798 protein-coding genes, 4 tRNA genes, 28 pseudogenes and 3 riboswitches (1 of these 833 running past the window's edge) are annotated in these 916,619 nt (G+C 70.8%); of the genes and pseudogenes, 449 read left to right on the top strand and 381 right to left on the bottom strand.

From position 1 onward, the window contains the following. Positions 1–150: pseudogene (locus P8A20_RS04120) on the top strand (pectinesterase family protein) (its annotated part extends 816 nt beyond the left edge of the window); the annotation flags it as partial. A gap of 197 nt (positions 151–347) precedes the next feature. Further along, positions 348–1,355 carry a LacI family DNA-binding transcriptional regulator gene (locus P8A20_RS04115; RefSeq protein ID WP_147958010.1) on the top strand — a complete coding sequence of 336 codons (1,008 nt, stop codon included), beginning with the start codon at positions 348–350 and terminating at the stop codon, positions 1,353–1,355. 45 nt (positions 1,356–1,400) lie between these two features. Here P8A20_RS04115 and P8A20_RS04110 read toward each other — a convergent pair whose 3' ends face one another. Genes P8A20_RS04110 through P8A20_RS04080 form a run of 7 tightly spaced genes read right to left on the bottom strand, consistent with a single transcriptional unit; the run spans position 1,401 to position 12,280 of the window. Further along, positions 1,401–2,108, bottom strand: a complete 708-nt coding sequence (locus tag P8A20_RS04110; RefSeq protein ID WP_306102869.1) for a GH12 family glycosyl hydrolase domain-containing protein — start codon at positions 2,106–2,108, stop codon at positions 1,401–1,403. A 34-nt stretch (positions 2,109–2,142) separates the two neighbouring features. Then, a complete protein-coding gene (locus P8A20_RS04105) occupies positions 2,143–4,362 on the bottom strand; it encodes a glycosyl hydrolase family 95 catalytic domain-containing protein (RefSeq protein ID WP_306102868.1) in 2,220 nt (739 codons plus the stop codon). After that, the gene (locus P8A20_RS04100; RefSeq protein WP_306102866.1) at positions 4,359–6,335 is read right to left on the bottom strand and encodes a beta-galactosidase; all 1,977 of its coding nucleotides are present in this window, start codon (positions 6,333–6,335) and stop codon (positions 4,359–4,361) included. Before P8A20_RS04100 ends, P8A20_RS04105 begins: the two co-directional genes overlap by 4 nt. A gap of 15 nt (positions 6,336–6,350) precedes the next feature. Then, on the bottom strand, positions 6,351–8,591 hold the full coding sequence (locus P8A20_RS04095; RefSeq protein ID WP_306102865.1) for a sialidase family protein: 2,241 nt from the start codon (positions 8,589–8,591) through the stop codon (positions 6,351–6,353). Positions 8,592–8,644: 53 nt separating this feature from the next. Then, positions 8,645–9,580: a carbohydrate ABC transporter permease gene (locus P8A20_RS04090; protein WP_147960405.1), complete on the bottom strand. Its 936-nt coding sequence runs from the start codon at positions 9,578–9,580 to the stop codon at positions 8,645–8,647. A 5-nt stretch (positions 9,581–9,585) separates the two neighbouring features. Beyond that, positions 9,586–10,605, bottom strand: coding sequence for an ABC transporter permease (locus P8A20_RS04085; RefSeq protein ID WP_147959141.1), 1,020 nt, complete (start codon positions 10,603–10,605; stop codon positions 9,586–9,588). A 1-nt stretch (position 10,606) separates the two neighbouring features. Next, positions 10,607–12,280, bottom strand: a complete 1,674-nt coding sequence (locus tag P8A20_RS04080; RefSeq protein ID WP_147959142.1) for an extracellular solute-binding protein — start codon at positions 12,278–12,280, stop codon at positions 10,607–10,609. Positions 12,281–12,693: 413 nt separating this feature from the next. On the opposite strand from P8A20_RS04080, the gene P8A20_RS04075 reads away from it, so the two are divergent. Beyond that, the gene (locus P8A20_RS04075; RefSeq protein WP_306102864.1) at positions 12,694–15,633 is read left to right on the top strand and encodes a glycoside hydrolase family 3 C-terminal domain-containing protein; all 2,940 of its coding nucleotides are present in this window, start codon (positions 12,694–12,696) and stop codon (positions 15,631–15,633) included. Further along, on the top strand, positions 15,630–17,897 hold the full coding sequence (yicI, locus tag P8A20_RS04070; RefSeq protein ID WP_147959144.1) for an alpha-xylosidase: 2,268 nt from the start codon (positions 15,630–15,632) through the stop codon (positions 17,895–17,897). Before P8A20_RS04075 ends, yicI begins: the two co-directional genes overlap by 4 nt. Positions 17,898–18,021: 124 nt before the next feature. Here yicI and P8A20_RS04065 read toward each other — a convergent pair whose 3' ends face one another. Both P8A20_RS04065 and P8A20_RS04060 read right to left on the bottom strand, forming a co-directional pair. Then, positions 18,022–18,747 carry a hypothetical protein gene (locus P8A20_RS04065; protein ID WP_147959145.1) on the bottom strand — a complete coding sequence of 242 codons (726 nt, stop codon included), beginning with the start codon at positions 18,745–18,747 and terminating at the stop codon, positions 18,022–18,024. A gap of 1 nt (position 18,748) precedes the next feature. Further along, positions 18,749–23,197, bottom strand: a complete 4,449-nt coding sequence (locus tag P8A20_RS04060) for a CHAT domain-containing protein (RefSeq protein WP_147959146.1) — start codon at positions 23,195–23,197, stop codon at positions 18,749–18,751. A gap of 426 nt (positions 23,198–23,623) precedes the next feature. Here P8A20_RS04060 and P8A20_RS04055 point away from each other — a divergent pair, with 426 nt between their 5' ends. The 9 genes from P8A20_RS04055 (at position 23,624) to P8A20_RS04015 (ending at position 34,289) form a co-directional block, all read left to right on the top strand. Next, complete coding sequence (locus P8A20_RS04055; RefSeq protein WP_147959147.1) at positions 23,624–25,156, top strand: aldehyde dehydrogenase family protein; 1,533 nt, start codon at positions 23,624–23,626, stop codon at positions 25,154–25,156. 76 nt (positions 25,157–25,232) lie between these two features. Beyond that, positions 25,233–26,804, top strand: a complete 1,572-nt coding sequence (locus tag P8A20_RS04050; RefSeq protein WP_147959148.1) for a GMC family oxidoreductase — start codon at positions 25,233–25,235, stop codon at positions 26,802–26,804. Then, positions 26,801–27,865, top strand: coding sequence for a quaternary amine ABC transporter ATP-binding protein (locus P8A20_RS04045; protein WP_147959149.1), 1,065 nt, complete (start codon positions 26,801–26,803; stop codon positions 27,863–27,865). Before P8A20_RS04050 ends, P8A20_RS04045 begins: the two co-directional genes overlap by 4 nt. Continuing rightward, entirely contained in the window at positions 27,865–29,847 is a 1,983-nt protein-coding gene (locus P8A20_RS04040) for an ABC transporter permease (protein WP_306102863.1), read from the top strand. Before P8A20_RS04045 ends, P8A20_RS04040 begins: the two co-directional genes overlap by 1 nt. A gap of 1 nt (position 29,848) precedes the next feature. Next, positions 29,849–30,832, top strand: coding sequence for an ABC transporter substrate-binding protein (locus tag P8A20_RS04035; protein ID WP_147959151.1), 984 nt, complete (start codon positions 29,849–29,851; stop codon positions 30,830–30,832). 113 nt (positions 30,833–30,945) lie between these two features. Next, entirely contained in the window at positions 30,946–31,515 is a 570-nt protein-coding gene (locus tag P8A20_RS04030) for a PadR family transcriptional regulator (RefSeq protein ID WP_147959152.1), read from the top strand. After that, the gene (locus tag P8A20_RS04025) at positions 31,512–32,252 is read left to right on the top strand and encodes an ABC transporter ATP-binding protein (protein ID WP_147959153.1); all 741 of its coding nucleotides are present in this window, start codon (positions 31,512–31,514) and stop codon (positions 32,250–32,252) included. Before P8A20_RS04030 ends, P8A20_RS04025 begins: the two co-directional genes overlap by 4 nt. Continuing rightward, positions 32,242–33,573, top strand: a complete 1,332-nt coding sequence (locus tag P8A20_RS04020; RefSeq protein WP_306102862.1) for an ABC transporter permease — start codon at positions 32,242–32,244, stop codon at positions 33,571–33,573. The genes P8A20_RS04025 and P8A20_RS04020 overlap by 11 nt, the downstream gene beginning before the upstream one ends. A gap of 110 nt (positions 33,574–33,683) precedes the next feature. Beyond that, positions 33,684–34,289, top strand: a complete 606-nt coding sequence (locus P8A20_RS04015) for a maleylpyruvate isomerase family mycothiol-dependent enzyme (protein ID WP_306105109.1) — start codon at positions 33,684–33,686, stop codon at positions 34,287–34,289. Positions 34,290–34,303: 14 nt separating this feature from the next. On the opposite strand, the gene P8A20_RS04010 is transcribed toward P8A20_RS04015, so the two are convergent. The 8 genes from P8A20_RS04010 to xylB form a co-directional block, all read right to left on the bottom strand. Further along, the gene (locus tag P8A20_RS04010; protein WP_147961441.1) at positions 34,304–35,494 is read right to left on the bottom strand and encodes a low temperature requirement protein A; all 1,191 of its coding nucleotides are present in this window, start codon (positions 35,492–35,494) and stop codon (positions 34,304–34,306) included. Between the two features lie 220 nt (positions 35,495–35,714). Beyond that, positions 35,715–36,815, bottom strand: coding sequence for a zinc-binding dehydrogenase (locus P8A20_RS04005; RefSeq protein WP_261988833.1), 1,101 nt, complete (start codon positions 36,813–36,815; stop codon positions 35,715–35,717). Between the two features lie 16 nt (positions 36,816–36,831). Beyond that, a complete protein-coding gene (locus P8A20_RS04000) occupies positions 36,832–37,317 on the bottom strand; it encodes a DUF4334 domain-containing protein (protein ID WP_147961440.1) in 486 nt (161 codons plus the stop codon). Positions 37,318–37,414: 97 nt separating this feature from the next. Next, a complete protein-coding gene (locus tag P8A20_RS03995) occupies positions 37,415–39,304 on the bottom strand; it encodes an ABC transporter ATP-binding protein (RefSeq protein ID WP_147961439.1) in 1,890 nt (629 codons plus the stop codon). 96 nt (positions 39,305–39,400) lie between these two features. After that, complete coding sequence (locus P8A20_RS03990; RefSeq protein WP_147961438.1) at positions 39,401–40,768, bottom strand: cytochrome P450; 1,368 nt, start codon at positions 40,766–40,768, stop codon at positions 39,401–39,403. 157 nt (positions 40,769–40,925) lie between these two features. Further along, complete coding sequence (locus tag P8A20_RS03985; RefSeq protein WP_306102861.1) at positions 40,926–41,753, bottom strand: hypothetical protein; 828 nt, start codon at positions 41,751–41,753, stop codon at positions 40,926–40,928. Continuing rightward, complete coding sequence (locus tag P8A20_RS03980; protein WP_306102860.1) at positions 41,753–43,039, bottom strand: VWA domain-containing protein; 1,287 nt, start codon at positions 43,037–43,039, stop codon at positions 41,753–41,755. Before P8A20_RS03980 ends, P8A20_RS03985 begins: the two co-directional genes overlap by 1 nt. Before the next feature lie 71 nt (positions 43,040–43,110). Further along, positions 43,111–44,592, bottom strand: a complete 1,482-nt coding sequence (gene xylB, locus P8A20_RS03975) for a xylulokinase (RefSeq protein WP_306102859.1) — start codon at positions 44,590–44,592, stop codon at positions 43,111–43,113. 218 nt (positions 44,593–44,810) lie between these two features. Here xylB and xylA point away from each other — a divergent pair, with 218 nt between their 5' ends. Continuing rightward, complete coding sequence (gene xylA, locus P8A20_RS03970) at positions 44,811–45,980, top strand: xylose isomerase (protein ID WP_306102858.1); 1,170 nt, start codon at positions 44,811–44,813, stop codon at positions 45,978–45,980. 63 nt (positions 45,981–46,043) lie between these two features. Here the strand turns inward: xylA and P8A20_RS03965 are convergent, their stop codons facing one another. The 5 genes from P8A20_RS03965 to P8A20_RS03945 all read right to left on the bottom strand — a co-directional run bounded on the left by P8A20_RS03965 (position 46,044) and on the right by P8A20_RS03945 (position 50,687). Further along, positions 46,044–47,300 carry an ROK family protein gene (locus P8A20_RS03965; RefSeq protein WP_147961078.1) on the bottom strand — a complete coding sequence of 419 codons (1,257 nt, stop codon included), beginning with the start codon at positions 47,298–47,300 and terminating at the stop codon, positions 46,044–46,046. A gap of 62 nt (positions 47,301–47,362) precedes the next feature. Further along, positions 47,363–48,667 carry a phytase gene (locus P8A20_RS03960; RefSeq protein WP_306105108.1) on the bottom strand — a complete coding sequence of 435 codons (1,305 nt, stop codon included), beginning with the start codon at positions 48,665–48,667 and terminating at the stop codon, positions 47,363–47,365. 178 nt (positions 48,668–48,845) lie between these two features. Continuing rightward, positions 48,846–49,445 (bottom strand): DUF305 domain-containing protein, encoded by a 600-nt coding sequence (locus P8A20_RS03955; protein WP_371934431.1) that lies wholly within the window; start codon positions 49,443–49,445, stop codon positions 48,846–48,848. Positions 49,446–49,489: 44 nt separating this feature from the next. Continuing rightward, on the bottom strand, positions 49,490–50,140 hold the full coding sequence (locus tag P8A20_RS03950) for a thioredoxin-like domain-containing protein (RefSeq protein WP_147961080.1): 651 nt from the start codon (positions 50,138–50,140) through the stop codon (positions 49,490–49,492). Between the two features lie 115 nt (positions 50,141–50,255). Continuing rightward, on the bottom strand, positions 50,256–50,687 hold the full coding sequence (locus tag P8A20_RS03945; protein ID WP_306102857.1) for a hypothetical protein: 432 nt from the start codon (positions 50,685–50,687) through the stop codon (positions 50,256–50,258). A gap of 62 nt (positions 50,688–50,749) precedes the next feature. Between P8A20_RS03945 and P8A20_RS03940 the strand changes: the two genes are divergently transcribed. Next, on the top strand, positions 50,750–51,610 hold the full coding sequence (locus P8A20_RS03940; protein ID WP_306102856.1) for an LURP-one-related family protein: 861 nt from the start codon (positions 50,750–50,752) through the stop codon (positions 51,608–51,610). Between the two features lie 122 nt (positions 51,611–51,732). Here P8A20_RS03940 and pcaDC read toward each other — a convergent pair whose 3' ends face one another. From pcaDC to pcaH, 4 genes are read right to left on the bottom strand one after another with little or no spacing between them, the layout of a single operon-like run. Next, on the bottom strand, positions 51,733–52,884 hold the full coding sequence (gene pcaDC, locus P8A20_RS03935; RefSeq protein WP_147961083.1) for a bifunctional 3-oxoadipate enol-lactonase/4-carboxymuconolactone decarboxylase PcaDC: 1,152 nt from the start codon (positions 52,882–52,884) through the stop codon (positions 51,733–51,735). Then, positions 52,881–54,209 (bottom strand): 3-carboxy-cis,cis-muconate cycloisomerase, encoded by a 1,329-nt coding sequence (pcaB, locus tag P8A20_RS03930; RefSeq protein ID WP_147961084.1) that lies wholly within the window; start codon positions 54,207–54,209, stop codon positions 52,881–52,883. Before pcaB ends, pcaDC begins: the two co-directional genes overlap by 4 nt. Then, positions 54,209–54,781, bottom strand: a complete 573-nt coding sequence (pcaG, locus tag P8A20_RS03925) for a protocatechuate 3,4-dioxygenase subunit alpha (RefSeq protein ID WP_147961085.1) — start codon at positions 54,779–54,781, stop codon at positions 54,209–54,211. Before pcaG ends, pcaB begins: the two co-directional genes overlap by 1 nt. After that, a complete protein-coding gene (gene pcaH / locus P8A20_RS03920; RefSeq protein ID WP_147961086.1) occupies positions 54,781–55,566 on the bottom strand; it encodes a protocatechuate 3,4-dioxygenase subunit beta in 786 nt (261 codons plus the stop codon). Before pcaH ends, pcaG begins: the two co-directional genes overlap by 1 nt. A 167-nt stretch (positions 55,567–55,733) precedes the next feature. Between pcaH and P8A20_RS03915 the strand changes: the two genes are divergently transcribed. Continuing rightward, complete coding sequence (locus P8A20_RS03915) at positions 55,734–56,201, top strand: MarR family winged helix-turn-helix transcriptional regulator (RefSeq protein ID WP_147961087.1); 468 nt, start codon at positions 55,734–55,736, stop codon at positions 56,199–56,201. Between the two features lie 109 nt (positions 56,202–56,310). Here the strand turns inward: P8A20_RS03915 and P8A20_RS03910 are convergent, their stop codons facing one another. Beyond that, on the bottom strand, positions 56,311–57,063 hold the full coding sequence (locus P8A20_RS03910) for a VOC family protein (RefSeq protein ID WP_147961088.1): 753 nt from the start codon (positions 57,061–57,063) through the stop codon (positions 56,311–56,313). 141 nt (positions 57,064–57,204) lie between these two features. Between P8A20_RS03910 and P8A20_RS03905 the strand changes: the two genes are divergently transcribed. The 8 genes from P8A20_RS03905 to P8A20_RS03870 all read left to right on the top strand — a co-directional run bounded on the left by P8A20_RS03905 (position 57,205) and on the right by P8A20_RS03870 (position 66,037). Then, complete coding sequence (locus P8A20_RS03905; protein ID WP_306102855.1) at positions 57,205–58,908, top strand: FUSC family protein; 1,704 nt, start codon at positions 57,205–57,207, stop codon at positions 58,906–58,908. Next, on the top strand, positions 58,905–59,408 hold the full coding sequence (locus P8A20_RS03900; RefSeq protein WP_306102854.1) for a MarR family winged helix-turn-helix transcriptional regulator: 504 nt from the start codon (positions 58,905–58,907) through the stop codon (positions 59,406–59,408). Before P8A20_RS03905 ends, P8A20_RS03900 begins: the two co-directional genes overlap by 4 nt. 611 nt (positions 59,409–60,019) lie before the next feature. Beyond that, positions 60,020–61,651, top strand: coding sequence for a sensor histidine kinase (locus tag P8A20_RS03895; RefSeq protein ID WP_306102853.1), 1,632 nt, complete (start codon positions 60,020–60,022; stop codon positions 61,649–61,651). Continuing rightward, complete coding sequence (locus tag P8A20_RS03890) at positions 61,648–62,055, top strand: roadblock/LC7 domain-containing protein (protein WP_014152870.1); 408 nt, start codon at positions 61,648–61,650, stop codon at positions 62,053–62,055. The genes P8A20_RS03895 and P8A20_RS03890 overlap by 4 nt, the downstream gene beginning before the upstream one ends. Continuing rightward, positions 62,052–62,420, top strand: coding sequence for a DUF742 domain-containing protein (locus P8A20_RS03885; RefSeq protein ID WP_014152869.1), 369 nt, complete (start codon positions 62,052–62,054; stop codon positions 62,418–62,420). The genes P8A20_RS03890 and P8A20_RS03885 overlap by 4 nt, the downstream gene beginning before the upstream one ends. After that, complete coding sequence (locus P8A20_RS03880) at positions 62,401–63,015, top strand: GTP-binding protein (protein WP_147961090.1); 615 nt, start codon at positions 62,401–62,403, stop codon at positions 63,013–63,015. The genes P8A20_RS03885 and P8A20_RS03880 overlap by 20 nt, the downstream gene beginning before the upstream one ends. Positions 63,016–63,094: 79 nt before the next feature. Beyond that, positions 63,095–64,609, top strand: a complete 1,515-nt coding sequence (locus P8A20_RS03875) for a cytochrome P450 (RefSeq protein ID WP_306102852.1) — start codon at positions 63,095–63,097, stop codon at positions 64,607–64,609. 81 nt (positions 64,610–64,690) lie between these two features. Further along, positions 64,691–66,037 (top strand): 6-phospho-beta-glucosidase, encoded by a 1,347-nt coding sequence (locus P8A20_RS03870; RefSeq protein ID WP_147961092.1) that lies wholly within the window; start codon positions 64,691–64,693, stop codon positions 66,035–66,037. Positions 66,038–66,055: 18 nt separating this feature from the next. Here P8A20_RS03870 and P8A20_RS03865 read toward each other — a convergent pair whose 3' ends face one another. Together P8A20_RS03865 and P8A20_RS03860 are read right to left on the bottom strand one after the other, a co-directional pair. Continuing rightward, complete coding sequence (locus tag P8A20_RS03865; protein ID WP_147961093.1) at positions 66,056–66,499, bottom strand: hypothetical protein; 444 nt, start codon at positions 66,497–66,499, stop codon at positions 66,056–66,058. Continuing rightward, positions 66,493–66,951 carry an ATP-binding protein gene (locus P8A20_RS03860; RefSeq protein WP_147961094.1) on the bottom strand — a complete coding sequence of 153 codons (459 nt, stop codon included), beginning with the start codon at positions 66,949–66,951 and terminating at the stop codon, positions 66,493–66,495. The genes P8A20_RS03865 and P8A20_RS03860 overlap by 7 nt, the downstream gene beginning before the upstream one ends. Positions 66,952–67,157: 206 nt before the next feature. Here P8A20_RS03860 and P8A20_RS03855 point away from each other — a divergent pair, with 206 nt between their 5' ends. From P8A20_RS03855 to P8A20_RS03835, 5 genes are all read left to right on the top strand, one after another. Further along, positions 67,158–68,018: a Sco1979 family transcriptional regulator gene (locus P8A20_RS03855; protein WP_147961095.1), complete on the top strand. Its 861-nt coding sequence runs from the start codon at positions 67,158–67,160 to the stop codon at positions 68,016–68,018. Further along, entirely contained in the window at positions 68,018–68,254 is a 237-nt protein-coding gene (locus P8A20_RS03850; protein ID WP_014152862.1) for a DUF397 domain-containing protein, read from the top strand. The genes P8A20_RS03855 and P8A20_RS03850 overlap by 1 nt, the downstream gene beginning before the upstream one ends. Positions 68,255–68,318: 64 nt before the next feature. Then, the gene (locus P8A20_RS03845; RefSeq protein WP_147961096.1) at positions 68,319–69,128 is read left to right on the top strand and encodes an SAM-dependent methyltransferase; all 810 of its coding nucleotides are present in this window, start codon (positions 68,319–68,321) and stop codon (positions 69,126–69,128) included. 55 nt (positions 69,129–69,183) lie between these two features. Beyond that, positions 69,184–69,648, top strand: a complete 465-nt coding sequence (locus P8A20_RS03840; protein ID WP_306102851.1) for a YchJ family protein — start codon at positions 69,184–69,186, stop codon at positions 69,646–69,648. A 43-nt stretch (positions 69,649–69,691) separates the two neighbouring features. Beyond that, the gene (locus P8A20_RS03835; protein ID WP_147961098.1) at positions 69,692–70,279 is read left to right on the top strand and encodes a GNAT family N-acetyltransferase; all 588 of its coding nucleotides are present in this window, start codon (positions 69,692–69,694) and stop codon (positions 70,277–70,279) included. Positions 70,280–70,289: 10 nt separating this feature from the next. On the opposite strand, the gene P8A20_RS03830 is transcribed toward P8A20_RS03835, so the two are convergent. Both P8A20_RS03830 and P8A20_RS03825 read right to left on the bottom strand, forming a co-directional pair. Next, positions 70,290–72,365 carry an MDR family MFS transporter gene (locus P8A20_RS03830; protein WP_147961099.1) on the bottom strand — a complete coding sequence of 692 codons (2,076 nt, stop codon included), beginning with the start codon at positions 72,363–72,365 and terminating at the stop codon, positions 70,290–70,292. Positions 72,366–72,420: 55 nt separating this feature from the next. After that, on the bottom strand, positions 72,421–73,257 hold the full coding sequence (locus P8A20_RS03825) for an ATP-grasp domain-containing protein (protein WP_306102850.1): 837 nt from the start codon (positions 73,255–73,257) through the stop codon (positions 72,421–72,423). A gap of 106 nt (positions 73,258–73,363) precedes the next feature. Between P8A20_RS03825 and P8A20_RS03820 the strand changes: the two genes are divergently transcribed. Next, on the top strand, positions 73,364–74,590 hold the full coding sequence (locus tag P8A20_RS03820; RefSeq protein WP_147961101.1) for a cytochrome P450: 1,227 nt from the start codon (positions 73,364–73,366) through the stop codon (positions 74,588–74,590). A 68-nt stretch (positions 74,591–74,658) separates the two neighbouring features. On the opposite strand, the gene P8A20_RS03815 is transcribed toward P8A20_RS03820, so the two are convergent. From P8A20_RS03815 to P8A20_RS03800, 4 genes and pseudogenes are all read right to left on the bottom strand, one after another. Further along, the gene (locus P8A20_RS03815; protein WP_306102849.1) at positions 74,659–75,873 is read right to left on the bottom strand and encodes an acyl-CoA dehydrogenase family protein; all 1,215 of its coding nucleotides are present in this window, start codon (positions 75,871–75,873) and stop codon (positions 74,659–74,661) included. Between the two features lie 4 nt (positions 75,874–75,877). Next, a pseudogene (locus tag P8A20_RS03810) lies at positions 75,878–76,347 on the bottom strand (SCP2 sterol-binding domain-containing protein). Between the two features lie 72 nt (positions 76,348–76,419). Further along, positions 76,420–76,683 carry a hypothetical protein gene (locus P8A20_RS03805; RefSeq protein WP_147961104.1) on the bottom strand — a complete coding sequence of 88 codons (264 nt, stop codon included), beginning with the start codon at positions 76,681–76,683 and terminating at the stop codon, positions 76,420–76,422. Positions 76,684–76,881: 198 nt separating this feature from the next. Further along, positions 76,882–78,096 carry a PucR family transcriptional regulator gene (locus tag P8A20_RS03800; RefSeq protein ID WP_306102848.1) on the bottom strand — a complete coding sequence of 405 codons (1,215 nt, stop codon included), beginning with the start codon at positions 78,094–78,096 and terminating at the stop codon, positions 76,882–76,884. A 670-nt stretch (positions 78,097–78,766) separates the two neighbouring features. Here P8A20_RS03800 and P8A20_RS03795 point away from each other — a divergent pair. The 18 genes from P8A20_RS03795 (at position 78,767) to P8A20_RS03710 (ending at position 96,854) form a co-directional block, all read left to right on the top strand. Next, complete coding sequence (locus P8A20_RS03795; protein ID WP_147961106.1) at positions 78,767–79,402, top strand: hypothetical protein; 636 nt, start codon at positions 78,767–78,769, stop codon at positions 79,400–79,402. 176 nt (positions 79,403–79,578) lie between these two features. Next, positions 79,579–80,211 (top strand): hypothetical protein, encoded by a 633-nt coding sequence (locus tag P8A20_RS03790; protein ID WP_147961107.1) that lies wholly within the window; start codon positions 79,579–79,581, stop codon positions 80,209–80,211. Between the two features lie 103 nt (positions 80,212–80,314). After that, positions 80,315–81,805, top strand: coding sequence for a DUF6801 domain-containing protein (locus P8A20_RS03785; RefSeq protein WP_261988799.1), 1,491 nt, complete (start codon positions 80,315–80,317; stop codon positions 81,803–81,805). Positions 81,806–81,862: 57 nt separating this feature from the next. Continuing rightward, positions 81,863–82,816, top strand: coding sequence for a hypothetical protein (locus P8A20_RS03780; RefSeq protein WP_147961109.1), 954 nt, complete (start codon positions 81,863–81,865; stop codon positions 82,814–82,816). Positions 82,817–83,559: 743 nt separating this feature from the next. Then, complete coding sequence (locus P8A20_RS03775; RefSeq protein WP_147961110.1) at positions 83,560–84,543, top strand: ABC transporter ATP-binding protein; 984 nt, start codon at positions 83,560–83,562, stop codon at positions 84,541–84,543. Beyond that, on the top strand, positions 84,540–85,388 hold the full coding sequence (locus P8A20_RS03770) for an MlaE family ABC transporter permease (RefSeq protein WP_147961111.1): 849 nt from the start codon (positions 84,540–84,542) through the stop codon (positions 85,386–85,388). Before P8A20_RS03775 ends, P8A20_RS03770 begins: the two co-directional genes overlap by 4 nt. A gap of 3 nt (positions 85,389–85,391) precedes the next feature. Continuing rightward, the gene (locus tag P8A20_RS03765; RefSeq protein WP_014152846.1) at positions 85,392–86,195 is read left to right on the top strand and encodes an MlaE family ABC transporter permease; all 804 of its coding nucleotides are present in this window, start codon (positions 85,392–85,394) and stop codon (positions 86,193–86,195) included. Further along, entirely contained in the window at positions 86,195–87,514 is a 1,320-nt protein-coding gene (locus P8A20_RS03760; RefSeq protein ID WP_306102847.1) for an MCE family protein, read from the top strand. Before P8A20_RS03765 ends, P8A20_RS03760 begins: the two co-directional genes overlap by 1 nt. Beyond that, a complete protein-coding gene (locus tag P8A20_RS03755) occupies positions 87,511–88,542 on the top strand; it encodes an MCE family protein (RefSeq protein ID WP_147961113.1) in 1,032 nt (343 codons plus the stop codon). Before P8A20_RS03760 ends, P8A20_RS03755 begins: the two co-directional genes overlap by 4 nt. Beyond that, positions 88,539–89,555, top strand: coding sequence for an MCE family protein (locus P8A20_RS03750; RefSeq protein ID WP_306102846.1), 1,017 nt, complete (start codon positions 88,539–88,541; stop codon positions 89,553–89,555). Before P8A20_RS03755 ends, P8A20_RS03750 begins: the two co-directional genes overlap by 4 nt. Before the next feature lies 1 nt (position 89,556). Beyond that, positions 89,557–90,705 (top strand): MCE family protein, encoded by a 1,149-nt coding sequence (locus P8A20_RS03745; RefSeq protein ID WP_306102845.1) that lies wholly within the window; start codon positions 89,557–89,559, stop codon positions 90,703–90,705. After that, the gene (locus tag P8A20_RS03740) at positions 90,702–91,841 is read left to right on the top strand and encodes an MCE family protein (RefSeq protein ID WP_147961116.1); all 1,140 of its coding nucleotides are present in this window, start codon (positions 90,702–90,704) and stop codon (positions 91,839–91,841) included. Before P8A20_RS03745 ends, P8A20_RS03740 begins: the two co-directional genes overlap by 4 nt. Then, on the top strand, positions 91,841–93,097 hold the full coding sequence (locus P8A20_RS03735) for an MCE family protein (protein ID WP_306102844.1): 1,257 nt from the start codon (positions 91,841–91,843) through the stop codon (positions 93,095–93,097). The genes P8A20_RS03740 and P8A20_RS03735 overlap by 1 nt, the downstream gene beginning before the upstream one ends. Further along, positions 93,094–93,615, top strand: a complete 522-nt coding sequence (locus P8A20_RS03730) for a hypothetical protein (protein WP_147961118.1) — start codon at positions 93,094–93,096, stop codon at positions 93,613–93,615. Before P8A20_RS03735 ends, P8A20_RS03730 begins: the two co-directional genes overlap by 4 nt. Beyond that, positions 93,612–94,223 carry a hypothetical protein gene (locus P8A20_RS03725; protein WP_306102843.1) on the top strand — a complete coding sequence of 204 codons (612 nt, stop codon included), beginning with the start codon at positions 93,612–93,614 and terminating at the stop codon, positions 94,221–94,223. Before P8A20_RS03730 ends, P8A20_RS03725 begins: the two co-directional genes overlap by 4 nt. Before the next feature lie 13 nt (positions 94,224–94,236). After that, the gene (locus P8A20_RS03720) at positions 94,237–94,767 is read left to right on the top strand and encodes an Rv1363c family protein (protein ID WP_306102842.1); all 531 of its coding nucleotides are present in this window, start codon (positions 94,237–94,239) and stop codon (positions 94,765–94,767) included. Between the two features lie 40 nt (positions 94,768–94,807). After that, positions 94,808–95,602 (top strand): hypothetical protein, encoded by a 795-nt coding sequence (locus tag P8A20_RS03715; RefSeq protein ID WP_147961121.1) that lies wholly within the window; start codon positions 94,808–94,810, stop codon positions 95,600–95,602. 19 nt (positions 95,603–95,621) lie between these two features. After that, positions 95,622–96,854: a lytic transglycosylase domain-containing protein gene (locus P8A20_RS03710; RefSeq protein ID WP_306102841.1), complete on the top strand. Its 1,233-nt coding sequence runs from the start codon at positions 95,622–95,624 to the stop codon at positions 96,852–96,854. Between the two features lie 4 nt (positions 96,855–96,858). Here P8A20_RS03710 and P8A20_RS03705 read toward each other — a convergent pair whose 3' ends face one another. Then, a complete protein-coding gene (locus tag P8A20_RS03705; protein ID WP_147961122.1) occupies positions 96,859–97,920 on the bottom strand; it encodes an ATP-dependent DNA ligase in 1,062 nt (353 codons plus the stop codon). Positions 97,921–98,016: 96 nt separating this feature from the next. Here P8A20_RS03705 and ligD point away from each other — a divergent pair, with 96 nt between their 5' ends. Together ligD and P8A20_RS03695 are read left to right on the top strand one after the other, a co-directional pair. After that, positions 98,017–99,027, top strand: coding sequence for a non-homologous end-joining DNA ligase (gene ligD / locus P8A20_RS03700; protein ID WP_147961217.1), 1,011 nt, complete (start codon positions 98,017–98,019; stop codon positions 99,025–99,027). Further along, on the top strand, positions 99,024–100,106 hold the full coding sequence (locus tag P8A20_RS03695; RefSeq protein ID WP_147961123.1) for an ABC-2 transporter permease: 1,083 nt from the start codon (positions 99,024–99,026) through the stop codon (positions 100,104–100,106). The genes ligD and P8A20_RS03695 overlap by 4 nt, the downstream gene beginning before the upstream one ends. Positions 100,107–100,122: 16 nt before the next feature. Here the strand turns inward: P8A20_RS03695 and P8A20_RS03690 are convergent, their stop codons facing one another. Further along, on the bottom strand, positions 100,123–102,363 hold the full coding sequence (locus P8A20_RS03690) for an OmpL47-type beta-barrel domain-containing protein (protein ID WP_306102840.1): 2,241 nt from the start codon (positions 102,361–102,363) through the stop codon (positions 100,123–100,125). Then, positions 102,360–104,858 carry a ThuA domain-containing protein gene (locus tag P8A20_RS03685; protein ID WP_306102839.1) on the bottom strand — a complete coding sequence of 833 codons (2,499 nt, stop codon included), beginning with the start codon at positions 104,856–104,858 and terminating at the stop codon, positions 102,360–102,362. The genes P8A20_RS03690 and P8A20_RS03685 overlap by 4 nt, the downstream gene beginning before the upstream one ends. Positions 104,859–105,089: 231 nt before the next feature. Between P8A20_RS03685 and P8A20_RS03680 the strand changes: the two genes are divergently transcribed. Beyond that, complete coding sequence (locus P8A20_RS03680) at positions 105,090–106,079, top strand: multicopper oxidase domain-containing protein (protein ID WP_147961126.1); 990 nt, start codon at positions 105,090–105,092, stop codon at positions 106,077–106,079. 25 nt (positions 106,080–106,104) lie between these two features. Here the strand turns inward: P8A20_RS03680 and P8A20_RS03675 are convergent, their stop codons facing one another. Next, a complete protein-coding gene (locus tag P8A20_RS03675; protein ID WP_147961127.1) occupies positions 106,105–106,920 on the bottom strand; it encodes an IclR family transcriptional regulator in 816 nt (271 codons plus the stop codon). A gap of 155 nt (positions 106,921–107,075) precedes the next feature. On the opposite strand from P8A20_RS03675, the gene P8A20_RS38615 reads away from it, so the two are divergent. The 9 genes from P8A20_RS38615 (at position 107,076) to P8A20_RS03635 (ending at position 114,279) form a co-directional block, all read left to right on the top strand. Beyond that, positions 107,076–107,186, top strand: a complete 111-nt coding sequence (locus P8A20_RS38615) for a putative leader peptide (RefSeq protein ID WP_327330183.1) — start codon at positions 107,076–107,078, stop codon at positions 107,184–107,186. A gap of 150 nt (positions 107,187–107,336) precedes the next feature. Further along, positions 107,337–108,380, top strand: coding sequence for an ABC transporter substrate-binding protein (locus P8A20_RS03670; RefSeq protein WP_306102838.1), 1,044 nt, complete (start codon positions 107,337–107,339; stop codon positions 108,378–108,380). Continuing rightward, a complete protein-coding gene (locus P8A20_RS03665; protein WP_147961129.1) occupies positions 108,377–109,390 on the top strand; it encodes an NrtA/SsuA/CpmA family ABC transporter substrate-binding protein in 1,014 nt (337 codons plus the stop codon). The genes P8A20_RS03670 and P8A20_RS03665 overlap by 4 nt, the downstream gene beginning before the upstream one ends. After that, entirely contained in the window at positions 109,387–110,226 is an 840-nt protein-coding gene (locus tag P8A20_RS03660) for an ABC transporter permease (protein ID WP_147961130.1), read from the top strand. The genes P8A20_RS03665 and P8A20_RS03660 overlap by 4 nt, the downstream gene beginning before the upstream one ends. After that, positions 110,223–111,002 (top strand): ABC transporter ATP-binding protein, encoded by a 780-nt coding sequence (locus tag P8A20_RS03655; RefSeq protein WP_147961131.1) that lies wholly within the window; start codon positions 110,223–110,225, stop codon positions 111,000–111,002. The genes P8A20_RS03660 and P8A20_RS03655 overlap by 4 nt, the downstream gene beginning before the upstream one ends. Further along, positions 111,003–111,899, top strand: coding sequence for an ABC transporter substrate-binding protein (locus P8A20_RS03650; protein ID WP_147961132.1), 897 nt, complete (start codon positions 111,003–111,005; stop codon positions 111,897–111,899). A gap of 5 nt (positions 111,900–111,904) precedes the next feature. Beyond that, positions 111,905–112,978, top strand: coding sequence for an LLM class flavin-dependent oxidoreductase (locus tag P8A20_RS03645; RefSeq protein WP_147961133.1), 1,074 nt, complete (start codon positions 111,905–111,907; stop codon positions 112,976–112,978). A 145-nt stretch (positions 112,979–113,123) separates the two neighbouring features. Further along, a complete protein-coding gene (locus P8A20_RS03640; RefSeq protein ID WP_306102837.1) occupies positions 113,124–113,915 on the top strand; it encodes a VOC family protein in 792 nt (263 codons plus the stop codon). A gap of 121 nt (positions 113,916–114,036) precedes the next feature. Continuing rightward, the gene (locus P8A20_RS03635; protein WP_147961135.1) at positions 114,037–114,279 is read left to right on the top strand and encodes a WhiB family transcriptional regulator; all 243 of its coding nucleotides are present in this window, start codon (positions 114,037–114,039) and stop codon (positions 114,277–114,279) included. Between the two features lie 269 nt (positions 114,280–114,548). Here the strand turns inward: P8A20_RS03635 and P8A20_RS03630 are convergent, their stop codons facing one another. Together P8A20_RS03630 and P8A20_RS03625 are read right to left on the bottom strand one after the other, a co-directional pair. Next, positions 114,549–115,526, bottom strand: a complete 978-nt coding sequence (locus P8A20_RS03630) for an acyl-ACP desaturase (RefSeq protein WP_147961136.1) — start codon at positions 115,524–115,526, stop codon at positions 114,549–114,551. Between the two features lie 154 nt (positions 115,527–115,680). Continuing rightward, positions 115,681–117,326 (bottom strand): annotated as a pseudogene (locus P8A20_RS03625) (ABC-F family ATP-binding cassette domain-containing protein). A 338-nt stretch (positions 117,327–117,664) separates the two neighbouring features. Between P8A20_RS03625 and P8A20_RS03620 the strand changes: the two are divergent. Continuing rightward, on the top strand, positions 117,665–118,843 hold the full coding sequence (locus tag P8A20_RS03620; RefSeq protein ID WP_306102836.1) for a serine hydrolase domain-containing protein: 1,179 nt from the start codon (positions 117,665–117,667) through the stop codon (positions 118,841–118,843). A 65-nt stretch (positions 118,844–118,908) separates the two neighbouring features. On the opposite strand, the gene ssgD is transcribed toward P8A20_RS03620, so the two are convergent. Continuing rightward, complete coding sequence (gene ssgD / locus P8A20_RS03615; RefSeq protein WP_147961137.1) at positions 118,909–119,325, bottom strand: spore wall synthesis regulator SsgD; 417 nt, start codon at positions 119,323–119,325, stop codon at positions 118,909–118,911. A 187-nt stretch (positions 119,326–119,512) separates the two neighbouring features. Between ssgD and P8A20_RS03610 the strand changes: the two genes are divergently transcribed. The 3 genes from P8A20_RS03610 to mmpA all read left to right on the top strand — a co-directional run bounded on the left by P8A20_RS03610 (position 119,513) and on the right by mmpA (position 121,700). Beyond that, entirely contained in the window at positions 119,513–120,598 is a 1,086-nt protein-coding gene (locus P8A20_RS03610; protein ID WP_147961138.1) for a WD40/YVTN/BNR-like repeat-containing protein, read from the top strand. Positions 120,599–120,790: 192 nt separating this feature from the next. Continuing rightward, on the top strand, positions 120,791–121,504 hold the full coding sequence (locus P8A20_RS03605) for an endonuclease V (protein WP_147961139.1): 714 nt from the start codon (positions 120,791–120,793) through the stop codon (positions 121,502–121,504). 49 nt (positions 121,505–121,553) lie between these two features. Continuing rightward, positions 121,554–121,700, top strand: a complete 147-nt coding sequence (gene mmpA, locus P8A20_RS03600; RefSeq protein ID WP_306102835.1) for a morphogenic membrane protein MmpA — start codon at positions 121,554–121,556, stop codon at positions 121,698–121,700. A 24-nt stretch (positions 121,701–121,724) separates the two neighbouring features. On the opposite strand, the gene P8A20_RS03595 is transcribed toward mmpA, so the two are convergent. Further along, positions 121,725–122,915: a saccharopine dehydrogenase family protein gene (locus P8A20_RS03595; RefSeq protein WP_147961140.1), complete on the bottom strand. Its 1,191-nt coding sequence runs from the start codon at positions 122,913–122,915 to the stop codon at positions 121,725–121,727. A gap of 205 nt (positions 122,916–123,120) precedes the next feature. On the opposite strand from P8A20_RS03595, the gene P8A20_RS03590 reads away from it, so the two are divergent. Genes P8A20_RS03590 through P8A20_RS03570 form a run of 5 tightly spaced genes read left to right on the top strand, consistent with a single transcriptional unit; the run spans position 123,121 to position 129,911 of the window. Beyond that, the gene (locus P8A20_RS03590; RefSeq protein WP_306102834.1) at positions 123,121–124,272 is read left to right on the top strand and encodes a CaiB/BaiF CoA transferase family protein; all 1,152 of its coding nucleotides are present in this window, start codon (positions 123,121–123,123) and stop codon (positions 124,270–124,272) included. Beyond that, the gene (locus tag P8A20_RS03585; RefSeq protein WP_147961141.1) at positions 124,272–125,306 is read left to right on the top strand and encodes an LLM class F420-dependent oxidoreductase; all 1,035 of its coding nucleotides are present in this window, start codon (positions 124,272–124,274) and stop codon (positions 125,304–125,306) included. The genes P8A20_RS03590 and P8A20_RS03585 overlap by 1 nt, the downstream gene beginning before the upstream one ends. 1 nt (position 125,307) lies before the next feature. Then, positions 125,308–126,450: an acyl-CoA dehydrogenase family protein gene (locus P8A20_RS03580; protein ID WP_306102833.1), complete on the top strand. Its 1,143-nt coding sequence runs from the start codon at positions 125,308–125,310 to the stop codon at positions 126,448–126,450. A gap of 37 nt (positions 126,451–126,487) precedes the next feature. Next, positions 126,488–127,702, top strand: a complete 1,215-nt coding sequence (locus P8A20_RS03575) for an acetyl-CoA C-acetyltransferase (RefSeq protein ID WP_306102832.1) — start codon at positions 126,488–126,490, stop codon at positions 127,700–127,702. A gap of 37 nt (positions 127,703–127,739) precedes the next feature. After that, entirely contained in the window at positions 127,740–129,911 is a 2,172-nt protein-coding gene (locus P8A20_RS03570; RefSeq protein WP_147961144.1) for a 3-hydroxyacyl-CoA dehydrogenase NAD-binding domain-containing protein, read from the top strand. A gap of 21 nt (positions 129,912–129,932) precedes the next feature. Here the strand turns inward: P8A20_RS03570 and P8A20_RS03565 are convergent, their stop codons facing one another. Next, positions 129,933–130,673: a MerR family transcriptional regulator gene (locus P8A20_RS03565; protein WP_147961145.1), complete on the bottom strand. Its 741-nt coding sequence runs from the start codon at positions 130,671–130,673 to the stop codon at positions 129,933–129,935. Positions 130,674–130,945: 272 nt separating this feature from the next. On the opposite strand from P8A20_RS03565, the gene P8A20_RS03560 reads away from it, so the two are divergent. From P8A20_RS03560 to P8A20_RS03550, 3 genes are all read left to right on the top strand, one after another. Next, a complete protein-coding gene (locus P8A20_RS03560) occupies positions 130,946–132,460 on the top strand; it encodes a multicopper oxidase family protein (RefSeq protein WP_147961146.1) in 1,515 nt (504 codons plus the stop codon). A 220-nt stretch (positions 132,461–132,680) separates the two neighbouring features. After that, positions 132,681–134,504 (top strand): AMP-dependent synthetase/ligase, encoded by a 1,824-nt coding sequence (locus P8A20_RS03555; RefSeq protein ID WP_147961147.1) that lies wholly within the window; start codon positions 132,681–132,683, stop codon positions 134,502–134,504. A gap of 38 nt (positions 134,505–134,542) precedes the next feature. Then, positions 134,543–135,019 carry a macro domain-containing protein gene (locus P8A20_RS03550; protein ID WP_306102831.1) on the top strand — a complete coding sequence of 159 codons (477 nt, stop codon included), beginning with the start codon at positions 134,543–134,545 and terminating at the stop codon, positions 135,017–135,019. A 45-nt stretch (positions 135,020–135,064) separates the two neighbouring features. Here P8A20_RS03550 and P8A20_RS03545 read toward each other — a convergent pair whose 3' ends face one another. Next, entirely contained in the window at positions 135,065–136,228 is a 1,164-nt protein-coding gene (locus P8A20_RS03545; protein WP_147961149.1) for an acyl-CoA dehydrogenase family protein, read from the bottom strand. A gap of 94 nt (positions 136,229–136,322) precedes the next feature. On the opposite strand from P8A20_RS03545, the gene P8A20_RS03540 reads away from it, so the two are divergent. Further along, positions 136,323–136,955: a TetR/AcrR family transcriptional regulator gene (locus P8A20_RS03540; protein WP_306102830.1), complete on the top strand. Its 633-nt coding sequence runs from the start codon at positions 136,323–136,325 to the stop codon at positions 136,953–136,955. A 96-nt stretch (positions 136,956–137,051) separates the two neighbouring features. Here P8A20_RS03540 and P8A20_RS03535 read toward each other — a convergent pair whose 3' ends face one another. Then, positions 137,052–138,491: an aldehyde dehydrogenase family protein gene (locus P8A20_RS03535; RefSeq protein WP_306102829.1), complete on the bottom strand. Its 1,440-nt coding sequence runs from the start codon at positions 138,489–138,491 to the stop codon at positions 137,052–137,054. Continuing rightward, a pseudogene (locus tag P8A20_RS03530) lies at positions 138,488–139,365 on the bottom strand (oxygenase MpaB family protein). Before P8A20_RS03530 ends, P8A20_RS03535 begins: the two are co-directional and overlap by 4 nt. Positions 139,366–139,622: 257 nt before the next feature. Between P8A20_RS03530 and P8A20_RS03525 the strand changes: the two are divergent. Next, positions 139,623–140,480, top strand: a complete 858-nt coding sequence (locus P8A20_RS03525; RefSeq protein WP_147961152.1) for an oxygenase MpaB family protein — start codon at positions 139,623–139,625, stop codon at positions 140,478–140,480. 40 nt (positions 140,481–140,520) lie between these two features. Here the strand turns inward: P8A20_RS03525 and P8A20_RS03520 are convergent, their stop codons facing one another. Further along, positions 140,521–141,570, bottom strand: coding sequence for a LacI family DNA-binding transcriptional regulator (locus P8A20_RS03520; protein WP_147961153.1), 1,050 nt, complete (start codon positions 141,568–141,570; stop codon positions 140,521–140,523). A gap of 242 nt (positions 141,571–141,812) precedes the next feature. Between P8A20_RS03520 and P8A20_RS03515 the strand changes: the two genes are divergently transcribed. Then, positions 141,813–143,552 carry a BCCT family transporter gene (locus P8A20_RS03515; RefSeq protein ID WP_147961154.1) on the top strand — a complete coding sequence of 580 codons (1,740 nt, stop codon included), beginning with the start codon at positions 141,813–141,815 and terminating at the stop codon, positions 143,550–143,552. Positions 143,553–143,565: 13 nt separating this feature from the next. Here the strand turns inward: P8A20_RS03515 and P8A20_RS03510 are convergent, their stop codons facing one another. After that, positions 143,566–144,498 carry an FAD-dependent oxidoreductase gene (locus tag P8A20_RS03510; RefSeq protein WP_147961155.1) on the bottom strand — a complete coding sequence of 311 codons (933 nt, stop codon included), beginning with the start codon at positions 144,496–144,498 and terminating at the stop codon, positions 143,566–143,568. 106 nt (positions 144,499–144,604) lie between these two features. Between P8A20_RS03510 and P8A20_RS03505 the strand changes: the two genes are divergently transcribed. Further along, complete coding sequence (locus tag P8A20_RS03505; protein WP_306102828.1) at positions 144,605–146,245, top strand: ABC-F family ATP-binding cassette domain-containing protein; 1,641 nt, start codon at positions 144,605–144,607, stop codon at positions 146,243–146,245. A gap of 99 nt (positions 146,246–146,344) precedes the next feature. Here the strand turns inward: P8A20_RS03505 and P8A20_RS03500 are convergent, their stop codons facing one another. The 3 genes from P8A20_RS03500 to P8A20_RS03490 all read right to left on the bottom strand — a co-directional run bounded on the left by P8A20_RS03500 (position 146,345) and on the right by P8A20_RS03490 (position 150,017). Next, positions 146,345–148,795, bottom strand: coding sequence for a Tex family protein (locus P8A20_RS03500; protein ID WP_306102827.1), 2,451 nt, complete (start codon positions 148,793–148,795; stop codon positions 146,345–146,347). Positions 148,796–148,954: 159 nt separating this feature from the next. Continuing rightward, positions 148,955–149,086, bottom strand: a complete 132-nt coding sequence (locus P8A20_RS03495) for an LPFR motif small protein (protein ID WP_261988803.1) — start codon at positions 149,084–149,086, stop codon at positions 148,955–148,957. Positions 149,087–149,153: 67 nt separating this feature from the next. Beyond that, positions 149,154–150,017 (bottom strand): SCO6745 family protein, encoded by an 864-nt coding sequence (locus P8A20_RS03490; protein WP_306102826.1) that lies wholly within the window; start codon positions 150,015–150,017, stop codon positions 149,154–149,156. A 124-nt stretch (positions 150,018–150,141) separates the two neighbouring features. Between P8A20_RS03490 and P8A20_RS03485 the strand changes: the two genes are divergently transcribed. Further along, positions 150,142–151,098: a GlxA family transcriptional regulator gene (locus P8A20_RS03485; RefSeq protein WP_306102825.1), complete on the top strand. Its 957-nt coding sequence runs from the start codon at positions 150,142–150,144 to the stop codon at positions 151,096–151,098. Positions 151,099–151,116: 18 nt separating this feature from the next. Next, on the top strand, positions 151,117–151,752 hold the full coding sequence (locus P8A20_RS03480) for a DJ-1/PfpI family protein (protein WP_147961159.1): 636 nt from the start codon (positions 151,117–151,119) through the stop codon (positions 151,750–151,752). On the opposite strand, the gene P8A20_RS03475 is transcribed toward P8A20_RS03480, so the two are convergent. Then, positions 151,739–152,539 (bottom strand): enoyl-CoA hydratase/isomerase family protein, encoded by an 801-nt coding sequence (locus P8A20_RS03475; protein ID WP_147961160.1) that lies wholly within the window; start codon positions 152,537–152,539, stop codon positions 151,739–151,741. The genes P8A20_RS03480 and P8A20_RS03475 overlap by 14 nt on opposite strands. 80 nt (positions 152,540–152,619) lie before the next feature. Between P8A20_RS03475 and P8A20_RS03470 the strand changes: the two genes are divergently transcribed. Both P8A20_RS03470 and P8A20_RS03465 read left to right on the top strand, forming a co-directional pair. Next, entirely contained in the window at positions 152,620–153,207 is a 588-nt protein-coding gene (locus tag P8A20_RS03470; protein WP_147961161.1) for an HdeD family acid-resistance protein, read from the top strand. A 148-nt stretch (positions 153,208–153,355) separates the two neighbouring features. Next, positions 153,356–153,811: an ATP-binding protein gene (locus P8A20_RS03465; RefSeq protein ID WP_147961162.1), complete on the top strand. Its 456-nt coding sequence runs from the start codon at positions 153,356–153,358 to the stop codon at positions 153,809–153,811. A 24-nt stretch (positions 153,812–153,835) separates the two neighbouring features. Here P8A20_RS03465 and idi read toward each other — a convergent pair whose 3' ends face one another. From idi to galE, 3 genes are all read right to left on the bottom strand, one after another. After that, positions 153,836–154,429 carry an isopentenyl-diphosphate Delta-isomerase gene (idi, locus tag P8A20_RS03460; protein WP_147961163.1) on the bottom strand — a complete coding sequence of 198 codons (594 nt, stop codon included), beginning with the start codon at positions 154,427–154,429 and terminating at the stop codon, positions 153,836–153,838. A gap of 226 nt (positions 154,430–154,655) precedes the next feature. Further along, positions 154,656–155,597, bottom strand: a complete 942-nt coding sequence (locus tag P8A20_RS03455) for a cation diffusion facilitator family transporter (RefSeq protein ID WP_306102824.1) — start codon at positions 155,595–155,597, stop codon at positions 154,656–154,658. Between the two features lie 183 nt (positions 155,598–155,780). Further along, positions 155,781–156,767: a UDP-glucose 4-epimerase GalE gene (gene galE, locus P8A20_RS03450; RefSeq protein ID WP_306102823.1), complete on the bottom strand. Its 987-nt coding sequence runs from the start codon at positions 156,765–156,767 to the stop codon at positions 155,781–155,783. A 305-nt stretch (positions 156,768–157,072) separates the two neighbouring features. Between galE and P8A20_RS03445 the strand changes: the two are divergent. The 18 genes and pseudogenes from P8A20_RS03445 to P8A20_RS03360 all read left to right on the top strand — a co-directional run bounded on the left by P8A20_RS03445 (position 157,073) and on the right by P8A20_RS03360 (position 177,168). Continuing rightward, positions 157,073–158,834 (top strand): annotated as a pseudogene (locus P8A20_RS03445) (DUF5941 domain-containing protein). Further along, the gene (locus tag P8A20_RS03440; protein WP_147961167.1) at positions 158,831–159,568 is read left to right on the top strand and encodes a phosphocholine cytidylyltransferase family protein; all 738 of its coding nucleotides are present in this window, start codon (positions 158,831–158,833) and stop codon (positions 159,566–159,568) included. Before P8A20_RS03445 ends, P8A20_RS03440 begins: the two are co-directional and overlap by 4 nt. Further along, entirely contained in the window at positions 159,556–160,617 is a 1,062-nt protein-coding gene (locus P8A20_RS03435; protein WP_147961168.1) for an iron-containing alcohol dehydrogenase family protein, read from the top strand. Before P8A20_RS03440 ends, P8A20_RS03435 begins: the two co-directional genes overlap by 13 nt. After that, on the top strand, positions 160,595–161,374 hold the full coding sequence (locus P8A20_RS03430; protein WP_306102822.1) for a CDP-alcohol phosphatidyltransferase family protein: 780 nt from the start codon (positions 160,595–160,597) through the stop codon (positions 161,372–161,374). The genes P8A20_RS03435 and P8A20_RS03430 overlap by 23 nt, the downstream gene beginning before the upstream one ends. Before the next feature lie 8 nt (positions 161,375–161,382). Continuing rightward, positions 161,383–162,255 (top strand): glycosyltransferase family 2 protein, encoded by an 873-nt coding sequence (locus tag P8A20_RS03425; RefSeq protein ID WP_306102821.1) that lies wholly within the window; start codon positions 161,383–161,385, stop codon positions 162,253–162,255. Positions 162,256–162,362: 107 nt separating this feature from the next. Next, on the top strand, positions 162,363–163,292 hold the full coding sequence (locus P8A20_RS03420; RefSeq protein WP_147961170.1) for an ABC transporter permease: 930 nt from the start codon (positions 162,363–162,365) through the stop codon (positions 163,290–163,292). Further along, positions 163,285–164,070, top strand: coding sequence for an ABC transporter ATP-binding protein (locus tag P8A20_RS03415; RefSeq protein WP_147961171.1), 786 nt, complete (start codon positions 163,285–163,287; stop codon positions 164,068–164,070). The genes P8A20_RS03420 and P8A20_RS03415 overlap by 8 nt, the downstream gene beginning before the upstream one ends. Before the next feature lie 416 nt (positions 164,071–164,486). Beyond that, positions 164,487–165,404, top strand: coding sequence for a squalene synthase HpnC (gene hpnC / locus P8A20_RS03410; protein ID WP_147961172.1), 918 nt, complete (start codon positions 164,487–164,489; stop codon positions 165,402–165,404). Between the two features lie 29 nt (positions 165,405–165,433). Further along, the gene (hpnD, locus tag P8A20_RS03405; protein WP_187282243.1) at positions 165,434–166,357 is read left to right on the top strand and encodes a presqualene diphosphate synthase HpnD; all 924 of its coding nucleotides are present in this window, start codon (positions 165,434–165,436) and stop codon (positions 166,355–166,357) included. 112 nt (positions 166,358–166,469) lie between these two features. Further along, positions 166,470–167,858 (top strand): hydroxysqualene dehydroxylase HpnE, encoded by a 1,389-nt coding sequence (gene hpnE, locus P8A20_RS03400; RefSeq protein ID WP_147961174.1) that lies wholly within the window; start codon positions 166,470–166,472, stop codon positions 167,856–167,858. After that, positions 167,855–168,955, top strand: coding sequence for a polyprenyl synthetase family protein (locus P8A20_RS03395; RefSeq protein WP_306102820.1), 1,101 nt, complete (start codon positions 167,855–167,857; stop codon positions 168,953–168,955). The genes hpnE and P8A20_RS03395 overlap by 4 nt, the downstream gene beginning before the upstream one ends. A 104-nt stretch (positions 168,956–169,059) precedes the next feature. Then, a complete protein-coding gene (gene shc / locus P8A20_RS03390) occupies positions 169,060–171,072 on the top strand; it encodes a squalene--hopene cyclase (protein WP_306102819.1) in 2,013 nt (670 codons plus the stop codon). 4 nt (positions 171,073–171,076) lie between these two features. After that, positions 171,077–171,736: a phosphorylase family protein gene (locus P8A20_RS03385; RefSeq protein WP_306102818.1), complete on the top strand. Its 660-nt coding sequence runs from the start codon at positions 171,077–171,079 to the stop codon at positions 171,734–171,736. A gap of 6 nt (positions 171,737–171,742) precedes the next feature. Beyond that, positions 171,743–172,762: an adenosyl-hopene transferase HpnH gene (gene hpnH, locus P8A20_RS03380; RefSeq protein WP_147961178.1), complete on the top strand. Its 1,020-nt coding sequence runs from the start codon at positions 171,743–171,745 to the stop codon at positions 172,760–172,762. A 160-nt stretch (positions 172,763–172,922) separates the two neighbouring features. Next, positions 172,923–174,833 (top strand): 1-deoxy-D-xylulose-5-phosphate synthase, encoded by a 1,911-nt coding sequence (dxs, locus tag P8A20_RS03375; RefSeq protein WP_306102817.1) that lies wholly within the window; start codon positions 172,923–172,925, stop codon positions 174,831–174,833. Further along, positions 174,830–176,224, top strand: a complete 1,395-nt coding sequence (locus P8A20_RS03370) for an aspartate aminotransferase family protein (protein WP_306102816.1) — start codon at positions 174,830–174,832, stop codon at positions 176,222–176,224. Before dxs ends, P8A20_RS03370 begins: the two co-directional genes overlap by 4 nt. 60 nt (positions 176,225–176,284) lie before the next feature. Then, positions 176,285–176,902, top strand: a complete 618-nt coding sequence (locus tag P8A20_RS03365; RefSeq protein ID WP_306102815.1) for a helix-turn-helix domain-containing protein — start codon at positions 176,285–176,287, stop codon at positions 176,900–176,902. Positions 176,903–176,994: 92 nt separating this feature from the next. Next, positions 176,995–177,168, top strand: a complete 174-nt coding sequence (locus tag P8A20_RS03360) for a DUF6126 family protein (protein WP_187282245.1) — start codon at positions 176,995–176,997, stop codon at positions 177,166–177,168. Between the two features lie 9 nt (positions 177,169–177,177). On the opposite strand, the gene P8A20_RS03355 is transcribed toward P8A20_RS03360, so the two are convergent. Beyond that, positions 177,178–178,002 carry a tyrosine-protein phosphatase gene (locus P8A20_RS03355; protein ID WP_306102814.1) on the bottom strand — a complete coding sequence of 275 codons (825 nt, stop codon included), beginning with the start codon at positions 178,000–178,002 and terminating at the stop codon, positions 177,178–177,180. Between the two features lie 413 nt (positions 178,003–178,415). Further along, positions 178,416–178,576, top strand: a riboswitch (cyclic di-AMP (ydaO/yuaA leader). A gap of 3 nt (positions 178,577–178,579) precedes the next feature. Here P8A20_RS03355 and P8A20_RS03350 point away from each other — a divergent pair. Together P8A20_RS03350 and P8A20_RS03345 are read left to right on the top strand one after the other, a co-directional pair. After that, the gene (locus tag P8A20_RS03350) at positions 178,580–179,482 is read left to right on the top strand and encodes a M23 family metallopeptidase (RefSeq protein WP_147961183.1); all 903 of its coding nucleotides are present in this window, start codon (positions 178,580–178,582) and stop codon (positions 179,480–179,482) included. A 163-nt stretch (positions 179,483–179,645) separates the two neighbouring features. Beyond that, the gene (locus P8A20_RS03345; protein ID WP_147961184.1) at positions 179,646–180,473 is read left to right on the top strand and encodes an SGNH/GDSL hydrolase family protein; all 828 of its coding nucleotides are present in this window, start codon (positions 179,646–179,648) and stop codon (positions 180,471–180,473) included. A gap of 69 nt (positions 180,474–180,542) precedes the next feature. On the opposite strand, the gene P8A20_RS03340 is transcribed toward P8A20_RS03345, so the two are convergent. From P8A20_RS03340 to P8A20_RS03315, 6 genes and pseudogenes are all read right to left on the bottom strand, one after another. Continuing rightward, a complete protein-coding gene (locus tag P8A20_RS03340) occupies positions 180,543–181,547 on the bottom strand; it encodes an STM4011 family radical SAM protein (protein ID WP_147961185.1) in 1,005 nt (334 codons plus the stop codon). Between the two features lie 8 nt (positions 181,548–181,555). Beyond that, on the bottom strand, positions 181,556–182,959 hold the full coding sequence (locus tag P8A20_RS03335) for an STM4012 family radical SAM protein (RefSeq protein ID WP_147961186.1): 1,404 nt from the start codon (positions 182,957–182,959) through the stop codon (positions 181,556–181,558). Beyond that, positions 182,956–183,768, bottom strand: a complete 813-nt coding sequence (locus P8A20_RS03330; RefSeq protein WP_147961224.1) for an STM4013/SEN3800 family hydrolase — start codon at positions 183,766–183,768, stop codon at positions 182,956–182,958. The genes P8A20_RS03335 and P8A20_RS03330 overlap by 4 nt, the downstream gene beginning before the upstream one ends. A 271-nt stretch (positions 183,769–184,039) precedes the next feature. After that, positions 184,040–185,164 (bottom strand): annotated as a pseudogene (locus P8A20_RS03325) (STM4014 family protein); the annotation flags it as partial. Further along, a complete protein-coding gene (locus P8A20_RS03320; protein WP_306102813.1) occupies positions 185,145–186,113 on the bottom strand; it encodes an STM4015 family protein in 969 nt (322 codons plus the stop codon). The gene P8A20_RS03320 and the pseudogene P8A20_RS03325, both read right to left, overlap by 20 nt. 7 nt (positions 186,114–186,120) lie before the next feature. Continuing rightward, on the bottom strand, positions 186,121–187,071 hold the full coding sequence (locus tag P8A20_RS03315; RefSeq protein ID WP_306102812.1) for an STM4015 family protein: 951 nt from the start codon (positions 187,069–187,071) through the stop codon (positions 186,121–186,123). Positions 187,072–187,361: 290 nt separating this feature from the next. On the opposite strand from P8A20_RS03315, the gene P8A20_RS03310 reads away from it, so the two are divergent. Then, positions 187,362–187,688: a DUF8820 family protein gene (locus P8A20_RS03310; protein ID WP_306102811.1), complete on the top strand. Its 327-nt coding sequence runs from the start codon at positions 187,362–187,364 to the stop codon at positions 187,686–187,688. 110 nt (positions 187,689–187,798) lie between these two features. Continuing rightward, positions 187,799–188,800, top strand: coding sequence for a DUF6745 domain-containing protein (locus P8A20_RS03305; RefSeq protein WP_147961190.1), 1,002 nt, complete (start codon positions 187,799–187,801; stop codon positions 188,798–188,800). Between the two features lie 125 nt (positions 188,801–188,925). Here the strand turns inward: P8A20_RS03305 and P8A20_RS03300 are convergent, their stop codons facing one another. Next, positions 188,926–189,516, bottom strand: coding sequence for a TetR/AcrR family transcriptional regulator (locus P8A20_RS03300; protein WP_147961225.1), 591 nt, complete (start codon positions 189,514–189,516; stop codon positions 188,926–188,928). Between the two features lie 75 nt (positions 189,517–189,591). Further along, positions 189,592–190,791 (bottom strand): glutamate dehydrogenase, encoded by a 1,200-nt coding sequence (locus P8A20_RS03295; protein ID WP_306102810.1) that lies wholly within the window; start codon positions 190,789–190,791, stop codon positions 189,592–189,594. 153 nt (positions 190,792–190,944) lie between these two features. Between P8A20_RS03295 and P8A20_RS03290 the strand changes: the two genes are divergently transcribed. Next, entirely contained in the window at positions 190,945–191,385 is a 441-nt protein-coding gene (locus P8A20_RS03290) for a PPOX class F420-dependent oxidoreductase (RefSeq protein ID WP_147961192.1), read from the top strand. A 144-nt stretch (positions 191,386–191,529) separates the two neighbouring features. Beyond that, positions 191,530–192,726, top strand: coding sequence for an MBL fold metallo-hydrolase (locus tag P8A20_RS03285; RefSeq protein WP_306102809.1), 1,197 nt, complete (start codon positions 191,530–191,532; stop codon positions 192,724–192,726). Positions 192,727–192,961: 235 nt separating this feature from the next. On the opposite strand, the gene P8A20_RS03280 is transcribed toward P8A20_RS03285, so the two are convergent. The 3 genes from P8A20_RS03280 to modA are packed head-to-tail and all read right to left on the bottom strand — an operon-like array spanning position 192,962 to position 195,731. Next, positions 192,962–194,050, bottom strand: a complete 1,089-nt coding sequence (locus P8A20_RS03280) for an ABC transporter ATP-binding protein (protein WP_306102808.1) — start codon at positions 194,048–194,050, stop codon at positions 192,962–192,964. Next, entirely contained in the window at positions 194,047–194,907 is an 861-nt protein-coding gene (gene modB / locus P8A20_RS03275; protein ID WP_147961307.1) for a molybdate ABC transporter permease subunit, read from the bottom strand. Before modB ends, P8A20_RS03280 begins: the two co-directional genes overlap by 4 nt. Then, positions 194,904–195,731, bottom strand: a complete 828-nt coding sequence (gene modA / locus P8A20_RS03270) for a molybdate ABC transporter substrate-binding protein (protein ID WP_147961308.1) — start codon at positions 195,729–195,731, stop codon at positions 194,904–194,906. Before modA ends, modB begins: the two co-directional genes overlap by 4 nt. A gap of 289 nt (positions 195,732–196,020) precedes the next feature. Between modA and P8A20_RS03265 the strand changes: the two genes are divergently transcribed. From P8A20_RS03265 to P8A20_RS03230, 8 genes are all read left to right on the top strand, one after another. Further along, positions 196,021–196,503 (top strand): molybdopterin-dependent oxidoreductase, encoded by a 483-nt coding sequence (locus P8A20_RS03265; protein WP_147961309.1) that lies wholly within the window; start codon positions 196,021–196,023, stop codon positions 196,501–196,503. Positions 196,504–196,743: 240 nt separating this feature from the next. Further along, positions 196,744–197,562 carry an endo alpha-1,4 polygalactosaminidase gene (locus P8A20_RS03260; protein ID WP_147961310.1) on the top strand — a complete coding sequence of 273 codons (819 nt, stop codon included), beginning with the start codon at positions 196,744–196,746 and terminating at the stop codon, positions 197,560–197,562. A 236-nt stretch (positions 197,563–197,798) separates the two neighbouring features. After that, entirely contained in the window at positions 197,799–199,127 is a 1,329-nt protein-coding gene (locus P8A20_RS03255; protein ID WP_147961311.1) for an ABC transporter substrate-binding protein, read from the top strand. 10 nt (positions 199,128–199,137) lie between these two features. Continuing rightward, a complete protein-coding gene (locus P8A20_RS03250) occupies positions 199,138–200,184 on the top strand; it encodes a carbohydrate ABC transporter permease (RefSeq protein ID WP_147961312.1) in 1,047 nt (348 codons plus the stop codon). Continuing rightward, a complete protein-coding gene (locus tag P8A20_RS03245; RefSeq protein ID WP_306102807.1) occupies positions 200,181–201,065 on the top strand; it encodes a carbohydrate ABC transporter permease in 885 nt (294 codons plus the stop codon). Before P8A20_RS03250 ends, P8A20_RS03245 begins: the two co-directional genes overlap by 4 nt. Before the next feature lie 117 nt (positions 201,066–201,182). Beyond that, a complete protein-coding gene (locus P8A20_RS03240) occupies positions 201,183–202,166 on the top strand; it encodes a carbohydrate kinase family protein (RefSeq protein ID WP_147961314.1) in 984 nt (327 codons plus the stop codon). Continuing rightward, a complete protein-coding gene (locus P8A20_RS03235) occupies positions 202,166–203,491 on the top strand; it encodes an alpha-glucosidase/alpha-galactosidase (RefSeq protein WP_147961315.1) in 1,326 nt (441 codons plus the stop codon). The genes P8A20_RS03240 and P8A20_RS03235 overlap by 1 nt, the downstream gene beginning before the upstream one ends. 104 nt (positions 203,492–203,595) lie before the next feature. Next, on the top strand, positions 203,596–204,945 hold the full coding sequence (locus P8A20_RS03230; protein WP_147961316.1) for a Gfo/Idh/MocA family protein: 1,350 nt from the start codon (positions 203,596–203,598) through the stop codon (positions 204,943–204,945). 93 nt (positions 204,946–205,038) lie between these two features. Here P8A20_RS03230 and P8A20_RS03225 read toward each other — a convergent pair whose 3' ends face one another. Then, the gene (locus P8A20_RS03225; protein WP_147961317.1) at positions 205,039–205,623 is read right to left on the bottom strand and encodes a helix-turn-helix domain-containing protein; all 585 of its coding nucleotides are present in this window, start codon (positions 205,621–205,623) and stop codon (positions 205,039–205,041) included. Positions 205,624–205,835: 212 nt separating this feature from the next. On the opposite strand from P8A20_RS03225, the gene P8A20_RS03220 reads away from it, so the two are divergent. After that, positions 205,836–206,543 carry a B3/B4 domain-containing protein gene (locus P8A20_RS03220; protein WP_147961318.1) on the top strand — a complete coding sequence of 236 codons (708 nt, stop codon included), beginning with the start codon at positions 205,836–205,838 and terminating at the stop codon, positions 206,541–206,543. Between the two features lie 248 nt (positions 206,544–206,791). On the opposite strand, the gene P8A20_RS03215 is transcribed toward P8A20_RS03220, so the two are convergent. The 3 genes from P8A20_RS03215 to P8A20_RS03205 form a co-directional block, all read right to left on the bottom strand. After that, positions 206,792–207,529 carry an SDR family oxidoreductase gene (locus P8A20_RS03215; protein ID WP_147961319.1) on the bottom strand — a complete coding sequence of 246 codons (738 nt, stop codon included), beginning with the start codon at positions 207,527–207,529 and terminating at the stop codon, positions 206,792–206,794. A 162-nt stretch (positions 207,530–207,691) separates the two neighbouring features. Further along, a complete protein-coding gene (locus P8A20_RS03210) occupies positions 207,692–208,408 on the bottom strand; it encodes a DinB family protein (protein ID WP_147961320.1) in 717 nt (238 codons plus the stop codon). A gap of 115 nt (positions 208,409–208,523) precedes the next feature. Beyond that, on the bottom strand, positions 208,524–209,267 hold the full coding sequence (locus P8A20_RS03205) for a LamG-like jellyroll fold domain-containing protein (protein WP_187282254.1): 744 nt from the start codon (positions 209,265–209,267) through the stop codon (positions 208,524–208,526). Between the two features lie 284 nt (positions 209,268–209,551). Between P8A20_RS03205 and P8A20_RS03200 the strand changes: the two genes are divergently transcribed. The 3 genes from P8A20_RS03200 (at position 209,552) to P8A20_RS03190 (ending at position 213,051) form a co-directional block, all read left to right on the top strand. After that, positions 209,552–210,052 carry a cupin domain-containing protein gene (locus tag P8A20_RS03200; protein WP_147961322.1) on the top strand — a complete coding sequence of 167 codons (501 nt, stop codon included), beginning with the start codon at positions 209,552–209,554 and terminating at the stop codon, positions 210,050–210,052. Positions 210,053–210,214: 162 nt separating this feature from the next. Further along, on the top strand, positions 210,215–210,658 hold the full coding sequence (locus P8A20_RS03195) for an SRPBCC family protein (protein WP_147961323.1): 444 nt from the start codon (positions 210,215–210,217) through the stop codon (positions 210,656–210,658). 593 nt (positions 210,659–211,251) lie between these two features. Then, positions 211,252–213,051, top strand: coding sequence for an ABC transporter ATP-binding protein (locus tag P8A20_RS03190; protein WP_147961325.1), 1,800 nt, complete (start codon positions 211,252–211,254; stop codon positions 213,049–213,051). Positions 213,052–213,141: 90 nt separating this feature from the next. Here P8A20_RS03190 and P8A20_RS03185 read toward each other — a convergent pair whose 3' ends face one another. Continuing rightward, positions 213,142–214,209, bottom strand: a complete 1,068-nt coding sequence (locus tag P8A20_RS03185; RefSeq protein WP_261988822.1) for a LacI family DNA-binding transcriptional regulator — start codon at positions 214,207–214,209, stop codon at positions 213,142–213,144. A gap of 413 nt (positions 214,210–214,622) precedes the next feature. On the opposite strand from P8A20_RS03185, the gene P8A20_RS03180 reads away from it, so the two are divergent. The 5 genes from P8A20_RS03180 to P8A20_RS03160 all read left to right on the top strand — a co-directional run bounded on the left by P8A20_RS03180 (position 214,623) and on the right by P8A20_RS03160 (position 220,381). Then, the gene (locus P8A20_RS03180) at positions 214,623–216,635 is read left to right on the top strand and encodes a beta-galactosidase (protein WP_306102806.1); all 2,013 of its coding nucleotides are present in this window, start codon (positions 214,623–214,625) and stop codon (positions 216,633–216,635) included. A 364-nt stretch (positions 216,636–216,999) separates the two neighbouring features. After that, the gene (locus P8A20_RS03175; protein WP_306102805.1) at positions 217,000–218,976 is read left to right on the top strand and encodes an ATP-binding protein; all 1,977 of its coding nucleotides are present in this window, start codon (positions 217,000–217,002) and stop codon (positions 218,974–218,976) included. Between the two features lie 7 nt (positions 218,977–218,983). Beyond that, positions 218,984–219,418: a roadblock/LC7 domain-containing protein gene (locus tag P8A20_RS03170; RefSeq protein ID WP_306102804.1), complete on the top strand. Its 435-nt coding sequence runs from the start codon at positions 218,984–218,986 to the stop codon at positions 219,416–219,418. Between the two features lie 2 nt (positions 219,419–219,420). Then, a complete protein-coding gene (locus P8A20_RS03165) occupies positions 219,421–219,792 on the top strand; it encodes a DUF742 domain-containing protein (protein ID WP_147961329.1) in 372 nt (123 codons plus the stop codon). Further along, positions 219,770–220,381, top strand: coding sequence for a GTP-binding protein (locus tag P8A20_RS03160; protein WP_306102803.1), 612 nt, complete (start codon positions 219,770–219,772; stop codon positions 220,379–220,381). Before P8A20_RS03165 ends, P8A20_RS03160 begins: the two co-directional genes overlap by 23 nt. A 30-nt stretch (positions 220,382–220,411) precedes the next feature. On the opposite strand, the gene P8A20_RS03155 is transcribed toward P8A20_RS03160, so the two are convergent. The 3 genes from P8A20_RS03155 to P8A20_RS03145 form a co-directional block, all read right to left on the bottom strand. After that, positions 220,412–223,441 carry a ThuA domain-containing protein gene (locus P8A20_RS03155; RefSeq protein ID WP_306102802.1) on the bottom strand — a complete coding sequence of 1,010 codons (3,030 nt, stop codon included), beginning with the start codon at positions 223,439–223,441 and terminating at the stop codon, positions 220,412–220,414. A gap of 265 nt (positions 223,442–223,706) precedes the next feature. Then, positions 223,707–224,606, bottom strand: coding sequence for a transketolase family protein (locus P8A20_RS03150; RefSeq protein WP_306102801.1), 900 nt, complete (start codon positions 224,604–224,606; stop codon positions 223,707–223,709). 71 nt (positions 224,607–224,677) lie between these two features. Continuing rightward, positions 224,678–225,379 carry a thiamine pyrophosphate-binding protein gene (locus P8A20_RS03145; protein WP_147958046.1) on the bottom strand — a complete coding sequence of 234 codons (702 nt, stop codon included), beginning with the start codon at positions 225,377–225,379 and terminating at the stop codon, positions 224,678–224,680. Positions 225,380–225,509: 130 nt separating this feature from the next. Here P8A20_RS03145 and P8A20_RS03140 point away from each other — a divergent pair. Next, positions 225,510–225,583: transfer RNA gene (locus tag P8A20_RS03140), tRNA-Pro, on the top strand. A 228-nt stretch (positions 225,584–225,811) separates the two neighbouring features. Here the strand turns inward: P8A20_RS03140 and P8A20_RS03135 are convergent. Together P8A20_RS03135 and P8A20_RS03130 are read right to left on the bottom strand one after the other, a co-directional pair. After that, on the bottom strand, positions 225,812–226,114 hold the full coding sequence (locus P8A20_RS03135) for a hypothetical protein (protein ID WP_306102800.1): 303 nt from the start codon (positions 226,112–226,114) through the stop codon (positions 225,812–225,814). Then, positions 226,083–227,039, bottom strand: a complete 957-nt coding sequence (locus P8A20_RS03130) for a serine hydrolase domain-containing protein (protein WP_306102799.1) — start codon at positions 227,037–227,039, stop codon at positions 226,083–226,085. Before P8A20_RS03130 ends, P8A20_RS03135 begins: the two co-directional genes overlap by 32 nt. A gap of 293 nt (positions 227,040–227,332) precedes the next feature. Here P8A20_RS03130 and P8A20_RS03125 point away from each other — a divergent pair, with 293 nt between their 5' ends. Next, positions 227,333–228,712 carry an MFS transporter gene (locus P8A20_RS03125; protein ID WP_306102798.1) on the top strand — a complete coding sequence of 460 codons (1,380 nt, stop codon included), beginning with the start codon at positions 227,333–227,335 and terminating at the stop codon, positions 228,710–228,712. A gap of 44 nt (positions 228,713–228,756) precedes the next feature. On the opposite strand, the gene P8A20_RS03120 is transcribed toward P8A20_RS03125, so the two are convergent. Continuing rightward, positions 228,757–229,353, bottom strand: coding sequence for a TetR/AcrR family transcriptional regulator (locus P8A20_RS03120; protein WP_306102797.1), 597 nt, complete (start codon positions 229,351–229,353; stop codon positions 228,757–228,759). Positions 229,354–229,455: 102 nt separating this feature from the next. Between P8A20_RS03120 and P8A20_RS03115 the strand changes: the two genes are divergently transcribed. The 4 genes from P8A20_RS03115 to P8A20_RS03100 all read left to right on the top strand — a co-directional run bounded on the left by P8A20_RS03115 (position 229,456) and on the right by P8A20_RS03100 (position 235,937). Beyond that, positions 229,456–231,081: a class I adenylate-forming enzyme family protein gene (locus P8A20_RS03115; RefSeq protein ID WP_306102796.1), complete on the top strand. Its 1,626-nt coding sequence runs from the start codon at positions 229,456–229,458 to the stop codon at positions 231,079–231,081. Between the two features lie 30 nt (positions 231,082–231,111). Then, positions 231,112–232,308 (top strand): acyl-CoA dehydrogenase family protein, encoded by a 1,197-nt coding sequence (locus tag P8A20_RS03110; RefSeq protein WP_306102795.1) that lies wholly within the window; start codon positions 231,112–231,114, stop codon positions 232,306–232,308. A gap of 118 nt (positions 232,309–232,426) precedes the next feature. After that, the gene (locus P8A20_RS03105) at positions 232,427–234,373 is read left to right on the top strand and encodes an alkyl/aryl-sulfatase (protein WP_147958050.1); all 1,947 of its coding nucleotides are present in this window, start codon (positions 232,427–232,429) and stop codon (positions 234,371–234,373) included. A 313-nt stretch (positions 234,374–234,686) separates the two neighbouring features. After that, positions 234,687–235,937 carry a YncE family protein gene (locus P8A20_RS03100; protein WP_306102794.1) on the top strand — a complete coding sequence of 417 codons (1,251 nt, stop codon included), beginning with the start codon at positions 234,687–234,689 and terminating at the stop codon, positions 235,935–235,937. A 75-nt stretch (positions 235,938–236,012) separates the two neighbouring features. Here P8A20_RS03100 and P8A20_RS03095 read toward each other — a convergent pair whose 3' ends face one another. From P8A20_RS03095 to P8A20_RS03085, 3 genes are all read right to left on the bottom strand, one after another. Then, a complete protein-coding gene (locus P8A20_RS03095) occupies positions 236,013–236,918 on the bottom strand; it encodes a DUF2510 domain-containing protein (protein ID WP_147958092.1) in 906 nt (301 codons plus the stop codon). A gap of 146 nt (positions 236,919–237,064) precedes the next feature. Further along, complete coding sequence (locus tag P8A20_RS03090; RefSeq protein ID WP_147958052.1) at positions 237,065–237,736, bottom strand: response regulator; 672 nt, start codon at positions 237,734–237,736, stop codon at positions 237,065–237,067. 4 nt (positions 237,737–237,740) lie between these two features. Continuing rightward, positions 237,741–238,694, bottom strand: coding sequence for a HAMP domain-containing sensor histidine kinase (locus P8A20_RS03085; RefSeq protein ID WP_147958053.1), 954 nt, complete (start codon positions 238,692–238,694; stop codon positions 237,741–237,743). Positions 238,695–238,924: 230 nt separating this feature from the next. Here P8A20_RS03085 and P8A20_RS03080 point away from each other — a divergent pair, with 230 nt between their 5' ends. The 5 genes from P8A20_RS03080 (at position 238,925) to P8A20_RS03060 (ending at position 243,173) form a co-directional block, all read left to right on the top strand. Further along, positions 238,925–239,200, top strand: coding sequence for a hypothetical protein (locus tag P8A20_RS03080; RefSeq protein ID WP_147958054.1), 276 nt, complete (start codon positions 238,925–238,927; stop codon positions 239,198–239,200). A gap of 146 nt (positions 239,201–239,346) precedes the next feature. Continuing rightward, on the top strand, positions 239,347–240,078 hold the full coding sequence (locus tag P8A20_RS03075; protein ID WP_147958055.1) for a FadR/GntR family transcriptional regulator: 732 nt from the start codon (positions 239,347–239,349) through the stop codon (positions 240,076–240,078). Positions 240,079–240,229: 151 nt separating this feature from the next. Further along, on the top strand, positions 240,230–240,997 hold the full coding sequence (locus P8A20_RS03070) for a (Fe-S)-binding protein (RefSeq protein WP_147958056.1): 768 nt from the start codon (positions 240,230–240,232) through the stop codon (positions 240,995–240,997). Next, positions 240,994–242,538 carry a lactate utilization protein B gene (locus tag P8A20_RS03065; RefSeq protein WP_147958057.1) on the top strand — a complete coding sequence of 515 codons (1,545 nt, stop codon included), beginning with the start codon at positions 240,994–240,996 and terminating at the stop codon, positions 242,536–242,538. The genes P8A20_RS03070 and P8A20_RS03065 overlap by 4 nt, the downstream gene beginning before the upstream one ends. After that, positions 242,535–243,173 (top strand): LutC/YkgG family protein, encoded by a 639-nt coding sequence (locus P8A20_RS03060; RefSeq protein WP_306102793.1) that lies wholly within the window; start codon positions 242,535–242,537, stop codon positions 243,171–243,173. The genes P8A20_RS03065 and P8A20_RS03060 overlap by 4 nt, the downstream gene beginning before the upstream one ends. Before the next feature lie 104 nt (positions 243,174–243,277). Here the strand turns inward: P8A20_RS03060 and P8A20_RS03055 are convergent, their stop codons facing one another. The 6 genes and pseudogenes from P8A20_RS03055 to P8A20_RS03030 form a co-directional block, all read right to left on the bottom strand. After that, entirely contained in the window at positions 243,278–245,173 is a 1,896-nt protein-coding gene (locus P8A20_RS03055) for a DUF2264 domain-containing protein (RefSeq protein WP_306102792.1), read from the bottom strand. Next, positions 245,170–246,198: a hydroxyacid dehydrogenase gene (locus tag P8A20_RS03050; protein ID WP_147958060.1), complete on the bottom strand. Its 1,029-nt coding sequence runs from the start codon at positions 246,196–246,198 to the stop codon at positions 245,170–245,172. The genes P8A20_RS03055 and P8A20_RS03050 overlap by 4 nt, the downstream gene beginning before the upstream one ends. 37 nt (positions 246,199–246,235) lie before the next feature. Further along, positions 246,236–247,111, bottom strand: a complete 876-nt coding sequence (locus tag P8A20_RS03045; protein WP_147958061.1) for a carbohydrate ABC transporter permease — start codon at positions 247,109–247,111, stop codon at positions 246,236–246,238. Next, positions 247,108–248,110 (bottom strand): annotated as a pseudogene (locus P8A20_RS03040) (carbohydrate ABC transporter permease). The gene P8A20_RS03045 and the pseudogene P8A20_RS03040 overlap by 4 nt, the downstream one beginning before the upstream one ends. 40 nt (positions 248,111–248,150) lie before the next feature. Further along, positions 248,151–249,518, bottom strand: a complete 1,368-nt coding sequence (locus P8A20_RS03035) for an ABC transporter substrate-binding protein (protein ID WP_147958063.1) — start codon at positions 249,516–249,518, stop codon at positions 248,151–248,153. A gap of 102 nt (positions 249,519–249,620) precedes the next feature. Continuing rightward, positions 249,621–250,745, bottom strand: a complete 1,125-nt coding sequence (locus P8A20_RS03030) for a substrate-binding domain-containing protein (protein ID WP_147958064.1) — start codon at positions 250,743–250,745, stop codon at positions 249,621–249,623. 147 nt (positions 250,746–250,892) lie between these two features. Between P8A20_RS03030 and P8A20_RS03025 the strand changes: the two genes are divergently transcribed. Continuing rightward, positions 250,893–251,663, top strand: a complete 771-nt coding sequence (locus tag P8A20_RS03025; RefSeq protein ID WP_147958065.1) for a sulfite exporter TauE/SafE family protein — start codon at positions 250,893–250,895, stop codon at positions 251,661–251,663. Between the two features lie 22 nt (positions 251,664–251,685). On the opposite strand, the gene P8A20_RS03020 is transcribed toward P8A20_RS03025, so the two are convergent. Then, complete coding sequence (locus P8A20_RS03020; protein WP_147958066.1) at positions 251,686–253,215, bottom strand: amino acid permease; 1,530 nt, start codon at positions 253,213–253,215, stop codon at positions 251,686–251,688. A gap of 64 nt (positions 253,216–253,279) precedes the next feature. Continuing rightward, a complete protein-coding gene (locus P8A20_RS03015) occupies positions 253,280–254,287 on the bottom strand; it encodes a hypothetical protein (RefSeq protein ID WP_147958067.1) in 1,008 nt (335 codons plus the stop codon). 374 nt (positions 254,288–254,661) lie between these two features. Between P8A20_RS03015 and P8A20_RS03010 the strand changes: the two genes are divergently transcribed. The 3 genes from P8A20_RS03010 to P8A20_RS03000 are packed head-to-tail and all read left to right on the top strand — an operon-like array spanning position 254,662 to position 258,781. Then, positions 254,662–256,095 carry an FGGY family carbohydrate kinase gene (locus P8A20_RS03010; protein WP_187282047.1) on the top strand — a complete coding sequence of 478 codons (1,434 nt, stop codon included), beginning with the start codon at positions 254,662–254,664 and terminating at the stop codon, positions 256,093–256,095. Further along, positions 256,092–257,513 carry an FAD-dependent oxidoreductase gene (locus P8A20_RS03005; RefSeq protein WP_306102791.1) on the top strand — a complete coding sequence of 474 codons (1,422 nt, stop codon included), beginning with the start codon at positions 256,092–256,094 and terminating at the stop codon, positions 257,511–257,513. The genes P8A20_RS03010 and P8A20_RS03005 overlap by 4 nt, the downstream gene beginning before the upstream one ends. Beyond that, on the top strand, positions 257,510–258,781 hold the full coding sequence (locus P8A20_RS03000; protein ID WP_147958070.1) for an FAD-dependent oxidoreductase: 1,272 nt from the start codon (positions 257,510–257,512) through the stop codon (positions 258,779–258,781). Before P8A20_RS03005 ends, P8A20_RS03000 begins: the two co-directional genes overlap by 4 nt. Before the next feature lie 10 nt (positions 258,782–258,791). Here the strand turns inward: P8A20_RS03000 and P8A20_RS02995 are convergent, their stop codons facing one another. The 3 genes from P8A20_RS02995 to P8A20_RS02985 form a co-directional block, all read right to left on the bottom strand. Next, positions 258,792–259,163 (bottom strand): hypothetical protein, encoded by a 372-nt coding sequence (locus P8A20_RS02995; protein ID WP_147958071.1) that lies wholly within the window; start codon positions 259,161–259,163, stop codon positions 258,792–258,794. Between the two features lie 61 nt (positions 259,164–259,224). Then, the gene (locus P8A20_RS02990; RefSeq protein ID WP_147958072.1) at positions 259,225–259,647 is read right to left on the bottom strand and encodes a DUF350 domain-containing protein; all 423 of its coding nucleotides are present in this window, start codon (positions 259,645–259,647) and stop codon (positions 259,225–259,227) included. A gap of 104 nt (positions 259,648–259,751) precedes the next feature. Beyond that, the gene (locus tag P8A20_RS02985) at positions 259,752–260,270 is read right to left on the bottom strand and encodes a DUF309 domain-containing protein (RefSeq protein ID WP_147958073.1); all 519 of its coding nucleotides are present in this window, start codon (positions 260,268–260,270) and stop codon (positions 259,752–259,754) included. Positions 260,271–260,377: 107 nt separating this feature from the next. Between P8A20_RS02985 and P8A20_RS02980 the strand changes: the two genes are divergently transcribed. Continuing rightward, entirely contained in the window at positions 260,378–263,035 is a 2,658-nt protein-coding gene (locus tag P8A20_RS02980; protein WP_147958074.1) for an ATP-binding protein, read from the top strand. A gap of 49 nt (positions 263,036–263,084) precedes the next feature. Next, positions 263,085–263,158, top strand: a tRNA-Pro gene (locus P8A20_RS02975). Positions 263,159–263,306: 148 nt separating this feature from the next. On the opposite strand, the gene P8A20_RS02970 is transcribed toward P8A20_RS02975, so the two are convergent. The 7 genes from P8A20_RS02970 to P8A20_RS02940 form a co-directional block, all read right to left on the bottom strand. Further along, a complete protein-coding gene (locus P8A20_RS02970) occupies positions 263,307–263,873 on the bottom strand; it encodes a DJ-1/PfpI/YhbO family deglycase/protease (protein WP_147958075.1) in 567 nt (188 codons plus the stop codon). Positions 263,874–263,965: 92 nt separating this feature from the next. Next, a complete protein-coding gene (locus P8A20_RS02965; protein ID WP_147958076.1) occupies positions 263,966–264,427 on the bottom strand; it encodes a DUF5709 domain-containing protein in 462 nt (153 codons plus the stop codon). 307 nt (positions 264,428–264,734) lie between these two features. After that, positions 264,735–266,396: a penicillin-binding transpeptidase domain-containing protein gene (locus tag P8A20_RS02960; protein ID WP_147958077.1), complete on the bottom strand. Its 1,662-nt coding sequence runs from the start codon at positions 266,394–266,396 to the stop codon at positions 264,735–264,737. A gap of 210 nt (positions 266,397–266,606) precedes the next feature. Beyond that, positions 266,607–267,581 carry a clavaminate synthase Cs1 gene (cs1, locus tag P8A20_RS02955; protein ID WP_306102790.1) on the bottom strand — a complete coding sequence of 325 codons (975 nt, stop codon included), beginning with the start codon at positions 267,579–267,581 and terminating at the stop codon, positions 266,607–266,609. Further along, entirely contained in the window at positions 267,578–268,528 is a 951-nt protein-coding gene (gene speB, locus P8A20_RS02950) for an agmatinase (protein ID WP_147961808.1), read from the bottom strand. Before speB ends, cs1 begins: the two co-directional genes overlap by 4 nt. A gap of 44 nt (positions 268,529–268,572) precedes the next feature. Further along, a complete protein-coding gene (locus P8A20_RS02945; RefSeq protein WP_306105107.1) occupies positions 268,573–270,105 on the bottom strand; it encodes an asparagine synthase-related protein in 1,533 nt (510 codons plus the stop codon). Then, positions 270,105–271,820: a thiamine pyrophosphate-binding protein gene (locus P8A20_RS02940; RefSeq protein WP_147961806.1), complete on the bottom strand. Its 1,716-nt coding sequence runs from the start codon at positions 271,818–271,820 to the stop codon at positions 270,105–270,107. The genes P8A20_RS02945 and P8A20_RS02940 overlap by 1 nt, the downstream gene beginning before the upstream one ends. Positions 271,821–272,033: 213 nt before the next feature. Here P8A20_RS02940 and argJ point away from each other — a divergent pair, with 213 nt between their 5' ends. The 3 genes from argJ to P8A20_RS02925 all read left to right on the top strand — a co-directional run bounded on the left by argJ (position 272,034) and on the right by P8A20_RS02925 (position 275,749). Continuing rightward, a complete protein-coding gene (argJ, locus tag P8A20_RS02935) occupies positions 272,034–273,212 on the top strand; it encodes a bifunctional glutamate N-acetyltransferase/amino-acid acetyltransferase ArgJ (RefSeq protein WP_147961805.1) in 1,179 nt (392 codons plus the stop codon). Positions 273,213–273,311: 99 nt separating this feature from the next. Then, positions 273,312–274,319: an MBL fold metallo-hydrolase gene (locus tag P8A20_RS02930; RefSeq protein ID WP_147961804.1), complete on the top strand. Its 1,008-nt coding sequence runs from the start codon at positions 273,312–273,314 to the stop codon at positions 274,317–274,319. A gap of 641 nt (positions 274,320–274,960) precedes the next feature. Beyond that, positions 274,961–275,749, top strand: a complete 789-nt coding sequence (locus tag P8A20_RS02925; RefSeq protein ID WP_147961803.1) for an AfsR/SARP family transcriptional regulator — start codon at positions 274,961–274,963, stop codon at positions 275,747–275,749. 159 nt (positions 275,750–275,908) lie between these two features. Here P8A20_RS02925 and P8A20_RS02920 read toward each other — a convergent pair whose 3' ends face one another. After that, on the bottom strand, positions 275,909–276,202 hold the full coding sequence (locus tag P8A20_RS02920; protein ID WP_147961802.1) for a transporter: 294 nt from the start codon (positions 276,200–276,202) through the stop codon (positions 275,909–275,911). A 71-nt stretch (positions 276,203–276,273) separates the two neighbouring features. Continuing rightward, on the bottom strand, positions 276,274–280,263 hold the full coding sequence (locus P8A20_RS02915; RefSeq protein WP_306102789.1) for a golvesin C-terminal-like domain-containing protein: 3,990 nt from the start codon (positions 280,261–280,263) through the stop codon (positions 276,274–276,276). Between the two features lie 305 nt (positions 280,264–280,568). Here P8A20_RS02915 and P8A20_RS02910 point away from each other — a divergent pair, with 305 nt between their 5' ends. Next, positions 280,569–282,230: an ABC transporter substrate-binding protein gene (locus tag P8A20_RS02910; RefSeq protein ID WP_306102788.1), complete on the top strand. Its 1,662-nt coding sequence runs from the start codon at positions 280,569–280,571 to the stop codon at positions 282,228–282,230. Positions 282,231–282,281: 51 nt separating this feature from the next. Here P8A20_RS02910 and P8A20_RS02905 read toward each other — a convergent pair whose 3' ends face one another. Next, a complete protein-coding gene (locus tag P8A20_RS02905; RefSeq protein ID WP_306102787.1) occupies positions 282,282–283,748 on the bottom strand; it encodes a LysR family transcriptional regulator in 1,467 nt (488 codons plus the stop codon). Between the two features lie 162 nt (positions 283,749–283,910). Then, positions 283,911–284,654 (bottom strand): SDR family oxidoreductase, encoded by a 744-nt coding sequence (locus P8A20_RS02900; protein WP_147961799.1) that lies wholly within the window; start codon positions 284,652–284,654, stop codon positions 283,911–283,913. Positions 284,655–284,896: 242 nt separating this feature from the next. On the opposite strand from P8A20_RS02900, the gene P8A20_RS02895 reads away from it, so the two are divergent. From P8A20_RS02895 to P8A20_RS02880, 4 genes are read left to right on the top strand one after another with little or no spacing between them, the layout of a single operon-like run. After that, on the top strand, positions 284,897–286,129 hold the full coding sequence (locus tag P8A20_RS02895; RefSeq protein WP_147961798.1) for a cytochrome P450: 1,233 nt from the start codon (positions 284,897–284,899) through the stop codon (positions 286,127–286,129). Further along, positions 286,126–286,338: a ferredoxin gene (locus tag P8A20_RS02890; RefSeq protein ID WP_371605938.1), complete on the top strand. Its 213-nt coding sequence runs from the start codon at positions 286,126–286,128 to the stop codon at positions 286,336–286,338. The genes P8A20_RS02895 and P8A20_RS02890 overlap by 4 nt, the downstream gene beginning before the upstream one ends. A gap of 36 nt (positions 286,339–286,374) precedes the next feature. Then, positions 286,375–287,679, top strand: a complete 1,305-nt coding sequence (locus tag P8A20_RS02885) for a Cpe/LpqF family protein (protein WP_147961796.1) — start codon at positions 286,375–286,377, stop codon at positions 287,677–287,679. Next, positions 287,676–288,656 carry an EamA family transporter gene (locus P8A20_RS02880; RefSeq protein ID WP_147961795.1) on the top strand — a complete coding sequence of 327 codons (981 nt, stop codon included), beginning with the start codon at positions 287,676–287,678 and terminating at the stop codon, positions 288,654–288,656. The genes P8A20_RS02885 and P8A20_RS02880 overlap by 4 nt, the downstream gene beginning before the upstream one ends. On the opposite strand, the gene P8A20_RS02875 is transcribed toward P8A20_RS02880, so the two are convergent. The 4 genes from P8A20_RS02875 to P8A20_RS02860 are packed head-to-tail and all read right to left on the bottom strand — an operon-like array spanning position 288,608 to position 293,800. Further along, on the bottom strand, positions 288,608–289,639 hold the full coding sequence (locus P8A20_RS02875; RefSeq protein ID WP_147961794.1) for a GNAT family N-acetyltransferase: 1,032 nt from the start codon (positions 289,637–289,639) through the stop codon (positions 288,608–288,610). The genes P8A20_RS02880 and P8A20_RS02875 overlap by 49 nt on opposite strands. Further along, the gene (locus tag P8A20_RS02870) at positions 289,636–291,339 is read right to left on the bottom strand and encodes an ABC transporter substrate-binding protein (protein ID WP_147961793.1); all 1,704 of its coding nucleotides are present in this window, start codon (positions 291,337–291,339) and stop codon (positions 289,636–289,638) included. The genes P8A20_RS02875 and P8A20_RS02870 overlap by 4 nt, the downstream gene beginning before the upstream one ends. Then, positions 291,339–292,514 (bottom strand): GNAT family N-acetyltransferase, encoded by a 1,176-nt coding sequence (locus P8A20_RS02865; protein WP_147961792.1) that lies wholly within the window; start codon positions 292,512–292,514, stop codon positions 291,339–291,341. The genes P8A20_RS02870 and P8A20_RS02865 overlap by 1 nt, the downstream gene beginning before the upstream one ends. Continuing rightward, positions 292,511–293,800, bottom strand: coding sequence for an ATP-grasp domain-containing protein (locus P8A20_RS02860; protein WP_147961791.1), 1,290 nt, complete (start codon positions 293,798–293,800; stop codon positions 292,511–292,513). Before P8A20_RS02860 ends, P8A20_RS02865 begins: the two co-directional genes overlap by 4 nt. A 483-nt stretch (positions 293,801–294,283) precedes the next feature. On the opposite strand from P8A20_RS02860, the gene P8A20_RS02855 reads away from it, so the two are divergent. From P8A20_RS02855 to P8A20_RS02830, 6 genes are all read left to right on the top strand, one after another. Continuing rightward, entirely contained in the window at positions 294,284–295,903 is a 1,620-nt protein-coding gene (locus P8A20_RS02855; protein ID WP_306102786.1) for a bifunctional phosphatase PAP2/diacylglycerol kinase family protein, read from the top strand. Between the two features lies 1 nt (position 295,904). Beyond that, entirely contained in the window at positions 295,905–296,858 is a 954-nt protein-coding gene (locus P8A20_RS02850) for a YihY/virulence factor BrkB family protein (protein ID WP_147961789.1), read from the top strand. Then, positions 296,859–297,635: a phosphatase PAP2 family protein gene (locus tag P8A20_RS02845; protein WP_147961788.1), complete on the top strand. Its 777-nt coding sequence runs from the start codon at positions 296,859–296,861 to the stop codon at positions 297,633–297,635. Between the two features lie 39 nt (positions 297,636–297,674). Further along, positions 297,675–298,301, top strand: coding sequence for an alpha-ketoglutarate-dependent dioxygenase AlkB (locus P8A20_RS02840; protein ID WP_147961787.1), 627 nt, complete (start codon positions 297,675–297,677; stop codon positions 298,299–298,301). Between the two features lie 122 nt (positions 298,302–298,423). Next, complete coding sequence (locus P8A20_RS02835; protein WP_147961786.1) at positions 298,424–299,734, top strand: ATP-grasp domain-containing protein; 1,311 nt, start codon at positions 298,424–298,426, stop codon at positions 299,732–299,734. Between the two features lie 38 nt (positions 299,735–299,772). Next, entirely contained in the window at positions 299,773–301,803 is a 2,031-nt protein-coding gene (locus P8A20_RS02830; protein WP_306102785.1) for a CocE/NonD family hydrolase, read from the top strand. 166 nt (positions 301,804–301,969) lie between these two features. Here the strand turns inward: P8A20_RS02830 and P8A20_RS02825 are convergent, their stop codons facing one another. Then, positions 301,970–303,025: a YncE family protein gene (locus tag P8A20_RS02825; protein ID WP_306102784.1), complete on the bottom strand. Its 1,056-nt coding sequence runs from the start codon at positions 303,023–303,025 to the stop codon at positions 301,970–301,972. 257 nt (positions 303,026–303,282) lie between these two features. Between P8A20_RS02825 and fes the strand changes: the two genes are divergently transcribed. Then, positions 303,283–304,557, top strand: a complete 1,275-nt coding sequence (gene fes / locus P8A20_RS02820) for an enterochelin esterase (protein ID WP_306102783.1) — start codon at positions 303,283–303,285, stop codon at positions 304,555–304,557. 22 nt (positions 304,558–304,579) lie between these two features. Here the strand turns inward: fes and P8A20_RS02815 are convergent, their stop codons facing one another. The 8 genes from P8A20_RS02815 to P8A20_RS02780 are packed head-to-tail and all read right to left on the bottom strand — an operon-like array spanning position 304,580 to position 314,264. Continuing rightward, positions 304,580–304,765 (bottom strand): MbtH family NRPS accessory protein, encoded by a 186-nt coding sequence (locus P8A20_RS02815; RefSeq protein ID WP_147960553.1) that lies wholly within the window; start codon positions 304,763–304,765, stop codon positions 304,580–304,582. Further along, positions 304,762–308,691 (bottom strand): non-ribosomal peptide synthetase, encoded by a 3,930-nt coding sequence (locus tag P8A20_RS02810; RefSeq protein ID WP_306102782.1) that lies wholly within the window; start codon positions 308,689–308,691, stop codon positions 304,762–304,764. Before P8A20_RS02810 ends, P8A20_RS02815 begins: the two co-directional genes overlap by 4 nt. After that, a complete protein-coding gene (locus P8A20_RS02805; protein ID WP_147960551.1) occupies positions 308,688–308,915 on the bottom strand; it encodes a phosphopantetheine-binding protein in 228 nt (75 codons plus the stop codon). The genes P8A20_RS02810 and P8A20_RS02805 overlap by 4 nt, the downstream gene beginning before the upstream one ends. A 5-nt stretch (positions 308,916–308,920) precedes the next feature. Next, positions 308,921–309,553, bottom strand: a complete 633-nt coding sequence (locus P8A20_RS02800; protein WP_147960550.1) for an isochorismatase family protein — start codon at positions 309,551–309,553, stop codon at positions 308,921–308,923. Between the two features lie 43 nt (positions 309,554–309,596). Continuing rightward, positions 309,597–311,246 (bottom strand): (2,3-dihydroxybenzoyl)adenylate synthase, encoded by a 1,650-nt coding sequence (locus tag P8A20_RS02795; RefSeq protein WP_147960549.1) that lies wholly within the window; start codon positions 311,244–311,246, stop codon positions 309,597–309,599. Next, positions 311,243–312,442 carry an isochorismate synthase gene (locus P8A20_RS02790; RefSeq protein WP_306102781.1) on the bottom strand — a complete coding sequence of 400 codons (1,200 nt, stop codon included), beginning with the start codon at positions 312,440–312,442 and terminating at the stop codon, positions 311,243–311,245. Before P8A20_RS02790 ends, P8A20_RS02795 begins: the two co-directional genes overlap by 4 nt. A 56-nt stretch (positions 312,443–312,498) precedes the next feature. Beyond that, complete coding sequence (locus P8A20_RS02785; protein ID WP_147960547.1) at positions 312,499–313,287, bottom strand: 2,3-dihydro-2,3-dihydroxybenzoate dehydrogenase; 789 nt, start codon at positions 313,285–313,287, stop codon at positions 312,499–312,501. Further along, positions 313,284–314,264, bottom strand: a complete 981-nt coding sequence (locus P8A20_RS02780; RefSeq protein ID WP_147960546.1) for an ABC transporter substrate-binding protein — start codon at positions 314,262–314,264, stop codon at positions 313,284–313,286. Before P8A20_RS02780 ends, P8A20_RS02785 begins: the two co-directional genes overlap by 4 nt. A 160-nt stretch (positions 314,265–314,424) precedes the next feature. On the opposite strand from P8A20_RS02780, the gene P8A20_RS02775 reads away from it, so the two are divergent. The 3 genes from P8A20_RS02775 to P8A20_RS02765 are packed head-to-tail and all read left to right on the top strand — an operon-like array spanning position 314,425 to position 317,440. Next, positions 314,425–315,510 carry a FecCD family ABC transporter permease gene (locus P8A20_RS02775; RefSeq protein ID WP_306102780.1) on the top strand — a complete coding sequence of 362 codons (1,086 nt, stop codon included), beginning with the start codon at positions 314,425–314,427 and terminating at the stop codon, positions 315,508–315,510. Further along, positions 315,507–316,613 (top strand): FecCD family ABC transporter permease, encoded by a 1,107-nt coding sequence (locus P8A20_RS02770; RefSeq protein WP_147960544.1) that lies wholly within the window; start codon positions 315,507–315,509, stop codon positions 316,611–316,613. Before P8A20_RS02775 ends, P8A20_RS02770 begins: the two co-directional genes overlap by 4 nt. Before the next feature lie 8 nt (positions 316,614–316,621). After that, positions 316,622–317,440 (top strand): ABC transporter ATP-binding protein, encoded by an 819-nt coding sequence (locus P8A20_RS02765; protein WP_147960543.1) that lies wholly within the window; start codon positions 316,622–316,624, stop codon positions 317,438–317,440. Between the two features lie 69 nt (positions 317,441–317,509). On the opposite strand, the gene P8A20_RS02760 is transcribed toward P8A20_RS02765, so the two are convergent. The 6 genes from P8A20_RS02760 to P8A20_RS02735 form a co-directional block, all read right to left on the bottom strand. Then, complete coding sequence (locus P8A20_RS02760) at positions 317,510–317,917, bottom strand: SHOCT domain-containing protein (protein WP_306102779.1); 408 nt, start codon at positions 317,915–317,917, stop codon at positions 317,510–317,512. Positions 317,918–317,987: 70 nt separating this feature from the next. After that, on the bottom strand, positions 317,988–318,482 hold the full coding sequence (locus P8A20_RS02755) for an FBP domain-containing protein (RefSeq protein WP_147960541.1): 495 nt from the start codon (positions 318,480–318,482) through the stop codon (positions 317,988–317,990). A gap of 50 nt (positions 318,483–318,532) precedes the next feature. After that, positions 318,533–319,036: a nucleotide triphosphate diphosphatase NUDT15 gene (locus P8A20_RS02750; protein WP_306102778.1), complete on the bottom strand. Its 504-nt coding sequence runs from the start codon at positions 319,034–319,036 to the stop codon at positions 318,533–318,535. Positions 319,037–319,100: 64 nt separating this feature from the next. Continuing rightward, complete coding sequence (locus P8A20_RS02745; protein WP_306102777.1) at positions 319,101–320,000, bottom strand: diacylglycerol kinase catalytic domain-containing protein; 900 nt, start codon at positions 319,998–320,000, stop codon at positions 319,101–319,103. Then, the gene (locus P8A20_RS02740; protein WP_147960540.1) at positions 319,997–321,010 is read right to left on the bottom strand and encodes an SPFH domain-containing protein; all 1,014 of its coding nucleotides are present in this window, start codon (positions 321,008–321,010) and stop codon (positions 319,997–319,999) included. Before P8A20_RS02740 ends, P8A20_RS02745 begins: the two co-directional genes overlap by 4 nt. A gap of 213 nt (positions 321,011–321,223) precedes the next feature. Further along, positions 321,224–321,868 carry a TetR/AcrR family transcriptional regulator gene (locus P8A20_RS02735; protein WP_306102776.1) on the bottom strand — a complete coding sequence of 215 codons (645 nt, stop codon included), beginning with the start codon at positions 321,866–321,868 and terminating at the stop codon, positions 321,224–321,226. A 166-nt stretch (positions 321,869–322,034) separates the two neighbouring features. Here P8A20_RS02735 and P8A20_RS02730 point away from each other — a divergent pair, with 166 nt between their 5' ends. Together P8A20_RS02730 and P8A20_RS02725 are read left to right on the top strand one after the other, a co-directional pair. Beyond that, entirely contained in the window at positions 322,035–322,844 is an 810-nt protein-coding gene (locus P8A20_RS02730; RefSeq protein WP_371605934.1) for a phosphatase PAP2 family protein, read from the top strand. After that, positions 322,841–323,845, top strand: a complete 1,005-nt coding sequence (locus P8A20_RS02725; protein ID WP_306102774.1) for a DMT family protein — start codon at positions 322,841–322,843, stop codon at positions 323,843–323,845. The genes P8A20_RS02730 and P8A20_RS02725 overlap by 4 nt, the downstream gene beginning before the upstream one ends. Positions 323,846–323,876: 31 nt before the next feature. Here the strand turns inward: P8A20_RS02725 and P8A20_RS02720 are convergent, their stop codons facing one another. The 3 genes from P8A20_RS02720 to P8A20_RS02710 all read right to left on the bottom strand — a co-directional run bounded on the left by P8A20_RS02720 (position 323,877) and on the right by P8A20_RS02710 (position 327,250). Further along, a complete protein-coding gene (locus tag P8A20_RS02720; protein ID WP_306102773.1) occupies positions 323,877–324,422 on the bottom strand; it encodes a BLIP family protein in 546 nt (181 codons plus the stop codon). 239 nt (positions 324,423–324,661) lie between these two features. Next, positions 324,662–325,201 (bottom strand): PadR family transcriptional regulator, encoded by a 540-nt coding sequence (locus P8A20_RS02715; protein ID WP_306102772.1) that lies wholly within the window; start codon positions 325,199–325,201, stop codon positions 324,662–324,664. Positions 325,202–325,234: 33 nt separating this feature from the next. Continuing rightward, positions 325,235–327,250 carry an NADPH-dependent 2,4-dienoyl-CoA reductase gene (locus tag P8A20_RS02710; protein ID WP_306102771.1) on the bottom strand — a complete coding sequence of 672 codons (2,016 nt, stop codon included), beginning with the start codon at positions 327,248–327,250 and terminating at the stop codon, positions 325,235–325,237. A 206-nt stretch (positions 327,251–327,456) separates the two neighbouring features. On the opposite strand from P8A20_RS02710, the gene P8A20_RS02705 reads away from it, so the two are divergent. Next, positions 327,457–327,993, top strand: a complete 537-nt coding sequence (locus P8A20_RS02705; protein WP_147960850.1) for a DoxX family protein — start codon at positions 327,457–327,459, stop codon at positions 327,991–327,993. Between the two features lie 42 nt (positions 327,994–328,035). Continuing rightward, positions 328,036–328,878 carry a DUF1206 domain-containing protein gene (locus P8A20_RS02700; RefSeq protein WP_147960851.1) on the top strand — a complete coding sequence of 281 codons (843 nt, stop codon included), beginning with the start codon at positions 328,036–328,038 and terminating at the stop codon, positions 328,876–328,878. A gap of 21 nt (positions 328,879–328,899) precedes the next feature. Here the strand turns inward: P8A20_RS02700 and P8A20_RS02695 are convergent, their stop codons facing one another. The 4 genes from P8A20_RS02695 to P8A20_RS02680 form a co-directional block, all read right to left on the bottom strand. Continuing rightward, positions 328,900–330,279 carry a cryptochrome/photolyase family protein gene (locus P8A20_RS02695; protein WP_306102770.1) on the bottom strand — a complete coding sequence of 460 codons (1,380 nt, stop codon included), beginning with the start codon at positions 330,277–330,279 and terminating at the stop codon, positions 328,900–328,902. Beyond that, complete coding sequence (locus P8A20_RS02690; protein ID WP_306102769.1) at positions 330,276–331,790, bottom strand: SDR family oxidoreductase; 1,515 nt, start codon at positions 331,788–331,790, stop codon at positions 330,276–330,278. The genes P8A20_RS02695 and P8A20_RS02690 overlap by 4 nt, the downstream gene beginning before the upstream one ends. Before the next feature lie 139 nt (positions 331,791–331,929). Beyond that, positions 331,930–332,160 (bottom strand): twin-arginine translocase TatA/TatE family subunit, encoded by a 231-nt coding sequence (gene tatA / locus P8A20_RS02685; RefSeq protein ID WP_147960854.1) that lies wholly within the window; start codon positions 332,158–332,160, stop codon positions 331,930–331,932. 141 nt (positions 332,161–332,301) lie between these two features. After that, positions 332,302–333,276, bottom strand: a complete 975-nt coding sequence (locus tag P8A20_RS02680; RefSeq protein WP_306105105.1) for a sporulation protein — start codon at positions 333,274–333,276, stop codon at positions 332,302–332,304. 156 nt (positions 333,277–333,432) lie between these two features. Here P8A20_RS02680 and P8A20_RS02675 point away from each other — a divergent pair, with 156 nt between their 5' ends. The 5 genes from P8A20_RS02675 to P8A20_RS02655 all read left to right on the top strand — a co-directional run bounded on the left by P8A20_RS02675 (position 333,433) and on the right by P8A20_RS02655 (position 338,859). Next, a complete protein-coding gene (locus tag P8A20_RS02675) occupies positions 333,433–333,927 on the top strand; it encodes a MarR family winged helix-turn-helix transcriptional regulator (RefSeq protein ID WP_306102768.1) in 495 nt (164 codons plus the stop codon). Positions 333,928–334,022: 95 nt separating this feature from the next. Continuing rightward, complete coding sequence (locus P8A20_RS02670) at positions 334,023–336,149, top strand: MMPL family transporter (protein WP_306102767.1); 2,127 nt, start codon at positions 334,023–334,025, stop codon at positions 336,147–336,149. Positions 336,150–336,313: 164 nt separating this feature from the next. Beyond that, positions 336,314–336,982, top strand: a complete 669-nt coding sequence (locus P8A20_RS02665; protein ID WP_147960858.1) for a TetR family transcriptional regulator — start codon at positions 336,314–336,316, stop codon at positions 336,980–336,982. Further along, complete coding sequence (locus P8A20_RS02660; RefSeq protein ID WP_147960859.1) at positions 336,979–337,755, top strand: SDR family NAD(P)-dependent oxidoreductase; 777 nt, start codon at positions 336,979–336,981, stop codon at positions 337,753–337,755. The genes P8A20_RS02665 and P8A20_RS02660 overlap by 4 nt, the downstream gene beginning before the upstream one ends. A gap of 63 nt (positions 337,756–337,818) precedes the next feature. Beyond that, positions 337,819–338,859, top strand: a complete 1,041-nt coding sequence (locus P8A20_RS02655; RefSeq protein ID WP_147960860.1) for an NAD(P)-dependent alcohol dehydrogenase — start codon at positions 337,819–337,821, stop codon at positions 338,857–338,859. A gap of 90 nt (positions 338,860–338,949) precedes the next feature. Here the strand turns inward: P8A20_RS02655 and P8A20_RS02650 are convergent, their stop codons facing one another. From P8A20_RS02650 to P8A20_RS38610, 13 genes and pseudogenes are all read right to left on the bottom strand, one after another. Continuing rightward, a complete protein-coding gene (locus tag P8A20_RS02650; protein WP_147960861.1) occupies positions 338,950–340,434 on the bottom strand; it encodes a SulP family inorganic anion transporter in 1,485 nt (494 codons plus the stop codon). Between the two features lie 267 nt (positions 340,435–340,701). Next, positions 340,702–341,094 carry a hypothetical protein gene (locus P8A20_RS02645; protein WP_147960862.1) on the bottom strand — a complete coding sequence of 131 codons (393 nt, stop codon included), beginning with the start codon at positions 341,092–341,094 and terminating at the stop codon, positions 340,702–340,704. Positions 341,095–341,576: 482 nt separating this feature from the next. Continuing rightward, positions 341,577–342,452 carry an energy-coupling factor ABC transporter ATP-binding protein gene (locus tag P8A20_RS02640; protein WP_147960863.1) on the bottom strand — a complete coding sequence of 292 codons (876 nt, stop codon included), beginning with the start codon at positions 342,450–342,452 and terminating at the stop codon, positions 341,577–341,579. Beyond that, positions 342,449–343,198, bottom strand: coding sequence for a cobalt ECF transporter T component CbiQ (gene cbiQ / locus P8A20_RS02635; RefSeq protein WP_147960864.1), 750 nt, complete (start codon positions 343,196–343,198; stop codon positions 342,449–342,451). Before cbiQ ends, P8A20_RS02640 begins: the two co-directional genes overlap by 4 nt. Positions 343,199–343,204: 6 nt before the next feature. Continuing rightward, a complete protein-coding gene (locus tag P8A20_RS02630) occupies positions 343,205–343,573 on the bottom strand; it encodes an energy-coupling factor ABC transporter substrate-binding protein (protein WP_306102766.1) in 369 nt (122 codons plus the stop codon). Continuing rightward, positions 343,570–344,280: an energy-coupling factor ABC transporter permease gene (locus P8A20_RS02625; protein ID WP_147960866.1), complete on the bottom strand. Its 711-nt coding sequence runs from the start codon at positions 344,278–344,280 to the stop codon at positions 343,570–343,572. Before P8A20_RS02625 ends, P8A20_RS02630 begins: the two co-directional genes overlap by 4 nt. Before the next feature lie 30 nt (positions 344,281–344,310). Next, a riboswitch (cobalamin riboswitch) is annotated at positions 344,311–344,494 on the bottom strand. A 163-nt stretch (positions 344,495–344,657) separates the two neighbouring features. Further along, entirely contained in the window at positions 344,658–345,581 is a 924-nt protein-coding gene (locus P8A20_RS02620) for a universal stress protein (protein WP_306102765.1), read from the bottom strand. 216 nt (positions 345,582–345,797) lie between these two features. Further along, a complete protein-coding gene (locus P8A20_RS02615) occupies positions 345,798–346,136 on the bottom strand; it encodes an SCO0607 family lipoprotein (protein WP_147960868.1) in 339 nt (112 codons plus the stop codon). Between the two features lie 246 nt (positions 346,137–346,382). Then, entirely contained in the window at positions 346,383–346,604 is a 222-nt protein-coding gene (locus P8A20_RS02610; protein WP_030724363.1) for a helix-turn-helix domain-containing protein, read from the bottom strand. Further along, a complete protein-coding gene (locus tag P8A20_RS02605) occupies positions 346,604–347,095 on the bottom strand; it encodes a DUF2975 domain-containing protein (RefSeq protein WP_147960869.1) in 492 nt (163 codons plus the stop codon). Before P8A20_RS02605 ends, P8A20_RS02610 begins: the two co-directional genes overlap by 1 nt. A gap of 156 nt (positions 347,096–347,251) precedes the next feature. Then, positions 347,252–347,623, bottom strand: coding sequence for a nuclear transport factor 2 family protein (locus tag P8A20_RS02600; RefSeq protein WP_147960870.1), 372 nt, complete (start codon positions 347,621–347,623; stop codon positions 347,252–347,254). Positions 347,624–347,897: 274 nt separating this feature from the next. Continuing rightward, a complete protein-coding gene (locus P8A20_RS02595) occupies positions 347,898–349,190 on the bottom strand; it encodes a glutaminase (protein WP_147960871.1) in 1,293 nt (430 codons plus the stop codon). A 514-nt stretch (positions 349,191–349,704) separates the two neighbouring features. Further along, positions 349,705–349,945: pseudogene (locus P8A20_RS38610) on the bottom strand (winged helix DNA-binding protein); the annotation flags it as partial. A 121-nt stretch (positions 349,946–350,066) separates the two neighbouring features. On the opposite strand from P8A20_RS38610, the gene P8A20_RS02590 reads away from it, so the two are divergent. Next, positions 350,067–350,375 carry a GNAT family N-acetyltransferase gene (locus P8A20_RS02590; protein WP_147960872.1) on the top strand — a complete coding sequence of 103 codons (309 nt, stop codon included), beginning with the start codon at positions 350,067–350,069 and terminating at the stop codon, positions 350,373–350,375. A 189-nt stretch (positions 350,376–350,564) separates the two neighbouring features. Then, on the top strand, positions 350,565–351,557 hold the full coding sequence (locus P8A20_RS02585) for a pirin family protein (protein ID WP_147960873.1): 993 nt from the start codon (positions 350,565–350,567) through the stop codon (positions 351,555–351,557). A 261-nt stretch (positions 351,558–351,818) separates the two neighbouring features. On the opposite strand, the gene adh is transcribed toward P8A20_RS02585, so the two are convergent. Further along, the gene (gene adh / locus P8A20_RS02580) at positions 351,819–353,336 is read right to left on the bottom strand and encodes an aldehyde dehydrogenase (RefSeq protein ID WP_147960874.1); all 1,518 of its coding nucleotides are present in this window, start codon (positions 353,334–353,336) and stop codon (positions 351,819–351,821) included. Between the two features lie 115 nt (positions 353,337–353,451). After that, positions 353,452–354,696, bottom strand: a complete 1,245-nt coding sequence (locus tag P8A20_RS02575) for a helix-turn-helix domain-containing protein (protein WP_147960875.1) — start codon at positions 354,694–354,696, stop codon at positions 353,452–353,454. A 334-nt stretch (positions 354,697–355,030) separates the two neighbouring features. Here P8A20_RS02575 and P8A20_RS02570 point away from each other — a divergent pair, with 334 nt between their 5' ends. The 6 genes from P8A20_RS02570 to P8A20_RS02545 all read left to right on the top strand — a co-directional run bounded on the left by P8A20_RS02570 (position 355,031) and on the right by P8A20_RS02545 (position 359,362). Next, on the top strand, positions 355,031–355,402 hold the full coding sequence (locus P8A20_RS02570; protein ID WP_147960876.1) for a DUF6317 family protein: 372 nt from the start codon (positions 355,031–355,033) through the stop codon (positions 355,400–355,402). A 12-nt stretch (positions 355,403–355,414) separates the two neighbouring features. Continuing rightward, positions 355,415–356,998 (top strand): peptidoglycan-binding protein, encoded by a 1,584-nt coding sequence (locus P8A20_RS02565; protein ID WP_306102764.1) that lies wholly within the window; start codon positions 355,415–355,417, stop codon positions 356,996–356,998. Continuing rightward, positions 356,970–357,488, top strand: coding sequence for a protease inhibitor I42 family protein (locus P8A20_RS02560; protein ID WP_306102763.1), 519 nt, complete (start codon positions 356,970–356,972; stop codon positions 357,486–357,488). Before P8A20_RS02565 ends, P8A20_RS02560 begins: the two co-directional genes overlap by 29 nt. A 44-nt stretch (positions 357,489–357,532) precedes the next feature. Continuing rightward, positions 357,533–357,943, top strand: a complete 411-nt coding sequence (locus tag P8A20_RS02555; RefSeq protein WP_306102762.1) for a hypothetical protein — start codon at positions 357,533–357,535, stop codon at positions 357,941–357,943. A 400-nt stretch (positions 357,944–358,343) separates the two neighbouring features. Continuing rightward, complete coding sequence (locus tag P8A20_RS02550) at positions 358,344–358,565, top strand: hypothetical protein (RefSeq protein ID WP_147960900.1); 222 nt, start codon at positions 358,344–358,346, stop codon at positions 358,563–358,565. Between the two features lie 206 nt (positions 358,566–358,771). After that, positions 358,772–359,362, top strand: a complete 591-nt coding sequence (locus P8A20_RS02545; RefSeq protein ID WP_147960901.1) for a TetR/AcrR family transcriptional regulator — start codon at positions 358,772–358,774, stop codon at positions 359,360–359,362. A gap of 15 nt (positions 359,363–359,377) precedes the next feature. Here P8A20_RS02545 and P8A20_RS02540 read toward each other — a convergent pair whose 3' ends face one another. Continuing rightward, positions 359,378–360,400, bottom strand: coding sequence for an SMP-30/gluconolactonase/LRE family protein (locus tag P8A20_RS02540; protein WP_147960902.1), 1,023 nt, complete (start codon positions 360,398–360,400; stop codon positions 359,378–359,380). Between the two features lie 211 nt (positions 360,401–360,611). On the opposite strand from P8A20_RS02540, the gene P8A20_RS02535 reads away from it, so the two are divergent. After that, a complete protein-coding gene (locus P8A20_RS02535) occupies positions 360,612–362,420 on the top strand; it encodes a flavin-containing monooxygenase (protein ID WP_306102761.1) in 1,809 nt (602 codons plus the stop codon). Between the two features lie 272 nt (positions 362,421–362,692). Further along, positions 362,693–364,123 carry a WGR domain-containing protein gene (locus P8A20_RS02530; RefSeq protein ID WP_147960904.1) on the top strand — a complete coding sequence of 477 codons (1,431 nt, stop codon included), beginning with the start codon at positions 362,693–362,695 and terminating at the stop codon, positions 364,121–364,123. Between the two features lie 60 nt (positions 364,124–364,183). Here the strand turns inward: P8A20_RS02530 and P8A20_RS02525 are convergent, their stop codons facing one another. Then, positions 364,184–366,436, bottom strand: a complete 2,253-nt coding sequence (locus tag P8A20_RS02525; protein WP_147960905.1) for a glycoside hydrolase family 3 C-terminal domain-containing protein — start codon at positions 366,434–366,436, stop codon at positions 364,184–364,186. Positions 366,437–366,742: 306 nt separating this feature from the next. On the opposite strand from P8A20_RS02525, the gene P8A20_RS02520 reads away from it, so the two are divergent. From P8A20_RS02520 to panD, 4 genes are all read left to right on the top strand, one after another. Continuing rightward, positions 366,743–367,408 carry a TetR/AcrR family transcriptional regulator gene (locus P8A20_RS02520; protein WP_306102760.1) on the top strand — a complete coding sequence of 222 codons (666 nt, stop codon included), beginning with the start codon at positions 366,743–366,745 and terminating at the stop codon, positions 367,406–367,408. A 340-nt stretch (positions 367,409–367,748) separates the two neighbouring features. Next, the gene (locus P8A20_RS02515; RefSeq protein ID WP_187282225.1) at positions 367,749–367,925 is read left to right on the top strand and encodes a hypothetical protein; all 177 of its coding nucleotides are present in this window, start codon (positions 367,749–367,751) and stop codon (positions 367,923–367,925) included. A gap of 605 nt (positions 367,926–368,530) precedes the next feature. After that, a complete protein-coding gene (locus P8A20_RS02510; RefSeq protein WP_306102759.1) occupies positions 368,531–369,784 on the top strand; it encodes a hypothetical protein in 1,254 nt (417 codons plus the stop codon). Between the two features lie 394 nt (positions 369,785–370,178). Beyond that, positions 370,179–370,604, top strand: coding sequence for an aspartate 1-decarboxylase (gene panD / locus P8A20_RS02505; RefSeq protein ID WP_147960907.1), 426 nt, complete (start codon positions 370,179–370,181; stop codon positions 370,602–370,604). A 509-nt stretch (positions 370,605–371,113) separates the two neighbouring features. On the opposite strand, the gene P8A20_RS02500 is transcribed toward panD, so the two are convergent. The 6 genes from P8A20_RS02500 to P8A20_RS02475 form a co-directional block, all read right to left on the bottom strand. Beyond that, a complete protein-coding gene (locus tag P8A20_RS02500; RefSeq protein ID WP_147960908.1) occupies positions 371,114–372,412 on the bottom strand; it encodes a type III PLP-dependent enzyme domain-containing protein in 1,299 nt (432 codons plus the stop codon). A gap of 149 nt (positions 372,413–372,561) precedes the next feature. After that, positions 372,562–373,359: a family 1 encapsulin nanocompartment shell protein gene (locus P8A20_RS02495; RefSeq protein WP_147960909.1), complete on the bottom strand. Its 798-nt coding sequence runs from the start codon at positions 373,357–373,359 to the stop codon at positions 372,562–372,564. Beyond that, positions 373,356–374,423, bottom strand: coding sequence for a Dyp-type peroxidase (locus tag P8A20_RS02490; protein WP_147960910.1), 1,068 nt, complete (start codon positions 374,421–374,423; stop codon positions 373,356–373,358). Before P8A20_RS02490 ends, P8A20_RS02495 begins: the two co-directional genes overlap by 4 nt. Positions 374,424–374,579: 156 nt before the next feature. Beyond that, entirely contained in the window at positions 374,580–375,452 is an 873-nt protein-coding gene (locus P8A20_RS02485; protein ID WP_147960911.1) for an ion transporter, read from the bottom strand. A 336-nt stretch (positions 375,453–375,788) separates the two neighbouring features. After that, positions 375,789–377,228, bottom strand: a complete 1,440-nt coding sequence (gene gnd / locus P8A20_RS02480) for an NADP-dependent phosphogluconate dehydrogenase (protein ID WP_147960912.1) — start codon at positions 377,226–377,228, stop codon at positions 375,789–375,791. A gap of 240 nt (positions 377,229–377,468) precedes the next feature. Continuing rightward, positions 377,469–378,536: an LLM class flavin-dependent oxidoreductase gene (locus P8A20_RS02475; RefSeq protein WP_306102758.1), complete on the bottom strand. Its 1,068-nt coding sequence runs from the start codon at positions 378,534–378,536 to the stop codon at positions 377,469–377,471. Positions 378,537–379,125: 589 nt separating this feature from the next. On the opposite strand from P8A20_RS02475, the gene P8A20_RS02470 reads away from it, so the two are divergent. Then, complete coding sequence (locus tag P8A20_RS02470; RefSeq protein WP_147960914.1) at positions 379,126–379,794, top strand: HEAT repeat domain-containing protein; 669 nt, start codon at positions 379,126–379,128, stop codon at positions 379,792–379,794. Between the two features lie 6 nt (positions 379,795–379,800). Continuing rightward, the gene (locus tag P8A20_RS02465; RefSeq protein WP_147960915.1) at positions 379,801–380,799 is read left to right on the top strand and encodes a MerR family transcriptional regulator; all 999 of its coding nucleotides are present in this window, start codon (positions 379,801–379,803) and stop codon (positions 380,797–380,799) included. Between the two features lie 67 nt (positions 380,800–380,866). Here the strand turns inward: P8A20_RS02465 and P8A20_RS02460 are convergent, their stop codons facing one another. After that, a complete protein-coding gene (locus P8A20_RS02460) occupies positions 380,867–382,699 on the bottom strand; it encodes an ABC transporter ATP-binding protein (RefSeq protein WP_147960916.1) in 1,833 nt (610 codons plus the stop codon). A gap of 469 nt (positions 382,700–383,168) precedes the next feature. After that, on the bottom strand, positions 383,169–383,645 hold the full coding sequence (locus P8A20_RS02455; RefSeq protein ID WP_306102757.1) for a DUF5709 domain-containing protein: 477 nt from the start codon (positions 383,643–383,645) through the stop codon (positions 383,169–383,171). 213 nt (positions 383,646–383,858) lie between these two features. On the opposite strand from P8A20_RS02455, the gene P8A20_RS02450 reads away from it, so the two are divergent. The 10 genes from P8A20_RS02450 to P8A20_RS02405 are packed head-to-tail and all read left to right on the top strand — an operon-like array spanning position 383,859 to position 395,147. Further along, positions 383,859–385,115, top strand: coding sequence for an ATP-grasp domain-containing protein (locus P8A20_RS02450; protein ID WP_306102756.1), 1,257 nt, complete (start codon positions 383,859–383,861; stop codon positions 385,113–385,115). After that, positions 385,112–385,990 carry a Rossmann-like domain-containing protein gene (locus tag P8A20_RS02445; RefSeq protein WP_306102755.1) on the top strand — a complete coding sequence of 293 codons (879 nt, stop codon included), beginning with the start codon at positions 385,112–385,114 and terminating at the stop codon, positions 385,988–385,990. Before P8A20_RS02450 ends, P8A20_RS02445 begins: the two co-directional genes overlap by 4 nt. Beyond that, positions 385,987–387,072, top strand: coding sequence for a PLP-dependent cysteine synthase family protein (locus P8A20_RS02440; protein ID WP_306102754.1), 1,086 nt, complete (start codon positions 385,987–385,989; stop codon positions 387,070–387,072). The genes P8A20_RS02445 and P8A20_RS02440 overlap by 4 nt, the downstream gene beginning before the upstream one ends. Next, positions 387,069–388,136 carry an enolase C-terminal domain-like protein gene (locus tag P8A20_RS02435; RefSeq protein WP_147960920.1) on the top strand — a complete coding sequence of 356 codons (1,068 nt, stop codon included), beginning with the start codon at positions 387,069–387,071 and terminating at the stop codon, positions 388,134–388,136. The genes P8A20_RS02440 and P8A20_RS02435 overlap by 4 nt, the downstream gene beginning before the upstream one ends. Beyond that, positions 388,133–389,407, top strand: coding sequence for an MFS transporter (locus P8A20_RS02430; RefSeq protein WP_147960921.1), 1,275 nt, complete (start codon positions 388,133–388,135; stop codon positions 389,405–389,407). The genes P8A20_RS02435 and P8A20_RS02430 overlap by 4 nt, the downstream gene beginning before the upstream one ends. After that, positions 389,404–390,255, top strand: a complete 852-nt coding sequence (locus P8A20_RS02425) for a class I SAM-dependent methyltransferase (RefSeq protein ID WP_306102753.1) — start codon at positions 389,404–389,406, stop codon at positions 390,253–390,255. Before P8A20_RS02430 ends, P8A20_RS02425 begins: the two co-directional genes overlap by 4 nt. Next, positions 390,252–391,847: an ABC transporter substrate-binding protein gene (locus P8A20_RS02420; RefSeq protein WP_306102752.1), complete on the top strand. Its 1,596-nt coding sequence runs from the start codon at positions 390,252–390,254 to the stop codon at positions 391,845–391,847. Before P8A20_RS02425 ends, P8A20_RS02420 begins: the two co-directional genes overlap by 4 nt. Next, on the top strand, positions 391,844–392,797 hold the full coding sequence (locus P8A20_RS02415; RefSeq protein WP_306102751.1) for an ABC transporter permease: 954 nt from the start codon (positions 391,844–391,846) through the stop codon (positions 392,795–392,797). The genes P8A20_RS02420 and P8A20_RS02415 overlap by 4 nt, the downstream gene beginning before the upstream one ends. Beyond that, entirely contained in the window at positions 392,794–393,603 is an 810-nt protein-coding gene (locus P8A20_RS02410) for an ABC transporter permease (protein WP_306102750.1), read from the top strand. Before P8A20_RS02415 ends, P8A20_RS02410 begins: the two co-directional genes overlap by 4 nt. Beyond that, the gene (locus P8A20_RS02405) at positions 393,600–395,147 is read left to right on the top strand and encodes an ABC transporter ATP-binding protein (RefSeq protein ID WP_306102749.1); all 1,548 of its coding nucleotides are present in this window, start codon (positions 393,600–393,602) and stop codon (positions 395,145–395,147) included. Before P8A20_RS02410 ends, P8A20_RS02405 begins: the two co-directional genes overlap by 4 nt. Positions 395,148–395,224: 77 nt before the next feature. Here P8A20_RS02405 and P8A20_RS02400 read toward each other — a convergent pair whose 3' ends face one another. Further along, complete coding sequence (locus tag P8A20_RS02400; RefSeq protein ID WP_147960927.1) at positions 395,225–395,872, bottom strand: HD domain-containing protein; 648 nt, start codon at positions 395,870–395,872, stop codon at positions 395,225–395,227. Between the two features lie 221 nt (positions 395,873–396,093). Here P8A20_RS02400 and P8A20_RS02395 point away from each other — a divergent pair, with 221 nt between their 5' ends. From P8A20_RS02395 to P8A20_RS02375, 5 genes and pseudogenes are all read left to right on the top strand, one after another. Continuing rightward, complete coding sequence (locus P8A20_RS02395; RefSeq protein WP_306102748.1) at positions 396,094–397,632, top strand: carboxylesterase/lipase family protein; 1,539 nt, start codon at positions 396,094–396,096, stop codon at positions 397,630–397,632. 264 nt (positions 397,633–397,896) lie between these two features. Continuing rightward, entirely contained in the window at positions 397,897–399,030 is a 1,134-nt protein-coding gene (locus tag P8A20_RS02390; protein WP_306105104.1) for a S1 family peptidase, read from the top strand. Positions 399,031–399,164: 134 nt separating this feature from the next. Next, positions 399,165–399,868, top strand: a pseudogene (locus tag P8A20_RS02385) (SDR family NAD(P)-dependent oxidoreductase); the annotation flags it as partial. Between the two features lie 415 nt (positions 399,869–400,283). Continuing rightward, on the top strand, positions 400,284–401,411 hold the full coding sequence (locus P8A20_RS02380) for a DUF1996 domain-containing protein (protein WP_306102747.1): 1,128 nt from the start codon (positions 400,284–400,286) through the stop codon (positions 401,409–401,411). Positions 401,412–401,497: 86 nt separating this feature from the next. Continuing rightward, positions 401,498–403,263: pseudogene (locus P8A20_RS02375) on the top strand (discoidin domain-containing protein). Between the two features lie 151 nt (positions 403,264–403,414). Here the strand turns inward: P8A20_RS02375 and P8A20_RS02370 are convergent. The 6 genes from P8A20_RS02370 to P8A20_RS02345 all read right to left on the bottom strand — a co-directional run bounded on the left by P8A20_RS02370 (position 403,415) and on the right by P8A20_RS02345 (position 410,657). Next, on the bottom strand, positions 403,415–405,421 hold the full coding sequence (locus P8A20_RS02370) for a hypothetical protein (protein WP_306102746.1): 2,007 nt from the start codon (positions 405,419–405,421) through the stop codon (positions 403,415–403,417). A 133-nt stretch (positions 405,422–405,554) separates the two neighbouring features. Continuing rightward, positions 405,555–405,938 (bottom strand): hypothetical protein, encoded by a 384-nt coding sequence (locus P8A20_RS02365; RefSeq protein WP_306102745.1) that lies wholly within the window; start codon positions 405,936–405,938, stop codon positions 405,555–405,557. A gap of 134 nt (positions 405,939–406,072) precedes the next feature. Next, positions 406,073–407,431, bottom strand: coding sequence for a GH1 family beta-glucosidase (locus tag P8A20_RS02360; protein WP_306102744.1), 1,359 nt, complete (start codon positions 407,429–407,431; stop codon positions 406,073–406,075). A 20-nt stretch (positions 407,432–407,451) separates the two neighbouring features. Next, positions 407,452–408,330 (bottom strand): carbohydrate ABC transporter permease, encoded by an 879-nt coding sequence (locus tag P8A20_RS02355; RefSeq protein ID WP_187282227.1) that lies wholly within the window; start codon positions 408,328–408,330, stop codon positions 407,452–407,454. After that, positions 408,323–409,333: a carbohydrate ABC transporter permease gene (locus tag P8A20_RS02350; protein ID WP_306102743.1), complete on the bottom strand. Its 1,011-nt coding sequence runs from the start codon at positions 409,331–409,333 to the stop codon at positions 408,323–408,325. The genes P8A20_RS02355 and P8A20_RS02350 overlap by 8 nt, the downstream gene beginning before the upstream one ends. Positions 409,334–409,343: 10 nt before the next feature. Then, positions 409,344–410,657, bottom strand: a complete 1,314-nt coding sequence (locus P8A20_RS02345) for an ABC transporter substrate-binding protein (protein ID WP_306102742.1) — start codon at positions 410,655–410,657, stop codon at positions 409,344–409,346. 143 nt (positions 410,658–410,800) lie between these two features. On the opposite strand from P8A20_RS02345, the gene P8A20_RS02340 reads away from it, so the two are divergent. Beyond that, positions 410,801–412,138, top strand: a complete 1,338-nt coding sequence (locus P8A20_RS02340) for an ROK family transcriptional regulator (RefSeq protein ID WP_306102741.1) — start codon at positions 410,801–410,803, stop codon at positions 412,136–412,138. A 236-nt stretch (positions 412,139–412,374) separates the two neighbouring features. On the opposite strand, the gene P8A20_RS02335 is transcribed toward P8A20_RS02340, so the two are convergent. After that, positions 412,375–413,445, bottom strand: coding sequence for a LacI family DNA-binding transcriptional regulator (locus P8A20_RS02335; protein WP_306102740.1), 1,071 nt, complete (start codon positions 413,443–413,445; stop codon positions 412,375–412,377). 200 nt (positions 413,446–413,645) lie between these two features. Here P8A20_RS02335 and P8A20_RS02330 point away from each other — a divergent pair, with 200 nt between their 5' ends. Beyond that, the gene (locus P8A20_RS02330) at positions 413,646–414,923 is read left to right on the top strand and encodes a transglycosylase family protein (protein WP_306105103.1); all 1,278 of its coding nucleotides are present in this window, start codon (positions 413,646–413,648) and stop codon (positions 414,921–414,923) included. Here the strand turns inward: P8A20_RS02330 and P8A20_RS02325 are convergent. The 6 genes from P8A20_RS02325 to P8A20_RS02300 all read right to left on the bottom strand — a co-directional run bounded on the left by P8A20_RS02325 (position 414,893) and on the right by P8A20_RS02300 (position 421,165). Continuing rightward, on the bottom strand, positions 414,893–416,047 hold the full coding sequence (locus tag P8A20_RS02325; RefSeq protein WP_306102739.1) for a DMT family transporter: 1,155 nt from the start codon (positions 416,045–416,047) through the stop codon (positions 414,893–414,895). The genes P8A20_RS02330 and P8A20_RS02325 overlap by 31 nt on opposite strands. 236 nt (positions 416,048–416,283) lie before the next feature. Then, positions 416,284–416,739, bottom strand: a complete 456-nt coding sequence (locus P8A20_RS02320; protein WP_147961000.1) for an ATP-binding protein — start codon at positions 416,737–416,739, stop codon at positions 416,284–416,286. A 98-nt stretch (positions 416,740–416,837) separates the two neighbouring features. Beyond that, on the bottom strand, positions 416,838–417,281 hold the full coding sequence (locus P8A20_RS02315) for a response regulator (protein WP_147960939.1): 444 nt from the start codon (positions 417,279–417,281) through the stop codon (positions 416,838–416,840). Further along, the gene (locus P8A20_RS02310; protein WP_306102738.1) at positions 417,278–418,903 is read right to left on the bottom strand and encodes a sensor histidine kinase; all 1,626 of its coding nucleotides are present in this window, start codon (positions 418,901–418,903) and stop codon (positions 417,278–417,280) included. The genes P8A20_RS02315 and P8A20_RS02310 overlap by 4 nt, the downstream gene beginning before the upstream one ends. Further along, positions 418,900–420,153: a PP2C family protein-serine/threonine phosphatase gene (locus P8A20_RS02305; protein ID WP_147960941.1), complete on the bottom strand. Its 1,254-nt coding sequence runs from the start codon at positions 420,151–420,153 to the stop codon at positions 418,900–418,902. Before P8A20_RS02305 ends, P8A20_RS02310 begins: the two co-directional genes overlap by 4 nt. A 118-nt stretch (positions 420,154–420,271) precedes the next feature. Continuing rightward, the gene (locus tag P8A20_RS02300) at positions 420,272–421,165 is read right to left on the bottom strand and encodes an RNA polymerase sigma factor SigF (RefSeq protein ID WP_306102737.1); all 894 of its coding nucleotides are present in this window, start codon (positions 421,163–421,165) and stop codon (positions 420,272–420,274) included. Positions 421,166–421,394: 229 nt separating this feature from the next. Here P8A20_RS02300 and P8A20_RS02295 point away from each other — a divergent pair, with 229 nt between their 5' ends. The 3 genes from P8A20_RS02295 to P8A20_RS02285 all read left to right on the top strand — a co-directional run bounded on the left by P8A20_RS02295 (position 421,395) and on the right by P8A20_RS02285 (position 425,019). Continuing rightward, a complete protein-coding gene (locus tag P8A20_RS02295; protein ID WP_306102736.1) occupies positions 421,395–422,858 on the top strand; it encodes an MFS transporter in 1,464 nt (487 codons plus the stop codon). Between the two features lie 143 nt (positions 422,859–423,001). Further along, the gene (locus tag P8A20_RS02290; RefSeq protein ID WP_147960944.1) at positions 423,002–424,489 is read left to right on the top strand and encodes an SDR family NAD(P)-dependent oxidoreductase; all 1,488 of its coding nucleotides are present in this window, start codon (positions 423,002–423,004) and stop codon (positions 424,487–424,489) included. Between the two features lie 356 nt (positions 424,490–424,845). Beyond that, entirely contained in the window at positions 424,846–425,019 is a 174-nt protein-coding gene (locus P8A20_RS02285; protein ID WP_187282231.1) for a hypothetical protein, read from the top strand. Positions 425,020–425,099: 80 nt separating this feature from the next. Here P8A20_RS02285 and P8A20_RS02280 read toward each other — a convergent pair whose 3' ends face one another. Genes P8A20_RS02280 through P8A20_RS02270 form a run of 3 tightly spaced genes read right to left on the bottom strand, consistent with a single transcriptional unit; the run spans position 425,100 to position 427,923 of the window. Beyond that, positions 425,100–426,551 (bottom strand): lipase maturation factor family protein, encoded by a 1,452-nt coding sequence (locus P8A20_RS02280; protein WP_147960945.1) that lies wholly within the window; start codon positions 426,549–426,551, stop codon positions 425,100–425,102. A gap of 29 nt (positions 426,552–426,580) precedes the next feature. Next, positions 426,581–427,090 (bottom strand): DUF1990 domain-containing protein, encoded by a 510-nt coding sequence (locus tag P8A20_RS02275; RefSeq protein ID WP_306102735.1) that lies wholly within the window; start codon positions 427,088–427,090, stop codon positions 426,581–426,583. Next, entirely contained in the window at positions 427,087–427,923 is an 837-nt protein-coding gene (locus P8A20_RS02270) for a YndJ family protein (protein ID WP_147960947.1), read from the bottom strand. Before P8A20_RS02270 ends, P8A20_RS02275 begins: the two co-directional genes overlap by 4 nt. 146 nt (positions 427,924–428,069) lie before the next feature. On the opposite strand from P8A20_RS02270, the gene P8A20_RS02265 reads away from it, so the two are divergent. The 5 genes and pseudogenes from P8A20_RS02265 (at position 428,070) to P8A20_RS02245 (ending at position 434,452) form a co-directional block, all read left to right on the top strand. Beyond that, positions 428,070–430,166: a SpoIIE family protein phosphatase gene (locus P8A20_RS02265; RefSeq protein WP_306102734.1), complete on the top strand. Its 2,097-nt coding sequence runs from the start codon at positions 428,070–428,072 to the stop codon at positions 430,164–430,166. A 90-nt stretch (positions 430,167–430,256) separates the two neighbouring features. After that, positions 430,257–431,613: pseudogene (locus P8A20_RS02260) on the top strand (wax ester/triacylglycerol synthase family O-acyltransferase). 86 nt (positions 431,614–431,699) lie between these two features. Further along, positions 431,700–432,668, top strand: coding sequence for an aldo/keto reductase (locus P8A20_RS02255; RefSeq protein ID WP_147960950.1), 969 nt, complete (start codon positions 431,700–431,702; stop codon positions 432,666–432,668). A 1-nt stretch (position 432,669) separates the two neighbouring features. Continuing rightward, complete coding sequence (locus P8A20_RS02250) at positions 432,670–433,536, top strand: amidohydrolase family protein (RefSeq protein WP_147960951.1); 867 nt, start codon at positions 432,670–432,672, stop codon at positions 433,534–433,536. A 55-nt stretch (positions 433,537–433,591) separates the two neighbouring features. Continuing rightward, positions 433,592–434,452, top strand: coding sequence for an Fpg/Nei family DNA glycosylase (locus tag P8A20_RS02245; RefSeq protein WP_147960952.1), 861 nt, complete (start codon positions 433,592–433,594; stop codon positions 434,450–434,452). Here the strand turns inward: P8A20_RS02245 and P8A20_RS38605 are convergent. After that, on the bottom strand, positions 434,398–434,661 hold the full coding sequence (locus P8A20_RS38605) for a zf-HC2 domain-containing protein (RefSeq protein WP_147960953.1): 264 nt from the start codon (positions 434,659–434,661) through the stop codon (positions 434,398–434,400). The two genes, P8A20_RS02245 and P8A20_RS38605, sit on opposite strands and share 55 nt — an antisense overlap. Before the next feature lie 72 nt (positions 434,662–434,733). On the opposite strand from P8A20_RS38605, the gene P8A20_RS02235 reads away from it, so the two are divergent. The 4 genes from P8A20_RS02235 to P8A20_RS02220 all read left to right on the top strand — a co-directional run bounded on the left by P8A20_RS02235 (position 434,734) and on the right by P8A20_RS02220 (position 438,621). Continuing rightward, positions 434,734–435,486, top strand: a complete 753-nt coding sequence (locus P8A20_RS02235) for a LytR/AlgR family response regulator transcription factor (RefSeq protein ID WP_147960954.1) — start codon at positions 434,734–434,736, stop codon at positions 435,484–435,486. 62 nt (positions 435,487–435,548) lie between these two features. Next, a complete protein-coding gene (locus P8A20_RS02230) occupies positions 435,549–435,911 on the top strand; it encodes a hypothetical protein (RefSeq protein ID WP_147960955.1) in 363 nt (120 codons plus the stop codon). Beyond that, on the top strand, positions 435,908–437,398 hold the full coding sequence (locus tag P8A20_RS02225) for a sodium/solute symporter (protein WP_147960956.1): 1,491 nt from the start codon (positions 435,908–435,910) through the stop codon (positions 437,396–437,398). The genes P8A20_RS02230 and P8A20_RS02225 overlap by 4 nt, the downstream gene beginning before the upstream one ends. Continuing rightward, positions 437,395–438,621, top strand: coding sequence for a sensor histidine kinase (locus P8A20_RS02220; protein WP_147960957.1), 1,227 nt, complete (start codon positions 437,395–437,397; stop codon positions 438,619–438,621). The genes P8A20_RS02225 and P8A20_RS02220 overlap by 4 nt, the downstream gene beginning before the upstream one ends. Positions 438,622–438,633: 12 nt before the next feature. Here the strand turns inward: P8A20_RS02220 and P8A20_RS02215 are convergent, their stop codons facing one another. Beyond that, positions 438,634–439,140 (bottom strand): hypothetical protein, encoded by a 507-nt coding sequence (locus P8A20_RS02215; protein WP_306102733.1) that lies wholly within the window; start codon positions 439,138–439,140, stop codon positions 438,634–438,636. A 111-nt stretch (positions 439,141–439,251) separates the two neighbouring features. Here P8A20_RS02215 and P8A20_RS02210 point away from each other — a divergent pair, with 111 nt between their 5' ends. Then, a complete protein-coding gene (locus P8A20_RS02210; protein ID WP_147960959.1) occupies positions 439,252–439,449 on the top strand; it encodes a zf-HC2 domain-containing protein in 198 nt (65 codons plus the stop codon). On the opposite strand, the gene P8A20_RS02205 is transcribed toward P8A20_RS02210, so the two are convergent. After that, positions 439,383–439,952 (bottom strand): sigma-70 family RNA polymerase sigma factor, encoded by a 570-nt coding sequence (locus P8A20_RS02205; RefSeq protein WP_147960960.1) that lies wholly within the window; start codon positions 439,950–439,952, stop codon positions 439,383–439,385. The genes P8A20_RS02210 and P8A20_RS02205 overlap by 67 nt on opposite strands. A 259-nt stretch (positions 439,953–440,211) precedes the next feature. Here P8A20_RS02205 and P8A20_RS02200 point away from each other — a divergent pair, with 259 nt between their 5' ends. Further along, positions 440,212–441,411: a CapA family protein gene (locus P8A20_RS02200; RefSeq protein ID WP_147960961.1), complete on the top strand. Its 1,200-nt coding sequence runs from the start codon at positions 440,212–440,214 to the stop codon at positions 441,409–441,411. Positions 441,412–441,471: 60 nt separating this feature from the next. Here P8A20_RS02200 and P8A20_RS02195 read toward each other — a convergent pair whose 3' ends face one another. After that, positions 441,472–441,933, bottom strand: a complete 462-nt coding sequence (locus P8A20_RS02195) for a universal stress protein (RefSeq protein ID WP_147960962.1) — start codon at positions 441,931–441,933, stop codon at positions 441,472–441,474. Between the two features lie 166 nt (positions 441,934–442,099). Between P8A20_RS02195 and P8A20_RS02190 the strand changes: the two genes are divergently transcribed. Beyond that, the gene (locus P8A20_RS02190) at positions 442,100–442,945 is read left to right on the top strand and encodes a polysaccharide deacetylase family protein (RefSeq protein WP_147960963.1); all 846 of its coding nucleotides are present in this window, start codon (positions 442,100–442,102) and stop codon (positions 442,943–442,945) included. A gap of 22 nt (positions 442,946–442,967) precedes the next feature. Here P8A20_RS02190 and P8A20_RS02185 read toward each other — a convergent pair. Beyond that, positions 442,968–443,629: pseudogene (locus P8A20_RS02185) on the bottom strand (class F sortase). A 324-nt stretch (positions 443,630–443,953) separates the two neighbouring features. Between P8A20_RS02185 and P8A20_RS02180 the strand changes: the two are divergent. Beyond that, positions 443,954–444,670 carry a hypothetical protein gene (locus tag P8A20_RS02180; protein ID WP_147960965.1) on the top strand — a complete coding sequence of 239 codons (717 nt, stop codon included), beginning with the start codon at positions 443,954–443,956 and terminating at the stop codon, positions 444,668–444,670. Positions 444,671–444,767: 97 nt separating this feature from the next. On the opposite strand, the gene P8A20_RS02175 is transcribed toward P8A20_RS02180, so the two are convergent. The 3 genes from P8A20_RS02175 to P8A20_RS02165 form a co-directional block, all read right to left on the bottom strand. Then, on the bottom strand, positions 444,768–445,316 hold the full coding sequence (locus P8A20_RS02175) for a hypothetical protein (protein WP_306102732.1): 549 nt from the start codon (positions 445,314–445,316) through the stop codon (positions 444,768–444,770). A gap of 185 nt (positions 445,317–445,501) precedes the next feature. Then, complete coding sequence (locus tag P8A20_RS02170) at positions 445,502–446,269, bottom strand: bestrophin-like domain (RefSeq protein WP_147960967.1); 768 nt, start codon at positions 446,267–446,269, stop codon at positions 445,502–445,504. Positions 446,270–446,285: 16 nt separating this feature from the next. After that, a complete protein-coding gene (locus P8A20_RS02165; RefSeq protein ID WP_306102731.1) occupies positions 446,286–446,804 on the bottom strand; it encodes a hypothetical protein in 519 nt (172 codons plus the stop codon). Between the two features lie 206 nt (positions 446,805–447,010). On the opposite strand from P8A20_RS02165, the gene P8A20_RS02160 reads away from it, so the two are divergent. The 3 genes from P8A20_RS02160 to P8A20_RS02150 all read left to right on the top strand — a co-directional run bounded on the left by P8A20_RS02160 (position 447,011) and on the right by P8A20_RS02150 (position 451,165). Continuing rightward, entirely contained in the window at positions 447,011–447,970 is a 960-nt protein-coding gene (locus P8A20_RS02160; RefSeq protein WP_306102730.1) for an SCO0930 family lipoprotein, read from the top strand. A 205-nt stretch (positions 447,971–448,175) separates the two neighbouring features. Beyond that, on the top strand, positions 448,176–448,994 hold the full coding sequence (locus tag P8A20_RS02155; RefSeq protein ID WP_147960969.1) for an SAM-dependent methyltransferase: 819 nt from the start codon (positions 448,176–448,178) through the stop codon (positions 448,992–448,994). After that, positions 448,991–451,165 carry a putative bifunctional diguanylate cyclase/phosphodiesterase gene (locus tag P8A20_RS02150; protein WP_147960970.1) on the top strand — a complete coding sequence of 725 codons (2,175 nt, stop codon included), beginning with the start codon at positions 448,991–448,993 and terminating at the stop codon, positions 451,163–451,165. Before P8A20_RS02155 ends, P8A20_RS02150 begins: the two co-directional genes overlap by 4 nt. A gap of 10 nt (positions 451,166–451,175) precedes the next feature. Here the strand turns inward: P8A20_RS02150 and P8A20_RS02145 are convergent, their stop codons facing one another. Further along, on the bottom strand, positions 451,176–452,108 hold the full coding sequence (locus P8A20_RS02145; protein WP_147960971.1) for a LysR family transcriptional regulator: 933 nt from the start codon (positions 452,106–452,108) through the stop codon (positions 451,176–451,178). Positions 452,109–452,204: 96 nt separating this feature from the next. On the opposite strand from P8A20_RS02145, the gene P8A20_RS02140 reads away from it, so the two are divergent. The 3 genes from P8A20_RS02140 to P8A20_RS02130 are packed head-to-tail and all read left to right on the top strand — an operon-like array spanning position 452,205 to position 455,615. After that, positions 452,205–452,912 carry a succinate dehydrogenase gene (locus P8A20_RS02140; RefSeq protein WP_306102729.1) on the top strand — a complete coding sequence of 236 codons (708 nt, stop codon included), beginning with the start codon at positions 452,205–452,207 and terminating at the stop codon, positions 452,910–452,912. Between the two features lie 10 nt (positions 452,913–452,922). Then, positions 452,923–454,872 carry a fumarate reductase/succinate dehydrogenase flavoprotein subunit gene (locus tag P8A20_RS02135; protein ID WP_187282230.1) on the top strand — a complete coding sequence of 650 codons (1,950 nt, stop codon included), beginning with the start codon at positions 452,923–452,925 and terminating at the stop codon, positions 454,870–454,872. After that, on the top strand, positions 454,869–455,615 hold the full coding sequence (locus tag P8A20_RS02130; protein ID WP_147960974.1) for a succinate dehydrogenase/fumarate reductase iron-sulfur subunit: 747 nt from the start codon (positions 454,869–454,871) through the stop codon (positions 455,613–455,615). The genes P8A20_RS02135 and P8A20_RS02130 overlap by 4 nt, the downstream gene beginning before the upstream one ends. 22 nt (positions 455,616–455,637) lie before the next feature. Here the strand turns inward: P8A20_RS02130 and P8A20_RS02125 are convergent, their stop codons facing one another. Both P8A20_RS02125 and P8A20_RS02120 read right to left on the bottom strand, forming a co-directional pair. Then, entirely contained in the window at positions 455,638–458,055 is a 2,418-nt protein-coding gene (locus P8A20_RS02125; RefSeq protein WP_306102728.1) for an excinuclease ABC subunit UvrA, read from the bottom strand. 94 nt (positions 458,056–458,149) lie between these two features. Continuing rightward, positions 458,150–458,341 carry a DUF6381 family protein gene (locus tag P8A20_RS02120; RefSeq protein ID WP_147960976.1) on the bottom strand — a complete coding sequence of 64 codons (192 nt, stop codon included), beginning with the start codon at positions 458,339–458,341 and terminating at the stop codon, positions 458,150–458,152. A gap of 206 nt (positions 458,342–458,547) precedes the next feature. Here P8A20_RS02120 and P8A20_RS02115 point away from each other — a divergent pair, with 206 nt between their 5' ends. After that, a complete protein-coding gene (locus P8A20_RS02115) occupies positions 458,548–458,874 on the top strand; it encodes a plasmid stabilization protein (RefSeq protein ID WP_147960977.1) in 327 nt (108 codons plus the stop codon). A gap of 120 nt (positions 458,875–458,994) precedes the next feature. Then, positions 458,995–459,483, top strand: coding sequence for a phosphatase domain-containing protein (locus P8A20_RS02110; RefSeq protein WP_222723365.1), 489 nt, complete (start codon positions 458,995–458,997; stop codon positions 459,481–459,483). Between the two features lie 81 nt (positions 459,484–459,564). Here the strand turns inward: P8A20_RS02110 and P8A20_RS02105 are convergent, their stop codons facing one another. Beyond that, a complete protein-coding gene (locus tag P8A20_RS02105; RefSeq protein ID WP_147960978.1) occupies positions 459,565–459,780 on the bottom strand; it encodes a dodecin in 216 nt (71 codons plus the stop codon). 226 nt (positions 459,781–460,006) lie between these two features. On the opposite strand from P8A20_RS02105, the gene P8A20_RS02100 reads away from it, so the two are divergent. The 3 genes from P8A20_RS02100 (at position 460,007) to P8A20_RS02090 (ending at position 463,073) form a co-directional block, all read left to right on the top strand. Next, positions 460,007–461,260, top strand: a complete 1,254-nt coding sequence (locus tag P8A20_RS02100; protein ID WP_147960979.1) for an extracellular solute-binding protein — start codon at positions 460,007–460,009, stop codon at positions 461,258–461,260. A gap of 167 nt (positions 461,261–461,427) precedes the next feature. Beyond that, positions 461,428–462,237, top strand: coding sequence for a GNAT family N-acetyltransferase (locus tag P8A20_RS02095; RefSeq protein WP_306102727.1), 810 nt, complete (start codon positions 461,428–461,430; stop codon positions 462,235–462,237). Beyond that, positions 462,234–463,073 carry a lysophospholipid acyltransferase family protein gene (locus P8A20_RS02090; protein ID WP_306102726.1) on the top strand — a complete coding sequence of 280 codons (840 nt, stop codon included), beginning with the start codon at positions 462,234–462,236 and terminating at the stop codon, positions 463,071–463,073. Before P8A20_RS02095 ends, P8A20_RS02090 begins: the two co-directional genes overlap by 4 nt. On the opposite strand, the gene egtD is transcribed toward P8A20_RS02090, so the two are convergent. The 4 genes from egtD to egtA are packed head-to-tail and all read right to left on the bottom strand — an operon-like array spanning position 463,016 to position 467,365. Further along, positions 463,016–463,978, bottom strand: a complete 963-nt coding sequence (egtD, locus tag P8A20_RS02085) for an L-histidine N(alpha)-methyltransferase (protein WP_147960981.1) — start codon at positions 463,976–463,978, stop codon at positions 463,016–463,018. The genes P8A20_RS02090 and egtD overlap by 58 nt on opposite strands. Continuing rightward, entirely contained in the window at positions 463,975–464,730 is a 756-nt protein-coding gene (egtC, locus tag P8A20_RS02080; RefSeq protein ID WP_306102725.1) for an ergothioneine biosynthesis protein EgtC, read from the bottom strand. Before egtC ends, egtD begins: the two co-directional genes overlap by 4 nt. Further along, positions 464,730–466,070 carry an ergothioneine biosynthesis protein EgtB gene (gene egtB, locus P8A20_RS02075; RefSeq protein WP_306102724.1) on the bottom strand — a complete coding sequence of 447 codons (1,341 nt, stop codon included), beginning with the start codon at positions 466,068–466,070 and terminating at the stop codon, positions 464,730–464,732. The genes egtC and egtB overlap by 1 nt, the downstream gene beginning before the upstream one ends. After that, positions 466,067–467,365 carry an ergothioneine biosynthesis glutamate--cysteine ligase EgtA gene (gene egtA / locus P8A20_RS02070; protein ID WP_306102723.1) on the bottom strand — a complete coding sequence of 433 codons (1,299 nt, stop codon included), beginning with the start codon at positions 467,363–467,365 and terminating at the stop codon, positions 466,067–466,069. Before egtA ends, egtB begins: the two co-directional genes overlap by 4 nt. Positions 467,366–467,515: 150 nt before the next feature. On the opposite strand from egtA, the gene P8A20_RS02065 reads away from it, so the two are divergent. Then, entirely contained in the window at positions 467,516–468,352 is an 837-nt protein-coding gene (locus tag P8A20_RS02065) for a TIGR02452 family protein (protein WP_306102722.1), read from the top strand. On the opposite strand, the gene P8A20_RS02060 is transcribed toward P8A20_RS02065, so the two are convergent. Beyond that, positions 468,337–468,801 (bottom strand): type II toxin-antitoxin system PemK/MazF family toxin, encoded by a 465-nt coding sequence (locus P8A20_RS02060; protein ID WP_306102721.1) that lies wholly within the window; start codon positions 468,799–468,801, stop codon positions 468,337–468,339. The two genes, P8A20_RS02065 and P8A20_RS02060, sit on opposite strands and share 16 nt — an antisense overlap. Before the next feature lie 280 nt (positions 468,802–469,081). On the opposite strand from P8A20_RS02060, the gene P8A20_RS02055 reads away from it, so the two are divergent. Both P8A20_RS02055 and P8A20_RS02050 read left to right on the top strand, forming a co-directional pair. Further along, entirely contained in the window at positions 469,082–469,375 is a 294-nt protein-coding gene (locus P8A20_RS02055) for a hypothetical protein (RefSeq protein ID WP_147960987.1), read from the top strand. Between the two features lie 59 nt (positions 469,376–469,434). Next, positions 469,435–469,791: a hypothetical protein gene (locus P8A20_RS02050; protein ID WP_306102720.1), complete on the top strand. Its 357-nt coding sequence runs from the start codon at positions 469,435–469,437 to the stop codon at positions 469,789–469,791. A gap of 85 nt (positions 469,792–469,876) precedes the next feature. Here the strand turns inward: P8A20_RS02050 and trxA are convergent, their stop codons facing one another. Next, the gene (gene trxA, locus P8A20_RS02045; protein ID WP_147960989.1) at positions 469,877–470,266 is read right to left on the bottom strand and encodes a thioredoxin; all 390 of its coding nucleotides are present in this window, start codon (positions 470,264–470,266) and stop codon (positions 469,877–469,879) included. A gap of 115 nt (positions 470,267–470,381) precedes the next feature. Between trxA and P8A20_RS02040 the strand changes: the two genes are divergently transcribed. After that, positions 470,382–471,827 (top strand): dihydrolipoyl dehydrogenase family protein, encoded by a 1,446-nt coding sequence (locus P8A20_RS02040; protein ID WP_306102719.1) that lies wholly within the window; start codon positions 470,382–470,384, stop codon positions 471,825–471,827. Positions 471,828–472,065: 238 nt separating this feature from the next. On the opposite strand, the gene P8A20_RS02035 is transcribed toward P8A20_RS02040, so the two are convergent. Further along, positions 472,066–472,416, bottom strand: coding sequence for a DoxX family protein (locus P8A20_RS02035; RefSeq protein WP_147961618.1), 351 nt, complete (start codon positions 472,414–472,416; stop codon positions 472,066–472,068). 94 nt (positions 472,417–472,510) lie between these two features. Between P8A20_RS02035 and P8A20_RS02030 the strand changes: the two genes are divergently transcribed. The 3 genes from P8A20_RS02030 to P8A20_RS02020 all read left to right on the top strand — a co-directional run bounded on the left by P8A20_RS02030 (position 472,511) and on the right by P8A20_RS02020 (position 475,096). Then, a complete protein-coding gene (locus tag P8A20_RS02030; protein ID WP_147961617.1) occupies positions 472,511–472,930 on the top strand; it encodes a winged helix-turn-helix transcriptional regulator in 420 nt (139 codons plus the stop codon). Positions 472,931–473,283: 353 nt separating this feature from the next. Further along, the gene (locus tag P8A20_RS02025) at positions 473,284–473,406 is read left to right on the top strand and encodes a hypothetical protein (protein WP_306102718.1); all 123 of its coding nucleotides are present in this window, start codon (positions 473,284–473,286) and stop codon (positions 473,404–473,406) included. Positions 473,407–473,674: 268 nt separating this feature from the next. Then, on the top strand, positions 473,675–475,096 hold the full coding sequence (locus P8A20_RS02020; RefSeq protein WP_306102717.1) for an MFS transporter: 1,422 nt from the start codon (positions 473,675–473,677) through the stop codon (positions 475,094–475,096). Positions 475,097–475,232: 136 nt separating this feature from the next. Here the strand turns inward: P8A20_RS02020 and P8A20_RS02015 are convergent, their stop codons facing one another. From P8A20_RS02015 to P8A20_RS01990, 6 genes are all read right to left on the bottom strand, one after another. Beyond that, positions 475,233–476,204 carry a fumarylacetoacetate hydrolase family protein gene (locus P8A20_RS02015; RefSeq protein WP_147961615.1) on the bottom strand — a complete coding sequence of 324 codons (972 nt, stop codon included), beginning with the start codon at positions 476,202–476,204 and terminating at the stop codon, positions 475,233–475,235. A 95-nt stretch (positions 476,205–476,299) separates the two neighbouring features. Next, complete coding sequence (locus P8A20_RS02010) at positions 476,300–477,238, bottom strand: VOC family protein (protein ID WP_306102716.1); 939 nt, start codon at positions 477,236–477,238, stop codon at positions 476,300–476,302. Next, positions 477,235–478,257, bottom strand: a complete 1,023-nt coding sequence (locus P8A20_RS02005) for an amidohydrolase family protein (protein WP_187282273.1) — start codon at positions 478,255–478,257, stop codon at positions 477,235–477,237. Before P8A20_RS02005 ends, P8A20_RS02010 begins: the two co-directional genes overlap by 4 nt. Beyond that, positions 478,254–479,384: an FAD-dependent oxidoreductase gene (locus tag P8A20_RS02000; RefSeq protein WP_306102715.1), complete on the bottom strand. Its 1,131-nt coding sequence runs from the start codon at positions 479,382–479,384 to the stop codon at positions 478,254–478,256. Before P8A20_RS02000 ends, P8A20_RS02005 begins: the two co-directional genes overlap by 4 nt. A 22-nt stretch (positions 479,385–479,406) precedes the next feature. Then, positions 479,407–480,369 carry a cyclase family protein gene (locus P8A20_RS01995; RefSeq protein WP_147961611.1) on the bottom strand — a complete coding sequence of 321 codons (963 nt, stop codon included), beginning with the start codon at positions 480,367–480,369 and terminating at the stop codon, positions 479,407–479,409. Next, positions 480,366–481,364, bottom strand: a complete 999-nt coding sequence (locus tag P8A20_RS01990; protein WP_306102714.1) for a fumarylacetoacetate hydrolase family protein — start codon at positions 481,362–481,364, stop codon at positions 480,366–480,368. Before P8A20_RS01990 ends, P8A20_RS01995 begins: the two co-directional genes overlap by 4 nt. A gap of 127 nt (positions 481,365–481,491) precedes the next feature. Between P8A20_RS01990 and P8A20_RS01985 the strand changes: the two genes are divergently transcribed. Next, on the top strand, positions 481,492–482,424 hold the full coding sequence (locus tag P8A20_RS01985; RefSeq protein WP_147961609.1) for a LysR family transcriptional regulator: 933 nt from the start codon (positions 481,492–481,494) through the stop codon (positions 482,422–482,424). An 85-nt stretch (positions 482,425–482,509) separates the two neighbouring features. On the opposite strand, the gene P8A20_RS01980 is transcribed toward P8A20_RS01985, so the two are convergent. The 5 genes from P8A20_RS01980 to P8A20_RS01960 all read right to left on the bottom strand — a co-directional run bounded on the left by P8A20_RS01980 (position 482,510) and on the right by P8A20_RS01960 (position 490,362). Further along, the gene (locus tag P8A20_RS01980; protein ID WP_306102713.1) at positions 482,510–483,823 is read right to left on the bottom strand and encodes a hypothetical protein; all 1,314 of its coding nucleotides are present in this window, start codon (positions 483,821–483,823) and stop codon (positions 482,510–482,512) included. 331 nt (positions 483,824–484,154) lie between these two features. Continuing rightward, positions 484,155–484,634: a DUF3618 domain-containing protein gene (locus P8A20_RS01975; RefSeq protein WP_306102712.1), complete on the bottom strand. Its 480-nt coding sequence runs from the start codon at positions 484,632–484,634 to the stop codon at positions 484,155–484,157. A 458-nt stretch (positions 484,635–485,092) separates the two neighbouring features. After that, positions 485,093–485,749 (bottom strand): hypothetical protein, encoded by a 657-nt coding sequence (locus P8A20_RS01970; RefSeq protein WP_306102711.1) that lies wholly within the window; start codon positions 485,747–485,749, stop codon positions 485,093–485,095. Positions 485,750–485,827: 78 nt separating this feature from the next. Continuing rightward, the gene (locus tag P8A20_RS01965; RefSeq protein ID WP_306102710.1) at positions 485,828–488,215 is read right to left on the bottom strand and encodes a SpoIIE family protein phosphatase; all 2,388 of its coding nucleotides are present in this window, start codon (positions 488,213–488,215) and stop codon (positions 485,828–485,830) included. Positions 488,216–488,364: 149 nt separating this feature from the next. Continuing rightward, on the bottom strand, positions 488,365–490,362 hold the full coding sequence (locus P8A20_RS01960; protein WP_306102709.1) for a GxGYxYP domain-containing protein: 1,998 nt from the start codon (positions 490,360–490,362) through the stop codon (positions 488,365–488,367). Between the two features lie 228 nt (positions 490,363–490,590). Here P8A20_RS01960 and P8A20_RS01955 point away from each other — a divergent pair, with 228 nt between their 5' ends. Next, positions 490,591–491,094 (top strand): metallophosphoesterase family protein, encoded by a 504-nt coding sequence (locus tag P8A20_RS01955; protein ID WP_306105102.1) that lies wholly within the window; start codon positions 490,591–490,593, stop codon positions 491,092–491,094. A 91-nt stretch (positions 491,095–491,185) separates the two neighbouring features. On the opposite strand, the gene manD is transcribed toward P8A20_RS01955, so the two are convergent. From manD to P8A20_RS01925, 6 genes are all read right to left on the bottom strand, one after another. Then, positions 491,186–492,400, bottom strand: coding sequence for a D-mannonate dehydratase ManD (gene manD / locus P8A20_RS01950; protein ID WP_306102708.1), 1,215 nt, complete (start codon positions 492,398–492,400; stop codon positions 491,186–491,188). 36 nt (positions 492,401–492,436) lie between these two features. After that, positions 492,437–493,291: a carbohydrate ABC transporter permease gene (locus tag P8A20_RS01945; protein ID WP_147961603.1), complete on the bottom strand. Its 855-nt coding sequence runs from the start codon at positions 493,289–493,291 to the stop codon at positions 492,437–492,439. Next, a complete protein-coding gene (locus tag P8A20_RS01940) occupies positions 493,288–494,247 on the bottom strand; it encodes a carbohydrate ABC transporter permease (protein WP_147961602.1) in 960 nt (319 codons plus the stop codon). The genes P8A20_RS01945 and P8A20_RS01940 overlap by 4 nt, the downstream gene beginning before the upstream one ends. Then, positions 494,247–495,557, bottom strand: a complete 1,311-nt coding sequence (locus P8A20_RS01935; RefSeq protein ID WP_306102707.1) for an ABC transporter substrate-binding protein — start codon at positions 495,555–495,557, stop codon at positions 494,247–494,249. The genes P8A20_RS01940 and P8A20_RS01935 overlap by 1 nt, the downstream gene beginning before the upstream one ends. Before the next feature lie 239 nt (positions 495,558–495,796). Continuing rightward, positions 495,797–496,612, bottom strand: a complete 816-nt coding sequence (locus P8A20_RS01930) for a FadR/GntR family transcriptional regulator (protein ID WP_306102706.1) — start codon at positions 496,610–496,612, stop codon at positions 495,797–495,799. A 99-nt stretch (positions 496,613–496,711) separates the two neighbouring features. Beyond that, positions 496,712–497,656, bottom strand: a complete 945-nt coding sequence (locus P8A20_RS01925) for a helix-turn-helix transcriptional regulator (RefSeq protein ID WP_187282271.1) — start codon at positions 497,654–497,656, stop codon at positions 496,712–496,714. A 170-nt stretch (positions 497,657–497,826) separates the two neighbouring features. Here P8A20_RS01925 and P8A20_RS01920 point away from each other — a divergent pair, with 170 nt between their 5' ends. Together P8A20_RS01920 and P8A20_RS01915 are read left to right on the top strand one after the other, a co-directional pair. Continuing rightward, positions 497,827–498,867, top strand: a complete 1,041-nt coding sequence (locus P8A20_RS01920) for an NAD(P)-dependent alcohol dehydrogenase (RefSeq protein ID WP_147961598.1) — start codon at positions 497,827–497,829, stop codon at positions 498,865–498,867. Between the two features lie 482 nt (positions 498,868–499,349). Next, a complete protein-coding gene (locus tag P8A20_RS01915; protein WP_306102705.1) occupies positions 499,350–503,294 on the top strand; it encodes a glycoside hydrolase family 2 TIM barrel-domain containing protein in 3,945 nt (1,314 codons plus the stop codon). A gap of 49 nt (positions 503,295–503,343) precedes the next feature. Here the strand turns inward: P8A20_RS01915 and P8A20_RS01910 are convergent, their stop codons facing one another. After that, entirely contained in the window at positions 503,344–504,945 is a 1,602-nt protein-coding gene (locus P8A20_RS01910) for an RICIN domain-containing protein (protein ID WP_306102704.1), read from the bottom strand. Positions 504,946–505,454: 509 nt separating this feature from the next. Next, positions 505,455–506,273, bottom strand: a complete 819-nt coding sequence (locus tag P8A20_RS01905; protein ID WP_306102703.1) for a response regulator — start codon at positions 506,271–506,273, stop codon at positions 505,455–505,457. A 105-nt stretch (positions 506,274–506,378) separates the two neighbouring features. Between P8A20_RS01905 and P8A20_RS01900 the strand changes: the two genes are divergently transcribed. Next, on the top strand, positions 506,379–507,986 hold the full coding sequence (locus tag P8A20_RS01900; RefSeq protein WP_306102702.1) for a sensor histidine kinase: 1,608 nt from the start codon (positions 506,379–506,381) through the stop codon (positions 507,984–507,986). A gap of 53 nt (positions 507,987–508,039) precedes the next feature. Here P8A20_RS01900 and P8A20_RS01895 read toward each other — a convergent pair whose 3' ends face one another. Then, on the bottom strand, positions 508,040–508,789 hold the full coding sequence (locus tag P8A20_RS01895) for a hypothetical protein (RefSeq protein WP_371934430.1): 750 nt from the start codon (positions 508,787–508,789) through the stop codon (positions 508,040–508,042). A 471-nt stretch (positions 508,790–509,260) separates the two neighbouring features. Between P8A20_RS01895 and P8A20_RS01890 the strand changes: the two genes are divergently transcribed. Continuing rightward, positions 509,261–510,541 (top strand): glycoside hydrolase family 16 protein, encoded by a 1,281-nt coding sequence (locus P8A20_RS01890; RefSeq protein WP_147961905.1) that lies wholly within the window; start codon positions 509,261–509,263, stop codon positions 510,539–510,541. A 373-nt stretch (positions 510,542–510,914) separates the two neighbouring features. Here P8A20_RS01890 and P8A20_RS01885 read toward each other — a convergent pair whose 3' ends face one another. From P8A20_RS01885 to P8A20_RS01870, 4 genes are all read right to left on the bottom strand, one after another. Continuing rightward, entirely contained in the window at positions 510,915–511,553 is a 639-nt protein-coding gene (locus P8A20_RS01885; protein WP_147961904.1) for a Dps family protein, read from the bottom strand. Positions 511,554–511,687: 134 nt separating this feature from the next. Beyond that, positions 511,688–512,575, bottom strand: coding sequence for an SDR family oxidoreductase (locus P8A20_RS01880; protein ID WP_147961903.1), 888 nt, complete (start codon positions 512,573–512,575; stop codon positions 511,688–511,690). 154 nt (positions 512,576–512,729) lie between these two features. After that, on the bottom strand, positions 512,730–514,118 hold the full coding sequence (locus P8A20_RS01875) for an MFS transporter (RefSeq protein ID WP_306102701.1): 1,389 nt from the start codon (positions 514,116–514,118) through the stop codon (positions 512,730–512,732). 212 nt (positions 514,119–514,330) lie between these two features. Beyond that, positions 514,331–515,503 carry a 4-hydroxybenzoate 3-monooxygenase gene (locus P8A20_RS01870; RefSeq protein ID WP_147961901.1) on the bottom strand — a complete coding sequence of 391 codons (1,173 nt, stop codon included), beginning with the start codon at positions 515,501–515,503 and terminating at the stop codon, positions 514,331–514,333. A gap of 475 nt (positions 515,504–515,978) precedes the next feature. Here P8A20_RS01870 and P8A20_RS01865 point away from each other — a divergent pair, with 475 nt between their 5' ends. Next, entirely contained in the window at positions 515,979–517,271 is a 1,293-nt protein-coding gene (locus P8A20_RS01865) for a YeeE/YedE family protein (protein ID WP_306102700.1), read from the top strand. Positions 517,272–517,567: 296 nt separating this feature from the next. Here the strand turns inward: P8A20_RS01865 and P8A20_RS01860 are convergent, their stop codons facing one another. Beyond that, the gene (locus P8A20_RS01860) at positions 517,568–517,906 is read right to left on the bottom strand and encodes an STAS domain-containing protein (RefSeq protein ID WP_147961782.1); all 339 of its coding nucleotides are present in this window, start codon (positions 517,904–517,906) and stop codon (positions 517,568–517,570) included. 467 nt (positions 517,907–518,373) lie between these two features. Next, on the bottom strand, positions 518,374–519,006 hold the full coding sequence (locus tag P8A20_RS01855; RefSeq protein WP_306102699.1) for a TetR/AcrR family transcriptional regulator: 633 nt from the start codon (positions 519,004–519,006) through the stop codon (positions 518,374–518,376). A 70-nt stretch (positions 519,007–519,076) separates the two neighbouring features. Here P8A20_RS01855 and P8A20_RS01850 point away from each other — a divergent pair, with 70 nt between their 5' ends. Beyond that, positions 519,077–519,949, top strand: a complete 873-nt coding sequence (locus P8A20_RS01850; protein ID WP_147961780.1) for a ketopantoate reductase family protein — start codon at positions 519,077–519,079, stop codon at positions 519,947–519,949. 94 nt (positions 519,950–520,043) lie between these two features. Here P8A20_RS01850 and P8A20_RS01845 read toward each other — a convergent pair whose 3' ends face one another. The 3 genes from P8A20_RS01845 to P8A20_RS01835 all read right to left on the bottom strand — a co-directional run bounded on the left by P8A20_RS01845 (position 520,044) and on the right by P8A20_RS01835 (position 522,660). Continuing rightward, entirely contained in the window at positions 520,044–521,216 is a 1,173-nt protein-coding gene (locus P8A20_RS01845; protein ID WP_147961779.1) for an oxygenase MpaB family protein, read from the bottom strand. Positions 521,217–521,336: 120 nt separating this feature from the next. Beyond that, positions 521,337–522,392, bottom strand: a complete 1,056-nt coding sequence (locus tag P8A20_RS01840) for a polyprenyl synthetase family protein (protein WP_147961778.1) — start codon at positions 522,390–522,392, stop codon at positions 521,337–521,339. Continuing rightward, positions 522,382–522,660, bottom strand: a complete 279-nt coding sequence (locus tag P8A20_RS01835; protein WP_147961777.1) for a polyprenyl synthetase — start codon at positions 522,658–522,660, stop codon at positions 522,382–522,384. The genes P8A20_RS01840 and P8A20_RS01835 overlap by 11 nt, the downstream gene beginning before the upstream one ends. A 367-nt stretch (positions 522,661–523,027) precedes the next feature. On the opposite strand from P8A20_RS01835, the gene P8A20_RS01830 reads away from it, so the two are divergent. From P8A20_RS01830 to P8A20_RS01810, 5 genes are all read left to right on the top strand, one after another. Further along, entirely contained in the window at positions 523,028–523,420 is a 393-nt protein-coding gene (locus P8A20_RS01830) for a hypothetical protein (RefSeq protein WP_147961776.1), read from the top strand. Positions 523,421–523,623: 203 nt separating this feature from the next. Further along, positions 523,624–524,349: a response regulator transcription factor gene (locus tag P8A20_RS01825; RefSeq protein WP_147961775.1), complete on the top strand. Its 726-nt coding sequence runs from the start codon at positions 523,624–523,626 to the stop codon at positions 524,347–524,349. Then, on the top strand, positions 524,333–526,354 hold the full coding sequence (locus P8A20_RS01820) for a sensor histidine kinase (protein WP_147961774.1): 2,022 nt from the start codon (positions 524,333–524,335) through the stop codon (positions 526,352–526,354). Before P8A20_RS01825 ends, P8A20_RS01820 begins: the two co-directional genes overlap by 17 nt. Positions 526,355–526,455: 101 nt before the next feature. Then, positions 526,456–526,839, top strand: a complete 384-nt coding sequence (locus tag P8A20_RS01815; protein ID WP_147961773.1) for a hypothetical protein — start codon at positions 526,456–526,458, stop codon at positions 526,837–526,839. Between the two features lie 87 nt (positions 526,840–526,926). After that, positions 526,927–527,529: a class F sortase gene (locus tag P8A20_RS01810; RefSeq protein ID WP_306102698.1), complete on the top strand. Its 603-nt coding sequence runs from the start codon at positions 526,927–526,929 to the stop codon at positions 527,527–527,529. Positions 527,530–527,566: 37 nt separating this feature from the next. On the opposite strand, the gene P8A20_RS01805 is transcribed toward P8A20_RS01810, so the two are convergent. Next, the gene (locus P8A20_RS01805; RefSeq protein ID WP_147961771.1) at positions 527,567–528,733 is read right to left on the bottom strand and encodes a PP2C family protein-serine/threonine phosphatase; all 1,167 of its coding nucleotides are present in this window, start codon (positions 528,731–528,733) and stop codon (positions 527,567–527,569) included. 196 nt (positions 528,734–528,929) lie between these two features. Between P8A20_RS01805 and P8A20_RS01800 the strand changes: the two are divergent. Then, a pseudogene (locus P8A20_RS01800) lies at positions 528,930–531,279 on the top strand (GH92 family glycosyl hydrolase). Positions 531,280–531,354: 75 nt separating this feature from the next. Here the strand turns inward: P8A20_RS01800 and P8A20_RS01795 are convergent. From P8A20_RS01795 to P8A20_RS01780, 4 genes are all read right to left on the bottom strand, one after another. After that, positions 531,355–532,182 (bottom strand): aldo/keto reductase, encoded by an 828-nt coding sequence (locus tag P8A20_RS01795; protein WP_147961769.1) that lies wholly within the window; start codon positions 532,180–532,182, stop codon positions 531,355–531,357. Positions 532,183–532,514: 332 nt separating this feature from the next. Further along, positions 532,515–534,833 carry a 5-methyltetrahydropteroyltriglutamate--homocysteine S-methyltransferase gene (gene metE, locus P8A20_RS01790; RefSeq protein ID WP_306102697.1) on the bottom strand — a complete coding sequence of 773 codons (2,319 nt, stop codon included), beginning with the start codon at positions 534,831–534,833 and terminating at the stop codon, positions 532,515–532,517. Positions 534,834–534,993: 160 nt separating this feature from the next. Further along, positions 534,994–535,213: riboswitch (cobalamin riboswitch) on the bottom strand. Positions 535,214–535,285: 72 nt separating this feature from the next. Next, positions 535,286–535,429, bottom strand: a complete 144-nt coding sequence (locus P8A20_RS01785; protein WP_187282300.1) for a hypothetical protein — start codon at positions 535,427–535,429, stop codon at positions 535,286–535,288. An 86-nt stretch (positions 535,430–535,515) separates the two neighbouring features. Next, on the bottom strand, positions 535,516–537,411 hold the full coding sequence (locus P8A20_RS01780) for an ABC transporter ATP-binding protein (protein WP_147961767.1): 1,896 nt from the start codon (positions 537,409–537,411) through the stop codon (positions 535,516–535,518). Positions 537,412–537,868: 457 nt separating this feature from the next. On the opposite strand from P8A20_RS01780, the gene P8A20_RS01775 reads away from it, so the two are divergent. After that, complete coding sequence (locus P8A20_RS01775) at positions 537,869–539,407, top strand: glycoside hydrolase family 43 protein (protein WP_147961766.1); 1,539 nt, start codon at positions 537,869–537,871, stop codon at positions 539,405–539,407. A 21-nt stretch (positions 539,408–539,428) separates the two neighbouring features. Here P8A20_RS01775 and P8A20_RS01770 read toward each other — a convergent pair whose 3' ends face one another. Together P8A20_RS01770 and P8A20_RS01765 are read right to left on the bottom strand one after the other, a co-directional pair. Further along, the gene (locus P8A20_RS01770) at positions 539,429–539,767 is read right to left on the bottom strand and encodes a GNAT family N-acetyltransferase (protein ID WP_306102696.1); all 339 of its coding nucleotides are present in this window, start codon (positions 539,765–539,767) and stop codon (positions 539,429–539,431) included. Beyond that, positions 539,764–540,741, bottom strand: coding sequence for a pirin family protein (locus P8A20_RS01765; protein WP_306102695.1), 978 nt, complete (start codon positions 540,739–540,741; stop codon positions 539,764–539,766). Before P8A20_RS01765 ends, P8A20_RS01770 begins: the two co-directional genes overlap by 4 nt. Positions 540,742–540,864: 123 nt before the next feature. Between P8A20_RS01765 and P8A20_RS01760 the strand changes: the two genes are divergently transcribed. The 5 genes from P8A20_RS01760 (at position 540,865) to P8A20_RS01740 (ending at position 546,236) form a co-directional block, all read left to right on the top strand. Further along, the gene (locus P8A20_RS01760) at positions 540,865–541,353 is read left to right on the top strand and encodes a carboxymuconolactone decarboxylase family protein (RefSeq protein ID WP_147960819.1); all 489 of its coding nucleotides are present in this window, start codon (positions 540,865–540,867) and stop codon (positions 541,351–541,353) included. 185 nt (positions 541,354–541,538) lie between these two features. Continuing rightward, a complete protein-coding gene (locus P8A20_RS01755) occupies positions 541,539–542,717 on the top strand; it encodes a polyprenyl synthetase family protein (RefSeq protein WP_306102694.1) in 1,179 nt (392 codons plus the stop codon). Continuing rightward, positions 542,714–544,249: a phytoene desaturase family protein gene (gene crtI, locus P8A20_RS01750; RefSeq protein WP_147960817.1), complete on the top strand. Its 1,536-nt coding sequence runs from the start codon at positions 542,714–542,716 to the stop codon at positions 544,247–544,249. Before P8A20_RS01755 ends, crtI begins: the two co-directional genes overlap by 4 nt. Continuing rightward, positions 544,246–545,232 (top strand): phytoene/squalene synthase family protein, encoded by a 987-nt coding sequence (locus P8A20_RS01745; RefSeq protein ID WP_147960816.1) that lies wholly within the window; start codon positions 544,246–544,248, stop codon positions 545,230–545,232. Before crtI ends, P8A20_RS01745 begins: the two co-directional genes overlap by 4 nt. Next, positions 545,229–546,236, top strand: coding sequence for a DUF5914 domain-containing protein (locus P8A20_RS01740; protein ID WP_147960815.1), 1,008 nt, complete (start codon positions 545,229–545,231; stop codon positions 546,234–546,236). Before P8A20_RS01745 ends, P8A20_RS01740 begins: the two co-directional genes overlap by 4 nt. Positions 546,237–546,239: 3 nt before the next feature. On the opposite strand, the gene P8A20_RS01735 is transcribed toward P8A20_RS01740, so the two are convergent. The 5 genes from P8A20_RS01735 to P8A20_RS01715 form a co-directional block, all read right to left on the bottom strand. Further along, positions 546,240–547,802, bottom strand: coding sequence for an FAD-dependent oxidoreductase (locus P8A20_RS01735; protein WP_306102693.1), 1,563 nt, complete (start codon positions 547,800–547,802; stop codon positions 546,240–546,242). Beyond that, a complete protein-coding gene (locus P8A20_RS01730) occupies positions 547,799–548,533 on the bottom strand; it encodes a class I SAM-dependent methyltransferase (protein WP_147960813.1) in 735 nt (244 codons plus the stop codon). Before P8A20_RS01730 ends, P8A20_RS01735 begins: the two co-directional genes overlap by 4 nt. Then, complete coding sequence (locus P8A20_RS01725) at positions 548,530–549,738, bottom strand: lycopene cyclase family protein (RefSeq protein ID WP_147960812.1); 1,209 nt, start codon at positions 549,736–549,738, stop codon at positions 548,530–548,532. Before P8A20_RS01725 ends, P8A20_RS01730 begins: the two co-directional genes overlap by 4 nt. Next, entirely contained in the window at positions 549,735–551,000 is a 1,266-nt protein-coding gene (locus P8A20_RS01720; protein WP_147960811.1) for an NAD(P)/FAD-dependent oxidoreductase, read from the bottom strand. The genes P8A20_RS01725 and P8A20_RS01720 overlap by 4 nt, the downstream gene beginning before the upstream one ends. Before the next feature lie 164 nt (positions 551,001–551,164). Beyond that, positions 551,165–552,673: an alpha/beta fold hydrolase gene (locus P8A20_RS01715; protein ID WP_306102692.1), complete on the bottom strand. Its 1,509-nt coding sequence runs from the start codon at positions 552,671–552,673 to the stop codon at positions 551,165–551,167. 89 nt (positions 552,674–552,762) lie between these two features. On the opposite strand from P8A20_RS01715, the gene P8A20_RS01710 reads away from it, so the two are divergent. After that, positions 552,763–553,725 carry a MerR family transcriptional regulator gene (locus P8A20_RS01710; protein ID WP_147960809.1) on the top strand — a complete coding sequence of 321 codons (963 nt, stop codon included), beginning with the start codon at positions 552,763–552,765 and terminating at the stop codon, positions 553,723–553,725. A gap of 67 nt (positions 553,726–553,792) precedes the next feature. Here the strand turns inward: P8A20_RS01710 and P8A20_RS01705 are convergent, their stop codons facing one another. After that, positions 553,793–554,221: a GvpU-like protein gene (locus P8A20_RS01705; protein WP_147960808.1), complete on the bottom strand. Its 429-nt coding sequence runs from the start codon at positions 554,219–554,221 to the stop codon at positions 553,793–553,795. A gap of 147 nt (positions 554,222–554,368) precedes the next feature. Next, the gene (locus P8A20_RS01700; RefSeq protein WP_306102691.1) at positions 554,369–555,583 is read right to left on the bottom strand and encodes a phospholipase D-like domain-containing protein; all 1,215 of its coding nucleotides are present in this window, start codon (positions 555,581–555,583) and stop codon (positions 554,369–554,371) included. Positions 555,584–555,760: 177 nt separating this feature from the next. Here P8A20_RS01700 and P8A20_RS01695 point away from each other — a divergent pair, with 177 nt between their 5' ends. From P8A20_RS01695 to P8A20_RS01675, 5 genes are all read left to right on the top strand, one after another. After that, on the top strand, positions 555,761–556,936 hold the full coding sequence (locus P8A20_RS01695) for an epoxide hydrolase family protein (protein WP_147960807.1): 1,176 nt from the start codon (positions 555,761–555,763) through the stop codon (positions 556,934–556,936). A gap of 143 nt (positions 556,937–557,079) precedes the next feature. Beyond that, entirely contained in the window at positions 557,080–558,495 is a 1,416-nt protein-coding gene (locus P8A20_RS01690) for a PepSY-associated TM helix domain-containing protein (RefSeq protein ID WP_306102690.1), read from the top strand. Positions 558,496–558,626: 131 nt separating this feature from the next. After that, positions 558,627–559,160, top strand: a complete 534-nt coding sequence (locus tag P8A20_RS01685; protein ID WP_306102689.1) for a putative immunity protein — start codon at positions 558,627–558,629, stop codon at positions 559,158–559,160. A gap of 136 nt (positions 559,161–559,296) precedes the next feature. Then, positions 559,297–560,094: a hypothetical protein gene (locus P8A20_RS01680; protein ID WP_147960805.1), complete on the top strand. Its 798-nt coding sequence runs from the start codon at positions 559,297–559,299 to the stop codon at positions 560,092–560,094. A 220-nt stretch (positions 560,095–560,314) separates the two neighbouring features. Further along, a complete protein-coding gene (locus P8A20_RS01675; protein WP_147960804.1) occupies positions 560,315–561,070 on the top strand; it encodes a sigma-70 family RNA polymerase sigma factor in 756 nt (251 codons plus the stop codon). A 17-nt stretch (positions 561,071–561,087) separates the two neighbouring features. Here the strand turns inward: P8A20_RS01675 and P8A20_RS01670 are convergent, their stop codons facing one another. Both P8A20_RS01670 and P8A20_RS01665 read right to left on the bottom strand, forming a co-directional pair. Next, positions 561,088–562,179 (bottom strand): DMT family transporter, encoded by a 1,092-nt coding sequence (locus tag P8A20_RS01670; protein ID WP_306102688.1) that lies wholly within the window; start codon positions 562,177–562,179, stop codon positions 561,088–561,090. Next, complete coding sequence (locus P8A20_RS01665) at positions 562,176–562,784, bottom strand: TetR/AcrR family transcriptional regulator (RefSeq protein ID WP_306102687.1); 609 nt, start codon at positions 562,782–562,784, stop codon at positions 562,176–562,178. The genes P8A20_RS01670 and P8A20_RS01665 overlap by 4 nt, the downstream gene beginning before the upstream one ends. Positions 562,785–562,928: 144 nt before the next feature. Between P8A20_RS01665 and P8A20_RS01660 the strand changes: the two genes are divergently transcribed. Beyond that, complete coding sequence (locus P8A20_RS01660; RefSeq protein ID WP_147961569.1) at positions 562,929–563,630, top strand: 2-phosphosulfolactate phosphatase; 702 nt, start codon at positions 562,929–562,931, stop codon at positions 563,628–563,630. 27 nt (positions 563,631–563,657) lie between these two features. Here P8A20_RS01660 and P8A20_RS01655 read toward each other — a convergent pair whose 3' ends face one another. The 4 genes from P8A20_RS01655 to P8A20_RS01640 all read right to left on the bottom strand — a co-directional run bounded on the left by P8A20_RS01655 (position 563,658) and on the right by P8A20_RS01640 (position 567,171). Next, positions 563,658–564,194 (bottom strand): cysteine hydrolase family protein, encoded by a 537-nt coding sequence (locus P8A20_RS01655; RefSeq protein WP_147961568.1) that lies wholly within the window; start codon positions 564,192–564,194, stop codon positions 563,658–563,660. Between the two features lie 117 nt (positions 564,195–564,311). Next, on the bottom strand, positions 564,312–564,683 hold the full coding sequence (locus P8A20_RS01650; protein ID WP_147961567.1) for a VOC family protein: 372 nt from the start codon (positions 564,681–564,683) through the stop codon (positions 564,312–564,314). Between the two features lie 73 nt (positions 564,684–564,756). After that, positions 564,757–566,244, bottom strand: a complete 1,488-nt coding sequence (locus tag P8A20_RS01645; protein ID WP_306102686.1) for an aminotransferase class I/II-fold pyridoxal phosphate-dependent enzyme — start codon at positions 566,242–566,244, stop codon at positions 564,757–564,759. A gap of 39 nt (positions 566,245–566,283) precedes the next feature. After that, complete coding sequence (locus P8A20_RS01640; protein ID WP_306102685.1) at positions 566,284–567,171, bottom strand: SDR family oxidoreductase; 888 nt, start codon at positions 567,169–567,171, stop codon at positions 566,284–566,286. Positions 567,172–567,323: 152 nt separating this feature from the next. On the opposite strand from P8A20_RS01640, the gene P8A20_RS01635 reads away from it, so the two are divergent. From P8A20_RS01635 to P8A20_RS01625, 3 genes are all read left to right on the top strand, one after another. Beyond that, complete coding sequence (locus P8A20_RS01635) at positions 567,324–568,229, top strand: metallophosphoesterase family protein (RefSeq protein WP_147961564.1); 906 nt, start codon at positions 567,324–567,326, stop codon at positions 568,227–568,229. Continuing rightward, entirely contained in the window at positions 568,226–568,897 is a 672-nt protein-coding gene (locus tag P8A20_RS01630) for a 4'-phosphopantetheinyl transferase family protein (RefSeq protein WP_147961563.1), read from the top strand. The genes P8A20_RS01635 and P8A20_RS01630 overlap by 4 nt, the downstream gene beginning before the upstream one ends. A gap of 382 nt (positions 568,898–569,279) precedes the next feature. Next, positions 569,280–569,735 carry a hypothetical protein gene (locus P8A20_RS01625; RefSeq protein ID WP_147961562.1) on the top strand — a complete coding sequence of 152 codons (456 nt, stop codon included), beginning with the start codon at positions 569,280–569,282 and terminating at the stop codon, positions 569,733–569,735. Between the two features lie 14 nt (positions 569,736–569,749). Here the strand turns inward: P8A20_RS01625 and P8A20_RS01620 are convergent. After that, positions 569,750–570,450, bottom strand: a pseudogene (locus tag P8A20_RS01620) (IS5 family transposase); the annotation flags it as partial. Then, entirely contained in the window at positions 570,411–570,773 is a 363-nt protein-coding gene (locus P8A20_RS01615) for a transposase (RefSeq protein WP_261988845.1), read from the bottom strand. The gene P8A20_RS01615 and the pseudogene P8A20_RS01620, both read right to left, overlap by 40 nt. Positions 570,774–571,164: 391 nt before the next feature. Between P8A20_RS01615 and P8A20_RS01610 the strand changes: the two genes are divergently transcribed. Both P8A20_RS01610 and P8A20_RS01605 read left to right on the top strand, forming a co-directional pair. Beyond that, on the top strand, positions 571,165–571,914 hold the full coding sequence (locus P8A20_RS01610) for an SDR family oxidoreductase (RefSeq protein ID WP_147961561.1): 750 nt from the start codon (positions 571,165–571,167) through the stop codon (positions 571,912–571,914). A 122-nt stretch (positions 571,915–572,036) separates the two neighbouring features. Beyond that, entirely contained in the window at positions 572,037–572,732 is a 696-nt protein-coding gene (locus P8A20_RS01605) for a TetR/AcrR family transcriptional regulator (protein ID WP_147961560.1), read from the top strand. Between the two features lie 71 nt (positions 572,733–572,803). Here the strand turns inward: P8A20_RS01605 and P8A20_RS01600 are convergent, their stop codons facing one another. Then, positions 572,804–573,181, bottom strand: a complete 378-nt coding sequence (locus P8A20_RS01600) for a tetratricopeptide repeat protein (protein WP_147961559.1) — start codon at positions 573,179–573,181, stop codon at positions 572,804–572,806. Between the two features lie 120 nt (positions 573,182–573,301). On the opposite strand from P8A20_RS01600, the gene P8A20_RS01595 reads away from it, so the two are divergent. Both P8A20_RS01595 and P8A20_RS01590 read left to right on the top strand, forming a co-directional pair. Next, on the top strand, positions 573,302–574,267 hold the full coding sequence (locus tag P8A20_RS01595) for a pirin family protein (protein WP_147961558.1): 966 nt from the start codon (positions 573,302–573,304) through the stop codon (positions 574,265–574,267). A gap of 283 nt (positions 574,268–574,550) precedes the next feature. After that, entirely contained in the window at positions 574,551–576,077 is a 1,527-nt protein-coding gene (locus P8A20_RS01590; RefSeq protein WP_147961638.1) for an NHL domain-containing protein, read from the top strand. A 51-nt stretch (positions 576,078–576,128) separates the two neighbouring features. On the opposite strand, the gene P8A20_RS01585 is transcribed toward P8A20_RS01590, so the two are convergent. Together P8A20_RS01585 and P8A20_RS01580 are read right to left on the bottom strand one after the other, a co-directional pair. Further along, positions 576,129–576,629 carry a hypothetical protein gene (locus tag P8A20_RS01585; protein WP_147961557.1) on the bottom strand — a complete coding sequence of 167 codons (501 nt, stop codon included), beginning with the start codon at positions 576,627–576,629 and terminating at the stop codon, positions 576,129–576,131. Between the two features lie 44 nt (positions 576,630–576,673). After that, positions 576,674–577,768 carry a hypothetical protein gene (locus P8A20_RS01580; RefSeq protein ID WP_147961556.1) on the bottom strand — a complete coding sequence of 365 codons (1,095 nt, stop codon included), beginning with the start codon at positions 577,766–577,768 and terminating at the stop codon, positions 576,674–576,676. 372 nt (positions 577,769–578,140) lie between these two features. On the opposite strand from P8A20_RS01580, the gene P8A20_RS01575 reads away from it, so the two are divergent. From P8A20_RS01575 to P8A20_RS01555, 5 genes are all read left to right on the top strand, one after another. Further along, entirely contained in the window at positions 578,141–578,860 is a 720-nt protein-coding gene (locus P8A20_RS01575; protein WP_147961555.1) for a hypothetical protein, read from the top strand. Positions 578,861–578,924: 64 nt separating this feature from the next. Continuing rightward, entirely contained in the window at positions 578,925–580,754 is a 1,830-nt protein-coding gene (locus P8A20_RS01570) for an FG-GAP-like repeat-containing protein (RefSeq protein ID WP_147961554.1), read from the top strand. Between the two features lie 334 nt (positions 580,755–581,088). Further along, positions 581,089–582,198 carry a FecCD family ABC transporter permease gene (locus P8A20_RS01565; RefSeq protein ID WP_147961553.1) on the top strand — a complete coding sequence of 370 codons (1,110 nt, stop codon included), beginning with the start codon at positions 581,089–581,091 and terminating at the stop codon, positions 582,196–582,198. Beyond that, positions 582,198–582,971, top strand: coding sequence for an ABC transporter ATP-binding protein (locus tag P8A20_RS01560; RefSeq protein ID WP_187282268.1), 774 nt, complete (start codon positions 582,198–582,200; stop codon positions 582,969–582,971). The genes P8A20_RS01565 and P8A20_RS01560 overlap by 1 nt, the downstream gene beginning before the upstream one ends. A gap of 38 nt (positions 582,972–583,009) precedes the next feature. Then, a complete protein-coding gene (locus P8A20_RS01555) occupies positions 583,010–584,035 on the top strand; it encodes an ABC transporter substrate-binding protein (protein WP_147961551.1) in 1,026 nt (341 codons plus the stop codon). Between the two features lie 103 nt (positions 584,036–584,138). Here the strand turns inward: P8A20_RS01555 and glpK are convergent, their stop codons facing one another. The 3 genes from glpK to P8A20_RS01540 form a co-directional block, all read right to left on the bottom strand. Then, positions 584,139–585,656: a glycerol kinase GlpK gene (gene glpK / locus P8A20_RS01550; protein WP_147961550.1), complete on the bottom strand. Its 1,518-nt coding sequence runs from the start codon at positions 585,654–585,656 to the stop codon at positions 584,139–584,141. 27 nt (positions 585,657–585,683) lie between these two features. Next, positions 585,684–586,529 (bottom strand): MIP/aquaporin family protein, encoded by an 846-nt coding sequence (locus P8A20_RS01545; RefSeq protein ID WP_147961549.1) that lies wholly within the window; start codon positions 586,527–586,529, stop codon positions 585,684–585,686. Positions 586,530–586,987: 458 nt separating this feature from the next. Continuing rightward, the gene (locus tag P8A20_RS01540; RefSeq protein ID WP_147961548.1) at positions 586,988–587,941 is read right to left on the bottom strand and encodes an NUDIX hydrolase; all 954 of its coding nucleotides are present in this window, start codon (positions 587,939–587,941) and stop codon (positions 586,988–586,990) included. A 324-nt stretch (positions 587,942–588,265) separates the two neighbouring features. Here P8A20_RS01540 and P8A20_RS01535 point away from each other — a divergent pair, with 324 nt between their 5' ends. After that, a complete protein-coding gene (locus tag P8A20_RS01535) occupies positions 588,266–589,369 on the top strand; it encodes an AI-2E family transporter (protein ID WP_187282280.1) in 1,104 nt (367 codons plus the stop codon). 67 nt (positions 589,370–589,436) lie between these two features. On the opposite strand, the gene P8A20_RS01530 is transcribed toward P8A20_RS01535, so the two are convergent. Then, positions 589,437–590,042 carry a GNAT family N-acetyltransferase gene (locus P8A20_RS01530; protein WP_306102684.1) on the bottom strand — a complete coding sequence of 202 codons (606 nt, stop codon included), beginning with the start codon at positions 590,040–590,042 and terminating at the stop codon, positions 589,437–589,439. Between the two features lie 83 nt (positions 590,043–590,125). Further along, positions 590,126–591,106: pseudogene (locus tag P8A20_RS01525) on the bottom strand (PLP-dependent cysteine synthase family protein); the annotation flags it as partial. 581 nt (positions 591,107–591,687) lie between these two features. On the opposite strand from P8A20_RS01525, the gene P8A20_RS01520 reads away from it, so the two are divergent. From P8A20_RS01520 to P8A20_RS01510, 3 genes are all read left to right on the top strand, one after another. Then, entirely contained in the window at positions 591,688–591,828 is a 141-nt protein-coding gene (locus P8A20_RS01520; protein WP_187282282.1) for a putative leader peptide, read from the top strand. A gap of 290 nt (positions 591,829–592,118) precedes the next feature. Further along, a complete protein-coding gene (locus P8A20_RS01515; RefSeq protein ID WP_306102683.1) occupies positions 592,119–593,231 on the top strand; it encodes an LLM class flavin-dependent oxidoreductase in 1,113 nt (370 codons plus the stop codon). Between the two features lie 10 nt (positions 593,232–593,241). Beyond that, on the top strand, positions 593,242–594,597 hold the full coding sequence (locus tag P8A20_RS01510) for an NtaA/DmoA family FMN-dependent monooxygenase (RefSeq protein WP_147961544.1): 1,356 nt from the start codon (positions 593,242–593,244) through the stop codon (positions 594,595–594,597). Positions 594,598–594,805: 208 nt separating this feature from the next. On the opposite strand, the gene P8A20_RS01505 is transcribed toward P8A20_RS01510, so the two are convergent. Next, positions 594,806–596,668 (bottom strand): CocE/NonD family hydrolase, encoded by a 1,863-nt coding sequence (locus P8A20_RS01505; protein WP_306102682.1) that lies wholly within the window; start codon positions 596,666–596,668, stop codon positions 594,806–594,808. 293 nt (positions 596,669–596,961) lie between these two features. Here P8A20_RS01505 and P8A20_RS01500 point away from each other — a divergent pair, with 293 nt between their 5' ends. Next, positions 596,962–597,615 (top strand): Type 1 glutamine amidotransferase-like domain-containing protein, encoded by a 654-nt coding sequence (locus P8A20_RS01500; RefSeq protein ID WP_306102681.1) that lies wholly within the window; start codon positions 596,962–596,964, stop codon positions 597,613–597,615. Positions 597,616–597,662: 47 nt separating this feature from the next. Here P8A20_RS01500 and P8A20_RS01495 read toward each other — a convergent pair whose 3' ends face one another. The 4 genes from P8A20_RS01495 to P8A20_RS01480 all read right to left on the bottom strand — a co-directional run bounded on the left by P8A20_RS01495 (position 597,663) and on the right by P8A20_RS01480 (position 600,084). Then, positions 597,663–598,049 (bottom strand): GntR family transcriptional regulator, encoded by a 387-nt coding sequence (locus P8A20_RS01495; protein WP_147961542.1) that lies wholly within the window; start codon positions 598,047–598,049, stop codon positions 597,663–597,665. 2 nt (positions 598,050–598,051) lie between these two features. Next, positions 598,052–599,002, bottom strand: coding sequence for a DUF1648 domain-containing protein (locus P8A20_RS01490; protein WP_187282266.1), 951 nt, complete (start codon positions 599,000–599,002; stop codon positions 598,052–598,054). Positions 599,003–599,247: 245 nt separating this feature from the next. Then, a complete protein-coding gene (locus P8A20_RS01485; RefSeq protein ID WP_147961540.1) occupies positions 599,248–599,709 on the bottom strand; it encodes a barstar family protein in 462 nt (153 codons plus the stop codon). Positions 599,710–599,736: 27 nt separating this feature from the next. Beyond that, a complete protein-coding gene (locus P8A20_RS01480) occupies positions 599,737–600,084 on the bottom strand; it encodes a VOC family protein (RefSeq protein ID WP_147961635.1) in 348 nt (115 codons plus the stop codon). A gap of 112 nt (positions 600,085–600,196) precedes the next feature. Between P8A20_RS01480 and P8A20_RS01475 the strand changes: the two genes are divergently transcribed. Further along, positions 600,197–600,634, top strand: a complete 438-nt coding sequence (locus P8A20_RS01475) for a glutaredoxin domain-containing protein (RefSeq protein WP_147961539.1) — start codon at positions 600,197–600,199, stop codon at positions 600,632–600,634. Positions 600,635–600,728: 94 nt separating this feature from the next. Here the strand turns inward: P8A20_RS01475 and P8A20_RS01470 are convergent, their stop codons facing one another. From P8A20_RS01470 to P8A20_RS01460, 3 genes are read right to left on the bottom strand one after another with little or no spacing between them, the layout of a single operon-like run. Beyond that, positions 600,729–602,795: an iron ABC transporter permease gene (locus P8A20_RS01470; RefSeq protein ID WP_147961538.1), complete on the bottom strand. Its 2,067-nt coding sequence runs from the start codon at positions 602,793–602,795 to the stop codon at positions 600,729–600,731. Between the two features lie 6 nt (positions 602,796–602,801). After that, positions 602,802–603,785 (bottom strand): ABC transporter substrate-binding protein, encoded by a 984-nt coding sequence (locus P8A20_RS01465; RefSeq protein ID WP_147961537.1) that lies wholly within the window; start codon positions 603,783–603,785, stop codon positions 602,802–602,804. Beyond that, the gene (locus P8A20_RS01460; RefSeq protein ID WP_147961536.1) at positions 603,782–604,681 is read right to left on the bottom strand and encodes an ABC transporter ATP-binding protein; all 900 of its coding nucleotides are present in this window, start codon (positions 604,679–604,681) and stop codon (positions 603,782–603,784) included. The genes P8A20_RS01465 and P8A20_RS01460 overlap by 4 nt, the downstream gene beginning before the upstream one ends. A gap of 647 nt (positions 604,682–605,328) precedes the next feature. On the opposite strand from P8A20_RS01460, the gene P8A20_RS01455 reads away from it, so the two are divergent. Beyond that, complete coding sequence (locus P8A20_RS01455; RefSeq protein ID WP_306102680.1) at positions 605,329–605,595, top strand: HEAT repeat domain-containing protein; 267 nt, start codon at positions 605,329–605,331, stop codon at positions 605,593–605,595. A gap of 21 nt (positions 605,596–605,616) precedes the next feature. On the opposite strand, the gene P8A20_RS01450 is transcribed toward P8A20_RS01455, so the two are convergent. Then, positions 605,617–606,564, bottom strand: coding sequence for a methionyl-tRNA formyltransferase (locus P8A20_RS01450; RefSeq protein ID WP_147961535.1), 948 nt, complete (start codon positions 606,562–606,564; stop codon positions 605,617–605,619). Positions 606,565–606,811: 247 nt separating this feature from the next. On the opposite strand from P8A20_RS01450, the gene P8A20_RS01445 reads away from it, so the two are divergent. From P8A20_RS01445 to P8A20_RS01410, 8 genes are all read left to right on the top strand, one after another. Continuing rightward, a complete protein-coding gene (locus tag P8A20_RS01445; protein WP_147961534.1) occupies positions 606,812–608,155 on the top strand; it encodes a lysine N(6)-hydroxylase/L-ornithine N(5)-oxygenase family protein in 1,344 nt (447 codons plus the stop codon). A 179-nt stretch (positions 608,156–608,334) separates the two neighbouring features. Then, complete coding sequence (locus P8A20_RS01440; protein ID WP_147961533.1) at positions 608,335–609,393, top strand: FecCD family ABC transporter permease; 1,059 nt, start codon at positions 608,335–608,337, stop codon at positions 609,391–609,393. Next, complete coding sequence (locus P8A20_RS01435) at positions 609,390–610,454, top strand: FecCD family ABC transporter permease (protein ID WP_306102679.1); 1,065 nt, start codon at positions 609,390–609,392, stop codon at positions 610,452–610,454. The genes P8A20_RS01440 and P8A20_RS01435 overlap by 4 nt, the downstream gene beginning before the upstream one ends. A gap of 51 nt (positions 610,455–610,505) precedes the next feature. Beyond that, positions 610,506–611,345: an ABC transporter ATP-binding protein gene (locus P8A20_RS01430; RefSeq protein WP_147961531.1), complete on the top strand. Its 840-nt coding sequence runs from the start codon at positions 610,506–610,508 to the stop codon at positions 611,343–611,345. A gap of 116 nt (positions 611,346–611,461) precedes the next feature. Beyond that, positions 611,462–612,514, top strand: coding sequence for an iron-siderophore ABC transporter substrate-binding protein (locus tag P8A20_RS01425; RefSeq protein WP_306102678.1), 1,053 nt, complete (start codon positions 611,462–611,464; stop codon positions 612,512–612,514). Between the two features lie 43 nt (positions 612,515–612,557). After that, positions 612,558–614,348 (top strand): ABC transporter ATP-binding protein, encoded by a 1,791-nt coding sequence (locus tag P8A20_RS01420; RefSeq protein ID WP_306102677.1) that lies wholly within the window; start codon positions 612,558–612,560, stop codon positions 614,346–614,348. Between the two features lie 59 nt (positions 614,349–614,407). After that, the gene (locus P8A20_RS01415; RefSeq protein ID WP_306102676.1) at positions 614,408–625,324 is read left to right on the top strand and encodes a non-ribosomal peptide synthetase; all 10,917 of its coding nucleotides are present in this window, start codon (positions 614,408–614,410) and stop codon (positions 625,322–625,324) included. Then, a complete protein-coding gene (locus tag P8A20_RS01410; RefSeq protein ID WP_306102675.1) occupies positions 625,311–627,011 on the top strand; it encodes an ABC transporter ATP-binding protein in 1,701 nt (566 codons plus the stop codon). The genes P8A20_RS01415 and P8A20_RS01410 overlap by 14 nt, the downstream gene beginning before the upstream one ends. Positions 627,012–627,050: 39 nt before the next feature. Here the strand turns inward: P8A20_RS01410 and P8A20_RS01405 are convergent, their stop codons facing one another. Next, a complete protein-coding gene (locus P8A20_RS01405) occupies positions 627,051–627,845 on the bottom strand; it encodes an AraC family transcriptional regulator (protein ID WP_306102674.1) in 795 nt (264 codons plus the stop codon). 70 nt (positions 627,846–627,915) lie between these two features. Here P8A20_RS01405 and P8A20_RS01400 point away from each other — a divergent pair, with 70 nt between their 5' ends. Next, on the top strand, positions 627,916–628,734 hold the full coding sequence (locus P8A20_RS01400; RefSeq protein WP_187282264.1) for a phytanoyl-CoA dioxygenase family protein: 819 nt from the start codon (positions 627,916–627,918) through the stop codon (positions 628,732–628,734). Continuing rightward, on the top strand, positions 628,731–629,015 hold the full coding sequence (locus P8A20_RS01395; RefSeq protein ID WP_147961525.1) for a hypothetical protein: 285 nt from the start codon (positions 628,731–628,733) through the stop codon (positions 629,013–629,015). Before P8A20_RS01400 ends, P8A20_RS01395 begins: the two co-directional genes overlap by 4 nt. Before the next feature lie 23 nt (positions 629,016–629,038). Here P8A20_RS01395 and P8A20_RS01390 read toward each other — a convergent pair whose 3' ends face one another. The 6 genes from P8A20_RS01390 to P8A20_RS01365 form a co-directional block, all read right to left on the bottom strand. Continuing rightward, on the bottom strand, positions 629,039–629,461 hold the full coding sequence (locus P8A20_RS01390; RefSeq protein ID WP_147961524.1) for a DUF6221 family protein: 423 nt from the start codon (positions 629,459–629,461) through the stop codon (positions 629,039–629,041). Beyond that, a complete protein-coding gene (locus P8A20_RS01385) occupies positions 629,458–629,784 on the bottom strand; it encodes a DUF6221 family protein (protein ID WP_147961523.1) in 327 nt (108 codons plus the stop codon). Before P8A20_RS01385 ends, P8A20_RS01390 begins: the two co-directional genes overlap by 4 nt. A 317-nt stretch (positions 629,785–630,101) precedes the next feature. After that, positions 630,102–631,232 (bottom strand): alpha/beta hydrolase-fold protein, encoded by a 1,131-nt coding sequence (locus tag P8A20_RS01380; protein ID WP_306102673.1) that lies wholly within the window; start codon positions 631,230–631,232, stop codon positions 630,102–630,104. A gap of 203 nt (positions 631,233–631,435) precedes the next feature. Further along, positions 631,436–631,825 carry an SDR family NAD(P)-dependent oxidoreductase gene (locus P8A20_RS01375; protein WP_306102672.1) on the bottom strand — a complete coding sequence of 130 codons (390 nt, stop codon included), beginning with the start codon at positions 631,823–631,825 and terminating at the stop codon, positions 631,436–631,438. Positions 631,826–631,870: 45 nt separating this feature from the next. Then, positions 631,871–632,338: a nuclear transport factor 2 family protein gene (locus P8A20_RS01370; RefSeq protein WP_147961520.1), complete on the bottom strand. Its 468-nt coding sequence runs from the start codon at positions 632,336–632,338 to the stop codon at positions 631,871–631,873. Positions 632,339–632,559: 221 nt separating this feature from the next. Continuing rightward, positions 632,560–633,036, bottom strand: a complete 477-nt coding sequence (locus tag P8A20_RS01365; RefSeq protein ID WP_147961519.1) for a nuclear transport factor 2 family protein — start codon at positions 633,034–633,036, stop codon at positions 632,560–632,562. A 331-nt stretch (positions 633,037–633,367) separates the two neighbouring features. On the opposite strand from P8A20_RS01365, the gene P8A20_RS01360 reads away from it, so the two are divergent. The 3 genes from P8A20_RS01360 (at position 633,368) to P8A20_RS01350 (ending at position 635,264) form a co-directional block, all read left to right on the top strand. Beyond that, positions 633,368–633,979 carry a TetR/AcrR family transcriptional regulator gene (locus tag P8A20_RS01360; protein WP_147961518.1) on the top strand — a complete coding sequence of 204 codons (612 nt, stop codon included), beginning with the start codon at positions 633,368–633,370 and terminating at the stop codon, positions 633,977–633,979. A gap of 333 nt (positions 633,980–634,312) precedes the next feature. Then, positions 634,313–634,693, top strand: a complete 381-nt coding sequence (locus tag P8A20_RS01355; RefSeq protein WP_147961517.1) for a VOC family protein — start codon at positions 634,313–634,315, stop codon at positions 634,691–634,693. A 106-nt stretch (positions 634,694–634,799) separates the two neighbouring features. Then, positions 634,800–635,264, top strand: coding sequence for a cupin domain-containing protein (locus P8A20_RS01350; protein ID WP_147961516.1), 465 nt, complete (start codon positions 634,800–634,802; stop codon positions 635,262–635,264). Positions 635,265–635,436: 172 nt separating this feature from the next. Here P8A20_RS01350 and P8A20_RS01345 read toward each other — a convergent pair whose 3' ends face one another. Further along, entirely contained in the window at positions 635,437–636,927 is a 1,491-nt protein-coding gene (locus P8A20_RS01345) for an NHL repeat-containing protein (protein WP_371934429.1), read from the bottom strand. A 233-nt stretch (positions 636,928–637,160) separates the two neighbouring features. After that, on the bottom strand, positions 637,161–637,244 hold the full coding sequence (locus P8A20_RS38600) for a putative leader peptide (protein ID WP_315985996.1): 84 nt from the start codon (positions 637,242–637,244) through the stop codon (positions 637,161–637,163). A gap of 238 nt (positions 637,245–637,482) precedes the next feature. On the opposite strand from P8A20_RS38600, the gene P8A20_RS01340 reads away from it, so the two are divergent. The 3 genes from P8A20_RS01340 (at position 637,483) to P8A20_RS01330 (ending at position 641,001) form a co-directional block, all read left to right on the top strand. After that, a complete protein-coding gene (locus P8A20_RS01340) occupies positions 637,483–638,241 on the top strand; it encodes an IclR family transcriptional regulator (protein ID WP_147961515.1) in 759 nt (252 codons plus the stop codon). Between the two features lie 213 nt (positions 638,242–638,454). Then, entirely contained in the window at positions 638,455–639,834 is a 1,380-nt protein-coding gene (locus tag P8A20_RS01335; RefSeq protein WP_306102670.1) for an alpha-amylase, read from the top strand. A gap of 195 nt (positions 639,835–640,029) precedes the next feature. Next, positions 640,030–641,001, top strand: coding sequence for an adenosine kinase (locus P8A20_RS01330; protein WP_306102669.1), 972 nt, complete (start codon positions 640,030–640,032; stop codon positions 640,999–641,001). A 40-nt stretch (positions 641,002–641,041) separates the two neighbouring features. Here the strand turns inward: P8A20_RS01330 and P8A20_RS01325 are convergent, their stop codons facing one another. Further along, the gene (locus P8A20_RS01325) at positions 641,042–641,911 is read right to left on the bottom strand and encodes an alpha/beta fold hydrolase (protein ID WP_306102668.1); all 870 of its coding nucleotides are present in this window, start codon (positions 641,909–641,911) and stop codon (positions 641,042–641,044) included. A 98-nt stretch (positions 641,912–642,009) separates the two neighbouring features. On the opposite strand from P8A20_RS01325, the gene P8A20_RS01320 reads away from it, so the two are divergent. Together P8A20_RS01320 and P8A20_RS01315 are read left to right on the top strand one after the other, a co-directional pair. Further along, positions 642,010–642,417, top strand: a complete 408-nt coding sequence (locus tag P8A20_RS01320) for a winged helix-turn-helix transcriptional regulator (protein WP_147961512.1) — start codon at positions 642,010–642,012, stop codon at positions 642,415–642,417. 164 nt (positions 642,418–642,581) lie between these two features. After that, positions 642,582–643,472, top strand: coding sequence for an endo alpha-1,4 polygalactosaminidase (locus tag P8A20_RS01315; protein WP_147961511.1), 891 nt, complete (start codon positions 642,582–642,584; stop codon positions 643,470–643,472). Between the two features lie 122 nt (positions 643,473–643,594). On the opposite strand, the gene P8A20_RS01310 is transcribed toward P8A20_RS01315, so the two are convergent. From P8A20_RS01310 to P8A20_RS01300, 3 genes are all read right to left on the bottom strand, one after another. Next, positions 643,595–644,860 carry an arginine deiminase gene (locus P8A20_RS01310; protein ID WP_306102667.1) on the bottom strand — a complete coding sequence of 422 codons (1,266 nt, stop codon included), beginning with the start codon at positions 644,858–644,860 and terminating at the stop codon, positions 643,595–643,597. Positions 644,861–644,929: 69 nt separating this feature from the next. After that, positions 644,930–646,384 (bottom strand): basic amino acid/polyamine antiporter, encoded by a 1,455-nt coding sequence (locus P8A20_RS01305; protein ID WP_147961509.1) that lies wholly within the window; start codon positions 646,382–646,384, stop codon positions 644,930–644,932. 172 nt (positions 646,385–646,556) lie between these two features. Further along, a complete protein-coding gene (locus P8A20_RS01300; protein ID WP_306102666.1) occupies positions 646,557–648,572 on the bottom strand; it encodes a heavy metal translocating P-type ATPase in 2,016 nt (671 codons plus the stop codon). A gap of 97 nt (positions 648,573–648,669) precedes the next feature. Here P8A20_RS01300 and P8A20_RS01295 point away from each other — a divergent pair, with 97 nt between their 5' ends. Together P8A20_RS01295 and P8A20_RS01290 are read left to right on the top strand one after the other, a co-directional pair. Continuing rightward, positions 648,670–649,056 (top strand): ArsR/SmtB family transcription factor, encoded by a 387-nt coding sequence (locus P8A20_RS01295; RefSeq protein WP_147961507.1) that lies wholly within the window; start codon positions 648,670–648,672, stop codon positions 649,054–649,056. Positions 649,057–649,147: 91 nt separating this feature from the next. Then, a complete protein-coding gene (locus tag P8A20_RS01290; protein WP_306102665.1) occupies positions 649,148–650,155 on the top strand; it encodes an MsnO8 family LLM class oxidoreductase in 1,008 nt (335 codons plus the stop codon). Positions 650,156–650,158: 3 nt separating this feature from the next. On the opposite strand, the gene P8A20_RS01285 is transcribed toward P8A20_RS01290, so the two are convergent. From P8A20_RS01285 to P8A20_RS01275, 3 genes are all read right to left on the bottom strand, one after another. Beyond that, positions 650,159–650,545 (bottom strand): DUF2267 domain-containing protein, encoded by a 387-nt coding sequence (locus P8A20_RS01285; protein WP_147960795.1) that lies wholly within the window; start codon positions 650,543–650,545, stop codon positions 650,159–650,161. Between the two features lie 176 nt (positions 650,546–650,721). Beyond that, a complete protein-coding gene (locus P8A20_RS01280) occupies positions 650,722–650,913 on the bottom strand; it encodes a DUF6381 family protein (RefSeq protein ID WP_306102664.1) in 192 nt (63 codons plus the stop codon). Positions 650,914–651,025: 112 nt separating this feature from the next. Then, the gene (locus P8A20_RS01275; RefSeq protein ID WP_147960731.1) at positions 651,026–651,646 is read right to left on the bottom strand and encodes an L-threonylcarbamoyladenylate synthase; all 621 of its coding nucleotides are present in this window, start codon (positions 651,644–651,646) and stop codon (positions 651,026–651,028) included. Positions 651,647–651,941: 295 nt separating this feature from the next. On the opposite strand from P8A20_RS01275, the gene P8A20_RS01270 reads away from it, so the two are divergent. After that, entirely contained in the window at positions 651,942–652,991 is a 1,050-nt protein-coding gene (locus P8A20_RS01270; protein ID WP_306102663.1) for a hypothetical protein, read from the top strand. A gap of 104 nt (positions 652,992–653,095) precedes the next feature. On the opposite strand, the gene P8A20_RS01265 is transcribed toward P8A20_RS01270, so the two are convergent. From P8A20_RS01265 to P8A20_RS01255, 3 genes are all read right to left on the bottom strand, one after another. Continuing rightward, the gene (locus P8A20_RS01265) at positions 653,096–653,692 is read right to left on the bottom strand and encodes an HAAS signaling domain-containing protein (RefSeq protein WP_147960732.1); all 597 of its coding nucleotides are present in this window, start codon (positions 653,690–653,692) and stop codon (positions 653,096–653,098) included. Beyond that, positions 653,689–654,063 carry a PadR family transcriptional regulator gene (locus P8A20_RS01260; RefSeq protein WP_147960733.1) on the bottom strand — a complete coding sequence of 125 codons (375 nt, stop codon included), beginning with the start codon at positions 654,061–654,063 and terminating at the stop codon, positions 653,689–653,691. The genes P8A20_RS01265 and P8A20_RS01260 overlap by 4 nt, the downstream gene beginning before the upstream one ends. 184 nt (positions 654,064–654,247) lie before the next feature. Beyond that, complete coding sequence (locus tag P8A20_RS01255; RefSeq protein ID WP_147960734.1) at positions 654,248–655,609, bottom strand: FAD-dependent oxidoreductase; 1,362 nt, start codon at positions 655,607–655,609, stop codon at positions 654,248–654,250. Positions 655,610–655,941: 332 nt separating this feature from the next. Between P8A20_RS01255 and P8A20_RS01250 the strand changes: the two genes are divergently transcribed. After that, positions 655,942–656,385: a nitroreductase family deazaflavin-dependent oxidoreductase gene (locus tag P8A20_RS01250; protein ID WP_147960735.1), complete on the top strand. Its 444-nt coding sequence runs from the start codon at positions 655,942–655,944 to the stop codon at positions 656,383–656,385. A gap of 126 nt (positions 656,386–656,511) precedes the next feature. On the opposite strand, the gene P8A20_RS01245 is transcribed toward P8A20_RS01250, so the two are convergent. The 3 genes from P8A20_RS01245 to P8A20_RS01235 form a co-directional block, all read right to left on the bottom strand. Next, positions 656,512–657,441 (bottom strand): DUF6807 domain-containing protein, encoded by a 930-nt coding sequence (locus tag P8A20_RS01245; protein ID WP_306102662.1) that lies wholly within the window; start codon positions 657,439–657,441, stop codon positions 656,512–656,514. Further along, positions 657,438–658,562, bottom strand: coding sequence for a Gfo/Idh/MocA family protein (locus P8A20_RS01240; RefSeq protein ID WP_410094987.1), 1,125 nt, complete (start codon positions 658,560–658,562; stop codon positions 657,438–657,440). Before P8A20_RS01240 ends, P8A20_RS01245 begins: the two co-directional genes overlap by 4 nt. A gap of 146 nt (positions 658,563–658,708) precedes the next feature. Continuing rightward, positions 658,709–659,683, bottom strand: coding sequence for an acetylxylan esterase (locus P8A20_RS01235; RefSeq protein WP_147960796.1), 975 nt, complete (start codon positions 659,681–659,683; stop codon positions 658,709–658,711). 131 nt (positions 659,684–659,814) lie between these two features. Here P8A20_RS01235 and P8A20_RS01230 point away from each other — a divergent pair, with 131 nt between their 5' ends. Next, positions 659,815–660,090, top strand: a complete 276-nt coding sequence (locus P8A20_RS01230) for a DUF2087 domain-containing protein (protein ID WP_147960738.1) — start codon at positions 659,815–659,817, stop codon at positions 660,088–660,090. 90 nt (positions 660,091–660,180) lie between these two features. Here the strand turns inward: P8A20_RS01230 and P8A20_RS01225 are convergent, their stop codons facing one another. Then, positions 660,181–661,005, bottom strand: coding sequence for an aldo/keto reductase (locus tag P8A20_RS01225; RefSeq protein WP_147960739.1), 825 nt, complete (start codon positions 661,003–661,005; stop codon positions 660,181–660,183). Between the two features lie 202 nt (positions 661,006–661,207). Here P8A20_RS01225 and P8A20_RS01220 point away from each other — a divergent pair, with 202 nt between their 5' ends. Then, the gene (locus P8A20_RS01220) at positions 661,208–662,509 is read left to right on the top strand and encodes an alpha/beta fold hydrolase (RefSeq protein WP_306102661.1); all 1,302 of its coding nucleotides are present in this window, start codon (positions 661,208–661,210) and stop codon (positions 662,507–662,509) included. 3 nt (positions 662,510–662,512) lie between these two features. On the opposite strand, the gene P8A20_RS01215 is transcribed toward P8A20_RS01220, so the two are convergent. Further along, on the bottom strand, positions 662,513–663,085 hold the full coding sequence (locus P8A20_RS01215) for a rhodanese-like domain-containing protein (protein WP_147960741.1): 573 nt from the start codon (positions 663,083–663,085) through the stop codon (positions 662,513–662,515). Positions 663,086–663,295: 210 nt separating this feature from the next. Here P8A20_RS01215 and P8A20_RS01210 point away from each other — a divergent pair, with 210 nt between their 5' ends. The 8 genes from P8A20_RS01210 (at position 663,296) to P8A20_RS01175 (ending at position 670,471) form a co-directional block, all read left to right on the top strand. Further along, the gene (locus P8A20_RS01210) at positions 663,296–664,018 is read left to right on the top strand and encodes a PIG-L deacetylase family protein (RefSeq protein ID WP_147960742.1); all 723 of its coding nucleotides are present in this window, start codon (positions 663,296–663,298) and stop codon (positions 664,016–664,018) included. 135 nt (positions 664,019–664,153) lie between these two features. Beyond that, positions 664,154–664,753 (top strand): helix-turn-helix domain-containing protein, encoded by a 600-nt coding sequence (locus tag P8A20_RS01205; protein WP_147960743.1) that lies wholly within the window; start codon positions 664,154–664,156, stop codon positions 664,751–664,753. A 102-nt stretch (positions 664,754–664,855) separates the two neighbouring features. Next, a complete protein-coding gene (locus P8A20_RS01200; RefSeq protein WP_147960744.1) occupies positions 664,856–665,824 on the top strand; it encodes an NADPH:quinone oxidoreductase family protein in 969 nt (322 codons plus the stop codon). Beyond that, the gene (locus P8A20_RS01195; RefSeq protein WP_147960745.1) at positions 665,821–667,011 is read left to right on the top strand and encodes an acyl-CoA dehydrogenase family protein; all 1,191 of its coding nucleotides are present in this window, start codon (positions 665,821–665,823) and stop codon (positions 667,009–667,011) included. Before P8A20_RS01200 ends, P8A20_RS01195 begins: the two co-directional genes overlap by 4 nt. Next, positions 667,008–668,129 (top strand): acyl-CoA dehydrogenase family protein, encoded by a 1,122-nt coding sequence (locus tag P8A20_RS01190; protein ID WP_147960746.1) that lies wholly within the window; start codon positions 667,008–667,010, stop codon positions 668,127–668,129. Before P8A20_RS01195 ends, P8A20_RS01190 begins: the two co-directional genes overlap by 4 nt. Positions 668,130–668,342: 213 nt before the next feature. Next, a complete protein-coding gene (locus P8A20_RS01185) occupies positions 668,343–669,233 on the top strand; it encodes a phosphatidylinositol-specific phospholipase C/glycerophosphodiester phosphodiesterase family protein (RefSeq protein ID WP_306102660.1) in 891 nt (296 codons plus the stop codon). Positions 669,234–669,369: 136 nt separating this feature from the next. Further along, positions 669,370–669,564 (top strand): hypothetical protein, encoded by a 195-nt coding sequence (locus tag P8A20_RS01180; protein ID WP_147960748.1) that lies wholly within the window; start codon positions 669,370–669,372, stop codon positions 669,562–669,564. Between the two features lie 157 nt (positions 669,565–669,721). Next, positions 669,722–670,471, top strand: coding sequence for a hypothetical protein (locus tag P8A20_RS01175; protein WP_147960749.1), 750 nt, complete (start codon positions 669,722–669,724; stop codon positions 670,469–670,471). 6 nt (positions 670,472–670,477) lie between these two features. Here P8A20_RS01175 and P8A20_RS01170 read toward each other — a convergent pair whose 3' ends face one another. Both P8A20_RS01170 and P8A20_RS01165 read right to left on the bottom strand, forming a co-directional pair. Continuing rightward, complete coding sequence (locus P8A20_RS01170; RefSeq protein ID WP_147960750.1) at positions 670,478–671,092, bottom strand: endonuclease; 615 nt, start codon at positions 671,090–671,092, stop codon at positions 670,478–670,480. Then, positions 671,089–671,271: a DUF6480 family protein gene (locus tag P8A20_RS01165; RefSeq protein ID WP_147960751.1), complete on the bottom strand. Its 183-nt coding sequence runs from the start codon at positions 671,269–671,271 to the stop codon at positions 671,089–671,091. The genes P8A20_RS01170 and P8A20_RS01165 overlap by 4 nt, the downstream gene beginning before the upstream one ends. Positions 671,272–671,399: 128 nt before the next feature. Between P8A20_RS01165 and P8A20_RS01160 the strand changes: the two genes are divergently transcribed. Next, on the top strand, positions 671,400–672,638 hold the full coding sequence (locus P8A20_RS01160) for an FUSC family protein (RefSeq protein WP_147960752.1): 1,239 nt from the start codon (positions 671,400–671,402) through the stop codon (positions 672,636–672,638). Positions 672,639–672,644: 6 nt separating this feature from the next. Here P8A20_RS01160 and P8A20_RS01155 read toward each other — a convergent pair whose 3' ends face one another. The 5 genes from P8A20_RS01155 to P8A20_RS01135 form a co-directional block, all read right to left on the bottom strand. Further along, the gene (locus P8A20_RS01155) at positions 672,645–672,872 is read right to left on the bottom strand and encodes a CDGSH iron-sulfur domain-containing protein (RefSeq protein WP_147960753.1); all 228 of its coding nucleotides are present in this window, start codon (positions 672,870–672,872) and stop codon (positions 672,645–672,647) included. After that, the gene (locus P8A20_RS01150) at positions 672,856–673,542 is read right to left on the bottom strand and encodes a HemK2/MTQ2 family protein methyltransferase (RefSeq protein ID WP_147960754.1); all 687 of its coding nucleotides are present in this window, start codon (positions 673,540–673,542) and stop codon (positions 672,856–672,858) included. The genes P8A20_RS01155 and P8A20_RS01150 overlap by 17 nt, the downstream gene beginning before the upstream one ends. A 48-nt stretch (positions 673,543–673,590) precedes the next feature. Then, complete coding sequence (locus P8A20_RS01145) at positions 673,591–674,553, bottom strand: iron-containing redox enzyme family protein (protein WP_147960755.1); 963 nt, start codon at positions 674,551–674,553, stop codon at positions 673,591–673,593. 107 nt (positions 674,554–674,660) lie between these two features. Next, the gene (locus P8A20_RS01140) at positions 674,661–675,680 is read right to left on the bottom strand and encodes a PHP domain-containing protein (RefSeq protein WP_147960756.1); all 1,020 of its coding nucleotides are present in this window, start codon (positions 675,678–675,680) and stop codon (positions 674,661–674,663) included. A 2-nt stretch (positions 675,681–675,682) separates the two neighbouring features. Next, on the bottom strand, positions 675,683–676,117 hold the full coding sequence (locus P8A20_RS01135) for a hypothetical protein (protein ID WP_147960757.1): 435 nt from the start codon (positions 676,115–676,117) through the stop codon (positions 675,683–675,685). A gap of 123 nt (positions 676,118–676,240) precedes the next feature. On the opposite strand from P8A20_RS01135, the gene P8A20_RS01130 reads away from it, so the two are divergent. The 13 genes from P8A20_RS01130 to P8A20_RS01070 all read left to right on the top strand — a co-directional run bounded on the left by P8A20_RS01130 (position 676,241) and on the right by P8A20_RS01070 (position 684,671). Next, positions 676,241–676,585, top strand: a complete 345-nt coding sequence (locus P8A20_RS01130) for a gas vesicle protein GvpO (protein ID WP_147960758.1) — start codon at positions 676,241–676,243, stop codon at positions 676,583–676,585. Positions 676,586–676,617: 32 nt separating this feature from the next. Further along, positions 676,618–677,073 carry a gas vesicle structural protein GvpA gene (locus P8A20_RS01125; RefSeq protein WP_147960759.1) on the top strand — a complete coding sequence of 152 codons (456 nt, stop codon included), beginning with the start codon at positions 676,618–676,620 and terminating at the stop codon, positions 677,071–677,073. A 3-nt stretch (positions 677,074–677,076) separates the two neighbouring features. After that, positions 677,077–677,826, top strand: a complete 750-nt coding sequence (locus P8A20_RS01120; RefSeq protein WP_147960760.1) for a GvpL/GvpF family gas vesicle protein — start codon at positions 677,077–677,079, stop codon at positions 677,824–677,826. Position 677,827: 1 nt separating this feature from the next. Then, a complete protein-coding gene (locus P8A20_RS01115; RefSeq protein WP_147960761.1) occupies positions 677,828–678,082 on the top strand; it encodes a gas vesicle protein GvpG in 255 nt (84 codons plus the stop codon). Positions 678,083–678,089: 7 nt separating this feature from the next. Further along, positions 678,090–678,983, top strand: coding sequence for a histone protein (locus P8A20_RS01110; protein ID WP_147960762.1), 894 nt, complete (start codon positions 678,090–678,092; stop codon positions 678,981–678,983). 6 nt (positions 678,984–678,989) lie between these two features. Beyond that, on the top strand, positions 678,990–680,066 hold the full coding sequence (locus P8A20_RS01105) for an SRPBCC family protein (RefSeq protein WP_306102659.1): 1,077 nt from the start codon (positions 678,990–678,992) through the stop codon (positions 680,064–680,066). Beyond that, the gene (locus P8A20_RS01100) at positions 680,063–680,416 is read left to right on the top strand and encodes a gas vesicle protein (protein WP_147960764.1); all 354 of its coding nucleotides are present in this window, start codon (positions 680,063–680,065) and stop codon (positions 680,414–680,416) included. Before P8A20_RS01105 ends, P8A20_RS01100 begins: the two co-directional genes overlap by 4 nt. A 20-nt stretch (positions 680,417–680,436) precedes the next feature. Continuing rightward, the gene (locus P8A20_RS01095; protein ID WP_306105100.1) at positions 680,437–681,249 is read left to right on the top strand and encodes a GvpL/GvpF family gas vesicle protein; all 813 of its coding nucleotides are present in this window, start codon (positions 680,437–680,439) and stop codon (positions 681,247–681,249) included. A gap of 2 nt (positions 681,250–681,251) precedes the next feature. Continuing rightward, on the top strand, positions 681,252–681,479 hold the full coding sequence (locus P8A20_RS01090; RefSeq protein ID WP_147960765.1) for a gas vesicle protein: 228 nt from the start codon (positions 681,252–681,254) through the stop codon (positions 681,477–681,479). Next, positions 681,476–681,754: a gas vesicle protein K gene (locus P8A20_RS01085; RefSeq protein ID WP_147960766.1), complete on the top strand. Its 279-nt coding sequence runs from the start codon at positions 681,476–681,478 to the stop codon at positions 681,752–681,754. The genes P8A20_RS01090 and P8A20_RS01085 overlap by 4 nt, the downstream gene beginning before the upstream one ends. Before the next feature lie 120 nt (positions 681,755–681,874). Next, the gene (locus P8A20_RS01080) at positions 681,875–682,030 is read left to right on the top strand and encodes a DUF6131 family protein (protein WP_187282215.1); all 156 of its coding nucleotides are present in this window, start codon (positions 681,875–681,877) and stop codon (positions 682,028–682,030) included. A 110-nt stretch (positions 682,031–682,140) separates the two neighbouring features. Continuing rightward, on the top strand, positions 682,141–682,815 hold the full coding sequence (locus tag P8A20_RS01075; protein ID WP_147960767.1) for a lytic polysaccharide monooxygenase auxiliary activity family 9 protein: 675 nt from the start codon (positions 682,141–682,143) through the stop codon (positions 682,813–682,815). Between the two features lie 182 nt (positions 682,816–682,997). After that, the gene (locus P8A20_RS01070) at positions 682,998–684,671 is read left to right on the top strand and encodes an MFS transporter (protein ID WP_306102658.1); all 1,674 of its coding nucleotides are present in this window, start codon (positions 682,998–683,000) and stop codon (positions 684,669–684,671) included. A 74-nt stretch (positions 684,672–684,745) separates the two neighbouring features. Here P8A20_RS01070 and P8A20_RS01065 read toward each other — a convergent pair whose 3' ends face one another. From P8A20_RS01065 to P8A20_RS01055, 3 genes and pseudogenes are all read right to left on the bottom strand, one after another. Continuing rightward, on the bottom strand, positions 684,746–685,327 hold the full coding sequence (locus tag P8A20_RS01065) for an N-acetylmuramoyl-L-alanine amidase (RefSeq protein ID WP_147960769.1): 582 nt from the start codon (positions 685,325–685,327) through the stop codon (positions 684,746–684,748). Between the two features lie 93 nt (positions 685,328–685,420). Continuing rightward, positions 685,421–686,712 (bottom strand): annotated as a pseudogene (locus P8A20_RS01060) (SWIM zinc finger family protein). Further along, positions 686,709–689,627, bottom strand: a complete 2,919-nt coding sequence (locus tag P8A20_RS01055) for an SCO1167/SCO6262 family helicase (RefSeq protein WP_147960771.1) — start codon at positions 689,625–689,627, stop codon at positions 686,709–686,711. Before P8A20_RS01055 ends, P8A20_RS01060 begins: the two are co-directional and overlap by 4 nt. A 258-nt stretch (positions 689,628–689,885) precedes the next feature. Between P8A20_RS01055 and P8A20_RS01050 the strand changes: the two genes are divergently transcribed. The 3 genes from P8A20_RS01050 to P8A20_RS01040 all read left to right on the top strand — a co-directional run bounded on the left by P8A20_RS01050 (position 689,886) and on the right by P8A20_RS01040 (position 691,768). Next, positions 689,886–690,950, top strand: a complete 1,065-nt coding sequence (locus P8A20_RS01050; RefSeq protein WP_306102657.1) for a fatty acid desaturase family protein — start codon at positions 689,886–689,888, stop codon at positions 690,948–690,950. 96 nt (positions 690,951–691,046) lie between these two features. Beyond that, on the top strand, positions 691,047–691,229 hold the full coding sequence (locus P8A20_RS01045) for a tail-anchor membrane protein (protein ID WP_147960773.1): 183 nt from the start codon (positions 691,047–691,049) through the stop codon (positions 691,227–691,229). Beyond that, positions 691,226–691,768 carry an MOSC domain-containing protein gene (locus tag P8A20_RS01040; RefSeq protein WP_147960774.1) on the top strand — a complete coding sequence of 181 codons (543 nt, stop codon included), beginning with the start codon at positions 691,226–691,228 and terminating at the stop codon, positions 691,766–691,768. The genes P8A20_RS01045 and P8A20_RS01040 overlap by 4 nt, the downstream gene beginning before the upstream one ends. Positions 691,769–691,811: 43 nt before the next feature. Here P8A20_RS01040 and P8A20_RS01035 read toward each other — a convergent pair. Continuing rightward, positions 691,812–692,677: pseudogene (locus P8A20_RS01035) on the bottom strand (hypothetical protein). Between the two features lie 214 nt (positions 692,678–692,891). Here P8A20_RS01035 and P8A20_RS01030 point away from each other — a divergent pair. Further along, positions 692,892–693,797, top strand: coding sequence for an oxygenase MpaB family protein (locus P8A20_RS01030; RefSeq protein WP_306102656.1), 906 nt, complete (start codon positions 692,892–692,894; stop codon positions 693,795–693,797). Positions 693,798–693,831: 34 nt separating this feature from the next. On the opposite strand, the gene P8A20_RS01025 is transcribed toward P8A20_RS01030, so the two are convergent. Continuing rightward, on the bottom strand, positions 693,832–694,431 hold the full coding sequence (locus tag P8A20_RS01025; protein ID WP_147960777.1) for a class I SAM-dependent methyltransferase: 600 nt from the start codon (positions 694,429–694,431) through the stop codon (positions 693,832–693,834). Between the two features lie 162 nt (positions 694,432–694,593). Between P8A20_RS01025 and P8A20_RS01020 the strand changes: the two genes are divergently transcribed. From P8A20_RS01020 to P8A20_RS00980, 9 genes are all read left to right on the top strand, one after another. Further along, the gene (locus P8A20_RS01020; protein WP_147960778.1) at positions 694,594–695,391 is read left to right on the top strand and encodes an MHYT domain-containing protein; all 798 of its coding nucleotides are present in this window, start codon (positions 694,594–694,596) and stop codon (positions 695,389–695,391) included. Between the two features lie 140 nt (positions 695,392–695,531). Next, the gene (locus tag P8A20_RS01015) at positions 695,532–698,204 is read left to right on the top strand and encodes a sensor histidine kinase (protein WP_306102655.1); all 2,673 of its coding nucleotides are present in this window, start codon (positions 695,532–695,534) and stop codon (positions 698,202–698,204) included. Further along, a complete protein-coding gene (locus tag P8A20_RS01010; RefSeq protein ID WP_147960780.1) occupies positions 698,201–698,638 on the top strand; it encodes a roadblock/LC7 domain-containing protein in 438 nt (145 codons plus the stop codon). The genes P8A20_RS01015 and P8A20_RS01010 overlap by 4 nt, the downstream gene beginning before the upstream one ends. A gap of 187 nt (positions 698,639–698,825) precedes the next feature. Continuing rightward, entirely contained in the window at positions 698,826–699,209 is a 384-nt protein-coding gene (locus P8A20_RS01005) for a DUF742 domain-containing protein (RefSeq protein WP_147960797.1), read from the top strand. Between the two features lie 173 nt (positions 699,210–699,382). Further along, positions 699,383–700,018, top strand: a complete 636-nt coding sequence (locus P8A20_RS01000) for a GTP-binding protein (protein WP_147960781.1) — start codon at positions 699,383–699,385, stop codon at positions 700,016–700,018. A gap of 292 nt (positions 700,019–700,310) precedes the next feature. After that, entirely contained in the window at positions 700,311–700,721 is a 411-nt protein-coding gene (locus P8A20_RS00995) for a roadblock/LC7 domain-containing protein (protein ID WP_147960782.1), read from the top strand. A 107-nt stretch (positions 700,722–700,828) separates the two neighbouring features. Then, entirely contained in the window at positions 700,829–701,824 is a 996-nt protein-coding gene (locus P8A20_RS00990) for a DUF6397 family protein (protein ID WP_147960783.1), read from the top strand. 41 nt (positions 701,825–701,865) lie between these two features. Next, positions 701,866–702,354, top strand: a complete 489-nt coding sequence (locus P8A20_RS00985; protein WP_147960784.1) for a GNAT family N-acetyltransferase — start codon at positions 701,866–701,868, stop codon at positions 702,352–702,354. A 203-nt stretch (positions 702,355–702,557) separates the two neighbouring features. After that, positions 702,558–703,214, top strand: coding sequence for an LAETG motif-containing sortase-dependent surface protein (locus tag P8A20_RS00980; RefSeq protein WP_147960785.1), 657 nt, complete (start codon positions 702,558–702,560; stop codon positions 703,212–703,214). Between the two features lie 169 nt (positions 703,215–703,383). Here P8A20_RS00980 and P8A20_RS00975 read toward each other — a convergent pair whose 3' ends face one another. Beyond that, positions 703,384–705,477 carry a SpoIIE family protein phosphatase gene (locus tag P8A20_RS00975; RefSeq protein ID WP_306102654.1) on the bottom strand — a complete coding sequence of 698 codons (2,094 nt, stop codon included), beginning with the start codon at positions 705,475–705,477 and terminating at the stop codon, positions 703,384–703,386. A gap of 179 nt (positions 705,478–705,656) precedes the next feature. Between P8A20_RS00975 and P8A20_RS00970 the strand changes: the two genes are divergently transcribed. Continuing rightward, positions 705,657–706,715: an enoyl-CoA hydratase/isomerase family protein gene (locus P8A20_RS00970; RefSeq protein WP_147960787.1), complete on the top strand. Its 1,059-nt coding sequence runs from the start codon at positions 705,657–705,659 to the stop codon at positions 706,713–706,715. A gap of 161 nt (positions 706,716–706,876) precedes the next feature. Here P8A20_RS00970 and P8A20_RS00965 read toward each other — a convergent pair whose 3' ends face one another. The 3 genes from P8A20_RS00965 to rhaI all read right to left on the bottom strand — a co-directional run bounded on the left by P8A20_RS00965 (position 706,877) and on the right by rhaI (position 711,720). Continuing rightward, a complete protein-coding gene (locus tag P8A20_RS00965) occupies positions 706,877–708,358 on the bottom strand; it encodes a rhamnulokinase (RefSeq protein WP_306102653.1) in 1,482 nt (493 codons plus the stop codon). Between the two features lie 82 nt (positions 708,359–708,440). Next, positions 708,441–710,486 carry a bifunctional aldolase/short-chain dehydrogenase gene (locus P8A20_RS00960; protein ID WP_147960789.1) on the bottom strand — a complete coding sequence of 682 codons (2,046 nt, stop codon included), beginning with the start codon at positions 710,484–710,486 and terminating at the stop codon, positions 708,441–708,443. Between the two features lie 67 nt (positions 710,487–710,553). After that, positions 710,554–711,720, bottom strand: a complete 1,167-nt coding sequence (gene rhaI, locus P8A20_RS00955; RefSeq protein ID WP_306102652.1) for an L-rhamnose isomerase — start codon at positions 711,718–711,720, stop codon at positions 710,554–710,556. 452 nt (positions 711,721–712,172) lie between these two features. On the opposite strand from rhaI, the gene P8A20_RS00950 reads away from it, so the two are divergent. After that, positions 712,173–712,691 (top strand): SRPBCC family protein, encoded by a 519-nt coding sequence (locus tag P8A20_RS00950; protein ID WP_261988960.1) that lies wholly within the window; start codon positions 712,173–712,175, stop codon positions 712,689–712,691. 173 nt (positions 712,692–712,864) lie between these two features. Here P8A20_RS00950 and P8A20_RS00945 read toward each other — a convergent pair whose 3' ends face one another. Further along, complete coding sequence (locus tag P8A20_RS00945) at positions 712,865–713,092, bottom strand: hypothetical protein (protein ID WP_306102651.1); 228 nt, start codon at positions 713,090–713,092, stop codon at positions 712,865–712,867. Between the two features lie 63 nt (positions 713,093–713,155). Continuing rightward, positions 713,156–713,635 (bottom strand): hypothetical protein, encoded by a 480-nt coding sequence (locus P8A20_RS00940; protein WP_306102650.1) that lies wholly within the window; start codon positions 713,633–713,635, stop codon positions 713,156–713,158. 129 nt (positions 713,636–713,764) lie between these two features. Here P8A20_RS00940 and P8A20_RS00935 point away from each other — a divergent pair, with 129 nt between their 5' ends. After that, on the top strand, positions 713,765–714,625 hold the full coding sequence (locus tag P8A20_RS00935; protein WP_147963065.1) for a pentapeptide repeat-containing protein: 861 nt from the start codon (positions 713,765–713,767) through the stop codon (positions 714,623–714,625). Positions 714,626–714,735: 110 nt separating this feature from the next. Further along, entirely contained in the window at positions 714,736–715,566 is an 831-nt protein-coding gene (locus P8A20_RS00930) for a rhamnogalacturonan acetylesterase (RefSeq protein WP_147963064.1), read from the top strand. Positions 715,567–715,682: 116 nt separating this feature from the next. Here the strand turns inward: P8A20_RS00930 and P8A20_RS00925 are convergent, their stop codons facing one another. Further along, positions 715,683–716,225 carry an SRPBCC family protein gene (locus P8A20_RS00925; RefSeq protein WP_147963063.1) on the bottom strand — a complete coding sequence of 181 codons (543 nt, stop codon included), beginning with the start codon at positions 716,223–716,225 and terminating at the stop codon, positions 715,683–715,685. Between the two features lie 143 nt (positions 716,226–716,368). Here P8A20_RS00925 and P8A20_RS00920 point away from each other — a divergent pair, with 143 nt between their 5' ends. Then, positions 716,369–717,727, top strand: coding sequence for a radical SAM protein (locus tag P8A20_RS00920; RefSeq protein ID WP_147963062.1), 1,359 nt, complete (start codon positions 716,369–716,371; stop codon positions 717,725–717,727). A gap of 69 nt (positions 717,728–717,796) precedes the next feature. Here the strand turns inward: P8A20_RS00920 and P8A20_RS00915 are convergent, their stop codons facing one another. After that, the gene (locus P8A20_RS00915) at positions 717,797–718,630 is read right to left on the bottom strand and encodes an NADPH-dependent F420 reductase (RefSeq protein WP_306102649.1); all 834 of its coding nucleotides are present in this window, start codon (positions 718,628–718,630) and stop codon (positions 717,797–717,799) included. Positions 718,631–718,645: 15 nt separating this feature from the next. On the opposite strand from P8A20_RS00915, the gene P8A20_RS00910 reads away from it, so the two are divergent. The 3 genes from P8A20_RS00910 to P8A20_RS00900 all read left to right on the top strand — a co-directional run bounded on the left by P8A20_RS00910 (position 718,646) and on the right by P8A20_RS00900 (position 721,489). Next, complete coding sequence (locus tag P8A20_RS00910) at positions 718,646–719,197, top strand: GH25 family lysozyme (protein WP_147963060.1); 552 nt, start codon at positions 718,646–718,648, stop codon at positions 719,195–719,197. Between the two features lie 183 nt (positions 719,198–719,380). Continuing rightward, positions 719,381–721,111, top strand: coding sequence for an aa3-type cytochrome oxidase subunit I (gene ctaD / locus P8A20_RS00905; RefSeq protein WP_147963059.1), 1,731 nt, complete (start codon positions 719,381–719,383; stop codon positions 721,109–721,111). 36 nt (positions 721,112–721,147) lie between these two features. After that, positions 721,148–721,489, top strand: coding sequence for a hypothetical protein (locus P8A20_RS00900; protein ID WP_147963058.1), 342 nt, complete (start codon positions 721,148–721,150; stop codon positions 721,487–721,489). Positions 721,490–721,565: 76 nt separating this feature from the next. Here P8A20_RS00900 and P8A20_RS00895 read toward each other — a convergent pair whose 3' ends face one another. The 4 genes from P8A20_RS00895 to P8A20_RS00880 form a co-directional block, all read right to left on the bottom strand. Continuing rightward, complete coding sequence (locus P8A20_RS00895; protein ID WP_147963057.1) at positions 721,566–721,943, bottom strand: VOC family protein; 378 nt, start codon at positions 721,941–721,943, stop codon at positions 721,566–721,568. Between the two features lie 21 nt (positions 721,944–721,964). Beyond that, entirely contained in the window at positions 721,965–723,797 is a 1,833-nt protein-coding gene (locus P8A20_RS00890; protein WP_306102648.1) for an FUSC family protein, read from the bottom strand. A 138-nt stretch (positions 723,798–723,935) separates the two neighbouring features. Then, a complete protein-coding gene (locus tag P8A20_RS00885) occupies positions 723,936–725,531 on the bottom strand; it encodes a sigma-70 family RNA polymerase sigma factor (RefSeq protein WP_306102647.1) in 1,596 nt (531 codons plus the stop codon). 210 nt (positions 725,532–725,741) lie between these two features. After that, positions 725,742–725,936: an antitoxin gene (locus P8A20_RS00880; RefSeq protein ID WP_147963054.1), complete on the bottom strand. Its 195-nt coding sequence runs from the start codon at positions 725,934–725,936 to the stop codon at positions 725,742–725,744. A 432-nt stretch (positions 725,937–726,368) separates the two neighbouring features. Here P8A20_RS00880 and P8A20_RS00875 point away from each other — a divergent pair, with 432 nt between their 5' ends. After that, positions 726,369–727,661 carry an FAD-binding protein gene (locus tag P8A20_RS00875; RefSeq protein WP_147963053.1) on the top strand — a complete coding sequence of 431 codons (1,293 nt, stop codon included), beginning with the start codon at positions 726,369–726,371 and terminating at the stop codon, positions 727,659–727,661. Here P8A20_RS00875 and P8A20_RS00870 read toward each other — a convergent pair. From P8A20_RS00870 to P8A20_RS00860, 3 genes are all read right to left on the bottom strand, one after another. Continuing rightward, positions 727,658–728,647, bottom strand: coding sequence for an MASE1 domain-containing protein (locus P8A20_RS00870; protein ID WP_147963052.1), 990 nt, complete (start codon positions 728,645–728,647; stop codon positions 727,658–727,660). The two genes, P8A20_RS00875 and P8A20_RS00870, sit on opposite strands and share 4 nt — an antisense overlap. A gap of 66 nt (positions 728,648–728,713) precedes the next feature. Beyond that, entirely contained in the window at positions 728,714–729,544 is an 831-nt protein-coding gene (locus tag P8A20_RS00865; protein ID WP_306102646.1) for a PP2C family protein-serine/threonine phosphatase, read from the bottom strand. 109 nt (positions 729,545–729,653) lie between these two features. Continuing rightward, positions 729,654–730,133 carry a MarR family winged helix-turn-helix transcriptional regulator gene (locus P8A20_RS00860; RefSeq protein ID WP_147961953.1) on the bottom strand — a complete coding sequence of 160 codons (480 nt, stop codon included), beginning with the start codon at positions 730,131–730,133 and terminating at the stop codon, positions 729,654–729,656. A 108-nt stretch (positions 730,134–730,241) separates the two neighbouring features. Here P8A20_RS00860 and P8A20_RS00855 point away from each other — a divergent pair, with 108 nt between their 5' ends. Beyond that, complete coding sequence (locus P8A20_RS00855; RefSeq protein WP_147961952.1) at positions 730,242–730,652, top strand: organic hydroperoxide resistance protein; 411 nt, start codon at positions 730,242–730,244, stop codon at positions 730,650–730,652. Positions 730,653–730,695: 43 nt separating this feature from the next. On the opposite strand, the gene P8A20_RS00850 is transcribed toward P8A20_RS00855, so the two are convergent. Next, positions 730,696–730,768, bottom strand: a tRNA-Trp gene (locus tag P8A20_RS00850). A 164-nt stretch (positions 730,769–730,932) separates the two neighbouring features. Here P8A20_RS00850 and P8A20_RS00845 point away from each other — a divergent pair. Next, on the top strand, positions 730,933–731,094 hold the full coding sequence (locus P8A20_RS00845; RefSeq protein ID WP_014152347.1) for a hypothetical protein: 162 nt from the start codon (positions 730,933–730,935) through the stop codon (positions 731,092–731,094). 105 nt (positions 731,095–731,199) lie between these two features. Next, complete coding sequence (locus P8A20_RS00840; RefSeq protein WP_147961951.1) at positions 731,200–731,832, top strand: SGNH/GDSL hydrolase family protein; 633 nt, start codon at positions 731,200–731,202, stop codon at positions 731,830–731,832. Here the strand turns inward: P8A20_RS00840 and P8A20_RS00835 are convergent. Beyond that, positions 731,790–732,356, bottom strand: coding sequence for an ATP-binding protein (locus P8A20_RS00835; protein WP_147961950.1), 567 nt, complete (start codon positions 732,354–732,356; stop codon positions 731,790–731,792). The genes P8A20_RS00840 and P8A20_RS00835 overlap by 43 nt on opposite strands. 202 nt (positions 732,357–732,558) lie before the next feature. On the opposite strand from P8A20_RS00835, the gene P8A20_RS00830 reads away from it, so the two are divergent. Both P8A20_RS00830 and P8A20_RS00825 read left to right on the top strand, forming a co-directional pair. Continuing rightward, positions 732,559–732,795, top strand: coding sequence for a DUF397 domain-containing protein (locus P8A20_RS00830; protein WP_147961949.1), 237 nt, complete (start codon positions 732,559–732,561; stop codon positions 732,793–732,795). Positions 732,796–732,903: 108 nt separating this feature from the next. Continuing rightward, positions 732,904–733,812 (top strand): helix-turn-helix domain-containing protein, encoded by a 909-nt coding sequence (locus tag P8A20_RS00825; protein WP_147961948.1) that lies wholly within the window; start codon positions 732,904–732,906, stop codon positions 733,810–733,812. 43 nt (positions 733,813–733,855) lie between these two features. Here the strand turns inward: P8A20_RS00825 and P8A20_RS00820 are convergent, their stop codons facing one another. Continuing rightward, positions 733,856–734,671: an SAM-dependent methyltransferase gene (locus tag P8A20_RS00820; protein ID WP_147961947.1), complete on the bottom strand. Its 816-nt coding sequence runs from the start codon at positions 734,669–734,671 to the stop codon at positions 733,856–733,858. A 395-nt stretch (positions 734,672–735,066) separates the two neighbouring features. Between P8A20_RS00820 and hemC the strand changes: the two genes are divergently transcribed. The 3 genes from hemC (at position 735,067) to P8A20_RS00805 (ending at position 737,072) form a co-directional block, all read left to right on the top strand. Continuing rightward, positions 735,067–736,002: a hydroxymethylbilane synthase gene (gene hemC / locus P8A20_RS00815; RefSeq protein ID WP_147961946.1), complete on the top strand. Its 936-nt coding sequence runs from the start codon at positions 735,067–735,069 to the stop codon at positions 736,000–736,002. Positions 736,003–736,180: 178 nt separating this feature from the next. Then, the gene (locus P8A20_RS00810) at positions 736,181–736,624 is read left to right on the top strand and encodes an SRPBCC family protein (protein ID WP_147961945.1); all 444 of its coding nucleotides are present in this window, start codon (positions 736,181–736,183) and stop codon (positions 736,622–736,624) included. Between the two features lie 61 nt (positions 736,625–736,685). Then, positions 736,686–737,072 carry a VOC family protein gene (locus P8A20_RS00805; protein ID WP_147961944.1) on the top strand — a complete coding sequence of 129 codons (387 nt, stop codon included), beginning with the start codon at positions 736,686–736,688 and terminating at the stop codon, positions 737,070–737,072. Here P8A20_RS00805 and bla read toward each other — a convergent pair. Together bla and P8A20_RS00795 are read right to left on the bottom strand one after the other, a co-directional pair. Then, the gene (gene bla / locus P8A20_RS00800) at positions 737,060–738,001 is read right to left on the bottom strand and encodes a class A beta-lactamase (RefSeq protein ID WP_306102645.1); all 942 of its coding nucleotides are present in this window, start codon (positions 737,999–738,001) and stop codon (positions 737,060–737,062) included. The genes P8A20_RS00805 and bla overlap by 13 nt on opposite strands. 288 nt (positions 738,002–738,289) lie before the next feature. Continuing rightward, positions 738,290–739,402 carry a YncE family protein gene (locus P8A20_RS00795; RefSeq protein WP_147964271.1) on the bottom strand — a complete coding sequence of 371 codons (1,113 nt, stop codon included), beginning with the start codon at positions 739,400–739,402 and terminating at the stop codon, positions 738,290–738,292. A 264-nt stretch (positions 739,403–739,666) separates the two neighbouring features. Here P8A20_RS00795 and P8A20_RS00790 point away from each other — a divergent pair, with 264 nt between their 5' ends. Then, on the top strand, positions 739,667–740,080 hold the full coding sequence (locus P8A20_RS00790; RefSeq protein ID WP_147964270.1) for a thiol-disulfide oxidoreductase DCC family protein: 414 nt from the start codon (positions 739,667–739,669) through the stop codon (positions 740,078–740,080). 280 nt (positions 740,081–740,360) lie between these two features. Here the strand turns inward: P8A20_RS00790 and P8A20_RS00785 are convergent, their stop codons facing one another. Further along, positions 740,361–740,909 (bottom strand): tellurite resistance TerB family protein, encoded by a 549-nt coding sequence (locus P8A20_RS00785; protein WP_147964269.1) that lies wholly within the window; start codon positions 740,907–740,909, stop codon positions 740,361–740,363. Positions 740,910–741,361: 452 nt separating this feature from the next. Here P8A20_RS00785 and P8A20_RS00780 point away from each other — a divergent pair, with 452 nt between their 5' ends. From P8A20_RS00780 to P8A20_RS00770, 3 genes and pseudogenes are all read left to right on the top strand, one after another. Continuing rightward, the gene (locus tag P8A20_RS00780) at positions 741,362–741,811 is read left to right on the top strand and encodes a spore-associated protein (protein WP_147964268.1); all 450 of its coding nucleotides are present in this window, start codon (positions 741,362–741,364) and stop codon (positions 741,809–741,811) included. A gap of 365 nt (positions 741,812–742,176) precedes the next feature. Further along, a pseudogene (locus P8A20_RS00775) lies at positions 742,177–744,302 on the top strand (FUSC family protein). 173 nt (positions 744,303–744,475) lie between these two features. Beyond that, positions 744,476–745,309: a DUF427 domain-containing protein gene (locus tag P8A20_RS00770; RefSeq protein ID WP_306102644.1), complete on the top strand. Its 834-nt coding sequence runs from the start codon at positions 744,476–744,478 to the stop codon at positions 745,307–745,309. Here P8A20_RS00770 and P8A20_RS00765 read toward each other — a convergent pair. The 4 genes from P8A20_RS00765 to P8A20_RS00750 form a co-directional block, all read right to left on the bottom strand. Next, a complete protein-coding gene (locus tag P8A20_RS00765) occupies positions 745,296–746,858 on the bottom strand; it encodes a mucoidy inhibitor MuiA family protein (protein ID WP_306102643.1) in 1,563 nt (520 codons plus the stop codon). The genes P8A20_RS00770 and P8A20_RS00765 overlap by 14 nt on opposite strands. 8 nt (positions 746,859–746,866) lie before the next feature. Beyond that, positions 746,867–748,930, bottom strand: coding sequence for a DUF4139 domain-containing protein (locus tag P8A20_RS00760; RefSeq protein WP_306102642.1), 2,064 nt, complete (start codon positions 748,928–748,930; stop codon positions 746,867–746,869). Between the two features lie 56 nt (positions 748,931–748,986). After that, complete coding sequence (gene thpR, locus P8A20_RS00755; protein ID WP_147962727.1) at positions 748,987–749,583, bottom strand: RNA 2',3'-cyclic phosphodiesterase; 597 nt, start codon at positions 749,581–749,583, stop codon at positions 748,987–748,989. Between the two features lie 123 nt (positions 749,584–749,706). Continuing rightward, a complete protein-coding gene (locus P8A20_RS00750) occupies positions 749,707–750,927 on the bottom strand; it encodes an alginate lyase family protein (protein ID WP_306102641.1) in 1,221 nt (406 codons plus the stop codon). A 350-nt stretch (positions 750,928–751,277) separates the two neighbouring features. Here P8A20_RS00750 and P8A20_RS00745 point away from each other — a divergent pair, with 350 nt between their 5' ends. From P8A20_RS00745 to P8A20_RS00735, 3 genes are all read left to right on the top strand, one after another. Next, positions 751,278–751,847: a secreted protein/lipoprotein gene (locus tag P8A20_RS00745; protein ID WP_261988933.1), complete on the top strand. Its 570-nt coding sequence runs from the start codon at positions 751,278–751,280 to the stop codon at positions 751,845–751,847. Positions 751,848–752,090: 243 nt separating this feature from the next. Beyond that, positions 752,091–752,582, top strand: a complete 492-nt coding sequence (locus tag P8A20_RS00740; RefSeq protein WP_306105099.1) for a COG4315 family predicted lipoprotein — start codon at positions 752,091–752,093, stop codon at positions 752,580–752,582. Between the two features lie 65 nt (positions 752,583–752,647). After that, positions 752,648–753,178, top strand: coding sequence for a DUF6529 family protein (locus tag P8A20_RS00735; RefSeq protein ID WP_147962724.1), 531 nt, complete (start codon positions 752,648–752,650; stop codon positions 753,176–753,178). A 58-nt stretch (positions 753,179–753,236) separates the two neighbouring features. Here the strand turns inward: P8A20_RS00735 and P8A20_RS00730 are convergent, their stop codons facing one another. Then, a complete protein-coding gene (locus P8A20_RS00730) occupies positions 753,237–753,575 on the bottom strand; it encodes a transposase (RefSeq protein ID WP_306102640.1) in 339 nt (112 codons plus the stop codon). Then, entirely contained in the window at positions 753,547–754,749 is a 1,203-nt protein-coding gene (locus P8A20_RS00725; protein WP_306102639.1) for a transposase, read from the bottom strand. The genes P8A20_RS00730 and P8A20_RS00725 overlap by 29 nt, the downstream gene beginning before the upstream one ends. A gap of 605 nt (positions 754,750–755,354) precedes the next feature. Between P8A20_RS00725 and P8A20_RS00720 the strand changes: the two genes are divergently transcribed. The 3 genes from P8A20_RS00720 to P8A20_RS00710 all read left to right on the top strand — a co-directional run bounded on the left by P8A20_RS00720 (position 755,355) and on the right by P8A20_RS00710 (position 757,723). Beyond that, complete coding sequence (locus P8A20_RS00720) at positions 755,355–756,002, top strand: sporulation delaying protein family toxin (protein WP_147962723.1); 648 nt, start codon at positions 755,355–755,357, stop codon at positions 756,000–756,002. A gap of 108 nt (positions 756,003–756,110) precedes the next feature. Beyond that, a complete protein-coding gene (locus tag P8A20_RS00715; RefSeq protein ID WP_147962722.1) occupies positions 756,111–756,704 on the top strand; it encodes an SdpA family antimicrobial peptide system protein in 594 nt (197 codons plus the stop codon). Further along, the gene (locus tag P8A20_RS00710; RefSeq protein WP_261988931.1) at positions 756,698–757,723 is read left to right on the top strand and encodes a sporulation-delaying protein SdpB family protein; all 1,026 of its coding nucleotides are present in this window, start codon (positions 756,698–756,700) and stop codon (positions 757,721–757,723) included. The genes P8A20_RS00715 and P8A20_RS00710 overlap by 7 nt, the downstream gene beginning before the upstream one ends. A 664-nt stretch (positions 757,724–758,387) precedes the next feature. Here the strand turns inward: P8A20_RS00710 and P8A20_RS00705 are convergent. Both P8A20_RS00705 and P8A20_RS00700 read right to left on the bottom strand, forming a co-directional pair. Next, positions 758,388–758,876, bottom strand: a complete 489-nt coding sequence (locus tag P8A20_RS00705; protein WP_147962721.1) for a DUF2000 domain-containing protein — start codon at positions 758,874–758,876, stop codon at positions 758,388–758,390. 38 nt (positions 758,877–758,914) lie between these two features. After that, on the bottom strand, positions 758,915–759,934 hold the full coding sequence (locus P8A20_RS00700) for a DMT family transporter (protein ID WP_147962720.1): 1,020 nt from the start codon (positions 759,932–759,934) through the stop codon (positions 758,915–758,917). A 72-nt stretch (positions 759,935–760,006) separates the two neighbouring features. Here P8A20_RS00700 and P8A20_RS00695 point away from each other — a divergent pair, with 72 nt between their 5' ends. Together P8A20_RS00695 and P8A20_RS00690 are read left to right on the top strand one after the other, a co-directional pair. Next, on the top strand, positions 760,007–760,501 hold the full coding sequence (locus P8A20_RS00695) for an Lrp/AsnC family transcriptional regulator (RefSeq protein WP_147962719.1): 495 nt from the start codon (positions 760,007–760,009) through the stop codon (positions 760,499–760,501). An 84-nt stretch (positions 760,502–760,585) separates the two neighbouring features. Continuing rightward, positions 760,586–761,353 (top strand): maleylpyruvate isomerase N-terminal domain-containing protein, encoded by a 768-nt coding sequence (locus P8A20_RS00690; protein ID WP_306102638.1) that lies wholly within the window; start codon positions 760,586–760,588, stop codon positions 761,351–761,353. Between the two features lie 164 nt (positions 761,354–761,517). On the opposite strand, the gene P8A20_RS00685 is transcribed toward P8A20_RS00690, so the two are convergent. Further along, entirely contained in the window at positions 761,518–764,109 is a 2,592-nt protein-coding gene (locus tag P8A20_RS00685) for a glycoside hydrolase family 9 protein (protein ID WP_147962717.1), read from the bottom strand. 250 nt (positions 764,110–764,359) lie between these two features. Continuing rightward, a complete protein-coding gene (locus tag P8A20_RS00680) occupies positions 764,360–765,292 on the bottom strand; it encodes a hypothetical protein (protein ID WP_306102637.1) in 933 nt (310 codons plus the stop codon). A 227-nt stretch (positions 765,293–765,519) separates the two neighbouring features. Here P8A20_RS00680 and P8A20_RS00675 point away from each other — a divergent pair, with 227 nt between their 5' ends. Further along, a complete protein-coding gene (locus P8A20_RS00675) occupies positions 765,520–765,897 on the top strand; it encodes a nuclear transport factor 2 family protein (protein WP_147962715.1) in 378 nt (125 codons plus the stop codon). A gap of 98 nt (positions 765,898–765,995) precedes the next feature. Here the strand turns inward: P8A20_RS00675 and P8A20_RS00670 are convergent, their stop codons facing one another. Further along, positions 765,996–766,907, bottom strand: a complete 912-nt coding sequence (locus P8A20_RS00670; RefSeq protein WP_306102636.1) for a LysR substrate-binding domain-containing protein — start codon at positions 766,905–766,907, stop codon at positions 765,996–765,998. Between the two features lie 119 nt (positions 766,908–767,026). Between P8A20_RS00670 and P8A20_RS00665 the strand changes: the two genes are divergently transcribed. After that, positions 767,027–768,427 (top strand): FAD-binding oxidoreductase, encoded by a 1,401-nt coding sequence (locus P8A20_RS00665; protein WP_306102635.1) that lies wholly within the window; start codon positions 767,027–767,029, stop codon positions 768,425–768,427. A gap of 190 nt (positions 768,428–768,617) precedes the next feature. Next, positions 768,618–769,517 (top strand): SDR family NAD(P)-dependent oxidoreductase, encoded by a 900-nt coding sequence (locus tag P8A20_RS00660; protein WP_306105098.1) that lies wholly within the window; start codon positions 768,618–768,620, stop codon positions 769,515–769,517. A gap of 12 nt (positions 769,518–769,529) precedes the next feature. Here P8A20_RS00660 and P8A20_RS00655 read toward each other — a convergent pair. From P8A20_RS00655 to P8A20_RS00645, 3 genes and pseudogenes are all read right to left on the bottom strand, one after another. After that, positions 769,530–770,555, bottom strand: a pseudogene (locus P8A20_RS00655) (beta-ketoacyl-ACP synthase III); the annotation flags it as partial. Continuing rightward, complete coding sequence (locus P8A20_RS00650) at positions 770,552–772,330, bottom strand: fatty acyl-AMP ligase (protein WP_306105097.1); 1,779 nt, start codon at positions 772,328–772,330, stop codon at positions 770,552–770,554. The pseudogene P8A20_RS00655 and the gene P8A20_RS00650, both read right to left, overlap by 4 nt. A gap of 695 nt (positions 772,331–773,025) precedes the next feature. Further along, the gene (locus P8A20_RS00645; RefSeq protein WP_306102634.1) at positions 773,026–773,709 is read right to left on the bottom strand and encodes an alpha/beta fold hydrolase; all 684 of its coding nucleotides are present in this window, start codon (positions 773,707–773,709) and stop codon (positions 773,026–773,028) included. Between the two features lie 360 nt (positions 773,710–774,069). On the opposite strand from P8A20_RS00645, the gene P8A20_RS00640 reads away from it, so the two are divergent. After that, positions 774,070–775,113 (top strand): glycoside hydrolase family 26 protein, encoded by a 1,044-nt coding sequence (locus P8A20_RS00640; RefSeq protein ID WP_147964427.1) that lies wholly within the window; start codon positions 774,070–774,072, stop codon positions 775,111–775,113. A gap of 183 nt (positions 775,114–775,296) precedes the next feature. Here P8A20_RS00640 and P8A20_RS00635 read toward each other — a convergent pair whose 3' ends face one another. Then, positions 775,297–777,201, bottom strand: coding sequence for a glycoside hydrolase family 35 protein (locus P8A20_RS00635; RefSeq protein WP_306102633.1), 1,905 nt, complete (start codon positions 777,199–777,201; stop codon positions 775,297–775,299). A 51-nt stretch (positions 777,202–777,252) separates the two neighbouring features. Between P8A20_RS00635 and P8A20_RS00630 the strand changes: the two genes are divergently transcribed. The 8 genes from P8A20_RS00630 to P8A20_RS00595 all read left to right on the top strand — a co-directional run bounded on the left by P8A20_RS00630 (position 777,253) and on the right by P8A20_RS00595 (position 787,199). After that, positions 777,253–778,269 (top strand): LacI family DNA-binding transcriptional regulator, encoded by a 1,017-nt coding sequence (locus P8A20_RS00630; RefSeq protein ID WP_306102632.1) that lies wholly within the window; start codon positions 777,253–777,255, stop codon positions 778,267–778,269. Between the two features lie 238 nt (positions 778,270–778,507). Continuing rightward, positions 778,508–779,827 carry a carbohydrate ABC transporter substrate-binding protein gene (locus P8A20_RS00625; RefSeq protein ID WP_147964430.1) on the top strand — a complete coding sequence of 440 codons (1,320 nt, stop codon included), beginning with the start codon at positions 778,508–778,510 and terminating at the stop codon, positions 779,825–779,827. Positions 779,828–780,062: 235 nt separating this feature from the next. Next, positions 780,063–780,923, top strand: a complete 861-nt coding sequence (locus P8A20_RS00620; protein WP_261989085.1) for a carbohydrate ABC transporter permease — start codon at positions 780,063–780,065, stop codon at positions 780,921–780,923. An 11-nt stretch (positions 780,924–780,934) separates the two neighbouring features. Further along, the gene (locus tag P8A20_RS00615) at positions 780,935–781,828 is read left to right on the top strand and encodes a carbohydrate ABC transporter permease (protein ID WP_147964431.1); all 894 of its coding nucleotides are present in this window, start codon (positions 780,935–780,937) and stop codon (positions 781,826–781,828) included. Positions 781,829–781,937: 109 nt separating this feature from the next. After that, positions 781,938–782,117, top strand: coding sequence for a DUF6903 family protein (locus tag P8A20_RS00610; protein ID WP_147964432.1), 180 nt, complete (start codon positions 781,938–781,940; stop codon positions 782,115–782,117). Beyond that, complete coding sequence (locus P8A20_RS00605; protein WP_261989086.1) at positions 782,114–783,538, top strand: alpha-L-fucosidase; 1,425 nt, start codon at positions 782,114–782,116, stop codon at positions 783,536–783,538. The genes P8A20_RS00610 and P8A20_RS00605 overlap by 4 nt, the downstream gene beginning before the upstream one ends. A gap of 221 nt (positions 783,539–783,759) precedes the next feature. Beyond that, positions 783,760–784,836: a peptidylprolyl isomerase gene (locus tag P8A20_RS00600; protein ID WP_147964433.1), complete on the top strand. Its 1,077-nt coding sequence runs from the start codon at positions 783,760–783,762 to the stop codon at positions 784,834–784,836. Further along, a complete protein-coding gene (locus P8A20_RS00595; protein WP_147964434.1) occupies positions 784,833–787,199 on the top strand; it encodes a discoidin domain-containing protein in 2,367 nt (788 codons plus the stop codon). Before P8A20_RS00600 ends, P8A20_RS00595 begins: the two co-directional genes overlap by 4 nt. Before the next feature lie 226 nt (positions 787,200–787,425). Here P8A20_RS00595 and P8A20_RS00590 read toward each other — a convergent pair whose 3' ends face one another. After that, positions 787,426–788,262 carry a bactofilin family protein gene (locus P8A20_RS00590; protein ID WP_147964435.1) on the bottom strand — a complete coding sequence of 279 codons (837 nt, stop codon included), beginning with the start codon at positions 788,260–788,262 and terminating at the stop codon, positions 787,426–787,428. Positions 788,263–788,651: 389 nt separating this feature from the next. On the opposite strand from P8A20_RS00590, the gene P8A20_RS00585 reads away from it, so the two are divergent. The 3 genes from P8A20_RS00585 (at position 788,652) to P8A20_RS00575 (ending at position 791,286) form a co-directional block, all read left to right on the top strand. Then, complete coding sequence (locus P8A20_RS00585; RefSeq protein WP_306102631.1) at positions 788,652–788,927, top strand: hypothetical protein; 276 nt, start codon at positions 788,652–788,654, stop codon at positions 788,925–788,927. Between the two features lie 115 nt (positions 788,928–789,042). Then, positions 789,043–789,489 (top strand): SRPBCC family protein, encoded by a 447-nt coding sequence (locus tag P8A20_RS00580; RefSeq protein ID WP_147961570.1) that lies wholly within the window; start codon positions 789,043–789,045, stop codon positions 789,487–789,489. Between the two features lie 129 nt (positions 789,490–789,618). After that, positions 789,619–791,286, top strand: a complete 1,668-nt coding sequence (locus tag P8A20_RS00575) for an ISAzo13 family transposase (protein ID WP_306102630.1) — start codon at positions 789,619–789,621, stop codon at positions 791,284–791,286. 50 nt (positions 791,287–791,336) lie between these two features. Here P8A20_RS00575 and P8A20_RS00570 read toward each other — a convergent pair whose 3' ends face one another. Beyond that, positions 791,337–792,146 (bottom strand): IS5 family transposase, encoded by an 810-nt coding sequence (locus tag P8A20_RS00570; RefSeq protein ID WP_147961571.1) that lies wholly within the window; start codon positions 792,144–792,146, stop codon positions 791,337–791,339. A 62-nt stretch (positions 792,147–792,208) separates the two neighbouring features. Between P8A20_RS00570 and P8A20_RS00565 the strand changes: the two genes are divergently transcribed. Next, positions 792,209–792,568 (top strand): hypothetical protein, encoded by a 360-nt coding sequence (locus tag P8A20_RS00565; protein ID WP_147961572.1) that lies wholly within the window; start codon positions 792,209–792,211, stop codon positions 792,566–792,568. A 262-nt stretch (positions 792,569–792,830) separates the two neighbouring features. Then, positions 792,831–793,673 carry an IS5 family transposase gene (locus tag P8A20_RS00560; protein WP_306102629.1) on the top strand — a complete coding sequence of 281 codons (843 nt, stop codon included), beginning with the start codon at positions 792,831–792,833 and terminating at the stop codon, positions 793,671–793,673. On the opposite strand, the gene P8A20_RS00555 is transcribed toward P8A20_RS00560, so the two are convergent. The 5 genes from P8A20_RS00555 to P8A20_RS00535 form a co-directional block, all read right to left on the bottom strand. Next, positions 793,668–794,066: a hypothetical protein gene (locus P8A20_RS00555; protein ID WP_306102628.1), complete on the bottom strand. Its 399-nt coding sequence runs from the start codon at positions 794,064–794,066 to the stop codon at positions 793,668–793,670. The two genes, P8A20_RS00560 and P8A20_RS00555, sit on opposite strands and share 6 nt — an antisense overlap. A gap of 10 nt (positions 794,067–794,076) precedes the next feature. Next, positions 794,077–794,906, bottom strand: a protein-coding gene (locus P8A20_RS00550; protein WP_187282281.1) for an IS5 family transposase whose coding sequence is annotated in 2 segments (ribosomal slippage) — positions 794,077–794,573 and positions 794,573–794,906 — 831 coding nt in all. Because the reading frame shifts where the segments join, the coding sequence is not laid out codon by codon here. Positions 794,907–795,374: 468 nt separating this feature from the next. Beyond that, complete coding sequence (locus P8A20_RS00545; RefSeq protein WP_306102627.1) at positions 795,375–796,121, bottom strand: vWA domain-containing protein; 747 nt, start codon at positions 796,119–796,121, stop codon at positions 795,375–795,377. A 164-nt stretch (positions 796,122–796,285) separates the two neighbouring features. After that, positions 796,286–797,317, bottom strand: a complete 1,032-nt coding sequence (locus tag P8A20_RS00540; protein WP_147961574.1) for an LLM class flavin-dependent oxidoreductase — start codon at positions 797,315–797,317, stop codon at positions 796,286–796,288. Between the two features lie 143 nt (positions 797,318–797,460). Next, entirely contained in the window at positions 797,461–798,381 is a 921-nt protein-coding gene (locus P8A20_RS00535) for a helix-turn-helix transcriptional regulator (RefSeq protein ID WP_306102626.1), read from the bottom strand. 266 nt (positions 798,382–798,647) lie between these two features. Here P8A20_RS00535 and P8A20_RS00530 point away from each other — a divergent pair, with 266 nt between their 5' ends. The 3 genes from P8A20_RS00530 (at position 798,648) to P8A20_RS00520 (ending at position 803,662) form a co-directional block, all read left to right on the top strand. After that, positions 798,648–799,664, top strand: coding sequence for a zinc-dependent alcohol dehydrogenase family protein (locus P8A20_RS00530; RefSeq protein ID WP_147961576.1), 1,017 nt, complete (start codon positions 798,648–798,650; stop codon positions 799,662–799,664). Positions 799,665–799,723: 59 nt separating this feature from the next. Next, positions 799,724–800,125: a (R)-mandelonitrile lyase gene (locus P8A20_RS00525; protein WP_306105096.1), complete on the top strand. Its 402-nt coding sequence runs from the start codon at positions 799,724–799,726 to the stop codon at positions 800,123–800,125. A gap of 528 nt (positions 800,126–800,653) precedes the next feature. Beyond that, entirely contained in the window at positions 800,654–803,662 is a 3,009-nt protein-coding gene (locus tag P8A20_RS00520) for a 3-keto-alpha-glucoside-1,2-lyase-like domain-containing protein (RefSeq protein WP_306102625.1), read from the top strand. A 148-nt stretch (positions 803,663–803,810) separates the two neighbouring features. On the opposite strand, the gene P8A20_RS00515 is transcribed toward P8A20_RS00520, so the two are convergent. Continuing rightward, positions 803,811–804,338, bottom strand: coding sequence for a hypothetical protein (locus P8A20_RS00515; protein ID WP_306102624.1), 528 nt, complete (start codon positions 804,336–804,338; stop codon positions 803,811–803,813). A gap of 526 nt (positions 804,339–804,864) precedes the next feature. On the opposite strand from P8A20_RS00515, the gene P8A20_RS00510 reads away from it, so the two are divergent. Next, a complete protein-coding gene (locus P8A20_RS00510) occupies positions 804,865–805,347 on the top strand; it encodes a DedA family protein (RefSeq protein ID WP_147961579.1) in 483 nt (160 codons plus the stop codon). 180 nt (positions 805,348–805,527) lie between these two features. Here the strand turns inward: P8A20_RS00510 and P8A20_RS00505 are convergent, their stop codons facing one another. Together P8A20_RS00505 and P8A20_RS00500 are read right to left on the bottom strand one after the other, a co-directional pair. Next, the gene (locus P8A20_RS00505) at positions 805,528–805,992 is read right to left on the bottom strand and encodes a hypothetical protein (protein WP_306102623.1); all 465 of its coding nucleotides are present in this window, start codon (positions 805,990–805,992) and stop codon (positions 805,528–805,530) included. Positions 805,993–806,058: 66 nt separating this feature from the next. After that, a complete protein-coding gene (locus P8A20_RS00500) occupies positions 806,059–806,376 on the bottom strand; it encodes a helix-turn-helix domain-containing protein (RefSeq protein WP_306102622.1) in 318 nt (105 codons plus the stop codon). A gap of 273 nt (positions 806,377–806,649) precedes the next feature. Here P8A20_RS00500 and P8A20_RS00495 point away from each other — a divergent pair, with 273 nt between their 5' ends. Beyond that, positions 806,650–806,931, top strand: a complete 282-nt coding sequence (locus tag P8A20_RS00495) for a hypothetical protein (protein WP_147961581.1) — start codon at positions 806,650–806,652, stop codon at positions 806,929–806,931. Positions 806,932–807,117: 186 nt separating this feature from the next. On the opposite strand, the gene P8A20_RS00490 is transcribed toward P8A20_RS00495, so the two are convergent. Continuing rightward, positions 807,118–807,654 carry an NUDIX hydrolase family protein gene (locus P8A20_RS00490; RefSeq protein WP_147961582.1) on the bottom strand — a complete coding sequence of 179 codons (537 nt, stop codon included), beginning with the start codon at positions 807,652–807,654 and terminating at the stop codon, positions 807,118–807,120. 282 nt (positions 807,655–807,936) lie between these two features. Here P8A20_RS00490 and P8A20_RS00485 point away from each other — a divergent pair, with 282 nt between their 5' ends. Further along, positions 807,937–808,317 carry a peptidoglycan-binding domain-containing protein gene (locus P8A20_RS00485; RefSeq protein ID WP_147961583.1) on the top strand — a complete coding sequence of 127 codons (381 nt, stop codon included), beginning with the start codon at positions 807,937–807,939 and terminating at the stop codon, positions 808,315–808,317. A 138-nt stretch (positions 808,318–808,455) separates the two neighbouring features. Here the strand turns inward: P8A20_RS00485 and P8A20_RS00480 are convergent, their stop codons facing one another. Beyond that, positions 808,456–809,592 carry a PQQ-dependent sugar dehydrogenase gene (locus tag P8A20_RS00480; RefSeq protein WP_306102621.1) on the bottom strand — a complete coding sequence of 379 codons (1,137 nt, stop codon included), beginning with the start codon at positions 809,590–809,592 and terminating at the stop codon, positions 808,456–808,458. A 330-nt stretch (positions 809,593–809,922) separates the two neighbouring features. Here P8A20_RS00480 and P8A20_RS00475 point away from each other — a divergent pair, with 330 nt between their 5' ends. Together P8A20_RS00475 and P8A20_RS38910 are read left to right on the top strand one after the other, a co-directional pair. Further along, positions 809,923–811,101 (top strand): P1 family peptidase, encoded by a 1,179-nt coding sequence (locus tag P8A20_RS00475; protein ID WP_147961585.1) that lies wholly within the window; start codon positions 809,923–809,925, stop codon positions 811,099–811,101. Between the two features lie 125 nt (positions 811,102–811,226). Continuing rightward, a pseudogene (locus P8A20_RS38910) lies at positions 811,227–811,331 on the top strand (DUF6891 domain-containing protein); the annotation flags it as partial. Positions 811,332–811,338: 7 nt separating this feature from the next. Here the strand turns inward: P8A20_RS38910 and P8A20_RS00470 are convergent. Further along, positions 811,339–812,187 carry an SAM-dependent methyltransferase gene (locus tag P8A20_RS00470; RefSeq protein WP_306102620.1) on the bottom strand — a complete coding sequence of 283 codons (849 nt, stop codon included), beginning with the start codon at positions 812,185–812,187 and terminating at the stop codon, positions 811,339–811,341. 273 nt (positions 812,188–812,460) lie between these two features. Between P8A20_RS00470 and P8A20_RS00465 the strand changes: the two genes are divergently transcribed. From P8A20_RS00465 to P8A20_RS00455, 3 genes are all read left to right on the top strand, one after another. Continuing rightward, the gene (locus P8A20_RS00465) at positions 812,461–812,982 is read left to right on the top strand and encodes a hypothetical protein (protein ID WP_147961587.1); all 522 of its coding nucleotides are present in this window, start codon (positions 812,461–812,463) and stop codon (positions 812,980–812,982) included. Positions 812,983–813,247: 265 nt separating this feature from the next. Next, positions 813,248–816,778, top strand: coding sequence for a S1 family peptidase (locus P8A20_RS00460; RefSeq protein ID WP_306102619.1), 3,531 nt, complete (start codon positions 813,248–813,250; stop codon positions 816,776–816,778). Positions 816,779–816,782: 4 nt separating this feature from the next. Next, the gene (locus P8A20_RS00455; protein ID WP_306102618.1) at positions 816,783–817,154 is read left to right on the top strand and encodes a CU044_2847 family protein; all 372 of its coding nucleotides are present in this window, start codon (positions 816,783–816,785) and stop codon (positions 817,152–817,154) included. A 120-nt stretch (positions 817,155–817,274) separates the two neighbouring features. Here P8A20_RS00455 and P8A20_RS00450 read toward each other — a convergent pair whose 3' ends face one another. Further along, positions 817,275–818,342 carry an aldose 1-epimerase family protein gene (locus tag P8A20_RS00450; RefSeq protein ID WP_147961590.1) on the bottom strand — a complete coding sequence of 356 codons (1,068 nt, stop codon included), beginning with the start codon at positions 818,340–818,342 and terminating at the stop codon, positions 817,275–817,277. After that, positions 818,339–819,085: an SDR family NAD(P)-dependent oxidoreductase gene (locus P8A20_RS00445; protein ID WP_147961591.1), complete on the bottom strand. Its 747-nt coding sequence runs from the start codon at positions 819,083–819,085 to the stop codon at positions 818,339–818,341. The genes P8A20_RS00450 and P8A20_RS00445 overlap by 4 nt, the downstream gene beginning before the upstream one ends. A gap of 201 nt (positions 819,086–819,286) precedes the next feature. Here P8A20_RS00445 and P8A20_RS00440 point away from each other — a divergent pair, with 201 nt between their 5' ends. From P8A20_RS00440 to P8A20_RS00420, 5 genes are all read left to right on the top strand, one after another. Then, on the top strand, positions 819,287–820,495 hold the full coding sequence (locus P8A20_RS00440; protein ID WP_147961592.1) for a CaiB/BaiF CoA transferase family protein: 1,209 nt from the start codon (positions 819,287–819,289) through the stop codon (positions 820,493–820,495). After that, positions 820,492–821,589 (top strand): extracellular solute-binding protein, encoded by a 1,098-nt coding sequence (locus tag P8A20_RS00435; protein ID WP_147961593.1) that lies wholly within the window; start codon positions 820,492–820,494, stop codon positions 821,587–821,589. The genes P8A20_RS00440 and P8A20_RS00435 overlap by 4 nt, the downstream gene beginning before the upstream one ends. Next, positions 821,586–822,389, top strand: coding sequence for an enoyl-CoA hydratase/isomerase family protein (locus P8A20_RS00430; RefSeq protein ID WP_147961594.1), 804 nt, complete (start codon positions 821,586–821,588; stop codon positions 822,387–822,389). Before P8A20_RS00435 ends, P8A20_RS00430 begins: the two co-directional genes overlap by 4 nt. A 10-nt stretch (positions 822,390–822,399) precedes the next feature. Then, positions 822,400–823,572, top strand: coding sequence for a fumarylacetoacetate hydrolase family protein (locus P8A20_RS00425; protein WP_147961595.1), 1,173 nt, complete (start codon positions 822,400–822,402; stop codon positions 823,570–823,572). Positions 823,573–823,646: 74 nt separating this feature from the next. Continuing rightward, positions 823,647–824,687, top strand: coding sequence for a LacI family DNA-binding transcriptional regulator (locus tag P8A20_RS00420; RefSeq protein ID WP_261988848.1), 1,041 nt, complete (start codon positions 823,647–823,649; stop codon positions 824,685–824,687). 82 nt (positions 824,688–824,769) lie between these two features. Here P8A20_RS00420 and P8A20_RS00415 read toward each other — a convergent pair whose 3' ends face one another. Then, a complete protein-coding gene (locus P8A20_RS00415) occupies positions 824,770–825,429 on the bottom strand; it encodes a ThuA domain-containing protein (RefSeq protein ID WP_306102617.1) in 660 nt (219 codons plus the stop codon). A gap of 507 nt (positions 825,430–825,936) precedes the next feature. Between P8A20_RS00415 and P8A20_RS00410 the strand changes: the two genes are divergently transcribed. Then, positions 825,937–826,686 (top strand): FadR/GntR family transcriptional regulator, encoded by a 750-nt coding sequence (locus tag P8A20_RS00410; RefSeq protein ID WP_187282270.1) that lies wholly within the window; start codon positions 825,937–825,939, stop codon positions 826,684–826,686. Positions 826,687–826,936: 250 nt separating this feature from the next. Here P8A20_RS00410 and P8A20_RS00405 read toward each other — a convergent pair whose 3' ends face one another. The 9 genes and pseudogenes from P8A20_RS00405 to P8A20_RS00365 all read right to left on the bottom strand — a co-directional run bounded on the left by P8A20_RS00405 (position 826,937) and on the right by P8A20_RS00365 (position 836,386). After that, positions 826,937–827,278 (bottom strand): L-rhamnose mutarotase, encoded by a 342-nt coding sequence (locus P8A20_RS00405; protein WP_306102616.1) that lies wholly within the window; start codon positions 827,276–827,278, stop codon positions 826,937–826,939. Positions 827,279–827,424: 146 nt separating this feature from the next. After that, on the bottom strand, positions 827,425–828,267 hold the full coding sequence (locus P8A20_RS00400) for a carbohydrate ABC transporter permease (RefSeq protein ID WP_306102615.1): 843 nt from the start codon (positions 828,265–828,267) through the stop codon (positions 827,425–827,427). Then, positions 828,264–829,175, bottom strand: coding sequence for a carbohydrate ABC transporter permease (locus P8A20_RS00395; protein WP_147964463.1), 912 nt, complete (start codon positions 829,173–829,175; stop codon positions 828,264–828,266). The genes P8A20_RS00400 and P8A20_RS00395 overlap by 4 nt, the downstream gene beginning before the upstream one ends. A gap of 2 nt (positions 829,176–829,177) precedes the next feature. After that, positions 829,178–830,443, bottom strand: coding sequence for an ABC transporter substrate-binding protein (locus P8A20_RS00390; protein ID WP_306102614.1), 1,266 nt, complete (start codon positions 830,441–830,443; stop codon positions 829,178–829,180). A gap of 90 nt (positions 830,444–830,533) precedes the next feature. After that, positions 830,534–831,979 (bottom strand): hypothetical protein, encoded by a 1,446-nt coding sequence (locus P8A20_RS00385; protein WP_147964465.1) that lies wholly within the window; start codon positions 831,977–831,979, stop codon positions 830,534–830,536. A gap of 254 nt (positions 831,980–832,233) precedes the next feature. Then, positions 832,234–832,539, bottom strand: a pseudogene (locus P8A20_RS00380) (aldo/keto reductase); the annotation flags it as partial. Positions 832,540–832,544: 5 nt separating this feature from the next. Then, positions 832,545–833,567, bottom strand: coding sequence for a hydroxyacid dehydrogenase (locus P8A20_RS00375; protein ID WP_306102613.1), 1,023 nt, complete (start codon positions 833,565–833,567; stop codon positions 832,545–832,547). Between the two features lie 70 nt (positions 833,568–833,637). After that, complete coding sequence (locus P8A20_RS00370; protein WP_306102612.1) at positions 833,638–834,765, bottom strand: mandelate racemase/muconate lactonizing enzyme family protein; 1,128 nt, start codon at positions 834,763–834,765, stop codon at positions 833,638–833,640. A 463-nt stretch (positions 834,766–835,228) separates the two neighbouring features. Further along, positions 835,229–836,386, bottom strand: a complete 1,158-nt coding sequence (locus P8A20_RS00365; RefSeq protein ID WP_187282490.1) for an FCD domain-containing protein — start codon at positions 836,384–836,386, stop codon at positions 835,229–835,231. Between the two features lie 588 nt (positions 836,387–836,974). Here P8A20_RS00365 and P8A20_RS00360 point away from each other — a divergent pair. The 14 genes and pseudogenes from P8A20_RS00360 (at position 836,975) to P8A20_RS00300 (ending at position 862,853) form a co-directional block, all read left to right on the top strand. Then, positions 836,975–838,855, top strand: coding sequence for a right-handed parallel beta-helix repeat-containing protein (locus P8A20_RS00360; protein WP_147964469.1), 1,881 nt, complete (start codon positions 836,975–836,977; stop codon positions 838,853–838,855). A gap of 170 nt (positions 838,856–839,025) precedes the next feature. Further along, positions 839,026–841,449 (top strand): glycoside hydrolase family 95 protein, encoded by a 2,424-nt coding sequence (locus tag P8A20_RS00355; protein WP_306102611.1) that lies wholly within the window; start codon positions 839,026–839,028, stop codon positions 841,447–841,449. 67 nt (positions 841,450–841,516) lie between these two features. After that, a pseudogene (locus tag P8A20_RS00350) lies at positions 841,517–841,714 on the top strand (4-hydroxythreonine-4-phosphate dehydrogenase PdxA); the annotation flags it as partial. Between the two features lie 394 nt (positions 841,715–842,108). Then, positions 842,109–842,597, top strand: a complete 489-nt coding sequence (locus tag P8A20_RS00345) for a DUF6882 domain-containing protein (protein ID WP_147962805.1) — start codon at positions 842,109–842,111, stop codon at positions 842,595–842,597. 217 nt (positions 842,598–842,814) lie between these two features. Next, complete coding sequence (locus P8A20_RS00340; protein WP_147962806.1) at positions 842,815–843,216, top strand: squamosa promoter-binding protein 15; 402 nt, start codon at positions 842,815–842,817, stop codon at positions 843,214–843,216. Between the two features lie 534 nt (positions 843,217–843,750). Continuing rightward, positions 843,751–844,692 (top strand): sterol desaturase family protein, encoded by a 942-nt coding sequence (locus P8A20_RS00335; RefSeq protein WP_306102610.1) that lies wholly within the window; start codon positions 843,751–843,753, stop codon positions 844,690–844,692. A gap of 93 nt (positions 844,693–844,785) precedes the next feature. Next, positions 844,786–847,269, top strand: a pseudogene (locus tag P8A20_RS38595) (type I polyketide synthase); the annotation flags it as partial. Positions 847,270–847,424: 155 nt separating this feature from the next. Then, complete coding sequence (locus tag P8A20_RS00330; RefSeq protein ID WP_371934385.1) at positions 847,425–854,225, top strand: non-ribosomal peptide synthetase; 6,801 nt, start codon at positions 847,425–847,427, stop codon at positions 854,223–854,225. Continuing rightward, positions 854,215–855,897 carry a phytoene desaturase family protein gene (locus P8A20_RS00325; RefSeq protein ID WP_147962808.1) on the top strand — a complete coding sequence of 561 codons (1,683 nt, stop codon included), beginning with the start codon at positions 854,215–854,217 and terminating at the stop codon, positions 855,895–855,897. Before P8A20_RS00330 ends, P8A20_RS00325 begins: the two co-directional genes overlap by 11 nt. Further along, entirely contained in the window at positions 855,894–857,615 is a 1,722-nt protein-coding gene (locus tag P8A20_RS00320; protein WP_306102609.1) for a phytoene desaturase family protein, read from the top strand. The genes P8A20_RS00325 and P8A20_RS00320 overlap by 4 nt, the downstream gene beginning before the upstream one ends. Then, entirely contained in the window at positions 857,612–858,667 is a 1,056-nt protein-coding gene (locus tag P8A20_RS00315; protein ID WP_147962817.1) for an MDR family NADP-dependent oxidoreductase, read from the top strand. Before P8A20_RS00320 ends, P8A20_RS00315 begins: the two co-directional genes overlap by 4 nt. 214 nt (positions 858,668–858,881) lie before the next feature. Further along, positions 858,882–860,039 (top strand): cytochrome P450, encoded by a 1,158-nt coding sequence (locus P8A20_RS00310; RefSeq protein WP_371606746.1) that lies wholly within the window; start codon positions 858,882–858,884, stop codon positions 860,037–860,039. A gap of 669 nt (positions 860,040–860,708) precedes the next feature. After that, a complete protein-coding gene (locus P8A20_RS00305; RefSeq protein WP_306102607.1) occupies positions 860,709–860,909 on the top strand; it encodes a hypothetical protein in 201 nt (66 codons plus the stop codon). Between the two features lie 567 nt (positions 860,910–861,476). Next, complete coding sequence (locus tag P8A20_RS00300; RefSeq protein ID WP_306102606.1) at positions 861,477–862,853, top strand: hypothetical protein; 1,377 nt, start codon at positions 861,477–861,479, stop codon at positions 862,851–862,853. On the opposite strand, the gene P8A20_RS38590 is transcribed toward P8A20_RS00300, so the two are convergent. From P8A20_RS38590 to P8A20_RS00285, 3 genes are all read right to left on the bottom strand, one after another. Then, the gene (locus P8A20_RS38590; RefSeq protein ID WP_371605878.1) at positions 862,806–863,402 is read right to left on the bottom strand and encodes a hypothetical protein; all 597 of its coding nucleotides are present in this window, start codon (positions 863,400–863,402) and stop codon (positions 862,806–862,808) included. The two genes, P8A20_RS00300 and P8A20_RS38590, sit on opposite strands and share 48 nt — an antisense overlap. Before the next feature lie 23 nt (positions 863,403–863,425). Continuing rightward, the gene (locus P8A20_RS00290) at positions 863,426–863,872 is read right to left on the bottom strand and encodes a hypothetical protein (protein ID WP_147964217.1); all 447 of its coding nucleotides are present in this window, start codon (positions 863,870–863,872) and stop codon (positions 863,426–863,428) included. Positions 863,873–864,738: 866 nt separating this feature from the next. Beyond that, a complete protein-coding gene (locus P8A20_RS00285) occupies positions 864,739–865,350 on the bottom strand; it encodes a DUF6461 domain-containing protein (protein ID WP_147964218.1) in 612 nt (203 codons plus the stop codon). Between the two features lie 178 nt (positions 865,351–865,528). Between P8A20_RS00285 and P8A20_RS00280 the strand changes: the two genes are divergently transcribed. After that, on the top strand, positions 865,529–866,032 hold the full coding sequence (locus tag P8A20_RS00280; RefSeq protein ID WP_147964219.1) for a hypothetical protein: 504 nt from the start codon (positions 865,529–865,531) through the stop codon (positions 866,030–866,032). A 142-nt stretch (positions 866,033–866,174) separates the two neighbouring features. Here the strand turns inward: P8A20_RS00280 and P8A20_RS00275 are convergent, their stop codons facing one another. Further along, a complete protein-coding gene (locus tag P8A20_RS00275) occupies positions 866,175–866,546 on the bottom strand; it encodes a hypothetical protein (protein WP_187282461.1) in 372 nt (123 codons plus the stop codon). A 238-nt stretch (positions 866,547–866,784) separates the two neighbouring features. Beyond that, positions 866,785–867,989, bottom strand: a protein-coding gene (locus P8A20_RS00270) for an IS3 family transposase (RefSeq protein WP_147964220.1) whose coding sequence is annotated in 2 segments (ribosomal slippage) — positions 866,785–867,698 and positions 867,698–867,989 — 1,206 coding nt in all. Because the reading frame shifts where the segments join, the coding sequence is not laid out codon by codon here. A gap of 469 nt (positions 867,990–868,458) precedes the next feature. Here P8A20_RS00270 and P8A20_RS00265 point away from each other — a divergent pair. From P8A20_RS00265 to P8A20_RS00230, 8 genes and pseudogenes are all read left to right on the top strand, one after another. Continuing rightward, entirely contained in the window at positions 868,459–869,466 is a 1,008-nt protein-coding gene (locus tag P8A20_RS00265) for an Lrp/AsnC family transcriptional regulator (RefSeq protein WP_147964221.1), read from the top strand. Between the two features lie 104 nt (positions 869,467–869,570). Next, positions 869,571–870,524, top strand: a complete 954-nt coding sequence (locus P8A20_RS00260) for a polysaccharide deacetylase family protein (protein ID WP_306102605.1) — start codon at positions 869,571–869,573, stop codon at positions 870,522–870,524. Then, positions 870,524–871,852, top strand: coding sequence for an MFS transporter (locus P8A20_RS00255; RefSeq protein ID WP_147964223.1), 1,329 nt, complete (start codon positions 870,524–870,526; stop codon positions 871,850–871,852). The genes P8A20_RS00260 and P8A20_RS00255 overlap by 1 nt, the downstream gene beginning before the upstream one ends. Next, entirely contained in the window at positions 871,852–872,676 is an 825-nt protein-coding gene (locus P8A20_RS00250) for an SDR family NAD(P)-dependent oxidoreductase (protein WP_147964224.1), read from the top strand. The genes P8A20_RS00255 and P8A20_RS00250 overlap by 1 nt, the downstream gene beginning before the upstream one ends. Then, complete coding sequence (locus P8A20_RS00245; protein ID WP_306102604.1) at positions 872,673–874,988, top strand: 2-dehydropantoate 2-reductase; 2,316 nt, start codon at positions 872,673–872,675, stop codon at positions 874,986–874,988. The genes P8A20_RS00250 and P8A20_RS00245 overlap by 4 nt, the downstream gene beginning before the upstream one ends. Before the next feature lie 274 nt (positions 874,989–875,262). Next, positions 875,263–875,508 (top strand): annotated as a pseudogene (locus P8A20_RS00240) (transposase); the annotation flags it as partial. A 327-nt stretch (positions 875,509–875,835) separates the two neighbouring features. After that, positions 875,836–876,234 carry a hypothetical protein gene (locus P8A20_RS00235; RefSeq protein WP_015580447.1) on the top strand — a complete coding sequence of 133 codons (399 nt, stop codon included), beginning with the start codon at positions 875,836–875,838 and terminating at the stop codon, positions 876,232–876,234. Positions 876,235–876,357: 123 nt separating this feature from the next. Beyond that, positions 876,358–877,281: a transposase family protein gene (locus P8A20_RS00230; protein WP_015580446.1), complete on the top strand. Its 924-nt coding sequence runs from the start codon at positions 876,358–876,360 to the stop codon at positions 877,279–877,281. A 101-nt stretch (positions 877,282–877,382) separates the two neighbouring features. Here P8A20_RS00230 and P8A20_RS00225 read toward each other — a convergent pair whose 3' ends face one another. After that, positions 877,383–878,597 carry a helix-turn-helix domain-containing protein gene (locus P8A20_RS00225; protein WP_306105095.1) on the bottom strand — a complete coding sequence of 405 codons (1,215 nt, stop codon included), beginning with the start codon at positions 878,595–878,597 and terminating at the stop codon, positions 877,383–877,385. A gap of 167 nt (positions 878,598–878,764) precedes the next feature. Between P8A20_RS00225 and P8A20_RS00220 the strand changes: the two genes are divergently transcribed. Beyond that, positions 878,765–879,370: a hypothetical protein gene (locus P8A20_RS00220; RefSeq protein WP_306102603.1), complete on the top strand. Its 606-nt coding sequence runs from the start codon at positions 878,765–878,767 to the stop codon at positions 879,368–879,370. A 219-nt stretch (positions 879,371–879,589) separates the two neighbouring features. Here the strand turns inward: P8A20_RS00220 and P8A20_RS00215 are convergent, their stop codons facing one another. The 3 genes and pseudogenes from P8A20_RS00215 to P8A20_RS00205 all read right to left on the bottom strand — a co-directional run bounded on the left by P8A20_RS00215 (position 879,590) and on the right by P8A20_RS00205 (position 881,691). After that, the gene (locus tag P8A20_RS00215) at positions 879,590–880,549 is read right to left on the bottom strand and encodes an IS630 family transposase (RefSeq protein WP_424920129.1); all 960 of its coding nucleotides are present in this window, start codon (positions 880,547–880,549) and stop codon (positions 879,590–879,592) included. Continuing rightward, a pseudogene (locus P8A20_RS38905) lies at positions 880,474–880,686 on the bottom strand (helix-turn-helix domain-containing protein); the annotation flags it as partial. The gene P8A20_RS00215 and the pseudogene P8A20_RS38905, both read right to left, overlap by 76 nt. 108 nt (positions 880,687–880,794) lie before the next feature. Then, positions 880,795–881,691: an NAD(P)H-binding protein gene (locus P8A20_RS00205; RefSeq protein ID WP_306102601.1), complete on the bottom strand. Its 897-nt coding sequence runs from the start codon at positions 881,689–881,691 to the stop codon at positions 880,795–880,797. A 62-nt stretch (positions 881,692–881,753) separates the two neighbouring features. Between P8A20_RS00205 and P8A20_RS00200 the strand changes: the two genes are divergently transcribed. The 4 genes from P8A20_RS00200 to P8A20_RS00185 all read left to right on the top strand — a co-directional run bounded on the left by P8A20_RS00200 (position 881,754) and on the right by P8A20_RS00185 (position 883,927). Further along, complete coding sequence (locus P8A20_RS00200; RefSeq protein ID WP_306102600.1) at positions 881,754–882,350, top strand: TetR family transcriptional regulator; 597 nt, start codon at positions 881,754–881,756, stop codon at positions 882,348–882,350. Between the two features lie 302 nt (positions 882,351–882,652). After that, a tRNA-Trp gene (locus tag P8A20_RS00195) sits at positions 882,653–882,727 on the top strand. A 472-nt stretch (positions 882,728–883,199) separates the two neighbouring features. Continuing rightward, a complete protein-coding gene (locus P8A20_RS00190; protein WP_306102599.1) occupies positions 883,200–883,571 on the top strand; it encodes a hypothetical protein in 372 nt (123 codons plus the stop codon). 119 nt (positions 883,572–883,690) lie between these two features. Further along, a complete protein-coding gene (locus P8A20_RS00185; protein ID WP_147961695.1) occupies positions 883,691–883,927 on the top strand; it encodes a hypothetical protein in 237 nt (78 codons plus the stop codon). A gap of 955 nt (positions 883,928–884,882) precedes the next feature. On the opposite strand, the gene P8A20_RS00180 is transcribed toward P8A20_RS00185, so the two are convergent. Beyond that, positions 884,883–885,128 (bottom strand): hypothetical protein, encoded by a 246-nt coding sequence (locus P8A20_RS00180; RefSeq protein WP_147961696.1) that lies wholly within the window; start codon positions 885,126–885,128, stop codon positions 884,883–884,885. Positions 885,129–885,574: 446 nt separating this feature from the next. Between P8A20_RS00180 and P8A20_RS00175 the strand changes: the two genes are divergently transcribed. Together P8A20_RS00175 and P8A20_RS00170 are read left to right on the top strand one after the other, a co-directional pair. Then, entirely contained in the window at positions 885,575–885,844 is a 270-nt protein-coding gene (locus tag P8A20_RS00175) for a hypothetical protein (protein ID WP_306102598.1), read from the top strand. A gap of 144 nt (positions 885,845–885,988) precedes the next feature. Continuing rightward, on the top strand, positions 885,989–886,501 hold the full coding sequence (locus P8A20_RS00170) for a transposase (RefSeq protein ID WP_306102597.1): 513 nt from the start codon (positions 885,989–885,991) through the stop codon (positions 886,499–886,501). A gap of 439 nt (positions 886,502–886,940) precedes the next feature. Here P8A20_RS00170 and P8A20_RS00165 read toward each other — a convergent pair whose 3' ends face one another. Beyond that, positions 886,941–888,053: a hypothetical protein gene (locus tag P8A20_RS00165; RefSeq protein ID WP_306102596.1), complete on the bottom strand. Its 1,113-nt coding sequence runs from the start codon at positions 888,051–888,053 to the stop codon at positions 886,941–886,943. Between P8A20_RS00165 and P8A20_RS00160 the strand changes: the two genes are divergently transcribed. After that, positions 888,010–889,179, top strand: a complete 1,170-nt coding sequence (locus P8A20_RS00160; protein ID WP_327328801.1) for an ISL3 family transposase — start codon at positions 888,010–888,012, stop codon at positions 889,177–889,179. The two genes, P8A20_RS00165 and P8A20_RS00160, sit on opposite strands and share 44 nt — an antisense overlap. Before the next feature lie 480 nt (positions 889,180–889,659). Next, a complete protein-coding gene (locus P8A20_RS00155; RefSeq protein ID WP_306102594.1) occupies positions 889,660–889,899 on the top strand; it encodes a transposase in 240 nt (79 codons plus the stop codon). An 8-nt stretch (positions 889,900–889,907) separates the two neighbouring features. Here the strand turns inward: P8A20_RS00155 and P8A20_RS00150 are convergent, their stop codons facing one another. Next, positions 889,908–890,207, bottom strand: coding sequence for a hypothetical protein (locus P8A20_RS00150; protein WP_306102593.1), 300 nt, complete (start codon positions 890,205–890,207; stop codon positions 889,908–889,910). 616 nt (positions 890,208–890,823) lie between these two features. On the opposite strand from P8A20_RS00150, the gene P8A20_RS00145 reads away from it, so the two are divergent. Both P8A20_RS00145 and P8A20_RS00140 read left to right on the top strand, forming a co-directional pair. Beyond that, complete coding sequence (locus P8A20_RS00145; RefSeq protein WP_306102592.1) at positions 890,824–891,267, top strand: hypothetical protein; 444 nt, start codon at positions 890,824–890,826, stop codon at positions 891,265–891,267. Between the two features lie 1,209 nt (positions 891,268–892,476). Beyond that, positions 892,477–892,745: pseudogene (locus tag P8A20_RS00140) on the top strand (transposase); the annotation flags it as partial. Between the two features lie 4 nt (positions 892,746–892,749). Here the strand turns inward: P8A20_RS00140 and P8A20_RS00135 are convergent. Continuing rightward, positions 892,750–893,343: a TetR/AcrR family transcriptional regulator gene (locus tag P8A20_RS00135; RefSeq protein WP_147961699.1), complete on the bottom strand. Its 594-nt coding sequence runs from the start codon at positions 893,341–893,343 to the stop codon at positions 892,750–892,752. Positions 893,344–893,395: 52 nt separating this feature from the next. Between P8A20_RS00135 and P8A20_RS00130 the strand changes: the two genes are divergently transcribed. The 3 genes from P8A20_RS00130 to P8A20_RS00120 all read left to right on the top strand — a co-directional run bounded on the left by P8A20_RS00130 (position 893,396) and on the right by P8A20_RS00120 (position 895,638). Next, complete coding sequence (locus P8A20_RS00130; protein ID WP_306102591.1) at positions 893,396–893,746, top strand: hypothetical protein; 351 nt, start codon at positions 893,396–893,398, stop codon at positions 893,744–893,746. After that, positions 893,743–894,597 carry an alpha/beta hydrolase gene (locus P8A20_RS00125; protein WP_147961700.1) on the top strand — a complete coding sequence of 285 codons (855 nt, stop codon included), beginning with the start codon at positions 893,743–893,745 and terminating at the stop codon, positions 894,595–894,597. The genes P8A20_RS00130 and P8A20_RS00125 overlap by 4 nt, the downstream gene beginning before the upstream one ends. A 762-nt stretch (positions 894,598–895,359) precedes the next feature. Beyond that, the gene (locus P8A20_RS00120; protein ID WP_147961701.1) at positions 895,360–895,638 is read left to right on the top strand and encodes a hypothetical protein; all 279 of its coding nucleotides are present in this window, start codon (positions 895,360–895,362) and stop codon (positions 895,636–895,638) included. Positions 895,639–895,735: 97 nt separating this feature from the next. On the opposite strand, the gene P8A20_RS00115 is transcribed toward P8A20_RS00120, so the two are convergent. Next, positions 895,736–898,351 carry a DEAD/DEAH box helicase gene (locus P8A20_RS00115; RefSeq protein WP_147961702.1) on the bottom strand — a complete coding sequence of 872 codons (2,616 nt, stop codon included), beginning with the start codon at positions 898,349–898,351 and terminating at the stop codon, positions 895,736–895,738. 160 nt (positions 898,352–898,511) lie between these two features. Here P8A20_RS00115 and P8A20_RS00110 point away from each other — a divergent pair, with 160 nt between their 5' ends. From P8A20_RS00110 to P8A20_RS00100, 3 genes are all read left to right on the top strand, one after another. Continuing rightward, the gene (locus tag P8A20_RS00110; protein WP_306102590.1) at positions 898,512–900,077 is read left to right on the top strand and encodes a helix-turn-helix domain-containing protein; all 1,566 of its coding nucleotides are present in this window, start codon (positions 898,512–898,514) and stop codon (positions 900,075–900,077) included. Continuing rightward, a complete protein-coding gene (locus tag P8A20_RS00105; RefSeq protein WP_147961704.1) occupies positions 900,077–900,652 on the top strand; it encodes a transcriptional regulator in 576 nt (191 codons plus the stop codon). Before P8A20_RS00110 ends, P8A20_RS00105 begins: the two co-directional genes overlap by 1 nt. Positions 900,653–900,792: 140 nt before the next feature. Beyond that, positions 900,793–901,997 (top strand): IS3 family transposase gene (locus P8A20_RS00100; protein WP_306102589.1). Its coding sequence is split into 2 segments (ribosomal slippage): positions 900,793–901,084 and positions 901,084–901,997, totalling 1,206 coding nucleotides; the frame shifts between segments, so codons are not numbered across the junction. On the opposite strand, the gene P8A20_RS00095 is transcribed toward P8A20_RS00100, so the two are convergent. Continuing rightward, complete coding sequence (locus tag P8A20_RS00095) at positions 901,935–902,384, bottom strand: hypothetical protein (protein WP_306102588.1); 450 nt, start codon at positions 902,382–902,384, stop codon at positions 901,935–901,937. The two genes, P8A20_RS00100 and P8A20_RS00095, sit on opposite strands and share 63 nt — an antisense overlap. 60 nt (positions 902,385–902,444) lie before the next feature. Between P8A20_RS00095 and P8A20_RS00090 the strand changes: the two genes are divergently transcribed. After that, positions 902,445–902,696 (top strand): hypothetical protein, encoded by a 252-nt coding sequence (locus P8A20_RS00090; protein WP_306102587.1) that lies wholly within the window; start codon positions 902,445–902,447, stop codon positions 902,694–902,696. A 50-nt stretch (positions 902,697–902,746) separates the two neighbouring features. On the opposite strand, the gene P8A20_RS00085 is transcribed toward P8A20_RS00090, so the two are convergent. The 5 genes from P8A20_RS00085 to P8A20_RS00070 form a co-directional block, all read right to left on the bottom strand. Continuing rightward, positions 902,747–903,112, bottom strand: a complete 366-nt coding sequence (locus P8A20_RS00085) for a hypothetical protein (RefSeq protein WP_147958121.1) — start codon at positions 903,110–903,112, stop codon at positions 902,747–902,749. A 695-nt stretch (positions 903,113–903,807) separates the two neighbouring features. Further along, positions 903,808–904,044: a helicase associated domain-containing protein gene (locus P8A20_RS38585; RefSeq protein ID WP_327436344.1), complete on the bottom strand. Its 237-nt coding sequence runs from the start codon at positions 904,042–904,044 to the stop codon at positions 903,808–903,810. Between the two features lie 264 nt (positions 904,045–904,308). Next, entirely contained in the window at positions 904,309–905,523 is a 1,215-nt protein-coding gene (locus P8A20_RS00080) for an IS110 family RNA-guided transposase (RefSeq protein WP_306102586.1), read from the bottom strand. A 950-nt stretch (positions 905,524–906,473) separates the two neighbouring features. Next, positions 906,474–906,782, bottom strand: coding sequence for a hypothetical protein (locus P8A20_RS00075; RefSeq protein WP_147958123.1), 309 nt, complete (start codon positions 906,780–906,782; stop codon positions 906,474–906,476). Between the two features lie 9 nt (positions 906,783–906,791). Continuing rightward, positions 906,792–907,235, bottom strand: coding sequence for a hypothetical protein (locus P8A20_RS00070; protein ID WP_147958124.1), 444 nt, complete (start codon positions 907,233–907,235; stop codon positions 906,792–906,794). Positions 907,236–907,740: 505 nt separating this feature from the next. Here P8A20_RS00070 and P8A20_RS00065 point away from each other — a divergent pair. Continuing rightward, positions 907,741–908,391 carry a hypothetical protein gene (locus P8A20_RS00065; protein WP_306102585.1) on the top strand — a complete coding sequence of 217 codons (651 nt, stop codon included), beginning with the start codon at positions 907,741–907,743 and terminating at the stop codon, positions 908,389–908,391. 61 nt (positions 908,392–908,452) lie between these two features. Here P8A20_RS00065 and P8A20_RS00060 read toward each other — a convergent pair whose 3' ends face one another. The 3 genes from P8A20_RS00060 to P8A20_RS00050 all read right to left on the bottom strand — a co-directional run bounded on the left by P8A20_RS00060 (position 908,453) and on the right by P8A20_RS00050 (position 909,949). Beyond that, positions 908,453–908,605 carry a hypothetical protein gene (locus tag P8A20_RS00060; protein WP_187282052.1) on the bottom strand — a complete coding sequence of 51 codons (153 nt, stop codon included), beginning with the start codon at positions 908,603–908,605 and terminating at the stop codon, positions 908,453–908,455. Positions 908,606–909,240: 635 nt separating this feature from the next. Then, the gene (locus P8A20_RS00055) at positions 909,241–909,396 is read right to left on the bottom strand and encodes a hypothetical protein (protein ID WP_187282053.1); all 156 of its coding nucleotides are present in this window, start codon (positions 909,394–909,396) and stop codon (positions 909,241–909,243) included. Positions 909,397–909,415: 19 nt separating this feature from the next. After that, positions 909,416–909,949, bottom strand: coding sequence for a helix-turn-helix transcriptional regulator (locus P8A20_RS00050; protein ID WP_147958126.1), 534 nt, complete (start codon positions 909,947–909,949; stop codon positions 909,416–909,418). 718 nt (positions 909,950–910,667) lie between these two features. On the opposite strand from P8A20_RS00050, the gene P8A20_RS00045 reads away from it, so the two are divergent. The 4 genes and pseudogenes from P8A20_RS00045 to P8A20_RS00030 all read left to right on the top strand — a co-directional run bounded on the left by P8A20_RS00045 (position 910,668) and on the right by P8A20_RS00030 (position 912,490). After that, complete coding sequence (locus P8A20_RS00045) at positions 910,668–910,946, top strand: hypothetical protein (RefSeq protein WP_147958127.1); 279 nt, start codon at positions 910,668–910,670, stop codon at positions 910,944–910,946. Beyond that, positions 910,937–911,674: a helix-turn-helix domain-containing protein gene (locus P8A20_RS00040; protein ID WP_147958128.1), complete on the top strand. Its 738-nt coding sequence runs from the start codon at positions 910,937–910,939 to the stop codon at positions 911,672–911,674. Before P8A20_RS00045 ends, P8A20_RS00040 begins: the two co-directional genes overlap by 10 nt. Positions 911,675–911,893: 219 nt before the next feature. Continuing rightward, positions 911,894–912,127, top strand: a pseudogene (locus tag P8A20_RS00035) (hypothetical protein); the annotation flags it as partial. A 45-nt stretch (positions 912,128–912,172) separates the two neighbouring features. After that, on the top strand, positions 912,173–912,490 hold the full coding sequence (locus tag P8A20_RS00030; RefSeq protein ID WP_261988550.1) for a hypothetical protein: 318 nt from the start codon (positions 912,173–912,175) through the stop codon (positions 912,488–912,490). Positions 912,491–912,915: 425 nt separating this feature from the next. Here the strand turns inward: P8A20_RS00030 and P8A20_RS00025 are convergent, their stop codons facing one another. Both P8A20_RS00025 and P8A20_RS00020 read right to left on the bottom strand, forming a co-directional pair. After that, complete coding sequence (locus P8A20_RS00025; protein ID WP_187282066.1) at positions 912,916–913,191, bottom strand: hypothetical protein; 276 nt, start codon at positions 913,189–913,191, stop codon at positions 912,916–912,918. Positions 913,192–913,294: 103 nt separating this feature from the next. Beyond that, positions 913,295–913,725, bottom strand: a pseudogene (locus P8A20_RS00020) (ATP-binding protein); the annotation flags it as partial. A 56-nt stretch (positions 913,726–913,781) separates the two neighbouring features. Here P8A20_RS00020 and P8A20_RS00015 point away from each other — a divergent pair. From P8A20_RS00015 to P8A20_RS00005, 3 genes are all read left to right on the top strand, one after another. Continuing rightward, a complete protein-coding gene (locus P8A20_RS00015) occupies positions 913,782–915,440 on the top strand; it encodes a hypothetical protein (protein WP_147958256.1) in 1,659 nt (552 codons plus the stop codon). Positions 915,441–915,487: 47 nt separating this feature from the next. After that, positions 915,488–915,742, top strand: coding sequence for a dTMP kinase (locus tag P8A20_RS00010; protein WP_306102584.1), 255 nt, complete (start codon positions 915,488–915,490; stop codon positions 915,740–915,742). A gap of 61 nt (positions 915,743–915,803) precedes the next feature. After that, positions 915,804–916,025 carry a hypothetical protein gene (locus tag P8A20_RS00005; RefSeq protein ID WP_306102583.1) on the top strand — a complete coding sequence of 74 codons (222 nt, stop codon included), beginning with the start codon at positions 915,804–915,806 and terminating at the stop codon, positions 916,023–916,025. Positions 916,026–916,619: the final 594 nt, after the last annotated feature.

The raw sequence follows: 916,619 nt of genomic DNA, 5'->3' as shown, positions 1-916,619 counted from the left end.
TCCTGGAAGGACGACCGTTTCGCGGAGTACAGGAACACCGGGCCCGGATCCGGCCCGGCGAGCAGCGACCGGCCCCAGCTCACCGACTCCCAGGCCGCGGACCAGGAGACCGCCGACTGGCTGGCGGGCTGGACACCGTCGGCCTCCTGAGACACGGTGTGTGAGGAAGCCGGCCGGTGCCCGAGGTCGGTCGAAGCGCTTCGACGCCACTCTGGACAGTGACTGTGAGCGAGTCTAGGCTCCACGTTGTCTGTGCATGTCAGAGTGCGAAGGGGAGCACAGCAAGGCGCTGTCGAAGCGCTTCACCAGCTCTCCCTTGCGGTCGCCCACTGTAGGGGAGAAGCCGAATGGTCACACTTGCCGAGGTCGCCCAGCACGCCGGAGTCTCAGCGAGCACGGTGAGCTACGTCCTCAGCGGCAAGCGGTCGATCTCGGCCTCCACCCGGGAACGTGTCGAGCTCAGTATCCAGCAGCTGGGGTACCACCCCAACGCCGGTGCGCGTGCTCTCGCCAGCAGCAGATCCAACATCATCGCGCTGATGGTGCCGCTGCGCACGGACATGTACGTCCCGGTGATGATGGAGATCGCCATCGCCGTCGCCACGAGCGCCCGTACGCACGGCTACGACGTCCTGCTGCTCACCGGCGAGGAGGGCCCCGCGGCTGTCCGCCGGATCGCGGGGAGCTCGCTGGCGGACGCGATGATCCTGATGGACGTCGAACTGCACGACGAACGCCTCCCGCTGCTCCGTGACTCGGGACGGACGGCCGTGCTCATCGGCCTGCCCGCGGACACCTCGGGGCTCACCTGTGTGGACCTCGACTTCGAGGCGACCGGGGCACTGTGCGTGGAACACCTGGCCGGCCTCGGGCACCGCGAGGTGGCGGTGATCGGCGAAGCGGCAGCCGTCTACGAGCGCCACACCGGCTTCGCCGAGCGCACGGTGGACGGCATCCGGGCCAAGGCGCACGACGCCGGGGTGCGGATACTGCACCGCCCCTGCGAGGGCGGATACGCGGCGATGGCCGGCACCCTGGCCCGCATCTTCGACGAGCGGCCGGGGACGACCGGCTTCATCGTCCAGAACGAGGCCGCCGTCGAACCGTTGCTCAACCTGCTCCAGCAGCAGGGGCGCGCGGTGCCGGAGGACGTGTCCGTCGTGGCCATCTGCCCCGACCAGGTGGCCACGCAGGCGTCGGTGCGGCTCACGTCCGTCGCCATCCCGGCACAGGAGATGGGGCGCCGGTCGGTGGAACAGGTGGTGGCGAAGCTGGGCGGCCGCGGCACCGACGAAGTGGACCTGCTGGAACCGGTTCTGACGGTGCGTGCGAGCTCGGGGCCGGCACCGGTCTGAGTGCGGGGACGGGCCGGGGGCGCCCCCGGCCCGTCCCCGCGAGGATCAGCTCGACGAGACGTTGAACCCGTTGGTCGTGAAGTTCAGGCCGCCGGACGACGAGGTGATCTCGTAGCCGAACTGGACGTCACCGATGGTCTCGTTGCCCCACCAGCCCTTGGTGTCCTTGATCCACTTCAGGATCGGCAGGATGTTCACGGTGCCGGAGGAGGAGTCCGAGGTCCGCAGGAACGAGAAGACCTCGTTGGATCCGTTGCTGCCCTTGTACACCGCCCAGGTGTGCCCGCCGAGCGTGACGGTTCCCTGCGAGGTGCCCAGCGGGCCCACAGCACCGTTGTAGTTCACCCAGAGCATCACCTCGTAGTCGTAGTCCGTGTCCCAGATGTCGTACGACGTGTTGTACGCGCCGGACGACGGGACCGTCACGTTGTACGTGCTGGTCAGCGAGGAGAGCGACGTGATCGGCTTGTTGACGATCTTCTTGGCGTTCGGGTACGACTTGATGCCACCGGTGTTCGGGTGGTTGGCCGTCACGCCCCAGTTGCTCGACGAGTTGGCCCAGATGCTCTGGGTGCCCGCTCCGGAACCCCAGATGTTGTTGTAGAGGATGTAACCGTCGGACGTGGTGTAGTTGCCCCACTGCTCCGACGAGGTCCAGATCGCGGCGTGGGCGGGCGCCGCCGCGAAGCCGACGAGCGCGGCCACTGCCGCCGCCGGGGCCAGCAGCAGCCGGGTCAGGGTGGATCGTGCCATGGGGTCGTTCCTTCCATGTGGGGATGGAGGACTGCTACCGCGCCCCCAGGGTGAGGACGCGGTCCACGCCGGCCGTCAGCTCCAGCGGAGCCGTGGGGTTTCCGGCTGAGGTCTCGGTGAGGACGAGCCCGTCGCCCGTGCGCAGGTCTACACGGGCGTCGCGGGTGGGGCGCAGCACGGCGGTGGCACCGTCCTCGGACCACCGCAGGTCCAGGTGCGCGCCGAACCGCGTACGCACACCCCGCAGTTCACCCGCCGGACACGCGGCCGGGACGGCGGGCAGCAGCACCAGGCGCCCGGGTGCCGACTGGACCAGTGACTCGATCACGACGGCGGGCAGCGTGTGGGCCGCGTCCGCGTTGTAGACGTTCCGGAACGGGTAGTGCGCGCTCATCAGCGAGTCGTGGAAGAAGTCCCCGCCCAGCACGGCGCCCAGCGCCGCCGACACCCGGGACGCGTCCCGCAGCCGGGCGGCGATCAGCGCCTGGTGCAGGTGCCCGTGGGCGGAGTCGTTCTCCGAGCCGCGCAGCTCCAGCGCGCGGTGCGCCGCCCCGGCCAGCTCCGGGGTGTCGTACGGATTGATCGCGTCCAGCGGCCACACCGGGTAGAGGTGGCTCAGGTGACGGTGGTCGTACGTCTCCCGCAGACCGGGCCACGCCCACTCGGCGAGCGCCCCGTCCTCGTTCACCAGGTACGCCGGGAGCCGGGCCGCGAGTGACCGCCACAGACCGGCGGACGGGTGCCCGGGCGCGTGCTCGGCTGCCGTCGTCAGGGCGTGGCGGGCCGCCGCGATGTCCATCGTGGCGTTCACCGTGCCCCAGCTCGCGTTGGCCGGCCGGTTCTCCGGGGAGTACGAGGGCACGACCGCCAGGTGTCCGTCCGGATCCTCGCGGCTGAGGAAGTCCTCGTAGAAGAGGGCCGCCTCGACGAGGGCGTTCGTCAGCCCGCTGTCCGCGACCCCCGTCGTGGTCTCGGCGTTCTCCAGGAGCGGCTGCAGCAGCCAGTCCGCCCCGGCGGTCCACAGATGCAGCGGATAGGCGCGCTGGAAGTGCCGGGTGTGCCCCGAGACTCCGTCCGTGTGGGACGGTGCGACGATGCCCCGGGCGCCGAAGATCGCCCGCGCGTTGTCCTGCCAGTCGGCCAGCTGCCCCTCGACCAGGGCCGCGTGCGCCTCGGTGACCTCGGGGAGGCCGGCCGCCGCGGCGGAGGAGACCTGGAGGTTGAGGTTGGCGTTCGTGGTGAAGGCACCGGACCACGCGGTGTCCCAGTCGCCGGTCCACAGGCCGGTCAGCCGGGGCGGCAGCATTCCCGAGGCGGAGAGCAGGTGGTAGCGCCCCGCCGCGAAGAGCCTCTCCAGCAGCGCGGGGGAACTCGGGTCACGCAGCAGCTCGCTGCCGGACAGCTCCCGTCCCGGAGCGGCGTCCCGCAGCGTGAAGGAGGCGCGCCCGTACGCCGTCCGGTGCAGGGGCCGGTGGCGGTCCAGCAGCGTGGCGTGGTCCTCCCGGGGCAGCCCGGCCCACAGCTCACCGAGATCCGGCCTGCCGGGACCGCGGACGACGCGGGTCGTCAGCGTGAGGCTCCGCGCTCCCTCGATCCGGATGCCCTCGCCCGCCACGAAGACCCTGCCACCGTCCACCCGCGCCACGGTGACGCCCGTGTAGCCGAGTTCGCTGCCCGGATAGCCCACCCGCAGTGCCAGGTGGGCGCCGTCCGGGGTCAGCACCGTGGAGCGCCCGACCGCCAGCCGCGCGGGGGCGCCCGGCAGGACGTGGTCCAGGACGACGTCGGCGGTCAGCCCCGGGTCGGTGACGTGCTGCACGACCACGTCGTCGGCCCGCGACACGAAGACACTGCTGCGCCACGCCTCGTACGACGCGGTCACCTCACCCGAGGTGAAGTCGACCTCGCGCCGGTACCCGGCCACCGCCTCGTGGAGCCCGCGGGTGCGGCGCACCCGGGAACGGAAAGCCGGGTGGAAGGGCTGCACCCACACCAGGGGGCTTCCCGCGCCGAAGTCCTCGGCGGCTTTCGTGTCCCCGGACAGGAGCGCGTCCTGGAGCCGCCCGAGCCGGTCGGCGAGCTCCGGTGCCCGGAGATCCTCACTGCCGTTGGGCCGCACCAGGGTGTGGTGGTTGACGATCACCTGGTCGTCGGCCGGATCGCCGTACACCATCGCCCCATGACGGCCGTTGCCGCTGAGGAAGGCGTCCTCCCAGCGGGTGGCGGGGCCGGGCTCCCACGTGCCGTCGATCATGCCGAGACGTCTCTGAGCACGGCCACGCCGTAGCGCTCCAGCTCCACGCCGCCGTCGGCCCCGGCACCCGTGAGCAGGTCGACGTAGCGGCCCGGCAGCTCCACCGCGGCCGGGGACCGGCCGTGGTTCAGCAGGAACAGCAGCGCGCCGCGCCGCACCGCCTCCACCCCTGAGGGCAGTCCCTCCAGGACGGGGCGCACACCGGCCTCCGCCGCCACCCGGCCGAGCAGACCGCGCAGCGCGTCGGGCCCGGGCAGTGTCGACACGTACCAGGCGGTGCCCTTGCGGAGCACCGCCGGAAGCCCGTCCAGCTCGCCTCCGCGGTACGCGGCCACGGTCTCCGCGCTGCCGTCGGGCTCCAGCTCCTCCGACCACAGGGTGCCGTCGAAGCCGTCGCACTCCACGGTCGCCCCCGCGTCCAGCGGCCACCACTCGTGCACCGTGCGGATGCCGAACAGCTCACGCAGCCGGCCGTCCATCCCGCCCGGCCTGATCCTGTCGTCCGCGTCCGCGACGCCGGTGAAGAACCCGCACACCAGGGTGCCGCCGCCCCGGACGTAGGCGACGAGGTTGTCGACCGCGGCGTCACCGAGCAGCTGGAGCTGAGGCACGAGCACCATGCGGTAGGCGCTCAGGTCACCGCCGGGGCGGGCGAACTCCGTGCTGATCCCGCTCTCCCACAGACCCCGGTGCCAGGCCTGCACGAGCTCGGTGTACGAGACGAGGGAGGACGGCCGGCCCTGCTGGGTGCTCGACCACCAGGCGTCCCAGTCGTGGAGCACGGCGACCTCGGCGGTCACCGCGGTGCCGCTCACCTCGGCCCCGAGGAGCGCGAGTTCGGCCCCGATGCGCTTGACCTCCCGGAAGGTGCGGCCCTCCTCACCCGCGTGGCTCAGCATCCCGGAGTGGAACTTCTCGGCCCCCTGCCGGGACTGCCGCCACTGGAAGTAGCAGAGCGCGTCCGCACCCCTGGCCACGGCCTGCAGCGACCAGAGCCGGTTGAGGCCGGCCGGTTTGGGGTGGTTGACGTCGCGCCAGTTCACCGGCCCCGCGGCCTGCTCCATCACCATCCACGGCCCGCGTGCCTGGGAGCGGGTCATGTCGGCGAGCATTGCGTTGTACTGGCCGCCGTGCGGGTCCGTGGGATCCGGATAGACGTCCACGGAGACGATGTCCTCCTGCTCCGCCCAGGCCCAGGCGTCCTGGCCCGACCAGAGAGGCATGAAGTTGGTCGTCACCGGGATGTGCGGGGTGTGCCGGGCGACGATGTCCCGCTCGGCGGTGTAGCACTCCATCAGGGCGTCCGAGGTGAACCGCTTGAAGTCCAGCTCCTGCGCCGGATTGCGCATGTACTGCGCCTTGCGTGGCGGCAGGATCTCCGTCCAGGTGTCGTAGCGCTGGCTCCAGAACGCCGTGCCCCACGCCTCGTTGAGCGCGTCGAGGGTGCCGTGACGGGAGGCCAGCCAGCGACGGAAGTGACCGGCGGTCTCGTCGCACCAGCAGTGGGTGCAGTACTCGTTGTTGATGTGCCACACGGTGAGCGCCGGATGGTCCGCGTACCGTGCCGCGAGGTCCTCGGTGAGTGCGGCCGCATAGCGCCGGTACACCGGTGAACTCGGGCAGAAATGCTGCCGGGAACCGTAGTTGACCAGTGCGCCGTCCTCGGCGCGCGGCAGCGTCTCCGGGTGAAGGGCGCCCATCCACGGGGGAGGGGACGAGGTGGGCGTGGCGAGCACGACGCCGATCCCGTTCGCGGCCAGGAGGTCGAGAAGCCGGTCCAGCCAGCCGAACTCCCTGGCGCCCGGGCGTGGTTCGATCATCGCCCAGGAGAAGACGCCGACGGTGACGGAGTTGACCCCGGCCTCCTTCATCAGCCGGACGTCGTCGGCCCACACCTCCTCGGGCCACTGCTCGGGGTTGTAGTCGCCTCCGAAGAGGATGCGGCCACGGGCGGCGTCGTGCAGGGACGGCATGGACGTCTCGTTCCTCTACTGGGGATCTGCGTACTGGATGCCACGGCCGTTGGTGCCCAGATAGACACGGCCGTGGACGCGGGGGTCGCCGGTGATGACCTCGCCGGTCCATCCCCACCGGTGGGCGTTGTCGTCGATGCGGACCCAGGTCGCGCCCGCGTCGTCCGAGCGCAGCACGGCCACCCCGTCGTACGTCGAGGAGACCCGCCCGGTCTGGAAGACCGCCGGATAGCCGGCACGCCCCTTCCGCGGGGCCGCCTTCCCGAACCCGAGGGCGTGCGAGGCCTGACAGCCGGCCACCCGTGTGAACGTGCGACCGCCGTCCGTGGAGCGCAGCAGCCCGTCGTCCTTCGCCGACAGCCACAGGTCGCCGGAGCGTCCCGGCGCCGCGGCGACACGGAACTGCACGTCGCCCGAAGGCAGTCCTTTCGCGCCCTCGGTGAACGTCGCGCCCCGGTCCGTGGAGAGGAGGACCGTCCCGGCGTCCGTGTCGTACGCGTAGAAGCGCCTCGGGTCGAGCGGGTCCGCGACCGGGGTGGCGCCCTCGGGGAAGGTGGTGACCTCGGTCCAGGTGGCGCCGCCGTCCGTCGAGCGGTGCGCCGCGTACTTCGTGCCGTCCCAGTGGACGAACGACCACAGCAGCGTCGCGCCGTCGGCGGACACCGCCACCGGGCCGGGAGCCGATGGGGCGATCGCCGGCTGGGAGGCGAAGGGCTGCCAGCTCGCCCCGCCGTCACGGGAGTACGCGCCCGCCCGGTCGGAGCCGGAGGGCCAGCCCGTCCGCACGACGTACGAAGGCTTCAGCGTGGCCAGGGCGAGTCCGGTCGCCGTGCCGAACACAGGGTTCGAGGCCATGCCGCGTGACGGGGACGAGGTCAGGGAGTCGTGGCGCATCACCCCGATGTCGCCCAGGCCGCTGAGCAGCCGGGCGCCCGAAGGAGGTGCGATCAGCTGGCGCACGGCCGACTCCTCCAGACCCCGGATCTCAGGGGCCCAGTGGACCAGGTCGCGGGTCCCGAAGACTGTCGCGCCGGTGCCGTAAAGAATGTGGCGTGAGTCGTACGGGTCCAGGGCGACGGCCTGGATCCACCAGCCGAACTTGGGCTCCCCGTCCCACTTCAGATACGGGGTCTCCGACACGTCCAGCACGGCCGTGTCCTTCAGCGAGGTCCAGCTCGTCCCGCCGTCCGTGGACCGGAACAGGGTGTCCACCGGGCCCCAGCGGTTGTTCGTGGAGACGACCACCGTGCCCGGCCGGGCCGCGTCGACCGCGACCCCGCCGTACCCGAACGCGTCGCCGTCGCCGGGGGCGACGGGGGTCACGTCGGTCCAGGTGCCGGTCACCGTGTCGAGCCGGTGCACCGAACCGTCGGACTGGTTGTTGGGGCCGGGCCCGTCCGCGTACGTCACGTACAGCGCGCGGCCGCCGGCGTCGTGGGCCGCGCGGACCGGGACCTTCGTCGCGGAACCGGCGGACGGCTGCCCGGTTACGGCCTCCCAGCTGCCGGAGGCGGTCCTGCGGTAGAGGGCCGCGCCGCCGCCGTCCCCCCAGCCGGCGTACACCGTGCGGCCGGCCGCCACCAGCAGGGTGACGCCCTGACCGCCGGCGGACGCCGTGGCCGGGAAGGAGGTGTCGGCGGCCCAGGTGGCTCCCCGGTCCCGGGACCGCAGCAGCCCGTCGTGGCGTGTGCCGAGCCAGAGGGTCTCGCTGTCGCGGGGATCGACCAGGAGCCGTTCACCGCAGCCCCGGCCGTCCTCGTTGGCCCCGAGACGCACGGTCAGATCCGTACGCGCCCAGGTCCGGCCGCGGTCGTCGGACCGCAGGACCGCTCCCGGGGACGCCCACTCCTGGGCGTAGGTGCCGAGTGCCAGGTACAGCCGGTCCGGGTGCGCCGGATCGACCGCCATCGCCTCGACACCCAGAAGATTCCAGTCGTCCCAGCCGATGTGGTCGGTGAGCGCCGTCCACCGGGACCCGCGGTCGTCCCACCGGTAGGCACCCCCGATGTCCGTGCGGGCGTACGCGAGACCCCGCACGGCCGGATGGAACAGGATGCCCGTCACGAAGCCCGTCCCACCGATCGCCGCCGTGCGCCAGCGGTGCGGCTGGGTCCTCGGCGGCCGGGGATCGGCCGTGGCTGCCCCCGCCGCCGGAAGAACCGACGCCGCGGCCGCGGCCACCGCCGCACCGGCCAGGACGGTCCGGCGCCGGGGGCGCGGGGCGGGTTCCGGCTGTGGGACGGACGAAGCGCGCATGACGGGGATCCTCCGGTGGGGGACTACGGGACGTGCGGGACGGGTGCGGTGGTTCAGCCCTTGACGGCGCCGGTGAGCATGCCTTCCTTGAAGTGCTTCTGGACGAACGGCGACAGGAACGCGACCGGGATCAGCGCCAGGACCATGACCGCCATCTGGACCGCTAGCAGTGACAGGTGACCGGTGTTGATGACCTGTGTGAGACCCGTGGGCCGCTCCTGCTTGAGGACCAGCTGGTTCATCACGTTCTGCAGCGGCAGCATGTCCGGGTCACTGATGTAGATCGACGCGTTGAACCAGGCGCTCCAGTAGCCCACCGCGTAGAACAGCGTGATCACGGCGATGACCGCGCGGGACAGCGGCATGACGATCTGCCACAGGATGCGGAAGTCGCCCGCGCCGTCGATACGGGCGCTCTCGACGAGCTCCTGCGCGGTGCTCATGAAGAACGCCCGCAGGACCAGGATGTTGAAGACGTTCAGCGCGCTCGGGAGGATCAGCGCCAGGTAGGAGTCCGTGAGACCGAGCCCCTGCACCACCAGGTAGGTCGGGATCAGCCCCGCGCCGAAGAACATCGTGGCCAGCATGAAGACCAGCAACGGGCGGTGCAGCACGGAACCGGTGCGCGAGAGCCCGTAGGCGCACAGGATCGAGACGGCCATGCTGAAGAGCGTCCCGACCACGGTCACACAGACGCTGATGAGAGCCGCACGGGTGACCTGGCCGCCGCCCAGGAGCTCCTGGTAGGCGACGAAGGTGATGCCGCGCGGGATCACCACGAGCCCGCCGGCCTCGGTGATGGTCTTCACCGAGGACAGACTGGTGACGATCACGACCCACAGGGGGAAGAGGACGGCCAGGCAGATCAGGACCATCACCACGCCCTTGGAGGCGAGGCCGGTCTTCGAAGGCTCCTCCTCCCACACGGGACGCAGGCGGCCACGGGTTCCCGGCTTCACACCGCCCAAGCCGGTCAGGCCGGAGAGCAGGCTGCTCACTTCTTGTACACCCCCTGCTCACCCATGAGATGGGCGACCTTGTTGGCCCCGAGGACCAGCAGCAGACCGAAGATTCCCTTGATGATCCCGACGGCCGCCGCGTAGCTGAACCCGCCGTTGGTGATGCCGACGTTCCAGACGTAGGTGTCCAGCACCTCCGACGCCCCCGGGCCGACCGCCGTGCGCTGGAGCAGGATCTGCTCGAAGCCGACGGTCAGCGCGTTGCCCACCTGGAGCACGAGCAGCAGGGCGACGACGGGACGCAGGGCGGGCAGGGTGATGTGCCACATCCGGCGCCACCGGTTCGCGCCGTCCATGGCGCTCGCCTCGTAGAGGTCCGGGCTCACCGCCGCGAGGGCGGCGAGGAAGACGATGACGCCCCAGCCGGCGTCCTTCCAGATCATCTCGAAGGTGATCAGGAACTTGAACAGACCCGGGTCGGTCATCAGGTCGAAGCCCTCGTGACCGTTCTCCCGCAGCGTCTGCGCGATCAGCCCGGCGCCGCCGAACATCTGCTGGAACACCGTGACGACGAGGACCCAGGAGAAGAAGTGCGGCAGATAGAGGATCGCCTGGGCCACCGCCCGGACCCGGGGCCGCACGAAGCTGTTGATGAACAGCGCGAGCAGGATCGGCACCGGGAAGAACAGCGTCAGCTGCAGGAGGAAGATCGCCAGGGTGTTCCGCAGCGCCGACCAGAACAGCCGGTCGTTCACCATCTGCTGGAACCACTCGAACCCGACCCACGGGCTCTGGGCGATCGCCTGGAACGCGTTGTCGGCGATGTACGGGTCGTAGTCCTGGAACGCCACGACGTTCCCCGCCAGGGGGATGTACGCGAAGACCAGCAGCAGGACCATCGCCGGCAGCGTCATCAGGATCAGCGTGCGGTCCCGGCGCAGCCGGTGACGCAGCGGCATTTCCTTGGTGACGGGCCGGTCACCGGCCGCCGCCCTCGTCTTGACCGGCGGCGTCCGTGAATCCTGCGCGCGCCGGTCGTCTGTGCTCAGTGACATGTCAGGAGGCCGACTCACCGGTCTCGTCGAGCAGCTTCTTGTACCAGTCGCGAAGCTTGTCCCCGCCCTTGGTCTTCCAGTCGGAGACGGCCTGCTGCATGTCGCCGACCTTCTTGCGGCCGCGCACGATGTCCTTCTCGATGTCCTCGAACTGTGCGTTGAGCTCGGTGAAGCGGGTCGGCTCCTGGATCTGCATGCCGTGGAACAGGGGCTTCCTGAGGTGCGCGCCCTGACGCTGCTGCCACTCGATGACACCCTTGGCGACGTCCGGGAAGTCCGGGTAGGCGCGGAAGGGGGCCGGGGAGGCCACGTACTCGTAGGTGGCGAAGACCTGGTTGTTGCCCTGCTCCGTCTTGACGAGGACGCCGTCCTTGAGGGTGTGGTGCGTGCCCTCCAGGCCGTAGGCCTTCAGGCGCTGCTCCTTGGTCCCGTACGGTGCGGCCGTGTAGTTGGCGAGGGCGAGGACGTCCTGGATGGTCTTCTTGTCGGCGTTCTTGTTGACGAAGCACCAGATGTTGGAGGGCGACGCCTCGTAGATGACCGGGTCACCGCCGGCGGCGGCGAAGAAGTCCATCGCCCCCATCCGGAACTCCGGCTTGTCGAGGCGCTGGACAGCGGTCGCGGCGTACCAGTCGGAGATGTCCGCGTTGTACATGAGGACGTTCCCCGAGGAGAACGTGGTCCGCATGTCACCCGTCTCGGCCTTGGCGTCCGGGTGCACGAAGCCCGCCGAGTACAGCGAGCGCGACCACTCCAGCGCCTCCAGGTACTCGTCGGTCTCGTAGCGGTTGACCAGCTTGCCGTCGACGAGCTTCCAGTAGTACGGCTTCTCCGGCAGCACCCCGAAGAAGACGAACGCCGACCACGTCATGTCGCTGCACGCCCACACCTTGCTCTTCGGGGCGTTGATCTCCTTGCAGAGGTCGTAGAACTCCTGCGTGGTGGTCGGGACCTCGTACCCCTTCTCCTCGAAGATGTCCGCACGGTAGAAGGGCGTGATGTTCGGGGTCGCCTCGGCGGGCATGGGGAGACCGCGCAGCTTGCCGGCGAAGATCGCACGCTGCCAGGCGCCGGTCGGAATGGCCGCCAGGTTCGGGTAGTCCTTGACCTTGTCACCCGACAGGTAGGGGCCGAGGTCGGCGAACTTGTTGGCGATGGCGCTCGGTATCTTGCCGCCCAGTTCCCAGCCGGGGACGACGACCGCGTCGGGGATGTCGCTGGAGGCGAGCACAGCGCCGAGCTTCTGGCCGTAGACGTTGCCGTCCTGGTTCTGCCACTTGACCGTGACACCGGCTGCCTCGTCCATCGCCTTCCAGTACGGGTTCCCCTGACCCGGCGACGTGCCCCACAGCGGTGCCATGACCCGCAGCTCGCTGCCCTGGCCCAGCTTCTTCGGCACGGACACCGCGAGCTTGTCGGCCGGGAGCGCGGTGGTGAAGCCGGCCGCGGAACCGTTCTTGCTCGGGATGTCCGGGGTGACCGCCTCGGAGGGCACGTAGGACGGAAGGATGTCCTTCAGCTTCTTGCCCGTGGTCGTGCCCTCGTTCTTCGCACCGCCGGAACCGCCGCCGCAGGCGGCGAGGAGCGGCATCCCCCCGCCCACGGCTGCCGCGACGACCACGGAAGAGGCGAGGAATCGTCTCCGGCTGGGAGCGGAGGGGGAGTTCGGCGTCATTGCGTCAACCCTTCGTGGTGCAACAGGACGGCCCGCGGCGGCGACTGCCGCTCGGCCCTGTGTCTGAGGTAGGGGGCGTTACCGGCCGAGCCGGTGGAACTGCACCGGCTGAGCTGAAGCGGTCAACGGGCTGCCTCGTCGAAGCGCTTCGATGTTGCAGCGAGATTAAGTGAAGGGTCCCGGCCGCACAAGAGTTCGTTTCGAGATTCCTCCGACCTGTTTCCGAACCGTTTCCCGGGGCGACGCGGCTTCGATACGTCCGCATGAACCTCTTTGCGGCGGTAGCACCCTTGACACCCGTGGGGTCGGCCGCAGAGCATCGAAGCGCTTCGAAAGATCCTTCCCTGTGCGTCGAACTGTCCTTCGGCGCGAGCAGACCGGAAAACCTCCCACCTCTCCAAGGGGACCCGCACGTGACGGACCATCCGCTTCCCTTCCGCGACCCGCAGCTGTCCTTCGCCCTGCGCACCGACGACCTGCTCGGACGGCTCACGCTCGACGAGCGGATCGCGATGCTGCACCAGTTCGCCCCGGCTGTGGAGCGGCTCGGGCTCGGCCCGTTCCGTACCGGACAGGAGGCCCTGCACGGGGTCGCCTGGATGGGCCCCGCCACCGTGTTCCCGCAGGCCGTCGGCCTCGGCGCCACCTGGAACGACGACCTGGTCCGCCGCGTCGGCGAGGCCGTCGGCAACGAGGTGCGGGCCAAGCGCGCCCAGGACGACCGTGTCGGTCTCAACGTCTGGGCGCCGACGGTGAATCTGCTGCGCCACCCGCTGTGGGGCCGCGGCGAGGAGGGCTACTCCGAGGACCCGGCACTCACCTCCGCCGTCGCCGTCGCCTACACCCGGGGACTGCGCGGGGACGACCCGCACTACTGGCGCACCGCACCCGTGCTCAAGCACTGGCTCGCGCACAACAACGAGACCGACCGCGACACCGCCTCCTCCTCGGTGCGCCCGCGCGTCCTGCACGAGTACGACCTGCGGGCCTTCCGCGACGCGGTGCGCGCCGGGGCCGTGGCCGGTGTCATGCCTGCCTACAACCTCGTCAACGGGCGCCCCAACCACGTCTCGCCCCTCCTGGAACAGCACCTGAGGAGCTGGACCGACCAGCCGCTCGTCGTCTGCTCGGACGCCGGCGCGCCCTCCAACCTGGTCGATTCCGAGCACTACTTCGACACCCACGAGGAGGCCACCGCGGCCGCCCTGAAGGCGGGCGTCGACAGCTTCACCGACCACGGCACGGACTCCACGGTCATGACCGGCCGCATCCGTGACGCACTGGACAAGGGGCTCCTCGACGAGAGCGACATCGACACGGCGGTCCGCCGGCTGCTCGCCATGCGCTTCGCGCTCGGTGAGTTCGACCCGGAACTCGACCCGTACGCCCAGGTGGACGACCTGGACACCGAGGAGCACCGGGCGCTGGCGCTGGAGGCGGCGGAACAGGCGGTCGTCCTCCTCAGGAACGACGGACTGCTGCCCCTCGCGCCCGGGCGGGGACACACCGTCGCGGTGGTCGGACTGCTCGCCGACGACTGCAAGCTCGACTGGTACAGCGGCACGCTCATGCACCGCTCCACCCCGCTCGACGGGATCCGCGAACGGTACGGCGCCGACAACGTCGTCCACACCGAAGGTGTTGACCGGGTCCGGCTGAAGACCTCCGAGGGCTGGCTCCGGGTGCCCGAGGCCGACGGCACGCAGGACGGGGAGGCGCGAGGCGCGGAAGGCGCCCTCGACCCCGCGCTCCTCGCCGGCCGAACCGACCTGCCCCCGCTGACCTGCGGTGACGAGGCCACCGAACTCGCCCTTGTCGACTGGGGAGACGGTGTTCTCACCCTGCGCACCGACGAAGGGCTGTACCTCTCCGTCGCCGACGACGGATACGTCAGGGCCTCCGCGGACGAGCCGGGCGGCTGGGTCGTCCAGGAGACGTTCCGCATGGAAGCGGTCGGGGGACACGACGGCGGGCACCGCCTTCTGCACATGGGGACCGGTGGGTACGTCTCTGTCGCCGCCGACGGCGCGAAGGTTGCCGTGTCCGGCGAGAAGATTTCCCGGGACGACGCCACGGTCTTCGAGTCCGAGACCGTCGAGCACGGCGCGGACGCCGTGGCCCGGGTCGCCGCTGCCGCCGACACCGTGATCGTCGTCGCGGGCAACGACCCACACATCAACGGCCGCGAGACCGAGGACCGCACCACCCTCGCCCTCCCGGCCCAGCAGGACCGGCTGTGGCGCGCGGCCCACGCCGCCAACCCGCGCACGGTCCTCGTCCTGTCCTCCGCCTACCCGTACGCCGTCGTCGACGCGGCCGCCGCACTGCCGGCCCTGCTCTGGACCGCGCACGGCGGCCAGGCCGCGGGTACCGCGCTCGCCCGTGTCCTCGCCGGTGACGTGTCGCCGGCCGGGCGCCTGCCGCAGACCTGGTACGCGAGCGACGACGATCTGCCCGGCCTGTTCGACTACGACGTCATCGGCTCCCGGCAGACGTACCTCTACTTCGGCGGCACCCCGCTCTTCCCGTTCGGACACGGCCTCGGATACACCGACTTCACCTACTCCGAGCTCCGGACGGAGCTGGACGGCGAGCTGCTGCGGGTTTCGCTGACCGTCACCAACGACGGGGCCACCCCCGCCGACGAGGTGGCCCAGGTGTACGTCCGCCGGGCCGGTCCCGTGGGTGCGGCCCGGCCGTCCCCCAAGGGCCTGGGACGCCTGCTGGGAAGCCTCGACGATCCCACGGACCTGCCGCTGCGCAAGCTGGTCGCCCACCGCCGGGTGCACCTCGCGCCCGGGGCGCAGGAACGCCTCGACTTCACCGTGTCCCGGGAGGAGCTGGGGCACTGGAGCGTGGCGCACGGCCGGTGGACCGTCGAGCCGGGCGCGTACGAGATCCTCGCGGGCGCGTCCAGCGCGGACGTGCGGCTCACCGCCACGGAGGTCGTCGATGTCGAGGCGCAGGGCCCCAGGCCGGTGGTGGCACGAGGTCTGGAGGCCGTCGACTACGACCGGCAGACGGGCACGGTGATCCTCGACCGCACGAAGACCGAAGGTGATGTCGTCGCCGCCGCCTCCGCCGGGGAGGAGGGCCATCTCTTCTACCGGGCGTGTGATTTCGGCGAGGGCGTGGAAGGACTGGCCTTCCTCGTCTCGGGAGAGGGCTCCGTCGCCGTGACTGTGGGCGGACACAGCCTGAGCACCCTCTTCTCCGGCGACCAGGGCCCGTACGCGTACCGCACCGTCGAGGCCGTGCTCGACCTCCGTGGGGTGCACGAGCTGCGTGTCGGCCTCTCGGGGTCCGTGCGTCTCGCCCGCATCGACGTCATCCCCCGTAAGGAGTCCGCATGAGGTTCACCGACGGCTTCTGGCTGATGCGTGAGGGCGTCCGCGCGTCCTACGCCACGGAGATCCGCGATCTGCGTGTCGATGACGACCGGTTCACGGCGTACGCGGCGGTCAAGCGTGTCGCGGCACGCGGGGACACGCTCAACACCCCGCTGATCACGGTCGAATGCTTCTCCCCGGCCGCGGGCGTGATCGGCGTCCGCACCACCCATCACGCGGGGAAGGCCCGTCGCGGGCCGGACTTCGCGCTGTCGGCCGACGATGCCACGGCCCCCTCGGGCACCACCCGCCGGGACGGGGCGGTGACCGAACTCACCAGCGGGCCACTGACGTTGCGGATGGACGGTGACGGGCCCTGGGGCATCACCTTCCTCGACGGCGACGGGAAGCGCCTCACCCGGGTGGACCCGAAGGGGACGGCGTTCGCGACCACGCCCGACGGCGTCCACCACATGATCGCCCAGCTCGCCCTGGACGTGGGCGAGAACGTCTACGGCCTCGGTGAGCGCTTCACCCCGTACGTGAAGAACGGCCAGACCGTCGACATCTGGCAGGCCGACGGCGGCACCAGCAGCGAACTGGCCTACAAGAACATCCCGTTCTACCTCTCCTCCCGCGGCTACGGCGTCTTCGTCAACCACCCCGGCAAGGTCTCCTTCGAGGTCGGATCGGAGTCCGTCGGGCAGGTGCAGTTCAGCGTCGAGGACCAGTCGATCGAGTACTACGTCGTCGCCGGCCCGACCCCGAAGGACGTCCTGACCCGCTACACGGCCCTGACCGGCAGGCCCGCGCTGCCGCCGGCCTGGTCGTTCGGGCTCTGGCTGACCACGTCCTTCTGCACGTCGTACGACGAGGAGACCGTCACCTCCTTCGTCGACGGCATGGCCGAGCGCGGCATCCCGCTCAGCGTCTTCCACTTCGACTGCTTCTGGATGCGCGAATACCAGTGGTCGGACTTCCTCTGGGATCCCGACGTCTTCCCCGACCCGGAGGGGATGCTGGCCCGCCTCAAGGAGCGTGGCCTGCGCGTCTCCATGTGGATCAATCCCTACATCGCCCAGAAGTCGGCCCTGTTCGCGGAGGGCGCCGAACACGGCTACCTGGTGCGCCGGGCCAACGGCGACATCTGGCAGTGGGACCTGTGGCAGCCCGGCATGGCCCTGGTCGACTTCACCAACCCCGCCGCCCGGGCCTGGTACGACGACAAGCTGCGGGCGCTGCTCGACCAGGGCGTCGACTGCTTCAAGACGGACTTCGGCGAGCGCATCCCGACGGACGTCGTCTGGCACGACGGCTCCGACCCGGAGCGGATGCACAACTACTACGCGCAGATCTACAACCGCACCGTCTTCGAGCTCCTGGAGAGGGAGCGGGGCGCGGGGGAGGCGGTGCTGTTCGCCCGGTCGGCGACGGCGGGCGGCCAGCAGTTCCCCGTGCACTGGGGCGGTGACTGCTTCGCCTCGTTCACGGCGATGGCGGAGTCGCTGCGCGGCGGACTGTCACTGAGCCTGTCCGGGTTCGGTTTCTGGAGCCACGACATCGGCGGCTTCGAGGGGACCCCCGACCCGGCCGTCTTCAAGCGCTGGCTGGCCTTCGGCCTGCTCTCCTCGCACAGCCGGCTGCACGGCAACGTCTCCTACCGCGTGCCGTGGGAGTTCGGCGAGGAAGCCGTCGACGTGGCCCGGAAGTTCACCCTGCTCAAGCACCGGCTCATGCCCTACCTCTACGGGGTGGCCGCCGAGGCGCACCGCACGGGCGTCCCCATGATGCGGCCCATGCTGGCGGAGTTCCCCGGCGACCCCGCCTCCCGCACCCTGGACCGGCAGTACATGCTCGGCCCGGACCTGCTGGTCGCCCCGGTCTTCACGGAGGACGGTGAGGTCGAGTACTACGTCCCCGAGGGCACCTGGACCTCGCTGCTCACCGGCGAGCGCGTCACCGGCCCCGCCTGGCGGCACGAGACCCACGGCTTCGACAGCCTTCCCCTCCTGGTCAGGGACGGCGCCGTGCTCCCGTGGGGCGCGGACGACCAGCGTCCCGACGGCGACTGGCTGGACGGTCTCACCCTGCGGGTCTTCGGATCCGGCGCGGGCGGGACCACGGTCACCGTGCCGGACCTCACCGGCGACCCGGCGGCCGTGTTCCGTGTCGTACGGGACGGGGCCGGGGTGCACGTCACGGCGGAGGGGACCGACCGTGCCTACCGGGTGAGCGTCGAGGCGTCCGGTGCGGCGGGGGAGGGGACGGGGGCGGTCGCCGTCGCCTGACCGCCCGATCCCACGGCGTCGACGAGGTCCGGCAGGCGTCGAAGAGGCCCGGTGCGCACGCACCGGGCCTCGGCCCCCAGGGGGACCGGGCAGCGGCCTCGTGGATTCCGCGATGTGCGGGTCCTCAGGCCGACAGGCCTGGTGCCTCGCCTCGGAGGACGTCCGGGCCGACGAGACGGCACAACGTCTCGCTGGTTCCGAGCTTGCCCGTCAGCCGTACGAGCCTGCCGATGCCCCGGGGCATGACCCTGACGCGCATGGTCACCCTCGCATCGACGGGGACGCCCACCGGGGCGTCGACGAGCAGCCTCAGCTCCTCGTTGACATGCAGGAACTCCTGGTCCGATGCCCTGAAGTCCCAGTAGGCGGTGGTGAAACCGATGCCGGACGAAGTGATCCGAGGGCAGTAGAGCGTCCTGCGCCTGGTGATCTGGGGCATGAGTTCGGCTCCGACAGCCGCGGTCGCGACCTGGAAGGTGAGTCCACCGCCCAGCGTCGTCTCGACCTCGACCGGATGCTCCCCCTCGATCAGGGTGGGCGACATGTCCGCCACGACGGCTCCGCCGGTGGCCGACAGGTCGATCACGAGCCGGGACCAGCGCACGAAGGACTCGGGGTGCGTCTGGACCACGCAGATGAGGGAGATGTCGTGGCCGACATGACCGGACACCTGGGTCTCCACCTGCCGGACCGGACCGCGTGCCAGGCCGATCCGGGTCTCGCGCCGCAGCAGCCTGACCGTTGCCTCGTCGAGGGGCTGGAGGTGCCTGTCGGGTTCGGTCTCCACCACGGCCGGCTCGACCAGGTCGAGCAACTCGTAGCCTTCGGGGAGTTCTGGGTGGGTCAGCATGTCACTCTCCATGTCGGGGTTCCGTGCCTGCCGGGGCGCGCCAGTCACCGAGCAGGCAGAAGGCCGCCCAGCGGTCCAGCCGGCCGCCGCCGGGGCGGTCCCGTGCGGCGAGAAGCGCGGTCCGCAGGGCCAGTGCGGGAGCCTCACCGGCAAGGGCCAGGTCATGGAAGTCCCCCATGATGGCGGCAGTGGTGGAGTCAGGAACCCGCCACAGGCTCATCACCAGCGAACGGACCCCGGCGAACAGGAGCGACCGGCTGAGTCCGAGGGTCTCGTCGGTGCGGCTGGTGCGGCCCAGACCGGTTTCGCAGGCCGAAAGAACGGCGAGCCGGACCCCGTGCCAGTCCTGCCGCAGGATGTCGCGCGCCGTCAGGACTCCTCCGGCCAGGACGAGGCCGGAGGAGAGCGGGTCCTCGGCGTCGAAGTGCGCGTGGCAGGCCGCGTGGAAGACCGAGGCGTGCGGGACGCGGCGCAGCACTTCCTCACGGGTGGCAGCCTCGCCCAGGAGCGGGACGGTCTCCAGACGGTTTCCCAGGGTGACCGCCTCCGTGCGGGCGTACGGAAGGTCGTTGCCGGGGTCACCCAGGACGAGGGCACCGGTGCCCGCACCGGGTGCGCGGTGGTTCAGGGTGCGCAGGAGGGACACGGTGGGCAGGTAGCCGACCGGGTTGCGGTCGAGTAGTGTCTCCGCCCCTTCCACGGCGAGGGCATGGAAGGGGACGTGGTGCAGAGCGCCCGTGGGACAGATCAGAACGGTCTGCCCGGGCCTGGTGGCCGCCGCGATCGGAGCCACGAGTGGCCCCAGGACGTGCTGGAAGAGGCCGGGCAGGTCCTCGGCCATCTCGCGGACCTGCCCGGCGCTGCCGAAGTGGTCCTCGATGAAACGCAGGAGCTGAGGCCCGTCGGCGTCCACGGGCGCCACCTGGAGTCCGGCGCTCCCACTGAGGACGAAGACGACGATCGTCCCGTCGTCCAGCATGGCGTAGGACGCCACGACCACCGGTTCGTCCGCGAGTTCGGCCAGTACGTCCTCGGGAGCCAGGACGTCGGACCGCCTGATCGCGGCGTACTCGGCGGCCTCGGGACCGCTCGCCGCCAACCGCGCCCACAGGGTGGCGAGTTCGTCGGTCACGGCGCGGTGCTGTGCCCAGTCCACCTCGCCGCGGGACTCGACCTCGGCACGTGCACGCAACAGCCCGGCCTCCCGCTCGACCAGCTGCTGCGGAACCCCGGCGGGTGTTCTGAGCCGCACTGTGCTCATGGCGTCGAGCAGGGCGCGTGAGCGCTTCCTCTCGGACGCGGTGTAGGCGGCTGCGACGTGCGCGTCCCGGTCTACGTCCGAGCGCTCCGCCCGCCCCAGACGGAATCGGGTGAGCAGCTCGAAGACCACGGCCCGTTCGTCCTGGACGCGCGTGCGGAGGCCCGGGTCGGGCTGCGCCGCCCGTACCAGGTCTGCCAGGCCGGCGCCGAGTTCCAGCACGTCCGTCGCGGTGTAGAGCTCGCCGTAGGCCCACGCGGCGTGAGCCATCGGCAGGACGACGGTCCATGCCCGTTCGACGGCGACGATACGGCGCCCCGTGCGTGAGGTGGGTTCCCTGCGTGGGGCCCAGAAGAGACGGTCCTCGATGGTGCCGGGGACCGAGGACAGCACCAGCACCTGCTCGTAGGCGAGCATCGCGGGCCCGAAACGGGGCCATCGATCGAGTACCTCCGCCGTGGCGATCCAGTCCTGTGCCAGCCGGTCGGCGTTGCCCGCATTCAACTCCCGCGCCCTGCCCAGATGGTGCAGTGCCCGGCGTGGCAGGCCGAGCCAGGTGAGGAGCCGCCCGTAGCCGTACTGCACCGTGGCCGACGTGACCTTGACCGGCGTGCGGGCGGACTCACGCTCGGCGATCCTCTCAGCGGTACGCAGATATCGCAGGGCCAGATCCGGATCCTCGTCCTCCAGGAAGGCCGACAGGCCCGCGGTGACGAGATCCACGACACGCGCGTGGTCGTCGGCAGGCAGCCCGCCCTCGAGATCCCGCTGCAACCGGGCGTAGTGTGCGGCCCGTGCCTCGTCCCCGGTGCGCGAAGCCGCATCGGCCAGCGCCTCGTACAACCCCGCTCTCGGCGGGCGGTCGTGGAAGTGGTCGTAGCCGACGCGCAGGGACTTTCCCGCGCGGGCGCGTTCCTCCTCGTCGATGTCCGCCCAGCGTTCGGCGGCTCTGAGGAAGTCGTACGACTCCGAGTAGCGCCCCAGGTCCTTGTTCACGGACGCCAGTTGCTCAAGGGCGTCGGCAAGCAGCCGGGCCTTGCCCATATCTTCGTCGTCACCGTCGGGCCAGGGCCCTTCGAGCGCCTCCGCGATCTGCACCCGTCTGCCGGCCAGCAGCAGAGAGCGTTCGAGGTCGGTGCCTCGGGCGGACCACTGGTGGATGAGGACCCGGAGCGCGTCCTGCGCACGGGACCAGTGCGCGGGGGCGTGTTCCGCGAGCCAGGCGGCGAAGTCCCCGTCATCCGCGAGGGAGTCGAACAGGACTCCCAGAGCCGGGTGGTCACGGCGTAGAGCGACTTCCAGGCGGACGGGGAGGTCGGCCTCGACGCCGGGGCCGGCGGCGAAGCGCGACATGGGGATGCCTGGTGGCGGTGCGGCTGTGCCCGCTTCGCGTCCTTCGGTGGGCAGGGGCGCGTCGGCCGTGACCGCCTCCGGTGACCACGTGGGGCGCACCGCGGGCGGCGGCAGATGCTCCAGTGCCTCCCTGGCACCGCCGTAGTCGGGATCGAGGGCCACAGCCCGTTCGTAACAACTGCGGGCCTCCTCGGCCCCGTCCTGCTCGGCACGGTAGGTGTCGCCGAGGAACCGCCAGGCCATGGGAGTCTCCTCCACGGCCAGGGACTCCTGGAAATACGCCCGCGCCAGCCCCAGGTGCTGGTTCACGTAGTACACATCGCCGAGCACGAGCAGCGCCGACGCACTGTCGGGGTCGGATTCCAGTGCCCTGCGGTAGCAGTCAGCCGCCTCCGCGTACTCCCGTCGATGGAAGTGCTGCTCTCCTTGCGCGATGTGCTCCGCGGCCTCCCGGTGCGCTCGGGTCACCAGGGGCACACCCAGGAGTCGCGCCACGCCTGCCGCCGTCGCCGGGTCAAGCTCGGCGAGATCACGAAGCATGTCGGCGCCGTCAGGGCTTCCCTCGATCATGGCCGCGAAGATCTGCGGACCTATCTCGCTCAGGTGGTCGATGTCCGGCGAGACGGTCAGTGTCCCGTCCACGAATCCGGCCATCGCGACCTGTGGGCTGGGGGGCGTGCCGAACACCTTGGGCATCATGTCGAAGGCGCCCCTACCGGTCAGGCGGATCAACTCGCCCTCCCAGTGCTCCAGCTCCGGGGAGTCTTCCTGGACCAGCACCCGGACCAGCTGTCCGAGCAGGTCCTCCTCGCCGGGAGCGGGAGGGTCCGAGAGCCGTGACCGCAGACAGGCGATCGCGTCCTCCCCACGGCCCGCGCGCTGGTAGGCGGCGGCGAGGGCGACCAGAACGTCTTCGTCGTCGGGCCCATCGGTGAGTAACCACTCGAGTACCTGGATGGAGTGCTCCGCGTCCCCCACGGCACGGAAGTGACCCGCGAGCCGGAAGCGGAGCGGGGAGCCCGGCTGCGCCGGGGCGATGAGCTGATCTCCCCATGCCGCCCAGCCGACCGCCCAGTCGAGGTCTCCGTCATGGACGCCACGGCCCATCTCGCCGCTCCAGGCGTGGGCCAGCTCCACCATGGCGCCCTGCGGGTTCACGTCGAGCCACGAGCGGACCAGGGACAGCAGGGTGTCCGCGTCCTCGGCCCCCACTGCGGACCGCACCACCCCGAACGCTTCGTAGCGCAGGTGGAAGGCCTGCCGGAGTGGGCCGAGGTCGTCCTCGACGTACTGCGCCAGCTCATCGATGACAGGGGCGGCCAGCTCCATGATCTCGGAGGGCTCGGCCAGGTGCGCCTCGCTTCCGCAAGCCGTTCTGCCGAGGAGGCCCAGCGCACAGACGAGCCAGTCACCGGCCGTCTCACCCTGCCCGCAGGCCAGGTCGAACAAGCGGTTGGCCTCGGCGCGATCCCCGGCCGCATCGGCTTCGACGGCCCGGAGCAGCCGTGCCTGCGCTGTGAGCCTGCCCTTCACATGCCGGGCGGATTCCCATTCCTTCCCGGAGCCGACCGTGATGCCGGCGGCGTACGCCTCCAGCGTGGCGGCCAGCAGTTGCGCGTCCGCGTGGGTGTTCCACGGGTCTTCGCGGGTCGCGCCGTAACCGAACGCTCCGATGAGCAGCTGGTCACTCTCGTCGGCGGGAAGTGCGGTCACCGCGTCGCGCCGGGCGTCAGGAGCCAGGGCCGCCAGCAGGCGGAGCCGCTGCTCGACAACGGCAAGGTCCTCGCCTTCCTGGCCGCCGAGCCGGGTGTGCATGTCACGGGCCAAGAGCTTGAGCATGGAATGACCGAGCACGACTCCCCCAGAGTTCTCGCAAGAACCAGCCGTTCGACTGTTCAGACGGTCGAGTGCCTCGCTCAGTTCCCCGGGGACCCAGGAGCAGACGTGCAGAGGGGGACCATGTGAGGTCCGCCTGACCGGCGACGATCACAACGCCGAACCGCGGTCCGGACACCGCGCCGGGCCCGGCGCCCTCGGTTCCCCGAGTCGGGGACTCGCCGAGCACTGCGCGTCCGGATCCGGTGACTGCTCGTGCCGACGGGGTGATACACGTGAGCCACGTCACCCAGAGTGAATGTTCGGGCATACATCTGACCCGAATGGAAAGGGTCCACCACTGTGCTGGTGCCGAATCCCGGTCCACCGGCGCGTATGTGCTCGGCCGGACCGGTGCGGAGCAATCAGGCACGGAAGGCAGATCACTACATGTCGGCTCCCCGCTCGTCGGCTCACCCCCCGGCAGCCCTGGAAACCCTCCACATCGACGGTATCTGGCAGGCCGCCGGAACAGGCGCCACTCGCGAGATCCTCGACCCCGCGGACGCCACCGTCCTGGCACTCGTCGCCGAGGGCGGAACCGAGGACACCGACGCAGCCGTGGCCGCCGCACGCCGCGCCTTCGACGACGGCCCCTGGCCCCACAAGCCCGTCGCCGAGCGCGCCGAGCTGCTGCGCAGGGTCGCCGGGCTCCTCCAGAGGGACCGCGAGGAGATCGCGATCACCGAGAGCCGCGACACCGGCAAGACCCTGGAGGAGGGCCGCGTCGACGTCGACGACGTCACCAACGCCTTCCGCTACTTCGCCGACCTCGTCATGAACGAGAGCGGCGGCCGGGTCGTCGACGCGGGCGACCCCGACGTGCACAGCGTCGTCGTGCACGAGCCGGTCGGCGTCTGCGCCCTGATCGCCCCGTGGAACTACCCGCTGCTCCAGGCCAGCTGGAAGATCGCCCCCGCCCTCGCCGCCGGCAACACCTTCGTGCTCAAGCCCAGCGAGGTCACCCCGCTCTCCACGGTCCACCTGATCCGGCTCCTCGCCGAGGCCGGACTGCCCGACGGTGTCGCCAACCTCGTCACCGGCGCGGGCGTCCCCGTGGGCGCACGGCTCTCCGAACACCCCGACGTCGACCTGGTCTCCTTCACCGGCGGACTCGCCAGCGGTACGAAGGTCGCCCAGGCGGCCGCACCCACCGTCAAGAAGGTCGCCCTGGAGCTCGGCGGGAAGAACCCCAACGTCGTGTTCGCCGACGCCTGCGCCACCGACGAAGGCTTCGACACCGCGGTCGACCAGGCCCTGAACGCCGCGTTCTTCCACAGCGGCCAGGTCTGCTCCGCCGGAGCCCGTCTCATCGTCGAGGAGTCCGTCCGCGACCGCTTCGTCACCGAACTCGCCCGACGCGCCGACGCGATCCGGCTCGGCCGGGGCACCGTGGACGGGGTCGAGTGCGGCCCGCTCGTGTCCGCACAGCAGCTCGCCAAGGTCGAGGCGTACGTGGCGTCCGCCCGCGAGGAGGGCGCCGTCGTCCGCTCGGGCGGCGCACGCCCGGAGCCCTCGGACATCCGCCCCGCCGACGGCTACTTCTACCGCCCCACGGTCCTGGACGGCTGCCACCGCGCGATGAAGGTGGTCCGCGAGGAGACCTTCGGCCCGATCCTCACCGTCGAGACCTTCCGTACCGAGGAAGAAGCCATCACCCTGGCGAACGACACCGATTACGGTCTCGCCGGCGCCGTGTGGACCACGGACGCGGGCCGCGCCCGGCGCGTCGCGGGACGGCTGCGCCACGGCACCGTCTGGATCAACGACTACCACCCCTACCTCCCGCAGGCCGAATGGGGAGGCTTCGGCAAGTCCGGCACCGGCCGCGAGCTCGGCCCCACCGGGCTCGCCGAGTACCGCGAGTCCAAGCACATCTACCAGAACCTCAACCCGCGCCCCCAGCGCTGGTTCGCCGGCTGAGAGCAACCGCCCCACCCCGCCCGGCTGTTCGCAGCACCACGTACACGCAAGAACCTTGCAGAAGGAGCAGTGACCGATGCCCCCGTCCCCCAGCACCGCACGCCCCGAACCTGTCGACTACGTGATCGTCGGAGGCGGTACGGCCGGTTCGGTCATCGCCTCCCGCCTCACCGAGGACCCCGACGTCACCGTCACCGTCATCGAGGGCGGCCCCACCGACATCGACCGGGACGACGTCCTCACCCTCCGCCGCTGGCTCGGTCTTCTCGGGGGCGACCTCGACTACGACTACCCCACCACCGAACAGCCCCGCGGCAACTCCCACATCCGGCACAGCCGCGCCCGCGTCCTCGGCGGCTGCTCCTCGCACAACACGCTGATCAGCTTCAAGCCGCTGCCCGGCGACTGGGACGAATGGGCCGAGGCCGGGGCCGAGGGCTGGAACGCCGCCGCGATGGACCCCTACTTCGACCGGCTGCGCAACAACATCGTGCCCGTCGACGAGAAGGACCGGAACGCCATCGCCCGCGACTTCGTCGACGCCGCGCAGGCCGCCGCCGGGGTCCCGCGCGTGGACAGCTTCAACAAGAAGCCGTTCCACGACGGCGTCGGCTTCTTCGACCTGGCCTACCACCCGGAGAACAACAAGCGTTCCTCCGCGTCCGTCGCCTACCTCCACCCGCACATCGAGGCCGGTGACCGCCCGAACCTCTCGATCCTGCTGGAGACGTGGGCGTACCGCCTGGAGTTCGACGGCAACCGGGCGACCGGGGTGCACGTACGGGGCAAGGACGGCGAGGAGTCGTTCCTGCGCGCCGCCCGTGAGGTGATCGTCTGCGCGGGCGCGGTGGACACCCCGCGGCTGCTGATGCACTCCGGCGTCGGCCCCGCGAAGGACCTCACCGAGCTGGGCATTCCTGTTCTCCACGACGTCCCGGGCGTGGGCGAGAACCTGCTCGACCACCCCGAGTCGGTCATCGTCTGGGAGACCGACGGGCCCATCCCGGAGAACTCCGCCATGGACTCCGACGCGGGCCTCTTCGTGCGCAGGGACCCCGGATCCAGGGGCCCGGACCTGATGTTCCACTTCTACCAGATCCCCTTCACCGACAACCCGGAGCGCCTCGGCTACGAGAAGCCCGAGCACGGTGTGTCGATGACCCCGAACATCCCCAAGCCGCGCAGCCGCGGCCGGCTCTACCTGACCAGCGCCGACCCCGAGGTCAAGCCCGCCCTGGACTTCCGCTACTTCACCGACGAGGACGACCACGACGGCCGCACCCTGGTCGACGGCATCAAGCTCGCCCGCGAGATAGCGAGGACCGAACCGCTGGCCCACTGGCTCAAGCGCGAGGTGTGCCCCGGCCCCGAGGTCACGTCCGACGAGGACATCAGCGAGTACGCCCGCAAGGTCGCGCACACCGTCTACCACCCGGCCGGAACCTGCCGGATCGGGGCCGAGGGCGACCCGGCGGCCGTCGTCGACCCGCAGTTGCGGATCCAGGGGCTGGAGGGCATCCGCATCGCCGACGCGTCCGTCTTCCCGACCATGCCCGCCGTGAACCCCATGATCGGCGTCCTGATGGTGGGCGAGAAGTGCGCCGAGCTGCTCCGAGCGACCCCGACCACCGGAGGCGATGTCCGATGAGCGAAGCCAGTACCCCCGTGTTCAGCGTCAAGAACCTCTGGAAGGTCTTCGGCCCCAAGGCCGACCGTGTCCCCGGCAGCGAACTCGCCGGACTGTCCGCCGCCGAACTCCGCGAACGCACCGGCTGCACCGCCGCCGTGCGCGACGTCTCCTTCGACGTCGAGAAGGGTGAGGTCTTCGTCGTCATGGGCCTGTCGGGCTCCGGCAAGTCGACCCTCGTACGCTGTCTCACCCGGCTCATCGAACCCACCAGCGGCACCCTCGCCATCGACGGCGAGGACGTCCTGGCCATGGACGCCAACCGGCTGCGCGAACTGCGCCGCCACCGCGCCGCGATGGTCTTCCAGCACTTCGGGCTGCTGCCGCACCGCACCGTGCTCGACAACGTCGCCTACGGCCTGGAGATCCAGGGCCTCGGCAAGGCCGAACGACGCGCCAAGGCCGCCGAACTGGTCGAGAAGGTCGGCCTCGCCGGCCTCGAGGACCGGCGCCCCTCGCAGCTCTCCGGCGGCCAGCAACAGCGTGTCGGGCTGGCCCGCGCCCTCGCCGTCGACCCGTCCGTCCTCCTCTTCGACGAACCGTTCAGCGCGCTCGACCCGCTGATCCGGCGTGAGATGCAGGACGAGGTGGTCCGGCTGCACCGTGAGGAGGGCCGCACCATGGTCTTCATCACCCACGACCTCAGCGAGGCGCTCCGCCTGGGCACCCGCATCGCGCTGATGCGCGACGGCGGCATCGTCCAGCTGGGCACCCCCGAGGAGATCGTCGGCTCGCCCGCCGACGACTACGTACGCGAGTTCGTCCGGGACGTCCCCCGCGAGCAGGTCCTCACCGTCGCCACCGCCATGCGGCCGCCGACCGCGGGCGAGAGCGACAGCGGGCCGGCCGTCCGCCCCGGCGCCACCGTCTCCGAGGCCATCGAGGCCGTCTCCCGCTCCGGCGGGCCCGTCGCCCGGGTGATGGACAACGGCAGGCTGGTCGGAGTCGTCGACCACGCGTGCCTGCTCGACGTCGTCGCCGGTTCGGACGAGGGCGCCGCAGCCCGTGAGGTGACCGTCTGATGGCCACCGCCCAAGCCACCACCCGCACCGCCTCAGGACCCCCGGGGAGCGGCCCCCTGGCCGTCCTGCGTGACCGGCCCGCCCTCGCCAAGGTCCTGTCGCTCCTGGTGATCGCCGCCGTCGCCGTACCCCTCGCACACGCCCGCTGGGGCGGCGGGGTCTGGCCCGGCGCGCTGACCGTCGACCTGAGCGGTCCGCTCGGCGAGGTCAACGACTGGATCATCGGCAACCGCGACAGCCACCCGCTGTTCCTCTACTTCTTCGGCCACATCAGCAACGCCGTCGTCCTGTCGGTACGCGGGGTCTACCTCGCGCTGCTCGCCCTGGGCTGGGCCGGAGTCACCGCCGTCGCCGCGCTCGTCGCCTGGCGGACCGCCGGATGGCGCCTGGCACTGACCGCCGGCCTCTCCTTCCTCCTCTGCGGGCTGCTCGGCATGTGGGTGCCGACCATGCAGACCCTGGCCCTGATGGTCGTCGCGGTGTTCGCCTCCGTGGTGCTGGGCCTGTTCCTCGGACTCGCCGCGGGCCTCTCGGACCGAACGTTCCGCGTCCTGCGCCCCGTCCTGGACACCATGCAGGTGCTGCCCGCCTTCGCCTATCTGCTGCCCGTCGTGCTGGTGTTCGGTATCGGCGTGCCCGGCGCGGTCCTCGCGACCGTCGTCTACGCGGCGCCTCCGATGGCGCGGCTCACCGCGCTCGGACTGCGCGGAGCCGACCCCGGTGTCATGGAGGCCGTCGCCTCGCTCGGCGCGACCGGACGCCAGCGCCTGCTCAGCGCGCGGCTCCCGCTGGCCCGCAAGGAACTGCTCCTCGGCCTCAACCAGACCATCATGATGGCGCTGTCGATGGCGGTCATCGCGTCCGTCATCGGCGCCGGGGGCCTGGGCGACCGCGTCTACCAGGCGCTCTCCTCCGTCGACGTCGGCGCCGCGCTCGCCGCGGGCATCCCGATCGTGCTGCTGGCCGTCGTCCTGGACCGTACGACCGAGGCCGCCGGACGGCGGATCGGTACGGAACCCACCGGCTCCGCCGCCCTGCGCGGAGCGCGCGGCTGGGGGCTCGCCGCGCTGATCGCCGCGGCCGTCGCCGTCGTGGGCCGCTTCACCGGCGGCCGGATCTGGCCCGAGGACGGTGTCGTCCCCATCGCGGAACCCGTCAACACGGCCAAGGACTGGATGGTCGACCACCTCTACACCGGCATCCCCGTCATCGGCGGAACCGCCGACTGGGCCGCCCACTTCACCAGCTGGGTCCTCAACCCGCTCCGCGACGGACTGCAGGGACTGCCGTGGTGGGCCGTGCTGCTGATCGTCGCCGCCCTCGCCTGGACCATCGGCACCTGGCGCACCGCGCTGACCGCAGTCCTCGCCATGGCAGCCATCGGGGTGCTCGGCGTGTGGGACCTGTCGATGGACACGCTCAGCCAGGTCATCGCCGCCGTCGCCGTCACCCTCGTCCTCGGCTTCGCCATCGCCGTCGGTGCCGCCCGCAGCCGGCGCCTCGAACGGCTGCTGCGCCCCGTCCTGGACGTCTTCCAGACGATGCCGCAGTTCGTCTACCTCATCCCGGTCGTCGCCCTCTTCGGCGTGGGCCGCGCCCCCGCCGCCGCGGCAGCGGTCGTCTACGCGCTGCCCGCCGTCGTCCGCATCACCACCCAGGGCCTGCGGGGCGTCGACCCCGCCGCGATGGAGTGTGCCCGCTCGCTCGGCGCCACCAGCGGCCAGCGACTGCGCCAGGTCCAGATCCCGCTGGCCAGGCCCGCGCTGCTGCTCGCCGTGAACCAGGGCGTCGTCCTGGTCCTCGCGGTCGTCATCATCGGTGGACTCGTCGGGTCCGGCGCGCTCGGCTACGAGGTCGTGTTCGGCCTCGCGCAGGGCGACCTGGCCACCGGTCTCGTCGCGGGCGCCGCCATCGTCTGCCTGGGACTGATGCTGGACCGTGTCACCCAGCCCACCGCCCGCCGCCAGCGGAAGGAGAGCTGACATGGCTCGCACCCGGACCCGCGCCCGCCTCCGTACGCCGGCGGTCATCGCCTCCGCCGCCGCCCTGCTGGCCGTCACCGGCTGCGGCGCGGCGGACATGACCAAGCAGGCCTCACCGTTCGCGGCCCCCGCGGACATCAAGACCGTGACGCTGTCCGTCCAGTCCTGGGTCGGCGCCCAGGCCAACGTGGCCGTCGCCCAGAAGATCCTCCAGGACGAGCTGGGCTACCGCGTCGACCTCGTGCAGACCGACGAGGTCCCCGCCTGGGACGCCCTCAGCCAGGGCCGGGTGGACGCGATCCTGGAGGACTGGGGCCACCCCGACCAGGAGCAGCTGTACGTCAAGGACAAGAAGACCATCGTCCCCGGCGGCGACCTCGGAGTCACCGGCCACATCGGCTGGTACGTCCCCAAGTACTGGGCGGACGAGCACCCGGACGTCACGGACTGGAAGAACCTCGACAAGTACGCCGGTGAACTGCGCACCGCGGAGAGCGGTGACAAGGGCCAGCTGATGGACGGTTCGCCGTCCTACGTCACCAACGACAAGGCACTGGTGAAGAACCTCGGCCTGGACTACAAGGTCGTCTTCGCCGGCTCCGAGGCCGCCCAGATCACCCAGATGCAGCAGTTCGCCAAGGAGAAGAAGCCCTTCCTCAGCTACTGGTACCAGCCGCAGTGGCTGTTCAACGAGGTGCCGATGGTCGAGGTGAAGCTCCCGGAGTACTCCGACGCCTGCGCGGCCAAGGACCCGGCCGACATCGACTGCGCCTACCCGACGACCCCGCTCCAGAAGTACCTCAACGCGGACTTCTCCGAGCGTGGCGGGGACGCGGCGGCCTTCCTGAAGAAGTTCAACTGGTCCGAGGAGGACCAGAACGAGGTGTCCGAACTCATCGCCTCCGAACGGCTGTCACCCGACGAGGCGGCCGGCCGCTGGGTCGAGGAACACCCGGAGACCTGGAAGAAGTGGCTCCAGGGCTGACCTCGGCGTAAGGCTCCCTCCCGGCTTCCCGTCAGCCGCCGCGGCACCGGCCGCGGCGGCTGACTCCATCCTCGCTATTCACTCAGTACATGTACTGAGGATATAGTCAGCACATGAGCACCCGACACGTCCTCCTGGGGCTGCTCGCTGCCGGTCCCTGCCACGGCTACGACCTGAAGCGGCAGTACGATTCACGTTTCCCTCAGGCCCGCCCGCTCGCGTACGGGCAGGTCTACACGACGCTGCAGCGCCTGGTCCGGGACGGACTGGCGGCGGTCGACGGCACCGATTCCGACGGCGGTCCGGAGCGCACCCTCTACCGCTCGACGGACGAGGGTTCACGCGAACTGGCCCTCTGGACGGACGAGATCACCGCCCCGGCCCCCTTCGTGACGAACGAGATCTTCGCCAAGGTCGTCGTCTCGATCCTCGTCGCCGCAGCCGGAGCACCGACAGGACCCGACGGGCGGAAGCCGGACGCCGCCGCGCATCTGAGGGCCCAGCGCGCCGCCCACATGGAGCGGATGCGCGAGCTCACCGCGCTCAAGACCGCGCCGGGCGCCGACCTCAGCACAGTCCTGTCCGCCGACTACGCCCTCGCCCATCTCGACGCCGACGTGCGGTGGATGACCACCACGACGGCTCGCATCGACACCCTCACAGCGGAGGTCAACGCAGCATGAGCACACGGGAAGAACGGCACTCCCCGGAGTCGTCCGCGCTGATCTCGGCGCACGGGCTGAGGAAGTCGTACGGAAGGACCGAGGCGCTACGGGGCGTGTCCCTGGAACTCCGCGAGGGCGAGATCCTGGCCGTCACCGGGGCGAGCGGCAGCGGCAAGTCCACCTTGCTGCACTGCCTTTCGGGGATCGTGCGTCCGGACGAGGGCACTGTCACCTACGGGAGCGAACAGCTCGGCCTGCTGTCCGAGGGCCGGCTCGGCGAGCTGCGCCGCAGCGACTTCGGAGTCGTGTTCCAGTTCGGTCAGCTCATCCCCGAGCTCACCGCGCTGGACAACGTTGCGCTGCCGCTGCTGCTCGCCGGCATGCGCCGCGGTCCGGCACAACAGCAGGCGGGGGAGTGGCTGGAGCGCTTCGGCGTCAGGGGCCAGGCGGCACTCCGTCCAGGAGAGATGAGTGGCGGTCAGAGCCAACGGGTCGCACTGGCACGGGCGCTGGTCACCGGCCCCCGCGTGGTCTTCGCGGACGAACCGACCGGGGCCCTCGACACGCTGGCCGGGGAACAGGTGATGACCGCTCTCGTGCACACGGCGCGCGAGTCGGCCACGGCGGTACTGCTGATCACCCACGACGCGCAGGTCGCGGCGTACGCGGACCGCGAGGTGGGAATGAGCGACGGGGTCCTCCACCCCGGCTCGGACGACGTCGTCATCCAGAAGGCGGCCCGCCATGAAGGCTGACATCCGCATCGCCTGGATCCTCGCGCGCGGCTCGGAACGCCGTGAGTGGTGGAGAGCCTCGCTCACGCTGATCGGCGCCCTGCTCGCCACGGGCTTCGCGCTCGCCGCCGTGACCGTCGCCGCGGTGTCCGGCCAGGTGTCGATCCCTTACGCACACGGCCTCCTGGACCGGCCCGGCGAGCGTGCCGGGGTGGTGTTCACCCTCGTGCTCCTGCTCGTACCCGTGCTCGGGTTCCTCGGCCAGTGCGCGCGTATCGGCGCTGTCCACCGCTACCGGCGGATGGCCGGCCTGCAGCTCGCCGGGGCGTCCCCGGGGCAGGTGCGCAGGATTGCCGCCGTGGAGTCCGCGTTCGCCTGCCTGGCCGGTTCGTCGGCCGGATTCGCCGTGTTCCTGGTGCTGCTCGCCGCGACGGGGCACAGCCCGCGCCCTGGGGCCTGGGCAGGCTTCACCGCCGTCGTCCTGGCCGTGCCGGTGGCCGCTGCGCTGGTGAGTGCCCTCGCCCTCCGTCACGTCGTGGCCTCGCCCCTCGAGCACGCGCGCAGGACGGTTCCGGGCCCGGGACGACGGGCGGCACTCGGTTTCCTGCTCGCTGTCGCCCTGATCGCCATGTCCGCACTGCTCCTCCTGTTCCCGGTCGGCCCCCGCGTGACGCCGCCCGTGCTGCTGGTACTGGCGCTGGTGCTCCTCACCGGAGCCGGTGCGATCTGGGCGGCAGGCGCGTCGGCGGCGTTCATCGGCCGCACCCTCAGCCGCCGGGCGAAGCGCCCGGCGGTGCTCATCGCGGCGAGCCGCCTCGCGCACGACCCGTGGGCCGCCGCGCGCACCCATGCGGCGCTGCTGCTCGTCACCGTTGTCGCCGTGGGCTTCGTCGGAGTGCGCGCGATCCTGCTCGACACGCTGACGGACTATTACCGCCCGGTGGACCTGGCCTTCTACACCACGGGAATCGACCTCGCCGGAGCCGCCGTGCTGATCGCCCTGGCGATCAGCGCCTGCGCACTCGCCGTGGGTGCGGCCGAGTCGCTGGCGACCCGGCGCAGGGGGCTGGCCGCCCAGGCCGCGGCCGGGGTGCCCCACAGGGTCCTGGCCGAGGCGGCGCTCCTGGAGACCGCCCTTCCGCTGGCCCCCGCACTCCTGCTCGCTGGGCTCGGAGGCACCGTGGTGTACGTGGGGTACGCCATGGTCGTGGTCACCGCCCCCGTGCCCCTGCTGCCGCTGCTCGTCCCCGTGACGGTCTACGCGGCCTGCCTGCTGGCGGCGGCGACGTCGTTGCCGCTCCTTCGGCGCGCGGTGCACCCGGCGGAGCTGCGCTTCACCTGATGGCATGGACGCCGCGGCGGACTGGACCGATGAGTTCCCGGGATCTGTTGAGTCTGCCGTGGTGGAGGGTGCACCCGGTCGAGGAGGTAGCCGTGGAAGATGTCTGGCCGATGGTCCACGCGGAGCGTGCGGTGCTCATCGGGGACCTCGAACGCCTCGACGAGGGGCGGTGGGAGGAGCCGTCGCTCTGCGCGGAGTGGACCGTGCACGACGTCGTCGCCCACCTGGTCGACACGGCCCGGACGACACGCCTGGGCTTCCTGGCCGGTCTCGCCCGGGCGCGGTTCGACTTCGACCGTCAGAACGCCCGCGGTGTCGAGCGCGCACGTGGCGCCTCGCCGCGGGAGACGCTGGAGCGGCTGCGGCAGGCCGCGGCGCGCACGTCGACCCCACCGGCGCCCCTCGACAGCCGGCTGGTGGAGGAAATCGTGCACGGAGAGGACATTCGCCGGCCGCTGGGAATCGTCCGCTCCTACCCGGAGGAGGCCGTCGTCCGGTCGCTGCGTCTGCAGGTCCGGACTCCGGCCTCCTTCGGCGGGGCCAGGGAGATCGTGGCGCACACCCGGCTGACGGCCTCGGACGCCGACCTGTCGATCGGTGAGGGGCCCGAGGTGAGCGGGCCCGTGCTTTCGCTGCTCCTGGCCGTCTCCCGACGACGGGTCGCTCTGGACGACCTCGACGGGCCGGGCCTCGCCGCGCTGGCCGGGGCGATCTGAGGGGCCGGTGCGCGTCAGCCCTCCGAGAGGTCAGCCCCGCCGCGCGCACGCGCCGCCACGACCAGTGTCGCGGCGACCAGCGCGGCGGCGACGGCTCCCGTGGCGAGGACCGGGCTCGGGGTGAACGTCATCGCCAGCACCGCGATGACGGCCGGTGGGTGGATGAGGTCGTTCCGGCTGCGGATCTCGGCGCCCCGGTGGTGCAGCACCCAGACCAGGGTGATGAACACCGCCACCGGGACGGTGAACGCCGCCGCGGCGGCGTGGTCGGAGAGATGGCCGTGACCGGTGGTGTGGGCGACGCCCAGGGCCAGCCCGGCACCCACGGCGGCGGCCGACGCGAAGACGGCGTAATGGCCGTAACCCCAGAGGATCGCGGACCTCAGGTTCGTCAGCCTGCGTGGGGCGTTCTGGGCGAAGTAGAGCCACCACAGGGCGAAGACGGTCAGCAGCCCGCCGACGACGAGGGTCGCGATGTCCCCGAGTGCCGTCTCGCCGTCGAGGGCGGTACGCACGGCCACCGTCGCCGCGGTGATGGTCTCGCCGAGGACGATCAGGGTGAACAGGCCGTAGCGTTCGGCGATGTGGTGCGGGTGCCAGGTGGTGTTGCCCGCGGTCTCCGCCCAGACGGGGACGGCGAGCTCCGCGACGACCAGGACCGCGAAGAGCGGCAGCCCCCAGTCGTCGGGCAGGGCCAGACGGGCGATCCAGCCGATCTGCACGACCAGGATGCCGGCCGCGTAGCGCAGGCAGCAGCTCCGGTGCTCGGGATCGGAGCGGGCGGCGCGCAGCCACTGGGTGACCATGGCGAGCCGCATGATGACGTAGCCCCAGGTGATGACGGTGAAGTCCTCGTGCTCCAGGGCATCCGCCGCGCCTGCGGCCAGGACGAGCGCACCGGCGATCTGCACCAGTGTGAGCAGCCGGTACGGGACGTCGTCGGTGTCGTAGGCGGAGGCGAACCAGGTGAAGTTCATCCAGGCCCACCAGATCGCGAAGAACACCATCGCGTAGCCGAGGATCCCGTGGGCGATGCGGCCTTCGGCGAGTTCGTGCTCGAAGGCTCCCGACGCCTGGGCGACGGCGGTGACGAAACACAGGTCGAAGAACAGCTCGAGCGCGGTCGCCGCGCGGTGTTTCTCACTGGAGAGGCGGGCGACCATCGGCCGGTGCCATGCGCCGGCGGCGGACTGTGACTCACTCATTCGTACCTGGTTCCATCGGTGGGGCTGGCTGATCGGGCCGGCCGTTCCCGAGGGCGGCCGGGCCCGCCGCCACCGACCGGGCAGGCCACCGGCCTGGTCGGCCGGTGCGACGGACATCCGTCACGTTACGAGCGGGCCCCGAAAGCGCGCAACGACGACAGGCCGTCGACGCACCGGCCGGCAGCCCGTCCTCGCGCCGTCGCGCACACCCCGCGCGGGTTCAGAAGGACGTGATGACCACCCGTGCGACGTCCGGGTCCCGGAGGGCGGCGTAACCGGCGTCGATCTCGTCCAGCGCGATCCGCCGGGACACCAGGTCGTCGAGGTTCATACGCCCGCTCAGATACAGGTCGGCGTACCGGGGGATGTCACGCCGGGGGTTGCCCGATCCCATCACGAGGCCCTGGATCCGCTTCTGCTCCAGCAGCAGCCGGGGCAGGGACAGCTTCAGGTGCGCCCGGCCGGCGGCCAGGCCCACGAGGTGGACGCCACCCCCGAGAGCCGTCATGCGCAGCGCCTGTTCCGTCGTCGCCGCGACACCCACCACGTCGAGGGCGTGCCGCACCCCGCCGCCCGTCAGCTCGCGGACGGCCGCCACGGCGTCCGTGGACGCGGAGTTGACCACGTCCGTGGCGCCGAAGGCGCGCGCACGCCGCAGGACGCCGTCCCGCACGTCGACCGCGATGATCGGCGAGGCACCCGCGATCCGGGCCGCGCCGATCGCGTTGAGCCCGACGCCCCCCACGCCGATCACGGCCACACTCTCGCCCGGCCGGACCCGCGCGCCGTTGAGGACGGATCCCGCGCCCGTCAGGACCCCGCAGCCCAGCAGGGCTGCCTGGGCGAAGGGAACCCCGCGCGGGACGGTCGTCAGCTGGTTCTCGTGGACGAGGGCCCGTTGGGCGAAGCCGCCCAGGCCCATGCCCTGCGTGACGGGACGGCCGGCGCGGCTGAGCCGTGGCCCCTGCTTCCCGGGGTCCCGCAGCGTGGTCCCGGGACGGCCGCACTGGTACACCCGGCCGTCGAGGCACGCCGGGCAGCCGCCGCACCACTGGACGAGACAGCCCACGACATGGTCCCCCGCGCCGAACGCCCGGGCCCGGGAGCCGGTCGCGACGACCACACCGGCCATCTCGTGTCCCAGGACCACGGGCGGCGGGAAGTCCGCGAGGCCGTGGGCGGCTGCGGTGAGATCGGTGTGGCAGAGGCCGGACGCCCTCACCTCCACGAGGACCTCGTGGCCCTCGGGGTCCGCGATGTCGATGTCCTGGAGGGCGAATCCGGCACCCACCGCCTCGACCACTGCTGCTTTGATCCTCACCTCCGGCTCCTTGTCCCTACGGTCGTGTCTCCGCCGGGACCCGGTCGAGGACGAAGTAGAAGAACGGGCCGTCCGCTCCGACGCCCTTGCCGTTCATGACGCCCATGAGGGTGTGCTCGTCGACCGCCTTGAAGTGGTCCAGTACCGGTTGGCCGTCGTAGACCATGGTGGCCGTCGACTCGCCCCGGAACTCGACCATCCACAGACTGGCCTCGCCCTTGCCGAGCCGGGTGTCGCTGTACAGCTCGCCGTCCTCCCCGCGCATGACCAGCGGCTTGGCGTCGTCGGCGGAGAGGAAGGTCTTGCCGTACCAGCCGGACTTCCGCAGGCGGCCGTTGAGCGGATGTCCGGTGTCGAACTCGCCTCCCCGCCACGCGCCGAGGATCTCCTCCACGCGCACGGCCGGCAACGCGGCCCACACGGCGTCGAGTTCCCCGGCCGGGACGGCGGACGGTTCGGCGCGCAGGGCCGCGAAACGTGTCCGTGCCTCGTCGATGTCCATCGGCTTCCCTCCTCGGTGTGAAACAAGCATCCGCAGTATGTATCAATGTTTCGCCCGGGGGTAGAGGGCGGGAGCCGTGCGAGCCCGTGCCATGGGATCAGTGCACCGGCCGGCCCTCGGCGGCCCCCGGACGTTCGAACTGGGTGCGGTGCAGCTCCTCGTACCGTCCTCCGACGGCCAGCAGCTCCTCGTGCGTACCCCGCTCGACGACCCGGCCGGCCTCGACGACCAGGATCAGATCGGCGGCCCGGACCGTCGACAGCCGGTGGGCGATCACCACGGCAGTGCGGCCCTCCAGCGCCTCGGCCAGCGCCTCCTGGACCGCCGCCTCCGAGGTGGAGTCCAGATGCGCGGTCGCCTCGTCCAGGATCACCACCCGCTGACGGGCCAGCAGGAGGCGGGCGATGGTGAGCCGCTGGCGTTCGCCGCCCGAGAGCCGGTAGCCGCGCTCGCCGACCACCGTGTCCAGGCCCTCGGGCAGTGACGCCACCAGGCCGTCCAGACGGGAACGGCGCAGCGCGTCCCAGATGTCCTCCTCGGTCGCCTCCGGCCGGGCGAGCAGCAGATTGGCGCGTACCGACTCGTGGAAGAGGTGCCCGTCCTGGGTGACCATGCCGAGCGTCTCGCGGATCGAGTCGGCCGTCAGATCGCGTACGTCGACACCGTTCAGCCGTACGGTGCCCGCGTCGGTGTCGTACAGCCGGGGGAGCAGTTGCGCGATCGTCGACTTCCCGGCCCCGGAGGAGCCGACAAGGGCGATCATCCGGCCCGGCTCCGCGGTGAAGGAGACATCGTGCAGCACCTGCACGCCGTCCCCCGGGGCGAGGGTCGCGACCTCTTCGAGTGAGGCGAGAGAGACCTTGTCGGCGGACGGATATCCGAAGGAGACGCCGTCGAACTCCACGGACACCGGTCCGTCCGGGACGCGGCGGGCGTCGGGCTTCTCGGCGATCAGGGGCTTCAGGTCGAGGATCTCGAAGACCCGCTCGAAGCTGACCAGGGCGCTCATCACCTCGACCCGGGATCCCGCCAGTGCCGTCAGGGGCGCGTAGAGCCTGGTGAGGAGCAGGGCCAGGGCCACGACGGCCCCCGGCTCCAGGCTGCCCGTCAGCGCGAAGTGCCCTCCCAGCCCGTAGACCAGGGCGAGGGCCAGTGCCGACACCAGGGTGAGCGCCGTGATGAAGGTGGACTGGAGCATCGCCGTACGGACGCCGATGTCGCGCACCCTGCTCGCACGGGCGGCGAATTCGGCGGACTCGTCGGCGGGGCGTCCGAAGAGCTTGACGAGCGTCGCGCCCGGCGCCGAGAAGCGCTCGGTCATCCGGGTGCCCATGGTGGAGTTGTGGTCGGCGGCCTCCCGCTGGAGGCCGGCCATCCGGGTGCCCAGCCGGCGGGCGGGGGCGACGAACACCGGCAGCAGCACCAGGGCCAGCAGCGTGATCTGCCAGGAGAGCGTCAGCATCACCGCCAGGGTCAACAGCAGGGTGACGAGATTGGAGACGACACCGGAGAGCGTGTTGCTGAACGCCCTCTGCGCGCCGATCACGTCGTTGTTGAGCCGGCTGACCAGTGCGCCGGTCCTGGTACGGGTGAAGAAGGCGACGGGCATCCGTTGCACGTGGTCGAACACGGCGGTGCGCAGATCGAGGATCAGCCCCTCACCGAGGGTCGCGGACAGCCACCGGGTGAGGAGCCCGAGGCCCGCCTCCGCGACGGCGATCAGGGCGATGAGCAGGGCGAGCCCGGTGACCGTTCCACCGTCCCCGCCCCGCACGATCGCGTCCACGACCCGTCCCGCCAGCACCGGTGTCGCCACCGCCAGCAGGGCGGTGACCACACTGAGGAGAAGGAAGCGGACGATCCTGCTCCGGTGCGGCCGGGCGAACGCCGCGATGCGGTGCAGTGTGGCCCTGGAGAAGGGCCTGCGGTCCTTCTGTGCGTTCATCGCGCTGTGCAGTGAATGCCACGCGGTTACTTCCATGTCCATGCGGTGCCTCCGGAGTCGGTCGGTACGCATGGCACGCTAGGACCTCAAGCAAAGTTGAGGTCAACTGTTCCCGGTCGGCTTCACCCGTGGGCGCGTTCAGCGCGCCCGTACGGTGGCCATGACCTCCCGGTCCGGCTGCAGCGTCAGCGTCGGCACGGGGTTCACGGTGCCAGGGTCCACCTCCAGTTCGAAACGGCGCGCCAGGACGGCGAGGACGAGCACCGCCTCGACCATCGCGAAGCGCGTACCGAGGCAGACCCGGGGGCCGCCGCCGAACGGGTACCAGGCGTACTCCGGGATGTCGTCGCCCTCCTGCGCGTCCCAGCGCTCCGGGCGGAACACCTCGGGTTCCCGGAACCAGCGCCCGTCCCGGTGCGTGGCCCACTGGCTGCTCCACACCCGCGTGCCCTCCGGCACGGGCAGGCCGCCGAGCCTGGCCCCCTCCTTGGCGACCCCGGTGACCAGCCAGATCGTCGGATACAGCCGCAGGGTCTCCTTCACCACCGCCTGGGCGTATGTCAGTTGTGCGTAGTCCTCGATCCCCGGCTCCCGGTCGCCGAGGACCCTGTCCAGCTCCTCGGCCAGTGCCGCCCGCGCCCGCGGGTTGCGGGACAGCAGGTACCAGGCCCACACCAGGGTGGAACTGGTCGTCTCGTGACCGCCGATGTACAGCGTGACGGTCTCGTCGCGGATCTCCTTGTCGGAGAGGTGTGCCCCCGTCTCGTCCACCGCGGTGAGCAGTCGGCTCAGCAGGTCGGGGCGCTCCCCGTCCCCGTCGCGGTGACGGGCCACCACGCGCCCGACCTCGGCGTCGATCACCGCCGCGGCCTTCTTGATCCTGGCCCGCCCGGGAGTCGGCACCCAGTCGGGAAGGACGGCGCCGAGGCCGCTGAACTCCTTGCCGATCTCCTGCTGGGCGACGTCCATGGCCTTGCCCATCGACTCCGCGTCGGCCGGTGTGTCCACCCCGAAGATGGTGCGCACGGCGATCCTCTGCGTGAGGGTCGCCATCTCCCGCTTGATGTCGACGCGTGCGCCGGGCGACCAGTTGTCGGCCAGCTCCACCGCGCACGACGTCATCGTGGAGGCGTACGACTTCACCTGCTTGGGGCGCACCGAGGGCTGTACCAGCGACCGTTTGCGCCGCCAGTCGGCGCCGCGCGCCACCACCACGCCGTTGCCCATGACCGTACGGAAGGCGATGCCCAGCAGCGGCTGGTCGAAGGTGCGCTCCGTCTCGGTGAGCAGCTCGCCGATGCACTCGGGGTCGGCGACGAAGAGGCAGTCGTTGCGGCCGAAGCGCCAGCTCACCATGTCCCCGTAGCCGCGCAGCTGCTCGAAGAAGGCGAGGGGGTTCCTGCCGAACCGGGGCAGGCTCCCCAGTAAGGGTAGGCCTCGCGGACCCTGGACGATCCGGTGGCCGCTCGGTTCGGCGTCGAGGGCCGCACCGGTTTCCGTGGACATGGAGACTCCTGTCATCTTCCGTACCCGGTAAGTGAGTTGCCGAGCCTAACGTCAGTCGGCCATGAGTTCGACGGGAAGGCCGCCGGCGCCCGGGCCGGGTACGACGGAGGGCCGCAGACGGTTGCCTGCGGCCCTCGAACCGTGGTGCGCCTCGCGGTCAGACGCCCGGCGGTACCCGGGAGGGGCGGCCGTTGCCGCGGGTGAGGCCGTAGCCGAACACCCCGGCCAGCGCGGCCAGTACGCCGCCTCCGACGGTCCACAGCCAGCGGCTGGTCCACCAGCCGGAGGACCAGCCGTCCTCCGGTTCGGTGCTCGCCGGGGCGCTGCCGCCCTTGGCCGAGACGGCGGACGCGCCCGGCACCATGGGTTCGGAGAGGGCGCCGTCCACGTCGGCGGCGCCGCCCTGGTCGACCGAATCGACCTGGGTCTCGACGTGGACGGGAAGACCGAGGTCCTCCTCGGCCAGACCGACCACCGTCAGGCGTACGTAGTAGCTGCCGGGCAGCGGGTCGGACGCCCACGGCTCCGACCAGGCGCGCACGGTGCGCAGCACGCAGGACAGCTCGACGGTGCCCGCGTCCGGCGCCGCCTTCCTGGTCTGGTGCCCGTACATGCAGGCCTGCCTGCGGCGGAGCCCGTCGTAAACGTCGACCTGCCAGGTGGACGCGCCGTGGCGGGTCGCGCTCTCCGGCAGGCTCACCTTCGCCCGGACGGTTGGGCGCTGCCCGGAGTCGGCGGGGAAGGCCCAGTACAGGTAGTCACCCGTGGAGGCGTCCGCCGTGGCCTTCTGCCCCTGCTGGATCGCCGTGGCGGTGCGGAAGGTCGTGCCGGCCTCCGTCGGCCCGGCGCTCTCGCCGTCCGCCGTGCTCGCGCTCGGTGACGGGTCGTCGGCTACCGCGGCACCCGCCGAGGTGAGCAGGGTGACGGCCGCCAGCAGCGCGCCGACGCCTCCGCGCCTCAGGGTGTTTCTGCGGGTGTCACGCATCAGTTGGTCCTCCATACGGCGACGCGCCAGCGCGAGATCCAGCCGAACAGCAGGCCGGCGATCAGTCCGGTCAGAACCATGACGCCCAGCAGCCACCAGCCGCGGGCCAGGCCGAACGCGGCGACGTCGGCCGACTCGTCGGGAGCCTCCACCAGGTCGATGGTCAGCTCGACGGGCATGCCGGGCGTTGTCTTCACGGACGCGGGCGCCGAGAAGGAGTTGCTCAGCTGGAGGCACACGGCCTCGGCGGCGGGCTTCACATCGCCGTCGGAGACGTCTGCGTCGTCCTGTTCGGGCTTCGGGTAGCGCAGCCCGGTGGAGATGGCGTCCGTACGCCCTGTGCCGGACTCCGCGCCCCGGACGATCTCGCGCCCGTGCGCGGTCACGGCACGCAGCAGGATCCCGTAGTCGTTGTCCACGGCGCGGTCCGCCGCCACACTCGCCGAGGCGCGCAGCTCCTGGCCGGGCAGGACGTTCACCCGGTACCAGCGGTGCTTGCCGATCTCCTGACGGTCCGTGTAGAGCCCTGCCTGAAGCTCCGGGGCCGAGGCACAGCTGCCCGCGCCCTCGGTCGCCACGGGGGTGACGACGGGCTCGGCGGCCCGGTCGACCAACTGCTTCACGCGGCCCGAGAGTTCATCGGTGTTCTGGACCGCGGTGTAGGTACCGCCGGTGGCCTCGGCGATGCAGGTCAGCTGCTGCCGGATCTTGGCGTTGGGCACCAGGCCCAGCGTGTCGATGACCAGGTGGATCCCCCGTGCGGCGATGTCACGCGCGACCTCGCAGGGGTCGAGCGGGCCGCAGGTGTCCTCGCCGTCGGTGATCAGGACGATCCGCCGGGTGGCGTCCCCGCCGTCGAGGTCGTCGGCGGCACCGAGCAGGGCGGGGCCGATCGGGGTCCAGCCGGTCGGCGCCAGGGTGGCGACGGCGGTCTTGGCCTCGGTGCGGTCGAGCGGGCCGACCGGGTAGAGCTGCTTGGTGTCCTTGCAGCCGACCTTCCGGTCGTCGCCCGGGTAGTCGGCGCCGAGCGTGCGGATGCCGAGCTCCACCTCTTCGGGCACCGCGTCCAGGACGTCGTTGAACGCCTGCTTGGCGGCGGATATCCGGGACTCGCCGTCCATGTCCCGGGTGCGCATGGAGCCGCTGACGTCAAGGACCAGTTCGACCTTGGGCGACGCGGCGGCGGAAGGTTCGTCGGCGGCGGCCGGGAGGGCGGTACCGAGCCCGGCGGCCAGGGTGGCGAGCAGAACGCACACCCCGGCCGTCAGCCGTTTTCTTATGATCATCGCCGGATCCTATTGAAGATCCGCGGTCATCCCCAAAACACGTGCGCGAGGCGCGATTTCGGGGTCCTGCCTCATCCGCCGAGGAGAGGCTCCGACGCCTTGTCCAGCACCGTACCGACGCGCTCCCACGTCTCGGTGTCCCGTTCGACCGGCGGGAGTTCGGCGTCCTCGGACTTCTCGTTCCACCGGGTGGCGATGGCGACCGGGTCGCCGCCGCCCGCCGCGGAGGCGGCCAGCGCCGCCGCGCCGAGCGCGACCAGCTCGCCGCTGCCCGGCACGATCAGGGGACGGCCCGAAAGACGACGCACGGTCTCCACCCAGGTGCGCCCCTGGGCGCCGCCGCCGATCAGCCGCAGGGGCCGGCCGGCGACCTCGGGGTCGGCAGGGTCGAGGCCGCATGCCAGCAGCAGCTCGTCGAGCGCCCGCAGCACGGTGAAGGCCGCCCCCTCGTACGCGGCGCCCAGCAGCTGCTGCGGCGTGGTGTCGTGGCGGAGCCCCGTGAGCAGTCCGGACGAGGTGGGCAGGTCCGGGGTGCGCTCGCCGTCCAGGTAGGGCAGGAGCACGGCCTCGCCGCCGGGCGTCGCGTCGTCGCGGTGCAGCCCGAGCAGGGCCGCCACCTTGTCGACCGCCAGGGTGCAGTTGAGGGTGCAGGCCAGCGGGAGGTACGTCCCGTCGGCGCCGGCGAAGCCGGAGAGGGCCGTGGACGCCGGTCGTGTCCGCGACGCGGCGAAGACCGTTCCTGAGGTGCCGAGGCTCAGGACGGGGTGGTCCAGCAGTCCCGCGCCGCCCAGGCCCAGGCCCACGGCGGCGCTCATGTTGTCCCCGGTGCCCGCCGCGACGGCGATCCCGGCCGGCAGGCCGAGCGCCTCGGCCGCGGACTCCGTCAGGGAGCCGATCCGGGTCCCGCCCGTCGCGGCGACCTCCGGCAGCATGGAGACGTCGAGACCGAGGCGCTCCAGGAGGTCCGGGTCGTACGCGCCCGTCGCGGTGGAGTACCAGCAGGTGCCCGACGCGTCTCCCGGGTCCGTCGCGGCGACACCCGCGAGCCGCTCCGTGAGGAAGTCGTGGGGCAGCCGCACCGCCGCCGTCGCCTCGGCGTTCGCAGGGTCGTTCTCGCGCAGCCACCGCCACTTCGTCGCGGTCATGGACGCGACGGGCACCGTGCCGGTGCGCGCGGTCCACGCCTCGGGGCCGCCCAGCTCGGCGACGAGCGCCGCCGCCTGCGGCGCGGAGCGCGTGTCGTTCCACAGGAGCGAGGGGCGCAGCGGGCGTCCGGCCCGGTCGAGGGTCACGAGGCCGTGCTGCTGACCCGCGACCGCGATGCCGACCACGGCGGACGGGGAGAGCCCTGACTCCTTGAGCCCGGCCGCGACGGCGTCGCACAGGGCCAGCCACCAGACCTCGGGGTCGGTCTCGCGGGCACCGCCCTCGCCGGTGACGACGTGCGGAGCGCGGCCGACGGCGAGCAGCTCACCGGTCTCGGTGTCGGTGACTGCAGCCTTGGTGGACTGGGTGGAGCTGTCCACGCCGATGACGACGGTACGCGGCGGCATGGGCTACCTCTTCTCGTGCGGGTTCCGGCGGTGCCGGTTTTGGGAGTGCGACAAACAAATTACGTGATCGAGGGCGTCCGGAACAGGGGCGCCCCCGTTTCGCCGTCCGGGGGGTTACGTCGGCGCGGTGGCGTGTGCATAATTAATCATGTCAGTGAACAAATAGGCCCGGGGTACTGGCGACGGCTCCGGAGCCCAGGCAGGCGAAGGCGGACACCATGACCGAACGCTTCACTCCCACTTCCGCGGACAGGTTCACGTTCGGTCTGTGGACGGTGGGCTGGCGTGGCAATGACCCGTTCGGTGACGCGACGCGTCCGGCGCTGGATCCGGTGGAGTCGGTGGAGCGGCTCGCGGAGCTGGGTGCGCACGGTGTGACGTTCCATGACGACGACCTGATCCCGTTCGGGTCGGACGAGAAGGAGCGGGCCCGGCTGGTCGGGCGGTTCAAGGACGCGTTGGAGCGGACCGGGATGAAGGTCCCGATGGCGACGACGAACCTGTTCACGCACCCGGTGTTCAAGGACGGCGGGTTCACCTCGAACGACCGTGACGTGCGGCGTTTCGCGCTGCGCAAGGTGATCCGGAACATCGATCTGGCCGCCGAGCTCGGTGCGAGCACGTATGTGGCCTGGGGCGGGCGTGAGGGTGCGGAGTCCGGGGGTGCCAAGGACGTGCGTCTGGCGCTGGACCGGATGAAGGAGGCCTTCGACCTGCTGGGCGACTACGTCACCGAGCAGGGCTACGACCTGCGGTTCGCGATCGAGCCCAAGCCGAACGAGCCCCGTGGTGACATCCTGCTGCCCACGATCGGTCACGCCCTGGCCTTCATCGAGCGCCTGGAGCGCCCGGAGATGGTCGGTGTGAACCCGGAGACCGGCCACGAGCAGATGGCCGGGCTGAACTTCCCCCACGGCATCGCGCAGGCCCTGTGGGCGGGCAAGCTCTTCCACATCGACCTCAACGGCCAGTCCGGTATCAAGTACGACCAGGACTTCCGTTTCGGCGCCGGGGACCTGCGCCAGGCGTTCTGGCTCGTCGACCTGCTGGAGACCGCGGGCTACGACGGATCGCTGCACTTCGACTTCAAGCCCGTGCGCACCGACGGCATCGACGGGGTCTGGGAGTCCGCGAAGAACTGCATGCGCAACTACCTCATCCTCAAGGAGCGCGCCGCGGCCTTCCGCGCCGACCCGGCCGTCCAGGAGGCCCTGACCGCCTCCCGCCTGCACGAGCTCGCCCGCCCCACCGCCGAGGACGGCCTCAAGGCCCTCCTCGCCGACACCTCCGCCTACGAGAACTTCGACGCCACCACCGCAGCCGAACGCTCCATGGCCTTCGAAGCCCTCGACCAGCTCGCCATGGAACACCTCCTCGGCGTCCGCTGACCCACCACACACGGGGTGCCCGCACACCACCACCGGGCACCCCCGGAGCGGCGGCGGATGCCGTCAGACGTCCGCCGGCGCGGGCCGCGAGTACGCGACCGGGTCGGCGAGCACATCCTGCATCACCAGCGCCGCCGCTCCCCGGGCCGCGTCACCCGCGACGGACGACGCGCGGAGCCTGCCGCCGCCCCGGGACCAGAGGCCGGACACCACACGGCCCGTCAGTTCCTCGTCGGCGGGCGGCGAGAGCCACGGCATCAGGCCGCGGTATATCCCGCCGAGCACGACCGCGTCCGGGTCGAACAGATTGACCGCACCGGACAGCACCTGACCCAGCATCCGGCCGGCATCGGCCACGGCGGCCAGCGCCACCGGGTCACCGGCCTGGGCCCGCCGCTCCAGTTCCATCACACCGGCGGCGCCGCCGGCTCCCTCACCGATGCCGGCCGCGCGCAGCAGGGCCGACTGGCCGGCGTACTGCTCCAGGCAGCCGCGTGAACCGCACCGGCACTCCGGGCCCGCCGGGTCCACCACCACATGCCCGATCTCCCCGGCGAAACCGTGTGCGCCGCGCAGCAGTTCGCCGTCGAGCACCAGGGCGCCACCGACACCGATCTCGCCCGTCAGGTAGAGGAAGCTGCGCACCGTGTCGAGCCCGCCGAACCACAGTTCGGCCAGCGCCGCGAGATTGGCCTCGTTCTCCGAGCGCACGGGCAGTGCGGCCGTGCCGGGGCGCAGACCGGCGAGCGCCTCACCGAAGAGGCCCTCGGCCGCGACCTGGTTCCAGCCCAGGTTCGGGGCCTGGCGGACCGAGCCGCCCGAGACGAGTCCCGGCAGTGCGAGTGCCGTGCCGACCGGATACAGATCCTGCTCCCGCGCCGAGTCCAGCGTGCGTGCGGCGATCCCCGCCGCCCGGGCCAGCACCTCCCCGGGCGGGGCGCCCCGGTTGTCCAGGTGCTCGGTCTGCCGTACCCGGCCGGTGCCGGCCAGATCCACGACGCACACCGACACGTAGTCGATGTTGATCTCCACGCCGAGTCCGGCGGGCCCGGTGCGCGCCACTTTCAGGGCCGTACCCGGGCGCCCCGCCTGACCGCTGAAGGTCTTGCCCGACTCCGTGACGAAGCCGCTGTCCAGCAGCTGCTCGACCAGGGAGGACACCGCGGCCCGGGTGAGTCCGACCCGGGCCGACACCCCGGCACGGGTCGCCTCACCGGCCTCACCCTCGTCCCGTACGGCGCGCAGCACGAGGCTCAGGTTGTGGCGCCGCACGGTGTCCTTGTCGGCCTTGGACCCCAGGGGCGTGAGGTAGCTCTTCATATCGTCGACGAGCCTATGCGATGCCCCGCCGAAGAAGGCTCGCGCCAGGGGCTGGGGCCGCGCTACAGGTCCGCCGCGTCCTTCACCGCGCGCAGGTCGACGAACTTGAAGCCCGTCGCCTCCCGGCCCTCCTCGGAGCCCGACGCGGAGGTCTCGTGCCCGTCCTGGACCACGAGCAGGCCGTGCGGGTAGCGGGCACCCAGGGGCTCGTCGAGCGCGGCGGCACCGTCGCACTCCTCGCTGCCGTCGAGATCGGCCGAGACGGCGCCCACACGGAAGCCGCCCTCGTACTCGTTGTCCTCGGAGACCTCGCGGTCGTACAGCGCGAAGGAGTTGTCACCCTGGCCCGACGCCATCAGGTAGCCGTCGCCGCCGGACTCACGGACGAGGGTCAGGCCCTCCACGTCGGCCGCGAGCCGCTTGCCGCCGAAGCCCGGATCGGCGCCCGGAGCGCACTCCTCTGTCTCCGGGTCGTACGTCCCGGGGACGCCGTACTCCCGCACCTTGTCCACCAGGACCGGGCGACCTCGCAGCCCGGCCGGCAGGCGCCAGATGCCGACGTCCTCCTGGCCGGCGTAGAGCATGCCGTTCGCCGGGTCGACGACCATGCCCTCGACCTGGGGCAGCTCACCCGGCTCGCCGCACGGCGTCCACGAGGTGCCGTCCGGGAGGCGGAAGGAGGAGGGGAGGGACAGGGTCCGCACCAGACGGTAGCCCACCGTGCCCGCCGCCGTCGGCCGCAGCTCCAGCAGTGCGAGGTCCGTGGTGTTGCGCCGGCTGACGAGCGCGTACGCCCGCCCGGTGGAACGGTCCTGCCAGGTGGCGAGGCCGTACGCGGTCCGCTGCTCGTTGATCTCTGCCTGGTCCGACGAGAACACCGGGGCGGCGGCGGGGTCCGTGACGTCCTTCAGCGGGCCACCGGGCTGCGAGGGGTCGACACGGTACACACGGAGGCGGTCGTTGCCCCGGTCGCTCACCACGGCGAAGTCGGCGCGGCCGGCCGGGGTGCGGAGCCCGGACACGAGGTCGACGTTGTTGAACCTGCCCGGCGCGTCGTCCTCCGTCGCGGGCGCCGGTGCCGGGACCGTCTGCACGAGGGAGGCGTCCAGCCCGTACACCCGGAGCCCGCCCTCCTTGGCGGTGGCGACGACCAGGCTGCGTCCGGGGTCCGCGTCGTTGCGCCAGATCGCGGGGTCGTCGGCGTTCGCGTTGCCGCCCGCCTCGTCGTCGTACAGCGCGGCCGTCTCCGCCGTCGCGCCCACGGAAGGCAGCGACCTCGCCTGGGCGGGGGAGAGCGGGACGAGAGCGATGAGCGCCGTGCCGAGGGCGGCGGTCGCCGCCAGTCGGGAGGAGCGGTGCATGCGCACGGATGCTTCCTGTCGTGAGAGGGACATGTCCATGACTCGTCAGGAAGTGTCGGGCGGCGGAGCGCTGCCCCGGTGTCGCGTTCATGAGGCGTACATGGGCACCAGGTGAATTCGCGGTGCCGCGGGGACGGGCGGGCCCGGCGGCAGACGCCGCGGGGCCCGCCCTCCCACCGGTGCCTCAGGGCTGTGCTCCCCGGGCCTCGAGCATGTCCGCCATGAGCGAGGTCTCCGACTCCTGGGCCCTGGCCATCCCCGCCGCCAGACCCCTGATCCCGTCCGTGCCCGCCGCGCCGGCCGCCGCCTGCGCCATGTCGGCCCCGGCGCGGTGGTGGACGGTCATCAGCCGGAGGAACAGCACCTCGGCGTCCTTTCCGTCCGCCGCGCGCAACCGGTCCAGCTGGGTGTCCGTCGCCATGCCCGGCATGAGCGAGCCGTCGGACGGGGTGACCGGATGCCCCATCCACTCCATCGGAGGCCGCTCCGAAGTCTTGGGCCGGTCCCAGGACTCCAGCCATCCCAGCATCATGCCGCGCTGGTTGGCCTGGGTGTTGATGATGTCGTACGCGAGCCTGCGCACGTCCTCGTCGTCGGTGCGGTCCCGGACGATGAACGCCATCTCCACCGCCTGCTGATGGTGGACCGACATGTCCCGGGCGAAGCCCACGTCGGCCGAGCCCTCCGCGGGGACGGCACCGGGTGCGCCGGAGCCGGAAGGGGAAGCCGCCGAGGGGCGTACGACCATCAGCAGCACCAGCCCCACGGCCACGACGAACACCATGGCCCCCGCCCACACCAGCGAACGGGAGGTACGCCCGGCCGAACTCACTTGGCGACCCCGCCGGAGCAGGCGGCGCCCGGCTCCGGGGTCTGCGCGCCCTGGACGTACTTGGTGAAGAACTGCGCGACACGGGCGTCGGTGGCACTCTTCACCGTGAGCTGCTTCCCCCAGGCGCTGAGCATCAGCGGGTCCTTCTGGTCGGCCACCGGGCTCATCAGGGAGTAGGGCGTCTTCTCGACGCGCCCGGAGAGCGCCTTGATGTCGGCTGCCGCCGCCTTGTCGTTGTACGTGACCCAGACGGCGCCGTGCTCCAGGGAGTGGACGGCGTTCTCGTTCGGTATCGCCTCGGTGTAGACGTCCGCGTCGCAGTTCATCCAGACCGGATTGTGGTTGCCGCCCACCGGCGGGTTCATCGGGTAGTCGACGGGCGTCTCGACGTGGTCCTGGGCCAGGTCGTCCCAGGACTTCTCCCCGGTGACGGGTGAGGTCCTGGCCTGGTCCTCGGCCTTGTCCTTCTCGTCGGCGGCCGACATCAGGTAGCCGCCCCCGGCGACGAGGCCGGCGACCACGACCACGGCCGCGGTGATGGTGATGATGCGGCTGCGCCGCTCGCGGGCCCGCTCCTTGCGGCGGGCCTCCTCGAGCTTGGCACGGCGCGCGGCGGCAGGGCTGTTCTGGTTCTTGGCGGATGCCATGTCAGATCCTCGGGTTCGGCGGACCGCGTGCGCGGATGACGCGCCACGCGGGGGGAAGGGCATACGGAGACCCGCCTCCGGCGCTTCGACGGCGCGGAGGGCGGATCCGGGATGCCTATGTCCGCCGGATCTGGAGACGCAGCTGGTCGACGGAGCCGACGCTGTCGTTCGACGGGCCCCGGATGGTGGCGGCTCCGCCGAGCGGAGCCGTCCGGGGGGATGCCGAGTGGCAGGGCTGGGCGAGAGGAGCGGGATGGCCCGGCAGCACGACGGCCGTCGAGTGGTCAACCGGTCCGTGGCAGGAGCTTCCGATGCCGCGTTCGTCCGGCGCGTCGGCCACCACGACGGACACGGCAGCCGTGTGTACCGGGGTGAAGGCCCTGAGGGTGACGGCCGAGGGGGCCTCCGCGCCGGGTGCGGCCGTCGCGGCGGGGGAGCAGCAGAGGTAGACCGCCAGGAGCATGAGAGCCCAGACCGGCGCGGTGAGCAGGCCGTTGCCGCTCCGTCGCCGGTCCGTCCGTGCACTCGCTCTGGTCATCGCCGCCATCGTAGATGGTGTGTGAATGTTCAAAGAGTCCGGCCCGCAGTTCGGCAGGATAGTGTGCCCCGGTGACGACGCAATCGAACATACCTGCGGGCTGGCATCCGGATCCCCACGGAGCGCCGCAGCTGCTGCGCTACTGGGACGGCTCCCGGTGGACGGAACACACGCACCCGGCCCAGGGGCAGGCACCGGCCCAGGCCCAGCCGCAGGCGGGCGGGCCGTACGCCGGACAGGCACAGCCGCAGGCCGTGATGCCGCAGCAGCAGTACGCCCCGCAGCAGGCCGCCCCCGCACAGGCTGTCCCCCAGCAGGGAGCGCCCGGCGCCGGCACGCTGTTCGACCAGCAGGTGCTGGTGGTGAACCAGAAAGCCAAGCTGATCGAGCTCACGAACGAGTACAGCGTCTTCGACCAGCAGGGCAACACCGTCGGGTCGGTCGTCCAGGTCGGCCAGAGTGCCCTGCGGAAGGTCCTCAGGTTCATCTCCAGCATCGACCAGTACCTCACGCACCGGCTGGAGATCCGCGACGCCTACGGGCAGCCGCAACTGCTCCTGACCCGCCCGGCGAAGTTCATCAAGTCCCGGGTCGTGGTGCAGCGTCCCGACGGGCGGCCCGTCGGGGAGATCGTCCAGCAGAACGCCATCGGCAAGATCAACTTCGCCATGACGGTCGACGGACAGCAGGTCGGAGCGATCAGGGCCGAGAACTGGCGCGCGTGGAACTTCGCCATCGTCGACCACAACGGCGCCGAGATCGCCAGGATCACCAAGACCTGGGAGGGCCTGGCGAAGACCATGTTCACCACGGCGGACAACTACGTGCTCCAGATCCACCACCGGCTCCCCGAACCGCTGCTGAGCCTCGTGGTGGCGACGGCGCTGACCGTGGACACCGCGCTCAAGCAGGACGCCCGCGGCCTCGGCTGATCCTCCGGGCCCCCACCGGGTACGGGGCCAAGCCGCTCCGGCCTTCCAGCGCCCCGTACCACCTGGCCCTCCGATGCCCCCTCCCCGACCGGCCGCTGCTGAGGTCCCTCCTTGCCAGGCCGCTACCGAGGCCCGTCCCGCTCCGTCCGTGCCATCTCCGCGAGCACCCGGTCGGCCACCGCGAACGCCGAGTTCGCCGCCGGGACGCCGCAGTAGACCCCCGTCTGCAGGAGGGCCGCCCCGATCTCGCGCGGGCTGAGGCCGTTGCGTACCGCCGCGCGGACGTGCATGGCCAGTTCATCGTGATGACCGTGCGCGACCAGGGCGGTCAGCGTGATGAGGCTGCGTTCCCGGCGGGACAGAGTGGGGTCGGTCCAGATCTCGCCCCAGGCGTAGCGCGAGATGAAGTCCTGGAAGGGCGCGGTGAATTCCGAGGTCGCCGCCTGCGCCCGGTCCACGTGCGCATCACCGAGGACCTCGCGGCGCACCGCCGTCCCGCTGCCGCGTTCTCCCGGAGCGAAGTGGGCGCGCAGCGCCTCCCTCACGGCCTCGGGGCGTTCGGCGGGCGCCAGGTGGGAGGCGTGCGGCAGTTCGGTCAGTGCGGCGCCCGGGATCCCGTCGGCGATCTCCCGGGCGTGCGCGGGCGGGGTCGCGGGGTCGTCGCGTCCGGCGACGACCAGCGTCGGTGCCTGGATCCCGGGCAGGCCGGGCCGCAGGTCGCACTCGGCGAGCGCGTCGCAGCACGCGGCGTAGGCCGCGGGGTCCGTGCCCAGCAGATCGTCGAGCAGTCGTGGCTCGGTGAATCCGGGTGTGAACCAGCGGCCCGCCGCGCTCTCCGCGACCTTGCCCAGTCCCTCGGCCCGTACCAGGGCGGCCCGTTCCCGCCACGGCCCCGGGTCGCCGAAGTGGGCGGACGAACACACCACGGCCAGGCGGTCGACGCGCTCCGGGTGGTGGACGGCGAGCCAGAGGCCCACGGCGCCGCCCAGCGACACTCCGGCGTACGAGAACCGGTCCAGGGACAGCGAGTCGGCGAGTGTCAGCACCAGTGCGCCCAGATCGGCGACGTCCGCCCCCGGTCCGATCAGTCCGGCGGGCGAGCCACCGTGCCCCGGAAGGTCCCACCGCACCACCCGGTGGGCGGCGGAGAGCTCGGGCGCGACCCCGTCCCAGAGCGCGGTGGAGGTGCCGAGCGAGGGGCCGAGCAGCAGCGGGGGAGCACTTGCCGGCCCCTCGGCGTGATGGTGGAGGAGGCGGGCGGGTGTCGTGGTCATCGGCGCTCCAGGGCGCGGTCGGTGAGGGTCCCGGCACAGCCTGTGTACCGGGCGGGGTCGGTCAGTTCCACGAGGTCCAGGCCCTCGAAGGCGGGTTCTCCCGCAAGGATCTCCGCCAGAGGTCTCCCCTCGTCGCGGGCCAGGCCGGCGGCCTCCGTCAGGATCTCCTTCGCGCGGGCGCGGCCCACCCGCCCGGCGGCGACCGCGGCCAGCCGCTCGGAGACGATCAGCCCGCCGGTCAGCCCCAGGTTGCTCCGCATGGCGGCGGGGAACACCCGGAGCCCCCCGGCGAGTTCCGCCGCGTCCCGGGCCGCCCCGCCGGCCAGGCGCAGCAGGTCACGCAACGGCTCCCACTCGGCGTGCCAGGCCCCGGCGGGCCTCTCGTCCCCGGCGGCGAGCGAGCCGAACAGCGTGGCCGCCGCGCCGGGCGCACGGCGTGCCGCGGCGGCGATCAGGGTGGCGCGGACCGGATTGGCCTTGTGCGGCATCGCCGAGGAACCACCGCCGGATCCCTCCGAGAGCTCGGCGATCTCCGTACGGGACAGGGTGAGCACATCGACCGCCGTCCTGCCCAGCGCGCCCGCGGTGAAAGCGAGCGCGCCGGCCAGATCGGCGACCGGGGTGCGCAGGGCGTGCCAGGGCAGCAGCGGTTCGGCCAGACCGGTCTCCCGTGCGAAGGCGGCCACGAGCCCGGGCCCCGCCGGAGTCCCGTCCGGGGCGGGGAAGGCGGCCAGCGTGCCCGCGGCGCCGCCGAGCTGGACGGGGAGCGCGCCCCGCACCGTCCGCAGGCGGTCCCGCGCGTCGAGCACCAGCGACCGCCAGCCCGCCGCCTTGAGACCGAACGTCGTGGGCACCGCGTGCTGCGTCAGGGTGCGGCCGGGCATCGGCGTGTCGCGGTGCTCCGCGGCGAGCCGCTCCAGCGTGTCGGCGGTACGTCCCAGGTCGTCGAGGACCGGTGCGATGGTCCGTGACGCGACGAGCATCGCCGCGGTGTCGAGGATGTCCTGGCTGGTCGCACCCCGGTGGACGAAGGGCCGTACCTCCTCGTCGACCGCCGCCGACAGGGCGGCGACCAGCGGAATCACGGGGTTGCCGCCCGCCCGTGCCCGCAGAGCCAGCTCGCGTACGTCGAATCGGCCGGCGTCCGCGGCCGCGGTGACCGCCCGCCCCGCCTCGGCCGGCGCCGTCCCGGAGGCGGCCTGGGCCCGGGTGAGCGCCGCTTCGGCGTCCAGGAGGGCCTGCAGGAAGGCGTGGTCACCGGTGGCGGCCTCGGCGGCGGAGCCGGCGCGCCCAGGGGCGAGGAGGCCGGCATCGCTCTCGTGCATCAGCTGAACTCCAGGAAGACCGTCTCGCCGTCGCCCTGGAGGCGGATGTCGAAACGGTAGGTACGGGGGTCCGTGCGTGTCGCGATCAGTGTCGCGCGCCGTCCCGCGTCCAGCGACTCCAGCAGCGGATCGCCCGCGTCCGTCCCCGCGTCGAGCAGATCGGGGAGATACACGCGGGTGTAGAGGTGCTGGACCAGGCCGCGGGCGAACACCGCCGCACAGATGTAGGGGACCCCGCCGGGCGGGAGCGTACGCACGGCCCATCGCCCGTCCGCGTCCGTCGGCGCACGGCCGAAGCCGGTGAAGTCGACCCCGTTGCGTCCGATCACCCTCCCCGTCGCGGGGTCGTGGCGCATCGATCCCGGGAGGCCCGTCCGCGATCCGTCGGGTGCGGGCTGCCAGGTCTCGACGATCGCGTCGGGCACGGGCTCGCCCCGGCCGTCGAGCACGTGGCCGTGCACGGTGACCGTGCCGGGATGTCCGGCCGGGGCGACCTCGGCGCCCCCGGGGAAGGGCAGGGCGTAGCCGTAGAAGGGGCCCACGGTCTGGGAGGGAGTCGGGGCGTGGGACATCAGTGGTCGCCCTCTTCCTCGGTCCAGGTGGCGCAGGGCCCGTCCAGGATGATGTCCCAGCGGTAGCCGAGGGACCACTCGGGGACGGACAGTTCGTGGTCGTAGGCCGAGACCAGCCGCTCGCGCGCGGCCCGGTCGGTGACGGAGCGGATCACCGGGTCGTAGGGGAGGAGCGGGTCGCCGGGAAAGTACATCTGGGTGACGAGCCGCTGGCTGAAGGACGTCCCGAACAGGGAGAAGTGGATGTGCGCGGGGCGCCAGGCGTTGGTGTGGTTGCGCCACGGATACGCGCCCGGTCTGACGGTCGTGAACGCGTAGCCGCCGTGCTCGTCCGTCAGGCACCGCCCGAAACCGGTGAAGTTCGGGTCGAGCGGGGCCGGGTGCTGGTCCAGCTGGTGGGCGTACCGCCCGGAGGCGTTGGCCTGCCACACCTCGACGAGCTGGCCCCGCACCGGCCGTCCGGCCCGGTCCAGTACCCGTCCGGTCACGGTGATCCGCTCGCCGAGCGGCTCGCCGGCGTGCTGCGCGGTGAGGTCGCGGTCCAGCGCGGTGACGTCCGTGACGCCGAAGGCCGGCCCGGACAGTTCGACCGCCTCCGGGTCGCGCACGGGGATCGGCGAGAGGTGCGGGTGGCGGAAGTGGCTGCTGCGGTACGGCGGGTAGTCGCGCGGCGGATGGTGGGCACCCGGTTCGGCCGACGCCTGGGCCCTGGCCACCTCGGAGTCGATCTCCTGCTGGCTCAGCCCGTCGGGCAGGGGAGGTGCGGGAAGGTCACGTGCGGTCATGTCACGGCTCCGTGAATCGCGATAATGCTCAGTGCACTGACTAAATCGGGGTGGCCATGAAGCTACCCAGGGCGCGTCGTTGGGGTCAAGACCCTCAGTACACTGTGTATCTTCGGCATCCGGGCCGACGGAGACGGCGGCCGACGGCCGACAGAGAGGGCGGTGCCGTGCAGGCGGTCGACCTGAGTACCCACCCCGGGCACCTGGCCCGGCGCCTTCAGCAGGCGCACCACCTGCTGTGGAACACGATGGTCTCCGAGGAGATCACCTCCCCCCAGTTCGCCGTCCTGAACGCCCTGACCGCCGAACCCGGCCTCGATCAGCGGACGGTGGGGGAGCGGGTCGGGCTCGACCGGTCCACCGTCGCCGAGGTGGTCACCCGGCTGCTGCGCCGGGAGCTGCTCGGCAAGGTGCGCGACCCGCAGGACGGCCGCCGCTGGCTGCTCCGCCTCACGGACGAGGGCGTCCGCACCCACGGCCGGCTCGCCCGCCGCACGGCCGGGATGAACCAGGTCTTCCTCGGCCCGCTCTCCACGGACGAGCAGTCGGCCCTCTTCGGTCTGATGCGCAGGGTCGCGGACGCCGCCGAAGGCATCCGGGTGCCCGAGGGGGCAGGGCCGCCCGCGAGACGCTGAGGATCCGTCCCCGACGCGTGCACGGGAGCCGCAGAGGGGCGGTCCTCGACGCGTGCGCGGGGGCCGGAGCGTCCGCGTGGGGCCTGGGTCAGGGCGCGTGGGGCCTGGATCAGGGCGTGTGGATGCCGAACCTCGCCCCCTGGGGGTCGCGGAGCGTCGCGACCCAGGGTCCGCCGGGGATGTGTACCGGGTGTGCCAGCGGCTCGCCTCCCGCGGTCAGGGCCCCGGCCGCGGTCCTCTCGGTGTCGGAGACCATGAAGTAGGGCAGCCAGTGCGGAGGGGTCTCCGCCCGTTCGTCCTCGCCCTGTTCCTTCAGCCCGCCGAAGTCGGCTCCGTCCACACCCCAGTGGGTGAAGTGCGCCGAGTCGCTGACGGTCCAGCCGAACACCGCCGGATAGAAGGCGAGAGCGCCCTGCGGGTCGGAGGTGCGGAGCTCGGTCCAGCCCAGGGTCCCCGGATCGTTGAAGCGGCCCGCGCCCGGAAAGGCGCGCGCCTGCCACAGGGAGAACACCGCGCCCGCCGGGTCGGCCACCACCGCGAACCTGCCCTGGTCGAAGACGTCCAGCGGGCCCATGAGTACCGTGCCGCCCGCCGACCGCACGGCATCGGCGGACGCGTCCGCGTCCTCGGTGGCGAAGGAGACGGTCCAGGCCGGCAGCTGCTCCGGGCGGTAGAGGGGGCTGAGGGCCGCGACGGCGTCCTCGCCGAGGCGTGCCGTGGTGTAGCCGCCCGCCTCGGGCCGTGGGTCGGTCTCGGACCGCCATCCGAAGAGTCCGGCGTAGAACGCCTGGGCCGCCCCCACGTCCGAGGTGCTCAGTTCGACCCAGCAAGGGCCACCTGGTACCGGCTCCGTGAGCTTCATGCGGTTTCCTCCCGAGGCGAGCGACCCGTCACTTTCCTACGCTGTTGTGCAGCACGCTAGGTCCGCCGAGGGGCGGCTGCTACCCGAGCCGGAGCCCCGCCGAAAATGTTTTACGGGTGTAACACCTGTTAAGGTGAATGAGTGAGTGATACAGCTGTGCGATCCCGGAAGCCATCCGTCCACAAACTGCCGGTCATCGGGGTCCTGCGGCTCAACAGCCCCGCGGAGATCTGGTACAAGCCCGCGCTGAGTGTGGTCGTGGCGTCGGCCGTCCCGAATCTGCTGCTGTACTCCCTCGGCCGGCTCGACCTGGTCATGTACACCATGGCGGGCTCGTTGTGCGCGCTCTACGGCCACAACCTGCCGTACGCCCGCAGGGCCCACACCGTCCTCCGAGTGATCCTGGGGATGTCCGCCGGGCTCGCGGCCGCCCTGGTCACCGCCTCGCTCACCGACTCCACCGCCGTACTGATCGCCGTCGGCGCGCTGCTCGCCGCCGTGCAGAAGACCTTCTGCGACGCGACCCGCATCGGGCCGCCCGGCAACGTGATCTTCGCCTTCGTCACCTCGGCCGCGCTCTTCGTGCCGCAGGAGCTCGGGCAGGTCCCGGGACACATGGCGCTGATGCTGGCCGCGGGCGCCTTCTCCTGGCTGGTCACCGCGGGCCCCGCCCTGTGGCACAAGGAAGGTCCCGAGCGTCTCGCGACCGCCCGCGCGCTCGACGCCGCCGCGGCGTACGCGGCTGAGCCCGACGCCCGGAGCCGGCACGCAGCCGCGGCGGCGGTGCAGGGCGCGTGGCAGTCACTGCTCGCCTCGGGCCGGCCCACCCCCGTGCGCCAGGAACTGGAACGTCTCGTCGTCCACGCCGAGCGTGCCCTCGCCACTCCTGCTGCCGACGGCCACGTCCCGGGAACCGACCCCGACGAGCTGCGCCGGTGGGCGGCGGGGACCCGGGCCCGGGGGCCCGTCCCCAGCCCCCCGCCCGCGCCGGGCACCATCGAGCAGCTCTTCGGGATCGACGCCGAACGGTCCGGTGAACGGATGCGGCGTGGGCGGCGCGAGGGCAGGCGCCGGCTACTGCGCGCGCTCGGCCCCGGCTCACCGGTGCTGCCGGTCGCAGCCCGCACGCTCGTCGGCTGTGCCCTGGCCGGTTACGTGTCCTCGGCGCTCGGCGTCGGCCACCCGTACTGGGCGATCGTCACCGCGGCCTCCGTCTACCAGCCCAACCTCGCCCTCTCCTGGAGCCGGGGCCTGCAGCGGACCGTCGGCAACCTCCTCGGCGTGCTGGTCTTCGCCGCCGTCATCCCCCTCGCACGGACCGGACCGCTCACCCTCGTCCTGTGCGTCCTCCTCTTCAACTTCGCCGCCGAGGCGCTGATCACCCGCAACTACTGGCTCGGTTCCGTCGCCGTGACCCCGATGGCCCTGCTGATCCTGGAGTTCGGCGGGTTCCAGCCGGCGGGCCTGCTGATCAGGGACCGGGCCCTGGACACGCTCGTGGGCGTCGCGGTCGGCTTCCTCGTCGCGGTCGCCGTCACCAACCGCAGGGCCTCCGGCCGCGTGGAGCGGGCTCTCGCCGCGGCAGGGGACGCCAGGGACCGCGCCGAACGCGCGGTCGCCGACCCGGCGGCCGACCCTCCGACGCTGGAGACGGCCCGCAGGAGGCTGACCGCCGCCCTCGTCGAACTGCGCGACGCCGGCGACGTCGCCTCGGGCGAATGGTGGCAGCGCGCACTTCCCGAGGAGGAGTTGCTCGCCGCTGAGCAGGCAGGACACCGTACGCTCGCGGCGACAGCACAACGGCAGGGACTGATCTCCCTGCCCCCGGCGAACGGAGCGGTGTGACCGACGACATCGTGGCCTCGGTGGTACGGCAGTGGCAGGCCGTCAGCCCGGGGCTGGACACGGGGCCGATGGAACTCATCGGCCGCATCAACCGCTGTGCGGCCCTCCTCCAGCAGGCCGAGGACGCGCCACTGAGGTCCGCCGGACTGAACCGTGCCGAATTCGACCTGCTCGGAGCGATGCGGCGCACCGACCGTGAACTCACCCCCGGCGAACTGGCCCGTGAGACCTTCTCGTCGGGGGCAGCCGTCACGAAGCGACTGCGCGCCCTGCAGGAGTCCGGTCTGATCGACCGCCGCAGCGACGTCAGGGACCGCAGGGTCGTCCACGTCGGGCTCACGGGGGCGGGGCGCGACCTGGTCGACCGTCTGCTGCCCGAACAGCTCGCCTACGAGCGTGCGGTGCTCTCGGGGCTCGACGAGGAGACGCGCAGCGGTCTGAGCGGACAGCTCGGTGAGCTGCTGGTGCAACTGGAGGGCCGGCTCGGCGGCCGTCGCTGACATCCGGGAGGCACGGACAGGATTGCAGCGATCCCCCGGACGACGGGATGAACCTCACGGAGGGTGAGGGTGGTGGGAGCCGGATTCGCGGCCCCGTCCGCACGTCGTCGACCGCCGATCCGGCGCCCCGGCCCCCGCACTTCCTTCGAGCTACGGTTCGTTCATTCGTTCGTCGATCAGGGATCTGCTCCTTTCGATCCGATTCGATCGCATGTGCGCTTGTCCCGCTCTGCGGTTTCTGGGTATTCATACGTTCCCGTGCTGATCGCTCGTCTGTGCCCAGATTTTCGCGTTGCTGCTGGTAATTGATCCCTCAGCGCCACCGACCCACGAGCCCTCCTGTCCCGCAGAGTCGGACATGAGGGTCCGCTTTCTCCCGATTCCCGATGCAGGTCACTCCCTGCGCACGGTTGACACCGGTGAGTGCAAAACTGGCGAGTGTATTACCGCGGGCGTGCTCGCGCAGGGGGTTGGGCGAATATGCCGAGGCGCTGTTCTGATCTGGCTAGGCTCACGCGCAGTGAAGTCGAGTTGATATGAATTCGAGCGCTTGTGCACAACTATCCGTGCACATGCGTATACCTCCCGAAATCAACCGCCAGAGGGTTTAGATGGTCCGTGTTGAATCACCGCCGACCAAAAGAGACATCCCCGTAGTCCGTGCCGCGCTCCTGCCCGTGGTGCTGATGGCAGGCGCCACCGCTGCCGGCGCGGTGCCGGTCACCGGAGCCACACGGGCGGCAGTCGTCTGGTGCGGTGCGGTCGCCACAGTCGTGGTCGCCACGCTCGCCGTCGTACTGAACCGCCGACGCCGGGCGACGCGCGTCCAGCGGGCCGAGTACGAACGGCGCATCGCGGCCCTGGAACACAGGATCGCCACCTACGACCAGGAGACCGAACGGCTCAGCAAGGAACTCCTGCCCGCGGCCATCCGCCGGCTGCGCGCCAGCAACTCCCCGCAGGAGGTGATGCGCGACATCGTCGACGCCGACGCGTCCTACCGCAACCTCCCCAAGGCGCAGCGTGCCCTGGTCCTCCAGGTCCTCGACATCATCGACAACGAAGAGGCGATGCGTGACTCCGCGCAGCGCGCCTTCGTCAGTGTCGCCCGCCGGGTCCAGGCCATCGTCCACCGGCAGGCCAGTGAACTCCGGGAGATGGAGGACCACCACGGGCGCAACCCCGACGTCTTCGACGACCTCCTGCGCATCGACCACGGCACCGCGCTGATCGGCCGCCTCGCCGACTCCATCGCCGTACTCGGCGGCGCACGCCCCAGCCGCCAGTGGCCCAAGGCCGTGCCGCTGTTCAGCGTGCTGCGTGGCGCCATGTCCCGGATCCTGGAGTACCAGCGCGTCGACCTGCACTCGATCGCCAAGGTCGCCATCGTCGGCACCGCGGTCGAGCCGCTCATCCACGCCTGCGCCGAGCTCCTCGACAACGCGACGCGCTACTCGCCGCCGCAGACCCGGGTGCACGTCACCGCGGTCGAGGTGCAGACGGGCATCGCCATCGAGATCGAGGACGGCGGCGTCAGCCTCAGCGAGGAAGCCCGTGTGCGGGCCGAGAACATGCTCGCCCAGGCACAGGCCGGCATCAACATGAACGACCTGGGGGAGTCCCCGCGCCTCGGCATGGCCGTGGTCGGCCGGCTCGCCCGCATGTACCAACTCCAGGTCTCCCTGCGGCAGTCCGCGTACGGCGGGGTCCGCGCCGTCCTCATCGTGCCGCGCGACATGATCACCACCGGCCCCGCTCCAGGCATCGCGCACGGCATCGGCGCCACCTCGCGGCCCCAGAGCTCGCTCGACATGTCGCAGATGCAGCACGTCGTCCCCCCGCGGGGCAAGCACAAGGCGCGCCCCGCCGCGACCGGCCCCGTCCCGTCGCTCGCGACCCCCGTCCCCCAACCGGCCCCGGCGGCCTCGGCCGCACGGCCCGGGCCCGCCGCCTCGGCGGCCATGGGCGACGACGAGATCGTCGTGACCGAGTGGACCGAGGGCGGGCTCCCGCAGCGCCGCAGCCGAGGGCGCGCACCCCTCGGATCGCACAACCTCCCGCAACAGTCCGCGCCGGCCGCCGAACCGGCCGCGCGCAACGGGCACAACGGACACGGTGGCGGCGGGACGGCACCGCCCGGCCTCTGGCTGGAGGCCTTCACCCAGGCCGTCAACGGTGTGCCCAGGGACCCCGGGAACGACACAGACTCTGATGACGCGTGGGACAAGGGAGACGAGAAGTGATCCAGCAACGGGGAAACATGGACTGGATGCTCAAGGAACTGGCCGACGACGTACCGAGCATCCACCAGATCGTGGTGCTCTCCGCGGACGGCCTGCGCATCGCCCGGCACGGCGGGGACCCCGACGTCGCCGACCGTCTCGCCGCCGCCTGCGCCGGACTGCAGAGCCTGGCCGCCGCGGTCGCCACCGAGATCCCCTACAGCGACGGGCTGATGAAGCTCGTCGTCATCGAGGTCACCGGAGGGTTCTTCTACCTGATGGCCGCGGGTGCCGGCGCCTACCTCGCAGTCCTGGCCGGCGAGACGGTCGACGCCGGACTGGTGGGCGCCCGCATGCGCGACATGGTCGTCCGTATCGGCGCGCACCTGACCAGTCCCCCGCGCCACGACGGGCAGGCCGGATGAGTCCTCCCCGACGAGAACGCCGGAAGGCCGACCCGGCGGTGAGCGACCCGGAACGGCTGTACGTGATCACCGGTGCCCCCGACGGCGAGAGAGCGGCGCTCGACCTCGTCACGATGGTGGTGGCGCAGGCCGAGCCGTCGCCGACGGTCCAGCCCGAACAGGCCGCGATCCTGCGGCTCTGCAAGGCGCCGCTGTCCGTCGCCGAGATCTCGGCCTACCTGAGTCTCCCCTTCAGCGTGGTCACTTCGCTCCTGACAGAACTCCTGGCGACCGAACTGATCGAGTCGCGCGCGCCCATCGTCCGCGCCGCGCTCCCGGACCGGTCCCTCCTCGAAGCGGTGATGCATGGACTTCAGAAGCTCTGACACGGTCACGGGCCCCCGCAGCGAGGACGTCCTCCCCGACACGGCCACGGCCGCGGTGAAGGTCGTCGTCGTCGGCGGGTTCGGGGTCGGCAAGACGACCATGGTCGGATCGGTCAGCGAGATCCGGCCCCTGACGACCGAAGAGACCATGACCCAGGCCGGTGTCGGCGTGGACGACAACGTGGGGGTGGAGACCAAGACGGCCACCACCGTCGCGATGGACTTCGGCCGGATCAGTCTCAGCGACGAACTGATCCTCTATCTGTTCGGCACCCCCGGCCAGGAACGTTTCTGGTTCCTCTGGAACGGGCTCTTCGAAGGGGCACTCGGAGCCGTCGTCCTCATCGACACCCGGCGGCTCCAGGTCAGCTTCGACGTCATCGGCAGGCTGGAGGAGCGCGGCGTGCCGTTCGTCGTGGCCGTCAACACCTTCCCCGGCGCCCCGAAACACCCCGTCGAGGCCCTGCGCAGCGCGCTGGACCTGCCGGACGAGGTTCCGATGATCGACTGCGACGCGCGGCTGCGAGCCTCCAGCCGCGACGTGCTGATGACCCTGATGCGCTACCTGCACAGCCTCGCCGTGCCGCTCACCTGACGACGGCACCCAACTCTGCATTCGAACGGGCCCTGTCCCCAACAGCCCTGTTCCGGAACGTCCTATTCCTGGAGCCACCGTGACAACCCCCTTCCAGTACGAACCCGGATCGTCCGCAGGCCCGGTTCCGCCCCCGCAATGCCCCGCGCACTCCATGGGAATCGGGCCCGGCGGGCTGCGCCGGCTCTACGGACCCGAGGCCGAGACCGACCCCGCCGGTCTGTACGAGAAGCTGCGCGCCGAACACGGCACGGTCGCGCCCGTCCTGCTGCACGAGGACGTCCCCGCCTGGCTGGTCCTCGGACACAGCGAGAACCTCCACATGACCCGCACCCCCTCGCAGTTCTCCCGCGACTCGCGGCGCTGGCGTGGCCTGCAGGACGGCAGCGTGGCCCCCGACCACCCGCTCGCCCCGCTCTTCACCTGGCAGCCCGTCTGCTCCTTCGCCGAGGGCGCCGAACACGAACGGCTGCGCGGCGCGGTCACCGACAGCATGGCGCGCATCGACACCCGCGGCGTGCGCCGCCACATCAACCGGTACTCCAACCGGCTCGTCAACGACTTCTGCGCCGAGGGCAGGGCCGAGCTGGTCAACCAGTTCGCCGAGCGGCTCCCGATGATGGTGATGTGCGCGATCATCGGCATGCCGGAGGAGTACGACGACCGTCTGGTCCAGGCCGCCCGTGACATGACGCGTGGCTCGGAGACCGCCGTCGCCAGCAACGCCTATGTCATCGGCGCCCTGGACCGGCTGGTCCAGCGCCGAAGGGCCGCACCGGCGGAGGACTTCGCCACCTGGCTGGTCGAACACCCCGCGGGCCTCACCGACAAGGAGGTCAGCGAGCACCTGAGGGTGGTCCTGATCGTCGCCTACGAGACGACCACCAATCTGATCGCCAACGTCCTGCGCATGGTGCTCACCGACCCCAGGTTCCGGGCCAGGCTCAGCGGGGGGCACATGACCGTGCCCGAGGCGGTCGAGCAGACCCTCTGGGACGAGCCGCCCTTCACCGCGGTCCTCGGCCGCTGGGCGGTGGGCGACACCGAGCTCGGCGGGCAGCAGATCAAGGCCGGTGACGCCCTGATCGTCGGCATCGCGCCGGCCAACACGGATCCCGCCGTACGGCCCGACCTGACCCTCAGCATGGAGGGCAACCGCGCCCACATGGCGTTCAGCAGCGGCCCCCACGAGTGCCCGGGCCAGGACATCGGACGCGCCATCGCCGACGTCGGCGTCGACGCCCTCCTGATGCGCCTGCCCGACCTGGAGCTCGCGGTCGACGAGGACAAGCTGAGCCGGGCCGGGAACTTCATGTCACGGCATCTCGTGGACCTGCCGGCGACGTTCGCCCCGGCGCCGCAGCAGGAGATCGACGAGGAACCACTGCCCGCCGTGGCCCGGCCCCGGACACACGGCGACTGGGTGGTCGCCTCACCCGCCGTCCGCGGGGCGGCGCCCGTCGGCCGCGTTTCCCCCGGGGCGCCCGCCGCCCCCGCGGACACCGCGTCCGCGGAGGGCGCCGTCATCCCGGCGCAGCGGAGCGGGCCGGCGAAGGTCTGGCGTGCCGTCGTGCGGTGGTGGAACGGCCACTGACGGCACGGCGGTCCGCAGTGCAGGGTGCTCCGGGCCCGATGTCCGGGGCACCCGGCCTCCCGCCCCGTACCATCGAGCAGCGTGAAGCTGACAATTCTTGGTGGCGGCGGATTCCGGGTCCCCCTGGTGTACAGGGCACTCCTCGATGATCACGCCGAAGGCCGCGTCTCGCGGGTGACCCTGTACGACACGGACGGCGACCGGCTCACCGCAGTCGCACGGGTCCTGGCCGAACAGGCCGCCGGCATCGACGACGCGCCCCCGGTCCTCGCCACCGGTGATCTCGACGAGGCCCTGCGGGGTGCTGACTTCGTCTTCTCCGCGATCAGGGTGGGCGGTCTCGAAGGGCGGGCGGCCGACGAGCGTGTCGCCCTCGACGAGGGGGTGCTGGGACAGGAGACGGTCGGGGCGGGCGGTATCGCCTACGGACTGCGCACCGTCCCCGTCGCGACCGACCTCGCACGGCGCATCGCCCGGCTCGCACCCGACGCGTGGGTCATCAACTTCACCAACCCGGCCGGCCTGGTCACCGAGGCGATGGCCCGGCACCTCGGCGACCGGGTCATCGGCATCTGCGACTCACCGGTGGGACTCGGCCGGCGTATCGCCCGCGTCCTGGACGTGGACCCCGACCGGGCGTGGATCGACTACGTCGGGCTCAACCACCTGGGCTGGGTCCGCGGGCTCCATGTCGACGGGCGTGACCAACTCCCGCGCCTGCTCGCCGATCCCGCCCTGCTCGGCTCCTTCGAGGAGGGCCGGCTGTTCGGCGCGGACTGGCTGCGCTCACTGGGCGCCGTCCCCAACGAATACCTGCACTACTACTACTTCAACCGGGAAGCGGTCCGTGCCTACCAGGACGCCGAACAGACCCGAGGCGCCTTCCTGCGCGACCAGCAGGAGGGCTTCTACGCCCGGATGAAGGACCCGGCCGCCCCGCCGCTGGCCACCTGGGACCGTACGCGTGCCGAACGTGAGGCCACGTACATGTCGGAGAACCGGGACGTGGCGGGGGCCGGTGAGCGTGAGGAGAGCGACCTCGAGTCCGGGGGGTACGAGCAGGTCGCCCTGGCGCTGATGCGGGCCGTCGCCCGGGACGAACGCACCTCGCTGATCCTCGACGTCCGCAACCGGGGCACCCTCACGGTCCTCGACGAGGACGCCGTCATCGAGGTTCCGTGTCTCGTCGACGCCAACGGGGCGCATCCCGTCGCCGTCGACCCGCTCCCGTACCACGCGGTCGGGCTGGTCACCGCGGTCAAGGCGGTGGAGCGTGCGGTGCTCGAAGCGGCGGAGAGCGGCTCGCGGGCGGCGGCCGTACGCGCCTTCGCCCTGCACCCGCTGGTCGACTCCGTCAACGTGGCCCGCAGGCTCGTCGAGGGGTACACCGGGGCGCACCCGGGGCTCGCGTATCTCGACCGCCCCTGAACGGCAGGGGCCGGCGCCTCAGGGAGCGGGTACCGCCCTCGGCCGCCCGGAGGGGCCCCAGGACGGAGCGACGCCGGTGACCTGGCACACCATGAGGAAGAGCGGGATGGGAGGCGTGTAGGGCGTGCGGCTCTCCGGTGTGTGGATCAGCCGGGGCCGCCCGGCCGGGACGTACGCCCCGGCGGCGTACGAAGCCTGCTCCGGCCAGTCCAGGTCGAGGTCCGAACCCGCCGGGACGATCCACCACCACCGGTCCGCGTCGGCGAACACGCATCCGGCACGCGGCAGATGCGACATCAGCCGGAACCCGTACTGCGCGGGCACGCCCACCGCGTCACAGCCGAGGCTCGCCGACAGCGCGGGCGGCAGCGGAAGCCGGACCCGGTCGGGTGCGCCGCCGTCCGGCTCCTCGGGGCGTCCCCGGCGCGCCCCGAGGAGCAGGGACAGGGCGTTCCTCAGCATGACCGCTCCGGACCGTACGGCAGCTCCGCCCACACGATGCGTCCGGAGTGGTTCCCCGCGTCGTGGGACCCCCAGGCGGCGCTCATGGAGTCGACGAGCAGCAGGCCGCGCCCGTGCTCCCCGTCGGAGGTGAGGGAGAGCCGCGGGCCGCCGGGCTCGTGCCCCTGGTCCTGCACGGAGACGCGCAGACGGGCGGCGTCGCAGCGGAGCTCGCAGACGACCCGGGCGCTCGCGGTGTGCACCACCGCGTTCGTGAACAGTTCGGAGACGATCAGCACCGCCGCGTCATGGGTGTCCCCGGTCAGCCGCCAGTCCGCCAGCCGGGCCCGCGTGAGCCGCCTGGCACCGGCCACGGACTCGGGGCGCGCGGGCAGTGCGAAGCAGTAACGGAGCGCTTCCGTCCCGGGGCTGAGGTCCATGAGCCGGGGGATGAGCGCACTGCCAGGTGCCACGACCGAATCCTCACAGTGGGGGCTGCGTCACGCTTCGCGCCGCCCCGGAACGGGGCGGGAACGACCACGCGAACTTGGTTCCGTCACCAACTCTCCCCCTGACATGAACACTTGGCAAGAGGCACTCTGAAAAATTCAGAGTGGCAGTGTCCCTGGGACCGTGCGCATGGCACACTGCTGGCACACAGCGCATCGGGAGGTCTGAAGTGAGCGAACCGCGGTCCGCCCCGACCGTGGGTCAGGTCGTTCTCGGCAAGCGCCTGCAGGATCTGCGGGAGCGCGTCGGCCTGAGCCGTGACCAGGCGGCGAAGGTGCTCCGTGTCGCCCCCGGGACCATACGCAGGATGGAGACCGCCGAGGTCGGGCTGAAGATCCCGTACGTCCAACTCCTCCTCAAGGCCTACGGGATCGCCGACGAAGAGACGGACGCCTTCGTCGAACTCGCCGAAGAGGCCAACAAGCCGGGCTGGTGGCAGCGCTTCCACGACGTGCTGCCCGACTGGTTCAGCATGTACGTCAGCCTGGAAGGTGCCGCGAGCCTCCTGCGCACCTACGAACCGCACTTCGTCCCCGGTCTGCTGCAGACCGAGGACTACGCCCGCTCCGTCCTGCGTACCGGCGCCGTCGGCCAGACCAGACCCGCGGACATCGAGCGCCACGTGGCGCTGCGGATGGAGCGGCAGTCCCTGCTCACCAAGGCCGAGGCGCCGAAGCTGTGGGTGGTGATGGACGAGACCGTCCTGCGCCGTCCCGTCGGCAGCCCCGAGGCGATGCGGGCGCAGGTCGACCGCCTGCTGGAAGCGACGGACCTGCCCAACGTGACCCTCCAGATCGCGGAGTTCGCGACCGGTCACCACCCGGGCACGTACGGCCCGTTCGTCCTCTTCCGCTTCGCCGTCCCGGAACTCCCGGACATGGTCTACAGCGAGTACCTGACCGGCGCCGTCTACTTCGACGCGCGCCCGGAGGTGGCTTCCTACCTCGAGGTCATGGACCGCATGGCGGCTCAGGCCGCGACTGCACAACGCACGAAGGAAATCCTCAGGGACTTCCGCAAGGAGCTGTGATGAACCACATATACAACGGCATGCCGGCCGCCGACCTCGGCACCGAAGGCTGGTACAAGCCGTGGAGCGGTGGTAACGGCGGCAATTGCATCGAGGCCATGAAGCTGGCCGACGGCAGGGTGGCGGTCCGTCAGTCCGCGGACCCGGACGGCCCCGCGCTCATCTACTCCAACGGCGAGATCGCCGCCTTCATCCAGGGCGCCAAGTCCGGTCAGGCGGATTTCCTCCTCACCTGACACACAGTCTCCCAGGCTCGCCCCACACGCTGTTCGCCGAAGTCCCCGACCAACGGAGTGCGTCATGACCGCGCAGGAATCCCAGGCCGTCGAGATCGACACGAGCAAGCCGCATCCGGCACGGATGTACGACTGGTTCCTCGGTGGCAAGGACAACTACCCGGTCGACGAACAGATGGCCCAGCAGCTGCTCGCCCTGGACTCCCGGGGACGTGACATGGCACGGGTCAACCGCGCCTTCATGCACCGGGCGACCCGCTGGCTCGCCGAGAACGGTGTGCGCCAGTTCCTCGACATCGGATCGGGCATACCCACCGAGCCGAATCTCCACCAGATCGCCCAGCGGACCGCTCCGGACGCACGCGTCGTCTACTGCGACAACGACCCGATCGTGCTGGCGCACGCGGCGGCCCTGCTGCGCTCCACCCCCGAGGGCGCCACCGAGTACATCCAGGCCGACGCCCGCCGGCCCGAAGCGATCCTGGAGGCGGCGGGCAAGGTCCTCGACTTCGACCGTCCGATCGCGCTCTCCCTCCTCGCCCTGCTCCACTTCGTGGACGACGAGGACGGCGCCGCCGATCTCGTCGACCGGCTCGTGGAGCAGCTGCCGTCCGGCAGCTATCTGGTGCTCTCGCACACGACGGGGGACTTCGACCCCGAGGGCGCGGCCCAGGCCAGGGCCATGTACAAGGCGCGAGGAATGACCCTGCGGCCCCGCTCGCGCGCCGAGCTCACCGCCTTCTTCCACGGCCTCGCGCTCGTCGAACCGGGCGTCTCGCTCTCCGCGGAGTGGCGTCCGGAGCTCGGCGAGGTCATCGACGTCCCCGGCCACGAGCCGATCCCCGGTTACGCGGGCGTCGCCCGCAAGCGCTGACCCGGAGCGGGAACCCGGCCCACCCGCCACCGGGACGACCGGCGACAATGGGGGCATGTCACGACGCACCTCCCGCCCGACCGGATCCGGCGCCCCCTCCACCAGGACCGCCGGCGCGAACCCCGGACGGACGGCCCCGGATTCCCCCTGCCCGTGCGGCCTGCCCGCCACGTACGCCGACTGCTGCGGCAGGTACCACTCCGGGGGCGCGGCCGCACCCACCTGCGAGGCACTGATGCGCTCGCGGTACGCCGCCTTCGTGGTCCAGGACGCCGCCTACCTGCTGCGCACCTGGCACCCTGACACCCGCCCGCCGGCGGTCGACTTCGACCCGGCCATGCGCTGGACGGGCCTGGAGATCCTGGAGACGACCGACGGCAGTGCCTTCCACACCACCGGAACGGTCACCTTCCGGGCCCGCTACACCGACGGCGGACGCCCCGACGCCCTCCACGAGAAGAGCCGCTTCGTGCGCCACGAGGGCGCCTGGGTCTACGCGGCAGCGGTCTTCGTCGACTGAAATCCCGTTGCCCCGGCCGGACGCGTCTTCCTAGGATCCGCGCATGGACAGCGAGAGCGCGACGGAGCCGGACGCCGGACGGACACACTGCTGGAGCGGTCGCGGTATCGCCTTCACGCCCCTGGAGATCACGGACGCGCCGCTGGTGCACCGCTGGCGCTCCGATCCGGTGGCGGCGCACGAGACCGGCGTCTGGCCCGGCTCGCTGTACGAGCTGACCGAGCGCATCGAACGCCACCTCGACGACAGCTCCCGCGACGACTTCCTCGTCCTGCTGCCCGACGGCACACCGGCCGGCCTCATCGCCCTGCACGACCAGCAGCTGGCCGAAGGCACCGCGGAGGCCTATCTGCTCCTCGACCGGGAACACCGGGGGCGCGGCCTCGGCGTCGCCGCCCTCGACGCCCTCACCGACCTGGCCTTCGGCGAACTGCCGATGCACCGGGTCGAGGCCCTCACCCACACCGACAACGCCCCGGCCCTCTCGGTCCTCGCCGCCGCCGGTTTCGCCCCGGAGGGGGTGCGCCGCGCGTCCTGCCTCCACCGGGGCCGCCGCTACGACAACGCCGTGCTGTCCCTCCTCCGCCCGGAGTGGGAGGCCCTGGACCGCCCCCGCTCCTGGGAGCTCTGAGCGGGCGCCGTCACACAGAGGCGGCCGTCCGCTCCGTCGACGGGGCCAGCTGCTGCTCCAGGTCCTCCGCGAGCAGTCGCTTGGCGATCACGTCGACCGCCGCCCGCAGCTGCCGGTCGTCCGGCCGGGCGCCGTCCTCGGCGAGCCGTTCGTTGAGCCAGCGGCCCCAGGCCGCCGAGATCGTCGCGGCCTCACGACTGCCTGCCGCCGTATGGGTGAAGAGCCGGCCGTCCCCGGTGAGGTAGCCCTCCTCGATCATCCGGTCGAAGACGGGCACCAGCACCTCCGGCGGGATCCGGTGCCGGGCGGCGATCAGCCGGAGCCCGGCGTGGCCCACCATCCGGGTGAAGAGATCGACCTGCATCACGGCCCAGGCCCCCGCGACGTCGAGCCGGGTGTCGGACTCCGCCACGATCCGGCGTGCCGTGTCGGGGCCGGTCCGGTGCATGATCCGGGCCACTGCGGATTCGAGCACGTTCGCCGCGTCACCGGTCCTCGGCTGGGCGAAGCCCTCGCCCATGTCGGTCGAGCCCGCCCGCGCGCTGTCGCGCAGCTTCACCTGCTTCAGGAAGAGCGAGACCACGAACCCCAGCAGGGCCACCGGCACCGTCCAGAGGAAGACCGTGTGGAGGGTGTCCGCGTAGGCCTGGGCGAGGGGCGCGGTCTGTTCGGGCGGCAGGGCGTGCACGGCCTGCGGGCTCTCCGCGACCCGCGCCAGGGACGCCGGATCGCCGCCCGCCCGCGCCGCCTGCTCGACACCCTGGGTCAGATTCGGCCGCAGCGCGTTGGCGTAGATCGTGCCGAACACCGCCGTGCCGAACGAGCTGCCGAGCGTACGGAAGAACGTCACGCCGGAGGTCGCGGTGCCGAGGTCCGAGTAGTCGACCGTGTTCTGCACGGCGATGGTCAGTACCTGCATCGACAGCCCGATCCCGATGCCCAGCACCAGCATGTACAGCGACTCCAGCCACACCCCGCTGCCCGGGCCCATCCTGGACAGGAGGTAGAGGCCGGCCGCCATCACGAGCGAACCGATCACCGGGAAGAAGCGGTAGTGGCCCGTCCTGCTGACCACGTTGCCGCTGAAGATCGAGGCGGCCAGCAGGCCGATCACCAGCGGAAGGGTCCGCACCCCGGAGAGGGTGGCGGAGTCCCCGTCGACGTACTGCAGATACGTCGGCAGGTAGATCATCGCGCCGAGCATGGCGAAGCCCACGATGAAGCTCAGGATGGAGCAGACCGCGAAGACCGGGTTGCGGAACAGCCGCATCGGCAGCATCGGCTCCTTCGCCCGTGTCTCCACGAGGCAGAAGAGCGCCAGTGCGATCAGGCCCCCGACGAACAGGCCGATGATGACCGGGGAGCCCCAGGCGTACTCGTTGCCGCCCCAGCTCGTGCCGAGGATCAGCGCGCTGGCCCCGACGGCGACCAGCCCGATGCCCAGGTAGTCGATGACCGGGCGTCCGGCCGCGCGCACGGAAGGGATGTTGCGGGCGGCGGCGATGACCACCACGATCGCGATCGGCACGTTCACGTAGAACGCCCATCGCCAGGTCAGATGATCGGTGAACAGTCCGCCCAGCAGGGGACCGACGACCGTGGCCACACCGAACACCGCACCGATGGCCCCCTGGTACTTGCCCCGGTCCCGCAGCGGGATGACATCGGCGATCAGCGCCATGGAGGTGACCATGAGTCCGCCCGCGCCGATGCCCTGGAGACCCCGCCAGATGATCAGCAGCAGCATGTTCGAGGCGAGCCCGCACAGGAACGAGCCGGTGATGAAGATGACGGCCGAGATCTGGAAGATGAGCTTCCGGCCGAAGAGGTCGCCGAACTTCCCGACCAGCACCGTCGCCACGGTCTCGGCCAGCAGATAGGCCGTCACCACCCAGGACATGTGCTCCGCGCCGCCGAGGTCCGAGACGATCGTGGGGAGCGCCGTCCCCACGATCGTCTGGTCCAGCGCGGCGAGCAGGATCCCCAGCACGATCGTGGCGAAGACGATGTTCCGGCGCCTGGGGTCGAGGACGGGTGGCGCTGCGGCACTCTGCGCGGCGGATGAGGTCTCGCTGGCAGTGGTCACCCTCGCACCCTCACACCCGGCCCTGGATCACGCATGCGGGGGCGAGCCGGACGGGTCAGGCCGTCAGCTCCCGTACGCAGGCCGTCAGCCGGGCCACGAAAGCCTCACGGACCTCTTCCGGGACCCGGTCGAGGGACAGGTACGGATTGAGGTCCTCCAGCTCGACGAGCAGCAGGTCGCCCTCCGGTGTCCGGCAGGCGTCGACCCGCTGGACACCGTGCGTGAGCGTGTTCCACTCGACGAAACGGCGTGCGAAGGCCAGGTCCTCGGGGCTCGGCGCGTACGGTTCGAGCACCCAGCGCCGCTCCGGACGCGGGGCGTGGAGGGCGTACTGGAAGTCGTGGTCGACGAAGTAGAAGGACACCTCGTAGCGGAAGTCGATCCGGGGCTGGACGAGAAGGGTGCCGTCGGCGTCCTCGGGAAGTTCCGGCCGCTCGGTGAACCGCAGCCCGACCGAGTCCGCGCCGAGCTTGGGCTTGACCACGTACCCGTCCGACCGGGGGAGCAGCCCGAGATCGGCCGCACGGTCCACGGTCGGGATCACCGGGAAGCCGGCCCGGCTCAGATCGACCAGATACTGCTTGCCCGCCATGTCCCCGCGTCCGTCCAGCGTGTTGCAGACCAGGGCTCCCGACTGCCGTGCCCGGGCCACGAACGCGTCGTACGCCTGCTGGTAGTGCAGCACCGGACCGCTGTTGCGGACGACGACCGCGTCGAAGCCGTCCAGCAGCGCCGCCGCGTCCCGGGGGTGACAGAGGGCGACGTCGAAGGTCTCGCGGAGCCGGGACGTCAGGAAGATGTCCTCGTCGCAGTAGCGCCGTCCGCGCGCCTCGTAGGCGAGATCGGTGACGAACAGGACGGAAGGACGCGGTGGGCCGGACGCGGCGATCAAGAATACTCCCAGGGGGTTCGGTATCGGGCCGGACATCAATAGCCTTGCCGGTGCTGCCCGTTCACCGCCATGAAGCATCCTGATCTCTGCCCCACAGGAGTCACACGTGTCCCAGGCTTCGTCACCGCCCGACATTCTCTCGCCCGCCTTCGCCGCCGATCCCTACGGGGCCTACCGGACGATGCGCGAGAGCGCCCCCCTCATCCACCACGAGCCCACGGGCAGCTACCTCGTCTCCCGGTACGAGGACGTCGAGCGCGTCTTCAAGGACCGGGCCCAGGAGTTCACCACCGAGAACTACGACTGGCAGCTGGAGCCCGTCCACGGCCGGACGATCCTCCAGCTCAGCGGCAGGGAACACGCGGTGCGCCGGGCCCTGGTCGCCCCGGCCTTCCGCGGCGCGGACCTCCAGGAGAAGTTCCTTCCCGTCATCGAGCGGAACGCCCGTGAGCTCATCGACGCCTTCCGGAACACCGGGGAGACCGACCTCGTCGAGGCGTTCGCGACACGCTTCCCCGTCCTGGTCATCGCCGACATGCTGGGCCTGGACAGGGAGGACCACCAGCGCTTCCACGGCTGGTACACCAATGTCATCGCCTTCCTCGGCAACCTGGCGGGCGACCCCGCGGTCACGGCCGCGGGGGAGCGCACCCGGCAGGAGTTCGCCGAGTACATGATCCCGGTGATCCAGCGGCGCAGGGAGGAGCCCGGGGACGACCTGCTCTCCGCGCTCTGTGCCGCCGAGGTCGACGGCGTACGGATGAGCGACGAGGACATCAAGGCGTTCTGCAGCCTGCTGCTCGCGGCCGGTGGGGAGACGACCGACAAGGCCATCGCCTCGGTCTTCGCCAACCTGCTGGCCCACCCCGAGCAGCTCGCCGCCGTGCAGCGGGACCGCTCACTCGTCGACCGCGCCTTCGCCGAGACGCTGCGCTACACCCCGCCGGTCCACATGATCATGCGCCAGACGGCGGGCGAGGTGGAGCTCTCCGGTGGCACCGTGCCGGCCGGTGCCACCGTCACCTGCCTCATCGGCTCGGCCAACCGGGACGAGGCCCGCTACGCCGACCCGGACACCTTCGACCTGTTCCGCGACGACCTGACCAGCACGACGGCGTTCTCGGCTGCGGCCGACCACCTGGCGTTCGCGCTGGGCCGGCACTTCTGCGTGGGCGCGCTGCTGGCCCGGGCCGAGGTCGAGACCGGGGTGAACCAACTGCTCGACGCCATGCCGGACCTGCGTCTCGCCGACGGCTTCCAGCCGGTCGAGAAGGGCGTCTTCACCCGCGGTCCGGCGGCGCTCCCGGTGCGGTTCACCCCGGCAGGGGCCTGAGCGGGAGCCGGTGCGGTGGACCGCCGCATCGGCTCCGGGGGATGTGCCGTCCGCGGGCTCCGGGAGCGTCAGCGGATGTGACGCCCCGAGATGGCCCGGGAGATGACCAGACGCTGGATCTCGCTCGTGCCCTCGAAAATCGTGTAGATCTTGGCGTCCCGGTACATCCGCTCCACCGGGTGCTCACGGCTGTAGCCCGCGCCGCCGAGGATCTGGACGGCCTTCTCCGTTGCCGCGACGGCCAGTTCACCCGCGCGGAGTTTGGACATGGAGCCCTGGCCGGCGTCGAAGGTCCGGTCGTTGCGGGCCATCCAGGCGGCCTGCCAGATCAACAGGCGTACGGCCTCGATCTCCGTGCGGATGTCGGCGAGGGCGAACGCGATCGACTGGTTCTCGATGATGGGCCTGCCGAAGGCCTCGCGCTCCCCGGCGTACTCCAGCGCGTACTCGTACGCCGCCCGGGCGATGCCCAGGGCCTGTGCGCCCACGGTGGGGCGGCTCACCTCGAAGGTCGCCGTGGCGGCCTGCCCCTTGGCGGTGCCGCCCTCCCGGGCGCGGGCCAGCCGCCTGTCCAGCTTCTCCTTCCCACCCAGCAGACAGTGCCCCGGGACGCGTACGTCGTCGAGGAAGACGTCCGCGGTGTGTGAGGCGCGCAGGCCGAGCTTCTTGATGGTGCGGCCCGCCGCCAGGCCCTTCGTCCCGGGCGGCACGATGAACGCGGCCTGCCCGCGGGCTCCGAGCGCGGCGTCGACCGAGGCGACCACCACATGGATCTCGGCGATCCCGCCGTTCGTGATCCACGCCTTCTGACCGGAGAGCACCCACTCGTCCCTGGCCTCGTCGTAGCGGGCCCTGGTGGCCATCGCCGAGACGTCGGAGCCGGCCTGCGGCTCGGAGACGCAGAAGGCGGCCACCTTCGGGTCGTCCTCGTCGCCGTAGCACTGCGGGACCCACTCGGCGAGCTGGTCCGGGGTGCCGGAGGCGAAGATCCCGGCAACCGCGAGCGAGGTGCCGAACAGGGCCATGCCGATCCCGGCATCACCCCAGAAGAGCTCCTCGTTGGCTATCTGGAGGGAAAGCCCGCTCGGGTCGCCGTACATGTCGGCGAGCGACTCGAATCCGTACAGGCCGATCCTCGCCGCCTCCTGGATCACCGGCCACGGGGTCTCCTCCCGGGCGTCCCACTCGGCCGCCGCGGGGCGCACCACCTGGGCGGCGAAGCCGTGCACCCAGTGGCGCAGGTCCTGCTGTTCCTCGGTCAGGGCGAGGGAGAAGTAGCTCATGGGCTCAGGCCTTCGGGATGTCGAAGTAGCGGGTCAGGCCCGAGGCCAGGCCGACGTCGCCCACGACCTTCAGCCTGCGCATCATGAACATCGTCACGGGATTGCCGTTGCCGGAGACCAGCTTGAGGAATTCGGCGTCGCCCATCACCAGCGTCGTCCGGGGCTCGGCGTCGGAGCGGCCCGCGCTCACCGTGCAGGCGCCGTCGGCTATGGAGGTCTCGTAGACCTCCTCGTTCTCGCCGGTGATCTTCCAGCGGATCAGGGCTTTCAGCCGGCCGCCTCCGGGCGGAACTGCTGCCGCATCCGCCCGAACACCTCGCTCAGCACCCGTGTGCGCAGGTCGCCGTGCATCACCTCGCCGAGCTGCTCGGCGGACAGCCCCTTCACGATCCGCGCGAAGTCCTCCGGGGATACGGCGGCGAAGTCGAGCCCGGACAGTTCGTCGGTGAGGTTGCCGCTGCTGTTGTCGGCCACGCCAAATCCTTACTCCAGAGTAAACTTACTTCTGGGTAAGGTAAGGCGGCCGTCGTCGCAGCGCAAGAAGCGTCACCAGGCGCTGTTCGGACGGACCGCGAGCTGCGGGTGGCGGGCGGACAGCACCTTGTTGGCCCAGGCGAGCTCGGACAGCGCCTGCTCGCGGTCGGCCTGGTCCTCGATGCCGAGCCTCGGCCCCCGGAACCTGCGGACCTCACGGGCGGCGCAGTCGGCGTCGAACTCCGCCTCCAGGATGTGCGACGGGGTGCAGGCGCCGATCAGCGCGGCGACCCGGTCGGGGATCGGCACGGGAACGAGGAGGTGCGAGGCGGTCATGGGGGGTTCCCTCTCGGATGGTTGGCCAGGAGGTGTTGCTCCGCCACGGCCGGTGGGCCGCAGCTCCTCCTTATGTAACGGGACGCAGTTCCTGGTTTCTCGTTGAGAACGTCTCCGTGTCGCAACCGTTTGGGACTGACCGTCTATTTCGCGTTACCTGGCAGTAAGTTGACTTGGTGTGCTGTGTGTGATGGGCCCTCAGTTGAGGGTTTTGCCGCTTCGGGCCCGTAACTGCATCGCACGCAGCACGGCTTCGGTGGAGAAGCGGCTCTCGGGATCTGTCAGCTGGGCACCGAAGATGGCCTCCAGACTGCGCATCCGGTAGCGCACCGTCTGCGGGTGCACGTCCAGGAGCTCGCCCATCTGCGCGGCGGTGCCCCGGGTGTCGAGCCAGATCCGCAGGGTCTCGATCAGCCGCTCCCGGCGTGTGGTGCTGATGGCGGAGACGGGGGCGAGTTCACGCGTGGCGAGCTGGTCGAGCAGGGCGGGATCCGAGAGGAGCCACAGGGTGATGAGGTGGTCCTCGCAACGGATGAAGGGCGCGTCCTCGATCACCCCGGTGTCGACCAGTTCGAGAACGCGGCGCGCCCAGCGGATGGAGTCGGAGGCGCGGGCGGTCGGCACGGTCAGCCCGATCGCCGCGCCACCACCGGGGATCGTCCGGTCCAGCATCTCCCGGCGTGCCTCGTCCACCGGCCCTGGAATGAGCAGGTGCGGCTGCGGGTCGCCGGGATCGATCAGGACGTCGTGGTCCGCGCTGATCCTGTCGAGACCGGCCGGGGCGCGTACGGCGACGAGTGTCACCTGTTCGGGCAGCGTCCAGCCGGTCTGCTCGCAGAGTTCGGCGATGGCGCTGCGCGGGACGGGGCGGCCCGCCAGGACCAGGTGCAGCAACTGCCGGCGCATGGTCTCGCTCTGCTCTCCGGACCGTGACTGCACCTCCAGGAAGCCCTCACGGGAGAGGGCTTCGAGCTCGTCGACGTACGCGAACAGCGCGTCGGCGAAGCTCAGCATCAGGGAGGGCGAGAAGTTGTACCGCCGGCCGACCTTCTTGGCGCGGCGCAGTGCGACCCGGGCGCCGAGCCGGTAGGCGCCCTGGAGCGTCTCCATCGTGCGGCCCTCGTAGGCCTCGAAGCGTCCGAACCGCCGGCATATGTCGTCACGCAGTGGCGTGGCGGAGGTGGGCTCCGCCACCAGGTCGACGAACGCGGCCAGGCTCTGCTCCACGCCCACGCGGATCGCCTGGCCGTTGGGCCCGCCGAGCAGACGGGCGTACTCCGGATACGCCCTGGTGACCTCGACGCCTATCTCCTTTATCAGGGAAGGCAGTTCGGGGCGCATGATCGCGGCGAACTCCTGGGGGAGGGGCCCCAGTGGATCGCCGGTGTCCAGCGGCTGGATGAGTCTCGGCATGACCGTCCCCTCGCTCAACGGTGCCTGGTGTGGGTGAGGCGATTCGGGAAAGCGCTCCCACGGACCGATAGGTGTATACCAACATCGGCGCCGAAGATAGACCAAGTCGGGCGGGGTGCACACCGCCTGGACAAGATCGACGTGCAGGGGGCACACATCGTGGCCGTCTTATGGGGTTGCGGTGCAGGTGGGGCGGTAACTGCTCACTTCCGGACAATGTTTTCGGCCGTAGCCGCGATCCGCGGCGCATAAGTGACCCCGGGGGGTCCCGGTGATGCGTTTCCGTGTGCCTGCCCACGCCTGCGGCCGACCGCCCGGAGGTGCGGTCGGATCCGCCCCGAGGCGGGGCCCCGGACGTGCTTCGGGGGCGCGAAGATCCAGGTCGGACGCCGATCTTCCTCGAATTCTGCGCACCAAGTGACAAGTTCGGCGGACGAATTAGTGACGTACGGACGAGTAATTGAACTCGCGTCACCAATCTTGACCGCCGCCATTGTGCTCCAAGTTTCCCGCAAGTAACGTCACGCCCTGTCACAGAACGTGTGTGGCTGAAAGAGCAGCACGGCCCCCACGTAACACGATTCTTCGCGGCACTCCCTGCACCTTTGCAGGAATTCGGGTGCCTTCCCCGCAACAGTGCGCCCGCACTGCCGAATCGGAGGAACTCACTGTGCGCAACACCCTCAGAAAGATCGCACTCACGGCCGGCGCCGCCGCGGCTGCCGTCACCCTCGGAGCCACCACCGCCACCGCCGGCGTGGCCGCTCCGACCTGGACCGTCGGCCCCAGCTCCCCGGAGACGTTCTCGGCCACGGCCGGTACCGTCACCCTCACCCTCAACGGCATCCCGATGACGTGTACGTCGTCCGCGGCCCAGGGCAACCTGGCGTCGGCCGCCGGCACGACCAACGTGACCGTCGGGACGATCGCTCCGCTGACGTGGAGCGGCTGCACCAGCCCGTTCGGCGCGGTGACCCCCACCGCCGACACGACCACCGCCTGGAAGCTGAACGCGAACACCTACAGCGCGGGTGTCACCAACGGCTACATCAGCGGGATCAAGGCCACCCTGAAGGTTCTTACCTGCACCTTCACCGTGACGGGCGATGCCGCCGTCACCTACACCAACTCCACGGGCAAGCTGGCGGTCAGCAACAACGCCACCTACAAGCTGACCGTCGCGACCGTCACCTCCGGTTGCACGGGCATCGCGGCTGTGGGCAACAACCCGACCTACAGCGCCAGTTACACCGCTGTCACCCCGAGCGGCGGCACCACCAAGCCGACCATCGTCTACACCCCCTGATCCGGCCACACGCCGGTAGCGGGTGAACGGGGATCGCACGGCGGGCCCGCCCGCCGTGCGATCCCCGTGTCCCTCAGCCCGAGCGGACACCGACGTGGAGGCGACGGCCGGCGGACGCGTTCCGGTGCCGGGGCCCGGGCAACGCACATCCGTTCTCGAACCCGAGGAGCCCAGCTGTGCGCAGGTCTCTCAAGAAGCTCGCGACGACGGCCGGTGCTGCCCTCGCGTCCGTCGCCTTCGCGGTCCCGGCCGCCACGGCGGGAGCCGCCGATCCGGCCTGGACCGTCGGACCCGTCTCACCGGAGACGTTCTCCGCGGTGGCGTACGACCCCCTGTTCGTCATGAGCGGCGTTCCGCTGAGCTGTACGTCATCCACGATGAGGGGCACTCTGGGGTCGGCCTCGGGAGCCGAGAACGTGCAGGTCGGCACCATCACCTCGCTGGTCTGGGCCGGCTGCACCCACCCGTTCGGGCCCGTGACCCCCACCGCCGAGACCCTTCCCTGGACACTCGCCGCGAACACCTACAGCGCCGGCGTCACCACCGGTCACATCTCCGGCGTGCGCCTGCGGATGAGTGTGCTCACCTGCACCGCGACGGCGTCGGGCCGGCTCGCCGTCACCTACACCAACTCCACCGGCAAGCTGGCGGTCAGCACCGACGCCACGCGCAAGCTGACCGTCGGGACAGCCACCGCCGGGTGCTCCGGACTCATGGCGGTGGGCTCCGACTGGACCTATACGGCCACCTACTCGGTGGTCACCCCGATCGGCGGTACGGCCGCGCCGAGCATCGTGTACACCTCTTGATCCGGCCTCAGGTCCCTGCGCGTGAGCAGGCGGCGTCGGTGGGTCCGCCGCCGTGGGGCACATCGTCCGTCCGAGGGGGACATCGTCAGTGGGAGGCAGTCGTATGAAAGGCGCACGGCGGCGCACGGCGCGCGGTGCCGCGGTGGCCACCGCGGTGCTGCTGGGAGGGATGATCCCCGGTGCGCAGGCCGCATCCGGTGTCCAGGAGATCGACGCGGAGCTGTCCTACACCTGCGATTTCCCGGCAGGTGAGCAGCCGGTGAAGGTCGGGATCACGGCCGAGCTTCCCGGGTCCGCCCAGCCCGGACAGGCGATACAGGCCGAAGGAGTGGTCCTGGACCTGGCCCTGCCCGAGGGCGCGTCGGCAGACCCGGCCGAGGAAGGGGCGGCGCGGGTGAGCGCCGAGACGCGACTTGCCGTCGACGTGTCCCAGAACGACGGGAAGGCGCGGGCCGAGTGGGTGGGCACCACGGCGGAGCCGACGCCGGTGCCTGAAGCCGGGGATCTCCTGCTGAGCACATCGGGGAGTGTTCCGTACGTGAAACCCGGGGCCTCGGGCGACCTGGTGTTCGAGGCGTCGGCCCTCACACTCGAACTCACCACCGAGAAGGCCGATGGTGTCCCCGCCGAACCGGCGAGGCTGACGGTCGACTGTGTCCCGGACCCGGGGCAGGAGAGGTCCCTGGCGGTGGTGGGCGTCCAGGGAGAGGACGGTGAGGGTCAGGAAGCGGAACCGACCCCTTCCGAGACCTGGCCCGGCGAGAAGGGGGAAACCGGCCCGGACGAGGGCGCGCCCGAGATCGGAGCCAAGGCCGCCCCGCCCGCGGCCACGGACGCGCCTCCGTGCGTCGGCGATCCCGGCGACGACACCAACATGGTCGCCTACGTGACCGGGTACGCCAATGTCACGAAGCTCGACGGTGCCAACAAGTTTCCCCTGGCCTGCGCCCGGATCACGCAGGGCTTCCAGGAGATCCAGTTCATCGACGGCATCCTGCACTTCCTGCAGAACTCGACCATCGACCTGGACTACCAGGGGAAACCACAGCTCCCGCCCACCACGGGGACGTTCCTGACCTTCGGCTTCATGCCGACGACGGCCACGCTGGAGATGACACAGATCCCCACGGGCACAAAACCCGACGGCACCCGGATCGAGAACATCCACTCCGACCTGGCCATCGAGGGCGTGACCAGCAAGAACCGCACGGACGTCACCCTCGATTTCATGCTCAGGCTCTACGACGTCAAGGTCAACGGCGTTCCCCTGGACGTGGGGGACAACTGCCGCACGAGCCGGCCGTTCAAGCTCGGCCTGGCCGGCCTGGGGACGTGGAAGGACAACGTCCTGGACGGCTACACCCTGGCCGAGGGCGGTGAGCTGACCGGATCGGTGACCATCCCCCCGTTCAGCGGCTGCGGCACCGACGAGGACCTCGACAACCTCTTCACCGCGTCGCTGTCGGGTGTGCCCGGCTACGTCAAGCAGGTGCAGGGAGCCCCCTGCGCCGCCGCGCAGCACGTGCCGGGTGCCGAGGATGCCGTCTGCACCGACGCGTACGAACCACTGGACGTCCCTGAGGCGTCCCGCTGACTCCACCGCCGTACCCAGCAAAGCAGTTGCCCGAGCCGCTATCGAATTGAGGGAACGATGAGACCTGCCTCCAAGACCTGGATCAAGGCCGCCGGCGCCGTCGCCGCGTCCGCCGCTCTGGTCATGCCCCTGACCGCCACACCGGCCGGCGCAGCCACGGCCGCCGCCCAGCTGAACGGTTCCTGGGCCCCCTTCGACCGCTGTCCGGTGGATGCCCCGGCCATGCTCGCCACGGACGGCGACACGGACGTCGCGCTGTGCGTGACGTCCACCTCGCCCAGCGGGACGATCAAGCTGGGCAACACCGAGGCGACGACCGGCTCGACGAACCTGCAGTTCGGTGTCATCCAGCACCCGGCCGAGGGGACCTACACGGTCGTCCCGCCCGCGGCCGGATCCATCATCAGCGGGAAGACCACCATCCCCGGCGGGCTGCTCGGCATCATGTGCCCCAGCAACATCCCCGTGGTCTCGGCCGTCTGCGGACAGATCACCAACGCCACCCTGAACAAGGTGACCGCCACGGTGGAGTCGGCCGGCACGCCGACCGAATTCAGCCTGGTCGCGGGCATATCCTCCGGGCCGATCGTCAAACTGCCCGTCAAGATCCGCCTGGAGAACCCGCTGCTCGGCTCCAACTGCTACATCGGCAGCAGCAGCAACCCGGTGCTCCTGCGCCCCGGCAACCTCAGCGCGCCCAGCTTCTCCGCCGCCAGGTTCAACGGCGACGGCTCGGCGAACCCGGACGAGGGGTCGATGATCCAGATCGCCCTCTCCGGCGCCGCCCAGGGCGACAGCCAGTTCTCCGTGCCGAAGGCGAGCGGCTGCGGTCTCGGCGGCATCCTCAGCTGGGCCCTCGACCTCAAGGTCGGCCTGCCCGCCGCGGCCGGCTCGAACAACCTCGTCCTGAACGACGCCAAGACCTACACGGCCGGCCTCACGGCCCCGGGTCTGTCCGTGCCCAACGCCGGCAAGGAACTCGCCGAGAGCTGGCACTCCGCGGTCAAGTAGCCGCGGAAGCGCGACCGCGTGGCCGACGGTGGGACAGCCGCCGGAGCGGGACCGGCAGCGCATTCCGTTTCTTGTCACTTGATGCGCCCGGCCCCCGGCCGTCCATGAGCCCGCCCCGACCGAATGCACCCTGGTCGGGGCGGGCTTCGGCGTGTCCGGTGATCGTCCCGGAGGCCGGCGGTCCGGTCCGCGGGCCCTCACTTTTCGATAGGTTTCACGCCTCGATTACTCACCTGGGAACAAGAAAACCGAGCCCCGCAATTACCTCGGAGAAAGTTCGTGAAGCGCTATTGCGGACTTAGGTTACCGGCCCGTAGCGTCCCGCTTGAGCAGCTCGGAAACACGTCCGTACCTGCTTGTTCGACGTACGCGGAGTCCTGGTCGAGCCCCCTTGACCGGGGATTCCTCCGGGAGTTCCTCCGGACCCGAACCCTCCCGCCGGGGCGGGATCTCCCGGTGGCCGAGGCCTTGGCGGCTCCGGCCCGCCGGGCCGCGGGACCCCGGTGCACCCGGAGAGCTTGCGCAGATTCCGACAAAGCCGCCGAGCGGGTTTGTCATTCGGTGACAAGTGATCCGCAGCGAGATCCATATCCGGCGATCCCCGCTGTTCAACGGCTTGTCCTGGCGGATTCGACGGACATACCGTGCGCCTCCTGGTGCACGGGTGACGAGCCGTCCTTGCATGTACCGGAGCCGGAGCGCAGACAGATGACGTCGTTCACCACCACTTCGAGGGAGGGCCGATGGGAATCGAAGTAGTCGTCGAAGGCCTGACGAAATCCTTCGGCAAGCAGAACATCTGGCAGGACGTCAGCCTCACCCTGCCTGCCGGTGAGGTGAGCGTCATGCTCGGTCCTTCCGGCACCGGGAAGACCGTCTTCCTGAAATCCATCATCGGACTGCTGAAGCCGGAAAAGGGCCGCGTGCTCATCAACGGCGTCGACATGGTGAACAGTCCTGAGCGGGACATCATGGAGACCCGCAAACTCTTCGGCCTCATGTTCCAGGACGGCGCCCTCTTCGGCTCGATGTCGCTCTTCGACAACATCGCCTTCCCCTTGCGTGAACACACCCGCAAGAAGGAGTCCGAGATCCGGCGCATCGTCATGGAGCGGATCGACATCGTCGGTCTGCTCGGCGCCGAGGGAAAGCTGCCGGGTGAGATATCCGGCGGTATGCGCAAGAGGGCCGGCCTGGCCCGCGCCCTCGTCCTGGACCCGCAGATCATCCTCTGCGACGAGCCCGACTCCGGTCTCGACCCCGTACGCACCGCCTACCTCTCGCAGCTCCTCATCGATCTCAACGCGCAGATCGACGCGACGATGCTCATCGTCACCCACAACCTCGACATCGCGGCCACCGTGCCCGACAACATGGGCATGCTCTTCTGCCGCAACCTCGTCACCTTCGGCCCCCGTGAGGTGCTGCTCACCAGCGACATGCCCGTGGTCTCCCAGTTCCTCGCCGGACGCCGAGAAGGCCCCATCGGGATGTCGGAGGAGAAGGACGCGGCCACCCTCGCCGCGGAGCGGACGAACGGCAACGGCTACGGTGCGGGGCCTCGCACCGTGGTGCCGCAGCTGGAGCCCTCCCCGGGCATGCCCGTACGGCAGGCGGCCCTGCGCCGCCGGGAGCGGGTCGTCTCGATGATGGGCCAGCTGCCGGAGGCCGCCCGTACGGCCATCATGAACAGCTACACGCCGACCTTGGACGGTGGGCGCCGATGACGGCACCACTGCCCGTACGGCCGCCGGCGGAGCCCGCCACGGAGAAGGCCCCTCGGATGTCGGGCCGGAAGCCGCCCTCGCGGCTCCTGGCACCCCTCCGTCAGACGGGTCAGCTGTTCGCGCTCGCCCTGGCGGTCGTCCGCGCCGTCTTCCGCCGGCCGTTCCAGGTACGGGAGTTCATCGAGCAGTTCTGGTTCGTCGCGAGCGTGACCATCCTGCCCGCGGCGCTCGTCTCCATCCCGTTCGGCGCGGTCATCGCCCTCCAGGTCGGCTCGCTCACCGAGCAGCTCGGTGCCCAGTCCTTCACGGGCGGCGCCAGCGTCCTCGCCGTCATCCAGCAGGCCAGCCCGCTCATCGTGGCCCTGCTGATCGCCGGGGCGGCCGGATCGGCGATCTGCGCCGACCTGGGCTCCCGCAAGATCCGCGAGGAGCTGGACGCCATGGAGGTCATGGGAGTCTCGCCCGTCCAGCGCCTCGTCGTCCCACGGGTCCTGGCCACCATGTTCGTCGCGGTCCTGCTCAACGGGCTGGTGTCCGTCGTCGGCACGCTCGGCGGCTACTTCTTCAACGTGATCATGCAGGGCGGGACCCCCGGCGCCTACCTCGCCAGCTTCTCCGCCCTCGCCCAGCTGCCCGACCTCTACGTCGGTGAACTCAAGGCGCTGATCTTCGGCTTCATCGCCGGCATCGTCGCCTCCTACCGCGGGCTCAACCCCCGGGGCGGACCCAAGGGAGTGGGCGACGCGGTCAACCAGTCCGTGGTCATCACCTTCATGCTGCTGTTCGCGGTGAACATGGTCCTCACGGCGATCTACCTCCAGATCGTCCCCCCGAAGGGGGGCTGAGCGATGTCCGTGCTCGGCTGGCTCGACCGCTCCGGTGAGCAACTCACCTTCTACGTAAGGGCCCTCGTCTGGATACCCCGGACCCTGCGCCGCTACCTCAAGGAGGTGCAGAGGCTGCTCGCCGAGGTCGCCTTCGGCAGCGGCGGCCTCGGGGTCATCGGCGGGACCATCGGCGTGATGATCGCGATGACCCTCGCCACCGGCTCGGTCGTCGGCCTCCAGGGCTACGCCGCCCTCGACCAGATCGGCACCTCCGCCTTCACCGGCTTCATCTCCGCCTACTTCAACACCCGGGAGATCGCCCCGCTCGTCGCCGGACTCGCGCTCTCCGCGACCGTGGGCGCGGGTTTCACCGCCCAGCTCGGCGCGATGCGGATCAACGAGGAGGTCGACGCCCTCGAAGCGATGGGCGTGCGCTCCATGCCCTACCTCGTCACCACACGGATCATCGCCGGCGTCGTCGCCATCATCCCCCTGTACGCGATCGGGCTGCTCTCCTCCTACCTGGCGTCCCGCTGGATCACCGTCCTGTTCAACGGGCAGTCGGCGGGCACCTACGACCACTACTTCAATCTCTTCCTCTCCCCGGACGACGTGCTGCTGTCGGTGCTCAAGGTGCTGATCTTCAGCGTGCTGGTGATCCTCGCCCACTGCTACTACGGCTTCCACGCCACCGGCGGCCCCGCCGGAGTGGGTGTGGCCGTCGGCCGGTCGGTGCGCAACGCCATCGTGCTCATCAGCGTCACCGACTTCTTCCTCTCGCTCGCCATCTGGGGCGCGACGACAACGGTGAAGGTGGCCGGCTGATGTCCTCCTCCACGGCGCAGACGGCGCGCCGCAGACTCGCCGGCGTGGCCTTCGTGCTCGTGCCCGCCGTCCTCGTGTGGGTGTCGGTCTCGGTGTACGAGAAGGACTTCACCGACGACGCCACCGTGACCGTACGGACCGGGAGCGTCGGCAACGAGATGCACGACAACGCCGAGGTCAAGCTGCGCGGTGTGGTGATCGGCGAGGTGCGCCACATCGCGTCCGACGGTGACGGGGCCAGGCTCACCCTGGCCATCGAGCCGGACCGGCTCGGGCAGATCCCGGCCGACGTCACCGCACAGATGCTGCCCACCACCCTCTTCGGGGAACGGTTCGTCGCCCTCGTGCCGCCGGCCGTCCCCTCCGCCGAGACCCTGCGGGCCGGGGCGGTGATCCCGCAGGACCGCTCCAGCAACGCCATCGAGCTGGAGGAGGTCCTCGACAACGTCCTGCCGATGCTGACCGCGGTAAAGCCGGAGAAGCTCGCCGCCACACTCAACGCCGTGTCCCAGGCGCTCGAAGGACGCGGTGACAAGCTCGGCGACACCCTGGTCACCCTCGACGCCCACCTCAAGGAGTTCAACCCGCAACTCCCCACGCTCAACGCGGACATCAAGGAGCTCGTCAAGGTCAGCCACCTCTACGCGGACGCGGCGCCGGACGTCCTGGACGCGCTCACCGACTTCACCACCACCAGCGGCACGATCGCCGAACAGCAGGCGGAACTCGCGGACCTGTACGGATCCACCACCGCCTCGGCCAACGACGTCACCGCCTTCCTGCGGAAGAACAAGGACAACCTCATCCGTCTCTCGGCCTCCGGCCGCCCCACCCTGGAGCTCCTCGCGGAGTACTCCGACGCCTTCCCCTGCACCCTGCGCACCATGGCCGGGTTCGTCCCCGCCATGGACAAGGTGCTCGGCAAGGGCACCGACGCGCCGGGGCTCCACGTCACCGTCGAGGCCGTGGAGTCCAAGGGCAAGTACGTCGCCGGCAAGGACACCCCGGTCTACGACGCGACCGGCGGCCCGCACTGCTACTCGGTGCCCTACACCGGCAGAACCGTCCCGACCGCCGACGCGCGCAAGGCATCCGCACCGGCACCCGGCGCCGGAGGCACGGAAGGCGCCGGCGGCACGGACGCGGTGGAAGCACCCGCCGCCGACAGCGCGCTCGGCATGCCGAACTCCCCCGAGGAGAGCCGGCTCGTCAACGAACTCGTCGCACCCTCACTCAAGGTCCAGCCGCAGTCCCTGCCCGACTGGAGCAGCGTGCTCATCGGTCCGGCGTTCCGCGGTGCGGAGGTGAAGCTCAAGTGAAGCGCCGCTCCCTCGCGGGACCGCTCGTCAAATCCCTCGTCTTCGTCGTGGTGACCGCGCTGGCCACCACCGTCCTCGCCCTGTCCATCGCCGACACCGGCATCGGCGACACCACCTCGTACAAGGCGAGGTTCACCGACGCCACCGGGCTGGTCGTCGGCGACAGCGTCAGGATCGCGGGCGTCAAGGTCGGTCAGGTGGAGTCCATCGAGGTCGCCGACCGGCGGGAGGCCGAGGTCGGCTTCGCCGTCCGCAAGGGCCGCAAGCTCCCGGCCTCGGTGACCGCGTCGATCAAGTACCTCAACATGGTCGGCCAGCGCTACGTCGACCTCGACCAGGGCGTCGGGACCGTGGGGGCGACCTTCAGGTCCGGGGCGACGATCCCGCTCTCGCGCACCACCCCCGCACTCGACCTCACCCAGCTCTTCAACGGCTTCCAGCCGCTCTTCGAAGGGCTCTCCCCGCCGGACGTCAACCAGCTCGCCGGCTCCATCGTGCAGGTCCTCCAAGGAGAGGGCGGCACAGTCGACAGCATCCTCTCCCACGTCGGATCGCTGACCGGCACCGTCGCGGCCAAGGACAAGGTGATCGGTGAGGTGATCAAGAACCTCAACACGGTTCTCAAGACCGTCAACGACCGGGAGGCGGGCTTCGACGACCTCGTCGTCACCCTCGAGAAACTCGTCAAGGGCTTCTCCGGCGACCGCAAGCCGCTCGGCGACGCGGTCACCGCGATGGGCGCCCTCACCACCGTCACCGCGGACCTCCTCCAGGACGGCCGCGCACCCCTCAAGAAGGACATCGCGCAACTCGGACGGCTCAGCGGACAGCTCGACGAGGGCGCCCCGCAGATCGAGAGCTTCCTGGAGAAGACCCCCGCCAAGATGGAGGCCATCACCCGCCTCACCTCGTACGGCTCCTGGCTCAACCTCTACCTGTGCGAGGCGAAGGTCACCGGGGTGACCACCGAGGACGGCAGCGCGCCGCCCACCGGCATCACGATCGGCGGATCGAGGTGCACGGGATGAGGATCAAGCCCGTAGGGGAACGCAACCCCGTCGCCCTGGGCGTCATCGGCCTCGTCGTCCTGGCCCTCGTGGGCCTCGCCGCCTACCGGGCCGACGCCCTGCCGTTCATCGGAGGAGGGACCGCCTACAGTGCCGACTTCACCGAGTCCGCCGGACTCGACGCCGGCGACGAGGTCCGGATCGCAGGGGTGAAGGTCGGAGAGGTCACCGGTGTCTCGCTCGACGGCGCCGAGGTGAAGGTCGACTTCAAGGTGAAGGACGCCTGGATCGGTGACTCCTCCACCGTCGGCATCGCCGTCAAGACCCTCCTGGGCGAGAAGTACCTGGCGGTCGACCCCCTCGGCGACGCTCCGCAGGACCCGGACTCCCGCATCACGTCGAGCCGGACGACCTCCCCGTACGACGTCACCCAGGCGTTCAACGGACTCGGTGAGACCATCGACGAGATCGACACGGCCCAGCTCGCCCAGAGCTTCGAGACCATCTCGGACACCTTCAAGGACTCGCCGCCCGACGTGCGCAGCGCCGCGGAAGGCCTCTCCGCCCTGTCCCGGACGGTCTCCGAGCGCGACGCGCAGCTCGCCACCCTCCTCAGGGGCAGCAAGCAGCTCACGAAGACGCTCGCCACGAAGAAGAGCAGCTTCGAGACCCTGCTGGAGGACGGCAACCTGCTCCTCGGCGAGATCCAGGCCCGCCGCGACTCCATCCACCTGCTGCTCACCGGCACCCGCGACCTGGGCACCCAGCTCACCGGCCTCGTCGCCGACAACGACAAGCAGCTGAAGCCCACCCTCGACTCCCTGGGACGGGTCACCACCGTCCTGGTGAAGAACCGCAAGAGCCTCGACAAGGTGCTCTCCATGGCGGGCACCTACAACCGTCTCGTCGGCAACACCCTCGGCAACGGGCGGTGGTTCGACAACTACGTGTGCGGAGTCGTCCCGAAGACCTACCTGCCGAAGGACACACCTCCGGCGAACGACTGCATGCCGCCGAAGCAGGGGGGCCGCTGACATGAGACGCATCCGCATCCGCATCATCGGCATCGGCGCCGGACTCGCGGTCGTGGCCGTGGCCGTCGGTTCGGGCGTGAGCGCCATGGACCAGGACGGCACCACCGTCACCGCCTACTTCGACCGGGCAACCGGTGTCTACCCCGGGTCCGACCTGCGGATCCTCGGGGTGAAGGTGGGCACCGTCGAATCGGTGGCACCACGCGGCGAGGAGGTCCGCGTCACCCTGCGGCTCGACAAGGGCGTCGACGTCCCCGCGGACGCGCACGCCGTCGTCGTCGCACCCAGCCTCGTGGCCGACCGGTACGTCCAGCTCGCACCCGCCTACACCGGGGGAGCACGGCTGGAGGGCGGAGCCGTCCTCCCCGCGGCGAACAACGCCACGCCCATCGAGGTGGACCAGCTCTACGAGTCGATCACGGAGATCTCCACGGCACTCGGCCCCGACGGTGCCAACGCCGACGGTGCCCTCGCCGGACTCCTGGAGACCGGTTCCGAGAACCTCAAGGGCAACGGCGAGGCCATCGGGGACTCCATCGAGCAGTTCGGCAAGGCGACGAAGACCCTCGACAAGTCCAGCGGCAACCTCTTCGACACGCTGTCCTACCTGCAGACCTTCACCACCATGCTCAAGGAGAAGGACGGCGACGTGCGGGCCGCGGAGCAACAGCTCAACACCGTCACCGGTTTCCTCGCCGACGACAAGGAGAACCTCAGCGCGGCCCTGAAGGAGCTGGGCACCGCACTCGGACAGGTGAAGACCTTCATCCAGAAGAACCGGGGCGCTCTCAAGAAGAACGTGGACCTCCTGGTGCCGCTCACCCAGACCCTCGTCGACCGGCGTGCCTCACTCGCCGAGTCGCTCGACACACTGCCGCTCGCGGCGGGCAACGTGCTCAACGCCTACGACCCGGCGAACCGCACCCTCAACGGGCGCACGAACCTCAACGAGCTGTCCATGGGCGGCCCGCTCACCGAACCCGCGGCCGCGACCGCCGGCCTCCAGGGACTCGCCCCGGTGGACACCACCCGGCAGAAGGCACTGCCCGTCCTGCCGCTGCCCGCCGTCGGCACCGTCTACGGCACCCCCGAGGACACCGGGACCACGAAGGGGACCGGTACGGGCGAGAAGAAGGAGGCGGACCGATGACCCCCGCCCTGCGCAGACCCGGCACCCGCGCGGTCGCGGGCCTCGGAGCCCTGGTGGCCGCCGGCGTCTGCTTCGCGCTCGTCGCCACGACCACCGGCCTGCCGTCGTTCTCGGGCATCGACCAGATGCCGCTGCCCGGAGGGGCGGACCTCGGCGACCACCCGTACGAGATCACCGCCGAGTTCGGGGACGTCCTCAGCCTCGCCCCGCAGTCCTCCGTCAAGGTCAACGACGTTGCCGTGGGGCGGGTCACCAGGATCTCCCTGACCCCGGGCAGCTGGACCGCCAAGGTGACCATGCGCGTCAACGGGAAGATACAGATGCCCGCGAACGCCTACGCCCACCTCGAACAGTCCAGCCTCCTCGGCGAGAAGTACGTCCAGCTCTCACCGCCCGCCGACGGAACGGCGAAGGGCACGCTGTCCGACGGCGACCGCATCCCGCTCGTCCGGACCAACCGCAACCCCGAGGTCGAAGAGGTCTTCGGCGCCCTCTCCATGCTCCTCAACGGCGGCGGCATCGCCCAGCTGAAGACCATCACCACCGAGCTGAACAAGGCACTCGCCGGACAGGAACCCCAGATCCGCTCGATGCTGAGCCGCGTCGACACCCTGGTCACCGACCTGGACACCCACAAGGAGGACATCACCGACGCGCTCGACGGCGTCAACCGGCTCGCCGCCACACTCGCCACCCGCAAACAGGACGTGGGAACCGTGCTCACCGGCCTCAGCCCGGGCCTGAAGGTACTGGAGAAGCAGCGCGGATCGCTGCTCACCATGCTGCGCTCGCTGGACACGCTCTCCACCGTCGCCGTCGACACGGTCAACAGGAGCAAGGCGGACATGATCGCCGACCTCAAGGCCCTCGCCCCCACCCTCACGGCCCTCGCCGACTCCGGGAAGGACCTCCCCGACTCCCTTCAGGTGCTGCTCACCTACCCGTTCACGGACGAGGTGCTGCGCGGGGTGAAGGGCGACTACCTCAACGTCTACCTGGACGTGACCGCCGTGCCCGGCACGCAGATCATCCCCGCCCTCACCGAGCCGGAGGCCGGCACCACGCAGAGGTCCGGCTCGTCGCTGCCCCTGCCGCTCCCCTCGGTCACCGCATCCGGCACGGAGGGCACCTCCTGATGATCACCCTCGCCACCCGGCTCAAGAACATCGCCTTCCTGGTCATCGCGGTCCTCGTCCTCGGATACCTGGGCGCCCGCTACGCCGACCTCGGCCACTACGTCGGACTGCGCGGCTACTACACCGTCAAGATCCAGCTGCCGCAGACCGGAGGCCTCTTCACCCACTCCAACGTCACCTACCGGGGTGTCTCCGTCGGCCGGGTCGGTCCGATCGAACTCACCGACGAGGGGGTCGAGGCGGAGCTGCGCATCGAGAACGACGCGCCGCGCATCCCCGACAGCCTGGAAGCCGTCGTCGCCAGCCTCTCCGCGGTCGGCGAGCAGTACGTCGACCTGCGGCCGACCCGCAAGGACGGCCCGTTCCTGGAGAACGGCTCGGTCATCGACCAGGCCGACACCACCGTCCCCCCACCCGTCACCGACGTCCTCACCAGCGTCAACGACCTGACCGCCTCCGTCGACACCGAAGACCTGCGCACCGTCGTCGAGGAGTTCGGCGCCGCGTTCGAGGGACGCGGGGACGACCTCCAGGTACTGCTGGACACCGGCAGCGAGTTCGTCGACGCCGCCGACCAGGCCCTGCCGACCACCACCAGGCTGATGGCGGACGGCGAGACCGTCCTGCGCACCCAGGCCGAACAGGGCGAGGCGCTCAAGGGATTCGCCTCAGGGGCCGAGGAACTCGCCGCGGAACTGAAGGGTTCCGACGCCGACCTGCGCCGGCTGATCGCGGCGGCGCCCGGTGCCACCGCCCAGATCAGCGGACTCCTGCGCGACCTCGAACCCGGTTTCGGAGTCGTCGTCGCCAACCTCCTCACCACCTCGGAGGTCGCCGTCACCCGGCAACGGGGCCTGGAGGAACTGCTGGTGAAGGTACCCGCGGTCGCCGCGGCCGGGGCGAGCATCATCGACGAGGACGGAGGCGCCCGGTTCGGGATGTCCGTCACCTTCTTCGAGCCACTGCCCTGTACCTCCGGCTACGGCGCCACCACCTACCGCCCCGGCAAGGACCTCTCCGAGGCACCGGCGGCGAACACCGGGGCCCGCTGCGCCTCCTCGCCCGGCAGCGGCATCAACGTACGCGGCAGCGGCAACGCCCCTGACGGCGGCGGTGTGCCGACGCCCGCGAAGCCCGGCTCGCTGATCGCCGGCATGGAGGGATCCGGACTCCCCGGAGCCCTCGGTGCCGCCACGGGCGCCGAACGCCCGGCCGACGGCATGGCGGGGCTGCTCGGCCTGGGAGGTGGCGAGTGAACGCCCGTACCAGGAATCTTGGCGGATGGGCCGTCATGCTCGGGGCCCTGCTGGTCTGCGCACTCGGCGGCTGGTCCTACGCGCAGGCGCGCGGCGACGACACCCTGGCGTACGCCAAGGCGCGTGACGCAGCGACCGCCGACGGCAGGAGCCACCTCGCGCGGCTGAACAGCATGGACGGCACGAGCGCGGCGAGCGTGAAGTCCGGGCTGACGGCCTGGCTCGCCGCCTCCACGGGCCCGCTGCACGCGCAGCTGGAGAGCACCCGGAAGAAGGACACCGCCGAGCTCACCGAGGCAGGTGCGACCGCTCGCGGCAAGGTCACCGACGCGGCCCTCACGGCGCTCGACGACCGGGCCGGGACGGCGGTGCTGATCGCCACCGTGGACGTCGCCGTCACCCCGCGCACCGGCAAGGGCGGAACCGAGCGCAAACGCTTCGAGGCGACCCTGGCCCGTACCGGGGACGGCTGGAAGATCAAGGCACTGGACGCGATACCGGTCGGGAGCGGCGGATGACACAGCCCGGAGGGACCACGGTCCAGGACACCTCCCCGAAGACGGACCCGGACACGGAGGCGGGCGACGAAGACGCCGGCACGATCCCCGAGCCCGCCACGCCCGGCCGGGCGCCCTGGCGCCGCGTCGTCGCGGCGGCCCTGGCCGTCGCCCTGCTGGCCGCCGGCGCCGTCCTCTTCGCCGAGGGACAGCAACTGCGCGACACCCCGGCGACCTCGAACCGCGCGCTGACCGACACCGCCGAGACCAACCGGGTCGTGGGCGACGTCAGCAGCGCCCTGGCCAAGGTCTTCTCGTACAACCCCCGCAGCACCGCCGCCACCAAGGAATCGGCGAAGCGGCTGCTGGCGGGCGAGGCCCTCCAGCAGTACGCGGCACTGTTCGGCCAGGTCGAGAAGCAGGCGGCCGACCAGAAGCTCACGCTCACCTCGCAGGCCGTACGCGCCGGGGTCACGCGGCTCGGCACCCGCAGCGCCCGCCTGCTCGTGTTCCTCGACCAGGTCTACGAGCGCGAAGGCAAGGCAGCCACCACGGCCGCCGCCCAGCTCTCGGTGACGGCGGAACTGCGCGGCGACCGCTGGATCATCGTCGACATCACCTCCAGGTAGGGGAGAGGCACCAATGGCACGGGTACGGACGACGAGGAATCCGCTGGTGGTGGCGGCGATCGTGCTGGCGGTCGCGGCGGCCGGGGCGGCGGGCTGGGGCGGCTGGGAGCGTTACGACGTGGCGCACGACGACTCGGCGGCCTACGCCGAGGCCCGCGACGACGCGTTGGCCGCGGGGGAGCAGGCCGTGCAGAACATGAACACGCTCGACCACGCGAAGGTGGAGAAGGGGCTCGACAGCTGGGAGGAGTCGACCACCGGCGACCTCCACGAGCAACTGGTCGACGGAAGGGACGCGTTCGTCAAGCAGATCGAGGCGGCCGGGACCGTCAGCACCGCCGAGATCCTGTCGGGCGCGGTGACGGAGCTCGACGACCGGGCCGGCAAGGCGGGGGTGATGGTGGCGCTCAGGGTCACCGTGACGGCCCCGGAGGGCAAGCCCGCGGTCAAGGAGAGCCGGATGCTGGGGCAGCTCACCCGCACCTCCGAGGGGTGGAAGCTCAGCGCCCTCGGCCAGGCCCCGGTCGGCAACACCGCCGGCTGAACCCCGCCCCGACGCACCGCCCTTCGAGAGGACCACCGACATGTCGACGACCCGACACCTCGTCAACCGCCGCCGCAGGCTCGCCACCGTCACCGCGACGAGCGCACCGCCGCGCACCACCGCGGCCCCGGAACCGGCCACCGGAGCGGCTGGGCCGGCCGGGGCCGCTCACGCCCACCAGCCTCCTGAGGACCCCGACCCCGACCCCGGGACCGGGACCGACCCCGGGACCGGGACCGACCCCGGGACCGGGACCGAAGCGAAGGCCGACGCCTCCGACGAGCCGGCAGGGAAGGGACGTGCCCTCGGCAGGCTTCCGCGCCTGCGCATCCGGCTCCCCGCCGTGCTCTGCGCGGCCACCGTGCTCCTCGGCGCCTTCGCGGCCTGGGCGTTCACCTCCGCCGCGACGCTCCGGGAGGACCCCACGCGGCAGAACACCGCCCTCACCGACATCAGCCGGACGAGCGAGGTCAAGGGCCAGATATCCGAGGCCGTGGGTGCCGTCTTCTCGTACACGTACGCGTCGCCGGGGAAGTCGGACCTGGCCGCGCAGAAGTACCTGACCGGCAAGGCGGTCCAGCAGCACAAGGACATGCTCGCCGAGGTACGCGCGCAGGCGCCGAAGCAGAAGCTGGTGCTCACCACGACCGTCACCGAGAGCGGCGTCGAACTGCTCGACGGCGACCGGGCCCGGCTGCTGGTCTTCGCCGACCAGAGCAACACCCGCACCGGCAAGGAGGAGGAGACCACCTACGCGGCCGCCATGTTCGCCGTGGACGCCGTGCGCCGCGGTGACGCCTGGCGGATCGCGGCCATCGACACCTTCGCGCGATGACCCAGGAGAGGGAGGACACATGAGGTTCAACGGAACGATGCGCCGCGGGCTCACCGGGACGGCCACCGCGGTGGCCGCCATGGCGGCTCTCACCGCGTCCCAGGCCCCCGGGCTCGTGGGCGGCGCCGGCGACGACATGAAGAACGTGGCGGCGGACGACGTCGTGTGGACCGAGGTGCCGAACGACGACAGCTACCACACCGAGCTTCCGCCCCTGCGGTCACCGGAGCCGCCCAAGAGCCTGCGGAGCGGGAAGAAGCCCGGCCCCGCGGTCGTGCAGACCTGGGCCGAAGAGGGCATCCCCACCACCGTCCTGGCCGCCTACCGTGCCGCGGAGAGCGCCCTCGGCCGGAGCGACCCCGGATGCAACCTCCCCTGGCAGTTGCTCGCCGCGATCGGGAAGGTGGAGTCCGGCCACGCGAGCGGGGGGCGGGTGGACGCCGCCGGGACCACGCTCACCCCGATCCTCGGCCCCGTCCTCGACGGAGCCGGCTTCGCGAACATCCCCGACACCGACGGCGGGGCGTACGACGGCGACACCCGGTACGACCGTGCCGTCGGGCCCATGCAGTTCATCCCCTCCACCTGGGCGCACTGGGGCAGGGACGCCAACGGCGACGGGCGCAAGGACCCCGGCAACATCGCGGACGCGGCTCTCGCCGCAGGCCACTACCTCTGCGCGGGGACCCGCGACCTCTCGGCACGCGCGGACCTGGACAGGGCGGTCCTCAGCTACAACCACTCCGACACCTATCTGCGTACCGTCCTGTCCTGGCTGGAGTTCTACCGCAAGGGCACCCACGCCGTCCCCGACGGCAAGGGCGTCGTCCCGAAGAGCCCCGGAGCGGGCGGCCCCCACGAGCCGAAGGCCCCGGTCGGAGGCCCCGGCAGTCCTGGCGATCCCGGCAAGGGCGGCGGCGGCATCATCGTCGGCCCGCAGCCCGGCGGCACCCCGCGCCCGTCCACCTCACCCACGGTCACCCCCACGCCGACGGACTCCGGCAGCCCGGGCCCCGGCGGATCCCCGAGCCCCGACCCGACGGACAGCGGTCCCACCGAGCCCACCCCGACACCGGACCCCACCACGACGCCCGACCCGACCACCACTCCGGACCCGACCACGACGCCCGACCCGACCACGTCCCCCGACCCGGAGCCCGGGACCACCGACCCCGGCTGCCCCACCGACCCGGCGGAGACGCCCGACCCGGCGGACCCCACCGGTGAGCCCTGCCCCACCCCCACCGCATGACGGGTCAGCGGGCGCTCAGCACCTCGGCCAGGTCGTAGCGCACCACTTCCTCCAGCTGCGCGTAGGTGCAGCCGGAGGGAGTGCGGTCCGGCCGCCAGCGGCGGAACTGGGTGGTGTGGCGGAAACGGTCACCCTCCATGTGGTCGTACGCCACCTCGCAGACCCGCTCCGGCGCGAGGGCCACCCACGACAGGTCCTTCTTGCCCGACCACCGGCTCGGAGCGCCCGGCAGCCGTGACCCCTCGTGCGCCGCCGCGTCCGCCCAGGCGGCCCACGGATGGTCCGCCGGCTCGACGCGCAACGGGTCCAGTTCCTCGACGAGTTCGGCGCGTCGCTTCATCGAGAAGGCGGCACACACCCCCACGTGCTGCAGGGCGCCCCCGGAGTCGTACAGACCGAGCAGCAGCGAGCCCACCACGGGGCCGCTCCTGTGGAAGCGGTAGCCCGCCACCACGCAGTCGGCGGTCCGCTCGTGCTTGATCTTGTACATCACCCGGGCATCCGGCCGGTACGGCAGATCGAGCGGTTTGGCGACCACCCCGTCGAGCCCCGCTCCCTCGTAACGCTCGAACCACTCCCGCGCGAGGGCCGGGTCGGTGGTGGACGGGGCGAGATGGACGGGAGCGGAGGCATCCGCCAGTGCCTCCTCCAGGATCCTGCGCCGCTCGGTCTGCGGAACGGCCAGCAGGGACGTGTCGTCCAGGGCGAGGACGTCGAAGGCGACGAAACTCGCCGGGGTCCGCCCGGCCAGCGTCCGCACCCGGGATTCGGCCGGATGGATGCGCTCGCTCAGCCGGTCGAAGTCCAGCCGCCCGTCGTACGGCAGGACGATCTCACCGTCGATCACACAGCGCCGGGGAAGGTTCTCCAGCACCGCGGTGACCACCTCGGGGAAGTAGCGGGTGAGGGGTTTGCCCGTCCGGCTGCCGATCACCACCTCGTCGCCGTCACGGTGCACGACCGCCCGGAATCCGTCCCACTTCGCCTCGTACTGCATCCCGGGGGGAATCGCGGAGACGGACTTGGCGAGCATCGGCTTCACGGGCGGCATCACCGGCAGGTCCATGGTCCCGATTCTCACCCACCGCACGCGGCACGTCCTCCCGATATGCGGCGTATGTGGGCCCGGCCTACGGTGGCCGACATGGGCAGTGGAGCAGCGGTGGAGCTGGACGTGGACGGACGGGCCGTGCGGCTGTCCAACCCGGACAAGGTGTACTTCCCGGAGAAGGGCTACACGAAGAAGGACGTGGCCGACTACTTCCAGGCCGTGGGGCCGGGCATCCTCCGGGCCCTGCGGGAACGGCCCACCACGCTCCAGCGCTTCGTCGACGGGGTCGAGGGCGACTTCTTCTACCAGAAGCGGGCCCCGAAGAACCTCCCCGACTGGACCCCCACCGCCAGGATCGAGTTCCCCAGCGGCCGGCACGCCGACGAGATGTGCCCCACCGAACTGGGGGCCGTCCTCTGGGCGGCGAACCTGGGCACGCTGACCTTCCACCCCTGGCCGGTGCGCAGGGCGGACACGGACCACCCCGACGAGCTGCGCATCGACCTCGACCCGCAGCCCGGCACCGATTACGCCGATGCGGTGAGGGCGGCCCACGAACTGCGCGCGGTCCTGGACGACCACGGCCTGCGCGGCTGGCCCAAGACCTCCGGCGGGCGTGGGATCCACGTCTTCGTCCCGCTCGTCCCGGAGTGGACGTTCACCCAGGTCAGACGCTCGGCCATCGCGGTGGGGCGGGAGCTGGAGCGCCGGATGCCCGACCGGGTGACCACCGCCTGGTGGAAGGAGGAACGGGGCGAGCGGATCTTCGTCGACTACAACCAGACGGCCCGCGACCGCACCATCGCCTCCGCCTACTCCGTACGTCCCTTCCCGCACGCCCCCGTGTCCGCGCCGTTGCGCTGGGAGGAGATCGACGACGCCGAGCCCCGCGACTTCGACCTCCGGACCATGCCGGCGCGCTACGCGGAGGTCGGCGACCTGCACGCCGACATGGACGACCACGCCTTCCGGCTCGACCGGCTGCTGGAGCTGGCCCGTCGGGACGAGCACGAGCACGAGCTCGGCGACCTTCCCTATCCGCCGGAGTACCCGAAGATGCCCGGCGAGCCGAAACGCGTCCAGCCCAGCCGCGCCCGGCACGACGGCGGTGACGACACGTGAGCGCCGACGAGGGGGCCGCCGAGCCTCCCGCGCACGGTGCGCACGGCAGGCCTCCGACGCGGGCCGAGAAGTGGGCCTCGTACAAGCAGTCGCCGTACGTCCCCGCCCTCGTGCTGGTCTTCATCCTCGCCGCCGCGGCCGGGCTCTTCGCCGGCTCGTACACCTACACGATGGCCGACCCGACGCCGCGCAGGATCCCCGCCGCCGTGGTCGACGGCGTGGGGGACCGGGGCGGGACGGAGTTCATCGCGGGGATGGAGAAGGCTCTCGACGCCTCCCTCCAGCTGCACCCGTACGCGTCCCGGGGCGCCGCGCGCCAAGCCATGGAGGAGCAGAAGGTCTTCGTGACCGTGCGGCCGGCGAAGGCCGGGGTGGCCATGGACATCGCCGGGGCCGGCGGGGCCACGGTCGCGCAGCTGCTCGCCGAGACGGGCGCGAAGGTCGCGAAGGCCACCGGAGTTCCCGTGACGATCACGGACGTCAAACCGCTTCAGAAGGGCGACCCCCGCGGGCTGGCGCTCTTCTACATCTCGCTGGCCGCAGTCATCATCGGATTCGTCGGAGCCATCCAGCTGAGCGTGCACGCCCGGGCGCTCGACCCGCTCGAGCGGATCGGCTTCACCATCGCCTACGCCCTGCTGGGCGGCTTCGCGATCGCCGCGGTGGTGGACTGGCTGATCGGCGCGCTGGACCTGCCGTTCGTCGAGTCCTGGCTGATCCTGGCGTTCACGATGTTCGCCTCGGGCATGGTCTTCACCATGTTCAACACCATCATGGGGCGCTGGGCGATGATCCCCACCTGGGGGCTCATGGTGCTGCTGGGCAATCCGTCGTCGGGCGGAGCGGTGTCCTGGCCGCTGCTGCCCTCGGCGCTCGGGCACATCGGGCGGTGGCTGCCGCCCGGAGCGTCGGTCAACGCCCAGCACACGGCGGTCTACTACCAGGGCCACCAGTACGCCTTCCCCTTCCTGGTGCTGGCGGGCTGGGCGCTCGTCTCCTGCACGGTCTTCTGGGTGTGGCGCCACCGGCACCCCGGAGGCCGCGGACGCATGCCGGAGCATGCGGCCGCGGCCTCCTGAGCGCGCACTTTCCTTCCTACAACTCCTTGATGCGGATGTCGCGGTACGAGATCACGTCCGTGGTGCTGTGGACCTGGAGCCCGATGTAGCCGGAGGCGTAGCGCCGGCCGTCGGTGCCCGGGTCGTCGCCCCGCGGCGGTTCGAAGAGCTGACCGCCGTTGTTGTCGAACTCGTTCAGCAGGACACCGTTGCGGTAGACCGAGAAGTGCTGGTCCACCACCCGGATCTCGTAGTCGTTCCAGGTGCCCTTGGGCGTGACCCCGGCGCCGCCGAGGCCGACCCTGTCGAACCCGTAGACGGACCCGGTCTTGTACATGTCGCCGTCGGGCCGGTCGTTGACCTGGATCTCATGGCCGTACTTGATGGCGACCCACTCCGGACGGGACTCCTCCGGGTGGTCGTGGACGTTCGGGAAGCGGACGAAGACCCCGCCGTTGGCGTTGCCCGCGCCGGGCGCGTCGTCACGCCACTGGAGCTTCAGCGAGAAGTCCCCGTACTGCCGGGCCGGGAACCACAGCATCCCCATGCCGTCCACCGTGGTGGAGCTGGTGATCGAGCCGTCCTCGGTGTTGAGCCCGAACTTCCCGCCGCCTACCTGCTCCCACTTGGCGAGGGAGCCGGCGGTGCCGTCGAACAGCTTGCGGTAGCCCTCGTCCTGGCCCGGCTTGCCGATGCCGGACTGCTTGGCCGCCTTGTAGATCTTCTTGTGCTCACGGGCGTCGACGACCCCGGCGCTGAGCAGCTTGTCCAGGACCGTGTCGACGTGCTTGAGGAACAGCGCGTGCGAGGACCAGTCCTTCTCGTCCTCGATCAGCTCGTTGATCGTGCAGCGGTTGCCGGTCAGCCGGTTGGGAACGCCCGTGTCGACCGTGCCGACGATGACGGTGAGCCGCTCGTCGAACTCCGGGCAGTTGGGTGCCGGAACGCCGCCGCTCTGCGCGACGGTGAACGAGGCCTGCTTCGCCTGCGAGGTGTTCCCCGCCTTGTCCGTCGCCCGGTGGGCGAACGTGTGGTGGCCGACCCGGTCGACGACGACAGGGGTGGAGTAGGCCAGGTACGGGCCGCCGTCGAGGGAGTACTCGACCTTGTCCACGCCCGAGTCCGCGTCGGTCGCGGTGACCGTGGCCCTGGCGCTGGTGATGAACGCGCCGTCGGAGTTCTTGTCGCCCGACACCACCACGGAGGTCTCCGGCGGTGTCTTGTCCTGCGAGGGCGGCTCGACGACGGTGAAGTCCACGGACTTCTCCGCGGCGACGTTGCCGGACCTGTCGGTGGCGCGGTAGCGGACGCTGTGCGTGCCCACCTCGTGCACCATCACGGGTGCGGTGTACGGCTGCCAGGCGCCGTCCGCCCCGAGCGCGTACTCGATGGTGTTGACGCCCGAGCCGGTGTCGGACGCGGTCACGGTGACCGTGGCCATGCCGAGGTAGGCACCGGCGTCGTCCTTCTCGCCCGAGACGGTCGCCGAGGTCTCCGGCGCGGTCTCGTCGTCCGTCGGCGGAGCGGCGACCGCGAAGTCGGCCTTCTTCTCCGCTGCCGCGTTGCCCGCCTTGTCGGTGGCGCGGTAGCGGATCGTGTGCGACCCGACCTCGTTCACCACGACGGGCGCGGTGTACGGCTGCCAGGCGCCGTCCGCCCCGACGGCGTACTCGACGGTGTCGACGCCCGAACCCGCGTCGGTCGCCGCCACGGTGACGGTCGCCTGGCCGATGTACGCGCCGTCGGCGTTCCTGTCGCCGTCCACGGTCGCAGAGGTCTCGGGAGCGGTGGTGTCCTCGCCACCGCCGCCGTCCTCGGTCACCGTCAGGATGCCCTGCATCGAACCGTGGCCGGGGATCGTGCAGTGGTAGAAGTACCGGCCGGGCGTGAGGGTGACCTCGACGCTGTGCTTGCCGCCCTCGCTGTCACTGGGGTTGGCCAGGATGTTGACCGCGACGTCGTTGTTGAACTCCGGGTCCGACACGCTGAACGTCAGCGTGTGCGGCATGCCCGTCGTGTTGCCCGTGGCCGTGCTGTTCTCGAAGACGATGGTCGCCGCGCCGGCCACAGCGGTCTTGGGCGCCGTCAGGTAGTGGTCGATGGGGTCGCCCGCGGTCCAGTCGAGGACCTGGTCGGCGGCAGCCGCCGCCCGGTCGTCGTCCCGTCCGTACGCGGCGGTCGACGCGAGCCCGAGGACCATCAGGAACGATCCGAGCAGGGCGAGCCACCAGCGTGCGGGCCCGTACCGCCGTCGAGCGAGGAGCGAGGGGTGTCTCACTGCGCTGCCGCCTTCCTGGCCAGGTCTGCGGCGGCCGGAGTCGGACCGCCGCCCTTGTACGTCACGCGCCACAGCGCGGACTTGGAGTCGGAGGTGAAGAAGCCGCGTCCGTAGTCCAGGACGTAGAGAGACCCGTCCGGGGCGAACTTCCAGTCCATGAGGTTGCGGATGCCGTCCGCACCGACCGGAATGATCTTCTTCAGGGACTCGGCGTGCGTGGGCAGGCCGCCCTTGCCGACCGTCTTCGGGTCGGTCAGCACGGCGTGGCGCGGCTGGGTGTCGTCGTAGAAGTCACCGACGAACCACTTGCCGTCCCAGTACGAGGGCCACCTGGCCTCGCTCGAGCTCGCCGCGTCGTAGCGGTAGACCGGTCCGTTCATCGTGGCCTGGCCGCCGCCCTTGAGCCAGGGCAGGAGCTGCTTCTGGTCCTCGACCTTGTAGCTCGGGACGCCGTTCGCGTCACGCGGGTAGTCCACGCCGCCGCCCTGGGGCGAGTACCAGATGGTGTTCGACGTGACGGGAGGCAGTTTGACCAGGCCGTCGTTGTTGGGCGACTCGTTCTTCGGGGCGTCGCAGTCGTACCAGCCGAGCGGCTTGGACGGGTCCGGCAGGTTACGGTCCCGGTAGGGCTGCTTGTTGCCCATGCAGTACGGCCAGCCGTGGTTGCCGGCCTTGGTGATCGCGGCGAACGTGTCGTACTTCGCGGGACCCCAGGTGGTGCTGGGAGAGCCCGCGTCGGGGCCGACCCAGCCCGCGTACAGCGTGTCGGTCGACGTGTCGACGGAGATGCGCGCCGGGTTGCGGACACCCATCACATAGATCTCGCCGCGGGTCTTGCCCCCGCCCTCGTCGGGCTCCTTGCCGGTGAAGAGGTTGCCCTCGGGCAGGGTGTAGGTGCCGTCGTCCTCGGGGTGGATCCGCAGGATCTTGCCGTTGAGGTTGTTGGTGTTGCCCGCGGTGCGGCGGGCGTCGGCGAAGGACACGCCCTTGTAGTTCGGCTGCGGGTTGTTGCCCGAGTAACCGTCGCTGAACCCGGAGGAGTTGTTGTCACCCGTGGCGATGTAGAGGTTGTCCTTCGAGTCCCAGGCCAGACCGCCTCCGGCGTGGCAGCAGCTGTGGATCTGGACCGGCCAGTGCAGCAGCACCTTCTCGGACGCCAGGTCCAGCTTGTTCGTGGCGCTGTCGAAGGTGAACCGCGAGACCTGCCGCACCGCCATCCGCTTGTCCCGGTCGATCTTCGCGTGCGGGGTGTAGTGCAGGTAGACCCAGCCGTTGGTGGCGAAGTCCGGGTCCAGCTCGATCCCGAGCAGCCCCTCCTCGACCTTGACCAGCTCGTCGCCGCCGCCCTTGTTGCCGAAGACGCTCAGCTTGCCCGCGAGGGTGACCTTCTCGGTCGCGGGGTCGTACACATGGATCTCGCCCTCGCCCTTGCCGACGTTCGGGTCGTTCCAGTCGGTGACCACCGGCACGCTGCTGTCGGCGCCGCCGCGCCCGATGTAGAAGACCCGGCCGTCCTTCGCGGTCACGAGGCCGTGGGGCTCGCCGATCTGGTCGTTCGTGCCCGGCTGGTTGGGCTGGGTGAGCCGCTCCGCCGTGTAGTTGGAGTCGATGGTGGCCTTGCAGTCGGCCTGCGAGACACGGCTCGTCCAGGCCAGCGCGCCGCGCAGGTGATCCCGGAAGTCGGTCTCGGCGAAGGAGGCGGCCGTACCGCCCATGGCGGTGTAGAAGGAGCGGCCGCCGTCGTAGTCACGGCACCAGGAGACCGGGTGGTCCCAGCCGTTGGCGCTCTTCCCCGGGGCGTACGTCAGCTCGCGGACGCGGGCCACGGTGTGGACGTCGCCGGACGGGTTGTCCTTCCAGTTCAGCCACTTGTCCGGGCGCTTCCACTCCAGCGGGAGGTTCTTCGTCGCCGGGTGCCGCCGGTCGCCGATCTCCACGGTGGCACGCTGGACGGCCGTCGGACCGTCCGCCGCCGGGCGGGCGCCGACCAGACCCGTGAACCAGTCGGAGTACGGTTCGGTGCGCGCCGCGTCATGGATGCCGAGGAAGCCGCCGCCGGCCTCCATGTACGCCTCCAGGCCCGCCTCCTGCTCCGGGTCGAGCACATCGCCGCCGCCGGTCAGGAAGACGACCGCGTTGTACTTGCCCAGCTGCTTGCCGTTGGTGAAGACCCCGGCGTCGTCGGTGGCGACCGTCTTGAAGCGCCCCGCCTCGGGTCCGCTGAGGCCGATCTTCTCGATGGCCGCGATGCCCGCGTCCACGGTCGCGGGCTCCTCGCCCGCCGAGGCGTGGAACACCAGTACCTTGACGTTCGCCCCGCCCGGCGGCGAAGGAAGGGACAACGTTGTCGCCATCCGCTCCTTCAGTCCTGGATCCGGATACGGGCTGGCGGTGGCCGCCTGGCCGCCGAGCAGGGACGCGGTCAGGGCTCCTGCCGCGACGGCCGCCGCGACACCGCGACGCGATCTGGACCTGCGATGTGGTGTGCGCTGCATGTGGTCACCCACCCCTCTTGGTCACTTCTCCGGTCACTTCTTCGTCACCGCACCTCTGTGGTCACTGCGACAGCGCACGAAGCTAGACCTCTTTTCGTGACTCGCCAATAGGTATGGCAGCAATCGAACGAACTTTGTCCTGAGTGTGGATAAACCAACGGCCCCCGGCTACCGTGTGGGCCGTCCAGGGGAACAGCGCGTCAGTTTCCGTCTCGCAGTGGGGAGTTCGACATGGACCGAAGGACCTTCAACCGCCGGATGCTGGTGGGCGGCGGAGTGGCGGCGGCCACCGGCGTGACATCGATGTCACTGGGTGCGGTGCAGGCCACCTCCGCGGAGAACCCCGCGAAGACCGCCCCTGCGGGCGGCGCCGTCCGCCACCTCAAGCTCTACGCCGAGAAACTGGCGGACGGGCAGCTCGGATACGGCTTCGAGAAGGGCAAGGCGTCCATTCCCGGACCGCTCATCGAGATCACCGAGGGCGACACGCTGCACATCGAGTTCGAGAACACCACGGACGTCGACGCCAGCCTCCACGTCCACGGTGTCGACTACGACATCGCGAGCGACGGCACCCGGATGAACCGCAGCCACGTCGAACCGGGCGGCACCCGGACGTACACCTGGCGCACCCACACCCCCGGCCGCCGCAAGGACGGCACCTGGCAGGCGGGCAGCGCGGGTTACTGGCACTACCACGACCACGTCGTCGGCACCGACCACGGCACGGGCGGCATCCGCAAGGGCCTGTACGGACCCCTCGTCGTGCGCCGCAAGGGGGACGTCCTGCCCGACAGGACGATCACGATCGTCTTCAACGACATGACGATCAACAACAAGGCGGCTCACGAGAGTCCGAACTTCGAAGCCACCGTGGGCGACCGGGTCGAGGTCGTGATGATCACTCACGGCGAGTACTACCACACGTTCCACATCCACGGGCACCGCTGGGCGGACAACAGGACGGGGCTGCTCACCGGCCCCGACGACCCCAGCCGTGTGGTCGACACGAAGATCTGCGGACCCGCCGACTCCTTCGGCTTCCAGATCATCGCGGGCGAACACGTGGGGGCCGGCGCCTGGATGTACCACTGCCACGTCCAGAGCCACTCCGACATGGGGATGGCCGGACTGCTGCTCGTCGCCAAGGCGGACGGCACCGTCCCGGGGTACGACCCGCCGCACCACGCGGCAGGCGCGGCGAAGGAGCACGAACACTGAGGTCCGGGAGCGGCGCCGGTGCCTGTCAGGAGGCCGGCGCCCTGCGCTCCGCCGGTGTCAGCAGCAGCACCTCCAGGGCGCGCGCACAGGACCGGGCCTGCTCGAGGAGCCAGTCGGTGCGCTCTTCCGTGATCACGGACGGAGTGGCACGGACGGCGAGCGCGAACCGGGCATGGCCGGCGCCGTCCAGCACGGGCACCGCCAGGGTGCGTACCCCGGGCGCCGACTCCCCGTCGTTGAGCGCGTAGGTGTCGGTTCTCACGCGCTTCAACTCGGCCTGCAGAGCGACTGGATCGACGATGGTGCGCTCGGTGAAGGCGTGCAGCGGGAGCGTGCCAGGTCCGCTCCCGCCCGGCCGGGCCCAGGCCAGCAGCACCTTGCCCAGAGCCGTCGAGTGCAGAGGCCGGCGCAGCCCCGTGCGCGGTGTCACCGAACCGCCCGCGACGATCACGGCGTACGGGCCGCTGCGCAGGGCCAGATCGGCCGTCGCGCCGGTGCGTTCGGCCAGATCCGTCAGCTCCGGTGCGGCCAGATGCAGCCCGCGCTGGTGGTACGAGAGACGGCCGAGCTCGGTCACCGCCGGTCCCAGCCGGTAGCGCGCCGTCCGCGCGTCCTGTTCCAGGAAGCCCGCGCCCAGAAGCGTCCGGGCCAGCCGGTGTGCCGTCGAGGGCGACAGCTCCAGACGCCGGGCGAGGTCCGAGGCGCTCAGATCGGGACCGTTGTCGTGGAAACAGTGCAGGACGTCCAGTGCGCGCCTGACCGCCTGCGCCCCGCCCGGAGCGCGAGCCGCCGCCCCGCCTGTGCCGGTCGCGCTCTTCGCTCGTGAGGTGGGAGGGGTCATGGACCCCACATTACGGGACCGCGGACGCCGGTCGACAAGGCCGGGAAACACTCTGTTCACAGTGAATCCCACATGGTGGGAGAGCAGTTGTGGGCAGGTGTGAGGCCGTGGCAGTCTGCAGTCCTCACCACCGGCGTACGGACAGGAGCAGTGCCATGGCCGGCATCGACGCCACGTCCCCCGGCAGCTCCGCTCCGGTCACCCTCGCCCTCACGCTGCGCCGTCACATCGACCTGGCGCGCGTCTCCAGCGCAGCCTGTCGCTGACGCTCCCCGCCGCCCGCGCGCACCCCGCTGACGCGCCCGGCCCCCGTTCCTGTCTCCCGCATCGCCCACCCCGCGAGCGGACCGTGCCCCCGTGCCGCGCTCCGGGTGCCGCCTGCCCTCGTGCCCCGCCGACCCCTCCGGGAAGAGACCATGACGCATTCCGCCGTGCTGCCCAGCACCCTCTGGTTCACCCGCTGTCCCGTACCCACCGCGACGGGCATCGCCGCCGACCGGCACTGGCTCAGCGAGGAGTTCGCCCCCGACGGCATCGAAGTGCGCTCCCTCCAGGACGCCGCCCCCGACGCGGACCGCGCCGCCCACTACACCCACGCACTGCCGCGTCTGTTCCGTGAAGGCGGCAACGTCCCTGCCCTCTGGGCACGTTCGCGAGGGGAGGCGACCCGGCTGATCGGGCTCACCTGGATCGAGGAACGCCAGGTCGTGCTGGTCGCACCCGGCTCCGGGGCCAGAGGCGCCCACGCCCTGCGCGGCCGCCGGCTCGCCGTGCCCTCCCACAGCATCGCCATCGACTTCTGGCGGGCCATGGCACTGCGCGGATTCGAGGGCGCGCTGGGCTCCGCCGGCCTGGGCCTGGAGGACGCCGCCCTCGTCGACGTACCCGCCGACGCGCACAAGGGCCAGTGGGCCGCCGAGCTGGACGCGTTGCGGCGCGGTGACGTGGACGCCGTGTACGTCAAGGGCGCGGTCGCCGTCGAGGCGGCCCGACGGGCAGGAGCCGAGGTCGCCGTCGAACTCGACGAACTGCCCGGTCACCGGTTCCGCGTCAACAACGGCACCCCCCGCCCCATCACCGTCCACCAGCGGCTGCTGGACGACCACCCCGACCTCGTCGACCGGTTCCTCGCCGTCCTGCTCAGGGCGGCCGACTGGGCCACCGGACACCCCGCCGACGTCGACCGCATCCTGGGCGCCGAGACGGGAGCGGGCGCCGACGGAGTCGCCGGCGCCTACCGCCCCGGCACCCACCTCACCCTGCACCCCGACCTGTCGGCCGAGCGCCTCGCCCTCCTCGCCGAGCAGGAAGCCGGACTGCGCGCCCACGGCTTCCTGCCGGAGCGCGTCGACGTCGCCGCCTGGGCCGACCCCGCGCCGCTGCGCAGGGCCACCGCCCGCGCAGGTCTTCACCCACGCCCCTCGCCCACCCGCGAACCCGAAGGACCGCTGTCAGCATGAACCAGCACCGACCAGTCCGTACGACCATCGCCCCCGCCCTCCTCACGGTCGCCGCGATGCTGGCCCTCGCGGCATGCGGCAGCTCCGAGGCCGACAGCGGGTCGGGTGCCGCGGCCACCGTCACCGTGCGCATCCCCGACCCCGGAAACTCCGGAGTCCTGGCCGTCGGGAAGAAGGACGGCAGCCTCGACAAGGCGCTCGGCAAGGTGGGCGCCGAGGTGGAGTGGACCGGCAGCGCCGGACCCTTCGCCCCCGCCGCCCAGGCGATGAACGCCGACCAGCTCGACTTCGCCACCGGGTCCATCACCTCCGGCATCACCTCGCTCGCCCAACGGCCCGGCTTCAAGTTCTTCACCGCCGTCGACCCCGACGCGGCCGGCGAGGGCATCCTCGTCCGCGACGGCTCTGGCATCGGCTCCGTCGCCGACCTGGTGGGCAGGAAGGTCGCGGTCAACCAGGGCGGCACCGGCGAGTACCTGCTGCTGAAGGCGCTCGCCAAGGCCGGGATCCCGGCCGACAAGGTCCAGCGGGTCTACCTGCGGCCCGACCAGACCGCCGCCGTCCTCAACGCGGGCAAGGTCGACGCCTGGGCCGTCTGGGCCACCTACGCGGTGGCCGAGATCGGCAGCGGCAAGGGGCACTTCGTCGCCGACGGCGCGGCGATCGGCTCCGACAACTACAGCCTCAACGCCGTACGGACCGGATTCGCCGAGGAGCACCCCGAGGTCGTCAAGGCGCTCTACTCGTATCTCCACGCGGCCAGCGTCAAGGAGAAGAAGGACCCCGCCGCCTACCTGAACGTCTTCACCGACGTCGGGCCCACCGCCGTCACGGGCAAGGCCGAGGAGGTGCAGACCGGGTTCATCGCCGAGGGCGGCACCATCGACCCGATCGGCCCCGAGGACATCGCCCGCTTCGAGGCCGTCGCGGCCTTCTACGCGGAGCAGAAGGTCACCAAGGGCACGGTGGACGTCGCGGCCCACCTCCTCGACATCGAGAATCTGACATGAGCGCCGTCTCCGAGGCGGCCGCAGCCGAGGGCCTGGTCACCCCCCGCCCCGCGCTCCGCAGGACACGCGGACGGCCCTTCGCCCTTACCGTCCGCGCACTGGGCCCCGTCGCCCTGCTCGTCCTGTGGTGGGCCGCGTCGGCCTCGGGGGTGCTCACCCCCGACGTGCTGGCCTCACCCGCCGAAGTCGTGCGTGCCGTGGGCGAACTGTGGGGGAACGGGCAACTGCCCGACGCGCTCGCCACCTCGCTGACCCGCTCCGGAACCGGTCTGCTGATCGGTCTCGCGGCCGGACTCATCCTCGGCGTCGTCACCGGATTCACCAGGCTCGGGGACGAACTCCTCGACTCCTCCCTCCAGACCCTGCGCACCATCCCCTTCCTCGCCCTGGTGCCGCTCTTCATGGTCTGGTTCGGGATCAACGAGACGGCCAAGATCCTGCTCATCGCCGTCGCCACCACGTTCCCCATGTACGTGTCCACGTCGAGCGGCGTACGCAACACCGATCCCAAGCTCGTCGAGGCCGTGCGCAGCTTCGGAATGAGCCGGATCGCCGTCGTCCGGGAGGTCGTCCTCCCCGGAGCCCTGCCGTCCCTGCTGGCCGGGCTGCGACTGTCCATGACGCTCAGTGTGATCGCGCTGATCGCCGCCGAGGAGATCAACTCCACCGAGGGCATCGGATACCTGATGTCCCAGGCGCAGAGCTACGCCCGTACCGACATCCTCGCGGTCTGCATCCTGATCTACGGCCTTCTCGGCCTGGCCGCCGACGTCGTCGTGCGCCTCCTGGAGCGCGTCCTGATGCCGTGGCGGGTCCCGCAAGGAGGAACGCGATGACCGACACGGCGGAACGACCCGCGGTACGGGTCCGGGACCTGCGCCGGGTCTTCGGCACCAGAGCCGTCCTGGACGGTCTGCGACTGGACATCGCGCGGGGCGAGTTCGTGGCCCTGCTCGGTGCCAGCGGAAGCGGCAAGACCACCCTGCTCCGCATCCTGGGCGCTCTGGACGGAGCCGACGGGGGAGAGGTGCTGGTCCCCGAGGCCCGCACCATCGTCTTCCAGGAGCCCCGCCTCGTACCGTCCAAGAGGGTGCTGGCCAACGTGACCGTCGCGCTTCCGCGCAGCCGCGCCCCGCACGGGCTCAGGGCGCTGGCGGAGGTCGGCCTGGAACGGCACGCCGAGGCCTGGCCCGGCACGCTCTCCGGCGGTGAGGCGCAGCGGGTGGCCCTCGCCAGGGCGCTGGTCCGGGAGCCCGAACTGCTCCTCCTGGACGAGCCGTTCGCCGCACTGGACGCGCTGACCCGGCTGAAGATGCAGGACCTGGTGGGAGAGCTGTGCCGCAGGTACCGTCCCGCCGTCCTGCTGGTCACCCATGACGTCGACGAGGCCGTACGGCTCGCGGACCGCGTCGCCGTCCTGCGCGACGGGAAGCTCGTCACCGACGAGTCCGTGGACGTCGGCCGGCCGCGTGACCCCGGCGACCCCGCGTTCGCCGCGCTGCGCCGCAGGCTGCTCGCCGACCTGGGGGTCGACGCCGGCCCCGGGGCCTTCTCCCCGCCCTCACCTCCTCCCTCACCGTCCCTCACGTCTTCCGAATCCGGAGTGATCTGAATGACCGTCACCATCGGGGTCCACAGCAGCAACCCCTCCCTGTACCACCTGTACCACCTCTCCCGGCTGGGCTTCGCCCAGGAGGAGCTGGCCGCGCTCGGAGAGACGGTCGCCTTCTTCCCGTACACCAACGGCGTCCGCACCGGCGAACTGCTCACCCGCGGCGTCATCGACTTCGGCGGCACCGGTTCTACCCCGCCCGTCACCGCGCAGGCGGCGGGCCACGACCTCGTCTACACAGCCGTCTCCGCCCCGCGTCCCGGCCACGGCGCCCTCCTCGTGCCCGAGGACGGCCCGGTCCGCTCGGTCGCCGACCTCGCGGGGGCGACCGTCCACCTCGCGATCGGGTCCTGGCAGACCCACCTGATCGCCAAGGCGCTGGACGACGCCGGGCTCTCGTACGCCGACGACATCACCGCCGTCCGCAGCGGCACCGACAGCGAGCGGCAGTTGCGCGCCGGGGAGATCGGCGCCTGGGTTGCCCAGGGGCCCGAGCTCGCGGCAGCCCGGAGGAAGGGCGGACTGCGCACGCTCGTCGCCACGGGCGACGTGATCTCGGACCGCTCCGTCTTCTTCACCCGGCGCGACTTCGCCGAGAGCCGCCCCGAGATCGTCGAGGCACTCACCCGGGCCCTCCGGCGAGCCGACGACTGGGCGGCTGCCAACCCCCGTGCCGCGGCAGAGATCGCCGCGGCGGACCTGGGCGGGAGCGCCGACGACTGGGAGACGGCGCTGCGCGCCCTGCCCTGGCGGATCGAGGCCGTGAGCGACGAGTTCATCGCCGAACAGCAGGAGGCCGCGGACATCTTCCACCGCACCGGCTTCATCGACGGACCGGTCGAGGTCGCCGCGGCCCGGGCGCGCGCCACCGGCACCGCCGGCCCGAAGGCGGCCTGAGCGCCATGGCGCCGGAAGTCCTCTGGTACATCATCCCGCGCGAAGGCGCCTACCCCTGGGAGCCCGAGGGCCGGCGGCCCGCCGACCTCGGCTACCTCAGCCGGCTCGCCGGCACCGTCGAACAGCTCGGTTACAGCGGCGCCCTGCTCGCCACCGACCTGTACGACGTCTGGCCGCTGGGCAGCGCCCTCGCCGCGACCACCAGCACCCGGTTCAAGCCGCTGCTCGCCGTCCACCCGGGGCTCATCTCGCCGACGCTGCTGGCCAAGATGGCACTGAGCTTCGACCAGCTCTTCGGAGGCCGGCTGCGCTTCAACGTCGTCAACGGCTCGACGAAGGCGCTGAAGGAGTACGGGCTCCATGTGGAGCACGACGAACGGTACGCACTCAGCGCCGAGTACTGGTCGATCGTGAAGCGCCTCACCGCCGGGGAGGTGTTCGACCACAAGGGCCGCTTCTACGACCTGAAGGACGCGGGTGCCTCGTTCCGGGAGCTCCAGCCAGTGCAGGCCCCGCACATCCCGCTGTGGTTCGGCGGCTCGTCCGACCCGGGCATCGAGATGGCGGCCGAGCACGTCGACGTCTTCCTCACCTGGGGCGAACCGCCGCACCTGCTGAAGGAGAAGCTGGACAAGGTCCGGGCCAGGGCCCGCGCCCACGGCCGCACCCTGCGCATCGGTCTGCGGCTCCACCTCATCGTGCGCGACACGGAGGACGAGGCGTGGGCCGCCGCCGACCGGCTGCTGGACGTCACGAGCGAGGCGACGTACGCCCGCATGCTCGGCGACCGGTCAGGTGAGGAGGGGGTGGGCTGGCAGCGTCAGTTCCGGCAGCACGGCGGACGCGTCCCGGCCCGCGCCCGGGAACTGGAGAGACACCCCAACATGTGGCCGGGCATGAGCCTGTTCAGGCCCGGCCCCGGCACGGCGGTCGTGGGCTCGACGGCCCAGGTCGTCGAGCGCCTCGGGGAGTTCCAGGACCTGGGTGTCGACACCTTCATCCTCTCCGGGAACCCGCTGCTGGAAGAGGCCTACAGGGTCGCCGAGACGGTGCTCCCCGCGCTGGGTGTCGCACGCTGACCCGACCGGCCGGGCCCCTCGTGGCCGGGGGCCCGGCCGGCCCGCCGGGGCTGCGGTCGTCCGTGCCCGGTGCCAGACTCGGAGGGTGAGGGAAGCCTGGCGTGACGGACCACGCGAGGCACAGGATCCGCCCTAGGAGCTCACCATGCTCGACCCGTCCTTCGAGACCGGCGCCCCGGACTGGGTCGATCTCGGCACACCCGACATCGACGCGGCCACGGTCTTCTACAACGGTCTGTTCGGCTGGGAGCTTCAGCCCGGAGGCCCCGAGACCGGCGGCTACGGGACGTATCAGCTGCGGGGCAGGACCGTCGCGGGCGTCATGACCGTGCCCGAGGGCCAGGGAAAGCCCTCCTGGTCGGTCTACTTCCAGACCCCGGACGCCGGCGCCACCGCACGGACGGTCGAACAGGCCGGGGGCACGGCGGCCTTCCCGCCGATGGACGTGCTGGACTACGGGCGCATGGGCGGCTTCACCGACAACAACGGCGCGTACTTCGGCGTCTGGCAGCCCGGTACGAACCCCGGCCTTGGCATGATCATGGAACCCGGTTCGCTGATCTGGTCCGAGCTGTACACCCCGGACGTGCCCTCGGCAGCCGCCTTCTTCCACACGGTCTTCGGATGGCAGACCAACCAGATGAGCTTTCCCGGCGGCTCCTACACGGTCGTCCGGCCCGCGGGCACGGACAACGACGAGTCCGCCTTCGGGGGACTCGTACCCCTCGACCAGGTGCCGAGCGAGACCGCTGCCGGACCGCACTGGCTGCCGTACTTCGCCGTGGACGACACCGACGCCACGGTGTCCGCCGCGGAGCGGCTGGGCGGCCGGGTGACCATGGCCGCCACGGATCTGGCCGAAGTCGGCCGGATCGCGACCTTCGCCGACCCCGCCGGAGCCGCCTTCGCGGTGATCAAGCCGGCACCGATGCCGTAGGGTCCTGACCTGCGCAGAGCATCGTGGGAACAACCCGTGCGGGTGCGTGCGGCACCCGGTCGAACCGCTCGTTGAACCATCGTTGATCACATGTTTATCGCCAACGGGCATCGTGGGTCCCATGCCGATCAACACCATGACCGACGAACTCACCTGGCAGGAGACCGCGCTGTGCGCGCAGGCCGGGCCGGAGTTCTTCTTCCCGGCGCCGGGCAGCTCCACCCGTGAGGCCAAGCAACTGTGCAACGCCTGTGAGGGCCGCGTCGCCTGCCTGGAGTACGCACTCACCCACGACGAACGCTTCGGTGTGTGGGGCGGCCTCTCCGAGAAGGAGCGGGACCGGCTGCGCAGAAGGCGCGGCTGAGAACGGGCCCCGAGCCGTGCGTGCTGCCGGGGCCGGCCGTGCCGGACACCGCTTCCCGGGCGGTCCGTCACGCGTCGGCGAAACCGGGGCCCAGGCCCTCGTGCGCGTCGGTGCCGTCCACGCGCCCGGGGCGCGGAGTACGTGTTCCGTGAAGCCCCGGGAAAAGCCCGGGCGCGAAACGGGGGCGCACGCGTGAGGCGTACGCCGCCGCTGTCCGGCGGGGGTCGGGGAGCGGATCCCGAGCCCCTGCCGGGCGGATCGCCGGACGGTCAGCCCTGGGCGGCCCTGGCCGCCAGTCGGGCCTTGCGGGCCGCCAGCTTCTCGTCGAACTTCGACGCCTCGCTGTCCAGGCCGTTCATGTAGAGCCCGAGCTCCTCCTGCGCCTTGAGGCCCTCCGGGCCGAGGCCGTCGATGTCGAGGACCTTCAGGTACCGCAGGACGGGCTGGATCACGTCGTCGTGGTGGATGCGCATGTTGTAGATCTCGCCGATCGCCATCTGCGCGGCGGCCCGCTCGAAGCCGGGCATGCCGTGTCCGGGCATCCGGAAGTTGACGACGACGTCACGTACGGACTGCATCGTGAGATCCGGGGCCAGGTCGAAGGCCGCGCCCAGCAGATTGCGGTAGAAGACCATGTGCAGGTTCTCGTCGGTCGCGATCCGGGCCAGCATCCGGTCGCAGACCGGGTCGCCCGACTGGTGGCCGGTGTTGCGGTGCGAGACGCGGGTGGCGAGCTCCTGGAACGCGACGTACGCCACGGAGTGCAGCATGGAGTGGCGGTTGTCGGACTCGAAGCCCTCCGCCATGTGCGCCATGCGGAACTGCTCGAGCTTGTCCGGGTCCACGGCGCGCGAGGTGAGCAGGTAGTCGCGCATCACGATGCCGTGCCGGCCCTCCTCCGCGGTCCAGCGGTGCACCCAGGTGCCCCAGGCGCCGTCGCGGCCGAAGAGGGAGGCGATCTCGTGGTGGTAGCTGGGGAGGTTGTCCTCGGTCAGCAGGTTCACGACGAGGGCGATGCGCCCGATGTCGGTGACCTTGGACTGGCTGGTCTCCCACGCTTCCCCGTCCTCGAAGTATCCGGGGAAGTTACGGCCGTCGGAGAACGGCACGTACTCGTGGGGCATCCAGTCCTTGGCGACCTTGAGATGGCGGTTGAGTTCCTTCTCCACCACCTCCTCCAGTGCGTACAGCAGCTGGGCGTCGGTCCACGCCTTCGAACTGCCGAGGTGGGGAGAGGTGATCGTCACGGGGGCTCCTGGGGACGGGAGAATTACCTACGGCTTCGTAGGTTACGTGACCGTAGGTTAAGGCGGCAGTAAGGCCACAGCCAAGCCCGGTCCTCGCACTGTGTGCTCACTCAATGTCATCATTGCAGGTGAAAGCCGCCCTGGAGTGGACAAGTCAGGCGCCTTCGCCGCCGACCCCAGGCAGCTTCGTGGGGTCGACGTCCCGGAGTCCGTCCGCGTCCAGCAGCAGCCACCGGGTGATTCCCAGCGACTCCAGGAACGGCATGTCGTGACTCGCCACGATGAGTGCTCCCTCGTACGCCTCCAGCGCCGACGACAGGCGGTGCACACCGGACAGGTCGAGGCTGTTCGTCGGCTCGTCCAGCATCAGCAGCTGAGGCCCGGCTCCGCGAGGAGCAGCGCCGCGAGCGTGGCCCGGAGGCGCTCGCCACCCGAGAGGGTCCCGGCCGGGCGGTCCGCCCTGCCGCCCTTGAAGAGGAAGTGCGCCAGCCTCGCCCGGATGCCGTTGTCCGTGGTGCCCGGCGCGACACGTGCCACGTTCCCCACCAAGGACAACGCGTCGTCGAGGACGTCGAGACGCTGCGGCAGGAAGCCCACCGGCACCTGCGGGACCGCCTCGCCGGAGACCGGCTCCGACTCGCCCGCGATCGTGCGCAGCAGGGTCGTCTTTCCCGCGCCGTTGCGGCCGATCAGCGCGATCCGCTCCGGTCCGCGCAGATCCCACTCGCCCCTCAGCCGTGCGCCGTGGGCGAGTTCGAGGTCCCGGAGCACCAGCACGCCACGGCCCGGATGGACCCGGGTCCGCGGCAGCTCGATGCGGATGGCCTCGTCGTCCCGTACCGCTTCGACCGCCTCGCCGAGGCGCTCCTGCGCGTCCGCCAGCCGTTCCGTGTGCATGATTCGGTGCTTGCCCGCCGACTCCTGGGCGGTCTGCTTGCGCTGGCCCATCACGGCCTTCGGCTCGCGCTTGGTGTCCCACATCTTCTGCCCGTACCGCTTGCGCCGGGAGAGCTTGACGTGCGCGTCGGTGAGTTCGCGCCGCTGCCGCCGGACATCGGCCTCCGCGACCCGCACCATCCGTTCGGCGGCCTCCTGTTCCACGGCCAGCGCCGCCTCGTACGCCGACAGGTTGCCGCCGTACCAGGTGACCGAGCCGTCGCGGAGATCCGCGATCCGGTCCACCCGCTCCAGCAGCTCCCGGTCATGGCTGACCACGACCAGCACTCCCGCCCAGGCGTCGACGGCTTCGTACAGCCGTCTGCGGGCGTACAGATCGAGGTTGTTGGTCGGTTCGTCCAGCAGGAGGACGGAAGGGCGGGTGAGCAGCAGAGCCGCCAGCCGCAGCAGTACGCACTCGCCGCCGGACAGCTCGCCGACGGTGCGGTCGAGGCCGGTACCGGACATGCCCAGTTGGTCGAGCACCGCGCGGGCGCGCTCCTCGACGTCCCAGTCGTCCCCGACGGCGGCGAAGTGCGCCTCGTCGGCGTCGCCCCCCTCGATGGCGAGGAGCGCCGCGCGCGTCGTGGCGACACCCAGCACCTCGTCCACCCGGAGCCCGGTGTCCAGGGTGATGTCCTGAGGGAGGTGGCCGATGTCGCCGACGGTCCTGATGTGTCCTTCCGTCGGCCCGAGTTCACCGGCGATCAGCCGCAACAGCGTCGACTTCCCGCAGCCGTTGAGCCCGATCAGTCCGGTGCGGCCACTTCCCACGGTCAGTTGCAAGCCGTCGAAGACCTCGCTCCCGTCGGGCCAGGCGAACGAGAGGGAGGAACAGAGGATATGCGTGGTGGATGCAGGCACAAGGGTCTCCCGGCTGCGTCGGAGGAATCACGGAGAACGGCTCGGACACTGGGGTCACGCGGGACACGGCGGCGCGGCAGAGCGCACGGCGCGGTCGGCGGACACCTCAGATGTGGAGCAACGTCCTTCTCCGATCCGACGACGACAGGGACACCGATGACGTTACGAGCGGGTCCGGGGCCCAGGCAACCGAATTCGGGCCACGCGTGCGAGCCCCCGCCCGCTCACCGGATCGGGCTACCCGGGTCCGCCCGTCGCGATGTCCATCCGGCCGGCACCCGTTCGGGCCGGGGGCATTCGGGATGGCCGGCGGGCCGTTCCGCTCCTAGCGTCGGGGCATGATCCTTCACCGTTCGTGGTTACCGGCCGCAGTGCTGGCATTCGTACCGGCACTGGTTCTGCCATCTGCCGCGGCTTCGGCCGCACCCCACCCGTCCGCCGCGGCCCGGTCCGTGCAGCGTGACGCCGACGCGCTGCGGGACACCGGGGTCACGGGGGTGGCGGTCCGGCTGGAAACCCCCGGCGGCACCGTCACGTCCCGTTCCGGGGTGGGGGACCTGGTCACACGCCGCCCCGTCGCGACGGACGGGTACCTGCGGCTGGGCAGTACCACCAAGACGTTCGTCGCCACCGTCCTCCTGCAACTGGTGGGCGAGGAACGCGTCTCCCTCGACGGGACGGTGGAGGAGCTGCTGCCCGGCGTCGTGTCCGGCGCGGGCAACGACGGCCGGACCGTCACCGTCCGGGATCTGCTGCAGCACACCAGCGGTCTGTCCGACTACATCCACGACGTCTTCCCCGACCCCGGTGCCCGGACCTACTTCGCCGACCGGTGGCGCGCCTACGAGCCCGAAGCACTGGTGGGCCTGGCCGTGCGGCATGAACCCGACTTCCCGGCGGGCACCCGATGGGCCTACTCCAACACGAACTACGTGCTCCTGGGGATGATCATCGAGAAGATCACCGGCACCACCTGGGAGCAGCAGGTCCACGACCGTGTCCTGCGCCCGCTCTGCCTGCGCCACACAGACACCCCCGGCACTCGGCCCTTCCTCCCGCACCCGCACACGGCGAACTACCAGCAGTTCACGGCGGACGGACCGATGGTCGACACCACGATCCCCTACCGCCCCTTCGACAGCGGGGCCGATGGTTCGATGACCGGCACGGCCCGGGACCTCAACCGCTTCTTCTCCGCACTGGCCAGGGGGCAGCTGCTGAAGCCCGCCGAACTCGCCGCCATGCGGAACACCGTGCCGGTACCACCGGACAGCGGTCACCCGGAGGGCACCCAGGACGGCCTGGGCCTGTTCTTCACACCGTTGTCCTGCGGCGGCGGCTACCTCGGGCACGGAGGGAGCGGCTTCGGATATGTCGTCCGGGCGGCGACGACCACGGACGGCCGGCGCACCGTCACCGTCTCCGCGCACAGCCGCTCCGGAGACCCTCACACGGCGGCCCGTCAGGAGGACGCGCTGCGCGACCTCGTCGACCACGCCCTGTGCCGCACCGGCTGACCGTGTCTCCCGGCGGCGGGGATCAGGCGGGGATCAGGCGGGGTTCAGGCCGGGCTCGACCGGACTCAGGCGGAACCGCCCAGCAGATCGGTCAGGTCGCCGTCCAGGTCCAGGAAGAGGTACTCGTCCCCCACCGGGACGAGTTCCTGCGCCCGCTTCAGGAAACGGCGCAGCTCCGACGTGCGCACATGCACCATCGCGATGCCCTCGATCGCGTGGAACTCCAGGACCGTGCGGTCGTACCCGAACGGCCGGACGCGGACGTCGCCGACGCCTGCCGGCGCGTCCATGCCTGTGGCGAGCAGCTCCCGGGAGAACTCCCAGGAGACCTCGGTGCCTTCGAGGGTCGCGGGCGCCGGGAACGCCATGCGGACGGCGAAGGGGTCCTTGCGGTCGTAGTGCAGGGTGGCGGGCAGCGTCTCCATGCGCGGTGCGGACGCGACCATGCGCGCCTGCACGGACTGCTCGATTACGGTGGACAAGACCTGCTCCCTCTCGCCTCGGACGAACGGCTCCCGGCACTGGAGTAGACGACGGAACGTCTCCATCCGTGCACTGCCGGGTGGCGTGAGCTGCGTCACCGCCCCCCACTCTCCCCTCTGATCAACTGCCCCGTTTCGCGAGGCGCACCCTGGACGCCCGCCCCCTGTTGGGTTAGCTTCCAGCGCCATGACGGTCATGGGGAAGACGAGACGGCTGATGGTTTCGGTGCTGTGCGGCCTGGCGGTGACCGCAGTGCCGGCCGCGCCGACGGCGCAGGCCGCACCGGGCGGCCACGAGGAACGCGACCCGGGATGGGTACTGACCGACACGGGTACCCAGGCGCGCTTCCGGGGCCTCGCCGCGGTCGGCCGCGATGCCGCGTGGGCCGCAGGCTCCGGGGGTGTGGTGCTGCGCACCACCGACGGAGGGCGCCACTGGCGCGATGTCTCGCCCGCCGGCGCGGCAGGACTGGAATTCCGTGACATCGAGGCGTTCGACCGGCGGCGGGCGGTGGCGCTGTCCATCGGCGAGGGTGAGGCGTCCCGGATCTTCCGCACCGAGGACGGCGGCAGGACCTGGACCGAGTCCTTCCGTAACACCGATGCCCGGGCCTTCTACGACTGCCTGACCTTCTTCGACACCCGTCACGGGCTCGCGATGAGTGACCCGGTGGACGGGAGGTTCCGCATCCTGTCGACCTCGGACGGCGGGCGGAACTGGCGGGTGCTGCCCGACGCGGGGATGCCTGAGGCGCAGCCGGGCGAGGCCGGATTCGCCGCGAGTGGCCAATGCCTCGTCAGTTCGGGCAGCAGCGACGTGTGGCTCGCCACCGGCGGCGCGGCGACCGCCCGGGTGCTGCACTCCGACGACCGCGGCCTCACCTGGAAGACGGCCGCGTCACGGATCCCGGCGGGGGACCCGGCACGGGGAGTCTTCGGTCTCGCCTTCCACGACCGGACGCACGGCATCGCGGTGGGCGGCGACTACCGGGCGGGCCAGGCGTCGCCCGACGCCGCGTCCGTCACCGGCGACGGCGGCCGGAACTGGCGGCGTGCGGACGCCCCGCCGCCCGCCTACCGGTCCGGCGTCACATGGCTGCCGCACAGCCGGCGGTCGGCTCTCGCGGTGGGCCCGACCGGCACCGACGTCACGCGGGACGGTGGCCGCAGCTGGCGGACCGTGGACACCGGCTCGTACGACACGGTCGACTGCGCCCCGGGCGGCGGGTGCTGGGCCGCGGGCGAGAAAGGCCGGGTCGCGCGTCTGCGGTAGGGCCCTCGGCGACCGAGTGGCAGCCTGGCCGTGGACCGCCGGCGCCCCATGACCGGCTTGGTGGGCAGGGGCGGCGCTCCGAGGAGGCACCCGCCGGCCGGACAACCGCCGCAGGCGTCGACGTGCCCGACCGGTGCGGCGCGGCTCGACTCGCGGACGGACATGACCGCCGGGCTCCTAGACTGACCGGCCATGACGACCTTCCGCATGCCCGCCGACGAGGCCGAAGCCCGCGCCGTCCAGGACGCGTTGCGTGCGCGGGTGGTGCTGGACGAGCCTGGGCCCCCGCCCGGAGCCGGCCGGGTCACCGGTGTCGACGTCGCCTACGACGACGAGCGGGACCTCGTCGTCGCGGCGGCCGTCGTCCTGGACGCCGCGACGCTGGAAGTGGTCGCCGAGTCCACCGCCCAGGGCCGCGTGACGTTCCCGTACGTCCCCGGGCTCCTGGCCTTCCGGGAGATCCCGGCCGTCCTGTCCGCGCTGGAGGGCCTGCCGGTGGACCCGGGGCTCGTCGTCTGCGACGGCTACGGGCGGGCGCATCCGCGCAGGTTCGGGCTCGCCAGCCACCTCGGCGTGCTCACCGGGCTGCCGGTCATCGGCGTCGCGAAGAACCCCTTCACCTTCCGCCACGAGCAACCGGGGCCCGGACGCGGTGACTTCACCCCGCTCCTCGACGGGGACGAGGAGGTGGGACGCGCTCTGCGCACACAGGACGGCACGAAGCCCCTCTTCGTCTCCGTCGGTCACCGCACGACCCTGGACAACGCCTGCGCCCATACGCTCGCGCTGGCCCGCGACTTCCGCCAGCCGGAGACCACACGCAGGGCCGACGCCCTGTGCCGGTCCGCCCTCCGGGAAGCGATCGCCGGCGGACGGGGACCCGCTCACGGTTCTGTTGCCAACTGAGTACAAGTACGGATGTTCCTCGTCGAACATCAGGGGCAGGCTGGTACACATGATCGACCACCACGCACCTCAGATGAGCACCGGAACCGTACGTCTCTCGCAGCGCGGCGTCGCCGTGGGCATGACCCTGGGCGTTGTCGCCGGAGTCGGCTGGACCGTGTCCATGCTTGTCACGCTGGCGTCCTGGATGCTCTGACCGGGGCACCGCGCCGTCCGGGGTTCAGCGCGACGCCGCGACCCGGAAGCGCAGTCCCGCGGTCTGCAGCCGTTCCAGCAGCGCGTCCCCCATCGCCACGGCCGTCGTGACCTGACCCGACGTCGCCGGCAGATCGTCGAGGGCGAGCGCCAGGCTCGCCTCGGCCAGCATCTTCGCCGTCTCGCCGTAGCCGGGGTCGCCGCCCGAGACCTCCGTGTACACCCGCCGTCCGCCGCCCTCCCCGACGAAGCGGACCGTGAACCAGCTGCGCTTCCTGCGCCGTTCATCGGGGCCCGTGCCCGGCTCGACCCGGGCGGAGAGCCAGTTCCGAGCGGCCGGGATCTGGGCCGCACCCACCAGCAGGCCGATCGCGGCCGCGCCGCCGATCGCCATGGGCAGGTGCTTGACCGAGGCGAAGTGCCGGTAGCGGAAATCGGGGCCGTAACGTTCCAGCCCCCGGGCGGACCGCTCCACCACGCGGGGGTCGAGGGTCGGCAGCGGCAGCGCCCAGGTGCCGGTCTCCGGGCTGAAGTGCGGGGCACCCTGCGGGGCACGGGCCCGGCGGCCGACGAGACGCGGTTCGTGCAGTCGCCGCTGCTGTGCGGCCCGGAGCATCTGCGGTCCACGGCCCATCGCCGTGAGCGCCGAGGCGAACGTACCGCCCGAGAAGACCGCGTCGGTGCGCACGTAGCCGTCGACCGTCAGCGGAACCCCCTCGGGCAGCTGTCGCACGGTGAAGTAGGCGCCGAGGTCGTGCGGGACGGAGTCGAAGCCGCAGGCGTGCACGAGCCGGGCGCCCGTCTCGCGCGCCCGGCCGTCGTGCTCCAGGTACATCCGGTCGACGAACTCCGCCTCCCCGGTGAGGTCGGTGTAGTCGGTCCCCGCCTCCGCGCACGCCGCCACGAGTGCCTCGCCGTACCAGACGTACGGTCCGACGGTCGACGCCACCACGTGCGCGGACATGGCGAGTTCACGCAGGGAGGCGGGGTCGTCCGCGTCGGCCCTCACCAGGGGCAGGTCCGCGCAGCGCGGGTGCGTCGCGGCGAGGCGGTCACGCAGCCGCTCCAGCTTGTCGAGGCTTCGGCCCGCCAGGGCCCAGCGGCAGCCGTCCGGCGCGTGCGCGGCCAGGTATTCGGCGGTGAGTGCCCCCACGAAGCCGGTGGCCCCGAAAAGGATGACGTCGTAAGGGCGTTCTGCCCCGTTCTGCCTGTTCATGAGTGCCTCCGCAGGGGCCGGCGCCGATGTAGCAGGCAGAGGGTAGCGGAGGCGTTCGGGGTGCCGCGCGGCCGGGCGGGCCTCGGTGCGAGAGGATCCGAAGGAAAGAACTAAGCGCTTGCTCGGCCAAAAGGGTTGTGCGGAGCGCGCACGGTTCTTAGCATCATCGATGTTACATCAGTTGTGTCATACCTCTGGGGGCTTGATGGCAACGACAGGACAGGGGCCGCGGGGTCCGCTGGCCGGGGTGCGCGTCGTCGAACTGGCGGGCATCGGCCCGGGGCCGTTCGCCGCGATGCTCCTCGCCGACCTCGGCGCCGATGTGGTGCGCGTCGACAGGCCCGGCGGCTCGGTGATCGGCATCGAGCCGGCCTTCGACCTCACCAACCGCAACAAACGGTCGGTCCTCGTCGATCTGAAGGCCGAGGGCGGAGCGGGCCAGGTCCTCGACCTCGTCGAGCGTGCCGACGTCCTGATCGAGGGCTACCGCCCGGGTGTCGCCGAGCGCCTGGGCGTGGGGCCCGACGCCTGCCTGGAACGCAATCCGCGGCTCGTCTACGGACGGATGACCGGCTGGGGCCAGGACGGCCCGCTGGCCCAGCGCGCGGGGCACGACATCGGCTACATCGCCCTGACCGGCACCCTGTCCATGATCGGCAGATCCGGCGAACCGCCCACGGTGCCCGCCAACCTCGTCGGCGACTACGCCGGCGGATCGCTCTACCTGGTCGTCGGTGTGCTGGCGGCCCTTCAGCACGCCCGTACGCCCGGCGGGGCCGGACAGGTCGTCGACGCGGCCATCGTCGACGGCGCCGCCCACCTCGCCACGATGATCCACGGCATGCTGGCGGCGGGCAGCTGGCAGGACAGGCGAGGCTCCAACCTCCTCGACGGAGGCTGCCCCTTCTACGGCTCCTACGAGACCTCCGACGGCCTGTTCATGGCGGTCGGGGCCCTGGAGCCGCGCTTCTACGAGGAGTTCGCCAAGCTCCTCGGACTCGGCGAGGAGGCCCCCGACCGCAACGACTTCGGACGCTGGGAGGAACTGCGCGCCCTCGTCGCCGACCGCTTCAGCACCCGTACGCGCGCGGAGTGGACCGAGATCTTCGAGGGGACGGACGCCTGCGTGGCCCCCGTCCTCTCCCTGCGTGAGGCACCCCGCCACCCCCATCTCGCCGCCCGCTCCACCTATGTGGAGCACAGCGGCCTCACCCAGCCCGCCCCCGCACCCCGCTTCTCCGCGACTCCCGCCTCCGTACGCAGCGGACCCGCGCTGCCCGGGGCGGACACCGAGGCCGTCGCCGCGGACTGGGACCTGCCGGGCCTGCTGACCACCGGGAAGGAAACGACCGGCTGATGGAACTCTCCCTGCCGCTGAACTACGCGGGCGACCCGCGCGCCGCCTGCGACCAGGTCGCCGCACTCGAGTCCGCCGGACTCGACGCCGTATGGGTCGCCGAGGCGTACGGCTTCGACTCGCCCACCCTCATGGGGTACCTCGCCGCCCGCACGGAACACCTGAAGATCGGCGCGGCGATCCTCAACGTCTACTCCCGGACCCCGGCCCTCATCGCCCAGACCGGTGCGGGGCTCGACGCGATCTCCGGTGGCCGCGCGCTGCTCGGGCTCGGTGCCTCGGGCCCGCAGGTGGTGGAGGGCTGGCACGGCAAGCCCTACGACAAGCCGCTCGGCCGGACCCGCGAGACCGTCGAGCTCTGCCGGCGCATCTGGCGCCGCGAGGTCATCGACCACCACGGCATCACCGACATGCCCCTGCCGAAGGAGAAGGGCGGCAAGCTCGGCAAGCCGCTGAAGATCCTCACCCGGCCGGTACGCGACACCATCCCGCTCCACATCGCCTCGCTCGGCCCCGCCAACGTCCGGATGACCGCGGAGATCGCCGACGGCTGGCTGCCCACCCTCTACATCCCGGAGAAGGCCCGGCAGGTCTGGGGCACGGCCCTGGCCGAGGGCACCGCGAAGCGCGACCCCGAGCTCGGCCCCCTGCAGACCGTCGCGGGCGGCCTGCTGGCCATCGGCGACGACGCGGCCGCCGTCCGTGACATGGCCCGCCCGCAGATCGCGCTGTACGTCGGCGGCATGGGTGCGCGCGGCAAGAACTTCTACAACGACCTCGCCGTCGCCTACGGCTACGAGAAGGAGGCCGCCACCATCCAGGACCTCTATCTCTCAGGGAGGAAGCGCGAGGCGGAGGCAGCCGTCCCGGACGAGTTCTGCGAGCTCATGACGCTCTGCGGCCCCGAGGGCTACGTACGCGACCGCATCGAGGCCTTCCGCGAGGCCGGGGTCACCATGCTCAACGTCACGCCCGTCGGTCCCGAGCCGGCACGGCTGATCTCCACCGTCAAGAACTGGCTCCAGGGGGCTTGAAGTGCAGCGGCAGATCTTCACCGAAGAGCACGACGCGTTCCGCGAGACCGTCCGCACCTTCCTGGCCAAGGAGGTCCTCCCGCACTACGAGCAGTGGGAGAAGGACGGCATCGTCTCGCGTGAGGCCTGGCGCGCGGCCGGCCGGCAGGGGCTGCTCGGCCTCGCCGTCCCCGAGGAGTACGGCGGCGGCGGGAACGCCGACTTCCGCTACAGCGCCGTGCTCGCGGAGGAGTTCACCCGGGCCGGGGTGTCCGGGCTGGCCCTCGGCCTGCACAACGACATCATCGGCCCCTACCTCACCGGGCTCGGCACCGAGGAGCAGAAACGCCGCTGGCTGCCCGGCTTCTGCAGCGGCGAGACCATCACCGCCATCGCCATGACGGAACCCGGCGCGGGCTCCGACCTCCAGGGCATCCGTACCGCCGCAGAGGACAAGGGCGACCACTGGCTCCTCAACGGCTCCAAGACCTTCATCTCCAACGGCATCCTCGCCGACCTCGTGATCGTCGTCGCGAAGACCTCACCGGAGGGCGGCGCCAAGGGCCTGTCGCTGCTCGTCGTCGAGCGTGGCGCAGAGGGGTTCGAGCGCGGCCGGAACCTCGACAAGATCGGGCAGAAGTCCCAGGACACCGCCGAACTGTTCTTCGACGACGTACGCGTCCCCAAGGAGAACCTCCTCGGCGAGCTCGACGGCGCCTTCATCCACCTCATGACCAACCTGGCCCAGGAACGCATGGGCATAGCGGTCGCAGGGATCGCCGCCGCCGAGTACCTCCTGGAGATCACCACCCGGTACGTCAAGGAGCGTGAGGCCTTCGGACGCCCGCTCTCCAAGCTCCAGCACATCCGCTTCGAGATCGCCGAGATGGCCACCGAGTGCGCCGTCACCCGGGCCTTCCTCGACCGGTGCATCGTCGACCACGCAGAGGGAACCCTCGACGCCGTCCACGCCTCGATGGCCAAGTGGTGGGCCACCGAGCTGCAGAAGCGGGTCGCCGACCGCTGTCTGCAACTCCACGGCGGATACGGCTACATGTCGGAGTACCGGGTCGCCAAGGCCTTCACCGACGGCCGTATCCAGACCATCTACGGCGGGACGACCGAGATCATGAAGGAGATCATCGGCCGCTCGCTGCTCGCCTGAACTCCCCGCCCAGCAACGACCCCGAAAGGCAGCTGCCTTGAGTACCGAAGCATTCGTCTACGACGCGATCCGCACCCCGCGCGGCCGCGGCAAGGCCAACGGCGCCCTGCACGGCACCAAGCCGATCGACCTCGTCGTCGGCCTCATCCACGAGATCCGGGACCGCTTCCCCGGCCTCGACCCGGCGGCGATCGACGACATCGTCCTCGGCGTCGTCAGCCCGCTCGGTGACCAGGGCTCCGACATCGCCAGGATCGCCGCGATCGCCGCCGGGCTCCCGGACTCCGTCGCGGGAGTACAGGAGAACCGCTTCTGCGCCTCCGGCCTCGAAGCGGTCAACCTCGCTGCCGCGAAGGTCCGTTCCGGGTGGGAGGACCTCGTCCTGGCCGGCGGTGTCGAGTCGATGTCCCGCGTCCCGATGGGCTCGGACGGCGGCGCCTGGGCCATGGACCCGATGACCAGCTTCGAGACCGGCTTCGCCCCGCAGGGCATCGGCGCCGACCTCATCGCCACCGTCGAGGGCTTCTCCCGCCGGGACGTCGACGAGTACGCCGCCCTGTCCCAGGAACGCGCCGCGACCGCCTGGAAGGAGGAGCGCTTCGCCCGGTCCGTCGTGCCGGTCAGGGACCGCAACGGGCTGCTCGTCCTCGACCACGACGAGCACATGCGCCCCGGCACGACCGCCGACTCCCTCGCCTCCCTCAAGCCCTCGTTCGCCACCATCGGGGAGATGGGCGGCTTCGACGCCGTCGCGCTCCAGAAGTACCACTGGGTCGAGAAGATCGACCACGTCCACCACGCTGGCAACAGCTCCGGGATCGTCGACGGCGCGGCCCTCGTCGCGATCGGCTCCAAGGAGACCGGCGAGCGCTACGGGCTCACGCCGCGCGCCCGCATCGTCTCCGCCGCCGTCTCCGGGTCCGAGCCGACCATCATGCTCACCGGGCCCGCCCCCGCCACCCGCAAGGCGCTGTCCAAGGCCGGTCTCACCATCGACGACATCGACCTCGTCGAGATCAACGAGGCCTTCGCGGGAGTCGTCCTGCGGTTCGTCAAGGACATGGGCCTGAGCCTCGACAAGGTCAACGTCAACGGCGGTGCCATCGCACTCGGGCACCCGCTCGGCGCGACCGGGGCGATGATCCTCGGCACCCTCGTCGACGAACTGGAGCGGCAGGACAAGCGCTACGGCCTGGCCACCCTGTGCGTCGGCGGCGGTATGGGCGTCGCCACCGTCGTCGAGCGTCTCTGACCGTCCCCGGAACCCCTGCCTACGGAGAAGACAAGCAATGACCGAGAGCACGACCATCCGCTGGGAACAGGACGAGACCGGCGTCGTCACCCTCGTACTCGACGATCCCGGCCAGTCCGCCAACACGATGAACCAGGGCTTCAAGGACTCCATCGCCGCCGTCGCCGAGCGCGCCGAGGCCGAGAAGGACTCCATCCGGGGCATCATCTACACCTCCGCCAAGAAGACCTTCTTCGCCGGCGGCGACCTCAAGGACATGATCAGGATCGGTCCGGACGACGCGCAGGCCGCGTTCGACGCCGGAACCGCGATCAAGAAGTCGCTGCGCACCATCGAGACCCTCGGCAAGCCGGTCGTCGCCGCCATCAACGGCGCCGCGCTCGGCGGCGGTTACGAGATCGCGCTCGCCGCCCACCACCGCGTCGCCCTGGACGCCCCCGGCACCCGTATCGGCCTGCCCGAGGTCACCCTCGGCCTGCTGCCCGCGGGCGGCGGGGTCACGCGCACCGTGCGGCTGATGGGCATCGCCGACGCCCTGCTCAAGGTGCTCCTCCAGGGCACCCAGTACACCCCGCGGCGGGCGCTGGAGAACGGCCTCATCCACGAGGTCGCGGCCACCCGGGAGGAAATGCTCGAGAAGGCACGCGCCTTCATCGACGCCCACCCCGAGTCGCAGCAGCCCTGGGACGTCAAGGGATACCGGATCCCCGGCGGGACCCCGTCGAACCCGAAGTTCGCGGCCAACCTGCCCGCCTTCCCGGCCAACCTCAAGAAGCAGATCGCCGGCGCGCCCATGCCCGCGCCCCGCAACATCATGGCGGCGGCGGTCGAGGGGTCACAGGTCGACTTCGAGACCGCGCAGACCATCGAGGCGCGCTACTTCACCGAGCTGGTCACCGGCCAGGTCGCCAAGAACATGATCCAGGCGTTCTTCTTCGACCTCCAGGCCGTCAACTCCGGAGCCAGCCGGCCTCAGGGCGTCGAGGAGCGCCAGGTCCGCAAGGTGGCAGTCCTCGGCGCCGGGATGATGGGCGCCGGCATCGCCTACTCCTGCGCCCGCGCCGGCATCGACGTCGTCCTCAAGGACGTCTCCGCCGAGGCGGCCGCCAAGGGCAAGGCCTACAGCGAGAAGCTCCTCGCCAAGGCGCTCTCCCGGGGCCGCACGACGGAGGCGAAGCGGGACGAACTGCTGGCCCGGATCACCCCGACCGGGGACCCGGCCGACCTCGCGGGCTGCGACGCCGTGATCGAGGCGGTCTTCGAGGACACCGCGCTCAAGCACAAGGTGTTCCAGGAGATCCAGGACGTCATCGAGCCCGACGCGCTGCTGTGCTCCAACACCTCCACCCTGCCCATCACGGTGCTCGCCGAAGGCGTGAGCAGGCCGGTGGACTTCATCGGGCTGCACTTCTTCTCGCCCGTCGACAAGATGCCGCTGGTCGAGATCATCAAGGGGGAGAAGACCGGGGACGAGGCCCTGGCCCGCGCCTTCGACCTGGTGCGCCGGATCAGGAAGACCCCGATCGTCGTCAACGACTCGCGCGGCTTCTTCACCTCACGCGTCATCGGACACTTCATCAACGAGGGCGTCGCGATGGTCGGGGAGGGCGTCGAACCCGCCTCCGTCGAACAGGCGGCGGCACAGGCCGGCTACCCGGCCAAGGTCCTCTCCCTCATGGACGAGCTGACGCTGACCCTGCCCCGCAAGATCCGCGACGAGACCCGGCGCGCCGTCGAGGAGGCGGGCGGCACCTGGGCCACCCATCCCGCGGACGCGGTCATCGACCGGATGGTCGACGAGTTCGGACGGCCCGGGCGCAGCGGGGGAGCGGGCTTCTACGAGTACGGCGAGGACGGCGGCCGGGGTGCGCTCTGGCCGGGCCTGCGCGAGCACTTCACGAAGCCCGGTACCGAGATCCCCTTCGAGGACATGAAGGAGCGGATGCTCTTCTCCGAGGCGCTGGACAGTGTCCGCTGTCTGGAGGAGAACGTCCTCATGACCGTCGCCGACGCCAACATCGGCTCCATCATGGGCATCGGCTTCCCCGCCTGGACCGGTGGCGTGCTCCAGTACATCAACGGGTACGAGGGCGGCCTGCCCGGCTTCGTGGCGCGCGCCCGGCAGCTCGCCGAGCGCTACGGGGACCGCTTCCTGCCGTCCGCGTACCTGGTGGAGAAGGCCGGGAAGGGCGAGACCTTCCACGACTGACCGCGCCCGTGCGGGCCGTGCTCACCGCTCCTCCTCAGCGGTGAACGCGGCCCGCAGTTCCTCCTTCAGCGACCGCTGGAAGGCCGTCAGCAGCGCCTGGAGCACCATCGGCTGCATATGGGCCGAGAGCGACTTCATCGCCTGCACGTGCTCGGGGTCCGACTCCCGCTCCCGGTAGGGGTTCCACACCTCGTCCCGGAACAGCCGGCTCAGCTCGTGGGCGGCCGAACGGGTGTGCTCCAGCAGGACGGTGCGAGCGGCCAGGATCGTCTCGTGCGCGATGGGCACCTCCAGGAGCTCCACCCCGAGCCGCAGCAGGCCCGGGTCCACGAGGAAGGGACCCCCGGGCTTCGCCGGGCGCTCCAGCACCCCCATGGCCGCCAGCCGGTCCACGTCCTCACCGCTGAGCTCCCGGCCCGCCCGCCGCTCCAGCTCGGCACGCTCCATGTCCTCGGCGGAGTCCGGCGCCCAGGACGCCACCAGGGCGCGGTGGATGGCCAGGTCCTGCGCGCTCAGGTCGGGCGGCAGCTGCTGGAGGTAGCGCTCGATGGCGGCCAGCGTCATGCCCTGGTGCTGGAGCTCCTCGATGAGGGCCAGCCGGGAGAGGTGTTCGTGCCCGTAGTGCCCGACGCGCCGGGGGCCGATCACCGGGGGCGGCAGCAGACCTCTGGTGCTGTAGAAGCGCACGGTGCGCACGGTGACTCCCGCACGTGCCGCCAGTTCGTCGACGGTCAGCGTCGGCTCGTCGGTTCCGGTCGCCATTGCTGCTCCTTGTCGCGGACGGGCCCGTCCTGCCGGGCCTTGATCTCTCAGGTGCAACAGTATTGCTGTCGCACCAGTGTTGTGAAAGTGCCCGGAGACCCTGCCCTCCGGGCCCGGGGGCGGCTCTCATGAAGATGATCGCGCAGAGCCTTCCGTGCCCCGTCACCGAGTGACGCATGCGGGAAATCCCCGAGGGGCCGTAGGAGTTGTGCGGGGGGCCGCTGGGGGCCATCCCCGATGTCGGTGCGAGCGTGCGCCGGGACGCTGGAGCCATGTCTCGCCTCAAGCGTTTACTCGTCCTTCTCACGACGATCGCCCTCCTCATCGGCCTCGCGCTCGGTGGCGGCGCCCTGTGGCTGTATTCCGACGCCAAGGTGTCCACCGTCGGTTCGACCGGCTTCAGCAACGAGCTGGCGGTGCCGCCGTTGGCGGGATCGACGGTGAGGAGCGACGGGACCCGGGTCTTCGATCTGACGATGCGGGCCGGGGAGAAGGAGTTCACGACCGGGCGGAAGACGCCCACCTGGGGCTTCGACGGGGACTACCTGGGGCCGACGCTGCGTGCCGAGCGCGGCGAGAAGGTCCAGGTGAGGATCAGGAACGCGCTGGGGGAGGAGTCCACCGTGCACTGGCACGGGATGCACCTGCCCGCGAGGATGGACGGTGGTCCGCACCAGATGGTCGCCCCCGGCGCGACCTGGGCCCCGAGCTGGACCGTGGACCAGCCGGCCGCGACCCTCTGGTACCACCCGCATCCGCACGGCAGGACGGAGAAGCACGTGCAGCGGGGGCTGGCCGGGATGTTCCTCCTGCACGACGAGAGGTCCGACCGTCTCGCACTGCCCAAGAAGTACGGAGTCGACGATCTGCCGGTCATCGTCCAGGACGTGAAGTTCGACGGGGCGAAGTTCGACCACGGGCACAAAACGCTGTCGGACACCGGGTTCCTCGGGAACCGGACGATGGTCAACGGCACCCTCGATCCGTACAAGGAGGTCGGCGACGAGCTCGTACGGCTGCGGCTGCTCAATGCCTCGACCGCGCGCGTGTACGACTTCGGATTCTCCGACGGCCGGGAGTTCGCTCTCATCGGGACGGACGGCGGGCTGCTGGAGGCGCCGACCCGGACGGACCGGATCCGGATGTCGCCGGGCGAGCGGGCCGAGATCGTGGTGCGGATGAAGCCGGGCGGGAAGACCACTCTGCGCAGCTTTCCCGACGGCTCCTACGGGGACTTCTGGTCGAGGCGGTTCTCGGGCGGCGACGACTCCTTCGACGTACTGGAGCTGAGGGCGAGGAAGACCCTGCGGACCTCTCCCGAACTGCCTGCCGAGCTGGGCGAGCTGGAGGTCCCGGACGGGTCGGACTCGGTACGCGGACGCTTCTTCGGGCTGCGCACCTCCGGCATCAACGGCAGGGAGATGCGGATGGGCCGGATCGACGAGACGATCACCCGCGGCACCGCGGAGACCTGGACCGTGCGCAACGAACACAGCACGCCGCACAACTTCCACGTACACGACGTGCAGTTCCGGGTGCTGGAGGTGGACGGCGAGAAGCCGCCGGCCGAGCTGCGCGGAGCGAAGGACACGGTCTTCGTCCCGGGGAACACGACGGTGAAGCTGGCCATGCGTTTCGACGGGCAGGCGGACCCCGACGTTCCGTACATGTACCACTGCCATCTGCTGTACCACGAGGACCTGGGGATGATGGGGCAGTTCGTGGTCGTCGAGAAGGGCGGGAAGGCGGGCAAGGTGCGTACGCCGCACGCACACACGGGGCAGTAGGAGGCCGGCTCCGCGCGACCGTCGGCGGTGGCCGCGAGGAGTGACCGCCTCGCCCACCCGCGCCGGGGCGGTGGGGCCGTGCGCCGAGGGCGTCGTACCAATCGGGTGCAACACTATTGCTGTCTCACCGGTGGTGTGACAGTCTCCGGCACCATCGAAGCGCGTCAATTCCCTCCGGTGCGGGCCCGTGCGGTCCGGCCGACGGCGACAGGAGACGGCCGTGACCACGATCCTGCGAATCCCCACCAAGACCGACCGGCTGACCCTGCCGGCCCTGCTGGCGCGTAACGCCGAGGACCACGGGGACCTGCCCGCCCTCTCGTGGCGCAGCCCGGACAACGGCGACGGATGGACGACCCTGACCTGGAGTGAGGTGCGCCGCGAGGCCGCGGTGCTCGCCGCCGGATACGCCGCCCATGGCGTCGCACGCGGGCAGCAGGTCCTCATGATGATGGGCAACCGCCCCGAACACTGGCTCAGTGACCTGGCCCTCACCCACCTCGGGGCGGTACCGGTCACGGTCTACGGCACCGCCGCACCCGGGCAGATCGCCCACATCGCCCGGCACAGCGGCGCCCGGCTGGCTGTCGTCGAGGGCGCCCGGGAGCGCGAGCTCTGGGAGCCCCTCCTCGATGACCCGACCGTCCCGCTGGAGGCGCTCCTCGTCGTGGAGCCGGAGGGCGCCGGTGACCGCCCGACGTATGCCTCCCTGCACGCGGCCGGACGACAGGCCTACGACGAGGCGGAGTTCGACGCGGCCTGGCGGGCCTCGGGCGCCGACGACACACTCACGGTCGTCTACACCTCGGGTACCACCGGCGATCCGAAGGCCGTGCCCCTCACCCACCGCAGCGTGGTCGTCAACGCGCTGGCCCTGGACCGGGTGGTGGAACTGCCTGACCACGTCGCGCACATCTGCTACCTGCCCTTCGCACACATCGCCGAGCGGATGCTGGGGATCTATCTGCCGGTCTTCCGCGCCTCGCACGTCCACCTCTGCGCGGACACCGCGGCCGTCGCGTCCACGGCGCGCGCACTGCATCCGGCCCAGTTCTTCGGCGTTCCCCGGGTGTGGGAGAAGCTCGCCGCCTCCGTCAGGGCCGCGCTCGCCACCCTGCCCGAGGAGCAGCGCGCGGCGATCGAGGCGGCCGGGGAGACGGCTCGCGAGCATGTGGCCTTCCGTGAGCGGGGCGAACAGCCCCCCGCGGAGCTGGAGACCGCCTACCGCCGCGTCAAGGAGACGGTCCTGGACCCGGTGCTCTCCCTCGCCGGCTTCGAACGGCTGGTGTGGACGGCCAGCGCCTCCGCGCCCATGCCGCTGGACGTGGTGCGCTTCTGGGCCGGCTTCGGCATCGTCGTCATGGACGCCTGGGGACTCACCGAGACCGTGGGGGTGTTCACCACCAACAGCCCGTCGGCCTTCCGCCTGGGCTCGGTGGGGCGCCCGCTGGAAGGCCTGGAACTCCGCATCGCCGACGACGGGGAGATCCTGGTACGCGGCGAGACGGTGTTCGCCGGGTACCTGCGCGCCGACGGCACCGTGGACGAGGCGCTCGACGCGGACGGCTGGTTCCCGACCGGCGACATCGGCCGGGTCGACGACGACGGTTATCTCTGGCTCACCGACCGCAAGAAGGAGATGATCATCACCTCGACCGGGAAGAACGTCTCCCCGGCACTCGTCGAGAACACGCTCAAGGAGCACCCCCTGATCGGCCAGGCGCTCGTCCACGGCGACGGACACTCCTACCTCGTGGCCCTGCTCGTCCTGGACGGCGAGATGACACCCGCCTGGGCCGCGGCACGCGGTATCGAGGGCGACCCGGCGACCCACCCCGCCGTGCGGGAGGAGGTCGCCCGGGCGGTCGAGGCCGCCAACGCCCGGCTGAACCGCACCGAGCAGATCAAGCGCTACCGGCTGCTGGAGCGGGAGTGGGGCCCCGGGACGGGTGAGCTGACCCCCTCGCTGAAACTGCGTCGCAGGGTGATCCGCGACCGCTACGCCGAGGTCCTCGACGCGCTGTACGCGGAGGGCGGGTCCTGATCGTGCCCGCTGTCGGTGGGCGCCCGTACGGTGGGTGCATGTCGGGGATCACGTATGTGAAAGGGGACGCCACCGCGCCCCAGGGCAAGGGCGTCAAGCTGATCGTGCACGTCTGCAACGACCTGGGCGGCTGGGGCAAGGGATTCGTCCTCGCCCTGTCCCGGCGCTGGCCCAAGCCGGAAACCGCCTACCGGCGCTGGCACCGTGAGCGCGCCGGCAACGACTTCGGGCTGGGGGCCGCGCAGTTCGTCCAGGTCGAGACCTACATATGGGTGGCGAACGTCGTGGGCCAGCGGGGGATGCGCAGGGGCAGCAAGGGTGTTCCGGTGCGGTACGAGGCGATCGACGAGGGGCTGCGGAAGGTCGCGGAGCAGGCCGCCGGGCTGGGCGCCTCGGTGCACATGCCGAGGATCGGCTGCGGTCTGGCGGGCGGCACCTGGACGAGGGTGGAACCCCTCGTCCAAGAGCGCCTGGTGGACCGGGGCGTCCACGTCACGGTGTACGACCACGGATGAGACCCGGGCGGGGTGCCCCCGGCAGGAGCGAGGGCACCCCGGCACTCAGAGGCCGTAACTCCGGCCGATGATGTCGCGCTGGATCTCGCTCGTGCCGCCGTAGACCGTGGACACGACCGCCGCCCGCAGATGCCGCTCCATGTCGTACTCGGTCGCGTAGCCGTACCCGCCCATCATCTGCATGCCTTCCAGCGCCGCGTGCCGGGCCGTCTCGGTCGCCTTGAGCTTCGCCATGGACGCCTCGCGGGAGAACCGCTTCCCCGGCTCCGCGTCGCAGGCCGCCGCCACGTCGAAGACCAGGAGCCGCGCGCACTCGATCTCGGTCGCCAGGTCGGCCAACCGGTGCCGCAGTGCCTGGAAGGAGCCGACCGGGCGGCCGAACTGCTCGCGTCCGCGCACATACGCGACGGTGTCCTCCAGGACCCGCTCGGCCAGCCCCAGCATGTTCGCGGCCAGGAAGAGCCGCTCCGCGTCCAGGCCGGCCATCAGCTGGGGCCAGGCGTGGTCGGCCGTGCCGACCACGGCGTCGGCGGGCAGCCTGACGTCGGTGAAGTAGACGTCGTTGACCTCACGGCCGCCCATCGTCTCGATGGGCCGTATCCGTATCCCGGGTGTCCCGGCCGGGACGTGGAACATGGTCAGCCCCTCGCGCTTCGTGCCTCCCGAGCCGGTCCGGGCCACCAGCAGGATGTGCTCGGCCAGATGCGCGTTGGATATCCACGTCTTGTGTCCGTTGACCAGCCAGCCGCCTTCCGGCGTACGCTCGGCCGCGCACCGCAGGGCCGCCACGTCCGAGCCGGCCTCCGGCTCCGACATCGCGATCGACAGCACCTGGCCGGCCACGGCACCACCGACGGCCGCCTTGCACTGGGCCTCGTTCCCGAAGCGCTCGTACGCCTTCGCGGTGATCACCGAGGTGATGAACCCTCCGGCGGGTACCAGACCGCGTGAGGTCTCCCGCAGGAACAGGCAGGCGTCCGTCATCCCGCCCCCCGAGCCCCCGTACGCCTCCGGCAGGCACACGCCGAGCCAGCCGAGCTCCGCGAGCCGGGCGTAGAGCGAAGGGGCGTGCGGGCCGCCCGTCTCGGCGGCCAGCGCGTCGCGCTGTTCACGCGTGCCGCACTCGCGCCGGGCGAAGTCGCGCAGGGCCGTGACGAAGGCCCGCTGCTCGGCGGAGAGCGAGCGCGGGAGGGCGTGGACCGTGGACATGGAAGACCTCCGAAAGGGAGTTACAAAGCAACGGGTCAGGTAACACTGTTGCGGATCGGTATGGTTGAGTGGTGGCAACGGACGGGGAGGGCTCATGGCGGCACCGGGTAGCGACGAGACACTGCTGGCCAGGGCGCTCGGCGAGACGCCACCGTCCGACGCGCTGAGCGAACAGATCCTGGACGCGGCACGCGAGCAGTTCATGACCTTCGGGCTGCGCCGCTCGACGGTCGACGACGTCGCCAAGCGCGCCAAGGTCTCCCGCGTCACCGTGTACCGCCGGATCGGCAACAAGGACAGCCTGGTCTCCGCCTGCCTGCTGCGGGAGTACCGCAGATTCGTGAGCGACGTGGACGAGGCGGTGGCCGCGCTGCCCACCATGGAGGACCGGCTCGTCGCCGGCTTCGTCACGGTCCTCCGGCACATCCGTGAACACCCCCTGGTAGGCGGGCTGCTGAAGCTGGAGCCGGAGATCATGCTCCCCTTCCTCACGCTGGAGAGCGGCCCCGCCTTCCTCGCGATGCGCGGATATCTGGCCGACCGGCTCCGCCACGCCCAGCGCGCCGAAGGACGGCCGGAGACGGATCCGACACCGGTCGCCGAACTGATGGTGCGGATCACCGTCTCCTTCCTGCTCAACCCGGTGAGCAGCTTCGAACTGGACGACGACGAGCAGGTGGGGGCCTTCGCCCGCCGTTACCTGGTGCCGCTGCTCAGCGCCGGATGACCGCCGGGCCGGGCGCCGGGTGAGCGTGCTGCCCGGCGCCCCGACCGCCGGGCCCGATGCCGGATGACCACCGGGCCCGGCGCCGGGTGAGCGTCGTCAGAACCGGGCGTGCAGCTTCCTGCCCAGTTCGACCGCACGGGCGACCTTGTCCCGGGGCGTCGCGAACGACGTCAGGTCCACCGCCGGCGCGAACCGCCGCACCGTCACCGAGTGCGGCGCGGCGAAGGCCCGCAACCCCTCCTCGCCGTGGATCCGCCCGTACCCCGACTCGCCCGCACCGCCGAACGGCAGTGAGGGGATCGCGGCGAAGCCGAGCACCGAGTTGACCGACACCGCGCCGGATCCGAGGCGTTCGGCGAGCGCGAGGCCCGCGGCCCGGGAGCCGGTGAACACGGCGGCACCCAGCGAGTACGCCGAAGCGTCGGCCCGTTCCACCGCCTCGTCCATGTCGCGCACCGGGTTCACCACGACGACCGGACCGAAGGTCTCCTCCGTCACGGCCGGCGAGTCCTCCGGCACACCCGACAGCACCACCGGGCCGAGCACGGAGGCCCGCAGGGCGTCGGGTCCGCCGAGCCTCGCCGTGCCGCCGTCCACGAGGGCCTGCTTCACATGCCGTTCCACCACACCGAGCTGCGACGGCAGGGTGAGAGGTCCGTAGGCCTCGCCGGGTGCGAGCGCCCGGGCCCGGCTGACGATGCGTGAGCACAGGGCCTCGTGCACCGACTCCACCGCGTACACCCGCTCCACTCCGGCACAGGTCTGGCCGGCGTTGCCCATCGCGCCCCACACGATCGCGTCGGCCGCCGCGTCCAGATCGGCGTCCGCCGCGACCAGCACCGCGTCCTTGCCCCCGCACTCGGCGAGCAGCGGCGTGAGTGTGGCCGCGCAGGCCGCGGCGACCTTGCGGGCGGTCCCCGGTGAGCCGGTGAAGGCGACCTTGTCCACACCGGACGGACCCTCCGCCCCTGCCAGCGCGGCACCGGTGGACCCCGGGCCGGTGACCACGCGCAGCAGATCCGCGTGACCCGGTACGGCCTCCCCGAGGCTCCTGGCCAGCAGGACCCCCACGCCCGGTGTGAGCTCGGACGGTTTGAACACCACGGCGTTGCCCGCCGCGAGGGCGTAGCCGATCGAGCCCATCGGTGTGTACAGCGGGTAGTTCCAGGGCCCGATCACGCCGATCACCCCGAGCGGGCGGTAGGACAGCGTCGCCCGTTGATGGACCGACAGGATGCCGGACGGCACCCTCCGCCTGCCCAGTACCCGGTGCGCGTTGCGCGCGGCCCAGTCCAGATGGACCAGCGTCAGCAGCACCTCGGCACGCGCGTCGTGCACCGGCTTGCCGGTCTCGGACGCGATCAGCTCCGCGAACTCGTCGGCCCGCGTCGCCAGGGAACGCTTCCACCGCAGCAGCGCGGTGCGCCGTTCCCGTGCCCCGAGCGCGGCCCAGCTCCGCCCGGCGCTCCTGGCCCGCGCCACCGCGGCGCGGACGTCCTCGGCGGTGTGCACGGGACGGTTCGTTCCGGTCGTCATGACGTCTCCATGGGCAGGGGCTCCAGCGGGCGGCTCTGCGCCCAGTGCGGGCCGAGGTCGTCGAGCTGATATCCGAAGGGGTAGCTGCGCGGCCGGGGGCGGAGGGCAGCCACCGGGGCCGGGCCGGCAGCATGCGGACACCGTGCGACCGGGCGCGCACCATCCGCACGGCCGTCGCCCGCATCCACCGCGGCTGTGCGGGGAAGCCCAGCGCCCGGAGTAACGGCTCGTCCAGGAGCGCGAGCGAGAACCTGGCCACCAGGGGGCGCAGCGGGGCCGGGTACCAGGCGGCCATGACCCGGAAGGTGGCGTTGGCGACGCGGCGGTTCGCCGGGTCGTAGGCGAACATCCGGTCCTCGTAGGAGTCGAGCAGTTCCTCGAAGCCCTCGTAGGTGTCGGGAGCGCCCTCGATGCCCATCATGTCGGCCATCCGCCGCCCCACCTCGGCCAGCGCCGCGGTCTCCTGCGCGCACAGCGGCCGCCATCCGAAACGGTCGATCCAGCGCTTGGGACCGACGACCGTGGTGGCCAGCACATAGAGGTAGTCCTCGTTCGGGATGCGGTACCTGCCGTGGATCCGGTTGAGGTGGCGGGCCGCGGCCCTCGCGCGCTCGGAGTCGAACCCCTCCGCCGCCAGTTCGTAGCCGAACAGCACGGTGTCGTCGTAGCGTTTCTGGCCGTTGCGCTCGAACTCCTGGGTGCGGTCGAGCAGTACGGAGATCCTCGGGACGCCGTAGTCACGCAGGAACGCGACGCTTATGCCCTGCCGGTAGTCCCAGGGGAACTCGTACTGGGACATCAGCTGGAGTATCTCGGCGCAGTCGCGGGCGGGATCCATCCGGCGGATCTCGCGCAGTCTGCTGTAGCGGCCCATCGTGCGACCTCCTTGGTCGGTACGGCCGTTTCAGGTACGGGGCACGTGCTGAGGCGGATGTCCTGGAAGAGTCAAAGTTACAAATACTATTGACTTGTTTCATGGGTGCGTCAACACTGCTGACACGGATTCGAGCAAGGGGCCCCGTACGGACGTGCCCGCCCCCGCGGATCAGCCGCCGCACCCGCGCTCGCATACTGGAAGACACATGGACCCGGCAGCGGTCCGAGCGGTCGTCGAACCCTGGGAGCACCCGCATGACCAGCACGGGAGAGCCCTCACCGCCCCCTGCGGGCGGCGTCCTGTGGAGCCTCGCCGGCGACATCCGCGGACTGCTGATGCTGCCCGCCGCCCTCACCCTCCAGGTCGCCCACCCGGCGGTCGGGGCGGGCGTCGACGAACACTCGGTCTTCCGCACGGACCCCTGGGGCCGCGGCGAGCGGTCCCTGAGCTCGCTCCAGCTCTGGGTGTACGGGGGAGAGGCCGCCGCCGAGGAGGGGCGCAGGCTCAGAAGGCTGCACCGCACGATCCAGGGGACCGACACCCGTGGCCGCAGTTACCACGCGCTGACGCCCGCGAACTACGCGTGGGTGCACGCGACCGGCTTCCCCGTGTACCAGCACGCGTCGCGCTACCTGGTCCGTCCGCTCACCGAGGCGCAGGAGCGCGCCCTGTACCGGGAGTGGCTCCAGGTCGGCCGGATCCTGGGCATCCACGACCGGGACATGCCGCAGACGATCGAGGAGTTCTGGCCCTACTACCGCAGGATGCTGGCCGAGGAGGTGGAGGCCACCGTCGTCGTACGGGAACTGGTCGCCACGGATGCCCCCGTACCGCCTCCCGACCGGGGCCCCCTCCTCCTGCGCCTGCTGCTGAGGGCGCTGTGGCCGGTGCTTCTTCCGCCGCTGGCCCGGTTCCGCAGGTTCCTGACCGTCGGGCTGATGCCGCCGGACGCCCGGCAGGCCATCGGGCTCGACTGGACCCCGGAGCAGGAGCGGCGGCTGAGGCGTTTCGGGGCCGTGGTGCGGCGGATCGTCCCCCTGCTCCCTGAGCGGCTGCGCTATCTGCCGCGCGCCAGGTCGGCGCGCGCAGAGTGGCGGGCCGGCCGGGCGTGACCTCTCGCCGCGCCTCCGGTGCACGCCGGGGCGGGCGGCCTCAGGCCGAGGCCCGGCGGACCAGCTCGGTCGGGGTGACCACGGAACCGGGCCAGGCGCCCGTGTCGCTGTTCAGCCGCTCCATCAGCAGCCGCACCATCAACCGGCCCATGCCCTCGACGTCCTGACGGACCGTCGTCAGCGGTGGGTCGGTGGCCTCGGCGACCGACGTCATGTCGTCGAATCCGACCACGGCGACGTCCTCCGGGACCCTGAGCCCCCGCTCGCGCAGCACCCGCAGCGCACCCGACGCCATCAGGTCGTTGGACACGAAGACGGCGTCGACGTCCGGACGGGCGTCCAGCAGCTCCGCCATGGCCCGGGCCCCGCCCTCCGTGGTGAAGTCACCGTCCACGACGAAGTCACCTCCCGCGTCCGGCAGCACGTCGCGGTACCCGTCGATCCGGTCGAGCGCCGACACCTGGTCGCGGGGCCCGGCGATGTGCGCGATACGCCGTCGGCCGAGCGAGACCAGATGGCGTACGGCCTCGCGGGCGCCGCCCCGGTTGTCGCAGTCGACGTACGGCACCTGCGGTGCGTCCTGGCCCCGGGCCGCGTGCTCCGGGCGGCCCCCGTAGACCGTCGGGACCCGGAACCGCCGGATGATCGAGGGCAGTTCGTCGTCGGTGTGCAGGGAGAAGGCGAGTACGCCGTCCACATGGCCACCGGCCAGATAGCGGGTGACCCGCTCGAAGTCACCGCTGCCCTCCACGAGGAGCAGCACCAGTTGCGCGTCGTGGGCGTTGAGCTCACGGCTGATCCCGCGGATCTGACGGGAGAAGAACGGGTCGGAGAAGACCCTGAACTCGGGCTCGTCGATGATCACCGCGACCGCGCCGTTGCGCCGGGTCACCAGCGTCCGTGCCGCGTGGTTCGGGATGTAGCCGAGCTCGTCGACCGCCTTGCGCACCTGGTCCACCAGGGGCTGTCGTACGCCCGCACCGCCGTTGACGACGCGGGACGCCGTCGCCCGGGACACACCGGCGCGGGCGGCCACTGCCTCCAGGGTGGGCCGGACGTCACGCTGCGGATCGGGGGTCGGGTCGGGCAAGAGTCGCTCCTCGTACGCGCGCGTCCCGGCTGGGAACGGCTGGAACCGGCGGGTTCGTCACGAACGCCGTCAGCCTAACCGCCCGGTCCGGGCAGCCGGGCAGGCGATTCGGACAGCAGCAGATGGGCATATCCGCCCAGAAACGGTCAAGACGGAACCGCTTGTTGGTCCCGCGTGTTGCACAGTACGTGTGGTACTGCCTACGGAGAGCGAAATCTCGCACTGCGTGAAAGGTGCCATCTGTGTCACACGACGAGCAGGGCCCGGGCGGGCGGGGGGACTATCTCCCGGTCACGGCCGAGCTACCCGCCGAGCCGCACCACGGCCGGCGCCCCACGACCGACCGGGTGGTCTTCGGCGTCACGGCGGTGCTGACCGTCGCCTTCGTGATCTGGGGCTCCACCGCCACGGACTCGCTGGAGGACGTCTCCGGCACGCTCCTCACCGGTCTCATCCACAACGGTGGCTGGGCCTTCATGCTGGCGGCCTCGGGGTTCGTGGTCTTCGCCCTGTGGCTCGCCATCAGCCGTTACGGCACGATCTCGCTCGGCCAGGAGGGCGAGGAGCCCGAATTCCGGACGATCTCCTGGGTCGCGATGATGTTCAGCGCCGGTATGGGCATCGGTCTGATGTTCTACGGAGTGAGCGAGCCGCTGGCCCACTTCGTCAATCCACCGCCCGGGACCCGTCCCGAGGACGCCGCCGAGGCCATGCAGACGGCGATGGCCACCACCCTCTTCCACTGGACCCTGCACCCCTGGGCGATCTACGCGGTCGTCGGGCTCGCCATCGCGTACAGCGCCTACCGCCGGCACAGGAGGCAGACCATCAGCTCGGTCTTCGTCCCCCTCATCGGTGAGAAGCGCGCCCACGGACCGCTCGGCCGGGTCATCGACATCCTCGCCATCTTCGCGACCCTCTTCGGCTCCGCGGCCTCGCTCGGGCTCGGCGCGCTCCAGATCGGCAGTGGCTTCCAGGAGCTCAACTGGATGGAGAAGACCGGCACGGGCCTGCTGGTCGCGATCATCGCCGCCCTGACGGTCGCCTTCGTCGCCTCCGCCGTGTCCGGGGTCGAGAAGGGCATCCAGTGGCTGTCCAACATCAACATGGTCCTCGCGCTGATCCTGGTGGTCTTCGTCTTCATCGCGGGGCCGACCATCATCGTGCTCGACCTGCTGCCCACCTCCATCGCCGCCTACTTCGGTGACCTGGCCCAGCTCGCCGGGCGCACCGAGGCCACCGGCGAGGGGGAGGTGGCCGACTGGCTCGCCAGCTGGACGGTCTTCTACTGGGCGTGGTGGATCTCCTGGACGCCTTTCGTCGGCATGTTCATCGCCCGGATCAGCCGGGGCCGGACGATCCGTCAGTTCGTCGGCGGCGTGATCCTGGTCCCCAGCACGGTCAGTCTGGTCTGGTTCGCGGTCTTCGGCGGGTCGGCGATCAGGCTGGAGGAGTCCGGGCAGCTCAAGGGCATCGGCGACACCCCGGAGGCCCAGCTCTTCGGCGTCCTCCAGCAGTTCCCCGTCGCGACTCTGATGAGCATCCTGGTGATGGTCCTGGTCGGCATCTTCTTCGTCTCCGGCGCCGACGCGGCCTCGATCGTGATGGGCACGCTCTCCCAGAAGGGCGTCCTCGAACCCTCCCGGTGGGTCGTCATCTTCTGGGGCGTCGTCACCGGCGCCGTGGCGGCGGTCATGCTGCTCATCGGCGACGGTGAGGGCGACGCGCTGGCAGGACTGCAGAACCTGACCATTCTCGTGGCCGCGCCCTTCACCATCGTCATGATCGGCATGTGCGTGGCGCTGATGAGGGACCTGCGGCACGACCCGATGATCGTCCGCAGGGAGTTCGGTGTGGAGGCCGTCGAGTCCGCCGTCATCGAGGGACACGCCAAGTACGACGGGGACTTCGAGATCCGGATCGGGCCCGGCACCGCGGAGGTCACCACCGACGAACGCCACAAGCACGACCCGCCGGCCTGACGGATGCTGCGGCTCAGCCCACCAGCTGGGCCGCAGCCCGCGCACAGCCGCGGGCGACCGTCACACCGGCGCCCCCGTGCCCGTAGTTGTGCACCAGCAGACCTCCGCCCGGCAGGTCCTCCGCCTCGATGCGCACCCCCGCGTCCCTGGAGGGCCTCAACCCCACCCGGTGGCCGAGGACACGGGCCCCGGCGATCTCCGGCCGCACCCGCGCGCAGCGCTCCACGATCTCCCTCGCCGTGCGGAGGTCGGGCTCCGTCCGTGGATCGTCCACCTCCGCGGTCCCGCCCAGCACCAGTCGGCCGGGCTGCGGGAAGAAGTACGTCGTCGCGCTCGACGCAGGGTCCGCGTGGGTGAACCACTCGTCGATGCCGGGGTTCTCCACCAGCACCAGCTGGCCCCGTACCGGCCGCACCCCGGCGTCCGGGACCAGCTCGCGGGCGCCGAGACCGGTGCAGTTGACCACCACCCGCGCCTCGGCCGCCGCCTCCGCGAAACCGTGCACCGTACGCCGCTCGACCACGCCTCCCGCAGCGGTCAGCCGGCCCTCCAGCCAGCCGAGATGAGCTGGCATGTCGATCAGCGGAAGAGTCACCCGCAGACCCTCCGGCACCTCGGAGGCATGGTCCAGGCCGCGGGCCCACGGCCCCAGGGCGGCCAGCCGCTCGCCCCCGTGCACCCCGGTCACCATGCGCACGCCGGTCTCCGAGGGGGCCGCGGCCAGTTCCTCGTACACCCGGAGCGTCTCCAGCGACCACGCGCCCACCAGCGCCGCGGGCTCGATCCGGTACGGCCACCACAGCGCGCCGGCCACGGCCGAGGTCGTTGCCGCGGCGGGGTCCCGCGACCAGACCCGCACCCGCAGACCGCGCTCCGCCAGCAGCAGCGCCGTGGTCAGCCCGCTGACCCCGCCGCCCACCACGATCACGTCCGCCACCGTGCCCACCCCTGTCCTCACGTCGCCCCGGCCGGGCCGGGGCCGGAGGGGCCATGGTCGCACCCCGGTCCGGAGGGGAACCCGGCCCCTCCGGTTGGTTAGGATCGTCACCCTGATGACTGCCACCCTCGTCGCCAAGGAACTCGCCGCCGGCCACGGCGACCGCACACTCTTCGCGGGACTCGACCTCGTGGTCGCCCCCGGCGACGTGATCGGTCTCGTCGGAGCCAACGGCGCGGGTAAATCCTCGCTGCTCCGTCTGCTCGCCGGGCTCGACCGGCCGGAGGAGGGCGAGCTGAGGCTCTCCCCGCCCACCGCCACTGTCGGACACCTCCCGCAGGAGCCCGAGCGGCGCGAGGGCGAGTCCGTGCGGGAGTTCCTCGCCCGCCGCACCGGGGTCGCCGACGCACAGACCGCCATGGACACCGCTACCCAGGCCCTGGTCGACGGCGCTCCCGGCGCCGACGACGCCTACTCCGGGGCGCTGGAGCGGTGGCTGGCCCTCGGCGGCGCCGACCTGGACGAACGCGCCGAGGAGATCGCGGCCGACCTCGGCCTGACCATCGGCCTCGACCAGCCGATGACCGGGCTCTCCGGCGGGCAGGCGGCCCGCGCCGGGCTGGCCTCGCTGCTGCTCTCGCGCTACGACGTCTTCCTGCTCGACGAGCCCACCAACGACCTCGACCTGGACGGCCTGGAGCGGCTGGAGCGCTTCGTGTCCGGACTGCGCGCGGGCACCGTCGTCGTCAGCCACGACCGCGAGTTCCTGATGCGCACGGTCACCAAGGTCCTGGAACTCGATCTCGCCCAGCAGCAGATCAACCTCTACGGCGGCGGCTACGCCTCCTACCTGGAGGAGCGCGAGCGCGCGCGCTCGCACGCCCGTGAGGAGTACGAGGAGTACTCCGACAAGCGCTCCGCACTGGAGGGCCGTGCCCAGATGCAGCGCGGCTGGATGGACAAGGGCGTCAAGAACGCCCGCCGCAAGGCCACGGACAACGACAAGATCGGCCGCAAGTTCCGCAGCGAGGCCAGCGAGAAGCAGGCCGCCAAGGCCAAGCAGACCCAGCGCATGATCGAGCGTCTCGACGTCGTCGAGGAACCGCGCAAGGAGTGGGAGCTGCGGATGGAGATCGCCTCCGCACCGCGCTCCGGCTCCGTCGTGGCCACCCTGCGCGACGCGGCCGTGGCCCGCGGCGGCTTCTCCTTCGGGCCGGCCACGCTGCAGATCGACTGGGCGGACCGGGTCGCCATCACCGGCGCCAACGGGGCCGGCAAGTCCACCCTGCTCGCCGCGCTGCTCGGCAGGCTGCCGCTCGACGCGGGCCACGCGTCCCTCGGCTCGGGCGTCGTGGTGGGCGAGGTCGACCAGGCCCGCAAGCTGTTCCACGGCACGGAGAGCCTGCTGGACGCCTTCTGCGCCGCGGTCCCCGACACCGAGCCCGCCGAGGTGCGCACCCTGCTCGCCAAGTTCGGTCTGCGGGCCGCCCATGTGCTGCGCCCCGCGACGACGCTCTCACCCGGCGAGCGCACCCGGGCCGGCCTCGCCCTCCTCCAGGGCAGGGGCGTCAATCTGCTGGTCCTGGACGAGCCGACGAACCACCTGGACCTCCCGGCGATCGAACAGCTGGAGTCGGCCCTGGAGGCGTACACCGGAACGCTGCTGCTGGTCACCCACGACCGGCGGATGCTGGAGGCGGTCCGTACGACCCGCCGTGTCGAGGTCGCCGACGGCAAGGTCACCGAGTCCGCCTGACGGGACCCCGCCGCGTCGAGAACCCGCCCGTCCCGGAGCTTCGGGACGGGCGGGCGTCGTGCGAGGCGGGCGGGGGAAGCCCCGCCCGCCGCTCGCGTCTCAGCGCTTGCGTCCGCCCTGGTCGGAGCCGCCTGTCAGGCCCGCCCGCCGCAGTGCGTCGGCCATGGCGCTGTTGGCCGGAGCCGCGGCGGGGCGGGGTGCGCCTGTGCCGCCGCCCCCGCCATTGCCTCCGCGCCGGTCGCGGCGCTGTCCGGCGCCTCCCTGACGGCCGTCCTGCCCCTGCCCCTGCCCCTGCCGCTGCCGGGGCGGCCGTTCGCCGCCCCCCTGGGCGTTCCGCTCCCGCTTCGGGCCCTGCCCGCCGCCCTGCCCCGCCGTGGCCTCGTCGTCGAGCCGCAGCGTCAGCGACACGCGCTTGCGCGGGATGTCGACGTCCATGACCTTCACCTTGACGATGTCGCCCGGCTTCACGACGTCCCGCGGATCCTTGACGAACGTCCGCGACATCGCCGACACATGGACGAGACCGTCCTGGTGGACGCCGATGTCGACGAACGCGCCGAACGCCGCGACGTTCGTGACGACGCCCTCCAGCACCATCCCGGGGGCGAGGTCGCCGAGCTTCTCCACGCCCTCCTTGAACGTGGCGGTCCTGAAGGCGGGCCGGGGGTCGCGGCCGGGCTTCTCCAGTTCCCGCAGGATGTCAGTCACCGTCGGCAGGCCGAACTTCTCGTCCACGAAGTCGTCGGGGCGCAGCGTACGCAGCGTCTGCGTGTTCCCGATCAGCGAGGCGACGTCACCGCCGGTCCGCTTCACCATCGTCCGCACCACGGGGTAGGTCTCGGGGTGCACGCTCGACGCGTCCAGCGGGTCGTCACCGCCCCGGATCCGGAGGAAGCCCGCGCACTGCTCGTACGCCTTCGGCCCCAGCCGCGCCACGTCCTTCAGCGCCCGGCGGGAGCGGAACGGGCCGTTCGTGTCCCGGTGCGCCACGATGTTCTCGGCCAGACCGGACCCGATGCCCGACACCCGTGAGAGCAGCGGCGCCGAAGCGGTGTTGACGTCGACGCCGACGCCGTTCACGCAGTCCTCGACCACCGCGTCCAGGGAGCGCGACAGCTTCACCTCGGACAGGTCGTGCTGGTACTGCCCCACCCCGATCGACTTCGGGTCGATCTTCACCAGCTCGGCCAGCGGGTCCTGGAGCCGGCGCGCGATCGAGACGGCACCGCGCAACGAGACGTCCATGTCGGGGAGTTCCTGCGAGGCGAAGGCCGAGGCCGAGTACACGGACGCGCCGGCCTCCGACACCATCACCTTGGTGAGCTTCAGCTCCGGGTGCTTCTCGCACAGTTCACCCGCGAGCTTGTCGGTCTCGCGGGACGCGGTGCCGTTCCCGATCGCGATCAGGTCGACCTGGTGCTCCTTGGCGAGGCGCTCCAGCGTGGCGAGCGAGCGGTCCCACTGGTTCGCCGGCACGTGGGGGTGGATCACGTCGGTCGCGACGACCTTGCCGGTCGCGTCCACGACGGCGACCTTCACACCCGTACGGAATCCGGGGTCGAGCCCCAGGGTCGCCCGGGTGCCCGCAGGTGCGGCGAGCAGCAGGTCCCGCAGGTTGGAGGCGAAGACGCGTACCGCCTCGTCCTCCGCCGCCGTACGCAGACGCAGCCGGAGGTCGATCCCGAGGTGGACGAGGATCCGGGTCCGCCACGCCCAGCGGACCGTGTCGCCCAGCCACTTGTCCCCGGGCCGGCCGTGGTCGGCGACCCCGAAACGGCGGGCGACCATCTTCTCGTACGAGGAGGGGCCCGGCTGCTCCGACGGCTCCTCGGGCTCCAGGACCAGATCGAGCACGTCCTCCTTCTCGCCGCGCAGCATCGCGAGGATCCGGTGCGAGGGCAGTGCGGTGAACGGCTCGGCGAAGTCGAAGTAGTCGGCGAACTTCGCGCCCGCCTCCTCCTTGCCGTCCCGCACCTTCGCCACGACCCTGCCGCGCGACCACATGCGTTCCCGCAGCTCACCCGTCAGGTCGGCATCCTCCGAGAAGCGTTCGGTGAGGATCGCCCGGGCGCCCTCCAGGGCCGCCGCCGGGTCCGCCACACCCTTGTCGGCGTCGACGAACGCCGCCGCGGCGGAGAGCGGGTCCACGGACGGGTCGCCGAGCAGCCCGTCGGCCAGGGGATCCAGGCCCGCCTCGCGCGCGATCTGCGCCTTCGTCCGCCGCTTCGGCTTGAACGGCAGATAGATGTCCTCCAGCCGCGCCTTGGTGTCGGCGGCCCGGATCCGCGCCTCCAGGGCCTCGTCGAGCTTGCCCTGTTCACGCACGGAATCGAGGACCGCCGTACGGCGGTCCTCGAGTTCCCGCAGATAGCGCAACCTCTCCTCGAGCGTGCGCAGTTGCGCATCGTCGAGCATCTCGGTGGCTTCCTTGCGGTAGCGCGCGATGAACGGCACGGTCGAGCCGCCGTCGAGCAAGTCGACGGCCGCCTTCACCTGACGCTCACGTACGCCGAGCTCCTCGGCGATCCTGCCTTCGATGGACGTCGTCACGGTTTTCCCGACTCGCCTTCTCGTACTGGCTGTGCTGGCTGTGCCACTGGGGTGGTCCACACCCGGGTGGTCCCCTTCGCCTGCATTGTGCCGGGTGGCCGGGGGCCGTGTCGCGTGACCTGCTCGATCACGGCCCCTGCGTGCCGGAGAAGGGCCCGGTCACGCGCGCCGGGTCCTTCCGCTGCGCGACGCGCCGCCGAAAAGACCTGCCAGGAGCCGGAAGGGCAGAGTCACCACGGTGGCAATGGCCGAGCCGACGGTACTCAGAGCGTTTGCGATCGCACGGAACACGGTGTGCCTCCTTCGTAGGGTGTATCCGTCGCCTGGCCCGTGAGACCCGCCGTAAACATCTGAGGGCTCAGCCCTTGCCGACCAGATCCTCCGGGAACGCGCCGGCGGAGGCCGCCGCGAACAGAAACCCCCGGCCCAGTTCGGTGAGCCGGGCCACGCCGTCGGCGCCCAGGTGTTCGTACGGTGCGGCGTCCATCCGGTCCGTCGCCTCCTCCAGCTCCGCCCTGAGCGCGGTGCCCGCCTCGGTCAGCTCGCCCTCCGCGTCCAGCACGCCCCGGCCGCGCAGCCGCTCCACCGCCGCGTCCCAGTCGGTGCGCCGCCAGCCGCGGGTGGCGAGGATCCAGCGCGGCGCCATGCCCTTCCCGGTCGCGGTGTGGCTGACCAGTGCCTCCAGCGGGTCGAGGCCGGCCGAGAGCAGAGCGGCCAGGTGTCCGTCGCCGCGGTGCTCGCGCAACAGCGTCGCCGCGTGCCAGTACGCCAGGTGAGGCTCGTCGGGAACCGCGACATCGGCGTGCGCGGCGTACAGCGGACGGGCGTGGCGGGTACATGCCTCCGCTGCCCGCAGGGCGAGCCCGGCCGCCTCCGCCATCTCCGGCGAGGCCACGGTCTCCTCGCCGAGCACCCGGCGCAGCGTCGAGTCGGCCGCCCTCAGCCGCGCGTCGAGTGCGGCCTGCGGGCTGATGTCCGACCAGACGGACGGCAGGTGCCGGGCCACCAGCTCGTGGCTGAAGTTGTAGAAGGTCGCGGTGACCGTGCCCGCGCCTGCCGCGCCGAGGGCCGCGCCGCGCGCGGCGAAGTAGACCCGGCTCGCGTCGTCGATGCCGAGCTCCCCGAACTCCTTGCCGAGGTCGGGGGAGAAGTAGACACAGGAGTGCAGCGGGTTGAGCGCGTTGTGACAACGGCGTCCGGCACGCGGGGGAAGAGTACTCATACCCGCACGTTACCGACTGGTTGGTACGTGGAACAGGCCCGGGTCTGCACGTGGTGCGCGCATGGCAGCATAGGTGGGAAACTCGTCATTGCGGCCATCGGGCGGTCCGGCAAGGATTGCGGACATGAAGCAGCGATCCGTGCTCGTCGTCCTCTTCGAGGGTGTCCAGAGCCTCGACGTCAGCGGCCCGGCGGAGGTCTTCGCCGGAGCCTCCCGACTTCCCGGGGTCTCCTACGATCTGCGCACCGCCTCGCTGGACGGCGCGCCGGTCCGCTGCTCCAGCGGCCTCACGCTGGTCCCCGACGGCACGCTCGCGGACGCCCCGGAGCCCGATCTGCTCCTCGTGCCGGGAGGCGCCGGGACGAGGACACCCGACCCGGCTCTCGTCGAGTGGATCCGCGCCCACGGCCCGCGCGCCCGGCAGCTGGTGTCGGTGTGCACCGGCGCCCTGCTGCTCGCCGAGGCCGGCCAGCTCGACGGCCACCGGGTCACCACCCACTGGTCCGTCTGCGAGACGCTCGCCCGGAGGTACCCGGCGGTGCGGGTCGACCCGGACCCGATCTTCGTGCGCGACGGACGGCTCGCGACGTCGGCCGGTGTCACCGCGGGCATCGATCTCGCGCTCGCCCTGGTCGAGGAGGAACACGGACGGGACGTGGCGCTCACCGTCGCCCGTCATCTCGTCGTGTTCCTGCGGCGCCCGGGCAACCAGGCCCAGTTCAGCGCCCAGCTCAGCGCGCAGACCGCCGTCCGTGAACCACTGCGCGGGGTCCAGCACTGGATCACCGGACACCCGGACGCCGACCTCTCGGTCGAGGCGCTCGCGGCCCGGGCCGGGCTCTCCCCCCGCCACTTCGCCCGCGCGTTCCGGACGGAGACCGGCCTCACCCCGGGCCGGTACGTCGAGCGCGTACGCCTGGAACAGGCGCGGCGGCTGCTGGAGGACACGGCCGACGGTGTCGTCGGCATCTCCCGTGCCAGCGGTTACGGCACCCCGGAAGCGATGCGCCGCGCCTTCGTCAAGGCCCTCGGTACGGCGCCCTCCGAATACCGGCGCCGCTTCCGCTCCCATCCCGCGTGAAACGACGGAAGGATCATCATGCAGATCGCGATCGTGCTCTTCGACCGGTTCACGGCGCTCGACGCCGTGGGCCCCTACGAGATGCTCAGCCGGACTCCGGGCGCACAGACCGTACTCGTCGCCGAGCGTCCGGGCGCCGTGCGCAACGACAGCGGCAGCCTCGCCCTGGTCGCCGACCGGACGCTCGCCGACGTGCCCGCTCCCGACGTCATCATTGTGCCGGGAGGCCCTGGGCAGAGTGCCCAGATGGAGAACGAGGCGCTGCTCGGCTGGCTTCGTACGGCCGACGCCGACAGCACCTGGACGACCTCGGTGTGCACCGGGTCCCTGCTCCTGGCCGCCGCCGGACTGCTCACCGGCCGGCGTGCCACCTCGCACTGGCTGGCCCTCGACACCCTGGGCACCTACGGGGCCGAGCCCACGGGCGAGCGGGTCGTCACCGACGGGAAGTACGTCACCGCCGCGGGCGTCTCCTCCGGCATCGACATGGGTCTCACCCTGCTCGGCAGGATCGCGGGCGACGAACACGCCCAGGCCGTCCAGCTTCTGACCGAGTACGACCCCCGGCCGCCCTACGACTGCGGATCTCCGGAAAAGGCGCCGGCGGCCATGGTGGAGAAGTGGCGGGCCGCGAGCCGCTTCATCCTGACGTAGGCGCGTCCCCGGAGCTCCCCGCCGTCCAGGTGAAGCGGGGGGCGCGGCGCTCCAGGAAGGCGGCGACCCCCTCGGCGGTGTCGTCGCCGGCGCGTGCCTGGAGGGACCAGTGGGCGTCCCGGTCCTCCCGGCCGTCGGCGAACTCCTTGGCCGCGGCCTGCGTCAGCTGCGAACGCGAGGCCAGTACCTCGGTGAACCGGTGGACCCGCTCATCCAGTCCGCCCCTGGGCAGGACCTCGTCCACCAGACCGGTCCGCAGTGCCCGTTCCGTCCCGATCAGCTCCCCGGAGTACAGCAGGAACTTCGCGGTGGCCGGGCCGACGAGCGAGACCAGCCGGCGCGTCGACGAGGAGGGATAGACGATCCCGAGCTTGGCCGGAGTGACCCCGAAGGACGCGCCCTCCTCGGCGAACCGCAGATCGCAGGCGGCCGCGAGCTGGCTGCCGCCGCCCACGCAGTAGCCGCGCACGGCGGCCAGTGTCGGCCCGGGGAAGGCGGCCAGGGCCTCCTCCGCGCGGACCGCGAGGGCCTGCGGGCGGCCGGCCGGATCCCGCAGGGAGGAGATGTCGGCCCCCGCGCAGAAGGTGTCGCCCGCCCCGGTGAGCACGAGGACACGCACACCGGGGTCGGCCGCCAGCCCCTCCAGCAGCACCGGCATCGCCTGCCACATGTCCGCGGTCATGGCGTTGCGCTTGGCGGGATTGCTGATGACGACGGTCGCGACACCGTCCTCGACCGTGTGGTCCAACCGTGGCCCGGCCCCCGCCGTCTGCTCCCTGAGGTCCATGCGCCGGATGCTATCCGTACGGCCCGAACCTATGATCAAGAAGGGGCCGCGAAGCGCACGCACACCGTGAGGAGCTGTCGATGGCCGGACCCACGACCCAGGGGAAGAAGCTCAACCGGAGCTTCGGCGGGCTCGCCCTGCTCGGTGTCCTGCTGGTCGTCGCGGGGCTGGTGGGCCTCGTCTACACCGGCGTCGCCACGCTCACCTCGATGATCCTCTTCGGCTGGCTGCTGCTCGTCGGCGGTCTCGTCGGCCTCGTGCACGCCGTCCAGGCGCGCGGCACCCCGTACTTCTGGCTCGGTGTGGTGGTCGCCGCCCTCAACATCGCCGCCGGGGTCGTCGTCATCAAGAACCCGGTCGGCACGGCCGAGGCGCTGACGATGTTCGCGGCCCTGCTCTTCCTCACCGGGGGAGTGTTCCGGCTGGTCGGCAGCGTCGTCGTACGAGGACCCCAGTTCGGCTGGACGCTGCTGCAGGGCGCCTTCGGGCTGCTCCTGGGGGTGCTGGTGCTCGTCGACTGGCCGCACAGCAGCCTCTATGTGCTCGGCTGCTTCTTCTCCCTCGCTCTTCTGTTCGACGGGCTGGGGCTTGTCGCGATCGGAGTGGGTGGGAGACGGGTCGTCAGCATGGTGACGGACCAGATGAAGCCCGAAGAGGGCGCGAAGTAGTTCAATCACCTGACGACGTCATACGTAATCGGTCAAATTAGGTCTGCAAGCGACCACTTGCGGTCAGTGCTGCGACCCGGACCGCGCTCCTCCCGACACTCGGTACTCGATGGTCGGTGATGTGCGAGTCGAGAGCGGGTGGCGGTCCATGGAGAGCCGTGGGAGTGTTCCGGCCCGTTCCGTGTCCTACGAGGGCGTGTGGCGCTTCACCGCGCCCGCCGTCGACGTCTCGGTACCGCAGGCCCGGCACGCGGTCCGGGACCTGATCGACCGGCAGGGCGTGCCCGTCGAGGACGACATCCTCCAGGGGCTCCTGCTGATCGTGTCGGAACTGGTCACCAACGCGGTCCGGCACGCGGCGCTGCTCTCGCCCGAGCTGGCCGTCGAGGTGGCCATCGGGGCCGAGTGGATCCGGGTCGCGGTCGAGGACAATCACCCCTACCGCCCGACGGCACTGGTCACCGACTACGCGCAGACCGGTGGCCGCGGCCTGCTCCTGGTGCGTGAGATCACCGCCGAGGCGGGCGGCACGTGCGACGTGGAGCACACTGCGGGCGGTGGCAAGATCATCTGGGCGGCGCTGCCCCTCAAGACGCAGCTCTGACCGCCCCCTGCGATGGCTGCGGTCTCACCAGCCGGCGGACGGTCCCGTCAGTTCCCTGATCGCGGGACGCGCGGCGTCGAGCACGGTCATGAACCACGCCGAGAACGGCGCGGCGGCATGCCGCTCGGCGAGTTCACCGGCGGTCACGAAGGCGGCCTCGCCGACCTCCTCCTCGTCCGGCCGGAGGCGCTCCTGCACCATCCCGACGAACAGGTGGTTGAACTCCTGCTCCACCAGGCCCGACACCGGATCGGGGTGGTTGTAGCGGACCGTGCCCGCCGCGGCCAGCAGCGAGGGCGAGACACCCAGCTCCTCGTACGTGCGCCGGGCCGCCGCCGCGAACGGAGCCTCCCCCGGATAGGGATGGCCGCAGCAGGTGTTCGACCACACGCCGGGGGAGTGGTACTTGCCGAGCGCGCGGCGCTGGAGCAGCAGCCGTCCCTGCTCGTCGAAGAGGAAGACGGAGAACGCGCGGTGCAGCTGGCCGGGCGCCTGGTGAGCGGCGAGCTTCTCCGCGGTGCCGATGGTCGTGCCGTTCTCGTCGACCAGTTCGAGCATGATCGCGTCTGCTGTGCCGTTCGACGAGCTGTGCGCCGCGGTGGCTGGTGTGGTCGGCATACCCATCCTTCGCTTTGGTTCCCGGCCTCGTGCGCCGGACCCCTCGAGTGCGGTCAAGTCTGCCGTACAAAAGCCGCTTGTCCGCACTGCGGGTGCTGGCATGTCCGCCCCGCCCGGGAGAGCGAGGCGTTGACGGACACCACGGCGGACCCTGGAGGCCGCCGGGAACGGATCATGCCCGTCGGGACCGGCACGGAATCGCCGCCGGGCCGTCGGCCTCCGGCGCTCAGTGGCAGAGCCGCGCCTCGTGCTCCGCGTGCCCGCTGGGCTCCAGCTGGAAGGTGCAGTGCTCGACGTCGAAGTGGTGGCCGAGGCATCCCTGCAGGTCGTGCAGGAGCTTCTCGTGCCCGATCGAGTCCAGCATCTCCTGGTGCACGACCACGTGCGCGGAGAGGACGGGCATGCCCGAGGTGATCGTCCAGGCGTGCAGGTCGTGGACGTCCAGCACACCCGGCAGCGCCGTGATGTGGGCTCGCACGTCCTCCATGTCGACGCCCTTGGGCGCCGACTCCAGCAGCACGTCGAGCGTCTCCCTCAGCAGTTTCACCGTACGGGGGACGATCATGAGGCCGATCAGCAGCGAGGCGATCGGGTCGGCGGCCTGCCAGCCGGTGGCCATGATGATGCCGGCCGACACGAGCACCGTCACCGAGCCGAGCGTGTCCGCGACGACCTCGAGATAGGCCCCCCGCACGTTCAGGCTGTCCTGCTGCCCGCGCACGAGCAGGGACAGGGAGACCACGTTGGCCACCAGACCGACCGCGGCGAAGGCGATGGCGACGCCACCTCTGGTCTCCGCAGGGGTGATGAAGCGGTCCACCGCCTCGAAGACCAGATAACCGCCGACCCCGAGGAGCAGCAGACAGTTGGCGAGCGCGGCGAGGATCTCGGCACGGGCGTACCCGAAGGTGCGGTTGGGGCCGGCGGCCTTGTTCGCGAAGTGGATGGCCAGCAGGGCCATGCCCAGCCCCAGGGCGTCGGTCGCCATGTGGGCCGCGTCCGCGATCAGCGCGAGCGAGTCGGCGAGGATCCCGCCGACGATCTCCATGACCATGACGCCGAGCGTGATGCCCAGGGCCACGCGGAGCCTGCCCCGGTACGCGGCGGCCGCCGTCCCCGTCGGGGGCGGCCCTCCGTGCGTATGCCCGTGATCGTGGCCAGCCCCCATGCGAACGCCTCCGTATACCCGTCATGCCCGTCGTGTCTCTCGGACAGCGCGGACGTGCCTCGCCCGATGCGGCCAGTGAACTACGGGGGAGGGGTAGCGGGCAACACGGCACTGAACACCGTTGTCATGTGCTCTGACCTGCGGAAACGGCCGCAGGTCAGAGCCTCGTCGAGGTGCCGGTCCTCACCGGGCGGCGCGGGCCTCGGGGTGGTGCAGGCACCAGCCCTCCCAGGCCGATTCCACCATCTCGCGCATGCCGCGGCGCGCCGTCCAGCCCAGCTGCCCGGTCATCCGGCCGGCCGACGCCACGGCCCTGGCCGCGTCCCCGGGCCTCGGCGCTTCGACCACGGGTTCCGTGCGCAGACCGGTGACCTCGCCCACCAGCTCGGCGAGACGGCGCACGGACACGCCCTCTCCCCGGCCGATGTTCACCGTGAGGTCGCCGCCGCCCGGGGTCCCGTCCAGATGCCGGGCGACGGCGAGGTGCGCGTCCGCGATGTCGGCGACATGGATGTAGTCGCGCACACAGGTGCCGTCCGGTGTCGGATAGCCGTCACCGAAGATCCGCGGCGCCTCGCCGCGTGTGAGCCGGTCGAAGAACATCGGGACGACATTGGAGACGCCCGTGTCGGCCAGCTCCGGCTCGGCGGCCCCGGCCACGTTGAAGTACCGCAGACAGGCCGTGGAGATTCCGTGCGCCCGCCCCGTGGCGCGGACCAGCCACTCCCCGGCGAGCTTCGTCTCGCCGTACGGGTTGATCGGCGCGCACGGCGTCTCCTCGGTGATGAGATCCACGTCCGGGACCCCGTACACCGCCGCCGACGAGGAGAGGAGGAACCGCTCCACGCCGGCCGCGACCACGGCCTCCAGCAGCACGGCGAGGCCGGCCACGTTCTCCCGGTAGTACAGCAGCGGCTTCTCGACGGACTCACCGACCTGCTTCTTCGCCGCCAGGTGCACCACACCCGTGACGGCGTGCTCCGCCAGGACCCGGTCGAGCACCGCGCGGTCGGAGGCAGACCCCCGCACCAGGGTGACGTCCGCGGGCAGCCGCTCCGCGATGCCCGTCGACAGGTCGTCGAGGACGACGACCTGTTCCCCGGCACCCGTCATGGCCTTCGCCACATGTGCCCCGATGTAACCGGCCCCGCCTGTGATCAACCACGTCATACCCGCCAGCTTATGCGCTGACCGGACGCGGTTTGTGGGGCGAGGTGTTGATCGACCATGATGATCGCGAACGGCGCCGCATGATGGCCGATTCGCCCGAACGGAGCACAAACGGGTGGTGAACTCGGTCTTCCGTTCATCCGATAGCCTCAGCCGACGTGCCGCCGGCCCACCCCCGGGCCGCTGTGCCGCGCGCCGTTCCCGTCAGCACCAAGGAGTGAGTTCGTCTGTCGACCGCCATCCTCACCGGTGCACCGGTACCCGGGTCGTCGCTCGAGGACGATCTGAGGTCACTCGGTTTTGACGTGACTGCCGCAGCCGACGCCGACGAGGCAGCCGAGCTGCTCGCCGCAGTCCCCGCGAGCAGGCGCGTCGCGCTCGTGGACCCACGCTTCGTCGGGCACGTCCACGCCCTCAGGCTCGGACTCACCGATCCCCGTTTCGCCGCCGCGTCGATCCCCGGGGCGCTCACCGCGCAGCCCGAGGCCCGGCCGGCCCTGCTCCGTGCCCTGCGCCGTGCCGTGGCCGCCGTCGGCGCGGGAGCCCCCGTCGCGTCGCCCGGCGCCGAAGCCGTCGCCGTCACCGAGGACCGCACGGTCCCCGGCCGGGCTGGCCGTGGCACTGGACGCGGAGGGCACCGCCGTGCAGCGCCCCGAACTCGGTTCGCTCACCGCCTCGGTACCGACAGCACCGGAGGAGCGGAACACCGCCCGGGCCGCCGTGGCCGCCGTGGACGACGAGGCCGTACGGCTGCGCAGCGCGGTGAAGGCCCACGACGGCTTCTTCACCACGTACTTCATCAGCCCGTACTCCCGCTACATCGCCCGCTGGTGCGCACGCCGGGGCCTCACCCCGAACCAGGTCACGACGGCCTCGCTCGTCACGGCGCTGATCGCGGCGGGCAGCGCGGCGACCGGCACCCGTGGCGGATACGTCGCGGCCGGGGTGCTCCTGCTCCTCTCCTTCGTCCTGGACTGCACCGACGGGCAGCTCGCCCGGTACTCCCTGCAGTACTCGACGATGGGCGCCTGGCTGGACGCCACCTTCGACCGGGCCAAGGAGTACGCCTACTACGCCGGCCTGGCACTCGGCGCCGCCCGCACAGGCGACGACGTATGGGTCCTGGCGCTCGGCGCGATGGTGCTCCAGGCCTGCCGCCATGTCGTCGACTTCTCGTTCAACGAGGCCAACCACGACGCGGTGTCCAACACGAGTCCCACCGCCGCCCTCTCCGACAAGCTCGACAGCGTCGGCTGGACGGTCTGGCTGCGCCGGATGATAGTCCTGCCCATCGGTGAACGCTGGGCCATGATCGCGGTGCTCACCGCCGTGACCACCCCCCGCATCGTCTTCTACGCCCTGCTCGTCGGCTGCGCCCTGGCGGCCTGCTACACCACGGCGGGCCGGCTGCTGCGCTCGCTGACCCGCAAGGCGCAGCGCACCGACCGCGCCGCCGGGGCACTGGCCGACCTCGCCGACTCGGGGCCGCTCGCCCAGGCCGTCGCCGCGGTGGTCCGGCGTCCCGGCGGCGGCTTCACGGCACCGCTCCTGGCGTTCCTCGGCGCCCTGGTGATGGTGGGCGCGGCGGTCTTCACGCCCTACGGCGGCTGGCCGGCCGTCGGCGCCGCAGCGGTGTACGCGGTCTTCTCCGGACTGGCCGTCTCGCGGCCGCTCAAGGGCGCCCTGGACTGGCTGGTCCCGCCGGTCTTCCGGGCCGCCGAGTACTGCACGATCCTGGTGCTGGCCGCCCGCAGTGACGTGCCGCACGCCGTTCCCGCGGCCTTCGGCCTCGTTTCGGCCGTCGCCTACCATCACTACGACACGGTGTACCGCATCAGGGGCGGCACCGGAGCGCCGCCCAGGTGGCTGGTGCGTGTCATCGGCGGACACGAGGGCCGGACCCTGGTCGTGGCCGTACTCGCCGCCCTGCTGACCCACGGTTCAGGTTTCACCACGGCCCTCACCGCGCTCGCGGCCGCCGTGGCCCTGGTGGTGCTCGTGGAGTCCATCCGCTTCTGGGTGTCCTCCTCGGCCCCCGCCGTACACGACGAAGGAGAACTCGCATGATCGGCCTCGTACTGGCTGCCGGTGCCGGACGCCGTCTGCGTCCCTACACGGACACGCTGCCCAAGGCCCTGGTGCCGGTGGACGGCGAGAAGACGGTCCTCGACCTGACGCTGGCCAACTTCGCGGAGGTCGGACTCACCGAGGTCGCGGTCGTCGTCGGCTACCGCAAGGAGGCGGTCTACGCCCGCAAGGCCGAGTTCGAGGCGAAGTACGGCGTGACGCTGACGCTGATCGACAACGACAAGGCCGAGGAGTGGAACAACGCCTACTCCCTCTGGTGCGCGCGTGAGGTCCTCAAGAAGGGCGTCATCCTCGCCAACGGCGACACCGTCCACCCGGTCTCCGTCGAGAAGACCCTCCTGGACGCCCGCGGCAAGGGCCAGAAGATCATCCTCGCCCTCGACGCGGTGAAGACCCTCGCCGACGAGGAGATGAAGGTCATCACCGAGGACGGCAAGGGCGTCCGGCGGATCACCAAGCTGATGGACCCGGCCACCGCGACCGGCGAGTACATCGGCGTCACGCTGATCGAGGCCGAGGCCGCCGAGGAGCTCGCCGACGCCCTGAGGACCACCTTCGAGCGCGACCCGGACCTCTACTACGAGGACGGCTACCAGGAGCTCGTGAACCGTGGCTTCACCGTCGACGTGGCGCCCATCGGCGAGGTGACGTGGGTGGAGATCGACAACCACGACGACCTCGCCAGGGGCAGGGAGATCGCGTGCCTGTACTGACCCGCCTCATCCCGTCCCCGGTCGTCGTCGACATCCGGCGCGGCGCGATGGACGACCTGGCCGGTCTCCTCGCCGACCAGCGGATCTCCGCCTCGGGGAAGCTCGCCATCGCGATCAGCGGTGGTTCCGGGCGCGCCCTGCGCGAGAGGCTCGCTCCGGTGCTGCCGGGGGCCGACTGGTACCCGGTCGCCGACGGCACGATCGACTCCGCGGTGCGGCTCGCGGACGACATCAAGGGCAACCGCTACGACGCCGTGGTCGGCCTCGGCGGCGGCAAGATCATCGACGTGGCGAAGTACGCCGCGGCGCGCGTGGGCATGCCCATGGTGGCCGTGGCGACGAACCTGTCGCACGACGGCCTCTGCTCCCCGGTCGCGACCCTGGACAACGACAACGGGCGGGGCTCCTACGGGGTCCCCACACCGATCGCCGTGGTCATCGACCTCGACGTGATCCGCGAGGCGCCCGCGCGCTACGTGCGCTCCGGTGTCGGCGACGCGGTCTCCAACATCTCCTGCGTCGCCGACTGGGAGCTCGCCCACGAGGTCCGCCGCGAGGACATCGACGGGCTCGCGGCGGCCATGGCCCGGCAGGCCGGCGAAGCGGTGCTGCGCCACCCCGGAGGGGTCGGCGACGACGCCTTCCTCAAGGTGCTCGCCGAGGGACTGGTCCTCACCGGCATCTCGATGTCGATCGCCGGGGACTCCCGGCCCGCCTCGGGTGCCTGCCACGAGATCAACCACGCCTTCGACCTGCTGTACCCGAAGCGCGCGGCCAGCCACGGGGAGCAGGTCGGCCTCGGCGCCTGTTTCGCCATGCACCTGCGGGGCGCCCACGAGGAGGCCGTCCAGATGGCTTCCGTGCTGCGGCGCCACGCGCTGCCGGTGCTGCCCGACGAGATCGGCTTCACCGTCGAAGAGTTCGTGCGGGCGGTCGACTACGCCCCGCAGACGCGCCCGGGACGCTTCACGATCCTGGAACACCTCAACCTGTCCACCGACCAGATCAGGGACGCGTACGCCGACTATGCAAAAGCCATCCATAGCTGAACTCCGCCCGGTCGTGCACCCTCCGGGTGTGAAGGACCGGCGCAGCGGCGAGCACTGGGCGGGTCGGCTCTACATGCGCGAGATCTCGCTGCGCATCACCCGGCGCCTGGTGACCACCAAGGTCACGCCCAACCAGCTGACCTACGTGATGACCGTCGCCGGTGTGCTCGCGGCTCCGGCTCTGCTGGTCCCGGGCATCCCGGGCGCGCTCCTCGGCGTGGTCGCGGTCCAGCTCTACCTGCTGTTCGACTGCGTCGACGGCGAGGTGGCCCGGTGGAAGAAGCAGTACTCCCTGGGCGGGGTCTACCTGGACCGGGTGGCCGCCTACCTCTGTGACGCGGCGGTGCTGGTCGGCTTCGGCCTGCGTGCCGCCGACCTGTGGGGCCCGGGGCGCATCGACTGGCTGTGGGCCTTCCTGGGCACACTCGCCGCGCTGGGCGCCATCCTGATCAAGGCCGAGACCGACCTCGTCGGCGTCGCGCGCCACCAGGGCGGGCTTCCGCCCGTCAAGGAGGCCGCGTCCGAGCCGCGCTCCTCCGGCATGGCGCTGGCCCGCCGGGCGGCCGGCGCGCTCAAGTTCCACCGGCTGATCCTCGGCATCGAGGCGTCCTTCGTGATCCTCGTGGTGGCCGTGCTCGACACCGTCAGGGACGACTTCTTCTTCAGCCGTCTCGCGGTCGCGGTCATGGCCGGCATCGCCCTTCTCCAGACCGTCCTGCACCTGGTGTCGATCCTGGCGTCCAGCAGGCTGAAGTGAGCTCTCCCATGAAACTCGGCGCGGTCATCATCACCATGGGCAACCGCCCCGACGAACTGCGCGCCCTTCTCGATTCGGTCGCCGGGCAGGACGGCGACCGGATCGAGGTGGTCGTCGTCGGCAACGGCGCCCCGGTCCCTGACGTCCCCCCGGGCGTCCGGACCGTCGAGCTGCCCGAGAATCTGGGTATCCCGGGCGGCCGCAACGTCGGCATCGAAGCCTTCGGCCCGTCCGGGGCCGACGTGGACGCACTGCTCTTCCTCGACGACGACGGGCACCTGCCGAACACCGACACCGCCGAACTCTGCCGGCAGGCGTTCGAGGCGGATCCCAAGCTCGGTATCGTCACCTTCCGCATCGCGGACCCGGACACCGGTGTCACCCAGCGGCGGCACGTGCCGCGGCTGCGTGCCGCCGACCCGATGCGCTCGTCGCGCGTCACGACGTTCCTCGGCGGCGCGAACGCCGTGCGCAGCCAGGTGATCGCCGAGGCCGGCCCGCTCCCCGGCGAGTTCTTCTACGCGCACGAGGAGACCGACCTCGCCTGGCGGGCCCTGGACGCCGGCTGGATGATCGAGTACCGGGCGGACATGGTGCTCAACCACCCCACCACCGCCCCCTCGCGGCACGCGGTCTACCACCGCATGGTGGCCCGCAACCGCGTCTGGCTCGCCCGCCGGAACCTGCCCGCTCCGCTGGTCCCCGTGTACGTCGGGGTCTGGCTGCTCCTCACCCTGGTGCGACGTCCCTCCCTGCCCGCCCTCAAGGCATGGTTCGGGGGTTTCCGGGAAGGCTGGACGACGCCCTGCGGACCCCGGCGCCCCATGCGGTGGCGTACGGTATGGCGGCTGACCAGGCTGGGCCGGCCGCCGGTGATCTGAGAGGCTCTCCTCTGAGACCATGAGCCGTATTCATTCGTACGGGGACCCTGTCCGCCTCGGCCGCTCCCGCGACCGGCTGCGCATTGTGAAGACGAGAGTTCTTAACTGTGAGTGACACGACCCACGACGGCGGGATTGCCCTGAGCAGCCCGCCGTCCGCCGACGAGGGCCTGAGCGCGAGCCGGCTGGCCGACAAGTACGGCCTGACGGTGAGCGGCGCCCGGCCCGGGCTGTTCGCGTACATCCGGCAGCTCTGGGGCCGCCGGCACTTCATCCTGGCGTTCTCGAGGGCCAAGCTGACCGCGCAGTACAGCCAGGCCAAGCTCGGCCAGCTGTGGCAGGTGGCCACGCCGCTGCTCAACGCCATGGTCTACTTCTTGATCTTCGGGCTGATCCTCGGCACCAACAGGGGGATGAGCCAGGAGGTCTTCATCCCGTTCCTGGTGACCGGGGTCTTCGTCTTCACCTTCACCCAGAGTTCGGTCATGGCGGGGGTCCGCTCCATCGCGGGCAACCTCGGCCTGGTCCGGGCGCTGCACTTCCCCCGCGCGTCGCTGCCGGTCTCGTTCTCGCTGCAGCAGCTCCAACAGCTGATGTACTCGATGATCGTGCTGGTGGCCGTGGCGGTGGGCTTCGGCAGCTACCCGGCCCTCTCCTGGCTGCTCGTGATCCCGGCGCTGGCCATGCAGTTCGTCTTCAACACCGGCCTCGCGCTCGTCATGGCCCGGCTGGGCAGCAAGACCCCCGACCTCGCCCAGTTGATGCCCTTCGTCATGCGTACGTGGATGTACGGCTCGGGCGTCATGTTCTCCATCCCCGTGATGCTGGAGGACAAGCCGCAGTGGATCGCCGACGTGCTGCAGTACAACCCGGCGGCCATCTACATGGACCTGGTCCGCTTCGCCCTGATCGACGGCTACGGTTCCGAGAACCTGCCGCAGCACGTCTGGGCCGTCGGGCTCGCCTGGGCGCTCGTGGTGGGCGTCGTGGGCTTCGTGTACTTCTGGAAGGCAGAGGAACGGTACGGCCGTGGCTGAGGAAAAGTCCCAGGGACACATTCCCACCGTGATCGCGGACGACGTGCACATCGTGTACCGAGTCAACGGCACGGGCGGGGGCAAGGGCAGCGCCACTGCGGCACTGAGCCGGATCATGCGCCGCGGCAAGGGCGAACCGCGCGGTGTGCGCAAGGTGCACGCGGTGCGGGGTGTCTCCTTCACCGCCTACCGCGGCCAGGCCATCGGCCTCATCGGCACCAACGGATCGGGCAAGTCCACCCTGCTGCGGGCCATCGCCGGCCTGCTGCCGACCGAGCAGGGCAAGGTGTACACGGACGGCCAGCCCTCGCTGCTCGGCGTGAACGCGGCCCTGATGAGCGATCTGACCGGTGAGCGCAACGTCGTGCTCGGCGGTCTCGCAATGGGAATGAGCCGCGAGGAGATCCGCGCGCGCTACCAGGACATCGTGGACTTCTCGGGGATCAACGAGAAGGGCGACTTCATCACGCTGCCGATGCGGACGTACTCGTCCGGCATGGCGGCCAGGCTGCGCTTCTCGATCGCCGCCGCCAAGAACCACGACGTCCTCATGATCGACGAGGCGCTGGCCACCGGTGACCGCAAGTTCCGGGTCCGGTCCGAGGAACGGATCCGCGAGCTGCGCAAGGAGGCGGGCACCGTCTTCCTGGTCAGCCACAACAACAAGACCATCAGGGACACCTGTGACCGGGTCCTGTGGCTGGAAAAGGGCGAGCTCCTGATGGACGGCCCCACCGAAGAGGTGCTGAAGGCCTACGAACGGGAGACGGGCAAGTAGCCGTCGACGCGTGTGGCCCCCGCCGGAGCAAGGCGGGGGCCCTCGTGGGCCGACGGCCGAGGAGGCCTGCACGGCCGCAGCCGCTCCGGGAAGGATCTCCTCCCGGCGGATGACGTCAACTGCCTCGTGTCCGGTAAAGGTTGAGGGCGGCAGAGGCGCGGCGCGAGGATGCACGACACCCCGGCGCGGCTCTGTGAGCTGTACAACGTAAGCTGTAACGGTGCTGATTCGCGGCAATGTGGGGCGTATGCCCCCGGCGCATCGCCCGTTGTGAGCATGTCGCACTCGGCCGGACGAGCGGCGTGTCCGAAAAGGGATGTTTTGGGTCAGCAGTGTAGAACGGGAGATATGACGGCAATGATGGAAAATCTCCAGCTCCGACGTGGTTTCGCCGTCCCCGCGTCGGGTGGTACGCAGTGACCCGTCCCCAGCAGGCGCGCGCCGACGCCGCCACCGCCACGCTCGACAAGGCCGCGGACGAGAACTTCCCCGTGGCTCCCTTCTTCCTGCCCCGCGCCTGGCGCGACGACCTGATGGCCGTCTACGGATTCGCCCGCCTCGTCGACGACATCGGTGACGGCGACCTCGCCCCCGGCGGCGCCGACGCCCGCCACCTCGGCCTCGAACCCGGGCAGAGCGAGGACCGTCTCGCCGCGCTGGACGCCCTCGAAGCCGATCTGCACCGCGTCTTCTCGCCCACCGGCGACGGTCCGCGCCACCCCCTGATGCGCGCCCTGCGCCCCACCGTGCGGCGCTGCGCGCTCACCCCCGAACCCTTCCTCGGGCTCCTCGAGGCGAACCGGCAGGACCAGAAGGTCCGCCGCTACGAGACCTACGGCGACCTGCTGGCCTACTGCGAGCTCTCCGCCAACCCGGTCGGCCGTCTCGTCCTGCAGATCACCGGCACCGCGAGCCCCGAACGGATCCGCCGCTCCGACGCCGTCTGCACCGCCCTGCAGATCGCCGAGCACCTCCAGGACGTCGCCGAGGACCTCGGCCGCGACCGGATCTACCTGCCCGCCGAGGACATGGCCCGTTTCCGTGTCGGCGAGGCCGAGCTGGCCGTACCGTCGGCCGGCTCGGCCGTACGCTCCCTGGTCGCCTTCGAGGCGGAGCGCGCCCGCGCGCTGCTCGACGAGGGCGTCCCCCTGGTGGGCAGCGTCCACGGCCGGCTCAGACTGCTGCTCGCCGGATTCGTCGGCGGAGGGCGCGCAGCCCTCGGCGCGATCTCCGCAGCGGGCTTCGACGTACTGCCCGGACCGCCCAAGCCCACCGCGCCGAGACTGCTGCGCGAGGTGGGAGACGTCCTGCGAAGAGCGCACAGAGAGGGGTGAGCCGGACCGTGGAGGGACAGACGACGTACATGTCGGCACCGGTACAGGCCGCATACAGCTACTGCGAGGCCGTCACCGGACAGCAGGCCCGTAACTTCGCGTACGGCATCAGGCTGCTGCCGTACGAGAAGCGGCAGGCCATGTCGGCGCTGTACGCCTTCTCCCGTCGGGTCGACGACATCGGCGACGGCGAACTGGACCCGGAGACCAAGCGCGTCCGGCTGGAGGAGACCCGGGGACTGCTCGGCCGAGTCCGGGACGACGCCGTCGACGAGGACGACACCGACCCGGTCGCGGTCGCGCTCGCCGACGCCACGCGCCGGTTCCCGCTGCCGCTCGGCGGCCTCGACGAGCTCATCGACGGCGTGCTGATGGACGTGCGCGGCGCGACGTACGAGACCTGGGACGACCTGAAGACGTACTGCCGCTGTGTCGCGGGTGCCATCGGGCGCCTCAGCCTGGGCGTCTTCGGGACGCAGGAGGGCGCACCCGGTGCCGAACGGGCCGCGGAGTACGCCGACACCCTCGGCCTCGCGCTCCAGCTGACCAACATCCTGCGCGACGTGCGTGAGGACGCGGGCAACGGGCGCACGTACCTGCCCGCCGACGACCTCGCCAAGTTCGGCTGCTCCGCCGGATTCCACCGGGCGACCCCGCCGCCGGGATCCGACTTCGCCGGCCTGGTGCACTTCGAGGTGCGCCGCGCCCGGGCCCTCTTCGCCGAGGGCTACCGGCTGCTGCCCATGCTGGACCGGCGAAGCGGCGCCTGCGTGGCCGCCATGGCCGGCATCTACCGCAGGCTCCTCGACCGGATCGAACGCGATCCCGAGGCGGTCCTGCGGGGCCGGGTCTCGCTGCCCGGCCACGAGAAGGCGTACGTTGCGGTGCGCGGCCTGTCGGGCCTCGACGCGCGGTACATCTCACGCCGGACGGCCAGGGGGAGGGTCTCATGACTGCCTCGGACCGACGCGCGCGACGGGCAACCCCCGGGCGCCCCGCTGCGTCCCTGTCTGCGACGACGCGGCGCGTGCCGCCGACCGACGTGGCACGGCGAAGGGAGCGGGCATGAGCGGCCGGAGCTCCGCCACCTCCCGTGCGGTGGTCGTCGGCGGCGGGCTCGCGGGCGTCACCGCGGCGCTGCGTCTTGCCGACGCGGGGCTCGACGTGAAGCTGCTCGAAGGCCGCCCCAGGCTCGGCGGGCTCGCCTTCTCCTTCCGGCGAGGTGACCTGTCGGTCGACAACGGCCAGCACGTCTACCTGCGCTGCTGCACCGCGTACCGCTGGTTCCTCGACCGTATCGAGGGCACCCACCTCGCCCCGCTGCAGGACCGGCTCGACGTGCCCGTGCTCGACGTCGGCAGGGCCGCGGGGCCCCGGCTCGGACGGCTGCGCCGCACCGGGCTGCCCGTACCGCTGCACCTGGCCGGCGGACTCGCCGCCTACCCGCACCTCTCACTCGCGGAGAAGGCCGGGGTCGCCCGTGCCGCGCTGGCGCTGGGCCGTCTCGACCCGGCCGACCCCGCGCTCGACGGCGTCGACTTCGCGACCTGGCTGCGCCGCCAGGGGCAGTCGCAGCGCACCATCGAGGCCCTCTGGGACCTCGTCGGCGTCGCCACGCTCAACGCCACCGCGCCGAACGCCTCGATGGCGCTCGCCGCGAAGGTCTTCAAGACGGGGCTCCTCTCGGAGCCGGGAGCCGCGGACATCGGCTGGGCGGCCGTGCCGCTCGGGGACCTCCACGACACCCTCGCCCGCAAGGCACTCGAATCGGCGGGGGTGGAGATCCACCTGCGCACCCGCGTCGCCTCCCTCACGCGGGACGAGGACGGCCACTGGGCGGTCGGGACCGACGGCGAACGCTTCGACGCGGACACCGTCGTCCTCGCGGTCCCGCAGGGGGACACCCACCGGCTGCTGCCCGACGGGGCGCTGGACGACCCGGGCAGGCTGCTCGACCTCACCGACGCACCGATCCTGAACGTGCACGTGGTCTACGACCGCAAGGTGCTGCGCAAACCGTTCTTCGCCGCGCTCGGATCCCCCGTGCAATGGGTCTTCGACCGCACCGCGTCCTCCGGCCTCCAGGGCGCCGGCCAGTACCTCGCGGTGTCCCAGTCCGCGGCGCAGGACGAGATCGACCTGCCCGTCGCCGAACTGCGCAGCCGCTACGTGCCCGAGCTGGAGCGGCTCCTGCCGGCGGCACGCGGGGCCGGGATCCGCGACTTCTTCGTCACCCGGGAACGCACCGCGACCTTCGCGCCCACGCCGGGCGTGGGGCGCCTGAGACCGGGCACCCACACCCGCGCCCCCGGGCTGCACCTGGCGGGAGCGTGGACCGCCACCGGCTGGCCCGCGACGATGGAAGGCGCCGTCCGCAGTGGCTTCACCGCTACGGACGCCGCGCTCCAGGCCCTCGGCAGGCCACACGAACATCCGCTGCAGGAGGCGGCATGAGCAGTACCACCGGAACAAGAGGAGAGTCTGTGACCCCGGCGAATCCGGCTTACGACACCGTGGCGGACCCCACGGACGTCACCGCGCTTCTGGAGCGTGGAAGGGCCCTGTCAGCGCCGGTGCTGCGAGCTGCCGTGGACCGGCTGGCGCCGCCCATGGACACCGTCGCGGCCTACCACTTCGGCTGGATCGACGCCCAGGGCCTGGCCGAGGGCGACGGCGGCAAGGCCGTGCGTCCCGCGCTGGCCCTGCTGTCCGCGGAAGCGGCCGGCGCACCGGCGGAGGCCGGGATCCCCGGAGCCGTGGCCGTCGAACTCGTGCACAACTTCTCGCTGCTGCACGACGACCTGATGGACGGCGACGAGCAGCGCCGTCACCGCGACACCGTGTGGAAGGTGCACGGCCCCGCCCAGGCGATCCTCGTCGGCGACGCGCTCTTCGCGCTGGCGAACGAGATCCTGCTGGAGCTCGGCACCGTCGAGGCCGGCCGCGCGGCCCGCCGCCTGACCACGGCCAGCCGCAAGCTGATCGACGGCCAGGCCCAGGACATCTCGTACGAACACCGCGAGCGGGTCACCGTCGAGGAGTGCCTGGAGATGGAGGGCAACAAGACGGGCGCCCTGCTCGCCTGTGCCGTCTCCATCGGCGCCGTGCTCGGCGGAGCCGACGACCGTACCGCCGACACCCTGGAGGCGTACGGCTACCACCTCGGCCTGGCCTTCCAGGCGGTCGACGACCTGCTCGGCATCTGGGGCGACCCGGAGTCCACGGGCAAGCAGACCTGGAGCGATCTGCGCCAGCGCAAGAAGTCCCTGCCCGTCGTCGCCGCGCTCGCCGCGGGCGGACCTGCCTCGGAGCGGCTCGGCGAGCTGCTCGCCGACGACGCCAAGAGCAGCGACTTCGACAGCTTCTCCGAAGAGGAGTTCGCCGCCCGCGCGGCACTCATCGAGGAGGCGGGCGGCCGCGAGTGGACCGCCCAGGAAGCCCGCCGTCAGCACGCGGTAGCCATCGAGGCGCTGCACGGCGTCGACATGCCGGAACGAGTGCGGGCGCAGCTCACCGAGCTCGCCGACTTCGTGGTCGTACGAAAGAGATGATCACCATCCAGATATGACTCGCAGTCGCCGGCGGGCGCCCCACGGGGCGCCCGCCGACGGAGACCCCAGCACAGCAGAGGACCAAACTGCACGAAGGGGAAGCCATGACAGCGACGACCGACGGAAGCACCGGGGCCGCGAACCTCCGCGCGGCACCGGCGAGCGATCCGACCGAATCGACCAGTGCCGCGCACGACATGATGGCCGTCGCGCGGCACGCCGCGGAGCGCTCGGTGGAGCACCTCCTCGGCAGGCAGGACGAGCAGGGCTGGTGGAAGGGCGACCTCGCCACCAACGTCACCATGGACGCGGAGGACCTGCTGCTCCGTCAGTTCCTGGGCATCCAGGACCCGGAGACCGTCAAGGCCGCGGCCCGCTTCATCCGGGGCGAGCAACTCGGCGACGGTACCTGGAACACCTTCTACGAGGGACCGCCCGACCTCTCCGCCACCGTCGAGGCGTACGTCGCGCTTCGGCTGGCCGGGGACCGGCCCGACGACCCCCACATGATCCGCGCGGCCGGCTGGGTCAGGGAACAGGGCGGCATCGCGGAATCCCGGGTCTTCACCCGGATCTGGCTCGCGCTCTTCGGCTGGTGGAAGTGGGACGACCTGCCCGAGCTCCCGCCCGAGCTGATGTTCTTCCCGAAGTGGGTCCCCCTCAACATCTACGACTTCGGCTGCTGGGCCCGTCAGACCATCGTGCCCCTCACCATCGTGTCCGCGAAGCGGCCGGTACGCCCGGCCCCCTTCGCCCTGGACGAGCTGCACACCGACCCGTCGTGCCCCAATCCGCCCAAGCCGACTGCTCCCGCTGCCAGTTGGGACGGCGTGTTCCAGCGGCTCGACAAGGCGCTGCACCTCTACCACAAGGTCGCCCCGCGCAGGCTGCGGCGCATCGCCATGAACGAGGCCGCACGCTGGATCATCGAACGCCAGGAGAACGACGGCTGCTGGGGCGGCATCCAGCCGCCCGCGGTGTACTCCGTCATCGCCCTGCACCTGCTCGGCTACGACCTCGACCACCCGGTGATGCGGGCCGGGCTGGAGTCGCTGGACCGGTTCGCAGTGTGGCGTGAGGACGGCGCCCGCATGATCGAGGCCTGCCAGTCCCCGGTCTGGGACACCTGCCTCGCCACCATCGCCCTCGCCGACGCGGGGGTCGGCCCGGACCATCCGGCGCTCGTGCGAGCGGCCGACTGGATGCTCGGCGAGGAGATCGTGCGGCCCGGCGACTGGGCGGTACGCAAACCCGAACTGGCCCCGGGAGGCTGGGCGTTCGAGTTCCACAACGTCAACTACCCCGACATCGACGACACCGCCGAGGTCGCTCTGGCGCTCCGCCGTGTCCGCCACCCCGACCCGGCCAGGGTCGACGCCGCCATCGAGCGCGGGGTGCGCTGGAACCTCGGCATGCAGTCGCGCAACGGTGCCTGGGGAGCCTTCGACGCGGACAACACCAGTCCTTTCCCCAACCGGCTGCCGTTCTGCGACTTCGGAGAGGTCATCGACCCGCCGTCGGCCGATGTCACCGGACACGTGGTGGAGATGCTGGCCGTCGAGGGGCGGTCGCACGACCCCCGCACCCGGCGCGGCGTCGAGTGGCTGCTCGCCGAACAGGAGGCGAGCGGCGCGTGGTTCGGCCGGTGGGGCGTCAACTACATCTACGGAACGGGCTCCGTGGTGCCCGCACTGATCGCGGCCGGTCTGCCCGCCGCGCACCCCGCGGTGCGCAGGGCCGTCGACTGGCTGAAGTCCGTGCAGAACGACGACGGCGGATGGGGCGAGGACCTGCGCTCCTACCGTGAGGAGAAGTGGATCGGCCACGGCAGCTCGACCCCCTCCCAGACCGGCTGGGCACTTCTCGCCCTGCTGGCCGCGGGGGAGCGGGAGACCAGGTCCGTGGAGCGGGGAGTCGCCTGGCTGGCGGCGACCCAGCAGGCCGACGGCTCATGGGACGAACCCCATTTCACCGGGACCGGATTCCCCTGGGACTTCTCCATCAACTACCACCTCTACCGTCAGGTGTTCCCCCTGACCGCCCTCGGCCGGTACGTCTACGGCGACCCCTTCGCCACCGCTTCCGCCATCGGCGCCGGCACCGGCAAGGGGGCCTGAACCGATGGGTGGCGCCGAGGTGCCGCCCGGTCCGACCACTCCGCTGCTGATCGCCTGCGCGCTCGGCATCGAGCGCTTCGCCCTGCGTACCGGCAGGAGGGGCGGCGAACCGGGTCCCGGCCCCGTCAGCATCATCAGGTCCGGGATGGGCCCCCGGGCCGCGGAGAGCGCCGTCCGCGAGGCGCTGGGGCGGCCCGGCGCAGGCGGCACCGCCGTCATCGCCTCGGGCTTCTGCGCCGGGCTGGAACCCGGCATGCACCCGGGGGACCTCGTGGTGGCCGAGGAGACAAGGGACGCCGGTGGCACCACGGCCTGCACCGGAACCGGTCTGCTGGTCGACGCACTGGTCAGAGCGGTGCCCGGACGTACGGTCCACACCGGCCCGCTGACCGGCTCCGGACACGTCGTCCGGGGCCCGGAGCGGGCCGGTCTCAGGGCCGCCGGTGCCATCGCGGTGGACATGGAGTCCGCGGCCACGCTGCGCACCGCCGTCCGGACGGGGCCACGCCCTGTTGCGGCCGTACGGGTGGTAGTGGACGCTCCAGAGCATGAGCTCGTCCGTATCGGCACGGTCCGCGGTGGAATATCGGCATTCCGCGTTCTTCGTGCCGTCCTTCCGGCTTTCCATGAATGGCACCGATCTTTGCTGCTCCCCAGGAGGTGAGCCCAGATGGCCATGCCGCTTCGCCAGTCCATCAAGGTTGCGACGTATCTCTTCGAACAGAAACTCCGCAGGCGCGAGAAGTTCCCGCTGATCGTCGAGCTGGAACCCTTGTTCGCCTGCAATCTTGCGTGCGAGGGCTGCGGGAAGATCCAGCACCCGGCCGGAGTGCTCAAGCAGCGCATGCCGGTCGCGCAGGCCGTCGGGGCGGTGCTGGAGTCAGGTGCCCCGATGGTCTCCATCGCCGGTGGCGAGCCACTGATGCACCCGCAGATCGACGAGATCGTGCGTCAGCTGGTGGCAAGGAAGAAGTACGTCTTCCTCTGCACCAACGCCATGCTGATGCGCAAGAAGCTGGAGAAGTTCACCCCGTCGCCCTACTTCGCCTTCGCCGTGCACATCGACGGACTGCGCGAGCGGCACGACGAGTCGGTGGCCAAGGAAGGGGTCTTCGACGAGGCGGTGGAGGCCATGAAGGAGGCCAAGCGGCGCGGCTTCCGGGTCACCACCAACTCCACCTTCTTCAACACGGACACCCCGCAGACCGTCATCGAGGTCCTCAACTACCTCAACGACGAACTGAAGGTCGACGAGATGATGATCTCGCCCGCCTACGCCTACGAGAAGGCGCCTGACCAGGAGCACTTCCTGGGGGTCGAGCAGACCCGCGAGCTCTTCAAGAAGTCCTTCGCCGGCGGCAACCGGGGCCGGTGGAGGCTCAACCACTCACCGCTCTTCCTCGACTTCCTTGAGGGCAAGGCCGACTTCCCGTGCACGGCCTGGGCGATCCCCAACTACTCGCTCTTCGGATGGCAGCGGCCCTGCTACCTGATGAGCGACGGCTACGTCCCCACCTACCGGGAGCTCATCGAGGACACCGACTGGGACAAGTACGGCCGGGGCAAGGACCCGCGCTGCGCCAACTGCATGGCGCACTGCGGCTACGAACCCACTGCGGTGCTCGCCACCATGGGATCGCTGAAGGAGTCGCTGCGGGCGGCGCGGGAGACCGTCGGCGGGGGCAGCTGACGAAACGAGGGAGCCGGAGCCGGCCGCACCGGGCCTCCCCGGGCCGCCGGTCCGGCCCCTCGCGCCGTCCCCCCCGGCGGTTCACCGAGGCCGGGCCGGAGGCGGGGCTGCGGACGGCGGCCGTGGGCCGACGACAGGACCAGAGAGAGGGGGACCGGACGTGACGCTGCTCGAGTCGATCAAGGGGCCGCAGGAGCTCAAGGCGCTCGGCCGACCGCAGCTCGGTGAACTCGCCCAGGAGATCAGGGCGTTCCTCGTCCACGCGGTGACGAGGACGGGCGGCCATCTCGGCCCCAACCTAGGCGTGGTCGAACTCACGATCGCGCTCCACCGGGTCTTCGACTCGCCCGTGGACCGGATCCTGTGGGACACCGGACACCAGAGCTACGTCCACAAGCTGCTGACCGGGCGTCAGGACTTCTCCGGGCTGCGGGGCAGGGGCGGTCTCTCCGGCTACCCGTCCCGCGAGGAGTCCGAGCACGACGTCATCGAGAACTCCCACGCCTCCACCGTGCTCGGCTGGGCCGACGGCCTGGCCAAGGCCGACGAGGTGCTCGGGCGGCGGCGTCACGTGGTGGCGGTCATCGGCGACGGGGCTCTGACCGGCGGCATGGCCTGGGAAGCGCTCAACAACATCGCCGCGGCCCCGGACCGCCCCCTGATCATCGTGGTGAACGACAACGAGCGCTCGTACGCCCCCACCATCGGCGGGCTCGCCGACCACCTCGCGATCCTGCGTACCACCGACGGCTACGAACGCTTCCTGTCCTGGGGCAAGGGCGTGCTCCAGCAGACCCCGGTCATCGGGCCGCCGCTGTACGGGTCGCTGCACGGCGCGAAGAAGGGCTTCAAGGACACCTTCGCCCCGCAGGGCATGTTCGAGGACCTGGGCCTGAAGTACGTCGGCCCCGTCGACGGGCACGACACCGCGGCGGTCGAGTCGGCGCTGCGGCGCGCCAAGCGGTTCCGCGGCCCGGTACTGGTGCACTGCATCACGGAGAAGGGCCGGGGCTATCCGCCCGCCCTGGCCGACGACGCCGACCGCTTCCACACCGTCGGCATGATCGATCCGCAGACCTGCGAACCACTCGTGGTCCCGGCAGCCCCGTCGTGGACCTCGGTGTTCGGTGACGAGATCGCGGAGATCGGCGCCGAGCGCCCCGATGTCGTCGCGATCACGGCCGCGATGACGCACCCGGTCGGGCTGACCCGGTTCGCGAAGGAGTTCCCCGGCCGCATCTGGGACGTCGGGATCGCCGAGCAGCATGCGGCGGTCTCCGCCGCGGGGCTGGCCACCGGAGGTCTGCATCCGGTCGTCGCCGTCTACTCGACCTTCCTCAACCGGGCTTTCGACCAGGTCCTGATGGACGTCGCCCTGCACCGGTGCGGGGTGACCTTCGTCCTGGACCGTGCCGGAGTGACCGGGGCGGACGGCCCCTCGCACAACGGAGTGTGGGACATGTCCGTGCTCCAGGTCGTCCCCGGGCTCCGGATCGCCGCCCCGCGTGACGCCGACCGGCTGCGCGAGGAGCTGCGAGAGGCCGTGGACGTGGACGACGCACCGACGGTGATCCGGTTCCCCAAGGAGACGGTGGGCGAGCCGGTCGCGTCCGTGGGGAGGATCGGCGGGATGGACGTCCTGCACCGCGCCCCGGACCCCGACGTCCTGCTGGTGGCCGTCGGTGCGCTCGCCCCGGTCTGTCTGCGGACCGCCGACCTGCTCGCCGGTTCGGGCATCGGCTGCACGGTGGTCGACCCCCGCTGGGTCAAGCCGGTCGACGACCGGCTGCCGGCCCTCGCCGGGCAGCACGAGCTGGTGGCGGTCGTCGAGGACAACAGCAGGGCCGGTGGAGTCGGCTGGGCCGTGGGACAGGCGCTGCGGGACGCAGGCGTCGACGTACCGCTGCGGACGTTCGGGATCCCCGAGCGGTTCCTCGCCCATGGGGGCCGCGGTGAGGTGCTCGCCGAGACCGGACTCACGCCGGTGGAGATCGCAGGCCGCATCAGCACGGTGCTGGAGCGCCGCACGGGGACGGGAGGGCGCCGCATGCCGAAGGAGAGCGGGACGTGAAGGACCGATCGCAGGGCTTCGACCTGGCACGGCTCCTCGAGGAACGGGGCGCCGAACGCTACGAACTGCACACCCGGCACCTGAACCACCAGCTGCCACGGATGCTCCACACCCTCGGATTCGACAAGGTCTACGAGCGTGCGGAGGGCGCGTACTTCTGGGACGCGGACGGCAACGAGTACCTCGACATGCTCGCCGGCTTCGGCGTGATGGGTCTCGGCAGGCACCACCCCGTCGTACGCCGGGCGCTCCATGACGTCCTGGACGCCTCGACGGCCGACCTCACCCGGTTCGACTGCCAGCCGCTGCCCGGACTGCTGGCGGAGAAGCTGCTCGCCCACAGCCCGCACATGGACCGGGTGTTCTTCGGGAACAGTGGCACCGAGGCGGTCGAGACCGCCCTGAAGTTCGCCCGGTACGCCACGGGCAAGCCGCGGATCCTCTACTGCGACCACGCCTTCCACGGGCTGACGACCGGCTCGCTCTCCGTCAACGGCGAGAAGGGCTTCCGGGACGGATTCGCGCCTCTGCTGCCCGACACGGCCATCGCGCTCGGCGACCTGGACGCGCTGCGACGCGAGCTGAAGCGTGGCGACGTCGCCGGGCTCGTCGTCGAGCCGATCCAGGGCAAGGGCGTCCACACCTCACCCCCCGGTTTCCTGCGGGAGGCACAGGAGCTGCTGCACCGGCACAAGGCCGTACTCATCGTGGACGAGGTGCAGACCGGGCTGGGCAGGACCGGAGACTTCTACGCCTACCAGCACGAGGAGGGGGTCGAGCCCGATCTGCTCTGCGTCGCCAAGGCCCTGTCCGGCGGCTACGTGCCGGTCGGCGCGACTCTCGGGAAGGACTGGATCTTCAAGCGCGTCTACTCGTCCATGGACCGAGTCCTGGTCCACTCGGCGAGCTTCGGATCCAACGCGCAGGCCATGGCCGCCGGGCTGGCCGTCCTCGCGGTGATGGAGGAGGAGGAGACCGTCGCGAACGCCCGTCGCACCGGTGACCTGCTGCGCGAACGCCTCGCCGCGCTCGTCGGACGCTACGAACTGCTGCACGAGGTCCGCGGACGAGGGCTGATGATCGGCATCGAGTTCGGCCGGCCCTCCTCTCTCAGGCTCCGAAGCCGGTGGGCGATGCTGCAGGCCGCCCGCAAGGGCCTCTTCGCGCAGATGGTCGTGGTGCCGCTGCTGCAGAAGCACCGGATCCTCACCCAGGTCTCCGGTGATCACCTGGAGGTGATCAAGCTGATCCCGCCGCTGGTCATCGGGGAGCCGGAGGTCGATCGTTTCGTGACCGCCTTCACCGCAGTCATGGACGACGCGCACAGTGGGGGTGGGCTGATGTGGGACTTCGGCAGGACCCTGGTGAAGCAGGCGGTCGCCAACCGCTGAGGATTTTGCCTCGGAGGCAACTTATTTGCCTCCGAGGAAAGATGCTGGCTCAATGGAGGCATGAATCCTCCTGACGGTGGGAGTGCCGACGAGCTTCCCGGGATCGCGCCACGCCTGCGCGACCTGCGCCGCAACCGTGGCCTCACCCTGGAGGCCGCGGCCGGGCGGGCGGGACTCTCCCCGGCCCACCTCTCCCGGCTCGAAACGGGCCGGAGGCAGCCCTCGCTGCCGATGCTGCTGGGCCTCGCCCGCGTCTACGGTACGACCGTCTCCGAGCTCCTGGGCGAGATCCCGCCCGAACGTGACGCGATCGTCCGCGGCGGCCCGCTCGAGGGTGTGGGCGGCACCGAAGGCGGCGGCTGGCTCTACCGCCAGGCCGGCGGCTCGGGCCGTGCCATGCAGGCACTGCGGGTGCGGGTCCCCTACGGCACCGAGGGAGACCTCGTCCGCGTCCATCCCGGAGAGGAGTGGCTGTACGTCCTCGACGGCCGGCTGCGTGTCGTGCTCGGGGACACCGTGCACGACCTCGACCCGGGTGACAGCGCGCACTTCGACTCACTCACCCCGCACCGGATCGCGGCGCTCGACATCGGTGGGGCGCGCCTGCTGTTCGTCCACACGCTGCTGCAGAGCCCGACCACCGACCTCTGCCTCGGCGGCGGGGCCCACCGGCTCTGATCCGGCGAGCCCCACGCCGTGCGACACCTTCGTCACGCGGACCGCAACCCCGACCGACACCCCGGCCCGGCAGGCCGGGAGAGAGGACTGACATGTCCGATTCGGAGCACTACGACCCCCTCACCCCGCGCCGGCCGAAGAGCGCGGACACCCAGGAGCGGCGGATGCCCCGTGGTGTCGTGATCCGGCTCTTCGCCTATCTGGTGGCCGGACACGTCGTCGCGGCCTTCCTCTTCCTCCTCTTCACGGTCGCCGGAAAGGGCTGAGCCTCGGGCTCACGCGTCCTCGACGAGCCGCTCGCGCAGCTTCGCGCGGGTCTCCGGGCTGATCTTCAGCCCATCGAGGAGGTAGCGGTCGGTGCTGCCCCAGACCTCCTCGATGGTCGAGAACGCCGCGGCCAGGTATTCGGCCTCTGCTCCGAAGAGCGGGTCGAGCAGTTCCATCACCTCGTCGGACATCCCCACCGGCGAGGTGTCGCTGCGCCGGACCTTGTAGCGGCGGTGCGCGTCGTTCGACTTGAGGTAGTCGGCCTCGATCGCCTCCTTCTCGACACCGACCGCCAGCAGCGCGACCGCGATCGAGAGGCCCGCGCGGTCCTTGCCCGCCGCGCAGTGCATCAGTGCCGGCACGCTGTCCTCCGCCAGCGCGTGGAGCACGCGGCTGTGTTCGGCGGTGCGGTCCTTGATGATCGAGCGGTACGAGGCGACCATCCGCTCCGTGCCCTTGCCGTCCGCCAGGATCGAGCGCAACTGCTGGATGTTCCCGTCGCGCACCAGCCGCCAGAACTCGGCGCCGTCGGCCGGGTCCGAAAGAGGAATGCTGACATTCCGGACGCCCGGCAGCTCCACGTCGAGGCCGTCCAGCTTGTGGTCGGCGGCATTGCGGAAATCGAAGATGGTGTGCAGGCCGAGCCCGGCGAGGAACGAGGCGTCGGCCTCGGTGGCGTTCGCGAGGTGACCGCTGCGGTAGAGCCGCCCGTGGCGCACGGTGCGGCCGTCCACGGTCGGAAGCCCGCCGACATCGCGGAAGTTGCGGACGCCGGTCAGGGCGACGTCCTTGGGTCCGTGGCCGGCCGGCGGGACCTCTGGCAGCTGCGTCACAAGGGCTCCTGGAGTGTCGGGCGTCGGCGCCGCTCGCCGACGGGGGCACGCTCGCGACGATACGACATGGCTGCATCAGGCAACCGTCTCGGTCATGGAGGCGGCGGGTCATCGGGCGGGAGGAGCGGCGACATGTCCGTATTGCTGCATTTAATAGAACATGCCCTGCTTGTAAGGGAGATGAGGTGAGGCGGGTGAGCGGGATCATATCCGTGACGGTGTGTGGTGAACGTGCCGATGGGTATTCCGGACCCCGCGCGGAAAGCCAAGATCCGTAATCCACGGAGTGTGACGGGAATTCCGCGACGGAAATGAAGCGTGGATTCCGGTTCGCAATCGGCGGCTTGTTCGCAGCATCCCGGCTCGCTTACGGTCACCATCAATCCGGACGGAACGCCTAATCCTGCCGCCGCCCGGAATCCGCACCGACTCACGTGTGGCAGGAGCGGGGGAACCAGGTAGGCCGCCGTCCGGAGCGATCCGGCACGGCTTGGGGTCAAGTCGCACTTAGTGCGGCCGGGCATCTCCAGTCCGAACCCGACAGCTCACCTCGCAGGCGCCGGAGAGGAAATCCCCCATGCCCGCAAAAGGCAAGCACCGTCGTACGAAGACCGGCCCGATCTCCCGAGGCGTCCTTGCCGCGGGGACCGGTGGCGCCGTTCTCGCCCTCCCGCTGATCGGCGCCACCGGCGCCCACGCCGCCGAGCAGGCGGCTCCGGCCAAGTCCGTCGCGGCCCAGAGCGCTCCCGCCTCGGCGGCGAAGAGCTCCCCGAAGACCTACTCCGTGGTCTCCGGTGACTACCTGGCCAAGATCGCTGCCGACCACGAGGTCAAGGGCGGCTGGCAGAAGCTGTACAAGGACAACCGTGACGTCGTCGGCGAGAACCCGAGCCTGATCCTCCCGGGCATGAAGCTGACGCTCGGCGCCAAGGCGTCCGGCTCCTCGGAGGCCGCACCCTCCAAGGCAGCCCCGTCGACGGCGAAGAAGTCCGCCCCGGCCGAGAAGGCTCCGGCCCCGGCCCAGGAGGCCGCCGCGAAGACCGCCGACTCCAGCGCGTCGGAGAGCACCGCCTCCGGCTGGACCACTCCGGTCGAGAACCCCAACGTCACCACCCAGTACCGCGCCTCCGGCGCCAGCTGGTCCAGCGGCTACCACACCGGCTCCGACTTCCAGGCGGCCTCCGGCACCAGCGTCCGGTCCATCGGCGATGGCACCGTGGTGTCCGCCGGCTGGAGCGGCTCGTACGGCAACGAGGTCGTCATCCAGCACAGCGACGGGATGTACTCGCAGTACGCCCACCTGTCCTCGCTCGAGGTCTCGACCGGCCAGACCGTCACCGGCGGCCAGCAGATCGGCCTCTCCGGCTCCACCGGCAACTCCACCGGCCCGCACCTCCACTTCGAGGTCCGGACCGGTCCGAGCTACGGCTCGGACGTCGACCCGATCGCCTACCTGCGCTCGCACGGCGTGTCCGTCTGAGGCACACCACCTGAGGGTCGAGGAGAGGGGCGGTGCGCCGGGGCGCACCGCCCCTCTCCTTATTCCTGCTTTACCAAAAACTGACCGGGTGGTCTTTCTCACCAACCGTCAACCCCTTATTACGGTCGCGTAGGTCACATTCGAAGGTGCAAGATAAGCCCTTGTGGCAGACGATTCGAGAAACAACAGACGAGGCATCATCGGGTCGTACGCGGCGATCGGCGACAGCTTCACCGAGGGCGTCGGAGACCCCGGCCCCGGCGGGACCCTCGTCGGCTGGGCGGACCGGTTCGCGGTCCTCCTCGCGGACCAGCTCCCGGTCCCCGATGCGATGGTCGGGCCCGTGGACGACCCGCACGGGAATTTCCGGTACGCCAATCTCGCCGTACGCGGACGCCTCCTCGACCAGATAGTCGAGGAACAGGTCCCCCGCGCCAAGGAGCTGGCACCTGATCTGGTGAGCTTCTGCGCGGGCGGCAACGACATCCTCCGTCCCGGTTCCGACCCGGACGACGTGGCCGAACGCTTCGAGCGTGCGGTGGCCGACCTGACGCAATCGGTCGGTACCGTCTTGGTCACCACCGGCTTCGACACCCGTGGCATCCCTGTCCTCAAGCACCTGCGGGGCAAGATCGCCATGTACACCGCGCACGTCCGGTCGATCGCCGACCGTTACGACTGCCCGGTCCTGGACCTGTGGTCCCTGCGGTCCGTGCAGGACAGGCGGGCCTGGGACAACGACCGGCTGCACCTCTCGGCGGAGGGACACACCCGGGTCGCGCTGCGCGCCGCCCAGGTCCTCGGCCTCGACGTGCCGGCCGACCCCGACCAGGTGTGGCCCCCGCAGGCTCAGCGCGGGACGCTGGAGGTGCGGCGGGACGACATCCAGTGGGCGCGGGAGTACCTGGTCCCGTGGATCGGCCGCAGGCTGCGCGGGGAGTCCTCGGGTGACCACGTCGAGGCCAAGCGCCCCGACCTGCTGCCGCTCTGACCGCGCGGAACCCGGCGCCTCGTCGGACTCCGCCGACCCTCCGGGGCTGTCGGACCCCGACGCTTCCCGTCAGCGGCCGACGAACGGGAGCAGACTCCGGGACGGGCCTGGTGACACGGGTCCGTCCGGAGCGGCTGCCGGCACCGGTCCGGCGGGTGAGGGCGTGCAGACGGGCACCAGTGCAGGGCGCGCGAGCACCTGTGCCGGGTCCGCGAGCACCCGCGCCGGGTCCGCGGGTATCCGCTCCAGCACTCCGCCCGCGAAGACGTCGTACAACGGCAGCGTCTCCAGGTGCACATAGCCGATGTGGCAGTCGCACACATCGAGCGGGCAGCCGCGCGGGCCGAGCGCGTCCCGGTAGCTGCCGTCGTAGAGATTGCCCAGCTCGGCACGGACGAAGTGGCAGCGGCGCACCGTCCCGTCACCGTCCACGGACACGACCGACTCGCCGGTCCGGCAGGGCAGCCCGGCGGAGCGGTGCGGGTGCCTGCTGTACGGGAACAGCGGGTCCAGGGCCGTCCAGCGGTCCGCCTGCTCGTCCGTATAGGTGTGCCCCTCGGCGGCGTTGACCCAGAGATACACCTCGGGCGGCAGCGCCGAACGCAGACGCCGGGCCTCCTCTAGGTGTTCGTCGAGACCGACGATCCCGACGCTGTGACGCACCCCGAGGGCCGTGAGCTCCCGGCACCGGGCGAGGAACCGCTCGTACGGCGTCTGACCGGGATGGTAGGTGCACCACAGGGCGACCTTGTCGCGGTCCGCCTCGGCCAGCCAGCCGGTGCGGCAGCTGAGGTTGGTCTGGATGGCGACCCGGCTGACATGGGGCAGCCGGGACATCTCGACGAGCGCCCTCCTGTACCAGGACCGCACCAGGCCCTCCCCCCAGGGGGTGAACAGCACGGACAGCCGGCCACCGGTCCGTGCGGCGGCCCACGCGGTGAACCGCTCCAGGGCCGCCCGGTCATTCCGCAACTGCTCCCCGGTGTCGCGCCGCTTGGCGAACGGGCAGTAGGGGCAGTCGTAGTCGCACGAGGCCAGCGGACCCCGGTAGAGAACGGTCAGGTCCGTGTTCATGGGACGGCTCACTTCGCCTCGTAGGCGGCCATCGCGGCCCGGACCGCCGGGGAGAACAGCTCAGGGCCGAGCGCGTCGGAGTGGGCCAGGCCCTCGGGGGAGAGACGCAGCAGGTCAGGAGCCGCTGAACGTCCGGCCACCGAGTGGCCGGACGCCGAGCCGCCGGACGCCGAATCGTCCAGCCAGCCGCGAGCCGCGAACAGCTCCAGCTCGGCGGGGAAGTCCTCGTACGGGTCCGACCCGAAGCGCTCGCGGTATTCGGCGGAGCGCATGCCCTCGGCCTGGAGCAGTGACTGCAGGAGGTGGCGTCGGCGCGCCTCGCAGCCGTCGACGTAGCGGCCGACCTCCGCCCGGGAGAAGTCCGTGGTGGTGGTGAAGCCGTCGATGATGCCCCGTATCTCGCGCATCTCCACCGCGTAGTCGAAGGAGTAGTGCAAGGAGGAGGTGTACGAGCGTGCCCCGCAGCCGAGCCCGATCATGCCGTCGGTCTGGCAGGCGTAGTCGTCGGGACCTGCGGGCGGGGCGTCCACGCGGCGGAACATCCGCATCGACACCTGCTCGTATCCATGGGCCAGGAGATGATCACGGCCCGCGCGGTACAGCCGCAGCCGTTGTTCGTCCCAGGCGGCGTCCGGCCCGTCCGCTCCCGTCCCCAGCCGCCCGAGGCCGGTCAGCGGGCGTACGTACAACGGGTAGAGGTACAGCTCCTCCGGGCTCCAGGCCAGGGCGGCGTCCAGCGAGGTGCGCCAGGTGTCCTCGGTCTGTCCCTCGATGCCGTAGATCAGGTCGATGTTGAGGACCGGGATGCGGGCCTCACGGATCCGGCCGAGTGCCGCCTCCACCTCGGAGCGGTGCTGCGGACGGACCGCGGCCCTGGCCTCCGCGTCGACGAAGCTCTGCACGCCGATGCTGATCCGGGTGGTGCCCCGATCGGCGAGGACGGCGAGACGGTCCGCCGTCGCCGTCGAGGGGGACGTCTCGACCGACAGCGGCACGGCACTCAGGTCGGCGCCCATCCGCTTCTCGGCGATGTCACAGAGACGCTCCAGCTCACCGGCAGTGAGGAAGGTCGGCGTTCCGCCACCGAACGCCGCGGAGGCGAAGCGCACCGGTCCGTCGTCGCCCAGCGCGTCCCGGACCGCGGTCGCCTGCCGGTCGAGCGCGTCGAGGTAGCGCGTCGTCAGTTCCTCCGGTGCGCCTATCCGGGTGAACAGATTGCAGAAGCCGCAGCGGACCTCGCAGAACGGTATGTGGAGATAGAGGGAGAGCGCGTCCTTGCGCTCCGCCGCCCAGAGATCGCCGAGCAGCGGGCGTCCTCCGGGGTGGCCGGCGAGCGGGCGGTAGGCAGTCTTGTGCGGGTAGGCGTAGACGTAGCTGCGGTACGGGCTGGTGCCGAGCGAGGTACCGGTCATCGGGGCGTCCCCTGTTCGAGGAAGAAGTGGGCATAGGGCACGGTCCATACGGCTTCGTGGCCGATCCGGTGACCGGTGTAGCCGTCGTCGCCGTACGCCGTGCCGTGGTCGGAACAGACGATGGCGAAACACCTGCGGCGGCTGCTCGCGGCCGCGAAGAGCCGCCCGACGTGCCGGTCCACGTACTCCAGGGCCGCGGCGTGGGTGGCCCTGGAGTCCCCGGCGTCGGCGGTGGCGCCGGGCATGTGGAACCAGTTGGGCTGATGCAGGGCCGACACATTGACGAAGAGGAACAGGCGCTGCTCCGCCGGGAGTTCCGCGACCACCCGCTCGGCGCGTGAGACCTGCGCCTCGAAGGACGTCGGCGAGGCGACACCGAACTCCGGCTCCCAATGGCTCTCCTGGAACATGCCGGGGAGCACCGAGCCGAGCGGGGGGCGGCGGTTGAAGAAACCCACGCCACCGACGCACACCGTGCGGTAGCCCACCTCGACGAGGCCGGAGAGGAGATCCGGGGACTCATGGACGAAGGTGCCGTCCGCGGTCGACTCGCTGCCCGCGAAACGGGCGGCGAACAGCCTCGGGTGAGGGCCGGGCGCGGCAGGTGTCGGCAGGAACCCGGCGAAGATCGCCTGGTGGGAGGCGTAGGTGAAGCTGCCCGGCGCGTGTCGCTTTTCCCAGACCCCGCCGGGCAGATGCCGGGCGAGATTCGGGATGCGCCCGGCCGCCGCGAGCTCCTCGGCCACGTCGAAGCGCAGGGTGTCCAGGGTGACGAGCAGCAGATCGTGGCTGCCCACGATCTGCTTCATGTCGGGGTTCGAGGGCTGTGTGCCGCGGATCGTGGGATCAGGGTCTGTCGATGGCACGGTCGTTCCTTGCTCGGTTCTCTGTCGTCGTGCCGGTGCGGCGAATGCCGTCGCTCGTCGCACCGGTGTTCCCGCGGCCGTTGCTCGTGCGGCCGGTGCTGCCGCGGCCGTTGCTCATGGGGCCGCTGTCCAGGTCGTCGCCGCCCGTGGGGCCGGTCTTCCCACTGTCCTCGCCCGTGGTGCCGGTCTCCCCTGGGGTCTCGCCCGGCCGGACACGGTGGGGAGACGCAGCCAGTACGGCCGCGACCTGCGCGCCGTAGGTGTCCAGTCCCTCCGCACCACTGCCCGGCAGACCGGTCAGACGCGGCAGGAGGTCACCGAAGGCGTTCACCTCGCCGACGGCGAAGCGCCGCCAGCCGGTCGCGGGCAGCAGATCGACGCCCACGCACAGCGTGTCCGGGAAGCAGGCCGCGGCCCGCTCGCACATGGCCAGGGCGTCACTCCAACTGCCGCCCGCCGCCTCGACGGCGGCCCGCACCCCGTCCAGGTCACCGCGCGTGCCACCCAGGTGCAGATTGGTCATGGGGGAGCGGCTGGTCCGCACGACAGCGTGGGTCGCACGCCCCGCGACCACCACGACCCGCAGGTCGGCGGCACGCCCACGCTGCGACGCCTTCGGCAGCCAGCGCTCGATGTGCAGCCCGTCCGGTGCCAGGGCGTCGACCAGCGCCGCCACTTCCCGTTCCGTCGTGCAGCGTCGCACCCGCAGCGAGTTGAACAGCCGGCCCTCCTCGTCCCGTTCCACCGAGGTCGCCGCCCGTATCCGCCCCCGGCCGGCCGTCTCCAGCGCTATCACCCCGGAGGCGGAGGAGCCGTGCGCCGGCTTCACGAACACCCGCGGCATGCGATGCTCCGACATCAGCAGACGCACGTCCGCCCACCCCCGCACGGGGGCGGCGTCGGCCCCGGAGGTGGGGGAGTCCGGCACCGGCACCCCGGCGGCGTCCAGTGCGCCGTGGCAGAGGCGTTTGTCGAACATCACAGCGATGTCCTGAGGGCCGTCCAGGAGCACCGCGCCTGCCGCCGCGGCCGCCCGCGCCACTTCCTGGACGGCCGAGGTGAAGCGTGCGTACCAGCGGGACGAGCCCTCGACCCTGGTCGGATCGTCACCCCCGCGCAGGAGCTTGTCCACCTCGGCGTCCTCACCGGGCGAATCGATGCGGACGGCCTCCCCGGGGAGGAAGACCGCCTCTCCTCGCAGGACCTCCAGCCAGGACACCGTGCGCGCGGCGGGCAGCCCGGCGGCGCGCACGGCGTCCTGGAAGAGGCCGACCCTGCGGTTGGCCGGGATGCCGACGACCGCGAGCCGTGGCCTCGCGCTATTCGCTGACGGCGACATGGCGTGCCTCGTCGTCCTCGGCATCCCACCGGTCCGCCTGGTCGAGACGGACCTGGACGTCGGCCCGGGCGCAGAGTTCCTCGATGCGGGCGACGAACGGATCGGAGAGGAAGTGGTGATGCAGATCCAGACCGGACAGATGGCTGAGCGGCTGGCCGTCGAGCAGGGCCTGCGCTCCGGAGTCGCCGAGGGTGCCCATCGCGAGGGACAGGGACTCCAGCCGGGCGACCACCGGTGCAGAGGCGACGGCGGCGGCGATCTCGTCCTGGATCTCGCTGTTCTGCAGCCCGAGATGACGAAGACGGGGGAACGCGGCCCCGGAGAGCACGGGCGCCAGGTCCGCCACCGTGGTGTCACCGCCGTACCACTCGGAGCCGAACCAGAACTCCAGGTGCTCCAGGGCAGGGAGTCCCGACGCGCCGACCGCGCGGACGACATGCCCCGGCAGTCCGCCCGACTCGAAGCGGAGCGTCTTCAGCGACTCGTGCCGCACCGGCCGCAGTTGGAGACTCCCTTCTCCGGGTGCTCCTTCGCCGCAGCCACGCACGACAAGCTCCTCCAGGAGCGGGAGCGCTTCCAGCACCGGAGTGATGTCGCACAGCTCCAGCCAGGAGAGCTCGCACTCCTCGCTCTCCACATCGGCGAGGAACAGTGCGCGCAGCGCCGGGAAGCGGTGCGCGTCGGCGACGATCGCCGTGACGACCGGTTCGAGGGAGATGTAGTCCTCCTCCCACCAGGGCCCGATGAGCAGTGCCCGGACCCGGGTGGTGTCGACCTCGTCCAGGAAGCGTGCCCAGACGTCCTCGAAAGGCAGCTCGTACGGATAGCAGTCGAGCCTCCATGCCACCGAGTCGGCCACAGGCCGTGTCGCCGGCTCCGTGGGGGAGGGCGGGAACAGGGTGTGTACCGGCAGGCCGTGAAAGGTGTCGAGGTGGGTGACGTCGGTCATCGCGCTGTCACTCCGCGACCGCGGTGTAGCGGCCCTCGGGACCGTTGTCGTCCCACGGCTCGCAGCGCCCGGACAGATCGACCGTCACGCCGTGCGGTTCCAGGGAGTCCGCCACGCGGCGTTCCATCGGCTCGGTCAGGAAGTGGTGGTGGAGGTCGAGCGAGGCGAGGTGGGTGAGCGGCTGGCCCTCGAGCAGCGCGGCAGCGCCTTCGTCGCCCAGCGTGCCGTTCGACAGATCGAGTGTGCGGAGCTGCGCGACGACCGGTGCCGACCCGATCGCCGACGCGATCTCGTTCTGTATCTCGCTGTTGCGCAGGCCCAGGTGGCGCAGCCGGGGGAAGCGCGTACCCGCGAGCAGCGGCGCCAGGTCCGGGACGACCACGTCGCCCCCGTACGAGGAGACCCCGAGCCAGAGATCCAGGTGCTCCAGCGAGGGAAGCTCGCTGTCGAGCACGCCGCGCAGCGCCTCCGCGGGCAGCCCCCCGCTCTCGATGACGAGCCCACGCAGGGAGTCGTGCTTGACCGGAGGGAAGGTCAGGTCGGTGCCGCCCCGCACACCGAGATGGGTCAGGTCCGGGAAGGCGGTGAGCAGAGCCGTGACGTCCGACTGCTCGATCCAGGAGATCTCGGCCTCCTCCGCCACCAGGTCCCCGACGAAGATCGCCCTGAGCGAGGTCAGCCGGTCGGCTGCGGCGACGACGAGACCGATGGGATAGGCCGAGGTCTCCTCGTGCGACTCCCCCCACTGACCGATGATCAGAGCCTCGACACCTGACGGATCGACGGCTTCGAGGAAGGCCCCGAACTCCTCCTCCCAGGTGACGTCCGAGTCGTACGGAGCGACGCCTACGCGCCAGGCGACGGCACCGGCCGGGGGACGCGCGGCCTCTTCGGCCTCGCGCTGGAATTCGACGGCCGGAAGGCCGAGCAACTCGTGCAGACGGTCCGCGTCGGACATGGCACTGAGCTCCTGATACTCGAGGCGACTGATGTCCGCAAGGTCTATCAAGCGCCACTGACAACGACACGACCGGCCCCGGACCGCCGACCGTTCCGCGTCCCGGGCGGGTTGCAGGCTCCGTCGCCGATCCCGCCGATCCCGCCGATCCCGCCGATCCCGCCGATCCCGCCGATCCCGCCGATCCCGCCGATCCCGCCGATCGTTGCGATCACTGCGATGTCAGACCCCTCTCGTAGCGTCTTCCCTGTGGCCGGCACAGCGGGTGCCGGGACGGAGGGGAGACGTCTGTGTACCGGCAGGGCGACGTGCTGATGATGGCGCTGGAGGAGTCGGAGGTGCCCGCGCACTTCCTCGAAGCACCGGGTGAACCGCGTGACGGCCGGGGGAGGCTGGTCCTTGCACTCGGCGAAGTCACCGGCCACGCACACGCGGTGCGGGGACCGGGCCGACTGCTGAGGGAGGCCGGGCCCTTCGGCCCGATGCTGCTTCATCTCCCCGAGGGAGGACGCGTGGTCCACGAGGAGCACGCCGCGATAGCGCTTCCCAAGGGATGGTTCCGCGTCGTGCGGCAGCGCGAGTACGCCCCGGGCGCGGTCCGCATCGTCGCGGACTGAATTTCTCGCGGTACGCGGCGGGGACTGTCCGGGGCCGGCGACGGCCCGGTGAGCGGTGGTCCGGTGATGTGGGGTCGGAGAACAGTGACGACAGGGGACGGGAAAAACCGATGCAGTACGTGAACACGTGGCGTGCCGTGGTGGCGGCGACGGGCAGGGCCGACCGGGGAGCGGCCGAGGACGGGGTGCGGCTCGCCTACCGGGCCGCAGGGCTCACGGAGCCGGAACGCATCATCTGGGCGGATTCGCCGAGGGCGGCCGTGGAGGTGGTGGAGAAGCTGACCGAGGCGGGGCGATCGGTGCGCGAGGAGGTCCGCACCCGCCCATGGGCGGAGGAACGGCGCCGCGTGTACGACGAGCTGGGCCCGGCCGGGTGGTCCGCCCTGTGGTCCGCCACCGGGGCACAGCTGTGGGAGACGACGGCCGCACTGGCCGAGCGGATAAGGGCGGGAGTGGTCTCCGAGCTCGCCACACGGCCCGAGGACGAGTCCGGCATCCGTCTCGTGCTGCTCGACGCGGTCCTCGGCCAGCACGACGCTGCCTGGCTCGCGGCGTTCGACGGCCGCGGCGACCGGCTGACCGGACTGGCGGAGGTCGCCAGGAACGCCGGGTGGTGGTGGCCCTACGAGCACGCCGTGGTGATCGTCGAGCGACCCGAGGCGCTCCACCGGGACGAGGCCGGACGGCTCGACCGGGGCGACGGACCGGCCCTCGCCTACCCGGACGGGTTCGCCCTGTACGCCTGGCGGGGCATGCCCGTGCCGGCGGAATTCCTGGACGGCCTGGCGAGCCTGACGCCTGACCGGATACGTGCCGAGGAGAACGCCGAACTCCGCCGTGTGATGCTCGAGTACTACGGCTACGACCGCTACCTCACGGAGTCGGGCGCGGAGCCGGTGCACCGCGACGAGACCGGAATCCTCTGGCGCATCGCGATGGCGGGCGACGAGGACGTCGTCATGGTCGAAGTCGTCAACTCCACCCCCGAGCCTGACGGAACGCACCGCACCTACTGGCTGCGGGTACCGCCCAGGACCCGGACCGCGAAGGAAGGCGTCGCCTGGACGTTCGGGCTCGACGGGGAGGCGTATGCCCCGGTGCGCCAGACCTGACCGGACCCCACGGCCGCCCTCGGCCAGCCGGTCGGGGCCGGAGCACCCGGCAGCTCCGTGGCCCCGGCGCCGGAACCCCGGGCGGCGTGCCAGCCGAACCTTCGGGAGCTCCGCGGCCACGACCGTCAGGCGGTCAGGGCCTCGCGGTCGATGCCGAGTTCGCGGGCGAGCGCCTCTTCGGTCCACCGCAGCATGGTGGCCCTGGAGAGCGGACCCGCGTACGACGTCATCTGGACGGCCAGTCCGTCCAGGAGAGCGGTGAGCCGCCAGGCCACGGACATCGGATCGTCGCAGCGGAACTCACCGGCCGCGGCTCCTTCGTCGATGACTTCGGCCAGTTCGGCCTTCCACTGCTGGTCGAGATCCGCGGCGACCTCGCGCAGCACCGGATCACGCAGGGAGGAGGCCCAGCCCTCGATCCAGAGCCGCCATCCCTTGGCCTGGCCGGTCGGCGCGTACCAGCGGACGGCGGCCTTGAGCCTCCGGACGGCGCTGGTACGGCGGCTCATCAGTTTGCGCAGATGGGCGAGATCGGCCTCCGCGGCGTAGGCGAACGCTGCGGCGACCAACTTCTCCTTGGACGAGAAGTGGTACAGCACCAGGGCGTTGCTCACCCCGAGAACAGCGGCCACGTCGGCGATCCGCACCGCCGACACACCACGGACCTCGATCTGTTCGACGGCAGCGCGCAGGAGCTCCTCCCGCCGCTCCGCCACACTCAGCCGCACTCTCGCCACACGGTTACCTTAGCCAACACCCTGGCCCGGGTTTCGGGCCGTGTGGCCGACGGGCTACCCGTACCAGCCGAACCGATCCGCCATCACCGGCAGTCGGTCGGTGGCGAGCGCGTGCGCGGCCGCCCGCGGTGTGCAGCCGTCCGCCGCCGCCCGTTCCAGGACGCGGTCGACGAGAGTGCGCATGGAGCGGCGGATGTGCCGGAACGCCTCTTCCGCATCGGGCCCGACGTCCCCGAACAGGGTCCACCACCACCACGCGTTCGTCGCGGAGTTGACGACCACATCCGGCAGCACTGTGATCCCGCGCTCGACGAGCAGGGCTTCCGCCTCGGGGAGTACGGGCATGTTCGCGGCCTCGACCACCCAGCGGGCGCGGATCGAGGCCTGGTTCACGGCGTCGACGGCGTACGACACGGCGGCCGGCACGAGGATCTCCGCATCGGCGCCCAGCCAGGCATCGCCCGGAAGCTCCTGATCCTCCGCCCGCAGCGCACCGCGCTCCACCGCCCCGTGGGCGTCCCGCGCGGCCAGGAGCGCCTCGACGTCCAGGCCCGCCGGATTGGCGATCGTGCCCTTGACATCGGCGACCGCGACGACGGTCAGCCCGGCCTCGGAGAGGAACCGCGCCGTCGCGCCGCCCATGGTGCCCAGCCCTTGCAGGGACACCCGGGTGCCGGAGTGCGCCACACCGGCCCGGTCCAGCGCGGCGAGCGTGGACTCCGCGACTCCGCACCCGCCGGCCAGCTCGTCCAGCCCGATCCCCCCGACAGTGACGGCGAAGGCGTCCGACAGCCGTCGGCGTGCTTCCCGTTCGTCCTCCAGCAGGGGGTAGACGGCCTGGACGGTGGACACGAGTCCGGCTTCCTCCGCGGCCCGGTCCACAAGGTCCTGACCGAGGCCGAGGTCCTCTCCGGTCGTCCAGACGTTCTCCACGTACGGGCGTAGGGCCCGCAGGAATCGGACGAGCACCCCGTAGGCGGCCGGATCCCGCGGGTCGCAGTCGATGCCGCCCTTCGCGCCGCCCAGCGGGACGTAGCGCGCCAGGGTGTCGTCGGCGTCGAAATGCAGGGCCTCCTTCATGGTCATGCCCTGTGCCAGGCCCGTCACCTCGGCGAGGGTGCAGCCCTTCCGCATGCGCAGACCGCCGCTCGACACACCGCGCACCAGCCGGTCGACGACGAGGTACCCCTCCGTGCCGGTGACGTGGTCCGTCCAGGTCAGGGAGATCAGCGGGGCGGGGGAGTGGGACGGCACGGAGCGGCTCCTGGATCACCGGACTCGAATTACTGAACAGCGAGTCAGTATTGGGAGCCCGGGCGCGGCTGTCAACGCGAACAGGGCGCCTGATGTGACATCGTCGTCGCCCGGATTCGGAATCCTTCGGCGTGTACGGACGTTGGACTCGGCATGACGGACATCGAACCCGGGCGCGAGGCACTGCTCCGGCTCATCGGGCAGTACGACGGCGGAGTGCTGGTCACCCTCAAGCGTGACGGCAGGCCCCAGCTGTCGAACGTGAACCACGCGTACTACCCCGACGAGGGGGTGATCCGGGTGTCCATCACCGAGGACCGTGCGAAGACCCGCAACCTCCGCCGGGACCCACGGGCGAGCTACCACGTGACCAGCGACGACCGGTGGGCGTGGACCGCTGCCGATGTCACCGCCGAGCTGACACCGCCTGCGGCCGACCCCCACGACGTGGTCGTGGAGCAGCTGGTCACGCTCTACCGCGACGTCCAGGGGGAGCATCCCGACTGGGACGACTACCGCCGCGCGATGGTCCAGGACCGCAGAGTGGTCCTGACCCTGAGGATCGACCATGTCTACGGCCGACCGCGTGCCTGACGCGACACCCGGGACGGCAGCCACGACGGCACCTCCGACACGGCTCCGTGACGCCCACGCGTGTTGCTCCGTTCACCGCGGTGCCCTCGCCGTGCCGTGCCTCCCGACCATAATGAGACGACACCGACTCCCTCAGGAGATGTTGTGACCGGCGCCGACGACCAGCCCTCGTTCCGTACCAGACTCCGTTCGCTGCGCCCCGGCGCCTTCGGGGCGGACCCGGCGGGAGCACGGATGGAGCGGATCAGCCGCTCACCCAATTTCGCGGACGGGGTGTTCCAGAATCCGGAGGGGGCCCGGACCAGGCCGTCCGGCTCCATGCTCGAATTCGCGAAGGTGTACTTCGCCAAGGAGGAGCGGGCACGCAGGTCCCCGCTCGGCACCGTGCCCGTCCATGCCACGACCCTGGCCGATCTCGCCACGCCGCCGTCCTCGGGCCTGCGGGTGACCTGGCTGGGCCACTCCAGCGTGCTCGTCGAGATCGACGGTCGCCGCGTGCTCTTCGACCCGGTCTGGGGCGACCGCTGCTCGCCGTTCGCCTTCGCCGGGCCCAAACGGGTGCACCCGGCACCCCTGCCGCTCGCCTCGCTCGGCCCGGTGGACGCCGTCGTGATCTCACACGACCACTACGACCACCTGGACCTGCCGACGATCAAGGCCCTGGCGGGGACGGACACGGTCTTCGCGCTGCCCCTCGGCGTCGGCGCCCACCTGGAGCGATGGGGTGTTCCCCCGGAGCGCGTCCACGAGCTCGACTGGAACGAGACCACGCAGATCGCGGGCATCGACCTGACCGCTACCCCCGCACGTCATTTCTGCGGCCGCGGACTGCGCAACCAGCAGCACACGCTCTGGGCGTCCTGGGTCGTCACGGGCCCCGAGCACCGGGTCTACCACAGCGGGGACACCGGATACTTCTCCGGCTTCAAGGACATCGGGGCCGCGCACGGGCCGTTCGACGTGACGATGATCCAGGTCGGCGCCTATTCGGAGTACTGGCCCGACATCCACATGACGCCGGCCGAGGGCCTGCGTGCGCATCTGGACCTCCAGGGGGGTGCGCCGCACGGAGCGCTGCTGCCGATCCACTGGGGCACCTTCAATCTCGCCCCGCATCCGTGGTCGGAGCCCGGTGAGTGGATGAAGGACGTCGCTGACGAGGCCGGCCAGGCGGTGGCTCTTCCCCGTCCCGGTGAGCCGTTCGAACCGGCGGGGAAGCTGCCCTCGGACACCTGGTGGCGTGCGGTGGCGGCGCCTGCCGCACAGCCGTGGCGCCGTCCGAAGGTGACGGATCCGGCACCGGTGCACCGGGAGGAGGTCGACCTCGCGGGCGAGCGGTGACGGAGGGCTGTACGTCTCGTACGGCCTGACGGATCCGCCTCGGTACGCCACCTGCGCGTACGCCACGACGGGCGGCGACGACCACGCACCATCGAGCGGGGTCCGGGTCCAGGGCCACGGAGTCGCGCCCACCGTGCGAACAGGGCTTGGCCGACGGGGCAGGCCAGGCCCGCGGTCCTTCCCCTGCCGCTCGATCCCGCACAGACCCCCGCACGGGCGCTCCCGGTCCGGGCCCTCAGACGGGGTAGGCGTGGGTCTGCGTCGCCTTCACCGTCGCCCAGACCGCCGCTCCCGGCCGCAGATCGAGTTCGGCGGCGGCCACGGTGGTCAGGTCCGCGGCCAGACGCAGGTCGCCGGTGAGGTCGGCACGGATCTGGTCACCGTGGGTTTCCAGGCCCGCGATCTCGCAGTGCCAGAGATTGCGGGCGCTCGTACCGGCCGGGCGGTCCCGGTGGAGAGTGACCGCGCTCGGCGGGAATGCCACGAACACCGGCCCGGACATGGCCTCGGATGCGGTGAGGGAGGACCCGGTGCCGAGGTGGACGGTGTGCCCGTCGGCCTCGCCCTGGTACAGGTTCAGGCCGACCAGTTGGGCGATGTAGTCCGTGCGCGGACGGCGAGCGACGTCGGACGGTGCGCCTTGCTGCACTACTTGGCCGTCCTCGACCACGACCAGCCGGTCGGCCAGCACCATGGCGTCCAGAGGGTCGTGGGTGACCAGGACGGCGACTGCCTCGAAATCGGCCAGGTGCCGCCGGAGCTGGGAGCGGACCTCCAGGCGGGTGCGGGCGTCCAGGGCCGCCAGAGGCTCGTCCAGGAGCAGCAGTCGCGGCCGGGTTGCCAGCGCGCGGGCCAGGGCGACGCGCTGGGCCTGGCCGCCCGAGAGCCTGCGTGGCTTCGCGCCCATGTGGTCCGCGAGCCCCAGACGGCCGAGCCAGTCGGCGGCCTGTTCCCTGGCCGACGCCTTGCTCGCGCCGTGACAGCGCGGTCCGAAGGCCACGTTGTCCAGGGCGGTGAGGTGCGGGAAGAGCAGGTAGTCCTGGAAGACGACGCCGACCGGGCGGGACTCCGGCGGCGTACGCTCCAGCGCGGTGCCGTCCAGTCGCAGATGGCCGCCGGTGAGCGGTGTCAGTCCGGCGAGGGCGCGCAGGGCGGTGGTCTTGCCGGCACCGTTGGGGCCGAGCAGGGCGACCACTTCGCCGGGTGCGGCGGTCAGCGCCACATCGAGACGGAAGGTGCCGCGCTCGACGACCAGGCGGGCGTCGAGGCCCTCTTCACCCACATCGGAGCAGAGGCCGGTGGAGCTGTCGCGAGTATCGGTCATCCTGCTTTCATCCAACGGTCGCGCAGGCCGGCCAGCACCGCGATGGACACGGCGAGCAGGACCAGACTGAGGGCGATGGCCGCCTCGGGGTCGCTCTGCAGGGCCAGGTACACGGCCAGCGGCATGGTCTGGGTACGGCCGGGAAAGTTGCCCGCGAACGTGATCGTCGCGCCGAACTCGCCCAGCGCGCGGGCCCAGGCGAGCACGGCGCCCGCCGCGATGCCCGGCGCGATCAGCGGCAGGGTGACCCGGCGGAACGCGGTGAACCGGGAGGCTCCGAGTGTGGCGGCGGCCTCCTCGAAGCGGGGGTCGGCGGCGCGCAGGGTGCCCTCCACGCTGATGACGAGGAACGGCATCGCGACGAAGGCCTCTGCGATCACGACCCCCGTCGTCGTGAAGGGCAGCGTGATCCCGAACCAGTCGTCCAGCGACTTCCCGATGATGCCGTTGCGGCCGAGAGCCATCAGCAGAGCCACACCGCCCACCACGGGTGGCAGCACGAGCGGCAGTGTGACGAGGGCCCGTACGAGGCCACGGCCGGGGAATTCGACGCGGGCCAGCAGCCAGGCCAGTGGCACACCGAGTACCAGGCTCACCGCGGTGGCGGCCGTGGCGCAGACCAGGGACAGCTGAAGCGCCTGCCACACCTCGGCACTGGTCAGAAGCTCGGGCAGGCTGCGCCAGGGAGCTCGTACGAGCAGCGCGATCAGCGGAACGATCAGAAAGGCGAGGCCGATCAGCGCCGGCAGCAGCAGGGGAAGTGGCACTCCCCGGCCGCCACCCGTCCGGGCAGCCCGGCGCCGCGGCCCGCCCTTGAGGGGGCCGGTCGCGGCGCCCGAGCCGTCGAGCTCGGTCACGGCTTGAGGAATCCTGCCCCGGTCAGGACCTTCTGGCCCTCGGGGGACTGCACGAGGGCGATGAAGGCCTTGGCGGCCGGGGCGTTCCCGGTCTCCTTGAGCTGGACGATCGGGTAGTCGTTGACGGCGTCGGCGGACTCGGGGAATTCCACGCCCTCCACCTTGTCACCCGCCGCGTACACGTCGGTCTTGTACACGACGGCGGCGTCGGCCTCCTTCAGCTCGACCTTGGTCAGAGCGGACTTGACGTCCTGCTCGTACGAGACGGGGGTGAGCTCGATCCCGCTCGCGTCGAGGGCCTTCTGGGCGGCCGCGCCGCACGGTACCTCCTTGTCGCAGAGGACCACCTTGAGACCGGGATCGGTGAGGTCCTTCAGGGAGGACACCTTGTCGGGGTTGCCCGGAAGGGTGGCGATCTCCAGCTGGTTGCGCACGAAGGTGGCGGGGGTGCCGGACGCGCCCCCCGCGTCCGTGACGATCTTCATCGTCTTGGGGCTGGCCGAGGCGAACACGTCGGCCGGGGCACCGCCGGTGATGCCCGCCGCGAGGGAGTCGCTGCCGCCGAAGTTGAAGGTGACCTTCGTGCCGGGGTGCGCCTTCTCGAACTGCTCGCCCAGGGTCGTGAAGCTCTCCTTGAGCGACGCGGCGGCGAACACGGTCACCGTGCCGGACAGCTCGTCCGACGACGAGGCGGACGCGGAGGAACCCGACGCCGCCGACGAGGAGTCGTCCGACGACGAACAGCCGCTCAGGGCCAGCAGGGCGGCTGCGCCTGCACCGGCCACCTGCAGGGTCCGCCCCGTCGGGCGTGCGGTACGGGTCATGATGGGTCGCTCCCTCTTGTCCTGATGGACATGATCACCAGTGGTCCTCGCGGACCGTTGACAGCGATCCCCGCCGTCGACGAGGCGCCCCCGGGGCCGGCTCCGGCACCGGCCGGTGCGGCGGCCGCGTCCCCGGTCCGGTGGGTGCGCATGTGCTGATCATACTGTCGCAGATGCCAGGGAAAAGTCTCCTGTCGCTTCGCATGAGTAAGAGATGGCATTGTCCTGGCTTGCATGTGCGTTTGTACGGGGTGTGGGCCCGGGTACGGTCACCTCGGAGGTGGTACCCGTGGGTCAGTCCCTCGAAGCTGCCGCTACGACGGCCGGCCAGGTGCCGGAACTCACTCTCACCGGAGACGTCGCCCGTCCGGCCCGGCTGACCGTGCCCGACCTGCTCGGCTGGCCGCAGTACGAGTCCGACGTCAGCTTCGAGTGCGCCACCAGCGGCGTCCAGCACCACCGGTTCACCGGGCCGTTGCTGCACGACGTGCTCATGGCCGCCGGGCCCCGCTTCGCCCCGGCCAGGCGCAAGGACCGACTGCGCTTCCTGATCGCCGTGTCCGGCGCGGACGGCCACCACGCGCTTCTGTCCTGGGCGGAGATCGATCCCGACTTCGGACAGGCCCGGGTGCTGCTCGCGGTCACCGTCGACGGCAACCCGCTCAACCGCGCGGGGCCACAACTGGTCCTCCCGCAGGACCGTTGCGGCGGCCGTCACATCAGCGGCATCAACGCCCTGCGCGTGGACGGGGGATACCCCAGGTGGGAATGACTCGGGCGATTTCCGCCGAGCGGTGGCGATCCGTCCGAAGGCATCATCCGTCGTGACCTGTTGACACGCCGAACCGTGATCGCTTTACTCCATCCAACGCCGGAGTTGAGCACTCGGCGCCAGAGGTACGCCCAACCGGTACCACGGTCAACACACCGTCAGCCCGGACTGAGTCGCCAGGATCCGCGCGGTGCGCGGAGTCCGAGGCGGGGACGTACCCCCCACCTTCGGGAGCTCGTGATGTCCCTCATCAACCGCGTCCGGTCCCACGGACGGGTTCCTGTGGCAGCCGCCGTCGCAGCGGCGCTGATCACCCCGCTGTTCCTCACCTCGACCGCCGACGGCGCGGTCCAGGCTGTGAGCCTTCCCCCCGCACACGGCAATTTCGACTACCAGATCGGCCGGCCCTACACGCCTCCCACCGGGGTGCAGGTCGTGAGCCGTGACCACACCGCCTCACCCGCGGCGGGCCTCTACAACATCTGTTACGTCAACGCCTTCCAGGCCCAGCCGGGAGCGGAGGACGAGTGGGGCGACCTCCTGCTGCGGGACGCCGCCGGTGACATCGTCTACGACGAGGGCTGGGGCGAGGCGATCCTGGACATCCGGACCGACACCAAGCGCCAGCGGATCGCCGCCAAGGTCAACACCTGGATCGACACGTGCGCGACCAAGGGCTTCAAGGCCGTCGAGCCCGACAACCTCGACACCTTCACGCGCACCGATCTGATCAGTGAGTCCAACGCCAAGACCTTCGTCAGGCTGCTCGCCGACCACGCCCACCGGAAGGGCCTGGCGATCGCGCAGAAGAACACCTCGGACTTCTCCCTCGCCCGCGACGAGACGGGCCTCGACTTCGCCGTCGCCGAGGAGTGCGGCGAGTGGGACGAATGCGGTGACTACACCGAGGGTTTCGGTGACAACGTGATCGTGATCGAGTACCAGGAGAAGGCGTTCAAGGCGACGTGTGCGGCCTTCGGGAGCCGTCTCAGCGTCGTGCTGCGCGACGTCGACGTCAGCGCCCCGGGTGACAGCGGGTACGTCCGAAAGACCTGCTGAGTCCGACCGTAGGGCCGGTCGGCGTACGAGCCCCGGCCCGTCTCGGTGTACTTCACGCTCCGTGTGAGGGGCAGGTGTGTTCCCCCACCCCTCACACGGAGACGCCTTCCGACGCGTCGTGCCCGTCTCCACCGTGCACCGCGCCTTCTCGGTGACCACTCACAGCACACCGTCCGCCGTGCAGCGACGTCCGGCGTGAACTGCCGTGCCGCACCGCGTTTCCCCTGGGGGCCCAGATGGCCGAAACACCCCGCACGACCCGCTCCGCAGCCGGACCGACGCGCCGTACCGCCCTGTTGCGCGGCACGGGCCTGGCGCTCGGTGCCGCGGCCGCACTGCCGGGCTGCGCCCGCGGAACCGGCGACGGCGTCGGAGCCGACGGAAAGGTGCTCGTCGAGCTCTGGCACGGGCAGACGGACACCGGCCGTGCGGCCATCGAGGAACTGGTCGAGGACTTCAACCGCACCCATCCCGGCATCCGCGTCGATCCCGGTGGCGGCGTCCTGGCGGACGCGATGCTCCAGAAGATCACGGCGGCCCTGGCATCCGGCTCCTTCCCCGACATCGCCTACGTCTTCGGCTCGGACCTGGCCAGTGTCGCGCGCAGCCCGTCCGTGGTGGACATGACCGACACGATGCGCTCCACCCCCCGGATCGATTTCTGGGACCCCGCGCGCGAGGCCGTCACGCTCAACGGCCGGGTGCGGGCGGCCCCCGCGCTGCTCGACGCCCTCGCGGTGGTCTGCAACAAGAAGCTCTTCGAGGACGCCGGTCTGCCACTGCCGCGTCCGGGCTGGACCTGGGACGAATTCGTGGCGACGGCCAGGAAACTGACCGCGGCCGGGAGCGGCAGGTTCGGTACCGGCTGGCCCGGTGTGGGGGACGAGGACACGGTGTGGCGGCTGTGGCCGATGGTGTGGGACCTGGGCGGTGACGTCGTCAGCGAGGACGGCAGGCGCATCGGGTTCGCGGACACCGGTGTGCGAGCGCTGGAGACGGTGGCGGCGCTCGCCGGGGACAGGAGCGTCTACGTGGATCCCAAGCCGGGAAGCGAGCAGATGTACCGGGTCTTCCTGTCCGGCAGGATGGGCATGGCCGTGACCGGCCCGTGGCAACTGCCCGACATCCAGCAGGCGAAGATCGATTACCACGTCGTGCCGATGCCAAGCTACAGCGGCCGGCCGATGACCATATCGGGACCCGACACCTGGACCGTGTTCGACAACGGTGAGGCACGCGTACGGGCGGCACGTACCTTCACGGCGTGGCTCTCGCAGCCGGCCCAGGACGTGCGCTGGGGCATCCGGGCCGGCAGCCTGCCGCTGAGCCGGAACACCGGGGCGCTCCCCGCCTGGCAGGCCCAGGAGTCCCGCACCGCGGGGCTGCCGGTGTTCACCAAAGCACTGGAATCGGCGCGCGTCCGTCCCGTGCACCCGGCCTATCCACAGATCTCGCAGGCGCTCGGACGGGCCGTCTCCTCCGTGCTCCTCGGCCGCAGCACCCCCGTCAAGGCCTTGCGCACCTGCGCGGACGAGGCCAACGCCGCCCTGCTCATACCGCGTTGAGAGGATCCCGATGCCGCGCCTGCCCACTCCGCTCACGCTTCCCGAGCGCAAGCACGACGCCCGCCCGGACGGCGACCACACCGGCCACGGTGACGACACCGACGGTGACGCGTCGAGCCCTTCCTTCAGACGGCCGCCACCGGGCCCCCTCCGGCGCCGGCTCCGCGGGGAACAGGCGACCGCCTGGATGTTCGTATCGCCCTCGGTCCTGATCATCCTCGGCCTGAGCGTCGTCCCCGTGGCCTGGTCCCTGCTGCTCTCCTTCCGGGCCGACGACCTGGTCACGCCGAGCCGCTGGGTCGGCCTCGGCAACTACCGCGCCCTGGTGCAGGACCCGCACTTCGGCCAGGCCGTGCGCAACACGGTCCTCTACACCGGCCTGTACGTCCCGGCGAGCATCGGACTGGGGCTGGCACTCGCCCTCGTGCTGAACCGTCGGATCCGGCTCGTGGGCCTCTACCGCACGCTCGTCTTCGTACCGTTCGTCGTGTCGGCGACCGCGCAGGGCGTGCTGTTCTCCTTCGTCCTCGACCCGGACTTCGGGGTGGCCAACTCCGTGCTCCACAAGCTCGGCGTGTCCCCCCAGGGTTTCCTCACCGACCCCGGCCAGGCACTTCCCGTGCTCGTGGCCATCTCGCTGTGGAGCGGCACCGGCTTCTGCGTGGTGGTCATCCTGGCAGCGCTGCAGGACGTGCCGCCCTCCCTGACCGAGGCGGCGCGGCTGGACGGCGCCGGGCGGTGGCATCTGCTGCGCCATGTCGTCCTGCCCTCGCTCACCCCGGTCCTCACCTTCCTCCTGCTGTGGCAGACCATCAACGCCCTCCAGGTGTTCGACCTGGTGTACGTGACGACCAAGGGCGGGCCGCTCGGCTCCACCACAGTGATCGTCTACTTCATCTGGGAGCAGGCGTTCAAGAACTTCACCGCCGGCTACGGCGCGGCGGCCGCCTACGCGCTGGCGCTCGCGCTGCTCCTGGTCTTCGCGGTCCCGCGCCTCGTACGGGCCGCCCGAGGCCGGGCACGCGCGACCAGACGCCTCGAAGGAGCCGCACGATGAGCGCGACAGCCGATTCCCCTTCCCCCTCCACCGCCCGGCGGGCAGGCGGTGCTCAGCGCGGACGGATCCGGCTGCCGTTCAGCGCCTGGCACCTGCTGCTGGCCCCTCTCGCCCTGGTCTTCGCCGTCCCGCTGATCTGGCTCCTGCTCAGCTCCGTGATGAGCGACGCGGAGATCAATCGCTTCCCACCCGCCCTGTGGCCCTCGGAGATCGACCTGGGCGGCTACCGGTACGTGCTCGGCAACGCGATGTTCCCCCGCTGGTTCGCCAACTCGCTGATCGTCTCGGTCGCAGCGGTGGCGTCGAACCTGCTGCTCGGCGCACTCGGCGGCTACGCGTTCGCCCGGATGCGGTTCGCCGGCTCCAGGATACTCATGGCCCTGATGCTGGCCACCATGGCCATTCCCTTCCAGCTGACGATGATCCCCACGTTCCTGGTGATGAAGCAGCTCGGACTCATCGACACCCTGGGCGCCTTGATCGTCCCCTCCCTGGTCACACCCTTCGCCGTGTTCCTGTTCCGGCAGTTCTTCCTCTCCCTGCCGAGGGAGCTGGAGGAGGCGGCATGGATGGACGGCTGTTCACGGCTGAGGGTGCTGTTCCTGGTCGTCCTGCCGTTGTCGCGACCGGCGTTGAGCACTGTCGCGGTACTGACGTTCCTGACCACCTGGAACGACCTGACCTGGCCGCTGATCGCCATCAACCACGACACGCAGTACACCCTCCAGCTCGGTCTGACGACATTTCAGGGACAGCACCACACGCGCTGGTCCGCGGTCATGGCGGGGAACGTGATCACTGTCCTGCCGGTCCTCCTCGCGTTCCTCTTCGCCCAGAAGTCCTTCATCCAGTCCATCACCTCCAGCGGAATCAAGGGCTGAGGCCCGGGCCCCTCCGGGCCCTCCCGCACCAGCGGTGCGGCACGGGCCGCTCCCGCCGGCCGCCACACGTCACCCGCCGGACCCGGTCAGCCGGGGTCCGCGATCACAGGAAGCCGTATGCAGCACACCTTCGACCTGCTCGTCATCGGGGACGCGAATCCCGACATCGTCCTTGGCCCGCTCGACACCCCGCCCGCCTTCGGACAGCGCGAACAACTCGTCGACACCGGCCGGCTCACACTCGGCGGTTCAGGCGCGATCATGGCGTGCGGAGCCGCCCGCCTCGGGCTCAAGGTCGCCTTCGCCGGACGCGTCGGTGACGACGAGGCCGGGAGGTTCGTCCGCACCGCCCTGACCGCCCGAGGGGTCGACACCCAGGCCCTGCACACCGATCCCGTCCTCCCGACACCCCTCACGGTGATCGTGACACGGGGGGACGGCGACCGGGCGATCCTCACCGCCCCGGGCACGCTCTCCGCCGGCGGCCCCGACGACGTCCCCGAGGCGCTGCTCACCGGCGCCAGGCACGTCCACGCGTCCTCGTACTTCCTCCTGCCCCGGATCGCCGAGGCGCTGCCCCGGTTGCTGGCCAAGGCTCGCGCGGGCGGTGCGACGACCTCGCTCGACACCAACGACGACCCCTCCGGCACGTGGGAGCGGAGAGGGATCGAAGCGACGCTCGCCGTCACCGACTACCTGCTGCCCAACGCGCAGGAGGCGCTGGCCCTCGCGGACGCCATCGGTTCCACGGCGGTCTCCGCACCCGGTGCGGACCCCCTGGACGCCGCGGCGGCTGTACTCGCGGCACGCGGGCCGCACGTGGTCGTCAAGAACGGGGCCGAGGGCGCCCTCCTGCACGACGGCCGCGCTCTGCGGCGCACCCCCGGGACTGCCGCCCGGCCGCTGGACACCGTCGGCGCGGGGGACAGCTTCGACGCCGGCTGGGTCGCCGCCCTCCTGCACGGCCTCCCTCTCCCGGAGGCTCTCGAAATCGCCGCCGCCTGCGGCGCCCTGTCCACCCGGGCACACGGCGGTACCCCCGCCCAGCCCACCTGGGACGAAGCCCGAACGGCAGTCGCCCGCAACGGAAAGAACCTGTGATGACCCAGACCAACCCCAAGATCGCGTTCATCGGCGCCGGAAGCGTAGTGTTCACCCAGGGCCTCCTGGCGGACCTCTTCGTGTTCCCGGAGCTCAAGGGCGCCCATATCGCCCTCCACGACATCGACGCGGAACGCCTCGCCACGGCACACGGCGCCGCCCGCCAGATCGCGGACCGGCTGACCGGACAGGGCGGCGGGCCCCGCATCACCGCCCACGCCGAACGGAAGGCGGCCCTCGAAGGGGCCGACTTCGTCATCAACATCGTCCAGGTCGGCATGCGGGAATCCACCCGCGTCGACTTCGACGTCCCCGCCGGCCACGGCGTCCGCCAGACCATCGGGGACACCCTCGGCATCGGAGGCATCTTCCGCGCGCTGCGCACCTTCCCACTGCTCAAGGCGCTGGGCGAGGACATCGCCGAGGTCTGCCCCGACGCCTGGCTGCTGAACTACACCAACCCGATGGCGATGAACGTCCAGTACCTCACCCAGGCCACCGGGCTGACCCGTGTCGTCGGTCTGTGCCACTCGGTGTACTGGACCGTTCGCGACCTGGCGGACCTCCTGGGTGTCCCGCACGAGGAAGTCGTGTACCGGGCCGCCGGCGTCAACCACCAGGCGTGGGTGCTCCGTCTCGAACACGACGGGACCGACCTCTACCCGCGGCTCGACTCCCTCATCGCGCGGAACCCCGAACTGCGGCGCCGGGTACGCGTCGACATGTACCGGCGCCTGGGCTACTACCCGACCGAGACCAGCGAGCACTCCGCCGAGTACGTCCCCTGGTACCTGCACCACGACAGTGAGATCGAGCGTCTCCGCCTCCCCGTCGGCGCCTATCTCGGTATCGTGGACGAGAACATCGCCGCATACGAACGGACCCGCGACACACTGGCCGACGGATCGGCGCTCGACGTCGAGGGCACGATGGAGTACGCCCCCCAGCTCATCCACAGTGTCGTGACCGGTACGCCCCGCACGATCTACGGCAACGTCCCGAACCACGGGCTGATCGACAACCTGCCCGCGACCGGAACCGTCGAAGTGCCGTGCCTGGTCGACGCCCTGGGAGTCCAGCCCACCCGTGTCGGCTCCCTGCCCGCCCAGTGCGCAGCCCTCAACCGCGGCTACCTCGGAATGAACGAACTGGTCGTCCGCGCCGCTCTGGAGGACGACCCCCGGTCCATCCGGCAGGCGGCCATGGCGGACCCGGCCACCGCCGCGGCCCTGCCGGTCGAACGCATCTGGGACCTGTGCGACGACATGGTGCGGGCGCACGCGGACCTGTTGCAGCCGTCGCTGCGCACGCTGCTCGGCCACTGAGAACGGCCCCGCACCCCCGCGGGCCCGTTGCCCCGCTCCCGTCCGTTCCCGCGCACCGGCCTCCGGGTCCGGTGCGCGGGGCGGTCCCCACCAGGAGGTATCCCATGTCCGAGGTGACGACGGTGCTCGTCGGAGCCGGGCTCCGCGGCACGACCTACGCGCGGCGTGCGCTGGCCACGGGGGCGGGGCGGGTGGTCGCGGTGGCCGAACCGGACCCCGGCCGCCGTGCCCGGGCGGCTCGGGAGTTCGGGGTGCCGGCGGAGCGGGTGTACGCCGACTGGACCGACGTGGTGGCGGCCGGAAAGCTGGCCGACGCATGCGTGATCGCCACCCAGGACCGGATGCACGTGGAGCCCGCGGTGGCGCTGGCCGGTCTCGGCTACCACATTCTCCTGGAGAAGCCGATGGCCACCGGGGAAGGCCATGCGTCGGCCATCGCGGAGGCGGCGCTGCGCAACGGTGTACTGCTGGCCGTCTGTCATGTGCTGCGCTACACGTCGTACACCCGGTACCTCAAGGAGCTGCTGGACAGCGGCACCATCGGCCGCCTCGTCAGCGTCCAGCACCTGGAGCCCGTCGGCTGGTGGCACCACGCGCACTCCTTCGTGCGGGGCAACTGGCGTCGTGAGGACACCTCCGCACCCATGCTGCTGACCAAGGCCTGCCACGACATCGACTGGTTGGTCCACCTCTTCGGAACTCTGCCCCGCAGGGTCGGGTCCTTCGGCAGCCTGACCCACCTGCGGCCCGAGGACGCGCCCGCCGGCGCGACCGACCGCTGCCTCGACTGCCCGGTGGAGGCGGGCTGCCCGTACTCGGCGAAACGGCTCTACCTCGGATGTCTGGGCGACGAGGACCAGGAGTTCTGGCCGCTGTCGGCCGTCACGGCCGAGCACACGGAGGCCGGGGTGCTGGAGGCACTGAGGACCGGTCCCTACGGGCGGTGCGCGTACGCCTGCGACAACGACGTGGTCGACAACCAGGTGGTCACCATGGAGTTCGAATCCGGCGCCACCTGCTCGTTCACCATGAGCGCCTACACCCCGATGGAACAGCGCCGCACCCGGCTCATGGGCACCCACGGCTTCGTCGAAGGTGACGGGACCACGCTGCGCCTGGTCGATTTCCGCGACGGATCCGAACGGACCGTCGACACGCGGGCCCTCGACACGCTGTCGGACCGCACGCGGACCGACGGCCCGCTCACCGTTGATGCGGGGGCCGGCGGAGCGGGAAACCCGGGCCCCTCACCCGAGGACGGACACGGAGGCGGCGACGAGGCGTTGACCGACGCCTTCTTCGCGGCCGTCGCCACCGGTGACAGGTCGCTCCTTCTCTCCGACGCGACCGAGAGCCTGGCGACCCACCGCGTCGTCTGGGCGGCGGAACGGGCGAGGACCACCGGCACGGTGGTCGAACTCGACGCGGATGGCCACGTCCTGTCGACGGCGTGACCTCCACGACCCCGGTGGTGGCATCCCCTGGCTGTACGAGGTGCCGGGCCGGACGTAGGGCGGGCGGTACGGGCGGCCCCTGATCGGCAGGGGTCAGTTCGTGGAGCCGGGACCGGGCGGGATGTGTACCGTCATGATCAGGTGGCAGGTTCCGGTGCCCGAGCCGCGATAGGCGTGGGAGGCGTCGCCGTCGAAGGTGGCGGTCTGCCCGGCTTCGACGGCGTGCTCCGTGCCGTCGACGATCAGCGTCATCCGGCCCGAGGTGACACTGACGGTCTCCACGACGCCGGCCTGATGCGGATGGCTCGGGTACTCCTCGCCGGGCTCCAGCCTCCAGCGCCAGACCTCGACCGGGGCCGCTCCCGAGGTCGTCAGCATGAGCCGGGCCTCGCTGCCCCGCTCGCCGGCCCACAGCGGCATGACGGCGTCGGCGGAAACCACACGGACCCGGCCCTCGGACGGCCCCTCCAGCAGGGCGGAAACGGAGATTCCGAGCGTGTCGGCGAGACGGACGAGGGTGGCGAAGTTCGGATTGCCCTGAGCCTTCTCCAGCCCGACCAGCGCGCCCTTGCTGACCTTGGCGCGCCGGCCCAGCTCGTCCAGGGACAGCCCTGCCCGTGTGCGTGCGGACCTGACGTTGCGCGCGAGCGTACGCAGGGCTTCGTCCGAGTCTGGCACTGATTCACCGTCCTGATGTGTGCTGATACGGGCTGGTTGGCGGAGTGCTGCAATGGACCGCTCGGTCGTTCGGTTGACACCATCCGGTCGCTTCATTGTACGGTCGAGTCGTTCCGTTGTGAAACCTCGGGATTTTTTGATCCCACCAGGGTGGCCCGGCCGTCCACGGCCTCGCCCCCGCCCCACGCACACGAAGAGCAGGACACCGCCCCATGACCGTCTTCCGTATCCACCCCGATGTCGCCGACGCCTTCCCCGACACCCGCATCGCGCTCGTCACCGCGAAGGGCCTGCGCGGACGCGAGCCCTGGCCCGAGGCCACCGCCGCTCTCCACCACCTGGAACAGGAGGCCGCCGACGGCGTATGGCAGCCCGCCGACGAGAACGACCCCCGCATCGAGGCATGGCACACGGCCTACCGCTCCTTCGGCACCAACCCCCGCCGCATCCGCCCCAGCGTCGACGCCCTCGGCCGCCGCGTGGCCAAGAAGGGGGTGCTCCCGCGGATCAACCCCGCCGTCGACTCGTACAACACGGTCTCCCTCCGCCACGGCCTGCCCGCCGGGGCCTTCGACCTCGCGCACGTCACCGGTGCTGTCGACATCCGGTACGCCGACGGCAGCGAGGAGTTCACCCCGCTCGGCGAACCGGACACCGTGGAGAACCCGAAGCCCGGCGAGATCGTCTACGCCGACACCAGCGGCGTCCTCACCCGGCACTGGAACCACCGCGACGCCCACCGCACGCGCGTCACCGAGGACAGCACCCGGGTCACTTTCGTCCTGGAGACCCTTCACGCACACCGGGACGGCCACCTCCTGGAGGCAGCCGCCGAGGAACTCCAGGCGTTGCTCCTCCCGCACGCCGAACACTCCGCGGTCCGGTACCTCGACCCCACCTGCCCCGACGCAGGTGTCTGACCGCCCCGCCGACCCGCGGCCGTGACCTGCCCGAACGACGCGGGAAGGACCTGACCCAGGACGTCGAACCGGAGCCGGTCACGTCAGCCGCGCTGTACGGGAAACCACGGTCATCCCGGCGATGTCCACATGGGCGGGCACCGTGACGGCGAAGATGACGGACTCGGCGATGTCCTCGGCGGCCGGAGGACGCAGGCCCGTGCGCAGGTGGACGCCTGCGCCCCCTCCCCGGCCGGGCCCCCGGAGTATCAGTGCGACGCGAGCCAGTCCGCGTAGCGGGTGGGGGCGAGCGATGCGTCGCTCCTGTTCGTCAGAACGTCCCCGCGGACGACGGAGAACATCCCGGCGGTGTCGTCGGTGACGACGGTACGGCCGTCCGAGCGGGCCGCGAGCGTGATCCTGCCGAGTTCGTCGAGAGGGAAGACCTCGGGGCCCGCGATGTTGTGGACACCCCGCAGCGGAGTGCCCATGGCGGCTTCGGCGACCGCGTCGGCGACCTCCTGGGCGGCGATCGGCTGGATCGGGGTGCCGGGCAGCCGGACGGTGTCACCGTCGGCGCTCCAGCTCATGATCGCGTCGACGAACTCCATGAACTGCGTGGCGCGGACGACGGAGTACGGGATCGGCCCCGCCGCGAGAAGTTCTTCCTGGAGCGCCTTGGCGCGGTAGTAGTCCAACTCGGGTACCTGGTCCACGCCGACGATGGACAGCATGACGAAGTGGCCCACCCCCGCCTTCCGCCCGGCGTCCAGCAGATTCCCCATCGACCGCCGGAAGAATTCCGGTGCGGCCTCGTCGAAGGTGGGGGAGTTCGTCAGGTCGACGATCACATCGGCCCCGGCGACCGCCTCCTCCACCCCCTTGCCGCTGATGACGTCGACGCCCGTCGACTTCGAGCAGGGCACGGCCTCGTGTCCGTCGGCGCGCAGCTTCTCGACGACCTTCGATCCGATCAGCCCCGTGCCGCCGATCACCGCGAACTTCATGACTGGCCCTTCCGCCGATGGATGTCCTCGCCCTTGTTGCAGGTCACCGGTCCACTGAAACACGCCGTCCTCCGGGGCGCACACGCTCCGTCGGGCCGCGGACGACGGGGCCCGTGACCCGTGGCGGAAACGCCGTGCGCCGTGCTCAGGGTGCGCCCGGGCTCACCCGGATGTCGTGGAGCGCCCCCGCCACAGGTCGCGGATTAGCGATATCTCGGCCATGTGATGGATGTACTCGAGGTTGGCCCCCGCCGGCACCGCGGCGAACGGGTCGTCGGGATCGGATCCGTAGGGGTACTGCGAGAAGCCCACCGTGTCCAGCTGCTCCTCGGTGACCGCGGCCACGCCGTCGCGCCAGCGGCCGATCAGGTCCCAGAACCGATCGAGTGCCACCGACGCGGAGGGGAAGAAGTCGACCAGCAGCCTCGGTTCCCGCCGGCGCTCGCCGAAGGTCCACTCCCACTGGCCCGCGAGACAGGAGTGCAGGTGCCCGAGCCGCCAGGCGATGGTGGTCACAGGGGTCTCGTCGGGCTCCGGCTCACCGCTGTGGGCGAGGACCTGCTCCACCCGATCGACGCTCACGCTCCAGTCATCGGCGATCTTGGACACCGCCATGCCCCCGGCGGCCTGCCGGGCGACCTCGGCGTACTCGCTCGCCGGGATGTCCGGGACGCCCCTGTCGAGCACCCACTCGCCCGGTCCGTACGCCCGGGGCGTCGGTGACTCGCCCCGGCGCCGGATCGACCAGGAACCGGCCACCGGCTCCCACAGGTACTCGTCGTCACCCAGCCCCTTCAGCCGCACCTGGGCCATCTCCCTGGCCTGGTCGAACTGGCCGAGCAGCAAGCCCGAGCGGTCGGTCCTCGTGCCCTCGGTCATCCCCGGCTCCCCTCGCGTCGCGTCTGCGACCCACAGTGCTCCGATGGAAGCCAAGGACTCGGGTTCCGGGGCGCGAACCGTTTCCCGGCCGCTCCGGACAGCCCGGCCGCCGTGGTCAGCCCGAGGTCATGACCGCGTGGTGCTCAGCCAGGCGTTCGGCCGGCAGTTCCCGTGGATAGACGGCGACCTTGCCGATCCCGCCCAGGAAGAAGGAACGCAGTGCCGCGCTGCCGATGCGAAGCGGCGATGTGGTGTCCGCGGGGACGATGTCGTAGTCGGCCAGTGCGTCGGTGTCCCGCAGCCGCCCGTCCCGGTAGATCTTGGTGCGGCCCGGCGGCTGGGCGGGACCGTCCGGCGCGGTGGTGATGACGAGGGCGTAATGCATCCACTCGCCGGGGCGGAGGGGGTCCTGGAAGTACGAACCCGCGCCGAGTCCGCCGGGCGGATTGAAGGCGTAGCCGGAGACACGGTTCGCGCGCCCCTCGGTGTTGCCCGCGGAGTAGATGCGCGCCACCCATTCGCACTGGTTGACGGTGGCGTAGGTGAGCTTGCCGAGCCAGTGGACGTACCCGGAGCCCTCGGTGCGGGGGAAGACCAGCGCGTCCGGTCGCAGCCAGGCCTCGATGGTCAGGGCTCCCGTGGTGGAGACGGACAGGACCTCGCTGTCCGGGACCTCGACGTACTGTCCGCTCGTGCCGTCGAACAGTGTGGCCGGTTCGCCGTTGGGCAGGTGGGTGTGCCCGGGGGAGCCGTGGTATTCGGCCGGCAGCCCGCCCGGGGACACCTCGGTGCCTGCCCCTCCCAGTCCCAGGAACAGTACGGGGCCGTCGGCGAGGATCGTCCGGTCGTAGGCGCTCATGTGAATCCTCCGTGCGGCAGGAACGTGCCGTTGCCACCCGGTCCGGCCCGTGGCCTGCCGGGCGGCGCTGCGCGATGCGGCGGCCAACCATCCCACTCTAGGAGGCGAGGGCGGTGCGGGAACCGGCGCTCGCATGGGTCCGCAGCGCGGGCGGAGTGCGCCGGAGCACGGGACCAGAGGGGCGAGCCGGAGCGCAGCGCTGTCGGCACGCTCCTGTATTGGCCCAGGGTTCCAAGGCCCAAATGGCCCTGGGGATGGGCATATACGGTCGTAGAGTCGTGTTCATGACCGAGAACACGACCACCTCGTTCCGCCCCCTCCTCACCCGTCACGCCGACGCGGAGACCTGCGTCGACCCGAGCAGCACCATGCGTCTGCTCGGCGAGGCCGGTCACGCCGACGGAGGGTTCACGAGCTACCGCTCGACCTTCGCAGAGGGAGCGGTGGGAGCACCGGCTCACTTCCACACCAGGGCGACGGAGCTGTTCTTCGTGCTCGACGGAGCCCTGCGGGTGCTGGTGGGTGAGGAGGTGGCCGTCCTCGGACAGGGGGACTTCCTGGCGGTCCCGCCGCACACCCCGCACGCCTTCGCCGCCGCCCCCGGCCGCACCGCGGACGTCCTGTTCGTGTTCGACCGCGGCATGGACCGCTTCGCGTACCTGCGTCTGCTCGGCCGGGTCATGCGGGGGGAGGCGGATCCGAAGGAGATCGCCGGGTCCGCCGAGAAGTTCGACAACCACTACGTGGAGAGCGCCGTCTGGCGTGCCGCGCTCGACGCCTCGTGAACGGCGACGGCCGCCGGCGTCCGTGGGATACGGCCCGGTCCGGCCGGTCGCACCGCCGCGTACCGGGCCCGTGGGCCGGTGTGAGGAGGGGCATGCGTGCGCGGCCGACGATCGGGTACTCGGCAGCGCAAGGCGTAACCGAGCAAAGAAGGGTTGTTCTCCATGTCCTCCTCCCTCGTCGAAACCGTCGACATCAAGGCGCCGGTCAGCGTCACCTGGGCTCTGTGGAGCGACGTGACGCAGTGGCCGAAGTTCCTCAGCCACGTGCGACGCGTGGACCCGATGGACGAGCGCAGGTTCTCCTGGCAGTTGTCCCTGCCGGGCGCCGACAAGGCCTTCGTCGCGGAGCTCACCGAGGTCGTCCCGCAGGACCGGATCGCCTGGAAGACCATCGAGGGTGTGCATCACGCCGGCGTCGTCACCTTCCACCGTCTCGACGACACCTCCAGCCGCGTCGCCCTGCAGATCGAGTACGACCCCCACGGATTCGTGGAGCACCTCGGCGCCCTGACCAATCTCGACTCGGCCCTGGCCAACTACGACCTGGGCGAGTTCCAGAAGCTTGCCGAGTCCACGGCGGTGGGGGACGGGCCAAGGGGTATCTGAACCCGGCTCGTCCGATCTGCCGGGGACGGCCCCGCAGACATGACCGCCCGTGCGCCCCTCCCGGGCGCACGGGCGGTCACGTCTGTCGCGACGCGTGACGGGCGGTCAGCCCCGTGACGATGCGGTGGATTCGGCGCTGCGTGAGGCCGGAGCATTCGTGTCCGCCGCCCGTTCCGGCGTCGCGTCGTCCGTCGGGACACGTTCTGCCGCCGCTCGGCGCGTGGTCCGCAGAGGTGACTGGGTCCATTCGGCGAACCACCAGACACCGGCCACCACGCAGGACCACAGGAGCCCGCCCAGCACCGCACTCGGCCACGGTGCCCCTTCCGCCCATCGCTCCACGGCGGTCAGTGCCACCCAGCCACCGAGCAGCACGGTCAGAACTCGTACACGCCTATACCTGAACATCTCGGCCCGCTACCCGGTCCGCGCGGGATTACGCAGCGTCACCTCGAAAGAGTTCGGGTGAATCACCGGAAGCTGTGGCGCCGAAGGGCGCGGGCGGGCACGGCGAGACGTTCGCCGGAGCCCGGTGTGTCTCTTCCCGTGGAACGGGGGTTGTCGGCGGAAGCGGGAGCAGATGGGATATCCGTATGAAGAAAGCGCTTTCACCGCTCTCCGCCGAACCCCTGGCACCCTTTGACCACCTCGATCACCGCTACCGCGGCGAGAACCCGGTCCGCACGCTCGGCCACCTCTTCCACCCCGACCGTGGCCGGCTGGCCCTGGCGGTCGCCATCTTCGTCGTGAAGCACAGCCCCATCTGGCTGCTGCCCCTGATCACCGCCACCGTCCTCGACGTGGTCGTCCAGCACGGTCCCGAATCGGGGATCTGGAAGGCGAGCGGCGTCCTGCTGTTCATCCTCGTGATCAACTACCCGCTCCACCAGTGGTACGTACGGTGCCTCGCCGGCAGCATCCGGCGCATGGGCATCACGCTGCGCTCGGCCCTCTGCCGCCGGATGCAGCAACTGTCCATCGGCTATCACTCACGGGTGAGTTCGAGCGTGCTGCAGGCCAAGGTGGTGCGCGACGTCGAAGCTGTGGAACAGATGGTCCAGCAGAGTTCCGACATGGGGCTCGGCGCGGTCGTCACGCTGATCGGCGGGCTCGTCGTCATCGGCGTACGCGTGCCCGAGTTCCTTCCCGTCTTCCTCGTCGTCGTCCCCGCCTCCGGCTTCCTCGTGATGAAACTGCGTGGCCGGCTGCGCAGCCACAACGAGTCCTTCCGCCGTGAGGTCGAACAACTCTCCTCCCGTGTGGGCGAGATGACCACTCTCATTCCCATCACCCGCGCCCACGGCCTGGAACGGACGGCGCTCGGCCGGGTGGACGGCTCGCTGCGGCAGGTGTTCGCGGCCGGGATGCGCCTCGACACGATCAACGGCCGTTTCGCGTCGCTGGCCTGGGTCATCCTCAACACGCTCGGTGTGCTGTGCCTGACGGGCTCCGCGCTGGTGGCGTACCACGGGTGGATGGCCATCACCCCGGGGGACGTGGTGATGCTCAGCTCCTTCTTCACCGTGCTGACCGGCTCCGTGACGACGCTGCTCGGTCTGGCGCCGATCCTCACCAAGGGCCTGGAGTCCGTACGTTCGGCAGGCGAGGTGCTGCAGGCACCCGACCTGGAGAACAACGCCGGCAAGGCCCGGGTGGAGAGCGTCGTCGGCCGCATCGACTTCGAGGGCGTCGGATTCGCCTACGAGGAGGACGGGAAGTCGGCGGTCGACGGGTTCACCCTCTCCGCGCGGCCGGGGGAGACCATCGCACTCGTCGGCGCGTCCGGTGCCGGCAAGTCCACGGTCCTCAATCTGCTCATCGGATTCATCAGGCCCACCTCGGGCCGCATCCTGCTGGACGGGACCGACATGGCCGGGCTCGATCTCCGGACCTATCGCCGCTTCCTGTCGGTGGTGCCCCAGGAGTCGATCCTCTTCGAGGGCAGCATCCGTGACAACGTCACCTACGGCATGGGCGACACGGACGAGGAGACGCTCATGCGAGCCCTCCGGGACGCCAACGCGCTCGAATTCGTGGACCGTCTGCCGCGTGGCCTGGACACGGTCATCGGGGAGCACGGCGCACAACTGTCGGGCGGTCAGAAGCAGCGCCTCGCCATCGCGAGGGCACTGATCCGTGACCCGAGGGTGCTGGTGCTCGACGAGGCGACCTCCGCGCTGGACAACCGTTCCGAGGCCCTCGTGCAGGAGGCCCTCACACGGCTGGTGCACGGCCGGACCGTCTTCGTCGTAGCCCACCGGCTCTCCACGATCCAGGGGGCCGACCGCATCGTGGCCATGCAGGGAGGCAGGATCGCCGAGGTGGGCACCCACGAGGAACTGCTGGGCACCGGCGGTGTGTACGCGGGGCTGCAGCCCGCCCACCCGAGGTGATGCGGGCGGCGGCTTTCGGAGGCTGCTGACGGCAGGGCCCACCGGTGGAACGGCGGGTGTGCGGCGTCCGGTGCGTCCGCGGACACCCGCTCACCCTCCGGGCACCGGCCCGGAGGTCTCCTGCCGGTGCCCGGAGGGCCTGCCCGTACTGCCCCGGACCATGAGCCGGGGCGCGATCTCCGTGGATTCGGCGGTTCGTCCGCCCTCGATCTCCTGGACGAGCGCGTCCACGGCCGTTCTGCCGACTGCGGCGAAGTCCTGGTGGACGGTCGTCAGCGGAGGGATGAAATTCCTGGCTTCGGGCATGTCGTCGAATCCGACGACGCTCACGTCCTCCGGAACGCGCCGGTGAGCCTCCGACAGGGCCCTCAGCACCCCCAGGGCCATCTGGTCGTTCGCGGCGAAGACGGCCGACAGCTCGGGATCGGCGGCGAACCGTCGCCCGGCGTCGTACCCGGAGTCGGAGTACCAGTCGCCGTGGACAGGCTCGGGCACCGGCCGGCCGTGGGCGAGCAAGGTCTCGCGCCAGCCCCGCAGGCGCAGGCCGGCGGAGTAGGAGTCACGGGGACCGGCGACGTGCCGGACGGTGTCGTGGCCCAGTTCCAGGAGATGCTCGGTCGCCAGACGCGCCCCCATGAACTGGTCGGTGTCCACCACCGCGGACCGGCCGGCCGCCCGGGAGTCCACCACGACGACGGGAGCCCCCCTGTGCAGCTGGGCCTCGGCCGTCCCGGTCAGGTTCGATTCGATGAGCACGACGACTCCGTCGACGGCCTGCTCCCCCAGCCGGTCGAGGGCGTCGCTCACATCGGCGTGGGTGGGACGCGTCAGCGGCATCAGCGTGATCGTGTAACGCCGCTCGGCGGCCGCGGCGGCGACGGCCTCCAGGGTGCGCAGATTCCCGTAGGAGGCCATGGTGAAGACGATCACCCCGATGCTGCGGAACTGTCCCGATCTCAGGGCGCGGGCGGCGCTGTTGGGCCGGTAGCCCAGCTCTTTCATGGCCGTCAGTACGCGCTCGCGGGTCGCGGCCCCCACGTTGTCGCGGCCGTTGGCGACGCGGGAGACCGTCTGGCCCGAGACTCCGGCCCGCCGTGCCACGTCGTCGATCGACGCCTCGCGCCGTCGCTGACGAGGCTGCCCGGATTCCGCCGGCACGCCTTCCACGGCTCCCTCCGGGCGCCTTCCACCGAGTCGTACGTGATCCCCGCCAGGGTATGCGAGCGGGTGTCCCCGGAAGTGTGTCCGGGGTGAAGTCCGCCCGCCGGAGCGGGATTTCTTCCGGGTTTGCGCAAGAGAGAGGGGGATTCCGAAGCCCTGTGCGTCCCCGTGCGCGCGGATGTTGACGTCAACATCCGTGGTGCCTAGGCTCCTTCTCCACGCGGAAGTCCGGTGGCCGGTCGACGGAGACAGCGTCGTGAGATCCATGACGAGCTCGGTTGAAACGTTGCAATCCGCAGCCTCCGAACCGGCGCGCCGAGCAGATCTCCCGTGCGCCGGCGAGCCCGCCGCACGGCACACCACCAGGCACGGGAAGGCGATCCCGGCTGCCCACAGGAGGATGGACCGCAATGACGACCGAAAACCGCGCCTGGCCGCTGCGCACCGCCGGGATCGCCTACGGGGGCGACTACAACCCCGAGCAGTGGCCGGTGGACGTCCAGCTGGAGGACGTGGAGCTGATGCGGGAGGCCGGCGTCGGCCTCGTCAGCGTCGCCATCTTCTCCTGGGCGCAACTGGAGCCGCGTGAAGGCGAGTTCGATTTCGGTTGGCTGGACGCGGTGCTCGACCGGTTGCACGCGGCGGGCATAGGGGTCGCCCTGGCCACCGCCACGGCGTCGCCGCCCCCGTGGCTGACGCGCAAGCACCCGGAGATCCTGCCCGAACTCGCCGACGGCACCGTCCTCCACCAGGGCTCCAGGCAGTCCTACGCGGTCTCCTCGCCTGTGTTCCGCGACTACGCCTGCCGTATGACCCGCCGGATGGCCGAGCGCTACGGGGACCATCCCGCACTGGCCGTGTGGCACGTCGACAACGAGCTCGGATGCCATGTGCCGCACGACTTCTCGGACGCCTCCGCCGAAGCGTTCCGCGGATGGCTCCGCAGTCGCTACGGCACCGTCCAGGCTCTCAACACCGCTTGGGCAACGGCCTTCTGGGCCCAGCGCTACGACTCCTTCGAGGAGATCCTGCCGCCGAGAGCCGCCCCCACGTTCGTCAACCCGACGCAGCAGCTGGACTTCGCACGCTTCTCCTCCGACGAGCAGCTCGTCCACTACCGGGCCCTTCGGGACGTATTGCGCGAGATCACCCCGCACGTGCCGACGACGACGAACTTCATGATGACCACCGCCAACAAGTGGGTGGACTACTTCTCCTGGTCCGGCGACATGGACGTGGTGGCCAACGACCACTACCTCGTCTCCCGCGACCCCGAGGCGCATATCGGCCTCGCGTTCAGCGCCGACCTCAGCCGCGGCGTCGCGGGAGGGGCACCGTGGATGCTGATGGAACACTCCACGTCGGCGGTCAACTGGCAGCCCCGCAACGGCTCCAAGCGCACCGGTCAGATGGTGCGCAACTCGCTCACCCACGTGGCACGGGGCGCCGACGCCGTGATGTTCTTCCAGTGGCGGCAGTCCGCGGCGGGAGCCGAGAAGTACCACTCGGCCATGCTCCCGCACGCCGGACGCGACTCCGACGTATGGCGCAACACCGTGGAGCTGGGCCGGCGGCTCCGGGCCCTGGCGCCGGTCCGGGGGAGCCGGGTCACCGCGGAGATCGCCCTCGTCTTCGACTACCCCTCCTGGTGGGCCTCCGAGATGGAGGGCCACCCCACCCAGGCCCTCGGCTACCTGGACGAGGTGATGCGCTGGTACCGCGCACTGTGGCTGCGGGGGATCACCGTCGACATCGTGTCCCCCAAGGCGGATCTCGCCGGCTACCGGGCTCTGGTCGTCCCCACCCTGTACACCGTCGACGACCAGGACGCCGCACGTGTCGCCGAGGCCGCGCACGCCGGGGCCAGTGTCCTCATCACCTTCTTCAGCGGCATCGTGGACGAGCACGACCATGTGCGGCTCGGCGGCTACCCCGGCGCCTTCCGTGAGCTGCTCGGCGTGCGCTCCGAGGAGTTCCATCCGCTCCAGGAGGACGAGGTGCTCACCCTGGACGACGGCACGCGGGCCGATCTGTGGAGCGAGAAGACCCACCTCGAAGGGGCCGAGGCGGTACGCACCTGGGCCGACGGCCCTCTCGCCGGACTCCCTGCCGTCACCCGCAACAGCGCCGGCCGCGGCCACGCCTGGTACGTCGCGACCCGCCCCGACGACGACGGGGTCGCAGGCGTCGTCGACGCCCTCCTCGCCGAGGCGGGCGTGACGCCGGCCGTCGCCGGCCTGCCGCAGGGCGTGGAAGCCGTACGCCGGCACGGCGACGACGGCAGCAGCTTCCTCTTCGTCATCAACCACACGACCCATGACGTCGACGTGCCTGCCCTCGGCCGTGAACTGCTCCGCGGGCAGGACGTGTCGGCGCTGCTCACCGTGCCCGCGCTGGAGACGGCCGTCGTCGTCGAGCGCTGAGGTGCCCGGAACCGGTCAAGAGGTCCTCCTCGGCCGGTGCACCGGCGGTGACACCGGGTGCGACTCCCCCCGCCCACCCGCGCGGTTCGCAGAAGAAGTCGAAGTCCGTACATCCTCCCGGATTTGGCGGTTGCCGGATTCGGCTGTCTGTGCGAGGTGTCATACCAGAGCGGGACGTCCGGCGGGCAACTTCGACAACTGCACGCCGAGCACGCGCGATTGACGACTACCGTGTGTTGCCGGTGATCAACGGTGGGCTCCTATCGGTCGAGTCCACCCCAGCCGTTGACCCGGGCCTGACCGACCACCGTAGGTGTCACCACACGAATGCCGATTCCTGGTGCCCCACGTACCGAGGACGACGATGTCTCAACTTCGCGCACCCGACGCGCGACCGGAACGCCGCGAAGGCGGACGGCACGGCCGTCCGGGCGGCCGTTCCCACTCGGCCACGAGCCGGCCGCGCGCCGCTCAGCCCGCCCCCGACGGCCGCCTGCGACCCCAGCTGATGCGCACGGCGCTCCTGCCGACCGTGGCGGCTCTGCTCAGCGGAGCCGCAGCCGTCATCTTCACCGTCCGGGCCTCCGGAGTACGCCCCTCCGGCAGCCTTCTGGCGGCACTCGGCGGATCCGGCGCGCTCGCAGTGGCGGCGGTGGCGGCGGCCTTCCTCGGCGCCGGCCGTGTGTCCACCGCGGTGCTCGACCGCGCTCTGACGCTCCGGCGCACCGGAGCGCAGCACCAGGCGGAGCTCCAGCGTCTCGTGGAGCAGATCCGTGACGGAGAGCCCCTGCCGGCCCGCCGGGCCACGCCCCCCGCCGCCGCGGACGCGGACGCCTTCGACCTCCTCGACCAGGAGATGAACCGTGCGCAGGACAGTGCGGTGGCGGCCGTCGTCGAGGCCTCGCAGCTCTTCCGCAGCAACGGCGACGAACAGAAGGTCGAGGTCTTCGTCAACCTCGCCCGGCGGCTGCAGTCCCTCGTGCACCGCGAGATCCAGATCCTGGACGAGCTGGAGAACCAGGTCGAGGACCCGGACCTGCTCAAGGGCCTCTTCCACGTCGACCATCTCGCCACCCGCATCCGCAGGCACGCGGAGAACCTCGCCGTCCTCGGCGGCGCCGTGTCGCGGCGGCAGTGGAGCAGTCCCGTGACCATGACGGAGGTGCTCCGCTCGGCGATCGCCGAGGTCGAACAGTATCCACGGGTCAAACTGGTCCCGCCGATCGACGGCACCCTGCGCGGACACGCTGTCGCCGACGTGATCCACCTCCTCGCCGAACTCGTCGAGAACGCGACGGTGTTCTCCGCACCGCACACCCAGGTCCTGCTGCGCGCCCAGCGCGTCACCGCGGGTCTGGCGCTGGAGGTGGAGGACCGGGGGCTGGGCATGCCGGGCCCCGAGCAGAAGCGGATGAACACCCTGCTCGCGGACCCCGACCAGGTCAACGTCGCCCATCTGCTGCAGGACGGGCGGATCGGGCTGTTCGTGGTCGCCTCCCTGGCTCGCCGGCACGGCATCGCCGTACGTCTCCAGAGCAACATCTACGGGGGCACGCAGGCGGTCCTCGTGCTGCCCGAGGTCCTCCTGGGAATCGACATCGAGGCCACCACGGCACTCGACACGGCGCCGGCCCCGTCACCCGAGGCCGTGCACCTGCCGCCCGCGCAGAGCACGGCGCCCCCGGTCGAACCGCAGGTGACGGCGGAACCGCCGCTGCGGCCGGAGCGGACCCCCGGGAGGGACGTCCAAGGGGGCGCGCCCCCGCTGCCGCTGCGTGCGGAACGCGTCGACCGCCCGAACCTCGCCGCGTCCCCGCCGGTCGCCCGGACCGTCGGAACCACGCAGCCCGCTCCTTCGCCGGTGCCCGCCCCCTTCGACGGGCCCGTCCCGCCGGCCGGAGAGGTCGAGACCGCGCCGCCCCCCACGCCCGCCGCCGCCCCGGCCGCCGAGACCGTACCCGCCCGGCCCCAGCTGCCCAGGCGCAGCAACCAGGAGCATCTGGTCCCGCAGCTGAGGGAGGCCCCGGTCCGGCGTACCGAGGACGAGAACGTCCTGCACGATCCCGGTCTGATGGCGGCCTTCCGGCGCGGCGTCGACCTCGCCGAGGCCCAGACCGCCGAGGAGCCGGAGACGACGGACCCGTACGGCGCACCGGGTGCCGGGCCCGCCGCCGGCCCCGCCCTGACCGTCGGGGCGCAGCGTTCCCACGGTCTCGCACCCCTGCCCTTCCGGGCCCCCTCCACCACAGCGCCAGTCGGCTCGGAGCGGACCGGCCCGGGGCACCGGACGCCGCAGACACCCGAGCCGGATCCCCGGACCGGGCACACCTTCAAGGAGTAGACGCATCATGACGAGCGAAATGCCGTCCGGTCAGGTCTCGGACCTCGACTGGCTGCTGAGCGGCCTGGTCCAACGCGTGCCCTACACACGCAGCGCCGTCCTCCTCTCGGCGGACGGGCTGGTGAAGTCCGTCCACGGGATGGACGCCGACAGCGCCGATCACATGGCGGCCCTGGCCGCGGGCCTGTACTCACTCGGCCGGAGCGCCGGTGCCCGCTTCGGTGACAACGGCGACGTACGGCAGGTCGTGGTCGAGCTCGACTCGACCCTCCTGTTCGTCTCGACCGCCGGTTCCGGTACCTGTCTCGCCGTCCTCGCGGGCCGTGAGGCGGATGCCGCCGTACTGGGTTACGAGATGGCCATGCTGGTCAAGAGCGTGCGCCCCTACCTGATGACGCCGCTCCGACAGCCGGCCGGAGCGCCGTTCGCCCCGGGGCTGTGAGGATGCCGGCCCCGCAGGACGGGCCGTTGCTCGACGACGCGGCAGGCCGGCTCATCCGCCCGTACACCGTGAGCAACGGCCGCACGCGGCCGACCACCGTGCTCGATCTGCTCTCCCTGGTGATGGCCACGGGGAGCGATCCCCAGGTCCACCTCGGGCCCGAACACACCGTGGCCCTGGAACTCTGCGCCGGACCCACGTCCGTGGCCGAGATCGCCGCCCATCTCCGGCTGCCCGCAGTCATCACCAAGGTCCTCCTGTCCGACCTGGTCGACTGCGGGGCGGTCACCGCCCACGCTCCCGCGTTCCACGACATGCCAACCGACCGATCTCTGCTGGAGGCAGTGCTCGATGGTCTACGACGACAGCTCTGACATTTCCGAATTCTTCCCCGTGGCCCTCAAGGTCCTGGTCGCGGGTGGGTTCGGCGTCGGCAAAACGACGTTCGTGGGCGCCGTCAGCGAGATCGCGCCGCTGAGTACCGAGGAGCTCCTGACACAGGTCAGTGCGGCGACCGACAGTCTCGAAGGCATCGAGTCCAAGTCCGCCACCACCGTGGCCATGGACTTCGGCCGGATCACGCTGTCCGAGCAGCACGTGCTGTACCTCTTCGGTACGCCGGGGCAGGAGCGCTTCTGGTTCATGTGGGACGAACTGTCCAAGGGAGCCCTCGGCGCGGTCGTGCTGGCCGACACACGCCGGCTGGCCGAGTGCTTCGCGGCCGTCGACTTCTTCGAGCGGCGCGGCATCGGATTCATCGTCGCCGTGAACGAGTTCGACGGCGCCTACCGCTACGAACCGGAAGAGGTACGGGCGGCGCTCGACCTCGGTCCCGAGGTGCCTGTCGTCCTCTGCGACGCCAGGATCGCCAGCTCGGGTACCGGGGCCCTGGTCACGCTCGTGCAGCACCTCATCAACGCCACGGCGCCCATGCCGCTCTCGGGTTTCGGAGCCCATCCGTGACCTCGTCGCGTCCGGGGCCGTGAACCCTCGTCACCGCGTCCCGGCCCCGCCGGCCTCCGGCCCGTGGAAGCGGAACCAGTCCACGGCGAACAGATCCGGCTTTTCGCTGTTCCACGCCGGGTCGGTGAACACCACATAGAGGCGCCCGGTGCCGCCGGGGCTCCTCAACCTGGTCGTCGGTGTCACGTCCCCGCTCCCGTTCCCGGCGCCGGGGACGCGCAACGAGCCCAGGAGGGGGCCGTCGGGAGAGCCTGCCCGGAATTCGACGGTGCCGCCGAGTCCGCACGGTGTCGCCCCGACCGTGACCGATCGGATGCCGCCCAGGTGCACCGGGTCGAAGGCGATCCAGTCCCCGTCCTCGATCTCCGTCAGCGCCTTGCCGCCGGAGGCGTCCACACGGTTTCCGGCCACCGCTCCGCCATGGGCACCCCCGGTCGATGTGAACGCTTCCGCCTCCTGGAAGGCCGTGCGCAGGGTGAGCGAGGCGGAACCCGTGAGCTCCGGGGCGTTCGGGCCGCCTTCGTCCGTGTACCGCACCGTGACCCGGTAGGGGCCGGACCGCGGGACGTCACCCGCCTCCGTGACGATCGAGCCCCGGCAGCCCCGGGAGCGGGGGAGGGGACTCAGTGCTCCGGGGCGGCCGATCTGTGAACGCACCAGAATCCGGGAGCAGTCGACGGGTGTTTTCCTTCCGCCCTCCTCGTCACGCACGTCCACGGTGAAGCCGACGGTGTCGCCGGCGCGGAACAGTCCACCGTCCGCGAGCCGGTGGACGGCGATTCTGGGGCGGGTGTTGCCGACGGTGATGTCCTGGCCCGCCATGGCCGTCGTACCCTCGGGCCCCGTCACCGTGAGGCGGGCCGTGAAGCGGCCGTCGGTGCGGTAGGTGTACGAGGGGTTCGCCTCCGTCGAGTCGGTGCCGCCGTCGCCGTCGAAGTCCCAGGCGAAGGTGACCGGTACGCCTGCGGGTAGCCCGGAACCCGCACCGGTGAAGCTCACGGTGAGCGGGGCGGAGCCGTTGTCCCGGTCGATGGTGACGTCGGCTCCGGGCAGCCTGCCGAGGCCGACGTGGTCGATCCGGAAGACCCCGGAACCCCCGTCGTCCCCGTCACGGTCCGACCCGCCGTCGTGCCCGGGATCGACGACGTACAGCGCGCCGTCCGGGCCGAAGGCCGCAGCCGTCGGCCGGATCCACTCCATGTCCTCGAACACGCCTTCGACGGAGAGCAGTTCGCCGGCGGCGACCGGGCCGAGCCGGGGCTCGGTGGACGTCCGGGCCTCCCGCTCGAACGAGAGCGTGGTGAACCTCCGCCCGCCCGGGTCGTACGTCAGCCACTTCCCGGCGAAGTACTCGGGGAACCTGGTGCGGTAGAGGCTCGCCGCGTCGTATTCGTAGACAGGACCGCTCATCGTGATGCCGCCGCCCGGACCCGTGGCGTCCGGTGCGCCGCTGACCCGCGGCGCGCAGTCCGCCGCTCCGCGGGGGAGGCCCCCCGAGCAGAACGGACTTCCGATCTGCCCCGCCCCCGTGATCCGGAAGTGCCCGACCGTGCCGTCCGGCCGTGTGTCGGTTGCCAGGAGTGCGCCGCTCGCCGGGGCGATGGTGAACCGGTACGGGTTCCGCATGCCCATCGCGTAGATCTCCGGGCGGGTGCCCGAGGTCCCCGGTCCGAAGAGGTTGCCCTCCGGCACGGTGTAGGTGCCGTCGTCCTGCGGAGTGATCCGCAGGATCGCGCCCCGCAGGTCGTTCGGGCCCCCGGCGTTGAGGGGGAGCGTGATGTCGCCCGTCGCCGCGTACAGGCTGCCCTCCCGGTCGAAGGCGAGCGAACCCGTCGGTGGCGGGGAACCCCCGCCGTCCGTGCTCCGCCGGCCGGGAAGGGTGAGCAGCCGTTTCTCCGAGGCGGGATCGACCGTGTCCGGGCCCGCAGTGAAGCGGGAGAGGAGCAGTCGCTCGCCGGAGGCGTCGGAACGCAGCAGATAGAGCCAGTGGTTCTCCGCGAAGCCCGGATCCAGTGTCAGGGCGGTCAGCCCGTCCGAGCCGGCGGCCGTCCCGGGGCTGTACGCCAGGTCGAGTGCCGTGGAGACCTTCATCGTCCGCTGGTCGACGACCTCGAGTTCACCGGTCCGCCGGGCGACGAACACCCGGCGGTCGGGGGCCACCGCCACGTCGACCGGATCGCCGGGCCCCCCGGTCGCGAGCCTGGTCCGCTGGAAGGAACCGGCCCGGGTCGCGGTGCAGTCGCCCGGCTTCGCAGCGGCGGCCCACTCGATGCCGCCCAGCAGATGGGCGAGGAAGTCCTCCTCGCGGAAGGCCGAGGGCGCGTCGCCGCCCGCCGTGAACCAGGAACGCCCGCCGTCGTAGTCCTGGCACCACGACCAGGGACGGTCCACACCCTTGTCGAGGCCGGTGTTGCCGTCGCGCACTCCGATCCGCGCGAGGGTGTGCACCGTCGCGCTCGGACCGGTCCGCCAGGTGTACCGGCCCTCCGTGCGCTCCCAGAGGTCGGGAAGCGTCACCGTGGACGGGTGGGCGTGGTCGAGAACCTTGATCCTTCCGGGCTGCACCGGAGCGCTCCGGTCGAGGGTCGCGCCTACCAGGCCTTCGTACCAGTCCCAGTCACCCGCTCCGGCCGAGGCGTCGTGCAGCCCGACCCACCCGCCACCTGCCCGGACGTACTTCTGAAGGGCAGCGCGGCCCTCGTCGTCCAGGCCTCCGTCACCTTCCGACGCGGCAGTGGTGTTGTTGAAGACGACCGCGTGGAACCGCGCCAGACCGGCATCCTCGAAGACGGCCGGATCGTCCGTCGCCTCGACCCCGAACCCGTTGCGGGCGCCGAGTTCCCTGACCGCGTCGACACCGGCACGGACCGTTTCCCGGGACCCGTGCGCCGCGCCGGAGTACACCAGCACCCGGAAGGACACCTCGGAAGCCCTCGGGAACGAGGCGACCGCCGCCGAACCGATGATCAACGCCAGAAGGGCGAGGAGGGCTGTGAGGGCGATCGACGCGGGGGGATGGGCATGGGGCGAGGGACTGCCGGACAACGGGCGGCTGCTCATGAGGGCGCTCCCGGTGCGGTGTGGGGCCGGGCGGGGGAGTGGAAAGCGCTTACTGATGTGCGTGGCTCAGCGTAGGTGCACGGCAACGCCGGGTCAACGGGCCGATGGGGCTCGTCGTCGTCACCCTCACCGTCGCCGATGACGATGACGATGACGAGCCGGCACGGCGCTACGCCGCCCGGGTGCGGGATGCCGCCGCGGCCGGGAGGGGGGCCCTCCTGTGACGGGGGCCTCCTGTGACCGGGAGGGGTCTCGTGCGACCGCCTCAGAGGTGCAGGAAGCCGGTGATCCGCTGCCGCAGCGAGTGCGGGTCGAGCCCGTGCGCCATGAGATGCTCCGGCATCTGCCCGTACCTGCGCAGCTCGCTCCGGCCCACCCCCAGTCCGAGGACCCGGTGGGGCAGGTCGGTCAGTGCGTCGTTGGCGACCGCCGTCGACGTGCCCGCCAGGAAGGGTTCGACGATCACGACGTCCGCCGTGCCGTGCGCGCCGACGGCGCGACGGAGGCCCGCCGCGTCGAAGGGACGCACCGTCGTCGCGTACAGCACGGTCGTGTCCAGGCCCTCCGTCGCTTCGAGGACGTCGTCGAGCATCGGCCCGACGGCGATCACCACCCCGCCGGTGCCCCGCCGCACGGTGGCGAAGCCCCGGCCCTGGACCGGGCGGCCGACTCTGTTCGACTGGAGGGAGAGGCGTACGTAGACGCGGTCGTCGCCCGTCACGGACCTCCGCAGCAGCGTCTCGGCCTCGTCGGGGTGGCCCGGCACGTGCACCGTCCAGCCGTCGAGGGTGTCGAGGAGAGCGACGTCGCCCGGCGACATGTGGGTGAACCCTCCGGCCGGCCAGTCGTACGAGGCGCCGGCGCTGACCAGCACTCCGCCCACCCCCTGGTGCCCCAGGTCCAGCTTCACCTGCTCGAAGGGGCGCTCCACCAGGAAGCTCGCGAAGGTGTGCATGATCGGCCGCATCCCGGTCAGGGCCATCCCGGCGCCCGCGCCGATGAGCAGCTGCTCCCTGATCCCGACATTGATCACCCGGTGCGGATGGGCCCGCTCGGCCCGTCCGAATCCGTCGCGGCTGATCTCGGCGAGCACCAGGGCGATGCGGGGATCCTCGTCGAGCAGGCGGCTGGTGGTGGCGATGAAGCGATCGCGCATGGTGTCCATGGAGGTGTCCTCGGTCCTGTTCGGGGGCGTGTCCGGAACTCTTGTCCGGGTTCGGATGCGGGGCCGGACGCTCAGCGGCCGGACGCCACACGGGCGATCACGGCGTGCGGGCGACCCGGGTGCGGCGCGGTGAAGGCGGCGTGCAGCGCCTCATGGTCCCGGCCGTCGACGGCCAGGGCCGACCATCCGGCGGCCTCGAAGCGTGCCGCGATACCGCCGGGCCTGGCGTACGTCGCCGAGGCGTTGTCGATCACCACGGTGTTCAGCTGTTCGAGCCCGGCCGGGCCCGCGTAGGCGATCGCCTCGTGGTTGCTTCCCTCGTCCAGCTCGGCGTCGCCCGTCAGCACCCAGACGCGAGGGTCCGGCAGGCCTTGCGCGCGGAGCCCCAGCACGTTGCCGACGGCGAGCGGGAGGCCGTGGCCGAGCGACCCACTGCCGATCTCGACTCCCGGCACCAGCAGCCGGTCCGGGTGGTGCCCGAGCGGTGAGTCGTACGCTCCGAAGCCGCTGAGCAGCTCCTCGCCGAAGAAGCCGCGTGCGGCCAGCACCGCGTAGTACGCCATGGGGCCGTGCCCCTTCGAGAGCAGGAACCTGTCCCGGCCGGGGGAATCGGCGGTGGCGGGCGAGACCCGCAGGACACGGTCGTACAGCACCCAGAGGACGTCCAGGGTGGATGTCGCCGCCGGGCCGTGCTTCTCGTCGCCGGTCATGAGGCCCATCAGCCGGTCCAGCTCGTCGTAGCCGTGAACAGGCGGGGTCGTCGTGTTCGTCATGCGGCCCAGCATTCGACCTCAAGCTAGGTTGAGGTCAAGCCCTCCGGAAACGGGTTCGTGAGCACCGGTTCAAGTGCGGTATTGTTCTCATGCGCGTTCGGCCAGGGGAAACCCCAGGTCAGACGGACAGCGGGACGTGGCGCAGCTTGGTAGCGCACTTGACTGGGGGTCAAGGGGTCGCAGGTTCAAATCCTGTCGTCCCGACTCGAGAGAGTCGTGTTTCGAGGGCCGGTATCGGAGAAATCCGATACCGGCCCTCGGCCGTCGTCAGGGACCCGAGCGCATGTTCTTCCCGGGAATCCGGTGTCGTCCACGATCAGGACCGCACCAAGGGCCGCGGAGGTCAGTCGCGACCTGATCTCAGCGAGATCCCCGCCATGCACCGTCGACGATCGACGTGCCCCACCTGGCACTGCGGACACCGTTGCCCTGCTAGGCCGCAACGGCCGCGGAGAGATGCGCGCCGATGCCCAGGAACGCCTGCACGAGGGGGGCGGCAGGCACGGAGGGGGAGACGACCTGGGAGCCGAAGTGGACGACGACGAGGTCGAGTCCGGGTGAGACGAACAGCCGCTGGCCATGGATGCCGCTGGCCATGAAGGAGCCATGGGTGTCGTTCGGGATCCACCACAGGTCGTGGTACGACAGTGTGGCCGGGACGGTCGCGGGCGCGCCGGGGAGGCGCACGCGGCGCGGGTAGCCGTCAGGGACGCCGCCGACGATGGTGCCGGCCACCGCCTCGGGCACCACCTGCCGGCCTCTCGACCGCTCCCTGGCAGCGCAGCATCTCGCCGAGCCGGGCGATGTCGCGCGCCGTGGCGCTGAAGCCGCCGCTCGCGGCCTCCACGCCATCGCCGTCGAGCACGTAGTACGCGTCCTCCTCCGCTCCGATTCCGGACCAGAGGATGTCGCCGAGCAGGGCCGAGGTGCTCAGGCCTGTGATCCGGCGCAGGACTTCCGCGAGGGCCTCGACGTTCCCGTTCTCGTAGCGGAAACCGGTGCCTGGGGCGCCGGTGGCGCGGGCGGTCAGCAGGTGCTCGCGGATGGTGGTGGGACCGTGGTACTCGAGAGGGCGCATCCGGGGGGCGATCGCGGCGAAGTACCGCTGCGCTTCGATGGACTTGTCGAAGGGGCGGCCTCCGTAGGTGACCTGAGTGCCCATGTGCAGCAGATCCTGGATCCGGGCCTCGCCGAAGGCCGTTCCGGCGAGTTCGGGGACGTAGGTCCTTGTGAGGGCGTCGCGGTCCAGCAGTCCCTGATGCGCCAGGACGGCCGCCACGAGGCCGAGGTAGGACTTCGCGGCCGAGGCGTTGAAGTGCGGGGTGTGCGCCTCGGTGCCGTGCAGGTACCTCTCGTACACGACGGAGCCGCGGTGCAGTACGAGAAAGGCGTCGGTCTGCGCGGCGGCGAACAGGTCAGGCAGCGTGGTCGCGGCGTTGCCGTCCAGCGCGAGAGGCATGGTGTCGAGCTCGGACGTGCCGGGCCCGGAGGTCTCGGGCGGACCGGACCTCGCGGGCAGATCCGACGGGCCGCCGGGACCTCGCCAGACGCGTCGGGTGGGTGAGAGTTCCCTGCCGGCGGATGTGAAGCGGCGGATCCAGGCCGGGTCCGTATAGCCGCGGGTCCACGCGAGATCGCTCAGCGGGTTGGCCTCGGTCATGTGTCGCTCCGTTCCTCGGCATCAGGCACTCACCCTGGTCGTTCATTACCGTACACAGTGTTCATTTACAGCAACAGAGGTCAACTTCTTTTCGGTTCATTCATTGACGATCTCGCGGTCTAGGTCTACGTTGCCAAATGTTCCGGCCAATACCAGACGGAATGTATGGAACGTATCGCTGCCGCGCGTCCTGTCGCAGGTGATGTGCGCTCGGGGCGCGCACCCTTCCCCGTGCCGACGCCGCAACCCTCCCTTCCTTTCTTCCTCCCTACAGAGCCGCAGGAGTGTGCCCCATGGCTGAACCGTCCTCGTCCGCCCCGCCTCTCGACGTCGCCGGCGGTGTCCGTGGCGTCGGCGGCAAGGGATCTCCGGCGCGACCGGCCTTCGACCGGCGGCACGCGTGGCTGATCGCCGGAATGATCGTGGCGTTCATGCTCATCAACTACGCGGACAAATCCGTACTGGGGCTCGCGGCCGTCCCGATCATGGACGAGCTCGGGATCAGCAACAGCACGTACGGGATGATCTCCAGCTCGTTCGCGTTGCTGTTCAGTCTCTCCGGGCTGCTGGTCGGCTTCGCCTCGGCCCGCATCTCCAGCCGGGTCCTGCTCTTCACGATGGCCGTCCTGTGGGCCGTGGCTCAGGTGCCGGTGCTCGTCGTCGCGTCGGTGCCGGCGCTGGTGGCCGGACGTGTACTGCTCGGCGCGGCGGAGGGGCCGGCGGCCTCGATGTCGATGCACGCGCTGTACAAGTGGTTCCCGGCGGACCGGCGGGGCCTGCCGTCCGCGCTGCAGATCAGCGGTGCCGCGCTGGGCATGCTGGTAGCGGCGCCTCTCGTCACCTGGCTCATCACGGGCTTCGGCTGGCGCTCCGCCTTCGTGGTCCTCGCCGTGACGAGTGCGGTGTGGAGCCTGATCTGGTGGTGGGTCGGCCGCGACGGCCCGTACGGCGGCGAGGCGGAGGGCGGCGAGGGCGCGCACCGGGCCGGGAGCGAGACGGCCGGGGCCTCGTGCGCGTCCGCCCCGCCCGCGCGGCTGCCCTACCGGAGTCTGCTGCTGAACGGCACGGTGCTCGGGTCGATCGTCGCCGCTTTCGGTGCGTCCTGGGCGCTGGCGCTGAGCCACGCCTGGCTGCCCGCTTATCTGCGCACGGAGCTCGGTATGGCGCCGGGCGGCGCGGCGACGGTCATCAGCGCGGTCTCTGCCTTCAGCCTCGTGCTGCTGCTCTCGGTGCCGGTGCTGGTGGACACCCTCCGCCGGCGGGGCCGTTCGGCCCGCTGGTCGACGGGCGTACCGCAGGGTGTCGCCGTCGGCGTCGCGGCGCTGGCCATGGCGTCCCTGCCGTTCGTCGACGGTCGGGGTGCCCATCTTGTCCTGCTCGCCGTGGCGTTCGGCGGTCACGCCATCGTCTTCCCCCTGCATTACATGACCGCCTCGGCCGTGGTCCCCCCACTCCGGCGCGGCGCCGTGTTCGGCGTCGTCGCCGCGGCCGGGACGCTGCCGGGGCTCGTGTCCCCGTACCTGACCGGCCATCTGCTGGACTTCGCCGGCACGCGGAGCGACGGCTACGCTCAGGCCTTCCTGCTGTCCGCCGCCGTCATGCTGGTCTGCGCCGTCGTCGCCCTGGTCACGATCCGGCCCGAACGGGACGCGCGGCGGCTGGGCGTTGGCTGACCGCCCCACGTCCGGCCGCGCCCGCCGGCCGGGGCCGGACGCGATCAGTCCAGCGTCTCGAAGCCGCTTGCCCAGTACCTGCCGCGTAGCGCCAGGTCGAGCAGCATCCGCACGACCTCCTCGGCCGGGAGCGAGGGGGATTCCTGCTCGACCCACCAGCGCAGCACGGCGATCTGCTCACCCACCCACACGCGCGCCAGCAGCTCGGGGTCGATGCGGGGCCGCACCGCGTTGCGTTCCGCGCGGGAGCGGAACTCCTCGGCCGTCGCCAGCGCGACGGCGTCCGTGAACATCCGGAGAGGTTTGCCGTCGCCCTCGCCCCGCAGGACGATCCGGTACAGGTCGCGCTCCTCCCGGGCGTGCCGCAGCATCTCCAGGACCGGCTTCCCGGTGAAGCCGACCACGCTGTCGGTGACGGCCGGCTCCAGGCGCTCGGCGAGCCCGGCCAGCAGGTCGGCCGTGACCCGGGCGAACAGATCCTCCTTGTCGCGGAAGTGGGCGTAGAAGGTGGCTCGGGCCACGTCCGCCCGCTCGGTGATGTCCTCGACGGTCAGCGCGGCGCAGCCGCGCTCCAGTACCAGCTCCACCAGGGCGGCCCCCAGGGCGCGGCGTGACCGCCTCGTCCGTCTGTCCTCGGCCACGAAGCCGCCTCTCCTCGATCGTCCCTCGCGCTGCGAAGGCCCAGTCTAGGAGACTCTTGACACTCCACAAGTTACTGAACAAGCTGTCTGTAATTGAATTCAATGTGCAAGTTCACTGGCGAACATCCCGACCTGGAGCAGTGCTACATGAACCTCGGTACCTATCTGTCGCGCAGCGCCCGCTACTGGCCCCAGGACCCGGCCCTCGTCTCGGGGGACCGGACCTGGACCTTCGCCGGGCTGGAGCGCTCGGCGAACGCCCTGGCCTCCGCTCTGGCGGCCAGGGGCCTGCACCCCGGCGACGCCGTGGCCTCCGTGGCGTGGAACCGCGGTGAACTGGTGGAGACCGAGTTCGCCCTGTACAAGGCAGGGTTGACGCGCGCACCGATCAACGCGCGCCTCGGGCGGGGCGAGATCACGCACATCCTGCGCTACGCACCCGTACGCGCCCTGATCTTCGACGCGGCGCACCGTGAGGACGCGCTCGCCGCGATCGGCGCGGCCGGCACCGGCCGTCTGGCAGTCCCGCTCGACGACGAACCGGACGATGCCGCGCACACGGTGCCCGCGGTCGCCTACGCCACCCTGCTCGCCGAGGGCGACACGACAGTCCCATTCCTCGTCGACCAGGACGAGAACGAACCGTGTGTCCTGAACTTCACCTCCGGCTCCACCGGAGCACTGAAGGCAGCGGTGCAGACGGTCGGCAACCGGCTCGCGAACATGCGCAAGCTGCTGATGTCCGACGACTCACGGCCTCGTCCCGGCACCCGCTACCTCGCCTGCGGACCCATCACCCACGCCACCGGAATGGGTCTGCTGGCCGGTGTGTTCGGTGGGTCCACGACCTACGTCCTGCCCTCATGGAGCCCCTCGAACTTCCTGGAGACGGTGGAGAAGGAGCGCATCACCGCCACCTTCATGGTCCCGGCCATGGTGAACATGGTGCTCGCCCACCCCGGCGCGGAGCGCCACGACCTGTCGTCGCTCACAAGCGTGCGGATCGGCGGCGCGCCCATCTCGCCCCAGCGTCTGCGCGAAGCCGTCGAGTTCTTCGGCCCGGTCGTCGCTCAGGGGTACGGGCTCGGCGAGACCACCAGCGTGGTCGCGGGTCTGAGCGCCGACGAGATCGGCCGGGCCGTGCGGGAGGACCCCGAGCTGCTCCAGTCGTGTGGACGCGCCTCCTACGACACCGAGGTGCGCGTCGTCGGAGAGGACGGCGGTGAGCTCGGCCCGCGCGAGGTCGGCGAGGTCATCGTGCGAGGCCCGGACTGCGTGCGCGAGTACTGGAAGGAGCCCGAGCTGTCGGCGGAGACCTTCCGTGAGGGATGGGTGCACACCGGTGACCTCGCCTGGATGCGCGAGGACGGGTACCTCTTCCTCGTCGACCGCAAGAAGGACATGATCATCTCGGGTGGTTTCAACATCTACTGCACCGAGGTCGAGGCCGCTCTCTACGAGCACCCCGCCGTCCAGGAGGCGTGCGTCGTCGGAGTTCCCGACGAGAAGTGGGGCGAGGCCGTCAGGGCGGTCGTCGTCGCGGGCCCGGGGGACACCGGCGTGACCGCCGCCGAGCTGATCGCCTTCTGTGCCGGGCGCCTGGACCGCTTCAAGAAGCCCCGCGCCGTCGACTTCGTGACCGAACTGCCCCACAACCGCAACGGCAAGCTCGACCGCAAGGCCGTACGCGAACCGTACTGGGCGCACGCCGCCCGTCGCGTCAACTGACTCCTCCCCGCCCGTTCCCCAGGAGCACCCGTGACCTTCTCCCTACGCCCTGACCACGCCGACCCGCGCACGGCGGAACTTGTCGCTCGCCTGCGCGACTACCTCGACGGCGAGCTCGCCGACTACGAACGCGAGCGCGGCATCACCCCGTCCGGACGCCTCACCCGCTCCGATCTCGAACCGGTCTGGCGCCGCAGCCGCGAACTCGGCTTCTACGGCGTCCACCTGCCCGAGGAGTACGGCGGCCAGGGCCTCACCTACACCCAGCTCGCCGCACTGAAGGAGGAACTCGGCGCCAGCGGTCGCGTCCTGGCACACAGCGTCCTGGGCGACATGGGCGGCCCACTGCGCGCGGGTGACATCCTGCGGCACGCCACCCGGCACCAGTTGGACACCTTCCTGCTGCCTCTCATCCGCGGTGAGCGCGCGTGCTGCTTCTCCCTCACCGAGACCGATGCCGGGTCCGACGTGCGCTCCATGAGCACCGTTGCGGTCCGTGACGGTGACGGATACCGGCTGACCGGACACAAGGTCTTCTCATCCGCCGGTCCCTTCGCCGACTTCGCGATCGTCGTCGCCCGCATGGCCGAAACCGGCGAACAGGCCGACGACAAGCCGCGGTTCTCCGCGTTCCTCGTCGACCTCGACAGCCCCGGCTGCCGCGTCGAGGACGGCGCGACCCCGATGTCCGGAGAGCACATCGAGAGCGACATCGTCCTGGACGACTGCCGTGTCCCCGCCGCGAACCTGCTCGGCGAGGAGGGCGAGGGCATGCGCATCGCCCTCGGCAGGGTCACCACCAACCGGCTGCTGCACTGCCCCACCGTCCTCGGCGCCACCCGCCGGGCTCTCGACCTGACACTTGACCGTGCCCGCACCCGCCTGGTGGCGCAGGGACGGCCGCTGCTCTCGCTCCAGGCGATCCAGCACAAGGTCGCCGACATGGCGACCGGCCTGTACGCCGCGCGCTCCATGACGTACGCGGCGCTCGCCGCCCTCGACGAGGGGCGCGAGGTCCATACCGAAGCGTTCATGTGCAAGCTCTTCGTCGCGGAGTCCGCCTTCCGCATCCTCGACGAGGCCGTGCAGATCCACGGCAAGGAAGGGCTCACCCAGGGCAACGAGATCGAGTTCCTCTTCCGCAAGATCCGCATGTTCCGGGTGCTGACCGGCACGTCGGAGATCCAGCGCAACGGCATCGCCAGGGCATTGGCCTTCCAGCACTGACAGATCCGCGCGATGTCCGCCGGGCGTCCTGGCCGAGGACGGCGGGCGCCCGACGGCGGACACCCGTTCACACCCCCGTGCCGTGACGTCGGACCAGCCCAGAAAGGTCACTCACCCCATGACGCCGATGAACAGGCGCGGCTTCGTCGCCGCCACGGCCGGCGCAGCCGCCGCAGCCGTCTCGCTCAACCCCCAGACCGCACGGGCCGCTTCGGGAGACCACCGGCCCGGCACCCCGTCACCGACACGCACGGACGGCCTCCCCTACGACGACACGGACGACTTCGCCGACGCCCGCCGGGGATTCGTCGCCGCTTTCACCGGCGGACCGATCACCACCGCGGGCGGCAGGACCGCCTGGGACGCGGACGCCTACCGATTCCTCCAGGACGCCGGGGATCGGACCCCCGACACCGTCGACCCCAGCCTGTGGCGGCAGGCGCGACTCCTGTCGCAGCAGGGCCTGTACCAGGTCACCGACCGGATCTACCAGGTCAGGGGCCTGGACCTGTCCAACATGACCCTCGTCGAGGGTGACACCGGCGTCATCGTCATCGACCCGCTCATCTCCGCCGAGACGGCCGCCGCGGCGCTGCGCCTCTACCGCGACCACCGTGGCGAACGACCCGTCACAGCGATGATCTACACCCACCCGCATGTCGACCACTTCGGCGGCTGCCGGGGCGTGCTGCCGGACGGCGCCGGGGACGTACCTGTCCTGGCACCCGACGGCTTCATGGATCACGCCGTCAGCGAGAACGTCTACGCAGGACCGGCCATGTCCCGACGCGCGTCCTACATGTATGGCTCCCGACTGCCCGCCGGCGTCACCGCTCAGGTCGGGTGCGGCCTCGGCCTGACCGTCTCGCTGGGCACCATCGGCCTCATCCCGCCCACCCGCTCCATCAGGGGCACAGGTGAGGAGACGACCCTCGACGGGGTCCGGATCCGGTTTCAGATGACACCCGGAACCGAGTGCCAGGAGGAGATGAACTTCCTCTTCCCCGATCTGCGTGCCGTCTGCATGGCAGAGAACGCCACCCACACCATGCACAACATCGTGACCCTGCGAGGAGCCCAGGTGCGGGACGCCCACGCCTGGGCCGGTTACCTCACCGAGTCGATCGGCCTGTACGCCGGCACCGCCGACGTCGCGTTCGCCTCCCACCACTGGCCCACCTGGGGAAACGACGCCATCGTCGAACTCCTCACCCACCAGCGGGACCTGTACGGCTACCTCCACGACCAGACCGTCCGCCAGATCAACCAGGGCCTGACCGGTACCGAGATCGCGGAGAACTTCCGCCTGCCGCCCCGGCTCGAAGGCATCTGGGCCAACCGGGGCTACTACGGCTCCCTCAGCCACAACGTGAAGGCGGTCTACCAGCGCTACATGGGCTGGTTCGACGGCAACCCCGCCCATCTGTGGGAACACCCTCCGGTCGAGGAGGCCCGCCGCTGGGTCGAGTCCATCGGCGGCCAGGCCGCGGTCCGCGCCCGCGCCCGGCACTACGTGGACGAGGGAGACCTCCGCTTCGCCGTCACCCTGCTCAATCACGCCGTCTTCGACGACCCCGGCGACAAGCGGGCCCGCCGCGACCTGGCGGCGCTCTACGTCCGCCTCGGACATGCCGTCGAGAACGCCGTCTGGCGCAACTTCTACCTCACCGGCGCGCAGGAGCTCACCCACGGGGTCACTCCCGCCACCGGAGCCACCCTCGGCCCCGACATGCACCAGGCCCTGACAGTGGGTCAGCTCATCGACGGCCTCGCCGTCCGGGTCAACGGACCGAAGGCATGGGACACCGCCCTCCTGATCGACTGGCACATCGGAGCCGACCACTGGCACCTCCGTCTCGCGAACGGTCTCCTCACCTGGACCACCGGCCCCCGACGGGCCACCGGCGCCGGCCTCACCATGACGATGACCAGGGCCCAGCTCCTGCGCGTGCTCGCCGGTCAGGGCACCGACGGCATCACGATGGAGGGTGACGCCGGCCTGCTCACCCGGCTGCTGTCCGTCCTGGACGAGCCGAACCCCGCATTTCCCGTCGTCACACCCTGAGGAACGGCCGTACGGGGTCGTCGAAGCAAGCGCTCCCGCCGCACGTACGAGGCCACGGCGGGGCATTGCGGCGTTCCGTTCAGGAACACACGGCCATGTCCGGGGACTGCCTGTCCCATCCGCCGTTCCGGACGTGACCCCACGCCTCAGTGGGTCGTCCGATCGGCTGACCCGTACGTCCGCCGGTCAGCCCCCCGGGCCCGTCCGGTCGGCCGACGGGCCGTGCGGGGCCCGTGACGGATGCTGGGGGAGAGAACGGAGCGCCGTACCGGATCTCACGATGCGGCATGCAGGACCACAGGAAGGATCACCGATGAGCGCCCGGGCCGATGAAGCTCGTCCTCCCGCCCGGCCGTCCGGGAACAGCGGGGCCCGTACCGGTCCATGGCAGGTGACGCGGAGTCGCGTGGCTCCGCTCGTGGGTGCGGCGTCGTTCGCACTCACCGCGGTACTCGCCGGCTGCGTCCCGGACCCGAGTACGTCCCCGTCCTCGGCCGCCCCCGCCGCGCCGTCCGGCTCGGTGCGGAAGGACGACCGCGCGGCCCGTATCCCCGGGGGAACGCTCCTGGTCACGGACTTCGGAGCCGACACGGTCACCTTCGTCGAGCCGGCCGGGCGGGGGACGTCCGGCCGGGAGTCGGTCGTGGTCGGCACGGCCCCGTACGGCATCGTGCTCGGCGGTGACGGCACGGCATGGGTGGCGACGGCAGAAGGGGTGGCCGCGGTGGACACCCTGACCCGGAAGAGGACCGCACTGATCCCCTACGCGACCGACACGGGGCCCGTCACCACGGGCGAGTACCGGGGCGGCGGCATGGGGATCGCGCTCTCCCCGGACGGACGCACCGTCTATGTCGGCGTGAACGTCCCCGGCGCTCCCGGCGCTCTGGAAGCGATCGACACCGGGCGGCGCGAGGTGGTCGAGACGGTCCCGGTCGGCCGTCGGCCCTTCGACGTCGATGTCTCAGGTGACGGGCGGCAGATCTACGCCACCGGCCACGACTCCTTCGACGTCACGGTCGTCGACGTGGCGACCTGGAGGACCCGCCGCATCGAGGTGGCCCCGTACGGGACCGAAGGGGGCCTCGGTTCCTGGCTCAAGCCGCACTACGCCGCCGTGCGCCCCTCGGACGGGGCCCTCCTCCTGCCCTTCGAGGGAGAACGCCTCGCCATGGTCGACCCGGACACCGAGCGGGTCCGCATCGAGCGCATGACCGCCGACACCCACCAGCACGGCGTCGCGGTCGCCGACGACGGGACGCTGTTCGTGGTCGGTACCGGTCCCATCGACCCCTCCGTCGACGACGGCCCCTCGCTGACCGTCCGGGCGCCCGAGGGGGAGGAACGTGTGATCCCTCTGGACGGCCCGCACGAGGACGTAGTGGTGACCGCCGACGGCCGGACCGCCTACGTCTCGGGCGGTTTCACCCGTGACGGCCACTGGGACGGCCTCAGCGTGGTCGATGTGGCGACGGCGGATGTGACACGGGTGCCCGCCGGTACACGGCCGCTGGGCATGGTGATCCTCGGCGGCGCCGCACGTGCGGGCACCGGCGCGGGGTGAGACCGGCCCGGGCGCCACGGGCAGAGGCCGTACCGGAAGGGTCCGGTACGGCCTCCGAGGTGTGTGTCCGGTCCCTCAGGCGGTCTCGCCGGTACCGGCGCCGGCGACGTCCGCCTTCTTGATGCCCTTGGCGATCTCGTCCAGGACCGAGAGCTTCGGCGCCTCGGAGTTGATGTCGAAGCCCGAGCGCACGACCACGAGCATGCTCGCCGCGCCGGGGGAGGGGAACACGAGCGACTCGACGTAGCCGTCGTCGCCCTTCTTCGTCACCACCTTCCAGCGCACCTGGTAGCCCTTCTGCCCGGCGACCGTGACCTCCCGGGACTCGAGCTCCTCGTGCGAGGTGATGCCACCGTAGATCTTCTCGCCGTAGGACTCCTCGGCGTTGGCCTTGATGTCGGCCTCCGCCGCGGCCTTCGCCGTCGAAGCCTCGACCTTCAGGGCCTGAGCCGGCGCGGAGAACACCCCGCCCCGCACGCACTTCTCGGACTCGTCGCCGGGGCAGGCGTGTTCGCCGGTCGTCACACCGGCGCCGATCACCCCGGACTGGCCCGTCCAGCCGTCGGGTACGGGGATGCTGATCCCGCTCGCCGCGTCCGTTGCGTACCCGTCCTCCGTCTGCGGCATCTGCTGGTCGGGGTTCTGGCCCCCGCCGCCGTCCTGTCCGCCGTTGCCGCCGTCCTGTCCGCCTTCGCCGTTCGGGCCACCCGGCAGGCGAGGGCTCTGCGAGGGGGCGGGGGCCGCGGCCGGACCGTCGCCGCCGTTGCCCGAACTGTCGCCCAGCAGATACGCGCCGCCCCCTACGGCGGCGAGTACGACGATGCCGGCGGCGATGCCCGCGCCGATGCGTACGCGACGGCGCCGGACCGCCGCGGGGGGTATCCGGAGCTGGTCGGTCCAGTGGGTACCGTTCCACCAGCGTTCCTGGGCGGGGCCGATTCCTGAGTGCCCGGGGTCTGGATGCCAGCCGGGTGGGGTCATCTGGGTCACAGGAGCACCGTAATCGTACTGAGTGAGAATCGTATGAAACGCACAGCCGCCCGTCCTTGGCCCCCGTGACCGCACGCTCCACGCGGTGGGCCGCAACTCCCTTGCCCCTATGGCGAGATGCCGACCGCCCCCGGTGTCTAAGGCTCGATCAGCCCCGCCCTGATCGCGTACCGGGTGAGTTCGAGCCGGTCACGCAGGCCCAGCTTCTGCAGCAGATTGGCCCGGTGGCGCTCCACCGTCTTGACGCTGATCACGAGCATGCCCGCGATCTCCTTCGACGAGTGGCCCTCGGCGACCAGCTTGAGGATCTCCTCCTCGCGCTCGGTGATCGCCCGGTCCGGTACGTCGCCGCCGTCCCTGACCCGGTCCAGATAGTTCCGGATGAGGGCGGTGACCGCGCCCGGGTAGAGGAACGGCTCGTCCCGCATCGCGGCGCGGCAGGCCTCGACGAGATCCCGGTCGGCGACCGACTTCAGCACGAAGCCCGAGGCTCCGGCCTTCAGCGCCTCGAAGAAGTACTGCTCGTTGTCGTACATGGTGAGCATCAGGATGCGCAGCTCCGGCATGACCCGGGAGAGTTCACGTGCCGCCTGAAGTCCCGTCAGGCGGGGCATCGCGATGTCCAGCACGGCCAGGTCCGGCCGCTCGGACCGGGCCATCTCGATGGCCTCGGCGCCGTCGCCCGCCTCGGCGACGACCTGGAGGTCCGGTTCGCCGTCGAGGATCAGCCGCACGCCTCTGCGGACCAGGGCGTGATCGTCGGCGAGCAGGATGCGGGTCTTCGGGGACCCGTCGGGGGAGTGGGCCATGAGCTCAGGCGTTTCCGTTCCGTACGGGGACGTCGAGGCGTACGTCCGTGCCGCCCGTCGCGCCGGCGGAGAGAGTGAGTGTGGCACCGATGAGCAGGGCGCGTTCGCGCATGCCGCGAAGACCCGCACCCTCGGGGGCGTCCCCGAGGCCACGGCCGTCGTCGCGGATGCGCAGCTCCACCCCGCCCGGGCGGCGGCGCAGGGAGAGTTCGAGCAGGGTCGCCCGGGCGTGGCGGACCGTGTTGGTGAACGCCTCCTGGGCGATGCGGTAGACGACGAGTTCCGCCTCCTCGCCGAGTGGTGGCAGGTCCTTCTCCATCTGCCGCCTGATCGTCAGTTCCCTGGGTGTCGGCGTCTCCGTGGTCAGCGCGGTGAGAGCGCTGACCAGCCCGAGCTCCTCCAGCACTCCGGGGCGCAGGCGCCGTGCGATCCGGCGGATCTCGTCGAGGCTCCCCCTCGTGATCTCCTGGACCTGCGCCAGTTCCTCGCGCAGGGGTTCCGGGGCGTGACCGGTGACCCGTTTCAGCTCCAGCAGCACGGCGGTCAGGGTCTGGCCCACCTCGTCGTGCAACTCCTGCGCGACCCGGCGGCGTTCGGCCTCCTGGGCCCCCAGGGCACGGGCGCTGCTGGTCGCACGCTCCGCCTCCAGCCGGTCGAGCATGCTGTTGAACGTCTCGATCAGCGCCGCGACCTCTCCCTCTCCGGCGACTTCCGGGCGCGGCCGCGGACTCAGCAGGTCGATGGTCGCCATCGCCCGGGTGACCCGTTGCAGCGGCGCGAGACCCAGCCGCAGGAGCAGTGCGTTCGCGCCGAGCATCAGGGTCATGCCGCCGGCCAGGATCAGGGCCTCCGTCAGCACCACCGGGGCGGACACGGTGATCGGACCGAGCAGCAGCAGGGCCCCGGCGGCGACCAGCACCGCGGCGTTGAGCAGGAAGATGCGCCAGAACAGGGACAAGACCGCACGGCCTCCTTCGGACGGTTCACGGGTGTTCGGGTGCCTCCACTATCGCCGGTCGGGGCCGTCGCGCGCCGCCGCGGCCCCGGTCCGTGGCGGCGTCTGCATGGTGGCCCCTCTCGAAGATGGGTGTCAGCCCCGATGTTCTGTGCCCCCTCACGGCACCGACGATGGAGTCGGATCCAAAGGATTCCGGTCCGACCGATCCATCCGACCGGGAGGGAGTCACCATGGCCCACTACGACGAGCGGCTGCACGGTTTCGAGGACCGGCTCCGCCGCGAGCAGACCGAACACGGCGTCCCGGAGCGGAACGCTTCGCGCGGTTTCCGCCCCGGCCCGACCACGTGGCTGTGGCTGGCCGTCGGGGTCGTCGGCCTGCTGACCGGCATCTTCATCGGCCACGGACTTCTCATCGCCGCCGGCCTGGTGGTCGCCGGCATGGCGGGACAGCTCCTCGACCCGCAGCGCGGCAGGCGGCGGGGCGGTGTACCGCGGCCTCGTTGAACCACCCGGCACAGCCTCGACGAGCCACCCCGGGGGCCGCCGGAGCGGCGGACACCGCCCCGGTCGGCCCCCCGGGCTTTGGTCCGACCACACGTGCTGTGTGACATAGTCGGAGCATGCGTATCGCCCGGAACAGGGAGTAGCGGATGCCCGTCGAGTGGCAGCCCGTGCGGCAGTCCCGCACCCATGAGCTCGTCCTGAAGAGCATCGAGGAGCGCGTCTTCGCCGGAGAGCTCAAGGCGGGCGACCGCCTGCCGGCCGAGCGGGAGCTGGCACCGGTGCTCGGCGTCAGCCGCTCCGCGCTGCGCGAGGCGCTCAGGGTGCTGGAGACCATCGGTGTCCTGGTCGCCCAGCCCGGCCGGGGCCCCGACTCCGGTGCGCGCATCGTGCGCAACCCGGACGACGCGCTCGGCCGGCTGCTGCGCCTGCATTTCGCGCTCGGCAGCTACAGCCTGCACGACGTGCTGGAGGCGCGCGTCGTCCTGGAGCGTTCCAGCTGGGAGGCCGCAGCCCGGCACGCACGCGCCGAGGACCTCGACTCCGCGGGTGAACTCGTGAGGCGGATGGGCGAGCCGGATGTCGGCGTGGCCGAGTTCAACGATCTCGACACCCGCTTCCACGTGCTGATCGCCGGGAGTTCGGGCAACGCGCTCACCTCCACCCTCACTTCGGCGGTGCGCGAATCCGTCCGCCCGCTCATCCTGCGGGCGCTGGAAGCGGCCGGCGACTGGCCCGCGACGGCGGGCGCGCTCAACGCCCAGCACGCGCAGCTGCTTAGGCTGGTGCGCGAGGGGCGCGGCGCCGAGGCCGCCGACCTGGTCGAGGAGCACATCCGGGGTCTGCACGGAACGCTGGTCGACGACAACGACGTCCCGTAGGGGGCGCGACGCATGCTGCGGAACGGGAGCGGGGACGGTGCACAGGCACCGTCCCCGCTCCCGTTCCCGTCTCCCCCGCCGGGCGTGCGCGCATGCTTCCCCATTCGGACCGAGGCTAGTATGGTCGGACCATAAATCCCGAGGAGGCCCCATGCGTATCGGACTCTTCGCCACCTGTCTGGGAGACACGCTCTTCCCGGAGGCGGTGAAATCCACCGCGGTGCTGCTCGCCCGCCTGGGTCACGACGTGGTCTTCCCGCCGGGCCAGACCTGCTGCGGCCAGATGCACGTCAACACCGGTTACCAGCGCGAGCCCGTCCCGCTGGTACGCAACTTCGCCGAGCAGTTCGGGGACTCCTCGATCGACGCCGTCGTCATGCCGTCAGGATCGTGCGCCGGATCGGTCCGCCACCAGCACGAGATCGTTGCCGAACGCTACGGGGACGCCGCGCTGCGCGCCGGGGTCGCCAACGTCAAGGCCAAGACGTACGAGCTCTCCGAGCTCCTCGTCGACGTCCTCGGTGTCACCCACGTCGGCGCGTACTTCCCGCACCGCGTCACCTACCACCCCACATGCCACTCCCTGCGCATGCTCCGGGTCGGCGACAAGCCCCTGAAGCTGCTGCGCGCCGTCGAGGAGATCGACCTGGTGGAGCTTCCCGAGGCCGACTCCTGCTGCGGCTTCGGCGGAACCTTCGCCGTCAAGAACTCCGAGACCTCCACCGCCATGCTCCAGGACAAGATGCGCAACATCTCCGCGACGAAGGCCGACGTGTGCTCCGCCGGTGACTCCTCCTGCCTGATGCACATCGGCGGCGGGCTCTCCCGCATCAGGTCCGGAACGCGCACCCTGCACCTGGCCCAGATCCTCGGCTCCACCCGCACCGCGCCGTACGCCCTGATGGAGGCCGCCCGATGAGCACGTTCCTCGGCATGCCCGCCGCCCCGCCCCGCTCGCCGTACGGGACGGGTAATCTGCGCGGAGACCGGAAGTTCCCCGAGGCGGCCCACGACGAACTCCGTAACGAGCAACTGCGCCGCAACCTCGGCAGGGCCACCCGCACCATCCGGACCAAGCGCCTGAACGTCACCGGGGAACTCCCGGACTGGGAGCAACTGCGCGACGCCGGGTCGGCGATCAAGACCGACACCATGAACCGGCTTCCCGAACTACTGGAACAGCTGGAACGGAAGGTCACCGAGCGCGGCGGCACGGTCCACTGGGCACGCGACGGCGTCGAGGCCAACGAGATCGTCACCCGGCTGATCCGGGCGACGGGCAGCAGCGACGTCATCAAGGTGAAGTCGATGGCCACCCAGGAGATCGGCCTCAACGAGCACCTCGAAGCAGCGGGCATCACCCCGTACGAGACCGACCTGGCCGAGCTCATCGTGCAGCTCGCCGACGACAAGCCCTCGCACATCCTGGTCCCCGCGATCCACCGCAACCGCGACGAGATCCGGCAGATCTTCCTCGACGAGATCCCCGGCGTCGACCCCGACCTCGACAACGTGCCCGCACACCTCGCCGCGGCGGCCCGCGCCTATCTGCGCGAGAAGTTCATGACGACCAAGGTGGCCGTGTCCGGTGCCAACTTCGGCATCGCCGAGACCGGCACCCTCACCGTCGTCGAGTCGGAGGGCAACGGCCGGATGTGCCTCACACTGCCCGACACCCTCATCACGGTGATGGGCATCGAGAAGGTCCTGCCGCGCCATCAGGACCTGGAGGTCTTTCTCCAACTGCTGCCCCGGTCCTCGACCGGCGAGCGGATGAACCCGTACACCTCCATGTGGACGGGTGTGACACCGGGCGACGGCCCGCAGGACTTCCACCTGGTCCTCCTCGACAACGGCCGCACCGCCGCGCTCGCCGACGCGATCGGCCGTGAGGCGCTCAACTGCATCCGCTGCTCGGCCTGCCTCAACGTCTGCCCCGTGTACGAACGGGCCGGCGGCCACGCCTACGGATCAACGTACCCCGGCCCGATCGGCGCGGTCCTCACTCCGCAGCTCGCCGGGATGGACGCGGCGAAGAACGACCCCAACAGCTCCCTGCCGTACGCCTCCAGTCTCTGCGGCGCCTGCTTCGACGCCTGCCCCGTGAAGATCGACATCCCCTCGATGCTCGTGGAACTGCGCCACCAGCACACCGAACAGTCGGGCACCACGGCGGAGAAGCTGGCCATGAAGGCGGCGGCCGGTGTGATGAGCAGGCCGAAGCTCTTCACCGCGGCGCAGAAGGCCGCCTCCCTCGGGAGGGCCGCCGGCGGGCGCGACGGCACCATCTCGCGACTGCCGGCCCCGTTCAGCGGCTGGAGCGACAGCCGTGACACCGCGGCACCGCCCAAGCAGTCCTTCCGCGCCTGGCTGTCCTCGGCGGAGGGCGCCGCGACCATGCGGGCCGCCGCCGATGAGGGCGCGGGACGTACCGCCGACATCCCCGAGGAGGACCGGTGACCACCCCCACCGCACGCGAGACGGTGCTCGGCCGGATCAGGGACGCCCTGGCCCTCGCACCCACCCCCGACACGGTGATCCCGCGTACCTACCGCACGGGCCGCACGCTCCCGGACGGCGAACGCCTCGCACTGCTGACCGACCGGCTCGTCGACTACAAGGCGACGGTCCACCCCTGCACCGCCGACCGCACGGCCGAGGTGGTCGCAGGCATCCTGCGCGAGCGCGGCGCCCGCCGGATCGGTGTCCCGGACGGGCTGGACGAACAATGGCTCGTCGCCTACGACGGCGAGGTCCGCCGGGACTCGGCGGACATCCCCGCACCGAGCCTCGACGCGCTGGACGGCGTGGTGACGGCGTCCGCGGTCAGCTGCGCCGAGACCGGCACGATCTTCCTGGACGGATCACCCGACCAGGGCCGGCGTGCCCTGTCGCTCGTCCCCGACCTCCACGTCTGCGTCGTCGACCTGTCCTCGGTCGTGGCAGGCGTCCCGGAGGCGGTGGCCCGGCTGGTGCCGGGAAGGCCGACGACCCTGATCAGCGGACCGTCGGCCACGTCCGACATCGAACTGGAACGGGTGGAGGGGGTCCACGGCCCCCGCACCCTCGCCGTGGTGATCCGCACCGACGTCTGAGACCCGCCCCTGGTTCTCCTACGGGCACCGGGCTCCGCCCGGCGGACGAGAGCGGCCGGCGGCAGCCCGGAAGGGCTGCCGCCGGCCACCGTCGGACCGTCGGCTCAGCGGAGCCGGTGGGTGACCTCCAGGGGGGCGAAGCCGACACGGGTCATCGAACCGTCGTCCGCCCAGGCGACCTCGACCGTGTCACCGTCCACGTTCACCCCGCTCACCGCCGTGGAGAGCGGCGCGGGCTCCTCCTCCGCCGTCAGCGACGCGAGCGCCACCAGGAGTTCCGTCCCCTCCACGTCCGCACCGAGCCTGGGCATCACCGCCCACCGCGTGAACGCGGTGCCCTGCGGGGCCCGTACGTCCTCCAGCTCCGCCCAGCCGTGCAGTCCGTGCAACGCGGAGGAGACCGCGTCCTGCTGACCGGTCGCCCAGCCCGTCTCCTCGGCGCGGGACCCGGCGGGTGCGCCCAGGACCCGGTGCACCCGCAGTTCGTACCGCCCCCGGACGACCGTCACGCTCTCCACCCGCAGGCCCGGCCAGGTCGGCGGTCCCTCCGGGAAGACCGGGGTGTGCCAGGACGCCGCCCAGCCCCAGCCGTCACCGTGTCCCGCACCCAGCGGGTGGATCCGGACCCGGGTGCTGCGGGAGCCCCCCAACCGGACCGAGAGATGGTTGTCCGCTGTGTTCGCGGCCGCCGTGGGACCGGTGGCCGTCGAATACGCGAGGCGGGCGTAGAGCGGGTCCGCCACATCCGCGGTCTCGCCCTCGTGCGGCCGGACATGGTCGCTTCCGTGGTTGTGCAGCCGGACCACGCCGTCCGCCCGGGTCGACTGCACCAGCAGGCCCGGTGACGGCAGCGACAGCACCCGGTCCGGGCCCTCGCTCGGGGCGGGCTCCTCCTGCGCCGTCCACAGCGGGTGCTCCGCCGGTGCCAGCAGGGCGACGAAGGCCTTCGACGCCCAGTACGGCGACGACGGACCCGAGTACACCTGGAGCGTCGCGTCGTGCGGGCCGTGCCAGCCCAGGCTGAGCAGACCGTCGGCCCCCGCCGAACCGCGCTCCAGGAAGTACCGCAGCGAGCCGCTCACCAGCCGGCGCGAGACTCCCGGAGTCAGCGGGGTGTGCCCGGACACCGCGCCCATCCCGACCGCGGCTCCCGCAGCGAAGCGGTAGGAGAGGGAGCGCCCGAAGTGCATCGGGGCGCCGTCCGCACCGAACATCAGGGAGAAGCTCTCCAGATGTTCGCTCAGCCGCGCGCCGTAGAGCGCCGACAGCTCCTCGTCGCCCGACAGGTAGGCGTCCAGCACGGGATACAGGTGCAGCGCCCAGCCGTTGTAGTGGTCGAAGGCACGTCCGTCACCGTCGGCGTACCAGCCCTCGCCGCGGTACCAGACCTCCAGCAGGTCGAGCGCCCGCTGCCTGGCACGGCCCGTCTCCGCGTCACCTCGGCCGACCGACTCCAGGAACCCGGCGACGGAGAAGGGGAACAGGTACCAGTTGTTGGGGGCGGGCGTGTGCCGCAGGGCGCCGCGCAGCCATTCCTCCGCCCGGTCCTGCGTGGCGCCGTCCAGCCGGTCCCACAGCCAGGGGCGGGTCAGCCGCAGGCCGATGGCCACCGAGGCGGACTCCACCATCGGCTGGCCGAACACTGTGTGGTCGAGGATCAGCGGCCACGACTCGGCGTCGTCCCGCCCGGCGGTTCGGGTCCCGGCGGTGAGCCCGTCGGCGTACCGCTCCAGCCAGTTGTGAGGGTCCTTGCCCTCCGCCCCGGCGACCCGGAAGGCGGCGGTGAGGAACGTACGGGCGTAGCCCTCCAGCCCGTCGGACCTCACCCCGGAACGCGAGGGGCGCCCCGGCAGGTCGAGGAGGGCCCGGCCGGGGGTCGCCCACTTCCAGGCGGCGTCCAGCAGACCGTCCGCGGTCGCCTCCCAGTGCGCCCGGGTCCAACCGGTGTACGGGCTCGTCGTGCGGTCTTCGGAGGGGAGCGGGAAGGGGATGGGGCTCATGCGAGGAATGCCAGCCTTTCGCGTCGTACGGGATGGGCGAAGCCGTCGCCCGCGGCCCAGCGGGCGACCTCGCCGACCGCGAGGTCGGCCAGCCGCCGCAGTTCGTTGCCCTGGGAACCCGCGAGATGAGGAGTGATGAGCGCGTTGTCGCAGTCCCACAGCGGATGGCCCTCCGGCAGCGGGTCCGGGTCGGTGACGTCGATCACCGCGCGGATGCGGTCCGCGCGCAGTACGTCGGTGAGGGCGTCCTGGTCGACGACGGCGCCCCGTGAGGTGTTGACCAGGACGGCGTCGGGCCGCATCGTCGTGAGGAGCGCGCGGCTGACGAGCCCCGTGGTCGCGGGCAGCAGCGGTGTGTGGACACTGACCACGTCGCTCTCCGCGAAGAGTTCGGCGAGGCCCACGGGGCGGGCGCCGAGCGCGGCGGCCTCCTCGTCCGTGACGTACGGGTCGTGGAGCAGCACCCGCAGGTCGTAGGGGCGCAGCAGCTCGATCACCCGCCGGCCGATCAGGGAGGCGGACAGGATGCCCACCGTGCGGCGGTAGTTGCCCACCTGGGGCGGGGTCGCGAGCCAGGCGTCGCGCAGGCGGGTGGCGCGGAAGTCCCGGGCCCGTTCCAGGACCCGCTTGCCCGACAGCAGGATCATCGCCAGGGTGTACTCCGCGACCGGCAGGGCGTTGGCCGCCGCGGCCGACGACACCTCGATGCCCCGGTCCCAGCAGGCGTCGGTGACATGGCCCCGTACGGTGCCGGCCGTGTGCACGACGGCCCGCAGCCCGGGTGCGGCGGCCAGCACACCCGCGTGGATCGGCGGACAGCCCCAGCCGGTGATCAGGATCTCGGTGTCCGCCAGTACGGCGCGGGCCGACTCCGTCGTGAAGTCGTCGATCGCGGGAAGGGGTGCGAGCGCGCACACCCCGGCCAGCGCCGCCAGGGAGTCGGGGGAGAGCACCGCGGCAGCGGCGTCCGCTCCCATGGCGAGCGCGGCTCGCGGCCGGCGGTGTGCGGGGGGTGTGCTGGGCATGGTTCTCCTGTGCGGTGGTCCGGGTGGGGCGGAACGGCTACTTGACGGCACCTGCCGTCAGCCCGGACCGCCAGAAGCGCTGGAGCAGGGCGAAGGCGAGGATCAGGGGCAGCACCGCGAGCAGCGAGCCCATGATGACGGCGGGGTAGTACTCCGGCGATACGGACGCGGAGCTGTTCCAGGAGTACAGGCCGAGGCTGACCGGATAGAGGTCCTGGTCGGACAGCATCACCATGGGCAGGAAGAAGTTGTTCCAGATGGCCGTGAGCTGGAAGAGGAAGACGGTGACGAGCCCGGGACCCAGCATGCGGAGCGCCACCCGGAAATAGGCGGCCAGTTCGCCCGCGCCGTCCATCCGCGCCGCCTCGAGCACCTCGTCGGGCACGTATCCCTGGCTGAAGATCCGGCCGAGATACACCCCGAACGGATTGAACAGGACGGGGATGAAGACGGCCCAGAAGGTGTTCACGAGACCGGCCGCCGAGGCCATCAGGTAGAGCGGCAGGGCGAGCACCGTCTGCGGCACCATGACCGCGGCCAGCACCAGACCGAACAGCTTCTCCTTGTGGGCGAAGCGGTACTTGTCGAAGGCGTAGCCGCACGCGATGCTGATCAGCGCGCCGAGCGCCGCGCCGAGCACCGCGTACAGGAGGCTGTTGCCGTACCAGCGTCCGTACAGCCCGCCGTCCATGGCGAACAGGTCCGTCAGGTTCCGGACGAAGGAGAAGTCGGTCAGCGACAGGACGTTGCTGCTGAACAGGGCGTCCCGGTTCTTGGTGGAGGCCAGCACCAGCCACAGCACCGGCAGCAGGGTGTACAGCACCGAGACGCCGACCACGAGGTTGACGACGGAACGGCCCAGAAGGCGGGGCCGCAGCGGCGATGCGGTCCGGGATGTGGTCGACGCGCTCATCGGGCGCCCTCCTCGGCGGCGTTGGCGCGATTGGTCCAGCGGGTGACGCCGTAGGAGAGGGCGACCGTGCAGAGGAGCAGGACGACCGACGCCGCTGCCGCGAGGCCGTAGTTGTTACGGGTGAAGGCGGCGTCGTAGATGTACATGCTGGGCGAGAAGCGCGAGTTGATCATCGGGGTCGACTGGCTGAGCAGCATCGGTTCCGTGAAGAGCTGGAGCGCGAAGATCAGCGTGAACATCGCCACCATCACGATCGAGGAGCGGACCAGGGGGGGCCTTGACCTGGAGCGCGGTGCGGACCGGGCCGGCGCCGTCGACGACCGAGGCCTCGATCACCTCGCGGGGAACGGCCTGCAGGGCCGCGTAGAACACGATCATGTTGTAGCCGAGGTTGCTCCACAGCGCGATGTTCACGATGGAGGGCAGCACGGTGTGCACGCCCAGGAAGTCGATGGTGATGTCGGCCTTGCCGAGCACCTCGATGACCGGACTGATCCCGGGGGTGTACAGGTACAGCCAGATCAGCGCCGCGATGATGCCGGGCACCGCGTGCGGCAGGAACAGCGCAAGCTGGGCCGTTCCGCGCAGCCGTACCACGCCGGAGTCCAGCAGCAGGGCGAGCGCGAGGGCGCCCGCCACCATCAGCGGGATGTAGATCAGGCAGTACAGGGCGACGATGCCCAGACCCCCGAGGAAGGTCGGGTCGGTCACGACCGCCGTGTAGTTGCGCAGCCCGGCGAAGACCGTGCGTTCCGGGCCGAAGCCCAGCCCGGGCTGGTCGTCGCTGAAGAAGCTCAGATAGACGGCGGTGGCGACCGGAATCAGGAAGACGGTCGCCATGAGGACGAAGAACGGCGTCATCAGGACGCCGCAGGCGCCCAGTTCACGCCGACGGGTGGATCCGCGTCCGGCGGGCGCCGGTGCGGAGCCGGCCGGGCGCCGCGGTACTGGTCGTGCGGCGGTTTCCGCGGGGGCGGAGACCGGGGTGGCGCTGGTCAAGGGAAGTCACCTGCCTCTCAGCTGGACGGTGGTCGCGGGGTCAGGCCGAGCGCCTGGTGGTGGACAGGCCGAGTGCTTTGAGGTCCGGCACGGTGCCCTCCTCGGCGGCCCTGACCGCCCCGAGGATGTCGCCCTGGCCTCCGCTCGCCCGTGCGAAACCGTCCTTCATGAGCTTGCCGGTCGCGGTCATCCGCGGACCCCAGGTCCAGCCCGCGCGGATCTTGAGGGCCTCCTGCTCGAAGAGGGTGTAGATGTCCTGGCCGCCGTAGTAGGAGCGGTCGAAGGCCTCACGGCCCACGTCCACCAGCCCGGGGGCGGCCGGGTACTGGCTGCTGGCCCCGCTGGAGAGCCGGGCGCGCAGGGCGTCCGGGTGCGAGACCTGCCACTCGATGAACTCCATGGCGGCCTCCGGCGCCGTGCTGTCCTTGGTGACCGCGAACGTCGAGCCGCCGTGGGTGCCCACACCGGGGTCGGCCGGGTCCCACTGCGGGAGCGGCGCGATCGCCCACTGATTCTTCTGGCCGGGGCGGGCCTTCATCTGGGCGCCCGCGTCCCAGGCGCCGCTGAGCCGGGAGAGCACCGCTCCGTCGGCGATCTGGGCGTCGCTCTGCCGGCTCTCCGTGGCGTTCATGAAGACCAGGTCCTGGTCCGTCAGGCGCTGCCAGTACGCGGCCACGCGACGGGTCGGGGCGTCGGCGAGCGAGAGGTTCCAGGCACCTCCCGAGGTGTCGAACCAGCGCGCGCCCGCCTGCCACGACCACGCGGCGAAATGTGTGTCTCCGTCCGTGGGGAACAGCGCCATCCGGCGCTCGTGCCCCTTGCGGCGCACCGTCCGCGCGGCGTCCTCGAACTCCTCCCAGGTGCGCGGGACGGTCAGTCCGTACCGCTCGAAGAGGTCGGTGCGGTAGTGCATCACCATCGGCTCTATGTCGAGGGGGATGCTGAACACCCGCTTCTCGAAGGTGGTCAGCCCCAGGGCCTGGGGCAGCAGCGCGGCCCGCAGACCGTCGCTCATCAGGCCGGTGAGGTCGCGGCAGACCCCGTCGATGGCGAAGCCGGGTACCTGGGGGTACTCGATGGTCGCGATGTCCGGGGCGTTGCCGGCCCGGGCGGCGTTGCTGAGCTTGGCGTAACCGCCCTGGCCACCCGAGGGGACCTGCTGGAAATCGACCTGGATGGTGTCGTGCCCGCGGTTGAACGCGTCCACGACCTCCTGGCTGCCCCGCAGGGCGGACCAGAAGGTGATGCGTGTCTTCCTGCTGTTCCCGCTGCTTACGGTCCTGCCGGTACTGCTCGTGCCGCCCGATCGTGTGTCTCCGCCACCACCTCCGCAGGCGCTGAGCGCGCCCGTCAGAGGCAGTGCGGCGATCGTGGCGAGCACGGATCGACGGCTCTGTCGACCAGGCATGTGCGCCTCCCGCGGCTCCTGATTCGAGACACGGGGAATACTGATCGGCTGATCGATAGCGGTCAATAGATCGATCAAAAGAAGCTTGAAGTGTTCAAACGATCAGTTTGCCGGAGCGGGCAACTCCCGAGTCGATCCGCGCACTTCGAGCCGGGGGAGCAGCTCCGTCCTGCGCACGGGTCCTGTGGTGCCGGCGGGGTGGGCGAGCCGGTGCAGGAGGAGCTCGGCCGCGGCCCGTCCGATCTCAGCCCTCGGCGGGGCCACAGCGGTGAGGGCGGTGCTGCCCAGGGCCGCGACGACGTCGTCGTACGCCACCACCGAGCAGTCCCGCGGCACCCGGATCCCGCTCTCGGCCAGCCGCTGGACCAGCATCAGGGCGTCCTCGTCGCCGTGCAGGACCGCCCCCGTCACGCCGCGTTCCCGCAGCAGCGCCGCGAGGTCCGGGACCTCCTCCCGGGAACCGGGCTCACCGGGACCGGCGTTCGGGGAGCTGAGCACCACCGACCAGTCCTCCACCTCCGGCCGGGCGGTGGCGATGTCGGCGAACGCGGCCCGTATGGAACGCGCGGTCGGGCTGTCGTTCCTGGCGGCCAGGACGAGCCGCCGGTGGCCGAGCGAGACCAGATGGTCCACGGCCAGGTGGATCCCGTACCAGTGATCGCTGCACACCGTGTCCACGGCGTGCAGCGCGCTGCCCGGCCGGGGCCGCCGTTCCATCAGGACCGTCGGCACCCCCACCTCGGCGAGCCAGTCGTAGTCAGCCTCCTCGCCCGCGGCGCTGCGCCACCGGGGCGCGATCAGCAGGCCCCGCACACCGGCGGCCAGGGCCCGTTCCACCTGGGGCCGTTCGGCCCCCGCCGCCTGCGGGGCGATGTGCAGGGCGATCCGCGCACCGGCCTCCTCCAGGGCGGTCCTGGCGCCGTGCAGGGTCTCGTAGAGATACGAATGCCGCTCCGGGACGACCAGGGCGACAGGGGCCGCCTCCCCGGCCGGTTCGCCGCTCCGCGCGGCGGGTACCGGTGCCGCCGGGCCGGCCTCGTCGCCCACCGGCCGGACCACCCCGTGTCCGCGCCGCAGCATCCCCGCCCTCGCCAGCTCCTCCACGTCCCGCCGGAGCGTGACCGCCGAGACGTCCAGCTCGGTGGCGAGCGCGCTCACCTTGACCGCTCCGCGCGCGTGCACCACCGCGAGGATGCGTTTGCGCCTCAGCTCAACCGGCTCCCGCATGCTGGCCCCCTTGCCTACCGCTGTGCGATGTTCGTTTGAACGTTTCCGTGAGCGTTCGCAGCATAGCGAGGGACCGGCGCGCCGGAAGGTCTACAGGATGGAATGATGATCCGCGGAAGAGAAGATGTGTCTACCATCTGATCCGGCATGGACACCATCACACTCTGGCAACTGGCCGCACTCGCGGCGGCATCCACCCTCGTCGGCTTCTCGAAGACGGCGGTCAGCGGTGCCAACACCATCAGCCTCGCGGTCTTCGCGGCCGTACTGCCGGCCCGCGAATCCACCGGGGTGCTGCTCCCGATCCTGATCGCGGGCGACATCCTCGCCGTGCTGGTCTACCGCCGTCACGCCCACTGGCCGACGCTGCTGCGCCTCTTCCCCGCCGTCGCGGTGGGCGTGGCGGCGGGGACCTTCTTCATGATGTGGGCCGACGACGCCGCCGTACGCACCTCGATCGGCGCGATCCTGCTCTTCATGGCGGGCGTCACCCTCTGGCGCAGGCGGGAACGGCCCCAGCCGCCCCCGGACGAGGAGAGTTCCGGCGCGCCGTCCCGCGGGGAGCGGCTGAAGGCGCGCTCGTACGGAGTGCTCGGGGGGTTCACCACGATGGTGGCCAACGCCGGCGGCCCCGTCATGTCGCTCTACCTGCTGTCGGCGGGCTTCCGGAAGCTGGGCTTCCTGGGGACGTCGGCGTGGTTCTTCCTGATCGTCAACACCTCGAAGGTGCCGTTCAGCGTGGGGCTCGGCCTCATCGACGCGCGGTCACTGCTGCTCGACGCCGCCCTCGTGCTGTTCGTCGTCCCGGGTGCCTACCTGGGCCGTGCCTGCGTCGGCCGGATCAACCAGAAGATCTTCGACCGGATCGTGATCGGAGCCACGGTCCTGGGCGGCCTCCAACTGCTGCTGCTGGGCTGAAGGCCGCCCGGGGAGTACACGCTCAGACGATGCCCTCGGCGATCTCCGCCTGCTCACGGGCGTTCCCGTACGCGGCCGGAGTGCTGTACGAACGGCGCGCGACGAACCACCACACCGTCGCCAGGATCAGCACCGCGACCAGGGCGATCGAGGCGTAGTTCATGGAGTCGATGGTCACCGGCGAGGACTGCGGCAGCAGGAACAGCACGGTCACGAGAGCGACCCACACCACGGCGATCCAGCCGATCGGCTTCGACCAGCGGCCCAGGTGCCAGGGGCCGCGCTCGAAACGGTCCCCCGCGCGCAGCTTCAGATAGATCGGGATGGCGTACGCAGGGGTGATGCCGATGACGTTGATCGCCGTGACCGCCCCGTAGGCGGTCGCGGAGTACAGCGACGGGACCGCCAGCAGCGCGGCGACACCGACCGAGAGCCACACCGCGGGCACCGGGGTCTGGGTGCGCGCGCTCACCTTCCGCCACAGCGCGGAGCCCGGCAGCGCGTTGTCACGGCTGAACGCGAAGACCATCCGGCTCGCGGCCGCCACCTCGGCGTTGCCGCAGAACAACTGGGCCGCGATGACGATCAGCAGCATCGCGGTGGCACCCGACGTACCGAGCGCGTCGATGAGGATCTGGGCGGGCGGGACCCCCGTGGCGCTGTTCTGCGTGCCCGCGTAGTCCTGGATGGCGAAGGTCAGCCCGGCCAGCAGGAAGAAACCGGCGATCCACGACACCCAGATGGCACGCACGATGCCCTTGGCCGCCGTCACCGAGGCGTTGGACGTCTCCTCCGACAGGTGGGCCGAGGCGTCGTAACCGCAGAAGGTGTACTGCGCCAGCAGCAGACCGATCGCGGCCACGTAGAGGGGGTTCTCCCATCCGGTGTCGTTGACGAACTCCGTGAAGACGAACGACGGCGACTGGTGGTTCGAGGGAACGACCGCCAGCACGGTCACGATCACGGCCACACCGGCCAGGTGCCACCACACGCTGATCGAGTTGAGCACACTGACCAGACGCACCCCGAAGAGGTTCAGCACGGCGTGCAGCAGCAGGATGCAGAGGAAGATCACCATCGTGGAGCCGGGGGTCGGATCGAACCCCCACTGCAGATTGAGCAGCGCGCCGGTGAACAGCGCGGCCCCGTAGTCGATGCCGGCGATCGCGCCCAGCAGACCGAGCAGGTTCAGCCACCCGGTGTACCAGCCCCACTTGCGGCCACCGAGCCGGTCGGCCATGTAGTAGAGCGCCCCCGACGTCGGGTACGCGCTGGTGACCTCGGCCAGGGCCATGCCCACACAGAGCACGAACAGGCCGACACCGGCCCAGCCCCAGAGCATCACGGAGGGGCCGCCGGTCGACATGCCGAAGCCGTAAAGGGTCATGCAGCCGGAGAGGATCGAGATGACGGAGAAGCTGATCGCGAAGTTACCGAAGCCGCCCATACGACGGGCGAGTACCGGTTGATAACCCAGCTCGCGGAGCCGCTGCTCCTCGTCCTTCTGCGGCGCGGGCTCCGTGCTCGACGGGGTCGAGGCGGATATGGACATGGAGACGACCTCCAGGTGGGGGGATGTGGGGACGGGAAATCAGGTGGGACGGGCCGCCGGCAGGTCAGCCGTGCGGTTGTCTTCCGGGCTCGTGCTCGGCCGCCAGACAGCGGCTCCGGGCCCGGAGGAACACCTCCTCGGCACCCGCAGGGTCCTGCGGGGTACGGGTGCGGTGGGCCCAGGGAACCGACGTGTAGTACGGACCCATCGCCCGGAACACCGGTGCGGCTTCGGTGAACCGGAGCGAACCCCACAGCGCGTGCGCCAGGTGGTTGAGATCGAGCAGGGACCGGGCGGGCGGGTCCGCGGCCGCGAACCAGATGTCCAGGGCGCGCCGCGCGTCCCGCTCCCCGTCCTCGGTGACCCAGTGCAGGTCCAGTGCCCGCTCGTGGCCGTGCTCACGGCGGTAGCGCTCCACCCGGACGTACAGCGGCAGCACATGGAGCGCGGACCCCTCCGGCGCGGAGGAGGCCGCCCACTGCACGAAGTTGACCGCCTCGGAGAGTGTGCCGCTCGCCCGTCTGGCGTAGACGAACTGCAGCATCCGGTGGTAGGCCTCGCGATTGAACGGGTCGCGCTTGTCCGCCTCGGCGAGCAGCCCCCACGGGCCGGGGAACAGCATCGGACCGGGCGGCAGCAGCCTGTGCTCCTCCAGCCGCTGTCCCTCGTCGAGCTGGGACAGCGCGAGGAGACAGACCCAGGGCACGGGGTCCGCGGGTGAGGCGTGCGCGGCGGAACGGCAGCCCTCCCACGCCTCCTGCCACAACTGCTGGGCGCTCGGGTGCTTCTCCCGGTGCGCACGGACGGCCCGTTCCACCCGCACCCGGGCGTGCATCACGGTCGCGGCCACGCTCCTCGGTTCCTCGGCCAGCCAGGCCTTCACCGTGTCGGAGCCCGCCGCCACAGCCGCGAGCACCTGGGTGCGCTGGGTCCACAGCGCCCAGTCCGGTGTGCTCTCCAGCAGATTCCGCATGGCGAGCCAGCGGCCGGTGCGCAGGTCCTGTAACGCCACGCGCAACGCGTGATCCTGTCCCGCGGGGTGATAGACCGGCCGGAAATCACCGGTAGCCATGTACGCGCCCCACCCCTGGACGCACGGTGGGGGCGGGGCGGCGAGCCGGGCACGGCGGCACGGCGCAGGTTCTTCTCGTCATGAATCCTCAAGAAACGTGGGGGGTTGTGCTGTTCGGTCATGAACTACCGGTGGTCATCGTCCGGTTGTCCACTCGGCGGAGAGTGTAGAGCGCCCGGCGCCCCGCTTCCGGTGACTCCGCGGATCTTACTCAAGTAGCCACCGGAAGCCGGACGTTGACGGCTCTGCGCCAGGCTGGACAGGATGTTCCGGCCGGGGTTGACGCAGGGCGTGGTCTGCACGACTGTGGGCACAGGGAGCAGATGATCACGATTCCGCCCGGGTCAGGGCGGTCCGCACGGCTGGAGCGTCGATTGACAGACCCGGTACTCGCCATCGACCAGGGGACATCCGGGACCAAGGCGCTGGTGATCTGTCCCGAGCGGGGTGTGATCGGTTCCGGTTCCGCGCCGGTGCGCCCCCGCTACGGCCCCGGCGGCCTGGTGGAGGTCGACCCCGCCCAGCTGATCGGGTCGGTGCTCGACGCCGGCCGGCAGGCGGTGGCGGACGCCGGTGAACCCGTGGCGGCCGTCGGCCTGGCCAACCAGGGCGAGACGGTGCTCGCCTGGGACCCCGCGACCGGAAGGCCGCTCACCGACGCCGTGGTCTGGCAGGACCGGCGAGCGGAAGGGATCTGCGGCGACCTCGCGGCACACGGGGACGAGCTGAAGAGGCTCACCGGACTGCCCCTCGACCCGTACTTCGCCGCACCCAAGATGGCGTGGATCCGCCGCGAGCTGACCCGGGAAGGGGTCGTGACCACCAGCGACTCCTGGCTGGTCCACCAGCTGACCGGGGCCTTCGTCACCGACGCCGCCACCGCGGGACGCACCCAACTGCTCGGCCTCCACGACGTCGGCTGGTCCTCCGCCGCCCTGGAGATCTTCGGCCTGTCGGACGAGCGGCTGCCCGCCGTCGTCGACTGCGCCGGACAGGTCGGCACCACCACCGCGTTCGGCGGGGAGATCCCCCTGACCGGCCTCCTCGTGGACCAGCAGGCCGCACTGCTGGCGCAGAACGCGCTCGAACCGGGCCAGGCCAAATGCACCTACGGCACAGGGGCGTTCCTCCTCGCGCAGACCGGCAGCCGCCCGAGCACCGGCTCCACCGGCCTGGTCAGCTGCGTCGCCTGGCGTCTCGGCGGGCGGACCGCCTACTGCCTCGACGGCCAGGTGTACACGGCCGCTTCCGCCGTGCGCTGGCTCACCGACCTCGGGGTGATCTCCGGCGCCGCCGACCTCGACCCGGTGGGAGCCTCGGTCCCCGACACCGGCGGGGTCACCTTCGTCCCCGCGCTCGCCGGCCTCGCGGCCCCCTGGTGGCGCAGCGACCTGCGCGGTTCCGTGACCGGCCTCGGGCTCGACACCACCGCGGGCCATCTGGTCAGGGCACTCTGCGAAGGCATCGCCGCACAGGTGGTCGCCCTGGCCGACGCCGTCGCGTCCGACCTGGGCGCCCCGCTGACCACGCTGCGGGTCGACGGCGGACTCACCCGCTCCTCCCTGCTCATGCAGACCCAGGCGGACCTGCTGCAACGGCCGGTCGAGGTCTCGGCGCTGCCCGACGCGACCGCGCTGGGCGCCGGCGTGGTGGCCAGGCTCGGGCTCGACCCGGACCTCCCCCCGAGCCGCGCCACACCCCCGTGGCAGCCCTCGGGCGTGTACGAACCACGGATCGGCCCCGAGGAGGCGTCGGAGCGCCTCGCGGGCTTCCGGTCCGCCGTGGACAGCCTGCTGGAGCGCGCGTGACCGTCACCCTCACCACAGCCGGCCCCCTGCCCCCGCTCGACGACGCGGAGGGCACGTACGACGTCGCCGTCGTCGGCGCGGGCGTCGTGGGAGCGGCCGTCGCCCGCGAACTGGCACGCCACCGGCTGCGCACCGCCCTGATCGACGCGTCCGACGACATCGGCAACGCGACGTCCAAGGCCAACACCGCGATCCTGCACACCGGATTCGACGCCGCACCCGGATCGCTGGAGGCCCGCCTCGTACGGGAGGGAAGGGACCTCCTCGCCGCCTACGCCGCCGAGACCGGTATCCCGGTCGAACGCGTCGGAGCGCTCCTCGTGGCCTGGGACGAGGACCAGCTCGCCGCACTGCCCGGGCTGCGGGACAAGGCGGAGCGCAACGGGTACCACGCGTCCCGCATCATCGGCGCCGACGAACTGCGCGCCCGCGAACCACACCTGGGGCCAGGAGCCCTGGGCGCACTCGACGTTCCCGACGAGAGCATCATCTGCCCCTGGACCACCCCGCTCGCCTTCGCCACCCAGGCGGTCCGCGCCGGCGTCCACCTGCACCTGAACTGCCGGGTGCGGGACGTCACCGCCGACGCCGACGGTCATACGCTCACCACCTCGCGCGGCCCGCTGCGCGCCCGATACCTCGTCAACGCCGCCGGGCTCCACGCCGACGAGATCGACCGCCTCCTCGGCCACGACGTGTTCACCGTGACCCCACGCCGGGGACAGCTCGTCGTCTTCGACAAGCTGGCCCGCCCGCTCGTCGGCCACATCCTGCTGCCCGTCCCCGGCCCCGCCGGCAAGGGCGTGCTGGTCGCGCCGACCGTGTTCGGCAACGTCCTCCTCGGCCCCACCGCCGAGGAGCTCGACGACAAGACCGCCACCGGCTCCACGGCCGACGGCATCCGCCTCCTGCGGGAGAAGGGCCGCCGGATCGTGCCCGGACTCCTCGACGAGGAGGTCACCGCCGTCTACGCGGGTCTGCGCGCCGCCACCGGGCAGGAGGACTACCGCATCCAGGAGTACCCCGGCCTGCGCTACGTCGCCGTCGGCGGCATCCGCTCCACCGGCCTCACCGCGTCCATGGCGATCGGACGCCATGTCATCGCGCTGCTGACGGCCGTCGGTCTGGACCCCGGCGAACCGCACGATCTCCCGCCCCTGACGATGCCCAACCTCGGCGAGGCCTTCCCCCGCCCCTACCGTGACGCCGCCCTCATCGCGGGGGACCCGGCGTACGGCACCCTCGTCTGCCACTGCGAACAGGTCACCCTCGGCGAGATCCGGGACGCGCTGGCCTCGACGATCCCGCCGCACTCCCCGGACGGTCTGCGGCGCCGCACCCGCGCCCGTGGCGGCCGCTGCCAGGGCTTCTACTGCGGCGCCGCCGTCCGCGCCCTGTTCGAGGAGGAACGACCGTGACCGGCGAAGCACGCGAGGTGGACGTCCTGATCGTCGGCGCGGGCCCCGCCGGTCTCGCCGCCGGAGCCGAACTCGCCGCCGCGACCGCGGGCCGGGTGGAGATCCTGGAACGCGAGCAGGAGGCGGGCGGGATCCCCCGCCACTGCCACCACGGCGGATTCGGCGGCCGCCTGGACCGGTCCGCGTACGCGTGGGCGTCGGCGGCCGGGTCCGCGTACGCCCGCAGAGGCACGACGGGGCCCGACTTCGCGCGCAGGGGCGTAGCCGCAGCCGTGGCGGCGGGCGCCGCCCTGCGCACCGGAGTCACCGTCACCGGCTGGGCGGGGCCCCGCACCGTCGAGACCACCGGACCCGCCGGACTCGAACGGATCACCGCCCGGGCCGTGATCCTCGCGACCGGAGCCCGCGAACGGCCGCGCAGCGCCCGGCTGATCCCCGGCGCCCGGCCGCCCGGTGTGTACACCACCGGCGAGCTCCAGCAGGCCGTCCATCTGTACGGCCAGCGGATCGGCACCACGGCGGTCGTCGTCGGCGACGAGCCCGTCGGCCACGCGGCGGTCGCCACCCTGCGCGCCGCCGGCGTCCATGTCGTCGCCATGGTCACCGACCGGACGGCCCCCGCCCTCCGGCTGCGGAGCCCGCGCGTCCCGTTGCTCACCGGTGCCACCGTCACCGGACTCACCGGCAGGGCGCGTCTGTCCGGGGTGGCACTGCGCCACGAGGACGGCCGTACGACCACCCTGCGCTGCGACACCGTGGTCCTGACCGGTGACTTCGTACCCGACCACGAACTGGCCAGGCGTGGAGAGATCCTCCTCGACCCCGGGACCCGGGGACCCGCGTACGACGCCGCCCACCGGACCTCGCGCCCGGGCGTCTTCGCCGTCGGGAACCTGCTGCACGCCGTCGAACGCGCGGGTTACGCGGCCCAGGAGGGCCGGGCCGTGGCGGTGCCCGTACTGCACCGCCTGGCCGGCACCGAGGGCCCGGCCGGAGGCGGACGAAGGCTGGTCGTCGACGCACCCCTGCGGTGGATCGCCCCGAACATGACGGGGCCGGACGGAGCGCGCCCGCCGGGGGACCGGTTCGTGCTGCGCACCTGGCGACGGCTGCCCCGCCCGCTGCTCGTCGTCTCGCAGGACGGGCGGGAACTCCACCGGCAGCGCCTGCTGTCCACCGCGGTCCCCGGCAGACCGTTCACTCTGAGGGCCGACTGGGTCGACCACGTCGACCCGGACGGCACGGACGTACGGATCACCGCCCTGTGACGGGACCGGCTCAGGGGATGAGCAGCCAGTCCGCGCCGACGGCGGCCACCAGCCCGACTCCCAGCAGCCAGCTGCCGAGCCGGGTACGGCCGTTCCTGCTGAGCTCGATCACCACACCGCAGAGGATGAGTGCCAGCCCGTACACTCCGACGACCAGGACCGAGGAACGGCTCGCTATCCGCAGGCCCAGGACGACGGCCATCGCCGCCATGCCCACGGAGGACAGGACGATCCGCAGCCGCCGCGCCTGACGTGGAGTGAGTCTCCGTTCCTGCGCGGCGGCCCCGGGTATCTCCCCGGGGTCCCCACCCGGATCGTGGTCCTGCTCCTGCTCCCGCTCTTGTTCCTGCCGCTGGTCCTGATCCTGGTCCGAAGTGCTCATGAGGCCGGATCGTAACGGCTGCGCCCCGCCGTGTTCGACGGACCACCTGATCGCACGGGGATCAGGCGATCGACGCCGAGACGATCGCGGACACCGCCAGGTTGCAGGACGCCGTCACCCACACCGCCGGGTGGGGCTCCCGCTCCACCAGCGTGGCCCCCAGCCTTCCGGGCGTCACGAGGTCCACGACGAGGAAGGCCAGGGCCATCATGATCAGACCCAGCAGCCCGAACGCGGCCGTCGAGGCGAGCCCCTTGCCGAAGTCCTCGTACGTCGTCCAGATCGACGTGAACACGATGCCGCCGATGCCGAGCAGCGCCGAACTCAGGAGGAGCGCCGCGTTGCGGTTGCGCTCCTCCCATATCTGGCGCCCGAGCTTGCCCGGTGTCAGCGCGTCGATCAGAAATATGCCGAGAACGAGCAGTACGACGCCGAGGGCCCCGTATGCGGTGGCACGGCCGAGGCCGTTGATGATGTCGGTCATCGGGGCGTCCGTCTCCTGAGCAGATGGCGAGGAATGGAACATGAACGTGACGGACGCGATCAACGGGCCGTCAAGAAGGAGCAAAACCTATCGCACTCAGCCGCTCACTCCCCGGCCCGGTCCTCCCGTCGCAACCGGGGCGCCTCCTCGGCGGCGTCGACACCGGGAGGGGCCCCTTCCCCGTCACCGGAGGGAGCCACCCGGTCCGCGAGATCCCGCGCCCAGGCCATCAGTCCGTCCACCGCGATCCCGTGAGGATCCGAGGTGCGAAACCCCTCCACGGCGACCGCGCCCCGCCTCAACAGGCGTGCCCCGCCCGCCGCGTTGCCCCGTGCGGCATGGGTCAGGCCGACCGCCATCTGCGCCAGTCCCCGCCACAGCTCGCGCTCCGCGTCCGGACCCGACTTCCAGGCGTCCTCGAACACCTCGTGCGCGTGGAACGGCATCCCCGCGTCCAGCAGCCGCTGTGCCTCCCGCACGGTCTCGGCGGGGGAGCGGACCACCCCCTCGGGCTGCCGCTCCACCCCCGGGCTCCCGTACGGCAGGGGGCGCCCGAGCCCGTCCCGGGGGCGCGCGTTGCGCGCCCTGCCTTCCTCGTCGCGGTCCCTGCGAGATTCGTCCACCCCCCGATTGTGCCCCGTACCTGCGGAGAACCACCGGAACCCTGTTCTTGAGCACCCGCGCGCGGATAGGCTCGGTCCTCTCCGCAACCACCCTGGGAAGGGGAGGCATGAAGCCGTCCCGGCCGTTGTACGAGCGCGACCCCGAACTCGCCGCCGCCGCAAAGGCGTTGGATGCGCTGTGCGGGGGACAGGCGTCCGGCGGGCTGCTTGTCTTCAGCGGTGAGGCCGGCATCGGCAAGACCGCGCTGCTCGGAGAGATCCAGGCCATGGCCGCCGACCGCTGCACCATATGGTCCGCACGGGGCGGCGAGACGGTCACCTCGGTGCCCTTCCACGTCGTACGCCAACTGCTCCAGCCCGCGCTCGACCGGTTCCCCGCCGACGAGACGCGCGCCCTCTTCGGCGACTGGTTCGAGATCGCCGCACCCGCTCTCGGCCTCGCCGATCCCAGCGGGCCGCAGCCCGACCCCCAGGGTGTCCGGGACGGCCTCGACTACCTCGTGTCCCGGCTCGCCTCCCGCCTCAGTCACCGGCCGCTGCTCCTCATAGTGGACGACGCCCACTGGGCCGACGGCGAGTCCCTCGCCTGGCTCGCCGGCTTCACCGCCAGGCTCTCCGAACTCCCCGTGCTGGTCGTCCAGGCGCACCGCCCCCAGGAGTTCGCCGACCGCGACGCCGACTGGGCCATCGCCCGCGGCGCGGAGAGCGCGGGCAGCGCGGGCCACCCCGCGCTGATCCGGGTGGCGCTCCGGGCGCTCACCCCCGAGGCCACGGCCGAACTGGTGCGGGCCGGCCTGGGCGACCACGCGGACGACCCGTTCTGCCGCGAGGTCTGGGCCGTCACCGGAGGCAACCCGTACGAGGCGGTGGAACTCGTAGCCAAGGCGCAGGACCGCGAACTGCCGCCGGTCGAGGAATCCGCCGGCCTCCTGCGCGAACTCGGTGCCTCGGCCCGCGGAAGCGGGCTCGTCGCCCGACTCGAACGCCTCGGCACCAACGCCAACCGCTTCGCCTGGGCGGCGGCCGTCCTCGGCACCGAGATCTCCCAGGAACTGGCGGCGACACTGGCCGGGATGAGTTCGGCCGAGGCCGCCGACTGCACGGCGCGGCTGCGGGACGCCCGCATCGTCAGCGGCTTCGACCCGCTGGAATTCGTCCACCCGCTCATCGCCAGCGCCGTCTACCGCTCGATCCCGCCGGCGACCCGCACCGCCATGCACGGACGGGCCGCCTGGGCGATCACCCAGGCCGGCCTCGGGGCCGCCGCGGCCTCCCGGCATCTGCTCGAGGTCCACCCGGACGACGACCAGGAACTGGTCGCGCAGCTCCGCGACGCCGCACGGCAGCACCTGGCGGTCGGCGCCCCGGAAGCCGCCAGACGCTGCCTCGAACGCGCCTTGGACGAGCCGCCGCGCCCGCGCGACCGGGCGGCGCTGCTGTACGAACTGGGCTGCGCCACCCTGCTCTCCTCACCCGCCACCACGGTGCAGCACCTGCGTGCCGCGCTCGACACCCCGGGGCTCGACGGGGCACTCCGGATCGACGCCACCTTCCGGCTCGCGTCCGCCCTGTCCCACAACAACCAGCTCAAGGACGCGGCGCTCTCGCTGGCCGCCGAGGCGTCCCGGACGGCACCCGGCCCCGGCCTGATGCGGCTCCAGGCCGCACACTTCCTCTGGGAGGGCATGCAGGCCACCGAGGACGACGGCCCGGCGCGGTCGGCCCGTCTCGCCCGCAACGCCGACCACCTCAAGGGTCGCGACAACGCCGAGCGCGCCCTGCTCACCCTGCGTGCCTTCGACGCCATGCTGCGGGGTGAGAACGCCCAGCAGGTCGTCGACTTCTGCGAACGCGCGCTCGTGGACGGGCGGCCCGCCCGCGGACTGGGCTGGACCGACTCCGAATGGGGCTTCGAACTCCCCGCGATGGTGGGCATCACCTACGCGTTCACCGACCAGCTCGACCGGGCCGAGACACTCTTCGGTGAGGCCGTGCGCGCCTTCGAGATCTCCGGCTGGAGTGGAGCGCACCTCGCGTTCGCGCACACCCTCCTGGGGCTCGTGCACCGCAGGCGCGGCCGTCTCGCCGAGGCCGAGGGCTTCCTCCGCGAGGGCCTCCGCCTCGCGGACAGGGCCGGCAGCGGGCTGCCCGTCCACTGGGACGCCACCTGTCTCCTCGTCGACACTCTGCTGGCCCGGGGCCGGACCGCGGATGCGCGGCTGGTCGCCGACCGGTACGACTTCGGCCCGCCCTACCCGAGCGCGATGGTCCTGCCGGACGCCCCGTGCGTACGGGGCCGTCTGCTGCTGGCCGAGGGCCGGACGCAGGAGGCGGTCGCCGAGCTGGAATCGGCTGGAGCGGCGCTGGAGCCCCGAGGCCGTTTCAACGGTGTCTGGGCGCCCTGGGCCGGGGATCTCGCCCGTGCCCTGGCCGACACCGACCCGGTCAGGGGCGCGCAGCTGGCCACCCGGGCACGCGTCCACGCGGAACGCTTCGGCACGGACACGGCGATCGGCGAGGCCCTGCGCTGCCTGGCACTGTTCGCGCCCGAGGAGGAGGCCGTCCACCTGCTGTCCGAGTCGGTACGCCACCTCGAGACCTCCTCCTCCGCCTACGAGCACGCACTCGCGCGCTTCGAGTACGGCGTCGCCATACGCTCCCCCCGGGAGGTGGCCCGTGCCCAGAAACTGGCCACCGCCTGCGGCGCGGAAGGGCTGGCCACCCGTGCCCAGCAGGTATGCGCGTCGATCCGGGCCTCCGAGTGAGGTAATGTTTGTCCTGCGAGGCCGCCCGGAACACCGGGAGGAAACGCATCGGGACGTGGCGCAGCTTGGTAGCGCACTTGACTGGGGGTCAAGGGGTCGCAGGTTCAAATCCTGTCGTCCCGACTCGTCTGAGTCGTGGAAGAAGGGCCGGTATCGGAGACATCCGATACCGGCCCTTCGTCATTCATCGAGGTGTCGCAGGAGCTGCCGCGCCAACGCTGAGGCGGCACAGGGTTGTTCACCGAGTCGCCGGCAGTGATCCGGGCCCACGTCACGGACGTGCCGCGAGCGCCGTTCCGATCTCCCGTACGAACGGCTCCAGGTCGCCCGGGTTGCGTGAGGTGATCAGCGTCCAGCCGCCGGAGCCGTCCGTCACCACCGGTTCGTCGGTCCACTCGCCCCCGGCGTTGCGGATGTCGGTCCGCAGCGAGGGGTAGGAGGTCAGCCGCTTGTCCGGGACGACGCCCGCCTCGACCAGTGCCCAGGGGCCGTGGCAGATGGCGGCGACGGGGCGGCCGGAGTCCGTGAAGGATCGGACGATCCCGTTGGTGGCGCTCTGCAGCCGGAGCGTGTCGGCGTTCAGGGTGCCACCCGGGATGAGCAGCAGGTCGTAGTCCGTCGGGTCGGCATCGTCCAGTGTGAGGTCGGGACGCACGGTTTTGCCCGGGTCCTTGTCACCGACCAGCGTCAGGATGTCGTCCATCGAGACCGCCGCCACGTCGACCCGGGCTCCTGCGCCGCGCAGGTGTTCGAGCGGCACCAGGAGCTCGTCCTGCTCCACGCCGTAGTTGGTCACCACGGCCAGCACCTTCCGCTGCTTGAGTTCGTCGCCGGTCATCGGCTGTCACCTTTCCTCCGAACGGCCCACCGGGTCGTGGTCCGTCTCCGTGCCGTTCCCCTGATCGCCGTGCACATGTGTTCCCGCAGGAGTCAGACCTCGTCGTCCTCCTGGATGTGGAGTGCGGCCTCCTCGGCTGTGGCCGCGCCTCCGTCGATGCCGACGTCGCGTCCCAGGGTCCTGTTGTTGCGGTCGGTGCCGGGTTCCTCGTCGGTGGTGGTGAGGCGTCCGGCGCGCTCGGTGCCGGCGTCGTCCTCCTCGGGGCCGTTGTCCTCCGGGCCCTCGTGGGGTTCGTCGGTCAGGAGCGGGTCGTCCTCGGGCACTTCCTGGGCCAGGCGGCGGTCGAGGGATTCGCCTTCCCGCTGTTCTTCGCCCGTGGTGCCGTACTTGGTGACGCCGAGTGGCTTCTCGGGCGGGGAGTAGCCGGTGTCGAGTGTGTCGTCGAGATCGGGTTCGTCGATGACGTTCTCGGGGTCGAGGTCGTCCGTGGGCGGGTTGTCGGTGTCCGACCCATCGGGCTGGTAGACGTCGTCTCCGCGTCCTTCGTCCGGCATCGGGCCTGCTCCTTCCCTCGGGGATGTGCCGTGTCCGCCGTCGCGCGTGTGCGCGGCGTGCGGTGCTCCCGCTCTCCTGCCCGCCTGCGGGCGGATCATCGGTGCGGTTTCTCCCGTTCGGTCCTGTGGCCTCGGGGTACACGGCTCGGCTGCCTGCGAGGGCGGAAGCCCTGGTCACACCGTGTCGGCCTGGGCAGCTTATGGCCGATCCGGGGAGGCTGCGACCGGGAAGGATCACCGGCCCGCGCCGGAAGGGGAGAGGCGCGGGCCGGCTGTCAGGTACGGAAGGGCGAGGACGGGGAGGGGGTCACGTGAGGTTCTCCAGGAACCTGGCCGCCACGGGCCCCGCGTCGGCGCCGCCGGAACCGCCGTCCTCCAGCATCACGCACCACGCCAGGTCGTCGGCACCCTGGTAGCCGATCATCCAGGCATGGGTGCGCGGGGGCTTCTCCTGCCCGAACTCGGCCGTACCGGTCTTGGCGTGCGGCTCCCCGGGAAGGCCGGTGAGGGCGCTGCCCGCTCCGTACGTCACCGTCGCCCGCATCATGTCGCGCAGCGCGCCCGTCACCGACGGGTCGAGCCGTGCGGTCGCCTCGTGCTTCTTCTTGACCGCGTCGGGCACCAGAACCGGCTGTCTGAAGGTGCCCTCCTTCACCGTCGCCGCGATCGACGCCATCACCAGGGGCGACGCCTGCACGCGGGCCTGACCGATGGTGGACGCCGCGAGGTCGTTGTCGGACGTGCTCACCGGGACCGACCCGTCGTACGTCGTGTCCCCGACGTCCCACACCCCGCCGATCCCGAAGGCCTCCGCCGTGTCGTGCAGGGCCGAGCCGCCCGCCTTGGCCCGGTTCTCCACGAACATGGTGTTGCAGGACTTCGCGAAGGAGTCCTTGAACGTGGACCCCGCCGGCAGCGTGAACTGGTTCTGGTTCTCGAACCGCTGCCCGTCGACGTGCGCGAACTTGGGACACGCCACCACGTCCGACGGCTTCACGCCCGCCTTCAGCATGGCCGCCGCCGTGACCACCTTGAACGTCGACCCGGGTGGGTACTGGCCGGCCATCGCCCGGTTGAGCCCGCCGGCCGGACGGCTGGAGACGGCCAGGATGTTCCCCGTCGAGGGCTCGAGGGCGATCAGGGCCGCGTTCACCTTCAGCCCCTCCATCGCCGCGGCGGCGGCACCCTGGACCTTCGGATCGATGGTGGTCCTCACCGGTTCGCCCGACTTCGCACCGCTCCTGGTGAGAGAGGCCTCCGCCTCGCCGGACTGCCGGTCGGCGATCACCACCTCACTGGTGGCCGCACCCCCGCCGCCCCGCAACTGCTTGTCGTAGCGGGCCTCGAGGCCGAAGGTGCCCTTGCCCTGCTCGTCGACCGAGCCGCGCAGCGAGGCGGCCTGAAGGTCGTCGCCGTTCGTGTCGAGCACGGAGGCACGTTTCGCCACCGCCTTCAGCGCGAGTGTCTTGCCGGGCTCCAGCCGAGGATGGACCATCGGGGAGCTGAACTCCACGATCCACTGCTCGGCCTTCCGGACCAGGGTCGCCTCGGACTCGTAGCCGAAGACACCGACGGCGGGCACGGTGAACCGCGCTGTGTAGGGGACGGTCACCTCGCCCTTGTCGTTCTTCTCACCGTCGCCAGCCGACAGCTCGGTCGCGGTCGGCTTCAGATTGGTCATCACCGAGGTCAGCAGCGACTCCGCGGTCTTCGGCGAGTCGGACAGCGCCCCTGCCTCCGTGGCCTCGCCCGCGGCCCAGGCGTCGAGGAACGACTGGAGCCGCGCCGTCGCCGCCACCACCTCGGGGTCCTTCTCCGGCGTGTCCTCGGACCACGCCCGGTACCCCCACCACCCGGCACCGGCCGCCAGGACGACGGCCACCGCCACACCCAGTACAGGCCCTGTGCTCCGGCCTCGCCGGCCTCCACGGTCATGACGTGCCATCTGCTGCAGGGTGGGGTCCGACACTTGGCGTTGTCTCCTTGTCCACTGCGGATACCTCTGCCGCGGCCGGACCGCCTCCGGCCGCCTCTCCGACACGCTAACCGCTGCCCGAGGGCACCGGGCTCCCGCGGAGAGCGGCGGGAGAGTGAGCCGAGAGCGGGCAGCACGAGGCGGGCCGGTGGCACCCCGCACCGTCGGGGAGCGCCACCGGCCCGCCGGGCCGTCGGGGGCCGGTCAGCCGCGCGGAGTGAAGGAGACCACGTCGCCCGCGTGCTCCCCGCCGGAGAGCTGTCCGAAGCGGTCGGTGCGGATGTAGACCCGGTGCAGCCACCGGTCCGCCCCGTCCCAGCGCGGCGTGAACGGCGTACGGGCGTGCGTCGTACGGAAGTTGTCGACGATCAGGACGTCACCCGGGATCAGGTGCACGGCCTCGGTGACCTCGTCCAGCGCCTTGGACAGCGACTCCACGGCCTCGACGTCCCGCGGGTCCTCGGGGGCCAGCAGCTCCCGGTCGTAGCCGAGCAGCGGGTCGGAAGGATCGCCGTAGAGCGGCTTCACCTCGGCTATCGCGCCCGGGTCCTCGACGCCGCCCCGGAAGGCCACGTCGACGCAGCAGGGCACCTTGCGGTCGAACAGGTGGGTCCGGAACCCCTCCGGGACCAGCGGCAGCGCCTTGCGGACCGAACCGACCAGGGTCGCCGCTCTGCGCTCGTGGTCGGCCCGGGAGCAGCCCAGCATCACGTAGTTGGGCTGGAGCTGGTGGTACGCCATCTCCGTGTGGAACTCCAGCAGGGTCTCGGACGTCTCCGACGACAGGTGGTGCGCGCCCGGTGAGGGGTACACGTCGTGGTAGACGGTGCCGCTGCGCAGCTCCTGGTAACCGGTGTGCAGGCCGAGCCGGCGGCCCACGATGCCGAGCATCGCCTCCATGTTCAGCAGGGGGCGGTCCGCCGGGGCGGGGGTGGACTCGGGGGTCCGCGGCAGCCGGTCCTCGTCCTCCACGGGCAGCCCGCGCAGCAGGAGATAGCCGTCCTCGTCACCGGAGACGTTGAAGGCGTCGAGTGCCTCGGCGAGCGAGGCGGGGAGGTCGCCGGACGCCTCCTTCGCGGCATCGAGGAAGGCCTGCAGGTCCGCACGCGGCACCGTGGGCAGGCGCGAGGCGAGTTCCAGGAGTTCGTCGCGGAGAGGGGAGCAGTCGATGACGGTCACGCGTCGTTCCTTCCTTTGATGTGAGCGCGGGCGTACTGGTAGAGCAGCTCCGCGCCTATCTCGGTCGCCAGGACGGAGGTGATCCCGGCGTGGTCGTAGAGGGGCGAGACCTCCATGACGTCGAAGCCGACCGGACGCAGCTCGCCCACACAGCGCAGCAGGGCCAGGACCTCGCGGGAGGAGAGGCCGCCGGGCGCCGGGGTGCCGGTGCCCGGGGCGAAGGCCGGATCGGCGACGTCGACGTCGACGGACACGTAGACCGGGCGGTCGCCGATGAGCTCCTGGATGAGGGCATGGGTCCCGGCGACACCGGTCTCCACGAACTCGTCCGTCGTGACGACCCGCACCCCCTTGCCCCGGGCGTAGTCCAGCGAGTCGGGCCGGGGGTTGTGGCCCCTGATGCCGATCTGCACCGTGCGGGCGGGATCGATGACGCCCTCGTCGATGCCGTGCCTGAAGGGAGTCCCGTGGTGGAACTCGCCCCCGTAGAAGGCGGGGTTGGTGTCGGAGTGCGCGTCAAGGTGGACCACGGCGACGGGGCCGTGCTGCTCGGCCACGGCACGCAGGGCGGCCAGGGTGAGCGAGTGGTCGCCGCCGAGCATCAGGAAGGCGGCGTTGTCCTGGAGGAGGTCGCGCAGGTGGCGGTGGGCCGTCTCCATGGCGATGTGCATGTTGAACGGGGTGAGGTCGATGTCCCCGCCGTCCACGCAGTCGATGAGCTCGAAGGTGCCGGGACCCCGGTCGATGCCGACCCCGTGGATCAGGCCGGACTCGTTGCGGATGGCGCGCGGCCCGAAACGGGCTCCCGGCCGGTAGCTCGTGCCGCCGTCGTACGGGGCACCGATGACGACGACGTCGCGTCCGCTGGGATTCGGGTCGTGCGGCAGACGCATGAAGGTGGGGATCTGCGCGTAGCGGGGCGAGATCGCGGTGTCGACACGTTCCACGGTTCATCCCTCCTGTCGGTCGGGCCGCGGGCGGCCGGTGCGGTTCACTCGGTCTCCTTCAGGCGTGCGGCCACCTGGTGGACCGCGTCGGCGGTGCTCACCAGGCCGGGCGGCAGTCCTTCGACGACCACCCGGTCGAAGATCTCCTTCACCACCAGGGACTTGGCGCGGTGGACATCGGCGTCCGGCACTCCGGCGTCCATCAGCAGAAGGCTGAAGGAGGACGTCGTCCCGGAGCCCTCGTGCACGCCGAGCTTGGGCCGGGTGACGGTCTCCTGCGGGAGCAGGGCGCTCATCGCCTCGCGCAGGACCCACTTGTCGCGGCCGTAACGGCGTTTGAGCCCGGCCTCCAGCGGCACCAGCAGGTCCAGCACGTCGCGGTCCCAGTACGGGTGCGTCGACCAGTGGCCCTGGATGCCGGAGAGCACCGGAGTCATCTCGTTGAGCCCGTCGAACGTGGCCATGTCGAACGCCACGGCCGTGTCCAGCTGGGGCAGCCGGTCCTCGCGGTGCATGCCGGCGAGCGGGATGTCGGCCCCGTAGCCGGTGAGTATCCGGCGGGCCGGATCGTCCAGCGCCCGGTACAGGGCGGTGAGCGGCAGCAGGTACTCGATGATGTCCGGGTCGACGGACTCGGACGCCCAGACCGCGTAGGGCAGCTGGCCGAGCAGATCCGCGGTCGGGACGGTGATCTCCCGGTGGGAGGAGCCGAGATGGGTGGCGACCACCCGGGCCTCGGCGAACTCGTCCGCGGTGTCGGTCCCCATGGACAGTGTGTCCAGGGGGCCGTCCGTGTGCGCGGCGGCGAGCGCGGCGACTCCGGAGGAATCGATTCCTCCGGAGAGCACCACCAGTGGCGTGGTGCCTCCTGTACGGGCCTTGACGGCCCGCTCCAGGGTCCTGCGTACCGCGTCGGTCGCGTCGGCCTCGGACAGCACACGGCGGGACAGCGCGGGCGCCCAGGTCCGGGAGGGCACGGCGGTGCCCGTGCGGACGTCCAGGTCCAGGACCGTGCCCGCGGGCACCTGGTGGACACCCGGCACCCGGCGCACCCTGCGCGCGTCCGCGACGGGCCGCCCGGCCGGCGGAGTACCCGCCGTCGCCGGGACTAGGGCCTTGATCTCGGTCGCGGCGAGGACACGTCCCGGTGCGGGAAGGGTGTAGAGCGGGACGGAACCCGCGTGGTCGGTGGCCAGGAGCACCCGGTCACCCAGGGCGGCGGCCGCCGCGAACCGGCCGTTGAGCAGCCGGAACGCATGCAGGTCGTAGACGCCCAGGAGGGCGAGCACGAGCTGCGCGTCCGTGCCGGCGTCGCTGCCGGACGGGAGGAGGGTGAGCAGTTCCTCCCTGTTGTAGAGCTCGCCGGCCAGGACGAGCGCCGTGTCACCGGCGCGGGCCACGGCGTCCCCGGGCGAACCCGAGTGGACGAGCACGGCGTCGAATGTCTGGTTGCGGAGGGCCTCGGCCACGGATTCGTGGGCGCCCCGGGTGGCGAACACGGGCCCCGGGGCCCGGTCCCCGCCCTGTCGGGCGGAGACCAGGAACCCCGTGGCCGCGGGGAGTGTGTGTGCCATGATCAGATGCTCAGGGCACCGAAGCCGCCGGAGGTGAAGTCGTAGTTCACCGGGACCTCGATCAGGAACGGCCGGCCGAGACCCGCTCCCTTGCGCAGAGCGGCGAGCAGGTCCTCACGCGTACCCGCCTTCACGGCCTCGACGCCGTTGGCGCGGGCGAGTTCTGTGAAGTCCACCCCGGTGAACTTGACGGCCGGGTCGTGGGAGCGCTGGTGGCCGAGGTTCTGGTAGAGCTCGATCAGCCCGTTGGTGTCGTTGTTGACGACGACCGTCACGATCGGCAGGTTGAGCCGCGCGATGGTCTCCAGGTCGGCGCTGTTGGAGTGGAAGCCGCCGTCACCCGCGATGAGGAAGGTGGGCTGGCCGGGGCGGGCCATCTGGGCGCCGATGGCCGCGGGGATGCCGTAGCCGAAGCTGGAGCAGCCGGCGGAGGTCAGGAAGCCGAAGGGCTGGTCGGCGCGGGCGAAGAGCACCCCGTAGTGCCGGAAGAACCCGATGTCGGAGACGATCGTGCCTTCGCCGGCCTCGGCGGTCTCCTCCATCACCGTGTTCATGGAGTCCATCACCTGGTGCACGCGCATGCCGTCGTCGTACTCGGTGGGGTCGGCCAGGAACTCGGCGATCCGCTCGCGGAGCGGGGCGATGTCGTGCGGGGTCTTCTTCGCGACCTCGGTGGTGGCGGAGTCCAGGTGCTCGACGAAGGCCAGCACGTCGGTGACGACGTCCACGTCCGGGCGGTACACCCGGGGGACCGGGTTCACCGTCGGGGAGATGCGGACGGTCTTCTTCTCGCCGCCGCGGTCCCACATCGACGGACGCAGGTCCTCGGCGTAGTCGTACCCGAGGGTCACGATGACGTCGGCGGGGCCGAAGAGGGTCTCGAGGGCGGGGAAGGACAGGATGCCGTCCATGTAACCGGTGACCGCACCGTAGTTGAGGTGGTGGCCGTGCGGCAGGACGCCCTTGGCGATGTACGTGGTGATGACGGGGACGTCCAGGCGCTCGGCCAGGGCCCGGATCGCGTCGACGGCGCCGGAGCGGATGGCGGCGGCACCGACGACGAACACCGGGTGCTCGGCACCTGCGACCAGCGCGGCGGCCTCGTCGGCGGCGGCCTCCCAGCCGGCGTGGACGGCACCGACCGGCTTGGCCGGGGTGTGCGCGGCGGGGTGGGTGACCGAGGCGTCGATGTCGGCGCCGAGCAGGTCGACGGGGACGGAGATGAAGCTGGGGCCGACGGGCTCGGTCATCGCGGCGGCGACGGCGGAGTCCACCAGGTCGGTGATCTCGTCGGGGCGCTGGAGCTCGACGGCGTACTTCGTCATGGGGCGCATGACGGAGACGGAGTCCAGGCACTGGTGCGTGTCGTTGGGGAAGATGTCGTGCGACTCGGACTGCGCGGCGAGTGCGATGACCGGCGAGCGGTCCAGGATCGAGGTCGCCACGCCCGTGGCGAGGTTCGTCATGCCGGGGCCGAGCGTCGCCCAGCAGGCCTGCGGCCGGCCGGTGATGCGGGCCAGTACGTCGGCGGCGACACCGGCGGTGAACTCGTGCCGGGTCAGTACGAAGTCGATCCCCGGGGCCTCGTCGAAGAGGATGGAGGCGGCTTCGCGGCCCACGACACCGAACACGGTCTCCACTCCGTGCTCGTGGAGACGCTTGAGCAGTGCGTGTGCGGCCGTGGGGTTGCCACTGGGCTTGGTCGAAACACGGGACATACGGCGTCGTCTCCAGGATGTCGACGGGAAGCGGAATTCCGTCACCGTGCCGGTGTGCTCTCTCCACCGCCTCTCCAGCGCCTATCCGACCCGCGCTGTAGTGCGCTTCGCTGCTGCCGGCGGCCGATTCGGGCCTTGCGCGCACGCCTCCTGTGATAGATGAATAGGCATACCGGCTTCCGTATAATGAAGCAAAGAGGAAAGAAGGCGATCATGACCGGCACGACAGACCGGGACCCCGCGGGGTTCGTGGTGCACACAGCTCCGGCAGGGCTCTCGGACGACGGGCGGGACGACTTCACGGTGCTGGCCTCGACCGTGCCCGCGCAGGTCAGCGCGGTGTTCACCAAGTCCCGCTTCTCCGGGCCGAGCGTGGTGCTCAGCCGGGCCGCGGTGGCCGACGGGCAGGCGCGCGGAGTCGTGGTCCTCGCGCGGAACGCCAACGTTGCCACCGGCGTGGAGGGGGAGGACAACGCCCGGGAGATCCGGGGCACGGTGGCGGCCGCCACCGGACTCCCGGAGGACGAACTGCTGATCGCCTCCACCGGGGTGATCGGCCTCCAGTACCCCATGGAGCAGATCCGCGAGCACATCAAGACGCTCTCGTGGCCCTTCCCGGACGGCGGGTTCGACCGCGCGGCACGGGCCATCATGACGACCGACACCCGGCCCAAGGAGGTCAGGGTGCGCTGCGGCGACGCCACGCTCGTCGGCATCGCCAAGGGTGTCGGGATGCTGGAACCCGACATGGCGACGCTGCTGACCTTCTTCGCCACCGACGCCCTGCTGCCCCCGGACACGCAGGACCGGATCTTCCGCAGCGTCATGGACCGCACCTTCAACGCCGTGTCCATCGACACCGACACCTCGACCAGCGACACGGCGGTCCTGTTCGCCAACGGCCTGGCCGGCGAGGTGGATCCGGCGGAGTTCGAGGCGGCGCTGCACGAAGTGGCGCTTGCCCTGGTGAAGAACATCGCCTCCGACGGGGAGGGGGCCAGCAAGCTGATCGAGGTACGCGTCACCGGGGCGCGGGACACGGCGCAGGCCAAGCGTGTCGGAAAGACCGTGGTCAACTCGCCGCTGGTCAAGACCGCGGTGCACGGCAGCGACCCCAACTGGGGCCGGGTGACGATGGCGATCGGCAAGTGCACCGACGACACCGACATCCTCCAGGAGAACGTCACCGTCCAGTTCGGCGGGACCTCGGTCTATCCGCAGAGTGCCGACGGCCCCGGCGACGCAGAGCTGCGCAGCGCCGTCGCCGAGCACATGAGCGGCAGCGAGGTCGTGATCGGCATCGGACTGGGCATCGGGGACGGGGAGTTCACCGTCTACGGCTGCGACCTGACGGAAGGTTACGTGCGCCTGAACTCCGAGTACACCACCTGATCCGCTCCGCCTCGGCCCGCCGCTGACTCAAATGCGCCGCCCCACCCCGACTGCTCCGTAGGGTGACGGGTGATCAGCACAACGTGAACGAGGTGGCGCATGAGTCAGTCGCGAAGGTCGGTTCTCCAGGGCGCTCTGGGTGCGGGGGTGGCGGGGCTGCTGGTCGGTGGCGCCGCCCCGCTGCCGGCCGCCCGCCCCCGGCAGGCTCCGAAGGGTGCCGAGCTCGGCCTGCGCTGGCTGGGTGTCGCGGGCTGGGAGCTTTCCTTCGGGGGCCGCAGCGTGCTATTCGACCCGTACCTGAGCCGCATGCCCTACGCCGACGCGGACGGCGGCCTCGATCCGGCGCTCCCGCTGCGTCCGGACACCGAGGCGGTGGAGCACGTGGCGGAGAAGGGGCTGACCGGGGTGCCCGAGCTGATCCTCGTCAGTCACGGGCACTTCGACCACCTCGCCGACGTGCCGCACCTGTTGTCGCGGCCGGGCTGGAGCGGACGACGCGTGCGGACACTCTGCGACACCACGTCGCGCCACCTGCTCGAAGCCATGGGGACGCCGGCGCACCGCATGGCCGACGTGGTGGCGGTGAACGGGGGAGACCACCTCCAGTTCGACGGTTACAGCGTCGAGGTGTTCCGCAGTCTGCACAGCAGGCAGCAGGACTACACCTCCTTCGCCCCCGGAACGCGCGACGCCGTCCCGGCGCGGCCCCGGACCCTCGGCGACCTGGTCGAGGGGCAGACGCTGGCCTTCCAGGTGTCCGTCGAGGGCGGCCCGTCGGTGCTGCTGACCGGCACCAGCAACGTCGCGGAGCGCGAACTCGCGGGCGCGCGGCCCGACGTGGCGGTGATCGGGATGAGCGGGTACGCGGCCGTCCACGGCTATCCGGACCGGCTGCTCGCCGCGCTCGGGTCGCCGTCCCTGATCCTGCCCTGTCACCACGACGACATGGTGACCCCGCTGGGCAGCTCCGGGATCTCCGGCACGGCGTCCTCCGACGCGGTGGCCGCACTGACGCGGGCCGTCGAACGCCAGGGCTGGGCAGGCGGCACGCGCGTGCTGGCCCCCCGGCACCTGGAGCTGCTCGACGTCACCGGGGCGACCGCCTGACCGGCTTCCCCGGCACCCCGCACGGTCTCCCGGCCCGACCGGCTCTCATGCCCGATCGGCTCTCATGGCCGGTCGGGCCTGCCGACCGTCGCTTTTAGGTGCGTCCGACGGCGGCCCACGGCCCCTCGACGCGCGGGTTTTCGCCATCACTGGACTAGTCCACTGAAAGTATGGATCTTGGTCCGGATAGATGCGCTGGGTAATCACACTCTCCACACGTGATCCCCATCGGCTCCACAGTGGACGCACATGCTCCGCAAGAGCCCTACGCTTCCGGGGGTCGTGACCGGCCGTGCGGGGTGGGCCGGGGGCCGCGGTGACTACTCCGTGCGATACGCGATCATGCATTCCCGGCCGCCCTGATCGCCGCGAGTTATCCGTGGATTTCCTGCCCGCACGCTTTGGGGGTTCATCACGCGGTGGTTTTCAGCCGCACCGGTCAATGCCTCGTTGACGCGGTGGAGTTGGCTTATTACTGTCCCGACTGGACAGGACGGAACCTCGCTACGCGCGTAGTGACCGCAGTCATGATCACTGTATTCGCTTCACCGGCGGGCGCATCACACGGCATTGCGTTGCACAAATCCAGCAGTTCATGGCACCAAGAAGAGTCGTGGACAGGCAGAACGGGAGACCCCCCTGTGGTCGGCGTGCAGATTCGTATATTGGGTCCGATCTCGATGATTTCCCAGAACGTTCCGGTCCCCCTCGCCGGACAGCGGCAACTCAGGGTTCTCACCGCCCTCGCACTTGTGTCGGGCAGAACCGTCAACACTCCCGAACTCATCGCCCAGCTCTGGGGCGAGCATCCACCCCGCACCGCCCCCGGTCAGCTGCAGACGAGTGTGTGGATGATCCGCCGCTCGCTGGCCTCGGTCGGCGCGCCGCAGGAAACCGTCCTGTCGACGGCTTCCGGATACCAGCTCGACCCCGCCCACTGCGAGATCGACAGCGATATCTTCCGGCGCAATGTCGCGACAGCGAAGAAGCTGGTTCGTGCAGATCTCAAGGAGGAGGCACTCGACCTCCTCAAGGACGCCCTTGCCCTCTGGCGAGGCCCCGCCCTGGCCACGATATCGAGCTGCGCCCTGCAGACACGTGCCGCCCGGCTCGAAGAGGAGCGGGTCGCCGCACTGCAACAGCGTATTGGCCTGGAAATAACTCTGGGGCAATATGAGGAGGCCATCGTCGAACTCACCGACCTCATACTCCTCCATCCCCTCAGGGAAGAGCTGTACGCGCATTTGATGCAGGCGCTCTATCTCTCCGGGAGACAGGCCGACGCCCTCGCCGTCTTCCGAAGAGCCCGCAGCACGCTGACCGATGAGCTGGGCATCTACCCGGGCCCCAGGCTGACCACGCTGGAACGGGCGATCCTCCGCCAGGACGCCGACCTGCTCTCGGCCGTGCCAGGGATGGCCCGGCGCTGACCCCGCCCGACCACGACCGCGTTCCCCGGCGCTGACCCCGTCCGGGCACGACCGCGCTCCCGGGTGCTGAACCCGTCCGACCACGACCGCGCTCCCCGGCGCAGAAGCCGGGGAGCGCGGTCGTGTGTCACGGGCGGACGGCGGGGGTGCGCCCGCGCGTCACGGGCCGAAGCCCGTCGAGGCGACGGCCGCGGCGCCGCCCAGCACCACGACCTGCACCGCCACCGTCGTCCAGGCCCGCACGGCGGCCGCGATGCCGGCGGAGACCAGCAGGGCGACCAGGCACACGAGTGCGGCATCCGAGGCCTCACGGCCGACCGCGCCACGGTCCGGACTGCCCGTCAGGCCGCCCGAGACGATCACGCCGAAGAGCAGGACCGTCAGCAGGGCGGCGTCCAGCAGGAGCAGCACCAGGGCCGCCCCGATGTCGCCACGACGGGACACGGGTCTCATCGTTCACCTCCTGTGGAGCGGCGTGCCCTCCCCGCCCGGGGAGGGCACGCCGGTGTCGCAGGGTCGGAGAGTCAGAGCCCCATGCCCTGCATCGTCCGTTCCAGTGAGTCCGCGTACAGCCGGGCTCCTCCGACCTTCGGGTGGAAGGACTGCGCGGAGGCGCCGAGTTGCAGGATCGGCCAGTCGATCGCGGGCTCGTCGCTCTCCACCAGGTCCAGGACGATGCCGTGGACCTGCTCGGGGTCACCGCAGACGGCCTTGCCCGCGAAGTTCTGCGCGGGGTTGGAGTACCAGGCCTTGGTGCCGGCGGCCTTGGCGTCGTCCACGGCGCCCTGCATCTCGGTGGCGAGCGTGGCGGCCATGCCGTTCAGCCAGGGCGCCTCCCCGGTGCCGATGCCGGGAATGCACTGCCCGGACCTCTCCAGCAGCGGCGGGTAGCCCATCAGGACGATCTTGGCGTTGGGCGCCTTCGCCTGGATCTTCTTCAGCGCGTCCGTGATGGCCGGCCGCACGCGCTCCTTGGCGAGACGCTCGGCAGCCACGCCGACGTCCAGGCCCTGGTAGGCCGCGTCGTCCACATGGGAGTCGTCGTCCTCGAACTTCTGGTCCTGGCACAGGGTCGGCCAGCCCACACCGCCGAAGATGCACTTCTGGATGATGTAGGCGAACCGTGCGTCGTTACCGCCGATGGAGATCGTCACCAGGCTGGTGTTCTGGTCGAGGTAGCCCTTGGACAGCTGGGGCAGCTCGCCGTTCTCGCCGACGCTCGCGATGTTGTAGGTGCGGGCGCCGGAGCAGGCGATGAGGTGGTAGTCCAAGGCCGCGGACCGGGCGTCGTCCATCGAGCCCACGGACGCCGAGCGTCCCGGGATCGTGGCCTGGCGGGACCACGTCTGCTTCGAGCGGTGGCAGGCGTTGCGGGTCGAAGGGTTGCTGGAATCGCGGTAGTTGGTCTCCCTGTAGTAGTCGACGCCGCCGGCGGCCGAGGCGCCCTCACCCGAGGAGTAGGAGTCGCCCATCGCGACGACCATGTCCTTGGGCTTGGCCGACAGGGGCTGGAAGCCCACCGCGTCCCAGGCGACGTCCTCGGAACCGCTGCCGTCGGCCGCGTGCGTGGAGAGCGACACCTTCGGGGTGGAGGTGAACTGGAACACCCCGAGGGAGACCCACTTGTTCTCCAGGACGCGCTGCGGGGTCACACGTACCGGACTGGTGCTGTTGGTCCCCGAGACGGTGTACGAGGCCTGCCGGGTGTGTGCTCCGTGGTCGGGGAGATGCACCCATACCCGGGACCAGCCGGTCATGCCGTTGGTGAGGGTCCAGGTGCCGGTGGTCTTCATCCGGGCGCCCTCGGCGGTCGCCTGGTTACGGGTGTGGGCGAACCAGAAGTGGTTGCCGTAGCCGGCACCGATCTGGTGGGTGTCGATCTTGCCCGGGTAGTTGGCGCCGTCGGCGGTGAAGGTGAAGCCGAAGGTGCCCGGCGAGGTCATCGCCCCGCAACTACGTCCCGACGAGCCGGTGGGGGTGACCCCGGAGGCGACGTCGTCGACCACGTAGGTGCCGGAGGGCAGTCCGCTGGAGCACCGGGGCGGGTACGCGTTGCCGTCGGGCTGTTCGGGATAGGTGGCGTCGAAGCGGTGCAGGGCGTATCCGCAGGCCCCGGCCTGGCAGCTCTTCCACTCGGCCTTCTTGTTCCACCAGCAGTGCAGGAAGAACTCGTCGGACGGGTTGTTGAGCTGGCACGCTCCGTTGGTGTCGGTGTCACCCTCCTTGATCTTGCTCGGGTCGCAGTTGTTGGAGGAGTCGCAGAACAGTCCGACCGGCGGCTTGGCCAGCGTCCGCTGGTCGGTGGCGGTCCACCAGGCGGCGCGGTACCCGGGCTGGAAGTCACCGGGGGCGAACATGGCGGAGATCGGACGGGCCGCCCAGCCGATCACCTTCTCCTGGTACGGCCAGTCCTGCGGGTGGGCGGCGTGCGTGTAGTCGTCGCCACCCGCGGCGCTCTCCAGGAAGGGGGTGCGGTTCGCCTTCCACAGGGCGTTGGCCGGGTTGTTGGTGTAGCCGACGCCCCAGTGGCCGCCGTGCGAACCGGCGCTGGACTGGGGGTAGAAGCCTGAGTTGTACGCCCAGAGGGCGAAGAACCAGTTCTCGATGTACTCCGGGCTGCCGCCGTTGACGGTCATGCCGGCGCCACGCGTCTGGTTCCACTTGTCGACCAGGATGTTGACGCCCGCGGCGATGTTCGCCGTGTAGTCGAGGGCGATGGCCTCCTGCTTCTGCACGGAGAGCGCGGTCTCGCCCGGCTTCTCGCGACCGGCCTTGCGCATGCCGTCGGTCACCTGGACGATGCCGTAACCGCAGTCCGCGGAGGCCCAGTTGATCGCCCACGGGTCCGAGGACTGGCCGTCGGAACCATGGCTGATGCCGTAGTAGTTGCCGATCAGCGTGTTCGCCGTGACACCCGGTACGGCGAAGCGGGTGGCCTGCCACATGTTGGATTCCTGGGCGGTGATGCCCAGCATCACCTGTGCGGGGATGTGGTAGCCGTCGGACGCGTCAGGCGTGCCGTTGGGGTCGCCCGACATCGTCTTCAGAGGGAAGAGGGACTGCGGCTGGTAGGCCGACATCCCGGTGTTCTTCCAGTTGGCGGCCCGGGAGATGTGGGAGTTGAGCTTTCCGACCACGGCCTGGTCCACCGCCCACTCGACCTGGCGCGGGGTCGGCTGGAAGGCCTGCTTCTTGACGTCTCCGCGCGGCACCGAGCAGTAGCGCTCGTCCTCGACCGGATTGGTCGGTGAGGCGGCCGCGAGCTTCGGGGTGGCCGCCGTGGTGCCGCCGGTGAGTGCCGGAGAGGTGGCGAGCCCCTCCGCCGTCTTCGCGGTGGAGCCGACCGTCGTACCCGGCCGGGCGTCCAGGGTGACCTTGTGCCCCGTCTTCAGGATCTTCATCTCGGTCCGGGCGGTCCGCGCCGAGGCGGCCTCCTGGGGAGAGACCCTGGAGTCCTTCCCGTCGGCCCAGGCCGTGGTGACGGCTGCCGAACCCCGCGTGGACAGGGCGGCTCCCTTGGCCACCCCCGCGGGCATGCTCACGGACGCGGGCAGGGTACCGGCGGCCTCGGCCGTGCCGGTGACGTAGACCTTGCCGGTGCGGGCGGAGCGGGCCAGGTCGAAGTCGGTGAGAGCGCCGGTGGCCAGGCGCTGCGTGGAGCCGCCGGCCGAGGAGGTGCCGAGGAGCGCGGCCGGGGCGCGGCGGACCTCCGCCCGTTCGGTCGTGACCTTCGTTTTCGCGGTCTTCATGGTGCTGCCGGGCCGGTCGATGTAGACGACCGAGCCGTCACCGGCGGCGGTGAGCTGGAAGGGGACACCGGCGGTGCGGGCGGCGACGCGTACGTCGCCCGAGGAGCCGACCTTGACCAGCCGGGCGCCCTGCGCGGCGGCGTAACCGTCGGCGACGGGCACGGCGGACGTGACCTGGCCCGGCAGCTCCAGCGGCTTCGCGGCCTTGCCGCTCGCCGTGTCCACGCCGATCAGACGGGTCTCGTTGCGCTTCGAGTCGTCGTCGGAGAACTGGGAGAACACCGCCTTCTCCGCGGTGCCGCAGCCGGGCGAGAAGTAGCTCAGGCTGGACTGCACGTCGAGCTTGGTGACCGTGCCGGTCGTCAGGTCGACGACCGCGGTGAAGGCCCCGCGGGTCATCAGCTCGGGCTTGTTGGTGAAGGTGCGGGGTGCGTAGGTGACGGCGGCGCGCTTGCCGGAGGCCGTGAGGCAGGCGTTCCCGATCCAGGTGTCGGTCTCGAAACCGGGCTCGGAGAGGGTCGCCGCGGTCCGCCACCGGTAGCCGTCGTCGGCTGCGGCCACCATGACGTGGAAGCCCGTGGCGTCACCCGAGGTGGTCCACGCGAGGTCGTCCGAGGTGCGGTGACCGGACCCCAGGACGGCGGCGCGGTCCTCGGCGGGCACGGCCTCGGGGAGTTCGGCGGGGCCGGGCTTCGCGGCCTTCGCCTCGTCCTTCTGGGACCAGCCCTGTGCGGCACCCGGGGGAGGGGTGGGGGTCTTGGCCACAGACAACGACGGGTAGCCCGCCAGGAGTGCTGTCGCGGCGACGGTTATGACAGGTATATGCCATCTTTTTCTTCGGGACACGTTCTGCTCGCTCTCGCCTACGCCCGCGTCGCGCGTGAGGAAGCGGGCGTCCGCTTCGCGCGTGGGGGGACGCGAGCACATCAGCTCCGGCTCTTCACCCCCTCTCACCCCTCTCTTCCGCTATACCGACCGGCCGTCGGCTATGCGCCCGTGCCCGACGCGCCGTCCGGGAACCCCGGGCCCCCGCAGAATGACGCGGACATCACCGCGAGAAGGGCTGGGACATGGAGACCGAACAGTCGGGCACCACCGGCTTCGACGCCGCTGTCGACGGCGTGGTCGCCCCGACCGACGAGCTGGGCGGGACCCTCCGCCTGGTGCGCACCGACGACTTCGACTCGCTCGACCCCGGCAACACGTACTACGCCTACACCTGGAACTTCCTGCGCCTCGTCGGGCGGACCCTGGTGACCTTCGACACCGCGCCCGGCAAGGCCGGCCAGCGGCTCGTACCCGACCTGGCGGAGTCGCTCGGCGAGAGCTCCGACGGCGGAAGGACCTGGACGTACCGGCTGCGCCCCGGCCTGCTCTACGAGGACGGCACCCCCGTGGTCGCAGCGGACGTCAAGTACGCGATCGCCAGGAGCAACTACGGTACGGACGTGCTGGGTGTCGGCCCCACCTACTTCCGCCACCTGCTGGGCACCGACTACGGAGGCCCGTGGCGGGAGCCCGAGGTGGACGGGCCTGTCACCGTCGAGACCCCGGACGACCGCACCCTCGTCCTCAGACTGGCCGAACCCTTCGCAGGGATGGACCTGCTGGCCACCATGCCGAGCACCACACCGGTCCCCAGGGACCGTGACACCGGCATCGGATACCGGCTCGGCCCCGTGGCCACCGGGCCGTACCGCGTCGAGTCCTACGAGCGCGGGCGACTGGTGGTCCTGGAGCGCAACCCGCACTGGGACCCGGAGACCGATCCCGTACGCCGGCAGCGGGCCGGACGCATCGAGGTTCACCTGGGCAAGGACCCGCACGAGGTCGACCTGATGCTGCTCTCCGGCGAGGCGCACATCGACCTCGCGGGCTTCGGAGTCCAGCCCGCCGTCCAGGAGCGCATCCTGGCCGACCCCGAGCTGCGGGCCAACACGGACAACCCGCTGACCGGCTTCACCTGGATCTACTGCCTGTCCAGCCGGATCGCGCCGTTCGACAACGTGCACTGCCGCCGCGCGGTGCAGTTCGCCACGGACAAGGCCGCCATGCAGGAGGCGTACGGAGGACCCGTCGGCGGCGACATCGCCACCACGATCCTCCCGCCGACCATCGACGGCTACCAGCCCTTCGACCGCTACCCCGTCGGCGAGGACGGCACCGGCGATCTGGAGGCTGCCCGTGCCGAACTGGCCCTGGCCGGCATGCCGGACGGGTTCCGCACGAAGATCGCCGCCCGTAAGGACCGCCTCAAGGAGTACCGGGCGGCCGAGGCGCTGTCCGCGGGGCTCGCCCGTGTGGGCATCGAGGCGGAGGTGCTGGACTTCCCGTCCGGCGACTACTTCGACCGCTACGGCGGCAGCCCCGAGTACCTGCGCGAACACGGCATCGGGATCATCATGTTCGGCTGGGGTGCGGACTTCCCCGACGGGTACGGCTTCTTCCAGCAGATCGTCGACGGCCGCGCGATCAAGGAACGCGGCAACCAGAACATGGGCGAGCTGGACGATCCGGAGATCAACGGCCTCCTGGACCAGGGGGCGGTCAGCGGGGACCCCGCGGAACGCGCGGCCATCTGGCACCGGATCGACCGGCTGACCATGGACCACGCCGTGATCGTCCCCTACCTCTACCCGCGCTCGCTCCTCTACCGCCACCCGGACGCCCGCAACGTGTTCGTCACCGGGTCCTTCGGGATGTACGACTACGTGGCGCTCGGCGCGAAGTGACCGGCCGGCGGGGGTGGCGGGCGGACTCCGCCCGCCACCCCCGCCCCTGTCTCAGCCCCGGCCGGCGACCGCGGGCCGGGCCGCGCCGCGATCGGCCCGGCCGCCACGCCCCACGCCCGCCCGGGGCGAACGGTGCGCACGGCGCTGCGTGCCGCCCGGCTCGGCCGGCGGCACGGCTTCCCCCTGGCGCGTGAGGCCCACCGCGTGCAGTTCGGCCTCGAAGGACTCCAGCCGGCCCAGGAACTGCCGGGTCGGCGCCGTCAGGTCCGTACCGCGCGAGCTGCGCAACAACAGACTTGCCCCGAGGCGGAGTTCGAGCCGGTGGATACGCCGGGTGAGAGCCGACTGGCTGATCGAGAGAACCGCTGCGGCACGGTTGATGCTGCCGTGGTCCGCCACCGCCCGAAGCAGGTGAAGGTCCTCCACGTCGATCTGGGCCGGCTCGGCGGGCAGCGCCGGAGGGATCCGGAGACTGTGCACGGCGTCCTCGGTGCGCCGGGCCAGCTCCGCCCGCTGCCCGCGCAGCCAGTCCGCCCACCACGGATCGCGCAGCAGGTCCCCGTGCCGCTCGGTGAACCTGCTCAGGCAGCGGTCCGTGAGCAGCGCGGCCAGCTGCTGCGCCAGAGCGCCGGGAACGACGGCGGGATCGACCAGAAGGCCGGCGGCGCGTCGCGGCCGTTCCCTCAGCGAGCGGCGCACCAGCGAGGGGGCGAACACGGCCGGGCAGGCCGGCGAACCCAGCCCGACTGCGTCACCGCGGCGCAGCATCCCCCGCGCCACGGAGGCCCCGGCGACCTGGATGCGGGCGGGCGGAGTGAGACCGGCGGACTGGTAGACCCGGCTGACCAGGACCTCCCCACGGGGGCCTGCCTCCGACACCCAGTTCTCGTCACTCAGATCGGCGAGGGAGACGGTGTCACGGCCGGCCAGCGGATGCCCGACGGGCAGTGTCACCCAGAGCGGGTCGTCGAGGACGTCATAGGTGCGCACCGTGCGGTCGACCGCGTGCGAGAGGACGTCCAGACCCCAGGTGTGCGCGGCGTCCACCCGGTAGCCGTCGAGCTGTCTGAGCACCTGCAGGGGCGTGTCATGGCTGACCGACAGAAGGATGCCCAGGGTGTCGGCCGCGTCCTCGACCAGATCCTCCATCAGCGGTTCGGCGGTGGCGATGTCCAGGATGCGGGGCGCGTTCAGGGCCTCGGTCCCGCGTCCGTAGATCTCGGTCTGGACCGCCTGGTCGACCTGCCGGAAGAAGCGCCGCCCCGCCACCAGAACCCGGGCGCCTTCCGTGCTCAACCGGGCGGTACGCGTGTCGCGCAGCGTCAGCCGCAGCCCGGTCGCCTGGTCCAGCCGGTCGAGCCGCCGCTCCGCGGCCGGCGCTCTCAACCCCGCCCTGCGAGCCGCCTCGGCGAGGTCGCCGCACTGTCCGATCGCGTCCAGCAGTCGAAGATCCGGACGCGACAGGGGCAAGCGCGTCAACCGGTCGGGAACGGAGGGCACGTGTATCGCAGAAGGCACGGACGGCTTCCTTACGGTTATGGATGACGCCTCTTCTTCACCTGTGACGGCCTGATGCGGATCACGTTAGGCAGGCGTTCTCTTCGCTCACTCCTCTCGCCCGGCGCGCCCCGGACAGCACGACGGCGGGCACCCACTCGGGGCGCCCGCCGGAAGGACGGTTCAGGCCTGGTCGGTGGGGCGGATGAAGATCTCGTTGACCGTCGCGTGCGGGGGAGCGGTGACCGCGTACAGCACCGCGTCGGCGATGTCCTCGCTCTGCAGCTGACGTATCTTCGCCACGCGTTCGGTGATCGCGGCCTTGGACGGCGCGTGTGTGATGTGCTCGCGCAGTTCGGTTTCCACGGTGCCCGGCTCGATGACGACCACCCGCACCCCGCGTTCGGTCACCTCCTGGCGCAGCCCTTCGCTGAACCCGTTCACGGCGAACTTGGTGGCGTTGTACACCGCGCTGCCGCGTCCGACGACCCGGGCGGCGATGGACGAGATCTGGACGATCGTCCCCTGGTTCCTGATCAGTTCGGGGAGCGCCGCGTGGGTCACGTACATCAGGCCCATGACGTTGGTGTCCATCATCCGGGTCCAGTCGGTGGTGTCGGCGTTCTCCACCGGACCCAGCAGCATCAGCCCCGCGTTGTTGACCAGGATGTCGAGCCGGCCGAGCCTCTCGGTCGTGGACCGGACGGCGGCGGCCACGGCCTGTTCGTCGGTGACGTCCAGTTCGAGGACCAGGACCGTGCCGCCCTCGGCCTCCAGTTCGTCGCGCAGTTCCTCGAGCCGGTCGACGCGTCGCCCGGCGACGGCGACGGAGGCCCCCGCCGCGGCAAGGGCGCGTGCGGTGGCACGGCCGATTCCTGAGCCTGCTCCTGTGACGAGTGCGACGTGTCCCTCTAGCGATGAACTCATGTGGTCCTCGTTCTCGGGGTGGTGGGCCGGACCCGTGAATCCGGCCGAAAGGCGACGGTGCGGCGCGCCGAACGTACCAGCCGGTCCGGCGCGCGGTGAACGGTTTCCGGAGCCCCCGGTTATGTGCGTTCGTGGCCGGTTATGCGGGTCGCGCCACCCCGAAGGGGAGGGCGTGGGACGGGCGGTGAGGATGGGGCCGCTACTTCACGTCGGCATGCCCGTGCAGCGATAGGTGGGACTCCATGACGCAGGACGCAGCATCCCCGAAGGCGACCGCAGTGCCGTCCTATCCGATGGAACGCGTCTCCCCGATCGATCCACCGCCCCCGCTCGCGCTGCTGAGGTCCGGTCCGGCCGCGAGCCGCATCACGATGTGGGACGGCAGCCAGGTGTGGCTGGTCACGGCCCATCCGCACGTGCGCGCGGTGCTCGGCGACCGCAGGTTCACCGCGGTGACCAGCGCGCCCGGCTTCCCGATGATGACGACCACGTCCCCCCTGGTGCGGGACAAGCCCCACACAGCGTCCTTCATCCGCATGGACGACCCCGACCACTCACGGCTGCGGTCCATGCTCACCCGTGACTTCCTGCACGGCAGGGCCGAAGCGATGCGGCCCGTGCTGCGGGAGCACCTGGACGAGATGCTCGGCGAACTGACCCGGGGCGAGCGCCCGGTCGATCTGGTGCGCGGCCTGACGATCCCCGTCCCCTCCCGGGTGATCGCCCTGCTCTTCGGCGTGTCCGACGAGCAGCGCGAGCTGATCGAGAACCGCGCGGGAATCCTCATCGACCGCGGCTACCCGCCCGCGCAGGTCGCCGCCGCACGCGACGAGCTGGACGGCCTGCTGCGCGACGTGGTCGAGGAGCGCATGCGGATGCCCGAGCCCGGCGACGACCTGCTGAGCCGTCTCGTCGTCGACCAGGTGCGCACGGGCAACCTGACCGTCGAGGAGATGGTCCCGATGTGCCGGCTGCTGCTGGTCGCCGGACACGGGACGACGACCAGCCAGGCCAGTCTCAGCCTGCTGAGCCTGGTCACCGACCAGGGGCTGGCCGAGACCCTGGCCAAGGACCCCGAGCTGCTGCCGAAGGCGGTCGAGGAACTGCTGCGCTACCACTCCATCGTGCAGAACGGCCTGGCCCGTGCGGCGCTGGAGGACGTGGAACTGGGCGACGTGACGATCCGGGCCGGCGAGGGAGTGGTCGTGTCCCTCTCGGCCGGAAACCGCGACGAGTCGGTCTTCCCCGACCCCGACACCCTGGACCCGGGGCGCGACGCCCGCCGCCATCTCGCCTTCGGCCACGGTATCCACCAGTGCCTCGGCCAGTGGCTGGCCAGGGTGGAGCTGGAGGAGATGCTGGCCGCCGTGCTGCGCTGGATGCCCGGCGCCCGCCTCGCCGTACCCTTCGCCGAACTGGACTTCCGGCACGAGGTGTCCAGCTACGGGCTCGGCGCGCTCCCGGTGACCTGGTGAGCGCCGGCCGACTGCGCGTGTCCGTGGACACGGACGCCTGCTGCTCCATGGGCAAGTGCGCGGCGACCGCACCCCAGGTCTTCGACCAGGACGACGACATCGGTGCCGTCGTCCTGCTCCAGGCCGAACCACCGCCCGAACTGCACGAGACGGTCCGGCTGTGCGCCGACCTCTGCCCGTGCGCGGCCATCACGGTCACCGAGGACTGAACACCACCGGCCGGCAACGGCCGTCGAGGAGCGATGATGATCGATCTGCCCGGTTCCGACGCCTCCGCCCGCCCCGGTGCGCGGGCCGCGCTCGACGGTGACGACAGCCCGCTCGGGCGCCGTACCCGCTGGGCGGTGGACCTGCTCACCGCCCCCGAGGCGCCCCGGGACGACGACCTGTCCGACCACTTCGTCCCCGTGTTCCTCGCCCGGCACCCGCAGGGCTTCGCCGTGACGCTCGAACAGTGGCGCGGCCTGGGGCCGTTCACCGTCACCGAGTACCAGCCGGTGGCCCACAAGTCGTGGGTGACCCTCGAAGGCTCGTCCGGGGCCCGCTCCACCCTGTCGCTGACGCTCGACTCCACCGGGCTGATCCGTGTCCTGCACCTGGGGCCGGAGGTGGTCACCCCCGCCGTACACGGATGGGAGGACCTGGCGGCGGCCCTGGAGCAGCCGGGGGTGACCTGGTCGGCGCTGGTGACCCGCGAGGAGGGCGGGAGTACCGGGACGCTGTACGCCAAGGACGCGGACAGGCCCATGCCCAACGGCTCCTCGTACAAGCTGTACCTCATGCGGGCCCTGGCGGACGCGGTCGCCTCCGGCGCCGTCCGGTGGGACGACGAGGTGACGGTGACACCGGCACTGCGCAGCCTGCCCACCGGAGACATGCAGGAACTGCCGGACGGCACACGGGTCGCGGTGCGCGAGACGGCGTACAAGATGATCGCGATGAGTGACAACACCGCCGCCGACCTCATCCAGGACCTCCTCGGCCGGGACGCCGTCGAACGGGCCGTCGAGGAGGGCGGGCACAGTGACCCCGCCCTGCTGCGGCCGTTCCTGTCGAGCCACGAGGTCTTCGAGATCGGCTGGGGCGCTCCCGGACTGCGGGCCGAGTGGGGTGCCGCGGACGAGGACGGCCGCAGACGCCTGCTGGAGCGGATCGCCGGCCCCATGAGCGTACGGGGCTCCGACCTCGGAGCGACCGTGCACCAGCAGGGGCTGGACTGGCACATGAGCGCCTGGGACGTCGCACGGGTGCTGAGCGCGCTGGCCGAGGACGGGAGACGGGACACGAGCGGGGCCGTCGAGGACATCCTGACGGCGTACCCGGGGGTCCCGGTCGACCCGGCCCGCTGGCCCCGCGTCGTGTTCAAGGGCGGCTCCTGCCCCGGTGTCATGATGTTCTGCTGGCTGCTGGAGGACCCCGACGGCGTCCGCTTCACGGTGGTGCTGCAACAGCGCGCGGACGACCAGAAGCTCATCGGAGACGGGCAGTTCCTCCGGGGCATGGGCGGCCGTGTCATCGAGTCCGGCCTGCTCTCCGGCACCTCCCGGTGACCGCCCGGGACCGGTCGCTGGCGGTGCTGGTGGCCGTGCTGTGGGGACTGAACTTCCTCGCGGTGCGGGTCGGCCTCGACCACTTCCCGCCGTTCTTCCTGGCGGCGCTGCGCTACCTGGTGCTGGCGGTGCCGGTGGTCCTGTTCGTGCCTCGCCCGGGGGTGCCGCTGCGCTGGCTGCTCGGATACGGACTCGGCTTCGGCGTGGCCCAGTTCGGGCTGCTGTTCCTCGCCATCGAGCAGGGCATGCCGTCCGGTCTGGCGTCCGTCGTGGTGCAGGCGTCGGCGCCCTTCACGGTGCTGCTGGGCGCCCTGCTGCTGCGCGAGCGCGTGACCGGACGGCAGCTGGCGGGCATCGCGCTGGCGGTGCTGGGCATGGTGGTCATCGCGGTGGACCGCTCGCGCACGGCGCCGCTGCTGCCTCTGGTGCTGACCGTGCTGGCCGCGCTCGGCTGGGCGGTGGGCAACCTGGCCAGCCGGCAGGCGAAGCCGGAGTATCCGCTGCGCTTCGCCCTGTGGATGGCGGTGATCCCGCCGCTGCCGCTGCTGGCGCTGTCCGCGGTGATGGAGGGGCCGGCCACGGGATGGCGGGCGCTGGGGTCCGCATTCGGCCCCGACGGCTGGCCGGGCCTCGTCGCACTGGTCTACATCGCGGTGCTGGGAAGCGTCGTCGGCTCCGGGATCTGGACGGCGCTGCTCAAACGCTACCCGGCCGGGGTGGTCGCGCCGTTCTCGATGCTGGTGCCGGTGGTCGGCCTGGCCGGCGCCTGGCTGGCGCTGGACGAACGGCCCACCGGATGGGCGGTGGCGGGCGGAGCCGTCGTCGTCGCCGGGGTGCTGCTCGGCACGGGCTGGCTGCCCCGCTTCCTGCGTGAACGCACGACCGCTCCCCGTGTCCCCGAAGGGGGCGGGGAGCGGCCGACGGGCACTCAGACGGCGGGGGCGACCGGCGCCTCCCAGGAGACCAAGCGCTCCTGAGGCACGAAGCCCATCGCCTGGTTGAGGGCGATCATCGGACGGTTGCTGTCCGCGTTCGCCGTCTCGATCAGCCGCACGCGAGGCTCGTACTCACGGACATGAGCGAGGTTCGCGAGCTTCAGCACGAGACCCAGGCCATGACCGCGGTGCGCCGAGGCCACCACGGTCATGCCCTGGAGGAGGTGCTCCGGGTTGCCGGTGGTCTTGGACGCACTGGTGAATCCGGCGAGTTCGCCGGTCGCCTCGTGGACCGCGCCCACGTGGTAGGCGCGCCGTCCCCGGCCGACCCGCATCCGCTCGTACCGCCGCACATGGCTGGCGCGGACCGCTTCGGGCCCCTCGCCCCAGGTCTCCGGCAGGCTCTCGCCGAGCGACTGGCCGAGTTCGGAGACCGCGATCGCGAGCTCGTCCGGGGTGACCGTCCCCCACCTCCGGAGCCGGTAGCCGGCCGGGACCTCGGGGACGCCGCCGGCCGAGGGGTCGTGACGGTCCAGGTCGAGCCACTGGTGGACGCCCTCGGGGCCGTCGGACACGGTGGCGCCCAGCGCGGCCCCGAACGCGGCGGGACCCTCGTGCCGTGCGGGCCCCCCGGGCAGTGCCTGGACCACGTCCGCGACCAGGAGGGTGCGGCCGTGCTCTGCGGCCAGGGAGCGGGCCCGCCGGAACAAGGCGGTCCCTATGCCCTGACGGCGCTCCTTCGGCGCGGTCAGCAACTGGTCGACCACGGCGACCGGCGCCCCGTCGGGCAACACCAGCCGGAGCGCGCCGACCGCCTGCCCGTCCAGGAAGGCGACCTCCCCGGCCAGCGAGGTGTCCGGCGGTGCGAAGCGCACCGAACCGGTCAGGTCCGCCGCGCAGTGAGGCGCGGCGGACAGGGGCACGTCCTCGGCGCTCTCCGTGGTCAGCCGGAGCCAGGCGTCCACCGTGGGTACGTCGTCGGCTTCCAGCGGGACGAAGCGGAGGTCCGCTGCTGTGTCGTTCATTCGGTGTCGCTCTCCCGGTCGGTGCGGGTGTCGGTGACGCCCATGGCCTGGATGTCGTACAGGCCGAAGGCGGGGTGGACGAAGACGTCGGTGGCGCGGGGGCCCCGGTAGTGCAGGGTCTTGTCGTGGACCAGCGGCAGGATCACCGCATGGTCCATGACCCGCCGCTCCACCTCGCGCCACAGTTCCGTGCGCGCGGCGGGGTCGGCGGTGTGCAGCCCGGTGTCGATCAGCTCGTTGACCTTCGGGTCGTCGAGCTCGGCGATGTTCCAGTTGCCGCCGCCGGGACGGATCAGCCGGCCGTCCACCAGAGGTGCGAGGAAGCCGTACTCGGTGGGGAAGTCGGCCCCCCAGTCGGTCACGATCATGCCGAGACCGTGCTTGCGGATCGTCTCCGGCGAGCCGGCGCCCTGGCTGAAGTACGTCGCCACGTCGAGTTCCTTGACGGTCAGCCGGATTCCGACACGGGCGACGGACTCCACCACCGCGTCCGCGACCAGCCGGAACTTGCCGCGCTGGGTCCCGATTACGGCGTCGAAACCGTCGGGCAGCCCCGCGGCGCGGAGTTCGGCGCGGGCCGCGTCGAGGTCGCCGCGCAGATCGGGACCGGCCGGATATCGGTCCAGCGCCTGATGGGACGGGAGCCCCGGCGGGAAGAGAGCCGTCGTCAGGTCGCCCCCGGTGACCGGGCCGCCCCGGGCCTCCTGGAGCAGGATCCTGTCGGCCGCGTAGTGCACGGCCCGCCGCACGTGCACGTTGTCGAAGGGCGGGATGTGCGGCTGGAGCGAGACGAAGTGCAGGAAGCTCGTCTTCGGGTTGTCGGTGCGCGAGCGCAGGACGGGATCGCCGGCCAGACGGTTCTGGGCGGCGTGCTGGAGACCACGCCCCTCGAGGTTGATGTCGAACTCCCCGGCCGTCAGGCGCTCGTCCATCTCGTCCGGGTCGAAGCCGATGGCGACGTCCACCCGGTCGGGGAGAGCCGGCCGCACGGGGTCGGTGGCCCGGTCCCAGTGGGGGTTGCGTTCCAGCAGGAGCCTGCTGCCCGGCCGGTGCTCGGCGATCCGGTAGGGCCCGGTGCAGCGCGGGTCCTCGCCGTAACGCGCCCCGGTGTCGGCGTGCCGTGGCACGGGGGAGACGCAGGGCTGGGCCATCAGGTGGTCGAAGTCGGAGAACGGGGACCGCAGCCGGAACACGACCGTGCGCTCGTCGGGCGTCAGCACGGAGGGAAGGCCCCCGGCCCCGTCCCGGTAGGGCCCGGCGTACGGGTGGTCCGGGTCGTCCAGGAGCGGCACCAGATAGGTCGGCCCGCCCGGGAGAACGTCCTGCGCGAAGATCCGCTGCACCGCGTACCGTACGTCGGCCGAGGTCACCGGGGTGCCGTCGTCGAAGAGGACGCCCTCGCGGAGCCGGTAGGTCCAGGTCCGGTTGCCGTCGCTCGCCACCCCCGGCCCCTCGGCGAGGTCCGGCACGGGCACCAGGCCGGCCGGGCCCGGGTCGGTGGGGTACGCCATCAGCGTGCGGTTGAGGAGGCGTTGGAGCAGCCAGACCCAGACGTAGTAGGTCCGTGCGGGGTCGAGGGAGTCGACATCGGCCGAGGAGACCAGCCGCAGGGTCCCCCCGCGCCGGCCGGAGGGGGCGACCCTCGCCCCGACGGCGGCGTTCCAGCCGGCGCCCTCCCGGAGATTCGTGGCGTCGCTCATCACGTGGTCGTCTCCCGGTCGTCGGCGGGCGCGCCCCCGGCGCCCTCGGTGCGGTGTACCGGCAGCAGGTAGGAGCGCTGCTCGCTGGCCTGGCAGCCACGGGCCAGCTTCGCCTTGACGCTGCCGATCCCGGCGTGCAGGACGGTGGCGCCCTCCTTCGCCGCGGCGTCCAGCACCTGGTAGTACAGGACGTCGTAGTAGAGCGGCAGCTTGCCCTGGGCCTCGTAGTCGAACCCCGCCCGGTGGCCGTACCACTGCTCCTCGCCCCGGGCCCGGGAGCGCAGCACCATCCCGAAGCCGATGATGCTGCCGCGCTGCCGGGCCACGGACACCAGGACGTCGTCGCCCATGATCTCGGCGATCCGCCCGATCATCCGGGCGGAGCCCTCGTCGCTGGCCGGATTGCCGTACTTGCGAAGGAGATTGGCGTCGAGCTGTCCGAGGCGGGGGCAGAGCGCCTGGGTCAGCGGCTCGACGTTCACCTCGACGCCCGCCTCCGTGAGCGCCCTGCGTTCCAGGCGCACCCGGCGGCGCCGATGGGCGCTCATCTCCTCGACGAACTGCTCGAAGCCACCGGACGGTATGTCCAGCCAGGCGTAGTGGTCGGAGGGATGGTGGCGGTAGCCACGGCTCTCCAGCAGGCCCGTCAGCGAGGTGTCCCGCACGTCGACGTGCGGGAAGCAGACGGTCGCCGCCCCCCGCTCCGCCGCCATCGCCTCCGCACTGTCCAGCAGCGCGGAGAGGTCGTCCGCGGTGGCGTCGGGAGAGGCGAGCGTCCTGGTGCGCCCCAGATGCCGCCCTCCGCACACCAGGGAGGGCAGCAGCCGGTCCGGATCGCCCCCGGCGACGTCCCGCAGCACACCGGCCGCCTCCGGGACCTCCTGTTCGAGCGCGCGTCTCAGCATGGCGTCCGGCCTGGCGAGCAGCCACGCGACGGACGTGTCGGCCCACGCCGTCACCAGCCCGGCGACCGGAGTGCCGCCCCGTTCACGCAGCAGGAAGTCCATGGCCGTACCCGAGTTGACCTCCTGCACGGCCAGCCACCGTGGGGTCTGGAAGAAGTCCTCCGCCCCGAGCAGCGAGTTCCAGCCCGCCGCCTCCAGCCCGGCCGCCTCCGGTACCGCCCGTACGACGTCCGGGCCCTGGGCGTCCGGGCCCTCGGTATACGGGCTCACCGGAGGTCTTCCTCGACGACGAAGTCCAGCAGCGCGGCCGCCTTGTCCGCGAGCTCCTGCGCGGCGACCCGGTCCGGGCCGTTGCAGTAGGTGAAGCCGACACAGGAGGAGTTGTCCATGCGCTGCAGCAGATGGTCGCCCTTCTCCACGTGCAGCAGCACCTGGACGTTCTCCACCGCCGCCGCGGCCTCCAGACCGTCGACGTGCGAGAGGGTCCCGCGCCGGGTGGGGTAGATCATGCGGACCGCGGCGCCGCCGCGGTGCACGACCGGATCGATCGGCGGAGTGACGCCGATGGTGAGCAGCCAGGCGTCCAGGATCGGGCTGCGGCCGGTCACGTCGGTCACCAGCATCGTCATGCAGCTCGACGGGGTACGGGGGTTGGCCTCGATGATCCGCCAGCCGGACTCGGTGCGGCGGACCTCGGTGTGGCAGGGGCCGTGCCGGTAACCGATCATCTCCAGCGTCGTGCGGACCACGTGGTACAGCTCGTCGCGCTCCTCGTCGGCGAGCGGCACGGGGAAGGTGTGCCCGCACTCGATGTAGGCGGGGTCGCCGAAGAGGTCCTTGGAGGTGACGCCGAAGACGTGGGTGTGCCCGTCCACGGTCATCGTCTCGACGCTGACCTCCTCGCCCTCGACGTACTGCTCCAGCAGGACGTCACCGCTGCGCGGCTGGCCCCGCAGGCTGTGCCGCACGGCGGACAGTTCCTCCCACGCCTCGACGAGCCCGGCCATGTCGTCGACCCGGCGCACCCCGTAACTGATCGCCTCCGCCGGGGGCTTGGCGATCATCGGGAACCCGAGCCGGCGGGCCGCCTCCTCGAGCTGGCCACGGTGCCCGACCAGCACATGAGGTATGTTGAACGGTTCGTCGCCGAGAGCGATCCGCAGGTGGTCCTTGATGTTGGCGGTGCGTACGGCGTCCGGGTCGGGACCGGGCAGGCCCAGCCGGCGGGCGGCCCGCGCCGCGAGCTCGGTGTGGTAGTCGGAGAAGGAGGTGAGGCCGTCGACCAGGGGGGCGCCGTCCTCACCGGTGACGACGGCCAGCACCGCTTCCAGGTCGGTGGTGTCGACGTCGATCACCCGGTCCACGATGGCCAGCGGGTGGGTGTCCCAGTCGTGTCCGTGGGTGTACCAGGACCGGTCACCCGTCAGCAGCCACACCTCCAGGCCGTGCTCCTGAGCCTGTCGCAGCCCCAGGACGAAGGGGTGGTTCTGCATGTGCTCGACGATCGCGATCCGTTTTCCGGCGAACTGTGCGTAATCGGCCAGAGGTGTTGTCATCGGACGCCTCCCGTGTGGGTGATGTGCAATCGACCGGTTCCGGATTCTCGGGGTTCAGTTGAACCGCCACCGGGCCGGCTGTGCCATGTATCGGGCGGCAGGACGCATAGGCGGCGGGCGAGGTGCATAGGAGGCTCCGGCCGTGCCGGGGCCCGGGGTGACGGGCCGGAACCGGTGACCGGCCACGGGGGCCGCGGCCGGGACGGATCAGCGGACCGCACGGTGCGCGGCGGAGACACGGGCCCCTGTCAGGTCTGGAGCGGCGCGAAGGGGGAAGACGGCGGAACGCCGGGACGAGCCCCGGCCCCCTCGTGGCCCGAGGGGACACACAGCAGCGACGGGAACGCCATGCCGACCGACATACCGGAAAGACCCGCAGCCCTCGCCGAGGGGCGATCGCGGCCGGTGCCGTCCCCGGCCGGGACGGAGCGCCCGCACGGCCTCGTGGAACACCCGCCCCGTTCCGCGGGGACGGCCGGGGGCATGAGCCGGGCCGTCGGAGTCATCGCCTCGGCGGCGGTCTGCCAGGCCGCCCTGATCGTGGGGCTCGGGCTCCTGATCACCGGGCCCGCGGCCCGGGTGTGGCCGTTCACGTCCGAGGACGAGGTCACCGACGCGCTGGAACGGGCCCGCACGGGAACCCTCGACACGGTCTCCCTCGTCGTGTCCGAGGCGGGCAACACCACCACGGTCGTCGTCGGCACCCTTCTCACCTGCCTCCTCCTGCTGCTGGTCCCCAGGCTTCCCCGGTGGCGTGACGCGCTCTTCCTCTCCGTCGCCGTCTCGCTCCAGTCCCTGGTCTTCCTGCTCGTCACCGAGGCGGTGGACCGCACCCGGCCGGACGTCGAACGTCTCGACGCCTCGCCCCCCACCTCCAGCTACACCTCCGGACACACCGGTGCGGCGACCGCTCTCTACGCCGGCCTCGCGGTGCTGGTCCTGCACCGGGTCAGGGGGCCGTGGCGCAGGCCCGTCGCGGTGCTGCTGTTCCTCGTGCCCCTCCTGGTGGGCATCGCCAGGGCGTACCGGGGGATGCACCATCCGACGGACGTCGCGGGCGGACTGCTGAACGGCGGGCTGTCCCTGCTGGTCGTCGGCCGCGCCCTGCTGGCCGGACCGCACGTGCCGGCCGCCGCGCCCGCGGCCGGCACGCCGGCTCCCGCTCTCCCCGTACGCACGGCGCCCGGCCGCACCGCCGTGGTCTACAACCCCACCGTCACCGACGAGTCGGCCCGCGCGGGGCTGAGGCGGGTCCTGGAGGAACACGGCCGTCACGGAGCCGACTTCGTGCCGACCACGGCCGACGACCCCGGGGAGGGCCAGACGGCGCGCGCGGTGCGCGAAGGGGCGTCGCTCGTCGTGGTCTGCGGAGGCGACGGGACGATCCGCGCCGCCGCCGAGGCGCTGGCCGGCACGGGCATCCCGCTCGCGGTGGTGCCCTGCGGCACCGGAAACCTCCTCGCGCGCAACCTGGGCCTGCCCGTGAAACCCGCGGAGGCTCTGTCCGGGGCCCTCGGCGGCACCCCGCGCCGCATCGACCTCGGGCGGGTCGAGGGCGACGGAATGAAGGCCGCGCACTTCACGGTGATGTCCGGGGCCGGACTCGACGCCGCGATGCTGGAGAGCACGAGCGACCGCGCCAAGGCGGTCCTCGGCTGGCCCGCCTACGTCATGGCCGGCCTGCGGGAGCTGCGCGCACCCCGGATGCGCCTGACGGTGGGCATCGACGGGGCACGGCCCCTGCGGCGTACCGCCCGGATGGTGCTCGTCGCCAACACCGGCAAGGTGCAGGGCGGTGCCGCGCTGGTCCCCGCGGCCCGCCCCGACGACGGCCTGCTCGACCTGATGATCCTCGATCCGCGCGGACCGGCCGGCTGGCTGAGCGCCGTGGCGTCCGTGGTGCGCCCACGGCCGACCGGGGAGAACGGTCACGCCGGCACCCACCGCTCCGTGGAGTACTTCACCTTCCGCCGCGCCGAGGTCCGCTTCGAGACGCCGCAGCAGCGGGAGTTGGACGGTGACCCCGTGTCCCCGGGCCGGCGCCTCGTCGCAGAGGTCAGGCCCGGCGCGCTGACCGTACTCGTGCCCGCGGGAGGAAAGTGACATGGGCACCGCCACAAGGGTCCCGCAGACCCGTGACATGGTCGGCAGCGAACTCTCCGGTGACGAGGCACTGGCCACCCTGCGCCGGTACGGCCGCTGGCCGCTGCTGCGCGACTCCTTCGTCCGCTTCCGCTACGCCGACGGCTTCAGCCACTCCCGGGCACTGGCCCTGCAGACCGTGCTCGCCGTCGTACCGCTGGTCATCGCCTTCGTCGGGCTGTCGACGGCCCTGCACACCGAGGACCTCGGCAGGGTGGCGGAACTGACGATCCACCGGATCACGGCGGGGCCGAGCGCCGAGGTGGTCGACGACGCCCTCGACCGCAGCCGGCGGAGGGCCGACGACGGGGCCCAGCTCGCCCTCTGGTTCGGGCTGGTCTTCTCCCTGACCAACACCACGACGGCGATGTGCCAGGTGGAGCGCGGGGCCAACCGCATCTACGGGGTCGAGCGCGACCGGGTCTTCCACCGCAAGTACCTGCGGGGGCTGGTGATGTCGCTGACCGCCGGCATCCCCCTCGGTATCGGCTTCGTCGCGATGGTGGCCGGAGGCGACCTGGTGGCCGCCGTGGTCGAGGTGTACGACCTCGGTGCCGGCGCCCGGTCCGCCTGGGACACGCTGCGCTGGCCCGCGGGCGTGCTGCTCGTCATCCTGTCGGCGAGCGCCGTCTTCCGCCGCTCCCCGCGCCGCCGGCAGCCGGGCTACACCTGGCTCGCCTTCGGCGCCGCCGTGTACCTGGTGCTCTGGACCACGCTGACCTGGCTGCTCAGCCTCTATCTCGAGGTGAGCGGTTCGTTCGACACCGTGTACGGACCGCTCACGGCCTTCATGTCCCTGCTGCTCTGGGCCTACCTGACCTCCATCGCACTCTTCCTCGGCCTCTCCTTCGCCGCCCAGCTGGAGGCGGTACGGGCCAGGCGGCCCGGCCCCGTACTACCCGACCCAGGAGCCTGAATGCCCGCACGACCCGCTGCCCCGGCCCTGCGACGCCGGGACGCCGACCGCAGATTCGGCATCCGGCTGTTCGGATCCGCGGCCGTCGCCGCGGTCGCCGCAGTCCTCTTCGGCCTGGTCCTCGTCCTGGTGGAGAGCGGATGGCATCCGCTGCGGCGCCTGGACGCGGGCGCCGCCCGGTGGCTGAACCGGACCGCTCTGGACCATCCTGCGTGGACCGGCACCCTGCGCTTCCTCTCCGACGTGGTCTGGGACCCGGTGACCCTGCGCGCGGCGGTCGCCGTGCTCACCCTGTGGCTGGTGTACCGCCGTGCCTGGCGTCTCGCCGCATGGTCGGCCGTCACGGCCGTGGCCGGCGGGCTGATCGGGCTGCTGGCGAAGACCGTGGTCGAACGGGCGAGGCCGGTCCTTCCGGATCCCGTCGCACACGCCCCCGGCTTCTCCTTCCCCTCCGGTCACGCGATGGCGGCCACGACCTCCTTCGCGATCCTGCTGCTCGTCCTCCTTCCGGTGGTGCGGCGCGGCCTGCGCCCCCTGCTCTGGGCCGTGGCGGTCGTATCGGTGCTGGGCGTGGGGTTCACCCGTGTCGCGCTCGGCGTCCACTGGTTCAGCGACGTGGCCGGCGGCTGGACGCTCGGGCTGGCCGTGGTGGCGCTGACCGGCTGGTCCTTCGAGGCGTGGCGTGCGGACGCCGGCCTGGGCCGCGCCGATGTGGCCGAGGGCCTGGAGCCGGAGCTGAGCGGCGACGATCCCGAGTCGACCGGTCCGCACCCCTGAAGGGAACGCTTGTTCGAATGTCCGGGTAGACTTGTCTCCATGTCCGTTCATCTCCAGGGTTCGCTGTTCGACCAGGCAGACCGCCCGCACCTCGGCCGTCTCACCGGGCTGCGCAGGACGGTCCTCGGCGACGGGGCGTGGATCGACCTGCTCCCTGGGTGGCTGGGCGGAGCCGACGAGCTCTTCTCCGAACTCGTGGAAGAGGTGCCCTGGCGGGCCGAACGGCGCCAGATGTACGACCGCACGGTCGACGTCCCCCGGCTGCTCGCCTTCTACCGCGCCGACGACGGCCTGCCCAGCCCCGTACTCGACGAGGCACGCGACGCGCTGTCCGGCCACTACGGGGACGAACTGGGCGAGCCGTTCACCACGGCGGGGCTCTGCTACTACCGCGACGGGCGCGACAGCGTCGCCTGGCACGGCGACCTGACCGGCCGCGGTTCGCACCAGGACACGATGGTCGCGATCCTCTCCCTCGGCGCCCCCCGTGATCTGCTCCTGCGCCCGTGCCGCGGCGGGCCGACCGTGCGCCGGCCGCTCGGCCACGGCGACCTGATCGTCATGGGCGGCTCGTGCCAGCGCACCTGGCAGCACGCCGTGCCCAAGACCGCCCAGGCCAGGGGACCGAGGATCAGCGTCCAGTACCGCCCACGCGGAGTGCGCTGACGCGGAGGACGGAGGCGGTCCCGGACGCCGCTGTCCGGGACGGCCCGCATGCCGGGCCCCGGTGAGGGCACGCGCTGTGGAGTGCAGGAGCACATCCCCACTCCACCGAAGGGACACCGCCCGTGCCGCAGCGCAAGAACGTATTCGTCGTCGGCCTCGACGACGCCAACCTCCCGACCCTCGAAGCGGTCCCCGACTCGGACTCCTACCGGTTCCACCGCCTCCTCGGCATCGAGGAGTTGCAGGAGGGCGAGGTGTCCGTGCCCGGTCTGATGGACCGGGCCCGAGCCGTTCTCGACGCGCACGACGGCAGCATCGACGCGATCGTCGGGTACTGGGACTTCCCGGTGAGCACCCTCGTCCCGATGCTCGGCGAGGAGTACGGCGTGCGGACCACCAGCCTCGAATCCGTCGTCAAGTGCGAGCACAAGTACTGGAGCCGCCTCGAACAGCGGAAGGTCATCGACGAGTACCCGCGCTTCGGCCGGGTGGACCTGGACGCGGACGATCCGAAGCCCCCCGAGGGCGTGGGCTTCCCCATGTGGCTCAAACCGGCCCTCGCCTACTCGTCCGAGCTGGCTTTCGGAGTCTCGGACATGACGGAGTTCCGCGCCGCCGTCGAAGAGATCAAGGCAGGCATCGGCCGTGTCGGAAGGCCCTTCGACTCCGTGCTCGGCCTGCTGGAACTCCCGCCCGAGATGGAGGGCGTGGGCGGCCAGGTGTGTCTGGCCGAGGAGGCCATGACCGGGATACAGGTGGCCGTCGAGGGATACGTCCACCAGGGCAGGGCGACCGTCTACGGCGTGCTGGACTCGATCAACTACCCCGCCTCCCCGTGCTTCCTGCGCCACCAGTACCCGAGCAGCCTCCCGGCGCCCGTGATCCGCAAGCTCCACGACGTCAGCGAACGGACCATGCAGCAGATCGGCATGGAATCGGCCACCTTCAGCATCGAGTACTTCTACGACCCCAGGACGCAGGACATCTGCCTCCTGGAGATCAACCCCCGGCACTCCCAGTCCCACGCCGAACTCTTCGACTACGTCGACGGCGCGCCCAACCACCACCGCATGCTCAGCCTCGCGCTCGGTCGCGACCCCGCGCTGAGCGGGGGCAAGGGGCCCTACGCCGTCGCCGCCAAGTGGTACTTCCGCTGGTTCGGCGACGGGAAGGTGCACGAGGTGCCCACCCCGGAGCGGATCGCCGCGATCGAACGCGAGATACCCGGGGTCCGCATCGACGTCGTACCCGAGGAGGGCCAGAAGCTCTCCACGGTCTCCCAGCAGGACAGCTACAGCTACGAAGTGGCGCACATCTTCACCGGAGGCGACGACGAGGAGGACCTGCGCCGCAAGTTCGACCGGTGCGTGGCCGCCCTCGGACTCACCTTCGACGAGACCGAACCGGGAGGCCACGGCACCACGACCCGGTGAGCCGTCAGCACCCGCACGACGAAAGGAGGTCGCACAGGATGCGCTACGTCGACCAGCTGCCCTGCGCGGTCCAGGAAGAGAAGCACGTCACGATCCCCATGGAGGACGGGGTCAAGCTCTCCGCGCGGATCTGGCGGCCCACCGCCTCGGACGCGGAACCCGTCCCCGCGGTCCTGGAGTACATCCCGTACCGCAAGAACGACCTCACCTCCACCCGCGACGCCATCCAGCACCCCTACGTGGCCGGGTACGGATACGCCTGCGTGCGCGTCGACCTGCGGGGGACGGGGGAGTCCGAGGGCGTGCTGCTGGACGAATACCTGGAACAGGAGCAGCGCGACGCGGAAGCGGTGCTGGCCTGGATCGCGGAGCAGCCCTGGTGCGACGGGAACACAGGGATGACAGGCATCTCCTGGGGCGCCTTCGCCGCGCTCCAGACCGCCGCACGCAGGCCGCCGAGCCTGCGCGCCATCTGCATCGCGTCGTTCACCGACGACCGGTACGCCGACGACATGCACTACCTCGGCGGCGCGATGCTCTCGGACAACCTCGCCGAGGCCGGAACCATGTTCGCGTACGCCACGTGCCCGCCCGATCCCGCGGTGGTCGGTGAACGCTGGCGGGAGATGTGGAGCGAACGCCTCGACGCGGCACGTCCCTGGGTCCTGGAGTGGCTGCGCCACCAGCACCGGGACGACTACTGGCGCCACGCCAGCCTGAGCGAGGACTACTCGGCCCTGCGCTGCCCCGTACTCGCCTCCAGCGGCTGGGCGGACGGCTACTCCAACGCCGTGACCCGCCTGCTGAGCCGGGTCGACGTGCCGCGCAAGGGACTGATCGGCCCCTGGTCGCACAAGCTCCCGCACCTCGGTGAGCCCGGGCCCGCCATCGGATACCTCCAGGAGGTCGTGCGCTGGTGGGACCACTGGCTCAAGGGCGTCGACAACGGCGTCATGGACGGCCCCATGCTGCGGACCTGGATGCAGGAGAGCGTCCCGCCGTCCACCTCCTACGAGGAACGGCCCGGCCGCTGGGTCGGAGAACCGTCCTGGCCCTCGCCGAACGTCGGCGAGACCGTTCTCCCGCTGCGCGACGGCGCCCTCGGGGAGCCGGACGGCGACGAGGACCGTGAGGACCGGGTCCACACGGTCCGGTCGCCGCTGTCCGTCGGCCAGTTCGCCGGCAAGTGGGCTTCGTACAACGCCCCGCCGGACCTGCCCTACGACCAGCGCGAGGAGGACGGCGGCTCGCTCGTCTTCCAGACCGAGCCGCTCGACACCCGTGTCGAGATCCTCGGCGCCCCCGTCGTCGTCGCGGAGGTCTCCGCGGACGCCCCGGTCGCGCAGCTGAACGTCAGGCTGTCCGACGTCGCGCCGGACGGGCGCTCGACGCGGGTGACCTACGGGGTGCTCAACCTGACCCACCGCGACAGGCAGGAGACACCCGAGGCGCTGGAACCCGGCAGGCGCTACCGGGTGCGCGTACCGCTGCACAGCGTCGCCCAGGCGTTCCCGCCCGGGCACCGCATCAGGCTCTCGCTGTCCACCTCGTACTGGCCCCTGGTGTGGCCGGCGCCGGGGCCTGTGCTGCTCAGCGTGTACGAGAAGGGCAGCAGCCTCACCCTGCCCGTCCGCCCCGACGACGTACCGGAGGACAAGGCACTGCCTCCCTTCGGCGAGCCCGAGGGCTGCGCGCCGCCGGCCGTCACACGGCTCAGCGAGCCCGAACAGGCCTGGACCGTCTCCAGGGACCTGGTCCACTACCGGTCGGTCCTCGACATCGTGAAGGACCGCGGCCTCCAGCGGCACGAGGACAACGGCATCGAGACAGGGCTGAGGGCGTGCGAGCAGTACAGCTGGGTCGGCGAGGACTTCGGGTCGGTGCGGGGCGAGTCGGCGTGGGAGATGCGCTTCCGACGCCCCGACTGGGACGTCCGGGTGGAGACGCGCACGGTGCTCACGTCGGACAGTGACGTCTTCCGCGTGGACGCGACGCTCGACGGCTACGAGGACGGGCGCAGGGTCTTCTCGCGCACCTGGAACGAGGAGGTCCCCAGGAAGGACGTGTGACGCTCCTTCCGCCCGTCCCGGCCTGGCGGAACGGGCGGAAGACATCCGGGTGTCCGGCTCACCGCTTCCCGCGGTGGGCCGGACACCCGGATGCCGAGGTGGGGGATACGGAGCGGCGGCCCGGTCGCGCGTGTGGGGGAGGGCCGCCGCCGGCGGGCGGTCCGGGTCAGCGGGTGACGCGGAAGCTGTGGATCTGGTCGGCGCCGTCGAGGCCGGCCCCGGACTTGTCGACCACGTAGGCGGTGCCCTTGACGACGGTGACGTGGTTGGGGTTGGCGCCGGTGGTCACCGTCCGGACGACGGCCCCCTTGCGCGGGTCGACGACCGTCGCCGTGGCGGCCGTGCGGTTGACGACCACGACGTTGCCCGTGCGGTCGTCGGCGGCGACGGACAGGGCGCCCGCGTCCGTCGCGACGGACTTGGTGACGAGACCCTTCCTGAGGTCGATCACCGAGAGGCCGCCACCGGTCTGGTCGGCGGTGTAGGCGGTCCTGCCGTTCCTGGAGAGTGCGATCGAGATCGGGCCGTCACCGGCGGGGATGAGGCGCGGGGTGACGGACTTCGAGGTGACCTCGATGACCTGGTCACCGTTGAGGTCCGCCGCGTAGGCGGTGCCGGTCCGCTCGTCGACGACCAGACCGGTGGGGCCGGCTTCGTCGACCGTGACGCGCCGCTTCTCCTCGAAGGTCTTCGAGTCGAAGGCCACGAGCGAGCCGTCTCCGAAGGCGGTCGTCCACACCGTGTCGTGACGCTCGTCCACGACGATCTCGCGGGCGTGGGCGACGTTCGGCAGGGTGGCGAGGTGCTTGCCGGTGCGCTGGCTGTACACGGCGACGGTGTTGTTGCGGGTGTTCGTCGTCCAGACCGTGTCGTGCTCGTCGTCCACGGCCACACCGTAGACGGCTTCCAGCGCACCCGTGGCGGCGTCGGTGACCGGCGGGGTGACGGTCTGCTTCACCTTCAGGGTCTTCGGGTCCACCTTCAGCAGGCTGGAGGAGACGACCGGCGGGCGGCCCACGGCGGAGGTGGTCCACAGGACCTTGTTCCGCTCGGAGTACGAGGACTGGTACAGGCCCTTCACGAGCGGTGCGGCCGTGACCGTGCCGGCCGTGCCGTGCGCGGTGGCGGTGCCCGTCAGCGCGGCGGTGCTGCCCGCGGTGATCACGAGGGCGATGGCGGCGCGGGTGACGGTGCGACGGCTTCTGCGGGGGGACGAGGTCATGCTGGGGTTCAACTCCCTGACAGGGGCTTCAGTAGGAACTGCAACACTCGTAACTTAGCTTAGGCTTACCTAAGTAATGGGATCGTGGGTGTGTGAGGTGGACAACAGCCGCCCTGCGGGCAGGCCGTTTCCGGCCGTCGGTTCCGCGCGGGGTGTCCGCCCGTGTGCCGGCGAACGGCGACCGGGGTGGCACTGGTGTTCACCGCGAAAGATAAGGTGACCCTAAGTTGTCTGCCTCGTTGTTCGGAGCTCCTCTCGTGATCACGTCAGTGCCGCCGCAGGACACCCCGCGCCGGCCCCCGCGGACCGTGCGCCCGGATGAGGTGCCACGCATCGGGACACCGGCCCGCCGCCTCCCGGCACCGGGGGAGACGGAGGAGTTCTGGGCTTCCGTACGCGAGGGCGGCACCCCGCTCGTCTCACCTGACCCGCTGGGCAGCGCCGACCACCGCGCGGTGACCTTCCTGTGGCGCGGCACCACCGCCACCCGCGCCGTACAGGTGCTCCCCAACAAGATCGGTGACCCCCGCGCGCCCGAGGGCAACCTGATGGAGCGTCTGCCCGGCACCGACCTGTGGCACTGGTCGCTCCGCCTGCGGTACGACTGGCGCGGCACCTACGACTTCCACGTGGACGAGGGGGACGGCCCCGAGCCCGGTACCGACGGCTACTGGCAGTGGCTGCGTACCCGGCGCCACCACGACCCGCTCAACAGCCGTACCCTGCCCCGCCGCTGGACCGGTGGCCCGGTGTCCTACGCGGAGCTCCCCGCGGCGCCCGGTGGGCACGACTGGCAGCCGAGGCCGGACGCCTCCCGAGGCCGGGTGGCCGCCCACGAGGTGCCCACACGCGAGCTGGCAGGCGGCACCCGCCGCGTATGGATGTACGAACCACCCCCGGAGACGGGGCACTCGGCGGACCTGCCCGTGCTCGTCCTTCTCGACGGCGAGCACTGGCAGCCGCGCCTGGGCCTGGCGCACCTGCTGGACAACCTGATCGCCGACGGCCGGGTCCCGCCGCTCGTCGCCCTGCTGCCGGAGTCCGTGGACGCCGACACCCGATGGTCCGAGCTGACCTGCCGCCCCGAGTTCGTCGCCTTCCTCACCGGCGAACTGCTGCCCTGGGCCGCGTCCCGGCTCCCCGTCACGGACGACCCGGCCCGCACGGTGGTCGCCGGACAGAGCCTGGGCGGCCTCTCGGCCGCGCACGCCGCGTTGTCCGCGCCCGGCCGCTTCGGCGGTGTCCTCGCGCAGTCCGGTTCCTTCTGGTGGCCCGACGGGCCACGGGCGCAGTGGCTCACCGACCGTATCGAGGCGTCCCCGCGCCTGCCGGTCCGCTTCTGGCTGTCCTTCGGCGAACAGGAGTGGGTCGCCCTGCCCGCCGCCCGGCGCCTGCGCGAGGTCCTGGCCGCGGCGGGCTACGACGACGCCTCCTACCGCGAGTTCAACGGCGGCCACGACTACCTCTGCTGGCGCACCGAACTGGCGGACGGTCTCGTCGACCTGCTGGGCCCGGCCGTCCCCGCGCCGTAGGGCGGGGACGGCCCCACGCCCCTTACCGGTCAGGCTCCAGCGCGGCGGCGCACGCCTCGTGCGGCGCCGGACCGAACCGTACGGACCACCCGGCAGGCACCTCACGCCAGACCGGCCAGAGGGACATCCGGCCGAGGGAGTTCGCCAGGACCAGGTGCGTGGCGCGGCCCTCCGGGCCCGGGTCGAACGCGCCGTGTCCCGCGCTCACGCCTCCAGCTCCTCCAGACGGGCCGCCAGGACGGCGGCGATGTCATCGAGGAAACGGTCCTGCATCAACTGCGGGTGGGTGCAGTCGAGGTCGTGGTTGTCGATGGCCCCGGTCACATGGGCCCGCCACGCCTCGCGGGTGAGCCAGTCCTCCGCGCGGGGGGCGGCGGCCGTGAAGAACAGCAGATCGCCCTCGTAGGAACGGTGGTGGTGCTCGCGCATCATGCGCGCGTGGTTCGGCACGATGTCCACGATCTTCGACAGCGCGCGAGCGCTGAGCCCGGCGAGCGGACTTCCCGCCCGGCGCAGGGTCGCCAGCACGTCCGCGCGGTCCCGCTCGTCCGTACGCTCGAAGCCCGCCATCCGCAGCACCGCGGTCAGCGCGTCACCCTCCTCGGGCGCCGGCCTCTTCCGCCACTGCTCGGCCGGGAACGAGTCGAGCAGAGCGAGCAGTTCGACCTCCTCGCCGGCCTCCTGGAGCAGCACGGCCACGGTGTGCGCCAGCACCCCGCCCACGGACCAGCCCAGCAGCCGGTAGGGGCCGTGCTCCTGGACCGCGCGGATGTGGCGGAGGTAGTCGGACGCCTCCTCCAGCAGGGTGCGCGGCAGCTCCTCGTCGCCCACCAGGCCCCGGGCCTGGATGCCGTACACCGGCTGTTCCGGGCCGAGGCGGGCGGACAGCCCGGCGTAGCACCAGGCGATCCCGCCTGCCGGATGGATGGCGAACAGCGGTGGCCGCCCCTCCCCGCCCCGCAGCCGCAGGACGACGTCCAGCGCGTCCTCGAACGCCGGCCCCGACGAGCCGAGCCGGGCGGCGAGCGCGGCCGGGGTCGGGGACTCGAACAGCGAGCCGATGGTGAGCTCCGTGCCGAACTCCTCCCGTACGCGCGCCACGAGCCGCACGGCGAGCAGCGAGGTCCCGCCCAGATCGAAGAAGGCGTCGTCCGGACCCACCCGGCCGACATCCAGCACCTGAGCGAACAGCCGCGTCAGTGCTTCCTCCCGCGCGCCCGAGGGCCGCCGCGCACCCGCGCCGCCCGTGAACACCGGGGCGGGCAGGGCGCGCCGGTCCAGCTTGCCGTTGGGGCTCAGCGGGAAGGCGTCCAGGGCTACCACGGCTGCCGGCACCATGTGCTCCGGCAGCTCACGCGCCAGGCGGGCGCGGACGGCCACCGGGTCGGCGGCCCCCGTGACGTAGCCGACGAGCCGTTGCTCGCCCGGCCGGTCCTCCCTGACGAGGGCGCAGGCGGCGTCCACCCCGTCCCCGGCCGCCATGGCCGCCTCGATCTCGCCGAGTTCGATGCGCTGCCCGCGCAGCTTGACCTGGTCGTCCGTACGGCCGAGGTAGACCACCTCGCCCTGCCCGGTCCAGTGCGCCAGGTCGCCCGTGCGGTACATCCGCTCCTCCGGAAGGCCGAAGGGGTCGGCGACGAAGCGGGACGCGGTGAGCTCCGGCCGGTTCAGATACCCGTCCGCGAGCTGACGTCCCGCCAGGTAGAGCTCTCCGGCGATCCCCGGAGGGCAGGGCTGCAGCGCCGCGTCGAGCACGTACAGACGGGTGTTCCAGACGGGCCGGCCGATCGGGACCGGTCCGGTGCCGTCAGCCGCGCAGGCGTGGAAGGTGACGTCGACGGCCGCCTCCGTGGGGCCGTACAGATTGTGCAGCTCCACATCCGGAAGCCCGCGCGCGAAGGTGTCCGCGGTCTCCCGGGGGAGGGCCTCACCACTGCAGAAGACCCTTCTCAGGCTGGAGCACGTCTCGGCCTCGGCCTCCGTGAGGAACACCTGGAGCATCGAGGGAACGAAGTGGCAGGTGGTGACTGCCTGTTCGCGGATCAGCCGGGCCAGATAGCCGGGGTCCTTGTGACCGCCCGGCTCGGCGACGACCAGCACCGCGCCCTGACGCAGCGGCCAGAAGAACTCCCACACGGACACGTCGAACGACGACGGCGTCTTCTGCAGCACCCGGTCGTCCGGGGTCAGTCCGTAGGCGCTCTGCATCCAGCGCAGCCGGTTGTCGATCGCACCGTGCGACACGACGACGCCCTTGGGGCGGCCCGTCGAGCCCGAGGTGTAGATGACGTACGCCGGGTGCGCCGGGGTGAGCGGACGTGAGGGGTTCACCCAGAGGTACTCCGAGACGTCGAGGCCGTCCAGGACGACCAGCGGCGTCCCCGTGTCCTCCGGCAGCCGACCCGCCCGGTCCGTCACCGCGCACACCGGCGCCGCGTCCCTGAGCATGTACGTGAGCCGCTGCTCCGGATAGTCCGGGTCCAGCGGCAGGTACGCGGCTCCCGCCTTGAGCACCGCGAGGAGGGACACGACGAGTTCCACCGAGCGGGGCACCGACACCGCCACCACGGCGCCCGGCCGCGCGCCCAGCGTCCGCAGATGCCGGGCCAGCCGGTTCGCGCGGGTGTTGAGCTCCTCGTAGGTGAGCGAGGTGTCCCCGTGGACCAGGGCGGTCGCGTCGGGCGCGCGTGCGGCGCGCGACTCGATCGGCCCGATGAGCGTCGTGGGCGGCAGGGTGCGGGCGGTGTCGTTGAACGTGCCGGTGACCAGCTCCGCCTCGGCCTCCGTGGCGATGCCGTGTGCGGCGGTCGGCAGATGCGGGTCCGCCCCGCTCAGCCGCTCCACCAGGTGCAGGAAGCGATCCTGGTGCGCGGCCAGGTCCTCGTCGCGGTGGAGGGCGGGGTTGCCGTCGTGGTCGACGCGCAGCCCCCGGCCGTCGGCCCGGTCGTAGATGTTCGTCGTCAGGTCGTCGACCGGACCGGCGGACAGATTCCGGGCGCGCGCCGGTGAGCCCGCGAACCGCACGTCGTAGTCGAAGGGCATGACGTTGACGAGGGGGCCGACCAGCCCGCGGTTCTCACCGAGGAGCCGAAGGTCGCGGCGGATGTCCTCGTAGCGGTAGCGCTGGTGGCGGCGGACCTCGCGGATGCCGAGGACCACCTGTCGGACCAGTCCGGCGAACGTGGTGTCCGGCGCCACGTCCAGTCGCAGCGGGAGCACGTTCATGACCATGCCGGGCACCCGCAGCGACACGGAGCCCATGCGGCCCATCATCGGCAGGCCCAGCACGACCTCCTGGTGGCCGGTCGCCCGCGAGGTGTAGAGCGCCTGAGCCGCGATCAGCACGTCCGGCCAGGTCGCGCGGAGCCGGTCCGCCAGGTCCCGGACGGCCTCGGTGGCCCCGCGGCCCAGATGGGCCGTGCGGCGGAGGAACGTCCGTGAGGGCAGTGCCCCGCGGCCCGCGAGCCTGGGCACCTCGGGACGGTCGGCGAACTTCTCGGACCAGTGCGCGCGGTCGGTGGCGAAGGCCTCGGAGGACCGGTACGCCTCGTCCTCGGCCACCAGGTCGGCGAGGGTTCCGAAGACGCGCGGCCCGGGGTCCTCGCCCCGTGTGAGCGCCGAGTACACCTCGGCGGTCCGGCGCACGAGGAGGGAGTAGCCGAAGCCGTCCATCACCAGGTGGTGGATGCGCTGGTACCACAGCCAGCGCTCCTCACCCACGCGGAGGAGGGCGTGCCGGAACAGCGGGCCGGCCGCCAGGTCGAAGGGCTCGGCGAGGTCCTCCCGCATCCACTGCTCGGCCTCCCGGTCCGCGTCGGACGCGTCCCGGAGGTCGTGTGTCGTGAGCGCCACGGCGACCGAGGGGTGGACACGCTGACGCGGCCCGTCGGGGGAGTCCTCGACCGTCACACGCAGGGCGTCGGCCTCGGCGGTCACGCGGCGCAGAGCCGCCGCGAACAGCTCCGGATCGAGCGGCCCGTCGACCTCCAGGCACTCCGCCGTGTTCTGCGCGGGGCTCAGCGGGTCGAGGGACTGCGCGAACCACATGCCCGACTGGGCGGCGGTCAGCGGCAGTACGAGGGACGCGGCGTCCGGGGTGAGGGCACCGCCGGCATCGGTGAGCACGGCGGTCATGAGGCCCCCAGCAGCGGCGCCCACGCCTCGATGGCCGGCTGCTCGGCGAGATCGGCGAAGTCCGCCTCGACCCCGTGGTCCCGGCGCCAGCGTCCCAGCAGGGCCATGATGCGCACCGAGTCCAGCCCGTGGTCCAGGAGGTTCTCGTCGACGGGGATGTCCGCGGGATCCTCGCCGAGGGCGTCGGCGACGTCGTGACGGATCAGTTCGATGGTGAGCGCCACGGTGTTCAGATCCCCTTCAGGAGCGTGTCGGTCGTGGTGACGACCGCGCAGCGGCCGGCGGCCCAGCTCAGCGCCATGTCGTGGTCCTCGCGTGAGAAGTCCGCCACGGCGTCCGCGACCACGAAGGCCCGGATGTCACGCATCCACGCGTCGCAGGCGCTCATGAGGACCCCGATGTGCGCGTACACACCGGTGATCACCAACTGGTCCCGCCCGGACTCCCGCAGCTGGGCTCCGAGTTCGGTGCGCACGAACGCGCTGTACTTCCATTTGGTCAGGACGGTGTCGCCGTCCGCGGGCGCGACGACGGCGGGGATCGCCAGTGCCTCGGGATCGTCGGCGGCGCCGGGACCCCAGAAGTCGAGCTGGAGACCGCGTTCCTCCGCCGTCTGACCGCCGCGCTGCACCGAGTAGACGACCGGCACACCGAGGCGGCGGTACTCCTCGATCACGCGGGAGGTGTTGTCGAGCATGCCGGTCAGCGGCTGCTCGCCGGGCGGGAACGCGCTGAGGAAGTGGTTCTGCAGGTCGTGGACCAGGAGTACGGCGCGGGCCGGGTCGACGGTCCAGTCCACCCGGTTCGAGGGCAGTTCGGCTTCGGTCGGCAAGGCGTACGAGGCGATGGCGGGAAGAGCCATGGGTGGAACCTTTCGGTGCCGCTCGGGGCGGAACTCGGTGATCTCAGTGCTGGGCGGGCGCGGCGTGGCCGGGTACCGCGTCCGAGCGCAGTCCCTTCTTGCTGACCTTGCCGATCCCGGTCTGCGGGAACGCCTCGACGAACTCGACGAGGTCGGGAATCTTGTACGCGGCGACGCCGCGCTCACGGACGTGGCGTTTGATCGCGGCCGGTCTGAGGGCCTCGGCGCCCTCGCGCAGGATCACGTAGGCGAGGGTCCGTTCGCCCAGGAACGCGTCGGCCACCCCGACGACGGACACGTCGTGCACCGACGGGTGGCCGAGGACGATGTTCTCGATCTCCTCCGGGGCGACCTTCTCGCCGCCCCGGTTGATCTGGTCCTTGGCGCGTCCCTCGACGATCAGATGGCCCGTCGAGGTGCGGCGCACGATGTCACCGGTGCGGTAGAAGCCGTCCTCGGTGAAGGCCTTCGCGTTGTGCTCGGGCGCGCGCCAGTAGCCGCGGACCGTGTACGGGCCCCGGGTCAGCAGGTGCCCGAACCCGCCCTCGGGCACGTCCTCGTCCGCGTCGTCGACGACGCGGACCTCGTCGTCCCCGGAGATCGGCCGGCCCTGGGTGGTGACCACGGTCTCGTGGTCGTCGTCCAGGCGCGTGTAGTTGACGAGCCCCTCGGCCATCCCGAAGACCTGCATGAGCCGGCACCCCAGCGCCGGTTCCAGCCTGCGGGCCGCCGCCTCGCTGTACTTGGCGCCGCCGACGAGGACCAGGTCCAGGCTCGACAGGTCGTGCTCGGTGCCGGTGCCCGCCTCCGTCCACACCAGGGCGAGGGGCGGCACCAGCCCGGTCATCGTGACGCGCTCGCGTTCCACGAGCGGGAAGGCCGTCGCGGGATCGGGGCCGGGACACAGCACCACGGTCCCCCCGGCGTAGAGCGCGCCGAGCCAGCCCGGGGAACTCATCGGGAAGTTGTGCGCGGCCGGGAGCACGACGAGGAAGCGCGTGTCACCGTCGACGCCGCAGATCTCGTTGGACCCCCGCAGCGAGTAGATGTAGTCGTCGTGCGTACGCGGGATGAGCTTGGGGACACCCGTGGTCCCGCCCGACAGCTGGAGGAACGCCAGGTCGTGCGGTTCCGGCGTGTGCCCGGTCCCACCGGGCGCGCACGGCACGTCGGACAGCGCGGTGTGCTCGCCAGGCGGGCCGACGACGAAGACGTGCTCCAGGCTCGGCGTACGCTCCTTGACCTTCGACGCCAGGGCCAGGTGGTCGAAGCCCGCGTGCCGGTCGGGGACCACGTAGGCGACGGCCTCGGTGAACGAGCAGAAGTACGCGATCTCCGTCTCGCGGTGCGCGGGGAGCGCGTACACGGGCAGTGCGCCGACCCGGAAGAGGGCGAAGACGACCTCGATGAACTCGGCGACGTTCGGGAGCTGCACGACGACCCGGTCGCCGGGAGAGATGCCGCGCGCCGCGAACCCCGCCGCCAGCCGCGACGCCCGCTCGTCCAGCTCCGCGTAGGTCCACTCGCGGCGCACGCCGGCCGGATCGACGACCGCCACGCGGTCGGGGTGGGCGGCGGCACGTTCGCTCAGCACACCGCCGAACGTCTCCCCGCGCCAGTGGCCGGCGGCACGGTAGCGCTCGGCGAACGCGGCCGGCCAGGTGGGCGCGTCGGCGTTCGAAAAGGCGGTCACAGCGTGGCTCCCACGGCGCTCAGGAACGTCCGGAACTTGGCCGCCGTCTCCGCCGTCTCGGCGGCCGGAGAGGACTCCGCCACCACACCGGCCCCGGCGAACAGCCGCAGCGTGCGGCCCTCGGCCTCGGCGCAGCGGATGGTCACGACCCAGTCGCCGTCGCCGTCCGCGTCCTGCCAGCCGACCATGCCGGTGTAGGCACCCCGGTCGAAGGGCTCGGAATCCGCGATCACCTGCCGGGCCACGTCGGTCGGGGTACCGCAGACCGCCGGAGTGGGGTGCAGGGCCGACGCCAGGTCCAGGGCGGTGGACGAGGGGTCGCGCAGGTCTCCGGTCAGGGTCGTCGACAGGTGCCACATGGCGGCGGTCCGCACGAGCGTGGGACGTTCGGGCACGTCCAGGCGCGTGCAGAACGGTGCGAGCTGCTCGCGGATGGCGTCGACCACGACCGCGTGCTCGTGGAGGTCCTTCGGGGAGTCCAGGAGCGCGGCGGCCATGCGGACGTCCTCGGCCAGATCGTCGCTGCGCTGCGCGGAACCGGCCAGCGGATTGGCGAGGAGCCGGTCGCCGCGCCGTGCCACCAGGAGCTCGGGGCTCGCTCCCACGAGAGTGCGGCCGGGGCCGCTGGGGACCGCGAAGAGGTAGCCGTCCGGGTCCCGGCGTGCCAGCCGGTTCAGCATGGCCGGCAGATCCAGGTCGTGACCCGAGGTCAGCTCCAGTGTGCGGGCGAGGACGACCTTGTCGAACTCCCCGGCACGCATCCGCTTCACGGCGGCGGCGACGGCCCCGGAGTAGTCCTCGGCGGCCGGCACCTCACGTATCCGCCATGCGTCGCCGTTCTCCGGGGCGGGGCCGCGCAGGGCGATGAGCGGGTCCGCTCGCAGGGCGGTCGCCCGGCGGAGTGTCTCCGGGACGGCCAGTTCCGCCACGCCGTCGGGTGCGAACGGTATGGAACCCACGACGACGGGCGCGGGGGAGCCGGAGCGCCGGGCGGCGTCCAGGACCTCCTGGACCCGCAGGGCGAGGGGCCTCGCGTCGTGCGGCACCCGCGCGGCGGTGCCGGAGCCGAGCAGGGTGAGCCGGGGTGTGGCGAGGAAGCGGTCCGTGCCGGGCCGGTAGGCCTCCAGCAGGGAGGTCGCCGCGCCGGGGGAGTCGAGTGGGGGAGGAGCGGTGGGTACGCGCAGGGAGGCAGACATGAGTGGTCTCCAGTGGGGTGGCTCGAGCTGCGGCAGGGGGACGGGGCGTGCGGGGTTCAGGCCCGCAGGGTGGCTCCGCCGTCGACGTACAGGTCGTGCAGAGTGATGTGGCGGGCGCGGTCGGACACCAGGAAGGCGACCGCGTCGGCGATGTCGGAGGGGTCCGCGATCCGGCCGAGCGGGATGCCGGTGCGGAACGTCGCCGTGTCCCCCTCGACGACGCGGCGGGCTGAGGCCTCCTCGTCCCCCGCGGTCCACATGCCGCGCTGCATGTCGGTCAGGGTCGAGCCGGGGGACACGGTGTTGCACCGCACGCCCCGGGGTGCCACTTCGAGGCCGAGACACCTGGTGAACATCACGGCCGCCGCCTTGGAGGCCGCGTACGCCGCCATGTTCGTCCGGGGGACGCCCGCGGCGTTGGAGGCGACGGTGACGATGCTGCCCGCGCCCCGCCCGGTCATCCGGCGGGAGACGGAGCGCGACACGTGGAACACCCCGTGCGTGTTGACGGCGAAGGTGGCCGCCCACTCCTCGTCGGACAGGTCCGAGACCGGTGAACCGCTCAGGATCCCGGCCACGTTGACCGCGATGTCCAGCGGTCCGAGCGTGGCTTCGGTCTCCGCGACGAGGTCCTCGACGGCCGTGGGGTCGGTGACGTCGAGGGTGCGAGCGACGACCCGGCCGCCGTAGGCCGTCTCCAGGGCGACGACGCCCTCCGCGGCCAGGTCGGTGGCGATGACACGGGCGCCCCGGCCGGCCAGGGCGTGCACGACCGCCTCGCCGATGCCCCGGCCCGCTCCCGTCACCAGGGCTGTCCGGCCGGCCAGTTCCTGATCGAGGCTCACTTGACCATGGCCTTCCGGATGTCGTCGAGGACCGAGACCGCCGCCTGCGCGCCACCGAGGCTGGTCCACCTGGTCCCGTCGACGACCGTCGAGTGCTCCTCCCGCACGGCGCCCAGCTGCTGGTACGAGGGCTTCTTCGCCAGCTCGTCGAGGAGACCGGCGTCGGTCCCGGCGTCGAGGGAGCCGATGAACAGCCAGTCGCCGTCGATCTCCTGGAGGTTCTCGTCGCTGAGCGGCGTCGAGTGGCCCTCGCCCTTGTCGTTCTGGATGCCGGGCCTCTTGAAGCCGAGGTCCTTCAGGACGTCGCTGATGAAGACGCCCTGCTGCATGACCGCGGTGCCCTTGGCCGAGTAGCGGGCGACGGACACGCTCGCACCGGCCTGCGGACCGAGGTCCTTCTTCAGCGCGGCGGCCCTGCTCTCGTAGTCGGCGAGGAACTTCTCGGCCTCGTTGGACCTGCCGAGCGTCGTGCCGGTGAGCTGGAGCGCCTTCTTCCAGTCCTTGGTGCCGTCGACGGTGACGACGGTGGGCGCGATCTTGCGGAGCTGCGCCAGGACCTGTTCGTCGGCGAGCTGTCCGGCGAGGATCACGTCCGGCTTCGCCTGGACGACCTTCTCGATGTCCGGGCCGGTGACGGCGCCGACGACCGGGATGTCCTTCGCCTGCTCCTCGAGGTACCGGGGCGCGCCCTTCTGACCGCGCCCCGCGGTCAGTCCCACCGGCTCGACACCCAGGGTGAGGGAGGCGTCCAGGTCCATCTCGCTGAGGGCGACCACACGCTTCGGTGCGGCCGGAATGTCGACCTTCGTGCCGGAGGCGTCCGTGACCCGGGTGGTGGCCGCCGCTGCCTCGTCGGCGGACGCGGCTTTGTCCCCGGATCCGCAGGCGCTCAGCGTCAGGGCGCAGAGCGTGAGCAGGGTGGCCGACACGACGGGACGTGCGATACCGCGGGACGAAGGGGACGAGTACGGCGCCATGGCCTTGGATCTCCGTTTGCTTTCGGACGAATCCTGTTCCGGCCGGGCGTTCCCCGACGTCTGCATCGGGGACGAGTGGTGCGCATCGCACCACTTCAGGGCACAGGTGTGCCCATCGCCCGCCGGAACCGGACGAGTTCACTTAGGTTAGGCTAACCTTATGTCGCTAGCGCAAGGGGGTCGGCGGAGATCAGCCGGATCCCGACCACCCGAACACCCCCCGCCCCCGGGGCGCTCGATCCACCGGGCCACCACGGGACTTCTGCTCCTCCTGGTGGCCCTCGTCCTGCTCTCCCTCGTCATCGGCACCGGCGGGAGCCCCGTGGGGCGCGCCTGGGACTTCCTCCTCGGCGACCCCGCAGCCCGTGCCGATGCGCAGATCCGGCTGGCCGTCATGGACGTACGCCTCCCACGCACGCTCGCCGCCCTCCTCGTGGGCACATGCCTCGGTGCGGCGGGCTGTCTGCTCCAGGCGGCAACCCGCAATCCGCTCGCCGAGACGGGCCTCCTGGGCGTCAACTCGGGTGCCGCTTTCGCCGTCGTCGTCGGACTCACCTCCTTCGGCGCCGACTCCCCGGGGGCGCTGCTGGTGTGGGCACTCGCCGGCGGCATGGCCGCCGGCGCAGTGGTCCTCCTGTTCGCCGGATCGGGGCGCACCGCGGGCTCCCCACTGCGTCTCGTGCTGGCCGGATCCGCACTGGGCGCCACCTTCCACGGCTGCACCTCCTACGTCCTGCTCGGCACCAGCTCGACCTTCGACACCTACCGTTACTGGACGATCGGCTCGCTCGCCGGAGTCGAGATCTCCGATCTCGTCCCCCTCCTGCCCCTGGCAGCCCTCGGCCTGCTCACGGCGCTCCTGTGCACACGCCCGCTGTCGGCGCTGGGCCTCGGGGACGACGGCGCACGCTCGCTCGGCCACCACCCCGGACGGATCCGGCTCGTCGTCACCGGAGCGGTCTCACTGCTCGCCGGCTGCGCGGTCGCCGTGGCCGGGCCCATCGCCTTCCTGGGGCTGCTCGCCCCCTACGCGGCGAGGGCACTGACCGGGCCGCGCATGACGGCCCAACTCGTCCTGTCCGCACTGATCGCGGCGGACATCATGCTCCTCGCCGACATCCTCGCCCGGATCGTCATCCGTCCCTGGGAGACACCGGTCAGCGTGCTGCTCGCCTTCGTGGGCGGCCCCCTGCTGGTCTGGATCGCCCGCTCCTCCAAGCTGTCCACCGCGGGGGCCGAGGCATGACCGACCCGACAACCGCCCCCGCGCGACACTTTCCGGAAGCGCCGCGTCCCGGCGCGGTCGACGTCACGCCCCCCGACAGCACCGTGCTCCGTGGCGGTACGCTCTCCTGGCTCCTCCCGCGCCGCAGCGTGCTCGCCGCCGCGCTCCTCCTGCCGGCCGTCGTCGTCCTCACCGCCCTCGCGGTGATGGCCAGTTCGACCGGGATGAGCCTGTCGGACACCCTGTCCGGGCTCCTCGGCACCGGCGACCCGGGAACCGTCATGATCGTGCGGGACTTCCGGCTGCCCCGCGTCTTCGCCGGCCTCATGGTCGGCGCCGCCCTCGGCATCGCCGGCTGCCTCACCCAGACCCTCGCCGGCAACCGCCTCGCCACCCCCGATCTGGTCGGTGTCAACGACGGCGCCACGGCGGCCGTCGTCGCCGCCGCGGCGGGCTCCACCACCGGCATGGTCGGCGCCTGGTGGCTCGGCCCGATCGGCGCCGTCGCGGCCGCCGCGGTCGTCGTCCTGTGCGCGGGCGGCGCCGGAAGCGCCGGCTACCGCGTCCTGGTGACCGGCATCGGCGTCTCCACGTTCATCGGCGCGGTGAGCGACCTGATCATGTCCCGCGAGAACGACAACACCGCCGGCGGAGTCTTCCTCTGGGCCGTCGGAAGCCTCAACGGCCGCGACTGGGCCGTCGGTACGCCGCTCGCCCTCGTCCTGCTCCTCCTGGTCCCGCTCGCCCTGGCCGTGGGCCACCGGCTGCAACTGCTGCGCTTCGACGACGACGTGGCGGCTTCGCTCGGCGTCGACCTGCGCCGGCTGCGTGCCGTCGCCCTCGCCCTCGCCGTCGCCCTCGCGGGCACGGCCGTCGGCGTCGGTGGCCCCATCGCCTTCGTCGCCCTCGCCGCACCGATCCTGGCCCAGCGGTTGGCCGGACCCACCCGGGTCCCGGTCACCGGTTCCGCACTGACCGGTGCGGCCCTGATCGCCGCCGCCGACGCCCTGGGACGCGTCGCCGCACCCGTCGAACTGCCCGTCGGCGTCGTCACCAGCGTCCTCGGCGGCCCCTTCCTGCTCTGGGTCCTCCTCCGCCCGGACCGTGCCACCGGAAAGGCCTGACCCACGCCATGACCGACTCACCCCGCGAGACCGCCCCCGGTCTCGAAGTCACCGCGCTCCACGCCGGATACCCCGGCCGCCCGGTCGTCGAGGACGTCGACCTCACCGTCCCCGCCGGGCAGGTCGTCGCGATCGTGGGCCCCAACGGCTGCGGGAAGTCCACCCTGCTGCGCGCCGTCGCCCGCCTGCACCGCCCCGCATCGGGCACCGTCCGTGTCGGGGGCGAGGACATCTGGGAACTCGGCCGCCGCCCTGCCGCCCACCGTGTCGCGCTGCTGCCCCAGTCACCCCGCGCACCCGAGGCCGTCACCGTGGCCGGACTCGTCCGCTACGGCCGCCACCCCCAGCAGGGCCTGCTGCGCCAGTGGTCGAAGAAGGACGAGAACGCCGTACGCGACGCACTGGAGGCCACCGGGACGACGCGACTGGCCGCCGAACGCCTGGACAGGCTCTCCGGCGGCCAGCGCCAGCGCTGCTGGCTCGCCATGGTCCTCGCCCAGCACACCCCGGTCGTCCTGCTCGACGAACCCACCAGCGCCCTCGACCTCGGCCACGCCGTGGACGTCCTGGAACTGGTGAGGGAGGTCGCCGCCACCGGCCGCACCGTCGTCATGGTGCAGCACGACCTGGCGGCCGCGGCCCGCTACGCGGACCTGCTCGTCGCCATGAAGGACGGACGCGTCGTCGCCTCCGGCAGGCCGGACGAGACCGTCGACGAGGCCCTGGTGAAGGAGCTCTACGGAGTGGACGCCGACATCCTCGGCGCACCGGGCGACGGCTCCCCGGTCGTGGTGCCCAGGGCCCGCCGGCTCACGAAGCGCACGTGACGGCCGTCGCGAACCGTTCACGGGTCAGGCGTGAAGCGGACGTGGCGGCCGTCGCGATCCGTTCCCGGGTCAGGCGAGCAGCTTCTGCTTGGCCTTCTCGTACTCCTCCTGGCTGAGGTGACCCCTGTCCTTGAGGTCGGCGAGTTTGGCCAGGTCGGTCACGTGGCCGGTGCCGGCACCCGTGTCCCCCTCGTCGCGGGCGGCCTGCTTCACGTACTGCTTGAAAGCCGCTTCGCGTTCCTCCGCCTGCTTGGCCTCACGCCGTCCCATGCCCTTGCCGCGGGCGATCAGGTAGACGAGAACGCCCACGTAGGGCAGGACGATCACGAAGATCACCCAGGCCGCCTTGGCCCATCCGCTCAGCGAGTGGTCCTGGAAGATGTCCGTGACCACTTTGAAGAGCAGGAAGAACCACAGCACCCACAGGAACACGTACATCATGGTCAGGAAGAGGTTCAGGAGCGGATAGTCGTCCATGGGTCTACTCCGATCGCGCGGATAGTCCCTCATTGTTACGCCTGCCCCTGTTGCACCGCATTTCCGGCGTTCAGGCGGCGAGCAGGTCCAGGAACGCCGTGAGCTTGCCCCTGGTCCGCTCGATCTGCTGCTCGACGGTCAGCGACTCCTCGAAGCGTCCGCCGGGGGCCGGGCTTTTCTTGCCGCGTACGTACAGGGAGCAGTCGAGGTCGGTGCAGAGGTAGATGCCGACGGAGTTGCCGTTCCTGCCCGCCTGCCCCCGCTTCCTGGCCGTCATCAGCGAGACCCCGCTGCCCGGATGCGTGGTCAGGCAGACCGAACACATGCTGCGGTGCAGGAAGCCGCGCTGCTGGGACGGGAAACGCAGCGTGATACCGGTCAGCTCGCCGCGCAGTTCGGTGACGATGTAGCTCCTGTCAGGCGCCGACAGGTCGCGCCAGCCCAGGAAGTCCAGATCGTCCCAGCGGCGCTCGTCCAGGTCGCGAGGCAGGGGCAGACGCTTCGCCTCCCCCTTGGAACAGTTGACGAACGACGCCCGGATGTCCTGCTCACTGACGGCTCTCATGGAATCGACGCTAACTCTGCCTATGAGTCCTAGGCAAATAATTATTCTCTCTAGGCCCGGGCCCGGGGTGCGAGGGCGATGGGCAGATGGTGGGCGGCGGGGTGCTCGATCGCGAGGTCCGGCCGCCAGACCGCCAGGATCTGGGCGGACGGGTCGAACAGGGGGCCCGGCAGCTCCTCGGGAGCGGTCCACCGCCATGTGCTGATGAGATCCGGTTCGGTGACCCGGGGGACCGCGTCGTCCACCCTCACCAGCGCGGCCATGCTGATCCGGTTGATACCCGCCACCACGTCGTGGACCATCGCGAACACGGTCACGTCGTCCACCGCCACCCGCAGCCCCGTCTCCTCGCACAGCTCGCGAGCGGCTGCCGCCGCGACCGACTCGTGCGTCGGGTCGACCTTGCCGCCGGGCAGCTCCCAGGTGCCGCCGTGGTGCCTGCCGAGCAGGATCCTGCCCTCCCCGTCCTGCACGACGACACCCACCCCGAGCGCTGCCTGGGCGACGGGCGGGCGGGTGTTCCGGGGTGGGGCGTCCATGGAATCGGCTGTCATCGCTGCTCTGCTCCCGACTGTTCGGATACGGGGTCGTGCGGACCCCGCCATCCTCACACGGTGCTCACGTCACCAGATTGAGCGTGGTGTCCGAGACGCCCAGCCGGATGGACTGACCCCACGTCAACTCCAGTGCGTCGGACTCCATCCCGTCGCCGAACACCACCATCCGGTCCGACTCGACGGTGAGCCTCAGGCTCTCCCGCGGCCCCAGCTCACCCGCGACCGTCGAGGTGCCGGTGGCCGGGGAGGGCCAGGCCTCGCGCACGAACCAGATCAGCCGGCGGTCCGAGGGGGCCGGCAGCGGCAGCGGGCTGCCGCGCTCCAGCCATAGGGAACGCAGCCAGCCGGTGGACCCGGTCCCCGTGCCGACCAGCACGCCCGAGGACGCCTGGGACTCGCCGGCGGACGGTCCGCCCCGGGTGTCGATGCGGTAGCGGGCGGTCTGGTGGCCGGGCGACCCCAGGTAGATCTCGTTCAGGGCGAGCAGGCGCTGCGTGTCGTCGGCGACGGCCTCGGTCATCGTGAGTGCGTCCACACCCGCTCCGGGGGACACGGCGGCCCGGCAGAGCGCCGCCGTGTCGCGGGCCCGGTGGCGTACGAGGACCCCGGGATTGCGGCCCGGGTCCGTGTCGATGCCCACCACCGGCTGGCCGGACAGGTACTTCGCGGCGTTCGCGACCAGTCCGTCCTGCCCGACCACGACGACCACGTCCTCCGGCCCGAACAGGAAGCGGTCGAGGTCGGCCCGCTCCACCCGGCTGCGGCGCCACCGCAACGGCACGGCGGCGGCCACCTCGGCGAGCGCCTGTTCGTTGCGCCGGTGACGCTCGGCCACCTCGTCGACGGACCGGCCGCGCCCGGCCAGCACGAACGCGGCCTGCCCGTGGGTCCCGTGCCGCGCCAGGAGCTCCTCGTACTCGGTCGTGCGGTGCACCAGCACCGCACGCGGGGCCAGACTCACGCCCGCGCCTCCGGCTCCGGCCTGCCGAGCCGGGCGAGCAGGCCCGTCAGGACGTCGGGGGAGAGGGTGAGGCTGTCGATGCGGGGCAGGTTCTCGGCCAGCCGTGTCGCTGCCAGGGCGTGGAGCGTGGCGGGGTCGACGTCCGCGTGCGCCCGCAGCCAGGCCGACTGCGCCTCGGCGCGCGCCGCCCCGACCTCTCGGGCGGCCTCCGCCTCCGCGCGGGCCAGCCGTACGGTGCGGGCGGCCTCGGCAGCAGAACGCACCCCGTCGGCGGCCGACTTCTCCTCGGCCTCCCTGCGGGCGTTCGTGCCGCGCTGATCGACCAGCTGTTCCTCGCGGCGGGCGAGCTCGATCTTGCTGGCGAGCTCGTTCTCGGCGATGGTCCGCTCACGCTCGACCGCGACCGCCCGGCGTTCGTACACCGACCGGTCGGCCTCCTGCTGGATCTGTTCCCTGGCCGGGGTGCGCAGGGCGCGTTCGACCTCGGCCTCGGGGCGGATGGCGACGACGCGCACGGCGACCACGTCGATGCCGGTGGCCGGCAGTCGGGGCTCGGCCGAGAGCCCGGTGGCGACCCGTTCCCGCACGGCGGCGACGCCGTCCACGAGGGCGGCCGCCAGGGGGGTGCGGGCCAGGACGTCCAGCGTGTGCTGCTGCGCGGTCTCGGTGAGCAGGGTGGCGATCTGCTCCAGCGGCGTGCCGCGCCACACCCCGGTGTCCGGGTCCACCGAGAAGTCGAGCCGGGTGGCGGCCACGGCGGGGTCGCTGATCCGGTAGGTGACGGTGGCCTGCACGGTGACGTCCTGGAAGTCGGCGGTACGCGCGTGGAACGCCATCGCCAGTTCCCGGTCGTCGACCGGCACCTCGGAGAGTGCCGCGGAGAGCGAGCGGTACCAGAAGCTCAGACCGGGGCCGTCGTGGGTGAGCCTGCCGCGCTTGTGGTGACGGATGTGGGCGGTGGGCGCGGAGCGCAGATGCCGCCAGCCGAAGCGCCGGGTGATGTCGGCCATGTCAGGACCCCCTCTTTCTCGTCACGACGACGATAAGAGGTTCCACCACCTATCGTCAAGAGGACGAAAAGGGGGAGGGGGTGCCGGACATCATGCGGCCGGCCGGTGGCCCCCGGGGGGACCACCGGCCGGCCGGTGGTGCGCCGTCCCCGTCCCCACGGTGCGGCGCGCGGGTGGTCCGTCGTCATCCGCTCGGACGACGGGCCACGTTCGTCAGGTCCCGCTCACCTGGGGGGCGGGCGGGGGGACGGGCAGTCCGAGTGCGGGGAGCACCGCGCACTCGATGAAGCGGGTCAGGAAGGCGTCGTCCGCGTACCGGCCCTCCAGGAGGGGCCGGGCGCGCATGATGCCGAGCACCTGGGCGGCCACGTAGTCCGCCGCGGGGTTGTCGGCCTCGATCTCGCCGCGCCGTACCGCGCGTTCGACCATCGCGTCGATCGCGGTGATGGCGGGTGCGATCAGGGTGGAGCGCATCGCGCAGAGCAGGTCGGGATTCTGCAGCGCGGCGTGGCTGAGCGCGTGCATCAGGGCGGTGTCCTGGCCCGAGGCCGCGTCCACGGCCCCGGCCGCCTCGCGCAGGTCGCCGCTCAGGGTGCCGGTGTCGATGTCGGAGAGCAGGGTCCTGCGGGTGCCGTGCAGTGCGGCCACGACCAGCTCCGGCTTGGAGCCCCACTGGCGGTAGAGGGTGGACTTCCCGCACCGGGTGCGGGAGGCGACGCCCTCCATCGTCAGCGAGTCGTAACCGCTCTCCCGCAGCAGGTCCAGCACGGCGGTGTAGAGCTCCTGCGCCCGCTCCGGTGTGATCTTCGACCGGCGTGACGTGGGCACGGACTCCTGGGCTGAACCGGGCGACGGCATCTGCTTCCCTCTCTGCGGCTGTGCGGCTGGGGACCCTCGATACGTCAGTGTACCGATACGCGCGTGTACCGATACGCTTCCGTATCGGTACACTGGCGTATCGATACGGCATGGACTCGCCATGCCGACGTCGTAACAGCGCACCGTCAGTAAAGGGGCACGGGTGATGTACACCCGCAGCGAGCCTGCGGAGCGGGAGCCGGACACCTCAGCCCGACCGCCCCTCGTCCGCGAGCTGCTTCTGGTAGCCGGACTCTTCCTCGTCTACAAGCTCGGCCGGCAGGCCGCCAACGGCCACGTCGAGGAGGCCTTCCACAACGCCGGACACGTGTGGAGCTTCGAGCGGGCCCTGGGACTTCCCGGCGAGGGAGCCGTACAGGGTGTCCTGCTGCACAGCCATACGCTCGTGCAGGCTGCGAACACCTACTACGCGACCGTGCACTTCCCGGCCACGCTCGCCTTCCTGGTCTGGCTGTACTGGCGCCGCCCGCGCCACTACGTCTGGTCCCGGCGCGTCCTGGCGGCCCTCACCGGCGCCGCCCTCGCCCTGCACCTGATCTTCCCGCTCGCCCCGCCGCGGATGCTCCACGCCGCCGGGCTCGTCGACACCGGGCAGGTCTACGGACCCACCGTGTACGGGGACACCCCCGCGACCGACTCGATGGCCAACCAGTTCGCGGCCATGCCCTCACTGCACGTCGGCTGGGCCCTGGCGGTCGCCGTCGGACTGATCGTCGCGACCCGCTCGCGGTGGCGCCTGCTGTGGCTGCTGCACCCGCTGCTCACCCTGCTCGTCGTCGTCGGCACCGCCAACCACTACTGGCTCGACGCCATCGTGGTCGTCGCCCTGCTCGCCGTCGCCTACGCCGCGCTCGGACTGCCCCGCACCCCGGTGCGGGCGCACCTGCCGTGGGCGAGCGTGCCCGCCCAGAACTACGCGTCCCCCGCCTACGCACGGTCAGGAGCTCAGCGATGAACGCCACGCTCCTGGCCGTCACCCTCTCCCTCGTCTCCGCCGGCGCCTACGCGGCCGCCGCGGTGGCGCAGGCCCGGCTCGCCGGCCGGACCGACCCCTCCGCCGGAGCGCTGCGCCTGCTGGGCCGCGGAGCCTGGTGGTCGGCGGTCGGTCTGAACGCCGGCGGTGCGCTGCTGCACGTCGCCGCGCTCAAGTACGGGCCGCTCACCCTGGTCCAGCCCCTCGGTGCGCTGACGCTCGTCGCCGCCGTCCCGCTCGGCGCGCGGTCCGCGGGCCGCCGGGTCAGCCGTACGGAATGGCGCGGCACGCTCCTCACACTCATCGGCCTCGCCGCGCTGCTCCTGGCCGCCGGTGGCGCCTCGCCGCACGACACGCTGAGCCTCCCCGAAGCCCTGGGGGTCGGCGCGGTCACCATGGCACTCGTCGCCGTCCTCGGCCGCCCGGGCACCCGGCCCGGCCTCCGGCACGCCGCGGCCTCGGGCATCACGTCCGGGGTGGCGTCCGCCCTGACCCAGACCCTCACGGTCGCCGCGACCGACCACTCGGGCCCACTCCTGAGCTGGCGGCTCGTGACCGTCGCGGTGCTCGTCTCGTTCTTCGCCCTGGGCGGGCTGATGCTCTCCCAGACCGCCTACCGGGGCGGGCTGGGCGCCCCGCTCGCCGTGGTCACCCTCGCCAACCCGGTCGCCGCCGCCGTGATCGGCCTGATCCTTCTCGGCGAACGGCTCCAGGGTGGGCTGCTGGGCCTGCTCCCGGCGCTCATCGGTGCCGCGGCCGCCGGGCAGGGTGTACTCCTGCTCAGCCGGGCACAGGTGGGCGGCCCGTCCGCCGCCCCCGCGCCGGCCCCACCCGGGCGCCCGTCACGCGTCGTCGCCTCCGGCCCCGCCCCGTCCCTGCCTCCCGCCGCCGAACCGCTGCTGCTGCGAGCGGGTCCGGCCGGGCTGCCGGAAGGACTTCGGACGGGCCGGTCCCTCGCACGGGAGAAGACCACGGCGGGCTGACGACGGCCGCCGTGATCCCGTGACCGACCGGTCAGGTCAGGCTGCGCTGGTAGCGGTACGTCAGGATGCCGTCGGTGAGGTGGAAACTGGCGGACGGCGGGAAGAGGCCGGTGGCGGCCGCACAGTAGTACTTCTCCTCGAAGCCGGTCTTCGCGGGCCAGTTCGGGTAGCTCTCGCCCTGGGAGACGCAGGAGTCCTTCGGGACGGCGGCCCAGAGCTGGGCCTCGGTCATGCCCAGGGCCGTCCTGTTGTAGTGCGACAGCTTCACGGACGGGGTCTTCGCCTTGTACAGGTACTCGTTGCGCTTGTTCCAGAGCTCGCCCTCGTCGGTGAAGGAGAAGCCGCCGTAGGGGGCGTAGTCGCCCGACTCCGTGTAACACAGGATCGAGTCGCCGAGGCTGCCGCCGGTGTGGCACATCGACCCGCCGCCGCTGATCTCCCAGACCTCGTCGAACGTCATCCCGAACTGGACCTGCTCGTACTTCTCGGCGGAGAACCCGGCCTCCGCCTGTGCGGCCGACCCCGTCGCGACGACGGCCGCCGCGGCCGCCACGAGTGCGACCCCCGTACGTGCCATGCGTGCCTTCATCACATGCGTCCTCTCGTCGTCGCCCCAGGCGCCCGGGCCCGTCACGAACCCGCCGGGACGGTTCGAGCGACGCGGGGAGTCCCCGCGAGCGCGGGCGGAACCCACGGGGCCGGGCAGTGCTTCCCGCCCCCGGACGCGACGCTATGTTCCGCCGCTCTCCGTCCCGTCTTCTGACCGGGGCCGGGCACCCGGTGCAGGCCGCCGGACGGAGAACGGCGGAACATCTCCTACGAGCCCGAACCGTCCAGGTCGTCGATCGCCCTGGTCAGCCAGCCCGTCCAGAACGTCTCCAGGTCGATGCCCCCGCGCAGCACCAGACGGCGCAGCCGGTCCTCTTCGGCGGTCCGCTCCGGCGGGAAGTCACGCTCCTCGATCTCCAGGTACTCCGCCAGCTGCGCCCGGTGCAGCGCCAGGTGTCTGCGCAGCTCCCCGGCGAGCCCCGGGGCACCGACCACGGCGGCCGCACGCATCCTCAGCAGCAGCGGATCACGGACGGGACGGGGATCCTCGGCGAGCGACACCCAGGCCATGAGGGCCTCACGGCCCGCGGGCAGCACCTCGTACTCCTTGCGCTGTCCGCGTGCCGGCTGCGCGGTCGGCAGGACCCGGATGTGGCCGGCCTTCTCCAGCTTTCCCAGCTCGCGGTAGATCTGCTGATGCGTGGACGGCCAGAAATAGCCGATCGACCGGTCGAACCTGCGCGTCAGTTCGAGACCGGACGACGGCTTCTCGAGCAGGGCGGTGAGGATCGCGTGCGGGAGTGACATGGACCGCATCCTAGAGACACCGGGACCGGTCCCTCACAGCCCCGCGGCGAGCTCCGTACCCTGGCGGATCGCACGCTTGGCGTCCAGCTCGGCGGCCACGTCGGCGCCCCCGATCAGATGCACCGGGCGCCCCGCCGCGCGCAGCTCCTCGTACAGCTCACGCCGCGGCTCCTGACCCGCGCACAGCACGACGGTGTCGACCGGCAGAAGGTGCTGCTCGCCGTCGACGGTGAGGTGCAGGCCCTCGTCGTCGATCAGGTCGTAGGACGCCCCCGCGATCATCGTCACACCGCGGTGGCGCAGTTCGGTGCGGTGGATCCACCCGGTCGTCTTCCCCAGCCCCGCCCCGACCTTGGTGGCCTTGCGCTGGACGAGATGCACCGTGCGTCCCGGCTTCGGGCGCTCCGGGGCCCGCAGTCCGCCCCGGTCCGCGTAGCCGGTGTCCACACCCCACTGCCGGAAGAAGACCTCCGGGTCCAGGCTCGCCCCGTCACCGCCGTCGGTCAGGAACTCCGCGACGTCGAAGCCGATCCCGCCGGCCCCGACGACCGCCACCCGGTCACCGACCTCCGCGCCGTCCCGCAGGACGTCCAGATAGCTGACCACGCTGGGATGCCCGACGCCGGGGATCGCGGGGACACGGGGTTCGACCCCGGTGGCCAGGACTACCTCGTCGAAGCCGTCGAGGTCGGCGAAGCCGGCCCGGGCGCCGAGCCGGAGCTCCACGCCCTCCTCGGCGAGCCGGGTGCGGAAGTAGCGCAGCGTCTCGTCGAACTCCTCCTTGCCGGGGACCCGGCGCGCGACGTTCAGCTGGCCGCCGATCTCGTCGGCCGCGTCGAACAGCGTCACCGCGTGCCCCCGCTCGGAGGCCGTGACCGCGCACGCCAGTCCCGCCGGCCCCGCGCCGACCACGGCGACACGCTTGCGGAGACGGGTCGGCGCGAGCACCAGTTCCGTCTCGTGGCAGGCGCGGGGATTCACCAGGCAGGAGGTGATCTGCAGACTGAAGATGTGGTCCAGGCAGGCCTGGTTGCAGCCGATGCAGGTGTTGATCGCGTCGGCCCGGTCCTCGGCCGCCTTGGCGACGAAGTCGGGGTCGGCGAGGAACGGCCTCGCCATCGACACCATGTCCGCCCGGCCCGAGGCGAGGACCTCCTCGGCCAGTTCGGGGGTGTTGATGCGGTTGCTGGTCACCAGCGGCACGGACACCGCGCCCCGCACCTTCTCCGTCACCCAGGTGAAGGCGCCGCGCGGCACGGACGTCGCGATGGTCGGGATGCGCGCCTCGTGCCACCCGATACCGGTGTTGATGATGGTCGCGCCGGCCGCCTCCACCTCGCGGGCGAGTTGGACGACCTCCTCCAGTGTGGATCCGCCGGGTACCAGGTCCAGCATGGACAGCCGGTAGATCAGGATGAAGTCGGGGCCGACGCGCTCGCGGACGCGGCGCACGATCTCGACGGGGAAGCGGATGCGGTTCCCGTACGAGCCGCCCCAGCGGTCCTCGCGGTGATTGGTCGCGGCGACGATGAACTCGTTGATCAGATAGCCCTCCGAGCCCATGATCTCGACACCGTCGTAGCCCGCGCTCCTGGCCAGCTCCGCCGCCCTGACGAAGTCCTCGACGGTCTCCTCGACCTCGTTGTCGGTGAGCGCGTGCGGCGTGAAGCCGCTGATCGGGGCCTTGAGCGCGCTGGGCGCCACCAGGTCCGGGTGGTGGGCGTAGCGCCCGAAGTGCAGGATCTGCATCGCGATCCGGCCGCCCGCCGCGTGGACCGCGGCCGTGACCTCGGCGTGCTGCTCGGCCTCCGCCGCGGTGGTCATCTTGGCGCCGCCGGGGAAGGAGCAGGCCCGCTCGCTGGGCGCGATCCCCCCGGTGACCATGAGGCCGACCCCGCCGCGGGCACGGGCCGCGTAGAAGGCGGCCATCCGCTCGAAACCGCGCTCGACCTCTTCGAGGCCGATGTGCATCGATCCCATCAGCACCCGGTTCGGCAGCGTCGTGAATCCGAGGTCGAGCGGGCTCAGCAGGGTGGGGTACGGGCTCATCGGAGGTCTCCTCGCAGGTGTCGTCGAGCCAGTTGTAGACCACCCACAGGCCCTTATGCAACAAGTTGCACAATGACCTGCGTCGCAGTCCCCGCAAGGCCGTGACACGAATGGCCCAACACCAACGGCCCTCACCCCCGGCACGGAAGACAGTGGACCCGTACGGCTGAACGCCTCGCACCGCCCCCGTCGACGGGAGACATCCCATGGCCTGCATCAACCGACGTGACGTAGGACTTCTCGTGCTCCGGGTGGGGACGGGGGCCGTACTGGCGGCCCACGGAAGCCAGAAACTCGGTGGGTGGTTCGGTGGCGGGGGCATCGAGGGGACCACCGCCGCGATGGAGGCCATGGGCTTCCACCCGCCGAAGCACAGCGCCCTGGCCGCGGGACTCGGCGAGGCGGGTGGCGGGCTCCTGCTCGCCCTCGGTCTCGCCACCCCCGCGGCGGGCGCCGCCGCGGCAGGCACGATGGCGGGTGCCGTCGCCGTGCACGCGCCGGCCGGCTTCTTCGCGATGGGCGGAGGCTACGAGTACCCGGCCTTCCTCGGCTTCACCGCCGCCGCGATCGGGGTGACCGGCGCCGGCCGCTACTCCCTGGACCACGCCACCTGTCACGTCCTCGACCGGCCCTGGGTCGTCGCCCTCGCCTTCGCGGGCAGCGCCCTCGCCGCGGCGGCCGTCGTCGGCCGACGCGCCAAGGACCAGGCCGCCCGGAGCGACCCGGAGGCCGAGGGAGCGTAGCTCCCTCGCATTGATCGCCGTTTCAGGGGCATCCGGCAGTGCATGAATGCGAACGCACTGTCGATGAACGCACGTGGTCAGGCGAGAAGAGCAGCACGGAGCCGAGCGCTGGACGTGGGAGCCCGCGCCGGCTTCGTCGCGCGTGGGGTGATCTACCTCCTGGTCGGGATCCTCGCCCTGCGCATCGGCTTCTCCGACGGAGGCGGCAAGCAGGCCGACCGCGGCGGCGCCATCGCGGAGATAGCCGAGAAGCCTTTCGGAAGCGTCCTGCTCTGGGCCCTCGGTATCGCCCTGGCGGGCATGGCCCTCTGGCGGCTGTCCGAGGCGGCTTTCGGCCAGGCAGGCCCTGACGGCGACAAGGCCACGAAGCGCGTCATGGCCGCCGGCCGCTTCGTCTTCTACGCCTTCGTCTCCTACTCCGTGATCTCCTACGCCGCCGGTGACAAGGGGAGCGGCAGCGGATCGAGCGACCAGCAGACCGACGATGTCACCGCGCGGGCCCTCCAATGGCCGGGAGGCCAGTGGATCGTGGGCATCGCGGGCGCCGTGGTGGCGGGCGCCGGCCTCTGGATCGCCTTCCGCGCCCTCGCCCGCAAGTACCACAAGCACCTGAAGACGGCCGAGATGTCCAAGCGGGTCCGTCAGGCCGTCGACGTCGTCGGCGTCTTCGGCGGCACCGTACGGGGCGTGGTCTTCGCGACGGCCGGCGGGTTCGCGATCGCGGCCGCCGTCCAGCACGAACCCGGCCGGGCCAAGGGCATGGACGACACCCTGCGCTCCTTCACCGAGACCCCCGCGGGTCCCTGGCTCCTCGTCCTCGTCGCACTGGGCCTGGCCGCCTTCGGCCTCTTCTCCTGGGCCAACGCCCGCTGGCGCAAGGTCTGACGGGGCGGACGGCCGCGGCCGTCAGTCGAGCCCCCTCGCCTCCTTGAACCTGGCCAGCCCCTCCGACAGCTCCACCACGGGCTCCGGGTAGTCGTAGCGGCCGCGCTCCTCCAGCGGAAGCTTCCACGGCTCGTGCACGGCGGACCCCGGGATCCCGCCGAGTTCCGGCACCCAGCGGCGTACGTAGGCGCCGTCCGGGTCGTACCGCTTGGCCTGCGTCACCGGATTGAGCACCCGGTTCGGCCGGCTGTCCGTGCCCGTACCGGCCACCCACTGCCAGTTGAGCTGGTTGTTGGCGATGTCCCCGTCGACGAGCAGCTCCAGGAAATGACGTGCCCCGGTCCGCCAGTCCACGTACAGGGTCTTGGCCAGGAAGCTCGCCGTCAGCAGCCGTCCCCGGTTGTGCATCCAGCCCTCGTGGAGCAGCTGGCGCATCGCGGCGTCGACCACCGGATACCCCGTGCGGCCCTCCCTCCAGGCGGCCGTGTCGGCCTCGGCCGCCCGCCCGGTACGCCAACGGTCCTGCTTCGGACGGTAGTCGGAGCGGGCGGCGGCGGGCCGGGCGGCCAGGACCTGGTGGTGGAAGTCCCGCCAGCACACCTGGCGCACGAAGGCGTCCGCTCCCGGCCCGCCCGATGTGCGCGCGCGGTGGACCAGCTCGGTGGGGGAGAGCGTGCCGAAGTGCAGGTGCGGCGACAGCCGTGAGGTCGCGTCACCCGCCATGTCGTCGTGGCGGTCCTCGTAAGAGGCGAGCCCGTTGCGGCGCCACGCGGTGAACAGCCTGCGGCCCTCCGTCTCCCCGCCCTCGGCAAGGCCGGGGGACAGCCCCCGGGTGCCGGCCCGCGACGGGAGCGCGGCAGAGCCCGGCCCCTCCGGGACGCGCACCTTACGGGGCGCTCCGAACGGTGAACGCCGGCCTTCCCCCGACCAGCGCCGGAAGTACGGCGTGAAGACGGCGAAATGGTCCCGGCCCGCCCCCGAGGGGACCACCGTGCCCGGCGCGACCGCGGTGACCACCGCGTCGTGCGCACTCAGCCGGCAGCCCACGGAGGTGAGGGCCTCCCGCAGCCGCTCCTCCCGGCGCTGCGCGTAGCCGCTGATCCCGGCCGCCATGTGGACCACGCGCGCCTCCGTCTCGGAGACGATCGCGCAGACCTCCTCGGCGACATCGCCCTCACGGACGATCAGACGCCCGCCGCGGTCACGGAGTCCGGAGTCCAGGTCCCGGAGGCAGTCGGCCAGGAAGGCTCGCCGGTTCGGTGCGGCGAACCCGGTTGCCTCCACGCCGTCGTCCAGGACGAAGAGCGGTACCACCTCGTCGCACGAGGCGAGCGCCGCGTGCAGCGGTGGATGGTCGTGCAGCCGCAGGTCCGAGGTGAACAGGACGATCGCCACGGTCATTTCTGTGCACCCTTTGTCTGCCGGTCCGCCGCCTGCGCGATGTTGCGCGCCATCCCGCCGAAGATCACCGCGTGGAACGGGGACACGCTCCACCAGTATGCGTGGCCGAGCAGCCCGAACGGATGGAAGAGGGCGCGCTGCCGGTAGTGCGACCGGCCGTCCCTGCCCTGCTCCGCGTACATCTCCAGCCAGGCCAGGCCGGGCAGGCGCATCTCGGCGCGCAGCCGGAGCAGCCGGCCCGGCTCGATCTCCTCGACCCGCCAGAAGTCCAGGGAGTCCCCGACCCGCAGCCGCTGGGCGTCCCGCCTGCCCCGGCGCAGGCCGACTCCTCCGACCAGCCGGTCCAGCCAGCCCCTGACCGCCCAGGCCAAGGGGAACGAGTACCAGCCGTTGACCCCGCCGATCCCCTCGACCACCCGCCACAGGGCCTCCGGGGAGGCGTCCACATCCAGTTCGCGCACATCGGTGTACAGGCTTCCGCCCGCCCAGTCCGGGTCGGTGGGGAGCGGGTCGCTGGGAATGCCCGGCGTGGACGCGGACGACCACCGTGTGGACACCTTCGCCTCACGCACCCGCTGGAGTGCGAGCGAGAGAGCGGTGGCGAAGGAGAAGGGCTGCCCGGGGCCGTCGGGGACGTGCTCGGCGATGTCGTGTTCGTGGCACACGACCTCGTAGCGCAGGGACTCCGCGAGCGGGCGGGCGATCGACGCCGGCACCGGGGTGACCAGACCGACCCAGTGGCTCGACAGGCCGGGTGACAGCATGGGCACCGGAAGGATCAGCCGGTGGCGGAGCGTCGCGACCTCGGCGTACCTCTGCATCATGTCGCGGTACGTCATGACGTCGGGTCCGCCGATGTCGAAGGTGCGGTTGACCTCGGCGGGCATGTGCGCGCTGCCCACGAGGTAGCGCAGGACGTCCCGCACGGCGATCGGCTGGATCCGTGTCGACACCCAGCTCGGCGTGACCATGACCGGCAGCCGCTCGGTGAGGTAACGCAGCATCTCGAAGGACGCCGAACCCGAACCGATGATGACGGCGGCGCGGAGCACGGCCGTCGGTACGCCCGAAGCGAGCAGGATGTGTCCGACCTCGGCGCGCGAGCGCAGATGCGGAGACAGCTCCCGCTCGGGGACGTCCGCGGGAGTGAGCCCGCCCAGGTACACGATCCGCCGGACCCCGGCCGCCTTCGCCTGCTCGCCGAAGGTGCGCGCGGCATCGCGGTCGGTCTTCTCGAAGCCCGACCCGGAGGCCAGGGCGTGGACCAGGTAGTAGGCGACGTCGATCCCGCGCATCGCCGCGCCCAGGGACTGCGCGTCGGTCACGTCCCCCTGGACCACCTCGGCCTCGCCCGCCCAGGGGTAGTCACGAAGCTTCTCCGGGGTCCGCGCCAGGCAGCGCACCCGGTGACCGGCCTCCAGGAGCTCGGGTACGAGGCGTCCTCCGATGTATCCCGTCGCGCCCGTCACCAGACACCGCAGTCCGCCGCCGTCGTCGTCCTTGCTCTCCATGACCCCTCGCTCCGGTTCGTGTCTCGTGCGTCCACCGTGTCCCCGTGCACGGGTTTCCGCTTGCCGGCGGGGCCGGAACACGCCGAAGCCCACCCCTCCGGGTGGCGGGGCGGGCAGAGGTGCGGGAGGTTCGGTGAGGTCAGGGCTTCTCGGTGGCGGTGCCCCTGATGACGCGCGGGTCGTCCGACCCCTCCGTGTACGGATCCGGGTGGACGACGGGGGGCTTGCCGTCGGACTTGAGGGCCTGCGCCTCGCTCTTCAGGATCCGGGCCGACTTGCCCATGGAACGGGCCAGTTCGGGGAGCTTCTTGGCACCGAAGATCAGGATGGCGATGATGAGGAAGATCGCGATCTCGCTGATTCCGAACATGACGGCTGTCTTCTCCCTGGTGGGTGTGGGGCGATCTCCCGGCGGCCCGGGGGACTTACCCCGTGCCGCGGTGACGGGCCAAATCTACAGGACTGTAGAAGGCGATGGCAGGGTGTCGTGCACCACCGCCCCGGCCCCGCCTCAGCCCTCGTCGCCCTCCTCTTCCTCCTCGTCACCCTCGAAGAAGTCGCCGACCTCGTCGACCACTTCGGCGGCGACCAAGCCGCCCACGACGCCCACGGCGACGCCTGCCGCACCTGCGGCGATCACCGTGCCCATCCCCGGTCCGGAGTGCTGCTGGTGCCCGCCGCCGTGTCCGTACGCCTCGTGCACCCCGTGCGAGGCGTGGGCCTCGGCCAGTGACCTGATCCAGCCGTCCACCTCGGTTGCCCAGTCGCGGCCCTGGACCTCGTGGTGGCCGACGGTGTGACGGCCGATGGAGTCGCCGCCGCCGGAGAAGTGACCTCCCCGCTTGTCCGCCTCCAGCACGACCTCCAGGACGTCCGGGCCGGCCAGGAAGGTCACCTCGATCTCGTTGATCCGGTCCGCGTAGTGCGGGGCGGGGGAGAGTTCGATCTCCTGGTAGAAGGGCAGTCGCTGACCGCTGCCGCCGATGTGCCCCAGTTCCAGGTCGGCGGACCGGAAGCCGAAGCCGAGCTGTCCGAAGGCCTCCAGCACGGCCTCCTGGGCGGGCAGGGGGCCCACGGTGAGACGGTCGAGGTCGCCCTTGTCCCGGGCGCCGGACACCGACAGGTCCGTACGCACCCCGAGGACGATCCCGAGGTCCTGGCCGTAGAGCTCGGTGACCGGGGTCTCCCAGGGGAGTGTCAGCGTGAACTGGACGTCGCGCTCCTCGCCCTCCGCCAGCACGAAACCGCCGGCGACGGTGAAGCGCTCGAAGACCACGGCTCCTTCCGCCTCGCCGTCCTCGTGCTCCGCCTCCACGTGTGCGACGAGTTCCAGCGTGATGTGCTCGATCGTGGAATCGGCGTTGCCGCCCTTCAGGCGGACCTCGCCGCTCAGCCCCCCACCGGGAACGACCGCACCCGGCCGCAGTACCGTGTCCACGGTGGGCCCGCCCACGCCGAGCGAACCGAGCAGCTTCTTGAACACCATCGTGGCGTTCACTCCTTCTTCCGTACGCGGAGAACGCGTTCAGCCGCGTTTCTACACAACTGTAGAAGTATAGAGGCGAGATGGGCCGTGTGAGCGGTCTTCGCCCAGGTCGGGGAGGGCGTCGGCGTGTCGTCCGGTGCGTCCTATCATGGGGCGGTGGACAGTGCAGACGACTCTCGCGACGGATCGGGCGCGCAGGCGACCGGGGTGCAGGAGCTCCAGGCCCTCGCCGTGGAGCTGCGCCGGATGAACGGCGAGATCAACCGGCTGGTCCATGCCTTCGCGCACGCGCAGGGTCTGCACGCCACGGATGTGCAGGCCCTCGGTGCGATCCTCGACGCCGACGTACCGCTGACCCCGGGGCGTCTGCGTGAGCACCTCGGTCTGACGTCCGGCGCGGTCACCGCGTGCCTGGACCGGCTGGAGCGTGCGGGGCACATCAGGCGCGCGCGGGAGAGTTCGGACCGTCGGGTCGTGCATCTGTACTACGAGTCCGGGGCCAAGGCCGCCGCGCGCTCCTTCTTCATGCCTCTGGCCGAGGCGGCGGCCGGTGCGCGCGCCGCCTCCGGGCCCCAGGAGCTGGAGGCGGCGCTTCGTTTCCTCGCCCGGATGAACGGCGAACTCTCCCGCATGCAGGTCCCTCGGCGCTGAAACGCCCTGCCGGTGCGAAGGCACTCCGTGGGCCATGTAATCTCAATCATTGAGATACATCATGATTGAGAGATCGCGGCCGACCCAGGAGTGCCATGTCCACCGCATCGAAGCCGGTTCGCCGGCTGTTTCTTGTACCTGTGTTCCTCGTACTGGCCTGGCTCGTCGTCGGCGGTGCCTTCGGTTCGTACGCGGGGAAGCTCGGGGAGGTAGCAACCAACGACCAGGCCTCCTTCCTGCCCCAGAGCGCCGAGTCCACACGGGTCGTCGAGGCCCAGAAGGCGTTCAGCAGCCAGGAGACCGTGCCCGCCGTCGTGGTCTGGACATCGGCAGAGGGTGAGGATCTCGGCCCCCGGCAGCAGAAGGAGGCCACGGCCGCCCTCGCTTCGGTCAAGGGCGGGACGGGAGTCACCGGAGAGGTGAGCCCCGCACTGCTCTCCGACGACGGCAAGGCGCTGGAGGGCGTCGTCCAGCTGAGGCCGGATCTCGGCGAGGAACTCCCCGACGCCCTCGAACAGATCCGGAGCGCCGCGGAGAAGGTGCCCGGAACGGTCGTCGGCCTCGCGGGCCCCGCGGCCTCGCAGGCCGATCTGTCGGACGCCTTCGCCGGTATCGACGGACTGCTGCTCGGCGTCGCGCTGGTGACCGTGCTCGTCATCCTGCTCCTGGTCTACCGGAGCGTCCTGCTCCCCCTGATCATCATCATCGGCGCCGTCTTCGCGCTCGGCGTCTCCTGCGCGATCGTCTACGTGTTGGCGGACCACGACGTCGTCCGCGTCGACGGTCAGGTCCAGGGCATCCTCTCGATCCTGGTGATCGGCGCGGCGACCGACTACGCGCTGCTGCTCACCGCGCGGTTCCGCGAGGAGCTCGGGCGGCGCCCCGACCGGTGGTCCGCGATGCGTGCCGCACTCCGTGAGTCCGCGGGACCGATCGCGGCCAGCGCCGCCACCGTGGCCCTGGGGCTGCTCGCACTGCTGCTCAGCGACCTCACCAACAACCGTGCGCTCGGCCCCGTGGGAGCCATCGGCATCGTCTGCTCCGTCCTGAGCGCCCTCACCTTCCTGCCTGCCGTCCTGGTCCTCCTCGGCAGGGCCGCGTACTGGCCGTCCGGCCCGAAGAAGGGCCAGGCCGAGCCGGAAGCCGGCTCGACGGGCATCTGGTCGCGCGTGGCGAGCCTGGTCGACCGCTCCCCGCGCAAGGTGTGGGCCGTCACGCTGGTCGGCCTGCTCGCCTGCGCCGCCTTCATGCCCACGCTGAACTCCAAGGGCGTGCCGCTCGAGGAGATCTTCGTCAACGAGGCGCCGTCCGTCACCGCGCAGGAGACCCTGGGCCGCCACTTCCCCGGCGGATCGGGCAACCCCGCGGTCGTCATCGCGGGCGCGGACCGGTCGAAGCAGGTGGTCGCCGCGGCCGAGGAGGTTCCCGGAGTCGCGAGCGTCTCCGTGATGTCGTCCTCCGGGCGCCCGGGGGCCGGGGAACCGCTCGTCGTGGACGGCCGGGTCCGCATCGACGCGACCCTGTCGGCCGCGACCGACAGCGACGCCGCCAAGGAGACGATCACGAAGCTGCGCGACGCGGTCCACGCCGTGCCCGGCGCCGAGGCGCTCGTCGGCGGCTACACGGCGCAGCAGTACGACACCCAGAAGACCGCGGAGCACGACCGCAACATCATCGTCCCGGTGGTGCTGGTCATCATCCTCGTCATCCTGATCGGCCTGCTCCGCTCACTGCTGATGCCGCTCCTCCTGGTGGCCACGGTGGCGCTGAACTTCCTCGCGACCCTCGGCATCTCGTCACTGGTCTTCGAGCACGTCTTCGGCTTCAGCGGGACCGACTCCTCCGTGCCGCTGTACGGATTCGTCTTCCTGGTCGCCCTCGGTGTCGACTACAACATCTTCCTGATGTCCCGGGTCCGCGAGGAGTCCCTGATCCACGGCACCCGGCAGGGCGTACTGCGCGGGCTGACCACCACGGGCGGGGTCATCACCTCGGCGGGCGTCGTCCTGGCGGCCACCTTCGCGGCCCTGGGGGTCATTCCCCTCGCCTTCCTGGTCCAGATCGCGTTCATCGTCGCGTTCGGCGTCCTGCTGGACACCCTCGTCGTCCGCTCGCTCCTGGTGCCCGCCCTCGTCAGGGACATCGGCCCCACCGCATGGTGGCCCGGCGTCCTGAGCCGGGGCCGTGAGGAGGCGCCGGAAGGGGCGAAGTCCCTGTCGTAGAGGGAAGCCCGTGCCGCCGGCGAAGTGGGGCGCGGATGGCACGGAGGGGCCGGGGTGGCCGAGTGGTCACCCCGGCCCCTTTCCGTTGCGCGGGAGCTGACGACGCCATATGTCCCGATGAGACAAAAGTCCCACTGGGACATTTTCAGGTGTACGATGCAACCATGTATGAGACGGGGAACGTTCCGGAACGGCGCGGCCGCAAGGCGCGCCGGACCCGGGACGCACTGGCACGGAGCGCGTTCGATCTCGTACTCGAACGCGGTCTGCGGAGTGTGACGGTCGAGGAGATCGCGCAAGCGGCCGACGTCGACCGGCGCACCTTCAGCCGGTACTTCCCGAGCAAGGAGGCCGCCGTCCTCGACGCAGTGCGGGGCGACGGCGACAGGATCAACCGAGCGCTCCGCGAGCGCCCTCCGGCCGAGCCGCCGCTCACCGCCTACCGCCGTGCCGTCCTCGAATGGCTCGACGACGCGGAGGCGGAGCCCTGGCATCTGCGGCCACGCATCTTCGACCTGCTGGCCATGGCCGAGGAGGAACCGACTCTGTACGCGGCGTACCACCACATCCGGGTGGACGCCCAGGAGGAGTCGGTGGCGATTCTCGCGGAACGTCTCGGTGTCGACCCACGACAGGACCTGCGTCCCGCCGTGACCGTCGCCGCGGGAGCCGGAGCGCTCCTCGCGGCACAGGCGGCATGGGTACGGGGCGGCCGGCCGGCCGCCCTGCCCGAGTTCGTCGTACACGCCTTCGACGCCCTCTCCACGGACCTGCTGGAATCCCGGCAGGACGAGCCGGCGCCCCACAGCACCACGCAAGGAAGCACATCATGAGCACCAACCTCCCCACCGCCTACGAGGCGGAGTTCGCCGGCAAGGTCGCACTCGTCACCGGCGGCGCGTCCGGCATCGGACTCGCCCTCTCCCGGCGGCTCGCCGCGAGCGGTGCGACCGTCGTCGTCGCCGACCACAACGAGGAGAGCGCCCGCAAGGCCGCCGCCGAACTGGAGGCCACCGGCGCCCGCGCCGCGGCCGTCGCGCTCGACGTCACCGACCCGGCCTCCGTCGAGGCGGGCGTGCGGTTCGCCGTCGAGACCTTCGGGGGCCTGCACCTGGCCGTGAACAACGCCGGCATCGGTGGCCCCTCCCTGCCCACCGGCGAGTACGGCATCGAGGACTGGAACAGGGTCGTCGCCACCAACCTCAGCGGCGTCTTCTACTCCATGCGCTACGAACTCCCGGCCATCCTGGCCGCGGGCGGCGGCGCCGTCGTCAACATCTCGTCGATCCTCGGCACCAACGGCTTCGCGGGCTCCCCGGCCTACGCCGCCGCCAAGCACGGCGTCGTCGGCCTCACCAAGAGCGCGGCACTCGAATACGCGGCACAGAACGTCCGCATCAACGCCGTCGGCCCGGGCTTCATCGACACCCCCCTGCTCCGCGACACCGACGGACCTGCCCGCGACCACCTGATCTCCCTGCACCCGGCAGGCCGCCTCGGCACGTCGGAGGAGGTCGCCGAGCTCACCGCCTTCCTGCTCTCCGACCGGGCCTCCTTCATCCACGGCAGCTACCACCTGGTGGACGGCGGCTACTCCGCGTCCTGACCCCCGAGTGGCGCACCACAGCCACGGAGGTCACAAAGGAAGTACGGAGAACGAAGGAGAGACATGAAAGCCGTCCAGTACCGCACCATCGGCGCCGCGCCCGAGGTCGTCGAGATACCGGAGCCCGTGGCCGGGCCCGGTCAGATCCTGCTGAAGGTCACCGCCGCCGGTGTCTGCCACTCGGACATCGCCGTGATGAGCTGGCCCGCAGAGGGGTTCCCCTACGAACTCCCGCTCACCCTCGGCCACGAGGGCGTCGGCACGGTCGCCGCGCTCGGCGAGGGCGCCGTGGGCGTCTCCGTCGGTGATGCGGTCGCCGTCTACGGCCCGTGGGGCTGCGGTACCTGCGTGAACTGCGCGGAGGGCCGCGAGAACTACTGCCTGCGGGCAGCGGACCTAGGCATCAACCCGCCCGGACTCGGCAACCCGGGTGCCATGGCCGAGTACATGATCGTCGACGACGCCCGTCACCTGACGCCGATCGGCGACCTGGACCCGGTCAAGACGGTCTCACTGACCGACGCCGGCCTCACGCCGTACCACGCGATCAAGCGCTCGCTGCCGAAGCTCCTGCCCGGCGCCACCGCCGTGGTCATCGGCACCGGAGGCCTCGGCCACGTCGCCATCCAGCTCCTGCGCGCCATGACCGCCGTACGGGTCATCGCGCTCGACGTCACCGAGGAGAAGCTGGCTCTCGCCCGTGCGGTCGGCGCCCACGAGACCGTGCTGTCCGACGCGAACGCCGCGGCCAAGGTCCGTGAACTCACCGGTGGCATCGGCGCCAAGGTCGTCCTCGACTTCGTCGGCGCCGAACCGACCGTGAAGGCGGCCGGTGCCATGGCCTCCGTCGACAGCGACGTCACCATCGTCGGAATCGGCGGCGGACTGCTGCCCGTCGGATTCGGTGTCCTGCCGTTCTCCACCTCGGTCACCGCGCCGTACTGGGGCTCGCGCAAGGAGCTCGCCGAGGTCATCGAACTGGCCCACGCCGGTGCCGTCGACGTCCACGTGGAGACGTACTCCATCGACGAGGCACCGCTCGCCTACGAGCGGCTCCACGCGGGCAAGATCAACGGCCGCGCGGTCATCCTGCCCAACGGCTGATCAGCGGCGACGACTCGCCGGGACGCCTGTCGAAGGCGCCCCGGCGAGTCGTCGCGCGTCCCGGAACCCGACGGGCTCAGGGCGCCGGTCTCACGGGGTGGCCGTCACCACGTCGTCCCGGGTCAGCCGCACGGGTTCGGTGTCCGAGGAGCTGTGCCTCTCCGCCCAGTTCTCCAGCGCGGTGCGGCAGGCGTGATCCAGGTGGTGCAGACCGGAGAGGTCCAGGGAGACGGGCCGGTCCTTGGGCAGGGCCTCCAGGCTGTCGAGTATTTTCGGCAGCCGCAGGAACGTCGCATTGCCCGACAGCCGCGCGCGCACTCCGGCGGGACTGCTGTCGACGACCTCCAGCTTGATGTGGGAGGCGTCCCAGGCCGCCTTCGCCACCGAGAGGGCCAGGCCGGTCAGCACACCTTCGAACATGTTCACCGTGACGATCGCCACGGCCGTGACGATCAGGATCAGCGCCTCGCCGCGATGCTCACGCCACAGGGGCACCAGCGACCGCAGCGGGATCAGCTTCCACCCGGCGTGGATGAGGATGCCCGCCAGGGCGGGCAGCGGGATGAGGGCCAGCGCGGACGGGAGCAGCGCCGCGAACAGGAGCAGCCACACACCGTGCAGCACCCGGGAGGCCCGGGTCCGCGCGCCCGCCTGCACGTTGGCCGAGCTACGGACGATGACCGCGGTCATGGGCAGCGCGCCGAGGATTCCGCACACCGTGTTGCCCGTGCCCTGGGCCATCAGTTCCTTGTCGTACTGGGTGCGAGGTCCGTCGTGCAGCCGGTCCACCGCGGCCGCGCTGAACAGGCTCTCCGCGGAGGCGATCAGGGTGAAGGCCGCGATGGTCCCGAGCATGCTCAGGGTGGCGAGCCCGCCGAACTCGGACAGCGCGGGCATCTGGACGGCGTCGAGCAGCCCCTGGACCCGGACGGTCTCGACCGGCAGGTCGAACGCCAGCGTGGCCAGGGTGGCGAGCACGACCGCGGCGAGTGCGCCCGGGACGGCCCGCACCCGCTTCGGCATCCTGCTCCACCCCACCACCAGAGCTATGGTGGCGGCGCCGAGCGCGAGTGAGGTGAGAGCCGCGGGACTGGACACCGCGTCGGCCAGCAGCCCCGGGATGCCGGCCACCTTGCCCGTACCTGAGAGCGGCGCGTCGACGCCGGCCGCCGCGTAGAGCTGTCCCGCGATGAGGACGAGGCCGATGCCGGCGAGCATGCCCTCGACGACGGAGACGGAGATGGCCCGGAACCAGCGGCCCAGCCGCAGGGCGCCCATGGCCAGTTGCAGCAGCCCCGCGGTCAGCACGATCACCCCGAGCGCGGGAAGCCCGAAGGACTGGACGGCCTCGAAGACGAGCACGGTGAGACCGGCGGCCGGCCCGGACACCTGGAGACTGCTGCCCCGCATGAGGCCGGTGACGATCCCGCCCACGATGCCGGTGATGAGGCCCAGTTCGGCCGGTACCCCCGACGCGACGGCGACGCCCACGCACAGCGGCAGAGCGACCAGGAAGACGACGAGTGACGCGGCGAAGTCCTGCCGCAGGTACGGGAACGTGCGAACGCGGTCCATGGCGGCCCTCATCCCGTGCGGAAGGGGGCGGAGCGTACGTCGCCGGGCGGGGGTGCCCAGACGGCGCTGTCGCTGATGTGCAGTACTTCTACCGCGTGGTGTTCGAAGAGGGAACGCATGCCAGTGATTCCTCCTGGCGCGCCGGAGTCCGGCGCGTCGGTGCGCGTACGAGAACTGGGGCCCGGAGGGCACGTCGGCATCACCCCTCGTCGACGAGTCCCGCAGGATGCGGGCTGGAGGGGCGGGTGTGCCGGGTGCCGGGTCAGCTCAGCAGCGGAACACCTGAAGAGCGGGGGAGGAGTGCGCGCCCGAGGATCTGGAGCTGTGGGGCGCGTTGCCCATCGCGGCGAAGGCCGCCGGGGCGAGCGCGCCCTCGGCGGCCTGTGCCGCCACGGAACGCGGCGGAGCCTCGGCAGCGGGGGCCGTCGCGGAGCGTTGCCGGTCGCGGTGGCGCAGAAGGCCGTTCGGCTCGCCCCCGCGCTCGGCCGTGCCACAGGGGCCGTGCGCGATGTGCGCCTCGGCGGTGGTGGCGTCCGGGAGGCCTCCGGCCAGAATTCCTGATGCGGACGCATGTGCGTCCGCCGAAGCGGTGCCGGAGTACGGGGCCAATAGGAAGCTCATCAGGAACGCGAGCACGAACCGTACTGCCGCTGCGCGCACCCCTTCACCTCCTCATGGATGTCACTCTCCTTCCAGGAAGCTAACAGGCCGAAGTGCTTATCGAGTTAATCCTTTGTGAAGAGTCCGAAAGTCGATGCCGAACGAGCTGAATCGTTCGCTCACCCCCCGTGGCCTGGGGATGTGCCTCACGTTCAGTTCTCGCTATGTGAGATCATCCGCGGCTGCGTGGCTACTGCATATGCCAGTCGCGAGCCGATGTGCATATTCGTACATCGGTTCGGTCTGTGGGTGATTGTAAACCCGAGGTAAACGCGGCCGAGGATTAATGGATCGGATTCGGAACCGGCTGTCGCTCTCGCATCCCGGCCCCCGTCCGTCCCGGAGGCTTCGGCTTTCGGTACGAATACCACTTCGTTCCCTGAAACGTTCCCGAGCGCCCGATTCCCGCCGGGATCCCGAGTGCCGGTGGTGATGGGCCATCAGGTCCGGCTCCTGCTTCAGGTGTTCCGGCGGGGTGACCCTCAGGGGCGTCGGCCGTCGGTGGTCGTCCCCTCGGCGGGGACCGGCGCGGCGAAGTCCGCGGCGAGCTGCTCGGCGGTGCGCGGACCGGGTTCCGAATCTCCCAACAGGCCATGCGAGCGCAGCAGTCGCGAAGCCGCGACGCCCCACGGCAGACGCAGCCCCGCCTCCCCCAGGAGATCGGTGCGGGCCAGCATCACGGGCGCGGGCCCAGCCCGGACGCCGGCCGGGGTGAGGAGTGCGGCATCGTCGGCCCAGCGCAGAGCGAGATCGACGTCGTGGGTGGCCATCATGACGGTGGTTCCGCTGTCCCGGAGCGAGCCGAGCGTGTCGAGCAGTCGCTCCTGGCCGTCCGGATCGAGGCCGGCTGTCGGCTCGTCGAGGATCAGCACACGGGGCCGCATCGCGACCGCGCCGGCGATGGCGGTCCGCTTCCGCTGCCCGTAGGAGAGGAGATGGGTGGGCCGGTCCGCCAGGGCGGTGATGTCGAGGGCGGCGAGCGCCTCGTCCACGCGGGCACGCACCTCGGTGTCGGTCAGCCCGAGGTTCAGCGGCCCGAACGACACGTCCTGGGAGACGGACGCGGCGAACAACTGGTCGTCCGGGTCCTGCACCACCAGCTGGACGGTGGTGCGCAGCCGGGTCAGCCCCTTCCGGTCGTAGGTGACGGGGCGCCCCTCGACCGTCAACTGCCCCTCACGTGGGCGCAGTCCGCCGCTGAGAAGCCGCATCAGCGTGGTCTTTCCACTGCCGTTGCGGCCGAGGAGGGCGAGCGCACGCCCCTCGCGTGCCTCGAAGTCGAGGCCGCTGAGCACGGCGGGACCGTCCTCGTACGCGAAGGACGCGCCCCGCAGGGCGAGGAGCACGGATCCGCTCATGACAGCGGCCTTTCCAGGACGAAGGTCAGGATGGTGAGGACCGCGAGCAGGAGGACGCTCAGCGCCACGAACCGGACGGAGACGCGGGCCTCGGGCACCAGGACGCGCAGGGTTCCGTCGTAACCGCGCCCCGCAAGCCCCGTCTGGAGCCGCGCCGCACGGTCGAACGCCCTGACGAACGCGGTGGCTCCGAGCCCCGCCAGTGACCGCCAGGTCGCGGCCCGGGTGGTGTGGCCGAGCCGGGCCGCCTGCGCCTCCCTGATCCGGCGCACCGAATCGAGGAGAAGGAAACTCATGCGGTACGTCACCAGGGCGACGTCCACCACCGGCGCGGGCACCCCCGCCCTGACCAGGCGGGGCAACAGGTCGGACATCGGGGTGGTGAAGGCGAACAGCAGCACCCCGAGGGACGCGGCCGAGGTGCGCAGCAGCAGCTCACCTGCGCGCTGTGGCCCCCCGGGGTCGAGAGCGACGAGCCCTTCCGGCCCGCCGACCTGCACGAGGAGCGTGGCCGCCCCGGTGACGCAGAAACCCAGAGGCACCCGGTACGCCCGCCACAGGTGACGGGCGGTCACGCCGGCAGGACCCAGCAGCACCGCCAGGGCGGCGACGAGGACCAGGACCGCACCTGGCCAGGGCGGAGTCGAGATGGCCAGCACCGTGAGCCCCAGACCGAGCACGGCCTTGTCCACGGGATGGCGGCGGCGCCAGCGACTGCTGTGCGCCGCCGCGTCGATCGGCAGCATGGGGGCTCAGGCCTTCCGGGCCTTCGACTCCCCGGCACCGCCGTCGGCGCCCCCTCTGTCCTGCCCCGCGGTCGCACGGAGCTCGCCCTGCCGGCGCCCACGCCGCAGGCCGAAGTAGTAGGCGAGGACGCCTGCCCCGAGCGCCGCCTGAAGGGCGAACAGGGCCGACTCGATCTCCCCGGACGGCGGTTCGTACAGCGGCGAGAACCAGGGTTCGTAATCGGGATCGATCTCGGTGATCGCCGTCTCGGCCTGCGCGTCGGCGCCCACGAACGGTTCCTCCTCGCCGTCGCCGAGACCGAGGGCCAGCGGCAGGACGGCCAGCGCGGCCACCACGAACAGGAGAAGAGCGTTTATCCTCGTGTTCTTGTTCATCGGGCCACCGCCTCGGTCTCGGCCTTCTCCGTGCGGGCGCGCTTCCCTGCGAGGAAGACGCCGAGCCGGGTCAGGTCACCCTTGCTGGACTGCACGAGAAGCCGCATCACCAGCACGGTCAGGAGACCCTCGCTCACGGCGAGCGGGATCTGGGTGACCGCGAAGATGGAGCCGAACTTGCCGAGCGCGCCCATGAACCCGCTGCCCGGGTCCGGGAAGGCGAGTGCCAGCTGCACGCTGGTGACGCAGTAGGTGGACAGGTCGGCGACGAACGCAGCGAAGAACACCGCCACCATCAGCGGCACGTCGTACCGGCGCAGCAGCCTGAAGACCGCGTATCCGGCCCAGGGGCCGACGATCGCCATCGAGAAGACGTTGGCTCCCAGCGTGGTCAGACCGCCGTGGGCGAGCAGCAGGGCCTGGAACAGCAGGGTGATGGTGCCCAGGACCGCCATGATGGGCGGACGGAACAGGATGGCCCCCAGCCCCGTACCCGTGGGGTGAGAACAACTTCCCGTCACGGAGGGGATCTTCAAAGCGGAAAGGACGAACGTGAAGGCCCCGGAGGCCCCCAGGAGCAGCGTGCTCTCAGGGTTCTCCCTGACCTCACGCGAAAGTGACCGGACTCCGTGGACGACGAACGGCGCGGACGCGACACCCCAGGCGATCGCGTGCGCCGGAGGCAGAAAACCCTCGGCTATGTGCATGGCTCAGCAGACCCTCTCCAGCACCTCGTGGATGGTTGAAGTGCCTTGGCCGGTCTCCTGGCTTACGGGTAACACCGCCCGAACTCCGCCTTCCCGGGTCACAAGGACCCAGTGGCTGCCCGCGAGGGCCGGAGCCGGACTTCCCGATCACAGTGGCGAGGGCCGCACCGGCATCACACCGGATTTCCCGTTCACCAAGGCGAGGCGACAGTAGTCGCAGGTGGGGGAACATGACAAGCGGGCCCGGTCCGGTGCTGCCTGTCGGCACGCCACGGCGTCGGTCCGCCCGCCGGGCGGGGACGGGCGCCTCCGTGACACGCTCCACGGGGTCCGCCCCGAGGCGGCCCTGTCCGAAGGATGCGATTCAGCGCCGGCCGTCAGCCCTCGTCGTCCCTGAGCCCTTCCTCCACGACCCCGCTCTCGTCGTCACGCCGGTACGGCACGATCTCGACCGGACATCGGGAGTGGTGCAGGAGGGCGTGCACCACATGACCCAGTCCCAGCACGGAGACACCGCGCCGCTCATGGCTTCCCATGACCAGGAGATCCGCGTGCCGGCTCGCCTCGACGAGTGCGGACGCGGCTGACCGCGCCTCGACCACCTCGGTCTCCACGGCGAGACCGGGGGCGCTCTCCCGGATTCCGGAGGCCAGGTCGGCCATGAGCTTTTCGCCGCGATCCGCGGCCCGCCCGGTTTCGTCCCGCGCGGTCCCGTCGAACCGGGCAAACAGACTGTGCACGTTCACCAGCCGCAGTGCGCGCTCGCGGGCCAGTGCCTCCCGTCCGGCACGCACCAGCCACCGGACATCGTGCTCGTCGCGCACAGCAGCCGTGACCGGCGCGTTCTCGCGTTCGGGCTCACCACGCACGACCACGACGGGAGCGGGACTGCCGATGACGACCTCCAGACCGGTCGACCCGAGAAGAAGGGGACCGAATCCGCCGGTGCCCCTGCTGCCGACGACGATCGTGCTGCCGGGCCGGACGGACGCGTGGAGAGCCGGGATCGGCTTCCTGCGGCTCAGCTTGACGCCGACCTCGAGCTCGGGGAACCGCTTCCGGATCTCTTCCGCCGCCGTCGTCAGGACCGAGTTGCCCGCGTCCCGCAGATGTTCCGACGTCTCGAACGACGCGAACCGGTCCAGTCGGTCGAGGTCGGCGGCGTGCACGAGCAGCAGGCTCCGACGATGTGCCTCGGCGTCCGCCGCGCCCCAAAGGGCGGCGGACGTGGCACGCTCCGACCCGTCCACACCCACGACCGTCCTCGGATCCTGCGTGGCGTCGGACGGGCGGGTAGGCATGGCTGCTCCTCACGCTGTTCGTTCCCCGCGCCTCCCATGCTGTCACCGTCTGCCTTGGTGCGCCCAGCGCACGTACGGGCCACCGGGCCGTTTCCGCCCGTCCGTGCCGCTGCGGGCGGTGCGGACGGCATGCGGGTCGGTCTGCCTCCTGTGATTCAGCCCGGTGAGGTTCCCCCGGGCTGAATCACAGGAGGCAGACCGGGGGAGCCTCCCCGGTCAGCCCGCGTCCGGGGCGGCGACGGTGTTTCCGTCCTTGTCGAGCGTGTGGGTGTCCCAGTACACGTCCCACTTGTCGTCGACCTGCTGCGGCACCTTGCCCTCCGGATAACGCACGTATCCCGCGGGAGGCTCCTCGGCGTCCCGGACACAGGCGGAGCCGGTTCCGCCCACGGACAGGACGGGGTACTCGCCGCCGTTGCAGACGTCCTCCCGGTACTCGAAGCCGGCGCATCCGGTCAGTGCCACGACGGCGACAACACCGGTGAGAGCAGCGGCGACGACGCGCGCCCTTCCGGGCCGGAGGCGGGTGGCGGGGCGGTTCGTTCTCCGGGACATGTGGTGGATCCTCTCCAGTGGTTCGGTCTGCCACCACCCTGCCGCCGGAGGGGTGTTGTGCGTTGAGTGCGCATACTCGGTCGCGCACGCGTGGATACTTAGATCGTTATGGGCCCGGGGGCCTTCCACCACTGCCTCGGGAACCCGGCCGGGGTGCCCGCCGCCCCTGCCGTGCTGTCGGCGCCGCTCGGAGTACGCGGCCGCGACGTCCCGGTCGCGTCGCGGTGCGCAGGCACGCTCGTCCAGTCATCCGCCCGCCGCGTCCTCGGCCTCCCAGCGGAGCAGGTCGCCCGGCTGGCACTCGAGCACCTCGCAGAGCGCGGCGAGCGTCGCGAAGCGCACCGCCTTGGCGCGGCCGTTCTTGAGCACCGCCAGGTTGGCGGGCGTGATTCCCACGCGGTCCGCGAGTTCGCCCACCGACATCTTCCGCCTGGCCAGCATCACATCGATGTCGACGGCGATCGGCATCAGATCACCTCGTCCAACTCGGCCTGCATCCGAGTCGCTTCGACGTCACGGGCGACGGCCTGGGCGAGCAGCGTCCGCAGCACGAGCACGATGAGCGCGACCCCCAGGACGGCCATGCCGACCCCGCCCATGATGAGGGTGACGCCCGGGTCGTCGCGCTGGCTGGGAGCGTTCAGTGCCGTGACCGCGAACCACACGAGGGCAGCCGCGACGATCGCGCCGATGATGACGTCCACGTACCGGAAGGCGGCGTGGGAGAACACGGTTCCGCGTCGCACCATCGTGACCAGTCGCCATACACAGACCACGGCGACCTGAGCCGTTCCGATGCCCAGGACCGTGATCACGCGCAGCGCGGTCAGCGGGAGCGACCCGTCCTCGGGGTCGTTCCCGCTGACCGACGCCCACAGCATCAATGCCTGTACGAACAGGGTGCCGGCGAGCACCACCACCAGCACGGCGCGCAGCGCGCGCACGGTCAGCTTCCCCATGTCTCCATCTCCCATCGAGCAACGATGGGAATCTATCGATTATCGATGGGTCACACAAGGGTCGCACCGGCGCGCCCCGCGCATCCCGTGGGCGGGGCGACCTTGGGGCACGTCCCATTCCTGGAGGAGCCGCCGACCGGACAGCCCCCGGCCGGCTCAGCCGGGGAGGCGGGTGAACTCGTTACGGAGATGGCTGATGAGGCCCTGAGCGTCGAGCGTGGCGTGTTCCACCCCGGCGACGGTGATGAGGCTGCCGTCCGTCTTGCGTGCCGCGCAGACCCACTCGGCCCTGAGGGTGCCGTCATCAAGGACCGTGGTGTTCCAGAAGTGCTTCATCTCGGCGTGATCGGCGAAGTGGGCATGGTAGAAGGCGGCGATGGCCTCACTGCCGTGCGCCGGCTCCGGGCCGATCTGGACGGTTGCGTCCGCCGCGAAGAGCGCCAGCGCTTCGTTCAGCGCCGCTTCGTCGTGGACCGCCCGGTCGGACAGACCTATGTAACGGTCCAGCGGGGTGAAGTTCGTCGTCATGTTGGTCACCACACTCTTCTCGTCCTGTCGGATTCTTGAACGATCAGCCGGACGGAGCCGTGAGCACCGCCGACAAGGGGACAGCGGCACCGAGCCCGGAGTCCAGCGGCCCCGTCGCGGAACCACGAAGAAGACGACGGAGCGTACGTACCGCCTCGAGGCCGGCTCGGCGTCACCTACGGCTCGTCGGCCGCGACGGCGCGGTTCCGCGTCATGAGAAGCGGTCAGGGCAACGGCCGTTCATCCACCGTCACTTCATGGGGGAGGCCGTCCTTTACTGAACCGCCCCCATCGGAATCGCGGCTTGATCCACGCTGTCCACGACTGTGACTCGGCCACCGTCGCCGGGATCGGGGTCCTTCATGATCGATTCCGGGTCGACGAGGTAGACGTCGTGACCACTCAGCGTCAGCCGGCGTGCGATCTCGAGCAGCATGCGCCGTGCCACGTCGTCGATCGAGTAGACCCTTGTCAGGTCCAGAGCCACCTTGACTTCCGAAGGCGGGTTGTCCACGGCTTCCTTGACGACTCTCTCGGCTCCGGCAAAGCCGATTCCACCTTGCAGTTCCAGGACCCGAAGTGCGTTCGGTCCGCTGCCTACGACGTGGTTGGAACGCAGGACCGCAAGCGCGGCGGGGGGAACCTCCATCACATGCAGACCCATGTCCGAGGAGAATCGTTCGAACAGTGACACCCCGCGAACGCTGTTCCCGTGAACGTCCAGTCGGGGTGAGAACGTGGCAATGCCGACCTGTCCCGGGAGCGCGCCGATCAGGCCCCCGGCCACCCCGCTCTTCGCCGGGATTCCGACCTGGGTCCCCCAGTCACCGGCCGCGTCATACATTCCGCAGCTGAACATGACACTCAGCACCTGACGTACCACCGCTTCAGGCACCACCTGCTCACCCGAGAGAGGATTCATCCCGCGGTTGGCCAACGTAGCGGCCATCATGGCCAGATCTCGCGCGGTGACGAGGACGGAACACTGACGGGTGTAGCCGTCCACGACGGTTCTCGCGTCCCCGGTGAGGATGTCGTGGCTGCGGAGCATGTGCGCAATGGCGAGGTTGCGGTGCGCATGCTCGATCTCCGACGCGTATACCGCTTCATCCATCTTCAGCCGACGACCGGCGAACGCCGAGAGGCCGCGAAGTACGCGCTCCACGCGACCTGCCGGATCCAGGTCCTCTGCGCCGGCCAGCGAGTGGACGGTGATCGCGCCGGCGTTGATCATGGGATTGAGGGGGCGCCCGGTGCCACTTTCGAGTGAAATCTCGTTGAACGCTTCTCCGGAGGGCTCGACCCCCACTTTGGCGACCACGGAGTCGAATCCGCGATCGGACAGTGCAAGGGCGTACACGAACGGTTTGGAGATCGACTGGATCGTGAACTCGATATCGATGTCACCGGCGCCGTATACCTCCCCGTCGAGCATGGCAAAGGCCGCGCCGAGGTACTTGGTGTCCGCAGTCGCGAGTTCAGGGATGTATCCCGCCGGTTCTCCGGACGTGTCCGGCTCCACATCTCCGAGCACCTCGGCCAGATAGTCGGGAATTATCGGCCGCATTCGGGTCTCCATACGTGATCGCGATCATCGAGCTGTGACGTCCTTGTTGCGTCCACCGTAGTACGAGTCCGTACCCGGGGTTTCGACGAGCGCTACGAGAAACGCAACGCCGTCGGACGCACCCACAACTGCCTCGAGGGTCCCGGCCCAACGCGACGACGTCGATCCCGGCCTGGTCGGCAAGGACCGCTTCGGTCACCGCAGCGCGGATCGCCTGGGCGTGCGAGACGATCACGCCCTGGTCGCTTCGGGGCCGGTCTCCGAAACCGTCGATGCCGAAAACGATTTGCGAAACATCCATCGTGTTCACGTCGTTCAACGCGTTCGTCGTGTCGAGATGTGGTTGATGCGTAAACATGTCAGCTTCTAGTTGTCATGTCAACTAGAATGCGGCCTGTCTTCTCCCCGCCGGAGTCGGGAGTCCGGACCGGCCCGAGCGCATGTCCCTCGGTCGGGCTGGTGCAGGGCCGCCGTCCTGCGGACCGGGCGGCGGCATCCTCTCGACCGGTCGGCCCGGCTGCTGCTCCAGGTGGTCCAGGACGCGCCTGGAGGGCCGGGCGGGTGCGCTGAGCTGGTTCAGGGCATCGATGAACAGGCGGCGGACGTGCTCGACGTGCTGGGGTGCGGCTTCCGCGATCGCCTTGCGGCCGGCCGGGGGTGGCGATGATGGATGCTCCGCGCCCGTCGTCGGGGCGTGCCTCCCCGGACGCGAGCCCATGTCTCGCCATCCGCGTGACCTGATGGGGCATCCGCGCGTCCGTGCATGCGCTCACGCCGGGCGTTAAGTTGATGCGTCAACCTGATGGGGCTAGTGTGCTGTCCCAGCTGATGGGATTTCGCCGAGTCGAGCGGGATCGGACCCCACGAGGAGGACGTATGAAGGTCGAAGTGAGCCACGTGCCCGAGGCGAAGCGCTACGAGGCCCGTGTCGACGGGGAGACCAAGGTGGCGGGCGTCGCGGAGTACATCCGTACGACGGAGCTCGTTGCGTTCGTGCACACGGAGGTCGAGCCGGAGTACGAGGGCGCGGGAGTCGGGTCCGCACTGGTCCGCACAGCCCTCGACGAGGCACGCGCCGCGAACCTGCGGGTGCTCGCCACCTGCCCCTTCTTCGCGGGCTGGATCAGCCGGCACCCCGAGTACCAGGACCTGCTGTACCAGTCCCGCAGCAAGGTCAGTGACTGAGGAGCCGACGCGGTTGCACCGAAGCGGGCGTGAGCGGCGAATTCGGAAGGTGACGCTGTTCTGCCGTGCGGGAGTGAGGGCGCGCACGGCGAGGTGGCGGTGCCGGGTTCGTACGGGTGCTTCGGCCATCGGCCTGCCTTGTGAGCCGATGCTTGACGTGACAACTGGATCAAGTGGGAGGTGCTCTCGATGAGCAACGCGGAAACCGATGCCCCGGCTCTACGCTGCGGTGAGCTCGTGGAGGACGACCGGCCGGCAGGAGCCCCCGGGATCGATGTCCTGTCGGCGCGTGAGGTCCCTCTCGGGGGTCCACGTGCGATGCGCGTGCGTCGGACGCTGCCCCAGCGGAAGCGCACACTCATCGGCGCCTGGTGCTTCGCCGATCATTACGGCCCGCACGACGTCGCGGTCTCGGGCGGAATGGACATGCCCCCGCATCCACACACCGGCCTGCAGACGGTGAGCTGGCTGTTCAGCGGAGAGATCGAGCATCGCGACACCCTCGGCACCCACGCCCTGATCCGGCCCGGTGAGATGAACCTCATGACCGGCGGACACGGCATCGCCCACTCGGAGGTCTCCACTCCGGGCACCGCCGTTCTCCACGGCGTCCAGTTGTGGGTCGCGCTCCCCGAGGAACACCGCCACACCGCCCCGGACTTCCAGCACTACGTGCCCGAACCCGCGCAGGTAGACGGGGCCGAAATCAGGGTCTTCCTGGGCTCGCTCGTCGGCCGGACCTCCCCGGCCCGGGCCTTCACGCCGCTGCTCGGCGCCGAGATCGTCATCGGACCCCGTGCGACGCTCACTCTTGCCGTGGACACCACTTTCGAGCACGGCCTCCTCGTGGACAGCGGGGACGTCCGCATGGCCGACACTGTGCTGCGGCCTGCCGAACTCGGCTATGTCCCTCGCGGCGCGGACACCCTGACGATGGTCAATGAGACCGACGCCCCGGCGCGGGCAGTCCTCCTGGGAGGACCTCCCTTCGGGGAGGAGATCGTCATGTGGTGGAACTTCGTCGCGCGGTCGACGGAGGAGATCGTGCAGGCACGTCAGGACTGGACGGAGGGGCGACGCTTCGGCGAGGTGACGGGGTACGACGGAGCTCCTCTGCCTGCTCCGGAAATGCCGAACGTTCCGTTGAAACCGCGCAGGAACAGGCCCCTCGCGCCCCGGTAGGGAGGGGCACCGGGAGCGGCCCGGGGAACGCTGCGTGGACGCCGGCGGCAGGCGCCGGTGAGCCCGAGGCTGTCGAGCAGTCCCTCGCCCTCACCAGCTGTGCGACGAGAACGGCGCCTCGAACTCCGACGGGACATCGCCTCGTCGGCCTGCGGTCTCATCTGCCTGAGTGGTCCGGGTCTCTTCCCCTCGTTCGCCGAAAGCGACCGTGGGCCGGTCGTCCGGAGCGCGACGACGGCCCCGGACGACCGGCTTCCGGCTCTAGAAGAACCCGAGTTTTTTGGGGCTGTAGGACACCAGAAGGTTCTTCGTCTGCTGGTAGTGGTCGAGCATCATCTTGTGGTTCTCGCGGCCGATGCCGGAGTTCTTGTAGCCGCCGAATGCCGCGTGGGCGGGGTAGGCGTGGTAGCAGTTGGTCCACACGCGGCCCGCCTTGATCTCGCGGCCGAGCCGGTAGGCGGTGTTGCCGTCCCGGGTCCACACGCCCGCGCCGAGCCCGTACAGCGTGTCGTTGGCGATCTTCAGGGCCTCGGCGACCGAGTCGTACGTGGTGACGGAGAGGACCGGGCCGAAGATCTCCTCCTGGAAGATCCGCATGTCGTTGGTGCCGCGGAAGACGGTCGGCTCGATGTAGAAGCCGTCCTCCAGGCCGGACACGGTCCGGGGAGTGCCGCCGGTGAGGATCTCGGCGCCTTCGTTCCTGCCGATGTCGACGTAGGAGAGGATCTTCTCGTACTGCTCGTTGCTCGCCTGCGCGCCGATCATGGTCGCCGGGTCCAGCGGGTCGCCGCCGACGATGGCCCGGGTCCGCTCGATGCAGCGGGCCATGAACTCGTCGTAGATCGAGGAGTGGACCAGGGCCCGGGAGGGGGAGGTGCACACCTCGCCCGAATTGAGGGCGAACATCACGAGGCCCTCGACCGCCTTGTCCAGGAAGTCGTCGTCGGCGGCCATCACGTCGGGCAGGAAGATGTTCGGGCTCTTGCCGCCCAGTTCCAGCGTGACGGGAATGATGTTCTCGCTCGCGTACTGCATGATCAGGCGGCCGGTCGTGGTCTCCCCGGTGAAGGCCACCTTCGCGACCCGCGAGCTGGACGCGAGTGGTTTGCCCGCCTCGATGCCGAATCCGTTGACGACGTTGACCACGCCCGGAGGCAGCAGGTCCGCGATCAGCTCGACGACCAGCAGCAGACTGGCGGGCGTCTGCTCCGCCGGCTTGATGACCACGCAGTTGCCCGCCGCGAGAGCGGGCGCGAGCTTCCAGGTCGCCATCAGGATCGGGAAGTTCCACGGGATGATCTGACCGACCACGCCCAGCGGCTCGTGGAAGTGGTACGCGACCGTGTCCGCGTCGATCTCGGCGATGCTGCCCTCCTGCGCGCGCACCACCCCGGCGAAATACCGGAAGTGGTCGATCGCCAGGGGGATGTCGGCGGCCAGCGTCTCCCGGACCGGCTTGCCGTTCTCCCAGGTCTCGGCCACCGCGATCTCCTCGAGGTGTTCCTCGATCCGGTCCGCGATCCTGTTGAGGATGTTGGCGCGTTCCGCTGCCGAGGTGCGGCCCCACCGGTCGGCGGCGGCGTGCGCCGCGTCCAGGGCGAGTTCGACATCGGCCGCCGAGGAACGCGCGACCTGGCAGAAGACCTTGCCGTTCACCGGCGACGGGTTGTCGAAGTACCGGCCCTCGACCGGGGCGACCCATTCGCCGCCGATGAAGTTGTCGTATCGCGGGGCGAAGGCGACGATGCTGCCTTCCGTTCCTGGCTGCGCGTACACCATGGCGGCTCTCCTCGGTGACGTGGACGGTGGGTTCGACGGCACGACGACCGCGCCGTCGCGTGCGACCACCGTGGGCCCCGAAGGTTGGCGTGAGGTTGGCGCCATCCGGCCGGCCCTACGCCGTGGAGGCCAGCCGTCCCGCCGCGATGGCGCGGCGCGCGTCACCCGCGTCGAGAAGGCGCAACGCGTGCCTGTGGACCTCCGCGTCGTACGGTGCCCGTTCGCCGTACGCCAGGGCGTGTTCGGGACGGTCGCTCGTGAGAACGGCCTCGCGCACCGCGACCTCCAGGCAGGTGCGCCACTCCTCGATGCCCGGCGCCTGGGAACGGGGGAGCAGCGGGCCGCGGTACAGGCGCAGCGCGGTCTCCGTGTCGCCCGCCCGCAGTGCGCGCAGGACGTCGACGGCGTCGCACGAGACCGGAGCCGTGAGCGCGTACCGGCGCGTGGCGACATGGCCGCCCAGGGCCCGGCGCAGATGGGAGATCTCCGCCTTGAACGTCGACGCGGTGACGGGACGGTCGCCGTACAAGGACGCGCGCAGCCGCTCCGGAGCGTAGCCCTCGGGTTCGAGCGCCAGAAGGGTGAGGATCTCCAACTGCCTTGGCCGCAGCCTCAGTCGAACCCCCGGACGTACGGCGCTTTCCGCGCTCTCCGCGCCGAGGCACGTCAGGCGCAGCGCAGGGGTGCCGGCCGTCAGCGGTGCGCCGGGCGTCCCGGTGCGCAGACCTGCCTCGACGGCGGAGACCAGACCACGCACCGTGGCCATGGCCAGGGGGTGTGAGCGGTCCCAGGTCGTGGACAGGTCCAGGACCCCGAGAACGCGACCGTCGGGTCCGTGGACGGGGGCGCAGTAACAGACCCAGCCGTGCAGTGCCGTGACCAGGTGTTCGGCGGAGAAGACGGTGCTGGGACGCCCGGTGCGCAGGGCCAGCGAAAGGGCGTTCGTGCCCATCGCCTCTTCGCCCCACCGCCCGCCGGGCGCGAAGTTGACCCGCTCCGCACGCCGCCGCATCGTCCGTCCCCCGCACGTCCACAGAATCGTGCCCGACGCGTCGGTGACGGCGGTGACGAAACCGGCGTCGTCCGCGACGCTGCGGAGCTCGTCCGCGAGCGCGTCGACCGGGCCGCGCAGCGGTGAACCGCTCCACAGGTGGTGCACCGCGCCGTCTCCGGACTCAGGTGCGCTGGCCCGGGCCGGGTCCACGCTCGCCAGGGAACGGGCCCAGGACTCGGTCACCTCCTGGCTGAGGACGCGGCCTGTACGGCCGAGGGAGCCGGGGGACTTGAGGCCCGGGATCACACGCGACCACTCGTCCTCCAGCGTGGCCCTGCGCTGCGCGAGGTCACCGCTTCGTGGCATCTCTTCCCCCATCGTCGAACGGGAACCGCCGCCATGGTCCGAGGGCGGGCGTGGGAGCACCTGCCCCGGCCCTCGGTCCGATGCCAGTGTGGCGCGGTCGCCCGTCCGTACGCCATGGTGGCGCCCGTCCCGGGGCGCGGGCCCGGAGCGGGGCGCGAGCCGCCTCCGCCGACGCCGAGTCGTGTCCGATCGCCGAGCCGGCGCGAGCGCCGGGGCGTGCCGTCGAGTGGGTGATGTCGAGGAGATGTGTGCGTCCCATGGCAGGTGATCGTCTTATATGCGCTGGGTGTTAGCCTGCCTGCCGTCATGATCGAACGCATTCGGGGGAGTCGCGGTGGGCTTTGACGGCTACCAGATCAAGGCGGGGATGACCGGCCAGGCCCAGCAACTCGACGACGCCGGTACGGACATGGACGGCGTCAGCTCGGCCGTCAGGCCCCGCACCAGTTACTCGTACGCCGACGCGGGCGGGGACGACGCCGCGTCGGCACTGAACGCTTTCGTCAAGGCCTGGGAAGCGGAGGCCAAGACACTCGCGTCGGCGTTGCACGAGCTGGGTGGCAAGGTGCAGTCGGCCAAGAACTCCTACGGTGGCAGCGACGGTCTGGTGAGGACGAGCGTGCACGGCGTCTCCGTCGACAGCGTGAGCACTCTCCCGGGCACACCGATACAGGGCGGGCGAAGCTCGGTCCTGTCGAGCTACTGAGGAACGAGCCCCGTGACGCTCTTCTCCAATCCCCTCGACTCCCCTTCCCTCCGCCTCGCGTGGCTCGCCGGGCTGTCCAAGAAGTTGCTCGGCGCCGGTAGCAAGAACGAGGTCCTCGACCTGATGGACGACGCCCTCTCGGTGCCCGCACCAGGGGGGAACCAAGGCGCCCTCGAGAACCTGGCAACCCTCTACCGAGGCCAGATCGGCCCCGTCGCCGACGTCTTCGACCAGGTCGACCGGGTGGGCCGCAAGAGTCTTCCGGAGGTATGGGTCGGAGACACGGGCATCCTCGCCTCCGACGCGGTGAAGGCCGCCGGGCGGTCCGCGACCCAGATGACCGAGGCGTTCAACGGCTGCGCGACGGTGCTGCTGACGCTGGCCGACGCGATCGGTGCCGCGCAGCGCAAGGACGAGCAGGGCCGCGGACAGCTGCTGGAGCAGAAGAGGGCTCTCGGCGGCAAGGACGGGTTCTTCGACGACCTGCACGAGAACGACGAGGAGGAGTGGGACCGCAAGAACGCCGCCCACTTCGGCTCCTACGCGGTCGACCTCATGCACGACGCCGTCTCCGAGGCGCAGGAGGCCACCCGCGTCGCCGCCCGGGACCTGAACAAATGGGCCGCCGAGGCACGGGCCGGGAAGATGCAGACCAGCGAACTCACCTCCGTGGACAAGCTCATGCTCGCCGACACCGGCGTCGCGGGCGCCGACACGGAGCTGAACGAGATCCTCAAGGTCGGCGAACTGGAGCGCGCGTCGACGCGTATGGACCTGCTGAGCCTCGACGACGAGATGGCCATGGAGCGGATGCTGGCGAGGTCGGACACTCCGCAGGAGCGGGCCTACCTGATGAAGGCCCTGGCCGCGGGCCACAGCGTCGCCGAGATCGGCACGTTCCAGGACAAGATCCACGGCAAGGACCCCGACTGGATGCGCCGCCACCTCACCCCGGTGGTCACCGCCACGGACAGCATGGACGACGAGGGCCTGGCGGCGAACGGCTCGAACAACAACACGGACTACGCGACGTTCGACGGCCAGCGGTGGATCCAGGGCGGTGACGGCTCCGAGGGCACCTGCGTGGCTTCGTCCACCGTCACCTCCCGCGCCATGGTCGACCCTTTGTACGCGCTCGACCTCACCGGCGGTCCCGACGGGCAGGAGGACGACCCTGACGCCTTCAGGCAGCGCCTGGTGGCCGAACAGCACCGGCTGCACACCGAAGGTGACGGCGGTGAGAACTGGGGTGGCATGGGGCCCGAAGGGCAGGAACGGATCAACGACACCACCGTCGGCAGCGCCACCGGAAGCGACTACCAGCGCCAGGACCTGGACAGTGCCGCCGACCGCAGGGCGGTCCTCACCGAAGTCGAGAGGTCGGTGGCGCAGGGGCATCCGGTGCCGGTCGACGTGTCGGGCAAGGACGGCGCCCACGCGATGACCATCATCGCCCAGGAGGGTGACATGCTTCAGGTGTACAACCCCTGGGGCTCGACCACCTGGGTCAGCGAGGACGACTTCATCAACGGCCACATGGGCAAGGCTTCCAAGAGTGATCTCCCCAATGCGTACAGCGTCTATCTTCCGCGGTAGCAGGGGCGGTGCCGCGATCGCGGCGGCCGCGCTCCTCGCTCTCGCCACGGGCTGCGGCTCGGGCACCGAGGACCCGTCCGGCGGCTCCGCGGGCACCACGAGCCGCCCGGTGAAGGACACCACCATCAGTGCCGGGCAGGGCGAGCGTTTCACGCTCACCGTCGGCCAGAACGTCTCCACCCGCGAGTTCTGGTACCTGGTCGACCCCGGCCCCGACAGCTCGGTGCTCGTCAGTCGCGGCCGGGACTACGCCTCCGACTCCGGCGACGAGCCGATGGCCGGTGCCGGCGGCAGACTCACCTTCACCTTCGAGGCCAAGGGCAAGGGCACCACGCAGTTCACGCTGCTGCACTGCACCTTCACCACCTGTCAGGGCAACACCGCGACGCAGCCCCCCGGGACGACCGGACCCTCCGCCACCCCGAGCGCGGGGACGGCCTCCCCCTCCCCGGCTCCCGAGCGCATCACCTACACCGTCACGGTCGACTGAACCGCGGCGGACCAGTCAGCCGAGACGAGACACCCGAGGCCGCCATGAACGACGCCACGCACCTGCCGGACCGCACGGACGAGGAGCTGGCCCGGCTCGACATCACCGTCCTGCTGCGTTACGGCCTCACCGCCGAGCCCGGCAGCCGGCGCACCGCCCTGTTCGGCGACGGTGCCGCAGCCGCGGCCGTCGTCCTCGACCGCCTGGGGACCGAGCCGCGCTCGGTCGCCTTCCTCGCCGACACCGTGCGCGCCGGCGGACTTGCCCGCGCCGCGGAGCTGCCCGAGCCCCTGCCCGGCCGGGACGCGGCCGTCCTCGTACGGGAGTGGCTGCTGGCCGGCGCCGAGCTCGCTGGTGGGATCCCCGCCGACGACACCGCTGCGACCTGGCTGCGCGCCGTGGCGACCATCGTCGAGCTGAAGCAACTGACCCGGGAGCGGGGCCGGAGCACCTGATCCGAGCAGCCGACCGGAGTCCCGTGGCGGGCGTGTAGCCATCGGGCGGCTGCCGCTGCACTCCTGCTGAACCTCACGGCCGGGCCGGGGCACCTGCGGGTGCCCCGGCCCTCGTCGTCCTGCGTCAGGATGCGGCCGGGACGCTGCGAACCGTGCGGAGCGGGCAGCAGACCACAGGGCCGAAGGAGCGTCAGGGTGTTCCACCGCAGGAGCGAGTTCTCGACGTCTCAGGGGCGGCTTCTGGCCGTTCTGTCGTACGCCGGGCCGACGTGACCCGCACGGGTCGATGGGCGTCCTAATCTTCTACATGTTTGTAGAAGTTCCCTTGTCCGTCGCTCGCCTCCCACGCCGTCGGCGGGAGGCGGCGGCCGGCTGTGCGTGTTCACTTCAGGAGGTATGCATGACGACGATCGATCTCGACAAGGTGCTGGACAAGGCGTGGACGGACAAGAGTCTGCCCGAGATCCTGGCTGCCCCGGTCGCGGCGCTCAAGGGCGTCTCGGACCGGGACGGTGAGCTGCTCGACGAGGCGTTCGGCGTGAAGACCGTCGCGGACCTCGCCGACCTCAAGTACGTACGCTGGGCCCAGGCATTGGCGGCGCTGGACACCACGGCCGAGTAACCGCGCTCCCTCACGGTGCCGCGGACTCCGCCCCGAGGCCGCGGCGCCGGGTGGGATTCTGCTCCTCCGCCGGTGCGGCAGGGCGCGTGGAGCGGACGATGTGATGTGGGGGAGCGCGCCCCGCTTCTCCGTGAGGAGGGCGGGAGGGTGGCGGGCCACCGAGATCGCGGTGGGGTCCGATTCCGCCCGGCCGGTACTCTTCCGGGGTGATACAGCATCCTTCGCCGGACGAGCGGCGGCCCGCGAACGACGGGCCGAAGGCAGCCGCGCGCAATCGAGCCGCTCTGGTCGTCGCCGCCCGGGAAGTCTTCTCGGCGGGCGGCCTGGATGCTCCGCTCTCCGCGATCGCGCGTCGGGCCGGGGTCGGCCAGGGCGTTCTGTACCGGCATTTCCCCGACCGTGGCGCCCTGGCGACCGCGGTCCTGGAGGAGAACGTGAGGCAGATCGAACAGGCAACCGCGGTCGAGGGTGCGACCCTGGCCGAGGTGCTCGGTGTGATGACGTGGCACGCCGTCGAATCGGCCGCGTTCATCGGCCTGATGCACGCCGACGAGGCAGGCGGCCGATCCGGTGTCCGAGCGCACGCCTCGATGCTGTCCGAGCGGGTCGAGCGCAGCCTTCGGGGGCGGCTGCCCGAGGGCCATCGCCTGGGTGCGGCGGACGACCTCATGCTGGCGGTCGCCATGGTCACGGGCGCCGTCACCGGCCCCACCCGCGAGGAGCGGGAACGCCGGGCGCTGGCTGCCTGGCGGCTGCTCGGCGTCGAGGTGGGACCGGTCCAGCCCTACGACGGGTGAGCCCGGGGAGCGGCGTCAGCCTCCGTTGGACTGCCGGGTGCCCTTCGCCAGTGCGTCGAAGGTGTAGAGGTATCCGCCGGCGGGTCCGCTGACAGTCATGTACGCCTTGGTCCCGCCGGGCGTGATCGCCACGTTCGTCGCCGATTCGAGCCCTGCCGCGTGGGCGGGAACCTCGACCGTCGCCAGGCGCTTCCCGTTCCTGTCGTACACGGCCATCGCGGCTCGGCCGTGCAGCCCCTGGTAGAGATTGCCGTCCGCGTCCACGGCGATCGAGTCGGTCTGGGCGATCCCCCCGTCGACGCGGATGGCTGTGTGCTTGGACGTCACTCCTCCCTCGCCGTCGAGATGGAGGTAGGAGATCCGGTTCTGGGTGAGCTCGCTGATCCACAGTCCGCGATAGTCCGCGTCGAACGAGATTCCGTTCGTCGCGGCCAGACCGTCGGCCAGGACGGTGGCCTTCTCGCCTTCACGGCCGATCCGCACAACACGCCCGTGCGCCTTGCCCTCGGACAAGCCGCGCGAGTCGGAGACGTACAGGTTGCCGGCCTCGTCGAAGGCGATGTCGTCGGGGTTCATCTGCGCGCCGTCGACCTTGCCGGTGAAGAAGGTCCGAGGATCGCTGCCGTCCGGGGCCAGGCTCACGACCTCGCCGTGGGCGTAGTCGGACAGGTAGAGGCGGCCGTCGTAGGGGCTGAACTGCGCTGATGTGTAAGCGCCACGGCTGTCGGTGTGGAGGCCGTCGGCTGTCTTCTTTTCGACGTTGACGCGCATCACCTTCGGCTTGCCGGCCGGGGCGGTGACGTCGACGACGATCAGCTTGCCGCTGCTGTCGAAGGTCGGGCCCTCCAGCAGGGTCATCCCGGTTTCCTCGTGCACCTGCGTCAGCTGCATCACCTTGTGCGCGCGGATGGTCCTGTCCGTGCCGGCCGAGCCGGTCCCGGTACCGGGTTCGCGTGTCTCCGTGCCACATCCCGTAAGCGTCAGTGCGCAGATCGCGGCGAGCACGGCAACGGGCCGGACCAGGTGTCGTCGTTGCATGGGGGGAATCACTCTTCCTGTTCGGTCGGGTGCGTCACGTCTGCGGGAGTGGTCGCTCGGAAGACCGCGTCCGCCCGGGTGCGAGGGTGGCTCTGGCCGAAAGTCGACGGACCTCCCGCAACGCAACCGGACATCGTTGTCCGGTTGTTGTTACCGTAGCGGATGGCCGTTCACTCCGGGCGGCCCGACAGGCAGGATTGAGGTCCCCCACATGACGACCCCTCAAGCGTCCGTTCCCGAGGAGATCGCCGAGCTGAGGCAGCGCTATCACCTTGAGCGTGAGCGGCGTGTACGGCCCGACGGTGCCGGCCAATACCTCGACACCGACGCAGAGTTCGGCTATTACGCCGCCGACCCGTACACCGGGGAGCCTGCCGAGCGCGAGCCCCTTCACGACACCGTCGACGTCGCCGTGGTCGGTGGTGGATTCGGGGGCATCCTCGCCGGGGCGCGCATACGGCAGCAAGGCGCGCAGCGTGTGCGGATCGTCGAGAAGGGCGGCGACTTCGGGGGCACCTGGTACTGGAACCGGTACCCGGGCATCCACTGCGACATCGAGTCGCACGTGTACCTGCCGATGCTCGACGAGACCGGATACGTACCGGAGTGGAAGTACGCCCCCGGTGACGAGATCCGCCGCCACGCCGTGCGGATCGCCCGGAAGTTCGACCTCTATCCGGACGCCCTGTTCTCCACCGCTGTCACCTCCCTGACCTGGGACGAGGCTTCGGAGACGTGGATCGTGGCCACCGACCGCGGCGACGCGTTCCGCGCCACCTACGTCGTCACCGCCACCGGCACGCTCTCCGAGCCGAAGCTCCCCGGCATCCCCGGCATCGAGGACTTCAAGGGCCACACCTTCCACACGTCGAGGTGGGACTACGCCTACACCGGAGGTACCCCTGACGGTGGCATGACCGGACTCTCGCAGAAGAGGGTGGGAATCGTGGGTACCGGGGCCACCGGCATCCAGGTCGTTCCCATGCTGGCCGAGGACGCCGGACACGTCTACGTCTTCCAGCGCACCCCCTCGACCGTCGACGTGCGCGCCAACCGCCGCACCAGCGCTGCCGATGTCGGCGCCGACCGCGAAGGCTGGGCACACGAGCGCCGCGAGAACTACCTCCGTATCGTCTCCGGTGAGACGGCCGAGCGGGATCTGGTGGCTGACCGCTGGACCGCGTCGGCAGGCCTCCTGGAGAAGCTCCTTCCCAGCTTCCGCCGGCAGGGCGACCGCGAGGCCTTCGAGGCCGCCTACGAGGTCGCCGACGCGGCCAAGATGAACGAACTGCGAGCCCGGGTCGAGGAGACCGTCGCCGACCCGGACACCGCGGAAGCCCTCAAGCCCTGGTACCGGTACGCCTGCAAGCGCCCCACCTTCTCCGACAAGTACTACCCGGCGTTCAACCGGGGCAACGTCACCCTGGTCGACACCGCGGAAACGCACGGCATCGAGCGCATCACCGAGAACGGCGTCGTCGTCGGCGACACCACCTACGAACTCGACTGCCTGATCTTCGCCACGGGCTTCTCCGTCGGGGCCTCCGGCATCAGCTCCGGCAAGCTCCCCGTGCACGGCCGAGGAGCCGTCCAGATGCTGCACGGGTGGGCGAAGGAGGGGCCCCGCACCCTGCACGGCTTCACCAGCAACGGCTTCCCGAACCTGATCCAGATGGGGTCCCTCCAGAACGCCAGCAGCGTCAACTTCACGCACATCCTCGACGAGCAGGCCGTCCACGCCGCTGCCCTCGTCACGGCAGCCGAAGCCGGGGAGGCCCTGATCGAACCCTCCCGCGAGGCCGAGGACGCCTGGATCGCCGTCCTGGCCGAGGGTGCTCCCGACCACGAGTGGTTCCACGCCGACTGCACCCCCGGCTACTACAACCGTGAAGGGCGCGGCCGGCCGAACGGCCCGATCGCCTACCCCCACGGTGCGTTCGCCTTCCATGAACTCCTGGCGGACTGGCGCGCAGAGTCCATGACCGAGATCCTCCGGGCCAGGACCGCCGCTCGTAGCTAGTCGGGCCGGGGCCCCGGGAGCGGCCGGCGGCGGGTGGCACGCGACAGCTCCTCCTCACCTGCGGCGACGCGTCGACAGCTCTGCCGCACGGATTCGTCGGCCGAGCCCGGGGCCGCGGGTGAGGGGCGCGTACGGGCTGCCACGGGCGACGACCGGTGCAGGGCGCTCTACCGCAAAGTCCGCCCGCATCGATGTCAGTGGTCTCTCGTAGCGTTCTCTCTGTCGAACACGGTGCGAACGGAGTGCCGGTTCATCTCGTCGAGGGGACTGTCATGCCGCGTACCACCACGTATCTGGAGCTGTCGCAGGACGGCGCAGGGGCGCACAAGTTCTACGAGGTGACCGTGGAAGGGGCAGTGGTCTCGGTGCGCTACGGACGCATCGGCGCGGACGGCCAGTCGCAGACCTCCTCCTTCCCCTCGGAGGCGAAGGCGCAGGCCGCGGCAGCCAGGAAGATCGGCGAGAAGGTCCGCAAGGGCTACGCGCCCGCGGTCCGAGGGCAGCGCGCGGCAAGGGCGGTGACGCGCCGCCAGGTCACGTCCGCACCCTCCACCGCCCGCGCCGTGGCGCCCGTGCTGTGGCGCTTCAGGACCGGCGCGGCGGCCTTCGGCATCCATGTCGGCGAGGACCGCTGCTGGGTGGGAAACCAGGCGGGTGACGTCTACACCGTCAGCCACGGCGGTGAGGTCCTGGCACGCTACAAGCTGCCCGACGGCGTCAAGTGCCTGGTGGCCGACGACTTCTGGATCTACGCCGGGTGCGACGACGGCAAGGTGTACGACCTCTCCTCGAAGCTTCCGTTCGCGGCGTACGACATCGCGGCGGACGTGGACATCTTCTGGCTGGACATCCGCGAAGGTGTGCTGAACGTCTCCGACCGCGCCGGGGGCCTGACGGTCATCGACCACGAGGACGAGTACCAGTGGGCGCGCAAGTCCACCGGGGAGCACGGCTGGATGGTGCGCGCCGACGAACGGGCCGTCTACCACGGACACCACCAGGGGGTCACGGCCTACGCGCCGGACGGCTCGGGGGAGATGTGGCACACCCCGACTTCGGGGCAGGTGCTGTTCGGCTGGCAGGAGGAGGAGTCGGTGTACGCGGGCACCGCACGCAACGTCGTACAACGCCTGTCCAAGGCGACGGGCGTGGTGGAGGCGACCTTCCGGTGCGACACCGCCGTGTACGCGTGCGCGACCGCGCCCGGTGGCCGCTTCGTCTTCGCGGGCGACAGCTCCTCGTCGGTGTACTGCTTCGACGCGGACGGCACACGCCTGTGGAAGCTCGGTACGGGCGGCGGTTCGGCGCTGTCCATGCAGTTCTTCGACGACAAGCTGTACATGGTCACCACGGACGGGTCACTGGTGTGCCTCGACGCTAGCCCCGCGGCTGTCGCTGCGGCCCAGCAGGGCACGGTCCCGGTCGCGGCGGACATCAAGTCCGCGGCGGCGCTGCCCACCTACACTCCGGCGACCACGGTCACGACCGTCACCCTGCCGCCTCCCGGCGCGGTGGTCGTGGAGTGTGTCCAGGACGCGGGCAGGCTGCGGGTCCACGTCGTCTCCGACGGCTTCGAGCCGTCGTGGAACGTGCAGTTCCCTCGGGCGATGCGCCAGCCGGGTGCCCGTTACGTGGTCGACGCCCTGCATCCCGCACAGGCGGGGTTCTACCGGGTGCGAGGCGAGATAAGGCGACTGGTCTGACGTGTTGACGGCCCGGGCTCTGTGTGGGGCGCGATCCTGATCGCCCCACACAGGGGTGGGTCAGGCCTGGCCCGTGTTGATCCGCGTGAGGAGCTTGTCCAGGTCGTCGGTCGTCACCGCGCCGCCGGCGAAACTGAGGAGGCGGCCGACGGGGAGGGAGGCCATCATCCTGGCCATGTCGACGCCGAGGGTGTCATTGCCGGCGTCAGCCGCCGGAATCGGCATCAGCGCGCCCAGTGCCTCGGCGGCGCCGGGCGTGGCCATGACCTCACCCAGCGTCGAGTCGAGGGTGAGCGGCAGGACGAACGCGTCTCCGGTCACATCGACCACGGACGTCACGCGGACGTCGCGGCTGGAGGCGGCGGCGCGTACCTCGTAGTCGCCGCCCTCGACGAGCCAGCGCTCGCCTCGGATGTCCCAGTACGCCAGATCCGCGCGGTGCAGTTGTACGGTCACACGCCCGCTCTCGGCCGGGGCGAGGCGGACAACGGCGTGTGCCTTGAGTTCCTGCGGCGGGCGGGCGACGGACGAGTCCGGCTTGGCGACGTAGAACTGGACGACTTCACGGCCGGTCCGCTCGCCTGTGTTGGTGATGGTCACGCTTGCGCTGATGCCCTGGTCGTTCTCCGTCAGATCCAGGTCCGTGTAGGAGAAGGAGGTGTAGGAGAGTCCGTGCCCGAAGGGGAAGGTGACGTCGAGGTCACGCGCCTCGTACCAGCGGTATCCCACGAACAGGCCCTCACCGTAGGTGACATGGCTGTGCTCGCCGGGGAAGTTCAGGTAGGCGGGGGTGTCCTGGATACGGGCCGGGACGGTCTCCGTCAGGCGTGCGGACGGGTTGACCCGACCGAACAGCACGTCGGCGAGCGCACCGCCTCCGGCCTGGCCGAGCAGTGCGCCGTCCATTACGGCCGGTGCGAGGTCTGCGACCGTGGACAGACGGAGCACGCCACCGTGGGACAGGACGACGACGGTGCGCGGCTGGGCGCCGACGACTGCGGCCAGGACGTCCAGCTGTTCTGCGGGGAGTTCGATGTGCTCGCGGTCGAAACCTTCGGATTCCTGGTGGGCGGCAAGGCCGAGGAAGACCACGGCGGTGTCGGCTGCGGCGGCAGCCTGGGCGGCCTCGTGGCACAGGGCTGCGGCGTCGCCACCGCCGTCGGTGGTGAAGCCGGCGGCGTAGGTGATGTCGGTGCCGTCACCCGCAAGCGCGCGGATCTCGTCGAGGGGGATGTCGACGCGGGTCGGGTTCACGTGCGAGCTGCCGCCACCCTGGTAGCGCGGATTCCGCGCGAACTCACCGACGACGGCGAGGGAACGGCCGGCGTCCAGCGGGAGCAGCGTCTGCTCCGCGACCGGATCGTTCTTCAACAGCACGACACAGCGTGCGGCGACCTGGCGGGCCAGCGCGTGGTGGGTCCCGGCGTCGAACGCGGGGACCTGCACGGCCCTGCCCGCTTCCGCCCTCGCCGCGAGCGTGATCATGCGCCCGGCCGCCCGGGCGGCCACCGACGCGTCCAGTTCCCCCGCCTCGACCGAGTCGACGATCTGCTGGTCGGTGGCGCCTCCGCTGCCCGGCATCTCGAGATCGAGACCCGCCGCCACCGCCTTGACGCGGTCCTGGACCGCTCCCCAGTCGCTGACGACAACGCCGTCGAAGCCCCACTCGTCGCGCAGCACCCCGGTGAGCAGCCAGCGGTTCTCCGAGGCGTAGGTGCCGTTGACGCGGTTGTAGGAGCACATCACCGTCCACGGCTGCGCCTGCTGCACCACGTGCTGAAAGGCCCGCAGGTAGATCTCGCGCAGCGGGCGCGGAGCGATGTCGGAGCTTGAGCGCATCCGGTCGTGCTCGGTGTTGTTCGCGGCGAAGTGCTTGAGAGAGGCACCCACGCCCGTGCCCTGCAGACCCCGCACCCAGGAAGCGGCGAGACGGCCGGAGAGGTACGGGTCCTCGGAGTAGTACTCGAAGTTCCGGCCGCATCGCGGGTCCCGTTTGATGTTGACGCCCGGGCCGAGCAGCACGTCGACGCCCAGGGCGCGGCTCTCCACGCCGAGCGCGGCGCCGACCTCGCCGGTCAGCTCCGCGTCCCAGCTCTGCCCCAGGCCGACGGCGGGCGGGAAGCACGTGGCCGGCTCGCTCGCGGCGATCCCGAGGTGGTCGGAAGCACCGACCTGGCGGCGCACGCCGTGCGGACCGTCGGTGAGTACCAGCGACGGGATGTCACCGACCTTCTTGGTGCTCCAGAAGTCGGCGCCGCTGCCCAGGGCAGCCTGCTGTCGCGTCGACAAGGAAGCGGTGTCATGCGTGGTCACGGAGGTCTCCTCGGGTGTAGCGGTGCTCTGCCGGTGAGGGCGGCGTCGGTAGCGGCGGACCCGGAGCGGTTCGCGGCGTGAAAGGACGCGCACGTGGGCCGGAGATGCCCGGGTCGGAGCGTGGGCCGCCCTGCCGTGCGCGGCCCACCGTCGCCTTCGGCGCCGACGACCCCCGGTCAGGTCGGGGCGGCGAAAGGGTCCGCTGTTGCGTTCGGTTCACCTCGTCGACAACGAAAACGGTATGGCATTCGGTTTTCGGTTTCAAGGGTCTCACCAGGAGATTTCGGGTGTCGTAGAGTCGTGTTCATGGCACGACGTGGTTCGTACGCAAAGGGCATCGCCAAGCGCGAGGAGATCCTGGACACCGCTCTCGACATCGTGGCGCGCGTCGGATACAGCCGCACCACCGTGCGTGAGCTCGCCCAGGCCGTCGGGCTGAGTCAGACCGGTCTGCTGCACTACTTCGGCACCAAGGAGCAGCTCTTCGTCGAGATCCTGCGCCGCCGCGACGAGGTCGACCAGCGTGTCTTCGGCGTCTCCGGCGACGGGGCGCGGACCGAGCCGGCCGATCTGCCGCGCGCCTTCACCGCGCTCGTACGTCACAACACCGAGGTCCCCGGCCTCGTCCAGCTCTACTCGCGTCTCTCCTCCGAGGCCGCGGAGCCGGATCATCCCGCCCACGCCTTCTTCCGTGACCGTTACGACCAGGCCCGTTCCGAAGTCGCCACCTTCGTCCGCGAACAGCAGGCCGCCGGCTCGCTACGGGCCGGGCTGGACCCGGAGCGACTGGCGGTCATGCTGTTCGCGCTGATGGACGGGTTGCAGGCGCAGTGGATGTACAACCCGGAGATAGACATGGCGGAGCAACTCGGTCACTTCTGGGAGCTGGTGGCGAATGGACCCGGCAAGGAAGAGGTCGGGTCCGCGCCGCCCACGGAACCGGCAGCGAACAACTCGGGGGACCAGCGCTGAACCGGTGGCCCCTTCGCTTGCGGGAACGCCCTCCCGGCGGTCTCCGTGCCCGGCGTCGGCCGTACCGCCGCTTCGAACTCCTGGCGCGTCGAGCCGGCCAGGACAGGTGCGGGGCGGCCTGTGACACCACCCCGTCTCCGACCTTGGTCCTCTCCTCCCGCGACCGGTGATGGGGGCCACTGTCGGACCTCATGGACCTCATGTCCGAAGGCAGTTCATCTTTCGGCCCGGACCCGGTCCGGCATCGGGGGAGCAGCCATCTCTGCCGCGTCCCGGCAATGAGCTGGAGCGGCGCGAGTGGCAGGATCCGGGCATGGAGTGGAGTTTCAACGTTTTCGAGATGACTCCGGACACACGCGGCACGATCGAGGTCTCGCACAGCGAGTACGAGGCCGTCCTCGAGAGCGATCAGCGGTTCATGCTCGCGATCCCAGGCCTCCTCCTCGCCGGGGCCGCATATGTGGTCCTCGCGGCAGGGGAGTTGCGCCGGGCGGATGCCGGGTTCAGATCTTCGTAGCCGGTGCAGGTCCGAGGACTCCGGCTTGCGGCTTCGCCGCCTTGCCCAGCTCCCCGCCCACCCGGGCGAAACTCCTCACCGGCCGCAGGTCGACACCAGCCCGACCAAGACCCCGGCCGGCCGCACCAGTGAACGCAACGCCCCCGGCAGCGGCGCCACGGCCTGCCGGCCCCGACCCGCGCACCATCGACGCCCTGATCAGCGGCCCGAACGGGACTACCTTCCCGAGCGTCGGGAAGGGCTTGGCCGCACTCGGCTTCGACGGTGTCTTCGCCGGAGATTCGTCGGCGGAAGCGGGCGAGGGAGTCCAGGATCTCTTGGGCTGTCTGGTCCAGACAAACGGCTTGGGGTCCTTGATTCGGCCCGTAGCAGTCCGAAGTCCGCGCCACGTCGGCCGTGCGAACTGTGTCGGGCCCGTGAAGGCATCACCGTCGCTCCATCTCCGCGAGGCTGCCCTGCTCCCCGAACGCGTGTACCCGACAGATATCCTCCTCGGACAGTTGGTGGCGAGCGGGGAGGCGGTCCGCCACTGTTGCCCAGCGACTCGGTTGCCCGGCCGCCGGGCCGCGCGGATCGCCAGGACAGCCCCCGAGAGGACGGGCGAGATGGCGGACGAACCGGAGAGCTCCAAGATGGTCAACTCTGTGCCGGAGACCCCCGAGGTGGATGGGCCCCTACGGCAGGCCCCCGCCCCCCGGCCTTCCGCGCCGGAGAGCCCGGGCCGGATGCGCCGGTTGTCCCGTAGCCGGAGTGGCATCGCTGTCATCGGCGCGCTCGTCGGGGCGCTGCTGGCGTCAGGTGTCATGGCGTGGCGCTCCGATGAACTGCCCTTCATGGCGCGGGACGTGTGCTGGGGTTCGCTCTCGCCCGATGTCGTGCACGCGCTGTTCTCGGACACGGACGTCCGCAGCCGTGAGTTGCCGCTGCGCCGGGCCACGGAGGACCAGATGCACACGGAGTGCAGCATGCAGGGGTTCGGGGCCGACGAGCTGGAGTCCGAGGTCACAGCGTCGGTGCGGACGCTGGGCGAATTGCGAGGCGCGCAGGCGTGGAGCTGGACCGAGGAGTACCTCTCCTCCCGTATGACGCCGCTCGGCGAGGGGATAACCGGCATGGCTTCCTCCACCCGGGCTTGGGTGGCGCTGCCCGCGAGTTGTGAGGAACGGTCGTACGAGTCGGGCGAGAAGCCGCCGTTGCGGGTGGTCACCCTTGCCTCGGAAGCGGCTGACCCTGAGGGCCAGAACGTGGTCGACGCGCGGCGGGGCCTCGACTCGATGTCCCGCGCGGTCGTGCGGTTGGCCAACGGGGTCATGGAACGATACGGCTGTGACGGCCCGTACTCCGACCCGCCGACGCTCCGCCGCGCCCCGGAGGGCAACGAGCTGCCGGACGTCGACGCCGACCGGCTCTGCGGGATCCAGGGCGTGCGGCTGCCCAGGTGGGCCGAGGGGCCCGATGCGGAGGTCGTAGGCATCACGCCGGGCACGAAGCCGGGCCCGTCCTCCGCGGAGGGAATCTGGGCGTGCGACGTGCGCCAGCCCTTCGGCCCGAACAGGCTCCGGCTGATGACCGTGGCGGACCCGGAGCTGGCCGGCGTTGTCTCCCGGGTGCTCGGAAACCGGGCCACGCGTCTGGGTGGTGAGGGGCAGGGCGCCTACGCGGGCGGCCTGAGCGTCTACGCGGCGGACTGCCGGTCCGGGCGGGTCGCGTTCGTCGCGTATGAGCCGGGGAAGGAAAGCGAGTCGCACGCCGACAAGTCACTCGCCCTTGCCGTTCTGCCGTCGTACGTCAAGGCGGAAGCAAAGCGCGTCGGCTGCGGCGATATGAACGTGAAGGTGCCCAGTAACCTCGCGCCGTGAGGGTGGCGGTCGGTAGCCGGTGAGCCAGGACATGGTGCGTTCGATGCCCCATCGTCGGCGGCCTGACAAGCAGCCGCGCTGCCTCGAAGGCTATTGCGGAGACACACTTCGCGGGCGTCAGGGCCGTCACCCTGCTGTCGGGGTGACGGTGATCACGGGCGCCTGGGGGGGGGAGCACTACGTAGGCCTGCGCGGGCCGTCAGGGTAGAGGCCAGGGGAGCGGGCGAGGCCCCTGTCGGTGCCTGATGAAGCATCAGACAAGTCGGCAAGTGGTCAGCATGGGTCCTGAAAACCCCGGGGACAGCTGCCTGGACTTGCGACTCGTTGTAGAGTGTGAGAACAGCACTTGACCTGCAAAAACGCAGGCAGGGAGCCTATGTCCAGGAGTACTTCGATGATGCGCACCATGTTCAAGTCCAAGATCCACAGGGCCACCGTGACCCAGGCCGACCTGCACTACGTGGGTTCCGTGACGGTCGACGCCGACCTGATGGACGCGGCGGATCTGCTTCCCGGTGAGCTCGTCCACATCGTGGACATAGACAACGGCTCCCGCCTTGAGACCTACGTCATCGAGGGGGAGCGCGGCTCCGGCGTCATCGGGATCAACGGTGCCGCCGCCCACCTCGTGCACCCCGGTGACCTGGTCATTCTCATCAGCTACGCCCAGGTCGACGACGCCGAGGCGCGTGCTCTCGTGCCGAGCGTCGTGCACGTCGACGCGGAGAACCGGATCGTCGCCCTCGGAGCCGACCCGTCCGCGCCTGTGCCCGGTACGCGCACCGAGCGCAGCCCGCAGGCGGTCCCCGCACGGAGCTGATCCGCGGAGGTCGCACCCCTGTCGTGCGGGTCCGGCCGTGCCTCCCGGGCAGGTGGGAGGCACGGCCGTGCAGCTCTCCGTAGCAGGAGTCACAGTAGGTACGTATGGACTCGGCAGGCGAGGGCAGCCGCACGGGGAGACGGTGGAGATGAGATCCACTCGTCCGGATCCGCTCATCCGGATCCACCCGTCGCGTTCGTGTTGGAGGACCGAGATGACGCACCCGAATCCCGACCCCGTACCGCCCGCGCCGACGCCCCCGCCCGTGCCGGGGCCGCCGACCCCCGTGCCTTCGCCGCCCCCCGTTCCGCCGGGCCCGGTGCCGCCCGGCCCCGCGCCCGACCCCATTCCGCAGCCGCCGAACCCGAGCCCCGAGCCGGTACCCGAGCCGGAGCCCGCGCCTGCGCCTGCCGGCTGACCGGGAGCCCTGGCCCGCGCCTGCCGGCTGATCGGGAGCCCTGGCCTGCGCCTGCCAGGCTGGCCGGGAAAGCGCCCCTACGGCTCGGCCCTTACGACAGCCCCTGCGCCTGTGCCCGCAGGTCCCTCAGCGCGTCGGCGTGGCGCAGTCCGCTCTCCGCCGCCACGGAGTCCAGCGACTGCGCCTCGCGCACGAGGGCGAGGCGCAGGGCGCCGGTGCCGCCCGCGAAGCCGTACACCGCCGGCCGGGGCAGGCTGTTGTAGGCCCACGGGGTCGAGAAGTAGTACGCGCCCGTGTCGTACAGGGCCACGAAGTCGCCTTCGTGGAGTTCGGGCAGTTCACGGGCGTGGGCCACGATGTCTCCGGCGAAGCAGCACGGCCCCGCGATGTCCTGGACCATCGTCCGCCCGCTCCGGGGGCGGCCTTGCCCGTCGAAGGCGCCGACCCGTAGCGGCCAGGCGTCGGGCATGAACACCGTGCGGGTGGCGATCTGCGCCCCCGCGTGGGTGAGTGCGATGCGGCGCCCGCCGGCCTCCTTCGTGTACTCGACCCGCGCCCCGATGAAACCGTTCTTCGCGAGCAGGGACCGGCCGAACTCGGTGACCAGGTCGTAACGCCCGTCGAACAGGCCCGGAGCCGCGGCGCGGAGCGCCGTCACGTAGTCCGCGAAGGCGGGGCGGACCTCGTCGTCGGAGAAGTTGACCGGCAGGCCGCCCCCGATGTCGATCCCGGTGATGCGGCGCGTGCCCAGCACCTCGTTGATCTCCTCGGCGAGCCGGTACGTCTCCGCGATGCCCGCGGCGATGAGCTCCAGCGAGCAGCCCTGCGAGCCGACGTGGGCGTGCAGTCTGGTCAGCCAGGGACGCTCGGCGAAGGTCTGGACGACGTGCTCCCGCGCTCCGGGGTCGCGCAGGGCCACGCCGAACTTCGAGGTAGCCGTCGCCGTGCTCATGGCGCCGATCGAACCACCTCCCACCTGCGGGTTCACCCGCAGCCCGAGGACGGACGGCGAGCCGGGCGAGCGGAGCTCCTCGATGCGCCGGATCTCACCGAAACTGTCCGCGTTCACGGCGACACCGAGTGCCAGTGCCAGCCTCAGTTCGGCCCGGGTCTTGGCGGGCGAGTCCAGGACGATGCGCGCCGGGGGAAATCCCGCCTCCACCGCGAGCCTCAGTTCGCCCGGGCTCGCCACCTCGCAGCCCATGCCGCAGTCGGCGAGCAGCCGCAGCACGGGGACCAGAGAGGCGGCCTTCGCAGCGAACGTGTGCAGCACGCGTGCGCCCGGCTCGGCGGCGAAGGCGTCCCGCAGCGCGTCCACGGAGTCGCGTATGCCGTCGGCGTCCAGGAAGCCCGCAAGGGGACGCTGCTCGCTGAGCAGCCCTTCCGCCACCGCGAGACGGAGTGCCTCGGCGAATCTGGCGGAACGCGCCGGGCGGAGTGGGCCCTGGGCTGCCGCGGAGGACTGCGGCGGCGTGCTGCTGGTGTCGTTGATGGGAGCCTCGCAGGTCGGCTTGACGGGAGCCGCGCGGGTCGGCGCTTTCAGGCGATCAGGGACACGACGGCCTCGGGGGTCAGCATCCGGAAGGTGAACGCCTGGTGGAAGTAGAGACGGATGCTCGTCGCGTCGTGGTCCAGATATCCGATGGACAGGTCCTGCCCCAGGCACAGCTCGAAGTCGCCGCCGCGCGTGGACAGCAGGACCCCGCCCTTCACGGCCGGCGCCCACAGGATCGGTTCGTCGAGCTGCCGGGCCAGATGGGTGGCGACCGGATAGCCGTGGTCGGAGGTCTCGGTCGCCTCGGTGAACGCGTCAGCCCCCAGCAGCAGCCGGTACGGCCCGTCGACGCCTGCCAGCCGCAGCCGGGTGAGGGCCTGGCTCACCGCGGTCGGATAGTCCCGCGCGTCCGCGGGCAGTGGCAGCGGGGGGTGCGAGGAGCCGTCCCGCAGACCCGTGATGCCGGCTGCCGGATACCCGTCGATGACGGCCATGTCCTCGGCGAACGCACAGGTGCGGGCCGCGTCCTTGACCGGCTGCCAGTCGCTGTCCTCCGAGCCGCGTTCCACGTCGTCGACGGCCGCCCTGGTCACCGTGAAGGGGACACGCCACTCGATGACGGGTGTCGCCGTGCGGGCGCGGGCGATCACGTCGGGCGTGGGCGGATCGATGTCGCGCAGATGACCGTCGCCGATCGCCGACAGTCCCGGTCCTTGAGGGTCGCTGACGTCGATGACCCGGCGCGCGGCCACATGGCGGCTGAAGGTGCGTCGCGCCTCCTCCTCGATCTGGTCCCAGGCGGCCTCGGTGACGGGGGCGAGTTCACGGTGCAGATTGTTCATCGCGGGGCACTTTCCTTCAGGCTGCCGATGTGCAGCGAACCGTCGCGCGCCCCGGCGGGAGCCGACGGACGCTGCTCCGAGGCCTGCGGCTCCGGAACAGCCTTGGCCACAGCAGTGGGCGGCGGTGGAGGGGAGTCCAGGAAACCGGCCGTGGGGGCGTGGAAGAGCGAGCCCGTGACCGCCGTGGAGAAGTCGAGGATCCGGTCGTGGGTGCCGGGCGGGCTGCCCAGGAACATGTTGCGCAGCATCTGTTCGGTGACCCCGGGGTCGGCCGCGTAGCCGATGAAGTACGTGCCGAACTCGCCCTGTTCGAAGCTGCCGAACGGCATGTTGGCGCGCAGGATGTCCCGTTCGGTGCCGTCGTCCTCGGTGATGGTGTTCAGGGCGACATGCGAGTCGGCGGGCTTGACGTCGTCGGCGAGCTCGATGTCGGTGAACTTCGTACGGCCGATGATCCGCTCCTGCTGCTCGGTGCTCACCCCGTTCCAGCCGGCCAGGTCGTGCAGGTACTTCTGCACGTGGACATAGCTGCCGCCCTCGAACGCGGGATCCTCCGGGCCGACCAGGGCCGCCGCCCTCGCCTCGTCGCCCACCGGGTTCTCCGTGCCGTCGACGAAACCGAGCAGATCCCGGTGGTCGAAGTAGCGGAAGCCATGGACCTCGTCCACGATCCTCACCGTGCCGTCGAGCCGCCCGAGGAGCTGGGAGGCCCACTCGAAGCAGACGTCCATCCGTTCCGCGCGGACATGGAACAGCAGATCGCCGGGTGTGGCCGGCGCACGGTGGACAGGGCCCCGCAACTCCTGGAAGGGATGCAGACGGGACGGTCTGGGACCGGCGAACAGACGGTCCCAGGCTTCCGAGCCGAAGCCCGTCACACAGGCGAGCCCGGCGTCAGGGACCCGGAAACCGATCGATCGTGCGAACGCCGCGAGATCGGGCAGTACATCGCGTACGGCGGATTCACCGCCCGGCTCGATCGTCGCGACCAGTACCACCGCGGCACTGGTCAGCGGCGCCACGACGGGCTGGACCACAACTGGTTCCGGTACGGCGTCGGACATGCGCGCACTCCGTGGGTGGTGGACGTGGCTCCCTGCCACTTATCCACATCACGCTCCGGGCCGCACGCGGCCCGGTCCGGCCGGGCGACAGGAGCAGGGGCGGACCGGGCCCCAGGCCCCGTAGCGTCACTTCTCCGTGCACGAAGGGGGACAGCTTCAGCGTCGGGTCGGCGCCGAAGGCTCCAGGCCGGCTTCGAGCTCGTCCAGTGTCCGGCGTGCGTCGGCGATCCGAGCCCGTAGTGCCGCGTTCGCGTCCTCCGTGGGCGTCGGTTGCGCGGGGACAGGACGGTCCCGCTCGGCTTCGAGGTCGCTCGCCTCCTGCAGGGAGTTGATGACAACACCGATGAGGAGGTTGACCAGCACGAACGATCCGAGCAGGACGAAGGAGGCGAAGTAGACGATGGACCAGCGGGAGATCTCCAGCCCGGCCCGGACCGCGTCACCGAGGCCGTCGAGGGTCATGAGGAGGAAGAGAGTGAGGACGGCGCGACCGAGGGACCCGTAGTGCTCGGGATCGTCATCGGCGAAGAAGACCCAGCCGACCATGGCGTACACGTACAGCAGGAGTGCCCCGACGAGCAGGAAGCTCAGTGTGCCGGGCAAGCTCTTGCCGACGGCGACGATCACGATGCGCAGCTGGGGAAGGAAGCGCGCGGCGCGCAGCACCCGGGCCAGGCGCAGGAGCCGGAGCACGGTGGCGTTCTCGCGGGCGAACGGCATGAAGGCCGTGGTGACGACGAGCAGGTCGAAGGTGTTCCACGGGTCGCGGAAGAAGTCTCCGGGGCGGTCGGCGTGGGCGGCGGCGCGCAGCAGGATCTCGGCGGTGAAGGCGACGAGGAAGACGTGCTCGGCAGCCTTCAGGGCCGCGTGCCACTGATGTACGACGCCGGTATAGGTTTCGATGCCCAACAGCGCGGCGTTGGTTGCGATGAGGCAGAACACGGTGGCTGTGAACGCGCTGGAGTCGACGATGCGCCGGCTGTGTTCGGCGAGCCTGCGCCGTAACCGCGCGGCGGTCCGTTCGGACATGGGGTGAGTCGTTTCCTCGCAGACCTGCTCCTGCTTTCCAACAGATGTGGATCTTAGAGGATGTTGGTGTCGGACCGGACTCTCGGCCAGGTTCTGGTCGCTCCGGCCCTGTCCTCGCAAGCAGGAATCAGTGACCCGCTCGGCGTCGGGGCCCGGGGCGGCCCCGACCGGCTGCGGGGATGCCGGCGGAAGGCGCGGTCGGCGGTGGGGCGGGCGGGCCGGGCCGGTACTGCGCACCCGTCGTGGGCAGCACCGGCCCGGACGCGGCCCAGGGTTCAGCGCCGACGTCCCAAGACTTCGGCCGAGCCGCCGTCGCCACCACCCTCGATGAATGTCTCAGCTCTCGACTTCGGTCTTGTCGCCGCCCCAGAGGGTGTGGAACGTGCCGTCACGGTCGACGCGGTGGTAGGTGTGTGCGCCGAAGTAGTCGCGCTGGCCCTGGGTGAGGGCGGCGGGGAGGCGTTCGGCGCGCAGCGAGTCGTAGTAGGCGAGGGTGGTGGCGAAGGCGGGGGTGGGGACGCCCTGGGTGACGGCGGTGGCGATCACGCTGCGCCAGTCGTCCTGCGCTGCGGCGATCTCCTCGGCGAAGCTCTTGTCGGAGAGGAGGCTCGGCATCCGGGGCTGGGCTTCGTAGGCGCTGGTGATCCTGTCGAGGAACGCGGCCCGGATGATGCATCCGCCCCGCCAGATCGCGGCGACCTTGCCGAGGTCGATGTTCCAGTCGTACTGCTCGCTGCCGGCCGCGATCTCGTGGAAGCCCTGGGTGTAGGCGACGATCTTCGAGGCGTACAGCGCCTGCTCGACCTGGTCGGCGAAGGCTGCCGCCTCGTCCTTGCCGAGTGTGCGGGCGGTCGGCCCCGCCAGGTGGCGTGAGGCGTCACGGAGGGCTGCGTGACCGGATACCGAGCGCGCGAAGACGGCCTCCGCGATGCCGGACACGGGAACGCCCAGGTCGAGGGCGATCTGCACGGTCCAGCGGCCGGTTCCCTTCTGCTCCGCCTGGTCGAGCACCACATCCACGAAGGGCTTTCCGGTAGCCGCATCGGTATGGGAGAGCACTTCCGCGGTGATCTCGATGAGGTAGGAGTCCAGGCGCCCGGTGTTCCAGGTGCGGAAGATGTCCGCGATCTGCGCGGGGGAGTAACCGGCCACGTCACGGAGCAGCTGGTACGCCTCACCGATGAGCTGCATGTCCGCGTACTCGATACCGTTGTGAGCCATCTTCACGAAATGCCCGGCGCCGTCCGGCCCGATGTGCGTGACACACGGAGCACCGTCCTTGGCCTTCGCGGAGATCTGCTCCAGCATCGGGCCGAGTGAGTCGTAGGACTCCTTGCTGCCGCCCGGCATGATGCTCGGTCCGTCGAGCGCGCCTTCCTCCCCGCCGGAGATGCCGGTGCCGACGAAGTGAAGGCCCTGCTCACGCAGCTCCTGCTCCCGGCGCCGCGTGTCCGCGAAGTGCGCGTTGCCTCCGTCGATGATCACATCGCCGGGTTCCAGGAGAGGTGCGAACTCCGCGATCACCGCGTCCGTGGCATCTCCGGCCTTCACCATGACGACCAGGCGTCGTGGCTTTTCCAGGGCTGCCACGAAGTCCTCGGCGCTTTCGGCCGCGATGAAATCACCCTCGTCGCCGAACTGTTCGACGAGCTCGTGGGTACGTGCGGCCGTGCGGTTGTGCAGAGCGACCGTGTACCCGTTGCGCGCGAAGTTGCGGGCAAGGTTGCGTCCCATGACGGCGAGTCCTGTGACACCGATCTGCGCTGTGCTGCTCATTGTGGCTCTGCCCACTTCCGGTCTCGTGGTCCTCGGCAGTTCGACCGACCGCCAGGATGGAACGCGCTGCCGACCTTACGAGGTGCGGACGACCGCGGGCCGGGAGGCGCTCACTGTGTCGCCACTGTTCCCCGGATGGGCGTCGGCAATCCGAGGCCGTCCGGGCCGTCCGGTGGTCCGGTGGTCCGCGGCCGGCGGCGTGGCGGTTCGCCGGGCCGACCTTCCGCCGTGAGCTGCCCGTCAGCCGTGCCCGCCGCGGAGCAGGGGCAGCAGTTGGTCGCCGATCCGGCTGATCTCCTGCTTGTAGGGAGTGTCGGAGAGGATGAAGTGGGTGATGCCGAGCTTGCGGTAGTTCTCCAGCGCGATGGCGATGTCGTTCGGGGATCCGACCAGCCAGGTGGTCGCGGCCCCGCCCGCCCCGTACCTGCCCGGCGTGGTGTAGAGGCAGGTGTCGAGCACCTCGCCCCGCTCGGCGAGGTCGACGAGCCGCTGCTGTCCCACCGCCCTCCGATGACCTGTCCAGGCGACCGGGTCGGCGGCGGCCAGGGCGGAGACCTTCTCCTCCGCGGCCTGCCACGCCTCCTCGGTGGTGTCACGCACCACCGTGGTGATCCGCAGCCCGTACTCGAGGGGCTTGTGCCGACGGCCCACCTCCTCACTCAACACTGCGAGCCTGTCGATGCGTTCGGCGACTCCGTCGAGTGGCTCGCCCCAGAAGAGCTGGACGTCCGCCTCGGCAGCCGAGACCCGTTCGGCCGCCAGGGAGGCGCCGCCGAAATAGAGCGTCGGGTGTGTCCTCCCGCCGATCGCGTACGGGCGGGGGGCGACCGTGGAGTTGGTCACCTGGTAGTACTCCCCGCTGGACGTGACGTCCTCCTCGGTCCACAGACGCCGCAGGAGGTGGAGGAACTCCTGTGTCCGTGCGTACCGTCGCGCCGGTTCGACGGTGGTGTCGCCGTAGGCGCCGAGGTCGTCGGCTCCGCTGACGATGTTGAACAGGACCCGTCCGCGGCTGAGCTGGTCGAGGGTGGCAGCCGCCGCCGCGAGCTGGGCCGGCTGCCAGTAGCCGGGACGCACCGCGATCAGGGGCTCGAACGCCGTGGTGCGCGCGGCGAGCGCCGTGGCCACGGTGAAGGTTTCGGGGCGGCCCCAGCCGGTGCCCAGCAGGGCGCCGCTCCAGCCGTGTGCCTCCGCCGTGCGGGCCAGGTCGGTCGAGTACTCGATCGACCCCCAGTCGGCCGTCGTGTCGTCGCCCCGGTGACCCGGCTCGACGGTGTTGGGGATGTACCAGAGGAACTTCGGGTTCATCGTGTCTTCCGATCACTGCTGGCCCTCGCGCCGGAGCGCGACCGGGCAGGACGATGGTGAGGAGGAGAAGGGGGAGATCGGGTCTGTCCCCGGCTCCGACGGGACGCGGGTGTTCGTACGCGGCCCGCAGTGTCGTACCGGAACCGCCGTGCCGGGCCCGCGGTGTCGTGCCGGAACCGCCGTGCCGGGTCAGTCGGAATGCGTGGAAGAACGGTCGTCACCGGGGTCCGCGCCGCTCGGAGATCCATGGCGCACGGTCCGCACAGGACGGCGGAGCGGGATCAGCCCAGGGGGAGCGGACGTCGCGGAGACAGGGGTGGGGTGAAGGTCAACACCCGGCGCTGGACGCGCGGACGAGGTGGGGACAGCGCTCGCCGGGAAGGGGCTGGACCTCGTACATGCGGTCGAGTCTCGGTGGGGTCGTCGGGAATGTCAATGAGCTCCCGCGCCTGCTGCCGGGCCGGAGGAGCCGGGGTGGGCCGGGGCGCGAGTCGGGCATCGGGGCTCGGCCCACCCGGCGCGGCTGCGCGGCCACGCTTGACCTTGACACGATGACAAGGTCTTCGGTGTGGCTGAAGGAGGTGGCCGGATGACCACGCAGAAGCAGGACACAGCCACGATTCGAGCTCTTCAGGGGCTGGCGGACCCCCGTCCCTCGGTACGGCTCCGGGCGGCTCTGGCGATCGGTACGACCCCTGACCCGCGCTTCGTCGACCCGCTCGTCGAACGATGCGCGATCGAGCCGGAGTTCTATGTGCGTGACATGCTCACCTGGGCACTCACCCGCCACCCTGCATCGGTGACTGTCCCGGAACTCGTCGAGGAGGTCCGCTCGACGCGCGCGCAGGCACGGAGCCAGGCGTTGCACACGCTCTCCAAGATCGGGGATCGCCGGGCGTGGCCCGCGATCACCAGGGAGCTTCTGTCCGACGTCGACGACGAGGTGGCCCGGAGCGCCTGGCGCGCGGCGGTCCTGCTCGTGCCGGAAGGTGAGGAGCACGAGCTGGCCGCAGTATTGTCCACACAGCTCGGGCGCGGAGAACGGGAGACGCAGCGGAGCCTCAGCAGGGCGCTCGTCGCGCTCGGTGGGGCGATCCTGCCGTTCCTGCACGCGGCGATGACGGATTTGGACCCTCGCGTGCGTGCGCACGCGATCGCCACGGACAAGCTGGTGCGCGACCCCGAGACCGGATTCGAGTCCGCGATCGAGGAGGCGAAGCGCGTCGTGGCCCTCGGCGTGACAGGTCAGGAGGGGTGACAGGCGGTGTTGATCGGTGAGGTGGCACGGCGGTCCGGAGTCAGCGCCCGCATGCTCAGGCACTACGACTCGCTCGGTCTGGTGCGCCCGACCGGCCGTTCCGGCAACGGTTATCGCGAGTACTCCGACGACGACATCCGGCGGATCTTCCACGTCGAGAGCCTGCGGTCACTGGGCCTGTCGCTCCGTGACGTCGGGCGCGCGCTCGAGGACCCCGGCTTCACGCCGTCCGAGCTCGTCGACGACCTCATCCTCCGGACCCGGGAACGCATCGCGGCGGAGACGGAGCTGCTCACGCGACTTCGTCGTATCGGGGCAGCGGAACCCGCCGACTGGCAGGACGTCCTCCAGACCGTCACGCTTCTCCACGCGCTGGGATCGAAGAGCGCGGGGACGCGCCAGCGCGCGGCGCTGTCGTCGGTCGACGAGGTTCCGGTGGAGGCACTGGTCGAGGCGGTACTGAGCGAGAGGGACCACAACGTCGCAGGAGCTCTTCGATGGGCCCTGGCGCAATCGGGCGACAGGGGGCCGGTGCTGTTGGCGGAGGGCCTCGCCTCACCCGCCCCCGAGGTGCGGAAACGTGCCGTCCGGTCCCTCGCCGGGATTCCGGGCGGCAGGGCGACCGCGCTGCTGGGGGACGCCCTCGCGAACCCCGACGTCGTGGTCCGCAGGTATGCCGCACTCGAGCTCGGGGCGCGCGGAGTGGCCGACGCCGTCCCGACTCTCGTCGACATGGTCGCCGAGGAGGCGAACGACGTCGACGCGGCCGACGTACTGAGTGCCCTGGCGAGCAGCCCGGAGTCGGCGGAGCGCATCGCTGCCGGGCTGGTCGAGCGTCTGGCTCGCGGTGTGGCCGGACCGACCGCCCGCCGACGGCTGACGGAGGCGCTCGCGGACATTCCCGGGAGTACGGCGTCGCGGGCCCTCGCGGATCTCTCCCGGGACGAGGACCGCGCCGTGGCGCTGACCGCGGCGTACGTGCTCAGGTTGCGTGAAGGGCGCTGACGGATTCCGCCCCGGGCGCCGTCGGGCGTGGGAGACCCCCGATGTCCGGCATCGGGGGTTCCCGCGGTCACCGCGCCTGATCGGCCGTGGCCGCCGCTTCGCCGTTGGCCGTGTCGACGAGGAAGCCGCCGGACTGGTGGTGCCAGAGCTTGGCGTAGGCGCCGTCGGTGTTCAGGAGCTCGTGATGCGTTCCCTGCTCGACGATGCTGCCGTGGTCGAGGACGATCAGGTGGTCCATGGCCGCGACCGTACTCAGGCGGTGCGCGACGACCAGCGCGGTCCTGCCCTCCATCAGCTGCCACAGTGCCTGCTGCACGAGGGTCTCGCTCTCGGAGTCCAGCGCGCTGGTCGCCTCGTCCAGCAGCAGGATCGGCGCGTCGCGAAGGATCGCCCGGGCCAGTGCGACCCGCTGACGCTGCCCGCCCGAGAGCTTGACGCCGCGTTCCCCGACCATCGTGTCGAAGCCCGAGGGGAGTTGGTCGGCGAACTCCGTCACGTGGGCCGCGTCGGCGGCGGCGCGGATCTCGGCGTCGGTGGCGTCCGGCCGGGCGAACTGGATGTTCTCGCGCAGGGTGCGGTGGAACATGGCCGGTTCCTGCGGGACGTAGGCGATCAGGCTCCGCAGATCGGACTGCCGTAGCCGACTGATGTCCTGACCGCCGATCATGATGCGGCCGGACCGGACGTCGGACATCCGCAGGAGCAGCCGGGTGAGGGTGGTCTTGCCGCCGCCGGACCGCCCGACGAGGCCGATCCGCGCTCCGCTCGGCACGTCCAGCTGAAGTCCCTCGAAGATCGGGTCGCCCCCGTCATGGGCGAAGGTGACGTGCTCGAAGCGGATGTCCGCCGCCTGCTGGGCCAGTGGCTCGGGCGTCGCGGGGTCGAGCACGGTGGGCGGCGCCAGCAGCAGCTCGGTGAACTGCGCGGCCTCGGTCATCGAGCTCTCGAGACGGCGGTAGATCTGGTTGAACTCGAACATGATGCGGGTCGAACCGGTGTAGTACGTGAAGGCGACCACGATCGCTTCCACGCTGCCGCCACCGGCGCCGATTCCTACGGCGAGGAGCAGGCCAAGCCCGTTGGTGAGCACGGAGAGCGGTGCCACGAGAGTGTCGATGCGGAGGTTGCCGTAGTCCCACGAGCGCAGAGTCAGGCGCCTCGACTCCGCGACCCGCGCCCGGTGTTCGGCCGCCTCGCGCTCCTCGGCGGCGAAGGCGCGCACCGTGTCCATGTTCATCAGCGCGTCGGACACATGGCCCGACACCCGCGCGATGGCCTCCTCGCGCCGGTTGACCAGCTTCTGGCGGCGCCGGATCAGCGGCGCGGCGCACACCGCGGTCAGCGTGATCATGATCAGCAGACCGGCCACCAGCAGGGGGTCGTAACTCCACAGGATGACCGTGCCGAACAGGAGTGGGGCCAGGCTTCCCACGATGTTGAACGTGAGGGTGTCGACGAACTCCTCGAAGCGGGAGGCGAAGCTCAGCACCCGCTTGGTGAGTGATCCTGCGAAGTTGTCCTGGAAGAACGAGGCGTCCTTGGCGAACAGGGCGTCCATGCCGGTGACGTACAGGTGCTCGATGCCGCGGGCGTCCACGCGGTTGAGGCAGTGCAGGCCCGCCCGCCACATGGCCTCCGCGAGGAGCAGAACCGCGGCGAACACCCCGACGTAGGGGAGTGCCTCACGCACGCCGATTGCCCCGTCCTCGGCGATACGGCCGACGAGCTTGGCGACGACGAGCGGCGCCAGGTAGGTGATCCCGATGTTGCCGAGCGCCGGGAGAGCGAGAGCGAATACCGAAAGTCTGCGCTGGCGGGACAGTTCGCCCAGATAGTGGCGGAGTGCGAGCCGGACCGGGCCGTTGCCCGGCCCGGTGCCGTGAGACTGCTGCGATCCCATGCCGACCTCATGTCGTTTCGCGGGCAGTTGCTCCGGACTTCGCCATGGCCGGCCTCCGGAGGGGCGGCGCCGCGCAGGCGGAAGCGCTCGCCGCGCGTCTGCGGCAAGAGATCCGGAAGAGACGAGTCTCCCGTGGCCGGCGGCTCGGCGTCCAAGCGTTTTCGGGGAGCACGGGCAGCACGGCGGCGCTTTCCGGCCGCTCGGCCGCCACGTTCCGCACCGTGGTGCGCCCGCGTGCACGGGCGCGGGCACGCAGGACCTGTACGTGCTCGGACGGCTCGCGGAGCCGGGGTGCGCGGGCTCGCGCGCGCCCGTGCGCGGGCGGCATACCGACGGACCGGCCGATGTGGCGGGGAGGGACCTCGCGCGCACGCGTGCGGGCGCGGCACAACCTGAGGGGTCCTCGGAGGGGGATAGGGGGCGGCGTACTCGGCGGCGGTCGTGACGGCGCGGGCCGGGGGCGGGGCCCTCAGCGGGCCGGTTCCTCCCCGAACAGGTCTCTCTCCTCGGGAATCAGATGCATCGCGGCTTCCTCGGCGGACGCCGCCGCACCGTCTATGCCGACATCCTGTGCGGTGAGGGTGGAGGGCACATGCCCGTCGCCCTCCTGGGTGAGTCTGCCCGCGCGGTCCGTCCCCACTTCCGTGTCGTAGAGCTCCCCGTCGCCGTCCGCGAGGTCGCCCGGACCGTCGGGGACGGGTTCGTCCCCCTCGGGAACCTCCCTGGTCAGACGGTGGTCGAGGGATTCGCCCGTGTGCTGTTCCGAGGCCGTGGTGCCCTCGTCGTCGACCGCCCAGGGCCGTTCCGGCGGCGAGTAGCCCTCGTCCAGGACGTCGGCGAGCCCGGACGTGTCGAGGGTGTCCTCCAGATCCAGCAGGTCGGCAGGGTCGGAGGCCTCCGGCTCTTGCGGCTGGTAGACGTCGTCCCCCCGGTCGCTGTCGGTCATGGCGTACCCCTTCCTGCGGGTCCCCCTGTATGCAATTCCACTCCGGTCCGGCGAGTGACGCAACGGAAGCCGTTTCCCAGTAGAAGTGACGCTGTTTTAGATGACAATGAAAACGATTGTCGATAGCGTGTGTGCGGTCGGGCCGGGAGCCTCCGAAAGGGGGTGATCCCTGCCTGTCCTTATGCCCGACGTCCTTGTGAGAAGGGGGAGTTCATGGCTCATCTGTTGGTGGTCGAGAGCTGGGTCGGATCGATGAGCAGGCTGCTGCCACGGGCCCTGGAGGGGGCGGGACACCACTTCACCTTCCTCACCCGCGACCTGCAGCACTACCTCCGGTCCGCACCGGAGGGAACGGCCCATCCGCTGCTCACCGCCCGTAACGTCGTCACCGCGCCCACCAATGACCTCGGTGAGCTGCTTCCGCAGGTCCAGCGGCTGCACGAGGCCCTCCGCTTCGACGGGGTGGTGACCTCCTGTGACTACTATCTGCCGGCCGCTGCTCGGATCGCCGGCCTGCTTGGCCTGCCCGGTCCGTCGGCCGAAGCCATGGAGAACGCCTGCCGCAAGGACGCCACCCGTCGTGTCCTGAGTGCGGCCGGTGTCCCCGGACCCCGCTTCGCGGTGTGCGCGGACGGGGCGGAGGCGGCCGTGGCCGCCCGTGACCTCGGCTATCCCCTCGTGGTCAAACCGGTGGACCTCTGCGCGGGCATGTTCGTGCGCCGGGTCGACGACGAGGACCAGCTGGCCGAGGCGTGCGCGGCCCAGGCCGCCTTCCCGTACAACGCCAGGGGGCAGCGGCGTACGCCCCACGTCCTGCTGGAGGAGTTCCTCCGCGGCCCCGAGGTGAGCGTCGAGACCGTGACCTGCCGGGGCGTCGCCCACGTCGTCGGAGTCACGGACAAGAGCGTCGGCGGGGCCCCGGCCTTCGTCGAGACCGGCCACATGTTCCCGGCCGCCCTGTCCCCGGACGACCTCGCCGCAGCCACCGGAACCGCGCTGAGCGCCGGTGCGGCGCTCGGCCTCGACGACGTCGTGGCGCACACCGAGATCAAACTGACCGAGGGAGGCCCCAGGGTCGTGGAGGTCAATCCCCGCCCCGCGGGCAATCGCATCACCGAGCTGGTCCGCCACGTCACCGGGATCGACCTCGCCACCGCCTGCATCGACGTGGCGCTCGGCCGAGAACCCGACCTCCGTCCCCGCACAACCGGGATGCGGAGCGCGGCCATCGGGTTCCTCGTGCCCGACCTCGCGGGAACCCTTGCGTCCGTGGAGGGCGCCGACCGTGTGCGGGAGGCCCACGGTGTGCTGGAGGTCCAGATCGCGGAACCGGGGCGCACGGTCGAGGCCGCGGACAGCAACAACGCCTACCTCGGGCACGTCATGGCGGGCGACGCCGCCGGCCTCGGCGCCCGGGACCGCGTCGAGGCGCTCCTCGCGGGACTGCGGCCCCTGCTGGTGAGCTCATGACGACGACCTCACGCCCGCCCGCCTCCTGCCTCGGCACCCTCCTCGACCAGGCCCTGCGGGGTGAACTCGGACCGGACCCCTCGACCCGGCTGATCTCGGTGGCCTTCACGACGTCCCAGGCCGCACGGCACGACGGCAGGCAGGGCGGATACCGCAACGAGGTCCTGAGCCTGCGCCTGGAGCGCGCGGTCGGCTCGTGCGCGGTCGAACCTGGAGCCCTTCCCGCCGGAGCCGTCGAGGACTGTGCCGGCGCCGACGTGGCAGAGCTCCTCGCCCATCCGCTGCTGCCGGTCCGGGTCGCGGCCCTGGACGCCTATCTGACGGACGTCACTCCCCACACCCCTGACCACGGGGCGCAGCCGGTGACCGTCCCCGCCGGAAGCTCGCTCGAACGGTCCCGGGCGCGGGCCACCGCCGTCGCCGACCTGCTGGACGTGTCGCCCGGCGGCACCGTCCTGGTCGTCGGCGTCGTGAACTCCCTTCTGTACGAACTGCGTTCGCGCGGCCTCACCGTCATTCCCTGTGACCTGAAGGGAGGAACCACCGACTGGGGGGAGCCCATCGGTACGGACGCCCTCAAGGGGATCGGCCACTGCGACGCGGTGCTGGCCTCCGGTATGACCCTGGGCAACGGGACCTTCGACCCGCTGCGCAGGAGCGCCTGGAAGCGCCGGAAGCCACTGGTCATGTTCGCCCAGACCGGCAGCGCGGTCCTGCCCCGGTTCCTGGGCGCCGGAGTCACCGCGGTGTGCGCCGAGCCGTACCCCTTCTTCTGGCTCGACGGCGGGCCCGGCACCATCCACCGCTACCGCGCGGGCGACGGCGGACCCGACGCCGTCCCCCGCAGCCGCCCGTACGACGGAGGCACCTCGTGACCACGGCATCCCTGCCCGCTCTCGCACCCAACCGCGAACTCCTCGCCCTCATCGGCCGCACCCCGCTCGCCAGGATCACCACCGGACTGCCCCTGCCCCACCCGGGCTTCTGGGCCAAGCTCGAAGGACACGGCGTCGGCGGCATGAAGGCACGTGCCGCGGTGTCCATGCTCCTCGGAGCCGAGGAGCGCGGCGAACTCCTCCCCGGCGCACCCGTCGTGGAATCGACCTCCGGCACGCTCGGCATAGGCCTCGCCTTCGCCGGACAGGCGCTCGGACACCCCGTCGTGCTCGTCGGCGACAGCGAACTGGAGCCTTCGATGCGGCAGTTGCTGCGCTCGTACGGAGCGCGTCTCGAACTCGTCGACCGGCCCAAGGCGAACGGCGGCTGGCAGGGCGCCCGCCTGGACAGGCTGCGCGACCTGCTCGCCCGGCTGCCAGGGGCGTACTGGCCCGACCAGTACAACAACCCGGACAACACAGCGGGTTACGCCTCACTCGCAGCCGAACTGGCAAGCCGGCTCGCCCACCTCGACATCCTCGTGTGCAGTGTCGGCACGGGAGGGCACAGCGCCGGGATCGCCGGACCACTGCGCCGGCACTGGCCGGGACTGCGGCTCATCGCCGTCGACTCCACCGGCTCCACCATCTTCGGGCAGGCGGCGACGCCCCGGCTGATGCGGGGTCTCGGCAGCAGCATCCATCCGCGCAACGTCGCCTACGACGCGTTCGACGAGGTCCACTGGATCGGCCCCGCCGAGGCCGCCGACACCTGCCGGCGACTCGCCCGGGAGAACTTCGTCAGCGGCGGCTGGAGCACAGGAGCCGTCGCGCGCGTGGCCGCCTGGGCCGCCCGCACACACCCCGGCGCCGCTGTCGCCACCGTCTTCCCCGACGGACCTCACCGCTACCTCGGCAGCGTCTACGACGACGACTTCATGACCGCCCATCAGCTGGACCCCGATCTCGCGGCCGCCCGCCCCGTCGACGTCCGGCACCCGCGTATCCCGCAGACCGGAGGCTGGACCAGGTGCACCACCGTCACCGATCCGCTGGCGGAACGCCTGGAGCGGCAGCCGTGAAACTCACCCAGCACACCGTGCGACTCGTGCTCGCCGAGCCGCTGCGCATCTCGCGATCGACCATGACGGCCCGCGACGCCGTCTGCCTCACCGTCGAACACGACGGGGCCGACGGCCACGGCGAAGCCGTCACCAGCCACTTCTACGGCCTCGACACCCCCACCCTGCAACGCCTCGCCGCCCGGACCGGTGAGCGGCTCGCCCGCTTCGCCGACCCGGAGACCGCACTGCACGCCCTGCGCGCCGGTGAACTCGACGCGCCCGGCACCCCGGCCGCCATGACCGCCGCCACCGAGTCGGCGCTCCTCGACCTCGTCGGGAAGCGCACCGCCACCCCCGTGCACCGCATCCTCGGGGCCGCGGTGGCCCCGAGGACCGCCACCGCCCGGACGATCTCGCTCACCTCCCCGGGAAGGGCGGCCGCCCAGGCCCGCAGCCTGGCCGGGGCCGGGTTCTCCGTGATCAAGATCAAGGCGGGCGACCGGGACCACGAGACCGATCTCGACCGGGTGCGCGCCGTCCGCGCCGCCGCCCCGGCAGCCCGACTCCTCCTCGACCCCAACGGGGCCTGGTCGGAGTCCCGGGCGCGCGCGCTCCTGCCCCGGTTCGCCGAACTGGGCGTCGAAGCGGTGGAACAACCGCTGACCCCCGGCGACCCGGAGGCCCTCGCGCGGCTCGCCGCCCGCTCACCCCTGCCCGTCATCGCCGACGAGGACGCCGTCACCTACGAGGACGCGCGCCGGCTCGCCGGACGCGTCCACGGCATCAACGTCAAACTCGCCAAATGCGGAGGCGTCCACGCGGCCCTCCGTATCGCCGCCCTGATCGAGGGCAGTGGCACAGACCTGATGCTGGGCTGCCTGACCGCCAGCACCCTGGGCATCGCCCCCGCCGTCCACATCGGCGACCGTGCCCGCTGGACCGACCTCGACGGGCACCTCCTGCTCGCCGACGACCCCTGGACAGGAATCGGGGGCTCCGACGGGTTCGTCGCGGCCGCCGAGCGGCCGGGTCTAGGCGTACGCCCCCGCGCCCGAGCCCAAATCCGGAGCGCGGCCTCATGAACACATGGAACGAGATCCGCGGATTCCCGCTCGCCATTCGCCTGCTGCTGGTCAACCAGCTCGGCGTCAACACCGGCTTCTACCTGCTCGTCCCGTACCTCGCCACCCACCTCGGCGACGACCTCGGGATGTCGGCGGCCGTCGTCGGCATCGTCCTCGGCGTACGCAACCTGAGCCAGCAGGGACTGTTCCTCATAGGCGGCTCCGCCGCCGACCGCCTCGGCGCCCGCGGTGTCATCATCGCCGGCTGCGCGATACGCACCGTCGGCTTCGCCCTCTTCGCGCTCGGCGACGGGCTGCCCGTGCTGCTCGCCGCCTCCGTGCTCAGCGGCGTCGCGGGCGCCCTGTTCAATCCCGCCGTCCGCACCTATCTCGCCCAGGAGGCAGGCGAACGCAGAGCCGAGGCGTTCGCCCTGTTCAACGTCTTCGCGACGACCGGCGCGCTCATCGGCCCCCTCCTGGGCAGCGCCCTGCTGCTCGTCGACTTCCGGGCCTCCGCGCTCACCGCCGCCGGGATCTTCGCCCTGCTCACCGTCGCCCAGGCCCTGGTGCTCCCCGCCCGGCAGGTGCCACCGGCCACCGGCAGCGTCACGGCCGACTGGCGTGAGGCCGTCGGCAACCGCGCCTTCCTCGCCTTCGCACTCGCCATGGTCGGCATGTTCACGCTGGAGAACCAGCTCTACCTCCTGCTCCCGGCCGGAGCCCGGCACGCCACCGGCTGGGACGGTGCCGCCGGGCTCGTCTTCCTGGTCGGGACGATCGCGGGCATCGCCTTCCAGCTGCGGATCACCCGCGCGCTGTCGAGGCGCGGAACGCGAGGGCGCTGGATCGCCGCCGGACTGGTGCTCATGGGGCTGGCCTTCGTCCCGCCGATGCTCGTCGCCGGCACCGGAGCGCCCCCGGGCGGCCCCCTGGACGCCACCCTGCGCGCCCTGCCCGTGCTGGCCGGAGCGCTCCTGCTCCACCTGGGAGTGATGGTGGCTCAGCCCTTCGTCATGGAGCTGATCCCCGGCTTCGGGCGCCAGGAGCTGACAGGCACGTACTTCGGGATCTTCTACGCGGTCTCCGGCATCGCCGCTGCCGTCGGCAACGCTGCCGTCGGCCGGGCCATGGACGCCGCACCACCAGGCGGGGGAGGCGGCCCCGTCGCCCTGCTCCCCTGGGGCTGCTGCCTGGCGGCCGGACTCGTCTCGGCGGCCGCGGTGACCTGGCTGCACCGCAACGGAACCCTGCCCCGGACACGGCCCGCCCCCGTGGCGGTGGCGGCATGAGACACCGGACAGGGAATCTCCTCACCGACAACCCGGAGCTCTACGAGGCCAGGTTCCCCGACCCCGAACACCTCGCGGGGCGGTGGGCGCAGGACATCCTGTGCCGCCACGGCGCCGGCCCCACCGTCCTCGACCTGGGCTGCGGAACAGGCCGTGACGCCGCCTGGCTCCATCACGCGGGACGGCGGGTCACCGCCGCCGACCTCTCCGCTCCCATGCTCGCCCACGCCCGCGCGCGCCACCCGGGGCCTGCCTACGTGACGGCCGATCTCAGCCGGTTCGATTTCGGTCAGCGGGTCTTCGACGCCGTGGTGTGCCTGGACAGTTCGCTGCTGTACTGCCACACCAACGAGCAACTCGACGGATTCCTGAGGTCCTGCCGCCGCACCCTGGTACCCGGCGGCCTGCTGGTCGCGGAGATGCGCAACGGCGCGTACTTCCTCGGCCGGGACGAACCCGCGACCGCGCCGGCCGTCTCCCGCTTCACCTGGCACGGCACGGCCTACCGCTCGACCACCGCACTGCGCGTCGACCGGGCCGCCCAGCTCCTGCGGCGCACCCGGAGCTGGACCGCGGACGACGGCAGCCCGCCCGTCGTGGAGCACTCCGCGTGGCGGCTGCTCCTGCCCCAGGAACTGCGCCACTTCCTCACCGTCCACGGCTTCGACGTACTCGCCCTGCACGACGGCCCCGGGCCGCGCACCGAACCGGCCTGGCAGCCGGGCGCCGGACCCGGGGACACCGCCGACGGCGACCGGCTCCACCTCGTCGCCAGGAAAACCACCGTCGACCCGGCCCGGACGTCCGCCGCCGAACCGGCAAACCCAGCAACAGGAGAGCAACCATGACCGCATCGGCCGACAGACACGATCGCTTCCCCGGCCTGCGCAGACGCGGCTTCCTCGCGGCGGCAGGGGGAGCGGCCGGCCTCGGCGCACTCACGCTCGCAGGATGCTCCGGGCCCGAGGCCACCGGATCCGACGCCGGCAAGGGGGACGGCACGCCCCGGCGCGGCGGACAGGTGCGCGCGGCCTTCGCCGGAGGCGGCGCGAGCGAAACACTCGACCCGCACCTGGGAAACCTCTTCGCCGACGCTGCCCGGAGCAAGGCGCTCTTCGACAAGCTCGCCGACTACGGCGCCGACCTCGCCGCCGTGCCACGCCTGGCCGAGAAGTGGGAGCCGAACGCCGGCCTCGACCGCTGGAACGTCACGCTGCGGCAGGCGCAGTTCCACGACGGGAAGCCGGTGACCGCCGCCGACGTCCTGTACAGCTACCGCCGTATCGCCGACCCCGACAAGGCATTCCGGGCCCGTGCCTCCCTGGAACCCGTCGACCTCGGGGCGAGCCGCGCGACCGGGGAACGGACCGTCGAGTTCGTGCTGAAGCGGCCGACAGCCGAATTCCCCAACGTGATGGCCGCCTTCGGCACCTACATCGTGCAGGACGGTGCCACCGGCTTCGACCGTGAGCCGATCGGCTCCGGCCCCTTCCGCTTCGTCTCCTTCGCGCCCGGACGCTCCACCGTCCTGCGCCGCCACGACGCCCACTGGGACGGCGCCCCCCACCTGGACGAGCTCGAATTCGTCGTCGCCAACGAGGAGTCCGCCCGGATCAACGCCCTCCTCGGAGGCCAGGTCGAGTACGCGCACGAGCTCAACCCCGCCACCGGACGCGCCCACGAGAAGTCGGACAGCGTCACGATCGTCCGGCTCCGCAACAGCGCCATGCAGGCCTTCGCCATGAAGACCGACCGCCCGCCCTTCGACGACCCCCGGGTCCGCGAGGCGTTCTTCCTCATCGCGGACCGCGAGGAACTGGTGAACGGCGCCCTCTCCGGCGCGGGAGAGACGGGCAACGACCTCTTCGGCAAGGGATACGAGTACTACGCGGACGAACTCCCGCAGCGCGAACAGGACATCGACCGTGCCCGCAGTCTCCTGAGGCAGGCCGGTGCGGAGAACCTCAGGGTCACACTCGACACCTCGGCCGTCGCCGCCGGATTCACCGAGGCCGCCGGGATCTTCCGCGACCAGGCGGCACGCGCCGGGGTCACCGTCGACGTACGGATGGGCAGCAAGGACTCCTACTGGAAGGACATCCTCGACACCGGAACCCTGTGCTGCTACCGGTCAGGAGCCATGCCCATCGAGTCCCACATCTCCCAGCGGCTGCTCACCGACTCCACCACCAACGCCACCAAATGGCAGGACAAGAACTTCGACGCCCTCTACCGACAGGCCCAGTCCACCCGCGACCGGACGGCACGGGCCGCCCTCTACGCCCGTATGCAGCGACAGCTCCACACCGAAGGAGGCTTCCTGGTCTGGGGCTTCGGCGACTGGATCCTCGGCACCGCACCCTCCCTGCGGGGTGTCGCCCGCGAGGCGCCCGCCAACACCCTGGACTGGGCACGCTTCGACAAGGTCTGGCTGGCGTGAACGCACTGCGCTCCTGGGTCGCCCGGCGGCTGCTCCTCGGTGCCGTGCAGACCGCGGCAGTCGTGCTGCTGGTCTTCGGGCTCACCGAGGCGCTGCCGGGCGACGCCGCGGTGGCCTTCGCCGGTGACCAGCCCGACCCGCAGCGCATCGCGGCCGTACGCGAGGCGATGGGACTGGACCGGCCCGCCCACGAGCGGCTGGCCGACTGGGTCGTGGGGCTGCTGCACGGCGACTTCGGCACCTCCCTCACCTCGGGGCGGCCGGTGGCCGGATTCCTTGCCGGCGGCTTCGGCCCCACCCTGCTCCTCGCCACACTCACGGTCCTGATCCTGGTCCCCGTGGCGGTCGGCCTCGGCGTACTCGCCGCCCGACACGAGGGGCGTCTCACCGACCGGCTGATCAGCTCCACCACCCTCGGCGTCTACGCCGTGCCCGAATTCGCCCTCGGAGTGCTCCTGGTGAGCGTGTTCGCGCTGCGCCTCGGCTGGTTCCCGCCTACCGCCGTCGGTTACGGCACCGATCTGCTCGCGCACCCCGCCGCGCTCGTCCTGCCCGTCCTGGTCCTGCTCGCCCGGCCCGTCTGCTCGCTCGCACGCCTGGTCAGGGCGGGCATGATCGACGCGCTGGCCGCCCCGTGGACCACCCATGCCGGACGGTACGGAATCCCGGGGGCACGCATCCGCTACGGACACGCCCTGCCCAACGCCCTCGCCCCCGCCACCCAGCAGCTCGCCCGCACCATCGACTGGCTGCTGTGCGGCGTCATCGTCGTGGAGGCCCTCTACGTGATCCCCGGACTCGGCACCGTCCTCATGAACGCCGTCGCCGACCGTGACATCCCCGTCGTCCAGGGACTCGCGGTGGTCTTCGGCGTCGCCACCGTCGTGCTCAACCTCGGCGCCGACCTCGTCACCCACCGGCTCGCACCACGCTCGGGGGTGGCGGCATGAGGCGGCTCCGCAGGTACGGCCCCGGGGCCGCCGTCGTCGCCGTCCCGCTCGGCATCGCCCTGGCCGGCCCGTTCCTCGTGGGGGAGCCCTCGGCACGCGCCGCCTCCTTCACCCTCGGCGCCGGCCACCGGCTCGGCACGGACTTCGTCGGACGGGACGTCGTCCAGCAGGTGCTGCTCGGCGGACGGCCCGTGGTGCTCGTCGCCCTGGCCGCCACGGTGCTCGCCTACCTCGTGGCCCTGCCGCTCGGGCTGGCCTGTGCGCTCACCCACCGCAGGTGGCTGGAGGAAGTGCTGATGCGTCCCCTGGACGTGCTGCTCGCAGTTCCCTCACTGCTGATGATCCTGCTGGTCGCCGCCGCCTTCCCGCCCGGGGCGGCGGGACTCGCCCTGCTGGTGGCCTTCGTGTCCGTCCCGGACGCCGCTCGGATCGTGCGCGCGGCAGCCGCGGAGGCGGCGTCCCGGCCCGCCGTCGAGGCGCTGCGCATGCAGGGGGAGAGCTGGTGGCGCCTCGCCGTCGGATACGTGGGCAGGTCCATCCTGCGCACCCTGGCGGCCGACGCCGGGATCCGGCTGACCGGAGTGCTCTACCTGGTGGCCACCGCGGCCTTCCTGGGCATCGGGGTCGCCCCCGACGCCGCGGACTGGGCCGTGATGGTGGACCGCAACCGCACCGGACTGCTCATCCAGCCCTGGGCGGTCGTCGTGCCGGCCCTGCTCATCGTCGCGCTGACCATGGGCGGCAACCTGCTCGTCGACGCCGCCATGGAGCGCCGTACCCCGGCCCGCAAGGGCCGCCGCTCATGAAGGAGAACCCCGTGATCGCCGCCGTCACCGGACTGACGGTCGAGGTCGACGGCCGCGCACTCGTCGACCGGGTCTCGCTCCGCATCCGCCCCGGCACCGTGACCGCCCTGGTCGGCGCCTCCGGCAGCGGCAAGACCACGACCGGCCTCGCCCTGCTCGGTGAATTCCCCGCTGGTGCGCGCGTGACGGGCGAGGTGGCCGTGCACGGCACCCGCATCGGTTACATCCCCCAGCACCCCGCCGCCGTCCTCAACCCCGCCCGCCGCGCCGGGGCCCTCCTGCGCGACATGGCGCGCACGCAGGTGCGTGACCTGCCCCGGTCACAGCGTCGCGCGGCAGCCCGGCAGCGCGTCACGCAGGCACTCGACGACGCCCAACTCGAGGACGGCGAGCAGGTGCTGGGCCGGTACCCGCACCAGCTCTCCGGAGGACAGCAGCAGCGCCTCGTCCTGGCGCAGGCACTGCTCCTCGGCGCCCGGATCATCGTCGCCGACGAACCCACGACAGGGCAGGACGCCCTGACGACACGTCGGGTCGTCGACCAGCTCGCGGCGGTGGCGGCGCAGGGCATCGCCGTGCTGCTGCTCAGCCACGACCTCGACGTCGTGAGGGAACTGGCCGACGAGGTGCTGGTGATGCGCGGCGGCCGTGTGGTGGAACAGGGCCGGGCCCACCGGGTCCTGGAGGCGCCCACCCACCCGTGGACCAAGGAGCTCCTCGCCGAACCGAGGACCCTGCCGTACGCGGAACCCGGGCGCACCGGTGCCGAGCTGCTGACCGTCGACGCACTCACCGCGCGTCACCGGACAGGCGGGGCCCATGTGCCGGTGCTGAGCGTCGACCGGCTCACCCTCCGCGGCGGTGAGTGCCTGGCCGTCGTCGGACGCTCGGGCAGCGGCAAGACCACCCTCGGGCGCTGCCTCGCCGGACTCCACCGTGACCACACGGGCCGGATCACGCTCGACGGCAGGGAACTGCCGCGCAGTCTGCGGGACCGCAGCAGGGAGCAGCTCGCCGCCGTGCAGTACGTCTTCCAGGACGCACGGGCCGCCTTCGACGAACACCGGCCGGTCCTGGACCAGGTGGCCCGCACGGCGGTGCGCCTGCACGGCACCGAACCCCGGGAAGCGGGGGCCGAGGCGCGGCGGGTGCTGACGGACCTCGGGCTGGCCGAGGAACTCGTCCGCAGGCGGCCCGGCCTCCTGTCCGGCGGCGAACTCCAGCGCGCGGCGCTGGCCAGAGCGCTCCTCGCGCGGCCCCGGGTACTCGTCTGCGACGAGATCACCTCCGGGCTCGACCCGGTCACCAGGCGTTCCCTGCTGGACCTGCTCGCCGCACTGATGCACCGTCAGGACGCGCCCGCCGTCGTGCTGATCACACACGACCTCGACACCGCTGCACCGGCCGACAGGGTGGCCGTGCTGGACGGCGGCGTGGTGGTCGAGGAGGGCCCGAGGGAACAGATCCTGACTGCTCCCCGTCACCCGTTCACGGTCGCGCTGCTCGGTGCGTCGGAGAGATGGGGAGCCGCCGCACGCCGGTGAGACCCGGTCAGCCCGGCTGCCGGTCGTGGCGCCGACCGCGAGGAGCGGTGCGGTGGGTACGAGCCGGCCGGGCCCCGTCACTCCGGCCACGGCGATTCGAGAACGGTGCGTACGAAGTCCCCCCGCTCGAAGCCCGGAACGTAGTGCTGGAGCACGTCGGCCTTGACGTTGCCGAACGTCGTCTCCGGTTTCGGGCGGATTCCCTCGGTGAAGGAGGCGAGGATCCGCCGCTTGAAGTCCGGCCGTGGATGCAGTGCGACGACCGCCGCACGGTCCGCGTCGGAGACGTCCCCGTAGCCGATGCCGAGGACGTCGTACTCCACACCGGCCGTCACCAGCGCCACCTCGGGCTCCATGAAGGCCGGGATGCCAGGGGTGGTGTGCAGGGCGATGGCGGTCCACACCCGCCGCACGCTGTCCTCCGGCACCCCACGGGCCTGCAGGAAGCCGCGTGCCTCGTCCGCACTGTCCACCTCGAAGCGGCGCCCGCTGGAGCGGAAGCGCTCGCCGAGCCCGAGGTCGTGGAACATGGCACCGATGTACAGGAGTTCGGGGTCGAAGGACAGGTCCCGCCGGCGCCCCTGCAGGGCGCCGAAGAGGAAGACCCGGCGGGAGTGGTGGTACACGAGCTCGTCGGTCGTGTCGCGTACGAGCTCGGTCGCCTCGACCGCGAGCCTCGTGTCCGGTACGCGCACGCCTGCCGTCGTGGACGGATCGGCTGCCATGGTGTCACCCAGCTTCCTGTACGACTGATCCTGGCGGGCACGTCCAGAATCCGTGTACGGAGGTCCCGTGCGACGCCGACAGGCCGCACGTCCCCCGACTGACGCACTTCGGATTCACAACAGGGACGCGTCAGTCTGCGCTGTTCAGGTGTTGGCGGGGGCCGCCCGACGGGTGCGAGGCTGGAGCCGCACCCCGGACAGGGGCGGAACGGAGGACAGGGATGAGCGTGTTCACAACGAAGGCCGGAGCGGTCGCCGGGCGAAGGGCCGTCCGTGATCCCGGAGTTGTCGTCCTGCGTGGAATCCCCTACGCCGCCCCGCCCTTCGGCGCCGACAGGTTCCGGGCCCCGCGGCCCGCCGCGCCCTGGGACGGGGTCCGCGACTGCGCGTCGTTCGGGGCCGTCGCCCCCCAGTCGGCCGAGCTTCCCGGCGCGCCGGTCTGGTCGCCGGGCGACGAGGACATTCTGAATCTCAACGTCTGGACCCCGGCCGGCGACGGCGGGGCTCTCCCCGTGCTCGTCTGGATCCACGGCGGCGCCTACGTCTTCGGTTCCTCCGCGCAGCCCGACTTCGACGGGACGTTCCTGGCCGGTCACGGAGTCGTGGTCGTCACCCTCAACTACCGTCTCGGCTTCGAGGGGTTCGGCCACGTCCCGGCCGTGGACGGGGAGGAAGCGTGTCCGGACAACAGGGGGCTGCTCGACCAGATCGCCGCGCTCCGCTGGGTGCGCGACAACATAGCCTCGTTCGGCGGCGATCCGGGCCGGATCACGGTCGCGGGACAGTCCTCCGGAGCGACCTCGGTCGCCTGCCTCATGGCGATGGACGGGGCGCGCGGCCTGTTCCTCCGCGCCGTCGCGCACAGTGCCGTGAACGCCTGCGCAACCCCGGAGTCCGCCGCCCGCACCACGGCGGAGGTGGCCACGGCGGCGGGTGTCCCCGCCACGTACGCAGGGCTGGCGTCAGCCTCCCCGCATGCCCTCGTCGAGGCTTCGGACCGGGTGGCGGAGGGCTACAGGCGGGACCCCGGGTCGGGGCACCGCCACTACGATCCGGCGATCTACGGACCGGTGGCGGGGGTGGCCGGACTGGCCGCCGACCCGCTGACGGCGTGTGCGACGGGAGCGTCCCGCGAGGTGGACCTGATGGTCTGCCACACCGTGGAGGAGTACTGGCTGCTGGACGCCGTGGGCAGTTGCGCGAAGATCACCACGGAGCGGCAGCTCGCCGCGTTCGCCTCCGACCACCGGCTCCCGCCCTCCCTGCTGGACGGCTACCGCGCCCTGATGCCCGGGGCACCGGTGAGCGAGATCTACCTGGCCGTGTACGGGGACCTGATGTTCGGGGAGTACAGCAGCAGACTGGCCGAGTCCCACGCGCGGGCGGGAGGACGGGCCCACCTCGCCCGCTTCGTCCGCCGGCGCGACGGACAGGGGAAGCCGGTCAGGGCCTGGCACTGCGCCGACGTCCCCTTCGCGTTCGGCACCTTGGAGGACGAGGACGTCCACTTCCTCGTCGGGGGATCTCCGGGCGCCGCCGACCGTGAACTCGCCGGGCGGATGGCGCAGGCCTGGGCGGCCTTCGCCGCCACCGGCGATCCCGGCTGGCAACGTATCGGATCCGGCACCGACGCCGCCGTACGGATCTGGGACACCCTCCCGGAGAGCCTCCCAGGGACCTTCCCGGAGAGCAGCGACAGCAGGTGGGACGACTTCCGGGGGCCGTGGAGGACCGCAGGGCTCCCGCTGCTCACCCCCTGACCCCGAGCGGCGGCCGAAGCCTCGGTGCTTCTCCGGGCGCGCGCCCGCGGGCTGCCAGGACGAGGCCGCGGGCGGTCGGCGCCGGGGCGCGGGGCCGTGAGCGGCGGGGCGTGGGCTGTCATTGGCATGGACCTGCCTGACGAACTGGACTACAGTCCGTGGCGGCACTTCTGAGAGCGCTCTCAGACGGCTCTCGGATGCTTCCTGTTCCACCCCCACGATGCTGGAACAACAAGAAGGGGCACTCCCTTGAGACATACGACGATGGTGCGGACCGGTCTGTCCGCCCTGCTCATCATCGGCACCTGGGCGACCGCCGGCCTCACCCAGGCCACGGCAGCCGACTCCCGTTCCTCCGCCGAACCCCAGGCGTCGGCCGGGATCATCACGGCCATGCAGCGCGACCTCGGACTCACGAAGAGTCAGGCCGAGGCGCGGCTCACCGCTGAGAAGAAGGCGACGGCTCTGGAGGGAACCGCGCGGAGCGCGGCCGGGGCCTCGTTCGGCGGCTCCTGGTTCGACGCCGGCAGCGGCAAGCTGACGGTCGCCGTCACGGACGATGCCAAGGCGGGTGCCGTCCGGGCGGCCGGCGCGCAGGTCCGCGTCGTCGACCACACGGCGCGGGAGCTCGACGCCGTGAAGAACCGGCTGGACGCGCTCTCCGCACCCAGCGGCGTCAGCAGCTGGCGCGTCGACCCCCGGGCGAACAGCGTCGTCGTGACCGTGGTCGCCTCCGAGCGGGGTGACAACGATGTCCGCGCCTTCGTCGCCAAGGCGCGCGAGGCCGGCCCCGTCACGATCGAGCAGACCGCCAAGGCGCCTCAGACGTTCGCCGCGGGAACGGTCGGCGGCGACCCGTACTACACCGGGAACGTCCGCTGTTCCATAGGCTTCTCCGTCCACGGAGGCTTCGTCACGGCGGGCCACTGCGGCCAGGCAGGCGGAGCGGTCAGAGGCTGGGACGGCTCGGCCATCGGCAACTTCCAGGGCTCGTCCTTCCCCGACAACGACTACGCCTGGGTGAACGTGGGCAGCGGCTGGTGGACCGTCCCCGTGGTCCTCGGCTGGGGCACCGTCTCCGACCAGTTGGTCCGCGGCTCCAACGAAGCCCCGATCGGCGCCTCGATCTGCCGCTCCGGCTCCACCACCCACTGGCACTGCGGAAACGTCCTCGCCAAGAACGAGACCGTCAACTACAGCCAGGGTGCCGTCCACCAGATGACCAAGACCAGCGTCTGCGCCGAAGGGGGCGACTCCGGCGGCTCGTTCATCAGCGGCGACCAGGCGCAGGGCGTCACCTCGGGAGGCTGGGGCAACTGCAGCAGCGGCGGTGAGACCTGGTACCAGCCCATCAACGAGATCCTCAACCGCTACGGGCTGACCCTCCACACGGCCTGACGGGTGAACTCCGCCGGACGCCTCGGTCCGGCGGGCAGCTGATCGGTCTGCTGCGGCAGCAGGGTGGCCCCCTGTCGCAGCAGACCCCCGGCCGACGTCCATGTCGACCTCGTCGCAGGCGGCAGGGTCGGTCGATGACCGGTATGGACATCACCGCACCACCGGGCAGCGGGATCGCCGTCGTCACCGGAGTCAGCACCGGGACCGGCCGTGCCACGGCCCGCGCGTTCGCCCGGGGGAGCACCCTTGTCGTCGCGATCGGCCGGGTCATGCTGGACGCACACGGCCGACCGGACGTACTGGTCGACAACGCGGGCATCGTGCGTGGCGGTTGCTCTGCACGCTGACGCCGGAAGGCTCACGTCTCAGCTCTGCACGCTGACGCCGGAAGGCATCACCTCCCAGTTCGCCACCAACTTCCCCGCCCCCGCCCTGCTGACGCGGCCGGCTCTGCTCCCGCTGGAGAGAGCCGGCGGGACATCGTCGGCGTCAGTGCGTCAGTGCGTCGGCACGTCGGTGGGGCAGTGTGCCCGGCCCGGCAACTCGGTCTACGCGGCGGGCGAAGCCGCTTCGGAACTGCTCACCCGCAGCTGGGCGGTCGAGCCGGCACCCCGTGGAATCCGTGTGGTGGCCGTCGCCCCCGACATGATCGCGCTCCCATCGGCGGGCATCAGGGTCTGACGCCGGAACGCACGCCGGTGGTCCGGACATGGCAATTGGCGCACACCCGTCGGGCCGGATCGGCGGCCCGGATGAGGTGCCCTGGGCGATCACCGAGCGCCCCGCCCCGGGTACCTCGTCCGTCACGGGGGTGGTGTTCGCGGTCGACGGCGGAGCGGGGCCGAAGTCCGTGACCGGCTGGTGGCCGTGCTCCGGGAGAAGGCCGATGGCGGGACCCACCCGGTGACCTGACGGGGTGTCGCGGTCCTCGGGCGTGAAGACATCTCAGGAGCACGACGGGCAGAACCATGTCCGCGCCTGCGGCTCAGGCACGTCGTGACCGCCCCACGCCACGTCCGCGCCCGGGGCCCGCACATGGCGTGGGCCGATCGCGAGCACCCAGGTGCTCGAAGGCAACTCCCCGTGCATCGCGCTCCGTTCACCAACTCTTGACATGTTCTCAGCGGCGGCGCAACACTGGCAGCGCTTGGGAGAGCGCTCTCCCAAGCGTTCCGTACGACGCACCGTCCAGCTCCACTCTCCCCCCACCGCGCACCCGATGTGCGCGGACGCAGAGCGGCATGGAGGTCCGCATGGCCGAAAGAATCAGCAGATCCACCCTGGTGTCCGCCCTGGTCGTCATCGCGGCACTGGCCCTGGTGATCGCAGGGCTCACAGCGATCGCCAGGGCCGGTGCCCCGGCCGAGGCGGCGCCCGAGGCCGGGGCACCCGCCCCGGCCTCGGGCGTCATGCAGGGGACGCAGCACATGCAGGGGCACGCCATGGCGGCCGCCGACCCGGTCCCCTCGGGGGACGACCCGGACGGCGACGGTTACATCCCGGCGATCCCGCCGGTCACCGGGGTGCAGCCGTCCACCGAGATCCCGCCCCACCGGTACTTCCACGAGTTCCAGGCGAACTGCTCCGTCACCCACACCGGATCGGTCGACCCGATCGTCTACCCCGGTCAGACCGGCAAGTCCCACAACCACACGTTCATGGGCAACGACACCACGGACGAGAACAGCACGACCGCATCGCTCGGGGTGGGCGGTACCGCCTGCAAGGCGCCCGGCGACCTGTCCGCGTACTGGATGCCGACCCTGTACAAGGGGGACCAGGAGGTGCGCCCGGTCGGTCCGCAGACCATCTACTACAAGGCCGGTGTCACCGACTACCGGACCGTGCGGCCGTTCCCGAAGGGGCTGCGCTTCGTCGTCGGCAGCCCGACGCAGACCGCCGCGGAGTTCCGCGACCACCCCGGCATGGTCGAGGGGTACGAGTGCGGTGAGAGCTACCACAACTACGAGTTCCCGGCGACGTGTCCGACCAGCCAGGACACCCAGCTCAACCTCCGTATGCAAGCGCCCAGTTGCTGGGACGGCAAGCATCTGGACACCCCGGACCACAAGGCCCACATGACCTATCCGATCGTGATGGGGGCCAACCAGGACGTCTGCCCGGCCAGTCATCCCGTCGCCCTGCCGATGATCGAGTTCAAGATGGCCTGGCCGGTCAACGGAGACATGTCGCAGGTGAGGCTGGCCAGCGGCACGGGCCACTCCTTCCACTACGACTTCTTCAACGCCTGGGACGACGCCACGCTGGACACGATGGTCGGCCACTGCATCGTGGGCGGCCTCCAGTGCGACGCCCGGGGCTACGACCAGAACAACCCCGGCGAGGGTGCCGCTCTGGACGAGAACTACGAACTGCCCTGACTGTCCCGGCTCTCCCTCATGGATGAACCGCACCCATGAGGGAGAGCGCTCTCCCATTCGTTCCCCCCACGAGGAGCTGTCACCTCATGAAACTGCCACGTCCCACCCCATCGGCCCGCGGTCGCAGACGCACGACGGCGCGTCTCGCGGTCGCCGCGCTCGTCGCGGCCGGAGCGGCCACCCTGCCCGTGCCCGCCGCGCATGCGGCCGGAAGCGTGGTGAAGGTCGAAGGAGCACAGGGCGCATGGAAGCTGACCGTCGACGGTGCGCCGTACACGGTGAAGGGCCTGACCTGGGGCCGGCCGTCGCCGACGCCGGGAAGTACATGCCCGACGTCAGGTCGATGGGCGTCAACACCATCCGGACCTGGGGCACCGACGCCACCACGAAACCCCTGCTGGACAGTGCCGCGGGCCAGGGCATCAAGGTCATCGCCGGCTTCTGGCTCCAGCCGGGAGGCGGACCCGGCAGCGGCGGATGTGTGAACTACCTGACGGACACCGGGTACAAGAACGACATGCTCGCCGAGTTCCCCAAGTGGGTCGAGACCTACAAGGACCACCCCGGCGTCCTCATGTGGAACGTGGGCAACGAGTCCGTGCTCGGTCTGCAGAACTGCTACAGCGGTGACGCCCTGGAGCAGCAGCGCGACGCGTACACGACCTTCGTCAACGACATCACCAAGAAGATCCATGCCGTGGACCCGAACCACCCGGTGACCTCGACCGACGCCTGGACCGGAGCCTGGCCCTACTACAAGAGGAACGCGCCGGACCTCGATCTGTACGCCGTGAACTCCTACGGCGCCGTCTGCGACATCCGGAAGACCTGGGAGGACGGGGGGTTCGACAAGCCCTACATCGTGACCGAGGGCGGTCCGGCAGGTGAGTGGGAGGTACCCGACGACGCCAACGGTGTGCCGGACGAGCCGACCGATGTCGCGAAGGCCGGCGGCTACAGCCGCGCCTGGCAGTGCGTCACGGGCCACACGGGGGTCGCACTCGGCGCCACCCTGTTCCACTACGGCACGGAGTACGACTTCGGCGGTGTCTGGTTCAACCTGCTCCCGGCGGGCCAGAAGCGGCTCTCGTACTACGCCGTGAAGAAGGCGTACGGAGCCGGAACCCCGGGGGACAACACCCCGCCCGTGATCACCGGCATGACGGTGGACAACGCCTCGGCCGTCCAGGCGGGCAAGCCCTTCACCGTGAAGGCGTCGGTGTCGGACCCCGACGGCGATCCGATCACGCACCAGATGCTGTTCGGCAGCAAGTACGTGGACGACAGCGGGCAGCTCGGTGACGTGCCCTTCACGGACAAGGGCGACGGCACCTTCGAGGTCACCGCTCCCGACCGGCTCGGTGTGTGGAAGGCCTATCTGAAGAGCTCGGACGGCAGGGGCAACGTCGGCATCGAGACCAAGTCCTTCAAGGTCGTGCCCCCGCAGGTCGGAGGAACGAACCTGGCGGCGGGCAAGTCCGCCTCCGCGTCCACCTCCCAGCCGGACGGCACCGGCTGCCCGTGCCCCGCGGGCAAGGCGGTCGACGGCTCCTTCGACACCCGCTGGGCAAGCGACTGGTCCGACCAGCAGTGGATCCAGGTGGACCTGGGGGCGAGGACCGCGTTCGACCATGTGCAGCTCGCCTGGGAGACCGCGTACGCCAGGGGATACACCGTGCAGACCTCGGACGACGGCCAGGACTGGAAGACCGTCCACACGGTCACCGAGGGCAACGGCGGCATCGACGACATCGACGTGACCGGCGAGGCGCGCTACGTACGGGTGAACACCTCCGTGCGCGGCACCCCCTGGGGCTACTCGCTCTACGAGTTCGGTGTCTACCGGCGCTGACCTCCGCCGAACCCGCCGCACCGTTCCACTCCCCGCCGTCGGTGCGGCAGGACGGTCCGCGGTGGGGCCACGGACCTCCGTGGCCCCACCGCGGACTCCTCCGTGTGCCGTTATCCCGCCGCCCGGCCGACACCTGACGGCGGGAGGCCCCTCAGCGTGCCGAGGGTGCCGTCCCGCCGTCGCGGAGCGCCGCGGTCACCCGGAACACGGCGTCCTGCGGTGCGCGGACGGCCAGCGTCGTGCCGGCAGCCGCCCCGCGGACGGAACCCTCCACCGCGACGCGGTTCACGGCGCGGCTCCCCGCGGCGAGCACGTACCAGGCTCCGGTGGGCGACCTCCAGTGGGTGCCGGCGACGACGTGCTGGCCGAACCGGCTGCACAGGGCGCTGTTCCGGCGGTCGGACACCACCTCGGCCCGTGCGGAGGGGGAAGCGGCGGGCGGGACGAACTGCACGAGGACCCGGCCCGGGCCGCGCCAGGTGTCCGCCCGGGTGCACACCCAGTCCGCCGTGGCGCGGGTGCCGGGCAGCGGCTGCACCGCGAAGTGCCAGTTGTTGACCGCCCGGACCCCCGAGCGCCGCAGGTCCCGCAGCGAACAGGCCGTGCGGGCCCAGCCGACCAGGGCGTCGGAACCCGTCGCCTCGCGTGGCTGGCGGGCCGGAGCGCCGGAGCCGGGTGCCGGTGTGTGGGTGAGGTGCACCGGGGCGAGGTCGCCCAGGTCCGTGACGAGGAATGCGTGCTTCTCCACGATCTTCTCCGACGACCGCAGCTGCATCGCGGGCCACGACCCGCATGTGCCGCCCTCCGCCGGGCGGGGCACCGCCGCGGTGACACCGTCGCCGTCCACGTCGAGCGGCCATGCGGGGGTATCGGGCGCGAGGAGGTCCCTCGTAGCCGACTCCGCCACCCAGGGCGCCAGGAGATATCTCGCCGATGTGGCGGTGCGGCTTACGGTGAGCGCCGCCGCGGTGGTGACGTCCGCGTCGTCGGCCCGTGCGAGGTCCAGGGCGGGGGCGCCCTCCCCGGACAGCGGTTCGGTGTACCGGACGACGCGCACCCCGCCGTCGTGGAACAGCACCACGGCCTGCCCGCCCAGGTCGCCCGCGAACAGCAGCTGAGGCGGCTGGGCAGGGGCCACGACCGCAGTTCCGGGGGTGTGGGTGACGGTGACGTCCGGTCGGGGTGCGGCCCAGCTGTCCAGCGCCCGCCCCAGGAGCTCAAGGTCGTCGAGCCGGCCCCCGCGTGACGGCCAGGCACTGAAGTCCACGCGTGAGGTGTCCGCCCACTGCTCCGGAGACGTCCGCACCAGGGCCGCGGGGTCGAGTGCCCCGCCCGGTACCGTCACACTCCGGACGGCGGCTCGTGACGGGACGTCCTCGGAGTCCGGGCCGGTCGTGAGGGCCAGACCGCCCGCCACGAAGAGCAGCGCCAGCGCGGCAGCCCCCGCCCGTACCCGGTGCCGACGGCGCAACAGGTCGCCGGGGCGGGTCTGAACCGTGCAGGGATCGAACTCGCCCGATCCCAGCATGCGCCGGACCCGCTCGTGGTCGCTCCCGGCCATCTGAGCCGCGGCCCGCACGGCGTCGCCCGGATCCGCCACGCCGGCGCCGGCGAGCAACGCCTGCGCGGCCTCGCCGGACAGCGACTCCAGCAGACGCAGACCCAATGCCGCCCGGACCGGCGCCGAGACGTCGGCCAGGGCGCGGTCCAGGGCGAATTCGTCCATGCCACCGGCGCGCGGGAAGAGCCTGAGCCCTCGTACGACCGGCATCGAGGGGCGCAGCGCGGCCGGTGCGGGCACCCTCCCCGGCCACCAGCGGGGCTTGTGTCCGTAAGCCAGTGCGGAGCGCACCACCCTCAGGCGGACCGCGGCGTACGCGGGTGTGCGGGTGCTGTCACCCGTGCCGCCTCCGGACCGTGGAGCGGGGATGCCTTCCGTGCCGGGGCCCGGTGCGGGGCGGGCCCTGCCGTGCAGGGCACGTTGTACCGAGGTGTGTGCCGCGAGCACCCTGCGGTGCCGGCCGAGGCTCGGCGGCAGTGTGAGGTAGGCCAGGCGCACGAGGCGCGGATAGTGCTCGACGAGTGCCGCCTCGGCCTCCTTCACACCGAGGTGCGCGCCGGGACCGAGGGGGCGAAGCGGCGGGGGATGGAGCGGCATGTGCTGGTGCCTTCCGAGCCGTGGGCGTAGAACCTTCACCCCGGCAAACGAGCCAATCGTGTGACGGTCACATCGGACACGTCACCGCACCGGTCATTGCCCTTTCCCCGCACCGTCAGGAGCGGGGCGTCCACTACCGGGGAGGCTCCTCAGGCCCCTCGTCACCCGCACTCAGCTCCTCGGCACGCAGGGCCAGATCCTGCAGCACGTCGGATGAACTCACGTCCTCCTGACCGGAGTCATGGATCTGGGCGAGCGCGATGAAGGCCAGCGTGAACGCTCCGACCAGCTGTTCGACGGCGCCGCCGACCTCGCGTCCCACCAGCGCCGCCATCTCCTCGACGGTGGCGTCGGAGGGGATGGCGATGTGCGGCATCGTCTCGTTGAGCAGGGTCGTCACCATGTTCCCGCCCACGTCCGGGTCGACGCCTTCGCTGTCACCCTCGGCGTGGCGCTGCATCTCGCCGGCCTCCGTGAGGATGCCGATCACTCGCTTGAGGACTTCGCTCTGCTCCATACGGTGAGCATAAGCGCCGGGCCTACGCCGCTTGATCGTCCTCCGGCGGTGCGCCGAACGGCAGACGCCCCCGGACACCGGCGGTGGGGGCCGCCGTGCCGGGGGCGTGCCGGGCCGTCGCCCGGGGAGGGGGCTCAGTCCGCCGCGCGTGACCTGTCGCCCGAGACCGCGCGGATCAGCTCCGCGTAGCGCCGTCCGCTGCTCTTGACGGTGCGGCGTTGCGTCTCGTAGTCGACGTGCACCAGGCCGAACCGCTTGTCGTATCCGTACGCCCACTCGAAGTTGTCCAGGAGCGACCAGGCGAAGTAGCCGGCCAGCGGCGCTCCGCCCGCCACGGCGCGGGCACAGGCCGCGAGGTGTTCCTCCAGATACCGCGTGCGCTCCGGGTCGTGCACCGAGCCGTCGGGACCGACGGTGTCCCGGTAGGCCGAGCCGTTCTCCGTGACGTGGATCCGCCGGGCCCCGTACTCCTCGGTGAGGCGCAGCAGCAACTGCTCCAGACCCTCGGAGTGGACCTCCCAGTCCATGGCGGTGTGCCGGGCCCCGGGCACCGGGATCTGCCGGGCGAGGGGGACCGGGCCGTCGTCGTCGGCGGTGACGATCTGGCGGAAATAGTAGTTCAGCCCGAGCCAGTCCAGCGGTGCCGCGATGGTCTCCATGTCCCCCGCCCGCACGGGCAGTTCGACTCCGTAGAGGTCGAGCATGTCCTGCGGGTAGCCCCGGCCGTGGATGGGGTCCAGCCACCAGCGGTTGATGTGACCGTCGGCGCGGACGGCGGCGGCCAGGTCCGCCGGGCTCTCGCTCGCGGCCTGGACCGGGCTGAGGTTGTTGACGATGCCGACCCGGGCGTCCGGGCACCGGTCACGGATCTCCCGGACGGCCAGGCCGTGGCCGAGGTGGAGGTGGAACGAGGCACGCACGGCGGCCGTCAGGTCGGTGAGCCCCGGTGCCATCCTCCCTTCCAGATGGCCGATCCAGGCCGAGCAGAGGGGCTCGTTGAGCGTCGCCCAGTCCTTCACCCGGTCGCCGAGGCGGTCGACGACGACGCCGGAGTACGCCGCGAAGTGCTCGGCGGTCTCCCGTACGGTCCATCCGCCCCGGTCCTGGAGCGCCTGCGGCAGATCCCAGTGGTAGAGCGTGGTGAACGGGGTGATCCCGGCCTCCAGGAGGCCGTCGACCAGCCGGTCGTAGAAGTCGAGTCCGGCCTTGTTCACCGGGCCGTCGCCGCCGGGCACGACCCGCGGCCAGGCCACCGAGAAGCGGTAGGCTCCGGCGCCGAGCTCCTTGATCAGGCCGATGTCCTCGGGGACCCGGTGGTAGTGGTCGCACGCCACGTCGCCGGTGTCACCGTTGTCGACGGCGCCGGGGGTGTGCGAGAACGTGTCCCAGATGGAGGGGGCGCGGCCGTCCTCCGCCACGGCTCCCTCGATCTGGTACGCGGCGGTTGCCACCCCCCATGTGAAGTCCCGGGGGAGAGCGCTGAGATCGTTCACCGGCTTCCTTTCGGCAGTGGTCACTTGACGGCTCCCGCGGTGAGCCCGGCGACGAGATAGCGCTGCAGGAGCAGGAAGCCCGCCACGACGGGCACGCTGACGACGAGCGAGGCGGCCATGACCTGGTTCCAGTACACGTCGTTCTGGGTGGCGTAACCCTGCAGGCCCACGGCGAGGGTGCGCGTGACGTCGTTGGTCATCACGGAGGCGAACAGCACTTCGCCCCAGGCCGTCATGAAGGCGTACACGGACACGGCCACGATCCCCGGCACGGCGGCCGGCACGACCACCCGGAACAGCGCGCGCATCGGGCCGCAGCCGTCCACCATGGCGGCCTCGTCCAGGTCCCTCGGGATGGAGTCGAAATAGCCGATCAGCATCCAGATGGAGAAGGGCAGCGAGAACGTCAGGTACGTGAGGATCAGCCCGCCCCGGGAGCCGTAGAGGGCCAGGCCGGTGGTGTTGCCGATGTTGACGAAGATCAGGAACAGCGGGAGGAGGAAGAGGATCCCGGGGAACATCTGGGTGGAGAGGACCGTGACGGTGAAGACGCGCTTGCCCCGGAAGCCGTAGCGGCTCACGGCGTAGGCCGCGAACACCGCGATCACCACCGAGCACACCGTCGCGGCGCCCGCCACGATCAGCGAGTTCACGAAGTACCGGGCGAGCGGAACGGTGTCCCAGATGTCGATGTACGGCTGGACCGTGAGGCCGTCCGGGATCCACCTGAACTTCCCCGACACGTCCTGGAGCGGCTTCAGGGAACTGCTGATCATCACGTAGACCGGCAGCAGGACGAAGCCCGCGAGGAGGGTCAGGACCACGCGCCGGGTCCACAGGAAGGACCGCGGTGCGGCCATCGGGGACCGGGCGGCTCGGGCACCGTCGCGGCTAGGCATGGGAGCCCTTCCTTCCTCGGGACGTGAGGAACAGGTAGACGGCCGTCACGACCAGGAGGAACAGCAGCAGCAGGACGGACATCGCCGAACCGGTGCCGAAGTTCCAGGTGACGAAGGACGACTGGTAGATGTGGATCGAGATGAGGTCCGCGTCCGCGGGAGCCGCCTTGCCGAACAGCACGTACGGCGTGTTGAAGTCGTTGAACGTCCAGAGGAACAGGACGAGCACGAGGACCTGGTTGACGGGCCGCAGAGAGGGCATCGTGATCCTGCGAATCTGCTGCCGGACGCCCGCGCCGTCGATGGCGGCGGCCTCGTACAGCTCGCGGGGGATGTTCTGCAACGCGGCCATCAGCATGAGGAAGGCGAACGGCCAGCCCTTCCAGACCGAGACGACGATGAGCGCGTAGATGCTGTTGTCGCCGATCAGCCAGAAGGACGGCTGGTCGGTGATGCCCAACTGGTCGTGCAGGACGTGGTTCACCAGCCCGTTGTCCCGCTGGAACATGAAGGCCCAGGTGATGACGGCCGCGTAGACCGGCAGGGCGTACGGGACGAGGAAGAGCGCGCGCAGGAAGCCCCGGCCGCGGAAGCTCTCCTGCAGCATGATCGCCGCGGTGACGCCGAACAGCCATGCCAGGCCGACGGCGAAGAACGTGAAGACGCAGGTGACGAAGAAGGAGTGGAGCAGGGCCTCACCGATCGGCGCGTCGAAGTCGACGGCGATCTCGTAGTTCTCCAGGCCCGTCCAGGGGGCTGCCCCCCAGTTGCTGATGAAGAACTGGGTGAGCTGACGGAAGCTCATCACGATGCCGACGATCATCGGGATCAGATGGATGAGGAGTTCGAGCAGGACGGCGGGGAGGAGCAGGAGATAGGGCAGTCCGCCGCGGCGGATCCGGTCGGGGATGCGCGGCATTCCGCGGCGCGCACCCCCGCTGCCCCGGCTCGTACCCCTGCTGGACCTGTCGGTCCCGGGGTCCGTGGTCACGGTGGTCGTCATGGACAGAGCCTCAACCCTGCATCGTCTGCTGGGCCTTTTCGAGGCGCGCCCTGACGGATTCTGTGGTGACGGGAGTGCCGGCCGCGGCGTCCGCGAACAGCTCCTTGACCGCGGTGCCCACCGCCGTCTCGAACTGCGACTCGTTCGGCACCTGGGGGAGCGGAGCGGCACTGGTGGCGAGGGTGTCGCGCAGGACCTTCAGCTCGGGCGCCGCGAAGGCGGGATCCGACTGCGCGGCCTTGACCGGCGGGATCGAGCCGTAGGTCTTGCAGAGGATCTTCTGTTCCTCGTCGCTCGTCATGAACTTCACGAACTTCTTCGCACCGTCGATGTTCCTGGTGTTCCTGAACACCGCCATGTTGATCCCGGCCACCATGGAGTTGGTCTGCTTGCCCGCGCCAGGCGCGCCGGCGGGCACGGGGACGGGGGCGACGCCCCAGTCCTCCGGCTTCATGCCCTGGGCTGCGAACGTGGTGGCGGCGGCCTGCCACAGGACCATCGCCGTCCGGCCCTTGGCGAAGTCCGTCAGGGACTGGTTCTGGGCGTACTCGGCGTTGCCCGGAGCGACGATCTTGTCCTTGGCCATGAAGTCGACGTACTGCTTCACGGCGGCGACGGCTCCGTCCGAGGTGAAGTCCGCCTTGCCCTCCTCGTCGAAGAAGTCCGCGCCGTGCTGCTGCCCCAGGACGAACGTCTGGTGGATGTTGTTGGAGAGGTTCGAACCCTCCGCGCCCAGGGCCCACTTGCCGTCCTTGGACAGCTTCCTGCCGTCCTCGACGAGCTGGTCCCAGGTGGCGGGCGGCGCGGTGATGCCCGCGTCGGCGAACATCTTCTTGTTGTAGTAGAGGGCGTACGAGAGTGAGTAGAGGGGCACCGCGGCGGGCGGCTCGCCCTCCTTGCCCGCGGAGGCCACAGCCGAGTCGATGAAGCGGTCCCGGCCGCCGATCGCCTCGAAGTTCTCGTCGTCCCAGGGGAGCAGCGCGCCCGTGGCCTGGAGCGAGGCCGACCAGGTGTTCCCGATGTTGAGCACGTCCGGGCCCTGGCCCGACGTGGTGGCGGCGAGGATCCGGTTCAGCAGGTCGGCCCAGGGCACGACCTCCAGCTTCACCTTGATCCCGGTCTCCTTCTCGAACTTCTTCAGCTCGGGAGTGAGGATCTTCTTGTCGGCCTCGATGCTCGGGCCCTGGTTCGACGCCCAGTAGGTCAGGGTCCTGGGGGACTCGTTGCTCCCGCCGTCCGACGACGTACCGCCGCCGCAGCCGGTGACACCGGCGGCGACGGACAGGGCGAGGGTGATCGCTGCTGCGGCTCTGAGGTGACGCATGAAAGGTGGCCCCTTTCCGGGGAGGGCGCGGTTCGGGATCCGAACGCCCCTTCCGCTCTTAATTTAAGATGTGATTTAAGTGATGAAGAAAGTGCGCGTCAAGGTCCGGGGCCGGGGTATGTTGCCGGGACGAAGGGAGCAACATGGCTGAGCGCAGCAGACGGACCGTGCGTGACCTGCGAAGGGGCAATCGGGCGCGGGTATTGCAACGGTTGTATTTCGACGGCCCGCTGAGCCGTCAGGAACTGGGGCCGGCGACCGGGCTGAGTTCGGGATCCATCAGCAACGTGGTCGCCGAGCTGGCCACGGAGGGGCTCCTGGAGGAGGCGGGCGTCGTCGACTCCGACGGAGGACGCCCGCGTACCCTGCTGCGGATCGCCCCGGGCGGCGGGCTGTTCGTGGGCATCGACATCGGCGAGACCCGGGTACGGGTCGAGCTGTTCGACCTCTCCTTGACGGAGCTCGCGCGCACCGACCGGCTGCTGGCCCAGCACGGATACGACGTCGAGCGCATCGTCGGCCACGTCCGCTCGGGCGTCTCCGACGTACTGCGCGACGCCGGCGCCGACCCCCGCATGCTGCTCGGCATCGGCATCGGTGTGCCCGGCATCATCGAACGCGACGCTCCGGAGGCCGCGGGCGGCCCGGGTGCCGTCGTCCACGGTCAGACCATCGGATGGAGCGCCGTTCCCTTCGAGCGGCTGCTCCGGGAGGCCGTGCAGGTCCCGCCGGAGGTGCCGTTCTTCATCGACAACGGCGCGAAGACGCTGGGGCAGGCCGAGATGTGGTTCGGCGGCGGCCGCGGTGCCGGAGCGGCCGCCGTCGCCCTGATCGGCTCCGGGGTGGGGGCGAGCGTGAGCCGGGGGGACATCCTCGACGAGGACCTCTCGAACGCGGCCCTCGAGTGGGGCCACACCACGGTCCAGCTACGGGGCCGCCGGTGCCGCTGCGGTTCCATAGGATGCCTGGAGGCGTACGCAGGCGCCGAGGCGATGCGGGAACGCTGGCACGAGGCCGGCGGCCCGCTGCCCCCGGACGCCGACGACGAGACCGCCCTCGCCGCGCTGCTCAGTGCGGCCTACCCGGGGCCCGGCGCAACCGCCCCGGACCCGGTGGCCGTCGCGATCCTGGACGAGACGGCGGAGTGCCTGGGGGCGGCCCTGGCCGATCTGGTCAACCTCTTCCTGCCCGAACGCATCCTGCTCGGTGGCTGGGCCGGTCTGCTCATCGGCCCGCACCTGCTCCCGCAGATCCGCCGGTACGCCGAGGAGTACGCCCTCGAACACGCGGTCGCCCGGACCACGATCGGTCTGGGGCATCTGGGCCCTGACGCGGTCACGGTGGGCGCCGCGACCCTGCCGCTGTCCGACTTCCTGGCGCGCGGCGGCACACGGCCCGCGCCGCCGGTGCTGCCGGGGGCCGGAGCGGCGTCGGACCGTGCCGCCGCACCGGCGGGCCGGGGTCGCTCCGTGACGGGCTGACGGGGCGGGCTGACGGGGCGGGCTGACGGGGCGGCGGGTTCCGTGCACCGGTCGCCCCAACTGTCGTACGCGTGTGGGAAGGCCCGTCCGCCGTGACGATGCGGGCGACGGGCCCCGTGACGGCCCGTCACGTCATGGCGGACGGCAGGGTGAACCAACCCGTGCGTCGGTCTCCCGGGTGCCCCGGAGCCGATGCGACCCCGGTAGGAGCTGGGCAGGGCTCCCGGGCTCCTGTTTCACGCGGAATCCCTGACCACCAGCACCGGTTCGAAGATCACGGACGTCATCGGCCGGTCCGGCGCGGCCAGCCGGTCCAGGAGGAGCCCGGCCATCTCCGCCGCCATGTCCTCCACCGGCTGCCGCACCGTGGTGAGCGGCGGCCGGCACGCCGATGCGGCGCTGCTGTCGTCGAAGCCGATCACGGCCACGTCCTCCGGTACCCGTCTGCCGTGCTCCCGCAGCACATGACAGGCTCCGGTCGCCATCAGATCGTTCGCGGCGAACACCCCGTCCAGGTCGGGGTGTTCAGCGAGGAGTCGCTCCATGGCGGCCTCCCCGCTCTCCTGTGTGAACCGCCCCTCGGCGACGGGCGGGACGGATGATCCCTGCCGGGTCAGAGCGTCCTGGAAGCCCGCCAGCCTCTCGCGCCCCGCGGGCACGTCCAGTGGTCCGCTGATGGTGGCGATCCGCCGGCAGCCGCGCGCCAGCAGGTGCTCCGCGGCCAGCCGGGCACCGTCCCGGTGCGCGAGGTCGACGTAACTGATCCCGACCGGCCGGGCCGGGCGCGCGTAGAGCACGGCGGCCAGACCCGCCTCCGTGATCATTCCCGGCAGTGGGTCCTCCGCGTGCGTCGACACGATCAGCGCCCCGTCGGCGCTGCCCTGCCGCAGGTACTCCACCACCTCCTCACGTGCCCGCGACGTCTCGGCGAACATCAGCACCGGGTGCATCCCGCGCGGCCGCAGGGAGTTGACGACCCCTGTCACGACCCGGCCGAAGAACGGGTCCGCGAAGACCTGCGCGGTGAAGGCCCCCTCCCCGGCGGCCCCTCCGTCGTCCGGCTCGACGCCCGCGCCCGACACCACCAGCGCGACGGCGTCCGTGCGCCGGGTGACCAGGGAGCGGGCCGCGCGGTTGGGCGCGTAGCCGGTGACGGAGACCGCGCGTCGTACGGCCTCCTGGATCGCGGGGTCCACGTTGCGCACCCCGTTGATGACGCGGGAGACCGTGGCGCGCGAGACGCCGGCCGTCCGTGCCACGTCCTCCAGTGTGGGGGCCGTGCCCGCCGGTCGCAGAGCATCCGTCATGAGCGCATTTATAGCATCGGAGGGGCGGTGGGATAGAGCGCTCTCCCGTTCGCTCCCCAGCCGCTTCCCTTGCCTGTCCGCAGGGGTCGTGCGCCGGGGCGCACGGTCGGCGGGCGCAGACTGTTACTTGTCATCACCCGCTGTGTGCCCATAAGTTGACGGCTTGTGACGTGTCCTACAGCCAGTGGGGGAGCCTGAAGATGGCCGCGACCGGACGGCACCGCAGATACCAGCCCAGCCGCATCAACCGTGCCTCGCTCACGGTGACGGCGGGAGGCGCGGGCATTGCGCTCCCGCTTCTCACGGCCGCCTCGGCGGGGGCTGCCACGACCGATGTGTGGGAGAAGGTCGCCGCCTGCGAATCGACCGGGAACTGGCACATCAACACGGGCAACGGCTACTACGGAGGCCTGCAGTTCACCCGGTCCACCTGGGCCGCCTACGGTGGCACGGCCTACGCCGCCCGGGCGGATCTGGCGACCAAGGACCAGCAGATAGCCGTGGCCGAGAAGGTGCTCGACGGGCAGGGCCCTGGAGCCTGGCCGACGTGCTCCGTACGGGCCGGTCTGAAGCAGGGCGGCGACGCCCCCGACATGGCCCCGCAGTCGAAGCGCCAGGTCGCCGTCGACGGCGGGAAGGACAAGGCCTCGAAGTCCGGGCCTTCGGCGAGGACCGCCCGTGACAGCGCGACGGTGAAGGCGTCGCCCACCGCCGTGCCCGGCGCACGCGAGTCGTACACCGTCGCGCGCGGCGACTCGCTCTCCGGGATCGCGTCCGCGGAGCGGGTGCAGGGCGGCTGGCAACAGCTGTACGCGGCCAACCGAACCGTGGTGGGCAGCGACCCAGATCTCATCATCCCGGGACAGCGGCTGAGCCTCGACGGCGCCGGAGCGCCTTCGACGGCCACGGACCGGAAGACCGGGTCCGGGACCGCCGCACCCGAAGCCGCGAGGAAGACGGCTCCGAAGGCCGCCGAGAAGGCCCGGCCCGCCACACCGAAGGCCACCCCGAAGCCCACTCCGAAAGCGACGGAGAAGGCCAGGCCCGCTGCCGAGAAGAAGGCGTCCAAGCCGCGGTCCGGCCTCACCGCCCCCGTGTCGGCCGGCACCGGGACCCCGTACCACCAGGCCGGTTCCTGGTCCAGCGGCTACCACACGGGCGTCGACTTCCCGGTGCCCACCGGCACCTCGGTGAAGGCCGTGGCGTCCGGCAAGGTGGTCTCGGCAGGCTGGGCGGGCGCGTACGGCTACGAGATCGTCGTACGCCACAGCGACGGCAGGTACAGCCAGTACGCGCACCTCTCCTCGCTGCACGTGCGCGAGGGACAGCAGGTCGGCAGCGGCCAGCGGATCGCACGCTCCGGATCCACCGGCAACAGCACCGGCCCGCACCTGCACTTCGAGATCCGGACCGGCCCCGGCTACGGATCGGACATCGACCCCCTGGCCTACCTCAGGGCAGGCGGCGTGAGCGTCTGAACGTTCCCCGCCCGGCCCTCTAAGTCACCCCGGCGGGCCGGGCCGGCAGCGGACCGCCTGCCGTCGAACTCCACCCTCCCGCCGCCGTGGTCCAAGGGCAGGGTCAGCGGGAGGGAGAGCGCCGTGGGCGCCGGAAACGGGTCCGGCAGCACCGCCGCACCCTGAGGCACCACGGGTTTCGCCGGCTCGGGCAGTGTCACCGTCGTCCGCGGTACGTCGGCACTCCCGGCCTGAGTCGTGTCGACGTGTTCCTCCGGCGTACGCTCCCCGGGCCCCGTCCGCTCCGGCGCGTTCCGCTCGGCCCCCACGCGCTCCGTGGTCAGCAGCACCAGCCCCGCCGCTGCCAGCGCGCCGCAGCCGAGGGCGAGCAGGGTGCCCGTCACCCCGAAGCGGAACTGCTCCCCGAACATCGTGAGGCCCACGGCCGCCGCGACGACCGGGTTGACCACGGTGACCGTCGCGAGCGGAGCCGTCAGCCCGGCACCCCGGTACGCCGCCTGCGACAGCAGCAGCCCCGCGGCGGCGAGCCCCGCGATCACCAGAAGGGTCGGCAGCCCCGAGGTCACCGAGCCCGAGGTCCACTCCACGGCCACGGTCTTCGTGAACACGGACGCCATGCCGAAGGCGATACCGGCACCGGTGGCCAGCACCACGCTGCGCAGCATCGGCCGGTGGACCCCCTTGGCGAGGATCAGCAGGACCACCACCGCGCCGGACGTCCCGGTCGCGAGCGCGAACTGTTCCTGCCCGGCCAGTGTGTGGGACCCCGCGCTCCCCGTGAGAGCGAGCAGCCCGGCCAGTCCGACCGTGGCCATCAAGGCGCCGCGCCAAGCCGTGCGCCCCGCCCTGCGGTGGACGAACAGAGCGGCCATCGGCAGGGCGAAGACGATCGTGAGAGCTCCCAGGGGCTGTACGAGGCTGAGAGGCCCGTACGCCAGCGCCACCACGTGCAGCACCGCTCCCACGCCGTTGAGAGCCACAGCGACCCACCAGGCTCCGTTGCGCAGAGGAGCGTACGGGCGGCTGTCGCCGGCCGCGGCCACCCGCTCCTGGACGATCGCGCCCGCCGCGTAGGCGACGGCGGAGACCAGTGAGAGCAGCACGGAAAACGCGAGGGAACTCATGTACACCACGATGTCCCGTCGGAGCCGCCGAGTCGTCGTCCCTGAGGCGGCGATTCGGCGTACTGCTCCAGTAGTACGTCCATCACTCCAGGGTCCTCCTCTCGACGGTAGTCCTCCTGGCCCCAGGGCTCAGAAGTTCGCCGGGGAGGTCACACCGTGCCACCGGCCGACCGCGAAAGGTGTCCGAAAGGGCCTGCGGCCAGGACGTCGCCGGACGGGAGGCGGAGGGGCGAGGCTCAGGTACTCAGCGTGAACTCGGCGCGGATGCGCTTGCCGACCGGTACCCGCTCCGCCGTGAGCCGGTCGCAGAGAGCGACGACGATCTCCATGCCGTGACCGCCGAGGCGCGCCGGGTCGGGGGAGTAGAGCACGGGGAGTGCCGTGCTGCTGTCGTACACCGTGACGCTGATGCGCCGTGCGTCGCCCTCGAGCTCCAGCAGGTACGGGCCGTGGCTGTAGCGGTCCGCGTTGGTGACCAGCTCGCTCACCGCCAGCATCAGATCGCTGCGGGTGTGCTCGCCGAGCACCGCGAGCCACTCGGACACGAGGCGGGCGAGGAAGCGGTCGGCGAGCGCGCGGGCCTGCGCGATGCATCCGGGCTCGCCGTCGAACACCTCGGCAGCGAGCAGTACCTCCGTGGACGGGGACCCCTGGACGGGGTCGTCCGGCCGTGAGGTGGCCTGTTCGTTCATGTGCTCCAGCCAGGGCGCCGCAGGGGAGGTCATGGACCTCTTCTCGCCGTTCGTCTACCCGCGTCGAGAGATCCCACTCCGGGGGATCCCTTCAGATCTTACGCACGCCGGGGCAGCCGGACCACGCTGACGAAGAAGTCGTCGATCTGGCGCACCGCGCCGATGAACTGTTCCAGGTCCACCGGCTTGGTGACGTAGGCGTTGGCGTGCAGTTTGTAACTGCGCAGGATGTCCTCCTCGGCCGAGGACGTGGTGAGGACCACCACCGGGATCAGAGCCAGTTCGGGGTCGGTCTTGATCCGCTCCAGGACCTGCCGGCCGTCGTACCTCGGCAGGTTCAGGTCGAGCAGCACCAGGTCCGGGCGAGGGGCGTCGGCGTACTCGCCCTGGCGGTAGAGGAAGTCGAGCGCCTCCTGCCCGTCGCGCACCACGTGCAGGGTGTTGCGGATCTTGTTGTCCTCGAAGGCCTCACGGGTCATCAGCTCGTCGCCGGGGTCGTCCTCGACCAGCAGGACCTCGATGGGCTTGACGGCGTCGTTCACGGGGTGTCTCCCGACCGGGGGGTGAGCGCGGCGGGGGCGAGCAGCTCCGCCGTGGTGTGTGTGGGGGCCTCAGGAAGCACTGGCAGGGTGAAGTGAATCAGTGTGCCCTCGGCGGTCTCCGGGTCCAGCCAGATCCGGCCACCGTGGAACTCGATGATCTTGCGGCAGAGGGAGAGCCCGATTCCGGTTCCCTCGTACTCGTCGCGGGCGTGCAGGCGCTGGAAGATGATGAACACCTTGTCGGCGAACTCCGGGGCGATCCCGATGCCGTTGTCCGCGACCGTCAGATGCCAGTCGTCGCCCTCCCGGACACACCCGACGGCGATCCGGCACGGCACGTCGGGCCGGCGGAACTTGACCGCGTTCCCGACGAGGTTCTGCCACACCATGGTGAGGGACGTCGAATCGCCCAGCAGCTCCGGCAGCGGCTCCTCGCGTACGACGACGGCTCCGGACTCCTCGACGGCGAGGGTGAGGTTGGTCAGGGCCCGGTCCAGAGCCGCGTCGAGATCCACGGGCTTCCAGCTCTGCTGCACCCGCCCCACCCGGGAGAACGTCAGCAGGTCGTTGATGAGCACCTGCATCCGCTTGGCGCCGTCGACCGCGAAGTCGATGTACTGCCTGCCGCGGTCGTCCAGTTCCGCGCTGTACCGCTTCTCCAGCAACTGGCAGAAGGAGGCCACCTTCCGGAGGGGCTCCTGGAGGTCGTGCGAGGCCACGTAGGCGAACTGCTCCAGTTCGGAGTTGGACCGGCGCAGCTCCGTGGTCTGCTCGGCCAGCAGCGTCTCGCGTTCCTGGGACTCGGCGAGCTCGGCCACCAGGCGCCGGCGCATGGCCTCGGCCGCCTGGGACACCGCCCGTACGTCCGACGGGCCCCGGACATCGATCTTCTCGGTGAAGGCACCCGATCTCACCCTGTCCGACGCGGAGGTCAGGGCACCGAGGGGCCGGCCAACCATGCGGTGCAGCAGAAGACTCAGCGACACCACGGCCAGCACGAAGCCGGCCACCAGGGCGATGAGCACCCAGTCGCGCGTGCCGCGCGCGTCGCCCAGTTCCGCGCGCGCGATGTCACGCGCGTCGTCCAGGTGGCTCTGCTGGGTGTTGTAGAGCGCCCGCAGGGAGTCGAAATCCGCCTTGCTCCGCATGATCGGGGCGGATGAGGCGGCTGTGGGCCCGCTCGCCCGCACCGCGGCGATCAGCGGCTCGGCCCGCAAGGTCCGCCACTGCTGGGCGGCCCGCTCGATCCGGTCCACGTCCTCGGCGTACGGCTGCTCGTTCCCGGTCAGTGAGCGAACCCGGGCCAGCCGCTCCCGCTCGGCCCGCTTGCCCTCCTGGTAGGGCTCCAGGAATGTGGTGTCACCGGTGAGCGCGAAACCCCGTACGCCGGTCTCCTGGTCGAGGAGCGAGTTCTGCAGCTGGAACGACGCGGAGCGGGCGGGCTGGATGCGGTCCACGAGGTCGGTGGTCCGGTCGGAGATGCGTGAGAGGACGAGGCCGCCCACGACGAGGCAGCCGCAGACCACGAGGACGAAGCCGGCCAGGATCAGGTGCACCCAGTTCTGCACCGACAGCCTGGCTATGGGGCCGGGCCGCCCGCCGGCCGGTTCCTCGGTACTCATGCGCTTGCCTTCCAGCCGAGATGAAGTACTGCGACGTCGTCGGCCAGGCCGCCGTACGGTGAGGCGCTCTCGGTGGCCTCGGCGACCAGCGCGTCGACGAACGCGCGGGGTTCGAGCGCGCCGTACCTGCCTGCCATGGCGAGCAGGCCGTCCTCACCCAGCCGGGAACTGGGCCCCGTGCGTCCCTCGAACAGACCGTCGGTGAAAAGCACGAGCTCGCTGCCGGGGGAGAGCTCCAGCTCGGTGATCGTCCACCGGCCTGCACCGGGCAGCAGTCCGAGCGCCATCCCGGCATCGGGCTCCACCCACCCGACATCCTTGCCGCGTCTCAGGAGCAGTCCGGGATGTCCGGCCCGGGCGACGAACACCCGGTCCCTGCCCGGCGGGAAGACGAGCGTGGTGACGGTGGCGAAGACATGGGGGTCGGACCGCTCGGCGACGAGTATCTCCTCCAGCAGCCCGATCTTCTCGCGCTGGGTGACACCGGTGAGTACGGCCGTGCGCCACGCGACCCGGAGACAGACCCCCAGGGCCGCCTCCGCGGCCCCGTGCCCCGACACGTCACCGATCACCGCGTGCACGGCGCCGTCCGCGGTCTGCACCACGTCGTAGAAGTCGCCGCTCAGCAGCCCGTGGGCGCGCCCGGCCTCGTAGCGCGCGGCCACCCGGAAGCTGTCGTCGAGCAGCAGCGGGATCGGCAGCAGGGCCCGCTCCAGACGTGCGTTCTCCTGAGCGATCAGCCGACTGGTCCGCATGGCCGACGCCGACCGCTCGGCATGCTTGCGCTGGAGGGCGTAACGGACCGCACGGCCCAGCACCTCGGGGTCGATCCGGCCCTTGACGAGATAGTCCTGGGCGCCCTGCGCCACCGCGGACAGCCCCGTCTGGGACTCGTCGAGGCCCGTCAGGACGATGACAGCCGCGTCGGGGGCCGACTCGACGAGCTGACGGACCGCGTCGAGGCCGTGGGCATCGGGGAGGTGCAGATCCAGCAGGACGCAGACCGGGGTGCTGCGGCCGAGCAGGAACCGCCGGGCCTCCGCCATCGTCTTGCACCACGTGAGCGGGGCGTCGAGCTCGCTGTCGGAGAGCATCTCCTCGACCAGCAGCGCGTCCCCCGCGTCGTCCTCGACGAGGAGCAGTGTCGCGTCGACGTCCCAGACGGACGCGTCGGCGACCGACACACCCTGCTGCTCGGGAATCACGCCGGGCTGCACACGCGCAGAGGTGCCCAACGGTGACTCGGTCACTCTCCACTCCCTCGTCCGGACGGCACAGGAGATCCCTCGGCCGTATCGGCAGGAAGCATATGTGACGGAGGCCCGGCGCTCGGCCGGGCCTCCGTCGTTCCGTTCGTACTTCGTGGGATCAGGCCTCGACACTCATACCCGCGCGCAGCCGCTGCACGATCCGGCTGAGCAGACGCGACACGTGCATCTGCGAGACGCCCAGCTCAGCGCCGATCTGCGCCTGGGTCATCTCCTGGCCGAAGCGCATGCGGACGATCTTGCGCTCGCGGTCGTCCAACTGCCGCAGCAGCGGAGCCAGCGTGTGCAGGTTCTCGACGCTTTCCATCCCCGGGTCGTCCTCGCCCAGGAGATCGGCGTAGGCCCGCTGGTCACTGCCCGACTCGCTGTCGGCGTTCGGGGTGTCCAGGGATCCCGCGGAGTAGCCGTTGGCGGCGACGAGGCCCTCGATGATCTCCTCCTCGGGGAGATCGAGGTGCGCGGCGAGCTCCGCGACCGTCGGGTCGCGGTCGAGCTTCGTCGACAGCTGCTCCTTGGCCTTCGCCAGCTCGACCCGCAGCTCCTGCAGTCGTCGCGGCACGTGCACGGACCAGGTCGTGTCACGGAAGAACCGCTTGATCTCGCCGACGATGTAGGGCACGGCGAAGGTTGCGAACTCGACCTCGCGCGACAGGTCGAACCGGTCGATGGCCTTGATCAGGCCGATCGTGCCCACCTGGATGATGTCCTCGGTGTCGTCACCACCCCGGTTGCGGAACCGCGAGGCGGCGAAGCGCACCAGGGAGAGATTCATCTCGATCAGGGTGTTGCGCGCGTACTGGTACTCGTGGGTCCCCTCTTCGAGGACCTGGAGCTTGTCGAAGAACAGCTTCGACATGGCCCGGGCGTCCTGGGGAGCCACCTTGCCGGCGTCCTCGATCCACGGAAGCGCGGCGGTGTCGGAAACCGTGCCCGCCTCGTCGTGCCGCGTCGCCGCCGCGCCGATCGCCTCGGTGGTTCGCACTGGCGTCGTCATGGTGTCGCCCTCCCTGGACTCCGCTTGAGTGACGGGCGCATGCCCCGACATCCGGAAGTAATGCCTGCGGATGCGGAAGAATTTTTCGGAAATGCGTGAACGGGCCGGACGGAGGCGCCGATCGTAACGATACGTGAGCATCCGGGTGCTCCTGGTGGCCCTGTGTGGTCGGGGTGTGACTCGCGCCTCGTTCGGGGCACCTGTGTGTTCCGAAGCGGAGGAGGGGCCCATGAGCGACACCGGCACGGCGGGCGGTCGGACGGTCACGACCAGGATCCCGGCACGGCTGGACCGGCTGCCCTGGTCCCGCTGGCACTGGATGATCGTGATCGGCCTGGGCACGGTCTGGATCCTCGACGGTCTCGAGGTCACCGTCGTCGGCAACATCGCGAGCCGGCTCTCGGAGGACGGCAGCGGACTCGCCATCACCGACGCGCAGGTCACCGGGATCGCCGCCGCCCTGTACGTGGCGGGAGCCTGCTCCGGCGCGCTGGTCTTCGGATGGCTGACCGACCGCTTCGGGCGCAAGAAGCTGTTCCTGATCACTCTCGCCGTCTATCTGGCCGCGACCGCGCTCACCGCGATCTCCTTCTCCGCGTGGTGGTTCTTCCTCTTCCGCTTCCTGACGGGCTTCGGGATCGGCGGGGAGTACGCGGCGATCAACTCGGCCATCGACGAGCTGATCCCCAGCAAGTACAGGGGCCGCGTCGACCTGATCATCAACGGGAGCTTCTGGCTCGGGGCCGTGGCCGGTTCCCTGCTCTCCGTCCTCGCGCTGAACACCGACATCTTCCCCAGGGACATCGGCTGGCGGCTGACCTTCGCACTGGGCGTCGTCCTCGGACTCGTCATCCTCCTGGTGCGCCTGCACGTGCCGGAGAGTCCCCGCTGGATGTTCATCCACGGACACGACCAAGCGGCCGAGAAGCTCGTCGACGGTGTGGAGCGCGAAGTGGAGGCGGAGACCGGGCGCACCCTGCCTCCCGCCGAGCCCGCCATCACCGTGCGGCAGCGCACGAGTGTCGGGTTCGGACTGATCGCGCGGACCGTCTTCCGCTCCTATCCGAAACGAGCCGTCCTCGGGATCGCCCTCTTCATCGGCCAGGCGTTCCTCTACAACGCCATCACCTTCGGCTTCGGCTCGATCCTCGTGACGTTCTTCGACGTCTCCAGCGGCGCCACCGGCTACTACTTCGCCGTCATCGCCTTCTGCAACTTCCTGGGACCGCTCCTCCTCGGCCGTCTCTTCGACACGGTCGGGCGCAAACCGATGATCGCCGGCACGTACATCCTGTCCGGCCTGCTCCTCTTCGCCACCGCGTGGCTGTTCGGCGTCGGCTCGCTGACGGCCGTCACCATGACCGGGTGCTGGTGCCTGGTCCTCTTCGTCGCCTCCGCGGGCGCCAGCTCCGCCTACCTGACGGTCAGCGAGATCTTCCCGATGGAGACCCGGGCGATGGCGATCGCGTTCTTCTACGCCGTCGGAACCGCGGCGGGAGGCATCACCGGTCCGCTGGTCTTCGCGAACCTGACGTCGAGCGGTGTGGTCGGTGACACCGTCCTGGCGTTCTGCATCGGGGCGGCCCTCATGGTGGCGGCGGGCCTCGTCGCCGTCTTCTTCGCGGTGGCGGCCGAGCAGAAGTCCCTGGAGGACATCGCGACCCCCCTCTCGGTCAGCGGAAGCGGCGGATGACGGCTGAAGGGAGCAACGCCCGACTCATGGCAGACTTGACCGGGGCATTCGGCCCGTGCGCGCCTGCCCTCGCCGGCTCCCGGCCGGATCACTCCCCACCGACCCCGGCAGCGGCATGAGTGACGAGTGACAGAGGAACGGCAATGACGGTGACAGAGGACAGCCAGGAGTTCGCTCCCGGTGTCGTGGAGTTCGGCCCCGGTATCGACCCGGAGCGGCTTGCCGTCTGCCTGAGCGTGCTCGACGAACTGGACACCATCGACGTCGACCACCCGGACGCCATCACCGTGCGCCGGGCCACCGCCGGCATCTACCGCACCGTGAAGCAGCGTCGCCGCCAGGAACGCCGGGCCTCCAAGACCGCCCACGACAAGGCCGTCACCGAAGCCACCGCGACCGGATCCGCCGAGCGCATCGACGACGAGACGCAAGGGGTCCTCCCGTCCTCCTCGGCCACCGCCGAGATCGCGGGCATACTCCAGCGCCCCAGGTCCTGCTACATCTGCAAGACCCGGTACGTCGAGGTGGACGCGTTCTACCACCAGCTGTGCCAGTCGTGCGCCAAGGAGAACCGCAGCCGGCGCGATGCCCGCACGGATCTCACCGGCCGGCGTGCCCTGCTCACCGGCGGCCGCGCGAAGATCGGCATGTACATCGCGCTGCGGCTGCTGCGCGACGGTGCGCACACCACCATCACCACCCGCTTCCCCAACGACGCCATCCGCCGCTTCAAGGCGATGCCGGACAGTGACGAGTGGATCCACCGCCTGAAGATCGTCGGCATCGACCTCCGTGACCCCGCCCAGGTCGTCGCCCTCGCCGACTCGGTCGCCGCCGAGGGCCCGCTGGACATCCTCATCAACAATGCCGCGCAGACGGTGCGCCGCTCGCCGCAGGCCTACAGCGAGCTGGTCGCCGCCGAGTCCGCCCCGCTGCCCTCGGGAGAGCTCCCCGCGGCCGAGGTGATCGGCACGTTCGGCAGCGGCACCGTCGACCGCGTGGCCGCTCTGCCCGCGGCACGCAAGGAGGGTGAGGGTCTGAGCGCGCAGGACGTGACCGGTCTCGCCCTGGTGACCGGGTCCGCCTCACCGGCCCGTATCGCCGCGGGCACCGCGATCGACGCCGGCGGCCTGGTCCCCGACCTGCACGACTCGAACAGCTGGATCCAGACCGTGGAGGAGGTCGAGCCGATCGAGCTCCTGGAGGTCCAGCTCTGCAACTCCACGGCGCCCTTCATCCTCATCAGCCGGCTCCGCCCGGCGATGGCGGCAGCCGCGGGGCGCGCCTACGTGGTCAACGTCTCCGCGATGGAGGGGGTGTTCGGCCGCGGCTACAAGGGCGCGGGGCACCCGCACACCAACATGGCCAAGGCGGCGCTGAACATGCTGACGCGGACCAGCGCCCAGGAGATGTTCGAGAAGGACCGCATCCTCATGACTGCCGTCGACACCGGCTGGATCACGGACGAGCGGCCTCACCCGGACAAGATGCGGCTCGCCGAGGAGGGTTTCCACGCCCCCCTCGACCTCGTCGACGGGGCTGCCCGGGTCTACGACCCGATCGTGCGCGGCGAGCAGGGCGAGGATCTGTACGGCTGCTTCCTGAAGGACTACGCCCCCGCCGGCTGGTGATCCCGGCCGGCCCCACCCGCACCACCCGCCACCTGCGGTGACAGAAGACACGACGGCGGCCCCGCACGAGCGGGGCCGCCGTCGTCCTGTTGGCTGAAAGTGACCCAGGCCACACGTTCTGTCGAGCGGGACGGCGCTCATTTGGTTACTCTGATGTGAACGGACGCCACCGAGGAATCCACGAAGCTTCCTCGGCCGTCCTGGGACAGGTCTGTAAGCATTCCGCCGTCCCACCCCGTACCGGCGCCACCGCGACCGAACTGTTTCTGCCCCTGCCCCGCAGAGGGCGGTCGACACGGTTCTCACAGCCGCAGCGTCGCCACCGCCCGGGGTTACGCGACGCAAAGGAGTCCGCGGTGACACCTGAGATGACGAAGACCGAGACGCGCCCGGCCGAACCGGCCGGAGAGCGGCGCCGTCGGCCCGAGAAGCTACGGAACATCGAGGTCTGGGCCAGGTCGGCACCGATCAGGCTGGCCGGCTACGAGGACGATCTGGCCGAGCCCCACATCCTTCCCGGAATCGACTGACCGCCCCACCGCCTCGAGCAGCGTCCATGTTCCTGCCCCCGTCCCCGGACGGGGGCAGGAACATGTCCGGGCCGCGTGGTTCACCGGCGGTCGTCCCCCTCGCGCGGAGGCGGTCGCAGCGGCACCGGCCGGGCGACCGGTCTCATGAAGTCACGCACATAGGTCCGGTCCCACCAGCATCCGGTCTCCCGTAGCTCCTGCCGGTCCGTGAACCGGTAGTGGAAGACCCGCGCCCTGATGTGGGCGGGCGGACCCTCGGGGAACGGATCGTGCCGCAGGAGCCGCAGGGTGTCGCGGTCGCCGCGGAGCAGCCGTTCCACGAACGGGCCGAACCAGGACCGGGCGTACGCGGGGGAGAGCGCCGCGAACCACATCATCCAGTCCAGCCGCAGGTGGTAGGGCGCGAACTGGCGCGGCAGCCTGCGCGGATCGCCGGGTTTGCCGCGGAAGCCGTACTCGAGCCAGCGGGACCCCTCGTGGATCACCGCGTCGTCGGTGCCCTCGACCACGACCTCCAGCCGCATCCTGCTGATGCTGCCGAAGGCGCCGTAGGTGTTGACCAGGTGCAACGGGTCGAAGGACCGGTTCATCACCTGGCGGCGGGAGACCAGATTGCGCGCCGGGCGGTAGCTGAGGCCGAGCACGAGGGCGGTGACGGCCATGACCACCACCTCGTACCAGAGGGGCGCGTCCGGCTGCGCCGGCGGAGGGCCGGCGATCGGTGACCAGTCGACGGCGGCGAGGGCGAGGACGATGGTCAGCCAGTTCAGCCAGGCGAAGTTTCCCGACAGCACGAGCCACAGCTGGGTGACCACCATGAGTCCGGCCGCGACGCTCGCCACGGGCTGCGGGGTGAAGAGCAGGAACGGCACGACGAGCTGGGTGACGTGGTTGGCCGCCACCTCCACCCGGTGCACCGGCCTCGGGAGCCGGTGGAAGAACCAGCTCAGCGGCCCCGGCATCGGCTGGGTCTCGTGGTGGAACTCCAGGCAGGTCAGTTTCCGCCAGCACTCGTCCCCCCGGATCTTGATGAGGCCGGCGCCGAACTCCACCCGGAAGAGCAGCCAGCGCAGCAGCCACAGCACCAGCACCGGGGCAGCCGTGTCGGCGTTGCCCAGGAACACGGCGAGGAAGCCCGTCTCCAGCAGCAGTGACTCCCAGCCGAAGCCGTACCAGACCTGACCGACCTGGACGATCGACAGGTACAGCACCCACGGCACCGCCCAGAGAGCCATTGCCGCGCCCAGCGGGAGACACGTGTCCAGGCCGGCCAGGAGTGCGAGCGACACTGCCGCGCCCGTCCAGGCGGTCAGCGCGAAGAAGCGGTCCGAGTAGTGCAGCCGGAACAGGCCGGGCGCGGCCCGCCACGAGGTCCGCCGCAGGAGATCGGGCACGGGGAGCATGCCCCGGGAACCGATCAGCGCCCGGAACTGGAGCGCCGCGGCGACGAACGCGACCAGATACACGGCGGCCAGCGAGCGCTGGAAGATGAGCCTGCTCAGCCAGTAGCCGTCTGCGGTGAACCACTCCACCGTTCCCAGTATCCGGCGTACCCCGTCCGTCAGCCGGTCGACACGATCCGGCGCAGCACCTTTCCGAGCCGGCGCGCGTACCAGTGCTGGGCGAGCGGGACGAGAGGGCCCGCCAGGCGTGCGTACCAGCAGGCGGGCCGTGAGAACGCCGTCACGGTGAACCAGACCGTCCCGTCGTCCGCGAGCTCCACGACGAAGCTCTCCTCGCCGCACTCGGGGTGCCGCGCCCGGGTGCCGTAGGCGAACCCGGTCCGGTCGCTCTCGTACGCGGTCCAGACGATCTCGCAGGGGGCGCCGATGCGGAGCCGGCCGATGCCGGCCGACACCTCGACGGTGCCGCCGGCGGCTGCCCGCGGAGCGGAGGCACTCACCCCCGCGCCTGCCGCCCGGTGCATGCGCCACTCGGTGACGGCGGCGCCCGCGGCCTCGAAAGCCGCTCTTCCCCTGCCGATCGCGGCACGGTGGTGGAGGTGGTTGTAGCCGTCGGGGAGGGGCCCGAGACGGGTTGCGCCGACCTCGGGGTACGTGAGGGTGCTCATGCGGTTCCGCCTTCCGTGCGGGTGAGGTCCTGGAGCCGGCGGCGGGCGAGCAGCGCGCAGAGCGCGAAGCCCAGCGCGTTGCCGAGCCCGTGCGTGGCCGCCATCCAGGTCAGGTCGGGGTGAGGCAGCCCGGTGGCCTCGCCGAGGGCCCAGCTCAGCGCGAGCACCATGGTCACCGCGAGCACGCCGGCCGAGACGGCGAGCAGGAGACGGGTGACGCGGTCCGGTCCGGGGACACGGACGGCGCGCCAGGTCAGAAGGGCGACCGTCCACATCCCGGCGGTGAGTACGACCGCACCGGCCAGCTCGGTCCGCTCGCCGGTGAAGTAACCGACCAGGACGAGCAGGGTGCCGAGCGGCACGCTCAGGGCGGCGAACCGGCCCGCGGCTCCGTCCTCCGCACGGCAGACGAGACCGGCGACGAGGGCTGCGGCGAAGCCGGCGAAGTGGAAGTGGGGCACGGTGAGCGCCAGGATGCCGAGCCCGAAGCCGAACAGCTCGTGGCCGGAGCGCTCGGCGACGAGTGCGAGAGCGGCGACCGACGGAGTTACCAGCGCGGTGAGCAGTGCGGCCTCAGCCGGACGCGCGCTGCGGGTCCGGGCGAGCCGTCGCGGAGCGTGCGCGGCGAGAAGCAGGGTCCCCGCCGCGTAGCAGAGGGCGAGTGCGGCGGCGGCGCCTCCGCGGGGCAGCCACAGGGAGACCGCACCGGGCACCGCGAAGAGAGGCCACAGGCGTCGTACGCGGTCGAGCGCCGGGTCGTGGACGAGGCCCAGACCCAGCGGAACGATCACCAGCATGCCCAGCATCACGATCAGCCCGACCAGTACGGACATCGTGCCCACCCCTGCCCTCGTTCTAGGGACCCCCGTCGAATTGAACATGTTCAATTCGTGTCGCGATCAGCATAGGGGGCGCCTTGAACGCATTCAAGGCGCCAGTTCGGTCGAGGAATCGGGCAAATAATGGCAGAGTGGCGCACATGGATGACCGGGTAGCGGGTTCCCTGTCACTCCCGGACGACTGGCCCGCCCACCCGGACCTGAGTCTCGCCCTGAACCGAATGGGCAGCTTCGACTGGGATCTGGACAGCGGGCTCATGCACATGGACGAGCCCGCCCTCGAGGTGTTCGACCTGCGCCCGGAGGAGTACGACAACCACCCGGAGACTCTCGCCCAGCGTGTTCCCGCCGACGAGGCGATCCGGCTCGACGACATGGTCTCGCAGGCGCTCAAGAGCGGCCGCAGCAACTACGGCGCGTACTTCCGCAGGACGCGGCGGGACGGTTCGCGCTGCTGGACCCACACCCAGGGGTTCATCCGGCGTGACGGCACCGGGCGGCCCCGCCGGATCATCGGGATCATCCGCGACGCCACCCAGGAGCTGGCGGAGTCCACGGCCCGCCGCACCGTCGACGAGGAGCGCCGGCGCCGTACCAGCCTGGTCGAGGGCACCACGGCGGCCCTGGCCCACGCCCGGACGGTCGAGGACGTCACCGAGGTGCTGAAGAGCTCCCGGGGCCTGGCCAACCTCGGTGCCACCAGCCTCGTCATGGGGCTGTTGGAGTCCGGACGCATCCACCTGGTGGCGGACGGCCCCGAAGGGGCGTTCGTGCAGGGCACCCGCTACACCCGGACGGACGAGCCCTACCCGATGAGCGAAGTGATCCGTACGCTCACGCCGCGGTTCATCGAGACGCCCGAGGACTTCGCGACCTCGTACCCCATCCTGTGGCCGCACATCAGCCACCTCGGCATCACCGCCGCCGCCTACATGCCGCTCATCGCCCAGGCCCGCCCGATCGGGGCACTCGGGCTGCTCTACGGGAACAAGGCCGGCTTCACCGGTGACGAACGGAACCTCCTGGTGGCTCTGGGCAGTTCGATCGCACAGAGCCTCCAGCGGGCCATGCTCTACGAGCAGGAGCACGATCTCGCCGAAGGGCTCCAGCAGGCGATGCTGCCGCGCCGGATTCCCGATGTGCCCGGGGCCCGGGTCGCCGTCCGCTACCGGTCCGCACGGCTGGGGAGGGACATCGGCGGCGACTGGTACGACATCATCCCGCTGCCCGGCGGACGTGTCGGTGCCGTCATCGGTGACGTACAGGGACACGACACGCACGCGGCGGCCGTCATGGGGCAGCTCCGCATCGTGCTGCGCGCCTACGCGGCCGAGGGGCACAGCCCTGCCACGGTCATGGCACGGGCGTCCGTGTTCCTCCATGAACTCGACACCGACCGCTTCGCGACCTGCACCTACGCCGAGGCCGACATGACCACCGGGGTGGTGCAGCTGGTCAGGGCCGGTCACATCGACCCGGCCCTGCGTGGCGCCGACGGGAGCTGCCGCAGGCTGCCGTCCGACGGAGGGATGCCGCTGGGCCTCTCCGCAGAGTTCGGACACCTCGAATACCCGGTGAACACCGTCGATCTGGACCCGGGCCAGACCCTGATCCTCTACACCGACGGGATGGTGGAGCTGCCGGGCACCGACCTCGACGAGGGCATGAGGCTGCTGGCGGCGACCGTGCGTGACGGGCCGCAGGACCTGCAGAGACTGGCCGACCGGCTCTGCGAGGTCGTCGACGAGCGCGGCGGCGAGGACGACATGGCGGTGCTCCTGTTGCGCCGGGACGCGGCCCACGCCCCCCATCCGGGCGGCCGGCTCCAGCAGCACGTCGCCCAGAACGATCCCGAGGCGCTGACGTCCGCCCGCCACATGATCCGGGCGGCGGTCCGCGCCTGGGGCGCCAAGGACCGGGCCGACGAGGTGGAGCTCGCGGCCGACGAACTGATCACCAACGCGCTGATGCACACCGACGGCGGCGCCATCGTCACCATCCGGGTGCTCACCGGCCCCGAACGCCGTCTCCGGGTCGACGTCGAGGACCGTTCCAGTGCGCTGCCACGCCGCAGGGATGCGGGGGAGTCGGGAGTCTCGGGCCGCGGGCTCATGCTCGTCGACCGACTTGCCGACATCTGGGGAGTGGAGTCCCGGGGGAACGGCAAGTGCGTGTGGTGCGAATTCGTCGTCCCTGAGCGCCGGCAGCACCGGCGCCGAGACGGCGCGAGACTGTAACAGTACGTAACATGTCATTACTTGACCGTAACCGACCGTGCGGGATTGACTGCGATCCCGCCGTTCCGCTGTCGACGACGCGAGGCCCCGTTGAGTACCGAGCTCCTGGCACCTCTTGATCTGGCTTTCTGGCACCTCGAATCCGATGCCCATCCGATGCACCTCGGCGCCCTCGCGGTCTTCGACCCGGTGCCCGGTGTCTCCGTGCCGGAGCTGCTCGACCTCCTCGGAGCGCGGGCGGCCGCCATTCCCCGGCTGCGGATGCGGGTGCGTGACGTCCTGCTCCCCGTCGGCGGTGCGGCCTGGTTCACCGACAAGGACTTCGACGTGCAGCGCCACGTCACGCGGGTCGTCCTGCCCGAGGGCGACTTCCTGACGAGAGGCCTGGCTCGCCGGTGAACTCATGGAGCAGCCGCTGGGGCGCGGGCTGCCGCCCTGGCGGATGTACCTCCTCGACAGTCCGGGCGACGGCCCGTTCGCCGTGCTCGTCAAGCTGCACCACGCGCTCGCCGACGGGATGCGGGCCGTCGCCATCGGCGCCGGCATCTTCGACCAGATCGCCTCCGCCGGTGCGGGCCGCAGCGCGGCGCACCGGCGGACACCCGTCCCGCCCCGCTCCTGGCTGCCCGGTCCGTACGAGGTCGCGGGCATGGCGAGGGAGCGGCTCGGCGAAGTCGGCCGGGCACTGGGGGTCGGGGCCTCCGTCGTCCGCGCCAGCCGCCTCGACCTGCGCGCGACCACGGCACTGACCGCTCGCTCCAGCGGCACGCGCCGGCTCGCCACCGCCGAGCTCGACGCGGAAACGGTGCAGCGCATCCGGCGCACCGAGGGCGGCACGGCCAACGACGTGCTGCTCGCCGTCGTCGCCGGTGCGCTGCGCCGCTGGATGCTCGAACGGGGTGAGCCGCTCCCCGGCGCCGACCCCCGCGCCCTGGTCCCCGTCTCCCGGCGCCGGCCCGGTGGGGCGGCCACCGGCAACAGGCTCTCCGCCTATCTCCTCGGTCTGCCCGTCGGCGAGCCCGACGCCCGCGAACGGCTGCGACTCGTACGCGCCGGAATGAACCGCAACAAGGCCGCGGGACCCCTGCGCGGCGCGGGCGCGGTCGCCGTCCTGGCCGACCAGTTGCCCGCACTGGCCCACCGGTTCGGAGCGCCACTGGCGGGGAACGCGGCCCGGATGCTCTTCGACATCCTGGTCACCAGCGTGCCCCTGCCCCGCTCGGCCCTCTCGCTCGGCGGGTGCCCGCTGCGAGCCGTCTACCCCATGGCGCCGCTGGCCCGCGGGCAGGCGCTGGCCGTCGCACTGTCCACCTACGGCGGACGGGTACAGATCGGACTGGTGGCGGACGGAAAGGCGCTGCCGGATCTCGACCGGCTGGCCTCCGCGCTCCGGGAAGAGCTCCACGACCTGCACGCACTCGTACCCACGGTGCCCGCACCGGCTTGAGAGCCGATCCGCCCCACCCTGTTGACGCAGCCGATTGATCCGATGAATAGTCCTGTACGGACCATCGGACCATCGGCGGGGGCGGCATGCGGCATACCAGGCTCGGAAGCAGCGCGGTCGAGATCACCGAACTCTCCTTCGGGGCAGCGGCGATCGGCAACCTCTTCACGGAGGTCGACCCGGAACAGGCCGCGGCAGCGGTCGACGCGGCCTGGGAGGAGGGCGTCCGTTACTTCGACACCGCACCGCACTACGGCCTCGGGCTCTCCGAACGCCGCCTCGGCGAGGCCCTGCGCGACCGGCCGCGGGCGCAGTACACGGTGTCCACGAAGGCGGGCCGTCTGCTCGACCCGCTGACCCCCGCCGAGACGGCGGCCCACGAGGGACTGTCCGACGGATTCGCCGTGCCGCACACCCACCGGCGCCGCTGGGACTTCAGCGCCGACGGCATCCGCCGCAGCATCGAGGAAAGCCTGGGACGCCTCGGCCTCGACCGGGTCGACATCGTCTATCTGCACGACCCCGACGACCATGGGGAAGCGGCCTTCCGCGAGGGCTACCCGGCGCTGGAGAAGCTCCGCGCGGAGGGCATGGTCGGAGCCATCGGCGCCGGCATGAACCAGACCGCGATGCTCACCCGCTTCCTGCGCGAGACCGACGTCGACGTCGTCCTCTGCGCCGGCCGTTTCACCCTCCTCGACCACAGCGCCCTCGACGCGCTCCTGCCGGAGGCCGCAGCCCGCCACCGCGGCGTGGTCGTCGGAGGTGTCTTCAACTCCGGGCTGCTCGCCGACCCCCGCCCCGGCGCCTCCTACGACTACGCGGCGGCCCCCGCGCCGCTCCTGGACCGGGCCCTGCGCATCCGGGACGTCGCCGAGGGACACGGTGTCCCGCTGCGCGCCGCCGCCCTGCACTACCCGCTGCTGCACCCGGCCGTCGCCGGGGTCCTTGTCGGAACCCGCTCCCCGGACGAGGTGCGCGACGCGGCGGCCCAGATCCGCAGGCCCGTCCCGGACGCGCTCTGGGACGACCTGCGCGCGGAAGGACTGATCTGACATGACACCCCTGCCGGTCATCGACGCACACCACCACGTGTGGGACCTCGCGGTGCGCGACCAGGACTGGATCACCGGCGAGGAACTCGCCCCCATCCGCCGCACCTTCACCCTCGCCGACCTGGAACCCGAGGCGCGGGCCGCAGGGGTGGTGTCCACCGTGCTCGTCCAGACGGTGACCGTCGCCGAGGAGACCCCCGAGTTCCTAGCCCTCGCCGACGGCAGCACCCTCGTCGCGGGCGTGGTCGGCTGGACCGACCTCACCGCCCCGGACGTCACCGACACCCTCGCCTCGCTCCGTGCCCTGCCCGGCGGTGACCGGCTCGTCGGAATCCGGCACCAGGTCCAGGGCGAACCCGACCCCGAGTGGCTGCTGCGCCCCGACGTCCTGCGCGGTCTGAGGGCCGTCGCCGCCGCCGGTCTCGTCTACGACCTGATAGTCCGGCCCCACCAACTGCCCGCAGCCGCCCGAGCGGCCGCCCTGCTGCCGGAACTGACCTTCGTGCTCGACCACGCGGGCAAGCCACCGGTGGCACGGCGCACGACGCACCCCTGGGCCGACGGTCTGCGGGCCCTCGCCGCGCTGCCCAACACCGTCTGCAAACTTTCCGGCCTCGTCACCGAGGCGGACCCGCGTTCCTGGACCGTCGAGGACCTCCGCCCCTACGCGGACACGGTCATCGAGGCCTTCGGACCCACCCGGCTGATGTACGGCTCCGACTGGCCCGTGTGCCGGCTCGCCGCCGGATACGCCGACGTCCTGGACACCGCACACCAGCTGACGGACGGTCTCGGCGAGGCCGACCGGCGGTCCGTCCTGGCCGGCACCGCGCAGCGCGTCTACGGGCTCCGGGAACCCGCCGTCTGAACGCCCCCGAGATTTCCGCCGGGCAGTCGCGGTCCCGTTGCGGCACGCTGGAGCCATGCCCGAACTGCCGGAAGTCGAAGCCCTGCGGGACTTCCTCGACGACCACCTGGTCGGCAAGGAGATCGCCCGGGTGCTGCCGCTCGCGATCAGCGTCCTGAAGACGTACGACCCGCCGGTCACCGACCTGGAGGGCGCCACCGTGTCCTCCGTGACCCGGCACGGTAAGTTCCTCGACCTCACGGCCGGGGAGCTCCATCTGCTCATCCACCTCGCGAGAGCCGGCTGGCTCCAGTGGAAGGACAGCTTCCCCGCGACCCCGCCGAGGCCGGGCAAAGGACCGCTCGCCCTGCGTACGGTGCTCACGGGCGGCGACGGCTTCGACCTGACGGAGATGGGCACCACCAAACGCCTCGCCGTCCACCTGGTGCACGACCCCGCGGACGTGCCCGGCGTGGCACGCCTCGGGCCGGATCCGCTCGCCGACACCTTCGACCGTGACGCGTTCGCTGCGGTGCTCGGCGGAGCACGCCGCCAGATCAAGGGAGCGCTGCGCGACCAGTCGCTGATCGCGGGCATCGGCAACGCCTACAGCGACGAGATCCTGCACGTCGCGAAGATGTCGCCGTTCAAGCTCACCACCGCACTCGGTGACAACGACATCACCCACCTGTACAACGCCATGCGCACCACGCTCCAGGACGCGGTCGAACGCTCCCGCGGCGTCGCGGCAGGCCGGCTCAAGGCCGAGAAGAAGAGCAGCATGCGCGTCCACGGCCGCGCGGGCTTGCCCTGCCCCGTCTGTGGCGACACCGTGCTGGAGGTGTCGTTCAGCGACTCCTCGCTCCAGTACTGCCCCACCTGTCAGACCGGCGGCAAGCCCCTCGCCGACCGCCGGCTGTCCCGCCTGCTCAAGTAGCGGCCCGGCCACCACGGCCGGCGGGCGGCCGCACGTTCCGCGCAGCGCGCGAACTCGGCCAGACGATCCACCACGGACCCGAACTCGCGCACCTGCACCACGCACACGGCGCACTCCGCCAGATGCTCCTCGAAGCGGGAGGTGTCGGCAGCCCCGAGCACCCCGAGCGCGTAGGCCCCGGCGTCGCGGTGCGGTTCGGTGGCGTGCATGCCCTCGGATACGTGACGAACCCGGGAATCACTCACGCCGTCCGGCCGCCGGAGGACCTAAACTCCGGCCTCATGCTGCGCGTACTCGCCGTCGACGACGAAGAACCCGCCCTGGAGGAACTCCTCTACCTCCTGCGCGCCGATCCCCGTATCCGGAGCGCCGAGGGCGCCAGGGGAGCCACCGAGGCGCTGCGCCGCATCGGTGGGGCCGTCGACGCCGGGCCCGACGATCCCTCCGCCATCGACGTGGTGTTCCTGGACATCCACATGGCGGGGCTGACCGGACTCGACGTCGCCCAGCTCCTGGCCGGGTTCGCCGCACCGCCGCTCATCGTCTTCGTCACCGCCCACGAAGGCTTCGCCGTCCACGCCTTCGACCTCAAGGCCGTCGACTACGTACTCAAGCCCGTGCGGCGCGAGCGCCTCGCGGAGGCCGTACGCCGGGTCGCCGAGCAGGTCGGTGAGCGCTCCGCGTCCGTCCACGACGCGGCCGCCGACCAGATCGCGGTCGAACTGGGAGGGGTCATCCGCTTCGTGCCCGTCGACGACATCGCGTACGCCGAGGCACAGGGGGACTACGCCCGCCTGCACACCTCGTCCGGCAGCCATCTCGTCCGGATACCGCTCACCACCCTGGAGGAGCGCTGGCGCTCCCGGGGGTTCGTACGCATCCACCGCCGCCATCTCGTGGCGCTGAACCGGATCGACGAACTCCGGCTCGACGCCGGCAGCATGAGCGTCCGCATCGGGGACGCGGAACTCGCGGTCAGCCGTCGTCACACCCGCTCCCTGCGTGACCTCCTGATGCGGCAGACCGGCCGCTGACCTGCCCCTACCGGACGGCGGCCCTTCCCAGCCGAGCCCCGCGCCGCCTAGACTCCGGGCCCATGTCCGCAGAGAGCACGCCCCGGCGCGAAGTGGTCACGGGCGAGCCCCGGCGGGTGCGTCCGCTGCCCCGCTACCGTGCCCAGTCGGAGATCGACGAACAGACCGCCCTCGGCGGCGCCTACGTCCGTTCCCTGATGCGCAGCCAGCTCCGCGCCGGACTCACCGTCTTCGCCGTACTCGCCACCGTGGCCGGCACCCTGCCCCTGGTCTTCGAGGCGCTGAACAGCGACGCGCTCGTCTGGGGGGTGCTCGGCTTCGCCACCTGTCCACCGCTCACCCTGGCGGCCTGGTGGTACGTGCGCAGGGCCGAGCGCAACGAGCGAGACTTCGCCCGACTCGTGGAAGGCCTCCCCTCACCGTGAGCGTGCCCGGCCACCCGGCATCGGTGGTGGCGGTGGCCCTCGTCGTCCTGGCCACCGTCCTCGTCGGCGGATTCGGGCTGCGGATCTCCCGTACCACCTCCGACTTCTACGTCGCCTCGCGCACCGTGCGACCGAGGCTCAACGCCGCGGCGATCAGCGGGGAGTACCTGTCCGCGGCCTCCTTCCTCGGGATCGCCGGCCTGGTGCTGGTGCACGGGCCGGACATGCTCTGGTACCCGGTCGGCTACACCGCCGGATACCTCGTGCTGCTCGTGTTCGTCGCCGCCCCGCTGCGCCGCTCCGGGGCGTACACCCTGCCCGACTTCGCCGAAGGACGGCTGGAGTCCCGGCAGGTGCGCAGGCTGGTCAGCGTGTTCGTCGTCGGCGCCGGCTGGGTCTATCTCGTACCGCAGCTTCAGGGCGCCGGCCTCACCCTGAAGATCCTGACAGGGGCACCCGGCTGGCTCGGCGACGTGCTCGTCGCCTCCGTCGTGGTGGTCGCCGTCGCCGCGGGCGGCATGCGCTCGATCACCTTCGTCCAGGTGTTCCAGTACTGGCTCAAGCTCACCGCGCTCCTGGTGCCCGCGATCTTCCTGGTACTCGCCTGGCAGGGCGACGGGCGGCCCCGGGTCACCTTCGACGAACAGATCTCGGTCTTCCGGGCCGACCATCCGCTCTACGCGACGTACGGACTGATCATCGCGACCTTCCTCGGCACCATGGGCCTTCCGCACGTGGTGGTCCGCTTCTACACCAGCCCCAACGGACGGGACGCACGCCGCACCACGGTCGCCGTCCTCGCCCTGGTCGGTCTCTTCTACCTGCTGCCGCCGGTGTACGGGGCCCTGGGGCGCCTCTACGCACCCGACTTCATGCACGGCGGGGACGCCGACGCCGCGGTACTGCTGCTGCCGGCACGGGTGATCGGCGGCCTCGGCGGTGATCTGCTCGGCGCGCTCCTCGCGGGGGGCGCGTTCGCCGCGTTCCTGTCCACCGCGTCGGGACTCACCATGGCCGTCGCCGGTGTGATCACCCAGGACGTCCTGCCCTCGCGAGGCGTACGGCACTTCCGGCTGGCCACCGTGCTGGCCATCGCAGTACCGCTGGCCGGCTCACTGGTCGTCAGCCGGGTGCCGGTCGCCGACGCCGTGGGAATGGCCTTCGCGGTGTCCGCCTCCTCGTTCTGCCCGCTGCTCGTCCTCGGCATCTGGTGGCGGCGGCTCACCCCGCCTGGCGCGATCGCCGGGCTGCTGCTCGGCGGCGGCTCCGCGCTGCTGTCCGTCGCCATCACCGTCAGCGGCGCGGTGCGTCCGCCCGGCTGGCCGCACGCCCTGCTGGCCTGGCCGGCCGTATGGTCCGTGCCGGTCGGTTTCCTCGCGATGATCCTGGTCTCCCTGGCCACTCCCGGACGGATACCGCCCGGCACCAACGCGGCCATGACCCGCTTCCACCTGCCGGAAGCACTGGCCGCGGGACGCGTGCGGTGACCGGAGCAGGAATCGCCGTCATCGCGCTGCTGGCGCTGCTGCTGTTCGGCACGGGCTTCCTCCTCGGCCGCACCGCCCGCCCCGTACGCACCAGCGACGTGGGCACGCCCGTCGAGCACGCCACCTTCGAGACCCTGCACACGGCCTCCCTCGCCGCGCCCCCGCTGCGCGCCGGACTCACGGAGGAGAGCGCCCGCAGGTCGGCGCGCCGGCTGCGCTCACTGCTGGGCACCGAGGCCCTGTGCCTCACCGACCGGGACCGGGTACTGGTGTGGGACGGCGAGGGGGACCATCACGGCAAGGAGGTGATGGAGCAGGTCGAGGGGCTGCTCGCCAGCGGACGGGACACCGCCTTCCACAGCGACTGCGGAGACCTCGACTGCCCGCTGCGCTGGGCCGTCGCCGTCCCGCTGACGGTCGACCACCGGGTGCTCGGCACGCTCGTCGCCTACGCGCCCCGGGAGTCGGCGGTGCTGGCCCGGGCGGCGGGGGAGGTGGCCCGCTGGGTCTGCGTACAGCTGGAACTAGCCGAACTGGACCGCTCCCGCACGCAGATCGTCGAGGCCGAGATCAAGGCACTGCGGGCCCAGATCTCCCCCCACTTCATCTTCAACTCGCTTGCCGCCATAGCCTCGTTCGTCCGGACCGACCCGGAACGGGCACGTGAACTGCTCCTGGAGTTCGCCGACTTCACCCGATACTCCTTCCGCCGGCACGGGGAGTTCACCACCCTGGCCGACGAACTCCACTCCATCGACCAGTATCTGGCGCTGGTCAGGGCCCGCTTCGGTGAACGTCTCTCCGTCACCCTCCAGGTCGCGCCCGAGGTGCTTCCCGTGTCGCTCCCGTTCCTGTGCCTCCAGCCCCTGGTCGAGAACGCCGTCAAGCACGGCCTCGAGGGCGCGGTCACCCTTCCCCGGCCCCGCGACCCCGTCAGGGCGGGCGACGCCCCGATCCGCGTCACGATCAGCGCACTGGACGCGGGTGCCGAGGCCGAGGTCGTCATCGAGGACGACGGCACGGGGATGGACCCGGAGCGTCTGAGGCGCATCCTGCGCGGGGAGGGCGGCGCCTCCACCGGCATCGGCCTGCTCAACGTGGACGAGCGGCTTCGCCAGGTGTACGGGGACGACTACGGGCTCGTCATCGAGACCGGCGTCGGAGCGGGCATGAAGATCACCCTGCGGCTGCCCAAGTACCGTGCGGGCGTGCACGGTTCATGAGGCGCTGACGCCTCAGTAGAGATGGACGGCCAGGTGTCCCAGCGGTAGTCCCAGCTGCCAGGCCGGGGTCCACACCTGGATCTCGCCCTCGTCGTCGCCCGACGGGTCCCACGGCGGCGGGCCGATCGCGTCGAGGTCCGCGGCCAGGAGCTCGGTCTCCTCCAGCCACCGCCACACGGTCCGCGCGAGCGCGAGGTCGGGATCCGGGGGCCCGGCCGGAGCGGTCGGCCGCTCCAGTGCCTCCAGACGCGCACAGACCCAGTGCCTCCAGGAGGCGCCGTACGCAGTGAGCAACCGCAGCTCGTCCACCCGGGCGACGGGGAGTTCCTCGGCGGCCGCACCGTCGGAGAGGAAGATCGTCAGAGCGAGCGCGTCGCGTCCCGCCCGATACTCCAGGGTCGTCGGTTCCATCAGGTCGCCGGTCGCCAGCACCTCGTCGGCGATGTACTCGGAGTACATCCAGGCCATCGGGACCAGCAGCCCGTCCCCACCGGATTCCTCGTGATGTTCGGGACGCATCCCGTCTCGCCTCTTTCGTCGACTCGGCACCGGGCTGTACGCAGCATTGAACCGGGGGCACGCGCCCCGCGTGGGCAGAAGGGCAGGATCCGTCGGGAGATTCGAGGCGCGATGACGACCGACCGCGGTGACGACCCGCATGTACGGCAGACGCTGGGGGCCTATGTGCTCGACGCCCTCGACGCACAGGAGACCGGTCACGTCGCCGGACACCTCCAGCGGTGCGGGGCGTGCGCCGCGGCCTACGTCGAGGTCGCGGACGCGGTGTCCCTGCTCGCGCTGCTCGACGTGGAGGACCTGCTGGAGTAGCCGGGCAGAGTGCGGCTCAGCAGTCGCAGCGCGTAGTACGAGCGGGACTTGACGGTCCCCGAGGGTATGCCGAGGGCCTGCGCGGTCTCGCCCACGCTGAGCCCCCGGAAGTAGATCTGCACGAGCACCGCGCGGTGCTCGGGGCTGAGCGTCCTCACGGCCTCGCGGACGTCGAGGGCGTGGACCGCAGAGGCCGCAGTGTCGTCCCGGGCGGGTGCGCTCTCCAGGACCGCGTCACTGACCTCCGTCGGCCTGGCCTGGCGGGACCTGCGGGCGTCGATGGCGAGGCGCCGGGCGACGGTGAAGAGCCACGGGCGCATCGAGTCGTAGGGGGCGTCGAAGGCCTCCGGGTGCTGCCAGGCACGTACCAGCGTCTCCTGCAGCAGGTCCTCCGCCCGCTGCCGGTCGCCGAACGTCAGTCCCAGCAGGAAGTGGAACAGGGCGGGCCCGTGGTCGCGCTGCAGCTCCGCGAGAGCCCGCTCACCGGTTGTCGCAGTGGTCATCGTGAACGTCCCTTTCCCGAAGAGGCCCCTGACGCCTCGCTCCCGCCCGGCGAATACGAACGCATCAGGGCGCGGGAGAACAGGCGGTGCACCGAGGTGTGCGTTGAGCGGTCGCACGGAGCGGCGAGTGGTGCGGTGAACGGTCGGCGGACGGCGATACGGCCGATTAAGGTATTTCGGCGTCTTTATCCTTGACTTGCCAGTATGAATATATGTGTATTCGGATGGTGAAAATCATCCGAATCCGGGAGTCGTGCAGATGACGAAGCGCATCCGACAGGGCGCGGCGATCGCCGTCGCCGGCCTGCTGACCACAGCGACAGCCTGTACCGGCCAGCAGTCCTCGACCCCCGGTTTCGCCGGGCGGCACCTCTCCGCCGAGCCCGGAGCGAACGGGGCGGGGGCCGAGGGAACGGGCAGCGCGGACAGCTTCACGCTGCTGGCCTCGGGCGACGTCCTGCCGCACTCCTCGATCATCGACCGGGCCGCCGCCGACGCGGGCGGCGCGGGCTACGACTTCCGCCCGATGCTCAAGGGCGCGGCCCCCGCGGTCTCGGGAGCGGATCTGGCCATCTGCCACATGGAGACGGTGTACGGCCGCAACGGCGGCCCCTACACGGGCTATCCGGACTTCAGGTCACCGCCCGAGGTGGCGACCGCGCTGCGAGCCACCGGCTACGACTCCTGCTCCACCGCCTCCAACCACACCCTGGACGACGGCACCCAGGGAATCCGACGCACACTCGACGCACTCGACAGCGCCGGTATCGCCCACGCGGGCTCCGCACGCTCGGCAGAGGAGTCCGCCCGGCCCACGATGCTCAAGGCGGGCAAGGGCAAGGACGCGGCGAAGGTCGCGCACCTCGCGTACACCTACGGCACCAACGACAAGACGCTGCCCGACGGGCAGCCCTGGGCGGTCGACCTGATCGACAAGGACCGCATCGTCGCGGACGCCCGGACGGCTCGCGAGGCGGGTGCCGACGTGGTCGTCGTGTCCCTGCACTGGGGTACCGAATGGCAGGAGCGGCCGGACGACGACCAGCTCGACCTCGGCCATGAACTCACGGCCTCCGGCACGGGGGAACGCCCTGACATCGACCTGATCCTCGGCACCCACGCCCATGTCCCGCAGGCGTACGAGAAGGTCAACGGCACCTGGATCGTCTACGGCATGGGCGACCAGGTCGCCGGTGCCATGGTCAATGACGAAGGGGTCCGGGACCCGCGTGCCAACGAGAGCTCGATGGGACGCTTCACCTTCGAGCGGCCGGCGAAGCCCGGGCAGCGATGGGCTGTCAGCAAGGCGGAATTCCTGCCCCAGCTGTTCGACCCCGAGGCGGCACGCGTCGTCGGCCTGGACCGTGAAGCCGGTCGTCTGCGCGAGGTCCGCGAACGGATCCAGGGCGTCGTCCTCAGCCGGGGTGCGGCCAAGGACGGCCTCGTCGCGGGGAAGTGACATGCCCGCCCGGCCCGTCCGGCCCCGGACAACCCCGCGGACGGCGCGCCGCGGGGATCGTCACGGCACGACGGTGACCGGCCAGCGGCCCGCCTTCACGAGGCGCACCGCCACCGAACCGATGAAGCGGTGGCCTGCGGACTCCGACGCGCCCACGATCACAGCGTCCGCCTTCAGCTCGTCCGCCGCCGTCACGAGCCCGTTGTACGGATCACCGTGGAACGTGTGGAACTCCCAGCGGACGTTCCATATGTCCTTCAGGTGTTCCGTCGCGGTCCTGATCTCGTTCACGAGCTCCTCGGCGACCTCCCCGGTGGCGTCGGCGACCGGGGCTCCCAGGGCGGCACCGGCCGACAGCACCGGCTGGACGTAGACGAGGGCGAGCAACGCGTTCTGCCGACGGGCGAGGCCGGCCGCGTACGCCGCCGCCCGCATCGAGGACTCGGAACCGTCGATGCCCGCGACGATCACCTTGGGGCCGTCCGTGCCGCGCTCGAACCGGTGTTGTTGCTGGTCTGTCACGGCCCCGAGGGTAGCCGCTCCCGTTCCCAGAGCTCCCGGCGCCTCCGCCGGACCGGGCACTCTCCTCGCCGGACCCCGTCGGGGGCGCTCCATCCATCGGGTGCAAAACATCTGATATCCGGTGTCGACGGCGGAGGCGGGACCGACTCCGTGCGAGCAGTTGGTCATGAAGCATGATCAGATTCCAGCGGAACGACGCGCCCTTCTGCGCCTGGCCCTCGCGCTGGGGGCCGCCACCGCGGTGCACATGATCGCGGCGGATCCGGCCGGAACGCCCACGCGTCCCGGCGGCGAACCGCCGGCTCCGGCGGCCGGGCCCCCGGCGAGGGTGCAGGCGGGCCCGGGCTCCTACCGGCTGCGGCCCATGACCTCGGGCACGCCACCTCGCTTCCGCCCGGCCCCGCCACCCGTGCGCACCCGGCCGTTCGAGGAGCTGCCCGGGCTGGGGAGCGACGCGATGGTGCTGAGCTTCGACGACGGCCCCGACCCGCGGTACACCCCTGACATCCTGGCCACGCTCCGCAGGTACGACGTCCGGGCGATGTTCTTCGTCTGTGGCGAGATGGCGGCCGACAACCGCGACCTGCTGCGCGAGATGTCCGACGACGGGCACGTGGTCGGCAACCACTCGTGGTCGCACCCGCTGATCCCCGGCCTTCCCCGAGGCGCCGTCCGCGACGAGCTGGGCAGCACCAGCGAGGTCATCGAGAAGACGCTGGGCGCCCCGCCGCTCTGGTACCGCGCCCCGTACGGCGCCTGGAACCGCCACTCCTTCGAGATCGGTGCCGCGTTGGGCATGGAACCGATGGCCTGGACCGTCGACACACTGGACTGGACCACGCCGGGCACCGACACCATCGTCCGCCGGGTCGAGGAGGGCGCCGCGCCCGGCGTCGTGGTCCTGTCGCACGACGCGGGCGGAAACCGGTCCCAGAGCGTGGCCGCCCTGCGCCGCTATCTGCCCGCGCTCCTGGAGAGGGGCTACCGTCCGACCGTCCCGCGCCGCACCTGACGGCGGGCGCCGCGTGTCCCTGCTAGCGCGTCGCCACCAGGCGGGCGAAGACCACGACGTTCCCGTCGTAACCGGCGGCCTTCGTGTAGCCGCCGCCGCAGGTGATGACCCGCAGCTCGGCGTGTCCGGTGTCGCCGTAGACCCTGGCTCCGGGGAAGTCGTTCTTGGAGAAGACCTCGACGCCGTAGATCTCGAACACCGCGACCCGGCCGTCGTAGCGGGACACCTCGATCTGCCCTCCCTTGTCGAGGGAGCCCAGTCCGTAGAAGACCGCCGGGCCCGCGAGGTTGTCGACGTGGCCGACCATCACGGAGGTGCCACGCTGTCCCGGGGCGATGCCGTTCTGGTACCAGCCGGCGAGGTTCGGGTCCTGGGCGGGCGGCGCCTCGATCCAGCCGGCCGGGTCCAGGTTCACGTCTACGACGGGTGCGTCGACCTCGATCGACGGAATCTGGATGCGCTCGACGGGGGCGTACGCGAGCGGCTGGACCGGCTCGCCCTCGAGCGGGGCGGAAACCGCGGCCTCCCGGGGCCGGCCACGGAGGCCGCGGCGGCCGGCTGCGGTGGCCCGGGGGACGTCTCCGCACCGTTGCGCATGAGCGCGAGCCCGGTGAGCATCACCAGGGCGATCGCGCCCCACGGTGTGCGTCTGCTCCGCTCGCCGCCCCACTGGTCCCGGCCCATGGTTCTCCCTTCGTCGCGACACGGCCACGCTAGGCGGGGGCCCGTGCGGCGGCGATCAGAGGAGGGCGAACGGGTGGCGGCCGATCGGACCCGGACGGTGGCGCCTTCTCTTCGGAGTAATGGTCCGATAAAAGTTCTGACGGTCCGTGACCTGCGAGTCCGTCAGATCACGGCCTCGGCTGACGGCGTGTCGGATCACCGTTGTGGAGCAGTGCCGAAGTGCGACGTGCGCGGTATCTGGTGAGGGTTCGTCATGGGATGCGTCATTCGTCGACTGATCCCGGAGAACAAGTCTCCGGGGCGCTTCCCGCTGGAGGTTCAAAGATGCGTGCTTCACGCGCTCTCGCGGTGACCGCGACCGCCTTCGCGGCGGTCGGGCTCGCTGCCCCGCTGGCCGCCGCCGGCGGCGGCCCGGGCAGCAACCCGAGCAATTTCCCGACCAACGTCACCGTCAACCCGTCCTCGGTCTTCCAGGGCGCCACGATGCAGGTCAGCGCGGAGGGCTGCGGTCGTTCCGGCGGCAGGGTCTGGTCGAACGCGTTCCCGACGGTCAACCTCTCGCCGGGCCGGGTCGGCTACGCCACGGCGCGTATCCGGGACAACGCGACGCCCGGGCAGTACAGCCTCTCCGTGCGGTGCAACGACAGCGACAACAATTTCGGCGGCGGTAACGGAGGTGACGGCGGTCAGGGCGGCGGCAACGGCGGCCAGGGTGGCAACGGTGGTGGCCAGGGCGGTAACGGCGGTAACGGCGGCCAGGGCGGTAACGGTGGCCAGGGCGGCGGTAACGGCGGTCAGGGCGGCAACGGCGGTGGCAACGGCGGTCAGGGTGGCAACGGTGGTGGCCAGGGTGGCAACGGCGACCCGGTGGCCACGGCCCGCTTCACCGTGCTTCCCTCGCGCGGCGCACAAGGCGGCCTCGGCGGCTCGATGGGCCCCAGCTCCGTCGAGATGCAGGTGGGTGGCGGTCTTGTCGCGGCCGCGGCCGTCGGCGGTGCCGTGTTCGTGGTCCGTCGCCGGATGAGCAATGCGGCGATCTGACGCTTCGAACCTCCTGCCCGGCCCGATACGCCCGTCGCCCCGAGTCCTGGATCAGGACCCGGGGCGACTGTCGTGTATCCGTGCGCTGCGGCGAGCGTCAGTGCTGACGGCCCGTACGGCGCTTGCGCAGGACGTAGAAGGCGCCGGCCGAAGCCACCGCCACCAGCGCTGACCCGGCCGCGATCTCCGTGGGGTCCATCGTGTCGACGCTGCCGCCGAGTCCACCCAGCACGCCGCTGGGAGAGGCGGTGGAGCTGGTCGTGGGGGCCGCGGTCGGGGTGGTCGTGGGGGAGCTGGTGGCACCGCTCGTAATCGTCAGATTGGCGGACCGTGTGGTGGTGCCGCAGCGGAAGGTCACCTCGTAGACAGCACCCCGCCTGGCGTCCTGGTCGACGGTCGCCGTGGCCGACCTTCCGCTCGGGATGGTGGTCGTGTCGAACACGCCCGAGAACGCGGTCGCGTCACTGGTGCACCCCACGGCGCCGAGGGTGACCCGGCCCCCCGGCGCGACCGTCGACGGAGTGATGGTCGGCGTGAACGAGGTGGACGTGCCGCCGTTGAGCACATCGGCCGATGCGGCCGGTGCCATCAGAAGGCAGGCGGCGGCGCCCAGCAGGGCGACGGGTGCGACACGTATCGCGCGCATGGTTGTTCCTCCGGGTCCCGAGGAGCAGCCGCGGAACGGATTTCCGCGAGGCATGAGTAATGCCCCTCGATGACCGAACGGTAGAAGCGCCACATACCACCCGCTATCGGTGTAAGGCGAATGGGGCAGCCGTGTCCCCCGGCCGGCGCACCGGACGGGGGAGCAGGTGTGCGGGCCGGGCGCTCCTACCCGCCCGTGGCACGCGGGAACAGGTCGACGAAGGGAGCCGTCGTCGCGGAGATACCCCGGCCGAAGGGGGCGTCGAAATCCCAGATCAGGAAGAGCAGGAACGCGATCAGGACGCTGAAGAGGCCGGCCAGCAGCAATTCACGGAAGGTTCTGCGGATCTGGAGCGTAAAGATCAGCCCGACCGTGACGACGGCCCCGGTGATCAGGCCGAACCAGACGACACCAGGCATGGTCGCGCCGGCGTTCTGCCCCCTGGACCCGCGTGCGTCGTCGACGGCCGCCACCTGGTCCACCAGCGGCTGGTACGCCTGTCCTTCGTGGTCCGTCCGCGGCTTGTACTCGGTCACGTCCGCCCGTACCCGGTCGAGCAGCCTGGTGCCCTCCTCGGTGAGACTTCCGTGGTCCGTCATCGATTTCCATTCGTCGCCCACGACATGGGCCACGTACGCGTCGACGTCCGCGCGGATACGGTCGCGTACCTCGACCGGATATACGGCCGATCGTGCGCTCACCTCGTGCAGTGCCTGGGCCTCCAGACGTACGGACTCCTGGGCGGCGCTGCGGCCCTCCCACACACCCGCGATGGCCAGGCCGAGCACGATCGCGTACACCACGCCGATCATCATGGTCATGTACTCGATGACGTCCGGCGTCTCGGACGGATCGTCGTCATCGGCGATGCGACGGTTGCTGAGAACGGCGGTGGTGAGGACGACGGCACAGGCCGACGCCATCGCAATGGTCAGAACAAGCCATTCCGACATGGGTTCCCTTCTTCGGTCAGCGGGACGAGCGGGGCCGCAGCACTGCCACGGCGAAGACGGCGGGCGCGGTGATCAGAAGGGTGAGTGAGACCAGGGACGGCCCGCTCCGGGGCTGTTTGCGGGGTGGCTTCCGGTAGGTGGGGAGCGCGACGGGCTCCGGGGCCGGCGGGGTCGGCCGCACGCTGGGCGGCGGCGGTGCGGGTTCCGGTTCCGGTTCCGGTTCCCGCGCGGGAGCCGGGGGAGGCGGAGGCGGAGGGGGCGGTGGTGGCGGCGGGGGAGAGGGCGGTGGTGGCGGAGGCGGTGGCGCTGGTGGGGGAGGAGGGGGCGGCGGTGGCGCGGGTTCCGGCTCCGGCTCCGGCTCGGGTTCGGCGATGACCGCCCCGCACCGCCCCTCGCCCGCGATGGCGAAGGACGAACTGCCGTCCCCCTGTCCGATGGAGGCGACCGCGCAGTCGTCACCCGCCGCCGGCAGCGGGACGGCGAGCAGCAGGAGCAGGGTGGCGGCCGTCAGCCGCCATATGCGTGATCCGTACACGCCGGGGAGCATGTTCCCCGCAGCCGCCGGACACGCGGTGCGGGCAGCTGATTCGCCTGATGGAGGGGACATTCGGCAATTCATGTTTACGCCCGTCGAAACTTGTCCCGGCTTCCGTTGAACGCCGGGGCACCGCCCTGCCGTACCTAGGGCCACGAAAGACGCGGACTCGCGTCCCGGACGACAGAAGGACAACGGGAGTCGACATGAATACCTGGCGGAACGCCTCGCTCGCGGTGACGGCGGCGGCCCTGTTGGCGCTGACGACGGCGTGCGGTCAGGAGAAGGGCGTCCAGTCCCCCAACGGTCAGGCCGTGGGGAACGCCGCCCCCGCACAGCAGCCGGCCGACGGCGGCTACGGTTCGGACGGCGGCTACGGCTCCGACGCGGCCGCGGGCGCCTCGGCGAAGGAGGCCGGACAACTCGCCGTGTGGGACAGCAAGAAGCTGGGCGAGGTGCTGACCGACAGCGAGGGCTTCACGCTCTACCGGTTCGACAAGGACACGGCCGAACCGCCCGCCTCGAATTGCGAGGGCGACTGTGCGAAGGCCTGGCCGGCGGTGCCCGCACAGGACGCCGAGGCCGCCGCGGGGACCGATGCGTCACTGATCGGCGAGGTCACGAGGGGTGACGGAACGAAACAGCTGACCGTCGCCGGCTGGCCGATGTACCGCTACGCCGAGGACACCGGACCCGGCGACGCGAAGGGGCAGGGTGTCGGGGGAACATGGTTCGCGGCCGCTCCGGACGGAAAGAAAGCGGCGGTGAACGCGGACGGTCCCTCCGCCGGAGAGCAGGCCGGCCTCGCCGGACTTTCGGTCCGCAGGGATCCGGAACTCGGCGACATAGTCGTCGACAAGCGCGGTATGACGGTTTACCGGTTCAAGAAGGACTCCGCCTGGCCGATGAAGTCCGCGTGCACGGGTGACTGCCTCAAGAAGTGGCCGGTCGTCCCGCCGGTCCCGAAGAATGACGTCGACGGTGTCACCACGAAGGGATTCGTCACCTTCGACCGGCCGGACGGCATCCAGCAGCAGTCGCTCGACTGCTGGCCCCTCTACACCTTCTCCGGTGACTCGGAGCCGGGAGACACCAACGGCCAAGGGGTCGGGGGCACATGGTACGCCGTATCGCCCGACGCGAAGCTCGTCGGGGCCCCCAAGTAGCACCCTGGAGAAGCCCGGTGGTTCCGGTCCGTCGCCGAATGCGCACACGCAGCGACGGACCGGTCGCGCATGCCTCCGATGTGTGACCAATAACGGATCTCTAATTTCCGTTTCCACTCGCTCTCTTGGCGGTCGATCAGTAGCCTCTGGTCAACACTGACCATGAACATGGCCGGATCGCCGTGGCGACTTGTTGGAGACATCGATGGAGCGTCCCGCCTGGGCACCGCAGGGCATAGACATCTCGGTGCCGAGCGTGTCTCGCATGTACGACTTCTATCTGGGCGGTTCGCACAATTTCGAGGTGGACAGGGAAGCGGCCCGTAAGGCCATGGAGTTCATGCCGGGGCTGCCCAAGGTCATGCAGGCGAATCGTGCCTTTATGCGGCGGGCCGTGCACCATGCCACCACTCTGGGCGTCAATCAGTTCCTGGACATCGGTTCCGGCATCCCGACCTTCGGCAATGTTCACGAAGTCGCCCAGGCGGCCGACCCCGAGTCCCGGATCGCCTATGTCGACCACGACTCGGTCGCGGTCGCACACAGCCAGGCGGTCCTGGAGGGCAACGAGCGGGCCGTCATAGCCGCCGCGGACCTCCGCAAGCCCAAGGACATCCTGGAGAACCCGGAGATCAACGCCCTCCTCGACCTGGACAAGCCGGTGGCGCTGCTCCTGGTGGCAGTGCTCCACTTCATCGAGGACGCCGACAACCCGTACGAGGCGGTCGCGGAACTGCGCGACGCGCTCGCGCCCGGCAGCCTGCTGGTCCTGACCCACGCCTCCTACGAGGGCATCCCGCTCCCCCAGGAGGAGGCGGGTGGGACGGTCGGTGTCTACCGCACCATCCGCAACCCGCTGATCATGCGTACGCGCAAGGAGATCGGCCGGTTCTTCGAGGGGTACGAGATGGTCGACCCGGGCCTCGTCGCGATGCCCGAGTGGCGCCCCGAATCCCCCGAGGCACTCGCACAGGAAGACCCGTTCACCTATTCGGGCTTCGCCGGGGTGGGGCGCAAGGCGTGAGCATCCCCTCCCAGTCGTCCGGCGCCCCGGACGCGGAACCCGACGGTCCCGAGGGCCGGCTCCGGAGATTCGCCACCATCTGGAGCCGGGCGATCTTCCCGTCCACGGCCACCTCCCTGACCCGCCCGGAGTTCGAGGAGCATCTGCTTCCGCTCGCCCGGGAGCTCAGCGACATCCTGCACAGACGGGTCTTCGACGCCGCCCCGGCGCACCGCGTGGGAGCCGGGCTCGTCGCCGCCCACTGCACGGACCCCGACGCACTGAGTTCCACGCTCGGCGTCGTCGACTCCTATCTGGTCCTCTACTGCGGCGGCAACGGTCCGGTGGAGCTGTCGACCGAGGACAGCAGGGCCCGCTGCGCCCGGATCCAGCACGCTCTCGCCGGCGGTTTCACCCAGGCGCTGCGCGAACGGACGCTCGCGGAGCAGGAGGCCATCGCCCGCTCGGCGCTCACCGCCCGTTCGCACGCCGAACAGGCGCTGCACGCCACCGAGGCACGCTTCCGCGCCGTCTTCAAGGACGCGGCCGTCGGGATCGGCATCGCGGATCTCGAAGGGAACATCCTGGAGATCAACGACACCCTGACCAGGATGTTCGGCGGTCTGGAGAACCACGTCCGCAGCCACAAGGTGAACGAGTGGGTGCACCCCGAGGACTCGCCGCAGGTCTGGAAGTACTACGACGAACTGGTACGCGGCGAGCGCGAGCACTACAGCGTCGAGAAGCCGTACTACCGCAACGACGGCACCGTCCTGTGGACCAACCTCACGGTGTCCCTGCTGCGGGACGCGGAGGGCCGCCCGGAGTACCAGCTCGCCCTGCTGGAGGACACCACCGAGCGGCGGCTGCTCAATCTGCGTCTGCGCTACGAGGCCACCCACGACGCGCTCACCGGCCTGCCCAACCGGACGCTGTTCTTCGAGCGTCTGGAGAAGGCGCTCGCGCCCAGGGAGGGTATGCGGTTCGGGCTCTGCTACCTCGACCTGGACGGCTTCAAGGCCATCAACGACAGTCTGGGCCACGCGGCGGGGGACCGGCTCCTGGTCGAGGTCGCGGACCGGCTGCAGAGCTGCGCGACGGCTCCGGGCGAGATGGTCGCCAGGCTCGGCGGCGACGAGTTCGTCGCCCTCACGACCGGGCCGCGCACCGAGGACGAGGTCCACGAGCTGGCCGGGCGCATCCTCCTGGCTCTCGCCACGCCCGTGCGTCTCGACGGCCGGGAGCTGACCGTACGCGGATCCATCGGCGTCGTCGAAGGCCCGTCGGGTGAACGCACCCCCGCCGAGGTGCTGCGCAGTGCCGACATCACGATGTACCGGGCCAAGGCGGCGGGCGGGAACCGCTTCGCGCTCGCGGACGCCGAGGCCGACGCCCGGGCCATCACCCGGCACGGACTGACCACGGCGCTGCCCACCGCTCTGGACCGCGGCGAGTTCTTCATCGAGTACCAGCCGCTGGTCCACCTCGGGGACGGCAGCGTGCACGGTGCCGAGGCGCTGGTGCGCTGGTGCCATCCGCAGCACGGGGTCCTCGGTCCGGACCGGTTCATCCCGCTGGCCGAGCACACCGGACTGATCGTGCCGCTCGGACGCTGGGTCCTGGAGGAGTCCGTGCGGCAGGCGAACTTCTGGCAGGAACGGCACACCGACGGCGGCCCCCTGCGGATCAACGTCAACCTCTCACCGACCCAGCTGCACCATCCGAATCTGGTCGCGGAGACCGTCGACGTACTGGAACGCTCCGGTCTGGAGCCCGGAGCCCTCTGCCTGGAGGTGACCGAGTCCGCGCTGATCGGCGCGGACGACGACCTGCTGAAGCCGCTCCGGCAGCTGGCGGAGATGGGCGTCGACATCGCGCTGGACGACTTCGGGACCGGTTACTCGAATCTGGCTAACCTGCGCCGACTGCCGGTGAGCGTGCTCAAGCTGGATCGTTCCTTCACCCAGGGCATGCAGCATCACCCGGCCGACCCGGTGGACCTGAAGATCGTCGAGGGCATCGTGTCGCTCGCCCACAGCCTGGACCTCGCGGTCACGGTGGAGGGTGTCGAGACCGGTGCCCAGGCCGAGCAGCTGCGGCGGATCGGCTGTGACACCGCACAGGGCTGGTACTACGCGAGACCGGGCGCACCCGACCGCATCCACTCGCTGCTGCTCGCGGACGCCGTCTGACGGGCCGTCCTCAGCCGTCGGCCGGGCGGGGCCCGTCGGCGGCTGAGGACATGGCGGGCGGCCCGGCGCCGAGGAGCATCCGCTGCAGTTCGCGCGCCGCACGCGGCGGTTCGACGTCGCTGCGGTGTGCCAGTGCGATCGTGCGCCTCAGACCCGGCGAGGCCAGCGGTGTCGTGCGCAGGTCCTGGCCGGCCCGTACGGCGACCATGCGCGGCACGACGGCGATGCCGAGACCCGCCCGCACGAAGCCGAGTACGGCGTCCATCTCGCCGCCCTCCACCGTGAACGACGGCTCGAAGCCCTCCGCCCGGCACGCGGCGACGGTCAGCTCACGCAGGTCGTAGCCGTGCCGGAACATCACCAGTGGCTCGTTCTCGAGATCGGCGACGCGTACGGAGCCCTTCCGTCCGGGTGCAGGCCGGGACGCCGACGACACCACCACCAGGTCCTCGTGCAGCAGCTCCACCGTGGTCAGAGCGGGGGAGGCGGCGGGCAGCGGAAGCACGAGCAGCGCGAGGTCCAGCGCGCCCCGGGCCAGCTGCCGTACGAGGTCGTGGGAGCCTCCCTCCTCGATGAGGAGCTGGATCCCGGGGTGGGCTCCGTGGAAGGCGCGCAGTACGTCGGGCAGCAGGCCGGTGCAGACGCTCGGGGTGGCACCGAGCCTGATCCGCCCCCGGCGCAGTTGGACCAGCTCCTGCACCTCGTGCCGTGCGGTGTCCGCGTCGGCCAGGATCCTGCGGGCGAGTGGCAGCAGGGCCTCACCCGCGTCCGTCAGCGCGATGTTGCCGCGCGCACGGCTGAACAACTCGGCACCCAGCTCGTTCTCCAGCGCCTTGATCTGCTGGGAGAGGGAGGGCTGCGACACGTGCACCTCCTCGGCGGCCCGGGTGAAGTGCCTGGCCTCGGCGACGGCGACGAAGTAGGCGAGCTGCTGGAAGTGCATGGCGACGACGATAGCGGACGCGATAGTCGATGCCTATGGAGATGAGTCGTTTCATGTCTTGGACTGATGATGCCCTCCCCCTCTAGCGTCGTGTCCATGGCATTGGCAATGCGGACGGACCGACGGCCGTCCATGACGCGTACGCTCTGGGACTCGTCCGTCGGCAAGAAGACGATCATGGCTGTGAGCGGCCTGATCATGCTCGGTTATCTGGTCGTCCACATGCTGGGCAACCTGAAGATCTTCTTCGGATCCGACGAGTTCAACCACTACGCGCACTGGCTCCGGACCCTCGGCGAGCCCTTCCTGCACTACGAGTGGGCCCTGTGGATCGTCCGCGTGGTCCTCGTCGCGGCCGTCGTCCTGCACGCAGTCTCCGCCTACCAGCTGAGCCGCCGCGACCTCAGGGCACGCCCCACGGCGTACGTCCACAGGAAGGCGCGCTCCAGCTACGCCACGCGCACCATGCGCTACGGCGGCGTCATCCTCGCGCTGTTCATCGTCTGGCACATCCTGGACCTCACGACGGGCACGGTGCACAGCGGCGGATTCCAGTCCGGGCACCCCTACCAGAACGTGCTCGACACCTTCTCGACCTGGTACGGCAACGTCATCTACATCGTCGCCGTGCTCGCCCTGGGCCTGCACGTCCAGCACGGGTTCTGGAGCGCGGCGCAGACCCTCGGCGTGGGCAGCGCCACCCGGGACCGCGTCCTGAAGACCCTCGCCAACGTCCTCGCAGTGGTGCTGACGGCCGGCTTCGTCTCCGTGCCCGTCGCAGTGATGACCGGAGTGGTGAGCTGACATGCCCGACCTGAACGACTACACGCAGTACCGCACCGGTGAGCCCGTCGTCGACGCCAAGGCGCCCACGGGGCCCGTCGCCGAACGCTGGGACACCCGCCGCTTCGAGGCGAAGCTCGTCAACCCGGCCAACCGCCGCAAGCACACCGTGATCGTGGTCGGTACCGGCCTGGCCGGCGGCTCCGCCGGTGCCACGCTCGCCGAACAGGGCTACCACGTCGTCCAGTTCTGCTTCCAGGACTCGCCACGGCGCGCCCACTCCGTCGCCGCGCAGGGCGGCATCAACGCCGCCAAGAACTACCGCAACGACGGTGACTCGGTGCACCGCCTCTTCTACGACACCGTCAAGGGCGGCGACTTCCGGGCCCGCGAGTCGAACGTGCACCGCCTCGCCGAGATCTCCGTGGAGATCATCGACCAGTGCGTCGCCCAGGGCGTCCCCTTCGCCCGCGAGTACGGCGGCCTCCTCGACAACCGGTCCTTCGGCGGCGTCCAGGTGTCCCGCACCTTCTACGCCCGTGGCCAGACGGGGCAGCAGCTCCTCCTCGGCGCCTACCAGGCGCTGTCCCGCCAGATCGCCGCGGGCAACGTCGAGCTGCACTCCCGCACCGAGATGCTCGACCTGGTCGTCGTCGACGGCAAGGCCCGCGGCATCGTGGCCCGCGACCTCGTCACCGGGAAGATCGACACCTACTTCGCCGACGCGGTCGTCCTGGCCAGCGGCGGCTACGGCAACGTCTTCTACCTGTCGACGAACGCCATGAACTCCAACGCCACCGCGATCTGGCGCGCCCACCGCCGCGGCGCCTGGTTCGCGAACCCCTGCTTCACCCAGATCCACCCGACGTGCATCCCGCGTACCGGCGACCACCAGTCGAAGCTGACGCTGATGAGTGAGTCGCTGCGCAACGACGGACGCATCTGGGTGCCGAAGGCCAAGGGCGACGACCGGCCCGCGAACCGGATCCCCGAGGACGAGCGGGACTACTACCTGGAGCGCGTCTACCCGGCCTTCGGCAACCTCGTGCCCCGCGACATCGCCTCCCGCGCGGCGAAGAACGTCTGCGACGAGGGGCGCGGCGTCGGGCCCGGCGGCCAGGGCGTCTACCTCGACTTCGCGGAGGCCATCGAGCGCATGGGCAGGAAGAAGGTCGAGGAGAAGTACGGCAACCTCTTCGACATGTACGCCCGCATCACCGCGGAGGACCCGTACGAGACGCCCATGCGGATCTACCCCGCCGTCCACTACACGATGGGCGGCCTGTGGGTCGACTACGACCTCCAGACCACCGTCCCGGGCCTCTTCGCCATCGGCGAGGCGAACTTCTCCGACCACGGGGCCAACCGCCTCGGCGCCTCCGCGCTGATGCAGGGACTCGCCGACGGCTACTTCGTCCTGCCGTCGACCATCAACGACTACCTGGCCCGCAACCCGCACACCGAGGAGATCGACGCCGGCCACCCGGCCGTCGCCGAGGCCGTCGCCGAGACCGAGGACAGGCTGAACCTCCTGCTCGCGGTCGACGGGGACCGCACCCCGGACTCCTTCCACCGTGAGATCGGTGAGCTCATGTGGGAGTTCTGCGGGATGGCCCGCACCGAGGAAGGGCTCCGCAAGGCCCTCGACCGGATCCCGCAGATCCGCGAGGAGTTCTGGCGCCGCATCAAGGTGCCCGGCACCGGAGAGCAGTTCAACCAGTCGCTGGAGAAGGCCAACCGCGTCGTCGACTACCTGGAGCTCGCCGAGCTCATGTGCCTCGACGCGCTGCACCGCGCCGAATCCTGCGGCGGCCACTTCCGCGAGGAGTCGCAGACCCCGGAGGGCGAGGCCGCCCGCCGGGACGAGGAGTTCTCCTACGCCGCGGCCTGGGAGTTCAGCGGCACCGGCGACGCCCCCGTCCTGCACAAGGAAGACCTCGTCTTCGAGTACGTCCACCCCACCCAGCGGAGCTACGCATGAAGCTCACCCTGCGCGTCTGGCGCCAGCAGAACGCCGAGGCGCCCGGCGCCATGGCCACCTACGAAGTCGACGGCATCTCCCAGGACATGTCGTTCCTGGAGATGCTCGACACCCTCAACGAGGAACTCATCCTCGGCGGGGACGAGCCCGTCGCCTTCGACCACGACTGCCGCGAAGGCATCTGCGGCGCGTGCAGCCTCGTCATCAACGGCGACGCCCACGGCCCGGAGCGGACCACCACCTGCCAGCTCCACATGCGGTCCTTCGACGACGGCGACACGATCGACATCGAACCGTGGCGCGCCTCGGCCTTCCCGGTCGTCAAGGACCTCGTCGTCGACCGCTCCTCCTTCGACAGGATCATCCAGGCCGGCGGATACATCTCTGCGCCCACCGGCACCGCGCCCGACGCGCACGCCACCCCGGTGCCCAAGCCGGACGCGGACTCGGCCTTCGAGCACGCCGAGTGCATCGGCTGCGGCGCCTGTGTGGCCGCCTGCCCGAACGGCTCGGCGATGCTCTTCACCTCGGCCAAGATCAACCACCTCAACGTTCTTCCCCAGGGCGCGCCCGAGCGGGAGACCCGGGTGCTCGACATGGTCGCCACCATGGACGACGAGGGGTTCGGCGGCTGCACCCTGACCGGTGAATGCGCCACGGCCTGCCCCAAGGGCATCCCGCTGCCCTCGATCACCGCGATGAACAAGGAGTGGCTGCGCGCCAACCGCAAGGTGCGCCGCTGAACCGGCCGCCCGTCGCGGGGAGTCAGCCCGTCCGCAACGCCTTCGCCAGGTAAGCGGCCGTACGGCTCCCCGCCGCGCGTGCGACCTCCCGCGGCGTGCCGGTGGCGACGATCCGCCCGCCCCGGTCCCCGCCTCCTGGCCCCATGTCGAGGACCCGGTCCGCACCGGCCACCACCGCCATGTCGTGCTCCACGACCACCACCGAGTTCCCCGCGTCCACCAGGCCGTGCAACTGCCGCATCAGCACCTCCACATCGGCGGGGTGCAGGCCCGTCGTCGGCTCGTCCAGCAGATAGAGGGTGTGCCCCCGGCGGGCGCGCTGGAGCTCCGTGGCGAGCTTGATCCGCTGCGCCTCACCGCCCGACAGCTCCGTCGCCGGCTGCCCCAGGCGCAGATAGCCGAGCCCGACGTCGAGCAGGGCACGCAGACTGCGCTCGGCCGCCGGGGTCCCCGCCAGGAAGCCGGCCGCCGCCTCCACCGTCAGGTCCAGCACCTCGGCGATCGTGAGACCGCGCAAGGTGACCTCCAGGGTCGCCGGGTTGTAGCGCGCACCGTGACAGTCCGGGCAGGGTGTGTACGTACTGGGCAGGAAGAGCAGCTCGACCGAGACGAACCCCTCGCCCTGGCAGGTCTCGCACCGCCCGCCCGCCACATTGAACGAGAACCTGCCCGCCCGGTACTTCCGGGCCCGTGCCGTCTCCGTCTCCGCGAAGAGCTTGCGTACGACGTCGAACAGACCCGTGTAGGTGGCCAGGTTGGAGCGGGGCGTACGGCCGATGGGCCGCTGGTCGACCTGTACGAGGCGGTCCACCGCGTCCAGGCCCTGCGCCGACGCGCAGCCCCGCGTCACCGGCGCCGTCGCGGACTCGGCGGACCGCCGGTCGGCGAGCACGCCGGCCAGGACCTGTCCGACGAGGGTGGACTTGCCGGATCCCGACACACCGGTGACCGCCGTCAGCACCCCCAGCGGGAAGACGGCGTCGACACCGCGCACGTTGTGCAGGTCCACCCCGCCGAGGGTGATCCACCCTGACGGCTCGCGCGGCTCGCGTGCCGGCGCCGGGTCCTCGTCGAAGAGGAACCGCCGTGTCGCGGACCCGGCCACCCCGGCGAGGTCCGCCGGAGGCCCGCTGTGCAGGACCCGGCCCCCGTGCTCGCCGGCCAGCGGGCCCACGTCCACCAGCCAGTCGGCCTGCCGCACCACATCCATCTGATGCTCCACCACGAACACCGAGTTCCCCGCCTCCTTGAGCCTGCCGAGGACGCCGAGCAGCGACTCCGTGTCGGCCGGGTGGAGGCCCGCCGACGGCTCGTCCAGCACGTAGACGACACCGAACAGCCCCGACCGCAGCTGGGTGGCGAGCCGCAGCCGCTGCAGCTCGCCCGAGGACAGCGTGGGGGCCGTCCGGTCGAGGCTGAGGTAGCCGAGCCCCAGCTCCGTCACCGGCTCGATCCTGGCCAGCAGGTCGGCCGTCAGCACGCGCGCGGTGTCGCTGCCCCCGCCCGACTCCAGCAGCACCTCGGTGAGGGACGTCAGCGGGAGCGCCACGAGGTCGGCGATCGTGCGGCCGGCGAAGGTGACCGCCAGCGCCTCCCGCCGCAGTCTGCCGCCCCCGCACACCGGACAGGGTGCGCTCGTCAGGAAGCGCTCCACCTTCGCTCTCAGTGTCCGGCTCCGGGAGTCCGCGAACGTGTGCATCACATGGCGCCGGGCGCTCATGTACGTGCCCTGGTAGGGGCGTTGGATCCGGCCCGCGTCACGCACCGGGTGGACCGTCACCACCGGCTGCTCGTCGGTGAACAGGATCCACTCGCGGTCAGCGGGCTCCAGCTCCCGCCACGGACGCTCGATGTCGTACCCGAGGGCGTCCAGCACATCGCGCAGGTTCTTGCCCTGCCAGGCCCCGGGCCAGGCCGCGATCGCGCCGTCCCGGACGGACAACGACGGGTCCGGTACGAGCAGTTCCTCGGTGGTGCGGTGGATCAGCCCCAGGCCGTGGCACTCGGGGCACGCGCCGGCCGCCGTGTTCGGCGAGAAGGCGTCGGAGTCGAGCCGCTCCGCACCGGGCGGGTAGTCACCGGCACGGGAGAGGAGCATGCGCAGGGAGTTGGACAGCGTGGTGACCGTGCCCACCGAGGAGCGCGCTCCGGGCGCCGACCGGCGCTGCTCCAGCGACACGGCGGGCGGCAGACCGGTGATCTCACCGACGTCGGGTGCCCCGACCTGGTGGATCAGCCGGCGCGCGTACGGGGCGACGGACTCGAAATAGCGGCGCTGGGCCTCCGCGTAGATCGTTCCGAAGGCCAGGGAGGACTTTCCCGAGCCCGAGACGCCGGTGAAGACCGCGAGCGTGTCGCGCGGGATGTCGACGTCCACGTCGCGGAGGTTGTGTTCGCGCGCGCCGCGCACCCGTACGTACGGATCATGGGGGGTGGACATCGGCGGTACGGCTCCGTGGGGATCGGTGGGGTGGGCATGCTTCTGCCGGTGATCCTCCCGCACAGGTGAGAACCACCGGCAGCGTGGTCCGGGCCTACACCATCGGGTCCATGCCGCGGTCGTTCATGGAGCTCTCCTGCTCGCTCTGCTCCCGCAGCCGGCGGGCCTTGTCCTGGAGCCGCTGCCGCTGCTCGGGATCGGTGGCGCGTTCCGCGGCCTCGTTCAGTTCCTGCGCCTTGGCTCGCAGCTGCCGTACACGGCCGCCGGACTCACCTGCAACGCTCATGATCACTCCTGCATCAGTGGGGGAGCGGACCCCCTCAGCGAAACAGCGCGAGGGCCCGCCTGCATCTCGAACGGTCACGCCCCGCGACCGGCCCGGCGGCGCGCCCTGCCCCGTTCGGGCCTCCCGCCCGGCGTGCGTAGGCGCCAGGGTGTGGGGTGGTGGGTGCGGCGGTGCGTCACCGCCGTCCGACAGTGAGGAGAGACGCGATGCCGGCAGGATCAAGCTCCAAGCGGGAACGCCAGTACGAGCACATCAAGGAGGGTGCGGAGAAGCGCGGTACGTCGACGAAGCGTGCGGAGGAGATCGCGGCGCGCACCGTCAACAAGGAGCGGGCGCGCTCGGGGGAGTCCAGGACCGCGAGCCCGGCGTCGCTCCGGGACCCCAAGTCGGCTTCCGAACGCGGCGGTCGGCGTTCCCACGAGGGAGCACAAGGGCCGACGAAGGATCAGCTGTACGAGGAGGCCAGGAAGCGCAACGTGGAAGGCCGCTCGTCGATGAACAAGGACCAGCTGCGCAAGGCACTCGGACGTTGAAAGGCTGTGGACCCGCCACGGGCACCCGGCTGCCCGTGGCCGCGCGGCGCCTCTAAGGGCTGTCCCGCAATCCGTGGTGCGCCCGCCAGGGATTACGGGACAGCCCTTAGGGTGGGTGCGATGAACGACGACAGGCGTCCACTGGCCGTGTTCGACCTCGACGGGACGCTGGCCGACAGCGGCCACCGGCAGCACTTCCTCGAAGGTTCGGGGCGTGACTGGGACGCGTTCTTCTCAGCGGCGCCCCAGGACCCACCGCTGACGGAAGGCGTGAGCCTGCTCAGGGCGCACGCCGAGGAGTGCGAGGTCGTCTATCTGACCGGCCGGCCCGAGAGGTGCCGCAAGGACACCCTGGCCTGGCTCGCATCGCACGGGCTGCCGAGCGGCAGTGTCCACATGCGGCGGGACGGTGACCGTCGTCCGGCCCGCCGCACCAAGGTGGAGACCCTGGAGCGACTGGCCCGGCGACGCGAGGTGCGGGTGCTCGTCGACGACGACGAACTGGTGTGCGATGCGGCCGAGCGGGCCGGCTTCCGCGTCGTACGGGCCCGGTGGGCCGTCACCGCGCCGTCGATGAAGGACGCCCAGGAGCGTGAGGGGCGTACCTGAGGGGTCCGGTCAGGCCCCTGCCGGCTCCTCCACGGTGCCGGTTCCCGTCCGGCGGTCCCGGTTCCGGCCCGGCGGTCCCGCTCAGGCGTTCTCGTCGAGTCGGAAGCCGACCTTGAGCCCCACCTGGTAGTGGGCGATCCGCCCGTCCTCGATATGGCCGCGCACCTGTGTCATCTCGAACCAGTCGAGATTGTGCAACGTTTCCGAGGCTCTGGCGACGCCGTTCCGGATCGCCGCGTCAATGCCCTCCTCGGAGGTTCCTACGATCTCGGTGACCCGGTAGGTGTGATTAGACATTTAATGTCCCCTTTCGTGATTCCACGGTGCCTCACTCCAGGTCCGGGCGCGAGGTGTCGGCCTTCCGGCCCGCGACCCGGGACCGGCGATCCATGACCCGGACAGGTCTTGACCTGCCGATTGGTCCATACCAAACTCCCGTCCATACGCCCGTGCGAGCGCCGCCCGCAGTCCCCCCACCCGGGTCCTGTCATTCCGTCGTGCCGTTTCGCAGAAGGTGGCCCCCGTGAAGATCCGCATACTGGCCGGAGCCGTCGCGCTCGTTTCCTCCGTCGCGCTGAGCGGCTGCGGCTACCTTCCCGGCTCGGGTGCCGACAGCAGCACGGTGACGGTTTGGCTGATGAAGGGCAGCGCCTCCCAGGGCTTCCTCGACCGCTTCAAGGAGTCCTACGAAGCCGAGCATCCCTCTGTCGAACTGGAGTTCGTTCTGCAGGAATGGGGCGGCATCGGTCCCAAGGTGCTGAAGGCACTGGACGGCGACGACGCCCCGGACGTCATCGAAGTCGGCAACACCCAGGTCGCCCAGTACGCGGAGAGCGGCCAACTGCGCGATCTCACCCTGGAGTCGCTGCGTGACCTGGGCGGCGAGGACTGGCTGCCGGGACTCGCCGAGCCGGGCAAGGTCAACGGCGCGCAGTACGGAATCCCCTGGTACGCGGCCAACCGCGTGGTGATCTACAACAAGGACCTCTTCGAGCAGGCGGGGATCACCGAACTCCCCACCACGCGTGAGGAGTGGGTGGAAGTCACGGAGAGACTGAACACCACCGGTCAGCAGGGCATCTACCTCGCCGGGCAGAACTGGTACGTACTCGCCGGCTTCATCTGGGACGAGGGCGGTGAACTGGCCGACGACAGCGGCGGTGACTGGAAGGGCGCGCTCGACTCGCCCGCCGCTCTGCGGGGCATGGACTTCTACAAGACACTCCAGGGTCTCGGCGACGGACCCCGGGACGCCGACGAGCAGACGCCCCCGGAGACGGATGTCTTCGCCGAGGGCGCGGTCGCCCAGATCATCTCCGTACCCGGGAGCGCCGCACTCATCGAGCAGCAGAACCCCGAACTCAAGGGAAAGCTCGGCTACTTCCCCATCCCCGGCAAGAGCGCGAAGAAGCCGGGCGCCGTCTTCACCGGAGGGTCCGACCTGATCGTGCCGGAAGGCGCCGACCAGCGGAGCGAGGGCGTCGAGGTCGTCAAGGCCCTCGCGGGGGAGGAGTGGCAGACCGAACTCGCCCGGGCCATGAGCTACGTACCGAACAAGCCCGCCCTCGCCGGCGTCGTCGAAGGGCAGGAAGGGACCTCCGCGATGGCCCAGGGCGCCACCGAGGGCCGCGCCACCCCCAATTCGCCGTACTGGCCGGCTGTCGAGGCGGACAACCCGATCAAGCCCTACATGACGGCGGTGCTGGAGGGCGGCGACCCCGCGGAAGAGGCCAAGGAGGCGTCCGACCGCATCAGCGCGAAACTGACCACCGGCTGACGGCGAGGGGCCGCACACCGGGCGAGCCGGGGATTCAGCCGTCGCACATCCGCTCGCTCCACGGCGGTCATGTCGAATCAAGCCGGTCACGGAAGAAGTAGAGGACCGGGTCGTCGTACTCCCGCGGCAGCCCGGCAGCCGCTGCCGATCCGTCCCCGGAGACCGCCATGACCGTGCTGCCCCTCCCCTCTCCCACCCCCGCAACCGCCGGCGTGCCCGCGTCCCGCCGGGCCACCGCCCCCTCGGGGTACCGGGTCGCCCTGGCCACCTGCCAGGACGACGTACGCGCCGCCCAGCGACTTCGGCACCTGGTCTTCGCCGGTGAGCTCGGCGCCCGGCTCGACAGCGCCGAACCCGGCCTGGACAGCGACGCCTTCGACGCCCACTGCGATCACCTGCTGGTACGCGAGGTGGCCACCGACGAGGTCGTCGCCACCTACCGGCTGCTGCCGCCCGAAGGGGCCAGGCGCGCGGGGGGCCTCTACGCGGAGGGTGAGTTCGATCTCGCACGGCTCGCCCCGATCCGGGACGACCTGGTCGAGGTGGGGAGGTCCTGCGTCCACCCCGCCCACCGGGACGGAGCCGTCATCGCCCTGATCTGGGCCGGACTCGCCCGCTACATGGAGCGCACCGGCCACACATGGCTGGCCGGCTGCTGCTCCGTACCCCTCGCCGACGGAGGAGCGCTCGCCGCCCGGAGCTGGGACACCGTACGCGCCCACAACCTGGCACCCGAGGAGTACTGGGTCACGCCCCACCGGCTCTGGGACACCACCGGTCACCCCGGTGGCGGCGCCGGCGGGCGCACCGAGCTGCCGCCGCTGCTGCGCGGCTACCTGCGCCTGGGAGCCTGGGTCTGCGGCGCCCCCGCACACGACCCGGACTTCGGCGTCGCGGACCTCTACGTCCTGCTCTCGATGCGCCGCACCGACCCGCGCTACCTGCGCCACTTCCTCTCGCTGGCCCCGCTGCGATGAGCGCCTGGCTGCCTGTCGCCCCCTGCACCCCACGCGACTGCGCGCACCACGAGGGAGCGAGGCGTGCCCCGCTGCCGGCGACGGCCCTGCTGCTCGCCGGCTGCGCACTCACCTTCCTCGGGGTGCTGTCCGTGCCCGGTGTGCTGCTCCTGGCACCCGCCCGCCGGGACCGGCTGACCCGCCGCTGGGCGTACGCGGTGGTACGCGCCTTCGGGGTACGCATACGTGTCACCGGGGTGCCCGTGGAACCCACACGGCCGCGGACGGGCGAGCTCGTGGTCGCCAACCACGTCTCATGGCTGGACATCCCCCTCGTGGCTGCCGTGCTGCCCGCCCGGATGGTCGCCAAGAGCGAGATACGCACATGGCCCCTGCTCGGGCCGTTCGCCGCGCTCGGCGGCACGCTGTTCATCGAGCGGGACCGGCTGCGGGCGCTGCCCGACGCGGTGCGGGCCCTTGCCGGGGCACTGGCCTCCGGATCACGGGTCGCGGTGTTCCCGCAGGGCAGTACCTGGTGCGGCCGCGGCGGGGGCGGCAGATTCAGACCCGCCGCCTTCCAGGCGGCGATCGACGCCGGAGCCGCCGTCCGCCCCGTCCGCATCAGCTACCGGACGGCGGGGACGGACACGGCGGGAGCCGCCGCGTTCGTCGGGGACGACCCGCTCGCCGTCTCGCTGTGGCGCGTGGTCACCGCCGCCGGGCTCACCGCCGAGATCCGGATCCTGCCGCCGGTGCCCGCCGGCCGTGGAACCGGCAGGCGGGCACTGGCGCGGGCGGCTCAGTCGGCCGTCGCCAGGGACAGCGCGAACCTGCCCGCCTCGTCCGTCCACCACTGATCCAGCCGCAGACCCGCCGCGGCCAGTTCCTCCCGCACCTTCCGCTCACGGAACTTCGCCGAGATCTCCGTGCGGAGTTCCTCGCCCTCCTCGAACTGCACCACGAGGTCCAGCTCCCGGATCTTGACCGTCAGGGCCCGGCGGGCCCGCAGCCGCATCTCGATCCACTCGTCGTCCTGGTCCCAGAGCGCGACATGGGCGAAGTCGTCGAGCGGGAAGTCCGCCCCCAGCTCGCGGTTCACCACCGCCAGGACGTTCTTGTTGAACGCGGCCGTCACCCCGTCCGCGTCGTCGTACGCCGCGACGAGAGTCGCCTCGTCCTTGACCAGGTCCGTGCCGAGCAGCAGGCCGTCCCCGGGCGCCAGCCGCGCGCGCACGGACCGCAGGAACTCGGCACGCTCCGCGGGAAGCAGGTTGCCCAGCGTCCCGCCGAGGAACACCACGAGCCGAGGACCGGGGCTCTCCGGCAGGTCCAGGGCATGGGTGAAATCGGCGACGAGCGCGTGCACGGACAGCTCCGGCCGTTCGGCCAGCAGGGCCTCCGCAGCGCCCGCGAGGGCACTCTCGCTGACGTCGACCGGCACGTACGTGTGCAGCGCCGGCAGGGCGTCCAGCAGATGCCGGGTCTTCTCCGACGAACCCGAACCCAGCTCGATCAGGGTCCGGGCCCCGGACGCGGCGGCGATCTCACCGGCACGGGCGATCAGGATCTCCCGCTCGGCACGCGTCGGGTAGTACTCGTCCAGCCGGGTGATCTCCTCGAAGAGGTCGCTGCCACGCGCGTCGTAGAACCACTTGGGCGGCAGCGTCTTCGGCTGCCGCGTCAGACCGCTCAGCACGTCGGCGCGCAGCGCCGCGTCCGTCGCGTCCGCGGGCAGGGTGCGGGTCAGCAGGAAGGGACTCACGCGGTGGGCTCCTTGAGCGGGGTCAGCAGGACATCGGTGCGTGTCGCGGCGAGCAGGGTGCGGTCCGGGACCTCGCGCCAGTACGGATCGTCGTCGTACGGCTCCGAGGCCACCACCGTGCGGCGGCCCGGTTCGTGGAGGTACCAGAGGGAGTCGCCCCACGTGGTCGCGACGATGGTGGAACCATCCGTGAGCAGCAGATTGAGGCGTGAGCCCGGGGCGGCGGCGCCGACGTCGAGAACGGTGTCGGCGACCGCCTGCCCTATCTCGTCACCCTGCGCCGTGCGGTGCAGCACCAGCGCCCAGAGCAGGGCCGAATCGCTCCGCGCAGCCAGGGAGAGCAGCCGCTCCGGCGGCAGCCCCTCCGCCAGCGGCGCAAGGGAACCGGGCCAGCCCCGGACCGCGCCGTTGTGGCTGAACAGCAGACGTCCCTCGGCGAAGGGGGCGGCAGCGGCCTCTCCGTCCGCCCCGGCGAAGGTCGCGTCGCGGACGGCGGCGAGCAGCGCCGTGCTGCGCACCACGCGGGACAGGTCCGCGAAGGTCTCGTCGCCCCAGACCGGCCCGCTCCTGCGGTAGCGGCCCGGCACGGGGTCACCCTCCGCGTACCAGCCGACCCCGAAACCGTCGGCGTTGACGGTGCCGTGCCGCTGACGCCGGGGTTCCCAGGACTGGCGCACGAGTCCGTGAGCGGGGGAGACGAGCAGCTCTCCCAGGGGCACGGAGGGCCCCAGATACGCGATATGACGGCACATCAGGCATCCCTCGCCGTGCGGAAACCGGAGAAGATCTGCCGCCGTACCGGGAGGTCCCAGTTGCGGAACGTGCCACGGCAGGCGACGGGGTCCACGGCGAACGAACCGCCGCGCAGCACCTTGTGCCCGGGGCCGAAGAACACCTCCGAGTACTCGCGGTAGGGGAACGCCACGAAGCCGGGATAGGGCAGGAAGTCGCTCGACGTCCATTCCCACACATCGCCGATCAGCTGCCCCGCGCCCGCCGGGGACCTGCCTGCCGCGTACGCACCCGCGGCGGCGGGCCGCAGATGCCGCTGGCCCAGATTGGCCCGCTCGGGCGTCGGGTCCTCGTCGCCCCAGGGGTAGCGCAGGGAGCGCCCCGAACCGGGGTCGTGGCGGGCCGCCTTCTCCCACTCCGGCTCGGTCGGCAGGCGCCGGCAGGCCCAGCGGGCGTAGGCGTCCGCCTCGTACCAGCTGACATGGAGCACCGGCTCGTCCGCCCGTACCGGTTCGGTCACCCCGAAGCGCCGCCGCAGCCACTGCCCGGCGTCGCGGTGCCAGAACAGGGGCGCCGTCAGGTCGTGTTCGCGGATCATCGCCCAGCCCTCCGGCGCCCACCAGCGTGCGTCGGTGTAGCCGCCGTCCTCGATGAAGGCCTGGTAGGCGCCGCACGTGACCGGGGCCGTGTCGATGTGGAAGGCATCCACCTCGCGCCGGTGGGCCGGCCGTTCGTTGTCCAGCGCCCAGGGTTCCGTGGACGTCCCCATGGTGAAGGCACCGCCGGGAACCAGGACTTCGGCGGGGAACGTGACGGAACCGGTGGGCTCCGGAGGCTCCGGAGCGCTCAGCACCGCCGGTCCGGACCGCAGCTGATGTGTGATCAGCATCGTCTCGTCGTGCTGCTGTTCGTGCTGGGCGACCATGCCGAAGGCGAAGCCCGCCCGCTCCAGCGGGCGGCCCCCGCCGTGCAGCGGAGCGCCGCCGAGGACGTCCAGCGCCCGGCCCCGTACGTCGGCGGCGTACGTCCGCGCCTCCGCGGGTGCCAGCAGCGGCAGTGAGGGCCGGCTCGCCCGGGAGTGCTCGAAGGCGTCGTACAGCCCGTCGATCTCGGGGCGCATCGCCTCACGGCCGCCCACGGCCCGCAGCAGCCACAGTTCCTCCTGGTTGCCGATGTGCGCGAGGTCCCAGACCAGGGGCGACATCAGGGGGGAGTGCTGTGCGGTGAGCTCGTGGTCGTCGACGCTGTCGGTGAGCAGAGCCGTGCGCTCGCGCGCGGTGAGGAGGGCGGCCAGGGCGCGCTCGCGCAGGTTCTCCGCGTCGGTTTCCTGGCCGGTGTGCGGAGCGGGTGTGTCAGTCATCGGACCAAGCCCTTTCCGTGAGGCTCCTGTGCCGGGTCGGGAAGATCGTCGGCCGGACATCGGCCCCGGGCGACGTAGCGCTCGTGGAAGGCGGCGACCGTCCCGAGGACGTGATCGCTGGCCCCCATCCTGGGCAGAGCCTCCAGCGCGGTGATGAAGCAGGCCGCTGCCGCCGCGGCCAGCTCCGGATCACGCAGACCGTCCCGGGCGGCAGCGGTCCACAGCGGGTTGCGCGGGGCGGGAGGGAGGCCGGCTGTCTCGGCCAGCGGTTTCACCGTGCGGTACACGGTCTCCGCCGCCTCCGGGTCGTCGAACAGCGCGGTGGTGACGGCCAGGGGCACCAGCCAGCCGTCGGTGCCGGACTGGGCGTCGATCATGCGCAGCTCCAGGTGCCCGCGCGGGCGCACCGGGGGGAACAGGGTGGTTAGGTGGTAGTCGAGGTCGGCCCGCACCGGTGGCCGCGGTCCTCCGCCACGGATCCAGTCCCGGAAGGTGAGGGCCTCGGGCACGTCCCACGGGCCGTCGTCGTTGCGGACACACATCACGGGAGTGGCGAGTACATGGGCGGCCCAGGCGTCCCGGGGTGCGAGGCGGCCCTGCGGCGCAAGCGTCCTGGCCGGGTCCAGATCCGCCCACAGCGCCTGCCGGGTCGACTGCCAGCCGGTGCGCCGCCCCTGCCGGAACGGCGAATTGGCGAACGCGGCCACCAGCACCGCGCCCAGCAGATGCCCGAGCTGCCACCGCCGTCCGTAGCCCAGCGGGCCCGGTTCCTCCTCACCGGCGTCCAGGCAGACCTGGACGGAGGCGGAGGTGCACATCATCGCGCGGCCGGCGGAACCCGAACGGTCGAGCGCGGCCTCCATGGCGTCGTAACGCGGTTCACGCAGCAGGCGACGGGGCGGATTCCAGGGGTCCACCCCGATGCCTGCGAGGGTCAGCCCCGACCGGTCCAGGGTGTGGCGCACGGAGGCCAGGTCCGCGGCCGTGGCGTCCACGCACTCCATCAGGGAGCCCTTGGGCTGTGAGCTCAGTTCCAGCTGGCCACCGGGCTCGAAGGTCAGCGCGGCGTCGAGCGGGGTCGCGCGCACCGCGTCGGCCGCGGCGCGCAGTCGGTCGTGGGGGACGGCGGCCTGGGGGTGTTCACGGTCGTGGATGAGCCATTCCAGCTCCACACCGACCGTCCGGGGCGGTCCCGTTTTGAAACATATGCCGCGGAGAAGATCCTCCGCCTCCTCCTCGCCGAGCGGTGCCGCGTCGACGGGCGGGCCGTGCTGACCGAGAGTGTCCGGGGGCATGCTGGGCCTCCTCCAGAGAGTGCTTCCTTCCCACCCAAACCCTTACCGGGAGTTCGCACAAGGGTGCCCCCGGCGACGGAAATGTGGTTGCGTCCATGCCGCCGGGACGGTCAGCATGCCCCGTATGCACCACACCACGGGGGAGCGACGATGAGCGCACGGCTGCGCGGGATCGCCCGCGAGACGGAGTCCATCGTCCTGGCCGGGCGCTACCGCACGCCCGAGGGGCGCGAGGTGTCGATCGAGCGTGCCGTGGCCACGGCGCTCTCCGGCACCCGGCTGTACGGCCCCGAGCCGGTACCCGTGGCCGCCCCTGACACCGACCGCACCCCGGCCGTCGAGGTGACCGCCGAGACGAGTCTGCAGGCGGCGCGCCGGATGACGGGCGAGAGGGCGGGCAAGGTCGCCGTGCTGAACTACGCCTCCGCCCGCAACCCCGGCGGCGGCTACCTGAACGGCGCGCAGGCCCAGGAGGAGTCCCTGTGCCGCGGCTCCGCGCTGTACGCCACGCTGCTGCGCGCCCCGGAGTTCTACGCGCACCACCGTGCCGAACGGAGCGCCCTCTACACCGACCGGGTCATCCACTCGCCGGGCGTGCCCGTCTTCCGCGACGACCGGGGACGGCTGCTGGAAGCCCCGTACCTCGCGGGGTTCCTCACCTCACCCGCACCCAACGCCGGAGTCGTCCGCCGCCGCGACCCCGAGCTGGTCCCGCGCATCCGCACGGCACTGGCGAGCCGTGCCGAACGGGTGCTCGAAGTCGCCGCCGTGCACGGCTACCGGCGCCTCGTGCTGGGTGCGTGGGGGTGCGGCGTCTTCATGAACGACCCCGCCGAGGTGGCCGGCGCCTTCCGCGCCCTGCTCACCGGCGGCGGGCGGTTCGCCGGGCACTTCGAACAGATCGTCCTCGGCGTCCCGGACCGTGACCCCGACTCCGCCGTCCGGGCGGCGTTCACCCGCGGGTTCAGCGGTCAGCTCCAGCCGTAGCGCTCCCGCAGCCGCCCCACGACCAGGTCGTACCTGCCCCGGTCCAGCGCACAGGCCTCACGCCGCATCCCGTCCTCGTGCACACGCAGCACCCGGTCCAGATCCACCCAGGACGGCCGCCCCGAGCTGTCCCACGGGCCCGCGCCCAGTGCCACCCACTCGTGGTCCCCGTAGTGCTGCTTGCTGGACAGCTGTACGGCGAGAAGGGTGCCCTTCTCCTCCCGGGCCACCACGAGTACCGGCCGGTCCTTGCCCCTGCCGTCGTTCTCCTCGTACGGGACCCAGGTCCATACGATCTCGCCCGGGTCCGGGTCACCGTCCCGGTCGGGGGCGTACGAGGTGCGGACGGTCCCCACCTCACCCGGTTCGGCCTCCGAGGTGGCCGCCGGGCCACTGCGGCCGGGGAAGTCGGTCGTGCTGTCGCTGCTGTGGTTGTGCTCGAACGTCATCGGAACACCGTAGAACCTGTACGGGCCGGTCCGTGGAGCGGGTCGGCGGAACGGACGCCGGGCTCGGCCACATGATCACCTCATTCACCGTCACACGCGTGGCCCGTGCCGTCACCGTCGCCGGACTCCTCACAGCGGCCCTGCTGTCCACGGCACCTGGCACGGCGTCAGCCACGCCGGACCCACCTCCCGAACCGGCCACCGCCCCAGGACCGTCAGACCCCGCGCCCACCACGGCCGAACGGCCTCCGACCATCTGCACTCCCTCGGCAAGCAGTGCGTGGTCACGGTGTTCCCGAGGACCGCCACGCCCGAGGGCCGCATCTGGGACCACGCGGCCCTCGGGCGTGTCGCCGACCGCATCAGGATCATGGGATACAACCTGCACCGGTCGGGCGGTGACCCGGGGCCGCTCGCCGATGCCCGCTGGTACGACGACATCCAGACCCGGGTCACCGCACACACCGCGCAGGCACGGCGTGACCGGGACCGCGCTGTGGGCACTCGGCTTCGAGGACCCGGCGATCTGGCCGGTACTCGCCGGCCCGCCGCGGTGACACGCGAATCCGGCTGACCGGCGCCACCCGGCCCCACGACGTGCGGGGCCGCGCCCGGATGTCTAGCGTCGTCGGCATGAGCCATCCGCAGAGCTACGAGATCCTGCTGTTCCCCGAACCGGAGGAGCCCGACGCGGGGGGCCCCGAGCCCGGCACCGCCATCCGCTCCGCAGTCGTGGCGGCCACGGGGAAGACCGGCGCGTCGGGTTACCCGCGTTACGAGGGCGGAGGCATGGAGGCCGACATCGATCCCTCCACGCACACCGTGGAGGCCCTGCTCGTGGACGGTGCGGAGATCGACTACGGGCTCACGGTCCGGATCGCGGAACGCATCCGCGGGACGGGGGGAGCCCAGGAGTACGACGGTGGCGGCGAAGCGCCGGAACCACCCGAGGAGGGCGCCACCGCTTCCGGGAAGCCGGGAAAGGGCTGAGCACGTGGCCTGCGGAACCGGAGCGTGACGAGGGCCCGGCCTTCCCGGCCGGGCCCTCGTCACGTCTGCCGCAGATCCGCAGGGACTACTGGGGCTCCTGCTGTGTCTGCTGCGCCTGCTTCTGCTCCTCGACGGACTTGCGCACCTCGTCCATGTCCAGGTTGCGCGCCTGGCCGATGACGTCCTCCAGCGCCGCCTCGGGGAGCGCCCCGGGCTGGGAGAACACGGCCACGTTGTCACGAACGATCATCAGTGTGGGAATCGACCGGATCTCGAAGGCCGCCGCCAGCTCCTGCTGCGCCTCCGTGTCGACCTTGGCGAAGACCAGATCGGGGTGGCGCTCGGAGGCCGAGTCGTAGACAGGGGCGAACTGCCGGCACGGACCGCACCAGGAAGCCCAGAAGTCGATCAGCAGGAATTCGTTGTCGCTCACGACCTGATCGAAGTTTTCCTTGGTGAGCTCTACGGTGCTCATACTCTGTTACCTCTTCCTGGGACCGTTCGGACCTGTCCGGCACAACGGTGACGTCTCTTGCGGTATTCCGCCTGCCCATGTGGCCGCTCCGCACACCCACGAGGACACTGTTCCCATGACAGATATCGATGGTGTGCAGAGCAGTGAATACGACGTCGTAGTCATCGGGGCCGGACCGGTGGGCGAGAACGTCGTGGACCGTGCCAGGGCCGCCGGACTGAGCACCGCGGTGATCGAGTCCGAACTCATCGGCGGCGAATGTTCGTACTGGGCGTGCATGCCCAGCAAGGCGCTCCTGCGCCCGGTCGTCGCACGGGCCGACGCGCGCCGTGTGGCCGGACTGAGCGGCGCGGTGCAGGGACCGCTCGACGTGGACGCCGTACTCGCCCACCGCGACTACGAGACCTCCAACTGGAAGGACGACGGCCAGGTCGGCTGGCTGGAGAGCATCGGCGCGGACATCTACCGCGGCAAGGGCAGGCTGACCGGCGTCCGGCGGGTGTCCGTCACGGACGCCGACGGTACGGAGCGGCACCTCACCGCGCGGCACGCCGTCGCCGTCTGCACCGGCAGCCGGGCCGTCGTCCCCGCGTTGCCCGGCATCGCGGACGTCCGGCCCTGGACCAGCCGCGAGGCGACCAGTGCCAAGGAGGTGCCGGGCCGGCTCGTCGTCGTCGGCGGGGGAGTGGTCGGTGTGGAGATGGCCACCGTGTGGCAGGGGCTCGGAGCCGAGGTGACGATGGTGATCCGTGGCAGTCAACTGCTGCCCAAGATGGAGCCGTTCGCCGGTGAGCTGGTCGCCGAGGCGCTGACCGAAGCCGGTGCACGGATCCTGACCGGGGTCTCGACGACCGCAGTGAGCAGGGCGGGCCACGACGGGCCGGTCACAGTCGAACTCGACAACGGGGAAAGCCTGGAGACCGACGAGATCCTCTTCGCCACCGGCCGGGCCCCGCGCACGGACGACCTGGGCCTCGACACGGTGGGTCTGGAACCCGGATCCTGGCTCACCGTCGACGACAGCTGCCGCGTCCAGGGCAGCGACTGGCTGTACGCCGTCGGCGACGTCAACCACCGTGCTCTCCTGACCCATCAGGGCAAGTACCAGGCACGCATCGCGGGAGCAGCGATCGCGGCCCGCGCGCAGAAGACCCCCCTGCTCGAGACGGACCCCTGGGGCGCGCACGCGGCCACCGCCGACCACGCGGCCGTCCCCCAGGTCGTGTTCACGGACCCGGAGGCGGCTTCGGTCGGCCTCACACTCGCCGAGGCGGAAGCGGCGGGCCACCGGGTCCGCGCCGTCGACTACGACCTGGCCTCGGTCGCCGGTTCGGGCCTGTACGCCAACGGCTACAAGGGGCAGGCCAGGATGGTCGTCGACCTGGACCGCCAGATCCTGCTCGGCGTCACCTTCGTCGGACCCGGCATCGGCGAACTGCTGCACTCGGCGACGGTCGCCGTCGCCGGAGAGGTCCCCATCGAGCGGCTCTGGCATGCGGTGCCCGCCTACCCGACGATCAGCGAGATCTGGCTGAGGCTGCTGGAGACCTACCGCGGTTGAGGACAGACGGGTGGAGCACGGCGGCGGTGGGTGTGTGTCCGTTCAACGGGCCCTCTCACTCAGCCGCCTGCGTCGTCCCCGCACGACGCGCCGGGGTTCGCCGCACTCCGTGCCCGCCGGGGTCTTCACCAGGAGGTGAGGCCTCCTTCCCCGGCCCGTATCAGCTGAAGGCGACGCCCGCGGGGGTCGTCGGCCACCCGGCTCGACCAATCGCTTCCTGGCCCGCGTTGTCAGCGAATCAGAGGGTGGCAGCGCGCAGCACGATCAGAGCGACGGCGGCCATGGTGAGGACCGCCGCCGGAAGCGCGCCCTTTCGGTCACCGACGCGCAGGTGGAAGACGGCCGCCCCGGCGAAATACAGCGTCAGACCGATCGCGGCGGCTATTCCGACAGGCCCCCACCGGAGCCCGGCGACCGCACCGGCCGCCCCCGCGATCTGGGCAGCGATCAGGTAAGTCATCATGCTCTGCGGCACCCCGAGGGTGGTCATCTGCTCGGTGATGTGCCGGGTCCGCAGTGACTTGGCTCCGGCCGATACCAGGAGGACCGCCGACATGAACACGGTGACGATGACAAGGGAGACGAACACGGCTGAGACCTCAATCATGCGAGATGCGGAAAGGGGCGTGCGCACCTCGACGACGTTAGGCGGCCGTCAGGTACCTCCAGGTAACCTTCGGAGCATGAGCCTGCGAGCCGGAACCGCCTTCCTGGCCGACTGCCCCGCTCTCCTCGCCATGGAGATCATCGCCAGCAAGTGGTCCATGGTCACGCTCTTCGCGCTGACCGACGGCCCGTTGCGCCACGGCGAACTGGTCGAGCTGAGCGGGGGCATCTCGCGCAAGGTACTGACCCAGACGCTGCGCCGGCTCCAGGCCAACGGGCTCGTCGAGCGGCACGCGTACGCCGAGGCGCCGCCGCGCGTGGAGTACGCCCTCACCGATCTCGGGCGAACCCTGGAGGAGCCCATCAGGATGCTCACCGCATGGGCGCGGGAGAACGGCGAGGCGGTCGTCACCTTCCGGGAAGCGGTGGAGACGGCCAGGGCCGTCGAGGCGGACCGGGCGACCCCCGTGAAGACCCCCCTCGTCTCCAGGAACTGAACCATCTCGGGTCTACGTACGTCCTCCACGACCAGCTGGAAGGCTGGATCGCAGAGCGAGCAGCGGATTGGTGCGGCACCGGCGTGGTCGCGCCGACCCCCGGATCCGGCAGGCCGTTTGTGCCGGATCCGGGGGCGTTGACAGCCACACCTCGGAAATCCCCCTCGGCCGACCAGCCCTGGCGTGCCGAGCGACAGCCACCGGCACGCCATCGCACAGGTCAAGCACTTCGCCGCCTACAACCATGAGGAGGGGCGGCTGTCCCTCGACGTGGTCGTCCCTGCGCGATCTGAGGGAGGTGTACTGCCCCCCCGTTCGAGCACACGATTCGCGAAGGCGGCGCCCTGTCGGTCATGGGCTCCTGTCCCAGGCTCAACGGTGCCTTCGCCTGTCAGAACAGCCACATCATCGACAGGCTCAAGACGGACCTGGGCTTCAGGGGCTACCTCGGCACCGGAACCATCACCGTCAACTAGCGCTCGGGCGGCGCGGGCCGCTGCGTGGCCGACACCCCAGTCCGCAGCCGCACCACGCCAAGTGGGCCTGTACCCGGCGGGCCCGTGACGGTCTCTGTTGTCTCACATATTGGGCGTAATTCAGCCGGTCCGTGAGATGCGTGAGATCGTTGCGGCGCCCGCACGGGTCGCGCGGCCTTGCCACGAGGGGGACCTGCACCGCCGCGCGGGAGCGTCGGCGCTCCCTACGTCGGCGGCCGTACTACGCCCTCGTGGGAAAGCCCCAGAGATGTACGCTCCCACCACCGGGCCCGCCCAGGCCCCGTCACAGTCCCCGGCCACACCCGTCAACTCGCGGTCCCGCGTCCTGATCGCCAGCCTCATCGGCACGACGATCGAGTTCTACGACTTCTACGTCTACGCGACCGCCGCGGTCCTGGTCTTCCCGAAACTCTTCTTCCCGAGCAGCGACGCGACCACGGCCCTGCTCTCGTCCTTCGCGGTGTTCGGCGCGGCGATGGTCGCCCGCCCGATCGGCGCGATCGTCTTCGGACACCTCGGCGACCGTCTCGGCCGCAAGGGCACCCTCGTGGCCTCGCTGCTCACGATGGGCATCGCCACCTTTTTGATCGGCGTTCTGCCGACGTACGCGCAAGCCGGCTGGGCCGCCACGGCGCTGCTGGTACTGATGCGACTCGCCCAGGGCTTCGCGCTCGGCGGCGAGTGGAGCGGCGCGGCCCTGGTCGCCACCGAGAACGCACCCCCCGGGAAGCGCGCGCTGTGGGGCACGTTCCCGCAGCTGGGCGCCCCGCTCGGGTTCATCATCGGCAACGGCCTCTTCCTGATCATCGGCGCGCTGCTGCCCTCCGCGGCGGGCGCCGACCCCTCGCAGCCCTCCGACGCCTTCCTGAGCTGGGGCTGGCGGATCCCGTTCCTGTTCTCGGCCGTCATGGTCGCGATCGGTCTGTGGGTGCGCATGCGCCTGGTCGAGTCACAGGTCTTCGCGAAGACGCAGGAGACCGGCAAGGTCCGCAAGCTGCCGCTGGCCACCGTCTTCCGTCACCACTGGAAGCAGCTGGTCCTGGGCAGCTTCGCGATGCTGGCGACGTACGTCCTCTTCTACCTGATGACGACGTTCTCGCTGAGCTACGGCCGCACCGCCGAGGACGCGGACGTCCCGGGCCTCGGCTACAGCTACACCACGTTCGTCCTGATGATGATCTTCGGTGTGCTGTTCTTCGCCGCGTTCACCCTGATCTCCGGCCCGCTCGCGGACAAGTACGGTCGCCGCAGGACCCTCGCCTGGGTAACCGTCGGCATCATCGTCTTCGGCCTGGTCTGGGTGCCGCTGATCAACCTGGGCACGCTCGGCGTGGTCCTGTGGCTGGTCCTCGGCTTCACCTTGATGGGCACGACGTTCGGCCCGATGGGCGCGATGCTCCCGGAGCTCTTCCCGACCAGCGTCCGCTACACCGGCTCCGGCATCGCCTACAACGTCAGTTCCATCCTCGGCGCTGCCGTCGCCCCGTTCGTCGCGGTCGCCCTCTGGGAGGCCGGCGACGGCTCCCCGTGGCTCGTCGGCGTCTACCTCTCCGTGATGGCCGTCCTCACCCTGACCGCGCTCCTCATCGGCAAGGAGACGAAGGACATCGCTCTCGACGAGGGCGAGGTCCCGTCGACCCCGGCCCGGACCGAGGCCCCGTCCGCCTGACGCGGACCTGCTGCCGCGGCAGGCGACGTATCCCATGAAGCAGCGGCGTCCGGTGCGGCGAGAGCGCGTGCCGGGTCGCGGACGGGAAACGTCGCCTGCCGCGGCTCCGGCGGCGCCAGGTGCTGGATGCCGGGTCTCACGGCCGCTCCCGATCGCGACGTCGGCCGGCGGGCAGGGGAACGGGTGCCACGCCGGACACGACCGTACTGGTCAGGGTGCCGATTCCCTCGACGGTGAGGCTCACGGTGTCACCCGGCTCGAGCGGGGGCGGGGTCTGTTCGCCGCGTACGCCCCACAGCTCGGCGAGGCACCCGCCGTTACCGCACGTACCTGAGCCCAGCACGTCACCCGGTACGACCCGGGTGCCGCGCGAGGCGTAGGCGGCCATCTCCTCGAAGGTCCAGCTCATGTTGGACAGCAGGTCCGTGCCGATCACCTCACCGTTCACCTCGGCGGTCAGCGCGAGGCGCAGCAGCCCTTCGGCGTCGCGGTACGGTTCCAGTTCGTCGGCGGTGACGAGGTAGGGGCCGAGCGTGGTGGCGGTGTCCTTGCCCTTGCACGGGCCGAGACCGACCTTCATCTCCGCCGACTGGAGGTCGCGGGCGGACCAGTCGTTGAAGACGGTGTAGCCGACGATGTGGTCACGGGCCCGTTCCGGGGTGAGGTCACGTCCCTCGCGGCCGATCACCGCGCCCACCTCCAGTTCGAAGTCGAGCACCGACGATCCGGGGGGCATCGGAACCGGGTCGTGAGGGCCGTGGATCGCGTGCGGGTTGGTGAAGTAGAAGGTCGGTGCCGCGTACCACTGCTCGGGAACGCCGGCCGCGCCGTCGACGGCGCGGCGGACGCCTTCGACGTGCTCCTCGAAGGTCACGAAGTCCCTTACGGAGGAGGGCTGCAGGGGAGGGAGCAGCCGCACCCGGGAGACGTGCGGGCCGGGCGGGACGTCCAGGGCCGTCGCACCGGCGGCGAGCAGCCCCGGCAGCCCGTCGGCCTCCTTCAGGAGAGCGGTGAGTGAGGTGACACCCGGCAGGGGGTACAAGGTGCCGTCCTCCTCCACGACGGCCACACGGCGGCGGTGCTGGTGCTCGTAGCTGGCGAAGCGCATGTGAGGCTCCTGGGTGCGGTGACGGGGCGGTGGAGGGGAATGCGCGTCGGAGCCGGGGGCACGGCCGCCGTGCCCCCTGGCCGAGGCCGTCCGGGCTAGACCGGCGGGGCGAAGAAGACGCCGCGGTCGGGGTCGTTGAAGGACTCCTTCGCCACGAGTTCGTTCATCGCGTTGGCGGTTCCCCACTGGTCGGTGACCTCGGGCCGGGAGAAGTCGTAGACGTGGGGGTGCCAGGTGTCCTCGTCGAGGTTCTCCAGCTCGGTGGTGTACTCGACGGTGTTGCCGTGCGGGTCGAGGAAGTACGTGAAGGTGTTGTCGCCCGCCATGTGCCGGCCGGGCCCCCAGATCTTGCGGTGACCGGCGCGCATGACCCGGCCTGATCCGCGCATGTACTCGTCGATGCCGCGCATCTCGAAGGAGACGTGGTGCAGGGCGGTGTGCGGGCCCTGGGCGATGGCCATGGAGTGGTGCTGGTTGCTGATCCGCATGAAGTGCATGACCTCGCCCATGTGCGGTGAGGAGAGCGTGTCGGAGAGGGCGAAGCCGAGGTGGCGTTCGTACCACTGACGGGTGCGGTTGAGATCGGGGGAGTTGAGGACGACGTGGGAGAGCTTGACCGGGATGGCCTCCTTCTCCTCGATCTTCCGGTGCTGCCGGACCTCGACGTCGGCGGAGACCTCGATGGTGCGGCCGTCCACGTCGAAGAAGCGGAACCCGTAGCCACCACCAGGGGTGTCCACCGTGCCGGGCCGCGAGATCAGCTGCACGCCGCCCGCCAGGAGCCGTTCGGCGAGGGTGTCGACGTCGCCCGGGCTCGCGGCGCCGTACGAGACGAGGTCGAGCCGCTTCTCCACGGCCTTGCGTAGCCGTACGACGTACTGCTCGGGAGAGCCCTCGGCGGCCAGGAAGGAGATCCCGGAGTCCTCGGTGACCTTGGTGAGGCCCCAGACGCCGGCGTAGAAGTCGAGCTGCTTGTCGTAGTCGGGCACCGCCAGGTCGACGTGACGCAGGTGGGTGAGCAGGCGTGCGCTCATGGTGTTCCTCCTCGTTGAGGTCGGGCGAGTCGCAGCAGGGCCACGGCGTTGCCGCCGCGTACGGCGTCGAAGTCGGTGGTGGACAGCCGCGCGGCGCGCAGGGCGCCGACCGGGTCCTCGGTCCCCATGTCGAAGGGGAAGTCGGACCCGAGCAGGACCCGGTCCGCACCCGCGACGTCGATCAGTGAACTCAGCACACGCGGGTCGTGGACGAGGGAGTCGAAGTGGATCCGCTTGAGATAGCTGCTCGGCGGTTGGGCGCATCCGGCACCGGCGTCGGTGCGTGCCGACCATGCGTGGTCGGAGCGGCCGATGTGGGTGGGCAGGTAGCCCCCGCCGTGTGCGGCGATCAGCTTCAGGCCCGGGTACCTGTCCAGGACCCCGGAGAAGATGAGGTGGGAGAGCGCCACGGCGTTCTCGGCGGGCTGACCGACCGTGTTGGACAGGTACCACCGGTCCAGGCGCTCGTCGAGGGTGCAGCCGAAGGGGTGCAGGAAGACGACCGCGCCCGTCTCCTCGGCCCGTGACCAGAAGGGTTCGTACGCCGGGTCGGACAGTTCCCGTCCCGGTGCGTGGCTGGAGATCTCCACGCCGAGCAGTCCCCGCTCCAGGGCGTGGTCGAGGGCGTGCACCGCCTGGCCCGGGTGCTGGAGCGGTGCCAGCCCCAGTCCGTACAGGCGGCCGGGGGCGGCCGCACAGTGAGCGGCCGTCATCTCGTTGGCGGTCCGGTACACCTTGTCCGCCGTGTTCTCGTCCGCCCAGTAGTGGTAGTGCGAGGGGGAGGGGCTGATCAGCTGTATGTCGACACCCTGCTTGTCCATGGCAGCAAGGCGTACGGCGGTGTCGGTCAGCCGCGGGACCCGCTCACCCACCATCGGGCCGCTGACGGCGAGAGCCGCGGGGCCGTTACGGCGGGCGTCGAGCTCCCTGGCCTCCGCCAGGCCGGGCAGTCCGGCCACCAGCGCCTCGATTTCAGGGATCAGGATGTGCGCGTGCACGTCCACGGTCGGCGAGGTCACGGCAGCTCCCTGAGCATCGTCATGGTGCTGCCCATCAGACCGGGCACATCTGCATCGCGTACTCCGTCGAGCTGCCACTGCCCGATCTGTACCGAGGCTTCCACGACGGGGCGTACGCGGGCGACGCGGCGCTCGTAGTAGGCCTGGAGCAGCGCGTCGTCCCAGTCCTCGGTGGCGGTCAGCATCTGGGCGAGCACCCAGGCGTCCTCCAGGGACAGGGCGGCGCCCTGCGCGAGGGTGGGAGGGCAGCAGTGGGCGGCGTCGCCGATGAGCACGACACGGCCGCGGTGCCAGGATCCCTCGACCAGCATGCGGTCGAACCACGTGTAGTTGACCTGCGCGGGGTCGGTGATGTGCTCGGTGATCTCCGGCCAGAAGCCCCCGTAGGCGGAGGCCAGGCGGCGCATCTCGTCGGCGTAGGTCTCCGGCGGGATGGACGCCCGGTCGCGGTTGGTCTCGACGACGTACGCGTAGAGAGTGGTGGCACCGGTGGGACAGTATCCGGCGATGTGGGCCGGACCGCCGTACGCCAGGTCGGTGCGGACGAGGCCCTCCGGCCGCGGGGCGGCTGCGCGCCAGATGGCCATGCCGGTCGGCTCCGGCTTCGCGGTGATGCCGATGGCGGCGCGGGTGGCGGAGCCGAGGCCGTCGGCGGCGACCACCAGGTCGTAGCGGCCTTCGGATCCATCGGTGAAGCGGACGGTGACGCCCCCGTGGTCCTGGTCGAACGTGGTGGCCTTCACGCCGAGGCGCACCCGGGCCCCGCTCGCCCGGACCGCGTCGATCAGGATCCGCTGCAGCCGAGGGCGCTGCATGCCGACAGTGGCCGGCAGGTCGTCGCCGCCGCTGCGGATGTCCTCCTGGGCATGCAGCACGGTGCCGTCGGGGGCCGTGATGCCGACCGACCCGAAGCCGTAGCCGGATGCCTCCACCTGCTTCCACACGCCCAGTTCGCGCAGGACGCGCAGGGCGTTTCCCTGGAGCGTGATGCCGGAACCCGCGGTGGCGTTCCAGTCGTCCTTCGCTTCGATCAGGTCCACGTCGAGACCGGCGCGGCGCAGCAGGACGGTGATGGCGTTACCGGCCGCGCCGCCGCCGACCACCAGGACCGTACGGGCACTGTTCATGGGAACTCCCTTGTTCCGTGTGTTATTTGACGGCGATCGGATTGACCGGGCTGCCGACCGCTCCGGTGATCGGCAAGGGGGCCGCGGTGAGCCAGAAGTCGTGGACACCGTCCGCCGCGCAGTCCTCGGCGAGTGCGTCCGGATCCCACATCTCCCCGATGAGCAGGCCCATGTTGGGGATGGCGACCTGGTGCAGCGGCTGGAAGGCGTGCTCGAACTCGTTGGGCCGCACCTCGAAGCCCCAGGTGTCGGTCGCGATCGCGGCGATCTCCGTGCCGTGCAGCCATCCCGCCGCGGTGAAGGAGAGGCCGGGTGCCGGGCCGCCGGCGTACTCGCCCCAGCCGTCACGGCGGACCCGGGTGAGCTGCCCGGTTCGCACCAGGACGATGTCGCCGCGGCCGACGCTCACACCGTGGGCCTCGGCCGTGGCCGTCAGATGCTCCGCGGTGACCGCGAAGCCGTCGGGCAGTTCGCCGTCCTCACCGATGACACGGCCGACGTCCAGGAGCACTCCGCGTCCCGCGACGTGCGGGGCCATGTGTTCGATGCCGGTGACCAGGTCACCTTCGGAGGTGACGACCCTCTCCGCCGGGCGGCCGTTCCACGCCTTGCCGTGGTCGAAGATGTGCCCGAGCCCGTCCCATTGGGTGGAGCACTGCAACGGCATGGCTATGACGTCGTCGGCGCCGCCGAGTCCGTGCGGGAAGCCCTGTCCGGTGACGACGGCGTCGGTGCCGGTGTCGAGCATGGTGTGCACGGGGTTGGTGCGCCGGCGCCAGCCCTTCTGCGGGCCGTTCATGTCGAAGCTCTGGGAGAGCGAGAAACTGACACCCCGACGGATCAGTGCGGCTCCCTGGCGGCGCTTGGCCTCGTCGAGGAAGTTGAGGGTACCGAGCACGTCGTCCTCACCCCAGCGGCCCCAGTTGGAGTACGTCCTGGCGGCCTCGGCGATCGCGCCCTCGGGATCCGTGCGGTCGAGGGTCACGACTCCTCCGCGACACAGCGGGTGCGCTGTTCACCGAGCCCGGTGACCGACCCCTCCATGACGTCACCGTCGCGCAGCAACCGGCCCCGGTGCATACCGTTGCCGGCCGGGCTTCCTGTCAGCACGAGGTCGCCGGGGAGGAGGCGAGCGGTCTGCGAGACGTACGAAACCACACGCGCGACATCGAAGATCATGTCCTTGGTGGTCTCGTCCTGCATGGTCTCGCCGTTCAGCTTCAGCGTCACCCGCAGATCGCCCGGGTCGGCGATCGACGCGGCCGGTACGATCCAGGGGCCGAGCGGGGTGAACCCCGGGGCGTTCTTGCTGCGCAGCCAGTCCGTTCCGATCTGCGGCATGTCCCGGCGGAAGACCGTACCGCGATCGGTGAGATCGTTGGCGATGGTGTATCCGGCGACGTGACCGAGCGCCTCCTCGACGGACACCCGGTGGGCGGGACGGCCGATGACGGCCGCCAACTCCAGTTCCCAGTCGGGTTTCCGGGCCCATGCCGGGAGCAGGACGTCGTCGTACGGACCGGTGATCGCACTCGGCAGACCGATGAACACGTACGGCAGGTCCTCGACCGCCCGGCGGTCCATGATCTCCGCGGCTTCCGCGCGCCGCTCCTCCTCGGAACGGTCGTCGCCGGGTGCCCGGTGGGCGACATGCAGGTCGATCACGTGCTGGCGGTAGTTCGCACCCGACTGGAAGATCTGGCGTGCCTCGACGGGAGCGTGGACCCGGAAGCCGGCCAGCAGTTCACGCTCCGGTCCGCCGGCGCCGGCCAGTGCCTCCAGCCGGGGGAGGAGGGCGTCCCAGGCCTCCAGAAGTCTCAGGACGGTGAGCCGGGTGTCCCCGAGAGCGGCTCGCAGATCGAGTACCCGGGCATCGGGCGTGACGAGAGCGGGGAACCCGGGCCTGCCCGGGGCCGAGAGCGTGGCGAGGGCGAACGGTCCGGCGAAGAGCGCGGACGTGGGTTCAGGTTTCACGGGCATGTCCTCCTGATTGCGATGTGACCAATCTGGACCGGCCACCCGAGATCAGGGAAATAGATTGTATGGATGCTTGTCATCCATGGTGTTTATTCACCCTGGTAGGCGCAATATCGCAAGGGAAGAGCCCGTGAACCTGGCCAGTCTGGACCTCAATCTCGTCGTCGCGTTGCGTTCTCTGCTGGAGGAGCGCAACGTCACCCGCGCCGGACAACGCGTCGGGGTCAGCCAGCCGGCCATGAGTGCCGCCCTCGCCCGACTGCGCCGGCACTTCGGCGACGACCTGCTCGCGCGCGTCGGCGGCCACTACGAACTCACCGCGCTCGGACAGGTCCTGCTCGACCGCACGTCGAACGCGTACGACGTACTGGAGCGCCTGTTCGCCAGCCAGGCGGACTTCGATCCGGCCGACGAGAGCCGGGAGTTCAAACTGGTCGCGTCGGACTACGCCGTCGCCGTGTTCGGCACGGAGCTCGCCCGCGTCGTGCACGATGAGGCTCCCGGCATCCGCCTGCGCTTCACCCAGCCCTCGACCTCCGTCGTCGACGACACGGCGACGCTGCTGAGCACCACCGACGGCCTGCTCATGCCGCACGGGATCGTCAGCGACTTCCCTGCCACCGACCTCTACCAGGACAGCTGGGTCTTCCTCGTCGCGGACGACCACCCGAGTGTGGAGGACCGGCTCAGCCGCCAGGACCTTGTCCGGCTGCCGTGGGTCACCTACCAGCGCACCTACGACGCCCCGGCGGTGCGTCAGCTCGGAATGCTCGGTGTCGAACCGCGAGTGGAGGTCTCGGTCGACAGTTTCCAGCTGCTGCCGCTGCTGGTGGCAGGTACCCGGCGCATCGCCCTGATCCAGTCCCGCCTGGCCCGCCTGCTGACGCCGCTTGCCGCAGTGCGGGTGCTGGAGCCGCCGTACGAAGCGGTGCCGCTGCAGGAAGCGATGTGGTGGCATCCCGTGCACACCCACGACGCCGCACACATCTGGCTGCGTGAAACGGCCGCTCGGGTCGGCAGAAGCATGGCCGACCCACTCGAGGAACGTGAGCAGCCCTCCTGACGAGCGACGGTCGCGGGACGGACGTCGGTCGCCGGACCGGACCGACGGCATCCGAGGGGCCCTCCGGCCGGCCGTCGACGTACGGTCAGCCCCCGCCGGGTGCGTCGTGCAGGTACTCCAGCCGCTGCTGCGCGACCGTCAGGTGCCTGTGGTCGAGTGAGGGGAGCGCCCGCAGCAGGCTGATCAGTTCGGGGCCGCACTCCCTCGCCCTGGCGGCGTCCCGCAACTGTGTCCAGCAGTAGTGGGCGCTCCTGGCCGCGGAGAGGACTTCCGGGGCGTCAGGCGACTGGTGCACGAGCCTGGTCCGCCCGGCGCCGACCCAGAGCTGCGTCGCGAGCAGGAAATTGCCGGACATCTTGGCGAGGTCGGCCCGGATCTCCACCCACTCCGTGGCCTTCGGCGAGTCGAAACCGTCGGTCTGGAGGATGTACTGCTCCCACATCTGCGCCATCTGGGCGGCCTCGGTGTGCCGGCCCGACTGTGCGAGGGCGTGGATGTGGGGACGGGGGTCCTCGGCCACGAAGACCGGGTGGGCGGGCAGCGGCTGAGGTGACGGCGCGGGAGCGGTCTGCGGGACGACGACGGTGCCCGTCCGCGGAGCCTGGACGGCCGCTCGGCCGGCGTCCGGCTCGTGAGCGGGCCGGGGAACCACCGGCCGGGGGGCCGGGCTCTCCGTGAAGCCCTGCCGCTCGTCCGCCGCCGGATGGCCGAAGGCGTACCCCGGCGCTGTGATCTCCCGGATGCCCGGGAGGATCAACGCCCCAGGGGGCAGAGCGGCGGACGCCACGGTCAGAGCGTGCAGCCTGGAGTTCGACGGCCGCTCCGGGGCATGGCGCAGCTGCTCGATCCAGTGCCGGGTGTACGGACTCACCCCCTCGTCCCCGGCGAACCCGGGCGGGGTGACGACGCCGTACACCTCCGCCGCCGTCGAGGCGGGCAGCGTCCCGTACTCCCGCAGAAGAGGCCATGTCGCCTTGTCCGCCGCCAGGTCGAAGACCACGGTGGTCAGCCCCTGAGGGCGGGTCCGCAGTTCCATGCCCAGCCATTCCCAGGGGAGCGCGGTGTAGCGGGCGGTGGAGGTCGTGGTCCTGGAGAGGGCGAGATAGAGCTGTTGTCCCCGACGGTCGGTGGTGAGCCGGCCGGAGAGGTAGACGAGCAGCGGGCCGGGGGTCGCGGCGGCTGTGCGCAGCCGTACCTGCAGTGCGTTCTGGTCGTGGATGCCGTCGAGGTAGGTGGTGTCGCTCGGCACATTGCTGCCCAGCAGGGTGGAGACGGGGACCATGGACAGCGCCGCGAGGTTCTTCGACGGGAGCACCTGAACCGTGCGGCGCCGGGTGGCGCTGTCTCCCGCGATCAGGAGTACGTGCCCTCGTTGTTGCTTCGCCCCGTTGATCTGCATGGACAGCACCGTACCCATAGAGCGGCAGGCCCCTGCGGGCGCTCCGCCGGGCTACCCGCTGAGCGGCAGTCATATGTCCGTATCCAGGAGGTTTTTCGCCCGGCTCCACCCACGTGCGCCGGTGTCCACCGACGACGAAGGAGACGGGGGCGGGCGGGACCACCTGGCGGCCGGGTCCGTCGCCGTCCCGGCGACCGGTCCCGGCCGCCACCGCCCACGACCGCCCGAGCTGTTGTCCGCCCACCGGGAGACCGGGACCGGCGACGCGAGGGTCAGCCGGACGGCTGCCCGTCAGATCCGGCGCAGCCATGAGGGGCGATGGCGGAAGCCTTCATCGGCGTCCCCTGGCGCGGCGCACCAGCAGGACGACGGCGAGCAGGACACCGCCCGCGAGGAGCGGTTTGCGGTTGGCCCGTGCCACCGAGGTAGCCCGGCCCGCCTTCTCGAGCAGCGGGTCAGGAGCCTTGTCCGCCGCGTACTGTCCTGCTTTGCTCGCGGTCTCCCGTACCTGCGCGGCGGCCTGGGCCGTCCTCTCCAGGACGGGATCGGGCGTCTTCTCCTTCATCAGGTCCGTGGCCTGCTCCGCCCTCTCACGGATCTGATCCGCCACCAGGGAGGCCTTCTCCGAGGCCTGCTTCCTGGCGGCGGCCGTCTTCTCCTTCGCCTGTGCCTTGACATCGGCCTTCGCTCCCAGAGCTTCGACCGTCTTCCCGAGTTCGTCGCGGGTGCGCTCGGCCTGTTCGCGCAGCTCCTCGGGGCTGTTGGCGTTGGGGACCGGAGTGCCTATGTCGGCCCGGGGTTCTTCCTTCATCGGTATGCCCTTTCCTCGGTCTCGGCCGGATCGGCCTCGACACTGTCGATGGTCGTCTCGGGTGCGCGGGTGCCGGCCTCTGCGACCGACCGGCCTCATGGCCGGCTCCCGTCCGACGGCGCCGGCATGAGAGCCGCGACGCAGGGACGGCAATCGGAGCCTGGGTCGTCAGGGCCCCGATGCCACCTGTGGCGCCGACGTCGCCGCCGCACGTCCCGAGGTGCCCGGCTCTTCCGAGCTGAGCCGTTTTTGCCGTTGTACCGGCTCGACTACCCCGGAACCATCCCCGCACCCACTCCATCGAAAAGGCCTTCGGGCGGACAGGGCGTGTCCGCCCGAAGGCCGGAATCCGGCCCGAACTGCCGGCCCGTGGAGAGCCGTCCCTCGAAGTGGACATGTGAACACCGTGACTCCCGGATGCACTTCTCCGGCGAACGGTCGGAGAGGGGGCCGGCGCGTCAGAGCTCCGCAGGTATCTCGCTGCCGTCCCTCGGACTGCCGCTCAGCGGCGAAGCCCATGCGCGGTCGTGTCCCGGTCTCCTCGTCAGATGGGCGAGCAGACGCGCCGCCGTCTCCGCGGCGGTGTCCCGTGGAGCTCCGCACGCGATCAAAGCCGTGCGGAGTGTCGCCGGTGCCGCCTCGGACACGTACGGGTCGGCGAGGAGGGGAAGCAGCAGGAGCAGCCGGGCGTCCGGGTCCTCGACGCCTTCGGCCGAGGGGGACGGGGTGGCGGCGACGCGCTGCAGCTCATGCCACGTCAGCCCGGTACCCGAGAGGTCTCCCTCCCAGCTTCCGAGCCGCTGGGGGACACTCCGGCCCGGGTGGAGGCGGAGGTAGTCGATGCCGTGGTCGCCGACGAGGTTGCGGTACACCACCACGATTCCCGGACCGTCCGCCACGGGCAGGCGGAGGACCGGCCAGCGTCCGGTGTTGAACAGGGTCTCCGAGAGGGCATCCGTGTCGGCGCCGTCATCGCCGAACCACTCCGGGACGGGACTCGCGGCGCCCGGTTCGCCGCCGCACATCGGCAACAGGTGGTTGGACCAGAAGCCCGGGCGGGCCGGCAGCGAATCGCCCGCAACCAGCGGGGCGTGGTGGTATCCCTCGATCAGCACGGCCGAATCCTTTCACCCCGCACCGACACGGTCCGGTCCGGTCCGTGAGGGTACGGGGGTGACACCCCTGTCTGCCGGTCAGCGGTCCGTGGGAAAGGCCTGTTCGGTCCATATGGTCTTGCCGGAGCGGGTGTAGCGCGTCCCCCACCTCTGGACGAGTTGCGCCACGATGAACAGGCCGCGCCCGCCCTCGTCGTCCTCGCCGCTGTGGCGCAGGTTGGGGGAGGTGTGGCCCGTGTCCGCGACCTCGCACAGGAGGGTGCGGTCTCGGATGAGGCGCACGTGAAGAGGCCCCTCGGCGTACCTGACGGCGTTGGTCACCAGCTCGCTGACGACGAGCTCGGTGGCGAACGACAACTCCTCGAGTCCCCAGTCGTGCAGCTGCGCGGTGGCCAGCTCCCGGGCCCGGCCCGGGGCGACCGGTTCCGCGTCCATCTCCCACTCGGCCACCTGCGAAGCGCCCAGTTCGCGGGTGCGGACGAGGAGCAGAGCGGTGTCGTCGGCCGCCGACCCGTTCGGCAGGAGTTCTCCCACGGCCCGGTCGCACAGTTCGTCGAGTGGCGCCCGCTGGTCGCCGAGTACGTGTCCCAGGATGTCGAGCCCGCGATCGATGTCCCGGTCGCGTGACTCGACCAGGCCGTCGGTGAAGAGCGCCAGCAGACTGCCCGCCGGCAGTTCCGTCTCCAGGGGCTCGAAGGGGAGTCCGCCGAGCCCCAGCGGCGGGCCGGCCTGCAGGTCCAGGAAGGACGGCCCGCCCTCCGGGGGCACGACAGCCGGCGGCAGGTGTCCGGCCCTGGCCATGACGCAACGGCGGGAGACCGGGTCGTAGACCGCGTAGAGACAGGTCGCCCCCGTGGTCACGTCGAAGTGGGCGCCGTCGGCCGAGCCCGTCCCGCCCCACTGCTCCTCCGCCGTCTGCCTCACCAGATCGTCGAGCCGTGACAGCAGCTCGACGGGGTCCAGGTCCATCTGGGCGAACGCGCGTACGGTCGTGCGCAGTCGTCCCATCGTGGCGGCTGCCTGAAGACCGTGGCCGACGACATCCCCGACCACCAGTCCGACCCGGGTCCCGGACAGCGGGATGACGTCGAACCAGTCACCGCCGACCCCGGTCATGGCATCGGTGGGCAGGTAGCGGTAGGCCACGTCGACCGCGGACTGCTTCGGCACGTGCCGGGGCAGCAACTGGCGCTGGAGGGCGAGGGAGGCGGCGCGTTCGCGGGTGAAGCGGCGGGCGTTGTCGATGGACACCGCCGTGCGGGCGGCCAGCTCGTCGGCGAGCGCCACTTCGCCGCCGTCGAAGACGGCCGAGTGGATGCCGCGGACGAAGGTCACGAGTCCCAGCGAGCTGTTCCCGGCCCGGAGGGGCACGACCAACGTCGTGTCGTCCAGCACCAGTCCGCCGGAGGAGAGGCTGCGGTCCTGCGGCGAACCGGGCGGGTATCGCACGGGTGACCGGTCGACGTGCGGAGCAGAAGGCGGACGTCGGCCGGCGTCCCCCGCCGAGCGCTGGGCGACCCGTATGAGCGACATGGCCGCCGCGTCGCCGGGTGCGGGCATCTCGCCCTCCAGCACGGCTTCGGAGAGGTCGACCGTCACTGTGGCGGCGAACTCCGGTACGGCCACCTCGGGGATCTGTTCGGCCGTGGCGAGCACATCGAGGGCGGTACCGATTCCCCGGCCGGCCTCGACGAGGAGGGCCAGCCGCTGCTGGGCCCTGTAGCGGTCGGAGATGTCGAAGGTGTCCTCGCACACTCCGAACACGTTTCCGTCGGAGTCCTGGAGCCGGTAATAGGCGCAGGACCAGAGGTGGTCCGTCTCCGGGTCGCTCGGGGGCCGGCCCTGGAAGTGCAGGTCCAGAAAGGCCTCTCCGGTGTCCAGGACGTGCCGCATGACCGCGTCGAGCGTGGGCGGGTGCCCCTGGCTGACGAAACGTCCCCCGAAGTACAGCTCATCGGCCCGGGAACCGCGGAAATCGGCCAGCGGACGTCCTATCTCCTCTTCGAACGCCGCGTTGCACCAGGTCAGACGTAGATCGTTGTCGTAGATGGCGAGGCCGACGGGTGACCGGGTGGTCAGCCCGTGCAGCAGGGCCAGCCGGGACTCCCACAGCCGTAGGTCCTCCAGTTCCGCCGCGACGACGACCCGTTCCGCCGCGCCGGCCCCCGGAAGCGGGCATGTCGCCACGGCCACGATCACCTCATGTCCGTCCCGACGGCGGGCGACGCGGACCGCGTTCCCCCGGAACCGGGTGGGGGGACGGTGTGCGGAGGGAGTCGGTCCGGGTGACAGGAACGTCGTCAGAGGCAGGCCGACGACGTCGTGCGCCGGGCACCCCAGGAGCCGTGCCGCCGCGGGGCTGCACCCGATGACGTCGTCCTGGGCGTCCACGACCAGCGTGGCCGCCCAGGTGACGTCGAGGGGACCGCGGAAGTCGGCACTCCGTTCCGTGTTCCAAGAAGTCATTGCACCCGACCAGCCCCCGTTCGTCCCTTCCACAATCCGCCGTTCCCGGAGTCGGCACAACCGCCGACGCCCCGCCGGAGCGGGCCATCACCCGGCCGTGTGCGCGTCCCCCCACGAGGGGGTCCCCGGGCCTTCCGGACCGCGCCGCTTCACGCGCGTCGGCCTGCCCGGTCCAGCAGGTCGAAGAAGGTGTCGCCGCGGACCACTTCGAACGGATCGCCGAGCAGGTCGCAGAGCTCGGCGATGTCGCCGGGTGTCCAGCTCCAGGCGTTGACAGCACCGGCGATGAAGAGGGGAGCGGTGCCGTCCCAGCCTTCGATGTGCCGCAGCAGGCCGTCCCGGTACTCCGCGGCCTTGCCCTGCGGGTAGAAGTTCCCGATCACCGGCAGTCCGGCCGGACGCGTCTGCAGGTCGCCGGTCTCCCAGGACTGGATGATGCCGCGTACCGGGGTGTTCTCCCGGTACGAGCGGGCGACACGCTCATCGAACGGGATCCATCCGTCGCCTTCCGCGGTGCGGGGGTTGTAGGCGTGGACGAGGTCCATGCCGGTCCGGCGCAGAAAGCGTCCGGTGAGCTCGGTGTACGCGTCCAGGGCGCTCTCGGGCCATGACCCGGGGTAGGTGTAGCCGGCGCCGGAGGGCCCCGCGATCAGCAGGTCGTTGTCGGTGGCGGTGTTCCGGTAGTGGGCCAGCAGGGCGGGGCCGATGTCCGCGAGCAGCGGGCTGACGGTCCAGTTGACCGGGAAGCGCCCCCTCTCCGGGTCGTCCCAGATGGTGCGCATGCGGCGCTGGCAGTACTGGATGTTGTCGCCCTCGCCGACGGTCAGGGTGAGGTGGACGCGATTGCGGAGCGCCGCTCTCCGCCTCGGCGTGATCTTGTCCGGGACCTTCGTCGGCACACCGGCGTGCACGGTGCCGTTCATGTAGAAGTCGGCGGGCACCACTTCGACGCCGTGCCGCGAGGCCCGGTCCACGCCGCCCCACTCTCCCGCCACGTCGTCGGAGAACCATCCCGCGTACGGGGTCGTGGGCTCCACCCGGCCGAAGATCTCGTCGAGGAGCTTCCCCGTGTCGCCGGACGGAGGCAGCCAGAGGACCATGGCCCGGCTCGCGACGGCGTAGTCCCGGAAGTACGGGAACGGCTCGACCCTGGTGGGCGGGGTGTTGGTGACGGAGACGAGGAACTGGTTCCACAGGTCGACCTCGACCGACAGCTGCCGTGTGCCCGCCTCGGGCGTGAAGCGGTAGACGAACGACCCGTTGCCGTCGCAGAACCGGTTGGCGTTGTCACCGATGGAGGAGCCGGAACCGTCGAAGAGGTACGGCACCTCGGCGGGGGTACCGGGGACGAAGGAGGCGATCACCCGGCCGCCGTCGGCCGTCACCTCGACCGAACCGACCGACGCGCCCCAGCCGTCGTCGCCCAGCGAGTCCTGGAAGCGCAGGTAGAGGGCGTCCCCGCCCGAGAGTTCCGCGCTCAGGTCGAAGGTGCGGACCTGCCGGTTGGAGGCGTCGCGGACGCGTCCGGTCTCCCGCGCGATCTCGCGCCACCGCACACCCTCGTTCCGCACCGTCCGGGTGGGCGGGAGCCCCGCCAGCAGGGTGTGGGCGCAGCGGGGGAAAAGCCGGTCCAGCTGCCAGCGGTACGTGGAGAGTACGTCGTCCGCGTCGAACCGGCCCCGCAGATCGGCGACGGTCCTCAGCCGGTGGTCACGGGCCTGTTCGGCCGTGGCCACGACGGCGTTCTCCAGGCCGGCCAGCGTCGTCGCCACGTTCACCGAGTCAGGAACGGCGGGGTCGTGCAGAACCGCACCGCGTGTCTCGCCGCGGTAGCGGGCGAAGAGATCCAGCGCGTCGTCGTGGCGGGTGACCGAGGCACCGGTGCTCGGCAGCCACCGCAGGTCGACCTCACCTGCGTCGAAGTTGAAGTAGAGGCGTGGACGGCGCCGGTTGACCACTCCCTGAAGCGTTGTCAGCAGGAGCTGATCGGCCCCGCCCAGTGAGCTGACGTCGGCGACGTCCAGGTGGGTGGGGCCGCCGAACGACGGCAGGAGACGTGCTGCCGCGCCGCTCTCGGCCGCGTCGGCCCGGTCGGGCAGGGCGATCCCCGGCCCACCGGCCGCGAAGGCCGCTCCGCCTGCCTGCAAAAGGGTTCTCCGGGACACCATCGGCGATCACTGCTCCTTGGGAGAGGCGTCGTGACATCGTTGTCAAACCATCGGAGAAGTTAGCCGCAGAGCGGGGTGTTGTCCATGGTGCGTACGGTAATGACGCGTCGGGCGCGTCCCCGTGTGGCGATCGACCGGTAGCCCGACGGAGAATCATGGACCGGCACGAGGTGCCGGTGGCCGAGCGAACGGACCGGGAGTGTGGCTGTGCGACTGCTGCTGACATCGGACACCCACCTGCCCCGGCGGGCCAGGCGGCTGCCCCCGCCCCTGCTGGCGGAGATGGGTGCGGCCGATGTCGTCCTGCACGCCGGTGACTGGGTGGATGTGGCGACCCTGGACCTGTTCGAGGCCCGCGCACGCCGCCTCGTGGGGGTGTCCGGCAACAACGACGGGCCCGAACTGCGGTCCAGGCTGCCCGAGGTGGCACGCGTGGAGTGCGGAGGACTGCGCTTCGGCGTCGTGCACGAGACAGGGGCGTCGCAGGGGCGGGAGAAGCGGTGTGCGGACCGCTTTCCCGACCTCGACGTCCTGGTGTTCGGGCACAGCCACATTCCGTGGGACACCACGGCCCCCGGCGGGCTGAGACTGCTCAATCCCGGCTCGCCGACCGACCGTCGGCGTCAGCCGTACTGCACGTACATGACCGCCGAGGTGTCGGACGCCCGGCTCACCGACGTACGGCTGCACCGGATCGCGCCCGGTACGTGACGAAGAGGCCCGGGCCCCGGCCGGCCCTGTCGCGCCGGCCGGCGGGGTACGGAACGCCGATGCCGGTGTGCGCGCCCTGCCCCGGGGCAGGTCACCAGTCGTGGACCGACCCGTCGTGCAGCCGGTTGACCGGGAGGTACGCCGCTTCGTAGGGGTGCGCGGCCGCCAGGTCCTCGTCGAGGTCCACCCCGATCCCCGGGGCGTCGCCCGGGTGCAGGTGGCCGTCCTCGAAGGTGTAGGCGTGGCGGAAGACCTCCTCGGTCAGCGGGGTGTGGCCCGAGTACTCCTGGATCCCGAAGTTGTGTACGGCGAGGTCGAGGTGGACGGCGGCCGCCATGCCCACCGGGGAGATGTCCTCCGGACCGTGGATCGCACTCTTGATCTGGTACTGCGCGGCGAAGTCGAAGAGCTTGCGCAGGGGGGTGACCCCTCCGAAGTGGGTCACGGCCGAGCGGACGTAGTCGATCAACTGCTCGGTGATCAGCCCCTGGTAGTCGTACACCGTGTTGAAGACCTCGCCGACGGCCAGCGGCGTCGTGGTGTGGCGGCGGACCGTGCGCAGGGCCTCCTGGTTCTCCGCGGGGGTGCAGTCCTCGAGCCAGAAGAGGTGGTACGGCTCCAGTTCCTTGCCGAGGCGGGCCGCCTGGACGGGGGTGAGCCGGTGGTGGGCGTCGTGCAGGAGCGGGAGTTCGGGGCCGAACTCGGCGCGCACCGCCTCCAGCACGTCCGGCATGTGACGGAGATAGGCGTCGGTGTCCCAGTCCTCCACCAGGGGCCGGGCCTGCTGGTGGAGCACGGGGGAGCCGTCGGCGTCCGTGCTCGACACGCCGTACACCGCCTTCAGCCCGGGGATGCCGGACTGGACGCGGACGGCGGGGTAGCCCTCGGCGAGACGGGCCCGTACCGAGTCGAGCAGTTCGGGGATGTCACGGCCGTTGGCGTGGCCGTAGGTTCCCACGCGGTCCCGGCTGGCGCCGCCGAGGAGCTGGTAGAGCGGGAGGCCCGCGGCCTTCGCCTTGATGTCCCACAGTGCGACGTCCACCGCGGCGATCGCGGCCATCGTGACCGGTCCCCGCCGCCAGTAGGCACCGCGGTACAAGGACTGCCAGGTGTCCTCGATCCGGTGCGGGTCGAGCCCGAGCAGGAGGGGTACCACATGGTCCTCGAGATAGCTGACCACGGCCAGTTCCCGGCCGTTGAGCGTGGCGTCCCCGAGACCGGTGAGACCCTCGTCGGTCGTCAGTTTGAGGGTGACGAAGTTGCGGCCGGGGCTGGTGACGAGGACCTTGGCGTCGACGATTTTCATGGAGTTCTTTCTTCCGGATGCGGTGGGGAGGGCCGGTCAGCCCTTGGTGGCGCCGGAGGTCAGGCCGGCCACCAGGTACTTCTGTCCGAGGACGGCGGCCAGGACGACGGGGACGGTGATGAGCGTCGCGGCCGCCATCAGACCGCCCCAGTCGGTGCTGGCGTACGAGATGAAGTTGAAGAGGGTCACCGGCACTGTCTGGGTGCGGTCGTCGGCGAAGATCAGCGCGAACATGAAGTTGTTCCAGCTGAAGACGAAGGCGAGCAGGGAGGCCGTCGCCGTGCCGGGGGCCGCGAGAGGCAGCGCGATGCGCCAGAACGCTCCGAAGGCGCTCAGCCCGTCGGTGCGCGCGGCCTCCTCCAGTTCGACCGGCAGACCGGCGAAGAAGCTGATCATGATCCACATGATGAGCGGTACGGAGACGAACATCTGGCTGAGGATCAGCACGGTGTAGGAGCCGACGAGGCCCATCTGTGCGAACAGGTAGTACCAGGGGACGAGCAGTGAGATCGCCGGCACGATGCGGGCGACCAGGATCAGCGAGCCGGTGCGGTGCATGCCGAACCGGCCGACCGCCCACGCGGCCGGGACCGCGATCACCGCGGAGAGCACGGTGGAGACCACGCCGACCAGGAGCGAGTTGCCCATGGACCGCAGGATCTGCCCGGCCTCGACGATGTTCCGGAAGTTCTCGAGGGTGGGGCTGAACCACAGCCCCACGGACGGATCGGTCACCTGCACGTTGGTCTTGAAAGCGGCGGCGAACATCCACACCAGCGGGAGCGCGAAGACGAGCGTCACGACGCCGATGGTGATGCCGCGCAGCCACGATCCGGCTGTGCGCCGTCGCAGGTGCGCCGCGACGGGTACGGGGGAGACGGTGGCACTCATGCGGTCTTCCTTCCGCCCCGGCGGCGCAGCAGCACCACGACGCCGATGATGAAGAGCGTGAACAGGACCAGGACGGCGGCGGCCAGGCCGTACTCCTGGTAGTCGAAGGTGAGCCCGTAGGCGTAGACGTTCAGGGTCTCCACCTCGAAGTCCGAGCCGCCGCCCGCACCCTTGGTGGCGTAGAGGATGTCGAAGGTCTTGAGGGCGTCCACGGCACGGAGCACCAGCGCGGTCGCGAGCGTCGGACCGAGCATGGGGAGCACGATGTGCCGGAACCTCTGCCAGGCGTTGGCCCCGTCGACCCGCGCCGCCTCCTCCGGCTCCTCGGGCAGTGTGGTCAGCCCGGCGAGCAGCAGCAGCGTCATCATGGGCGTCCACTGCCAGACGTCGATGAGCATGAGGGTCGGCAGCGACTGGCTGACCGAGCCGAGGAACTCCTGGCGGGGCAGCCCGATCCCGGCGAGCAGGTGATTGGCTATGCCGTTGGTGGGATCCAGGATCAGCAGCCAGAGGATGCCGATCGCGACCGGTGTGGTGAGCAGCGGGATGATCAGGACCGTACGCACCCACCGCATGCCCCGGAACGGCTTGCGCATGAGCATCGCCAGGGCGAGACCGAGGACCGTCTCCAGGATCACCGCCCCGAGGGTGAAGACCAGGGTGCGTTGTGCCGCCGGCCAGAAGCGGCGGGTGTCACCGAGGGCGTCGGTGAAGTTCTGCAGGCCGACGTACCCCTTGCCCGCGTTCACCGCGCCGAAGGCGTCGGTCAGGCTGAGGTCGATCGTGTAGACCAGCGGGAAGACGATCATCAGGCCGACGAACAGCAGGGCCGGGGTGAGCATCGCCCACTTCAGCCTCCGGTTGGCCTGTGCGAAGGTACGCGGGCGGCGTGCGGGGGCCGGACCGGTTCCGGACGCGGCGGCGGGACGTGCCGGGGAGACCTCGGTGGTGGACATCAGGACTCCTTGTGGCGGTTGTCGCGGACGAGGAAGCCGGCGAACTCCGCGTCGGCGTCACGGGCCACGGGCCGTACGTCGTTGCCGAGGATGCCCGCGACCAGGGGCCGCCCGACGATGTCCCGGGCCCGGCCGACCTGCAGGACGCGAGGCCGGTCGTAGCCGAGGCCCCGTTCCGCGTTGAGCCGCATGGCCTCGGCGAGATCCGGGGGGAAGGAGGCCAGGGACCGCGGGTCGGACCACACCGAGGTGCGGGCGCCCGGGATGCCGTCCTTCTGGAGGTCCGCGGTCATCCCGGGGCCGGCGGCCCACCGGATGAACTCCCAGGCGTCGTCGCGCAGCAGGCTGAACTTGCTGATGCCGAGGCTCCAGGACGGGATGTTGTGCGGCCGGGCGCCCGCCGGCCCGGCCGGGAAGGGAGCGAAGCCGACGGTCTCGCGCACGGTCGACACCTGGGGGTCCAGGAAACTGCTGTAGATCGCGTCGGCGTCGATGTAGAAGGCGGCCTTGCCCTGGGCGAAGATCGGCATGGCCTGTTCGAGGCTCATGTTGGTGGCACCGGGCGGGCCCGTCCTCGCCAGCAGCCGGCCGTAGTACTCGTACGCCGCCAGAGCCTCGGGCGTACCGATGCCCGACCTGCCCCCGACGACGAAGTCCCCGCCGTGGGAGTAGAGGAAGCTCGACCACTGGGAAACGGCGCCACTGCGCTGGCCCCTGCCCACGAAGCCGTAGAAGCCCTTCCTCTTGTCCGTGAGCTCCTGGGCGGTCGCCATCAGCTGTTCGAGGGTGGGCGGCGGCCCGCCGTGGTCCTCCACGAGGTCCTTGCGGTAGTACAGCGCCGGGCGTTCGGTCACCACGGGAACGCTCAGCACCTTGCCCCCTGACACGGAGGCGTCGCGCGGGGCCTTCTGGAAGTCCGGCCAGGCGAACTCCTCGTCCTGCGCGACGCGGTCGCTCAGGTCGGCCAGCCAGCCGTTGTGCGCGAAGAGCAGCTGCTCCTGGAGCGCGCGGACCATCATGACGTCCACGTCCGTGCCCGAGGCGTTGAGCTTCACGTTGTAACTGCTCGCCAGCTGGTCCGCGGTGAGCAGGGTCATGGAGACCCGCCGGCCGATGCGCTCCTCGAACTCCTTCGTCCTGCGCCGGATCGCCTGCGACCACACGTGGTTGATCGCCATGATCCGCAGCGGGGTGTCGGCGGAGGGCTTGCCGCCCCCGGTCGTACACGCGCTGAGCGCCCCCGTCCCGACGGCTCCTGCCGCCAGCCTGCCGAAGGAGCGCCGGCTGAGGAGCTGGCTGCTCGTGGACATCGTTGTCCTCGTCTCTCTGCGCTGTCGTGCGTCATGCCTCCCCGGAAGCGTGACGCCTCCGGGGGAGCTCCGGCCCAGTTGGTCCAACTGGTAGGACCAGTTGGACCAGAGGGACGTTAGCAGGAGAGGGGCGGACCGAACAGCCCCTGAGCGGGACCGATTCCGCGCGACCACCCTCGGTCCCGGCACCCGGAACGCGGGGGAGGGGACGGGGGCGCCGGGAACCGCCGTGCCGGGTGCTAGTCGCCCGTCCCGGCGGAGCCGTACCGGTTCCCGGTCTCGTCCAGCAGCGCTTCGATGTGGTTGCGCGCCATGACGTCGACCTGGATGTCGAGATCCTTGCCGTAGGTGCGCAGGCCGAGCATCAGATGCTCCCGCATCCGTTCACAGGCCAGATCCGCGTCGCGCGCCTCGATCGCTTCGAAGATCTCGGGGTGGTGCGGAACGCCCGGTTCGCCGATCGACGGATCGGAGTTGGAGCGCAGCATCATCTCGAACATCATCCCGCTGATCGACGTGAGCATGATCCGCAGAACCGGATTCCTGCTCGCCTCGGCGATGGCGTCGTGAAAGGCCATGTCGGCCCGTGCCTTGACGACGACGTCGGTCGCCGACTCGAGAGCGTCCCGCGCGGACCTCAAGGCCTCGATGTCCGCGTCCGTCGCGTGCTCCGTCGCCAGGCGCACCGTCTCGACCTCGAGCGGCAGCCGGGCCTCGATCAGCTGCCGCACGGTGGGCAGGCCCGCCCGGTACAGGGCGTCGTACCCCCTGGCCTGACCTGGCGTCTGCTCACGCACGAAGGAACCCCGGCCCGGTGCGACCTCGATCAGATGCTGGGCCTCCAGCCGCCGCAGAACCTCGCGCACGACGTTCCTGCTGGCCTCGAACTGGGCCGCGAGCTCCCGTTCCGAAGGAAGCTTCGTCCCCACGGAGATCTCGCCGGAGCGGATGTCGTGCTCGAGTTCCCGCGCGATCCGTTCCGTCAGGAGCCCACGCTGGGCAGGGGCGGCGGCCTGACCGGACCGCGCGGAGGAGGGGGAGCCGGGCGACTGCATCCCCGCAGCGTACAGGCTGGTGGAAGGCGGTACACGGCCGATCGGACCGAGGGCGGTACACGGCCTGTCGGGCCGCCGGGGCCGTACCCGCGTGATGCCCTACTGCCTTCCGGACGCCGACGTGCCCGCCCTGGTGGCGTCCGTGCCCCAGCTCGCGAGCAGCCGGAGCGCTTCGGCGGACGCGGAGCCCGGCTCCGCGTGATAGGCGACCACCGACTGCTCCGGGTCGTCGGGCAGGGTGAACGTCTCGAACCCCAGCGACAGCTCGCCCACCAGCGGGTGGTGCAGACGTTTCACGCCGTGGCTCTTCTCCTTGACGTCATGCCTGGCCCACAGTCGCCGGAACTCCTCGCTCTTCACGGACAGTTCACCGATGAGAGCGGAGAGGCGGGGGTCGTCCGGGTGGCAGCCCGCGTCCATCCGCAGATAGCTGACGATGTCCGAGGCCTTCTGGTCCCACTCCACGAACAGCTCCTGGTACTCCGGGTCCAGGAACACCAGCCGCGCCCAGTTCCGCTCCTGCGGCGGCAGCTGGGACCAGTCACCGAAGACGGCGGCGGCCATACGGTTCCAGGCCAGGATCTCCGAGCGCCGCCCGACGACGTACGCCGGAACACCTTCCATGGTGTCGAGCAGTCGGCTGAGGGCCCCGCGCACGCGCTGCTGCCGTGCCGACGGCTTCTTCCGGTGCCGCTTCGGCTTCGCGAGATGGCTGAGGTGAGCCTGTTCCGCGTCCGTCAGCCTCAGCGCGGACGCGATCGCGCCCAGCACCTCCCCGGAGACGTTCTGGCCGTTGCCCTGTTCGAGACGTGTGTAGTAGGCCACGGACACCCCGGCCAGCTGGGCCAGCTCCTCGCGGCGCAGCCCCGGAACCCGGCGGTGCCGGCCGAAGTCCGGCAGACCCACGTCCTCCGGCTTCAGCCGGGCACGGCGGCTGCGCAGGAACTCGCTGAGCTCGGCGCGCCGGTCCAGAGCGGGTCCCGCGCTCCCACCGGGGCGGGGATCACCGGCGGGAGGCCTCTCGGTCACAGGCTGTTCCTCCATGTGTCCAGTATCCACGGTCGTACGCACACCATCCTGACCCCGCCGGTAGTAGGACCACTGGTCGTAGGCACAACCGTGGCCTGGGTGAACACCACGAGGTGGGGCAGGCTGGGGGACGTGCCCGGACCGAAGGCTGCCGGGCGCAGGACCACTCCTTAGGAGAATTCCGCATGACCACTGTCGCCGCGTACGCCGCCCCCTCGGCGAAGGCTCCGCTGGAGCGCACCACCGTCGAGCGTCGGGCGGTCGGCGAGTTCGACGTCCTGATCGACATCAAGTTCGCCGGAATCTGCCACTCCGACATCCACCAGGCCCGCGACGGCTGGGGCGAGGGCATATTCCCGATGGTCCCCGGCCACGAGATCGCCGGCGTCGTCACGGAGACCGGCTCCGGCGTCACCAGGTTCGCCGTGGGCGACCGCGTGGGCGTCGGCTGCATGGTCGACTCCTGCCGGGAGTGCGACAACTGCAGGGCAGGCCTCGAGCAGTACTGCGCCAAGGGCAACACCGGCACCTACAACGCCCTCGACAAGAACGGCGACCCCACCTACGGCGGCTACTCCACACACATCGTGGTGGACGAGAAGTACACCCTCCGCATCCCCGACGGCCTGGCCCTGGACGAGGCCGCGCCGCTGCTCTGCGCGGGCATCACCACGTACTCCCCGCTGAAGCACTGGAACGCCGGACCCGGCAAGAAGGTCGCCGTCGTCGGCATGGGCGGCCTCGGGCACATGGGCGTCAAGATCGCGCACGCCCTCGGTGCGGAGGTGACCGTTCTCTCGCAGTCCCTGCGCAAGCAGGAGGACGGCCTGAAGCTCGGCGCCGACCACTACTACGCCACCAGTGACCCGAAGACCTTCGAGGACCTGCGCGGCACGTTCGACATCATCCTGTCCACGGTGTCCGCGCCGCTGGACTTCGGTGCCTACCTGTCCCTCCTCAAGACGGACGGCGCTCTCGTGAACGTCGGCGCCCCGGAGGAGCCCATCTCCGTCAACCTCTTCTCCCTGATCGGCGGACGGAAGTCCCTCTCGGGTTCCGGTATCGGCGGCATCCAGGAGACCCAGGACATGCTGGACTTCTGCGCCGAGCACGGATTCGGTGCCGAGATCGAACTGATCGGCGCCTCCGAGATCAACGAGGCGTACGAGCGCGTGCTGAACAGTGATGTCCGGTACCGGTTCGTGATCGACGCCGCGACCATCTGAGGCTCCCCCGCCCGCCCGCCGGGCGGTGCGACCCCTCCATGACAGGCCGACCCGGGACGACCGGGTCGGCCTGTCCGCGTGTTCCTGCGCCCGCCGCCGCGCGGGATCGTGTTCGAGGAACCGCGGTGCCCCGGGTGGCTCCGCCGACGCCGTGGCGGCCGGCGGGGAACACCCGCCGTGCACGACCGTTGACACCCCGCATCACGCGTCACTACCGTCTCGGCAGGATTTCGGACGCATGTCGAAATCTCGAACAGGATGAAGAGGCAACTTCCCCACGAGGAGCCGCAACCACATGAGAACCAGCAGCGCCGGGCAGGACGGCGGCGAACACGGCCGGGCCGACGGACGCGGCCACCGGGCCGGGTCCGGGCCCTGAGCTCCGCCCGGCACATCGACGGCACCGCACGGAACACGACACGCCTACGCGCTGTGCGCCGCACCGACGCACGCAGCACGGTCATACCGAGGGGTCCTCAGCCATGCAGCACCCGTCCTTCCCCCACCAGCCGGCCCACCCGCCCGGGAGCGTCAGCCGCCGCCGGATTCTGGAGGGCGGTGCCGCCGGCTTCGGCGCACTCGCTCTCTCCGCCCTCCCGTCCGCCATACCCGCCGGAGCGGTGGCGCACGCCGACACCACCTCGGCCGGCTGGGGCCCTCCGGCCAACGGCCATCCGGAGTGGAGCAACAACATCGCGGTCTTCGACATCGGTTCACAGCCGCCGCACACCACGCTCATGCCGTACGCGGACGTGGACGCGGCCCTGGCCGGTGACCGGACACGCTCCCCGTGGCGGCTCGACCTCGACGGGACGTGGAAGTTCGCCTACGCGGACCGCCCCGACGACCGGGACCCGGATTTCCACCGCACCGACCTCGACGACCGCTCCTGGGACACCATCCCGGTGCCGTCGTGCTGGCAGCTGCACGGCTACGACTTCCCCATCTACTCCAACATCACCTATCCCTGGGCCGGCGCCAACGGACTGGGCGAGGAGGCGCAGCCGCCGTACGCGCCCACCCGGTACAACCCCGTCGGCCAGTACCGCCGCGCCTTCACCGTGCCGCGGGGCTGGGACGGGCGGCGGGTCTTCCTGCACTTCGAAGGGGTGAAATCCGCACACTACGTGTGGATCAACGGCGTGCCGGTGGGCTACCGCGAGGACTCCTACACCTCCGCCGAGTACGACATCACCCCGCACCTGCGACAAGGCCGCAACCAGATCGCCGTGGAGGTCTACCGCTTCTCCGACGGCGACTGGATGGAGGACCAGGACATGATCAGGCTGAGCGGGATCTTCCGCTCGGTCCATCTCTTCTCCACCCCCACCGTCCACCTGCGGGACTTCAAGCTCGACACCCCGCTCAGCGACGGCTGGACGGCAGCCGAACTGTCCGTCACCGCCTCCGTGCGTGCTTACGGCGACAGCACTTCGGGCACGGGGGAGTACACCGTCGAGACCCAGCTCTACGACGCCGGTGGACACCCCGTCTGGTCCCGGCCGCTGCGGCAGTCCGCCGACCTCGGCACCGTCCGGGCCGGTGACGACGTGACCGTGCGGTCCTCCAAGGCCGTCCCGAAACCCGCGCTGTGGTCCGCCGAGCACCCGAACCTCTACACCGCCGTACTGCGGTTGCGTGACCCGGCGGGCAGGGTGACCGAGACCCTCTCGCACCGGGTGGGCCTCCGTGAGTTCGCGATCGTCGACGGTCTGATGCGCATCAACGGCAAGCCCGTCTCCCTGCGTGGCACGAACCGGCACGAGATGCACCCCGACCGGGGCATGTCGCTGACCCGGGCGGACATGGTCGAGGACATCGGGGTGGTCAAGCGGCTGAACATGAACACCGTCCGCACCTCCCACTACCCCAACAACCCGCTCTGGCTGGAGCTGGCGGACGAGTACGGCCTGTACCTGGTGGACGAGACCAACCTCGAGACCCACGGCATCCGCGACACCTACCCCGGAAACCACGCGGACTGGACCGAGGCGTGCCTGGCCCGCGCGAGGAACATGGTCCACCGAGACAAGAACCACGCCTCCGCCGTCATCTGGTCGCTCGGCAACGAGGCGGGCACCGGCTCGGCCTTCGTCGCCATGCACGACTGGATCCGGTCGTACGACCCCACGCGCGTCATCCAGTACGAGGGCGACGACAGGCCCGGCATCAGTGACATCCGCTCGGAGATGTACACCAGGCCGGCCCAGGTCGAGCAGCGCGCCAAGGACACCGCCGACACGCGGCCCTTCGTCCTGATCGAGTACTCCCACGCGATGGGGAACTCCAGCGGCAACTTCAAGAAGTACTGGGACGTGATCCGCGCCCACGACGTGTTGCAGGGCGGCTGGATCTGGGACTTCGCCGACCAGGCGCTCACCTGGCCGACGCCGACGCGCAAGCTGTTCACGGAGGCCGGGCCCGCTGCGGTGGCCGGAGAACTCCTCGCGCCCAGCGGCAGCTTCGACCGAGAGAAGGGGGTCTCCGGGGGCACGGTCTTCGGACACGACGCCGGCCTGGACATCACCGGCTCACTGACCCTGGAGGCGTGGATCACGCAGAAGGTGACCGGTCGGCATCAGCCCATTCTGGCCAAGGGCGACACCCAGTACGCACTGAAGCAGACGGACGGCAACCTGGAGTTCTTCGTCCACGCCGCCGGCCGGTGGACCACCGCGAGCTGGGCCCTCCCGAAGGACTGGACCGGCACCGAGCACCACGTCGCGGGTGTCTTCGACGCTGCGGCGGCCACCCTGACCCTCTACGTCGACGGCGAGGCCAAGGCCACCAAGGCCGCTGCGCAGCGCCCCGACAGCAACAACGCGCCGGTCGCCCTCGCCACCGACGCGGACCACCCGACCCGCGAGTTCAGCGGCACCATCCGGCGGGCACGCGTCCACGCCCGCGCCCTGACCGGGCCCGAACTCGCGTCCGGCACCCGCGGACCCCGCGACGAGGGCGTGCGGTTCTGGTTCGACGCCGCCACCGTCGGCATCGAGGAGGTCCGGCCCACGGAGCCCACGTTCCGCGCCTACGGCGGTGACTTCGGGGACAACCCGAACGACGGCAGTTTCAGCGCCGACGGCATCGTCATGGCGGACCGCGGGCACACCGGCAAGGCCGCGGAGATCAAGCGTGTCCTCCAGGCGATCGATGTCGCGGCGACCGGTGGGGGCGCCTCGCGCCGCTTCACCGTCACCAACGAGTACCTGTTCACCAACCTCCGGGAACTCGACGGCAGCTGGACCGTCGTCGCCGACGGCAGGGCGGTGCAGCGCGGGAAGCTGACCCGCGCCCAGCTCGACATCGCACCCCTGTCCACCAAGGGCATCACCGTCCCCTTCACCCTGCCCTCCCGCCCCGCTCCGGGCACCGAGTACTTCCTCCAGCTGTCGTTCACCACCAGCGAGGCCACGAAGTGGGCCGAGGCAGGGTTCGAGGTCGCCCGCCATCAGCTCCCGCTCGACGCCGGCAGCCCGGCGGTGACGCCCCGGCCGCTGGACTCCGTACGGACCCTCAGCCACCGGGACGACGACGACTCCGTCACGGTGACGGGCCACGACTTCTCCGTGACGGTCGACAGGAGGAGCGGCGTCATCACGTCCTACGAGACGGGCGGCGACGAGCTGATCACCTCGGGACCCGCCCCCAACTACTGGCGGGCGCCCACCGAGAACGACATCGGCAACGGCCAGCCCACCCGCAACGGCACCTGGCGCCACGCGGGCAGCGACCGGAAGGTGACGGGATTCGAGGTCCGTGAACTGCGTGACCGGGCCGTCGAGATCGCCGTCAGCGGCACCCTGCCCACCACGACGGAATCGGCGTACACCACCACGTACACGGTCTTCGGCAACGGCGAGATCAAGGTCGATCACACCCTGCACCCGGGTGCGTCCGGTCTCCCGTACATCCCGGAGGTCGGCTCGCTGCTCGTTCTGCCCGGCCGCCTGAACCACGTGCACTACTACGGCCGCGGCCCGGAGGAGAACCACTGGGACCGCAACAACGGCACGGACGTGGGCCTGCACTCCTCCACCGTCTCCGAACAGTGGACCCCCTACGTCCGCCCGCAGGAGAACGGCAACAGGACGGATGTCCGTTGGGTGGCGCTGACGGACGGCAGAGGCCGGGGGCTGCTCGCCACGGGCGAACCGCTGATCGAGGTCAACGCCTCGTACTTCACTCCGGAGGACCTGTCGGCGGGTGCCCGACACGACTACCAGCTGACACCGCGGAAGGACGTCGTACTGCGGCTGAACCACCGGCAGATGGGAGTGGGTGGTGACGACAGCTGGGGCGCGCACACGCACGACGAATTCAAGCTGTTCGCGGACAGGGACTACTCCTACACCTACCGGCTGCGTCCGCTGACCGGCCTGGACGGCGCGACGGCGGCAGCGCGGAGGCCGACGGCGACGGAGTAGACGTACCGAGGTCGGCCTCCCCGGGACCGGGGAGGCCGACCTCATGCCCTCAGACCCTCTGCAACTGCCAGATCTGAGGCTGGTGGCCGTTACAGGTCCACTGCTGGACGTTGGCGCCCGGCGACCGGGAGCCCTGCGCCACGTCGAGGCACTGGCCGCTGGAGGAGGACACGATCCTGAAGTAGCCGCGGCCCACGCTCCGCACACGCCAGTCCTGGGCCGGTGCGGCATTGCAGTACCACTGCCGGACGTTCGCACCGGGCGTCGCCGAGCCGTTCTCGACGTCCAGGCAGTACCCGCTGTTGCGGCCGGTGAGGGTGAAACGGCCGTCGCCGCGGGCACGGAGCGTCCAGTCCTGCGGGCCGAGCCCGTTGCAGGTCCACTGCTGGACGTTGCCACCCGGCGCACGTGAGTCCGCCGCCACGTCCAGGCAGTGCCCGCTGCCCGCGTTGCGCAGCCGGTAGAGCGCCCCGTCCACGACTCCGGCCGCGTCACCGGTGCCGGTGGCGGAGCCGGTCGCGAAGTAGGGGCGGCACACCGAGCCGTCCCAGTCGGTGGCGATCTGCAGCAGGCGGGTGCCGTCGGCCGACGGGAGCAGCGGGGAGCTGTAGTTCTGGCAGTGGTTCACCGCGGGATCGGCCACTCGTACGGGCGACTCGATCTCGTACCACGGGCCGCTGCCGTTCTCCGTGTTGGCGAGAACCGTACGTCCGCTGTCCGCCGCCACCGTGCCGTCACGGTTGAGCAGCCGCTGGCCCACCAGCAGGATCCGGCCGTTCGCCCCTCCGTCGGGCGACGGAGCCCACGCGATCGTCGGCGCGGCTCTGAAGTACTTGCCGTCGACCGTCTCCGGACGGCTGCCCAGAGCGGTCGCGTCGCCCCAGTTCCAACCGTCCGACGATGTCCGGAAGTGGACCACGCACTGGTACTGGCCGCCCGGATTGCAGATCTCGTAGCTCATGAAGTACGTGCCGTTCGGCAGTCTGCGCACCACGGGCATGCCCGGCCGGTCCGGCGCCCATCCGCCGGCCACGGTGTCGTGGTGCCCCTGCCAGGTCACGCCGTCGTAGCTGCGTGAAGCGACCAGTTTCTGACTGTGGGCGGGATCCGTCTCGTCGGCGTAGTGGCAGACGAGCGCACCGTCGGCGGCCACGGAGAACTCCGGCTCCCACAAACCGCCGGTGCCGCTCGCGGTGGCGCAGGCGGAGAGGTAGGACCAGGTCCGGCCCACGTCGGTGCTGCGCCAGACGCGAAGAGCCATACGCCGGTTCTGCTCGTCCTGGCCCGCGGACGAGGCCCACAGCAGTGTTCCCGGCGCGAGCGAGCCCACCTGGCTCGGCAGCTCGAACAGGGTGGCGCAGCAGAGCCCTTGACCCGCCGCCGACTCGGGGTCGGCCACGCGGCCGACCTCGCGGAAGGTGGTGCCCCCGTCGGTGCTTTCGTGGATGGCGCCGATGCCGTTGTTCCCGTCGAAGGTGACGACGCTCGCCAGCACCCGTCCGTCGGCCGCGCCGCTGTGGGCGAGCCGGACGGCCCGTGGGTACAGACCCGTCCCGTCGCGCAGCGGCGTGCCCGTGGCCGCAGCGGCCGTGGGCGAGGAGCCGGAGGAGGCTGTGTCTGCCGCGGCGGGCGCCGAGAGGGCCAGCAGCATGCCCAGCACCCCCGCGACGCAGAGCAGGAGCCGCCCTGTCCGGGGCCGGGTCCTGGACGCGGCGGCTCCGGAACGCCCGGCGTCCCCCGGAGGGACATGAGGGCGAGATCGTGGTCGGCGTGGGCGCATCAGGGGGGTTCCTCTCTCGAAGGACGGAACGCGAGGACTCCGGGACGCGACCACGGCGGCGGATCGGGGGGACACGGGCTAGTCATGGGCATGACAGGTTCGGGCCGAGCTGTCCGGGGCCGTCGGAACGCGACAGGCCGGGTGCGGTGGCTTCCGACGGCGCCCGGGAGGCGGATGCCCGGTGCGCCGGGAGCCGGTGGGGCGCGGGCTTCGTCCTGCCGGTGTCCGAAGGCTTCCGGGGTCAGTTCTGCGTGCGGCCGTGGAGTGGTCTCGTCGTCGGTGGCGGGAGTCTACCCAGGGTGCGCACGCCGAGAGCCCGGCCGGCGGCCGGAAACGACCGGCGGCGGACTCGGCCCGACGCGGGCGGAACGCGCCCGCTCTCAGGCCTCGTCGCCCGGGTGCTGCGGAAGAGTCGTCGCGGTGTCGAGGAAGAAGGAGTCGATGCTCTGGACGGTCTGCATGAAGTCGTCGAGGTTGACGGGCTTCGTGACATAGGCGTTGGCGTGCTGACGGTAGGCGTCCTCGACATCGTCCGGCGCCGCCGACGTGGTCAGCACGACGATGGGGATGCTGGACAGAGAGGTGTCGTTCTTGAGGACGTTCAGCAGTTCGCGGCCGTTCATGCGAGGCATGTTCAGGTCCAGGACGATCAGGTCCGGCCGGTCGGTGTGAGGGTCGCGGAGGTACTCCAGCGCCGCGACCCCGTCGTCCGCCCGCTGGATACCCCGGGCCATCCCGTGTTCCGTCAGCGCCTCCTCGATCAGCATGGCGTCGGCCATGTCGTCCTCGACGAGCAGGACGGTGTACGTGCGGGGGGCGAGGCCGTTCATGAGCGAGCTCCGGGTCTGGTGGTGGGGTAGCGGTCGCGATGCGGGGCGGGCGGTGAAGACGAGACCGGGCCAGCGCTTGCGGGCCCCCTGGCGGCTGACCCCCCAGGCTCTTCCCAGCTGCGGGTAGCCCGCGCCCTCCTGGGCGGCGGCGCGGGCGGCCAGTGCCGCGCACTCCTCCACGGCCCGGCTCAGGTGGGCGAGGGCACGCAGAGAGGCCAGTGCGTCGCTCCGGAGCGCGTCCGGATCCTGCCGGCCGTCAACCGGCACGGGCGCGCCGAGGACGAGCTTCCGGGCGGCCTCGGCGATCGCCTGGCGTGCGCGTTCGGCCAGCTCCTCCTGCTCGGAGCTCGCCCAGGTCTCTACTGCCATGGGTGCACCGTAGACGGCGGGGGACCCTGTCGACAACCATGGTTGTCCCCGGGGGTAGGGTGACGCCGCCCGGTACGCCGCCGGGCGAGGGAAGGCGGACCCGACATGGAGACCGACACCGTGCAGCAGGCCCCGGCAACACGTCCGCCGGGGTCCGTCCGCGACGGCTGGACGACCCGTGGCTGGCTGGGCGCCGGCTCCGCGGCTGTGCTGGTGCTCCTGCTCGTCCTGACCGGGGGCGGGGTCTGGGTCCTCGCCCACGCAACCGACGTCAACAAGAGGCTCACCGACCGGTGGTCGCCCGCGCTCATCGCCTCCGTGCGGATGGAGAGCGCGCTCATCAACCAGGAGACCGGGATCCGCGGATACGGCATGACGGGGAAGCGCGAATTCCTCGAGCCGTACCAGGACGGAGTCGCCCAGGAGGGAACGGCGGCGCAGGAGCTCGCGCGTCTGACCGAGGGCGACGAGCGGGCGACCGCCGACCTGGCCCGGGTGCGCGAGGACTCCGAGCGCTGGCAGACCACCACGGCCCGCCCCGTCAGCGAGGCGGCCGAACCCACCGCCTCGGCCCAGCAGCGCACCGAGTCGGGGAAGGCCGCCTTCGACGCCCTCCGCGCCTCGCTGACCGAGCAGCAGAACAACATCGAGGCCGAGCGGGACCGCGCGCGCGACGATCTGCAGGCGGCGCGCACTCTGCGCAACACGGTGTTCACCGCCATCGCCTGCGTCGTGCTCGCCCTCATCGCCCTCGCCTTCGCCGGCCTGCGCAGGGGCGTCCAGCTGCCACTGGACCGGCTGCGCACGGATGTCCGTGAGATCGCGGACGGCCGGTTCGGGCACACCATCGCCGCTTCCGGCCCCGCAGACCTCCGGGCGCTGGCGAGGGACGTGGACGGAATGCGGCGGCGGCTGGCCGGGGAGCTGGAGTTCAGCGACCGGGCCCGGGCCCAGCTCGACGAACAGGCCACGGAGTTGCGCCGTTCCAACGAGGAGCTGGAACAGTTCGCCTACGTTGCCTCCCACGACCTCCAGGAGCCGCTGCGCAAGGTCGCCAGCTTCTGCCAGCTGCTGGAACGCCGCTACGCGGAGCAGCTCGACGACCGCGCCAAGCAGTACATCTCCTTCGCGGTCGACGGTGCGAACCGGATGCAGACCCTCATCGGTGATCTCCTCGCCTTCTCCCGTGTAGGCCGCCTGCACGCCGAGGACACCGACGTCAGCATCGAGGCCGTCCTGCGTCGTACCACCAACTCCCTCGGCATGGTGATCGAGGAGAGCGGTGCGGTCATCACCCACGACCCCCTCCCCGCGGTCCACGGTGACCCGACCCAGCTCGGGGTGCTGCTGCAGAACCTGATCTCCAACGCCATCAAGTTCCGCACCCCGGGGGAAGTGCCCCGGATCCACCTCACCGCCTCCGGACAGGAGGACTCCGCGGAGGGTGCCGGCCCCCGCTGGGAGTTCGCCGTGAGCGACAACGGCATCGGGATCGGCCCGGAGTACGCCGAGCGCATTTTCGTGATCTTCCAGCGCCTCCACACCCGTGACACCTATCCGGGCAACGGCATCGGTCTCGCCCTCTGCAAGAAGATCGTGGAGTACCACGGAGGCACCATCGGCCTCGACGCCGACCACGCTCCCGGCACCCGCTTCGTCTTCAGCCTTCCCTCCGCGCGCCAGGACGCGTCCGTCACCGAATCCGTGAACTGAGAACGCCGGTTGCCGCCCGCGACCACTCCGTTCGGGCAGGTAGGCGGCGGGCGTCAGTCCGGCGGGGTCTTCGACGCCTGCCAGGCGGTGACCAGACCGTCCAGCCACGCCGGGGGCAGTTCGGCGTGCTCCCATTCCGTACGGAGTGCCGACGGGGTGGCGACCAGGCGTTCGAGTACGGCGATGCTCGTGGGGGAGTGGAGTAGGGAGTAGCGGCCGTGCATGGCGATGCGGCCGCGCGGCCCATAATGCGCGTAAAGCCGGGTCAGCCGATCCCACCGGGAGGAGGTGAACTCCTCCAGCTGTCCGGCGTACCCGACCCGTCCCACGACGTTCATCGTGCCGAGCACCGCTGCCAGGACCTCGTCGGACACCTCGGGGTCGAGTTCCGAGAGGTCGCTGAACCGGAGGTAGAGCGGAAGGACGGCGACCTTCGCACGCTCCACGTCCACCCTCCCGACGGGGTGACGGTCCCGGGCGACGGCTCCCGGCGATCCGGGCAACGCCGGGCCGAGGGCGCGTTCCAGGGCGCGCTCGGCGACGCGGCCGAGTTCGTCGCTCACGGCCAGGGAGCCGTCACGCCAGCCGCCGGCGTACGCCTCCCCGCTCCCGGCGGGGGCGCCCTGCGGTTTCCCGATCTCGCTGTGAGCGCCCGCGATCGCGCCGGCCTCCACGAGGGCGACGAGCTCCTCGGCCTCTCCCGGGAACATGCCCGCGCGGCCCAGGAGCTCCAGGACGGTCCTCTTCGCGTTCGTCACACTGGTGGAGTCCAGCGGGTGCCGGCCCGTTTCGGCGGTGTTGATCGTGGCCCCCTCGTCGACCTCGGTCCGGTGCTCCAGCGGGACGCGGAGCTGCTGTCGCAGCAGCGCGCGTCGGCTGACGCCTTCCACCGACGGCGGCTGCCGCCAGTCTCTCAAGTCTCCATGACGTGACCGGTCATCGCCGCACCCTGCGCCGATCCGTGACGCTTCCCGCCCGTGCGCACCGAGGGGGCGGCCGGGGCCCGGCCCGCGGCCTCGCGATCGATTCCGGCCAACCATGCGCGGAGACCTCGGTGCGAGGCGCCAAGAGGTGTAGGCAACTCCGGTCCATACCAAGCTCTTGACACGCTCGGTCTTCATTCCTTAAATCACGTAGTGAACTAAGCCCTCCGCCCACAGTCCTCCCCGCCTGTCCGGCAGGGGTGTGCGGGTGGGGCTCGGTGTGGTCCCCGCTCGACCCGCTCGGATATGACATGCCCATGTCGATCCATCACCCTCCCCGAAGGGAGAGGCATGAGATCCTCCCGCTTGCCTCGGCGCCTGGTCCTGTCCCTCGTCATGACACTCGGCCTCGCGACCATGTCCACAGGTCTGGCGCAGAGCGCGCCCACCCCCGTGACCGCATCGGCCGAGCAGTCCGCCGACACCGCGGCAGCGGCCGCCGTCACGTTCTCCGACGAGTTCGACGGTGCCGCGGGCTCGGCCGTCAACGGCGCCAAGTGGCAGATCGAGACCGGTGACAACGTCAACAACCACGAGCGGCAGTACTACACCGCCGGCAACCGCAACGCCGTCCTCGACGGTCAGGGACACCTGGTCATCACCGCCCGCAAGGAGAACCCGGACAACTACCAGTGCTGGTACGGGCGGTGCGAGTACACCTCCGCCCGGCTGAACACCTCCGGCAAGTTCAGCACCACGTACGGCCGTGTCGAGGCCAGGATGAAGATCCCGCGCGGACAGGGCATATGGCCCGCCTTCTGGATGCTGGGCAGCGACATCGGCAGCGTCGGCTGGCCCAACAGCGGTGAGATCGACATCATGGAGAACGTCGGCTTCGAACCGGGCACCGTGCACGGCACGCTGCACGGGCCCGGCTACTCGGGCAGCGGTGGCATCGGCGCCGGATACTCCCTGCCGGGCGGGCAGGCGTTCGCCGACGCGTTCCACACCTTCGCGGTCGACTGGAGCCCGAACGTCATCACCTGGTCCGTCGACGGCACGGTCTACCAGCGGCGCACCCCCGCCGACCTCGGTGGGAAGCAGTGGGTCTTCGACAAGCCCTTCTTCGTCATCCTGAACCTCGCGGTCGGCGGGTACTGGCCAGGCGACCCCGACGCAAGCACGGTCCTCCCGCAGCAGCTCCTCGTCGACTACGTCCGCGTCAGCAGCGACAGCGGCCAGCCGGGCGGCGGAGGCCCCATCACGGGGCTGGCGGGGAAGTGTGTGGACGTGGCCGCGGGTGCGGTGGCGAACGGTACGGCGGTGCAGTTGTACGACTGCAACGGCACGGCGGCGCAGCAGTGGACGGTGGGCGCTGACGGGACGATCCGGGCCCTGGGCAAATGCCTGGATGTGGCGTCCGGTGGTACGGCGGACGGTACGGCGGTGCAGTTGTGGGACTGCAACGGTACGGCGGCGCAGCAGTGGGCGACTCCCGCGGCGCGGGACATCGTGAATCCGCAGGCGAACAAGTGCCTGGACGTGTCGGGTGGCAGCAGTGCGAACAGCACGCGGTTGCAGATCTGGACGTGCACCGGCTCCGCCAACCAGAAGTGGACGGTGACCCGGTGACGGCGGGACCGACGGTGCGGGGCGCCACACCTGCCATGACCGCTGCCCTTCTCGGAGCCTAGGTCATCGACGCCCTCCCGCGTCCTCGCCCTGCACACCGCGGCGAGGACGCGGGCCGTCGCGCATCCGGGCGGACCGGGGCCGAGCCGCACAGGGGCCGGGCTGTCCGGCCGGGACCGATTCGCACAGGGCCGGGCCGGACGACCGGGACGCCGCGTCCGGTGGCCTTCGGACGATGCCGGGGTGCTCCGAACGGGTGAGGGCGCAGGCGCTCACGGCCGTCGAGCTGGACCTCGCGCCCGGAGCGGACGCGTTCGGCGACGCCCGTCCCGGGTCCGTCCCGCACCGGCCGGAGGCGTCACCCGGCCCTTGGTCACTTGCCGCGCTTGGTGACTGCGGACTTCTTGGCGGTGCGCCTCGGGCTGGCCGTCTGCTTCGCCGGGATCGTGCGCGAGCCCCCGGCAGCCGCGGCGGCCTGCTTCTCGCTGCGGGCGTCCGTCGTGGTGAGCGCCCCGGCGCTGTTCTCCAGGTGAGCACGGACGAACCACTGGAACTGCTCCAGCGAGCGGAGGTGCTCGATGAGCAGGTCCTCGGTGACCGGGTCCACGGAGGCCGCCTTCGCCGCGGCCTTGCGGTGATCCCCGATGATGCCCGCGTACACGAGGTCCAGCGCACCGAGGTGGGCGATCGCGTCGGCCCTTCCCACGCTGTAGTCGTCCCACGTCCGCTCGGAGACGAGCACACCCGCGGTCCCGTGCGGCACACCGCCCAGGGCCGAGATGCGTTCGGCCGTGGCGTCGGCCATGTCCCTGACCGCCAGCGTCTGAGGGTCCAGCATCTCGTGGACGGCGATGAAGTGCGGGCCCGTCACGTTCCAGTGGATGTGCTTCAGCGTGAGCGCCAGGTCGTTGAGTGCGTGCAGGCGCATACGCAGCACGTCGATCATCCGCCCGCCGTCCTTGGTGCTGAGGCCGGGAACGGTGTAGCGCGGGGTGGAGGTCTGAGGCGACATGATGCTCCTGCGGCAGGGGACGGTCTACGCCATACCTCTGCCCCCGCGCCCCGCGAGGTCACGCGTGTCCGCGGCCGACACCACTTGACCGGCGGATCCCGGGGCGACAGCGCCCGGGCGGCCCCGCACGGGATCTACCTCCCGGGGCGGCCTCCGCCACCCAGGTCCGCCAGGCCGCCGGCCCCCAGCAGCCCGGTGCCCTCGAACGACGTCTCCCGTTGCAGCCTGGGGATCTCCCGCTTCGAGAGCGCGGTGACCACCGGAGGCATCGCGGCACGCACCACCTGTGTGACACGGAGCCACGCGGGCGCGTACACGGCCGCACTGCGCCGTTCGACCGCACGCACGAGCTGCCCCGCCACGGTCTCCACCGGGTAGACCTTCCGTGCGGGCCTCGGCATGTGGGCCCGCAGTTCCCGCAGCACGGGGTGCTCGTCCGCGTCACGGATCATGTCGGTGTCGGTCCAGTTCAGGTAGGCGACACCCACCCCGACGTGTTCATGGGCGAACTCTGCACGCAGCGAATGGGCGAACGACTCGACACCCGCCTTGGAGGCGCAGTAGGCACTCATCATGGGCGCTGCCCCGATGGAGGCCAGCGAGGCGATCTGCAGGTAGTAGCCCCCTGTCGTCCTCAGATGGGGCAGGAAGGCACGTGCGCTGATCGCGCTGCCGATCAGGTTCACCTCGATGACACGCCGCCAGGTCACCGGGTCGGACTCCGCGAACGGGCCTCCTTCGGCCAGACCGGCGTTCGCGACCACGACGGACGCGGGCCCCATCCGGTCCCGGACCTCGTCGGCCACCCTGCTCATTCCGGCGTCGTCGGTCACATCGACCTCCCAGCACAGGGCCCCGGGGATCGTGTCCCGCACCTCGGCCAGGGTCGCCTCCTCCCGGCCGAGCAGGGCCACTCTGGCCCCGCGCCGTGCCAGTTCCCGCGCCGTCCCCGCACCGACGCCTCTCGCGGCACCGGTCACGACGGCGACACGGCCTTGCAGGGGACGAGATGAGCCGGACACATGGACCTCCTCGACGGGTGCAGCCGCAGCAGTCCGCGCGTCACAGGGCTCACGAACAGCCCACATCACCGACGTGTACCGGAGGGCGACGACCGGGAGACGCACATCTACGACATCTCCCATCCTGGTGCACGGGGGCGTGAAAGGCGCGTCGTCAGGAGTGCCCCGGGAGCCCACCCCGTGAGGGCGGAACCCCTGGGGCGGAACTCTCCCGGTCCGTCGCGGGGGTGAGACCGCGCACCTTGTCACCGCGGCTGTTCACGGCCAGCGGGACCAGGGAGATCGCCAGGGCGCCGAGAACGGCGGTCACGGCGAACGTCGTGAAGCCGAGCCCCGCGTTCCCGCCCGCGAGGACCGCTCCGCCCAGTGTCGGCCCGACCACCGCACCCGTGCGGCCGATGCCCGTGACCCAGCCCAGTCCGGTGGCGCGTTCGCGGGGTGCGTAGACGCGGGAGGTTGCCGCGTACACCATCACCTGGGCGCTGAACAGCCAGATGCCGGTGACGAAGACGACCACGTACGCCGCGCCCAGCGGCAGTTGTGCCCGGAGCAGGAACGTGCCGACGGCTGTCAGCACGAACCACAGTGCGGAGACCTTGACCGGGCCGAACCGATCGGCTGTGCGGCCCGCTATCAGCATGCCCACGATCCCGCCCGCGTTGATCACCATCAGGAAGGTGACCGAGGAGGAGAGGGAGTAGCCGGTGGCACGCATCAGCTCGGGCAGCCAGGTGGAGACACCGTAGACGAGCAGGAGGCCCGCGAACGACGCGGTCCACAGGAGAGGGGTCGCCCAGCGGGTGCCCGGGGCGAACAGGGCGGTGATCGACTCCAGCCGGCCCTTCGCGCCCGCCCTGGGCGCCTGCCGGGTGCCAGGACGCTCCAGCCGGTAGCGGTCCGCGACCGCGTACGCCTGCTCGGTGCGGCCCCGGCCGAAGAGCACCCCAGGGGACTCCGGAAGCCACTTCAGCACCAGAGGTACGGCGATCAGGGCGGGTAGTACGCCCGCCCAGAAGACCCAGCGCCAGCCGTGTCCGGGCGCCACGGCGAGGCCGATGCCGGTGGCTGCCATACCGCCCGCGTGGTACGAGGTCATCATCAGCCCGGTGGCGAGGGCGGCCCTGCGCGGCGGAGCGAACTCGGCCACGATGGCCAGCCCGATCGGCATCAGTCCGCCCAGGCCGAGCCCGGACAGGAAGCGCCCGGCGCCGAACACGGTGGCGCCGGACGCGACGGCGCACAGCGCGGATCCGGCCGAGAACAGCAGAACGCTGCCCATGACCAGTGGTTTCCGGCCGAGCCAGTCGGTGAGTGTGCCCGCGGCCAGGGCGCCGATCAGCATGCCGAAGGTGGTCCAACTGCCAATGGTGCCGGCCAGCGCGGGTGTGAACCCGAGGCTTTCGTCGGCCAGGAGGTGCGGCATGGTCGCGCCGTAGATGTTGACGTCCATGCCGTCGAAGAACACGGCGAGCCAGCACAGGGCGATGACCGGGGCGACGACCCGGAAGGAGCGGTCGGGCGGGGACGTGGGGGAGGCGGTCACGGGGCACTCGCTTTCTGCCACGGCGTCGTGGCGGGTGGGCCGTCCCGGACTTCGGGGCGGCCCACGAACGGGGAGTGAGTGTTCGCGAGGTGAAGTTAATTCCACTCTTGGGCCGTGCGAGTTTCCCGTCGCCCTCCGCCCGTGTCAATGGGGAGCGCGGTGACGCTTCCTGACGGGGCGTCACGCGCTGAGCCGTGATGCCCGGCCCGTGGTCACGGCAACGGCAGCCCCGCGTAGTTCATGGCGAGTTCGGCCGCGGCGTGCGGTGAATCGGCGATGCGGTCGAGCTGGGCGATCTGGAGCCGCGTGTCGAAGGGGCTCTGGCCGGGATCGGTGTGCATGGTCGTGGTCATGAAGTACGAGAAGTGCTCGGCGCGCCATACGCGGCGCAGGCAGGTGTCGGAGTAGGTGTCCAGCAGATCGGTCGCACCGGTCGTGTGCTGCCTGATCAGGGCCCGGCCGAGCACGTCGACGTCGGCCGCGGCCAGGTTGAGTCCTTTCGCACCCGTGGGCGGCACGATGTGTGCGGCGTCCCCGGCGAGGAGGACGCGGCCGTACCGCATGGGCTCGGTGACCGAACTGCGCATCGGCAGAACACTTCTGGAGGTGATGGGGCCCCGTGCCAGCTTCCAGCCGTCCAGGGCGAACCGGGCGTCCAGCTCGTCCCAGATCCGCTCGTCCGGCCAGGCGGCCGGATCCGTGCCGTTGGGCACCTGCAGATACATCCTGCTGACCTCGGGTGACCGCATGCTGTGCAGGGCGAAGCCGCGAGGGGAGTGCGCGTAGATCAACTCGTCGCAGGACGGCGCCACATCGGCCAGGATCCCGAGCCAGGAGTAGGGGTACACGCGCTCGTAGGTGCGCCGGGCCCCTTCGGGGACCGCTGACCGGGTCACCCCGTGGAAGCCGTCGCACCCCACGACGTAGTCGCACGTCAGTATCCTGTCCCGGCCGTCGTGCGTGTAGTGGACCGTCGGGCGGTCGGTGTCCGCGCCCTCGACCGAACCCACCTCGGCGCCGAAGTGGAGGGCCGCGCCGTCGGCAAGCTGAAGGGCGACGAGATCCTTCACGACCTCCGTCTGCGCGTACACCCAGACACGGCGGCCGTCCGTCAGTGACGGGAAGTCGATCCGGTGGGCCCGGCCCTCCCAGCGCAGTTCCACGCCGTCATGGACCAGCCCTTCGGCGTCCAGCCGTTCGGCGGCCCCGACCTCGCGCAGGGCGTCGACGGTGGACTGTTCGAGGATGCCCGCCCGCTGACGCTGTTCGACGTAGGTGCGATCGCGGCTCTCCAGCACGACGCACTCGACGCCCGCCCTGTGGAGCATCCGCGACAGCAACAGCCCGGCCGGGCCACCCCCGACGATCCCTACGGTCGTGTGCACGGCGTTCTCCTTCGTCCAGGGGGTGTTCGTAACGTCCGGAGCCGGAGGTACCGGGCCCCTGTCCGCGCTGAGGAGGTGACCGGTGCGGCTGCGGATCCTGTCGGCGAGGGGGCGCCCCGGTCTCGGCGGTGTCCGCGCGTTCGCGAAGTGAAAAGTTCTTCACTGTCGAGTGCGGCGAGTTTGCCGCCCGCGCGGCGGCCCTGTCAATGGTTTACGCCCCGGGGCCGGTGCTCTCTGCGGGCGCTTGTCCACGAAGCCTTCCGCATGCCGAGACGCCGGAGCATCCGGAGCGGAAGCGTCCGTATATTCGCACGCATGTCTGTACCGGCCCCGACTCTGTGCCTCGCGCTGTTCGCGCACTCGGCCTGGTGCGTCGACGACGGACTCTGTAGCGGCTGAACCCGCGTCAGCGGCGCCTCCCGCGCTGCCGGCTTCCCCTGCCGCCATCCGCCGCGCATCATCCCGGAGACCTTTCGTGACCACCGCGCCACCTGCCGGGCCGGCCGCGCCCCCGCGCGCAACGCCCGCCCTGTTCGTCCCGTCCCCCACCTCGGTCCCGCGACCCGAGGCCCCGTCCCTGCCCCCGGTGCGCAGGACGCCACTCGTCGTCTCCGGACTGCTCGCCGTCGCCCTGACCGCGTACGTGTGGTCCACGCACGGGGCGAAGCCGGGCGTACTGCTCCTGCTGGGGCTCGGTCTGGGCGTCGCCCTCTTCCACTCCCGGTTCGGCTTCACCTCCGCCTGGCGCCAGCTCATCGCCGTCGGCAACGGCACCGGGCTGCGGGCGCACGCGCTGCTGCTCGGGACCACCGCCACGCTGTTCGCGTTGCTCATCGGCGGCGGCACCGGACTGTTCGGCTCCCAACCCGCGCCCTCCGCAGGGCCGATCGGAGTCGGACTGGTCGTCGGATCCCTCCTCTTCGCCGTCGGGATGCAACTCGGCGGCGCCTGCGCCTCCGGCACCCTCTTCGCCGTCGGCTCGGGGCAGACATCGGTGCTCCTGACCCTCGGCGGGTTCATCGCGGGCGCCACGCTCGCCGCCTGGCAGTTCGACCTGTGGAAGGACCTCCCCGCATGGGAACCGGTCGTCCTGTCCGAGCACATCGGCTGGGCCGGTTCGTGGGCGGTGACGATCGGCGCACTGCTGCTGGTCGTCCTCGTCACGCGACGCGTCCAGGCCCGTCGCAACCCGCCTCCCCTCGGACCCGTTCCCTCGGCACGCACAGCGGCGGTACGGGCTCTGCGCGGCTCCTGGCCGCTGGCCGCCGGAGCCCTGGTGCTGGCCGTCCTCGGAGCGGGTGTCCTGGCGGTGTCCGGTGGCGCCTGGGGGGTCACCAGTGCGTTCAGCCTGTGGGGTTCGGAGCTGGTGGGCGCACTCGGCGGCCACCCCGAGAACTGGACCTGGTGGCGGCAGACGGGCAACGCGGAGATGCTCGCCGGTCCTGTACTGGCCGACAAGACGAGTCTCACCGACATCGGAATCATGATCGGGGCTGCCGTTGCCGCCGCCCTCGGCGGGACGTGGGCCCTGCACCGCCAGATCCCCTGGCGCACGGCCCTCGCCTCGGTGCTCGGCGGAGTGCTGATGGGTATCGGTGCCCGGCTGGCCGGAGGCTGCAACATCGGCGCCTACCTGGCCGGCGTGGCATCGGGCAGCCTCAGCGGCTGGCTGTGGGGTGCGGTCGCCCTGGCAGGGACCTGGATCGGGCTCAGGCTGCGGCCGCTGTTCGGCCTGGGCAACCCCAAGCCCGGCGACGGCGTCTGCTGAGCCGATCCGGCCCAGGAGGGCCGGAGGCGTCACGGGCCCCCTGGCAGGGCTTTGTCAGGCGGTCCCGTGGAGCGGCCCGGGCTCCACAGGACCTCACCCCGGCACAGGAGGCCGCCGACGGCCCACCCCGGCCGCGGCAGGTGAACGCCGTCCGGTATTCGCCGCCCGTCGGCCGGGGTCTCACTCGCCGTCCCGCTCACCGTGACGCCTGCGCCGTGGACGGAGCGGAGGCCGAAGCGTTGCACCGGCGGACGCGGAGCGTCCCCGGCCCCCCTGTGCTCGTGGACCTGGCGCTGTCAGGCCGCCGCTTCGTGCTGTCGGGCCTCGGGAAGCAGGCGGGCGAATTCGAGGGTGGGGAAGAGTTCCGCAGCGGTGCGCAGCACTCGCAACGGCTGCGACTGCATGCCGGTCACAGTCGCCCGGCGCGGCGGGACGTCGGCCGGCGGCGGATCGACAAGCAGATGCAGGCCCGCGGTGTCGATGAAGGGCGTGTCCTTCAGGTCCCAGACCACTTCGGCCACATCCCGCGGCAGTGCGGCGACCACGGCACGGAGCTTGGGCAGGGTGGTGTGGTCGATCTCGCCGTGCGGGATGATCGTGGCACTGGTGGCGTCGATCAGCGTAGTGACGTTCATGGTGGGCGTGCCCCCCTTCCGGGGTGGTGAGCCCAAAGGCGAAGCCCCTTCTGAGGGGTGACGACGATGGCGGGAGCCGGGAGCCCGTGAAGGGGGCAACGCCCAGAACCCAAAGTCCGGCACCCGTGGTACCGGACGGTCTCGTGTCCGTCCACCGTGGCACAACCGCGCCCCTCCTGGCCACCACCCATCCGTACAGGCGGCAGGAACAGTCTTCTGACCGGCGATGATGTGTTTTCCCGTCACATACGCACCATCGCCCCGACCTGCGGACCACAACCAGGGGTCCTCATCACGCGGCTCCCGGACGGTCCGGACCGGAGCCAACCGTGTCCGGCACGACCCGCCGATCCGTCATCCGGCGGAACGGGAACGCCGCCGACAAGCCGCCACCGCTCTCGTCCACCGCTCTCGTCCGCAGGGTGAACACCGCCCGACCCGCGCCGCCGGCGTCCGGCTCGGGGCCGTCAGGTCCGGGCCGGTGGCGCACTCATCGCTGCTGTCAGGAACGTGATCGCCCACCCCCTGGCCGCCTCGCCCTCCACCGGGGACGACGCGCAGCCGGGGGAGGGCTGCTGGTGTACATCGAGTCGGTCGACGGCCGTCACGGCAAGGATCCCCCGCATCCGGAACCACAGCTCCTCCGGGGACAGGCCGGGCAGTACCCGCGCGAACGCCGCGAGGTAGCGCTCGCGGACCGTTTCCTCGGCCGGGCCTGTCCAGCTGCGGACCTCCTCGGCCGGGTCGCTGAGGATCGTCACGATCAGCCGGGACGTCCGGGCGCCGCCCTCGTCGCCGGCCGGCATCTCGTCGAACAGCGGCCCCACGAAAGCCTCCACCAGTTCGCCGACCGGCGGTTCGGGGGTCCGGGCAAACAGCTTGTCGAGTCCGGCGCACTGGGCGGCGTCGATGGGCTCGATCACGCGGCGGGCGACTGCGGCCATCAGCTCCGCCTTCGAGCCGAAGTGGTAGCCGACGGCGGCCAGATTCGCTCCGGCGAGCTTGGTGATCGCACGGACCGAGGTGCCGCGGTATCCGTGCTCGGCGAAGAGGTGCTCGGCCGCGTCGAGGATCTGGGTGCGGGTGTCTGGGGTCGCCACACGAGGGACTCTACATATGTTTGAATGAAACGAACGTATGAATCAAACGTTCGTATGAAGGAGATCCGACATGAAGCTGCTCGTGTACGGCGCCGGAGTGCTCGGCAGCCTGTTCGCCGCCCGGATGCACGAGGCCGGCCACGACGTTTCGCTCCTCGCCAGGGGTGGGCGCCTGACCGCTCTTCGCCGGCACGGCGTGCAGTTCGCCGAGGGTGGCAGCCCCACTGTCGGACGCGTGCCGGTGCCGGTGGTCGACCGTCCGGACGGCGGGTACGACCTGATCACCGTCTTCGTCCGCACCCACCAGGTGGATGCGGTGCTGGAATCACTCGCCGGTGTCCAGGGCGACGTGCTGTTCCTGCTCAACTGGGCAGCCGGCCCGGACCCGCTGGGAGCGGTGATCGGTCACGAGCGGGTGCTGCTCGGCTTCCCCGCGACCGGCGGCACGATGGACGGCGACGTGGTCCGATACCGCAGGCCCAATTTCATTGTCCGCCGGGTCGCGATGCCGATCGGCGAGCCCGACGGTCGTACCACCCCACGACTGGTGAGGACCGTGGAGGCGTTCCGAGCTGCCGGGTTCAACGCCAGGGCCGAGCCGCAGATGGACGCCTGGCTCAGGACGCACGCCGCGTTCGAGGTCCCGCTCGGACAGGCGGTGCACCTGGCGGGCGGCCCCGTGGAGCTGGCCGCCGATCCCGACGCGGTCCGCGGCATGCTCCACCTCGTGCGGCAGAACCTCGCCGCCCTGACGACGCCACCGGTACCTCGCGCGTTCGCCGCGTTGCGGACGCTGCCGCAAGGGCTGCTCGTGCCCGTGCTCCGGCGTTTCCTGAAGAGCCCGACGGCCGTGCACAGCGGACTCAGCGACTTCTCGCCTGCCACGGCGGCCGAACTCGCGCGGCTGGCCGAACAGCTCCGTGCCACTGCGGGAGCCCGCTGAGCCGGCCGGGACGGCGGAGACCTCACCGGGCGGACCACCGCCGGTCCCACGGTCACGGCACGGCACCCACAGGGTGACATCGGCCGAATAGGTACTAGGCGCCTGCCCGCGGGACCGTGGCCGCCGGTGGAACCCACCGCTCGGTACGGGGTACCGAGCTGGAGACGTCGTAGTCCTTCTTGAGGTGTTCGGGGATGGCGTAGTGCATGACGCGCCCGCGGGTCAGGGAGGACAGCTCGAGAACGGTCGTGAGATGGCCGAGCCGGTCCAGGGCCCAGGCTCCCAGCGGTGAACGGTCCTCGACGGTCTCCAGTACGCCGATCAGGTGCGGCACGGCCTTGACGACGGTGTCCCACGAGGTGCGGGGCACGCCGAGCCAGTCGCCGCAGGTGTCGCCGACGAGGTGCCGGATGAGGGCGGACACGACCGGGTCGAAGAAGGTGCCCGGCACGACCTCCTCGTACAGGTCGATGAGCTGGCGTGTCAGATGCGCGCCCTCCGGCGACGGACCCATGTGCCGGAGCATGTAGAGGTCGAGGAAGCCGCGGGCCTCGTCGAGGGTCCTGGGTACCGCGTCCTGGTCGACACCGAGCATGGCGCCGACCACGCGCCAGGCGTAGTAGTACGCCCGGGCGCCTTCCTCCGACATGTGGATCCCGAGGCGGTGCAGGCTGTCGAGGACGAGCATGGAGAAGAACATCTGACCGCCGATCATGTCCTCCTGGCAGATCGGCGTTCCGAGGGCCGTGGTGTCCCAGCGCTCCTCGCGCCTCAGATGGTGACGGATGGAGGCGTGGAGGAGGCGTACCTTCTGCGCGGCGGGGATGAAGCGGCCCCCGGCCTCGAAGGCGTCCGGCTGCATCAGATGAACGGTGAACTGGCCCGTCTCCGCCATCCGTTTCGAGGGGTAGTCGAGCCCGTGGGTGGCCGACAGCAGTTTCGCCACGTGGGGGACGACGTAGCACGCCGGCATGGAGGCGAAGGACAGGGCGGTGGAGATGTGCACGTTGTTGTCGATGAAGAACAGGCGGGCCCTCTCCATCTCACCCCAGTCGACCCAGGCCGGTGGTGCGCCCGTCACCTCGAGGTACTCGCGGGCGACATCGGGAAGGCCGTCCGGCAGGGGAGCGCCGGCGGTGGAGACGTAACGCATCAGGGTGTTGAACTTCCCCACCTCCCCGCGTTCGAAGAGGGTGGCGACGGTGGCGTCGGCGAGTTCGTCACCAGTTCGGCGCAGGGTGTTCAACGACGACTCGGTGTAGCGCACGGTGAGGCTCCTCGGGCTGTGTGTAGGTGGCGCACGACGGGTACGGGGCGGGATGGTTCCGAGGACGGGGAGCGACAGCGGCCGGGCGGCGGACGCCGGTGCCGCCCGCCGCGCGTGTGATCAGGCCCCACGGACCGCCACCGAGTGCGCCAGCGCGGTGAGAGCCGTGGTGGCGGGGGCCGGCAGAGCGAGCCCGTCAAGGGCGGTGAGGGCCTCCTCGACCCGCTCGGTGATCATCTTCTCGATCCGGCCGGGAGCGTCGAGCCGGCGCATCAGCTCACGAGCCGCGTGCAGACCCTCCTCCCCGGGATCACGCCGCCCCAGGACGGCACGCAGCTGCCGCCGTTCGCTGTCGTCGGCGACACGCCAGGTCTCCGCCAGAAGGGCCGTGGGACGGCACCCCCGAAGGTCGTCGGTGTTCGCCTTGCCGGTGTCCTCGGGGCTCCCGAACAGGCCGAGCAGATCGTCCCGCAGCTGGAATGCCTCGCCCAGGGGCAGACCGTACGCGGAGTATCCGGAGCGCACCCGGTCACCGGCTCCCGCGAGGGCGCCGCCGATCAACAAGGGCTGTTCGACCGTGTACTTGGCGGTCTTGTACCGGATCACCTTCAACGACTCGACGGTGTCCGGAGGCGATCCGGTGCGCAGGATCTCCAGGCACTCCCCGGCTATCAGATCCCGGGCCAGGGCCGACCAGAGTGGCCGGGCCCGGGCGAGATAGGCCGCGGGCAGGCCGCTGGTGGCGAACAGCTGACCCGCCAGACCCATCAGCAGGTCGCCCACGAGCATCGCCAGCGATCTGCCGGCCGAGACGGAACGCGGGCGGCGGCGTACCGCACCACGCAGGGCGATGTGTGCGGTCGGGCGCCCGTGACGCAGCGGACTGTCGTCGATGAGGTCGTCGTGGACGACCGCGGCGGCGTGCACCAACTCCATCGAGGCCGCCGCCCGGACGAGCGACTCGTCGTCCGGCTGCCCGGTGGCCCGCCAGCCCCAGTAGCAGAACGCCGCCCGCAGTCTCTTCCCGTGCGCGACGGAGGACTCCAGTTGCTCGGCGACCGGACCCAGCGCCGGGTCCACGGCTGCGAACCGCTCCGCCTCCTGTGCGACGAACCGCCGCAGTACGCCGTCGACGCGTGCCTTGAACTCGGCCGGGTCCCACCGGTCATGAGTCATCGGCGGCCCGCCGGGCGAGGGCTTCCCGGGCGAGCACCTCGAGGTGGGCCGGGGGAGCGGTGGACCAACGCCCCAGCACCAGGCGGCCCCTGGCGATCAGATCGTGCTCGGCCTCCGCCGCCAGCTCCGCGGTGTCGGATCGCCGGAGCAACCCCCGTACCGTCCCCAGGACCGAACCCGCCGTGGTCACCGCCAGATCCGCCAGCCCGGCCACCAGCAGCACGGCCCGCCCGTCCGGCCCGTCGGGCCACTCCGCATCCCGCGTCATGCCGTCTCCCCTCACCGCAGAAACCCGGCGACGCCGGTCGAAGCGCCGCACTCCTGAGGATCGGGTCGCGCACGGCACGGGAACGGCGGAAGTCACCAACGAGTGAGCGCTTCGCCCGGTCGTACGGATCACGCCCACCCTGCGGACGCGACGCCCAAACCTCGGGCGTCCGCGTGTCATCGAGCCGAACGGACGGGGGAGTGGGAGGTCCTGTCCGGGCGTCGATCCCGTGGGCCGTGACCCGGCGGCCGGGCCGAGAGGAGTGATGACACACCCATCATGACAGGTCAGACGGCATTTTCGTAGGACGAACAGCACGTCTGCCAAGCCTTGTTGGAGGCCTGCCGTCCCCTCCAGAATCGCCGTCATGAATCACAGGGAGAGCGTCGATCACGATGCGGTACTGCGGGCACGGACTCTGCTGCTCGGATCCGGCACCATCAACGTCCACGAGGCCGTCGACGCCTATCGTCTGCTCGCCCGGGTGAACCCGGCGGTGTACCTGCCGCGTCTGTCCCGGGCGCTCCTGGAGTACGGCGTGGTGGGCCCGGGGGACGCGGAGACCCGGCTGACCGTCCTGACCGAGGCCGCCTCTGCGGCCCGGCGGATGAACGACGACGAGCCGAAGCGGGCGGCACTGCTGCTGAAAGCACTGGAGGCGTGCGAGCGGGAACTGCTCCTCCTGGGGCGGACCGGACAAGCCCGGGCGGTGCGTGAGGAGTCGGCCCTGACCGGCCGGGAGGAAGGACGACTCGGGTGAGCCGGCCCGGCTGACACGGTGTCCCTCGGGACGGCCCTTGCCGGGCCGCTTCGCCCGGCTGCCGGCCGTCCCGACGGCGCGTACCGGCTCCGGCACGACGGGCGAACCGGGCCGTGACGCGCGGCAGGTGTCCGTGGCCCCGGCTCCGGGAGGGCGGACCGGGGGTGGCCGTCGGCACACGGGGCTACCTTACGATCGTGCACGTGTGCGCAAACGTCATAGTCGCGGAAGACGACGCGAAACAGGCCGAGCTGGTCCGCCGATACCTCGAACGCGAAGGCCACGCGGTCACGGTGGTGTCCGACGGCCTGGCCGCCCTGGAACAGGCGAGGCAGGGGGCGCCCGACCTGCTCGTCCTCGACGTGATGATGCCTCGGGCCGACGGGCTCGACGTGGTCCGCATCCTGCGTGCCGAGGGGCGCGAGGTAGCGGTCCTCATGCTCACCGCCCGGGCCACGGAGGACGATCTGCTGCTCGGGCTCGACCTGGGCGCGGACGACTACATGACGAAGCCCTACAGCCCGCGGGAGCTCATGGCACGGGTCCGCACCCTCCTGCGGCGCACCCGTCGGGACGGACCGCGCGAGGACGGCGGACAGGTGCTGAGGGTGGGCACACTCGCCGTCGATCCCGTGCGCCACGAGGTCTCGGTGGACGGCACCGGGGTCGAGTGCACGCCGGGCGAGTTCCGCCTCCTCGCCACGATGGCGGCCGAGCCCGAGCGTGTCTTCTCCCGTGAGCAACTGCTCGCCGAACTGCACGGCTTCGACCGGTACATCAGCAGTCGCACGGTCGACGTACACATCATGAACCTCCGCAAGAAGATCGAGCGCGCGCCCCGGCGTCCGGTCCGGCTGCTCACCGTCTTCGGGGTGGGCTACAAACTCATGGACCCGCTGAAGGGAGCCACGCGTGCCGCGGCGCGCTGAGAAGGGCGGGCAGCGTCTGCGGCTGCCGCTGCGCAAGAGCCTCCTCGGACGGCTCCTGGCGGTCTCGGCACTGGTCGCGGCCTGTTCGGTCGCCGCGACCGCGTGGCTGGCAGTGCAGACCACGTCCGGTGCGATCGAGCAGGAGCAGGGCCGTAACCTCGCCGCCGACACCCGTGTCCTGGACACCCTGCTCGCCTACGCGGCCCGGCATCCCACCTGGGACGGTGTCGGCCCCACGGTGGACGAGCTCGCCGACACGTCCGACCGGAGGATCACGCTGACGACCCAGAGCCGGCAGATCCTCGCGGACTCCGCAGATTCCTCCCCGCCCCCACCGGTCCTTCCTCCCCAGGCGTCGGCGGTCGTGGACCCGCTGTCCGTGGCGGACGTCTCCTCCGTCTCCGACTCGGGGTCAGGCTCGGTGACGATCGCGGCACCCGGAACGGACGGGGCGCAGCGCTCGGGGACCGACCGGGTCGATCCGCGGGCCGTCGGACCGTTCGAACTGTCCGAGGCGGAGCGCACGTCGCTCCGGCGCACCGCGGACGAGGCGGTGCAGTGCCTCAGCCGGTCCGGAATAGCCTCCGACGTCGTCGAGGGGCCCAGTGGCCGGCCCCGTATCCAGGTCGTGGGCAACGACCCCGACCGCCTGAGCGGCAGCCGGTGTTCGACGGACGTGCTGGACCGCCCCACCGGGAGCGAGGCCAAGGCGCTCGTCGCTCTCAACGAACTCGTCAACGCGTGCCTGGACAGGCAGGGACGCGAACCCGTGGACCTCGATCTCGACCTGTCGTGGAGGACGGGCGACGAGGCCGTTCCCGCGACCGCCGTGCCCCTGCCGACGCCCGAGCCCAGCATCGCTGTCCCGAGGGAGGCGGTGCCGACCGAGGTGGCCACTCCCGCGCCCCTCGACAGCGAGAACGACCGCGACATCGCCTCCTGCGTCGGCATCGCCCGCCAGGAGCAGCTCAGTTCGTACGTCGCCTCGCCCGCCCTGCTCTTCATCAGCGACCCGGGCGGCGGTGAGGTCCCCGGCTTCGACCTGTCCCCCGGGAACACGGCGAAGATCACCGGAGTCGCGGCCCTCGTCCTCGCGCTCACCGTGGGCGCCTCGGTGCTCGCGGGGGTCCGGCTCGTCCGACCGCTCCACGCCCTCACGGGAGCGGCCCAGCGCATGCGCGACGGCGAGGCCCCGTCGCAGGTCGTGGTCGCCGCGGACAACGAGATCGGCCGGCTGGCCACCGCCTTCAACGACATGTCCGCCCACCGCGCCCGGATGGAGGAACAGCGCAAGGTCATGGTCAGCGATGTCGCGCACGAACTGCGCACCCCGCTGAGCAACATCCGGGGGTGGCTGGAGGGAGCCCAGGACGGCATCGCCGACGCGGACGCGACGTTCGTCTCCTCGCTCCTGGAGGAGGCGGTGCAGTTGCAGCACATCATCGACGATCTCCAGGACCTGTCGGCCGCCGACGCCGGAGCCCTGCGTCTGCACCCCGAACCCGTACGCGTCGAGGAACTCCTCGCCCATGTCGTGGCAGCCCATCAGGCGCAGGCCGACGCCGCAGGCGTCAGCCTCACGGTGACCGTCCCCGAGGGGCACGGACCGGTCCCCGAGGTCGAGGCCGACCCGGTCCGGCTGCGGCAGGCGATCGGCAATCTGGTGTCCAACGCCGTACGCCACACGCCTGCGGGAGGGCGGGTGACGCTGAGAGCCCTTGCGACGGGTCCCGGGGGACCGGACGACGGGGTGCTGCTGGAGGTCGCCGACACGGGCAGCGGAATCGCGCAGGAGGATCTGCCGTACGTCTTCGACCGGTTCTGGCGCGCGGAGAAGTCACGCAGCCGGCGGACCGGGGGCAGCGGCCTGGGGCTGGCGATCGTCCGCAAGCTCGTCGAGGCGCACGGCGGGACGGCGGGTGTGGTCAGCACCGTGGGCCAGGGCTCGGTGTTCACCCTGCGGCTGCCCTGTTCCGGCCCTGATCCGATGAACACGGCGGTCTGACAGCTTCCTCACAACTTCACTCCAGTCTGTGGGCATGCCCGGCGCCCGACGCGCATCCGTGCGCGGGCACCATCAACGCCGAGCTGGAATCGGAGTTCTTCATGTCCCTTCGTCCCACCCTGAGGACCGTGGTCCTCGCGACCGCCACCATGGGCGCGGTCCTGTTCCCGTCCATGGCGGCCGTCGCCGACAGCGCGCCCACGGCGGTGCCCGCCGAGCGACCGACCGAGGCCCCGGCCGCGGCCGAGCCCTCGCGGGTCAGCCCCGCGCCCGAACCCACCGAGGTCGCCGAGTCGGCGACCCCGGCCCCGGCCGAGCCCGTGCCCGCCGGCACGGTGCCGCGCGGCGGTGTCGACGCCGGTGAGCGTGCGGCAGGCGAGTCCGCCGGAACCGCGCTCTACGGGTCCGCGGCCGGTGCCGTGCTGCTCGCGGGCGCGGGCGTCCTCGTGCTGCGCCGCCGTTCCGCGGCACAGCGCAACGGCTGACCCCCTCACGGTGGCGCCGCTCCCCTCACGGGAGCGGCGCCACCCGCCGTTCGTCCACCTTCGCCCGACCCCGCACCGGAGTACCTCATGCCCTTCACACCGAACTCGTCATGGCGGACAGCGATGTCCGTCGCCGCGGCGGGTCTTCTGATCACCCTGTCCGGCGGCTGCGGCGCGCCCGACGCGCCCGAGCCGTCCGCCACGGCGAGGACCACGCCCAAGTCCCCGGCCGCGGACGCGCCCAAGGCGCCCGCGCCGACGCGGCTGTCCGTCCCGTCGCTGGGCATAGACAGCGAGCTGCTGCGGCTGGGGCTCAACGAGGACGGCACGGTCGAGGTCCCTCCGGCGGAGAAGGGCATGACCGCCGGCTGGTACGCGGGCGGAGCCGTTCCCGGCGAACCCGGTGCGGCCGTGCTCATCGGCCACAACGACACCCGGTTCGGCAAGGCCGTCTTCCACGACCTGCACAGCATCACCAAGGGCGCGGACATCGCCGTGGCAGGTGGTGGAGGGAAGGAGACCCACTTCACCGTCACCGGGACGGAGACCGTCCGCAAGGACGCGTTCCCCACCGACAAGGTCTACGGAGCCACCGGCGAACGCGTGCTCCGGCTCATCACGTGCGACGGGGACTTCGACGCAGCCGGCCACCCCGTGGACAACCTCATCGTGTACGCGACGCTGCGCTGACGGGCCGCGGGGAGTCGGCCCGCCCGGCCCCGAGTGTTCACGGCGCCGCTCCCGCGCCCGACGGCGCATGCTCCGCACGGGTGACGGCGACCAGGGCAAGATCGTCGGCGAGCACCCCGTCCGTATGGGTGTGGACCGCCCGGGCGAGCCTCTCCACGACGGCCGGAGGCCCGTCGCGCCAGCTCTGCCACAGATCCTTGCCCGGGGCGTAGAAACGCCCCTCGGCGTCGCGGGCCTCCAGCAGGCCGTCCGTGCACAGCAGGAGCAGATGTCCCGGCCCGAACGGACGGGACTCGTCCTGCCACGGGCCGGTGTCCAACTCGCCGAGGCCCAGGGGGAGCCCGGCGTGCTCGGGCTCCCAGACCCGCAGTGCGTCCTCGCTCACGAGGAAGGCGGGACAGTGCCCGCGGCTGATGAGACGTACCTCCGTGCCGTCGTCCGGGATCTGCGCGATGGCCGCCGTGATGAAGTGCTCGCCGTCCACGTCGCTCCCACCGCTCACCGAGGCGGTCTCCCGCGTGTGACGGGACACCGCCTCGTCGAGGTGCCGGGCCAGCTCCGGCAGGGTCGGGGTGTGGTGGGCGGCTTCGTGGAAGCTGCCCACCAGGGCGGCGACCCCGGGGATGGCGTTCAGCCCCTTGCCGCGTACGTCACCGATGAGCAGGCGCACGCCGTACGGCGTGTGCTCCGCCGCGTAGAGATCACCTCCGACGGATGCCGCGGCGGACGCCGCCTCGTAACGGACCGCGATCCAGGTCTTCCCCCACCAGGCCCGCACGGGCGGGAGCACGGCGCGCTGGGCGCTCTCCGCCACCCGCTCGGCTCCCTGGAGCCGGCGCCGCAACGACAGCCGCAGCCGGCACAGGGGGACGCTCGCCCAGGCGAGGACCACCATGGCGACGTAGTCGACCACCGCGTGACGGCCGTCGGATGACAGGTGCCCCCCGAAGAGGAGCACCAGCCCGGCCAGGCTGTTGAGGACGGCCACCCGGACCACGGCCCGCAGCGCGTACACACAGGCCGCGATCATGGAGCTCAGGATCAGGAACACGTCCCCGCTGAACGCCCCCGGCGTCGGCAGGTCGACCGCGAGCGCCAGTACCACCAGGGCCAGGGGCGCGAGGCGCGCCCACCAGGGCAGCAGGTCGCTCTCGTTCTGCGGTGCGTGCGACGTCAGCCCGGTCGTGGTGCGGTACGGGCTCACGTCATCGCCTCCGGGGTGCAGCGCGCGGACCGGTGCCCGGCAGGCCCCGTGTCCTCACTCGACCTTGGTGCCGGAAGCCCCGCCCCGCACGCGGAAGCCCGATGCCGCAACCCTTGACGAGTACACGCGGACAGGCAAAGAATGATCGCGAAGCACGTCTGACAACGTTGTCTACGTCTCGAGAGGCGCTCATTCCATGAGATGGACCCAGTGGATCCGCGGTGCGGGGACAGCGGTCGCCGCGGCGGCCCTCCTCGGTGGAGCCGTCGCCGCACCCGCCTCGGCGGACGGAGCGGGGCACGCCGAGCGCGGCCGGGCTCACCGATCTCGTCAACCCCTTCATCGGAACCGAGAACGAGGGCAACACCTACCCCGGTGCCGCGGTGCCGTTCGGCATGGTGCAGTTCTCGCCCGACACCGGGCACAACACCGGATACGACTACTCGGAGACCCACATCAGGGGCTTCTCCGCCGTCCACATCTCCGGTGTCGGCTGCGGCCTCGGCGGGGATCTCCCCGTGCTGCCCACGACCGGTGACATCACGTCGACGGACAACGCCGTGTACGCGGCCGAGTTCAGCCACGACGACGAGAAGGCCGGCCCCGGCACCTACCAGGTCGGCCTGGGTACGGGCATCAAGGCCGAGCTGAGCGCCACCGAGCGCACCGGAGTGCAGCGGTACACCTTTCCCGCCACGGACAAGGCCAACGTCCTCATCAACGCGGGCCAGTCGCTCCACAGGACGGTGAACACCGAGGTCGAGATCCTCGACAACCGCACCGTGCGCACGGCCATCACCGGCAGCGGCTTCTGTCAGGACACCAAGCCGTACACGGTGTACACCGTCACCCGCTTCGACCGGCCCTTCACCGTCTCCGGCACGTGGAAGGGCGACACGGTCACCGAGGGGTCCACGGCCTCCTCCGCCGGGGGCGAGCGCAACGGCGCCTTCGTGCGATTCGACACGTCCAAGGACCGCACCGTCGAGGCGACCACCGCGATCTCGTACGTGGACGCCAAGGGGGCCGCGCTCAACCTCCGTGCCGAAGGCGGCCGTTCGTACGACCGCGTCGCGCGCGCCGCACAGGCCGCGTGGGAGGACCGCCTCGACGACGTCCGGGCGAAGGGCGGCAGCGAGACCCTGCGCCGGACCTTCTACTCGTCCCTGTACCGCTCGTTCCTCGCACCGAACATCGGCAGCGACGTCGACGGCCGCTACACAGGCTGGGACCAGGAGATCCACAAGGCCAAGGGCTTCACCTACTACCAGAACTGGTCGCTCTGGGACACCTACCGCACCCAGGCCCAGCTCCTGTCGCTGCTCGCCCCCCACGAGTCCCGTGACATGGCGATCTCCGTCATCAAGATCGACGAGGACAGCGGCTGGCTGCCGAAGTGGGGCTACGGCACGGTCGAGACGAACATCATGACCGGCGACCCGGTCACCCCCTTCCTCACCAACGCCTACCAGCAGGGCCTGCTCAAGGGGTACGAGGAGCAGGCGTACCGCGCGCTGAAGAAGAACGCCGACGGTGTGCCGCCGGCCGACTCCGCCCCCGTGGGCCGTGAGGCCAACAAGGAGTACCTGGCCGACGGCTTCGCGCCGTACATCAAGGGCCGTGCCCATGTGAAGCCCGGCGACTCCGACTACGACCACGGTGCCTCGGCGACCCTGGAGTACGCCCTGTCCGACGCGATGCTCGGCCAGATGGCGAAGGAACTCGGCCACGACCAGGACGCCGCGCGCTATGCGGAGCGGGCCCAGAACTACCGCGAGATCTTCGACAGTTCGACCGGCTTCTTCCGCGCACGGGACGCGAACGGGGACTTCACCGGTCCCGCCGACCCGGCCCGGAGCGAGGGCTTCCACGAGGGCACGTCCTGGCAGTACCAGTGGCTCGTGCCCCAGGACCTGCCCGGCATGGTCTCCTTGATCGGGGGGACCGACGCCGCGAACGAACGCCTCGACTCGTTCTTCGCCTACGAGCAACTGCTCCAGGACCCCTCGAAGACCGCCCGCGAGGTGTGGGTGAACGGGCCGTACGACTACTACAACGCGGACAAGTACAACCCGCAGAACGAGCCCGACCTGATCGCCCCCTACACCTATCTCTCCACCGGCCAGCCCTGGAAGACGACGGACGTGGTGCACGCCGCGCTCACCCTCTTCACCGACACCCCGACAGGGATGACCGGCAACGACGACCTGGGCACGATGTCCGCCTGGAACGTCCTCTCCTCGATCGGCGTCTTCCCGGTGCAGCCGGGGACGGACACCTGGGGCCTGTCGACGCCCGTCTTCGAGCGGGTCGACCTGACCCTCGACCGGCGCTACTACCCCAAGGGCGGCCTGACGGTGAAGGCGCCCGGCGCCTCCGACTCGGTGCGCTACATCCGGTCCGCGCGTACCGACGGGGCCGCGTACGGGAAGACCTATCTGACCACCGAGGACATCCGCGGGACGCGGGAGCTGTCCTTCGAGGTCGGTACGACGCCCTCCGGGTGGGGCACCTCGGCGGACGCCGCGCCGCCGGCTCTGAAGTGACGGTCTGAAGCCCTCCCGTCGCGTGCGTGGCCCGCCCCTCGACGAGGGGCGGGCCACGGCTCCGCGCGGAGAGGCTCAGCCGTTGAAGCGGTCCGGGTCGAAGCCGGTGCGCTCGTCCCGGTTGAGGGCGTTGATCTCGCCGATGTCCCCTTCGGTCAGCTCGAAGTCGAAGAGGTCGAAGTTCTCCTCGATGCGCCGCTGGGTCACCGACTTGGGGAACACGATGTCACCGCGCTGCAGGTGCCAGCGCAGAGTGACCTGCGCCGTCGATTTGCCGATCCGCTGCGCGATGCGGACCAGCGTCGGATCGTCGAGCACCTTGCCCTGTGCGATGGGGGACCAGGCCTCGGTGGCGATGTCGTGCTCGGCGCCGAACGACCTGACGGCGTCCTGGGTGAGGTAGGGATGGACCTCGATCTGGTTGACGGCGGGAACCACCACACTGCTGTCCAGCAGACGGCGCAGGTGGTGCGGCTGGAAGTTCGAGACCCCGATGCTCTTGACCCGCCCCGAGCGGTAGATCTCCTCCAGGGCCTTCCAGGTCTCCACGAAGTCGCCCCTGTCCGGCAGCGGCCAGTGGATGAGGAAGAGGTCCAGGTGGTCCAGCTGGATCTTCTCCATCGTGCCCTCGAAGGCACGGAGGGCGTCGTCGTACGCGTGGGCGCCGTTGTCCAGCTTGCTGGTGACGAAGACGTCGGCCCGGTCGAGACCGGAGTCCCGGACCGCCTCTCCGACCTCCTTCTCGTTGCCGTACATCTGAGCCGTGTCGATGTGCCGGTATCCGGCCTTCAGGGCCGCCAGAGTGGTTTCGCGGGTCTCCTGCGGCGGGATCTGGAAGGTGCCGAATCCGAGCTGGGGGATCTCCACGCCGTTGTTGAGCGTGATGGCGGGTACTGAGGCCACGGGAGGCTCCTTCTCGTCGGTGTGAGGGTGCGGTGGTCGGTCGGGTTCCGGTTCACGGAACGCCTCATTCCGCCCTCACTGCGGCGTACCCGTCATCAAACGGGGCAAACAGGTTCAAAGTGCCTTATTGATGAGGATGCACGGGGTGTGCGCGCCTGCCCACGCTCCGCACCTCGATCCGCTCCTGCTGCCGCCCGGTGCGATGCCGCCGCTCCCTGCGCGTGTCCGGCCCGGGCCGGGCCGAAACGTGGTCCGGCCCGGCCCGGCTCGTGGTGCGCAGGCGTGACCGGTCCTGCCGGGGCGCGTGGCCGCACCCCGGCAGGACCTCGCCGTCAGCGGGCCGACAGCTCGTCGCGGACGGTCCGGGCCGCGGCCACGAGGTTCTCCAGCGACGCGCGGGTCTCCGGCCAGCCACGGGTCTTGAGCCCGCAGTCCGGGTTCACCCACAGGCGCTCGGCGGGGATCGCCTCCAGGCCCGTGCGCAGGAGCGAGGCGGCCTCCCGGACGCTCGGGACGCGGGGCGAGTGGATGTCGTAGACACCGGGGCCCGCCTCGCGCGGGTAGCCGTGGTCCGCCAGCTCGTGGGCCACCTGCATGTGGGAGCGGGCGGCCTCCAGGCTGATGACGTCGGCGTCGAGGTCGTCGATGGCCTGGACGATGTCGCCGAACTCGGCGTAGCACATGTGGGTGTGGATCTGCGTGTCCGGCCGTACGCCGCTCGTGGTGAGGCGGAACGCCTCCGTCGCCCAGGCCAGATAGGACGGGTGGCCGTCGGCGCGCAGCGGCAGCGTCTCGCGCAGTGCGGGCTCGTCGACCTGGATGACCGAGGTGCCGGCGGTCTCCAGGTCGTCGACCTCGTCGCGCAGGGCGAGGGCGACCTGGCGGGCGGTGTCGCCGAGTGGCTGGTCGTCGCGGACGAAGGACCAGGCGAGCATGGTGACCGGTCCGGTGAGCATGCCCTTGACCGGACGGTCGGTGAGGGACTGTGCGTAGGTCGTCCAGTCCACGGTCATCGGTCGGGGGCGGGAGATGTCGCCGGCCAGGACCGGCGGGCGGACGTAGCGGGTCCCGTAGGACTGGACCCAGCCGTGCCGGGTGGCGAGGTATCCGGTCAGCTGCTCGGCGAAGTACTGGACCATGTCGTTGCGTTCGGGCTCACCGTGCACCAGGACGTCGATGCCGGTCTTCTCCTGGAAGGAGATCACCTCGGCGATCTCCGTCCTGATCCGCTCGTCGTACCCGGCCGGGTCGAGCCTGCCGGCGCGCAGGTCGGCGCGCGCGGTGCGGAGTTCATCGGTCTGCGGGAAGGAGCCGATGGTGGTCGTCGGCAGCAGGGGAAGCCCGAGGTGGGCACGCTGGGCTGCCGCTCGCTCCCCGTACGGCTGGGAGCGGCGGCCGTCGGTGTCCGTGATGGCGGCGGCCCTGGCCTGCACGGCAGGGTCGTAGGTGACGGGGGAGTCGGCGCGGGAGGCGAGGTCCGCCCGATTGGCGGCGATCTCGGTGGCGATGGCGTCGGTGCCCTCGGCCAGTCCCTTGGCCAGAGTGGCGATCTCCACCGTCTTCTGCCTGGCGAAGGCGAGCCAGCGGAGGATCTCGGGATCGATGTCCGTCTCGGGCGCCGTGTCGAGGGGGACGTGCAGGAGGGAGCAGGAGGCGGCGATGTCGACCCGGCCGGCGAGGCCGAGGAGCGTGGCGAGAGTGGCCAGCGACTTCTCGTAGTCGTTGATCCAGATGTTGCGGCCGTTGACCACGCCGGCGACGAGCCGTTTGCCGGGGAGCCCTCCGACGGCAGCGAGGTCCGCGAGGTTGGCTGCCGCGGCGTCGGTGAAGTCGAGTGCCAGTCCCTCGACCGGGGCCTTCGCCAGGACGGGCAGGGCGTCCCCGAGCCGGTCGAAATAGGAGGCGACGAGCAGCTCGGGGCGGTCGTTGAGCCCGCCGAGCTCCAGGTAGGCCCGGGCGACGGCGTCGAGCTCGGCCGGGGTGCGGTCCTGGACGAGGGCGGGCTCGTCGAGCTGTACCCACTCCGCGCCGGCGGCGCGCAGATCGGCGAGGACCTCCGCGTAGACCGGAAGGAGCCGGTCGAGCAGGGTGAGCGGTTCGAAGTCGGCCGCCACGCCGGGGGCGGGCTTGGCGAGCAGGAGATAGGTGACCGGGCCGACGAGCACGGGCCGGGCGGTGTGCCCGAGGGTGAGGGCTTCCTTCAGCTCGGTGACCTGCTTGGCGGAGTCAGCGGCGAAGACGGTGTCCGGGCCCAGCTCGGGCACGAGGTAGTGGTAGTTGGTGTCGAACCACTTGGTCATCTCCAGCGGAGCGACGTCCTGCGTGCCGCGGGCCATCGCGAAGTACCCGTCGAGCGGATCGGCGGCCACCGCCTCACGGTGGCGGTCCGGGACGGCTCCCACCATGACGCTGGTGTCCAGCACATGGTCGTAGTACGAGAAGTCCCCGGTCGGGACCTCGTCGATGCCGGCCCCGCTCAGCTGCCGCCAGTTGTCGCGGCGCAGTCCGGCGGCGGTGGCGCGGAGGGCATCGGCGGTGACCCGCCCCTTCCAGTAGCCCTCGACGGCCTTCTTCAGTTCCCGGTTCCGTCCCTGCCGGGGGTAGCCGTACACAGTGGACCGCGCTGCCGCGGTCGCGTACTCGTTGGTCACGGAGATCTCCTTCGCGAGATGAATCCCTGAGATCCCGGCGACGGGACGAGAGCGCGAAGGGGTGCCCTACCGGACGGAGGACGTCGTGCGACGCACGGGATCCGTCCGGTATGTACGCCGACCCGCCCACGAGGTCACCGGGATGTCCGCGCACGGTTGGTCCGCGCGCGGGCAGTTGGCAGGTCTTCGGACTCGCGGGCACGCCCTCGAAGAGGACATCTAATGGCCGTCGCTTCCCAGGTCCGTTTCGTCGGACCCAGTGCGTATGACGGCGGTCGTTCCCGCTCACCGCTGCGGGGCAGTCCCGGATTTCCACCGGGTTCCCTCTTGCGACGCATCCCGCCTGGCTGACGGGGCGAACCAGCTGCACCCACCAGCTTAGGGGGCGTCCGGGTGCGTGGTGAACCCGGTCCGGCATGCGGATGGCGCAGGCGCCGACCGATACCGAGGGCTCACCTCTGACCGGCGCTCCGCGTCCAGACCCGTCGGAGAGCCCGGTGGTCGATCACCGGGACGCCCTCCCGGGTGGCGGCGTCCCGCGCCTCGGGGGACATCAGGAACTCGGCGTCCGCGGGTTCCACGGGGACGCCGTCCATGCCCGCCGTCCGGCTACAGGCCCCACCGGTCACGCACCTGGATCCGGGTACCCGCGCAGACCGTCCGCACGGGCACCCGGGTCGCCCTACCGGTCCTGGGCGAGCGCCAGGAGCTCGGCGAAAAGGCTTCCCCCGTGGGCGAGTTCCTCGTACGTGCCCTGCTCGACGACGCGTCCTGCGCGCATGACGACGATACGGTCGGCCAGCCGTGTGTTCTCGAGCTGGTGCGTGACGACGACCGTCATGCGTTCCGCGGCGATGCGCCTGATCTCCAGGAAGATCCTGTGCTCCCCGCGCTGGTCCATCTGGGACGTGGGCTCGTCCAGGATCAGCAGGGGAGTGCGCCGGTACAGCGCCCGCGCACACGCGAGCCGCTGCCACTGGCCGCCGGACAGCTCGGCTCCGCCCCAGAGTTCCCTGGCCAGGAGGGTGTCGAGCCCCTGGGGAAGCTTCTCCACCGTCTCGCGCATGCCCACGGCGTCGACGGCTTCCCACACCGGTCCGTCGTCGTACGTCCTGGGCCGGCCGAGGGTGACGTTCTCCCGGGCGCGCAGCGGCCAGCAGGCGAAGTTCTGCGGGACGAGGGCGGTGCGTCGCCACACGGCTTCGGGATCGGCGTCGGCGAGATCGGTGCCGTCCCACAGGACGCGGCCCTTGTCGGCCAGGAGGATCCCCGTGATGAGCTTGGCCAGGGTCGACTTGCCCGAGCCGTTCTCACCGACGACCGCCAGGATCTCGCCGCGCCGCAAGGTGAGCGATACGCCCGCGACGGCGGGTTCGTCCCGGCCGGGGTACCGGTGGACGACCTCGTCGAGCCGGATCTCGTCCACCCGGTCGGGCACGGTCGCCGTACCGCGCTGGGGGGCGCGTTCGTCCGCCATGTCGAGGAAGGACCGCATGTCCGCCAGGTAGAGCGAGGTGTGGAACATCGCGGCCCCGTGGACGACGAACTGCGACAGAGCGGCCAGGGCGGTCTGCACGGCGACGACCGCGGTGGCCGCGACGGGCAGGGCGACGCGCCCCGTGACGGCCAGCCAGGCGAGCGCGGCCCAGGTACCCAGCAGGAACACGCCGCCCAGGGCGCTGGTGGCCAGGACGATACGCAGCATGCGGGGCGCCGCGGTGAGGGTGCGCCGGTCGATCCGGTCGGACAGCGCGCGGTACCAGTGGATGAGGTAGCCGGTCATGCCGTTCGCCCGGACCTCGTCCCCGTAGCGGGAGTAGGTGGCCCACCAGCGCATCATGGAACGCACGTTGCGGTCGGCGACGTTGTTGTAGTGCGTCTCGTAGTCCACGCGCGCGGACAGCACGGCACCGATGCCCGCCGGGAGCACGGCGAGCAGGAGCAGCGGCAGCATCATCCAGTGCAGGGCCGTGATGACGCCGGTCGCCGCGATCATCCGGATGAGGGCGGCCATGAACCGCTGGGCGTCCTGCACCATCGTCCGCGTCCGGGTGACACCGACCTCGGCGGCCTCCTGCCGGTCGGCGAACCCGTCCTCGCCGTACGCGGATGCCTCCACACGGCACACCGCGGAGACGAGCGAGAGGTCCGCCTCTGTCGTGAGCAGCGGGGTGATCCTCGAATCCGCGTACGAGGACAGGGCGCTGCTGACGCGGCCGAAGCCGGCTGCGGCGGCGACCACGGTCAGCGCGGGCAGCGCGGCGTGCAGGCGTTCGGACACCGGCCCCGCGGCGAGCAGATGTGTCATGGCCCGCGCGGTGAAAGCGAGGACGAGGGCTGCCGCGGTTCCCGTGAGGAGCTGGCAGACCAGGAGCAGCACCGCGCCGGCCCTGTCGACGGCCCAGGCCCTGCGTGCGGTGTGCGCGAGGATCGCGGGCAGGCGCATGCACAGTGCCCCGAAACTGGCCTCGGCCAGGGGGTTCTTGCCGTGCTTGCCCTCGAAGGTGATGGTGGCCGGGGGCGGAGGGGGAGGCGTCTCCACTCCGGCGGCCGAGGAATCGGTGACGGTCACCTGCATCACTCCTGGTGGGTCGTGCCGCACCTGATCGGCCCGGCGGTGCACGGCATAACGACGCGCCCCGAGATTCGAACGCGCTCGATTCAGGACGTGCCGGGCCCCTGGAACGGCAAGGCCTCCGAGGCGGGTCCGCCGTACTGGGGCCTCCGGCGGACGGCGTGACCTGGCCGAAACGCCGGTGCCTGAAAGCCCTGGGGCGCACGAGGTTTCCGATGACGGTCCACCTACGGACCGCCGCCGCGCGGAGCATGAGGCGGCATCTGTCGAAGCGCTTCGACTCGACTCGGAGAACGTGATGTGTTCGAGGGGGCTCTTGTTGTCCATGCTGTCGAAGGAGGGCCCTGGAATCCCTTCTGGTCGACTCTATTGACAGTCAAACGTGCGACTGTCATCTTCGAAGCGCTTCAACGATCATGGCCGTGGGACACGGTCCTGGCCCGAGCCCCTAGGACAGATCATGGCGTTCTTCGACAATCCCGTGATACCCGGCTTCAGTCCGGATCCGAGCATCTGCCGCGTAGGCGAGGACTACTACGTGGCGACGTCCAGCTTCGAGTACGTGCCCGGTGTACCGCTGTGGCACAGCAGGGACCTGGTGCACTGGCGGCTGATCGGCCACGCGCTGGACCGCCCGTCACAGTTGGCGCTGCCCGACGACGCCCCGTCCTCGTGCGGGGTGTACGCCCCCACGCTGCGGCACCACGACGGCCGTTTCTGGTTGATCACGACCGTGGTGGCCGGGTCGGGCAACATCCTGGTGACCGCCGAGGACCCCGCCGGTCCGTGGTCGGAACCCGTGCCGGTCGGCATTCCCGGCATCGACCCCGATCTGGTCTGGGACGACGAGGGGAACTGCTGGTGCGTGTTCTCCCACGACGGGATCCGCGGGGTGCGGATCGAACCGGAGACCGGCGAACTGCTCGGCGAGCCGGTGGAGATGTGGTCGGGCAGCGGGCTCCAGTACCCCGAGGGCCCGCACCTCTACCGGATCGGTGACTGGTGGTACCTGCTGCTGTCGGAGGGCGGGACGGAACGCGGGCACGCGATGTCGGTGGCCAGGGCCCGCTCGCTGCCCGGACCGTTCGAACCGCACCCGGACAACCCCGTGCTGTCCCACCGCAGTACGGGCCACCCGGTGCAGAACACCGGGCACGGCGACCTGGTGCGGGCGCACGACGACACCTGGTGGATGGTGCTGCTGGGCACCCGGCCCCGCGGTGACACGCCGAAGTTCCACGGTATGGGCCGGGAGACGTTCCTGGTGCCGGTGCGGTGGGAGGACGAGTGGCCGCTGCCGGGACCGCTGGAACTGCGCGCCCCGGCACCGGGGCTCGCTCCGCATCCCTGGCCCGCCGAGCCGCACCGCGACGACTTCGGCTCACCCGCCCTCGCGCCCTGCTGGGTTTCGCTGAGGAGGCAGGACCCGGGTGCCGTACGCCTCGGCGAACGCCCCGGCCACCTGGTGCTGCACGCCCGTGCGGACAGCATGGACAAGCCCGGAGCGCTGTTCGTGGGACGGCGGCAGCAGGACCCTCACTGCGTCGCCCGGACGCGGATCGACGTCGGCGAGGCGAGCCGGGGCGGTCTCGCCGTCCGGCTGGACGAGGCGCACCACTACCAGGTCGAGGTGGAGGGCGACACCGTGCGAGCGGTCGCCCGCATCGGCCCCTCCCGTACGACGGTCGCCGAACGGCGTGTACCCCCGGGGCCCTTGACGCTGCGGGTCGACGTGAGCACCGAGGATGTCCTGCCGCCCACCGTCACCGTACGTCCTGCCGACCCCGGCGCGGAGGCCCCCTCCGGCCTCCGTGTCGGTGGCCCGGACACCCTCCGCCTCGGTTACGAGACCGAGGACGGCCACGTCGAGATCCTCGCGGAACTCGACGGACGTTACCTCACCACCGAGGTCGCGGGCGGCTTCACCGGCCGGGTCATCGGCATGTACGCGACCCGGGGAACCGCGGCCTTCGACTGGTTCGAGCTGCGGCCGGCCTGAGGGCAGGCCGGGACCGGGGGCTCAGCCGGCCAGGGCGGTGTCCAGCCACTGCAGGATCTCGGGCGTGACCGGGTCGGTGATGTCGGCGAACTCCTGGTGCTTCTTGAGGAACTTCGCCACGTACGGGCAGACCGGAACGATCCGCCTGCCCGTGTCCCGCACGTCGCTCAGGGCCTCCTGCACGAGGACGGAGGCAAGCCCCTGGCCTGCGAACGCGTCGTCGGTCTCCGTGTGGAAGAAGACACGTTGCCCGTCGCGGTCACGGTAGGCCGTGAAGCCCGCCGTCACCTCGCCGACCAGGATCTCGTAGCGGTGCCGGGCGTCCGCGTTCCGGACGAGGGGGGCGGCGGCCTGGGTCATCGTGTGCTGCCTTTCGGGCGGGTCGGGTTGCCACGCGGTGCGATGGTGGCGTTCGGGAGGGCAGGGGCGGGGATGCGTTCGCCGGGGTAGCCGTCGACATGGCCGAAGCGGTCGGAGGATGCCTCCCAGTCCGTGCGTGCCTCGACGATGTCCTCGTGGCTGCGGCCCACGAAATTCCACCACATGACGATCCGTTCCTCGAACGGAGTTCCGCCCACGAGCACGGCCCGGGCGGGGGCGTCCGTCTCGTTGGCCAGGGTGATCGTGCGGTTCCCCGTCCCGGTGTAGCCCAGTTCGGCACCGCGCAGCGGCGTTCCGTCCAGACGGACGCTGCCCTGGTCGACGAGGAGGCCGTGCTCGAAGGCCGGATCGACGTCGAGGGTCGTGGTGGTGTGCGGTTCGAGGACGATCTCGGCGCCGAGCAGCGGGGTGAAGGCGGGGACCGGCGAGGTGTCCCCGGCGAGCGAGCCGAGGAACACCCGGATCACCGCTCCGTCCAGGCGGACCGGTGCCGGTACGTGGTGCCGGAAGTCGCGGCCGGTGTCCCGGTGCTCCCCGGGGAGTGCCACCCACAGCTGGACGCCGTGCAGGAGCGTGGTGCCGGGGGTGGAGACCTCCGTGTGACTGATGCCGTGGCCACCGGTCATGAGGTTCAGCTCCCCAGGACGCACGAAGGCGTGGCTGCCCAGGCTGTCACGGTGCTCGATCTCCCCGCTGAACAGCCAGCTCACCGTCTGCAGGCCGATGTGCGGATGCGGGGCCACATCCATCCCGCCCGTCTCCGCGACGTCGTCCGGGCCGTAGTGGTCGATGAAGCACCAGGCCCCGATGAGCGTCCTGGCCCGCTGCGGCAGCGTGCGCCGCACAGTCATCGCCCTCGGGCCGCCGAGGGGGACGTCCCGCGGCGTGAGGACCTCGATGCCGGCCCCGGGGCCGGTCCCCGGTGCGGCCAGGTCCGTCTCCACACCGCTCATCGCGGGCCCCCGGGTGCTACAAGGGTGCTTACATGTTCAACAATCATGCTTGATCATAAGCCGCCGCCCGCCAGGGCGGCCACGGCACGACAAGGGGCGGCACGTCCCGGTGAGGAGTCCAGGGTGAACGGTACGGAGGCGGATCGTGCGGACAAGCGGGTCTACGTGGACAAGCGGAGCCCGAAGGCCTTCCACGCCCTGACCGCCACGGCCGAAGCGGTGCGCACGGTCGCCCAGGAGGCGGGGCTGGACCGCACTCTGGTCGAACTGGTCAACCTGCGGGTGTCACAGATCAACGGCTGCGCCTACTGCCTGGACGTCCACACCCGGGCCGCCCTGCGGGAGGGCGAGACGACCCGGCGACTGGGCGTGCTGGCAGCCTGGCGCGACACCGAGGTGTTCACCGCCCAGGAGCGTGCCGCACTCGCCCTCGCCGAGGCGACGACGCACCCCGCCGACGCCGCCCTCCAGGAGGACGCCTACGCCACGGCCCGCCGGTCCCTCTCCGAGGAGGAGATCTCGGCCGTGATCTGGGTCGCCGTCACGATCAACGCCTTCAACCGGGTGTCGATCATGAGCAAGCACCCCGTGCGTGGCGTTCCCCGGCAGTGACGTGACCTGAAGCGTCGGCCCGCGGAAGGACGCTCCCGCGCGTCCTTCCGCCCCGCCGCCCGCCGTTCGGGTGAACTCCGCTCCGATCCCACCGTGCGCCGGGCAGGCATAGACGCATCCGCGGTCCTCGCGGCCGGAAGCACCGGTCGACGCGGAAGCGGACAATCGGGCGAAAGGGGCTGTCCATGCTCGGTCCAGGGGCGATGCGGGCAGGGACCGGCGGGAGTGCCGGACCCGACCCCGGCACGGGCGGCCGTCGTGTCCCGGACCCGGCCGGCGGAACGGCAGCTGCCGTCGACGCCCTCCTCGCGGAGTATCTGCACACCAGGCTGGGGGAGGCCCGGCGGGTGGACGCCGTGTTCGCGGAGGAGGTGGCGTCCCGGGTCGCCACGTTCGTCCTGCGCGGAGGCAAGCGGCTCCGGACGGCTTTCGTCCGGTGCGGATGGCTGGCGGCGGGAGGATCCGGCGACCCCGGGACACCGCTGCGTGTCGGTGCCGCACTCGAACTGCTGCAGGCCTGCGCGCTGGTCCACGACGACGTCATGGACGAATCGCCGGTGCGCCGGGGCGCACCGGCCGTGCACGCGCAGTTCGCGCGTCTGCACCGGGAAGGCCGTATGTACGGCTCCGCCGCCGGCTACTCCGGCACGGCGGCGGTCCTGGCCGGAGACCTCGCCCTGGTGTGGGCCGACGACCTGCTCACCGAGACCGCGCTTGGTTCCCCGTACGGCGGACAGCTGCACCGGGAGTGGCAGGCGATGCGCGGCGAGATGGTCGCAGGGCAGTACCTGGACATGCGGGCCCAGGCGACCGGTTCCTCCGACGAGACCCAGGCCAGGAACATCGCGACGCTCAAGAGCGCGCTCTACACCGTGGAGCGGCCGCTCGCCCTGGGCGCGTCCCTGGCCGGGGCCGATGCCCGCGGCATGGACGCGCTGCGTTCCGCCGGACGGTGCGCCGGACTCGCCTTCCAGCTCCACGACGACCTGCTGGGAGCATTCGGGGACCCCGCCGTCACGGGCAAGCCCGCGGACGAGGACCTGAGGACCCGCAAACTCACCGGCCTCCTCGCGGCCGCTCTCCGTCTCGCCGACGAGTCGGGCGACACCGAGGCACTGGCCGTACTCGGCCACCACGGGCCGCGAGCCGGTGCAGGAACGGCCGACCGGATGCGCGCCGCGCTGGAACGCACCGGCGCACGGGCGGCGGTCGAGAAGGAGATCGCCTGCCTCACCGCGTCGAGTCTGCGCCACTTCGCGGACACCGGGGCGGACGACCGCGCAAGGGGGGAGTTCGCCGCACTCGTGGCACGCGCCGCGGGCACCGACACCACTCTCCCCGACCCCGGCGGGGAGGGAGCATGAGGACCGTGTCCGGCGCCACGGACCACGTGGTGGTCGTCGGGGCGGGCCTGTCCGGCCTCGCCGCCGCACTGCACCTGCTCGGCGCGGGACGCCGGGTGACCGTCGTCGAACGGGAAGCCGGACCCGGAGGCCGCGCGGGACGGCTGGAACTCGGCGGATACCGGGTCGACACCGGGCCCACGGTGCTCACCATGCCGCATCTGGCCGACGAGGCCTTCGCCGCCGTCGGCGACAGTCTCCACCGGCGCGTCGAGCTGATCCCGCTCCACCCCGCCTACCGGGCCCGGTTCGCCGACGGCACCGGGATCGACGTACACACCGACGGTGACGCCATGGAGGCCGAGGTACGGAGGTTCGCCGGGGACGCGGAGGCAGCCGGCTACCGTCGGCTGCGGAGCTGGCTGGAGCGGCTGTACCGGGCCCAGATGCGCCGCTTCATCGACACCAACTTCGACTCACCGTTCCAGCTCCTGCACCCGGACCTCGCCCGGCTCGCGGCCCTGGGGGGCTTCGGCCGGCTCGATCCTCAGATCGGCAGATTCCTCTCCGACCCGCGGCTGCGCCGGGTCTTCTCCTTCCAGGCGCTCTACGCGGGAGTCGCCCCTGCACGCGCCCTCGCCGCCTACGCCGTCATCGCCTACATGGACACGGTCGCGGGGGTCTGGTTCCCGAAGGGCGGCATGCACGCGCTGCCCCGGGCGATGGCGGACGCGGCCGCCGACGCCGGGGCCGAGTTCCGATGGTCCGCGGAGGTCGACGCACTGGAACGCGCGTCGGGACGGGTGCGGGCCGTCCGGCTGGCCACCGGCGACCGCATCGCCTGCGACGCGGTCGTCCTGACACCGGACCTTCCCGTCGTCCACCGCCTGCTGGGCCGGGCGCCGCGCCGCCCCGTACCCCTCCGCCACGCACCCTCAGCCGTGGTCCTGCACGCCGGCACGGACCGCACCTGGCCCGAACTGGCCCACCACACACTCTCCTTCGGCGCCGCCTGGGAGCACACCTTCGACGAACTCACCAGGACCGGACGGCTCATGAGCGACCCGTCGCTGCTCATCACCCGCCCGACGACGCACGACCCGTCACTCGCACCACCGGGCAGACACCTGCACTACGTCCTGGCTCCCTGCCCCAACACCACGACAGGCCCGTCGGCGGGAACCTGGCGCGGCCTCGGACAGCGCTACCGGGACAGCCTGCTGGCCGAACTCGAGCGCCGGGGGCTCGACGGCTTCGAGTCGTCCATGGACCAGGAACTGCTGGTCACCCCGGCGGACTGGTCGGCCCAGGGCCATGCGGCGGGCACGCCGTTCTCGGTGTCGCACACCTTCGCCCAGACCGGCCCCTTCCGGCCGCGCAACCTCGTACGCGGCTACGACAACGTCGTCCTCGCCGGATGCGGGACCACACCCGGGGTGGGTGTGCCGACCGTCCTGGTCAGCGGCAAGCTCGCCGCCGCCCGCATCACCGGCCTCCCCCGCGCGACGGCCGCGCGCCGCCGTCCCCCCGTCCTCGAAGGGCAGAGCCGATGAACCGCCGTGAACTGGATGCCGCCGGAATCACCGGACCCGCCCTGCGGGACGCCTACGCCCGGTGCCGACAGCTCAACGCCCGGCACGGCCGGACGTACTTCCTGGCCACCCGGCTCCTGCCCGTCGAGCGACGCTGCGCCGTGCACGCGCTGTACGGGTTCGCACGCTGGGCCGACGACATCGTGGACGACCTCGACCGCCGGCGGTCACCGGATGAACGCGACCGCCTGCTGCGTCTGCTGGAGAGCGACCTGGTCCACGGACTGCGCACCGGCGGTGGCGAGGAGCCCGTGGTCAGAGCCGTGGCCGACACCGCCGGGCGCTACGCCATCGACCACGCCCTGTTCGCCGACTTCCTGACGTCCATGCGCAGCGACCTGACCGTCACCGACTATCCGACGTACGCCGACCTGCGCGCCTACATGCACGGTTCCGCCGCGGTGATCGGCCTCCAGATGCTGCCCGTGCTCGGGACGGTCGTGCCCCGTGAGGAGGCCGCTCCGCACGCGGCGGCGCTCGGGGTCGCGTTCCAGCTGACCAACTTCCTCCGGGACGTGGGCGAGGACCTGGACCGGGGGCGGATCTACCTGCCCGCGGACCTTCTCGCCGCCCACGGGGTGGACCGGCCCCTTCTGGAATGGAGCCGCCGCACCGGACGGCACGACCCGCGCATCCGGAACGCCTTCGGCGAGGCCGACGCGGTGATCCGGACCGTGTACCGGGAGGCGGAGCCCGGCATCGCCATGCTGGAGCCCCGCGTACGGCCCTGCATCCGCACCGCGTTCGTCCTGTACCGGGGGATCCTGGACGCGGCCGCCGCCGACGACTACCGGGTAGCGCACCGCCGTGCCGTGGTGCCGCGCCGCCGGCGCGCCGTGGTCGCCGCGGGCGGGCTCGCGCGGATCCTGGGGGCACGGCTGCGGACGCGGCCACCCGTCCGGGAACCGGGCGCGGTTGCCGGGGCGGAGGGATCCCTGCGATGAACGGCCCCCCGGCAAGGACGATGTGGACGTCACCGCTGCGGGTGCGGCGCGTGCCCCCCTGGGAGCGGCAGGTTCCGACCTGGCGCGAGGCGAAGCCCGCCGTGATCGCCGAAGCGCTGAAGCGGTCCGCCGCCCGGCCGTCCGGCAACTGGTACGTCGTCGGCGCGTCCCGGGAGCTCGGGGCAAGGGACCACCCGTACGGACGCACGATCGCCGGGGTTGAGGTCGTCCTGTGGCGGACGCGGGACGGTGAGCTGCGCGCGGGCCCGGGGGAGTGCCCCCACCTGGGTGCGCCGCTGCGCGAAGGCCGTGTGGTGTGCGGGACACTCCTGTGCCGCTGGCACGGACTGGGCCTGGACGGCGGGCCGTCCGCCGGCTGGGAGCCCTATCCGTTGCACGACGACGGCGTGCTGGTCTGGGTGAGGCTGGACCGGGCCGGGGGCGAGACCCCGCTGGACCGCCCGGTCGTCCCGTCGAGACCCGTGCCGGGAGCGGCCGTCGACGCGGTGTTCACCGCCGTGGGCAGGTGCGAACCCGAGGACGTCGTCGCGAACCGGCTCGACCCGTGGCACGGTTCCTGGTTCCACCCGTACGCGTTCGTCGGCCTGAGGGTGACCGGCACCCCGGAGGACGGCGAGGACGACGCGTTCGCCGTCGACGTCTCGTTCAAGGTCGCGGGCAGGCTGGTGGTGCCGGTCCGGGCGGAGTTCACGGCGCCCGGACCGCGCACCGTGGTCATGCGCATCACGGACGGCGAGGGCACCGGTTCGGTCGTGGAGACCCATGCCACGCCCCTCACCGCACCCGGCGCGAGGGACCCGAGGACCGCGGTCGTCGAGGCCGTCGTCGCCGCCTCGGACCGGCGGGGATTCGCCCTGGCACGCGCGGCGGCGCCCGCTCTGCGTCCGCTGATGCGCCGCACGGCGGGCCGGCTCTGGCGCGACGACCTGGCGTACGCCGAACGCCGCTGGTCACTGCGGAGCACCGGGCGCTTCCCCGGCTGAGAGTCAGGGCCCCGCGAACCGGCCCGCCAGGGCACGCAGCACCCGGGAGCGCCCGGCGCGCGGGACGGTCCAGAGCACCTGTCCCCGGACACCCCAGTCCGCGAGGAGGGTGTTGGCCGCCAGGAATCCCGAGGTCGCCGCGCGTTCCATCAGGGCCACCGGGAGACCGGTGCGGACCATGTCGCCCGCGAGGGTCACACGGGGATGAGGCGTACGCACGGCGGGCCGGCGGTGGTAGCCGCCCACGGAGAAGACGGGGCAGTCGGCACGCCATTCGTGGCGGGCGTCGACGACCCCCGCACCGGCGGTCTCGGGATAGATCTCGTGCAACCGGTCGAGCATCCGGCGCTGTACCTTCTCGGGCTCCGCGCTCCCCTCGACGGCGTAGGCGTGCAGTTCGACGACGGAACCGCCGGTCCGTGCGGCCCAGCGAGCCGATTCGCCCTCCCAGCGGTCGAGGACGCTGATGTTGTCGAGCCCGTCGAACCCGCTGGTGCCCAGGAACCCCGCCCGGTCGGCGCGCACCGGGCGGTCGAGCCACAGCCGGGACACGAGGAACGGCGGCGCCGTGCGCAGGGACTCGACATCGGCCCGCCAGGACACGTCCCCCAACTCCTCCGACGCGCCCACCACATGACGCAGACCCTGCGTGTCCAGCGCCAGGACCACCGCCTGGTGACGGTCCGCCGCGCTCTCGGTCTCCACGGTCAGGTCCCCTCCGGCGGCAGGGCGGACGCGGTGGACCGGGGTACCGGTGCGCACCTGCGCGCCGAGCCGTCGCAGATAGCCGCCGAGAGGTTCCCAGAGGGCCTGCGGGAACGGCTCGCGCGGCACGTCGAAGAGGAGCCCCTCGGACGACCCGAGGAAGTAGATGTGGAACATCAGCAGCAGTTCGGCGGCGGACAGCTCTCGCGGGTCGGCGAAGAAGCTGCGGGAGAACACCTCGAAGGCGAGATGGCGCGCGGCCGCGGGGAAGTCGATCCGCCGCAGGAACTCCTCGGCACCGACCCCGTCGAACCGCTCGTACACCTCGGGGACCCGCACGTCCAGGAGAGGAAGTGCCTCGCGGGGGTTCATCGCCGCCAGATCGCGCAGGCCGAACGACGGGCTGAGCGCGACGAATCCGAGCGCGCTGAACGGCGGGGTCCTCGGCACGCGGGCGAAACCGTCCGCCATGCCGTTCCGGTGCAGGAGCGGGTAGTCCGGCAGCGGGGTGAGCATCGCGAGTGCCGGGTCCGCACGGCGCAACAGCCCGCGAAGGTTGTAGTACTGGCGGAAGAAGGCGTGGAAGCCGCGGCTCATCGTCGCCCCTGACCCGTCGCCCAGACGGACGGGCCATCCGGCCAGGCGGCCGCCGAGGGACTCGCCCTGTTCGTACAACGTCACGCGGACACCGCGCTCGGCGAGCGCCGTCGCCGCGGCGAGACCGGCGACACCCCCACCGATCACCGCCGCCGACGGGGCGGCGCCGGTGAAGCGCTCACGGCCCGGTTCAGGCACGACCACCTCGGCCCGGCGGTCGCGCCCGTGCCGGGTTGCGTCGGGGAGACGCCCACGGGCCCTCATGCCGCATCGGTCCCGACGGGCTCCGCGCCGTTCCTGGCGAGGAACACGTGGACGATCCCGGTCTGCCAGCCGCCGACGGGAACGGTCCGCACGAAGGGGAACCCGGCCCGGGCGACACGGCGCTCGAAGGCGGGCGCCGTGTCGAACGCGAGGACACTGCGCCACAGATGGTGGTAGAGCTTCCGGTCACCCGTCAGCGTGCCCGCCGGGACGATCACACCCCGGCAGACCGTGTTCCACACGGCCCGGTGCACGGGAGAGCCGCTGAGGCTGTACTCGTGGACGAGCAGGCGGCCGCCGGGACGCAGCAGGGCGCGCACGGCCCGGAGGACCTCGCCCGGCTCGGCGACGTTGCGGAAGAGGTAGGCGGCGAACACGGCGTCGTAGGAACCGTCGTCGTCGGTGGTGGACAGCTCCTCGGCGGACCGGTGCAGGAAGCGGACGTTCGCGGGCCAGCGCTTGGCACCCGCCCGCTCCAGCATGCCCGCCGAGGCATCGACCGCGGTGATCCGGGCATGCGGGGCCGCCCGCAGCAGTGCCCGCGTGGACACGCCCGTTCCGCAGCCGAGATCGAGCAGGCGCAGTCCCCTTCCGCCGCGCGGCAGCCGCAGGCGATGCGCCGAGCGCAGAAGGTCGGAGCGGTAGCCCGGATTCAGCGCGGTGAGCCGGTCGTAGGTGAGCGACGCGTGATCGAAGGCGCGTGCCAGGTCGTGGTCCCGCAGGAGGGTCATCGGAGGCTCTCTTCGGATCGGCCGGTCGCCCGGCGGACGAGAAAGGGGAGTTCGGCCGCGGTGCGGAGCATCGGTCCCACAGGCGTACGCAGCCCGATCCCGAACTCCTCCCACGGTGTGCTCCCGCCGTCGAGGAAGCGCAGCAGCCGCTCCATGGGGACGCGGCGGAAGAGGTCGGTGAAGAACCGGGGCCCGTCCACGCGTCCGGTGTCCAGCGCCCGGAGCAGCACGGCGTCCATGGCCAGGGCCCTGCGGCCGTGCGGCGGCGGGACATCCGGACGCCCCCGGTGCAGGGCGGTGGCGACGGCCCGGCCCTGGCGCTGCACGGCGGCGAAGGTGTAGCCGGTCGCCGGCCGGGTGGCGCCCCCGGCGGCCCCGATGCGGAACACCGCCCGACCGGCCCGGCGGGGGAACCGCGCGTCGGTCATGGGGATGACACCTTGTTCGGCCGACTCCACGGTGAACCGCCCGAGCCCCAGGACCTCCCCGGTGTACTGGCGCAGCGCGGCCTCGTACGCGGCCGTCGGGAGCGGGGCACGGGAGAACTCTGTGTACTCGACCAGTGCGCGGTCCGCGGACAGCGGCAGGACGTAGCCGAAGGCGAGACCGTGGCGGGGCTGCGGGACCCGGAAGTCCATCAGGTCCGCGACTCCGGGGTCGAAGCGGGGGACGGCGGTGCGCACGAACCAGCCGCGGAAGTGCTGCAGCAGGAGTGTGCGGTGCGGCGGTGTGTCCCTCAAGGGGCGCGAGTCGTAGACGCATCTGCCGCGCAGGGTGAGCGGCTGTCCGCCGGCCGTCGTGCAGCGCACCTCGGCGCCGTACGGCACGTCACGTACCTCGTGGGCGGTGGCGCGTACGACGCGTGCCGCCGGGGCAGCCGCCAGACGCGAGTGGACCAGCCGTTCGAACGGACCCGAGCGCACCATGCGGTACCGCAGAGGCGCGGGTTCCGACTCGACGACGACGCCGTCCGGCCCCCGTACCCGCAGTCTCCGCCAGGAGGCGACGACGGCCTCCTCGAACTCGCCGGTGCCCGCCTCCCAGTAGCACCAGGTGCGTTCGGCCGGGCGCAGCGGTCCTTCGGGCGCCTCGACCAGCGTCACTCCCGTACCGGTCCTGGCGAGCCAGTGCGCCAGGCAGAGCCCGGCGGCGCCGCCGCCCACGACGACGGCGTCGTCCACCCGTCCCTGGAAGTGCCTGCTCACGTCCCGGCGGTCCGGGCGGCGGCCCGGTCGGCCAGCACCTCGCGTGCCGCCCTGCTGCCGGAGGCCAGCGCGCCCTGCACCGACCCGGTGGCCCGGTGGTCCCCGCAGACGTACCGGCCCCGCGCGAAACGGGTCGTACGGCTCAGCGGCCAGGGAGGCCGCATCGCGGGCAGGGCGCCCTCCACGGTGTACGCGGCCACCGTCTCCCAGGCGCTCGTGTCCGTGTCGTAGAGCTCGGCCAGCCGTGCGCGGACCGTCCTCTCCCCGCCGGGCGGGCCCGACCCCAGGACGGAGGTCGAGACGAGCGCCGTGCCAGGAGGCGCGTAGGAGGGGGCGACCTCGGTGAGGACGCAGCTGTTCAGGACGGCGAGGCCGCTGTCGACGACCAGGGTGGGTTCGGTCAGTGGAGACCGGTCGGCCGCGTGGTAGTACGTCGTCACCGTACGGCTGTCCGGCACGGGAAGGCCGGGCAGCAGACGGGCCGCCGTTGCGGAGTCGGTGGCGACGACGACCGAACCGGCCGGCCGCTCACCGCCGTCCGCCAGGAGAACCCCGGAGTCCGTGACCTCGGCGACGGCCGACTCCAGCCGGAGTGCGCCCTCCGGCAACCCGTCTGCCAGCTGGGCCGGCACGGAGCCGATGCCGTGGGCGGGGAGGCAGAGCGTGCCGCGCGCCATGCTCCGCCAGACCAGGTGCAGGAAGCGCGCGGAGGTCTCCAGACCTTCCTCCAGGAACACCCCTGAGAGGAACGGCCGCAGGAGGTCCTCGATCGCGAGCGGCGACAGACCGGCGCGGACGAGTGCCTCCGAAGCGGTGCGATCGGTCATCCGGCCCACCCGCTTCGCCGGGAGCAGGACGTCGCGGGCGGTCAGCGCGGCCAGAGCGGCGAGGTCCCGGGCGGGGAGCACACGTCCCGGCAGGAGCTCCCCGGCGTCCCCCGGACGCCGGGTGGGGTCGGTGAGGCGCACCCGCCCCGAGGACGTGCGGGCGACGAGACCCGGGGTGAAGGGACGCAGGCGCAGGGCACGCAGGTCCAGACGCCTCTTCACCTGCGGGTAGGACGTGTTGAAGACCTGGAAACCACGGTCCAGCAGGAAGCCGTCGCGGCGGTCGGTGCGCATCCGGCCCCCCACCCCGTCGGAGGCCTCCAGCAGTTCGACGCGCAGGCCCGCGCCGCTGAGGTCGAGCGCGCAGGCCAGCCCCGCCAGACCCGCGCCCACGACGACGGCGTCCGGCGGCGATGGGTGCTGTCGGTTCGTCATCCGTGCCCCTCGGCTTGGTCCCCCCGTGCGGCTGACGGGTTGTCAAGCCGATCACGTTCCGCGCCCGGAAGCCAGCAGCCGCCACGGAGAGAGCACCTTCGTGTGACCCGTCTGCCGGATGGCGGGCCGCCGGCGTCCCGCCCCCGATGTGCCGGGGCGGTCGGTCAGGCCTTCAGGTGACGCAGAACCGTGCCCACCGCCCGGCGAACGGCCTCACGCGACTCGTCCGTCCGGTCGGCCGTCTCGAAGGAGTGATGGCCGTTCGGTACGTCGATCACCTCGACGCCGGCCCCGCACGCCCGGGCGGCCGTCAGGAACTGCTCCACCGTGGCCGCGATCCCGTCGGACTCCAGCCCGGCCCGGACCAGGACCAGGGGCAGAGAGCCGGCGTGAGCGACCGCGTCCGCCGGGTGGAAGCGGCCGGCGAGCCGCCCCCAGCTCGGCAGGGGCGCCATGATCGGGTAGTCGGCCGCCAGGCAGCGCAGCCACGGCGGGGGACCTCCCATCCAGTCAGCGGTGAGCGGACCACTGCCCGAGAAGAACCACAGGGCGATCCGGTCCTCGTCCACCCGCGGATCGGCTCTCACCCGGTCCACCGCGTCCGCCACGTCGTCGGAGGCCACTTCGTAGTCGGCGATGTCGTGCAGACGGTGATCGAGGGTCACACCCACCACCCCGTTGTCGGCGGCGTAGCGGGCGTACCCCGTCAGCACGGGCCAGTCCCGAGGGGTGGGGCGTGCCTCGCGGGGCACCGGGCCGCCGTGCACGAAGACCAGCGCGGGGTGTGGGCCGCGGGCGGAGGGCGGCAGGTACAGGTCGACGGAGCCGATCCGCTCACGGGGCAGTCCGGGGACGTCCAGCAGGAACGGTTCCGGCGGTGTCGCGCCCGCCGGAGTCAGCCGGTGCCCCTCCCCGACGGCGGCTTTCAGCAGCACGGCGGTCAGCGCGGCCGGATCGGACAGCATCGGCCAGTGGCCTGTGGGCAGTTCGAAGAACGTCACACGGGGGTCGGCCAGGGCTTGCAAGGCCGGCTCGCCGAAGTCCACCTGGGCCTGGACCATCGCGATGCTCGCTCCGCCGCCCGTGCACAGCACCCCGGCCATGGGAACCGAGGCCGCCGCGCCCGTCAGATCCATCGGCTGGAGCAGCGTGCCCAGCGGCTGCGGCGAGGCGAGGGCGGTGAGCCGGTCGAGCGCCGCGTCGGGGACCCCGGTTGTGCTGCCCCACAGATGCCACGAGTCCCGTGCGGGAGGCGGCAGCGCCCCGTGCGCCCCGTCCTGGGCCAGTCGCCGCACCTCCTCGCGCAGGCCCTGGTCGGCCACCGCGGCCAGGGCCGGGACACCGTCCTGGGGCAGCCCCGAGTCCAGGTACACGACCCGGGCGATCGACTCCGCGCGCCGGTCGGCGGCAGCCAGCACCGGATGGATGCCGTAGTCGTGGCCCACCAGCACGATCTCCCGGCCGTCCTGCCCCGCAACCGAGTCGACCACCCCGAGGACGTCCGCGATGTGCGTCTCCAGGTCGATGTCCTCAGCGCCGGACGGGCGCCCGCCACCGAGCCCCGACAGGGCCACCGCACGGACCTCGGCACCCGCCGCGCTCAGCCGCGAGGCCGTGTCCTCCCACACATGCGGGCCGGTGAACACACCGGACACCAGAACGAACGTGGTCATGGTCGTCTCCTCGGTACGTCGTCGGGACGGACCCGGTGACCGGGCCCCTCACCCGGGTACCGTAGGAACTCCCCCTGAGGGAGGTTCAAGTGTTCTCGTCGTACGACGGACTGTGCGGCATCGGCGAACTCGCCGAGCGGGCGGGAGTCAGCGTCAAGACGGTGCGCTTCTACTCCGACAACGGCCTGCTGCCCGAGGCGTCCCGGAGCGTCGGCGGCCACCGCAGGTACGGTCCCGACTCGCTCGGGCGGCTGCGGATGATCCGCTCCCTGCGCACGCTGGACCTGCCTGTCTCCACGGTGCGCCGCATCCTCGACGAGGAGGACACGGCGGGTGGGGCGGGCGGCGCTCTGGAGGACGCCGTCGCCGGGCAGCTGCGTACCCTCGGCTCCCAGCTGACGGCCCTGCGATGGAGGGAGGCGGCGCTCCGCTCCGTGCAGGAGTGCCCGGTGGCCGAGCGCCCCGGGCGGCTGCGCCTGATCGGCACGCTGACCACGCCGCCGGACACCGCGCCCCTGGCCCGTTTCTGGCGTGCGTGGCTCCCCGCGCGGATGCCGGCCCGCGCTGTCACGGCCTTCCTCGATGCCGCGGTCCCGCAGCCGCCCGCGGACCCCGAGCCGGCCCAGGTGCTCGCCTTCGCCGGACTGTGCGCCATGGTGTCCCGTCCCTGCGAGGGAGACGAAGTCACCCAGCCCCACGCCCACGAGGCCGCCGGGGCACGGGGTTCAGCCGTGCTGTACGCCGGGCTGGCCGAGGCGTACGACCTGGCGGGCGCCGAGATGCGCCGGGGCAGGGAGCCGTACGCGGGAGATGCGCTCGACGGATTCGTGGACGCGTACGCGAGCGCCGGCCGGACCGCGGACACCGGTGCGTTCAGGTTCGGGCTCGCCCGCCGCCTGGCGGCCGACCCGCGCATCGACCGCTACTGGGAGCTGACCTCCGAGCTGGTCGGCCGCCGGTCGGAGCGGCCCGAACCGACGCCCGGATCGGCGCACGACTGGCTTCTCGCCGCACTGGACGCGCAGCTGGGGAAGGCGCCGTCCGTCCGGTAAGCCTCCGGGGCCGGCCCGTCGGCCCGTCCTCCCGCGGCGGATGATTCCTTCGCCTTCCACGGTCCCGTCACTGCGGCCGGCCGAGGGCCCACCCCGACACGTCGGCCAGGCGGCCGCGCCACAGGGGCAGACGCAGGGACCCCGTACCGCCGAACACCAGCGTGGCGTCCCTGAGATGGATCCACCGCGGCAGCTGCGACGTCTCGTCCCCGCCACCCAGCTCCCTGATGCCCTGGTCCACCGTCTCCGGGAACTCCGCGATCAGGTTCGCGCCTTCGCCCTCGACCTGGCGGAGGCTCCGTGCCCAGTCCGCCTTCCACGCCTCGTGGCCGATCACGTCTCCGTGGAGTACGGCACCGGCCAGAGCGAGGGTGATCGGCAGACTGGAGCGCTGTTCTCTGTCCAGCAGCTGGATCAGCAGCTGGAGCTGCAGATCGGGCACCGGCTCCGTCACCACCGGGGTTGCTTCCAGCCGTGTCTCGACGCTCTCACTCATGGACCGCTCCCTTCACCTGACAAACGGCAGGTGAAAGCCCGTATGCCCCGGGCGGCAGCCGTCACACTTCCGTGAACCGGCTGATCGCGGGCGGCACGGGTACGCGGCCACCCCTCGTGGTCGCGCACCCGTACCCGTCCCGCCCCGTCACAGGAAGCGGCGGATCGGCAGGACCGCCGCCTCGCGCAACCTCTGCACGGGAGAGCGGCGCTTCCAGCGGGCCCCGTCGATCAGCGTGCTCTTCTCCACGTCCTCCTCGAAGTGACCGTCCAGCGTGGCGGTGAACTCCCGGTCCAGCACCGCGAGCATCACCTCCTCGTCGTGCTCGAGCGAGCGGCGGTTGAAGTTCGTCGAACCGATCAGCGAGGCGACACCGTCCACCGTCAGCACCTTGGTGTGGAGCATGGTCGGCTGGTACTGGTAGATCTTCACGGCGCAGGCGGTGAGATCCTCGTAGAAGTTCTGGCCTGCCAGCTGGCACACGCGCTTGTCCGTGTAGGGCCCGGGGAGCAGGATCTCCACGGACACGCCCCGGCGGGCGGCGGCGCACAACACCTCGATGAAGTACGCGTCGGGCGCGAAGTACGCCGTGGTGAGCCTGACCCGCTCCTCGGCGGACTCGAGAACGACACGGAGCAGTGTCTGCATGTCCTGCCAGCCGAATCCGGCCGATCCGCGCACCACCTGGACGACCGCGTCGCCGTGCTGCGTGGCGTCGACGAACCTGTCGCGGTCGGTGAACAGCTCGTCGTGGCACTCGGCCCAGTTCTGCGCGAACGCGGCGGCCAGACCGTCCACCGCCGGGCCCTGCACCCGCACGTGGGTGTCCCGCCACTCGGTCTGGTCGCGGGCGTCGCCGCACCACTCCTCGGCTATGCCGACCCCGCCGGTGAAGGCCGTCTCCTCATCCGTGATGAGGACCTTGCGATGACAGCGGTGGTTCTGCTTGAGAGGCGACAGGTACAGCGGCTTTCGGAACCAGGCCACCTCCACCCCCGCCTCCTCCATCATCGCCAGCTGACCCTTCTCGATCAGCCGTGACCCGAACCCGTCCAGCAGCAGCCGCACACGCACACCGGCGCGCGCACGCTCCGACAGCGCCTCGGCGAAATCGCGGGCGATGTCCCCCCGCCAGTACACGAACGTCATCATGTCGACGGTGTGCTCGGCGGCACGGATGGAGTCCAGCATCGAGGCGAAGATCTGGTCCCCGTTACGGAGGGGGACGAGCTTGTTGCCCTCGGTCGCGGCGATACCGATGAGACGTTCCAGCCTCCGGCGCAGTCTCTGCGCGCGTTCCGCGTACAGAGAGGCATCGTCAGGTCTGGAATGTTCGATTCGCTGGTCTGTGTGACTGGACATCTCTCACCTTGTGTGATGACGGCAACGGGGCAGGGCGACTGTACTCCTGGGGTGTCACGCCCTTCGGGGAGCCCGGAAGGCCCCGGTCACCGGCCGGCCGGTGACACCGGCCCGACCCTGGCCGAAAGCCGTGGGCACGGGAGATCCGCGGTGGGGCGCGAACCCTAGGATGCGTCCATGCCGGATCCCCTGCCCCGCCCTGAGCCGTTCATCCAGCAGACCGCTCCCGAGGTCCTCGAAGACCTGCGCATGCGACTCCGCGCGACGCGCTGGCCGGACGCGCCCGAGGACGCCGGGTGGTCGCTCGGGACGGACCTGGACTACCTCCGCGAGCTCGTGGACCACTGGGCGGAGAGCTTCGACTGGCCGGCGCAGGAAGCGGCGCTGGGCCGGCTTCCCCGCTTCCGGGTCCCGGTGGGGGGCCTCGGGATCCATTTCGTGCACGCCCGGGCCGTCGCGCCCACCGGGCCCGTCCTGCCGCTGGTCCTCAGCCACGGCTGGCCGGACTCGTTCTGGCGCTATTCCAAAGTCGTTCCGCTCCTCACCGACCCCGGCGCGCACGGTGCCGATCCCGCGGACGCCTTCGACGTGGTCGTGCCCGACATGCCGGGCTACGGCTACTCCGACCGGCCCACCGGCCCGCCCCTCGACTCCATCGCCGTCGCGGGTCTGTGGGCCGAGCTCATGACCGTCCTCGGCTACGAGAAGTTCGGAGCGGCGGGCGGGGACGTCGGCAGCCACGTGAGCCGCTACCTCGGCCTCGACCACCCCGACCGGGTCGTCGCGGTCCACCGCACCGACGGCGGGCTGCCCGTCTTCACCGGCGACCCGGCGGAGCTCTCGCCGCAGGAGCGGTCCTGGATCGACGGCACGAAGGCCTGGGGTGCGGCCGAGGGCGCCTACGCCGCGATCCACCGCACGAAGCCGCAGACCGCCGCCTTCGGTCTCAGCGACTCACCCGCCGGGCTCGCCGCGTGGATCGTGGAGAAGCTCCGGGCCTGGAGCGACTGCGACGGCGACATCGAGCGGAGCTTCACGAAGGACGAGATCCTGACGAACATCACGCTCTACTGGGTGACCGGGACGATCGGCTCGTCCATGCGCATGTACCGGGCGAACGCCGCGATCCCGCCCGCACAGCACGCCCGGCGGGTCGAGGTGCCGTCCGGCTTCTCGCTCTTCTCCGGCGACGTCGTCCGCCCGCCTCGGGAGTGGCTGGAGCGCAGCACGAACATGGTGCGTCTGACCGAGCCCGCGCGGGGCGGACACTTCGCGGCGTTCGAGGAGCCCGAGATCTACGCGCAGGAGCTCCGCGACTTCTTCCGCCCCTACCGCGCGGCGGCGAAGGGCTGAGACCCGGCCGTACCGTGAGGCGACCGACCCGGCAGCACGTGGCCCACATCACATCGTGCGCCGGGAACCGGCACGCGTTCCTCTCCGACTACTCGACCGGCTGACCACGGGTCCGCCCGTCCCGCGCGTAGAGGAGACCACTCATGTCCGTCGAGCCGGCCGTCCGCACCTCCGGTGATCCGGAGGAGGCCAGAAAGCCCGATCCGCCGGGTGCCCGTTCCGCATGGGCGTCCCTCCGGCCGCTGGTGCTGAGGCTGCACTTCTACGCCGGTGTGCTCATCGCACCGTTCCTGCTGGTCGCCGCCACGACCGGCCTTCTGTACGCGGCCTCGTACCAGGCGGAGAGGATCGTGTACGCCGATGAGCTGCGGGTGCCCGTCGGCGGGAGCGAGCTGCCGGTCTCGCGACAGGTGGCCGCGGCCCGCGAGGCGCATCCCGAAGGTGAGGTCGGCGCGGTCAGGCCCTCGCCGGAGGACGGCGCGACGACACGCGTCCTCCTCTCCGGGGTGCCGGGGGTGAACGCCGACCACACGCTGGCCGTCTTCGTGAACCCGTACACGGGTGAGGTGACCGGAGCGCTGGAGCAGTACGGGTCCACCGGAGCGCTGCCCCTGCGCACCTGGATCGACGAACTGCATCGCGATCTGCACCTCGGTCAGCCGGGCCGTCTCTACAGCGAACTCGCCGCCAGCTGGCTGTGGGTGATAGCCGCCGGCGGACTGGTGCTGTGGTTCGGACGGCGCCGGGCACGACGGAGGATCCGCGGTGCGACAGGCCGTCGACGCACCCTCTCGCTGCACGGCACGGTCGGAGTGTGGGCGGCGGTCGGCCTCTTCTTCGTGTCGGCGACGGGCCTGACCTGGTCGACGTACGCGGGACAGAGCGTCACGGACCTGCGCGAGGCCGTCGGCCAGACGACCCCGGTCCTCGACGCGGGTGCGTCGTCCGGAGGCGAACACGCCGAGCACATGGGGGCGGGCGGTTCCGCGGGGGCACAGGGCGAGGACATCGGACTCGACGCCGCTCTGAGCACGGCCCGGGCCGAGCATCTCTCGAACCCGGTGGAGATCGTCCCCCCTGCCGACGCCTCGTCCGGGTACGTCGTGCGCCAGATCCAGCGCAGCTGGCCCGAGAAACAGGACGCGGTAGCCATCGACCCGGCGACTGGCGAGGTCACCGACGTGGTGCGCTTCGCCGACTACCCGGTCCTCGCCAAACTGAGCCGCTGGGGCATCGACGCGCACACCGGCGTCCTGTTCGGAGCGGTCAACCAGCTCGTTCTCATCGCCCTGTGCTCCGGTCTGATCCTGTTGATCGTGCTGGGCTACCGGATGTGGTGGCAGCGCGGACGGGGCTCCGCCTTCGGCCGTCCGCTGCCGCGGGGCGCGTGGCAGAAGGTCCCGCCCCACGTGCTCGTTCCGCTGATGGCGGCCGTGGCTGCCCTGGGGTACTTCGTACCGCTGCTCGGCATCCCGCTGGTGGCGTTCCTCGCCCTGGACATCGCGCTCGGCGAGTACGCCTACCGGCGCGGCAGGCGCACCTACTCCGCCGCCGACTGACGGGTCGGGCCCCGCTCCGGATGCGGGGCCCGCGCATGCCGGCCCGTCACGTGCGGGGAGACGGCGGGTTCTTCACAGGTACGGGCGGCCCGCGGCTTCCCGGCGGAGGCGACGTACGACAGGATTGAGCTGTGCCTACCGACGCGTACAGAATCGATCTCGGCGAGGACGAACTTCGCGCGATCACGGGCTATGCGGCCGACTGCGCGCGCAGGGTGCTGCCGATCTTCGAGGAAGGTCTTCCTGCCGACACCCGCCCACGCGACGCGGTCGACGCGGCGCGGACCTTCGCCGAGGGCGGGCCCCGCACGAACAGCCTGCGGCAGAGCGCGTGGGCGGCGTACAAGGCCGCGGGAGGAGCCGGATCACCCGGCGGGGCCGACGCGGCACGAGCGGCGAGCCATGCGGCCGCCGCCGCGTTCCTGCATCCCAGGGCGAGCGCGCATCAGGTGAAGCACGTCCTCGGGGCGGCGGCCCACGCGGTTCGGGCGGAAGAGCTGGCAGCCACGGACGGCCGGCCCGGCGCGGCGGAGACCCTCGACCGGGCCTGCCGGCACGCGCCGCCGGCGGTCACCGCCGTGCTCCGCCGTCTGCCCGGCGCACCCTCGGGGGGCGGGCGTGTGGGAGAGCTCATCCGTGCACTCGACGACGTTCTCCGCGGCTGAGGGCTTGTCAGGTGCCGCAGGGATGCCATGGAGGACTGCTCCGCGTGGCGACGTCGAACGTCCTCGCCCCGTCGGTCCACGGATCGTGCGCACCCGCCTGCGAAGGCCCTGCCCTGGTTGGCGGGACGGGCCGCCCATGAAACCGGGCCGGGGTTCCCGAGCCGCGCGGGCCGCGTTGTTCGCCGCCGTCTGCGTGCTGCTCGCGGCGACGGGCCACGTCCTCATGTCGGGCGCGCCGGTGTCCGGGCGGGTGCTGTTCGCAGCGCTCGCCGGGACGACCGCGGCCGCCTGGGTCCTCGCCGGCCGTGAGAGGGGACTGCTCGCCGTCACCGCGGCGGCTGTGGCGGCGCAGACCGCCCTCCACGCGGGATTCACGTACGCCCAGTCCCTGGCCCAGCCACCGCCGCCGCCCATGGAGTCGTTCGCCCGGCAGTGGGCCGAGAAACTGCTGTGCGGGGACGGCGCGACCGCACTCTCCGAGCGGGACGCCGTCGCGATCGTCACGGACGCCGGGCTGGGGAGCGTCATCTCCCGGCCGCCTCCAGGGACCTTCGCCCCGGCGGCCGGTCCGGTCGGACACAGTCTCCACGCCGTGCACGGCATGCCCACCGACGCCGCCGGGACGATGCAGGCCGTCCACGGAGGGCAGGGCGTGTTCGCCGCGGCTCCGACGGGGATGCTCGCGGCCCACCTCCTGGCCGCCGTGCTGTGCGGCCTGTGGCTCGCGTACGGGGAGCGGGCCCTCTTCCGGGTACTGCGTGCCCTCGCGTGGCGCCTCCGGACGCCGCTCCAACTCCTTCTCAGTCCTGCCGTGCCCCCACGGCGTCCACGCCGGCGCGTTCGACGCCGGCCCGCACAGCAGTCGCTCACGCAGCTCCTGCTCGTCCACAGCATCACCTCGCGCGGTCCGCCGGGAGGAACGGCTGCCGTCTAGGCCTTTCGCGCGGAGCCGGACCTGACCCCGCCCGGTGGCCCGGCCTCTTCCGGTCCGACCCGATCCGGACGAAGGGCCCTGGCGGCAGTGGGCCTCCCCGAGCGCGCCGAGCACCGACCAGCGCCTCGGGCATCGGTGCTGCCCAAGGGCAGTCCGCCCCCCCTCACCGGCGCGCCCCGGGCGTCGCCGGACATCACGCGTCTGTAAGGACCTTGTGGCGATGACTCATGTCCAGGACCCACCCCTCGACGGAACGCCGGTTCCGACACGGCACACCCGCGCACCCGAAGCGACGGCCACGCGGTACAGCTCCGCCTCCGACGCGACGGCGACGCGGCTGGCGCTGGCGGCCCGGGACGGGGACCCCGTCAAGGCGGACCGTTTCGTACGCGTACTGCACCGCGACGTCTGGCGCTACGTCGCCCACCTCAGCGCGGACACCCAGGCGGCCGACGACCTCACCCAGGACGTCTTCCTCCGGGCACTCACGGGCCTGCCCAGGTTCGAAGGCCGCTCGTCCGCCCGCACATGGCTCCTCTCCATCGCCCGCCGGACCGTGGCGGACAGCTTCCGCCACGCCGCGGCCAGGCCCAGGCTCGCGGACCGTGACGACTGGCAGAGGGCCGCGGAACAGGCCCAGCCGTGCGGTACCCCCGGCTTCGAGGAGGGGGTCGCCCTCGCCGAACTGCTGTCGTCGATCCCGGCGGACCGACGCGAGGCGTTCGTCCTCACACAACTACTCGGCATCCCCTACGCGGAGGCCGCCACGGTGATCGGCTGTCCCGTCGGCACGGTGCGCTCGCGCGTCGCCCGGGCGCGCGTCGAGCTGATCGGACTCCTCACGGACGTCCCACCCGAGCCCGGTGTCCTGACGCGGTCCGGCGGGCAGCAGCCGGTCCGGCCGTTCCCCGCCGCACGCATTCCGACGGAGCAGCGGTATCGCTCGGCCTCGGACATGATCGAGGTACCGGGGTGATGTGCGCGATCACCGGCTCAGTGCCCTTCCGCGCGGGCACGTTCCCCGGCCGGAGGGGGGCAGGGCCCGGGTACGTCCAGGTCCACATCAGCGTCAACGTGTCGGTCCACGTCTTCGTCCACCCCCGAGTCCTCGTCCACGGGCGGGAGGGGACGCCGCGGGCCGGCGGCTCGGCGCCCGGCCGAGCCGCGGGACGGCACGGTGAGCACGGCGAGGCAGCCGACGATCAGGGCGACACCGGCCCAGCCTGCCCGGGGGAGACGTTCACCGACGACCAGGACCGCCAGGACGGCCGCGACGGCCGGCTCCAGGAGGGTCAGGGTGGTGGCGGTGCTCGCCTGGACGCGTGCGAGACCCCAGCCGAACAGGACGTAACCGAGGAACATGGGGACCAGCGCCATGTAGGCGCCGACTGCGGCAGCGGACCAGGAGTCCAGCAGTGGCGCTCCCGTGGCCAGCAGTACGGGAACGAGCAGGAGTCCACCGATCCCGAAGACGGTGCCCATGGCCGCTCCGGAGGTGAGGCCGCGTCCGATCAGGCGGTGGGCCGCCCAGGAGTACAGGGCGTAGGTGAGCCCGGCCGTCAGGCCGAGGGCCACGCCGAGCACGGTCGAACCGGCGGAGCGTGCCCCGGGTCCGGAGTGCGCTCCGGCAGTCGCTTCGGCCACGCACAGCAGCACCGTCCCGGACAGCCCCAGGACGGCGCCCATGATCCACCGAGGGGTGAGGCGATGGCCGTCGACGACCCGCTCGATCAGTGCGGAGGCGAGCGGGGCGGAGCCGATCGACACCACGGTGCCGGTGGTGACCCCGGCCAGGTGCATGCTGCTGTAGAAGGCCGGCGGATAGGCGGCCACGGCCAGGGCGCCGAGCAGCACCACACCGCGCTGGGCGTGCAGGAGAGGCGCCTCCCGCCGGATGCTGCGGGCGGCGAGCAGAGCCTGGAGCAGTCCGCCCAGTCCCATGGCGACGGCCCCGACCGCCAGCGGGCCCACGTCCGGGGCGAACGTCGCGGCGGTGCCCGTGGTGCCCCACAGCACCGAGGCGAGCAGCACGCACGTCGACGCCACGCCCACGGAAGCGGTCGTCCGTCCGGCGGTCCTGCTCACAGACGCTCCAGCAGATCCGAGGCCATCGCCCGCGCGTGCTCGACGCGCGCGGCCGTGCCTTCCAGGCCGGCACGTGCCATCGCCCCTTCGAGGAGGAACGCCAGGTGCTCCGCGACGGGGTTGACCTCCTCCGGCCGGGCGGCGAGCAGCTGTCCGACGTGCTCTGCCAGCAGTGCCTCGACCTGCTCCTTGTGGCGGCGCACCGCTGCCCGGCCCTCGTCACCGGCCGGCAGTTCGGCGGCGGCGTTGAGCAGGCCGCAGCCGCGGAAGCCGCGCTCGTACGCGAACCGGGCGTGGTCGGCGTAGGCGTCGAAGACCGCCAGTACTCCGTCGCGGCCGTCCCGGGCGTTCTCCACCCGGCGCCTGTACAGGTTCAGCCACTCCTCGTGCCGCGCGTCCAGGTAGGCGAGCACCAGGTCCGCCTTGGACGAGAAGTTGTTGTACAGGCTCATCTTCGCGACGCCCGCTTCGGCGGTGATCGTGTCGATGCCGGTGGCCGACACACCGTCCGCGTAGAAACGGCGAGCGGCCGCGTCCAGCAGCTTCTGGCGTGCGGCGCCTTGCCGCTTCCTCGGCTGTGGTGCTGCTGGGGCGGTCCCGGTCATCTCACTCCTTGATTGGGTAGGTCAGTCTACCTACAGAGGGTCGAGCCCCGTTGCCCGGGCAGGCTGTGGACCCGTCCGGTCACATCGCTGTGATGCGGGTCACTGTCAGGCCGCTCTGGGCCGGGCGTGCGTGATCATGCCCCCATGGACTCCCGTTTCGTCAGCATCGCCGAGTTGGCCGAGGCCCCGTCCGTCGCGGTCGTCGTCGATGTCATGCGCGCCTTCACCGTGGCTGCCTGGGCCTTCGCCCAGGGAGCGGAGAAGATCGTTCTCGCCGGGTCGCCGGACGAGGCTCTGGCCCTCAAGGCGGGCCACCCGGATCGAGTGGCGCTCAAGGACGGGCCGCCCGCACCCGGGTTCGACCTGGTGAACTCGCCGGGCCTGCTGCGGTCGGTCGACCTCGGCGGACGCACCGTCGTGCAGAAGACCACGGCCGGGACGGTCGGCGCCCTGGCGGTCAAGGACGCTTCGCTGGTGCTGTGCGCGGGCTTCGTGGTCGCGGAGGCGACGGCGCGGGTGCTGCGGGCGCGCGAGTGCGACGGCGTCACGTTCGTGGTCACCGGCGAGGACGGGCAGGCCGACGAAGATCTGGCCTGCGCCGAGTACATCGCCCGCAGGGCCACCGGCGAGGGGACGGACGCAGCCGAGTTCCTCCACCGTGCCGCCCGGTCACGGGCCGCAGCCGAACTGACGGAGGGGGTGCGTCAGGGAGTGCACCCTGATGACGTCGCACTCTGTCTGGAGCTCGACCGTTTCCCCTTCGCCATGGTGGCGACCTCGGAGGACTCGCTCATGGTCCTGCGCCCGTACGCCGTGCCGCCACCGACGGACGAGGACGTGATCTGACCGTCCTCTCCGAGCGGTGCGGCGGACTCAGAATTCGACTGCCGACGCCTTGCGGATCGACGCGTTCATGTTGCGCTCCATCATCCGCAGAGCCGCCTGGGCCAGGTCCTGGTGGATATGGGCGACCGCGTCGTCCGGCACGGTCACATCGAGGTGGCGGATATGCGCGTCGAGGGCCGAGTAGAGGACACACTGCTCGGTGACCTGACCGCACAGCACCACGCGCCCCACGTCCAGCTGCGACAACAGATAGGTCAGGGGCGTCTCGTAGAAGATCGAGTGCCTGGCCTTCACGACGAACAGCGAATCGTCGTCCGGAAGCAGGGGCTCCACCAGGTCCCTGTGAGGGCCGGCAAGGGTCGCCTCGATGATCTCGCCGTGGTGGGAGCGCCACTCGCCGAAATTGTCGTTCACGTAGATCACCGGTACGCCGTCGTCGCGGGCCCGTTCGACGAGCCCGACTATGCGGGGGAGCGCCTCGCGCACGGAGGGGATGAGCATCTCGGCATCCGGGTGGCTGTACGTGTTGAGCATGTCGATGACGACGAGGGCGCTTCGGCTCATGGTCATCCATTCTCGTCGTGCGGCGGTGCGGGATGCGAAGGTGACACGGCGCGTCGGACCGCAGTGCGGGTGAGGCGGCCTCGGCGGTGGCCGCCCCGCTCACCCGGTGACGCGGGATCAGTGCCAGCAGAGGCAGAACGGATGCCCCGCCGGGTCGGCGTACACGCGGAACTTGCGCTCCCCGCCCCGGTCGTCGAGATCCAGCGCCGTGGCGCCCAGCGCCAGCACCTCCTGCTGCGCACGCTCGATGTCCGTCACGTCGAAGTCCAGGTGCCCCTGCTGGGAGTTGCGATCGCCCCGGGGCCACTCCGGCGGCCGGTGGTCCGGCGCCTCCTGGAAGGCGATGCGTGCGCCTCCCGGGGCGTAGAGGTCGTACCAGTCCGGGTAGTCGTTCCTGACCTCGCCGCCCAGGACGCTCCGGTAGAACGCGGCCAGGGACCTCGGGTCGGGGCAGTCGAGAGCGACGAGGCTGTAGGTGGCGACGGGCATGTCCGTTCCTTTCGTCATGTGAGGCGGGCGTCTGCGGGATTCCCTGCCGCGCGCATCTGTGTGTCCCGCCGGTTCACGCCTCGGGGGCCTCGCCCTCCTTGCAGACGCGCACCGTTCGCAGAGTGGGATCGGCCGCGTCGGGCACGTTCATGCCCGCGGCGACTCCCGAACGCAGGTACCGCAGCAGAGGTTCGGTGAGCCGCTCGCCCGGCAGTACGGCGGGAATTCCGGGAGGGTAGGGGGTCATCATCTCCGCGGCGACGCGTCCCGCGGCGCGTTCGGCCGGAATGTCCTCGGTGGCTGCGAAGTAGGCGTCCCGAGGGGCGCACACCTGGTCCGGGCGCAGTTCGTCCGCCCCCGGGACCAGGACGTCCGGCCCCGGGCCGAGCGTGTGTCCCTGCCGGGAGAGGTCGCGCAGGGCGTCCAGCAGGCGGCCGGCGGTGGTGCGGTCGTCGGCGTGGGTGAACTGGGCGCTGATACGCCGGTGGTCGACGATGTGCATGTCGACGTGACGGTGGGCGCGCAGCCAGTCGGCCGCCCGGTATCCACTGGTTCCGAGGTCACTGACGTCGATGATCACAGGAAGGGGGTCGAACTCCGCGGCCTTGCCGGGGCCGCAGAAGTCCTCGATCCCGTTCACGTGCATCCCGTCGAGCCCCTCGATCCGCTGCCGGACCTCCGCAGCCAGGTCGAGAGCGCCGGACAGCAGGGTGTGCCCCTCCAGGACCATCTGGCGTCGCCAGCCGTCGATGCCGGCGTACAGCAGCACGGACGGGCTGGTGGTGCCGAGCAGATCCGCCCGCGACGCCAGCGTGTCGTGGTCCACGAGATCGCCCTGCAGATGGAAGACGGAGCCCTGCTCGAGGCCGCTGCCCATCTTGTGGATGCTGGTGACGCAGACGTCGGCGCCGGCGTCCATGGCCCAGGAGGGCAGGTCGGGGTGGAACGGCAGATGGGCACCCCACGCCTCGTCGACGATGACCGGCCGGGAACGCCTGTGGCACACTCCGGCGATGGCCCGCAGGTCCGCCGCGGAACCGTACGGGGTCGGGCTGGTGACCAGAGCCCCGCAGGCGTCCGGGTGCCGGTCGAAGGCCCGTTCGTACGCTTCGGCGGACGGGGGATGGGCCAGATGGCGTTCACGGTCCCACTGGGGTTCCACCCATACGGGCTCGACCCCGCAGAGGATCAGTCCGGCGACGACGGACTTGTGGGCGTCCCGGCCGATCAGCAGTTTCCGTCCGGGCGCGGCGACGCTCAGCATGGCAGCCTTCACCGACAGGGAACTGCCGCAGGTGGAGAAGAACGTGTGCTCGGCGTGCACCGCGTCGGCCATCAGTTCCTCGGCGCGCCGGAGCACACCGGAGGTCTGGCGGCGGTCGTCCAGCCCGCCGATGGCGAGCAGGTCCCCGAAGAACACGGCATCGCCCAGGACGGCGCGTACAGCCGGGTCCGCTCCGCGCGCCTGCTTGTGGCCGGGCGGGGTGAACGCCAGTTCGCTCTTCTCCTTGTAGGCAGCGAGTGCATCGAGAACGGGGGCTTCGCGGTGGTCTGCACGCATGTACGGCGCCTTCCCTCGGGTCCGTCGGAGCAATCACGGTCAGGGAAGCGGCGTACCGCCCGTCGCGTTCATGATTTCCCCGGTGATGAAGGACGCGTTCGGCGAGGCGAGGAAGACGTAGGCCGGCGCCATCTCGGCAGGCTGGGCGGGCCGGCCGAGCGGGCTCTGCTTCCCGAACTCCGTGGTGTCGGGCATCGTCGCGGGGATGAGGGGCGTCCAGACCGGCCCGGGCGCGACGGCATTGACACGGATTCCGTCCGACGCCAGCATCTGCGCCAGCCCTTGGGTGAAGGTGACGATGGCACCTTTGGTCATGGCATAGTCCAGGAGGTGCGGACTGGGTTTGTACGCCTGCACCGAGGTGGTGTTGATGATGGAGCCGCCTGCCGGAATGTGCGGGAGAGCGGCCTTGCACAGCCAGAACATGCCGTACAGGTTCGTGCGCACCACGCGGTCGAACTGAGAGGTGGAGATGGCGGCGATACCGTCCGGCTGCGACATCTGGTAGGCGGCGTTGTTCACGAGGACGTCGATCCGGCCGAACTCCGACACCGCCTTCTCGACGAGAGCCCGGCACTCCCTTTCCTCCCGGATGTCGCAGACCACGGACACCGCCCTTCGCCCGGCCTGCTCGACGAGCCGGGCGGTCTCCTCCGCCTCGCGCTCCTCCTCGGGAAGGAAGGTCAGCAGCACGTCCGCCCCTTCGCGGGCGAAGGCGAGGGCGACGGCGCGGCCGATGCCCGAATCTCCGCCGGTGACGACCGCCTTGCGGTCGAGCAGAAGCCCGTGACCTCGGTACGAGTCCTCGCCGTGGTCCGGAGGGGGATCCATGGGGGCGGTCCGGCCGGGATGCTCCTGCTCCTGCTGGGGGAATTCGGGGCGCGGATAGCGCTGGGTCGGGTCCTGCGGGGGTTCGGTGTCGGGCATCGGTGTCTTCCTCTCCGCCGGGCGTCCGAGACGCGTCGCATGAGCCGCCGCGTGCCCCGGAGGCGCTCGGTCAATCATCCCGGCCGGACGAACTGCGGGCATGTTGAGCAGTGCGGCCCCCGGAAGGACCATGAAGACGCTAAATTCGAACAATGAGTTCTCCCACCGTGCCCGCCCCTCACACGCCGAACAGCGGCGGCCGGCTCCTCGCGGTCAGCGATCTCCATGTCGGCATCGCGGACAACCGTCCCGTCGCCGACCGGCTGCACCCGACCAGCGACGAGGACTGGCTCATCGTCGCGGGAGACGTGGCCGAGGAAGCCGAAGAGGTCGAGCGCGCGCTGGAGCTGCTCGCGGGCCGATTCGCCCACGTGGTGTGGACCCCCGGGAACCATGAGCTCTGGACGGTGGACAAGGACCCCGTACGGCTACGCGGCCAGGAGCGGTACGAACACCTCGTCAAGGTGTGCCGGGAGCTCGGCGTGACCACGCCCGAGGACCCCTACCCCCACTGGCAGGGCGGAGACGGCCCTGTGGCCGTCGCCCCCGTGTTCCTCCTGTACGACTACTCCTTCAGGGTTCCGGGCGTGACGTCGAAGGAGGAGTCTCTCGCGCGCGCCCACGAGGCGGGAGTCGTCTGCACCGACGAGTACCTGCTGCACCCCGACCCCTACGCGACCCGGGACGACTGGTGCCGGGCGCGGGTGGCGCTCACCGAACAGCGGCTGGCCGCACACGACCCCGACGTGCCGCTGGTGATCGCCGGGCACTGGCCGCTCCTGCGTGAACCCACATCGGTGATGTGGTACCCGGAGTTCGCCCAGTGGTGCGGCACGGAACTCACCGCCGACTGGCACCGTCGCTTCAACGTCGCCGCAGTCGTCTACGGACATCTCCACATCCCCCGTACGACCTGGCACGACGGCGTACGGTTCGAGGAAGTATCGATCGGCTACCCCAGGGAGTGGCGGAAGCGGGGCCACCCGCGTGGGCTGCTGCGGCAGATTCTTCCTTACGAGGGCCAGGAGCCCACGGCCGTGAAGGGCGAGGGCTCGTGATCGAACGGCTTCTTCCAAAGTACGTCGCGTGCTCGGACACGCACGAGACCAGTGCTCCGGAGGGCAGCCTGTTCCCCGAGGAGGCGCGGCAGGTGGCCGCGAGCGTCGACCGTCGCAGACACGAATTCGCGGCAGTACGCGCCTGTGCGAGACGAGCCATGGCCGACCTGGGGCTGCCCCCGGCGCCGGTGCTCTCGGGACATCGGGGCCTGCCCCTGTGGCCCGAGGGGACCGTCGGCAGCATGACGCACTGCGAGGGCTACCGCGCGGCTGTACTGGCCCGGGCGTCCGAGGTGCGCTCGGTGGGTATCGACGCCGAGCCGAACGCACCGCTCCCGCCCGATGTGTGGGAGGTGATATCCCTGCCTTCGGAACGGGCGAGGATGCCCGTGGACGCGGACACCCGGACGGTTCACTGGGACCGCCTTCTGTTCAGTGCCAAGGAGAGCGTCTTCAAGACGTGGTTCCCGCTCACCCGGATCGAACTCGACTTCTCCGAGGCGGACATCAGCTTCCGCACGAGCCCGGACAGCCCCACCGAGGGCACCTTCACCGCGGAGCTCTCGCGGATCGCACCCGGGGTGCCGAGCACGTACGCGGGCAGGTGGCTGGTCGACGAAGGCTTCGCGGTGACCGCGATCGCGCTTCCCGTGAACCCTTCCCTCTGACGCGGGCCGCGCGTCGGCGTTGCGTGGGGCGCGGCGAAGCCCGATGCTCCGTGCCGGCGGTGTGCAGTCGTCCGGTGCCGCGGTGCGGGGGCTGTCCGTCCGATTCGCACTTCACCGGACGTCGGCGATCCGGCGGTGCTTCGCCGGACGTCGGCGATCCGGCGGCACTTCGCCGGCGGGGGAGGGCTTGCGCCGGCCGACGCGGATGTGCTTGGGCCCGCCGACGCGGATGTGTTCGGCTCGGACGTCCCCGGCATACAGCCGCATGCCCGCAACGGCCATGACGGTGCCGGCCAGGCTCCGACGGCCGTCGAGGCGTACCCCCGCCAGTGCGCCTGGAGCGTGTCTCCTTGGTGTTGTCCGCCGTGCGAGGCTGTGCGCCATGGCGCCTTCGACAGTCCGTGGACTTGCTCTGCCCGACCTGCTGACGTCGCTCATCGATCGCGACCTCTGGAGTCACCCGGGCGATGTGGTGCTGGCGAAGGCCATTCCGTGGTTCAAGGACCCACTTGGCTTCGTGTCGAACCCCGAGCAGATGGCGTACGCGTCTCAATCGATGGACATGTTCGCCGATGATCCGCACTCCGCCTTCTTTCGCCAGGCACGCGGAAGCAGGGGCGTCGCCCCGCTCGAACTTCCTTGGCTTGACGTCGAACGGGCAGTGCTGATCGCCACCACCCGCAACCCCGGCGATGATGGCGCCTTGGCTCTCGACTACCGGGCTGACCCCTCAGACCCCCGCGTCGTCGGCAGTGACTTCTGGACGGACCCCCTTCTGTGCGAGTGGCGGGTCGTAGCACCTACTTTCTCCGGATTCGTCTCGAGTTTGGGCCTGTAGCTTCCGCAGCCATGTCACTGACGCGCCCAGACAATGATGGACGCGACGTGAAGTGCGGCCTGGTGGGCAATGGCGAGTTCGTCCGTCCGCAGGGCCAGGCCGCGCCACTGCTTGAGCCGGGCGATGCACCGCTCGACGGCATTGCGCTCCTTGTATTTCTCGGCGTCGAAGCTGGGCGGGCGGCCTCCGGCACGGCCTCGCCGCAGAGGGTGACCGATCTGGTCTGCGGGCTGCGGGATGACAGCCCGGATACCTCGACGCCGAAGGTGTCCACGGATCGCGCGGGACGAATAGGCGCGATCTGCCAGGACGGTTGTCGGGCGCGTTCTCGGCCTTCCGCGTCCGCTGCGCGGGATCCGAATTCTGGCCATGACCGCCTCGAAGGCCGGGGCGTCACCAGCCTGGCCGGAGGTGACGTGGATGCCCAGAGGACGGGCCCGGCTGTCACTGGCCAAGTGGACCTTCGTGCTCAGTCCGCCACGGGAGCGTCCGAGCGCGTGATCCTCAGGCTCCGACCGGCCGGGCGCACCCTTTTCCTGGCTCCGGCCGAATGTTGGTGAGCCTGGCAGACAGCGGAATCGACAGAGACTGTCCAGCCCACATCGTCACCATCATCCGCCGCAGCAAGTGGTGCCGCGAAGATGCGTTCCCATGTGCCGTCCACGGCCCACCTGATCAAGCGCTTGTGAGCGGTCTGAAAGGACCCGAGCTCGCTAAGGGCTGTCCCGAAATCCCTGGCGGGCGCACGACGACAGCTACGGCACCTCGCCGCGTTGTCGGAACGCCCGAATACATCCAGTATGCGGGTGTCCCTCCGCCTTGCGATGCACCGCATCTGACGCCGCGCGCTGATCCACCACTGATTGCGGGACAGCCCTTAGGCAGATCCCGCCAGGACGAGCAGGTGCGGTACTTCCACGCAATAGCCTCAAGGGTCCGGCGCTGGTCAGCCCGCCGTCGCCCACGGGACGGATCGGCCGGCATCAACGGTTCGATCCGGTCCCACACCGCATCGGTGATCACTAATCGGACCGACATGTCCGATCAACTGACCAACCCATCAAAGAGACACGCTCTATAGCTGATCAGTCCGCTTTCGGCTCCTTCTCCTGCGACGCCCGGCCTGCGACGCCCGGCCTGCGACGCCCGGCCTGTGGCGCCCTGGTCACGGAGGTCGGCCTGCCACGGAACCCCACATCGCCCGTCGTCGTTCCCTCTGTCCGGTCCGTCCACTCGGTGAAGGACGAATGCACCTGACGCATCCGTGTTGTCGCCTGGCACGTCTCTTCCGTCGCTCGGAAGTGGCGTCAGCAACGCCTCCACAGGTTGCCACGATTGAGCGATAGCGGCGATAACGTAATGGTGTTAGCGTTGTTTTTGTCAGGGTCCGTAGAACCTACGGGCCTTCCTTGTCCTCAGGAGCATCGTCATGACCGAGCAGCACACCACCAGCACACGCAGGGTCGCTCTTGTCACCGGGGGTTCGCGAGGTATCGGCCGTGAGAGTGCCGAGCGGCTGGCGTCCGACGGATTCGCGGTCGTCATCAACTACGCCGGAAACAAGCCCGAGGCGGAAGCCGCGGTCGCGGCCGTCGTCGCTGCGGGCGGCCAGGCCGTCGCGCACCAGGCCGACGTCGCGGACGAGACGGCGGTGGCCGAGCTCTTCGACGCCGCGGAGGAGGCCTTCGGCGGAGTCGACGTGGTCGTCCACGCCGCGGGGGTGATGTCCCTGTCGCCGCTGGTGGATCTCGACCTGGACGCGCTGGACCGGATGTACCGCACCAACGTCCGCGGGACCTTCGTCGTCGACCAGCAGGCTGCGCGCCGACTGCGGGGCGGCGGGGCCATCATCAACTTCTCGAGCTCGGTGCTGGCGCTGGCCATACCCGGATACACCGCTTACGCCGCCACCAAGGGGGCCGTGGAGGCGATGACGCTGATCCTCGCGCGCGAGCTGCGCGGCCGGGACATCACGGTCAACGCCGTCGCCCCTGGACCGACCGCCACCGCACTGTTCCTGGACGGCAAGGACGAGGAGACCGTCGCGAGGATGGCCGCGCAGCCTCCCCTCGAGCGGCTCGGCGCCCCCGAGGACATAGCGGAGGTCGTGTCCTTCCTCGCCGGTCCGGCCCGCTGGGTCAACGGTCAGGTGCTGCGGGCCAACGGCGGCATCATCTGATCACGTCGCCCTGTGGCCACTCGGCCTTCGGTCCGTCGGCCGGGCGAGGCGGGGTCATGAGTGGCTGCCGCCAGGTGCCACTGGCCGATCCGCGCGGTACACGCCTTGATAGCGTCCCTCCGATGAGTACACGAGCGCGCATCCTCGAAGTCGCGGCCCGGCTGGTCGCGGAGTCTCCTGACGGGGAGATCTCCACGCGCGCCGTGTGCGAGGCCGCGCAGGTCGGCGCACCGGCCCTCTACAGGCACTTCGGAGACAAGGAGGGTCTGCTGTCGGCCGTGGTCGATCACGGCTTCGACGCCTACCTGGCGACCAAGCGGGAGCGAGGCGACACCACCGATCCCGTCGAGGACCTGCGGAACGGATGGGACAGCCATGTCGATTTCGCTCTCCGGAACCCCAATCTGTACCGGCTCATGAATTCACCGGCGATGCGGACGCCACCGGTGTCCGCGGTCGAGGCGCACCGCATCCTGACCCGCGACCTGGAGCGGGCCGCCGCACAGGGGAAGCTGCGCGTCGCCCCGGAACTGGCCGCACAGATGATCATGTCCGCCACCACGGGCGTGGCGCTGATGCTGGTGTCCCGGCCCGTGACCTTCCCGGACGTCGGCATGTCCGCGCGTGTACGTGACGCGGTGCACGCCGCTGTGTTCACGTCGCAGGTGTCCCGGGGCGCGCCTGTGGATGCGGAAGTCCCCTCCGCGGCGGCGACGCTGGGTGCTCTGTTGCGCCGGTCGCACGGATCCGGGCTCAGTACGGCTGAGTCGGCGCTGATGACCGAATGGCTGGACCGGGTGTCGAACGCGGAACGCTGAGCCGGCCGAAGGGCGGGTGCGGGGAGCGGTGTCTCTGCTTCCGTTCCCCGCACCCTCGGTCGGCGTGCGTGTCACCCCTGGTTCCGCTGCTCCTGCGCCAGAAGCTCGGGCCCGAGGTCCCCGGCCATCGCCTGGACCATCCGAAGGTGAGTGTCGGCCTCCGACTGCCGGCCCTGGCGCTCGAGGGTGCGCCCGAGCATCAGCCGGGCGTAGTCCTCTACGGGGTTGCGCCGCAGCACCTCACGCAGCTCCGTCTCGGCCTTGCCGAGCCGGGCCGAGTGGTAGTAGGCGCGGGCCAGCAGCAACCGCGGAGCCACCTGCTCCGGGACCTCCTGCACCAGCCCGCCGAGGATCCGCGCGGCCGTCAGATACTCCTTCTCCTCGAAGAACAGCTGCGCCCGGTCCCAGCGGTCGGCGGGCGTGCCGAACTCGTAGTAGGTGTCTTCCATTTCTCCTCCTCGGCCGCAATGCTTCCAGCGGGGTCAACACGCCAAGGTAGTTAAACATTCCACTAAATGTTCGGCGTGGGGACCGGTGCTCCACGGCCCTACAGGAATAGGTTGTGCGCCATGAGCAATCTCGATCGCCAGGCCGCTCTTTCTGTCTGCGGGGGACGTGGCTTCGTCGTCGCCGAGCCGGTGCGTGAACTCCTCACCCCGCGCCACGTCCGGCTCGGCGAGTCCACCGAGGTGCGCAGACTCCTTCCCAACCTGGGGCGACGCATGGTCGGAGCCTGGGCGTTCGTGGATCACTACGGCCCCGACGGCATCGCCGACGAGCCGGGGATGCAGGTCCCGCCGCACCCCCACATGGGGCTGCAGACGGTCAGCTGGCTCCACGAGGGGGAGGTCCTGCATCGTGACAGTCTGGGCAGTCTGCAGCAGATCCGGCCGCGTGAACTCGGGCTGATGACGTCCGGCCGGGCCATCAGCCATTCCGAGGAGAGCCCGAAACCACACGCCGGGTTCCTGCACGGCGCCCAGCTCTGGGTCGCCCTGCCTGCCTCCGACCGTCATGTCGAGCCGCACTTCGAGCACCACGCCGACCTGCCCGCCGTCACGGCGCGCGGTCTCACCGCCACCGTGATCCTGGGGGAGCTGGACGGAGTCCCGTCGCCCGGCACGGCCTACACGCCGATCGTCGGAGCCGACCTTGCGCTGACCGCCGGGGCCGAAGCCCGGCTGCCACTGGACCCCGACTTCGAGTACGCAGTGCTGTCGATGTCCGGCGAGGCCGAGGTCGACGGCGTTCCGGTCCTGCCCGGATCGATGCTCTACCTCGGCTGCGGCCGCACCGAACTGCCGCTCCGCGCCGCCTCCGACGCCGGGCTGATGCTGCTCGGTGGCGAGCCGTTCGAGGAGGAGCTCGTCATGTGGTGGAACTTCGTCGGGCGCTCGCACGAGGAGATCGAACAGGCGCGCCAGGACTGGATGGCGGGGCCCCGCTTCGGTGAGGTGAAGGGCTACGACGGGGGTCGGCTGCCCGCACCCGAACTCCCGCCCGTTGCGCTGAAACCGCGCGGGAGGGTGCGCTGAGCCGCATCGCTGTGGCCAGGATCCGGCGCGACCCCGGACGCGCGACTCCGGGTGTGAGCTGACTGCGGTTGCGGAGCCGTGGGCGCCTGCCGTGGCGAGGGTGACGGCGCACCGGAGACCGAGCAGGAGTGGGAGTCAACTGCCGGTGCGGCGCGGTGTTTCGTCAACACGCGCCGTAAGGAACACCCGGAAGTGATCTTGCCAGTCCTTCCTTCTTGTGACTTCCTGGAATCACTCGACAACTGCCCGTAGTGGGCGGCGAGGGAGCGGTGAAGGGATGGCAATGACCACTGCCGACGCGGCAGCCACAAGTGGTGAGGGCTTCGCGCCTTCGATCAGTACGGTCGCGGGGACCGGGACCGCAGGGTTCAAGGGGGACAACGAGCCTGCCGTCTCGGCTCAGTTGAACGGCCCGTACGGTGTGGTGCTGGACAGCGCCGGCACCCTCTACGTCTCCGACTACAGTAACCACCGGGTCCGGAGGATCACGACTGACGGGAAGATCACCACGGTCGCGGGTACCGGTGTCGCGGGATTCGGTGGCGACGACGGCCCCGCAATTTCAGCCCGGTTGTACTGCCCGCGGGCCTTGGCGGTGGATGACGCCGGCGCCGTCTACATCGCGGATTCCAGTAACCACCGGGTCCGGAAGATCACGACTGACGGGAAGATCACCACGGTCGCGGGAACGGGCGCCGCAGGCTTCGCCGGTGACGGTGGCCCCGCCACTGCGGCCCGGTTGAACCTCCCGTTGGGAGTGGCGGTGGACGGCGCGGGAACTCTTTACGTAGCCGACTACAGCAACCACCGGGTCCGGAAGATCACGACTGACGGGAAGATCAGCACGGTCGCGGGGAACGGGGGCGCGGCATTCAGGGGAGACGGTGGTCCAGCGGTTTCGGCCCAGCTGAACTGCCCGCACGAAGTGGACGTCGACGCCGCGGGCGACCTCTACATCGCCGACGCCAGCAATCATCGGGTGAGGAAGGTCGCGGTCGACGGGACGATCAGCACGGTCGCGGGAACGGGCACCGCGGGCTTCGCCGGTGACGACGGCCCGGCCGCCTCGGCCAAGCTGAACACCCCGGTGGGTGTGGTGGTGGACAGCGCCGGTACTCTCCACATCGCCGACCACGCCAACCATCGGGTGAGGAAGGTCGCGGTCGACGGGACGATCAGCACGGTCGCTGGAACGGGCACCGCGGGCTTCGCCGGTGACGACGGCCCGGCCGCCTCGGCCCAGGTGCGCAATCCGTTCGGGCTGGCTGTGGACTGCGTCGACGCCCTCTACATCGCCGACTACGCCAACAACCGCGTGCGGAAGATCGCGTCGGCGAAGATGGCCGGGCTCCCCGGTTCGGGCACGGTGGTCTCCTGGGCCAACGTCCGCAGCAGGCTGAGGATGGGGGTTCTGCGCGAGTCCACCAAGGATGGTGCCGAGATCCACCAGACCCTCGCAACCCCCAGGGACCACCAGCGGTGGCGGCTGGTCGCGGCGGGCCAGGACAGCGACGACGTGCTGTACAGGATCGAGAACATTCGCAGCGGCAAGGTCCTGGAAGCCGTCGGAGGAGGGATGGCGGAGGGGGCGGTGGTCGCACAGCGCGCCTACGAGGGCGGCGCCGCGCGCCATCAGCAGTGGAGGCTGGTCCCGGTGGGCTCGGTGACCGACACCCCACGGGTGTACGAGATCGCGAACGGCAGCAGCGGTCTGCTCCTGCGTGTCGACACCAATGCCCCCACTGCGGTCAAGCAGTGCGGGGCGGATGGTGACCACCGCAACCGGCAGTGGCAACTGCTCCCCGTGTGACATGCGAAGGGTCAGGGGCGAGGCCGCCCCTGACCCTTCGGAACAGTATTTCTACTTGGAATCCGACGGCTTCTCCGCGGTGGCCTTGGGTGCTTTGGGGGGCTCCTCGGCCTTGGGCGAGGCCGGGGCGGCAGGAGCCTTGAAATCGCTTCTCTTCGGCGTCTCCAGGCCCTCGTCCTTCTTCAGGTCGCCGTGATTCGTCACCGTCTCACTCGACTTCTCCATGCCGGCCGCCGCCGCCGTGGACACCGAGCCGGGATTCCGGGCGTACTCGGACTGCGTGCCGGCCGATGCCTGGGTGGTCTGGATGAAGGAGGCGAGGAAACCCAGGACGGCCCGCGCTTCGGGGGACTGTTCCTGCACGGTCTTCGCCCTGTGGGAAGCTCCGTGGATCGCGCTGGTGAACAGGCTCGTGGTCTTGTCGTCGTAGGTGTCGTCGTCGGCGTCCTCGAAGTCGACGTCCCCTCCCGGTCGCGGTTTGTCGTGGTCGGTGATCACCGAGAAGAGCCCCGCGCCTTTGCCCGCGGAGCTGAAGATGTTGTCGAACACCATGGTCGTCGCCTCTTGTCGTCGTCGTGTAGGTGCCGCCCGCCAGGTCAGGGCCGCTTGTACGGTTCTCGCCGGCTGTCGGTCAGGCTCTCGCCGTCGAACATCGTGTGGTGGACCTCCAGGGCGGAGACGACCTCGGCCAGTCCCTTCATGCGGAAGCCGCCGCCCGCCAGATCGAGGTCGCCGATGTCGCGGGCGACCAACAGGTCGAGCCCGGGGTAGTCGCCCGGCTGCGGGGGAGACAGGACTGCCACAGGCACGTCGTACTTCACCGCGAGCAACCCGGAGAAGGTCACCGGGATCTCGTAGGAGTACTGCTTGCGGGCACGGCGCTGGGTGACGATGGTCTCCACCCGGGAGCCCGGCGGGACCTTGCCCGAAATCTGCGATTTCGAAGCCCAGCCGGTGGTCAGGGAGCCGCCTACGGAGGCCGTGATGCCCTGGGTCAGTGCGGCGTTGAGCGCCGCGGTACCTGAGGCGCTGCCCGAAGTCGTGAACGCCACCGAGCCGGTGAGCGAGGCGGACGCGGAGTTCGTCGCCCCGTTGGTCACCGAGGTGTCGACGGTGTTCGCGTTGTCCACGCCCACACTGTCCTTGCTGTTCTTGTTGGTCACCGTGTTCGCGTTCTTGTTCGCCATCTCGTTCTTGAGCTGTGTCCCGAGCTGCGTCTGGAGGTTCAGGCCGAGCTGGTTCTGCAACTGCAGTTGGAGCTGCGCGCTGACGTTGCCGCCGAAGGTGAGCTTGGAGTCTCCCGAGAGGGACCACGTGGCTCCGTTCGACACGGTGAAGTCGACCGCGTCCGTGAAGGTCATCTCGGACTGGCTGCGGTTGACGTAGGTGCGCGAGGAGAACGTGTCGGGCGAGGGCTGGGTGATGTTGCGCCGCTCCTCGATCAGCGGCTCCCCGAGGTTCATGTAGGCGAGCCAGCCCAGCTCGAACGCCGACCCGGGAAACGCGCCGAAGCTCGACTTGTTCACGGAGAACCCGACGGGCTTGTGCCGCACCCCGTAGTCGTCGACGTAGACGAGGTTGGGGTGCTCCAGAACGGAGCGCCAGGTCTGTTCGATGTTGAGTTCCCGCAGGTTCTTCTTCGTCAGCGGCTGGCGCTTGGCCCGTTCCAGGTTGTACGCGTTGGAAGGCAATTTCTGTCCTCGACTGATCTGGCCGAAACCGCGCTCGGTGAATTGAAAAGGGGCATCTGCGCACACGTTCCGCCAAGTGAAACTATCAAAACCGTTATTGCTCGAGAAGGGGCCTCCGGGTATCGCACTCAAACGAGTGATCAAGATCTTCCTGCCGCGCTTGATCACTCGATCGATGACCTGGCGGTCCGCCGTCTGTGGGTTGTGACCTCGAACGTTGCCGCTTTGGGGGTATTTGCTTCGGTCACGTATTCGCTTCCCGTGCCGGTTCGATCGAGGCCTGGGGACCGGGCGGTAATGCCGCGTGATAAATCACTGCACTGAGCGCCCGACGCGTTGTTCTCCACATCAATGACATGCGAGGTTTCTGCGATGTACACCCAAGAACGCACGGCAATGGCGAATTTGGTGGTCGGTGGGCCGGTGGCGGTGAACAGCTACGACAACGCAATTGTGGCCGCACTGGTCGAGAACCGGCCGGTCATGCTCGTCCACGCCTTCAACGGTGGCTATCTGCGGCCCGCCGAACTGAAGGAGGAGAGCCACGACAAGGGCGTGAAGCTGGCCACCGCGCTCGACCCGGCGACCAAGGACGCACAGGGCCACCTCTGGTACATCACTCCCGGCGGTTTCTTCGGGCAGCGACCGCTGTACCTCATCGAGAGTGCCGCAGGCCAGGTGACACCCGAACCCGCCGGGGCGGGCGACACCGTCGGCGGGCGCGGCGACGACGGAGCGCCGAAGCCGCAGCGCAGGCGCATCACCGTCCACCAGGAGGCCCCCAAGAGCACGGCCGACACCGTCCAGGTCGGCCTCCCCGACAAGGTGGGCGACAAGTGGCGCGGGAAGAACGGTGCGATCGAGGACACCCAGCTCTGGGTCGTCACGGTGACGCCGTGGGGCGGGATCACCTTCGTGCCGATCACCCACCCCGACGCCATCCTCGGCTTCAAGGACCACGCGGTGACGGCCGACAGCGAGGCACGTCTCACCTACAACTGGGGCGGAGACTTCACCGGGACGGTCATCAACACGTTCTACCCGAGGCTCCCCAGCGAGTGGAACGTCCCCTACCACCACGTCTTCACGTGATCCGCCGCCGCGCTGTCACTCCCTTCCCAAGCCGACGCCCCAACCGCCCGGAAGAGGCACCACGATGCCCTTGCCCACGCAAGAACTGAAGCTGGAGATCGTCAACGCCGCCACGGGGAAACCCCTCGGGCCGAAGGCCGTGCCGGGCGCGGACGGGGCGCTCGTCGTCCGGGACCACCCCGATGACGGTCCGGGCCCGGTGCAGTGGCAGTTCACTCCCGTCCAGGACGCACAGGACGACCAGGCCTACGTGATCCGTAACGCGGCCGGCGGCAAGGTGCTCGACAACCCCGCCGCCACGGACCGCGGCGTCCGCCAGTGGGATGCCGCCGTCAACAAGAAGGGGCAGCAGTGGCGCGTCGTGCCCGTCGAAGGCGAAGCGGGCCTCTACTTCATCGAGGGCGCGGCCGACGGCGCCGTTCTCGACCTCGCCGACCCGGGGAAGGAGGACACCCGAATCGTCCTCGGCGAGTACGACGACAGCGCCGAAAGCCAGCGGTGGCGTCTCGTCCCGGCCGAGCCGGAGCGCACGAGCGATCTCGTGCTGCGCTGGTCACCGCTGAGCCACTGGAACAGTCGCCGGTCCTGGCGTCTGGCCCGCTCGGCCGCGCTGCGGCCGGCGCCCGACGCGACGCCCTCCTTCAGCAACGTGCTGCTGGTCCTGGAGCGGTACGGAAGCGACAAGGACGCCGGCGAATGGAAGAGCCAGGGGGCCGCTCGCTCTCCCGGTGGGCAACCGGGCCGGTGGGCCGGGCTCGGTGAGCGCCTCCTCGCCGACACCACCGGCACCGGACGGAAGGACATCGTAGGGCTCAAACCCGGAAAGGGGGCGGTGGCGTCGTCCGGCAGGGGCGACGGGACGTTCCACGACGAGGAACGCCCCCTGCACCAGCCCGCACCCTCCCCGAGCCCCGCCGACCTGTGGAGCCTCGTGGACACGACGGGCGACGGCAGTCTCAGGGTGGTGGTGCTCGCCGCTGACGGCGTCCGGGTGTCCCCTCAGGACGCCGGCGGTACGTTCACCGCGGGCGGTGAGCTGGTCCTCAAGGCGTTCGGACACGGCAAGCAGGCCGGTGGCTGGCTCGCCGACAAGCATCCCCGTTTCGTCGTGGACACCACCGGTGACGGCAGGCTCGACATCGTCGGCTGTCACGACGACGGCGTGTGGGTGTCACTCCAGGACGAGGAAGGCAAGTTCACGCCCATCGGCGAGGAACCCGCTCTCCGGGCCTTCGGGCACAGCGACGAGGCCGGTGGCTGGCTCGCCGACAAGCATCCCCGTTTCGTCGTGGACACCACCGGTGACGGCAGGCTCGACATCGTCGGCTGTCACGACGACGGCGTGTGGGTGTCACTCCAGGACGAGGAGGGGAGCTTCGCCGAACCTCTCTACGTCCTCGACGACTTCGGGACCGAGCAGGGATGGGGCTCGGCAGACCGACAACCCCGGTTCCTTATCGGGACCACCGGCGGCGAAGCGCTGGACATCGTCGGTTTCGGCCCGCAGGGAGTCGTCGTGTCCCGGGGACGCGGCGACGGCACCTTCGAACCGTCGAAGCTCGTCCTGAACGACTTCGGACAAACCCAGGGATGGACGAGCGACAGGCACATCCGGTTCCTCGCCGACGTCACCGGCGACGGCACCCCGGACATCGTCGGCTTCGGCAACGAAGGCGTCTGGGTGTCGCACAACGACGGGGACGGCCGGTTCGAACAGGCCCAACTGGTGTGCCGCGGGTTCGGGTACGACGAGGACGCAGGCGGCTGGCGAGTCGACCGCCACCCCCGCTTCCTCGCCGACATCACGGGCGACGGGCGCGTCGACATCGTCGGCTTCGGCGGGCCAGGTGTGCACGTGGCCCGGAACCTCTTCCGCCGGTTCAGCACCCGATAGCCCGCAAGGACATCCACAACGCCGTCACGACAGTCGAACGAGCGGACCGCCGCGGGGCCGGACGGCCTGGGAACGAGCAACCTCCCCCCGGCGGGGCGCCCTGCGACACCCGCTAAGCTGCAAGCGCCTCGTGGGGGAAGTCCGGTCGAATTCCGGCGCTGACCCGCAACGGTAGGCGGAACGCGACCTGCGATTCCGTGAGCCCGATTACCCGCGGTGGTGAAGCTCCTGTCAATCGCCGTGGACTGCGAGAGGTGCTGCGCACGGCGCCTGGCGTCCGGAGCCGCTCCTGTGTACACGTGGGTGCACGGCCCGAGGCGAAAGCGATCCGGCTGTGGCCAGGACCCGTGAACGAATACCCGTGGCCCCGTCGGGTGCCACCCGCACAGGGGAAGGTGCGGCAGTCTCCCGGCGGGTCCCCTTGCCGCTGCTCGTGGTCGGTCTGTGCGTCGCCCTGCCGCTGTCCCTCGCCTGCGGGGCTGGAATCGGGGCCTCCGGGGTCTCCTGGGGCGAGGCGCTGCGATGCCTGTGGGCCGGGCTGACCGGTGGGGCCATCGCGCCGGACGAGGTCGCGTCGTACACCATTGTCTGGGAACTCCGCTTTCCACGCGCCGTACTGGCAGCGGTGGTCGGGGCAGGACTGGCGGCCATCGGCCTCGCCGTGCAGGCGATGGTCCGCAACGCCCTCGCCGACCCGTTCGTCCTCGGCATCTCCTCGGGTGCCGCAGTCGGAGCCAACGCCGTAATCATCTTCGGGGTGTTCGGGGCCCTCGGGGTCTGGGCGCTGTCGACGGCCGCGTTCCTGTCCGCGCTCCTCGCCATGGTGCTCGTGTACTCGATCGCCCGGACCGCCCGGGGCCTGACACCACTCCGGCTCGTGCTGACCGGCACCGCGATGTACTACGGCTTCTCGGCCGTCACCACGTTCATGGTGTTCGCCGCCGAACGCGGCGAAGCGGCCCGGTCGGCGATGATGTGGCTGCTCGGCAGCCTGGGCGGGGCCAGTTGGTCCTCGGTGCCGATCGCCGCGGGCGCAGTGCTCGGCGGCCTCGTCCACCTCGGCTGGTCGGCACGCCGGCTGAACGCCCTGGCCATGGGTGACGAGACCGCTGCCGCGCTGGGGGTGGACCCCGGCAGGCTGCGCAAGGAACTCTTCCTCGTCTCCGCCGCCGTCACCGGGGCGGTCGTCGCGGTCAGCGGAGCGATCGGTTTCGTGGGCCTGATGGTTCCCCATGCCGCACGGATGCTGATCGGTGCTGACCACCGCCGCCTGCTGGCCGTCGCGCCCCTGGCCGGTGCCGTCCTGCTGGTCTGGGTGGACATCCTCTCGCGCGTGGTCCTCGCGCCCGCCGAACTTCCGGTGGGTGTGCTGACCGCGGCCGTCGGTGTGCCGTGCTTCGTCCTGCTCATGCGCCGCCGGACCTACACCTTCGGAGGCGTGTGATGGAGGTCGACATCGACGCACTGACGGTCGAGATCGCGGGTGTGCGGCTGCTTCGACGAGCCACCCTGCGCGCGGGGAGCGGGCAGGTCGTCGGCCTCGTCGGGCCGAACGGCAGCGGTAAGTCGACCCTGCTGCGCTGCGTCTACCGGGCGCTGCGACCCTCGGCGGGCGCGGTGCGGATCGGCGGCGAGGATCTGCTCGCGATGCCCGCGCGCGAGAGTGCGCGCCGGCTGGCCGCCCTGCCGCAGGAACTGGTGGCGGAGTTCGACTTCAGCGTCGCCGAGGTCGTGGCCATGGGCCGGTTCCCGCACCAGGGATCGGTCGCCAGGACCACCGAGGAGGACCGGCGCATCTGTGCGGCCGCGTTGGCGGGAGTCGGGGCCGGCCATCTCGTCGACCGCGGGTTCCTCACACTCTCCGGCGGGGAGAAGCAGCGCGTCCTCATCGCCCGCGCACTCGCTCAGCAGCCCCGGGTGCTGGTGCTCGACGAGCCCACCAACCACCTCGACATCGCCCAGCAGCTGGAGGTTCTGGCTCTGGTGCGCGCCAGCGGGCTGACCGTGCTCACCGCGTTGCACGACCTGAACCTGGCCGCACTCCACTGCGACGTGCTCCATGTGATCGACGCCGGGCGCATCGTCGCCTCCGGCGCACCCCACGACGTCCTCACACCCGCGCTGCTGGCCGATGTCTTCGGGGTGCGGGCGCATCGCGTACCGCACCCCGAGACCGGCGTGGTGCAGCTGCTCTTCGACCGGCTTCCCTCCGCGTAGCCCCGCCCGCTCACCTGCCCGCAAGGAGTCACATGCCCATGCCCCGCCCTGTGCGCCCCGCCGCGCTCGCCGTCGCCTTCACCGTGCTCGCCCTGACCGGTTGCGGGGCGGAGGTCACCGCGCGGGAAGGAACGGACGACGCCGCCCGAGCGGGCGGCGGCCGCTACCCGGTGACCGTCGAGAACTGCGGCGAGAAGAAGACGTTCGAACGGGCCCCCCGACGTGTGGTGACCAACGACGTCGGCATCACCGAGATCATGTTCGCCCTCGGACTCGAGGACCACATGGCGGGATACGTGATGCCCGACGACAAGGGAGACCTCACGTCCGTGCCATGGAAGGACGGCTACACGAAGACCGAGTGGCTGTCGAAGGAGCAGATCAACAAGGAACTGGTCCTGGACGCCCGCGCCGACCTGGTATTCGCGGGCTGGAACTACGGGTTCAACGAGGGCGACGGCTTCACCCCCGCCGAGTTGGGGCGTGTGGGCATCGACTCGTACGTGCTCAGCGAGTCGTGCCGCAACGGACAGGGCAAAGCACGCGGGGTGATGTCACCGCTCGACGCGCTCTACACCGACCTGCGGAACCTGGGCACGGTGTTCGACGTCGAGGACAGAGCGGAAGGCCTCATCACGTCCTTCCGGAAAGAGGTGGCCGAGGCCCAGGCGAAGGCCGCGAAGGGGGCCGACCGGCCACGCGTCTTCCTCTACGACGACGGGCAGGACAAGCCCTTCACCTCGGGTGCCTTCGCCGGACCGCACGACATCATCACCAAGGCCGGCGGCGACCACATCATGAAGGACCTCGAGGACAGCTGGACCACCGTGGGCTGGGAGACGGTCGTCGCCCGCGATCCCGAAGTCATCGTGATCAACAACTACGGGGACACCACCGCCGAGCAGAAGCGGAAGTTCCTCATGTCGTACAAGCCCCTCGCGAACGTCTCGGCCGTCAGGAACGACCGGATCGTCGTCCTCGACTACGTGGACCTCGTCGAAAGTCCGCGTAACCCCGCAGCCATCCGCTCCCTGGCCGCTGAACTCCGGGACCTCAGCTCCTGAACCGCCCGGGAACACGCTTCGGCCTGCCACGGGGCACATGAGAGCCGGGGACGGCGACCACCTGAAACGGTCACCGTCCCCGGCCCTGTACGACCAGGGGGCCCTACGGGACCTTCACCCAGTCGAGGGTGCGTTCCACGGCCTTCTTCCAGCCCGCGTAACCTTCCGCACGCTGATCTTCGGACCACTGGGGCGCCCACCGCTCGGACTCGTGCCACTGGGCGCGCAGTTCGTCGGTGTTCTGCCAGAATCCCGTCGCCAGCCCCGCGGCGTAGGCTGCGCCGAGCGCGGTGGTCTCCGCGACGACCGGACGGCTGACCGGGACACCGAGGACGTCTGCCTGGATCTGCATGCACAGATCGTTGGCGGTGACGCCACCGTCGACCTTCAGCACGTCGAGGTGGACGCCGGAGTCCTGCTCCATGGCTTCGACGACGTCGCGGCTCTGGTAGCAGATGGACTCGAGGGTCGCCCGCGCCAGGTGGGCGTTGTCGTTGTACCTGGCGAGGCCGACGATCGCGCCCCGGGCGTCGGAGCGCCAGTAGGGGGCGAACAGACCGGAGAACGCGGGGACGAAGTACATGCCGCCGTTGTCGTCGACCGAACGGGCGAGCACCTCGCTCTCCGCCGCGGTCTTGATGATCTTCATCTGGTCCCGCAGCCACTGCACGGCGGATCCGGTCACGGCGATCGAGCCCTCCAGCGCGTACACCACCGGGGAGTCGCCGAACTGGTACGCCACCGTGGTGAGGAGCCCGTGCTGGGAGCGGACCAGTTCGGTCCCCGTGTTGAGCACCAGGAAGTTGCCGGTCCCGTAGGTGTTCTTGGCCTCGCCGGGAGAGAAACAGACCTGTCCGACGGTGGCCGCCTGCTGGTCGCCCAGGACCCCGCCGATGGGGATGGCCGCGCGGAGCGGCCGTGAGGTGCGGGTGGTTCCGTAGGCCTCCGGGTGGGAGGAGGGGTTGATGGTGGGCAGCATCGACCGGGGGATGTCGAAGAAGCCCAGCAGTTCCTCGTCCCAGTCGAGGGTCTCCAGGTCCATCAGCATGGTGCGGCTGGCGTTGGTCACGTCGGTGGCGTGGATGCCTCCGTCCGGCCCCCCGGTCAGATTCCACAGGACCCAGGCGTCCGTGTTGCCGAAGATCGCGTGACCGGCCTCGGCGGCTTCCCGTACGCCGTCGACGTTCTCCAGGATCCACTGGATCTTGCCCGCGGAGAAGTAGGTCGCCGGGGGGAGACCCGCCTTGCGGCGGATGACGTCGCCACGGCCCGACCGTTCGAGTTCCGCGGCGATGACGTCCGTACGGGTGTCCTGCCACACGATGGCGTTGTAGTACGGGCGCCCGTTGCGCGGGTCCCAGACCACCGTGGTCTCACGCTGGTTGGTGATCCCGATCGCCGCCAGGTCGCCCGGCGCGATGCCGCCGAACCGCAGGGCGTTCTGCATCACGGAGTTCGTGCGCTCCCAGATCTCCACCGGGTCGTGTTCCACCCAGCCCGAGCGCGGGAGGATCTGGGCGTGCTCCAGTTGGTGCTTGGCGACCTCGTTGCCGCCATGGTCGAAGATCATGAATCGTGTGCTGGTGGTCCCTTGGTCCACCGCGCCGATGAAGTCCGCCATGATGTACCACCTCTCCGGCCGGTGCGGTCAGTCCTCGGGTGCCGGGACGCGTCCCGGTGGCTCGGGCTCCGCGGACGGCAGGAACCGCCCGACGAATGCCTTGTACAGTCCGGCGCCGAGCAGGCCGCCGACGAGAGGCCCGATGATCGGGACCCAGAAGTAGAGGTTCCCGTACTGATCTCGCCAGGCTCCGTTGTATCCGGTGATGAAGCTCGCCAGCCTGGGGCCGAAGTCCCGGGCCGGGTTGATCGCGTAACCCGCGTTGGTTCCCCACGCCATGCCGATCGCCACCACGACCAGCCCGATGACGAACGGGGCCAGGTTCGCGCCCGGCGGCGTGTTCAGCATGTCGGTGATGGCCATGATCAGCAGCAGCAGGATGGCGGTGCCGATGACCTGGTCGCGGAACGCACCCCACTCGTGGACCGGCAGAGCGGGATTGCCGTTGGCCGGGAGCGTGGAGAACACCGTCTGCGTCTTGACGGTGTGTCCGGGGTCGGCCTTCGCCAGCGCCTCGGTGTAGTTCCAACGGACGAGAAGGGCGGCCACGAACGCGCCGGCCGTCTGGGCCAGGGCATAGGGCGCCACCTTGCTCCACGGGAAGCCCCGGAACGCGGCGAGCGCCAGGGTCACCGCTGGGTTGAGGTGGGCGCCACTCAGCCGTGCCGCCACGTAGACGCCCAGGGTGACACCGAGCCCCCACGCCCAGGCGATGCTGTCGTGGTCCCCGAGACCGCCGGGCGGATCCGTCAGAGCTCCGCCCGCCGCTACCTGGGCCACCACGCCGCAGCCGAAAAGAATGAGAATCATCGTGCCCGCGAACTCGGCGGACAATTCGCCGAGCAACCCGGATCGTGTACTCCGTTTCGCCATGGAAGCTCACCCTCCGCCGGCTGACCGGCCGTCTTCTGCCTGAGCGATCCCGGTCAGGCTAGGACGGCTTTCCGAAAGCCGCATATCAGGGTGAAGGGGATTTCGTGGGAGCGACGCGCCGCAGACCGGCACCGCGGGCCGGACGACGTGCCTGATCTCCTCGCGGGGCCTCCGGGAGCGTGAGGGGGCACTTTGCGCTGTTGGTGGGAAGCGCCCCCTCCCGCCGGACGGTGATTCCCCACGCGTCCCTCACCCCGTCGGTCAGCCCGGATCCACCTGGCGCCGGGCCTGGCAGATAGCCATGGTCCAGTTGCCGCTGTCCGTAGAGGGTCCATGTCTGTACGTTCGGTTTCTGCGACGTCACCAGTGCTCCGTTCCGCCGGACGGGAGACGGAAGTCCCGCCGCGTGGACCGCGGGAAGGCGGTGTTGTGCGTCGGGTCCTTCGTCCGGGCCGGGCTCATGACGGCCAGCCCGTGCGCGCGTACGACTCGCCGCGGGCGATGGCGGTGAGCGCGGTGGCCGCGTATGCGACGAGAGGCTCTGGGAGGGCCTGGAGGGGCCACCACCTCCACTCGGTGCACCGGTCGGGTTCCAGGACCCGGGGTTCGCCGTGCCAGCGCGAAGCGGCGAAGAACAGCTGCACGCGCGAGACCGGGCTGCCGGGGTGCCGCAGATCGAGGGTGTGGACGAGCGAGAGGTCGCTCTCCGCGATGACGATGCCGGTCTCCTCGGCCGTCTCGCGGACCACACAGGCCAGAGCGGACTCGTCCGCCTCGCGGTGGCCGGCAGGCAGGTGCCAGGTCGAGGGAGCGAAGACGCTGTCGGGGTGGCGTCTGCCGAGCAGGACCGCGCCGTCGCGTTCCAGATAGAGGTGAGCCCCGACGATGCTGCGCTCCCGCGGCTCCCGGACGGCCGGGATGCGCACGGTGGGTGGCCGGCCGTCGGTGTCGGGGCGGGGGTGCGGGTGCCTCAGGTGTTCCTGGATGGCGGCGGCGGTGCCAGGTTCCATGGCCATGTGCACTGTCTCGGCTGCGTGCGTCCAGCGCAGCTCGATTCCTTCGTGGAGCGGGATCTCGTGGGCGGGGCGGTTCAGCGTGCCCAGGTACACCAGGACGCGGTTCGTCAGGGTGTCCGCCGCATCGAGGGTTTCGAGCATGACGAAGGGGGCAAGACCGGGAACGGAGAGGCGGGTCTCCTCGTACAGTTCACGCGCCATGGCCTGGTCGCACGTCTCGCCCGGCTCGGTGTTCCCGCCCGGGAAGGCCCACTGGCCGGGCGCCCAGATCGGCTTGTTCGCATCACGCAGGTGCAGCAGGTAGCGGCCCGCGTCGTCGACGAGGAGGGCGGCGGTGCCGGGGAGTCCGTCGGTGGGCTCGTGGGACGCGGTGGTCGTCGTTTCGGTACGGGTCATGCGTGCTCCTCAGCGCGGAACGGGCTGGCGTGATGCGGGAGGACGGGGCGGACGGACACGGTCGCCCGGGCAGGGACGTGCGGCGGCCTGGAAGCCGAGTGCCGGTCAGGGGATCGGGATGGGTGCGGAGCCAGCTTCCCGCGCTGCCAGGAGGCGCGGGCCGGTTTCGGTCGATTTCATCCTTCGGACGGTCACTTCGGGCCATGGGCTTGGGGCCGTTCGACGTCGTCCCGGTGCAGGCCGGCTTCCTTCGTGTGTCGGTCCGGTAGCGAGAGGTCAGAAGCGGGGCCGCGGGCCAATAGGGTGAATCGCATGTCAGTCACGATGAGCTCCACCAAGACCCGCGCGGCCCTCCGCGTTTCGGCACGCGTATCAGGCGAGTTGCTCCTGGTCCTTGTCATGACCGCAGTGGCGGTGTGGTTGCTGGGGCGCATGTGGTCGGTCGTCTGGCCACTCGTGGTCGGCCTGCTGCTCACGACTCTGACCTGGCCACTGACGCGAGTCCTGCGCCGACGCGGATGGCCACCGGCGCTCGCCGCTTCCACGGTGACGGTGCTGTTCCTCCTGGTGGCCGGGGGAGCGGCCGCGTTGATCGCGGTGCCGGTGGCCTCCCAGTCCGGAGAACTGGCCGACGGAGTGGTCGAAGGCATCCAGCGGCTGCGCGAATGGGCCTCCGGGCCGCCTCTCAACATCGGTGACGATCAGATCACCGGCGCGTTCGACTCTGCGACCGCCCGCGTCCAGGACAGCATCGGCAGCATGGTCACGACGGTCGTCACCGGTGTGAGCACGGTGGTCAACGGTGTGGTCACCGCCGTCCTGGCGGTCTTCCTCATGTTCTTCATGCTCAAGGACGGCCCCCGCTTCCTGCCGTGGCTCGCGCGTCAGCTGCCCGGCCGGCTCGCCACCGATGTTCCCACCGTGGCGGCGCGTGGCTGGGACACCCTCGGTGAGTTCGTGCGGTCCCAGGCCTACGTCGGCCTGCTCGACGCCGTCCTCATCGGTCTCGGCCTCTGGATCGTCGGAGTGCCTCTGGTGCTGCCCCTGGCCGTGCTGACGTTCGTCTCCGCGTTCGTGCCGATCGTGGGCGCGCTGTTCGCAGGCTTCGTCGCCGTCCTCATCGCCCTGGTGTCGAACGGACCGGCCGACGCGCTGATCGTGCTGGCGATCATCGTGGTGGTGCAGCAGCTCGAGGGCAACGTGTTCCAGCCCATGATCCAGAGCCGGGGGCTCGGCCTGCACGCCGCGGTCGTCCTGCTGGCGGTGACGTTGGGTGGCAGCCTGGCCGGCATCGTCGGCAGCCTCCTCGCCGTGCCCGCTGCCGCGCTGATCGCCGTGGTCTGGAACTACGTGCGCGAGCAGCTCGTCGAACCCGGGGAGGAGCCGGAGCCCCAGGCGTCACCGAGCCCCGTCGGTGTCCCGTCCTGAAACGTGCCGCCACGTCCGGCCCGGCGGTGCCGGGGGTGGGGGAGCCCCCACCCCCGGCGGGTCTCCCTCACCGCCGTTTGCCGTAGCAGACGCCGAACGAGTCGGCGTCGTACGGCGGGTAGCAGGGGATCCGGTGCCAGCCCTGGCGTTCGTAGAGCCCCATGGCCTCCGGTTGCAGCTTTCCCGTCTGCAGGGAGAGCCGGGAGACGCCGAGCGCACGCGCGCTGTTCTCGACGGAGTCCAGCGCCGCTACGGCGAGGCCGCGCCCGCGGTGCTCGTCATGCACATACACGCGCTTGACCTCGTAGAGGTCCTCGGCGTCCCGGTGCCTGAGCAGCCTCAGGGAGGCCGTCGCCAAAGGGGCCGCGCCCTCGTAGGCGAGCCAGGTGACGGCGATCTCGGCGGCGGTCGGCGGCCCGGGCCGCCGACCGGCACGCTGGGCATCGAAGGGGGCGTAACGGGGCCGCAGTTCGGCGTCCATCCGCTGACGCAGTACCAGCGCGTCGGGGTCGTCCCAGGTGGCGGCGACCCATCGCACGGTGCCGGACGGGGGAGCGGTGCGGGGGAGGTTCGCGCGGTACTCCGGGGCTTCCGTGCGGCGTCCCCGTGGTGCCGGGACGCCGACACCGCCCGTGGCCAGGACGCCTGTGTCCAGGTGCTGCTTTCCGTTCATCGGGCACCTGTCGCGATCGGGTCGCCCCCGGTCACCGCTCGGTCGGAGGCCGCCGGCGGCTGGACCTGCTGGTCGACAAGCTCTTCGTCCGGCAGGCCGATCCCGCGCAGCCAGTCGTCGTCGAAGACCTTCGAGAGGTAGTTGCGGCCGGAATCGGGCAGCAGTACGACCACCAGGTCGTCCGGTCCTAGTTCCGTCGCGACCCGCAGCGCTGCGGCCACTGCGGTACCGGCGGACCCGCCGGCCAGCAGGCCTTCCTCCCGGGCCAGCCGGCGGGCGGTGAGCAGGGAGTCCTGGTCGCTGATCCGCTCGAAACGGTCCACGACCGAGGGGTGGTAGGACTTGGGCCAGGTGTCGTCCACCGTCTCGGGATGGCGGAACCGGCCGATGCTCTCCACGTGGTAAGGGCTCCCGTCGCCGCCGGAGTAGAGCGAGGCCTCGGGGTCGGCGCCGACGACCGTCACCCTGCCGGCGCTCACTTCCTTGAGGTACTCGCCGGTTCCGGTGATGGTGCCGCCGGTCCCGATGCCGGACACGAGGTGGGTGATCCGCCCGTCGGTCTGCCGCCAGATCTCCGGCCCGGTGGTGCGGTAGTGGGCCTGCGGGTTCGCCGGGTTGTCGTACTGGTCCGCCAGCCAGCCGCCGGGCGTCTCAGCGGCGACCCGGTGGGCCACGGAATGCACGTGATCGGGGTGCTCACGCGGCACATCGCCCGGGCAGACGATGACCTCCGCCCCGTAGGCGCGCAGTACTGCGATCTTCTCCGCGCTGCTCTTCTCCGGAATCGCGAAGACGCAACGGTAGCCGCGCTGAGCGGCGACCATGGCCAAACCGACGCCCGTGTTCCCCGAGGTTCCCTCGACGATGGTGCCGCCCGGCATCAACTTCCCTGCCTCCTCGGCTGCTTCGACCATCGACAGGGCGATACGGTCCTTCACGCTGCCGCCCGGATTGACGTACTCCAGTTTCACGTAGACGGGTGCTGTGGCTCCGCCCGTGACACGGTTGAGCCGCACCAGCGGGGTGTTGCCCACCACGTCGGTCAGGGATGCGTGGACGTCCATTGCAGTGCTCCTTGCTCGGGACCGGACCGCACCGTCGGACCCGGTGCGGTCCGCGCCCGCCACGTGTCGTCGCGCCCTCGCCCGTCCGGGAGGACCTCGCGGGGGCCGGGCGGGTGTACCTGGCCGGCGCATCGGCGATTCTTCAGGAAAGTGGCAGGACACCAGGGCATTGCCACGGTGTGTGCGCAGATGGAGATCGGGAGAGGCAGGCCTGCCTCTGACGTCAGGCCTGACAGAGGGCGCTGCAGACGCGGCGCAGATCGACGTGCCGACGGGCCGCGAAACGAGGGCGGAGGAATCCTGCGCAGCGCGCACCACCAAGCCGTCCCGAGGGCGTGAGCCCGGAGGTGGTCGGCCCGTACGGCATGAGTGGCGCGGTCCTTTCGTGCACGTGGTGTCGTCCCCCAGGGACGACGCGAGGCAACGTACCAGCTCGGACACCGGACGGGCCACGGCCGGTGTCCGGTGGGCGGACAGACGGCATTGTCCAACCGGGGCCGAACGGCTAACGTGAAGAGAGATCACACAAGTCGCAGCTGAAGAAGCGCTGTTGACTGGCCCACGGCTGTGAGGTGACCGGAATGCAGGTGCGCCCCGTCCTCCTGCGTGACGGCCGTGTGCCGCACCCCGTCGCCGCCTTCCGGCCGCTTGTCGCCCGGCGCCACGTCGACCTGCTCCGGGTGAGCAGCGCGCTGTGTCCGAGCACCTCGCTTCGCCGCTGAGCGCACACCTGCCGCACGCGCCGTCCGGTCCCGGCCGCTGATCACCGCGCCTCGGCCCATCGCTGTTCACCGGCGTTCTCCCCGACACTCCCCGTGCTCGGCCGAGGCCTGTCGGGAGGATGCCCGACCGGCTTCCGGCTCACCGCCCCGCGATGTGAACACCCTGGCCGTGCGGTGCTCCAGGGCACCGGACGCTGCGCCGTCCTGAGCGCGCCGGGGCCGGCGAAAACACCGCACCACCTTCCACCGACACGCGTTCCATCGCCTCTCTTCCTCCGGAGGAACATCACATGACCGACCGCGAAACCGGGCTCGCCGGCCTCCGTCTCGCCCTGGAGACCGACGGCGACGGTTCCCACCCCGCTGCCTGGCGCCACTCCGGCCGCCCACCGGGCGCCGTCCTGACGCCCGGGGCCCTGCGGGACGTGGTCACAGCGGCCCAGGACGCCGGCTTCGACCTCGTGACCTTCGCCGACTCACCCCTGCCGCCCGACGGCGGGCCGGGAGTGGCCGGACGGCTGGAGGCGGGTACCCGTGCCGCCTACGTCTCGCCCCTGACGGACCGGATCGGGCTGGCGCCCACCCTGCACGTCGCCACCACCGAACCGTTCCATCTCGCCACGCAGCTGGCGAGCCTGGACCACGCCTCGCACGGCAGGGCCGGCTGGGTGGTCGGCGCCGCGGCGGGCGAGGACGACCTCGCCACCGTCGGGGGAGCGGCCCTGACCGGTGCCGCACTGGCCCGCGAGACCGCCGACGTCATCGACACCGCCCGGGCACTGTGGGACTCGTGGGAGGACGACGCGGTGATCAAGGACGTGGCGACGGGCCGATTCCTCGACGCGCGGCGGGTGCACCACATCGACTTCGAGGGAGCGTCCTTCACGGTCAAGGGCCCCTTGATCACCCCGCGTCCGCCGCAGGGCCAGATCGTCGTCCTGGTCCCGGACTCCCTCGACGCGGACGCCCGCGCCGACGTGGTCCTGGTCGGAAGGTCTGATGTCGCCGCGGTCGCCGCCAGAGCGGCCAGGGCCCGGGAAGCGGGCGCGCCCCTCGTCCTCGCCGAGGTGGAGGTCGTCCTCGACGCTGCGGTGCCGGCCGCCGACCGGCTCGACGAGCTTAACGAGGCCGCCCGCCGGCCGGACTCGGGGCGGCTACGTCACGTGGGCTCCGCCGAGTCCCTGCTCGACCTGCTTCGGGAGCTGGCCGATTCGGTCGACGGCGTCAGGCTGCATCCCGCCGTGCTCGCCGTCGATTTGCCGATCCTCGCCGAGCGGGTGCTGCCGAGGATCTCCGCGTCGCGGTCCGGGCGCGTGCCACGGGCCGGCGGCTCCCTGCGCGAGACGCTCGGCCTTCCCCGCCCCGCCAACCGATTCGCCGCCGCGGCGGCCACGAACGCCTGAGGTGAGTGCCATGACCGGTCGAAACCCCCTTCCGCAGCTCCACCTCGGTGTGTTCTTCACCGGTGTCGGTCCCGAGCTGATCTGGACCGATCCGAGGGCGCGCTCGCACACGGCGTTCGAGACGTTCGTCGAGATCGCGCAGATCCTGGAGCGGGGACTGTTCGACGCGTTCTTCCTGGGGGAGGGGCTACGGGTACGGGAGAACCGCGGAAGGGTCCACGACCTCGATGTGGCCGGCAGGCCCGACGCGATCACCCAACTGACCGCGCTCGCCGCCGTGACCGAGCGGATCGGCCTGGTGGCCACCCAGAACACCACCTACAACTATCCGGCGGACCTGGCCCGTCGGCTGGCCAGCCTGGATCTGCTGTCCGAGGGCCGGGCCGGGTGGAACGTCGTCACGACCGACAACGCCTGGACCGGGGCCAACTTCCGTCACGGAGGCTGGCTGGAGCACGAACGCCGCTACGAGCGTGCGGGACAGTTCGTCGAAGCGGCCAAGGAACTGTGGTCCTCATGGGCCCCGGACGCCGTCGCGTCGGACGGCGGCGCGCCGAGCTGGTCCCGGCCCGGTGCCGTCACCACGGTGGAACGCGACACCGACCTCGTACACCTGCGTGCCACCGCCACCGTGCCGGGCAGCCGCCAGGGACGTCCGGTGCTCTTCCAGGCGGGGGACTCGGACGGCGGGCGCGAACTCGCAGCCCGCCACGCAGATGTCGTCTTCTCCGCCAACACCGAGTACGGCAAGGCCGTGGCGTACGCCGCCGACCTCCGGGAACGGCTGGCCCGCCACGGCCGGTCACCGGACTCGCTGCGGATCCTGCCGGGGGCGAGCGTCGTCCTCGGCGACACCACGGCCGAGGCGCAGGAGAAGGCGCGCTGGGTGCGCGGTCAGCAGGTCAACGGTCCGCGCTCGGTCGCCTTCCTCGAGCAGTACTGGGGCACCGATCTGTCCGCCTACGACCCGGACGGACCGCTCCCCGACATCGAACCCGGAGAACAGGAACTCGACCCCTCGCGCGGCACGATCTCCATCGAACGCCGCACCGGGAAGCAGGCGCTGATCCGGAAGTGGCGTGACCTCGCCACGGAACGCGGCCTGTCCATCCGCGAGCTGGTCCTCGAAGTCTCCCCGGGGCACCCGTCCTTCGTCGGAACCCCCTCGGCCGTCGCCGACGAGTGGACGCGCTACGTGAGCACCCGTGCGGTCGACGGCTTCAACCTCCTGCCGCAGCTGCTCCCGGCATCCGTCACCGACATCGTCGACGAGCTCGTTCCGGCACTCCAGGAGAGGGGCGTCTACCGCACCGCGTACCAGGGCACCACCCTGCGCGAACACCTCGACCTCCCCCCTCTGGGGTGAGAGCCCCACGTCGCACCGTGCGGGCCAGGGGCGGACGTACGCCCCTGGCCCGGCCCGTACGGGCCAGGGGCGACCGCCCTCGACACGTGCCGCTCCGGATCCCACCTGCACGGAGGAGTCGGCCGGAGCCGGGGCGGAGAGGGCCGGCGCCGTACAGGGTTCCCGGGGAGTGGTCCGGGAACCCCTGCGGACGACGCCCGAGCGGGTGTCAGAGGCGGCCTCCGGGAACCACCGTGAACGTACCGGTACCGGCCGGAAGGGGAACCGTGTACTGGCGCAGGTAGGTGTCCAGGTACGGCGAGCGCGCACCTCCGGTGGCGACGTCGTCGGCCGGGTCGTCCAGGGCCAGCCCGAGCCGTGCTCCCTCGACCCGGATCGTCTCGCCGGAAGGAGTGTCACGCCACGAGCCGGTCTGGACGGACCCGATCCCCACCGCCAGGACGTGCCCCGCCGCCAGGGTCCAGTCCGTCGCCTTGAGATCGACGGAGAGCTTCCCCGTCCTCAGCAGCGAGACCTGCTCGTCGAACATGACAGCCTTGCCGTCGGGGGCGACGTCGTACAGCTTGAGCATCACATTGCCCTCTCCCTCCGCGGTCAGGGAGATCCGCGGGGTGCCGGTGACCCGCACGGCCTTCTTGAGTGCCTTGGACCACACGAAGAAGCTCGACGTGACCACTCCGGACTCCTGGAGCAGGGCCTGCTTCTCGGTAAGCCCCCTCGGCGCTGCCGGATCGGTGGTGGGCGCGTTCTCCAGGTCCCAGTCGCCTGTCTGTTCCACCTGTTCCCGGGGGGCGGGTCCGGCCAGGCCGGCGATCGAGGAGAGGCCGCCGTCGTCCACGTACGAGCCGCCCCCGAGAGGAAGGGTGACGTGACGCTCCACGACGGGCCAGGTCTTCTGGGCCCGCCAGGCGCCGGTGGAGTCCTCCACGGAGTAGGCCGGGTAGCGGACGGCCGGCCTGATGCCCTTGAGGTACTGGTCGTAGAAGGAGAGGGTCTCGTCGTACCAGCCCTCACGTCCCATGGAGAGACGGCCGTCGCTGGTACGGTCTCCGCCACGGACGTGTTCCCACTGGCCGACCCAGCCGCGCTCGGGGCCCTTGTGGTTGTCGAGGTACTCCTGCATCTCCTCGGGCTTGGTGTTGTTCTCGATGAAGCCCTGGGTCACGAAGAGAGGGGTGTCCGTGCCCCTGGCCGCCTTCGCCAGGTCCCGGGAGGTCCAGAACTCGTCGTCCTGGTCGGCGATCCGGTACCCCGCCGAGTTCTGCGTCAGGCACTCGGGATGGGCCTCCTCGTAACGGGAGTTGGCCAGGTAGCGCGCGTCGTCGTCCGGCAGCTGGTCCAGCGTGGCGATCGAGTTGTAGGCGTTGGCGGTGCCGGTGACGTTCGGGCGGGGGACGCCGTTCGAGTAGATGTACTGGTACATGTCCCAGACAGGCTCCTGGGCGACGACGGCCTTGAGGGCACGCTGGTCCAGGTTGTTGCCGATGAGGCCCGTCGCGGCGTCGTAGGACTTGCCGTACAGGCCCACCGCACCCGTGGACCAGGGCTGCTTCGCCGCCCAGTCGATCGCCGCCTTCACGTCCGCCTGTTCACCGGGGCCGCCCCAGTCGAGACAGCCGGTGGAACCGCCGAAGCCGCGCAGGTCGACCATCACGAAGGCGTAGCCCTGGTCGAACAGGTCGGTGCCCTCGATGAAGTCCTGGAACCGGGCGGAGGGACCGGTGTGGGCCCATCCCTCGGCACCGGACTGCCCGGAGTGCCCGAAGTACGGGCCGACGGACAGGATGACGGGTGCCTCGGCCTTCCTCGGCAGGTCCTCGGGCAGCAGAACGTCGGCGTGCAGTTCGGTGCCGGAGCGGTCGGAGGAAGGGAAGTAGTGCTGCGTCCAGAGCGAGCCCTCCGGGACGCGGTCGTTCTCCTCGTGGGTGACCGGATCGGTCGCGGTGGCGACCCGGGGGCCCTGAGCCGCGGTGGGCCCGGAGGCTGCTGCCGGGCCGGCGAGGAGGCCGGTCGACGCGAGGACGGTGACGAGTGCTGAGGCGGCCCATCTGGCCGTGCGACGTGCTCTCACATGCTTCTCCCGGCTGGGTGGGTACGGGGTTTCGCAGTGGTGCAGGCCGAGCAGCGGTTCCTGGCACGACCCTGTGGACGCCACGGTGGTCGCGTACGCCCGCGAAGCTGGATCACAGTCGCGAACAGGAACAGGAACAGGAACAGGAACAGGAACAGGAACAGGAACAGGAACCGACGGCGCGGAAGTCTATGATCACTCCGGCTGTGCTACAACAGCCTTACGTCTCTTCTGTGTTAACCGATGTGGCCGGTGGCTCCTCCGCGGCGTGTCCGCACCATTACGGTGCACGGATGCGTATGTACCTCTCCTCGTTCCGGACCGGCGACCAGCCGGCGGAAATGCTGGCGCTGCTGCCCCGCACCGCTCCCACCGATGTCGCCGTCGTCGTCAACGCGGTCGACGCCCTGTCGGACGAGGAGCGCCGACTGGCGGTCGAGCGCGAGTTCGAGGCGATGTCCGGGCTCGGGCTGCGGCCGGTCGAGGTCGACCTGCGCACGTTCTTCGGACGTCCCTCCACGGAGATCGCGGACACTCTCTCCCGGTTCCCCCTGGTCTGGGTCCGCGGAGGCAACGTGTTCGTCCTGCGCCAGGCCATGGCCCGCAGCGGTGCCGACCGGGCTCTGACCGACCTGCTGCGTCAGGACGCCTTCGTCTACGCCGGTTACAGCGCGGGGGCCTGCGTTCTGGCGCCTGACCTGCACGGTCTCGAACTGTGCGACGATCCGAAGGAGGTGCGCACCGCCTACGGTGACGAGGCCCGCTGGGACGGACTGGGTATCCTCGACCACGTCGTGGTGCCCCACATCGACTCCCCGGGCCATCCCGAATCGGAAATCCTGGGAGCGGTCGCCGACCGCTACCGCGCCGAGGACACCGCCCACCGGACCCTGCGCGACGGCCAGGCCCTCGTGATCGACGGAGACGGCGACCCCCGCGTGTGCTGACCCCGGCGGACCGGCCGTCGTCGTTACCACACGGGGGTGGACCGCTCTCAGGGAGCGGGCGGGGCGGTGGCGGGTGGGCCCACCAGGCCGTTGTGCACCATCGACAGGAACTCCTGGTCCGTGAGGCCGAGTTCGCGTGCCTGTCTGACGAGGGAGTGCACGGACTCGGTGATCCGGGCCCGTCCCGCGGCGCCGGGCGCCGCGGTGATCACCGCGCCCCGGCCGCGTCGCAGTTCGAGCAGTCCCTCGTCGCGCAGCCGCTGAAAACCGCGGAGCACGGTGTGCACGTTGACCCCCAGGGAATCGGCGACCTCGCGCGCGGGCGGCAGCCGTTCACCCGGGGCCGCGGTACCGTCGGCGATCGCGCCCCGTACACAGGCGGCGATCTGCTCGCCCAGCGGCACGGGCGAACCGGGAAGGACCCGGAACAGCATGTCTAGTCGCGCTCCCTTGCGTGGCGGTCAGCCAGGCCGTTGAGCAGTCCGGCCGCGGTGGTCGAGTCGTCGACGGTGACCACGTATTCGCGTCCGCCCGTCGTGCGTACCGAGAGGGCCTCTCCCGACCGGAGCAGTACACCCCGACGGTTCGGGCGGATCCTGTAGCCCCAGCCGCCGAATTCTCCCATGGCGTTGACCTGGACACTGCCGGCGCCGGCGATGCTGCCGAGCGGCAGGGCCAGCCGGGGCCTGGGCAGGAGCGTCGAGGCGATCGTGAGTCCGCGCCGGTCGACAGTCACCCGGACTCCGGTGAACGCGAGGCAGACGAGGCCGACGACGAGCAGCGGCAGTCCGCTCCGCCAGGCGCCGAACGCCGCGGTGGACACCCCGGCGATCGTCACGGCGGCGGCCGTGAGGAGCAGGACCCGGGAGACCTCGGTGCGGCTCCAGGCCGCCGCTTCGCCGTCGGCAAGTGCGAGTGAGGGAGCCTCCGGAGCAGCAGCGGGGCGTGGTTCCGCACCGGACAGCCACCAGGCGAGTGCGCCGGTGAGCAGGCCCCCGAACAGCAGCGCCGCGACATGCCGGACCGGCATCTGCGCTTCGGCCGCGCTCTGGATGTCGGAGTTGACCAGGACGGTGACGACCAGCGGATAGCCGAGCGCCGCAGCGGTGCCGGCGCCGATGGCGGCGTTCAGCCTCGTCCCCGCGCGCTTTCCGGTGGCCGCCGTCAGGACGGTGAACAGCAGACCGAGACCGACGAGCAGGGCACCTCCGAACCACAGTGCGGAGGCCCGGCCCATGAAACCGTCGGGACTGCCGTCGAACGAGAAGTGGGTGGCGATCCGCTCGGGCAACCGGTCGTAGTGGGTCAGGAACGTGCCGACGTAGGCGATGGTGGCGACGGCGAACGGCACGGCCGTCAGGGCGGTCCCTCTGCTGATGGCGGTCATCTGCTCCCCCTCAACTTGTTCGCATTGAAGTAGAACAATAACAGGTCGCCTCGCGCCGGGAGGGGGGCCGAAGTACACCAACTGCCAGGGAGCGGGTTCGCGTTCGCGCCCGGCCGCAGTTCCGGGAAGACGCGCGTGGCCGCCCCTGCGTCGTGCTCGCGGAGCGGGGGAGTGGCGGTCGGCGACCATCTCCACGGCGTCCCCGTGCCCCGGCGTCATCAACCGGTCCGGGAGAGGGAGCCGTCCTACGGGGCCGTCTCCTGCTCGCACTGCCGAAGCTGTTCCCGCAGGTCCGGGGCGGATGCCGCGGTGCACGACAGGACGACCACGAGCCTGCCGGCATCCGTGCCGTCCGGCCGTCGTGTGGAGGACCAGCGGCGCCCCGCCCGCAGCAGTGTGCCGAACAGCAGCCGACGTCCGGCGACATCACAAGGGAGTGCCTCGTCCGCTGCCTGGACGATCAGTACGTAGTGATCCGCGGGCAGCCACGCCAGGTCGCGCAGGCAGTCGAGGAGAGCATTCCAGTTCCAGCCGAAGTGGTCCGGCAGTCTCAGGCCGTCGTAGAACTGCTGGAAGACGGAGTCCGTGTCACGCATCTCCCGGCCGTCGAGCCGCGTCACGAACGCCGTGCCGGTCCTGGGCAGCAGCAGATCGACGGGCAGGCCCGCCTGCTCCGGAACGACGTGCACCCAGGGCGCGGTGTACATCGTCAACCTCCTTCGGGCGAATGCGGATCAGCGATGGCTCAGCACGTTGACCACCGTGCCGTTCGGGTCGCGGACGAAGAACCGGCGCACTCCCCACTCCTCGTCCTGCAACGGGTGCACGATGTCCGCGCCGCTCTCCCTCATCGCCGCGTGGACGGCATCCACGTCGTCGACCTCCACGCTCATGTCCGGCACGACCGGGGCGCTCCGGTCGTGGCTCATCAACGTCACCTGCGCGGTGGGGTTGGAGGTGGAGGCGAGGGTCATGACCCATCCCTGGTTCATGACCTCCTCGAATCCCAGAAGTCCGTAGAAGTCCCGGCTCTCCTCCATGGCATCCGAGCGGATGTCGGGCATGACCCGGCGGACGGACATGGGCGACTCCTGCTGACGGGAGGGAGCGGACGCGTTCATCATCGCCCCCGGAACGGCGCGCACGCGAACCTTCCTGGCCGCCGGAGCGGCGCCGACGGTAGCCTGCCTGACCATGACGCGTGCCTGGATCCTGCCGATGTCACTCATGGCGTGCGGCGTACTCGTCGCGGTCCCAGAGACCCGTGACGGGTCGCCCCTCGTCGCCGTGGGGCTGTGCCTGGTGTTCGTCGTTCTCGCCTGGCTGTATTCACCGCTCGCGTTCCCGCGGTCGATCGGCGCAGCGGAGGCACAGCGCCGCAGCGCGGCCGACGGAATGCCGGTCGTCTACTGGCGGGCGGGGTGCACGTACTGCATGCGCCTGCGGATCCGGCTGGGCCGGAACGCAGGCCGGTTGCACTGGGTCGACATCCGGCGCGACCCGGCCGGAGCGGCGGAGGTGAGGGCGGCCAACGGCGGTGACGAGACGGTCCCCACGGTCGTGGTGGCGGGCCGGCCCCACGTCAACCCCGATCCCGCGTGGGTGCGGGGACAGCTGCCACCGTCCGCCTGACGGGATTCCTGCGCAGGAATCCCGCGTGCCGACGCGTGCTGCGGACGTCGGGGCGGGCCTCCGGTGTGGAACCGGAGGCCCGCCCCGGCCTTGTTCAACGCCTCGTGCGGACCAGCAGGTAGAGGAAGTACGGCGCACCGATGACGGCCGTCATCAGACCTGCGCCGAGCTGCGCCGGGGCGATCACCGTACGTCCCGCGAGGTCGGCGAGGCAGACCAGGGCCGCTCCGAGGAGGAGTGCGACCGGTACCACCCGTACGTGCCGCCGGCCGACCAGGGCACGTGCGGCGTGCGGCGCGACCAGCCCGACGAAGGCGATCGTCCCCGCTGCCGCCACGGCTGTGGCGGCGAGCAGCACGGCCATGACGAGGAAGCCGAGCCGAGCCCGGGGGAGCCCCATACCGAGGAGCCTGGGGGTGTCCTCGTCGAGTGCGACGAGATCCAGTTCCCGGCGCCGTGTCACGGCGAGGACGATACCGACGGCGAGCACGACGGCCACCGGCACCACATCGGGCATGTTCCTCCCGTATGTCGAACCGGACAGCCACGTGAGGGCCTTCGTCGTGTCGAACGGGTCGCTGAGCACGATGACCAGACTGATCAGTGCCGCCGCCGCGGCGGAGACGCCTACGCCCAGCAGGACCAGCCTGTTCTGCTGGAAGCCGCCCCGCGCTGCCAGCCCGAACACGAGCCCCGCCGTGACCGCCGCACCGCCGAAAGCGGCTCCCGCGATCTCCCACGAGCCGGGCGACTGCACGGTGGTCACCAGGAGCACCGCGCCGAGTCCGGCGCCTCCGGAGACACCCAGTACACCGGGCTCCGCGAGCGGATTGCGGGTCACGGCCTGTACCAGGGTGCCGGACAGTGCCAGCGCGCCGCCGGCGAGGAGCGCGGCCGACACCCGGGGAACCCGGGTGTCGAGGACGAACGTGACGACCCGGCCGGCTCGGCCCTGAGCCCAGTTCATGACGTCGCCGAGCAGCAGTTTCGAGTCACCCAGGAGCACCGCGGCGAACAGGACGCCCACCAGCACGACGGCCAGGACGACCACGGTGACCAGGAAAGCCGTGCGGCCGGGGATCCGCAGCCGGTCGGGTGCCTCGGCCGAGGCGGTGTCACGGAGGCGCAGCGCCATGACGACGAGGAACACCCCGCCGACCACGGTGGTGACGACCCCGGTCGGCACCTCCACGGCGGTGTCGGCGGGCACGACGGCCCGCAGCAGGACGTCCGAGCCGAGCACGAGCGCGGCACCGACGAGTCCCGTGACCGGCAGGCTCACCCGGGAGCGGACGAGCCCACGGAACCGGCGGGTGAGGGGCCGGACGAGCGCGGGCGCGCAGAGACCGACGAAGCCGATCGGACCCGCGAGCGTGACGGCAGCGGCGGAGAGCAGGGTCGCGACCACGACAGTGGTCACCCGGGTCCCGCGCACGGGGACCCCCAGCCCCCGGGCGGCGTCGTCGCCCAGTGCCAGGGCGTCGATGCGGCGGGCGAGGAGCATCAGCCCCGCCAGGCCGAAAACGACGACCGGCGCCATCCGGACGACGGCGTCGAACCCGTTCTGGCCGACGCTCCCCTGGTTCCAGCTGTACAGCCCCTCGGTCTCCTGGGGGAAGAGGAGGAGCAACGCCTCGGTCACCGCGCTGAGTCCGAGGGCGAGCGCGGTGCCCGCCAGGACGAGCCGTACGGTGCCCTTGCCCAGTCCGGACAGGCCGAGCACGACCGCCGCGGCGGCGAGGCCGCCGACGAAGGCGGCACCGGACGAGGCGAGGAGCGGGAGGGAGACACCGGTGACGGCGATGATCCCGAGCGCCAGATAGGACCCGGCGTTCACGGCGAGGGTGTCCGGCGAGGCGAGCACGTTCCGGCTGACCGCCTGGAGGGCGGCGCCGGCCGTGCCGAGCGCCACTCCGACGAGGACGGCGGCCACCATCCTCGGGAGCCGGGACGCGATGACGACGGAGGAGTCCCCGGCCGCCGCGTTCCCGGTGAGCGCGTCCCAGACTTCCGAGCCGCCGACGTCCGCGGTGCCCTGCGTGATGTCGACGGCGGCCAGGACCATGACCAGCAGCACGAGCGTGGCCGTCACGGCGACCGCACCCGTCGTGGCCGCGACGGACCGGTCACGGCCGACCGCGGTCTTCTCTATGACGGCCACGGCGTGCTACTTCGTCAGCGCGTCGACGAGGGAGTCGATGTACGCCTCCATCGAGCGGGGGCCGCCGAACATCCAGACGCCGTCGGGCAGTCGGTGCACGTCGCCGGCCTTCACGAAGGGCAGCGACTTCCACACGGCGTTCTTCGCGAGAGGACCGGCGAAGGCATCGCCGTCGGCGTCGTTCGCGACGTACGTGAACTGGACGTCGCCGAGACCGGTGAGGCCCTCGACGTCGGTGGTGGCGAGGCCGTAGCTCTCGTCGCCCTTCACGGTCCAGGCGTTCTTCAGACCGAGCTTCTCGTTGACCGCGCCGAGGAGCGAACCGCCGGTGTAGGCACGGATGGACACCTGGTTCGACGCGACGTAGCCGTCGGCGGAGGCGATCTCGGCGCCGCCGAGGCCGGCGTCCGCGAGGGCCTTCCTGCCCTCGGCCAGGCTCGTGTCGAAGTCCTTCTTGAGGGCGGCCGACTCGGACTCCTTGCCGGTGGCCTTCGCGATGAGGTCGAGGCCCTCCGTCATCGTGCCGATCTGGTCGGAGGCGTCGGCGGACGTGATCTCGATGACGGGCGCGACCTTGCGGAGCTGCTTCACGACAGCCGGCGAGAGGTCGCTGGTGGCGACCACGAGGTCGGGGGCGAGCGCCGCGACGGTGTCGATGCTCGGCTCGCCGCGGGTGCCGATGTCCTTCGGGGTGCCGGTGAGCGGGGCCGCGGTGTTCCACGCGGTGTAGCCCTTCACATCAGCGACGCCCACGGGGTCGACCCCGAGCGCCACCAGGTCCTCGACGACGTTCCACTCGGTGGCGACCACCTTGGTGGCCGGGCCGTCGAGGGTCACCTTCGTGCCCTTGGCGTCGGTGAGGGTGATCTTCTCGGCGGGCTTGCCCGAAGCGGCGGCGGCGTCGTCGGAGGACGGCTCCGTGGTCCCGCAGGCGGCCAGGGAGAGGGCGGCGACGGCGACGGTGGCCGTGGCGAGGAGGTGGCGTCTCATGAGGTGGTGCTGAGCCTTTCGGATCTGGAGTGGTGGCGGCCGATCGCGCGGGTGCGCAGGCTGCCGGTGGCGGGGTCGGTGTCCACGTCGATGCGGATGCCGTAGACGTCCGACAGAAGGCCGGGTGTGAACACGTCCTCGGGCGCGCCGTCGGCGACGATGCGTCCCGCGTGCAGCAGCGCGACGCGGTCGGCGACGGCGGCCGCCTGGTCGAGGTCGTGGAGGACGACGCCCACGGCGATGCCGTGGTCGTCGGCGAGATCGCGGATCAGGTCGAGGAGTTCGACCTGGTAGCGGAGGTCGAGATAGGTGGTGGGTTCGTCCAGGAGCAGCACGCCCGTCTCCTGGGCGAGACAGCCGGCGAGCCACACGCGCTGGAGCTGTCCCCCGGAGAGCTGGTCGACGCCCCGGCCGGCGAGGTCCTCGACGCCGGTGAGGCGCAGCGCCCGGTCCACCGCGGCGGTGCCGCGGGGATCAGGACGACCCCAGCGGCCCCGGTGGGGGTAGCGGCCGAAGTCGACCACGTCCCGGACGGTGAGTCCGCCCGGCGTCGACCGCGACTGCGTCAGGAGCGCCACACGGCGCGCGAACTCGCGGGCGCCGAGCGCGAAGCCGTCCTCGGCCGCGTCCGTCCCGGCGTCGACCGTGAGCGAGCCGGTCCGCGCGGTCTGCAGACGGGCCAGTGTGCGCAACAGCGTCGACTTCCCACTGCCGTTGGGGCCCACGAGGGCGGTCACCTCGGCGGGGCGCAGCGTGATGGCCGCCCCGTGGACGACGTCGACGCGGCCGTACGCCACGGTCACGCCGTCGGCGGACAGCCCATGGCCGCGCCTGGGCGGCCCGACGGCGGACACAGGGGTGCCCACAGCCGTGGAAGTGCTCTCACCAGCTCTCATAGGCGTTAGGTTAGCCTGCCCTTACGTCCTACCGGACCACGGCCCTCGGTCCGCCGGCCCGCAGGGCCTCCCGGACGGCACGCGCCGGGGCCGATCGCCTGACATGCCGAGCCATGGCGATGTTCGTGCACGTGACGTCCGCGGCGAACGCTCCCCGCATCCGCCGGTCCGGTATCCGTGCGGCCGGCGACGCACGGGGAGGCGCGCGAGGCGTCCACTGCTTCCCGGTGCTGCCTTCACACACCCTCACCCACCAGTGGGTGAGGGAACTGGCCCGTTTCGGCAGCCGTGGAGGGCTCGTCGCCGTCCGTCTGCGCCTGAGCGACGACCAGGTGGTGTCCTCGGGCACAACAGGGACCGGGTGTGCGGGATTCCGCCGGCCGTTCCCGCCGCGGAGGCGGTGCGCGGGATCGCGTCGCTGGAGGACCCCCGCGGGTGGGAGGTGTTCGTGCCGAGCGCGGTCGCACGCCGTGGGATCCACCGAATCCGGGCCCGCGCCGCAGGTCGCCGGCGGGTGCTGTCGGCCGGACGCGCACGGCGTGTGACCCCGCACCTGTTTCGGCTGCCGGGTGCGAGGCGGCTACGGATCGCGGCGGCTCCTCGAACCGCTCCCGCACCCCCCGGACGGCCCACCGTCACCGTTACGGGTGCTGCTCGCCCGGATCGCTGAGGCCGGGGATTCCGGGGAGCCGGTCGTCCCGCGGGAGGTGCCGCACCGGTTCGCGACGCGCCGGCGCGGGCCGCTCGACCGGCTGACCCCACTGGCGGCGCACCCCGACCCCGCTGTACGCGAGGACCTGGTGTGGACGGTGGGCAGCTGGTCCACCCCCGGGGTCGGTCAGCTGCTCGACGGCCTCGCCGAAGACCCGTCCCCGGACGTCCGGGAGGCCGTCGAGGCGATCCGCGAGCCGTGAGGCACACGGCCCGGGGGTGTGTCAGGGACGGCCGGTCAGGTAGCCGCCCATGGACGTGAAGTACTCGGTCGCGGGCACTTCCCGGCCGTCCTCGGTGCGGACGCGCGTGATGGCCAGGCCATGGTTGCGGCCGGTGCGGGCGTCGGATCCGGCCACGATCACCACGCCTTCGCCCTCGCGGTAGAAGACCCGGCCGGGTGTCCCGCCGTACCGGCCCTGGGACACCACGGCGGCCAGCACCTCGATGCGCCTGCCCCGGTGGAAGGTGAAGGCGCTGGGGTAGGGATCGGACTGGGCGCGGACCAGGCGTTCGAGGTCTTCGGCCGGCCAGTTCCAGTCGATGCGGATGTCCTCTGCCGCACGCTTGTGGAAGAAGGTCGCCTGTGAGCGGTCCTGCCTGGTGAACTCCGTCTGCCCCGCGGCGATGAGGTCCAGTGCGCCGATGGTGACCGGGCCGATGAGATCGACCGTCTTGTGGAAGAGGTCCGTCGCGGTGTCCGTGGGGCCGACCGCGACCGCCTCCTGCCGGACGATGTCACCGGCGTCGAGTTCGTCGTTCATCATGTGCGCGGTGACGCCCACTTCGGGCTCGCCGTTGATCAGGGCCCAGATCAGCGGGGAGAAGCCCGCGTACTTCGGCAGCAGGGAGTCGTGGATGTTCAGCGTGCCGTGGCGCGGGAGACCGAAGATGCGCGGGGGGATCCAGGTCCGCCAGTTGTTGGCCACGATGATGTCCGGGTCGGCCTCCTGGAGGCGCGCGAACAGCTCGTCGTCGTCCGGCCGGTTGCGGATCAGTACCGGGACGTCCCGCGCTTCGGCGAGGTCCGCGACGGAGTCGCTCCAGATCTTCTCGTAGGCGTGCTCGCTCCGGGGGTGTGTCACCACCAGCACCACGTCGTGCTCGGAGTCCAGGAGGGCTTGCAGGGTGCGATGCCCCCAGGTCTGGTACCCGAACATGACGACCCGCATGTGTTCCTCCTCGGTACAGGCAATGACGAGTGTTCAGTAAAGCGAGGCTTGCCTTAGTTCGCAACAGGGCTGCGAAAAAGCCCTGTTGGGAGGCGTTTCGCCCGGCCCCTGTGTTCGGCGCCCTATCGACAGCCGCGCGAGATGAGCTTAGGCTCACCTAAATTACGGCGGGCCACTCTGTTCGGTGTGCCCGGACTTCGGATACCCCCCGCGACTTCAGGCGGCTTCCCCGCACGATCGGAGTGACATGTCTCAGGTTCAGCCTGGCGACGCACCTCAGGTCCTCGACCTCATCGGCATCGGCTTCGGTCCGTCGAACGTGGCCATGGCCATCGCGATCAGCGAGCACAACACGGACGCAGGAGCACAGCAGCCGGTCTCCGCCCACTTCTTCGAGCAGCAGCCGCGCTTCGGCTGGCACCGTGGGATGCTGATCGACGACGCGACGATGCAGGTGTCCTTCCTCAAGGACCTGGTGACGCTCCGGAACCCGACCAGCGAGTTCAGCTTTCTCTGCTACCTGAAGAGCAGGGGGCGTCTGGTCGACTTCATCAACCACAAGAACCTCTTCCCGCTCCGGGTCGAGTTCCACGACTACTTCGAGTGGGCGGCGGCCAAGGTCGGGGACATGGTCTCCTACAGCCAGGAGGTCGTCGGGGTCACGCCCGTGGTCGACGACGGCGGAGCCGTGGAGTACCTGGACGTGACGGTCCGCTCGGACGAGGGGCTCACGGTCCACCGGGCCCGGAACGTCGTCATCGGGACCGGGCTGCGCCCCCTAATGCCGGAAGGTGTGGAGCGCGGCGACCGCGTCTGGCACAACTCCGAACTGCTGGCGAAGGTGGAGGGGCTGGAGGGTGCCTCGCCCTCCCGTTTCGTCGTCGTGGGTGCCGGACAGAGCGCCGCCGAGAACGTCGCCTACCTGCATCGACGGTTCCCCGAGGCCGAGGTCTGCGCGGTCTTCTCCCGCTACGGCTACAGCCCCGCCGACGACAGCAGTTTCGCCAACCGCATCTTCGACCCCGGGGCGGTCGACGAGTACTTCGCCGCACCCGGCGACGTCAAGCGCCGGCTGATGGACTACCACGGGAACACCAACTACTCCGTGGTGGACATCGATCTGATCGACGACCTCTACCGTCAGATGTACCAGGAGAAGGTCCTCGGCACCGAGCGGCTGCGCTTCCTCAACGTGTCCCGGCTCGCCGCCGTCGAGGAGAAGCCGGACACGGTCCACGCCACCGTGACGAACCTCGTCACGGGGGAGGAGGCCGTCCTGGACGCCGACATCGTGGTGTTCGCCACCGGCTACAGCCCCGTCGACCCGCTCGGCCTCCTCGGCGAGGCCGCGGGCAGCTGCCTGCGCGACGAGGAGGGCCGGGTGCGCGTCGAGCGCGACTACCGCATCGCGACCGAGTCCGGCCTGAGCTGCGGCATCTATCTCCAGGGCGGCACGGAGCACACGCACGGCATCACCTCGGCCCTGCTCTCCAACACGGCGATCCGGGTCGGCGAGATCCTGGACTCGCTGCTGGCCCGTGGCGTCAAGGCCACGTCCGACGAGGCCCGGCTGTTGGCGGACGCCTCCTAGCGGGTCCCGCAGTTCCGCACGTCCCGGCTCCCGCGCCCCCGGGTTCCGCCGGGCACGGGGACGCGCCGCCCGGCCCGGTGAGCGGGTCGGGCGGCGCTCCCACCGGTGTTCCTCCCAGGGGCCGAAGTGCCCAACTGCCGGTGAATCGCCGGAAGATCAAAGGGATATCGTACGTCGACATGAGCACGACTGCATTGGAGCGCCCCGTCCCCAGGGGCGCGGCGGAGGCCCGTCGAAGGCGGGTGGTGGGCCTGGGCGCGCTGGTGGCGGTCCTCGTGGCCGGGGTGGTCGCCTCCCTGGCCGTCGGCGCGCGCGCGTTGAGTCCCGCCGAGGTCTGGCACGGGCTGTTCGCCGCGCCGGACACCGACCAGCGCCTCACCGAGATCAGGCTCATCGTGCAGACGGTGCGGGTGCCCCGGACGGTACTCGCGGTCGTCGCAGGCGTCGCCCTCGGCATCGGCGGGGCGTTGATCCAGGGCTACACACGGAACCCGATCGCGGACACCGGTCTGCTGGGCGTGAACGCGGGTGCCTCCTTCGCCGTCGTGACGGTGATCGCCCTGTTCGGCCTCACCTCCCCGTTCCAGTACGTCTGGTTCGCGTTCCTGGGGGCCGGGGCCGCCGGCGTCGTCGTGTTCGGGCTGTCCAGCATCGGGCGGGGTGCCGGCAACCCGCTGACCCTTGCGCTGGCCGGTCAGGGCGTCACGGTGTTCCTCGCGGCGATGACCATGGCGATCGCGCTGTCGGACCTCAAATCGCTGAACGCGCTGCGCTTCTGGAACGCCGGCTCGGTGGCCGGAGTCGGCTTCGACGTCATCTGGCCGGTGAGCGCCTTCATCGCGGTCGGGGTGCTGCTGGCCCTGACCACCCTGCCGTCGCTCAACCTGCTCAACCTGGGCGACGACGTGGCGCGCGGGCTGGGTGTGAACATCGCGCTGAGCCGGACCGTGGGCATCGTCGCCATCACTCTGCTGGCCGGCGCGGCGACCGCCGCGTGCGGCCCCATCGCGTTCCTCGGGCTGATGGTCGCCCATGTGGCGCGTTATCTGACCGGGCCGGACTACCGCTGGCTGGTGCCGTACGCGGGCCTCCTCGGAGCGGTCGTCCTGCTGGTCTGCGACATCGTGGGGCGGCTCGTGGTGCGGCCGGGCGAGCTGGACTCGGGCGTCGTCGTCGCCCTGCTGGGTGCCCCGTTCTTCGCGGCGCTCGTCTGGCGAGGAAAGTTCAGGAGCGCATGAACGGCACGGATGTGAAGCGCTCTGTGGTGCCCGGCGTACGGCTGGGTACGGTGTCCTTCGTCTGGCGGCCCTGGCTCGTGTCCGTCACGGTGCTGCTGGCGGCGGCCACCTTCCTGGTGTTCTGCGTGTCCGTCGGGGTCGGGGACTTCCCCATCGGTGTCCCTCGGGTGATCGCCACGATCTTCGGACGCGGCGAGCAGGTCGACGAGTTCGTCATCATGGACCTGCGGATGCCACGTGCCCTGGCCGGACTCCTCGTGGGGATCGCCCTGGGGGTCTCCGGGGCGATCACGCAGTCCATCGCCCGCAATCCGCTGGCCAGTCCGGACATCCTGGGGATCACCGGTGGAGCCGGGGTCGTCGCGGTGTTCCTTGTGACGGCCTCGGGCGGGGCCGCCGCCACGGTCGTCAGCACCGTGGGTCTGTCGGCGGCGGCGCTCGCCGGCGGCCTCGGGGCGGGCCTGCTGGTGTACTTCCTGGCGTGGCGGCGCGGTGTCGACGGGTTCCGGCTCATCCTCATCGGCATCTCGGTGACGGCCGTGACCGAGGCACTCACGACGTGGCTGCTGGCCAACGCCGACATCAGGGACGTGGCACGGGCCCAGGCATGGCTGGTCGGCTCGCTGGACAACCGGTCCTGGGACGAGGTCCGGGTGGTGTTCTGGTGCTCGCTCGTCCTCCTGGCGGTCGTGGCGGTCACCGCGTTCCAGTTCAGGCCCCTGCACCTCGGCGACGAGGTCGCCGCCGGGCTCGGCGTCCGGTTCTCCGTGGTGCGAGCGGTCCTGCTGCTGTGCGCGGTCCTGCTGGCCGCCGCGGCGGTCAGTGCCGCGGGCCCGGTCCCCTTCGTGGCCCTGGTGGCGCCACAGGTGGCGATGCGTCTGGCCCGGTGCCCCACACCGCCGCTGGTGGCCTCCGGGCTGGTGGGCGCCCTGCTGCTGCTCGGCGCCGACCTGACCGCGCGCTCGGCGCTGCCGATCACCCTTCCGGTCGGCGTGGTCACCGCCGCGATCGGTGGCCCCTTCCTTGTATATCTGCTGGTGCGGTCGAACCTCAGACGGTGACGGCGCACGGCTGACGAAGACGACTGTACGAACCGGACGACGGGGGAACCTGTGGGCGCTCAGCACAGCACGAAGACGGATTCCGCGGCCTCGGACGCAGCGCGGCTGGCCGCCAGGGACGTCACCGTCGGATACGGCGGCCGGACCGTCATCGAGGGTCTCGACGTGACGGTGCCGCCTGGGCTGATCACCACGATCATCGGCCCCAACGGCTGTGGGAAGTCGACCCTGTTGCGCACCCTCACGCGGTTGCTCAAGCCCGCCTCGGGAGCGGTCGTCCTGGACGGCGAGGACATCGCAGGACTCAGGACCAGGGACGTGGCGAAGAAACTCGGCCTCCTGCCGCAGGCGCCGGTCGCGCCGGAAGGCCTGACGGTGGCCGATCTGGTCGCGCGAGGGCGCCATCCGCACCAGAGCTGGCTGCGGCAGTGGTCCTCGGACGACGCCACCGTCGTGGAGCGGGCCCTGGCCATGACCGGGGTGTCCGAGCTGGCCGACCGTCCGGTGGACTCGCTGTCCGGCGGACAGCGCCAGCGCGTCTGGATATCGATGACGCTCGCTCAGGGCACCGATCTGCTGCTGCTGGACGAGCCGACCACCTATCTGGACCTGGCGCACGCGATCGACGTGCTCGACCTGGTGGACGACCTGCACGAGTCCGGCCGCACCGTGGTCATGGTGCTGCACGACCTCAACCTCGCCACCCGGTACAGCGACAATCTCGTCGTCATGCGGGCGGGATCGATCCTGGCGCAGGGACACCCGCGTGACGTGATCACGGCCGAGCTGCTGCACGAGGCGTTCGGGCTGAAGGCCATGGTGATCGACGACCCGGTGGGGGACCGGCCGCTCATCGTGCCCATCGGACGGACCCACGTACAGCTCAACTGAGGTACCCATGAGGGAAATAGCCAGAGTTAGGCTAGGCTAACCTCACTCTGTATGGATAAGGTTTGGCTGCCCTCAGACGGGGTGTAGCGGACAGCGCGAAAGCAGGGGATTCACGGATGCTCTTCCACAGATCGACGTTTCCGAAGCCGGGGCGGCGGCTGGCGGCGGCCCTCGCCGCAGTGACGCTCGGCGCCGGCCTCCTCGCGGGATGCGGTTCCGACACGGAGGACGGGACGAGCGACAAGGCCCCCGCGGCCGCATCCGGAGCCTTTCCCGTGACGGTGGAGCACGCCTTCGGATCCACGAAGGTCACCAAGGCTCCCGAACGGGTCGTCTCCGTCGGCTACACCGACGACCAGGCCATCCTCGCGCTCGGCATCAAGCCGGTCGGCATGGTCGACCAGTACCCGAACCCGGCCGGCACGTCCCCCGACATCAACACCCAGTGGCCCTGGGTGAAGGACAAGTGGGGAGACGCCCGCCCCGAGGTCGTGATGAGCAACGGCGACTCCGGCCCCAACTACGAGAAGATCGCCGCCCTGAGGCCCGACCTGATCATCGCGGTCTACTCCGAGATCGACCAGGCGGCCTACGACAAGCTCTCCAAGATCGCCCCGACCGTGGGCCGCACCAAGGCCGAGAAGGAACTCTTCAGCGCCCCCTGGCAGGACAACGCGGTCCACATCGCCAAGGCGCTCGGCAAGGAGGACGAGGGCACCGCGCTGGTGAAGGGCATCCAGGGCAAGCTCGACGCCGCACGCGAGGCGCACCCGGAGTTCGCCGACCGGACGGCCGTCGCGCTGTCCTGGTACGAGGACTCGGTCGCACCGTTCACCACGACCGACGTACGCGGACGGCTGGTGACGGGCATCGGCTTCAAGGGAGCGACGAAGATCGACGAGATCGCCGGCGACTCGTTCTACACCAAGCTCTCCCCCGAGCGCATGGACCTGGTCGACGTCGACCGCGTCTTCGTCATCAACGACAAGGCCGACCAGGACGCACTCAAGAAGTTCGAGCTGTTCACCAACCTGTCCGCCGTCAAGGCCGGAAAGGTGTCGTACATGCTCGACAGCGAGGGCCCGGCGGTCGGCGCGGCCATGTCCCAGGGCACCCTCCTGTCCCTGCCGTACGCGATCGACGAACTCGTCAAGTCGGTCGAGCAGTGAGGCCCGTCGCCCGCGCCCGCCGTCGGCCAGGTCCGGTTCCCGGGTGAGTGCCACGGACACCCGCGTCGCCCCCGCCGCCACCCTGCGCACGGCGGCCGGAGGCGAGTCCACCCGGTGGGTCGCCGCGCGCTGCCGTGAGGTGCCCTGGCTGACGGCCGCCACCGTGTTCACCACGGTGGCGGGGGCCGCGCTCCAGGTGCTTCCGGTGCTCCTGCTGGGCCGGGTGGTCGACGGCGTGGTCGCGGGCGACGGGCGCTCGGTCCTGGTCACGACCGGGATCCTGATGGGAGCCGCCGCGCTGCTCGGCGCGGCGGCCACCGCGGCCTCGACGTACCTGATCGGACGGCTCGGCGCGGATCTCCTCGCGCAGCTGCGGGAGGCCGCCGTACGGGCGGTGCTCGGGATGCCCAGCGCGCGGATCGAGCAGGTGGGGCGCGGAGACGTGCTGTCCCGGGTCGGCGACGACGTTGCCGTGCTCTCCCGTGGCATCCGCACGGCCATCCCCACGGTGTTCTCGGCCGGCGTGCTGGTCGCCATCGCCACGGTCGGCATGTTCGGGCTCGACTGGCGGCTGGGCCTGGCGGGCGCCGGAGCGCTGCCCGCCTACGCACTCGCCCTGCGCTGGTACCTGCCCCGGTCGGCTCCGCTGTACCGACAGCAGAGGGTGGCCCAGGCCGACCGCGCGCAGGCGCTGATCAGCGGCCTGAACGGTATCGACACCGTCCGGGCCTACCGCCTGGAGGGAGCCTTCCGTGAGCAGGTCACCGACAAGTCCTGGCGCGTGCGCGAGCTCGGTGTCCAGGTCTTCCGGATCTTCGGCCGCTTCGTCGGCAGGGAGAACCGCGCCGAGTTCATCGGGCTGGTCCTGATCCTCGTGGTGGGCTACGTCCTGCTGGAGACCGGCGCCGCGACCCTGGGCGACGTCTCGGCGGCACCTCTCATGTTCCACCGGCTGTTCACCCCGCTCGGCGCCATCATGTTCACCTTCGACGAGGCGCAGAAGTCGGGCGCGAGCCTCACCCGCCTCGTCGGTGTGCTGGGGGAGTCCTCGCAGGAGCGCTTGGTGGGCGTCGCCCCCGCGGCGTCCGGGGGGCCCGTACCGCACCCCGTGACGGTGGAAGGGCTGACCTTCGGCTATCCCGGAGCCGAGGAACCGGTCCTACGGGACGTCAGCCTGTCGATCCCGGCCGGCGGATCGCTCGCCCTGGTGGGAGCGACAGGCGCGGGCAAGTCGACGCTGGCCGCGCTGATCGCGGGCATCGGCACCCCGCAGACGGGGTCGGTGCGCATCGGGCCGCACGACCTCGCGGGCACGGACGAGGCGGGCGCGCGGGCACTGGTGAGCATCCTGACGCAGGAGACACACGTGTTCTCCGGTCCGCTCGCCGACGACCTGAGGCTGTCCGCGCCCCTGGCGACGGACACCGAGCTGACGGACGCGCTGCGCGTCGTCGGAGCTCTCCCCTGGGTCGGTGAACTCCCCGACGGGCTGAACACCACGGTCGGCGAGGGCGGCGAACGCCTGGACGTCACGAAGGTCGCCCAGATCGCCCTGGCCCGACTGGTGCTGAACCAGGCGGGGGTGGTGGTGCTCGACGAGTCGACCGCGGAGGCCGGCAGCGAGGGCGCCGCCGAGCTGGAGAAGTCCGTGCAGGCCGCGTGCTCCGGCCGGACCACGCTGTTCGTGGCGCACCGGCTCACCCAGGCGATGGCGGCGGACCGCATCGCCGTGCTGGACGCCGGACGCGTGGTGGAGCAGGGAACCCACGACGAACTGGTCGCCCTGGGCGGCCGGTACGCGCGCCTGTGGCGCGCCTGGCGCGAGGGCAGTTAGGCACACCCTGAGTTGGGACTCCTCCCACTCTCATACGCTGGAAGGACGATGAGTCTCCGATGACGGATCCCACTGCTCGCACCATGCTGCTTTCCGCCGCCGGTCTGGACGACGTACGCAGGCGGACCGGGGACCACTCCGACCGTACGATCGCCGAGGCGTGCGCCATCGGGCTGTCGTACTGGGCGACCGGCATCGGCCCCGAAGGCATCGACCTCACCCCCGCGACGCTGTTCGCCGACGTGCTCCGGTGGGTCGGCGACGGCGGCACCGCGCCCGCGGGCTGGGAGATCGGAGCGGACGGCCGGAGCATCCGGGCCGCCGAAGGCCTGCTGCCGGACGGCGCGCAGCTCGCGCTGGACGACCTGGCCGACTTCCCCGACCGGCCGTTGGGCAGCATCGCACCCGTCGGCGCGGAGGCGCGGATCAAGGCCCTGGACGAGTGGAACGACACTGCGGCCGACCGGCTCCGCCCCACCGTCGTCGAGATGTTCCTGGAGCAGGCACGGGCCCGGCCGGACGCCGTCGCGATCGTCGACGAACACCGGTCGCTGACGTACCGGGAGACGGCGGAGCTCTCGGCGCAGCTGGCGCACCACCTGATCGAGCGCGGGCTCACAGCCGAACAGGTCGTCGGGATATCCCTGGGCCGCTCGGCCGACATGGTGGTCGGGCTGCTCGGAGTGCTGCAGGCCGGATGCGCGTTCGTGCCGCTCGACCCGGCATGGCCCGCCGAGCGCCGGGCCGTCGTCGTCGAGGACGCCCGCATCGTGCTGCAGCTCAACGACTCGGGCGACCACCGGGACGGCGAACCGCCCGCCGTGGCCGTCGACCTCGGCGCCTGGCGGTACGACTCCTACCCGGCCGGGCCGACGGGCGTCACCGTCCCCGGAGCCGCCCTCGCGTACGTGATCTTCACCTCCGGTTCGACAGGCCGCCCCAAGGGCGCCATGATCCGGCACGAGGCCATCAGCGAGCGCCTGTTGTGGCAGTCGCAGGAGATCCTCGGCTTCGGCCACGACGACGCGTCACTGTTCAAGGCACCGCTGTCCTTCGACATCTCCATCAACGAGATCTTCCTGCCGCTCGTCCGCGGCGGCAGGCTCGTCGTCCTGCGTCCCGGCGGAGAACGCGATCCCCAGCACCTGCTCGGTGTGCTGTCCGAACAGCGCGTCACCTTCACCTACCTCGTGTCGTCCATGCTGGACGTCCTGCTGGAGATGACCGGTGACTCCGGCCGGCTGGACAGCCTGCGGCACGTCTGGTGCGGCGGCGAGGTCCTGACCCCCGAACTGTACGAACGCTTCCGCACCCGCCTCGACATCCCCATGTACCACGGCTACGGCCCGGCCGAGACGACGATCGGCGTCTCGCACGTCATCTACCGCGGCGAGGCGGAACGCCTGTCGACGTCGATCGGCAAGGCCAACCCCAACACCCAGCTGTACGTGCTCGACGACGAACTGCGCCCGGTCCCCGTCGGGGTGGGCGGCGAGCTGTACGTGGGAGGGTTCCTCCTGGGGCGCGGCTACGTCAACGCCCCCGGCCTGACGGCCTCCCGGTTCGTCGCGAACCCCTTCGCGGGTGACGGGTCCCGGCTGTACCGGACCGGTGACCTCGCACGCTTCGCCCCGGACGGATCGCTGGACTTCCTCGGCCGGGCCGACAACCAGATCAAGATCCGCGGGATGCGGCTGGAGACGGAGGACGTCGAGGCGGGGCTCGGGGAGCACCCCTCCGTACGGCACACCTGCGTCGTCGCGAAGAAGAACACGGCGGGCGGCACCTACCTGGTGGGCTACGTCATCCCCGTCACCGGCAGCGAGGGGCTGCGGGGGGACGAGGTCACGGCGTGGGCGGCCGAGCACATGGTGGACTACATGGTGCCCACCCACGTCGTCGTGCTGAAGGAGTTCCCGCTCACCGCGAACGGCAAGATCGACCGGGCGGCGCTCCCGGAACCCCGCGTCGGGGCCGGTCCGTTCGTCCCGCCCTCCACCGAGAACGAGCGCGCGGTGTGCGAGGCGGTCGCGACCGTCCTGAGGCTCGACGAGGTCGGGGTCGACCAGGACTTCTTCCGGCTCGGAGGGGACAGCATCCTGGCGATCTCGCTGCTGAGCGCACTGCGCGCCGCCGGCCTCCATGTCACGGCACGGCAGATCTTCACCCACAGCGTCGTCGGGGCGCTCGCCGCCGTCGTGTCCCGGGAGGACGTCTCCACAGGGGGACACGACGACGTGGCCACCGGCCCGGTCGTCGGATCCCCCGTCGTCCAGTGGCTCGGAGAGACCACCGACGCCATCGACGGCTTCGTGCAGTCGGTCGTGCTGAACACTCCGGCGGACCTGACCGCCGACGCCCTCGACGCGATCCTCGGCGCGGTGACCGCGCGGCACGACATGCTGCGGGCAGGGCTGGTCCGCGGCGACCGCTGGAGCTTCGACATCCCGCGGGCCGACCGCGCCGCCGTGGGATGGCAGGAGAGCGGCCTGCCGCTCGACGCCTGCGTGGCGCTCGCCACGGACGGGCTCGACCCCGAGCACGGCACGATGCTGCGCGCCGTCTGGCGCCGCGACGCACGTGAACTCGTCGTGGTCGTCCACCACGTGGTCGTGGACGGTGTGTCCTGGCGGATCCTCATGGAGGATCTGGCCACCGCCTGGCAGCAGTTCGCGTCCGGAAAACCCATCGAACTCCCTCCGGTGGGCACCTCCTTCCGACGCTGGACGCAGGTGCTGGAGGGCGCCGACTTCGAGGCGGACCGTGCCGTCTTCGAACGCCCCCTGCCCGGGGCCGACCACCCGGTGGGCCGGCGCGCGCTGTCCGGGGCCGACACCGTCGCCCGGGAACGCACCCGTACCGTCACCCTCGGCGCCGGGGCCACCGCGGCGCTGCTGGGGGAGATACCCGCGAAGTTCCACGCGGGTGTCAACGACGTGCTGCTGACGGGACTCGCCGTCGCCCTCGCCCGGTGGCGCCGTGACCTCGGGCAGGACCAGACGTTCGCACACATCGAGCTCGAAGGACACGGCCGCGAAGCGCGGTTCGTGGCGGACAGCGCCGGCTTCGAGCCGGAACTGTCGCGGACCGTCGGCTGGTTCACCACGCTGTTCCCGGTGGTCGTGGACCCCGGTGCGACGGCCGATCCCACCGACCCCGCCTACCTGGCCGCCGCGCTGAAGGCGGTCAAGGACGACCTCGGCCGGGTGCCGGGCAACGGCCTCTCCTACGGAGCCCTGCGCTACCTGACCGACACCGGGCTCGACACCCCCGCCCCACAGGTGCTGTTCAACTACCTGGGCCGCTTCGACTCGGGCACGGGAGGGGACTGGCAGTTCGCCGGCGCCGCGGGGCAGCTGGGCGAGAAGCGCGACCCGTTGATGCGCCTTCCTCGTGCCCTGGAGTTCAACGCGATCGCCGAACCCGCGTCGAACGGCGCGTACGAGCTCGTCACCACCGTCTCCTGGCCCGACGGAATGTTCACCGACGAGGACACCACGGCCATCTGCGCCTACCTGCGCGAAGCCCTCACCGGGCTGGCCGCCCTCGAACAGGGAGGCCACTCGGCCGGCGACTTCCCCCTGGTCCCGCTGACCCAGGACGACGTGGACGCCCTGGACGGACCGGCGCTGCTGGACATCCTGCCGCTGACCCCGCTGCAGGAGGGCCTCTACTTCCACTCGGTCTTCGACGACGACTCGGCGGGCAGTTACGTCGAGCAGCAACTCCTCACGCTGGAGGGCGAGGTGGACGCCGACCGGCTCGCGGCGGCGGCGACCCGGCTGCTCACCCTCTACCCGAACCTGGCCGCGCGCTTCGTCGCTCTCGCCGACGGTCGTGTGGTCTCCGTACTGGAGAGCGGGGTGGAGGCGCCCTTCACCACGCTGGACCGTCCGGGGATCACCGAAGCCGGTGTCCGCGAGCACGCCGAGCGGGACCGCCGCGCCGGTTTCGACCTGGCCACCGGCCCGCTCATGCGGTACACGCTCATCCGCGGCGGGTCCGGCGGTACCGGTGGTTCCGGCGGCGACGTGCTGGTGCAGACCGTGCACCACATCGTCGCCGACGGCTGGTCGGTCCCGCCGATGCTCCGTGCCCTGCTGGCCGAGTACCACGCACCGGGCAGCCTGTATCCGCTCGGCGGCTTCCCCGACCACGTACGCCGGCTCGCCGCGCTCGACGAGGAGGAGAGCGACCGGGTCTGGCGCGAGGAGCTCGCCGATCTGCCCGGCCCCTCCCTGGTCGCCGACGGCCACGCCCCCTCCGACCGTTTCGCCGACACCGCGGTGGTGCCGGAGCACGACATCGACGCGGCCGTCCGCTCGGCCGGCGTGCCGCTGAGCGTGGCGGTGCACAGCGCGTGGGCCGTGACGCTGGGAGGCATCCTCCAGGGCAGGGACGTGGTGTTCGGTTCCACCGTGTCCGGCCGTGACTCGGAGCTGTCCGGCATCGAGGACATGGTGGGTCTGTTCATCAACACCATCCCTCTGCGGGCCCGTTGGTCCGGCACCACCCGTGCGCGTGATCTCTTCACCTCCGTGCGGGAGCACCAGAGCGCGGTACTGGCGCACCAGCACGTCTCCCTGGCGAGGATCGGCCGCCAGGCCGGCGGGGGCGCCGTGTTCGACACCCTGGTCGTCTTCGACGTCGCGACCGATGTGGAGGCACTGCGGCGGCCGGGCGACGAGGTCGCCGTCACCCGCATCGTGAACGAGGGCGCCCCCCACTACCCGCTCACCCTGGTCGTGGAACGCACCCCCGACGGCCGGGCCCGCTTCAACCTGATCTACGACGGGGACCTGCTGCGCGAAGCAGGCGCCCGGGCCGTCCTCGACACGTTCACCCGCACCCTCACCGGCCTGCTCGACCGGCCGGACGCCCTCGTCGACGACCTGTCGCCCGACACACGCCGCAGCCCCGAGCCCTTCGCCCCGACGACACTGGGCGGACTGTTCGACGCCGCGGCCCGACGCGACCCCGCGGCGACCGCCGTCACCCACTGCACCCTCGACGGCGGGACCCGTTCCCTGACCTACGGCGAACTGGCAGCCGCGAAGGACGAGTTGGCATCGGCCCTGCGTGCGGCCGGAGTCGGTCCGGGCAGTCGCGTCGCCGTAGCCGTCCCACGTTCCCTGGACCAGGTGGTCGCCCTGGTGGCCGTCGTCAGCGCGGGCGGGGCGTACGTACCCCTGGACCTGGCGTACCCGGACGCACGGCTGGAGTACATCCTCACCGACGCGGCCCCGCAGGTGGTCCTCGTGGACCGTGACCAGCGGGACCGCTTCACGGCGCTGCTGGACCGGGGGACAGGGCCCTCGGCGGCCCGGGTGATCGTGCTGGGGGAGGAGCTTCCCCCGGAGGACGAACCGCGCACCGGCGCGCCGGTGGCCGGATGGCACGATCCCGCTTACGTCATCTACACCTCCGGATCGACCGGCCGGCCGAAGGGTGTCGTCGTCCCGCACTCCAGCGTGGTGTCACTGCTCAGGAACACCCGGCCCGACATGGACTTCGGCCCTCACGACGTGTGGGTGCAGTTCCACTCCTACTCCTTCGACTTCGCGGTCTGGGAGCTGTGGGGCGCCCTCGCGCACGGCGGTGAACTGCTGGTCCCGGACTACGGGCTGACCCGCTCCCCGGTGGACTTCCACCGGCTGGTCCGTGAGCGCGGGGTCACCGTGCTCAACCAGACGCCCTCGGCCTTCTACCGTTTCGTCGAGGCCGACCGGCACGCCGTCGAGTCCGCCGGCACGCTGCGCCGGATCATCTTCGGGGGCGAGGCGCTGGACCTGGCGCGGCTGCGTGGCTGGGTCGAGCGGCACGGCACCGCCTCGCCCGAACTGGTCAACATGTACGGCATCACGGAGACCACCGTCCACGTCACCCACCGGGTCCTCACCGACGAGGACTTCGCGGGAGACGTCAGCCCCATCGGCGGCCCCGTCCCCGGCCTCACCACCTACGTGCTGGACGACCGGCTCCGCCCCGTTCCGCCGGGCAGGGTGGGTGCCATCTACGTCGCCGGCGACCAGGTCTCGCTCGGCTACCTCGGCCGGCCCGGGCTCACCGCCGGCCGGTTCGTCGCGAACCCCTTCACGGGCGACGGCTCCCGCATGTACCACACCGGTGATCTCGCCCGGCGCACCCTCGACGGAGAGCTGGAGTTCGCCGGCCGCGCCGACGAACAGGTGCAGCTCAAGGGGTTCCGCATCGAACTCGGCGAGGTGGAGTCCGCGATCAGGGAGCTCGACGGTGTCGTGGACGTGGCCGTCACGGTGGCGGACAGCGACGACCACCTGGTCGCGCACGTCGTGGGCCGGGTGCCCGACGACCTCCCGGACCGCCTGTCCGAGAAGCTGCCCGTGCACATGGTGCCGGGCCGTGTGATCGGGACCGACGTCCTCCCTCTGACGGTGAACGGGAAGCTGGACCGCAAGGCGCTGACCGAGCGTGCCACGCGGGAGAGCGCACCGGTGGAGCAGGCAGACTCCGCGCTCCCGTTGCTCGTCGACATCTTCGCCGGGACACTGCCCGGCGACATCACCGTCGACGGTGACACCGACTTCTTCATGGCCGGGGGCGACAGCATCGTCGCCATCACCGTGATCAACAGGGCCAGGGCGCTCGGCCTGGCGATCGCCCCGCGGGATGTGTTCCTGCACAGGACACCGCGCGCGCTCGCCGAGCACCTCGCCTCACGCGCGCCGCGGTCCGCAGCGTCCGCGTCCACCCCCGCTCCCCGCGAGGACGGGCCGCTGACACCCACGCCGATCATCCTGCGCCAGCGCGAACTGGGCGGCTCCCTGGCCGGGTTCGCCCAGGCCAGGACCGTGCAGATGCCCGAGGGCGCCGGGTTCGCGGAGGCCGGCCGCGCGGCGCGGGCGGTCGTCGCGGCACACCCGGCACTCCGGCTGCGGCTCCGCGTGGAGCACGGCGTGTGGTCGCTGCGCACCGAGCCCGCCGGCGAGGTCACCGTCGTCCGGACGGACAGCACCGACGCGACGGCTGTCGCGAGGGACGCGGCCGGCCGCCTCGCCCCGGAGTCCGGCGACGTCATCGCGTTCTCGTGGCTGGAACAGAGCCGGACCCTCGTGGTCACCGTCCACCACCTCGCCGTCGACTCCGTGTCCTGGCTGGTCCTGCTCGACGACCTGGACACCCTTCTGAGGGGCGGCACGCTCCCCCCGCCGACCACGTCCTACGCCGAGTACGCCGAGGCCCTGAGCACCCGCGCCAACCAGATCACCGACGACCTCGACCACTGGGTCACCACCCTCCGGGCGCCGGGGCTGCTGCCCGCGGTCGGCGGCATCCGCGAGACCACGGTCGTGCTCACGCCCGAGGCGAGCGACCGGCTGACGCGCACCGCCCCCGCCGCCCTCGGAATCGGCCCGACCGAACTGCTGTGCGGCGCGCTCAGGACCGCGCTGACACACGTCCAGCCCTCGCCCACCGACCTCACCGTCGAGCTCGAACGGCACGGCCGGGTCCCCGCGCTGGACCACCACGACTACTCCCGCACCGTCGGCTGGTTCACCTCCATCGCACCCCTGCGGCTCACCGCGCACACCGACCCCGTCGCCGCGGCACGCGAGGTCGCGGCACGCCTGCCCGACGAACGCGGACACGTCGCCTACGGCCAGCTCCGCTATCTCAACCCGCAGACGGCCCCCCTGCTGACGGCCCGACCGCAGGTGCTGTTCAACTACCTCGGCCGGGGCAGCGAGTCCCGGGCGCTGCACCTCACCGGCCCGGACCAGGACAGCCCGTACGCCGTCGAGGTCAACGCCTGGACCGACGACACCGGAAGCCTGCGCGCGGTCTTCTCCCTCGCCGACGGCATCCCCGACGCGATCACCGAGCACTGGCGCGACGCCCTGCTCCGTCTCGCGGAATTCTCCGCCACCGCCGAGCGCACGGCACCGGTCACCCCGCTCCAGCGGGGCCTGTTCTTCCAGGCGCAGATGGCCGGCACGGCCGGGCACTACGTCGCGCAGAGCTACTTCACCTTCGACCGTCCGCTGGACACCGAGGCGCTGGCCGAGGCGATGGCGTACGTCATCGCACGGCACCCGGTCGTCGGCGCCGGCTTCGGCACCGACGACGAGGGGAACCCCGTCCAGCTCCTCGCCGCCGGCCGGCGCGTGGACGTCCGTACGGTCGAGGCGCTGACGGAGGCGGACGTCGAAGCCCTGCGTGCCCGGGACCGTGACACGGGATTCGACCCGGGCGAGCCGCCGCTGGTCCGGATGACCGTGGTCAGGCTGCCCGGCGGGCAGGACGGCCTGCTGCTGAGCTACCACCTGCTGCTGTGGGACGGCTGGTCCCGGGAGATCCTGCTCCGCGACCTGTTCGACGCCTACCACGCGCTCCTGGCCGGCGAGGCACCCGAACCGGTCCCGGCGACACCGGGCTTCGAGGACTACGCCCGCGCCCTCGACGCCAGGGACCCCGCGGTGTCGGAGCGCTTCTGGGCCGAGCACCTGGCCGGACTCAGCGGCCCGACCCTCCTCGCGGGGCCGGAGCCGTCCCTGACGGAAGAGCTGCCGCGCGCCCTCGTGCACACCCTGTCCGCGGAGGGGTCCGACCTCCTGCGGGCGGCGGCCAGGACCCACGGGGTCACCCTCAACACGGTCCTCAGCGGCGCGTTCGGCCTCCTGCTGGGCGCGCACACGGGCCGTACCGACGCCGTGTTCGGTGTGACCGTCTCCGGACGGGAGGGCGAAGGCCTGTCCGGCATCGTGGGCGTGCTCCTCAACACCGTCCCGATGTGGACCCGGGCACGGCCCGGGGACACGGTCCGGGAATACCTCTCGTCCGTACAGGCGGCCCGTGTCGAAGCCATGGAGCACGAGCACCTGGGACTCGGTGAGATCCAGCGGGCCAGTGGCCACGGGAGCCTGTTCGACAACCTCTTCGTGCTCCAGAACTTCCTGGACATGGACGCGTTCGCCGAGATGAACGCCCGGCACGGGATCACCTCGGTGAAGGCCGACGACTCGACGCACTACCCGTTCACCTGGGTCGTCACGCCCGGCGAGCGCCTCACCGTCAAGCTGGAGCACCGCGACGACGACACCGCGAACGCCCGCCGTCTCCTCGACGACTACCTGCGCGTGCTCGACGACCTGGCACGCTCCACCGGACCGGTCGGCGCGCTGAACGGCATCGGACCGGAGCCCGAGCCCTCCGCGCACACGGACATCGGCACGGACACGGTGGTCGACCGGTTCGACCGGGCCGCCGACCGCGATCCGCAGCGGGTCGCCCTCGTCGCGCACGGTTCCGCCATGACGTTCGCCCAGCTCCGCGACCGCAGCCGCGCGGTGGCCGGTGTACTCGTCGGGCGCGGCATCGGACCCGAGACGACCGTGGGCCTGGCGATCCCGCGCTCCCTCGACTCGATCGTGGCACTGTTCGCCGTGCTGCGGGCCGGCGCCGCCTATGTGCCCCTGGAACTCGACCACCCGGACGAGCGGATCGCCGCGATCGTCGACGCCGCCCGCCCGGACGTGATCCTCACGGTCAGCTCGGTGTCACCCCGGCTGACCGGCGACCTCATCGAGCTCGACCTGCCGCTGCCGGAGGCCGAACCGTATGTCACGTTCGCACCGGACTCCCCGGACCGACTGCGGCACCCCGCGTACACGATCTACACCTCGGGATCGACCGGGAAGCCCAAGGGTGTCGTCACCGAGTACGCCGGTCTCACCAACATGCTGATCAACCATCAGCGCCGCATCTTCGAACCGGTCCTCGCGGAGCACGGGCACCGCACCTTCCGCATCGCGCACACCGTGTCGTTCGCGTTCGACATGTCGTGGGAGGAGCTGCTGTGGCTCGCCGACGGCCACGAGGTGCACATCTGCGACGAGGAACTGCGCCGGGACGCCCCCCGGCTGGTCGAGTACTGCGCCGAGCACGGGATCGACGTCATCAACGTGACCCCCACCTACGCGCAGCAACTCGTCTCCGAGGGCCTCCTCGACGACCCCGCGCGGCGGCCGGCCCTGGTGCTGCTGGGCGGCGAGGCCGTCACCCCGACCCTGTGGCAACGGCTCGCGGAGACCGAGGGGACGGCCGGCTACAACCTCTACGGACCGACCGAGTACACCATCAACACCCTCGGCGTCGGCACCTTCGAATGCCAGGACCCCGTGGTCGGCGTCGCTATCGACAACACCGACGTGTACGTGCTCGACCCGTGGCTGCGGCCCCTTCCCGACGGAGTCCCCGGCGAGCTGTACGTGTCGGGCATCGGCGTCGCCCGCGGCTACCTCGGGCAGACCGCCCAGACCGCGGACCGGTTCGTCGCGTGCCCGTTCGGCGAGCCCGGCGGGCGCATGTACCGCACCGGGGACCTGGTGTCCCGACGGCCCGACGGGAACCTGGTGTACCTCGGCCGCACCGACCAGCAGGTCAAGATCCGAGGGCACCGGGTCGAACTGGGCGAGGTGGAGGCCGCGTTCGCCTCGCACCCGGCGGTCCGCTTCGTGGCCGCGGTCGCCCAGCCGGACCCTCAGGTCGACGGCTCCCACCGGCTGGCCGCCTACCTCGTGCTCAGCGGTTCCGACCTGGCGGCGGTCGCCGCCGAGGTCGGCGGCGGGCTGCCGGACTTCCTGCGCCCGACGCACTACGCCCAGGTCGACAGCATCCCCCTGACCGTGAACGGCAAGGCCGACACCAAGGCGCTGCCCGAGGCCAGGCCGCTCGGCGTACTGACCACGGTCGGCGAACGCGGCCCCGAGACCGGGACGGAGACGGTGGTCTGCGAGTTCTTCGCCGAGGCGCTCGACCTGGACGACGACGAGGTGAGCGCGGTCAGCGACTTCGTGGCCCTCGGCGGACACTCCATGCTGGCGGTGCGGCTCATCGGACTGCTCCGCCGGGAGTACGGTCCTGTGGTCACCATCCGTGATCTGCTCACCCTTCGAACCCCGGAAGCGATTGCCCGCCACCTTGATGACAACTCCTGACGTGCAGCGCCGCCGCCCCGGCGCCGGCATCCTCCGCACCGCCCTGCGCCGCAACTCCGGCGCGGTCGTCCGGGGGACCGTCCTCATGGGCCTCTACCAGGCGGGCGAGACCGCCTTCCCCATCGCGCTCGGCCTGATCGTCGAGCACACGATGCAGGACCGGAGCCTCGGTTCGCTCGGCCTGTCGATCGGGGCCCTGGCCGTGATCATCACGACCGTGTCGCTGTCGTGGCGGTTCGGGATGCGTGTGCTGCAGAAGGCCAACACGACCGAGGCGCACCGCTGGCGCGTCAAGGTGGCGGCCTGCGGTCTCCAGCCGGTGGCCAGGGACGTCGGCCTGAAGTCCGGCGAGGTCCTGACCATCGCCACCGAGGACGCCGACCAGACCGCCGACATCGTCGAGGTGGTCCCGCTGCTGATCAGTTCGCTGGTCGCGGTGGTGGTGGCGTCCGTCGCGCTGGGCATGGCCGACCTCCGGCTCGGACTGCTGGTGATCGTGGGAACCGTCGGGATCCTGTCCGTCCTGAGCGTGATGTCCCGGCGGATCGGCTCCAGCACGCGTGAACAGCAGGCCCGCGTGGCACGGGCGGGCGCCAAGGTCGCCGACCTGATCACCGGGCTGCGCCCGCTCCACGGCTTCGGCGGCAACCACGCGGCGTTCCTCTCCTACCGGAAGGTCAGCACCGAGGCGAAGCACCAGGCGATCACCGTCGCCCGGGTGAACGGCGTCTACGCGGGCACCGCGCTGGCCCTCAACGCGGTGCTCGCCGCCGCCGTGACCCTGACCGCGGGCTGGCTGGCGTACGGAGGCCGGATCACCATCGGTGAGCTCGTCATGGCCGTCGGTCTGGCGCAGTTCATCATGGAACCGCTCAAGATGTTCTCCGAGATGCCCAAGTACGTGATGATGGCGCGAGCCTCGGCCGACCGGATGGCCCTCGTGCTCGCCGCACCGCCACTGACGTCCCCGGGCCGTGACCGCCCGGCCGCCGGCGGCGACCTCGAGATCGACGGTGTCAGCCACGGGACGCTGCACGGACTCCGGTTCAAGGTCCACGCAGGCGAGTTCGTGGCCGTCGCCGCCTACCAGCCACGCGCGGGCGCCGACCTCGCCGCGATCCTGGGCGCTAACGTCCCGCCCCAGGCATACGACGGAGTGGTGCGGGTCAGCGGCCGGGAGATCGGGGACCTGTCGGTCGAAGCCCTCCGTGAGCACCTCCTGGTGAACCCCTACGACGGGGAGATCTTCGAGGGCAGCCTCCGCACGAACATCGATCCGTCGGGCACCAGCGGGATGGTTCCGGAGGCAGTGGAGGCGTCGCTCCTGACCGACGTCGTCGCCCTCCACCGGGAGGGACTCGACCACGCCGTCCGCGATCGTGGCGCGAACCTCTCCGGGGGGCAGCGCCAACGGCTCTCGCTGGCCCGTGCCCTCGCCGCCGACTCCGACGTCCTGGTCCTGCACGACCCGACCACCGCGGTCGACGCGGTCACCGAACAGCTCATCGCGCGCAACATCGCGAAGCTGCGCAAGGGCCGCACCACCCTGGTGATCACCAGCAGCCCGGCTCTGCTGGACGCCGCCGACCGCGTCCTCGTACTGGACGACGGTGCCGTCACGGCCGAGGACACGCACCGCCGCCTCCTCGCCACGGACGAGGACTACTGCAGAGCCGTGGCCCGGTGACGCGCCGGGCAGGCGGCTCCGGCCCGGGGCGCACCTGCGTCAGTCCGATCCGTCGGTGCCCCCGGGCAGGAGCCGGCCCCGGATCGCCCGGGGGGAACCGCCGAGTTCGCGGTGGCACGCCTTGTTGAAGGCCTGGAGGTCGCCGATGCCCACCGAGCAGGCGATCGCCTGGACCGACATCGTCGACTCGCGCAGCAGGTGCCCGGCGTGCTCCAGACGGCGGGACCGGATGTAGGCAGCCACGGTCGATCCCGTCTCGGCGCGGAAGAGACGCGTCAGACGGCTGTGGGAGACCCCGCTGCGCCGGGCGATCTCCGGCACAGTCAGCGGGGCGGCGAGATTGGCCTCGATGTGAGCCATGGCCGAAGCGACCGCCCCGTGCGCACCACCCGGACGCTCACTCCCCGCGAGCCGCGCGACCCGCCACAGCGCCGTCCACATCTCGGCCGTCGCCTGGGCCGGTGAACCCGGCATGGCGGCCAGCGCACGCTTCAACAGCCCCGAGATGAGAGGGGCTTCCCTGCCCGCGTCCTGCATGACGGGTACGCGGTGGCGTTCCCCGGCCTCCGCCAGCCGCAGATGCGCGTACAGATGCTCCGACCGGCCGCGGTAGTCGAAGGTGGCCTCGGTCCCGGGAGGAACGAGGCTGACCCGCCCCGGACCGATGGCGTGCCGGCTGCCGCCGACGGTGAGATGCCCGGTCCAGCCGTACAGGTGCAACTGCCAGAGGCCGGGCAGCCTGAAGACGTCCCGCGGACCGCTGACACCGTGCACGCCGACTCCGACGTTCACCACGACCGGAGGCTCGGCCAGCGAGAGCAAGACCTGATCCATGACGAAAATCTACCAGTGGTCGACGAAAAGAACCCATGTCCGGAGCGGCGGGAGCTCATACCGTTGCCCCATGACGACCAGAGAACACTTGCTGACCTCGGTCCAGGTAGCCCGCTTCGTCGCGAGCGGGTCCCTGCGCCTTGACGCGGTGGTTCCACCCGCGATGAACGAGCAGGCGGTCGGCGTCCTGGACGCGGGGATACCCCCGGTGCCCTACGGGACGCCGCTCGCCGACGCGTTCGCTCCCGGGTCCTTCGCCCGGCGGCTGACGTCACTGCCGGCCGTGGCCGGGGCGATCCGGAGCCTCGTCGGTCCGGAACCGACCGTCGACCACCACGCCGTGCACGTACGGGAACCCCACCAGGGCTTCGCCCAGCCGCTGCACGGCGACGCCATCATCGACGTGCGGCCGGACGCCTTCGACATCCAGCTCATGTACTACCCGCACGAGGTCACGGCCGACATGGGCGGCACCCTGAGCGTGCCCGGCAGCCATCTGCGCCGCACCAACGAGACGGACACAGGCCGCTACCAGAACCTCCGCGGCCAGACCCGGCTCGTCTGCCCGGCAGGAACGGTCGTCCTTCTCCACCACGGCATCTGGCACGGCGGGCGCAGGAACGACAGCGACATCCCCCGGTACATGTTCAAGATCCGGTTCAACCCGACGGTTCCGCAGGTCCGGCTGTGGAACACCGACGACCTCGACGACCCGCAGGTGGGACACGAACTGCGGACGGGCTTCGACTGGTACGAGCCGGCCGCGGGCCGCCTGGAGATCCACAACCGGGTGCTGCTCTGGCGGGCGCTCACCGGCGACGACACCTTCGACATCGACCACTGGGTCACCCGCGTCAACAACCGGCCGGCCCTGGGGAGCAACGCATGAGGCAGCAGGTCCTGATCCTCTTCCTGGCCAACTCGGCGCTCGACGCCGACGTGATCGGCTGGTCCTCCTACGACGGCACCGGCCGCACCCGCCCGACCACGGGCGACGGCGACGAGCCCCCCTACGGAACGGGACTGGACGCCCTGCTGGACGGCTGGCGGCTGATCCAGGCCTCCCAGCTGATCCCGCCGCACCCAGGGCACGAGTACGACACGTCGTTCCTCAAGCACGAGTTCATCTTCGAGAAGCTGCACCAGGAGGAGGACGCCGAGAGGGCCTGAGACGGAGGCCGCGGCGCGTGTGCTCAGGGGTGCCACCCGGGCCGGTGGTCCGGGTGATGGGCGTACGCCTGCGCGAGGTGTCGCACCGCCACCTCGACGGCCATGCGTGGCGTGCCGGCCGTGTGGTGACCGAAGGCGTCCGGAAGCCCTTCACCCGTCTCGGGTGTCGTGTACCGCTTCAGCAGCCCCCGTGTCGCAGCGACCTCACGCAACACCTGCGCCGGGTCGTGCAGGGCGATGTGTTCGGCGCGGGCGGCGTCCTCGTCGGACCCGCCGACCTCCGGCCCGGCAGTGACCAGAGGCGGGACGTCGTCGTCCACAGAGGCCGCGGAGTAGACGCCCGTCCCCAACGCCTGCCAGCCCTCACCCGCGCCGCCGGCGGCGACAGCGGCTGCCTCCTGCTCGTCGAGACGGGCTCGGAGGAAGGCCACCAGTTCGGCGGTCATGCAGGGCTCCCGGGCTGGTGGGCGGATCCCTCGTCGTGCGGGTAGTCCCGGTGTTCGACGTAGGGCGCGGCAAGCAGTCGCAGCTGGAATTCGGCGTTCCGGCCGCCGGGCCCCGCAGTTCCCAGGTACGGCACCACGGTGTCGGCGAGCAACACGAGCCGGGCCTCGGCTGCGGCGACGGAGAAGCGGGCGTGCTTGGCGGCGTCCTCGGGTTCGACGCCGAAGCGTTCGGGCTGCCTGCCCACCACGTCGCCGGCGTAGCGGGCCTTCTCCAGCTCCTCTTCGAAACGCGCCCGGACGAAGGCCACCAGATCGGTGGTCATGCGCAGCTCCTCGGGGTACTGAGGCAGCCGGGTTCCTTCCGGGCGACCTGCCTGAGGTGGTCGGCTCTGATCATGCAGGACTCCTGGGTCGGTCGGTCTGCTTCTTCGACGGGTCATCGCCGCGTCGCTTCCGACGACAAGGGTGGCCGTAGTGCCGCACGGCAAGCAACTCCGGTGCCCGACGCCGGGACGCGTGGGCGACGGATCCACGCGCCCCCACGGGCCGTCCGGAACAGGACCCGCACGCACCCGGACATCCCGCACGGACAGATCGACGGGCACAGGACCTGCGACTCGACTCATTTCGTGACGACCTGTCAGGCTAGTGCCCAGGCGACATCCCTCAGCAGGGCATGCCGCCAGCCCGCCCGGTCGTGGCCCGAGGCCGACCGTGAGACGCGCACGGTCGCACCGGCCTGTTCGGCCAGGCCCTCCGCGAGTTCGCAGTGCGGAAGCATGCCTGTCTCGTGTTCGCCCACGTCGAAGGCCACCCGCAGCCCGGACAGATCGGGGCGCTCGCGCAGTTGCTCGGCGATGCTGCCGCCTGCCGGGCCGTCGAGGAGGTCCGTCCGGTCCAGGGCGCCGGGTGTCCACCAGAACGACGGAGACTGGCAGGCGACCCGGGACACCAGTTCCGGGAACTCCAGGGCCGCGTACATCGCGCTCAGACCTCCCAGGCTCTGCCCGGCGACCACCAGCCGGTCCAGGTCCGCGCGAACGCCGGACTCCGCCACGAGCGGCAGCAGTTCGTGCCGGACGGCCTCCCAGAGTTCGGGACGGCACCCGAACTCCGCCGCCCGGTCCTTCGACGGGAGGAAGACCAGGGTGACCGGGGGAAGGTCCCCGTTCGCCACGGCCGATTCGAACGCCGTCATGGCCGGATGGAGGTACAGCCAGTCGTCCCCGTCGAGCAGCAGGACCACCGGACCACCGCCGCCGACCGGGTGGACCCGCACGGTGCGCCGTCCCCCGAGCAGCACGCTCGCCCAGCGGATCCGGGTGGCCGGGACGGGCAGGACGTCGTCGGCACCCACGGCGGGCCAGTGCGGCTGGTGCGGAGCGTCCGGGGTCGCGAAGACCGACCGGTCACCGCCCGCGCCCTCCGGGTTGAACGCGTCGGCGTACTCCCCGTCGTCCGCGAGGAACTGGTAGGTCACCCGGAGCCGGGGCGGCATGCGGACCTCCGCGTACCAGCAGTCGGTGTCCTCCCACCGGTGCAGGGGCACGGGCTTCGACCAGCTCTCGAAGCCCACACCCGCCGGAGAGCCCCGCCACAGGAACAGGGTCACCCACCCGCCGTCCTCGGCGGGCAGCGACGCGGGTGCTCCTGCCGCCGCCCAGAACTCAGGGCTGCCGGGCGTGCCGGGCAGCCCGAACCCGGCGAAGGCGCCCTCCCCGGCGGCCGTGCTGCCGTACGCGGTGCGAGCCTGTTCCGTCACGCGGCGCATGAGCGTCTCCTTGTCAGAGCGAGGTCGAAGCGCTGAGGGCGCGTCAGTCAGGTGACCCTAACTTGATCCTCGGACTCTCTTCCACAGCACCGCGACCAGCTCTCGCGTGAGTACCTCGGGCCCGGCGATGCCTGCGGGTGGGCGTGCTCCTCGGGTCGCGGCACGTCGCGGGCAACTTCGCGTCGTCGGAGCCACGAACGTGGTCAGCTCGCGAGCAGGTCCTCGGAAACCTGCCACAGACGCTCGGCGGCCACCGGGTCCAGGGCGTGAGCCGCTACCCCGTCGGCCTCGCCGTCGGCCGGGACGACATCGCTGGGGAGCGCTTCGTTGCAGTTCTCGAAGTAGCGTCCACCGATGCCTTCCACGAGAGGGGAGGCCGCCAGGGGCACGGAGGTGGCAGCGCCCTGCTGGGCGGTGCGCCACGGGTAGGCGTCGAAGATCGCCTCCTGCTCGGGGTCCGTCGAGGACTCGTCGAGGTGGCGCTGCAGTCCGGTGCGGATTCCTCCCGGCATCAGGGCGTTGGCCGTGATGCCCTGGCCGGACGACGGCTGCAGCGGCAGGTCCCCCTTCGCGGCTGGTGCGTCACCGCGCACGTCTCGGTGCGGAGCGATGGGGCCGCAGAGTTTCTGCTGTTCAGCTCACGGGGCGAGGACGACGTCGGGGCTGCCGGTCGTCCAGTGGATGTGCAGCGTCCGGCGTGAGATGCGCCAGCCGTCGGGCGTGCGCACGAGATCGTCCTCGTAGGTGCCACCCGTGTGGTAGTGGCCGCTGCCCCTGTGGTGATGGGCCACGATCTGGGTGGACGCGTGTGCTCCCGTCTCTGTGAGCTCGATGCTCTGGGCGCCCAGCAGGTGCTGCGTCGCGTCGAGGCTGCCGAACAGTTTGCGGGCCCCTTCGGCGACAGCCCTACCGCCGGTTGTCACGCCGCTGAACCTCTCGCCTTCCGGCAGGTAGGCGTCGAAGACGTTCTGCACGACGGCGTCCTCGGTGAAGACGGAGGCGACGCGGGTGAAGTCGCGACGGTCCAGTCCGAAGACGTAGGCCGTCAGCAGTGCGAGGATCTCGCCGTGATCCTGGCGTCGGTCGGGGGTGGCGGTGGCACTCATGGGATTCCGATCGTGAGGGGGGAAGCCGGGAAGTTCACGCGCTCCCACCCGAGATGTGACGAGGTCCGTGCGCTTCGGGTGGCCGGTGGCGCACGCGGAGGGTGAGCGGGGCCCGTCGGCAGCCGGGCCGGCGTCGCCGGCCCTGAGACCTGCCGGGTCCGGCCCGGACGCGCCGCGGCGTCCGGGCTAGACGTTCCTTACGCAGCGCCCGGCAGGCGTTCTCAGATGCCGGCGAGGACGGTGGGGTCGCCCTGGGTCCAGGCGTTGTCGACGGTGACGTGCCGGATGACCCACACGTCGCCCTGGCGGGCCAGGTCGACGTCGTAGCGGTTGGTCATCAGGACGTGACGCGAGTGGTCCTCGCGGGGCAGATGCTGGCACGCCACGATCCCTTCCAGGTGTGCCGTGTCTCCGTCGAGACTCACCCGCGGATTGCTCACGGAGTGCGTGGTGTCCAGGTGGCTGAGTGAACCCAGCAGGGCCTGCGCGATGGTCTCCCTGCCGTTGATCGGCGGGTACTCCTGGCCTGCCTTCCTCGTGGCCGGGCCGAAGTCGGCTACGGCGTCGTCCGCGAACGCCGAGGCGAGAAGGTCCTTGTCCCGCAGGTCGAGGCCTGCGGCGTAGCGGTAGAGGGTTTCCACCACGGCGAGCTTGTCTGCCGTGGCCGTGAGATAGGTGCTGCTGCCGGTTTCCGACATGGTGCGTCCGTCCTTGGGTGGCGGGTTGCTTCGTCTCCAGCACCGTAAACCACTAATTGACAGGTGTCGAATAGTGGTACCGTCGAGAACGAAGCCAGGGAAGGAGTGCCATGTCCTACGTGAATCCCGGCGCCCGGAAGGTGCCCGACACCGATGCCGGCCGGGAGCGGGCGCGCGCGACGTCCGTGCCCGCGGCGTCGGCCGTCATGACTGGAGTTCCCGGCATCGCGCGCATGCCGACGGCGTCCGGACCGGCGGCCGGGCGGCGCAGACGGCGGCCGAAACCCGAGGCGGCGGAGCCGGACGACCGGCCTCGAAGTAGGGTGCGACCATGGTGAGTGAGCAGCCTTCGGCAGTCGAAGCGGATCCGCGCTTCACCCGCTCGCGACGGGCGATCGCGGACACGCTGGCCGATCTCATGGAGCGGACGCAGACGTGTCCTTCGGTCTCCGCGCTGGCGGAAGCCGCCGGCATTCACCGCGCCACCTTCTACAACCACTTCGACTCGGTCGAAGAGGCCGCGGTGTACGTGATCGCAGAGGACTTCCGGGCCCTTCACGACCTGAACATCCGCGACCGGCAGATGGGGGCGGACCCGACCGCTGTCGCAGTGGCCACGCTGAACGCCATGCTCGGCTCTCTTCGACAGCGCAAGAGCCTCTTCCTGCTGGCTTCGACCTGGCGATCGCCGAGCGGACTGATGGGGATCGGCGACCTCCTCCTGGAGCAACTGCACGCTCTTCGGCGCGACCTCGGCGTGAACGAACAGGAGGCGGGCGCGAACAACTCGGTCGAGGACGTCTACACGGCCTCCGGCGTGCACGGAGTCTTCTCAGCCGCAGTCGGAGGCAACACCGACTGCGACCCGGATGAGATCGCGAACCGGCTCTACGAACTCCTGCCCCAGTGGATTCGCCGGCCACCGGAGCCGTCGACGCACTGACGAAGCACCGGAGCCTGCCGTGACAACCGACGGCTCCGACGACATCAACCGCCGTACCCGGCGACGCTCCGTCTCCTGACTGGGCGCGCAGCCCCTTGCGGGCCCCGACGCCCCGCAGCGACAACCAGGGGCAGCGTCCCGGCCCGGCAGCGCACGAGGGCGCCCGCTGCCCGCATCGGCAAACCCTTACACCGCACCCTCGGCACACTCGCCGTCACCGGCTCCGGTGATGACGCCTGCCCGCAGCCGGGCCGCCACCGTTCCTTTCGGGGGCGACTCGTTGACCGTCCCCGGTCAGCGCGGCCCGACCTCACCTCACCACCGGGAGTTCCGATGTCTTCCCACGTCCCGCCCCACCCCGCGATCCGCTACCTGGGCGTCACCCTGGACTGCCCCGATCCCGCCGGACTCGCGCACTTCTACAGCGAGGCACTCGGCCTGCCCATCACCATCTCCACCGACGGTTTCGTATTCCTGAGCCGCGAGGGTTCACCCGGGCTGGGCTTCTACCGTCTGGACGACTACCAGGCCCCCACCTGGCCGCACTCCTCCGTGCAGAAGCAGGCTCATCTCGAACTGGGCGTGGACGACCTGGACGCGGCCCAGGCCCGGCTCGTCGCCCTGGGGGCCGTCGTGGCCGACCCGCAACCGCTGCCCGAACGGCGCCGCATCCTGCTGGACCCGGCCGGACACCCGTTCTGCATCACCCTCTGAGGCCGGCCCCGCGAGCACCCTCGACGGACGACTCCCCGCACCCATCACACCGACTTCGACGAACCGGTCACCCCGAGTGGGGACCGTGTCGTGAGGAGGCAGAGACATGAGCATCGCCCTCGTACGCAACCCAGGCGACGGCCAGGACTTCCGCTACTACGACAACGTCATCGAGCAGGTGGCGACCAACGGCGAGACTGGTGGAGCGGTCAGCGTCATGCGACTGACCGTGGGCCGCGAGGACGCGCCCCCACTGCACACCCACAGCCGGGAGGACGAGAGCTGGGTGGTCCTCTCCGGCCGCGTCCGCTTCTGGGTCGGATCGACCTCACTCGACGCGTGCGAGGTGCACGACGCCGAACCGGGCGCCTACGTCTACGTGTCGCGACTGGTCCCCCACACCTTCCAGACCATCACACCGACCGCAGAAGTCCTCGTCATCAACAACCCCGGGGCCATCGAAGGCCTCTTCCACTCGGTCGGCCCCGCCGACGCGCGCGCCGACGCCGAGCACACCGACCTCGTGTCCGCCTACGGGATCGTCAACCACGGCAACCCGCCCCCCGCCTGAACGCCGATCCGGGGTTCGACGCCCACGGAGCACACACTGCGGATCAGCACCGGCCGCTTCCGGCGGTCCTCACCACCGCCGCCGCGGCTGGACGTTCCTTCGGTGAAACACGTGGGGAGGAGCGGCCGAGTGTGCCGTGGCGGGCAGTGGCCCCCTGCCCGCCACGGCACACTCACCGCGCGGTGATGCGCAGCACCCCCGTCACGGTCCCCTGGAGGTAGGCGCCGTCCGGTGCGACGGTGCCCGCCATCTGGAGCGTGTCGTACAGCGACCCCACCCCGACCTTCGCCGAGCGGGTGACCCGTCCGTCGGCCGGGTCGATCTGCACATAGCGAAAGGGGTCGAGGAGGCTCGTTCCCCTGGTGCCTGGGATCAGCGGATCGCGCACCACGGTGTGGAGCAGCCCGTCCGCCGTCGACAGCTTCGGAACGGCCGCCGAGCGCAGGGCGTTGTCCCACACGAGCGAGCACCCCGAGCCGTCCGCCCGTACATCCACCCGGGACAGGCCGCCGGCGAAGTCCGCGGAGGCCGGGACGCTGTCTCCGGCACCCTCGGGGACTGCGGGGTAGGGGTAGCCGTAGGTGCCCGCGACGAAGACGCTGCGGCCGACACCCACCGGGGAGTTCTCGCTGCCGGGACCGTTCGCCGCCGCGAGGACCGGTACCGAGCAGACGTCCGAGCCGTCGGCCGTGCGGTACACCTTCAGGTTGGCGGCCCTGTCGGCGTTGTCGACGACGGCGACGTACTCGGTGCCCTCGGCCGGACCGAAGAACGTGGGCGTGGATCCGCTGCCCCAGCTCAGCAGACCGGGCTTGCGGGCCGAGCCGCGGTCGTACGCCTTGCGCCAGAGGATCTTCGGCGCACCGTCCCGCGAGCCCAGGAGGTAGGTGGCGTGGGTGGTGGTGACGGCCGTCCCCTCCGGCGCCGTGGAAATACTGTTGGCGACCCGCTCGCCGGCAGGCAGCGTGAGGGCCTTCACCGTGCCCGTGGTGTCGTCGGCCGTGCCGACCACGCCGCCGCCGGTGGCGAACCAGACACGGCCGTCCCAGTCGGGTGCGAGACCCGTGACCGCGTCGCCCTCGGGTATGACGGAGGCCAGCGACAGGCTCCGGTCCACCGTCAGGCTCCAGCGGCCCTCTCCGTCCCGGTGGTGCCCGACCCGGAGCAGACTGCGGCTTCCGTCCGCGACGACCAGCCGGTCCTGGTGGTCGATGTAGGCGTAGACCCCACCCAGCAGCGAGCCCTTGGTGAGTTGCAACGTGGTCAGGGACGACCCGTCGTCCGGATCGAGCAGATGGACCGTGGGCACCTGGCCGAAGATCGGTGTGCACAGGGCGACGGGATAGCCGTCGGCCCCGACGAGGACGGTCGGGCAGGCCGAGGCCAGTGCGGTGCGTGAGGACGACAGGGTGCCGGCACCGGGCCCGGCCAGTGGGGTGGTGTCGGAGGAGCCGGTGTCGCCGTGCATGGTGGCGGTGCCGTCGGGACCGGCGTACGGATTGTGCGGAGGCGTCGGGCCGAAGGACGCGGGGGAGACGGCCGAGGCCGAGCCTGGCGCAGCCGATGACGAAGGCCGCCAGCAGCGCGCCGACGGGCCTCCAGCGGGTGGCCCGGCGGGGAGCGGAGGAGAGGATGGGCACGGCGAGACGGTCCTTTCCGGCAGGGAGTACCAGGAGGGCAGGGGTGGAGGGGCCGGCCACCCCGCGATCCGAGGTACGCAGGCCCACCGGCGAGCAGCCGCGGGTGACGGGGACAGGGCCGCGAGCAGCGTGGAAGCAGCGCCGTGAGGAGGCGACGGGGCCCGAAGACGGCACCGGCCGATCATGCCCGGACCTTCACCACGCGTGGGGGCGGGAGCCGGTGCGGGCAGAGGGTGCCGGGCACCCGTCCGCGGTGTCAGCCCGCGCAGAGACAGAGAGCGCCGGCGGTACGCACGAGATCGACGTGGCGTCGACGCGTGAGCTCCTGGCAGCGCTTCATGCGGGTGATCCAAGCAGTACGGCTGATGTCGGGTCAAGACCCGTCCCACGCAGCGGGGTTCATCACCGCTCGGCGGCTTCGCGCGCGCACGCGCCGGTGCGCCGGCCGAGTCCGCCCCGGGGCGCCGGCACCGGACTCGTCATGGACGGCGGTCGCTCCGCAGTCCGGCCGACCCGGAATCATGGGTGCGGGGCGCCGTACCAGGAACACGCCCCGGAGACACGACCGGGAGGACCCCGTGGCCGACCCCAAGAACTACATCATCGAGTCGTTGGACACCGGGCTGCGCCTGATGCGCCTCTTCCTCACCCACGACACCCTGTCGGTCACCGACGCCGCCAGGGAGCTGGACGTGGCCCGTTCCACCGCGCACCGCGTGCTCAGCACCCTGGAGTCGCGGGGCTTCGCCACCCGGGACGGCTCGGGCAGGGGCTACTCCGCAGGGCCCGAACTGGTCACGCTGGGCCGCCCGGCCGGTTATGGACCCGAGATCAGGGCCCGCCTGCAGGTCGTCCTGGACGCGGCGGCCGACGCCACCGGAGAGACCGTCAGCACCGCCGCGCTCATCGGCGACCAGGTGATCATCACGGACGGCAGGGAGTCCCCGCACGCCGTGCGCGCCGTTCTGGAGGCCGGCCGCGCACACCCCGCGCACGCCACCTCGGCGGGCAAGGTGCTGCTCGCCCGGCTGACCACCGAACAGGTCTGCGCGCTCTACCCGGAGGAGCGGCTGCCCGGTGTCACCGGCCTCACCCTGGTCTCCCGTTCGGCACTGCTCTCCGAACTGGCCGGTATCCGTGCCCTCGGCCGCGCCGACAGTGCCGGCGAGTCGGTGCCGGGGATGAACACGGTCGCCGTGCCTCTCGCCGGAAACAGCTGGCGTGACCGGCTCGCCCTTATGGCGTCCATGCCGGCCGACCGGGGCGGCGCGCCCGAACTCGACCGCCACGCAGCGGCGTTGCGGGCCGCCGCAGGGCTCCTGCCGCCGGTCTGCTGATCCGCGGCGGCCCTGCGGCTGATTCCGCCGACTGGCCGCCGACACCGTATCGGTGACGACGCATCACCTTGCGCAAGAATCTGAAAGAGCTTGCAGAAGTCCTTGACGACCGCGCAGGGGGAGCGGCAGGCTCCCAGAAGTTCCCCCCACGACAGCCTGGCGCGTGGCTGTCTTCGAGGGCACAGCAGTGCCCTGTCGTCGAAGGAGCCGCACATGCAGTACCGATTCCGCCTCATCGGCGGAACGCTGGCCGGAGCCCTCACCGTCGCCGGTCTCACGACCCTCGCCCCCTGGCAGTCGCAGGCGACACCGCCCGGCGCGAAGACCGTCACCGTCACCATGTTCGAGAGGCCGTACGCGGACGTCGCGTCCGCCTGCACCAGCAGGCTGGGCCCCGCCGGCTACGGCTACGTGCAGGTGTCACCCGCCGCCGAGCACATCCAGGGCGACCAGTGGTGGACCTCGTACCAGCCGGTCAGCTACCGGATCGCGGGCCGTCTGGGCGACCGCGACGCCTTCGCCGCCATGGTGGAGACCTGTCACGCCGCAGGCGTCAAGGTCATCGCCGACGCCGTCATCAACCACATGGCCGCCGGGTCGGGGACGGGTACGGGCGGGACGGCCTACACGAAGTACGGCTACCCCGGGTACTTCGAGGACGCGGACTTCCACACCTGCCGCACCGACATCAAGGACTACACGAACCGCGACGACGTGCAGAACTGTGAACTGGTGGGGCTCTCCGACCTGGACACGGGCAAGGAAGAGGTCCGGTCGACCATCGCCGCCTACCTCGACGACCTGCGGTCCACGGGCGTCGACGGCTTCCGCGTCGACGCCGCCAAGCACATGTCCGCCGACGATGTCGCCGCCGTCAGGGGGAAGATGAGCGACCCGGGATTCTGGGTCTCGGAGGTCATCCACGGGGGCGGCGAAGCCGTGCAGCCGGAGGAGTACGCCGGAATCGGGGACGTCGACGAGTTCCGCTACGGAGGCCACCTCAAGAGTGCCTTCCAGGGAGGTGACATCGCCCAGCTCAAGTCCGTCGCCGACGGCAAACTGAGCAGCGCCTCGGCGCGTACGTTCGTCGACAACTGGGACACCGAACGCAACGGTTCGACGCTGACCTACAAGGACGGCGCCACCTACCTCCTCGCCAACGTCTTCATGCTCGCCTCGCCGTACGGCTCGCCGAACGTGTACTCGGGATACGAGTGGTCGGACAAGGACGCGGGTCCGCCGAGCGGCGCCGACGGCTGGACGGACATACACGCCGAGCAGGCGGTGACCGGCATGGTCGGCTTCCGTAACGAGGTGGGTCCGGCCGAGCTGACCGACTGGTGGGACAACGGCGGCAGCGCGATCGCCTTCGGCCGCGGCGACAAGGGATTCGTCGCCGTCAACAACGGCGACGGAGCACTGGCCGAGACCTTCACGACCTCCCTGCCCGGCGGAACCTACTGCAACGTCGCCGCGGCCTCGCCGGACGACTGCGACGGCAACACCGTCACGGTCGGCGACGACGGAACCGTCCAGGCGGCGGTGCCTGCCCGCGGGGCCCTGGCACTGCACACCGGAGCCCGGACGGGCTGAACCGGCCACGGACCACGGACCCGCGACGCGCAGGACGACGCACACTTTGTCCTGCGCGTCGCGGGCGGACCGGCCCACGGGGCCGGGAACACCGGCACGAAGGGCAGAACCGAAGAGCCGAACCGAACAGCTGAACCGAAGAGTTGAACCACAGAGCTGAACCGGAGAGCCGAACCGAGAGGCATGAACACCTCCATGCACCAGCAGACCGACGTGCTCGTCCTGGGCGGCGCCGGCGTCGACACCATCGTCCACGTTCCCGAACTGCCGCTCCCGTACGCCGACAGCTACATGATCCGGCCCGGCATCGAGACCCGCGCAGGACAGAGCGGGGACTTCGTCGCTCTCGGGCTGCACGCCCTCGGCCTGCGTACCCACCACCTCGACATGATCGGCGACGACCACGAAGGGGACCTTGTCCGCGCCCTGCACCGCGACCGGGGCATCCCCCTCACCGAGGCTCCGCAGTCGAGGGGCACGAAGCGCGCCGTCAATCTCGTCGGTCCGGACGGGCGGCGGCTGTCCCTGTACGACGCCTCCCGCGGGCACGACTCGGACCGGTTCGACGAGTCGACCGTCCGCCGGCTCGTCGCGGCCAGCCGCCACGCGCACGTCGTCATCACACAGCCGTGCGCCTTCACGCTCCCGGTGCTGCGCGAGGCCGGCGTGACCGTCTCCACCGATCTGCACGACTGGGACGGTGTCGACACCTACCACGAGGCGTTCGCCCTTCAGGCGGACATCGTGTTCCTCTCCACCACCGCACTGACCGACCCCGAGCGCACCATGCGGGACATCGCCGGACGGGGCAGGGCCCGGATCGTCGTCGCGACCGCGGGCGCCGACGGTTCGTACCTGCTGTACGACGACGAGCTGACGCACACAGCGGCCGTGACTCCGCCCGCCCCGGTGGTGGACTCCAACGGCGCCGGCGACGCCTTCGCCTCCGGGTTCGTCCTCGGCCTGCTCAACGGCGAGGACCCCCGGCGCTGCGCTCTGCACGGGACGGTGGCCGGTGCCTACGCCTGCACCGTGCCCTCGTCCCGCACCGATGCCATCGGGCGGGACGAGCTGCTTGCCCGGGTGGCCGAGGTCGAGACGGAGCGGGCGGCAGAAGGTATGGGGACGACCAGCGGCCCTGTGCGGGGAGCGGGCGGCCTGTCCTGAGGACGGCCCGCCGTCGCCGGCACTTGCTCCGCCGCAGGCCTCAAGCGAGGAACGGGCGCACCAGTCCGAGGAGCGCCTCGGGCCGGTGCAGCGGGATGATGTGGCCGCAGTCCTCGATGACATGACCGGTCAGGTCGTCGGCGTGCGGCCGCAACTGCTGTTCGAGAGCCCTCCCCACAGGGTGGGCTCCGACGGTCAGGGTGGGCACCCGCAGCCGGGCCGACTCCACCGCCCGCTGGATCTGCCCGGCGGTCTCGGGCATGGCGCGGTAGTACTCGAACGCGCAGCGCAGGGCCTCGGAGCCGTTGTACGCGCTGACGAAGGCGTCCCGTTCACCCGCCCCGACCCCCCGGCCCAGGGTGCCCGCGTCGAGGAACCAGTCGATGTAGGCCGCCTCGTTGCCCGGCAGCACGGCCTCCGCGAGGCCCGGAACCGAGTGGAGGCCGAACCACCACGGCGGCCCTCCCGCGAGGAACTCGCCGGCGCCGGGCAGCGTGCCCAGGAGCGACTCCATCAGGACGAGGCGACGGACCCGCGCGGGACTGCGCATGGCCATGAGGAATGCGGGCGGGGTGCCGAGGTCGATGGCGATCACGTCCGCCGACGTCTCGCCGAGCGCGTCCAGGAGGGCCAGCAGGTCCTGGGCGACGGTCTCACCGTCGTAGCCGTCCGCAGCACGAGAGCTGGCACCGAGACCCCGAAGGTCGGGGGCGATCACCCGGTGCCGTTCGGCCAGGTCGCCCATGACACGGGTCCACAGCCGCCAGGTGTGCGGGAAACCGTGGACCAGGAGCACGGCGGGCCCCCGGCCGGCGGTCGCCACGTCGAGATCGATGCCGTTCACCCTGACGCGGCGAAGCTCTACCTCCGGCGTCGGACCTGCGGAGCCGGGGGATGAAGGGACGGGCATGAGATGCCTTTCATGGTTACCAATGGTGACAACAAAACGATAGGTAAGTAACCTGAAGCGGCCAAGACCGCACTTTTCCCTCAGGTGGTGAGCTTCAGGTGACCCCTCCGACAGCGCGTACGCCCAAGGGCACACGCGGTGACCTGTTCGATCCGGAGTGCCCGACGCGGCGCCTCCTCGACCGGGTCGGTGGCAAGTGGACGTCGATGGCAGTCAAGGTGCTGGCGGAGGCGGCGCCGGACGAGGTGCGCTTCGCCGAACTGCAGCGGCGCATGGCCGGCGTCTCGCAGAAGATGCTGTCGGTCACGTTGCGGGAACTGGCCCGTGACGGTCTCGTCAGCCGCCGCGTGGAACCCACCGTGCCCCCGCGTGTGTTCTACGGGATGACCGAGCTCGGCCTGTCGCTGGACGCTCCGCTGGCCGCGGTCCGCCGGTGGGCCGAGGAGAACATGGCCGAGATCGACCGGGCCCGACAGCTCGCCGACGAGCAGGCCGCCGACTCCTGAGAACGGGCCGCTCCCGCTCCTGCGACCGGCCGGCACAGCCCCCCTCGGCCGCTGTGCACGCCCCGCACCTGCGGTGATGTGCGCCCCGGGTGACGGGACTCCGCAGCCGTGGCGGAGGATGGGGGTGGATCATCATCCTGGATCCCTGACATCTGGAGATACGTGTGGCCGGCCGTGCCCTGTCCCTGTTCTTTCGTCGTCGGCGCGCGGTCGCCGGCATGGCGACGGCCCTCGTCCCCGTCCTCGGGGCCGGCCTGCTGACAGGCTGTGCCGGCACAGGCGGGGACACCGGCGGCGACGAGCCCACGCGCGCGACGAGCAGTGCCGACATCCTCCTGCCGACGGCCGGGATGCCGTTCGACTACCAGATCGGCGGCGGCTACACGCCGCCCGAAGGGGTGCGTGCGATCTCCCGGGACCGGGAGGACGATCCTGCCTCCGGTCAGTACAACGTCTGCTACGTGAACGCCTTCCAGACGCAGCCCGGCGCCCTGAAATGGTGGCAGGACACCCACCCGGACCTGCTGCTGCGGGACGGGGACGGGGAGATGATCATCGACGAGGGCTGGGACGAGGCGCTCCTGGACACCTCCACGGCCGACCGGCGCACCCAGCTGGAGGAGATCGTCGGCGAATGGATCGACGGCTGCGCGGAGAGCGGATTCCAGGCGGTGGAACCGGACAACCTCGACTCCTTCGAGCGGTCGAAGGGGAAGCTGACGCAGGACGACAACGCCGCGTTCGCCCAGGCACTGGCCGAGCGGGCGCACGCTGACGGTCTGGCGATCGGGCAGAAGAACACCACCGATCTTCTCGACAGGCACGAGGAGATCGGCTTCGACTTCGCGGTGACCGAGGAATGCGCCCAGTTCGACGAATGCGGCGACTACGCCGACGCGTACGACGACCGTGTCTTCGCCATCGAGTACGAGGGCGAGGGCGATGTGGGCTTCGACGAGAGCTGCTCCAGCTGGGGCGACAGGATCTCCCTCGTCCTGCGGGACCTCGACGTACTCCCCGCCGGCGAGAAGGGGCATGTCTTCCGGACCTGCTGAACTCCGCGGCCCGGAGCTCAGCCGTGGGGTTCCTCCCGCGCTGCGCCCGGGCCCGGCCGCAGGCGGGCGGGACGGCCGGTGGCGCCGGGTGCTGACACCACCTCAGGTCCGCGGAGCTGCGCTCAGAAGTCCACCGGCTCACGGATGAGCGGGCATGTCATGCAGTGCCCGCCGCCTCGGCCGCGCCCCAGCTCGGCGCCGACGATCGTGATGACCTCGACGCCCGCCGCGCGCAGCAGGTCGTTGGTCTGCGTATTGCGGTCGTACGTGAAGACGACGCCCGGTTCGAGTGCGACGGCGTTGTTGCCGCTGTCCCACTGCTGGCGTTCCGAGGCGTACACGTCACCGCCGGTCTCGATCACGCGCAGGGCGGGCAGGCCGAGGCTCCTGGCCACGACCTCGGTGAACGGGCGTGAGCCCTCGTCGACGACCTCCACGCCGGGTGAGCGGTCGCTCGGCCGGAGCGAGAACGTGTGGACCGCGTCCATGATCTTCGGGTAGAGGGTGACGATGTCGCGGTCGGCGAAGGTGAAGACCGTGTCCAGATGCATGGCCGCCCTGAGTTTCGGCATCGCGGCCACGACTACGTGCTCGGCCGCACCCTGGCGGAACAAGGACGCCGCGACCTGGGTGATGGCCTGCCGCGAGGTGCGTTCGCTCATTCCCATGAGGACGACGCCGTTCCCCACCGGCATGATGTCACCGCCCTCGAAGGTGGCCTGGCCCCAGTCCAGTTCGGGATCGCCCCACCACACCTTCGCCCCCGAGAAGTCCGGGTGGAAGCGGTAGACCGCCTTCATCAGCAGGGTCTCGTCGTGGCGCGCCGGCCAGTACAGGGGGTTGAGCGTCACCCCTCCGTACAGCCAGCAGGTGGTGTCGCGGGTGTACAGCGTGTTCGGCAGCGGCGGCATCAGGTACTCGCGCGCGCCGGTCGACTCGCGGGCGAGGGCGACATAGCCGGACCGGTAGGCCTCGGGCAGGTCGGTCGTGGCCATCCCGCCGATCAGGTACTCGGCGAGCTCCCGTGGCTCCAGCGACTCCAGGAAGGCGCGGGCCGGATCGACCAGTCCCACACCGACCTCGTTGGGAGTGATCTTGCGGTCGAGCAGCCAGGACCTCGCCGTGGGGTCAGCGAGCGTCTCGGCGAGCAGGTCGTGCAGTTCGACCACCTCGACGCCGCCCTGGCGGAGCTTGCCGACGAAGTCCGCGTGATCACGCCGGGCGTTGTCCACCCACATCACGTCGTCGAAGAGCAGGTCGTCGGCGTTGGTCGGGGTGAGCCTACGGTGGGCCAGACCGGGGGAGCAGACCAGCACCTTGCGCAGTCGGCCGACCTCGGAGTGGACGCCGTGCACGGGAGGCGTCTCCACGGCGGAGGAGTTCGTCATGCGGGCTGCCTTTCGGTCGCGTCCGCGGTGCCCACCGTCGAGGGGCCGGGCAGGCGCGGGACGAGAGCTTCAGAGACTGATCCACCCGGATGCCAGGGCGATCACGCCGACCACGGCTCCGGCGATCGAGAGCGCGCAGATGACGAGTTCGGCCGGGGAGAAGACCCGCCGCCCCTGTTCCCTGCGGGCCATGGCGAAGAGGATCGTGGCGGGGGCGTAGACGATGAAGGAGACCAGGACGAATTTCAGCCCCGCAGCGAAGAGCAGGAACGCGGTGTAGACGGTCGCGAGGAGGCTCACGACCAGGTCGCGTCGGCGCCCCTCGCCCTCCGTGAGAGCGTCGGGCCGCACCATGACCTTGACCGCGAACGCAGCGGCCAGGAGGAACGGGATCAGTGACAGGGAACTGGTCAGGTCGAGGGCGAAGTTGAACGCGTCGTCCGAGAAGAGCGTGATGACGAGGACGGCCTGTGACAGCAGCGTCGTCATCAGAAGCGCCGGCACGGGCACGTCCGCGGCGTTGGAGCGGCGCAGGAAGCGCGGCATGTCGTCGTCCCCGGCGGCGACGAAGAGCACTTCGGCGGCCATCAGGGTCCAGGCGAGATACGCGCCGAGGACGGACACGATCAGGCCCACGCTCACGAAGACCTGCCCCCAGGTACCGACCGCCTCCTCCAGGACCGCTGCCATGGAGGGCTGGCGGAGGTCGGCGATCTCAGCCATCGGCATGATGCCGTACGAGACGATGGTGACCGACGCGAAGACGGCGAAGACGCTGAGGAAACCCAGGACGGTGGCCCTGCCGATGTCCTCCCGGCGCTTCGCGTGGCGTGAGTAGACGCTGGCGCCCTCCACCCCGAGGAAGACGAAGACCGTGGCCAGCATGGTCCCGCGGACCTGGTCGAACAGTGACCCGGCGTAGTCCGCGCCCCCGAAGTTGGCCGCGAAGATCTGCACGTCGAGGAAGAACAGGGCCAGGACGACGAAGACGAGGATCGGAACCACCTTGGCCACGGTGACCACCCTGTTGATGGCCGCCGCCTCTTTCACCCCCCGGCGGATGAGGAAGTAGAAGGCCCAGAGGCCGCCTGTCGACACGATGGCCGCCAGTACGGTGTCGCCGTCGCCGAGAGCGGGCCAGACGGCGCCGATCGTCGAGGTGATCAGCACCCAGTACGTCACGTTCCCGACGCAGGCGCTCGCCCAGTAGCCGAACGCGGAGAAGAAGCCGAGGTACTCGCCGAACCCCGCCTTGGCGTAGGCGTAGACACCCGCGTCGAGATCGGGCCTGCGTACGGCCAGCGTCTGGAACACGAGGGCGAGCATCAGCATGCCGGTACCGGCGATCGCCCAGGCGATCAGCGCTCCGGCGACACCCGTCTCCTGCGCGAAGCGCGACGGCAGCGAGAAGACCCCGGCGCCGACCATCGACCCGACCACCATCGTGGTCAGGGTGAGCAGGGTCATCTTGACTGCTGCGGTGGCCTCTTCGGGGATGTCGGTCCCGGTTCGGGAGCTGGTCATGAGTTCCCCTCGTCCTGTGTGGATCCGAAGGGGACATTAACTGCATATGGTTTCTGATGCTCTTTTTGCGCGATAGCGGCGGGTTGTCCGGGGGTGCCGGTCTCGTAGCGGGCTCGTCGCCGGTGCGGCCCCTTCCTCCGTGCCCGCAGGCTCTCGGGCGGCGGTGCCGCCGTCAGTCCCGCCCCCGCCGGCCGCCCGTGATGCCCCGCGCGTGCCCCGCCGCGCGACGCCAGGCCGACTCGCGCAGCAGCCGGAGCCCGTTGAGACCCACGATGACGGTCGAGCCCTCGTGCCCGAGGACACCGAGTGGCAGCGGCAGATGACCGACCAGGTCCCAGACGACGAGCGCCGAGATGAAGACGCCGGCGACGACCAGGTTCTGTACGACCAGTCTGCGAGTCGCCCGGGACAGTGCCACCACCGTGGGCACGGCGGCCAGTTCGTCACGGATGACGACGGCGTCCGCCGCCTCCACGGCGAGATCGGAGCCGGCACGACCCATCGCGATGCCGACGTGCGCGGCGGCGAGCGCGGGTGCGTCGTTGACGCCGTCGCCCACGACCAGCACCCTGTGCCCGGCCTGTTCCTGCTCCCGGACCGCCGTCGCCTTGTCCTGGGGCAGTAGTCCCGCCCGGACGTCGGTGATGCCCGCCTCGGTGGCCAGCCGGGCGGCGGCGCGTGCGTTGTCGCCGGTCAGCAGCATAGGCGGGACATCGGTCAGCCGGGCCATGGCGGCGACGGTCACCGCCGCGTCGTGCCGGATGCGGTCGGCGACACCCACTACGCCCACCGGCTCGCCGTCGCGCAGGACCAGCAGCGCGGTGCTCCCGCTCTCCTCCAGGGCGGCGGCCGACGCGGTGGCATCCGCCGACGAGGACGCGTCGGCGTGGCGCAGGAGGCGGAGGGGGGAACCCACCGAGATCACGTGGCCGTCCACAGTGGCGGTCACTCCGGTACCCGGCGCCGAGTCGAACTCCGAGGCCGGGGACAGCCGCAGCCCCCGCTCCCGGGCGGCGTTCACCACAGCGCGCGCCAGAGGGTGCTCGCTGGGGTGCTCCGCGGCGGCGGCCAGGGCCAGCAGTGCGTCGTCGGTCAGTCCGGCCCCGGGCAGGGGATGTACGTCGGTGACGCGCGGGCTGCCCTCGGTGAGTGTGCCGGTCTTGTCCAGCGCCACCGCGTCGGCCTCTCCGAGGCGTTCCATGACGACCGCTGACTTGACGAGGACACCGTGGCGGCCCGCGTTGGCCATGGCGGAGAGCAGGGGCGGCATGGTCGCCAGCACCACGGCGCAGGGAGAGGCCACGATCATGAACGTCATGGCACGCAGCAGACTGCCGGTCACGTCGTCGCCGAAGGCCAGGGGGACGAGGAAGACAGCCAGGGTGGCCGCGACCATGCCGAGCGAGTAGCGCTGCTCCACCTTCTCGATGAACAGCTGGGTGGGAGCCTTGGTGCGGGAGGCCTCCTCGGTCATCGCCACGATCCGGGCGATGACCGACTCCGCCGCGTCCCGCTGCACGGAGACCCTGAGGGTGCCCGTGCCGTTCAGAGTCCCGGCGAACACCTCGTCGCCGGGCTCCTTGGCGGTGGGCAGCGGCTCTCCGGTGATGGTGGCCTGATCGACCTCGCTCGCGCCGTCCAGGACCCGCCCGTCCGCGCCGACGCGCTCGCCCGGCCGGATCCGGATGACATCGCCGACCGCGAGATCCCCGGTGGCGACGCTTTCCTCACCGCCGTCCGCGGTGAGGCGGGAGGCGGTCGTCGGGGCCAGGTCGAGGAGGCCGCGGACCGCGTCCTGGGTGCGCGCCGTGGCCAGCGCCTCCAGCGCGCCGGAGGTCGCGAAGATCACGATCAGCAGTGCCCCGTCCATGGCCTGGCCGATCGAGGCCGCGCCGAGCGCTGCCACGATCATCAGCAGGTCCACGTCCAGGACCTTTTCCCGGAGCTCCCGCAGTCCCGACAGCGCCGGTTCCCAGCCTCCGGCGGCGTAGACGAGGGCGTACAGCGGGCCCCATGTCCAGCCCGGGGCTCCGGCGAGCTGCAGGGGGAGTGCGAGCAGGAAGAGTGCCAGGGCCGCCCCCGCCCATCGGGCCTCGGCGAGCGCCAGGATCCGTGTACGGCGCCGGGGCGCCCGGCCCGAGCCGGTGGAGGCGAGGCGCGAGGGGGGCGGGACGACGGCAGCGGGCATGGGTGAACGACCCCTCACGGGCGGTGGCAACGACGACGCGCCCACGGTGCAGGAATATCTGAACAGGTCTTCATGTGTCATCCGTAGAATGGACGCCATGGGCCACGGACGCGACGAGCAGACCAGCGCAACCACCCGCGAGCGCTTGGACGCGGTGGGGGCGGCGGGTGTCGCGGCAACCCTCCAGGCGCTGGCCACCCCCTCCCGGCTGCGCATTCTGGCGCGCCTCCAGGAAGGGCCCTGCGCGGTCGGCGACCTCGCCGAGGCCGTGGAGATGGAGCCCTCCGCCTGCTCCCACCAGCTGCGTCTGCTGAGGAACCTGGGACTGGTCGCCGGTGAACGCCAGGGGCGATCCATCGTGTACGCCCTGTACGACCACCACGTCGCGGAACTGCTCGACCAGGCCCTCTACCACGTCGAGCACCTGCGCCTGGGTCTGCGTGACGCCCCCGCCGAGATCGCCGCGGCGGCCTCGGGGCGCTGAAGCACCGACGGCGCGGAGATCCCGCAGTCCTCCAGGCGCCGGACCGGCTGCCGCGCGGGAATCCCGGCGGCCCGGCGGTGTTGAACCAGGCGTGAGCTCTCCCATCGCATCGACCCGGTTCTCCTTCCTCGACCGTTCCCGGACCCGCGAGGGACACGACGGCCCGCAGGCACTGCGGGACACCGTCGCGCTGGCGGGCACCGTCGAAGCCCTCGGCTACCACCGCTTCTGGGTGTCCGAGCACCACAGCGTCCCCGGTGTCGCGGGTTCGGCGCCGACGGTGCTCGCCGCCGCCGTGGCGGCGGCGACCTCCACCATCAGGGTCGGAACCGGCGGGGTGATGCTCCCGAACCATCAGCCCTTCGTCGTGGCCGAGCAGTTCGGCGTGCTCGCCTCACTCTTCCCGGGCCGGATCGACATGGGCCTGGGGCGATCGGCCGGCTTCACCGACGGGATCCGCAGAGCCCTCGGGCGTGACAAGCAGGACGCAGGGGCCTTCGCCGGACAGCTGGCCGAGCTCCTCGGATGGCTCGACGGAACCCAGCAGGCCCACCCCCAGGTGCACGCCCACCCCGCCGAGGGGCTGCTCGTCCCCCCGTACGTCCTGGCCACGGGTGAAGGCGCCGCCGTCGCCGCGGCGGCCGGTCTGCCCCTCGTCGTCGGTGATCTGCGCGGCCGCGACAGGCTGGTGCGGGCGGTGGAGGTGTACCGCAACCGGTTCCGCCCCTCCGCGTGGGGCCGGGAACCGTACGTGATCGTGGCCGGCACCGTCGCGGTCGCCGCGACCCAGGAGGAGGCGCGTCGTCTCCTGGTCCCCGAGGCGTGGTCCATGGCGTACTCGCGCACCCACGGTTCGTTCCCGCCCCTGATGCCGGCCGAGCGGATCGAAGCGTCGGTGATGACGGAGAAGGAGCGCGCGCTCTTCGAGGACGGACTGCGCGGGCAACTCGCGGGCACCGAGGACGCGGTGGAGGCCGGCCTCGATGAGGTGCTCGGGGAGACCGGTGCGGACGAGATCCTGGTCACCACCAGCACCTACGACCGCGAGGCGCTGGTGGACTCGATGCGGAGGCTCGCACGGATCGCGGGCCTCCGCTGAGCGTCAGCCGCTGGGGTGTCCGAACAAGAGGTCGTAACCCGGGGGGAGTTGCAGCAGAAGGCGTTGCAGCAGTTCCTCGCCCGAGGCGTCGGCCACGACGCTGAGCACAGCGCTGGTGTCCCAGGCCGCCGTCTGCTCGGTCGCGCCCTCGATCCAGGCGGAGACCGCCCGCACGAACCGCTCGGAGCTGAGCGGTTCAGCGGCCTGCAGGGGATTCAGGAGGATCAGCGCGAACGTCTCCGGCAGCCGGGCGGCCAGCTCGTTCCGTTCCTCGCCGACCAGATGCGCACCGAGCAACGCCAGCACCACCCGTGACGCCCGCTCCGCCTCCGGGACCGAGGGATAGTCGCCACGTTCCTGCACGGCCTCCAGGAACGGCTGCCACCTCATGTACGTCACCGGGTTCCCCTTCGCGGGCGCGGGCGGAGAGCGGGGCGGGGGAGGGGAAGCCCGTGCCCCGCCCTCCGCGTATCCACCGCTGGTCACCTCAGTCCCGGATTAACACGTCACCCGGGTGGCGGCAAACGCAGCCCCCCTCCGCGACACCCGGAGTCGAACGGCGCGTTCTACTCCATCGGGTAGATGTCCCCACTCGCCATACCGCTGACCTGCACGCTCTGGGATTCGAGCCGGTGCGCTTCGTCCTGGAGGCGGCGGCGTTCCGACGGGTCGGAAGCCTGTTCGGCGGCCTTCTCGAGATCTTCGGCCCGGCCGCGCATGCGCCGGAGACGGTCCCGTACGTCTTCTGACTCGCTCATGATCACTCCCTGGCACTGGGCGGAGCGGACCCCTCCACCGAACCAGGCACCCAGGGGTGCGCGCATCTCGGCGGAAGGGCCGGAAGAGCGGAGTGACCGTGCCGGTGGTGTCCTACTCGAACCGGCTCACGTCGCCCGCTCCCCGGCGTACGACCTCGACCTCGCCTCCGGAGAAGTCGATGACGGTGGTCGGCTCGGTGCCGCAGTCGCCGGAGTCGAGCACGACGTCCACGACGTGCTCGAGGCGCTCCTTGATCTCCCAGCCCTGCGTCAGAGGCTCCTCCTCGTCAGGCAGGAGGAGCGTGCTGGACAGCAGCGGCTCGCCGAGCTCGGCGAGCAGCGCCTGCGTGACGGTGTGATCCGGGATCCGGACGCCCACGGTCTTCTTCTTGGGGTGCAGCAGCTGCCGCGGCACCTCCTTGGTGGCGGGCAGGATGAAGGTGTAACTCCCCGGTGTCGCCGCCTTGATCGCGCGGAAGACGTCGTTGTCGACCTGGACGAACTGGCCGAGCTGCGAGAAATTCTGGCACACCAGGGTGAAGTGGTGGCGGTCGTCGAGGTTCCGGATCGACCGGATGCGGTCGATCCCGTCGCGGCTGCCCAGCTGGCATCCCAGGGCGTAGCAGGAGTCGGTGGGATAGGCGACGAGGGCGCCGGACCGGATGCTGTCGGCCACGTTGGTGATGGTGCGGCGCTGGGGGTTCTCGGGGTGGACATCGAAGTACTTGGCCATCCGCCGAGTCTACGGCCTCGCCCCGTGCGCGTTCCGCTTGCGGCGTGCACGGCCCAGGGGCGCCGTGCTCGCCCGGTGCGTCACGGCAGCAGCCCTGTGTCCGCGCGGCAAGTACCCCCGGGGGGAAGCCCGATGGTGCCGGACGCGGTGTGACGGCCCCTGCCGTCCAGGTCGGTGCAGGCGGTCGAGGGGTGCGACTCCGCCTTCCGGCCGGGCGATTGCACGATGGTTTCACCCGGTCGACACTTGTACGTGAAGCTGCCGGACGGGGGTCGATCGAGGATGTGCTCGCACCATGCCCAGTTCGGACCGCGCCGACCACGGGCGTCAGAACCCGGAACACGGACACGAGGGTCCGACCCCGCCGGACCGGGGGCCCGGTGAGAGCCGGTCGGACGTCTTCCTGGACGTCCCCGCCCTCCATGTCGACGAACTGAACCTGGAGGTCGACGACCTCGAAGCACATGTCTCCCTGCAAGCGGAGGTGCTGGACCTCCTCAAGCTGAACGTCGGTGCGGACGTGCGCCTCGGCCGGGTCGAGCTGGACATCGAGGGGGTGGACGTACAGGCACAGCTCAGGGTGCGGCTCCACAACATCGCCGCCATCGTCACCCGGCTGCTGAGCACGGTGGACCGCAACCCGCAGATTCTCGAGCAGCTGACCCGTGGTGTGGGCGAAGCGGCGGAGAACGTCGGGGCCGGCGCGGGCAAGGCCGTGAAGCAACTGGGGGAGGGTACGGGCGCGGCCGTGAGTGATGTCGGGCGAGGTGCCGGTGAGGCGGTCGAGTCGGTCGCCGGCGACGCGGGCACGGCGGTGAAGGGGATCGGCGAAAGTGCGGGGGCCGCCGTCGAGGACGTGGGTGGAAGCGGCGCCCGGGCGGTGGGCGAGGGAGGCGACGTGGTCGGTGAGATCACCGGCGATGTCGTCGAAGGCGCCCCGGACGACGAGGAGTCCGACGGCGCGGAGGACGAGCGTGAATCCGAGCGCCGGCCCGCCCGTCGCCGGCACCGTCCCGCGGAGCGCGACGCACCGAGGCGGAGCAGGAACGGAGGCGCCGACACCGCGAAGAAGGCGGACCCGGCCGCCACGAGGAAACCGCGGGCCAGGCGCGCTCCCGCCTCGGCAGACGCCGCCGCTGCCAGGAAGGCCCCCGCCAAAAGGGCCGCCACCGAGAAGGCCGCTACCAGGAAGGCCCGTACCGGAAAGGCCGCGGCCAGGAAAGCTCCTGCCGGGAAGGCCGTGGCCGAAGCCGAAGCGGCGGCGGAGCCCGCCGCGAAGAAGAGTGTCGGTGTGGCAGGGCGGGCGGCCCGCAAGGTCACCAGAGGTGCGGCAGGCCGCCGCTGACGTACGGCCTGGACGCATCTCCCGCCCCGGGAGCGGCCCGACGAGCGGGCACCGCCGAGGGTGCACCGGATCAACCGGGCCTGCATGAGCCCCGGACCGGTCCGTCAGACCCGCCGGCCTCGCCAGAGCCATGCCGCTGTGCCGATCAGCAGCGCCAGCATCCCCAGGTTCGCCAGGAGGGCCGGGGTGTCACCTGTCGGGCCGCCGCTGGACAGGTTCCAGCTGGCTATCACGACAGTCGGCACGACGGCGCCGAGCAGTACGCCGGTGGTCTTCTGGACGGCGGTCCAGTGCACCGAGGTGCAGAGGAACACCACGCCGGCGATGCGGAACAGCATGCCGAACAGCGGGCCGGGGGACTCGGAGAACACCATGACGAAGGGCAGGGAAAGGGTGAGCATCAGGAGCGGCACCAAAGGGTGCACCTTGCCGCGCCGGACAGGATCACCGGCACCGCCCTCGGCCGGGGCCCCGGCCGGTCTGCTCCCGGCCTCGGCCAGCGCAGTCGCCGCGATCGTGCGGGGATCCCCCAGTTCCGCCAGGATCTCGCCGAGCGTGGCGCCCGGACGCTCGGCACGCGTCACCTCCACGTGCTCCGCGAGATCGGCGACGAGCTCCTGGCGACGGTCGGGCGGAAGCGCCGAGGCCTCACGTTCGACAGCGGAGAGGTAGTCGCGTACGGGGTCGGCAGGGGTCTTCATGCGTGTTCTCCGGTGGACGAGGGCGGGGTGGACAGGAAGGCGTCGACGGCGTTGCGGAAGCCGGGCCAGACACGGGTGAACTCGTCGAGCGCGGCTCGGCCGCTGTCGGTGAGCGCGTAGTAGCGGCGGGGTGGTCCGGCGGCGGACTCCTGCCAGGTGGTGGTGACCAGGTCGTCCCGCCGGAGCCGGGAGAGCAGCGGGTAGACCGTGCCCTGGCTCGTGGCCAGGGCGCCGGAGCCCTCCAGGGCCTGGAGGAGTTCCACGCCGTAGCGGGGGCGGTCCCGCATCAGGGCGAGCACGCAGTACTCCAGGACACCCTTGCGCAGCTGGGCGGCTGCCCGGGCCTGCTTGGTCGAATCACCAGGTTCCATGCGATGCAAGATACCTGGTCCGGCAAGGGTTTGGTCAAGGGGGTGCCGCTTCCTGGCGCGGTGGCGCGCTCCGGCTGACCTTCGGTCCGCGGAACGCCTCAGGATCCGCTCACCGCCCGGGCAGCACCGCGCCCCCGGGGCCGTCCTCGACGGAGGGCTCCGGGGGCGCGGGTGTCAGTGGTCGTCAGGCTCCGGACGCGTCCAGCATGGCCGTGCGCTCGACCACCTTGATGCGCTCGCGACCCTGCTCCGCGCCGAGTGCCTGCTCGTGGGCGTCCAGGCGGTGCCAGCCCTCCTTGGTGGTGTACCGGACACCACGCTGCTCCAGGAAGTCGACGACCGCGTCGGTGCCGGGCTGCGCGGGGGCGGGCAGCCGGCCGGCGGCGTGGTCCTCCAGCACGCAGGCCACGGTTTCGTTGGCGTCGCCCTTGGTGTGCCCGATCAGGCCGATCGGCCCGCGCTTGATCCACCCGGTGACGTACACCGAGGGCATCGGCTCGTCACCGGTCAGTACGCGTCCCGCCGCGTGCGGGACGGTGCCGGAGACCACGTCGAAGGGGAGCTTGGGGAGCTCCTCCGAGTAGTAGCCGACCGCGCGGTAGACGCTCTGCACGTCCCAGTCGGTGTGGCGGCCCGTGCCCTTGACGTTGCCCGTCCCGTCCAGCTCCGTGCGCTCGGTGCGCAGGGCGACGACGCGGCCGTCCTCGCCGACGACCTCCACGGGGGACTCGAAGAAGTGCAGGAAGAGCTTGTGGCGGCGGTCGCCGACGTCACGGATCGCCCAGTTCTCCAGCGTGGAGGCGACCATGTTGGCCTGCTTGTTCTCCCGCCGGGTGGCGATCGAGCCCTCGTCGTAGTCGATGTCCTCGGGGTTGACGATGACCTCGATGTTCGGCGAGTGGTCCAGCTCGCGCAGTTCCATCGGGCTGAACTTCGCCTGGGCCGGTCCGCGCCGCCCGAAGACGTGCACCTCCAGCGCCTTGTTCGCCTTGAGGCCGTCATACACGTTCGCGGGAATCTCGGTCGGGAGCAGCTCGTCCGCGGTCTTGGCGAGGATGCGTGCGACGTCCAGGGCCACGTTGCCGACACCCAGCACGGCGACCTTCTCGGCCTCCAGCGGCCAGGTGCGCGGAACCTCGGGGTGCCCGTCGTACCAGGCGACGAAGTCGGCGGCGCCGTACGAGCCCTCGAGCTCGATGCCCGGTATGTCGAGGGCGCGGTCGGCGTCGGCACCGGTCGAGAAGATCACGGCGTCGTAGAAGGACCGCAGGTCGTCCAGGCCGATGTCGTTGGGGTAGTCGACGTTGCCGAACAGCCGCAGCTGGGGCTTGTCCAGCACCTGGTGCAGCGCCTTGACGATTCCCTTGATCCGCGGGTGGTCAGGGGCCACGCCGTAGCGGATCAGGCCGAACGGGGCGGGCATGCGCTCGAACAGGTCGATCGATACGCCCGGCTCCTGGGCGGCCTCGGACTTGAGAAGCGCGTCCGCTGCGTAGATTCCGGCGGGACCGGCTCCGACGATGGCGACGCGGACGGGGCGTGTCATGGAGTGTGTTCCTTAGGGCGGACGAGCGCGGGCAGAGTGCAGCGGGGTAAGGCATGGCTTACTCCGCTGCCCCCACGGTACGGCCTGTGCTCGGGAACCCCAGGCGCAGGGTGGGGTGATATTTCGGTAATAAATGGACGTACAGGCCTTAAGGGGTTCGGAATCTGTGAGCTTCTGTGCGTGGATCGCTCCCCAGTCGTCTCACGCCGGTCCAGAGAATGAGATGGCGGTCGGCGGGCAGGCTGTGAGCCGGTGTCCTTGCATGATCCCGGTCCGCGCCGGAGCCATGATGGGCACGCGACCGCAGCTTTCCGACGAGAGGAGCATGTGCCATGCCGATGGAAGGCGAGTACGAGCCGAGCCCGACGACGTGGGTCCGTGAGCAGGTCGAACTCATCGAGAGTTCCGGCGGGACGGAGGGGACCACGATGCGCGGCATGCCCGTCATCCTCCTGACGACGCGCGGCGCCAGGAGCGGGAAGCTCCGCAAGACGCCGCTGATGCGGGTCGAGCACGACGGGCAGTACGCCGTGGTGGCCTCCCTCGGCGGCGCCCCCAAGCACCCAGTCTGGTACTACAACGTGCTGGCCGACCCCGAGGTGGAGCTGCGGGACGGGACCGTGCGGCAGGACATGACCGCCCGCGAGATCACGGGCGAGGAGAAGGCCCTGTGGTGGGACCGCGCGGTCGAGGCGTTCCCCGACTACGCCGAATACCAGACCAAGACCGACCGGGAGATCCCGGTGTTCGTCCTCTCCCCGGCCGTGCAGAGCTGAGGCGTCAGCCGTGACGGGGCCGCCCGCCCGCCCCGTCACGGAACAGGCGGGAGCGGGGCGGGCGGCTCCGCACGACCCCGGGCGCACCGTCCGTGCCCCGTGCCCCGTGCGGGGCGACGCGCCCCGCTACCAGCTGAGCCGGCCGACCGCGGACGCGATCCGGGCCCGGTCCCAGGCCCCGTCGGCGACCAGGACCCGGTACCTGCGGGTCAGGGTCGCACCCGGATCCAGCACCAGCTCCTCATGGAAGGCGAACGACGGGGCGACAGCGGCGAACGGTGTGTTGCGCACGAACCAGTGGGCCGGGTGGGCGCCGCCCGCGCCGGTGTGGTCGTTCTCGGGGGAGTGGACGAAGACGAGCGTCGCGTGCCCGTCGGCCTCGTCGTGCTCGCCGCTGTACGCGAGCCAGGGAGCCTGCTGCCCCATGAGGTCGGGCCCCTCGGCGTCCGGCGAGATGATCCGCCCGTCCCGGAAGGCGCGCGGCCCGCGCCAGAACAGCCCGGTGTACCCCGCGTTCGGACGGCCGTGTGTGGTCGGGCTGCCGAACCGCAGCGGCTCGTCGCGCCGGTTGGTGACCGCGGACGACCAGGTCAGCGCCCAGCTGCCGGTCACCTCGTCGATGTCGTGCACCTCGATGCGGCGCGTCTCCTCGGCCCACAGCCCGCCGCCGTGCGGATGCCAGGTCAGCCGCTCCGCGAACCGGACCCCGCCGTCGTGCACGGACACCTCGTCGAAGCCGGCATGCGCCATGGACCCGACGCGCTCCGGCAGGGCGAGATACCCCTCGCCGTCCACGTAGCTGTTCCCGCCCCACAGATTCGCGCCCGAGAGGTGCGAGGCGGTCATCTGCAGCCCCTTGTGCCAACGGTGGTCGTTGGGCCGGTAGCCGGTCACCACCTGGCCGGACAGAGTGCGCAGGGGGTGGATGTACGGCTTCGGAGCCTCCCACGCGTCCTCGGCCCGGTAGACGTAGCGCAGCAGCTCCACCCCGCTCCCCGCCGCCGTGACGGAGAGGTGGTGACCGTGCCGGTGGTCGAGTCCCGCGGCCTTCGTCATGCCACCACCTCCGCGGGCCTGTCCACGCTCTCCGGCGCCCAGCCGGGGGCGTCACCGTGCAACGCTCCGTAGAAGGGATCGCCGGGCCCGATCTCACCCGCCCGAACCGTCGCCCCGGTGAAGGCTGCCTTGTAGAGCGCCGCGACCAGTTCGAGGCTCTTGCGGCCGTCCGCGCCGCTGCTCCGCGGTCTGCGTCCGGACCTCAGGTCCTCCAGCAGGCCCGCCAGCTGCGCCTCGTGAGAGCTGGGGACGTCGGCTCCGAAGTCCCTCCAGACGTCCGCCTCTTCGGACGTCACACCAGGGGCGGGGGTGATGCGCCAGTCCGCGTTGCGATGTCCGTACAGATGAGTGAGCTCGACCGTCGCGCGTTCACAGTCGATCCGGATCCGGCTGACCTCGTCCGGGCTGAGCACGCTGTTCACCACGGTGGCCATCGCCCCGTTCCCGAAGCGGACGAGCGCCGTGGACACGTCCTCCGTCTCCACGTCGTGCACCAGCCGCCCGGCCATCGCCCGGATCTCCGCCCACGGACCGAGCAGATCGAGCAGCAGGTCCATCTGATGGATGCCGTGCCCCATCGAGGGGCCGCCACCCTCGCTGCTCCAGGTTCCGCGCCAGGGAACGGCGTAGTACGCCTCGTCCCGGTACCAGGTGGTCTGGCAGTGGGCCACCAGTGGCCGGCCCATGGCCTGCCCGGCGAGAAGCTCCCGGACGTGCCGCGCGCCCGAGCCGAAGCGGTGCTGGAACACGATCGACGCGTACGGCCCCTCGCCCGAGGCGCCCTCCGCCGCCTCGATGGCGTCGAAGTCCTCCAGGGAGGGGCAGGGCGGCTTCTCGCACCACACCCACGCCCCGGCGCGCAGCGCGGCGACGGTCTGATCGCGGTGGAACCGGGGCGGGGTGGCGAGAGTGACCAGGTCCGGGCGCTGCTCGGCGAGCATCCGGTCGAGGTCGGTGTACGGGTGGGCGATGCCCGCGTCCGCGCAGAACGCCTCGACCGAGGCCGCGTCGACGTCGACCGCGGCGACGATCTCCAGCGGCTGTCCGGCGGCGAGCGTGGTCAGCGCGGGCAGATGGCTGCCACGCGCGATCGCACCCGTGCCGACGATCGCGACCCGCACCGGCTCCCGGCGCGAAGGATTGCTGGTCGTGACAAACACCCCTTCAGGTGGAGATGAGGGCGCCCACCGGACAGCAAGCGCTTTCTCTCCGGGAAACCTAGGCTCCGCGCGCGAGGTGGGTCAAGGGGTCCGGGCCGCGGTGTCCGTCAGGCCTTGAGCAGCCGCGGCAGCCGCCTGAGCTGGGTCGCGTGCTGGAAGGGGCCACCGCCCTCGTGGTCGTTGTACTCGTACACCTCGATCTCCTTGTCGGCGTGCGCGTACGCGTTGTACGCGGCGAACACCGTGGACGGCGGGCAGGTCTGGTCCTCCAGGGCCACGGAGAAGAGCGCCGGTGCGCTGCCCCTGGCCGCGAAGTGGACCCCGTCGAAGTAGGAGAGCGTCCTGAGCGTCTGCTCGGCGCGGCCCCGGTGCGTCTTGAGGTAGTCGCCGATCTCGCGGTACGGCTTGCGGTCGGTGACCCGGGTGGCACGGGGGAAATCGCAGAGGAACGGTACGTCCGGCGCGAGGGCCGCCAGGTCGGGCACCAGCCCGCCGACCGCGAGGGCGAGGCCGCCGCCCTGGCTCGCGCCGATCGCGGCGGTGCGGGACGCGTCGGCCAGGGGGTGGGAGCGTGCCGCCTCCACCGCGCGTACCGCGTCCGTGATCACTCTGCGGAAGTAGTACGTGGCCGGATCCTCGATGCCCTGGGTCATGAATCCCGCCAGCGAGGGGCCGGACCCCACGGGGTCGGCGGTGTCGCCCGGGGCCCAGCCGCTGCCCTGGCCCCGGGTGTCCATCACGAAGTGGGCCATGCCGGCCGAGGCCCAGAGCAGGTGGGCGTGGGGCAGGCTGCGTCCGCCGCCGTATCCGATGAACTCCACCAGCACCGGGAGGGGTTCGGTGGTCCCCGCCGGTATGACGAACCAGCCCTTGACGGGGTGGCCGCCGAAACCGGCGAACGTCACGTCGTACACGTCGACGGTGGTGAGGCCGAGGTCGGCGCAGAGTTCGAAGCGGGCGTCCAGGTCGTGGGTCCTGGCCTCGTCGAGCGTGCCGGACCAGAACGCGTCGAAGTCCTCGGGCTCCACCGACCGGCTGCGGTAGGCGTGCAGTTCATCGAGAGGGAGATCGAACAGGGCCATGTGGGACCGCCTCATGTAGCGAGGGTGAATTGAATGGTCACACCGTACGACGGTCAGCCCGAACGTCAACACGTGCTCACCCAGCGGGAAAACGCGTTGCCCGCGCGTCCGCCCGCTGCGAGGCTTCGGGAATGCCGGATTCCGAACTCCGCGGTTCACGCCAGGTGGCCGCACTCTTCTCCGGCGGGCGCCTGACGGCCATCCCCCGGAAGCCCGCCCGCCGCGAACAGTTGCTGGCGCATCTCGCGCACACACTCTTCGAGCCCGACCGCGTCTACACGGAGCGCGAGGTCAACGACTTGCTGCTCACGGTGCATGACGACTGCTCGGCCCTTCGCCGTCATCTCGTGGTCGCCGGGCTGCTGGAGCGCCCCCGGGACGGAAGCAGCTACCGGCGCGGGCGCTGACGGCATCCGGCCGAGAGGCTGGTGCGCGCGTGCGAGCGCATCAGGGCAGGCGGGGGGCGCCCGCCTGCCCTGATGCGCCGAGGACCGGGTTCAGGTGAGGGTGTCGGGGTCCGGGCCGGTGCGCATGCCCCGGTCCAGTCCCGCGATCGCCTCCATGTCGTCCGCCGTGAGCTCGAAGTCGAAGACGTCGATGTTCTGCCGGATGCGCGCGGGTGTGACCGACTTCGGGATCACGACGTTGCCGAGCTGGATGTGCCAGCGCAGAACCACCTGGGCCGGGCTCTTCCCGTGGCGTGCGGCGAGCGAGGTCAGGACCTCCTCGTCCAGCAGCGCGCCCTGCGCCAGGGGGCTCCATGCCTCGGTGGCGATCCCGGATTCCGTGTGCACGGCGCGCAGCTCGCGCTGCTGGAGTCCGGGGTGCAGTTCGATCTGGTTGACCGCCGGGACGAGGGCGCTCTCCTCCCGGAGCCGGCGCAGGTGCGTGGGCTGGAAGTTGGAGACTCCGGCCGCCCGGATCCGGCCGTCGGCCAGCAGCTTCTCCAGGGCGCGCCACGTGTCCGTGTAGAGGTCGCGGGCGGGGGTGGGCCAGTGGATGAGGTAGAGGTCCACGTGGTCCAGGCCGAGCTTGGCCAGGCTCGCGTCGAAGGCGGCGAGCGTGGCGTCGTACCCCTGGTCCGCGTTCCACAGCTTCGTGGTCACGAACAGCTCCTCGCGACCGAGCCCGGACTCGGCCAGTGCGCGGCCGACACCTGCCTCGTTTCCGTAGACGGCGGCGGTGTCGATGGAGCGGTAGCCCGCCTCCAGGGCGGCGGTGACCGCGGCGGTCGTCTCGTCGTCGGGGACCTGGAAGACCCCGAAGCCGAGCTGCGGAATCGAGACGCCGTTGTTGAGAGTGACGGTGGGGACCGTGGACATGGTGCTGCCTCTCGTGGTGCCGGACCCAATGGGTCCGCGTGCGATGGTTACTGGCGTCGACAATAATTGCATACGCGGGTTAAGTGCAAGCGGCGGCAAATCTCCGAAGGGCTCACGCGGCAGGGGGCGCACACGGGCCGCGACCGGCCGGGGGGCGGCCGTGTGCTGAACTGTCCGGGAAGCACCGGATACAGGAGTCGTCTTGAACAGCTATCGCCAGCCCGGCATCGTCCTCACCGACCGACGGTTCACGGTCCCCCTCGACCACGACGACCCCGGTGGCGAGACGATCGAGCTCTTCGGCCGTGAAGCCGTGGCCGCCGGGAGGCCGTCCGAGGACCTGCCGTGGCTGGTCTATCTGGAGGGCGGCCCCGGTTTCGGCGCCCGCCGCTTCGTCGGTGCGGAGGCGTGGCTCGGGCGTGCGGTGCGCGAGTTCCGTGTGCTGCTGCTCGACCAGCGCGGCACCGGCCTGTCCACCCCGGCCAACCGGCAGACGCTGCCGATGCGCGGAGGGCCGCGCGAGCAGGCCGACTACCTCGCCCACTTCCGTTCCGACAGCATCGTCCGCGACTGCGAACTGATCCGTCCCCGGCTCACCGGCGGCGCCCCCTGGACCGTGCTGGGGCAGTCCTTCGGCGGATTCTGCGCCGTACGCTATCTGTCGGCCGCCCCGGAAGGGCTCGCAGCCGTCCTCATCACCGGCGGCCTGCCCTCACTCGACGCGCACGCCGACGAGGTCTACCGGGCCGCATACCCGCGGATCGAGCGGAAGGTCGCCGCGCACTACGCCCGCTACCCGCAGGACGTCGCCCGTGCCCGCGCGATCGCCGCGCATCTCGCCGAGCACCGCCCCGACAGCGCCGGGCACACGCTGACACCCGAGGGATTCCAGTCCCTGGGCATCATGCTGGGAGGCGGCAACGGAAGCCACCAGCTGCACTACCTCCTGGAGAACGCGTTCGTCGAAGGCCCGCACGGCACCGAGCTGTCCGACGCCTTCCAGGAGGCCATGCGCACCTCCACCTCGTTCGCCGGCCACCCGCTGTACGCCCTCATGCACGAGGTGATCTACGGTCAGGGCGCCTTGCCCACCGACTGGTCGGCCGAACGCGTCCGCGCCGAGTTCCCGCAGTTCGACGTGACGGCCGCGCTGGCGGGCGACGGACCCGTGCTCTTCACGGGGGAGAGCATCCACCCCTGGCACTTCACCGTCGACCCGGCGCTCCGCCCGCTGCGCGAGACGGCGGAGCTCCTCGCGGCCCGCACCGACTGGCCCGTCCTGTACGACGCCGAGCGGCTCGCGGCCAACGAGGTGCCCGTGGCCGCCGCTGTCTACCACGACGACATGTACGTGGACACCGGCCACGCACTGCGCACCGCGTCCGCGATCCGTGGGCTGCGTACCTGGGTGACCAGCGAGTACGAGCACGACGGCGTGCGCGCGGGCGGTCCTCATGTGCTGGACCGGCTGCTCGCCCTGGTGCGGGGCGAGGCCGACCGCTAGCGGTCAGCCCTGGAGGGCGTCCAGCGTGGCGTCCAGGTCGGCCTCCTGGTGGGGTGCGCGGTTGTACGGGAGCTTCGCCAGGGCGGCTGCCATGCCGCAGCTGTTGGTCACGGCGGAGTAGACGAGGCCGGCGCCTATGCCCGCGGACAGCCAGCGCGCCGCCGGGAGGCGCCGGCCCGCCACCAGGCCGGCCACCACCAGCGAACCGGCGGCGAGGCGCACCTGGCGCTCCATCGGCCAGGTCGCCCGGGCGCCCGCCGGACGGTCCAGCCCGTGTCCGTCGCCCTCCCAGGCGGAGGTTCCGCCCGCCAGGGCGGCGGCTTCGATGTCGGCGTCCGCGAGGATCTCGCAGGCCCTGGTGGACCTGACGCCCGAGGCGCACACCACCAGCAGCGAGCCGCGGGCGGAGGCCGACTTCAGAGCGGGCACGGCCTCGGGGAGCCGGTCGAGCGGGATGTTCAGGGCGCCGGGCACATGGCCGGAGGCGTACTCGCCGGGAGCACGCACGTCGATGACGGTGAACTCCTCCAGGCGTGCCGCGGCCTCGAAGGGGGAGAGGGATGCGGGGCTGATCACGAGCAGGGTTCCTTTCGGTCGCCGGAGCGGGACGTTCCGGGGGGCTGCTCCCGGCAGCCCCGGACGGTCAACGATACCCCAGGGGGTATCGACTCCGGTCCGGTCCGGCTGGTCAGGGGCGCGTCCGGCCGGAGCAACTCCTTGGCCCCTGCCCCGAACCGCCCGCGGAATGCGCGCATCCGTCTCCCTGTGCTGACTAGCCTGCCGGGCATGACACAGCAGCTGGAGCCCATGCCCACGGACTGGCGCCGCGCGCTGGCCGTGGTCGCCCATCCCGACGACCTGGAATACGGCTGTGCGGCGGCCGTGGCGGGCTGGACCGACGAAGGGCGCGAGGTCGCCTACCTCCTGGTGACCCGGGGCGAGGCCGGGATCGACACGATCGCACCGTCCGACTGCGCGCCGCTCCGGGAACGGGAGCAGCGGGCGAGCGCCGAAGCCGTCGGTGTCGCCTCCGTGGAGTTCCTCGACCACCGGGACGGTGTGATCGAGTACGGCACGTCGCTGCGTCGCGACATCGCCGCCGCCATCCGCCGTCACCGGCCCGAACTGCTCATCACCCTCAACCACCGCGACACCTGGGGCGGAGTCGCCTGGAACACCCCGGACCACCGTGCGGTCGGCCGGGCCACGCTCGATGCCGCGGGGGACGCGGGCAACCGCTGGATCTTCCCCGAGCTGGGTCTCGAACCGTGGGACGGGGTGCGCTGGGTCGCGGTGGCGGGCACCGACCGGCCCACCCACGCGGTCGACGCGACGCCGGGATTCGAACGTTCCGTGCGTTCGCTGCTGGCACACCGCACCTACATCGAGGTGCTGACGGACGAGGACCCGGAGACGTACTGCCGTACGTTCCTCGCCGGTGCCACCGAAGCTGCCGCCGAGCGCTTCGGCGGCCGCCCGGCCGTCACCTTCGAGGTCTTCGGCCGCTGAGGGGCCCGGCGAGCGGTTCCGGTCCGTCGTCCGCGTGCCCGCCGGGGCCCCGCCGTGGGCCGGCCCCGGGTGCCGGTGCCCGCGGCCTCGGGTGCCCGATTGACAAACCGGATTGCTGATTCTGCAATGGGTGCCATGAAGGAACAAAGCCAGGACGACCCTGAACTCGACGCCGTGCTGACCGGGGTCGGCCCACGTCTGCGGCGGCTGCGCAAGGACCGGGGCGTGACACTCGCGGCGCTCTCCGAGGCCACGGGGATCTCCGTCTCCACCCTGTCCCGCCTCGAATCCGGCGGGCGCCGCCCCAGCCTCGAACTCCTGCTGCCCATCGCCAGGGCCCATGAGGTGCCGCTCGACGACCTCGTCGGGGCCCCGCCGGTGAGTGACCCGAGGGTCAGGGCGAAGCCGATCGTGCACGGCTCGAAGACCTCCCTGCCGCTCACCTCCCGCCCGGGCGGCCTCCAGGCGTACAAGGTGATACAGGAGGCCCCCTGTACCGAGGTGCCCGAGCAGCGCACCCACGAGGGGTACGAGTGGCTGTACGTACTCAGCGGCCGGCTCAGGCTCAAGCTCGCCGAGCACGACCTGGTCCTGGCCCCCGGCGAGGCCGCCGAGTTCGACACGAGGCTCCCGCACTGGTTCGGCCCCGCGGGCGACGAGCCGGTCGAGTTCCTCAGCCTGTTCGGGCCGCAGGGGGAGCGGATGCATGTCAGGGCCAAGCCGAAACGGTCGTGAGTGAGGCGTGACCGGTGCGCGCGAGGTGTTCCCAGACGGACAAGCGACCGCTTAGTATGCGCCGGAGCAGTGGTAATGCCGACAGTGTTGTGGAGGCCCCTCATGCAGGCATGGCGAGTGCACCGGAACGGCGAGCCGAGCGAGGTGATGCAGCTCGACGAGACGGACCGGCCGACCCCCGGGGACGGCCAGGTGCTGATCGAGGTACGCGCGGCGAACGTCAACTTCCCCGACGCGCTGCTGTGCCGCGGCCAGTACCAGGTGCGGCCGCCGCTGCCCTTCACCCCCGGCGTGGAGATCTGCGGCGTGACGGCGGACGGACGCCGGGTGCTCGCCACCCCCGCCCTCCCGCACGGCGGCTTGGCCGAGTACGTCGTCGCGGACGAGGCGGGCCTGCTGCCCGCCCCCGACTCCCTGGACGACGCCGAGGCCGCGGCCCTGCACATCGGCTACCAGACCGGCTGGTTCGGGCTGCACCGTCGCGCCCGTCTGCAGGCCGGTGAAACGCTGCTGGTCCACGCTGCCGCGGGCGGTGTCGGGAGCGCCGCGGTCCAGCTCGGAAAGGCGGCCGGCGCCACCGTCATCGGGGTCGTCGGAGGTCCCGAGAAGGCCGCCGTCGCCCGCGAGCTCGGATGCGACCTGGTCATCGACCGCCGCAGCGAGGACATCGTCGCGGCGGTCAAGGAGGCCACGGGAGGACGGGGCGCGGACGTCGTCTACGACCCGGTCGGCGGCGACGCCTATGCCAAGTCCGTCAAGTGCATCGCCTTCGAGGGCCGTGTCCTGGTCGTCGGCTTCGCGAGCGGCGCCATCCCCACCCCCGGCCTCAACCACGCCCTGGTGAAGAACTACTCGATCGTCGGACTCCACTGGGGCCTGTACAACACCAAGGACCCCGCCGCCGTCCGCGCCTGTCACGACGAGCTCACCGAGCTCGCGGCCCGGGGCGTCGTCAAGCCGCTGATCAGCGAGCGTGTCCCCATGGCCGACGCCGCACGAGCCGTCCAGCGGGTCGCCGACGGCACCAGCACCGGCCGAATCGTCGTCCTGCCGTCAGGAGGAACCCGATGAGCACCGTCATCGACGCGGCAGGGATCCGCCGTCTCACCCAGGAGCTGCTGGCGGCCCGTCCGCCCGCCACCACGGGCCGCGCCGACTTCCTGAAAGCGCGCTTCGACGCCGGTCTGGCCTGGGTGCACTACCCCGTCGGTCTCGGCGGGCTCGACGCGCCGCGTTCCCTCCAGCCCGTCGTCGACGCCGAACTCGCCGCCGCCGGAGCCCCCGACAACGATCCGCGCCGTATCGGCATCGGGCTCGGCATGGCCGCTCCGACGATCCTCGGCTACGGCACCGAGGAGCAGAAACAGCGCTTCCTCCGGCCGCTGTGGACCGGTGACGAGGTGTGGTGCCAGCTCTTCAGCGAGCCCGGTGCCGGATCCGACCTCGCCGCGCTGGGCACGCGCGCGGTCAGGGACGGGGAGGACTGGGTGGTCGACGGGCAGAAGGTCTGGACGTCCAGCGCCCATGTGGCCCGCTGGGCGATCCTGATCGCCCGCACCGACCCCGACGTTCCCAAGCACCGTGGCATCAGTTACTTCATCTGCGACATGACCGACCCCGGCGTCGAGGTGCGGCCGCTGCGTCAGATCACCGGCGAGGCCGAGTTCAACGAGGTCTTCCTCACCGGCGTACGCATCCCGGACAGCAGGCGCCTCGGACCGGTGGGCGACGGCTGGAAGGTCGCGCAGACCACCCTGATGAACGAGCGCGTCTCGATCGGCGGAGCCCGGATCCCCCGCGAGGGCGGCATGATCGGCACCGTCGCGAAGACCTGGCGCGAGCAGCCGGAACTGCGCACCCACGACCTCCACCAGCGGCTGCTCACGCTGTGGGTCGAGGCCGAGGTCGCCAGGCTCACCGGCGAGCGGCTGCGCCAGCAGCTCGTCGCGGGACAGCCCGGCCCCGAGGGCTCCGGCATGAAACTCGCGTTCGCCCGTCTCAACCAGGAGATCAGCGGACTCGAGGTGGAACTCCTCGGTGACGAAGGCATGTTGTACGGCGACTGGACCATGCGGCGCCCGGAGATCGTCGACTTCACCGGGCGGGACGCCGGCTACCGCTATCTCCGGTCCAAGGGCAATTCCATCGAGGGCGGCACGAGCGAGGTCCTGCTCAACATCGTCGCCGAGCGCGTCCTCCGCCTGCCCGTCGAGCCGCGTAACGACAAGGACGTCGCCTGGAAGGATCTTGCCCGATGACCGTACAGACAGAAGCCGCCCAGGCACCCGACCTGCTCTACTCGGAAGCCGAGGAGGACCTGCGGTCCGCCGTGCGCGCGCTGCTCGCCGACCGGGCCGACGCGCCGACAGTGATCGCCGGCATCGAGTCCGACACGCCGTACGACCTGCGGTTGTGGGAATCGCTGGCCGTGGGTATCGGGGCAGCGGGGCTGCTGGTGCCGGAGAAGCTGGGCGGCCAGGGCGCCACCCACCGCGAGGCCGCCGTCGTCCTGGAGGAGCTCGGGCGCAGCGTCGCCCCTGCGCCCTACCTGACGAGCGCCGTCGTCGCGACCGAGATCCTGCTCGCGCTGGGCGCCGACGGAGGGCCGGCCGCTGGCCTCCTCGGTGAGCTGGCCTCCGGCAGCAAGGTCGCCGTGCTCGCCCTGCCGTTCTCCACGCCACCCGCCGACGCGGGCGCCGCGATGGCCGGCACCCTGGAACGGACCGTGAGCGCAGTCGCCGAGGCCGTCACGGCCGATGTGCTCCTGGTGCCCACGGCTGACGGCCTGTACGCGGTGGAGACCGCAGGGGACGGGGTCGCCGTACAGCCGCTCGTCCCTCTCGACCTGACCCGCCCGCTCGCCACGGTCACCCTCACCGGCGCGACCGGAACCCTGCTCGCGGACGCGGGCCCCGCCGCCGAGGCCGTGGGCAGGGGCCTGCTGGCCGGTGCCGGACTGCTCGCGTCCGAGCAGCTCGGGCTGGCCGAGTGGTGCCTGACCGAGACCGTCCGGCACACCCGCGAACGCCACCAGTTCAACAGGCCGGTGGGCTCGTTCCAGTCGCTCAAGCACCGCATGGCCCAGCTCTGGCTGGAGGTGGTCTCCGCGCGCGCCGCCGCACGCAACGCCGCTGACGCGCTGGCGACCGGCAGCCCCGACGCCCCGCTCGCGGTGGCCGTGGCGCAGGCCTACTGCTCCGGGGCCGCCGTGCACGCGGCCGAGGAATGCGTCCAGCTGCACGGTGGGATCGGGATGACGTGGGAACACCCCGCACATCTGTATCTGAAGCGGGCCAAGGCGGACTCCATCGCCTACGGCACCGCGGGCCGCCACCGTGAGGCCGTGGCCGCGCTGGTGGATCTGCCGGCTCCGTAGCGCGGGCCCGGGGCGGGGACACGTGACCACACGTGTCCCCGCCCCGGCATGTCCGGGCGGCGGGACAGGGGAACAGCAGGCGCAGCACAGCCGACGCATGGGCGACGGCACGCTCAACTCTTGGCAGGTACCTGCCTTGAGGGGGTGCCACGCGCCCATACTCGTCGCGTCCCCCCGTCCACTCTGCCCGCCCCAACGTCTCAGGGAGACCCCATGGCACACCTGACCCGTCGCAGAGTCGTCACCACCGCCCTGGCCGCAGCAGCCGCGGGCGTGTCCATCCCGGCCCAGGCCGCCGCCGCGGCACCGGGCGGCACCGTCCGCCCGCGCGGCCCCCGCCCGCTGGCCCGGGCCCACGCGCACAACGACTACCTGCACCCGCGCCCTCTGCACGACGCACTCGCACACGGATTCACCAGCGTCGAGGCCGACATCTTCCTCGTCGACGGCGAACTGCTCGTCGCCCACGAGGCCGAGAGCCTCGACCCCACGCGCACCCTCATCTCGCTCTACCTCGATCCCCTGCTGGCCAGGGTCCGCGCCAACCACGGCTCCGTCCACGCCGGGCACCGCGACCCGCTGCAACTCCTGATCGACATCAAGACCGAAGGCGCCGCCACCTACCTCGCACTCGACCAGGTGCTCCGCCGCTACCGTCACGTCCTCACCCGCTCCGACCGCGGGAGGGTCCGCCCCGGCGCGGTCACCCCCGTCATCTCGGGCGACCGGGCCGCCCGCGCCCCGATGGAGGAACAGACCACCCGGTACGCCTTCTACGACGGCCGGCCGGAGGACCTCGGCAGCGCCGCTCCCGCCTCCTTCGTCCCACTCATCAGCGGGAACTGGACCACGAACTTCACCTGGCGGGGAACCGGCCCCTTCCCCGCCGCCGAACGCACCAGGCTGCGCACCTTCGTGTCGGCGGCCCACGCGAACGGACAACGGGTCCGCTTCTGGGCCACGCCCGACATCGCCGGTCCGGAACGTGACGCCGTCTGGAGCGAACTCGTCGCCGCGGACGTCGACCACCTCAACACCGACGATCTGGCGGGCCTCGAGGGCTTCCTCCGCCGACGGCAAGAAGGCAGCCCGCGCAGCGGCTGACCCTCTTCCGTCACCGACGACGGTCACCGTGCGTGAACCCCCGTTCGGCGGACACGCCAGTGCGCCGAACGGCCTCCCCGCTGCGCCACACTGGCGGCCGAATGCCGCAATTCCGGCGCGGCGGAGGAGGTTGGCCATGGCCATTTCGATCTCAGTGGTGCTGCTCCTGCTGATCCTCGCAGTGATCTTCCTGCGTAACGGGGGACTGAAGATCTCGCACGCGATCGTGTGCGCCCTGCTGGGATTCCTCCTCGCGGGCACCAGCATGGCTCCCACCATCCACGAGGGGATCACCGCCACCGCCGACGTCGTGAGCGGCCTCAGGCCCTGACGCGCATACGTGCGGGTCGCGGGTGGATGCCGCCCGATCGCGGCACAGCGGCGCACGACACCCCACCGGGGCGATACCGTCGTAGGGGGCACTTCGCGTGCCTCGTCGACATGGCTCGGACCCACCGGTCCCCGCCGCGCACCTGGAGAACGCACCAATGTCCTTCCCGCACCCCGGACGACAGTCGGGCGCCGCCCACCACGAGTACTGCAACAACTCCCTGTGCTGCCGCTGCCAGCAGCGGCAGTGGACGACGAAGCTCGGTGACGAACGCCTCTGCGGTCCCTGCGCGGCCTGCTGCCGGGACTGCGGGCGGGCACCCGCGCCCCACGTGGACGGGCTCGACGACGGGCTGTGCGCGGAATGCCGGGGCAGGTGCGGCCGGTGCCATGGCGTACTGCCCGCCGACGGCCCCTGTTCCTGCCGGAAGTGGCGCGAGCGCGCGGGGGGCGACCCGGTCACCTACATCCTCCAGGCCCTTCCGCAACCGCTGGTCCAGGCACTCGGCCACCGCCACCCCCGCACGGTCCACGACCTGATCCACCGCGAACTCGCCCGGCGCACTCCCGACCAGCTCCTGGAGCGGCTCGAACGCCGGTGGAACGTCCGCTGGTCACACGCCCTCCACGAGAAGGACGAGGACGGCCGGCGCCGCTGGGCCCCGCAGGAGATCGCGGAAGCGCTGGTGAGCCCCGGCCACTGCACCGACCCCCAGTGCGAGGACGGGTACCTGCTCAACTCCGACACGCCGTGCGGCCGGTGCCTGCGCCCCACCCACCGCTTCGTCACCTCGGTGGCCGACCGTACGGCGACCACGGACCATGCCCGCGCCGCCGCCGCACAGATCCGGCGCGCCCTCGTGGAGGGCCGCTCCACCAAGCCGGGCAAACGGCGGCCGACGAACTGAGCGCCCTCAGCCCTTGTCCAGCGCGCCTCGTACCAGCGCCGCGGCGAGCACGGCCGGGTCCTCGTCCTTCGCCAGCCGGGTGAGCGCGGCCGGCGCGGTGGGCAGCCCGAGCCGTTCCGCTCCCTGCAGCGCCTTCTTGTCGAGGTAGGGCGCAGTCTCCGGCCACACCGTCTGCACCTCACGCAGGAAGATGTCGGCGCCCGCCGGCCCGATCCCGGGAAAACGGCGAAGCCCGGAGCGGAGAACGTCCGAGTCGCCGTCGGCCTCCCGGCGCAGACGCCTGAGGTCCCCGCCGTACGCGTCGAGCAGAAGCAGGGCGCCGTCCCCCAACTGCGTCGCAGTCCGTTCGTCATACCGCCGGTAGCCGCCCTCGCCCAGCGCGTCGACCCGCTCCTGCCACGTCGCGTCGGCCATACGGCGAGGTGTGCGCAGCCCGTGCGAGAACAGCGCCCGCGCGGCGGCCACCGCGATCTGCGCGCGTATCCGAGCGCTCAACAGGTGACTGAGGACAAGCAACTGGTACAAGGGCTGGGGGGTATCGCGCAACCGGACACCCGCCTCGGCCGCAAACGTGGTGCCGTGCCGCTCCAGCAGAGCGTCCAGGGTCCGGCGACCACTCATGTGAATCCGAAGATCCGGGCGATGAAGTACCCCGCGACGACGACGGAGCCCAGCAGCACCAGGCCGGCCCAGAAGGCCGGGTGCTCCCAGATCCCGCCGTCGGGGCGCTCGACATGTGCTTCGCTTATGCAGCCCTCCGCCGGAGGTGTCTCCCCGGGGGGCGTGAGTGAAATAGCCATGTATCCACCATCACTCCAAGTGCCCGGCTCCGCGAGACCGGGCGCCGACGGGTGCCCGCGTACCTCCGTACGGAGTCCGCCCCGGTCCCCGAGCGGTGCCGGAGCCCTGAACGGGGAACCGTCAAGGAATGCCCGCAGTCGTCACGCCCGAGCCCGTCGTCAAACTCGTCCAGCGCACCACCGAGCCCGCCGCGGCCCAGACACTCAGGTCGACGGCCGCCGCCGTCATCGCCTTCGCCGTGGCCCAGTCGGTCCTGCCCGAACCGCACCCCGCCCCGCTGACCGCGCCCCTCACCGCACTCCTCGTGGTGCAGGTGACCCTCTACGCCACGCTCACCACCGGGATCCGGCGTGTGAACGCCGTCGTGGTCGGGGTGCTGATCGCCAGCGGATTCAGCTCCCTGGTCGGGCTGAGCTGGTGGACGCTGGGACTGACGATCTTCACCGCCCTCCTGATCGGACGGGTGGTGCGGGTCAACGAGTTCGTGCCGGAGGTGGCCATCAGCGCGATGCTCGTGCTCGGTGTCGCACAGGTCGCCGACACGGCCTGGGAGCGCGTACTGGAGACGTTGATCGGCGCCGGGGTGGGCCTGCTCTTCAACCTCCTGCTGGCGCCGCCCGTCTGGGTGGAGTCGGCAGGCGTGTCGATCGGCGGCCTGGGGGAGCGGATGGGAAAGATGTTCCGCGCCCTGGGCGAGGAGATCGGCGGCAACCACCCCGTACGGGAGGCCGCCGCACGCCTGCACGAGGCCCGCCGCCTGGATCACGACATCGTGGAGGTCGACGCGTCCCTGCGGCAGGCGGAGGAGAGCCTGATGCTCAACCCCCGCGTCAAGGAAGGACTGCTCAACCGCGTCGTCCTGCGGACCGGGCTCGACACGCTGGAGATCTGCGCCGTCGTGCTGCGTGTCCTGACCCGGACGCTGACCGACCTCGCCAAGGCGCGGACGGAGGAGGCGCTCTTCCCCGAGGACGTCGCCAGGGACCTCAGGGAACTCTTCGGTCATATGTCCGATGCGATCGAGGGCTTCGCCCTGATGATCACCACACCGATGGCCCAGAGCGGGGAGGAGGCGGAGGAACGCCTGGCCGAAGCCCTCGCCCGTAGTCGCAGGACGCGTGACCACGTCGCCGACCTGCTGCTCGAGGACGTTCAGGAACACCCCCGGCAGTGGCAGTTGCACGGCGCGCTGCTGGCCGAGGTCGACCGCATCCTCGACGAACTGGACATCGACAAGCGTACGGAGCGCCTGGCCGAGGAACTGGACCGCCGCTCGGCGGAGGCACACGACCGCCACCCGAGGATGCGGGCGATGTCCCGGCGGCTGCGCGGCGCCGCGCAGTCGCGGCGGCGGGCAGGTGAGTGAGGGACGTCAGTCGGCTGCCCGGCCGGACTTCCCGCCGGGCTGAGTACGGCGCCGGTGACTGGTGTCGCACCACGGATACATCCGGCTTCGCCGGCACATGCACAGGGCGACGACGAACCGGTCGGAGACGGCCACGGTGCCGTCCGCGCACGTGACCTCCACGGGGCCTTCCACGAGGAGCGGTCCGTCGTCGCCGAAGCTGATCCGGCAAGGGTGTTCAGAGCTGTTCGGCACGGATCACCACCAGTTCCTCCGCCGAGTCCCCCGCACCCATCAGCCCCGTGTCCCGGAGCCAGCGCAGCCTGGAGCGGAGCACGGGCCCGAGGGGCACGACGGCGCGGTCACTGACATGCGCGCGCAGTCCTGCGTCCGCGAGACGCCGCACGGTGACATCGCTGTCGCACAGACCGGAGTGCACGAGCAGGAGGCGGCCCCCCGGACGCAACGCCGCCGGGGCCGTCGCGCAGATCCGGTCGAGGACCGCCCGGCCGTCACACCCGGCGTCCCAGGCACGGGCAGCCCCGTGCCCGGGGAGCCGGTCCAGGGGCGACGGGACATAGGGCGGGTTGCAGATCACCAGGTCGTAGGACCGTCCGGGCAGTGCCGACAGGAGATCACTGCGCTGCACGGTGATGCGGCGGCGGTGCAGCAACGCGTTCAGCCGGGCGGTCGCCACGGCACGCCGCGCGATGTCCACGGCTGTCACCCGCGCGCCCAGCCGTGCCGCGTGCAGAGCCAGGGCACCGCTGCCCGTGCCGACGTCCAGGACCTCTGTTCCAGGGGCTATGCCCTCACGGTTCAGCGCGGCCACGAGCAGCCGCGTGTCGTGCTGGGGCGCGTACACGCCCGGCAGCGTCATCAGGGGGCGGCCGGAGGGGATGGCCCGGGCCAGATCTGCGGACATCTGCGACTCCATTCGACGTTCCGGAGGGGTAAGGGTCAGGACGGCGGTTCAGACCTTCCAGTCCGCCAGCAGCCGGTCCCCGAGCCGGTCCTCGAGATACGAGGTGGCGGTGATGCCGAACGCGATGTCGGTCGCCATCGCGGGTTCGTCCTCGAGCAGACCGCCGATCACGTCACGGCGCACGACCTGTTCGTGCACCGCGTCGGCCTCGACGTGCTCGGTGTAGAAGAACTCGGCGGCGGGCCCGGCGCCGGTGCGCTTCATGGCGTTCGCCAGGCGACGCGAACCGGGGGACGAGGTGATCTCGACGGCGGCGAAGTGGCCAACCAGCGCTCCGCGCAGCCGGCGGTGCAGACCGAACAGCGACATCACGTTCACCAGCGCCAGCATGGGGGCGCAGCCCTGATCCAGGTAGTGGCCGTACGCGGTGTCGAGACCCAGGTCGGTCATGAGACCGGCGAACAGCCTGGCGTGGACGCGGTCCGCGCGTCCGGCGCCGAACTCGTCGTACTCGATCGCCGCCATGCCGGCCTTCGCCCGCCCGCTGAGCCGGGGCAGTACCCAGGCATGCGGGTCGGCCTCCTTGAGGTGGTACAGCGAACGCTGGACCGCGTAGTCCCGCAGGTGCCGCAGCTCGCCGCGGTCCTGGAGGAACCAGGAGACACCGGAGCCGCGGACCGGTTCCACGAGGAGGTCCTCCAGGACGTCGTCCAGGTCGCCGGTCGTGGGGACGTCGTGCCGCAGGGCCGTCAGGAAGCGCTCCTCGAGCGCGCCGCGGACCGCGAGCAGGGGCGGGTCCCACTCCCGTTCGGGGCGTACACCGGCGAAACCGCGGTAGTGCAGCTCGTAGCAGACGTACAGGGCGAGCTGCAGGTCGTCGCCGTAGGGATCGGCGTCCCGGGCCGCGCCCGGGTCCGGCAGGGATCCTTCTTCACGCAGGAAGGCGATCACCCCGGTGGAGAGCTCTCCGCGTGCTCGAGGGAGAGGAGGGCCTGTGCGGTGACGTGACATGGTCCTCCTTCTGCCCCGGGATGTCCCGGAGCCACATGGACAACCGTGATCGACTGTACGCCGGACCGCCGCCACCGGCCTGTCCTCACCGGCGGACCCGGTCCCGGCTACGCCCGCGCCTTCCCGCCCGTCCACTCCAGGAGCCGTTCCAGGGGCCACGAGGTGACTACACGGTCCACGGGTACACCGCACTCCTCGGCCCGCGCACAACCGTAGATCTGCCAGTCCAGCTGCCCCGGAGCGTGCGCGTCGGTGTCGATCGAGAGAAGAGCCCCCGATGCCACCGCCTGGCGGAGCAGGGCGCGGGGCGGATCGAGCCGCTCGGGGCGGCAGTTGATCTCCACGGCGGTACCCGCCTCGGCACACGCGGCGAAGACCCGGTCGGCGTCGAACAGGGACTGCGGCCTCTTCTTCCCGCCCAGGAGCCTTCCCGTGCAGTGACCCAGGATGTCCGCGTGCGGATTGCGTACGGCCGCCAGCATGCGCTCGGTCATCGCCGCGGAGTCCATGCGCAGTTTCGAATGGACGGAGACCACCACCACGTCGAGCCGGTCCAGCACACCCGGATCCTGGTCCAGCGAGCCGTCGTCCAGGATGTCGCACTCGATGCCGGTGAGCAGGCGAAAGGGCGCCCACCGCTCATTCAGTTCCGCCACGACGGCCAGCTGATCGAGGAGACGCTCGGTCGACAGTCCGTTGGCCACGGTCAGCCTGGGGGAGTGGTCGGTGAGCACCGCCCACTCGTGTCCCAGTTCCTTCGCCGTCCTGCCCATCTCCGCGATCGGGCTGCCCCCGTCGGACCAGTCCGAGTGCAGGTGACAGTCGCCCCGCAGGGCGGCGAGGAGGGACTCACCGCCCGTGACCAGAGGCGCGGCCGCCTCTTCCTCCAACGCTTCGAGATACCCGGGCGTCGCGCCCTCCACGGCCTCACGGATCACCTTGGCCGTCTTCGGCCCGATGCCGCGCACGGACTCCAGAGAACCGCGCGTCACCCGTTCGGCGAGCTCCTCACCGCCCATCGGACCGATCGCGTCCGCCGCCGTACGGAACGCCTTCACCCGGTACGTGGCCGCCTGGGACCGCTCCAGAAGGAACGCGATCCGCCGCAGGGCGTCTGCCGGATCCACAGTCAGGGCCTGGCCGTGTGCTGCGGATGCCCGCGCGTACGGCGGCCTTCCTTCATCTCGGCCTCGTAGAGATGGCGACGCCCACCCACGAGTTCCTGCCGCACCCGTTCCTCGACCTCCACGAACGGCCGGTAGTACGTGTCGTCGTACGCCTCGACGAGCTGGAAGGTCCAGCAGCCCGGGATGACATTGCGGCCCAGGATCTCCCGCTCCACCAGGTCGGCGTGCTCCGGGTGGCCACCCATTCGCAGCAGCTCGACCGCCCTGTCCAGCGTCAGGTCCGCGCCGCCCATGAGCTGATGGAACCCGTAGAGCTGCCCCCGGGCACGCTCCACCTTCTCCAGGGCCTCCGACAGCACGCCGAGCGCCTCGACGGTCGTGTCACGGGTCCCGGGTGGCCGTACGTGCTCTTCGTCGGGCCCACCACTCTTATTCATGCTCACGACTGTGCACGCGTCCCCCGCGACATGTCGGGCCGGAACGCCGAAAGGGTGAGAGTCCCCGGGCTCCCGTCCCTCCGTCGAGATGCGCCGCAACCGATCCTGGCCAGACTGGATTCCATGGCAGAGAACAGGCCCGCCCGGTCGGGACAGACGGCGAAAACAGCGGCGAAGAAGACGGCGAAGAAGGCGGCCCCCCGCCACTCGGCCCGGCGCGGTCCCGAGCACGCTGCCCATGCCGCCTGCGAGAGCCTGGAAAGGCTGATCTGCCACGCCGCGGAAGGGGTGTCCGCCGTGAGGCGGAAGGACGACGGATGGTGCGTCGTCGTCGACGTGCTCGAAGTCCCCCGCATCCCGGACACCACGAGCCTGCTCGCCTCCTACGAGGTGCAGATCGACGAGCGGGGCGAACTCATGGAGTACAGCAGGGTCCGCCGGTACCGGCGCGGCTCCGCAGACGAATGATCCGCTCGCCTCCCACCCGGAAGGACCCCCCCATGACCACGTCCATGTACGCCGACGAAGTCGCCCCGTGCCCGCCGAGGGCCGGCACACTCTACGACGTTCTGGAACTCATCCTCGACCGCGGCATGGTCATCGACGTGTTCGTCCGTGTGTCGCTCGTCGGGATCGAGATCCTCAAGATAGACGCGCGCATCGTGGTCGCCAGTGTGGACACCTACCTGCGCTTCGCCGAGGCCTGCAACCGCCTCGACCTGGAACGCGACTCGGGCAGCACCACCATTCCCGAACTGCTCGGCGGACGTGCCGCCAAGTCGGTCGGCAAGCGCAAGGTGCGCCAGGCGGCGGAGTCCGTCGGCGACACCGTGCGCAAGGCGGTGGGCAGCGGCGACGACGAGGACGACGACCGGGACGAGCGGGAAGAGCGGCCGAAGAAGCGCCGGGCACCCGCACGCGACGGAGCGAGCCGACGCCGACGCGTGGAGGCGTGAGCCGTGACCGGCAAAGGCGTGTACGTCTACGCGATCATCCCGGTGGGAGAGAAGCTCCCGGCCGACGTGGCGGGGGTGGGCAGCCCACCTGGCGTACTGCGGCTGGTGGATGAGGGCCAGGTTGCCGCAGTGGTGAGCGATGCACCACCACAACTGCGCGCCAGGAGGAGGGACTTGATGGCGCACCAGGAATCCCTGCTGCGCCTCACGGACATGGGGCCCGTCTTGCCGATGCGCTTCGGAGCGGTCGCACCGGACGACGAGTCCGTACGCGCCCAACTTGCCGGATCGCAGGCTGAGCACCTTGCCGCGCTGAGCCGTCTGGACGGAGGCGTCGAGTTCAACCTCAAGGCGCTCCCCGCCCAGGACGCGCTCGCTGCCGTCGTCTCCGAGGAGAAGAACGTGCGACGGCTGCGCGAGTCGGTTCGCAGACGTCCCGGATACGAGGCGAACGTCAGACTCGGTGAGGCCGTTGCCGCCGCCCTGTCACGCCGTGCGGCCGAGGCGGGGAAGAAGATCCTCCACAAGCTCACCCCCCTGGCTCGTGAGACGGCCGCAGGGCCCGACGTCCACGGTTGCGCACTCAACGTGTCGTTCCTCATCGACCGGAGCCGGAGCGGCGCCTTCCGGACCACCGTGCAGCGATTCGCCGACGCGCATCGCGACCACGTCGAACTACGGGTGGCCGGGCCGCTGCCCTGCTACAGCTTCGTCTCCTCCCGTCCCCTGCGGACACCGGTCGCGGGGGGCTGACATGGGACTGCTCTCCGGCCTGCTCCTGCTGCCGCTCGCACCGGTCCGCGGCGTCATCTGGGTCGCGGAGAAGGTGGAGGACGTCGCCGACCGCGAACTGAACGACCCGAGCGTGATCCGGGCCCAGCTCGCCGAGCTGAACCAGGAGCTGGAGGACGGCAACGTCAGCCTGGAGGAGTTCGAACGGGAAGAGGAGGAGCTGCTCGACCGGCTCCATGCCGGACGGGTCCGCCCCACGCCGAACCATCGAAGGTGACTCACTCATGGAAGATCAGACCAAGGTGACGCTCGCAGCAGCCGTGGTGGGCGGATACGTACTGGGCCGCACGAAGAAGGGCCGTCTCGCGCTCTCCATCGCGACCTATCTGGCGGGCAGGCGCTTCGGCCTCGAACCGCGTCAGATCGCCGCCGAAGGCGTCCGCCGACTGAGCGAGATGCCGCAGTTCGCCGAACTGCAGGACCAGCTCAAGGGCGAAGTCCTCGATTCCGGCAGGAAGGCGCTGTCGGCTGCGGCGGACCGGGGGATGAACTCCCTGGCCGACGCCCTCAGCGACCGGACGTCCCGGCTCGGGGCGCCCGACGAGGAGGACGAGGAGGAACAGGAGTACGAAGGCGAGTACGACGAGGACGAGCCTGAGTACGAGGACGAGGAGCCTGAGGAGGAGGAAGAAGAGGAGTACGAGGAAGAGGAACCCGAGGAGGAGGAAGAACCGGAGGAGGAGGAAGAAGAACCGGAGGAGGAAGAGGAACCGGAGGAAGAAGAACCGGAGGAGCCTCGACCGGACTCTCGACGGAGCAAGTCCTCCGACGCGGCGGCCGGGCGCGGTGCCGGAAAGAAGGCGGCCAAGAAGCAGCCGCCCGCGAAGAAGACCGCGGCAAAGAAGGCGCCCGCGAAGAAGGGCTCAGCTCAGAAGCCCGCAGCGAGGGAATCGGCGCCCGCGAAGAAGGCGCCCGCCAAGAAGTCGGCACCTGCGAAGAAGACGACAGCCAAGAAGGCGGCACCGGCGAAGAAGGCCGCGGCCAAGAAGGCGCCCGCCAAGAAGACGGCAGCCAAGAAGGCGCCGGCGAAGAAGTCGTCCGCCAGGAAGACCACTTCGGCCAAGAAGACGACGTCATCGAAGCGGACCGCGTCCAAGCGCGGCGAACGGCGGAGGTAGGCAGCCATGGCCAGGACGGACAAGGACGAACCCGAGACGGGCGAGTCGGGCATCGACCGCCTTCGCGAGGAGTTCACGAGCTTTCTGGGCGCGCAGACGGACAAACTCGCCCAGAAGGCCGGCGACAAGCTGACCGGTCTCACGGGTCAGCTCACCGACATCGCGGACAACGGCGGTTCGCTGCCGTCGGTCGCATCGCGCGTCATGCAGGGCGAATCCCCGGTGAAGGCATTCGTGTCGGAGAAGGCCGGGAACGTCAAGGACAAGGTCGTGGACAAGGCGAAGGACGCGTTCGGGGGCGGTAAGGGCAAGAGCCAATCCGGCGGTGGCAAGTCCATGAACATCATCGAGGTCCTCGATGTGGGGGTACCTCTGCGCGACGCGTACGACTACTGGACGCGGTACGACAAGTTCGGCAGCTTCACCAAGGGCGTCCAGAGCGTCTCGATGGATGAGGAGATGTCGAGCGACTGGAAGGTCAAGATCGGACCCTCCTCGCGCAGCTTCAAGGCGACGGTCCAGGAGCAGGTGCCCGACGACCGCATCGTGTGGACCTCCGAAGGGGCCAAGGGCTCCACACGTGGGTGCGTCAGCTTCCACGAGCTGGCGCCGAGCCTGACACGGATCGTCCTGGTGGTGGAGTACTACCCCTCCGGGTTCTTCGAGAAGACGGGGAATCTGTGGCGTGTGCAGGGCCGGCGTATGCGACTGGACTTCAAACACTTCCAGCGTTTCGTGACGCTCACCGATGAGGAGCCCGAGGGCTGGCGTGGTGAGATCCGCGACGGTGAAGTCGTGGTGACACACGAGGAGGCATTGGAGAAGGAGGAGGCCGAGGGCGAGGAGCCCGATGACTCCGATTCCGACTCCGATTACGAGGATGACGAGGAAGCGGAGCCGGAGGACGAAGAAGAGGAGGAGTACGAGGACGAGGAGCCTGACGAGGAAGAGGAAGAGGAAGAGGAGGAACCGGAAGAGGAGGAAGAGGGAGAGGAAGAGGAGGAACCGGAAGAAGAGGAAGAGGAACCCGAAGAAGAGGAAGCCGCCCCGAGGAAGCGACGGGGACGAAGGACGTCAAGGTGACCGACCTCGACTTCGGGCGGGAGGCGTACCCCATCCCGGGGCCGCCGAACAGCAGCCTCGCCGACATCCTCGAACGCGTCCTCGACAAGGGGATCGTCATCGCCGGCGACATCAAGATCGACCTTCTCGACATCGAGTTGCTCACCATCCGTCTGCGCTTGTTCGTGGCATCTGTCGATACCGCGAAGAAAGCCGGAATCGACTGGTGGGAGACGGATCCCGCGCTGAGTTCGCGCGCCGCACAGAACTCCCTGCGGGACGAGAACCGCGCACTGCGCGAGCGTCTGGACGCGCTCGAGGCAAAGACGGAAGAGACGGAAGAGACGAAAGAGACGTCGGACCACACATGAGCAAGGAGAAATCGATCCACATGACGGACCGGGGAACCGAACAGGTCACGGCTGAAAGCGCCCTCTACGTATTCGCGGTGTGCAAGCTGCCCGATCCGTCGGCCTTCGCTGGACTGCCGGGTGTCGCGGCGGGCGAAGCGCTGCGCCGGCTGCGGTTCGGTGAGTTGACCGCGATCGTCCAGACCGTCCGGGCGGCCGATTTCACGGACGAGGCGTGGCAGGCACGTATGGCTGACCGGGGCGAGCTCGAACGGTATGCGCGTGCGCACCACGACGTGGTCTCGGCAGCCGCCGAATCGTGTCCCACCGTGCCTCTGCCCATGGCCACGCTCTACCACGACGAGGAGCGGGCCCGGCAGGCGCTCCTCGACGAGACCGAACGGTTCCTGGCCGCCCTGAGGCGCACCACTGATCATTCCGAGTGGGGGGTGAAGGTCTACGCGGCCGCACCCGCGGCATCGGACCCGGCCCGGACCCGCCCCGAGCCGTCGGCCGGAGGGTCCCGCCCCACCCCGGGGGCAGGCCTCGCCTACCTGGAGCGAAAACGGGGGGCGCAGGCGCAGCGCGAGCGGCGGCACGAGGACTCCCTTCGGGTCGCCGAGGCTGTGGAAGCCGCGTTCCAGGGCCTCGCCACCGCGGGACGCAGGCTGCGGCTCCACGCTCCTGAGCCGGCCGGAACGAGCCACGTCCAGGTGCTCAACGCGACGTACCTGGTCGCGGAGCATCGAGCGGCCGAACTCGAGCCTCTCACCCGCGCACTGCGGGATGCGACCGGTGCCCGTATCGACATCTCGGGTCCCTGGGTGCCGTACTCCTTCGTCGGTGAGGTGTAGAGATGGAACGCGAGGTGGTGCCCTGGGACAATCCCGAGCCCTTGCGTGGCCCCATCGGGGTTCCTCTGGTCGACCTGCTGGACCGGGTCCTCGCGACCGGCGTCGTGATCAGCGGTGATCTGGTGATCGCGATCGCGGACGTCCCCCTCGTGCGGCTCTCGCTGCACGCCCTGCTCTCCTCCGTGAACGAGCGAGTTCCGGCTCCCTGGGCGGACGGAGGCCCGCTGTGACCGGTTCACGGCTCGACGTCGACTCGGGCGAGCTGGGGCGTGACCTCGTGGCCCTGGTACTGACAGTGGTGGAACTGCTGCGGCAGCTCATGGAGCGGCAAGCGATCCGCCGTATCGACCAAGGGGACCTCACCGACAGCCAGGTGGAGGAGATCGGCACCACGCTCATGATGCTGGACCAGCGGATGGCAGAACTCTGCGAGCAGCACGGGGTGCGTCCGGAGGACCTCAATCTCGACCTCGGGCCGCTCGGCTCACTGCTGCCCCGCGAGTGACGTACGTCGGCCGTGCCGTCCGCAGCGGCGGACTGCGGGGCCAAGCGTGCGGCGGCGATCGGGGCATATGCTCATAGAAGGGCACAATCTTCGTGCTGGGTGTCGCGACCGGAGGTAGCCATGATCATCATCGGAGCCGTCCTGCTGATTCTCGGCCTGGTGACAGGGCTCGGGGTCCTGTGGACCATCGGGATCATTCTTCTGGTGGCCGGGCTCGTTCTCTGGCTCCTGGGGGCCGTGGGGCATGCCGTCGGCGGCCGTCGCCACTACTGGTGATCCCGCGTCGGGCGCGTTTGAGGTGGGAGGAACCGGGCATAGCCCGAGTGGTGCGGGAGCGCTCCCATGCCGACCGATTCCCCCCACCTCCCCGAAAAGGAGATCATCGAATGAGAAGTGATTGTCATGAGCGTGTCAGCTTGGTCGGCTGGGTGCAGCGCCTCGGCGGCGTCTGTGTCGCCGCCGTTCTCTGCTTCCTCCCCTGGGCGGGCACCGCCAGCGCCCACGGCTCGGTCGTCGACCCTGCCTCCCGCAACTACGGCTGCTGGCTGCGCTGGGGTGATGACTTCCAGAATCCGGCCATGGCGCAGGAAGACCCGATGTGCTGGCAGGCATGGCAGGCCGACCCCAACGCCATGTGGAACTGGAACGGTCTGTACCGCAACGGCTCGGGCGGCGACTTCCCGGCCGCCGTACCCGACGGGCAGCTGTGCAGCGGTGGCAGGACGGAGAGCGGACGGTACGACTCGCTCGACACCGTGGGTGCGTGGAAGACCACGGACGTCACCGGTGACTTCACCGTGAAGCTGTACGACCAGGCCAGTCATGGCGCGGACTACTTCCAGGTGTACGTCACCCGGCAGGGGTTCGACCCCGCCTCGGAGGCGCTGACCTGGGGCGACCTCCAGCTGGTCACCGAGACGGGCAGCTACGCGCCGAGCCAGAACTACGAGATCCCGGTGAACACATCTGGGCTCAGCGGGCGGCATGTTGTCTACACGATCTGGCAGGCGTCGCACATGGACCAGACGTACTTCCTGTGCAGCGACGTGAACTTCACCTGATCCAGCCTCCGGCTCCAGCGCGTGGTCCCGCCGGCCGCTCAGGTCCGGCGGGGCATCGGACGGCCCGGTACACGAGCGCTCGCAGGTCCGTGGGGTGATCGATTGGCGGTGCCGTCCGGCCCGTCCTAACGTCGATGAGTGAACGTTTTCGTTCGTTCATCGACCGTATGGCTTCAAGCACCATGACTGGATCCCGAGCGAAATCTGCGCCGATTGCCGATTCCCCGGAGCGGGGACACGGCAAGGGGATCGCCCTGCTCATCATCGCCTCGTGCCAGTTGATGGTGGTTCTCGACATCACCATCGTGAACATCGCCCTGCCACACATCCAGTCGTCCCTCGGCTTCTCGACCGAGAGCCTGTCGTGGGTGATCAACGCCTACACCCTGACGTTCGGCGGACTGCTTCTCCTAGGTGGACGGCTGGGCGACATACTCGGGCGCCGCAGGGTGTTCATCTTCGGCGTGCTGCTGTTCGTGCTGGCCTCCTTGCTCGGCGGCCTGTCGCAGGAATCCTGGCAACTGCTCGCAGCGCGTGCCCTGCAGGGCGTCGGCGGTGCGATCGCCTCACCGACCGCCCTCTCCCTCATCACCACGACCTTTCGGGAAGGGCCTGAGAGGAACCGGGCGTTCGGTGTCTTCGCCGCGGTGTCCGCGGGCGGGAGCGCGATCGGTCTGCTCGCGGGTGGCGTGCTGGTGGAGTGGCTCGACTGGCGCTGGGTGTTCTTCGTCAACGTGCCCATCGGTCTGCTGATCGCCTTCGCGACGCCCCGATTCATCAAGGAATCCGAACGCCACCCCGGCCACTTCGACCTTCTGGGTGCCCTCACGTCCACGCTGGGCATGGTGCTGCTCGTCTACGGCTTCATCAGGGCGTCCGAGGACGGATGGACCGACGCCCTGACCGTAGGGGCCTTCGCGGGCGCAGTTGTCTTCATGGCGGTCTTCCTGACCGTGGAGCGCCGGTCGAGGCAGCCCATCACGCCCTTGCACATGTTCCGTGACCGCAACCGCGCCGGGGCCTACGGGATGATGCTGAGTCTGGCCGCGGCGATGTTCGGCATGTTCTTCTTCCTGACCCTGTTCGTGCAGAACATCCTCGACTTCAGCCCGTTGCGGGCCGGGCTGGCCTTCCTCCCGGTGAGCGTGATCATCGCGCTGAGCGCGGGACTCGCCTCGCAGTTGCTGCCCCGATGGGGTCCCAAACCCTTCATGGTGACGGGCGCGATCCTGGCAGCCGGGGGACTCGCGTGGCTCACGCAGACCGATGTCAACAGCACCTACCTGGGCAGCATCCTCGGCCCCATCCTCGTCTTCGGCTCCGGTATGGGCATGCAGTTCGTGTCCCTGACGCTGATGGCTGTCTCCGGTGTCGAGCCGAGAGAGGCCGGGGCCGCGTCCGGCGTCCTCAACGCCACCCAGCAGGTGGGCGGTTCGCTGGGGCTGTCCATTCTGGTCACGGTCTTCGGCACGGCCAGCCGCAACGAGGCGATGGATCAGATACCCCGCTTCCTGGCCGAGGCCACCCCGGCCCAGCAGTCGCAGTTCCGTCGGACGGGCGAGCTGCCCGCCCCGTGGGGTGACCAGGTGCTGGCCTCAGGCGTCTCCACCGCCTTCGTCGTCGCCGCCGTCATCGCGGGCGTCGCTGCGCTGATCGCCCTGTTCGTCATACAGGTCCGGTCCTCCGATCTGGAGCGGTTGCGTGGCGGAGGGGTTCCGGGGCCGGCCGACGAGTCCGAGGGCGCCCTCGGCGGGGCCGGGACCGCTGCGGAACAGGGCGGCACGGACGACGCGCAGGACTCCGCGGTTCCGCCCCGGAAACGGGGTGGAGGCGAAGGCTCCCCTCCACTTGGATAGGGAGCCACCGTGCGCCGTGCCCCTCCGCGGACCAGCGGGCGGGTGCCGCCTCCGCTGCCCGACGGTGCCCGGCGTCAGACCAGGTTGACGAGACGGATGTAGCGCACCCAGTCCCAGTTGACCCCGGGGTCCGTGTGGTCGCTGCCCGGCACCTCGTGGTGGCCGATGATGTGCGCGCGGTCCTTGGTCAGGCCGTGGCGCTCGCAGATGTCCGCCGTGAGCCTCGCCGAACGCTCGTACATCGTGTGCGTGAAGTACGAGGGCTGATCGACCCAGCCTTCGTGCTCGATGCCGATGCTGCGGGTGTTGTAGTCCCAGTTGCCCGCGTGCCAGGCGATGTCCCTCTCCCGCACGCACTGCGCCACGAACCCGTCCCCCGAGCGCACCACGTAGTGGGCGGAAACCTGTTTGGCCGGATTCTGGAAGATACCGATCGTCTCGGTGAACGTCTGCTGGGCCACGTGGATGACGACGCGCTCGACCGGGTAGGCCGAAGGACGGCTCGAAACCGTGTAGTTAAGCGTGGAAGCGGGGTACCACTGCGCCGAGGGGAAGTCCGTCCCCTCCGTCGGGGCGGCCACGGCGCGCACCGAGGCCGGCAGGAGCGCCGCGGCGGCCGTGACCGCGGCGCCCTGAAGAATCCGTCTCCGCTGCATCAGCACTCCTGTAGGCCTGGGGCGTGGTCCGGTACACGGCACAACACGCACCGCCCCACGGTACGGTTCCGCGCGGATGAGGACTCCTGCCCCTCAGGCACCCGACAGTACTTCGGCCAGAGCGGCCGCCGGGTCGTCCTCCGCCGGCCGGCCGGCACCCAGCGGCCGCGCTCCTTGGCGTACGGCCACCACCGCCCGTCCCGCCCGTACCGCAGTTGCGCACCGGAACCGATCACGGTCCAGCGGTTGTCGGCGCCACGCAGCCGCGGGCCCTCACCTTCCTCCCACGCAGCGGCGAGCTGAGCCCGGGCCCGGGCGAGTTCGTCCGGGCCGGGCAGCCACTCCTCGTCGCACACCGCCAGTGCCGCCGTCCCGCCGAACCGCCAGGCCCGCACCGCGACGTCGAGCCCGGCCGTCGAGCGTCCTGCGGCCGCCGCGAGGCGCGCCGTCAGACGGGCACCCGGCCGGCCGTCGGCGGCGAACCGTACCGCGTCCTGCTCCGGCGTCAGTCCGGCTGTCAGGGGCTGCTGTCCGTGGCCGACGGCCAGTGCCTCCGCCAGCATGGCGTACGCCCGTACCGCGCTGTCCGCCGCCAGGAACTCCAGACCAGGCGGGTCGACATCCGCGGCCGGAGCGGTCTCCGTGTCCAGCGACGGCGGAAGGCCCGGTTCGGTGGGCAGGGGAGGGGGAGAGGGCAACGGCGGCAGGATGTCCCGTGCCGCGTACGCCTCGTCGGCGCGTACTCCCCGGGCCGCCGGGCCGCCGGCCGGATCCCCCGCCGACACCTCGGAGCCCGGCCTCGGTACGGCTCGCGCCGCGCTGCGTACCTGCAACTCGTCCAGCAGCCGTCGCTCGTCCCGGCCCCGCAGCAACAGCAGCACGAAGGGGTCCTGGTCCAGCAGCCGCGCCACCTGGTAGCACAGTGCACCCGAGTGCGGGCAGTGGTCCCATGCCTCGCAGCTGCACTCCGGCTCCAGGTCGCCGATCCCCGGCAGCAGATGGAGCCCTGCCGCGGCCGCGTCCTCCACCAGGTGCGGTGGCATCTCGCGGTCGAGCAGTGCGGCGATGTGCCCGGACCTCTCCGAAGCCATGTCCAGAAAGCGGTCCCACTCCTCCTCGCTCAGCTCCTGGAGCAGCACATCACTGCGGTACGCCGTCGAATCGTGGTCCTGCACGACCGCCGTGAGCCGGCCGGGCCGCACGGACACCGCACCGACCCTGCCCTCACGGGCCAGCCGCCGGCCCCTCTTGAGCTGTTGACCGTCGAGCGCCGTGTCCTCCAGCGCCTTCAGCCATGCCCGCCCCCACCACGAGGAGGCGAACCCGCGCCCCTGTGAAGGCGCGAGTGCGGCGAACGTACGCTCCGGTTCGTGACCCTTGTTCATCGTGCGCCTCCTCGCAGTTCGACCAGCTCCGCCAGCTCCGCGTCGCTCAACTCGGTCAGTGCGGCCTCGCCGCCTCCCAGTACCGCGTCCGCGAGCCCCTGCTTCCGGGCCAGCATGGCGGCGATCCGGTCCTCGATCGTGCCCTCGGCGATGAGCCGGTGCACCTGCACCGGCTGGGTCTGCCCGATCCGGTAGGCGCGGTCGGTGGCCTGGGCCTCCACGGCCGGATTCCACCAGCGGTCGAAGTGCACGACATGCCCCGCTCGGGTCAGGTTGAGTCCTGTGCCCGCGGCCTTGAGCGACAGCAGGAACACCGGAACCCCGCCGGCCTGGAAGCGGTTGACCATGGCCTCCCGCGTGGCGACCGGGGTACCACCGTGCAGGAACTGGGTGGGCACACCCCGCGCCGCCAGATGGCGCTCCAGCAGCCGCGCCATCTGTACGTACTGGGTGAACACCAGCACGCTCGCGCCCTCGGAGAGGATCGTGTCGAGCAGCTCGTCCAGCAGCTCCACCTTCCCCGACCTGTCCACGATGCGCGGCTGTTCCTCCTTGAGGTACTGCGCCGGGTGGTTGCAGATCTGCTTGAGCGCGGTCAGCAGCTTGACGACCAGCCCGCGGCGCGCGAAGCCGTCGGCGCGGGAGATCTCGTCGAGCGTCTCGCGGACCACCGCCTCGTACAGGCCGGCCTGTTCCGCCGTGAGCGACACGGTCCGGTCGGTCTCCGTCTTCGGCGGGAGCTCCGGCGCGATGCCCGGGTCGGACTTGCGGCGCCGCAGGAGGAACGGGCGGACCAGCGAGGCGAGCCGCTCGGCCGCGGCCGGGTCGTTGCCGCCCTCCACCGCACTCGCGTAGCGGGTACGGAACGTGCCGAGCCGCCCCAGGAGCCCCGGGGTCGTCCAGTCGAGGATCGCCCACAGTTCGGAGAGGTTGTTCTCGACCGGGGTGCCGGTCAGGGCGACGCGTGCCCGCGCACCGATGGTACGCAGCTGTCTGGCGGTCGCCGAGTGAGGATTTTTCACGTGCTGCGCCTCGTCGGCGACGACCATGCCCCAGGACGCCTCGGCCAGCCGCGCCGTGTCGAGACGCATCGTGCCGTAGGTGGTGAGGACGAACTCGCCGTCCACCAGGCCCTCCAGGGAGCGCGACCCGCCGTGGAAGCGGCGTACCGGGGTGCCCGGGGCGAACTTCTCGATCTCCCGCTGCCAGTTGCTCATGAGGGAGGTGGGGCACACCACGAGCGTGGGCCCCGCAGCCGTTTCGATGCCCTGGCGGTGCAGATGGAGCGCGATCAGAGTGATCGTCTTTCCGAGTCCCATGTCGTCGGCGAGACAGCAGCCGAGGCCGAGCGAGGTCATGCTGTGGAGCCAGTTCAGGCCGCGCAGCTGGTAGTCGCGCAGAGAGGCGTCGAGCGCCTCCGGCTGTCCGACCGCGCGGTGGTCCCCGGACTCCGGGTCGGCGATACGCGCACGCAGTTCTTCGAGCCAGCCCGTCGCGGCCACGTCCACCCTGCGGCCGTCGACATCGGTGGACCCGGTGAGCACGGCACCCAGGGCGTCGATGGGGGTGACCTTGCGGTCCCTGGACTCACGGGCGCGCCGTGCGTCCTCCGGGTCGACGAGCACCCACTGGTCGCGCAGCCTGACCAGTGGTCTGCCCGCCTCGGCCAGCCGGTCGAGCTCCGCCCGGCTCAGTTTCCGGTCGCCCAGTGCGAACCACCAGTCGAACGCCAGCAGCGCGTCGGCCGACAGGAAGGACGGCGTGCCGGACGCGGTCCGGGCGGCAGCCGCGTCCTCGTCGTCCTGGGGGCCGATCACTGCCCGCGCGGTGAGTTTCCTCGCCAACTCCTTGGGCCAGTGCACCTGGACGCCTGTCGCGGCGAGTGCCCTGGCCGCCGGGCCCAGCAGCTCCGCGATCTCCTCGTCCGCGGGCTCGACAGCGTCCGGTACCGCGGCCGACAGAAGAGGTGTCAGCGGAGGCCAGGCGCGCGCCGCGCGACGCAGGGCGAGCAGAGCGTCCATGCGTGCGCGCGGGCCGAACGACGAGGCGGCCGGGGACCGGTCGGCCCACACGTCCGCCGCGTCCGCCACCAGGACGGGGTCCTGGATGCTGTGGATCTGCAGGACCGCACGGAAGGAGGGGGCGTCGTCGGTGTCGTCCTCCCCGCCCGTCGCACCATCGATTCCCGAGACCTCGACGCGCAGCGAGAGACGCACACCCGCATCGTGGCCTGCGGCCACATCGGCCGCCCACGTACGCAGTCGGGGCAACTGCCGCGCGCTGCGGGCGGCGAACGCCGGTGTGCCCGTGACGGACGGGGCCGCCGGAGTACGGGGCAGGCCGTCCGCCACCGCGTCGAGGAACGACCTCAGCAGCGACTCCGGATCGGCCAGCATCACTGGGTCGGCCGCCGCGTCGAGCGGTACCGCGTGGGCCTGTGGCGGCATGGACGCGGCCAGCACCCGGATCCGCTCGACATCGTCCACGGTCAGCGGTCCGGCACGCCAGGCATCGTGGTCCGTGGCGCTCAGTCCGGGCAACAGCAGCCCCCGTGCGACGAGTTGGAGTGCGAGGACCCCCGCCGCGCCCCAGAACGCCGTGGAGGGGGAGGAGCCCGCGCCGGCCCGGGCCCGTGTCAGGACCGGCAGCGCGTCCCTCACGGACATCAGCAACGCCGGGACCACATACGGGCGGACGTCACTCCCGACGACCGTCAGCTCCGTCCGGCCTCCTTCGGCGCCGGGGGGACTCACCTCGTTGCGGTGATGAATCCCCGGATCGCCGGGAGGGGTGCTACCGTCCGCATTCCAGAACGCGATCAGGCCGGTACGGGCCGGATCCGCGGGGAGGAAGACTGCGGAGCAGCGGGACAGTTCAGAGATTTCGTCGAGCGTTGCCGCAGGGAGCCTGTGCACAGCGATGTCAGATTCCTCAAATTTGACTAGTGAGCCCGGGGTCGCCGAGGGTACCCCACCCACGGCCCGTTCCGGGAGAAACGCACAGTGACCCACCTCACTCGTTTCTGCCTTCTGAAGTCTGAGGTGCAGCTTCCACCACCACCGGACACGGGGGATTTCCCCCGCACGGCCGGGGTGATGGCGCCATGGCTGCCGCAGGCCCGCCCTCCGTACGTTTGACGAGGTCAGCGCAGATGCCGAGAAACCGGAGACATCATGCCCCAGGCGATAGCAGCCACCGTTGCGGAACCCTCACGCGACGGAACGGAGAGTCCGGGAAGCCCCCAGGCTCCCGGAAGCGATTTCGCTCCGCTCCTCAAGACGGTCAGGGAGCAGGGGCTCCTGGAGCGGCGCACCGGCTGGTACACCGCCGGGATAGCGGTCAACCTGGTGGCTCTCGGCGCGGTGATCGCCGGCATGGTCCTGCTCGGTGACACCTGGTGGAACCTGCTGCTCGCGCTGCCGCTCGCCATCTTCTGGACCCGCACGGCCTTCTACGGTCACGACGCGGGCCATGCCCAGATAACCGCCGGCCGCAAGGCCGGCCGGGTCGTCGGACTCGTGCACGCCAATCTGCTTCTCGGCATGAACGAAGCCTGGTGGAACGACAAGCACGTACGCCACCACGCCAATCCGAACCACGTGGACAAGGACCCCGACGTCGGCGTCGGCGCCCTGGTATGGACACAGAAGCAGGCCGCCCAGCGCGAGGGATTCGCCCGCTGGCTCACCCGCAACCAGGCACGGCTGTTCTTCCCCATGCTGCTCCTCGAAGGCATCGCCCTCAAGATCTACGGCTTCCAGTTCCTCCGGCGGCAGCCCGTCCGTGAGCGCGCGCTCTCCGGCCTGCTCCTGGTCGGCCATCTCGCCCTGTACGCCGCGCTGCTCCTGAGCGTCATGTCTCCCGGCAAGGCCCTCGTCTTCGCTCTCCTGCACCACGCGCTGTTCGGACTCCACCTCGGCATGGCCTTCGCCCCGAACCACAAGGGCATGGAGATGCCCGACCCCGACGGTGACCGCTGGGGGCATCTGCAGCGCCAGGTCCTCACCTCGCGCAACGTCCGGGGGGCCTTCCTCACCGACTGGTTCCTCGGCGGTCTCAACTACCAGATCGAGCACCACCTCTTCCCGAGCATGCCCCGTCCCCACCTGCGACTGGCCCAGCCCCTGGTGAAGGCGCACTGCGCGTCCATCGGGATGCCGTACGCCGAGACGGGCATCGTCGAGTCCTACCGACAGGCGCTGCGGCACATGCACGAGGTGGGCGAGCCCCTCCGGTAGCCCCGCAACCGACTCGTGCGACGCGGCCGGAACCGACAGGGGCGCACAAGCGTTCACACATCAGGAGCGGCTCCGGCCGCGGAGGAGGCACGGATCATGTCGAACGGTGGAAAGATCGCCATCGGGGGAGTCGTCGCTGCAGTCGTCCTGATTCCGTTCATCGGTTTCTGGTGGTCGCTGCTGGTCCTCATCGGCGTACCCGTGGTCGGGTACCTGATGCTCGACCCGTCGCAGAGGCGCAGGCTCCGTAGGATCAGTCGCAAGGAGATAGGGCGCTGAACAGCACAGTCGTCGCGGTGAGCAGCAATGGCGTCTACTCCTTCACCAAGCCGAACAGGGACAGCGTCTCGCTCCTGGCCGGACTCGGTGTGGAGGGTGACGTCCACGCGGGAGTCACGGTGAAGCACCGCTCCCGTGTCGCCCAGGACCCGACGCAGCCCAACCTGCGCCAGGTCCACCTCATTCAGCAGGAGCTCTTCACCGAGCTCGGGCAGGCCGGATTCGAGGTCTCCCCGGGGGACCTCGGGGAGAACGTCACCACCGCGGGCATCGATCTCCTCGGGCTTCCCGTGGGCGCCCTGCTCCACCTCGGCGACGAGGCCGTCGTCGAGGTGACCGGTCTGAGGAACCCGTGTCTGCAGATCGACGTCTTCCAGGGTGGACTGCTCAAGCAGGTCGTCGGCCGTGCGGACGACGGCACCGTCGTGCGCAAGGCCGGGATCATGGGCGTCGTCCGGACCGGCGGAGTCGTACGGCCCGGCGACGTGATCAAAGCCGTGCTGCCCGCCGGGCCCCACCGTCGCCTGGAGCGTGTGTAGCACCCACGGATCGTGCCGTCCTGGCCGTGCGCACCGCAGACGGTCAGGACGGGCGGACCGCCAGATCGTCGAGGGCTTTCAGCAGCCCCGGCAACTCCGGACCGCGGCCCACCGGAATGATCTCTCCCGGCTCCTCGTCCAGCAGCACGAAGGCGATGTCGTCGGTCCTGGCCACCAGTGACCAGCCCGGCCCGTCGACCCGCAGCGTGCGCGCACCGCCCGGAGCGAACGCGGAGCGGATCCGGCCGGCCGGAGGCGGAGAGCCGATGTAGGCACCGGCCGCCTCGAGCGCCATGCGTACGCCGGGGTGCTGACCCGATCCGGCGGGTTCCGCCGCGCGTTCACCGGTCTGGTCCCCGCCGGCCCCTCCCCGGCGCCGGGCACGGGTCCCTCGGACCTGCCGAACGCGGTCCCGTCGTCGATCTGCCCCCGCCAGGCCGCCCACTGCAAGGCGATCTCGTCCGCTCCCAGGCGCCGCTGCGGAGGACCCCAGACCTCGGTGTCCGGCGGCGTCAGCGGCACCGGGTCATCGCCGTCCGGACCGGGTGCCGGGTCGTGGGGCTCGGGGACCCCGGGTGCGGCGACCGCCAGTGCGAGTGGCCATCCAGGGAGCGCGCAGACCACGGAGCGGTCATCGGGGGAGAGGTCGTACTCCATCCCGCAGTCCCACGAGGCGATGGCGACCGCCACCAGCGAGACGTCCTCCACGACGACCGTCCAGCGGGCGCCCTCGCTGTCCTGGCCGAGCACCAGGCCGTACCCCTCGGCGTACGGTTCGAGCCCGAGCGCGGCACACGCGGCCACGTAGTCGTCGCCGAGCACGCTTGGGAATTGCGCAGGGGTCAGCAGCACCGCGGTCAGCACGAACAGTGCGTCGTCGTCGGCGGCCGTATCGTCCGTCCCAGCCACAGCACCCACCCTCATCCCTCATTCCTGGTCGCTTGGTCCGTCGGCGCACCTTAACTACTCGGTAACCCTGTCGTCGAGGCCCTGACAAGGGATGACGGTCAGCCGGCCCGAGGCCTGGAACCGGCGCCGCCGCGCGCCTCGGCGCCCCTCACACCGTGGTGCCGGTGCGCCCGCCGCCCGTAGGGTTGTGGCTCCGGCCGACGAGGGGGACAGCATGGTGCAGCGGTACGAACGGCTCAAGGAGATCCAGCGTCTCGACCCGGAGCGGGACTTCCTCGAGATCTACCGGCTCACCGTGACGTACGAGTTCCCCTGGGACATCACCCGCGCTCTCGAACTCGCCCTGTACCGCACGTACGCCGTCCCCAGCATCGGCCGACTTCTCGCGGAGACCGCCGAACTGACGGAACGTTCACAGAAGAGGTACGACGACACCGCACTTCTCCTCGACGCCGTCGTGGAGCACGGTTTCGACAGCGAGGTGGGCCGCACCGCCGTCCGGCGGATCAACCGGATGCACCGCAGCTACGACATCAGCAACGACGACATGCGCTATGTGCTGTGCACATTCGTCGTCAGCCCCAAGCGCTGGCTCGACACGTACGGCTGGCGCAAGCTGTCGGACCACGAACTGCGCGCCTTCGCCGCCTACTACCGCACCCTCGGCGCACACATGGGCATCCAGGACGTGCCGCAGACCTACGAGGACTTCGAACGCGTCCTGGACGCCTACGAGGGCGAGCACTTCGGGTGGGACCGGGGAGCGCGCGCGGTCTCCGACGCCACCCTTGCGCTGATGGGCTCCTGGTATCCGCGCCCCCTCGCTCCCGTGGTGCGCAAAGCCGGCCTCGCCCTGCTCGACGACTCGCTGCTACGGGCCTTCCGGTACGAACGGCCGGGTCCGGTCGCCCGCGGGCTGACCCACGGGGTCCTGCGGCTGAGGGCCCGCGCCGTGCGGCTCCTGCCGCCGCGCTCCATCCCTCACCACGCCCGGCAGAACCCCGAGATCAAGGGCTACCCGGACGGTTACGAGGTGGGCCAGCTCGGCACGTTCCCCACGCCGGGCGTGCGTGGCTGCCCGGTGCCGCGCGGGAGGCGTCCGGAGACACCGGCCGACTGAGCGGGAAGCGGACCACCGGAGCGACCGCATCCGCTCAGCCGGTCCGCACGGCCAGTGCCAGGAAACGGCTGTCCTCGTCGGTGTAGGCGTCCAGCCGCCAGCCCGTAGCCGCCAGCAGCGGCGTGAGACGCGGCTCGGCCCTGAGATCGTCGTCCGACAGACGCCGTCCGTGCCGTGCTGCCAGAGCGGCCCGTCCGATGGGGTGGAAAAGGGCGAGCCGGCCCCCGGGGCGCACCACTCTTGCCAGTTCCAGCAGCCCTTGTCCGGGGTCCGGGAGGTGCGAGAGGAGACCGGCGGCGAAGACTGCGTCGACGGTCCCCGTACGCAGCGGCAGCCGTGCGACATCCGTCAGCAGCAGGGCGCCGCACGCTTCTCTCCCCGCCAGGAGGGCGGCGTCCAGCATCTCGCGGGTCAGGTCGGCGCCGATCACCGTGCCCCCGGGTCCGACCGCCCCGCGCAGGGACGGCAGCGCACGTCCGGTTCCGCAGCCCGCGTCGATCACCGTACCGCCGGGCCGCAGGCCGAGCTCGCGGACTGCTGCCGCGTAGGCGGGTCCGTCGTCCGGGAAGCGGGTGTCCCAGCCCGCTGCCCGCGCGGCGAAGAAGTCCTGGACGTGTGTGTGGTCGTCGGCCATGAGGACAATGATCGCGCAGTCCCCAACCGAGCGGAACGACGCGAAGCGGTGCACTCGTTCGAGCGGTGCCCGATCGTTCGGGGGCACCTCTCAGTCATATGTCAGCACATTTCGAAATGCGCCCCTGGTGTGCACCCATCGGCGGGCTAGCGTCCCGGATCCATGGGACACCTGGACCACGCCGCCTTCGGCTGGCTGACCCCCCTGCTGTCGTACGCGATGGCAGCGATCGGGGCCGCACTCGGACTGCGCTGTACAGTGCGCGCCCTCGGCTCCCGTGGCCCTTCACGCCGCAACTGGCTGATCACGGCGGCCTCGGCCCTGGGGACCGGCATCTGGACGATGCACTTCGTCGCCATGCTCGGCTTCGGCGTCACCGGCACCGACATCCGCTACGACGTGCCGCTCACCCTCCTCAGTCTCCTGGTCGCCATGCTGGTGGTGGGGGCGGGCGTCTTCACCGTGGGCTACGGGAAGGACCGCTCGCGCGCGCTCGTCGTCGGCGGTCTCACCACGGGCCTCGGCGTGGCGAGCATGCACTACCTGGGCATGGCGGCCCTGCGCCTCCACGGTTCGGTCACCTACGACCCGTTGCTCGTGGCCGTTTCCGTCGGCATCGCGGTGGTCGCCGCCACGGCCGCCCTGTGGGCCGCACTCAACATCAGGTCACCCGGGGCCGTGGCCCTCGCGTCGCTCGTCATGGGCGCGGCGGTGAGCAGCATGCACTACACCGGCATGCTGGCGGTCGGCGTCCGGGTGACGCCGTCCGCTTCCGAGCTGCCGGGGGCCACGGTGATGCAGTTCATCTTTCCCCTCGCCGTCGGCCTCGGGTCCTACCTCTTCCTCACCTCGGCTTTCGTCGCACTCTCGCCGCCCGCCCGGGACCACGCGGCCGGAGCGCCCCCCGCGGTCGCCGACGAGGCCCCGGCGGCCTGGCGCACGAGGACGCCCGCGAGCTGAGCACCGCCGGGCCCGCAGTTCGCCCCCGCGCCACGTCGCAGGGGCCGGCAGTTCACCCCCGCGCCAGGCGTCCTGGCCCGTAGTTCACTCTCCGCGCCCGGCGTCCGGGCGCGGAGCTCCCTATCCGGAACGAGGAGGACATGCGCACACCCCGTACGACGACCCCGGGACCCGGCGCGCACGCGGACCGGTCCGCGACACCGCCGCGTGGACGACGCGCACACGCCGGACCGCCCGCGGACGAACGTCCCGAGCGGGAGACAGCGGCGGCGTCATCGCCCGTAGGGCAGCTGCCGGAACGCGGATCGCTGCGTCCCCGAACCGTACGGGCGAAGATCATTTCGCTGCTGATGGTTCCCGTCGTCTCCCTTCTCGCCCTCTGGGGTTTCGCCACGGTCACCACGGCGCAGGACGTGGCGCGCCTGCGGGAGGTCCAGCGTCTCGACAACACGGTCCGTGGCCCGGTCACCGAGGCCGTCGGCGCGCTGCAGGACGAACGCACCGCGGCACTCCGCCAGCTGGCCGCCCCCGGAACCGGGCATGCCGAGACGCTGCGGGAACGGGCCGGGCGGACGGACGCCGCGCTGAAGGCCCTGAGCATCGGCGGCGGACACACCGTCGCCGACGCGGGCCCCCTTCCCGCCGGAACCGCTGCCCGGCTCACCACGTTCCTCGACCGGATGCAGCAGCTGCGTAAGGCCCGCACCCGGATCCTGAACCCTTCGCGGGGCGGTGCCGGCGAACTCGGGGGCACGGACGCCGGTACACCGGACAAGGCTGCGGCGAGGCCAAGGGATACGGGGAGACCCACGGACGCCGAGACGTTGAGTGCCTACACGCAGTACACCGACACCGTCACCGCCGCTCTCGACGTAGGTGGTTCGCTGACGGGAATTCAGGATGCGGAGACCGGATCCGGGACGCGCGTCCTGCTCGAACTGGCCACCAGCGGAGAGATGCTGGCGCGTGAGGAGTCGCTGCTTGCATCGGCCGGGCTGACGGGCAGGCTCGACGGGGAGGGGCTGCGCGAGTTCACCGGCGCCGTGGCTGCCCGCAGGGCCTTCGCCGGTACGGCCGGGGCCGACCTGCCGGGTACCGGACGGCAGGCATGGCGCGAGCTCACCGAACACGACGCCTACCGGCGACTCGAGACGGCCGAGGACACGGTGCTGGGCGCACCGTCCGGCCGCCGTGCCGTGAAGGCGGTGTCAGCCACGTCCTGGGAGCGGGACACGGCTGCGGTACGAGCGGAACTGCGCGCCATCGGGACAGCGGCCGGACAGGGCTCCGCCGGCCGGACCGATCCCGTCGCGCGCGCCCTGCTCAGCCCGGCGGCAGCGGCCGTCCTGCTCGGATTCCTCGCAGTCGCGGCCTCGTTGGTCATCTCCGTACGGATCGGCCGCGGGCTCGTCGTGGAACTCGTAGGCCTCCGCGACGGCGCGCTCGACATCGCCCGCCGCAAACTGCCCCATGCCATGAGCCGTCTACGCACGGGTGAGGAGATCGACGTACGAGTCGAGGCACCGAGCCGCCGGACGTCCCACGACGAGATCGGGCAGGTCGCAGAGGCGCTGGACACGGTGCACCGCGCGGCGCTCGACGCCGCCGTCGAGCGCGCCGAACTCGCCGGCGGCATCTCCGGGGTGTTCGTCAACCTGGCCCGACGCAGCCAGACCCTGGTCCACCGCCAGCTCGTCCTCCTCGACGCCATGGAGCGGCGCGCCGACGACCCGGAAGAACTCGGGGACCTCTTCCGCCTCGATCACCTCACCACCCGTATGAGGCGGCACGCCGAGAGCCTGATCATCCTCTCCGGCGCCGCTCCGGGGCGCGCCTGGAGGATGCCCGTCCCGCTGACCGACGTCGTACGGGCGGCAGTGTCCGAGATCGAGGACTACGCCCGGGTGGAGGTGCGGACGTTGCCCGACGCCGCAGTCAAGGGCGTGGCGGTGGCCGACCTCACCCATCTGCTGGCAGAACTCGTCGAGAACGCCGCCCAGTTCTCACCCCCGCACACCAAGGTGCGGATCAGCGGCGAACCCGTGGGGAACGGCTACGCCCTGGAGATCGAGGACCGAGGGCTCGGTATGAGCAGGGAGGTGCTCGACGAGGCCAACCGGCGCATCGAACAGTCCGAAGCTCTGGACCTCTTCGACAGCGACAGGCTCGGACTGTTCGTGGTCAGCAGACTCTCCGCCCGCCACAGCGTCAAGGTCCGGCTGCGCACGTCTGCCTACGGGGGCACGACCGCGGTGGTGCTCCTGCCCACCGCGCTGCTCCCGAGCGGACTGCCGGCGGGTGCCGAGGCCGGCACGGCGGACGGCGCGGTCGCGACGGCACCGGTGGGGAGGGGCCACGACGGCCCGGGGGCCGGACACCCTCGGTTACCCTCCCGCGCCCGGATTCCCCGTCTTCCACGTCCCACTGAACGACCCGCGCCGGTCGCCGTGCCCCCCGTCGGGCCGAGTGCGAATCCCGGAACGCGGGAGGTGGAGGGGTCCGGGCCTGCGCGGGTCACCGCCCTGCACCGGCGCCCGGCCCCCACCGAGGAGGACGGCGGCCTGCCCCGCCGTGTCCGGCAGGCCAGCCTCGTACCCCAACTGCGTGACAGGCCCGGGCCCGAGGACAGCGGGCAGTACCCAGGCCGGCCGCTTCCCACGGCCGAACGCACCCCCGAACAGGCCCGCGACCGTATGACCGCCTACCGCGCGGGGTGGGTCCGAGGCGGTGGCGCCGTACCGGGGAACGCCACCGCGGCCCGAGCCGTACCCGTGTCCCCGTTCCGTCGGCATACCGAAGGAGACCAGTCATGATCGTGAACGAGAGGCCCGGAAGGGCTTCCGGCCGCTCCGGCGAACTCGACTGGCTGCTGGACGATCTGGTCGCCCGGGTCGCCGAGATCCGGCACGCCGTCGTCCTGAGCGACGACGGCCTGGCAGTGGGCGCGTCCTGTGCGCTGAGCCGCGAGGACGCTGAGCACCTCGCTGCCGTGGCGTCGGGCTTCAACAGCCTGGCCAAGGGCACGGGACGGCACTTCGGGGCCGGGAGCGTACGCCAGACGATGGTCGAGATGGACGACGGTTTCCTGTTCGTCGTGGCGGCCGGGGACGGGTCCTGTCTCACCGTGCTCAGCACGGCGCTCACGGACATCGGACTCGTTGCGTACGAGATGGCGCGCCTGGTGAAGCGGGTGGGCGAACACCTTGTCGCCCCGGTAAGGGCCTCCGGCCCGCCGGCGACCGGCTGAGGGCGGGCGTACGCGGATGAGCGAGGACGGAGAAGCTCCGGGCAGCACGATCGGCCCGTCGGCCGGAAGCGGACACCGCCCACCGCCGGTAGCCCGGGCCCCCGTACAGCCCGGGGTGCCACCGGCCGTCGGACACGGAGTACAGCGGGCGGGGGAACACGGCGTACGCCCCGCCGAGGAAGCCGTACTGCCCGGCAGCCAGTGGTACGACGCCGAGGCCGGCCCGCTCGTCCGCCCCTACGCGGTGACCGGTGGCCGGACGCACTCGGGGCCCGGCGGCGTGCGATTCGACCTCATCGCCCTCGTGGAGGCCGACGACTTGGAGGCCGACCGCCGGGGTGAGGCGCTGCTGGGGCCTGAACACCGGGCCTTGCTCTCGTTGTGCAGCCAGGACGCCCGGTCCGTCGCGGAACTGTCCGCGGACGCCGATCTGCCCGTGGGCGTGGTGAGGGTGCTCCTGGGCGACCTGCTGGAAGCCGGCTGCGTGCGGGTCAGCAGGCCCGTCCCGCCGGCCCGACTGCCGGACGAACGGGTACTGCGTGAGGTGATCGACGGACTCAGGGCGCTCTGAGCGCTTCTGCAAACGTTCGCCGCATCATCCTTTCACGACGGATTGCGGCCGCGTCCGGACAGCGAACGGCCTCATCCGTACACATAAGGGGAAATCCGCTCACTCCCTTCGGTGACAGCCTCTGATTGCCATGCTGTCGCCCCTACTGACGGCACTCGTGAGAGAAGAGATGGATGTCCTCCGAGCATGTGCACGGCACGGATGAGGAAGAGACCGGGGACTCCTCGTCCCTCGCCCTGAAGATATTGGTCGCCGGAGGGTTCGGTGTCGGCAAGACGACACTGGTCGGTGCCGTGAGCGAGATCCGGCCACTGCGGACCGAGGAACTCCTCAGCGAGGCCGGCCAGTTCATCGACGACACCGGCGGGGTGGAGCGGAAGACCACCACGACCGTCGCGATGGACTTCGGCCGGATCACCATCAGGTCGGGGCTCTCGCTCTACCTGTTCGGCACGCCGGGTCAGGACCGGTTCTGGTTCCTGTGGGACGAGCTGTCGCAGGGGGCCCTCGGAGCTGTCGTCCTGGCCGACACCCGGCGCCTCGAAGACTGCTTCCCGGCCGTCGACTACTTCGAGCACCGCCGGATTCCGTTCGTCGTCGCCGTCAACTGTTTCTCGGGTGCACGGACCTACGCCGAGGACGACGTCTCGCGCGCCTTGGATCTGGACCAGGGAACGCCCGTCGTGCTGTGCGACGCACGTGACCGCGCCTCAGGGAAGGACGTTCTGATCCGCATGGTCGAGTACGCCGGGCGAATGCACACCGCGCGGCTCCTCGACTCGGTGGGCCGAGGTGCCGGACCGGAGTGAACCGAGGGTGCGGTGAGCCGAGCGTCCGGTTCTGCCGGATCCGGTCCCGTCCGGTCCCGTCCGGTCCCGTCCGGTCCCGTCCGGTCCCGTCCGGTCCCGTCCGGGGCGAACACCGGGACGATTTCCGGGCCGTGCGGCGGGCATCCGATCACGCGCGGACGGCAGTACCGGGTGCGGGCCGGACCGTGGCGCGAAGCAACGCCCCCGGGGTGGGGAGGCGCTTGCCCGCAGGGGAACGGTACGCAAGGCTTGCGCGGAACGCGGGGAACTGATGAACGGGGAGGACGAGCACATGGCGCTTGACCGGGGACTTGACTGGCTTCTTGACGATCTCACCAGCCGGGTGGAGCACATCCAGCACGCGCTGGTGCTGTCGAACGACGGGCTGGTGACCGGCGCCAGTACGAGCCTCGCCCGTGAGGACGCGGAGCACCTGGCGGCGGTCTCGTCCGGGCTGCAGAGCCTGGCCCGTGGTTCCGGTCGCCACTTCGGGGCGGGGAGAGCACGCCAGACCATGGTGGAGTTCGACGAGGCCCTGCTCTTCGTGACGGCTGCGGGCGACGGCAGCTGCCTGTGCGTACTGACCGCCGCCGAGGCCGACATCGGCCAGGTCGCCTACGAGATGACCCTGCTGGTGAACCGTGTCGGCGAGCACCTCGGTGTGACGGTACGACAGGGTGCCGACAGCGTCGACCGCCTCTGAGCTGCAACTTTGATGGACAGCAGGGAGTTGTCCACAGGCACGGCGCGTCCTTCCTCCCGGCGCTACCGTGGTCACACAGAGTATTCGACCTCACGGGGAGGAAGATCATGACTGTTACGGAGGCCGGCCGGGCTCTCGCCGCCGGGAAGGCGGCACCGGTCTCGGCGGGACGTGCCGCCCAGGAACTGGCGCTGCGACGGGGGGACTTCGATCTCGCCGTCCACCTGGGGCTGATCCGTGCGGAGCCGGTGGCATGCGGGGCGAGGCCGCGAATCCGCAGGGAGGAGATCGACCGGCTGCGCGCGCTGCCGGGATTTCCCGATTCCCTGCGGGAACAGGTGCGCACAGCTGGCACGGCGGAAGGCGCGACGCTGCTCGGGGTCGGTACCTCGCGCTTCACCGGCCTGGCCCGCATCGGGTGCATCTCACCGGTGGCCTTCTGCCTGAACCGCTACCGCACGGTCGTCTGGCTCTACCTGGTGGAAGAACTCCTCGCCTTCGCCGCCCGCGAACCCCACCTCGTCGCGGGGAAGAGCCCGGTGGGCATGCGGACCATGCTGGAGGCCGGTACCGACCGGCGTGCGCGCAACTGGCGTTCACGAAGGGTGGACCGGTTGCTGAACCGCACGGAGGACCCCTGGGGGCGCGCCGCTCTGCAGGCCACCGCTCTGGACCCGGTCCAGCTCGCGGAGGTGGTGGACGACCCCTACGAGCGGGCCTACCTCGCCCGGATGGCGCCCGATTCGCCTTTCGGGCGCCCGGCATCCGTATCCGGCAGGGAGGCCATGGCGAGGATGGTACTGGCGGATGATCCGGACGAGATCCTCTGGAGGCGGGTGAACCTGACGCTGGAGCTCGAGCAGGCGCGCCAGGTCCGCTCCGCTCCTCGGCCCGGATGCGACCCCGCGCTCCGGCCGCTTCCGGCCGGCCCGGCCCGGTCTCTTCCGGAGGTGACGGCGCGGGACGTTCCCGCGCCGGACGGCCGCCGTTCCGCGCCCCGGAGGCCGGGCCGGGCGTCGAGCGGTCCCGTCGCACGGCTCGGCGCAGGCCGGGGGCTGCTCGTCAGGATCGGGCTGTGCGGCCCCGGTCGCAGAGCCCGGTAAAGCGATTGCGCGGTGCTGTCCGCCCTGCCATCTTGACCCCCATGCTGATCAGAGAAGCCACGGAGAAGGACTGGCCCTCCATCTGGCCGTTCTTCCATGCCATCGTCGCCGCCGGGGAGACCTTCACCTACCCGATGGACCTCGATGAGGGCCAGGCGCAGGGCTGGTGGCTCCTCGAGGACCCGAACCGTACCGTGGTCGCGGTCGATGACACCGGAACCGTCCTCGGCACGGCCAAGATGAACAGAAACCATATGGGTAACGGCTCGCACATCGCCAGTGCCAGCTACATGGTGGCCCCGGAGCACTCCGGCAGGGGCGTGGGCCGTGCCCTCTGTGAACACACCGTGGACTGGGCGCGGAAGGCGGGATATCGGGCCATGCAGTTCAACGCCGTGGTGGAGACGAACGTGAACGCCGTGAGGCTGTACCGCTCCCTCGACTTCGAGATCATCGGGACCCTGCCCGAGGGATTCAACCATCCCGAACACGGCTATGTGGGACTGCACATCATGCACAAGCCCCTCTGACGCGTCCTCACGCGCCGAAGGCCCCAACGGTGAGAACAGTGGCTTCCGGCCATCCTGACGTGTCCGTGATGTCCCAAGTAGCGGCGATGTGCTCCCGGTTGATGTGTCGTTGATGTGTGGGGCGGGTGCGCTTCCCGCGACAGAGGGCAGTACTGTGCGCCCCACCGCCATCTCAGCGGTGTACTCATATGGAGGACGAATTCATGACCATACCCAGGAGATCGTGGCGTGGCGCGGGAGCATTCGCGGCCGCCGCGGTTGTCGGCCTGGCCGGTGGGGTCATCTCCGCCGGTCCGGCCGCAGCTCACACCCCCACCTGGGCCGTGACCTGCTCCGAAGTGACGCTCAACCTGACGGCCTACTCGAGCAAGGCCACCAATGAGGTGACCGTGTCAGTCGTGGGCGGCGAGGATCTGCTTCCCACGACCGAGTTCGGCCGGGCATACAGCACGACGAGCCCGCTCCAGCTCCCGAAGCACGACAAGGAGCTGCAGGTCCGCCTCGTCGTCAAGGCCGGGGACGACGACAGGTACTCCTACCAGGAGACGAAGACCGCCCCGGTGTGCGAGGACAACACTCCGCCCCAGGAGACGCCTTCGGAAACGCCTTCGGAGACGCCTTCGCAGACCCCGAGCACGGAGCCCTCCGCCTCGGAGACCACCGAGCCGAGTGCGAAGCCCAGCGAGACCCCCACGGAGGCAGCACCCGCCCCCGCGGAGTCGAGCAGCAGCGCGCCGGACCTGGCCGAGACCGGTTCGTCGTCCGCCACGCCCGTCATCGGTGGAGCCGCTCTCGCGGTTCTGCTCGCCGGCGGCGGCATCCTCTGGTCCGTCCGCAAGCGCCGTGGCGTGCAGCACTGACGCGTCCGAACATTCCGGCACGACGGTCGTTGAAGACCGGCGGGCCGGGCGGGGGCGCACCACACCGGATCCGGTGCGGTGCGCCCCCGCCGCGTTCTGCGCGGGTCGGGTCGGCCCCGGGTTCCGTCTCGTCACGTACGGAACCACGGAAGCAGTCGCACCGTTGTGATCAGATGCCGGGGCCGATCTCGCACCAGACGGCCTTGCCCTCGCCGCGGGGCTCGATGCCCCAGCGCTCGGCGACCGCGTCCAGAAGGAGGAGACCACGCCCGGAGGTCGACGTCTCACCCGGAGTGCGCCGCCGCGGCCAGACACTCGAGCGGTCCTGGACCGACAGCCTGATGCGCCGAACCGGTTCAGGCAGGACCTCCAGCGTCAGTACCGCCCCGCCCTCCGTGTGGAGCAGCACGTTGACCAGCAACTCCCCGGTGACCAGCTCGGCGTCGTCGGCCAGGCCCGCGAGACCCCAGTCCGTGAGAGCCTGGCGCACGATCGACCGGGCCTCGGAGAGCCCCTGCGGATCAGCCTGATGGATGTACTGGTGCAGCCGGGGAGCCTGCGGTGACCCGAGATCCGGGCTGCGCCGCAGGACCAGCAGGGCCACGTCGTCGCCCGAACCCCACCGTTCCCACAGCCGGTCCGAGAGATGGTCCGCGAGTGCCTCGGCACCGTCGGGTCCCCCGCTCACCTCGTGGATCAGCGCGGCGACCCCCGCGTCGACGTCCGCGCCAGGTTCCTCGACCAGCCCGTCGGTGTACAGGACGAGGGTCTCGCCGGGCACCAGGTCGAGTCGGGTCTCCGGATACTCCTCGTCACGGAAGTCCGAGGAGATGCCCAGCGGCAGTCCCCCACGCACCTGGGGAACACCGACCCGACCATCGGTGTGCCGGATCAGCGGCCCGAAGTGCCCGGCGCGCGCCACCCGCACCGCTCCGGTGGCGAGATCCACCTGCGCGTAGGTCGACGTCGCGAACCGGTCGGTGTCCAGCTCCGCGAGGAAGCGGGACGCCCGCGCCAGGACGGTGGCCGGCGGGTGTCCCTCGGCTGCGTACGCGCGCAGGGCGATCCGCAGCTGGCCCATGATCGCCGCGGCATGGGTATCGTGTCCCTGCACGTCGCCCACCGCCACACCGATACGGCCCCGGGGCAGCGTGATCACGTCGTACCAGTCGCCGCCGACCTCGCGCCCGCTCCACGCGGCGTGGTAGCGGACCGCGATCTCGCCCCCCTCGATCTCCTGGATGCGCCGGGGGAGCATGGCCGACTGGAGCCCTGTGGCGAATTCGCGCTCCTCGTCGAAGAGGATCGCCCGCTGCAGGGACTGGGCCACGATCGCGGCCAGGCCCAGACACAGGATCCTCTCGTCCGCGCTGAAGGCCGTGCGTTCCCGGTAGAAGAGGGCGAGTCCGCCCATCGAACGGGCCTGAGCGATCAGCGGAAGGTACGCCACCGCGCGGAACTGCAGCTCCCCGATGTGCGGTTCGAGCACCGGATAGCGCCGGACGAGTGCCCCCAGCGAGGTGATGAACCGAGGACGCCCGCTGAGGATCGTGTCACCGAGCGGTAGCGTCGCGTCCAGTTGCCCCGACCCGAGGCCTTCCAGAACCTCCACCGAATCGCCGCTGAGCGCGATGAGCCTGAGCGTGGAATTCTCCACCAGCCCCAGGGCGAGCCCGTCGGCGCCGACCCCCACCAGGCCGCCCGGACCGGTGAGCGCCGCGGTGACGTCGTCCACGGTCACCGCGCGTGACATCGCGGCGGTGGTGCGTTCGACGATGCTCGCCTGACGCCGGCGCCGCTTTTCCAGATCCAGCACGAAGGCCGAATGGGTGACCTCGGCCGTCGCGTCCCGCACGACACCGATGACCCGGTGCGCCCGGCCGTCCTCGGAGCGCAGGATCCGTGCCTGGACGTGCGTCCACTGGTGCGTCCCGTCCTCCAGGGGCACCTGGAAGTGGACGCTGTAGGAGTTGCTCCCACCGGCCATCGCCTCGTCGATGGTGGCCTCCAGGCGGGCCCGGTCCGTAGCGTCCAATCGGTCGATCAGGGCCGAGGGCGAGGCCTCGAAGGTCGCGGAATCCAGGCCGAAGACCATCAGTCCGGCTTCGTCGACGTCCACGGTCCGGGCGTCCAGATCCCACTCGAAACTGCCGGTCCGGTTCAGGGCAAGGCGCTCCGCCGTCCCGGTCTCGCCGGCACGTCGCCGTTCGAGCGGGAGACGCGACGTCGCCTCGCCGTCTGCTCGCCGTGAAGAGTCGGTCATGCGTGCTCCGGAGTTCGTCCGGCAGCGCTGCTGGGCGCCGCGGCCCGTGGATGTCAATTGTCGAGCCCGCCGCGCGGGAGTGCCACAGCGATATCCGCGGGAGACCCGGCTCCGGTGCCCCTCGACACCCCCCGCAGAATGGCACCGAGAGATCGTCCACGGCTGACCGGAGCGCACACATGAACGAGGACGAGCCCGTCCTGTTGCACACCGAGGGTCACATCCTTCACATCACCCTCAATCGACCGCGGGCCCTCAACGCACTGACCCACACCATGGTGCGCGGCATCGACGAAGCGCTCGTCCGGGCCGCGGACGACGACGCTGTCACCGCCGTCGTGATCGACGGAGCCGGCGGCAGAGGGCTCTGCGCGGGTGGCGACATCCGCTCGATCTACGAGGACGCCCGCTCGGGCCGCAGCGCCTCCGTGGACTTCTGGCGTGACGAGTACAGGCTGAACGCCCGCATCGCCCGGTTCCCGAAGCCGTACGTGGCGCTGATGGACGGCATCGTGATGGGCGGCGGGGTGGGAGTGTCCGCCCACGGCGACGTGCGTGTCGTCACCGAGCGTTCACGCATCGCGATGCCCGAGACGGCGATCGGGTTCGTTCCCGACGTGGGCGGTACCCATCTGCTGGCCGCGGCTCCGGGGGAACTCGGCACCCATCTCGCGCTCACCGGCCGGACGATCGGTGCCGCCGACGCCATCCTGTGCGGCCTTGCAGACCATTTTGTCCCGTCGCGGCACCTCGCCGACCTCACCACCGAGCTCGCACGGAACACGACACCCACCGAGGTGAAGGACACCGTGCGCGGTTACGCGACCACCGCGCCTGAAGGGGAACTGGCCGCTCAGCGCCCATGGGTCGACGAATGCTACGCCGCCGACACCATCGAGGAGATCATCGACCGGCTGTCGAACAGCGGGGTGACGGCAGCGAAGGAGACGGCCGCCGCGCTCCTCACGGCATCGCCCACCGCCCTCAAGGTAACGCTCGCCGCCGTGCGCCGCGCCGGGCAGCTCGGCAGTCTCGAAGCCGTCCTCGACCAGGAGTTCCGTGTCTCCTGCCGGGCGTTCACCGGACATGACCTCACGGAAGGCGTTCGCGCGCGGATCATCGACAAGGACCGCACGCCGCGGTGGACCCCGGCAGAGATCCGGGAGGTGACCGCTGCCGAGGTCGCCCGGCACTTCGAGCCGCTCGGCGACCGGGAACTGGGCCTGTCCGCGAGCTGATCCCCAGCCCGGAGCACGGGACGGGCGGGCCGAACCGTCAGGTCCGGTCCGGTCCGCCCCGCCCCGCGGGATGCGGCCCGCCCGGTGAACCCCCGGCCGTGCACGCGGACACCCCCGGGCCCCGCGGACCACGTCGCCGCGGGAGCCCGGGGCGTCGCCGCCTACCCGTGCGCCGCCAGGCGGTCCGCCGCCCGGTCCCACTCCGCGGGGTCCCCCTGCGGTGAGTAGTGGCGGAGTTCCTGGGTGCGGGCGACCAGCCCGCGCATGTCCGCCAACCCGCCCACCAGCCCGTGGGCCCGTGCCTGGAGCAGCACGTTCCCGAGCGCGGTGGCCTCGGCGGGCCCCGCCGTGACCGGCAGACCGGTCGCGTCGGCGGTCCACTGACAGAGCAGTTCGTTGCGGGAACCGCCACCGACGAGATGGATGCGTGTCAGCTCGCGGCCCGCCAGCCCGGCTGCCTCACGCAGCGTCCTGCGGTGTGCCAGCGCCAGGCTCTCCAGCACACATCGCACATAGCCGCCGGGCCCGTCCGGGAGCGGCTGCCCGGTCCGGACGAGTGCGGCGTCGATCCGGGACGGCATGTCGCCCGGCGCCAGGAACACCGGGTCGTCCGGGTCGATCACGGCGGTGAACGGCCGCACCCGCGCCGCGTCCGCGAGCAGGGCTTCGAGACCGGTCGGCATGCCGTCGCGCTCCCACGCACGCCGGCACTCCTCCAGCAGCCACATCCCCATGATGTTGCGCAGGAAGCGCACCGTGCCGTCCACACCGCGCTCGTTGGTGAAGTTCGCCGCCCTCGACCCCTCCGTCAGTACCGGCGCGTCCAGTTCGAGACCGGCCAACGACCAGGTACCGCAGGACACATACGCGAACCCCGGTTCGGTCGCCGGGACCGCGGCCACGGCCGAAGCGGTGTCGTGCGAGGCGACCGTCGTCACCGGCGTGTCCGCCGGGAGACCGGTGAAGCCCGCGACATGCGGAAGAAGGGTTCCGGCCGACGCACCCGGTTCGCGCAGGGCGGGGAACAGGGAACGTTCCAGCCCCAGCCGTCCCATCAGCTCATCGGACCAGTCACCGGAACGTGCGTCGAACAGCCCCGTCGTCGACGCGTTGGTAACCTCCGCTCCCACCGCACCGGTCAGCCAGTACACCAGCAGGTCAGGCATCATCAGCAGCGTCCGGGCCGCAGACCACTGGGCGGAGGAACGATGGGCCTCCAACTGGAAGACCGTGTTGAACGGCAGATGCTGCAGCCCGCTGACGCCGTACAGCTCCTGCCCGTCGCAGCGGGCCAGGACCTCCTCGGCAGCGGCGGCGTTGCGGCCGTCGCGGTAGTGGAACGGCAGCCCGAGGAGCGACCCGTCGGCATCCAGGAGACCGTAGTCCACGGCCCAGGTGTCGATGCCCACCGACGTCACGGGGCCATTGCGAGCCGCCGCACGCAGTCCGTCCAGCATGCCCTGGTACAGGGCGAGTACGTTCCAGCGGAGGCCGTCGGGGAGTCGTACCGGCGTGTTGGCGAAGCGGTGCGCCTCGGCCAGCACCAGTTCGTCCGGGCCGACCCGTCCGGTGATCACCCGGCCGCTGGTGGCGCCCAGGTCCACCGCGGCGAAGACCGGGTCGTGTCGTGAAGTCGCAGGCATGGAAACTCTCATCCGATCCGAACGAAGCCGCGCCCCGGCCGTTCGTGGAACAGCGTCCGGGGCGCGGCGGGGTGGTACACGGTCAGCGCAGGAACGCCGCCGCCACACCGGCGTCGACGGGGATGTGGAGGCCGGTGGTGTGTGTGAGGTCCCCGCCCGTCAGGGCGAAGACGGCGTTGGCGACGTGCTCCGGGAGCACCTCCCGCTTGAGGATGGTGCGCTGGGCGTAGAACTCGCCCAGTTTCTCCTCCTCGATGCCGTAGGTCGCCGCACGCTGGGCTCCCCAGCCTGCCGCGAAGATGCCGGAGCCGCGTACGACGCCGTCCGGATTGACCCCGTTGACACGGATTCCGTGCTCACCCAGCTCGGCCGCCAGCAGGCGTACCTGATGGGCCTGGTCGGCCTTGGTCGCCGAGTAGGCGATGTTGTTCGGACCGGCGAACACGGCGTTCTTGGAGGCGATGTAGACGATGTCGCCGCCCAGGCCCTGCGCCCGCATCACCCGGGCCGCCTCGCGCGAGACCAGGAACGAACCGCGCGCCATGATGTCGTGCTGAAGGTCCCAGTCCCGGGCCGAAGTCTCCAGCAGTGGCTTGGAGATGGAGATCCCGGCATTGTTCACGACCAGGTCCACGCCTCCGAAGGCGAGCGCGGCTGCCTTGAACGCCTCGACGATCTGCTCCTCGGACGTGACGTCGACCGTCACCGCGACGGCCTTGTCCGGACCGCCGAGGTCCTCTGCGACAGCCGCCGCGTTCTCCGCGTTCAGGTCCGCGACGACCACGCACGCCCCCTCCCCGACGAGGCGGTGCGCGATGGCCTTGCCGATGCCCGACCCGGCGCCGGTGACCAGTGCGACCCGCGTGGCCAGGGCCTTCGGCTTCGGCATCCGCCGCAGTTTGGCCTCCTCCAGCTCCCAGTACTCGATGCGGAACTTCTCGGACTCCTCGATCGGCGCGTACGTGGACACGGCCTCGGCGCCGCGCATCACGTTGATCGCGTTGAGGTAGAACTCCCCGGCGACACGGGCGGTCTGCTTGTCCTTGCCGAACGAGAACATGCCGACACCCGGCACCAGCACGATCGCCGGGTCCGCTCCGCGCATCGCCGGAGAGTCCGGTGCGGCATGACGCTCGTAGTACGAGCGGTACGCCTCCCGGTACTCCTCGTGCAGCACCCCGAGCCGTGCCACCGCCTCCTCCAGCGGTGCGTCCGCCGGCAGGTCGAGGACCAGGGGGCTGACCTTCGTCCGGAGGAAGTGGTCAGGGCAGGACGTGCCGAGCGCGGCGAGACGGGGGTGCTCGGCACGGGAGAGGAAGTCCAGCACGGGCGCCGCGTCGGTGAAGTGCCCCACCTGCGGGCGGTCCGTGGACGCCAGACCGCGGATCACCGGCGCGAGAGCGGCGGCCCGCTCTCGCCGGGCATCCCCTTCCAGGGCCTCCCGGCCGGGGATGACCGGGCCGAAGGGCTCGGGCCTTCCGCGCTCCTCCAGGAACGTCTCCGCGGTGCGGATCATCCAGAGGGCGTTTCGCTCGCACTCCTCGGAGGTGTCACCCCAGGCGGTGATGCCGTGGCCGCCGAGGATCACTCCGACCGCCCGGGGGTTGGCCTCCTTGACGGCCGCGATGTCGAGTCCCAGCTGGAAGCCGGGGCGGCGCCAGCCGACCCAGGCGACCTTGTCGCCGAAGCACTCGGCGGTCAGCTTCTCTCCGTCGGCCGCGCACGCCAGCGCGATCCCCGAGTCCGGGTGCAGATGGTCGACGTGCGCGGCCTCGACGAGCGCGTGCATCGCGGTGTCGATCGACGGGGCCGCGCCCCCCTTGCCGTGCAGGCAGTAGTCGAACGCGGAGACCATCTCGTCCTCGCGTTCCACCCCCGGGTACACGTCCTTGAGCGCCCGCACCCGGTCCAGACGGAGCACGGCGAGACCGGCCTCGGTCAGCGTGCCGAGGTCCCCGCCCGAGCCCTTGACCCAGAGGAGTTCGGCCTCTCCGCCGGTGACCGGATCGGCTTCCGTCGCCTTGGCCGAGGCGTTGCCACCGGCGTAGTTCGTGTTGCGGGGGTCGGAGCCGATCCGGTGGGCGCGCTCCAGGAGCGCGGCGACTTCGGCGTGCGTCGCGGACGTCATGAGTGTTCCTTCGGGAAGAGGGGGACGGGCGGGTGCGGCTGGACGTGCATGGGCGGGGGAGCGGGGCTCAGGCGCCCCAGCCCGCCTGCTCCCCGCCGACGCGGTCGGCGGCGATGCGCTCCTGGTTGCCGGAGGCGAGGTAGGCCGCGAACGGGTCGCGGGCCAGCCCGAGCTCCTCGCGGACCTCGGCGAGCAGCGGCCGTACGTCCGTGTTGAACGCGTCCATCAGCACCCCGTTGGAAGCGAGGACGTCACCGGAGCGCTGGGCGGCGGACAGCGCCTCGGTGTCGATCAGCAGCGCCTTGGCGGTCGCTTCCTGGACGTTGGTGACCGAGCGGATGACGGCCGGGATCTTCGCCTCGATGTTGTGGCACTGGTCGAGCATGAAGTTGACGTTGGTCTCGGTCTTCAGCCCGCCGTTCTTGACCACCTCGTGCATGATCCGGAACAGCTGGAACGGGTCGGCGGCTCCCGCCATCAGGTCGTCGTCGGCGTAGAAGCGGGAGTTGAAGTCGAACGCGCCGAGCTTCCCCTCACGCAGGAGGAAGGCCACGATGAACTCGATGTTGGTGCCCGGCGCATGATGGCCGGTGTCGACGACGACCTGGGCCTTCGGCCCCAGCTTGAGGCAGTGGGCGTACGAGGTGCCCCAGTCCGGGACGTCGGTGGTGTAGAAGGCGGGCTCGAAGAGCTTGTACTCCAGCAGCATGCGCTGGTCGTCGCCGAGCCGTTCGTAGACCTCGGCCAAGGCTTCCGCCAGCCGGTCCTGGCGGCCCGCGATGTCGTCCTGCCCCGGATAGTTGGTGCCGTCCGAGAACCACAGCTTGAGGTCGGGGGAGCCGGTGGCGTCCATGATGTCGACGCACTCGAGCAGATGGTCCGTGGCCTTGCGGCGGACCTTGGGGTCCGGGTGGGTGACCGAGCCCAGCTTGAAGTCGTCGTCCTGGAAGACGTTGGAGTTGATCGCACCGATCCGCAGTCCGAGCTCCTCGGCGTACCGGGTCAGTGCCGCGTAGTCCTCCACCCTGTCCCACGGAATGTGCAGCGACACCTTGGGAGCGACCCCGGTGTGGGCGTGCACCTGCGCCGCGTCCGCCAGCTTCTCGAAGGGGTCCCGCGGGACACCGGGCTGGGCGAAGACCTTGAAGCGGGTTCCGGAGTTGCCGTAACCCCAGGAGGGCGTCTCGATGACCTGAGACTTCAGAGCTGCCTTGACGGCCGACACATCAGACATGAACACCTCGTAAGCAGAGTCATCCGGCGACCGGTCACGATCGGGGATGTGAATCGTTTCATCCGGAACGTACGCTAGGTTTGGGCACTGCTGCTCGTCAAGCAGCTGGTCAGGTTTCTTCTGGATTTGAATCAATTCACCGCGTCCCGACGGGCGGCTCCAAGACGACTCGTCCGCGTGGACCTCTGACCGGAGGGTCACCGGTTCGGCCGAATGGACGGTGTGTTCGAAGCTCCAGCTGATCCGACATGACGCAGCCTGCTCGACGAGCTGTTCCGTGACGACGGGCAGACACTGGGTGCACCGGAGGCCCGCTCCGAGATCACGCGGTCCGCGCCCATGAAGCACCTCGAGCTGCTGGAGGCGGCGGGCCGGCCGCCACACGACGGCGAGGGCGGGATAAGCCCCACTTCCTGAACCCGGTGCCCACCCGGCTCGTCCACGACCGGTGGGTGAGCAGGTACGCCGAGCCCTGGGCAGCCGGGCTCAGCGACATCGAGAGCCGACTGGAGAATCCCATGGAGAAGGTCTTCGAGATCTACATCCGTACCACTCCCGAGCGTCTCTGGGAGGCGATCACCGATCCCGAGATCAGAAGCAGGTACAACTTCGGCGCCCGCGTCGTCTCGGACTGGACCGAGGGCTCACGCTTCGAGATGGGTTCGCCCGGTGCCCCCGGCCCGCTGGGCGAGGGGCAGAATCTGGAGGTCGATCCGCCGCGCAAGCTCGTGCAGAGCATGGTGGCGCTCTGGAGCGACGAGGTGAGGAACGAGGGGGCGACCCGCATCACCTGGGAGATCGAGCCCGTAGGGGACTCCTGTCGGCTGACCGTCACACACGACGAGCTCCGCGACGGTGCCGACGCGGAGCTGTACGGAGGATGGCCGATGATCCTCTCCGGCCTGAAGACCTGGCTGGAGACCGGGGAACTGCTCACCACCCCCGGTTCACTCATGTACGGCGACCAGTGACCGGCGGACCGCCGCGGTGGGCGCCCCGAAGGGCGGCCCATCACGGCGGCAGGCGGCTGTCACCGGGCCCGGGCCGTCCGACGCGACGGCCGGGGCGAGCGGTCGGTGGCCGCGGACGGGCGGTGTGGCGATCGAGCACCACGCGACCGGAGACGGCCGGCGCAGGGAACCCGTCAGCGATCAGAACCCGTCAGGCTCGGCTGCAGGTCCCTCACGAGAGCGAAGAGCCTGTCCTCGTTGCCCGTCAGACCGGCGCACCGCAGGGCCTCGTCGGCCTCCTCCATCGGCGAGGTGAGCAGCGGCATGTACAGCGGTGCCCCGTTCGGGTCGGCGAGGGCGGCGCGGGTGGCGGCCATCAGACGGATGTACGCCTGAGCCGCGGCGATTTCAGCTTGGTGCATCTCAGCATCTCCCGGTCAGAGGTGTCGGACCGTCAAGCATTGCTCATGGGTCTGACAGTGGGTTCAGGAAGGAACCGAGGGCGGTGCCTCGACCTCGAGAAAGCGCCGTCGCCGCGGTCCGCGGTACATCAGCGCCGTCCAGCCCATCCGCCGCAGGACCGTGGCACAACGGGCCAGCGCCTCCTCCTCGTCGTGCGTCGCTCCGCTGCCCGGCGGGCCGGCCCATTCGACCCGCACCGAACCAGGCGCCTCGCCGTCACACACGCGGTAGCCCGAGGCGGTGCGTTCACCGGACGTGCCGACAGCAGAAGGGGGAACCCCCGCCGCCTCCAGCGCCAACGCCACGGCCCGCAGCGGCCTGTTCAGCTCCCACGGGGCCGGAACACCCCCGGGATCCGCGAGATCCGCACGGGTCAGCCGTCTGATCTGAAGCATCCCCTCGAAGGCGGTCCGCACCTCCGCGGCGCGGACCTCGTCGCCCTCCGGGATCTCGGGACCGTCGCCGGTGGCGGGCTCGAACCCTTTCTCCTGCGACGCGCTCACACCCTGCCCCCTCTTCACCGTGCCGAGTTCTGCGGTCAAGTGTGCGCCCGGCCACCGACAGACGCCGTACCGAGGCCGTTCCGCACGCCCGTAAGCTTGGTGGACACCGCACATCGGAGGACCAGGCACGTGCCCGACCACGACCCGACCGCCCCGGCCGTCACCGAGCCGGAAGATCTGCGCGCCGACTGCGCCAACTGCTTCGGACTCTGCTGTGTCGCGCTGACGTTGACGGCGTCGGCGGACTTCGCGATCGACAAGGATGCGGGGACCCCGTGCCCCAACCTCGCCGACGACTTCCGCTGCGGCATACATGCCCGGCTGCGTCCCGAAGGCTTCACCGGCTGCACCGTGTACGACTGCTTCGGCGCGGGCCAGAAGGTCTCCCAGGAAACCTACGGGGGCCGGGACTGGCGGTCGGCCCCCGACACCGCCCAGCAGATGTTCCAGGTCTTCCCCGTGATGCGCCAGCTTCACGAACTGCTGCGGTACCTGACCGAGGCTCTCACCCTGCCGGCCGCCGAGCGTCTGTACGCAGACCTCCGCGATGTCCTCGCCACCACCGAACACCTCACCCGCCTGCCTGCCGGTGAACTCGCGGATCTGGACGTGTCCGCGCACCGGGACAGGGCCGCCTCCCTGCTGCTGCGTGCCGGCGAACTCGAACGCGCCACCGTTTCCCGGCGTGGCACGCGCAGCCGGCGGGGAGCCGATCTCGTCGGGGCCCGGCTCAAGGGCGCCGACCTGCGCGGTGCCGAACTCCGAGGGGCCTACCTCATCGCCGCCGATCTGCGCGGAGCCGATCTCCGCCGGGCAGAACTCATCGGTGCCGACCTCCGTGACGCGGACCTCTCCGGCGCCGATCTCACCGGTGCTCTCTTCCTCACGCAGGCCCAGGTGAACGCCGCGAGAGGCAACGCCGCCACGAAGCTGCCGGATTCCCTGGCCCGGCCTCCGCACTGGGCGACGAACGGGCCCGGCACAGCCTGAACCCGCCGGGTCCCGGCCGACGGCAACGGCGGCGATGACCCGGCAACCTTTCGCCGTCCCTGCTGCCACTGCAATCCGACCCTGCTGAATTCTCCCGGAGGGACGGTCGGATGAGCCGATCAGCAGTGAACAGCGACACCACCCGCAGACGCCTCCTCCTCGGTGCCGCCGGTGCGCTCGGTGCCGGCGTCACAGGCGCGCTGGGTCTTCCCGGCAGCGCCTCTGCCGCCGGAAGTGCGGCGGCAGCCACGGGGACCGTGTACATCGCGAGCGACTCCACCGCGCAGACGTACAGCTCCGGATACCACCCGCAGGCCGGCTGGGGCCAGAAACTGTCGTCGTACTTCACCTCCCGCATCACCGTCGCCAACCGTGCCATCGGCGGGCGAAGTTCGCGGTCCTTCATCGAACAGGGCCGGCTGGCCGCGATCCAAGCGGTGATCAGGCCCGGCGACTACCTCTTCGTCCAGTTCGGGCACAACGACGCCACCGTCGGCAACGCCGAGCGGTACACACCCCCCGCCGACTACAAGGAGTACCTGCGCAACGACTACATCCGTGCGACCCGTGCGCTGGGCGCGACTCCCGTCGTGGTGACCCCCGTGTCGCGCCGCTCGTACAACGCGTCCACCGGGAAGTTCAACGTCTCCTTCCCGGCGTACGTGGACGCGGCGAAGGCCGTGGCGCGCGAGGAGAACGCGGCGCTCGTCGACCTCTCGGCGGCCAGCCGTTCCTACCTCGACGGGATCGGGGTGGAGGCGTCCAAGGGGGTGTTCCTCTGGCTGGACGCCGGGCAGTACCCCAACTTCCCCGACGGTGTGCAGGACAACACCCACTTCCAGGAGCGGGGCGCCGTCGAGATGGCCCGACTGGTCTCCCGTGCCGTGGCGGGCCTGGGTCTGCCGCTCTCGGGTGAGGTGGTGCCGACGGCCGCGCGCTGACCGCCCTGCGCGGCGGGCCCGGCGCGACCGGCAATTCCCCGGACGCCGGGCGCGCCGGGCACCGCAGCGGGTCCGCTCCTCGACACGTGTCCGGAGACTCGGCCCCGTCTCACGCCTCACGCACGATCCGGCCCGTGGTCCACGTGGACCTCCTCGGAGCCGTCCTGCTCCAGCACCGCCTTGAGACGCTCCAGCGTCGTGCGGATGTTCCGGCGCTGGAACTCGGCGAACGTGTGCCCCCGCGTCGCGACCCGGTCGAAGGCGTTGGCGATGAAATCGGGCCACGACCGCCGGTTGTCCGTCCACGTCTCCGTGACACGGGTGAAGCCGTCGACCGGCTCGAACCGGTACTCCCACAGCGCGATCGCCCCGGGCAGGAGCGGGCGGCGCGCCCCGATCGCGTGCACGCGAAAAGCGAACCGCTCACCCGGATCGGCGGCCGTCACCGTGCACTTCGTCGTCCACCGGAAGGAGCCGCGCTTGTTCCGCCCCTCGAAGACCATGCCGACATGAGCGCCCCGGCGCTCCCCGAGCACCTTCGCACCCCTGTTCTCCGGACTCCAGCGTCCCATCGCGGTCGGGTCGCTCAGTTCCGCGTACACGGCCGACGGCGCCATGCGGATCAGGATGCTGTCCGATACGGACATCGTGCGAGGCATGAGAAGTCTCCTTGCCCCCGGCCGACCGGGGCGTCTCCCGCAAGCCGGGCGGATCATCTGCGAACGGTTGGCGATACTGGTTCGTTGGACAGTGTGTCGTACACGCAACAACGACCAGGACACCGGACCCGAGGAGCCCGCACATGCCGACCCGTAGTGAACCCGGCCGCACCCGCACCACTCCCGCTGCTGTGACCGGCGAGCGGACGCGTCTGGTGGAGCGGCTCATGGAACAGTTCCCGCACGTTCCGAGAGAGGCAGTCCTGAAGGAGGACCTGCTGCGCGGCGGCATGGCGTTCGACGACTCCGCGCTGAGCGACAACGAGCACGGCGACGTCAAGCCCAAGTCGTACTTCATCTTCTCCTTCGACCACGGCACCCTGCCCGAGCTCGGCGAGGCCGCACTGCGCCGCCCGCCCGAGGAGATCGTCCTCACCGGCGGCCCGTACGACCTCCGCCGCACAGTGGTGTCGGTGCGCGTCAACCCCGCCTCGCCGTACCGCGTCGCCGCGGGACCCGACGGTGTCCTCGGGCTCCACCTCGACGGGATCCGCATCTCCGACGTGGGCCTGCCCCCGATGCCGGACTACTACCGCCACACCCTCGCCAACGGCAAGTCCGTCATGGAGGTGGCGCCCACCATCCAGTGGGGCTACCTGATCTACCTCACGGTCTTCCGCGTCTGCCAGTACTTCGGCGCCAAGGAGGAATGCCAGTACTGCGACATCAACCACAACTGGCGCCAGCAGAAGGCCGCGGGCCGCCCTTACACGGGCGTCAAGGACGTGGAGGAGGTCCTGGAGGCGCTCGAGATCATCGACCGCCACGACACGGCGCGGACCACCACCGCGTACACGCTCACCGGTGGTGCCATCACCTCGCACATCCAGGGCCGCGACGAGGCGGACTTCTACGGGCAGTACGCCAAGGCGATCGAGGAACGCTTCCCGGGGCGCTGGACCGGAAAGGTCGTCGCCCAGGCGCTGCCCAAGGCCGACGTCCAGCGCTTCCACGACTACGGCGTGCAGATCTATCACCCCAACTACGAGGTGTGGGACCGCCGGCTGTTCGAGCTGTACTGCCCGGGCAAGGAACGCTACGTCGGCCGCGACGAGTGGCACCGCCGCATCCTCGACTCCGCCGAGGTCTTCGGCGCCCGCAACGTGATTCCCAACTTCGTCGCCGGCGTGGAGATGGCCGAGCCCGTCGGGTTCACGACCGTCGACGAGGCCATCGCCTCGACCACCGAGGGCCTGCGCTTCTTCATGTCGCACGGCATCACCCCGCGCTTCACCACATGGTGCCCCGAGCCCACGACCCCCCTGGGCAGGACCAACCCCGACGGTGCGCCGCTCGAGTACCACATCAGGCTGCTCGACGCCTACCGTTCGACGATGGAGGAGTACGGCCTGTCGTCCCCTCCCGGATACGGCCCGGCGGGCGCGGGGCGCGCCGTCTTCTCCGTCAGCTCCTTCATGGACAGCCTGCCGCCCGAGCAGTGACTCCTTCCACGGCCCGGGAGCGCGGACCCCGTCGCGCCGCACCCGATCACGGGTGCGGCGCCGCACCGGTCAGGCGCGCCAGTCGGCGGTGCGCTCGGGGGACGCGTCGGCCAGGGCCTTGGTGATGGCTTCCGCGTCACCCCGGTTTCCGTACACGGGCGTGCCCGGCTGCTGGCGCCAGGACTCGTCGATGCCTCCCGCGTCGACGGTGTCGAAGCCCAGCTCGTCGATCAGGTCACGGACCGCCTGCTTGGCCGCCGGGTCGTCGCCGGCGACCGGAAGGGCCTGCCGCCCGGGTGTGCCCTGCGGGGTGCCCCTGTCCAGGATGTCCTGGGCGTAGGTGCCGTTGAACGCCTTGACCACGGCGCGGCCGATCTGCTTCTCGGTCCAGCGGCTCTCCGCCAGCCCGTCCTCGATGGCGGAGATACGTCCGTCACGCTGCTGAGGGTAGTAGTTGCCCGTGTCGATGACGGCGACGTCCTTCGCCGCTCCGTCGAGAATGCCCGAGGGCAGATCCGGGACGGCTTTGAGAGGGACGGTCACCACGACGATCCGGGCTCCCCGCGCCGTCTCCGAGGCCGTGACCGCAGTCGCCCCGGTCTCCTCGGCCAGAGCCTTGAGCGTTTCGGGCCCGCGCGAGTTGGCGACGGAGACGTCGTGCCCCAGAGCCGTGAGGCGCCGGACGAGATTGCCGCCGATGTTTCCTGCCCCGATGATGCCGATCTTCATGAATCCGACCTTCCGATGCGGAGTGCCTCGAGTGAAAGGGAGTCTCGCCGGATCACCAACCCCGGGGGAGCGGACACTATTCCGGCTGCCGAATCGGTTCTGCAGCAGGGCGGAGGATGGGAGAGACCCCGCTGGGCAGGTATGCGAGTGGCAAGCGGAATCACAAGGTCTCACTTGGAGGTGGCGCCCGTGCTGCACGGAATCGATGTCAGCGCCTACCAGACGGAATTCGACACGGACGGTCTGGACTTCGTCTTCGTCAAGTCGACGGAGGGCCGCTCCTACGTCAATCCACGGCTGAAAAGTCAGGTGAAACGCGTCAGGGACGCCGAGTGCGTCGTCGGCTTCTACCACTTCCTCTGGCCCGGACACGCGAAGGACCAGGCGGAGTACTTCGTGGAGAAGACCCCGGAGAAGGAGGGAGACCTCCTCGCCGTCGACTGGGAAAAGACAGGGGAGGGCACGCGCGCGAGCAGTGCGGACAAGGACCGCTTCATCCGCGAGGTGAAAAGACTGAGGCCTCATCACCGTGTGCTCCTCTACTGCAACCGCTCCTTCTGGACCAAGCACGACACCAGCTCCTACGCCGGCGACGGGCTCTGGATCGCCGACTACGGCAAGGCGGCCGCACCGCGGATCGACGCCGACTGGCGTATCCACCAGTACACCGACGACCCCCTCGACAAGAACGTCGCCGATTTCCCGTCACCCAAGGCGCTGCGGGACTGGGCCAAGGCCTGAGCCTGCGGCGGGGGCCCGGAAGGGGGATGGGCTCGTCAACACGGGCATCACGCCCTTCGGCCAGTGGAGTGTCCTTTGCCAGCCACTGGTGCAGTGCGCACGGAGATGACCTGCGGTACTGCCGCAGGGAGTCCATCCTGGTCGCCGAGTCAGCAACCGGCCGTCGACCGAAGGAGTGCCGCAGTGACGACGAGGGGTCCCGCAGTATCGGCGGAAGCCGATGACGCCTACCAGGACGAACTGCCTGTACGGCGTCGGCAGCCGGGCAACGTGGTCATCACGTGGCTGACCACCACCGACCACAAGACGATCGGCACGCTGTATCTGGGCACCTCCTTCGCCTTCTTCCTCGTCGGTGGTGTCCTCGCGCTCGTCATGCGTGCCGAGCTGGCCCGTCCGGGTACACAGATCGTCTCGAACGAGCAGTTCAACCAGGCCTTCACGATGCACGGCACGATCATGCTGCTGATGTTCGCGACGCCGCTGTTCGCAGGATTCGCGAACTGGATCATGCCGCTGCAGATCGGCGCGCCCGACGTGGCGTTCCCGCGGCTGAACATGTTCGCGTACTGGCTGTACCTCTTCGGCTCGCTCATCGCCGTGGCCGGATTCCTCACCCCGCAGGGAGCGGCCGACTTCGGCTGGTTCGCCTACTCCCCGCTCACCGACGCGGTCCGTTCCCCTGGAGTGGGCGCCGACCTGTGGATCATGGGGCTGGCCTTCTCCGGCTTCGGCACGATCCTCGGTTCGGTCAACTTCATCACCACGATCATCTGCATGCGCGCACCCGGCATGACCATGTTCCGCATGCCGATCTTCACCTGGAACGTCCTGCTGACCGGCGTCCTGGTCCTGCTGGCATTCCCCGTTCTGGCCGCGGCACTGCTCGCACTGGAGGCGGACCGCAAATTCGGTGCGCAGATCTTCGACCCCGCCAACGGCGGCGCCCTGCTCTGGCAGCACCTTTTCTGGTTCTTCGGCCATCCTGAGGTGTACATCATCGCCCTGCCGTTCTTCGGCATCGTTTCCGAGATCATCCCTGTGTTCAGCCGCAAGCCCATCTTCGGTTACGTCGGTCTGGTCGCCGCGACGATCGCCATCGCCGGCCTTTCGGTGACGGTGTGGGCGCACCACATGTATGTCACCGGCGGGGTTCTGTTGCCGTTCTTCTCCTTCATGACGTTCCTCATCGCGGTGCCGACCGGGGTGAAGTTCTTCAACTGGATCGGCACGATGTGGAAGGGTTCGCTGTCCTTCGAGACACCGATGCTCTGGTCGGTGGGCTTCCTCGTCACCTTCCTCTTCGGTGGTCTGACCGGCGTGATCCTGGCCTCGCCGCCGCTGGACTTCGAGGTCTCCGACTCGTACTTCGTCGTCGCGCACTTCCACTACGTCGTCTTCGGCACCGTGGTCTTCGCGATGTTCGCCGGATTCCACTTCTGGTGGCCGAAGTTCACCGGCAGGATGCTGGACGAGCGGCTCGGGAAAATGACGTTCTGGACGCTGTTCATCGGTTTCCACGGCACCTTCCTGGTGCAGCACTGGCTGGGCGCCGAGGGTATGCCGCGGCGTTACGCGGACTACCTCGCCGCCGACGGATTCACCACGCTGAACACGATCTCGTCGATCTCCTCGTTCCTGCTCGGACTGTCGATGCTTCCGTTCCTGTACAACGTCTGGAAGACCGCCAAGTACGGCAAGAAGATCGAGGCCGACGACCCTTGGGGCTACGGTCGCTCCCTCGAATGGGCGACGTCGTGCCCGCCGCCCCGGCACAACTTCCTGACGCTTCCCCGGATCCGCTCGGAATCGCCGGCGTTCGACCTGCACTACCCCTCGATCCGAGCCCTGGAGGACGCGACGAACCGTCCTCACGAGTCCGTCACGGTGGCTCCCGGGGACAAGCAGGAATAGGGGCTCCGGACACCGGTTCGAGGAGAGGAGGACCGCATGGAACCGGACAAGGAGAGCGCCCGGGGCCTGGCTCAGGTGGAGGGCTACCTGCTCTGGAACGCCGAGGTCGAGGAGGCCCGTCGGCAGGCGCGCCGCTTCACGGGCTCCCTGCCCTGGCTGACCACCGCGCAGCGGGAGGACGTCGAACGCGTCTATGTGGCGGACAGGGTGGAGCTCTGCCGGGAGACGCTGACCAGGATCGCCGGCCGCGCGGTGGAACTCCGGGGCGAGTACACCGAACGCTACGACCGTCTCAGGGCCCGCTGTGTCGCGGTGTCCGTCCTGACCGTCGGCGCGGTGGGCGGCGCCTGCGCCGCCCTGGCGCTGATCAGCCGCTGACCCCGGCCCCGGGTGCCCGGACCGTCGTCCGGGTGCCCGGGGCCGGTGGCGTACCAGGCGAAACGGGTGCCTGCGGTCAGTGGCGTACCAGGCAGAACGGATGTCCGGCGGGATCCGTGAACACCCGCCAGCTCCGGCCGCCGCCGTCCTCGTCCAGCACGGTCGCCCCGAGCGCGACCACCTGCTCGTGGGCTCGGTCGAGATCGGGGACGGCGAAGTCCAGGTGGAACTGCTGCGGGCGGGCAGGATCCGGCCACAGCGGAGGGACGTACTCCGCGACCCGCTGGAAGCAGAGCACCGGCCCGGCCGGAGTGTGTACCGTTGACCAGCCCTCACCAAGAGCCCAGCGTCCGTCGGGCCGGTCCCTCTCCCCTCCCAGCACGGCCGCGTAGAACCTGGCCAGACCGGCCGGGTCGGCGCAGTCCAGCACCACACACTGCAGTTCAGCGATCATGATCTGCATCCTAGAAGGCTCTCAGCCGACGGGAACCGCCCGCGCCCGGTCGAGTTCGGACAGATGTGTCGCCAGCAGTTCGGCGTGTGCCGGTGGAAGTTCGGCAGCCCGATGGTCCAGCTGCACCGCACATGCCGTCGTCGTGTCGATGAGCTGTTCCAGCGCCCCCGCGACGCCCTCGGAGCCGGCGGAGTGCCGGGACACCGGAGGGAGTTCGGCCGCCGACAGATCGATGGCCGTCCGCGCCTGCGCCAGTGACCGGTAGGCGTCGCGGCGGAGCGCTCCTCTCAGGGCCTGGTCCTCCGGGGCGTCCAGGACGTGTCCCAGATAGCGGTGCGCCGCCCCCACCGCCGTGTCGAGAGCCGCCCGAACGCTGTGGCCCCGCCGGCCCGGCATCGGGAGGTGGCCGACCAGCAGCACCGTCCCGCAGGCGAGGAGGGATTCCACGACCCGGCCCCAGGAGGCCGGCGGCTCACCGCCCAGCAGGACGAGGGACAGGACGAGCACGGTGACCACCGCCGTCTGCACCGCGAAGTGACGGGTCGCCACCGGAAGGAGCGCGCCGCAGAGCGCCACCGTCGCGACCAGGGGAGCAGGACCTGACACCAGCATGCTCGAAGCGCCGAAGACCGCGGCGCCGGCCACGGTGCCCACCGCCCGGCAGACCACCCGCGAGGCGAGCGGCCCCAGATCGGGCTTGACGAGGAAGACGGTGGTTGCGGGCAGCCAGTACCAGTGCTCGTGATGCAGCCACTGCGCCAGGACCGTACTCGTCGCGCAGCACACCGAGACCCGGAGACCGTACTCGAGCCCCGCCGCGCTCCAGGCCCGGCCCAGGACGGACGTGTCCGAGTGTCCCGTGCGCGTGCCCGGAGTCATCCCGGCGGGACGGTCGAACACCGTGGCGGCACGCAGCAGGGCATCGTCCAGAGCCCGCAGTCCGGCGTCCGTCCGGGCCGGCGCCGGGAGTGGTCCGCAGGACCCACCGGTCCGCACGGCGGCCGCCAGTCTGCGAGGCCCTTCCACGATCCTGGCGGGCAGCGCGACACCCGCCCAGGCCAGCGCTGTCGCGGCCTCGGCCAGGGGGAACGCCGCCGCGTACTGGGCGTGCAGCCGTCGCTCCGCCGCGGAGCTCGCGAAGCGCCGCAGCCGTGGGCCCGTCAGAGCGTCCTGGGCCTGGTCGAGCGCGGCGCTCAGCGCGGCCCGCCCCGCCCGTGCCCGAGGGCCGCCGACAGCCAGCAGCAGTTCCGCCGCGGCTTCGTAGACCGCGGCCACGGCCTCGCGCTCCCCGTCGAGCCCGTACGGTCCACTGCGGCGCCCGCCCGGCGAGGGCAGGACCAGCCGGAGCAGGAGGAGCCACCCCGCACCGGCGAGGAACAGCAGCGCTCGCAGGGGCCCGGGCTCCGGCAACGGCATGCCGGCCCCGATCACGACCGCGACCAGCACCTGGGTGCCGCACGCGGACGCGACGGGCCCCGTCGAACTGATCGCCCCGGCGCCCAGCCCCAGCAGTCCGAACACGAGCGGCAGGACGACCAGGGACCGGCCGTCGCCGGCAGTCTCCGCGATCACCGAACCGCAGAGCAGACCGGCCGAGCCCGCCAGCGCGGGAAGACCCAGCCGGGCGACCGAGGCCCGGCGGCTGCCGGGCCGGTCGTTGATGCCGGCCAGCATCGCGCCCAGCGCCGCGGGGACGCCGGCGGTCGGCCGCTCTGCGAGTACCGCCGCCAGCAACGGCAGGGCTGCCAGCGCCCCGCGCAGTACGGCGTTCCACGGCACGGGGCCGCGCTGGGCGCGCAGGACGTGCGCGAGCCACGGAGGAAGCCGGGTGGCAGGAAGAAGGGGTGTAGGCACCGTGCTCCAGTCCGCTGGGGAGGACGACTGTCGCCTGCGGACGCCTTCGGCCTGGGCTCGACCCCAGCCTAGATCCCTCACGTGGAGAAGGTGCTACCTGCTCGTTTCCACGGTATGACGGCTCCCCTGATCCGGTCGTCAGAGGGCGGTGCCGAAGTTCTGGGTCCACACAGGCCCGCCGGACGAATCCTCTCTGCCGACGCCCAGCTCCTTGAAGGCACAGTTGAGGATGTTCGCCCGGTGCCCCTCGCTGTTCATCCAGGCGTCCATCACCGACTCGGCGGTCTGCTGGCCCTTCGCTATGTTCTCGCCGTACGTGCTCCAGCGGTACCCGGCGGCGGTGATGCGTGCGCCCGGGTCCGTGCCGTCCGGTGAGGTGTGGGAGAAGTAGTCCCGCGTCACCATGTCCGCGGAATGGTCCGACGCGGCCTTGGCCAGCAGACTGTTTCCGCTGACGGCCCCGCAGCCCTCCTTCGCGCGCTCGGTGTTGACCAGGGCGATGACCTCGTCGGCCACCGAGGGGGCCGACGAGGCAGGCGGAGCGGCCGCCGGCTCGGACGAAGGCGGGCGCGGCTTCCGCGTCTTCTCCGGAGTGGCGGTGGCGGTGGCGCTCCGGCTCCTGGACGCTGACGGAGAAGGGGTCGCGGACGCTGACGGTGAGGCCGACGACGGCGACGGAGAGGCGGAGGAGGGGGACGCGGACGGAGAGGACGTGATGCTCACCGGTGCCGACGGCCCGTCGAGCGGGGCTACGGCGGTGGCCGCGTCCTCGTCCGCGTCGTCCGTGTAGAGGTGCACTGCGGCCCCGCCGCCTCCCAGGACGGCTACCGCCGCGAGTCCGGCCACGACCGTCGTGCGGCGCCGCCGCCTCGCGCTGTCCCGCCGGCGCTCGGCCCGCCCCGGTCCGGCGGCGGCCGCAGCCGTGGGAAGGAAGGCCGTCGGGATGAGCTCCGTCGCAGTGCCCCCGACGGACGCCGCAACGGGGACCAGCGCGAGTCCCACCAGCAGGCCCTCCGCCGGGACCAGCCCCGAGCGGTGACCCGCGCACACGGTGCACTCACGTGCGTGGCGCGCCAGCCGCTTGCGCCACAGCGCGGACGGCGCCCCGTCCCACCCGACCGTGAGGTCTTCGAGCAGCACGCAGCGAGGGTCGGCCGCCAGAGCGCGCACCACCACCCGGGCGGCCTCCAGCCGCTCCTTCATCCGCTGGACGCGTACCGCGGTGTGCTGGGGCGACAGGTCGAGAGCGCTCGCGACCTCCGCCCTGGACAGTTCCCCCGCCGTCTCCAGCCACCACAGCGACACCAGCTCGCGATCGTCGTCGTCCAGCCACCGCGTGGCCTCGGCGGCTTCCCTGCGCTGGCCGGTCAGACCCAGTCGCACGATCGTCAGTCCGACGAAGTCGGCCGCCGGATCGACGACGTCGTACGCGTCCTCCATGCGGTCCGCGGACATTCCGTCCGAGCTGCGCTCGCGCCAGTGCCCGCGTATCTCGTTCATGGTGATGGCCACGAGCCAGGACCGGAAACTCTTCGGGGTGCGCAGCGAGGGCAGACCACGGATCATCCGCAGCACACTGTCCTGGACCACGTCGTCCACATCGGCGTGACCGTTCAGGGCTCGGCCGACGATGTTGTAGACCAGGGGCAGGTAGGACGCCACAAGCCGGTCCTGCGCCTCGGGGTCGCCCTTCTGCGCGGCCTTGATCAACGCCGTCTCGCGTGTCTCGCCCATGCTGTGATCACTCTTCCGGGGTCCTGTTCCGTCACTTCCCACACTCGGGAGACGCTGTGCGGCGGGGACGATAACAGGAATCCGGTCGAGTGCTCGCCATTCGCTCCCGGATCCGTACGCGCACGGTGCCGGGCCCGGCGACCGCGTGGGCGGCCGGCGGGCCCGGCACCGGGTCGGGCGGCGGGCTGCGCGTCAGCGGTTCTTCCGTGGTCAGGCGCGGGGCGGGTCGTTCTGGTCGCGATCCGATCCCAGTTGCTGCTTCAGCTTGTCCTGGCCGGTGTCGACGTGCTTGCTGTACTTGCCCTGCGTCCGGTCGTCGACCATGTCTCCGGCTTTGTCGACGCCCTTTCCGGCCTGGTCCTCGTGGCCCTTGAGCATCTTCTTGATCTTGTCCAGCGCGGACATGGCGGATCCTCCTCGCGTCGGCTTCCCCCCACGTGTCCAGGGTCACCGCACATCGCCGGGTCCGCATCCGCGAGCGACGCCGGGCGGTCCGTGCGCGGTCCGAGGGGCGCCGGACGTGTGAAGGACGCCTGGGTGGGCAGATACCGGGTTACCAGGAGGAGGTGGTGGCCGTGGGCCGCATCCAGATCGTCCGCCGTCCGCAGCCCCCCACGGGGCCGCCCCCGCTGGACCTGCGAACACCCTCCGGCCGGCCCCTGCCCTACTGAGACCACGCGCGGCCGCGCCCCGGTTCCGTGCCACGTGGTGTGGGCGGCCACGGCATGGACGAGGCACCTTCCGAGAGCTCGCGCCGGGCCCGTCCTCGCCGTGCCCAGCCTCCGGCGGGGCGCACGCCCTGAGCCCGAAGACTGCCGGAGCGTAAGCTCCGTAGGCATGATCGATCATTCGGAGCACGGCCCCTCCGCCCGCCGGACGAACTGGGCCGGCAACATCGCCTTCGGCGCGAAGCAGCTGCACACACCAGCCTCGATCGCCGAGCTTCAGGACCTCGTGTCCGCCGGGACGGCCGTCAGGGCGCTGGGCACGGGCCACTCCTTCAACACCGTCGCCGACACCCGCGGTGCGCTCATATCCGTGGCGGGCCTGCCCCGCTCCGTCGAGATCGACCGGGGGGCCCGTACCGCCACGGTGAGCGCCGGAATGCGCTTCGGGGAGCTGACCGGAACCCTGCACGAGAGCGGGCTCGCGCTGCACAACCTGGGCTCGCTGCCCCACATCTCCGTGGCCGGCGCGTGCGCGACCGGAACTCATGGTTCCGGAGTGGGCAACCGCGCCCTGGCGGGAGCTGTCGGCGCGATCGAGCTCGTCACCGCGGACGGCGGCATCAGGACCCTCGAGCGGGGCGACGCCGACTTCCCCGGGGCCGTGGTCTCACTGGGCGCGCTCGGAGTGGTGACCCGGCTGACCCTGGACCTCGTGCCCGCGTTCGAGATCCAGCAGTGGGTGTACGAAGGGCTCCCGCAGGAACAGCTGCTCGGCCGGTTCGACGAGGTGATGTCCGAGGCCTACAGCGTCAGTCTCTTCACCGGCTGGCACGGCGGCCCGATCGACCAGGTCTGGCTCAAACGGCGTGTCGAGGCCGGCACCTCGGGAACGGCCCCGCACCGGTGGCACGGCGCGAGCCTCGCGCGGGGGCCGAGGCACCCGGTCCCCGGCGTGGCCGCCGGGCACTGCACGGAGCAGCAGGGCGTTCCCGGACCATGGCACGCCAGGCTCCCCCATTTCCGCCTCGAATTCACCCCGAGCAACGGAGACGAACTGCAGTCCGAGTACTTCGTCGCCCGTCAGGACGCCGTCGCCGCCTACGAGGCCCTCGACCGGATCCGGCAGGACTTCGCGCCGCTGCTCCAGATCGGGGAGATCCGGACCGTGGCCGCCGACGACCTGTGGCTCAGCCCTGCCCAGGGAAGGGACTCCGTGGCGTTCCACTTCACCTGGGTCCCCGACACCGCGGCGGTGACGCCCGTCCTGGGGGCTGTCGAGGAGGCCCTCGCCCCGTTCGCGGCCAGGCCGCACTGGGGCAAGGTCTTCACCACGCCGCCCGGCGTGCTCCGGGAGCTCTACGACCACTACGCCGACTTCGAGCGGCTGGCCGAACGGTTCGATCCCACCGGAACCTTCCGCAACGATTTCCTGGCACACCACTTCCCGCGTACGGACGACTAGTCAGGTCGGTGCCGAGGACCGTCGGACCAGCCCTCGGGCGACGGCCGAGGCGCCAGCTGCTCCACGAGGGCCGCCAGCTCCTCGCAGGCCAGTTCCGTCTCGTGACGGATGTTGTTGTGCTCGGTCACGATGGCGGCGAGGAGGAGTGCGGTGAGGGCCACACAGCCGTTGAGGACGCACAGGTTCAGCATCACCTCGAGCACCGAGTGGCCGGCGAACGGTCCGACACCGTCGGTTCCGGCGATGATCGCCATGACGGACATCAAGAGGGCGCAGGGGGCGCTGCCGGCCAGCTGGAACCGGAGCGCGGCCCAGACGAGCACCGGGAAGAGGAGGTAGATCATGGACAGTGAACTCCTGGTCGCGACAGTGGTCGCCGCGACCGCGACGAGTGCGAGCGCCAGGGCCTCTGCCCACCGGTCGTCCGTCCGGGGCAGGCGCACCTTGCGCAGGACGAGCAGCAACGGGGTGACCATGAGCACGCCCATGGCGTCCCCCGCCCACCAGGCCGCCCAGACCGGCCAGAACTGGGACGCCGACTGGCCGCCGCTCAGCACCTGGACCCCCGTGCCGGTGGTCGCGCTGATGGCCATGCCGCCCAGAGCCCCCAGAAAGACCAGCGCGACCCCGTCGCGCAGACGGTCCAGCTGCATACGGAAGCCCACGGTCCGCAGGGCGAGGAAGGAGCACAGGGGGGCCAGTGTGCTGCCCGCGGCGACAGCGACTCCCCAGAGGGTGAGCCCGCCGCTGATCGACATGATCGTCAGCAGCGCACCGGCCGTGAGTCCGGGCCAGATCCGCAGACCCAGATACAACAACGAGGCCACGGCGATGCCGGAAGGCGGCCACAAAGGGGTGACGACCGAGCCCTGCACCTCGACCTGCCGGAGGAGACCCAGCTGCGCGGACGCGTAGTAGACAGCGGCGATGCCCAGTATCTGCAGAACGAGCACGGCTCGGCGTCGGGTCCTCTCGCTGCGCATCACGCGTCTCATAAGACACCGCCCTTGACGGCGGGTCGCTGTGACACGCGCGGCAGGTGGCTCAGGTGCTCACCCGGGCCCCAGGGTGGCCTCGTGGCGAAGAACCAGGACGGCGGCGTCGTCCTCATGGCCGGTGAGCACCGCGGCCTCGAGCACCTGGTCCGCAAGCTCCTCTGCGTCCGCGACGGCGTGGGAGCTCACCAGGCGCCTGATCCGGTCCAGTCCGTCGTCGATCGTCAGTGAGGGCCCCTCGACGACTCCGTCGGTGAGCAGGACGAACGAGCCGGTCACGTCCAGGTCGCGCCGGGCGACCGGGTAGTGCTGATGAGGCTCGATACCGAGCGGGAGGCCGCCCGCGTCGGCGGTGACTCCCGAGCGTCCGTCGGCCGTCGCCCACACGGAGGCGACATGACCCGCGCGGGCGCTCCGCAGTTCCCGGCTCTCCGGATCCAGCCGGAGGAAGGAGCACGTCGCGAAGAGGGTGGAGTTCATCGACATGATCAGATCGTTCGTGCGGCCCATCACCTCACCCGGATCGGACGTCGAGCCGGCGATGGCGCGCATGGCGATCCTGATCTGCCCCATGAAGGCCGCCGCCTCCACGTCATGCCCCTGGACGTCGCCGATCGCCAGGCCGAGCGCCCCGTCCGGCAGCAGGAATCCGTCGTACCAGTCCCCGCCGATGTCCAGCCCGTCGCGCGCGGGAGCGTAGCGGGCGGCGGTCCGGAGCCCGGGGAAGGACGGCAGGGTCGCGGGCAGCATGTCGCGCTGCAGCGCCTGGGCCAGTTCGACACGGGCCTGGTGCAGCTCCACCTCCTGCCGGGCACGGGCAGTCAGGTGCTGCAGAGTGCTGAGCAGGTCCTCGGCGCTGGCCGACCGGGGAGTTCGACGCCGGTTCATGGGCCGCTCCGCGTTGCGATAGTTCCTGCATCATATTTCGGCGTCGGAACTCCTGCGAGCGCTGTGCGGGCGGCCCGGACCCCAGGTGCTCCCCGGTCCGCCCGGCGGGTCAGCCGGCCTTGCCGAGAGATGCTGTGAGGCGGCCCAGGGTCTCCTGGAGGGCCAGGATCTCCTCGACCGACAGACCCGTGGCCCTCAGGATCGTCCGGGGGACGGGGAGTGCGCGCTCGTGCAGCTCCGACCCGGCGTCCGTGAGGTGGACCGTGACCGACCGTTCGTCCTCGGAGCTGCGCTCACGTCTGACGAGACCGGCCGATTCCAGCCGTTTCAGCAGGGGCGACAGCGTGCCCGAGTCGAGGTGCAGCCGTTCGCCGATCGTTTTGACCGGAAGCGGACCGTGCTCCCACAGGACCATCATCGCCAGGTACTGGGGATAGGTGAGGCCGAGGTCCCGGAGCGCTTCCCGGTAGACGCCCCCGAAGGCGCGGGAGGCAGCCTGCAGCGAGAAGCAGACCTGGTGGTCCAGCTTGAGCAGCTCGGAGTCCGCCAGCTCGGTCGGACCGGGCGCGGGGGGCGGTGTCGGCGTCATGGATCCAGGATAACCTGCCGCCCATCATTGAGTTGTGTGCAATTGAATTGTGTGCAACTATCTGGGGGTGATCGGTCCGCGGTCACCGTCGTACGAGAGAAGGCCCCCATGGACGCGCTGTACACCGCTGCTGCCACCGCGAACGGCCGTGAAGGCCGGGCAGTGAGCTCGGACGGGCAGATCGACCTCGCGCTCGCACTGCCGCCGGCCCTCGGTGGCGACGGTAAGGGCACCAACCCGGAGCAGCTCTTCGCCGCCGGATACGCCGCGTGCTTCGCCAGTGCGATGAGCGCGGTCGCCCGCGAGATGAAGGTCGACACCAAGGACGTCTCGGTGACGGCCGAGGTCTCGATCGGCAAGGACGACTCCGGGTTCGGCCTCGCGGTCGTCATGCGTGTCGAGCTGCCCGAGGCCCTGGAAGGGGAGACCGGGCGGCGTCTGGTCGAGGCGACGCACGCCTACTGCCCGTACTCCAAGGCCACGCGAGGCAACATCGACGTGGAGCTCGTGATCGAGTAGCGGAGCCGGTTCCCCGCCCTGGGCGGGCGGGGAACCGATCCTGCAGGGGAGACAGGAGTCGAACCTGCGGCATCCGGTTTTGGAGACCGGCGCTCTGGCCTCTGAGCTACACCCCTTCGGCGTGATCAGCATCGCAGTCGCCGCAACCTCGGACAACCGGTTTTCCGGTGCAAACGTCCCCGCTACCGGGGACCGCCCCCAGGCGCTCCGGACGCGACGCGTACACTCGGCTCCCGTTTCCGCTGATTGGCGGGCATAACCGATCGATAGGCAGTTTCACGTGAGTTCCACAGAGGCATCCGACGCACCGATCTACGCCGGTCTGGTGGAGGAACAGGGCGACGTGCCGGCCGAGGTGCGGCGGGTGGCCGAGGAGACCCTGCTGGAGGTTGAGAGCGCGCTCGACTTCAGCGCGGTCCGCGCACCGGCCGCGGCCCGCTGAGTCCGTTCGGCCGCGTACCGGTCCCGTGCCGGCCGGGTCCGGATCATGACGGGTCCCCGTGGGCAGGATCACTGCGTCCTGGTTCCTTACCTTTCGGAGCGCCGCGTGACCGTCAGCCTGCACCACTCAGCCACCGTCCTGTTCCAGGGCGACAGCATCACCGACGTGGGCAGGCTGGCGGAACGGGACTGCCCCCTGGGCAACGGCTACGTCCGGATGGCCGCCGAGTCAGTGACGTCCGGGCGGCCGGACAGTGACATCACGTTCCTCAACCGAGGTGTCGGCGGTGACGGCGTCGCGGATCTGCGTGCACGGTGGCGTGAGGACGCGCTGGACCTCCGGCCGGACGTCGTCTCGGTCCTGATCGGCGTGAACGACACCTGGCGCCGCTACGACTCGGGAACCGTCACCTCGGTGCGCGCGTACGAGGACGACTACCGTGCCATCCTCACCCAGGTCCGGGATGCGACGGGTGCCCAGCTGATCCTCATCGAGCCCTTCCTCGTGCCGGTGCGGGACGAGCAGTGGGCCTGGCGCGAGGACCTGGACCCCAGGATCCATACGGTCCGACGGCTGGCCGAGGAGTTCGACGCCGCGCTGCTGGCGGCGGACGGCCTGCTCAATCAGGCGGCACGTGCCGCCGGCGGCGCCGAGGCCATCGCCGGTGACGGGGTCCACCCGACTCCACTCGGGCACTACCTCCTGGCGGAGGCATGGACGGCGCTGGTGGAGCTGTGAAGCGCGGGTCCCAGGAGAACCGGAATCATGGCCCAGACGGTCTTGCCCGTCACGGTGGGCCGTGACCAGCCCCATGAGCTGCTCAGCGCGTCGATGATGCGCAGGCCCCTGCCCCGCTCCAGGGACTCGTCCGCCCCGCGCAGCACGGGCACCTCGGGGCTGGGGTCGGTCACCGCGCAGACCAGCTTCCCGTCCTGGCAGGCCAGTCCCAGCCGGGCCGTCGGGAGCTCGGGGCGCTCCGCCGTGGGCTGGATCCCGTGACAGACCGCGTTGCTCACCAGCTCGCCCGCCACGAGGGTCACGTCGTCCGCGCACGAGCGCAGGCCCCAGCACTCGAGCGCCTCACGGACGAACGCCCTTGCCTGGCGCAGGCTTTCAGGATCCGCGCCCAGACGGCGCGTGGTGAATCCAGGGGCGCCGATGCCGAGATCCCGAGCCAGCTCCTCGTGCGGGTCCGCGCTGGCGGAGGCCGGACAGGGCGTGAGAGCTGTCGCTCCGTGACGTGGTGTGTTCTCCGCGTACATGAGCGCTGATCACCCTCCGCTGAAGGCCGGTTCGTGGTGTCGTGAGGTCCGGACGACCACTAGTATCCTCGCCGTCCGCGCATGCAGTGCAATTGCATCCGGAATTGCACCCAGGGGTGTGAGTCAGGGACACCTGTTCACCCGGCGCGGGCTCTGGTGGCGCACCAGGACGTGGCCAGCACGACGAGAAGGAATGGACCGCATGCAGCACTTCGACAACGGTGTCTCCGCCAACTCCCTGCCCGGCGTGGAGTGGAGGAAGAGCCATCACAGCAACCCCAGCGGGAACTGCGTGGAGATGGCGCTGCTGCCCGGCGGTGAAGTGGCCGTCCGTAACTCCAGGTTCCCCGAAGGCCCCGCCCTCGTGTACACGGGGGACGAGGTGCGCGCGTTCCTCGCGGGTGTCAGGGACGGCGACTTCGACGCCATGGCCGGCTGAACTCGCCGCAGGGCGGGCCGAAAAGGCGCGGAACTCTCGCAACGGCCGGGCCTTCCCGGGGCTCCTGATGGCACACTGGCGTCAAGACGCCCGTCCTCAGGAGTCCGCATGCCCGGCATCGAACCGCTTCAGCCGTCCCGGAAGCCGACGCTCGCCTCGGCCACGGCGGCCAGCCCCACCGCGTTACGCCTGGTACTGGGCGCGCAACTGCGGCGCATGCGTGGCGAGGCAGGCATCACCCCTGATGTCGCCGCCGACCGGATCCGGTGCTCGACGGCCAAGATCAGCCGGATGGAGACAGGGCACTCCCCCTGCAAGGAGCGCGACGCCGCGGATCTCCTCACGCTCTACGGCGTGAGCGATCCGGCCAGAACGGAAGAGTTCATCGACCTGGTGCGGAGGGCGGGACAGCGCGGATGGTGGCGCAACTACGCCGACGTGCTGCCGGACTGGTTCGAGCCCCTGGTCGGTCTGGAGGAGGCCGCCGCGTCCATCCGTACGTACGAGGGGCATTACGTTCCGGGACTGCTGCAGACAGCCGACTACGCCTACGCGGTGGTCCGTTCCGGACATGCCCTCGAATCGGAGGAGATCACCCGGCGCCGGGTCGAACTGAGGCTCAGGCGGCAGAAGTTGCTTCAGCGAAGCGATGCGCCGAAGCTCTGGGTGCTGCTGGACGAGGCGGTACTGATGCGCCCCACGGGTGGCGCCCGGGTGATGCGTGAGCAGCTTGTCCACCTGCTGGAGATGACTCGGCTGCCGCATGTGATCGTGCAGGTGGCCCCTTTCGAGGTGACCGCCCACACTTCTCCGGGCAACGGCATCACGTATCTGCGGTTCGCGATGGACGGGCTCCCCGATGTCGCCTACATCGAGCACCTGACCAATGCCACGTCCGTGAACAAGCAGGAGAGCACGGACGAGTACCGCTGGATCCTCGACTCGCTCAGCGCCCAGTCGCCGAGCCCGGTGGCGAGCAGGAAGCTGCTGAGGCAGGCACTCGAGCGCTACAGCTGAGTACCTGCCCCGCAGTCACTGATCCCGCGTCACACGACCCACGTCACCACTTGCGGGCGACGCCACCGAACTCGATCCACTCCTTGGTCTCCTGCTTCGGCGCCAGATCCGAATCCGGTCGCCACGTCGAGACCTCCACCAGGCCCGGGGACAACACGTCCAGGCCCTCCAGGAAGCCGTGCACGTCGGCCTGCTGACGGACCCGCCCCCACTGGTTTCCGGTGCTCTTCGCCATGAAGTCCGTGACGAAGTCGCGGGTCGCGGCGTCCTCACTCACGAGCTGGCACACCACCAGGAAGCTCCCAGGGGCCAGTCGCTCCGCCACACGTCGGACCAGACCCGCGGGGTCGTCCTCGTCGGGGATGCAGTGCAGCACGGACACGAACAGGGCTGCCACCGGCTCGTCGAAGTCTATGAGCCGAACCACTTCCGGATGGGAGAGGATTCCCTCGGTGTCCCTCATGTCCGCCTGGATGACCGCGGTCCGGTCGTTCTCCTCGAGTATGGCCTTGCCGTGTGCCAGGACGATGGGGTCGTTGTCGATGTAGGCGACCCTGGCGTCCGGGTCCACGAGCTGGGCGACCTGGTGGACGTTGTCCTGGGTCGGCAGGCCGGACCCGTGGTCGATGAACTGGCGTATCCCGTACTCGGAGGCCAGGTGGTGCACCACGCGCCGCAGGAATCTCCGGTTGTTCACCGCGAGGACCTTGGTGCTCGGCACACGCTCCAGCAGGTGCTCGCACGCGACCCGGTCGGCCGGGTAGTTGTCCTTGCCGCCCAGGTAGTAGTCGTACATCCGCGCGACGCTCGGCACGTTCACGTCGATGTTCTTCGGAATGGAGGTGTCCCCGTGGCTCATCCAGCCCCTCGCGGTTCAAAGAGAGTGAAGTCGGTGTGTGGTCATGCTAGGGATCTCGTCGGGTGGCAGACAGCCCTCGGGGGAGTGAGGCAAGGGTGCAGGGTGCCTAATCGGCCACAGGAGTTCGAGGGGGGATGGCCCCTTCGGCCCGGCCCGTTGCTTCAAGAACGAACAGCTTTCCTCGACGGGCCGTCAACATGACCTGATGGGAGCCCTATTGTCATGTAGAAGGCAGATCTCAGGACTTCGGTCGCATCCGGTCGGAGCCGCATTCCAAGGCGGCCGGAAATCGGCGGCAGATGACGCTCCTGGACATCGTGGGGGCGGTCCGGAAAACAACGTCCCTACCGCGTCGGACGATCCCCGCTGGGACATGGCGGTCTATCGTGACCCCCATGTCCGCTCCTGAGCTGATCCGTATCGTCTCCCGTGACTCACCCATGGCCCTGGCTCAGGTCGAGCGCGTCAGGGCCGGCCTCGCGGCCCTCCACCCCGCAACCGTCACCGAGGTCGTCCCCGTCCGGACCACGGGCGACAAGTGGATGGGGGATCTCTCGAAGGTCGAAGGCAAGGGCGCCTTCACCAAGGAGGTCGACGCCGCGCTGCTCGCCGGGGAGGCGGACCTGGCGGTCCACTGCGTCAAGGACATCCCCGCCGACCGCCCGCTGCCCGCCGGCACGACGTTCGCCGCGTTCCTCGAACGCGACGACATCCGTGACGCCCTCGTGCACCCGGACGAACTCACGCTCGATCAGCTTCCCGAGGGCACCCGCATCGGCACGTCGTCCGTTCGCCGGACAGCACAACTCGCCGCTTCGCACCCCCATCTGGACTGTGTCCCTTTCCGCGGCAACGCCAACCGGCGACTGGCGAAACTGGCCGCGGGGGAGGCCGACGCGCTGCTCCTTGCCGTCGCGGGTCTCCACCGCATCGGCCGGCCCGACGTGATCAGCGACATCCTCACCCCGGAGACGATGTGCCCCCCGATCGGCGCGGGCGTTCTCGCCCTGCAGTGCCGCGAGGACGACACGGCGACCATCGAGGCCGTCGGCGCACTCAACCATCCGGGGACCTATCGGGAGATCACGGCGGAGCGCATGTTCCTCCACGTCCTGCAGGGCCACTGCAACTCGCCGATCGCCGGATACGCCACAGCTCACCGCAACGGCGACCTCTCGTTGCGTGCCTGCGTGTTCACTCCGGACGGCAAGACGGTCCTCAACGCACACGAATGGGCCGGTCCGCTCGACCCCGCCACGCTCGGGACCTCCGTGGCCGTGTCCCTGCTGCGGCAGGGCGCACGTGAGCTGATCGACTCCATCGCGCACTGAGCCCAGGTCTCCGGCTGCCCCCTGTGCGTACGGCGCGGGACTGCCGAACGGTGTACGAACACCCGATTGCGCGCCGGAGGTGCCTGTCCGGCTGCCGAGCGGCCGGGGGGCGAGGATCCTGGGAGGCACTGCCATCCCGGGGCGCGCCGCGCCGCCCCGTCGTATCGGAGGAGATCCCATGGCCCGGTTCGAGGTGACGGTCGACATCGACCGTCCCGTCGCAGAGGTTTTCGCCTTCCTGGCGGACGGCGAGAACGACATGAAGTTCAGCCCTCGTGTCCAGGACATCTCCAAGACCCCGGCCGGCCCGACAGCGGTGGGCACCGTGTTCCGCAGCACGGTCAAGGATGCCGGCATGACGACCCGGCGTGAGTTCCGGATCAGTGAACTCGTCGCGCCGACGCGCATCCGCTGGAACGAGGTCTCGACGAATCTCGTGACCGCCCGTGAAGGCGGCTACGACCTCGAAGCCCTTGCCGATGGCCGAACCAAGGTGCGTATCTTCAACGATCTGGAGGGGCACCGACTGGGCAAGCTCCTCGTGGGGCTCGCCGTGGCGGCCGCACGAAAGGACGCCCCCGCCTTCGGGCAGCGGATCAAGGCCGCGGTGGAGGCCTCCTGACCGGAGCGGCCCACCGGGCGGCGTACGGCTCCGCATCGCCGGGCCGCGTAGGGTCGGGCCCATGGTGCACGTACTGAGCAGCAGGGTATTGCTGAGGCCTCGCGACCCTGAGGCCTCCCGTGACTTCTACGGGCGAACGCTCGGACTGTCCGTCTACCGGGAGTTCGGTTCCGGCCCCGAACGTGGAACGGTGTACTTCCTCGGCGGGGGCTTCCTGGAGTTGTCGGGGCGCTCGGAGGTACCGCCGACCGAGACGCTGAGACTCTGGATGCAGGTCGAGGACTGCGCGGCGGCGTACGAGGAGGTGGCTGCCCACGGGGCACACGTTCTCCGGCCGCCGCTCCAGGAGCCCTGGGGGCTGATCGAGATGTGGATCGCCGACCCCGACGGCCATCGGATCGTGCTGACGGAGGTACCCGCGGATCACCCGCTCCGCTACCGCCCCTGAGCGCCGGGAGGCTTCTGCCCGGCGAGAGCGGTGAGCGCGACACGGGCCGCCTCGGCGACGAGCGCGTCCTGCGGCTTCGCTCCGCGAGTGGACCGACGGGACAGCACGGCGATGGTGACCGGCGCCGACTCCGGTGGCCAGAGGACTGCGATGTCGTTGCGGGTTCCGTAGCCGCCCGTACCGGTCTTGTCGCCCACCGGCCAGTCGGCGGGGGCTCCCGCGCGGATCAGGGCCCCTCCGGTGGTGTTGCGCCTGAGCCAGTCGGTCAGCACGGCCCGCTTCTCCGTGCCGAGGACGTCGCCGAGCGCGTACGCACGCAGATCGGTGGCGAGTGCACGAGGGGTGCTGGTGTCGCGTGGGTCACCGGGCGCCGCCTCGCTGAGATCGGTCTCGTAGCGGTCGCAGCGGGTGGTGCGGTCACCGAGGGCGATGAGCGCGTCCTGAAGGCCACGGGGCCCACCGATCTCGTCGAAGAGGAGATTCGCCGCGGCGTTGTCGCTGTGGCGGACGGCGGCGTCACACAGTGCACGCAGGGTCATACCCGCGTCCACGTGCCGTTCGGTGACCGGGGAGTTGGCGACGAGGTCGCCGGGCCCGTACCGTACGCGCCGCTCGAGCTGCTGAAGCGTGTGTCCGTCCAGCACCGCACCCGCCAGCAGTGCCTTGCAGGTGGAGGCGTAGGCGAACCGCTCGTCGGGGCGGTGGGTGACGGACGCGCCGCTACCGGTGTCGATCGCGTACACCCCGAGCCTGGCCCCGAACCTCCGCTCCAGTTCCTGGAACGCGCGCCCCGGGCGCTGTCCGGGACCTCCGGTCGGCGAGGGGGCGGGCGGCGCGGCAGCCGGGTGGGCGGTGTCGCAGGCGGCGATCGGGAGGGCCACGAGGCCGACGAGAGCGGAGAGCGCGGCGCGGCGGGGGAGGGTGGGCACGGGGACGGCGACTTCCTTGCTCCGTGGGGCGGCGCGTGGCCGACGGCCGATCCGCCCCCATGCCGGGAGATCGGGGGCTCGGCATGCGTCCGCCAGCGTTCTTGCTGCCCAGCGTAGGGCGTTGGCTTCCCGTTCCGGCGGACCTGCCGACGCGCGGGCGGTGTCGTGCGGAGGAGCAGCCGCGCGTCGTGCCGTGCGGGGGGACGCCGAACGCGTTCCCCCGCGCACCACCTCCGGGAGCCGGTCGTCCTCGCCCGGCCCTGTGCCACGACCTGTGGGAGTGTCAGGTCAGCAGACAGGGCGTACCTCTGTCGGGTCATGGTGGGCAGGGCTCTGCGGGTGCAGGCGTATCCGGGTGATCCCGTCCTCGCCGGCGGGGCCGGAGCCGGACTTGTCTAGCACGTAGGCGGTGCCGCCGTCGGTCACCTCGACGTGGTTGGGGTACGCATCGGTGGTCACGGACTCCACCACGGCCCCCTTGCGCGGGTCGACCACCGACACGCTTGCGGCCAGCCGGTCGGCGACCAGGACGCGGCCCGAACACGCCTCCACGGCAACGGACTTCGCTCCCTTCCCCGTCCGCACAGACGTGGCGACGACGCCCTTCCGCAGGTCGACGACGGACAGGGTCCCCGAGGTCTGGTCGGCCGTGTACGCGCTGCGCCCGTCGGTGGAGAGTGCGATCGAGAGCGGTCCTTCGCCGGTGGGAATCAGGCGCGGGGTCCTGGAGCCGGGAGCGACCTCGATGATCTGATCGTTCGTGAAGTCGGCCGCGTAGACCGTGCCCGTGCGTTCGTCGACCGTCAGCCCGGTGGGCCCGCCCCCCTCGACGGTCACACGCCTGACCTCCTTGAAGGTGCGGGTGTCGAAGGCGACGAGAGCACCGTCGCCGAAGGCGCTCGCCCATACCAGGTCGCGCTTCTCGTCCACGACGACCTCGCGGGAGTGGTTCACGTTCTGACGGGTGACGAGGTGCCTGCCCGTGCTCTGGCTGTAGACGGCCACCGAGTTGTCGCGGGTGTTGGTGACCCAGAGCGTGTCGTGCTCGTCGTCGACGTCGATGCCGTAGACCGCCTCGACCGTGCCGCTCGTGGGCGGCGTGTACGCCGCTTGCACCTCCAGGGTGCCGGGATCGATCCGCAGCAGCTGGGAACCGGTGACCGGGGCGGGAGGCTGCCCGACGGAGGCGGTCGCCCAGAGGACGCCGTTACGTTCGGAGTAGGCGGACTGGTAGAGGCCTGGTGCGAGCGGGACCGACGTCACGTGCGAGCCGGGCGGGGTGCCGGCACCTTCTGTGCCGCCACCTGCCGCCGCGGTTCTGGTGAGCGTGAAAACGCTGCCGACCGCGAGTGTGACGGCGATTGCGGCTATGCGGCGGACACGGCTATTGGGCGAGTCCATCTGTGCTGTTCTCCCTGGACGCGCGCTTCTCGAAGCGCCCGTCGTGTCGGGCGCGTTCGGTCCGCGCCTTCTTGTCCGATGCCGGCCGGTCGGCCGGCCCGAGGTCCTGGGCATCCAGGTGGAGGAACATGTGCCGAGCGACGTCCTTCCGGCGCGCGGCCACCGCGTGCAGCTCCACAGCTCAGTAAAATTTAGGTAAGGCTAAGCTAACTTTTGCTCAGGGGTCAATCACGCCTCGACCATCCGGTGGGGCATGATGAGGTCATGCGGACGCGACCTGTGCTGATCTACGACGGAGACTGTGCTTTCTGTACCTCTTCCGTGAGGTTCGCCGAGCGGCGTCTCCGGCCGCGCTGCGAGATCTCTCCCTGGCAGTTCGCGGACCTGGACGTCCTCGGCGTCACCCAGGAGCGGGCGGAGTACGAACTCCTGTGGGTGACACCGGCCGGAGCGGTCCACGGGGGTGTGCAGGCGGTCGCCAAGCTGCTCCAGGACGCCGGGCGAGGCTGGGTCGTCCCAGGGGTGCTGCTCTCTCTTCCGCCTTTCCGCTGGATCGCGCACGGTGTCTACCGGCTCGTCGCGAACAACCGCGAGCGGATGCCGGGCGGAACGCCGGCCTGTGCGCTGCCTGCGGACCGCCGGTCGGGCACACGGGCGCCCTCGGGGCATGCCGAGTGACGAGAGCGGTATGTCCGGCCGGCGGTGAGGGCGGGGTGAGTGCGGAGCGGACACGCCCTCCGCACGGGCGTGTCGGTCGATCGTGGCTAATTCTGCGGCGGCAGTCGTCGAGTGGTCGGCTGCGCGTTCCTCTGGGCCTCGACCGGCCGCCGCTCTGTGTGTGAGGTCGTCCGCCGGCGAGTCTGCCCGCACGGCCGTGCGTGGCGTGTGATCCGCCGGCGGACACAGTCGTCGTGCCCGGCCCGCCGCCCCTGAAGGGGCGGCCTGCCGGGGCTTCGGATCAGAGCTGGAATTCGGCGGGGGAGAGCCCCAGCGTCGTGCATGCCTCTCGGAGGATCATGTGCTCGGCCTGCGAGAAGTTGCCGTCGGCGCCGGCGATGACGATGCCCGTCTGGAGCACGGCCCTGGCTTCCGTCGGCTTCTTGGCCGTCTTGGCGATCTCCTGGATCGCGTCCGCCTTGCCCTGCTGGAAGTTGAGAGTCAACTGGTCCGCGTGCTTGTTGAAGCGCTGACGCAACTGCTCCGGCGGGAAGTTCTGGAGGACTTCGTTGCCCAGGATCAGGGACTCCACATGCCGGCGCTCGGCGGGGTCCACATGCCCGTCGGCGGCCGCGACAAGCGCACACATCGCCATGCTCGCGTCGCGGTAGGCGCCGCTCTTCAGCTCCGTCTTGAGAGATGCGAGCTGTGACTTCAGAGTGCTGACCAGCTGGGCGCGCGAGCCGCCCCCCGGGCCCCGCCCGGCGCTTCCTCCAGGTGCCTGCCCGCGTGCGCCCTGGCCCTGCTGCAGCGTCCTGGCCTGATCCTTGAGTCGGTCCCACACTGCCATCGAGGTCACCTCGGTCTTCGTCTGAGTTGTCGGTCGCGAGCCCGTTCGCTCACCCGGCCAACGGACGATCGCGGGTAAAGGTTCCGCAAAGTCGCGGAGCTCCTGCGTCGCGGTCGCCGGTCGGCTCGCTGCGCCCCGGAGGCGTCGTCGTCGACGATGGTCCGCCCCGTCGAGTCGGAATGCGGGCCTTCTTGACGATCGGTCAGGCCGGGCGCGGCGCAACCCGTGGCCCCGCTGCCGCGTGAGCCGCCACCGCCGGGAAGGGGGCCCAGAGGCGGAAGTCCGAAAACTTTTCGTCGCCCGGCAGGCGTCCGACCGGCCAGGATCCCGCGAGGAGCCCGATCCCGCGGTGATCGTCCCGTACCTCTACGTGTATGCGGTGCAACCATCCGAGTCGTTCGAGGGTCACATCAAGTGGGAGCAAACAGCTCTCAGGGACACAAGGGGGAAATATGAGAACTGCGCGTAATGTCGCGGCTGTCGGAGCGGCCACCGCACTGCTCGTGGGTGGCACGGCCGCGTTCGGCGCGACGGCCTCCGCCGCGCCGAACGTCACACCGCAGGGTGTCTGCGGCAAGGCGTACAAGACCGTCAACTCGGTCCCCGTCGGCTCGCTGGGCACTGTGTACCTGACGTACAACTCCTCCAACGGCCGGAACTGTGTCGCCACCATCCGGACCAACCCGGGTTCGGCCAAGCCGATGTCCGCGTACATCTACGTCCCCGCCACCGACGAGTGGGCCGGGGACGACGGAAGCTTCACGTCCTACGCCGGACCGGGCTACGTCTACGGCAAGGGCTACTGCGTGAGCTGGGGCGGCAGCATCGCCAACGTCTACGTGTCGGTGGAGAACTCCAACTGCGCGGCCCTCAAGGAGCAGCGGACCACCGAGATCCGCTGATTCCGGGTCCTCGGCATCGCGAGGACTCGCGCTCACGGGCATCCCCTCCGGCTCCAGCGGTGGAGGACGCCCGTGCCCGAGGGCAGCGGCGGGCCGGGCAGAACGTGTGCCCGGCCCGCCGTCGTCCGCGCTTCCCCGCTCAGTGGCGCCGCCGGGCCGACCGGACCCGCCGACGCCCTGAGCGGGTGGCCGGTGGCCCGGAGCCGACCGACAATGGCAGGCAGGCAGCTGACCACGAGCCTGCGCCGAAGTTCTCATGCGGGAGAGGGGTGCGGAATGAGCGCACAGCCCCGACGCGTGCGGCACCGGCCCTGGTCACCGCCGCCCCCGCCTGGAGCAGGAGCGGTCCGGGTCGAGGGCGCGGTGTGAGCGCCGAGGCCGGGAGGGCGGTGATCCTGCGGAGGTCCCTACGGGTGACCGTCGCGGCGAGCATCGGCTTCTACCCGCTGCTGTATCTCGCCGAGCTGCCGGCCGCGGCGCTCTACGCCCTCTTCGCACCCATCGCCATCGGCCTTCTGTCGGCCATCCCAGGATCCGGCTGAAAACAGGCCTTCGTGGTGTTGCGCGCGCTGCCGCCCGCGCTGGGTCTGGCTGCGCTGGGAACGCTTCTCGCGGCGGACACCTGGGCCGCGACCGGAGGCATGCTCGTCATCGGATTCCTCCTGGCGTTCGCCGCTGTGGCCGGCCCGCGACCGGCCGGCGCCGCACCCGGGCTCCAGCTCTTCTACATCCTCGCCTGCTTCCCGCCCTACGCTCCGGACGCCCTGGGCGAGCGACTCGCAGGGCTCGCCGCAGGCATGCTGCTCCTTGCCGCATCGCATGTCCTGCTGCCCGATCCACCCGTTCCCTCCTATCGCAAGCGGCTGTCGGCCGCGCTCGCGACGGCGGCCTGCGGAGCCACCACCGGCGAGGTGACTGCGGAGAACCTGCGCGACACGGCTTCGGCGATGCGGCTCTCACGCGTCCCGCCCTCGGAACGCCCCGCCGGTGCGGGCCGGACCGACCGCGCACTGGAACAGGGCGGCCGCGCCGTACGCCGGCTACTGGACCAGCTGGCCGGGCTCGCCGAGATGCCGCCGGCAGCCCCCGACCACGCGTCCGACGCCCTCCTCGGCCGGGTCGCGGTGGTGTGCGACACCAGCGCGGACCACCTGCGCACGGGGCGCCGCCCGCCGGCGCCGGGAGCCCTGGAACAGGCCATGCGGAACTTCCAGTCGGAACGTGTCCGCACGGCTCCCGGACCGGCTTCCCCAGGCCGACCGGCTCCCGAGCCGCCCACTGCCGGAACGAACGGCCGAACGCCCCCTCTCACCGTGCTCCGGCGGCAGTCGCGCGTGCTGGCGCTGGCCGAGTCCGCACGGATCGTGGAGGTCACCGTCGGCATCGCGGCGAACGGCAGGCCGAAAGACCCGCCCGCACCTCGCGATCTGTTCTGGTACGCGGAGCTCTCCAGCCCGAAGCTGTGGGCCCGTCGTGTCCTCGGTAACGTGACGCTCCGCTCCGTGCTCTTCCAGAACGCCGTGCGGACCGCTCTCGGTCTCGCGGCCGCCCGGCTGGTGGCCGGCTCCTCGACCTGGACCACGGGTTCTGGGTGCTGCTGGCCGTGCTGACCCTCGGGCGGACGACCGTGGGAGCGACCTGGCGGGCGGCACGGCGGGCGCTGGCCGGCAACGCGGTCGGAGCGCTGGCCGCAGGGGCACTCCTGATCGGCCTCGGGGCCCGCACGGACGCCTACGCGATCCTGCTCGCCCCCGCGATGCTGGTGGGATTCTCGCTCGGACCGATGCTGGGCACCGCTTACACACAAGGGCTGTTCACCCTGGTCGTGGCAACGGCGTTCGCCCAGATGGCGCCGGTCACCTGGCGGCTGTCGGAGGCCCGGATGGTCGACGTGGCCACCGGCAGCGTGATCGGCCTCCTGTGCGGCCTCCTGGCCTGGCCCGCCGGGGCCGGGCGGGAGGTCCGCCGCGCCATGGCGGAGCTGCTGCGCACCTGCGGCGCGCTCGTACCGCCCACCGCGGAGGCCCTGCTGGTCCCGTCGCCCGGATCGCGGGCCTTGCCGAAGACACTGCCGAGCCTGCACCGGCTCCGCCTCGCGGAGGCGGCGTACGCCCAGTACCGCAGCGAGGCGGGAACCGGTTCGAAGGACGCCGAACCGGACTGGCACGCAGTCCTCATCGCCGCACATCACATGCTCCTGGGCGCGCACCGGCTGCCCCGCTTCGGCCTCCGCCCGAGCACCGGCCCGCCGAACCCCTCCGCCATCCGGGCCCGCGCCGCCGCGGCCGGCCTGCACGCGGAGGCCGACCGGATCGCCTCCTTGCTCACGGGCGGTCACCCGGTGTCGGCGCCACGCCCGTCGCCGGAACCGGAGAGCTACTCACCGGCCTCCCTGTCCGTCGACCTGGAGGTGTGGCTGACAAGTCTCGGCCGACAGCTCGCACGCATCGACGCCTCGGTGACGCGCCGGCCGACCCGAGCTCAACCGTGACTCGGCCTGCTACGCGCGCCTCGCACGCCCCGCACGTCCGGGGTGTCATCGTTGGGCGTCCATCGACGCCCCGGACGAAGGCGAAGGGCCCGGCCCGGGGTGAGCACACCCGCCCGGACGCACGCCGAGGACGACGGGGTGCACGGCGACCGACCGGACCGAGGTGACCGACCATGGCGGACGAGAGAATCCAGCACCCGAGCCTCATCGTCCCGGCCGGGCACGTCGAGCCCGTGCCACGCCGCATCCGGGGGACGATCGGCGGAAGCACCGTGTTCGACACGCGGCGCGCACTGTACGTGTGGGAGTGGCCCCCCTACCCCCAGTTCAGCATTCCGGTCGAGGACCTGGCCGAGGGCGTGCTCACCGACGACGGCCACACGGAGGAACGGGGCGCCGGGCCCGCGCGGCGCCACACCCTGCGGGCCGGCTCCGAGGTCCGCGAGGGAGCGGCATGGGTGTGGGTGGACGGAGCCCCGTCCGCCCTGCTCGGCACCGTCCGCTTCGAGTGGGAGGCGCTGGACTCCTGGTTCGAGGAGGACGAACCGGTCTTCGTCCACCCGAGGAGCCCGTACTCCCGCGTGGACGCGCTCCGTTCCTCCAGCAGCGTCCGTGTGGAGCTGGACGGTGCCGTGCTCGCGGAAGCGCCCGGCTGCGTCAAACTGTTCGAGACCGGCCTGCCGACCCGTTACTACCTCGACCTCACGCACGTCGACCGGGCACGGCTCCGTCACTCGGACACGGTGACCCGCTGCCCGTACAAGGGCACCACGAGCAGCTACTGGTCCTTCGACAGCGCCATCGCCACCCACGAGGACATCGCCTGGGCCTACGACTTCCCGACGGCACACGTCAACCGCATCGCCGGCCTCGTCGCGTTCTACGACGAGCGCGTGGATCTGTACGTCGACGGCGCGCGGCTGCCGCGAACCTCCGGCAGGGCAGGAAAGCGCCCCGGGGACTCCGTGGCCGCACACGACAGCCGGCCGGATCTCAGAGGCCGGTGACCTTGGAGCTCGCCGAGAGCTCGTAGACCAGGGTGACCGAGCGGTGGCCGTCGGGCGGAAGAGCGACATCCCATCGGGCGATGCCTTCGGCGTCGACCGTGTCGGGCTCGGGCTCGCACGATTCCTTCCGCAGACGTGTCTCCACGGCCGACACCTCGGAGACCGGAAGACGCTCCCGTACGGTGACCACACGGTCTCCCCGCTCGCCCGGGGGCGAGAACCGGGACAGGTGCAGCCGGACCGTACGTGTGATGACGGTCCGTTGGGTGAGCCCGGCCGTTTCCCTTGTCTCTTCCGCCTGCCGCACCACCCGGTGGTCGTCGCGGCTGCCGAAGGCGAGTTCGCAGGAAGCACCGGGGGCCGAGAAGTCCAGCGTGCCGCGGCCGATGAATCCGCTGTCGCGGACGAGGTCGACGGGTCCGGCGAGCAGCGCGTGGCCGGCCCGGTTGTCGAACCGCACCACCTGCGTGACCAGTGGCGACAGTTCCGGGGAACAGGCGTATTCGCTGCGCGCCGCCGTGGTGAAGCCGGACAGCGGCACGCGGTGCGCGCGGCCGTCACCGGGGACGGACACCCGGGTGGGGGACCGCAGCACCCGTGCCTCGCCGCCGTCGTCCACCCCCGGCAGACCGAGCACCGAGGCCGAGCCGAGGGCATGCGTCTCCTCCTCGCGCAGTTCGACACCGACCGTGCGCCGCTCAGCGGCGGAGCGGTCCGTGAGGGTCAGCCGGTCCTCACCGAGCGACGGCGGTTCGGTGGCGAGCGCCGAGCGCGCCGTGGACAAGGTCAGCCGCACGTCCGACCAGTCCTCGCCGGTGCGCTGCCAGACCATCGCGTCGGTCTCCAGCGTCAGGGAGTCACCGCCGAGCACCGCGCGGTAGGCGGGCCGCCACAGGGCGCACGGGGTGAGGTGGCTCAGACGCAGCTCGACCGGACCGGCGGCGGCCGACTCCACGGTCAGCTCGATGTGGGCGACGAGTTCTGCGGGCTCGTCCTCGGCCAGCCGCATCGCACGCTCGGCCTCTCCGCGTTCGTCGCCGACAGCGGCCAGCCGGGCTTCCACGGCGCGCAGTTGCTCGCCGCACGAGGCACGTTCGTCGTCGGCCCGGTCCAGTTCGCGGGACCAGCGGGCGCTGTCCGTCTCTCCGGCTCCGGCGCCCTCGCCGATCTCGCGCAGCAGATCCGTGGCGAGTACGGCCAGCAGGTGCCGGCGCGCGTGGAGTCGCTCGCGCCTCTGTTCCAGGTCGAGTTGCTCCCGTACGAGGGCGTGCACCCGCAGGCTCAGAGCGGAGTCGCCATCAGGGTCCGGCACGGGCCCGCGCGGCGTCCAGCTGCGGGTGAGCCGGACGTCGAGCACGGTCGCGGAGTGGCCGGCGGACAGTTCGGCGTGGAGCGTCCGGTCGACGGCCAGGGCGCTGACCGGTCCGAGACGCAGCCGCTGCACCCCCGCTGCCAGATCGAGTACGACTACACGCTCGACATGGGCCCGATCCTCCAGGCAGGTCACCGCCGTGACGGGCAGGGCGATCGGGTTCTTGGTCGTGGTCATGGCGTGTGTCAGCTCCTGCGGTTGCCGCCGGCGACGGCCCTGCCGGCCGGTATCCGGATCTCGTAGCCGCCGTCGAGTTCGGTGGTCCCGCCGGCGGGGAGGTCGACCCGCCAGATACGGGTGCCCGCGGCAGGGGGATCCTGTACGGACCCACCCTCGGGCCGCGTCCAGTCGGCCCGCTCCTCGATCCTGACGTCCGGATCGGAGGTGACGGGCACCCGCTCACGCACCTCGACGGTGACGGGGCCGGCGAGGCGGTTGGCCAGCTCCACGTGAACCCGATGGTCGAGGACGGTGGTGCTGTTGCGCAGTCCCGAGGTCGACTCGTGAAGGTTCGTGCGGCGGACGACCTGGATGCCCTCGACCGGTCCGAGCCCGACCTGGCGCACGCCGCCGGGGGCGAGCGTGGGCAGTGCGGCGGTCAGCAGGAAGTCGTCGTCGACGGTGACCTCCACCGGGCCGGCGAGGAGAGCTTGGTCCGAGGAGTTGGAGAGGATCAGGGACGAGTAGACGGTCTGTTCCACGGACGGTGTGCAGAGGTATTCGGTCTGCGTGCCGAGGGAGATCTCGCCGATGGTGACGGTGTGCCAGGTGCCGTCCGACGGGATGTCGGTGCGGGCAGCGGTGTCGAAGCGGTGGTCGAAGGAGCCCGCTGATTCGCGTGGCCTCACCGCGTGGCCGGGCAGCGGCAGCACGGCCACCGATTCGGCGCGGTGGCGGTGCCCGGTCGCCACCGGGTCCGATGGGGCGCCGGGGAACAGCCGGCCCCTGCGCCCGCCCTGCTCGTCGGGACCGCACAGGACCAGAGCCGAGTAGTCGAGCTCCGCTCCGCTCGGCTGCGGTGGGCCGGTCGGAGGGGCCGGAGGTGCCGAGGGCGGCGGGGGAGCACCGCCGGGAGCGGCGGGGGCGGGAGCTCCCGAGGGCCTGCCCCCCGGACGATGCGGCTCGGCCTTACGCGCCCTTGCGGCCGGTGCCGGGGCGGGCACATGTCTGCCGAAGCGTTCGGGGGAGGCGCCCCCCGCGCCGCCGGCTGCCGCGAGTGAGGCCGGAGGCCCTCCGTAGCCCTGCGGCGCGGGCAGCGACGGCGGAACGGGCGGAGGTAGGGAGGGAGCTGCCGGCCCGGCAGCCGGGGCAGGGCGACGGGGGGCCGTGTCGTATCCGGTGAAGAGGTCGGCGAGGCCCGCCGGCGGCTCGCGCCATCCGGCGGGTGCGGGGGCCGGCTGGCTCCGCCCGATCCGGACCGAACGTAGCTTCGGCAGACCGGTTCCGCGTCGTAGGTCTGCCGTGGCCAGGCCCAGGGACACGTCGGTCCAGTCCTCACCGGTGCGCTGGGCCACCGAGGCGCGAAGCACCAGACGGCCGCTGCTCTCCCCCTGACGGTAGGTGAGACGGTATGCGGGCGCCCAGACGGCACCCGGCACCCCGTACTCGAGTTCCAGCCCGACCTCGGTGTCCGGGTCCCCGGTGCCGGTGACGTCGAAGGTGAGGAGGGCCGAGACGGTGGTCTCCACATGAGCCGGCGGTACGTCGGTCGAGGCGCGGGCGAGCCTGTCCACGGCGATGCCGAGCTCGTGCTCGGTGCCTCGCAGGGCGTCCTCCAGCTCGACGAGGCGGGCGTGCAGTCGCGTGAGCCGCTCGTCCACGAAGCCGGCGAGTTCCAGCCACGCATCGACCGGAGTGCGACGACGGGCGTCCTCGGGCAGGCGGGGTGGCGGGACGGGGCCCAGCGATCCGATCTCCTCGATCAGACTCAGCTGGTGGTCCCGGCGCCCTCGTGCCGCGGCGTGTTCGTCCCGCAGCCGCTCGACCTCTTCGCGCAGGCCGCCGGCCGCAGCCGTGTCGAGAGGCTCCGCCTCGACCTCGACGCGGGCCTCACTGACTCGCACCCCGCGGGCGTCCGGGATCCGGGCCCGCAGCGAGGCCGGATCCAGGGAGCGGGGCAGGCCCGTCACCCGTACCCTGCCGTCGGGCGGCACGACGCCCCGGGCCAGGCGGCGGCAGACCGCACCCTGCTCGTACACCACCACGGAATCGAGGTGGGACCCCCACCGCCGCGCTGCTTCGATCGTCATGTCCTTCGCCCCCGTTCGCGCCGGGCCGAGTGTACGCCCGGGCAAATCCCTGTGCGTCAGGCCCCGCAGCCGTTTCCGCCGCCCAGGGCCCAGGCCTCGATGTCGCGGTAGTGGATCGGTCCGGGGCTGCGGGCGACGTTGCTGCCCACCAGGTGCAGGCGCTCGGCAGGCCACTGCCTGCCGTCGAACGCGGCGACCCCCTCGGCGATCTCCGCCATCGAGGACCGGTCGCCGCGCCGGGCCCGGGCGAGGGTCAGGTGGGGGCGCAGGGGGCGGTCCTCGAAGGCGACACCGCAGCTCTTGACCGTGCTACGCACATCGGCGGCGAGCATGTGCAGTTCGTCGAGGTCGCCGTCCACGCCGGTCCACAGCACCCGGTCGTCGAAGGTTCCGCTGCCCCGCAGCGCCAGGCGGGGCGGCCGGTGTTCGGACGCGAGACGGGCGAGCGGCGGACGCAGGAGCGGAACGGCCGAGGTCGGGAGCTCGCCGAGGAACGCCAGCGTGATGTGCCAGTCCTCGATGCGGTTCCACCGCACATGAGGATGCGTGGCGTAGGCGGGGCGCAGTTCCCGGGCGAGCTCGTCCTTCGCCCGGTCGGGCGGGGCGAGGGCGACGAACACGCGAACGGTCGCGGGCTGGGTCTCTTCGTTCACACCCGACTTCGTACCGCATGCCGGTGGCGGGCCGTGGACCGGGTCCCGCCCTTCAGGCGCTCGCGGTCCGAGGAGGCGGCCCCCTGACGAGGCCGGGCGGGGGAGCCTCCCCGGACCACCGGATCAGTTCGGGTTGTCGCCGTGGGTCAGTGTCTCCCAGGCCACGAACAGGTTGTTGCTGCCGGCCGGGCGGTTCTGCTCGGTCAGCCTCTGGGTGTTGGTCATCGCGGTGCCGAGGCGGTTGTGCAGGGCGTTGTAGCCGACCTCGGTGACGGGCCCGAGCCCCAGGTTCAGCGAGCCGCCGCACAGCCAGCTCGGGGCGGGCTCGCCCAGCTGGTACCTGGAGTGGAAGCCGAGCGCCTGCCGCAGGCGTTCGCCGACGTCCGTGCCGTAGAGATCCTGGCCCTGGATGCGGCTGGTCTCGGCGATGTGGGCGATGGCCGAGATCCCGTAACCGGTGTGTGTGAAGTCGCGGCAGGTCTCCTGGGTCAGCCCGGTGACGAAGGTGGACTGCCCCTGCCAGTAGTTGACGACCTTCGCGGTGGTGTCGAGGTTCTGGCTCGGTACGGTCCGGGGCAGGGCCCCGTCCGAGGCGAGGTAGACGTATGCGGCCGTGCGTGTCCGGAACGTCGCCATCGCCTTGTCGTACGAGGCCTTGTCCTCGAGGAAGACGGAGATGCCGACGGCGGCCTCCATCATCGACAGCTCCCAGTTCCCGTTGGAGTTGGAGCCGTTGACGACCTTCGGCAGGTAGACGTCACGCAGCATGGTGGCGAAACGACCGGATCCGGCCCAGGTACCGGTGTACGTGTACTTGATGATCTCGGCCGCCTTCGGCCAGGAGGAGCCGGCCCAGCCGGTCTGCAGCGGCGCGTTGCTGTTGGTGTGGCTCTTGATCACCGCCGACCAGGCGTCCATCAGCTCGATCGACTTCTTCGCGTACCGGTCGTCGCGTGTGATGTACCAGGCGAGTGCGTTGGTGTACGCGGCTATCGCGTCCTCACGCTCGTCCGTACAGCCGTAGTTCGGGTTGGAGTAGGAGCCGCACTCGACGGTCGCGCGGGGCTTGGCGGTGCGGTTCAGGTCGGCGTACCTGCTCGCCATCATCTGGTCGTACGCGCCCTTCCAGGGCTGCGCTCCCGCGTTGACCTTTCCGCGGGTGAAGTCGAGTTGTCCCTTGGAGACGGTGACGCCGGGGTGGGCGAAGACGGCCGGCGCCGCCTCGGCGCGGGGCGCGCCGGGCAGGGAGAGGAAGCCTGCCACCAGGGCGGCGGTCGCGGCGGCCGCGGTGACCAGCAGCGCCGGACGCCGTCGCTTGCGGTGGATTGCGGGAGTGTCGGGCATGTGGGGGGCCATTCGTTCGTCTATGTGAACGATGCACTGGATGTTGAACACGCGCGCTGATCGGTGACCATAGGTACAGACCAGGGGGCAGTCAAGAGCTCGCGACGGATTAGCAGCTCAACTCGCGTTCATGGATGAGAACTTGGCGCGCGGGCACGGATGGCCTGCTCGCGGCAGCCGGACCCCGGGCGCGACGTCCTTCGTCGTGCCGTGCTCGGCCGAGGGTGACCTGCGTGGGGCGGACGTCGTTGGGGTGGTGATCGATATCGGACGGAGAGTTTGGGGTTCTGATGGTGACGGCTCGGCAGAGACACTCCCGGACGCCTATGACGGTCCGGTGCGGTGCCGCGATGCTGGTTCTCCTCCTGGCCGGCTGCGGTGGCAGCGGCGCCGAAGGGGCGGGCGACGCGAAACCCTCCGGCGGCGTACCTTCCGCGACCACGGCCGCCGCCCCGGACACGCCTCTGTCCTCGGCCCTGCTCATCACCCCCGCCCCGGTGGAGGCCGGCCCCGCCGAGGTGCTGGAGGCGTACCGCCTGATGTCCGCCGAGTACGAGAAGGCACACAGGGCGGCCTCGGCGGAGGGGACGGAGCTGGAGCGGTACATGACGCCCGCCGTCTCGCGCGCGGTCGAGAAGGAACTGGCCCGTATGGCCGAGCAGGGCGTGGCCATGCGCGGTGAACTCGGACACGACCCGGAGGTCACCGCCCTCGCCGGCGGCGCACAGCCGCCCACGGCGACCGTGCGGGACTGCGTAGACGCGTCGAGATGGCAGACGCTCGACACGACGACGGGCTGGCGCATCCCCCGGCCCGCCGGCCGGCCGTCACGTCACGTTGCCACGGCGAGGATGGAGCAGCGGGCCGGCGAGCGATGGAAGGTCACCGCGTACACGGCGCACAGAACCCGGTCGTGCTGAGACCGTTCTCCGGGGCATGGCCGCGTCGGGGTGGCGAGGGCCGCGTGACTCCAGGGTAAAGGGGCCCGGGGCGGCGCGGCGGCGGGCAGCGGATCGGCATTCGAGTGGCGCGGGGGCGGCCCCTCGCGTGCGAGCCGTACGAAGTGCCCCCGGGGGAGTGGTGTCGACGGCGACGCTGTGAACGGACGGGCACGGTCGGGCAGAGACATGGGGTCCCGCGCACTCCCACCCATGGAGCCCATGATGAAACGCATCGCCACAGCGGCCACCTGTGCCGCCACACTGCTGCTCGCCGGCGCCCTGACCAGCTGTTCCGAGAGTGCCTCGGGGGAGGGGAACGGGCCCACCTCCTCGAGCGCCTCGCCCTCGACGCCGGCCACCGTGGACACGAAGTCGGCGGGCGGGCTCGGAGACATCCTCGTCGACGACAAGGGCAACACCCTCTACCTCTTCCTCGCCGACAAGAAGAACAAGTCGAACTGCACAGGTGCCTGCGCCAAGGCCTGGCCCCCTCTCCTCACCAAGGGCGCAGCCGAGGTCGGCAAGGGCGTGGACAAGAAGCTGCTCGACAAGACCAAGCGCTCCGACGGTGACGAACAGGTCACCTACAACGGCCACCCCCTGTACTACTACGCAGGCGACACCGAGCCCGGCCAGACGAACGGTCAGAACCTCGACCAGTTCGGTGCCGAGTGGTACGTCCTCGACGCCAAGGGCAAGCAGGTGGAGAGCTGATCCGGGCGAACGGCGCGAGCTCGCGGCGCGGCGAACGCGGCGACAGGAAACGCGCACCCGTCGCCGTGCTCGCCGTACTGGTACCCGTCGCGGTCGCCGCCGGGATCTACCTCTTCGGCACACACCACACCCCGAACTACCTCAACGGGCTCTTCGGCGAGTACGGCACCGGCACGGTCGACCTCAAAGCCCGGCTCGGGACCGCGCTGCTCGGTCTCGCCTTCGTCCAACTAGGCCTCGCCCTGTGGATGTACGGCCGCGTGCCGGGCGTCGGCCCCGCATCCCGCCCGGTGCGCCTGGGGCACCGAACGCTCGGGTTCCTCACCTTCCTCTTCTCGCTGCCGATCGCGTACCACTGCCTCACGACCTACGGGATCGAGACGACATCCCCGCGCGTCGCGATCCACTCCTTCGCCGGGTGCGCCCTCTACGGCGCTTTCGCGGCCAAGGTCATCGTGGTGCACAGCAGACGCCTGCCCGGCCTGCTGCTTCCGGTGGTGGGCGGCCTGCTCGTGCTTGGTGTCGCCCTCCTCTGGTACACCGCCGCTCTGTGGGCGCTGAACGGGGACTCGGTACCGGGATTTCCGTCCGGCTGAGGACGTGGGCTCGGCGCAGCCCTTAGCTTGACTCTGTCGGGGATCTTGAAGGTGCCAGTCAGGTTCCCAGGGTTCGCCAGGACTTCGGTCGGGGTATCTCGCGCTGGTCGAGGTAGTGCTGGAAGGCAGTCGGTCGGCGGGACGTCGGTGCTTCTTCGGCCGGTGGCAGTCCGCTGAGGCGCTCGATGTTGACGGCGATGGCCGTCAGAACGTGCTGGATGTGGGCCTTTTCCTGTCCTCGGTAGCGGCAGCGCCGTATTCCGTGTCCGTGGGCGAACTCGTTGACCGTGCCCTCCACTCCCGAGCGGACCGCATAGCGGGTCTTCCACTCGGGCGTCTGTTGCTCCGCGCGGACGCGAAGTTGCAGGTCATGGAGTTCTTTCGGGGGAAAGCCCACAGTTCGGGCACTGTCCGCGGTGGAGGTGCACTGAGTGCGGGCTGGGCAGGGCCAGGCACTGACTCTTGGTGAACCGGGCCACGATCAGCGGAGCCGCGGTGGGTGACGAGGTCGTGTAAGGGCCGTGCCAGCCCGCACTGACCTGGCCCTGGGGACACATGACCTGTTGACGGTCGTAGTCGATGTGGAAGTCGTCCCGGGCGAAGCCCTCGTTCTGCCGGTGTTGGCGGGTGGGGTTGCTCCGCAGCGGTCCGGAGACGGTGACCTGGTGTTCACGGGTGGCTTGTGCCAGGTGGGGCAGGGACGTGTAGCCGGCGTCGACCAGGTGCTCGGCGGGCAGCAGCCCACGACGGGCCAGACGAGTGTGGATGCCGGGCAGGACCTGACTGTCGTGGGTGGTGGCCGCGGTGGTGGCCACATCCGTGATCACATTCGGGCCGCCGGGAGCGCACGTCTCCGTCAGATGAGCGGCAAACCCCTTCCAGCTGATGATGTGCCCGTGCCTCGCATAGCGGGCCGAGGTGTCGTACGGCGAGACGACTGCCCGGGACGAGGGCGGCAGCCCGGGTCCGCCTTCCTTCTCGGCGGTGCGCCAGCGCAGTCGGCCTGCCTGGTCACGGTGGTAGTTCTGCACCATGATCTGGCGCAGGGCCTGGACGCGAGGGCCGGACGTGCGGCCTGTTTCGCGCCGGTAGAGGTGTTCCAGGAGCCGGACAGCATCGTTCCCGGCGGTCAGGATCCTGGTCGTGGGCTTGGTGGGGTTCCTGGCCAGACGGACCGGCCGACCGTAGCGGAGGCCCCACTCCTCATCGACCAGCTCATCCAGCAAGTGAGGGGACACACCGGCGACTTCTTCGAGCGCGGCGCGGACCGCCTCGGTGACCAGCTCCAAACGGGTCAGGTCACGCACCGCTGCCAGGACATGGGTGGAGTCGGTGCGCTGCGTGGTGCGCTCGCGCACCAGGCCGGCCTCCTTGAGACGGGCCAGCACGAGGTCGAGGAGGCGGTCAGCGCGGTCACCTTCGGCGAGACGGTCGCGGAAGTCGGCCAGCACGCTGTGATGGAACCCGGGATCCTCCAGTTCCATCGCCATGGCGTACTTGAAGTCGATGCGACAGCGGACTGCCTCGGCGGCCTGCCGGTCCGACAGGCCGAGCAGGACTGCAGCACACAAACGGTGGCCAGTTGAGCGGGCGAGAGCCCCGGCCGCCCATCCCGTGGGTACCAGTCGGCGAAGTCCTCGTCGCTCCACAGCCCATCGAGGCGGTCACGTACCCATATCGCCGTCGTACCGCCCGGATTGCTCGCCCGCGCGATCCGCGCGGTCAGAGAAGGGACTTGCTCACCGGAACGGGGGCGAAGGGACAACGGGCACCTCGACAGCTGCATCGGTCGGCGGAACTACGCGAGCATGCCCGTTGATCATGCTGTTGCACCGAGGAATTCCAAGATCCCCGACAGAGTCAAGTTAGGGCGGATCCAGGCGAGATATCCGGCGTCGCCGTGCGCCCGCACAGCGGGTGGAGGTTCTGCCTCGACCGGATCCGCGGCGGGCCTCATACCACCCACCGCATTACAGGCGAACCGCCCGTTGTCGACAGCGAAGTCCCGGACGGCATCCTCACCCCGGGCCCCTCGTCCACCTGTGGCACATGAGTGAACCTTGACTGAAACACGTCACTTCCGACTCAGAAGCGCCTTGTACCGCTGCCACACCGACCGCCAGGATTGCGCCGACTCGCACAAGGTCAACACAACTTCCTTCGAAAGGAACGATCTGTGAAGCACTATGGGCGAATAGTGGGCATCGTCGCGGCTGCGGCCGTGACCGGAGCCGCGGCGTTCACGACCGTCGGCAGCGCGAACGCGGCACCCGCAGACGTGAACACCAAGGCCGTGAGCACCAGTTCGACAGCGTTGGAGAGAACGAAGCCCTCGGCCGCCGAGGACGGCCATCAGCTCTTCGCCGGACTCTTCTTCGGGCAGGGGCCCTTCGCCGCGAAGCTCGCGGCGAACGGAAAGCTCAACGGCATCGAGCCAGGCGTGAACGACACCCCCGAGGCCGTCCGTGCCGTGGCGGAGGTGATCAAGAAGATCGAGCTCAAGTCCCCGGGCATCTTCGCCGACTTCTCGGCAAAGTCGCGCAGCGGCGACCCCAGACTCGTGGACGAGGCCATGACGACCGTCTCCCGGATGCTGGTCGACATCTCCGACTCGAGCGGACCGGTGCCCGGCGACACGGGAGCCTGTGCCGTCCTGGTCGTGTCCGTGGCGGTGGCGGCGGTGGTCGTCGCCGTGGCGACCGGAGGCTTCTTCATCAACGCCGCCGCAGTCATCAACGTGGTGGTCGACACCGAGGAGCCGGCCGAGAACCTGTCGAGGGACGAAATGGTGGCAGAGCTGACCAGGGTCCTGAGCACCATCTGACCGAGACACCCACGACCACCAGCATGTGCTGGCTTCGGGTTCCGCCGGCACCGGTCGCCGGGCCCGGAGCCGGCGCGTGCATCGCGAACCCATGGAGAGACGAACAGCATGTGGTGGAAGGATTCCCCGCACAGGGCGGGCGGCCGGGTCACCGTGGCCGCCCGGCACACGGTGGAGGTGCCCCGGGCGTGGATCACCGGCACCGCCGTACTGTGCGTCGTCGTCGCCCTGTACGTGGCTCAGACGCAGCTGCCGAAGAACGTCCTGTCGCTGCCCGGCCAGCAGTCCGTCAAACCCGTCGCCGTCACTGTCGCACCGCAGGGCTGGGCCTTCTTCACGAAGTCGGCGCGCAGCCCGGAGTTCGAGCCTTTCCATCTGGACGGCTCCACCTGGACGAGTGCCTCGCTCGGCCGTCACTCCGAGCACGGATTCGACAGGGCCTCGCGCTCCCAGGGCATCGAGACCGCGCTGCTCCTCCATGAGGCGGGCAAGACCACCCGTACCGACTGCGGACCGAGCTCGGTCCAGGAGTGCCTGAAGAAGGCCAGGACGGTCACAGCGGTCACCAACAGGACACCGGACCCGACCCTGTGCGGACGGACGGCGGTGATCGAGCAGAAGCCGACGCCGTGGGCCTGGCGCGACCTTCTGCCCGACACGCGCACCCCGGAGACCGTCATCCTGCTGGACGTCTCATGCTGAGGCCGATACCCGTGCCCTGGACCAACGTGTACGGGCTGGCCCGCACACTCCTCGCCCTGGGCACGCTGGGCACCATGGTCTTCAGCAGTACGGGAACCCTCTTCCGTCCCGTGGCGACACTGGGCGACTACCCCATCTGTACGGGGCCGATGCGGGCAGGTGTCTTCTGCCTGGCGCCCGAGAACGGCCTGACCGCGACCCGATGGCTGTGCGTCCTGGTCCTCGTCGTCGTGGCATCCGGATGGCGCCCCAGGTGGACCGCGCTTCCGCATGCCTGGGTTTCCTTCAGTTTCTTCTCCGGAACCGCCATCGCCGACGGCGGCGACCAGGTCACCGTGGTCCTGTCGTCGCTGCTCGCCCTCACCGCGCTCGGCGACCCCCGGCGCTGGCACTGGCAAGCGCTTCGCGAAGGGGCCGCGTCGCACCGTCGTCGGACCGTGCTCCTGGGGGCGACGGGCCTGGTGCTCGTACGAATCCAGATGTCGTTCCTCTACTTCCAGTCCTGCGTCGCCAAACTGCCCCACGCGGAGTGGGCCGACGGCACCGCGATGTGGTACTGGGGACACAGCCTTGCGTTCGGCGCACCCGGACCGCTCCGTCCCCTGGTCGATCCGGTGCTCGCGTCCCCCATGGGCGTCGCGCTGCTCACCTGGGTCCCCCTCGCTATCGAATTCGGCCTCGCCGCGAGTCTGTTGCTCGCGCAGCGCCTGCGCCTGCGCCTGTTCGCGGCAGGAGTCCTCCTCCATCTCTCCATCGCCGTGATGATGGGTCTGTGGAGTTTCGCCCTGGCCATGATCGGCGGACTGGTGGTGCTCTGCTTCCCTCTCGGCTCGCATCTGGAAGTCACCCTGCCCGAGACCGTCCGCCGAACACTCCGGCGGGGCACCACCGACCCGAATCTCCCGGCCGGGGAGGGCGACGGCGCGAAGCGGGACGTGGAGGACGGGCAGGAGCCCCTGGAAAAAGCCTCCTCCTCAGGGACTTCGGGCCCGTCGGTACCTGCCGGCTCCGGCCGATAGCCCCGGCACGGCCCCTCGTTCATGTGTCGCGGCCGCCCTGTGGCACCCCGGCCGTGCAGGAGCGGGCGTGCCGGGTTGCGCGCGACTCCGCCGACGCGCGTCAGGACCACATGCCGCTTCGACGATCGAGGTGGTCGATCAGTTTCGCTTCGCTGCGAAGCAGCCGCTCACGTTCGTCCGCCGGAAGAGATGCCAAGGCGTCGACGAGGGAACGTGTGCGGGGAACGTGGACCATAGCGCCCGAGTAGATCCGGCAGCTGGAGCACCAGGCCAATCCGATGCACCGCTCGAACGCGGAGGACTCAGGGGGACAGTGACGGAACTGGTAGGAGCGGACCGCTGTCCCGCAGGCAGCGCAGACTCGGCTGTCACCGTCCCTGAGCGTGTCCCAGCTCGTGACCTTGACCCAACGCTGCCGCCCGGCGGGTGCTCTTCAAGTCGTCATGCGCGCCATTCTTCCCCATGGCCGGCCCGTGACGTCAGCTCGTATCCGAACCCCACGATCACGGTCGCCCCGGTGCGGAGGCCGTGACAACCGCAGTGGGGGCCGGCCCGGACCAGGAGACGCGCGTGTTGCGCCTGGCACCAGGGCACCAGGGCACCAGGGCACCAGGGCACCAGGGCACCAGGCATCAGGGCACCAGGGCACCAGGGCACCAGGGCATCAAGGCATCAGGGGCAGCTTGCCGACGATCTTGTCGACCGGGTTGCGGGGGCCGACGATGCTGACCGCGCAGTAGTCGATGTCCTCGGTCCGGGTCTCGCCCACGGCCGAGACGAAGTCGCTGTACACGCGGGTGCTCTGGGCTGCTGCGGGCACGTCGGCCACGTGGACGTCAGGGCGGGCCGTCGCCTTGGCGCGGATGGTGCGCAGCGTGGCGGAGTCGGCGACGAGCACCGAGCAGCCCGCCCACGGCAGCCCCGGGTGCATGGTGCCTTCCGCGTCGGGGGCGTCGGTGCCCAGCGGGCCGGGGACCGAGGTCACCGTGGGGGCGGCGGCACAGATCGCTGCGTTTGCGGCACGGCCGGGAGGCAGGCCGGCATCGACGACCACGACCCACTTCAGCCGGGCCTGCCGGGTGGACATCGCGAAGTCCACCTCCTCCGGCGCGAAGCCCACCGTTGCCGTGCTCGGCACGTTCACCACAGACATGGAACACCTCTTGACTCGTGCGGACAGACCGGAAAACGTTAGGCAGATGTGCTGGAGGCGGTCGATGTCACTGCATCTTGTTCGAGAGGTGGCGCATCCCTGGCCCCCTTGGTGAATGTGATGCGGCGATCGGACGGAAACTCCGTCGCTCGTGCGGAGACCCGACCACGAGGCATCGCGGGCAGACACGTGGTGATCATCCCGGCGAGTACCAGTGCGCAGCCGGCCCACGCGAGGAGCGAGAGGTGCTCGTGGAGGAGCAGAACGCCGATCAGTGCCGCGGCCAGCGGCTCGGCGAGGCTGAGGGTCCCGGCGGTGGTCGCCTTCACCCGGACGAGCCCTGCGGTGAACAGCCAGTACGCGGCGGCGGTGGTGGCCAGGCCGAGCCAGGCGATCAGGGCGAGGGTGGCGCCGTCGTGCAGGGGGGTGCTGTCGGTGATCATCCAGGGGAGCAGGGGGAGTGAGCCCAGCAGCAGCGAGAGCGCGGAGAGCGTGGGCAGGTCGGCGGTGTGGTCGGTGGAGGCCAGCTTCTTGGCGAAGACGGTGTAAAGGCCGTAGCAGGCGCCTGCGGCCACCGCCAGGAGCAGGCCGAGCGAGTCCACGCGGGCGCCGCTGCCCGGCGCCAGCAGCAGGGCGCAGCCGGCGACGGCAGCGACGGTGCCGGCTGCCCAGGCGGCGCTCATCCGCTCACCGGCGACCCATCGGGCGCACACGCCGATCGCTGCGGGCGCGGTGCCCAGAGCGATCACCGTGGCCAGTGCCGCCCCGGTCCGCGACACCGAGGAGAGGAAGGCCGCCTGGTAGACGCCCGTCGAAACCGCGCAGACCAGAAGGGGGCGCAGGACTCTTCCCTCGGTGAGAACCCGGAGCGTGCTCAGGCGTCGCGCGGTGAGCAGGCCGAGGACCAGCCCGCCCACGACCAGCCGCCAGCCGCCGAGGGCCGCCGGCGTCATGGGGCCGGCCGCCAGGACCTGAGCAGGGCCGACCGTGCCCCACAGCACCGCCGCCATCAGCACCAGCCCCGCACCGAAGGCCGTGCTGCTTGTACGTGTATCCATGGCCGCGAGACTAAGCAGGAATCCGGCAAGGTCGCCTGCTTGCCGAACTTCGTATGGCATACGGTGGGACTCATGGAATTGGATGCACTGGACCGGGCCCTGCTGCGGGAACTGCAGAACGATGCACGGCAGACCAACCGCGACCTGGCGGCCAAGACCGGGGTCTCACCCTCGACCTCACTGGAACGCGTCAGGCTGCTCCGTGAGCGCGGCGTCATCACCGGCTACCACGCGGTCCTGGACCTCGACGCTGCCGGCCGGCCCGTCCAGGCACTCATCTCGGTACGCATCCGGCCTCCGGCCCGCCCGGTCATCGAAGGGTTCCGGGAGTGGGCCGCCCGACTGCCCGAGGTGATCGGCCTGTTCGTCACCTCGGGCGCGCACGACTTCCTCATCCACATCGCAGTCCCGGACGTCGACAGCGTGTACGCCTTCGTCATCGACCGGCTCACCGAACGCCGCGAAGTCGCCGACGTGCAGACCACGATGATCTACGAGCACGTCCAGTCCCGCTGTATCGAGCCGACCGGCCCCGACCGGCCCCGCTCCCCACGCAGAGCCCGCTGACCAGGCTAGGCGTGCCCAGCACGCCTACTGCCGGGCGCTCTTAATCGAGTGCGGGAGTCCCGGTCCGGGTGATACAAGGTCTGCGTGACTGAGCATCTCTACTTCCCCACCCTGCTGCGGATGATCGACGAGCGGTCCGCCGCGTTCCGCGCCGCCGTCGCCGCGGCCCCCAGCCTCGACGCCGACGTCCCGTCCTGCCCGGGCTGGACGATGTACGACCTGGCGAACCATCTCAGCGAGGGGGACCGCTTCTGGGCCTACATCGTGCTGAACACCGAGCCGGGCGCCGAGCGGCCGAGCAAGGACGGGCTGGCGGCGCCCAGGGAGCGCGAGGCCCTCATAACCTGGCTGGCCGACTCGACGGAGCAGTTGCTTACCGCTCTGCGCGAGGCCGGCCCGGACCGGGGCTGCTGGGCCTGGTGGGAGCCGCTGGCCTCGCCTCACACGGTGGCCGCCGTGGCCCGCCGCCGCGTCCCGGAGTCGCTGATCCACACCTACGACGCCCAGCTGGCCTCCGGTACCCCGCAGGAGCTGCTGCCGAGGACCGAGGCGGTCGACGCCATCGAGGAGTTCCTCGCCACCGTCTGCACCGTCACGGTCCCGTGGCCGGGCGAGCCCGCCACCATGGACTACCACGCAGCCGATGCTGGTTCCTGGCGCCAGACGCTGGACGCCGCGGGTTCCCGCTTCACCCGCCTCACCGCGGCGGAGGCCGCCGAGAGCAAGCCCACCGCCGCCGTCTACGGCACGGCGAGCGAAATAGCCCTGATCATGTACATGCGTATCCCGGCCGGCTCGCTGCGGATGGAGGGCGATGCCGACCTGCTCCATCAGCTGCAGGAATGGGACTGAGACCGACCGGCAGATGGATCACTTGAGGCGTCGGGTGGTGGGGCAGCCGGTCCCAGACGTGGCGCGGGTGCCCGGTAGCGGCGGCCCGTGAAGAGCGACCGCGCCCGGGAGCGGCATCCCGTGAAGGGGGCCGCGCCCGGACGCGTGCGACACCTGGGCTGTGATCAGCCGGACGTGCAGGCCCGGCCGTTCAGCTTGAAGGACGCCGGGTCCGGCGCCGGGCTCGCAGCCGAGGTGTTGAAGCCGAAGTCGACCGCGCTTCCTGGGGCCAGGGTCCGGTTCCACGGCAGCGGCCTCGCGCTGACCGTGCGTCCGGACTGGTCGAACTCCGCGCTCCAGGTGTGACTGAGCCGCTGGTCACCGGAGAGCAGCCAGGTCAGCGACCACGGCGACACCGGCTCCGAACCGGTGTTCTCGACGCGGACCGTCACCGTCGAGCCGCTGTTCCACGGGTGCGAGGAGTACGTGACCTTGCACGTCCGGGCCTGAACGGCCCGGCCGCCTTCGCCCGCGTCGTCCAGGTAGGAGGCCATGAAGGCCAGTGGCGCGTTCCAGTTGACGGTGATCTCGTTGGTCGCCCAGGACCCGATGTCGTCGATGTAGCACATGGCCGGGGCGCAGCCGCTCAGCTTCTCCGCCGCCACAGGGTCGCCGGAAGCGACCGCGGTGAGGTTGGGCCCGCCCGCGACGGAGCCGGGCGCCGGGTTCGGGAGGGAGGGATCGTTCTGATGCGCCCAGAAGCGGTGGTGCTGGTTGCGTGAGTCCCGCTCGCCGTAACCGGTGACGTACGACTGGTTGAGGGGGTTGCGGCCGAGGAGGTAGTCGGCGCCGCTCAGCACCGCGTCCTGGTAGGCGGTTTCGCCGGTCAGGTCGTGGGCCGTGGCCAGCACGATCATGTTGTTAAGGACCTGGCTGTTCGATCCCCAGACGTAATCCTCGTCCTTGGGGGCGTACGGGAGTCCGTACGCCTGCGCGCGGGACTGCGCGGCGTAGCGGTCGGCGCCTGTGGTGACGACGGTGCGGACCTCACCCAACTGTGCCGAGGTCAGACCGTTCGGCACGGTGGCCAGTGTGAGGACTCCCAGCCCTGCTGTGTAGCCCCACGAGATGCCGCCGCCCGCCGGGAAGGCCGCGTCCGTGTCGCCGTGCAGAGGGGAGGAGAGAACTGCCTGGCGGTAGGTGTCCTCGCCGGTCGTGGTGAACAGCTCGGCGGCCGCCCAGTAGAACTCGTCGGAGACGTCGTTGTCGCTGTACGCGCCGCCACCGGTACCGTCGTTCGGGTCGGCGAGCACGTCCGGGTGCTCCTTCGCCGCGGTCCACGCGGTCTCGGCGGCCCGCCGGCAGCGGTCCGCGAAGGCCGCGTCGAACGGTGCGTAGAGCCGGGCGCACTGGGCGGCCGAAGCGGCGAGGTTCAGCGTGGCGGCCGTCGACGGAGGATGCAACTCGCGTTGCTGGGGGTCGAGGTGCGGCTTCATCGGCAGCCCCGTCCACTGGGCGTCGTGCATCTTGTGGTGCGCCATCCCCGCCAGCGGTTCGCCGGCCGGGACCTGCATCTTGATCAGGAAGTCCATCTCCCAGCGCGCCTCGTCCAGGATGTCCGGCACCCCGTTGTCGCGTTCGGGCACGCGCAGCTCGCCGTCGCCGAGCTCCGCCGACTCGGCGTCCGGGGCGGTCAGGGTGCGCTCGTACGTGGACATCAGCTGGGCCACCGAGATGCCGCCGTTGACGACGTACTTGCCGTGGTCGCCCGCGTCGTACCAGCCGCCGGACACGTCCAGCCGGTAGTCGCAGTCGCCTGGCCGGCAGGGGACGTCGGTGTCGCCCTTGTTGGGCGCGACACCCACGTGGCCGGCCGGGCGGGCGTACTCCTCGCCGACGAGGTCGGCCTCGATGGGGGTGCCGCTGCGGTTGTGGTAGAAGTACGCCAGCGCGTCGGAGCGCAGCCCGTCGTACAGGTCCCCGCGGATCGAGAACGGCTCGCTCGTCTCACCGTCGACCTCGACGGTGTACCCGTCGCCGGCGGTGGTGAGGTCACCGAAGCCGAAGGTGTGGACCCGCTGTCGTGAGCTGGGGTCCTCGCCCTGCGGGACGGTCCTGCCGGTGGCGGCCGTCGTGCCGTCCGCGGTCTTCACCGTCCAGGTCAGCGGGGCCTCGGCATCGGTGACCACGGTGCCGCTCTTGGGGCCGTGGGGCAGGTACCCGACCTGGTTGACCCGGACACGTGACCCGGTGTCCGGTACGTACACGGGTGGTTCGGCCCCGCCCCGCAGCGACACGTCGTCCAGGCAGAAGGCCGTCGCCCGCTCACCGCCCCCGATCTGCAACTGCACCGACGCGGCCGGCAGGTCCACCGAGGCCGTGAACGTACGGGTCACCCGTGTGGCGTCCGTACCCACCGGATCCGCCGTGGCGAGCACCGTCGTGTACGGCTCGGCAGCCTCCTGGACCCGGGTCTGGACGGTCAGGGGCACGGCCGAACTGGCCGAGTAGGAAAGTTCGTAGCTTTCGCCGGCGACGATCGGGACGTCGTTCTGGCCGACGATGACGTCCCAGGCGTTGGCCGTCCCGGCGGGCACCTGGGCGCACAGCCGGCCGTCCGACACGGCCGCCGGTGCGTTCGCAGTCCACCACCAGGGGGCGGTACCGGCGGCGAAGTCGCCGTTGGAGATCTGCTCGGGGCCGGGCTCGGCCTCCTGCGCACCGGCTGTACCGGGCGCCGCCAGCGCGGCGGCGAACAGTAAGGCGGCAGCTGACATCCCGAAAACGCGTCGCCCGTGCAGGGGGCGCTTGCGCACGGGCCGTGCGGGGGGTGGTGAGGCAGTCACCGGGAAGGCCTTTCGTCGGCAGATGCGATGGGCGCGGGAGAGCGGGCCCGGATCAGTGGGAGCGCTCCCATCTGCATTGTGAGGGTGGTTCCCGTGTTTCGCCAGGGTCATGACATCCCTGAAGAGTCCCGGTGATGCGGCCGGACATGATGAAGGGGCTGCGGGAGCGGTCCGGCAGTGCTCAGGCGGGAGGCCAGCGGTTGCCGACTGTCACCTCGCGCGCGATGCGATGCCACTGACCTTCCCCGCCCGGCAGGGGCCAGGCCCAGGTCGGCCGTTGCCCGGTGTCCAGGTCGTGGAGGAGGCGGACGAGCTGTGGTCCGGCGGTGGCGGCGCCGTCCGGGACCGTGGGGCCGTGGACGGCGCGGAGTTCGGCGAAGCGTGCCAGTTCACACTCGTAGAAACGGACGGCGTCACCGACGCGTGCGGCCAGGTCGTCGTGCGGCAGCGTGCGGTGCAACTGCATCAGCGGAGGCTCGATGGACTCGGCGACAGCGGCGGCGAGTCGCGCGTGACCGTCCAGGATCAGATGACAGTCCAGGCCACTGACCCACCACAGCAGAACGGGCGGGAGTGTCCCCTCGCGGGCCTGCTTGCGGTACGCCTTGACCCGGCTGTCGTCAGGACCTGGCATCGGCCGCAGAGGCAGAATCTCCCACGACGTGGAGTGGAGACACCAGTCGATGTATCCGTCCGGATGGCCCTCGACGAGCATCGAGCTCCAGTACTCGGCATGCGAGGTGGCGGCGTGGCGCCGGCGCTTGAGCGGGCTTTCGCACGAGAGCAGCCAGCGGCCCTCGTGCAATGGGCTGCCCGGCGAGTCGCCGAGGTGTCGGGCGAAGTGATGGGCCCAGCGTTCCGGGCTGCCCGACAAGGCGCGCCCCATGTCGGCGCGCAGCGGTGGGACGAAAGAGCGGTATGCGTCGGTACGCCAGAAGTCGACGCCCTGGAGGGGCTCTTCGACGATGGCGAGCAGCACGGGCCTCGACAGCTGTGAGACCAGCAGCCGGGCTCCTGCACCGAAGACGCACAACTCCGGCTGTCGGCGGTCCGGTACGTCCAGGGACAGGCCCACCCATGTGCCGTCGTCCCGCGTGACATCGCTGCGCTGCATGCCAGGAGCGTAGGCGTCGGTTCCGGGGGCGGCGATGACGACCCCGGCCGGTGGAGGCGATCCGCACACTCCACAGTGGGTGGCCCCGGCAGGAACCGGTCGTTCCCGGGCGCCGTCACCGATCGGAGTGGTCCGGGGAAGACCGCATCCTCAGCTACGGGGCGGTGACGGTCCCGTGTGCCCGGAAGGAGCCCCGAGGGGCGTGAGCGGACTGGTACTACTGGTGCATGCATGAAGAGAACGCGCGGTCCGCGATCGACACATTCATCTCCGCTTTCAACGCCTCGGACGACAGCGGTGTGACGAGCCTGCTCTCGCAGGCTCTCACTTCGGACGTCGTCTTCTGGGGGCCGTTGGGCCGTAGCGAGGGCATCGAGGCCGTCGAACGATTCGTGCTGGACATCCGGCGCCACCCGGCTGGGGCCGGCACGATGGTGCGTTGCTCGGCAGTGGACATGCCCGACGAGTGGGCCCGGTACCGATGGGTGTTCACCACGCCGGACGGAGGCCCCCGCCTGGCGGGAACGGACGTCGTCCACCTGCGGCGCAGCCTCATCGACCAAGTCATCGTCTTCGCGGGGGAGATCAAGCCTTCCAGCGCCTGAACCCTGCTCGGTGCCCGGTTGTCCCGGCCTCGCACGAAGTGGTTGCGCGGAGGCCGGTGCCGTGGAATCGGGGTCCGGCAGCCAGGTCCGGAAGGGGATCAGGGCGCCGCGGTCACCTGGGGGAGCGGCAGGCCGTCGTCCGCCCCGGCCCCGGAGACGTCCAGCTCCACCAGCAGCGACCGGATCGCCTCCACCGCGTGCATCACCATCGCGGGGTCGGCGCCCGGGCGGGCGTGGGCGCTCATCCGGATCGCCGGAGGGCGGGGCAGGCCGGCGTACTCGACGAGACCGTCCGGACCCCGGCCGACGGAGGCCAGCAGTGCCACCCCGAGCCCGGCGCGGGTTGCGTCCAGGACTCCCGCCAGATAGCCGGCGTCGCAGACCACCGAGGCCGGGATGCCGTGCGTGCCCAGTACGTCCAGGGCGCGGCGCCGGATCGCGCAGGGTGCCTCGACGGCCACCAGCGGAAGCGGCGCCGGAGCCGGGGGAGGAGTCCATCCCGGCGCCGCGTACCAGCTCAGGGGGAGCCCTCCCACCTGCATGCCTTCGGTGGAGGCCGCCTCCGTCACGTACACGGCGAGATCCACCGACCGGCGGTCGACGGCGTCGACCAGCCGGGCTGAACGGTCGATGCGGAACCTGACCCGGCAGTTGGGGTGCGTGTGGTGCACGGCCGCGGTGATCCTCGGGAGGATCTGGTCGGCGGCGTGCTCGGTCGAGCCGATCACGATGGTGGCGGGCTCGGAACCGAGCAGTCGCCGTGCGGCCTCGTCGTGGACGCCGAGGATCCGGCGGGCCTCGTCGAGCAGGAGACTGCCCGCCTCCGTGAACCGTGTCGCCCGGCCCGCCCGCTCCACCACCGGCCGGCCCAGGGCCTTCTCCAGCCGCCGCACATGCTGGCTTACAGCGGACTGACTGAGCGACAGGGATTCGGCCGCGCGGTGGAATCCGCCGCGGTCGGCGACGGCGACCAGGCTGCGCAGCGCGACGATGTCGAAGACAGGGACCATCTGGTTCACGCTAGCACCAACTAATAAGCAATCGCGATCACTTGTGATCGTTGATCCTTGTTGGACGTGTGTGGCGGGACCGGCCATCCTGAGGCCATGTCGCACACAACGGCCGCACCATGAGCACGGTCACCCAGTCCGTGGAGCAGGCGGCGGCGGGAGCGCGCCTGCTCGGACTGCTCGCCAGGGACCTGCCTCCCGACCGGCTGACCAGCGATCCTGCTCGCGTCGCCCCGTATGCCACCGACCGGTCGGGTGCCCCGGCCGGCGGCGAGCCGCTCGCTGTCGTACATGCCCGGCGCACCGACGACGTCTCGACGGCGCTGCGGCACGCCGACGCCCTGGGCGTGCCCGTCGTGCCGCGCGGCGCGGGCACCGGGCTCTCCGGGGGAGCCACGGCGGGGGAGGGCAACCTGGTGCTCGACCTGTCCCGGATGAACCGCATCCTGGAGATCGCTCCGCAGGACCAGGTCGCCGTCGTCGAACCCGGTGTCGTCACCGCCCACCTCGACCGGGCAGCCGCCGCACACGGTCTGCGCTACGCTCCCGACCCGGCCAGCGCCGCACTCTCCACGATCGGCGGGAACATCGCCACGAACGCCGGGGGTCTGCGCTGTGCCAAGTACGGGGTGACCCGGGACAGCGTGCTGGGTGTCGAGGCCGTCCTCGCGGACGGCACCGTCGTGCGGACCGGCCGGCGCACCGTCAAAGGTGTCGCGGGATACGACCTGACGGCTCTGATCACGGGTTCGGAGGGCACCCTCGCCGTTGTCACGGAGGCGACCGTGCGACTGCGTCCCGTGCCCGTCGCCACCGCGACTCTCGCCGCCTACTTCGACACCTTCGAGGCCGCCGCCGACGCGTCCAGCGCCATCACGGCCGCCGGCATCGAGACGGCGATGGCGGAACTGCTGGACGGCAGCGTGATCAGCGCCATCGACTCCGCCCAGGGCACCGCCCTGCGGGAGCGGGGCGCCGCCCTGCTCATCGTGCAGTGCGACGGCGCCGGCGCGCAGGCCGAGGCCGAACGGGTCGCGGCCGTGCTCGCAGGGCGCGTCACCTCCCTCGTGGTCGCCGCGGACGACGCAGAGGCGGACGCCCTGCTCGCTGCCCGCCGCTTCGCCCTGCCCGCGCTCGAACGTCTCGGCCGCCCGCTGATCGAGGACATCGCGGTCCCCCGCTCCCGGCTCGCCGAGGCGGTGAGGGCCATCGAGGACATCTCCGTGCGTCGCGGCGTGCCCGTCTTCACCCTCGCGCACGCCGCCGACGGCAACCTTCACCCGATCATCGTGGTCGATGCCGGCCTGACCGAGCTTCCCGAGGCGGCGTGGGAGACGGCGGGAGACATCTTCGCCCTCGCCCTGAGACTCGGCGGCACCCTCACCGGTGAGCACGGGGTCGGCACCCTCAAACGGCAGTGGATCGCCGAGGAGCTCGGAACCGACAACCACGCCCTGCAACGCCGCATCAAGGCGGCGTTCGACCCGCACCACACCCTCAACCCCGGCAAGGCGGTCTGAGACCGGGACCCCGCAGCCCGCAGGCGGACCCGTTGTCAGGGGGCAGAGGTGAACGAGGCAGATCTAGGGGAACTGTCCCTCCCAGGTTAGGGGTTGGCCGCCCCCACCAGGGGTGACACGGTGGGCGCAACGTCGGCCCCGCCCCATGGCGGACCCTTCCCCCGACGAGCCATGCCCGTCCCGGGGGGTCCTGCCCCCGAAGGGGTTTCCGCCCGCGCGACAGCGCCTTCAGGAAGAGAAGACCATGACAACCCCGCGTACCGTCCTGATCACCGGCACGTCCTCCGGCATCGGCCTGGCCACCGCCGTCGCGGCCGCCACCGCCGGCTGGAACGTCATCGCCACCCTCCGGGACACCAGCCGGGCCGACGCGCTGCGGGCCGCAGCCGACGCGGCCGGTGTCCTCGAACGTGTCCAGGTCGCGCGCCTCGACGTGACGGACTCCGCGTCCATCGCCGAGGCGGTGTCCGGAGTGATCGCCGAACACGGCCGCCTCGACGCGGTGATCAACAACGCCGGAGTCGGGCAGCTCGGCACGGTCGAGCAGATCGGCGTCGCGCCCTTCCGCTCCGTCATGGAGGTGAACTTCTTCGGCGTGGTGGAGCTGACGCTGGCCGCGCTGCCCCACCTGCGCGCCGTCGGCGGACGGGTCGTCACCGTCAGCAGCCTCGGCGGGGTGGTGGGACAGCCGTTCAACGAGGCCTACTGCGCGGCCAAGTTCGCGGTGGAGGGCTTCCTGGAGTCCCTGGCCCCGGTCGCCGCGACGACCGGAGTGAGCGTCTCGGTCGTCGAACCGGGCCCGGTGGCCAGTGAGTTCGTCGCCAGCCTGGGCCCGTCGGTCCCGGGGCTCATCGAGAACGCCGGTCCCTACGCGGCGGCGTTCAAGGCGTACTCCCGTACGACCGAGGCCCTCTTCGACCAGGCGCAGAGCTCGGCCGACGCCGCAGCCGCGGTGCTCGGCGTACTCACCGCCGAGCAGCCGGTCTTCCGTGTCCAGACGTCCGGTCAGGCCCGGGAGCTCGCAGGGATCAAACTGGCCGACGTGGACGGCTCCGCGGTCCAGGCGTTCACCAGCCCCTGGCTCCTCTGACCGCACCCGTAAGGGCATGACCACCACCTGCGCGGCGTGCGACAGACCCGCGCCGAAGCCCACCAGCAACGCGAGCCCTCCCCGGGGCACCGCGCCCCGGGCGAGCAGCTCCTCCATGGCGAGCGGTACGGACGCCGCGGAGGTGTTGCCCGCGTGCACGACGTCCCTGGCCACCACCACATGGGGCGGCAGCCGCAGGGCGGATGCCGCCCCGTCGACGATCCGCAGATTCGCCTGGTGCGGGATGAAGGCCGCGAGTTCCGCTGTGGTCACCCCCGCGGCGTCCAGTGCCGCCCGCGCCGTCCTCGGCACCGTGGAAACCGCCCAACGGAACACCGCGGGACCGTCCATGCGCAGAGTGGGACGCACCGCGGCCTCCGTGTCCCGCCCGTTCCAGGGCGCGGAGTGGGCGATGGCCTCGTGGCGGTCGCCCTCCGATCCCCAGACCACCGGGCCGATGCCCGGCTCGGCGGCGGGACCGACCACCACGGCGCCGGCCCCGTCCCCGAACAGGAAAGCGGTACCGCGGTCCAGCGGGTCGACGATGTCGGTCATCCGCTCCGAGCCCACCACCACGACATGCCGGCTGTTCCCCGACCGGATCAGCGAGTCGGCCGTCGCGAGGGCGTGGCCGAAGCCCGCGCAGGCGGCGCCCACGTCCATCGCACCCGCCGAGACGGCGCCCATCCGGTGGGCGACGCGGGGAGCTGCCGGAGGGGACTGCTCCAGATGGCACATGGAGGCCAGCAGCACGGTGTCGACCGTCTCCGGCGGGATGCCGGCCTGCGCGAGCGCCTTGACCGAGGCGGCTGCCGCCATTTGGACGACGGTCTCGTCCGGGGAGGCGAAGCGCCGGGTGGCGATGCCGGACCTCCGCCGTATCCACTCGTCGCTCGAGTCGATCGCCTCGGCGACCTCGGCGTTGCCCACCACGCGGGCGGGCCGGTAGGCACCGATACCGAGGATGCGGGAGCCCGCGACGGCGGCGGCGGCGCTCAGACCTGCCGCGGGAGCGTCCGCCGCCGTGCCGCCGCTCATCGTGCGTCCGGCGAGGACGGGGCGGCGACGGTCCCGAATCCGCCTTCCAGATACTGCTGCCGCGTCGCGCGCCGCTGAACCTTGCCGCTGGACGTCTTCGGCAACGATCCCCTCCTGACCACCAGGACCTCGTCCGCCTTCAGCCGCCTGTCCTCCAGGACCGCGCTCCGTACGCGCTCGCGCAGGCCGTCCGCACCGCCGTTGCGCAGGGCTCGTCCGTCGGCCTCGACCACCAGCACCAGCCGCTCGGCCGTGCCGTCGTCCAACGAGAACGCCGCCGCGCAGTTCGGACGCAGCGCCGGGTCGGCCCGCTCCGCGGAGACCTCGATGTCCTGGGGGTAGTGGTTGCGGCCCTTGCGGATGATCACGTCCTTGAGCCGGCCGGTCACGAACAGCTCACCCTCGTGGACGAATCCGAGGTCGCCGGTGCGCAGCCAGGTGCCCCGGTCCTCCTCGCCCGCGAGGCGCGCACCGAAGGTCCGCGAGCTCTCCTCCGGGCGCCGGTGATAACCGTCGGCGACACACGGGCCGTTGACCCAGATCTCGCCCACCGTCCGGTCCCGGACGCCCGACAGGGTGACGGGATCGGTGATGCGCACGGAGGTCCTGCCCACCGTCCTGCCGGAGCCGACCGCGTGGACGACGCGCCCACCGGCCGCCGGCTCGTCCGCCGGACCGTTGCCTTGAGCCGGACCGCTGTCCTCGGCCGGCTGACCGTTGTCCTCGGCCAGGCCGGGAGGGAGGGGCTCGGCCCGGCCCTCACGCAGGGCCTCGGCGGAGAGCCGGAGCACCGACGGTTCCTGGTCCTCCCGGCTCCCCGTGACCTTGAGCGTGTTCTCGGCCAGGCCGTAGCCGGGGCACATGGCCCGGGACCGGAATCCGGCCACGGCGAAGGTACGGGTGAAGGCGCGCACGGTGTCCCACCGCACCGGCTCGGCGCCGTTGGCCGCAACCCGCAGGGAGGACAGGTCCAGCCCGTCCGGGACGCCGTTGTCCCTCGCGTCGCGGACGCACAGTTCGTAGGCGAAGCTCGGCGCGGCGGTGTGGCTGCCGCCGTACCGGGAGATCGCCTCCAGCCACCTGGCCAGCCTGCGGATGAACGCCTCCGGGGCCATCAGATAGGCCGGGATCCCCGCCCACAACGGCAGCACGACCCCGAACAACATGCCCATGTCGTGGAAGAGCGGCAGCCAGTTGACGACCGCGCTGTCCGGACGGCACGGCCACAGCTGGTCCGTCTCGGCCACGTTGCCGCGGAAGTTCGCATGGGTGACCCGTACGCCCTTCGGGTCACCGGTCGACCCGGACGTGTACTGGAGAAGAGCGATGTCCTCCGGCCCGGCCGGTGGCCCGCTCCACTCCCCGGCCACCGGTGCGTGCCACGACTTGGTACCCACCATGGTGAGCCCAGCCAGCGCCGGAGCGTCGCCGAAACGGGTCTCCAGGTCCAGTTTCACCGCGGCCGTCGTGAGCACCGTGGTCGTCCCGGCGTCATCGGCGACACGACGCAGCCGCTCCAGGCCGCGTGGCCGCGTCGGTACCTGCACCGGGGCGGCGGCGACCCCCGCGTACATGCAGGCGAGGAGGGCGGAGACGAACTCCAGGCCGGAGGGGTGGAGCAGCACGGCGGTGCTGCCGCGCAGTCCCGCCGCCTCCAGTGCGGCGGCCCGGGACCGTGCAGCCTCATCGAGTTGACGGTAGGTCAGGGATTCCTCGGGGCTCTCGCCGTCGCGGGGGACCCGGTCAGGTGCCGGCCATGGGGAGGGCGGAGAGATGTGTCAGGGAATGAGGGGGATGACGTGCGGCCGGGGCGGTGGCGCCGTGCTCACCGTTCGGTGCCGACGGAACGCCGACGGCGACGTCGGATCAGCGACAGCTGGTCGACTTGACCTTGCCGAAGTCCACGACGCGGCTCTGCGTCAGACGGGGCATCAGGTGACGGCCGAATTCGTGGCTGCACGCGGAAGCGCAAGCCGCGTATCGGCTGAACTTCCTCACCATCTCAGGCCTGAACATGGCACTGAGCATGCAGGATGAGGGCACTCTGCGTCCAATGCCGAATTCTGATCGAGATTGATCACGAGTGCTTATCGCTGGTGTGCAGGTCTGCGCTCACTTGTGAAGAGTGGGCGAACTCGCTTGCGGAGTCGTCGTTCGCGCAGGTCATGAGTGGGTCCCGCGCGGTGTTGGGTGCCGGCGCCACGATCCGGCGGATCCGGGGGCGGCTTCTGCGGGCGCGACATTCCGGGTCGGTTCCGCGTTTCACCCGGGCCGGGGTGTGCGGGAACGCTACGGCATGTGGGGGCGGGCCGTGCCTCGTTGCGCACAGACGTGGGTCCGCGTGCTGACCCGTGCGGCCGTCGGCACGGTGTGGCACCTCGCGCACACCCCGAACGGCGTCGCACCGGCCGAGGACCATCACTCCCTGGGTCCTCCCGGTGCCGCGGTCCGCCCGTCCGATCCGGCCCCGTCAGGAGTCGGCGGCCTCTGCCAGTACGCCGGCGAGTTCGCGGGGGCGGGTGGCCATCGGCCAGTGGCCCGAGTCGATGTCCACGTACGCGAGCCGGTCGACGCGGGCGAGATCGGCGCTTTCACCGGTGGCGATCCACTCCTTCGCCTGGGCGGGGGTGAACTCCGGGCAGATGACCACGACAGGTACAGCGAAGCGGCGCTCGTCGGTCAGGCGTACGACGCCTCTGGCGACCGCCGCGGGAACAGGAATGGCGTCGGATGCGAAGCGTTCGCGGGACTGCTGGTCCAGGTCGGCGGCGTCCGGGCCCTCGAAGGGATCCCAGCCCGGGAAGGGCATGACGCCGTCCTCCACCGCGAAGTGATCGGCGTAGGCCTGCCCGTCGGCGGCGGGGAAGCCGCCGATCATGGCGACCTTGGCCACCTTCTCCGGACGTGCGTCGGCGGCCAGCCAGGCCAGGGTCGACGCTGCGGAGTGCCCTACCACCATGGGCATTCCATGTGCCGCGTCAACTGCGGCAAGCACTGCCTCCAACTGGTCGTCAAGTGTCGCGGACGTGGCGCCGTCCCCTTGCCCTGGGAGGGTGAGCGGCACGGGGCGGTGGCCGAGCGCGGTGAGTTCGGGCACGACGTCGTCCCAGGCGGATGCGTCGAGCCACAGGCCGGCGATGAGCAGGATGTCCATGGTCGATCTCCCGGAGGGCAGTCGGATCTGGTTGCGGACACGCTACCGGGGCGCTCTGACAGCGGGCTCCGGCCGGAATGCGGAAGGGGTGGGTCCGAGGCAGGTCGCTCCGACCGGTCGGACCGTATCCGCCTGCGGGACCGCAGCCCTGTCACTGCCCTCGACACGGACAGGCGGATGCGACCCGCTACGCTTCTGCACCTGGAGAGTGCTTCTTTCCCCGCAGCCGACAGGACCCTTGAAGAGTCCCGTCGTTGCAGGTCGGAAGTGCTCTCTCCTTATGTGATCCGGACCCGGACAGCCAACTGGTGAGGGCCCGAAGCTGAAAGAACGCCGGCTTCGTGGCGAAGGAGCGACAGCATGACAGGTAGGGGCATCCCCTTCGACGGGCCGCAGCGTCGCCGGCATGGCCAGGGCACGGACCGGCGGACCGCCGGAGAGAGTGCCGCGGCCCCGAAGCCGGCCGTACGCCGATTCGGCGCCGGGCTGGCGAGCGCGGCCCTGGTCACCGCCACAGTGCTGGTCGCGACGTCCTGCTCCACAGCCGGGGAGGAGCCTGCGACGTCCTCGTCGGCCACCGCCCCGCTCGAACCGTCGGAGGGTGCTCTGCTGGGGCACTACTACGGTGACGGCACGGTCGAGGAAACCGACGCCCGCATAGGGACGACGCCCGGAATCCACCTCACCTACTACGGTTGGGAGGACGACTGGTCCGCCTCCGAAGCCACCCGGGACGACCTCAGCGGCAACCGTATCCCTCTGGTGAACTGGGAACCTTTCGACGTCGACTTCGACGACATCATCGACGGCTCCCTGGACGCGACCATCGAGAAGCGGGCTGACGGAGCGAAAGAGCTCGGCGAACCGTTCTTCCTCGACTTCGCCGCGGAGATGAACGAGGAGGAAGGCTGGGGCGGGCATGACCCCGAGCGGTACATCGCCGCCTACCGCCACATCCACGACATCTTCGAGGACCGCGGCGCCTCGAACGTCGTCTGGGTCTGGGCGCCGAACGTCACGGACAGCCCGGACGCTCCTGCGGCCATGTCGTACTACCCCGGGGACCGGTACGTGGACTGGACGGGCATCGACGGATACAACTGGGGAACATCCGACCCCGACTTCGAGTGGCAGGGCTTCACGGACCTCTTCAGGGACATCTACGGCAAGCTCGCGGCCAAGGGCAAGCCGATCATCATCGGAGAGACGGGATCCGATGAGACCGGGGGAAGCAAGGCCGAGTGGATCCAGGGAATCGTCCCGGGCCTGAAGGACGAGTTCCCTCTGATCAAGGCCCTCGTGTGGTTCGACGTCGACAAGGAACGGCACTGGCAGATCGCCTCGTCGCCCGCTGCCCTCGCCGCTTACCGGCGGATGGCGGCAGACCCCTATCTGACCCCGTGAGACACACGGCGGTCCAGCCCTTGTGCGAGACATCGCGCATGGAGCCGTCGCGTCGGCGGTCCGGTTCCGTCCGCCTGGCGACGGCCTCCCTCTCGAAGGGGCGCAGCCCCCACAGCAGCCGAGGCCCGAGGGAGTTGCGCGGGTCCTCGACTCCCGGGGCGCGACGCCCCTTCCAGGCGGCGGTCAGTCGAATTCCTCCACGTACTCCTCCGGCGGGCCCAGCTCCGGGCGGTCCCGGAGTTCCAGGGTCTCGCCGAGGCGTTCCAGTTCGAGGACGGTGACGGTGTTGGTGCCCGTGCGCAGAAGTGGTGCCGGGCAGTAGAGGGTGACCTGGGGGCCGATGTCCCAGTGGCGGCCGAGCAGGAAGCCGTTGACCCAGACGAGGCCGTGGCCGGAGCCGGGCAGTGCGAGGAAGGTGTCCGCGGGGGTCTCGACGTGGACTTCGGCGACGGCGAATCCGGTGGACGTGCCGGATGTGGTCGCGGGAGAGGATCCCGGCGATGAGGTCGCGGAGCCTGTGGCGAGCGCGTCGGACAGGTCGGCCGAGGACCAGTCCTGGAACGCGAGGGGGACGTTCTGCCAGCCCTGGACCATGCGCCGGTCGACGAGGACCGGGCCGAGGAGTCCCTTGTGCCGGCCCACGCCGGGGCCGTAGTTGACCCGTCCCAGGTTCTCGGCCAGGACCTCGAGACGTACGTCCCGGCCGGTTCCGCGCACCGGCAGTTCCGGTGAGTGGGGGTCCACGACGCCGAGGAGGACACCGTCGGCGAAGACCAGCGCCCGGTCGCGCACATCGGTGAACAGCAGTCGGTGCTCGCCCGCCGGGATGCGCGGGTGGGCGGTGTGCAGGACCATGCCCGCGTCGAGCCCGAGCTGTTCGAACGAGGCGGGGCGCGGCGTGGTCGTGGTCCCCGCGGGTCTGGCGCGCAGGGCGGCCAGCAGGCCGGTGTGATGGACCAGTGGGACACTGGCGGGCGGGAGCGTCGGCATCCGCGCGGGTGAATGGACAGGATCCTGTGCGCCGAGTGCTTCGCGCATCGCGAAGAACTTGGGGGTGAGGCTGCCGTCCTCGGCGATGGGTGCGTCGGAGTCGTAGCTCGTGACGACGGGTTCCAGGCGGCCCCCGGACTCGTTGGCGCCAGCCCACAGACCGAAGTTCGTTCCGCCGTGGGCCATGTAGATGCTGACGCTGCCGTGGTCCGCGATGATGCCGCGCAAGGTGTGGACCGCACTCTCCACCCCCCGGACGTGGTGCCGCTTGCCCCAGTGGTCGAACCAGCCGTTCCAGAACTCGGCCACCACGAACGGCTCGTCGGGCCGGCGGCCGGCGAGGAGCTGCCGGGCGGCGTCCGGCTTGGAGCCAAGGGTGGCGGCCGTCAGGGTGCCGGGCAGGCTGCCGCCGTCCAGCATGAGTTCGGTGGGCCCGTCAGCGGTGAACAGCAGTTCGTCGATGCCCCGTTCGGTCAGCGCCTCGCGGCACCAGCGGACATAGGCGTGGTCGTCGCCGTAGCTGCCGAACTCGTTCTCCACCTGGACGGCGACGACCGGGCCGCCCCGGGACGCCTGAAGCGCGGCCAGGCGCGGGATCAGATGGTCGAACCAGTGGGCGACGGCCGAGGTGAAAGCCGGGTCCGAGCTGCGGATGGCGAGGTCCTTGCCGGTGAGCCAGCTGGGCAGGCCGCCGTTGGACCACTCCGCGCAGATGTACGGGCCGGGCCGGACCACGACGTCGAGGCCCTCCTCGCCCACCGTGCGGATGAACTGCTCCAGGTCCCGCCAGCCGTCGAAGCGCGGCGGCCGGTCCTCGTGGGGCTGGTGGAAGTTCCAGGGCACATAGGTATCGACCGTGTTGAGGCCGAGGTCGGCGATCCGGCGGATCCGGTCCTGCCACAGGCCGGGATGGACCCGGAAGTAGTGCAGTGCTCCGGACAGCATGCGGTGGGGAACGCCGCCTCGGTACAGGCGGCCGTCGCGCCAGGAGAGCGCGGCACCGACGGCGCCGGGCGCCGTGTCGGCCGTGCTCTGTGGCTCGGAAAGTTGCGTCGTGGGCGACTCAGTCACGGAAGAAGCGTATGTTATCGATGACATGACTAACAAGCTTGGTAGGGTCCACTGATCGCTGTCGGGGGAGGGAACGTCATGAACGAGGACATCGCGCGGCCGAGGCAGCCGAGCATGGCCGATGTGGCCCGTGTCGCAGGTGTGTCGGCCCAGACCGTTTCGCGCGCGCTGCGTGGCTCGGCGAACGTCAACCCCGACACCAGCCGGCGCGTACTGGCCGCCGTCGAACAGGTCGGCTACCGGTTCAACAGCGCCGCCAGGGCCCTGTCCTCGGGGCGCAGCCTGACCATCGGCCTCGTGCTGCTGGCCTCCGGCGGCTACTACTCACGCTCGGCGGTGACCGCCGGCGTCGAGTCGGCGGCCGGTGAGGCCGGGTACGCGGTGAGCATCGCGACCATCGCCTCACTCGACGTCGGCCAGATGGAGCGTGCCCTGGCCAGGCTCGCCGACCAGGGTGTCGACGGTTTAGTGATCGCGGTGCCGCTCATCTCGGTGACCCAGAAGATGGAGGACATCACCCGCGAGATCCCGACCGTCACCCTGGACGGCTCGCGGACCGCGGGCGCCCGGGTGCTCGGTATCGACCAACGGGAGGCCGGGCGGCTCGCCACGCAGCACCTGCTCGACCTGGGGCACCGGCAGGTCTGGCACGTCTCGGGGCCGGACGAGTGGATGGAGGCGCGTCAGCGGAGGCAGGGATGGCAGGAGTGCCTGGCGCTGGCCGGGATCGAGGCGCCACCGCCCCTGGAGGGCGACTGGTCGCCCGGATCGGGTCACCGGCAGGGGCAGATCATCGCGATGATTCCCGAGGTCACCGCGGTCTTCGTGGCGAGCGACGAGATGGCCTTCGGAGTGATCCGTGCCCTGCGGGAGCGCGGCCGCGCGGTCCCCGAGGACGTGTCCATCGTGAGCGTCGACGACATCGCGCTGGCCGCGTACTGCGCGCCACCGCTGACGGCTGTCCGGCAGGACTTCTTCGGCTACGGCGCCGCGGCGGTCAGGCTGTTGCTCCAGGGCGACGCCACCGTCGAGGAATCCGTGGTCGGCGTCACGCTGTCGGTGCGCGCCTCCACGGCGCCGCCCCGCGCCCTGTGAGCCGTTTCTTGCCCGTTCGCTGAATTCGCCTCGGTCCGACCCTTGCGCAGTCATGTGATCGGTGCCATCGTACCCATCATGTTATCGGTGCCACCGTAACAACCCTGGGCGGTCCGACAGTGGGAACCCGGGATGCGGTGGCGTGGTGCCACGGTGCCGCGGCCTTCGACGGGGGCCGCACCGGGCTCCGCTCTACCGCACACGTCAGTTGGGCAACGCCCACGGGAAGGACCCCCAAATGAGGAGATCGTTCGCCCTCGCAGGCACCGCGGTCACCGCGCTCGCACTGCTCGTCGGCTGTTCGTCGGGCGGCGACGCGGGTTCGGGCAAGACGACCCTCAAGGTCGCCGCTCTCGAAGGCGGCTACGGCCGGGACATGTACACGCAGGTCATCAAGGCCTACGAGGCATCGCACCCGGACGTCGACGTCCAGCTGCAGATCTCGAAGAGCATCGAGGACGAGATCACCCCGAACATGAAGGCCGGCAAGTACCCGGACGTCGTGGTGCTCGGCCAGGGCCGCAAGGCCGCCCTCACCGAGACCCTGGTGAAGGACAAGGCCCTCGAAGACCTCACGCCGGTACTCGGGACCAAGGTCCCCGGCGAGGACGGCACCGTGGGCGACAAGCTCACCCAGGGTGTCATCGGCAATCTCAACACCAACCCGTACGGCACGGACAAGACGTACCTCCTGCCGATGTACTACGCCCCGACCGGGCTCTTCTACAACCAGGGTCTGTTCGAGAAGAACGGATGGAAGGTCCCGTCCACCTGGGACGAGATGTTCGAACTGGGCGACAAGGCCAAGAAGCAGGGCATCGCGCTCTTCACCTACCCGACCGCCGGTTACCTCGACTCGTACTTCTACGCCCTGCTCGCCGATGTCGGCGGGGAACAGTTCTACAACGACGTCATGACGTACAAGAAGGACGTGTGGAAGACGGCGAACGCCAAGAAGGCGCTCGATCTCACCACCAAGCTGCTGAGCTACGCGTCCGAGTCCACCGTCGGCTACGCCAACGAGCAGGACTTCACGAAGAACCAGCAGTCGATACTCGACAACAAGGCGCTGTTCATGCCGAACGGCACCTGGATCACCGGCGAGATGGCCGACGCCCCGCGCGCGGACGGCTTCACGTGGGGCCTGACCACGCTGCCGGCGGCCACCGACGGCGGCAAGCGCTACCTGACCACCTCGGTCGAGTCGGTCTGGATGCCCAGCGCCGCCCGGAACAAGGACGCGGCGAAGGACTTCATCGCCTACCTCTACTCGGACGAGGCGGCGGAGATCTTCGCCAAGTCGAACGCGATCCAGCCCGTCGAAGGCATCGCGAACAGCCTGACCGGTGAGAGCGCCGAGTTCTACAAGCTCTACGAGGACTCGTCGGTCTCCGCGCTCGTCGGCGGCTTCGCCTCCACCGCGCCGGTCCAGGGCGTCGACATCAAGGCCACGCTCTTCGACACCGCCAACAGCATCATCAGCGGCGACACCACCGAGTCCGCGTGGCAGTCCGCGCTGAACGACGCCAGCGAGAAGCTGCGCCAGGCGGGCAACTGACGCGCCACCGGCGGGCGCCCCGCACACGCGCGGCGCCCGCCGGTGCCTCCAAGACCCGGGAGACCCTCTCGGCTCACCCAGGACTGCTTCGTACGACCGAAGGATCGGCACGGTGACGACCCTCTCCACCCCACCCCCAGGCTCAACGGATTCCACGGCGAAACCCGAGCCGCCCGCCGGGAGATCCCGGCGCGGCACCACATCCCCGGCTCGCCGACGCGGCAACACCCGCTTCGTGCTCGCCTGCCTGCTTCCCGCACTGGTGCTCTTCGCGGTGTTCATGGTCTACCCGACCGTGAACGTGTTCCGGATGTCGTTCTACACCTGGAGCGGCTTCTCACCGGACATGACGTTCGTGGGGCTGGACAACTTCCGCCACCTGATCGACGACAAGCAGTTCGTACGCGCCTTCCAGAACACGGTCGCCCTGCTCGTCGTGGTCACCGTGGTGACCATGGGCATGGGCCTGTTCCTGGCCGCGATCATGACCCGCCAGAAGCTGCGGGGCCGCAACTTCCTGCGCTTCGTGCTCTACGTCCCCAACGTGCTCTCGGTGGTCGTGATCGCGGCGGTCTTCTCCGCCGTCTACGACCAGAACAACGGTCTGCTCAACGGCACACTGCGGCTGCTCTCCCTCGACGGCTGGCAGCAGGTCTGGCTCGGCAACCAGAAGATCGTGCTCTACTCCGTCGGGATCGCGATGGTCTGGCAGTCGCTGGGCTACTACATGGTCCTCTACATGTCGAGCATGTCGAGCATCCCCGAGGAGCTTTACGAGGCCGCGGGGCTCGACGGCGCCTCCAACGCCCGGCAGTTCTTCTCCATCACGATGCCGCTGATCTGGCAGAACCTGCGCACCTCGCTGACCTTCTTCATCATGAGCGCGGTCAACCTCAGCTTCGTCCTGGTCCGCGCGATGACGGGCGGCGGACCCGACAGTTCCTCCGAGGTCCTGCTCAGCTACATGTACAAGCAGGCGTACACGAACTCGTCGTACGGCTACGGCATGGCCATCGGCGTCGTCATCTTCGTGTTCTCGTTCCTCGTGTCGCTCCTGGTGAGCCGGGCGACCCGGCGCGAGCCCCTCCAGTTCTGAGGACAGCCACCATGACCGTGATCAATTCCCCACGCCCGCGCGCCCCCCGCTCGCGGATCGGCCGCGTGCTGACCTACGCCCTCGTCATCGCCATCGCACTCGCCATCGCGGTACCCGTCGCCTGGGTGCTGCTCGCCTCGCTGAAGAAGAAGAGCGAGTTCTTCGGCAGCCCCTGGACCCTGCCCGAGGGGCTGCGCCTCGAGAACTACGTCGACGCGTTCACCGACGCGCACCTGGGCCAGTACTTCCTGACCTCGGTGCTCGTGACGGTGTTCGGCCTCGTCCTCGTCCTCGCGGTGTCCGTGCCGGCGGCTTACGTCATCGCCCGCTACGAGTTCCGGGGCAAGGGCATCGTGCAGATCGCCCTGCTCGGCGGACTCTTCGTCAACGTCAACTACATCGTCGTACCGATCTTCCTGATGCTGGTCGACTGGGACAAGGCGCTCATCGACGTCTTCCCCGGCGGGTTCTTCCTCGACAACCCCGGCGTGCTGTCGCTCGTCTACGCGGCCACGTCGATCCCCTTCACCGTCTACCTGCTCACCGCGTACTTCCGGTCCATCCCGGTGGAGTACGAGGAGGCAGCGTCGCTCGACGGGGCGTCCCGCTTCCGGATCATGACCCGGATCATGCTGCCGATGGCCCGCCCCGCGGTCACCACCGTGATCCTGTTCAACTTCCTCGCCTACTGGAACGACTTCATCATCTCGCTGACCCTGCTGCCCGGCGAGGGCAAGACGGTCCAGGTCGGCCTGCTCAACCTGTTCACCGCACAGAAGGCGGCGGCCGACTACGGACGCCTGTACGCAGGCATGGTCATCGTCATCGTGCCCGTCCTGATCGTCTACGCCTTCATCCAGAAGCGGCTCATCGAAGGCATGGCATCCGGCGGAGTCAAGGGCTGACGGCACCGGCGCCGCCCGGCCGGACCACACCGGGCGAGCGCGCCCCGTTCCCTGATCCAGCCCGATCCGAACGAAAGACCCCAACGGCCTTGCCGGAAGGAAGACCGACATGAAGGACTCGACGCGTACGGCGCTGCTCGTCACCGTCCGCACGCTGATCGCGGCGGCCTGTGTGGCACTCGTCGTGGTGGAGCGCACGACGATCGGGTGGGGACACCTCGCCGTCATGCTCGTCGCGCTGGCCGGGCTGCTGGCCCTGCTCGCCTCGTACAACCGGCGGTTCCGTTGAGCGCCGGGGCGTCCGGACGGACGCTGGCCCAGGTCCGGCCGAGCGCGCGACAACTCGCCTGGCAGGAGATGGAGTTCTACGGATTCATCCACTTCGGCATGAACACCATGACCGACCGCGAGTGGGGCGAGGGGCACGACGACCCGGCGCTCTTCGACCCGGCCGACCTCGACGCCGACCAATGGGTGCGGGCGCTCAAGAGCGCCGGGATGACCGGAGTCATCCTCACCTGCAAGCACCACGACGGTTTCTGCCTGTGGCCGAGCGACGCGACGGACTACTCGGTCGCCTCGTCGCCGTGGCGCGGCGGCAGGGGCGACATCGTCGCCGAGGTAGCCGACGCCGCCCGCCGGCACGGCCTCAAGTTCGGGGTCTACCTGTCGCCCTGGGACCGCACCGAGGCGTCCTACGGCTCGGGAACCGGCTACGACGACTTCTACATCGCCCAGCTCACCGAACTGCTCACCCGCTACGGTCCGGTGTTCTCCGTGTGGCTGGACGGTGCGAACGGCGAGGGCCCGAACGGCAAGCGCCAGGTCTACGACTGGGAGCGCTACTACGCGGTCGTCCGCGAGCTCCAGCCGGACGCGGTGATCAACGTGTGCGGGCCCGACGTCCGCTGGTGCGGCAACGAAGCCGGCGACACCCGCCCCGACGAGTGGAGCGTGGTACCGCGGTCCCTCCAGGACGCCGAACGGACCGCGTCCCGCTCGCAGCAGGCGGACGACGGCACGTTCGCCCGGCTCGTCCGCAGCGACGAGCGCGACCTGGGCAGCCGCGCCGCCCTCGCCGGCCACGAGTCCGACCTCGTCTGGTACCCGGCCGAGGTCAACACCTCGATCCGGCCCGGCTGGTTCCACCACACGGCTGAGGACACCGAGGTCCGCCCGGTGGACGAGCTGTTCACGATCTACCGGCGCGCGGTCGGCGGCAACTCCTGCTTCCTGCTCAACGTCCCCCCGGCCCGGGACGGACGCCTGCACGATGCGGACGTGGCGGCACTGACAGCCCTCGGTCAGCGCATCGAGGACTTCCGTTCCCGCCGGATCGAGGCGACCGCGGCAGTCACCTCCGGCACCCCGGGGGATGTCGCCACCGCGTGGCCCGGCCGTGCGCGCACACCCTGGCGGCCCGAAGCGGCCGACGCCCGCCCCGCTCTGACCCTTGAGTTCACGGGAACCCGTACGGTCGAGGCGGTCGTCCTGGGCGAGGACATCACCCAGGGACAGCGCATCGAGCACGTGGTCGTCCGGGGCCGGCACAACGGTGAGTGGACGACGCTCGCCGAGGCGAACGCGGTGGGCCACCAGCGCATCCTCGTCTTCCCGCCGACCGAGGCCGACACGATCGTGTTCGAGGTGACCCAGGCCCGGGACACCCCCGTCCTCGCCCGGGCGGCCGCGATCGGGGCGGCTTCGTGAAGGGAGCGGCGCCCGGGACGCGGGCGCCGCGTGAACCGGACGCCTCCGGGAAGCGGAGCCCCCGCGGACAGAGCGCCCGGAAGCAGCGCAGCCGGGCCCCCGACGGGCCGGGGGCCACGCGCGGAACCCGCGACGCCCGAGAACCGGGCACCACACGCGCGACGGGAGGCTCCGGCCGGCCGGCCGGGTCGCGCAAGCCCGGCGCCCGCAGGCCGGTCACGGTGCGCGCCCCCGGCGCCGCCTCCCGCACACCGCCGCGGCGCACCCTCGCCGTCCTGACCGGCGGCTGCCTCGTCCTCGCCGCACTGATCGTCACCGCGGTGACGACGCTCGGCGGCTCCCACCGCACCGACGAGGTCGCCTCGATGGACGGCCACCCCGTCACCCGCGAGGAACTCCTCTTCCACATGCGGCGGCTCGCGCCCACCGTCCAGAACGAACTGCGCACCGAGTACCACCTGCGCGGCACGTTCACCTGGAACGCCCCGACGGGGGAGGGCACCGCGCTCCAGCGCCTCGAGACCCGTGCGCTCGACGAGATCCGGAAGGACAAGACCACCTTCGTCCTCGCGAAGGAACAGGGACTCGCCGACTCCGTGGACCACGCCGACCTCGCCGCCGAGCGCACGAAGGAGAACGAGGCCCGCGCCCTCGCGGTCGCCGCGGGCCGGACCGTCTACGGCGTCACGGAGTTCTCGCCCGAGGAGTACTACACCCACCGGCTCACCGAACTCACCACGAGCCTCAAGGCCCGCCTCGGCAAGGACCCGGACGGCCCGCTCAACGTCACCGACACGGAGGTCCGGGAAGCGTTCGACGCCGACCCGGACGCCTGGAGCGCCAACGCGACCACCTACACGTACACACGACTCGTGGTGCAGGTACCCGACGGCGCCGCCGAGGATTTCGCCACCGGACTCCAGAGCCGTGTGAAGGCCGCCCGGCACCTCAAGGCCCTCACGGACGAACCGGACGCCGAGCTGACAACCGCGACCTACGGCGGCAGCGGCTCCACCGGGCTGAACACCCACGACCAGGACCTCGTGTCCGTGCTCGGCACGATCGAGCCGGGACAGATCTCCGCGCCCGTCAAGGGCACCGGCCAGATCACCTACTACGAACTCGACCGCAGGAAGACCGACGGGGACAAGGCGTTCACGGAGTACGCCCAGCGGATCCGCCAGTCGCTCGTCGCGGAGGAGTTCGACGCATACCTCCAGCGCCGGGCCGACGACACCTCGATGGACGTCGACGCCTCGGCAATGGCCGCCATCAACGCGAAGGATGTGCAGCAATGAGACCTGTCGACGTCGGCCCACCCACCGACGAAGCGGCGCCGAAGCGAGTGCGGATCACCGCGCGGACGCTTCGCGCGGGCCTGACCTCCCTGCTGGCCGCGGTACTCGTGGGATCACTCGCCCCGGCCGCGCACGCCGCGGCCCGGCCCGAGCAGCCCACCGCCGCCCCCGCCACTGCCGCCGGGCAGTCCTGGCCGGGCAACAAGCCGAACAAGGCAGGCGGCAAGGACTACTACATCGACGCCACGCAGGGCCACGACGACGCGGCCGGCACCTCACCCGGTTCCGCCTGGCGCAGCCTCGCCAAGGCGAGCGCCACGACGTTCGGGCCGGGCGACCGGATCCTGCTCAAGGCCGGTGAGCAGTGGCAGGACGAGCAACTGTGGCCCAAGGGCTCCGGCAGCGCGGGCAAGCCGGTCACCATCTCGGCCTACGGCGACAAGCGCGCCGGCCGCCCCTACATCGCGACGAACGGCAACGTGCCCAGCCCGTTCAAGGCGGACGGCACGAAGAACCCCGAGACCGTCGGCCTGACCGGCGCGATCGTGCTGCGCAACCAGCAGTACTGGAACATCGACAACGTCGAGCTGTCCAACGACGACGACTTCGCGACCGACATCACCAAGGGGTCGTACGTCCGCGACGGAATCATGGTCTCGATCAACGCCGACCTGATGAAGGCCGACGATGACACCATCATGGACCACTTCCGCATATCGAACATCTACGTCCACGACCTCGACGGCCCGAGCAACTGGCAGAAGATCCACTACGGTGCGGTCGACTTCCAGGTCTTCGGCAGCAAGAGCTACAAGGACTACGCGACCGGCGGCCACTACTTCAAGGACGTGCGGATCGAGAACAACACGTTCGACAACGTCGAGCTGCACGCCGTCCAGTTCGCGTTCAACTGGTTCGCCGCCGACGGCGCGGACGCGGGCCAGTACGACGAGGCCGGCAAGTACCACGAGGGCTGGGAGCAGCTGTGGGTACGCACCCGCGACCTGTACAGCCGTGACGTCTACATCGGCCACAACTACGCCAGGAGCATCGGCCAAGGCGCCTTCCAGCTCGCCGACACCCAGCGGATGACCGTCGAGTACAACGAGGTCAACGGCTTCCTGGAGCGCTACGACGCGGTGTCCTGCGGCCTGTACCTGTGGGCGGGCGCCGACTCGACCATGCAGTACAACGAGGTGTACGGCGGTCCGCACAACGAGTACGACGGAACCCCCTGGGACCTGGAGTACACGAACTTCAACGTGACGTACCAGTACAACTACTCGCACGACAACGCGGCGGGCTGGATGGCCTACATGGGCAACAGCTCGAACTCGGTCGCCCGTTACAACCTGAGCGTCAACGACAACGGCGTCCTCGTGAAGAACATGCTGTCGACGAACTACTCGCCGACTTACTTCACGAACAACACCTTCGTCTACGACGGCGCCGACCTGGACTACGTCCACGACGAGACGTTCCTGAGCCGTGTCTACTTCCTGAACAACATCTTCTACAACACCTCGAAGACGACCGAGACTCCGTGGTACCGCCGTACCGGCGCCCTGCGGCAGGCCGTGTTCTCCCACAACGACTACTACGAGGCGGGCGCCGAGCACTCCACCCAGGAACCGGCCGACCCGGACGGGCTGCGAACCGATCCGAAGTTCGTCGGCGACCCCGCCGACCACGTCACGGGGGCGGGCGTGGACCACATCCGCAAGGCCGCCGCGCACTTCTCGCTGCGCAAGGACTCGCCGCTGATCGACGCGGGCCGCTACAACGCGCACATGGGCTCCTCGGACTTCCTGGGAACCCGCCTCTACTACGGTGACGCCCCGGACATCGGCATCGCCGAGAGGAAGGCAGGCAAGCACGTCGCCCACCCGGTCGACGACGATCCGATCGAGGAGGAGGCCGACAACCGGGCCGACCTCGCCCTCGGCAAGCCGGTGACCGCCAGCTCCACCCATCCCGGCGCGAACGGCTCGCTCGGCGCGGAGAAGCTGACCGACGGCGACCTGACCACCCGCTGGGCCGCCGCCGACGACGCGGCCTACCCGATCACGCTCGACATCGACCTCGGTACGGACACCACCTTCGACCAGGTCTACCTGGACGAGTACACGGACTCGGGCACCAATCCGCGGGTGCAGTCGTTCGAGCTCCAGCGCTGGGACGCGGCGACGGGCACCTGGGTGACCTTCGCGAGCCGTGACACGGGCATCGGACACGACCTGACCGTGACCGGCTTCGACAGCGTCACCACCACCAAGCTCCGGGTTGCTCTCACCGGCCAGATCGCCACGGAGCAGTACACCCCGAGCCTGACCGCGGTCTCGCTCCACCACACGGGCGGATGACCGGAACGGAGCGGACCACGGCCTCGTACGCCGCGCCGACCGGAGAGTGATCCTCCCCGAACGCGCCCGCTCCGTTCCACGGCCACGGGGCCGCGCCGATCTCGACGACCGTCGCGGCCCCGCTTCTCGGCGCAACCCGGCCCGCCTTGCAGGCAGGGCGGACCCGGCCCCCCTACCGGCAGGGTCGGGGGTGGAACCCGGCCGAGCAGCCGGCAGGACATGGCTGTCAACTGTCGGAGTGGAACGCCCCGTGCACTCGCAGGCTGCCTTGGATCGCCACCTGGTCGTCGTTGACGTGAACGAGCCAGTCGGTCCCGTTCCGGACCGACAGGCGCCCGTTCGCGTTCACCTTGCCGAGGAACAGCGACTCCTCCTGGACGCGGAGGCCGCCGTTGACTGATATCAGGTCGTCGTCCGTGTGCAGAATCCAGTCGCTCCCGTTCCGGACCGACAAGTGCGCGTTGGCGTTCACCTTCCCCGAGAACGCGGACTCCCCGCGGACACCGAGACCGCCGTCGACGGTGAGGTCGTCACCGATGACGGTCTCCCCGGCGGACCGCAGCCCGCCCAGGACATCCGCCCTGCCGTTGACGGTGAGATCACCGCCGACGGTGGCTTCGCGCGCGACGAGCAGTGCATCCAGCTCCAGCTTGCCGTTGACGATGAGGTCGCCGTCCACCACGGCGTTGCTGGTGGCGTGCAGCTCGCCTCCGGCGTCCACCTGGCCGGCGACGGTGAGGGCGCCCCCGACGACCGCGTTCCGGTCGGCCTTCAGATCACCCTCGGCGTCCAACCGGCCGTGGACGACCAGCCGGGGAGGTCCGTCCTGCGTCTCCAGCACACCGTCGACCGTCAACCCGGTCTCGACCGTGAGGTGTTCCGTCTTGGCCCGACGGGTGAACAGGTCGTTCAGGTCCGCCTCACTGGCCGAAACGGTGCCCCACAACCGCTCCGCGGCGGCGCCGTGGAAGACGTTCAGCCCCTTGGACGGGAACTCGATCCACCCGGCGTCCTCCTCGCGGCCCCGCACCCACGGGGTGTGCACTCCGCTCGTGGCGGTCACGCCCTCGAATTCGGGGCTGCGCAGGTGGACGGTGGTGGTGAGGAAGTATCCCGGCTGCTGCTGGGCGGTGGAGGTGGCTGTCAGGGTGTAGGTGGCGTCCCGCTTCGGCTCCTCGCCGGACTGTGGCGACCACTCCCAGCCGGTTCCTTGCCTCCGGGGGGGGGGCGGTTGGTGAGGGGCCGTCCGGACCCTGGACCTGGTAGGTGAGAGTGTCGGGGCCCTCCCACTGCAGTACTACGTCCGTGCCCGCAGTCACCAGGGACCGCTTCGCACGGAAGTTGCGCGGCACCTTGGGAGCCTGCTTCAGCAGACTCAGCGTCACAGGGGACTCCTCCTTGAAGGGGCCGTTCTGTACGCCCTCCGTCAGCTGCAGGAGGACCGGCCCCGGCGTGCTGGAGACCGGAAAGCCCTCCAGCGCCAGGACCATGGAACCGCCGGCCTTGAACCACGTGCTGGGACGGGGGGTCACCGTGAGGACACCTGCCGCGCTGTCCCAGTCGGTCAGTGGCTCGTCCTCCGGCTTCCTCGTCGCGTCCGGCAGAACCCGCGCTGTGATCGCCTTCGGATCGGGCGTCAGGGCATCCGCCACCTTCCCGAAGGGCACGCGCACCTTGACGTACAGCCAGGCCATTTCCTTGTTCCTGGGATTGGAGACGACGATGTAGACCGTTCCCTGAGACTGTTCGCCCGCCTCCGGAACCTGGAGCGGGGCCGGGTCGGTGAGGATGGTGTAAGAGCTCGTAACACGATCATGGTGAGACGCGGTCTACCCTTGTTGGGGTGTCGTCCCTCGCTATTACTGCTTCTTCGCACTCATCGGCGTCTGCCGCCATCGTCTACGCGGCGCTCCTGGATGCAGAATCCTGGCCGTTGTGGTCCGCCTACGCCGACGTCGAGTGGGATGTGCCTGCGGGAGTCGACCGGCCGGCACGCGTGGATGACCTGCGCACCATCCGTTCCCATACTGGGCGTGTGTGCTGCCGCGAGCGCGTCGTCGAGATGATTCCCGACCAGCGGTTCAGCTACGAACAGACCGCAGGTCTGTTCACCTCTCATCGAGGGTCTGTGGACCTGGCCCGAGCCCCCCATGGCGCCACCGACATCACCTGGTCAGCGACCTACCGACACACCCTCCCTCTCCTGGACATGCTCAGGAGACGGCGTCTGCAGGTTTGGGTCCAGGATCTCGCGTCATACGCCAACTCGATCGTGAGCCGTAACTCCTAGAACTGCAGTGCAGATTCATGATCCGAACTTCTTCAGGCGTCTCCAGCAGATGAGGCTGCAGCCCAACGAGACTAAGGGCGTGCAGATCATTAACTCGTAGCTTTCCGCTCGGTGTGTCGTTGGTGTGACATGAGCGGGTTAGAGAGACAACCGACTGTACTGGCAGCCAAGTTCGAGGCGATTCTGCCGCACCTCGACGAGCGGCAGCGTCGCTTGTTGATAGGGGCGGAGGCCCAGTCCCTCGGCCACGGCGGGATCAGAGCAGTCGCCCGTGCCGCCGGTGTCCGTGAGGCCACTGTGTCTGTCGGAGTGCGGGAACTCGACTCCGGAGAAGTGCCATTGGGACGCATTCGCCGGTCCGGCGCCGGCCGCAAACGCGTCGTCGACCGGAACCCGGCCGTTCGGGAAGCACTCCTCACGCTGGTCGAGCCGGACGTCCGCGGAGATCCCATGTCGCCGTTGCGCTGGACCACCAAATCCACCCGCAAGCTCGCCGAGCAGCTGACCCGGCAGGGCCACAAGATCTGTGCGGACACGGTGGGCGACCTGCTGCGCGAGGAGGGCTTCAGCCTGCAGAGCAACGCCAAGACGCTGGAAGGCAAGCAGCATCCCGACCGTGACGCACAGTTCCACTACCTCAACGAGCAGGCCCGTGATCACCAGGACTGCGGAGCTCCGGTGATCAGCGTGGACACGAAGAAGAAGGAACTGGTCGGCCCGTTCAAAAACAACGGCCGTGAATGGGAGCCGAGAGGCGAACCGGTGCGGGTCGACACCCACGACTTCCCCGACCGCGAGCTGGGCAGAGCGGTGCCCTACGGCATCTTCGACGTCGCCGCGAACACCGGCTGGGTCAACGTGGGCACCGACCACGACACCGCCGCGTTCGCCGTCGAATCGATCCGCCGCTGGTGGAACGGAGCCGGCCGGGCCGCCTACCCGACGGCCGACCGGCTCCTGATCACCGCCGATGCGGGCGGCTCCAACGGCTATCGCACCCGCACCTGGAAGACCGAACTCGCCCGGTTCGCCACCGAGGCCGGCCTGACGGTTACCGTCTGCCACCTGCCTCCCGGAACTTCGAAGTGGAACCGGATCGAGCACCGGCTGTTCTCCCACATCACCATGAACTGGCGTGGAAGGCCTCTGACCAGCCACGAAGTCATCGTCCAGAGCATCGCCGCGACCACCACGAAGACCGGCCTGACCGTTCACGCCGAACTCGACACCAACCTCTATCCCACCGGCGTCCAGGTCAGTGATGACGAACTTGCCGCCCTGCCGATCACCCGACACCGCTTCCACGGCGACTGGAACTACACCCTCCACCCGCAGCCCTCGCGGGAGGCGACGGCGATCAACAACACCCCCGACCAGGCCCAGGCGAACAGGCTGGATCACCTCACGCGGCGTTCGCTGCAGGACCCGGAACTGACCGGGATGACCCGCCAGCGGCTCAGCGAGCTCATCGACGAGCTGACTCCAGCGCTGGAGGCTCAACGCGAGGACGTGCTCCGCGCACGTCGTGGTCACGAGCGTCTGGTCGCACCGGGCACAGGTGCCAAAGCCAAGCTCACCCCAGCCGACCGGGTCCTGGCCACCGTGCTCCACCTGCGCAAACTCGCCACCATGGACCTCTTGGGCCAACTGTTCGGCGTCTCCGCCGTGACCATCTGCCGAGCGAACCAGGAAATTCGCCCACTCCTCGAAGCACACGGCCCTCGAGTCGATGCCTCCACCGCCCGCTTCCGCACACCAGCCGACATCACGACGTTCCTCGCTTCTGACCTGCTCTAGTGAAAGATCAAGAAGGCAAGTAAATGATCTGCACGCCCTAACTGATCGTTTCAGAATGAGGTTCGGAGTCGCCTCAAGCAGATGATGCTGCAAGCGAGTTGTAGCAGGGCGAGGTGGAAGTCGGCGCGTATCTCGTAGCGGATGCGGAGCCTCTTGAACTGGTGGAGCCAGGCGAAGGTGCGCTCGACAACCCAGCGGGTTTTGCCCAAGCCGGAGCCGTGGGGGGCACCACGGCGGGCGATTTTCGGAGCTATCCCTCGGTGCCGGAGGAGTCGCCGGTACTTGTCGAAGTCGTAGCCGCGGTCGGCGTACAGGCATCGCGGGCGATGGCGCGGCCGTCCGCGCAGTCCACGAATGCGGGGGATGGCATCGACGAGCGGCATGAGCTGGGTGACATCGTGTCGGTTGCCGCCGGTCAGTGACACAGCGAGCGGTGTGCCGTGCCGGTCGACGATGACGTGGTGCTTGCTGCCGGGGCGGCCCCGGTCGACTGGAGATGGTCCTGTGTGAGCTCCTCCTTTGAGGGCGCGGATGTGCGATCCGTCGATGGCACAGTCGTCCATCTCCAGCAGCCTGGCCGTCCGCAGCTCGGTGAGGATCGCAACGTGCAGGCGGGGCCAGACGCCGGCTTCGGTCCAGTCCCGTAGACGGCGCCAGGCCGTCACCCCGGAGCAACCCACCTCCTGGCGTGGCACGTCGCGCCAGGTCACACCCGTACGCAGGACGAAGATGATGCCTGCCAGCGCGATGCGGTCGCATGTCCGGTGTCGTCCCGTATATCGATGCCGCCGCTGCGGAGGGGGTGGCAGCATCGGAGCAATGCGGGCCCAAAGGTCATCGGGCACAAGATCACTGATCACGTCTGGCAGCGTGGCGGAAGATCCTCGTTGAGGTGGACCGATTGACCCGGCAAACTCGCCTGATGAGTCAGAGCAGACAGCCGGGAGCCTGGGACGGCCCCTTCTACCGAGTCCATACAGAGCATTTCGCGGCCGCGTTCCTGCCGAACGCGGGTGAGGACCTGGATGCGGTGGACAACGTCGACGTCTTCGTCGACCTTCCGGACGGCTCTCGTTGGAGCGCAACCATCATCACTCTCGCCCAGGTCGAGCTCGTGATGAAGAGGTGGGCAGCAAGCGGGGAAGCCCTGGGAGGCAGCTACTTCTGGGTCTCGGACGGCCTCATCGTCCGCGATGCCGGCCTCAGCAACATGACCCAGGTGCTCGTCGGGTTGGTCGAAAACGATGAGTTTACGCAAGTCCTTCAGCGGCTCGATGGCTGACAGGTTCCGGCGATCGGGAGAACCTGATTCTGAAACGATCAGTAAAAGAGCGTTTTGTCCCGACGGGGGTGCTTCATTGCAGTTCAGGTGGCGGACCGCTTCGGGCCGGCTGAGGCGGTAGACGCTTGTTGTGGCAGATGGGACGGGTGACGGCCTTCGAGGGTCCGTTTCGGTCCCTTCGCTCCTGTCTGATCCCAACAAGCCCCCGGTCACGCCTATTTGCGCCCTGTGGCGGGACGGCTGATATCGGTACTACGGAAACATGCCTCGCCGACAGCGGCCGTACCCGAGTGACCTGTCCGATGCCCGTTGGGAACTGCTGGAACCAACTCTGACAGCATGGCGGGCCAATCGAAGAGGGAAGGGCCTGGACATCGGCCGACCGCCCGAGCACGATCTGCGCCGGATCATGGACGCCATCCTCTACGTCGACCGGACCGGGATCCCCTGGCGGTACCTACCGCACGACTTCGCCCCATGGGAGACGGTTTACGGGTACTTCGCCGCCTGGCAGAAGGACGAGGTCTTCGACCAGCTCAACGGTCTCCTGCGGCGACTGGTCCGAGAGGCCGAAGGCCGCGACGCCGAGCCGAGCGCCTGCGTCCTGGACGCCCAGAGCATCAAGACCTCGGCCAATGTGCCCGCGGCCGGCCAGGGCATCGACGCGGGCAAGAAGATCGCGGGCCGCAAACGGCACATCGGCGTTGACACGCTCGGCCTCCTCCTGGCCGTGCTGGTCACAGCCGCCAACGTTTCCGACAACGTCGGCGGCATTCAGGTTCTCTCGAGCATCGCCGCAGACCATCCGCGTGTCACGAAGGCGTGGGCCGACACGGGCTACCGCACCAAGGTCATCGACCACGGCGCCCGCCTCGGCATCGACGTCGAAATCACCCGCCGCGACCCCGCTCACAAGGGCTTCAAGGTGATTCCGCGACGTTGGGTCGTCGAGCGGACCTTCGGATGGCTCATGCACCACCGTCGCCTCGCCCGCGACTACGAAACCCACCCCCATCGCTCCGAAGCGATGGTCCACCTCGCGATGATCGACCTGATGAGCCGCAGGCTTACCCGAGAGTCGACTCCGAACTGGAAGGACTCATAGCCGCCGGGCCACGCTGACCCGCGCATCCTCACTCCTCATCGACCGCGGCCAGCGGCTATCGATGAGACTCGCCGCTCCCCGACAGGCGCCGCACGCATCCTCCCGTTCCGGCAGCCACAAGTAGTCGGACGGTGACATACCGGCTTCCTGAATGCCGCACAGCGTCTTGTCGAAAATGCCGAACGCGTGGCAGACACCAGAGGCAAGGCCATCCGCGACGGCCTTCTCCCAGCGCATCCCCAGGGGCAGATACGGCGGTCGCGACATCTCGAACCACTCGCCGCCCACATGGGTGGCCGCATGGCACCAGGAACAGGACCAGATCTCCTCTTCCCAGACCGTCGGTGGCACCGGCCACCGCCACATCGACCGCCCGCACACATCACACTCCACGGGCGGATCCTCACACGCCGGCACGGGCCGACCAAAGCGGCAACATCGCGCCAGTTATCAAACGCCCTGGCCAGGACAAAACGCTCTTTAAGGCGTCGTGGAGTTCGAGGCGTCGTTCCCATCGGATGGCGAGACGTCTGAACTGGTGGAGCAGGGCGAACGTCTGCTCGACGACGTAGCGGAGCTTGCCCAGGCCCTTGATGTTCGGGGCACCCTTGAGGGAGATGACCGGCAAGATCTTGCGGCGCCGCAGTTCCAGGCGCACGGCCTTCGACTCGTATGCCTTGTCGCCCAGGACAGCCTCGGGGCGCCGTCGCGGTCGGCCGGGCCGGCCAGCGACGGGCGGGATACCGTCGACCAGATTGAGGGTCTGGGTGATGTCGTTGACGTTCGCCGCGGTGGTGATGACTTTGAGCGGGGTGCCGCGTCCGTCGCAGATCAGGTGGTGTTTGCTGCCCGTCTTCCGCCGGTCGACCGGCGACGGACCGGTGTCGGCGCCCCCTTTTTCGCGCGGATGTGAGAACCATCCACGCAAGCCCGCGACCAGTCGAGCTCGCCGGCCGCGTTCAGCTCTGCGAGCAGGACCCGATGCAGCCGGTCGAAGACCCCTGCCTTCTGCCACCGGTCCAGGCGGCGCCAGCACGTCTGTCCCGAGCCGAACCCCAGTTCCGGGGGCAGAAGTTGCCAGGCTATGTCGTTGTAGAGGACGAACAGGATGCCCTGGAGACAGAGCCGGTCCGACACCGGCCGAGGCCCCGGTGACCGCTCCGGCCACGGAGGCAACAACGGCTCGATCAGCGCCCACAACTCATCGTCCACGATCCACGGTCGAGTACTCACACCATCACGAACGGCCGAATCTTCACACCAGTCACGGCCAACCAGCACGTTTCACCAAGATCGTGTTACGAGCTCTAAGCAAGAAATGCCACTGCTGATTCCCCCCTGGATTCTGCCGTACATGCGCGAGCCCTCCACGGGCCAGGCGCCGTACGGTTCATAGTGCGGTCCCGCCCGAACCCAGGAACGCCGATTTACCGTAACCGGCGCGAACCGGACCTGTGCTGGCCGAAACGGGCGATACCGATATTCCGGCTACGAGATCGTCGTAGTGATGCGAATGCGAGCACTCGCCGACCGGCCGATCCGAAGTCACCACGCAGTAGCCGATCCCCGGCATGCTCGTTCCCACCAGCACGTTCTGCAACGTCCGGCATCATGTGCACCACGGGGTGCGTAAACGCCTTTTCGTCGCGAGTCGACAGACCCGCGATTCCGGTCCTTCGGCTGAGCCCGTATTCCCCCCCGCTACTCCAGGACGCGTGCAGTGCGTGCGGCGGCCAGCCATTGGGGGAATTCGTGCAGGAGCCGGTCGTAGAGCTGATTGTCACCGATGGTTCTTGGTGTGCGGCCGGCATGGAAGAAACCGGCGTTGTCGACGATCCGGCGGGCCGGGACCGCGAGGGTGTCGAGTTTATGGAGGAACGTGAACTCGTTGTCGTCGGGGTCGCCGAAGCCGATGAACTGCCAGAACAGGGGGAGACGCGCTGCTTTGCACAGGTAGCGTTCGGCAGCGAGTCTGCTGGTGGGGCCACCGTCGGTCTGGAAGACGACCAGAGCGGGCGCGTCACTGCCCGAGGCGATGTAGTGGTCGATGATCTCGTCCATCGCCCAGTGGTAGTTCGTACGGCCCATGTGGCCCAGGTTCTCGTGGAGCTTGTCTATGAGGCCGCGGTGCCGGCCAAGCCTGAGGTCGGTGGATCCGTCGACGTCCGTCGAGAAGAACACGACCGGCACGACACCGTCGTCATCGAGATGCGCCGACAGCGACAGCGCCTGCTCGGCCAGGTGCTGCATGGTGCCGTCCCGGTAGTAGGGCCGCATGGAGCCGGAGCGGTCGAGCACCAGATAGACCGCGGCCCGCACACCCTCCAGTCCGTGCGCGCGGACACTGCTCCCGGCCGCCTTGTACAGTTTCACCAGGTCAGGTGCCCGTTCCATGACCTTCGTCAGGCTGATGGCGGGGGAGCGTTCACTGCTGTTCGACACGATCACCTCTCCATGGTGAGGCCAGGCCGTCGAGGACGTGGGGTGTTCACCACGGATACCCGAGGAACCCGATGTCGTCGGACACCTCAAGGCCCACCCGTTCGTGCGGTCGGCTCTGCCCGGCCGGGCCTTGCGGCCGGGCAGAGCGTCCCGCGGGCAGGCCCCCTGAGTCAGGTGCCGGACCGACGGCCCAGCGCCGGGGCCAGCTTCGTCGCGATGTCGGTGAGTATCTGCTCGTAGTCCCGGTGCTCAAAAGTGAAGGGAAGCGCGAACGCCACCTCGTCCACCTCACGGAACGCCGCGTGCGCCTGCAGCCGCTCGGCGATCACCTCCGAGGTGCCGACCAGATCAGGCGCGAACATCATGCGCCCCGGTCCCTGCGGAACCGCTGTGCGAGGCAGCCGCTCGGCGGCGTACCGCTCGTACCTGGCACGCTGCTCGGGTGACGCGGAGTCGGTGGGGATGACCACCAGCCCCTGGGAGACACGGGCATCCTCCCCGTCGGGGTGAGCAGCCCGGAAGGCACGGATGTGCGAGAGCTGGACGGTGGCGAAGTCGGCGGGCCCTTCCTCGGGGCCCTCGGCCTTGACGACGCTGCTGGTCAGCAAGTTCATCCCGTGCTCGCCCGCCCACCGGGCCGACCTCAGGCTGGCCCCGCCGTACCACATCCGACTGCCCAGCCCCGGTGAGTGCGGCTGCACCCGGTCGGAGAAGACTTCGAAGCCCTCCCGGCCGCCGGCCCCGGTGGCGGGTTCACCTCGCACGAGGTCCAGCAGACGCTCCACCCGTCCGTAACCGAAGTCCTCGGCCTCCGCGGTCTGCGGGTACAGGGCGTCCTTGACGCGGTCGTAGAACATCGGAGGGCCGACGCTGACACCAGGATTGAGGCGTCCGCCGGACAGCACGTCGACCGTCGCCAAGTCCTCAGCGAGCCGGAGCGGGTTCTCCCAGCCGAGCGGTGTGACCGCGGTGCCGAGTTCGATGCGCCGGGTGCGCTGCGTGGCAGCCGCCAGCACTGCGACGGGAGAGGAGATGCCGTACTGCAGATGCCGGTGGCGGACCCACGCGCTGTCGAAGCCCAGCCGCTCACCCAGCTCGATCAGTTGCAGCGTGGACTCGTGGCCACGGCCCGGGTCGTCCTCGTCGTAGAGTCCGATGGTCAGGAACCCCAGCTTGCGCAGCGGTCGCGATGTGTGTGGCACTCAGCCCTCCGACGTCCGGGTGTGTCAGACCTATGGGCGTACCAACAGAAGATCGCCATGAGGTGTTCCCGCCGGATCGACCACCGTTCCCGTCGACTCGGCACGCCTCGTTTCCACTGCGCGGCCGCGTGACTGCGTTCGCTCTAGGGGTTAGCTCCGCCGGGCCGGGTCCCTCCTTCGCTCGAGTGCGGCAGGGGCGCGGGGGCCTGGGGCGTGGCGGCCCAGGAGGAGAGCAGGCGCAGGCCTTCCTCGGAGACCGAACCGGGCTCGGCGGCATAGACGGTGAGGGTGAGACCGGGCTCGGCAGCCATTTCCAGGCCTTCGAAGGCGAGGGTGAGGTCGCCGACGACGTGGTGGTGGAAGCGTTTGGTACCGGAGCCGTGGAGGCGGACATCGTGAGCGCTCCAGCGGGTGCGGAAGTCGTCGCTTCGGGTGGAGAGCTCGCCGACCAGGTCGTGGAGGTCCTTGTCGTAGGGGTTGCGGCCGGCTTCGGTACGCAGGATGGCGACGGCGACATCGGCGAAAAGGTCCCAGTCGGGGTAGAACCGGCGCGAGGCGGGGTCGAGGAAATTGAACCGGGCCAGGTTCGCCTGGTTGCCGGGGACCGCGTAGAGGTCGCTGTAGAAGGCCAGGGCGAACTGGTTGGCGGCCAGGATGTCCATCCGGCCGTTGCGGACGAACGCGGGACCCGCCGTGATGGCGTCCAGGGTCCACTGCAGACTGCGATGCGGCCGCCACTGGTCCTTCGTGCGCCGCCGGCGGGGCCGGGTGAGGGCGTCGGAGCCGTCGGCGGCCTGGGCCAGGTTCAGCAGGTGGGCGCGTTCGGCGTCGTCGAGCCGCAGGGCACGGGCGAGGGCCTCCAGGACGGTCGGCGAGACGCCGGCGAGGCTGCCGCGCTCCAGCTTGGCGTAGTACTCCACGCTCATGTCGGCCAGAGCCGCGACCTCGCTCCTGCGCAGACCGGGAACACGGCGCCGAGGTCCTGCGGGCAGCCCCGCCTGCCCGGGGGTGATCTTCGCTCGCCGCGAGGTGAGGAACTCGCGGACCTCCTCGCGGTTGTCCATACCTACGACGGTACGGCCTGACCCGCGAGAGAGGGATGTACTGCTGGTACACCCCTCCTCAGTGACTCGCTGCCTGCGCGGGACGGGGGTTACCTGGATGGACGACGCGGCGTTCGCCGTCCCCCCTCACAGCGGGCGGCCCGAACGCCGGACCCGGGTTTGTGAGCGGTGAAAGCACCGTTCGCGCCGGGAAGCGTCACCCATTCGGCGGCCCGCCGGAACCTCCCCGGTGCCGGTGAGCCCCAGCCAGGCAAGGAGCATTTCTCATGCGCGGAGCAGTCATTCACGCCCCCGGCGACATACGGTTCGAGACCGTGGAGGACGCGAAGATCCTCAAGCCGACCGATGCGGTCATCCGGACGGCCGTGACCTGTGTGTGCGGCTCGGATCTGTGGCCCTACCGGGGCGCGGAGCCGACCGGACAGGCGCATCCCATGGGCCACGAGTACGTCGGTTTCGTGGAGGAGGTCGGCTCCGAGGTCACCTCCGTCCGGCCGGGACAGTTCGTCGTCGGCTCGTTCGCCACCTCGGACAACACCTGCGCGAACTGCCGCAACGGGTTCCAGTCCAACTGTCTGAACCGCGAATTCATGTCCACCTGCCAGGCCGAGTACGTGCGCATCCCCAACGCCCAGGGCACCCTGGTGGCCACCGACGACGTGCCCGGTGAGGAGTTCTGGCCCGGTCTGCTGGCGGTCTCCGACGTCATGGGCACCGGCTGGTGGGCCGCCGATGCCGCCGAGGTCAGGCCCGGCTCGACCGCCGTGGTCGTCGGCGACGGCGCGGTCGGCCTGTGCGGAGTGATCGCGGCGAAGGAGATGGGCGCGGAACGCATCATCGCCATGTCCCGGCACGAGCCCCGCCAGAAACTCGCCCGCGAGTTCGGCGCCACCGACATCGTCACCGAGCGTGGCGAGGAGGGCGTGGCCCGTATCAAGGAGATGACGGACGGGATCGGCGCGGACTCGGTCCTGGAGTGCGTCGGCACCGCACAGGCCATGAGCCAGGCGCTGCACTCGGCCCGGCCCGGCGGCAACGTCGGCTTCGTAGGCGTACCCCACGAGGTCGCCGTGGACGGACAGGAGCTCTTCTTCTCCCACGTCGGCCTGCGCGGCGGCCCCGCCCCCGTACGCCGCTACCTCCCCGACCTCATGGACCGCGTCCTCACCCGCCGGATCGACCCGGGCAAGGTCTTCGACCTCACCCTGCCCCTGGACCAGGTCGCCGAGGGGTACCGGGCCATGGACGAACGCCGCGCCGTCAAGACTCTCCTCAAGCCCTGACCCCTTCGAAACAGAAGTCAACCGGAGAAGGACCAACCATGCACATCAACCGAAGCTAGATCGATACCGGCAAGGGCCCGGCCGACCGGTTCACCGGCGACGTCTACATCGCCGCCGCCGCCGCCGCCGCCGCCGTCGCCGTCGCGCCCGCCCCGTCCCGGGTCACCGCGAACCTGGTGCACTTCATGCCCGGCGCCCGCACCCACTGGCACCGCCACCCACTGGGCCAGACCGTCTTCGTCACGGAAGGCGTCGGCCTCTGCCGGCGCCGTGGCGGATCCGTGGAAGTCATCCGCCCCGGGGACCGCGTCCTGTTCGAGGCCGACGAGGAGCACTGGCACGGTGCTGCTCCGAACCGGCTGATGGTCCACCTGGCCATCAACGAGGGCGACCACGACGTCGTCCACTGGCTCGAACCCGTCACCGACGAGGAATACACCGCCACCCCGGCCACCGACTGATCCCGGGCCGTGAATGTTCAAGGTTCATGGGCCGGGGAGATCTCACGTCGACAAGCAGCATGAACAGCGTTCGCGATACACGGCCTGAAGGCTCACCGTGATCACTTCCGCCCCGGTCCGCGCCGACGCCGGTCCGGGGCCGGAGACCGCCCGCCGGCCCGGCCCCGCCAAGGCTGCGGCATCGCGCCCGGCACCGCCGGCCAGGACCGCCCCCACGCCCTGGCCGCGAAGCTGTCCGATGCGAGGGAAGGTGCGATTGCCCGCGACGCCGGAAACGCCCATGAAAGGTGCGGCCGTTTGCGACATCAGGGTTCTGCCTCCGCGATCCGGCCTCTACTGAGTGGCCGGATCGTCAACTCCCCCCGCCTTACCTGTGACAGGCCGGGCTGGACCGGAACTTTGAACTCACAGATGACAAAGTATGGACTTCTCCAGCAGAAGACCCCTAGCGTGGCGGCGCAACCGTAGGCGATCGCTATCAGCAGATCTGTTCAGCCCGTCCGGAGTGCCCCCATTTCTGGAGGATCGATGCATCCACGGCTGTCCCCACGTGCCCGAAGACACCTCACCACCCTGCTCGTCGGGGGTTTCCTAGCCGGAGGCGTCTGGGCCGGGCCCACGGCCTCTGCCGCGCCCGACGACATTCCGCCCCAGGAGCCGGGTGTCACCCTGCGGGTGTTCGACACCCAGGTGCCCCTCAGTAATCTCTGTACGCTCAAACCGGGGCAGACGCCCAACCACGACAAGCTGATGCCCACCGTCGACTGGTCCACGGTCGACGACTTCGGGGGTTACGCCGACAACTTCGTGGCCGAGGCGTCCGGTTACCTCGTGGTCCCCGCCGACGGCACGTACGACTTCCGCCTGAACAGCGACGACGGCTCACGGCTCACCATCGATGACCAGCAGGTCATCGACCATGACGGTCTGCACGGCGCAGAGCCGAAGGACGGTTCCGCCCAACTCACCGCTGGATCACATGCGTTCCGCGTCGACTACTTCGAGCGAGGCGGCGATCAGCAGCTGACGCTCGCGTGGAGACCGCCGGGCGCGGGCGACTTCGGCGTCATCCCCAACGAGGCCCTGACCACCGACGCCGGGGTCGTCCGCGTCACGGCACCGGGCCGCAAGGAGTGCGAATCGGGCGCGGACACCCCCGGTGACGGCCTCCCGCTCACCGACGTACGTCCCGACCTCGACCTCACCGACCTCCGCCCGGAGGGCTTCGAGCCACAGGTCACCGGAATGGACTGGCTCCCCGACGGCCGTCTGGCGCTTTCCACGTGGGGTGGCTCCGAAACCACCACCGGAGAGGTGTACCTCCTCGGCAATGTCACCGGCCGGACCAGCCGCGAGAAGGTGACGGTGGAGAAGATCGCCGAAGGCCTCCGTGAGCCGATGGGCATCAAGTACGTCGACGGCTCGCTGTACGTCTCGCAGAAGCACGAGCTGACGCAACTCATCGACAAAGACGATGACTTCGTCACCGATGAGTACCGCACGGTCGCCACATGGCCGTACGGCGGGAACTTCCACGAGTTCGCCTTCGGCCTCCTCTACCGTGACGGCTACTTCTACGTGAACCTGTCCGTCGCCATCGACTACGGCGGCGCCACCACCACTCCGCAGCCCGCGCAGGGCCGTGGCACGACGTACAAGGTCAGCAAGAAGACAGGCAGGATCCAGGCGGTCGCGGGTGGCCTGCGGACGCCGAACGGGATCGGCTGGGGCCCCGGGGGTTCCCTCTTCACCACCGACAACCAGGGCGGCTGGCTGCCCGCGTCGAAGCTGGTCCAGATCAAGCCGGACCGTTTCTTCAACCACTACACCCAGCCGTCGGGCGCCTTCGACGACCGCACCCCCACCCAGCCGGTGCTCTGGCTGCCTCAGAACGAGATCGCGAACTCTCCCAGCACACCGCTCTACTTGGAGAAGGGCAGGTTCGCCGGGCAGATGCTGTTCGGCGACGTCACCTACGGGGGACTCCAGCGGGCCTACCTGGAGAAGGTGAAGGGGCAGTACCAAGGCGCCGTGTTCCGCTACACACAGGGGCTCGAAGCCGGCGTCAACCGCATCACCATGGGGCCCGACGGCTCCATATACACGGGTGGCCTCGGCGCCGACGGCAACTGGGGGCAGGAAGGGAAGCTGAAGTTCGGCCTGCAGAAGCTCACGCCGAACGGTGGCAACACCTTCGACATCAAGGAGATGCGTGCCGTCCCGGGCGGCTTCGACCTCGAATACACCCAACCACTGTCGGAGGCCACCGCGGAGGAACTGGCCTCGCACTACCGGGCTGAGCAGTGGCGCTACACCCCCACCTCCGACTACGGCGGCCCGAAGATCGCCGAGGAGCGGCTCGCCGTACGCTCGGCGACCCTCACCGGCGACAGGCGCACCGTGCGGCTGCGCCTCGACGGGCTGAAGCCCGACAGGGTCGTCCACGTGCGCTCACCTCGTCCCTTCGCCTCCGCGTCCGGCGAGCCGCTGTGGAGCACGGAAGCCTGGTACACGCTCAACGCCCTGCCGGGGAAGCAGCCGCCGCCGGCAACCCTGTACGAGGCGGAGGAGGCGCGGCTCACCGGCACGGCAGGTGTCCACACCGACCACCCCGGCTACTCGGGAAGCGGCTTCGTGGACCGTTACAACACGGAGAACCGGACAGGCACGACCTTCGACGTGACCGTGCCCAGGGCCGGCGACTACGACGTGAACCTGCGCTACTCCAACGGGCCGAACCCCTTCCAGGGCACCAAGTCCCTGTCCCTGCACGTCAACGGGAAGAAGCTCCGACAGACACAACTCCCCTCCACCGGGACCTGGGACACCTGGTCGACACAGACCGAGCGGGTCCGTCTGAAGGCAGGGCACAACACGCTCTCATACCGTTTCGACCCCGGTGACACCGGTCACGTCAACCTCGACCTGATCACCGTGCGTCCTCACGGCGCGCTCGTCTCCCTCTTCGACGGCACCACGGCCTCCCAGGCGCAGTGGCAGCACACGGACGGACGGCGCACCGAATGGCCGCTCGCCGCCGAGCGGTCCATGGAGGTGTGCTGCGGCGACATCCGCACCAAGGACGCCTACCAGGACTTCAGGCTGCGCATGGAGTTCCGGGTGCCACTGCTGCCGGACGACGTGACCGGTCAGGACCGCGGAAACAGTGGTGTCTACCTCCAGGACCGCTACGAACTGCAGATCCTCGATTCGTTCGGTGACACCACTCCCGACACGAATGAGGCCGGAGCGATCTACCAGAAGAAGGCGCCGGACATCAACGCGGCCACAGCTCCGGAGACCTGGCAGACGTACGACGTCACATTCCGTGCCGCACGCTTCGACGGCAGCGGCCGGAAGACCGCCGACGCGCGCGTCACGGTGGTGTGGAACGGACGGAAGGTCCACGACGACATCGCGATCGACGGACCGACCGGCGCGGGTGCGCCGGAGGGACCGTCGGCCGGAGCGATCCGTCTCCAGGACCACGGCAACGCCGTGCGGTTCCGCAACATCCGCATCGAACCACTGAGCTGAGCCGGGGTCACGCCCGCGCGCGGGGTGCCTGCGAACCGCAGGCGCCCCGCTGCGACGGTGGTCCGGATCATTCCGGTGACCTGTGTCTTGCTGCGGCCGGCCGAAGCCTCAGCACACCGTTTTCATCTGGCCGTAGAGCATCCGCATCTCACTCGATGAGGGCATCCGCGAGGATGATCACCAGTCCGATCAACATGTCCATGCCCCCCGCCCGGAACGCGGACGGCCATCCGGATCCGGCGGTGCGGGCGGCCCAGGCGCCCCAGCCGAACAGGGCGACGGTGTTGAACAGCAGGGCCGTGTCCGCGGCCGTCGCCTCCGACCACCACCCGGCCACCGCGGCCAGCAGCATCACCACCGTGGGCAGCACGGCGGCGACCAGGGGCCACTCGGCGATCACCAACCGCAGTCTGCTCGATGGCGCTGCCCCGTCCGCGGACGCGCGCTGGGCGATGACGTGCGCGAACCCATGGGCGGCTCCCGCCGCCAGCGCGGTGAGCAGGACCCACAGCGCGTCCGAACCGGGGTCGGCCTTCTCGTCGGTGGCGTCCAGCGCGGCCACCAGGGCGCTGGCCAGCACCAGTCCGTAGATGCCGCTGAACAGCGACTGCTCCGTCGGCCGGTGCCGCAAGGCCGACCCGGGGGAGGAGCCCCTGCGGGGGACACGGTCGGGCATTGCATCGCCTCGGTGAGGGAAGAGGGCTGGGTCCGAACATACTCACCCGGGACGCATCGGGGAGCCCGACGCCACGCGTGCGTGCCCGCGGAGGATTCACCACCAAGGTCCAACTGATCGCCGACGGGTCTTTCCTGTCCCCTTGCCTTCGTGCCGGCATGTGGACCTCACGGTGACGACCCTCAACTCCGGCGGGCGCTGGAAGCGGGTCCCGGTATACCGCCGGGCGCCGGGCGCGGGCGACCTCGAACCCGGCAGGTTCTGCCGCCCGGGCGACCGAGGGCCCTACATTTGCCGTATGCGCGTTCGGTTAGGCTGGCCTTGCTTGGTGCGGGGGTCCGGGCATACGGGTTGGGATTCCGGTGCTCCAGGTGACAACCTGGCAAACGGAACAGGCGGAGCAGAGGCAGGGCGCAGGTGGGAAACGATGACCGGGTACGTGGGCGCCGTGCACCCGGCAGGGCGCTGCCACCCGTCCGGGTAGCAGGGGACAAGGGTCTCGGCCCGGCGCCGGGGACGAGGCGCCGTGGATGAGATCGCGCTCACAGCCGGAGTCCTGTACGTGATCGTCCTGCTCCGCGCCGGAGGGACGTTCGCCGTCGGATGGCTCGCCGGCGCAGGTGTCCGGCGCAGCAGGTTCGCCAGGACGACCTCTTCGGCGAAATTCCGGCGTGCCGAGCGGGCGATCCAGCGGTGGGGATCGCCGGTGGTGGCCGTCTCCTTCCTGACTGTCGGTTTCCAGACCGCCGTCAACTTTCTCGCGGGCAGCATGCGCATGCCGTTGCGGCGTTACCTTCCCGCGCTTTTCGTGGGTGGAGCCGCGTGGGCGCTGATCTACGCGACTGCGGGGCTCGGGGTGCTCGAAGTGCTGCGAAGGCTCTTCGCCGAACGGACGGCCTTCGGAGTGTCCGCCGTGGCTGTCCTCCTTCTCGCGGTGTGCGGGCTGGTGGTGTACCGCAGAAGAAGCGCGATCCCGTCCCCCGGTGACATCCCTGCCGACGAATCGTGAACTGTCCCGCAAGGGGGGATTCCGCCCCCCGACGCCGAGTGGGAGTTCGACCGTCCCCTGTCGGCACGGTCGCTGCGGGGCGGAAGCGGCTGGATGACCGGACGGCCCCTGACGGGATCGTCCGGTAGTTCCGGACAGCACGCTCATGTGGCCGGCCCGGCCTTCGCGGCTGCCCGCTGATCATGCGGTGCAGGTGGGCAGGACAGTGGTGAGCTGGGTCAGGTGGCTGGGGTGGACGCGGATACCGGGGAGCCAGAGCTGCTCGTCGTGGTGCGTGATCTGGATCCAGATGCTGGTGTGCTTGAGGTTCTCGTCGGTGACGGTGACGCCGTTCGCGACGGTGCAGGTGGCCCGGAGCAGGTCGTGGTGCCAGACACGGCCTGCGGAGTTGGCGGTGTCGTACGGACGGTAGGGGTTGTAGGCCAGGGAGAGCGCACACGGGGTCGTACGAAGCCTCTGGCAGCCCTCTTCCACATTGTGGACGAGGACACCGGCGTGGCCGCTCCCGCCCGACACGCCGTTCGTTCCCCGGGCGCTTCGTGCGGCAGGATCAGCATCGGACGTGGTCTGCGAGGGCCACAGGAACACCAGGAGGCCGACGGTCACCAGTGCGCCCGTCGCCCCGACAGTCCCTCGGCCGGTCATGCGCCCGTGAGGTCCGGGCAGTCCGCACCGCCTGTGCCACCACACCGGGCCACGTGCGTGTGACGGTCAGGCGGCACCGGCGGCGGTACCTGGCGTGGCTCCGGTGTCCGCCACGGCGTCCGGTTCGCCGGGTGAGACGTGCCCGGTTGCTTCCCAGAGAACCCGGTAAGGGGTGGGATCCGCCTTCAACGCCCGGCACAGGGATCTGACGACGGGCCAGGGCGGCACGGTTTCGCCGCGGAAGTAGCGGGACAGCGACGAGTCGCTGATACGGACATCGGTTTCGAGGCTGCGCAGAGGGCGCCCCGACTGCTGCTGCAGACTTCGCAGCGCCGCCCCCAGTTCCCGTGCTGCCGCACGCCGGTCGGGCTGTTGGCCGGTCATCGAAGTAGGGGCCCTTTCGCAGAGCGGGGGGACGGCGTCCCGCCGGCGTTCCCATGTCCCGGGACAGCTGCATCCCAGCAGGTCAGGACTGTATTTATCCCGACATCGGTGAAGCAAGCGGGATGTGGCCGGTCAGGTGCTGGTTTCTGTGCAAACTCTGCGTACCGGCCGAGAGCAGATCACCCTCAGGGGTGAGCGTGCCGGTCGTCCTGGCCTTGCCGGCGGACTCCGCGGGGGACAGGCCTCACAGTCCTACAGAAATGGATCCACATCATGCGTGTACGCATCGCACTGTCCGCTTTCACCGCGATCACGGTGGCCGGGCTGGGCCTCAGCATGGTCGCGCCGGCCATCGCGGCGCCCGCCTCGCCGTCCCAGCGGGTGACCACGGTGCAGGCAGCCGAGAGCCTCGACGTCCACCGCGAGAAGTTCATGACCCTGAACGGCTGCCAGACGGCCGGCCAGCAGGGCATCGACCGCGGGCACTGGGACCGCTACCAGTGCGCGGAGGGGTCCGCCTGGCCCTGGGTGTGGAACCTGTGGACCAACCGCTGAGTATCTGACCTTCTGCCGTCGTTGGCCTACCCATCACCCTTGGGGAGGCCGACGACGGCTTCACGAGCCGAACCGCGACCGGCGCGAGGTGCGGAACGGTCTTCTCAGTCCCGTTTCCCCCTGCTGAGCCCGGGCGATCAGGCCGGCCGGCGCGCTCAGGGCCGGCCGAGGGCAGCCAGGGCCCCTTCAGTAGGTGTGTCCCATATGGGCCAGGGCCTGCTTCAGCAGCACTCCGTGGCCGCCCGGCATCTCGTTCTGCACAGCCGGTGAGGCCGCCTCCTGCGGGCTGAACCAGACCAGGTCCAGTGCGTCCTGCCGCGGGCGGCAATCGCCGGTCACCGGCACGACGTAGGCGAGGGACACCGCGTGCTGGCGCGGATCGTGGAACGGGGTGACGCCGGTGGTGGGGAAGTATTCGGCAACGGTGAAAGGTTGCAGCGAGGCCGGTACACGCGGCAGGGCCACCGAGCCGAGATCCTTCTCCAGATTGCGCAGCAGGGCGTCACGGACCCGCTCGTGGTGCAGGACGCGGCCGGAGACGAGGGCGCGGCTGATGGTTCCGTCGGCGCCGATCCGCAGGAGCAGCCCGATGCTGGTGACGTCACCGCTCTCGTCCACCCGCACAGGGACCGCCTCGACGTACAGGACGGGCATCCTGGCCCTGGCCATGTCCAGTTCGTCCGTGGTGAGCCAGCCGGGCGTGGTTTCCGTCATGTCAGACATCGCTTGATGATACTTACCGGCCGGGGTTCTGGCCGCATGTCTGCCACAGCCCGCTCGTCCCGTGCCGACGGCGCGTTGTTGCGGGCCGGGTGGAGCCGAGCCGGTACGGCCGGGTCCTGACCGGTCCGTGCGGCCCCGTGCGGTCGAGCCGGCTTGCGCAAGAGGCCCCGGCCGGACACCCCTGCAACACATTCTCGCCATTTCTGTTCCTTGCCGCTGACACATCCCAGTGGCACTCCGACAGTTGGTGGCGTATCGATCCCGATCGAAAAGGAGCCGCGCATGCGGTGGAGAAAGACGGCCGTGACGCTCGGCCTGGTCGGTGTGCTCTCCGTGCCGGCGGTCGGCGTCTCGACGGCCGCCCCCGCGGCGCCCCAGGCGGCGGCTGCTGTGTCATGCAGACTTCTGGACTTCATCGGGTACTACTGCGGTTACCACCTCAGCAACACCCGCGCGGACCGCGGTGACTCAGGTGCGAAGGTTCAGGAGTTCCAGGCGCTGCTGATCTTCAAGGGCTTCTCCGTAGGTTCCACCGGCGTCGACGGCCAGTTCGGTCCCTCCACGCAATCAGCCGTGAAGCGCTTCCAGAGTTCCAGGGGTATCACCGCCGACGGCATCGTCGGCCCGACCACCTGGCACTACCTGCGTACTCCCGGCCTGTAGCGGCACCGCGACCGGGGCGGCCAGGCCACTGCGCCTGGCCGCCCGACGGACGCGTGCACGAGGTCGTACTTGCTGCGGGTGACGCGGCCGGACGGTGGCCGGGATCGTGCGTTGCCTTGGCCCGGGCGGCACCGGTCGTTACGCCGGGTCGATCCGGGAGATGCTGCCGGCTATGCCGAGGACGTACAGCTCGCCCTGGCAGCCCTGTACGAACGAGACCGTTTCGCCGCCGTTGACCCCGAGGTCGCTCACGCCGGTCACCTTGCCGTTCTCCAACTGCAGAGCGCGGACCGTGCCGTCGCAGTAGTCGCTGAACACGTACTGACCCTGAAGGTCCGGGATCGCCTTCCCCCGGTAGACGTATCCGCCGATCACCGAGCAGCCCAGCCCGGTCCGGTCGTATTCGTGGATCGGCGGCACGTGGTCGGCGGGCTCCGTGCCACCACGGAACGGATGGGTCCCCTCCATCTGGGACCAGCCGTAGTTCTCACCGCCCTCACTGCCGGCCGGCGCCCAGTCGATCTCCTCCCAGTCGCTCTGGCCGACGTCACCGATCAGCAGGTCGCCCGTGCCGGAGTCGAAGGAGAACCGCCATGGGTTACGCAGCCCGTAGGCCCAGATCTCGTCCCTGGCGTTCGGGTCGCCGACGAACGGGTTGTCCGGCGGGATCGCGTACGGTCTGCCGCCGCTCGGATCGATCCGCAGCAACTTGCCGAGCAGAGTGTCGAGGTTCTGCCCGTTGCCGTGCGGATCGCCACCCGCACCGCCGTCGCCGAGCGCGATGTAGAGGTAGCCGTCGGGGCCGAACTTGATGTCGCCACCGTTGTGGTTCGAGTAGGGCTGCGTCTGAGTGAGGACGGTGCGCCGGGAATCCGGCTGGATCCTGCCGTCCCGCACGGCGAACTCGTCCACGGTGCTGGTGCCCTCGAGGTTCGTGAACGAGATGTAGAAGTGTGCGAACCCCTTGTCGAAGGCCACGCCCAGCAGGCCACGTTCGCCGTCGGTCGTGGTCTCGCCCGATATGTCGAGAACGGGTTCACCGAGCCCGCCGGCACTCAAGATCCGGACGGTGCCGGCGCGTTCGGCTATCCAGACCGTGCCGCCCGGACCGGCGGTGCCGGCGGAGGGATTCTGGGCCGTGGCCACTTTCTTGAGCGCGACCTTCGCTGCCTGCCGTGGCGCGGCGGGCTCGTCCGCGGATGCTGTGGTCAGTGCGAGGGAAGCGACGAGACAGACGGCGCCGATGATCGCTGAGCTTCTGGTGCGGACTTTCACCGTGACCTCCTGGAGGCGGCGAAGGGGGACGTCTCCCGGATGTGGGGGCGGAATCAGGAGAGTGTCGTCCAGCCGGCGCGCGACCTGAGTGGGGGATGGTCCTACTGGCCACGGATGAGGATACCGGGACAGCGGAATCTGGTATAGACCAAGTCCCTGTCCGGCTGCCTCTGCTGGGCGTTCGCCGACGCGCCGGACGCAGAAGCCTCCCGGCCGGGAGAGTTCCTGCGGGAGCCGGCGTCCCTGTCCGGCCCGTCCGGAGGATCATGTGGACGGGAGAGCGGTGCGAACCGGCGCCGTCGAGGCAGGCGAGAGAGCTGAGGGCAGCGGATGAGTGGGATGCGGACACCCGGACCGGCACCGCGCACCGGACCGCGCAACGCGTTGACGGACGTGGCCGGGATCCGGGTCGGGCACTCCGCGCGCACCGGGGGCGGCTGGCTGACCGGTGTCACCGCGGTCCTCGCCCCGGAGGACGGAATGGCCGCGGCGGTCGACGTACGCGGCGGCGGGCCGGGAACCCGGGAGACCGACGCCCTGGACCCGCGCAACCTGGTGGCACGGATCGACGCGGTGGTGCTGACCGGTGGCAGCGCCTTCGGCCTCGACGCGGCGTCAGGCGTGGCCGCCTGGCTGGAGGAGCGGGGCCGAGGTTTCCGGGTGGGTGCCGGCCCGGCCCAGGTGGTGCCCGTCGTCCCTGCCGCAGCCCTGTTCGACCTGGGGCGCGGAGGTCTCTGGACAGCCCGGCCAGGGGCGGAACTCGGGCGGGAGGCCGTCGAGGAGGCATTCGGCAGTGAAGAGGGCGGGGCAGTCCTCCAGGGCTGCGCGGGAGCCGGCACGGGCGCGGTGGCCGGTGGCATGAAGGGCGGCATCGGCACCGCGAGCATCGTCCTGCCGTCCGGAACGACCGTCGCGGCCCTCGTCGCGGTGAACGCCTCCGGCTCACTCGTGGACCCGTCCACCGGTGCGCTGTACGGAGCCTGGACGGAGGTGGGCGACGAATTCCGGGCCCGAGGCATGCACGCCCCGTTCCCGGACGCCGCTGTGCACGCCGGTGCGACGGAACGTCTGGCGAGCGCGCGCGAGGAGAGCCGAAGGCGCCAGACCGACGACGTACGGCAGCTGAACACGACCCTTGCCGTCGTGGCGACCGACGCCGCCCTCACCCGCCCCCAGGCGCAGAAACTGGCGGGCACCGCGCACGACGGCCTGGCCCGCGCGATCCGGCCGGTGCACCTGCTGACCGACGGCGACACCGTGTTCGCGCTGTCGACCGGCCGACTGCCCCTGAGCGGCGGCGAAGCGGACGGGACCGAGGGCCGTACGGGCTGGCGGGCCCACACCGAGGTGGCGGCGGTCAACGAGATCCTCGCGGCGGGTGCCGACGTGGTCTCCCGCGCCGTGGTGCACGCGGCGCTCGCCGCCCGGACCACCGACACCCCCGGCGGCCTCTTCCCTTCCTACCCGGACCTGTACGGCACAACGGAGAAAGGCACGTCCCTCGGGTGAGCACGGCGGTCAGGTCCACGACATCGAGGTGACGCGGGGCCACGACACGCGAGCGACGTACTTCCATCAGGGGCTCACCGGATCCCGGTAGGTCCGCAGCCGTGGGGATGTGCCAGAGTCCGCGCATGCTCGAGATCGTGGTGAAGACGGAGAACCGGGAGCGGCACGCCCGCGTGTCCGCCGAGGAACTGGCCGGGTTGGTCCGGCGAATCGGCGGCGACGGTGACCGGTGTCGGCTCACGGGTTTCCGGCCTGTTGCTTGCGTGCGACGCCTCCGGCGATGCATCGCTGGGCCACGTTGAGCGGCTTCAGACGCGGGCCCTCGGGCCGCCAGTCGACGCACCGCACCAGGCCAGGCGCGATCAGCTCCAAGCCGTTGAAGATCCCCTTGAGTTCAGCGGCGGTGGAGAAGGTGCCACTGCCCATCATGCTGTGCAGGAACACGTCCTCCATCTTCCGGGCCATCGCGCTGTATCCGTCTTCCGGATCCAGGAAGTGGCTCATCGCCACGTAGGAGCCAGGGGGCAGGGCATCGATGTAGGAGCGCATGATGTCCTGGCGAGTGCGCGCGTGTTCGCCGTTGTAATGGTGCAGGGTGCCCATGTGCAGCAGCGCGATCGGAGAGTCCCAGTCGAGTTGGGACCGTACGACTTCGTTCCGCAGCAACGTTTCGGGATCGAAGATGTCCCCGGAGACGATGACGGCACTTTCGTCCCGCGCCAGCAACGCTCGGCTGTGGGCCAGCACCAGCGGGTCGTCGTCCACGTAGACGACCCGTGAGTCCGGGGCGATCCTCCGCACCACGGTATGAGTGTTCTCCGCTGTCGGAAGGCCGGATCCGCAGTCCAGGAATTGTGTGACCCCCGCCTGTCCGGCCAGGTACCGGCAGGCACGGATCAGGAAACGACGGTTCTCGACCGCCAGATCCGCAGCCTCTGGGGCGGTCTTCAGCACCTTGCGGACAACCTCGCGATCCACCTCGTAGTTGTCGGAGCCGCTGAGGAAGGCGTCGTACACCCTGGCGATACTGGGCTTCGTCGCATCCACGTACGGGGGAACGGGCCTACCGGACGTCGCACCGGACATAGTGTCCCTCGCAAGCGGTCTCGACGAATGAGCTGGGCACCGGCACTGCGGAGCACGCACGCCTCTTGCCGACTGTGTGCAGGACCGGTCAGTCGACGGACCCTATGCCTTCGGAGCCCCCCGACGCCGCAGTCGCCTGCATCGAACGGCATCTGCCACCCGTACAGGCCTTGCACGAACCGGGCCGGCGGTGTTCGGCACGGCCCGCTGCGCCGGTCATGTGCCGTGCAGCGCGACGTCGGGCGACCGAAGGGCTCTGGCAGACTGCACCGCATGAGTTCCATGACACCGGCCCGTGCCCTCCTGTTGGTCACCAGCGGCATAGCCTGCCTGGCCACTGCGGCAGGCGCGCTGGTGGGCCTCATCGTCGCAGGTCCGCTCGCTGCCCTGATCCTGGGCACCGGCGTGGGGGCCGGAAGCACCGTCGGAGCATTCCTCGTACGGCGGCGCGCGATGGCCGCACACGCGCGTGACAGGGCGGCAGTGATGGCCCACGGGTACGCCGAGGGCATCGCCCAGTACGTCCTGCTGATCGTCTGCAACTACGAAGCAGCGGTCTTCCCCCGGAGCGGCCCCCACGGCGTCACCCCCGACGAACGTGCCGCGCGCCGCACCGACGCCTACAGGATCGCCGCCGAGGAGGAAGTGCCGCACCGGGTGCGTGAGGCCGCGGCCGATGTCCTGGCCGCCCTGGACGACGGCGACCACAGCCGCTCCGTCGCCGCTCAGGCCGCGCTCATCATCGCCGTGCACGAACACGCCAAACAGCCTGTTCCGCTGCCCCCTGGACGATGACCGCCGCCCCCTCATCTTCCTTGCCTCGCTCCACAGCTTGCCCACGGCCGTCACCGGCGGCCCGGCGCGCACGAGTACACCTCACCTGTCACCTCGGGCTTCGGCGACGGCGATCTCGGTGAGGGGATGAGGGACATCGAGGTGACCCCCTCGCCATACAGGCCAGGTGCTCCCGCACACGTCCGGATCAGCCCTGTGTGCACCGCCCGGTCCCCGGCTAGGCTCGGCGCACTCAGTACGGATCCGGTGCACGGGGGGCGACACCATGGAACCGAGCAGTGCCGCACCGAGCGACGCCTCGGTTGCGCGGATCCTGAGCGCCGACGGCAGACCCGAAGGCGCCGGTTTCCGCGCCGGGCAGCGAGAAGTGATCACCTGCGCGCATGTGGTCGCCAAGACGCTCGGGCTGCCGCCGGATAGCCAGGAGCCGCCCGCCGGCCAGGTGTGGGTCGACTTCCCGCTTGCCGAACGCGGCACCCGGGTGGCCGCGCGGATAGGCGCCTGGACCCCCGTCCGGTCCGACGGTTCCGGTGACATCGCCGTCCTGGAGCTGCTTGCCGATCCGCCGGCCAAGGCTCCCATCGCCGGCCTTGTCGAGGACGCCGCCGGCCCCGACCGACGGGTTCGTTCCTTCGGCTTTCCGCGCCACTACGACGACGGCGCGTGGAGCGTCGGATGGCTGCGCGGCGCCACCGGCACCGGCTGGCTCCAGTACGACACCGACCCCGCCAGCGAACACCGGGTGGAGCACGGATTCTCAGGAGCTCCGGTCTGGGACGTAGCTGAAGGCGGCATCGTCGGCATGGTCGTAGCCGCCGACGCGCGGTCCGACGTGCGCACCGCTTACCTGATTCCCGTCCGGACACTGCGCGAGACCTGGTCCGCACTGGCGGCGACCGCTCTGCCTGCTTGCCCCTTCCGATCCCTGGAAGCCTTCAGGGAACGCGACGCCGGCCTCTTCCACGGCCGTGCCGAACCCGCCGACCGGCTCGCCGACCTGCTCCGTCACGCCCCTGCGATCAGCCTGGTCGGCCCATCCGGCTGCGGCAAGTCCTCCCTGCTGTACGCCGGCGTCCTTCCCCGGCTGCGCGAGCGGCCCGAGCCGGAAATCGTCGTCTTCCGTCCCGGCCGGATCGGCCGCACCCCGTTGGACGCTCTCGCGCTCGCCCTGCTGCCGCGATTGGAGGCGGAGCTGACGGAGACCGCCCGCCTGGCCCAACTTCCCACACTCGTCGCGCTCTTACGTGACGGACAGTTCCCGGCGGTGGTGGAGCGGCTCCTCGCCCGACAGGGGAAGGAGCGGCTGCTGGTGATCGCCGACCAGTTCGAAGAAGCTCTGATCGGCACCGCACCCGCTGAACTGGACGCCCTCGGCGCCGCGTTGTCGTACAGCCTGCAACCCGGATCCCGGCTGCAGCTCGTCACGAGCCTGCGCGCCGACTTCCTCGACCCCGCCCTCAAGCATCCGGCCCTCGGGCCGCTGTTCGCCGGGCACCGGCTGTTCTCGGTGGTCGCGATGTCCGACGCGGAGCTGCGTGCGGTGGTGGAGTCCCCGCTGTCGGGCACGGGCGTGACGTACGAGCCCGGGCTGGTGGACCGCATCCTCGGCGACGTCGGCAGCGACCCGGGCAGGCTGCCGCTGCTCGAATTCGCTCTGACCAAACTCTGGGAGCGCCAGCGGCACGGCCGGATCGGTCATGACGCGTACGAGTCCCTCGGCCGGGTCCACGATGCCCTGGTCACACATGCCGAGCAGGCGTGGACCGGCGCCCTCGACGAGGGCGAACAGCTGGCGGTCCGCGCTCTGCTGGTTCAGCTCGTCCACCCGGGCGACGAGGGCATAGCGCCGACCCGGCGCACCCTCGCCCGCTCCGACCTCCGTTCCGAGCAGTGGCGACTGGCCCAGCGTCTGATGACCACCCGGCTGCTCGTCCCGGGCGAGGAGTACCGTCCGGAGGCCGGGCCGCCCGAGGAGACCGTCGAGCTGGCCCACGAGACACTGCTGACCCAGTGGGGCAGACTGCGGACCTACGTCACCGACGACCGCGACTTCCGCATGTGGCAGGAGGGGCTGCGGCGCCGCATCACCCTGTGGACCGCCGACGCCCGCCCCGGGCGACGGCTGCTGCGCGGCCAGGATCTGCGGGACGCCCGCTCGTGGTCCACCGCCCGCGCCGACGAACTGCGACCCGCCGAGGAGAGATTCGTCGAAGCGAGCGGTAGAGGCGCCCGGCGGCGCCTGACCGGGATCACGGGCCTGGGCGTCGTCCTCGCCCTGCTGGCGGGGGTGAGCATCTGGGCGTGGCGCGCGGACATCAGCGAGGACGCGGCGGCCAAGGCTTCGGCCGTGCTGGTGCAGCAGTCCCGCGACGCCGAGACCGGTGGCAACCCCGGCGACTTCGGGGCGTCGTACACGTCGCTGCTGCTGGCGCTGCGCGCCTACCGGACCCAGGACACCCCGCGTACCAGGGAGAGGCTCGGCGAGATGTACGCCCGGTACGGGTTCGCGGATCTGCTCGCGCCCCGTTACACAGGCAGCGGCTTGCTGCCCGTGCTGCGTCTTCCCACCGAGACCGTCACCGACGCCGAGGCGGCGGTGGTGGCCGCGCTGACCGGTGAGCGCGAGCTGGTGATGCTGGAAGTGGGCACTTCGGGCGTGAAGCGCACAGCCACCGGGATCTCGGCGGACGTCACCGCGGTCAGTCCGGACGGCACCATGGTGGCCCTCGCCGAATCGATCCTGTCGCTCGAACAGTCGGAGGACGACGTGCAGCGAGGGGCGGCCCGGCTGCTGGACGTGGGGACCGGCGACATCAGGGAACTGGAAGCCCCCCGGGGCGGCGACGAATTTCCCGAGGACCTGGACACGGGCGGTGAGATCCCCGGGCTGGAGATGCCTGATCTCCCGGACGTCCCCGGGCTCACGCTGCCCACGGAGTACGCCCGGTTCGCCTTCGATCCGGAATCCAGGGTGCTGCTCGGGCAGACGGGTCTGTTCGGACAGGGCGGAAGACTGGTTTTCTGGGACCCGGCCGACGGGCGGATCAGAAAGGTCATGCCAGGCCTTCCGGAGACGGTCGACCAGTTGTGGCTCGGGGCGGGCGGCGACCGGCTTCTCACCGTGACCGACCGGATGTCCGGCGGCGTGACGGAACCGACGGTCGTGGTGAAGTCGTGGGACCTGACCGGTGAGGTGCCGATCGGCCGGGAAGTGCTGCGCCGGCAGTCCTCTCTGACGCATGGGGTCTATCTGGACGTGAGCCCCGACCTCACCCGGCTGGCGCTCGTCGAGACCGAGGCGGGGACCGGGCGCCTCGACGTGTCCCATCGCGTCACGGTTCACGAACTGCCGGGCGGACAGCTCCTGCGGGAGGAGCGCAGCGCGCAACAGGTCGTGGTCAGAGGGGTTTCGGTGGGGTCCGGGGGGTCGGAGGTGCTCGTGTACAGCCTCGCCGACCTGACGCCGGAAGGACCACCTCCGGGTGACGGCCCCGTCCGCACGATCGGCGGAGGGCAGACGTGGTCGGTCGTGGAGCTGACCGGACCGGCCGACAGGCCGTCCGTGGTTCTGGAGTCGATGGGCGCCGTCGCTGTCGTCGGACCCGGCGACGGCGACGCACTCGACCGCCTTCCCGTGCCTGCGGCCAGGACGGACGGCACGCCCTCCGTGACCGAGGCCCGTAGGTGGATGGCGCGCTTCTGCAGGATTCTCGGAGACGAGGGACTGCCGGCCGCGGTGAACGAGAACATCCCGCCCGGCGCCCACCGGGAAACCTTGTGCAAGGAAAGGAACTGAACACGTGGCTGACGACTCACAGCTCCTGAGTGTGCCGCTGGACGCCCATGGCGCACCCGTGGTGGTGGAGGTCGGGACCGCCGGCTCCGGGATCGTGCGTGCCTCGCGGCCGGGGGAGATAGCGGCGACAGCCGCGCACACGCTGACCGAGAGCTTCGATCAGGTGCGGGCGGCCGCGGCTGTACTGCTGGACCGTATGACCACGTTGCCCAGCCCGCCCGGCAAGGTCGAGATCGAGCTCGGAGTGAAGATCAACGCCGAGGCGGGCGCGATCATCGCCAAGACGGCGGCGGAGGGGAACTTCGTCATCCGGCTGACGTGGGAGCGCGGGACGGACGGACCACCGGTGCCCGGGGACCCGACCGGCACCGGGTGAGATCCTGCCGCCTGTGCCCCGGCGGCCTCCCTCCCTCGCCCCTGTGCGCACGTGTCCGGAGCGGCCGCGCCGTGCCGTGGCCCTGTTCGGCCCCGCGACGCGGTCCGCTCCGTCAGGTGATCAGCCGGTCCGGCCTACCCGGAACGTCGTCGTGTACAGACGTTCCTCACCCGGCTCCAGGAACGTCATGGACCCGTCCTCCCGGGCCGCGGTCTCGCCCCGCACATGGTGCGTGGAGGGCTCGAAGCCCACAGCGTAGGCGCCCTCGCGCAGGTGCATCCACTGGAAGAAGGACGGGAACTGCGCCTGGTCGTACTCCAGCTCGAAGTACATGCCCAGGCGGTCGTTCACCAGCCGGGGCCGTACCGAGCCGTCGGCGTCCGGTTCCAGTTCGTGCTCGTAGACCTGCTCGACGAAACCGGACAGTGGGCCGGGCATCTCGGTGTGGGAGACGCCCTGTTCAGCGACACTGTCGCTCTGCCACAGGGTGCGGCGCAGCGGTATCTCGTAGCGCGCGCCCTCGTCGAGGAAGGGCCAGCCGACGTTGATGTGGTAGAGGAACATGTGCGGTGTGGGGTCGAAGCCGGCGTTGGTCACCCGGTCGATGAGCCGGATCTCCGTGCCGCCCAGATCGGCCTCGATGCGGCGGGTGAGCCGCAGATGCTCACCGAAGATCGCGGCCTGGCGGACCTCGCCCTCCGCCCAGAGGACGCAGTGGTCCTCGTCCTGCCACTGCTCGCCGTAGCCGGTGAGCCGGGCGGGCAGGTTGCCGACCCGGCCGTGCAGTGCGTGGGAGGCGGTGCGGCGCGGCGGGTAGCGGTACTGCGAGGCGTCCACCTCGGCGCCGAACAGTGTGTGGTCGAGACCGGCGGTGAGCAGCAGACCCGAGAAGCTGCGCATCATCGACAGGCCGTCGTCGTCGCGGTACTCGTGCAGGCCGGGGTGGCGGAACCCGGTCGCGGAGCGCCAGCCGAACCCGCGGCCCAGGAACTCCGCCCCGCCGAGGTCCATGGCCCGGTCCACGAGCACATCGAAGGAAAGTCCGGCGCCGGTACGGAACTCCAGCGTGCGGATGCCGCGCTCGGTGCCGTCGTCCAGGACGACGGACCGCACACCGCCGGCGGCGGTGAGGTCGCCCGCGTGCCGGGCGAGGGCGTGACGGTCGTAGTCGCGTCCGTTCAGCTTCACGCCATCACCCACCCTCCGTTGACCTCCAGGCACTGGCCGGTGACGAAGGAGGAGTCCGGTCCGGCGAGGAAGGAGACGGCCGAGGCCAGTTCCTCGGCGCGGCCGCGCCGCTTGAGAGCCTGATGGTCGAGGACATGCCGCGTATAGGCCTCGGGATCGTCGTGGATCTGCTCGGCCGCCGTGGGGAACGCGCCGGGGGAGACGCAGTTGACGCGGATCTCCGCGGGCCCGAGCTCGCGGGCGAGTGCGCGGGTGAGGGCGACGGCCGCGCCCTTCGTGGAGACGTAGGCGGCGAGCGAGTCCCAGCCCCCGTGCATGGTGATCGAGGCGACGTTCACGATCGCCCCGCCGCCCGTGCCGGTCATGCGGCGCGCGGCCGCCTGAGCGGCTACCCAGTAGGCGCGCTGGTTCACCGCGACCACGTCCTCGTACTCCGCCAGCGGCACATCGAGGAAGGGCCGGCTCGGGTACATGGCGGCGTTGTTGACCAGGACGCGCAGAGTGCCCAGCTCGCTCGCGGACCGTTCGACGGCCGCCTCGACCGCCTGTGCGTCGCGCAGGTCGGTGGTCAGAGGCAGGACGCGGGCACCTGACTTCCGCACCTCCTCGACCGTCTGCTCCAGCGATGCGGAGTCGCGGTCGAGCACGGCCACATCGTGCCCGTCGGCGGCCAGACGGGAGGCTATGGCGCGTCCCAGGGCGCCGCCGGCGCCGGTCACGAGTGCTGCTTGCGGTTGACTCATCGGTGGTTCCCATCTTCCCGGTGCCGGCCGGGCGCCGCGGGGCGGATCGAGGCGTTGACACTGCGAGCGGTGCCCGCATAGCGTGAATGTTAGCGCTGCCGGTAGCGCTAACAACAGTGCTCGGAACAACAAATGCGGCGATGGCGCGGCGAGTTCCCTTCCCTCCCTCCTCCTCGCCTCCCTCCCCTTTCAAGGAGTCCCATGACGACGCCTGACAAGCCCGGGATACTCACCGGGTACCGGGTCCTCGACTGCTCCATCGCCATGGCCGGCCCGTTCGCGGCCCAGCGGCTCGGCGACCTCGGGGCCGACGTGGTCAAGATCGAGCCGGTCACCGGGGAGTGGCAGCGTCACGCAGCCGCGGGAGGTGCGGGCGGGAACCGGATCAACGTGTCCTTCCTCTCGCTGAACCGCAACAAGCGATCCCTCGCCGTCGACCTCAAGGACCCGGACGGCAAGGAGGTGCTCCGCCGGCTCGTGGCCGACGCCGACGTCTTCCTGCAGAACTACCGTCCCGGCGTCGCCGACCGCCTCGGCGTCGACTACTCCTCGCTGGCGGAGATCAACCCGTCGCTCGTGTACGTCTCCATCTCCGGCTACGGCGAGGACGGTCCCTACGCCCAGCGCCCCGGTCAGGACCTGCTGCTCCAGGCGATGTCCGGTGCCATGCTCTCCGCGGGCCGCGCCGGCGAGGCACCGCAGGCCGCCGGCCAGTACCTCGTGGACGCCGTCACCGCGTCCACCGCCTTCGAGGGGGTGCTCGCCGCGCTGCTGCACCGCGAACGCACCGGCGAGGGACAGCTCGTGACGGTGAACATGCTGGACGCCGTCACCACACTCCAGATGCAGGAACTGTCGGTGCACACCGTGGGGGGCCTGGCGCAGAACCGCTCCGGCGAACCGCACGCGCACGTCTACATCCGCGCACCCTACGGTGCGTTCGAGACCGCCGACGGCTACGTGGTCCTCGCCTTCCCGCCGCTGAAGACACTCGGCGAACTCCTCGGCGAGGACACCTTCCTGGCCATGGAGGACGAGGAGCACGGCTGGACCCACCGCGACGAGATCTTCTCGCGCACCGCGTCCCGGCTCCTTACCCGTACATCGCGCCACTGGCTCGACGTCTTCGGGGCCGCGGGCGTCTGGGCCGGACCGGTCTACGGCTACGCCGACCTGGTCGACGACCCGCAGATCCGCCACAACGGCACGTTCGTCACCTACGACCACCCCACCGAGGGCCGTGTGAAGGTGCCCGGGTTCCCGTACCGGTTTTCCGCCACGCCGCCCCGGATCGACCGGGGCGCCCCGCTCACCGGCCAGCACTCGCGCGAGATCCTGGCCGAAGCCGGCCTCGGCCAGGAGGAGATCGAGGCGCTGCTCGCCTCCGGCACCGTCGCGGAGACCCGGTGACCTACGCCGGACTGACCTGGGACCACCCGCGCGGCCACGACGCCCTTGCCGCGGCGGCCGGCGACCTCGTGCACTGGTCCGTCCAGCCGCTGGAGGGTTTCGAGTCCCATCCCGTCGACGACCTCTGCGCCCGCTACGACCTCGTGGTGCTGGACCATCCGCACCTCGGCGAGGCACTCGCCTCGGGCTGCCTCCGCCCGCTGGACGATCTCTTCGGCAGGGAGGAACTGGACGGCTGGCGCGCCGGCTCGATCGGACCCACCATGCGCTCGTACGCGATGGACGGCAGTCAGTGGGCCCTGCCCCTGGACGCGGCCACCCAGGTCTCCGCGACCCGCACCGATCTTGCCGGTGAGCCGCCCACCACCTGGGAGGAGGTGCTCGGCCTCGCGGGCCGCGCGCCGGTGGCCCTGTCGCTCGCCGGACCGCACGCCTTCCTCACCTTCGCCTCCGTCGCGGTCGCACTCGGCGAGGAACCGGCCGCCGACCCCGGTGAACTGATCAGCGACACGACGGGACGCGCCGCCCTGGACATCATGGCCGGGATCGACGCCCGCGCACCCGCCCGTACCCGCACGCTCAACCCGATCGGGCTGCTCGAACTGATGGCAGGCACCGACCGCCTGGTGCACTGCCCGCTGGTGTACGGCTACGTCACCTACGCGGACCGGCTGACGTTCACCGACGCCCCGGCCGCCCGACCGGGGGGACGGCCGGGCTCCACCCTCGGCGGCACCGGACTCGCCGTCAGTTCCCGCTGCACCCCCACCTCCGAACTCCTCGACCACATCCGCTGGCTGATGTCGCCCTCCGCCCAGTGCGGATTCCTGCCCCGGCACAGCGGGCAGCCGAGCGCACGCGCCGCCTGGACCGACCCGGCGATCGTCGCAGCGGACTTCTACCGCCGGACCACCGCCACCTGTGAACAGGCGTGGGTCCGCCCCCGCCATGCCGGCTACATCGGCTTCCAGAGCGCCGCCTCCGCCGTTGTCCGGGACGCCCTGACCGGCGAGACCGGCCACCGGGCGGCGGTCGGCCGCCTGCGGGCGCTCTACCGCGCGAGCCGTACCACGAAGGAAGCAGGACGAGCATGACCGACACCACCAGCACCCCGCCCGACCTCGGCACCGGACACGTCCTGCTCGACGTCGCCGACCGTGTGGCCACCCTCACGCTGAACCGGCCCGAGAAGCTGAACGCCGTGACCCCCGAGATGTCCCGCGCTCTGGTCCGGGCCGTTCAATGGTGCGACACCACGGACGACGTCCGCGCGGTGATCCTGACCGGAGCGGGCGGGCGCGCCTTCAGCGCCGGATCGGACATCCGCGAACTCGACGGATACCGCACACCGTGGGAGTTCCGTAACCGCGTCGACTACTGCGACGCCATCCGCGAGGCCCGGACGCCCACGATCGCGGCCGTCGGCGGCTACGCGCTGGGCGGCGGGCTGGAGACCGCCCTGTCCTGCGACATCCGGATCGCCTCACGGACGGCGTCCTTCGGGGCACCGGAGATCACACTCGGCTGGATCGGGGGCGGCGGCATGGCGGCCTTCCTCAGCCGGGCGGCCGGCCCGAGCAACGCGGCACTCATGCTGCTCACCGGCGACCGCATCGACGCCGCGCGGGCGCTGGAGTGGCACCTGGTCAGCGAGGTGGTCGGCCCCGGCGAACTGCTCGGCCGTGCCCGGGTCCTGGCGACGGTCATCGCCTCCCGGGCCCCCGTGGCGGCGGAGACCGCCAAGATCAACCTGCGGGCGGCCGGGAATCTGCCCGAGGACCAGGCTCTCGCCTACGAACGGGACCTGCAGACCATCTGCTTCGCCACCGAGGACGCCGCCGAAGGCCGCCGCGCGTTCGCCGAGAAGCGCCCGCCCGTCTTCCGTAAAGCCTGAGAGGAACGACATGACCCAGTGGCCCGACGCCGCCACCGCCCTGCCCGACGACGGCACCGAAGGGGTCCTGGTCGGCCGGGTCTGGCAGCCCGGCACCGGTCCCTGCGTCGTCGCCGTCCGCGAGAGCGGTGTGCACGACGTGACGGGGACCTTCCCGACCGTCCGCGACCTCTGCGAAACACCCGACCCGGCGGCGCAGTTGCGCACGGCCGACGGCGAGTGCCTCGCCGGACTCGACGAACTGCTGGCCAACACACCCCCCGGGACACGTGATCCCGCGCGTCCCTGGCTGCTCGCCCCCGTGGACCTTCAGGCGGTCAAGGCCGCCGGAGTGACCTTCGTGGTGTCCATGCTGGAGCGGGTGATCGAGGAACGTCTGCGGGGCGAGGCCTCCGGCGCCGCCGAGGTGCGCGAACGGATACGCGGACTTGTCGGGGACGATCCGGCATCCCTGCGTCCCGGCTCCGCGGAGGCCGGCGCGCTGAAGGAACTCCTGGTCGCCCGGGGGATGTGGAGTCAGTACCTGGAGGTGGGCATCGGGCCCGACGCCGAGATCTTCACCAAGGCCCCCGTGCTGGCGGCCGTCGGCACCGCGACCGATGCCGGGGTCCTTCGCACCTCGCGGTGGAACAACCCCGAACCGGAGATGGTGATGGTCGTCTCCTCCGCAGGGAAGGTCGTGGGCGCGACTCTCGGGAATGACATCAACCTCCGTGATGTGGAGGGCCGTTCGGCACTCCTGTTGTCGAAGGCGAAGGACAACAACGCCTCTGCCGTCCTGGGGCCGTTCGTGCGGCTCTTCGACGAGACCTTCGGGATGGACGACGTGCGGAACGCGGCCGTGACCCTGACCGTCGAGGGAGAGGAAGGCTACCGACTCGACGCGGTGTCCTCCATGTCCGCCATCAGCCGGGATCCACTGGACCTGGTCGGTCAGCTGATCGGTCCGCACCACCAGTACCCCGACGGTGCGGTGCTCTACCTGGGCACGATGTTCGCCCCCGTCGAGGACCGTGACACTCCGGGCCAGGGCTTCACCCATCACGACGGAGACCTGGTCACCATCGCCACGCCCCGGCTCGGTTCACTCGTCAGCCGGATCAGGCCGAGCGATGCCTGCGAGCCGTGGAACTTCGGGATCTCCGATCTGATGCGCTCCCTGGCCGCACGGGGAGCGCTGTGACGCAGGGCGCGCCGTCCGCCCGGACCGGCCGGGCGGACGGCGCGGCGGCGGGCGCAATGGATATCGTCTCGGATGTGACCCAGCCACCCCGCCGCCCACGCAAGCGTTCCGCCACCCGTTCGGTGACCCTGTCGGACGTGGCGGCGGCTGCCGGGGTGTCCGCCCAGACGGTCTCCCGGGTCGTGCGCGACCCGCGGTCGGTGTCCGACGGGACCCGGGCCAACGTCGAAGCGGCCATCGCGGCGACCGGCTACGTGCCCAACCTCGCCGCCAGCAACCTGGCGTCGAACCGCAGCCGCACGGTCGGTGTCCTGGTCCCGCAGATCAACGCGTCGGTCTTCGCGGACACCGTTCACGCCTTCTCGACCGCCCTGGCGGCCCACGGCTACCAGATCTTCGTCGGCACGACCGACTACCGGCAGGAGCACGAGGAGGACGTGCTGCGCAGTTTCCTCGGACGGCGGCCGGACGGACTGCTCATGGTGGGAACCGACCACACCCCCGGGACCCGTGCCCTGCTGGCGGCCGCGGGCGTGCCCGTCGTGGAGACCTGGGGCTGGTCGGACGATCCGGTGGACCTCCTGGTCGGCTTCTCCAACGCGGCGGCGGCCGCCGCGATGGTCGGGCACCTCGTCGAACGGGGCCGGCGCAGGATCACCTTCGCCGGGCGGCACACCTCCGGCGACCCCCGGGCCGCCGAGCGGCTCGACGGCTACGCGACCGCTGTCCGTGAGCTGCTGGGGACTGCTCCGCGCACGGTGGACGCGGGGCCCGAGCCGGTCACCATGGACACCGGCGTCACGCTCCTGGACCTCGTGCTGGAACGGCATCCGGACTCCGACGCCGTGATGTTCTCCAGCGACGTCTTCGCCGCCGGCGCCCTGCAGGCGTGTGTGCGCAGGGGGATCGACGTCCCCGGCACGCTGGCCCTGGCAGGGTTCGGCGACTTCGAGCTGGCCCGGCACCTCGTCCCGTCCCTCACCACGGTGGCGGTGCCCGGCACCCTCATCGGCGAGCTGGGGGCCGAGTTGCTGCTGGAGAGGATGCGCGGCACCCCGGTCGGCGTTCCGCACCGCGACGTGGGCTACCGGGTCGTCGCCCGCGCAAGCTCCTGACGCGGGGGCCACGCCCGGGCCGGCGGGTCCCGCCGAACCCCGGGGGCGGCCGGCGCACCGGCGGCCGGCCGCCCCCGGGGGCTCAGCGTGCTGCCCAGACCAGGCCCCGTTCGACCATCTTCGCGGTCTGCGGCACCTCCAGGTCCGCGACGCGGTGGCCGAGGGTGCAGACGAAGACCCGGCCGGCTCCCCAGCGGCGCGTCCACACGACGGGGAACTCGACCGGCACGTCCCACTGGCCGCCGTCGGGGGAGAGGACCGAGGTGGCCAGCACCGTGTTCAGAGTGTCCGTCAGCACCCAGTAGTGCTCCGTGAGGACGTCGAAGTCCTCGATGCCCTGGGTGATCTCGCCGTCCCGCTCCGGCAGGGCCGTGATGCGGACGGTGAAGTCCTGGAACCCGTCCGGGTGCCACAGGAACCGTCCCCCCACCATGCGCAGATAGCGAGCGGCGGCGACATTCGTTCCGATGACGCCGCCGTGCCAGCCGGCGAAACCCGTTCCCGCCTCCACGGCCGAGACGAGCGTGCTTTCCTGAAGGGGCGTCAGTTCGCCCCCGGACCAGGAGTGGACGACGAGGTCGGTGGCGGCGAGCAGGTCCGCGTCCTCGTACACCGAGAGGTCCTCGGCCACGGATACGTCGAACCCCGCGCGTTCGAGCCGGGGAATGAACATCCGGGTGCAGCCGACCGGGTCGTGCCCCTCCCAGCCGCCGCGTACCACCAGGGCGTTGCGCTGACTCACTTCGGATTGCCTCCGTACGGTGTCGGTCTTCCCTGCGGCTGTGGTGGTTCCGCCCGGCCGCTGCCGGGCCGACCCGCGCCCGGCCGATTGCTGCCGGATCCTCAACTCCCTTTCCTCCAGTGCGAATCGGGGACCGGGGAGTAACCTGACGCGAAGTGCTCCGAGTCTCCCGGTGGCCCGGCTTCGTCGTTCCCCGGCCCGCTGTTCCGTCGTGGCCGTGGACCGGAACCCAGTGACATGCGTCGCACCCCGCCCTCGGTCGAAGCGTGTCGCACGGTGGTGACGGGCGAATCCTGCCCGCGGAACCCTGGCTGGGCAGGCCCGAAGTGCCTTTCGCGGGCGGCCTGTCCGGCCCCGGACGTGCTCTCGCCCCCGGGGCGGTGGCGTGACCGGAAGCCTTGGTCATCACTTATGATACGAGTGATGACTTTAGCATGTTCCGCTAGCCTTGAACCCTCGGACAGTGGGGACCGGGCACACCTGCACACATTGGGAGTCGCTGACCAGATGAGTAACCCATCCGCGGACGCCGTTGCCGTGTCCCCCCGTCAACGTCGTCGGCCGCCCCTCGCCGCCGCCGTCGTGCAGAGCCTGGCGACGGCCATCGTGCTCGGCGAGTACCCGCCCGGAACGGCGCTTCCCTCGGCAGGTGTCCTGTGTGAACAGTACGAGGTGAGCCGCACCGTCATCCGCGAGGCGACCATGGCCCTCTCCGAGAAGGGTCTCGTCGCGACGCGCCAGGGATGGGGCACGGTCGTGCTCGACCAGGAACAGTGGAGTCTGCTCGACCCCCTGATCCTCGACGCGCTCTTCCAGCGGAAGGACCGGCTGGTCTTCCTCGACAACCTGACCGAGATCCGCACGACCCTCGAGTGCGCCATGTCCGCACGCGCCGCCCGCCTCATGGACGACACGCAGGCGGCGGCGCTCTCGGCCAAGCTCGATGAACTCGCGGCTCTGCGAGGCGACCCGGAGGCCTACTCCCGCGCCGACATCGAGTTCCACGAGATCATCCACCGCGCGTCACGTGACGCGTTCGGGCGGGCCATCGTGTCGAGCATCCAGGGCAAGGCCGTGCGCCACCCCCAGTACAGCGGCGATCCCACGCGTGAACACATCGAGCTGACGCACGAGGCGCACGCACGGATCGCTGCCGCTCTGCTCGCCCAGGACGCCGACGAGGCGGCCGAGGCGATGCGGGACCACATCACGTCCTCCTGGGAGCGCCGGCGACCGCTCGACACGTCCGGCGAGTGACCTGCGCCGGGGCATCCGTGTGCGGTGGATGCCCCGGCGCGAGGAGCGGGTGTCGCCCAGCGGCTACCGGTGCAAGGGCGACGGAGGCCATGAGCATCCGCGCAGGTCGCCCCCCGGTTCTCGGCAGGGAGGAGCCTTTGGTCGGCTTCCGCCGATTCGTCCCGGCCGCGGCATCCGGTCCGCTTCGAGGCGTCCAGGTGGCCGGGCGTCCCGGCGTCCCGGTGGCCTGGAGGAGCCGGCGGACGGTTGGTCAGTCCAGATGGAAGACCTCCTCCGCGTCCACCCAGCGCTCCCCGGGCTCCGCCGAGTCGAGCGGCTGCTGGCAGGGATCGGTGAGGGTCCACCACCGCTGGGTCTCCGGGTCGGCGGCGATGGCGGCCATGTCGGCGTCGTAGTCGTCGCCGGTGTACTCGTAGTAGGCGAACAACGTGTGGTCGCGCAGGAAGATGGAGTACGAGGTGACGTGGGCGCGGGACAGGGTGTCCAGAACCGGCTGCGGAACCGACCGGTGCAACTCCCGGTACTTCTCCTCCTGTTCCGGATGCAGACGGATCACGGACGCGACACGGCGCGGGGTACGGGGGGCGGGCATGGCGGGGCTCCTTCATGACGCGGGCCGGTCGGCCCGCCAACGGCCTTGGCCGGCCAAGCGTAAGGGCCGGGGACGGTCGGGACCGGGGGTGGAGGGGGACGGGAGGGCCGGCCGGGAGATGTCCGGCCGGCCCTTCCCGTCGGGGATCAGCCCTTCACGGCTCCTGCCGCGAGACCGCTCATGACGTGACGTTGCATCACGACGATGATCACCAGAATGGGGATCACGGCGAGCAGCAGGGTCGGGAACACCTTGGTGTAGTCCGTCGAGTACTGGCCGACGGCGGCGTACACACCGGTGGTGACGGTGTAGACGTCACTGCCGGGGCCGAGGATCATCTGCGGACTGGCGAAGTCGTTCCACACGCTCAGGGCGTTCAGGATGAACACGGTGGCGATGATCGGCCGCATCAGCGGCACGATGATCCGCCACAGCGTGTAGTACTTGCCGGCCCCGTCGATGGCCGCGGCCTCGTCCAGCGACCGTGGCAGCACGCGGATGTAGCCGAAGAAGACGAACAGCGTGAACGGGATGGTGGTGGCTGTCATGAAGAGGACGAGGCCGGGCATCGTGCCCATCAGTCCCACGGCGCGGAGCACGAAGATGACCGGCACCAGGATCACCTGGGTCGGGATGAACATCCCCGCGATGAAGAAGAACAGCAGCAGCCGGGAGACCAGCTTCGGTGTGCGGGCCAGTACGTAGGCCGCGGGCGCGCACACCACCATGGCCAGCGCGTTCACACAGAGCACCAGCGCGAGCGTGGTGCCGTAGCCCTTGAGAATGCTGAAGCCGGGGTTGTTCCACGCGTCCGCGAGGTGCTGGAACGTCGCGGTGCCGAGGTCCAGGGTGAACGGATTGCTGAGGATCTCCCGCTGGCTCTTGAAGGCGTTGACCACCAGGAGGTACATCGGCACGAGCATGCAGAGGGACGCCAGGGTGACGAACGTGACGCGCAGGGCGGCGGCCGAGGTGAGTGTCTTCTTCATCCGATGGACTCCGCGTCGTTCTCGGCGCGCCTGCGCAGGAAGAGGACCGTGAGGGAAAGGACCGCGGCCGCGAGGATCAGCAGCACGGCCTGGGCCGAAGCCAGGCCGATGTCCCGCTGGGGGAACGAGACCGCGAGGATCGTATAGGCGAGGGTCTTGGTCGATCCCGCCGGACCGCCCCCGGTCAGCGACACGACGACGTCGTACGTCTTCAGCAGCGAGATGCCCGAGGTGATGACGGCGACCGTCACCGTGGAGGCCAGCGATGGCCAGGTGACGGCGCGGAAGGTCTGCCACCGGCCGGCTCCGTCGAGCTTCGCCGCCTCCAGCAGATCCTCCGGCACGGCCTGGAGCCCCGCGAGATACAAAATCAACTGCACGCCGAACAGGGACCAGACGATGACGAGGATCATCGACCACAGGGCCCAGTCCGGATCGCTCAGGAAGGGCAGGCTGTCGGTTCCGACCTTCTCCAGCATGGTGTTGACCACACCCTGGGGCCCGAGGATCGCCTGCCACAGGAAGCCGACGACCAGTGCGCTCAGGACATGCGGGTAGAACATGACCACCCGGCCGAAGGTGTTGAACCTGTCGGTGCGCTTCAGCAGCAGCGCGAGGCCGAGCGCAGCGACGTTGACGGCGACCGCGCCCACCACGGCCACCACCGCGGTGATCACCATGGTGCCCGTCATGTCGTCGGAACCGAAGACGGTGCGGTAGTTCTCCAGCCCGATGAACTCGGGGACGCGGGTGGGGAATCCGTTGTACTCGGTGAAGCTGTAGTAGAACGCGTAGATCACCGGTACGACCAGGAGTGCGGCGTAGATCAGCACCGCGGGGACGACCATGCTGATACTGACGCCCGCGCTGCGCCGTCGCCGCTGCTTCGAGGGGAGTGTGCGTGCCATGGTCAGCGGTTCTCGTCGGTCCACTGGTCGATGGCCTTGGCGGCGTCGGCCGGGCTCGCCCCCGTGTAGAGGCTCTGCGCGACCTCGGTGAACTTGGGGTTGAAGCCCGCCACCGGCAGCCGGACGTTGCCCTGGCCCTCGCCCACGGCGACGAGCGCGGGAGCATGGTCGAGAATGCCCTGGATCAGGGCGTCGGTGCCGGTCTGCTCGACCTCGGACTCCTGGCGGAACACCCCGTCGGAGCCGAGCTGCGCCTTGACGGCCGCCGGGTCGGTCACGAGGAACTCCACCAGTTGCTTCGCGCCGGCCTCGTCCGACGCGCCCTTGTGCACCATGTACGGGTTGGCCATGGTGGCGCCCTGCGGACCGGGATAGGTCTTGCCGTCGGCGACCGGCGGGGAGAACACGCCCACCTCGAAGGGCAGTTTCCCGGCCTTGGCCAGCGTGGCGGCGAACCAGCTGCCGTTGGTGTAGAGACCGGCCTTGCCGGCGATGAAGTTGCCGTCCGCCTGCGAGGGGCTGAGTCCGGCGTCGCTCCTGGCTATGTATCCGGAGCCGATCCAGTCCGCGTACATCTGGAAGGCGGGCTCGTAGGCCTCGCCCACGGTGAGCTTCCGGTTCGTGACGGCGCTCTGCCATTTCGGGTGGAGCTCGTTGAGCGTCGGATGGTAGATCTGCTGGAGCTGGAGGCCTGTCTGGTAGTCGCCCGCGGTCTGCATCGGCGTGTAGCCGGCCTTCTTGAGCTTGCCCAGATCAGCGGTCATCTCCTTCCAGGTGGTCGGAGCAGTGGTGATGCCTGCCTTCTCGAACGCGGTCTTGTTGTAGTAGACGAGCGACTGGGTCTGGGTGCCGACGCCGACGGCGAAGTGCGTGTCGCCGATGGCGTACGCGTCGAACATCGGGGTCCCCTCGGCCCAGGCCTCACCGCTGAGGTCGACCAGTTCCGGAGCCGTGTCGTCGTCCGGGAAGATGGACTGGATGACATCGGGGGCGGTTCCCGCGGCCAGTTGCTGGGGGAAGGACTCGGCGACGGACTTGCCCGTCGGGCCCTCGATCTTCACCTTCAGACCGGACTCGTCCTCGAACGGCTTGACCAGCTTCTCCCAGTAGGCCCGGTCCAGGTTGTCGGTCAGGTTGACCATCATCCGGATCTCGCCGTCCTTGCCGCCGGACGTACCGGAGCCCGACGAACAGGCCGCTAGGAGCAGCAGCGGAACCACGGCGGCAAGGGCGGCTCCGCGCGCCTTGCTCCCTCGGTTGGCAGACATCATTGTCGACTCTCTTTTCCTGGGTAGGGAAAGCTGGTGATCAACGTTCGCTGGACCGCGGGGCGTGCGGATACGGGTCGTGCTCCGCTGTCACAGCCGCCCCCGGTAGGGCAGGGGGCCGACGGCCGTGATGTCGGTGGGTGTCCCGTCGCCGTCGACGCGGTAGATGCCGTCGTTGGCGACGAAGAACTCGAGCGCGTCCGGATACCGCAGGTCCTCGGGCAGGGGATCCCGGTCGGTCCAGGCGAAGAACTCCCGGGCGAAGGTGTCCTTGTCCTTACGGCCGTAGATGTGCAGGTCCCCCGCGGTCATCGGTGAGCGCACGCACCAGTGGACGCCGGACTCGGCCCAGAAGGCGCGGTCGCTGATCAGTACCGACTGCCGGTCCCTGGGGGCGAGCGTCTTGTCCCAGAAGCCGTCGCCCGGTCCCAGCCGCGCCATCAGGAACATCAGGTCGTGGGCGTGCCAGGCGGTGCTGGGTGCGATGTCCGCCTCGTTGTGCCAGCCGCTGGCGGAGGCGAAGTAGCCACCGGGCGTCTGGTAGCCCGCATAGGTGGCCAGGCACGCCTCGGTGAACGCTTCCAGCTCGGCGTCCGGACCCTCGGCCAGCACCTCGTGGATGCCGTAGAGCGTCAGGCCCATGCCCGCGATCAGCATGGGCGCGTCCGTCTTCAGGGCGCGGTCGCCCTGGACGTACCAGTAGCGGTGGTAGCGGACGGCGCCGGTTTCGTCGGTCCATGCCGAGCGGGCCACGTGCCGGCACAGCCGCCTCGCCTCGGCCAGCAGCTCCGGATCGCCCTGGGCGCGGTAGCCGAGCACCAGGGGGACGATCATGAGGCCGTAGTACTCGGCCGGTTCCAGGATGCCGCCCTCGGCACGGTCCCGCACGGTGCGGAACGTGCCGGAGCTGTCCGCGTCGGGTACGCCGCGGTGGTGGAACAGGCGGACCAGGGTGGCGAGGTCCTCGGGTATCTGCTCCGCGTAGGTCCTGTCGTCGGCCAGCTCCGTGTAGAGCTGCTTGACCCACACCCGGGCGTACTCCTGGTTGCAGGTACCGTCCTCGCCTGCCCGGCCGCCCCCGTACATCTCGCACGCGTCGAGATTGCGGCGTACGGCCGCGAGCGCGGCGTCCACCTCGTCGTCGGGCAGCAGATGACGTGCGTGCTTCAGCGCGAGCAGCACACCGAGGCTGCCGACGGCATTGTGGATCAGACCGGTGGTCGCCGACTCGCCGACCTGGAAGCCGATGTGCCGGTACTGGCCGTCGTCCTGGAACTCCGTGGCCTGGTAGCGCACCAGTCGCCGCAGCAGCTCGACGCCCCGCTCGTCGGGCTGTTCGGCCAGGGCCTGCGCGAGGGCCCCGACGGCCGGGCCGGCGAACGTGGTGTGCCCGCTGGTGAAGTCGAGGAAGGTGAAGGGGTTCGTGCCCCACACACTGTGGTTGTGGAAGCCGTTGACCGCGCCCTCCTCCGTGATCCAGCTGTGCAGCCAGCCGGCGAGTGCGGCCGTGTCCGGCTCGGTTGTGCGGTGTTCCATGGCGTTCCATCCGTAGTGGTTGCACGGCCGTGCGGCATCCCGCGCGGAGTCTGTGACGTTCATGTCCGTCCCCCCGCGGGCCGCTTCGCCGGGCTCGCGGGAAGCAGGGACAACGCGGCCGGTTCGTCCCGGAGCGCGTCGGGGACGAAAGCCGCCAGCCGGTCCGCGTTGGTACGGGACTGGTGGGCGTTCCGTGCGCCGAGGACCACCGAGGTGACCGCCGGGTGCCGCAGGGGGTGGGCGATGGCGGCCTCCGGGAGGCTGCTGCCGTCCCCGAGGTGCGCCGTCCCCGGACTCGGGACCAGCAGCCGGCCCACTTCGGTGGAGACGGTGTACTGGGACCGGGGACGCCGCGAGAGGGCCGCGCCGAGGCGGCGTTCGGACAGCCCGAGCCCGTAGTGCGGGGCCGTGTCGAAATAGCGGACGCCGCTCCGCCAGGCCGCGTCGACGGCGCCCGAGGCGTCCTCGTCGCTCGTGACCCGTCCGAGGTTGCCCAACTGGGCGGCGCCGAAACCGAGTTCTGGCAGAGCCGGGATGCGTGCGGCGGTTCGGGTACGCAAGCGCCTCACCGGACCCTGGCGCGCGCGGAGGCCGCGAGGTCCTCCGGGTGGGCGAACGGACGGCCCGACGCGAACCGCTCCACCTCGTCGACGACGGCGTCGCCGATGCGGTGCAGCTCACCGCCCATGGAGCCGGCCAGGTGCGGGGTGAGCACGACGTTGTCCAGCGACCACAGGCCGCTGTCCGCGGGGAGCGGTTCCGGGTCGGTGACATCGAGCACGGCGTCGATCCGGCCGCTGCGGAGCTCCGCGGTCAGGGCGTCCTGGTCTACGACGGCTCCACGGGCGGTGTTCACGAGCGTCGCCCCGTCGCGCATGAGGGCGAGCATGCCCGCGTCGATCTGCCCCCGCGTCCGCGGTGTCAAAGGCTGGTGCAGGGAGACCACATGACTGCTACTCATGAGTTCGTCGAGCGGCACCGGCCGTGCGCCGAGGCCGATGGCCTGCTCGGCGGTGAGGGTGGGGTCGTACAGGAGCACGTCGACATCGAAGGAGCGGAGCAGGGCGAGGACCACGCGGCCCACGGTGGAGGCGCCGACGATGCCCACGGTCTGCCGGTAGTTGCCGGGCACGGTGTGCTTGGCCGGATGGTCCGGAACGCTCCTGGACCGCCGGTACGCCCGTGCGGCGGGCAGCACCCGCTTGCCTGCCAGAAGGATCATGGCGAGCGTGTACTCGGCCACCGGGACGGAGTTGGCGGCCCGGGCGTTGGCGGCGACCACCCCGCGGGCGGCGAAGGACCCGGGGTCCTCCAGACAGGTCGCGGCGACACCGCCCGCGTAGACCACGGCCCGCAGCCTGGAGACGTACGGGAGGTGGGCGGCGCGGACGACGGGTGCGTCCCAGCCCGCGACGAGGATGTCCGCCCCGGCCAGGGCCTGCCGTGAGCGGGCGGATTCCAGCTCGGTGAGAACGAGGCCGGTGTCGATGTCGGACGCCCGGCGAAGGCGGGCGAACGCGTCCTCGTCGAAGAGGGAGCCGGGCAGACCCGGCGGGTTCATCGCGAGGACGGCACGTGGTCGTGTCACGGGGCGATCCCCTTCCGGGCGCCCCCGGCGACGGGGCTGTCGGCGGGCCGGCCGTCGTGTCCGGACCCGGTCACGAGGCGCAGGCCGGCATCGCGGGGGCGGACGTGGAGGCCGCCGGCTGGGCCCAGCCGTCCGTCTCCTCGAGCCGCGCTATCGCCGCCTCGTCGACGGTGATGCCGAGCCCCACGGAGTCACCGAGGACGATGCCGCCGTCGGCTATCTCCTGGTCCACGGTGAGTCCCACCGGGGCCGAGGTGTCCTGCACTTCGGTGACCAGGTGGTTGGGGGTCGCGGCTGCGGCGTGGGCGAGGGGGTTGGTCTCGTAACCGACCGGGCTGACGGGCAGGTCCTGGCCGTGGGCGAGGGTGGCGACCCGGAGGAAGTGGGTGATGCCCCAGACGCTGCCGGTCTGCACCACCTGCACGGCGTCCCCGGCCAGGAGAGGACGGAACTGCTCCAGGCCGGTCAGGTTCTCGCCGGTGGCGACGGCAGCGCGTGCGGCCCGCCCCACGGCACGGTTGCCCGACACGTCCCACCGGCGGACCGGTTCCTCGATCCAGGTGAGATCGACGTGGCTCTCGATGCGGGCCAGCAGCCGCACCGCCTGATGCCTGCCCCAGGTCTCGTTGACGTCGAGCATCAGGGCGGGGGAGCGGGTGTTGGCTCGTAGCACGTCCGCCACCGCGCCGAGCCGCGTGATGTCGCGGTCGGTGTCGAGTCCGCCCTTGATCTTGGCTCCGGTGAAGCCGCGTTCGGCCCAGCCGGTGTACAGCGCGACGAGTTGCTCGTCGTCCAGGGCGATGTCCAGGCCGGAGGCGTAACCGGGAACGAAGCGGTCGGCTGCGCCGAGTGTGCGCCACAGCGGCTCGCCGGCCATCTTCGCCTTGAGGTCCCACAGCGCCATGTCGAAGGCGCCGATGGTGCCGAACACGGACCCACCGTGTCCGGTCTTGAACGTGTGGGCCAGCATCCGGTCGTAGAGGGCGGCGACGGCCCGGGGGTCCTGGCCCTCGATGGCGGGGAAGATCCGATGGGCCTCGCTGTGAGCCCCCAGGCCCACGCCGGTGAGACCGTCGTCGGTCTCGACCAGGACGACCGGGACCTCGGTGACCCCGCTTGCGACGAAGCCGTTCGCATCCCCGACGGGGCGGCCCCAGTTGTGCACGGTCCGCAGGGACCGGTATCCGGTGATCTTCATCTGCTCCCCCTCTGAGTGCTCGTTAGCAGCCCCTGGACGGCGGCGCGGGAGGCCTCCGGGGTGGCTGGTGCGTCCCTGGACCGGTGACCTGCGCTCCGGGAAGGCCGGGCGCGGGCCGCGGGGGATGGTGCCGGGGCAACGCGGCTCGCGCTCGACGACCGCGCCGTTCGCTGATGGTTCGGGGGCGTTTTCTCCTGGCGCGGGCCATGGCGTCGCACTGTCGAAGAGGAGGCCCCGTGCAACCCCTTCAACGGTCGTAACGTATCATACAAGTGACGACCTGGGGTCTCTGCGGAAACACCGAACTCGCTTGTGCCGCACGGTTCGTGGACGGCGAAACGCCATGTCGGAGCACATGCTGTGCCCGCTGAAGCCGGATCCCGCCCCGGCGGGTCCGGCGCCCGCACCAGGGGACGGCCCCGAACGCGCGGGCCGGTCGTACACGGTCCGTCCGGCCCTGCTGTCAGCCCGAGGCGCCCAGGCCTGTCGGACCGGCGAGGTAGCCGTCCACCTCGCCCGCGGCGTGGGCGGCGAACATCGGCCCGGCGATCTCGGGATCCCCGGAGCGCAGGACCTCCAGGAGCTCCGCGTGGTGCTCGGCCAGCGCGCCCCAGCCACCGTCGTAGCGCGGGTCGCCCAGTACGTGGAGATCCCAGAGGCTGGACTCGATCACACGCCACAGCCGGGTCAGCGCGTCGTTGCCGGCGGCCGCGCACACATGCCGGTGGAACGACATGTCGGCGCCGCGGAAGGCCGCGATGTCGCCCTTGTCCACCGCGAGCCGCAGCCGTGCCACATCATCCGTCAGCAGCCGTGCGTGCTCCGCGTCCAGGCGGCCGGCCGTGCGGCGGGCCACGTACTCCTCGAACATGACCCGGATGTCCCTCACGTCCTGGGCCTGTTGCTCGGGGATCCGGGCCACGCGCGTGCCGCGGTGCGGCTGGGAGGTCACCAGGCCCTCCTGCGCCAGCCGCTTGATCGCCTCACGCGGCGGTGCCTGACCCGTGCCCACCCGGCGGGCGATGTCCGCTTCCACGAGGCGCTGACCCGGTGCGAGTTCACCACTGACGATCCAGTCACGCAGCAGCGCGTACACGTGGTCCGAGGGCGGCCGGTGCGGGAGGTGTGCCGGGGGCGGGGCCGCTTCCGGCGCGCTTCGGCCGCTCCCTCGCCGGCGCCCGCCGTCCGTCGGCCGCACCCCCTCGGGCAGCTCGGCGGCCTGCTCGCGCCGGATGCGCGCCACGGTGGACTGGGACAGGCCCAGGGTGTCCGACAGGGTGCGGGTGGACGGCACCGGGGTGCCGTCGCCCGCCTGCGCGAGGACCTCCGCGATACGCGCCTCCGCCTCCCGTCTGGTGACGCTGCGCGGTCGGCCCGAGCGGGGAGCGTCCCTCAGCCCGGCCACGCCCCGGCGCACGTAGCGGTCCCGCCACTTGGCCACCGTCGCGGGACTGACCTGGAACCGCTGGGCCACCTCGGCGTTGGTCAGCCCCTCGGCCAGGGCCAGGACGATGCTGCTGCGCAGACGCGCCGTGCCGGGCAGCTGACGTGAGTAGTCGGACAGAGCCGCCCGGTCCTCCTCGTTGAGCTGGGGAAACGTCTGCGGATCGGAAAATGTCATGGCTTTGCCACTCCACGGTTGGGTGAATTTATGACTCGGAGGGCCACGGGAATGACGTCCCGCACACATCAACTTATTGTTCGTTCCGGCGTATTGACGGCGACTGGGCGCGGACATCTTACTTATCGTGCTCAGCCAGTGACCCACCAGATCGTGCTCCGCGAAGCCCCCGAGGAGGAAACGCTGCGTGAACGAAGGACCGGATGAAACGGGGTCCGGAAGAACCGGCGCCGTGTCTCCCGTCCGCACCTGAACTCCGTCCCCGGCCCGGCCCGGGACACCAGGAACCCCCCGGGGACGACCGCCCCCGATCATGAAGGCCCGCGCGACGGCACCCCCGTGCCCGCGCTCACCCGGGCCGAGTCCTTCCTGCGCCCCTCGGCGCACGCACGGCCCGGGCGGAGCGTTTCTGCTCCCCGGTGACCGGCGGGCGATGACAGACCGGACGTGAAGCCGCGATGACGTGCTCGGACGTCGTCATCGTGTGCAGGAGCACGCCCCGGTGCGGCACGACCCGTGCTCCGCCCGGCGGCCGCACGTCCACGGCCGAACGACAGAGCCACACAACGCACGTGGCAAGGAGACCTCATGCCCCTCACCACCCTCGTACGAAACAGGTCAAGACTTCCCCTGCTGCTGGCGGCCGGCGCCCTGCTGGTCAGCGGAGCGACACTGAACGTCCCCGACGCGCAGGCGCAGGCGACCGGTTGCAAGGCCACCGATCTCTTCGTCGCGCCGGACGGGAGCGACCGGTCCAAGGGCACCGCGGCCAGCCCCTTCAAGACCATCGAAGGCGCCCGCGACCACATCCGCGACAAGGGCCTCAACCGCCCCGGGCGCATGCGTTGCGACATCAACGTCAATCTGCGCGCGGGCGACTACCCGGTCTCCACCACGATCGACTTCGACGACCGGGACTCCGGTGCCGACGGGCACCGGGTCGTCTACCGCTCCTACGACGGCGCGGGCAAGGCCCGTGTGATGGGCGCGGCCCCGGTCACCGGCTGGGAGGAGTACGAGGACGGCATCTACCGTGCGGACGTCGGCACGGACAAGCCCTTCTACACCCTCTTCGAGGACGGCAAGCGCGCCACCACGGCCCGCTACCCCAACCGCAGGTCCGACGACGAGTGGGCCCCCTACATGACCTCCGTGCTCTCCGAGCCGGAGAAGGAGGCCGTCCGCCAGTGGCTGTACTCCAGCCCCGGCGACTGGGACGCGAGCTGGAATCTCGACCAGGCCTCGGCCGTCGTCTGGTCGGGCGGCAGCTGGAGCTGGTTCACCGACACCGTCCCCATCCGGGACTGGAACGCGGCGAAGAACCAGATGACCCTGAAGTACTGGACCCGCTACGCCCTGATGAACTCCCGCGGGGGCTCCCGGTACTTCCTGCAGAACTCGCTGGACTTCCTGGACCAGGCGGGCGAATACTACATGGACTTCAAGAAGGGCCAGGTGTACTACAAGCCGCGTGGTGACATCGACGACGTCACCGTTCTGCGGCCCACCGTGAAGACCCTGTTCAACCTGGCCGGGCCCAGCCCGGACCGGCGTGTGCAGAACATCTCCCTCGACGGGCTCTCACTCCAGTACACCGACTTCGTCGACTGGTACCGCTACGGCTGGATCAGCGACGGCGACTCCGGCGAACCGCGCAAGTACCCGGAGTACGACCGGCAGATCGAGCTTCCCCGCAACCGCTTCGGCGCCGTCACCGTGACCAACAGCAAGGACATCACCCTGTCCCGCCTGCGCGTGTCCGACACCGGTTTCCACGCCGTGTACGCGCTCTTCGCCAACGACGGACTGACGGTCAGGGACAGCCTGCTGGAGAACATCGGCGGCGACGGCATCAAGGTTGAGGGCCCGTACCCGGGCGAGGGCAACACCTCCAACGGACACCTGCTGACCAACAACTACATCACCCACTACGGCGAACTGGTGCCCGGCGACGCCTCCGGCATCGAGCTCCAGAACACCGGTCACAACACCATCAGCCACAGCCACATCAAGCACAGCGCGCGCTACGGCGTGAGCCTCGAAGTGCGGCCCGAGGTCGCTCCGGCGGACAACTACGCCCGCGACAACACCTTCGAGTACCTGCGCATCGACCAGGCCGGCCTGGACAGCGGTGACATGGGCGCTTTCTATACCTACGGAGTCAGCAACGTCGAACCGCACACCATCGACAACCACGTCCGCCAGGTGGTCATCGGCGATGTGATTCCGGACGGCTCCATGCCGGACAGCGGAACCCGCGGTGTCCACATGGACGCCGGCGGCTGCGGGTTCAGCTTCGAGGACATCGAGGTCGGCAGGACCACCGACCAGAGCTACCAGAGCTACCAGTGCAACGACGTGAAGAACGCCAACTGGGAAGACGGCTACGACGCCACGAAGATGGAGTACGACAAGATCGGTGTCTCCGCCGACTTCCCGTACCCGCTGCCCGAGGGTGACACCCAGTGACCGGTCACTGACCGGACACCCCGAGAGGTACGGGCCCGACCGCGGGACCGGCGACGGTCCCACCCGGACGGGCCCGTACCTCCGCACCCCGGGGCTGGACGCGGCCGCGCCCCCGCCCCGCGACCGGCACGTCACCTGCCCGCACCGCACCACGCATCTGGAGGCACCCCATGTCCGAGCTGTCCCGGCGGAACGTCCTGGCCGTTGCCGGAGCATCCGCGGCGTCGATGGCCCTGAGTGCCGGAAACGCACAGGGGGCCGGAGCCGCCGGACCGGCGGCCGGCGGCTCCGCGCACGGCCCCAACCCCATGCGCCTGTGGTACCGCTCCCCGGCGGCGGAATGGCTGGAGGCACTGCCGGTCGGCAACGGCCGGATCGGAGCCATGGTCTTCGGCGGCACCGACACCGAGCGTCTCCAGCTCAACGAGGACAGCCTGTGGGCCGGGGGCCCGCACGACTACGTCCGTCCCGGTGCCGGAACACACCTGGACGAGATCCGCCGTCTGGTGGTGGAGGAGAAGTGGAACCAGGCGCAGCGGCTCATCGACACCGACTTCATAGGCAGCCCCTCCGAGCAGGCCGCCTACCAGGTGCTCGGGGACCTCGAAATCGCCTTCGACGGCACGGGCGAAGTGACCGACTACGAACGCGAGCTGGACCTGGAGACCGCGGTCGTGCGCACCGGCTACACGCGCGCCGGAGTCCGCCACGTGCGGGAGGTCTTCGCCAGCAGCCCCGACCAGGTCATCGTCGTGACGATGACCGCCGACACACCGGGCGCCATCGGTTTCACCGCCCGCTTCACCACTCCCCAGCAGGCAACCGGCTCCACCGTGGACGCGCACACCGTCGCGCTCGACGGCGTCAGCGGCGACTGGTACGGCCTGCCCGGATCCGTGCACTTCCGCGCGCTCGCCCATGCGCGGACCGAGGGCGGACGCGTGACCACCGCCGACGGCGCGCTGAGAGTAGAGGGCGCCGACGGCGTGACCCTGCTGATCTCCATGGCGACCAGTTACCGCAACTACCTGGATGCCGGAGCCGATCCCCGGGAACGAGCCCGCCGGCACCTCGCCCCGGCTGCCGGACGGCCGCACCGGCACCTGCGCACCCGGCACGTCGCCGACTACCGGCAGCTGTTCTCCCGGGTCGCGATCGACCTGGGTCCCTCGGAGCGGACCACTCTGCCCACCGATCAGCGCATCCCGCTCTTCTCGGACGGCAAGGACCCGCAACTCGCCGCCCTGTACTTCCAGTACGGGCGTTACCTGCTGGCCTCCTGCTCCCGGACACCGGGCCAGGCCGCCAACCTCCAGGGTCTGTGGAACGACAGCCTCAACCCGGCCTGGGAGTCCAAGTACACCGTCAACATCAACTTCGAGATGAACTACTGGCCGGCCGGACCCGCCAACCTGGCGGAGTGCTGGGACCCTGCCGTGCAGATGGTCCACGAACTGGCCGAGTCCGGAACCCGCACCGCCAAGGCGATGTACGACGCACCCGGCTGGGTGCTGCACCACAACACTGACGGCTGGCGGGGGACCGCGCCCGTGGATGCCGCACAGTACGGCATGTGGCCGACCGGTGGCGCATGGCTCTGCCTGATGCTCTGGGACCACTACCGCTTCACGGGTGACAGGGGCGAGCTGAGCCGCAACTACCCGGTGATGAAGGGCGCGGTCGAGTTCTTCGTCGACACGCTCGTCGTGGATGCGAAGACCGGCCGGCTCGTCACGAACCCCTCACAGTCCCCCGAGGTCACCCATCACCAGGACGAGGGCGAGAGCGTCAGCATCTGTGCCGGCCCCACCATCGACATGCAGCTCCTGCGGGACCTGTTCGACGCCTACCGGAAGGCCGCCCGGGAACTGGGCCGGGACGCCGGGCTCGTCGAGCGGGTCAGTGAGATCCGCGACCGTCTCGCGCCCACGCGGGTCGGGTACCTCGGCCAGATCCAGGAGTGGCTGGAGGACTGGGAGGAGGCCGCGCTGGTCCGCAGCCGTCATGTGTCCCACCTGTACGGCGTCTTCCCGAGCGCGCAGATCGATCCGCGCACGACTCCCGAACTCGCCGCTGCCGCGGTGAAGAGCCTGGAACTGCGCGGAACGGCCGGTCAGGGATGGTCCCTCGCCTGGAAGATCAACATGTGGGCCAGGCTTCTGGACCCGGCACGGGCCTACAAGCACCTGGCGGACCTGCTCACCCCCGCCCGCACCGCCCCCAACCTCTTCGACCTGCACCCGCCGTTCCAGATCGACGGCAACTTCGGCGGGATCTCCGGCATCACGGAGATGCTGCTGCAGAGCCACGCCGACGAGATCGCCCTGTTGCCGGCGCTTCCCGAGTCATGGCCCGCCGGCTCCTTCCGCGGACTGCGGGCCAGGGGCGGATTCGAGGTCGACCTCGCATGGACGGCGGACGGGATCACGCACGCCGAGGTGCGCTCGCTGCTCGGCAATCCGGTGCGTGTCCGGACCCCGCACCCGGTGGACGTCGAGGGTGCCGGTGCCGACCGGCCCGAGGAGTGCGTGGTCTCCTTCGACACCAGCCGCGGCGGACGGTACCTGCTGACCACCCGGTCCACGGGGCGCTGACGCGGGGGAGCGGCCCACCGGCCGGCGGCGCGGCGACGGGTCGCGCCGCCGGCCCGACCAGGGCCATGCCCCGGTCGAGGCCCTCGGCATCGAGAGCGGCGCCGACGCCGCCGTCGGACTCCCGGTCATCCGCGCTTCCGTCGAGTACGGCACCGCCTTCGACAAGGCGGAACCGGACCAGGCGGTAGCGTGGTCGGTGCGCCGAGACGTCTCTGCAACGGCGTACGGCCAAGGCTGCCGAGGCCAACCAGGCTCAAGGACCTGATGGCGCCCCGGTCCCGACCCCTCGTGCGGGATCTCCGCCGGCCGTGGGAGCCTCCGGCGGAACCGGACGGACTCACCCCTGCCCGGGCCCGTCGCGAGTTCAGGATCCTGCGGGCAAGGCCCGGCACCCCGGTCGGCGCACCGAAGCCGATCGCCCGCGCTCCGGCACCGCCGGGTCGAAGAACCGCCACCCAGTACCCCGCCACTCTGCCCGCAGAGTTCTCGACACTGGTGAGGCATACGCCCGGACCGCGCATCACCAGGAGGGAACCAAGCCCCGACGGGCAGGGGGAACGAAGGCGGTCCACCCGGACACGGGCAACTCCAGGCCCGGGAGCCCTGGCCAAAGGCCGGGGTGGCAGGATCTTGCCGACAGTTCCGCACGAGGAGGCAACGTGGACGACCGCCCGAAGCATGACCATTCCGGCTGGGAGACGGTCGTGCTCGCGGCGCGGGAGCGTGCCCGCTCGCGGCAGGCACTCATGGTCGAGCGCTTCGGCCTGTCCGGAGACGTGCAGTACGACTGGTCGATGGACGACGCGCTGATCACGTGGTCGCGCGACGGCAAGGTCTTCCTCACCGGCCGACTCACAATGATCGGCAGCGTCAGCGTCGCCCGGCAGACCTGGCTGTGGTCCTGGGCGAACGAGTCACTCCCGCCCGCCGCCGTGGGTGACATGGAGAGGGTGCGGCAGTTCGGCGAGGAGAACGGCTACCCGGTCCTTCCTTGGCCGGACTTCACCTACGACCCCGAACTCGTCGCTGAGGCAAGGATGGTCGCGGCCTCGGTGCTCGACGCCGAGGGGCTGTGGGCGGAGTCGACGAACGACGTGCAACTCCACTTCATGGTCCATGACCTGGTGCTCGCTGCCGAGGGACAGTGACGCCGGCACGGATTCCCGGGCCGCCGGCCGCCGGACGTCGAACGGCAAGCTCAGCGCGTGTGTCGAATGTGCTGTTCACCGGCCCGGAACTTTTGACGGACGCCTCTGACCGATCGTTCCAGGATGAGACACGCGGACCGTGGGAGCGCGGGTAGGAGCCTCGCTCTGCACGGAAAGGGCAGGCATGCTGGCTGCCCGTTGCAGTACAACGACCTGTATGAGCTGGGTGACGAACGTAATGATGTCGGTCGACGTGGCCGACAGCGCGAGTGTGGAGATGTTGAGCGAGTGGCTGCGGAAGGATGCCCCTCGCCGTGCTCAACCGCAGGCTCACGGGGTTGGCTTCTTGAATCCGCTCACCACTCCTGAGACGAACGAATGGGGTGGCTGGAAGCACCCTGAGTGCGAAGTGTGGGCGGGTGCCTTGAACCATGCCGACCTCGATGCCCTCAAGCAGCGGGTGTTCGAGACGCCGTGGCGCGAACCGAACCTGGTGCAGCTTCTGGTGATGGATCAGGAGGAAGGGTTCTTCCGTATGTGGATGATCCGGGACAACGAACTGCGCCAGTTTGCACCGCTGCAGCCGAACGAGGAGGACGAGGGCTTCTACCTGGCCTGATGAGCTGGGCAGGTGACTCGGGCCGACCTGCCTCTCCCCGCGAACAGCCAGGCCCCCCTTTCAGTTGCCCGTGCGGCATCCCCGGTCCCCGGCGACGCGGATCTCGCGCGGGCGCACTGTTTCCGCCGCAGGCGCGCGCCCAGGCGCGGGGAACGTGAACGGAGCATCGGAATGCGCCGTCCTCAGACGTCGCGATGATCCTAAGAAGTAATTGCTCGCACAAATGAACTCGCCTCGGCCGCACTGTGCGACTGCTCTCGCATTACCGTCTCAGGGCGGATAAGGTCGGACGATTTCTGTGAGTCGGACGTGATTAAAGCCGTGGGTTCGGGAAATGCATTATCTGGGCTGATGGGGTCGGGGGCGACGGTTCACGCCAGGGCCGAATTCCATCGGGTCCGGGTGTCCGAAATCCGTCAATGCAGAGCCAGGGCCGTCCTCTGGGCTTCATCGATGCGCCCAAGGCTCCCCTGGCCTGCCCTGATGTGATGTATTGATCCTTCTTCCGGCTGCTGTCTCCTGTGGGGGTCACGGATGGACGAGTGCGAGCGCGCCGCCGATGGAAAAATCTGTTCGTCAGACTATTGGGTTGCCAGGAAGGGGTCGGTCGGTAAATCCGCGGCCCGGTTCCTCCGTATGGTCGCCTATCCTGCTCTCCTCCTCGCGGTCATTCTCGTCGGGGTGTTCGCAGTGCGGCAGAAGTGGGACCCGGCATGGGTCAGCCCGCTTTTCCTACTCGGAGTCATCGCCTATCTCGTACTCCTGGAACGGCTGATTCCTTACGACCGGAACTGGCACCCCGGAAAGAGAGAATGGCGTCTCTACGGCATCTACTTCCTGCTCACCATGGCCGGGAGCGGGCTGGCGCAACTGCTCGTCGCGCTGGCCATCGGCCTCATCTCGCCGGCGGAGCCGACCTACCACCTGGGGATCGAGATCCCGGGCGCGCTCCTCACCGGATCGCTCGCCAGCTATCTGGTGCACCGGCTCGGCCACCGCAACCCTGTGCTCTGGCGGCTGCACGGGGTCCACCACGTGCCGGAGAAGGTCAACGTCGCCAACAACGGCGTCAACCACGTGCTGGACATCGTCCTGGCGCAAGGCCTTGTCCAACTGGCCCTGGCCCTCGTCGGATTCTCCCGGCCGGCCGTGCTGGTGGTCGGACTCTTCGTCGCCGCCCAGGGCTACTTCGTCCACGCGAACATCGACGTCCGAATCGGACCGCTCAACCACCTGCTGGCCAGCCCCGAGCAGCACCGACTGCACCACAGCACCGATCTGGCCGAAGCCGGCCACTACGGATCCGACCTGTCGTGCTGGGACCACCTCCTCGGCAGCTTCACCTGGCGCCCCGGCCGCGAACCCGCGGCCGTCGGCCTCCACGACCCCGCCACCTTCCCCAACACCGGCGAGATCCTCGCCGCCCTCCTGCACCCCTGGCGACGCCGACCCGCGCCGGGCCCCCGGCCGGAGTGACCGCCGTCCCCTGCCGCTCCACCACGACTTGAGGAGTTCGACGTGTCCGATGCGATCAACCGGGCGTTACGGGCCAAGGTCGCGATCGTCGGGATGGGCTGCCGTCTGCCCGGCGGCGCCTCGGACCATCGCACGTTCTGGCGGAACCTGATGGCGGGCAAGGACTGCATCACGCCCACCCCGCCCGACCGGTACGACGTGGGGACCCTCGGCAGCCGGTACCGCGACAAACCGGGACGCCTCGTAGGTGGCCGCGGCGGCTACATCGACGGCTTCGACGAGTTCGACCCCGCGTTCTTCGGCATCAGCCCCCGCGAGGCCGACCACATGGACCCGCAGCAGCGCAAACTGCTCGAAGTGGCCTGGGAAGCCCTGGAGGACGGCGGCCAGCGGCCCGCCGATCTCGCGGGCGGCAACGTCGCCGTCTACGTCGGGGCGTTCACCCTGGACTACAAGATCCTGCAGTTCGCCGACCTGGACTTCACCTCGCTGGCCGCACACACCGCGACCGGCACCATGATGACGATGGTGTCGAACCGCATCTCGTACTGCTTCGACTTCCGCGGCCCCAGCCTGTCCGTCGACACCGCGTGCAGCTCCTCCCTGGTCGCCGTCCACCTCGCCTGCCAGGCGCTGAACAACGGGGAGAGCGACCTCGCCCTGGCCGGCGGCACCCTGCTGCACATGGCCCCGCAATACACCATCGCCGAGACCAAGGGCGGGTTCCTGTCGCCCGAGGGCCGCTCCCGTACGTTCGACGCCACCGCCGACGGTTACGTACGCGCCGAAGGCGTCGGCCTGGTCGCGTTGAAGCGGCTGGACGACGCGGTACGCGACGGGGACCGGATCCACGCGGTGATCCTGGGCAGCGGCGTCAACCAGGACGGCCACACCAACGGCATCACCGTCCCCAACCCCGACGCCCAGGTCGACCTGATCCGCCGGGTCTGCGCCGAGGCGGGCATCACCCCCGGAGACCTCCAGTACATGGAGGCGCACGGCACCTCGACCCCGGTCGGCGACCCCATCGAGGCGAACGCCCTGGCCCGCGCGCTGGCCATCGGACGAGCCCCGGGCGCCCGCGCCTATGTCGGCTCGGTCAAGACGAACATCGGCCACACCGAATCCGCCGCCGGGATCGCCGGCCTGATCAAGACCGTCCTGAGCCTCAAGCACCGCGCGATCCCACCGCACATCAACCTGGAGAACCTCAACCCCGCCATCGACCCGGCGACCCTGCCCTACGAGATCCCCACCCGGCCCACCGACTGGCCCGACCACGAGGGCCCTGCCCGTGCGGGTGTGAACTCCTTCGGATTCGGCGGCACCAACGCGCACGTCGTTGTGGAGGAGGCCCCGCCGGCCCCGCCGGGGACCCGCCCGACACCGCCCGTCCGGCGATCCTGGAGCCTCCTGCCGCTGAGCGCCCGCAACCCGGACGCGCTCAAGGAAATGGCGGCCGGGATCCGGGGTGAACTCGCGGGCGACAACGGGCCGGCCGTGGACCTCGACGACCTCGGCCACACTCTGGCCCACCGCCGCCAGCACCTCCCCGAACGGCTGTCCGTCGTCTACTCCACGCGTGCCTCCCTGGACGAGGCGCTCGCCGCCCACGAGCGCGGCGAGCCGCACCCCCGGGTCGTGCACGGCCGTGCCCGGGAGACAGCCGACCGGAAACTGGCCTGGGTCTTCACCGGGATGGGCCCCCAGTGGTGGGGCATGGGCCGCCGGCTCCTGGAGACGGAACCGGTCTTCCGCGACGCCGTCGCCGCCTGCGACCGGGCGATGCGGGAGTTCGCAGACTGGTCCCTCATCGAGGAGATGACCGCCGACGAGTCCCTCTCCCGGATGAGTCAGACCTGGCTCGCCCAGCCCGCGAACTTCGCCGTACAGGTCGCCCTCGCCGCCCTGTGGCGGTCCCACGGGGTGCGCCCGGACGCCGTGGTCGGCCACAGCACCGGCGAGATCGCCGCCTTCCACGCCGCGGGTGTCTACTCCCTGCGGGACGCGGCCAGGATCGTCGTCCACCGCAGCCGCCTCCAGCAGACCCTGGCCGGCACCGGCACCATGCTCGCCGTGAGCCTGTCCGAGGACGAGGCCGAACGCCGCGTGCGCCCCTACAGCGACCGGGTCTCCGTCGCTGCCGTCAACAGCCCCACCGCGATCACCCTGGCCGGGGACGAGGAGGCCCTGACCCTCCTGGCGGAGGAGCTGCGGGCCGAGCAGCAGTTCGCGAAATTCCTCACCGTGGAAGTTCCCTACCACAGCGTCGGCATGGAACGGATCAAGGCCGAACTGCTGGACGCGCTGGCCCCGTTGGATCCGCGTCCGGCCCAGCTCCCGCTGTACCTCACGGGCGTGGAGGGAACCGCCCGGGGCGAGGAACTGGACGCCGCCTACTGGTGGAGGAACGTCCGCGACCGGGTGCGTTTCCGCTCCGCGGTCGACCGGATCGCCGCCGACGGCCACCACGTGTTCCTGGAGATCGGCCCCCACCCGGTCCTCGGCCACGCGATCCGCGAATGCCTCGACACCACCGGCAGCACCTCCGGCCTCACCCTGCCCTCGATCCGCCGGCAGGAGGACGAGAGCGAACGCTTCGCGGCCTCCCTCGGTGCGCTCCACACCCTGGGTGTCCCCGTCGACTGGGACCTGCTCCAGCCCGCCGGCGGCCCGTCACCCTGCCCCGCCATCCCTTCCGGCGCGACCGCCACTGGACCGAGCCCCGCCCGGTGGCGCAGGTGCGCCTCGGCCACCGCGATCACGCCCTCCTCGGCCGCCGTACCGACGCCACGGAACCCACCTGGCGGACACGCCTGGCCATCGAGGACCTGCCCTACCTCGCCGACCACCGTATCCAGGACACCGTCGTCCTCCCCGCCTCCGGCTACCTGGAGATGGCTGCTCAGGCCGTGCTGCGGCTCACCGGCGGGACCACGGCCGTACTCGCCGACATCGAGCTGCGCAAGGCGCTCTTCCTTCCCGAGGGCGAGGACCGGACCGTCGAGGTGTCGCTCTCCCTGGAGAACGCCGCCTTCACCATCGCCTCCCCGGCCGGGGACGACGGGGAGCGGGCCGTGCACGCCAGCGGGATCGTCCGCACCGGGCAACGCCGCCGCACCACCCCGCCGCTCGACGCCCCCACGATCCGGGCCCGCAGCCTGCGCCACCTCGAAGGCCCCGACTGCTACAGGGCGCTGGCCGCTCTCGGCTACCACTACGGCCCCTCCTTCCAAGCCGTCGAGGAGGTCTGGATCGGCGCCGGTGAGGTCCTGGCCCGGATCCGGCCGCCCCGCGCGATCGGCGACGACGCCGCGGGCCACCACCTCCATCCCGTCCTCCTCGATGCCTGCTTCCAGGCCCTGCTGACCCCTCTCATCCTCGAAGGCCGCGCCCAGGACACGGGGATCAGGCTGCCGGTCTCGCTGGACGAGGTCGCTCTCGAACCCATCGGCGACCAGCCGTTCTGGGCCCACGTCACCCTGCTCCCCGGCGACGCGGACACCACCCTCGGCAACATCGCCCTCTACTCCGACGACGGCACCCCGCTGGGCCGTGTGGAGGGCTTCCGCGCCGCAGACGTGGAGAAGGCCGCCACCGCCGTCGCCCGCACCACGATCGACTCCTGGCTCGCCGAACCCGTCTGGACCGACTGCCCGCCGCTGCCCGCCCGCGAGACCGCCACCGGGTCGGGGGCCGCTCCTGGACCCGGCACCGTACGCGACGAGCCGCCCGGGCCGGACGGCGTACCGTGCCCGGCACCGCCGGACGGCCCGGCGAGAGCCGCGCGGGACCACGGCTGGCTGATCCTCGCCGACACCGGGAGCATCGCGGACGCCTTCGCCGCCCTGGCCTCCGCCCGGGGCGAACGCTGCCGTCTGGTGCGCCGGGGCCAGGCCTACACCGCCTCCGCCGACGGCTCCACGTACACCGTCGACCCCGCGTCCGACCCCGATCTTCGCCGACTCTTCGCCGACCTGGACCGCGACGGCGGACCGTTCCGGGGGACCGTCCTGCACCTGTGGAACCTCGACGCCCCCGCCCTCGCGGAGTGCGACCGGGCCGCCCTGCGCGAACACACCGGCGCGGGCGCCTACTCCCTGGTCGCCCTCGCCCGGCTGCTGTCGGCCCGGGACGGCGAAGGCCGCCTGCACATTGTCACCCGGGGCGCCCAGCCCGCCCTGCCGGGTGAGGGACCCGAGCCCCTGGGGGCACCCGCCTGGGGCATCGGCCGCGTCCTGCGGCACCAGGAGCTGATCGGACATCCCGGCAAGATCGTCGACCTCGACCCCCGGCGCCGGCCGGGCCCCGAAGGCGACCGGGCCGACGCCGAAGCGCTCCTCGCCGAGGCCCTGAGCGAGGACGAGGAGGAGATCGCCCTGCGCGACGGCGGCCGCCGCACCTGCCGCCTGCGTCCCGCCAAGGACCTGACCCGTCCCTTGCCGCTGCGCCTGCGGGCCGATGGCAGCTACCTGGTCACCGGCGCGTTCGGCGCGCTCGGCCGTCTGCTGTGCCGCACCCTCGTCCGCCGAGGAGCCCGCAGGCTCGTCCTGGTCGGGCGCACCCCCGTCCCGTCCCGGGAGAAGTGGGCCGGCGCCGACCCGGCCACGGCCGAGGGCCGGTCGGTGCGCCTCCTGCGTGAGCTGGAGGCGCTCGGCGCCCAGCCCGTCGTCGCGACCCTCGACATCACCGATGAGGACGCCCTGGCCGACTGGCTCGACGCCCACCGGCGCAGCGGGGCGCCGCCGATCCGCGGAGTGTTCCACCTGGCCGGGCAGGTCCGCGACACACTCGTCGCGGACCTCGACCGGAACGCCTTCGACGCTGTGCACGACCCCAAGACCGTCGGCGCCCACCTCCTGCACCGGCACCTGCGGGGTGAACCCCTCGAACACTTCGTGCTCTTCGCCTCGATCGCTTCCCTGCTGACCACGGCCGGCCAGACCAACTACGCCGCAGGGAACGCCTTCCTGGACGCCCTCGCCCACCACCGCCGCGCCCAGCAACTGCCCGCGCTGAGCCTCGACTGGGGCCCCTGGGCCACCGGGATGATCGAGGAACTCGGCTTGGTCGACCACTACCTGCACAGCCGGGGCATGAGCTCGCTGTCGCCGGACACCGGCATGGCCGTTCTGGAACGCGTCATCGGTCAGGACCACGCCCAGCTCGTCGTCGCCACCGTCGTCGACTGGCCCGTCTTCCTCGCCTGGTACCCGTCCCCGCCGCCACTGGTCGCCGACCTCGCGGCAGCTGCCGCCCCGCCCCGCGACTCCGCCTCCGGCAGCGGATTCCTCGACACCTTCCGGGCCGTGGACCCGCGGACCCGCCGTGCCTTGGTCGCCGAGCGGTTCGCAGCCCTCGCCGCTACCGTGCTGCGCACCGGCACCGACCGTATCGACCCGGCCACCGGCCTCGGCGAGCTCGGCCTCGATTCGCTCCTGGCCATGGAGCTGCGGGCCCGTGTCCACGCCGAGCTCGGCGTAGCTCTGCCCGTGGTCGCCCTGCTCAGCGGCACCCCGGCCGGGGAACTCGCCGCCCAGCTCCACGACGGCCTCAGCGCCCTGGCCTCGGCCGACACCCCCGACAGGGCCGTCGGTGCCGTCGAACTCCACAGCGACGAGCACAGCTACCCGCTCACGCAGAACCAGAAGGCGCTCTGGTTCCTCAAACACCTCAACCCCGACGGCTACGCCTACAACATCGGCGGGGCCGTCGAGGTGAACGTCGCACTCGAACCGGACCTGGTGTTCGAAGCCGTCCGCCGCCTCATCGCCCGTCATCCGGCGCTGCGCACCAACTTCTTCCTGGTGGACGGGCAGGCCGTGCAACGGGTCCAAGAGGACGGACCGAGTGATCTCGCCCTGTTCGATGTCCAGGGCGAGGACTGGGAGAGCATCCACGCGACGATCGTCCAGGAGTACCGCAAGCCCTACGATCTGGCCCGGGACCCTCTGGTCCGCTTCCGCCTCTTCAAGCGGGGCCCGGACCGCTGGATCATCATGAAGGCCGTCCACCACATCGTCTCCGACGCCATCTCCACCTTCACGTTCATCGAGGAACTCCTCGCGGTGTACGAAGCGCTGCGCCGCGGCCAGGAACCCCAGCTGCCACCGATCGAGGCCCGCTACCTGGACTTCCTCAACCAGCAGAACACGTTCCTCGCCGGGCCCGGGGCGGCGGTCATGCTCGAGTACTGGCGCTCCCACCTGCCGGCCGTGGTACCTCTTCTGGACCTTCCCGTCGACAAGCCCCGCCCGGCGGTCCAGACCCACAACGGGGCTTCGGAGTTCTTCGTCCTGGACGCCGCGCTCAGCGCACGTGTCCACGCCCTGGCCCGCGCTCACGGTGTCACCCCGTTCATGGTGCTGCTCAGCGCCTACTACCTCCTGCTGCACCGCTACTCCGGGCAGGAGCACATCGTCGTCGGCAGTCCGGTGACCGGCCGCACCCGGCAGGACTTCGCCTCCGTGTACGGCTACTTCGTCAATCCGCTGCCGCTGTACGCCGATCTGTCCGGGGACCCGACCGTCGCCGAACTGCTCCAGCAGGTCCGCCGGACCGTGCTCGGCGGCCTGGACAACCAGGAGTACCCCTTCGTCCTCCTGGTCGAGGAGCTGGGCCTCCAGCACGACCCCAGCCGCTCGGCCGTCTTCCAGGCGATGTTCATCCTGCTGACCCACAAGGTGGCCACCGAGCAGTACGGCTACCGCCTGGACTACATCGAACTGCCGGAGGAGGAAGGGCAGTTCGATATCACGCTGTCCGTCTACGAGGACGAGGCGGAGGGCCGCTTCCACTGCGTGTTCAAGTACAACACCGACCTCTTCCTCCCGGAGACCATGCGCCGTACGGCCGCGCATTACAGCCGGCTCCTCGACCGGATGACCCTCGCTCCGGGCGAACAGCCCGTCTCCCGGCTGGAGATGCTCGGCGACCGGGAGCGGGAACGGCTCATCGAGGAGTGGAGCCGCCCGGCCCTGCCGGTTGGGGGGTTCGGCGAGGGGGAGTCTTTCGTTCCGGTTCAGGTGCTGATCGGTCGTACTGCCGCCGAACACCCCGCGGCCGTCGCTGTCACGACGCCTTCCCAGCGTGGTGAGGCGTTCCGGTTGACCTACGGGGAGCTGGACCGGCGGGCCGGTGACACTGCTGCCCGGCTGCGTGCGCTCGGTGTCGGGGAGGGCTCGGTAGTGGTGTTGTGTCTGGAGAAGTCGCCCGAGCTGGTCATCATGCTGCTGGCGGTGCTCAAGACCGGTGCCGCCTACCTTCCGCTGCGGCCGGGCGATCCGGCCGGCCGCGTCGCGCGTCTTGTGTCGGGTACCGGTGCGGAACTCGTCGTTGTGGCGGACGAGGCCGTGGCGGAGGGCTTCGTGGCGGAGGGGGCCGGGGCTCTGACCGTTCCGGTGCTGTCTGTTGCTGGGGTTGCCGGGACGGTTCCGCATCCGGATGGTCCGGGCGCCGGGGCCGGTCCTGACTCGCCCGCGTACGTCATCACGACCTCTGGTTCCACCGGCCGTCCGAAGGCGGTTCGTGTCAGTCACCGCAACCTCGCTTCCGCGTACGCGGCCTGGCGGCAGGAGTACCGGCTGGAGACCGATGTCCGGGTGCATCTCCAGGCGGCTGACCCCTCGTTCGACGTGTTCACCGGTGACCTGGTGCGTGCCCTGTGTTCCGGTGGCTCCCTTGTCCTGGCCGACCGTGATCTCCTTTTCGACACCACCCGCCTCTACAGGACGATGCGTCAGGAACGTGTGGACTGCGTCGAGTTCGTTCCCGCCGTCGTGCGTGGTCTGATGGATCACTGTGCGCGGGAGGGGCTGCGACTGGACTTCCTGCGGCTGCTGGTGGTCGGCTCGGATGTGTGGAGCGTGGGGGAGTACCGCCGACTGGCCGAGCTGTGCGGCCCCGGTACCCGTCTCGTCAACTCCTACGGTCTCACCGAGGCCACCATCGACAGTGCCTGCTTCGAAGGGCCCGTTGATGATCTGGGGTCCGGCGCCATGGTTCCTGTCGGTCGGCCTCTGCCCAACAGCTCCCTTCATGTTCTGGACTCCCACGGGGAGCCGGTTCCGCCGGGTGTGCGTGGTGAGCTCTGGATCGGGGGTGGGGGTGTCGCTCTTGGCTATGCCGGGGACCCCGAGCAGACCGGTGAGCGCTTCGTGACCCGTGTTCTGGGCCGTGGTGCCGACGCTGTTCCGGAGCGTTTGTACCGTACGGGTGACATGGCCCGTTGGGACGCTGGTGGGCGGGTGCATCTGCTGGGCCGGACCGATGGCCAGGTCAAGCTGCGCGGTCACCGCGTCGAGATCGGTGAGATCGAGGCTCATCTTGCCCGGTGGCCCGCGCTCGCCCGGGTCGTCGTGACCGTGCGTCCGGGCACCGGGGGAGAGGCGGCGCTCTGCGCCTACTGCGTGACCGTGTCGGGGGCCGGGGCCCTGGACGTGCGGGCTGTGCGCCGCTATCTGGCCCGCGCGTTGCCTTCGTACATGATCCCGTCGTATTTCGTCGAGCTGCCGTCCCTGCCGTTGACGGTCAACGGCAAGGTCGACACGGCTGCTCTGCCCGAGCCGCGGGCCGAGGCGGGTCAACGGCCCCACGAGGAACCGGTCACCCTGTACGAGACCAGTCTGGCCCGGTACTGGAGGTCTCTCCTGGGGTGTGGTCAGGTCGGTCTGGAAGACGACTTCTTCGAGCTCGGCGGGAGCTCCGTCAAACTCGTCGAGCTGCTGCATCATCTGCGTACCGAGTTCGGTGTGGGTGTGCCGGTCAGCAGGCTCTACCAGGTCACCACCCTGCACGGTATGGCCGCGACCGTCGAGGAGGTGCTGCACGGCACCAGCGTCGAGGAACTGCCCTTCCTCACCTTCAACGCCGGGCAGCACCCCGTCCTGTTCTGCTTCCCGCCCGCCGGCGGTCACGGGCTCGTCTACCGGGGCCTGGCCGCCCACCTCCCCGACCACACCGTCATCGGTTTCAACTACCTTCCCGGTGACGGCAAGACGTCCCGTTACGCCGATCTGGTCGAGGCTGCCCAGCCGGAAGGCTCCTGCCTGCTTCTGGGATATTCCCTCGGCGGCAATCTGGCCTTCGAGACGGCCAGGGAGCTGGAGCGGCGGGGCCGCCGCGTCGAGCATGTCGTCATCATCGACTCCCGCCGTATCCTGACCGCCTACCAGCCCGATGCCTCCGGTATCGCGGTGTTCGAGAGTGAACTCGCCGAGCACGTGCGTAAACACACCGGGTCCGAAGCCGTCACCCGGGAGACACTCGCACACGCCGCCGAGTACCTCGCCTTCTGCGGGCGCACCCCCAACACCGGCACGCTCACCGCTACGGTCAGCGTGATCACCGACGAGGACAAGGCCGCCCTCTACGCCGCCGGGGAGCTGGGCACCTGGCACGGCAGCTCCACCACCGCCACCGCCGTGCTCCGCGGCTCGGGCAACCACGCGGACATGCTCGACACCAAGCACCTGCCCCGCAACGCCGAGCTGGTGCGTCTTGTCCTGACGGGAGACACGGCCCATGGCGGATGAGGAGGCGAGTGACTGGACCCTGAGGGAACGCACCCCGGGCACCGCGCCCCGCGTCATCGTCGTCGGCGCGGGTGTGGCCGGCCTCTCGACCGGCTGTTACGCCCAGATGAGCGGAGCCAGGACCCGTATCTTCGAGAAGCACGTGCTGCCCGGCGGCTGCTGTACCGCATGGTCGCGTGAGGGGTATCTCTTCGACTATTGCATCGAGTGGCTCATCGGTACCGCCCCGGGTAACGACGCCCACCAGGTATGGGCTGAACTCGGGGCCTTGGACGGTAAGTCGGTGACCAACTTCGAGCTGTTCAACAAGGTCGAGGACGAACATGGCCGGTCGGTGACCTTCTACAACGATCCCGACCGCTTGGAGGCCCATCTCCTTGAGCTCTCGCCCGCTGACGCCCCTCATATCCGGGCCTTCACCCGGGACCTGCGGCGCTTCCTCGAGATCGAGCTGTACCCGTTTTTGACCGCGCCCGCTCTGCGGACCGTACGGGAGAGGGCCCAGACCCTGCGCACGGTGCTCCCCGCTTTCCGGTTGTTGTGGCGGACCGCGGCCACCCCGATGCACGTCTTCGCCGACCGGTTCGAGGACCCGCTGCTGCGCAAGGCGTTCCGTAACATCTTCTTCCAGGATCCGGAGGGCTTCCCGCTGCTGCCCTACCTCTTCAACATGGCGGCCGCCCACCACAACAACGCGGGCTTCCCGCAAGGTGGTTCGCTCGGCCTCGCCCGCTCGGTCGAGGAGCGCTACCGCGGCCTGGGCGGCACGCTCACCTACCGGGCCCGCACGGAGCGGATCCTGGTCGAGAACGACCGGGCGGTCGGTGTCGAGCTCCGCAACGGGAAGAGGTACTTCGCCGAGCACGTGGTCTCCGCCTGCGACGGCCACACCACTGTCTACGGCCTCCTCGGGGGCCGGTACACCGGCCCCCGCATCGACAAGCTGTACACCGACCTCCTGCACCGCCCCGGCACCCTCTTCCCCGCCGTGGTCTCCGCCTTCGTCGGCCTGCGCGGCGACCTGGAGCCCGGTGAGGCGCACAGCACCACCCATCTCCTGGGCCCCGACGACGCGGACCACCTGCCCGGTGCCCTTCAGAACAGCCTCGTCGTCCAGGCCCGTTCCCGCTACTCCGGCGGGTTCGCCCCGCCGGGCCACTCCGTCCTGCACTGCACCTACTTCAGTGACTACACCCACTGGAAGGAGCTGCGTACCCGTGACCGCAAGGAGTACCGCCGGCGTAAACGCGAGGTCGCCGACTTCGTACGGGACTTCCTCGAGCGCCGCACCCCTGGGACCGCCGACCGTATCGACGTCATGGAGGTCGCCACGCCCGCCACGACTCACCGCTACACCGGTAATCTGGGCGGCTCCATCCTGGCCTGGAAGGCGTTCTCGGAGGCCGACGACGTCGCGGCGCGGCTCGTCGGCAGGGACCGGATGCGGCTGCCGGGCCTGGCCGGTTTCTCCATGGCCGGCCAGTGGATCGGCATGGGCGGTCTGATCCGCGCGGCCTCCACCGGCCGCTTCGCCGTTCAGTACCTGTGCCGTGAGCTCGGCCTGGAGTTCCGGGCGTGGGAGAGCAGGGGCGCCGAGCCGTGGCACCCGGGGAAGCTGGGTCACCTGCCTCAGCTCGACCGGCGGCCGGCCCGGGGGAGCGAGGACTCATGAGCCGTGACACCAGGCGGTCCCGGCCCGAAGACGCCCGGCCCCGCGAGACGATGATCATCATCGGGGCCGGCCTCGGTGGCCTCTCCACCGGCTGCTACGCCCAGATGAACGGCTACCGCACCCGCATCCTGGAGATGCACGAGATGCCCGGCGGCTGCTGCACCGCCTGGGAGCGCGGCGGTTTCACCCTGGACCCGTGCGTCAGCTGGCTCCTCGGCAGCGGCCCCGGTAACGAGATGCACCAGATCTGGCTGGAGCTCGGAGCCCTCCAGGGCAAGGAGATCCGCCACTTCGACGTCTTCAACATCGTGCGCGGCACCGACGGGCGAAGCGTCCACTTCTACTCCGACCCCGACCGGCTCGAAGCCCACCTCATCGCCCTCTCACCCGACGACGCCCGGCTGGTACGCACGTTCTGCGGGCAGCTGCGCAGCTTCCGCAAGGCACTGGCGGTCTACCCGTTCCTCAAGCCTGTCGGGCTGATGGGACGCAGGGAACGCTGGCGGATGCTCGCCTCGTTCCTGCCCTACTTCAACTCCGTGCGCACCACCATCAGCGTCCTGATGAGCGACTTCTCGGCACGGTTCAAGGACCCGCTGCTACGGGAGGCGTTCAACTTCATCCTGTACGAGAAGCACCCGGCCTTCCCCGTCCTGCCCTTCCACTTCCAGCTCGCCTCGCACGCCAACCTCTCCGCAGGCGTCCCCGAAGGCGGCTCCCTCGGCCTCGCCGAGTCGATCGAGGCCCGCTACCGGCGGCTCGGCGGCGAAGTCTCCTACAACACGAAGGTCGAGTCGGTGATCGTCCAGGACGACCGGGCGGTCGGCGTCCGGCTCAGCGACGGCGAGGAACTGCGTGCCGACATCGTCGTGTCGGCCTGTGACGGCTACACCACGGTCATGAAGTTCTTGAAGGGCGAGTACCTCGGCGGGGGCTACCGCAAGCTCTACACCGAGACCATCCACGAACCCGGCATGGTCTTCCCCGGCTACTTCACCCTCTTCCTCGGCCTCTCCCGCCCTTTCCCCGAAGGTGACCCCTGCACGACGTACCTCCTCGACCCGGCCACGGCGGGCGAACTGACCGGCATCCGCCACCCGAGCATCAACGTCCAGTTCCGCAGCCGCCACTACCCCGAGCTGTCCCCGCAGGGCACCACCGTCGTCTACGCCACCTACTTCTGCGACATCGCCCCCTGGCGGGCCCTGGACCAGGGACCCGAACAGGTCACCCGTACCCGCGGCGGCCAGGAACTGCACACCCTGCCCGTACGGCACGGGCGCGGCTACTACGCGGCGAAACGCCGCGCCCGCGAGGCACTCGTCGACTTCCTGGACCAGCGCCACCCCGGCCTGCGGGACGCCGTCGTCGTCCGTGACGTCTCCAGCCCCCTCACCCAGGTCCGCTACACCGGCAACCACGACGGCACCGTCCTGGGCTGGCAGCCCTTCGTCGAGAGCGGCGAGACCCTCGAGGAACTGATCAAGAAGCACGGCCCGGGACTCCCCGGACTGCGCAACTTCTACCAGTCCGGGGTCTGGGCCACCACCGGCGGCCTCATCCGGGCCGCGGCCGCCGGCCGCCACGTCATGCAGTTCGTCTGCCGCGACGACAACAGACCCTTCACCGCGTCCCTCGATCTCACCGCACCCCCACCGACCCATCGCGTCATCCCCGTGCCCGCCCGCCCCGCCCCGCCACCACAGAGGAAGCCATGAAGATCGCCAAATGGGTGGTCCGCGAACACGTCGAAGGCATCCCCGACGTGGACCGCGTCTACGAGAAGGTCGTCGAGAACATCGACGTCGCCCTCGCCCCCGACGAGATGCTCCTGCGCACCCGGTACGTCTCCGTCGACCCCTACCTCCAGGGCATCACCCTGGACACCCCCATCGGCGCGCACATGGGAGCCGACTCCATCATGGAGGTGGTCCAGGCGGGACCGGACGCCGCCCACCGCGTCGGCGACCTCGTCCAGGGCTTCGGCGGCTGGCGCACCCACGTCATCTCCACCGGCGCGGCCGAACTCTGGCAGACCGGCACCTTCCCCATGGTCTTCCCGGACTTCCGCAGGCTGGACCCGGGCTGGTACGACGACGCCCTGCCGCTGCCGACCGCCCTCAGCGTGATGGGCGGCCCCGGCATGACCGCCTGGGGGACCCTCACCAAATACATGACGATCAGCCCCGGCGACACCCTCGTCGTCAGCGGGGCCTCCGGAGCGGTCGGCGCCCTCGTCGGCCAGCTCGCCGTACTCGAAGGCGCCAGGGTGGTCGCCACCACCTCCTCCCCTCAGAAGGCCCAGCGCCTCACCGCGCTCGGCTTCCACGCGGTGATCGTCTACCGGCACGGAGACAGCGCGGACACCGTCCGCGACGCACTGGCACAGGCCGCCCCCGACGGCATCGACCGGTACTTCGACAACCTCGGCGGCACCGTCACCGACGCGGTGTTCCCCCTGCTCAACGTCGGCGCCCAGGTGGCGGTCTGCTGGCAGTGGGCGACCCAGGTGGGTAACGAGCACACCGGCCCCCGGCTCCTGCCGTACCTGATGTTCCCGCGCGCCACCGTCCGCGGCATCTTCTCCCCGGAATGGTTCACCGAAGAGAACTGGCGCCACCTGCACACCGACCTGGGCGGCCGGGTCCGGCGCGGCGAGGTCGTCTGCGACCACACCCTGCACCACGGCTTCGACAACATCCCCGCCGCCTACGCCAGCCTCTACGCCGGGCACGCCGCCAACCGCGGCAAGGTCCTCATCGAGCTATGACCCCGCTCGCGCCCGGCTCGTACTCTGCCCGCCCTCCGCCCGCGCCCGGCTCGTACTCTGCCCGCCCTCCGCCCGCGCCCGGCTCGTACTCTGCCCGCACTCGGGCCGCCCTCCGCCCCCGCCCCGCTCGCACTCCGCCCGCACTCCGCCCGCGCCCGGACGGCCCGTTCCAGGAGGTACGTTGACCGCCACCGAGCCCGCCCCTCCCTCACCGATGCCCATGCACCGCCTGCACTTCGACGAACCGGGACCGCCCCGCCCCGCCGAACTGCCCGGCGGCACCCCCGCCTGGCTGGTCAGCCGCTACACCGACGTCCGACAGGTCCTCTCAGACCCAAGGTTCGGCCGGGCCCAGCTCTACGCCCCCGACGCACCGGCCCTCTCCGACGTACCCGACCTCGTGAACAGCCCCGACCTGATGTTCAACCAGGACGGCCCCGACCACCTGCGACTGCGCCGCACACTACGCCGCGCGTTCACCCCACGGGCCGTCGCCCGCTGGCGGCCCTGGATCGCAGCGATCGTGGAAGATCTCCTCGACCGACTGGAAACCTCGCCTCAACCGGCCGACGCAGTGGCGGAGTTCGCCCTTCCCCTGCCGGTGGCGGTGATCTGCCGGCTGATGGGGCTCGGCGAGCCGGCCCGGGAACGGATGCGGTACTGGAGCGAGCACGCCTTCTCCGACGGCACCCACGACAGCGAGCAGGTGGCGCGCGCACTGAAAGAGTTCAGCGCCTTCGGCGCGGACCTGCTAGCCGAGCGGCGCCGGGCTCCCGGCGACGACCTGATCAGCGGCCTGGCCGCGTCCGCCGACCGGGAAGGAGGCGTCCCCGAGGCCCAGCTGGTCAGACTTGTGTGCGGACTGGTCGTCGGCGGCCACGACAGCACCATGACCATGCTCGCCAACGCACTGCTCTATCTCCTGGGCGAACGCCCCGGAACATGGCCCCGCCTCGCTGCCGACGAGGAGGCCGCCGGACGCGCCGCGGACCGGATCATCCACCTCGTCCCCCTGGGCGACGACCGCGGCAGCACCCGCCACGCCGCCACGGACGTCGAGATCGGCGGGGTGACGATCCCGGCCGGCGCGATCGTCCTCGCCGACTGCGGCATGGCCAATCGCGACCCGGACATTTTCCCGCCCGCCACCCTCCACGACCTGTTCGCCCCGCTGGAGGCCCCCACGCTCTCCTTCGGTGCCGGCCCCCACTACTGCCTCGGCGCCTGGCTCGCCCGCACCGAACTCCAGCTCGCCCTGCACCGGCTGGCCGCACGCTTCCCCGCCCTGCGCCTGGCAGAGCCCATGGACACGGTCTCCTGGCGAACCGGCACGACCTCCCGCAGCCCCCAGCGGCTGGCCGTCACCTGGTAGCGGCCGCAGTCACCAATCCGGCCCCGACCAACTGGGCACGCACGAGCCCGACCCGGCCTCCGCTTCTGCCCGTCCGGACCCCGGCAGGTTCAGCGCAGCCGTCCGGCCCCGTAGGCCGGACGGCACCGGGACGAGCACAGGACGCCGCTGAGCTCACCGATCCGGATCGGCCGGTGCCTCCCGGGCCCCGGACAACAGGCCGCAGACCCCAAAGGAGCCGAACACGCCTCCGTGCGGCCCGCGGGGCCGGGTCGCGAACAACCACACTCCGCCGTCCGACGGCCGAGCCCGACCGGACCACCGCAAAAAACCGTGCCGTCTCTCGATGCGTACGCTGCGCGCGCCGGGCCGCTTCCCACAGGGAGCCACCGATGACCGACAACCCGTCAGTACCCGGCCCGCGCCGGGACATGGCGATCCACACCGATCGGTGGACGTCGGGGCGGGAACACGCCCCGCCCTGCCAGAACCTCCCACGGCCCCTGCTGATCGCCACCGCGAGCCGGCCCGGCTGCACCGGCCCCCTGGACGACCTGCTCACAGCGGACACCGAACGCACCGAACGGCTCGGCAAGACCCGCATGCCCACGCGCACCGCACCACTGGTCAGCACCCGCACCAAACCACCTGGCCACCCATCCGGACGACTCACAGGAGGATCGCACCACTGTGGACCGCCCGCCCGCCCGCCCGCCCACCGCCACAGGCCAGGACACCGGCGGTGTCCGAACCGCCCGCACCCACCTCCTGCAACCTGGCGACGCCCAGGACCAGCGCGGCCAGCACCCGGCCGGCACGCGACGGTGGGTGACGAGCCTGACGTGTAAACAGCGCTACGTGTGGATCATCGACCACTACACCCTGCCGTGACTGCCGTGACTGCCGTAACTGCCGTGACTGCCGTAACTGCCGTAACTGCCGTAACTGCCGTGACTGCCGTGACTGCCGTGACTGCCGTGACTGCCTCATCGATCGTGAATCCTGGGACTCCCACCGCAGCGGCCGCCACTGACCACCCGCCCACCCACCACGATGCCGGTGACGGCTGACCGCCCTACCCGCGCGCGCGTGAAGTAGCGGTGCGCCCGGCCATTTCCACGGCCGGGCGCGCGGCGCTGCTTGATCCCGATGATGACTGGGCCGTGCGCCGCACCCGAGCCGCGGTCGCCGCTGCTACGCTCGCGGCCCTGCTCCGCCCCGCCACCGCCTTTCCTGCCCCGGTGGCGGCTGTCGTCGCTGAATGCGACTCGGGCCGGAGCACCGCTGTGCCGGTGCGCGAGGTGTTCGGCAGGCTGCCCGTCCTTGACCAGTGGCCGACACCGTCGCCGGTCTCACGGCCTCGTCGGCTCTGTTGTCAGTGGTCTGCAGCATGATGCGGGGCAGGTGACGGCCTGCCCGACAGGGGGCTTTCGAGGCCGTCCTGGATGAGGGGGTGCTGTGCGCAGGCCGGTCACGGGCGAGGTGCATGTTCACTACGGTCAGATCTATGTCGAGAGCGATCCGGCCGGCACGACCCCGGGCCTTTCGGAGGCGTTCGCGGGTCAGAACGGCGGGTTGTGCGGGGCCGCGGTCCCGGGCGCGCTCTGGCTGAGCACCGGACTGCACACGGGCAATGTCGGCTTCGTCGTTGAGGTCCACGATGCGCCCCCGGCGCTGGATCCGGCTTGGGAGGACGTGGTGGAGGTGTCCTTCCGGCCGGTGTCGGAACGCACCAGCCTGGTGCAGTGGGCGGGCGAGGCCGCGTGGGACCTGGACCTTCCTCGGACCGACTACCGGGTGCGGTACTGCGCCCGGGGGATGGACGAGGGACGCGAACGCGACACTCGAGTGACCGGGGAGCCGCAGGCGGACAGCTACCTCCTGCAGTTCTGGCCCGCGCCGCCCCGCCCGGACCGGGTGATCCACCAGACCTCACAGAACGCCGCGTACTGGCACCGCTACGCGCGCGACCTTCCGCCCCCGCCCACACCCCTCCAGCGCGCCGAGACCGAGTGCTTGGCTCGCCGGGCCCAGGAGCGGGCCGCCGAGGAACGGCGAGTGCACCACGAGCGCTGGCAATGGGGCGGACGGCTGCCGAGCCAGGCACTGCGCGATGCCCGTGAGAGTAACGTCCTGGGCCTGCTCCGCTTCGACAGCGACCTGGTGCACGCTCTTGGCACGGTCGGTCCCGGCGTCCAGCGTGCGGTAGCGCTGCTGGCCGCCCGGCGGGCCTGCGAGACGGCGGGCCTGACCGATGTGCCGTGGGTCACCGAGGCGCTCACCGCGTTGGCGCACAAGCGTCCACTGCCCCCGCCGTTCGACGACACGGCCCGGATGTGGGAGACCCTGCGCTGCGATCCTCGCGTTCCGGAGCGGTCGGTGCTTGAGGCGATACCTCCGGAGCGACCGTCCTACCGGCCGCCGGCCCCTGCGGACCGGGCGCTGCACCAGCAGCAGGCTCCTCCGGCGACGGCCGGAAGAAGGGCAAAGTGGGTCTCGGCCATGGAGTCGGGGGAGGACCCACCGAGCCGGCCGGGCCTCGGCCGGGCACCCGGCACGCTCGCACCGGCGGCGCCCGCCGGCCGGAGCATGACACCGGCCGCAGGCACGGGACACGACGCTGCCGTGGTGGTCCACATCTTCGGTACCCCGCGCGAACCCTCGCAGATCGCACAGCCCTACTTCGCCCTCCCCGCGGTGCTGGCGGCAGCCGAGCCCGTCCCGCTCAAGGCGGCACTGGACGCGGTGTGGCACGCGGTGAACACCTATGGCGAGCACTACCCGGAACTACTGGAAGAGATCCGCTCGGCGTGCGCCGAGGGGGCGGGGGATTAGACCGCCTCTCTGTTGCTGACGGTCGACACGGCGACCGGCGCGCAGCTGGGAATCCTGACACCGCTTTGGTACTGCCACGCAGCCGTCCGGTGGCGCCGAAGCAGCTGCGCCCGACGGGCCGGCCGCCGGGCGAGCTGCTGCTGGGTATGCCGTCTCGAACGAGGCGTCGCAACGGCCGCCAGACAGCCCGTGTTGCGGCGTGCAGTTCGCATGCGCGCTGCTGGTGCCTGGGTGCCGCTCGGCGAGCTTGGTGACGATATGGCGGATGGCGGGCCGGTCGCGGGCCTCGCCGAGTCTGGCCCGGTAGGCATCCAGCAGCGCGCGGGCGGTCTGCTCGGGACGTTGCCAGGCCCACCGGGCGCGCGCCATGTCGGTGCCCAGGCGGGCCATGCGCTCGGCAGTCGGGAACTGCTTGGGCCGAACGTTCCTCCCGGCGTCCAGGGCGGCGCCAATGTTGCCGAGCGCCCAGTGCACGCCGACCGTGTACAGGTCGAAGGTGGCCGGGCTGATGGTGAACAGACGGCCGGGCGTAGCGGCCTGGGGCAGCACGGCGGGTCACTTCCGTACCGTGCTCAGCTCTCGACGGACACGGGTTCCACACGGACCGACACGGCGCTGAGGTACAGACCGTCGCCGCTGAGCCGGAGCGTCGGGGACAGGCCGTCATGCAGAGCATCCGAAACCTCGGCGGTCGGGTAGCCGAAGAGGTCGATGCCGCGGAGGACAACCGGGCAGGCGGACGGCCCAGCGAGCGTGAAGGGGTCACGGGTGAGGCCGATACCGACCAGACCAGCGGCGCTCTGATGCCGACCACGGCGGTCCGTGGCGTCACCATGTACGTCGAGCGTCAGACCCCGGTACCGCGCGCTGAAGGCCCAGCGGACGCCACAGACCCAACCAACGCGAACGTCGGCGACGGTGGCAACCGCCCACTGAGCGGTGCGCTCGTCCACCCCGAAGCGGAGAGTGCCGGCACAGCCAGGCAGTCGAAGACCGACCTCGGGAAGCAACTCGAACATACGGAGATGCTCCCAACGAACAGCACTGCGCCACAAGCCGGAAACGACGACCACCTACTGCCGACTGCGATCTCTCGGACTCGTGGCAGTGAAGTGGGTGTGGACCAGGGTGCACGAGGGCGTCCACGACCTCTTCCGGGCCGCTGGACCGTCGGCCGTCCACGACCTGCGCACGGGGCTGGCCACCGCGGCTCGCGAGCCAGCAGGCCAGGAAGCTGACCGTGCTGCTTACGCCCACGCCATGCGGCCGGAGCCGCGCCAACCGCCACAGGCTGCGCCTGCGGCCTGTGGCGGTTGGCGGGCCGAAACCTGCCCGCGGGCTCTGGCGCGTAGCCGTGCCCGACGGCATCCCGCACTCCCACACCATCGGCGACTTGGAGAAGAACCTGGTTCTTCTGGAATGGCCGTGTTGGCAGTTCGGGCAGACCGAGCGCCGCGTCCGGGAACTGGAGATCCAGGTAACCCGGGAACGGGCACGGCCAGAGTCGTCCTGGAGGATGCAGCCGCAGCGCTCCTCGTCGACGGCGCCGCTGCATCGTGGGGGGCTGCGCCACCTACCTTGATCAGAGTCGCGTTGGTCTCCCGCGAGGACGGCATGGTCGCGCTCGCGCAGCCGGACATCGAGCGTGCGAGGTCTGCCGGCCGCAGACCGGACTATGCCGGTCAAGAGGGATGTCTGTGGTGCCGGGATGGCGTGTCTACTGGGTGCCGACGAGGCGGGTCGTCGAGCCCGAACGGGTGCCGGCGCTGGGCGGCTGGGGCGTATCCAGCGGGCCGCAGCAGGCGGTTCGGAGGACCGCGACCGGGCACCGAGGTGGCCGGTCGCGGCAGGCCCATCGCCCAGCGGCGCGGCAGAGCGCGGGGGTTCAGGGGATGTCCCATGCCGGCGTATTCATGTAGGCCAAAGGGTCGGGGACCTCCGCAGTTCTCAGTGGCCGGGTGAACCATGACCGTTCGATTGTCACGCCCATCACCCGCTCGGCCAGGAGGAACAGCTTCAGGCCCCAGAACTCGGTTGGGTCGGTGACGTCGATCAGACCAGCGCACCAGAAGGGATCCCAACGGGCGTCGCCCTCTCGCAACGGCGTGACGGGTCCGTAGGGCTCCTCGTAGACGACGAGGTCACCGTCAACTGCGTAAAAAACACGGTCGCCGCCGCTGATACCGAGCAGGAGACCAAAGCACCTGCCTCCGCGAGACAAGTTGCGCAGCACCCCCGGCACTGCTCCGGTCGACCCGACGACCTCCAACGCGAACACCGTGTCGCCGACTGTGCCGACACCCACGTGGTCGCGACGGTCGAGGTTACGCGGCTGGAGATCGTAGATCTCCTCGGCCGCCAGAAGACGCGTGGCCTCGGGGTCGCCTCCGAACCCTCGGAGAACCTCTTCTTCGGTGACCCCCTCGACGAGTGTGAGTACGGGGTAGAGGCCGTCCTCCTCATCGATCCAGTCGAACCGGTCGTCCTGATCGTCCATGGCGCATGCATACCAGGCGTTCCCGACGGCCGAGGCATCGGCGTGAGGAACTACGTGAGCGGCGCTGCCCAGCACCTGAGCGTCGGGTGGGGAGATTCAAGGCTCTGACCGGATCTGCGTAAATGCTCTTGTAGGTTCTTCCGGACTCGTATGAGCAGGTCCGGGGCGAAGGCAGGGAGTGACCACGGTTGTCGGACGGCTTGATGCTGAGTGGCTTCACGGTTGGTGTGAGCAGGCAGCTGCGTCCCTCGCGAAGTTCATGCAGTCGTTTCAGGCACGGCATGGTTTCGAGCCCGGCACCAACGTGGTCGTACTCGCCTCGGAGGCGAGTCATCAGGCCACCGAGACGCTGGTGGAGCTGACGCCGATTCCCTCGGACCTGACCACGATGTACTGGGTGATCGACGAGGTCTCCCTGCCCGATGTGGAGAACGGCTACTTTGTTCATCCTGCCTCGCTGGTCGCGGAGCACTTCCGCGAGTACGGGGCTGTCCAGATCGACGGGGAGGAGCCTGCGATGGTCTTCGCGAGCGACGGTGGCGGGCATCTGTTCGCGCTGGCAGGATCCGGGCGGGTGTGGAGGTCGACCACCGCCTCATGGTTCGATCAGTTCGACCTCGCTGCGGCCGGTCTTCAGGAGTTCCTGGAAGGGCTCTCTCGGCAGATCAGCGGCCAGCTCTGACTGCTGTTCGCGAAAGGCCGGGTCAAGCCGGGTGAGAATCCGAAGCCTCAGGAGCCGGAACGAGGCCCGACCGTACATGGCGGGCCGGCCGCGCGCAGAGGGGGACCGGTCAAGCTCGCCTCACTCCGGTTTCGCGGTCCGGTCACCGGATTCCCTCAAGTGCCGTCCTCACGCTGGCCTCGTCGTCGGCATCCTCCCACTCCCCATAGGCCCTCTCGATCTCGCCGAGGTACTGCCTGAGATCGAACCGGACTTCGCCTACGAGCCTGCCCTGGAGGTCTGGGTACAACAGATCGGTCCAGACGACGGTCTCGCCCTGGAGGCGCACACGGACGACGAGCCCACCCGCGTCGGGGTCGGAGGGCACCACAGAAGCCACGTTGACGTCTCGAATTGCATCGGCCGGATAGAGCGGTCCGCCGGGGCGGAGGAGTCGTCGGGGATGCAGGCCGACGGCCCCGCTGTGGCTTCGCGCGATGATGTCGAGTCCATCGACAAAGAGGTACGTGTGCATACCCGCACAAACCGGTACCCCGGGGCAGCGACTGACGAACAACGTGCTGGTGGTGGCACCATTGCCTGGAGGGCCGGGAGCTACGACCCGAACCTTACGCGGCGGTCTACGCGGCATCTGCCCGTCGTGACGTCATGAGCGGATCTTAGCGACAGCGCCTCCCGGCGTGGTCGATCGGCCGGGTCCCATCCGACGTGTGGGCATCAGATGGGCCTTGACCTCGAATCCTGGACACGGGTTATGCGGCTTGCGCCAGCGTAGTTGGTGGGTGGTGGAGGGTGTTCTCGAAGACGATCGGTGATCGTTGTCCGAGGGGGGAGTGGCGGCGTCGGGTGCTGTAGCGGTGGAGCCATCGGAAGGCGTCGAGCCGGGCCTCGCGCTCGTCGCTCCAGCTCTTTCGCCCTTGCAGGGTCTCGCGTTTGAAGGTCGCGTTGAAGGACTCGACGAGTGCGTTGTCCGCGCTGGACCCCACCGCACTCATGGACTGCCGGACCCTGGCTGACCTGCAGGCTTCGGCGAAGGACCGGCTCGTGTACTGAGCTCCGTGGTCGGTGTGCATGATCGATCCGGCAAGGCTTCCGCGAGTCCGGACGGGGGCCGCCAGGGCGTCGGTGACGAGGTCGGTCCGCATGTGGTCGGCGATCGCCCAGCCGGCCAGGCGCCGGGAGGCGAGGTCGACAACGGTCGCCAGGTAGCTGGACTTCTCGCCGTCGATGGGCAGGTAGGTGATGTCGCCGACGTACTTCGTGTTCGGCTCACCTGCGGTGAAGTCGCGCCCGATAAGGTCGGGCGCCTCGGCCGCAGCGGGGTCGGAGATGGTGGTGCGATGCCGGCGGCACAGGCGGACGCCTTCGATCCCGAACGCCCGCATGATCCTGGCGACGCGCTTGTGGTTGACCGCCTCACCGCTCACCTCGCGGAGCTCGGCGGTGATCCTCGGAACTTCGTAGGTGCCGTCCGATTCCTGGTGCACCACCCGTATCCGGGCGGCCAGACGTGCATCGCCGGCCTGCCGCGCGGCCCGGCCCGGGGCCGTCCGGCGCCAGTAGTAGAAACTCGAGCGGGCGACGCCGAGGACCTCGCACAGCCGCTTCACGCCGTAACGGCGCTGGAGGTCAGCGACACCCTGGAAGGGGTTCACCAGCGCGTCTCCCCGGCGAAAAGCTTCGCCGCCTTCCGCAGAATCTCGCGCTCCTCCTCCAGCTCGCGGACCTTCTTCCGCAGAGCCGCGTTCTCCGCCTCCAGCGGGGCCGGCGGCTGGGCCGGCTCCTGTGTCCGTCGACCCCGGGGACGGCTGGCTCCGGCCGTCCTCACCCAGTTCCGCAGCGTCTCCTGATTGATCCCCAGATCCGCGGCGACCGACCTGATCGTCGCATCGGGCCGCGACTCGTACAGCGCGACCGCGTCTGCCTTGAACTGCGGCGGGTAGTTCTTCATGACCACGAGATGTCCGTCCTCAGATCCACAGGATCCAGTGTCTCGTGTGTCCAACATCGAGGGTCAAGGCCCGGGCCCGGTGCCTTGTTCATGGTCATGCCGGAGGACAGCGGGCCTCGCCCAGTCGGGCACGCGCCTGTCCAAGACATGACCGGGTGAGTGGTGCAGCCGGCACAGAAGGTGTCGTCGTCAAGGACGCTGATGAGACGTCCGACCACCGTCCGGCACGGCGCGTCGGACAGTGCGCGGACTTCAGGTCCACGCGGCAAGCCTCAGGCGACCCCGGCCCCGGATGAACTTTTTCAGACACCCTCTCGGCGTAATCCTGCACGTTTCGGCCACCCGGGCAGACCTCCCGTAGCTGCGTTCTTTACCCCCACGAAACCTGCGAGGTACTGAATGACAGGGGCATGAGCAGGGACGATGCAGGATTCCATCGTTGACGGCCGAGTACACGCTGATTAGCGTCGCCTTCATGACCGACCGAGCCCCTGTAGACGTCATCGATCAGCTGGACCGCCGCGTCATCGCCGCGCTCCAGCTGAACGGACGTGCCCCGTGGAACGCGGTGGCACGGTGGGTGGGCGCCAGCGAGACGACCGCCCAGCGTCGCTACACCGCTCTGCGCGAACAGGGGCTGCTGCGGGTCGTCGGCACGGTGGAGCTCGACCGGACTCGGGAGGGCTCCTCGATGCTCGTCCGCGTGCAGACGCGCCCGGGTCACGGGCTGGAGGCCGCGGACCGGTTCGCTGCCAGCCCGGACGTCCGCTTCGTGGCCGTCGTGACCGGTGCGGCGGATCTGATCGTCGACTTCGTCGCCGCTGACAACGAGGAGATGATGCGGATGCTCTTCACCGACCTGCCCGCGGCGGACCTCGTCACCAGCACCGAGGCGGTTCCCGTCATCCGGGCGTTCACGTCGGCCTCGATGTGGGACACGGGGCTGCTGCCCGCGGAGGCGGCCGCCGACCTGCGGCCGGCCACTTCCGCGTCGTCGTGCGACCGCGCCGACTGGGACGGGGCGCCACAAGCGCTCACCGTCCTGGAACAGGAGGTCGCCGCAGCCCTCAAGGAGGACGGCCGCGTGCAGGTCAGCGCGCTGGCCCGGCGTCTTGGCCACACCGAGTCCAGCGTCGCGCGGGCGATGGACCGGCTGATCTCCCGCGGCATCCTCCAGTTCCGCACCCTTGTCGAACCGAGACTGCTCGGGTACGAGGCGGAGTTCATGGTGTGGCTGTCGATCGAACCCGACAGGCTCGACGCTGCGGGACGTCAACTCGCCCAGCACCCGGGGACGAAGTTCCTGAGCGCGGCGACCGGACGCTTCAACCTGGTCGGGCACATGGTGCTGCCCCGCCGCACCGACCTGTTCCACTACACCAGCGATGTCATCGGCGCGCTGCCCGGACTGATCGCTTCCGACGTGACTCTGCACCTCGCCACCATGAAGTACTCCTGGCACCGGATGCGCAGCACCGCCTGAACGGCCGGCCCGTCAGCTCCCTCACGTCACCGTCCCCACGGTCACGGTGCCGCCCACGTCTTTCCTCGTTCCGTTCTTCCGTTCCCGACCCTGGTGGAGTCACCATGCCCACAGACGACTTCAGCCTGCCCGCGGACAGCTGGCGCTGGCCCGAGCCCACCTGGCGCAGCCACGTCGACGCCGTACGCGCGGGCCGAAGGCTGGTCCCTCACCGGTGGCCCGGCGGCGCCCGCGTCGCGGTCGCCCTGTCCTTCGACTCCGACCACGAGACGATCCCGCTGCGCGACGGCGAGACGAGCCCCGGCCGGCTCGCCCAGGGCGAGTACGGCGCCCGCGCCGGCGCTCCGCGGATCCTCGCCCTGCTGGCCCGCTACGGCGTTCCGGCGACGTTCTTCATGCCTGCGGTCTCCGCGCTCCTGCACCCCGAGGAGGCCCGCGCCTACACCCGTGACGGGCACGAACTGGCTGTCCACGGCTGGATCCACGAACGGAACATGCTGCTGGGCCGTGACGACGAGCGGGAACTGACCGTCCGCGCCCTGGACGCCCTCACGACCCTGACCGGGCAGCGGCCTGTCGGCATCCGGACCCCGTCCTGGGACTTCTCGGCCTCTACGCTCGGCATCATGCTCGAACTCGGCTTCGCGTACGACTCCTCCCTGATGGCCGACGACGAGCCCTACGAGATCGTCGCCGAGGGCCTGCCCACCGGGCTGGTCGAGATCCCCGTCGACTGGATCCGGGACGACGCCCCGTATTTCACGATGGACCGTTACGGCTCCGTCCGCCCGCACAGCCGGCCGCGTGACGTCCGGGAGATCTGGACGGACGAGTTCGACGCCGCCTACCGCGACGGCGGAGTCTTCCAGCTCACCCTGCACCCGCACGTCATCGGCCACCGCTCGCGTCTGGTGGCGCTTCGGGAACTGCTCGACCACATCACCTCCCACCGTGATGTCTGGTTCGCGACCCATGCCGAGCTCGCCGACACGGCCCGTGGCGTGCTGCTCGACCCGTCCCTTTCCCGTCCTGCCGCTGACACCCCGGAGCGCACCTGATGAACACCGGATCCGCGACGCCCCCAGGGCCTCGTTACAAGACCAGCGGTGTGCCCGACGAGGGCAGGACCGGCCGTGCGCAGCGCAAGGCCCTCGTCGCCGGCACGATCGGCAACACCGTCGAGTGGGTCGACTGGGCCCTGTATTCGATCTTCGCCAAGATCATCGCCGACGAGTTCTTCCCCAAGGGCGACGAAGCGGTGTCCCTGCTGGCCACGCTCGCGGTCTTCGCCGTCGGGTTCGTCATGCGCCCGGTCGGGGCCGCTGTGCTCGGCGCCTACGCCGACCGGAGCGGGCGCAAGAAGGGCATGACCCTCACCGTAGCCCTGATGGCGGGCGCCGGTTTCATCATCGCCATCACCCCGTCCTACGAGAGCATCGGCATCCTGTCGCCTCTCGTGCTGCTGATCGCCCGGCTCGTGCAGGGCTTTTCCGCGGGCGGCGAGTTCGGCTCGTCCTCCGCCTTCCTCGTCGAGTCCGCCGCCGGAGGCAAGCGCGCGTTCGCCGGCTCCTGGCAGCAGGTGTCGGTGGCCGGCGGCGTCCTCATCGCTTCCCTCCTGGGCACCCTTGCCACGTCGGTGCTCAGCGACGGCGCGCTGCATTCGTGGGGCTGGCGGGCGGCGTTCATCTTCGGCGGACTGCTCGGGCTGGTCGGCCTGTGGCTGCGGGTCTCCGTCGAGGACACCGAGGCCTTCTCCCAGGCGCAGTCCACCGGCCGGACCCGCACCAACCCCGTCAAGGCGATGTTCGTCGAACACCCCGCGGCCGCACTGCGTGTCGCCGGCATCACGATCGCGGGCACCCTCACGTACTACATCTGGGTCAACTACCTTCCCACGTACGCGAATCTGACCACCGGCATCCCTCTGCGGAGCGCGCTGCTGTCCCAGACGCTCTGTCTGGTCGTCTTCGTCGTCGCGCTTCCGTTCGTCGGGATGCTCTCCGACCGGATCGGACGCAAGCCGACGATGGCCGGGTTCGCCGGAGGGTTCGTCGTACTGGCTTGGCCCCTGCTGCACATGCTCAACGGCAGCTTCATCAGTCTGTTCCTGGTCCAGCTCGCGGGCATGCTGCTGATCCTCGGCTACTCCGCGAACTGCGCCGTCATCATGGCCGAGCAGTTCCCGGCAGAGGTGCGCGCCACCGGAATCGCCCTGCCCTACGCCCTCGCCGTCGCCCTGTTCGGCGGCACGGCGCCCTACCTCACCACGTGGCTCCACGAGAGCGGTCACAGCGACCTGCTGTGGATCTATGTGTCCGCCGCCTCGCTGATCTCCCTCATCGTCTACCTCACGATGCCGGAGACGAAGGACAAGGAGTTCAACTGATGCGCCACGTACTCGTCACCGGCGCCGCGGGCGGCATCGGCAGTGCGATAGCGGAGGCGTTCGCCGCCCAGGGAGCGTGCCTGACCCTCGGGGACCGTGACCACGACGCCCTCCGGGCCACGGCCGCCCGCCTCGGCGGTGGCGCCGTGATCCTGGCCGCGGACCTCACCGACATCGACGCCCCGGCCGACCTGGTCGAACGGGCCTGGGTGGAGAACGGCCCGGTCGACGTCCTCGTCAACGCGGCGGGCGTCTATCCCTCCCTCGACATGGCCGATCTCGACGCCCGCTCCTGGGACCGGCTCTTCGCCGTGAACCTACGGGCGCCGGTCCTGGCGACCGGCGCGTTCGCCCGCCTGGCCATCGGGCAGGAGCGGGCCGGTTCCGTCGTCAACATCTCCTCCGGCTCGGCCCTGCGCGCACGCCCCGGCGGGGGCCCTTACGCCAGCTCGAAGGCGGCTCTCGAGATGGCCACCCGGGCCGCCGCCCTGGAACTGGGCGCGCACAGGATCCGCGTCAACGCGGTCAGCCCCGGGTTCGTCCTGGTGAACAGCGACTGCAACCCCGTGTCCGCGCAGTATGCCGAAGCCATCGGAACCAATCCGCTGGGCCGCCCCGGGACACCGCAGGACATCGCACGAGCCGTGTGCTGGCTCGCCGGGCCTGAAGCCTCCTGGATCACCGGAGAGGTCCTGCGCGTGGACGGCGGATCGAGTGCCGGCGCCCTCCACCTGCCCCGCATCTGGCAGCCCGACGTCGCCCGCGCCACCTCGCCCGCCGGCGTCGCGGCGGCTACCACGACACCGGAGGAACAGACCCGATGAGCGACACCATTCCGCAGCCGGCCGCCTACACCGTCGTCGGCGCGGGGGCGATCGGCGGCACCCTCGCCTTCGCTCTCGCCCGCGCCGGCCACCCGGTCAGCGTCGTCGACACCGACCGCGCCCATGTCGACGCGATCCGCGCGCACGGACTCGTCGTCGCCCACGGCGACACCCGTACGAGCGTCCCGGTCACGGCCACCACCCCCGACGAGTTCTCCGGCACCCTCGGCCGCGTCCTGCTGGCCGTGAAGGCGCAGGCCACCGGAGCCGCGCTCGACTGGATCGAGTCCCGTCTCGCCCCCGACGGCTACGTATGCTCCCTGCAGAACGGATTCAACGAGGCGCTGATCGCCCGGCGCGTGGGCGCCGAGCGCACCCTCGCGGCCTTTGTGAACATCTTCGCCGATGTCATCGAGCCGGGTGTCGTCCTCGACGGCGGTGCCGGGGCCCTCGTCATCGGCGAACCCGACGGCGCTCCGGTCAGTGCCCGCGTCCGCGCCCTGGTCGCCGATCTGCAGAGCTGGGGTCCGGCCGTGGCCAGCGACAATGTCGAGGGATACCTGTGGGCCAAGGCGGGATTCGGGGCCATGCTCGCCGCCACGGCCATTGCGGACGCGCCCATGGCGGACCTCATCGACCGACACCGGCCGGCGATGACCGGCCTGACGGATGAGATCTTCACCGTGGCCGACCGTCTGGGCATCACGCTGGAGCCGTTCGACGCCTTCGACCCCCGCCCCTTCCGGCCGGGTGGCTCCACTGCGGAGCGCGACGCAGCGTTCGACCGTCTGACCGCCTGGCTCCGCACCCAGACCAAGGACCGCAGCGGCATCTGGCGCGACCTCGCCGTACGCCACCGTCCCGTCGAAGCCCCCACGCACTACGGCGACGTGTTCGACCACGCCGCGCGCGAAGCACTGCCCACCACTGTGCTGCGCACGGTCATGGACAGACTGCGGCAACTGGAGGGCGTTCCGCACGAGATGACGGAATCGTCGCTGGACGAACTCGACCGCCTCGCCCTCACCCACCTCGCCCGCGTCGATGACGGCAGCCGTGCCGACCACCTTCCCCAGCCGCCGGTCTCCGCCGGGCCGCACGGTTCCGCACAGGCCGTCGCGGTCCAGAAGTGGCTCGACGACCACTGCGAGGACATGGTCACCGACCTCGCCGCCTACACCTCCCAGGGCAGCGCGAGCGACGATCCTGACGCACTGGACCGGTGCCTCGACTGGCTGCGCGGCTGGCTCGACCAGCGCCTCGGAGCACCAAACGCCGAAGAGGTCCTCCCCCGTGCGACGGCGGGGGACATCCTGATCCGCCGCTACCCCGCCCGGGGCGCGGTCGCCGCCGGTGACGACCGCCCGGTTCTGCTCCTCGGCCACTACGACACCGTCTGGCCGACCGGCACTCTCGACACGTGGCCCTTCCGCCGGGAGGGCGACCGCATCAGCGGACCCGGCGTGTTCGACATGAAAGCAGGCCTCGTCCAGGCGGTGTGGGCCCTGCGCGCGCTCGATGCCCTCGGCCTGCCCTGCCCGGCCTGCACCCTGATGCTGAACGGCGACGAGGAGACCGGCAGTCTCGCCTCCCACGAGGCCATCGTCGCCGAGGCCCGCGACAGTCGACTCGCGATGGTCTTCGAGGCGGCTGCGGACGGCGCGATCAAGACCGCCCGCAAGGGGGTGGGGCTGTTCACCCTCACCGTCACCGGCGACGAGGCCCACGCCGGGCTGGACCCCACGGCCGGGGCCAGCGCCGTGGACGAACTAGCCCGCCAGATCCTGCGCCTGGGCGAGCTGCGCGATCACGAGGCCGGCACCTCGCTCAACGTGGGTGTGGTGGAGGGCGGCACCCGCGCCAACGTCACGGCCGGGCACGCCGTCGCCCGCATCGACGTCCGTGTCGCCTCCGCCACCGAACAGCAGCGCGTCGCGGAGGCCCTCGCCGGCCTGCGCCCCTTCGACCAGGGCACCCGGGTGGAGGTCACCGGCGACTGGAACCGCCCCGTCTTCGAACGGACCGAGCAGGTCGCCGCCCTCGCCGAACTGGCACGCCGATGTGCCGGGCTGCTCGGGCACGACCTGCCCGAAGCATCGGTCGGGGGAGCCAGCGACGGGAACTTCGTCGTCGCCGCGGGCACACCGGTTCTGGACGGCATCGGGGCGCTCGGCTCGGGCGCACACGCCCGCTCGGAGAACACATCCGTCTCCGGCCTGGTCACGCGTGCCTCGCTGGCCGCCACCGTGCTCGTAGCGCTTGCCGACAAGGGCAACCCCACCGCGCGGGCCTCGGCCGCGTTGCAGAAGTAGGTCATCCCCTGGCGGGCCGTCCCGCCTTCGTCTCCCGACACGGCACAGCGGCGCCTCGATCTCAAGGATGAACGGCGGTCGGAACCGGAGCCGTTGCCGCCGATGGAGACGAAGGCGGGAAGAACGCGGGACGACCGCCCGTCGGGCCCCGGCGGCAGCTGCCCAATCCGCTCGGCCGCCCAGGCCGACCCGAGGCGGTCGCCGCCACGCCACCTGATCACGGAACGCTCCGGTCTGCCCATCTCCGTCGGAATCGCCGGCAAGGGCTACGGGCTACAAACACCTGCGACGATGGTTACGCGGGCGAGGCATTACCCACCGCGTCTCCCGCAAGGGAGTTGAGTCCTCACAACGCCTGGGCCGCCACCGCTGGACCGTGGAACGCACGATGGCATGGCTCGCTGGATGCCGCCGCCTCCACCGCCGCTACGAGGGCAAAGCCGACCGCTTCCTGGCCTTCACCAGCATCGCCTGCACCCTCATCTGTTACCGCAGACTCGCCAAACGAGTCGGTCTCTAACTGCGGCGTGCACGACAGCGGCGGTGGCCCTCCGCGCTGCATCGCCGATGTCGGGGGTCCGCGACAGAGCGGGGTGTGGGCTGCTGTTCATCGAGGCTCCGTTCGACAAGTGGGGTGCTGGCGAGCGCAAGCCGGGAAGATCGGATGGTGCGAGTTTGCCGGGAGGCGGTGAGGGCCGCAGGGCCTTGTGGGCTGTCAGGCCGTCCGGCATGATCGCGAGCATGATGACCAACCGAAAGGCCCATGCCGCGTAGACGGCCCGGCGCGCTTCGCGCCGAAAATCCGGTCCCGCCCGTCTGGAGCCCTTGGACCTGTCGAATTCCCGGGTTGTCCGAGCGCACCTGCGCCGAGATCCAGCGCACGGAGCGTGAGCACGATGACTCCTGGGCCGGGCTGCGGGACGGCTTGTGGGACGGGGCGGTGGAAGCCGCGCTCAGGCACTACCGGGCGTTCCTGCGACAGCCCGGCCGCTACCTGGACCTGTGCTTCCCAGCCTCTCCCCATCCGGAGTCCACGCTCGTCGACGTGGCGAACGCCCGGGATATTCTGCAAGAAGCGTTGCGTTCGCTTCCACAGCCGTCCCGCGCCGAACTCGGGCGAGTGGTGACGTGTCTGGACGCAGAGTTCCGCCGCCGGACCTTGCCCGACCCACACGCCCACCGGCGCCTGCGGTGGCATGGCGAATGGTGGCACCGACGCCTCTACGACGGTGAATTCCGGTGGTGAGGGGCTGCAGCCCGACCTCTTCTTGCCTCAACTCCGATGAGGCCGGGCGAAGATCGACCAACCTTTCCACGAAACGCCGTGCTGGGCCATGGCATGAAGGGAGCCGTATAGGTTGAAGAGATTGTGACGTCCGTCTTGGCCCGTACGGCTCTTTCGCATCGCATCTGCACTGGCATCCCGAGGAAACAGCTCGGTTCGCTCATCGCTGAGTTGGCTGTCCCGTGGATGGCGCGGCAGGACTCCCGGCTGCGTGAACGCCGAGGCCACGACCGCCTGCGGGCCGAGGGAGGCGGGCCTGGCCATCAACTGGTATTCACCGATCGGGTGATTGCCACCCTTGTGGTCCTGCGGTTCCAGCTCCCACACTCGGCTCTGGGTGTCCTCTACGGCGTCGACCGCTCCACCATCACCCGCGCTGTCCATGAGATCCGCCCGCTCTTGGCCGTGCGCGGCTTCGCGGTCCCCGGCGAGTCCGGATTGCGCCTGCGTACGTTGGCCGATGTCTTCGCCTATGCCGACGCGCGGGGCGTTGAGCTGCGGCTCGACGGCACCGAGGTGCGGGTACGGCGCCCGAGGGCCGGCAAGCCCGGCCGCCGGGCCTTCGTCTCCGGCAAGATGCGGCAGAACACCAAGAAGGCCACCGTCATCACTGACGAGAAGGGTCGCACTTTGTGGACGGGGGCGATTCGGCCGGGCCGTATGCACGATCAGACGGCGGTGAACACCGAGGGGATCGGCGACTTGTTCGAGCGGTATCCCACAGTCAAGGCGAAAGTCGACTCCGGATACCGGGGCCTGGCCAAACGGTTTCCCGATCAGGTCCAGGCACCGCCGAAGAAGCCGGGCAAGGACGCCCCGACCACGGACGTCACGGCATGGGAACAGGCCCGCAAGCAGCAGTCTTCAGAGCGGATCTGCGTCGAGCACGCCAACGCCGAGCACAAGCAGTGGCGGACCCTTCAGCGGTACATCGGACGTCGCGAGTACTACGACGACACCCATCTGGCGATCGCCGGCCTGGTCTCTGACCGCACAGCCATGCGGTGATCACACAACAGCCGAACCGCCAGGACAGCACATTTCAACCTCAGTCGTGCACCACGTCGTAAGCGCTTGCTCAGCCTATGTCCGTCGAAGTTACTCATCGGTCACCCGGTCTGTCCAGAGTCCGAGTCTGTGATCCAGCGCCCTTCGGCGGAGTCGTGCACGTACACCGGCCTCCCCCTGGTCCCGCTCGTGCGGAACGGCTTCCCGCCGTCCGTGATCCGCACCGTCCCCGTACGGCCCCCGGCGCTCCACTCCATCTCCAGGTACCAGCGGCAGTCGCAGCCCGCCGTCCGCGCGGAGACCAGAAGCTCCTCGGGGTCGGAGGAGGTGACCTTGTACGGGAAGGAGACGGCCGGGATCTTCCGGACCTCGGCGCCGGAGGCGTCAAGGCCGTCGACGGGCCTCGCGAGCGGGCGCGGCCGGTCGAGGTCCACGGCGAAGTGGCGCGGGGTGACGGCGCCGCCACAGCCGTTGTCCATCCGGTACGCGTTCCACAGCAGCGGCGCGGCGCGGTCGACCACGCGCACGTGCAGGGCATGGAGGACGACGGCGTCGGACGGCGACCGGCCCTGGATCGTGATCCGCACCAGCGCCTCCCCGCCGTGCACGGCACCGTGCGTCCTGGCCCACGCCCCGGAGTCGGCCGCGACCGGCGGCGGGGCGACCGCGCGGGGGGCCCGGTCCACGAGGTAGGTGTGCCCGCAGCCGCCCTCCCAGAGCTGGGAACCGATGCTCCAGGTGAAGGGGAGGGGGGCCGCGGTCCGCCCCGGAGCGGTGGAAGCGGGAGCGGGGGCGGAAGCCGTACGGGTGGGGTCGCCGAGCAGGACGGCGGCGAGGGCGAGCACGACGAGGGCGACGGCGACGGCGAGGAGGAGGGGAGCGGGGGCGCCACGACGGGGGCGGGTGCGGGGCGCCTCCGTCGCGGACAGATCCGCGGCGGACGGGTCCGGCGCGGTCGGGTCCGGGGCGGGGCCGGGGCCCGGTTCCGGCGCGGAAGGGTCCGGGTTCGATTCCGGCGCGGCCGACACGGCCGGCACAGGCGTGGGCGCGGGCGAGGCCGCTCGGCGGCGGGCGCGGTCCGCCTCCGTCCAGGCCGCCTCCATGGCCCGCCGTTCCTCCTCGTCCGCCCCGCACAGCAGGGCGAGGCGGTCGACCACGGCGAACTCCTCCGGGACGGTCGCGCCCGAGCAGTAGCGGTGGAGGGTGGACGCGCTGACGCTCAGCCGCCGGCCCAGCGCCTCGTAACTCCTCCCGTCCCGCGCCTTCAGCGCGCGCACGAGCCCCGCGAACTCCTCGACGGCGGCGTCCTTCGGCATTCCATCCCCCTCGACCCTGCGTCCCATCCTTTACGTCCTTGCACGTCAGCGGGGGTGGAATGGTTCCGGGACGGCTGGTGGGCGCGTGATCGTTGCAGTCGGCGGGCGCCGGCCCCACGCTGGTTGAGCACTGACCGAACGAACGACCCGACGGGGGATCCACCACCATGAACAAGCTCCGCACCGCACTCGCCACCGCAGCCGCTGCCGCACTGGGCCTCGCGGCCCTCGCCACAGCCCCGGCGCAGGCCGCTGCCCAGCCCGCCTTCCTCGCCGCCTCCCAGATGCCGCCGTCGTCGACGCCGTGGACCGCCACCCAGGTCTTCACCGGCGTCCCGGAGAACGGCGGCGTCCTCTGCGCCCCGTACAAGATCCCGCCGCAGAACACCCGCTACCGGGAGTTCAGCACCGAGCTCGACACCAACGGCGTCCAGGTCACCACCGTCGCCCGTACCGAGGCCGACGCCGTGAAGCTGGTCGACAACCTCCGCGGGGCCCTCGCCGACTGCGGCCCCCTGCTGGAGCAGCAGAACCCGGGCCTGCAGGCCGTCAGCGCCTCCCACGGCAAGCTCGCCGTCGAGGAGGGCGCCTGGGTCTACAGCCTGGACACCGCCGACCCGCAGATCGGCATCTCCGACATCCACCTGTTCTCCGTCGGCCGCGACGGCCGCACCGTCACCCTCGTCCGCTGGGGCCAGATGGGCGACCTCGAGGACGCCCCGCTGACCGCCTTCCGCACCACGACGAAGACCGCCGTCAACAAGCTCCACTGACCCGGGGGCTCCCCCGAGAGCTGACCACAGCTCGTCAGAGGCGCGGCCGGAACCCGGGCGCGCCGCTGACGTGCCCACCTGCTCCGCCGGCGGCGGCGACCACTTCCTGGCCTTCACCAGCATCGCCTGCACCCTCATCTGCTAACGCAGACTCGCCGAATGAGATGGTCTCTTAGCGGTCGGCTTCGTAAGTCCTTCGGGGGTTGCTCATGCGGTGAGTCAGAACGAGGATTCCTGGCGATCGGTGATGTGCTGGTCGAGCCTGGCCAGCACATCGTGCAGGTCGGAGGTGGTGAACCTCCACTGGAACGGCTGTGCCGTGGCGTTGTAGCGGTCTTCGAATGCTCGGAGCCGGTCCCGGACCTGGGGCAGGTCCGGGAAGTCGTTGGGTCGGATGACCTTGCGCTGGACGACGGAGAAGAAAATCTTTATCTGGTTCGTCCAGGAGGCGTGAACGGGGGTGTGGGCCATGATTGCCTTCGGAAACCTGCCGGTCAGGCGGTCGGCAGCCCTCTGTCCGCGGTGGGAGGAGCCGTTGTCGACGACCCAGAAGACGCGTTTCGCGCCGGCGTAGGGCTCCTGCGTCATGACCTGCTCGACCAGGGCCATGAAGGGCACGATGCCGGTCTTCGGCTCGCAGCGGCTGAAGACCTTGGCCTGGTGGACGTCGTAGGCAGCCAGGTAGGCCAGCGCGCCGCCTCGGCCGTACTCGTGGTTGACGCGCATCGCCCGTGCCCGGCCCGGGGCCAGAGTCGGATGGCATCGGCAGCGGGCCTGGACGGAGGTCTTCTCGTCGCTGGAGACGACGTATTCGTCCTTGCTTAGCGGGACACCCTTGAATGTGCGGGCGTAGAGGTCCAGGACAGGCTGGGCCTTGGCGCGGAAGTTGGGGTCGCGGATGAAGATCCACGACCGGTACTGCCAGGGCTTGAGCGCGTCCTCGCGCAACCAGCGGCGCACCGTGGAGGCGGAGACGGTCTCGGTGATCCCGCGCGCTGTCAGCTCGGCGGCCAGCTCAGGGCACGACCAACGGGACTGCGGCACGCCGGTCTCGGCGGGTAACTGGCAGGCCAGCGCCTTGGCTTCGCGACCTGCACGGGAGTGAAAAGGGCGGGGCGCCCGGAGCGTTGGCGGTCGGCCATGGCCGGCAGCCCGCCGTGGGCGAACCGGCCCCGCCAGGTCCGCACGGTGTCCAGGTGCAGGCCGGTCTCCCGGGCGATACGCGCGTTGGAGCGCCCCCGCGCCGCGTGCAGCACGATCGCGGCCCGCTGCCGGGCCTGGTAGGGGGTCTTGTGGCCGTAGGCTGACTTCTTCAACCGCTCGCGGTCGGCGTTGGTCAAGGTGATCGGGCGGGCGAGGGCAACGGGCCTGGTGGGCAGACCGATCGGGAGAGCGGATCCAGGGGACCGCAGCCTGACGTGAGGTTACGAACCCTCTGAACCGTTGGAACTTTCCGTGAACGCGGTGGTGTGGTCGGCGGCCCACTGGCGAAGCGTTCGCGGTGCCGTCCCGAGGATGTCGGCAACCGCGGTGGTGGCGTATGCGGGCTGTCCGACCGCCGCGCTCCACGCGGCGAGCAGCATGTCGACGACCGAACTGGGCGCCGTGCCCTTCGACAGGTTCCGGAACTCGTCCGGCGTCATCTCCTCGAATGCGATGCGGCGCCCCAGGGCGTCACCGATGACGCTCACCTGCGCGGCTTGGGTCAGCGACTCGGGGCCGGTGAGGACGTAGCCTCCTCCGACGTGTCCGTCCTGATAGAGCGTCCGCGCTGCGACGGCTGCGACGTCGCGGTCGTCGACCGGTGCCGTCTCGGCAGCACCGTAAGGCCACCGGACGGCTTCGCCGGCCCGGATCGCGGGCGCCCACCAGGCCAGCGAGTTCGACGCGAGCATCCCCGGCCGGATGATCGTCGACTCGAGTCCGGTGGCCGCGATGAGCCGCTCGATGTCGGCGTGCATCGCTGACATGGGATTGGGCTGCTGAAAGAAGGGGTGCGGTGTCTGGTGCGGGGAGGAGAGGAAGACGACCCGCCGCACCTGGGCTGCCATCCGCTCGACGACAGCCGCGGCAGTCTGAGGCGGGGCGGTCCAGACGAGGAAGACCGCACCCGTGCCACTCAGTGCCGGGTCGAGCGACTCGGGCACGGTGAGGTCGCCTGTGAAGACCTCGACCTTCGCCGGCAGCGTCACCGCCGCCTCGGAGCGATGCGTGAGGGCGCGGACCGGCACGCCGGCGTCGAGAAGCTGGTCGATGACGACGCCGCCGATTCGGCCCGTCGCCCCGGTGACGAGCACGGGAGGGATGTCTGGCTGATTCATGCCGCCATGAAAACGTTACTCGGTTAAAAAAGCAACTCAGTCACGAATGTTATAGTGGTCAGATGAGCGAGCCGACGGGACTGCGGGCCCGCAAGAAGGCGCGGACGCGCGAGGCCATCGGCGACGCGGCCGTCTCACTGTTCCTGGAGCGCGGCTTCGACCGTGTTTCGGTCAACGACATCGCCGCAGCGGCCGAGATCTCCAAGCCGACCCTCTTTCGATACTTCCCCACCAAGGAAGACCTGGTGCTGCACCGGTTCGCGGACCACCTGGGCGAGACGGCCCGTGTCGTACGTGCTTGCAGATCCGGCCTCAAGCCGGTGACGGCGCTGCACCGGCACTTCCGGGCCGGCCTCGACCGGTACGACCCCGTCACCGGGCTCAACGATCACCCCGAGGTGGTGGCGTTCCATCGGCTGGTGTTCACCACACCGAGCCTGGCGGGACGGCTCACGCGGTACCAACTCGAGGACGAGGAGGCACTGGCGGACGCCCTCGGCGAAGGCATCCAAGCACGCCTGCGAGCCGCCCAGGTAAACGCGGTCCAACGGGTGCTCGCCCGGACCAACTGGCAGAGGATCGCCGACGGTCGAACCGCCCGCGATGTCCACCCCGAGGCTGTAGCCGACGCCGACCAGGCATTCAACCAACTGCGGTGACAGGCGACGCCCCGGTCAAAGAAGCTCCGCTGCCCGGTAGACGCCTTGCCACGGGCCCGGACAGGCCGCTTCCGCGGAGGCTTGCGGTCACCGCTCGTCGCAGACAGGTCGCGGGCATGGTCGCGATCAGGTAGCCACGGAAGGTGCCGGAGGCGCGGCCAGATAGCTCGCCATCGGGCGGACGCTGGTGGGAATCTGAACTGACCCCTACACCACAACAGTGCAGGCAACCCCCGAAGGATTTCCGGAGCCGACCACTTAGATGGCAACTAAGTGTCCACTTTCAGGATGGCGGACGGGGCGGAGCTGTAGCGCAGAGGTCGTCGCGCGCGGTCTCCAAAATCGCGAGGACGCCGGTTCGAATCCGGCCGGCTCTGTCTTCCTGCCGTAGCCGGCGCGGGCCAAGCGGTACCGGTGCTGGGCTGGCGTGGCTCTACAGCGCTTCGTCCCGGGCCAGGATCAGGCTGACCGATCCCTCTTCGAGACTGATGCCGCTTTTGAGATGCTTGTGGTACCCGTCACTGAGTTCGGGATCTGCGAGCCCCGTTAGTCACTCAGCCAGGTCGCGCAACCCTGCGGCGTTCGCCGCAACGGTGATCTCGGTCGCTGCGCCGTACACCTTGATCCTGGGTTCATCCACGCGGTCACACACAGCGAGCCCTCACGCCGACCTTCGTGGCTGCCGACGAACCAGATTCCCGTAACTTCTCAGCCTGTTCCGGCATGGGTGTGGCACGGCTGACCACCTCGATGCGAACTGCGGGTGGGGCAGTCGCTGAGGTCGGCCGGGCTGGTCAGCCGTCTTGCCTTGACCTTCCGGGAAGTGTGCAAGTCGGATACGTTGCTGCCGTGATCGAAGCCTTGCCCGATGACGTCGCCCATGTGCTGGACTTCGCGTTGTCCTTTACGGGGGCTCTGTCGGGTATCCAGCTCGGTATGCAGATCCGGCATCTGCGAGTACAGAAGCGCTGTGCGTGCGGCTGCGGGTCGACGTACTTCAGCCTCGATGTGGATGCCGTCGCCCCGGCCCCCACCCTCACGGGCACGCAGGTGGTCGGCGACATGGAAGTGCTTGGCGCGCACCAGGAGACGATCGGCCAGGTGCAGGTGTTCACCAAAGACGGATATCTGGCATGGCTTGAGGTCTGCTCCTGGAACGACGACAGCTTCACGCTGGCCGACGCGCACCGACGGCTCTGTCCATGCCTCCGGCGGGTGTGAGGTGAGCGACCTGAGGTGGGTCGTGCACGCAGGGGGCACAGCAGGGCCCGTGCGGGGGCGGCTGCGTTCGTCCCGGAGATCGCCGTACAGGGGCACGGGTGGTCATGTAGACAAGCGGGATGACGAAACCCCTGGCCCTCACCGCAGGAGCGCTGCGGCAGCTGATCGCTGATGTCGACGATGAGACCCCCGTGGTGGTCCATGCCGAGATCCTGGATGGCGAGTTCGTCTCCGTGCTCCGGCTGGAGTCCGTCGGCACGGACTGGAGTGCCGAGAGCGGGGCGCATCGGGTGGTTCTCACTGCTGGCCTGGGTGAGGGCGAGACGATGCGCAAGCCGCCCCTCACGCGCTTCTGAGCGCACGTCAGTCGCCCCCGGCATCACCTTCCGGGGGCGGCTGTGCTCGTCCCGGAGATCGCCGTACACGGCCGGGCAGGCAGTCATCGGAGCGGCGGGCGGGGGCTGTCCAGCCATCTGCCGGGGGCCTGTCCGGGGCCTGCCAGAGGTCTGTCTGGTGGACAGACCCCGGACAGACCTCTGGCAGGCACCTGGCGGACCCCTGGACAGATGCCGGACGGGTAATCCGACGGGGGCGTGAGTTCGGTGCGCATGGGTGCCCGTGCACACGTGCACTCGTACACACGGGATGGAGGCCCCTGGTGGGCTCCTGACGGGTGTCCACGGCTGTTACCCCCTCTGGGGCTCTCTGAGCGCCGAAAACACGGGAAGGGCCCATTTTCGTTGTTTTCGCAGGCCAGGGCCGGCACCCGACGTCGCACCCCCACCCGTTTTCACCGGAATGCGCCGTCACTTGGTGGGGGCGGGGCGACGGTGGGCATGACGGTGCAAACGGACAGAGCGACGGTCGCGTTCCGGTCAAAACGGATGCGGGTGGCGGTCCTTGCACCGGGGGGCCCAGGGGCGCCGGCCCCGCCCGGCAACCAATGCTGCGCCCCGCGAGCAAAGGTTGCGCCGCTAACCCCTCGGTGCGTGTCCCACACTGAGTCAGCCCGCCTCACCGGGACATCGCAGCCGGCCTGGGATCGTGGCGCCGCCCGGATCGTCCAGTCGTGCGTTGAACGTCCGCTGGGGTTCCGCTGGGATCCGTCCGCAGGGCCGATGAACGCGCCCTTTGGACGGATCCCCAACGGACCGTCGGCGGATCCCTGGACAGATGCGTGGGCGGTCCCGGGCGGGTGATCCGGCGGCCGGGAGGCGGGGTCTCGAAGTGGCCCTCGCGACAGGTGGAGCCGGACTTGCGGGCCTAACCCCTCGCTGCGTCACAGAGCAGCCGGGTCGAAGCTCAGGGGCGTCAGGGAGTGTCGCCGCCCCAGTGGAGCCGGTCTGGGTCGCCGGGCTGTCCCTCGTAGTGGGCCCGGCCGCCCGGCCCGTACGCACCCTGCTCGGTGATGAGCGCCGCACCGTCCAGCAGCTGCTGCGCCGACCATCCGGTGACGTCGAGGCGCTGACCGTCGAGCGGTCCGCCGATCAGTTCCGCGTACCGGTGCCCCGGCGACTCGACATCGGGCTCGCCGGGCTGACTGCCGTAGATCCTCATCCGCCCGTCCTCGCGGCGTCCGGCCGCGCCAGGGGCGGGTTCGGGAGCTCGCGGGTAACCGATTCCCTTTCTGTGCACCGGGCGTTCGGCTCGCTCGAAGACTTCGAGGGCGCGGCGCCAATAGCACCGTTGCGACCCTCATTCAAGGTTTTCAAGCGGCACGATTCGTACCGCTTGAATCTGTTGAATGAGGCGCGCCGCGTCGGAAATCTGGGACCCCTCGACCCGAGGGTTGCGGGGCTGACCCCTCGGTGCTCGAAGGTGCTGCCACCACCCCGCACCACCGGTTCGTCAAGCACTCGCGAATCCGCTCTACACCTCGTCAGGCTCCGCCTGGCAGGGGGCCGGAACGGACTTTCGCGAGAACTCGATCCGACGGACCGGTTCGCGGACTGTGGCCCCGCGCTCAACCCGGAGCGCACTACCGATCCCGATGGGGGAACATCATGAGCACCGCTTCGAACCTGACCCAGCCGGCTGCCGCACCTGTCCCGCCTGCTTCCCCGGCCGCTCCTGCGGCTACTGCTCCGTGGGTGGTGGTCACGTTGATCGGCCTGTGCGGGGTGGTGGGTATGGCGCTGTGCGCGGGGGCCGGCGTTCTGGTCTGGGTCCGGCCCGGTGCGATGAATCCGCTGACGGCCGCTTTGACCATGGGCGGATGCCTGGTCGGCGGGGCGGCCCTGGCCGTCTCTGTGATTGCTCTCCGCCGCCGGTGAATTGGCGGTCAGCGCCTCGTTGGCCCGGTGATCGATTCCGACAGCATGTGATGGCGGACCTGATGACGGCTCGACAGACACGGCCCCGGCCGGGCGGGATGGCGCTGCACGCCGTTGTAGGGCTCGCTCTCGCGCTGACCGGCTGTGGTTTGGTGGGAGCGACGACGCGAGGCCGCAGACGCTCCCCTCCAGGGCGTCCTCAGTCACTATCTGCGGCCGCGGCGCCGCCGCCGCATCAGCGTCGTCGGGCCCGCGCCACCAGGACTCCGGCAAGTCACCGGGTGGTTCATGCGTCACCCCGACCGACTCTCGGAAAGCGAGAACAAGCAACTGACCGAAGCCCTCGCCCGTTGCCCGGAACTCGCGGCGGCCCACCGCCTCGTCCATAGCTTCGCCGCGATCCTCTCCACCCGCACCGGCCAGCATCTGAAGGACTGGGTCGTCAGCGCGCGCGCCGAGGACCTTCCCGGCCTCCACTCTTTCGCCACCGGCCTGGAGAAGGACTGGGACGCCGTCGTCCAAGGCCTGACGAGCCACTGGAACTCCGGTCCCGTTGAAGGCCGCGTCAACCACATCAAGATGATCAAGCGCCAGATGTTCGGCCGCGCCAAGCTTCCGCTCCTCCGCAAGCGGGTACTTCTCACTGCCGCCCGGTGATGGCTCTGCTCAGGCAGGACGAAGCCGTCGGAGTACGCACTCCGACGGCCAGCAGAGGGCTCGAACAACCACGTTGGTGACGACGAAGTACCCCGGGCTCACCCATCCGTCCTTTTTGCTCACGAGCCCCGGACGGTCCTCGCGGTAGTAGCGAAGCAACATACGGCGGCGCAACTGAGTCCCGGCCACCAACAGAACCGGAGCGACGACGACTGCCCCGACCGTCACGGCGAGCCGGACTGCATGGATCCTGGCGACGCTCTCTATCCGCATCTCTCCAGTCTGCCGATCAGAAGAGACTCGTCCACCGCTCTCACGGAATGTGTGCCAGAGCCCGAGAACGGACAGCAAATGTCCACCACTTCGGGAGGCACCACTACCTGGTGCTGTTCGAACGCGCAGATCCGGAGCGTGAGCACCGGCGTGGTCTTGCCATGGGCTAGAAGAGACCGGCCTGCATGTGGCGCGTGAGGTTGTCGAGGATTTCGCGCAGCCACGGGCTGCGGACCGCTGGCAATCGGACCAGGGTGTGCTGGAAGGTTCCCGAGTCGGCTCGGAACAGGTGGTGGGGGAGCGGCGGGGTCGGGTCGTCGCGCAGTACGCCGTCGGGCATGGTTCCCGAGGTGGGGAGGTAGAGGTGTGGTTCGGGGAAGGCCATCCACATCCATATCCCGAACGGCAGTGCCACCGGGCGTGCAGACGCGTCCGGTCCGGCCGGGCTCCAGAGTTCCCCCGTTTGCGGGTGGGCCGGCACGAGGATCATGTCGGCGTCCGGGCCGGGGACGGACAGCCCCGGACCGGCTAGGACGGCGCGTCGCGCTGGCTGGTCCGCGGGCAGCAGGGCGTCGAGGGCGCGTTGGAACACTTCCGTGATCAGGCCGGGCGGGACCGTCACCGGTTGGCCGTCGGAAGCTCCCAGGAGGTGGGCCAGGGCCCGACCGGCCGCCGCTTCCCACTGTGGGCTCCATGACCACCAGTGGTCCAACCCGAGGAGCGAGCCCCACCTGCTGATCGGCTCCATCGGGGGCGTGGTTACCCCCTCCTCCAGCAGTTCCTCCCAGGAGAGGATTGCGGTATCGGAGTCGGTGTCGTCGACGGGGAGGCGGTGCACGGCGTCCGGCGCGAGCCAGAGCGCCTGCCAGAGTGAGCAGTCGTCGATCCGGCTCGCCACCGGCAGGCCGCACGCCTCGCAGGCCATGTTGGGGCCGTCACCCCAGTCGAGGCCGCAGCAGTAGCCGCCGGCTTTGTGCGGGATGAGCACGGTGCCGCGGGTATCCCCGGGGGCGATGACGACGTTGCCGGGTGTGCTGTCGGACAAGGCGTAGAGCGGAGCGTAGATACCGCGGGCCGCCGCCTCGTCCGGGTCAATCTCCTCCCACCTCCGCCACGGCGGCCCCCAGGGCTCCGGGTCCACGGCGAATGTGCCCGGCTCCATGAGCACCGGGAGCTGGATCCCGTTCCCGTACTTCTGATGGGCATGGACCGGTAGCGCGACCGGGGACAGCGGGATGGTCAGCTCGGCGCCACATCCCGCACACACGAAAACGAACAAATGTCCTCCGCGAAGAAAGCAGGGGCATCGTCGCAGCTCTGTGGCGGACCTTCCAACGTGTTTCCTCATCCGCGGAGCGGGACCATGCACCGCCACGGTGTGTAACGCACCGTTCGAATCCCCGGCGTGCCGGATGCCTCCCGAAGTGGGGTTCTGGCTCACTTCCCGTGGAGTATGCACTCTGAGTGACGATCGGCGGGCGAGCGGGTCCGCAGGAAGATGCCCGGAATTGATCCGTACGGGGTGTGGCGTGGCTGACAGTTTGGCCCTTGGAAGGAATGGTGCTCCGTCTGGAGGAGTTGCTGTTCCCGTCGATATCCGACGTGGTGGTGCTGTCCGTGGCCGTCAACGACGACGCGGTTCACATCGAGGCCCGAAGCACGGCGGCTGCTGCCGTCCCGAGTGCGAGGTCTGGTCACGGCGGATTCACAGCACCTACCTGCGGTTTCCCGCTGATGTGCCCAGCGGAGGCAGACAGGTCGCTCTCTGTTTACAGGTCCGCCGGTTCCTCTGCCCGGTCACCTCGTGTGGGCGGCGGACCTTCGCCGAACAGCTGCCGGGTTTGACTCGTCGGTACGGCCGGAGGACCGAGCGCCTGCGGTCGACGCTGGCCGCGGTGGGCCTCGCGCTCGCAGGCCGGGCCGGTGCCCGTCTGGCGAGAATCTTCGGCGTGTCTGTCAGCCGGAGTACGGTGCTTAGGCTGGTCGAAGCGTTGCCCGGCCCCGAAGTTCCAGCCCTGCGGGTAGTCGGCGTCGATGAGTACGCGACCCGCAAAGGCCGCCACTACGGGACCGTCCTGGTCGACGTCGAAAGCCGGCGTCCAGTGGACCTGCTCCCCGACCGGGAGGCGTCCAGCCTGGCTGCTTGGTTCGTGAAACGGCCGGGGGTGAAGGTGGTCTGCCGTGATCGGGCACCGTTCTTCGCGGAAGGTGCAACGGCGGGGGCACCGCAGGCGGTGCAGGTGGCATCTCTGGCGCAACCTGAGCGAGGCCGCGGAACGGTGCGTCGTAGACCGCCGCGGATGCCTGAAGGCCCTGGCGCCGGGTTCGGCCCAGCCTGCCCCGAAGCCGGAGAAGTTCGAAGACCTTGCCAGATCGCCCTGGCCAAGGGGACACCGCTTCGCTGACCGCACCCGTGTGAACCACGCGACCGTCCACGAATTACTGGCAGTCGGGCTCAGCCGGAGGGCGATCGGCCGCCAGCTCCGGATGACCTCTCGCACCGTGAAGCTCTTCGCCGACGCAGCCACCCCGGAGGACCTGTTCCAGGGGCAGTGGCAGGGCCGGCCATCCAAACTCGACGCCTTCAAGCCCTACCTGGATGACCGCTGGAACCAAGGCTGCATGAACGCCTGGAGGGTGTGGGAGGAGATCGTGCCGCTCGGCTATCAGGGCAGCTACAAGCGGGTTCGCGCCTATTTCCGGGAGAAGCGGCTCTCGCCAGGCCCCGTCACGGCTCGGCCGCCATCACCTCGTGTCGTCGCCGGATTGATCCTCCGCCTGCCGGAGACCCTCACCGAGACGGAACAGCTTCGACTCAAGGCCGTTCTGGTTCACTGCCCTGAACCGGACGCTCCCTCACCGGCCATGTCCGCTCCTTCGGCCAGATGCTCATCGAGCGCCAGGGCGAACGGCTGCCGCAGTGGCTCGATGCCGTCCGGCAAGATGACCTCCCCGGCCTCCATCCTCTCGCCGCAGGCATCGACCGCGACCGCGATGCGGTCATCACCGGCCTCACCCTGCCCTGGAGCTCAGGCGTCGTCGAAGGCCACGTCAACCGGATAAAAATGCTCAAACGCCAGATGTTCGGCCATCTTCTCCGAAAGCGCGTTCTGCTCCACTCGTGATGCATAGGTCAGACCGCCTCATCAAGGAGCCCGAAGCCTTCCGGAAACCCTTCCAGGAACTGCCGTCGCGCGGGGTCGGACTCGCTCTCGACTATCGTCCCGAGCAGACTGATTAGTTCGCTCCGTTGCTCGCTCGACAGCTTGCTGACCAGGTGGGCGACGCCCTCCAGCACCTTGACGGCGTCGTCCGGATCCATCTGCTCATCTTCACTGCCCTCGATGAACCACAGGACATCGACCAAGGCCGCGGTCAGGGCGTGAGTCAGAGACGAGTACACGGGCATGAAGGCGGTCTCCCAGCAGGTCACGGCAGCAGAGTCCGGCCATCCCACCACACACCACTGACATCACACTCAGTCAGACCTCCACGGAAAGTGCGCCAGCACCGCAGTGGTGACGTCATTTGTCGACGAGTGCGGAAGGCGCTCAGAACCACGGTCAGGTGATGTTGATGAGTTCGGGAGGCACTGGGGTTCTTGCCAGAGCAGCGTTGGGGTGCTCTTGGTGAAGGGTTCTGGTCACGCCGTAGATGTACGGCAGTCCAGGGTGGTCTTTTCGACTGCTGTACGGACTACGCTGACTTCATGTCACCGTCAGGCTGGAGACGCCTCACCGAAGCGCACGGAGTGCGTCGCCGACTGGCCATCGTGGGCGATCACGTCATCAGGCGTCCTTTCCTGCTCCTCGCCCTTGCAGGCCTGGCCTTCCTTATCACCAGGTTTGGCAAGGACTTTCCCTTGCTCTACGGGATGGCCCCTCTGGGAGCCGTTCTGATCGGCGGGAGTATGGGGCGCTACCGTCCGGACAGCCAGGCCGCAGAGAGCGACGAGGAGCCCCTGCCGTAGGGCGCCACGGCGAACTGACCGGCAGCCGGCGCCAGTCTGAGGCGTCCGCAGGACGTGGTGGGGTGGTAGAGGGGGCGGAATGAGGGACGGCGCAGTGCAGGTGAAAAGCGACTTCGACGGCCGGTTGAAATGGCGGTCTCGCTATCTAGTCCACAGAGCCCGCCGCCGAGGCCAGACCGGGCTGCTGTTGCAGGTGGATCTGCGGGACCCGCCCCGCAGCATGTCACTCAAGTGGTGCCTGGTGTCGGTCACCGAAAGTGGCCGCCAGCTCTGCAGCGTCGATCGAACCAGCATCAGAAAGGTTCGGTTCATCACCTTGCCCCCAGGCCCGCATCCGCTGCACTTCGAGGTCACGCGGCATCGCAAACGTCGTTCCACACAGGTCCAGCAGAATGTTGTACTCGGTAAGGGAGACGTTCTCCTGGTGACGTGCGACCCGGTGCAGCCGAACGTCTTCTACCGGCGCAGTCCCGCGGTGGACAGCTGGAGTGCGCAGATCCTTCATGCGGATCCGAACGCCTGATGAGCTGAGGCTCGCCAATGGCCAGCGCGAGTTTCGCTTCTGCCACCACGTGCTTCGACGGCTGCAGCCGCTCCATCGCCGTCAGTTCTCATCGACAATCACGAGCCTGTCAATCACCAAGTGACTCCGAAACGCCTCGACAATCGCTGTTCTCACGGTTCTCGTGGACAGAGCCACTGCACGGACATCTCGAAGTGGCAGACGTACAGCACCAGGAAGGGACAGGCCCTCCCCATGCCCAGTGCTCAGCCGCGCCGGTACCTCGCATCGGCGACGGCAGAGAAATGGGACGACGGCTGGATCATCACCACGTTCACCCCGGACGGAACGCAGACGTGTTGAAGCGAGCAACGGCGGCCGCGGTGGTCCTGGCCGCCGTCCTGGTCCCGGCCGCGCACGGAGGCGAGAGCGGCGGGATCTGCGAAGGCACGGCGCTGACCATCACGGTCTGCGCCTCGGACGGCGGCAGCGCGCACGGCGCGGCGCGCACGGCGCGGCGGGCGGACCCGCCACGCCCGCTGGAGCTTCGGGCGGGTCCTCCGGATCCTCGAAGCCGTCGTGTACGTATGCCCGCCTGGATCCGCAGCCCCCTGCCGAGAACATGTTCTGGAAAGGGCACGATCGCTCGGAGAAGGGCGCGGTCTACGGGGTGAACTGTCCGGTTCAGCAGGGCGCGTGGACGGTGTGGATCGCGGACGGCCAGGCCCCGGACGCCGCCCCGGTCATCGACCCGGAAGCCGTGGCGCGGCGGGCGGTCGCCTCGATGCGCCTGGAGCCCCCGGCAGTGGCCGGCCCCCCCGGGCCGCGGGGACGTATGTGGTCGGGATGCCGATGTGGATGTGGGCAACGCCGTCGCCGACGACGTTCGGTCCGGCGACCGCTACGGCCACGGCCTGCGGCGTCACCGCCACCGCCAAGGTCACCCGGGTGCGGTGGGCGATGGGCGATGGGCGACGGCACCACGGTCACCTGCCACGGCCCCGGCACCCCGTACGCGAAGTCCCGGGGTAAAGCGTCGTCGCCGGACTGCGGGCACCTCTACGAGCGCCCCTCCTACACGGAGCCGGGCGGCCGGTTCCAGGGCGCGGCGACCGCGGCTTGGACCGTTACGTGGATCGCTGCGGGGCGGGGCGATAAGGCGTACTCTTCTCGCGCGAATCGCGCCTACCTGCGCAGACGTGGCATCAGGTGCACGATTCCTGAGCCGGTCGGATCGGCGCCTTCCTCGCCTACGCAACCGGCCGGGGACGGGCGTTGATCGACCGACGGCTCTACCTGCCTGAACATTCTGGGTGTGCACCGATCCCGAACGCCGTCAGGCGGTCGGCATCCCCGGCGAGGTGCGGTTCGCGACCAAACCCCACTTGGCCTTGGAGATGATCGCTGCCGCACTGGACGCCGGGGTGGAGGCTCCGTGGGTCACCGGCGACGAGGCATACGGGCAGGGCACGCAGCTTCGGGCCGCCCTGGAGGCGCGAAAGCTCAACGTTCCGGACGTCGTGGAGCGGGTCGGCCCTCGCGCATGCGCAAGATCAGGGTGACCGCGTCCTCCGAGCGGGTTCCGGGAGTGAGGAGTTCCTGCAGGAGGAGACCGCGAATCGCGGCAATGGTGATGGTGGCCACTTCCCGTGCGTCCTTCGCCTTGAGCCCTTCACGTTCCGCGAGTGAGGACAGCATCACGGTCAGGTCGTCGATCGACTCCACGAACTCACGGAAGTCGTCGGGTGCGTACGCGGCCAGTCCGACGACGTAGAAGAAGCCGCGGACACGCGACAGCTGCTCCGGACGGGTGTAAGCACGCCAGATCGCCCCGACGAAATCGTCGAAGGTGCCTTGCTGGGCCGCCTCCAGAAGCGCCTCGCTATCACGGGATCGCTGGGCCGTGAGCATGGCGGCCAAGACGCCCGGGAGCGACCCGAAGTGGTAGCGCAACAGGGCGTGGCTTGACCCGATCCGGGTGGCGATCTCACGGAGCGACATCTCCGGCGGGGGAAGGGCCTCACCGAAGGCGCCGAGAAGCCGTACCAGGAGTCGCTCGCGCGCGCTGCCGTTGGGTTGCGAGGTTGACAGGATCACTCCCGCAGTTTATCCATTGGAAAAGAAGATTCGCAACGGCGGAGGATCGACGATGAGACCTGCTCATGTGGCCGGCGCGACGGTCATCCACGCATCAGAGCGCGACCCCAGCAAGCTCGGCCTCATGATCGAGAACGGCCGCATCACCCGCCTTGGCGTCTCCAGCGCGCACGGCGAGCGTCTCGATGTCGAGGGACTGACGATGACGCCGGGCCTGATCGACGCTCACGTCCACCTGGGCCTGTCGAGCCCGATCCAGCCGCACTTCTCGTCACCCCCGGCGCGCGGGCAGACCTCGTTCTTTTGGAACGGTAATCCGCTGGAAGACCCGGAACTGTTCTCCGACCCCACCAACGCCGTCCTCGTCATCCAGGCCGGCAGAATCGTAAAGGACCTCAGATGAGCACCATGTGGCAGGGCTGCCTCCCCCACACCGACTACTTCGAGATGCGCTCCAGCAGTGGGCACGACTACGGCGTCTGGGTCACCACGCCACCGAACTACGACCCTGCCACAGCGTCAGCGCCTGTCGTGTACGTGCTCGACGGCAACTGGGCCGTAGGCATGACCGCCCCACTCATCGTCACGCAACTGGACCCCATGCAGGCGATTCAGCCCTACGTCCAAGTCAGCGTGGGCTACGCGGGCGAGGAAGCCGAGCGCTGGGAGCGGTTGCGCAACCGCGACCTCGTGCCGCCCGGCGAACCCATCGCGAAGGAGTACATCGATGCGGTGGAAATAGGGGTCGAAAGGGGTGTGACGACTCGCGAGCAAGCCGACGCCTACCTCGCTGAATTGAGCGACAGCCGCGGGGACATGTTCCTGAACTTCCTTACCGACGACCTGCACCCGCGAATCGAACGCGACTACGGCACAGCCCCGGGCGGTCACGGTCTCTTCGGCTACTCCTATGGCGGACTCTTCAGTCTCTACGCCTGGCTCACCACGAGCACCTTCTTCGAGAGCATCGGCGCGGGCAGCCCCGGCATCGTCCATGCGGACAGTCAGGTCTTCGCTCGGCTTGAAGCCATGGGTGACACCCTGCCCGACACCAAGCTGCACGTGACCTTCAATGAGCAGGAGATGCTCGGAGACCTGGCGGTCTACCAGAATCTCGCGAAGAACGCGGCCACGTTCCTTCACCGCCTCACCTCACGCAGCGGATCAGTCACCAGCGCACTCATGCACGAGACGCATGTGACCGGGCTGCAGGCATCGTTCCTCAGCTACCTCAGGACCTGCCGCGCCCAGTGAGCCTGGACGCCGCAGCTCTCCTTCCGTCCCATGTGAGTCGACTTCTCCGGAAGTGTGCGGGCGGCTGAGCGTGACATGGCGAAATCCGGGCCCGGCCCGAGAATGGGCGCCATGGCCGACAACACGCTGTGGGTAGGCGTACTGACCGCAGGCACCGTGGTGGTGGCGAGCTGGCTCGGTCATGCGCTCAGGGTGTCAGCCGGCCCGGGGTGCCACGCCGGTTTCCGGTGGGCCGGTGCCTTCACGTGGGGAGGGGGTTCCGGACCGGCGAGGAGTGGTCGCCGGTCCGGTGATCGGAAAGGCGGCCCTGGGCGTCGACACACGGCCCGGGGTGGAAGGTTCGGGCGTCCGGGTTACGACGAACGCCCCGCGACGCTCGGGTCTGCGGGGCGTTCGGTGGGCGGTGGCGAGCGGCCCGACGGGGGACGGGCTGCTCTGCCAGTGTCTTGGTAACGAGGGCTTCCGGGGGCCGGTTACGGGTGTCGTGTTGGTCGGGGGTGCCCGAGGCGTGTTGCGTCGGTCAGTGTGCCGCCCCGGCCGGTTGCCCCGGGGCGGTGCGGTAGCTCTCGCGGGTGAGACAGGGGTGGTGCCGGTGCCCTGAGGGCGGGGGCACCATTGGGCACGGCATGCGAAAGATCATGTGTGCTGCGGCAGTGATGTGACTGGGAAACCCCGGCCGAGCGCCTGCGTCAACTGCTCTGAGCATCCAGCCAAGGAGGCCGATCCCGCACCGGACACACAGACCAGCCCTAAGGTGATGGCATGGCGGCGTCAGAATGGGAACGATTCACCCAAGCCCGGGCGGGCCAGCGCTTCAAAATCGCCGCGCGGCACATCATTCGACGCCCCCTGCTGATCATCGGCCTCATCAGCGTGCTCGTTCTGTTCAACCTGCTGAAGGACACCCTTCCCCTGGCCTACGGGCTCGCAGCCCCGGCCATGACAGTCCTGGTCATGGCCAGCATGGGCCGATACCGCAGACCACCCGAAGACACGACACCCGAAGATGCTTCACTCCCCGCCGACACCGACGGGAAGTGAAGCAAGACCCCTCAAGCGTCGGTACACCACTACGAACGTGTTGCAACGACCGCTAGAAACCGCCCGATTGGGTGCGGGCCTTCATCAGCATCCGTGGTCAGGCTGCCCAGTCCAGTCCGAGGGCGGCGAGGACGGCGAGTTTGTCGGCGGTCATCTTGGCCCTGCGGGTCTTGCTGTTCGTGAGGAATACACCCAGCTTCACCCCGTGCTCCTGGCCGTCGACGACGACGGTTTCGATGTGGGTTCGGGGGACGGTCACGGTGCCGGTGCGGGCCCGGTACTGCTCCAGTGCGAGGACACCTCGCTCGAACGCCCCGGCCGTGGACGCCGTCTTCCTGGCCGGCACTGCGGGCAGAGGAGTCAGCCCGAGCGCTTCCAGCCGCTTGTGCTGCTCGGGTAGCAGTTTGGTCCACACCGCGTGTTCGCCTTGCCGGTTGATCCATGCGCCGACGTCGTAGCCGTGGACGAGGACGCCGGGCAGAACCTTGGTCAGCCCGCCTTCCTCGGCCAGCAGTGCGCGGGCGGTGGCGTAGTGGCGCTGCCACTCCACCGACCACTCGGGGCACCATTCCGGGTCGATGGCTTCCAGCGCGGCCCGCCGTTCCCCGGCCCGTTCCTGGTCCGTGCCGAGCCCGCCGGCCTTGCGGAGGTTGGCGAGCCACTGACCGACCGCCACTCCTTCGACCACGGTGTCCTTCGGGGCGGCGAGGGTGCCGTGCACCGCGTAGTAGGTACGGGCCGCGGTGAGGTTTTTCCAGAATCCGGCGTCCGCGACCGACCACACCATCCCGAGTTCGTTCAGCAGCTCGGCCCGCCATGCCTTGAGCGTGCCGAGGCGGAAGGCGCGGCGCTGCTCGCTGACCCATGCGCCCAGCGCATAGGGGATGCGGTCTTCACCGAGTTCCACCACCTCGTCCAGCGGCACCTCGGCGTTGCCGTGCTTGGCTACCCAGTGGCGCAGGGCGTTGTAGCCGGTGAGCCAGATTTCGGAGTCGGGGTGCAGGACGCGGGTTCGCAGGAACAGTGCGACGGTCCCCGGATCCCGGGGGAGGGAGAACCGCAGCAACGGGACTCCGGCGCCCGGGTGTTCCTCCTCGTCCGCGTCGGTGCCGGTCTCGTCCTCGTCGGAGGTCCCCGCCGTGTCGTGCTCGGTCCCGGCCGGGGCCGTGGCGGTCTGCTCCTGGTTCTGGTCGGCGTCGTGCTCCTGGCAGTCCTCGGTGTCCTCGCGGTCGGGATCGAGCGCGACGACGGACGTCGCCTTCCCCCGGGCCGTGGTGGTGGGCAGGGCCAGGCGCTCGATGACCCGGGCGTCATGCGCACGCAGGCCCTGGAGCACCGCTACGAGGCTGCGGTAACTGGCGGACGCCATCATGTCGGAGGGGTCCTCGCCGGGCTCCAGGAACACCGGCACAATGATGCGGCTGATCTTTCCTTCGCCGGGGTCCTGGCGCAGGCCCCGCCCGATGATCTGCACGATCTCCACGGGGGAGCTGCGGGTGTCGGCGAACACCACGGCGCCGACGCCGCGCTTGCCCCTGATGTCGACGCCCTCGCCGAGGACCCGGCAGCTGGAGAGGACACCGAGGTCGGTGACCCACCCCTCTGCGTCGATGCCGTCCGCGAACCTGCCCAGCACAGTGCGGCGGTGCGTGGCGGGGTGCTCGCCGGACAGCCACTCCGCACCGACCCGCCCCGGATAGGTCACGGGGTCGGTCGCGTGGAGCTCGGCCGCCGTCTCCGGCAGCGCACGCGCAAAGGCCATGGCGTCCAGGGTCCGAGAGTGGAACGTCATGAACGACCGCACGCCCGACTCGTCCGCGTGCTTGAGCAGCGCCTCTTGCAGCGCGGCGAGGCACCGGCCGCGCCGCTCCTCCACCGACGCGTCGGGCCCGGGTGCCTGTGGGTCCCGGATCTCCAGGACGTCGATCTCGAAGCGGGCCAGGACGCCACGCTCGACGCTTTCCATCAGTCCGAACTCGAACAGCACGTTGCCGTAGAGATCGACGTCGTCCATGGAGGCGACCAGGCGCCCGCCGGTTTCGTCCGCGCCGGCACTTCCGGGCGCCGCTTCCCACAGCCGGGGGGTGGCCGTCATGTACAGGCGCCGCACCGCAGGGATCCGCGCCTGGTTATGCACGGACGCCCACGCCTTACCAAGATCACCCGAAGTTCTGTGGGCCTCGTCGACGACCAGGAGGTCGAAGGGGCGCATGGTCTGGCCGTAGGAGCCGCGCAGTGCGCGTTCCAGGGCGCCCGGCGCGGCGCCGTTCTCCTCGTCGCCCTGGTCGTCGACGAGCCCCTGCGGGGACAGGCTGGCGTACGTCGCGAACACGAGCATGGGACCGTTATGGCCGGTCCAGAGGGCGAGTTGGGTGGGGTTGGTCGTGCACCGCACATCGAGTGCTTCCAGCAGCGGATCGGCGCCTAGGCTGCACACCGCGACGGCCGGAGCCTTATGCCCGACCGCCCGCCAGGCCTCCACGGTCTGGGTGAGGAGATCCAGGGTCGGGACCAGGACGCCGACCACCCCCCTGGGAACCATCCGCAGCGCGGCCACGGCCGCTGTGATCGTTTTGCCCGATCCGGTCGACATGTGCACCTGCCCGCGCCGCCCCGCAGCCGGCACCGTGCCGTCCAGGGGGAGGGTCAGGCCTTCGATGATCGAGTCCACGGCCTCGACCTGATGCGGCCGAAGCGAGATAACACCCTGCATGCCCACTCCCGAGAACAACGGCGTCCCAAGCACCGGACGCCGTTGCCCCCGCGTCGCCGTTCCGATGTGCTGATGACGACCGTAGCGCACACAGACAAGAATTGTTCACTGGACGTCCAATCTGGCGCCGGAAGTCGTCCAAATGCGCTAGGGTCGCGATATGAGTCAGGAGAACAGGGTGGAAGCGCTGCTTGAGGAAGCACGGCTGAACGCGTCGATGCCGTCCCCGGCCGAGCGTCAGCGTCTGCGGGAGGCCGCGAGCCTGTCCCGCGCGCAGGTCGCAGCGGCGGTCGGTGTCGGGCGGACCACGGTTGCCAACTGGGAGACGGGTCACAGTGATCCGACGCCGCCCGGGCGCCTGCCGTACCTGAAGCTGCTCAAGGGCTTGGCCGAGATCTACCCGGCCACCTCCGCACCCGCAGCTACCCTCGAACCCACCGCGGATTCCGCCCCGTTCCCGCCCGCGTTCGCCGCGGCCCCGGAGACGCTGCGCGGCCTGGACGGGCGTGCCATCGAGGGCGACCCCGGCCCGTGTATCCGCTGCGGTATCGAGACGGCCTATCAATCGACTGACGGGCGCCCGCTGCACTCCGGCGGCCTGTGCCAGCCCGCCGCCCCACAGGCCGCTGCTGCTGCCGCCAGTCCGACGGCGGCAGCAGCACCGGCCGCCGCCCCGGCGGCACCTGCCTCACCGGCTCCGGCGCCGGTGCCCGGCCGGCCGGAGCGCCGCGCCCGCAGCGCGGCCCGTGCTCAGGCTGACACCACGGCCCTGATTGCCCGCGCGGTCCAGGAGGAAGCGGAGCGTGCCGGTGGGGATGAGGAAGCTGCGTTGAAGGCGCTGATCAAGCGGGCGATTCCCGATGTGATGCACCTGTTCAACGAGACACGCGCGACCGCCCGTTACGACTACACCGCCTACCCGGCCCTGCCCGACATCCTGAAGAAGCCCAGCAAGAAGGACCCGGACCAGATCTGGGAGGCCCGCCCCAAGTTCCACCACCCCGGCTACTCGCTGCGGGCCCCCGGGGACGTCAAGGTCACCGCCTTGGACGTGAACGCGGCCTACCTGTCGGCGCTCAAGTGCTGGCTGCCGATCGGGAAGCTGGAGCACAGCACAGGCTCGGATGGTGTCGACCCGAAGCGCTCCGGCGTCCACCTGATCACCCCCGCCGAGTGGGCCCACCCGCACCTTCCGGACCCGATCGGCGACCGCGACGAACCCGGCGCCCTCTGGGTCACCAACAGCACGCTACGGCTCCTGCAGCGCCTCTCCGGCCCCAAGTACGGGCTGACCGACGCCCCCGTCATCCACGAGTCGTGGACCTCCGGCGCGACGGAGAACTTCCTGGACGCGCTGCGCAAGCTGCTGTCGGCCGCGCGTGACGAGGCGATCGAGAACCGGGACACGCTGACGCTGGAGTACGTCAAGGCCATGTACTCGAAGTTCATCAGCACCATGGGGGAGTCGATCCACAACCGCGAGATGGTCCGCCCCGACTGGATGCACATCATCCACTCCCAGGCCTACGCGAACCTGTGGGGCAAGGCCTACAAGGCTCACCAGGCCGGTCTGGCCGTCGTCGCGATGATGGGCACCGACGAACTCCACCTGACCGGCGACTGGCGCGCCGTGTTCCCCGAGGGGCGGGGCGTGGCCCAGATGAAGGTCAAGCACGGCGACGCCAAAGCCTCCGGTGAGTACACCGTGGGCACGGTGGCCCGCTGATGGCCGGCCGCTGGATGGACCTCGGCATGTACAACGCCCGGGGCCTGCCCGGGGCCGATGCCCTCGGCGTCGCGATCGAGCGCATGGTCACCGGCATCGCCTCGTCCGTGGAGAGTGAGCGCGGTCTCGCCGCACGCCTGAACTACCTCACCAAGACCGACGCCGGATACGAGGCGATGGACCGTGCCGGGGTCCATGTCTCCCCGCGGACCCTGATGGCCTGGCTGGCCGAGGAGCGGATCCCGAACAAGGCGAACCGGTCGCGGCTGGATGCCGCGTACTGGGACCTGCGCCGCCGCAACGTCGCCGCCGACCTGAAGAAGCGCCTCAACAATCACGGGCGCGGAACGCGTGTCGAGATCAACCCCGTGGACCAGTCCCGCGTGGAGGGCAAGCACCAGCGGGACCTGTCCAGCCGCAGCCTCACCGTGCGCGGCGTCTGGGACCGCGCCGTCGACGCCTGGACAAACGACGACGTCGACGAGCTCGACGCGGTCTGGGACATCATCATCGAGGACCTCGGCTCCGAGTACGACGCGTACAGCAACGTCTCCTCGGTCGGCTGGGCCGCCTGAGAACCGCGGACGAGCGACAGCATCCCGCCCTCCGGCATTGCAGCTGCCGGGGGCGTTCTACATCGTAGCCAGGGGGGCCTTGACCCCGGATGTTGGACACACGAGACACTGGATCCTGAGGATCTGAGAACGGACATCTCGTGGTCATGAAGAACTACCCGCCGCAGTTCAAGGCGGACGCGGTCGCGCTGTACGAGTCGCGGCCGGAAGCGACGATCAGGTCGGTCGCAGCCGATCTGGGGATCAACCCGGAGACGCTGCGGAGCTGGGTCCGGGCAGCCGGGGTGAGCCGTCCCCGAGGGCGGCGGACACAGGAACCAGGCCTGCCGCCGGCACCGCTGGAGGCGGAGAACGCCGCCTTGCGGAAGAAGGTCCGTGAGCTGGAGGAGGAACGGGAGATCCTGCGCAAAGCGGCGAAGTATTTCGCCGGGGAGACGCGCTGGTGAACCGCTTCCAGTGTGTCGCCGACCTCCAGCGCCGTCACGGCGTGAAGCGGCTCTGCAGCATCCTCGGTGTCAGCCGCTCGAGCTTCTACTGCTGGCGGCGGACGGCTGTGGACCGGGCCGCCCGGCAGGTGGCCGACGCCCGCCTGGCCGCCCGGGTACGGGCGGTGCACCAGGAATCGGACGGCACCTACGGAGCCCCGAGGATCACCGCCGAGCTCCGCGAGGAGAACGGTGTCGCGGTCAACCACAAGCGCGTCGCCCGGATCATGCGGGCGTCCGGGATCGAAGGAATCCGGTTGCGCCGCCGGCACCGCACCACCGTCTCCGACCTGGCCGCCGCCAAGGCCCCGGACCTGATCGGCCGCGACTTCACCGCAGGCCAGCCGAACACGAAGTACGTCGGCGACATCACCTACCTGCCCATCGAGGACGGGAAGTTCTGCTACCTGGCGACCGTCATCGACCTCGCATCACGCCGTCTGGCCGGCTGGGCGATCGCCGACCACATGCGCGCGGACCTCGTCACCGACGCCCTGACCGCAGCGATCCGCACCCGCGGCAGTCTCGCCGGATCGATCATGCACACCGACCACGGAGCTCAGTACACGAGCAAAATTTTCGCCGAAGCCTGCAGGTCAGCAGGGGTGCGGCGAAGCATGAGCGCGGTCGGGTCCAGCGCGGACAACGCACTCGCCGAATCCTTCAACGCGACCTTCAAACGCGAGACCCTGCAAGGACGAAAAAGCTGGCCGACCGAGCGCGAGGCCCGACTCGACGCCTTCCGATGGCTCCACCGCTACAACACCCGACGCCGACACTCCCGCCTCGGACAACGATCACCCATCGCCTTCGAGAACGCCCTCCACCGCACACCAACTACGCTGCCACAAGCCGCATAACCCGTGTTCAGGATTCGGGGTCAAGGCCCCCTTCTTGATCCAGGCGGCTTCTGCGGTGTCGTCCTTGGGCGCGATGGTGCGGGCCTTGACCTGCACGACCGCACCTCGATGGCCGGCCAGCAGCAGGCAGTCACCGAGTTCACGGAGGCCTGATCCTTTCTGGGTGTGGGCGGCCTGGCGGAAGATGAAGTCGGGCAGACCCCAGGCCGCCGCGGCATGATGGGCCGCCTGTTCCGCCGCGGGGCCGTGCTCAACGCCCGGGGCCAGAGGCAGCGCCGGCGGGACACGGCGGGTGTAGACCCCGGCCGGAGTGTCGATGACGAGCGTCAGCGCGGTGGCATCGTCCTTGTCGATGAAGCGCCACAAGGCAGAAGGTGATGGGGTCATGGGCGCCATTAGACGCGACCGGCCGCCCCGGGCGCCCAGGTTTTCCGCGGCATCACTCCCGTGCGTCTTGTCGTCTCCGAGCGCCACTTCCAGCACGGCTCCGTCGGACCAATCCCGAGAACTCCGGCACAGAACCTCGCGAACCTAACCGCTCTCGCCACCGACAAGCGTGAGGCCGTCGTTACGGCCTACGCCCTTGCCGCCGACCTGCTCGCCGATATGGGTGCCCACCAGCCCTACCTGCTTACCCTCGAGGGCGACATCCAACTGGACCGTCTCGACGGCCACGACGACAGTCTCACCGGCTGGTAGACAGATCGGCTCCGGTCATGAAGCCAGCGTGGAAGCCTACTCCTTATCGTCTATGCGGGCGCTGGTGACTGGCTGCCACTATCTGGGCCGGCGGGCGGTAGTGCTCCTGGTGGCGGGTCGGGTGGTGGCTGGGGAGTAGTGGCGGGGGCTGTGGCTTGCCGGTAGCTGATGATGGCTTGGATTCTTTTCTCGGGGTCTGTTATCTGGTCGAGGGTGGCGGCGAATTTCTCGTCGACGATGTTTCCTTTTCGCTGTCGTTTGTGGTCGAGGATCAGGCTGGTGAGGGGGACGGCGAGGTATGCCGCGATGACGATCACTCCGACTGCCCACCAGGGTGCGCCGCCCAGAGCGCCGGCGAGGACGGCGGGGAGTCCGGCCAGGAGGCCGGAGATAGGGGTAAGGGAGGACGAGTTCATCGCGTGGATGCCCTTCCAGCACGTGACGGCTGGGCCGCCTCATGCCTGAACGAGCCGTGCGTGGACGGCTGGGACGGGGAGAGGCGGCACTGGTGTGCCGTGGTGTCAGGGCATGCCGAAGACCGGCGCCGACGTAGGGCGGGCCGGTGCTGTTTTGCGGCATACCTGTCAGCCCCTTGGGAGACCGGAGCGCTGGTCCCGCAGGGTTTTTTAAAGGATTTGTTCGGCGGTTTTAGCGGAGGTTTTCTTCGGCTTTTTGGGCAGGGTGGACTATATAGCGTTCTTAACAAAAAGAATGCTGATAAAGCACTTAAGCCGGTTCATTAACCTTTTCCGCGCCGCCTTTTCTTCTGCTCTTCGGCCTCGCGCATCCTCGTGCGGGCACGCCAGACCTGCCCACCAGTATCGGTCATCACGCCGCCGTCTGAGACCTCTTCGGGCAGATTACGTCCGAAGTTCGCTCCAACCCAGGCTGGTTGAGGGCCAACCGACCCGAGTCGGAAGGTGCCGGTACTGACCGGAGGGGGAGTTCAGACGTTGACGAGTTCGGCTGTGGTGAGGGGGTGTTGTTGGCGGGGGTGGAGGAGGAGCCAGCCGCGTTGCTGGTTATGGATCCAGTTGCGGGCTGCCGGGTGGCGGGGATGTTCGAGGGCGTGGTGGTAGGCGCGTTGCCACAGGATCGGCCAGGGCGGGTTCTACCAGGGATCGATCACGGCGAGGGCCTGCTGGGTGGGGGAGGGGCTGCTGCGCTTCTTCGCGAGCTCGCGCTGCCTGTTGAGCCATTCGCCGAGGGGGAAGCCGTCGTGGACGGTCTTGATCGGCGGGCAGAGGTAGCCGTGTTGGCCAGCCCAGGTACGGGCGCGGACGAGGGCTTCGGCGTGGGGCCGGGGGCTGGGCGGCCACTGTTCGGCTGTCTGAGCGGTGACACCGATGGCGTTCAGCAGGCGCTGCTGGTCGGGGTGGAGCTGGTTGTACTGGAGGCACGCCCGGGTGATCCAGCTGCCCAGGACGGTGCTCGGTGCGGGGATACGGGCGGCGGGGTCGTACGGTTCGCCCGCTTCGATGTGGTTGCGGGCGCGGTAGTAGTTGCGCTGCCACTCGCTCTTCCAGGGCGGGTTCCACCACGGGTCGATTGCGGGGGGTCTCTATGTCCTTCGTCAAGGACGTGGTGCCTGGTTTGCGTGTGGTTGGGGTGGTCAGGCAGCGGGGGTGATGGTGGGGGTTCTGGATTCGTAGAGGGTGCCGTCTCGGAGCATGGCGAACAGCACGCTGATGCGTTGGCGGGCGAGTCGCAGGAGTGCCTGGGTGTGCGTTTTGCCGCGGGCTCTTTGCCGGTTGTAGTAGGCGCGTGATGCCGGGGCGGCGTTCATGCAGGCGAAGGCGGAGAGGAACATCGCGCGTTTGAGCTGCCGGTTTCCGCCGCGTGGTGCGTGTTCGCCGTGGATCGAGGTCCCCGACGATTTCGTCGTGGGTGCGAGGCCGGCGTCGGAGGCGAGGTGGGCGGCACTTGGAAAGCCGGTGCCGTCGCCGACGGTGACCAGCAGAACGGCGGCGGTCCTGACGCCGACGCCCGGCATCGAGGTCAGGACCTGGTGAAGAGGGTGGGCCTCCAGCAGGGTGCTGATCTGGGCTTCGGGTGCCCTGCGTTGGTCGTGGACAGCAGCGAGCGAGGCGGCCAGGGACGGGATCACGATGTCGAGGGTGCCAGTGCCGGGAACGATGACGGTCTGCTCGACGAGGGCGTCGAAGACGTCATCGATCAGCCTCTGTGCCATCCGCGGAGCCTTGGGCCGGATCAGCTCGACGAGCCGGCAGCGGCCGGCTTTCCTCAAAGCGGCCGGGGATCCGTGGCGCTCAAGGAGCCAGGTGACGGCGGGGTGGTCCAGCCGCGGGCCGAGCGCGCGTTCGAGGCTGGGATGGAACTGGGTGAGCAGGCCGCGTATCCGGTTGCTGGTGCGGGTGGCCTCGGCGGCGAGGTCCTGGTCGAAGCCGGTCAGCACCGTAAGCTCGGCGGTGATCTCGTCGGTCAGCTCCAGCGAACGCAGGATGTGCGGCATCGTCCGGGCCGCGTCCGCGATCACCGCCGCGTCCTTCGCATCCGTTTTCGCCTCGCCCGGATACAGATCGGCGATCCGCCGCATGGCAAGTCCGGGCAGGTAGGCGACCTCGCAGCCCGCGTCTCGGGCGACGGTCAGCGGCAGAGCCCCGATCGATGCGGGCTGGTCGACGATCACCAGCACGGTGCCGAACTTGGCCTTGAGCTTGTCGAAGACGGCCCGCAGTTTCGGTTCGCTGTTGGGCATCGGCTTGTCGAAGATCTTCTTGCCCGCCGGAGTCAGGCCGTGGCCATGATGGGCGGACTTGCCGACGTCCATCCCGAGGAAGACGCCCACGCCATCGGTGTCTAACATCGCACCCTTCCCAGGTGGTTGCTCCTGCCGGCCTCGGCAATGGCACCGTGCTCGCGCATCCACGTTATGCAGACCTGCCGCCCGCGTACTGCCCGGCATTGCGCCGGACCGGGCGGTGGCCGGGTCTCTCATCAGCGTCTCCGACGGCACCCCACGGACCCGGCGACACCACCCCCCCAGGTCATCTGTTCGACAGAGGGGACACAGTCATACCGGGCCCGGAGGCCAGCGGCCCCATTGCAGGACCGCGAAAAACATAACGGGGGGGCGAACGACTAGAAAACGACCGGCCCTGCACTACCTCAGCGCTTGGCTGGCGCCCAGGCGTGGCGCGGGACGAATGGCGGTCACGGCACACCCGCGTCCAGCAAGAACCGTTCATCGCCAGGGCGATGAGGTCGCGACGCGCGAGCCCCCAGAGGTGGGCCGGTGCACGCGCTCGTGTAGCGCGGGGGTTCCTCTGCTTCCGCCTATTCCGTCTCCTGCGGGGCGCACCAGTCCCGATCAGCAGGAGGTGCAGGGCGATTGGCGGACGTGTCGACGGGGGCCCGCCGACGAGAGGGCCAGCAAGCCGTTCGCGTTGACTGGCACCTGCCCGGGCGCCGCTCTGCAGACGCCGACGACATCCTGCTCCCGAGGTGCTTTTCGGCAGCCGCGGTTCAGGCCCTGTCGGTAGGCGTCGTCCCAGCGGGGTGATGGCCGCTACCGCATCTTGTCGTCGGCGCTCAGGCATCTCGAGTGGTAGTCCGACAGCGGCATCCTGCGCGTTTTTGCCGGATCGGGGGAGGCTGGCCAGCTTCAGCTGTTACGGAGAAGCTGCCTCGCCGCCCTCCGCCCCACTGCCGGCCGAGTCGGCATGGAGCGCTTGATGGGCCGCTGTCGATCACGGCGGCGTGCTTACTGTGGTGGCTTCCACTTGCTGCGAGAAAGCTTCCCTGGCTGTTTGTCGGTCAGGCGCTGGCTGGTGGCCATGGGAGTGTGTCCAGGTCCTCAACCATGGCCGTGCTGAGGAGGGTTGAGGCCATGAGCGGGCTGTCGAGAGGGCCATCTGGTCGAACTACGACACGGCGAAACATCCAGGGAGTCTCGATGTTCCTCAGTTGAACTGATGCCTCAAGCCAGACGCCTTGATCGTCTTCGTGGAAGTTCAGGGAATTGAGGGTGCCGTATTTTTCTGAGGTCAAAGAATCGTTGATTCCTTGCCTGACGTCGATTTCGAGTTCCCTCAGGTATTCCGTGTACTGCTTCTGGAGTGACATGTTCCCCCGTTACAGAAAGCAGCCGCAGATGGAGTAGTAGGCAGTGATTATACCTACAGGGCGGCCATCCTTGGAGTCCGAGTCGACTCGGTGCGCGAAGACCACCTTCATTTGGCGTGCTCGTGTGTTGGAGAAGGTGTTGCTGTTCAAGACGCATGTGGTCTTGCGGTTGCCCGAAGCGCCGGTGGTGCTGCAGGTTCCCCTGTCCAGCGTCTTGTCGATGTCTCTCTTCATGATGGACCAGCTGGCCATTTGACTCGCGTGCTTGTCTTCGATGTGAAGCTTCCCGAAGCCTGCTGAGCCCGCCACGTCGCCGCGGCCGTAGCGGAGGGGGGCGTCCTCCCCGTTGGGCCCGAAATGCGTTGAATAGACATTCCAGTTCGTCAGAGCTGAGATGGCTGTGGTCTGAGCTTGCGCGGTCGATGTGATTCCGGCCGCGAGCGCAATGCTCATAGCGGCTACTAATGCTCTACGGAGACGCGTGACAGTGGCTCTGGGCATGTTTTCCACCTTTGGCATCGAATTCTCTGTGCTGGTTCGGATGCGGCAATCAAACGGTTAGGTGCGAGGCGGCGTCAATTGAATTCTGAACTTGATTGTCGAGAACTGTCGATTCCGCAACCCGTCCAAGCCATTTTCGAGCCGAGTTGAACAAGGGAGAAGCGCTGCGGCCTGACGTTCCCTCCTAAGGGCTGTCCCGCAATCCGTGGTGGATCAGCGCACGGCGTCAGATGCGGTGCATCGCAAGGCGGAGGGACGCTCGCATACTGGATGTATTCGTGCGTTCCGACAACGCGGCGAGGTGCCGTAGCTGTCGTCGTGCGCCCGCCAGGGATTACGGGACAGCCCTTAGGTGCCGCCTTAAATCAGCCGTTCTTCATAGAGTCCTGTGCGACCGGACGTGAAGCTTTGTCCGGGTGCGCCCAGGGTTTCGTGCGTATGCTCGTGACGAGTTGCCATGCAGCCACGTGCCCGGACGTCCGCTGCGGAGCGCCAGCGCATGGAGGCGCAGCGCCAGTGCGAGCAGGCGAAGCGGGACCGCATCACCGCCCTGACCGGCGAGGCCCGACATCGCGGAGGCGGAGTACCAGGTCGCCGCCCGCACCGGCACGGCCGCCGCGCAGGCGACCGCCGCCACCGCCCAGGCCCCAGGCCGAGGCCGTCGCCGCCCGCCGCGACGCCGCCCAGGCGCAGGAGCAGGCCGCCCAGGCGGAGCTCCGCGTCGCCCAGCTCCGCGGGGAGACCGCCCGCACCACCGCCGAGGCGGAGCTCCGCGAACCAGCGCGCCGACCGGCGCGCCCAGCAGGCCCAGGCCGAGCACGAGGCCGCCAAGACGGAACTGCGCACCGCCCAGCTCCGCGAGCAGGCCGCCCGCATCGAGGCCGCCGCCCAGGAGCGCGAGGACTACGCCCGCCTCACCCCCCCCCGCGAGCGCTCCGAACGCCGCGTCGCCCGACTCCTCCTCGCCGCCACCCCGGCCGGCCAGGACACCCAGCTCGACGCCGTACCCCTCGCCACGATCCAGGAAGAGCTGTCGGTCGGCCGCACCACGGCGAGCGAGCTGCGCACCGCAGCGCTCGGTCTCGTCCAGGGCGGATACCGCCCCTGACGCAGTACCAGGACGACGGAGGGCGGCACCCCGGGTGGGGTACCGCCCTCCGCTGCTTCTGCTATCTGCGGTGCATGGCCAGGCTGCCGCCGACGGTGCACACCGCCGCCGCGGTGGAACCGAGCGCGGCGGCGGCTTCCGGACGGTCGAACAGGGCTAGGACGACGACGCCGACCATCGACAGCACGCCGATGAGCAGGATCGTCCAACCCATCAACTTTGAGTGACAGTGCTCTCGGGTACCGTCAGAAGCCGTTCCGGGAACCGATAATGAGGAATCGATTCCGGGTACATCAGGGACTGTCATGGGCCTCTTCTCTCTACAGCGGGATCGGACGGACCCATCGGCAGACGTGAGGGAGACTGCTGTACGGCTTGCTTTGCCGGCCGCCGTACGGCGTCTCCCTCGGTCGTTGCCGGGGCCTGGCAGCACCTTACGGAACGGCACCGACAAACTTGACCCGCCACTAATCGCAGACCAGTTGGCCGCCCCACCCCCATACAGCACGCCACTGACAGCCTTTATGCAGGTCAGAGCTCTGAGGGAAAACTTGCCCAGGGGCTCCCACCCACGGTGAACTCGTGCCGGAGGGCAGTAGCGAAGACGTGCCCCCTGGCACAGCACGACGTGCGTCTTCCCAGCCCACGCTCTCCGGCAGGCACATGAACTCGATGTCCGCCACGGCGATGATGCCGTTCACGACCGGCCGTCGACGTACTTCACTTCGGAGATGAAGCACAGCCGCTTCACCCGATCTTGCCGCCGACTTGCAGCTTGCTCGCCGTACCCAATGAAGACATCCAGCTTGTTCATCTTGCTGAAGGTGGTGCCCTTGCTGCGTTCGAGCGCTACGCCACGATAGCGACATCGATGTCGAACATGGGCTCTCCGTTCCTCCGCTGCTTCTGCACGATGCCGGGCTTCCCCTTCGCCCGGCGGCCGAACTCGAGCAGCGACGGATGGATCAACTTGCGGAAGATGGACCCGTGCTCGGCATTCAGCACGTTCAACTTCCTCGTCCGGCTACCTACGCTTCCACCACCGGCGCTGCTCGCCGCTCGCCGCAGGTTGTTCCTCGATGCTCCCCACGGACCCGCCCTCCGGCTGCGCCTGCCCCGGCACCGACGGCTGCGCAAGCACCGGGCGCTCCGGCGTCGGCATCAACGCCTTCAGCGCCCGCTGGAGGTTCGCGATGTGCTTGCCCCGTGCCGCCAGCTGCTCCCGCAGGTGCTGCGCCTCGAGGCGGCCGTGTTCGGCCAGGGCGTGCTCGTGCCGTGCACGCTCCAGTTCGGCCCGCAGAGCCGCTGCGCTCTGCTCCTCGACTGGCCCTTGCTCGGGGGCTCCAGGGGCGGCAGGAGCCGTCTTGTTGGGCGGGGTCGGGGCGTGGAAGGGGAGACCTGCGGCGAGCAGGTCGTCGACCGGGATCACCCAGCCGCGGGCGGGGTCCTGCACGGCACCGGGCAGGTCGCCGGCTTCGCGGCGGCGACGGATGGTGGTGCGGCTGACACCGCACGCGGCGGCGGCCTTCCGCTGGGTCAGCATCGGACGCGAGCTCATGCGTCCCACCCTCCCCGTGCAGAGGCCGCAGGTTCAGGCTGACGCACCGTCGCCGGAGCGTCCAAGGGCGTTGTGGCGACGGGCGAGCCTTGGTGGGCCTTGGCCGCGACGGCCTGGGCGCAGACGTGAGCGGCGGCCCGTACGCTGGGTACGAACCACCGCTCATGTGTGATGCTCATCATGTTGATGGGAGGTGGGGCCGCTAAACGCCGCCTCCACGAGTCCGTCCAGGCTGTGAAGCGGGCTCGGAGACCAGAGTGCGGGCTAAGGAATTAAAAGTCCTGGTTCTCGGACGCCTTTGGACGCCTCCGGACGGTGCCGGACACCTCCGGACGGATTCCCTGCCGTGAACGGCCCTTTCTGACTTCCCGGTATCTGATTCGCCGGACACCCTCAGCGCCTCTCCGGACAGCAATGCAGCTTTACCTTTCGAAGGGGTCACACGTTTTGCCCGGAAGTCCCCCTATGCCTCGTCAGGAGCGTTCTATAGAAACGCCTTTGACGCACCTTGCGGGCGTCAGCGCAAGCGAAAAAACGGGCTTGGAACCGCCAGTCCGGATGAGGCAATCTGAAAGTGGGACGCCGACGTCGGCGCCCTGGGGGCCCGCTAACCCCCTGCTTCACATCCGTCCAGGCTTGAAGAGCGACAGGAGTGTGGTTCATGCCGTCTTTGTGGCGTTCCATTCCGGGATCCGGCTGGGTACTGCAGCCCGTCCCGATGCCCCTGACCCCCTCGCCCGCACCTCACGGGTGCATCGTCGGGCCCAAGACCGCCCGGGGGTTCGGCTTCCGCCGGGCCGTGGGCTGGGTTCGCAAGATCGTGATCATGGTGTCCCTCGCCGTCACCGCGGCTGCACTCGGATGGATGTGGCACGCCGGGCACGGGAGCGAGATCGCGGGCGAGCTGCTGGTGGCCGTCCTCATCGTCGCCGTCACCGCCGTGTACAGGGGTGTCAAGCAGCTCTTCCGCTCCGGAGGTGAGCCCGCATGGCGATAGGCCAGCGTTTCCCCTCCCTCGAGGACGTTCTGGAGACCGCGGACCTCAGTAAGTTCACCGTGGCCGAGGCTCTGCGTGCGTGGATCGAGTACATGAATGTGAGGGGCGACAAGCGGCTCGGTGTACGTGACATCGCGGACGCAGCTGGTATGCCCTCATCCCGCGTGAGCGACACGCTCACGGGGCGGCGAGTGCCGAGGCGTGACGAGCTGGACATGATCTGTCTGGCCCTCGGCATGGGGAAAGAGGCCCGCGTAAAGCTCCAGGGCCTTCGTCTCCATGAGGCGTCCCAGAGACCGTCCAAGCTCGTCGTACGGACGATGGACGGCGGCGAGACCGTCGTCTCTGGGACCAGGGCGATCACCCTTCCGGAGGCGCGTCGGCACCAGCGGTCTGTGCAGCCGGTGCCGGCGTTCGGGCAGCCTGATCCAATTCGTGCGTCGAGCGTTGAGGAGTTGGTCCTGGCGCTCAAGGCTGTGCATGTTTGGGGTGGCACCCCGTCCCTGCGGGAGCTGGAGCGGCGTAGCCAGTCGGTTCTGCGGCGCAGCACGATCAGCGACATGTTGCGGGGCGAGTCTCTGCCGGACTATGAGCGGTACGTCGCGTTCCTGAGGGCGTGCGGCGTCGACGGTCCCAGCCTGGAGACATGGGTGTTCGTCTGGCGACGGCTGAGAGCGCTGGAGAATCCGAAGGTTGTTCCCTGGCTGCCTGGCGCCACGGAGTCCTAAGGCCGACCCGTCCTGCACGTGGGTCCGCATCTCTAGCCGGTGCGGACCCACGTGCGTGAAGCCGCTGGCAGCGGGCGACCTGAACTTCACCGCTGACAACTGGGTCCAGGGCTCACGGCAGCTGGGCGATCAGAGGTTCTCCAAGAGCCTGTCCCCTCTTCTACCTGGCTGCCCGGCTATGGGGTGGTGGGTGTGGTGGTTGGTGGGCGGGCGTGGTCTCGCCGCGGGTTCAGAACCCTGCACGCGAAGACGGGCACTCCAGCCGGTGCACCAAAACCCACCCGCCCCGGCCCCGGCCGCCCGCTCGGCTCGAGGAATCAGCGGCCCGCCACCCGATACGACGTCGGACGCGTCCTTGCCACCGGCGAGTCCTACACCCGACCCGCACACCACAAGAAGGGGACGAAGCCTCGGCGGACGGTTAATGATGGCAGTGATCACGGCACTGATTAGGCTGCTCGGGTTGCAGACGCAGCCGGATCTACAGGGGGCCTACTCATGGAGCACAGCTCTGACCGGGAGAGCGGCGAAGGCTCGACTTCTCAGTACACCCGTGACGTGCAGGCAGAACGCCACCTTGTGCGTGAGGCACTGCGCTCGGATCTCCCGGCCGCCCACATGGGCTTGGGTGCGACGGCCATCATCTTGATTCTGGTCGCCAGCTTCTCCGGCCCTCGATGGACCTTGATCGTTGCTGGAGCTTTCACAGCCTGGTTCCTTCTCGCACTGACAGTGATTCACATCGGCAGCGGCCGTGGCTGGGACGCCGTCCGCCGGGCCTACATCGCCACGTTCGGCTGGGGAAACTGGATCTGAAGGTCCTTAACTGCCCGCACATCCACCGAGGCCGGACGATAAACGACAAGGTGAGCGCCTGTTCCTGAGCCCCTCCCCGGGGGCTGCTCAGCCCCCGGGGTGATGGTTGTTTTCGCCGGGCAGTTTTGGCCCCACTCCGCCGAGTTGTTTTGGCCCCACTTTTGAGCCGTGTGGGGGAACGGTGTGGGAGGGCTGCGGGAAGATCGGGTTGTTCTGGCCCCACCCTCGATCGGGTGACGTTTCCCGGGTGTCCTGGGGCGGAGTGGTGCAGGTGCGGCCCGTGGTCCGCGGCGGCCGGTAGCGTGTGCCCCACGGAGCCCGCCCGGCTGCTTCCCCTGACAGGAATGCGGACATGGGGGCGCCTTGTTGGCGCCCGTCCGTGGGCAAGAGGCTCGCAGGATTTGTCAGCAGGGGACCGATGTCGGTCAGTTGGCCGTTGTGTCCTCAGCCTGGGGCTTATCGCCGCTTTCGTCAGCCGGATCGGCCACACGGTAGCGACCCATGCTCCTGAAGATCAGAACGGCGCCCAGGGGGGTCATGCCGTAGAGCGCGGGGAAGTCTTTGCCGAATCTGTTGATGAGGAAAGCCAGCCCTGCGAGGGCGATGATCAGGACAGGACGCCTGATGACGTGGCTGCAAATTATTCTCAGTCGGCGCCGTCCCCGCGCTTCGGTGAGCCGTGTCCAGTCTGACGGTGACATGACGTCAGCGTAGTCGTGGAGCACTCGGCGATGCAGCTGCGTGTTCGTGAAGGCCGAGGCTCGGGGGCGAAGGTGCGAGCCTTTGCCCCCGGCCAGCAGGTTCTCAGGCTGCCGCCGCTTTGCGCTTGGCGGTGGTGCTGGCGAGGCGGAAGGACTGGGTGCCGGTCTCGATGATGTGGGCCTCGAAGGTGAGCCGGTCGACGATGGCCTGGCAGAGACGCTTGTCGGTGAAGGTCTGGTCCCACTCGGTGAACGGCCGGTTGACGCGACGGCGATCGCATGTCGTTCCTCGCGCTCGGTGAAGATCTGGAACAGCAGCTCCGCGCCGTGACGGTCGAGCTTGACGTAGCCGAGCTCGTCCAGGCAGAGCAGGTCGACTCGCCCGTACTTCTTGATCGTGCGTGCCAGCTGCTTGTCGCTGGCGGCCTCGGCCAGCTCGTTCACCAGGTTCGCCGCGGTCGTGTAGCGGACGCGGCCGCCGGCCTCCGCGATCGCCGTGCCGAGGCCGATCAGCAGGTGCGTCGCGCCGGTGCCGGGGCGGCGTGGCCGGTTCATAGGCGTGGGGCGATCGACGTCGGGATACTTACTGCGTGTCGACTTATGTGGAGACGAATGTCTGGCTTCCGGCCTGTGCGCTTGCCGCGGTGAAAGCCATCGCCGTCCGCCGAGGCCTGTCGAGGGACGAGACTGTTCGTCAGCTGCTCGACGAACACCTAGAGGCGCAGGAGCACCGCGAACCGGACATGCACCTCACGCACATTTCCACAGTGCTGCGCTACCCGCCGGCGCTTGGCAGACGGAAGCACCGGTGGGTCCCGGAGTTCGGAGGGCCGCTGCGGCTCCGACTGCATCCGGGGGTGGCCGACCGCGCCCGGACGGTGTCGTTGCGGCTGCCCGGCCAGTTCCAGCGGGCTCACCGCGACTACCAGAGCCGTCAGCTGACCGATGCGGTGATGACCGCCATCGCCGTCCACGAGCCGTTCACCGACACATACCTCGACGGCCTGCGGCCTGTACTGCGGCACCGGTCGGCCCGGGGCCTGTGGGGCCTGGCGGTGGCGGCGACGAGCACTGCACCAGAACTCGCGGTCCACGAGGCGGTGTCCCGGGCGGAGTTCCCCGACAAGGACGGAAGCGCAACCGGCGCATCTGCCGGTGGGCCGGGAGCCAGTTCCCGTCTGCTGCGGGTGGCCGCGGCGCTGGAGGGGGAGACGGGCTGGCATTCCGCTGTCCGCTTCTGGGTGGCGGCCAACATCGCCCGCCTGCTGCTGACCGGCCCCGAAAGGGACGCCGCGGAGCGGATACTCTTCGAGCAGGGGGCACAGTGGCGGGAGCTGCGACTGGACTACCGGTACGCGAACGCCGCCACCCGCGAGGAACTGCGCCGGGGGATCGGAGACTGGGACGACTCTGGCCGCGGCGGCGGCGCGGTGTGGCGTGCCGAGCGCGCGGTCGAGGTTGAGGACTTCGAGGTCTGGCTGGTCGACCGCGGCCGTGCGGCCGAGCGCATGAACCTCCCGCCGGGGTGGCTGGTGCGCACCCCACCGACCTGGCGCGTCAGCGCCGTCGGCGGGCACGGCGCCGCACTGATGGAGCCGTACGCCGGGTGGGTGGCGGCAGGCCGGCTGCTCGTCTTCACCTCCGGCGGGACTCCGGGAGTGTGGCCACTAACCCGGGGAAACGGCGGGCGGATGCGGCCGGTGGAGGGCATCGAGCCGGTTGTCGCGGCCGCAGCAAAACTCGCCCCCGCCCAGGCCAGCACCTTCATCGAAGCGATGCTCCTCGACTGGAGCGACGACGGAGAAGCCGATCTCATGCCGGTCCCAGCCGTCCTGCGGCTGCCCGCCTCGCAGGCCTACAACTTCGGCTACATCGACGCCGCACAGCGCAGCAGCCTCATGGCACAGGCCCGCGTAGCGACCCTGGAATCGATGAACGACGTCCTGAACCACCTGCACGACGACTTCTACCGCGCCCGCCTCGAGGCGGCCAGGGACAGCGGAAGCGTCACGGACTTCCGCCGGCTCGCACGCTGGGCCCGCGTGCACTTCAGCCCCAGCCCCGCGACATGGCCGTGGCCGGGCGGCCCGGTCGCCCACGAAGTCGTCGCAGGCACCCGGCCGGAGATCGTTCACTGGCTGGCCACCCACGCCCACCGGACGACGGCCACGCTGCTCCAGCATTCGATGGGCGAAGCATGGAACGCGGCCTTCGACCACCGCCCGCCGAGCTTCTGGACTGACATGTGACACCGACCATTACTAAAAGCGAGAGAGCACCGCTTTTCATGGGGGACATGACGATCCCGTTCCTGCCCCCGCTCTCCGCACTCGGTGCGATCCAGCGCGTCCTGCTGGTCACCCTCCTCACTCCGGCCGTCTTGCTCGCCCTGACCGCCGCAGTCCCCGCGCTGATCGTGCTGCCGTTCCTGCCGGGCGGAACCGACCGCGCCATCGCCCTGCTCACCGCGCACACCGCCTACCTCACGGCGCTGCTCACAGGCAGCCGCACCCTGCCCCCGAACACGGCACGCCTGCCGCGCGGATCGTGACGACCAGGCCGACGCTTCCCGCATTTGCCGACGTCACGGTCCTCTGAAAGCAGGCTCTCGGGTGAACGCCGTCGGCCCCCTGGAGGGCATCCGATTGGCGACCGTCGACGGCCTCAAACCGTACGGACGTCCTGAAAATTCGAGCCCACCTCCGCGAACCGGCCGCACTCAGCTCGACGCCGTACCCCTCGCCACCATCCAGGAAGGGCTGTCAGTCGGCCGCACCACGGCGCGACTGCGCACCGCCGCGCTCGGCCTCATCCAGGGCGGTTACCGCCCCTGATACCCCCGCGATACCAGAACTGCGGAGGGCGGCGCCCCACCCAAGGTGCTGCCCTCCGCCGCGTCCAGACCCACCGTCGCCCCGATGCCCCCACCAACGCCGCTCCCCACCCACCGGCTCTTCCTCGAGGTTTCCCGCGGATCCGCCCTCCGGCTGCGCCTGGCCCGGCACCGACGGCTGCCCGAGCACCGGACGCTCCGGCGCCGGCATTAACGCCCTCAGCCCGCTCAAGGTCCGCGATGTGCCCCCCGCGCCGCCAGCTGCTCTCACAGTGCTGCCCCTCGGCCTGGGCCACGGCCAGGGGGTGCTCGTGCCGTACACGCTCAAGCTCGGCCCTCAGCGCTGCCGCGCCCTGCATCTTGGCTGCCCCTTGCCCAGGGGCTCCGGGAGTTGTCTTGTCGGACGGGAGGGTGCGTGGAGGGGAGGCCCGCGGCGAGCAGGTCGTCGACCTGGTGCGCGGGTTCAGGCGGTGATGCCGAAGTGGTGGAGCCACCACAGTCCGGTGTTGGTGACGCGGGTGGTGGTCAGGAGGTGGATTCCCAGGGCGAGTGCCAGCAGCGAGGCGAACAGCGCCCACCGGTGAATCTTGAGGGT

The sequence above is a fragment of the Streptomyces sp. Alt3 genome, from assembly GCF_030719215.1.
GTDB lineage: Bacteria > Actinomycetota > Actinomycetes > Streptomycetales > Streptomycetaceae > Streptomyces > Streptomyces glycanivorans.
The sequence above is the reverse complement of the archived record's forward strand: the minus strand, read 5'-3'. Positions and strand labels throughout refer to the sequence as shown.

Excerpts from the sequence above, each read along its gene's own strand:
- P8A20_RS04115 (WP_147958010.1), top strand. The coding sequence starts at position 348 with ATGGTCACACTTGCCGAGGTCGCCCAGCACGCCGGAGTCTCAGCGAGC.
- P8A20_RS04110 (WP_306102869.1), bottom strand. The coding sequence starts at position 2,108 with ATGGCACGATCCACCCTGACCCGGCTGCTGCTGGCCCCGGCGGCGGCA.
- P8A20_RS04105 (WP_306102868.1), bottom strand. The coding sequence starts at position 4,362 with ATGATCGACGGCACGTGGGAGCCCGGCCCCGCCACCCGCTGGGAGGAC.
- P8A20_RS04100 (WP_306102866.1), bottom strand. The coding sequence starts at position 6,335 with ATGCCGTCCCTGCACGACGCCGCCCGTGGCCGCATCCTCTTCGGAGGC.
- P8A20_RS04095 (WP_306102865.1), bottom strand. The coding sequence starts at position 8,591 with ATGCGCGCTTCGTCCGTCCCACAGCCGGAACCCGCCCCGCGCCCCCGG.
- P8A20_RS04085 (WP_147959141.1), bottom strand. The coding sequence starts at position 10,605 with ATGTCACTGAGCACAGACGACCGGCGCGCGCAGGATTCACGGACGCCG.
- P8A20_RS04080 (WP_147959142.1), bottom strand. The coding sequence starts at position 12,280 with ATGACGCCGAACTCCCCCTCCGCTCCCAGCCGGAGACGATTCCTCGCC.
- yicI (WP_147959144.1), top strand. The coding sequence starts at position 15,630 with ATGAGGTTCACCGACGGCTTCTGGCTGATGCGTGAGGGCGTCCGCGCG.
- P8A20_RS04065 (WP_147959145.1), bottom strand. The coding sequence starts at position 18,747 with ATGCTGACCCACCCAGAACTCCCCGAAGGCTACGAGTTGCTCGACCTG.
- P8A20_RS04060 (WP_147959146.1), bottom strand. The coding sequence starts at position 23,197 with ATGCTCAAGCTCTTGGCCCGTGACATGCACACCCGGCTCGGCGGCCAG.
- P8A20_RS04055 (WP_147959147.1), top strand. The coding sequence starts at position 23,624 with ATGTCGGCTCCCCGCTCGTCGGCTCACCCCCCGGCAGCCCTGGAAACC.
- P8A20_RS04050 (WP_147959148.1), top strand. The coding sequence starts at position 25,233 with ATGCCCCCGTCCCCCAGCACCGCACGCCCCGAACCTGTCGACTACGTG.
- P8A20_RS04045 (WP_147959149.1), top strand. The coding sequence starts at position 26,801 with ATGAGCGAAGCCAGTACCCCCGTGTTCAGCGTCAAGAACCTCTGGAAG.
- P8A20_RS04040 (WP_306102863.1), top strand. The coding sequence starts at position 27,865 with ATGGCCACCGCCCAAGCCACCACCCGCACCGCCTCAGGACCCCCGGGG.
- P8A20_RS04035 (WP_147959151.1), top strand. The coding sequence starts at position 29,849 with ATGGCTCGCACCCGGACCCGCGCCCGCCTCCGTACGCCGGCGGTCATC.
- P8A20_RS04030 (WP_147959152.1), top strand. The coding sequence starts at position 30,946 with ATGAGCACCCGACACGTCCTCCTGGGGCTGCTCGCTGCCGGTCCCTGC.
- P8A20_RS04025 (WP_147959153.1), top strand. The coding sequence starts at position 31,512 with ATGAGCACACGGGAAGAACGGCACTCCCCGGAGTCGTCCGCGCTGATC.
- P8A20_RS04020 (WP_306102862.1), top strand. The coding sequence starts at position 32,242 with ATGAAGGCTGACATCCGCATCGCCTGGATCCTCGCGCGCGGCTCGGAA.
- P8A20_RS04015 (WP_306105109.1), top strand. The coding sequence starts at position 33,684 with ATGGTCCACGCGGAGCGTGCGGTGCTCATCGGGGACCTCGAACGCCTC.
- P8A20_RS04010 (WP_147961441.1), bottom strand. The coding sequence starts at position 35,494 with ATGAGTGAGTCACAGTCCGCCGCCGGCGCATGGCACCGGCCGATGGTC.
- P8A20_RS04000 (WP_147961440.1), bottom strand. The coding sequence starts at position 37,317 with ATGGACATCGACGAGGCACGGACACGTTTCGCGGCCCTGCGCGCCGAA.
- P8A20_RS03995 (WP_147961439.1), bottom strand. The coding sequence starts at position 39,304 with ATGGACATGGAAGTAACCGCGTGGCATTCACTGCACAGCGCGATGAAC.
- P8A20_RS03990 (WP_147961438.1), bottom strand. The coding sequence starts at position 40,768 with ATGTCCACGGAAACCGGTGCGGCCCTCGACGCCGAACCGAGCGGCCAC.
- P8A20_RS03985 (WP_306102861.1), bottom strand. The coding sequence starts at position 41,753 with ATGCGTGACACCCGCAGAAACACCCTGAGGCGCGGAGGCGTCGGCGCG.
- P8A20_RS03980 (WP_306102860.1), bottom strand. The coding sequence starts at position 43,039 with ATGATCATAAGAAAACGGCTGACGGCCGGGGTGTGCGTTCTGCTCGCC.
- xylB (WP_306102859.1), bottom strand. The coding sequence starts at position 44,592 with ATGCCGCCGCGTACCGTCGTCATCGGCGTGGACAGCTCCACCCAGTCC.
- xylA (WP_306102858.1), top strand. The coding sequence starts at position 44,811 with ATGACCGAACGCTTCACTCCCACTTCCGCGGACAGGTTCACGTTCGGT.
- P8A20_RS03965 (WP_147961078.1), bottom strand. The coding sequence starts at position 47,300 with ATGAAGAGCTACCTCACGCCCCTGGGGTCCAAGGCCGACAAGGACACC.
- P8A20_RS03955 (WP_371934431.1), bottom strand. The coding sequence starts at position 49,445 with ATGGTGTTCGTCGTGGCCGTGGGGCTGGTGCTGCTGATGGTCGTACGC.
- P8A20_RS03950 (WP_147961080.1), bottom strand. The coding sequence starts at position 50,140 with ATGGCATCCGCCAAGAACCAGAACAGCCCTGCCGCCGCGCGCCGTGCC.
- P8A20_RS03945 (WP_306102857.1), bottom strand. The coding sequence starts at position 50,687 with ATGGCGGCGATGACCAGAGCGAGTGCACGGACGGACCGGCGACGGAGC.
- pcaDC (WP_147961083.1), bottom strand. The coding sequence starts at position 52,884 with ATGACCACGACACCCGCCCGCCTCCTCCACCATCACGCCGAGGGGCCG.
- pcaB (WP_147961084.1), bottom strand. The coding sequence starts at position 54,209 with ATGCACGAGAGCGATGCCGGCCTCCTCGCCCCTGGGCGCGCCGGCTCC.
- pcaG (WP_147961085.1), bottom strand. The coding sequence starts at position 54,781 with ATGTCCCACGCCCCGACTCCCTCCCAGACCGTGGGCCCCTTCTACGGC.
- pcaH (WP_147961086.1), bottom strand. The coding sequence starts at position 55,566 with ATGACCGCACGTGACCTTCCCGCACCTCCCCTGCCCGACGGGCTGAGC.
- P8A20_RS03910 (WP_147961088.1), bottom strand. The coding sequence starts at position 57,063 with ATGAAGCTCACGGAGCCGGTACCAGGTGGCCCTTGCTGGGTCGAACTG.
- P8A20_RS03895 (WP_306102853.1), top strand. The coding sequence starts at position 60,020 with ATGGTCCGTGTTGAATCACCGCCGACCAAAAGAGACATCCCCGTAGTC.
- P8A20_RS03885 (WP_014152869.1), top strand. The coding sequence starts at position 62,052 with ATGAGTCCTCCCCGACGAGAACGCCGGAAGGCCGACCCGGCGGTGAGC.
- P8A20_RS03880 (WP_147961090.1), top strand. The coding sequence starts at position 62,401 with ATGGACTTCAGAAGCTCTGACACGGTCACGGGCCCCCGCAGCGAGGAC.
- P8A20_RS03865 (WP_147961093.1), bottom strand. The coding sequence starts at position 66,499 with ATGCTGAGGAACGCCCTGTCCCTGCTCCTCGGGGCGCGCCGGGGACGC.
- P8A20_RS03850 (WP_014152862.1), top strand. The coding sequence starts at position 68,018 with ATGAACCACATATACAACGGCATGCCGGCCGCCGACCTCGGCACCGAA.
- P8A20_RS03845 (WP_147961096.1), top strand. The coding sequence starts at position 68,319 with ATGACCGCGCAGGAATCCCAGGCCGTCGAGATCGACACGAGCAAGCCG.
- P8A20_RS03840 (WP_306102851.1), top strand. The coding sequence starts at position 69,184 with ATGTCACGACGCACCTCCCGCCCGACCGGATCCGGCGCCCCCTCCACC.
- P8A20_RS03835 (WP_147961098.1), top strand. The coding sequence starts at position 69,692 with ATGGACAGCGAGAGCGCGACGGAGCCGGACGCCGGACGGACACACTGC.
- P8A20_RS03815 (WP_306102849.1), bottom strand. The coding sequence starts at position 75,873 with ATGAGCTACTTCTCCCTCGCCCTGACCGAGGAACAGCAGGACCTGCGC.
- P8A20_RS03805 (WP_147961104.1), bottom strand. The coding sequence starts at position 76,683 with ATGACCGCCTCGCACCTCCTCGTTCCCGTGCCGATCCCCGACCGGGTC.
- P8A20_RS03800 (WP_306102848.1), bottom strand. The coding sequence starts at position 78,096 with ATGCCGAGACTCATCCAGCCGCTGGACACCGGCGATCCACTGGGGCCC.
- P8A20_RS03785 (WP_261988799.1), top strand. The coding sequence starts at position 80,315 with ATGAAAGGCGCACGGCGGCGCACGGCGCGCGGTGCCGCGGTGGCCACC.
- P8A20_RS03780 (WP_147961109.1), top strand. The coding sequence starts at position 81,863 with ATGAGACCTGCCTCCAAGACCTGGATCAAGGCCGCCGGCGCCGTCGCC.
- P8A20_RS03775 (WP_147961110.1), top strand. The coding sequence starts at position 83,560 with ATGGGAATCGAAGTAGTCGTCGAAGGCCTGACGAAATCCTTCGGCAAG.
- P8A20_RS03770 (WP_147961111.1), top strand. The coding sequence starts at position 84,540 with ATGACGGCACCACTGCCCGTACGGCCGCCGGCGGAGCCCGCCACGGAG.
- P8A20_RS03765 (WP_014152846.1), top strand. The coding sequence starts at position 85,392 with ATGTCCGTGCTCGGCTGGCTCGACCGCTCCGGTGAGCAACTCACCTTC.
- P8A20_RS03760 (WP_306102847.1), top strand. The coding sequence starts at position 86,195 with ATGTCCTCCTCCACGGCGCAGACGGCGCGCCGCAGACTCGCCGGCGTG.
- P8A20_RS03750 (WP_306102846.1), top strand. The coding sequence starts at position 88,539 with ATGAGGATCAAGCCCGTAGGGGAACGCAACCCCGTCGCCCTGGGCGTC.
- P8A20_RS03745 (WP_306102845.1), top strand. The coding sequence starts at position 89,557 with ATGAGACGCATCCGCATCCGCATCATCGGCATCGGCGCCGGACTCGCG.
- P8A20_RS03740 (WP_147961116.1), top strand. The coding sequence starts at position 90,702 with ATGACCCCCGCCCTGCGCAGACCCGGCACCCGCGCGGTCGCGGGCCTC.
- P8A20_RS03735 (WP_306102844.1), top strand. The coding sequence starts at position 91,841 with ATGATCACCCTCGCCACCCGGCTCAAGAACATCGCCTTCCTGGTCATC.
- P8A20_RS03725 (WP_306102843.1), top strand. The coding sequence starts at position 93,612 with ATGACACAGCCCGGAGGGACCACGGTCCAGGACACCTCCCCGAAGACG.
- P8A20_RS03720 (WP_306102842.1), top strand. The coding sequence starts at position 94,237 with ATGGCACGGGTACGGACGACGAGGAATCCGCTGGTGGTGGCGGCGATC.
- P8A20_RS03715 (WP_147961121.1), top strand. The coding sequence starts at position 94,808 with ATGTCGACGACCCGACACCTCGTCAACCGCCGCCGCAGGCTCGCCACC.
- P8A20_RS03710 (WP_306102841.1), top strand. The coding sequence starts at position 95,622 with ATGAGGTTCAACGGAACGATGCGCCGCGGGCTCACCGGGACGGCCACC.
- P8A20_RS03705 (WP_147961122.1), bottom strand. The coding sequence starts at position 97,920 with ATGGACCTGCCGGTGATGCCGCCCGTGAAGCCGATGCTCGCCAAGTCC.
- P8A20_RS03685 (WP_306102839.1), bottom strand. The coding sequence starts at position 104,858 with ATGCAGCGCACACCACATCGCAGGTCCAGATCGCGTCGCGGTGTCGCG.
- P8A20_RS03680 (WP_147961126.1), top strand. The coding sequence starts at position 105,090 with ATGGACCGAAGGACCTTCAACCGCCGGATGCTGGTGGGCGGCGGAGTG.
- P8A20_RS03675 (WP_147961127.1), bottom strand. The coding sequence starts at position 106,920 with ATGACCCCTCCCACCTCACGAGCGAAGAGCGCGACCGGCACAGGCGGG.
- P8A20_RS38615 (WP_327330183.1), top strand. The coding sequence starts at position 107,076 with ATGGCCGGCATCGACGCCACGTCCCCCGGCAGCTCCGCTCCGGTCACC.
- P8A20_RS03670 (WP_306102838.1), top strand. The coding sequence starts at position 107,337 with ATGACGCATTCCGCCGTGCTGCCCAGCACCCTCTGGTTCACCCGCTGT.
- P8A20_RS03665 (WP_147961129.1), top strand. The coding sequence starts at position 108,377 with ATGAACCAGCACCGACCAGTCCGTACGACCATCGCCCCCGCCCTCCTC.
- P8A20_RS03660 (WP_147961130.1), top strand. The coding sequence starts at position 109,387 with ATGAGCGCCGTCTCCGAGGCGGCCGCAGCCGAGGGCCTGGTCACCCCC.
- P8A20_RS03655 (WP_147961131.1), top strand. The coding sequence starts at position 110,223 with ATGACCGACACGGCGGAACGACCCGCGGTACGGGTCCGGGACCTGCGC.
- P8A20_RS03650 (WP_147961132.1), top strand. The coding sequence starts at position 111,003 with ATGACCGTCACCATCGGGGTCCACAGCAGCAACCCCTCCCTGTACCAC.
- P8A20_RS03645 (WP_147961133.1), top strand. The coding sequence starts at position 111,905 with ATGGCGCCGGAAGTCCTCTGGTACATCATCCCGCGCGAAGGCGCCTAC.
- P8A20_RS03640 (WP_306102837.1), top strand. The coding sequence starts at position 113,124 with ATGCTCGACCCGTCCTTCGAGACCGGCGCCCCGGACTGGGTCGATCTC.
- P8A20_RS03635 (WP_147961135.1), top strand. The coding sequence starts at position 114,037 with ATGCCGATCAACACCATGACCGACGAACTCACCTGGCAGGAGACCGCG.
- P8A20_RS03620 (WP_306102836.1), top strand. The coding sequence starts at position 117,665 with ATGATCCTTCACCGTTCGTGGTTACCGGCCGCAGTGCTGGCATTCGTA.
- P8A20_RS03610 (WP_147961138.1), top strand. The coding sequence starts at position 119,513 with ATGACGGTCATGGGGAAGACGAGACGGCTGATGGTTTCGGTGCTGTGC.
- P8A20_RS03605 (WP_147961139.1), top strand. The coding sequence starts at position 120,791 with ATGACGACCTTCCGCATGCCCGCCGACGAGGCCGAAGCCCGCGCCGTC.
- mmpA (WP_306102835.1), top strand. The coding sequence starts at position 121,554 with ATGATCGACCACCACGCACCTCAGATGAGCACCGGAACCGTACGTCTC.
- P8A20_RS03595 (WP_147961140.1), bottom strand. The coding sequence starts at position 122,915 with ATGAACAGGCAGAACGGGGCAGAACGCCCTTACGACGTCATCCTTTTC.
- P8A20_RS03590 (WP_306102834.1), top strand. The coding sequence starts at position 123,121 with ATGGCAACGACAGGACAGGGGCCGCGGGGTCCGCTGGCCGGGGTGCGC.
- P8A20_RS03585 (WP_147961141.1), top strand. The coding sequence starts at position 124,272 with ATGGAACTCTCCCTGCCGCTGAACTACGCGGGCGACCCGCGCGCCGCC.
- P8A20_RS03570 (WP_147961144.1), top strand. The coding sequence starts at position 127,740 with ATGACCGAGAGCACGACCATCCGCTGGGAACAGGACGAGACCGGCGTC.
- P8A20_RS03565 (WP_147961145.1), bottom strand. The coding sequence starts at position 130,673 with ATGGCGACCGGAACCGACGAGCCGACGCTGACCGTCGACGAACTGGCG.
- P8A20_RS03560 (WP_147961146.1), top strand. The coding sequence starts at position 130,946 with ATGTCTCGCCTCAAGCGTTTACTCGTCCTTCTCACGACGATCGCCCTC.
- P8A20_RS03550 (WP_306102831.1), top strand. The coding sequence starts at position 134,543 with ATGTCGGGGATCACGTATGTGAAAGGGGACGCCACCGCGCCCCAGGGC.
- P8A20_RS03545 (WP_147961149.1), bottom strand. The coding sequence starts at position 136,228 with ATGTCCACGGTCCACGCCCTCCCGCGCTCGCTCTCCGCCGAGCAGCGG.
- P8A20_RS03540 (WP_306102830.1), top strand. The coding sequence starts at position 136,323 with ATGGCGGCACCGGGTAGCGACGAGACACTGCTGGCCAGGGCGCTCGGC.
- P8A20_RS03535 (WP_306102829.1), bottom strand. The coding sequence starts at position 138,491 with ATGACGACCGGAACGAACCGTCCCGTGCACACCGCCGAGGACGTCCGC.
- P8A20_RS03525 (WP_147961152.1), top strand. The coding sequence starts at position 139,623 with ATGACCAGCACGGGAGAGCCCTCACCGCCCCCTGCGGGCGGCGTCCTG.
- P8A20_RS03505 (WP_306102828.1), top strand. The coding sequence starts at position 144,605 with ATGACTGCCACCCTCGTCGCCAAGGAACTCGCCGCCGGCCACGGCGAC.
- P8A20_RS03490 (WP_306102826.1), bottom strand. The coding sequence starts at position 150,017 with ATGAGTACTCTTCCCCCGCGTGCCGGACGCCGTTGTCACAACGCGCTC.
- P8A20_RS03485 (WP_306102825.1), top strand. The coding sequence starts at position 150,142 with ATGAAGCAGCGATCCGTGCTCGTCGTCCTCTTCGAGGGTGTCCAGAGC.
- P8A20_RS03480 (WP_147961159.1), top strand. The coding sequence starts at position 151,117 with ATGCAGATCGCGATCGTGCTCTTCGACCGGTTCACGGCGCTCGACGCC.
- P8A20_RS03475 (WP_147961160.1), bottom strand. The coding sequence starts at position 152,539 with ATGGACCTCAGGGAGCAGACGGCGGGGGCCGGGCCACGGTTGGACCAC.
- P8A20_RS03470 (WP_147961161.1), top strand. The coding sequence starts at position 152,620 with ATGGCCGGACCCACGACCCAGGGGAAGAAGCTCAACCGGAGCTTCGGC.
- P8A20_RS03465 (WP_147961162.1), top strand. The coding sequence starts at position 153,356 with ATGGAGAGCCGTGGGAGTGTTCCGGCCCGTTCCGTGTCCTACGAGGGC.
- idi (WP_147961163.1), bottom strand. The coding sequence starts at position 154,429 with ATGCCGACCACACCAGCCACCGCGGCGCACAGCTCGTCGAACGGCACA.
- P8A20_RS03455 (WP_306102824.1), bottom strand. The coding sequence starts at position 155,597 with ATGGGGGCTGGCCACGATCACGGGCATACGCACGGAGGGCCGCCCCCG.
- galE (WP_306102823.1), bottom strand. The coding sequence starts at position 156,767 with ATGACGTGGTTGATCACAGGCGGGGCCGGTTACATCGGGGCACATGTG.
- P8A20_RS03440 (WP_147961167.1), top strand. The coding sequence starts at position 158,831 with ATGATCGGCCTCGTACTGGCTGCCGGTGCCGGACGCCGTCTGCGTCCC.
- P8A20_RS03430 (WP_306102822.1), top strand. The coding sequence starts at position 160,595 with ATGCAAAAGCCATCCATAGCTGAACTCCGCCCGGTCGTGCACCCTCCG.
- P8A20_RS03425 (WP_306102821.1), top strand. The coding sequence starts at position 161,383 with ATGAAACTCGGCGCGGTCATCATCACCATGGGCAACCGCCCCGACGAA.
- hpnD (WP_187282243.1), top strand. The coding sequence starts at position 165,434 with ATGTCGGCACCGGTACAGGCCGCATACAGCTACTGCGAGGCCGTCACC.
- hpnE (WP_147961174.1), top strand. The coding sequence starts at position 166,470 with ATGAGCGGCCGGAGCTCCGCCACCTCCCGTGCGGTGGTCGTCGGCGGC.
- P8A20_RS03395 (WP_306102820.1), top strand. The coding sequence starts at position 167,855 with ATGAGCAGTACCACCGGAACAAGAGGAGAGTCTGTGACCCCGGCGAAT.
- shc (WP_306102819.1), top strand. The coding sequence starts at position 169,060 with ATGACAGCGACGACCGACGGAAGCACCGGGGCCGCGAACCTCCGCGCG.
- P8A20_RS03385 (WP_306102818.1), top strand. The coding sequence starts at position 171,077 with ATGGGTGGCGCCGAGGTGCCGCCCGGTCCGACCACTCCGCTGCTGATC.
- hpnH (WP_147961178.1), top strand. The coding sequence starts at position 171,743 with ATGGCCATGCCGCTTCGCCAGTCCATCAAGGTTGCGACGTATCTCTTC.
- P8A20_RS03365 (WP_306102815.1), top strand. The coding sequence starts at position 176,285 with ATGAATCCTCCTGACGGTGGGAGTGCCGACGAGCTTCCCGGGATCGCG.
- P8A20_RS03360 (WP_187282245.1), top strand. The coding sequence starts at position 176,995 with ATGTCCGATTCGGAGCACTACGACCCCCTCACCCCGCGCCGGCCGAAG.
- P8A20_RS03350 (WP_147961183.1), top strand. The coding sequence starts at position 178,580 with ATGCCCGCAAAAGGCAAGCACCGTCGTACGAAGACCGGCCCGATCTCC.
- P8A20_RS03340 (WP_147961185.1), bottom strand. The coding sequence starts at position 181,547 with ATGAACACGGACCTGACCGTTCTCTACCGGGGTCCGCTGGCCTCGTGC.
- P8A20_RS03335 (WP_147961186.1), bottom strand. The coding sequence starts at position 182,959 with ATGACCGGTACCTCGCTCGGCACCAGCCCGTACCGCAGCTACGTCTAC.
- P8A20_RS03330 (WP_147961224.1), bottom strand. The coding sequence starts at position 183,768 with ATGAAGCAGATCGTGGGCAGCCACGATCTGCTGCTCGTCACCCTGGAC.
- P8A20_RS03320 (WP_306102813.1), bottom strand. The coding sequence starts at position 186,113 with ATGACCGACGTCACCCACCTCGACACCTTTCACGGCCTGCCGGTACAC.
- P8A20_RS03315 (WP_306102812.1), bottom strand. The coding sequence starts at position 187,071 with ATGTCCGACGCGGACCGTCTGCACGAGTTGCTCGGCCTTCCGGCCGTC.
- P8A20_RS03305 (WP_147961190.1), top strand. The coding sequence starts at position 187,799 with ATGCAGTACGTGAACACGTGGCGTGCCGTGGTGGCGGCGACGGGCAGG.
- P8A20_RS03290 (WP_147961192.1), top strand. The coding sequence starts at position 190,945 with ATGACGGACATCGAACCCGGGCGCGAGGCACTGCTCCGGCTCATCGGG.
- P8A20_RS03280 (WP_306102808.1), bottom strand. The coding sequence starts at position 194,050 with ATGACCGATACTCGCGACAGCTCCACCGGCCTCTGCTCCGATGTGGGT.
- modA (WP_147961308.1), bottom strand. The coding sequence starts at position 195,731 with ATGACCCGTACCGCACGCCCGACGGGGCGGACCCTGCAGGTGGCCGGT.
- P8A20_RS03260 (WP_147961310.1), top strand. The coding sequence starts at position 196,744 with ATGTCCCTCATCAACCGCGTCCGGTCCCACGGACGGGTTCCTGTGGCA.
- P8A20_RS03255 (WP_147961311.1), top strand. The coding sequence starts at position 197,799 with ATGGCCGAAACACCCCGCACGACCCGCTCCGCAGCCGGACCGACGCGC.
- P8A20_RS03250 (WP_147961312.1), top strand. The coding sequence starts at position 199,138 with ATGCCGCGCCTGCCCACTCCGCTCACGCTTCCCGAGCGCAAGCACGAC.
- P8A20_RS03245 (WP_306102807.1), top strand. The coding sequence starts at position 200,181 with ATGAGCGCGACAGCCGATTCCCCTTCCCCCTCCACCGCCCGGCGGGCA.
- P8A20_RS03240 (WP_147961314.1), top strand. The coding sequence starts at position 201,183 with ATGCAGCACACCTTCGACCTGCTCGTCATCGGGGACGCGAATCCCGAC.
- P8A20_RS03235 (WP_147961315.1), top strand. The coding sequence starts at position 202,166 with ATGACCCAGACCAACCCCAAGATCGCGTTCATCGGCGCCGGAAGCGTA.
- P8A20_RS03230 (WP_147961316.1), top strand. The coding sequence starts at position 203,596 with ATGTCCGAGGTGACGACGGTGCTCGTCGGAGCCGGGCTCCGCGGCACG.
- P8A20_RS03220 (WP_147961318.1), top strand. The coding sequence starts at position 205,836 with ATGACCGTCTTCCGTATCCACCCCGATGTCGCCGACGCCTTCCCCGAC.
- P8A20_RS03215 (WP_147961319.1), bottom strand. The coding sequence starts at position 207,529 with ATGAAGTTCGCGGTGATCGGCGGCACGGGGCTGATCGGATCGAAGGTC.
- P8A20_RS03210 (WP_147961320.1), bottom strand. The coding sequence starts at position 208,408 with ATGACCGAGGGCACGAGGACCGACCGCTCGGGCTTGCTGCTCGGCCAG.
- P8A20_RS03205 (WP_187282254.1), bottom strand. The coding sequence starts at position 209,267 with ATGAGCGCCTACGACCGGACGATCCTCGCCGACGGCCCCGTACTGTTC.
- P8A20_RS03200 (WP_147961322.1), top strand. The coding sequence starts at position 209,552 with ATGACCGAGAACACGACCACCTCGTTCCGCCCCCTCCTCACCCGTCAC.
- P8A20_RS03195 (WP_147961323.1), top strand. The coding sequence starts at position 210,215 with ATGTCCTCCTCCCTCGTCGAAACCGTCGACATCAAGGCGCCGGTCAGC.
- P8A20_RS03190 (WP_147961325.1), top strand. The coding sequence starts at position 211,252 with ATGAAGAAAGCGCTTTCACCGCTCTCCGCCGAACCCCTGGCACCCTTT.
- P8A20_RS03180 (WP_306102806.1), top strand. The coding sequence starts at position 214,623 with ATGACGACCGAAAACCGCGCCTGGCCGCTGCGCACCGCCGGGATCGCC.
- P8A20_RS03175 (WP_306102805.1), top strand. The coding sequence starts at position 217,000 with ATGTCTCAACTTCGCGCACCCGACGCGCGACCGGAACGCCGCGAAGGC.
- P8A20_RS03170 (WP_306102804.1), top strand. The coding sequence starts at position 218,984 with ATGACGAGCGAAATGCCGTCCGGTCAGGTCTCGGACCTCGACTGGCTG.
- P8A20_RS03165 (WP_147961329.1), top strand. The coding sequence starts at position 219,421 with ATGCCGGCCCCGCAGGACGGGCCGTTGCTCGACGACGCGGCAGGCCGG.
- P8A20_RS03160 (WP_306102803.1), top strand. The coding sequence starts at position 219,770 with ATGGTCTACGACGACAGCTCTGACATTTCCGAATTCTTCCCCGTGGCC.
- P8A20_RS03155 (WP_306102802.1), bottom strand. The coding sequence starts at position 223,441 with ATGAGCAGCCGCCCGTTGTCCGGCAGTCCCTCGCCCCATGCCCATCCC.
- P8A20_RS03150 (WP_306102801.1), bottom strand. The coding sequence starts at position 224,606 with ATGGACACCATGCGCGATCGCTTCATCGCCACCACCAGCCGCCTGCTC.
- P8A20_RS03145 (WP_147958046.1), bottom strand. The coding sequence starts at position 225,379 with ATGACGAACACGACGACCCCGCCTGTTCACGGCTACGACGAGCTGGAC.
- P8A20_RS03130 (WP_306102799.1), bottom strand. The coding sequence starts at position 227,039 with ATGACCGAGGCCAACCCGCTGAGCGATCTCGCGTGGACCCGCGGCTAT.
- P8A20_RS03125 (WP_306102798.1), top strand. The coding sequence starts at position 227,333 with ATGGCTGAACCGTCCTCGTCCGCCCCGCCTCTCGACGTCGCCGGCGGT.
- P8A20_RS03115 (WP_306102796.1), top strand. The coding sequence starts at position 229,456 with ATGTGCAAGTTCACTGGCGAACATCCCGACCTGGAGCAGTGCTACATG.
- P8A20_RS03105 (WP_147958050.1), top strand. The coding sequence starts at position 232,427 with ATGACGCCGATGAACAGGCGCGGCTTCGTCGCCGCCACGGCCGGCGCA.
- P8A20_RS03100 (WP_306102794.1), top strand. The coding sequence starts at position 234,687 with ATGAGCGCCCGGGCCGATGAAGCTCGTCCTCCCGCCCGGCCGTCCGGG.
- P8A20_RS03095 (WP_147958092.1), bottom strand. The coding sequence starts at position 236,918 with ATGACCCCACCCGGCTGGCATCCAGACCCCGGGCACTCAGGAATCGGC.
- P8A20_RS03090 (WP_147958052.1), bottom strand. The coding sequence starts at position 237,736 with ATGGCCCACTCCCCCGACGGGTCCCCGAAGACCCGCATCCTGCTCGCC.
- P8A20_RS03080 (WP_147958054.1), top strand. The coding sequence starts at position 238,925 with ATGGCCCACTACGACGAGCGGCTGCACGGTTTCGAGGACCGGCTCCGC.
- P8A20_RS03075 (WP_147958055.1), top strand. The coding sequence starts at position 239,347 with ATGCCCGTCGAGTGGCAGCCCGTGCGGCAGTCCCGCACCCATGAGCTC.
- P8A20_RS03070 (WP_147958056.1), top strand. The coding sequence starts at position 240,230 with ATGCGTATCGGACTCTTCGCCACCTGTCTGGGAGACACGCTCTTCCCG.
- P8A20_RS03065 (WP_147958057.1), top strand. The coding sequence starts at position 240,994 with ATGAGCACGTTCCTCGGCATGCCCGCCGCCCCGCCCCGCTCGCCGTAC.
- P8A20_RS03055 (WP_306102792.1), bottom strand. The coding sequence starts at position 245,173 with ATGAGCCCCATCCCCTTCCCGCTCCCCTCCGAAGACCGCACGACGAGC.
- P8A20_RS03050 (WP_147958060.1), bottom strand. The coding sequence starts at position 246,198 with ATGCCCAGCACACCCCCCGCACACCGCCGGCCGCGAGCCGCGCTCGCC.
- P8A20_RS03045 (WP_147958061.1), bottom strand. The coding sequence starts at position 247,111 with ATGAGCGCGTCGACCACATCCCGGACCGCATCGCCGCTGCGGCCCCGC.
- P8A20_RS03035 (WP_147958063.1), bottom strand. The coding sequence starts at position 249,518 with ATGCCTGGTCGACAGAGCCGTCGATCCGTGCTCGCCACGATCGCCGCA.
- P8A20_RS03030 (WP_147958064.1), bottom strand. The coding sequence starts at position 250,745 with ATGCGGGAGCCGGTTGAGCTGAGGCGCAAACGCATCCTCGCGGTGGTG.
- P8A20_RS03025 (WP_147958065.1), top strand. The coding sequence starts at position 250,893 with ATGGACACCATCACACTCTGGCAACTGGCCGCACTCGCGGCGGCATCC.
- P8A20_RS03020 (WP_147958066.1), bottom strand. The coding sequence starts at position 253,215 with ATGTCCATATCCGCCTCGACCCCGTCGAGCACGGAGCCCGCGCCGCAG.
- P8A20_RS03015 (WP_147958067.1), bottom strand. The coding sequence starts at position 254,287 with ATGGCTACCGGTGATTTCCGGCCGGTCTATCACCCCGCGGGACAGGAT.
- P8A20_RS02995 (WP_147958071.1), bottom strand. The coding sequence starts at position 259,163 with ATGAGCACTTCGGACCAGGATCAGGACCAGCGGCAGGAACAAGAGCGG.
- P8A20_RS02990 (WP_147958072.1), bottom strand. The coding sequence starts at position 259,647 with ATGACCGACATCATCAACGGCCTCGGCCGTGCCACCGCATACGGGGCC.
- P8A20_RS02980 (WP_147958074.1), top strand. The coding sequence starts at position 260,378 with ATGAAGCCGTCCCGGCCGTTGTACGAGCGCGACCCCGAACTCGCCGCC.
- P8A20_RS02970 (WP_147958075.1), bottom strand. The coding sequence starts at position 263,873 with ATGACCGGCGACGAACTCAAGCAGCGGAAGGTGCTGGCCGTGGTGACC.
- P8A20_RS02965 (WP_147958076.1), bottom strand. The coding sequence starts at position 264,427 with ATGCCGGACGAAGGACGCGGAGACGACGTCTACCAGCCCGATGGGTCG.
- P8A20_RS02940 (WP_147961806.1), bottom strand. The coding sequence starts at position 271,820 with ATGTCCCGTGTTTCGACCAAGCCCAGTGGCAACCCCACGGCCGCACAC.
- argJ (WP_147961805.1), top strand. The coding sequence starts at position 272,034 with ATGACCGGCACGACAGACCGGGACCCCGCGGGGTTCGTGGTGCACACA.
- P8A20_RS02930 (WP_147961804.1), top strand. The coding sequence starts at position 273,312 with ATGAGTCAGTCGCGAAGGTCGGTTCTCCAGGGCGCTCTGGGTGCGGGG.
- P8A20_RS02920 (WP_147961802.1), bottom strand. The coding sequence starts at position 276,202 with ATGAGACCCGTGTCCCGTCGTGGCGACATCGGGGCGGCCCTGGTGCTG.
- P8A20_RS02910 (WP_306102788.1), top strand. The coding sequence starts at position 280,569 with ATGGAGACCGAACAGTCGGGCACCACCGGCTTCGACGCCGCTGTCGAC.
- P8A20_RS02900 (WP_147961799.1), bottom strand. The coding sequence starts at position 284,654 with ATGAGTTCATCGCTAGAGGGACACGTCGCACTCGTCACAGGAGCAGGC.
- P8A20_RS02895 (WP_147961798.1), top strand. The coding sequence starts at position 284,897 with ATGACGCAGGACGCAGCATCCCCGAAGGCGACCGCAGTGCCGTCCTAT.
- P8A20_RS02885 (WP_147961796.1), top strand. The coding sequence starts at position 286,375 with ATGATCGATCTGCCCGGTTCCGACGCCTCCGCCCGCCCCGGTGCGCGG.
- P8A20_RS02875 (WP_147961794.1), bottom strand. The coding sequence starts at position 289,639 with ATGAACGACACAGCAGCGGACCTCCGCTTCGTCCCGCTGGAAGCCGAC.
- P8A20_RS02870 (WP_147961793.1), bottom strand. The coding sequence starts at position 291,339 with ATGAGCGACGCCACGAATCTCCGGGAGGGCGCCGGCTGGAACGCCGCC.
- P8A20_RS02860 (WP_147961791.1), bottom strand. The coding sequence starts at position 293,800 with ATGACAACACCTCTGGCCGATTACGCACAGTTCGCCGGAAAACGGATC.
- P8A20_RS02855 (WP_306102786.1), top strand. The coding sequence starts at position 294,284 with ATGAGCCGGGCCGTCGGAGTCATCGCCTCGGCGGCGGTCTGCCAGGCC.
- P8A20_RS02850 (WP_147961789.1), top strand. The coding sequence starts at position 295,905 with ATGGGCACCGCCACAAGGGTCCCGCAGACCCGTGACATGGTCGGCAGC.
- P8A20_RS02845 (WP_147961788.1), top strand. The coding sequence starts at position 296,859 with ATGCCCGCACGACCCGCTGCCCCGGCCCTGCGACGCCGGGACGCCGAC.
- P8A20_RS02840 (WP_147961787.1), top strand. The coding sequence starts at position 297,675 with ATGTCCGTTCATCTCCAGGGTTCGCTGTTCGACCAGGCAGACCGCCCG.
- P8A20_RS02830 (WP_306102785.1), top strand. The coding sequence starts at position 299,773 with ATGCGCTACGTCGACCAGCTGCCCTGCGCGGTCCAGGAAGAGAAGCAC.
- P8A20_RS02825 (WP_306102784.1), bottom strand. The coding sequence starts at position 303,025 with ATGACCTCGTCCCCCCGCAGAAGCCGTCGCACCGTCACCCGCGCCGCC.
- P8A20_RS02810 (WP_306102782.1), bottom strand. The coding sequence starts at position 308,691 with ATGACCGCCGTGCTCACCGATGCCGGCGGTGCCCTCACCCCGGACGCC.
- P8A20_RS02800 (WP_147960550.1), bottom strand. The coding sequence starts at position 309,553 with ATGGCTCTTCCCGCCATCGCCTCGTACGCCTTGCCGACCGAAGCCGAA.
- P8A20_RS02790 (WP_306102781.1), bottom strand. The coding sequence starts at position 312,442 with ATGTCTGCCTCCCTGCGCGTACCCACCGCTCCTCCCCCACTCGACTCC.
- P8A20_RS02780 (WP_147960546.1), bottom strand. The coding sequence starts at position 314,264 with ATGGCGCCGTACTCGTCCCCTTCGTCCCGCGGTATCGCACGTCCCGTC.
- P8A20_RS02775 (WP_306102780.1), top strand. The coding sequence starts at position 314,425 with ATGTCGCTAGCGCAAGGGGGTCGGCGGAGATCAGCCGGATCCCGACCA.
- P8A20_RS02770 (WP_147960544.1), top strand. The coding sequence starts at position 315,507 with ATGACCGACCCGACAACCGCCCCCGCGCGACACTTTCCGGAAGCGCCG.
- P8A20_RS02765 (WP_147960543.1), top strand. The coding sequence starts at position 316,622 with ATGACCGACTCACCCCGCGAGACCGCCCCCGGTCTCGAAGTCACCGCG.
- P8A20_RS02760 (WP_306102779.1), bottom strand. The coding sequence starts at position 317,917 with ATGGACGACTATCCGCTCCTGAACCTCTTCCTGACCATGATGTACGTG.
- P8A20_RS02755 (WP_147960541.1), bottom strand. The coding sequence starts at position 318,482 with ATGAGAGCCGTCAGTGAGCAGGACATCCGGGCGTCGTTCGTCAACTGT.
- P8A20_RS02750 (WP_306102778.1), bottom strand. The coding sequence starts at position 319,036 with ATGACAGCCGATTCCATGGACGCCCCACCCCGGAACACCCGCCCGCCC.
- P8A20_RS02740 (WP_147960540.1), bottom strand. The coding sequence starts at position 321,010 with ATGGCCGACATCACCCGGCGCTTCGGCTGGCGGCATCTGCGCTCCGCG.
- P8A20_RS02735 (WP_306102776.1), bottom strand. The coding sequence starts at position 321,868 with ATGCCGTCGCCCGGTTCAGCCCAGGAGTCCGTGCCCACGTCACGCCGG.
- P8A20_RS02730 (WP_371605934.1), top strand. The coding sequence starts at position 322,035 with ATGTACACCCGCAGCGAGCCTGCGGAGCGGGAGCCGGACACCTCAGCC.
- P8A20_RS02725 (WP_306102774.1), top strand. The coding sequence starts at position 322,841 with ATGAACGCCACGCTCCTGGCCGTCACCCTCTCCCTCGTCTCCGCCGGC.
- P8A20_RS02720 (WP_306102773.1), bottom strand. The coding sequence starts at position 324,422 with ATGGCACGTACGGGGGTCGCACTCGTGGCGGCCGCGGCGGCCGTCGTC.
- P8A20_RS02715 (WP_306102772.1), bottom strand. The coding sequence starts at position 325,201 with ATGTCACTCCCGCACGCGATCCTCACCGCCCTGCTCGAGAAGCCGTCG.
- P8A20_RS02710 (WP_306102771.1), bottom strand. The coding sequence starts at position 327,250 with ATGAGCCCGTACCCCACCCTGCTGAGCCCGCTCGACCTCGGATTCACG.
- P8A20_RS02705 (WP_147960850.1), top strand. The coding sequence starts at position 327,457 with ATGGCCTGCATCAACCGACGTGACGTAGGACTTCTCGTGCTCCGGGTG.
- P8A20_RS02700 (WP_147960851.1), top strand. The coding sequence starts at position 328,036 with ATGAATGCGAACGCACTGTCGATGAACGCACGTGGTCAGGCGAGAAGA.
- P8A20_RS02695 (WP_306102770.1), bottom strand. The coding sequence starts at position 330,279 with ATGACCGTGGCGATCGTCCTGTTCACCTCGGACCTGCGGCTGCACGAC.
- P8A20_RS02690 (WP_306102769.1), bottom strand. The coding sequence starts at position 331,790 with ATGGAGAGCAAGGACGACGACGGCGGCGGACTGCGGTGTCTGGTGACG.
- tatA (WP_147960854.1), bottom strand. The coding sequence starts at position 332,160 with ATGTTCGGAATCAGCGAGATCGCGATCTTCCTCATCATCGCCATCCTG.
- P8A20_RS02680 (WP_306105105.1), bottom strand. The coding sequence starts at position 333,276 with ATGGTGTTCAAGAAGCTGCTCGGTTCGCTCGGCGTGGGCGGGCCCACC.
- P8A20_RS02670 (WP_306102767.1), top strand. The coding sequence starts at position 334,023 with ATGTCCACCGCATCGAAGCCGGTTCGCCGGCTGTTTCTTGTACCTGTG.
- P8A20_RS02665 (WP_147960858.1), top strand. The coding sequence starts at position 336,314 with ATGTATGAGACGGGGAACGTTCCGGAACGGCGCGGCCGCAAGGCGCGC.
- P8A20_RS02660 (WP_147960859.1), top strand. The coding sequence starts at position 336,979 with ATGAGCACCAACCTCCCCACCGCCTACGAGGCGGAGTTCGCCGGCAAG.
- P8A20_RS02655 (WP_147960860.1), top strand. The coding sequence starts at position 337,819 with ATGAAAGCCGTCCAGTACCGCACCATCGGCGCCGCGCCCGAGGTCGTC.
- P8A20_RS02650 (WP_147960861.1), bottom strand. The coding sequence starts at position 340,434 with ATGGACCGCGTTCGCACGTTCCCGTACCTGCGGCAGGACTTCGCCGCG.
- P8A20_RS02640 (WP_147960863.1), bottom strand. The coding sequence starts at position 342,452 with ATGAGCGGATCCGTGCTCCTCGCCCTGCGGGGCGCGTCCTTCGCGTAC.
- cbiQ (WP_147960864.1), bottom strand. The coding sequence starts at position 343,198 with ATGCTGCCGATCGACGCGGCGGCGCACAGCAGTCGCTGGCGCCGCCGC.
- P8A20_RS02630 (WP_306102766.1), bottom strand. The coding sequence starts at position 343,573 with ATGAACAAGAACACGAGGATAAACGCTCTTCTCCTGTTCGTGGTGGCC.
- P8A20_RS02625 (WP_147960866.1), bottom strand. The coding sequence starts at position 344,280 with ATGCACATAGCCGAGGGTTTTCTGCCTCCGGCGCACGCGATCGCCTGG.
- P8A20_RS02620 (WP_306102765.1), bottom strand. The coding sequence starts at position 345,581 with ATGCCTACCCGCCCGTCCGACGCCACGCAGGATCCGAGGACGGTCGTG.
- P8A20_RS02615 (WP_147960868.1), bottom strand. The coding sequence starts at position 346,136 with ATGTCCCGGAGAACGAACCGCCCCGCCACCCGCCTCCGGCCCGGAAGG.
- P8A20_RS02610 (WP_030724363.1), bottom strand. The coding sequence starts at position 346,604 with ATGCCGATCGCCGTCGACATCGATGTGATGCTGGCCAGGCGGAAGATG.
- P8A20_RS02605 (WP_147960869.1), bottom strand. The coding sequence starts at position 347,095 with ATGGGGAAGCTGACCGTGCGCGCGCTGCGCGCCGTGCTGGTGGTGGTG.
- P8A20_RS02600 (WP_147960870.1), bottom strand. The coding sequence starts at position 347,623 with ATGACGACGAACTTCACCCCGCTGGACCGTTACATAGGTCTGTCCGAC.
- P8A20_RS02595 (WP_147960871.1), bottom strand. The coding sequence starts at position 349,190 with ATGCGGCCGATAATTCCCGACTATCTGGCCGAGGTGCTCGGAGATGTG.
- P8A20_RS02590 (WP_147960872.1), top strand. The coding sequence starts at position 350,067 with ATGAAGGTCGAAGTGAGCCACGTGCCCGAGGCGAAGCGCTACGAGGCC.
- P8A20_RS02585 (WP_147960873.1), top strand. The coding sequence starts at position 350,565 with ATGAGCAACGCGGAAACCGATGCCCCGGCTCTACGCTGCGGTGAGCTC.
- adh (WP_147960874.1), bottom strand. The coding sequence starts at position 353,336 with ATGGTGTACGCGCAGCCAGGAACGGAAGGCAGCATCGTCGCCTTCGCC.
- P8A20_RS02575 (WP_147960875.1), bottom strand. The coding sequence starts at position 354,696 with ATGCCACGAAGCGGTGACCTCGCGCAGCGCAGGGCCACGCTGGAGGAC.
- P8A20_RS02560 (WP_306102763.1), top strand. The coding sequence starts at position 356,970 with ATGCGTACAGCGTCTATCTTCCGCGGTAGCAGGGGCGGTGCCGCGATC.
- P8A20_RS02555 (WP_306102762.1), top strand. The coding sequence starts at position 357,533 with ATGAACGACGCCACGCACCTGCCGGACCGCACGGACGAGGAGCTGGCC.
- P8A20_RS02550 (WP_147960900.1), top strand. The coding sequence starts at position 358,344 with ATGACGACGATCGATCTCGACAAGGTGCTGGACAAGGCGTGGACGGAC.
- P8A20_RS02540 (WP_147960902.1), bottom strand. The coding sequence starts at position 360,400 with ATGCAACGACGACACCTGGTCCGGCCCGTTGCCGTGCTCGCCGCGATC.
- P8A20_RS02535 (WP_306102761.1), top strand. The coding sequence starts at position 360,612 with ATGACGACCCCTCAAGCGTCCGTTCCCGAGGAGATCGCCGAGCTGAGG.
- P8A20_RS02530 (WP_147960904.1), top strand. The coding sequence starts at position 362,693 with ATGCCGCGTACCACCACGTATCTGGAGCTGTCGCAGGACGGCGCAGGG.
- P8A20_RS02520 (WP_306102760.1), top strand. The coding sequence starts at position 366,743 with ATGGCACGACGTGGTTCGTACGCAAAGGGCATCGCCAAGCGCGAGGAG.
- P8A20_RS02515 (WP_187282225.1), top strand. The coding sequence starts at position 367,749 with ATGACTCCGGACACACGCGGCACGATCGAGGTCTCGCACAGCGAGTAC.
- P8A20_RS02510 (WP_306102759.1), top strand. The coding sequence starts at position 368,531 with ATGGCGGACGAACCGGAGAGCTCCAAGATGGTCAACTCTGTGCCGGAG.
- panD (WP_147960907.1), top strand. The coding sequence starts at position 370,179 with ATGATGCGCACCATGTTCAAGTCCAAGATCCACAGGGCCACCGTGACC.
- P8A20_RS02495 (WP_147960909.1), bottom strand. The coding sequence starts at position 373,359 with ATGAACAATCTGCACCGTGAACTCGCCCCCGTCACCGAGGCCGCCTGG.
- P8A20_RS02490 (WP_147960910.1), bottom strand. The coding sequence starts at position 374,423 with ATGTCCGACGCCGTACCGGAACCAGTTGTGGTCCAGCCCGTCGTGGCG.
- P8A20_RS02485 (WP_147960911.1), bottom strand. The coding sequence starts at position 375,452 with ATGTCCGAACGGACCGCCGCGCGGTTACGGCGCAGGCTCGCCGAACAC.
- gnd (WP_147960912.1), bottom strand. The coding sequence starts at position 377,228 with ATGAGCAGCACAGCGCAGATCGGTGTCACAGGACTCGCCGTCATGGGA.
- P8A20_RS02475 (WP_306102758.1), bottom strand. The coding sequence starts at position 378,536 with ATGAACCCGAAGTTCCTCTGGTACATCCCCAACACCGTCGAGCCGGGT.
- P8A20_RS02470 (WP_147960914.1), top strand. The coding sequence starts at position 379,126 with ATGACCACGCAGAAGCAGGACACAGCCACGATTCGAGCTCTTCAGGGG.
- P8A20_RS02460 (WP_147960916.1), bottom strand. The coding sequence starts at position 382,699 with ATGGGATCGCAGCAGTCTCACGGCACCGGGCCGGGCAACGGCCCGGTC.
- P8A20_RS02455 (WP_306102757.1), bottom strand. The coding sequence starts at position 383,645 with ATGACCGACAGCGACCGGGGGGACGACGTCTACCAGCCGCAAGAGCCG.
- P8A20_RS02450 (WP_306102756.1), top strand. The coding sequence starts at position 383,859 with ATGGCTCATCTGTTGGTGGTCGAGAGCTGGGTCGGATCGATGAGCAGG.
- P8A20_RS02445 (WP_306102755.1), top strand. The coding sequence starts at position 385,112 with ATGACGACGACCTCACGCCCGCCCGCCTCCTGCCTCGGCACCCTCCTC.
- P8A20_RS02430 (WP_147960921.1), top strand. The coding sequence starts at position 388,133 with ATGAACACATGGAACGAGATCCGCGGATTCCCGCTCGCCATTCGCCTG.
- P8A20_RS02425 (WP_306102753.1), top strand. The coding sequence starts at position 389,404 with ATGAGACACCGGACAGGGAATCTCCTCACCGACAACCCGGAGCTCTAC.
- P8A20_RS02420 (WP_306102752.1), top strand. The coding sequence starts at position 390,252 with ATGACCGCATCGGCCGACAGACACGATCGCTTCCCCGGCCTGCGCAGA.
- P8A20_RS02410 (WP_306102750.1), top strand. The coding sequence starts at position 392,794 with ATGAGGCGGCTCCGCAGGTACGGCCCCGGGGCCGCCGTCGTCGCCGTC.
- P8A20_RS02405 (WP_306102749.1), top strand. The coding sequence starts at position 393,600 with ATGAAGGAGAACCCCGTGATCGCCGCCGTCACCGGACTGACGGTCGAG.
- P8A20_RS02400 (WP_147960927.1), bottom strand. The coding sequence starts at position 395,872 with ATGGCAGCCGATCCGTCCACGACGGCAGGCGTGCGCGTACCGGACACG.
- P8A20_RS02395 (WP_306102748.1), top strand. The coding sequence starts at position 396,094 with ATGAGCGTGTTCACAACGAAGGCCGGAGCGGTCGCCGGGCGAAGGGCC.
- P8A20_RS02390 (WP_306105104.1), top strand. The coding sequence starts at position 397,897 with ATGGTGCGGACCGGTCTGTCCGCCCTGCTCATCATCGGCACCTGGGCG.
- P8A20_RS02380 (WP_306102747.1), top strand. The coding sequence starts at position 400,284 with ATGGCCGAAAGAATCAGCAGATCCACCCTGGTGTCCGCCCTGGTCGTC.
- P8A20_RS02370 (WP_306102746.1), bottom strand. The coding sequence starts at position 405,421 with ATGCCGCTCCATCCCCCGCCGCTTCGCCCCCTCGGTCCCGGCGCGCAC.
- P8A20_RS02365 (WP_306102745.1), bottom strand. The coding sequence starts at position 405,938 with ATGGAGCAGAGCGAAGTCCTCAAGCGAGTGATCGGCATCCTCACGGAG.
- P8A20_RS02355 (WP_187282227.1), bottom strand. The coding sequence starts at position 408,330 with ATGCCTAGCCGCGACGGTGCCCGAGCCGCCCGGTCCCCGATGGCCGCA.
- P8A20_RS02350 (WP_306102743.1), bottom strand. The coding sequence starts at position 409,333 with ATGACGACCACCGTGACCACGGACCCCGGGACCGACAGGTCCAGCAGG.
- P8A20_RS02345 (WP_306102742.1), bottom strand. The coding sequence starts at position 410,657 with ATGCGTCACCTCAGAGCCGCAGCAGCGATCACCCTCGCCCTGTCCGTC.
- P8A20_RS02340 (WP_306102741.1), top strand. The coding sequence starts at position 410,801 with ATGGCTGAGCGCAGCAGACGGACCGTGCGTGACCTGCGAAGGGGCAAT.
- P8A20_RS02335 (WP_306102740.1), bottom strand. The coding sequence starts at position 413,445 with ATGACGGATGCTCTGCGACCGGCGGGCACGGCCCCCACACTGGAGGAC.
- P8A20_RS02330 (WP_306105103.1), top strand. The coding sequence starts at position 413,646 with ATGGCCGCGACCGGACGGCACCGCAGATACCAGCCCAGCCGCATCAAC.
- P8A20_RS02325 (WP_306102739.1), bottom strand. The coding sequence starts at position 416,047 with ATGAGTTCCCTCGCGTTTTCCGTGCTGCTCTCACTGGTCTCCGCCGTC.
- P8A20_RS02320 (WP_147961000.1), bottom strand. The coding sequence starts at position 416,739 with ATGAACGAACAGGCCACCTCACGGCCGGACGACCCCGTCCAGGGGTCC.
- P8A20_RS02310 (WP_306102738.1), bottom strand. The coding sequence starts at position 418,903 with ATGAGTACCGAGGAACCGGCCGGCGGGCGGCCCGGCCCCATAGCCAGG.
- P8A20_RS02300 (WP_306102737.1), bottom strand. The coding sequence starts at position 421,165 with ATGACGACGCCAGTGCGAACCACCGAGGCGATCGGCGCGGCGGCGACG.
- P8A20_RS02295 (WP_306102736.1), top strand. The coding sequence starts at position 421,395 with ATGAGCGACACCGGCACGGCGGGCGGTCGGACGGTCACGACCAGGATC.
- P8A20_RS02290 (WP_147960944.1), top strand. The coding sequence starts at position 423,002 with ATGACGGTGACAGAGGACAGCCAGGAGTTCGCTCCCGGTGTCGTGGAG.
- P8A20_RS02275 (WP_306102735.1), bottom strand. The coding sequence starts at position 427,090 with ATGAGCACCCTCACGTACCCCGAGGTCGGCGCAACCCGTCTCGGGCCC.
- P8A20_RS02270 (WP_147960947.1), bottom strand. The coding sequence starts at position 427,923 with ATGTCCGTACTGGTCGGGCTGATCGTGATGCTGGGCATGCTGGTGATC.
- P8A20_RS02265 (WP_306102734.1), top strand. The coding sequence starts at position 428,070 with ATGGATGACCGGGTAGCGGGTTCCCTGTCACTCCCGGACGACTGGCCC.
- P8A20_RS02255 (WP_147960950.1), top strand. The coding sequence starts at position 431,700 with ATGCGGCATACCAGGCTCGGAAGCAGCGCGGTCGAGATCACCGAACTC.
- P8A20_RS02250 (WP_147960951.1), top strand. The coding sequence starts at position 432,670 with ATGACACCCCTGCCGGTCATCGACGCACACCACCACGTGTGGGACCTC.
- P8A20_RS02245 (WP_147960952.1), top strand. The coding sequence starts at position 433,592 with ATGCCCGAACTGCCGGAAGTCGAAGCCCTGCGGGACTTCCTCGACGAC.
- P8A20_RS38605 (WP_147960953.1), bottom strand. The coding sequence starts at position 434,661 with ATGCACGCCACCGAACCGCACCGCGACGCCGGGGCCTACGCGCTCGGG.
- P8A20_RS02235 (WP_147960954.1), top strand. The coding sequence starts at position 434,734 with ATGCTGCGCGTACTCGCCGTCGACGACGAAGAACCCGCCCTGGAGGAA.
- P8A20_RS02230 (WP_147960955.1), top strand. The coding sequence starts at position 435,549 with ATGTCCGCAGAGAGCACGCCCCGGCGCGAAGTGGTCACGGGCGAGCCC.
- P8A20_RS02215 (WP_306102733.1), bottom strand. The coding sequence starts at position 439,140 with ATGCGTCCCGAACATCACGAGGAATCCGGTGGGGACGGGCTGCTGGTC.
- P8A20_RS02210 (WP_147960959.1), top strand. The coding sequence starts at position 439,252 with ATGACGACCGACCGCGGTGACGACCCGCATGTACGGCAGACGCTGGGG.
- P8A20_RS02205 (WP_147960960.1), bottom strand. The coding sequence starts at position 439,952 with ATGACCACTGCGACAACCGGTGAGCGGGCTCTCGCGGAGCTGCAGCGC.
- P8A20_RS02200 (WP_147960961.1), top strand. The coding sequence starts at position 440,212 with ATGACGAAGCGCATCCGACAGGGCGCGGCGATCGCCGTCGCCGGCCTG.
- P8A20_RS02190 (WP_147960963.1), top strand. The coding sequence starts at position 442,100 with ATGAAGCATGATCAGATTCCAGCGGAACGACGCGCCCTTCTGCGCCTG.
- P8A20_RS02180 (WP_147960965.1), top strand. The coding sequence starts at position 443,954 with ATGCGTGCTTCACGCGCTCTCGCGGTGACCGCGACCGCCTTCGCGGCG.
- P8A20_RS02175 (WP_306102732.1), bottom strand. The coding sequence starts at position 445,316 with ATGCGCGCGATACGTGTCGCACCCGTCGCCCTGCTGGGCGCCGCCGCC.
- P8A20_RS02170 (WP_147960967.1), bottom strand. The coding sequence starts at position 446,269 with ATGTCGGAATGGCTTGTTCTGACCATTGCGATGGCGTCGGCCTGTGCC.
- P8A20_RS02160 (WP_306102730.1), top strand. The coding sequence starts at position 447,011 with ATGAATACCTGGCGGAACGCCTCGCTCGCGGTGACGGCGGCGGCCCTG.
- P8A20_RS02155 (WP_147960969.1), top strand. The coding sequence starts at position 448,176 with ATGGAGCGTCCCGCCTGGGCACCGCAGGGCATAGACATCTCGGTGCCG.
- P8A20_RS02145 (WP_147960971.1), bottom strand. The coding sequence starts at position 452,108 with ATGCACTTCCAGCAGCTCGCCTACTTCGTCGCCGTCGCCGAGGCCAGG.
- P8A20_RS02140 (WP_306102729.1), top strand. The coding sequence starts at position 452,205 with ATGGCATTGGCAATGCGGACGGACCGACGGCCGTCCATGACGCGTACG.
- P8A20_RS02130 (WP_147960974.1), top strand. The coding sequence starts at position 454,869 with ATGAAGCTCACCCTGCGCGTCTGGCGCCAGCAGAACGCCGAGGCGCCC.
- P8A20_RS02125 (WP_306102728.1), bottom strand. The coding sequence starts at position 458,055 with ATGTCCACCCCCCATGATCCGTACGTACGGGTGCGCGGCGCGCGCGAA.
- P8A20_RS02120 (WP_147960976.1), bottom strand. The coding sequence starts at position 458,341 with ATGAGCGTTGCAGGTGAGTCCGGCGGCCGTGTACGGCAGCTGCGAGCC.
- P8A20_RS02115 (WP_147960977.1), top strand. The coding sequence starts at position 458,548 with ATGCCGGCAGGATCAAGCTCCAAGCGGGAACGCCAGTACGAGCACATC.
- P8A20_RS02110 (WP_222723365.1), top strand. The coding sequence starts at position 458,995 with ATGAACGACGACAGGCGTCCACTGGCCGTGTTCGACCTCGACGGGACG.
- P8A20_RS02105 (WP_147960978.1), bottom strand. The coding sequence starts at position 459,780 with ATGTCTAATCACACCTACCGGGTCACCGAGATCGTAGGAACCTCCGAG.
- P8A20_RS02095 (WP_306102727.1), top strand. The coding sequence starts at position 461,428 with ATGACCGTGCTGCCCCTCCCCTCTCCCACCCCCGCAACCGCCGGCGTG.
- P8A20_RS02090 (WP_306102726.1), top strand. The coding sequence starts at position 462,234 with ATGAGCGCCTGGCTGCCTGTCGCCCCCTGCACCCCACGCGACTGCGCG.
- egtC (WP_306102725.1), bottom strand. The coding sequence starts at position 464,730 with ATGTGCCGTCATATCGCGTATCTGGGGCCCTCCGTGCCCCTGGGAGAG.
- egtB (WP_306102724.1), bottom strand. The coding sequence starts at position 466,070 with ATGACTGACACACCCGCTCCGCACACCGGCCAGGAAACCGACGCGGAG.
- egtA (WP_306102723.1), bottom strand. The coding sequence starts at position 467,365 with ATGCCCCCGGACACTCTCGGTCAGCACGGCCCGCCCGTCGACGCGGCA.
- P8A20_RS02065 (WP_306102722.1), top strand. The coding sequence starts at position 467,516 with ATGAGCGCACGGCTGCGCGGGATCGCCCGCGAGACGGAGTCCATCGTC.
- P8A20_RS02060 (WP_306102721.1), bottom strand. The coding sequence starts at position 468,801 with ATGACGTTCGAGCACAACCACAGCAGCGACAGCACGACCGACTTCCCC.
- P8A20_RS02050 (WP_306102720.1), top strand. The coding sequence starts at position 469,435 with ATGAGCCATCCGCAGAGCTACGAGATCCTGCTGTTCCCCGAACCGGAG.
- trxA (WP_147960989.1), bottom strand. The coding sequence starts at position 470,266 with ATGAGCACCGTAGAGCTCACCAAGGAAAACTTCGATCAGGTCGTGAGC.
- P8A20_RS02040 (WP_306102719.1), top strand. The coding sequence starts at position 470,382 with ATGACAGATATCGATGGTGTGCAGAGCAGTGAATACGACGTCGTAGTC.
- P8A20_RS02030 (WP_147961617.1), top strand. The coding sequence starts at position 472,511 with ATGAGCCTGCGAGCCGGAACCGCCTTCCTGGCCGACTGCCCCGCTCTC.
- P8A20_RS02025 (WP_306102718.1), top strand. The coding sequence starts at position 473,284 with ATGGGCTCCTGTCCCAGGCTCAACGGTGCCTTCGCCTGTCAGAACAGC.
- P8A20_RS02020 (WP_306102717.1), top strand. The coding sequence starts at position 473,675 with ATGTACGCTCCCACCACCGGGCCCGCCCAGGCCCCGTCACAGTCCCCG.
- P8A20_RS02015 (WP_147961615.1), bottom strand. The coding sequence starts at position 476,204 with ATGCGCTTCGCCAGCTACGAGCACCAGCACCGCCGCCGTGTGGCCGTC.
- P8A20_RS02010 (WP_306102716.1), bottom strand. The coding sequence starts at position 477,238 with ATGAGCGCACGCCTGCTCACCCACCTGCGTCACGTCGACCTGGCGGTG.
- P8A20_RS02000 (WP_306102715.1), bottom strand. The coding sequence starts at position 479,384 with ATGAACAGTGCCCGTACGGTCCTGGTGGTCGGCGGCGGCGCGGCCGGT.
- P8A20_RS01990 (WP_306102714.1), bottom strand. The coding sequence starts at position 481,364 with ATGCCCGTGAAACCTGAACCCACGTCCGCGCTCTTCGCCGGACCGTTC.
- P8A20_RS01980 (WP_306102713.1), bottom strand. The coding sequence starts at position 483,823 with ATGCAGATCAACGGGGCGAAGCAACAACGAGGGCACGTACTCCTGATC.
- P8A20_RS01975 (WP_306102712.1), bottom strand. The coding sequence starts at position 484,634 with ATGAAGGAAGAACCCCGGGCCGACATAGGCACTCCGGTCCCCAACGCC.
- P8A20_RS01965 (WP_306102710.1), bottom strand. The coding sequence starts at position 488,215 with ATGACTTCTTGGAACACGGAACGGAGTGCCGACTTCCGCGGTCCCCTC.
- manD (WP_306102708.1), bottom strand. The coding sequence starts at position 492,400 with ATGAAAATCGTCGACGCCAAGGTCCTCGTCACCAGCCCCGGCCGCAAC.
- P8A20_RS01945 (WP_147961603.1), bottom strand. The coding sequence starts at position 493,291 with ATGAGTGCCACCGTCTCCCCCGTACCCGTCGCGGCGCACCTGCGACGG.
- P8A20_RS01940 (WP_147961602.1), bottom strand. The coding sequence starts at position 494,247 with ATGTCCACCACCGAGGTCTCCCCGGCACGTCCCGCCGCCGCGTCCGGA.
- P8A20_RS01935 (WP_306102707.1), bottom strand. The coding sequence starts at position 495,557 with ATGTCCACGAGCAGCCAGCTCCTCAGCCGGCGCTCCTTCGGCAGGCTG.
- P8A20_RS01930 (WP_306102706.1), bottom strand. The coding sequence starts at position 496,612 with ATGCAGTCGCCCGGCTCCCCCTCCTCCGCGCGGTCCGGTCAGGCCGCC.
- P8A20_RS01925 (WP_187282271.1), bottom strand. The coding sequence starts at position 497,656 with ATGGAGGAACAGCCTGTGACCGAGAGGCCTCCCGCCGGTGATCCCCGC.
- P8A20_RS01920 (WP_147961598.1), top strand. The coding sequence starts at position 497,827 with ATGACCACTGTCGCCGCGTACGCCGCCCCCTCGGCGAAGGCTCCGCTG.
- P8A20_RS01915 (WP_306102705.1), top strand. The coding sequence starts at position 499,350 with ATGCAGCACCCGTCCTTCCCCCACCAGCCGGCCCACCCGCCCGGGAGC.
- P8A20_RS01910 (WP_306102704.1), bottom strand. The coding sequence starts at position 504,945 with ATGCTGCTGGCCCTCTCGGCGCCCGCCGCGGCAGACACAGCCTCCTCC.
- P8A20_RS01905 (WP_306102703.1), bottom strand. The coding sequence starts at position 506,273 with ATGGCAGTAGAGACCTGGGCGAGCTCCGAGCAGGAGGAGCTGGCCGAA.
- P8A20_RS01900 (WP_306102702.1), top strand. The coding sequence starts at position 506,379 with ATGGAGACCGACACCGTGCAGCAGGCCCCGGCAACACGTCCGCCGGGG.
- P8A20_RS01890 (WP_147961905.1), top strand. The coding sequence starts at position 509,261 with ATGAGATCCTCCCGCTTGCCTCGGCGCCTGGTCCTGTCCCTCGTCATG.
- P8A20_RS01885 (WP_147961904.1), bottom strand. The coding sequence starts at position 511,553 with ATGTCGCCTCAGACCTCCACCCCGCGCTACACCGTTCCCGGCCTCAGC.
- P8A20_RS01860 (WP_147961782.1), bottom strand. The coding sequence starts at position 517,906 with ATGAACGTCACTACGCTGATCGACGCCACCAGTGCCACGATCATCCCG.
- P8A20_RS01850 (WP_147961780.1), top strand. The coding sequence starts at position 519,077 with ATGAAGCTGCTCGTGTACGGCGCCGGAGTGCTCGGCAGCCTGTTCGCC.
- P8A20_RS01840 (WP_147961778.1), bottom strand. The coding sequence starts at position 522,392 with ATGACTCATGACCGGTGGGACCCGGCCGAGTTCAAGGCACGCGTCGAC.
- P8A20_RS01835 (WP_147961777.1), bottom strand. The coding sequence starts at position 522,660 with ATGACGCGGGATGCGGAGTGGCCCGACGGGCCGGACGGGCGGGCCGTG.
- P8A20_RS01830 (WP_147961776.1), top strand. The coding sequence starts at position 523,028 with ATGAATCACAGGGAGAGCGTCGATCACGATGCGGTACTGCGGGCACGG.
- P8A20_RS01815 (WP_147961773.1), top strand. The coding sequence starts at position 526,456 with ATGTCCCTTCGTCCCACCCTGAGGACCGTGGTCCTCGCGACCGCCACC.
- P8A20_RS01810 (WP_306102698.1), top strand. The coding sequence starts at position 526,927 with ATGCCCTTCACACCGAACTCGTCATGGCGGACAGCGATGTCCGTCGCC.
- P8A20_RS01785 (WP_187282300.1), bottom strand. The coding sequence starts at position 535,429 with ATGGACGGCGTCCCCGTGGAACCCGCGGACGCCGAGTTCCTGATGTCC.
- P8A20_RS01780 (WP_147961767.1), bottom strand. The coding sequence starts at position 537,411 with ATGCAGGTGACCGTCACCGATTCCTCGGCCGCCGGAGTGGAGACGCCT.
- P8A20_RS01775 (WP_147961766.1), top strand. The coding sequence starts at position 537,869 with ATGGCGTTCTTCGACAATCCCGTGATACCCGGCTTCAGTCCGGATCCG.
- P8A20_RS01770 (WP_306102696.1), bottom strand. The coding sequence starts at position 539,767 with ATGACCCAGGCCGCCGCCCCCCTCGTCCGGAACGCGGACGCCCGGCAC.
- P8A20_RS01765 (WP_306102695.1), bottom strand. The coding sequence starts at position 540,741 with ATGAGCGGTGTGGAGACGGACCTGGCCGCACCGGGGACCGGCCCCGGG.
- P8A20_RS01755 (WP_306102694.1), top strand. The coding sequence starts at position 541,539 with ATGCTCGGTCCAGGGGCGATGCGGGCAGGGACCGGCGGGAGTGCCGGA.
- crtI (WP_147960817.1), top strand. The coding sequence starts at position 542,714 with ATGAGGACCGTGTCCGGCGCCACGGACCACGTGGTGGTCGTCGGGGCG.
- P8A20_RS01745 (WP_147960816.1), top strand. The coding sequence starts at position 544,246 with ATGAACCGCCGTGAACTGGATGCCGCCGGAATCACCGGACCCGCCCTG.
- P8A20_RS01740 (WP_147960815.1), top strand. The coding sequence starts at position 545,229 with ATGAACGGCCCCCCGGCAAGGACGATGTGGACGTCACCGCTGCGGGTG.
- P8A20_RS01735 (WP_306102693.1), bottom strand. The coding sequence starts at position 547,802 with ATGAGGGCCCGTGGGCGTCTCCCCGACGCAACCCGGCACGGGCGCGAC.
- P8A20_RS01730 (WP_147960813.1), bottom strand. The coding sequence starts at position 548,533 with ATGACCCTCCTGCGGGACCACGACCTGGCACGCGCCTTCGATCACGCG.
- P8A20_RS01720 (WP_147960811.1), bottom strand. The coding sequence starts at position 551,000 with ATGACGAACCGACAGCACCCATCGCCGCCGGACGCCGTCGTCGTGGGC.
- P8A20_RS01715 (WP_306102692.1), bottom strand. The coding sequence starts at position 552,673 with ATGACCACGTTCGTTCTGGTGTCCGGTGTGTTCACCGGCCCGCATGTG.
- P8A20_RS01705 (WP_147960808.1), bottom strand. The coding sequence starts at position 554,221 with ATGAGTGAGAGCGTCGAGACACGGCTGGAAGCAACCCCGGTGGTGACG.
- P8A20_RS01700 (WP_306102691.1), bottom strand. The coding sequence starts at position 555,583 with ATGTCCAGTCACACAGACCAGCGAATCGAACATTCCAGACCTGACGAT.
- P8A20_RS01695 (WP_147960807.1), top strand. The coding sequence starts at position 555,761 with ATGCCGGATCCCCTGCCCCGCCCTGAGCCGTTCATCCAGCAGACCGCT.
- P8A20_RS01690 (WP_306102690.1), top strand. The coding sequence starts at position 557,080 with ATGTCCGTCGAGCCGGCCGTCCGCACCTCCGGTGATCCGGAGGAGGCC.
- P8A20_RS01680 (WP_147960805.1), top strand. The coding sequence starts at position 559,297 with ATGAAACCGGGCCGGGGTTCCCGAGCCGCGCGGGCCGCGTTGTTCGCC.
- P8A20_RS01675 (WP_147960804.1), top strand. The coding sequence starts at position 560,315 with ATGACTCATGTCCAGGACCCACCCCTCGACGGAACGCCGGTTCCGACA.
- P8A20_RS01665 (WP_306102687.1), bottom strand. The coding sequence starts at position 562,784 with ATGACCGGGACCGCCCCAGCAGCACCACAGCCGAGGAAGCGGCAAGGC.
- P8A20_RS01660 (WP_147961569.1), top strand. The coding sequence starts at position 562,929 with ATGGACTCCCGTTTCGTCAGCATCGCCGAGTTGGCCGAGGCCCCGTCC.
- P8A20_RS01655 (WP_147961568.1), bottom strand. The coding sequence starts at position 564,194 with ATGAGCCGAAGCGCCCTCGTCGTCATCGACATGCTCAACACGTACAGC.
- P8A20_RS01650 (WP_147961567.1), bottom strand. The coding sequence starts at position 564,683 with ATGCCCGTCGCCACCTACAGCCTCGTCGCTCTCGACTGCCCCGACCCG.
- P8A20_RS01645 (WP_306102686.1), bottom strand. The coding sequence starts at position 566,244 with ATGCGTGCAGACCACCGCGAAGCCCCCGTTCTCGATGCACTCGCTGCC.
- P8A20_RS01640 (WP_306102685.1), bottom strand. The coding sequence starts at position 567,171 with ATGCCCGACACCGAACCCCCGCAGGACCCGACCCAGCGCTATCCGCGC.
- P8A20_RS01635 (WP_147961564.1), top strand. The coding sequence starts at position 567,324 with ATGAGTTCTCCCACCGTGCCCGCCCCTCACACGCCGAACAGCGGCGGC.
- P8A20_RS01625 (WP_147961562.1), top strand. The coding sequence starts at position 569,280 with ATGGCGCCTTCGACAGTCCGTGGACTTGCTCTGCCCGACCTGCTGACG.
- P8A20_RS01615 (WP_261988845.1), bottom strand. The coding sequence starts at position 570,773 with ATGTCGGTCCGATTAGTGATCACCGATGCGGTGTGGGACCGGATCGAA.
- P8A20_RS01610 (WP_147961561.1), top strand. The coding sequence starts at position 571,165 with ATGACCGAGCAGCACACCACCAGCACACGCAGGGTCGCTCTTGTCACC.
- P8A20_RS01605 (WP_147961560.1), top strand. The coding sequence starts at position 572,037 with ATGAGTACACGAGCGCGCATCCTCGAAGTCGCGGCCCGGCTGGTCGCG.
- P8A20_RS01600 (WP_147961559.1), bottom strand. The coding sequence starts at position 573,181 with ATGGAAGACACCTACTACGAGTTCGGCACGCCCGCCGACCGCTGGGAC.
- P8A20_RS01595 (WP_147961558.1), top strand. The coding sequence starts at position 573,302 with ATGAGCAATCTCGATCGCCAGGCCGCTCTTTCTGTCTGCGGGGGACGT.
- P8A20_RS01590 (WP_147961638.1), top strand. The coding sequence starts at position 574,551 with ATGACCACTGCCGACGCGGCAGCCACAAGTGGTGAGGGCTTCGCGCCT.
- P8A20_RS01585 (WP_147961557.1), bottom strand. The coding sequence starts at position 576,629 with ATGGTGTTCGACAACATCTTCAGCTCCGCGGGCAAAGGCGCGGGGCTC.
- P8A20_RS01575 (WP_147961555.1), top strand. The coding sequence starts at position 578,141 with ATGTACACCCAAGAACGCACGGCAATGGCGAATTTGGTGGTCGGTGGG.
- P8A20_RS01570 (WP_147961554.1), top strand. The coding sequence starts at position 578,925 with ATGCCCTTGCCCACGCAAGAACTGAAGCTGGAGATCGTCAACGCCGCC.
- P8A20_RS01560 (WP_187282268.1), top strand. The coding sequence starts at position 582,198 with ATGGAGGTCGACATCGACGCACTGACGGTCGAGATCGCGGGTGTGCGG.
- P8A20_RS01555 (WP_147961551.1), top strand. The coding sequence starts at position 583,010 with ATGCCCCGCCCTGTGCGCCCCGCCGCGCTCGCCGTCGCCTTCACCGTG.
- glpK (WP_147961550.1), bottom strand. The coding sequence starts at position 585,656 with ATGGCGGACTTCATCGGCGCGGTGGACCAAGGGACCACCAGCACACGA.
- P8A20_RS01545 (WP_147961549.1), bottom strand. The coding sequence starts at position 586,529 with ATGGCGAAACGGAGTACACGATCCGGGTTGCTCGGCGAATTGTCCGCC.
- P8A20_RS01540 (WP_147961548.1), bottom strand. The coding sequence starts at position 587,941 with ATGACCCGTACCGAAACGACGACCACCGCGTCCCACGAGCCCACCGAC.
- P8A20_RS01535 (WP_187282280.1), top strand. The coding sequence starts at position 588,266 with ATGAGCTCCACCAAGACCCGCGCGGCCCTCCGCGTTTCGGCACGCGTA.
- P8A20_RS01530 (WP_306102684.1), bottom strand. The coding sequence starts at position 590,042 with ATGAACGGAAAGCAGCACCTGGACACAGGCGTCCTGGCCACGGGCGGT.
- P8A20_RS01520 (WP_187282282.1), top strand. The coding sequence starts at position 591,688 with ATGCAGGTGCGCCCCGTCCTCCTGCGTGACGGCCGTGTGCCGCACCCC.
- P8A20_RS01515 (WP_306102683.1), top strand. The coding sequence starts at position 592,119 with ATGACCGACCGCGAAACCGGGCTCGCCGGCCTCCGTCTCGCCCTGGAG.
- P8A20_RS01510 (WP_147961544.1), top strand. The coding sequence starts at position 593,242 with ATGACCGGTCGAAACCCCCTTCCGCAGCTCCACCTCGGTGTGTTCTTC.
- P8A20_RS01500 (WP_306102681.1), top strand. The coding sequence starts at position 596,962 with ATGCGTATGTACCTCTCCTCGTTCCGGACCGGCGACCAGCCGGCGGAA.
- P8A20_RS01495 (WP_147961542.1), bottom strand. The coding sequence starts at position 598,049 with ATGCTGTTCCGGGTCCTTCCCGGTTCGCCCGTGCCGCTGGGCGAGCAG.
- P8A20_RS01490 (WP_187282266.1), bottom strand. The coding sequence starts at position 599,002 with ATGACCGCCATCAGCAGAGGGACCGCCCTGACGGCCGTGCCGTTCGCC.
- P8A20_RS01485 (WP_147961540.1), bottom strand. The coding sequence starts at position 599,709 with ATGTACACCGCGCCCTGGGTGCACGTCGTTCCGGAGCAGGCGGGCCTG.
- P8A20_RS01480 (WP_147961635.1), bottom strand. The coding sequence starts at position 600,084 with ATGTCCGTCCGCCGGGTCATGCCCGACATCCGCTCGGATGCCATGGAG.
- P8A20_RS01475 (WP_147961539.1), top strand. The coding sequence starts at position 600,197 with ATGACGCGTGCCTGGATCCTGCCGATGTCACTCATGGCGTGCGGCGTA.
- P8A20_RS01465 (WP_147961537.1), bottom strand. The coding sequence starts at position 603,785 with ATGAGACGCCACCTCCTCGCCACGGCCACCGTCGCCGTCGCCGCCCTC.
- P8A20_RS01460 (WP_147961536.1), bottom strand. The coding sequence starts at position 604,681 with ATGAGAGCTGGTGAGAGCACTTCCACGGCTGTGGGCACCCCTGTGTCC.
- P8A20_RS01450 (WP_147961535.1), bottom strand. The coding sequence starts at position 606,564 with ATGCGGGTCGTCATGTTCGGGTACCAGACCTGGGGGCATCGCACCCTG.
- P8A20_RS01445 (WP_147961534.1), top strand. The coding sequence starts at position 606,812 with ATGTCTCAGGTTCAGCCTGGCGACGCACCTCAGGTCCTCGACCTCATC.
- P8A20_RS01440 (WP_147961533.1), top strand. The coding sequence starts at position 608,335 with ATGAGCACGACTGCATTGGAGCGCCCCGTCCCCAGGGGCGCGGCGGAG.
- P8A20_RS01435 (WP_306102679.1), top strand. The coding sequence starts at position 609,390 with ATGAACGGCACGGATGTGAAGCGCTCTGTGGTGCCCGGCGTACGGCTG.
- P8A20_RS01425 (WP_306102678.1), top strand. The coding sequence starts at position 611,462 with ATGCTCTTCCACAGATCGACGTTTCCGAAGCCGGGGCGGCGGCTGGCG.
- P8A20_RS01415 (WP_306102676.1), top strand. The coding sequence starts at position 614,408 with ATGACGGATCCCACTGCTCGCACCATGCTGCTTTCCGCCGCCGGTCTG.
- P8A20_RS01410 (WP_306102675.1), top strand. The coding sequence starts at position 625,311 with ATGACAACTCCTGACGTGCAGCGCCGCCGCCCCGGCGCCGGCATCCTC.
- P8A20_RS01405 (WP_306102674.1), bottom strand. The coding sequence starts at position 627,845 with ATGGATCAGGTCTTGCTCTCGCTGGCCGAGCCTCCGGTCGTGGTGAAC.
- P8A20_RS01400 (WP_187282264.1), top strand. The coding sequence starts at position 627,916 with ATGACGACCAGAGAACACTTGCTGACCTCGGTCCAGGTAGCCCGCTTC.
- P8A20_RS01395 (WP_147961525.1), top strand. The coding sequence starts at position 628,731 with ATGAGGCAGCAGGTCCTGATCCTCTTCCTGGCCAACTCGGCGCTCGAC.
- P8A20_RS01390 (WP_147961524.1), bottom strand. The coding sequence starts at position 629,461 with ATGACCGCCGAACTGGTGGCCTTCCTCCGAGCCCGTCTCGACGAGCAG.
- P8A20_RS01385 (WP_147961523.1), bottom strand. The coding sequence starts at position 629,784 with ATGACCACCGATCTGGTGGCCTTCGTCCGGGCGCGTTTCGAAGAGGAG.
- P8A20_RS01380 (WP_306102673.1), bottom strand. The coding sequence starts at position 631,232 with ATGCGCCGCGTGACGGAACAGGCTCGCACCGCGTACGGCAGCACGGCC.
- P8A20_RS01370 (WP_147961520.1), bottom strand. The coding sequence starts at position 632,338 with ATGAGTGCCACCGCCACCCCCGACCGACGCCAGGATCACGGCGAGATC.
- P8A20_RS01365 (WP_147961519.1), bottom strand. The coding sequence starts at position 633,036 with ATGTCGGAAACCGGCAGCAGCACCTATCTCACGGCCACGGCAGACAAG.
- P8A20_RS01360 (WP_147961518.1), top strand. The coding sequence starts at position 633,368 with ATGGTGAGTGAGCAGCCTTCGGCAGTCGAAGCGGATCCGCGCTTCACC.
- P8A20_RS01355 (WP_147961517.1), top strand. The coding sequence starts at position 634,313 with ATGTCTTCCCACGTCCCGCCCCACCCCGCGATCCGCTACCTGGGCGTC.
- P8A20_RS01350 (WP_147961516.1), top strand. The coding sequence starts at position 634,800 with ATGAGCATCGCCCTCGTACGCAACCCAGGCGACGGCCAGGACTTCCGC.
- P8A20_RS38600 (WP_315985996.1), bottom strand. The coding sequence starts at position 637,244 with ATGAAGCGCTGCCAGGAGCTCACGCGTCGACGCCACGTCGATCTCGTG.
- P8A20_RS01335 (WP_306102670.1), top strand. The coding sequence starts at position 638,455 with ATGCAGTACCGATTCCGCCTCATCGGCGGAACGCTGGCCGGAGCCCTC.
- P8A20_RS01330 (WP_306102669.1), top strand. The coding sequence starts at position 640,030 with ATGCACCAGCAGACCGACGTGCTCGTCCTGGGCGGCGCCGGCGTCGAC.
- P8A20_RS01325 (WP_306102668.1), bottom strand. The coding sequence starts at position 641,911 with ATGCCCGTCCCTTCATCCCCCGGCTCCGCAGGTCCGACGCCGGAGGTA.
- P8A20_RS01310 (WP_306102667.1), bottom strand. The coding sequence starts at position 644,860 with ATGACGAACTCCTCCGCCGTGGAGACGCCTCCCGTGCACGGCGTCCAC.
- P8A20_RS01305 (WP_147961509.1), bottom strand. The coding sequence starts at position 646,384 with ATGACCAGCTCCCGAACCGGGACCGACATCCCCGAAGAGGCCACCGCA.
- P8A20_RS01300 (WP_306102666.1), bottom strand. The coding sequence starts at position 648,572 with ATGCCCGCTGCCGTCGTCCCGCCCCCCTCGCGCCTCGCCTCCACCGGC.
- P8A20_RS01295 (WP_147961507.1), top strand. The coding sequence starts at position 648,670 with ATGGGCCACGGACGCGACGAGCAGACCAGCGCAACCACCCGCGAGCGC.
- P8A20_RS01285 (WP_147960795.1), bottom strand. The coding sequence starts at position 650,545 with ATGAGGTGGCAGCCGTTCCTGGAGGCCGTGCAGGAACGTGGCGACTAT.
- P8A20_RS01280 (WP_306102664.1), bottom strand. The coding sequence starts at position 650,913 with ATGAGCGAGTCAGAAGACGTACGGGACCGTCTCCGGCGCATGCGCGGC.
- P8A20_RS01275 (WP_147960731.1), bottom strand. The coding sequence starts at position 651,646 with ATGGCCAAGTACTTCGATGTCCACCCCGAGAACCCCCAGCGCCGCACC.
- P8A20_RS01270 (WP_306102663.1), top strand. The coding sequence starts at position 651,942 with ATGCCCAGTTCGGACCGCGCCGACCACGGGCGTCAGAACCCGGAACAC.
- P8A20_RS01265 (WP_147960732.1), bottom strand. The coding sequence starts at position 653,692 with ATGAAGACCCCTGCCGACCCCGTACGCGACTACCTCTCCGCTGTCGAA.
- P8A20_RS01260 (WP_147960733.1), bottom strand. The coding sequence starts at position 654,063 with ATGGAACCTGGTGATTCGACCAAGCAGGCCCGGGCAGCCGCCCAGCTG.
- P8A20_RS01255 (WP_147960734.1), bottom strand. The coding sequence starts at position 655,609 with ATGACACGCCCCGTCCGCGTCGCCATCGTCGGAGCCGGTCCCGCCGGA.
- P8A20_RS01250 (WP_147960735.1), top strand. The coding sequence starts at position 655,942 with ATGCCGATGGAAGGCGAGTACGAGCCGAGCCCGACGACGTGGGTCCGT.
- P8A20_RS01245 (WP_306102662.1), bottom strand. The coding sequence starts at position 657,441 with ATGACGAAGGCCGCGGGACTCGACCACCGGCACGGTCACCACCTCTCC.
- P8A20_RS01235 (WP_147960796.1), bottom strand. The coding sequence starts at position 659,683 with ATGGCCCTGTTCGATCTCCCTCTCGATGAACTGCACGCCTACCGCAGC.
- P8A20_RS01230 (WP_147960738.1), top strand. The coding sequence starts at position 659,815 with ATGCCGGATTCCGAACTCCGCGGTTCACGCCAGGTGGCCGCACTCTTC.
- P8A20_RS01225 (WP_147960739.1), bottom strand. The coding sequence starts at position 661,005 with ATGTCCACGGTCCCCACCGTCACTCTCAACAACGGCGTCTCGATTCCG.
- P8A20_RS01210 (WP_147960742.1), top strand. The coding sequence starts at position 663,296 with ATGACACAGCAGCTGGAGCCCATGCCCACGGACTGGCGCCGCGCGCTG.
- P8A20_RS01205 (WP_147960743.1), top strand. The coding sequence starts at position 664,154 with ATGAAGGAACAAAGCCAGGACGACCCTGAACTCGACGCCGTGCTGACC.
- P8A20_RS01200 (WP_147960744.1), top strand. The coding sequence starts at position 664,856 with ATGCAGGCATGGCGAGTGCACCGGAACGGCGAGCCGAGCGAGGTGATG.
- P8A20_RS01195 (WP_147960745.1), top strand. The coding sequence starts at position 665,821 with ATGAGCACCGTCATCGACGCGGCAGGGATCCGCCGTCTCACCCAGGAG.
- P8A20_RS01190 (WP_147960746.1), top strand. The coding sequence starts at position 667,008 with ATGACCGTACAGACAGAAGCCGCCCAGGCACCCGACCTGCTCTACTCG.
- P8A20_RS01185 (WP_306102660.1), top strand. The coding sequence starts at position 668,343 with ATGGCACACCTGACCCGTCGCAGAGTCGTCACCACCGCCCTGGCCGCA.
- P8A20_RS01180 (WP_147960748.1), top strand. The coding sequence starts at position 669,370 with ATGGCCATTTCGATCTCAGTGGTGCTGCTCCTGCTGATCCTCGCAGTG.
- P8A20_RS01175 (WP_147960749.1), top strand. The coding sequence starts at position 669,722 with ATGTCCTTCCCGCACCCCGGACGACAGTCGGGCGCCGCCCACCACGAG.
- P8A20_RS01170 (WP_147960750.1), bottom strand. The coding sequence starts at position 671,092 with ATGAGTGGTCGCCGGACCCTGGACGCTCTGCTGGAGCGGCACGGCACC.
- P8A20_RS01165 (WP_147960751.1), bottom strand. The coding sequence starts at position 671,271 with ATGGCTATTTCACTCACGCCCCCCGGGGAGACACCTCCGGCGGAGGGC.
- P8A20_RS01160 (WP_147960752.1), top strand. The coding sequence starts at position 671,400 with ATGCCCGCAGTCGTCACGCCCGAGCCCGTCGTCAAACTCGTCCAGCGC.
- P8A20_RS01150 (WP_147960754.1), bottom strand. The coding sequence starts at position 673,542 with ATGTCCGCAGATCTGGCCCGGGCCATCCCCTCCGGCCGCCCCCTGATG.
- P8A20_RS01145 (WP_147960755.1), bottom strand. The coding sequence starts at position 674,553 with ATGTCACGTCACCGCACAGGCCCTCCTCTCCCTCGAGCACGCGGAGAG.
- P8A20_RS01135 (WP_147960757.1), bottom strand. The coding sequence starts at position 676,117 with ATGAATAAGAGTGGTGGGCCCGACGAAGAGCACGTACGGCCACCCGGG.
- P8A20_RS01130 (WP_147960758.1), top strand. The coding sequence starts at position 676,241 with ATGGCAGAGAACAGGCCCGCCCGGTCGGGACAGACGGCGAAAACAGCG.
- P8A20_RS01125 (WP_147960759.1), top strand. The coding sequence starts at position 676,618 with ATGACCACGTCCATGTACGCCGACGAAGTCGCCCCGTGCCCGCCGAGG.
- P8A20_RS01115 (WP_147960761.1), top strand. The coding sequence starts at position 677,828 with ATGGGACTGCTCTCCGGCCTGCTCCTGCTGCCGCTCGCACCGGTCCGC.
- P8A20_RS01110 (WP_147960762.1), top strand. The coding sequence starts at position 678,090 with ATGGAAGATCAGACCAAGGTGACGCTCGCAGCAGCCGTGGTGGGCGGA.
- P8A20_RS01105 (WP_306102659.1), top strand. The coding sequence starts at position 678,990 with ATGGCCAGGACGGACAAGGACGAACCCGAGACGGGCGAGTCGGGCATC.
- P8A20_RS01095 (WP_306105100.1), top strand. The coding sequence starts at position 680,437 with ATGACGGACCGGGGAACCGAACAGGTCACGGCTGAAAGCGCCCTCTAC.
- P8A20_RS01090 (WP_147960765.1), top strand. The coding sequence starts at position 681,252 with ATGGAACGCGAGGTGGTGCCCTGGGACAATCCCGAGCCCTTGCGTGGC.
- P8A20_RS01080 (WP_187282215.1), top strand. The coding sequence starts at position 681,875 with ATGATCATCATCGGAGCCGTCCTGCTGATTCTCGGCCTGGTGACAGGG.
- P8A20_RS01075 (WP_147960767.1), top strand. The coding sequence starts at position 682,141 with ATGAGAAGTGATTGTCATGAGCGTGTCAGCTTGGTCGGCTGGGTGCAG.
- P8A20_RS01070 (WP_306102658.1), top strand. The coding sequence starts at position 682,998 with ATGACTGGATCCCGAGCGAAATCTGCGCCGATTGCCGATTCCCCGGAG.
- P8A20_RS01065 (WP_147960769.1), bottom strand. The coding sequence starts at position 685,327 with ATGCAGCGGAGACGGATTCTTCAGGGCGCCGCGGTCACGGCCGCCGCG.
- P8A20_RS01050 (WP_306102657.1), top strand. The coding sequence starts at position 689,886 with ATGCCCCAGGCGATAGCAGCCACCGTTGCGGAACCCTCACGCGACGGA.
- P8A20_RS01045 (WP_147960773.1), top strand. The coding sequence starts at position 691,047 with ATGTCGAACGGTGGAAAGATCGCCATCGGGGGAGTCGTCGCTGCAGTC.
- P8A20_RS01030 (WP_306102656.1), top strand. The coding sequence starts at position 692,892 with ATGGTGCAGCGGTACGAACGGCTCAAGGAGATCCAGCGTCTCGACCCG.
- P8A20_RS01025 (WP_147960777.1), bottom strand. The coding sequence starts at position 694,431 with ATGGCCGACGACCACACACACGTCCAGGACTTCTTCGCCGCGCGGGCA.
- P8A20_RS01020 (WP_147960778.1), top strand. The coding sequence starts at position 694,594 with ATGGGACACCTGGACCACGCCGCCTTCGGCTGGCTGACCCCCCTGCTG.
- P8A20_RS01015 (WP_306102655.1), top strand. The coding sequence starts at position 695,532 with ATGCGCACACCCCGTACGACGACCCCGGGACCCGGCGCGCACGCGGAC.
- P8A20_RS01010 (WP_147960780.1), top strand. The coding sequence starts at position 698,201 with ATGATCGTGAACGAGAGGCCCGGAAGGGCTTCCGGCCGCTCCGGCGAA.
- P8A20_RS01000 (WP_147960781.1), top strand. The coding sequence starts at position 699,383 with ATGTCCTCCGAGCATGTGCACGGCACGGATGAGGAAGAGACCGGGGAC.
- P8A20_RS00995 (WP_147960782.1), top strand. The coding sequence starts at position 700,311 with ATGGCGCTTGACCGGGGACTTGACTGGCTTCTTGACGATCTCACCAGC.
- P8A20_RS00990 (WP_147960783.1), top strand. The coding sequence starts at position 700,829 with ATGACTGTTACGGAGGCCGGCCGGGCTCTCGCCGCCGGGAAGGCGGCA.
- P8A20_RS00985 (WP_147960784.1), top strand. The coding sequence starts at position 701,866 with ATGCTGATCAGAGAAGCCACGGAGAAGGACTGGCCCTCCATCTGGCCG.
- P8A20_RS00980 (WP_147960785.1), top strand. The coding sequence starts at position 702,558 with ATGACCATACCCAGGAGATCGTGGCGTGGCGCGGGAGCATTCGCGGCC.
- P8A20_RS00975 (WP_306102654.1), bottom strand. The coding sequence starts at position 705,477 with ATGACCGACTCTTCACGGCGAGCAGACGGCGAGGCGACGTCGCGTCTC.
- P8A20_RS00970 (WP_147960787.1), top strand. The coding sequence starts at position 705,657 with ATGAACGAGGACGAGCCCGTCCTGTTGCACACCGAGGGTCACATCCTT.
- P8A20_RS00965 (WP_306102653.1), bottom strand. The coding sequence starts at position 708,358 with ATGCCTGCGACTTCACGACACGACCCGGTCTTCGCCGCGGTGGACCTG.
- P8A20_RS00960 (WP_147960789.1), bottom strand. The coding sequence starts at position 710,486 with ATGACGTCCGCGACGCACGCCGAAGTCGCCGCGCTCCTGGAGCGCGCC.
- rhaI (WP_306102652.1), bottom strand. The coding sequence starts at position 711,720 with ATGTCTGATGTGTCGGCCGTCAAGGCAGCTCTGAAGTCTCAGGTCATC.
- P8A20_RS00945 (WP_306102651.1), bottom strand. The coding sequence starts at position 713,092 with ATGCACCAAGCTGAAATCGCCGCGGCTCAGGCGTACATCCGTCTGATG.
- P8A20_RS00930 (WP_147963064.1), top strand. The coding sequence starts at position 714,736 with ATGAGCCGATCAGCAGTGAACAGCGACACCACCCGCAGACGCCTCCTC.
- P8A20_RS00925 (WP_147963063.1), bottom strand. The coding sequence starts at position 716,225 with ATGCCTCGCACGATGTCCGTATCGGACAGCATCCTGATCCGCATGGCG.
- P8A20_RS00920 (WP_147963062.1), top strand. The coding sequence starts at position 716,369 with ATGCCGACCCGTAGTGAACCCGGCCGCACCCGCACCACTCCCGCTGCT.
- P8A20_RS00900 (WP_147963058.1), top strand. The coding sequence starts at position 721,148 with ATGGAACCGGACAAGGAGAGCGCCCGGGGCCTGGCTCAGGTGGAGGGC.
- P8A20_RS00895 (WP_147963057.1), bottom strand. The coding sequence starts at position 721,943 with ATGATCGCTGAACTGCAGTGTGTGGTGCTGGACTGCGCCGACCCGGCC.
- P8A20_RS00885 (WP_306102647.1), bottom strand. The coding sequence starts at position 725,531 with ATGGGCGAGACACGCGAGACGGCGTTGATCAAGGCCGCGCAGAAGGGC.
- P8A20_RS00880 (WP_147963054.1), bottom strand. The coding sequence starts at position 725,936 with ATGTCCGCGCTGGACAAGATCAAGAAGATGCTCAAGGGCCACGAGGAC.
- P8A20_RS00875 (WP_147963053.1), top strand. The coding sequence starts at position 726,369 with ATGATCGATCATTCGGAGCACGGCCCCTCCGCCCGCCGGACGAACTGG.
- P8A20_RS00865 (WP_306102646.1), bottom strand. The coding sequence starts at position 729,544 with ATGAACCGGCGTCGAACTCCCCGGTCGGCCAGCGCCGAGGACCTGCTC.
- P8A20_RS00860 (WP_147961953.1), bottom strand. The coding sequence starts at position 730,133 with ATGACGCCGACACCGCCCCCCGCGCCCGGTCCGACCGAGCTGGCGGAC.
- P8A20_RS00855 (WP_147961952.1), top strand. The coding sequence starts at position 730,242 with ATGGACGCGCTGTACACCGCTGCTGCCACCGCGAACGGCCGTGAAGGC.
- P8A20_RS00835 (WP_147961950.1), bottom strand. The coding sequence starts at position 732,356 with ATGTACGCGGAGAACACACCACGTCACGGAGCGACAGCTCTCACGCCC.
- P8A20_RS00830 (WP_147961949.1), top strand. The coding sequence starts at position 732,559 with ATGCAGCACTTCGACAACGGTGTCTCCGCCAACTCCCTGCCCGGCGTG.
- P8A20_RS00825 (WP_147961948.1), top strand. The coding sequence starts at position 732,904 with ATGCCCGGCATCGAACCGCTTCAGCCGTCCCGGAAGCCGACGCTCGCC.
- P8A20_RS00820 (WP_147961947.1), bottom strand. The coding sequence starts at position 734,671 with ATGAGCCACGGGGACACCTCCATTCCGAAGAACATCGACGTGAACGTG.
- hemC (WP_147961946.1), top strand. The coding sequence starts at position 735,067 with ATGTCCGCTCCTGAGCTGATCCGTATCGTCTCCCGTGACTCACCCATG.
- P8A20_RS00810 (WP_147961945.1), top strand. The coding sequence starts at position 736,181 with ATGGCCCGGTTCGAGGTGACGGTCGACATCGACCGTCCCGTCGCAGAG.
- P8A20_RS00805 (WP_147961944.1), top strand. The coding sequence starts at position 736,686 with ATGGTGCACGTACTGAGCAGCAGGGTATTGCTGAGGCCTCGCGACCCT.
- P8A20_RS00795 (WP_147964271.1), bottom strand. The coding sequence starts at position 739,402 with ATGGACTCGCCCAATAGCCGTGTCCGCCGCATAGCCGCAATCGCCGTC.
- P8A20_RS00790 (WP_147964270.1), top strand. The coding sequence starts at position 739,667 with ATGCGGACGCGACCTGTGCTGATCTACGACGGAGACTGTGCTTTCTGT.
- P8A20_RS00785 (WP_147964269.1), bottom strand. The coding sequence starts at position 740,909 with ATGGCAGTGTGGGACCGACTCAAGGATCAGGCCAGGACGCTGCAGCAG.
- P8A20_RS00780 (WP_147964268.1), top strand. The coding sequence starts at position 741,362 with ATGAGAACTGCGCGTAATGTCGCGGCTGTCGGAGCGGCCACCGCACTG.
- P8A20_RS00770 (WP_306102644.1), top strand. The coding sequence starts at position 744,476 with ATGGCGGACGAGAGAATCCAGCACCCGAGCCTCATCGTCCCGGCCGGG.
- P8A20_RS00765 (WP_306102643.1), bottom strand. The coding sequence starts at position 746,858 with ATGACCACGACCAAGAACCCGATCGCCCTGCCCGTCACGGCGGTGACC.
- P8A20_RS00760 (WP_306102642.1), bottom strand. The coding sequence starts at position 748,930 with ATGACGATCGAAGCAGCGCGGCGGTGGGGGTCCCACCTCGATTCCGTG.
- P8A20_RS00750 (WP_306102641.1), bottom strand. The coding sequence starts at position 750,927 with ATGCCCGACACTCCCGCAATCCACCGCAAGCGACGGCGTCCGGCGCTG.
- P8A20_RS00745 (WP_261988933.1), top strand. The coding sequence starts at position 751,278 with ATGCTGGTTCTCCTCCTGGCCGGCTGCGGTGGCAGCGGCGCCGAAGGG.
- P8A20_RS00740 (WP_306105099.1), top strand. The coding sequence starts at position 752,091 with ATGAAACGCATCGCCACAGCGGCCACCTGTGCCGCCACACTGCTGCTC.
- P8A20_RS00715 (WP_147962722.1), top strand. The coding sequence starts at position 756,111 with ATGTGGTGGAAGGATTCCCCGCACAGGGCGGGCGGCCGGGTCACCGTG.
- P8A20_RS00710 (WP_261988931.1), top strand. The coding sequence starts at position 756,698 with ATGCTGAGGCCGATACCCGTGCCCTGGACCAACGTGTACGGGCTGGCC.
- P8A20_RS00705 (WP_147962721.1), bottom strand. The coding sequence starts at position 758,876 with ATGTCTGTGGTGAACGTGCCGAGCACGGCAACGGTGGGCTTCGCGCCG.
- P8A20_RS00700 (WP_147962720.1), bottom strand. The coding sequence starts at position 759,934 with ATGGATACACGTACAAGCAGCACGGCCTTCGGTGCGGGGCTGGTGCTG.
- P8A20_RS00695 (WP_147962719.1), top strand. The coding sequence starts at position 760,007 with ATGGAATTGGATGCACTGGACCGGGCCCTGCTGCGGGAACTGCAGAAC.
- P8A20_RS00685 (WP_147962717.1), bottom strand. The coding sequence starts at position 764,109 with ATGTCAGCTGCCGCCTTACTGTTCGCCGCCGCGCTGGCGGCGCCCGGT.
- P8A20_RS00680 (WP_306102637.1), bottom strand. The coding sequence starts at position 765,292 with ATGCAGCGCAGCGATGTCACGCGGGACGACGGCACATGGGTGGGCCTG.
- P8A20_RS00675 (WP_147962715.1), top strand. The coding sequence starts at position 765,520 with ATGCATGAAGAGAACGCGCGGTCCGCGATCGACACATTCATCTCCGCT.
- P8A20_RS00670 (WP_306102636.1), bottom strand. The coding sequence starts at position 766,907 with ATGGTCCCTGTCTTCGACATCGTCGCGCTGCGCAGCCTGGTCGCCGTC.
- P8A20_RS00665 (WP_306102635.1), top strand. The coding sequence starts at position 767,027 with ATGAGCACGGTCACCCAGTCCGTGGAGCAGGCGGCGGCGGGAGCGCGC.
- P8A20_RS00645 (WP_306102634.1), bottom strand. The coding sequence starts at position 773,709 with ATGGACATCCTGCTCATCGCCGGCCTGTGGCTCGACGCATCCGCCTGG.
- P8A20_RS00640 (WP_147964427.1), top strand. The coding sequence starts at position 774,070 with ATGACAGGTAGGGGCATCCCCTTCGACGGGCCGCAGCGTCGCCGGCAT.
- P8A20_RS00635 (WP_306102633.1), bottom strand. The coding sequence starts at position 777,201 with ATGTCATCGATAACATACGCTTCTTCCGTGACTGAGTCGCCCACGACG.
- P8A20_RS00630 (WP_306102632.1), top strand. The coding sequence starts at position 777,253 with ATGAACGAGGACATCGCGCGGCCGAGGCAGCCGAGCATGGCCGATGTG.
- P8A20_RS00625 (WP_147964430.1), top strand. The coding sequence starts at position 778,508 with ATGAGGAGATCGTTCGCCCTCGCAGGCACCGCGGTCACCGCGCTCGCA.
- P8A20_RS00615 (WP_147964431.1), top strand. The coding sequence starts at position 780,935 with ATGACCGTGATCAATTCCCCACGCCCGCGCGCCCCCCGCTCGCGGATC.
- P8A20_RS00610 (WP_147964432.1), top strand. The coding sequence starts at position 781,938 with ATGAAGGACTCGACGCGTACGGCGCTGCTCGTCACCGTCCGCACGCTG.
- P8A20_RS00595 (WP_147964434.1), top strand. The coding sequence starts at position 784,833 with ATGAGACCTGTCGACGTCGGCCCACCCACCGACGAAGCGGCGCCGAAG.
- P8A20_RS00575 (WP_306102630.1), top strand. The coding sequence starts at position 789,619 with ATGAGCGGGTTAGAGAGACAACCGACTGTACTGGCAGCCAAGTTCGAG.
- P8A20_RS00565 (WP_147961572.1), top strand. The coding sequence starts at position 792,209 with ATGAGTCAGAGCAGACAGCCGGGAGCCTGGGACGGCCCCTTCTACCGA.
- P8A20_RS00560 (WP_306102629.1), top strand. The coding sequence starts at position 792,831 with ATGCCTCGCCGACAGCGGCCGTACCCGAGTGACCTGTCCGATGCCCGT.
- P8A20_RS00535 (WP_306102626.1), bottom strand. The coding sequence starts at position 798,381 with ATGGACAACCGCGAGGAGGTCCGCGAGTTCCTCACCTCGCGGCGAGCG.
- P8A20_RS00530 (WP_147961576.1), top strand. The coding sequence starts at position 798,648 with ATGCGCGGAGCAGTCATTCACGCCCCCGGCGACATACGGTTCGAGACC.
- P8A20_RS00520 (WP_306102625.1), top strand. The coding sequence starts at position 800,654 with ATGCATCCACGGCTGTCCCCACGTGCCCGAAGACACCTCACCACCCTG.
- P8A20_RS00515 (WP_306102624.1), bottom strand. The coding sequence starts at position 804,338 with ATGCCCGACCGTGTCCCCCGCAGGGGCTCCTCCCCCGGGTCGGCCTTG.
- P8A20_RS00505 (WP_306102623.1), bottom strand. The coding sequence starts at position 805,992 with ATGACCGGCCGAGGGACTGTCGGGGCGACGGGCGCACTGGTGACCGTC.
- P8A20_RS00500 (WP_306102622.1), bottom strand. The coding sequence starts at position 806,376 with ATGACCGGCCAACAGCCCGACCGGCGTGCGGCAGCACGGGAACTGGGG.
- P8A20_RS00495 (WP_147961581.1), top strand. The coding sequence starts at position 806,650 with ATGCGTGTACGCATCGCACTGTCCGCTTTCACCGCGATCACGGTGGCC.
- P8A20_RS00490 (WP_147961582.1), bottom strand. The coding sequence starts at position 807,654 with ATGTCTGACATGACGGAAACCACGCCCGGCTGGCTCACCACGGACGAA.
- P8A20_RS00485 (WP_147961583.1), top strand. The coding sequence starts at position 807,937 with ATGCGGTGGAGAAAGACGGCCGTGACGCTCGGCCTGGTCGGTGTGCTC.
- P8A20_RS00475 (WP_147961585.1), top strand. The coding sequence starts at position 809,923 with ATGAGTGGGATGCGGACACCCGGACCGGCACCGCGCACCGGACCGCGC.
- P8A20_RS00470 (WP_306102620.1), bottom strand. The coding sequence starts at position 812,187 with ATGTCCGGTGCGACGTCCGGTAGGCCCGTTCCCCCGTACGTGGATGCG.
- P8A20_RS00465 (WP_147961587.1), top strand. The coding sequence starts at position 812,461 with ATGAGTTCCATGACACCGGCCCGTGCCCTCCTGTTGGTCACCAGCGGC.
- P8A20_RS00460 (WP_306102619.1), top strand. The coding sequence starts at position 813,248 with ATGGAACCGAGCAGTGCCGCACCGAGCGACGCCTCGGTTGCGCGGATC.
- P8A20_RS00445 (WP_147961591.1), bottom strand. The coding sequence starts at position 819,085 with ATGAGTCAACCGCAAGCAGCACTCGTGACCGGCGCCGGCGGCGCCCTG.
- P8A20_RS00440 (WP_147961592.1), top strand. The coding sequence starts at position 819,287 with ATGACGACGCCTGACAAGCCCGGGATACTCACCGGGTACCGGGTCCTC.
- P8A20_RS00430 (WP_147961594.1), top strand. The coding sequence starts at position 821,586 with ATGACCGACACCACCAGCACCCCGCCCGACCTCGGCACCGGACACGTC.
- P8A20_RS00425 (WP_147961595.1), top strand. The coding sequence starts at position 822,400 with ATGACCCAGTGGCCCGACGCCGCCACCGCCCTGCCCGACGACGGCACC.
- P8A20_RS00410 (WP_187282270.1), top strand. The coding sequence starts at position 825,937 with ATGAGTAACCCATCCGCGGACGCCGTTGCCGTGTCCCCCCGTCAACGT.
- P8A20_RS00405 (WP_306102616.1), bottom strand. The coding sequence starts at position 827,278 with ATGCCCGCCCCCCGTACCCCGCGCCGTGTCGCGTCCGTGATCCGTCTG.
- P8A20_RS00400 (WP_306102615.1), bottom strand. The coding sequence starts at position 828,267 with ATGAAGAAGACACTCACCTCGGCCGCCGCCCTGCGCGTCACGTTCGTC.
- P8A20_RS00395 (WP_147964463.1), bottom strand. The coding sequence starts at position 829,175 with ATGGCACGCACACTCCCCTCGAAGCAGCGGCGACGGCGCAGCGCGGGC.
- P8A20_RS00390 (WP_306102614.1), bottom strand. The coding sequence starts at position 830,443 with ATGTCTGCCAACCGAGGGAGCAAGGCGCGCGGAGCCGCCCTTGCCGCC.
- P8A20_RS00385 (WP_147964465.1), bottom strand. The coding sequence starts at position 831,979 with ATGGAACACCGCACAACCGAGCCGGACACGGCCGCACTCGCCGGCTGG.
- P8A20_RS00370 (WP_306102612.1), bottom strand. The coding sequence starts at position 834,765 with ATGAAGATCACCGGATACCGGTCCCTGCGGACCGTGCACAACTGGGGC.
- P8A20_RS00365 (WP_187282490.1), bottom strand. The coding sequence starts at position 836,386 with ATGACATTTTCCGATCCGCAGACGTTTCCCCAGCTCAACGAGGAGGAC.
- P8A20_RS00360 (WP_147964469.1), top strand. The coding sequence starts at position 836,975 with ATGCCCCTCACCACCCTCGTACGAAACAGGTCAAGACTTCCCCTGCTG.
- P8A20_RS00355 (WP_306102611.1), top strand. The coding sequence starts at position 839,026 with ATGTCCGAGCTGTCCCGGCGGAACGTCCTGGCCGTTGCCGGAGCATCC.
- P8A20_RS00340 (WP_147962806.1), top strand. The coding sequence starts at position 842,815 with ATGAGCTGGGTGACGAACGTAATGATGTCGGTCGACGTGGCCGACAGC.
- P8A20_RS00335 (WP_306102610.1), top strand. The coding sequence starts at position 843,751 with ATGGACGAGTGCGAGCGCGCCGCCGATGGAAAAATCTGTTCGTCAGAC.
- P8A20_RS00325 (WP_147962808.1), top strand. The coding sequence starts at position 854,215 with ATGGCGGATGAGGAGGCGAGTGACTGGACCCTGAGGGAACGCACCCCG.
- P8A20_RS00320 (WP_306102609.1), top strand. The coding sequence starts at position 855,894 with ATGAGCCGTGACACCAGGCGGTCCCGGCCCGAAGACGCCCGGCCCCGC.
- P8A20_RS00315 (WP_147962817.1), top strand. The coding sequence starts at position 857,612 with ATGAAGATCGCCAAATGGGTGGTCCGCGAACACGTCGAAGGCATCCCC.
- P8A20_RS00310 (WP_371606746.1), top strand. The coding sequence starts at position 858,882 with ATGCCCATGCACCGCCTGCACTTCGACGAACCGGGACCGCCCCGCCCC.
- P8A20_RS00290 (WP_147964217.1), bottom strand. The coding sequence starts at position 863,872 with ATGTTCGAGTTGCTTCCCGAGGTCGGTCTTCGACTGCCTGGCTGTGCC.
- P8A20_RS00285 (WP_147964218.1), bottom strand. The coding sequence starts at position 865,350 with ATGGACGATCAGGACGACCGGTTCGACTGGATCGATGAGGAGGACGGC.
- P8A20_RS00275 (WP_187282461.1), bottom strand. The coding sequence starts at position 866,546 with ATGCACACGTACCTCTTTGTCGATGGACTCGACATCATCGCGCGAAGC.
- P8A20_RS00265 (WP_147964221.1), top strand. The coding sequence starts at position 868,459 with ATGACCGACCGAGCCCCTGTAGACGTCATCGATCAGCTGGACCGCCGC.
- P8A20_RS00260 (WP_306102605.1), top strand. The coding sequence starts at position 869,571 with ATGCCCACAGACGACTTCAGCCTGCCCGCGGACAGCTGGCGCTGGCCC.
- P8A20_RS00255 (WP_147964223.1), top strand. The coding sequence starts at position 870,524 with ATGAACACCGGATCCGCGACGCCCCCAGGGCCTCGTTACAAGACCAGC.
- P8A20_RS00250 (WP_147964224.1), top strand. The coding sequence starts at position 871,852 with ATGCGCCACGTACTCGTCACCGGCGCCGCGGGCGGCATCGGCAGTGCG.
- P8A20_RS00245 (WP_306102604.1), top strand. The coding sequence starts at position 872,673 with ATGAGCGACACCATTCCGCAGCCGGCCGCCTACACCGTCGTCGGCGCG.
- P8A20_RS00225 (WP_306105095.1), bottom strand. The coding sequence starts at position 878,597 with ATGCCGAAGGACGCCGCCGTCGAGGAGTTCGCGGGGCTCGTGCGCGCG.
- P8A20_RS00220 (WP_306102603.1), top strand. The coding sequence starts at position 878,765 with ATGAACAAGCTCCGCACCGCACTCGCCACCGCAGCCGCTGCCGCACTG.
- P8A20_RS00205 (WP_306102601.1), bottom strand. The coding sequence starts at position 881,691 with ATGAATCAGCCAGACATCCCTCCCGTGCTCGTCACCGGGGCGACGGGC.
- P8A20_RS00200 (WP_306102600.1), top strand. The coding sequence starts at position 881,754 with ATGAGCGAGCCGACGGGACTGCGGGCCCGCAAGAAGGCGCGGACGCGC.
- P8A20_RS00185 (WP_147961695.1), top strand. The coding sequence starts at position 883,691 with ATGACGAAACCCCTGGCCCTCACCGCAGGAGCGCTGCGGCAGCTGATC.
- P8A20_RS00180 (WP_147961696.1), bottom strand. The coding sequence starts at position 885,128 with ATGAGGATCTACGGCAGTCAGCCCGGCGAGCCCGATGTCGAGTCGCCG.
- P8A20_RS00175 (WP_306102598.1), top strand. The coding sequence starts at position 885,575 with ATGAGCACCGCTTCGAACCTGACCCAGCCGGCTGCCGCACCTGTCCCG.
- P8A20_RS00160 (WP_327328801.1), top strand. The coding sequence starts at position 888,010 with ATGGTCAGCTCGGCGCCACATCCCGCACACACGAAAACGAACAAATGT.
- P8A20_RS00155 (WP_306102594.1), top strand. The coding sequence starts at position 889,660 with ATGCTCATCGAGCGCCAGGGCGAACGGCTGCCGCAGTGGCTCGATGCC.
- P8A20_RS00145 (WP_306102592.1), top strand. The coding sequence starts at position 890,824 with ATGAGGGACGGCGCAGTGCAGGTGAAAAGCGACTTCGACGGCCGGTTG.
- P8A20_RS00130 (WP_306102591.1), top strand. The coding sequence starts at position 893,396 with ATGAGACCTGCTCATGTGGCCGGCGCGACGGTCATCCACGCATCAGAG.
- P8A20_RS00125 (WP_147961700.1), top strand. The coding sequence starts at position 893,743 with ATGAGCACCATGTGGCAGGGCTGCCTCCCCCACACCGACTACTTCGAG.
- P8A20_RS00120 (WP_147961701.1), top strand. The coding sequence starts at position 895,360 with ATGGCGGCGTCAGAATGGGAACGATTCACCCAAGCCCGGGCGGGCCAG.
- P8A20_RS00115 (WP_147961702.1), bottom strand. The coding sequence starts at position 898,351 with ATGCAGGGTGTTATCTCGCTTCGGCCGCATCAGGTCGAGGCCGTGGAC.
- P8A20_RS00110 (WP_306102590.1), top strand. The coding sequence starts at position 898,512 with ATGAGTCAGGAGAACAGGGTGGAAGCGCTGCTTGAGGAAGCACGGCTG.
- P8A20_RS00105 (WP_147961704.1), top strand. The coding sequence starts at position 900,077 with ATGGCCGGCCGCTGGATGGACCTCGGCATGTACAACGCCCGGGGCCTG.
- P8A20_RS00095 (WP_306102588.1), bottom strand. The coding sequence starts at position 902,384 with ATGACCCCATCACCTTCTGCCTTGTGGCGCTTCATCGACAAGGACGAT.
- P8A20_RS00085 (WP_147958121.1), bottom strand. The coding sequence starts at position 903,112 with ATGAACTCGTCCTCCCTTACCCCTATCTCCGGCCTCCTGGCCGGACTC.
- P8A20_RS00080 (WP_306102586.1), bottom strand. The coding sequence starts at position 905,523 with ATGTTAGACACCGATGGCGTGGGCGTCTTCCTCGGGATGGACGTCGGC.
- P8A20_RS00075 (WP_147958123.1), bottom strand. The coding sequence starts at position 906,782 with ATGTCACTCCAGAAGCAGTACACGGAATACCTGAGGGAACTCGAAATC.
- P8A20_RS00070 (WP_147958124.1), bottom strand. The coding sequence starts at position 907,235 with ATGAGCATTGCGCTCGCGGCCGGAATCACATCGACCGCGCAAGCTCAG.
- P8A20_RS00065 (WP_306102585.1), top strand. The coding sequence starts at position 907,741 with ATGCAGCCACGTGCCCGGACGTCCGCTGCGGAGCGCCAGCGCATGGAG.
- P8A20_RS00060 (WP_187282052.1), bottom strand. The coding sequence starts at position 908,605 with ATGGGTTGGACGATCCTGCTCATCGGCGTGCTGTCGATGGTCGGCGTC.
- P8A20_RS00050 (WP_147958126.1), bottom strand. The coding sequence starts at position 909,949 with ATGAGCTCGCGTCCGATGCTGACCCAGCGGAAGGCCGCCGCCGCGTGC.
- P8A20_RS00045 (WP_147958127.1), top strand. The coding sequence starts at position 910,668 with ATGCCCCTGACCCCCTCGCCCGCACCTCACGGGTGCATCGTCGGGCCC.
- P8A20_RS00040 (WP_147958128.1), top strand. The coding sequence starts at position 910,937 with ATGGCGATAGGCCAGCGTTTCCCCTCCCTCGAGGACGTTCTGGAGACC.
- P8A20_RS00030 (WP_261988550.1), top strand. The coding sequence starts at position 912,173 with ATGGAGCACAGCTCTGACCGGGAGAGCGGCGAAGGCTCGACTTCTCAG.
- P8A20_RS00025 (WP_187282066.1), bottom strand. The coding sequence starts at position 913,191 with ATGTCACCGTCAGACTGGACACGGCTCACCGAAGCGCGGGGACGGCGC.
- P8A20_RS00010 (WP_306102584.1), top strand. The coding sequence starts at position 915,488 with ATGACGATCCCGTTCCTGCCCCCGCTCTCCGCACTCGGTGCGATCCAG.